Source organism: Streptomyces sp. JNUCC 63, from assembly GCF_054366325.1.
Window position 1 is genome coordinate 57,672 of sequence record NZ_CM135963.1, and the last position, 913,201, is coordinate 970,872.

The window sequence follows — 913,201 nt, forward strand, 5'->3', positions numbered from 1 at the left end:
CCGCGTCCTGCAGGTCGTTGAGGACGTGGACGGTGCCGCCCACGGTCAGCGGCACGTGGGTGGCGGTCACCGACAGGTCGAAGGAGATCGACGAGTGCAGCAGCGCCGTGCCGCGCACCCCGTCGTAGTCGCCTCCGGCGAAGGCGAGGTAGTCGGTGAGCGAGGTGTGCTGGATCACGACGCCCTTGGGCCGCCCGGTCGAGCCGGAGGTGTAGATGACGTAGGCCGGGTTGGCCAGGCGCAGCGGCGCGAGCCGGTCGCGGTCGTCGGGGTCGGTGGCGTCGAAGCGGGCGATGCGCTCCTCGGTGGCGGGGTCGTCCAGCAGGACCCGCTCGAGGTCCTCGCTGCCGTCCGGCAGCCCGGTGGCGGTGGCGGCGTCGGTGAGCAGCAGCGCCGGGTCCGTGTCGGAGAGCATGAACGCGATCCGCTCGGCCGGGTAGGCCGGGTCCACCGGCACGTAGGCGCCGCCGGCCTTGAGGACGGCGAGCAGGGCCACCACGAGCCGTGCCGACCTGGGCAGGGCGACGGCGACGAACCGTTCCGGGCCCACTCCGCGGTCGATGAGGAAGCGGGCGAGCCGGTTGGCGCGGGCGTTGAGCTGCCCGTACGACAGCTCCTCGCCGCCGAAGACCAGGGCGGGCGCGTCGGGGGTGCGGGCCACCTGGGCCTGGAACAGTTCGGGCTGGGTCACCGCGGGGACGTCCGTCGCGGTGTCGTTCCAGGTGTCCAGCATGCGTGCGCGTTCGGCGGGGTCGAGCAGATCGATCCGGCCGATCGGCTGGTCCGGGGCGGCCACGGCCCCCTGGAGCAGTCGCACGAGCCGGGCGACGAGGGCGGCGACGGTGTCCGCGTCGAACAGGTCGGCGCTGTAGACGACATGGCCTTCGATGCCCTGGCAGCCGCCGCCGTCGTCCCGCCGGTCGCTGAGGCTGACCGAGAGGTCGAACTTGGCGCTGCCGTTGCCGAGCGGTTCGCCGGTCACGGTCAGTCCGGTGACCTCCTGGCCGACCACGATGGGGTTCTGGAAGGCCAGGGCGATCTGGAACAGCGGGTGCCGGGACAGGGAGCGGGTGGGGTTGAGGACCTCCACCAGCCGCTCGAAGGGGAGGTCCTGGTGGGCGTAGGCCGCCAGATCCGTGTCCCGGACGCGGTCGAGCAGTTCGCGGAAGGTGGGGTTGCCGGAGGTGTCGGTGCGCAGCACCAGGGTGTTGACGAAGAAGCCGACGAGGTCGTCGAGGGCCTCGTCGCTACGGCCGGCGATCGGGCTGCCCAGCGGGATGTCGGTGCCGGCGCCGAGCCGGGTCAGCAGTGCCGCGAGCCCGGCCTGCACCACCATGAACAGGCTGACCCGGTTGTCCCGGGCGAGTTCGGTCAGGCGCTGGTGCAGCTCTGCATCGATGGTCACGGGGATGGCGCCGCCCGCCCCGGTGGCGACCGCGGGGCGGGGGCGGTCGGTGGGCAGCTCCAACTGGTCGGGCAGTCCGGCCAGACGGTCGCGCCAGAACTCCAACTGCCGGGAGATCGGGCTGTCCGGGTCGCTCTCGTCGCCGAGGACCTGACGCTGCCAGATGCTGTAGTCGGCGTAGTTCACCCGCAGCGAGGTCCACCGCGGCGCCTCGCCGGCCCGCCGGGCCTCGTAGGCACAGGCCAGGTCGCGGGCGAGCGGCGCCGCGGAGGCCCCGTCGCTGACGATGTGGTGCATCACGAGGAGCAGCACATGTTCATCCGGTGCCAGCGCGAACAACCTTGCTCGCAGTGGGAGTTCATGCGTGAGGTCGAATCCGGCGGCGGCCTCCCGCGCCAGTTGCCCGGTCAGCGACGCCTCGTCGGCGTCCGTGACCGCAAGCGCCGGCCCGGCCGTCTCGATGTCCACGATCACCTGGTGGGCGCCGCCGTCCGCGTCGAGGCCGGCGGCCTCGGGGAAGACGGTGCGCAGGCTCTCGTGCCGGGCCACCACGTCGCCGAGGGCCGCGCGCAGTGCCTCGCGGTCGAGATCACCGGTCAGGCGCAGGGCCAGCGGCACGTTGTAGGCACCGCTGTCTCCGTCGAACCGGTTGAGGAACCACAGCCGGCGCTGGGCGTACGACAGCGGGATCCGCCCCGTCCGCTCGGCCGGGACCAGCGGTGCCCGGCCGTCCGTGCCCACGCTGAGCGAGGCGGCCAGCCCGGCCACGGTGGGCGTCTCGAACAGGGACCTGACCTGGAGCTCGGCCCCGAAGACGGACCGGATCCGGTTCACCAGGCGGGTGGCGAGCAGCGAGTGGCCGCCCAGGTCGAAGAAGTCGTCGTCGGGTCCGACCCGGGGCAGGCCGAGGACCTCGGCGAACACCTCGCACAGCAGCTCTTCCTGCGGGGTGCGCGGGGCCCGTCGGGAGCCGCCGGCCAGGGCCCCGAAGTCCGGGGCCGGCAGGGCCTTGCGGTCCACCTTGCCGTTGGGGGTGAGGGGCAGTGCGTCCAGGACCACGAGGGCCGCGGGCACCATCGCCTCCGGCAGCGCCCCGGCGAGTTCGGTGCGTACCCGGCGGGGGTCGACCGTGCCGACGATGTGGCCGACGAGCCGGCTCTGTCCGGCGGGGTCGGTGCCGACGGTGACCACCGCGTCGGTCACGGCCGGGACGGCGCGCAGCGCGGCCTCCACCTCGCCGAGCTCGATGCGCTGTCCGCGGATCTTGACCTGGTGGTCGAGCCGGCCGAGGAACTCCAGCTGTCCGTCGGGCAGTCGGCGCACCCGGTCGCCGGTGCGGTAGAGGCGGCTGCCGGGCTCGTCGGCGAAGGGGTCGGGCACGAAGGTGACCGCGGTGCGCCGCGGGTCGCCGACGTAGCCGTGTCCGACGCCGGTGCCGCCGACGTACAGCTCGCCCGGGACGCCGACCGGGACCGGCTGGAGCCGGTCGTCCAGGACGTACAGGCGGGTGTTGCGGATCGCGGCGCCGATCGGCACGCGCACGTCGCCGAGCGGGGTGGTGGCGTCGATGACGGCGTGGGTGACGTCGTCGGAACACTCGGTCGGACCGTAGGCGTTGACCAGCGGAATGTGCGGGTTGCGGGCGAGCCAGCGGTCGCACAGGTCCGGCGGGAGGGCCTCGCCGGTCACCATCAGCCAGCGCAGCTCGGGCAGTTCGACGGGCTCGGCGCCCGACTCCCAGGCGTCCAGTGCGGTGCGCAGCAGGGAGGGGACGACCTCCAGGACGGTGACGCGCTCGTCGGCGACCCGGGTGAACAGCGCCTGCGGGTCCAGGGCGGTGTCCTCGCCGACCAGGCGTACCCGGCCGCCGGCGACCAGTGCGGCCAGCATCTGCCACACCGAGATGTCGAACGTCAGCGGGGCGTTGGCCACCACGCTGTCGGTGGCCGTCATCCCCAGGTCCTCGATCTTGGCGAGGAGGTGGTTGACCATGCCGCGGTGGTGCACCATCGCGCCCTTGGGGCGGCCGGTGGAGCCGGAGGTGAAGATCACGTAGGCGAGGTGGTCCGGGCCGCCGATGACGGGCAGCAGCTCGTCGCCGTCGTCGGCCTCGCCGTCCAGTGCCAGCACCTCGACGGGGACCGCGGCGGCCGCCGCCAGTTCCCTGGCCGCATCGAGGTGTTCGGGCGCGGCCAGCAGCAGCCTGGCGCCGCCGTCGGCGAGCATCCCTGCGCTGCGCCGGTGCGGGGCACGGGGGTCGAGCGGCACATAGGCGGCGCCGATACCCAGGACGGCGAGGACGGCGACGGGTACCCGGACGGTGCGGTCGGAGAGGATCGCGACGACCGAGCCGGCATCCGCGCCGCTCGCCAGCAGCCTGCGGGAGAGCGCGCTCGCACGGCCGGCCAGGGTGGCGTAGTCGACGCTGCCCTCGTCGTCGGTGAGGGCGGTGGCCCGCGGGGTGCGCGCGGCGATCTCCCGGACCCGCTCCACGACTCCGGGCATGCCCGCATCCCGCTGGGTGCTGTTCCAGTCGAGCAGCAACTGCCACCGCTCCCCCGGGTCGAGGATGTCCAGCTCCGAGAAGGGACGGTCGGGTTCTGCTACGGCGGCCTGGAGGAACTGGACGAAGCAGCCCAGCAGCCGCTCGGCCGTGGCCCGGTCGAACAGATCGGTGCTGTAGTCGAACCGGCCGTCCAAGCCCTGGGGCACGCCGTCCTCGGCGTAGCGCTCGGTCAGGTCGAAGGACAGGTCGAACTGGGCGGCGTGGGCGCCGGCCGTCTCCACGGTGACGTCCAGGCCGGGGAGCCGCAGATCGGCCCGCACGTTGTTCTGGAGCACCAGCATGACCTGGAACAGCGGGTTGCGCGCCATCGAGCGGGTGGGGTTGAGGACCTCCACCAGCCGCTCGAAGGGGAGGTCCTGGTGGGCGTAGGCCGCCAGGTCCGTGTCCCGGACGCGGGCGAGCAGTTCGCGGAAGGTGGGGTTGCCGGAGGTGTCGGCACGCAGCACCAGGGTGTTGACGAAGAAGCCGACCAGTTCGTCGAGGGCCTCGTCGGTGCGGCCGGCAATCGGGCTGCCCAGCGGGATGTCGGTGCCGGCGCCGAGCCGGGTCAGCAGTGCCGCGAGCCCGGCCTGCACCACCATGAACAGGCTGACCTCGTTGTCCCGTACGAGGCCGAGCAGTCCGTCGTGCAGCTCTTCCTCGAGCCGGAACATCAGGGTGCCGCCCTGGTAGGTGGCGACGGCGGGCCGGGACCGGTCGGCCGGCAGCTCCAGTTCGTCGGGGAGCCCGGTGAGGGTGCGGGTCCAGAAGTCCAGCTGCCGGGAGACGGTGCTGTCCGGGTCGCCCTCGCGGCCCATGACCTCGCGCTGCCAGATGCTGTAGTCGGCGTACTGCACGGGCAGCGGATCCTGCTCGGGCGCCTCGCCCTTCAGCCGGGCGGTGTAGGCCAGGCAGAAGTCGCGGGCGAGGGGACTCATCGACCAGCCGTCACCCGCGATGTGGTGCAGGACCAGCAGCAGGACGTGGGTGTCCGGGCCGAGTTCGTACAGGGTGGCCCGCAGCGGCGGGTCGACGGCGAGGTCGAAGCCGGGCGCCACCGCGGCCGGCAGCGCCTCGGGGAGTTCCTCCTCGGTGACGGTCCGCGTGGTCAGGACCGGGGTGGCCGCACCGGCGTCGAGCACCACCTGGTGGGGGATGCCGCCGGTCTCCCGGAAAACGGTGCGCAGTGCCTCGTGCCGCTCCACGACGTCACCCAGCGCGGCCTGGAGGGCGTCGCGGTCGAGGCTTCCGCGCAGCCGCAGGGCGATCGGGATCTTGTACGGGGACGCGGCGCCTTCCAGCCGGTTGAGGAACCACAGCCGCTGCTGGCCATACGACATGGGGATCAGCTCGGGGCGCTCGGCGGGCCGCAGCGCGGTGCGGGCCCGGGAGGCCTGGGCGATGGCCTCCATGAGCCGGGCGGGGGTGGGGCCCTCGAACAGGTTGCGCACCGCCAGCTCCACACCGAACGCCGAGCGGACCCGGCTGACCAGGCGGGTGGCCAGCAGGGAGTGGCCGCCGAGGTCGAAGAAGCTGTCGTCGACGCCGACCTCCTCAAGGCCCAGGACCTCGGCGAAGATCGCGCAGAGCGTGCGCTCCTCGGGGGTGCGCGGTGCCCGGCGGGTGGAGGCGGCCGTGTAGTCCGGTGCGGGCAGGGCGCGGCGGTCGAGCTTGCCGTTGGTGGTGACGGGCAGGGTGTCCAGGGCGACGAAGGCGGCGGGGACCATGTAGGCGGGCAGCGCGGCCGAGGCGTGGTCGCGCAGTGCCGACAGGTCCGGTGCGGCGCTGCCGCCGGCCGGTACGACGTAGGCGACCAGGCGCTTGTCGCCCGGCTGGTCCTCGCGGACCACGACGGCGACCTGTGCCAGACCCGGGAAGCGGGCCAGGACCGCCTCGATCTCGCCGAGTTCTATGCGGAAGCCGCGGACCTTGACCTGTTCGTCGGCGCGGCCCACGAACTCGAGCACTCCCTCGGCCGTCCAGCGCACCAGGTCGCCGCTGCGGTACATCCGCGCCCCGGCGGGCCCGAAGGGGTCGGCGACGAAGCGCTCCGCGGTCAGTCCGGGCCGGCCCAGGTAGCCGCGGGCGAGCCCGGCGCCCGCGATGTACAGCTCACCGGCGACTCCGGGCGGGGTGAGGGCCAGGTTGTCGTCGAGGACGTAGAGCCGCATGTGGTCAAGCGGCCCGCCGATCGGCACGGTGTCGGGGACGGTGTCCTGCGCGCGCATCCGGTGGTACGCGGCGAACGTGGTGGTCTCGGTCGGGCCGTAGCCGTCGCCGACGACCAGTCCGGGGCAGGCGTCCAGCACCCTGCGCACCATGGCCGCGGGGACGACGTCGCCGCCGGACCACACCTCGCGGACGCCGGCGAAGCACTCGGGCCGCTCCTCGGCGAGCAGCCGGAAGAGTCCGGCGGTCAGCCACAGCCCGGTGACCTCGCGCCCCACGATGACCTCGGCGAGGTCACGGACGTCGAGTTCGGCGGGCGGCGCCATCACGATGTGGCCGCCGCGCAGCAGCGGCACCCACAGTTCGTAGGTGGAGGCGTCGAATGCCTGCGGCGAGTGCAGCAGCACCCGGGTGTGGTTGCCGTTGTCCCAGGCGCCGTCGAGGGCGAGGCCGAGCACGTCGTGGTGGGTGACGGCGACGCCCTTGGGGGTGCCGGTCGAGCCCGAGGTGTACATGACGTAGGCGAGCTGTTCGGGGTGTCCGTCGACGCCGGGGTCGGTGTCCGGCTCGCCGTCGAGGGAGGGGTCGTCGTCGACGACCAGCAACCGGGCCTCGTGCGGGAAGGCACGGGCGTCCGCGCTCATGGCCCGGTCGGTGAGCAGCACGGCGGCGGCGGTCTGTTCGACGATCAGCCGCAGCCGGGCCTGCGGGTAACGGGCGTCCAGGGGCACATAGGCGCCGCCGGCCTTCAGCACGGCGAGGATGGAGACCACCAGTTCGACGGAGCGCTTCTGCATCACGGCGACCGGGGTCTCCGGGCGTACCCCGAGGGCGATCAGCCGGTGCGCCAGCCGGTTGGCGCGGGCGTCGAGTTCCCGGTACGTCAGCTCCTGGCCGTCGGCGGTGCTCAACGCGACCGCGTCAGGGGTGCGGGCCGCCTGCTCGGCGAACCGGCGCTGGACGGTTCCGCGGGCGGCGGGCCGGGGCGGCACGTCTCCGCTCCCCTGTGCCAGCAGCCGGGCGCGCTCGTCGGCGCCGAGCACGTCGATCCGTCCGACCGGCCGGTCCGGGTCGGTGGTGATCAGCTCCAGCAGCCGCAGCAGCTGGTCGGCCATGTCCCGCACGGCCCCCGCGTCGAGCAGGTCCGCGCGGTGGTTCAGCCGCAGTTCGAGGCCCTGGCCGGGCCGTCCGGGGAGGGCGACCAGGGTCAGCGGGTAGTGGGTGGCGTCCCGGCCGTCGATCCCGAGGACGCCGAGGCCGGTGCCGGGCAGTTCCAGCGCGGCCGGGTCGAGGGGGTAGTTCTCGAACACGGTGAGCGTGTCGAAGAGTTCGCCGGTGCCGGCAATGCCGTGGATGTCGGTGAGGCCGAGGTACTGGTGGTCGGTCAGCAGCGACTGCTGCTCCTGCACCCGGGCGAGCAGCGCGGACAGCGGCTCGTCGGGCCGCAGCGCGACCCGGACCGGCAGGGTGTTGATGAACAGGCCCACCATCGTCTCGATACCGGCGATCTCGGGCGGGCGGCCGGAGACGGTGGCGCCGAAGACGACGTCCTGGCGTCCGGTGAGCCGGCCGAGCAGCACCGCCCAGGCGCCCTGCACCAGCGTGTTCGTGGTCAGCCCGAGGCTCCGTCCCCGCTCGGTGAGCGCGGCGGTCAGCTCCGCGGACAGCTCGACGGTGACCTTCTCCGGTATCGCGGCCTCACGGCCGGCGTCCACGGGCGCGAGCAGGGTCGGCTCGGCGCCTTCCAGGGCCTGCCTCCACGCCTTCTCGGCGGCACTGCGGTCCTGCTCCGAGAGCCAGGCCAGGTAGTCGCGGTAGGGGGTGACCCGGGGCAGCCCGGTGTCGCTGCCGTCCGACGCGTACAGCGTGAACAGTTCCTGGGCCAGCAGCGGTGTGGACCAGCCGTCCAGCAGGATGTGGTGGTTGGTCAGCACCAGCCGGTGACGGTCGGCGCCGAGCCGGATCACGGTGACGCGCAGCAGCGGCGGCGCGGTCAGGTCGAAGCGGCGGGCCCGGTCCTCGGCGAGCAGCCGTTCCATGTCGGCGTCCTGCCGTCCGGCGGGGACACCGGACAGGTCGTGCTCGTACCAGGGCAGTTCGACCTGGTCCGGCCGGGGCACGAACTGCACCGGGGTGCGCAGTCCTTCGTGCCAGAAACCGGCGCGCAGATTGGCGTGGCGCTCCAGCAGGGCCTGGGCCGCACGCCGCAGCGCCTGCGTGTCCAGCGGCCCCGTCACGTCCAGCAGCAGCTGCACGGTATAGACGTCGCGGGCCTGCGCGTCGTACAGGGCGTGGAAGAGCAGACCCTCCTGCAGGGACGACAGCGGCAGCAGATCGGCGACCCCGGGACGGGCCCGCTCCACCGTGTCGATCTCCTGCTGGCTGAGGGAGACCAGGGGCAGGTCGGACGGGGTGTGCCCGCCGGCCTCCGCGCGCTGGGCGTGGGCCGCGAGGACGTCCAGCGCCCGGCTGAAGGTGTCGGCCAGATCGCGGGCGTCCTCCTCGGTCAGCAGGTCGCCGGGCCAGGACAGGGTCGCGGTCAGCCGCGGTCCGTCGGTGTGGTCCTGGGTGAGCGCGTTGATCTCCAGGGTGTGCGGGACGGGCATGGCGGGGTCGACACCGCCGCCGAGGCCGTCCGCCTCCGGGGCAAGGGACCAGTCGGCGGCCTCGTCCGTGGCGGAGGCGGCGGGGAACCGGCCCAGGTAGTTGAAGCCGATCTGCGGGGTGCGCAGCCGGGCGAGCGCTGGGCCGGTCTGCGGGTTGAGATGGCGCAGCAGCCCGTAGCCCATGCCGTTGTCGGGCAGGGCGCGCAGCTGTTCCTTGACCCGCTTGAGGGCCGCTCCGGCCTGCGGGCCGCCGGCCCACAGCTCGGCCCAGTCCGTCACGCCCGCATCGAGCCGTACCGGATGCAGGTCGGTGAACCAGCCGACGGTGCGGGAGAGGTCGGCGCCGTCGACGACGCCCTCGCGGCCGTGGCCTTCGAGGTCGACCAGGAGCGGGGCCGCCGCGTCCTCGTTCCTGCGCCGGCGCCAGTCCGCGACGGCCAGCGCCAGGCCGGTCAGCAGGACGTCGTTGACTCCGCCGTGGAAGGCGGCGGGCACGCGCGTCAGCAGCGGCTCGGTGCGCTCGGGCGGCAGGGTGAGGCCGACATGGCGGACGGTGGCCACGGTATCCCGTGCGGGGTCCAGGGCTCGGCTGCCCACCAACGGGTCCGGGGCGTCGAGCATGGCGGTCCACAGCGGCAGTTCGTCCAGCCGGGCCGGGTGCTGGGCGAGCGTGGCGAGCTGCTCGGCCCAGCGCCGCAGCGAGGTGCCCACCGGCGCGAGGCGCGGGGTGCCGCCCGCCATGACGGTCTCGCAGGCGGCGGCGAGGTCGGGCAGCAGGATGCGCCAGGAGACACCGTCGACGACCAGATGGTGCAGGACGAGCAGCAGCCTGCCGCTGTCCTTCGGCCCGGCGTCGAACCACACGGCCTGCACCATGGCGCCCTTCTCGGGCGAGAGCCGGGCCTGCGCGATGCCCTGGTGTCCGGCGACCACCGTGCGCAGCGATTCGCCCCCCAGTCCGGCCGCGTCCACGCGGGTCAGGCACTCGGCGACGTCGACCGCCCCCCGCTCGGCCACCTCCAGGCTCCAGACGATGCCGCCGGTCCGGGTCAGCCGCAGCCGTAGGGCGTCGTGGTGGTCGAGCACGGCCTGCAGCGCCGTGGTCAGCCGCGCCTGGTCGAGTCCGGCCGGGGTACGGACCAGCATCGACTGGTGGAAGCTGTCGACGGGCCCGCCGCGCTCCCGCAGCCAGTGCACGATCGGGGTGAGCGGCACCACGCCGATACCGGAATCGTCCGGTTCGGCGGTCGCCGGCGTCTGCTCCTGCGGGGTGGCCATGGCGGCGAGCGCAGCCACGGTCCGCAGCCGGAACACATCGCGCGGGGTGAAGACCAGACCGGCGGCACGGGCACGTCCGACGAGCTGGATGGAGACGATGCTGTCGCCGCCCAGATCGAAGAAGTCGTCGTCGACGCCGACCCGCTCCACCCCCAGCACATCGGCGAACACCGCGCACAGGGCCTCTTCCTGCGGCGTGGCAGGGGCCCGCCCGGTGGCCTCGGAGCCGTACTCCGGGGCGGGCAGCGCCTTGCGGTCCAGCTTGCCGTGGGGGGTCAGCGGCAGCGCGTCAAGGCGGACGAACGCCGACGGGACCATGTGGGCGGGCAGGACACCGGCCAGGTGCCCGCGCAGTTCGGCCGGGTCGGCCTCGCCCACCACATAGGCCACCAGCCGGCGGACGCCGGGGCGCTCCTCGCGGGCGATCACGGCGGCCTGCCGGATGCGCGGATGGCGGGCGAGCGCGGTCTCGATCTCGCCCGGCTCGATGCGGAAGCCCCGGATCTTCACCTGCTGGTCGGCGCGCCCGAGGTAGTCCAGGGTGCCGTCGGCCCGCCAGCGCACGACGTCGCCCGTGCGGTACATACGGGAACCCGGGGCGCCGAAGGGATTGGCGACGAACCGCTCCGCCGTCAGCCCGGAGCGGCGCAGATAGCCGCGGGCCAGTCCGTCGCCCGCGAGATGGAGCTCTCCCGCCGCACCGACGGGGACGGGCCGCAGTCCGGCGTCGAGCACGTACACCTGAGTGTTGACGATGGGGCTGCCGATCGGCGGCGTCTGCTCACCGCTCAGCGGGCCGCTCATGGTCGCGGCGATGGTCGACTCGGTCGGGCCGTAGGCGTTGACCATCCGGCGGCCGGACGACCAGCGTGCCACCAGCTCCGCGGAGCAGGCGTCACCGCCGACGACCAGGGAGCGGAAGTCGGGCAGCGGTGTCTCGGCCGGTACGGAGGCCAGGGCGGCCGGCGGGATGAGAGCGTGGCTGATCCGCTGCCCGGCCAGCACCTCGGCGAGGGCCTCCCCCGCCAGCGGCCCGGACGGCGGCACGACGAGCGCGGCCCCGGAGGTCAGTGCCATGCACAGTTCCAGAACGGCGGCGTCGAAGCTGGGCGAGGCGAACTGCAGGACCCGTGCCCGGGCGTCGACGGCGAAGTTCTCCACGGCCGCGGTGGCGAAGGCGGCCAGACCGGTGTGGGGCACCACGACCCCCTTGGGGGTGCCGGTCGAACCGGAGGTGTAGATCACATACGCCGGGTGGTCCAGCCGCAGCGGGGCCGTACGGTCCGCATCGACCGGGTTGCCGGCCTCGAACGTGCCGAGCAGGGCGGGCAGTTCGGGCGCGTCGAGGTCGATCCGCTCCCCCTCGGACGCGAGGGTGGTGCCGCCCGTGACGACGAGTTCGGGACGGGCGTCCTGAAGCATGAACCGGATGCGTTCGGCCGGGTAGTCGGGGTCGACCGGAAGGTACGCGGCCCCCGCCTTGAGTACCGCGAGCTGTGCCACCACCATGTCCACGGACCGGGGCAGGGCGAGGGCGACGATGCTCTCCGGGCCGACACCCCGCTGGATCAGCAGCCGTGCGAGCCGGTTGGCGCGGGCATTGAGCTCCGCGTAGGTCAGTGCGCCGCCGTCGAAGACCACGGCGTCGTTGGCGGGGGTGGCCTCGGCCTGGGCCTCGAACAGCTCACCGAGCCCGGCCCGGGGAACGTCGCGGGACGTGGCGTTCCACTCGACGAGCAGCCGCGCGCGCTCGGACGGCTCCAGGATGTCGACCGCCGCCACCGGCTGGTCCGGGCCGGCGAGGACCGCCTCCAGCAGCCGCGCCAGGCGGGAGGCCATCCCCTGGGCGGTGTCGTGGTCCACCAGGTCGGGGCGGTGATCCAGCCGCAGGGTGAGCCGGTCGCCCGGGATCACCGCCAGGGTGAGCGGGTAGTGCGTCGCGTCATTGACGTCGACGCCCTCGATGCGCAGCCCGGTGCCGGGCAGGTCCAGGCCGGAGGGGTCCAGGGGGTAGTTCTCGAAGACGGTCAGGGTGTCGAACAGCTCACCGGTGCCGGCCAGCCGCTGCACCTCGTGCAGCCCCAGATGCTGGTGCTCCATCAGCGCCGACTGCTGGTCCTGGACCCGGGCGAGCAGCTGCGCCAGGGTCTCCTGCGGCCGCAGCACGATCCGGACCGGCAGCGTGTTGATGAACAGACCCACCATCGATTCCACACCGGGGATCTCCGGCGGACGGCCGGAGACCGTGCCGCCGAAGACGACGTCGCTCCGGCCGGTGAGCCGGCCGAGCAGCACCGCCCAGGCGCCCTGCACCAGGGTGTTCATGGTCAGCCCGCGGGCGCGTACGAACATCCCCAGCGCGGCGGTCAGTTCGGCGGACAGCTCCAGCATCACTCGCTGCGGCTGCACCGCGTCGCGCTCCTCGCCCGCGTCGGGAGCGATCAGTGTGGGACCGTCCACCCCGTCCAGTGCCCGCTTCCACGCCTCCTCGGCCGCGTCCCGGTTCCGCCCGGCCAGCCAGGCCAGGTAGTCGCGGTAGGGGGTGACGCGCGGCAGCCCGGAGTCGTCGCCACCGCGTGCGTAGAGCGTGAACAGCTCCCGCGCCAGCAGGGGCATCGACCAGCCGTCGAGCAGGATGTGATGGTTGGTCAGGATGAGTCGGTACCGCTCGGGCGCCTGCCGTACCACCACGAAGCGCACCAGCGGCGGCGCCGCGAGGTCGAACCTGCGGGACTTCTCCTCCGCGAGGATCCGGGCGATCTCGGCCGCCTGCGCGTCCTCGTCGAGGTGGCTCACGTCCCGCTCGTCCCAGGGCAGTTCCACCTCACGATGGATGACCTGGACTGCCTCACCGGTCTTGCGTCTGCGGAATCCGGCGCGCAGGTTCGCATGGCGGCGCACCAAGGCGGCGGCGGCGGTCCGCAGCGTGTCCACGTCCACCCGGCCGACGAGGTCGAAGCCGAACTGCATGGTGTACACATCTGGTGCCTCGGCGTCGTACACCGCGTGGAAGAGAAGCCCTTCCTGCAGGGGCGACAGGGGCAGAATGTCTTCGACCCTTGACTGCTGGCTCACTTCGGCATCTCCCACTCGGTTCCAAGTTCAAGCTCGTCTTCGAATGCGTCGATCTCGTCCTGGGTGAGGGAGACCAGGGTGAGATCGGAGGGGGTGTGTCCGCCGGCTCCCGGCCGTTCGGCGTGGGCGGCGAGGGCGTCCAGGGCGCGGAACCAGGTCTCGGCGAGGTCCCGCACGTCGTCCTCGGTGAGCAGCCCGTCCGGCCAGCTCCATACGGCGCCGAGCCGGGCGCCGTCCGGTCCGTCCTCGGTCAGCGCGTTGATCTCGAGCGCGTGCGGAAGCGGCATCGCGTCGTCGGCTCCGCCGCCGAGCCCATCGGCTTCCGGTGCCGCTGCCCAGTCGGTGTCGGTGCCGGAGGTGAGGCGGCCGAGGTAGTTGAACCCGATCTGCGGGGCCGGCAGCGCCGCCAGCCGGGCCGCGGTGTCCGCATTGAGGTGGCGCAGCAGACCGTAGCCGATCCCGCTGTCGGGCAGGGCACGCAACTGCTCCTTGACCCGCTTCAGCGCCCGCCCGGCCTCCGCACCCCCGGCCCAGACATCGCCCCAGTCCACCACACCGGGCTCCAGCCGCACCGGATACAGGCTGGTGAACCAGCCCACCGTGCGCGACAGGTCGGCCCCCCCGACGACATCCTGCCGGCCGTGGCCCTCCAGATCGACCAGCACACCGGCCGCATCCGGATGCCCCTTGCGGCGCCGCCAGTCGGCGACCGCCAGCGCCAGACCGGTCAGCAGGACATCGTTGACACCCCCGTGGAAGACCGCGGGCACCCGCGTCAGCAACGGCTCGGTCCGCTCCGGCGGCAGCGTCAGCCGCAGATGCCGCACCGTGGCCACCGTGTCCCGCACCGGATCCAGAACACGCGCCCCGATCACCGGATCAGGCCCCTCCAACACCTCCGTCCACAACGGAAGCTCCTGAACACGAGCCGGGTCCCGGGCGAGCGCGGTGAGGCGCTCGGCCCAGCCCCGCAGCGACATCCCGACCGGCTCCAGCTCCCGGCCCCCAACCGCCGCGGCCAGATCCGGCAGCAGAATCCGCCACGACACCCCGTCGACCACCAGATGATGCAGCACCAGCAGCAACCGGCCCGGCACGTCCGGCCCGGCATCCAGCCACACCGCCCGGACCATCTCCCCCGCATCCGGCCGCAACGGCCACCCCCGCAGAGGATCACCGGTCAGCTCGTCCGGATCGGTCACCCGCCGGACCACACCCGCCGCGTCCACCGCACCCCGCGGCGCCGCCTCCAACTCCCACGCGCCGTCACCGCGTCGCAGTCTCAACCGCAACGCGTCATGGTGATCCAGCACCGTCTGCAACCCCGCCGTCAGACGCTCCCACGTCAGCCCGGCCGGCGTACGCACCAGCATCGACTGATGGAAACCCTCGACGGGCCCGCCGCGCTCCCGCAACCAGTGCGCGATCGGCGTCAGCGGCACCACACCGACGCCGTCATCCGGGACCGGCGCCGACACCTCGTCCGCATCCGTGGCCACCGCGGCGAGCGCGGCCACCGAACGGTGCTGGAAGACATCACGAGGGGTGAGGACCAGACCGGCGGCACGCGCCCGGCTGACCAACTGGATGGAGACGATGCTGTCCCCGCCCAGGTCGAAGAAACTGTCGTCCACACCGACCCGCTCCACCCCCAGCACATCGGCGAACACCGCACACAGGGCCTCCTCCCGCGCCGTGGCAGGAGCCCGCCCGGTGATCGCCGACCCGAAATCGGGCGCCGGCAGAGCACGCCGGTCCAGCTTGCCGTTCGGCGTCAACGGCAACCGCTCCAGCACCACGAACGCCACCGGCACCATGTACTCCGGCAACTCCGCACCCAGATGCCTCCGCAGCCCTTCGGCATCCGGGACATCCGCCGCACCCCCGGCCACGACATACGCCACCAGCTGCTTCACACCCGCCCGGTCCTCCCGGGCGATCACCGCCGCATGCCGCACCAACGGATGCCGCGCCAGAACCGCCTCGATCTCCCCCAACTCGATCCGGAAACCCCGGACCTTCACCTGCTCATCCGCACGGCCGACATACTCGATCGCCCCGTCCGCACGCCACCGCACCACATCACCCGTGCGATACATCCGACCACCCGCACCACCGAACGGATCCCCCACAAACCGCTCCGCCGTCAAACCCGGACGACGCAAATACCCACGAGCGAGTTGCACACCGGCGAGGTACAGCTCGCCGGCGACTCCGACGGGTACCGGTCGCAGCCGTGAATCCAGCACATACACCTGGGTGTTCCACACGGGAGCGCCGATCGGTACCGGCCCGTCCGGGTCCTGGGCCGAGCACTCCCACGAGGTGACGTCCACGGACGCCTCCGTGGGCCCGTACAGGTTGTGCAGGGGCACGTCCAGCTTCTCGTAGAACCGTGCCCGCACTTCCCCGGGCAGGGCCTCGCCGCTGCAGATGACGCGGCGCAGGCCGGTGCACTGTGCGACGGTGGGCTCGGTGAGGAAGACCTGGAGCATGGAGGGGACGAAGTGCATCGTGGTGACGCCTTCGTCGCGGATCAGCCGGGCGAGATATGCCGGGTCCTTGTGGCCTTCGGGCCGTGCGACCACGAGCCGGGCGCCCACGATGAGCGGCCAGAAGAACTCCCACACGGAGACGTCGAAGCCGGAGGGGGTCTTCTGCAGTACCCGGTCGGAGACGTCCAGCCCGTACCGTGCCTGCATCCACAGCAGCCGGTTGACGATTCCCTGGTGCGGGACCGGCACACCCTTGGGCTTGCCCGTGGAGCCCGAGGTGTAGATGACGTAGGCGGTGTTGAGGACGGTCAGCGGGGCGAGCCGGTCGGCGTCGGTGAGGTCGTGGTCGGCGTGATGCGACAGAGCCGCCCGGGTGTCCGCGGTGTCCAGCAGCAGGCGCGGGGTGGAATCGTCGGCCGGCAGCGCGGGAACGACGTCCGTGGTGGTGAGCAGCATCGCGGGACCGGTGTTGGCCAGGATGTACCGGATGCGCTCGGCGGGGTAGTCGGGGTCGACCGGCACATAGGCCGCACCCGACTTCAGTACGGCCAGCAGGGCGACGATGAGGTCGAGGGACCGTGGGAGGGCGAGGGCGACGAATCCCTCCGGGCCCGTTCCCCGCTCGACCAGCAGCCGCGCCAGGCGGTTTGCGCGGGCATTGAGTTCCGCGTACGTCAGCGTCTCGCCCTCGAAGACCACGGCGGTGGCCTGCGGGGTGCCGGCCGCCTGGGCCTCGAGCAGTTCGGTGAGCGTGGCGGGCGGGACCTCGTGCTCGGTGGCGTTCCAGGTGACCAGGGTCCGCTCGCGCTCCGCGGCGTCCAGGATGTCGACGGCCGCGACCAACTGCTCGGGGTCCGTGGCGATGGCGTCCAGCAGGCGGCCCAGGCGGGCGCCGACGGACTCCACGGTGTCGGCGGTGAACGACTCGGGCCGGTAGCCCAGGCGCAGACTGAGCCGGGGGCCCGGCACCGCGACGAGGGTGAGCGGGTAGTGCGTGGCGTCTTCCGCGTCGGCCTCGGTGACCCGGATCCCGGTTCCCGCGACGTCCAGCAGTGCCGGGTCCAGGGGGTAGTTCTCGAAGACGGTCAGGGTGTCGAACAGCTCCCCGACCCCGGCCAGGCGCTGGGTGTCGTGCAGTCCGACGTACTGGTGCTCCATCAGCGCGGACTGCTGTTCCTGGAGGCGGACCAGCAGCTGCGCCCAGTTCTCCTCCGCGCGCAGCGTCACGCGTACCGGCAGCGTGTTGATGAACAGGCCGACCATCGACTCGACGCCGGCTATCTCGCCCGGCCGCCCGGAGACGGTGGCGCCGAAGACGACGTCCTCGGCTCCGGTGAGCCGGCCGAGCAGCACCGCCCAGGCGCCCTGGACCAGCGTGTTCATGGTCAGTCCGAGCCGACGGGCCCGCTCGGTCAGCGCGGCGGTCAGCTCCGGCGAGAGCTCGAGGGTGACCCGTTCCGGGGGCAGGGTGGCGGCGCCGGTGCTCGTCGGGGCCAGCAGGGTGGGCTCCTCGATGCCCGCGAGCGCCTGCCGCCACGTTTCCTCGGCCGCTTGCCGGTCCTGTGCCGCGAGCCAGGCCAGGTAGTCGCGGTAGGGGGTGGTCTGGAGCAGTCCGGCGTCGTCACCGCCGCGTGCGTAGAGCGTGAACAGCTCCTGGGCGAGCAGGGGCATCGACCAGCCGTCGAGCAGGATGTGGTGGTACGTCAGGACCAGTCGGCTGTGGTCGTCCGCGAGCTGTACGAGGACGAAGCGCAGCAGGGGCGGCGCCGCGAGGTCGAATCCGCGTCCCTGCTCCTCCGCCGCGATCCGGGCGAGCTCCGCGATCTGCTCGTCAGGGTCGAGTCCGCGCAGGTCATGGGTCTCCCAGGGCAGCTCCACCTCGTGGTGGACGACCTGGACGGGGGTACCGACCTGCTCATGCCGGAATCCGGAGCGGAGGTTGGGGTGCCTGCGCAGCAAGGCCTGGGCCGCGGCGCGCAGCGCCCGTACGTCGAGCGCGCCGTCCATGCCGAGGAAGAGCTGCACGGTGTAGACGTCCGCGGCGTCCTGGTCGAACAGGGCGTGGAACAGCAGCCCTTCCTGCATCGGTGAGAGCGGCAGGACGTCGGCGAGCTGAGGGCAGGCCCCCTCCAGGGCGTCGATCTCGTCCTGGGTGAGGGAGACCAGGGTGAGATCGGAGGGGGTGTGTCCGCCGGCTCCCGGCCGTTCGGCGTGGGCGGCGAGGGCGTCCAGGGCGCGGAACCAGGTCTCGGCGAGGTCCCGCACGTCGTCCTCGGTGAGCAGCCCGTCCGGCCAGCTCCAGGTTGCGTGCAGGTGCGCGCCGTCGTGGGAGTCCAGGGTCAGCGCGTCGACGTCGATGGCGTGGACGAGCGGCATGTCCTCGTCCCCGCCGCCGGATGCGCTCTGCGCTGCCCAGTCGGTGTCGGTGCCGGAGGTGAGGCGGCCGAGGTAGTTGAACCCGATCTGCGGGGCCGGCAGCGCCGCCAGCCGGGCCGCGGTGTCCGCATTGAGGTGGCGCAGCAGACCGTAGCCGATCCCGCTGTCGGGCAGGGCACGCAACTGCTCCTTGACCCGCTTCAGCGCCCGCCCGGCCTCCGCACCCCCGGCCCAGACATCGCCCCAGTCCACCACACCGGGCTCCAGCCGCACCGGATACAGGCTGGTGAACCAGCCCACCGTGCGCGACAGGTCGGCCCCCCCGACGACATCCTGCCGGCCGTGGCCCTCCAGATCGACCAGCACACCGGCCGCATCCGGATGCCCCTTGCGGCGCCGCCAGTCGGCGACCGCCAGCGCCAGACCGGTCAGCAGGACATCGTTGACACCCCCGTGGAAGACCGCGGGCACCCGCGTCAGCAACGGCTCGGTCCGCTCCGGCGGCAGCGTCAGCCGCAGATGCCGCACCGTGGCCACCGTGTCCCGCACCGGATCCAGAACACGCGCCCCGATCACCGGATCAGGCCCCTCCAACACCTCCGTCCACAACGGAAGCTCCTGAACACGAGCCGGGTCCCGGGCGAGCGCGGTGAGGCGCTCGGCCCAGCCCCGCAGCGACATCCCGACCGGCTCCAGCTCCCGGCCCCCAACCGCCGCGGCCAGATCCGGCAGCAGAATCCGCCACGACACCCCGTCGACCACCAGATGATGCAGCACCAGCAGCAACCGGCCCGGCACGTCCGGCCCGGCATCCAGCCACACCGCCCGGACCATCTCCCCCGCATCCGGCCGCAACGGCCACCCCCGCAGAGGATCACCGGTCAGCTCGTCCGGATCGGTCACCCGCCGGACCACACCCGCCGCGTCCACCGCACCCCGCGGCGCCGCCTCCAACTCCCACGCGCCGTCACCGCGTCGCAGTCTCAACCGCAACGCGTCATGGTGATCCAGCACCGTCTGCAACCCCGCCGTCAGACGCTCCCACGTCAGCCCGGCCGGCGTACGCACCAGCATCGACTGATGGAAACCCTCGACGGGCCCGCCGCGCTCCCGCAACCAGTGCGCGATCGGCGTCAGCGGCACCACACCGACGCCGTCATCCGGGACCGGCGCCGACACCTCGTCCGCATCCGTGGCCACCGCGGCGAGCGCGGCCACCGAACGGTGCTGGAAGACATCACGAGGGGTGAGGACCAGACCGGCGGCACGCGCCCGGCTGACCAACTGGATGGAGACGATGCTGTCCCCGCCCAGGTCGAAGAAACTGTCGTCCACACCGACCCGCTCCACCCCCAGCACATCGGCGAACACCGCACACAGGGCCTCCTCCCGCGCCGTGGCAGGAGCCCGCCCGGTGATCGCCGACCCGAAATCGGGCGCCGGCAGAGCACGCCGGTCCAGCTTGCCGTTCGGCGTCAACGGCAACCGCTCCAGCACCACGAACGCCACCGGCACCATGTACTCCGGCAACTCCGCACCCAGATGCCTCCGCAGCCCTTCGGCATCCGGGACATCCGCCGCACCCCCGGCCACGACATACGCCACCAGCTGCTTCACACCCGCCCGGTCCTCCCGGGCGATCACCGCCGCATGCCGCACCAACGGATGCCGCGCCAGAACCGCCTCGATCTCCCCCAACTCGATCCGGAAACCCCGGACCTTCACCTGCTCATCCGCACGGCCGACATACTCGATCGCCCCGTCCGCACGCCACCGCACCACATCACCCGTGCGATACATCCGACCACCCGCACCACCGAACGGATCCCCCACAAACCGCTCCGCCGTCAAACCCGGACGACACAAATACCCACGAGCGAGGCCGTCGCCTGCGAGGTACAGCTCTCCTGTGGCGCCCACGGGCACCGGCTGCAGCCCCGAGTCGAGCACATACGCCCGGGTGTTGGAGATGGGGCGGCCGATCGGCGGTGCCTGTGTGCCGGGGTCTGCCTCGCGGTCGCTGTACCAGGCGGTGGCGTAGACGGTGGCCTCGGTCGGGCCGTAGATGTTGGCGATGCGGCAGCCCGGGATGGCGGTGCGGATGGCGCTGACGGCGTGGGCTGAGAGGGCCTCACCGGCCAGTACGACGGTTTCCGCGGAGGCGTTCACCTCGCCGTGCGCGAGTACCTGGGCGATCGCCGACGGCACGGCGCTGACCAGGCTGCCCGACCATCCGTCCGCGGTCCGCTCGGTGAGGGCGAGCAGGTCTCGCACCACCTCGATGCTGCCGCCGCAGCACAGTGGTCCGAACGTCTCGAAGACGGAGACGTCGAAGTTGAGCGAGGTCGACGCGAGGACGCGGCTCAGCTGCCGGGGTCCGAGGTCGGTGGCCGCCCAGGTCACGAGGCCGACGGCGCTGGAGTGGGACACCACGACGCCCTTGGGCCGTCCGGTGGAGCCCGAGGTGTAGATCACGTACGCGGGATGCTGCGGTCGCAGCGGGGCGGTGCGGTCGGCGTCGGTGGGGTTGTGTCCGGGGTGTCCGGCGAGCAGCTCGGCCGTCTCGGGGGTGTCGAGCAGCAGTGTGGCCCGGCCGCTGCCGTCGGCCGCGGTCCGGGTCACGATCGTCCCGGTGACCGTGAGCACGATCGCCGGCCCGGCGTCGTCGAGCATGTAGGCGATCCGCTCGGCCGGGTAACCGGGGTCCACCGGAAGGTAGGCGGCGCCGGCCTTGAGGATGGCGAGCAGCGCCACGATCATCTCGCCGGAGCGGGGTACGGAGAGCGCCACGACGCTTTCGGGACCGGCGCCGTGTGCGATCAGCAGATGGGCGAGCCGGTTGGCACGCGCGTTGACTTCCGCGTACGTCAGCGTCTCGCCCTCGAAGACGACCGCCGGGGCCTGCGGGGCGCGGGCCGCCTGCGTTTCGAACAGCTCGGGCAGGGAGGCGGTCGGCGTCACCTGTGCGGTGGCGTTCCACTCGACGAGGACGCGTTCGCGTTCCTGGACGGTCAGCAGATCGAGTCCGCCGATGGGCTTGTCGAGTCCGTCGGGGGTGAAATGGCCGAGGAGGTCGAGGAAGCGCCGCTGGTGATCGGCGAGTTCGTCGGAGCCGTAGAGCTCCGGATTGCCGTCCAGGTCGATGCGCAGGCCGTCGACCGTACCCCGGCAGTGTTCAGGCTGCCCGTGCTCGGCGGTGCCGGTGCCGCGACCGTCCACGACGAGCGACAGATCGTCGACGGGACCGCCGCCGAGGTTGTGCACCGTGCCGCGGTGGCCGTCGAAGCTCAGGTCGTAGTCGACCATGACGATGTTGATGTGCGGGCCGACGAGGCGGTGTTCGTCCCCGGAGAGTTCGAGATCCCGGCGCAGGTCCTCGACGCGGTAGCGCTGGTGCTTCAGCGCGCGGCGCAGTTCCCCGGATGCCTGGCGGACGGCTTCCGCCACGGTGGTGCCGGGGTGCAGGTCCAGCCGGAACGGCAGGACGCCCGACATCATCCCGGGAATGGTGCGGGCACGCCCGGCTGCTCGGGCCACCACCGGCAGGCCGAGGACCACCTGCCGGTTGCCGGTCATCCGGTGCAGGTAGACGGCGAGTGCCGCGACCAGGACGGCGGGCCAGGCGACCTCCGCCTCGCGTGCGGTGGCGCGCAGTTCGGCCAGCGTCGCCTCGTCGAGGAAGGCGGTTTGGCGCTCCAGCCGTTCGGGGAGGGCCGGCGTACGCTCGGCCAGGCCGGCGGCGTGGGGCCGATCGGCGAAGCGTGACATCCAGTACGCGCGGTCGCGGGCGAACCGGTCGGAGGCCCGGTACGCCGCCTCGTCGTCGAGGAGTTCGGTCAGGGAGCCGAATGGCGGTGCGGGGCAGGGAAGTCCGGCCGCCAGCGCGGTGTAGATCTCGGCGACGCGGCGGCCGACGAGGGACAGGCCGAGGCCGTCCATGACGATGTGGTGGTATCGCTGATACCAGAAATACCGGTCGTCCGCCACCTTGAACAGCGCGAAGGCGAACAGCGGGCCGTTCGTAGGGTCGACCGGCCGGCGCATGTCGGCGCGCATCCAGCTCTCGGCGCAGGCTCGGGGAGAGCCCTCGCGGCTGACGTCGACGAACGACATGCTCCAGTCGGCGCACTCTTCGACGACCTGTGCCGCCCTGCCGTCCTCCTCCACGACCCGGATCCGCAGCGTTTCCGCCTCGGTCACGGTGCGGCGCAGCGAGCTCTCGAAAAGCGCGGGATCGATCTCGCCGTGGATGTCGATGTATTCGGCGATATTGAAGAGCGGATTCGCCGGCCGAAGCCGCTGGGCAAGCCAGATACCGGACTGCGCGGCCGTGAGCGGCAGGCTGGCAATCTGATAACCGGTCATGGTTTATCCGTCCTGGTCGTTCGATTGTGCATCGATGACGAATCGAGCGCGGCTCAAGGAAATCCGGCGCGAGGAAATCGGAGATCGGAGAAGACTAAAATCTGGGCGGGTTAACGGAGCAGGAACCGACTCATGCTCGGAGATGTCGATCCGCAAGCCACTTCCCGGGCAGGAGCACCTGGAATTACCCATGAGTGCACCGGGAACAGTGGTGACGTAATTCCGGCACGGGACATCAGAGGGACGTCGGTCGGCGGGCCCGCGGGAGCCCGGGGCGGCTCAGCGGGCGGCGGCCTTGCGGTAGGCGCCGACGGCTGCGGGGACGACCACTGCGAGCAACAGTCCGATGAGCACGAGGGAGAGCGGGATGGGGTACTGGACGGGGAGCGCGCTCTTGCCGGTGCCGGTCGAGGTGTTGCCGAACAGCTCACGGCAGGCGGCCACCACGGCACTCACGGGGTTCCACTCGCACAGCAAGCGCAGCCAGTCCGGCAGGCCGTTCAGCGGGATGAACGCGTTCGAGAGGAAGGTGAGCGGCATGACCAGCATGAACGCGATGGAGTTGACCGCCTCGGCGCTGCGCGCCAGCAGGCCGATGAGCGCGCCGAGCCAGGACATGGCATAACCGAGCAGCAGCAGGATCCCGAATCCGGCGAGGGCTTTCGGCAGGCCGTTGTGCACCCGCCAGCCGATGAGGTACCCGACGACGGCCATCGCGACGCAGGCGATGACCGCGAGTGTCACATCGGACAGGGTGCGTCCGATCAGTACGGCCGACCGGGACATGGGGAGCGAGCGGAAACGGTCGACCACACCGTTGCCGAGGTCTCCGGCGACACCGAGCGCGGTGTTGCCCACGTTGGTGAGCATCATCTGGGTGAAGATGCCGGCCATCAGATACGAGCGGTAGTCGCTGCCCGGCACGGAGATCGCGCTGCCGAACAGGACGCCGAAGACGGCCACGTACGCGACGGGCATCAGCGTCACGCTGAGGAGCTTCTCCGGGATGCGGGCCAGGTGTTTCATGTGCCGGCCGAACAGTGCGGAGACATCGCTGACAAGTTCCATGGCGCCCTCGTCCTACCCTTCCTTGCTGGTGGTACCGCCGGTGAGGGCGAGGAACACATCGTCGAGCGAGGGCCGCCGTACGGCGAATCCGGCGGGGCGCACCTGGGCGGCGTCCAGGGCGGACGCTGCCTCGGCGACTGTTTTGAGCTGGTCCTGCAGGGCTACGGAGACCACGCGTCCGTTCTGTTCGACGGCCGGCTCAGTGGCGGTGACATCCCGCAGTGCGGTGACGGCGGCAGGAATCGCGGCGTCGTCCTGCACGGTCACTTCGAGTCGTTCGCCACCGACCTTGGCCTTGAGCTCGTCGGAGGTGCCGTCGGCGATCACCCGGCCGCCGTCGATCACGGCGATCCGGTCGGCGAGCTGGTCGGCTTCCTCAAGGTATTGGGTGGTCATCAGGACCGTGACGCCGCCGGCGAGCTGCTCGCGGATCATGTCCCACAGGATGAGCCTGCTGGTCGGGTCGAGGCCGGTGGTGGGCTCGTCGAGGAAGAGGACCTTGGGGTCGGCGATGAGGCTGGCGGCCAGGTCGAGCCGTCTTCGGGTACCGCCGGAGTACGTCTTGACCTGCCGCTCGGCGACATGGCCCAGGTCGAGCCGGTCGATCAGGGCGTCGGCGCGGTCCCTCGCAGTGCGGCGGCCCAGACGGAAGAGCACCCCGATGAGCTGGAGGTTCTCCCTGCCAGTGAGTCTTTCGTCGAGTGCCGCGTACTGGCCGCTGAGGCCGATCCGGCGACGCACCTCGCGCGGCTGGATGCGCACGTCGTATCCGGCGACGCGCGCACGGCCCTCATCAGCTTCCAGAAGCGTGGCCAGCACCCGCACCATGGTCGTCTTGCCCGCTCCGTTGGGACCGAGGATGCCGAGGAGCGTTCCGGTGGGGACAGAAAGATCCACACCGCGCAGCGCCTCGTGATCCCCGTATCTCTTTCGAATCCCTTCGGCCTCTATGCCGATTTCCACGAATTCACACCTCACGTACTTGGCATTGCATTCTGCACCCCATGGGACATGGGCGCGCAAAGATGTAACCAATGGCATGCAACCGCATTAGCAAAGAAGTTCGTAACCCCCCCCCGCCGTCTACCACGAAATGCTGATAAGCATTTTCCTCTCCAGCGGCAGCGTCACTACATCAACAGCCACATGCCCCTGTCAAGCGATCACCCGAACGCCAAAGCAACACCCGTCGGTAACTTAACCGTCGACAGCAGAGGAGGCGAAGGCCGGCCACCAGGACCTCACCCGTTTTCACCCTCTTTCACCGCGCCGCTCCCCAGTCCGGGCGGAAAAACCTGTCCATTAATACGTGGGCGCGACACCTATCGTTCCGACTGCGCATTGATTTTATCCACCAAGGAAACATCAAGTAAATTATCGGAACTCTTGCAGGTACTGCTCCGGCGCCGCGTCACTCCTGACACGTGCTCACATACCTTGGGAGGGTACTTATTTGCGACATGAGGACGGTGAACCGGCAATCCAGTCAAGCGGCTGACGGTGCGTTCGGTTGGGCACGCCCCCGGGGGATGCGGGTGTTGGCAACCGGTTTCACGGCGATCTGCTGGGTCTTCTGATCGAGCGTCATCCGATGGACCAGCAGGTCGGCACGTACCTCCAGCGCAAGTTCGAGGTTCATCCAGGGCGGTTCCGCGGCCGTCGCCGTCGGCGACGCCAGGCCGGCGACGACTGCGACGCCGAGACCGACACGCACAGCAGACGCACTCTGCGCAGCATGCGCAGTCCGGTGGTTCCGAGGGGTCTTGTGCCGAGAGACCTGGGAGGGGGACGACGCCGCCCCGCTGCCCTGGGCCGTGTCTGATCGTTGCTGTTGTGGTGGGCCGAGGTGAGGTGGCGGGTGCGGGGTGGAGTCGATCGCGGGGGCCGCCGGCGCCGCCGTGGTGGGCGACCGCGGTGTCCCGCGGGTCCGTCCCTCCCGACGTGCCCGAAGGCAGGGGGATGTCCGGGGCGCAGAGCATCGCGCTCCACGGACCTGCTGGACGCGAGCGGCCCGTGTCTGCCCTCCGTCAGGGGCGCGGCGTCGGTGGCCGCCGACCGAACGCGGCGGTGTCCAGCAGACGCCGCATGGTCAGCGCGATCGGACGCTCGACGAACCGATGCACGAGGTACGACAGGACGACGAGGCCGCCGGCCGTGATGCCGACCAGGAGCAGCGGGTGGAACCGGTCGCCGTAATGGTGCGCGATCGTCATTCCGATCGTGTCGTGCAGCAGGTAGAGCGGAAAGGTCATCGTGCCCGCGACGGTCAGCCCCCGCCATCGGACCCGACGGGTCCAGCCGAGCGCGATGGTGGCGATCAGCAGGAAGAACCCGGTGGCCACCAGGACCAGCCAGCCGCGCCACGGTGACCAGGTGTCCCAGTTGTTGCGGCCGCCGGTGGGTGCCAGGAGGAAGTGCAGAGCCAGCAGCCAGGACATGGCGACGATGCCCCACAGCAGCGGTGTCGGCCGGTACCGGTACATGAGGTAGAAGGCCATGCCCGCGATGAAGTACGGCGCGGACGTGGGGTTCGTCACGAGGGTGAGCAACGGGATGCGGGCGGCCGGCGCGAGCACCGCGGCGACCGTCCACAACCCGCAGAAGAGCACCACCCGCTGGTAGCTGAGGCCCTTCCACACCACGGCCGCGAACGTGAGGTAGAAGCAGAGCTCCGGCCAGAGCGTCCAGTAGACCGGGTCCAGGTTGACCACACCCAGGGGGGCCTGCAACATGGTCAAATTCGCGAGGAGCACCCGCGGGTGAGGGCGCCCGAACGGACTGTCGACGCAGTAGATGACACACGCCGACACCGCGATCGCGATCCAGTACATCGGGTACAGGCGGGTGACGCGCGAGATGAAGAATTCCCGCGGGGTGCGCCCCCACGCGCTCATGCAGATGACAAAGCCGCTGATCAGGAAGAACAGGTCGACACCGAGCCGTCCGAAGGCGAAGTAGCGGTGCAGGTCCGGGAAGGTGTTCTCGTACGGGCGGCCCCAGACGGCCTCCATCGCCCCCGGGGTCTGGCCGACGAAGTGGAAGAGCACCACCGACAGCGCCGCCAGGAACCGCAGCCCGTCCAATGCCGCGAGCCGCTCCTTCCGGACGCCCGCCCCGGCCACCGTCGTCCGGCCCGTGGGCGCCGCCGGCGGCACCGGCATCACTGCCTGCGCGGCCTCTCTCTCGTTGCGCGGTCTTGTGGCCACGTCGGCCGATACCCCGCGGTCCACCTGGGTCATGCGTCTCCCGTTCCACGATGGTCGTTCGCTGACGGGGCCCGGCCCTGGCACACCGGCCACATGCCCGGCGGCGGATGACACCGTTTCCGAACTCTTGTTCCTTCCGCTTCAGGCGGGTGATGGCACCATCCTGGCCCACAGGCCGCCCGTACCCACTGTCAACCGGGAGACACGGGTTCCACCTGGGTGAGAGCCGGCCCGCGCACCTCCTCCAACCGGGTCGCGCCTCACCTGGACGGGCGCTGGTGGGTGTGCGACTGGGCGGAGGTGTTCAAGCCGAGGCGTACGACGGCTGCCGGGTCGCAGGGAGCCGGTCGGGGTGGAGGCTTTCGAGGACGTCGTCGTGGTTGCCGGCGGCGGCCGTACGGACGTGTCGTCGTGGGGCGGAATCCTCGGTGTCGGCGCCTCGACGCGCGGCGTCCGCGGTGTGATCACGGACGGCGCCTGCCGGGACGTGGCGCAGGCGCGCGAGATCGGCTTTCCGGTGTTCGCCCGCGCCCCGGTGCCGGTGACCGCACGGGGGCGGCTGCGGCAGAAGTCGGCCGGCGAGCCGGTGACCGTGCACAACGTCCGGATCCGCCCAGGCGGCCAGGCAGCGCAACTCGGAAGAGCCGTGATCGTGGTGCCGTAGCCACGACGGTCAGTCCAGGTCGGCCTGCCACAGGTCGGGGCCGAAGACCTCGTACTGGATGTCGTGCGGAGCGACCCCGTGCTCGATCAGCCGGCTTCGTACGGCCTGCATGAAGGGCAGCGGCCCGCACAGGTAGTAGAGGGCGTCGCCGGGGATGTCGACGGCGGTCGGGTCCATCAGTCCCTCGAAGACCCCGTCCACCGGTTCGAGGCTGTGCGCGTCCTTTTCGTACCAGACGTACATCCGCGCGTCCCGCAGCGCCAGCACGTCGTTGACCACTTGCCGCCGCAACGGGAAGGACACCTCGTCGAGGTCGGCGTGGAGCACGGTGATCGACAGCCCGGAGTCGGCCGCGACCAGGTGCGACAGCATGCCCGCCATGGGGGAGATCCCGATGCCCGCGCTGGCGAACACCACCGGCCGTCCCGAGTCGTCGAGCACCACGTCGCCGTACGGCAGCGACAGCGTCAGGACGTCGCCCACCCCGACGGAGTCGTGCAGCAGCACCGACATCTCGCCGTCGGGGTCGCCGCCCTCGCCACGCACCCGCTTCACCGAGAACTGGCGGTGCTCGCCGTCGTCTGCACGGGTCAGGCTGTACTGGCGCGGCTGGAGCTTCCCGTCGGGCATCCGCATCCGGACGGTGACGTACTGGCCCGGCAGTGAGGTCTTCACCAGGCGGTCGTCGTTCCGCTTGACCACGAAGGTGACCACATCGCCGGTTTCCTTGATCTTCCGCTCCACCTGCCAGTCCCGCCAGACCGTCTCCGGCCGGACCCCCCGGGCGCTGTAGAGGCCGCGCTCCTGGTTGATCAGGGCGTTGGCCATCAGCCAGTACACCTCGTCCCAGGCCGCGGCGACCTCCTCGGTGACCTCATCGCCCAGGACGTCTCCGATCGCCCACATCAGGTGGTCGTGGACGACCTGGTACTGGTCCGGGCGGATACCGAGCGAGGCGTGCTTGTGGGCGATCCGGCGCAGCAGTTGCTCCGGCACCCGCTCCGGTGTCTCCACCAGGGTCGTGGCGAAGGCGGCCACCGAGCCGGCCAGGGCCTGCTGCTGATGGCCGTGCGCCTGGTTGCCGCGGTTGAACACGCCGTCGAGGAGTTCGGGATGCGCGGAGAACATGTGCCGGTAGAAACGCTGGGCGATCTCACCGATGCGGTCGGCGACCACGGGGAGCGTGGCGGTGATGACGGGACGGGACTTGTCGGAGAGCACGAGTCTTCCCTCCCGAGGGCCGTGGGGACTCCTGGTCCGCCCCAGGTACCCGTCGCCTCCTGTATGACACGGCCGGCCCGGCGGGCCGCCGAACGCTCCTGCCGTCCCCGTGCACCGGCGGTCCGACCAGGTGATCGTCACAGGTTGCGGATCCGTTCCTGGCCGCGATCGCTGCCCGGACCTGCTGGGCGGGACCGTCGCCCGCGAGGCAGGCCTCTCCCGGTCCTGGCTCTGCGACCAACCGGACCTGAGAGCCCAAAACGCCGGCGCATCCATGAACGCGCTCTCGGCGACCGGGGCAGTGCCGCACACGCGCGCTGATGCGCCCGCCGGGTTCACGAGATGCCGCACCTGTGCGGCGCGGCCATCCTGGTCATCCAGGCCCGGCCCGGCCGTCAGGAGTGTTGGGCGGGAGGGAAAGGTGATGACAATGGAGCTGTTCCCGCCGATCCCGCTCTCCGAGTGGCGCGACACCAAGGAGACACTCCATCGCTTCGCGCAGATCGTCGGGAAGGTCCGTCTCGCCGCCAGCGCCCGGCGCAATCACTGGTGGAACGTCCCGTTCCACCTCACGGGACGCGGCACCACCACTCGCCCGATGGGACAGGTCGACGGCAACCCGATCTTCACGATGGACTTCGACTTCGTCGCACACCGGCTGGTTGTTTCGACCCTGGACGGCCGGGAGATCTCCCTCCCGCTCATCGGCCGGTCCGTGGCGTCCTTCCACGACGCGGTCATGGGCTCGCTGGCCGCGCTGGGCGTCCGGGTGCGGCTCGACGTACCCAGGCCCTTCGACCTGCCCGACTCCGACCGGCCGTTCGCCGAGGACACCGAGCACGCGACCTACGATCCCTCGCAGGCCAACCGCTACTGGCGGGTCCTCAGCCAGGTGGCGTCGGTACTGGAGGAGTTCGCCGCAGGGTATTCGGGGAAGGTGAGCCCGGTGCACCACTTCTGGCACACCTTCGACATCGCCCACACCCGGTTCTCCGAGCGTCACATCGAGCAGCCCGAGCAGATCGACCCGGTCACCCGGGAGGCGTACTCCCGGGAGGTGATCAGCTTCGGCTTCTGGTTCGGGGACGACACCTTCCCCGAACCCGCGTTCTACTCCTACACCGCTCCGGAGCCCGCGCACCTGGCCGAGGAGCCGCTCAGGCCCGCGGCGGCACACTGGGTTGCCCGGGGCAACGGCCACCTGGCCGTACTGCGGTACGACGAGGTCCGCACCGAGGCCGACCCGCGTGCCGCCGTGCTCGCCTTCTACGAAAGCGCCTACCGGGCCGGTGCCCGACGCGCCGGATGGCAGATCGAACCACTGGCATGCCCTGGCGGAGTGACGGACCCGCAACTGCGGTTCCACCGGCCCCGTCCCGCTTCCGGCTGAGGCCAGGCAGCAGCCGCGAACCGCACGTCGGCACGGCCACCCGGCCACTGCCGCCTCCGGCGTCCCCGCCGCGAGGGCCCTCGTCGCGGGCCGGTGGACCACCTCGGCCCGGGGCTCCCCTGCCCGGGTCCGTCGCCCCGGAGTCATCCGGCTCCAGGTGCCCGCGGTGCGCGCCCGGGCTAAGCTCCCCCTATGCCTCGTCCATCTCATCGGGGCGTTTTCCGGCCCGAGCGGGCCCGGGGTCCTTCGTCGGCAGACGGGGATCGCCGCGTGCGGAGTGCGACCACGGCGGCGTACCGGATGCGCGCGCCGACCACACTGGTGACCGCGGCAGCGCTGGCGTTCGCCCTGTGCGGCCGCGGCGGCAACGACGTCACGCCGCGGGCCGGGGCCACGAAGCAGGTGCCGACGGCGAGCGGCGCGGCGGCCGGGTTCGCCCGGAGCCCCAGCAGGTCCGTCGACTGCCGCAAGGAGAAGTGCGTAGCGCTCACCTTCGACGACTCGCCGAGCGTCCGCACCCCGCGGATCCTGGACATCCTGCGCCGGTACCGCGTACACGCCACGTTCTTCACGCTGGGCAAGAACCACGTCGTGAGAGACCCGGGAACGGTCAGGCGGATGGCCGCGGAAGGCCACGAGGTGGAGACCCTCACCTGGTCCCACCGGATCCTCACCGAGATCAGCCCGGCCGACGCGCGCAAGGAGATCACCCAGGGCCGTGATGCGGTGGCAAAGGTCATCGGCCGCCGGCCGGTCCTGCTGCGCCCGCCGCAGGGCCGTACGAGCGCGGCCGTCACCGCGATCTGCCGGCAGCTCGGCATGGCGCAGGTCCTGTGGAGCGCCAGCGCGTTCGACTACCGGACCACCGACCCGGCGCTGATCACCAGCCGGATCCTGGCTCGGACCGGCCCCGGCGGGATCATCCTGCTGCACGACCGGGTGGACCCCACCAACCGCGGTTACAACGGTACGGTCGCCGCGATTCCCGGCATCGTCTCCGCCCTCAAGGCCCGCGGCTACACCTTCGTCACCGTCACCCAGCTCCTCGCCCCGGCCGAGCCCCAGCCAGGTGAGGTGTACGAGTGACCGGTCGCCGCCCCGGCGCGGGTTCGGGCAAGCCCGGTCAAGCTTGCTTGCCGGCTTCCCCCCATGTGGTCGGCAGTCTCTGGGAGTTCGACGACCACTCGAGGCCCGGGCCCTGCCCCGTGCGGGGTAGTGCACCGCCGATTCGGAGCCGGGGCGTCGCGGGATGACCATGTGGGGGGCGCCGGGACGGTCTGACCAGGGTCGATTTGATTTAGGTATGAGGTGATACCTATACTGGCGAGCATGTCCGCAAGCAGCGCGCCCGAACAGCGCATCGACCGCGTGGCCTCCGAGCTCGCGGCATGCCTGCCCGCGCTGCACCGGGCCCTGGAGCGGCGGGTCGCCACGGGTTATCCCCACCCCAAGCCGCCCGAGGGGCAGCTCGCGCTACTGCGGTTCGTCGCACAGCGCGAGGGAGCCACGGTCCGCGAGGCGGCCGAGGCTCTGCTGATGAAGCCCAACAATGTCAGCGCCCTGGTCTCCCAGCTCACGGAGCGGGGAGAACTGGAGCGTCGGCAGGACGGCGCCGACAAGCGGATCGCCCACCTTCACCTCACGGAGTCCTCGCGGCAGCGGATCGCCGAGGTGCGTGCTCTCGAGGAGAGCTACCTCGGCCAGGCGATCCTGTCCCTCACCGACGGAGAGCTGGACGCGCTCGGTTCCGCCGTCGGGGCGCTCAAAGCGCTGACGCGCCACCTCCACACCGCGGCCTGCTGACAGCAGGGTCACGGGCTCGCGCATGTTCCCGCGGTGAGGCGCCCGCCTCCCGCTTTCTCCTTTCCCGCATTCTCCTTTCCTGCCTTCGAGGACAGTCCTTTCGGGGCGGTTCTCGTCGTTCCCGGCCCCAAGTGTCCCGCCATGCCCCTTCGTCGGCCGACGAGGACGACCGGGCCGACTGTGGCAGTGCGGCCACTCTTCGTGTATTTCGTTCGTCCCCTCTGAGAAAGAAACGGCTCTCTCCATGGCGTCCACTTCCGTGGATATCTCCGCCCCGGCCACGGCTGCTTCCGCGCAGCCGAAGCCCGCAGGCCGCCGGGGCAACCCCTGGCTCGCCCTGATCGCAGTGTCGTTCGGCCTGCTCATGGTGCAGCTCGACGGCTCCGTCGTCGCCATCGCCAACCCGGCGATCGGCAAGGACCTCCATGCCAGTACCGCGGAACTGCAGTGGGTCACCAACTCCTACCTGCTCGCGCTCGCCGCCTCGATGATCCTCGGCGGCAAGCTCGGTGACCGGTTCGGCCGGCGTTTCCACTACCTTGTCGGCGTCGGCGGATTCGTCGTCACCTCGGTCGCCATCGGCCTGTCCGGCAGCATCGAGGGCGTCATCGCCTTCCGTGCCCTGCAGGGCCTGTGCGGCGGCATCCTGATGCCCAACACCCTGGGCATCCTGCGCGCTGTCTTCCCCCCGAAGAAGTTCGCGCTCGCGGTGGGCATCTGGGGTATGGTCTCGGCCGTCTCGACCTCGCTGGGCCCGATCGTCGGCGGCCTGCTCGTCGAGCACGTCAACTGGGCGGCGGTCTTCTACCTGAACGCGCCGATCGGCGTCGTCGCGCTGCTGTTCAGCATGGCGGTTCTCGCTGAGTCCAAGAACTCCACCGGCCACCACCGCTTCGACGTCGCCGGTGTCGTCCTGCTCGCCGCGGGTCTGCTCGCGCTCGTCTTCGGCATCGTCAAGGGCGAGACCTGGGGCTGGACCTCCGCCGGAACCCTCGGCTCCATCGCCCTCGGCCTGGCTCTCCTGGCCTTCTTCGGCTGGTACGAGACCCGGCAGGAACACCCGCTGCTGCCGATGCGCCTGTTCCGCAACCGGTCGCTGACCACCGGTGCGGTCATGACCCTGCTGAACTTCTTCGTGATGCTCGGCGGCATCTTCTTCATCATGCTGTACCTGCAGAACGTGCGCGGCTACACGCCGGTCGAGGCCGGTATCAGCACGCTGCCGATGTCGATCGCCTCCCTGTTCGCCTCTCCGATCGGCTCCCAGCTGACCGCTCGCTTCGGCCCGCGCGTCACGATTCCGCTGGGTCTGGTCCTGTCGGCCGCCGCCATGTTCTCCATGCTCACCTGGACCGTCGACTCCTCCTACGCGACCATGTGGCCGCCGTACATCGCGATGGGCCTCGGCGTCGGCATCGTGCTGCCCGCCACCGCCGCCGCGATCATCGGCAACGCGCCGGTCAAGGACGGCGGTGTGGCCTCCGGCCTGCAGTCCACCATGTTGCAGATCGGCGGCGCTCTCGGTACCTCCGTGCTGGTCACCGTGATCGCCGGCAAGGTCGGTTCTTCGCTGTTCGGTGAGCTCACCGGCGCGGGCGTCCCCCCTGCCACGGCCCACGGTCTCGAGAAGGCCGAGGACGCCGTCGCGATGGGCATCGCCCCGGTCTCCTCCGACATGCCGGCGCAGATCAAGGCCGCGGTCGTCGAGGGCAGTGGCCAGGCGTTCGTCAACGGTCTGCACTCCGCCGTCACCGTGACCGGAATCCTGTGCCTGATCGGTGCCGTGGCCGCCGTGATCGGCATCAAGAGCCGTGCCGAGGAGGCGAAGAACGGCGCGGACGACGTGCCGGTCGCCGCCGTGCACTGAGCGACGGCACACACGCGAGGCAGCGGCGCCGCCGGGACCACGTCCGGCCCCGGCGGCGCCGCTTTCACATGTCCGCCCGGGCTCACGCCGCTGTGCTCGGATTCCATATGACTTGACTTTCATTCACACCCCCCACCCGCTCACCAACCAGCACCCCCTGAGCGTCACCGGCAGAGCCTGCTCTCCTTTGTGACAGCGCTCCACAAAGCAGCCGGCGCCATTGAGGCGGATCTTCGCCAGAAACATGAACGGCATGCATAAGACAGCATGTAAAACATTCACTTGTCGAATGTGAGGCTGGCCACTTCACTGATGGCATGACCACTCCACCCACCTCCGACATCGACCTCTTCGCCGACGAGGTAGTGCTCGACCCCTACCCCGTTTACGCCGACCTGCGGGAGCAGGGCTCCGTCGTCCACCTCCGGAAGAACGATGTCTACGCGCTGACGCGGTACGACGCCATCCGTGGCGCACTCGCGGACTGGGAGTCGTTCTCCTCGACCTCGATCGCGTTCAACCCGATGGCCAACGAGGCACTCACCGGCACCTCGCTCGCGTCCGATCCGCCGACGCACACCCAACTGCGCGCCACGCTCACCGAAAATCTCTCGCCGCGTGCGCTGCGTGGTCTGAAGGGCCGGATCGAGGCGAAGGCGGACGCTCTCGTCGCAGAGCTCGTCGAGAGGGGCTCCTTCGAGGCGATCGACGCCCTCGCTCGGGCATTCCCGCTGGAGGTCGTCGCGGACCTGATCGGCTTCACGGGTCACGTGCGCGACAACATGTTGCGCTGGGGCCAGGCCGCCATGCAGGTCCTCGGTCCCATGAACCAGCGCACGGCCGAGAACTTCCCGATCGCCGGCGAACTCTACGGCTGGTGCTCCCAGGTCAGGGCCACCGACCTGGCCGAAGGATCCGTGGGCCGCGGCATCTTCGACGCCGAGGCACGTGGCGCCATCCCGCCGGACACGGCCGGCCACATCATCCACCAGTACCTCGGTGCCGGCGTCGACACCACCATGGCGGCGATCGGCAACATCGTCGCCCTCTTCGGCTCGCACCCCGACCAGCTCGAACTGGTCCGCAACGACCCGTCGCTGGTACCGGCGGCATTCAACGAGGTGCTGCGCTTCTGGGCTCCCGTCCACGCCTGGGGCCGGCGCGCCACCAAGGACGTCGACGTCGACGGGGTCGTCATCCCCGCGGGTGCGCAGATCGCGATCCTGTTCGGCGCCGGCAACCGCGACCCCCGGCACTACGAGAACCCGGACGCCTTCCTCGTCGAGCGCAATCCGATCGACCATCTCTCGTTCGGCTACGGCCCTCACGGCTGCGCGGGCCAAGGACTCGCCCGCCTGGAGGCCCACGCTGTGATCGAAGCGCTTTCCCGGCGTGTCGAGCGTCTCGTCGTCGGACCCGAGGTCCGTGTTCCCGGCAACACCACCCGGAGCATCGAGAAGCTCCCCGTCCTGGAGGTGATTCCCGCTTGACTTCCTCCCCCGCCTAAAGGCGGGGGATTCCAGCGGTCGCCCGCTGGGCTTCCTGCTTCGCCGACGACCGCCCCGTCCGGGAGGACTCCCGTTGAGGTCTTACACCGTCTCCACAGGCGGATGCCGCCAGCCCGGCGGCCAGGATGTTGCGTGCCGCGTTCACGTCGCGGTCGTGCACGGTGCCGCACTCGCACGTCCACTCCCGGACGTTCAGCGGCAGCTTCTCGCGGACCGTGCCGCAGTCCCCGCACAGCTTCGAGCTGGGGAACCAGCGGTCGATCACCACGAGTTCACGCCCGTACCAGGCGCACTTGTACTCCAGCATGATGCGGAGGTCCGTCCAGGCCGCGTCCGAGATGGCGCGCGCGAGCCTGCCGTTCCTCAGCAGGTTGCGGACGGTGAGGTCCTCGATCACGACCGTTTGGTTCTCACGGACGAGACGAGTCGAGAGTTTGTGGAGAAAGTCCCGGCGGCGGTCGGTGATCCGCGCGTGGATACGGGCCACGCGGCGGCGGGCCTTGGCCCGGTTCGCGGAGCCCTTCGCCTTCCGCGACAGTTCCCGTTGCGCCTTCGCCAGGCGGTCACGGTCGCGGCGCTCGTGCCGGGGGTTGACGATCTTCTCCCCGGTCGACAGGGTCACCAGGGACGTGATGCCCGCGTCGATACCGACCGCGTTCGTCGTGGCCGGAGCCGACGCGATGGTGTCCTCACACAGCAGGGACACGAACCAGCGCCCCGCAGCATCGCGGGACACCGTCACCGTCGTGGGCTCTGCGCCCTCGGGCAGCGGACGCGACCAGCGGATGTCCAGCGGCCCGGCCATCTTCGCCAGCGTCAGGTGGCCGTCGCGCCACTTGAAAGCCGAGCGGGTGTACTCCGCCGATGCACGGGACTTCTTCCGGCTCTTGAAACGCGGGTACTTGGCGCGCTTGGCGAAGAAGTTGGCGAACGCCGTCTGCAGATGCCGGAGCGCCTGCTGGAGCGGGACGGAGGACACCTCGGCCAGGAAGGCCAGTTCCTCGGTCTTCTTCCACTGCGTCAGCGCGGCGGAGGACTGCACGTAGGAGATGCGGCGCTGCTCGCCGTACCAGGCGCGGGTGCGCTCCTGAAGCGCCTTGTTGTACACGAGGCGGACGCAGCCGAACGTGCGGGACAGCTCCGCTGCCTGCTCGTCCGTGGGGTAGAAGCGGTACTTGAACGCCCGCTTGACCTGCTGCGCCATTCCTCACATTCTACCAACTCCCGTATGAGTCAAGGGCGTCGACCGATGGCCGACAGACGCCGAATCGCCCCGGCGGCGATTCGGCTTTCCCTGACCTGCTCCGCAGGAGTCCGTTTCTCCCCCGCAAGCGGGAGGTACCCCCACCCCGGCCTGAAGGCCGGGGTATCCACGGAGGAATTCCGATGAAGATCGTTCTTGACCGCTCCCGCTGCGAGGGCCACGGCCTGTGCGAGGAGGCCGCCCCACAGCTCATGCACCTCGACGACGAGGGCGAGCTCGTGCTCGACCGCGAGGAGGTCGACGAAGCCGACGCCGCCCTGGCGAACTCCGCCGTCCGCGTGTGTCCGGTCGCGGCGCTGAGGCTCGTATGAGCGGCGGCACGATCGACCGCGTCGTTGTCGTCGGCAACGGGATCGCCGGGCTCACCGCGGCCGATACGCTCCGTGAGGCCGGCTTCGACGGCGAGCTGACCGTCGTCGGCGACGAACCGCACCCGGCGTACAGCCGACCGGCTCTGTCGAAGGCGCTCCTGCTCGACGGCGGTGACATGTCGTCGCACGAGCTTCCGCCGGCCGGCCACGGGGCGACCGAACTCCTGGGCGTACGTGCGACCGGACTCGATATCGATCGTCGGCTCGTCACTCTCGACGACGGTACGGCTCTGCCGTACGACCGCGTCGTCCTCGCCACCGGCTCCCGGGCGCGACGGTTGTCCGACCTGCCCGAGGAGCTCACCTTGCGGGGACTCGACGACGCGCTGTCCCTGCGAAGCCGGTTGGCGGGCCGGCCGTCGGTCGTCGTGGTCGGCGGGGGCCCGCTCGGGATGGAGATCGCCTCGGGGTGCCTGGCCGCGGGCTGCCGGGTCACCCTCGTCTCCCAGGGGGCACCACTGATCCTCCAGCTCGGTCCGTACCTCGCCGGCGTCTTCGTCAAGGCCGCGCTGGACCTCGGGCTCACCATCGTCGAGACCGGGTCGGCACGGCTCGAACGGGGTGAGGGGGGCGCTCGGGTCGTCCTTGACGAGGGCGCGATTCTCGAGGCGGAGATCCTCATGACCGCCGTCGGCGACGTGCCCAACACGGAGTGGCTCGCGGACACGGGACTTGCGGCGAAGGGCGCCGTCCAGGTCGACTCGCGCGGCCTTGTTCGCCCCGACATCGCGGCCGTCGGTGACCTCGCGGCCTTCCCCACTCCGTACGGCCTGCGCCGCATCCCTCTCTGGAGCAGTGCGATCGAGCAGGCGAAGGTCGCCGCAACGACACTTGTTCGCGGCGACGAAGCGCCGCCGCTCCGGTTCCAGCCGTACTTCTGGACCGAGCAGTTCGGACTGAGCCTCAAGGCGGTGGGCCATCTGCCGCTGGAAGGGGAACCGACGTACGTCGACGGCGGGCCCGGTGGTGGGCCGGCGTTGATGCGCTGGTCGCGAGACGACGGCACCGGTGCGGCCGCGGCGCTCAACTACCGGATCCCGATTCCCCGGCTGCGCCGTATGACCCAGGCAGCCGCATAAGGTTTGCTCCATGGGCGACGGCGGAGAGGGCACCACGGGTTCGGGGTTGGATCGACTGGCATCGGTCAACCTCAACCTGTTGGTGCCCCTCCTCGCGCTCCTCGAGGAACGTTCGGTGACCAGGGCGGCGGAGCGGGTCGGTCTGTCACAGCCGGCGATGAGCCACGCCCTCACGAGAATGCGGCGTCTGCTGGGTGACGACCTCGTCGTCCGACAGGGGACGGGCGTCACGCTGACCCCGCGGGCGCTGGAGCTGATCGCGCCGCTGCGCAGTGCCCTGCAACAGACGGCACACATCGTGAACTTCCCCTGCTTCGACCCCGCCACGGATCGGCGCGTCATCACCATCGCCATGACGAACAGCACGGCGTTCGTCGTCGGCCCTCGACTGACGCGGCTCATTGCCGAGCGTGCTCCTCACGCCACGTTGCGTCTGCGTACGATCACGGTGCCGACCGAGGCCACCTTCACCGACCAGGGCGTCGACGTCGTGCTGCTCTCCGAGGGGCACTTCTCTCCGTACCCGCGCGAGCGGCTGTACGACGACCGCTGTGTGGTGGTGGCCTCACCGGACACGCCACCGGAAGCAAGCGCGCTCGACCTCCTGACCACACAGCCGCACATCGTCGTCGACACCGATCGGCGAGTCTTCCCGTATTCGGTGCTCGAGGAGAAGGGTGTCCCCTACCGCGTCGGCCAGCTGATCTCCGACTTCCTGCTGGTCCCTTACCTGGTCGCACGCGCGGGCGGCGTCGCTCTCCTTCGCTTCCAGGTCGCCGCCGCCATGCGGGCGCTCGCCGACCTGCGGATCGAGGAGTTCCCGTTCCCGATTCCCGGGCTCGGGATCGACATGGTCTGGAACCCCCGACTGGCCGATCAGTACTTCGTCGAATGGCTTCGGGCGCTGCTGTTCGACGTCGCAACGCATCTCTGACACCGGCTGCGCTCACTGCGCCGGGCTGGGCCAGGAACCGGCCCGCGCGGCCGGCCCGGCCGCCGACGAACCACTCGGCATCACCGTCCGCGAGCACGCGACCCGTCCGGGCGTCGTCGTGGTGCTCGACATGGCCGGGTCGCCGAGCGCAGCCGTGCTGATCACGGCGCGGCCTTGCCCTCCGTCTCGTGACCGGTCCCGCGGGCGTGGTCAGGTCAGTAGCCGCACCCAGCCGGCGCCGAGCTCGTCGAGCATCTGGTCGCGTGTGAGCTTCCAGTCGGCACGGTCCCAGTTCTGGGCGACGAAGTCGAGCTGGGCCATCGCGAGGACGCCCCGGAAGCGGCGTTGATGGGGCTCGAGGCGCCCCGCCTTCGCCAGTCCGTCCTCGATGTCGCTGATGGCCTCCTCCATCCATCGCTCGACCAGGTCGGTGAGTTCTGGATCGATCACCGCGGCATCGCGGCCGATGCGGATGATCGGTCGGACGGCCGGCCAGCTGTCGGCGGTTCGCCGCAGCCACACCATGATCGCCTCCGGTGTCCCGTCGGTGACGGCGGCGACGAGATCCTGCGCCGTGGAGCCGCGCTCGGGGGAACGGACGCGCTGCAGCGCCTCGTTGAGCTGCTCGTCGATGAGCGCCTTCATCAGTTCGCTGCGGGAGGAGAAGTACGCGTAGAAGGTCACTCGTGTGGTGCCCGCCGCGGTCGCGATGTCGTCGACCGTGGTGGCGGCGTACCCCTGCGTCTTGAACAGTTCGAGACCTGACTCCAGCAGCAGCCGCCGGGTCATCTGCTTCTGAGCCTCACGCAGGTTCGCCATGGCGGCACCTTACCGCGGACTGCACGCGAAACGGTCAGGCCGACATCTGGAAATACATCATGATTTTTTCCTTGCCTGAGCGTAAAGCACATGACAACAATCACGGGACCTCGCGGTGATGCGGGTCACAACCCCATTCGGTCGCCACGTCACGACTCCGGTAGCCTCGTCTCCTCGCTCGGCGGGTCAGCCGCCGGGGGGTACGGCGGTCCCCCGGTCGGCGTCGTGACGGCCGCGTCAGGAGCCGCTGCGCTGATCTCCTTCGTGGTCGCGCGCAGAGCCCGGCCGTGTCGCGTCGGTCGCCGTGACCGTCGTGAACGGCAGCACGAGCCGGGAGGGGTGCTCGGCATCTCGGTAGATCTTGTGGGTGACGGGGCGGCCCACCGGCAGGTGGAAGGCGTCCGGCGGCAGCAGCGCGTTGTGCTCGTCGGCCAGCGGCTCGGCGTTGGAGAGCTCCACGACCAGCTTGTGGCCCGGCAGGAACGTCGCCGCGAACGGGTAGACCCGCAGCACGTACTCCTCGATCCTCCCCGGTTCGACCGGCACCGCGCGGGTGTGCGGGTGGTGGGGGTCGCCCTCCGTGGTGCGCTCCTCGTCGAGCTCGCGGTGCGAGGCCTTGAGGTAGGCGGTGGTGATGAGCTGGCGCTTGCCGCCCGGGGCCTCGTCCCACATGCGCAGGATGAAATTCGTGTCGGGCTGGTCGATCTCCACGAAGAGGTGCGCCGCGCCCTGGCCGATCATCTCGGTGGGCTCGGTGAACGGAGCGGTGCTCCAGTCGAGGATCTCCACCTTGTCGGTCACCGTCAGCGGCGCCTGGTAGAAGCCGTCGGGGGCGGCGTACTCGGCGCCCATGAGCTCGGGCTCGAAGGACAGCTTGCGGCGCGGGCGCAGGTAGAGCGGCTTGTGCTCCACGTCCTTCGGCGGCCACTGGGCGCCGGTGACGGTCTCACGCGAGCCCTCGACGTGGACGGTGACGGCGGGCTCGTCCATGATCCCGTTGTCGACGCCCTTGAGCCAGTACTCGTACCAGCGGAACATCTTGTCGTGCTCTTCGATGAAGGGGCGCGACTGCATCGGCGGGTAGGGGCCGATGTCGAGCTTCTTGGGGCCCTTCAGCGCCTTGTACACCTCGATGGTGCCGTCCATCGTCCAGCCGCGGCCCTGGTCGATCTGGAGCCAGACCGGGATGTCGATGTTGGGCGCGAGCGTGATCGGGTTGCGCTCCTCGTACCAGTCGCCGTCGACCTCGTTCATCACGATGTCGAACCAGGCCTCGTGGTTCTTCGGGTAGTTGAGCACATGGACCAGGTTGGGCCAGGCGGCCACGTCCGGGTCCCGCAGCCGCGCGGCGACCTTCTCCTTGATCTCCTCGGGGGAGAAGGTCTCGAGCATGCGGGACTTGACGCCGTCGGTGAAGGCCCAGCCGGAGTCACCGCCGCGGCCCTCGCGGGCGGCACGCGGCATGAACCACATGACGCCGCCGTGGTAGGTGGTCTCGTAGAAGTCGTAGTGACCGCCGCTGACGAAGATCGCCTTGAGGCTCGGCGGCCGCTCGGCCGCCGCCAGCACCTGCATCGAGCCGAAGTAGGAGATGCCGATCATGCCGACGTTGCCGTCGCACCACGGCTGCTGCGCGACCCACTCGATGAAGTCGTACGCGTCCTGCCCGAGGGAGACGCCACCGGCGTTGTAGTTGCCGATGTGCTCGCCCTCGGAGGCGCCGGAGCCGCGCAGGTCGCCGATGACGTGGACGTAGTCCTCCTGGACGACACGCGCGATGTCACCCGCCTCGATGCAGCCGTCCCACATCGGGCTGGGGCGCCGCTGCGGCGGCGTGGTGAGCGCGAGGGCCTGCAGCTCCTTGCCGTAGGGGCTGAGCGCCACGAGCGCCGGACGCGGCTTGTCGTCGACGCCGCTGTAGGTGTCGGCCGCCAGCATGACGCCGTCGCGCATCGGCACTCGGAGATCCTTGCGGACGGCGATCTCCTGCCGGCCCGCCCGGATCGTCTGGAAATCGGTCATGAGTGCGAAGCTCCTGTACTACGAGTTCTGGTGGTGCTGCGTGCGGTAGCCGTGCATCGACGTGAAGAACGGCGACGGCTCGAGCGTGGGGTCGCCGGTGTAGCCGAGCTCCTCGGCGGTACGGGCGAACGGGGAGTACGGCGAGTCCGTCTCCTTCAGGCCGTCCTCCAGGCAGCCGCAGGCGGCCGAGGCGACCCGGCCCTCGGCGGCGAGGCTCTGCTCGATGGCCTCCCGGGCCTGGGCGGCGTCGAGCTCGACGCCGTACGGCGTGCCGTCGGCGCGGCGGTACGGGTGCCCGAGGTACAGGTGCCGCGGACGGACCTCGTCGCGCAGGTACTCCAGACTGGCGCGGTAGGCGACCGGGTCGGTGTAGCCGGGGAAGCCGTTGGCGGCCCCGTGGACCTGCACGGAGTCGCCGACGAACACCGAGCGCTGCCCGTCGACGACGTAGGCGACCGAGCCGGGCGTGTGGCCCGGTGTCGAGTGCACCGAGACGGTGACGTCACCGCCGAGGGAGAGGGTCTCGCCGCCCCTGACGAGCAGGGTGGGCTCCATCTCGCCGGAGATGACGGCGTTCGCGGCGGCCGTCACCTTCGCCTCCCCCTCCGGGTCGCCCAGGTACCGGCCCCGTCCCGCGAGGTACTCCTCCACGTGGGCCCGCTGCGAGCGGAGCATCGGCGCGTCGGCCTCGTGGATCACCACCCGGGCCCGCCGGCCGGTGAGCTCCCACAGCGCGTACGCCCCGCCGACGTGGTCGATGTGACCGTGGGTCAGCAGGATCCAGCGCACGTCCTCGATCCGGCGCCCGATCGCCTCGAGCGCGGGAGCCATCCCTTCGGCGGGCGAGGAGGCGATGCCGGTGTCGACGACGGCCGGCTCGGGTGCGTCGATGAAGAAGCTGTAGAGACCGAACCGGCCCCACGGCGAGACCAGGGGATGAACGGGGACTGTGTGCGTCATGGTCCTCTTTCCGAACTCGTACGCGGCCGGCCGGGTCAGCGCCGGCCGAGGAAGTCGCGCGTCTCCTCGAAGACCCTGTGGTACTCCGGGATCCAGGAGAAGTGCTGGACGAATCCGTGGCCCGCGCCCTCGTACCGGCTCACCGTGGCCTCCACGCCGGCCTCCCGCAGTCGCCGGCCGTAGAGCTCGCCCTCGTCGCGCATCGGGTCGTACTCCGCGGTGACGACGAGGGCCGGCGGCAGTCCGGTGAGGTCCGCCCGTTTGATCGGCGAGACGAGCGGGTCCGCGGGATCGGCGCCGCTGTCGATGTAGAAGGCGTTGAAGGGCTTCAGCCCCGCCGTCTCCAGGCCGTAGCCCACGGCGTTCTCACGCAGCGAGGCATAGCGGTCGACGTCGAAGTCCAGGTCGAGCGAGGGGTAGTAGAGGATCTGGTGCGTGATCCGGTCGAAGCCGTCGTCGTGCGCCTTGGCCGCGACCGCGGCGACGAAGTTGCCGCCGGAGCTGTCGCCGGCGATGGCGAGGGTCGTGCCGTTCCAGGCCAGGCTCTCGCCCTCCTGGGCGGCCCACCGCACGACCGCGTAGCAGTCGTCGAGACCGGCGGGGAAGACGGCCTCGGGCGCCAGGCGGTAGCCGACGGAGATGACCTTCAGTCCGGTCTCCCTCGCCAGCGAGCGCGCGACGTGGTCGTGTGTCTCCAGGCTGCCGAGGAAGAACGCGCCGCCGTGGAAGTAGACGAGCACGCCGTAGCTGTCGGCCTCGACCGGCGTGTAGATCCGCACCGGTACCTCGCCCGACGCCGTCCGCGCCGTCACGTCGTCGACCGCGTGGAGCGGCAGGCGCTCCTCGAGGGGAGCGACGTGCGCCTCGTCCGCGGCGCGCATGGAGACCGGGTCGAGCGGGCCCTCGGGCGGGGTCGGCAGGCCGGCGATGAACTTGGCGATCTCAGGATGCAGCGGCATGGTGTGTCACTCCTTCGACGCGGCGGCGGGCTTCTGGCCGGGGAAGACCTCGTTGATCTCGTCCTCGCTCCACCCCTGACGCGAGATGCGCTGCAGCTCGTCGGTCACCGGCTTGCGGGTGGCCCGGTACAGGGCCAGCGCCTCCTTCACGGAGTCCGCCTGCCCCAGGGCGTCGGCGAGCGCGCCGGCGTCCTCGATGGCCGAGTTCGCGCCCTGGCCCTGGTGGTGCAGCATCGAGTGGGCCGCGTCGCCCACGAGAACGACGGAGTCCGAGTGCCACGTGTCGACCGGGTCGATGTCGTAGACCGCGCGAATGTTCACGGTGTCCATGTCGAGGTCGCGCGTGATGCTCACGAGGCGCTCGTCGAAGCCCTCCACCGTCTTCAGCAGGTCGTCCTTCGTGACCTGCGGGTTCCAGGTGCTGTCCGGGCACAGGGCGGTGATGTCGAACGACACCTGGTCGCGGTGGCGCAGCGGCAGCAGGTAGATCTTCGTGCCCCTGCCGATGTACATCCGGAGGTTGTCGTCGACGACCATCCCGTGGGCGTCGTCGACGGAGATGACCGCGCGGTAGGCGTGCTCGCCGGAGAACACCGGGCCCTTGTCGCTGAACATCTGCCGGCGCACCACCGACTTGATGCCGTCGGCGCCGACGACCAGGTCGGCCTCGACGGTCTTGCCGCCCGCGAAGGTGAGGACGGCGCTGTCGCCCTTGTCCTGGACGGTCTCCAGCTTGTGGCCGAGGTGCACCATGCCCTCGGGGAGCACGCCCAGGAGGGCGTCGATGAAGTCACCGCGGTGGATCAGGTGGGTGCGGGTCTGCTCGCCGTCGGCCGGCCACGTCTCTTTCATGATCGGGTCACCGGTGGCCGTGAGGATCTCGAAGTACTCGCTCGGCGAGCTCACCTTCGCGATCGCGTCGAAGATCCCCCACTGGCGGAACCGGTTCATGGTGGCGGGACGCAGGCCGATGCCGGCGCCGACCTCCCGGATCTGGTTCGCCTGCTCGTACACGTTGACGTCGGCGCCGAACAGGCTGAGGGCCTTGGCCGCCGCCGCGCCGCCGTATCCCGCCCCGACGATGGCGATCTTCAGGTTCTTCAGGTCTGAGGACTGCATGAGGGTTCTCTCCTACTTCTGGATGGTGAGGAAGTCGGCCGGGTTGTCGACGAAGATCGTCTTGATCGCGGCCTCGTCGAGACCGGCGGCGCGGAGGTCCGGGATGAGGTCCTCGAAGATGTAGTTGACGGTGTGGCCCTTCACGCCCGGCCAGCCCAGCGGACTGCAGTTGGCGTCGGCGGAGGCGAGGACCTGCTTCAGCCGGCCTTCGCCGATGAACCTCAGGAAGTGGTCCAGCCGCTCCTGGCGGGGGCGGGCCCAGAACGGCGGGTCCGGCAGCTCGGTCTCGTAGCCGAAGGTGTCGAAGCCGATGCGACCGCCCTGCTCCGCGATCCAGGTGTCGCGCGTCTTGTCGGCGTTCACGCCGTCGTCGACGTGCCCGAACAGGACGCGGTCCAGGGGAAGGCCCTCCTCGTTGAAGATCGCGAGCGCGTTCTCGGCGTCGATCGCGAGGTGGGTCAGGATCGGCACGCCCGTGGTGAGCGAGGCGCGGGCGGCGGCGCGGTAGATGCGCTTGTCCAGGTCCGTCATACGGCCGCCGCGGCTCACCCCGACCTTGATGACACCGGCGAGGCTGCCGGTGTTGCCGATGCCGACGGTGATCTCGTGGACGAACTGCCGGGTCAGGTAGTCCACGTCGGCCCGGGCGAAGTGCGGCAGGGCGGTGTCGCCGCCGACGAAGCCGGTGCAGGCGACGATGTGGACGCCGGTCTTCGCGGACAGCGACTTGTAGTAGTCGACGTCACGGCCGTTGCAGATCCCGGTCACGTCGACGAAGGTGCCGCCGCCGTACTCGTGGAACTTGCGCAGCTTCGGGACGGTCTCCTCGTACCGCTGCTCGGGGGTCTTCCACCACTTCGTGTCCAGCTCGGAGCCGGGCATGCCGTAGCCAATGTGCTCGTGGACGGCCACGAGACCCAGCTCCTCGGCCGGGATCGGCCCCAGGACGGTGTTCACTCTCGACACAACACTCACCTTTGAAGAAGAAACTCGACGGTCGTTCGCGCCGGCGCGCTCAGCGCACCGACAGCAGGTCGCGCGGGTTCTCCACGAGAATCCGCTGCGCGTCCTCGTCGCTGAGACCCTGTGCCTTCAGGAGCGGGACGAAGGTGGTCAGGACATAGCTGTACGGCAGGTCGTTGCCGGGGTGGCCCTTCGCGACCCCGGTCGCGCTGCTCGAGAGCAGGATCCGGTTGCCGAAGCCGGCCTGCACGAGGTCGGCGACCAGGGCGGCGCGCTCGGCATCGGTGATGTGGGCCTCGTCCTCCAGGCCGACGTGGTCGAGTGCGACGTAGGCGCCGCGGCGGATGATCTCGAGGGGCGCGCCGGTGGCGACGGCGTCCTTGCGGTCGAGTCCGCCGACGACGACGCGGTCGGCCGGCAGCTTCTCGTCCAGGACGACGTCGAGGTCGTGGACGGCGTCGCTCCCGTAGCGGATGGAGACCGCGACGCCGGTGCCCAGGGCGGTCCGGGCCGCACCGCGGAACAGGCTCTCGTCGGTCGCGGTCATGCCCTCGAGGGTCGCGGTGGTGGCCACCAGGCCGGCGGCGCCGCGTCGCTCCACGCGAGGGATCACCATGCCCTCGATGATCTCCTTGGTGAAGAGGTCGGCGAACTTCTCGGCCGGCCACGGCGTCGGCGGGTTGGTCTGCGGCGTGAGGAAGTAGCCGCCGAGCAGCTCCTCCGGGCCCTGACCCGTCGAGGCGACGATGTGCACGCCGGTCGTGCGCGAGAGGGTCTCGTACAGCCGGACGTCCCGGCCGTGGAACATGCCGGTGCTGTCGACGATCGTGCCGCCGCCGTGGGCGCGGAAGTCCTTCAGCTTCATGGCGAGCGTCTCGAAGATCTCGGCGCGGTCGATGGTGACGTCGAAGGCGTACTCCGCGCCCGGAACCACCGACAGCAGCGCCTCGTGGACCGAGACGACACCCAGCTCCTCGGCCGGCACCGGGCCCAGGACGGTGTTCACGGTGTTGCTCTTGACGCTCATGCCTGCCTCACGTGTCCGGGGTGGGGTGCACAGCACCCTGTGGGTGCAGTCACAGTAGCCATTCGGTTTACAGCCCGTCAATGAAATGAACGCTAAGAAAAATCAATGCGCGGGGGGTGGGCGGACAAACCGGGACCGGCCGCTTGACGGCTGCCGTCGGGCCGGGCGGCCGAGCCTCCGCGCGATGCCCCGGGCCGCCATCCGAAGGGCTGACACCAGGAGGGCGCGCGTGCGGCGCAGGTCCGGCGCGACGAAGCCGACCGAGGCGACGACCTCGTCGTCGACCGTGATGGGCGCGGCCGCTCAGCAGGCGCCCAGGGGCATCTCCTCGGCGGTCGTCGTGGAGCCTTCTGCGCGGCCCCGGGCGGGTCCGCCGTCGCGGAAGCGGCGGGCGTGGTGGGGGCCGGCGCGGCGGGAGCGGCGTGCGCAGCCGTCGCCGCGTACTCCTGTCCCGGATTCGACGAGGTCACCACGCTCTCCGGGGAGACCCGCGACCCCAAGCGGACAACCTTCCGCGCGGTCGTGCTCGCGGGGCTCTCGGCGGCATCCTCTTCTCGGCCGTCGCCCACATCATGCAACTGGTCCGCCCGGGCGGCGCGTTCGACGATCCCGAGATCGTCTCCCGCACCATGCCCATCGGAGCCGGCGGCAAGACCCTCGCCGACCGAACCAGCACCGCCGCCGTCATCGGCGGCTTCGCCTCGGACCTGGCCGTGCAGCTCAGCTCCAACCGGCCGCTGTACATGATGGGCCGCGACGGCATGCCGCCCAAGCGGTTCTTCAAGGCGCTCCGCCCGCGGACCAAGGCGCCCGTCTGCTCCGTCCTCCTGACCGGCGCCGTGGACCTGCCCGGCCTCGGCGTCTGCCTGGCGACCGCCGCGTCGTCCATCGGCTTCGGCGCCTTTCTCGGCTTCACCGTCGCCAACGTGTGCGTCACCGCCCCCTTCGTCCGCCGTCGTGGCGTCGGCGGCGTCGAGGCATCCGACTGCCTGCGGACGGATCGGCGCCTCCGGCACGACCCGCTGGAACAACTCCTCCAACTCGTCCGGCACCAGCCGCTCGACGATCCCCACGTCGGCGGACCGTCGAACCGGCCGAATGTGATGACCCGTCAAGGCGCTGGCAGCGAACCACCCGCCACCGCCTGTCGGCGCGATCAGCGCCGCCCGCACCCGTAAATCCCGCTCGTGGACGCCCTGCCGGTCGGCAGGGCGGCAGGGCGGCAGAGGGTGTGGGTCCAGGTGCGGAGGCGCAGGCCCTTGCACTCGGGGGAGGCCGCCAAGGCGCCAACGGGTAAGCATGAGCCTCGTCGGAACACCACACACCCTGCAGCCGGAAGCCCGAAGGGGCCGCCCTGGTCGCGAACGGGCTCACCCCGACAGCCCTGTGAACACCTTGGCACTGCGGGACTGCCTGCGCCTGCGCAGTGAACTCGGCTTCCCCGGCGAGGACATCCGCGCCACGGACTTCACGGACCCGGTCACGCAGACTGGCGCCCGCCGAACGGCGGCCGGGCGCCGCCAGGCCACCGCCTCACCTGCCCCCGCCGCCCGGCCTGTCCGGCGCCGCCGAGACCCGGACGGCGGCTCCGACGGGGCCGGTTCCTGTGATGCCACCCATAGGAGCCAGATCACGTCCTATCGCAGGCCGTAGAAGCCAGGCCGCCCTGAACAGCACAGAAAAGCCCCATAGCGCCACATTCCGGACATCTCTCCGTAGTCGGATAGTACGTCACACCTTTGCGCACCGCCCCGCCCGCCGCTAACCATGGATGTCGTTGCCCCCCGCCACCGCGACCGACAGCGGCCGGCCCCCGACGACACCCCACCGGAGAGTTCCTTCCGCATGACCGCGACCACCCGCACCAGCCGCTTCGCCCGCCTGCGCACCCTCACCCTGACCGGCATCGCCACCACCGGCGCCGCAGCCGCCGCGCTCACCTTGATGCCCACCCCCGCACAGGCCGCCGAAGCGACCCAGGTGACCACCGCCTCCTCCGCGGTCACGGCCTCCCCCCACGACAGCCGCACCGCCTACCAGGGCAAGACCAGCCACGCCAACAACCTCGACGGCTGGATCAAGCAGTCCCTGAAGGTCATGAAGGCCAAGGGCATCCCCGGCAGCTACGAGGGCCTGCACCGCAACATCATGCGCGAGTCCGGCGGCAACCCCCACGCCCAGAACAACTGGGACGTCAACGCCAAGAAGGGCACCCCCTCCAAGGGCCTCCTCCAGGTCATCGACCCCACCTTCAAGGCCTACCACGTCGCCGGCACCGCCCACAGCGCCACCGACCCGGTGGCCAACATCACCGCAGCGGCCAACTACGCCGCCCACCGCTACGGCTCCATCGACAACGTCAACTCCGCCTACTGACCCGGCACACCCCCCGCACGACAGGGCCGGTGCCGGCAGCAACAACCGCTGCCGACACCGGCCCTCTCCGTCTTCCCACCGGTGCCTGAGGCGGCCGGCGGGCGCCGGCGGCCGCACGCAGCAATGCCAGTGGCTTCCCTCAGGTTCGTCTCATGAGTTCTTCTCCGAGCGTCTACCTGCTCGGCGTGGCCGCTACGCGCTCCTCGGTCGGATCGCGCGATGAGCAGTTGCTCGAGGTGGTCCGCAGCAACTTCGGGGACGATCTGGCCCGCGACGACGGCTATTTCAGCCACGGGATCGAGCAAGGCGCCCCCACGGTATACGAGGCACCGCGCGCGGTCGTCCACGGCGGGCCCTTCAGCGAGAACAAGGACCACGCCTTCCAGTACGGCTACGTCTACGATCGACTGTGCTCGCTCACGGGCTCGTTCCTCCCCGACTCGTGTTTCACACCGCACCGGGGCGACCGGCTGTCGGTGGTCGACCAGGGCCTGAACGCTCTGAGCATCACCGCCGTGGTGGAGGCCGTCATGCAGTGCCTCGACTGGATGCGGCACACGCAGGCCAGGCCCGGCTTCGGCGTTATCGGCTTCCGCTCCTGAAGTCCGGGAAGCGTCACCGGACCGTCGGCCCGTCCTCCTGGTGTCTGCACCGGTGGTTCCATCACGCCGCGCGTGCTCGGCGCCACCGGCCCGCACCCCTCGCGGAATCCACTCAGCGGCACCGCGAGCGTCTGTGTGCGGCGGCCGTCAGGCCGACGCGCGTCTTGTTGTCCAGGCCGACGCAGTCCGGCCTGGCTGCGGCAGAGTTCTGGGCAGAGGCCCTCGGTTGCTGCGGCGTCGCGGTGGCCGTTGTCGCATGGGGCGGCTGCCGGGTCGGACGTGCCTCGTGCCCGTGCGGTCCCGGCAGGTGCGGGTGGCCCGGGGCCGGGTGTCCGGGGCCGGTGGTGCTCATCGGGGCGGTGCCGGGCGGTGGGGCCGCCGCGGGTGGCCGACCGGGGGGCCGCCGGAGGCCTGCCGGTCCGCCTCGGCCGCCGCGGCGGCCCGGCGGTCGGCCCGTTTCTCCGGGACGAGGAGGTCGGCGGGTGTGCAGTCCAGGACCTCGCAGAGGATGTCGAGGTCGTCGAGGCGGACGGTCAGCGGCCGGCGGGACCACAGGTGGGACATCTTGCCCGCGGAGACGGTCAGTCCGGCGTCCGCGAGCATCCGCTGCAGTTCGCCGGCCTTCCAGATGTCGCGCTGGGCGGCGACCATCCGCAGGTTCCACTTCATCGGCGGGCCCTCCCGCATCGGGCCGGGGTCCGCCGGCCGGTGCGGACGCGGGCGGCTTCGGCGGGGGATGCGCCGACGTGCACGTGGATCATGGTTTGTGCTGAGCCCTTCCTGTCCGGGGGGGCTGCCGGGGGCGGGCCGGCGTACAGAACGTCCTGGGGACTGCGCCGTTAGACTCAGTGGCAAGCGGCCGACCGACCTCCCTCGCACAGGAAGAACCAGCGGTGCCCAACACACTGCAGGAAATGATCAAGAACAAGCTGGATCAAAAAGGATGGTCCTACAGCGATGTAGCGCGCCGCGGCGGCATCTCCCGCTCGACCGTCCACCATCTGGCGACGTCGGCGCGGCTGGCGCAGATGCCCCAGCAGACCACGCTGGAAGGGCTGGCCAGGGGCCTGGGGGTGCCGGTGGCGCCCGTGCAGCGGGCCGCGGCCGAGGCCGCGGGTGTCCATGTCTACTTCGAAAACGCGCCCGCGTGTGCCGACCCCGAGGTGGAGATCCTCATCGCCAGCGTGCACAGGCTCAGCCCCACGGACCGCCGGCATGTGGCTGTGCTCGTCGAGTCATTGCTGCGGGCCGGGGAATCCTGAAACAGACGTCGGGCGCGGAGGCGGGTGCGGGTGCGGCACGCCGACGCCGGCCGCGGAGGTGGGATTCAGAAGCTCCCCCTCCCCCGTCCTGCCGTTCTGATCCAGTCGATGAGTGTCCGTACAGTCGCATAGTCGAGTTCTGCCACCCTGGCGATTGCTTGCAGGCCGCCTGAGTCCATGGGCACGCACGCCGCGTCCAGGGCGCAGTACAGCAGCACTTGATGGGCTTGTGCGGCCGAAAGAGGTCTTCCCGCATCCATGGCGGTCCTGAATTCTTCGGCGATGGGCAGGGGCGGTGTGATGTCCATGTCTGTGCCGTTGTTTTTCGGTTCGTTTTCCGTGTTCTTGCTCTACTTTCGGCGGGTCAGGCGCTCGAGGATTTCCAGCAGGCGCTCCTCAGGTCGTTCCGGGTGCTGCCCGTCGTGATGGCCCGTCAGTTCACGGCGCACTGTTTCCCAGAATGCCTCGGCCAGTGCGTGGTCGTACCAGTCACCGATGGTCCCCGAAGCAGACGCGTGCCTGAGGGTGTGCGTGCGCCGGGTGAAGAAGCATCCGGTGAGATGTCCTTCCGTGGCGTCGGGGACCGGGTCCGCGGCAGCCTCCTGGGCCATCGCCGCTGTGAGCGCGCGGTCGACGAGCAGGGCGGTTTTCTCGGGGCCCGTGCTGAAGCCCACCAGGTGATGCGTTGTTGCCTCGAGCACGACGGCGGCGCACCAGGTGCCGTTGGGGGTTGCGCCGGAGGACACGTCGATGACCCATCGGCGGCTGGGAGCGCCGGCGGGTGCGGGCGGTGTGCTCTCGTGCAGTCTTCCGGGTCTGCCGCGGATGCCGGCCCGGTTCATGAGGAGTTCGACCGTTCCGTGGCTGACGGTGATGCCGTAGCGGCGGCCGAGTTCCTGCCTGAGGCGGCGGTATCCGAACGTTGAGCCGGAGGAGCGGTGGATGTCGAGAAGAATCCGGGTGAGCCAGGCGTGCCGCAGCGCGCGGGCCGACGGGGTGCGGTCACGCCAGGCGTAGTAGCCGGACTGCGAGACGCCGAGAAGCTCGATGACTCCTCGCGCCGGAAAGCCCGCTTCGGCCATCGCAAAGATCACTTCGTATCGTCTTTTGGGGGCATCGCTTCCTTCATGAGGTCGATCACTTTCCGGCAGGCGGTGATTTCGTCCTGCAGTTCTTCGATGCGCGCGTGTGCTTGCCTCAGCTGGGACTGCGCGATGCGGTTGCGGTGCCAGCGGTAGACGGTCTGCTCGGGGATCTGGAGATACTGGGCGACGTCCTTGACGGAGCGCCCCTGGGCAATGAGCTGCAGTGCGTGCCGGCGCAGGGCTGGAGGGTGCGGGCTGCTCACCGGGCCTCACTTCCCGGCTGGGCGTCGCCGGCGGTGATGCGCGCAGGGGGTTCTGCCGGATCTGCCGGAATGTTCTGCCGTAGTGCTCAGGGCTGCGGTGGGAGTCCACAGCCCTGAGCGTTTTCGGCCGGGTTCACCGGACATGGCGGTGCAGGGTCACGGTCGGTGCGAAGCCGGCCCCCCGGTCGCTGCCGCCGGCCCGCGGTGCGCGGGCCGCCTCCCGGTCGAGGACGGCCTTCACCTCCCGGGCGAGTTCGTCCGCCTCACGGGTGACCTGCGAGATCGGCAGACGGGAGGATTTCAGAGCGTTGACCTTCCGGCCGATCGAGTCCAGCTCGCTGCGCGCAGCGCGGCTGAGGCTGAACCCGCGGGGCGTGGCGACGACGAACTGATAGGCGGCGGAGACGGTCTGGCATGCGGCGCAGTGTTCGTTGACCGCCCGGCTGAGGTTGGTGGCGTGGATCAGACGGGCGTTGGCGCCGGCTGTGGTGACGATCTGGTAGGACAGGGCGACCGAACGGCAGGGGGCCTCCAGCGAGCAGCCCGCCGATTCCGCGGTGGCCCGGTTGTTCGCCGTCACGGCGACGGACGGACCGTATTCGTGGATGGCGAAGGACGCGTCGGACTGGTTGATGTGGATCCGGTCGGCGCGGCTGTGTGCCAGGTCGACGGCGACGGCGACCCGCTGGGACAGGCGGGAGGCGCCGGCAGCGGCGCCTGCCGAGGCGCTGCCGGCCGTCACGGCCAGTGCGGCCGCGGCGGCGGCACTCAGGCCGGCGGCCGCCCTGGTGACACGGCGGGTACGCGGCTTGCGGTGGTGCATGGTTCTTCTCCTCGGGTCGTCGGGGCGTGCGGGGCCCTCAGGACGGGCTGGGGCTCGGGGGTGTTGTCGCCGGGGGCGAGGGGGTGGCCGTGACGGGCTTGGACGGTGAGGGCGAGGGGGGCGCGGAGGCCGTCCGGCTGGGGGAAGGGCGCGGGGCCGGTGTGGTGGGGGCGGGGTCGGTGGGGGCAGTTGGGGTGGGTCCGGTGCGGGGCGTGGGGGCGGCGCGTCGGCCGGCGGACGGCGCCGGGTCGGCTGCCGGGGTGGCGGGCGCCGTGACGGCTGGGGCGGGCCGGCCGGATGCCGGGGACGGAGTGCGGGGGTGCGTGAATCGTTTCCCCGCCGACGGAGTGCCGGCCGGAGGGCCGGTGTGGAGCGGCTGCAGGGCCAAGTCCGCCGACCTGGCCCCGCAGCGTCTCGCGTGTTACTGCCGGACGCTGATGACCTGAGCGGCCTCGGACTGGGCGACCGCGTACGGCGAGTACTGGTTCAGCGCGGCCGACTCGTTGTGCGCGTCCACGTGCGCGACCTTCTTCGTGATGCTGGTCATCTTGGTGAAGTTGAACGAGAACTTCCCCAGGGCCTCCCGCCCGGGCAGCAGTTCCGCGGTCTCGGCCTCAAGCTGGTCCATGTTCATTGAGGACACCTTTCATCCTTGGTGAAGGGGTGTGAGGCAAAACGAGCACCGGTGCGGCACGGCGGGAAAACGCGCCGTACAGCCGCTGCCCGGCCTCCTTTCGCAGCCCTGCCGGCGTGTGCCGGCCGGCGGACGGTGAATCAGCGGACGTGCCCGCCGACCGCGCCACAAAGGCTTTTCGGACGCCAGGAACCCGCTCCCCGCAGCCGAGTCATGCAAAAACCCGCCTGCGACAGACCGGGTACGGCACAGCCACCGGGAAAACCAGCAGCCACCAGCCGGACCTGCCGTCCAAAGTCTCCGGACGGTTTGTCCGGAGGGCCTGGACGGTAGCCCAAGCGGAACGAGAAACGCAAACCACCCATATGCGACATGCGTTCAAAAGCGCACTGTCGTTCACTTCCGCACTGCCACCGGTGGCCGACCGCACCCGGCTCCCAGCCCCTCGACGTATCCGGCCGCACCACCGGCCACAGCGGCGACCCCACCCCCCTCCATCGCCACGCCGGCCGACCGCACGCCCGATCGCGCGGACCCCCGCCCAGGCCGCGCTGCGCCGACACCCCGGCCCGCAGCACCCGCGCGAACACCTCACTGCGGGCAACCCCCGGCACAGCCTCATGGCCGTCTGGCGGCCGCTGCACGAACGCGGCACCCGGACCCGGCCGCTCACCGGCCTCCACCTCACCGCCGATCCCTACCTCTCTTGATACGCGACCGCCCCCGCCTGCCCGATACCGCAAGAACCCTGCCGCCCAGCCGCGGCCTCCAGCACCCCCACACACAGACGGCCCGGCTTCCTTGCTGCGCAGAAGTTCTCCGTGCAGCACTGCGAGCCGCATCCGGCGGCACGGGCCGACACCGCTCCCGCCCGCCCCATCGGACGGCTCGTCACCGAAAAATCCCGAAGGCCGGGCGCGGCATCGGCCTCTCCCCCGCAGACCCGACGCACCCGACCCCGTGGGAAAAGAGCTCCGTGAAAGCCGGGGCAGATCCATGACGGTTCATCACGTCCCGTCGGCAGCAAAACAGCAGGCGACAGAATAGGTGACCCGTTTTCACAGCTCTTTGAAATACGGGGCGTTTACGGGTCGGTAATTCACTCGGGAGAGCCATTGATTCAGTTCCGTGAACCAGCCGGACGGTCAATCCCGCCACGCCCAGCAATTCGTCTGGACGGGTGTTTCGGACAAGCGGTACACCGCCGCTTCGCACGCGGCCGGCAAGACCGCTGAGCTGCCGTTTCCGAATCCCACCCACCCGCCCTACCTCATGGCCGCACACCGGCTTCCGCGGTGGCTACGGAAATTCGCGGTAGCGTCGGATGCAGCGGCAGGAAACCGATCGAATTCCTGCCGTCCGAAAGGAGAGTACGTGAAGACCATTGCCAGGTCAGTGGCAGTCGCCCTGCTGACCGCCGGAGCCGTCGTGGTGCCTGCCTCAGCACAGGCCATCGCGGCCCCCCTCCACAGGCCGGCCTCCGCGACGTCGGCCGTCCACGCGTCCGACCGAGACCGCCACCACAGCCCCTACGACTACCGTCACGACGGTGACCTGCGACGACACCACTACGACGGCCGTGACTACTGGCGTCATGACAGCCACCGGCACCGGTACTGCGGCCACCACGCCCGGTGGGACCGGGACTGCGACCGGGACCGGCGCCACCACTCGCACCGCTGGGACTGCTACCCCTACGGGCGCCGCTAACCCTCCCCGCTGAATACCGTACCGCCCGCCGTCACATCCTCCGACGGCGGGCGGTACGGTATTCACCGAAGAAAAGCAAGCCGAAAAACCATGGCCTCGGAAATATTCCGCCGCCCCCCGGCCGGCCCTCAGCCAACGGTCACCCTATAGACCGTCACAATGGTTCCTTCCACCGGAACACAAGAATCCACCCGGCCCGTTCCCAGCTCAGAAATGGCCCGACTCACGGCCTGAAGTTCGGCCGCACTGAGAACGGCAGCGGCAGCCTTGAAAAGATCGGCCAACGTTGCCTCGGACACTTCCTGGCGCGCATCACCAGGGAGCAAAATCACCGGCTCACCGGTACTGCCGCGGACGACAGCGGTCATGGACGTTCCCTGCACGACGAGCACCTGCTGCTCCTCTCACCAGCACACCGTTTCCAACCCGCTGATCCAGGCACGGCAGGAGGATATCCCTCGCACTCCCCCACACCCGTGAACGTGCTGATACCACCGGCCCTGTTCGAGAAGATCCCGCCGAGCACAAGTCGGTAGCCGGGCGCACCGGCCTCAACGGACGGCGCCCTGGCTGCGCTCGTCGTCGCCCCCGCCGATCCCGTCCCGGCGGTTCTTCCGTCCGCCCCACCCAACGCGGCGCTCCCTGTCCGGGTGGTCGCCCAGCCGGCGAAGAGACGGGGAAGGACACCACGGCCCGGCGAACTCAGCCCCCACCAGTGCAGGCCGTCCCCGCGCGCCGGTACGCCCTGCCGTCGAACGACGTCACCCCCGGGCCGGGAACCCTCCACACTCCGCATGCCCGGAGAGTGGCGCGCACACATCCACTCCCATCCCAGTTGCATGCGTGCACCTTCGCAGGTCAACGCTCTAGATCAGCGTCCTTGCAGGCCACGCCGCTATTTCCGCTCCTGTGTGCGAATCAAAATACCCTTGCGTCACTCCAGCCTGGCAACTTCCATACCTGCGTGCGTGCGAGTCAGCCGCACCGACGCACGACGCCGAGGGGGTCTTCCGGCCATGCTCCGTCTCCACATGACCACGCTCCTGGCCAAAGCCAGGGAACTCGGTGACCACAGCGTCGCCGACATGGCCCGGCGCACCGGCATCAGCACATCGACCCTGCACCGCCTCGCGGCCGGCACGAAACAGCCCAGCCTGGCCACCCTCTGGACCCTGCACGACGCCTACGGAGTCCGCCTCGACACCCTCGTCCACGACGCCCCACACCCCACAGCACCACACCCCAACCCGCCCCTGGCCACCACCCACCCCAGCCCGGCACCAGCCCGGACCCGGCTGACACCCCCACCCCCGGCCGGCCCACCACCACCGACCCACTCACGACCGGGAGAAAGGCCTTGATCTCAAAGGCTCAGACCGCATCCGGCGGCCCCACCACGAAGGAACCGGCCCTCATCAGCCGCGCCCAGCACGGCGATCGAGAAGCCTTCGGCGAGCTGTACCGGATGCACCACCACACCATCGCCGCATACATCCACCTGCGCATCCCCTCCAACCCCACCCTCGCCGAAGACCTCACCGCCGACGTCTTCGTCAAAGCCTGGGCCAAAATCGGCACCTTCACCTGGACCGGCACCTCGATCCGCGCCTGGCTGTGCACCATCGCCCGCAACACCGTCGCCGACCACTTCAAAATCGCCGCCACCCGACGCCTGACCTACGTCGACCACATCACCCACCTCGGCGACACCTGCACCACCCCCGAAAACCCCGCCGAAGACACCGCCCTGACCACCCTCGCCATCAACGACCTCCACACCGCCCTGTCCACCATCACCCCCCGCCAACAACACGTCATCCGCCTCCGCTTCCTCGACGAGCTGACCATCAGCGAAACCGCCCACACCATGGGCACCACCAACGCCGCCGTCAAAACCCTCCAGTGGCGCGCCCTCGACTCCCTCCGCAAGGCCTACACCAGAACACACACATAGCCATCACCACCCGAGGACCATCGCCACACCCACGCAAGGGTGTGCCAATTCAACTGCTGACCTTGGTTGTTGAGATTCAGTTGTTGGCCGGTGCGAGTCGACCCTCGAAGGCGATCCGGAACGCGTGGGGGACGCCTTCCAGCGCATGGTCCACCGCTTGCGGCCCTTGCCGGTCGGCGCGGGACTCATCAGCGCCAGGTAGGCACACTCGAGGGCGGCGTTGAACGACTCGGCGCAGGCATCGGCGAATCGGCGGAGGGTGCACTGCGCCCCCGCGATCACTGCGGAGGACAGCGCCGGCCAGGCTGCCCCGTGTCCTGGCGGCTGTGACGGTGGCTCGACAGAGGAACTCGCGTCGCCCACCGGCAGGTAGGTGGTGTCACCGACGTACTTCGTGTTCGGCGCGGTGGCGGTGAAGTCGCGGCGCAGCTGACCCGCCACCCGGCCTCGCGCAGCTCGCCAGTGATCCTGGGGCGGCCTCAGGTGCCGTCCCACTCGGGCTCGGGCGGAAGCGGTTCACCAGTTCATCTCGGCGGCGGAAAACTTCGTCGCCCTGCGCAGGATGTCCCGCTCGGTGGCCAGTTTCTGGTTCTCCTTGCGTACGGCCTCCAGCTCCTGCCCCGTGGCCTCGCTCACCGGGACGGGCCCACTCGGCCCGCACCCAGGGGGTATGGACGGCGGCGGCGTCGATGTCGGGGGTTGGCATCCAAGCCGAACCCGCGGCGACTTCTGCCTCGGGAAGGCCGCCGCCTTGGTCCTGCGCTCAAAGCAGCGCCGTACCCGGTCGTCGCGCTCGGCCGGCAGCAGCTCGGTGAGGAAGGCGAGGTAGGGCATCTGCTCGCGGGCGGCCTGCTCGGCCAGGGCCGGGAACTTCGTACGGATGGTGGGCAGCCGGAGCATCCGGCAGGCACCGGCCACGGCGGTTCCGGCCGCCTGCTCACTCATCCGGTGGCGGCTGGTGGCGTTCACGGCCTCCGTTCTCCCATGCCGGCGGCGAGCCGGCCGCGGGTGCGGCGCCAAAGAGCCGGTCGTAGCGGGCCGGTGAGGGCAGCGGCCGGGTGCCCGGCGGCAGATGGGCCGGCGGCCGCGCGGTCAGTGCGCCCACCCGCAGTGTGGCGGCGAGCCCGGCCACCAGGTGCTCGTGCGGGATGCGCCGGCCGAGCAGCAGCACGTCGATCAGGGCCCGGGTGCCGTCCTGGCCGCCGCGCACCCGCGGGCCTCGGCCCACCATGCGTCGTGGACCGGGGTGAACTTCCCCGCGGCCCCGGTCGGCGTGCGGCACAGCCCGCACCCGGCGGCCCATACAGCGGGCCGGCATCGAGTAGCAGTTGGTACGGCGCGGGAGCAGCACCTCGACACGGGTTGCGTCCCGCCTCGTGGTGCAAGCGACCTTGCTCGACGCGTTCCGGTAAGCCGCACGCCGGCCACCCCATGGGACACGGATCCCGCATCGCGCGCGGTTGACCTGCTGTCAGCGCCATGGGCGGCCCCTGAACCGCGTCGATGCGGCGGTGACCTGCGTATTCCGAGTACTTGATCGGCTACGCCACCTGGCGGGACGCGATCTCGACACGGGGCAGCCCCGCACACGAGCACGCCTACGATCAGGCAGGGGCCCTGGGAACGCCCGACAGCAGTTACGCTGCCGGGCACCGCTCCGCGCCTGCTCTGCCGCGCTTCAGCGCTGTTCCTTCCGCCTGCTGCGCACCAGCCAGGTGGCTCCCCCGACGGCCAGAGCAATCGGCCATTCAAGAGCCCCCGCAACAGCGAGCGCTCCCAAGCCCCCGTAGAAGACCAGGTCCCGGGCGGGCAGGTTCTCCACCCGGGCAGGCAGGTTCTCCAGACGGGCGGGGAGCTTCTCCAGACGGGCGGGCAGCTTCTCCAGGCTGAGGTACGGGATCGGAACCGAAGGGTGGAACGTGCGGGTGTGCAGGTGGATACCCCCGCCGTCAGGATGGGCCTCTCCGGCCTTCTCTTGCCGAGCTTGCACACGTTCAGTGTGCGACCGCATGCTCTGAGTCCTGTACTGCCCCTTCTGGGCCCGCACGCGCTCGGCAGGCTCCAGCGTGGTCAGAGCAGCAGGTGACAACTTCTTCTGCGCCCGGACACGCTCGGTGGGCTCAAGCACGGTCTGCGCTGCCGTAGCCATCCCTCTCCTCCTCTCCTTGGAGTCGGTATGGGTGTGCCTCTTCCTCCATCCTCGCGCACCGCCCGCCATACCACGACGCCAGACTCTGCAGACTTCACAGGAGGACGACACAATTTTGCTACAGCGAATGATGCATCCGATGATCGCCGCACCGCATGCGATCAGAGGCTCTGGATGCGCCTGCGGCGCCTCAGGCCGCGGCTGCCATCGGGCGGCCACTGCGGACGTAGGTATTCCAGAGCTGGACGAGCAGACGCATGACGAGCGCCTCGATCACGGCGACTGCCGCTTGGGTCAGGAGCGAGGTCAACAGGTGTGGCATGGGACGCCACCTTTCTTGCACATGCTGGACGTACCTTCCCTTTGTCCGCCGGCGTGGCTTCGCGCGGGCGGAGTGCAGATGACCACGGGCTTAACTTTCGGTGTCATGCCAGGTTCGATGAACGCACACAACGTGGCTTCGACCGGCCCAGGACGCGGGAGGGAAGGCATGGACGAAATCAAGGACCGGCAGACCGCCCATCTGTATGCGGAGAACAGGGGGAAGAAGGGGCGCATCGCATCGATGGTGTCCCAACCCCGCGTGACCACCATGAGTCTTCAGCGGGCCCTCGACGCACACGCATTGAGTTGATGGTCGTCGGCGTTCAGCGTGGGACCAGTGTGTCGCCGGCGTACTGCCGATGTCATCGACGAACTTGTCGCGGATGTGGTCCATCCACCGGGTCCTCGGCCTTGAGGACGAGTCCGGTCAGGCGGCCGCGCTGCAGGGCGACGGCAGATCTTCTTCCAACGGGTATTGCACTCGTGAAGACGAGAACCAAGGTGATGGGTACGGGCGGTCTGCTGTCGCCCGCGCATCAGCAGGCCGAGCTGGACGACCGGGTCGAGCAGGGTGGCCCAGCCCTGGGTGCCGTCGGGGGTGTGCCGGGGAAAGATGCTGCGCACGCCGGCCGAGGCGGGCAGAGCGCGGGGGACGACGGGGCGCGGGTCGATGCCGCGGGCACGGTCGGCCGAGGCCGGGGAGGGCCTCCACCTCGGCGGGGCGAGCCGGTCGATGACCTGCTCCGGGTGGCAGCGAGGACGCTGCCGGGCTCTCCGCCATCCGGGCCACGTCGGCCAACGGTCTGCCGCCTGACCTGGAACGTCTGCGCATTCTTCGGGGCCGACACCGACGTGGTCGGCGTGATCGCTCTCGGCATGATCACCGCACTGGGTGGCGGCGTCATCCGCGATGTCCTCATCGGCTCGCTACCACCTGCCACCTTCCGCGACTGGCGCTACTTCACCCTCGCCGCAGTCGGCGCGCTGATCGCGTTCGCGCTCAGCAAGCGGCTGCATCGGCTGGAGACACCGATCACCGTGCTCGACGCGATCGGGTTGAGCGTGTTCGCGGTCATCGGCGCGGACAAGGCCCTGGCCTTCGGGCTCGGCATCGCGCCCGCGATCTTGCTGGGCGTGGTCCCGGGGGCGGCTGACGGGTCAGGAACAGAAGTCGGCGACGGTGTGGGTGAGGATGTCGGTGAGGCGGTCCAGCGAGGCGAGGTCGACGTACTCGGTCGCCGCGTGTGCGCCTGCGCCGTCGGCGCCGAAGAGCAGGCAGGGGATGCCGGCGCGGTCCAGGAGGGCGCAGTCGGTCCAGAAGGGTTCGGCGCGTACCACGGGCGGGTGGCCGAGGGCCTGCTCGGCGTGGTGGGTGAGGGTGCGGACGATCAGGGCATCGGGGTCGGCTTCGAAGGGGGCGCGGTGCAGGCCGCGGGTCAGCCGGTAGCGGAAGTCGGGGACCGTGTCGGCCAGGTGGCCGAGGACGTCGGCCAGTTCACGCTCGACGGTGTCGGCGCTCTCGCCGGGCACGGTGCGGCGTTCCAGGGTGACGCGGCAGTGCGCCGGGTAGGTGGAGGGTTCCTCACCGCCGTGGATGACGGAGGCGTGCACGGTGCCGGTGCCCAGGAGGGGGTGTGCCGGGCCCTGCGCGAGGCGCTGCCCCAGTTCCTCGAGGGCGACGAGGAAGTGCCCGGCTTTGGCGATGGCGTCGATTCCGAGCTCGGGCCGTGAACCGTGGGCCGCGCGGCCTTCGAGCTCCACCTCGAACCAGACGAAGCCCTTGTGGGCGAGGGTGACTTCGAGGTGGCTCGGCTCGGTGACGATCGCCGCGTCGGCCGTGAAGGACTCCAGCACTTCCTCGGTGCCCGAGCTGCCGTGCTCCTCGTCGGCGACGCAGGCGAGGACGATGTCGCCGCGCAGGGGCCCGTGGACGGTGGCGCGGGCGGCGGCGACCATCATGGCCGCGATGCCGCCTTTCATGTCGAAGGTGCCCCGGCCGTACATCCTGCCGCCGCGGACCCACGGGTCGAGCGGGTCGCCGTCGTGGCCGGCCAGGCCGACCGTGTCGAGGTGGCCGTTGAGCATGAGGGAGCGGCCGCCGCCGGTGCCGCGGGCGATCGCGACGAGCGAGGGCCGGCCGGGGCGCTTTTCCAGGCGGTGCACCTCGAAGCCGCGGGCGGCCAGCCATGAGCCGCAGAAGTCGGCGATGACGGTCTCACCCGCCCCGCCGGGAACGAGGTCCGGGTTGACGGAGTCGATGGAGATCAGCCTGGCCAGCAGGCGGCCGGGGTCCGAATCCGGGGGTTCGGGAGCCGCTGGGGTCGAGGGGGTCTCGGGGAGCATGGGGACCTTCCGAAGTGCTCGGGCGTATCGGTGCGTGCCGGGGCTGTCTCAGTCCTGGTCGGCCAGTCGCAGGAGGGTGGTGGCCAGGACGTCGATGCCGTGGGCGCATGCCTCGGGGGTGGAGTACTCGCGGGGGTTGTGACTGATGCCGTCGTATTCGCCGCGTACGAAGATCATGGCGGTCGGGCAGAGCGCGGCGATCTCCTGGGCGTCGTGTCCGGCTCCGGAGAGCAGGGAGATGTGCTCCAGGCCGTGGTCGTCGGCGGCCTGCGCGATGGTCTTCCGCACGCCCTCGTCGAAGGGGACGTAGGCGGTCCTGGCCATCCGCCGGGTGGTCAGCGACAGGCCCGGCCGGCTGTTCTCCAGGTCCCGCAGGAACGCGGCGAGGGCTTCCTCGGCGCGGGCCATCCGGGCGTCGTCGGGGTTGCGCAGGTCGACGGTCAGTTCGGCGCGGGCCGGGACGATGTTGGTCAGGTCCGGGTGGACGACCAGATGGCCGACGGTGGCCCGCAGGTCCCCGTACCGGCCCGAGTCGACCAGCGCCCGCAGGTGGACGATGATCTGCGCGGCGGCGAGGCCGGCGTCGGCGCGCAGGTGGGTGGGGGTGGTGCCGGCGTGGGCGGCGCGGCCGTGGATGGTGATCTCCTGCCAGGAGATGCCCTGTACGCCGGTGACGACGCCGATCCCGACGTCGTTCTCGGCGAGGACGGGGCCCTGTTCGATGTGGCATTCGACGTAGGCGTGCGGCGGGGCGAGGCGTACGTCGACGGGGCCGTCGAAGCCGGTGCGGGCGAGTTCTCCGCCGAGGGTGAGGCCGTCCCGGTCGGTCAGGGCGTGGGCGTACTCCAGGGACAGGCGGCCGGCGGCGACGGCGCTGCCGAGCATGTCGGTGCCGAAGCGGACGCCTTCCTCCTCGGTGAAGACGCCGACCTCGATCGGGCGGCGGGTGGTGATGCCGCGTTCGTCGAGGGTGCGGACGACTTCGATGCCGCCGAGGACGCCGAGGCAGCCGTCGAAGGCGCCGGCGGTGGCGACGCTGTCGATGTGCGAGCCGGTGAGGACGGGGGCCGCGGCGGGGTCGGTGCCCTCGCGGCGGCCGTAGATGTTGCCCATCCGGTCGACGCGGACGGTCAGGCCGGCCTGTTCCATCCAGGTGATGACCTGGCGGCGTCCGGCCGCGTCGGCGTCGGTGAGGGCGAGACGGTTGACGCCGCGCAGGCCGGTGCGCTCGTCGTCGTACGCGCCGATCTCGGCGAGGTCCATCAGCGACTGCCACAGGCGGTCGCCGTTGACGGTGATCCTGTCGGGGGTGGGGCTGGTCATGACGTGCCTCCCGGCGGTTGTCGGTGACGGTGGGGCGGGATGGGGTGGGTGGCTCGTGGCGTGTGCGGATCAGCCGGCCGCGGTCGCGACCGCGAGACCGCAGCCGGCCGGCGCGGCGCCCGTGGTCCGCCCGAGCGCGCGGCGGGTGGCCACCGCCATGTCCGGGCCGGGCACGACGGTCGGCAGGCCGAGGACGGTGAGCGCGGCTGCGCGGTGGGGCAGCACGCTGCCGGCCTCCTCCTGGTCCCATCGATCCGCTGCGGCGTGATGAAGGTGCGGTGGTGCACGGCGGGGGTCTTCCAGGTGTCGTCGTGTTCAGTGATCGGCGCTGGAGTGCGGGTTGGCAGCCGTGCCCTCGGTGCTCAGCAGCACGACCACCGAGGTCGCGTCGAGCCCCAGTGCCGTACGGCGTTCTTCGGTGCCCGTGCCGGTGAGTACCGCGCGGAGACCGGCGAGCGACGCGGCCCCGCAGGGGCCTGAGGAGACGCCGAGGGCCGCGAGGCGGGTGGCGGCGCGTGCGCTGTCGGTGTCGGAGACGGCGACAGCGGCGTCCAGTCCGCCGTGCAGGCAGGGCCAGGCGATGCTGGAGGGGGTGCCGCAGTTCAGTCCGGCCATGGTGGTGTCGCCGGTGGTGACGCCGACGGGTTCATCGAGGGTGAGGCTTTCGAGGACGCAGGCCGCGGTGTCCGGTTCCACCGACAGCAGCGCCGGAGCGCGTCCGGAGGGGAGGCTGCGGTAGTGGGTGACGACGGCCTGGGCCAGGGATCCCACTCCCACCGGTATGGAGACGAGGTCGGGTCCTTCGGCGGCCCCTTCGGCCGTCAGCTGCTCGTCGATCTCGGCGCAGAGGGTGGAGTAGCCCTCGACGATCCACCCCGGGATCTGTTCATAGCCCGGCCAGGCGGTGTCCTGGACCAGGATCGCGTCCGGCGCGGCCGCCTCCTCGGCCGCCCGGCGCACGGCCTCGTCGTACGAACCCGGGACCTCGGTGACCTTCGCCTGCTCGGCGACGATGGCCGCCACGGCCCGCGGATGCACGCCCTGCGGGACGAAGACGTGGGCGTGCTGCCCGAGCCGGCGTGCCATGCGGGCCACCGCGCGGCCGTGGTTGCCGTCGGTGGCGGTCACCAGGATGACGGGGCCCGGGTCCCTGCCGCTCGCGGCACGCTCGGCAAGGGTGCGGTGGACCGCCCAGGACGCGCCCAGAGCCTTGAAGGCGGGCAGCCCCAGACGGCACGACTCGTCCTTGACGAAAACCCGGCCGAGACCCAACTCTGCTGCCAACGGCGGTAGTTCGGTCAGGGGGGTGGGGGCGTAGCCGGGCAGCGCGGCATGGAAGTCCCGTATCCCGGCGGGCGCGGGGTCACACCGCCAGGTGCGGGCGCCGGGGCGCGCACACCACGGCAGCGTACGGACGGAGGATGCGTTGTCGGACACACGATCAGGGTCCGATGGGCTCCTACGGTCGGTCCAGCGAATGTTTTCGACCCATACTCATCGGAGAAACCGACTGTTGAGCGTCGCTCCGCAACGGTGAGGAGAGCGGGCCGGTGATGTTCGATCTGCACCGACTGCGCCTGCTGCGCGAGCTCAAGCACCGCGGCACGCTGGCGGCCGTCGCCGCCGCCCTGTCCTACGCGCCCTCATCCGTATCCCAGCAGCTCTCGCAGTTGGAGGCGGAGGTCGGCGTCCCGTTGCTGGAGCCGGTGGGGCGGCGGGTGCGGCTGACCGAGCAGGCCGAGATCCTCGTCGCCCACACCGAGGCGGTCCTCGAACGCCTGGAGCGCGCGGAGGCGGAGATCGCCACCTCCCTGACCGACCTGACCGGCACACTGCGCATCGCCTCGTTCCAGACGGCCGCCCTGGCCCTGGTCCCGACCGCGCTCGGCCTGCTGCGCGACCTGCACCCGCACCTGCGCGTCCACGTCACGCACATGGAACCGGAAAAGGCCCTTCCCGCTCTGCACGCCCGCGACTTCGACCTGGTCCTCGCCGAGGAATACCCCGGCAATCCCAACCCGCGGCCGGCCGGACTCGAACAGGAGGACCTGCTCGACGACCCTCTGCGCCTCGCCCTGCCGAAGCCGGTCGGCGGATCGGACACCGAAGGCCCGTTGGCGGCGCTGCGCTCACTGGCGGACCACCCCTGGGTGATGGAACCCGAAGGCACGGCCGCGCGGCACTGGGCCATGACCCTGTGCCGCAGCGCCGGCTTCGAACCCGACGTACGGTTCGAGACCACCGACCTCCTGCTCCACCTCCGCCTCGTCGAGCAGAAACACGCCGCCGCGTTCCTGCCCGACCTCGTCTGGACCGGACAACCTCCGACCGTGCCCCTCCGGCAACTCCCCCGCGGCCGGCGCACACGCCGCATCTTCACCGTCGTACGCCGCAGCCGGCACCCCGCCGTCCTGGCCTGCCGGAACGCCCTTCTGCGCGCGGTCAGTCTGCACTCCGGCCAGGCATAGGGCAGTACCGAGGACTCGGTTTCGAGCAGGTCGGTTCCGTGCCGGGGCCCGTTGGCCAGATGGTCGTGGTGATCTTGCGGCGTGGAGACTTGCACCTGCTCGTAGACGCTCCGACAGGGCTGCCGTTTCCCGGGTGTGGAGCCGCGGGACCTCGAAGCCGTTGAGCGTCCGGCTCAACGTGCCGATGGCTGCCGGCCTCGCGATATGCCGATGTCCGTACGGCGGGACTGCTGTCCGTCTGCCCCTGGTGGCGCCGGACGGCAGAGCCCGGACCCGCCGTTTCCCCACGCCATGGGGAGACTGTCGCCGGAAGGCCGGTGCGGCCAGTGCCGCACGTCATGCCGGCAGTCGGCTCGGCATCCGGTGAAGCCGATGCCGGTGACGTATTCGGACCGGCCCCGGTTGGCCCATGCCTCGACGATGCGGTCCCGGTGAGGGTTCCTCACCCGGTCCCTGCCGCGCTCCCCGACATGGTGCCGGATGTGTCAGGTCGGTGCCGAGACTGCGGGTTGTGCGTGAAAGTTTCGACACCTCAGACGTTCTTTGCCAAAGCGGTGATGCAAATAACCGGTTCGCAAATCAGCACATTCATGGGTCATACCGATCTTCCACCGGGGAATTCTTGCGTCGGCTCCGGCACCGGGGAACAGCCGCTCCACCCCGACGGTTTTATGATCGTTAACGAACTGCTCCCCTCATGCCTGCACCCTGTCGCCAGAGGCTCCCGGCAACCGCGACACAACTGGTTGTCCGGGCCGCATGACAGCGACATGTGTGAAGAAAGGTGAATACCATGGTCCTCGGACTGCTCCGCCGGCGGCGCTCTCACAGCGCCTTCGGTGCCGCGCCGGGCCTTTCGATCCCCCTGCCGCCCGGTGCGGGGGCGTTCGGCTGCGCGGTCGTCGATCCCATGGAGCAGCCCATGGGGGGAGCCGAGGTCACGGTGACCGCCCTGGACAGCCACCGTGTCGCGGCCCGCGGCACCACCGATCCGTACGGCTTCTTCATGGCGACGCTGCCACCGGGCTCCTACAGCGTGATGACCGCGGCCGAGGGCCTGTCACCTGCCCGCCGCACCGTCGACATAGCCCCCGGTGTGGCCCTTCCCCCGGCACGCATCGCGTTGGAGCCCTCGCGTCAGCTGGAACTCCCGCCACCCGGCACCTGGTTGTTCGACCCGCCGCACACCGCGATCCGCTTCATCGCCAAGCACGTGGGCATGGCCCATGTCCACGGCCGTTTCACCCGCTTCGACGGCGGCATCCGCGTCGCGCAGAACATGGCCGATTCCCGGGTCTCGGTGCGCATCGACGCCTCCAGCATCGCCACGGGCAACAAGACCCGTGACAACCACCTGCGTTCCGCCGACTTCCTCGACGTCGAGCGCTACCCGTACATCGACTTCACCAGCACCCGGTTCGTCTACCGCGGCGGCTCCAAGTGGACGCTGCACGGCTCGCTCACCATGCACGGCATCAGCCGCTCCGTCGGCCTCGACACGACGTACCTCGGAACGGTGAACGGCGGTTACGAACAGGAACTGCGCTGCGCGGCCCTCGCGAAGGCGGAACTGCACCGCGAGGACTTCACCCTCAACTGGCGCTCGATGCTGGCCCGCGGCATCGCGGTCGTCGGACCCACCGTCCAACTGGAACTGGACGTACAGGCGATGTACCACACCCCCGAAACGCCCACGCCCCCGGAGTAGGCGAACGGGCCGGACGCCGGTCTTAGTGCTGCGTTCCTCAAGGTGGGCGTATGTTCGGTAGGGGGCGTGGGCAGGAGGGCGCCATGCCGAAGTTCCTGTATGCGCGGCCGCCGGCCGATCCGGTCGAGGAGCGGAAGGTCCGCAAGCTGGCCGGGGCCCGGCATGCGCCGGGCGACTGGATCCTGCGGGCCCGGATGATCGAGGCCAGCTGGCGGGGGCTGCACACCACGGCGATCGCCGCCGAGTTGGGCTGCCACCCGCAGACGGTGCGGGAACGGCTGGCGCGGTTCAACGCCGAGGGCATCGACGGGCTCGGCGACCGGCCGATCAGCGGGCGCCCCCGCCGGCTGACCGAGGCCGAGCGCTCGGCGATCATTGCCCTGGCCCGCAGCGACCCGCCCGGGCGCCCGGCGCCCGGCCCCGACGGCGCCCTTCAGGCCGCCGACGAGACCGGAGCGCCGACCTGGACGCTGGATACGCTCACCGAGACAGCCCGGGCCGACGGTATCGACGTGCACCGCAGCCAGGTGCGCAGGATCCTGCTGGCCGAGCAGGTGCGCTGGCGCCGTACCCACTCCTGGGCGACCAGCAAGGACCCCGACTTCGCCCCAAAAGAACGGCGGTCGTCGGGCTCTACACCGACCCGCCGCCGCGCTCCACGGTGATCTGCGCCGACGAGCTCGGCCCGGTCATCCCGCGCACCTTCGCCCCCGCGCCGGGCTGGTCCGTGGGCGGGCACCGGATCAAGGCGCCGCTGGAGTACGCCCGCGGCCGGGAGAAGACCTGGGTGTACGGGGGCCTGCGCATCCGCGACGGCCAGGAGGTGACCTTCTGCGCGCCGCGGCGCAACACCGCCGGCTGGCTCCACCTGCTGCAGGAGATCGCCCGGGCCAACCCGCGGGGCCAGGTCTACGTCGTCGCCGACAATCTCTCCAGCCACACCAGCGGCCCCATCCGCCGGTGGCTGAGGAAGCATCCGAGGGTCCATCAGGTCTTCATCCCCGTCGGCGCGTGCTGGCTGAACCTGGCCGAGGGGTGGTGGCGGATCTTCCGCAAGACCGCTCTGGCCGGGCAGACCTTCGCCGACCCCGACGAGATCGACCAGGCCACCCGCCTGGCCACCGCCCAGCTCAACGCCCGTGCCAAACCATGGGTTTGGGGACGCTCCCCGCCACCGCACCGCCGACTACGCCGGAAGTTCGTCTACCGGCTTTGAGGAACGCAGCATTAGAGGTTCTAACAAAATGGAACATTTGCGCTAACCTGGAGATTCTGGTGCGGATCCGCTCTGGCCAGGAGGTGCGCGATGTCTCGCCCCAAACCCTGGGAGATCGACGACGCCCTGTGGGCGCTGATCGAGCCGCTGCTGCCGAAGATCGAACGCCGCTCCGATCATCCAGGCCGCAAGCGGCTGGACGACCGCCGTGTGCTGCAGGGCATCCTGTTCGTGCTGCACACCAATATCCAGTGGGAGTGGCTGCCGCAGGAGCTGGGTTTCGGCTCCGGGATGACCTGCTGGCGCCGGCTGCGGGACTGGAACGAGGCCGGTGTCTGGCACCAGTTGCAGGAGGTCCTGCTGGCGAAGCTGCACGGCGCCGACCAGCTGGACTTCTCCCGGGCCGCAATCGACTCCTCCCACGTGCGTGCCCTGCGGGGCGGCCCAAAACGGGCCCGAGTCCGGTCGACCGCGCCCGGCCGGGCTCGAAGCACCACCTGATCTGCGACGGGCGCGGCACCCCCCTGGCGGTGACGCTCACCGGCGGCAACCGCAACGACGTCACCCAGCTGGTCCCGCTGCTGCAGGCGGTCCCCGAGGGGCGGGGGCGCCGCGGGCGGCCCCGGCACCGGCCCCGGCGGCTGTACGCGGACCGCGGCTACGACCACGACCGCTACCGCCGCAAGGTTCGCACCCTGGGCATCACCCCGGTCATCGCCCGCCGCGGACAGCCCCATGGATCCGGACTGGGCATCCACCGCTGGGTAGTTGAACGCGGGTTCGCCTGGCTGCACGGCTTTCGCCACCTCAGGATCCGCTGGGAGCACCGCGACGACATCCACGAGGCCTTCCTGCAGCTCGCTACCTGCCTCATCCTGTACCGGCGCGTACGAGCACTCTGTTAGGACCTCTTACGGCGGATCTCCCCCGGACCGGCCTCCCGTGCGGGCCGCCCGGCTCCAGCAGCGCGTCAACCCGGTCGGCGGACCGCGACCTGAACTGGGACAGCGGCCCGCGCGCCGGGCTCCGTCGGCTGCCGGCAGGACGTCGACTCGCCGCACTGGCCCGGCAGTTCGGTCGCCGCGGTCTGCGCCGAGCTCTGCCGGGTGCTCCCGGAGCCGATGCTCCGCGGGCCGGAGACGCTCACATCGACCGGGGCGAGGCGCACCGTGCCGAACGCGTGGCGCCGTGCGGTACCGGACCGGTGTCTGGCCATGCCTGCGCCGCGCAGCAGAAGCAGAAGCAGAAGCAGTCCGGCGTAACACGGGTCGGCGGCGACGCCGTCGGCGCGGGCGGCGCTGCGGTCCACCCGCAGGATCTGCCGATCCTCGCGGTGACAACCTTCATGTCCGTGCCTGCGAGCGTGCGGCGGGCGAGGCGGGCTCCGCCTCCACGGGCACAACGGCTTCGCCGGTGTACACGAGGAAGGTCAGCGTCTCCTGGAAGTACAGCTGGATGCTGTGCTCGTCGTGCGACAGGTAGCCGATCGACACGTCCTGGCCGAGGCGCAGTTCGAAGTCGCCGCCCCGGGTGGACAGCAGGAAGGCCCCGTCGATCGCGGGTGCCCAGACGATGTCGCCGTCCAGGAGCCGGGCCATGTGCTTGATGACGGGGTATCCGTAGTCGGAGGTCTCGCTGACGGCGGTGTACGCCTGCGCGCTGAGCGCCAGCGTGTACGGCCCGCCGACACCCGCCAGCCGCAGTGCGCTCACGGCCTTGCTGACGAGCGTCGGGTACTCGCGCACCTCGGCCGGGACGGTCAGGGCCCGGTTCGACGAGCTCGCGCGCAGACCTGCGATGCCGACGGCGGCGCAGCCCTCGAACACCGCCCGGTCCTCGGCGAACGCGATCCGCCGCGCCGCGTCCTTCACCGGCTGCCAGTCCGCGTCCTTGGCCCCGCGTTCGACGTCGTCCACCTGCTGCCGGTCCACGGTGAACGGCACCCGCAGCTCCACCAGGGGCTGAAAACCGCGGGTACGGGCCATGACCCCGTCGGCCGGGGCCTCGACGTCGTGAAGATGACCGGTCCCCACGCCGGACAGCTCGGCACCGCCCGGCTCCGGAACGTCGACGACGCGGCGGGCCGCCACATGGCGGGTGAACGTGCGTCGCGCCTCCTGCTCCATGTCGGCCCACGCGGCGGAGGAGATGGGCGCCAGTTCACGGTGCAGATTGTTCATCGGCGGTACCCGCCTTCTGTCGCGTCCGCAGCCCGCCGACGCCCAGAGAGCCGTCCACGGGCGGAAGCCGGTCCGCAGGCGCGGGCTCGGTGTCGGCCGTCTCGCGCGGGCCCGGCGGATCGGGAAGATCGTCCAGGAAGTCGCTGCTGGGCACGTAGAACAGCGAACCGGTGACCGGCGTGGAGAAGTCCAGGATGCGGTCGTGGGACGCCGGTGGAGCGCCCAGGAACATCCGCTCCAGCATCCGCTCCGTCACGGTCGGACTACGGGCGTATCCGATGAAGTACGTGCCGAACTCCCCTTGCCCGACGGTCCCGAAGGGCATGTTGTCACGCAGGATCTCGTGCTTCGTACCGTCCGGATCCTCGATCGTGGTCAGGGCCACGTGCGAGTCGGCCGGTTTGACGGCGTCGTCCAGTTCGACGTCGGACAGCTTCCTGCGCCCGATCACCAGTTCCTGCGCCTCGACCGGAAGCGCGTTCCAGGCCTGCAGATCGTGCAGGTACTTCTGCACGATCACATAGCTGCCCCCGGCGAACTCGGGATCCTCCTCGCCGATCAGCACGGCGGCCCTCGCCGCCGGACCCGTCGGATTCTCCGTGCCGTCGACGAAGCCGAGGAGGTCACGCACGTCCAAATACTTGAATCCATGGACCTCGTCGCGCACGGTTGTGACACCGCGGAGCCGTTCCATGATCTCGGAGGCCAGCGCGAAGCACAGGTCCGTGCGGGCGGCCCGTATGTGGAACAGCAGGTCACCGGGTGTCGACACCGCTCGATGCCGCGTTCCGGCCAGCTCGCGGAAGGGGTGCAGGTCCGCCGGACGCGCCCCGGCGAACAGCCGTTCCCATGCCTCGGAGCCGATGCCGACGACCACGCCCAGCCTCCCGTCCGGCGCGGCATGGAAGCCGACGGCCCGCTGCAGCCCGTTCAGGTCCGACAGCAGCTCCCGTGTGGCCGGTTCACCACCCTCGTCAATGGTCACGACCAGGAAGATCGCCGCAGCCGTCAGCGGGGAGAGCACCGGCTGGGGAACCGGTTCCTGGGAGTGTGCGCCCATGGGCCACACCCTTCCTCGCGGTCGGTCACGGGTGTGCAGTGCCTGCGAAGCGCTTGCCCGTCCACCGTAGAGCGGCCCCCCGGCACCCGCCACCGCACCTCGACGGCACGCGGGTCCGCACAGACCGAGCAGGCCGATACTCCGCCGGTCACCGTGGAGCCCGGTACCGCTGGGCGTCGGCGAAGGGCGGCCGCCCACGTGCTGTGTAAGCCGGACGCCACGATTCCGACACGGAAGGACAACCAGTTCCGAGCGGCTGCTTCCCGGACCCTTCACGGCGGACGGCTCGCGAGCTGTTCCACCGTTCGGAGCACGGCGTCGCCCGCGGAGTTGCGCCGCCGACCGGCTGGGCACAGGCTCGTGGATGTGCCGACGGGCGGGACCGAGGGCCCGCCCGCTGCGGGAAGCGGATGGAGGAATGGTTCATGGCGACGTGCGAAGTCTGCGGCAATGACTATGAGTTGGCCTTCGAAGTGCGAGCCGCCGGAGAGGTGCACGTATTCGACAGCCTGGAGTGCACGGCCCAGCGCCTGGCTCCGATCTGCGACAACTGCAACTGCCGGATCCTGGGCCACGGGCTGCAGGCGGACGGACAGTTCTTCTGCTGCGCCCACTGCGCACGGCAGAAGGGCCACGCCCAACTGGTCGACCACGCCTGACACGACAACAACCGCGGTACTGACAGGCTCCGCGCGGCCCGGCCCCGATCCGCGGCAGCGCTCGGGGACCGCGGTGATCCGCGAGGGGCCGACCAGTACAGGCCGAACCAGCGTTGCGGAGGATGCTGTAATGGAGGAGCACTTCGTCTGGGTGACGACACGTCGTCTTCGGCCGGGCACGTTGGAGGAGTTCGAGAGGGCGTGGCGCCCCGACCCCTACCCGCAGGGCCTGCTCCGCTCCTACGCCTACTGGTCCGACGACGGACAGGAGGTCACCGGGGTGTCGTTCTGGTCCTCCCAGGAAGCATGCGAGGCCTGGCGGGGCTCCGAGCAGGAGGAGCAGCGGCGTGCGGCCATGGCCCCGTACGTCGTCGAGGAGGAAGAGGGCTTCTACCGCGGCCGTGAACTCGCCGTCCCCCAGCGGTAGCGCCCCGGGACAGGACCGGTCAGTCGATCGGGCCGCGGGGGCTGGTGTGGGTCAGGCTCACAAGGTTCAGCAGGGCCCGGCGCAGCGTGTCGTCGTCGACGTCGGCGTTGAGGCCGATGCGTACGCCGAAGGCGGTGTGCCGTCGGCTGGTGGTGTACTCGTCGCCGGGTGAGACCAGGACGCCGGCGTCGCGTGCTGCCGCGGTGAACTGGCCCACGCTCCATGGTTCGGGCAGGGGCAGCCACAGGTGGGGGGCTGCCGGGTCGGCCCGGACGCCGAGGTCGGCGAGGATCTGCGTGGCCATCGCATTGCGGCTCCGCACAGCGGTGCGGCGGGCGGTGACGATCTTTTCGGCGGTGCCGTCGTCCACCCAGCGGGTGAAGACCTCGCCCAGGAGCGGAGCGGTGAGCCAGGTGGTCGCCCGCACGGCGGCCGCCAGAGGGGGACGGGCCCCTTCGGGCGCGGCGACGACACCGACCCGCAGGCCCAGGGCGAGCACCTTCGCGGTGCTGGTCACGTAGCAGGTGCGGTCCGGCAGCAGGGCGGCCACCGGGTCGGGGCGCCGGGCGGCCAGAGGGCCCAGCGGGTCGTCCTCCAGCACCCACACCTTCGCCCGGCCGCACACCTCGGCGAGAGCGGCCCTCCGGGCCGGCGGCATGGTGCGGGCGCCGGGGTTGGCCAGCGTCGGCTGCAGGTGCACGAGCGCGACCCGGCCGGTGGCACAGACGTCGGCCAGCGCGTCCGGGAGCATTCCGTCCTCGTCGCTGTCGACGGCGATGACCGGCAGGGACAGCTGCCGGGCCGCCGCGATGAGGCCCGGATTGGTCAGGGGCGTCGTGGCCACCCCGCCCGGTACGGCGAGGGCCAGCAGCAGGGCGGTGAGGGCGTGCTGGGCGCCCGATGTCAGCAGGATGCGCTCGGGCGGCGGCCGGAAGCCCGCGTGGGCGGCCCAGGTGGCCGCGGCGGCGCGGTGGGCGGGCAGGTCCTTGCTGTGCTCGGTGGCGGTCACCGACCGCAGTGCGCCGGGGTCGGCGGCCAGTGTGCTGAGGGTGGTGCCCAGCATTGCCGCGGGGTCGACGCTGTCGGTGATCGGCGGGTGCAGTGAGGCGAGGTCGATCTCGGTGGACGCCGGGGCGTCGGCCAGCCCGAAGCCGGCGCGTACGAAGGTCCCCCGTCCGACCTCGCCTGTCACCAGGCCGCGGCGCTCCGCCTCCGTATAGGCGCGGGCGACGGTGCCCACCGTCACACCGAGCGTACGAGCCAGGTGCCGGTGGGTGGGCAGACGCTCCCCCGGGCGCAGCCGGCCGCGTGCGATGTCACCGGCCAGCACGTCCGCCAGCCCCACGTACGTGGGACGCCCTTCGGGCAGCGGGCCCGGAACCCACTGGCTGTGCGGCACTGCCATCACCTCACCGGTTCATTCACCGCCGTATTGGATCCGCGTGAAGCGGATTGACACCCTAGCACGTCGACCAGAACACCCCCTTGATCACAGCCAGGGCAACTGGAAAAGGTGCTGGGCAGCCCACAGCCGTCACTTCTTGGAGGCCCACGACCGGACCCCGGATTGACACCATCGACTCGCCGATTGACACCATTCTGCTGCTCCTTCTAGGGTGTCAATCCTTCGACTCTCCGGAAGGACGACAGACCATGCGATGGCACCCGGTGTGGTCCCACCACGGATTCCGCGCCCTGTGGGCGGCGTCCGGGGTCAGCCTGATCGGTACGCAGGTATCCGTGCTCGCACTCCCCCTGACGGCACTCATCGCGTTGCACGCCTCGCCCACCCAGGTAGCCCTGCTCACGGCAGCCGGCACGGCCCCGTTCCTGCTGCTCGGCCTGCCGGCGGGAGCCTGGGTGGACCGCTGGCCGCGGCGGACTTTGATGGTGTTCTGCGATGTGGGCCGCGCCGTACTGCTGGCCACCCTCCCCCTCGCCCAGCTGGCCGGTGTGCTGACCATGGTCCAGCTGTACCTGGTCGCGCTGGGTCTGGGCACCCTCAGCGTGTTCTTCGACATCGCCTCCCTGTCGGTGCTGCCGGCGCTGGTCGGCGCCGATCGGATAGCGCCCGCCAACGCCCGGCTGGAGGTGGTGCGGGCCGCCTCCCAGACGTCGGGTCCGGCCCTCGGCGGCGCTCTCGTCCAAGCGCTCACCGCTCCCCTGGCACTGGCGGTGGACGCGGCGAGCTACGCGGTCTCCGCACTCCTGCTGCGCGGCCTGCCGCCGGTCGCCTCCCCACCGCGCCCCGCCCAGTCCGGCGGCCTGCTGGTGCAGATTCGCGCCGGGCTGCGGTTCTGCCTGACCCACCCCTACATCCGCCCGCTGGCCGTCGGCGCGGCATGGCTGAACTTCTGGACCGAGGGGCTGCTGGCCGTCTTCCTCACCTACGCCGTAAGGGAGTTGCGGCTGTCCGCCGCCACGGTCGGCACCGTCCTCGCGGTGGCGGGAATCGGCTACCTGGCCGGCTCGCTGCTCGCTCCGCGGCTCAACGCCCGGATCGGTGTCGGGCCCGCCATCGTGGTCGGGGCCGCTCTCAACGCCGGCTTCCTGCCGGCCGCCTGGGCACCGCGCACCGGGACCACCGTCTGGCTCCTGCTCGGCTTCACCGTGACCGCCGTCGGCGTCAGCATCTGGAATGTGAACGCCGTCAGCCTGCGCCAGGCCACCACGCCGGACAGCCTCCTGGCGCGCATGAACGCGGCGAACCGCTTCCTGATCTGGGGCACCATGCCGCTCGGTGCCGCCGCCGGCGGCCTCCTGACCAGCTTCTTCGGCCTGCACCCCGCCGTGATCATCTGCGCGCTGGCCGCGCCCGCGTGCGCGCTGCCCGTACTGTTCTCGGCCGTACGGAAAGTGACCGCCATGCCACAGCCGCCCGCACCCGCCCACTCCGCGCCCACGACCGACCGGAGCTGCGACACGCCGGAGCACGCCGCCCAGCACTGACACGCGGGCTGCCCTGTGGGCCGATGCCATGACGTCGGCCCGCCTGCCCCCGGCCGCATGGCCGGCAGTTCTCTACGGGCAGGTCTCCCCGAACTTGACCGCTGTGAGCGTCACTGGCTGTCCCTTCAGTTCGGTGCCCGCGTTCGGGGTCTGGCCGCACACTTGCCAGTTGCTTTCCACCAGCACCCACCGGCCCTGCGACGAGGCGTCCTTGACGGTGAACGAGGTGCTGGAATCGAGGGCGGCGCGAGCGGTCTTCACCGACTTGCCTGTGAAGTCGGGCATCTTCCCTCCGGCCGCCGACGGCTCGGGCCGGTCCTTCGCGGGACAGGACTCCTCGAGTTTCACCGCGCCGAAGTCCAGCTTCGTGTCGGTCGGGACCGTGCGACCGGCAGCCACGTTCTGGCTGCAGACCTTCCAGTTCCGGTCGAAGACCTGCGCCCGGCCGCGCCCCAGGGCGTCGTGCGACGTCAACGCGTAGAAGCCCAGTTCCTGGGCGGCGTCTTGAGCGGACTGCAATCCCATGCCGACGAAGTGGGGAACCTTGGCTCGCTCCGTCACGGTCGGTTTGTCGTCCTGGGTGGGCACGCCGCCGGCCGTGGTCGCGGACCGCACGGGCGTGGGAGTGCTGCTGCTGGGGGAAGGGGCCGGGTCCGTCTGAGCGCAGGCTGCGAGTACGCCGGTGGCGGCGCACGCCAGGACAGCGTTGATGACGCGGGTTCGCATGGATTCCCCCGGGTGGTGCCAGTACAGGAGGAACAGGATAGGTCGCCCATGCAGGACATGTGAACTCAGGTCACCCGGCCGTGACCGAACCGCGGGCCGCCCGCCTCGCCCACCGGCGACGATGGACCGTGCCGGCCTTCATCACGAAGTCGACGTGGCCGATGGCCTCGATGTCGTCGAAGGGGTTGCCGGGCAGTGCGACGAGGTCCGCCGTCGCGCCGGGTTCGATCCTGCCCAGGTCGGGTCGCTTCAGGAGTTCGGCGGCGACGCTGGTCGCGCTGCGCAGGGCTCGTAGGGGTGTGATGCCGGACTCGACCATGGCGGGGAACTCACGCCAGTTGTTCTCGTGGGGGAACATGCCGGCATCGGTGCCGAAGGCGATGCGCACCTCGCTGGTGGCCACGTTCCGGGTGCTCTCGCGCAGTTGGCCGGCGTAGCGGGTGAACTTCTCGCGCTCGGCGGGGTCCTTGCCCTGCCAGTAGGTGTCGTCGTCGAGGTGGTCCAGCGCGTCGACGACCATGAACTGGGTGGGCACGAGGAAGACTCCGCGCTCCTCCATCAGCGACAGGGTGCGGGTGGAGGCGAGGTTGCCGTGTTCGACGGAGCGGACTCCGGCCCGTACGGCGCGGGCCACTCCCTCGTCGCCGTAGGCGTGCGGGGTGCAGGGGATGCCGAGGTCGCCGGCGGCGGCCACCAGCGCGTTCATCTCCTCCTGGGTGAAGGTGACCTGTTCGGGATCGTCGGCGGGGGTGGCGAACCCTCCGGTGGCGCCGAACTTGATCCAGTCGGCGCCCGCGCGGATGTCCTCGCGCACGGCCCGCACGACCGCGGCGGAGCCGTCGGCGAGCGCTCCGATCTCCCGGTCCAGGGAGGAGGCGAGCAGCGTGGAGAAGTCGCCGTGTCCTCCGCGGGAGGAGATCAGGTGCGGGGCGACGATCATGCGAGGGCCGGCGACCAGGCCACGGGCCACGGCGTCGCGGAGGTGGAGGGTGATCGGCTCGCCCGCGAACGTGGCCAGGTCACGCACCGTGGTGAAGCCTCGGTCCAGCAGGGTTCGCAGAACCGGGAGGGTGCGCAGTGCGATGGCGACGGGAGAGTCCGAGACGAAGGCCTGCAGCAGGCGTGCGGGGTCGATGGTGGTGTGCACGTGGCAGTCGATGAGGCCGGGGAGCAGCATACGGTCTCCGAGGTCGATCACCTCCGCGCCGCTGCGGTCGACACTCGGCCCGACCTCAGCGATGCGTCCCCCGCGGACAGCTGCTTCGACACGGCCACCCGGCCGCTCGGCGAGCCCGTCCCACCACTGGGCCGCGACCAGGACCACGTCCGTGTTGGCGCCTTTTCCTGTCATGTTCCCCGACCCTTCGCCTTGCGGTCATCGGACTCCCCCACATAAGGAATATGGGTCCGGCCACCGGGTGGCGCATCCGCATCGAACGCCATGGAGTGATCGCCGTATGAACGCCGTCGCCCTGCGACCGGCCACCCCGGCCGACAGCGCGTTCTGCTTCCACCTGCACAAGGCCGCCCTGGGCGACTATGTCGCGGCGGTCCGGGGTTGGGACGACGAGGACCAACGGGCTTATCACGAGCGCAAGTTCGATCCCGAGCGGTGGCAGATCGTCACCGTCGACGGGGTCGACGCGGGCGTATTGGTCGTCGAGTACCGCGCGACCGAGGTCTACCTGGAGCTGATCGAACTCCATCCCCGCCACCAGGGGCGAGGCATCGGTGCCCGGCTGATCCGGTCCCTGATCGACACCGCGGCCCAGCGGGGCCGGGCTCTCGTTCTTGACGTGCTGGCGGTCAATACCCGTGCCCAGGCCTTCTACCAGCGGCACGGTTTTCGAGAGGTGTATCGGCACGGGGAAGACGGCAGGAAGATCCGCATGCGCTTCAGCCACCGGCAGACCAGCGAGTGACGCGCCGGCTTGGGCCTGCATCCCTCCCGGTGGGCTGATGGCTCGGGCGGCGGTGGCCTCCGTCGGCCTTGCGCCGGTGCTGCTCGTCTGCGGGGCGGCGCACGGGAACGGCCGCCCGAGGAACACGCTCAGCCGGTCCGTGGGCGTCTCACGGCGTGGCGTTCGCCGTGCCCACGTACTCCAGGGCGGCCACGACCAGCGCCCGGACGCCCGTGTCCAGTGCGGACCGGCGAACCGGGGCGAACCGGGGACTGTGGTTGACCGGGACGTCCTGGTCGACCGTGCCGCGTTCCACCGCCGCCCGGTAGGTGTCCGGGTCGATCCCGCCGATCCCCCAGTACGTGAACGGGGTCCCCAGCGCGCGGGGGACGTCGCTGAAGTCCTCACTGGCGGACATCAGGTCGCTCGTGCCGTGGCGATCCCCGAAGTACGAGGAGAAGGCCCCGGCGATGCGCGTGGTGACGCCGTCGTCGTTCACGGTCGGCGGGAACCGGCTGGTCTCCTTGAAGTCCGGCTCGGCGGTGGCGCCGGAGGCCTCGCACTCGGCCCTGACGATCCGCCGGACGGAGTCCAGCACCCGCTTGCGGGTCGCGTCGTCGTACGTGCGCACGTTGAGCTGGATCTCGGCGGTGTCCGGGATGACGTTGCCGGTCGTACCGGAGTTGATGGCGCCCACGGTGACGACGGCCGGTGTGGTGGCGGCCAGTTCGCGGGAGACGATCGTCTGCAGCCGTACGACGGTCATGGCGGCCATGACCACGGGGTCGACGGCGGCCTGCGGCGCGGAGCCGTGGGCGCCGCGGCCGTGCAGGGTGACGGTCAGGCTGTCGGCGGCCGAGAGGAAGGAGCCGGCACGGGTGCCGACGTGTCCGGCAGGGAAGGGCAGGACGTGCTGGGCTAGGGCGACATCCGGTTTCGGGATCAGGTCGGCGAGCCCGTCCTCGACCATGCCGCGCGCGCCGTCGCCCGTCTCCTCCCCCGGCTGGAACAACGCGATCAGCGTGCCGGCCCACGCCCGCTCAGAGGCCGCCATCAGCCGGGCGGCCCCCAGCAGGCAGGTGACGTGCACGTCGTGCCCGCACGCGTGCGCGACCGGCACGGTGGCGCCGGAGGCGTCCTGGGCGGTGACCGTGCTCGCGTACGGCAGCCCTGTGTTCTCCTTGACGGGGAGGGCGTCCATGTCCGCGCGCAGCAGGACGACCGGGCCGTCGCCGTTGGCCAGGACACCGACGACGCCGGTGCCTCCGACGCCCTCGTGGACCTGGTAGCCCCAGGACCGGAGCCGTTCGGCCGCTTTCCCCGCCGTCCGGTGCTCCTGGTGGCTGAGCTCCGGGTGGGCGTGCAGGTCCTCGTAGACGCGCTCCAGGTCGGACCGGATGCCGTCGAGCCCGTCCAGGACCGCGGAGGCCGCGCCGTGGCGGCCGTTCTCCGACATGGTCATGATCGGTTGCCTCGCTCTCTCATGAGCCTTGTCCGTGTCGCCGGATCCGGTCGAGCCCGGACCGCGGCTTCCAGTTGCGGCCGCCGGGCAGGACCCACGACTTGCGCAGGGCGGTGAGCCGAAGGACGGTGCCCACGGCGATGCCGACCACGATGCCGAGAGTGGGGACCTTCAGCTCCGCGCAGATCACGAGAACCGCGCTGACGAGGAGGGCGACGGACGCGTAGAGCTGGTTGCCGCTGAAGATGCCCGGAGTGCCGCCCAGCAGCAGGTCGCGAACCGCTCCCCCGCCCACCGCCGTGATCATGCCGAGCAGCACGGCCGGCAGCCAGCCCAGCCCGGCGTCGAGGGTCTTCTGCGCGCCGGCGACCGCCCAGAAGCTGAGAACGGCGGCGTCGAGCGCGTTGAAGGGGCAGCGGGTGGTCTGCTTGCCCACGTCGAAGAGGAAGGCCAGCAGGGTGCCGGCGAGGGCGGTGGGGATGTAGGCGTAGTCGGTGAGCGCCACGGGGGTGCCGTGCTGCAGCAGGACGTCGCGGATGATGCCGCCGCCCAGCCCGGAGACGACGCCGATGGCGAGGTACCCGAACAGGTCGAAGTCGCGCCCCCGGGCGAGCACGCCGCCGAGCAGGCCGTTGGCGAAGACGCCCGCCAGATCCAGTCCGCGTGTCACCTCCGCCACGCCCCCCGGGGAGAGCCAGTTGGTCATGGCCCCGTCTTCCTTCCTCCGCTCCTCCAAGTGAACTGCACGGGCCGATCGGGCGCCTTCCGGCGGCGGGAGCGCTGATCCGCGCGGAGGAGTACCCAAAGCGGTACGGCGCAAGCGCGCACGTCGGGACTCGGCCACAGGAACGACGCAAGGCCACTACGGTGGGAACATGCCTGGCGGCGTGGTGACGCTGTTCCTGTGCGGCGACGTGATGCTCGGTCGTGGCGTCGACCAGATCCTCGCGTGCCCCGGCGACCCCGCCCTGCGGGAGGGCTGGATCCGCGACGCCCGGGCCTACGTCGAACTGGCGGAGGCGGCGAGCGGGCCGATCCCCGCCCCGGTCCCGCCGGCGTGGCCGTGGGGCGAGGCCCTGCGGGTACTGGAGGCGGCTGCCCCGGACGTACGGATCGTGAATCTGGAGACCTCCGTGACGCTCGGTGACGCGTTCGCTCCGGGCAAGGAGGTCCACTACCGGATGCACCCGGCCAACGTTCCCGCCCTCACGGTGGCCCGGCCCGACGTCTGTGTCCTGGCCAACAACCACACGCTCGACTTCGGCCGTGCGGGGCTTCTGGAGACACTCGACTCGCTCAGCGGTGCGGGACTGCGGGCGGCGGGCGCCGGCCGGGATGCCGGGGCGGCGTACGCCCCGGTGGCGTGCCCGGTCGCGGACGGCGCCCGGGTGCTGGTGTCCGCGCTGGGGATGACGTCCAGCGGCATACCGCCGAGCTGGGCGGCGACGGCGGGGCAGGCCGGTGTCGCGTACGTCCCCGAGCCGACGGCAGCGGCGGCCGCCGAGGTCGTCGAGCGCATACGGCGGGTCAGGCGTCCCGGGGACCTCGTGGTCGTCTCCGTGCACTGGGGGTCCAACTGGGGATATCACGTCCCCCGGGACCAGATCCGCTTCGCCCGCGCGCTGGTCGACGGCGGTGTCCACGTCGTCCACGGGCACTCCTCGCACCACCCCCGCCCCGTCGAGGTGTACCGCGACCGGCTGATCCTTTACGGCTGCGGCGACTTCATCGACGACTACGAGGGCATCTCCGGTTACGAGGAGTACCGCGACGACCTGCGGGTCGCCTACCTCCCCTCGGTCGAGGCGGACACGGGGCGGCTGACGGAGTTGCGCATGGTGACACTGCGCGCCCGGCGGATGCGGCTGGAGCCCGCCGCCGAGGAGGACCGGGCATGGCTGCGGGCGACCCTCGGCCGGATCAGCCCGGGGGTGACCGTCACCGCGGGGCCGGGCGGCGTGCTGAGAGCGGTGGGTGTGTGAGGAGAGGGAGGTGGGTAGCCGCACCGATCGGATGCCTCTCCAAGGAGGAAAAGGATGACGAAGAAGCTGATGCGGCATATCGCGACCACGGGCGTTTCCGCCGTGGTCGTCGGTGGCGCTCTCCTCGCCGGCGGCGGCCCCGCGGCGGCGGCCGGCCCCCAGGCCGCCGGGCACACCAACGCCCGGACACCCGTGGCCGACACCTCTCACCGCGTCTCCGAGGACCGCCCGGGCCACCAGCATGTGGATCCCTGGGTCGCGGACCAGCTGGCCTGGTTCTACCCCTCGGCCGCGAAACGACTGGCCGTCTACGATCCCTGGGTCAAGGACCAGCTGGCGCTGTTCGCGCCCGGGACCGGCACCCGCGCCGGCTGAGGGGGACGGTTGTCCGCCGTTCGGCCCCAAGCGCGCCGCGGCCGCCGTCTTCCGCGGTATGGCTGAGACATGGCCGGTATCGAACTGCGCAGCACGGCATTCAACGATCACGCGCTGATCCCGCGACGTTACGCACGGGACGGCGAGAACGTCTCTCCGCCGCTGTCCTGGTCGGGGGTGCCCGACGACGCCGCGGAGCTTCTCCTGCTCTGCGAGGACCCCGACGCGCCCACCGGCACGTTCGTGCACTGGCTCGTCACGGGCATTTCCCCGGCCGACGCCACCCTCGACGCGGGGCAGTCGCCTCCCGGCGGCCAGGTCCGGGCCAACGGCTGGGGGGACAGGGACTGGGGCGGTCCGCACCCGCCGGCCGGTGACGAGGCCCACCGGTACTTCTTCCGCCTCTACGCCCTGCCGGAGCCGGTGTCCCTTCCCGACGGCGCCACCGCCGACGACGTGCACCGCGCGGTCGACGCGGCGCAGCTGGCCAGCGGCACCGTCGTCGGGATGTATCAGCGCTGACCGGCGCCCACGCATGACTGTGGCCGCGGGCGGTACTCGGCGACCACGGTGTCGTGACCGTTGGGCTGGGAGGGTCGATGGCTGACCCCAGCGCCGTGGGTGAGGCTGTGACACGGGTCGAGGACGGCCCCCTGCTGTCGGGGCGCGGCCGGTTCGTGGCCGATCTGCGCGTGCCCGGGTGCGCGGAGGCCGTCTTCGTGCGCAGCGCGGTGGCGCACGGCCTGGTGCGGACGGTGGACCTGGGCGCGGCGCGGCAGGTCCCCGGTGTGCTGGGCGCGTGGTCGGCGGCCGACCTCGCCGACGTGCCCCGCGTACCGGTGATGATGGACCCGGAGGTGACCCGCGACCGGCCCTGGCCCGCCCTCGCCACGGACCGTGTCCGGTACGCGGGCGAGCCTCTGGCCGTGGTGGTGGCCGGGAACAGGTATCTCGGCGAGGACGGCCGGGACGCCGCCCGCGTGTCGATCGACGCCCTGCCCGCCGTACTCGACCCCGATCGGGCCGCCCTCGACGAGGTTCGCCTGTTTCCGGGCGTGTCGAACGTGGCCATGGAGACCATCGTCGGGGAGCCGGTCGATCCGCGGGTGTGGGACCGGGCGGCGGTCGTCGTCGAGGCGGCCTACCGGCATCCGCTTCTGTGCCACACCTCCCTGGAGGCCCGCGCGATCCTGGTCCGGCCCGACCCCGGTGGTGGCATCACCGTGTGGTGCTCCCACCAGGCACCGCACCGGTTGCGCGACGACCTGGCCGGCGCCCTGGACCTTCCGGGCGGGCGGGTGCGCGTGGTGGTGCCCGATGTCGGCGGGGCGTTCGGCGGCAAGAGCGAGACGTGGCCGGAGTACCTGGTGGTGGCCCTGGCCGCGCTCCGGCTGGGGCGTCCGGTGCGGTGGGTGGAGGACCGTGCGGAGGCGCTGACGGCCGCGCCGCGCGGGCGTGGGCAGAGCCAGTGGGTGCGGCTCGCCGCGGACGCCGACGGCCGCTTCCTGGCACTGGAGATGCGTACCGACGCCGCTGTCGGCGGGTATCCGCACACCGGCTCGTTCCTGCCGGAAGTGACAGCGAGGATGGCCTGCGGCGCCTATGCCGTTCCCCGCGTCGGCGTACGGGCGCGGGCCGTGCTGACCACGACCCCGCCGCTGTGCCCGTACCGTGGTGCGGGCCGGCCGGAGGCCGCCTACGCGGTGGAGTGCACCGTCGACGCGCTGGCACGCCGCCTGGACATGGACCCGGCCGAGGTGCGCCGGCGCAACTTCGTCCCATCGGACGCCTTTCCCTACGACACGCCGACCGGTTTCCGGTACGACAGCGGGAACTACGCGGCGGCCCTGGAGCTGGCGCTGAAGACCGCCGACCACGCGCGGTGGCGCGCGGAACAGGCCCGCCGCCGGGACCGGGGCGGCGCTCCGCTGGGCCTGGGCATCTGCACCTATGTGGAGCGGTCCGGCGTGGGCGGCGAGTTCGGGGCCGTCGAAGCGCACCCGGACGGCTCCATCACCGCGACGTCGGGCTGCTGCTCGACCGGGCAGGGGCATGCGACCAGCTTCGCCCAGGTGGTGGCCGCCGAGCTCGGTGTGGACCGGCACCGGGTGCGTGTGGTGGAGGCGGACACGGCCGTCGTGCCACGGGGCGTGGGGTCCTTCGCCTCCCGCTCCCTGCAGAGCGGCGGCGAGGCACTGCTGCGGGCCGCCCGGGACCTGGTCGCCGAGGCCCGAAGCCGCGCGGCCGCCCTGACCGGCCTGCCCGCCGGCGCGGTCGTCCTCGAGGGCGGGGTACTGCGGGCGGGCGGCCGGACCTTCACGCCGGCGGAGCTCGCCGCGGACCGCCCCCTGCGTACCGAGGTTCAGGTGGAGCCCCCGCAGGCGTTCCCCTTCGGGGCCTACGTGGCCGTGGTCGAGGCGGATCCCGGGCTCGGCACCGTCCGGGTGCTGCGGCTGGTCGCCGTGGACGACTGCGGCACCGTGGTCAATCCGCTGGTGGTGCGCGGGCAGACGTACGGATCGATCGCCCAGGGGCTGGGCCAGGCGCTGTACGAGGCGGCCGTGTACGACGCCGAGGGCGTGCCCCGGGCGGTGTCCCTCCTGGACTACCTGCTGCCCACCGTGTCGGAGATGCCGGAGGTGGTCCTGGAGGAGACCCGCACGCCCAATCCGCACACCCGGCTGGGTGCCAAGGGGGCCGGTGAGGCGGGCTGCATCGGCACTCCGCCCGCCGTCGTCAACGCCGTCGCCGACGCCCTGCGCATCGACCCGTCCGCGCTGGAAATGCCGCTCACCCCCCAGGCCTGCTGGGAGGCGGGCCGGTGAAGCCCGCGCCGTTCGAGTACGCCGCGGTGAGCTCGCGGGAGGAGGCGCTGCGGGAACTGGCCGCCGCCCCGGAGACGACCCGTGTGCTGGCCGGCGGGCAGAGCCTGGTGCTGGAGATGAACCACCGCGCCGTACGTCCCGCCCGGCTGGTCGACATCAACCCGGTGCCCGGCTTCGACCGGCTGAGGATCAGCCGTACGCCGGATACAGGGGCGTGGCTGCGCGTCGGGCCGCTCGTCCGCCACCGTGCCTTCGAGCGTCCGGTGGAGGCGGGGCCGCTGGGGCGGCTCCTGGCCCGTACGGCCCACTTCATCGCCCACCCGCCGATCCGCGCCCGCGGCACCATGCTCGGCAGCCTGGCCTACGCCCACCCGACCGCCGAGTGGCCGACGCTGGCCGTCACCCTGGGCGCGGAAGTGGACCTCGCCCATGTCCACGGCAGCCGCACCCTGCCCGCCGAGGACTTCCTCACCGGGGCCTTCGGCACCGCCCTGGCCCCGGGGGAACTGCTGATGCAGGCGCGCTTCCCGCTCCTGCCCGCGGCGACCGGCGTGGCCTTCGTGGAACACCGGCGCACCGGCGCGAGCTTCGCCCAGCTGTCCGTGGCCGCCGCCCTGCTGGTCGAGGAGGGCGTCGTCGTCGACGTGCGGCTGGGGCTGGCCGGTGTCGCCGCCCGGCCCGTGCGGGCCCGGGACGCCGAGCACGTGCTGGTCGGACGGCCGCCGAACGAGCGGGCGATCACCGCGGCGGCAACGGCGGCCTCGGCGTACGTGGCCGATCCGCCGGCCGATGCCCACGCGGGCGTCGCCTACCGGCGCCATGCGGCGCGGGTCCTGGTCCGGCGGGCACTCGGGCAGGCCCTCGACGACATCAGCGACATCGTGGAGCGGTCATGAGGATTTCCCTGACGGTCAACGGCGAGGAACGGCACCTGGAGGTCGAGCCCCGGCGGACCCTGGCCGACGCGCTGCGGGAGGACTGCGGCCTGACCGGCACCCACCTGGGATGCGAGCAGGGCGTGTGCGGGACGTGCACGGTGCAGGTGGACGGTGCCGCGGTCCGCAGCTGCCTGATGTTCGCCGTCCAGTGCGACGGCCGTGCCGTGCGCACCGTCGAGGGCCTGGCCCCGGCCGACGGAACCCCCCATCCCCTGCAGACGGCCTTCACCGCCGAACACGCCCTGCAGTGCGGCTTCTGCACCCCCGGCTTCCTCATGCTGGCCGCGACCGCCCTGGAGGACGACCCGTCCCTCGCCCACGACCCGGAGCGGCTGCGTGAACTGCTCACCTCCAACCTGTGCCGCTGCACCGGTTACGAGGCGATCCGCCGCGCCGTACGACGCGCGGCGGGCGCGGCCCCCGCCCCCGGCTGAACGCCGGGCTTCTCGCTCACGTGGACGTACGGCACACCTGGCGGGCTCCCGCCGGCCGGGAGCCCGCCGGGGTGCGGCGGTGGAGGACCGTGCGTCCGGAACGGGCCCGGGTGACGAGACCTGCCTGGTGCAGTACGCCCAGGTGGTAGGAGACCGTGGCCGGGCTGAGGTAGTGGCGTTCGGCGAGTTGCGTGGTGGAGGCCGGGCGTGTCAGCGCCGTGAGCAGGCCCGCGCGGGTGGGGCCGAGCAGCCTGGCCGGCTCGGCGGACAGCGGTGCCGGAGCGGTGGCCCGGTCGCGTACGGGGTACGCCACCATGGGCGGCCCGCGTCCGCCGCACACCGGGTCCACGGCGACGGCCGGCCGCGCCGCCACCAGTGACGGCACCACGATCACCAGGGGCACGGCCGGCTCCACGGTGAACCGGCTGTCCACGCGCAGCGTGCCGCCGGACCACGCGATGCCGGGATGCAGCGAGTTGAAGAGGCCGGCCGCGCCGTGCCGGGCCAGCACACCGGCGCAACGGTCGACCTCCGCCTCGAGGGCCGCCTTGGCTATCTCCCAGTGCGGGGCGAAGGCCAGGTCCCGTAGCGCCGCGGTTCCTCCGCGACCTGCCGGGCGACGTACGCGCCGCCACGCGCCATGGCCCGCCGCACCTGCGGGGGCAGTTGGGCCAGGGCTGCTTCCGCCTCGGCCTGCCAGCCGACGAAGTCGAACGGCCGCCATCGGTACAGCTGGGGCGAATGCACGTCTCGGCAGACAAAAGCAACGTGTGTACAACCCCGAACACTCAAGCTGCAGAGAGAAGCCGCAGGCATCCGAGGAGAACCCGTGGATCGGGATGCCGTCCCTGAGTCCCCTGAGCCTGCTCATGGGGAGTTCGGGTCATCCGTGATGGTCGGTCCGTGGTCATGGTGGCTCCGAAGCTGTACCGACCGCACGCGTGTGTCTGCCGCTCCACCTCACCGGGTGGCACCTCCGCGGTTGTGCCGACCATGCCTGCGCGTTGCAAGCACGCGAGAGCCCTCGATCGGAACGTGACGATCACCTCGGAAGCTCTCATTCGGTTGGCCACTCCAGCCTTACTACCGGTCCGTCACGGCAGAAAGCCGTCCGGCGGTGCGGCGGTTCGTCGGACCGCTCGTCACAGGCGTCGGGCACGGCCGACCACGCGATGGCGTTCACGCCTTCATCCTGACGCGGAGTCGTCGGCGCGGTGGCCGCTTCAGCCACCTCCGCAGGATGGCTGAAGCGGCCGTAAGCGAAGCCATCGTCACCGACGGAGACCAAGAGGAACCGCCCGAGCCCCCGTTTCCCGCCGTACCGCCGCCACAGGCCGTCAGCAGTCCAGCCGGCTGCGCCGTGATCGGCTTGGCGGCGCCCCGTCCGGAGGGGAGCACGGTCCCGCCGCTCGCACGGCGCTCTACGTCTCCGTGTGCTTCGCCGGTACGCACCGCCACGCGATCCCCGCGGCGGTCAGGTAGGCGAGGGCGCCGATGGTCATGCTGGTGCGCAGGCCGGTGGTGTGGTCGTTGTTCGTGGCGAGCAGGCTGCCACCGAGTGCCACGCCGGTGGCGCTGCCGATCTGGCGGGTGGTGTTGAACAGGGCGGAGGCGGTCCCCCGGTAGGCCGGGGGCGGAGCGGACATCACGGTGGTGGTCGAGCCGGTGAGGGCGAAGGAGGTGCCGAACCCCGCGGCCATCATCGGAGCCACCAGCAGCGGATAGGGGGCGTCGGCTCCCACCGCGGCCCAGCCCGCCAGGCCCAGGGCGGCCAGGAGCATGCCGGAGACCACCAGCGGACGGTCGCCGGTGCGGCGGGTCAGCCGACCGGACAGGACGGAGGCGAACATGGTCATCGCCACCGCCGGGAACAGCGCCAGCCCGGTCTCGAGGGCGCTGAGGCCGCGCCGGCGCTGGAAATTCAGGCTGGCGGTGAACACCATGCCGTAGAAGCCGAAGTTGAACAGCAGGCCGACGACGGCTCCGCCGCTCATCGTGGGCGCGCGCAGCATGCTCAGGGGAAGGGCGGGAAACCGGGCCAGCCGCTCACGCGCCGCGAACGCCGCGACGGCCGGCGCGGCCAGGACCAGCCCCGCCAGAACGGCGGGGTCGGACCAGCCGCGCCGTCCGGCTTCGTTGAGCGCGGCGGTCAGCAGGGCCACTGCCGCCACGACCGCGCACTGCGCCGGCCAGTCCAGGGCACGGGCGGTCTGCCGGGGTGAGCGGGTCACGTGTCGCAACGTCAGCAGCAGGCACGCCACGCCGACGGGCAGGTTGAGGAGGAAGACCCACCGCCAGCCCACCGTGGAGACCAGCAGCCCGCCCAGCAGCGGCCCCGCGGAAGCTGCGATGCCCGCCATCGAGCCCCACAGTCCGAAGGCCCGCGAGCGCGCGGCCGGCGCCGGGTAGGCCCGCTGGAGCAGGGCCAGGGAGCCGGGCACGATCAGCGCCGCGCCGAGCCCCTCCACCAGCCGGGCCACCACCAGGAAGGGGGCGCTCGGCGCGAACGCGCACGCGGCCGAGGACACGGTGAACACCGCCACGCCCCAGCAGAAGATCCGCCGGTTGCCCAGCCGGTCGCCCAGCGCGCCACCGGTCATCAGGAACCCCGCGAAGACCAGGGTGTAGCCATCCGTGATCCACTGGATGCCGGTGAGCGAGGCCGACAGTTCCCGGCCCACCACCGGCACGGCGACGTTGATGATCGTCACGTCCAGGATCACCATGAAGTACCCGGCGCACACCGCCAGCAGCGGGGCCGTGCGGGCCGTCCCGGGAGCCGCGAACGCCACGTCCCCAACTCCATCCCGTCCACGGAAGCCCTGTGCGAAATGCATGATATGGGACATATGCACCCGTTTTGTGTCATCTGGCTTCCTCGCCCTGCCAGCCGTCGTGGTGCAGGACCTCCTCCAACGGCCGTCGCGGTCCGGGGCGGAAGGCGGTGCGCAGCGGGTACGCGGTCGGCAGGAGCCCGCCCTGGCGGACGGTGGGCGGCAGGCCGAGCAGGTCGGCGGCCTCCTGCTCGCGGTCCAGGTGGACGGCTGTCCAGGCGGTGACCAGGCCGCGGCTGCGGGCGGCCAGCGCATAGCTCCAGGCGGCGGGCAGCAGGGACGCCCACAGGCCGGCCTGGTTGCCCGGCGGCAGCCGGCCGTCGGTCAACCGAAGGCAGGGGATGACCAGGACGGGAACGCGGTGCAACCGCTCGGCCAGCCGCCGGGCGCCGGTGAGCACCGAGCGGGTCGTCCCGGGCAGTTCGTCCAGTCGCCGCAGGGCGGCGGCGTTGCGGTCGTAGAACGCGGCCCGGTACACCTCGGCGAGGTCGGCGCGGAGCTCAGGGTCGGTCAGCAGGAGCCAGCGCCAGTTCTGGCGGTTGTTGCCGTTGGGTGCCTGAAGGGCGATGCGCAGGCAGTCCTTGACGAGTTCCGGGTCCACCTCCCGCTCGAGGTCCAGGCCGTTTCGTACGGTGCGTGTGGTGGTGAGCAACTCCTCGCAGGTCAGCGGTGGTTCGGTGGTCACGGCAGCACCACCGCGCGCACGATCAGGGCGAGGTGGGTACCCACGACGAAGCCCGTCGCGGCCGGCAGCGGCCAGCCGCCGCGGCGTGCCCGCAGGAACCGCCGCAGGCCCCAGGCCGGAAGCACCGCCGTCAGGCAGGGCAGCAGCGCGGCCGGGCCGTTTGGAAGGAACAGGACGACCTCGCAGGCGACCGCCCCCACCGCCAGGGCCGCCGTGACCGTCGCGCTGCGCCGCGGGCCGAGGCCGGCCGAGTACAGGCGCGCACCGGGCGGTGTCTCCCAGGCCGTCTTGCGGGCGAACTCGAAGTGCAGGAACACGCAGGCGCACAGCGCCAGCAGCACCCCTGCGCGCCAGTCGGCCGGGACGGTCCCGGCGGCGGCCAGCGACCCGTACACGTAGATCCCGAGCAGTATCTGCACCGGGTAGGAGACGGCGAGGTCGAGCAGCTGCCGGTCGCGTACCGTCGCCGACAGGCGTTCCAGGGCGGCGAGCAGCAGCGCGTAGCCGAGAGCCGACAGGATCAGCAGGACGGCAGTCGGCGACAGGGCGGCGTTCAGACCCGTCACGACGGCGGTCAGGGCGGCCATGGCGCCGCGCAGCTCGGCGGCGGTGATCGCGCCGGTGACCAGCGGCCGGTCCGGGTGGTGCACGCGGTCGTACTCGAGGTCCTTCTGCTCGTCCAGCATCCGCAGGAACAGCAGGGCCAGTACGACGCTCGGCACCCGCACCCAGGTGGCGCCCGTCGGCCGCCAGGCCGTGCCGGTCAGCGACACCGCGGAGGCCTCCAGGGACAGGACCCACAGCAGTCCGTAGGTGGCGTAGATCCGGGGCCTGAACATGCGGAGTACGAAGCGGGCCAGCCGGGCGGGCACGTGGGACACGAGGACGGTACTCACGTCAGGGCCGTCCTCTTGTCCCGGGTACATGGCCCGATACCGCGCCGGCCAGGTCGGCCGTGTCCCGGTCGGCGAAGCCGATGCGGGCCTCGGCCACCGGGGCGCCGAGCTGGTGCAGGGCGCACTCGACGTCCGCTCCGGGCTGCACCGGGGCGGTGAGGCACAGCACGGGCAGGTCCATCTCGGCGAAGCGGTGGAACCGCGCGGACAGGCCGACCGGCAGCGCCGTGGGCGTACGCAGCGTGCCCGATGCCACGGCGGCGGTCAGGGCCAGTTGCCGGCATGCCTCCAGCTCCAGCATGCCGGGCACGTGGTCGACCCAGTGGTCGTACAGCGTCGGGTGCGTGGTCCGGGCGACCAGGCGGGCCGCGCTCCCGCCGTCGCCCGTGGTGCGCGGCGGGGAGATGACCACGTTGGCGGGGTCTCGGCGGCCCACCAGGGCGGCGTCGGCGCGTGGTCCTCGCAGCGCGACGGGGCGGTCGGACAGGCCGAGTGCGCCGCGCCGCCCGGCCCGCAGACGCGTCCACTTCTGCGGCCGCATCCAGGAGTAGTCGATGCGGGCGGACATCGCCGGGCGCCCGCGGACGGTCACGGTGAAGGCCAGCCGCAGTCCCGTCATCCCGGACCGGCTCCGGAGCCGTTCTTCGATGCGGGCGGCGATGACGGCCTCGGTGGGGGTGTTCCCGGGCACCAGGGCGGTCGGGTCGAGCACGGCCGACTCGACCGCGCGCAGCAGGAACTTGTGGTCCAGCGGTACGCCGAGGCAGCGGTGGGCCACGACGAAGATGGCCTGCCGACACGCCTCCAGCAGCATGAGGGGGTCGTGGTGGGTACGAGGGGCGAGGGTGTCGTCGTGGAAGGCGTGCAGGCGGGGAAGCTGCGCGGCGAGCAGCACCTCGTCCTCGCTCGGGTGCTTCGCGTCGGTCAGGAAGACCTCGGCGATCGCGGCCCGGTGGACCAGTTCCTTCGGGAGGGTCCTGGCGAACTGCATGGGGGGTGTTCCTCCTTCAGAGGGCCGTGGCGCGGAGGGCGGTCAGATGGCGGCGCCACGCTTCGGCGTCGGCTCCGTCCAGCACCGGGGCGCGGCCGGGCTGCCGCATGGGGAGCACCCTGGAGCCGACGATGACGGTGTCCCAGGGGTCCAGGTCTGCTCCCTGGTTCCAGGCCGATTCCAGGAGCCGGCGCGGGTCGGTGGCGGGGTCGGGGCCATGGCGGTGCGACAGTGTCCGGCGCAGCCGTTCGAGAGCGGGTTCGAAGTCGAGTTCGCGGGGCTCGGTGGCGGCGTAGAGCCGGTCGGTCAGCTCCAGGGCGTGCGCGGTGCGGTCCTCGCCCGCGAGGGCGGACTCGAAGAGGCGGTCGCGCTCGGTGTCGTCGAAGTGGACGGCCAGCTCTCGCAGGACGTCGGCGGGTTCGTCGGGGGTGTGCGCCAGGTTGAGCAGGTAGCTGTAGCGGCCGAGGAGGTGGCGGAGCTGGCCGGGAGTCCGTGCGTCCGGGTCGGTGGGGCCCTTGAGCCGGGTGAGCTCCACCGAGGCCGGGACGTCGAGGGCGTGGCCGGGGCGGACGACGAGGACGAGGGCGTCGGCGTTCTGGAGGAAGAGCGCGGCGAGCCGCCTGCGGTAGGGGGTGGCGAGGTTCCACTGGAAGTACCACAGGGCACGGATCATGGTGCGGGTCAGGCGGGTGATCGCCGCGCCGACGATCCGGAAGTCCTGTTCGGTCAGCCACTCGACGGCCGCCTCCAGCCTGCGCGCCACCACGGCGTCCGGCTTCAGCAGCAGCGCGGCGTGGTGCCGGGCGAAGCCGGGGACGTCGTCGGTGAGGGCGGCGAGGTGTTCGTGGGCTTCCTGGTAGTAGGTGTCCGCGCCGTACAGGCGTTGCTTGGCGGGGTGGCAGGTGAGCAGGGGCGAGACGGCGATGCCGTGCTCGGGCCCGGGGTGTTCGGGGTGGTGCGTCACTGGGCGCTCCCGTGGGTTCGGCGGGCGGCCGGCTCCTTGGGCGGGGGCGTGCCGAGGTAGCCGACCCGGAGGCAGTGGTCGAGGAGGCGGCGCAGGTGGGTCCGCCCGCGCGTGGGCGCCCGGCGGCCGTTGAAGGCGGTGGCCCGCGCGTCGTCGAAGTGGACGCGCCGGCGGAAGTAGGTGTCGTAGAGGGCGATGACGCGGTCGTAGTAGGGGCGTTCACGGCCGGGCAGGGCCGATGCGGAGAACGCGGACGGGGGGACGAACCTCGGCACCTCGAAGGACGGGTACTCGGCGAGGACGTCGGAGAAGTCCCGCAGGGTCAGCTCGTGGCCGACGGCGTGCAGGGTACGGCCCTCGGCGTCGGCGAAGCGGAGGGCGGCCTCGGCCACCAGGCCGGCGACGTGATCGACCGGAACCAGGTCGAGTACGGCGTCGTAGTGGCCGGGGGCGCTGCGTACCAGGCCCCTGGTGAAGACCTTGAGCACCGGATAGATGGTCCTGAAGTCACGGACGCGGCCGGTACGGGCGGCGCCGGTGATGATGCTCGGGCGGACCACGGTGACCGGCAGGCCCTCCGCGGCGGCCTCGCGGACCAGGGTCTCCGCGATGAGTTTGCTCCGCTCGTAGCCGTTGCCGGGGTGCCGGTCCACGTCGAGTTCGTCCTCGTACGCGGTGCCGTCGCGTTCTCCGCAGACGTAGGCGGTGCTGACGTGCACGAGCGGGGTGCGGCCGGCGAGGGCGAGGTCGAGGACGTGACGGGTGCCGGAGACGTTGATGCTGTCGTAGCGCTCCTCGGGCAGTCCGAAGTCGGTGACGGCGGCGCAGTGCACGATCCGGTCGGCGGTCCGGGCGAGGCGCCGGTCGTCGTCGGTGAGCCCGAGGCCGGGGCGGGTGATGTCGCCGGTGACCGGGGTGAGGGTGCCGGGCCCGGGGGTGAGTTTTCTGCCGTTGTTGCGTACGAGGTCGGACTTGTTGTGCAGCAGCGCCAGCACGGTGTGGCCCGCGGCGGTGAGCCGGGCGGTCACTTCCGCGCCCACCAAGCCGCTGGCGCCGGTGACCAGCACCGTCATCGCGTCGGCCATCGGTCGGTCCTCCCGGGGGCTGGGTGTCATCCGCTCTGGTGGGGCCGGCTGCCATGGCCGGCGAGCAGGTCGCGGGCCTCCTCGATGGGGAGTTGCGCGTCCAGGTGGGCTCCGATGCGCAGCCAGTCGTAGCCGAGTTCCAAGGTGGCCCGCCAGGCGTCGGCAGAGTCGAAGCAGGAGGGGAAGGCGTCGGCGCCCGCGGCGTTGCGCACCAGCGTGACGAAGGCGCGCAGGTCGGCGAGGGCGGTCTCGCCGCGGCCGGGTGAGTCGATGGTGCGGCGCAGCAGTTCCCCGGCGCGTGTCCGGATCGGCTCGGTGGCCGGCGGCAGCAGGTCCATCCGGTGGACGAGGTCGCAGTCGGCGGGCAGCGGGTTGACGCCGTAGGAGCTGAACAGGCCGCGCAGCGCGGCGTGCACGGCGCGGCGGGCGGTGAGTTCGGCGACCGGCCACTGGCCGCGCTCGAGAGCGCCGGTGAGGTCCTCGACGGCGTTCTCGACGACGACGTTGGACCACACCAGGGCCATGGTGGCGGCGGCGAACCGGTCGGCGGGCAGGGGTACCAGGTCGATGGCGTCGGGGCCGCTGACGGCCGCGCCGGCCACCGACAGCGGCGGCTGTGCGGTGGAGGGCGGTGGCGTGACGGGGCCGGGCGGCGCGGCGAGCGGCAGCGACGCGGCGACGGTGCCGCCGCCCTTCCACGCCAGCCGGATCAGTCCGTAGCGCCAGAACGCGGCCAGCAGCGGGCCGGGGGCGGTGCCGCCGGTGTGCTCGGCGGCGGTGAGCGCCTGGAGCAGCGACCGGCCCGGTACGAGACCGCGCCAGACGGCTCCGGCGCGGTCACCGAGGGCGAACACCTCGCGGCGTCGGCGGACGACGTGGACCCGTTCGCCGGTCTGCCAGGTCGTCACACCGGCGGCGCGTTCGACGGTGAGGCGTTCGGGGGCGGTGGCCACGCCGGTCAGGCCGAGGTCGGTGGCGAAGGCGAGGCAGGCGGAGAGGTGGGCGCGGGCGGCGCCCGGGTCGCCGGGGGCGGGGATCGTGGAGTGCAGCTCCCCGTACCGGTCGCGCACGTCGGGCCGGCCGGCGCGGTCCAGCTGCAGGGACAGCCACTTGGGTTCCAGGTAGGTCTCGCCCTGGCCGGCCGCCCACGCCTTGACGGTCTGGACGAGTGCGGCGCGGTTCCAGTCGACGGCCTCGTCGGTCTCGCCGAGGCAGAGCAGCGCCACCGCGTGCCGCAGGGACTGGCGGGCCCGGTGGGCCCACCAGTCGGCGGCGATGCGGGAGAACCGCTCGCGGGGCATGAGTTCCTTGACCTCGTCGACCAGGGCGTGGCCGCGCAGCGGGTGGCTGTGCAGCAGTCGCTGACAGCGGTCGAGCAGGTCCTCGCAGAGCTTGCCGGGGCGTTTGGCCTGCTCCTCCAAGGTGCGGAAATGGTCGGCGAGTTGACGTACCGAGCGGGTGCGGATCTCCACCCGGCGGCCGCCGACGAAGAGCAGCGACGGCATGGTCGGCAGGTCTTCGTCGCCCCGGCCGATGAGCAGGAAGTCGATGTCGGAGGAGGGGTTGCCGAACCCCTCCGCTATGGAGCCTTCGAGCACCACGGCGAAGTCGGCGGCTCGGGGCGGCAGTTCGGCGAGGGACTTGTCGAGCAGGCCTTGTAGTCGGTCCTCGGTGAGGATCACGGATGTTTCTCCGTCCTTCAGCTGTCCGGGGGCACGGCCGGGCCGTCGGCGGTGCCGTCGGCGGGCGGGTCGGCGAGTACGGTGACCGTCCCGGCGGCGCCGTCCACACGCAGCAGGGTGCCGGTGCGGATCTCGGTGGTGACGTCCTTGACCTGGACCACGGTCGGAATGCCCAGCTCCCGTGCCACGACGGCCACATGGGTCAGGGGGCTGCCGCGTTCGACGAGCACGGCGGCGGCCGAGGCCAGCGCGGGCACCCAGCCGGGGTCGGTGCGGTAGGCGACCAGGATGCCGCCGCCGATCTCGCGCGGGCTGTCGGTGACCACCGCGGGCCCTTCGGCGACACCGGGGCAGCAGGGGGTCCCACGCAGTTCACGGACACCGCTGCGGGCGGTGGGGCCGCCGGTCCAGCCGGCCCGTTCCAGATTGCCCGACCAGTAGGGAGCGCCGCGGGTGGTGAAGCGGGACGGCGCGTGCAGCGCGGCGTCGGCGGCGAGTTGCCCGCGGCGCAGCGCGGCCAGCTCCTTCAGCTCGGCGTGGGCGATCCGGCCCTCGTAGGCACCCCGCACCTCTTCCAACCTTAGCATGAACACATCAACCCAGGAGTCGATGGCCCCGAGGCGGGCCAGGTCTCGGCCCATCGCGCGCAGCATGCGCTTGGCCGCGCCGAAGGCACGGGTGCGGCAGAACCTCAGCCGTTCGCGGTCGGCGAGCGCGACCCGGGCCTTGCGCCGCACCCGCTCGTACACCCAGCGGCGGGGACCGCGCAGACGCCGGTCGAGGTAGGCGTCGGCCTCTTGGCCCCGGCCGCCCGGGCCACCCCCTGTGGTGCCCGGCAGCGCCTCGCGCAGCAGGGTGAACAGCCCGGCCGGGTCCTCCCGCAGGTCGGGCACCTCCAGCTTGAGTTCGTCGGGGCTGCGGTAGCCGTAGGCGGCGACATACGCGTCGACGGCGGCCAGGATGCCGGTGTGGCCGCCCTCGCGCAACGCCCGGTGGGCATCGGCGTCGCCGGTGCGCTCCAGCAGGCGTCGCACCTCGTCGTCGGCCCGCACCCGCGCCGCCAGGTCGGCCAGCGCCCGCGCCGGCTCGGCGGACTCGACAGGGCCGCCGGGTGCGGCCGCGGCCCAGGTGAACCAGTCGGGAGCGTCCGGCAGCCATCTGCGGGTCAGCAGGGCCAGCGCGCCGACGGAGAGCAGGATCGTGGCGTCCAGGACCTGCATCGGGCCCCATTTCTCGATGAGTTCCCTCTGCAGTCTGCGAAAATGCCGGTAGGTCTCATCACCGGGCAGCGCGTCGTAGTCGACATCGTTGAACACCTCATACATCCGGTAGAAATCGCGGTGGAAGGTCTCCACGGATTTCCTGACGGCCAGAAACCTTCCGGCGAAGATCACCGTACGGAAGAAACGGGAGAACCGGCCGCGCGGCCCGGTTCGCGGCGTGAACGGATGAAGGGCTTCGGCACACTCGTCGGAAATGCTCTCCGAGACACCCAGCGATTTCTCCAGCACACGGCGGTTCAGCGGGTACAGCGGGGCCAGGCGCACCATGCGGTACCAGTGGTACAGGTTGTAGTAGACCCGTCCGTGGAAGTAGCCGAGCAGGTGCGGGGTCCACTCCTGGACCTCGCGCAGCTGATCCCCCCTGACCCCCAGCGCGCGGGCGTAGCTCTCGTACACCTTGGCGTAGGTGTCGGCGGCGAAGCTGTAGGTGAGGGGGGAGACGACGCCGCCGAAGCTCTCGATGATGTTGGAGTTGTCCCACAGGCGCACCTGCCCCTCGGGACCCTCGCGTTGCGGTCCGGTGCCGGGCGGGCGGCCGAGGGTGGTGATCGGACGGCTCTGCAGGATCCACAGGGTGCCCTCCACGATCGCCCACTCGATGTCCTGCGGGGTGCCGTAGTGCGCCGTGACACGCACTCCCACCTGGTGCAGCCGGGCCAGGTCCTCGGCGGTCAGGGACAAGGCCCCACGGTCCTCGGGGGCGACCGGCGACACCACGCAGCCGGGGCCGGCGCCGGCGTCGTAGCGCTCCCGCTTCTCGCCGGTCACGGTGCTCAGCGGCTCGCCGGTGGCGGCGTCCATGACCACGGTGTCGGCGTCGACGGCGCCGGAGACCAGCCCCTCCCCCAGCCCGTGGACGGCACTGACCACATGACGGTCGCCGCGGCCGGTCGCCGGGTCGGCCGTGAACAGTACGCCACTGCGCTCGGCGGGCACCATGCGCTGAATGATCACCGCGACGCCGCCGGTGTTCAGCGGCAGCCGGCGCTGCGAGCGGTAGCGCAGGGACCGTTCGGAGAATCCCGAGGCCCAGCAGCGGCGGACATGGGCGGTGACCTGGTCGAGTCCGCGGACGTTGAGGAAGCTGTCGAACTGGCCGGCGAACGAGTGCTCCGTGCCGTCCTCCTGCGCACCGGACGAGCGGACGGCCACCAGGCCGCCGCCGACCTGCGCGTAGGCCAGGGCAACGGCCTCGGCGACGCGCGCGTCGAGGGGCGCCGCCTCGATCAGCGCGGCGATCCCGGCGGCGGTCTCGCGGGCCCCGCGCTCACCGTCGCCGCTCCAGCCGTCGGCCGCCACGGCTGCCAGGTGCTCGTCCAGTCCGCTGCCGCGAGCGAATTCCGCGAAGACGTCCACGCCGATCACCGACCAGCTCGGTACTTGAAAAACGGACGTGGTCAGTGTGTGAAGGTTTCTGCCTTTTCCACCGGCCCGTTCGGCGATTTCGGACGCATCGTCGGCGGCTGTGAGGACGTGAAGGCAGTGGTTACCGGATCCCGCGGTGAGCGACAACTGGATTCCCTCCGGAGGATTCTCTTCGGATCTCACAGAGAGGTATCACGGAACGGCCGACGGAAACCCCCGCATTGGCCGTTCCGGGTCTTTCCTGAATGTTTCCGGCCATGGTTCAGGAACGAACAACCGGCCTCATTACGTGGCGTGTGTACGATCAACGATCGTTGATCGAGCAATGAACGAGGAGTCACGTGAGCGAGACCGAGGTCGTCACCGCACCGCGCCCGCTGCTGCTGGACGACGGCCGGCCCGCCGCCGCGGCCTGGTCACTCGACCCCGGCATGCTGCACCTCAACCACGGCTCCTTCGGTGCCGTCCCGTTGGTCGCACAGCGGCGGCAGGACGAACTGCGGGCCGAGATGGAGCGCGCCCCCGTCGTCTGGTTTCCGCGACTGCCCGCCCGGATCGCCGCCACGCGCGCCGAGATCGCGGACTATCTGCGGGTCGACGCCGAAGACCTGGCACTCGTGCCGAACGCGAGCGCGGGCGCCAGCGCCGTGTACGCCGCCCTGGCCGCACGCCCCGGCGTGGACGTCGTCGTCACCGATCACGGGTACGGCGCCGTCACCATGGGAGCGGAACGACTCGCCCGCCGCTGGGGCGGCCGGGTGCGCACGGCCCGGGTGCCGCTCGCGGCCGACGCGGACGAGGCCTACGGGGCGGTGATGGCCGAGGTGGACGACCGGTGCGCGCTCGTCGTGCTGGACCAGGTCACTTCGGCCACCGCCCGCGGGCTGCCGGTGGAACGGGTCGGAGCCGAGCTGGCACGGCGTGACGTCGCGCTGCTGGTGGACGGCGCGCACGCGCCCGGGCTTCTCCCCGCTCCGTTGGAGGGACTGGTCTGCGACGCCTGGACGGGCAACCTCCACAAATGGGGCTGCGCACCTCGCGGCACGGCGGCTCTGGTGGCCCGCGGCCCGCTCCGCGAACACCTCCATCCGCTGATCGACTCCTGGAGTGCCGCGGAGCCCTTTCCCCACCGCTTCGACCAGCAGGGCACCCTGGACGCCACCGGGTCTCTGGCGGCGCCCGCGGCACTGGACTTCGTCGAACGCACCTGGGGCTGGGAGACGGCCCGTCGCTACATGGACGAACTCGCCGACTACGGCGCCCGTGTGGTCGGCGCCGCGTTCGCCGGCTCGGCGGGAGCGGTGGAGGGCGTCGACGTCGGGATGCCCGTGCCGGGCATGCGCCTGGTCCGCCTCCCCGAAGGACTGGGAGCCACCCGCCTGGCGGCGGACGCACTGCGCGACCGGGCCGGCGCCGAACTGGGGGCGGAGGCGGCCTTCACCAGCTTCGACGGGATCGGCTACCTCCGTCTGTCGGCCCACGTCTACAACACACCCGCCGACTACGACCGCTTCGCCGAATCCTGCGTACCCGTCATACAGGACTGGGCCCGCCGGGCCCGCACACGCCTCTAGTCGACGCTCGCCCGCCACATCAGGGGCTTCGTTCCCTTGCCCTTGCCCTCGAACGAGACCATCGCCGGGCGGTCGCCCCCGGGGAGCAGGTGGACGGTGCAGAGGGTGAGCCGGGAGTCCGGCTGCAGGCGGGTGTTCGGGACGCCGCCCCGGCACTGGTCGATGCCCTTGCCCTCCCCGGTACGGGAGAAGGAGAGGTCGAGCAGCGGGAGAGGCTGCACCTCGCGGCCGCCGGCGCTGCGTACGCCGACGCCCTCGTCCATGACCGGGAGGAGCTTCTCCTTGCCGGCGTTGCGGTACTCGAGCGTCACGTACCACGGCACCATGTTCTTCTGCGTGTCGCCGAGGTCGTAGCCGCTCAGGTCGGCGAGCTTCCCGGCGCGCACGCTCTTCGGCGTGACCCGGAGGGGCACCGCGTCGCCCTCTGTGGTGACGTCCTTCCACGACGAGTCCGCGGTCGTGCCCGCCGGCAGCAGCGTGCCGCTGTTGTCGTCGCCCTTGCCGTCGCCGACCTTCCACAGGAGGGTGTCGCCGGTGTCGTCGGCGTAGGCGACGGTCGCGGGCCGGTGTCCCTCGGGCAGCATCACGAGCCGGCACACGGTGGCCGTGGCACCCGCCGCGACCGAGGCGGGGCCGGCCTTGTCGCAGTTGTCGGGAAGGGCGGAACTCGACTCGGTGGCCAGGGGGTTGGAGTTCCACAGAGAGACCGCCTCGCCGGGCGTGCCGTCCGCGAGGGTGACCGTGAAGTGCGTCTGCGGGTCGGGCCGGCGCAGTGCCGCCGAGCCGGTGTTGGTGTAGCTGACGGTCAAGTAGTACGGGACCATGCCCTTCAGGTCCTCGCCCAGCCGCACGTGTTCGAGATCGGCCGCCGTGCCGCGTGCGAGCCGCTTGGGCGCGATCCGCAGCTGATGCGTCGTGCTCTGCGCGGTCCATGTCGCCTTCCGCACCGTCGATTCGACCGGCAGTGCCTGGGCCGTCGCGGGTTTGCCCGTTCCTCTGCCGCGATCGGCGCCGGACTCGTCGGAGTCCGAGCCGCTCGTCCCGCAGCCCGTCAAGGCCAGAGCAAGCAGTCCCCCTGCTGCGACGCCGGCGATCGTCTTCCGTTTCCGCATGCGCACCCCCATGCTTTTCGCGGTCCTGTCCACAACGGCGATCAGCTTACGTGCCGGGCCACTTGGCCCCTCACCACGGTCGTGCCCACGAGGCCGGGGCTGCCTGCACAGGGCGTGGTGGAGTCCCCGGTGCACGGTGTGACATTTGGCTGGTGCCGCGCGCTTGGTAAGTGCCGCCCGTGACGGGTGGGGTGTTCTGTGAGTCAGGGGTGGGCATTGAGTCGCCGGACGAGGCGTGCGTGCAAAGGGTGGTTGGCCGGCGGAATCGCCGTCGTGCTCGGGACGGGGGCCGTCACGTACGCCACCGCCTCCACGCCGGGCCGGCCGCAGGAGGACGGGCGCAAGCCCGCCGTGCGCACCGTGCGGTTGGTGGATCAGGGGGCGGGACGCAGGAGCCTGCCGCAGCAGGGTACGGAGCGCTTCGGCGCCGCACTGCTGACCTGGGACGACCCGCACGCCGAGCTGAAGGGTACGGCGGAGATCCGTGCCCGTTCGGCACGGACGGGCCAGTGGTCGGACTGGCAGCCGCTGCCGGACAGCCGGTTCGAGGGACGTACGGCCGGGGTGCGGGGTGGCACCGGCTCCGTGTGGACCGGTGATGCAGACGGCGTCGAGGTACGGGTCGTCCGGGGCGACGGCACGGCCGCCCCGGGGCAGCCGGCGGGTTTGAGCGTGACGCTGCTCGACCCCGGTACCGACCGTGGCAGCGGCTTCGCCGCCGCGCGGGGCGCCTCGGCGTATGGCGGCGGTGGCACGCCGGGCCACGGTGGCGCGGTCGAGGCCGCGGTCATCCGCGACACCGGCGCGGCCGGCGACAACGCGCTCTCCTGCGCCGAGTCCCGCGCCCGGATGCGCACCCTCCAGCAGGAGTACCTCGCCCGCGGCGCCTCCGGCCTCGGCCACGGCTTCGTCGTCGACCGGTGCGGCCAGGTCTTCGAGGGCCGCGGCGGCGGCTCGGACAGCGACACGGTCGGCGTCTCCTGGATCGGCGACTACACGACCGCACGGCCCAGCCGCGCCGCGCTCGAGGCGACCGCGCGGATCCTGGCCGGGAAGTCCGGCGGGCACGGCGTCGATCCGGGGTCGATCACACTGCCACGTCATCTCCGCGCCCAACTGCCCCGGATCGCGGCGCTCGTCGAGGCCCCCGGCGTCTCGCACGCCCCGCGAACCTCCGACTACAACGGGGACGGCGTCGCCGACCTGGCCGCCGGCACCCCGAAGGCCAACTCGGTGACGGTGATCCCGGGCGGCCTCGACGGCCCGGTCGCGGCATCGAGGCTGACGATCACCCAGGACAGCCCGGGTGTCCCCGGTTCCACCCGGCGCGGTGACGACTTCGGCGCCGCCACCGCGTGGGGCGACGTCAACGGCGACGGTTACGCCGACCTCGCCATCGGCGCCCCCGGCAAGGACGACACCGACGGCAACGCCGACCGCGGCTCGGTCACCGTTCTGTACGGCCCGACGCTGAACACCGGTTTCTCGTACACCACTTCGGGCGTCGCGGCGGCCGGGGCCAGGCTCGGTTCCGCGGTCGCCGTCGGTGACTTCGACGGCGACGGCACGGCGGACGTGTTCTCGGCCGGCACCGGCGGGGGCGGCACCTGGAACGTCCGGCTGACCGGCGGCGCCACCACCTCCGGCAGGCTCACCACCGCCACGGGTCCGGTCACCGACCTGGACGCCGCGACCGGCGACTTCAACGGGGACGGGTACGCGGACGTCGTCCTCAACTACCGTGACAGCGGCGGCATCGGGCGGGTGGTGCGGTTCACCGGATCGGCGGCCGGCCTCACCCGGGCCGACCCGGAGCCCGTCAAGGGCGGCCGCTCCGTCGCCGCGGGCGACATCAACGGTGACGGCTACGACGACCTCGTCATCGGCCGGCCCCGCCCCTCCGAGTCCGGCGGCACGCCAGGTGGTCACATCACCGTGCTCCTCGGCTCGGCGGAGGGCCTGACCACGACCGGGACGAAGGTCATCCACCAGGACGCCGTCGGCGTGGCCGGCGCCGACCGGTCCGGCGACGCCTTCGGCTTCTCCGTCTCCGTCGGCGACTTCGACGCCGACGGCTACGCGGACGTCCTGGTCGGTGCCCCCGGCGAGGACTTCACCCGCGACGGCGTCGACCGCACCGACGCCGGTCAGGCCACCCTGCTCCGGGGCACGCCCTCGGGCCTGACCGTCACCGGCTCCTTCACTCTCTGCCAGGACACCCCCGGCATCCTGGACGCCACGGAGAAGGGCGACAGATTCGGCTCCTCCGTCTCCCTCACCGACCTGTCCGGCCACGGGCACGCCGGTCTCGTCATCGGGTCGGAAGGCGAGGACGCGGGCGACGGCCTCCTGCTGTACACGCCCGTCCACAGCACCGGCTTCGGCCTCGCCCGGACCGTCGCGCTGCGCGGCACCACCCTGGGCACACCCGCCGGAGCCCACCTCGGACAGGCACTGGCGCCCTGAGTTCTGACGCATCCACGTCACAACAGACCGTCACGATCCCATCACGGGATCAACACAACCCCTGGCCAGAGCAGTCACAGCCCGGATGATGTCGGTTACCATCCGTACCACCGCTCCCCTGGGGTGAACCATGCGTATCCGCGTCACCGCTGCCGCGGCCGCCGTCTCCGGCGTCCTCGCCCTGACCGCCTGCACCAGCAACGCAATAACCGCCGACAACCGCTCCGACGACGACGCCAAGTCCGTCGACACCGCCGAGGGCACCGGCGAGCCGACCGGCTACATCACCGAACGCTCCGTCAAGCCCTGGCCGTTCACCGTCGCTTCCGGCACTCTCGCCTGCAGCGGCCAGGCCGTCACCTTCGCCATCGCCGAAGGGACCTACGGTCTCAACGACGCAGCCCGGCGAAAGCACCCCGCGCCCGACCCGATCTGGGCCGACGACCCCGACAACCCGGGCGCCAGGATCTCCCTCACCGAGGTGATCGACAAGGGCCTGGAACTCTGCAAGTAACCCGGGCGACGAGAGGGTGCTGAGCACAGGAGACCCCTGGCTCAGCGGCGTACCGCCCGTACCCCAGGGCGGTGGCCGCCCCTGCCGGCGCGGCGGCCGAGGCGTTCTCCCCCGCGAGCCCGCGAGCCGGGTCAGGCCGGGCGTTCCCCGTAGACGCGGTGGGGCTCGGCGTCGGCCCACTTGATGTCCAGGCCGAGCCCGGGACGGCCCGTGTCGGGCCGCAGGGCGCCGCCGGCGGGGGACAGCGTGCCGTCGAACACCAGGTGCTCGAACCGGACGTGGTCGTGGAAGTACTCCAGGTGCCGCAGCCGGTGTACGGCGCAGAAGGCGTGGGCCGAGACCGCGGGGGCGCAGTGCGCGGACAGGTCCAGGTGATGGGCCGCCGCGAGGCCCGCGACCTGCAGTACGCCGGTGATGCCGCCGCAGCGGGTGACATCGGCCTGGAGGCAGTCCACCGCGTCCGCGTCCACGAGGTTGACGAAGTCGCGCAGGGTGTAGGCGTACTCCCCCGCCGCGATCTCCAGCCGCGCCGGTCCGTTCCGCCGGAGCAGCCGCAGGCCCTCGATGTCCGCGGAGCTCACCGGCTCCTCGAACCACCGCACGTCCCATTCGTCCATGAACCTGTACGCCCAGTACAGCGCCTCCTTGCGGCCGAGGGCGCCGTTGGCGTCGGTGAGGAGCTCGGGCGCGTAGCCGACCGCCTTGCGGACCGCGGTCAGTCGCTGCGGGTCACGGTCCGGTTCTCTCGACGTCTTCAGCTTGACCCGGGGGATGCCCTGTTCGACCCAGCCGGTGAGCTGGTCGGCGAGACGACCCAGGGGGTAGTTGGTGAAGCCGCCGCTGCCGTAGACCGGGACCCGGTCGTGGTAGGCCGGGAGCGCGTGGATCAGCGGTACGTCCAGCAGCCGGGCCTTGAGGTCCCACAGCGCGATGTCGGCCGCGGAGACCGCCATGGCTCCCACACCGGGCCGGCCGTCGTTGCGGATGCGCCGGCCCATCAGCTCCCACAGGGCCGGCGGCGCGGAGGCGTCACGGCCCGGGAGCAGCGGGGCGAGCTTCGAGGACAGGAAGGCGGCGGCCGACACGTCCCCGTAGGTGTAGCCGATGCCGGTCCGTCCGCCGGCGTGCACCCGGACCAGGACCATGGTGGTGGAGTCCCACTCCAGGGTGCCGTCCTGCTCCTTGCCGTCCGGGCCGTCGGTGGGGAGTTCGAAGGCGTGCACGTCGACGGCGTCGATCCGGAACTCCTTCGGCGCCGGCTCGGCGGCCTTCTCGCCCTGCTCCCTCATGATGTGACGTACTCCCTCGGACGCGCGCCTGTGTCATCACCTGTGGGTGACCCTCCGTGGCCCCTCCCAAACGGTGCGTCGTTCCTCCCCACCCGCACGGCGGGTCGGCGCCGGCGACCGGCGCGGTGCGGCGGCAGTGCTTCGGGTACTCGCCCGTTGCCCGGCCGTCGGCATTGCCGGACGAACCACATCATGACGGACTGCAACACGACGAACCACACCATGAGGAAGGACACCCACCTCATGCGGCACGACGAGATCATCGGGAAAGTGCGGGCGCTCGCTCAGCTGCCGGACCGGGGGTCGGCCGACCGGGCGGCCCGGGCCGTGCTGAGCACACTGGCCGAACGGCTGCCGTCAGGGCTCGCGGAGCATGTGGCCGCCCAGCTTCCGCCGGAACTGGCCGCGCCCATGCGGCAGGCCACGGAGTCCTCCGCCGGCGGGCGCTCGCCCACCTCGGGCGAGCGGTTCGACCTGACCGTGTTCGCCGGACGGATCGCCGGACGTGCGGGTACGGACGAGGACGCGGCCGTACGCGAGGCCGCCGCCGTCATGGAGGTGCTCGACGCCGCGCTCACCCCGGAACTGACCGGGAAGATCGCCGCGGTGCTCCCCGCGGACATCCGTGAACTCCTGCCCGCCGGCCGCGCCGCCGAGGGCCCGGACTGACACGCGGGTCCGGCCGGGTTCCCGCCGGGGGGATGGGTACCCGACCAGAGGTCCGAGACGCCACGGGCCCTGCGGCCCGACAGCCGGAAGGAGCAGGTGATCTCCGTGATCTCTGAGACGGTGTCGGTGCCCGCCGACCGCCTCACGTTGTCAGGTGACTTCGTGGTTCCCGATTCGTCCCGGGCGACCGTGCTGTTCGTGCACGGTGTGCACACGTCCCGCCAGGACCCTGCCGCACGGTCCCTCGCCGCCGAGCTGCACGGGGCCGGATTCGGCACGCTGGCCGTGGACCTGTTCAGTGAGACCGAGGGCCGGCGGGCCGAGGCGATGAGCGAGCAGCGGGTCGACATCGACATGCTGGGCCGCCGTCTGATCGCCGCGGTCGACTGGCTGTCGATACAGCCGGACGCCCGGACACTGCCCGTGATCCTCTTCGCCGCCGGGGCCGAGGCGGCCGCCGCCCTGATCGCGGCGGCGGCAATGCCGGAGGAGGTGCTGACGGTGGTCTCATGGGCCGGGCAGCCCGAGCTGGCGGACGAATTCCTGGAGCGGGTCCGCGTGCCGGTGCTGTTCGTCGAAGGCGGTGAGGACCCCGAGGATCTCCGCTCGAGCGTGCGGGCCGCCGAGCGGATCGCCGGCCCGCACGCGGTGCGCGAGGTCCAGGGCGCCTCCCACCGGCTCCAGGAGCCGGGCGCGCTGAACCGGGCCGCCGCGGTGATCGGGGAATGGTTCACCGAGGTCCACCGGTCGGCATGAGCCCGGCACCCGGAGGATACGTTCCCGCCCCGTACCGGCGCACAGGTCCTGTGCGCCGGTACGGGCGCACCCGCGCACCGGCGGAGGCCGTTCTCCGTCCCACGTCCGAGTGGCGCCCTCTCGCCGAGGGCGCCTGGACCGCCGTACCCCGTGGCGCTCCCGTCGGTGTCAGGCGGGCCTGCTCGAGTCGAAGTGGGCGAAGGCGACCACGTTGGCCTGGTAGTCCTGGCGCTTGCGGTCGTAGGTACCGCCGCAGGTGATCAGGCGCAGCTCGGGGGACGGGGTGTCGGCGTAGACCTGGTCGTCGGGGAAGTCCGCCTTGCTGAAGGCCTCCACGGAGTCGACCTTGAAGCGTACGACGGTGCCGTCGGCACGCGTGATGTCCACGAGGGCTCCGGGCTCGAGCTGATCCAGCCCGGCGAACACCGCGGGGCCGGTCTTGGTGTCGAGGTGGCCCGCGACGATCGCCGGTCCGCGCTCGCCCGGTGACGCTCCGCCCCGGAACCATCCGACCAGGTTGGTGTTGTTCGGCGGTGGTGGGCTGAGGTGTCCGGACGCGTCGAGGGACAACTTGGTGAACGGCGCGTCCACGCCGATGTCCGGGATCGAGATCCGGGTCGGCGCCGATCGGGGCAGCGCCTTGCCGTCGGCGTCGGCTTTCGCGTCGGTGCCGGTGCCGACGGTCGGTGGGGCCGGCGTGGGCCGGTGGGAGGCGACTGCCGCGGGAGGCGGGTACTTCAGGGGCGTCATGGGGTTGTCGACGGACTGGTGGATGAGCACAAGGCCCAGCCCGACCATTGCCATGGGCCACAACAGGCGGAGCCGGCGGCGACGCCTCGTGGACCTGGTCCCGCACTGCAGCGTCGGAGGCGGAAGCTGGGAAGCCATGGACGGTGCCTTTCGATCACGAGGTGGCGCCGATGACGCCCGATGGTTCGAAGACCGCTGTCGCGGTCTGCGCCGTCCTCCGCCGGAGTGGACGCAGACCGCGACAGCAAAGTGACGAGCAGCAGCGGCCCGGTCAGGCCACGGAGGAGTCCGACACCCGGCGGCGCCGCAGCATGTACGCGCCGGCCCCCAGGCCGCCGAGCACCAGCACGGTCCCCAGGCCCAGGGTGTCCGCCGACTGCGCCAGTCCGCCGCCACCGGCGTGGACGCCGCCGTGCGGCCTGCCACCGCGCTCGCCGGACCCCTTGCCCTCACGGCCGTTGTCGTCACGGCCGTTGTCGTCACCGTCGTCGTCGTCACGGCCGTTGTCGTCACGGCTGCCGCCGTCGGTGGTCGTCATGGCCAGGGCACCACCACCGGCGTGGACGCCGCCGTGCGGCCTGCCGCCGCGCTCGCCACGCTCGCCACGGTCGCCGCGGTCGCCGCGGTCGCCACCGTCTTCCTCGCGACCGCCCTCTTCCTTGCCCTGGTCGGAGTCGTCGCCCCGGGAGTCACTGACCTGAGACGCCTTGGCCTGTGAAGACGACAGCGCGGCCACATCCACAGCGCACGCCACAGGTGCGGAGAGCGCTACGGAGGCCGCCACCACTGCGGAGGTGAGCAGAGTACGGGTGATACGCATGGGTGTTCCTTCCGTCGCGACTACGAGAGCCGGCCCATCGCCCACTCAATCGGGAATCGCAGGTGCGACGTGATCACCTTCAGCCGATTTCTGACGGCCCACCACCGGAGCGCCGCATTCGGATGACGATGCTTCACCCCATACGCCCAGGCAGGCGAACAACGGGGGGGCGATCACGGTCGAACAGCGTGGTGATGACGGTCGGACAGAAGCGGAGGGCGCAACGAACGCCCTGTCAGTCGGTCTCCTCGCGCAGCGCCGTGTGGATGTCGCGCAGCGAGTCGGTCAGCCGGGTGTAGTCGTCGCGGGCCACCGGTGCGACGAAGTACCGCTCGACGACCTGCGCGTGCACGGCCGCGGCCCGGACGAACACGGCGCGGCCCTGGTCGGTCGGTTCCACCCGTACGATTCTGCGGTCCTCGGAAGACGGCACGCGCCGGACCAGCCCGGCCTCCTCCATGCGGTCCACCAGGCGGGTGATGCCGCTGCTGGTGAGGGTGAGGTCATCGGCGAGATCACGTTGCGAGACTTCCTCGCCGGGCTGCCGGCAGAGCCGGACGAGGACCTCGAACATCGTGTGACCGATCCCGCAGTCCCGCCGCAGTGCGGTGTCGATTCGCTGCTCCAGGCGGGTGGCGGCCTTGATGAGCAGCCCGAAGTCGCGTACGAGTCGACTGTTGGCGGCGCGGGCGGCCTGGTCGCCCCGCCGGGTCGCGGCATCCACCTGCCTGTGTCCTCTCCCGCTCGCAGAACCCTGCCCGCACCTTGCGCGCACCTGCCTGCCCGGCGAGTTTACTGCCGTCTCATCTACCAACTTCTCAATTACTGAGGAATCAATTGCTGAGTGGTCAACGAAGTCCTATCGTGGGCGCACCCAGCAAGCGAGCCGGAGAGAGGGAGATCAGTGGACCTGCGGCACTGGCTCGGCCGAGCCACCGACGCGATGGAGCAGTGGGCCGACACCTTCGGCCCCTACCAGCCGCACCCCTCGCTCCTGGTCGACGACGACCGCTTCGCCGCCGCCTTCGAGGAGTTCACCGGCCGACTGAAGGACAACTATCCCTTCTTCCACCCGACTTACGTGGGCCAGATGCTCAAGCCCCCGCACCCCGCCGCCGTGGTCGGCTACCTCACCGCCATGCTGATCAATCCCAACAACCATGCCCTGGACGGCGGTCCGGCCACCGCCCGCATGGAACGGGAGGCCGTCGCACAGCTCGCCGCGATGTTCGGCTACGACACCCATCTGGGCCACCTCACCACCAGCGGCACGATCGCCAACCTCGAAGCCCTCTTCGTCGCCCGCGAACTCCACCCCGGCCAGGGCGTCGCCTACAGCCAGGACGCCCACTACACGCACGGCCGCATGTGCCGCGTCCTCGGCATGGAAGGCCATCCGGTTCCCACGGACGAGCGGGGCCGGATGAACCTCGACGCCCTGGAGGACCTCCTGCGAACCGGCCGGGTGGGCACGGTCGTCCTCACCGCGGGCACCACCGGCCTCGGTGCCGTCGACCCCGTCCACCAGGCCCTGGCCCTCAAGGAGCGTTACGGCGTCCGCCTCCACGTCGACGCCGCCTACGGCGGCTTCTTCACCCTGCTCGCGGACGCCGACGGCCCCGAGGGACTGCCGCCCGAGCCGTGGCGGGCGATCGCGCGGTGCGACTCGATCGTCGTCGACCCCCACAAGCACGGACTCCAGCCCTACGGCTGCGGCGCCGTCCTCTTCCGCGACCCCGAGGTGGGCCGCTTCTACCTGCACGACTCGCCCTACACCTACTTCACCTCCACCGAACTGCACCTCGGGGAGATCAGCCTGGAGTGCTCACGCGCCGGCGCCGCGGCCGCCGCGCTGTGGCTCACCTTCCGGCTCGTCCCGCCCACGCCCGCCGGACTCGGCGGCATCCTCGCGGCCGGCCGGCGGGCCGCGCTGCGATGGACGGAACTGATCACCGCGTCCGACGTACTGGAGCTCTACCAGCAACCCGAGTTGGACATCGTCGGCTACTTCCCCACCGTGGAGCCCGCCACGCTGACCGCCGTCGACACCGCGTCCGCGCGCGTCCTCGCGGACGGCATGACCGGCCCCGACCCCGTGTTCCTGAGCACCCTCAGGGCCGATCGCGATGCGTTCGCGGCCCGCCACCCCAGGGTCACCGCCGACACCGACGGCGCCCGTATCCTCCGCAGCGTCCTGATGAAACCGGAGGCCGAGCAGCACGTGGAACGTATCCACACCCGGGTGGAACAGCTCGCCAAGTTCCGCTGATCAACATGAGATCATGCTGCTGACCAGCCCCTGCTTCACAACAGAAGAGGACGCCTGATGTTCGACAAGTTGAAGGACCTCAAGAGCCTCACCCACCTCAAGGACAAGGTGGAGGACATCGCCGAGGCCCACGGCGAGAAGATCTCCGAGGGGCTGGAGAAGGTCGGCGACTTCATCGACGGCAAGACGGGCGGGAAGCACAGCGGCACCATCGACACCGCGGTCGACAAGGCGCAGGACCTGGTCGAGAAGCTGGGCGACAAGAAGGCCTGAGACCCGCGCCGTGTGGCTGGAGCGAACAACCGGCTCGGCTCGTCCGTAGTATCTCTGCGCAAGAGTCTCCGCGCAGGGTCACTGCGCGACCGGTGCTCCCGCCGCGCCGTCATCAGCCAACGAGAAGGGGCCAAGGCCATGTCCGAGAGTACGACGGTCACCGACCTGGCATCGCAGTACGCCGCTCAAGTAGCCGGCGACCTGGAGCAGAACCTGAAGGAGCAAGAACGAATCAGCGCCGAAATCGCCGCGCTGCAGGACCAGTTGGCCACACTGCAACGCGATCACGGCGTGCTGGTGAACATGCGGCAGGCGCTCGGCATGACGACGCCGCCCGTGCAGCCGGAGGCCGGCACGAGCGACGCCGCCGTGCCTGCTCCCCGTAAGAAGGCCACGGCCAAGTCCAATACCGCCGGGCGAAGTTCGGGCAAGGGAGGCAGGAAGTCGGCAGCCGGGAAGCCCTCGGCCAAGGCGTCCGCCGAGAAGACGGATCGGCCCACCCTGGTCGAACTCGTCCGCGGCCACCTCGGCGAGCAGCACGAGCCGCGCTCCGCGGCGGAGGTCGCCACCGCCCTGGGCCAGGCCCATCCCGACCGTCGCGTCAAGGCGACCGTCGTACGGACCACCCTCGAAGGCCTGGTGGCCAAAGGCCAGGCGCAGCGCACCAAGCAGGGCACGTCGGTGTTCTACACGGCCTCCGGCGCCCCGGAGCAGGGACAGGCACAGCCGGAGCCGGCCGACGGCTGAAGCCGCCGTGCCTCACCCCGGCAGCGCGAGTGACCGAGCGGTCGTCGCCCGCGGGGAACGCGCCGGCGCATCCGCCACTCCCCTGCGGTGGCGGATGCGCCGGCGGGCGGCCGTGCGGTGACCGTGCGGGTCAGGCCGCGATCGCCTCCGGGGCCGGGCGGGTGAGGACCAGGGCGATGACGACGACGCTGACGACCGTGAACACCGCGACCAGGACGACGGCCACGGCCGGGACACCGCCGACGAACAGCGCCGGCAGGGCCAAGATCACCGACAGGATCCGGGAGCCCGCCACGATGCGCGAACCCGTCCGGTTGAGCGTGCGCCAGGTGTAGACGACGGCGAGCACGGTGATGACCCCGAGGATGCCGTCGGCGATGAAGATGGCCGTCGGCGGGCCCTGGGTGTCCGAGTCCGGCGCCGGGAGGTCGAAGAAGTTGGTCACGTCGAGCAGGCCCAGGAGGCCGGCGAGGACGAGGCCCACTTTGTTCTTGCGGGTGAGGGCGGGGACGGGTTCCGTCCGGCTGGTCTGGCTCATCTCTGCTCCCCCATCTGGGACTGAAGGCACCTGTGCGGCGGCCCGGTGCAGCGAGCATGCGGCAGCGTCCCTCCCGCGCGCATCGGTGCTTCGTCCCGGGCGGCGGGGAGGTTTTCCCGTACCTCCCGGGAGTCGGCCCTCCCCACCGGGAGCGAGTCTCGGTCATCATCAGGACTTGACTTCCTCCCCCGCCTGAAGGCGGGGGATTCCAGCGGTCGCCCGCTGGGCTTCCTGCTTCGCCGACGACTGCCCCGTCCGGGAGGACTCCCGTTGAGGTCTTACACCGTCTCCACAGGCGGATGCCGCCAGCCCGGCGGCCAGGATGTTGCGTGCCGCGTTCACGTCGCGGTCGTGCACGGTGCCGCACTCGCACGTCCACTCGCGGACGTTCAGCGGCAGTTTCTCGCGGACCGTGCCGCAGGCCCCGCACAGCTTGCTGCTGGGGAACCAGCGGTCGATCACGACGAGTTCGCGCCCGTACCAGGCGCACTTGTACTCCAGCATGATGCGCAGGTCCGTCCAGGCCGCGTCCGAGATGGCGCGCGCGAGCCTGCCGTTCTTCAGCAGGTTGCGGACGGTGAGGTCCTCGATCACGACCGTTTGGTTCTCACGGACGAGCCGAGTGGTGAGCTGGTGGAGGAAGTCCCGGCGGCGGTCGGTGATCCGCGCGTGGATACGGGCCACGCGGCGGCGGGCCTTCTCCCGGTTCGCCGAGCCCTTCGCCTTGCGGGACAGCTCCCGCTGGGCCCTGGCCAGGCGGGCGCGGTCGCGGCGCTCGTGCTTCGGGTTGGCGATCTTCTCCCCGGTGGACAGGGTCACCAGGGAGGTGATCCCGGCGTCCAGGCCGACCGCCCCGTCCGTGGCGGGGGCCGGGGCGATGGTGTCCTCGACGAGCATCGAGACGAACCAGCGCCCCGCGCTGTCGCGGGACACGGTCACCGTCGTGGGCTGCGCACCCTCCGGGAGGGGGCGCGACCAGCGGATGTCCAAGGGCTCGGCCATCTTGGCCAGCGTCAGCTTCCCGTCGCGCCACGTGAAGGCGCTGCGGGTGTACTCGGCCGACGCGCGGGACTTCTTCCGGCTCTTGAACCGCGGGTACTGGGCCCGCTTGGCGAAGAAGTTCGCGAATGCTCCCTGAAGGTGGCGCAGCGCCTGCTGGAGCGGGACGGAGGACACCTCGGCCAGGAAGGCGAGCTCCTCGGTCTTCTTCCACCGCGTCAGCGCGGCAGACGACTGCACGTAGGAGATACGGCGCTGCTCGCCGTACCAGGCCCGCGTGCGCTCCTGAAGCGCCTTGTTGTAGACGAGACGGACGCAGCCGAACGTGCGGGACAGCTCCGCTGCCTGCTCATCCGTGGGGTAGAAGCGGTACTTGAACGCCCGCTTGACCTGCTGCGTCACGCCTCACATTCTATCAGTTCCCTTGTGAGTCAAGGGTGTCGGCCGGTGGCCGGCAGACGCCGGATCGCCCCGGCGGCGATCCGGCTTTCCCTGACCTGCTCCGCAGGAGTCCGTCTCTCCCCCGGCCTGAAGGCCGGGGTATCCACGGAGGAATCCCGATGACCTCTGCGGCCCGTCCCATCCGGGTGCTCATCGCCGACGACCACCCCGTGGTGCGGCGTGGCATGAGCGCGCTGCTGACCTCACTGGACGGCGTGGAGGTGATCGCGGAGGCGGCCACGGGCGAAGAGGCGCTACGCGAGGCGCAGTTGAACCGGCCCGACGTGGTGGTGATGGACATCCGAATGCCGGCGATGGACGGAGTGGAGGCCACCCGGCGGCTGGCCGCGCTGCTGCCCGACGTCGCGGTGCTGGTGGTCACCATGTACGAGGACGACGAGACGGTGCTGTCCGCGCTGCGTGCCGGGGCCCGGGGATATCTCCTCAAGGGGGCCCAGCAGGAGGAGATCCTCACCACCATCCGGTCGGTGGCGACCGGCCAGTTCGTCATCGCACCGGGTGTGGCGGCCCGCCTGCTCGGGCAGGTCGGCCCCCCGCCCCGGCCGGCCGACAGCTTCCCCGGGCTGACCGCCCGGGAGCGCGAGATCCTCGACCGGGTCGCGCGCGGTCACGGCAATGCCCGGGTCGCCGCCGAACTGGAACTGGCCGTCAAGACCGTGGCGAACCATCTGTCCGCCATCTTCGCCAAGTTGGGCGTGAGCGGCCGCACCGAGGCCATCCTGCTCGCCCGTGAGCGGGGACTGGGCTGTGACGTGTCCGGGCCCGGCTCATGAGCGGGCGGTGGCGGACGGGCCTGACGCGGGTGCGCCCGATGTGGCGGGGACTGGCTTGGGCGGGCCTCGCGCTGCTCGTCGGCGCGTCGGTCGCGTCGGTCGCGTCGCTGTGGTTCGCGCCGCCGTCCGTGTCCCAGGAGTGGGTGATCTGGGCCGTGATGGTCGGCGTCTGCCTGACGGCGGCGTCCGCCTTCGCCACCGCGCGGCGCCGGGCCTCGGCCGCCTCCCGGCTTCTCGCGGTGTCCGCGGCGGCGCTGTCGGCCGCACCGCTCGTGGTCGCGGCCGGTGAACCGGACGCCGGCGTCGTCCTGGCCGTGCTGGGCTCGACGGTGGCCGTGCCGCTGGCCGCGCTCCGCGTCGTGGAGGCCCGGCCCGTCTCGCGGATGCTGCGCTGGGCGGAGGTGGCGATCGCCGTCACCGGGGCGGGATGCGCGGCCGCGTCGGTGACCGGCGGCGAGCCGGCGCTGATCGCGGCCGGCGTCGCCTCCGCGACCGCGGTGTGCGCCGGCACCTGGGTGCTCTTCGAGGTCACCTCCGGCGACGACCGGCGTCGCGTGCTGTGGCTGGTGCTCGGCGCCGCCGCGACGACGCTGGGCGGCATGCTGCTGTTCGCGGCCGAGAACTCCCTGCACCTGAGCTCCTCGACGAGCGTCGTGGCGCTCGGCGCGCTGTCGCTGCTGCTGCCGTGCGCGATCACCGTGGCGCTGGTCGCGCCCCGCGCGGTGGACGTCCGGGTGGTGATGCGCGGCGCCGCCGTCCTCATCGTCATGCTCGCGCTGAGCGCGGCGGTGTACGAGGGCATCGCGGCCGTGTGGGAACTGGCGGCGGGCGAGCGGCCGGGCAAGGGCGTACCGCCTCTGCTGGCGGCCGGGATCGCCGCCGGCTACCAGCCGGTCCGGCGTCATGTCGAGGCGGTCATGGACGAGATGCTGTTCGGCCGGTCGGCCGACCCCGTGGAGACGCTGACCCGGCTCGGCACGGACCTGACCGCCGGTGCTCCGCCGCCGCTGTGGCTGCACACCCTGCGCACCACGCTGGGCGTGCCCGGCATCGAGCTGCGCCAGGAGGACACCACCGTCGCCACCGCGGGAGCCGTAGACGCCCACCACGTGCAGGTCACCGCCCTGCGCGCGGGTGGGGAGAAGGTGGGCGATCTGGTGGTCGGCCTGCCGCCGGGACATCTGCGGCTGCCCGGTGCTGCCGCGGCGGTGGTCGACCTGGTGGCGGCCCCGCTCGCGCAGGCTCTGCACGCCGCCCGGCTCAGCGAGCAGTTGCGCGTGTCCAGGGGCCGTACGGTGACCGCGCTGGAGGAGGAGCGGCGCCGTATGCGCCGTGATCTGCACGACGGGCTGGGGCCCACGCTGACCGGTATCGCCTACACGGCGGACGCGGCCGTCAACCTCATCGCCACCGATCCGGAGCACGCCGTCGAGACCCTGCGCGCGCTGCGCGCCGACGTGGGCGACACGATCACCGAGATCCGCCGGCTCGTCTACGGCCTGCGCCCCCGCGCCCTCGACGAGCTCGGCCTGGTCGAGGCCATCCGCCAGCGCACGGCCCCGCTGCGGGCCGCCGACGGCCGCCCCCTCACGGTGACGGTCGACGCCCCGGAGCAGCTGCCGCAGCTACCCGCGGCCGTCGAGGTCGCCGCCTACCGGGTGGCGGTGGAGGCGGTCACCAACATCGCCCGGCACGCCGCCGTCACCACCGCCCGCCTCACCCTGGAGGTGCACGACGCCGGCCACCTGCGGGTCACCGTCGCGGACACCGGCCGCTGCACCGAGCCCTGGACACCCGGCGTGGGCATCGAGTCCATGCACGAGCGCGTCGAACAGATCGGCGGCACCCTCACCGTCCGCACCACCCCGAAGGGCGCCACCATCACCGCGGAGCTGCCGCTGTCCATCCCGGCCTGACGTCTCCGGATCGGCCTGACGTCTCCGGATCGGCGGATGCGCTCTGTGCGCGGCCGGCCGTTCCGGCACGGCTCTGGCCTCGGGGACATACCGAGCGGTATACAAGCTCCGTCGAACGTGCGACGACAGTGATGTCCCGGCACAGGGGGAGGGTCTGACGATGAGTGACAGAGGTGCGGATGGAGCTGCGAGACGACGTCGGTGGCCGGCCGTCATGGGGGCGGTGCTCGGCGGGTGTGCTCTCGTGGCCGGTGCGACGACGCCCGTCGCGGCGCACGACGGGAAGGCCGGCCGGGTCACGCACTATGTGGCCCTCGGGGACTCCTACACCTCGGGCCCCGGCATTCCACGGCAGGTCGACGCCGACTGCGCGCGCTCGGACAGCAATTACCCCTCGATCATGGCGGCGGAGCGGAAGGTCGCGGCGTTCAAGGACGTGAGTTGCGGCGGGGCGACGACCGAGGAGATGTGGAAGCCGCAGGGCACCAACGACGCCCAGCTCGACGCGCTGCGCCGGGACACCGACCTGGTGACGGTCCAGATCGGCGGCAACGACATCGGGTTCGGCTCCATCATCTCCACCTGCGCCGGCCTCGGCGCCCAGCAGCCGACGGGCAACCCCTGTCAGCGCCACTACGCCTCGTCCGGCATCGACCAGTTGACGCTGAACATCGCACGGACGGCCCCGAAGGTCGACCGGGTGCTGCGGGCCGTGCACGCCAGGGCGCCGCACGCCCGGGTGCTGGTCGTCGGCTACCCGGACCTGCTGCCCGACGACGGCAGCGGCTGCTTCCCGTCGGTGCCGTTCGCCTCGAAGGACTTCCCCTATCTGCGGGACACCGAGAAGCGACTGAACCTGATGCTCCGCATGGTGGCCGCCTGGAACCGTGCCGAGTACGTCGACACCTACGGGCCCACGCGCGGCCACGACATGTGCAAGGCCCCGGCGGACCGCTGGATCGAGCCGTTGCAGCCGGCCTCGCCCGCGGCCCCGGCCCACCCCAACGCCAAGGGGGAGGAAGCCATGGCGCGTGCGGTGCTGAAGGTGCTGGGCCAGCAGCACGGACGCGGCTGAGTCCGGCCCGGTGGGCGTGCGGCGAGTACCGGTGGGTGACTCGCCGCACGCCGAAGTCCCCTACGGGTCGGGGAAACCGGATCGCTTTGGACGGCACCGTGTCCGTTCCCGAGGCGGGAGCCCCGTGGACCGGCCGTGCAGTTGCGTTGACTTGCTCCTCGGGCCGGAGCCCGAGGATTCCGGCCGTCCGCTCCGGAGCCTGTGCCGCCACGGGTCTTCTCGGCCTCTGTGACCAGTGTCCGCGACAGCACCGCCGCGGTGGGGAACGCCTCACCCGCCGCCCGGGCCCGCTCCCGCGCGGCCACCGCGTCGTGGTGCACCACCCGCGCGCAGCGTGCGTTCACCGAGTCGGCGACCTTGCAGGCCGCGCGGCCGACGATGCCGTCGTGGGTGATCGCGGGGAGTGCGGGGGCGGGATGCGTGGCGCGGGCCGGTCCGACATCACGCCTTCAGCGATTGGTTCACGTCTTGGTTCAACTGGTGAGTCTCAGTGCCGGGCAGGTCTGTCGGACACGAGAATCCTTCAGGACCGGACAAGGGCGGCGCTCACCGCATGCGGGCCATGAGGAGGGCGACGTCGTCGGGTTCGTCGGGGTGGCGCAACGCGTGCAGGAGGTGGTCGCAGGTCTCCTCCAGGGGGCGCGGGGGGCCGGAGAGGAGCCGTAGGAGAAGGTCGAGCTGCGCGTCCAGAGGATGGCTGCGGGTTTCGACGAGGCCGTCGGTGTAGAGCAGGAGGCCGTCTCCGGGCTCGACCCGCAGCTGGACGGTCTGGGAGTGGACGTGGCCCACGCCCAGGGGCACGCCGGTGGGGACGTCGAGGAACTCCGGGGCGCCGCCGGCGGGGAGCAGTACCGGCGGCAGGTGGCCGGCGGCGGCGATGCGGCAGCAGGCGCGGTGCGGGTCGTACACGGCATAGGTGCAGGTGGCGAACTGCTGCTCCAGGTCGCCGATGATGCGGTCGAGGTGGTGCAGGAGCTCGGCGGGGTCCATGTCGAGCGCGGCCAGGGTGCGGGTCGCCATGCGCAGCTGGCCCATGGTGGTGGCCGCGCCGGTGCCGCTGCCCATGACGTCTCCGATGACCAGGGCCGTCCTGTCGTGGGGCAGGGGTATGACGTCGTACCAGTCGCCGCCGATGCCGGGGATGGACGCGGCGGGCTGGTAGCGACAGGCGGTGTCCACGCCCGGGCGGTACGGGGGCTTCTGGGGCAGGAGGCTGCGCTGGAGGTTCTCGGCGGCCTGGCGCTGGTTCTGGTAGTAGCGGGCATGGTCGATGCTGACGGCCGCGCGGGAGGCGAGTTCGAGGGCCAGCACGGCGTCGTCGTCGGTGAACGGCGCCGGGTTGCGGCCGCGCGCGAGGCCCAGGGCGCCCAGCACGTGGCCGCGCGAGATGAGCGGGACGGCCAGGCAGGAGTGTGTTCCGGCCCGGGCGAGGACGGCGACGGCGTGCGCCGGGGCGACGCGGGCCAGGTCCTCGCCGGTGAGGTGCGGGGCGAGGGCCGGCCGGCCGGTGGTCATGCACTGGGTGACCAGGTGGTCGGGGTCGTATCGGGCGAGGTGCCCGGCGGGGACGGAGAGGGCCGGCACGCCGTGGGCGGCGAGCGCCAGTGTGCGGACGGCGGCCGGACCACTGGGTGCCCAGTTCCGGTCGCTGCCCCGCAGTACGGCGTCCAGCAGGTCGACGACGGCGAGGTCGGCCAGCTCCGGCACGCAGCTCTCGGTCAGTTCGTCGGCGGTGGTCTCCAGGTCGAGGGTGGTGCCGATGCGTGCCGATGCGTCGGCGATCAGGGCCAGGCGTCGCCGTGCCGCGGCGGCCTCCGCGGACGCGCGGTGCTGCTCGGTGACGTCCACGAGTTCGACGGCGGCTCCGAGCACCTGCCCGGCGCTGTCATCGAGCCGGATGTAGGAGACCGACCAGGCGTGGTCGCGACCTCCCGGGTCGGCGGGGGTGGGCGCCACGGCGAACTGGTCCAGCAGCGGCTCGCCGCTGTCCAGGACGAGGCGCAACGCGTCCTCGACCGGAGCGGGATCCATGAAGTCCAGCACCTCGTGGACGGACCGGCCGACATGCCGGTGCGCCGGCCGGCCGTTGATGCGCTCCAGAGCGGGATTGACCACCAGGTACCGCAGGTCGGTGTCCACGATCCCCAGTCCGACCGGGGACTGTGCGAACAGGTGCGAGGTGAGCGCCAGGTCGCGCTCCGCGCGCTTGAGGACGGCGTGGTCGACGGCGATGCCCAGGGCGTAGAAGTCTCCGTCCTCGCCCTCCAGCCGTACGTTGCGGAACTCCACCAGACGGGTGCTGCCGTCCTTGTGCCGGATGGGGAAGGCCCCCGCCCAGCCCGTGCCCTCGGCCATCACCCGGGCGAACAGCTCTGTGACCAGCTCCCGGTGCCGCTCGTCGACCATCAGCCTGGCCGCGTACCGGCCCAGGGCCTCGTGGGCGCTGTAGCCGAAGATCTGCTGCGCCTGCGGGCTCCAGAACACCACGCGCCCGCGCGCGTCCAGGACCACCGCGGAGACGCTGAGCAGGTCCAGCAGGCCGCCCGACGGAGCCGGACCCTCGTACCCGGCGCTCCGCCGGAAGGCTTCGCCAGGCCTCACCGCCGACGCCTCCTCTCGCGTCGCCACCGGTTCCTACCCGCTTCTAACCATGGTCCCTCACGCGGGCAAGGTCGGCAGCATCGCGGACCGGCGGTGCCCGCGGGCGGCCCGCCGCGCCGCCCGGCCGGTGAGGGTGTCGTCACATGCGCGGGACGCCGAACCGGTCCCTCGCGTCCTCCCCCGTGACCGCGGTCGGCATGACGACGCCCGTCGCGGCGCCGGCATGACGCGCAGGCGCGTCATTCCCCCGTTCGGCCCATCCGGCGATCACCGCCTGGGCGGCAGGGTGCCCGGTCCCCAAGTGGCGGTCGACGGCGAAGTGTTACAGGGTGCGGAGAGGTGACCTCGATGTCGCCGTCGGCCGCCGGGCGACTGTGTGGACCACGAGGGAGGCACGGCTTGCCGGCCTCGGCGTACAGGTGCCGATCACGCGCCGCGCACCGCCCGCACCGGATCGGCACCCCGTGATCAAGGAGAAGGACATGCCCATCGACACCGTCGAGCGGTTCCTGGCCGCCCTCGACCCGCACCACCGGGAACACGTCCAGGGGCTGCCGCGCGAGGAGCAGGAAAGGCTCGCCGCGGCCTGGGAGACGGAGCTGCGGCAGGACACCGACCTCGACACACTGAGCGAGCTGTCCCCTGCCGCGGCCGAGAGCGAAGCGGCGGCAAGGGTCGCGAAGAAGCTCCTCGAGAAGTGAGAGGACACTTCATGATCGAGGCCCATTCCCTCACGAAACGCTACGGCGAGCGCATCGCCGTGGAAGATCTCAGCTTCACGGTGCGTCCCGGTACGGTGACCGGGTTCCTCGGACCGAACGGGGCCGGCAAGTCCACCACGATGCGGATGCTCCTCGGGCTGGACGCGCCCACCTCGGGCCGGGCCGTGGTCAACGGCAGGAGCTACGCCGAGCACCGGGCGCCGCTGCACGAGGTGGGGGTGATGCTGGAGGCGCGTGCCGTCCACACCGGGCGCAGCGCGTACCACCACCTGCTGGCGCTCGCCGCGACCCACGGGATCTCCGCGCGCCGGGTGAACGAGGTGATCGATCTCGTGGGCCTGCGCGCGGTGGCGAGGAAGCGGGTCGGCGGCTTCTCGCTGGGCATGGGACAGCGGCTCGGCATCGCCGTCGCGCTGCTGGGCGACCCGGCGACGGTGATCCTCGACGAGCCGGTCAACGGCCTCGACCCCGAGGGCATCCTGTGGATCCGGAACCTGCTCAAGGCACTGGCCGCCGAGGGGCGTACGGTCCTGGTGTCCTCGCATCTGATGTCCGAGATGGCGCTGACCGCCGAGCATCTGATCGTCATCGGGCGCGGCCGGCTGATCGCGGACACATCGGTGGCGGAGTTCACCGCGCGGGCCGCCGGGGATCTGGTACGGGTGCGCACGGACCAGGCGGAGAAGCTGCGCGGTCTGCTGGCCGGCCCGGACGTGACCATCACCGCGCAGGAGGCCGGCGTGCTGCTGGTGACCGGGCTCAGCAGTGAGCGGATCGGGCGGATCGCGGCCGACAACGGCGTGGCACTGGCCGAACTGACGCCGCAGCAGGCGTCGCTGGAGGAGGCGTTCATGGAGCTGACCCGGGACGCCGTGGAGTACCAGGCACCGGCGGCGCAGCTCGTCGGCGCGGGCGGCGAGGGGCGTACGGCATGACAACGGCAACGGTGATTCCCGAGGCGGAGCGGGGCAAGGTCACGCAGCTGCGGGTGATCCGCTCGGAGTGGATCAAGCTGCGGTCGCTCAGGTCGACGCTGTTCACGCTGCTCGCCGCGGTCGCCGCGATGATCGGTCTCGGCTTCCTGTTCAGCTACTTCACCGCGGTCCGCTGGTCGCGACTGCCGCCGCAGGAGCGGCTGGCCTTCGATCCGACGCTGGTGAGCCTGCGCGGCTTCTTCCTGGCGCAGCTGGCCGTCGGGGTGCTGGGGGTGCTGGTGGTCAGCGGCGAGTACGCCACCGGCATGATCCGCGCCACGCTGTCCGCGGTGCCGCGCCGCCTGCCCGTGCTGTGGGCCAAGGCGCTGGTGTACGCCGCCGTGGCGTGGGCTCTGATGACGGTCGCCTCGCTGGTCGCCTTCCTGGTGGGGCAGGCCGCGCTGTCGGGCCACCATCTGCAGACCTCGCTCGGCGCTCCGGGCGTGCCGCGTGCGGTGCTGGGCGCCGGTCTGTACCTGACGGGCGTGGCCCTGATCGGGGTGGCGCTCGGGGCGCTGATCCGCAACACCGCCGGCGGCATCGCCACCCTGTTCGGTGTGCTCCTGGTGCTGCCGGTGCTCGCCCAGGCACTGCCGTCGTCGTGGTTCGAGGCGGTCGACAAGTACCTGCCGAGCACGGCGGGGCAGGGCTTGGTCCACGTCCAGCAGCAGCCGTACACGCTGGCGCCGTGGACCGGGTTCGCGCTGTTCTGCCTGTACGCGCTGCTGGCGCTGGCCGGGGCGGCGACCGCGCTCAGGCGGCGGGACGCCTGACGGCACCCGCCGCCGCGTGGTCAGTGCCGGGCGGCCGCCGTCACCGCCTGGCGTGCCGCCCGCTCCACCAGGGTGACGCCGTCGCTCATCGACGCGCTGCCGTCCGACAGGACGGCGACGAGGTAGTGGTGCCCGTCCACGGTGACCCGTCCGACGCTGTTGACGTCCCAGAGTCCGGACGTGGTGCGCTGCAGCCAGCCGTTCTTCAGCGCCCACTCGGTGTGGGGGGCCGCCGAGATCCCCCACGCCTGGTCCTTCGCGACGCGGCTCATCAACGATGCGATGTAGGAGCGGGACTGGGCGTTCAGCGCCGAGGAGTGGGCCTTCGTCGCCCCGGCCGGGTCGAACACGGCCCGCAGCAGCCGTATCTGGTCGCTCGCCGTCGTCTGTGTCAGCCCCCACTTCCCGCCGGGGCCGCCCTTCGTCGAGGTGAGTCCCAGGCGCTTGTTGGCCGCCTCCAGGCCCGGTGCCTGGCCGATCTTCCGCCACAGCACGTTCGTCGCCGCGTTGTCGCTGTTGCGGATCATCGGTTCGGCGAGCGCGCGTTCCTGGGCGGTGAGCTGCCGGCCGGCGTCCTGCGCCTGCAGCAGCAGCGCCGCGAGGATGTCGACCTTGATGATGCTCGCGGTGTCGTACGGGGCGTCCTGGCCGTACAGCACCGGCTCGCGGCTCGCGCCGTCGAGGCTGAGCACCGCCGCCGTCACCCGTGCCTTGGACTGGGGCTGGACCGCGGCGGTGACCGGGGCCTGCTGCGACGGCGCGGCGACCGCGGGTGCCGCGTGCAGCGCGCCGGCGGAGAACAGGGCCGTCACCGAGGCCAGAAGCACACCGGCGCAGGCACCGGCACGCCGGACACGGCTCTTGGCGGCGGTCTTGGAGGGCGACAGGGAAGGCGAATACGACATGGGCAGGCAGGCCTCGAGAAAAGGTCGACAAAGGGGAACCAAATGGCGAAGATAGACAAAATGCGCGCCCGTTGACGTGGCGGCCGTCACTATGGGCGGCTTTCGACCCGAATTGTGAGAAGAGCCATAGCCCGGACGACCGGCGCGACCGCGGAGCCACGACGGCGTCAGTGGGCGCGAGACGGTGACACGGACGCCGTAGTCCTCGGCGATGATCCTCGGTCAGCACCGTGTGCGGGGTGCCGCAGGCGACCACACATCCCTGGTGCAGGGCGACGATGCCGGTGACGGGAAGGGCGGCGGCCAGGCGCGGCGGTGCGGGGCACGGCCCGGCCGTACGACGTCCGGCACCGTCAACTCGACCTGATTTCCCATGTGTTGCTCGACGGCGGCCACGCGCCGGGCCACCGCCCTGCGGTCCGGCTCCCGCAACGGACGGCCGCCCGGGGTGGCGACTCCGGCGGCCGGGCCAGGACGCCGGCCGACAGCCGCAGCAAGGTGGGTTTTCTCACATACGGCGGCGCGGGCCCCCACTGTCCCCTATCGGCGCCGCCTGGAGGGCCGTTGCCGTCCGCGGGCGGCGCCGGACGCCGGGCGGCCCACAACCGTCGCCGGGACGACAAGTGCCGCCTGTCCGGCCCGCGGTGGCGCTGCCTGGGCGAGGTCGCGTTCGAGTTCGTCCAGGGCGTTGCGGGCCGCCGTGATCCGCTCCAGGAGGCGTTGCCGGTCGTCCGCGGAGGGGGTGGGGGCGGCCCGTTCGGCCGGCTCGTCCCTCTCCATCTCCCGGGCCTCGTCCAGGGAGGTGATGACGACGCCGATGAGGACGTTGACGAGGACGAAGGAGGCCAGCAGGACGTAGGAGGCGTAGTAGAGCAGGCTCCAGCGCGACACCTCCAGGCCGCTGTGCACCGCGTCGCCGATGCCGTCCAGGGTCATCAGCAGGAAGAGGGTCAGGACGGCGCGGCCGATGGAGCCGTAGTGCTCGGGGTCGTGGCGGCCGAAGAAGACCCAGCCGACCATGGCGTACACGTACAGCAGCAGGGCGCCGACCAGGAGGAAACTCAGGGTGCCGGGCAGGCTGCGGACGACGGCGCCCAGCACGATGCGCACCTGCGGCAGGAAGCGTGCGGTGCGCAGCACGCGCGCCAGCCGCAACAGCCGCAGCACCGTGGCGTTCTCGCGTACGACGGGCAGGAAGGCGCTCAGGACCACGATCAGGTCGAACGTGTTCCAGGGGTCCTTGAGGAAGTCGCGGGGGCGGTCGGCGTACGCGGCCATCCGCATCAGGATCTCGACGGTGAACGCGGCCAGGCAGGCCTGTTCGGCCAGCCGTAACCCTTGGCGCCACTGCGCCGCCAGGCCGGAATACGTCTCCAGGCCCAGCAGCGCGGCGTTGAGCAGGATCACGGCGAAGACGGCGAGGGCGAACCAGCGGGCCTCGGTGACGGCCCGGCATCGGCGTGCCAGCTCTCCGCGCAAGGACCGGGACGCGATGTCGGGGGTGTGATCGTGCTGCTCCGGCATCTGCTGCCCTTGCTCCTTCTCATACGGTGGCGGGCCCGGCCAACCGGGCTGGAAGGACGGGCTCGTTGAGGGCTTGTCCCCCACCAGAGATTTCTACAGCACTGTAGATCGCGCCGACCGCCCGGCCTTCTCGATTGGGGCCGAATGGCCGTTTTGCACGCTTTCTTCCGGAGCGGGGTGCTCAGGGCCCGGTGCACAAAGCGTGGAGGTGGCAATGCTGCTGAGTCTGCCGGAACGCGAACGTCTGATGATCTACACGGCGGCCAGACTCGCCCAGGAGCGCCGGGAGCGGGGCTGAAGCTGAACCTGCCGGAGGCCGCGCCGCTGATCGCCGCGGGACGCAGACGCCGCGGTGGGCGCCCGTGGCACCGCCGACGGGCAAAAGAGGATCCGGGGCGGAGCCGGCCGGCGCGCAGACGGCCGTGCGCCGCCGCCCCGACCCACCGACGAGGCACCTGGCGAGCCACCCACCCGCCGGCACAGCGCAGCGCCCCTGTCCCGCACCGCACGCCGACTCCGCGCACGGCATCGGCGAGCGCAGCGTACGGGGGCAGGATGACGCCCCCGGTGGTGGGCCTGTTCAACATCTCGGCGGATCATGCCGGGTGTGACGCCGACAGCGTCACCGGTGCCTTCTCCGACCAGCATGCACAGTTGGCCGACGCAGCGATCCGGCCGCCCCCATACCCCGCCGATGTGGATCAAGTGCGGATTGAGGATTTTCCCACCCGCAGGCCGGGGCGGCGGATGCCGTCGGCTGCGCCTGCGCCTGTCGCGAGGCAGTCCGCGCGGTCCGGTAGCAGGCGCAGCCCGCGGCAGATCCTCCGGGATGCCGGAGTGGGAGACTCGGCGACCGTGACTGCGTCTTCTTCTCTCCGCCCGTATCAGGCCGAGGCCGTCGACGCGGCCGCATCACGCCCGGGAAGGAGCGAAGAGCCGGATTTCCGCGGCGCGCGTGCACGCCACCAGCGACTACGGCATCACCAAGCCGGCTTGCGCTCGGTTACTCCTCGTGCGTCGAGCGGGCACGCCAGAGATCGGCACACCACATCGCCAGCACGAAAGGAAACGTGGCCGGAGTGAGTCCAACCGCTTCGATCCCGGCCTGCAACAGCAGCACGGCGGGAACGGCGAGGACGCATGCTCGCCATCCTCTGCCGGTGCTGAGCATGCCCACCGTGACGAGCACGGCGTTGAAGCCGTAGACACCGGCGGTGATCTCGTTGGGCGGGAACAGCGGAAGTCCCTGCACGATTCCGTACGTCACCAGTGCGGCTGCGAAAGCTCCCACGGCCAGGGTCCACCGTGAAACCGCGAGTCCGGCGAGGATGAACAGGCCCGGCAGCAGACCTGTCACGAGGAAGACCTCGGCCCCGCTGGCGAAAATGCCCAGTCCGAGAAAGCGGTGGGACGGTGGTGCCGAAGGCCAGTGCCTGGACTCATGCAGGTACTCCAGTATCCAGTAGGTGAACACGAAGGGCGCGGTGTAGGCCGGTACGCGCAGAAAGTACTGGGCGACGTGCGTGAGCAGCGTGGCTGTCACCGCGCCCCCGAGAGCGACGAGTGCGGTGAGCCACAGTGGACGGAACGAGCCGGCGGCTCCCAGGGCGACCAGGACGGCATTGAAGCCGTAGAGTCCCTGTCCGATCCGCTCGGCCGGTACCCGCAACAGCACGGCGGTGGCGATCCCCACCGCGCTTCCGAGCAGTGCGCTCATCCCGGCGACCGGGCCGGAGATGAACAGCCCCACCAGAAACAGCACGCCGGTGAGCGTGTTGTTCTGCAGGTAGACCTGCGCGACTCCGCGAGGGAGCCCCCGCAATGCTTCGGGGCCGAGGGCGTTGCGATGTTCCGGTGGGGGTGTCTTCGTGCTCACCAATGCTCCTCCGTGAGCTCCTTCCCGTCCGGGTGCGTCCGAAGGGCTTCGGTCAGCCGGTACTGCGCGGTCACCGCGTCGGGAGCCAGGACGGTGGCCGTCGCCCCGCCGGCGGCCAGCGGAGTCAACGACCACCACTCGCCGCTCGTCGGCGCCACCGGGTCGTTTTTCCAGACCACGGATTCGGTGGCCACGACCCGCGCCCCGGCGAGATAGCCGGCACTGGCCTCCAGGCGGGGGTTTCCGAGTACGAGCGTCTGCCGCACCAGCGGTATTTCCCCGCGCGTGACGTGCGTGCTGGTTCGCAGCGAACCGGGACGCTCATTGCTGCGCCCGAGCACCAGTACCTCGCGGCAGCGCACGAGCGCATCCTCCGCCAGCTCCGCACGGAACTCGGCCTCGTGCTCGGCGCGGGCGGTCACCACGGTGTGTTCCGGCAGGTATTCGAGGGTGCCGCCCTCGGCGACCTCGACGTGCACGGTGCTGCGGCTCCTGCCCCGGCGGTGTCCGGGCAGCACCAGTGTGGCGGCGACACCGCGCAGCAGCAGGCGCGCGCCCGGTCCGACCCGCACCCGCAGGTCCAGCTCGTCTCCGCCGAGTGGGGACGTCGCCGAGTTGACCAGGTGCACCACCGCCCGATCCGTCGGTCCCGCGGCGGGTCGGACGGCCCCGCGCCGGGGCATCAGGGTCAGCGGCGCGGCCGAGGACAGCTCCCGGACGACGCTGCGGCCCCGCGAGTCGAGCTCCACGGTCAGGTGCGCGCGGGCCTTCATCGCGCCAGCTGTTTTCGCACCCAGGCCGTCACCTCGGGCGCTTCGGGGGTGTCGGTCAGCGATTGGGTGATCACTGGAAGCTCGCCGCGCATTCGGTGCGCGTCAGCGGTCATGACCGCCATGTCCGCACCGACCCGCTCAGCCAGGTCGATCTTGTTGATGACCAGCAGGTCGGCCGTGGTCACGCCGGGGCCGCCCTTGCGGGGCACCTTGTCACCTCCGGCGACGTCCACGACGAAGATCTGGACGTCGGCCAGCCCGCGGCTGAACACTGCCGTCAGGTTGTCGCCGCCGCTTTCGATCAGGATCAGTTGCAGACCAGGGTGGCGCTGCTCCAGGCGTTCGACGGCGTCGAGGTTGGCCGTGATGTCGTCGCGGATCGCGGTGTGCGGGCAGGCCCCGGTCTGCACGGCCTCGATCCGGTCCGGGTCAAGGACACCGGCGCGCCGCAGGAAGTCCGCGTCCTCGGTCGTGTAGATGTCGTTGGTCACCACAGCGAGCTCGACATCGGCACCGAGGGAGCGGCACAGGGCGGCGGCCAGTGCGGTTTTCCCGCTTCCGACCGGACCGCCCAGCCCGATGCGAAGCGGGCGTCCTACGGCGGGCGCAGGGCCGAAGGGGTCTGGTTCCGGCGCGGTCGGATCGAAGCTCACCGGGTGCCGGTGGTCGTGGTCGTGCCGGTGGTCGTGCTGGTGGTTGTGGTCAGCTGGCAAAGAGTCGCACCTCGTCTCGATGGTGTCGTTGGTGGGCCTGCGCCAGCAGATCGAGCGCGGGAGCGCCCACCGCGGGGAGAGCGGCCGGGTCGTGTCCGGCCACGGAAGCGGCGTACTCGGTGATGCGTTCGAGATCCGGCCCGAGTGCGGCCACGGCAGCGTTCGCGGCGAAGGGATCGAGCCCCAGCAGCCGCACAGCGGCCGAAGCGGGGCCGCTGATCGACAGGTACGCCGCCACAGCGGCGGCCTCCCGCGATGTGCCCGCATGCGCGCCCCCCAGCAGAGCGCCGATGACAACCGGGTGGTGCGGTCTCGTGGACACCGCCAGCAACGCGTCAAGCGCCGCCGAGGGCCAAGCGACACGGCCGGCGCGCGCGGTCCCGCGCCCCTGCGCTCGAGACGCCTCTCGCTGCGCGGGGGACGGCGTGCGCGCGTCGATCTCGGAGTCCAGCCGTTGCCAATGCCGGCCGTCGACTCCCGCGTCGGCCGCGTGAGCGGCGGCGGCGGCGAACACCGCGGCCAGGCAACCCGCGCTCCGCAGCCGTCCGAACAGGAACTCCCGCAGGTCTCCGGGGCCGGTGACCAGACCTCGGTGGACAGCTTCCTCCACCCCACCCGAGTGCACGTGGCCACCGCCCGGGAAACGAGCGTCGGCAAGGGTCAGCACAGCCAGCGAGTACGACATCGTCAGAACAGGAAGTAGCGTTGCGCCATCGGCAACTCCGAGACCGGATCCGGTTCGACGAGTTCCCCGTCGATGTGCACCGCGAAACTGTCCGGGTCCACCCGGATGTCCGGGGTGGCGTCGTTGAGCGGCAGGTCGGCCTTGGTGGTCGAGCGGGTGTTGGTGACACCGACGACCCTACGGCCCAGACGCAGCCGTTCGGGGAGCTCGGCGTCCAGCGCTGTCGGGGCGACGAAGTGCACGCTGCTCGCCGCGGCCGCCTTCACGTGCGACCCGAACACGGGACGCGAGAACACCGGCTGCGGTGTGGGGATCGAGGCGTTGGCATCGCCCAGCGCGGCCCGCGCGGCGAACCCGCCCTTGAGGACCATGCGGGCCTTGACGCCGAAGAACTTCGGTTCCCACAGCACCAGGTCGGCGATCTTGCCGACTTCGACCGAACCGACCGCGTCCTGGATGCCGTGCGTGATCGCCGGGTTGATCGTGTATTTGGCGACGTACCGGCGGGCGCGCATGTTGTCCGCGCGGTCGTCGCCCGGCAGCGAACCCCGATGCCGTTTCATGACGTGTGCGGTCTGCCAGGTGCGCGTGACGACCTCGCCGATGCGCCCCATGGCCTGCGCGTCGGAACTGACCATGGAGATCGCGCCCATGTCGTGCAGCACGTCCTCGGCGGCGATCGTGGTCGGCCGGATACGGCTTTCGGCGAAGGCCAGGTCTTCGGGAATCGACGGGTGCAGGTGATGGCACACCATGAGCATGTCGAGGTGCTCGTCGATCGTGTTCACGGTGTGCGGGAGGGTCGGGTTCGTCGACGACGGAAGGATGTACGGCTCGGAGGCGACCCGGATGATGTCCGGTGCGTGCCCTCCGCCGGCGCCCTCGGCGTGGTACGCGTTGATCGACCGGCCGTTGATGGCCTCCAGGGTGGACTCGAGGAAGCCGGACTCGTTGAGGGTGTCGGCGTGGAGCGCGATCTGCACACCGGTTTCCTCGGCGATGCGCAAGGCGTTGTCGATCACCGCGGGGGTGCATCCCCAGTCCTCGTGCAGCTTCAGACCCCCGGCACCCCCGCGCAGCTGCTCGGCCAGTGCCTCGCCGCGCATGGTGTTGCCCTTGCCTAGCAGCAGGATGTTCATCGGGACGCCGTCGAGGGCCTGCAGCATACGCCCGAGGTTCCAGTCGCCCGGCGTCACCGTGGTCGCCCTGGACCCCTCTGCCGGCCCGGTACCGCCACCGATCAATGTCGTCGTTCCCGAAGCCAGCGCGACGTTGATCGACTGCGGATCGATGAAGTGAACGTGGCAGTCGATCGCCCCGGCGGTGAGGATCCGACCGTTTCCCCGGATGACCTCCGTCGACGGACCGATCACCAGCGCCGGATCGATACCGTCGGCAGCGTTCGGGTTCCCTGCCTTGCCGATGCCGACGATGCGTCCGTCGCGGATGCCGACGTCGGCCTTGACCACCCCCCAGTGGTCCAGGATCACAGCACCGGTGATGACCACGTCCGGCGTGCCCTCGGCGCGGATCGCCATCGACTGCCCCATCGACTCGCGGACCACCTTGCCGCCGCCGAACACGGACTCGTCGCCGGAACCGTGCGGCCCCAGGCTGCGATCCTCGGTGACCTCGATGAACAGGTCGGTGTCGGCCAGGCGCACTCGGTCACCTGTAGTGGGACCGAACAACTCGATGTAGCGTGCACGGTCAATATGCGGCGTGTTCTCGTCCGAGGTCATCGGTGCCCTTCCCCCTTGCTTCCATAGGCGAATTCGGTCGGTTGGTAATCCCGGCTGTCCAGGTCACCGGCCCATTCCAGGCGCAGCCCCCGGATCCTGCGGAGCCCGGCGATGGGGACCAACGTCACCTCCCGCTCGACGCCGGGCTCGAAGCGCACGGCGGTACCGGCCGGAATGTCCAGTCGACGCCCCCACGCGGCCTGGCGGTCGAACTCCAGCTCAGGATTGGTGGCGGCGAAGTGGTAGTGCGAACCGATCTGCACCGGCCGGTCCGCGTGATTGACCACCCGGATCCGCGTGCGGGCACGTCCGGGGTTCAACGGCACGGCTTCGTCCGCGGGAATGATTTCTCCTGGTAGCACGGGCCCTCCTAGGTGACCGGCGAGTGGACGGTGACCAGCTTGGTGCCATCCGGGAAGGTCACCTCGACCTGTACGTCGTCGATCATCTCCGGGACACCTTCCATGACTTGCTCACGTTCGAGAACGTGGCGGCCACTGGACATCAGCTCGGACACGCTGCGCCCATCACGAGCTCCCTCGACGACGTGGTCGGTGATCAGCGCGATCGCTTCCGGGTAATTCAGCCGCACCCCCCGCTCCAGCCGACTGCGGGCCAGTTGGGCGGCAACGTAAATCAGAAGCTTGTCCTGCTCCTGCGGTGACAGATGCATGCCTTCCTTTCTAGTACCGCGAGAGATAACCGCAACCTGAGCTTGGTTCTGTCGGTGACCTTGGAGTTTCCCGGTGCGGCAGCATGATCAGGAGGCATTCTCGGGGCTGTTTCGAAGGCCGATGCGGTTGTCGAGATGTCCGTTGTCCCTCCGTCCCCGTTCCGGTGAGCAGGTCCCGTCCCTGACCGCGCAGGTCGCGCGGGCGAGCAATCCGGGCGGTACGACGGCGATGTGGGCGCGAGACCGGCTGGACGGGCTGTGGTGCGACGAGGACTTCGCCGACTGGTACCCGGGCGACGGGCGCCCCGGCCTCTCGCCCGCCCAGTTGGCCACCGTCTGTGGGCTGCAGTTCCTGCTCGACCTGTCGGGCCGTCAGGTGGCCGAGGCGGTGCGCTGCCGCACCGATTTCACATACGCCCTGGCCGTGGAGCTGGACGATTCCGGCTTCCATCGCAGCGTGCCGGCCGACTTCCGTGAGCGCCTCACCCAGGGCGATCACGTCGGCCGCCTGCTCGACCTCGCGCCGGCCCGTCTCAAGGGCGCCGGGCTCGTGCGTGAACGCAGCACGCAGCGCACTGTTTCCCCCTCATGTTCTGACCGCGGTGCGCGACCTGACCCGGCTGGAGTTGATCACCGAGGCGGTGCGGGCCGCGCTGGAGGAGCTCGCCGGCACCGCCCCGCACCCGCCGGCCGGCCCGGTGGCCGAGGAGTGGGGACGCCGCTGTGGCCGTCCGGTCCGCCGGGGCGAGACCCCCACCCGGCTCAGGACCAGGACCAACACCGCCGGCAAACTTGATGTTTAACCCAACGCCGGCAAGTCAAGGCCGAGTTGGCGGTGTCAGGACCGGTTATGGGCAGGTGATCGAGATGCTGATTGCGATCTCGTTCATCGGCAGGTCGTTGCGGGATCCGCGGTCGGCGGCGTTCGGGCAGGAGTTCGCGTGGGTGGAGTATCGCAGCCCGGATCCGTGACGCTGCCTGCGCCGGGGGCTTTGGCGGCCGGCGCGGTGGCAGGGCACCAGGGTGGGTGATCACGCTGTGCCGTGCGGCTCGCAGGACGACGGTGAAGGAGATCCGGTCGGGCTCAAGGACCAGGTCCTGGACGGCGTCCTCGCCGCTCCCCCGCCCCTGCCGCCTGACCGCGCACCGCGCGCCGTGTGCGCCGTACGCGGTCGCAGCGCCTGATCAGTCCCGGGGCGACGCCCCGATGATCACCTGCGGGTGCCGCAGGCCGGGCAGAAGGCCGCGCCGTCCGGCAGCTCCTGGTGGCAGGAGGAGCAGCTCACCGTCTGGGCGAGGCGGTGTCCGCAGGCCGGGCAGAAGTTCGCCCCCCGGGTCTCGGCACGGCAGTGCGGACACACCAACTGGCGCGGCGTCGTGGCGTCGTAGTCCCCACCGCGCTGCTGTCCGGCGTCGTAGGCGCGCTGGGCGACCATGTCGTTCAGGCCCCTCTGCTGGGCGGCCTGCGCCTCGGCCGCGGTGTCCGGCGAGCAGGTGAGGCACAGTCCCTGTCCCCCGTTCCAGCAACGGCCGCAGACGTACGCGGTGCAGCGGGGGCAGCGGTTGAAGTGGCCCTGGGCGTTGGCGATGGCGCGGGTGAACGCCGCGTCCCGCTGGGTGCCGTAGTTGGCCCCGGCCAGGCCGTCGGCCGCGTCGGAGACGCCGCGGGCCGCGCCGCCCATGACCGACCAGGCGGCGTTCACGCCACGGGACAGCCAGCCGGCCATCTGCCCCGCCCTGAAGGGTTCGAACGGCGAGCGCCAGGTGTCGGAACAGCGTGAGCAGTAGAACTCGAACTGGAAGCCGGCGCCGGTGCCGTGCTGTTGGCACAGGTCACGGTGGTTGTTGTTGAAGTAGATCTCGGTGCTCACGGTGCGTCCCCCCAGGGCTGACCTCGTGCTGACGTCGCTGTGCCCACGAGACGCCCGTCCTCGTCCGCGGGTTTCCGAATTCTGCCAGTCGCACGGGCGCCCTGGCAGCATGTGGCGCACGACTGAGAATGGAACAAATGGGTACTTGTCTGACGAACATACACAAAGCTCGTCGGGCTCTGGCTGGTTCTGCCGGCCTCAGGTCGAAGGGATTCCGGTCATGACTGACGACATGAGCAACTCCGTCCGCGAGCAGGCCCGTCCGGCCGACCCCCGGGCTGTGGGCCTCGCAGACCCGGCCCCACTGGGGCTGGCGGGATTCGCGATGACCACGGTCATGCTGTCCATTCTCAACGCCGACCTGATCAGGGAACCCGCCGCGATCTTCCCGGTGCTGGGTCTCGCGGCGTTCTACGGCGGACTCGCCCAGTTCGTCGCGGGCCTGTTCGAGTACCGCCGCGGCAACACCTTCGGCGCGACCATGTTCGTCTCCTACGGCGCGTTCTGGTTGACGTACTGGTGGCTCGTGCCGCGGGTGGCCACCCTCGACGCGCACAACGGTCTGGGCCTGTTCCTGCTCCTCTGGGCCATCTTCACCGCCTACATGGCGGTGGCCGCGCTGCGCACCAGTCTCGCCGTCTTCGCGGTGCTCGCGCTGCTGACCATCACGTACGTCCTCCTGGCCGTCGGAGAGTTCCAGGGCGGCCTGGGACCGCACGTCGTCACACGGGTCGGCGGCTGGTTCGGCATCGCGACGGGCCTGGTCGCCTGGTACGCCTCGGCGGCCGCCGTCATCAACGCCTCGCACCGCCGGACCCTGCTGCCCACCTGGCCGCGCTGAGCAGGCGGGGCCGGTCGGCGGGGTCAGCGAGAGAGAAAGTCCAGCAGGTCCTGGTTGAAGCGCTGCTTGTCGCCGTCCACCATCGCGAGGCCGTGGCTGCCGCCCTCGTACACCTTCAGCTCGGCCCCGGAGACGATCCGCGCGGCTTTGCGGCCGGTGGCGTCGATGGGCACGATCCGGTCGTCGTCGCCGTGCACGACCAGGGTGGGAATGCCGAACTTCTTCAGGTCCTCGTGGAAGGGCGTGGTGCCGAAGGCGTCGACGCAGGCGACGGCGCCCTCGATGGTCTGTGCCATGCCCATGTGCCAGAACGCGTCCTTGTTGCCCTGAGTGACCTTGTTTCCCGGGCGGTCGGCGGAGAAGAAGCCCTCGGCGGTGTCCTTCCAGAACTGCGAGCGCTCCTTGAGGATGCCGGCCTTGATGTCGTCGAAGACGGACTGCGGGACGCCCTCGGGATTGTCGGGGCCCTGCAGCATCAGCGGTGTGATGGCGGAGAGCAGGACGGCCGAGCGCACGCGTCCGGTGCCGTGGCGGCCGATGTACCGTGCGAGTTCGCCACCGCCCATGGAGTGCGCCACCAGCGTGACGTCCCGCAGATCGAGGCGGGTCAGCAGGTCGTCGAGGTCGTCGGCGAACGTGTCGAAGTCGTAGCCGTCGTAGACCGGAGTGGAGCGGCCGTGGCCCCGGCGGTCATGGGCGATGCCCCGGTACCCGGCGTCGGCGACCACCTTGAGCTGGTCCTGCCAGGCGTCCCCGTTCAGGGGCCAGCCGTGGATGAAGACCACCGGACGTCCCTGGCCCCAGTCCTTGTAGAAGATCTCGACCCCGTCGCGCGTGGCGCACACAGGCATGCTCGTCACCTTTCGCCCAGCCGAGGAGACGGGCACGCCTTCGGACGATCGTGCCCCTCACCTATGGTCCCTTTCCAGGCCCTGCCCGCAATTCGGAAGGGCCCGTCGGGCACGGGGGCAATGTCGCGCGGTAACGGGGTACACGGTGAGTGAAGCACTACCCGCCACGGGAGGCGGTCATGATCGTCCTCGGCGTCATTCTGCTCGTCGTCGGCTTCGTCACCGGCATTTCGGTCCTGTGGACCATCGGCATCATTCTCGCCGTCATCGGCGCGATCCTCTGGATCCTGGGGGCCATGGGTCACGCGGTGGCCGGCCACCGCCACTACTGGTGAGCGGCCCGCGGTCCGGCCCGCACTCCACCGCTTCTTGTTGACTTCGACCGCACTCCAGCTTCCAGCGTTCCCTGCCGTGGCACGCCACCACCGACCACGACCCCCTGTCGCAAGGAAAGGCTGGGACACATGAAGCAGCGCAGGCTGCGAGACCTCCGCGTGTCGGCCATCGGCCTCGGCTGCATGGGGATGTCCGCCTTCTACGGGACCACCGACGAGGACGAGGGCATCAGGACCATCCGGCGCGCCCTGGAACTGGGCGTCGATTTCCTCGACACCGCCCAGCTCTACGGGCCGCTCACGAACGAGTCACTGGTCGGCCGGGCCGTCGGGGGACATCGCGACGACTACGTGATCGCCACGAAGTTCAACTACCGGATGGACCACGCGGTGCCCGGCGACATGAGCACGATCGGCCCGCAGGACGGCTCGGCCGAGCACGTACGCAGCTCCGTCCACGGCTCGCTCGAGCGGCTGGGGACCGACTACATCGACCTGTACTACCAGCACCGCGTCGACCCCGACGTGCCGATCGAGGAGACCGTCGGCGCCATGGCCGAGCTGGTCGCGGAGGGCAAGGTGCGCCACCTCGGCCTGAGCGAGGCGGCGCCGGAGACCATCCGCCGCGCGCACGCGGTCCACCCGATCACCGCGGTGCAGACCGAGTATTCGCTGTGGACGCGTGACGCGGAGGACGGGGTTCTGCCCGTGTGCCGGGAGCTGGGCATCGGGTTCGTTCCCTACTCGCCGCTGGGCCGCGGATTCCTCGCGGGCCGGTTCTCCTCCCCCGACGAGCTCGACGAAGGGGACTTCCGGCGCAGCGGGCCCCGCTTCACCGGCGACAACCTCGAGGCGAACCTCCGGCTCGCCGCCAAGGTCAAGGAGATCGCCCAGGAGAGGGACGTGGCTCCGGCGCAGCTGGCGATCGCCTGGGTGCTGGCCCAGGGCGACGATCTGGTGCCGATCCCCGGCACCAAGCGCCGCACCTACCTCGAGCAGAACGCCGCAGCCGTCGACGTGGTGCTGACCGAGGACGACCTGGCACGCATCGACGCCGAACTCCCCGAGCCCGCCGGGGAGCGCTACGACGAGGCCGGGATGCGGTCCGTGAACCGCTGACGCGGCGTGCCGGGGGACCGGCGGAGCTGTCCGTGATCCGTGGGCGCTGCGAAGGCGGCGGCCGCGACCCCGGGCGCGCGTTCAGCGCGGGTGGCGGGACCCGGGGCGGAAACCGACCATCCGCCAGATGCGGATCTCGCGCACCAGTCCGGGCATCTCCTTGATCAGCAGGGCGAGTGCCAGCCCGCCCACGACGGCGAGCTCCGCCGCCATCACCTGTTTGCCTGTCATCCCCGTGCCGGTACCTCCCTTCATCCGTTTCACCTGTCTCATCCGCCTCTGCCTCATCTGCTTCATCTGCCTCTGCATCATCTGTCCCTCCTGCCCTGACTTACGTCCTCGTCCCGCCCCGACTCCGGGTCCTTCCCGACTCCGGGTCCGTCCCGACTCCGGTGAGACCGGTCATCCCGGCGAGATGTTCGGCATGATCTTCATGATCGCGTCGTGCTTCTTCCAGTGGATGCCCGTGGACCGCCGGGCGTCGGAGGTGCCGTCCTTGTGGTGGCCCGGCTGCCGCTGGTACGGGCCGAAGTTGCCCTGGTGCAGCCCGGTGACGTGTCCAGGGGTGTCGTGCTTCACATCGGGCCTGCCGACTCTGATCCTGCCCATCGTCTGCTCCTTCCTGTCGTGGCTCAGCCACGGCCGGCTCCGTAGGTGGGTGAGTGGGTGACGGTGAGTGTTTTGCCGTTGCCGGTGTACATGTGGACGCCGCAGGGCAGGCAGGGGTCGAAGCTGCGGACGGTGCGCATGATGTCGACGCCTTTGAAGGTGTCGGGTCCGTTTTCCTCGAAGATGGGCTGGCCCTGGACGGCGTCTTCGTAGGGGCCGGGGGTGCCGTAGGGGTCGCGGGGGCTGGCGTTCCAGGGGGTGGGGGGGTAGGGGTGGTAGTTGGCGATCTTCTTGTCCTTGATGACGAGGTGGTGGGAGAGGACGCCGCGGACGGCTTCGTGGAAGCCGCAGCCGATGGCTTCGTCGGGGACTTGGTAGTTTTGGAAGGTTTTGGTGTCGCCGGCGCGGATGAGCTGTTGGGCGCGTTCGAGGAACTGCAGGGCCATGGCGGCGGCGTAGGCGATGAAGTAGGGGCGGGCGCGGTCGCGTTCGATGGTGTTGGACCATTGGGGGATGGCCCATTCCAGGGTGGTCTCGGGGAGTTTTTCGCTTTTGGGCAGGGTGATGCGGACGCTGTGGCCGGTGGCCTTGACGTAGGGGGTGTCGACCAGGCCGTTCAGGGCGGTGGACCACAGGCGGGCCAGGGGGCCGCCGCCGGTGTCCAGGGCGAGGTGCCGGCCGGTTTCGGGGTGGTACCAGCGGGGGCTCATCACCCAGGAGTAGTTGCCGTCGAAGTGGCGTTTTTGGGGGTGGGGCAGGGTGGTCTGGTTCCAGGGGTGGCGGATGTCGACGGGGTTGCCGAGCGGGTCGTGGGTGACGAAGGGTTCTTCGCCCGTCCAGTCGTCGTAGTAGGAGGAGCCGAGCAGGATCCGCAGGCCGAGGTTGATGTCGATGAGGTTGTTGGTGACCAGTTGGCCGTCGACGATGATGCCGGGGGTGACGAACATGTCCCGGCCCCAGGTGTTCATGGTGGCGTAGCGGTAGTCGCAGGTGTCGGGGTTTTGGAAGGCGCCCCAGCAGGCGAGCAGGACGCGGCGCCGGCCGACCTCCTCGTAGCCGGGCAGGGCGGCGTAGAAGAAGTCGAAGACGTCGTCGTTCATGGCGACGGCCTGTTTGATGAAGTCCAGGATGCGCAGCAGGCGGGAGAGGTAGTCGGTGAACACGGTGGGCTGGGGCATGGTGCCCACCCCGCCGGGATACAGGGTGGAGGGGTGGACGTGGCGGCCCTCCATCAGGCAGAACATCTCGCGGGTGATGCGGGAGACCTTCAGGGCCTGTTTGTACACCTCGCCCTCGAAGGGGTTGAAGGCGCGCATGATGTCGGCGATGGTGCGGTAGCCGTGCAGGTGGCCGCGGGGGGCCTCGGTGCGTTCGGCGCGGGCCAGCACGGTGGGGTTGGTGGCCTTGACCATGGCCTCGCAGAAGTCGACGAAGACGAGGTTGTCCTGGAAGAGGGTGTGGTCGAACATGTATTCGGCGGCTTCGCCGAGGTTGGTGATGTGCTCGGCCAGCGGCGGGGGTTTGACGCCGTAGGCCATCTGCTGGGCGTAGTTGGAGCAGGTGGTGTGGTTGTCGCCGCAGATGCCGCAGATGCGGGAGGTGATGAAGCCGGCGTCGCGGGGGTCCTTGCCCCGCATGAACACCGAGTAGCCGCGGAACAGGGAGGAGGTGGAGTGGCACTCGACGACTTCCTGGTTGGCGAAGTCGATCTTCGTGTAGATGCCCAGGTTGCCGATGATCCTGGTGATCGGATCCCAGGACATGTCCACGATCTGCGCGGGCTTGCGCCCCGCCGCACGAGCCTCGGTGGTCGTCATCTCGGTCTGGTCCTCGTTCCTCTCGTCAGGCGCGCCAGTGCGGGTCGTACCCGCTGGTCAGTTCGTGTCGGTTGTGGCGCCACTTCGGTTCCCTGTTGACGGCCATGCTGGTGATGCCGCGCATACGCCGGATGAAGGCGCCGTAGGGCCTGATCAGGACGGACGACAGGCTGCCGCCGGTGGGCTCGTCCATGAACGGCATGAAGGCGTCGGGGAAGCCGGGCATGGTGCAGCCGATGCAGATGCCGCCCACGTTGGGGCAGCCGCCGATGCCGGCCATCCAGCCCCGCTTGGGTACGTTGCAGTTCACCACGGGGCCCCAACAGCCAACCTTCACCTGGCACTTGGGCGAGTTGTAGTCCTTGGCGAAGTCGGCCTGCTCGTAGTACGCGGCGCGGTCGCAGCCCTCGTGGACCGTCTTGCCGAACAGCCACTGCGGGCGCAGCATGTGGTCCAGCGGCGGGGGCGGCGCGGAGCCCGCGGCGTGGTAGAGCACCCAGGTCAGGGTCTCCATGAAGTTCTCCGGCTGGATGGGGCAGCCGGGGACGTTGACGATGGGCAGGGCGCCCTGCGACTTGAAGTCCCAGCCGAGGTAGTCGGCGAGGCCCATGGAGCCGGTGGGATTGCCGGCCATCGCGTGGATGCCGCCGTACGTGGCGCAGGTTCCGGCCGCGACGACCGCCCACGCCTTGGGGGCGAGCTGGTCGATCCACCAGTTGAGGGTGAGCGGTTCGCCCGTCTGGAGGTCGTTGCCGAAAGAGGTCCAGTAGCCGTCGCCCTCGATGATGTTCTGGTTGGGGATCGAGCCCTCGATGACGAGGATGAACGGGGAGAGTTCTCCGGCGGCCGCGGCCCGGAAGGGGGCGAGGAAGTCCTCACCGCCCAGGCTCGGCGAGAGCACCTTGTTGTAGAGGTGCACCTTCGGCAGCCCGGGGATCAGCCCGAGCACGATGTCCTCGATCGCCGGCTGGCCCGACGCGGTCATCGAGACGGTGTCGCCGTCACAGCTCATGCCCTCGGAGATCCAGAGGATGTGGATCTCGTCGAAGCCCGCCCGCTCGTGGGCGCCCTCGGGCTCCCGGCTGACTTCGGTGGTACCGCTGGCGGTGGTCATGTACTCGGCCTCCCCTGGAGACGGTCGCGGAATCGGTCGTAGGCGGCGGCCACCGGCCCGAGCACGGTGAGCGCGGGAGGCTGGTCGGGGGCGTTCGGGTGGGGCCGGGTGGGGGCGGTCTGCTTGGCCCGTTCGAGGAGCCGGCCGAGTTCGTCCAGCTTCTCCTGGGAGACGCGGGCACGGAGCTCGGGCATCGTCTCGCCCTCCTCCTCGCGGATGTGCTCGTCGATCTCCCGCTTGAGCTGGGCCATGAGGTCGGCCTCGCGCTCGTCTCCGGCGGGCAGCCGGTCGAGGGCGAGCAGCAGCTTCTTGACGGCCATGTGCTCGCTCAGGTGCTCGTCGATCTTCTGCGCGCCGTCGGGAAGCACCTTCTTGGCCAGGGGATAGAGCATCATTTCCTCGAGCGCCGCGTGCTTGGACAGCTCGCGGATCGTCAGCTCGATCACTCCGCGCCGCTGGGTCTGGGAGGCCGCGGCGTGGTAGTCGCGGAACAGTTGCTCCACCATGCGGTGGTCGTGCTTCAACAGCTCGATGGCGTCCATCGCACCTTTCCTCGTCCGGGGCGGTGACCTGCGGCCGCGGCGCTTCGCGGCGGAGGTGGCGGAGCCGGTGCGCCCGCCGGTCCGCCGGTCCGCCGGTCGGCTGCGCGGCCGGCACGGACGACGCCCCGCGCGGGAAGGTCATCCGTCGTGCTCCAGGTTTGCCCCGTCCGCCGGCGAACGCCTCTTATGAGGGGTCAGTGGAGTGAACGGCGAGAGCCGTCCAGGGCGGTGGCCGTCGGTCAGGGGCGGCGGCGCCCCGCGTGCTGGGCGCGGTCGAGGGGGCCGAGCAGGGGGCGGCGCCGCCGCGTCACCTGCTCTCTTGTGAGGAGGCCCGGCATTCCCACCGGGGAGGAATCGCATCCCGCGACAGCGGCGCGGAGCGTCGCCGCACCCGGCCACCCGGGGCGCGGAGCACCCCGACAGCCGGCCGGCGGAGCCGGGCGAACGCGTGTGCCCTCGTTCGCCGGTCGGGGTGATCACGGCGGAAGGGGCGTGCGGATGTGCGGGGACCGTACGTACGGTCAGTTGGCCGGAGTCGGCTGATCGGAACACGGATGGGGGTGGCGGGCGTGACGACGGCAGGGGAGGCCGAGGGGGCCGGGCACGCCCGGTACACCTACCGGCTGCGGGTGTCGGCCACCGCCCGGGCGGGGCTGGAGGCGGAGTGGGCCCGCTGCCGGTGGCTGTGGAACGAGTGCGTGGCCCGGTCGAAGAAGGCCCACACCGAGGGGGAGGCGTGTGGTCCGGCCCGGCTGGACCGGATGCTCACCCGGGCCCGCGCCGTCACGCCGTGGCTGGCCGCGGGCGCCTCGGTGCCGCAGCAGCAGACCGTCCGTGACTTCGCCGCCTCCCGCACGAAAGCACTCAAGGACATCAAGAACCGGCTGCCGCTCAGGCGTCGGGCGGGCATGCCCCGGCACAGGAAGAAGCACGAGGCCGAGCCGACGCTGAACTACACCCGGCGCGGGTTCCGCCTCAGGGACGGGCGGCTGCACCTGGCGGGCGGGACCGTCCTGACCGTGGTCTGGTCCCGTCCCCTCCCGGCCGAACCCTCCTCGGTCCGCGTCTACCGCGACTGCCTCGGCCACTGGTACGCCTCGTTCGTCGTCCCCGCACCACTTCAGCCGCTGCCCGCCACTGGTGCGGTGATCGGTGTCGACTGGGGCGTCAGGGAGACCGCCACCACCACCTCCGACGCCCACGACCTCCCCCACGCCCAGCACGGCAAAAAGGCCCAAGCCAGGTTGACCCGCTACGACCGGATGATGGCCCGCCGCAAGCCGAAGAAGGGGCAGCCCGCCTCGAAGGGCTACCGGGAGGCGAGGAAGTGGCGGGCGAAGACCTACGCCAAGATCGCCCGGCAGCGGCAGGATGCTGCCCGCAAGTGGGCGAAGAAGGTGGTGCGCGAGCACGACGCCATCGCGGTGGAGGATTTCCGCCCCAAGTTCCTCGCCCGGACGTCGATGGCGCGCAAGGCGGCCGACGCCGCGATCGGCGCCACCAAGCGGGCCCTGATCGAGATGGGCCACAAACACGCGCGGGACGTCCGCCTGGTGCACCCCGCGCACACCACCATGGACTGCGGATCGTGCGGAGCGAGAACCAAGCACGCACTGCCGCTGTCGGAACGCACCTACACCTGCACCGCGTGCGGAGCCGTGTCCCCCCGGGACAAGAACTCCGCCCGCGTGATGCTTGTCCGGGCAGGTCTGGACCCGGCTGGTGTCGAGGGCGCAAGACCTCCCGGAGCGCTGCTCCGGGAGGCGGCCTGAGCCAGGAATCCCCTCCTCTTCAGGGAGGGGAGCAGTCAAAGCTCGTTCTCCGGCCAGCCCAGCAGGCGCGCACCGATCGCGGCGGTCTGGAGTGTGTAGCGGTGCACGGGGTCGGCCGGGTCGGCGCCGGTCAGTTTGTGGATGCGCTCCAGGCGGTAGGTGAAGGCGCGCACGCTGAGGTTGAGGCGGCGCGCGGCCTCGGCGGCCGTGCAGCCGGCGTCGAAGTAGGCGGTCAGGGTGTCCAGGAGCGGCTGGGCTCCGCCGCGGGCGGCCCTCAGCGGCCCCAGGGTGTCGCGGACCAGATCGGCCATGGCCTGCCGGTCGCGGGTCAGGACGGGGTACACCAGGAGTTCCGCGGCGCGCAGGACGGGCTCCGGCAGGTCGAGCCGGTCGGCGAGTTCGAGGGCGTTGAGGGCTTCCTCGTAGGAGTGGACCACTCCCCCGGCCCCAGGATGCGGGCGCCCGATGGCGACCCGGCCGCCGTCGGTGGAGGCGTACGCCTGCTTGGCGAAGAACGCCAGGACGTCCTCCTGGTCGCCCGGGGCGACGCACACGAGCCGGCCGTCCTTGGTGGTCAGCAGGATGCGGCGCTCACCGAACCGGGCGACCAGCGCGGTCTCGACGTACCGTGTGGCCGGATGGGTGTCGTCGACGGGCTGTCCGCCCTGGGCGACCGCCACCGCGTGCGCGCGCGAGAACAGCAGCCCGTAGCGCTCCGCGCGTTCGGCCAGCCGTCCCAGGTCGCTGCGGCCGTAGAGCAGGTCGTCGATGAACTCGCGGCGGTCGGCCTCCTCCTGGCGCATGGCGAGCTTCTGGGCCCGCTCGTGGCCCTCGGCGAACGCGTCGACGGCCTGCTCGACGGCGGTGAGGACCAGGTCGATCCCGGCGGCCGTCAGCGCGGGCGCGGCGGCCCTGGTCTCGGCCAGGTGCCGGCGGACGAGTTTCCGCAGGCCGTGGCCGGCCTCCGCGGCCCGTTCCCCGTGGGCGCGCAGCAGATCCAGCTCGTCCCGGGTCAGGCGGCGGCCGGTGGCGCAGACGTCGGCCAGGATCCGGGTGTACCCCGTCAGATACTCGTCGGGTATCTCTGCCCCTGTCACACGCCCTCCCCGGATCCTGACGCGTCCTCGACGATTTCCTGACGCACCGTGGACAAGATTGGCAGACGGTCGCACGCGCCCCGCAGAGGGCATCCGGTGTGACGTAACTCACGGGAAAAATCCTGGCAAGGGGAGCTAATGCGGATGCAAGGGGGAAATCGGCACATAGGACAACAACAGCAAACTCGCAACCTCATGGAGAGGAGACGGCAGCGATGTCGTATCCGCAGCACTCCACCACCGGCACCGGAATGACCTCGCACCCCGAGCTAGCCGAGATGCGAGAGCGCCTGGAGCGGACGGCCTCCAGCGGCCAGGCCATGGCTGTCGAGGGGCTCATCGTTCTGGCCGGTGTCTACGCCGCGATTTCGCCCTGGGTCGTGCACTTCGCGCTGCAGCGCAACATCACGATCAACAACCTGATCATCGGCCTCACCATCGCCCTGATCGGAGCCGGTCTCACCATGGCCCCGGAGCGCACCTACCGCCTCTCGTGGATCCTCGCCCCGCTCGGCCTCTGGCTGCTGATCTCCCCCTGGGTCGTGACCGCGACCCACAGCGCACGCGCCGGCATCATCTGGAACAACTGCTGGGTCGGCGCAATAGTGGCCCTGCTGGGGCTCGCCGCCATGGGGCTGACCGTCGGGGTCGCCCGCCGCGGCCGCACCACCGGCCACCGGTGACATCACCCATCCCGACAGCGGGCCGTACCGCCTCGGCACAGCGGGTGCGGCCCGCTGTCATGATCAATATTTCATAGGGTTAGCATATGAGCGCTTCCTTGCTCGAAAGATAGAGCCGCCTAGCTCGAAAGATAGATCTGTGACTGTCAACGACGACTCGTTCACCAACTGGAAGAACCGCGAGGAGATCGCGGAGTCGATGATCCCGATGATCGGGAAGCTGCACCGGGAGCGGGACGTCACCGTCCTGGTCCACAGCCGTTCCCTGGTGAACAAGTCGGTGGTGAGCATCCTCAAGACCCACCGGTTCGCCCGGCAGATCGCCGGTGAGGAGCTGTCCGTCACCGAGACCCTGCCGTTCCTGCGGGCGCTCACCACGCTGGACCTCGGGCCGTCCCAGATCGACCTCGGCCTGCTCGCCGCGGCGTACCGCGGCGACGACCGCGGCCTGTCGGTGGAGGAGTTCACCGCCGGGGCCGTCGCCGGTGCCACCGGCGCCAACAAGATCGAGTGCCGCGAGGGACGCGACGTCGTCCTCTACGGCTTCGGCCGCATCGGCCGGCTCGTGGCCCGCCTGCTCATCGAGAAGGCCGGCTCCGGCAACGGCCTGCGGCTGCGCGCCATCGTCGTGCGCGGAGGCGGCGGGCGGGCCCCCGAAGACCTCGTCAAGCGTGCCTCGCTGCTGCGCCGCGACTCCATCCACGGTCAGTTCCAGGGCACCATCACCGTCGACGAGGCGAACAGCGCGATCATCGCCAACGGCAACGAGATCAAGGTGATCTACGCCGACGACCCGACGAAGGTGGACTACACGGCGTACGGCATCAAGGACGCCATCCTCATCGACAACACCGGCAAGTGGCGCGACCGCGAGGGCCTGTCCAAGCACCTGCGCCCCGGCATCGACAAGGTCGTCCTGACCGCGCCGGGCAAGGGCGACGTCCCCAACATCGTCCACGGCGTCAACCACGACACCATCAAGCCGGACGAGCGGATCCTGTCCTGCGCCTCCTGCACCACCAACGCGATCGTCCCGCCGCTGAAGGCGATGGACGACGAGTACGGCGTGCTGCGCGGCCACGTGGAGACCGTCCACTCGTTCACCAACGACCAGAACCTGCTGGACAACTACCACAAGGCCGACCGCCGCGGCCGCTCCGCACCGCTCAACATGGTCATCACCGAGACCGGTGCCGCCTCCGCCGTGGCCAAGGCGCTGCCCGACCTCACGGCGAAGATCACCGGCAGCTCGATCCGCGTTCCCGTACCGGACGTCTCGATCGCGATCCTCAACCTGCAGCTGGCGCGCGAGACCGACCGGGAGGAAGTCCTGGACTACCTCCGCAAGGTGTCGCTGACCTCCCCGCTCAAGCGGCAGATCGACTTCACCAGCGCCCCCGACGCGGTCTCCAGCGACTTCATCGGCTCGCGCCACGCCTCCATCGTGGACGCCGGCGCCACCAAGGTCGAGGGCGACAACGCCATCCTCTACCTGTGGTACGACAACGAGTTCGGCTACTCCTGCCAGGTCATCCGCGTCGTGCAGTACGTCTCCGGGGTGGAGTACCCGACCTACCCGGCACCGACGTCCTGACCCCGGCGCACCTCCCGGACCCGGGGGGCGGCGGCGGGTCGTCCCCGGCGACCCGCCGCCGCCCTTCGCCGGTCCCGCCCCCGCGTTCGGGCCCCCGGTCGGCTCCACCCGGAACACGGCATGTGAGACTGCGCGCATGATTCGCCCCGCGACCCTTGCCGATGTCCCTGTCATCCACACCCTGATCCTCGAGCTCGCCGAGTACGAGAAAGCCCTCGACGAGGTCCGGGCGACGCCCGGGCAGCTGGCCGAGGCGCTGTTCGGCGAGCGCCCGGCGGCGTTCGCGCACATGGCCGAGGACGAGGACGGCGAGGTGGTGGGCTTCGCGCTGTGGTTCCTCAACTTCTCCACCTGGCGCGGAGTGCACGGCATCTACCTGGAGGACCTCTACGTCCGCCCGGAGGCCCGCGGCGGCGGACACGGCCGGGCGCTGCTGACGGAGCTGGCCCGCCTGTGCGTCGCCCGCGGCTACGAACGCCTGGAGTGGTCGGTCCTGAACTGGAACGAGCCGGCGATCGGCTTCTACAAGGCCCTGGGCGCCCGCCCGCAGGACGAGTGGACGGTGTACCGGCTCACCGACCAGTCGCTGAAGGCGCTGGCGGCGGAGGCGTAGCCGGTCCCCTTCCCGAGCGGCGCGCGGCCAGTCCTCCCCGAGCGGCGGGAGACCGCCGCCGATGGCAGGATGTGCCCGTGGGGGTCCTGCCCGTGGATGAGGATGAAGGCATGGGCGTCGGCGGCGCGGCGAGCGGTACGCATCCGGGCGATCCGTTCGACATCAAGACCTCGGCGGTGGCGATCATCGACGCCGAGGGGCTGATCGCCTACTGGAGCCGGGGAGCCCAGAACCTGCTCGGATACCCGGCCGGTGACGTCGTACGGCATCCGGCCCGGATGCTGTGGGGCGGCCGGGACCCGACCGCCGTGGTCTCCCGGCTGCGCCGTATCGACCGTGCCGGGGACGCGGTGATCGCCGTCCGCCACCGTGCGGGCCACACCGTCCGGCTCGCCGTCCGTGTGTGCCCGCTGCTCGCCGCGGGCGGCTCCCGCGACTGGCTCGTCCTCGCCTGCGACGTCGCCGACCGGCACCGGCACGAGTGGTACGAGGCGGTCGCGCAGGGCCTGCTCGAACAGTCCCCCATCGGAGTCGCGGTGCTGGACACCCAGCTGCGGTACCGCTGGGTGAACCGCGCCCTGGCCGGCGTGGAGGGGTATCCGGCGGACGCCGCGGGCAGTGACGGCGCGGCCTCCGGCGGCGTGGCGGGAACGTCGCCGGTCGTGACCCGGCACGCCCGGCAGACGCTGGTCTCCGGGCAGTCCCAGGTCACCGTCGAGCACGCGCCGCCCCGGCGCGGCACGCCCGGCCGGCGCGGACCCGCGCGCTCCCGGCTGCGCTCGTTCTTCCCGCTGCGCGACGGCTCGGGCCGGACGCTGGGCATCTGCTACGCCGCCCTGGACGTCACCGCCCAGGATCCGTCGCGCGAGCGGCTGGTGCTGCTGAACGCGGCCAGTGAGCGCATCGGGACCACGCTGGACCTTCACCGGACGGTCCAGGAGCTGGCGGAGATCGTCGTTCCGCGGGTCGCCGACTTCGTCGCCATCGACCTCCTGGACGTCGTGCGGACGGAACAGGGCCCGCCCGCCGCCTCCGCACGCGGTCCGGCCGTGCTGCGGCGCGCGGCCCATCTGTCGATCCAGAAGGACCGACCCCGGGTGATCTCCGAGGTCGGGGAGGCCATCCACTACCCCGGCGGGTCTCCGCAGCAGCTCTGCCTGGCCACCGGAAAGGCCATTCGCCAGGCCGTCGGCCCGTCGACACCCGTGCTCGCCGACGATCCCCTGCGGTGGACGAGGATCAACCGGTTCGGCGTGCACACGCACCTGGTCGTGCCGCTGCGGGCCCGCGGCATCACGATGGGCGTGGTGACCCTGCTGCGCTGGAAGAACCCCGACGCGTTCGCCGAGGACGACCAGTTGCTGGTCGAGGACGTGGTGGCGCGGGCCGCCGTGTGCGTCGACAACGCCCGGCGCTTCGCCCGGGAACATCAGGCGGCGCTCACCCTCCAGACCAGCCTGCTGCCGTCCACCCTGCCCCGGCACAGTGCCGTCGAGGTGGCCTACCGCTATCTGCCGGCCGATGCCGACTCGGGAGTGGGCGGGGACTGGTTCGACGTCATCCCGCTCTCCGGTGCCCGGGTCGCGCTGGTGGTGGGCGACGTGTTCGGCCACGGCCTGCACGCGGCGGCCTCCATGGGGCGGCTGCGGGCCGCCGTACAGACCCTGGCCGACCTGGACCTGCCCCCGGACGAGCTGCTGGCACACGTCGACGACCTGGTCCTGCGCCTGTCGGACGAGGCGGAAGCGGCCGCCCAGGGACCGGCGGCGGTCGGCGCGACCTGCGTGTACGCCGTCTACGACCCCATCGCCGGCACCATGGCAGTGGCCCGGGCCGGGCACCCCAGCCCCGCGATCGGCCATCTGACCGAGCCCGTGGAGTTTCCCGACATCCCCGCCGGCCCGCCCCTCGGGCTCGGCGGGCTGCCGTTCGAGTCGGCCGAGATCCCGGTGGAGGAGGGCAGCGTCATCGCGCTCTACACCGACGGGCTGATCGAGGCCTCGGACCGGGACGTCGACGTCGGCATGGAACGGCTGTGCTTCACCCTGGCCCACCCCGACCGGCCCCTGGAGGAGCTCTGCGACACCATGGTCCGCACCCTGCTGCCGGACCGGCCGCGCGACGACGTCGCCTTCCTCGTCGCCCGGACGCACATCCTCAGCTGCGACCGCGTGGCGTCCTGGGACGTGCCCGTCGACCCGTCGGCCGTACACGTGGTGCGCGACGACGTCAGCCGCCAACTGTCCCTGTGGGGTCTCGAGGAGGTGGCCTTCACCACGGAGCTGATCGTCAGCGAGCTGGTCACCAACGCCATCCGGCACGCCTGCGGCCCGATCGGCCTGCGCCTCATCCACGACCGGGCCCTGATCTGCGAGGTCTCCGACGGCGGCAACACCTCCCCGCACCTCAGGCGCGCGCGCAGCACGGACGAGGGAGGGCGGGGTCTGTTCCTGGTCGCCCAGCTCGCCCAGCGCTGGGGCACCCGGTACACGGCCTCCGGCAAGACGATCTGGACGGAACAGCCCCTGCCCGGCCAGGCCTCACGGCGGCCGCCGCACGCCTCACTGGTCCCATGAGCCACATATTCGACGGAATCCATCGGACATACCGGTCGCCCGGCAGGGAAGCGCGGTGTTAGAACTGAGAGCGTGGTCGGACGTTCCCGCCGGTCCCCGAGGGACGCGGAACCGCCGGTCGATGACCGGCGGCGGGCCGACCCGGCCCGCCGCCGTCCGAAAACCCGAGGGACACGGCGTGCTCCGCGGCGGGGCCTTTCGCCGACCCGGAGGCTGGGCACGGTCGCCGCACAGGTCTTCCTGCTGCAGCTGATCGTCGTCCTGGTGCTCGTCGCGGCGGGGGCCACGGCCGTGGTGCTGCAGCGGCGGTACGACGGCGAGGCCGGCGCCAAGGAGCGGTCACTGGCCGTCGCGGAGACGTTCGCCCAGGCGCCCGGTACGGCGCTCGCCCTGGAGTCGCCCGATCCGGCGGCCCTCCTGCGGATCCCGGCCGAGAAGGCACAGCTGAGCTCCGGCGTCGACTTCATCTCCGTGCTGAACAGTCAAGGGATCCGCGTGACCGACCCGGAGCCGGGGCTGATCGGCACGCCGGCCCAGGAGATCGGCCGGGCGATGGCGGGCAAGACGTTCACCGAGACCTTCCACGGCCGGCCGGCCGACTCCGTGCGTGCGGTGGTGCCCGTCATCGGCGTGAGCCGGCACGTGGTCGGCGCCGTCACCGCGGGCATCGAGGTCCAGAACCTGGGCCGCATGCTGGACCAGCAGGTTCCGATGGTCCTGGAGGCCGCCGTACTGGCCGTGCTGCTGGCGACCGCGGGCACCTTCCTCGTCAGCCGGCGGCTGCGCCGCCAGACCCGCGGCCTGGGTCCGGCCGAGATGACCCGCATGTACGAGCACCACGACGCGGTGCTGCACGCGGTGCGCGAGGGCGTGCTGATCGTCGACGCCGACGGCCGGGTGCTGCTCGCCAACGACGAGGCCCGCCGGCTGCTGGACCTCCCGGAGGACGCCGACCGGCGGCACGTCACGGAGCTGGGGCTGGGACCGGACATGACGCGGCTGCTGAAGTCGGAGGAGGTCGCCTCCGACGCGGTGTTCCCGGCCGGGGACCGGCTGCTGGCGGTCAACACCCGGCGCACCGCGCCGTACGGCAGCGCGCCGGGCCTGGTGGCCAGCTTCCGGGACACCACGGAGCTGCGGGCCCTGTCCGGCCGGGCAGAGGTGGCACGGGGACGGCTGACGCTGCTGTACGAGGCCGGGATGCGGATCGGTACGACGCTCGACGTACGGCGTACCGCCCAGGAGCTCGCCGAGGTGGCGGTCCCGCGGGTGGCGGACGTCGTCACCGTGGAGCTGCTGGAGTCCGTGCTGCACGGCGAGGAACCCACCGGAGCGGTGAACCGGATGCGCCGCACCGCGCTGCGCGGGACCGGGACGCGCACCCCGCTGCAGCCGGTGGGCGACCTGATCCGGTTCGTGGTGGCCGACACACCGATGGTGGCCGCGCTGCGGCGCGGGAAGGCGGTGCGGGTGCCGGACCTGCACACCGCGGAGGACTGGCGGGCCCAGGACCCGGACGGGGCGAGCCGGGTGCTGGACCACGGCATCCACTCGCTGATCACGGTGCCGCTCAGGGCGCGGGGCGTGATCCTCGGCATGGTCAACTTCTGGCGGGGGGCAGACTCGGGGCGGTTCGAGGAGGAGGACGTCGCGGTCGCCGAGGGGCTGGTGGCCCGGGCGGCCGTCGCGATCGACAACGCGCGCCGGTACTCCCGCGAGCACGCGATGGCCGTGACGCTGCAGCGCAGCCTGCTCCCCCGGGACCTGCCGGAGCAGGACGCGCTGGAGCTGGCGTGGCGGTATCTGCCGGCGCAGTCCGGCGTGGGCGGCGACTGGTTCGACGTCATCCCCCTGCCCGGCCTCCGGGTGGCGCTGGTGGTCGGCGACGTGGTGGGGCACGGGCTGCACGCGGCGGTGACGATGGGCCGGCTGCGGACGGCGGTGCTGAACTTCTCGTCCCTGGACCTGCCTCCGGACGAACTGCTCAGCCATCTGGACGAGATGGTGACGCGGCTGGACACGCAGACGGCGAGCGCCGACGGCGAGGTGTCCCCCGTCACCGGGGCCACCTGCCTGTACGCCATCTACGACCCGGTGGGCGGGCACTGCGCCGTCTCCCGCGCGGGACACCTCGTACCGGCCGTGGTGGACCCCGTGGGGCGGGTGACCTTCCCCGATCTGCCCCTGTCGCCGCCGCTGGGGGTGGGCGGGATGCCGTTCGAGGCCGGTGAGCTGACCCTGCCGGAGGGCAGCCGGCTGGTGCTGTTCACCGACGGCCTGGTGGAGAACCGCGAGCGGGACATCGACGAGGGGCTGGCGATGCTCGGCGCGGTCGTCGCGCACACGGACCGGACCCCGGAGGAGACCTGCCGGGACCTGACGGAGGCGATGCTGCCGGAGCATCCGAGCGACGACGTGGCGCTGCTCGTCGCCCGGACGCGGCTGCTCGACCCGTCCCGGGTCGCGCTCTGGGACGTGCCGTTCGACGTGGCGGAGGTCTCCCGGGTACGCACCGAGGTGAGTCGACGGCTGTACGACTGGGGGCTGGAGGAGTCCGCGTTCGCCGTGGAGCTGGTCCTCAGCGAGCTCCTGACCAACGCCATCCGGTACGGCGCTCCGCCCGTCCGGGTGAGGATCCTGCTGGGCCGCTCTCTGATCTGCGAGGTGTCGGACGGCAGCAGCACCTCGCCGCACCTGCGGCGCGCGGCGGCCACCGACGAGGGCGGCCGCGGTCTGTTCCTGGTCTCGCAGTTCGCGGAGCGGTGGGGCACGCGCTATGTGGCGCACGGGAAGGTGATCTGGGCGGAACTGAGCCTGGGCGGCATCCCGGAGCCGAACCCCGAGGCGCTGCTCGACGCCATGACCTGGTGACCGCCCCGACGCGGCAAAACCCCTGGGGGTGCTGGTTCCACAGCCGGCGCACCGGGCCGTCCGAAGCCGTCCGGCCCGGTGCGCCCGACCACCGGCGTCAGCGACAACCTCGTCCTGCGCGCCCGGGCGCGGCAGCTCGCCGCCGGCCGGTGTGCCAAGGGCGTCGACGTCACGGACAAGGGTCTCGCCCTGCCCGACCTCGGAAGTGCTCTGATCAACCACTTCGCCCGCTGTTCGCCGACCAGGGCGCCGCCGTGTCCTGGCTGACCGACCGCCTCGCCGGCAAGCCGGCCACCTCCGACTGCGCGGCGGTGCCGTCCCGGTCCTGACACCCGCACCGCCGCCCGGCCGGGCGGGGCGCTGCCGCTGGTCGTGGGCCGGGTGGCTGCGCTCGCACGCCGTGCCGTCGCGGTGCACTGTGGTAGGCGTGAGTTCCTGGCAGGCACGTTTCGCCGACCGCACGCAGTCGGGGCAGTCGGGCCACATGCTGCTGCTGATCCCGGTCGCGCTCATCGTCGTCATCACCGTGTCCAACATCCTGGCGCCGGCCGACATCCAGCTCGGTCCGCTGCTGGCGATCGCCCCCGCGCTCGCCGCGTGGTTCGCGGGGCCGTGGACGACGGGGGTCATCGGCGCGGCGTCGGTCGCGGCCCAGGCGTTCGCGGGCTGGCGGCTGGACGTGCTGACGTCGCGGAACATGATCGTGCAGATGATCGCCCTCGCACTGCTCTCCTTGCTGGTCGTGGCCCTGTGCGTGGTCCGCGACCACCGTGCGCGCGAGCTGGCGCAGGTACGGTCAGTGGCCGAGGCCGCTCAGCGGGTGCTGCTGTGGCCCCTGCCGAGCCGACTGGGCTCCCTGCAACTCGCCTGCCTGTATCTGGCCGCCGAGGACGAGGCGTCGATCGGCGGCGATCTGTACGCCGCCGCCCGCACCAAAAGCGGGGCCCGGGTGATGATCGGGGACGTGCGCGGCAAGGGCCTGCCGGCCATCGGCGAGGCGGCCCTGCTGCTCGGCGCGTTCCGCGAGGCCGCGTATCACCACGCCGCCCTGCCCTCGCTGGCCGCCTCCCTGGAGCGGAGCATCACCCGCTACCTCGCCGACTTCGAACCGGAGGAGGAGGCGGGGGAACGTTTCGTCACCGCGCTGCTGCTGGAGATACCGGACGACGACCCGGTCATCCGGATGACCAGCTGCGGCCATGTGGCACCGCTGCTGCTCGGCCCGGACAAGGAGGTCACGATGCCGGACCTCACCCCCGCCCCGCCGCTCGGGGTCGGCCTGACCGACCCGGACTGCTCCGCCGTCGACGTGCTGCCCTTCAGCCACGGCGACACCCTGCTCCTCTACACCGACGGCGCCGTCGAGGCCCGCGATCACCACGGCGTCTTCTATCCGCTGATCGAGCGGATCCCCCAGTGGGCAGGGAGCTCTCCGGACGCCCTGCTCCACCATGTCCAGCGCGACCTGCTCACACACACCGGCGGGCGCCTCAACGACGACGTCGCCCTCATCGCGATCCGCCGCGCCCCCACGCCGTCCGGCCACCGCTTCGGCCGCGGCCCCCAGCCCGGTCCTTCCGCCGAGGGCACCGGCCCGTCGCCGCCTTTCTGAACCCCGTGGATCCGGGGAGCGCGATACGGGCGGACCCGGCCGTCCCGCCGGATTCAGAAACAGCGGTGCTGAATCCGATGAGAGACAGCGGTTGGACTTCAGGATCACTCGGGAGCAAGGTGGGGGCGTCCCCCCGGGCCCGGGGGGACGCCCCGCACCGCACCACCCGGAGATCACCCGATGACCTACGTCGCGGATCCTGAGCGTTACGACGGCACCATGCGCTACCGGCGCACCGGCCGCTCAGGGCTCGACCTGCCCGTCCTGTCCCTGGGCTACTGGCACAACTTCGGCGACAACCGGCCGTTCGAGACCCAGCGCGAGATCGCCCTGCGCGCCTTCGACCTCGGCATCACCCACCACGACCTGGCGAACAACTACGGCCCGCCCTACGGCTCCGCGGAGATCAACTTCGGTCGGCTGATGAAGCAGGACCTCGCGCCGTACCGGGACGAGATGGTGATCTCCACCAAGGCGGGCTGGGACATGTGGCCCGGCCCCTACGGCCAGGGCGGCGGCTCCCGCAAGTACCTGCTCGCCTCGCTCGACCAGTCGCTGAAGCGCATGGGCCTGGACTACGTCGACATCTTCTACTCCCACCGGCTGGACGCGAGCACGCCGCTGGAGGAGACGATGGGCGCGCTGGACACCGCCGTCCGCCAGGGCAAGGCCCTGTACGTCGGCATCTCCTCCTACGACGCCGAGCGCACCCGGCAGGCCGCCGCCATCCTGCGCGAGCTGGGCACCCCGCTGCTGATCCACCAGCCGTCGTACAGCATGGTCAACCGCTGGATCGAGACCGAGGGGCTGCTGGAGACCGCCGAGGAGGAGGGCTTCGGCATCATCGGCTTCACCGCCCTGGCCCAGGGGCTGCTGACCAACCGCTACCTGAACGGCGTCCCCGAGGACTCGCGGGCCGCGCAGGGCACCTCGTTCGACACCGCCTGGCTGTCCGACGAGATGCTGCGGCGGCTGCGGGCCCTGAACGACATCGCGGCCCGCCGCGGGCAGACCCTCGCCCAGCTGGCCCTCGCCTGGGCGCTGCGCGACCAGCGCGTCACCTCCCTGGTCATCGGCGCCTCCCGCGTGGAACAGCTGGAACAGAACGTGGCCGCGCTGGAGAACCTCGACTTCAGCGACGAGGAGCTGGCGGAGATCGACAAGTACGCCACCGACGGCAGCGTCGACCTGTGGCGGGCGGCGCGCACCGGAGAACTCGGCTGATCCACGCCCGTCGGTCGTGAACCGGGCATTTCGGGGTACTCGTCGCCGCCTGCCGGGATTCCGCGGCGGGGCAGCCGTCCCGCCGCGGCCGACCAACGAGACAGGAGGCCCAGATGAGCACGGTCAAGGAAACGGTGGAAGTCGACGTCCCCGTCCACGCCGCCTACAACCAGTGGACGCAGTTCGAGGAGTTCCCGAACTTCATGGAGGGGGTCGAGGAGGTCAGGCAGATCGACGACCGCCACAACCACTGGACCACCAAGATCGGCGGCGTCAAGCGGGAGTTCGACACCGAGATCGTCGACCAGCTGCCCGACGAGCGCATCACCTGGCGCAGCACCACCAGCGACACCCGGCAGAAGGGCATGGTCCGCTTCGAGCGCGTGGACGACACGCACACCCGGGTGGAACTCGTCATGGACGTCGAGCCCACCGGAGCCGTGGAGAAGGCCGGCGACATGACCGGTGTGATCGACCGGCGCGTCAAGGGGGACATGAAGCGCTTCAAGCAGTACATCGAGCAGCGCGGCGGCGAGACCGGAGCCTGGCGGGGCCGTATCCGGCCCGAGGACGCCGGCCCCTCGCTCTGAGTCCCGCCGAGCCCGGCCCTCAGCGCGCCCCGGCCGCCCCGACGAACGCTTCGGGGACGCCGGGGCGCGTTCGCGTCCGTTCAGCCTCTCTGGCAGACGGCCCCGTCGAGGGTGAACGACGGGGGTGTGCCGGTGTTTCCGGTGTGGGTGGCCTGGAAGCCGAGGGTGGCGGAGGCTCCGGGGGCCAGGGCGGCGTTGTAGGCGGCGTTGCGGGCGGTGACGGCGCCGCTCGCCGGGGAGAAGGTCGCGTTCCAGCCGGAGGTGATGGTCTGCCCGGCCGGCAGGGTGAAGTTCAGCGCCCATCCGTCGACCTGCGTGGTGCCGGTGCTGGTCAGTGTGATCGACGCGGTGAGTCCGGTGTTCCAGGCGCTGGTCGTGTACGTCACCCGGCAGGCGCCCGCCGGTGTGGTGGGCGGCGGGTCGGTCGGCGGCGGAGTGGTCGTGCCGTCCAGGCCGAAGAAGGCGATGGCACGGGCGGCCATGCCCGCGGTGGGCAGAGTGTGTCCGGTGCCCTGGACGCTGATGGCCTCGACGGGCGCCTGGGTGCCCGTGCCGCCGTAGCGCGTACGGGTCCAGGTGGACTGCGGGTGGTCGGTGAAGGCGGGTGTCTGGCTCACCCCCAGGACGTCGGTCCACTGCTTGATCTCTTCACCGAAGTTCGGGTAGCGCAGGGTGGGGTCCTCGGTGCCGTGCCACACCTGCATGCGCGGCCGGGAGCCGTTGTAGCCGGGGTAGGCGCCGCGGGCCAGGTCGCCCCACTGCTGGGGCGTCCTGGTCACGGTGCCGTTCGCGCAGGCACTGTTCCAGCTCGAACCGTCGGTGGTGGCGAAGCAGCCGAAGGGTACGCCCATGAAGGCGGCGCCGGCCTTGAACACGTCCGGGTAGTCGCCGAGCAGGACGTTGGTCATCATCGCGCCCGAGGAGGCGCCGGTGACGAAGACGCGTGCCGGGTCCGCCCCGTAGTGCTGCTGGGCGTAGGTGACCATGGACACGATGCCGACGGGGTCGCTGCCGCCGCCGCGTCTGAGCGCCTGCGGCGAGGACACGTCGAAGCAGCCGCCCTCGCGTGTGACCGAGGGGTAGACGACGAGGAAGCCGTACCGGTCGGCCAGGGAGGCGAACTCGGTGCCCGAGTGGAAGGCGGGTCCGGAGCCGGTGCAGTAGTGCACGGCCACGAGCACGGCGGGGCGGGCCGGGGCGCTGTCCGGGCGGTACACGTACATGCGCAGGTTGCTGGGGTTCGCGCCGAACCCGGTCACCTCCGTCAGGGAGGCGGCGCGGGCGCTCGGCGCGACCAGCAGCAGGGCCGCGAGGAGGGGCGCCACGCCTGCGAGCAGGGCCGTCAGCAGCGGGCGGAGCCCGGGCCTTCTTCGGATCATGTCACCGCCCTTGGAAGTCCGAAAGTTTCGCTCCCATTTCGGGAAGGTGCCGCGTCACGCTAGAGGTGCGGCACAGTCGCGTCAACAGTCGGGATGACGCTCAACTCCCTGACATGCGACCCGGGGGCGAGCTTCAGCCATCCACCTGGTCGGCGTGCGCCAACCGTTGACCGGCGCCACCTCAGTTCGTAATCTGCGCGTCAAATTCGGTCGAGGAACCGAAACTTTCGTAGAAATGGAGATGGCATGTCCATGCCCTCAATGCAGCGGGCAGCGCAGGCGTTCGCGTCCGCCCTGCTCGCCGCCGCCACGGTCACGGCCCTGGCGCACGACGCCGCGGCCGCCGACACCCTGGGCTCCGCCGCGACCGGAAAGGGCCGCTACTTCGGTACCGCCGTGGCGGCGAACCACCTCGGGGAATCGGCCTACGCCGCCACGCTCGACCGCGAGTTCAGCCAGGTGACGCCGGAAAACGAGATGAAGTGGGACGCCACCGAGGGCACCCGCAACACCTTCACCTTCGGCGCCGCCGACCAGATCGTCAGCCACGCGCAGAGCCAGGGGATGAAGGTCCGCGGACACACGCTGGTGTGGCACTCCCAGCTCCCCTCCTGGGTCTCCGGGCTCTCCGCGACCGACCTGCGGTCGGCGATGAACAACCACATCACCCAGGTCATGCAGCACTACAAGGGCAAGATCCACTCCTGGGACGTGGTCAACGAGGCGTTCCAGGACGGCTCCAGCGGTGCGCGGCGCAGTTCCCCGTTCCAGGACAAGCTCGGCAGCGGCTTCATCGAGGAGGCCTTCCGCACCGCCCGCACGGCCGACCCGAACGCCAAGCTCTGCTACAACGACTACAACACCGACGGCGCCAACGCGAAGAGCAACGCGGTCTACGCCATGGTCAAGGACTTCAAGTCCCGTGGCGTGCCGATCGACTGCGTGGGCTTCCAGTCCCACTTCAACAGCGCCTCCCCCGTCCCTTCCGACTACCAGGCCAACCTGCAGCGCTTCGCCGACCTCGGCGTGGACGTGCAGATCACCGAGCTGGACATCGAGGGCTCCGGCAGCGCCCAGGCCACCAACTACGGCAACGTCGTCAAGGCCTGCCTGGCGGTGAGCCGCTGCACGGGCATCACCGTGTGGGGGATCACCGACAAGTACTCCTGGCGCAGCAGCGGCACTCCGCTGCTGTTCGACTCCAACTACGCCAAGAAGCCGGCGTACGACGCCGTCCTGGCCGCGCTCGGCGGCTCGGGAAGCGGCGGGGGCTCGGACGGTGGCGGTGGCACCGGGGCCACCTGCACGGTCGCCTTCACCAGGACCTCGGACTGGAACGACGGTTACAACGGTGAGGTCACCGTGAAGGCGGGCGCCGCCCCGGTCACCGGCTGGACGGTGACGGTCACCTTCACCCCGCCGCAGAAGGTGTCCGCCCTGTGGAACGGCAGCCCCAGCTGGGACGGCGGCGGCAACGTCATGACCGTGCGCCCCGCCTCCTACAACGGCAGCCTCCCGGCGGGCGCCTCGACCAGTTTCGGCTTCACCGTCATGAAGAACGGCAGCAACGCCACACCGACGGTCGGAACCTGCACGGCGTCCTGAGGAGTCGGGCGGTGGCCGGGTGACCCGGCGCCTCCGGGGAAGGCATGCGGCGACCGCTGACGGCGAGAGGAAGCGCAGGACGACGACCGCGGACACAGCACGTCCCGTTTCTGCCGGGTGGCAGTGATCGCGGGTCCGGGCATCCCGCACCCGTGGGGCACGCACCACCGCCGGACGGTGTGGTCCTCGGCGCGCTGCTGGTGGCCGGCGCCCACCTGTGGCAGCGCGGCGGTCGCCCGTTCGCCCCGGCCGCCACCACTTCCGCCCGGGCCGCCGGGAGCGCTGCCTGATGCGCGAGCACACGGCGACCGGCGGCGCGGTGCCGGACCCGTCGGTGGCCGCGCCCGCCCTCGCGGCGGTCGGCGCCGGTCACCTGCTGCTCGTCCGGCGGGTGCGCCGGCGCAGCCCCGCCCTGCCGGCACTCGCGCCGGTGCTGTCCGCGCCGGTCGCCCTGCTGCTGCGCGTCCCGCCCCGGCCCGGGCCCGTCTGGTCCTCACTGTGGTGCGCAGCCGGTTCACGCGGGTGCCCGCCCACCCGCTCGTCGCCCTGGCGCCGAGCACGGGCAGTCCCGTACCCGCTGTACTTCACGCCGCTGTTCAACGCCTCCGTGGAGCACCCGGCGGGCCACCGACCGCTGCACGCGCACTTCCTCCTCCCCGGCCGCCTGCTCGCGTACGTCATCGCCGGTCCCGCCACGGCTCCGCCCCGGTGCCCTCGCTCCACGCCCGCAGGGCCTGCCGGTCCAGGCAGACGATCCCGCACCGCTCGGCGTACTGAACGGCCGGGGCGGTGAAGCCGCTGGTGGTGACGACGATCGCGACATCGGCCCCGTGCACGGTGTAGCAGGTGCCGCCGAAGTGCTGGAGTTCCTCGGAGCCGACCCGGTTGGTGTCGCCGTAGCGCTTGCACTGGATGACCACGCGCCGCCCGTCCGGGGCCGCGGCCAGGACGTCGGCGCCGAGGTCCCCGGCCCCGCCGACCACTTCGACCTGCGAGCATCCGTCGCGTTCGCACAGCGCGGCCACGGCCCGCTCGAACTCGTCGGGCTCCAGGGCGTCGTAGTCGACGGTGTCCACCGCTCCGGCCGGCGGCTCGGGTTCCGCCACGGTCGTGGGCCGGGCCGGTGGGGCCTCCAGTGCGTCGAGCGCGGTTCTCGTCCCCTCCTCGAGTGCCGCGGCGGCCCGGCGTGCGGCTCTCCTCGCGCGGGGCCTGCGCCGCCGGCGCCGTACCGCGAGGGCGGCGGCCGCCACGGCGGTGAGGCACAGGACGGTCGCCCAGGCCGGGCGCCGCTCGACCGCGGCGGCCGCCGCTCGGACGGTGAGGCCCAGGACGGCCAGGACGAGGGCGGCGAGGGTGAAGAACAGGGCCGTCGCGCGCAGGTCGAAGGGGCGGCGGTCGGTCCGGCGTATGCGGCGGGTGGACACGGTCACGGCGAGTGAGAACCTCTCCTCGGGCGGCGGCGAAGATCACTTCGCCGTCTGCCCTGGATCGTCCGCTTCACCGGCCCCGTCGCCGCTGACATGCCCTTGCCTGGAGCAATGACACGATGGAGGCAGTACGGCCCAGCACGCTGGTGGTCTTGGTCAAGCCCGCCGGGAGTTCCTGTGAACAGGCCGCCTGAGTGTTTCCGCGAGGACCGCCGCCCGGGGCCGGGGCGCACCCCGCCGCGCTCGTCCGGGCCTCCCGCTCCCCTGCCGCCGCCCGGGTGCCGCCGGGACCGGCGATGAGGCGACCCGGCCGCCGTACCGGCGAGGACGCGCGTGCGGCGCGGGAGCCCCGGGCGCAGCCGCAGGTGCCCGCGCCGCCCCTGTGGCTGCGCTGGCTGCCGGCCCTGTACGTCGCGGTGGTCCTCCTCGTGGAACCGATCACCCCTGTGCAGTGGCCCGTGAGCTTCGTGCTCACCGCGCTCCCGGTGGTCGCCGCCTTCGCACACGGTCCGGCCGCCGTCGCCGCCGTCACGGTGTTCGCCGTCGTGTTCGAGGGCGTCCTGGCCGGCACCCCGTGCTGCGCGGGACGTCCGGTGGGCTATCTGTGGGACCGCCACTACGTGGCCAACTACGTGTGCACCTTCGTGGTCGGCATCCTCGGCACGATCCTGGCGGTGCACCGGACGCGCCGGGAGCGCACCCTCGCCACGGTGCGCTCCGTGGCGGAGACCGCGCAGCGGGTTCTGCTGCGGCCGGTGCCCCGCCGCCTCGGTCAGGTCTCCGTGGAGACCCTGTACCTGTCCGCGGCCGCCGAGGCGCGGATCGGGGGCGATCTGTACGAGGCGATGCCGACGGCGCACGGAGTGCGCCTGCTCATCGGCGACGTCCGCGGCAAGGGCCTGGTCGCCGTCGAGACGGCCGCGGCGATGCTCGGCGCCTTCCGTGAAGCCGCGCCCGACGCGCCCGATCTGGCCGGTCTGGCCCGGCGGATGGAGCGGAGCATGAACCGCTATGCCGCGCAGCTCGCCGGCGGTGAGGCGGCGGAGCGCTTCGTGACGGCGTTGTTCGCGGAGATTCCCGACCGGGAACCCGTCGTCCGCATCGTCAACTGCGGTCATCCGCCGCCGCTGCTCATCAGCCGCGGCCGGGTCACCGAGTTGGAGGCGACCGATCCCTCGCCGCCCGTCAACCTCGGCGGGCTGGTCGGCAACGGCTACCACGTGGACGTGGAGCCCTTCCGGCCCGGTGACGAGCTGCTGCTCTACACCGACGGCGTCACCGAGACCCGCGATCCCACGGGCGCCTTCTATCCGCTGGTCGAGCGCGTCCGCCCATGGGCCGGCCTTCCGCCCGGCGAGCTCCTGGAGCGGCTGCACGCCGACCTGCTCGACTACAGCGACGGCCGGCTGGAGGACGACCTCGCCGCGCTCGCCGCGTACCGCCTGCCCGGTGAGCCCCGTCCCTGACGGGGGCGGCGCTACTCGGGCAGGCTGCCGGTCCCGGGCGCGCCGCGAGGTACGTCGGGTCGGGGAGGCAGCGCCAGATGGGCGAGGTCCCCGGGCCGCGGGGTGGTCACCGGCCAGAGCGGGGCGGGGGCTCCGTCGGCGACCGCGGCCGGGGCGTCGGTGAGGTTCATGCGCTCGCGCAGCCGGCCGTAGAAGTCCATCGGGCCCAGCCGGACGGCCCGCAGCCGTTGCCGGGCCGCGTACACGCCGATCCAGTCGCCGGGGTCGAGCACCCCGCGCAGCTGACCGTCGATGCTCACGGCGGCCTGGCCCGAGCGGTCCAGGATGCGCAGGGCGACGGGTTCGTCCGGTGCGGCCACGACCGAGCGGTTGAACACCATGTGCGGGGCGACCGGCGTGAAGACGAGGGCCTCCGCGCGGGGCGAGACGACCGGGCCGCCGGCGGCGAAGCTGTAGGCCGTCGAGCCGGTCGGGGTGGCGACCAGCAGCGCGTCGGCCGAGTAGGACGCCAGGAGCCGGCCCGCGAGGTAGACGCCGACGGAGATCTGCCGGTCCCGTGCCAGCTTCTCCAGTACGACGTCGTTCAGCGCGGTGACGTGCAGCGCGATGCCCCAGTCGCCGCCGGCCTCGCAGTCGGTGCGCACCCGCGGCGGCGGCAGCATCGGGCGGTGGCCGTAGCGCATCAGCTCCTCGATGTCGGCGGGCACCTCCAGGCGGCGCGAGGCGCGCACGGTGAGCATCATCCGGCTCTCCACGGTGAGGCGGTCCTCGACGACGGCGTCCAGCGCGGAGCGCACGACCGTGACCGGCACCTCGGTGAGGAAGCCGACCCGGCCGAGGTCGACGCCCAGGACGAGGGCGTCGTTCACGGCGGCCAGCCGGGCGCCACGCAGGAAGGTCCCGTCCCCGCCCAGGGTGACGACGAGATCGGGATCGCCCGCGGCCTCGACCTCCTCCCAGGCGCTGCGCCGGCCCCCGTCACGCCACACGTCGATGTCCACGCAGCTCACGGCGTGCTCCTCGCACCACTGACGCACCGTCCGCCCGGCGGCCACGGCCTCACCGCGCCCGCCGTGGACGACCAGGCCGATACGACGCACCGTCATCTCTGCCTCCGAGTCGGCTCGCGGACGAACGGATGCCATCCTCACCGGCCGGCGCGCGCCCGCCCTGGACGCCACGCCGCCGGACGGCTCCGCACACACCGGGACTGGGGCGAACAAGGCCGAGTTCCCCTCCTTCAAGCATGGAAACACCGGTACCTCTAGGCGTTTTCCTGAGAAAGGGGGGCAGACGGTGGTTCGGAGGTTGATAACTATGGTCCCCTTGCTGCTCGTTCTTCTGCTCGCCCTGATCCTCTTCGGCGCCGGGTTCGCCCTGAAGGCGCTGTGGTGGATCGCGGTCGTCGTGCTCGTGGTGTGGCTGCTCGGCTTCGTCGTACGGGCCGAGGGCAGCGGCGGCCGGAGGGGCCGCTGGTACCGCTGGTGAGGACCGCCCACGCGGTCCACGGCAGGAGCAGATGTGCGCCCGGCCCTCATGCCGGGCGCACCGCCGTACCCGGGTGCGGGCGTCAGCTCGCCCACGCCAGGAGCCTTTCGCCCGGCTCCTGTTCCCTCAGCCGTGCCAGCGACTCCTTCTCCAGCTGACGGACGCGTTCACGGGTCAGGCCCACGTGCCGTGCGACCTCCTGGAAGGTGCGCTGCCGCCCGTCGTGCAGGCCGTAGCGCAGGCTGAGGATGAGGGCCTCGCGCGCTGGGAGCGTGTCGACGGCCTCCCGCAGCTCCTCCGCGAGCGCCTGGTATTCGGCGACCTCGGGGGCCTGCAGCACCTCGCTGTCGGGGATGAGGTCGCCCACCACCGTCTCGCCGGTGTCGTCCACCGGAGTGTCCAGGCTGATCACCTGCCGGCCGACGCGGCGCAGCCAGATCACCTTGTCCTCGGCGATGCCGCTGTCCCGGGCGACCTCCTCGACGGTCGGCTCCTGCCCGAGGCGGAGCTGCAGCTTGCGTTCGACCTTGGCGAGTTTCTGCAGCTGTTCCACGACGTGCATCGGCAGCCGCACCGCACGCGCGTGCGTGGCGAGGCCGCGCTCGATCGCCTGCCGGATCCACCAGGTGGCGTACGTGGAGAACTTGAACCCCTTGGTGTGGTCGAACTTCTCCACCGCCCGGATGAGTCCCAGGTTGCCCTCCTGGATGACGTCGAGCAGGGGCAGCCCGCGATGGGCATGGCGCTTGGCCATCGACACCACGAGCCGGAGGTTGGCCCGCACCATGTGGTCCTTGGCCTCCTGGCCGTCGCGCACGGCGGCCTCCAGTTCCCGCCGGCGCTCCGGCGCGAGCTCACGGCCGTCCTCATCGGCCTGCCGCAGTTCCTCCACGGCGTGCAGGCCGGCCTCGATGCGCTGGGCCAGCCGCACTTCGCCGCCCGCGTCGAGCAGCGGTGTCGCCGCGATCTGGCGCAGATACTGGCCCAACAGGTCCGGTTCCCCGTCGGGTTCGGGAACCGCGTCGTACCGCTTGGTGTTCCGGGCCGGCAGCCGGCGACCGTCCCGTGCGGGCGCTGCCGTCCTCTGTGTCGTGGGAGCCATGCTTGCGCTCCTCGTCGTCCTCACGTCCGGGCGGCCCGGGTACCCGGGGCGGCCGCGAGTTCACCCCACACCTCGGCGGCCACCGCACTCGGGCGCTCCGCGGGCCGCTGCTCGCGTGACTTTCTCTCCACGGGCCCCGGGTACCCAGTGGTCGGGGTCAGGCGGAGGCGGCCTTCCGCCCGATGCGCACCTGCCACCGCTGGGGCCCGGATTCCAGGTAGTCCCAGGTGAAGGCGCCCGGGTGGGTGGCTTCGAACTCGCGCCGCAGCGGCTTGGGGTCGTGGTTGTTGACGAGGGTGAAGGCCTCGCCGGGCTGGAGGCGGGCGTAGCGGGCGAAGATGCGCGGGTGGCGCCTGCCGTGCGGGATGGTGGTGACGTCGATGACGGCGGGCTGCTCGAGCCGGCCGCCCTCCAGCAGGGTCTCGAAGTCCGCGGCGAGAAGTGGCAGGTCGGCGCCGGGCAGGGCGGCGAGCGCGGGCAGCAGCACGGCCTCTTCGACGGAGAGGTGGACCGTGAGGAGGCCGGCGACGTCCTGGGCGGCGGCCGCCGCGGCGTCCGCGGCGTCGGCCGAGGCGAGCGCGTCGATCCGCGCGCCGACGGCGGACGAGGTGGCCCGCAGGGCCTTGATCAGCAGTCGGGTCTCGGCGGCGCCCGCGGCGGGCGCGTACAGCGCCTGGTCGGTCGCGGCCAGATGGCGGCGCACCTCGCCGGTGCAGTAGTCGGTCACGGCCGTTCGTGCCTGCTCCCGGGCGGCGTGGCCCAGGCGGAGTTCGGTCAGCAGCGCCGTCTTGGGTCGCAGCCCGGCGAGCAGCCGCCGGTGCGCGGCCAGGATCGCGGCCTCGGCCTGGACGGCCGGATCGGTCGCGGTGTTGCGGATGTGGACCTCGAAGGACTGCGCCACGGCTCTCCCCTTCTCATTCATCGCCACGCCCAGCACCCGGCGTTCTGCCCATTATTACATGTGCTATTCGTAGAAATAGCGCAGGAGCCACTCGGCCCCGGTGCCGACCCGCGGGAGGTGGGTGCTCATGACGTATGTGATCGCGCAGCCGTGTGTGGACGTGAAGGACAGGGCCTGCGTCGAGGAGTGCCCGGTGGACTGCATCTACGAGGGGCGCAGGTCCCTCTACATCCACCCGGACGAATGCGTGGACTGCGGTGCGTGCGAGCCGGTCTGCCCGGTGGAGGCCATCTTCTACGAGGAGGACGTGCCGGCCGAGTGGCAGGACTGCACGCGGGCGAACGCGGAGTTCTTCGACGAGCTCGGCTCCCCCGGCGGCGCGGCCGAGCTGGGACTGATCGAGCGCGACCATCCGCTGATAGCCGGCCTGCCGCCGCAGGAGCAGCGGACGTGACCGCCGGGCACGGCGCGACGGCCCGGCCGGACCGCGCACACCCGAGGACGGCGGCGCATCGGCGTACGCTACGGAACTGCCCAGCTCAGCACTCCCGGTGAGGAAGAGTCACAGCGATGCAGAAGATCTCTCTCGACGCCCGTGCGCGCGAGCACCTCGAACGGGCCGCGGAGTCCTCGGCCGGCCGCAGCGCGGAGACCGTCTACGGCGGGCACGAACACGCCCTGCGCCAGACTCTCATCACCCTGCGCGCCGGCACGGCCCTGACCGAGCACGACAACCCCGGCGAGGCGACCGTGCTGGTGCTGCGCGGACGGGTGCGGCTGCGCAGCGGCGACTCCTCCTGGGAGGGCATGGCGGGCGATCTGCTCATCGTGCCCCAGGCCCGGCACAGCCTGGAGGCCGTCGAGGACGCCGCGGCCCTGCTCACGGTCACCAAGAAGCCCTGACACGGGTGCCCGGGCCGGCGGCGCTCCTCCGGCGAGGTCCTGTCGTCGAATTCCCGTCGTCCGCCCGAAGGGCGGGCCGCACGGCGTCATGGGGTCCCCCCTGCTCGAGCGAGGCCGAGAGCTTGAGGGAGGAGCCATGTGGGTGGTGCGGCAACGCCGCTGGGGGTCCCCCTGCTCGAAGAGCTTGGGGGTGGGGGTCCCCCTGCTCGAAGAGCTTGGGGGTGGGGGTCCCCCTGCTCGAAGAGCTTGGGGGTGGGGGTCCCCCCTGCTCGAAGAGCTCGGGGGAGCGTGCCAGACGCCGCGCGGCAGGCGGGAATTCGACGACAGGGTCTGGGGAAAGCCGACGTCTGCCGGTCGGCGTAGGGTGGCCCTGCCGGGGCCCGGGTGGCGGCCGGGCGTCGGCCCTGCCGGGAGGTGCCCCATGTCGGACGATCCGTGGTGGCCGAAGTCGCAGGAGACCGCCGGGCGGGTGGCCGCCGCGCCCGGGGAGAACGGCCGACCGTCGGGCGTTGACGCCTTCGAAGAGCTCAGCGCCCGGGTACGGCAGCTGTCTCTCGAGCGGCGCCGGCTGCGCCGCCTGCTGGAGGCGGTGGTGGCCATCAGCGTCGACATGGACACCCGCGCCGTCCTGCAGCACCTGGTGGAGGTGGGCGCCGACCTCATCGGTGCCCGCTACGGCGCCCTGGGCGTGCTCGGGGAGGGCGGCGAGTTCATCGACCTGATCACCACCGGGGTCGACGCCGAGCGGCTGATGACCGAGTCCGGTCTCCCGCAGAGCCACGGGCTGCTGGGCCACCTGATCATGCGGCGCGAGCCCCTGCGGGTCGACGACATCCGCGCGGACCCCCGCTCGGTCGGCTTCCCGCCCGGCCACCCGGTCATGACCAGCCTGCTGGGAGTCCCCCTGACGGTGCGCGGCGTCGTGTACGGCGACCTCTACCTGGCCGACAAGGAGGACGGAACGCCCTTCACCGACGCCGACGAGGCCCTGCTGACCGCGCTGGCCAGCGCCGCGAGCGTCAGCATCGAGAACGCCCGCCTGTACGGGCAGCTGAAGCGGGCCGCCGAGCAGTTCCAGCGCCGTCTGCTGCCGGTGCTGCCCGACCTGTCGCCCCTGCGGGTGGAGGCCCGCTACGAGCCCGCGTCCGATCTTCCCCGGCTCGGCGGGGACTGGTACGACGCCGTCAGCCTCCCCGACGGAACGGTCCTGGTCGTCGTCGGCGACGTGACCGGCCACGACGTGGAGGCGGCTCCGCAGATGGGGCAGATCCGCAACATGCTGCGGGTCCTGGCCTTCGACCGGTGCGGGCCGCCCAGCCTGATCGTGAACCGGCTCGACCGGGCGCTGACCGCGTTCGGCGACCCGCCGGCGGCCACGCTGCTTCTGGCCCGTATCGAACAGCGGCCGGACGCCGGGCACGCCATGTGCTGGACCAATGCCGGACACCCGCCGCCGCTGCTGGTCGCCGCCGACGGCACCGTCCGCTGCCTGGCTCCCGAGGCGCACGGCATCCCGATCGGTGTCGATCCGGCCCTGCCCCGCCCCGACCACACCCACCCGCTCCCCCCGGGGAGCACCCTGCTGCTGTACACCGACGGTCTGATCGAGCGCCGTCACCAGGACATCGACGTCGGCCTGCGGGACCTGGCCGACCATGCCGCCTCCCTGGCCACCGCCCCCTTGGACCTGCTGTGCGACGCGCTGATCGGCCGCCAGGACGCGTACGACGACGATGTCGCCCTGCTGGCCCTTCGCGTGCCCCGCCCGCCGGCCTGAGGAAGGGACACGCCCGCGGATCCGGACGCTGTCGCCGACGAGCCGCACGGGTCGCGGCCGGAGGACTCCACCGCCGCTCGGGACGCGCGGGCGGCGGCGCCCGGCACGAGGTCGAGAACACCCCGCACGCCGTGCTCGCCGACCCCCGAGCGGCACGGGAGTGGGCAGCCGGGCGGACGGGCAGACGGCCGGGCGGCCGGACCACTGGAGCCGGCCCACGGTTTCCCGGAGACCGCCGAGGGCGCCGTGCCGCACCGGACCCCCGCCCGCCTGCGGAAAAGCCGCCCGTCGTGCGGCGGACGACGCCGAGGAACGAGCCGTCCGGTTGCGGGAACGCGTCGAGGAGTCGACGCGGGAGCCGCGGCACGTCGAGGGCGAGCACCGCGAGGCACGTACCGCCGAGGCCGAGGCCCGGCAGCGTGCGCGCGCCGCCGACCGTGCCCTGCGCGAGGCCGGGCGCCGTGCGGAGACCGCCGCTGCGCGCGTCGGACGTCTGGCGGCCGGGTCGGACGTCTGGCGGCCGGGTCGGACGTCTGGCGGCCGGGTCGGACGTCTGGCGGCCGGGTCGGACGTCTGGCGGCCGGGGGAAGCCGCAGACCGGCCTCGGCCCCTACTGCTCGTGATGTCCGTCCTTGTCGGCGTGCGGGGGCGGGTCGAAGTGCACGGTGATCTTCTCGAAGCCCTTGAAGGACTCCGTGGCCGCGTAGGACCGGTAGGCCCGCTGGTCGCCGGGGCTGAGGTGGACGCGGTCGGTGAACGGGCTCAGCAGGCTGCGCGGCCACAGCCGCATGCACCGCACCGCGCTGATCTCCGCCGTGACGAGGTACACCAGCGCACCGAGGTAGATCCAGGCCAGCAGACCGAGCACGATGCCGAACAGGCCGTACGTCGACGTGGTGCCCCTCAGCACATGGCTGACGTAGTACGAGCCGCCCCACTGCAGCACCTGCCAGGCACAGGCACCGCCGAGCGCCGTGCCGTACAGCAGGCGCAGCGGCAGTCCGCGCCGGGTCAGCAGGCGGTAGCTGACGAGCAGCAGCGCCGCGTTCAGCAGCACCGCCAGGACCACGGCGGCGACACGGACGCCGACGGCCAGCCGGGTGCCGAACACGCTGGCCGCCGACTCCGCGATGGACAGCGCCGTGGTGACGCACAGACCGACCGCGAGCACCAGCAGGAACTTCAGCCCCTTCAGCCGCGAGCGCAGCGGATCGGGGCGGGCGTGCCGCGGCACGGCGAAGATCTTGTTCAGGGCGTGCTGGGCGGCCTGTGCGATGCCCAGTGCTCCGTAGAGGCTGCCGATCACGCCCACCGCGACCGCGACACCGCTGCCGTGGAAGGAGTGGATGTTGTGGCCGAGCTGGTCGCCGATCACCGGGAACTGGCCCAGGGCCGAGTTGAGCACCGCGTGCTGCAGGTGAGGGTCGCCGTGGAGGACGGAGCCGAGGATCGCGACGAGGATGAGCAGCAGCGGGAACAGGGACAGGAAGCCGTAGTACGTCAGCAGCGCGGCCAGGTAGACGGCCTGGTCGTCGAAGAACTTGTACGCCACGGCCAGCGGCAGGCCCGCCCAGCGGTGCCGTCGCTGATAACCGTCCAGCCGGGCCAGCACTCCCATGCGCTCTCCCACACCGTCGGCCGTGGGCCCGTCCGTGCCGGACCACACCCCTTCCCGGTGCCCTGGCCAGGGTGTTTCATGCCGGATGCCCGACTGCGAACGGCTGCGGACGTCCTCGGAAGGGAGGGTTGGCACCGGCGTGCGCGGTTACTCCGCCCCCATGGAAGACAACAGGCCGCTCGCCCTGGTGACCGGGGCCTCGAGCGGAATCGGATACGAACTCGCCAAGCAGTTCGCCGAGCACGGCTACGACCTGCTGATCAACGCCGAGGACGAGCGTCTCGACGAGGCGGCGCGGCACCTGCGGGAGACGGGCGCCGAGGTACGGGCGGTGCGCGCGGATCTCAGGGACCCGGCGGGCGTGGACCACCTGGTCGCCAGCACCACGGGACTCCACGTGGACGTGGCCGCCCTCGACGCCGGCGTGGGCCAGGGCGGCGCCTTCGTCGACACCGACCTGGCCGACGACCTCTCCGTCATCGACCTGAACGTCGCCTCCACGGTCCGGCTCGCCAAACCCCTGCTGCGGGAGATGGTGGAGCGCGACGAGGGGAACCTGGTGTTCACCTCCTCCATCGCCGCGGAGATGCCGGGCCCCTTCCAGTCGGTCTACAACGCCTCCAAGTCCTTCGTGCAGTCCTTCGCCGAGGCCCTGCAGAACGAGGTCAAGGACACCGGCGTGACGGTCACCGCCTTCATGCCCGGACCGACCGACACGGACTTCTTCCGGCGAGCCGACATGGGCGACACCAAGATCGGCAGCGATGAGAAGGACGACCCCGCCCAGGTCGCCGCGCAGGCGTTCGACGCGGTGATGAAGGGCCGCAAGAAGGCGGTCACCGGCTCGCTGAAGACCAAGGCGCAGGGAGTGGCCGACAAGGTGCTGCCCGACAGTGCCAAGGCCGCCGCCCACCGCAGGATGGCGGAGCCCGGCACGGGGGACGACGGCGGACAGCGGTAGACCGCGGGCCCGGCTCCCGCCCGGGCTCCTCTCCGGGCCCGTCCGTCACCCCGCCGGCGGACGGGCCCGGCTCATGCCCCCTCGCGGTCCGACGAGGGCCAGACGTACGGCAGGTCGTCCGGCACCCCGGGGAACAGCGCGGCGTACCGGTCCGGGTCCTTGCGCACCAGTGCCGAGCGGTGGCTGCGGTGCAGGGCCTCGTCGCCGAGCCAGGGCGGCAGCTCGCCGGCGGCCGCCAGCTCGGCCTGGCCGCGTACCGCCGTGCCGGGACGGGCCGCGGCGAGATCGGCGACGAGCGTGGCCGCGCAGCTGTCCTGATGGCCGTGCTCCCGCCAGACCCGGCAGACGTCCAGCCCGTACCGCACCAGCGCCTCCTCGTAGCCGGTCCACATGCGCACGGCCGGATGCCGGCGCCAGGCGTAGCCGGGGACCGTCAGGCCGCGCAGCACCTGCACCGCCTCGACTCGCTGTTTGCCCAGCCGGCGGCGGTCCAGCACGCGCGCGGACTCGGTGAAGTCGGGGTACGGCAGGAACGTCTGCATGCCGCCTCCGTCGTGCGTTCCGTCGTCTTCCGGGTTCCCCTGGACGGCCCAACGGCACTGGGCCGGAGGGGGCCGGGGGCGCGTGAGCGGTGTGTCCGTGGTGGAAGGAATGGCGCACCTGCGAATCGGAGGAGGCGCCGAATGCCGGATGCTGTGATCGAGGGTGCCGTGCGCGGCGGCGCCGCCGTGGACGACGGTGCCGTGCCCGACGGCCCTGGCGGGCCGTCCTTCGAGCAGTTGAGCGCGGTGGCCGACGCCGTCCTCTACGAGGGCTACCTGCTCTACCCGTACCGCCGATCGTCCCCCAAGAACCGGGTCCGGTGGCAGTTCGGCGTGCTGCTGCCGCGGAACTGGGTGGAGCGCGACGGCCCCGTCACGGTCGGTGTCGCCGGCTCCGCCGACTCCTGGTATCAGCAGACCGAGTGCCTGATGCGGGTCCGCGGCACCGACGGCGTCCTGCGGGTGAAGGTGCGCTACCTGCAGATGCAGCACAAACAGGTCGAGGAGGCCGGTCGGGACGGTCGGCACCACGCCGTCGAGGCGCTGCGGACCGGTGACGGCACGACGCATCTGACGTTCGACGAGGCGGTGCCGCGCGAGACCGGCCTCGTCGTTCCGCTCGACGACCTGCTGCGGCGGGAGTGCACCGCCCCGGTGGGGGCGGCGGCCGGCGAGGAGAGCGAGCCGCTGCCCGAGGGCGCCGGGCGGGTCGTACGGCGGCGCGAGGAGATCCGGGCGAGCACCACGCTCACGGCCGAACGTCTCGACGACGACCTGGTCCGGCTCCGCGTGCGCACCGAGAACACGGGGCAGGCCGCGGACCCGTACGCCGCGCGCGACGAGGCCCTGCGCCACGCGCTCATCGCCACTCACACGCTCATCGGCGGCGCGGGCGTGGAGTTCGTCTCGCTGACCGATCCGCCCCTGGACCTGCTGGAGCACGTCCAGGGCTGCCGCAACGCGTTCGTCTTCCCCGTCCTCGGCGGTGAACCGCCCGCCGGGCGGGACGGCGGCACCGCGCCTCTGCTGCTCTCCGCGCCGATCATCCTGCCCGACCACCCCCAGGTCGCGCCCGAGAGTCCCGGGGATCTGCACGACGCCGCGGAGATCGACGAGATCCTGACGCTGCGTACGTTGCTTCTGACCGACGAGGAGAAGCACGAGGCACGCGCCACCGACCCGCGCGCCGCCGAGATCCTGGACCGGGTGGAGAACATGCCCCCGGAGGTCTTCTCCCGGCTGCACGGCGTCATCCGGTCACTGGCTCCCGCCACGCCGGCCGCCCCCTCCCCCGGTTCTGGAGGCCCTGCCCCCGTCGGCGGCCTCGCGGCCGAGCGGCCCGCCTGGTGGCAGGAGGGCGGTGACAACGGCCTCTCCCCCACCACCGACCCGGTGCTCGTGGACGGCGTGCGCGTGCGGGGCGGCAGCCGCGTCCGGCTGCGCCCGAGGGACCGGGGCGCCGACGCCCAGGACATGTTCCTGGCCGGGCGCACCGCGCGGGTCGCCGCGGTCTTCCACGACGTGGACGGCAGCGTACACCTCGCCGTCACCCTCGACGACGACCCCGCGGCCGAACTGCACACCTGGTACGGCCGCTTCCACTACTTCCGGCCCGACGAGCTCGAACCGCTCGGGCCCCCGGTCGCGGCAGATCACCCACAGACCATCGACAGCGAGGGACAGCAACCGAGATGACGACCACCGAGGCTCGTGCGGCGGGGCGCAAGCCCGCGCAGATCGTGGACATGTCCTGGGATCCGATCACCAGGATCATCGGCAACCTGGGCATCTACACGAAGATCGACTTCGCCAACCAGGAAGTCGTCGAGTGCCACTCCACCTCCTCCCTGTTCCGCGGCTACTCGGTGTTCATGCGGGGCAAGGACCCCCGCGACGCCGGCTTCATCACCTCCCGCATCTGCGGCATCTGCGGCGACAACCACACCACCTGCTCCAACTACGCCCAGCAGATGGCCTACGGCGTCAAACCCCCGCCGCTGGCCGAGCACATCACCAACCTCGGCGAAGCCGCCGAATACATGTTCGACCACACCCTCTTCCAGGACAACCTCGTCTTCGTCGACTTCTGCGAGGCCATGGTCAAGGCCACCAACCCCACCGTGCTGGCCCGCGCCGAACGCACCGAGGCCCCCCGCGGCCACCTGCACGGCTACCGCACCATCGCCGACATCATGCGCGCCTTCAACCCCTTCGAGGGCGAGGTGTACAAACAGGCCCTGAAGGTCTCCCGCATCACCCGCGAGATGTTCTGCCTGATGGAGGGCCGCCACGTCCACCCCTCCACCCTGTATCCCGGCGGGGTGGGCACCATGCCCCAGCCCACCGTGTTCACCGACTACCTTTCCCGCCTGCTGCGCATCCTGGACTTCATCAAACAGGCCGTCGCCATGAACGACGACGTCTTCGACTTCTTCTACGCCGCCCTGCCCGGCTACGAGGAGGTCGGCCGGCGCCGCGTCCTGCTCGCCTGCTGGGGCGCCTTCCAAAACCCCGACACCTGCGACTACCGCTACGCCACCATGAACACCTGGGGCCGGGACATGTTCGTCACCCCCGGCATCATCGTCGACGGCCAACTGGTCACCAACAACCTCATCGACATCAACCTCGGCCTGCGGATCCTGCTCGGCTCCTCCTACTACGACGACTGGACAGACGAAGAACCCTTCGTCACCCACGACCCGCTCGGCAACCCCGTCGACATCCGCCACCCCTGGAACCAGACCACCCTGCCCCACCCCCAAAAACGCCACTTCGACGGCAACTACTCCTGGGTGATGAGCCCCCGCTGGTACCACCCCGAAACCGGCCGGCACCTCGCCCTGGACACCGGCGGCGGCCCCCTGGCCCGCCTGTGGTCCACCGCCCTGAGCGGCCTGGTCGACACCCCCTACGTCAAGGCCACCGGCCACAGCGTCCGCATCACCCTGCCCAAAAGCGAGAAACTCCCCGAGACCACCCTGGAATGGGCCATCCCCCAATGGTCCAACACCATCGAACGCGACCGCGCCCGCCCCTACTTCATCGCCTACGCCGCCGCCATGGCCCTGCAGTTCCTCGAACGCGCCCAACAGCTCATCCGCGCCGGCGACACCAAAACCTTCCAAAACTACCAAGTCCCCGACGAGGCCATCGGCTGCGGCTTCCACGAAGCCGTCCGCGGCGTCCTCTCCCACCACCTCGTCATCAAGGACAAGAAGATCGCCAACTACCACCCCTACCCCCCCACCCCCTGGAACGCCAGCCCCCGCGACCCCTACGGCACCCCCGGCCCCTACGAAGACGCCGTCCAGGGCCAGCCCATCTTCGAGGAAAACGGACCCGACACCTTCAAAGGCGTCGACATCATGCGCACCGTCCGCAGCTTCGACCCCTGCCTGCCCTGCGGCGTCCACATGTACACCGGCAACGGCAAAACACTCACCGTCACCCACTCACCCACCTACGGAGCCGGCCGTGGCTGACGCCGGACAGGACGCGCACGCCGGGCGGCTCGCCGACCCGGAGGTCGAGGCGCGGCTCGCCCGGCTGGACGAGCTGCTGGCGGGGCTGGAGACCGCGCCGGGACCGACCGTGCAGTCGGCTCTCGAGGCGGTGCGGCTGCTGACCGAGGTGTACGGCGAGGCGCTGGGCCGTGTGCTGGACCGGGCGGACGACGAGCTGGCCGGGGGTCTGGCCGAGGACGAACTGGTGGGGCATCTGCTGGTGCTGCATCAAATCCATCCCGAGCCGGCCGAGCGCCGGGCCGCCCGGGCGGTCGAACGGCTGCGGCCGGCCGTGCGGGAGCGCGGCGGCGACGTCGAGTGGGTCGGCGTGGAGGAGCGGGTGGCCCGGGTGCGGGTGGCCACGGGCGGCGGATGCGGTTCCGGGTGCGGCGGCGGTACGGCCGACGTCACCGACGCGGTGCGCGCGGCCGTGCTCGCCGCCGCTCCGGAACTGGCGGCGGTGGAGCCGGTGCCGGGCGCGTCCGGGAAGCGGCCGGCCCCCGCGTTCGTACCGCTGGAGACACTGGCGCGGCGAGGCGGGCCACGGGCGCGGGAGGCGCGGTGACGACGGACGGGGCGCTGGCCCGGGTCATCCGCTCCCCGGCCGGCCGGACGGCACCGGGCGAGGTGTGCGAGCTGTGCGCCGCGCCGGTGCCCGAGGAGCACCGTCACCTCTACGACACCGCCGAGGCCGAGGTGCGGTGCGCCTGCGGTCCCTGTTCGGTGCTCTTCACCGACAGCGGGGCGGGCGGCGGGCACTTCCGGCTCGTTCCCCGGCGCCGGGTGCGGCTTCCCCGGGTCGACACGGCGGCGCTGGGTGTGCCGGTCGGCCTGGTCTTCTTCGTACCGCGCGACGACGGCACGGTCACCGCGCAGGGTCCGAGCCCGGCGGGGGCCATGCGGTGGGAGGTGGACGCGGCGGCCTGGCGGCAGCTGGCCGACCGCTTCCCGCAGCTCGCCACGGTGGAGCCGGAGGTGGAGGCGCTGCTGGTCAACACCGTCCAGGAGTTCGACCACCACTGGATCGTGCCCGTCGACGACTGCTTCCGGATGGTCGCGACGATCCGCCGCGAGTGGCGGGGCCTGTCCGGCGGGGGCCGGGTGTGGCCCGCCGTCCAGGAGTTCTTCGCGGAGCTCACCGAACGGAGTTGAGGCGGCCGTGCACGAGTTGTCGATCGCGACCGCGATCGTGGAGCGGGCCGACGAGCTCGCCCGGGCCGAGGGGACGGACAGCGTCTCGGCGGTGACGGTGCGGGTGGGCGAGCTGGCCGGTGTCGTACCCGACGCCCTGGGCTTCGCCTTCGAGATGGCCCGGGAGGGCACCGCGCTGGCCGGGGCCCGGCTCGTGGTCGAGCAGGTGACCGCGCACGCGTACTGCGTGCCGTGCGACCAGGAGTTCCCGGTGGGCATGCCCCCGTTCTTCTGGTGCCCGCACTGCGACCGGCCGTCGCGGGACCTGCGCAGCGGGCGGGAGTTGGAGATCACCGGGATCGAACCGGGGCCGCCGGTTCCGGCCTGAGGGACCGTCCGGACACGTACGGCCCCGCCGGTGCCCGACGCACCGGCGGGGCCTTGTCCAACCCGTCAGCAGATGCGCGGCAGTTGCTCGCCGAGCGGCAGGTCGACGACCCGGGTGCCGCCGAGGCCCGTCGCGACCACGACCATGCCGGGGTGGTCGGCGACGCACTCGCCGATCAGCGTGGCGCCGCCGCCCTGCGGGTGGGCCCGCATCGCCGCCAGGACGGCCTCGGCCTCCGTCGGGGGTACGAAGGCGACGAGCCGGCCCTCGTTGGCGACGTACAGCGGGTCCAGGCCCAGGAACCCGCAGGCGCTCGCGACCGCCTCCGGGACCGGGATGGCCCGCTCCCGCAGCCGCACGCCGGTGCCGGAGGCGCGGGCGATCTCGTTGAGGGACGCGGCGAGCCCGCCCCGGGTGGGGTCGCGCAGCACGTGGATGTCCGGGGTGACGGCCAGCATGGCCGCCACCAGGTCGGCCAGCGGCGCGGTGTCGCTGGCGACCTCGACGCCGAACTCCAGGCCCTCCCGCACGCTCATGATGGCCACGCCGTGCAGGCCGATCGGGCCGCTGACGATGACGGCGTCGCCCGGCCGGGCCCGCTGCGGGCGGATGTCCACGCCTTCGGGGACGAGGCCGACGCCGGCGGTGGTGACGTACACGCCGTCGCCGTGTCCGGTCTCCACCACCTTGGTGTCGCCGGTGGCCACGGTGACGCCCGCGGCCTCGGCCGCCGCGCCCATCGCGCGTGCGACCCGGTCGACCACGGTCAGCTCCACGCCCTCCTCCAGGACGAAGGCCGCGGAGAGGTAGGCGGGCCGGGCGCCGCTCATCGCCAGGTCGTTGACGGTGCCGTTGACCGCCAGGTCGCCGAGGCTGCCACCGGGGAAGAACAGCGGCCTGACGACGTAGGAGTCGGTGGAGAACGCCAGCCGGGCGCCGCCGAGATGAAGGACGGCGGAGTCGCCCATGGCGGCGAGGGTGGGGTTGCCGTAGGCGGGGGCGAAGACGTCCTGGATCAGTTCGGCGGACAGGGCGCCGCCTCCCCCGTGGCCCATCACCACGACGGGCTGGTCGCGCAGGGGGGCGGGGCAGGTCCAGTTCGCGGGGTCGACGGGGGCCTCGGCCGCCGCGGAAGCGAGGTCAGCCAACGGGATTCATCTCCTCCTGCGGGATACGGGAGCCCTGTGGCGCCGGAGCGACCGGTGAGGTCTGTCCGTTCAGCCGGCGGTACAGGTAGTAGGCGGCGCAGGCGCCCTCGTTGGAGACCATGGTGGCGCCGAGCGGGGTGCGCGGGGTGCAGGTGGTGCCGAACGCGGAGCACTCGGTGGGCTTGATCAGCCCCTGCAGGACCTCACCGGCCCGGCACACGGCGGGCTCCTCGGTGCGGATGCCGTCGACGTCGAAGCGGTACTCGGCGTCGAAGGCGCGGAAGGCGTCCGACAGCCGCCAGCCGCTGGCGGGGATGCGTCCGATGCCGCGCCAGGAGCGGTCGGCGACCTCGAAGACCTCCTCCAGCATGCGCAGGGCGGCCGGGTTGCCCGTCTCGCGCACGGCGCGCGGGTAGGCGTTGTCCACCCGGTGCTCGCCGCGCTCCAGCTGGTGGACGGCGCGGCGGATGCCCTCGAGGATGTCCAGCGGTTCGAAGCCGGTGACGACGATGGGGACGCGGTGCCGCTCAGCCAGGTCCGGGTATTCGGCGGTGCCCATGACACTGCACACGTGCCCGGCGGCGAGGAAGCCCTGCACCCGGCAGGTCGGGGCCGTCATGATCGCCTCGATGGCCGGTGGGACCCGGACGTGGGAGACCAGGAGGCTGAAGTTGTCCAGGCCCAGGCGGCGGGCCTGGTGCACGGCCATGGCGTTGGCGGGCGCGGTCGTCTCGAAGCCGATGGCGAAGAACACCACCTGACGGCCGGGGTTCTGCCGGGCCAGTCGGAGGGCGTCGAGCGGCGAGTACACGACGCGTACGTCGCCGCCCTCGCCCTTGACCCGGAACAGGTCCCGGTCGGTGCCCGGCACCCGCAGCATGTCGCCGAACGAACAGAAGATCACCTCGGGCCGGGCGGCGATCTCCAGCGCCTTGTCGATGACCTCGAGCGGCGTCACGCACACCGGACAGCCGGGGCCGTGGATCAACTCCACCTCTTCCGGCAGCAGTTGGTCGATGCCGTGCCGGATGATCGAGTGGGTCTGGCCGCCGCAGACCTCCATCAGCGCCCACGGCCGGGTGACGGTCGCGCGGATCTCGTCGAGCAGCCGCCGGGCCAGCTCGGGGTCGTTGAACTCGTCGATGTACTTCATCGGGCCTCACTTCCGCTCTTCTCGCGTTCCCCGGCCCCGGGGGTGTGCGGGGCCGCGCTGCCGGCCTGCTCGGCGGCCTGTGCCCAGGCGTCGCCGAACTCCTCCTCCAGCAGCCCCAGTTGCTCGAACAGCTCCAGGGACGCCCGGGCCGACTCCTCGTCCAGGCGCTGCAGGGCGAACCCGACGTGGACGATCACGTACTCCCCCACCTTCAGGTCGGGCAGGTATTCGAAACACGCCTGCTTCTGCACTCCGCCGAAGTCGACCAGGCCGGTGAGGGGGTCGGCGCGGTGGTCGATGGCCACGACTTTGCCGGGCACTGCCAAACACATGGGTCACTCCATCTCGTCGCTGTATGGCGGCTTCAGAGCCTGTCGCCAAACTCCCGTCGTCCGCCCGAAGGGCGGGCCCGGCGGCGTCATGGGGGTCCCCCTGCTCGAGCGGAGTCGAGAGCTTGGGGGAGCGTGCGATCGCAAGGCGCCGGAGCGCCCTCGATGGGGGTCCCCCCCTGCTCGAAGAGCTCGGGGAGCGTGCCAGGCGTCGCCGGGCAGACGGGAGTGTGGCGACAGGCTCTCAAGGGCGCCGTCCGTCCTGTCGTTCGTGGGCCGCGACCACGAGCTGTCCGAGGGCCAGTCCGCCGTCGGTCGGCGGGACTTCGCCGTGGCGCAGTACCGTGAAACCGTCACCGGTCAGGAGCGCGGCACACTCCTCCTCCAGCAGGCCGTTGGCGAAGACGCCGCCGCTGAGGACGACGGTGGCCAGGCCGGTGGTCGCGCGGGCGCGCCGGCAGATCTGGGCGACGGCCCGCGCGACGCCCCGGTGGAAGCGCGCGGCGAGGACCGGTGCGGGGGTGCCGCGGCGCTGGTCGGCGAGGAGTTCCCGCAGCATGGGCGCCGGGTCGCAGCCGAGGGGGCCGGGACCGTCGGTGAGCCCGAAGGGGTACGCCGCCCCGTCCGCGTCCCGGGCCCGGGTGGCGGCCGCCTCCAGTTCCAGCGCGGCCTGCGCCTCGTATCCGGCGCGGTGGCAGACGCCCACGAGGGAGGAGACGGCGTCGAAGAGCCGGCCCATGCTGGAGGTGGGCACGCAGGCCAGATCCCGCTCCAACTGCCGCTTCAGGACGGACAGTTCCTCAGGCGCGCAGGCGGCGACGGGGGGCAGGCCGGCGTCCCACGGCAGTCCGGCGGCCCACAGCCGGGCCAGTGCGAGGCGGCACGGGTTGGCCACGCCGGCGTCGCCGCCGGGCAGTGGGGCGGGGGTCAGGTGGGCGAAGCGGCGGTGGCCGGCGTAGTCGGCGAGCAGGATCTCGCCGCCCCAGACGGTGCCGTCGTCGCCGTATCCGGTGCCGTCGAAGGCGACGCCGATCACGGGTGTGGTGCCGTCGAGACCGTGCTCGGCCATGGCGGAGGCGATGTGCGCGTGGTGGTGCTGGACCAGCACCGGGCGCTGCTCCGGGAGCCGGTCCGCCCGTCGGCGGGCCCAGCCGGTCGAGTGGTAGCCGGGGTGGCGGTCGGCGGCCACCAGGGCGGGGGTGACCCCGGTCAGACGCAGCAGGTGTTGTTCGGCCCGCCGGGCGGCCTGAAGGGTGGTCAGGTCGCCCATGTCGCCGATGTGCGGGCCGAACCAGGCGTGGTCGCCGTCGCCGACGCAGGGCACGTTCTTCAGGTCGCCGCCCACCGCGAGCGCGGGGCGCACCGGGACCGGCAGGCGCACCGGGCGGGGCACGTAGCCGCGGGAGCGGCGCAGTACCTGTTCGGTGCCGTCGGGGCGGACCCGCAGCAGGGAGTCGTCGCAGGGCGAGGCGATGGGGCGGTCGTGGGCGAGCCAGGCGTCGGCCAGTGGGGCCAGCCGGGTCAGTGCCTCGTCGTCGTCGGTGACGATGGGCTCGCCGGAGCGGTTGCCGCTGGTCATCACCAGCGCGCGGGGGCCGGGGGGATCACCGGGCAGCCCGAACAGCAGGGTGTGCACGGGGGTGTAGGGCAGCATCACGCCGACGTGGGGGCTGCCCGGGCAGACCTCGTCGCTCAGGCGGAGCCCGTCCGGCCGTGTGCCGCGGCGCAGCAGGACGATGGGGCGCCCCGGGCCGGTGAGCACGGCCCGTTCGCGGTCGGTGGGGTCGGCGATCCGCTCGACGGTGGCGAGGTCGGGGCACATGACCGCGAACGCCTTGCCGCCCCGTTCCTTGCGGGCGCGCAGGGTGGCGACGGCGCGGGCGTCGGTGGCGTCGCAGGCCAGGTGGTAGCCGCCGAGGCCCTTGACGGCGACGATCCGGCCGGCGGCGAGCAGGGCGCGGGCCGCGGCCAGGGCGTCGGCGTCCCGGGCCGGGCGGATGCCGCTGCCGTCGGCGGGGACGAGGCGCAGCCGGGGGCCGCAGTCGGGGCAGGCCACGGGCTGGGCGTGGAAGCGCCGGTCGGCGGGGTCGGCGTACTCCCGGGCGCAGGAGGGGCACATCGGGAAGCCGGCCATGGTCGTGACCGCACGGTCGTACGGCATGGCGGTGGCGATGGTGAAGCGGGGGCCGCAGTGGGTGCAGGTGATGAAGGGGTGCCGGTGGCGGCGGTCGGCGGGGTCGGCCAGCTCGCGCAGACAGTCGGCGCAGGTCGCGGTGTCGGGCGGCAACTGCGTCCGGCCGGGTGCGTGGTCGGTGGGGCGGATGGTGAACGGGTCGGTGGCGCCGGTGGCGGGGAGGTCCTCGAGGCCGATGCCGGTGACGGCGGCGAGCGGGGGCGGCTGCCGGGCCAGCCGGTCGCAGAACCGGTCGACGCCGTCCGGCGGGCCCTCGACCTCGATCAGCACCCCGCTCGCGGTGTTGCTCACGAAGCCGGCCAGCGCCAGGTCGGCGGCCAGGCGGTGCACGTACGGCCGGAAGCCCACGCCCTGCACCGTGCCGCGCACGGTGAGCCGGCGGCGCACCGGGCCGATGACGGGGGCGGTCATGAGGCGGTGGTGGCCGGGTGCGGACGCGCGTGGTGGTCGTGGGCCGCTTCCTCGGCGGCCTCGTGGACGGCGTGGTCGTGGCCGTGGGGGTGCGGGGCGAGGGGAGGGTGGTGGGGCGGGACTCCGTCGCGGGCGTCGAGGACGCGTTCCAGGAGGGTGTCGACGCCGTCGCCGGTGCGGGCGCAGGACCGTACGATCTCCACCCCGGGGTTGACCCGGTGGACGTTCGCCCGGAAGGCGTCCTCGTCGAAGCCGGCCGCCTCGGCCAGGTCCGTCTTGGTGACCACGACCAGGTGGGCGGAGCCGAAGGCGGTGGGGTACTTCAGCGGCTTGTCCTCGCCCTCGGTCACCGCCATCAGCACGATCCGCAGGGTCTCGCCGAGGTCGTAGGAGGCCGGGCAGACGAGGTTGCCGACGTTCTCCACGAACAGCACCGCGGTGTCCGCCGGCAGCCAGCCCTCCAGGCGGGTACGCACCTGGCGGGCCTCCAGGTGACAGAGGCCGTCGGTGAGCACCTGCTGTACCGGCGCGCCCGAGCGGGCCAGCCGGCGGGCGTCGTTCTCGGTGGCCAGGTCCGCGGTCAGCGCGGCCGCCGGGACACCCCGTTCGACGGCACGGGCGAGCACGCGGCCGAGGAGTTCGGTCTTGCCGCTGCCGGGGCTGGACAGCAGGTTCACAAGTGCGATGCTCTGCTGGGCCAGGTCGCCGCGCAGGGTGGCGGCCAGGTCGTCGTTCCTGGCGAGGACGGCCTGCTTGACGTCGACGGACCGGCACATGGCGCTGCTCCTCGAAAGTGGGCTCAGGGGCTGGGGGAGGGACGCGGGTCTCTCACCGATCTTCGGCCGCGCCTGCCGCGAGGCGCGGCAGCGCAGCCGTGGGGGCCGGGGCGTTTTCCTCCGGGCGGACCAACGGCGGGGTGGCGGCGGGGTCGGCGAGCAGTACGGGGACCATCGTGTGCAGGGCCTCGACGGCGTGGGCGACGGCCGCGCGGACCGGGGTGCTGAGCCCGGGGATGATGTCCTCGTCGCCGCGGGGCCGCACCTGGGGTTCGCAGGCGAGTACGAGAACGCGCGGCAGCGGCTCGTCGCCCAGGTGCGCGGCCAGGGCCAGCACCTTGGCCGGGTCCATGCCGTGGGCCTCGGGCGGGGCGGCGGCGCCGGCGGTGGCGTCGGGGAGTTCGGGTTCGATCAGGGACAGGGTGCCGGGCTCGTGGCCGCGCGGCGCCGCGTCGACCAGGACGGCCGTGTCGTATCCGTCGAGGAGTTCGTAGGCGAGGTCCAGGCCGCGGATGCCGAAGTCCCGTACCCGCACTCCGGCCGGCAGCGGGCGGGGGCCGAGGGCCTGGATCACCTCGGGGCCGAAGGCGTCGTCCGCGAGGAAGATGTTGCCCACGCCGGCGACCAGCAGCCGGGTGCGGGGCGGGGACGTCATCGGGTCTCCCCGGTGCGCGGGGCGCCGGCCGGGGCCAGGGGGCGGACGCCGCCGCTGGGGACCTTGCGGACGAAGGCCGAGCGCAGCGCGTGGTAGGGGGCCGCGGGGTCGAAGAAGATGTCGTGCATCCGGGCCAGTTCGGCGCGGCGGTACTCCGCGAGCGGCCGTACCGCCTCGTCGCGCTCGCGTGCCGCCGCCTTGGCCTCGATCCGCCGGCCGAGGCCGGGGGCGGCGGCGAGCTCGGCCGCCATGCGGTCGACCTCGGCGGTGAACTCCCCCGCCGGGACGGGGACCAGGTGGTCCACCAGGCCGAGGCCGTGGGCGGTGGCGGCGCTCACCGGAAGGGCCTCGGTGGTCAGCCGCTCGGCGGTCTCGGCGCCGGTGCGGCGCGGCAGGCTGTAGGTCCAGAACTCGGAGCCGTACAGGCCCATCCTGCGGTAGTGCGGGTTGAGGACGGCGCCGCCGCGGCACCACACCTCGTCGGCGGCGAGGGCGAGCATGACGCCGCCCGCGGCCGCGTTGCCGCCGAGCGCGGCGACGACCAGCCGGTCGGTGGTGTGCAGCACCGCCTCGACCAGGTCGTCGATGGCGCCCAGGTTGGTCCACGACTCGGCGGCGGGGTCGTCGGACGCCTCGATGACGTTCAGGTGGATGCCGTTGGAGAAGAAGTCGCGGGTGCCGCCGAGCACCAGGACCGGGGTGGGGCGGGTGAGCGCGTGGCGGTAGGCGGCGAGCAGCCTGCGGCACTGGTCGGTGCTCATCGCGCCGCCGGGGAAGGAGAAGGTCACGAAGCCGACGTCGCCGCGCTGCCGGTAGCGGATGTCGGTCCAGGTGCGCCGCTCGGGGGGCAGTTCGAACGGGACGGGCACCTCCGGGAGCGCGGTCGGGCCGAGGACGGAGGCGGCCGGGCGTTTGAAGGGCGCGGGATCGCCGGAGTTCTTGCGCGGCCTCAGTTCCGGGATCCACACGGCGCCGTCCCGGGTGGCCCGGCACACGGCTCCCGCCCGGGTGGCGAGCAGTTCGCCGGGGCGGCCGCGCAGTCGGTCCTCGGGGTGGCCGCCGTGCAGGAAGAGCTCACGGCCGAGGAGTTCGTCGAGGACGCCCGGCTGGGAGTCGGCGCCGCGGAGCTTTCGCAGCACGGTGGCTGTGCTGTCGTTCTCCCAGTCGATACGGCGCCGCTCCTGGCGCAGGAAGTCGCGCCTGACGACGCGGGTCGGGGGATCGCTCTGCGGCCGCGGTTTGAAGGAGCCGTCCGCGTAGCGCCGTACGGCCAGCAGTACGGCGGCCACGGCGGCGTCGGAGACCTCGTTGCGGTACAGGTCGCTCTTGCCGACCGGCGCCGTGGGGAACGGCATCGCCGCCCAGACGTCGCCGGCGTCCATCACCGCCTCGGCCTGCAGGACCGTCACGCCCCAGTGCGGCGCCTGGTCGGCGATCGCCCAGTCCAGGGAGGAGGGGCCGCGGTCCCCCGGGGGCCCCGGGTGCACGATGAGGCAGGTGTGCTCCCGCCACACGTCCTCGGGCAGCGCCGTTTTGAGCATCGGCGCGATGACCAGTTCCGGGCTCGTCCCGGCGACCGCGGCACGGATCGCGTCGGGGCCGTGCGAGGCGAGCACGACGTCGACGTGGTGGCCGTGGTCCGACAGTTCGGCGTAGACGCGCTGGGACAGGCTGTTGAACGCGCTGGCGACGAGCAGAATGTCCATGACGCGGCATCGTGCCGGTTCTGAGGGCGCCGGGAAGGGCCTTTGCGGAGTTTTCGTCCGTCCGCCTCAGGCCGCGTCCTCCGTCTGCATCAGGTTTCCTCCTCCATCCGGATCGAATTGCGCAGGTCCTCGAAGGCCCGGCTGCGGTCGTCCTTGTTCATCTCCACCAGCGCCCGGGCGATGGCGTCGAGCTTGCGCTGGATGGCGTGCTCGGCGCGCATCTCGGCGTTCTTCAGCAGGGCGAGCAGCAGCAGCGTCACGGCTGTCATGGACTCGCCCGCCGGCAGCAGCAACTCCACTTGCAGATGGGCCGCGTGGGCGGCGGCGAAGAAGCCGACGAGGACCAGGCAGATCAGGAAGAAGACGGGGGAGCTGGTGAAGTTGGAGGCGTACTCGGCGAACTGCTCGAACCGGCCGCGCCTGGGGCCGCCGCGGTGCACGGGACTCTTGAAAGTCATGAGCGAGCCCTACCCCGCCGACAGCTCTCAAAGAGCTTCACCCCGCCGACGGCTCCCGGCGCGTCACTCCCTTACTTTCTGTTCATACGATGTAACAGTCTGCGCATGATCTGTCTGCAGAACATCGACAGGGCCTCCGGCCGCCATCTACGCCGTCGCGCGCTGCGCGGGGCCCTGCTGGCCGCGGCGACGACCGCGGCGCTGGCCGGCGGACCGGCGGCGACCGCGGTCCCGGCCGCCGCTCTCGCTCCCGACTGGGATGCCATCGCCGCCTGCGAGTCCAGCGGCAACTGGAAGGCGAACACCGGCAACGGGTACTACGGCGGACTGCAGTTCAGCCGGTCCAGCTGGATCGCCGCCGGCGGGCTGAAGTACGCGCCCCGGGCGGACAAGGCCACGCGAAAGCAGCAGATCGCCGTGGCCAGACGGCTGGCCGCCCGGCAGGGCATGTCGGCCTGGGGCTGCGCCTGACCCGCCGGCTGCGCCGAGGGCCGGTCAGCAGAGCACGGCGAGCGCGCCGGGGAGGACCCGGGCGGTGACGGGCAGGACGGCCTCGACCTCGCCGTCGGCGCCGTAGGGCACGGGGCGGTCGGCCTCGATACGGATCTGTCTGCCCCGCAGGATCCGCACCTCGGGGCGGTCGACGTGCGCGCCGGACTTCAGCTCGTTCATCAGGGCGAAGAAGAGCCGGCGCGGCGCGTGACGGATCATCACCACGTCGAGCAGGCCGTCGTCGACACGGGCGCCGGGGGCGATCATGCGTCCGGAGCCGTAGTAGGGCGAGTTGGCGGCCACCACGGTGTAGCCGCGGTGGGTGTGCTCCTCCCCGTCGACGGTGACGCGGTAGCCGGCCGCCCGCCAGGTGGCGACGGCCCGCAGTCCGCCGGCGTAGTAGGAGGCGGCGCCGCGCAGCAGCCTGGAGTGGTTGGCGTGCCGGTTGGCGAGCGCGTCGACGCCCGCGTACACGCTGCCGAGGACGACGGTGCGCGGGCGGGCGGCCGACTCCACCTCGACGGTGTCGACCCGGCGCGGGGCGCCGTGCAGCAGGATCCGGGCCAACTCGTCCGGTTGGGCGGGCAGTTCGAGCGCGCGGGCGAAGTCGTTGCCGCGCCCGGCCGGGACGAGACCGAAGAGGGTGTCGGTGCCGCTGAGGGCCCCGCCGACGCCGCCCGCGATGCCGTCGCCGCCCACGGCGAGGACGACGCGGCCCTGCTGCCCGGCCCGGCGGGCGAGGTCCTGGGCGTGGGCGAGGCTGCGGCTGTACTCGGTCTCCAGTCCGGCGCCGGCCTCCCTCAGCGCCCTGGCCACCCGCAGCAGCGCCGCGGCCCCGGCGGATCCGCCCGCGGTGGGGTTGACGATGGCGGTGAACTGTCGCATCGGTGGGCCTCCGGGGCGGGACGCGGGTCGGTGGTGGGGCAGGTGTCAGTCGAGGGGCAGCAGGACGCCGGGGTTGAGCAGGCCGGCGGGGTCCAGGCGCCGTTTGACGGCCCGCAGGGCCTCGACGCCGAGCGGACCGGCCTCCCGGACGTATCCGTCGCGGTGGTCGGTGCCGACACCGTGATGGTGGCTGATGGTGCCGCCCGACGCGATGATCGCCTCGTTCGCGGCCCGCTTGGCGGGCGCCCAGTGTGCCACCGGGTCCTCGCCCTGGGCGCTGACCACGGTGAAGTACAGCGAGGCGCCGTTCTCGTAGACGTGCGAGATGTGGCACATCACCAGGGGCGGGGTGCCGGCCGCGGTGAGCGTGGTGGTGAGCGCCTCGCGGACGGCGGCGTACAGCCCCGGGACACGGGACCAGAAGGCGGCGGTCTCCAGGGTCTCGGCGAACGCGCCCGCGTCCAGGAGGGAGTCGCGCAGGTAGGGCGCCGAGTAGCGGCCGCGGGCCCAGCGCTCGCCGGGCTCCTCGCCGAGACAGGTGCCGCCGCACTCCCCGAGCACGGCCGCGGCGCGCTGTCTGCGGTGGGCGGTGTCCTCCGCGGTGCCCTCGTAGCCGGCGATCGCCTGGCAGCCGGTGTCCTGCCGGGCGCCCAGGGAGCCGATGGCGTCGGGCTGGGCGAGGCCGATCAGCGTCTCGGTCTCGTCGGACAGGCGCAGGACGGTCGGCCGCGGCCCGTCCTGGGCGAGCCGGCGCAGGGCCGCGGCGCCCGCCTCGAAGGAGGGGAAGCGCCAGCCCTCGTAGAGGCGGGTCTGCGGCAGCGGGCGCAGGCGCACGGTCACCGAGGTGATGACGCCGAAGGCCCCCTCGGAGCCGAGGACGAGCTGGCGCAGGTCCGGGCCGGCCGCCGAGCGCGGAGCGCGGCCGGCCTCGAGGGTGCCCTCGGGAGTGGCGAGGGTGAGGCCGAGCACCGTCTCGTCGAAGCGACCGTAGCCGGCGGAGGCCTGTCCGCTGGAGCGGGCAGCGGCGAATCCGCCGATGGTGGCCCACTCGTAGGACTGGGGGAAGTGGCCTAGCGTGAAGCCGTGTTCGGCCAGCAGCGCCTCGGCCTCGGGGGCGCGCAGTCCGGGTTGCAGGGTGGCGGTGCGGGAGACCGGGTCGAGGGCGAGCAGCCGGTTCATCCGGCGCAGGTCCAGGGCGACGAAGGGGCGCCGCCGCTCAGGGGCGAGGCCGCCGACGACGGAGGTGCCGCCGCCGAACGGGACGGCGGCCAGGTCGTGCGCGGCGCAGGCGCGCAGTACGGCGAGTACGTCGTCGTGGTCCGCGGGGAGGACCACGGCCGCCGGGATGTCGGTGACGTCGCCGCGTCGGATCCGCAGCAGGTCGGGGGTGGACTTGCCGCGGGTGTGGCGGATGCGGGACTCGGCGTCGGTGCGGACGTGCTCGTCGTCGCCGACGGCCTCGCGCAGGGCGCGGCGTGCGCCGTCGGTCAGCGGTGAGGCGGGGACGGGGATGGCGTCCAGGGCGACCGGTCCGGTGGCGCGGGGCCTGACGCCGAGCAGGTCGCGCAGCAGGCCGGTCACCGTGCCGGGCAGCGGTGTGGCCCTGGCCGGGTCGCCCCAGCCGCTCCACAGCATGTCCATGGGGTTGTTCCTCACCGGTCGTGTCGAAGGGTGCCGCGGCGTCGCACCGTGGCGTTACACTGTGACACATGACGCCTATTCGTCACAACGGTTCGGCGGGCTCGGTGCGTACGGCCCGCTCGGACAGCGATCCCGTGCTCGACGCCGTGCGCGACTGCGTCCTGGCGGTCGGGGTCCGCCGTACGACCCTGACCGACGTGGCCCGGCGGGCGGGCGTGTCCCGGATGACGCTGTACCGGCGCTGGCCCGATGTGCGGTCCCTGGTCGGCGACCTGATGACCCGGGAGTGGATCGGCGTGGCCGACCGGGCGATGCCTGAACGGCGGCCCGGGACGGACACCCGGACGCTGCTCGTCGAGGGGCTGGTGGCCGGGGTGAAGGCGTTCCGTGCCCACCCTCTCTTCCGCAAGATCGTCGACGTGGACCCCGAGCTGCTGCTCCCCTACGTGCTGGACCGGCGCGGAGCCAGCCAGGAGGCCCTGCTCGAACTGCTCGCCGGCCTCCTGCGCGAGGGTCACGCCGACGGATCGGTGCGCGCGGGGCACGCCGAACGGCAGGCCCGGTCCCTGCTGCTGGTCGTCCAGTCCTTCGCGCTGTCGCTGCGCACGATGACCGACGAGGAGGACCCCGCCCTGGACAGCGAGGCGCTTCTCGCGGAACTGCGGACCATCCTGGAGAGGACCCTGACACCATGAGCTCCGGCAGCAGCCCCGCCGTTCCCGGCCGTACGGCCCCGGGCACCTCCCTCACCGCCGAGCGCCGTGCGCGCGAACTGGCCCGGACCGTCGGCGGTGAGACCGTGGACGTCCTGGTGGTCGGTCTCGGCGCGACCGGTGCCGGGGCCGCGCTGGACGCCGCGGCGCGGGGACTGAGCGTCGCCGCGATCGACGCCCACGACCTGGCCTTCGGCACCTCCCGGTGGAGCTCCAAACTCGTCCACGGCGGGCTGCGCTACCTCGCCTCCGCGCAGCTCGACGTCGCGCACGAGAGCGCGGTGGAGCGCGGGGTGCTGATGGAACGCACCGCTCCCCACCTGGTCGGCGCGCAGCCGTTCGTCCTGCCCCTCACCCCGCTGGTCTCGCGCGGTCAGGCCGCCCTGGCCCGGGCCGGCTTCCGCGCGGGCGACGGACTGCGGATGGCGGCGCGCACCGCCCGCGCCACACTGCCGGCGCCACGCGGGCTCTCCGCGGTGGAGACCCGCCACCTCGCGCCCGCCCTGCGCGGCGCGGGCCTGCGCGGCGGCCTGCTGTCCTGGGACGGCCGGCTCACCGACGACGCCCGCCTGGTCACCGCGATCGCCCGTACGGCGGCGGGACGCGGCGCGCGGATCCTGACCCGGGTACGAGCACTGCGACTCACCGGCTCCGGTGCCCGGGTGCGGGACGAACTGACCGGTGAGGAGGGAGAGATCAGGGCCCGCGCCGTGATCAACGCCTCCGGAGTGTGGGCGGGCGGCCTGGTGGACGGCATCCGGGTACGGCCCTCGCGCGGCACCCACCTCGTACTGCGCGCCGACCGGCTCGGCCCGCTGCCGGCCGGGCTGCACATCCCGGTGCCCGGGGAGACCAACCGCTTCGTGCTGGTGCTGCCGCAGGGCGACGGCCGGGTCTACGTCGGGCTCACCGACGAACCCGTCGAGGGCGACATCCCGGATGTGCCGGAGGTCCCCGAGTCCGACATCGGCTTCCTGCTCGACGTGCTGGCCTCCGCCCTGGACGTCTCCGTCCACCGCGACGACGTGGCCGGCGCGTTCGCGGGTCTGCGTCCGCTGCTGGACACCACGTCGGCGGCCGGGTCCGGCGCGGCGCCGCGGACCGCGGACATCTCCCGCAGGCACGCGGTGCTGACCTCCGCGGACGGCGTGATCACCGTGGTCGGCGGCAAGCTGACCACCTACCGGCGTATGGCCGAGGACGCGGTCGACACCGCCGTCGCCACGCACCGCCTGACCGCGGGCCCCTCCCCCACGGCCGCCCTGCCCCTGGTGGGCGCCGCCTCGCCACAGCTGCTGGCCACCCTCCAGGCACCGCGCCGTCTGGTCCGCCGCTACGGCGCCGAGGCCCCGGCCGTCCACGCCCTGGGCGCCCGGAATCCACGCCTGCGCGAACCCGTCCTGGACGGCCACCCCGTCACCCACGCCGAACTCGTCTGGGCCCTCCGCCACGAGGGCGCCCTCGACGAGTCCGACCTCCTCGACCGCCGCACCCGCATCGGCCTGATCCCCTCGGACCGCACAGCGGCCCTCTCGACGGCACGAAAGGCGGTGGGCGAGGCGCTGGGATCCCGGTGAACACGCCTTGGCACCACGCTCCCGGTACCTGCCGGACACGGGCCCGGGCCCGCCCGGCGGGCGTGGACCACAAGGGCCGGCCGATCGACCGCCGCGGGCCCGGTGGCACACCACCGCGCGCCGGTCACTGTCGTCGGTGGCGGAACCCGACCGGCGCGCCGCCGGAAGCGGGCCCGCACGCGGGCTCGGGCCGCGGGGACCGGGCTCGGCTCGTACAGGCCGGCCACCCGGGACCGAAGGCCGCCGCCGCGAGCCAGTCGTCCACGGCCGAGAAACGGCCAAACGCCCGGACCCGATCGCCGCACCCGCCCCACGGGCCGGGTGCGGCACAGGTCACCGGGGCCGCCCCGGGACCAGTGGCACAGGAAGTTCGCCGTGGGTACGGGCGGCCGGCCGCCATGTCGGCTCAGGCTGCCAGGGCCGGGCCCGAGGTGAGGCGGCTGAGGAGTTCGGCGTGGTGGAGGGTGGCCACCGGGGACAGGAGGTCGGGGTGGCGGAGGAGTGCCGCCGCGCGGCGGTCGCTGTCGTCGGGGGCGAGCAGGCGGCGGAACTCGATCGGCGCGACCGAGGGGTCGGCGAGCGCGTCCACCGCGCGGTCGGCCAGTTCGGCGTCGGTGAGCAGGCAGGCGGCCCAGCTCGCGACGACCTCGTCGACCCAGGTGCGCCAGGCGTGGACGTCCGGATCGTCGGTCTCGGCGCCGTCCGCGCCGGTGATCCAGTCCAGGCGGGCCGAGCCTCCGGGGCCGGCCATCGTGACCAGAGCGGCGTCCATGGGCGTCGGGTAGCGCAGCCAGGCCGCGACCGTGACCGCCTGGCGCGCCTGCACCTCGCAGAGGGCGGCGGCGAGCGCGCCGCCGGACTCCGGGTAGGCGCTGGTCAGCCAGTGGGTGGTGGCGGCGATGAGCGGGGAGAGATCTTCGTGCACTGCCGGGCCATTCGAGCTGTTCACGGATGAAAAGGACTTGTGAAACGGTAGCTCCCGACCCTCGGGGAAAAATATGACGCAGGCCGCCTTCGGGGCGTGGCTTCTGCCACATTCGCCATGTGCACGGCGCCGAAGGCGGCCTGGTCCGCAAAGTACCGGTGCCGGTCAGGCCCCGGAGGGGAAACGTTCCCAGACGCGGTGGGCGCCCAGGAGCCGGGTGATCTGCTCCAGTGTGGAGGTGCCGCTGTCGCCGAGGATCACGCCGGGCGCGTCGGTGGGCACACCGGCCGCCTCGAGCGCGGCCTCGGCGCCCTTCCAGGCGCCGATCGCCTTGCCGTGCCGGAAGGCCTCCGACAGCAGCAGGCTGACGCGCGGGTCGTGGGTCGCCTGCTGTACGGAGGGCAGGCCGGACTTGGCGTCGCGGGCCCCGTAGGCGTCGGTGCCCACACCCGGCGTACCGGCGATCAGGACGGCGTCGAACTCGACGGACCGCGCGGTGGCGTAGGTGCGCTGGACGGTCAGCGCCCCGTCGCCGTTGCTGAGCTTGCCGCCGGACGGCGCGATGACGAGGGGGACCATGCCCCCGGCGAGCACGGCCTCGCGCACGGCGCGCACGCCGTCCAGGTCGCCGTCCGGCCCGGCGACGATGCCGATGATCCTGCCGTCCGTGGGCCAGGTGTGCCCGACCTGGGACAGCGCCGGGCTGGGCCGCACGTCGGCCAGGGGCACGGTCGGCCGGGGCGCCGGCAGCCCGAGGCCCTTGGCGACCTCCGCGCACAGCTCGGGGTCGATGTTGGCCAGGACCTGCAGGCCCCGTTCCTTGACGGCCTGCTCGTAGCACTTGCCGAGCTCGAAGGTGTAGGCGCCGATGATGTGCTCGCGCTCCACCGGGCTCATGCTGAGCCAGAACCGGCGCGGCTGGCTGAAGTGGTCCGCGAACGTCTCCGGCGCCTCGCGGACCTTCTTCCCCTCCGGGACGCGTACGGGCGTCTCGATGTACGCCCCCGTGTCCGCGCCCGCGGTGAAGGGGCAGCCGCCGTCCAGGGAGTTGGGACGGTAGGGCGCGACGCCCCGGTGCACGGCCGTCTGGTGGAAGCTGTCGCGCAGCATGTCGTTGACCGGCGCGTGCGTGCGGTTGACCGGGATCTGCCCGAAGTTGGGGCCGCCCAGGCGAGTGATCTGGGTGTCCAGGTAGGAGAACAGGCGTCCGGCGAGCAGCGGGTCGTCGGTGATGTCGATGCCGGGCACGAGATGGCCGGGGTGGAAGGCGACCTGCTCGGTCTCCGCGAAGAAGTTCGACGGGTTGCGGTTGAGGACGAGCCGTCCGATGGGCTGCACGGGGGCGAGCTCCTCGGGGACGATGTTCGTCGGGTCCAGCAGGTCGATGCCCTCGAAGGTCTGCTCGGGGGTGTCGGGGAAGGTCTGGATGCCCAGTTCCCACTCGGGGTGGGCGCCCGCCTCGATGGCGTCGGCGAGGTCCCGGCGGTGGAAGTCGGGGTCGACGCCGTTGATGATCTGCGCCTCCTCCCACACCAGCGAGTGCACGCCCAGCTTCGGCTTCCAGTGGAACTTCACCAGTGTCGTCTTCCCCTCGGCGTCGACCAGGCGGAAGGTGTGGATGCCGAAGCCCTCCATCGTCCGGAACGAGCGCGGGATGCCCCGGTCGGACATGTTCCACAGCGTGTGGTGGGTGGCTTCGGTGTGCAGGGTGACGAAGTCCCAGAAGGTGTCGTGGGCGCTCTGCGCCTGGGGGATCTCCCGGTCCGGGTGCGGCTTGCCGGCGTGGATGACGTCGGGGAACTTGATGGCGTCCTGGATGAAGAAGACCGGGATGTTGTTGCCGACCAGGTCGAAGACGCCCTCGCTGGTGTAGAACTTGGTCGCGAATCCGCGGGTGTCCCGTACCGTGTCGGCCGACCCCCGGGAGCCCAGCACGGTGGAGAACCGTACGAAGACCGGGGTTTCGACGTCCTTGGCGAGGAAGGCCGCCTTGGTCACGGAGGCCGCCGTCCCGTAGCCCGTGAAAACACCGTGCGCCGCCGCGCCGCGGGCGTGGACCACGCGCTCGGGGATGCGCTCGTGGTCGAAGTGCATGATCTTCTCGCGCAGGTGGTGGTCCTGCAGCAGGACGGGACCGCGGGGCCCGGCCTTGAGCGAGTGGTCGGTGTCGTAGAGGCGTGCGCCCTGGGCGGTGGTCAGGTAGCTCCCGGCCTGGGCCATCCTGGCCTGGTCCGCACCCGTCGGCTGTCCCGTCGGGGAGTAGGTGTCCGGGCCGGACTGGTCCGGCTTGGGCGGCAGCGGCTCCCTGGGCTCCGTCGGCTCGGCGACGGACGGTGACTCGGGACCGGGCTTGCCGGGGATGCCCTCCTCCGGTCCCGCGCCGTCGCCCCGCAGGGCGTCGGTCACCTTCTGCGCTGCCTTCTTCATGGCCTCACTCATGAGTACCGTTTCCTCTGTTTGTCGGCCGTACCGCGGTACGCCGCGGCCGTGTGCTGTCCGAGATGCCGGTCGTCGCCCGCCGAGCGTGGCCGCCGGGCCCGTGCCGTCCGGGCCGCGGGAAGCGCGCAGGGCATGCGCGGGTCGGCGGGCGTGGGCTCGCACCGGGCGAGCCGAGTGAACAAAATGCCCTAGAAGGGCATCGGTCTGGTCAATCTCTCACGGCGCGGCGATCGGCGCATGGGACGTACAACGGGGGAGTGAACCCGCTGGGTCGTCACCTGTGCGCTCCCCTCGTGGGCCTGCCCTCTTCCGTGCCCGGCCGCCCCGACCGCCCCACCCACGTACCCGGGGCAGGGCGCTCAAGGCATGCGGACCACGCTCGGTTACAGTGACGCGCCGACGAGGACGGGGAGAGACGTGGTGGGAACCGGGGCGGGGACGGCGTGGCGGGGTGCGGCGGCCGTGTTGGTGCTGCTGGGCGGGGCGCTGACGGCCTGTTCGGGGGCGTCGGAATCGGTGGACGGCGCGGCTCCGGCAGCCGTCTCGTCCGCCACGGCGGCGGACGAGACGGCTGCCGCCCGCAGCGGGGGCTCCGTCGGCGCCCGCGGTTCGGCCTGCGAGCTTCCCGTCACCTTCGACATCGCCGCGGACTGGAAGGCCGAGGCCGTGGACCGGACGGCCGGGGACTCCCCCGCCGCCGAGGAGGCCGCCGACGTGCTCCTGCGCCAGGGCCCGGTGACCGCCGTGTGCGAGATCGACGCCAAGCCCGCCGGGAACATCGGCTTCCTGCGCGTGTGGACCGGCGCCCCGGGCGCGGGTGACGCGCGTACGGTGCTGCGGGCCTTCGTGGCCGCCGAGGGCGCCGTGAGCAAGGAGAAGTACCGCCCGTTCGAGGCGGGCGGGCTCGAGGGTGTCGAGGTCGAGTACCTCCGCAGGAGCGAGGTCCTCGACGAGTCGAAGCAGGAACGCGCCCTGGCCGTCAGCACTTCCAAGGGCCCGGTCGTCCTGCACCTGGGCGGCCTGGACACCGGGGAGCACCAGCAGATGCTCCCCGCCTACGAACTCGCCAAGAGGACCCTGCGCACCGCCTGAGCAGCACGCGCCCCGCCGCGGAGGACCGCTCACACCGTGTCGGAGCGGGTGCGCCGGGTACCCGACCGGGGCGCGGAAGGCCGTCCTGCCCGGCCAGGCAGCCGACTGTTCGGTTCGGTGAATGGAGTGGTCATGACTCGGAACGGAGGCGACGCGGCTCCCGCCCGGCGAGCGGGACCCCCCGACCTTCGTCCGGCGGCGGACGGGGGCGGACAGCCGGCACCCCACGGACCGGAGCCGCCGGACCGGCACCTGCCCCGTGACCGCAACCAGGCCATCCTGGAGGCGGCCAAGCAGGTGGGCGCCCTGCTGAAGCGGAAGGGGCACGCCTTCGCGCTGGCCGGAAGCGTGGCCGCCTACGCCCACGGCGGCAGCGAGAACCTGCAGCACGACGCCGACTTCTGCGTACGGCCCGCCGACGCCGAAGGGGTCGCCGACACGCTGCGCGAGGGCGGCCTGACCGTCTACGCCCCGCCCGAGGACTGGCTGATCAAGGCCAAGTGCTTCGACCAGGACGTCGACATCATCTTCGAACTGGCCCACCAGCCCGTCTCCCCGGAGATGCTCACCCGGGCCGAGGAGTTGCCGGTCGACTCGGTGCGCATGCCCGTCCTCTCACCGACCGATCTGCTGTGGAGCCTGATCGGCGCCTTCTCCGAGCACCACTGCGACTTCGGGGCCGTACTGCCGGTCGCCCGTGCGCTGCGGGAGAAGGTCGACTGGGACCGCGTCCGGCGGGAGTGCGGGGACGAGCCCATGCCCGCCGCCTTCTTCTTCCTTCTCGAACGCCTCGACGTCATCGCCCCGCAGAAGGAGCAGCCATGAGCAACCACGGCGCAGAGCGGTCGTCCGGCGCTCCGGGCGCCGGCGACAACCTGGAGTACCGCGTCGCCCGTCTCAAGGAGCGGATCGCCGCCGGCCCCCTGGCCGAACTGGGTGTGCGGCTGGAGGTGCGCGGCGAGACGGTGCTGCTGACCGGCACCGTTCCGACAGCGCAATGCCGGGACGAGATCTGCCGCGTCGTCGACGAGGAGCTGGCCGGCAACCGGGTCCACTGCGACGTCGTCGTCGCCGACGCCTCCTCCCCCGACCGCGCGGAGGACCTCACATGATCCGGATAGCAGCCGTCGGAGACATCCACATGGCACCCGAGAGCCAGGGCACGCTCCGGCCCGCGTTCGACACGCTGCCCGAGTGCGCCGACGTCCTGCTGCTGGCCGGGGACCTCACCCGGCACGGCACGCCGGAGGAGGCCCGGGTGGTGGCACGGGAGATCCGGGACCTGCCGGTGCCGGTCGTGGCCGTCCTCGGCAACCACGACCACCACGACGAACGGCCCGAGGAGGTCACCGCCGTCCTGGAGGACGCCGGCGCCCAGGTCCTGGAGGGACGCGGTGTCGTCGTGCCCTGCGGCGGGGCGCGCGTCGGTGTCGCCGGCACCAAGGGGTTCGGCGGCGGCTTCGTCGGCCGCTGCGCGGGCGAGTTCGGCGAACCGCTGATGAAGGAGTTCGTCCGGTACACCCGCCGCTGCGCGGACGGGCTGCGTACGTCGCTGGAGCAGCTGGGCGAGCAGGGGTGCGACGTACGGATCGCGCTGACCCACTACTCCCCCGTGCCGGAGACGCTCGCCGGTGAGCCGCTGGAGATCTACCCGTTCCTCGGCAGCTATCTGCTGGCCGAGGCGATCGACACGGCCGGCGCCGACCTCGCCGTGCACGGCCACGCGCACGCCGGTACGGAGAACGGCATGACCAGCGGCGGCGTCCGGGTCCGCAATGTCGCCCAGCCGGTCATCGGGCGGGCCTTCCACGTCTACCACGTGCACGCACGGGAACCGGTGGCGGCCGGCGCGCCCGGGGAACGGTCCGGCTGACCGGCCGGCCACGCGCCCACGGCCGTGCGGCGAGGCTGCGGCCTCCTGCCCCTGCCGAGGCAGGGGGCTCGTACCCTGGGGCCGTGCACATCTGTTTCGTCTGCAGCGGGAACATCTGCCGTTCGCCGTCCGCCGCGCTGGTGTTCGCCGAGCGGCTGCGCCGGGAAGGGCTCGAGGACGCGGTGCGGGTCACCAGCGCCGGCATCGGCCCATGGCACGTCGGAGAGGCCATCGACGAGCGGGCCGGTGAGGTGCTCGCCCGGCACGGCTACCCGGTCGAGCACGTCGCCGCGCAGGTCGGGGCCGAGCACCTGGACGCCGATCTGTTCCTGGCCATGGACGGCGGTCACGAGAAGGCGCTACGGCGACTTGTCGACGACCCCTCCCGGGTGCGGCTGCTGCGCTCCTTCGACCCGGACGCGACCGGCGACCTCGACGTGCCCGACCCGTACTACGGCGGCCCGGAGGGGTTCGACGAGGTGCTGGCCATGATCGAGGCCGCGATGCCCGGTCTGCTCGCCTGGGTGCGCGAGCGCCTCGCCGTATGACCGGCCGTCCGACGGCCGGCGCCGACGACGATCCGGGTGCCGCGGCCGCCCGGCTGACCGAGCGGCCGGTGACCGGCCGGCGCCCGCTGTCCGGGGCCCTCACCGAGGTGACACTCGACGGCGGCCGGGTGGTCGTGGTCAAGCGCGGCGACGATCCGGGGGCGGTGCGGGCCGAGGCCGCCGGACTGCGCTGGCTCGCCGAGGCGGGCGCGGTGCGGGTCCCGGCGGTGCACGGCCACGACCGGCGCTGGCTGGTGACCGACCGGGTTCCCCCCGGCCGGCCGAGCCCGCGGGCGGCGGCCCGGTTCGGCCGCGACCTGGCCGCGCTCCATGCCGCCGGGGCGCCCGCGTTCGGGGCCCCGCCGCCCGGCGGACCGCGGGAGGCGTACATCGGGCTCGCGCCGATGCGCAACGTTCCCGGCCCCGACTGGCCGCGCTGGTACGCCGAGTACCGTGTGCTGCCCTATCTGCGCCGCGCGGTCGACGACGGCACCCTGCGCACCGCCGAGGCGGCCGTGATCGAAGGCGCCCTGGAGCGGCTGCCCGAGCTGGCCGGCCCCGCCGAACCGCCCGCTCGGCTCCACGGCGACCTGTGGAACGGCAACGTACTGTGGGGCGCGGACGGCGAGGCCTGGCTGATCGACCCGGCCGCGCACGGCGGGCACCGGGAGACCGACCTGGCGATGCTCCACCTGTTCGGCTGCCCGCATCTGGACCGGGTGCTGGCCGGATACCAGGAAGTCGCGCCTCTCGCCGACGGCTGGGCCGGCCGTATCGGGCTGCACCAGCTCTTCCCGCTGCTGGTGCACACAGTGTTGTTCGGGCGCGGGTACGCCGGACAGGCGGTCGCGGCGGCCCGCGGCGCCGGCCGGTGACCCTACGCGCCGCCCTCCACCAGCCGGGCGAGGTTGTCCAGGGCCGTGCGCGTACCCAGCTCGTTGTCGGCGCGCGGCACCCCCTCGGGAATGCCCTCGTGCACGATCACGACCTCCGTACCGCCGTCCGCCTCGGTGAGCGACGTGGTCATCGTCATCGTGCCGTGCAGGGTGTCGTCGTCGGTCTCGAACTCGAGCACCTCGACCACCAGACGGCCGGGCACGAGCCGGGCGAAGTGGCCCTTGTAGATGTCCGTGCGGACGCCCGACTTGCCCCGGGCGCCCGGCTCGTCGTACGTCAGGGACACCCGGAACGTGCCGCCCTCACGGACGTCGAACGTGTGGACGTGACCGGTCATGCCGGCCGGGACGCGCCACTGCGCCACCGCGTCCGGGTCGACCAGGGCCCGGTAGACGGCGGCGGGAGAGGCCTGCACCCGCCGTGAGACTCGCGTGGCATACATGAAGGCAACGTACCCGGGAGCCACGGGGCCGGTGTGTGGTCGAACGCCTCGATGGCCATCCAACCACCCACCGTCCAAGGTGGGATGACGATGGCCGGGACACCGGGCGCCCGGTGTCGAACCGTAACGCGTGCCGTCGGACCCAGGAGTCCACGGTGTGTCAACTCGGCCATGATTGTCCCTCCTTGAGCGGGGAGAAGCTCTCAGGCCTGCCGGCGGTCCGGGCCGGAGACGGGCAAGTACCCCGTATATGGGGAGGGTTGACCAACCGTGCCCGGTGGGCGGCACCGTCGGCCAGGCAACCCCGGCTGCCGACCCGCGGGTCCTGGAAGCACCCGCACGGCCGGGGCGTCGGCGTACCGGGGGGCCATGATCGGTGCTGCGTGGTACGCGGGCGGGTGCGCGGTAGGCTGCCGGTGTCGGAGGTTGCGGCCGACGTCACCCTTGCACTGGTGCGCGCGGCCGGGAGAAGGGTGGGCGCGGATGGACTGGCGTGAGTTCGCCGAACAGATGGCCCGGCTCGCCCGGCGTCTGCTGGCGCAGGAGTCCACCCAGGAGACGCTCGACGAGGTCGTTCAGGCGGCCGTCGAGCTGATCGAGGGGTGCGAGGCCTCCGGGATCCTGGCCCTGCGCAAGGGGCGTGCCGTGACCCTGGCCGCGAGCGGGGACGTGGTGGTGGAGTCCGACCGGCTGCAGGGAGAACTGGGCGAGGGGCCCTGCTTCGACGCCGCCCGGCGGGTCAACGGGGACCGGATGTTCCGCATCTCGGACCTCACGCAGCCGCAGCCGGACTGGCCGCGGTACGCGCCGGCCGCCCGTGAGCTGGGCATCGGCAGCATGATGGGCTTCCTGCTGTACACCCACGACGACGACCTCGGGGCCCTCAACATCTACTCCAGCCGTCCCGGCGCCTTCACCCCGGACAGCGAGACGGCCGGCTGGCTGCTCGCCTCGCACGCCGCCGTCGCCCTGGCCAGCGCCCGGGCCGTCGACCAGCTCGAACACGCGCTGGAGACCCGGCACGCCATCGGCGAGGCCATGGGCATCCTGCGCGAACGCCACCGCCTGAGCGAGGACGACGCCTTCGCCGTCCTGCGCCGCATCTCCCAGCACCACAACGTCAAACTCCGCGACGTGGCCCAGAACATCCGCTCCGACCCCCGCAAGCAGAGCTGACACACCCGGCCGGCCGCCCATCCGGGCTCCGCACACCGACGGTGTGGTGGCCCCTCGCCTCGGCGGGTACGGCAGTGTAGACATGGCACATGGTCCGACTCCCGGGTCGAACCGGTACCCGGTCGACCCGCCGTTCCGGTGGCCAGCGCCTTCAGCTCGCGCCTGGCCCTGGTCGGCGAGCGCGCGAGCGGGGCGGGCGGCGACCGGGACGGGGTGGGACGGCGCTGGGCGTGCGCAGCGTGGCCGGGCAGGTGTTCGTACTGCAGGTCGTCATCGTGCTGCTGCTGGTCGTGGCCGCGGTGGTGGCGCTGGTACTGCAGGTGCGGTACGACAGCGTCCAGGAGGCCCGCGACCGCTCCCTCGCCGTCGCCGAGACGTTCGCCAACGCGCCGGGCACCCGCGAGGCGCTCACCGCGCCCGACCCGGCGGTGGTCCTGCAGCCGCGGGCCGAGGCCGCCCGCAGGGGGGCGCACGTCGACTTCATCGTCGTGATGAACACCAAGGGGGTCCGCTACACCCACCCCCAGCCGGACCGCATCGGCAAGAACTTCGTCGGCACCCTCCAGCCCGCGCTGGCCGGCGGCACCGTCGTGGAGGAGGTCAACGGCACCATCGGCCGGCTGGTGCAGGCCGTCGTGCCGGTCGAGGCGCCGGACGGCAAGGTGGTGGGCCTGGTGTCGGCCGGCATCACCACCAGGAACGTGGGCGGTCACGCGGACCGGCAGCTGCCGGTCGTCCTGGGCGCCGCGGCCGTGGGGCTCGCCCTCGCCACGGCGGGGACGGCACTGGTCAGCAGGCGGCTGCTGCGCCAGACCCACGGGCTGGGCCCGGGCGAGATGACCCGGATGTACGAACACCACGACGCGGTGCTGCACTCCGTCCGCGAGGGCGTGATCATCGTCGGTGCCGACGGAGAGCTGCTGCTCGCCAACGACGAGGCGCACCGCCTGCTCGACCTGCCCGAGGACGCCGAGCAGCGCCACGTGCTCGACCTCGGGCTCGACCCCGACACCGCCGACCTGCTGGCCTCCGGCCGGATCGCCACCGACGAGGTGCGCCTGGTCGGCGACCGGCTGCTGGCGATCAACCAGCGCCCCACGGACCTGGACGGCGGCCCGCCGGGCAGCGTGGCCACGCTGCGCGACTCCACGGAGCTGCGCGCCCTGTCCGGCCGGGCGGAGGAGGCCCGGGAACACCTCAGTCTGCTCTACGACGCCGGGGTGGGCGTCGGCACGACACTGGACGTGACCCGGACCGCCGAGGAACTCGTCGAGGTGGCCGTTCCGCGGTTCGCGGACTTCGCCACCGTCGACCTGTACGACGCCGTGCTGGCCGGCGAGGACCCGGAGCCGGAGGCCGTGCTGCGGCGCACGGCGTACGGCGGGATCCGCGAGGGCGCCCCGCTGTACCCGGTCGGCGAGCAGATCCGCTTCGTCCTCTCCTCGCCGCAGACGCACAGTCTCCGGACCCGCCGGCCGGTCCTCGAACCCCGCCTGGAAGCGGCTCCGGGCTGGCACGCCCAGGATCCCGAGCGCGCCGGCCGGGTGCTGGAGTACGGCATCCACTCGCTGATCACCGTGCCGGTACAGGCGGGCAGCCTGGTGCTGGGCCTGGTCAGCTTCTGGCGCTCGCGCAAGGAGGAGCCCTTCGACACCGAGGAGCTCGCCCTGGCCGAGGAGCTGGTCGCGCGGGCCGCGGTCTCCATCGACAACGCCCGCCGCTACACCCGCGAGCACGGGCTGGCGGTCACCCTGCAGCGCAGCCTGCTGCCGCGCAGCCTGCCCGAGCAAGGCGCCCTGGACATCGCCTACCGCTATCTGCCCGCGCAGGCGGGCGTGGGCGGGGACTGGTTCGACGTACTGCCGCTGTCCGGGGCGCGGGTCGCGCTCGTCGTCGGCGACGTGGTCGGGCACGGGCTGCACGCCGCGGCCACGATGGGACGGCTGCGGACCGCGGTCAGCAACTTCTCCGCCCTGGACCTGCCGCCCGAGGAGCTGCTCGGACTGCTGGACGAGCTGGTCGTCCGCATCGACCAGGACGAGAGGGCGGACAGCACCGACGCCCCCGTGACCGGCGCGACCTGTCTGTACGCGGTCTACGATCCGGTCTCCCGGCGCTGTGCCGTGGCCCGCGCCGGCCATCCGCCGCCCGCCGTGATCGCGCCGGACGGCGGCGTGGCGTTCCCCGACGTGCCCGCCGGCCCCCCGCTCGGACTGGGCGGGCTGCCGTTCGAGACGGCCGAGCTGGAGCTCGCGGAGGGCAGCCGGCTGGTGCTGTACACCGACGGGCTGGTGGAGAGCCGGGAGCGGGACATCGACACCGGCCTCGAGGAGCTGCGCACCGCGCTGTCCTCGGCCGGCGAGTCGCCCGAGGAGACGTGCCGGGCCGTGCTGGACGCCCGGCGGCCGTTCCGGCCGGGCGACGACATCGCACTGCTCGTCGCCCGCACCCGGGCCCTGGGCCCCGAGCGGTTCGCCGAGTGGAACGTGCCGGACGACCCGGCGGCCGTCGCGGACGTGCGCGCCGCGGTGACCCGGCGGCTGACCCGGTGGGGGCTTCAGGAGCTGACGTTCACCACCGAGCTGATCCTCAGCGAGCTGGTCACCAACGCGATCCGCTACGGCGCCGAGCCCATCCGCGTACGGGTGCTGCGTGACCGCACCCTGATCTGCGAGGTCTTCGACAGCAGCAACACCTCACCGCACCTGCGCTACGCCGCGAGCACGGACGAGGGCGGCCGCGGACTGTTCCTCGTCGCCCAGATGACCGAGCGGTGGGGCACCCGCTACACACCCACCGGCAAGGTCATCTGGGCCGAGCAGCCCCTCCCCCTCCCGACGCCGACCGGCAACCGCGTCGACTGACGCAGAGCGCACCGGCCCGGGACCCCTGCGAGGGGTCCCGGGCCGGTGCGGCGCACGCGTGCCGTCAGCCGCCGCCCAGGCGCGAGCGCAGCAGTCCCTTGCCCATCTCGGCGCCCTTGCGGAACAGCTCCACGACCTCGTTGTCCTTGTCCCGCTCCGCGTCCTGGATGTACTGCTCCAGCCTCAGCGCGTTGTTCAGGCACGCCTCGACGTACCAGATGAGGTTGTAGTCCTTGTCCCGCGTGCCGGTGACGTCACCGGTCTCGGTACCGCTCGTCATGCGGACCTCCTCCGCGGTGGGGTCTTCTTCCTTCGTCGTCGGTGCCCGCCGGGTACCCGCCCGCGCCCCGGCGACACACGGCGTCAGCCCAGGGCACGGTCGAGGTTGTAGGCGGCGCTGATCAGCGACAGGTGGGTGAACGCCTGCGGGAAGTTGCCCTGCTGCTCGCCGGTGGGGCCGATCTCCTCGGCGTACAGGCCGAGATGGTTGGCGTAGGTGAGCATCTTCTCGAAGGCGAGGCGGGCCTCGTCCAGGCGGCCGGCCCGGGTGAGGGCCTCGACGTACCAGAACGAGCAGATGGAGAACGTGCCCTCGTCGCCGCGCAGTCCGTCGGGGCTGGCCTGCGGGTCGTAGCGGTAGACGAGCGAGTCGGAGACCAGGTCCTCGGTCAGCGCGTCCAGGGTGGACAGCCACTTGGGGTCGGTGGGCGCGATGAACTTCGCCAGCGGCATCATCAGTACGGCGGCGTCGAGCACGTCCCCGCCCTCGTACTGCACGAAGGCCTGCCGCGCCTCGGACCAGCCGCGGTCCATGATGCGGCGGTAGATGGCGTCCCGGCTCCGCCGCCAGCTCAGCAGGTCGGCGGGCAGGCCGCGGCGGTTGGCCAGCCGGATGGCGCGTTCGATGGCCACCCAGCACATCAGGCGGGAGTACAGGAAGTTCTTCCGGCCGCCCCGGGTCTCCCAGACGCCCTCGTCGGGCTGGTCCCAGTTCCGGCAGACCCACTCCACCAGAGCGGACACGTCGTCCCACTGGGCGCTGGAGATCGGCTGGGCCCACTTGTCGTAGAGGTAGATGGAGTCGATCAGGGCGCCGTAGATGTCGAGCTGGAGCTGGTCGGCGGCGGCGTTGCCGACCCGTACGGGGGCGGAGCCGAGATGGCCCTCGAGGTGGGCGAGTTCACGCTCGGGCAGGTCGGTGCGGCCGTCGATGCCGTACATGATCTGCAGCGGGCCGGTGCCCTTGCCGTCGCCGGGGCTGATGTGCCGGGTCAGGAACCGCATGAACGCCTCGGCCTCGCCGGCGAAGCCGAGCCGCAGCAGCGCGTAGACGGCGAACGCGGCGTCGCGCACCCAGACATAGCGGTAGTCCCAGTTGCGCTCACCGCCGATCCGCTCGGGCAGGCTCGTGGTGGGCGCGGCGACGATGGCGCCGGTCGGGGCGTAGGTGAGCAGCTTCAGGGTGAGGGCGGAGCGGTGGACCATCTCCCGCCAGCGGCCGCGGTAGCGGGACTGGGCGAGCCAGTGGCGCCAGTAGGCGACCGTGGCGGCGAACTGCTCCTCGGCCTCGGTGTGGGCGCACCGCCGCGGGGCCACGGCGCCGCCGACCTGGTCCAGGGCGAAGACGGCCGACTCGCCCTCGGCGAGCTTGAACTCCGCCCGCAGGTCCGGGCCGTCGGTCTCCAGGGGCACGGTGGCCGTCAGGGAGAGCGAACCGACCGCGGACTCGAACAGGACGGTACGGCCCTCCGTGCGGACCGTGTGCGGGTCGGCGCCGTAGTTGAAGCGGGGCGCCACCCGGGCCCGGAACGGCAGGGTGCCGCGTACGCACAGCACCCGGCGGATGAGCCGGTGCCGCTCGGCCTCGGCGGATTCCCGGCGGTCTCCGGTCACCGGCATGAAGTCCTGCACCTCACCGACGCCGTCCTCGGTGAAGAACCGGGTGATCAGCACGTTGGTGTCGGGGAAGTAGAACTGCTTGGTGCGGGCCGCCTCGGCCACGGCGAGTTCGAAGCAGCCGCCGCGCTCGGCGTCCAGGACGGAGGCGAAGACGCTCGGGGCGTCGAAGGAGGGGCAGCAGTACCAGTCGATCGTGCCGTCGGTGCCGACGAGGGCGACGGTGCGCAGGTCGCCGATCAGGCCGTGGTCGGCGATCGGCACGTAGCGGGGTGTGCCCGGCCCGGGCCGCCGGCTTCGGGTGTCGGCCATCGCGGCTGCCTCCCTTCCAGCTCTTCCAGCTTAGGGCCCTTCTGACGGATCTCCGGGGAAGAAGGAGCGGCGTCCGGTGCGTGCTCCGGGGGTCCCCCCTGCTCGAAGAGCTTGGGGAAGTGCCGGGCGTCGCGACGCCGCGGAGATCCGTCAGAAGGGCCCGGGGGCGGGCGGTGGGGACGGAGGTTTTCCGGCGCGGTGGGCAGGTACCCCTTCTGCGCAGCGGGCCCTTCCGGATGCAGGGTGCGGCTCGGCGGGCAATCGTAGGAGGAGGTCCCGCTTCCCGCAGCACGGGGGCCGCAGTCCGGACCCGAGCAGGGGCCCAGCCGGACCCGAGGAGGACACATGTCGACGTCACAGCCCGATGCATCCCGCTCGTCGGGGGACCGTTGCACCCCCGACCGCGTCCTTCACGCCCGTAACGGCACCGACGTCTCGCCCGAGGACGTGGTGCTGGCCGCGGGCCGCGACATCACCCCGCGCAACCTGGAGTGGGCCAGGCGCAAGCTCGAAACGGAGGGTCCGGCCGCCCTGGACAAGTTGCTGCCCTAGCCGGGGTCCGGTCGTCGCACTCGTGAGCGCGGCGACCGGGCCTTGAGCCGCGAGAGGGCCGGAGCCCCGGGGCTCCGGCCCTCTCGCCCTGGACTGGAGAAGGCCGGGGCTTCGCCGGGCGGGCCGGGGACCGGCTCACCAAGGACCGGGTGCCGCTCGGTCAGGAGGCGCCGTCGTCCGGCAGCGTGTCGTCGTCGACGACGTGCACGGCGGCCTCCTCCGCGCCGGCGGCTCCCGCGTCGACGCCCTTGCCGGCGGCGATCTCCTCCTTGGTGGTGTCGGTGTGGGCGCCCTCGTCCGGGGCGACGAGGCGGCCGGCGCGGTCCGTGCCCGCCTCGGGGTCGATCGGCTCGCCCTCGCCGCCGGGCAGGTCGCCCACGGCGTCCCCCTGCGGCTCGTCCGCGTCGGGCTGTTCCTGGGCCAGCCTCTGGTCGAGGCTCTCACCCTCCTGCTGTTCGGCGGCCGTCGTGCCGTACTTGGTGACGCCCAGCGGCTTCTCCGGCGGGGAGAACCCCTCGTCGAGAGCGTCGTCGTAGGTCCGCTCGCCCACCGCGTTCTGCATGTCCAGCGGCGCGGCGTCCTCCTGTTCCTCGTTGCTGCCGGTGGGCTGATAGGCGTCGTCGGCCATCGGATCGGTGCTCACGGGTTCCTCCTCGCGGCGACTGGGGCGTCAGCGTGTCGTGATCCGCGTTTCCCGCAGGGCCCGGCCCAATCACCTGCCCGGTTCACTCATTGAGGCGATCATGGGAACGTTCCGGGAGACGTCATCGTCTACAGTGCAGTAGACGGTCTACAGAACTGTAGTCATTTGGTCGGCGCCACCGCCGTGCGTGCGCCGACCCGAAGGAGGCGCGCGGATGATCCTCGCCCTGTCGGGCCCGTCGATCGACGGCTCCGTCTACACCGACGTGGTGGGCCTGGCCCACCGCTCCCCCGCCTGGTTCGACGACACGGTGTCGGTGTGGTCGGCGTACGGCCTCGCCGTGTTCGCCGTGCTGATGCTGATGGGCTGGTGGCGGGCGCGCCGGACGGGCGCCGAGGCGGCGGTCACGGCTCTGGCGGTACCGCTCGTCGTGGTCGTCGCCTACGCCGTGAACGCGGTGGTGAAGCTGCTCGTGCGCGAGGTGCGGCCCTGTCGCGCACTGCACGTGGCCACCCTGGAGGCCTGCCCGGCCCGTGCCGACTGGTCCTTCCCCAGCAATCACGCGGCGATCGCCGCCGCGGCCGCGGTGGCGCTGTTCTTCGTCTCCCGCCGCCTGGCCGCGGCCGCGTGCGTGGCCGCGGCGGCGATGGCCCTCTCCCGGGTCTGGGTGGGCGCGCACTATCCGCACGACGTGGCGGCCGGGCTCGTGGTCGGTGCCGTGGTGGCCTTCGCCGTGCTGAAGGTGCTGGTGCGCCGGCCGGGGGGACTCGCCCGGCACCTGACCGCTACACGGCTGCGCCCGGTGCTGGTGTCATGAGTGCCATGAATGTCATGAGGTCCACCGAGCACAGGGACACCGCCGACCTCGCGGGCAGCACCGGGCTCGGCGCGTGGGCGGCGTTCGCCGTGCTCGGCCTGGTCGTCGGCGGCCACGGCGCCCCGCTGTCCGTGGACAGCGCCCTGCTGTCCTGGTCCGTCGGCCACCGCCCGGAGGCGGCGGTGGCGGTGGCCCGCGGGCTGACCGCGACCGGTACGGGCGTCTTCCCGTACGTGCTCGCCGTGCTGGCCGGCCTCGTCGTCGGCCGCACGGCCCGGCAGCGTGCGGTCGCGGCGGCCCTGGGCGTGGCCTGCCTGGCAGCGGGCCAGGCCGTGCGCTACGGCGTGCTCGAGCTGATCGCCCGCCCGCGTCCGCCCCGGCAGGACTGGGTGACCCACGCCTCGAACTGGTCGTTCCCGTCCGGGCACACCACCACCTCCGCGCTCGCCGCCGGGCTGGTGATCGTGGCCATAGCCGTACGCGCCCCGCGCGGCCGTACGGCGATCTGTCTCGTCGTCGGCTGCTGGGGCGCGCTGGTGGGACTGACCCGGGTGTATCTCGGGGTGCACTGGTTCACCGACGTGGTCGGCGGCTGGCTCTTCGCCGGCGGCTGGCTCGGCGTGTGCCTGTGCGCGGCGGTCTGGTGGCTGCCCGCCCGCCTCGTGACCGACCTGACGACGACGGCCGAAGGGCCGGTGCACGAGCGATCACGCCCTGCGTGACGTGGTCGCACCGCCCTCCGGCGGACCAGCGCGCCCAGCCCTTCAGGACGGCGGCCCGGTCCGCACGGCACGGATGTCGGCGGGCGAGGACCCGGCGCGGGCCGGCACCGGGACCACGGCAGTCGGCGCGGGCGAGCGCCCCGGCGGCGGCCTTGGCCGCGAGCACACTCGCCGACCGGCCCGCGGACAGTCCGAACCGCATCATGAACCGGAGGTGGGCCGCGCTCGCCCCGAGGCGGCAGGCAGGACGTGGTTGGCGGCGCCCGCGACGAACTGCGCGGCCGGCAGCCGGGCGCCGGACAGCAGCTCGGCCACCGCGCCTCGCCGGGCGAGCGCCGAGCAGGCCCGGATGGCGAGGGTGACCGTCGCTGCTACCAGCAGCCAGCCCTGGTCGGCGGCGGCGAGCACGGGCCAGTGGCGCTCGGCGAGGTGGGCGGCGCACAGCAGCACCGCGAGCGTGGCCCCGGTGTGCCACCGGGCCCGTCGACGCGCGGCGGTGGCGGCGGTGAGCAGCGGAGCCGTCATGGGCCGGTGCCCTGGTACGCCTGGGGCGCGATGTACAGGCGCAGGTCGCCGGACCGGTGGGAGGGCCAGGTGCGGGCGTAGGCGGGTGGAGTGCCGTCGGCGGTGGTGAGGGCGGCGACCGGCCGGCGCCGGGCGGTCCGTTCGATGACCGCCCGGGTGGTGTTGGCGTTGGGGCCGTCGGTCGCGGCGGAGCCGCAGCCGGTGTAGAAGGCGATCGGGACGGCCTCCTCGCCGGTGAGCAGGCAGGGCGGGCTCACGCCGAGGCGGTGCAGGTCGGCAGCGGTGCCGGACCAGGCCCGGCGGTCGGCGGTGGTGCGCTGGACGGTGTGGGCGAGGACGGCGTACTGCACGGCCAGGTGCCCGGCGAGGCCGAGGGCGACCAGGGACAGGGCCAGGGGCCGCCAGTGGCCGCCGGGTGCCTTGAAGAGGTGGACGAGGGCGTCGGCGACCGGGATCGCGAGCAGGGCGTAGGCGGGCAGCAGGAAGCGGGGAGCCGCGTATCCGATCAGGAACAGATACGGGAAGGCGGCCGTGGCGGCGCAGGCCAGCGCCACCAGGGTGGGCGGGGTCCGCCGGGCGCGCAGGGCCACGGCGAGGCCCAGCAGGGCGAGCAGCGGAAGGACGTACCACCAGGCGGTGATCGCCGGGTTGGGCACCGCGCCGGTGCACGGGCGGCACAGGGTGCGCCCGCCCAGGCTGCGCAGTTGGTCGACCACGGCGAAGTGCCAGCCCAGGCCGCCCTGGATGGCCGAGCCGTCGGACAGCCGCTTCAGCAGGCCGCCATGGCTGACGTACGCCTCGATCACCCACTGGGCGGAGCCGGCCACCAGTCCGGCGAGCAGCGCGGCGAGCGGCGGCCGGCGGCGCCCGAGCACGGCGAGCGCGAGCAGCGGGAGGACGACCCAGACCGCGTCCATGGGGCGCATCAACGCCATGAGGGCGGCGCCACCGGCCAGGCCCCACAGTGCGGCGCGGTCGCGTCGGCCGGGCCGTACGCGCAGGAAACAGCCCGCGCAGGTCAGGGCGCCGATGGCGACCCAGTAGTTGGGCATGGCCTGCGGGCCGTAGAACAGCGTCACCCACAGGGAGGCGAACAGGGCGCCGGCGAGGGCCAGGACGCGGGCGGGGAAGGCGTGCCGCCACACGCGCAGGGCCAGGTACAGGGCGAGGCCGGAGAGCACCGCGAGGTAGACGCGCAGCAGCGCGGTGGACGACGACCAGGAGGCGACCGGTGCGACGAGCAGCGGGACGCCACGGGCGCGCGGGGCGCTGAAGAAGGCGGCCGGTGCGTGCGGGCTGACCTGGCTGACGTAGACGGTCTCGTCCCAGCCGAGACCCATGCCGGGGCGGACCAGGAGGAGTTGGGCGAGGGTGAAGGCGGCGGCCACCGCCGCGACGAGGGCGTCGCCGCGGGCCCGGGAGTCGCGGCGGGAGCCGGGCAGCGATCCGGTCCGCCGTGTCCCGGCGAGTATGGCGTGCGCACTGTCGGCCATCTCCACCCCTCACCCCTGCACGCACCAGGGACATCGAAGAGACTCAAAGATACTTAAAGAGACATCGAGAGAAACACCAGCGAAAAACAGGGACAAACTACCCCGCGGCGGGCCCGCTCGCCGGGCGGGACACCGCCGGACGCCTGATTTCCCTACGCGCTGTAAGGTCGAGGGCATGGCTGGCAGAAGGCCTCACGGCAGGACGGAACGGCGCAGCCCGGGCGAGCTGGAGAGCGAGGTCCTCGCCGCTCTGTGGGCCACGGAGCGACCGCTGACGCCGTCCGAGATCCAGCTGGAGATCGGCGGCGGCCTGGCCTACAACACCGTGCACACCATCCTCAAGCGTCTCTATGACAAGGGCCTGGTGCTGCGCGAGGTGGACGGACGGCGGGGCGCCTACCGGCCCACGAAGAACGCGGCGGAGCTGACCGCGCAGGCGATGCACGACGCCCTGGACCGGGGTCCCGACCCGATCGCCGCCCTGCGGCAGTTCGTGACCGGGCTGAGCCCCGAGCAGGAGCGGGCCCTGCGCGACCTGCTCACCGGTGGCGCCGCCTGACGGCCGCCGTCCGCACCCGGGGGTCAGCGGGCCTTGGGCTTCCGGTGCGGGGGCTGTTCCGGAGCGGGCCGGTGTGCGGGGGCCGGGACCGGACGGACCGCGGGGGCGTCCGGGCGGAGCGTGACCGGGGCACCGTGGTGACGGATCGTCAGGGGCGGCCCGTCCACCAGTGAGTACGTGGCGCTCTGCTGGGTGACCTCCACCCGCAGCCGGCGGCCGCGGAACTGCATTATGAAGGCGAGGCGGCTGAACTTCTCCGGCAGCCGCGGCGAGAACTGCAGCGCCTCGCCGACCCTGCGGGTGCCGCCGAACCCGGCCACCAGCGCCATCCAGGTGCCGGCCAGCGACGCGATGTGCAGCCCGTCGCGGGTGTTGTGCTCCAGGTCCTCCAGGTCCATCAGGGCCGCCTCGGCCGCGTAGTCGTAGGCGAGCCGCAGATGGCCGGCCTGCGCGGCGATGACGGCCTGGACACACGCCGACAGCGAGGAGTCCCGCACGGTCAGCGGCTCGTAGTAGGCGAAGTTGCGGGCGATGTGCTCCTCGTCGAACTCGGCGCCGCAGGTGTACATCGCCAGCACCAGGTCGGCCTGCTTGATCACCTGCTTGCGGTACAGGTCGAAGTAGGGGAAGTGCAGCATCAGCGGGTACTGGTCGGCGCGGATGCCCGCGAAGTCCCAGCGCTGGTAGCGGGTGAAGCCCGCGTGCTGCTCGTGCACGCCCAGCTCGCCGTTGTACGGGATGTTCATCGCCTCGGCGGCGTCCCGCCAGGTGGCGCTCTCCTCGTCGTCGGCGCCGAGGCGCTCCGCCTCCTTCGAGTGGCGTTCGACGATGTCGGCGGCGGCCAGCAGGTTCGCGCGGGCCATCAGGTTGGTGTACGTGTTGTCGTCGGCGAGCGCACTGTACTCGTCGGGGCCGGTGACGCCGTCGATGTGGAAGGTGCCGTGGTGGTCGTGGTGGCCGAGCGAGCGCCACAGGCGGGCGGTCTCCACGAGCAGTTCGAGCCCGGTGTCGCGTTCGAAGTCCTCGTCGCCGGTCGTCGCGACATAGCGCACCACGGCCCGCGCGATGGCGGCGTTCACATGGAAGGCGGCCGTCCCGGCGGGCCAGTACCCCGACCCTTCCTGGCCCTCGATGGTCCGCCAGGGGAACGCGGCGCCGCGCAGGCCCAGTTGGGCCGCGCGCTCCCGGGCGACGGGCAGGGTGTTCTGCCGCCAGCGCAACGCCTCGGCCACGGCGTCCGGCGAGGTGTAGGCCAGCACGGGCAGCACGAACATCTCGGTGTCCCAGAAGGCGTGCCCGTCGTAGCCGGAGCCGGTCAGTCCCTTGGCCGGGATCGCCCGCTCCTCGGCACGGGCGCCGGCCTGCAGTACGTGGAAGAGGCCGAAGCGGACGGCCTGCTGGATCTCCTCGTCGCCGTCCACCTCGACATCCGCGCGCGCCCAGAAGTCGTCGAGGTAGGCACGCTGTTCGTCGAGCAGGCCGGTCCAGCCGTTGTGCGCGGCGGCCGCCAGGGCGGCGTCCACCTGGTCGCTCATCGCCGGCAGGGAGCGGGCGCCGGACCAGCCGTGGGCGACGAGCTTCTCCACCCGCAGCTTCTGCCCCGCCTCCAGGACGGAGGCGACCGTCAGGCGGGCCAGGTCGGGGTGGCTCTCACCGCCGATCGTGGTGTGCTCGGGGCCGGTGACGACGTGGTCGGCGGCCACGGCCACCCTGAGGCCGCTGTGCCGGGTGCGGTGCACCAGGCGCAGCCGGTGGCCGGAGGCGAAGTCCTGCTCCGGTTCCAGCGGGGACTGCAGGGCCAGCGCCGCCCGCGGGTCGCCGTTGGGCGCGGGCAGCTGCTCGTTGGCCACCAGCTCCGACTGGACGACCACACGCGCCCGGCAGTCGACCGGCTCCACCTCGTAGGCCACCGCGGCGATGGAGCGCTGGGTGAGGGAGACCAGCCGGGTGGCGCGCACCCGGATCCGGGTCCCGGCCGGCGAGCACCACTCGCAGGTGCGCTCCATCACCCCGCGGCGCAGGTCGAGGACGCGCTCGTGGGAGATCAGCCGGCCGTAGCGCAGGTCGAACGGCTCGTCGTCCACGAGCAGCCGCAGCACCTTGCCGTTGGTGATGTTGATGATGGTCTGGCCGGACTCGGGGTAGCCGTAGCCGGCCTCCGCGTACGGCAGCGGGTGCACCTCGTGCACGCCGTTGAGGTAGGAGCCGGGCAGGCCGTGCGGTTCGCCCTCGTCGAGGTTGCCTCGCCAGCCGACGTGGCCGTTGGACAGCGCGAAGACGGACTCGCTCTGGGCGAGGACGTCGAGGCTGAGTTCCGTCTCGCGCACGGTCCACGGCTCGACGGCGTACGCACCGTGGGTGATCACGCGGCACCCCCCGCGGTGAGAAGTTCGGCGAGGTCCTTGACGACCACGTCGGCGCCGTGCGCGTAGAGCGCGTCGGTCTGCCCGACGCGGTCGACGCCGACGACGTATCCGAAGTGGCCCGAGCGGCCCGCCTCCATGCCGGCCAGCGCGTCCTCGAAGACGGCGGCCCGCTCGGCGTCGACGCCCAGGTCGTGGGCGGCGGCCAGGAAGGTGTCCGGGTGGGGTTTGCCGGGCAGGCCGCGCTCGCGGGCGACCACTCCGTCGACGCGGACGTCGAAGAGGCGTTCGGCGTCGATGGAGTGCAGTACGTCGCGGGTGTTGGCGCTGGAGGAGACGATCGCGGTCTTCAGGCCCGCGGCCCGGACGGCCTCGATGTAGCGCAGGGTGCCTTCGTACGGTTCCACACCCTCGGTCCGGATCTTCCGCAGAACGAGTTCGTTCTTGCGATTGCCGATCCCGTTGACCGTCCGCTCGTCCGGCGGGTCGTCCGGACTGCCCTCGGGCAGATGGATGCCGCGGGAGGCGAGGAAGGTGCGCACCCCGTCCGCGCGGGGGCGTCCGTCGACGTACTCGTCGTAGTCGGCGACCGGGTCGAACGGCCGGAAGTCCGCGCCGTCCCGTTCGCGCAGGAACGCGTCGAACGTCTCCTTCCAGGCGGCCGCGTGCACCACGGCCGTCCTGGTGACCACCCCGTCCAGGTCGAAGAGGCACACCGTGATGTCTTCGGGCAGACCGAGCTGTGTCATACAGGCACCTTTCCCCGCGTGGCGGCTTCGAGAGGGTGTCGAGTACCACATCTGACACACTTTCCGACAAACGAATGCCCACGGTACGCCGGAACGCGTCACCGCCCGGGTGCCACACTGTGGCGTGTGGAGCTGACCTTCGACGACCTCCTCACCCGTGCCCGGACCCTCACCGGGACCGGCCGCGCGCTCCTCGGCATCGCGGGCAGCCCCGGCTCGGGCAAGTCGACCCTCGCCGGGCATCTGGTACGGGCCCTGAACGGCGACGGCGAGCCGCGGGCGGCGTACGTCCCGATGGACGGCTTCCACCTCGCCGACGCCGAACTCGACCGGCTCGGCCGCCGGGACCGCAAGGGCGCGCCGGACACCTTCGACGCGGCGGGGTACGCGGCCCTGCTGCGCCGGCTGCGCGAGGAGCGGGACGAGACGGTGTACGCGCCCGGCTTCGAGCGGATCCTGGAACAGCCGTTGGCGGGCGCGATCCCGGTGCCGCCGTCGGCCCGGCTGGTCGTGACGGAGGGCAACTACCTGCTGCTGGGCACCGGTCCCTGGGCGCGGGTGCGGCGCGAACTGGACGAGGTGTGGTTCTGCGAGCTGGAGGAGGACGAGCGCGTCCGCCGTCTCGTCGCCCGCCACGAGGAGTTCGGCAAGGCGCACCAGGAGGCGGTGGACTGGGTGCTGGGCACCGACCAGCGCAACGCGGACCTGGTGGCGGCGACCCGGGACCGCGCGGACCTGGTCGTGCCGGCGGCGGCCGTGCCGTCCGGCCGGCGCGCGGCGTGAGCCAACTCGCGCGGGGCAGGCGCGGGTTCGCCCGCCCGGAGGTGAACCGCGACCGGGTGGGGGCCGTACCCGTGGGTACGGCGGAAGGCCTGCCGGTACGACTCGGGAAGCGGTGACGTCCGTGGGGCGGGGGCCGGTGCGACAGCAGGGCCGTGACGCGGCTCAGGATCGTTTCCGGCCCCGCCCCTCCGGTGGCGCCGCGGGGCGGATGATGACGCGCGAACAGCACACGGCTCCTGATCCCGGCGACGGCTCAGCAGAGTCGGTCCCCGGGCCGAGGGCCGGGCGTTCGGTGGTGCGCGGCGGGTACGACCGGCTGCGGCGGCACCGGCGGTGGCTGGTGCCGCTCGTCGCGGCGGTGCTGCTGGCGCAGATGGCGGTCGCGATGGTCACCGCGGCGGCCGAGCAGACGCCCACCATCGACGAGCCCGTGTACGTGGGGACGGCCACCGTCTATCTGCACGAGCACAGCCTGGCGTACAACCCCGAGCACCCGCCGCTGGGCAAGCTGCTGATCGCGGCCGGGGTCGCGGTCGCCGGTCCGCACTTCGACGCGTCGTTCACGGGGAACCAGGGGATGGTCGGGCGGCATCTGCTGTACGAGTCGGGCAACGACCCGTGGCGGCTGATGCTGTGGGCCCGGCTTCCGGTGATCGTGGTGACGCTGCTGTCCGGGCTGGTGGTTTTCGCGTTCGCGCGGGAGCTCACCGGCGCGGTGGGCGGACTCGCCGCCCTGGCCCTGTACGCCTTCTCGCCCGATCTGATCGCGCACGGCTCGCTGGCCACGCTGGACGTGCCGGCGGCCGGCCTCGTCCTGACGTCCGCCTGGCTGCTGTGGCGGGCGCGCGGGCGGCCGCGGCTGTACGTGCCGCTCGCCGGCGCGGCGCTCGGGGCGGCCGTGGCGACCAAGATGAACGCGCTGCCCGCGGTGCCGGCGCTGTTGCTGCTCGCGGTGGTGTCGGTGTGGTCGGGCCGCCGCCCGTCCGGGCGTTCCGCACGGATCAGGGCCCTGGCGGCGGGCGCCGGGTGGGCCGCCGTGGCGGCGGGGGTGGCGGTCGCCGTCGTATGGGCCGCCTACCTGGTGGTGGACCCGCGGCTGCGGTGGGCGCCGCCGCAGCCGGTGCCCGTCGTGCACGGGCTGCGCGGGGTCCTCGTCGGCCTCATGCCGCTGCCCGAGGCGTACCGCGACGGCATGCGCATCCAGTTCGGGCTGGAGAACCGGCCGTGGGAGGGCTACCTGTTCGGGCGCCTCTACACCGGGTCGCGTTGGTACTACCTGCCGGTCGCCCTGCTGGTGAAGACACCGCTGGGCATGTCGGCCCTGTGGGCGGCCGGGGCCGTCGCCCTGGTCGTCGTACGGCGGCTGCGGCGTGCCGCGCCGTATGTGCTGGCGCCTCCGCTGGTGCTGCTGGCGGCGGCGATGCACTCCTCGCGCGACTTCGGAACCCGGTACGCGCTGTTCATGCCGATGTTCCTGGCCGTCGCCGCGGCGGCGGTGCTCGCCGCGCGCCGTATCCGCCGCCTGCTGCCCGCGGGGCTCGCGGTGCTCGCGTTCGTCGCGGTCAGCTCCCTGCGGACGTATCCGTACTACCTGCCGTACTCCAACGAGGCGTTCGGCGGGCCGGCCAGGACCCATCTGCGGCTGCACGACTCCAACGTGGACTGGGGCCAGGACCTGGGCCGGCTCGCCGACCGGCTGCGCACGCGGTACCCGCACGAGCGGGTCTGGCTCGTCTACAAGGGCAGCGGCGTGCCGTCCTTCTACGGCATCCACGCGTCCGACCCGCGCCGTGTGCCCCCGGAGCGGGTACGCGGGCTGCTGGTGGTGTCCGACTCGGCGGCGGCCAAGGCCGAGGGGCGGCTGGCCGAGCTGATCGGCTCCAGCCGGCCGGTCGACGAGGTCGGCCACTCGATCACCCTCTACCGGCGGTGACCGGCCGCATGCGCCGTGTCTACGCCGGGTGGTGGAAACCCTCCGCGCTGACGTGCGGCATGACGCGGCCGGCCACGCGGTAACGGCCGTTGGGCACCTGGCCGGAGCGGGCGATGTGCACGGTCAGCGGGCCCGCCCACTCGTAGCCACGGCGCTCGGCGTGCCGGGCCAGGCTGTCGGTGAGCGCCTGGCCCACGCGGCTGCCGCGCCGGGTCAGTTCGTCGTGCACGGAGTCGGCGAGTTCGACGTCGTAGGCGTTGGGCACCATGACCCGCCGCTCGCTGACCACGACGGCGTTGGCGTCGCACTCGCGGCGCAGCGCGTCGAGGAGCTCGACCGGTTCCTTGCCGACGAGCCGCGCCCACAGCGCCTCCCACCGGTTCTCCAAGGCCTGTTCCAGCGCGCTGAGTGCGCTCATTTCGGTCTTCACCTGCCGAAGGGTCGTCCGGGTCACTTCTCCTCGAAGTCGTCGGGGCGGATCTCGGCCTCCTCCATCGCCTCGCGCATCGTGCGGCCGGTGGCGCCCCGCCCCTTCGGCTTGTCCTCCTGCCGGTTCTCCAGCACCTCGTCGGTGGTGTCGGTCTTGGGCCGGTTCTCCTCGGGGACGGTCATGGCACACCTGCTCCTCGTGTGTCGGTGGGGATCTTCTCCCAGCGGCGGGTTCCCCTGCGGCGGGCGCGTATCCATCCGCCCGCCAAGAATCCGGAAGCCGTCATTCCGGAGTGTCGGGACCGCGGGACCGTACTCGAACGCGTCGGGCGCGGCCGGGTGCGTCCGACGCACCCCGCGCTGCGCGAGAAGCTCCAGTCCGTCGCGCTGCGGGCGCCGGCCGGCGGGCCGGGCACGGCCGAGGAGGACCGGAGCGACGAACTCCAGGCGGCCGTCGACGCGGAGATCGAGAACCGGGAGAACCCGCGCCGGGACTTCGCCCACCCCGACCTCACCCGGCTCCGGCCGGCACGGCGCGCCCGGATCCAGCCGCCACAGCCCCCCGCACACCTCCACGCAGACCCCGGCCCGCGCACCCCCACACAGATCCGGACCGGCAACCCGGTGATCCAACCGCCCGGTATGTGCGATGCTCGTCGCGTGACCAGCGAACCCGCCTTCCCCGGGGAGGCCGGCGCCGTACCCGACATGACGGCGATGGCCAAGGTGGTGGCCAGGCAGCGTGCCGAGCTCGACCGGCTGCAGGACCTGGCGGCGACCTCGGCCGTCCTGGAGCGGGCCAAGGGGGCGCTGATGGCCCTGACCGGCTGCTCCCCGGAGGCCGCGCACGAGGAGCTGGTGCAGCGGTCCAAGGCCGCGAACCGCACGCTCATGGAGGAGTGCTGGATCACGCTCGGCAGCCTGGTGCCCCCGCTGGAGCAGGCCACTGAACCCTCCCCTGCGCCCGCCGGCGCCGCACCGGCCTCCACCGGGACCCCACCCGCCGACGCCGGGGCGGCCACCGCGGCCGACGGCAAGGACTCCGCCGTCCTCGCCGTGCTCGGCCGGGCCCTGGTCCGGGTCGGCACCCCCCAGGACCTCGCCCGGTGCCTGCTGGACCACCTGGCCGCGCCCGTCGGCGCCGACGCGGTGATGATCTACCGGCAACTGCCCGTCGGCGGACTGGAGCTGATCGGCCACGTCGGCATCGACGAGACCCTCGCCGGCCAGTGGCGGCACGTGCCGCCGGCCGGCGGGATCGCCGCGTGGGACGCGCTCAGCAGCCGCGAGGAGCTCTGGCTGGAGGACACCGCGGAGGACAGTAAGCGGTACCTGCTGATCGGAGATCCGAGCGACCGGTGGCCCTCGCGCGCCTGGCTGCCCGTGCTCAGCGGGGACTCGGCGGACGTGGCCATAGGCGTGCTGCGCGACCGCCCCGGCCCGTTCACCCCGCGCACCCGGGAGCTGCTGCGCGGCGTGTCCCGGCTGTGCGCCGGCCGGCTGCGCGCCTTCACCGCCCCTCCGGCGCTCTCCGCGGACGGTGCCGCGGAGGGCGTCCAGGCCCTGTTCGGAGCCCTGCCGGGCATGACGCTGCTGCTCACCCCGGTGCGGTCGCCGTCGGGCGAGGTCGAGGACTACCGCATCGACGCCGCCACCTCGCAGACCGCCGACGTGGTCGGCCGCAGCGGAAGCGAACTGGTCGGCCGGCGGGTCCTCGAATGCTGGCCGGCCATCGCCCAGGAGCCGCTGTGGCAGGGCTGGCTGGACACGCTCACCACCGGGGAGCCCTACGAGGGCGAGCCGTTCGCGCAGCAGGAGCTCGTGGACGGCGGCCGGGAGCTGTCCACGTACTCGGCACGGGCCGCCCGGCTGGGCGGCGCCCTGGTGGTCACCGTGGTGCGGCACGACTCCTCCGACCGGCAGGAACAGCGCCTGGCGGACCTGCAGCGCCTCGGCCGGCTCGGCTGGGCCACCTGGAACCTCGTCACGCGCGAGGCGGCCTGGTCGTCCCAGGTCTACGCGCTGTTCGACCGCGCCCCCGAGTCCGGCCCGGTCCGCCTGCACGAGCTGCCGGACCTCGCCCTGCCCGAGGACGGGCCCGTGCTCGCCCGGGTCGTGCGGGAACTGGTCACCGAGGGCAAGCCGTTCGACACGTCCTTCCGGATCGGTACGGCGGCCGGGGTACGGCATCTGCGGGCCGTCGCCGAGGCCGTTCCGGACGCCGAGGGCAGGCCCGTCCAGGTGCACGGCTTCGTGCAGGACCTCACCGCGCAGCGCAGCGCCGAACTCGCCCTGGTCGAGAGCGAGCGGGCGGTCCTGGCGCAGCGGGGGGTCCTGCAGGCCGAGCGCATGCTGGCGGGCCGGCTGCAGCACGCGCTGCTGCCCCTGCCGCGCCGGCCCGTGCGCCTGGCGGGGCTGCTGGTGGACGTGGCCTATCTGCCCGCCCAGTCCGGGATCAACGTCGGCGGTGACTGGTTCAGCGCCATCGAACTGCCGGGCGGCGACGCGCTGTTCGTGATAGGCGACGTGGCCGGGCACGGCATCGACGCGGTGGCCACCATGGCCCAGCTCCGCTTCACCGCCAAGGGCATGATCTTCACCGGTTCCTCGCTGACGGGCGCGCTGGCCCGGCTGAACACCCTGCTGATCCACTCCCGCGACACCCACGGCACGGCCACCCTCGTGCTGGCCCGCTACAAGCCGGCCGAGCGCCTCCTGATCTGGGCCCAGGCGGGCCACCCGCCACCGCTGCTGCTGCGCCGGGGCGAGCCCCGCTACCTCGAGCGCCCGCGCGGTGTGCTGCTCGGGGCGAGCAGGAACCCGGTGTTCGAGGAGGCGGAGTGCCGACTGGAGCCGGGAGACCGGCTGCTGCTCTACACCGACGGCCTGGTCGAGCGGCCCGGCGAGGGCATCCAGTGGGGCCTGGCGCGGCTCGCCGAGGCCGCCTCGGCCCACCGCACCGACATCCCCGGCTCGCTGGGACCGCTGCTGGCCACGATGCTGGAGGGCGAACGCCGGGACGACGTCTGCGTCCTGGACATCCGGGCGCCCACGCAGCAGGCGTAGGCGCGTCCGGGCGCAGGTCAGTCGACCGGGTGCCCGGGTGAGATGTCGAGCGCGTCCTGAAGCCGCAGCGACGGCCCGCCCGGGCCGTCCGCGCCGCCCGACTCCACGGGGTCGAGCACGAAACCCACGTGATCGCCCGCGTCCAGGCGCAGCACCACCCGGCCGACGAACCACGCAGGCGCGTCCTGGAGTACGACGGCCCCGCCGCGCCGCTCCGTCCAGCGCACGTCCGCGAACTTGTCCACGCCGTCGTCGCCGGTGCGGCCGCCGAACAGGGCGGCCAGCGCGTGCTGCCGCCGGGTGAGCAGGTGCACGGCGAGGTGGTCGGCGTGCTCGGCCACCCGGAAGGTCCGGTTGGCCTTGGACAGCCACACCACGAACCGCGGTGGTTGGATGGAGCACTGCGAGGCGAACCCGACCAGGCAGCCGGCGCGCTCCCCACCCGCCTCGGCCGTCACCACGCACATGTCGGGGTTCAGCCGCTCGATGAACGTGTTCCGGCCCGTCATTCCCGTCCCGCTCCGTCCGCCGCAGCCGCTGGGTGGCACCAGCTCAGCACACCTCGGTGGCGTCTGCCCGTCTCACCCGCCGTCAAGCGTCGTACGGGACTCCAGGGCGCGGCGGGTGTCGTCGCCGTAGACGCCCGTCTCGTCGCCGCTGATGCCGTACCAGAGCTGGAAGCGGGCCACGGCCGCCTTCAGTGTGCTGTCGTAGTGGCCGCTGGTGGAGCCGTCGCGGTAGACGTCCGGGACGCGCAGGAGGCGTTGCTGCAGTTCGGTGACGTCCGGGCCGGTGTCGCCCTCGCGCAGGGTGCCGGGGCCGTCCGGGTCGATCGACACGGTGGCGGTGACCGTCGCGGTGGGGGTCACGGCGGGTGCGGCGGCGGAGGCGCTGTCGGACGGCCGCACGGCCGGTGCGGCGCCGGCCTCGCCCCTGGCCGGCAGCAGCAGGGCGCAGCCGAAGCCGGTCAGGGCGGCCGCGGCGACGGCCACCGCGACGGCGGCCCGGCGCGGTCCGCGGCCCGCCCCGGCGAGGGCCTGGTCCGGTGCCCGCCGCGGCGCGGGACCCGGGGGCGGCACGGGCGGCACGGGCGGCAGTTCCTCGGTCGCGTCCTCCACGGGTCCGGTGGGCGGAGCGGGTGGCGCCGGCGGCGCCGCGCCCTGGTGGTCGCCGGCGTTGCGCTGCGACTCCTGCGCCTCCTTGAACTCCCTGATGAGCTCCGCGAGGGCGTCGGTGCGTCGGGGCCGTACGACCCGGACCGGCTCCAGGGGCGGCCCGCCGTACGGCTCTCCGCGTCCCGGCGGTGTCGACACTTGGCACTCCTTCCGTCCGTGCGCACGGGCCCCGTCCCGAGGAGTGATACGTGCCTGCCGCGCCGCCGGTTCAGGGGGCTCCGGTCCTCACCGGCCGGCGGCTGGGCCGGTGGCGGCGAGAAAGCGGCGCAGGGAGGACTTCAGCGCGGCGACGAAGGCGTCCCTTCGGGTGTCGTCGAGGGCGTCCAGGGACAGGTAGGGGTTGAGGTCCTCCAGCTCGACCAGCAGCAGCTCGCCGCTGGGAGCGCGGCAGGCGTCGACACGCTGGATGCCGTGGCCGAGGCCGTTCCAGTCGATGAAGCGCCGCGCGAACTCCAGGTCCTCGCGGGTGGGTTCGTACGGCCGCAGCTCCCAGCGCCGCCCCGGGTCCGGGGCGTACAGGGCGTACTGGAAGTCGTGGTCGACGAAGTAGAACGAGACCTCGTGGGCGAAGTCGATGTGCGGCTGGACGAGGACGGTGCCGTCGGCGAGGCCGGGCAGCTCGTCGGCGGTGACGGTGCGCAGCCCTATGGAGTCGGCGCCCAGCTTGGGCTTGACCACGTACCGGCCGGCCGCGGGCAGGCGGTCGAGGTCCTCGGGCCGGTCGACGGTGGGGATGACCGGGTGTCCGGCGGCGGTCAGGTCGAGGAGGTACTGCTTGCCGGCCATGTCCGCCCGGCCGGTGAGCGGGTTGTAGACCGGCGTCGCGCGGGCCAGGGCCCGGGCCCTGAAGTCGTCGTAGGCGTCCCGGTACTCCAGGACGGGCCCGCTGTTGCGGACGACGACGGCCTCGAAGGCGTCCATCAGCGCGGCCGCGTCCCTCGGGTGGCACAGGGCCAGGTCGAAGTCCTCGCGCAGACGGGAGGTCAGGCGGATGTCCTCGTCGCAGTAGCGGCGCCCGCGCGCCGGGTACGCCAGGTCGGTGACGTAGAGGAGACGGGGGCGTGCGGAGGGCATGGGGGCTCCTGGGGCGTGGTGACCGGCGGGCAGGGCGGAGGGCGGAGGGGCGGCGAGGGTGCAGAAAGGTTACTGCGGCGGGTGCTCCCTTGCCCCTGCCGCACTTGACGCTCACCATGGACGGCACTGAGTGCCATCCATGCTCATTCCGGACGCCATGCCCCCACCCTCGGCTCTTCCTCCGACACCGACGCAGAGGCCGGTCCCTCCGGAACTGACGGCAATTCAGAACCATCGAGCATCTTTACGAGTGGCACTGAGTGCCATACCCTGAGGCCGTGCACGGTGGTACGGACAACCGCGCACATGCGTGCACGGGTGCGCCGCGCACGCGGGATTTCCGGCCGAGCGCAGGGAGTTGACCAGCGTGTACCACCACTCAGGAGACGCCGTTCGTCCGGCAGCAGGCCTTGCGACCGGCCTTCTCGAGCCCGGGTTCCGCGACACGGAGGCCCTGTACTTCCAGCGCTGCACCTGGTGCGGCACCGCCGTGTACCACCGGCTGCTGTGCCCGGTCTGCCGGGGCAGCGAACTGCGCACCGAGCGCAGCGAGGGCGTCGGCACGGTCCGCCACTCCACGGTGGTGCACCGCAACACCCCTGCCGCACGGAACGTGTCGCTGATCGAGATGGGCGAGGGCTTCGTCGTGCGCGGCCGGGTCATGGGCCCGCCCATCGGCATCCACGGCGGCGACCGGGTCCGGCTGTCCACGGCGAAGGACCCGGTGCGCGGCGAGCCCGTCTTCCAGCTGATCGACGAGCCGTACCGCGCCTGGACCTGACGCGCCGTCAACCGATGCTGACGCCTGAGGGATCCGCCCGTCGGTTCCGCTCCGGTACGGCACCGGAAGCGGTGACCGGTCCCTCGTGCCCCGCGCTTCCCCGCGCGACCGCGACCAGTGTCAGCACCGCGCACACGGCGTAGACGCAACCGGGCCAGGCGAGCGACGCCGGATAGGCACCGGGGTGCGCCGCCTGGTGGTCCTCGGCGCGGATCAGGGACGGCACCACTCGGGTGACCGTCACCAGCGCCCACACGGCGAGCGTGATCCGGCTGAGCAGGCGCTGCCCGAGGGGGCCGTGGGCCAGCCAGATCATGGCGGGCAGGCACCAGATCCAGTGGTGGCTCCAGGAGACGGGGGACACCAGCAGCCCGTACAGCTCCACGGTCACGAGGACGCCGAGCAGGTCGTGCCGTCGTACCGCCGCGCGCACGGCCCAGACCGCCGCCGCCGTCACCAGGGCGAGCGCCACCCAGGAGGCCATGGAGGCGGCGGTGTCCTGGCCGAGCAGTCTGCCGAGCGCCCCGCGCAGGGACTGGTTGCGCACCGACCAGGCCGGGCCGACGCGCCGGGTGTCCGTGACGAGCGCCGACCAGTAGCGTGCCGACTCGCGCGGAGCGACGCACCAGGCCAGGGCCGTCGCGGCGGCGGCGGTCGCGACGGCCCACGCCGCCGCCCGCCACTGCCGGGTCGCCAGCAGGTACAGTCCGCCGACGGCCGGGGTCAGCTTCACCGACGCCGACAGCCCCACGCCCGCTCCCCGGCCCACCGCCGCGCGCGGCACGGCCAGGCCCCACAGGACGACGGCGCCCAGCAGCAGGTTCACCTGGCCCTGGTCGAGGGTGTGCCGCACGGGTTCCAGCCACAGCCCGGCGGCGGCCCAGAGCAGGGCGCGCTCCCGTACCCGGACGACGCCGGGGCGCGGGCCCAGCAGCCGCACCGCGCACACCGCGACGACGAGCAGCGCCGCCACGGAGAGCGTCTGCCAGAGCGCGACCAGCACCGCCCACGGAAGGCGGGACAGCGGCAGGAACAGCAGTGCGGCGAAGGGCGGGTAGGTGAACGGGAGCCGGGGAATGGGCGGAGCGGTCCGCAGCGCGTAGTCGTACAGGCCCCCGGACAGCACGTGCGGTGCGGCCTCGCGGTAGACGCGCAGGTCCAGCGGGTGCGTCGGGTGGGTGACGACGGCGAGGACGTGTACGGCCAGGGAGAGGGCCAGACACCAGCCGGCATGGCCGGTGAGCCACTGCCCGGCCCTCCGGCCCGTGGCCCAGATCTCCTTCACCGCACCAGCTCCGTCGTGTCGGCAGCGCCCGCAGACTAGCCCAGCGGGTACGCCGGCCGGCGGCTGCCACGCGGGGCGCCTGCTGTACGGGCGTTCTTCCTGCCGCCCGGGTCAGAGGGTCATCCGGATCCCGACGGTGCCCTCGACGCCGCGGCGCAGCCGGCTGCCCAGCAGGGTGAGGCGGCCGAGCACGCCGTACTTGCGGGCGATGAGATCGCGGTAGCGGGCGGTGGTGACCGGGTCGCAGATCTCCGCCTTCGCCGCCACCTGTTCGCCGGTGGGGTTGCCGCGCAGGTCGCAGGGGCCGACGAGGACGTCGGCGCGGTTGCGGATCCGCTTGACCTTCCAGGAGCCGGCCGCCGTCCACACGCCGAGCGCGTCACCGTCGCGCACCACCCACACCGGGGTGGCGACCGGCGTGCCGTTCCTGCGGTAACTGGTGACCAGCAGATACTTCCCGGCCCCGAGCCGCTCCACCAGGGTGTCGTCCATGCGCGGCAGTCTAGGCGCGGGCGTCGCCGCTCGCGGTGCCGCGCCGAATGGGGAGGACCGGCACGTGTCTCGTGCGGGATCCTGGTCGTGACCTGGTACGGCGAGGACGGGGCGGAGCGGATGAGGCGGGACGGGGTCCGGGAGGTCGCCTGTGACGAGTCGGGGTCGGACGGCGAGAACCTGACGAACGGGAACACCGATGTCTTCGCGCACGCCAGTGTGGAGCTGCCGATGGAGTGCGCCGCCGGGTGCGTGCGGGAGATACGGAACCGGATCCGCTCGCCCGCGGAGGAGTACAAGGCCACCCATCTGCTGCGGGAGAAGCACCGGGCGGTCCTGGAGTGGGTGCTCTGCCCCGCCGGGCCGCTGTACGGGCACGCCCGGGTGGACCTCACCGAGAAGGCGTTCTTCGTGGTGGACCGGGCCCTGGAACTGCTGCTCGGCGATCCGGCGGAGGCGGCCGTTCTGTTCGGCGCGGGACGGGATGCCTTCGAGGAGGACGGCTGGCGGCGGTTCCTGCACGCGGCCAACCGCCTGCTGCGGGCCCGGAGCGACGGGGAGCCCGAGGATCCGGTGGACGCCTTCTTCGCCGCCGTGGAGGTGCTGCGGCGCGCGGACGCTCCGGCGCCGGCCGCGGCGGTTCTCGGGCGGCTCGCCGACGGCCGCGAGCGCGCCGGCGCCTACCGGGCCCGGGTCGCCGCCGGGCCGGCCCTGATCCCCGTACTCAATCCGCTGCTGCCCGCGATCCTCCGTACGGCCGCGCAGTGGAGCGCGCCGGGGCACGGTGTGCGGCTCGTGCACGACCAGCAGAACATGCTCACTCCCGACCGCGTCGAGTGGATCCTGCGGACGGCCCGGCAGCGCGGCGTCACGCTGGACGGGCTGGTCCTCGTCGACTCGCGGCAGGATCCGCGGGTGCAGCTCGCCGACTTCCTCGCGGGCGTCGCCCGCAAGATCGCCTCCGACGAGCTGAACGGGCACGGCGACCCGGCCCTCACCTCCCTGCTGCGCCCCTACGTCGGTGCGGCCTCCGTCTGGGGCGACGCCCCGAGCTGGGCCCGCCTCGGGCCGTGCGCCTGACGACTGGGCTCCGGGGCGCCGGTCACCCGCTGACCGGGCGCGCGGGAGAAGATCACCCGCGCGCTGAACACGGCCGCGCCGCGCCACGTATGGAGGAAGGGCGCTCGACGACCGGAGTGCCCCGCGGTGTTGAGACGGTGTATCCGGGGTTCGGGAGCCAGGCATGAGGCACGCACGACGACGGGTCGTCCGGCGAGTGACACGGCTGACGGCCGTCGCGGGACTCCTCCTGGGAGGAGCGATGGTCACGCAGGCGGCGATGGCCAGTGAGACTCCCGGTACCCCCGCCGCCGTACGCGGCTCGGCGCAGTCGGCCGCCGCCGGCACGGGCGCCGACCTGGCGGCACGGCTCGGTACCTCCCGTACGGCGGGCAGCTGGATCGGCGCCGACGGGCGGCCGGTCGTCGCCGTGACCGACGAGAGGGCGGCGGCCGAGGTGCGGCGGGCGGGCGCCGAGGCGAAGGTCGTACGGCACAGCATGAACGAGCTGAAGGCGGCCACCGCGACCCTGCGCGCCGCGCCGCGCGTGCCGGGCACGGCCTGGGTGATGGACTACCGCACCAACCGGGTGACCGTCCAGGCCGACAGCACCGTCTCCGCCGCCGACTGGGCCCGGATGACCAAGGTCGCCGACGGCATCGGCGGCTTCGTGCACATGCAGCGCGCCCAGGGCACCTTCACCACCCGCCTCAACGGGGCGCTGCCCATGCTGTCGACCGGCGGGCGCTGTTCGGCCGGCTTCAACGTGACCAAGGGGCAGAGCGACTTCATCCTCACCGCCGGGCACTGCGGGCCCACGGGGTCCATCTGGTTCGCCGACAACCAGGGCACCCAGCAGCTCGGCAGGACCGTCGAGGGGTCCTTCCCGGGCGGCGACTTCTCGCTGATCCAGTACGCCTCCGGCAGCGCCGGCCAGGGCGCCGACATCGTGGCGATCGGCGGCGGCAACGGCGTACGGATCACGGGGGCGGCCGATCCGGCCGTGGGGCAGCGGGTGTTCCGCAGCGGCAGCACGAGCGGGCTGCGCGACGGCGAGGTGACCGGCCTCAACGCGACCGTGAACTACCCCGAGGGCACCGTCACCGGCCTGATCCAGACGACGGTGTGCGCCGAGCCGGGTGACAGCGGCGGCCCGCTGTTCTCCGAGGGCATCGCCCTGGGGGTGACCTCGGGCGGCAGCGGCGACTGCACGACGGGCGGTACGACGTTCTTCCAGCCGGTCACCAAGGCGCTGACCGCGCTCGGTGTGAAGCTGATCGTGGCGCCCCCGCAGGAGGGCGCCGGGACTCCTTCCGACGCCCCCTCCGAGGAGGCCACCCACAGCGCCGTCGCCCCCGGCGCCGTCTCCCCCGGCTCCTCCGCCCCGGTCACCGGCATCACCGATGGCACCACCCTGCTCTCCCGCCTCTCCGACCCCAAGAATGTCGGCCCCGGTCTCCTGATCATCGCCGGCAGCCTGATCGCCCTGGTCGCCACCCGCTACATCCGCGCGGAGCAGGACCGCAAGGCCTACCAGCGGTACTACTCGGCGACCTGGGGCTGACCAGAGCCGACCGCCTGTACGGCGGTCAGCCCAGCGTCAGCAGCACGGTGGCCGCCGCCGCGCCCAGCAGACCGGCCACCTGCCACCGAGTGACCCGTTCGCGCAGCACGGCGAGCCCCAGTGCCACGGGAAGGGCCGGGTACAGCGAGGCGAGGACGACGGCGACCGCGAGCACCTGCAGGCGGGTCGCCAGCAGGTACAGGATCAGGGCGAGAGCGGCGCCCGCGCCGATGAGCAGACCTTGGGCCCCGCGTACCGGGGGTATGCGGAGGCGCCGTACGCCGACGGGCAGCAGGACGGCGACCGCGGCGAGGCGGCCCGCCGCCACGGGCCACAGCCCGCTCGACGGCCCGGCCTGCGCGAGCGCGAGGTACTGCACGGCGACTCCCGCGCTCGCCAGCAGGCCGTCCGCCGTGCCCCGGCCGCGGGTGGCACCCGGACTCCCGCCGGAGACCAGCCAGAGCGCGGGCACCGCGGCGGCGATGCCCGTCCAGGCCAGGGGCGTGGGCCGGTCGCCGAGGACGAGGACCCCGCACAGCACGGACAGGGCGACGGAGGTGACGGCGCTCACAGGCACCACGACACTCATCGCACCGCGGGTCAGCCCGCGGTTGAGCAGAAGCATGGCCGCGCCGCTGCCTACGCCGGACAGGCCGCCCCAGCACAGATCGGCCGACGACAGGGAGTGGGCCGGGACGAGGAGGGCCGCCGCGACGGCGAGCAGCAGCCCGCCGAGCCGGCCGAGGAGGGTGACGGCGGCGAAGTGCGTGCGGCGGGACAGCATGCCGCCCATGGTGGGGGCACCTCCCTGCTCGAGCGAAGCCGAGAGCTTGGGGGACGACGAGGCCGTAGCAGAGGGCGGAGGACAGTGCGAGAAGGGCACCCGTTCGCTCATGGGTGCCCTGGGAGGATGATCCGATGCTGCGACGGTGGCCGTGGAGGAGAAGTGGCTCAGGCGGCCCTGAGCGGGAGGTGGGCGGCTGTGGCCCACTCCAGGACGAGGCGCTGGTATTCCTCGCGCTGCTCGCTGGTCAGTGTCCCGCCCGACCGGAGCCACAGGGCCCGGATCTCCTCGTTGACCTCCGCGGCCGATCGCTCGGAAACGGGCTCAACAGTGGTGGACATGCCGTGAAGCATATGCCGATCGAAGTGAAGGCGCTGTGAATAAGTACGAGCGATACGGGCATATCGGACCGTGTTGCTCATCACGTCAATTCGGCAGGAGCCCGGCGGTAGTTCGCGATTCAATCGCCACCGGGCACCGGCATCCGCTCACGCTCAGGTGCCCGGCTTGCGGCCGTAGACGTACACGTCGTCGCCCTTCTTCAGCAGCGACCAGTACTTCTTGGCGTCCTTCGGCGTCATGTTGACGCAGCCGTGCGAGCCGGGCGGGTTCCACATGCTCAGGCCGACCGAGTGGAAGGCCTGGCCGCCGTCGAAGAACTGGCTGTACGGCATGGGCACGTTGTAGAGGGTCGAGACGTGGTCGATGTGCCGCCAGTAGATCTTCTTCAGGCCGGTGCGGGTCTGGTAGCCCTTGCGTCCGGTGCGCACCGGCACGGGTCCGTAGACCAGCCGGCTGCCGTCCTGGATCCAGCTGAGCTGGAGAGTGAGGTTCACACAGGCTATCCGGCCTTTGTTGACCGGGCACTTGCCGGCCTTGTTGGGCTTGTTGCCCACGGCCTTCTGCTTGTTCATGAGGTCCATCACGCCCCAGGTGACGGGACCCGCGTAGCCGATGTTCGGTGTGATGCCGTGCTTGTTCTGGAAGGCCCGTATCGCCTTGCAGTCCGCGGCCGACTGCCGCCCGTCGACCGGCCGGCCGAGGAACTTCTCCACCTGCTTCTGGTACGGCCCGGCCTGCGTCGTGCAACTCGCCGCCTGCGCCGGCGCGGCACCGAGCGTCAGTGTGAGCGGAACCACCAGTCCGGTGACGCCCAGTGCGACTGCTCCCCGTCTGCCCATGTCCCTCATGACGACTCTCCCCCTTGGTGCGTTCCTGCGCTTTCGGACACCTAGACCCTTGGCGGGGGACACTGGTTGCGAGGCTCCTCACGCCGAGATGAAACGGTGACATCCGACCGGCTCCGGCCCGTGGGTTCAAGTGGTCCGAAGGGCCGCGTGGAAGCCGGCGTTGACCGCGGTGAGGCCGCCGTCGACGGTCAGGGTGGTGCCGGTGATCCAGGCCGCGTCGCGGGAGGCGAGGAAGGCCACGGCGGCGGCGATGTCCTCCGGCTCTCCGACCCGGCCCAGGGGGTACAGAGTCCGGACGCGGTCGAGTTCGGCGTCCCTGCCCTCCCAGGCCGAGGTGCGTACCGTGCCCGGCATGACGAGGTTGACGCGGACACCGCGGGCGGCGGCGTGTCCGGCGAGGGTGCGGGTGAGGGACGCCAGGCCCGCCTTGGCGGCGCTGTAGGCGTGGTTGCCGAAGTCCTGGACGCCGTTGACCGAGCCGATGCCGACGATCGCGCCCCGGCCGCCTGCCGCCAGGTGGGGCAGGGCGGCGCGGCAGCAGCGGTAGGCGCCGGTCAGGGTGACGTCGAGGTCGCGGGCCCACGCCTCGTCCGGGCCGTCCTCGAAGAGCGGGGTGTCGGGTGAGCAGTGGGCCGCGCTGTTGACCAGGACGTCGAGTGAGCCGAAGGCGCGGACGGCGTGGGCCACCGCCGCCTCCACCGACTCGCGGTCCGCGACGTCCACCGCGTGCGCCCGCGCCGTGAGGCCGCGCTCGCGCAGGGCCGCCGCGGTCTCCTCCGCCGCGTCGCCGTCCACGTCGGTGACCAGTACCCCGGCCCCCTCCTCGGCCAGCCTTCGCGCGGTGGCCGCGCCGATGCCCCGCCCCGCTCCGGTGATGAGAACCCCGTGCCCGTCGAACCGCCCGCTGTCCGTCATGCGCCGAACCTACTGCGGCGGACGATCACGCGAACAGACGGCGTGCGCGGTCACCGGTAGCCGGTCGTGTCCGCCGGTCCGCCCCGGTCCTGGACCTCCGTGAGGTAGCGCCAGGCGTCGGGGCGGCTGCCGTCCAGGTCGGTGAAGCCGTAGACCCGGGCGAGGGCGCCGCTGGAGAGGGACCGGCCGTTCCAGCGGGCCACGTCCGGGTCGGCGGCCAGGGCGATGACGGCGCGGCCCACGTAGCGAGGGGTCTCGGAGATGGCGAAGTGGGGGACCTGGTCCAGGGCGTCGCGCCAGTTGTCCTCGGTCACCCCGAAGTGGTCGAGCATCAGCTCCGAGCGCAGCCAGCCGGGGGTCAGCGCGAGGGCGGTGGCGCCGCGCGGGCCGAGTTCGTGGGCGAGGGCGAAGGCCATGCGCAGGACGGACGCCTTGGCTAGGTCGTAGAAGAAGTTGACGCGGTAGGTGTCCCGGTTGTACTCGGCGGTGCCGTCGGTCATCTCCACCACCAGGCCGCCGGGGCGGCGCAGCAGCAGGGGCAGGGCGTGGTGGCTGGTGATCGCGTGTGTCTCCACCGCGAGGCGGAGCAGCCGCAGTCCCTTGTCGAGGTCGTGCTCCCACACCGGGGTGTCCCACTCGAAGAGGTGCTCCGCGCCCCAGATGTCGTTGACGAGGACGTCGAGTCGGTCCTGCTCGCGGGCGATGCGGTCCACGAGGGCGCGCACCTGGTCCGGTTCCAGGTGGTCGGTGGGTACGGCGATGCCGTGGCCGCCGGCCTCGGTCACCAGGTCGGCGGCGTCCTCGATGGTCTCGGGGCGGTCGTACTCCGAGCGGCGGGCGCGGGTGGTGCGTCCGGTGACGTACACGGTGGCACCGGCCGCGCCGAGTTCCACCGCGATTCCCCGTCCCGCTCCCCGCGTCGCTCCCGCGACCAGCGCGACCTTGCCTTGAAGCGGACCCGGCATGTCCGGCCTCCTGTGCGTCTTCCGTCGATGCGATTGCCGTCATCGAGGGTGCCGGGGAAACCGGACATCTCCTGTCGTCTTTTGCGGGCGAATCGTCGGGGATCCGCTGCGGGCGGGCCGCACGAGCGGTTTTCGGGTTCGTGCGGCCCGTGCCCGTCAGTGCCCGCGGGCGATCCACTCCTGAAGGTGCGGGGCCTCGGCGCCGATGGTGGTGGAGTCGCCGTGGCCGGTGAGGACCTTCGTCTCGGGTGGCAGCGTCAGCAGGCGGTCGCGGATCGAGTCGATGATCGTCGGGAAGCTGGAGTACGAGCGCCCGGTGGCGCCCGGCCCGCCCTGGAAGAGGGTGTCGCCGGTGAAGACGGTGGCGAGCCCGGGGTCGTACAGGCAGACCGCGCCCGGGGCGTGGCCCGGGGTGTGCAGGACCGTCAGGTCGGCGCCCGCGGCCTCGATCACCTGGCCGTCGGCCAGATGCTCGTCGGGGTCGCGGTCCGGGTGGGTCTGCTTCCACAGCGGCAGGTCGTCGGGGTGCAGCCAGATCGTCGCGCCGGTGAGGTCGGCGAGGGCGGGGGCCGCGTTGACGTGGTCGTTGTGGGCGTGGGTGCACACGATCGCGGTCAGCCGGCGGTCGCCCACGGCCTCGGCGATGGCCTGAGCGTCATGGGCGGCGTCGATGACGACCACCTCTTGGTCGTCGCCGACGATCCACACGTTGTTGTCGACGTCCCAGGTGCCGCCGTCGAGCGTGAACTGCCCGGAGGTGACGAGGCGTTCGATGCGCGGGGCCATCACAGCACCACCACCGAGCGCAGCACGTCGCCGCGGTGCATCCGCTCGAACGCCTTCTCCACCTCGTCCAGTTGGATGGTCTCGGTGACGAACTTGTCCAGCGGCAGGCGTCCCTGCAGATGCAGGTCGATGAGCATCGGGAAGTCCCGGGAGGGCAGGCAGTCGCCGTACCAGCTCGACTTCAGCGCACCGCCGCGCCCGAAGACGTCCAGCAGCGGCAGCTCCAGCTTCATCTCCGGCGTCGGTACGCCCACCAGGACGACCGTGCCGGCCAGGTCACGGGCGTAGAAGGCCTGCTTGTACGTCTCCGGGCGGCCCACGGCCTCGATGACGACGTCGGCGCCGAAGCCGCCGGTCAGCTCGCGGATCGCCTCGACCGGGTCGGTCTCCTTGGAGTTGACCGTGTGCGTGGCGCCCATGGTGCGGGCGGTCTCCAGCTTGCGGTCGTCGATGTCGACGGCGATGACCTTCGCCGCGCCCGCCAGGTACGCCCCCGCGATCGCCGCGTCGCCGACGCCGCCGCAGCCGATGACGGCGACCGAGTCGCCGCGGCCGACGTTCCCGGTGTTGATCGCCGCGCCGATGCCGGCCATCACGCCGCAGCCCAGCAGGCCGGCCACCGCCGGGGAGACGGACGGGTCGACCTTGGTGCACTGGCCGGCCGCCACCAGGGTCTTCTCGGCGAAGGCGCCGATGCCGAGGGCCGGGGAGAGTTCCGTGCCGTCGGTGAGCGTCATCTTCTGCCGCGCGTTGTGGGTGTCGAAGCAGTACCAGGGCCGCCCGCGCTCACAGGCGCGGCACTTGCCGCACACGGCCCGCCAGTTCAGGATCACGAAGTCGCCGGGCGCGACGTCGGTGACCCCCTCGCCGACCGACTCCACCACGCCCGCGGCCTCGTGACCGAGCAGGAACGGGAACTCGTCGTTGATGCCGCCCTGCTTGTAGTGCAGGTCGGTGTGGCAGACGCCGCAGGCCTGGACCCGTACCACGGCCTCGCCGGGCCCCGGGTCCGGCACGACGATCGTCTCGACCCGCACGGGTTCGTTCTTCCCGGGCGCGATCACGCCGCGCACTTCCTGCGCCATGGTGCTGTTCCCTTCCATCGAGCGGTGTCCGTCCCACCCGACCCTACGCGTGACTGATCAGTAAGGCACCGGGACGGGTCGCTTCTGCCGGTTTCGCGGCGGTCTGCGCCCCGCGACGGCACGCCCCCGGCCTCCGCCGGGCGCGGCGTCCGTGCTGCGTTTGCCCTGCCCGCGGCGGCGGAGGAGCCTCGAAGGGGGGCCCGTCGCGGCCCGCTCCTCCTGAGCCGCGGCCCTCCTAGGAGGTCACCCATGGCTACCAGGTCAAGCCCCGCCTTCGACACCGATACGCTGCGCCGCGGCATCGAAGGAGACACGGCGTCCACGCTGCTGTCGCTGTACGCGGACGACGCGGAGATCCGCATCGTGGACCGCAACACCCAGCCCAGTCACCCCAAGGTCCTGCACGGGCGCGACGAGATCGGCTCGATGCTGAACGACATCTACGGCCGCGACATGACCCACAAGCTGGAGCAGTGCGTCATGCAGGGCGACCACGCCGCCTACATCGAGTCCTGCGAGTACGGAGACGGCGTCCGTGTCCTCGCCGAGTCCATGGTCTCGCTGCGCGACGGCAAGATCGCCGATCAGACCATGATCCAGGCATGGGACGAGTAGGGAGAAAGGCCGCGAGGTTCCAGGTCAGCTCCCGGCTGACCTGGACCTTCTCCGCCCGCGCGGGCCTGGGCGGATCCCACTCGGCCGGGTTCCGGAAGTCACGGGCGGCGTCCCGGCTGGCGTCCGCCGCCCTGCTCCGGTCGGCCCTGCGGGCGGCCCGGCCCCGCCCGCACCGCGCCACGCCGCGTGTACGTCGACCGCGGCGGGCCCGTTCGGCTAGGCTGACGCGGGGCCGTGACTGGCGCTGAGGTGGAGCACCACCGGGGAGCGGTCCACGCAGAGTGTTTGAGCCGCGCGCCTGGGCGATCCGTCGAACGCCCAGGAGTGATCATGTCCCAGGCCCGTCTGATGGACGGCACCGCGCTCGCCCGCCGTGTCGTGGAGGAGACCGCCGAGCAGGCCGCCGCACTGACCGAGCGCACGGGCACGGTGCCCTGCCTCGCGACGGTGCTGGTCGGCGAGGACCCCGCCTCCGTCACCTACGTGCGGATGAAGCAGAACCGCTGCCGCAAGGCCGGTATCGACTCCCGCCATGTGGCGCTGTCTGCCGGAACCACCACCGAGGAGCTGGTCGGCACGCTGCGGTCCCTGTCGGAGGACCCCGCCGTGCACGGCATCCTGCTCCAGCACCCGGTCGGCGACCACATCGACGAGCGGGCCGCGTTCGAGGCGATCGCACCCGAGAAGGACGTCGACGGAGTCACCTTCGCCTCGTTCGCGACGATGAGCTTCGGCCTGCCGGGGTTCGTCTCCTGCACGCCCGGCGGCATCCTGCGGCTGCTCGACGAGTACGGCGTCGAGCTCAGCGGCAGGCGCGCCGTCGTGGTCGGCCGCAGCGCGATCCTCGGCAAGCCGGTGGGCATGCTGCTGCTCGCGCGGGACGCGACGGTGACGTACTGCCACTCGCGCACCGCCGACCTGTCGTCCGCGGTCCGTGAGGCGGACGTCGTCGTCGCCGCCGTGGGCCGGCCGCGACTGATCCGCGGCCAGGACGTCAAGCCGGGCGCCGTCGTGATCGACGCCGGCTACAACCCGGGCAACGTCGGCGACGTCGACTTCGACTCCGCCGTGGAGAGGGCCGCGCTGATCACCCCGGTGCCGGGCGGGGTCGGTCCGATGACGATCGCCACGCTGCTGGAGCAGACGGTGCGGGCCGCCGCCCGGCAGCTCGGGGTGTGATCAGCGAGGCCAGGCGCTGTACCGCGTTACGTCCCCGGCATGGGACATCGGCCGTGACAGGGTGAAGGGGTCCGACACCTCTCGGGTCGTTCACGGGTGGCGGGCGGGGGCGCCGCCATACTGGCCGACGTGCGCGTAGCGATCATGACGGCGGGTTCCCGGGGCGACGTGGCCCCCTTCACCGGACTCGGGCACGGCCTGGCCCTCGCCGGGCACGAGGTCACCCTGGTCACGCACGGGTGCTTCGAGCCGCTGGTCGCGGGCTCGGGCCTGGCTTTCCATCCGCTGCCGGTGGACCCGCGGGCCGAGTTGGAGTCCGCGCGCGGACGCGAACTGCACCGCAGCGCCACCGACGCGGGCAGGATGCTGCGGGCCGTGGGGCTGGTGCGGGCGGCCATCGGCCGTATGACGGACGACCTGATCGCGGCGGCCGAGAAGAGCGACATGCTGCTGCTCGCCGGCTCGCTGGGGCCGGTCGGGCACGTCATCGCCGAGGCGCTGAGGCTGCCGAGCATGGGCGCGCATCTGCAACCCCTCTCCCCCACACGGGAGTTCGCCCCGCCCCTGCTCGGCGGTGGCCACTGGGGAGCGCCCGCGAACCGCCTCGCCGGGCACGGAGTGAACCTGGCCGTGGAGCGGGTCTTCTCGGCGGCCGTCCCCGCAGTACGGGCCCGGCTGGGGCTGCCGCGCGCCCGTGCCGGCACCGGACGGCGCATCCGCCGGGTGCAGCGCCGGCCGGCGTACCACGGCTTCAGCCCGCTGGTCGTGCCCAGGCCGCGCGACTGGCGGCCCGGACTCGAGGTGTGCGGGTACTGGTGGCCGTACGACCGCTACGCCCAGCTCCCCGACGGCGTACGGGATTTTCTGGACGCGGGCCCTCCCCCGGTGTTCGTCGGCCTCGGCAGCGCCACCGTGCCCGACCCCGGCCGGCTCAGTGACACGATCGTGCGCGCGCTGCGCCGGGCCGGACTGCGTGGGGTGATCCAGCGGGGCTGGGCCGGGCTGGCGGCGGCCGGCGAGGACGTGCTGACCATCGGCGAGGTCCCGCACTCCGCGCTGTTCCCGCGGATGGCCGCCGTGGTGCACCACGCCGGGGCGGGCACGACCGCGGCCGGGCTGCGCGCCGGCGTCCCCGCGGTGCCGGTGCCCGTCCAGTTCGACGAGGGCTTCTGGGCCGAGCGCCTCGTCGGCCTCGGCGTGGCACCGTGCGCCGTCCCGCTGCGGGGACTCACCGCGGACGCCCTCGCCGCGGCTCTCGTCCGGGCCACCCGGGACTCCCTCCACCGGGAGCGGGCGCGGGCCCTGGGCGTCCGGATCCGCGAGGAGGACGGGGTCGCACCTGTGCTGAACGCGGTCGACCGGCTCGCCGGTCAGTAGCTGTCCTCCGCCCAACCCGGTGGCCGCAGGATGGCCAGCAGCTGACGGACCAGTTCGTCGACCACCTCGTCCAGGGACGCCTCCACCCAGCCGGCGCTCCAGTCGTGCAGGAGGCCGTTGACGCTGCCGATGAAGGCCGTCGCGGCGATCCGGTAGTCACGGGGCGCCGCCTCGCCGCACTCGGCGGCGGCCCGGGCCTCGGCGCAGATGAGGTCGACCCAGCGGGACCGGCGCTCCAGGCGCTGCTCCTCCAGGCGCGGGCTGACGCCGATGACCTCGACGAAGGTGACGCGGATCCGGCGCGGGTCCGCGGTGACGTTGGCGGCGTAGGCGCGGAAGAGGGCGGTGACGCGTTCGGCGAGCGGCAGTTGCCCGGCCTCGACGAGGGCGTCCCGGACGGCCTGTTCGGCCCAGGCGTTGACCTCGAGGTGAAGGGCGGCCAGGACGTCCTCGAGGGTGCGGAACTCCTCGTAGAACTGACGGGTCGACAGTCCGGCGGCCTCGCTGAGCGCGGCGACGGTCGTCGCGCGGTAGCCGGGGGTGTCGCCGAACAGTCGCAGCGCCGCATCGAGGAACCGGCGGCGCCGCTCGGCCTGTCGCTCGGCGGCGGACTTGCCGCCGTAGCGGCCGGTCGGCGCCCTCAGCCTGCCCACCACGATCCCCTCCCTCGTACGCCCGCTCCAATTTTGTCGTGTACGCGGTCTTGTGGAGTAGGCGATCCCCTCCTTACTTTTCAGTAAGTTGACTGTGAAAGCGCTGGTGTTCAGATTCCCGGCTCCCCATCACAGAGGAGAGAGCAGTCATGCCTGCTGTCAGAACCAGGCACCTTTGCTCCGTGGCCGCCGCCCTCGCCCTGACCCTCACCGCCCCCGCCGCCACCGTGACCGCCGCGCCGCAGGACCCGGCCGGGCTGCGGGAGGTCCTGTTCGTCGGCAACAACTGGGACGGAACCGCCGATGTCATCAAGTCCACCGGCGACTTCACGAGGATCGGCCGTGTGAACGTCGTCCCCGACAAGGCCCGGCGGATCGCGGAGATCAACGCCGACCCGATCAAGTGGATCTACTTCCAGGCGATCCGCAACAGCGTCGGCGAGGGCCACGACCAGTTCGCCGACGACATGTACTCCACCCCGGACGGGAGGTCCGTGGTGGTCTCCCGGCCCAGCTTCGCCGACGTCGTGTCGGTGGACCTGTCCAGCGGGAGCATCAACTGGCGTTTCCCCGTGGCCGGTTACCGCGCCGACCACATGGCCGTCTCCCCCGACGGCACCCGGGTCGCGGTCTCCGCCTCCACCGCGAACACCGTGCACGTCCTGGACATCGGCACCGGAAGGCAGCTCGGCTCGTTCGCCACCGGCGACAAGCCGCACGAGAACATCTTCACCAAGGACGGCAAGTACATCTGGAACATGTCCATCGGGGACGTCAACACCGCGCTGGACGACCCGTTCTGGGACTGGACCAAGGGCGACCGGCACATCACCGTCGCGGACGCGACGACGTACAAACAGGTCCGGACCATCGACATGCGCCCGCGCCTGGACGCGATCGGCCTGAAGAACTTCTCCGACGCGGTACGGCCCGCGGTCTTCTCCCCCGACGAGTCCAAGCTGTACTTCCAGGTGTCGTTCTTCAACGGCTTCCTGGAGTACGACGTCGCCTCCGACACCCTCACCCGGGTCAAGACGCTGCCGAAGAACCCGGCGACCAGCGAGGACCGCACCACCTGGGTCAACGACTCGCGCCACCACGGCCTTTCGATGAACCCCGAGGGCACCAGGCTGTGCGTGGCCAGCACCATGGACGACTACGCGACCGTCGTCGACCGCGCGAGCCTGCGGGAGGGCCCGCTGGTCACCGCCTCCAAGCCCTACTGGGCCACGGTCAGCGGCGACGGCAGGAGCTGCGTCGTCTCCGAGAGCGGCGCCGACCAGGTCACGGCCATCGACTTCGCCACCGGGCGGAAGGTGACGTCGGTCCCGGTCGGCGACCATCCGCAGCGGGTCCGCCTGGGCCATGTGCCGGCCGACTGGACGGGGCCGTCGGCGAGCTGACGGCCCGTCTGTCACCTCACCCGCCCACCCGGCGGGTGAGGTTGAGCAGGTACTCCTTCCGGTCCAGCGGGTTGTGATCGGTGCGCGGGCGCTCGGGGACCGTGCCGCCGGTGACCGGCGCGTAGTGGTCGAAGGCGGTCTCCACCTCGCCCTCGCCGCGGGTCAGTCCCGGCAGCCGCTGCTCCAGCGCGTGCACCCCGGCCGCCGGGACCGTCCCGTCCAGGACGCAGACGGATCCGCGCGTGAGGGTCGTCCGCGGTACGGCCCTCAGCCCGGCCAGCACCGGCAACAGGGCGCCGAGCGTGTCCACGGGCGCCTCGACGCGGAAGCGGTGCATCGGCTCGTGCACCCGGGTGCCCGCGCGGCGCAGCGCCTCGATCAGCACGAGCGGGGTCAGGCCGCGGAAGTCGGCCCCGGTGCTCGACATGCTCTTGTCGAAGCCCTGGTGGGCGTGGCTCTGCCGGGGCGAGTACCCGCAGTGGATCATGGTCACCGTGCAGTCGGTGACCTGCCAGCCGTGCAGGCCCTGCCCCAGCGACTCCCGGACAGTGTCCTCGACTGCCTTGAAGAAGGCGTACGGCATCGAGCCGAGCTCCACCTCCAGCCGGAAGTCCACGCCGGAGCCCGTCGCCGCGGGGTCGACGCGCAGGCCGACCGTGGCGAGGAAGGGGTTGCCGTCCTCCTTGTCGAACTCCACCGCCGTCCCCGTCCCCACCGGCCGTTCGACGCACAGCGGGGTGGTCTCCCGGAAGGTGACGGCCAGCCCGAACTCGTCGGCGAGCGTGGCCTGCACGACCTCCTTCTGCACCTCCCCGTACAGCGACACGGAGATCTCCTGCCGCACCTCGTCGTGGCGCAGCCCGATCAGCGGGTCCTGCTCGGCCAGCCGGGTGAGGGCCAGGTGCAGGGTGCCGCCGCCGGCACCGGGACCGGGCACGACGACGGTCTCCAGCGTCGGCGGCGCGAAGAAGTGCCCGTGGGTCCTGCGAGGCTCCCCCAGCGCGTCGCCGATCCTGATGTCGGCCAGCCCCCACAACCGGGCGATCCGGCCCGCGGGGACGGCGTCGGCACGGGCGTCCGTGCCCTGGTCGAAGACACTGAGCGCGGTGATCCTGCCCTCCGCGCGGGCGTCGCCGTAGGGGACGCGGTCCCGTACCCGGAGCGTGCCGGAGAACACGCGCGCGTACGCCACCTTCTCCCCCGCCCGTCCCCGCTCGACCTTGAACACGGTGGCCGAGACCGGTCCCTCGGGGTCGCCTCCGGCGGCGGGCAGCAGTTCCTTGATGCCGCCGATGAGCGCGTCGACGCCCGCTCCGGTGATCGCGGAGCCGAAGTACACCGGGTGCACGAGGCTCTGCCGGGTCTGGGCGGCGAGGGCCCCGCAGAGCTGGTCGCAGGACAGGGTGTCCTCGACGTACGCGGTCAGCAGGTCGTCGTCGTGGTCGGCGAGGACGTCGGGCGCGGCCGGGCCGAGGCCGGGGACGAAGCGGGCCTCGCGGGTGCCGGGTCCCTCGACGTGCCCCATCGGGACGACGGCCGGGGTGAGCCGCCGCGAGATCGTCCGCAGCAGCGTCTCCCCCTGGGCGCCGCGCCGGTCGATCTTGTTGACGAAGAGCAGGGTCGGGATGCGCAGCCGCTGGAGCGTGCGCATCAGCACGCGGGTCCGCGCCTGGACGCCCTCGACGGCGGAGATCACCAGCACCGCGCCGTCGAGCACGCCGAGCACGCGCTCCACCTCGGCGATGAAGTCGGGGTGGCCGGGGGTGTCGACAAGGTTGACGGTCACGTCGTCGACCGGGAAGGAGACGACGGCGGACTTGATGGTGATGCCGCGCTGCCGCTCCAGCGCGAGGGTGTCGGTACGGGTGCTGCCGGAGTCGACGCTGCCGAGTTCGTCGATCACTCCGACGGAGTGCAGCAGCCGCTCGGTCAGGCTGGTCTTACCTGCGTCGACGTGCGCGAGAATGCCGAGGTTGAGCAAGTGCACCGGGCGTCATGTCCTTGTGAATGGGGCGGGTTGCTTCCTGGGTGGACATGGACGCTGTGCGCATCGGTGCTCCTCGCTCGGTGACGACGTGGTGGCGTGCAGTGCAGCAGAGCCCGGCGCGTGGTGGCAATGGATTAACGGTCAACAAAGCACGTCGCACCACTCGCCGCCTCCGGAGCGTGGTCATAGAGTGACGTACACCACGCTGGTCGCTGATTCCCCTCGCTCACGCCCATACGGTCTCTGGAGGGCACATGACCCACATCTCGGTCACGGTGGACGGCACGGCCTACGAGGACGACGTGGAGCCCCGTCTTCTGCTGGTCCACTACCTGCGCGACCGACTCGGTCTGACCGGTACACCGATCGGCTGTGACACCTCGAACTGCGGGACCTGCACGGTCGAGCTGGACGGCGTGAGCGTCAAGAGCTGCACGGTGCTGGCCGTCCAGGCGGACGGGTGCGAGGTGACCACCGTCCAGGGGCTGGCCCGCGACGGCGAATGGACGCCGCTGCAGCGGGCGTTCCACGAGCGGCACGCGTTGCAGTGCGGCTACTGCACCCCCGGGATGATCATGGCCGCGCGCGATCTGCTGCGCGAGAATCCCCACCCCAGCTCCGACGAGGTGCGCAAGGCGCTCGAGGGCAACCTGTGCCGGTGCACCGGATACCAGAACATCGTCCGCGCGGTGCTCGCCGTCGCCGAGGACACGAGCGCTTCCGAACGGCAGAGCGCGCAGGAGGTGACGGCATGACCGACCAGGCCGTCGAACCCGAGGTCGGCCGCGCCCGGCTCCGCAAGGAGGACGCACGGCTGATCACCGGCCAGACCAACTGGACCGACAACATCAGCGTCACCGGGCTGCTGCACCTGGCCATCCTGCGCAGCCCCATGGCGCACGCCCGCATCGAGCGCGTCGACGTCTCCCCCGCCCTCGAACGCCCCGGCGTCGTCGCCGCGTTCACCGGCCGCGACCTCGCCGAGGGGCTCGGCTCGCTGCCCTGCGGCTGGCCCGTCACCGAGGACATGGTGCTGCCCGACCACCCGCCGCTCGCCCTCGACGAGGTCCGCCACGCCGGCGACCCGGTGGCGGTCGTGGTGGCCCGCGACCGGTACGCCGCCGCCGACGCGCTGGAGGCGATCGAGGTCGACTACGAGCCCCTGCCCCCGGTCCTGGACCTGGAGGAGGCACTCGCCGAGGGCGCCCCGCTGGTCCACGCCGACAAGGGCACCAACCGCGCCTACGTGTGGCCGCTGAGGACCGGCGAGGACTACGAGTCGGTCAAGCAGCGCGCCGATGTCGTGATCAGGCGCCGCTACCGGCAGCAGCGCCTCATCCCCAACGCCATGGAGCCGCGCGCGGTCGCCGTCGCCCCGCTCGCCGCCTCCGGCGAGTACACGATGTACTCGACGACCCAGATCCCGCACATCCTGCGGATCATGCTGTCGGTGGTCACCGGCATCCCCGAGCACAAGCTGCGGGTGATCGCCCCCGACGTGGGCGGCGGCTTCGGCTCCAAGCTCCAGGTGTACGGCGAGGAGGCCGTCGCGCTCGCGATCGCGCGGAAGCTGGGACGGCCGGTGAAGTGGACCGAGTCCCGCTCCGAGGGCTATCTGGCCACCCACCACGGCCGCGGCATGATCCAGGACATCGAGCTCGCCGCCACCCGCGAGGGAAGGCTGCTCGGTCTCAAGGTCGACCTGCTCGCCGACATGGGCGCCTATCTGATGCTGGTCACGCCCGGCATCCCGATCCTGGGCGCGTTCATGTACCCGGCGATCTACAAGATGGACGCCTACGAGTTCAACTGCACCGGCGTGTTCACCACCCGCACCCCGACCGACGCCTACCGCGGCGCCGGGCGCCCGGAGGCGACGTACGCCATCGAGCGGGCCATGGACGAACTGGCAGCCGAGGTGGGCCTGGACCCGGTGGAGGTGCGGCGCCGAAACTGGATCCGGCACGAGGAGTTCCCGTACACCACGATCGCGGGCCTGACCTACGACAGCGGCAACTACGAGGCGGCGACCGAGAAGGCCCTCGCCCTGTTCGGCTACGACGACCTGCGCGCCGAGCAGCGCAAGCGCGACGAGCGCGGGGACGCCGTACGGCTCGGCATCGGCGTGTCGACGTACACGGAGATGTGCGGGCTGGCCCCGAGCCGGGTGCTGCGGGACCTGAGGTACTCGGCCGGCGGCTGGGAGGCGGCGAGCATCCGGATGCTGCCCACCGGCAAGGTCGAGGTGGTCACCGGCACCAGCCCGCACGGGCAGGGGCACGTGACCTCCTGGAGCCAGATCGCCTCCGAGGTGCTCGGCGTGCCGTTCGAGGACATCGAGGTGCTGCACGGCGACACCCAGGCGGCCCCGCAGGGCATGGACACCTACGGCTCGCGCTCGCTGGTCGTGGGCGGGTCGGCCGTGCACCGGGCCGCCGAGAAGGTGGTCGAGAAGGCGCGCAAGGTGGCGGCGCACCTGCTGGAGGCCAGCGAGGACGACCTGGAGTTCAAGGGCGGCGTGTTCTCCGTCAAGGGCTCGCCCGAGGCACGCAAAACCATCCAGGAGGTCGCCTTCGAGACGTTCACCTCGCACGACGTGCCCGAGGGCATGGAGCCCACCCTCAACTCCGAGTACCTGCTGGACCCGGAGAACTTCTCCTACCCGCACGGCACCCACCTGTGCGCGGTCGAGGTCGACACCGAGACCGGGCAGACCCGGATCCGGTCCTACGTCTGCGTGGACGACGTGGGCCGGGTGGTCAACCCGATGATCGTCGAGGGGCAGGTGCACGGCGGCCTCGCCCAGGGCATCGCGCAGGCGCTGTACGAGGAGGCGGTGTACGACGCGGAGGGCAACCTGGTCTCCGGCACGATGGCCGACTACCTGGTGCCGTCGGCCGCGGACCTGCCCGACTTCGTCACCGACCGGACCGAGACGCCCGCCGCCTCCAACCCGCTCGGCGTCAAGGGCGTCGGCGAGGCGGGCACGATCGCCTCGACGCCGGCCGTCGTCAACGCGATCGTGGACGCGCTGCGGCCGCTGGGCGTGCACGACGTGCGGATGCCGTGCACACCGGAGCGGGTCTGGGAGGCCGTCCGGTCGGCGCAGCCGTCCGGCACGTCCGGTGCGTCCGGCACATCGCGGAAGGAGACCTCGGCATGATTCCCCCCGCATTCGACTACGCCCGGCCCACCAGCCTGGACGAGGCCGTGCGCACGCTCGCCGACGCGGGCGAGGAGGCGAAGGTGCTGGCCGGCGGGCAGAGCCTGCTGCCGCTGCTCCGGCTGCGCCTGGCCTTTCCCGAGCTGGTCGTCGACGTCGGACGGATCCCCGGACTGCGCGGGGTCCGCGAGGACGGCGACATGCTCGCCATCGGGGCGCTGACCACGCACCACGACGTGGTCCACGACCCGCTGGTGCGGCGGCACGCGGGCCTTCTCGCCCAGGCCACCGAGACGGTCGCCGATCCGGCCGTACGGCACCGGGGCACCCTCGGCGGCTCGCTCGCGCACGCCGACCCGGCCGGCGACCTGCCCGCGGTGGTGCTGGCGCTGGACGCCGAGCTGGTGGCCGTGGGCCCGGGCGGGCGGCGTACGATCCCGGCGCGCGACTTCTTCACGGACTACCTGCAGACCGCGCTGGCGCCCGACGAGCTCCTGGTGGAGGTGCGGGTGCCGAAGCGGGAGGGCTGGGGCTTCCGCTACGAGAAGTTCCACCGGGTGGCCCAGTCCTGGGCGATGGTCGGCGTGGCCGCGCTGGTGCGGCGCGACGACGGGCACATCGCCGAGACCCGGATCGGGCTGACCAACATGGGCGCCACCCCGCTGCGGGCCTCCGCCTCGGAGGAGGCGCTGGCCGGCGCCGGGAACGCCGAGGCGGTGGCGCGGGCGGCGCAGGAGGCGGCCGAGGGCACGCGGCCGTCGCGGGACGCGTCGGCCTCGCCCGAGTACCGGGCGCACCTGGCGCGGGTGCTCACCAAGCGGGCGGTCCTGGCCGCCGCCGGGATGGGGTGAGCGCCGATCACCCCCATCGACAGCCCCGAGCAGGTGCGGGCCCGCCTGGAGGAGACCGGCTACCTCGTCGACGACGGGCTGGCCATCGCCTGCTTCCTGGCACTCAGGCTGCACCGGCCGGTCTTCTGCGAGGGCGACGCGGGCGTCGGCAAGACGGCGCTCGCCGCCGCCCTCGCCGAGGCTCTCGACGCCCCGCTGATCCGGCTGCAGTGCCATGAGGGCATCGACGCCTCCCAGGCGCTGTACGACTGGGACTTCCCGCGTCAGCTGCTGCATCTGCGGGCCGCCGAGGCGGCCGGGATCAGGGACGCCGACCGGCTGGAGCGCGAGCTGTACGACCGGCGGTTCCTGGTCGCCCGGCCGCTGCTGCGGGCGCTGCAGACGCAGCCGTCGGTGCTGCTGGTGGACGAGATCGACCGCGCCGACGACGAGTTCGAGGCGTTCCTGCTGGAGGTGCTGTCGGAGTTCCAGGTGACGATCCCCGAACTCGGCACGCTGCGGGCCGAGGTGCCGCCGGTGGCCGTCCTGACCTCCAACCGCACGCGTGAGGTGCACGACGCCCTGAAGCGGCGGTGTCTGTACCACTGGTTCGACCACCCCGGCTTCGCCCGCGAACTCGCCATCGTCCGCCGCCGGTTGCCCGAGGTGTCGGCCCGGCTGGCCGAGCAGGTCACCGCACTGGTGCAGGCCCTGCGCGCCGAGGGCCTGCTCAAGCCCCCGGGTGTCGCCGAGACCCTGGACTGGGCCCGCGCCCTGGACGCCCTCGGCGCCACCGAGGTCGACGCGGAACTGGCGGTGGCCACGCTCGGCTCGGTGCTGAAGTACCGCGAGGACACGGACCGCGCCCGCGGCCTGGACTTCACGGCGGTCCTCGCACGGCGGGGGGCGTGATCGGCGTGGCGGAAGCACAGGAAGAACGGCGCAGACGCGCTGAAGCAGGCGGCGACCGTTCCGGAACCTCGGCTCCCGGGCCGGGTGGGCGCGCCGACGCCGTGCTGCTCGGGTTCGCGCGGGCGTTGCGGGCGGCCGGCGTCGCGGTGAGTGCCGAGCGGACGCATGCCTTTCTGCGGGCGGTGGATGTGCTGCGGCCCGGCAGGCGGGCGGATGTGTACTGGGCCGGCCGGCTGACGCTGTGCGGGGACCGGGACGACCTGGAGCGTTACGAGCGGGTGTTCGCCGCCTACTTCGGTGCGGACGTGCCCCCCGCCCGGCCTGCGCGGGCCGCCGCTCCGCCGCCCCGGCTGCGGCTGGTCGTGCGGGACGCGCCCGGCGGGCCGCCCGCCGAGCCGGCCGAGGGGGAGCGGCAGGGTCCGCCCGTCGCCTCGCTCGCCAGTTCCGCGGAGGTCCTGCGCCACCGCGACGTGGCCGGACTCGATCCCGCGGAACGCGCGCAGGTGCGCCGGCTGCTGGCCGCGTTCGCGCTGCGCGGGCAGTCGCGGCGCACCGCGCGGCGACGTCCGGCCCGGCGCGGGGACGTCGATCCGCACCGCACCGTGCGGGAGATGCTGCGGCTCGGCGGCGAGCCGGCGCTGCTGCGGCGGCACGCGCGCGCCGAGCGGCCCCGCCGGGTCGTCCTGCTCGTCGACGTCAGCGGGTCCATGGGGCCGTACGCCGACGCCCTGCTGCGGTTCGCGCACGCCGCCGCCCGGGGGCGGCGCACGGAGGTGTTCACCATCGGCACGCGGCTGACCCGGGTCACCCGGGAGCTGTCGCACCGGGATCCGGACCTGGCCATGGCCGCGGTCGCCGAGGCCGTGCCCGACTGGCGCGGGGGCACCCGGCTGGGCGAGCTGCTGCGGGAGTTCCTCGACCGCTGGGGCCAGCGGGGCATGGCCCGCGGAGCCGTGGTCGTCCTGCTGTCCGACGGCTGGGAGCGGGGCGATCCGCGGCTGCTCGCCGCCCAGATGCGGCGCCTGCACCGGCTCGCGCACCGGGTGATCTGGTCCAACCCCCGCAAGGCGCGCCCCGGCTACGCCCCGCTCGCCGCCGGCATGGCGGCGGCGCTGCCCAGTGTGGACGCGTTCGTGGAGGGCCACAGCCTGGCCGCGCTGGAACGGCTGGCGGCGGTGGTGCGGGGCGCCGACACCCCGGACGCGACGAATGCGCAGGAAAGGAGTTGAGCGTGCGGGACATTCTTCCGGTGCTGGAGCGGTGGTATGCGGCACGGGTGCCGTTCGGGCTCGCCACCGTCGTCACGGTGAGTCGCAGCGCGCCGCGCGAGCCGGGTGCGGCGATGGCGGTGGGGCCGGACGACGAGGTGGTGGGGAGTGTGTCCGGGGGGTGTGTGGAAGGGGCGGTGTTCGACCTGGCGCAGGAGGTCGCGGCGAGCGGCGAGGCCCAGGTGGCGTCCTTCGGCTACAGCGACGAGGACGCGTTCGCGGTCGGCCTCACCTGCGGAGGCGAGATCTCCGTACTGGTCCGGCCGGTGAGCCCCGAGACCGACCCCACCTTCGGCGCGGTCGCCGCCTCCGTCGCCGCCGGTGAGCCGGTGACCACGGCGACCGTGGTCGACGGTCCGGCCCCGCGCGGGGCGACGCTCGCGGTGTGGCCCAAGGCGGTGGCGGGCACGCTGGGCGCGTCCGGCCTGGACGTGGCGGTGACCGCGGACGCCCGCGGCGAACTCGCCCTGGGTGCCACGGGGCTGAGGCACTACGGCGCGCACGGTGAGCGCCGCGAGGACGCCGTCACGGTGTTCCTGCACTCCTTCGCCCCGCCGCCGCGGATGCTGGTGTTCGGCGCGATCGACTACGCCGCCGCGGTGGCCCGTATCGGCGCCTTCCTCGGCTACCGGGTCACGGTGTGCGACGCCCGCCCGGTGTTCGCCACGCCGAAGCGGTTCCCCGCGGCCGTGGAGGTGGTCGTGGACTGGCCGCACCGCTATCTGCACGGCACGGACACCGACGAGCGCACGGTGATCTGCGTCCTCACCCACGATCCGAAGTTCGACGTGCCGCTGCTGGAGGAGGCGCTGCGCAGGCCGGCCGCCTACATCGGGGCGATGGGCAGCCGCCGTACCCACCAGGACCGGATGGAGCGGCTGGTGGAGGCCGGCCTGTCGGAGGCCGAGCTGTCCCGGCTGCGCTCCCCGGTGGGCCTGGACCTGGGCGCCCGTACCCCCGAGGAGGTGGCCGTGTCCGTCGCGGCCGAGATCGTCGCGCTGCGCTGGGGCGGCACCGGCGCCCCCCTGACCGCGACCGCCGGAGCCGTCCACGCGACGGGCTCCGCCTGAAGTCCGAGGAGGAAGTCATGGAACTGCACCACGAGTTCACCGTTCCCGTCCCGGTCGACGACGCCTGGCGGGCGCTCCTCGACATCGAGCGTGTGGCGCCGTGCCTGCCGGGGGCCGCCGTGGAGGACTACGACGGCAAGACCGTGACCGGGTCGGTCAAGGTCAAGCTGGGTCCGATCACGGTGACGTACAGGGGGACGGCGGTCTTCGAGGAGCAGGACGAGTCGGCCCACCGCATGGTGCTCGCCGCGAGCGGCCGGGAGACGCGCGGGCAGGGCACGGCACGGGCCACGGTCACGGGCACGCTTCAGCCGCGCGACGGCGGCACGGCGGTGTCGGTGGACACCGATCTGACGGTGACCGGCCGCCCGGCGCAGTTCGGGCGCGGGGTGCTGGGTGAGGTGGGCGACCGGCTGGTGGGGCAGTTCGCCGAGTGCCTGTCCGAGCGGCTCGCCGAGACCCCGCCGCCCGTGCCTGCCGAGGGTGCCGCGGCGGGCGCCCCGGAGGTTCGCGAGGAGCCCGCGGCGGAACGTGCGGAGCCCGAGCCGCTCGATCTGCTGCGCACCGCCGGCGTGCCGGTGGCCAAGCGTGCCGCCGTGGCGGCGGGCGCGGCCGTCGTCGTCGCGCTGCTGATCGTGGGCGTACGCCGGCTCCGGCGCCCCTGAAGGGGGCGGATCGGCTGTTACTTGCGGTGCACATGAGCCGTCAGTCGGCCGCCGTTTCCGCTGTGACCTGCGGTTTTCATTTTTTCGCGGGAATTTCGGATTCGTTGGTGTGGGCCCGTGGGGGACGGGTACGTGCGCCTTCAACGGATGAGGCATGCATGGCCTCTGCAGCACATGTGCGGCACGTACCCGCTGGAAGGAGGTCCGTGACAGCGCACACTCGCAGCGCCCGGGCCGCTTCCACGCACGAAGCGGCCCGGATCTCCCCGAGAAATCGGAAACGAGAAAGGGAAGAGTGACCCTGGGGCGGCCCCTGAGGGGGCCGCCCTCCTGTGTGTCACCTCGGCAGCCGGTGCAGTTCCACGTCGGTGAGACGGCCGTCGCTGACGCGGGCCGTCATGTAGGTGCAGTGGGGCTGGCGGCGGCGGTCGGTCGGGGAGCCCGGGTTGAGCAGGCGCAGACCGGTGGGCGCGGTGGTGTCCCAGGGGATGTGACTGTGCCCGAAGACCAGCACGTCGAGGTCGGGGAAGCGGGCGGCGCAGCGGGCCTCGCAGTTCTGGGCGGGGCCGGTCTCGTGGACGGCGCCGAAGCGCAGCCCGCCGAGGTCGGCGCGGGCCACCTCGGGCAGGCGGGCGCGCAGTTCGGGGCCGTCGTTGTTGCCGTACACGCCGATCAGGCGGCGGCTGCGGCTATGCAGCAGGTCCAGGGTGGCGGTGTCGACCCAGTCCCCGGCGTGGAAGACGACGTCGGCACGCGGGAGTTCGGCGAGCAGGGGCGCGGGCAGTTGCTTGGCGCGTTTGGGCAGATGGGTGTCGCTCATCAGCAGCAGACGCACACGGTCAGTCCTCGCCGCGCACGATGTTCCACTCGGAGCCCGTGCGGTCCTGGTGCGGGCCGGCGCGGTCCTCGACCGCCGGAAGGCAGGTGCGCACGCTCTTCCGCCGCAGTCGGCGGGCCTCCGCCCAGCCCGTCTCGGGGCGCTGGACAACGGGTTTCTCAGTGGTGTGCGCGGTCACGGCGCCTCATCTTCCTTCTGCGTCCGTATCCTGTGGGGCGGCCCTGGCCGGGTCCCCCGGAAGCGGCCGGGGAAAACCCGCCCGGTACGCCCGCCCCGGGTCACCTGCCGCCGGAGCCTCCACTGCCGAACGAGCCGCTGGAGCCCCCGTCCCAGCGCGGGCGGCTCTGGTCCCCGCTGCGCCTGCTGCCGGAGGAGCCGAGTTCGTGCGGGGTCAGGCGCCGTCCGGTCTCCTCGGCCCGGGGCACCTCGTCCGGCTCGCGCCGCTGATGGGTCTCGTGGACCGGCCCGGACTCGGGCAGCGTCGGGTGTTCGCCGCCCCGGGAGGTCCCCCGCCTCTGCTCGCTGTGCATGACCCTGACTCCGAGCCGGACGGCCCACACCAGGGCGGCGGCGATCACCAGGCCGCCGACGACGACGGCGACGATCCCGAAGGCCGAGATCCCGGCGGCTGCCTCGTACCAGGTGGTGTCCATGGGACGCGGGTACCCTGCCCCGGCCGGCGGACACCCGCCGGGCCGGTCAGGGCGTGGCGCGGTCCCGGCCGCGAAGCAGGGCGGTAGCGTCGCCGCCGATGACGGACATGTCTGAAACATCCGCGCAGAGCGACACCGCCGGGCATCGCTCCTCCCCCACGGTCCCGCTCGGCCGGAAGCTGCTGGAGTGGGCCTCGACGACCGATCACAAGGTGATCGGCAAGCTCTACATGGTCACGGCGTTCTGCTTCTTCCTGCTGGGCGGCCTGCTGGCGATGGGGATGCGCGCCGAGCTCGCGCGCCCGGGTCTGCAGTTCATGAACCAGCAGACCTACAACGAGCTCTTCACGGTCCACGGCACGATCATGATGCTGCTCTTCGCCACGCCCATGTTCTCGGGCTTCACCAACGCGGTGATGCCGCTGCAGATCGGCGCCCCCGACCTGGCCTTCCCCCGGCTGAACGCCCTGTCGTACTGGATGTACCTGTTCGGCGGGCTGATCGTCGTCTCGGGGTTCGTCGTGCCCGGCGGCTCGGCGGCGTTCGGCTGGTTCGCCTACGCGCCGCTGAACAGCGCTTTCTACTCCCCCGGCGCGGGCGGCGACCTGTGGGTGATGGGGCTGGTGGTGACGGGTGTGTCGACGACGCTCAGCGCGGTCAACTTCATCGCCACGATCACGACCCTGCGGGCGCCGGGGATGACGATGTTCCGGATGCCGATCTTCACCTGGAACGTGCTGTTCACCTCGATCCTGGTGCTGCCCGCCTTCCCGGTGCTGACCGCGGCGCTGCTCGCCCTGGAGGCGGACCGGAAGTTCGGGGCGCACATCTACGACTCGGCGAACGGCGGGGCGCTGCTGTGGCAGCACCTGTTCTGGTTCTTCGGCCATCCGGAGGTCTACATCGTCGCGCTGCCGTTCTTCGGGATCGTCAGTGAGATCGTCCCGGTCTTCTCCCGCAAGCCGCAGTTCGGGTACCTGCCGATGATCGGGGCGACCATCGCGATCACCATGCTGTCCGCGGTGGTGTGGGCGCACCACATGTTCGCCACCGGCGCGGTGCTGCTGCCCTTCTTCTCGATCATGTCGTATCTGATCGCGGTGCCCACGGGGATCAAGTTCTTCGCGTGGATCGGGACCACGCGGGGCGGGTCGCTGTCGTTCGAGACGCCGATGCTGTGGGCGTTCGGTTTCCTGGTGACGTTCCTGCTGGGCGGGTTGAGCGGGGTGCTCATCGCCGCGCCGCCGCTGGACTTCCACGTGACCGACTCGTACTTCATCGTGGCGCACCTGCACTACGTGCTGTTCGGCACCGTGGTGTTCGCGATGTTCGCCGGTTTCTACTTCTGGTGGCCCAAGATCACCGGCAGGATGCTGGACGAACGGCTCGGCAAGATCCACTTCTGGCTGCTGTTCCTCGGCTTCCAGCTGACCTTCCTGGTGCAGCACTGGCTCGGCGCGGAGGGGATGCCCCGCCGGTACGCCGACTACCTGCCCACCGACGGCTTCACCCTCCTGAACACGCTGTCCTCGGCGGGGGCGTTCCTGCTCGGCGCGTCCACCCTGCCCTTCCTCTACAACGTCTGGCGCACGGCACGCCACGGAGAGAAGGTCACCGTGAACGACCCCTGGGGATACGGGCGGGCCCTGGAGTGGGCGACCTCCTGCCCGCCACCGCGGCACAACTTCACCGCCCTGCCCCGGATCCGATCGGAGTCCCCGGCGTTCGACCTGCACCATCCGGCGGTCGTGCGGCGGGGGGAACTGGAGGGACGGCGATGAAGATCGAGGCCCTGCTCTTCGGCGGCGTCGCGCTGTTCTTCGGGAGCACCGCGACCCTCTACGGGCTCTGGTCGCGCGAGCCGGCCGGGACGGCGGCGCTGGTCATCGCCGGCGGTATGGCGGCGCTGGTCTCCTTCTTCTGCCTCATCCAGTACCGGCGCAGGGGAGCGCGCCCGCAGGACCGCACCAAGGCGGAGGTGGCCGACGCGGCGGGGCCGCTGGACTTCTTCCCGCCGGAGAGCACCTGGCCGATCATCACCGCGCTGGGCTTCGCCGTCGGCGCGCTGGGCGTGGTCTACGGGCTGTGGCTGTTCCTCATCGGTCTCGGGGTGCTGGCTCGGGGGGTTGGGGGGATGGCGTTCCAGTACGTGCACCGGGGCGAGTGACCTCCGCACGGAGCGGGGCTCCGGGGCGGCGCGGCTCGACGGGGCGGTGACCGCTCTCGTAGCCCCCGGCGACGGTCTGCCGCACCTCGCCGGTCTCCTCGCCCGCGGTCAGGACCTCCTGCTCCTTGCGCAGCAGGGCGTGGCACAGTGCCCGGGTGACCAGGAAGGCGACGACGGGCCCCAGCACGAGCGAGACGCGCAGCACCCAGGTCAGCGCGTTCACCGAGATCTGGAAGACGGTGGCGATGATGTCGTTGCCGCCCGCCAGCATCAGCACGCCGTAGAAGACGATCCCGGCGACGCCGAGGCCGGTGCGCACGGGACGTTCACGCGGCCGGTCGCACAGGTGCTGTTCGTGGCGCCACTCCCCGGTCAGCCACTGCTCGGCGAACGGGTACGCGTACAGCACGGCGAACAGCAGCGCCGGCAGGACGACCGCCGGCAGCAGGACGTTCCACATGAGGGTGTGACCGGCGACGTTCGTCTCCCACGCCGGCATCAGCCGCAGTGAGCCCTCCAGGAAGCCGACGTACCAGTCGGGCTGGGAGCCCGTGGAGATCTGGTGCGGTGTGTAGGGGCCGTACGTCCACACGGGGTTGATCTGGGCGATGCCGGCGAGCAGGACGAGCACGCCGAAGACGGTGAACTGCAGGCCCACGGATGTGGCGGCGAACTCGGGGAGGAGCGGCTTGCCGAGCACGTTGCGGTTGCCGCGACCCGGGCCGCGCCACTGGGTGTGCTTGAGGTAGAAGACCAGGATCAGATGCACGGTGACCAGCGCGATCAGGGCGCCCGGCAGCAGCAGGATGTGCAGGCTGTACAGACGGCTGATGATCTCGTCGCCCGGCCACTGGCCGCCGAAGGCGAAGAAGCTGACGTAGGTGCCGACCACCGGCAGGGACAGCGTGATCGTCTGCGCGATGCGCAGTCCGGTGCCCGAGAGCAGGTCGTCGGGCAGCGAGTAGCCCGCGAAGCCCTCGGCCAGGGCGAGCGCGAACAGCGTCACGCCGATGACCCAGTTGATCTCCCTGGGTCTGCGGAAGGCGCCGGTGAAGAAGATCCGCAGCAGGTGCACGCCGATGGCGCCGACGAAGACCAGCGCCGCCCAGTGGTGGGTCTGCCGCAGCAGCAGCCCGCCGCGCACCTCGAAGCTGATGCGCAGGGTGGAGTCGAACGCCTCCGACATCCGCACTCCGCGCAGCGGCGCGTACGGCCCGGCGTAGACCACCTCCCGCATCCCCGGGTGGAAGAACAGGGTCAGCCACACCCCGGTCAGGACCAGCAGGACCAGGCTGTACAGGGCGATCTCGCCGAGCAGGAACGACCAGTGCTCGGGGAACGCCTTGCGCATCAGCCGCCCGGCGTCCGACAGCGGCAGCCGGGCGTCCAGGAACCCGGCGAACCGCTCACCGGCCGCCGGGCCGCGCTCGTCGCGCGGTCGCCGTGCCGGACTCACGGCTCGCCCGGGCCGCCGTCGCCGCCCTGGCCCGCTTCCCCGCCCGCGTGTGCCGCCCGCTCCACCTCGGCCTCGACCTCGGTGCGCGGCCTGCCCTCGTCGCTCGCGTACTCGCTCAGGGCGGCCTGCAGATCACGGGCCAGGTCGCGCCAGGCACGCCACGCCGTCTCGTACGTCTCGCTCTGCAGTCCGGTCCATCGCTCCTGGGCGGGCGGCCCGTACTTCTGGCGCAGCTGTTCGACCCGGTTGTGCGCCTCATCGGCCGCCCGCTGCTTGGCCACGAGCTCTTCGAAGGTGTGTGACACAGCCCAGGACCCTAAGCACGAGTGGCATGCGCGGCGGCCGCGACCTGCCGTGGCCGGGGCGCGGCGCACCCGTGTGGCGGCCTCCCGCGAGCGGTCTCACCGCCCGAGCATCATCTCGCTCCACACCTGCTTGCCGCCGCTGACCGGCAGGGCGCCCCAGGCCGCCGAGACGGCCTCGACGAGGAGGATGCCGCGGCCGCCGGTGGCCTCCCAGCCGATGCCGGCCGGCTTGACGGGAGTGCGGGGCGAGCCGTCGGCGACGGCGATGCGCAGCCTGCGGTCGACGAGGGTGAGGTCCAGGCGGACCTGGCCCCCGGTGTGCACGAGGGCGTTGGTGACCAGTTCGGAGACGACCAGGAGAGCGGCGTCGGCGTCCTCGGTCACGCCCCAGGAGCGCAGGGTGCGCCGGGTGAAGCGGCGCGCGTGCCGGACCGCCTCGGGCACCCGCCACACCGTCCAGCTCTCCCTGAGCGGGCGTACGGCCATGCCGTCGTAGCGCATGAGGAGCAGGGCGATGTCGTCGTTGCGGCGGGCGTCGCCGAGCAGGGCGTCGGCGACCAGGCCGAGGTGGGCGGGGTCGGCGCCGGCCAGGTCGCGGGCGAGCCGCTCCACGCCCTCGTCGATGTCGGCGTCGGCGGACTCCACCAGGCCGTCGGTGGTCAGGGCGAGCACGGTGCCGGGCTGGAGCCGCAGCGGGGTCATCGGGAAGTCGGCCCGGGTCAGCACGCCGAGCGGGGGACCGCCCTCGGCCTCCGCGATCTCGATACCGCCGTCCGGGTGGCGCAGCACGGGGGGCAGGTGCCCGGCGCGCACGCACCAGGCGGCGCCCTGTTCCATGTCGACGTCGACGTAGACGCAGGTGGCGAACAGGTCGGTCTCCATGTCCAGCAGGAGCCGGTTGGCGTGCGAGACCACCACGTCCGGCGGGTGCCCCTCGGCGGCGTAGGCGCGCAGAGCGGTGCGCATCTGGCCCATCAGGGTGGCGGCGCCCGCGTTGTGACCCTGTACGTCGCCGATGACGAGGGCCACGTGGTTGTCGGGCAGCGGGATCACGTCGTACCAGTCGCCGCCGACCTCCAGGCCCGCTGTCGCGGGCAGGTAGCGGGCGACGGCCTCGGCGCCGGGCAGTTTCGGCAGGCGGCGGGGCAGCAGGGCGCGCTGGAGCATGCCGACGAGCTCGTGCTCGGCGTCGAAGGCGCGGGCGCGCGTCAGGGCCTGCCCGGCCAGGCCGGCCGAGGCGGTGAGCAGGGCGCGCTCGTCGGGGCCGAAGTCGTGCGGGGTGTCCCAGCCGATCAGGCAGGCCCCGGCCATGCGGCCCCCGGCGGGCAGCGGCAGGACCGCGAGGCCGCCGGGGCCGACCTCGGCGAGGGCCGGCTCCAGGGCGGTGTCGGCGGGCCAGACCCGGGCGCGGCCCTCGCGCAGGGCGGCGGCCAGGGTGGGCATGGCCCGCACCGGCGCGTCCGGCCATTCGGTGCGCCACTGAAGGCGCCACAGCTCGGGCCAGGCCTCCGGTTCGGGCGGGTCGAGGACGGTGACGACCAGGCGGTCGTTCTCCAGTTCGGCGAGTGCGATCCGGTCGGCCCGCAGCGGTTTGCGCAGCGCGGCGACCACCGCCTGACTGACGTCGCGGACGGTGCCCGCGGTCGCCAGGGCGGCGGCGAGCCGCTGGACGCGGGCGGCGTCGGTGATGCCGGGGCGCAGGGTGGAGGCGTCGGCGACGGTGCCGGCCAGCCGGGCGGGGCGGCCCTCGCCGCCGGGCAGCAGCCGGCCGCGCAGCCGCAGCCACTTGGGCGGGCCGGCCGGCTGCAGGACGCGGAACTCCAGCTCGCGCTCGCCGATGGACATGTGGTCGGCCTCGACCACGGACATCAGCGACGGCAGGTCCTCCGGCACGGTCAGCGCGAGCAGCGTCTCGACCTTGCCGTCGAAGTCGGACCGGCCCAGGGCGAACAGCTCGAGGATGGCGTCGCCGACCTCCACCCGTCCGCTGTCCATGGCCAGGCTGAACGCGTCCGGCGGCAGCTCCTCGCCGTGCGCGGCCTCCGCTGCGGCGGGGCAGGCGACGGCCTGGGCTATCAGCTCCAGGCACTCGCGGTCCTCGCTGTCGAAGCCGGCCGGGCTCTCGGTGACGGCGAGCAGGGCGCCGCCCTCCGGTCCGCGCAGCGGCAGCGCGGCCAGGAACACGTCCCCGGCGGGCATCCGCCTCGAGTCGGCGCGCCCGGCGAGCTCCTCGGGTCCCAGCCACACGGCCCGCCCGGTGCGGCAGGCGTCGGCGACCGGGGAACGCCCGGCCAGGCGGTAGCTGTCCCTCACCCCGTACAGGGTCCTCGGCACGCCGGCCGACTCCGACAGGCACAGCACATCGCCCGTCGTGCCGCGGACGTACACGCCGGCGAACGCCGCTCCGGTGAAGACCAGGGCCTGTTCCAGGACGCGGCGCGGCCGGTCGGGGGCGGAGGGAGCGGCGGCGAGCGTCCTGAGGGCAAGTTCGGCACGCAGCGTCCTCGTTCTGCGTGCCGTAGCTCCCTCACTGACCACGTTGGCCATTACAGCGCCTATCCTCCGGTTGCGCAGCCCCTGTGACGGTTCCATGGGATTCCGCGGTGGACGGTGCTCGAAACATTTCGAACAAGTCTTGACGTATGCGTTCCGCACAGTGATCTCGTGACAGGCGTGACTGTCGGCGGCCCTCGCCCGGCTGGAAGGCTCGGTGACGACCAGGGAGGGGGACGGACATGGACCAGCGCTACGAGGTGTACGCGCTCGCCGACCGGCACTTCTACGACACGCCGGACCGGCTGTCGGACGGCGGGCGGCCCGCCGCGCCCCTGTACGAGCCGGCCCGGCGCGCGGTGCCCGAGGGGTGGGAGGCCGCCCGGATCGGCGACTGGCTGACGCTGACGCCGCTCGGCCCCGACGGTCGGCCGGCGCCCGGCCCGGCACAGGGCTGGAAGATCCACGCCTCGGCCACCCGGGCGAACGCCGAGCGGATCGCCGCGGTCGTGTGGGACTACTGCGTGCCGCGCCGGATCCCCTTCAAGTTCGTCCCCGGACCGCATCTGCTGCACCTGCGCAACACCAAGTACGCGGCCCGGGACACCAGCGGCAAGTTCGTGACGGTCTACCCGGACGGCGAGGAGCAGCTGCACCGGGTGCTGCGCGAGCTGGGCACGCTCCTGGAGGGCTTCGAGGGGCCGTACATCCTGACGGATCTGCGCTGGGGCGACGGACCGCTGTACGTCCGTTACGGCGCCTTCGCGCGGGTCTTCGTCGTCGACGAGCGCGGCTCACTGGTGCCGGCGGTGCGCGACGGCGAGGGCCGGCTGGTGCCGGACCGGCGGGAGCCGTCCTTCCAGGTCCCGGACTGGGTGACGCTGCCGGCCTTCCTGCGGCCGCACCTGGCGGCGCGCAACACCACGACGGTCGGCGAGCTGCCGTACCGCATCGAGAAGGCGCTGCACTTCTCCAACGGCGGCGGGGTGTACGCGGGCACCGACACCCGCGACGGGCGCCGGGTGGTCCTGAAGGAGGGCCGGCCGCACGCGGGCCTGGCCGCCGACGGGGCGGACGCGATCGCCCGGCTGGAGCGGGAGAAGGCGGCCCTGGAGCGGGTCGCCGGGACCGGGGTCGTACCGGAGGTGCGGGACTGGTTCACCCTCGGCGACCACCACTTCCTGGTGATGGACTTCCTTCCCGGCCGGCCGCTCAACTCCTACTTCGGCGAGCGGCATCCACTGCTCACACCGGACCCGGACCCGGCGGCGGTCGCCGCCTACACGGCGTGGGCGCTGCGCATCCACCGGGCGGTGGAGCGGGCCGTCGAGGCGCTGCACGCGCGCGGGATCGTCTTCAACGACCTGCACGTGTTCAACATCATGGTCGCGCCCGACGAGGAGTCGGTCTTCCTGCTGGACTTCGAGGCCGCAGCGCCGACGGACGAGAACGCCCGGCAGGTGGTCGCGCACCCCGGCTACTTCGCCCCACCGGACCGCCGCGGCGCGGACATCGACCGGTACGCCCTGGCCTGCTTACGGCTCGCCCTGTTCCTGCCGGTCACCACCCTGTTCGTGATCGACCGCGGCAAGGCCGCCCACCTGGCCGACGTGATCGCCGGACAGTTCCCGGACGTGCCCGGGCAGTTCCTGGACGAGGCGGTCGCGGAGATCACCCGGGAGCCGGCCGCGGCGGACGGCGGCAGAGGTGTACCGGCGGCGGGCGCGGGGAGTGCCGGGGCGTTCGTGGAGCCGGCCGACTGGCCCTTCAGCCGGGACTCGATGGTCAAGGCGGTGCTCGCCTCGGCCACACCGGAGCGGGACGACCGGCTGTTCCCGGGTGACATCGCGCAGTTCTCCGACGGCGGCGGGCTGGGCATCGCGCACGGCGCGGCCGGGGTGCTGTACGCGCTGGCCGAGGCGGGCGCCGAACCGTACGAGGAGGGCGAGCGCTGGCTGCTGGCGCGCACCGCTCCACCGCCGGCCGGCACCCCGTTCGGCCTGTACGACGGCCTCGCGGGCGTCGCCCACGTCCTGGACCGGCTCGGGCACCGGCAGCGTGCCCTGGACCTGGTCGAGGGCATCCTCGAGGAGCGCTGGCAGAAGCTCTCCTCCGATCTGCGCGGCGGGCTCGCCGGGCTGGGCCTGGTCCTGGGCGACCTGGCCCGCAGGACGGGCGAGTCCGAGCTGCGGGAGCGGGCCGCCGAGGCCGCGCACCTCCTCGCCGGCCGGCTCGCCGAGCCGCTCCCGGACACCCCGCGGCGACGGGCCGGGCTGCTGCGCGGTGCGGCCGGGCCCGCGCTGTTCCTGCTGCGGCAGTACGAGTGGACCGGCGAGCGGGAGCTGCTGGAGGCGGCCGCGGCCGCGCTGCGCCGGGACCTGGAGTGCTGCGTGAAGCAGAAGAGCGGCGGCGGACTGGAGGTCGACGAGGGCTGGCGCACCCTGCCCTACCTGGGTGACGGCAGCGCGGGCATCGGCATGGTCCTGGACGAGTATCTCGCGCACGCCCCCGACGAGGAGTTCGAGCGGGCCCGAGCCGGCATCCTCACCGCCGCCACCTCCCGTTTCTACGCCCAGCCCGGCCTCTTCCAGGGCCGCGCCGGAATGATCCTGCACCTCAGCCGCACCACCGCGCCGGACGCGAGCGAGCGGCGGCTCGCCGAACAGGTCGCCGCGCTCGGCTGGTACGCGATGACGTACGAGGGCCAACTCGCCTTTCCCGGGCACCAGATGATGCGGCTTTCGATGGACCTCGCCACCGGAACGGCCGGGTGCCTGCTCGCCCTCACGGCGGCGCTCGACGGCGAGGCCGAAGCCGGGCTGCCGTTCCTGCCGCCTCTCGGGCGGTCCTCACAGACGCGGCTCCACGAACGAACGGAGTCGTGACACAACCCCCGTCCCCACGGGGTGGTCCAGGGTTCCGGAAACCCTGGACGGCCGGTAAGTCCACGGAACCGACGAGAGGAAGAACCGATGGCACTGCTCGACCTGCAGACGATGGAGTCCGACGAGCACACCGGCGGCGGCGCCAGCACGCTCAGCCTGCTGTCCTGCGTCAGCGCGGCGAGCATCCTGCTCTGTCTCTGACGCGTAACGCCCGTCCAGGGCCCCGGGCGGCCGCCTCCCTTCGGGGAGGGGCCGCCCGGGGTGGTTCCGTTCCCCCGCGAGGATGCGAGGCCGCAGCCGTATGACGACGACCGCCCGCAGCGGCCCGCCGACCGCACCCGCCGCCGTCCTCCGCTCGGCCGTCCGGCACAGCGGGACGCCCTGTGCGGCCCTGTGCCTGGTGAGCACGGCGGGGACCGCGGCCGGGCTGCTGCTGCCCGCCGTACTGGGCCGCACCCTGGACCTGCTGCTCGCCCACGCCCCGGCCGCCCGCTGGATCGGGTACTCCGCCGGGCTCGTCCTGCTGCTCGTCCTGCTCGACATGGCCGAGACCGTGCTCGACGGCACGACCAACGCCCGGGCCACCGCGTGGCTGCGGCGGCGGCTGGCCGGGCACGTGCTGGCGCTCGGCCCCCGGGCCGCTTCCCGTTTCGGATCCGGTGAACTCGTCGCCCGCCTCGTCGGCAGCGCCACCCAGGCCGGGGCGGCGCCCGCCGTGCTCGCCACGTCGGTGGCGGCACTGGCCGGCCCGGTCGGGGGTGTGGTGGCACTGGGCCTCATCGACCCGTGGCTGGCGGCGGTGTACCTGACCGGGGTGCCGCTGCTCGCCCTGCTGCTGCGGGCCCTCGCCCGGGACTCGTCGGCGTGCGTGGCGCGCTACCAGGAGGTCCAGGGACGGATCGCCTCGGCACTCGCGGAAGCCGTCGGCGGCGCCCGCACGATCCGGGCGGCGGGCACGGCCGACCGGGAGACGGCCCGCATCCTGCGGCCGCTGCCCGAACTGTCCCGGCAGGGGCACCGGATGTGGCGGGCGCAGGGCCGGGCCGCCGCCCAGGCGGTCGCCGTGGCCCCGCTGCTGCACCTGGGCGTCGTCGCGGTGGCGGGGCTGCTGCTCGCCCGGCACCGCCTGTCGGTGGGCGAGGTCCTGGCCGCCTCCCGGTACGCGGTCCTCGCCACCGGCGTCGGCGTGCTGGTCGGACAGCTCGCCGCACTCGTCCGGGCCCGCGCGGCGGCCGGACGGCTCGGCGAGGTCCTGGCCGAGCCGGCACCGGACCACGGCGGCCACGCGTTGCCGCCGGGGCCCGGCCGCCTGGAGTTGCGCGGAGTGACCGCGCGGCGCGGCGGCCGCGCGGTGCTCGACGGCGTCGACCTCATCGTGCCCGGCGGCACCACGCTGGCCGTCGTCGGCCGGTCGGGCTCGGGCAAGTCGCTGCTGGCCGCCCTGGCCGGGCGCCTGGCCGACCCCGACGCCGGACAGGTGCTGCTCGACGGAGTGCCGCTGCCCGAACTGACCCGCGACGACCTGCGGCGCGCGGTCGGCTACGCCTTCGAACGGCCCGTACTGCTCGGCAGGACCGTCGAGGACGCGATCGGCCTCGGCATCGCCGCGCCCACGCCCGACCGGGTCCGCCGGGCGGCCCGCACGGCCAGCGCCGACGCCTTCGTCCGCCGCCTGCCCGACGGCTACGCGACCGCGTTGGCCGACGCGCCCCGCTCCGGCGGCGAGACCCAGCGTCTCGGTCTGGCCCGCGCCTTCGCCCACGGCGGCCGCCTGCTCGTCCTCGACGACGCCCTCTCCAGCCTCGACACGGTCACCGAACACCACATCACCCGGGCCCTGACGGAGGCCGGCACCCACACCACCCGCCTCGTCGTCGCCCACCGCGCCGCGACGGCGGCCCGCGCCGATGCGGTGGCCTGGCTGGACGGGGGACGCATCCGGGCGGTCGGGACGCACGCCGAGCTGTGGCGGCAGGCGGAGTACCGGCGGGTGTTCGGGGACGGTGACGACGACGCCGGCGGCGGGGGCGTCGGGGCCGTGACCGCGCCGGGAGCGCGGCCGTGACGGCCCAGGGCGTGTGGGGGCGCGGGTTCCGCTTTCTGCGGGCGCGGTGGCGCGTTCTCGTACGCCTGGGCGGATGGTCCGTGCTGGAAGTGGGGCAGACCTTTCTGCTCGGTCATGCGCTGGCGCGCGCGCTGGACGCCGGGTTTCTGGCCGGGCGGGTGCCGGTGGGGCTCGGGTGGCTCGGGCTGGCCTCGCTGGGGGTCCTGGCCGGGGCGTACGGGACCGGGCGGGTGTACCGGGCGGTCGCCGCGCTGGTGGAGCCGTTCAGGGACCGGCTGGTGGAGCGTGTGGTGGCGCGCGGGGTGCGGGAGGCGGACGGGCGGTCGTTGTCCGGGCTGACCCAGCAGGTGGAGATCGCGCGGGACACCTTCGCCGGGCTGGTGCTGGTCTCCCGCTCGTTCCTGATCGCCGCCGTCGGCGCGCTCGTCGGCCTGTTCTCCCTGTCGCCGCTGCTCCTGCTGGTCGTCGCGCCGCCGCTGGCCGCCGGGGTCGCCCTGTTCGCGGTGACGCTGCGGCCGCTGGCCCGCCGTCAGGAGGCCTGCCTCGCCGCCGACGAGGCGCTCGCCGAACGGCTGGGCACGGTCTGTCCGGGCCTGCGGGACGTCACGGCCACCGGGGCGGAGGAGCAGGTGGGCGCCGATGTCGCGGAGCGTGTCGACGCCGAGCGGCGGGCTGCGGGCGCGCTGGCCCGGTGGGGCGCCGTACGGGTGGCGTCCCTGGCGGTGGGCGGCCACCTTCCGGTGGTCCTGCTGCTCGCCACCGCGCCCTGGCTGCTGGCGCACCAGGTCACCCCGGGCGCCCTGGTCGGCGCCCTCGCCTACGTCACCCAGTCCCTGCTGCCCGCCCTGCAGAACCTGATCCACGGCCTGGGCGCCGGCGGGGCCCGCCTCACGGTGGTCCTGCGCCGCCTGAGTCCGGCGGACGGCCGGCCGGCGGTGCCCGCCCCGGCCGGGCCGCGGCGGGCACCGCTCCCCGCGCCCCCGGCCGGCCCCTCCCCCGCCCTCGCCCTCTCGTCGGTCACCTTCGCCTACGGCCCCCACAGCGAACCGGTCGTCCGCGGTCTCGATCTCGTCCTCCCGCACGGCGGCCACCTCGCGGTCGTCGGGCCGAGCGGGATCGGGAAGTCGACGCTCACGGCTCTGGTCGCGGGGCTGCTCGTCCCCGCGCACGGGGAGATCCGGGTGTGCGGGCTGCCCGTGCCGGGCGCCGGGGCCGCCGCGCGAAGGGTGCTCATCCCGCAGGAGGCGTACGTCCACACCGGCACCCTCGCCGAGAACCTCACCCAGCTGCGCCCGGACCCGGTGCCGGAGGAGGAGGTGCTGGCCGCCGCCGACGCGGTCGGCCTCACCCCGCTCCTGAACCGGCTGGGCGGGCCCGGCGCCCCCGTCGACCCGGCGGCCCTGTCGGCCGGCGAGCGTCAGCTGATCGCGCTGGCCCGGGCCCACCTGTCCCACGCCCCGCTCGCCCTGCTGGACGAGGCGACCTGTCATCTGGACCCGGACGCCGAGGCCCGCGCGGAGCGCGCCTTCGCCGCCCGGCCGGGCGGGACCCTGGTCGTGGTGGCCCACCGCATCAGCTCGGCCCGCCGCGCGGACCGGGTACTGGTCATGGACGGGCGGAACACCGCGTGCGGAACGCACGAGGAGCTGCTGCGGCGCTCCCCGCTCTACCGCGACCTGGTCGGCGACTGGGCGCCCGCCGGCGTCACAGCCAGCCCTCGCCCCGCGAGATGCGGATCGCGTCGATGCGGTTGCGGGCCCCGGTCTTGCGTGTGATGGCCGCCATGTAGTTGCGCACCGTCCCGTGGGACAGGTGCAGGCTCCCCGCGATCTCCGCGACGGAGGCGCCCTCGGCGGCCAGGGACAGCACGCTCAGCTCCCGCCGGGTCAGCGGCATCTCGGCGGCCTTCAGGAAGCCGAAACCGAGCGAGTCGTCGACGAAACGTTCCCCCGCCGCGACGCGTCTGATGCCGCGCACCAGCCGGTCCGGCGAGCCCTTCTTGTCGACGTAGCCGAGCGCCCCGGCCTCGACGGCGCGTCGCAGCAGCCCGGGCTGGTCCGCCCGGGCCAGCACGAGTAAGCGCGGGGGCGTCGGGCCCGCGCCGCGCGGGTACAGCTCGCCGAGCGACGGACGTCCGCAGAGGTCCGCGCGGTCGAGGTCCACGGCGCACACGTCCGGCCGCACGGAGCGCACGCGGCCCGCCGCGCCGCGCCAGGAGGTGTCGTACACCCCCAGGTCGGGCTCCCCTCGCAGCCATTCCGCCATGACCGATCGCACCAGACACGCGTCGTGCACCAGAAGTACCCGGATCACTGCCGCCCCCTCAGCTCGCCGTCCGTCGGTTCCGCGGTGGTGTTGAACGCGTGCCCCATTGTTGGCCGGAGTGGCAGCCCCCGGGTGCGTAAAACCGGCCAACGGGGTGCGCGGGGGGCGCGCGCACGGCGCCCGCGACCGCCGCGTGCTTCGGCTGGGGGAGCATGGGATGCCGCCGACGGGGTACGAAGCCGCCCTTCACCGTGCCCGTGCCACGCGTGCCGGCGCGGCGCGCATGGTTCGGCGTCGGACGGCCCGGCTCGCCGCGCGCCGGGCCGTCCGGGGGGAGCCTTGGTCCCGGGGACTTCTCGCGCGGCCGGGCGAGCAGGTGGCCGGCGTGTGCGACGGGCACGCCTCCCGCCAGGCACCGGCGTCCGCCGACCGGGCGGTCGACCGCCCGGTGCCGTTTTCGGCGCCGGCCTCCGTGCCGGACGAGGTCCACGCACTCCGGTGCGGTGCATCCGCCTGTGCCTGACCAGCCGGTACCGGAGACGGCGGTGGGGGCGGGCATGTCCGGGGTCTTCGCCGCCCTCTGAAGCGGATCGGGCTGATCGCGTTCCTTCCGGCCGCCCACGCGGTGCGCGACCGGCGTCCGGTCCGGGTCGGCGGGAGGACGAGAGGGCCCGCCGCCATCCGCGGGACGTCGTGGTGCCGCCGTATCGCTGTGCACCGGACGGGCGGGTGCGGGTGCTCGACCTGGCCGGGAGCCCGCTGCCGGGCATCGACGTGACGGCGACGTATCCGACGACGCGGGTCGGGCTCGCCCCGGCTCGGTGCTCGTCCGCTGCACCGACGGGCTGGTGGAGTCGTCGCCCCGGGTGGACATCGAGGACGCCGTCGCGGAGCCGGGGCACCGGCCCGGTGAGGCCGGGGACGCGCCGCTGGGCGAGCCGGCCGCCTGGTGCGGCACAGCGTGGCGGTGCTGCTGCTGGGGGCGCGGGGAGACGGGTGACGGTCCGGCCCTCCAGCTGGAGGGCCGGACCGTCAGCGGCTCAGGGGGAAGCCGCTCGAAGGGTGCCGCTCAGTGGTTCCGGCCGCGCCCGGAGCCCTGTGCCGCACCGGAGTTGTGGCCGCCGGCCTGCTGGTCGCCACCGGCCTGCTGGTCGCCCGCGCCGTTGCCCGCCTGGTCGCCGGGCGTGGCCATGCCCGCGCCGGACTGGTCGCCGCCCGCCTGGCCGCCGGGGGCCGCCGTGCCGGCCTGGTCGCCACCGGCCTGCTGGTCGCCCGCGCCGTTGCCGTTCCCGGCCGCGTCTCCGCCACCGCCACCGCCGTTGCCGGCGCCGAGCGTCGCGCCGGTCGCCTGGAGGGCCGTGGTGACCGGCTGGAAGAAGGTCTCGCCGCCCTGGGTGCAGTCGCCGCTGCCGCCCGAGGTGAGGCCGATCGCGCCGCCGTCCTGGGTGAACAGGGAGCCGCCGCTGTCGCCGGGTTCGGCGCAGACGTTGGTCTGTATGAGGCCGTTGACGGTGTCGACGCCGGCCGGGTTGGTCTCGCTCTGGAAGTTGACGGTGGCGTTGAGGCCGGTCACCTGGCCGTTGCGCAGTCCGGTGGTGCTGCCCATCCGGAAGACGGTCGCACCGACGGTGGCTTCCGCGGCCTGGGTGATCTGGACGGTCTGCCCGTTGCCGACGTTGACGTCGCTCGGCGCCTGGGTGTTCGGGTCGTCGTACTTGACGAGGGCGAAGTCGCTGCCGGGGAAGGTGGCCTGGTCGACCGTGGCGATCGGCTGACCGTTCTGGGAGTCGGACCACTGCTCGGCCGCGACGCCGCAGTGCCCGGCGGTCAGGAAGGCGGGACTGCCGTCGGAGGCCGTGACGTTGAAGCCGAGGGAGCAGCGGACGGTGCCGCCCTGCGCCTGGGAGAAGATGGCGTCGCCGCCGGAGGCGAACGTCTTGAAGGTGCCGGCGGACTTCTTCAGGGTGGCCATGTTCGAGCCGAGGCTCTCGACGGTGGACTGCAGTCTGTCCCACTTGGCGCCGGTGACCGTGCTGTCGGCGGTGACGACGACCTTGTTCGTGCGCGGGTCGACGGCCCAGGACGTGCCGGGGATGGTGGCCCTGGTCCTCAGGGCCTGCTCCGCGGACTTCAGTTCGGCGGTGCTGTTGCCGACCTGGCGGACGGCCGCGCCCGCCTTCTTCGCCTGGACGATCACGTTGTTGTCGCCGCTCACCACGTTGACGACGAGCTGCTGCCTGTCGCCGTCGTAGTACGAGCCGGCGAAGGCGTCGCCGAGCGCCTTGGCGAGCTGCGCGGACAGGTCCGAGGCGTCCTTGGCCTTCAGGGTCCTGGGGGTGGCGTTGTCCGCCGCGCCGTCCTGGGAGGCGTTGGCGTTCGGGAGCAGTATCGCCGCCGCGCCGAGCGCCACCACGCCGCCTGCCGCGATCGCGGCCTTGCGCTTCGGAATTCGCTTGTGACTCAAACTTCTCGACCTCCTGGGGACGGGGTCTGTGCCGCCGTCCGGCGGTGGTTGGGGGGACGCCTGGATGGCTGTTGGTACGCACGGGATGAGCGACGCGTTCAATCCCGTGCGCCAACTCGCCCCGCGCCAGGTCGATTCGGCCAACTCCCGCGACTGCCACGGCCGGCGTGGTCGGTCAAGGAGGGCAGATCGCTGTCGAGGCAGGCGCTGATGGCCACCGATGACGGCGGTGCAGCGGGTCCGCCCTGGTCGGCACGCTCAGCGATCGGACGGCGACCGTCGGTTGCCGATGCGAAGTGGAATCGCGGCTTCAGCGAATCTGCACAGCGAATGCCCAACGAAGTCACCGTGCATGGCGGATCTGCACAACCACGCGCTCCCCGGTGCGCGTTTGGTGACGAGTGCCGGATTCGCCGGCGCGTCGGCAAGAGGGCGGGTGCGCCGATGCGGTGCGGCACGTGAAGAAGTCGCCGCGACGCCGTGCCCGCACCTGCACGGATGACCACCCCACGACAACAAGTGCGCTGGTGAGGGCCTTGGTTGAGTGGAAGCGGCGGGCCGCGCCGTGCTTACATCCATCGCACCGCGGGCCCCGCCGGCGCTTGAGAAACAGGCGTCCGGACACTCGCGGCCGCGGCCGTCCTGTCCCCAGAGGGGGCCGCTCCCCCCTTATGAGATATCCATACGAAGGGAAATTCCATCATGAACTCCACCCCCCAGGTTGAGACCGTCGAGATCTCCGACGCCGAGCTCGACAACGTCTCCGGCGGTCTGTCCGTGAACGCTCTGGGCACCGCCACCGGCCTGGTGGACGGCGTTGCCCCGGTGAGCGGTCTGGTCAACACGGCCGTCGGCACCGCCGAGGGCGTGACCGGCCTGAACACCGCCCCGGTCGCCGGCCTGGTCGCCGGTCTCTGATCGCACCGCGTTGCCGCCGAGTCCCGGAGCCGGATGCCGGTTCCGGGGCTCTCGGTTGCCGTAGGAATCAGTGACGTGCAGTTTCGACAACAGGCCCTCGCCAAGCTCCAGTCGCCGGAAGAACTCGACCTCCCGGTGCGGCTCGCCCGCCCCCAGGGGTGGCTGGTGCTGTCCGTCGCGCTCGTCGCCATGGCGGCCGCCTCCGTGTGGGCCGTGACGGGGTCGGTGGCCTCCACGGTCGGCGCGCCCGCCATCCTCACGCACGCACAGGGCAGTTACCTCCTGCAGAGCCCGGTCTCCGGTCAGGTCACCGCGGTCCTCGCCAAGGAGGGCGAGCGGCTGCCGGCGAACTCGCCCGTGCTGAAGGTCCGTACCGGCCGGGGCGAGGAAGTCGTCCGTACGGTCGCCGCGGGCCGGGTCACCACGCTCGCCGCCACCCTCGGCCAGATCGTCTCCACCGGTGCGAACGTCGCCGCCGTCGAGAAGGTCGCCCGCGCCTCCGACCCGCTGTACGCCACCGTGTACGTGCCCGCCGAGAACGCCGCCGCCATTCCCGCCCACGCCACCGTCGACCTGACCGTCTCCTCGGTGCCGGCCCAGCGGTACGGCGTGCTGCGCGGCCGTGTGAAGTCGGTGGACCGCACGGCCCAGTCGGCCCAGCGGATCGCCGCCTACCTCGGGGACGCACAACTGGGCGAGCAGTTCACGAGGAAGGGCCGGCCCGTCGCCGTACTCGTGAGGCTCGACGCCTCCTCCGCGACGAAGAGCGGCTACCGCTGGTCCTCCGCGGACGGGCCGCCGTACCGGCTCGACTCCATGACCCCGGCCTCGGCCTCGATCCGCCTGGCCGGCCGGCGTCCCGTCGATTGGCTGCTGCCGTGACCACCGTACGCACCCCCACCGTCCTTCAGATGGAGGCCGTGGAGTGCGGCGCCGCCTCGCTCGCCATGGTCCTCGGCCACTACGGCCGCCATGTCCCGCTGGAGGAGCTGCGCATCGCCTGCGGCGTCTCCCGGGACGGCTCACGGGCGAGCAACCTGCTGAAGGCCGCCCGCGGTTACGGCCTGACGGCCAAGGGCATGCAGATGGACACCGCCGCCCTCGCCGAGGTGAAGGCGCCCGCCATCCTCTTCTGGGAGTTCAACCACTACGTCGTCTACGACGGCATGGGCCGCCGTCTCGGCCGGCGCGGGGTGTTCGTCAACGACCCCGGCAAGGGCCGCCGTTTCGTGCCCATGGAGGAGTTCGACACCAGCTACACGGGTGTCGTGCTGGTGATGGAGCCCGGCAAGGGCTTCGCCAAGGGCGGCCGCAGGCCCGGAATCCTCGGCGCCCTGCCGGCCCGGCTGCGCGGCACCGCGGGCACGCTGCCGGCGGCCGTGCTGGCCAGTCTGCTGCTGGTCGCGGTCGGCGCGGCGATGCCCGCGCTCAGCCGCACCTACATCGACACCTACCTGATCGGCGGTCAGACCTCCCTGCTGGGCGTGCTGTTCGCGTCGATGGGCGCCTGCGTGCTGCTCACCGTCGTGCTGACCTGGCTGCAGCAGGCCAACCTGCTGCACGGCCGGATCATCTCCTCCACGCTCGCCAGTGCCCGCTTCCTGCGGCATCTGCTGCGGCTGCCGGTCACCTTCTTCGCCCAGCGCAGCCCGGCCGACCTGGTGCAGCGGCTGCAGTCCAACGACCAGGTCGCCGAGACCCTCGCCCGCGACCTCGCGGCGGCGGGCGTGGACGCGATCGTGGTCGTGCTGTACGCGGTGCTGCTCTACACCTACGACCCGCAGCTGACCTTCGTCGGCATCGGCGTGGCGCTGCTGAACATCGTGGCGATGCGGGTCGTCGTACGGCTGCGCGCCACGCGGACGGCGAAGCTGCGCGCGGACACCGCCCGGCTGACCAACACCGCCTACACCGGGCTGCAGTTGATCGAGACGATGAAGGCGACCGGCGGCGAGGACGGCTACTTCCGCACGTGGGCCGGGCAGCACGCCACCACCCTGGAGGAGCAGCAGCGGCTCGGAGTGCCGAGCGCCTGGCTGGGCGTGGTCGCGCCGACGCTCGCCACCCTCAACAGCGCGCTGATCCTGTGGATCGGCGGAATGCGAGCGGTCGAGGGGCACATCTCGGTCGGTCTGCTGGTCGCGTTCCAGGCGCTGGTGACCCGGTTCACCGCGCCGCTGACCCGCCTCAACGGCGTGGCGGGCCGCATCCAGGACTTCGCGGCGGACGTGGCACGGCTGAAGGACGTGGAGAACTTCCAGGCCGACCCGCTCTACGCCCGCCCCGGCAGCGGCGACACCCGCCGGCTGCACGGCCATGTCGAGCTGGAGAACATCACCTTCGGCTACAGCCCGCTGGACAAGCCGCTGCTGACCGGATTCGACCTGACCGTCGGACCGGGCCGGCAGGTGGCGCTGGTCGGCGGCTCGGGCAGCGGAAAATCGACGGTCTCCCGCCTGATCTCGGGCCTGTACACACCCTGGGAGGGGGTCATCCGCATCGACGGGCAGCGCCTGGAGGACATCCCGCGCGGTGCGCTGGCGGCCTCCGTTTCCTTCGTCGACCAGGACGTGTTCCTCTTCGAGGGCACGGTCCGCGACAACGTGGCCCTGTGGGACCCGTCCATCCCGGACGACGCCGTGGTGGAGGCGCTGCGCGACGCCGCCCTGTACGAGGTCGTGACGCGCCGCCCCGGCGGGATCCACTCCAGGGTCGAGCAGGACGGCCGCAACTTCTCCGGCGGGCAGCGCCAACGCCTGGAGATCGCAAGGGCGTTGGTGCGCCGGCCCAGCATCCTCGTGCTGGACGAGGTGACCAGCGCCCTGGACGCCGAGACCGAGCAGGTGGTGATGGACAACCTGCGGCGGCGCGGCTGCGCCTGCGTGGTGATCGCGCACCGGCTGTCCACCGTGCGCGACAGCGACGAGATCGTCGTACTCCAGCACGGCACGGTCGTCGAACGCGGACGGCACGAGGAGCTGGTGGCGCGCGGCGGGGCGTACGCGGCGCTGGTCAGGGAGCGGTGAGATGACGGTTGTCGGCGAGGGCGACCTCGTACTGGGCGCGCTGGGCTCCCTGGGCACGCCGATCGACTGCGCCGGGTTCAGCCGGCTGGACCTGGAAGGTCCGCAGGTGCTGTGGCTGGTCGCGGCCGGCGCGGTGGACCTGTTCGCGGTGGACGCGGCGCAGCGGGGCCACTGGCACCACCTGGGCCGCCTCGAGACGGGCTCGCTGCTGCTCGGCCCGGTCGCGGGCCCGCAGCACACTCTGGTCGCACGGCCGTTGCGGGACTGCGTGGTGCACCGCATCGGCCTGCGCGAGCTGTACCAGCCGCCGAGCACCCAGACCTGGTCCTACGACGAGTGGGGCAACCCCCAGTACGTGCCGCCGACGACCAGCCCGCTGGAGTACGCCCTCGCACTGGGCGCCGGCCGCAGCCTGTCCGTGCTGTTCCAGGCGCCGATGGCCGAGGAACGGACGGCCGCCCCCACCGACGACGACGTGTTCTGGATGCAGGTGCCGCCGGGCAGCGTGCAGTACGGGGCGCTGTACGGCGCCGAGGCCGCCGCCGACCTGCTGATGGACCCCGCGCTCTGGCAGAGCATGGTCGACCAGCAGTACCGGCTGCTGACCACGCTGGACCGGTGGATCGAGCAGCTGGAGCGCACCCACGAGACCCGGACCGCGGCCGGCATCAAGGCCGGTGAGGCGGTGCGCGCCCAGGCCGACCGGACCCTGCTGGCGTCCATCGGCCGGTCCTCGGCGCAGCGCACCACGGCCGCCGACGCGGATGCCACCTACGCGGCCTGCGAGCTGGTCGCCCGGGCCGCCGGGATCACGCTCGCCGCGCCGCCGCAGGCCGGTACGGAGAGCGACCGCCTCGACCCGGTGGAGCGGGTCGCCCTGGCCTCCCGGGTGCGCACCAGGACCGTACGCCTTCAGGGCCGCTGGTGGCGGGAGAACGTCGGCCCGCTGGTGGGCCACCGGGCGCTGTCGGGCGCGCCGGTCGCGCTGCTGTGGCGGCGCGGCGGCTACGTCGCCGTGCACCCGGCCACCGGGCGGGAGAACCCCGTCGAGAAGGCGAACGCGCGGGACTTCGAGGAGCGCGCGGTGATGTTCTACCGCCCGCTGCCCGACCGCCGCCCCGGCCTGCTCGGGCTGCTCCGCTTCTGTCTGCGCGGCACCGGGGGCGATCTGCTGAACCTGCTGCTCGGCGGGCTGGTGACGGTGGCCGTCGGAGCGCTGGTGCCCATCGCGACCGGCAAGGTGCTCGGACAGTACGTGCCGCAGGCCCGGCAGGGGCTGATCGTGCAGGTGTGTCTGGCCGTGATGGTCAGCAGTGTGGTGGCGGCGGCCTTCATGCTCCTGCAGAACCTGACCATCCTGCGGCTGGAGGGCCGTGTCGAGGCCACGCTCCAGCCGGCCGTGTGGGACCGGCTGCTGCGTCTGCCGACGGGGTTCTTCACCGAGCGCTCCACGGGCGAGCTGGCGAGCGCGGCCATGGGGGTCGGCGCGATCCGCCGGCTGCTGGCCGGGGTCGGTCCGGTGGTCGCCCAGTCGGTGACCGTGGGCGCGATGAACGTGGGGCTGCTGTTCTGGTACAGCGCCCCGATGGCGCTGGCGGCGATCGGCATGCTCGTCGTGATCGCGGCCGTGTTCCTGGGGCTGGGCCTGTGGCAGGTGCGGTGGCAGCGGCAGCTGGTGGTGCTCACCAACAAGCTGAACAACCAGGCCTTCCAGACCCTGCGCGGGCTGCCGAAGCTCAGGGTGGCGGCCGCGGAGAACTACGCGTACGCCGCCTGGGCGTCCCAGTTCGCGCGCAGCCGTGAGCTGCAGCAGAAGGTGGGGCGGATCAAGAACCTCACCACGGTGCTGGGCGCGGTGTACCTGCCGGTGTGCACGCTGCTGATGTTCATGCTGCTGGCCGGCCCCGCGCGCGGCTCGATGTCGGCGGCGGCGTTCCTGACCTTCAGCACCTCGGTGACGATGCTGCTGACCTCGGTCACCCAGCTGACGGGTGCCTTCGTCTCGATGGTGGCCGCGCTGCCGCTGCTGGAGCAGATCAGGCCGGTGCTGGACGCCGCGCCGGAGGTGCGCGCGGCCAGCACCCGGCCGGGGCCGCTGTCCGGGGCGATCGAGGCGCGGCGGCTGTCGTTCCGGTACACCGACGACGGGCCGCTGGTGCTGGACGACGTGTCGTTCCAGGTGCGGCCGGGCGAGTTCGTGGCGATCGTCGGGCCCAGCGGCTGCGGCAAGTCGACGCTGCTGAGGCTGCTGATCGGCTTCGACCGGCCGCTGTCCGGGAGCGTGCTGTACGACGGGCAGGACCTGGCGGCACTCGACCGGTCGGCGGTGCGCCGGCAGTGCGGGGTCGTGCTGCAGCACGCGCAGCCGTTCACCGGCTCGATCCTGGACGTCATCCGCGGCACCGAGCCGTGCACGCCCGAGGAGGCGATGGCGGCGGCCGAACTGGCGGGCCTCGCGGAGGACATCAAGCGGATGCCGATGGGCCTGCACACCCTCGTCTCGGGCAGCGGCGCGGTCTCCGGCGGCCAGCGGCAGCGGCTGATGATCGCCCAGGCCCTCGTACGGCGTCCGCGGATCCTCTTCTTCGACGAGGCGACCAGCGCGCTCGACAACGACACCCAGCGCACGGTGATCGAGAGCACCCGCAAGCTCAACGCCACGCGCGTCGTCATCGCGCACCGGCTCTCGACGGTGCTGGACGCCGACCGGGTCGTGGTGATGGAGGACGGCAGGATCACCCAGCAGGGGCCGCCCGCGGAGCTGCTCGCGGACACGGGCGGGCGGTTGCACGAGCTGGTGCGGCGGCAGTTGGCCTGAGCGCCGGGCGGCCGGTCGGTCCTTCCCCGGATCCTGCCGCGGGGCACATGAAAGCGCCGGACCGGGTACCCACCCGCGCATGCGGATCAGCGACCGCGACGAACAGCCGAGGAGAGGAGACGGCCATGGCCGAGAACCCCGGAAAGCGCGAGAACACCGGCAAGGACGAGCGGCCCCCGAAGACCGCGCTCGGCGAGGTCCTGCACGAGTTCGAGAACGCCGAGACGGACGTCGACGACACCCGCGAGCGCCGCCACCGGGGCGAGGCCGGCGAGGCCATCACCCCGAACACCCGGGCCCAGGAGGAAGAGGAATCGGAGGGCGACTGAACCGGGGCCGGCCTCCGCCCCGGGGCACACGGCCCGCCCGTCGTGCGCCGGCCGCTCCGGCCGCGCCCCCTCGGTCCACGACCGGGCGCGCCCGCGTCACCGCGCACGGACGCGCGGGCGTGGCGCGGCGTCCGCCACGCGGCCGCCGGGGCGGCGGGGCCGCGCGGAAGGCCGGGGTGGTCCGCCGGAGGCCGGGGTACCCGAGCCGCATGCACCACGATCACCGAGGACCCGAATTGCCCCCCGCCCGGGGGCCGGTCTCCGCGTCCGTGACGGCGTATCTGCGGGGCACCGGGCCGCTGCCCCGTGCCGAGGACGTCGGCGGGGCGACGGTGTACGGCGACGATCTCCAGCTCGCCCTGTATCTCTGCTACGAGCTGCACTACCGCGGTTTCGCGGAGGTAGCCGCACAGCGTGAGTGGGACCCGGACCTGCTGCGGGTCCGGTCGGCGCTGGAGCACCGGTTCCTGTCCGCGCTGCGCGCCGACACGCCCGGGCACGACAGCCTCGACGACGCGCTCGCCGCCCTCCTCGTCGAACCGGTCCACGGCACGGGCGTCAGCCACTACCTGCGGGACGAGGGCGAGCTGTGGCAGCTGCGCGAGTACGCGGCCCAGCGCTCCCTGTACCACCTCAAGGAGGCCGACCCGCACGCCTGGGTGCTGCCACGCCTGTGGGGCCGGGCCAAGGCGGCCATGGCGGCGGTGGAGTTCGACGAGTGGGGCGGCGGCCGCGCCGAACGCGTCCACGCCCGGCTGTTCGCCGACCTGATGACCGACCTGGGCCTGGACACGACGTACGGCCGCTATCTGGACGCGGCCTTGGCTGAGGTCCTGGCGACGGTGAACCTGATGTCCCTCTTCGGTCTGCACCGCGCGCTGCGGGGCGCCCTGGTGGGCCACTTCGCCGCGGTCGAGATCACCTCCTCCCCCGGCTCACGGCGGCTGGCCGAGGCGCTGCGCCGTACGGGTGCCGGGCCGGCCGCGCAGTTCTTCTACGACGAGCACGTGGAGGCGGACGCCGTGCACGAGCAGGTCGTACGCCACGACGTGATCGGCGGGCTGCTGGCCGAGGAGCCGCACCTGGCGGCCGACGTGGCCTTCGGCATCGACGCGACCGGGTACCTGGAGGACCGTCTCGGCGCACGGCTGCTCGCCGACTGGCGCGCCGGACGGTCGTCGCTCCGGACTCCCCTTGCGCGGGAGATGACAGGTATTTCCTGAACACCGGGGTACTTGCGGGCTGTGAATGCACTGGTACTTCCGGGCGTCTACGCCCCGCAGGACGACACCGCGCTGCTGGCCGAAGCCCTGGCCGATGAACCGTACGAGCCGGGCACGCGGGTACTCGACGTGGGCACCGGGAGCGGTGCGCTGGCACTGGTGGCCGCCCGGCGGGGCGCCGAGGTGACCGCGGTGGACGTCTCCTGGCGCGCGGTGTGGACCGCCCGGCTCAACGCCCGGCTGAGCCGGCTTCCGGTCCGCATCCACCGGGGAAACCTCTTCGGTCCGGTACGCGGGCGGTCGTTCGACGTCATCCTGGCCAACCCGCCGTACGTACCGGCCCCCGACACCCGGCGCGGACCGCGCGGCAGGCGCCGCGCCTGGGACGCGGGGCGCGACGGGCGGCTGGTCCTGGACCGGATCTGCCGGGGCGCGCCCCCGCTGCTGCGGCCCGGGGGCGTACTGCTGATCGTCCACTCCGTGCTGAGCGACCCCGGCCGCACCCTGGACCGACTGCGCGCGGCCGGCCTCAAGGCCTCGGTGGTGCGCCGCCGCTGGATCGCCTTCGGCCCGGTCCTGCGGTCGAGGCGCGGCTGGCTGCGCGAGCGCGGTCTGCTGTCCGCGGGCGAAGCGGCCGACGAGAAGGAAGAGCTGGTGGTCATCCGTGCCGAACGTCCCCTCTGACGCCCCGCGCCCCGACCCGCCCCGCCGGGTCACGATGCAGCGACGCGGTCCGATTCTCCTCGACGGCCCGGTCGAGGTGGAACTCGAGGACGGCACCACCGTCTCCTCCGACCGCTTCCGCGTCGCCCTGTGCACCTGCCGCCGCAGCCGCCGCTACCCGTGGTGCGACACCAGCCACCGGGAGCGGGTGTAGCGGGGGTCCCGAGAGCGTGGACGGCGAGGTGGCCGACACGGGGGGTCGTGCCGCTGCGGCGGCACGGATGGCCGCGGGCGGGCGGCCCTCGGCGCGCCGGGTGTCCTGCGTGGGGGGCCACGGCCTGTGCCCGGCGGGACGGTCCCCGAGAGCCTGGGCGGCACCGAGGTGGCTGTCGTGGGCAGTCGTGTCTCCCCCGGTGCTGAACGCCGGGGGACCCCGGGGCGGCACGGTGGGCGCGGCGGGCTCCTCTCGGCGAGCAGCGCCCCGCAGGGCCCGCATGTGCCAGGGGCCGCCGGGCGGCCCCACTCCGCCCGGCGGCCCCTGGTGCGAGATCGCCTCAGGTCCCCGCGACAGGGGCTCGCACTCCCCATCCGCGGGACCCTTCAGTTGTGCGCGGGGACCACGCGATCCCGGTCCCTCAGAACGCGAAGACGCTCGTCGCGGAAGCGTTCTTCACGCACTCGTTGGCGAAGGTGCGTTCGTAGGAGACTCGCTTGCCCTGCCAGACGCCCTGGGCCGTGATCACCACGGGGTTGTACTCCCGGGTGCACAGCACGGTGTCGCCCGCCGTGAGCGCGGCGAAGTCACCGCCCGCGGCACGCAGCTCGGCGCACGCGTCGGGCGCGGCCGGGTGGCTGCCGGAGGGTGCCGGGGCGCAGGTCAGGGTCACGGCGCGTTCCGGGGTGGCGGTCGCCACGGCGGCGCCGTGGCCCACGGTGAGCACCAGGGCCGAGGGGGCGTAGAGCGCGGCGGGGGCGGTGGGCGGGGCGGCCAGGGCGGCCCCGGTGAGGGGTCCGCAGACGGCCGTGGCCGTAAGGCCGAGGGTCGCTGCCCAGCGCGCGGTGTTCCGCATCGTGTGCTTCCTTCCGCTGGATGTCGTCGGGTGCCGGCCCCGGCTCGGTCGGTGCCGGACCGGCGTGCGGGAGTCTGCCGAGTCCGCCGCCGAAACTCACATCGGACCCACCGGTTTCAGTAACATTGCGTATTGAATCAGTGGCGCGAAGTCACGGAATTCGAACGTGACAACCCCCGATCCATGGGCCCGCCGATCACCGGATCCGGCCGGATGGCCGGATCACCCACGTTCGTCAATCGTCCTGAAACATTCCACTTCCGCTCTCGGCGCACTTCTCCGTGACCCCTTGTGTTCACGTCCGAGGCGAGTAATCGTCATTACATGATTACGACAGAGCAACAAGAGAAGCTGCGCGGCTGGTTCGCCGGCCGCCTGCCGGACGATCTGTTCGAGGAACTGGTCGAGGTGACCGTCGACCGCGAGGAGATCACCGTCATCGGCCGCATCCCCGCACCCCGGCTGGCCGAGGGCGTCTCGCCCGCGGAGCGGGAGGCGGCCGTGGAGGGCCGGGTGCAGGAGTTCCGGGAGCGCACCCGCCAGGACCGGATGGCGGTGGCGCGCGAGGCCGAGCACCGGTTCCGCCGGAAGGTCTCCTGGGGCGTGGAGTGCGCCGGCGAACGCGCCCTGTTCACGCACGTCGCCGCGCCCGTGATGACCCGGCTGCGCCAGCCCGAGCGGCAGGTCCTCGACACCCTGATCGCGGGCGGTGTCGCCCGCAGCCGCAGCGACGCCCTCGCCTGGTGCGTACGCCTGGTGCAGCGGCACACCGACGACTGGCTCACCGAGCTGCGGGAGTCCCTGGAGCACGTACAGCGGGTCAGGGCCCAGGGTCCCGACGCCCGGCCGGAGGACGCCCACGGAACGGACACCGCAGGTCAGGAGGGGTGACGGAAGGGTGGAGGTTTTGTCCACCGGTGACGGCGAAGATGGACGAACCGTCCTCTGGTGCGGGTCCTGCGCCGCCGATTAGCGTCGGCACACTCCTCGAGGACGGCGTCCGCCTCCCGTCGCGCACCCCTGCGGCAGCGAGCGCCCGTCCACCCGCCGCGCCACCACGCGCTCCACCGCCGACCCTCCGCCGGAGCCCCCTTGTCACCGCAGTCCTCACAGGCCCCGCAGTCCTCGCAGGGCCCGCAGCACGCCCCCTCCTCCACCGCGCCGTCCCTCACCGAGGTCGAGACCCACGGCATCGAGCGCATCCCCGACGCCGACCGCAGCGCACGGCCCCTGGACCTGTTCCGGATCGCCTTCGGCGGTGCGAACACCTTCTCCACCTGCGTCCTCGGCGCCTTCCCGATCCTGTTCGGCCTCTCCTTCTGGCAGGGCCTCGCCGCCACCCTCCTCGGGGTCGTCGCGGGCGCGCTGATCCTGTGCCCGATGGCGGTGTTCGGCCCCGTCAACGGCACCAACAACGCGGTCTCGTCCTCGGCGCACCTCGGTGTGCACGGCCGCGTGGTCGGCTCGTTCCTGTCGCTGCTGACCGCGACCGCGTTCTTCTCCATCTCGGTGTGGAGCTCGGGAGACGCCCTGATCGGCGGCGCGCACCGGCTGTTCGGCCTGCCGCGCAGCACCGTGTCGTACGCCGTCGCCTACGCGATCTTCGCGGCGCTGGTCCTCGTGGTGTGCATCTACGGCTTCCGCTTCATGCTCTTCGTGAACAAGATCGCTGTGACGTCGGCGAGCGTGCTGTTCCTGCTCGGCGCGATCGCCTTCGCCGGCGACTTCGACCCGGGGTACGCCGGTGTGTTCACCGCCTCGGCTGACGCGGCCACGCGGTCGATGTTCTGGCCGTCGTTCATCGGCGCGGCCCTGATCGTGCTGTCCAACCCGGTGTCCTTCGGCGCGTTCCTCGGCGACTGGTCGCGCTACATCCCGGCCGGCACCCCGCGCCGCAGGGTGGTCGGTGCCGCGTTCCTGGCGCAGATCGCCACCCTGCTGCCGTTCGTCTTCGGTCTGGCGACGGCGAGCATCATCGCCACCAAGGCCCCGGCGTACGTCGACCCCGCCGCCCCCGACTTCGTGGGCGGGCTGCTCGCGATCTCGCCGAGCTGGTTCTTCCTGCCGGTGTGTCTGCTCGCGCTGATCGGCGGCATGTCGACGGGCACGACCTCCCTCTACGGCACCGGTCTGGACTTCGCCTCGGTGGTTCCGTGGCTGTCCCGGGTGCGGGCGACGGTGCTGGTCGGCGTGGTGGCCTTCGCGTTCATCTTCATCGGCCGGTTCGCCCTGAACCTGGTGCAGTCGATCTCGACGTTCGCCACGATGATCGTCACCTGCACCACGCCGTGGATGGTCGTGATGATGCTCGGCTTCTACACCCGCCGCGGCTGGTACGACCCGGACGCGCTGCAGGTCTTCAACCGCCGTCAGCGCGGCGGCCGCTACTGGTTCGCACACGGCTGGAACTGGCGCGGCATGACCGCCTGGTGGGTGTCCGCGCTCCTCGGGGTGCTGTTCACCAACATCCCGGGCCAGTTCGTCGGCCCGCTGGGCGACCTGGCAGGCGGTGTCGACATCAGCCTGCCGCTGTCGCTGGCGGTGGCCGCCGTGCTGTACCTCGCGCTGCTGCAGCTGTTCCCCGAGCCCCGGGCGGTCTACGGGCCTGAGGGTCCGCGGCTGGCCCGTGCCGCCGACGTCCCGGTGCCGCCGGTCACCGGACCGGGCGCGCCCGGCGCCGACCCGGTGGCGGTGCCCGCCGCCGAGGCGGGCTGATGTCCCACTGGCTCGACCTGTCGGTGCCCGTGGTCACCGGGATGCCCGTGTATCCCGGTGACCCGGAGGTCACCGTGTCCCCCGCGCTGCGGGTCGCCACCGACGGCGTCAACGTGCTGCGGCTGCACCTGGGCTCGCAGTCCGGCACGCACGTCGACGCGCCGTTCCACGTCGACGACGCCTGGCCCCGCCTGGACGAGCTGCCCCTGGACCGCTTCGCGGGCCGCGCGGTCGTCGCCGACGTACGCGGCCTGCCCGCCCGGGCGCCGATCACGCCGGCCCTGCTGGCGCCCGCGCTGAGCCGGCTGAGGCTGTCGCCGTGCGGCATCCTGCTGCTCGCCACCGGCTGGTCGGCCCACTGGGGCAGCGCGGACTACCTCGCCCACCCGTGGCTCACGCCCGAGGCCGCCGAGTCCCTCGTCGAGGCGGGGGTGCGCACGGTGGCGGTGGACGCGCTGAGCATCGACCCCACGCCCCTGTCCGGCGAGCCCGTCACCGGATTCGGCCTGCCGGCCCACCGGGTGCTGTGCGGCACGGGCGGGGTCGTGGCGGAGAATCTCACGAACCTGGAACGGCTGGTCGGGGCCCGCGAGGTGGAGGTCTTCCTGTTTCCGCTGCGGCTGCCGGGAGCGGACGGGGCGCCGGTGCGGGCGGTGGCCCGCGTCGACTCCCCGTAAGCCATGGGGCCGTTGTCGGACCCACCGGATACGTTGGCGGGCATGACTCACTTCGTACTGCTGGCAGGCGCGTGGCTCGGTGCGTGGGCGTGGGACGAGGTGGTGCCCGGTCTGCGGGAGGCCGGGCACGAGGCCCACGCCGTCACGCTCTCCGGCCTCGCCGAGAAGAGGGACGTACCGGCCGGGCTGCACACCCACGTCCAGGACGTCGTCGAACACGTCGAGCGCCACGATCTGCGGGACGTCGCCCTGGTCGGGCACAGCTACTCGGGCATCCCGGTCGGTCAGGCGGCCGAGCGCATCGGTGACCGGTTGCGGCGCGTGGTGTTCGTCGACTCCGGCGTCCCGGTCGACGGGCAGTCGTTCCTCTCGAGCTTCGACAGCGACCACGTCCGGCAGGCACTCGACGCCAACGACGGACTCTGGCCGCCCCTCCCCCCGTCCGAGTACGCCGGTCAGGAGCTGACCGACGAGCAGATCGACCGCATCGTCACCGAGGGCACACCGCACCCCGGCGCCTCGCTCGCCGAGCCGGCCGTGCTGCGGCGCCCCCTGGGCGAGCTGCCGGCGACCTACGTCAAGTGCCTGCTGGACGGAGCCGAGCCGATGCCTCCCGTGGCCGAACTGCTGAAGAGCGGGCGCTGGGAGCTGGTCGAGATGGCCACCGGCCACTGGCCCATGTTCTCCCGGCCCCGCGAACTGGCCCGCGTGCTGATCGAGTCGGCGGCCGGTGACTGAGGGGCGGCTCGGCGTCAGTATCGTCGGGTGCGGTGCGTGATCGGTGACTTCAGGTGGGAGGGACGGATGGCGAAGCACTGGGCGGACTTCCAGTACGAGATCTATCTCAACGGGACGACGGGCGCGGTGCCCCGGCTGCCCACCGATCTGACCCGCCTGGAGGAGCTGACCGAGCGGCGGCTCGGCCCGGGCCCGGTGGGCTATGTGGCGGGCAGCGCGGGCAACGGCAGTACGGCACGCGCCAACCGGGCGGCCCTCGAGCGCCGCCGGATCGTGCCGCGCATGCTGCGGGACGTGCACGAGCGGGACCTGTCGGTGGAGGTGCTGGGCCGGGCCCTGCCGGCCCCGCTGGCGCTGGCGCCGGTCGGCGTGCTGTCGATCCTGCATCCGGACGCCGAGCCGGCGGCGGCCCGGGCGGCGGCCGCGCAGGGTGTGCCGTTCGTCCTGTCGTCGGCCTCCAGTACGCCCATGGAGCAGGTCGCCGAGGCGATGGGCGACGCCGAGCGCTGGTTCCAGCTGTACTGGGCCAAGGACCGCGAGGTCACCCGGAGCTTCCTGGACCGGGCCAAGGCGTCCGGGTTCGGTGTCCTGGTGGTCACCCTGGACACCCCGCTGCTCGCCTGGCGGCCCCGCGACCTGGACCAGGCGTACCTGCCGTTCCTGCACGGGGTGGGCACCGCCAACTACTTCTCCGACCCGGCCTTCCGGGCGGGCCTGGCCAAGCCCGTGCACGAGGACCCGAACGCGGCGGTGCTGCACTTCGTGGGCATGTTCGCCGACCCCGGCAAGACCTGGCCGGACCTGGCGTTCCTGCGGGAGAACTGGGACGGCCCGATCGTCCTGAAGGGCATCCTGCACCCCGACGACGCCCGCCTGGCCGCCGACGCCGGGATGGACGGTGTGATCGTGTCCAACCACGGCGGCCGCCAGGTGGCCGGCTCCGTCGCCGCCGCCGACGCGCTGCCGCGGGTGGCTCAGGCGGTCGGCGACCGGCTGACGGTGCTGTTCGACAGCGGCGTGCGCACCGGCGACGACGTCTTCAAGGCGCTCGCGCTCGGCGCGCGGGCGGTGCTGGTGGGCCGGCCGTACGCGTACGGGCTCGGGCTGGACGGCCAGGCGGGCGTCGAGCACGTGATCCGCTGTCTGCTCGCGGAGTTCGACCTCACCCTCGCCCTGACGGGCCACGCCGCGCCGGGCACGGTCGGCACGGCCGACCTCGTGGAGGACCCTGCCTGACGCTCACCGCTAGGCGGCCGCTCACGTGGTGCTGCCCGGCAGTTCCACCTGCCGGACGGGCGGTGTGCCCGTCCCGGCGATCGACAGGGAGCCGGGGCTCGCCGACGGGGAGTCGACCGCCCAGCGCTGGGCGGTCGAGCCGTCGCGGACCTTGACGACCACGTCGGCGCCCACCTGCGGCGAGGCGGGGGCGAGGGCGAGTCCTTTCTCCCGGCGAGGCAGCAACTCCCCCTGCGAGCCCGCGTCGTAGCGGACATCGGGGCCGCGCCCGGTGCCGGGCTCCGCGCAGGTGCCGAGGACGACCACGCCCGCGTCGGCGTGCGAGTCCAGGCACAGGCCGGGGTCCGCGACGCTGCGCAGCAGACCGTCGTCCTCCAGGGACCACTGCTGGTTCCAGGCCGAGGAGCACTCGGCGAGTTCGGCGGCCGCCCCGGCCTTCGGCTCGCCCCGGACGGCGAGGCACAGGCCGACCGAGACGTTGCGCAGCCGGGTCTGCCCGGTCGCCGGGGGCAGCCCGGCGGTGCCGGGCGTCGCCGAAGCGGCGGACGGGGTCGGGGAGTCGGTGCCGGGGGCCGTGTCCCCGGCACCGGTCACGCCGGTGGACGCGGCCGGGGCGGTGCCGCCGCCCGACCACAGGCTGATGCCGAGCACGGTGGCGAGCAGTCCGGCGGAGGCCAGCCCGAGGCCGGTGCGCAGTGCCCGGGACGGCCGCGGAACGCCCGGGACACGGCGGCCGGGAGCCGGGATCCGGGACAGCAGCCGGTGCCGGCCGCCATCGGCCGGCCGCCCGCCGCCGTGCCGGCCGGAGCCCCTGGTGCGCGGGGCCTGCTGGGCGCGGTCCGGGCGCGATTCGACGTAGCGGCCGGCGCCCCAGCCGAGCACCGCCTCGGCGAGCAGTTCGGCCAAACTCCTTTCCACCAGGCCGAGTTGTTCGGCCGCGTCCCGGCAGTAGCGGCAGTCGTCCAGATGCTGCCGGACGTCCGGCAGCAGGGCGCCGCCGCGGCGGATCGGGACGTCGAGCAACCGGTTGTAGAAGCGGCAGTCGTCAGTGGGCGCGAGTTCCCGGTGGGCACGCACGCAGCCCTCGCGGAACTTCTCCCGCGCCTGCTCCAGGGTGAGCGCCGCCGTCTCGAGGTCCACGCCCAGCAGTCCGGCCGGGACGCCGAGGGGTTCGGCCTCCACCTCGGTGTGCCACAGCAGGCACCGGGCGGCCGGGAACAGTCCTTCGAAGGACCGCTGGGCGAGCCGGCGGTTCTCCGGGGTCAGGGTCACGGCGTTCCGCATCCCCCGGCCCCCGGCGGGTTTCCGCAACTCCGGGAGAACGCCGGTCACCCGGTCCTCCGCGGCCCACAGCCGGACGGTGTCCCGCACGGTCACCAGCAGCCGAGGGCGCAGCGCCACACCCGGTTCGCCCAGGGTCAGCCGGTCGAAGACCTGGTGGAAGGCGGCCGAGGTGACCATGGCCGCGATCGGTGCCGAGGAGGCGAGGCAGATCACCGCGTACTCGTGGACCGGCTGCCAGTGCCGGGCGGTCAGCAGGGCCACGCAGTGGGCGACTTCGTCGTCCGAGCTGCCGGTGAGCCGTGCGGCGAGGGACTCGTCGGACTCTCCGGGGGCACCGCCGGGCGGCGGCGGGCAGGAAGGACGAGCGGAGCGGGGGGTGGGCACGAAGCGGCTTCCTTTGGTACGTACCTGAGTGGTGCGGGTGCGCGGGTCCGGCCTGCGTCCGATGGCGAATCTCGGCTGGACTTCCCAACTGTCCCTTCGGACCAAGCCCTTGTCCACACACGGGTAGTTCAGTTTTGCACAACTCAATGGCGTCAAACAAGACATACGGACAAGGTCCGCACCGTTGACGGAAAGTCAGAAAACCGGTCATCGCCGGACGCCGCATCCGTCCGCTCTGTGCCGTGCGCCCCGTGTGAAGCACGCGCACACACCGGTGCCGCGCGCACGCTCCCGGCGCGCCCGGCCGGGGAGTGCACTGGTGTCGGCCCCTCGAAGGCCCCGCACAGGACGGCGGCTCTCCTGCGCGTGCCGGGCCGCCGACCCTGTTCCTCCCGCCCACGGTCGGCGGCCCCCAGGGCGCGGTGTGCGCCGAGTGGTGGTCAGATCTCCCAGGAGCGCAGCCGGTCGGCGGCGCCGTAGACGTCGGTCTTGCCGGACATCAGGTCACGGGCGAGGTCGACGAGGGCGCCGTAGGGCGGGTCGATGCCGACCCCGCTGACGAACATGTACGCCACGGCCGTCGAGCAGGCGAAGCGGGCGTTGGCCGACGGCAGGGGCTTGAGCACAGCGAGGGTGTGCAGCAGCGCGGCGGCCCGCCAGGCCGGGTCGGAGTCCACGCCGAGACGCGGCGGGTCGACACGATGGCGTGCGACGGCGGCCACCAGGGCCGAGAAGTCGTCGACCGCGGGCTGGTCCGGCAGGACTTCCTCGTGGCGCTGCAGCAGCCAGGGCACGTCGATATGGATGACTGGGGTCATCGGTCAGGCGGCCCGCCCCTCGCCTTTCGAGGGCGACTCGTCCTCGGGGAAGGCCTCGGCGAACTCGTCGGCGTGCGCGGTGAAGAACCTGCGGAAGGCCTCGGCGCCCTCCTGCAGGGCCCGGTGCCGGGCTATGTCGGCGGCGGCCGCCTCACGCACCAGCGCCTTCATCGACGTACCGCGCTCCTTGGCGATCTGGCGCAGGTCCTCAAGCTCGCGATCACTGAACTCCACATTGAGAGCTGGCATGTCCCACACGGTACCGCGCGGGTACTTACCCGTAAATATCCGCAGGTCACAGCAGCGAGAGTACGGTACCGAGCGGCGCGGCCACACCCGGAACAGGGCCGCCGCCGCGTCACCATCGACGCGGCGGCGGCCCTGTTCCGGGGCAAGGCCCTCTACACGCCGACGGCCGCGGATCTCACGCCCGAGGCGGCCCGGCCGGCCGGCCCTGGTCCGCCACGAAGGAGGCCATCCAGGCCAGCGCCGCGTTCCAGTTGACGGCCGTCTCGTTCGTCGACCAGGACTCGATGTCGTCGATGTAGCAGAACTGGCCCACGCAGCCCTGGAGTCTGCTCTGCGCGTAGGGGTCCTGGATGCTGGAGTTGGCGCCTCCGGCGAGGGTGCCCTTCGGCGGGTTCGGCAGGCTCGGATCGAGTTCGTGGGCGTACCAGCGGCTGTGCTGGTTGTGCGAGCTGACGGTGCCGTAGCCGGTGACGTAGGAGATGTTGAGGGCGTTGCGGCCCAGGACGTAGTCCATGCTCTGCACCGCGCCGTCGCGGTACTTCGCGGCGCCGGTGAGGTCGTGGGCGGTGGCGATGACGCGGGCGTTGTTGAGGATCTGGCTGTTGGAGCCCCAGTCGTACATGTTGTTCGCGGGGGCGTACGGCATGCCGTACGGCTGTGACCTCAGCGTGGCCAGGTACTTGTCCGCGCCCTTGATCACCGACTGGCGCACCTTCTCCCGGCCGGGGAGCCGGCTCGGGACGGTGGCGAGGTCGAGGCGGGCGGGTACCGCGGTACTGGCCCAGTCGAAGCTGACGCTGCCGAAGACGTCGGCCGTGTGCAGGGGGGACTTGAGCACGTGGTCGGCGAACTGCCTCTCCCCGGTGGTGAGGTACAGCTCGGCGGCCGCCCAGTAGAACTCGTCGGTGGCGTTGTCGTCGGCGTAGGCGCCGCCGCCGATGCCGTCGTCCGGGTCCGGGTGGACCTCGGGATGGGCGAGTGCGGCGCTCCAGGCCGTCCGCGCGGCCCGCAGGGCCTTCGCCGCGAAGGCCTTGTCGTAGGGCCCGTAGAGGCGGGCCGCCTGCGCGGCCGTCGCCGCCAGGTTCAGGGTCGCCTGGGTCGTCGGCCGGTGCAGCTCGCGCTTCTGCGGGTCCTGGCCGGGCAGCAGCGGCAGCCCCGTCCACTGCTCGTCGTGGACCTTGCTGTGCGCCATGCCGGCCAGCGGCTTCCCGGCCGGCACCTGCATCTTCAGCAGGAACTCCAGCTCCCAGCGGGCCTCGTCCAGGATGTCGGGCACCTTGTTGCCACTCTCCGGGAGGGCGAGCGTCCTGTCACCGAGGCTCGAGGGCCGACCGGTGCGCGCATGCAGGGAGCGCTCGTAGGTGCTCAGCAGTCCCCAGGTGGAGATGCCGCCGTTGACGACGTATTTGCCGTGGTCGCCGGCGTCGTACCAACCGCCGGTGACGTCCAGCGTGTAGTCGCACAGGCCCGGTTGGCAGGGCACCTTGGCGTCGCCCTGGTTGGGGGCGACGCCAAGGTGGCCGGCGGGACGGGCGTAGCCGGGGCGCAGGTCCTCGCGGATCGCGATCCCGCTGCGCTGTGTGTAGTAGTGCTTGAGGGAGTCCAGGCGGAGCTGTTCGTAGGCCTCGGTGCCGATGTCGAAGGGGCGGCTCGTCCCGCCGTCGACGGTCAGGGTGAAGCCCTTGCCGCGTCCCCGGTGGGCGCCGAAGTCGATCGACTGCACGTTCTGCCCGGAGGAGACGTCCGTGCCGCGCGGCACGGTCCAGCCCTGGGCCACGACGGCCCCCTTGGTGTCGCGCAGCCGCCAGGGCAGCCTGGAGGTGGCGTCGGTGACCAGCGTGGCGTTCTTGGGTCCGTCCGGCAGATAGGCGACCTGGTTGACGCGGACCCGTGGCCCGGTGTCGGGCTCGTACACCTCCGGCTCCACCCCGCCCAGCAGCGACACGTCGTCCACGCAGAAGCGCCAGGGGTCCGCGGCGCCGCCGAGCTGGAAGGCGACCTGGCCCTGGGTGGTGTCGACGGGGGAGGTGAAGGTGTAGGAGTAGGCGTTCCCCGAGACGCTCAGCTGCGGGCTCGCCTCGAACCAGGTGTCGTACGGCGCCACCGACAGCCCCACGAGCGCCCGGACCACGTGCCCGTCGGGCGCGCCGGACCCCGTGAACGACAGCCGGTAGGTCTCGCCCTTCACCAGGGCGATGTCGTTCTGCCCCACGGCGGCGTCCCAGCGGTTGGCGGTGCCCCCGGGCACGTCCGCGCACAGCCGGCCGTCGGACAGGCCCGCGGTGACGTTGCTCGTCGTCCACCACGGTTCGGTGGTGGTGTCGAAGGTGCCGTTCCTGATCTGCTCGGTCTCGTCGGCCCGGGCCTGCGGGGCGGCGGGCAGGGTGGTGAGCGCCGCCGCGAGCAGGGCGACCACGGACAACAGGGTGGTTCTGCGTCGTTTCACGTCTGGGCTCCTCGGGGGAGGTACGGGCGGCGCCCCCGTGGGAGCGCTCCCAGAAGGTGGATCCCGATATGTTTGTCGGAGTCATGACACCCCGTCAAGCTCCGGGCAGGATGTGTTCCGGTCCGGACCTCGATACGGCCCCTTCCCCACCGGACCGCCGCTGCGGCCTCCCGTCCGGAACGCCGGCATGCCCCACGGCCCGCCCGTCGACGCCGCGCTCGGCCGGCCGCGCTTCCCGGCACGCGGGACCGCAAAGGACGCGGTGGTGCGTTTCCGTCCCCGCCGTCGCATCGGCCGGATGTCCCTCTTGACGCGTCCGCCGCGCACCAGGGGGTCGCCATCCGCACCGCGCCGTTACGGATTAGGCTGGAACGCAAGTGACGCACCTGTTCACTGTGAGTGTGCGCGATGGAGTGGCGACGATGAGCCCGGTGTATCCGTTCGACGATGCGGCCACGGCACGGGCCGTCGTCGACGACCACGGCGTCCTCGTCGAGTGGAACGAGGGCGCGCACCGGCTGCTCGGCTGGGCGCCCGGGGAGGTCCTGGGCAAACAGCCGGCGGGCCTGCTGGCCGGCGACCCGCGGCCGAGCCTTCCCGAGGGGCCGCGCTGGGACGGCACGCTCACCCTGCGGCACCGGGACGGGCGCGCCGTGAGCGTCTGGGTGCTGGTCAACCACCGGGGCCCGGAGGACGGCGGCGGCTGGCTCCTGGTCACCCCTCTGGAGGGCGGCGGGCCGGACACCCCGGACGATCCGCTGTCCCGGATCGATCTCATGCAGTCCCCCTGCGCCATGGCCGTCTACGACGAGCGGCTGCGCCTGCACGGGATGAACGCCGCCATGGAGGAGGTGTTCGGCGGGGTCCCGGCCGAGCGGCTGCGGGGTCTGCGCCACTCCGAGATCGGCGGCCACCGGCGGAGCGAGGACTTCGAGCGGCGCATGCACCGGGTCCTGACCACCGGCCGGGAGGACAACGTACAGACGTATGTGCCGATAGGCGTCGACAGCCGGGCGCACGCCTGGCTGGCCCGCGTGTCCCCGGTCACCGACCCGCAGGGACGGGTGCGCGGGGTGTCCGTCGCCGCGCACGACTTCACCGAGCAGTACCGGGCGCGCGAGCGGCTGCAACTGGTGAACGAGGCGAGCGTACGCATCGGCACCACCCTCGACGTCACCCGAACGGCGCAGGAGCTCGCCGACGTCTGCGTCCCGGCCCTCGCCGACTTCGTCAGTGTCGACCTGCTGGACGAGGCCGAGCACGGCGGCAAGCCGCTCACCGGCCCGCCGAGCATGCCGGTCACCCTGCGCCGGGCCGCCCACAGCTCCATCACTCCGGGCGCACCGGAGGCCGTCGCCGTGGCCGGGAAGACCGAGGTCTACCCGGCCACCTCTCCACAGGGCGCCTCCCTGGTGACCGGTCACTCGGTGGTGCTCTCCGAGCAGGCCGGCGACCTGGAGAAGTGGCTGTCCTGGGATCCGGTGCGCAGCATGCGCGTCCGGGAGCTGGGCGTTCACTCCACGATGTCCGTGCCGGTCCAGGCCCGGGGTGTGACCCTCGGAGTCGCCGTCTTCACCCGGTTCGAGCAGCCCGCCCCGTTCATGCCCGACGACGTGCTGCTCGCCGAGGAGGTCACGGCCCGCGCCGCCGTCTGCATCGACAACGCCCAGCGTTACTCGCGCGAACGGGAGACCGCCCTCGCCCTGCAGCGCAGCCTGCTGCCGCACACCCTGCCGCACACCGCCGCGGTGGAGGCGGCCTCCCGCTATCTGCCGGCGGCCCGGGACGGGGTGGGTGGCGACTGGTTCGACGTGATCCCGCTGTCCGGGATGCGGGTCGCCCTGGTCGTCGGGGACGTCCTCGGGCACGGTGTGCAGGCCTCGGCCACCATGGGCAGCCTGCGCACCGCCGTGCGCACCCTCGCCGACATCGACCTCGCCCCGGACGAGCTGCTCACCCACCTCGACGACGTGGTGGCCCGGATGTCCGCCGAGGCCGGCGCCGGGGGCGGCCCCCACGAGGTCGGCGCGAGCTGCCTGTACGCGGTGTACGACCCGGTCTCCCGCCGCTGCACGCTCGCCCGCGCCGGGCACCCGCCACCGGTCCTGGTCCCGCCGGACGGCCCGCCGCGCCGGGTGGAGCTGCCGTGGGGTCCGCCGCTGGGCGTGGGCGGACTGCCGTTCGAGAGCGTCGAACTCGACCTGCGGGAGGGCAGCGTGCTGTCCTTCTTCACCGACGGGCTGATCGAGGGCCGCGAACGGGACACCGACGCCGGCCACCGGCTGCTGTGCGAGGCGCTGGCCGCCCGGACCGGCTCCCTGGAGGAGATCTGCGACCGCGTCCTGCACACCCTGCTTCCGGCGGGCGGCGCCTGCGACGACGCGGCCCTGCTGCTGGCCCGCACCCGGAGCCTGCCTCCCTCCCAGGTGGTCACCTGGGACATCCCGGCCGACCCGTCGCTGGTCGCCCCGGTCCGCAGGCAGGTCGTCGACCAGCTCGACGGCTGGGGGCTCGGTGAGGCGGCGTTCACCACCGAACTGGTGGTCAGCGAGCTGGTCACCAACGCGCTGCGGTACGGCACTCCGCCGATCCGGCTGCGGCTGATCCACAGCGGGGCGCATCTGATCTGCGAGGTGTACGACACCACCCACGCCGCCCCACACCTGCGCCGCGCCAAGACCTGGGACGAGGGCGGCCGCGGTCTGCTGCTGGTCGCCCAGCTCACCCGGCGGTGGGGCAGCAGGCACACCACGGAGGGCAAGACCATCTGGGCGGAGCTGAGCCTGGACGAGGACGAGTGACGCCGACCGGTGAGGGCGACGGGCGAGCGCACCGGCTCGCGGCTCAGGACGCGTCGGTCAGCCACGGCCCGACCCGGCGGCGCGCCTCGTGCAGCCGCGACTTGAACGTGCCCAGCGGAATGCCCGCCCGCTCGGCGGCCTCGGCGTACTCCAGCTGGCAGATGTCCCGGTAGACCAGCGGCGCCACCAGCCGGGGATGCTCCCGCTCCAGCCGGTCCAGCGCCTCCAGCAGGTCGACGCGGGAGCCCGCGATGACACTGGTGGTGCGCGGGTCGACGTACCGCGCGGGCTCGATCACGGCGGGCTGCTCGGCGGCGCGGCGCTTGAGTTCGCGGTACTTCTGCCGGGAGCAGTTGGCGACGACCGTGTGGAGCCAGGTGCTGAAGCGGCTGCGGCCCTCGAACGTGGTGATCTTCCGCGCGATCCGCACCAGCACGTCCTGCGCGGCCTCCTCCGCGTCCTCGCGGCAGGGCAGGAAACGCCCGCAGCGGCGGACCACTTCGGGCCGGATCTGCTGGAGCAGTTCCTCCAGCGCTCCACCGTCACCGGCGGCGGCGCGCCGGGCGAGGTCTTCGGTCAGCGCCGCGTCCCGCACGACAAGGCCCCCTTGGAGTCGATCTCAGGGCAGGCATGATAGAGGCATGCACTCCCTCGAGCGGATCGGCCGTTACCGCCTCGAACGGCGCCTGGGCACGGGCGCCTTCGGCACGGTCTGGCTCGCCCACGACGACGAGCTCGAGGCCCCGGTGGCCGTCAAGGTCCTCGCCGAGAACTGGTCCCACCGCGTGGACGTGCGCGAGCGGTTCCTGTCCGAGGCGCGGCTGCTGCGCAAGGCCGGCTCGCCCAGGGTGGCACAGGTCTACGACATCGGTGAACTGCCCGACGGCAGGCCGTACTTCGTCATGGAGTACGCCGACGCCGGCACCCTCGCCGACCTGCTCGAGGCGGGCCCGCTGCCGGTGCCTCAGGCGCTGCGGCTGACCGCGCAGGCCGCCCGCTCCGCCCATGCCCTGCACGAGGCGGGCATCGTGCACCGGGACATCAAGCCCGGCAACGTGCTGCTGCGCACCGCGCCGGACGGCACCCGCCGGGTGCTGCTCGCCGACCTCGGACTGGCCAAGAGCCTGGCGCAGGCCTCGGGGCTGACCCTGGCCGCGGGTTCGGCCGGGTACCGGCCGCCCGAGCAGGCCGAGCCCGGCGCGGGCATCGACGCCCGGGCCGACGTCTACGCCCTGGGCGCGGTCGGCTACCGGCTCGTCACCGGCACGGTGCCCGCCGAGCCGGGCAGGGTCGTACGGCCCGAGCGGCTGCGGCCTGACCTGGACCCCGCCGTCGCCCGGGCGCTGATGCGGGCCCTGGAGCCGGACCGTGGGCGGCGCCCGCCCACCGCCGAGGCGTTCGCCGACGAGCTGGAGCGGCTGGCCGCGGCGCGGCCGCCCGCCGCCCGGTCCCGCAGATGGGGCAGGACCGCGGTACTGGCGGCCGCCCTCGCCGTCGCCGGGGCGGCCTTCGCCCTGGTGAACCGGCCGTCCTCGGCCACCGGAGTCCGGGTCGAGGACGCCACCGGCCGGATCGCGGTCCAGGTGCCGGACGGCTGGGGCCGCCAACTGCACGACTCCGGCTGGAATCCCACGGCCCTGGGGCTGCCCGCCGGGCACGAGCCGGGCCTCGCCGTCGCCGACGACCTGTCCCGGTGGCAGGACCTCGGGGCGGACGTGCGCGGGGTGTTCGTCGGCCTGAGCGAGCACGGCGACGTCACCGCGCGGGTGAACGCGCTGGGCCACCCGGGCTGCCGCTACGACGGCGGCCGCTCCTACACCGGCGGGCGCTGGCACGGCCGGATCCGGACCTGGAGCGCCTGCCCGGACGGCGGCCGGCTCACGGAGACCGCGCTCGCCCCGGCCGACGGCGGCGGACGGCCCCAGGTGTACGTGCAGATCCGTCAGCACGGCGACGGCGACGCGACCGAACGCGTACTTCGCTCCCTGCGGGTCACCTGACCCCCGTACGGGTGCCCTCCGCGCGGCACGCGGCGGGAAGGAGTTCTGGGAGAAATACGCGGTCGGCCGCGAACTTTTCGCCCGGTTCGCGCATCGGACACCCATGACGGCGCACGAGGCGCCTGGCGCACGCGGCCACCGCGTGCGACGAACCTCCAGGAGTGTGGAACATGACGCACACATCCCCGTCCGCCCACCGGGCGGCCCTGCTGGCGAGCGCGGCCGCCGTGCTGGGCCTGCTGACCGCCTGCGGCAACGGCGGCGGCACGAGCGGCGCTCCGCAGCAGGTGTCGGGAACCGCCGCGCCCGCGACCGGCGGCACCACGGCCGGTACGGCACCCGGCACGAACCCCGCCACGAACAGTGGCGCCGCACCTCCGAGCAGCGCGACCACCGGCACCGCCCACGGCACGGGTGGCACCCGCACCACCGCCACGAGCACCCGCTGCCACACCTCCGAACTGAAGGCGTCGGTGGGCCGCAACGACCCCGGCGCCGGGCAGGAGAACTTCCCGGTCGTCCTGACCAACGCCTCCGGCCGCACCTGCACCGTGCGCGGCTATCCCGGCGCCGCGTTCGTGGACGCCGCGGGCAGGCAGCTGGGCCCGGATCCCAAGCGGTCCCCGGGGACGCCCACCCCGGTGACGCTGAGGCCGGGCCGCAGCGCCTGGGCGGGCCTGACGTTCTCCAATCCCGGGGTGAGCGGGGCGAGGACGGCGACGCCCGCCGCGCTGATCGTCACCCCGCCGGACGAGCGCGACCACCTCACGGTGAAGTGGACGTCCGGCCAGGTCCCCGTGGGCGGCAACGCCTCCTCGGTGTTCCTGACGGTCCTCAGCCCCGGCACGGCTCCCTGAGCGGGCACCTTTGATCGCGTCCGGAAGGACCCCGCCCTGAGCACCCCGCTCGCCGAGAGCCTCTCGGTCGTCCTGCTCGTCGCCGTGCTCGCCTGGGCCGTCATCCGCCCGTTCGGGTGGCCGGAGGCGGTCATGGCCGTGCCCGCCGCCGGTGTCGCCGTCGCGACGGGCGCGATCCCGCTCGACCACGCCCGGGCCGAGGCGGAGCGGCTGGGGCCGGTGGTCGGGTTCCTGGCCGCGGTGCTGGTGCTCGCCCACTTCTGCGACGTCGAGGGGCTGTTCCAGGCGTGCGGGACGTGGATGGCCCGCTGGGCGCGGGGCCGCCCGGTGCGGCTGCTGACGGCGGTGTTCACGCTGGCCTCCGCCATCACCGCGGTGCTCAGCCTGGACGCCACGGTGGTGCTGCTCACGCCGGTGGTGTTCGCCACCGCCGCCCGGACCGGCGTACGGCCCAAACCGCACGTGTACGCGTGCACGCACCTGTCCAACACCGCGTCGCTGCTGCTGCCGGTCTCCAACCTCACCAACCTGCTGGCGTTCGCGGCGAGCGGGCTGAGCTTCACCCGGTTCGCGGCACTGATGGCGCTGCCCTGGCTGGTCGCGATCGGCGCCGAGTACGTGGTGTTCCGCCGCTTCTTCGCCCGCGACCTGGCGGCCGCGGCACCCTCGCCGCGTATCGGGGAGCCGCCCGGGCTGCCGTTGTTCGCGCTGGTCACCGTGGCCTGCACGCTCGTCGGCTTCGTGGTGGCGTCCACGTTCGGCGTCGAACCGGTGTGGGCGGCGCTGGCCGGGGCGCTGGTGCTCGCCGGGCGTGCGCTGGTGCGGCGGACGGCGACCCCGCTGACAGTGGTGCGGGCCGCGGCGCCGGCCTTCCTCGCTTTCGTCCTGGCCCTCGGCATCGTGGTGCGCGCGGTGGTCGACAACGGCCTCGCCGGCGCGCTCGGGCACGTCCTGCCCGGCGGCACGGGGCTGCCGGCGCTGCTCGCCGTCGCCGCGCTGGCCGCCGTACTCGCCAACCTGATCAACAACCTGCCGGCGGTGCTGGTCCTGCTGCCGCTGACCGCGCCGGCCGGGCCGGGGGCGGTCCTCGCGGTGCTGCTCGGGGTGAACATCGGCCCGAACCTCACCTACGCCGGTTCCCTCGCGACCCTGTTGTGGCGGCGGATCGTGCACCAGCACGAACACGGCATGGACCTCAAGGAGTTCACCCGGCTCGGTCTGCTGGCCGTGCCGTCCGCGCTGCTTCCCGCGGTGGTGGCACTGTGGGGAGCGCTCCAGGTCCTTTGAAGACGGAGGAGGCCGACCGGATGCGTGTGATCGCCTGGCTGGTGGAGGGCACCTGGCCCGCCTGCGTGGACGCCGTGCGCACCCATGCGCCCCACGCGTCCGAGGTGGTCCTGCTGCACGTCAGCGGGGAGGACGTGCCCGGCGTGGCGCACGGGGCGTTCGCCGGGCTGCTCGGCCGTGGGCATCCCGAGAGGGATCCGGGAGATCTGCTGGCGGACCTCGGCGGTACGTCGGCGGCCGAACTGCTGGACGCGGCGGCGGCCCGGCTCGGGCGGCCGTGCACGCGGCTGGAGCGCGGCGGGCGGGTGGAGCGGGAGGTGGTGGCCGCCGCGGAGGACGCGGACCTGCTGGTGCTGGCCCGTGACGGCGACCGCGAGCGGCTCGGGCCGCGCAGCCTCGGTCCGGCCGTGCGGTTCGCCGTGGACCACGCGCCCTGCCCGGTGCTGCTGGTGTGGCCTGAGGCGGCGCCGGACCTCACGACGATGCCGCCTCCCCCGCCTCCGCCTCCGCCGCACCACCGCTGACGTGGTTCAGTAGGCTCTCCGGGTGAGCGAACAGGCCGACAAACCCTCCGGGAAACCCTTCCTCTACGTCGTCATCTGCGCCGCCGGCGTCGCCGCGGGCGTCAGCGAGCTGATCACCGCCGCGCAGGAGCGGGGCTGGGAGGTCGGGGTCGTCGCGACGCCGGTCGCCATGAGCGGGTTCTTCGACACCGCGGCGGTCGAGGCGCGGACCGGCCGCCCCCTACGCTCCGCCTGGCGCGCGCCCGGCGACCCGCGGCCGTTCCCGCCGCCGGACGCCGTGGTCGTCGCGCCCGCCACCTTCAACACCGTCAACAAGTGGGCCGCCGGAACCGCCGACACCCTCGCCCTGGCCACCCTGTGCGAGACCTACGGCATGGGCGTCCCGGTCGCCGTCCTGCCGTGCGTCTCCGCCACCCTGGCCGCCCACCCCGCCTACCGGGAGAGCCTCGCGCGCCTGCGCGGCATGGGCGTCCGCTTCGGCGAGCCGTTCTCCGGCGAGCCGCGCGAGGACGGCGGCCGGCCGGGGTTCGGCTGGGAGCGGGCGCTGGACCTGCTGGACAGCTTCTAGAACCGGCCTGCTCCGAAGCGTGCGTGGGCGCCGGCCCGGGCGCGGCCGGCGTCAGCGTGGCGTGGACGGTGCCGGTCAGGTCCACGCCCACGGGCACGGACTGTACGCGCACGGTGGCGGTGATGTCGTACGTACCGGGGCCGGGTGTGCGCCCGAGCCCGGCAGGGTGCCCGAGGCCACCGTCGAGCCGCTCCGGGCGGCGGTCCGGGCGCCCGAGGTGCGGCAGGCGTGGCCGGCCTTCGTCGAGGGGCATCCGCGGTTCGCCGCGGCCGAGACCGCCATGACCGGGGTACCGCCGCTCACGCACAGGCCTACCGAGGCCCACTGGTGGCCGGGCCGCGCAGGACGCCCGCCGGGGCGCACAGCGCCGCCGGCACGTCCGGGGCCGCCGCCCTGGGCGGATCCGGGCGGCCCCGGGCGGACGACACCGGGACGGGCGGCAGCCCGGCCACTCCCACGCCGCGCGGTCACCTGACGGAAGCGGTCACGGACCCGTAATTTCCTTTGACGATTCGTCAATCGAGGCAGTGCCGAGAGCGCCTGGCACAAAACCGTGTGATCCCTTGTTGCTCGCCGCTGACCTGTGCAAAGGTGTGGCCTGTCGGCGAGCAGACCATGGGTCCTCCCTCTGCGCGGTGGACGTTCGAGATGCCGGCGCCCCATTTTTGGTACGGACCAAATCCGCGGTGTGTATGGAGGAATGCAGCCGTGAAAGACCCGGGCATGTCCAATTCCCCCACGTCACGCGGTCCGTTCGGTATCACGGACGAACAGTTGAGCGCCGAACTCAGGAAGTGGGCGGGTGCCACGCCCGCTCCGCAGCCCGTCGGTGAACTGCTGGACCGGCACTGGGAAGCGGCGTTCGCCTACGCACGGCTGTGCACCGACGGTCCGCAGTCCGCGGGCATGCTCACCACCGCGGCCTTCACCCGTCTGTTCGGCCAGTCCCTGCGGCAGTCGGGGCCGACGGCCGCCTGGCGTCCCCAACTGCTCGTCACCGTACGGCGCATCGCGGCCGAGTGGAGCGCGGACCACCGGCAGGAGATGCTGCACCCGGATCTGCGGACGGCGGGCGGCGACGGCGACCGGATCGGCGCGCGCCTGCTGCCGCCGAGCGACCGGCGCCTGCTCTCCCGGGCGTTCCAGCGGCTGTCCCAGGCTGCCCGCGCCCTGTTGTGGCACGCCGAGGTCGAGGCCGAACCGCTCGCGGCCCCGGCCCGGCTGCTCGGCATCGACGAGGAGGACGCGCGCGTCGAGTTGCGGCGGGCCCGCGAACGGCTGCGCGAGGAGTGTCTCCAGGCGCACCGCGAGGTCGCCCCCCAACAGGAGTGCCTGCTCTACCTCCGGCTGCTCGACGTGACGTACCGGCGTGACGGCGTCGACCTCGACCCGGACCTGCGCACGCACCTGGCCGGCTGCACGCACTGTCGGCACACCGCCGACCAACTGGCCCAGTTCAACGCGGACCTGGGCGCCGCGCTCGCCGAGGGCGTCCTCGGCTGGGGCGCCCGCGCCTACCGCGACTCCCGCCTGACGCCTACGGCCCAGGAAGACCCGGCGTCCCCACCATCCGCCGGCGGCGAGCCGTTCGTACCCGTCGGGGGAGAGCCGTTCGATTCCGCCGGCTCGGGTGCGCCGTCCTCCGGCAGAAGGCCGGCGTCGGATGCGTCCGCCGCCGGGCCGTTCGCGGCTGACCGGGCCGGTACGCCCGCCGTCGGCGAGCCGTTCCCGGCCGCTGCCTCCGGCAAAGCGTCGGGAGCCACCGCGGGTTCCCCGGCCGGGACCCGGGACCGCGCCCGGGGCCCGGTCTCCGAGGCGGAGCCGGCCGGCCGCCGGGCGGTGGCCGAGCCGGGCGCGAAGCCGGCTTCGGCGGGCCGTAGGGGCGCCGCGAAGGCCGGCCCGGCGTCGGCCTCGGTGGGCCGGGAAGTGGCGCCGGATTCCGCCACGGAGCCGGCCTCGGCGGGTGCCGGGGTCCGGTCGCGTGCGGGTGGGCGGCGGGTGGCTCAGAAGGCGGCGCGGCGGGCCGCGCGGCAGCGGAATCTCGCCATCGCGGTGGCCATGGTGAGCGGGCTGGTCGTGCTGCCGCTCGTACTGTGGGCGGTTCTCGGTTCCGGGGACGGTACGACCGCCACCGGAGCCGACGGGCGGCCCTCCGGCGCGCCCGGCAGCGGCCCCCCGTCCGCCGGGCCGTCCCGGGTCGGCGCCGCGGGCAAGACCACTCTGCGCGGACGGCTGCACAACGTAGCCTCCGGACTGTGCGTCGGCGTGGTGGGCAAGAAGGCCGTCGAGGGCGCGGAGACCGGGCTGACGAACTGTTCCTCGTCGCACGACCAGCAGTGGGTTTACGAGACCGACGGCCTGCTGCGCAGCGGCGCCGCGCCCGGCCTGTGCCTGGACTCCCGCCCGGGCTACTCGGTACGACTCGCCCCCTGCACGGGCCCCTCCGGGCCGGGCGCGAAGGACATCCGCTACGACTTCACCCTGCAGGGCACCCTCGTGCCGCGCTTCGACCAGGACCTGGCCCTGACACCGGCCGCCACCGACGGCGGGGGCGCCCTCGTGCTCAAGATCCGCGCGAAGAGCGACACCCAGCGCTGGGCGATGGACACCTTCAGGCCCGACCCGCAGATGGAGGTGGTCAACTGGGGATCGGACGGCGGCTCCTCGGACCGGGCGTTGTTGGCCCCGCCCACCCCCGGACCGTCGGTCTCGGCGAAGCAGGCCGCCCCGCCAGCTCCGGCCACCACGGCACCCCGGACGACCCCGCAGCCGACGGTCACCAGTGCCGGCCCGACCCCCACCGACAGCTGTGACGCCTACGATCGCTCCTGCTCACGGGACCACGACAGGCGTCACCGCCACCCAGGTGGCGGATACGGCCGCGGCGGTCACTGAACGGCCCCCGGCCTGCCGGGCTCAGTCGTCCTCCGACACCGTGATGGCGCCCACGGGGCAGGCCCGGGCGGCTTCCCGGACCAGCGGGTCGCCGCTGCCGTCCTCGCGGCCGGGCAGCAGGGTGCTGAAGCCGTCGTCGTCCTGGGTGAACACGCCCGGTGCGGTCAGGGCGCACTGTCCGGCGCCGATGCAGCGGTCCTTGTCGATGTGGATGCGCATGGCGGCAGCCTCTTACCAGGTCACGGGGAGTTCCAGCATCCCCTGGATGGTGTCGCCCGGCTTGAAGGGGATCTCGTCCGACGGGGCGGCGAGCCGGAGCGTGGGCAGCCTCTCGAAGAGGGTGCGCAGGGCGATCTCGAGCTCGGCGCGGGCGAGGTTCTGGCCGAGGCACTGGTGGATGCCGAAGCCGAAGGCGACGTGGTGGCGGGCCGGGCGGTGCCAGTCGAGCGTGTCGGGGGCGGGGTAGACGTCCTCGTCCCGGTTGATGACGGAGGTGGAGAAGACCACGCCCTCCCCGGCCCTGATCGTGGTCCCGGCGATCTCGATGTCCTCGGTGGCCAGGCGCAGCAGTCCGTCCGCGATGGACAGCATCCGCATCAGCTCCTCGACCGCGGCGGGCAGCAGCGAGGGGTCGGCACGCAGTTCGGCCAGCCGGTCGGGGTGCTGCAGGAGCGTGTAGGTGCCGAGGGAGATCATGTTGGCGGTGGTCTCGTGGCCCGCGACCAGGAGGATCATCGCCAGGGCGGTCAGCTCCTCGCGGTCGAGCTCGCCCTCGCGCAGCCGCTGCTGGACCAGTTCGTCCAGCAGGCCCTCACCGGTCTGCTGCTGCTTGCGGTCGATCAGTGCGTCCAGGTACGCCCGGAGCCGGTCCCGGGCGTCCCGTGTGTCCTCGGCCGTCGGTCCGCGCAGCAGCCGCCTCGACTGCGCCTCGAAGAACTCGTGGTCGGCGTAGGGCACGCCGAGCAGCGCGCAGATCACCGTGGACGGCACCGGCAGTGCGAAGGCGCGCACCAGTTCGGCGGGCGGCCCGTGAGCGATCATCTCGTCCAGCAGGTGGTCGACGATCTCCTGGATCCGGGGCCTGAGCTCGGTGGCGCGCTTGAGGGTGAAGCTCGGGATCATCATGCGCCGCTGGGTGCGGTGCCGGGGGTCGTCGACGCCCAGGAGCGCGGGCCTGCGGTCGCGGACCGCGGCGAAGCGGGGCGTGGTGGCCGGGAAGCCCGAGCGGGTGCGGTCCGTGGACAGCCGGGGGTCGACCAGCAGGTCACGGGCGAGGCCGTGGCCGGTCACGAGCCAGGCCGGGCGGCCGTCGTAGAGCCGGATGCGGGCCAGCGGCCGGGCGGCGCGCAGCGTGTCGTAGCCGGTGGGCGGGTGGTAGGGGCAGCTCCGGTCCTGGGGGAAGGCGACCGGTTCGGACAGTTCGGTCAGATCCGTCATGGAAGACCTCGCAGACGAAGGGTGCGCCGAGCCGGTCCTCATTGGATGCCCGAGGCATCCATCGGCGCGACGGGAAGTTCGGCCAGATCGACGATCTGCGGGAACTGGCCGGGAATCACCCATTCCGCATCGTAAATCGATTGCCGCCCACACCGCACGGCGTGCAGGATCCGGCCATGCCCACGACCGACGTGTTCCTGCCGCTGCCGTCCGCCGCCGACCTTCCGGCGCGGTGCCAGCAGCAGCCCGGCCGCCCCTGGAGGCCCGGTCCCGCGCTGCCGTGACCGCGGCGCTCGTCGCCGGGCTGCTCGCGGGCTACGGCATCGCCGTGCCCGTGGGCGCCGTCGGGACCTACCTCGTCACCCTGACCGCCCGCACGTCCCTGCGGACCGGCTCCTGCGCCGCGCTCGGCGTCGCCACCGCCGACGGCCTCTACGCCCTGCTGGCCGCACTCGGCGGCTCGGCCCTGGCGGACTTGCTGCGGCCGGTGCTGGGGCCGCTGCGCTGGGCGTCGGCCCTGGTGCTGGCGGCACTGGCCGTGGGGGGCGCGGTCACCGCCCTGCGGCAGTACCGCGGGCACCGGCTCGCCACCCGCGCCGGCCCGCCCGCGCCGAGCCCGGCACGCGCCTACCTGGCGCTGCTCGGGATCACCCTGCTCAACCCCACCACGCTGATCTACTTCGCGGCGCTGGTGCTCGGCAGCCGCGCCGCGCACGCCGTACCGCCGTTTGAGCAGACGGTGTTCGTCCTCGCGGCCTTCGCCGCGTCGGCGAGCTGGCAGCTGCTGCTCGCCGGCGGCGGCGCGCTGCTCGGCCGGGCCCTGACCGGCCACCGGGGGCGGCTGGTGACGGCGCTCGTGTCCAGCTGTGTGATCACCGTGCTGGCGGTACGGATGCTGGTGTCGCCGGGATGAGCGACTGTCCTCGGGAGGTGGTGCTCAGCGTGCTGGGGAGGAATCGGATCGGTGCGGATGTTGAATGGGCGGTACAGGACCAGTCACAGACGCGACGAGAGGACGGACGACAATGCCTCTTGAGGGCGAGTACGAGCCCAGCCCGACCCAGTGGGTGCGGGAGCAGGTGGAGCTGTACGAGAACTCCGGCGGCACCGAGGGGACCACGCTGCGGGACACCGGGTTGCCCGTCATCGTGCTGACCACCGTGGGCGCACGCAGCGGCAGGATCCGCAAGACGCCGCTGATGCGCGTGGAGCACGACGGGCGCTACGCCGTGGTGGCCTCCCAGGGCGGTGCGCCCAAGCACCCGTTCTGGTACTTCAACCTCAAGGCCGACCCCCGGGTCGAGCTGCAGGACGGCCCGGTCAAGCAGGACATGACGGCCCGTGAGGTCACCGGTGCGGAGAGGGCCGAGTGGTGGGAGCGGGCGGTCGCCGCGTTTCCCCCGTACGCCGAGTACCGGGAGAAGACCTCGCGGGAGATCCCGGTCTTCGTGCTGGAGGCGGCGGGCTGACACGCCGGCCGGAAAAAGAATCCGGGCCGGGAGGCATGAGTCCGTCCCTGCCCGGGCACCCGTGCCTCAGGCCCCGCCGCGTTCCCCCGTCGCGGCGGGGCTCTCCCGTGCCTCCTCCTCGGCCGGATGGTCGGTCACGTCCAGGAAGATCTGGTCCGCTTCGGGGACGGTGCGGGCGATCGAGCGCTTGATGCGCACGGCGACCTCCTCCACCCGCTCGCTGTCCAGTCCGGGGGTCAGGTCGATCCGGGCGGCCACCAGCAGGGAGTCCAGGCCCATCTTCATCGTGAACAGCGCCTCCACGCTGTCGATCTCCGGCTGGGCCTGCAGCAGGCGCCTGATGCGGCCGCTGAGTTCCGGTTCGGCGGCCTCGCCGATCAGCTGGTCGCGGGCCTCGCGGCCGAGCCGGTAGGCGACGTGGACGAGCAGCGCGCCGATGGCGAGCGAGGCGGACGCCTCCCAGACGACCTGCCCGGTGGCCATGTGCAGCGCCATCCCGATCAGGGCGAGGGTGACGCCGAGCACCGCGGTGCCGTCCTCGGCCACGACCGTGCGCAGCGCCGGGTCGCGCAGGCCGCTTCCACCGCCCTGCCGGCGCACCTGGTGCACCGCCCGCAGCAGGGACAGGCCCTCGGCGAGCAGGGCGACGCCGAGCACGACCAGGCCCGCCACATAGCCGCCGAACGACTCCTGAGCGCCGTCGCGCAGTGCCTCGACCCCCTGGAAGAAGGAGAAGCAGCCGCCCATGACGAAGATGCCGACGGCGGCGAGCAGTGACCAGAAGAAGCGCTCCTTGCCGTAGCCGAAGGGGTGCCGCCGGTCGGCGGGGCGGCGGCTGCGGCGCAGCGCGGCCAGCAGGAAGACCTCGTTGAGGCTGTCGGCCACGGAGTGGGCCGCCTCGGACAGCAGCGCGGGCGAGTGCGCGATCAGGCCGCCGACGGCCTTGGCGACCGCGATGACCAGGTTCGCCGCCAGCGCGATGAGCACGGTGACGCGGGTGTCGCGGTCCTTCGTGTGCTTCCTCGCGTGGTCCTGGGTGTGGTTTCGTGTGTGGTTCCGCGTGTCGTCCGTCGGGTGCTCCCCGGATTTCCCGCTCACGTTCGCCGACTGCCCCGGTCGGCGCGGGTCACACAGTACCGACGGCGGATTTCGGGGAACGCGTTCACCAGGGCACCCGCTGAACAGGGAGGACACATGAGCGACGGGGGCGAGGGCAACGCCGCCTACGGCCACAAGGCCTTCAAGCGGTCCAAGAGCCACTTCGCGGACCGGATCACCGCCGACGGGCGGGACGGCTGGCCGGTGGAGGCCGGGCGGTACCGACTGGTGGTCAGCCGTGCCTGCCCGTGGGCGAGCAGGGCGCTGGTGTCGCGGCGGCTGCTGGGGTTGGAGGACGCCCTGTCGCTGGCCGTCGTCGATCCGATCCAGGACGACCGCAGCTGGCGTTTCACGCTCGACGCCGACGGCCGCGACCCCGTGCTCGGGATCCGCTTCCTGGGCGAGGCCTACGACCGGCGGGAGACGGGTTACCCCGGCGGGGTGAGCGTGCCCGCGATCGTCGACGTGCCCAGCGGCAAGCTGGTCACCAACGACTTCCAGCAGATCACGCTCGACCTCGCCACCGAGTGGACGGCCCTGCACCGTCCAGGGGCGCCGGACCTTTATCCGCGGGCGCTGCGCGACGAGATCGACACGGTGATGGCGGAGGTGTACGAGGACGTCAACAACGGGGTGTACCGGTCGGGCTTCGCCACGAACCAGGAGGAGTACGAGGCCGCGTGCGCGGGCGTGTTCCGCCGGCTGGACCTGCTGACGGACCGCCTGGCCGGGCAGCGCTACCTCGTCGGCGACACGATCACCGAGGCGGACATCCGACTGTTCACCACGCTGGTCCGTTTCGACGCCGTCTATCACGGACACTTCAAGTGCAATCGCTGGAAGCTGGCCGAGAATCCCGTGCTGTGGGCGTACACCCGCGATCTGTACCAGACGCCCGGCTTCGGCGACACGGTCGACTTCGACCACATCAAGCGGCACTACTACGAGGTGCACACGGGCATCAACCCCACCGGCATCGTGCCCCTCGGGCCCGACCTGTCCGGCTGGCTGACCCCGCATCACCGGGAGGAGCTCGGCGGACGCCCCTTCGGCGACGGCACGCCGCCGGGTCCCGTACGTCCCGGCGAGGAGATTCCCGCGCAGGGCAGGCCCTGACACCCACGACCCTCCGCACCGGCAAAGGAGACACAGGTGGCCAAGAAGAAGCACAAGCTCCCGCTCGCCTACCAGCCCGTCGGCTTCGTGCTGGGCTGGGCCGGCGGTGCGCTGGCCGGACTGGCCTTCCGCGCGACGTGGAAGGCCATCCGGCACGAGAACGACGCACCCGACCCGCTCGACGCGGACCGCCGCTGGGGGGAGATTCTGCTCGCGGCGGCCGTCCAGGGCGCGATCTTCGCCGTGGTGCGCAGCGCGGTGGATCGCGCGGGGGCGACGGCGATCGAACGTTCGACCGGGGTCTGGCCGGCGAAGTCGCAGGACGGCCGTGCCTGAGACTCCGGCCGCTTGACAGGTGCGGGTGGGAGCGCCGCGGGGGTGGGTGCGCTTGTCCGCGCTTGCGGGGCACCTCCCCCGAGCTCTTCGAGCAGGGGGTGCCCCCAGCGCCCATCCTCCCCCGAGCTCCCGGCTTCGCTCGAGCAGGGGGGACCCCCATCGCCCTGGAGGTCCCCCTCAGGCGTTCAGCACTGGGGAGGCACGGCTGCCCGCAGGCTGAGCGGTCAGCCCTGTTTGGGACCCCTTTGGTGGGCCCGGCGGAGGGTGAAGCTGTGGCCGGCCGGGTCGGAGCAGCTGCGCTCCTCGTACGGGCCGGGACCGTCCTTCGCCTCCAGGGGACGGCCGCCGAGTTCGACGACCCGGCGCTCGGTCGCGTCCAGGTCCTCCACCAGGAAGTCCAGGTGGACCTGGAGGGAGTTCTCGGGGCGCGGCCAGCTCGGCGGGGTCGCGTTCGCGTCGCGCCGGAAGGCCAGCCGCAGTCCGTCGGCGGCCCGTATCTCCACCAGGTTGGCGGTCGCGTCCGTCTCCCGCGCCTGCAGCAACTCCTTGTAGAACACGGCGAGTTTCTCGGGCTCGGCGCAGTCGAGCACGACGACGCCCGCGGTCACCAGTGGCATGTCTCCTCCGAAGGGTCCGGCGGCGGGACGTGGACGCCCACCGCGCTTGTGTCCCTGGTATCCGCGCCCCGCGGTTTCAGTCGGCCACCAGCCACTCCCCGTCACGCATCAACTCCCGTCCGTCCAGCTCGTTCGCCTCGCGCCAGGCCTGCACGCGCTGGGGACGGATCCGGAAGTACAGATAGGGCGTGGCCAGCCGGCGGGGGTCGAAGCCGGTCTTGGCGGCGAACAACTCGGCTTCCTCCTCGGTCAGTTCGGCGGGCGGCACGGTCTCGACGGTGCCCTCCACGATGACCACGTCCCGGGTCGGCCCGATACCGAGGCGGGCCCTGCCGGTCTCGCGCAGGTTCCGGCCGGTGGGGCCGGCCTCGGGAGTGGCCACCAGCAGCATCCCCGCATCCCAGAGGAAGGACAGCGGCACCAGGTACGGCGCCCCGCCCCCGGCGTCGGCCGTCGCCACCCAGGCGTCGACGTCGTTCTCCAGCCGGTGCAGGGTGTCCAGCTTGCGCTGCTTCGCGGGGCGTGCGGCAGGCGGGGTCATCGTCGAACAGCCTCCTGGTCGTCGTCGTACGGACAGACGTAACCCACTCAGTGTGGACCGTCCGGCATCCCGGCGGGCGGAGCCGGGCAGGGTGAGCCACTATGAGCGATGTGAACACCGTGAACACGATGCGTGCCGTCGGCCAGGACGTCCTCGGTGGGCCCGGGGTGCTGAAGGTGATCGAGGTGGAGCGGCCCGCGCCGCGGCCCAACGAGGTGCTGGTGCGGGTGCGGGCCGCCGGGGTGAATCCCACCGACTGGAAGCACCGGGCCACCGGCGGCTTTCTGGGCGAGCCGCCGTTCGTACTGGGCTGGGACGTCTCCGGCGTCGTCGAGGCGACCGGGATCGGCGCGTCACTCTTCCGGCCGGGCGACGAGGTCTTCGGCATGCTGCCCTACCCGTTCGGCCACGGCTCGCACGCCGAGTACGTGACCGCCCCGGCCCGCGCCTTCGCGCTCAAGCCCGCCGGGATCGACCACACCCAGGCGGGCGCGCTGCCCCTGGTGTCGCTGACCGCCTGGCAGGCGCTGGTGGAGCGGGCGGACCTCCGCGCGGGGCAGCGGGTGCTGATCCACGCGGCGGCCGGCGGAGTCGGTCATGTGGCGGTGCAGATCGCCAAGGCGCGCGGCGCGTACGTCATCGGCACCGCGAGCGCGGGCAAGCACGACTTCCTGCGCGGAATCGGCGTGGACGAGCCGGTCGACTACCGCACGACCGACTTCGCCGAGGCCGTGCGGGACGTCGACGTCGTGCTGGACACCATCGGCGGCGACACCTCCCTCCGCTCGCTGCGGGTGCTGCGCCCGGGCGGGCTCGTGGTGTCGATCCTGCCGGTCGGTTCCGACGACTTCTACGAGGAGGCCGACCGGCTCGGTGTGCGGGCGCTGCGGATGCTGGTCGACGCCGACCACCACGGCATGAAGGCGATCGCGGGGCTCGTCGAGGAGGGCCGGCTGCGCGCCGAGATCGCCGGCACCTTCCCACTGGCCGAGGCCGCGAAGGCGCATGAGCTCGGTGACACCGGCCGCACCACGGGCAAGCTGGTCCTGCTGATGGACTGACCGCAACTGGCAGCAACTGACCACAGCTGGACCGCAATTGACGGCAATTCGAAGACATATGTCAACCGAACATGCTGGAATTCCCCCCTACGGGGGTAACTTGCCGTGCAGAGGCCGGCTGGAGGAGAAGTCGTCGTGGCGAACGAACCCGCGCCGCTGACCCGGCACCTGCGCGTCCGCCGGGACCGCGGGCACACCGTGCTGGAGTTCCACGGCGAGATCGACATCGCCGCGGCGGCGCAGATCGCCCCGTATCTGGACCGGGTCACGGCCCGGTCCGGGGCCCGGGTCGTGATCGACCTGAGCGGAGTCGACTTCTTCGACTGCTCCGGGCTGCGGCTGCTGTACCGGGCCCGCGGCCGGGTCCTCGGCCAGGGCGGGGAGCTGCGCCTGGTGTGCACGCACCCGCTGACCCTGCGCATCCTCAGGGTGACCGGTCTGGCCCGGCTGCTGCCCCCGCAGCCGACCCTGGACGCGGCCCTGGAGCGGCCCGAGGCCACGTCCGGCTCGGCGTGATCAGCCAACGGAGCTGTCTGGCACGGGCTTTGGCGGGCATGCGCAGAGGGAGGAAGGAGGACCGTCGCATGACGACTTCCATCGAGCGACCGCCCCGGCGCATACCCGGCTGGGCGAAGGCGGTGGGCGCCCTCGTGGTGGTGCTCGCCGTGCTGTTCGCCGGTATCAGGCTGGCCGTGCTGCCCGGGATCAAGGACCTGTTCGGCACCGAGTCGCACGACCGCTCCGGCCCCGCGCTGCTGAAGTCCATCCAGGATCTCAGCCGTTACGACGCCGCCTCCGGCAACTTCCAGGTCGTGGTGGACCTGGAGAAGGACGCCAAGTACCTGCCCGACGCGATCCGCGGCACCCGCACCCTGTACGTCGGTGCCGGTACCGTGGACGCCTACGTGGACCTCGGCGGGGTCGGCGACAAGGACGTGAGGGTCGACGACGACCGTACGTCGGCCACGTTGCGGCTGCCGCACGCCCGGCTCGGCACACCGGCCCTGGACCCGGACCACTCCTACGCCGTCTCCAAGCAGCGCGGTCTGCTCGACCGCCTCGGCGACCTGTTCTCCGACAACCCCAACAGCGAGCGCGCCGTGCAGCAGCTCGCGGTCAAGCACATCGCCGAGGCGGCCAGGGGCAGCGGGCTGACCGCGCGGGCGGAGGCCAACACCACCGGCATGCTCGAAGGGCTGCTGAAGTCCCTCGGCTTCCAGGAGGTGCACATCACCTACGGGTCCTGATCAGCCGAGGACGCCGGGCAGCGCCAGCGCCCCGAGCAGGGCCGCCCCCACCAGCAGTCAGGCCACGTAGTCGCCGACGTGGCCCGACTGCAGGCGCCGCAGCGGCAGCGCCCACCCGGGGGCGCCCAGCAGCTGCGGCCGGGCGACGGCCACGGCGGCGAGTCCCACCGCCAGCAGGGTGGACAGCAGGTCCAGCAGGACTCCCGTCGCGGTCCACTCCACGGAGGAGAACACGCCCCAGGTCCCGGCCTCGTCGACCGCGTGTCCCACCAGGTCGGCGAAGCCGGGCACCGCGCCGACGGCGAGCGCCGCGAGAAGCAGCACCGCCGGGACCGTACGCATGGTGTGGGGGACCTTGTCCAGCCGCTGCCGGGTCTCGGGCTCCTCGCCGGAACCGGAGGTCTTGTCCTCGTCGCGCTCCCCGCCCCTGCGCTCCTCGGGCGGCGGGCCGAGCCCGAGGAAGACGCGGGCGGCGACCCGCAGCACCGCTGCTCCGGTGAGCGCCGAGACCGCGACGTACAGCACGGTGAGCGGGCCGCCGACGGCCTCCTCGGCGACCGCCTTGCCCAGGCCGGTCCCGAAGGGCGGCAGTCCGGCCAGGGCCAGCCCGCCGACCGCGAACATGGCACCGACCAGTCGCAGTTGCCGGCCCCGGCCGTGCAGAGAGAACTCGTCGACGCTGCCGTAGCGGTCGAGCAGGATCCCGGCGCAGGCGAACAGGGCGGCCTTCACTCCGGCGTGGCCGAGGAGGTACAGCGCGGTCCCGTCGTCGGCCTCCGCCTTCAGTACGCCGATGCCGACCAGGAACAGCCCGGTGTGGCCGATGGTCGAGAAGGCGAGCAGGCGCTTGATGTGCCGCTGGTACCAGCACATGACCGCGCCGACGGCACCGGTCAGCACGCCCAGCGTCACCAGGGCCCGGGTGAAGTCGGCCGCCGGGATGCCGCCCGGCCCGGAGAAGACGGTCCCGTACACCCGCCAGACGCCGTAGACACCGAGTTCCACCATGACGCCGGACAGCAGCATGCACACGGGCGTGGGCGCCACGGCGTGCGCGTCCGGCAGCCAGAACTGGAAGGGCACGGCGGCGGCCTTGACCAGCAGTCCGGTCAGGAACAGCACGAAGCCGGCGAGGGCGAGCGCGTCGGGCCCGTGGTGCCCGGTGGCCTGGTCGAGACCGTGTCCGATCCTCGCCATGGCGAGTTCGCCGGTGCGGGCGTAGAGCAGAGCGATGCCCATGAGCATGAAGTAGGCGCCCAGGGAGTTGACGAGGGCGAAGCTCAGGCCGCCCTGCACGGCCTTGGCCTCGTCGATGCGGTAGCCGGTCAGCGCGTAGGCGGCGACGCCCATCAGCTCGAAGAACACGAACGCGTTGAACAGGTCGCCCGCGATCGCGAAGCCGCACATGCCGCCCTGGAAGAGCAGCATCAGCGCGGGGTAGGAGCCGGCGTGCCCGCGGGGCGGCTCGTCGAAGTAGTACCAGGAGTAGGCCTGCGCGGCCAGCGTGAGCAGCGAGACGAGCGCGGCCATGCCGAGCGAGGCGCCGTCCCCGATCACGACGATGCCGACGCTCCCGCCGTTCCTCGGGAACCAGTCGCCGACCCATTCCACCAGCGGCGGCGAGGAGTTCAGCAGCAGGACGATCGCCAGGGCGGCGGTCGTGGCGGAGACGAGGGAGCCGAAGGCCTCGGCGACCAGGCGGGGCACACGGCGGCCGCCCGTGACGAGCAGGCCGGCACCCAGCAGCGGAACGGCGGGCAGCAGCGGCAGCAGATGGTGCATCAGCCGCGCAGCTCCCTCAGCTCGTCGGGGTCGACCGTGCCGTGCCGCTTGGAGATCTGCACGGTCAGCGCGAGCAGCAGCGCGGTCACCGTCGCGCCGACGACGATGTCGGTGAGGGTGAGCGCCTGCACGACCGGGTCGACCACGGGCCGCGAGCCGGGCCTGATGTCGGAGAAGACGGGCGCGGTGCCGCCGTCGCGGTAGCCGACGGCCAGTAGCAGCACGTACGTCGCGGACTGGCACACCGCCAGGCAGCCCACGGCGTGGATCAGGTTCCGGCTGGTGGCCAGGCCGTAGCAGCCGACCAGGAGCACATAGGTGGCGACCATGTACGGAAGGACGTGCATCACGGCACTCACGGCGCTCTCACTCCCCGCTCTCCTCTGCGATCTCGACGGCCTGGTCCAGGAAGCGGGCGAGCAGCACGACGACCGCGCAGGCGACCTCCATGCCGATGGCCGCGTTCACCAGCGGGACGGTGCCGCCGGAGGACAGCGTGTTGAAGGTGCCGTACGGCAGCAGCGTGTTGGCGAGGAAGGCGGTGCCGGCCAGGACGCCGGCGAGGCCGAGGACGAGGTAGGCGGAGGCGGAGGCGGCGTCGCCCATCTCGTACGCCTCGACCGGGCGGACGCGTTCCAGGGCGGCGTAGTCGGCCCCGAGGTACAGCAGGTGCAGGGCGGTCGCGGCGACCACGCCGCCCTGGAAGCCGCCGCCGGGGCTGAGTTGCCCGTGGGCGATCACGTAGAGGCCGGTGACCAGGGCGACGGGCAGCACGACCAGCGCGTAGCGGCGCACGGGCGCCGCGACCTCGGAGGGTTGCGGCCGGCCGCGGTGTTCGTCGCGGGCCTGGCGCAGCAGGACGACGCAGCCGAGGACGGCCGCGAAGAGGATCGTCATCTCGCCCATCGTGTCGAAGGCGCGCTGGTCGAAGTTGACGGAGGCGACGGTGTTGGCGGTGTGCCGGGACAGGGACGCGCGCACGGCACGGTCGCCGTAGGGGTGGCGGGCGCCGCCGAAGGCCGGAAGGCGCAGGCAGGCGGCGACGAGCAGCGCGGCGAGCCCCGCGCCGCCGAGGGCGACCAGCCACAGCCTCGTGCGTGGGTTCACTTCTCGCCGTCCTTGCCTCCGGCGGAGGGCCGACGGACCTTGCGCACCGAGAGCATGATCAGCAGCGGAGTCAGGACCGAGCCGACGGCGAGCTGCGACAGCCCGACGTCGGGTGCCTGCAGGACGGTGAACAGCACGGCGAGAGCGGTGCCGAGGACGGCCAGGACGAGGGCCTGGCGCGCGGGGTCGCGGTTGGTGACGGCCGCGGTCGCGGCGGCGGCCACGAACAGCAGGGCCACGACGACGACCACGTCAGCCACGGTCCACCCCCGCGAAGCCGTGGTACAGCGCCCGGGAGGCAATGAGGTTCCCGCCGACCAGCAGCGCGCCCACGAACAGGAGTTTCACCAGGGACCGGCCGGGTCCGGTGACCGCGCACAGCACCAGGACGACGACCGCGCCGACGCCGGCCGCCGCCCAGGTCGGCCCCCAGGCCCGCGGCGGGTCGTCGGCGAGTTCGCCGGCGAGCAGCCGGGCGAAGACCAGGGTGCCGACCGGGCCCAGCAGGGCCATGAGCAGGGCGAGATCGACGTAGGCGGTGCGGTCGTAGCCCTGGGAGAGCAGCAGCAGGCCGGGGCAGACCATGGCGGTGGACAGGTTCTGGGCGACGACCCGGCGCTTCAGCGGTCCGGTGGCCACGCCCCACAGGGTGGTGCCGAGGCCCACGGCCAGGACGACCGTCGCCGCGAGGATCCAGCCGTTCACCACCGGACCACCGCCCGCCGTCCGGCGCGCGCGACCAGCGCGCCCACGCCCGCGGCGCAGGCGCCGACCACCCATTCCAGGGTGTAGACGGTGCTGATGAGCATCAGCCACAGCACGACGAGCGCGGCCCACCAGGCCAGGATCTCGCCCGCGGCGAGGAGCGTCGTACGCGCGTTCACACGCCACCTCCGCAGGCTCTGTCCTCCGCTGTGCGAGGGACCTCGGGTACACCGCTTCCCGGCATCCAAGCACCGCCCGGGCCGTGGGGCGGGTGGTGGCGCGCGGGCTGAAGCCCGGATGCCCCGTCGGCAGCAACGGAAACCGGCGGTGGCCGGGGCCGCGGCCGGGGCGGGGCATCGTCGGGTCGTTCGCGGGTATCCGGCGTACCACATAGGGAAGTTGGCGAGTGGAGGACCGTATGGCCCGCGTGGGGCTCCGTCCGCGTACCGTGTTCCGTCAGCGCGAGGCCAAGGCCCGGCGGGGCTTACGTCCCTCCGGGGTCCGCCGGGTGCCGCGCCCGGCCCCCGGCGGACGCCGGCCGCTGCCCTGGCCGCTGCGGCTGCTGGCGATGCTGTGCGCGTTCGTCTTCATGGTGGCGTTCGCGGTCGTGCTGGCGAAGCTGACGCTCGAGCCGTCGCCGGCGTCGGCGTCCATCGCGCACACCAATCTGCGTCCCGGGCGCTCGCTGCGGGCCTATCTGGAGGGCCCCGACCTGCGTGACGCGGTCAGGCAGATCGGCGGGAACCTGTTGCTGGGAGTGCCGTTCGGCGTGCTGGTGCCGGTGGTGGCGCCGGGGGCGCGGGGGGTGCTGCGGGTCGTTCTGCTGACGGCGACGGTGATGCTGCTGGTGGAGTTCGCGCAGGGGGCTCTGATCACGGGGCGGGCCTTCGACATCGACGACGTCATCCTCAACACCTCGGGCGCGCTGGTCGGTTACCTGCTTCTGGGCCGACGGATGGGCCGGGCGGTGCACGCGCGCAAGCCGCGTGATTGACGTGCTCCCTGGCCTAAAGTCCAGGGATTCCGGCCCGGGTCGTCTGACCCTTCCGGGGGCTTCCTGCTTCAACGCGCTGTGCGGGCACGTGTGCCCGTCTTACCGGCACTCCACAGGCGTTTAGCGTCTCCACCCGTCCGGCGGCGACGATTCGGCGTCCTTCGAACAGGACGTTGCGGGCTGCGTTGTGGTCGCGGTCGTGCACGGTGCCACACTCGCCACACGTCCACTCCCTGACGTGCAGAGGCTTGGGACCGTCCCTGAAGCCGCAGGCCGAACAGACCTGAGAGGACGGGAAGGTCCGGCCCACCTTGGCGAAGGTGCGGCCGTGCTTGACCGCCTTGTACTGAAGCATGCCGACGAACGCGGACCATCCCGCGTCGTGCACGGACTTGGCGAGCCGGGTGCGGCCGAGGCCGGACACCGCGAGGTCTTCCACGTACACCGCTTGGTTATCGCGGATGATCTGTGTGGAAGCCTTGTGGTGCCAGTCCCGGCGCCGGTTGGCCACCTTGGCGTGCTGGCGTGCGACCTTGATGCGGGCCCTGGCCCGGTTCTTCGATCCCTTGGTTTTGCGGGACAGGTCCCGCTGGAGGCGCTTGAGTTTCTTCTCGGCCCGGCGCAGGAAGCGGGGGCTGTCGATCTTGTGGCCGTCGGACAGGACGGCGAAGGCGGACAGGCCGAGGTCGATACCGGCTTCCGTCTCCGCCTCGGGGAGGATGTCCGGCTCGGTGTCCACGACGAAGCTGAGGAAGTACCGGCCGGCGCTGTCTTTGGTGACGGTCAGGGACGTGGGCGCGGCCGGCAGCCGGCGGGACCACTTGACCTTGAGGTTGCCGACCTTGGCCACATACACCGTGCCGTCGTCCTGGAGGGAGAAGGCGTTGGTGTTGAGGCGGATCGACTGCCGGGTGTCCTTCTTCGATTTGTAGCGGGGAGGGCCGACCTTGCGGCCCTGTCGCTTGCCCTTGATCGAGTCGAAGAAGTTCTTGTAGGCGGTGTCCAGGTCCCGCAGGGACTGCTGCAGGACGACCGCTGACACATCGGCGAGCCAGGCCCGTTCCTCGGTGCGCCTGGCCTGGGTGATGCGCAGCCGGGACAACTCCGCCGACTTCACGTACGGCAGTCCCGCCGCGTGCGCTTCCTTGCGGTCGCGCAGGCAGTCGTTCCACACCACGCGGGCGCATCCGAACGCCTGGGCCAGCGCACGGCGCTGGGAGGCGTCCGGGTAGGTCCGGTAGTTGTAGCGGAGCTGCACACCCAAGACTTTACTACGATTGGTCTCATGGATGGACAGAACGACTACAGGCGTGGCAGACACGTTGTTTCGGCGATGCATGTGCACTTGGTCTTCGTGACGAAGTACCGGCGCGGGGTGTTCAACGACGAGATGCTGACACGCTGCGAAGAGATCATGCGGAAGGTGTGCGAGGACTTCGAGGCGGAACTGAAGGAGTTCAACGGCGAACGCGATCACGTCCACCTCCTGGTGCACTACCCGCCCAAGGTCGCCGTCTCGAAGCTGGTCAACAGTCTCAAGGGTGTCTCCGCTCGCCGGATACGGCAGGAGTTCACCGGCCAGATCAATCGCGCCATCATGCACGGGCACCTGTGGTCGCCCTCGTATTTCTCCGCATCGTGCGGCGGAGCACCATTGGCGATCGTCCGCCAGTACATCGAGCAGCAAAAACGCCCGCTCCAAGGTGCACGTCAGAGCAGTCTTGAGATGCATTCATCCCCGGCGTGAACGCCGGGGCTTTCTGCAAGAGTCCCGGTAAGCCCACAGGAATGGTCCGTACCAAGATGTTGACGGCCCCTTACCTCACCCCTTGAATCAAGCGCGACACAATCACCCCCCACAACGGTCGGCGTGCCCGCGCACGGGCCGCCGCACGGAAGGGAGAGCCGTGGCCCCTCCACGCCTGCTCCGCGGATGTCTGCTCGCCGCCCTGTCCGCCGTTCTGGCCGGCTCCGCCGCGATCGGCCCCGCACACGCGGACTCCCCCGAGGTCTCCGCCGCCGTCACGTTCTCCGACACCTTCGACGGGCCCGCCGGCGCGGCCGTCGACTCCTCCAAGTGGCAGGCGGAGACCGGCGACAACGTCAACAACCACGAGCGGCAGTACTACACGCCGGGCACCCGCAACGCCGCCCTGGACGGCCAGGGCCACCTGGTCATCACCGCCCGCCGTGAGAACCCGGCCAACTACCAGTGCTGGTACGGCACCTGTCAGTACACCTCGGCCCGGCTGAACACCTCCGGGAAGTTCGCCGCGCAGTACGGGCACGTGGAGGCCCGGATGAAGATCCCGCGCGGGCAGGGCATGTGGCCCGCGTTCTGGATGCTCGGCACCGACATCGGGCAGGTCGGCTGGCCGGACTCCGGCGAGATCGACGTGATGGAGAACGTCGGCCACGAGCCCGCCACGATCCACGGCACCCTCCACGGCCCCGGCTACTCCGGCTCGGGCGGCATCGGCGCGGCGTACTCCCTGCCGGGCGGCCAGGCCTTCGCGGACGCCTTCCACACCTACGCCGTCGACTGGGCGCCCGACTCGATCACCTGGTCGGTGGACGGCACCGTCTACCAGCGCCGCACGCCCGCCGACCTGGGCGGGCGGAACTGGGTGTTCAACAAGCCGTTCTTCCTGATCCTGAACCTGGCCGTGGGCGGCGACTGGCCGGGCGACCCGAACGGCTCCACGCCCTTCCCGGCCCAGCTCGTGGTCGACTCGGTCTCGGTGACCACGGGCGGCACGCCCACCGGCGGCGCGATCCGGGGGCCGGCCGGCAAGTGCGTGGACGTGGCCGGGGCCAACTCCGCCAACGGCACCCCGGTGCAGCTCTACGACTGCAACGGCACCCCGGCCCAGCAGTGGACGCTCGCCCCGGACGGCACCCTGCGCGCGCTCGGCAAGTGCCTGGACGTCACGGACAACGGCACCGCGGACGGCTCCACCGTCCAGCTGTGGGACTGCACCGGCGGCCCGAACCAGAAGTGGGTCGTCTCCTCGGCGCACGACATCGTCAACCCGCAGGCGGACAAGTGCCTGGACGTCACCGGCAACAACCCGGCCAACGGCACCCGGCTGCAGATCTGGACCTGCACGGGCGGCGCCAACCAGAAGTGGACGGTCGGCTGAGCGAGCGGACCCTAGTGGACGGTCCAGGTGAACTTGTCGCCGCCGACCCAGCGGACCACGTCCGGGTCGTCCAGGTCGTGGACGCTGATGCCGAAGGCGGCGGCGGCTTCGAGCACGTCGATGACGGTCTTCGCCTCGCCGACCACCTCACCGTCGATCTCCACGACACGGAAGGGTGGATTGCCCGGCTGCACGCTGAGCACGAAGATGCGCGGCCGGGAGATGTGGAGGCCAACTTCAGTCATACCATCCAGCGTAGAACGCCGACCGCTGCGACGGACCCGGCATCACCGCTGAAGCAGCTCGAGCACCGCGGCCTCCACGGCCCCCTGCGTCGCCGGACGCCCGAAACTCCCGTGCTCGCCCAACCGGGTGAGCACGGGGGCGATCGTCTCGCCCTGCTCGAACAGTTCGAAGACCTTCGGGTCGATGCAGGAGTTGCGGCACACCGCGGGAGTGTTGCCGAGACAGTGGCTGACCTCGCGGACCGTACGGGCGATCTGCCGGCGCCGGGCCGCGGGCGTCCTCCGTGCCTCCCGGGTGGTCACGGCGACCCCCACGGCGGCCAGCACCGTGGCGTGCCAGGTGCGGAAGTCCTTGGCGGATGGGGGTCCCCCTGCTCGAGCGAAGCCGAGAGCTTGGGGGAGTCCGTTCCGGACAGCCGGCGCAGCGCCTCGTTCAGGTCGGCGCCGTGCAGGTCGTGCCAGGCGTTGCCCTCCCAGTACACCAGCAGCCGCTCCCCGCCGCGCCGCCGCAGCAGCAGGGCGCGGACCACGGCGTGCGCCTGCTCGTCCACCAGCGCCCGTACGATCTCGGTGCCGCCCTTGGCGGGACAGCCGAAGGTGATCTCGCCACGGCCACAGGTGACGTGCTCGCGCAGCATCGTCGTCAGGCCGTAGGTCTCGCTCTGCTTGGTGTGCCGGTCGCTGCCGATCCGGAAGAAGCCGAGGTCGAGCAGGCGCACGGCGCAGGCGGTCACCCGGGCTCGGCTCAGGCCCCGCCCGGCGAGGTCGGCCGCGGTCCTGGCGCGCAGCTGCGGCAGGGCCCGGGCCACTTCGCGCACGTGTTCGTGCTTGGCCTGCTCCTGCTGGGCACGGAACTCCTCGTGGTACAGGTACTGGCGGCGTCCGGCGTCGTCGGTGCCGACGGCCTGCAGATGGCCGCCTGGCCAGGGGCAGATCCACACCTCGCGCCAGGCCGGCGGGATGGCCGGGGCGCGGATGCGGGCGAGGTGCCCGGCGTCCCTGAGCGGCTGCCCGTCGGTGTCCTCGTAGCGGAAGCCCCGCCCGCAGCGGATGCGGCCGAAGCCGGGCCGGTCGCAGGAGCTGGTACGCAGTCGCACGGCGGCCCGCTCAGGGACGCCGCCAGTCGTCGCCGCCCAGGTGCGATCCGGCCATCGGGCCCATCCGCAGCATGCCGCCGTCCACACTCCAGGACGCCCCGGTGACGTAGGAGGCGTCGGGGCCCGCGAGGAAGGCGATCACGGCGGCGACCTCGCGGGCGTCGCCGGGCCGGCCGAGCGGCACTCCGGGGCGGTGCTCGGTGTGCACGTCGGTGTCCACCTGGCCGGTCATGGGCGTGGCGATCTCGCCGGGCGCGACCGCGTTGACGGTGATGCCGTACTCGGCGAGTTCCAGGGCCATGACCTGGGTGAGCAGGCCGAGGCCGCCCTTGGCCGCGCAGTACGGTCCGGCTCCGACGCGCGGCTGGTGCTCGTGCACGGAGGTCACGTTGACGATCCGGCCGCCGCCGCCCTGCCGGATCATCCGGCGCGCCGCCTTCTGACCGCACAGGAACGGCCCGACCAGATCCACGTCCAGCACGCGCCGCATGTCGTCCAGGGTGAGGTCCAGGAACGGCGTGGCCGTGCCGGTACCGGCGTTGTTGACCAGTACGTCGAGCCGGCCGAGCTCGTCGCACAGCCGGTCGACCGCTTCCGTGTCGGCGGGCAGCCGGGTGAGGTCCATCCGGGCGACGGCCGCCCGGCGGCCCTTGCCGCGGACCTCCTCGGCGGTCTCCTGCGCGCCCTTCTCGTCGCTGTGCCAGGTGATGCCGATGTCCATCCCCGCCTCGGCCAGACGTACGGCGGTGGCACGGCCGATACCGGAGTCGGCACCGGTGATCACGGCCACCTCGGGGGCGGGTGCGGCGGGGGCGGACATGACGGGCCTCCTGCGGAACGGACGGGTTCGGACGACGCATCGCAGTACCCGGCGGCGAACCGGGCAAACCGGCGGGTGAGCCGGACGGGGTCCGTGATTCCCGCGTGATGCGGTCCCGGTGGCACCGGGGAACCCTGAGGGATGGAGGTGGCGATGGACCCCGTCGAGGCACTGGACCGGATCGCCTTCCTGCTGGAGCGGTCCCAGGCGCCGACCTACCGTGTGCGCGCCTTCCGTACCGCCGCCCGGGTGCTGTCCGGGCTGCCCGCGCAGGAGGTGGCCGAACGCGCCTCGGCCGGGACGCTGGAGTCGCTCGAGGGCGCCGGTCCCAAGACCGCCCAGGTGGTGCGGGAGGCGCCGGCCGGGCAGGTGCCCGGCTATCTGGGGAAGCTGGAGGGCGAGGCCCAGGAGCCGCTCGCCCGGGGCGGGGAGCGGCTGCGTGCGCTGCTGCGCGGGGACTGCCATCTGCACTCCGACTGGTCCGACGGGGGCAGCCCGATCGACGAGATGGGCCGGGCCGCGGCCCGCCTCGGGCACGAGTGGGCGGTGCTCACCGACCACTCGCCGCGGCTGACGGTGGCCCGCGGGCTGTCCGCGGACCGGCTGCGCGAGCAGCTTCGGGTGGTGGCGGAACTGAACGAGACCTGGGCGCCGTTCCGGCTGCTGACCGGCGTCGAGTGCGACATCCTCGACGACGGCTCGCTCGACCAGGAGCCGGAGCTGCTCGAGCGGCTGGACGTCGTGGTGGTGTCGGCGCACTCCAAGCTGCGGATGGACGCCCGCTCGATGACCCGCCGCATGGTGGCCGCCGTACGCGACCCGCACTCCGACGTCCTCGGGCACTGCACCGGCCGGCTGCTGACCGGGCGGGGACGGCCGGAGTCGGAGTTCGACGCGGACGCCGTGTTCGCCGCGTGCGCCGAGACCGGCACCGCCGTGGAGATCAACAGCCGCCCGGAGCGGCTGGACCCGCCGCGCCGGCTGCTGCGCCGGGCCGTCGACGCCGGCGTGCTGTTCTCCGTCGACACCGACGCGCACGCGCCCGGCCAGCTGGACTGGCAGATCCACGGGTGCGCCCGGGCGGAGGAGTGCGGGGTGCCCCGGAGCGCGTGGTGACCGCGTGGACCAGGCAGGAGCTGCTGGCCTGGACCCGTGAGCGCCGGACGCCCTCCGGAGTGGCGGGCGCCTGACGTGGTACCCGTGCGGTTCGCAGGACCGCACGCGGAAGGACTCTGAAAGGACCCCCGGATGGACCGTGCCGCCGTGTTCGACGTCGACGGAACGCTCGTCGACACCAACCACCTCCACGTCACCACCTGGTGGGAGGCCTTCCGGCAGGCGGGCCACCGGGTGCCCATGCACGCCATCCACCGCTCGGTGGGGCTCGGCTCCGCCGATCTGATCGCCCACCTGCTCGGCGAGGAGCGCGACAAGGAGCAGGACGGCCGGCTCAGCGCCGCCCACACCGCGCTGTACGCCCAGTACTTCGACCGGCTGCCGCCCCTCGAGGACGCCGGGCGTCTGCTGCGGCGTCTGCACGAGGACGACTGGACGGTGGTCCTGGCCACCTCGGCGAGCGGCCCGGAACTGAGCGCGCTGCGCCGCGCCATCGACGCGGACGACGCCATCGCCGCCACGGCCAGTTCCGACGACGTGGAGGAGGGCAAGCCCGCGCCCGAACCGGTCGAGCACGCCCTGGAACTGGTCGGAGTGCCCGCCGAGCGGGCGGTGTTCGTGGGCGACACCGTCTGGGACATGCGGGCCGGCAGCAGGGCCGGGGTGCACTGTGTGGCCGTCCTGTGCGGCGGCATCCCGCGCGCCGACCTGGAGCAGGCCGGGGCGAAGGCGGTCTACGACGATCCCGCGCACCTGCTGGCGTCCCTGGCGGACAGCCCGCTGGCCTGAGCACCGGACGGCCCGCCGGCCTGGACGGGGACGGGCGATTCCGGCATGTGCCGCGTGGGGCGGCGTGATCTCTGGATACCCACCCTGCATGGCACATGGGATCCAGGATCAGGGAGAGGACGTACGCACCCTCGCACGCTCGCTCGCCGCCCGGCAGGCCGGGGTGGTGCGCGAGGAGGCACGTTCGGTCGGCCGGGCGGTCCGGGCGGCCTGCCGGGGGCCGGGCCGGGAGCGGGACCTGGTGGTGCAGTCGCTGAAGGCAGCGGCGGCGGCGCTGCTCGCCTGGCTCGTGGCGGGCGAATGGCTGGGCGATCCCATGGCCCTGATGGCGCCGTGGGTGGCGGTGGTCCTGGTGCAGGCGACGGTCTACAGCTCGCTCATGCAGGCGGTGCAGCAGTTCACCGCGATCTGCGCGGGAGCGCTGCTCGCCTCTGCCGCACAGGCGATCACCGACGACATCACGGCGGCGCTCGCGCTGTGCGTACCCGTCCTGATGCTGCTGGCGAACTGGCCCCGTTTCGGCGACCAGGGGGTGTACGGCGCCACCACGGCCCTGTTCACCCTCGCCACGGGCAGCGTCGGCGGCGCCGCGGTCGGCCACCGCCTGGGGCAGGCGGCGCTCGGCGCGGCGATCGGGGTCGCCGTGAACGCGCTGATCCTGCCGCCGGTCCATCTGCGGGACGTACGGGAGAACCTCGCCGCGCTCGCCCGGGAGACGGCGGACGTGCTGCACGAGATCGCCGCCGGCCTGGACCGGGACGACTGGGACCCGGGGGCGGCGGCCGACTGGTCCCGCGGCTCGGACCGGCTGGAGCGGCGCCTGGGAAGCCTGCAGGCGGCCCGGGGCTGGAGCCGGGAGAGCCTGCGCATGCCCAAAGGCGCGCTGCGGACCCTGCGGCGGGTGCCCCCGGGCGTGCCGTCCGAGAACGAGGACGAGCGCTGGAGCCGGATCACCGGTCACATCAGGGCGCTCACCCGGACGCTCGCGGTCGCCACCGACGAGGACCGCATGCCGGGGCCGCCGGACAGCCGGATCCTGCGGACCTACGCCCGGTTGCTGGACCTGATCGCGGACCGGTGCCGGGCGGAGGCCGACCGTCTGCACCACACGGAGGCCGTACAGCCCCCGGACCGCGAAGCAGTGGTCAGGATGGAGGAACTGCACGACCGTATGCAGGAGGCGCTGCGCGAGCAGGCGGGGCGGGAGGCGATCCGGACGACGGTTCTCGGCTCCCTGCTGCTGCAGGCGGAGAACGTGTGGGCGGAGGTCGCGCCCAGCGCCGTACGCCAGTGACGCGGATCACCCCAGAACGGGATCTACGGCGGAACACCGGACGGTGGTTCCCCGTTGAACCAGACGTGGTTGCGGATGGGACAGTGTCCCCGGGCCTCACCTATCGCCCACAGGGACGATCGTTCGGCTGAAGCCCTGTGGAGCCTTTCGCCGAGAGGCGACCGCCATGCGTACCCACACCTGAGCCGCCCCGGCCGCGATTCCCCCGTCGCGGTCGGGGCTTTCCATCTGCCGCCCTGGTCCGCCGCTCGCGTCGGTCGGCCGGGACCGGGTACTCGGTGGCCGCACTGTCAGCCGCCCCCGAGAGGAGCCGAAGGTGAGCAGCGCTTCGGGCAGCAGGGTCGTCGTCACGGGCGCCACCGGCAATGTCGGCACGAGTGTCGTCCGCGTTCTCTCCGAGGACCCGGAGATCGGGTCGGTGCGGGGTCTGGCCCGCCGCATTCCGCAGTGGTCGCCGCCGAAGACCGAGTGGTCGGCGGTCGACGTGTCATCCGAACAGTCCGGTCTGGCCGGGGAGTTCGCGGGCGCCGACGCCGTGATCCATCTGGCCTGGGCTTTCCAGCCGACGCACGATCCGGCGGCCACCTGGCGGACCAACGTGCTCGGCAGCATCCGGGTCTTCGAGGCGGTGTCCGCCGCACGGGTGCCGGTTCTGGTGCACGCCTCCTCGGTCGGCGCGTACTCGCCGGGGCCGAAGGACCGCGCGGTGGACGAGTCGTGGCCGACCCACGGCTGGCCGGACGCCGCGTACTGCCGGGAGAAGGCGTATCTGGAGCGGGCCCTGGACACCTTCGAGCGGGACCACCCCGACGTGCGGGTGGTCCGTATGCGCCCGGCCTTCCTGTTCAAGCGGGAGTCGGCGAGCGAGCAGCGCCGTATCTTCGGCGGGCGGTTCCTGCCGGGTCAGCTGGCCCGGCCCGAGCTGCTGCCGTTCCTGCCGGACGTGCCCGGCCTGCGGGTGCAGGCCCTGCACACCGACGACGCCGCCCGCGCCTACCAACTGGCGCTGCGCCACGAGGTGCGGGGGCCGTTCAACCTCGCTGCCGAGCCGCCGCTGGACGCCCAGGTGCTGGGCGAACTGCTCGGCTCCCGGCCCGTGCGGCTGCCGCGCACCGCCGCGCGCTCGGCGATCGCCGCCGCCTGGGGACTGCATCTGCTCCCCGCGTCCCCGCACCTCTTCGACGCGGTGCTGCGCCTGCCCCTGATGGACTGCACCCGGGCCCACACCGAACTGGGCTGGCGCCCGGAGCGCACGGCGACCGAGGTCCTGCAGGAGTTCCTGCAGGGAGTGCAGAAGGGCGAGGGCGCGGACACCGAGCCGATGCGGGGTCGCAAGGTCGGCTGAGCGGCGCCAGGCCCTCGGCCACCGTCCGGTCAGCCGTAGGGCGGGTCCGCCGATTCCCGCCGGACCCGCGGCGTTTGGCACCGCACCTCGCCGCGTTGTCGGGCACGCCCACGTACATCCGGTACGAGGGTGGTCCTCCGCCTTGCGACGCACGGCTCCCCCGAGCTCTTGACGAGCAGGGGGCGTCCCCGTCGCCGCGGGCTGGTCCGACGCGAATGGTCGGACAGGCCCCGGTCGGCCCGGTGCGCCCGCCGGGCGGCCGTCAGCCGGAGGGTTCGTCCGGCACGGGGTTTTCGGACGGCTCGCGTTCGGACGGCTCGGTGCCCGGGTGCGGGACGCCCTGCCGTCCGGTGCCCGCCTCGTCGGTGTCGGGGACGTCGGTGCCGGCGGCACCCTCGTCCTCGTCGGTCACGCCGGACTCGGCCCGCTCCGGCACCGGGGCGACCTCCCAGGGGTCCTCACCGGTGTGGGCCTGCTGGTCCGGCAGGTCCCGGGGAACGGGCGCGCCGTTCTCACCGGGCGCTTCACCTCGGTGATCGGTCACGGCGTACTCCCTTCTCCCTCGGCATCGTCGGGCGACGCGCGAGTACCTTGCCGGTGACCTGCGAAACCTGACGGTGTACGGCGGGCGCGGGTGGGTCGGCCGTGCGGACGCAGCGCCCGCATCTGCTCCTCCGGCGGGCCGCGGCCGACGTCCTGACGCCGCTCGTCGAGGGTCTGCGGCACCTGCGGGAACAGGCCGGGGTGTCCTTCGAGGACGCTGCGGCGGCCGTCGAGGTCACATCCAGGACCACGAGGAGGCGAAGTCGATCGTCCGCCGCCTCCAGGCGGCCCTGCCCTCCGGCAGCTGCTTCGTGCACTACGACAGCACCGACAGCGACCAGGCGCTCGAGGAGGCCCAGCAGGGCTACGACGACACCGGCGCCATCCCGTACGTGCCGCGCAGCCCGGAGCAGCTCGCCGCCCACCACGAGGGTCTGGAGCTGCTCGAGCCCGGCATCGTCTCCTGCCCGCTGTGGCGTCCGGAGCCCGGCACCACGACCGAGCCCACGGACATCCACGGCGGCGTGGCCCTCAAGCCCTGACGCCCCGCCGCCGGGTCCGGTACGGCCCGCCCGGATCTACGGCGCCGTCCGCAGGAAGTCCGCCAGCCCCTCCAGGAGCCGGTCGACGTCCTCCTCGTCCGTGTAGGGCGCCAGCCCGACGCGCAGCCCGCCGGTGTCGCCGAGACCGAGCCGACGGGAGGCCTCCAGCGCGTAGAACGCGCCGGAGGGCGCCGCGACCGCGCGCTCGGCCAGGTGGCGGTGGGCGTCGACGGTGCTGCGGCCCTCGATGGTCAGCAACAGGGTCGGGGTGCGCTCGGCGGCGCGCGAGTGCACGGTGATCTCCGGGAGGCGGGACAGGCCCTCCTCGATACGGCGGCGCAGGGCGTCCTCGTGGTGCTCGAGCGAGCCGAGGGAGGCGATGAGCCGTTCCCGGCGGGTGCCGTGCGCCCGCGGGTCCATCCCGGCGAGGAAGTCCACGGCGGCCCGGGTGCCGGCCAGCAGCTCGTAGGGCAGGGTGCCGAGTTCGAACCGCTCGGGGACCGTGTCGGGCGAGGGCAGCAGCTTGTCCGGGCGCAGGGTGGCGAGGAGGTCCGGGCGGCTCGCCAGGACGCCGAGGTGGGGGCCGAGGAACTTGTACGGGGAGCAGGTGAAGAAGTCCGCGCCCAGGCCCGCGAGGTCGACCGCGGCGTGGGCGGTGTAGTGCACGCCGTCGACGTACAGCAGGGCGCCGCGCTCGTGGGCCAGGGCGGCGATCGCGGGTACGTCCGGGCGGGTGCCGATCAGGTTGGAGGCGGCGGTGACCGCCACCAGCCGGGTGCGGTCGGACAGCTGGGCCTCGATGTGCTCCGGGGTCAGCTCGCCGGTCGCCGGGTCGAAGTCGGCCCGGCGGACGACCGCTCCCACGGCTTCGGCGGCCTGGACCCAGGGCCGGATGTTGGCGTCGTGGTCGAGCCGGGTCACGACCACCTCGTCGCCCGGCGACCACGCCTTGGCCAGCGCGCGGGAGAAGTCGTACGTCAACTGGGTCGCGCTGCGGCCGAAGACGACCCCGGACGGCTCGGCGCCCAGCAGGTCCGCCATGGCCTCGCGGGCGGCGCCGACGCAGGCCTCGGCGTTGCGCTCGCCCAGTGTGCCGAACCCCCGGTTGGACAGCGGACCGGCCAGCGCATCGGCGACGGCGTCGATGACGGGCTGCGGCGTCTGGCTTCCGCCGGGCCCGTCGAACTGGGCCCAGCCGGACTTCAGCGCGGGAAACTGCGCGCGGACACCGACGATGTCATGAGCCATGGAACACCCCTTGCCTACCCTTCGAACACCGCGGCGGGAGCTGCCGCCCCATGATCCAACGCCCGGCGCTCCCGTGGGTCAATACGCCCGGGGCCCGCGTTCCTCCAGGGCCGCCTGCCAGGCGGGAGGCTCTGTCCGCGGTGCCGGGTCCGCGCGGCGGCCGCCGCGGGTGAAGAAGTCGGCGAGCGGGAGGATCGCGGCGCCGACGGTGACCGCGTCCGGGCCGAGCCGGCCCAGGTCGATGGTCACCTTCTCGGCTGGGTGGCGCAGGGCGTAGGCGGTCGCGTGGCGGCGTACGGCGGGCAGGAAGCGGGAGCCGAGCTGGAGGCCGGCCCAGCCGCCGATGAGGATGCGCTCGGGCTGGAAGAGATTGATCAGGTCGGACAGGCCGGCGCCCAGGTACTCGGCGGTCTCCTCCAGGACGGCGAGCGCGACCGGGTCGGCGTCGGTGCCCTCGGGCGGGTAGGCGGCGGCCAGCATCGCGGTCAGCGCGGTCTCCTCGTCGGTGCCCCGCGGGGGGCGCCCGCCCTCCTCGCGCCAGCGGGCCAGCAGCGACTCCGCGCCGGCGTACGCCTCCAGGCAGCCGAGGGCACCGCAGCGGCAGCGGCGCCCCCGTACCCGTACCGTGAGATGTCCCCACTCGACGGCCCGGCCCCGCTCCACCTCGGGGGTGACCAGGCAGGCGCCGACGCCGGAGCCGAAGAGCACCACGATCGCGTTGCCGGCACCGCGCCCGGCGCCGAACCACATCTCGGCCTGGCCGAGCGTCTTGGCGCCGTTGTCGATGAAGTACGGGACGCTGTCCGGGAGCCGGGAGCCGGCGCGGAGCAGGGACTCCAGGGGCACCGCGTCCCAGCCGATGGTCTGCCCGTGCACCACGGCGCCCTGGTCGGGGGTGTGCTCGACGATGCCGGGCACGCCGATCCCGACGCCGAGCAGCCGCTCCGGGGCCGGGCCGGCCGCGGTCAGCACCTGGGCGATCCCGTCCCGGATGTGCCCGGTGATCACGTCGACGTCGTAGTCCTGTGCCGCCAGCGGGCGCTCGGTGCGGGCGAGTTCGGTGAGGGTGAGGTCGAACAGCTCGACGCGGACCCGGGTCTCGCCGACGTCCACGCCGATCATGTGGCCGCTGCCGGGTGCGACGCGCAGCAGGGTGCGCGGCCGGCCGCCGTCGGAGTCGACGCTGCCGGCCTCCTCGACGAGGCCGTCGGCGATCAGGTCGGCGACGACGTTGCTGACCGAGCCGGAGCTCAGGCCGGTGGCCGGGCCGAGCGCGAAGCGGCTGAGGGGACCGTCGAAGTAGAGCCGTTGCAGCACGGCCGTACGGTTGCCCCGCCTGAGATCGCGTACCGTGCGCCCGTTCCGCCCCGCCATGCGGCTCCCTCCCGAACCCGTGCCCGAGCTGCAACATACCGCCGCGAGCCGCCTGGGCGCGCACTTCTCCGGGCTCTTAGTCCAGACGATAATTTAAGGGGTGATCGCGAGTTCGGCGATCTCGTCCGGGACAGCGGCGGGTTCCGGGCCGACACGCTCGCGCACGCGGCGCTCGTGGCCCTCCCCCGGCGCACCGCCGGAGAGCCGACCGGGAGGGAAGTTCAGAGTGATCCGGAGCTCCGGATCGACCGCCGGGCCCCAGCACCGCGCCGCCACAGGCTCAGCGTCGCTCGCGCCCGCGGCGCACGCACACCCCCGAAATCCATTGGACCCCCCTCGCGGATCCTGCCTACCCTAGCCGGAAAACTAATCCCCTTAGGCAACTTCTCTCGCCGCCCTCAGGAGCTCCCCATGAGAACACTCACCGAGCAGGACATCCGCAACTCCTTCGTCAACTGCTCCAAGGGTGAGGCCAAGCGCCTGTCCGTCCCCCGGGACCTCGACGAACGCCCCTGGGACGACCTGGACTTCCTGGGCTGGCGCGACCCGGGGGCGCCCGACCGCAGCTATCTGGTCACCGAGCGGGAGGGCCGCCTGGTGGGTGTCGCCCTGCGCTTCCCCTCCTCGCAGCGCGGCTTCCTGCACCGCAGCCTGTGCTCGCTGTGCCTGACCACCCACCCCGGCGGCGGAGTCTCGCTGATGACCGCCCGGAAGGCGGGAGCGGCGGGCCGCGAGGGCAACTCGGTCGGCTTGTACATGTGCACGGACCTCGCCTGCTCGCTCTACGTACGCGGCAAGAAGGTCCCCGTGTCCGGGGTCCGCTTCGAGGAGAGCCTCACCCTGGAGGAGCAGATCGCCCGCACCACGGACAATCTGGCGACCTTCCTGGACAAGCTGTACACCTGACCCCGAGCGCATGACCACGCGCGTGACCAGGTTCGACTCGTCGGCGAACGGGGAACAGCGCAAGGAATGCAAGACGTACGTGAGTGGCCGTCGTTCCTCGCGCGGACGGTGAAGCGGCACCGGGACCCCGTGGTCGTCCAGGCGCTGCGGTCGACGGTCGCGGCGACGATCGCCTATGTGATCGCGAAGTGGCTGAGTCCGGAGCCTGTGCCGCTGACCGCTCCCCTGACGGCCCTGCTCGTCGTCCAGGTCACCCTCTTCGCGACGCTGAAGACCAGCATCCGCCGGGTGAACGCCGTGGTCGCCGGCGTGCTCGTCGCCACCACCTTCTCGCTGCTGGTGGGGCTCACCTGGTGGAGCCTGGCCCTGGTGATCCTGGCCGGGCTGGGCGTCGGGCACCTGGTGCGGGTGGACGAGTTCGTGGTGGAAGTGGCGATCAGCGCCATGCTGGTCCTCGGTGTCACCACCGTCGGCAGCACAGCCTGGGCACGGATCGTGGAGACGCTGATCGGCGCGGTGGTCGGTCTGTTCTGCAATCTGCTGCTCGCTCCCCCGGTGTGGACCGAACAGGCGGGCGAGTCGATCGAGGGTCTGGCGCGCCAGGTGCGGCAGTTGATGCTGCGGATGGGCGAGGAGGCGGCCGGCCCCACGCCGGTCGAGCGCGCGACCGCGCGGCTGCACGAGGCGCGCCGCCTGGACCACGACATCACCGCCGTGGACGCGGCCCTCCGGCAGGCCGAGGACAGTCTCAAGCTCAACCCGCGGGTGCGCGAGGGCCTGCTGAACCGGGTGGTGCTGCGCACCGGGCTGGACACGCTGGAGATCTGCACGGTCGTCCTACGGGTGCTCGCGCGCACCTTCACCGATCTGACCAAGCAGCGGGATCCCGAGCCGCTGTTCTCGCCGCAGACGGGCGCCCTGGTGCAGGAGATGCTGTGCCAGATCGCCGATGCGGTGGTCAGCTTCGCGGTGCTGGTCACCACGGACATCAGCGTGAGCGCCGAGTCGGCCGAGTCCCGGCTCGCCACCGAGCTGCGGCAGGCCACGGCCACCCGCGACAAACTGGCGCAACTGCTGCTGGAGGAGGTGCAGCGGGACCCGAGCCAGTGGCAGCTGCGCGGTGCGCTGCTGTCCGAGGTCAACCGCATCCTCGACGAGATGGACACCGAGCACCGCTCACACCGTCTTCTGGAGGAGCTGGACCGGCACACCCGGGAGCAGCGTGAACGCCACTGGCGTCTGGCCCGGCTCGCGGACCGGCTGGGGGTGCCGATGAAGCTGCGGCGCAACCACGAGGACGCGGTGCGCCGTTCTTCGTGAGGGGGCCGTACAGTGCGGGCATGGTCAGTGGGGCGGAAGTGTCGTACGACAGATGGAGCAGGCGCCGGTTCGTGGGGACCGTGACGACAGCCGCCGCGGTGGCGGCGGTCCCGGCGTGCTCACCGGCCCCGTCCGGTCCCCGGTCCGGTTCCGCGCCGGCGGCCGCACCGGCCACCCCGGAGGCCACGGGGAAGCCGTCCGGCCCCCGGCCGCTCTACCTCGGCACCTACACCTCCGCCGAGGGCGGCGGGACCGGCATCGGCCTGGCGGTGTACGACCCGGCGACGGGCGCCGTCACCGGCCGGGGCACCCTCACCGGCGTCGCCGACCCGTCGTACCTCACCGTGCATCCGGACGGCCGCACGCTGTACGCGGTCGACGAGGGCCAGGACGGCGGGGTGACCGCCGTACGGCTCGCCGACCGGAAGGTACTGGGCACGCGGAGCACCGGCGGGGCGGGACCCTGCCACCTCTCCGTGCACCCGACGGGGCGCTGGCTGCTCAGCGCGAACTACGCCTCCGGCAGCGTGGCCGTGCACCCGATCGACGGCTCGGGAGCGCTCGGCGAGCGCACCGGCCTGGTGACGCACTCCGGTCCGCCGCCCGGACCGGGCCAACAGGGACCCCACGCCCACCAGGTCATCACCAGCCCGGACGGCGGCCACGTCCTCGCGGTGGACCTCGGCACCGACACGGTCTACACCTACCGCCTGGACACCCGCACGGGCCGGCTCACCGAGGTGTCCCGGGCGCACACCCGGCCGGGCGCCGGACCGCGCCACCTGACGTTCCACCCGGGCGGCCGGTACGCCTATCTCGCCAACGAGGTCGGCGACACGGTCGCCGTCTGCGCCTACGACCCTCCCACCGGCCGCCTCACCATCGGCGAGCCGCGGTCCACGGGGGCGGGCGAGGGCACCAACTACCCGGCGCAGATCCTGGTCACCGCCGACGGGCGGTTCGCCTACCTCGCCAACCGCGGTCACAACAGCCTCGCGCGCTATGCCGTGGAGGCGGACGGGGCCCGGCTCAGGCTCCTGGGCACGACGCCGGTCGCGGGCGACTTCCCGCGGCAGATCGCCTTCTCGCCGGACGGCGGGCTGCTGTTCGCCGCGAACCAGAAGTCGGGCACGGTCAGCGTCTTCCGCGTCGACCGCGCCAGCGGTGCGCTGCGTCCGACGGGTGAGCCGTACGCCTCACCCGTCGCCGTCTGTGCGCTGCCGCTGTAGGGCGCGCGGGCACAGACGCGGGCACAGGTACGCGTGTCAGCCCCGGGCCGCCCAGTGCGCGGGACGGGAGACCGATCCCGGCAACCGGGTGCCGGCGTTCCCCCGGGCCGCGTCCAGCTGCGGCTGGGTCAGGAAGAACGCACCGGTCAGATCGGCGTCCGTGAGGTCCGCGTCCCGCAGATCGGCACCGATCAGATCCGCCTGGCGCAGATCGGCACCGGTGAGGTCGGCCGCGATCAGACAGGCGCCGCGCAGACTGGCCCCCCGCAGATCGGCTCCCTTCAACCGGGCCCCGACGAGGTCGGCGCCCCGCCGGTCCTTCTTCCTGCCCTTGCCGCCCCGCACCCCGGCCCGTACCAGCTCACTGCTGCGCAGCAGAAGCACATTGACCTCCTGCCGGTGCGCCCCGACATCGAGCGCGGCCAACTCCTCGGGCGCCAGGAGGGTGAGCCGCTCGACCCGCTCCAGCGCCCGGCGCAGCTCACCGTGCACCGGCCGTGCGGCATCCAGCGTCAGCGCCTCGGTCAGGTACCACAGCAACTCATGCAGCTGCCGCACGACCGGAAACACCTCGAACATCCGCCGGGCGTCCTCCCCGGAGCCCGTACGCCAGTCCCACCCGCCAAAGGTGACCTGTGAGACCTTCTGCCCGGCCCCGAAGCAGTCGTAGACCGTGCACCCGGTGAACCCCGTCTCCCTGAGCCGCGCGTGAATCCCGCACCGGTGGTCCCCCCGAAGATTCGGACAGGGCTTCCCGGCGGGCTTGTCGAGCGCGAAGTCGGCGGAGGCGGCGAAGGGCAGCGCGACACAGCACAGCCCGAAACACCGCGCACAGTCACCGCGCAGCTCGGGCCGACTCCGCCGGTCAACAGTCTGGTCTGGCATGGCGTCCACCCTACTGACCCGCGGCGCATGCCCAGGACGGCCGGATCACCGCAAGAACGCGGCGGTGGCCGCCACGAACCGGCCAGGGTCGTCCAGCCAGGGCTGGTGTCCGGCGCCGGGCTGGACGACCAGTTCGGCGTGCGGGAACAGCCCGGCGTACTCGGTCATCGCGGGTGGCGGGGAGTTCAGGTCGACCTCGCCGGCGAGTACGAGCACGGACGAGGTGAACCGGGCGAGCGCCGCCCGGGTGGCATCCGGGTCGAAGGCGCCGTCGCCGGCGTACACGGCCGACGCCTCGCTGTTCCTCTGCCCGGCATCGGCGGCGTCGAAGGCCCGGGCCGTGTCGTCCCAGCGGCCGTGGCGCAGCGGGGCGACGGCCTCCCCGTGGGCGTCCGTGACGCGGCCCGCCGTGATCTCTTCCAAAGCCGCGTACGCCGCCGGGAACCACGGCTCGCCCTTGCGGAGCCGTGCCGTCGCGCGCCGCATCTCCCCGGGCACCTCGATGCCGACGGCCAGCACACTCGGCGTGATCAGCGCGAGCCTGCCGACGCGTTCGGGATGGCGGGCCGTGTACAGCGCCGCCAGATTCGCGCCGGCGCAGTGGGCGAGCAGGTCGACGCGATCCAGGCCCAGATGTTCGCGGAGTGCCTCGACGTCGTCGACGAGCCGGTCGCAGCGGTAGGTGGCGGGGTCCCGCGGAACGGCCGACTGTCCCGTCCCCCGCAGATCCGGGAGCACCAGCCGCCGGTGCGCGGACAGGCCACCGAGGTCACCGAGGTAGGCCGAGGCCCTCATCGGCCCGCCGGGCAGGCAGATCACCGGTGGGCCGTCTCCGCTCACGTGGTACGCGAGGCGGGTTCCGTCGTGGGCGGAGAAGTCGGCCATGCCGCCCACCCTGTCGGCGACGGCCCCGTGGAGCAACTGGTTTTGTCGGTTCGCCGTCGCTCAGGCTCCCGGCGCGAGAAGGTCCAGCCGGGCCAGGCGGGCCGGGTCGGCCAGGATGTACATGTGGGTGATCCGGTCGTCGGTGATGGTGACGCCCATGACCGACAGCGGCCGTCCCTCGGGGGCGTTGGCCACGCCGATCGTGCCGTTGACCAGGACCAGACGGGTGGTCTTGGCGTACTGGGCGAAGGTGAGGGCCCCGGCTGCCACCGTCCTGGCTCCGTGGACCACCTTCGAGGCGGCGGCGCCGCGGACCAGGGCGCCGGAGTCGACGCGGAGCACCACGTCGGGGTGGAGGACGGCGACCAGGGCCTCGAAGTCGCCGGCGCGCGAGGCGGCGAGGAAGGCGTCGAGGACCTGCTTCTGGCGTCCGAGGTCGGCTTCGGAGGGCGGGGTGGCGCCCTGCACCCGGCGGCGGGCGCGGCTGGCGAGCTGCCGGGTCGCCGCGGTGCCGCGCTCCACGATCGGCGCGATGTCGTCGAAGGGCACCGCGAACAGGTCGTGCAGCACGAACGCCAGCCGCTCGTCGGGCTGGAGGGTTTCCAGGACGACGAGCAGCGCGAGCCCGACCGAGTCGGCCTGGAGCGCCTCCTGCTCGGGGTCGGTCCGCGGCAGGGGCCGGATCACCGGGTCGGGGACGAAGGTGTCGTCGGTGCCGTCCATGGGTTCCTCGCGGCGCGCGTTGCGGGCGCGGAGCAGGTCGAGGCAGACCCGACCGATCACGGTGGTGAGCCAGGCACCCAGGTTCTCGATGGCGTCCGCGTCCGTGCGGGTGAGCTTCAGCCAGGTCTCCTGGACGGCGTCCTCGGCCTCGGGCAGCGAGCCGAGCATGCGGTAGGCCACCGCCCGCAGCTGCCCGCGGTGCTCCTCGAAGCGCCGTGCCAGGAGGTCCTCGTCACCCGTGCCGGCCATGTCCGTTCCCGCCCCCGTTCACCGTCCGCCGTCGGTCGCGATCACTCTAGGCGCCCGTGTGCCTCACCGGCCGAACAATTCGAACGCCACCGCCGGTTTTCCGCCGAACCGTTCGCCCGCCGCCATGGCGGTCGAGGTCAGGAAGTCGCGGGCGTACGATTCAGGGTCCTCGTCGGTCAACGCCGCGATGTAGGTGCGGTGTTCCAGGAGCGAGCGCACCGCGCGGTCCAGGCCCGGGCCGGCGTCCACGGCGTGGGTGGGCGTGGCGGAGCCGGCCACGGCGACCCAGCGGACGCCGTTCCAGGGCTCGAGGCCCTGTTCGGCCAGCTCGGGGAAGATCCAGCGGTTGCCGGCGTCCCCCGCCGCGTCCAGGGTGGCGCGGCCGACGGCCACGTGGTCCGGGGTGTTCCAGGCGACGCCGCCCCAGGTGTCGCGGTGGTTGAGGGTGATCACGAGTTCGGGGCGGTGGCGGCGTACCGCGGCGGCGATGTCGCGGCGCAGGGCGGTGCCGTACTCGATCACGCCGTCCCTGTGGTCGAGGAACTCCACCGTCGACACGCCGACGACGGCCGCGCTCGCCCGCTGCTCACGCTCCCGCAGCGGACCGCACTTGTCCGGCTCGAGCGCGTCGATGCCCGCCTCGCCGCGGGTCGCGAGGACGTAGGCGACCTCACGGCCGTCGTCGGTCCAGGCGGCGATCGCCGCCGCGCACCCGTACTCCAGGTCGTCCGGGTGCGCCACCACGGCGAGGGCGCGCCGCCAGTCGTCGGGCATGGGCTGAAAAGGGCTGCTCCTCGGCTGCGTCATGCGCGGCAGACTAGGGCCTGTCCGGCGGATCCTGCCGCAGACGGGGGGTCTGGCACTCCCCCAAGCTCTTCGAGCAGGGGGACCCCCATCGCCCCCGCTCACCCGGGCCGACAGCCGGCCGTCGATTTCCTGCGACTTGATCCGCCGGACAGGCCCTGGCCGGCGCGCGCCGCCGGCGGTCAGGCCTCGTCCCGGACGAGTGCGAGCAGCCGGTCCAGGACGCGGGGGCCTCCGGCCCGTACGCCGTCGTGCTCGAACTCGTCGGTGACCCAGGTGCGCAGGCCGCGGATCGCGCGGGCGGTGTCGAGGGCGTGGTCGGTGTCGACGTACATGTCGTCGTGGTAGACGGTCGCGGCGACCGGGACCTCGTTGGCGGCGAGGCGGGCGGGGTCGTACAGGGGCTTCCAGTCGGTGCGGGAGGCGAGCAGGTCGGCGGTCTCGCGCAGTGGGCGAAGCGCCGGGTCGCAGTCGAACATCCAGGGGTGCACGGACTCGCCGGTGAACAGCACCGGACCGTCGCCCGCGAGCGCCTTGGCCGCGTCGAACTGCGGGAACTCCGCGCGGACCCGCTCGGCCGACCAGGCGGTGGGCCGGGCGTCCTGGCCGTAGATCGCCTCGTGGACGAGGGCGTACAGCGGGTGGCCGGCGTACGACAGCAGGCCCTGGACCTGCTCCTGGAACGCGTCGGACAGCTCCGGCCCCCGCGGGGTGCGCACGAAGGCGTGTTCGAGGAGGTAGTGGAGGCGGTGGCTGCCGTCGCCGCTGCCGAGCATGAGGCCGAGGGACTGGAATGCCTCGACGGTCAGACGGTAGCCGTTCGGAAGGACCACGTCGTGGGTGAGGAGGTGGTCGGCGATACGGCGGGCGCGGTCGACGTCCTGCGGATAACGGGCGTAGTGGGCGGCGACCTTGCGCTCGATGCGCGGGTAGGCGGCCCGGTAGACGTCGTCGGCGTGGGCGTCGAGGGAGGGCAGGCCGCCGGTGATCAGGGCGGCGGCCAGGCCCTCGGGATGCGCGGAGAGGTAGTGCACCGTGCAGAAGCCGCCGAAGCTCTGCCCGAGGACGGTCCAGGGAGCGCCGCCGGTCACCTCGGGGCGGATCGCCTCGCAGTCGCGGACGATCGAGTCGGCGCGGAAGTGGGTGAGGTAGTCGGCCTGCTCGGCCGGGCCGCCGCGCAGCGGGAGGGTCTGGCGGTTGGCCGGCGTGGAATGGCCGGTGCCGCGCTGGTCGAGGAGCAGGACCCGGTGGTCCTGCAGGGCCCGGCCGAGCCAGGCCTGCCTGCCGACGAAACGGTTCGCCCCGAAGCCGGGGCCACCCTGGAGATAGACCAGCCAGGGCAGGTCCTTCTCGGCCTTGTCGCTCGCGACGACCTCACGGGCGTAGAGCTCGATCGTCTCCCCGGCCGGGTCGTCGTGGTCGAGCGGCACGGTGAAGGAGCGGTCGGTGAGGACGACGCCGGGCTGGCGGTAGCTGAGGGTCAACGGTTCTCCCGGGACGGATGGTTTACGGCCGCGTCCCAGTTCAGCATGATCTTGCGAAGAACCCCAGGCGTTCACGCCCGGAAGGAATCGCATCTTTGCGCTTGCGGCGCGAAGCGCCGTGGTGTCCTGGCAAGAATTCGGCCGCGGAGCGGCCTGGTGTCGTTGTCCGGCGGAGCCGGGCGCTGCTCATGCGGGCCGTTTCCATGGCGTGCTGACTCCGCAGCAGTAGAAGAACCCGGCCGTTGGGAGTGGAGTATTCCGTGTTCGAATGCGGAGAGCTGGCAGGGCCGGGTAGCGTCGCGGGTGTGAAGCTGGTGGTGCAGGTGAGGCTGCTGCCGACGTCCGTGCAGGCGGTGGCGCTGGAGGCGACCCTGCGCGCCTGCAACGAGGCGGCGACCTGGGCGAGCGGCATCGCCTTCGAAAAGGATGCGAAGACCAACTTCGCGCTGCGCAAGCACACCTACCGTGAGATCAAGGCCCGCTGGGGGCTGGGCGCGCAGGCCGCCCAGCATGTGATCAAGAAGACCTGCGACGCGTACGCGGTGCTGCGGGCGAATCTGAAGGCCGGGAGGCTGGGCCGGCCGGGCTCGAAGCGTCACCGCAGGGCCGTCGGCAAGCCGATCGCCTTCCGGGCGGAGGGCGCGCAGCCCTACGACGACCGGATGCTGTCCTGGCAGATCCCCGAGCGCCGGATCTCGATCTGGAGGACCGCCGGGCGGGCGAAGGAGGTGGCGTTCACCGCCTCCCCCGAGCAGCTGGCCACCCTGGCCCGGTACCGCAGGGGTGAGTCGGACCTGGTGTGCCGGGACGGCATGTGGTTCCTGAACGCCACCTGCGAGGTCCCCGAGCAGCCGCCGAACACCGACCCGGTGGACTTCCTCGGCGTCGACCTGGGCATCGTCAACATCGCCACCACCTCCGACGGCGAGATCATGGCCGGCCGGGGGCTGAACCGCATCCGGGTCCGGGAGCGCAGGCTGCGCACCAAGCTGCAGCAGAAGGACACCCCGTCCGCCAAACGGCGCCTGAAGAAGCGGCGGCGCAAGGAGGCGCGGCGGGCGAGGGACATCAACCACAAGATCGCGAAACGTGTGGTGGCCGAGGCAGAACGCACCGGTCGCGGGATCGCCCTGGAGGATCTGACGGGCATCCGCGAGCGGGTACGGCTCCGCAAGCCCCAACGGGCCACCCTGCACTCCTGGGCGTTCCACCAGCTCGGGCAGTTCATCGCATACAAGGCCCGCAAGGCGGGGGTGCCGGTGGTGTACGTCGATCCGGCGTACACCTCCCGCACCTGCGCCCAGTGCGGGCACCTCGACAGGGCGAACCGGGTGAGTCAGGCCCGGTTCGCGTGCCGGTCCTGCGGATTCGTTGATCACGCGGACCGGAACGGCTCCCGCAACATCCGCGCCCGCGCGTGGGAGTTGTGGCGACGCGGGGCCGCGTCAACGGCCCCTGCCCCACCACCGGAGCACACGCGCCGGGGCGGGGCTGGACGCAGACGCAGCGCCACACCCAGTGACGCGACGTTGTGCAAGCCCGTCACTTCAGTAACGGGTAGTTGACCACATGTTCGTCCGTCCTCCGAGTCGCGGAATCATGGAGGTCGCCAAACGTTGCCACGCCGCGCCGTGAGCCCGGTGGAATCGCCCGCCTGGCTAGGCTTCACCCGTCCGCTGACCGACCACAAGGAGCCGCGATGCGTGTCGCCCTGTTCCTGACCTGCGTCAACGACACGCTCTATCCGGACACCGGGCGCGCCGTGGTGAAACTGCTGACCAGGCTGGGCGTGGAGGTGGACTTCCCGATGGCCCAGACATGTTGCGGGCAGGCGCACTACAACACCGGGTACCGGCATGAGGCCGAGCCGCTGGCCCGGCGTTTCTCCGATGTCTTCCGGGACTACGAGGCGATCGTGACGCCGTCCGGGTCGTGCGGGGCGATGGTGCGGGAGCTGTATCCACGCATGGGCGCGCGGGCGCGGGCCGAGGGGCGCGGGGACACGCTGGAGCGGGTGCTGGCGCCCGTGGTGCCGAAGACGTACGAGCTGACGGAGTTCCTGGTCGACGTGCTGGGGGTGACGGACGTGGGGGCGTACTACCCGCACCGGGTGACGTACCACCCGACCTGCCACGGGCTGCGCGGCCTCGGTCTCGGGGACCGGCCCCTGCGACTGCTGCGGGCGGTGAAGGGACTGGAGCTGGTCGAGCTGCCCGGCGCCGAGGAGTGCTGCGGGTTCGGCGGCACGTTCGCGGTGAAGAACTCCGATGTCTCGGCGGCGATGGGCGCCGACAAGGTGCGCAACGCCGAGTCGACCGGCGCCCAGGTGCTGTGCGCGGGCGACAACTCGTGTCTGATGCAAATCGGCGGGACCATGGCCCGGCTGGGCACGGACATGCGGCCGGTGCACATCGCGGAGATCCTGGCGAGCACGGAGGAGGAGCCGACGGCATGAGCACGACGTATCTGGGCATGCCTGAGTTTCCCCCGCCCTCCCACCCGGCGTTCCCGTCCTTCCCGGAGGCCGCGCACGAGGCCGTACGGAATCGCACCCTGCGCGGCAACCTGCGCCACGCCACGCACACCATCCGCGCCAAGCGGGCCAGGGCGGTGGCGGAGGTCTCCGACTGGGCGGCGCTGCGTGAGGCGGGCAAGCAGATCAAGGACCACACACTGCGTCATCTCGACCGCTATCTGGAGCAGGTGGAGGAGGCGGTCACGGCGGCCGGCGGCACCGTGCACTGGGCGGTCGACGCGGAGGAGGCCAACCGGATCGTGGCCGGCCTGGTCAAGGCGACCGGGGAGAGCGAGGTCGTCAAGGTCAAGTCGATGGCCACGCAGGAGATCGGGCTCAACGAGGCCCTGGAGGCGGAGGGCATCCGGGCCTACGAGACCGATCTCGCCGAGCTGATCGTGCAGTTGGGCAAGGACCGGCCCTCGCACATCCTCGTCCCCGCGATCCACCGCAACCGCGGCGAGATCCGGGACATCTTCCGCTCCGAGATGAGCCAGTGGGGCCGCCCGGCCCCCGAGGGGCTGACGGACGCGCCCGCCGAACTGGCGGAGGCGGCCCGGCTGCACCTGCGGGAGAAGTTCCTGCGCGCCAGGGTCGGCATCTCCGGCGCCAACTTCGTCGTGGCCGAGACCGGCACCCTGGTGGTCGTGGAGTCCGAGGGCAACGGGCGGATGTGCCTGACCCTGCCCGAGACGCTGATCTCGGTCGTGGGCATCGAGAAGGTCGTGCCGACCTGGCGGGACCTGGAGGTCTTCCTCCAGACGCTCCCCCGCTCCTCCACAGCCGAGCGGATGAACCCGTACACGTCCATGTGGACCGGCACGACCGACGAGGACGGCCCGAGCACCTTCCACCTGGTCCTGCTGGACAACGGCCGCACCGACACGCTCGCCGACGAGGTGGGCCGTCAGGCCCTGCGCTGCATCCGCTGCTCGGCGTGCCTGAACGTCTGCCCGGTCTACGAGCGGGCCGGCGGGCACGCGTACGGCTCGGTCTACCCGGGGCCGATCGGCGCGATCCTCAGTCCCCAACTGCGCGGTACGGCGAGCGAGATCGACGCCTCGCTGCCGTACGCGTCCTCGCTGTGCGGCGCCTGCTACGAGGTCTGCCCGGTCGCCATCGACATCCCCGAGGTGCTGGTGCACCTGCGGGAACGGGTCGTCGAGGGCGGCCCGGTGACGCGGGGCGGCAACAAGGTGGTGCTCAAGCCGGCGAAGGGCCACGCCGCCGAGCGCGCGGCGATGCGGGCGGCCCGCTGGGCGTTCACGCACCCGGGCGCCCTGGGCGGCGGTCAGCGGCTGGCCTCCCGCACCCGCCGCTTCCATCCGCGCTCGCTGCCCGGTCCCGGCCGGGCATGGACCGGCACCCGCGATCTGCCGACGGTGCCCGCGGAGCCCTTCCGCGACTGGTGGCAGCGGACGCACGGCGGCAAGGAGGGCGCCAAGTGAGCAGCAGGGACCGGATCCTGGGCCGGGTGCGGCGCGCGCTGGCGGACGTACCGCAGGACGACGCTCCCTACGCGCAGGCGGTTTGCCGGGACTACCTACGGCAGCACGGCGAGCGGAGTGCCGAGGAGACGGTGGATCTGCTGGCCGGGAACCTGGTGGACTACCGAGCGGTGGTGCACCGCTGCGACGCCGGGGAACTGCCCGGGCTGATCGCCCACCTGCTCGGCGAGCGCGGCTCGAAGTCCGTGCTGGTACCGCCCGGCCTGGACGAGGGCTGGCTGGCGGACACGGACATGAAGCGGGTCGCGGACCTGCCGGACAGCACGCCCCACGAGCTGGACCGCGTCGACAGCGTGGTCACCGGCTGCGCGCTCGCCGTCGCCGAGACCGGCACGATCGTCCTCGACGGCTCCCCCGACCAGGGCCGCCGCCGCATCTCCCTGATCCCCGACCACCACATCTGCGTCGTACGCGTCCCCGAACAGGTCGTCTCCTCCATTCCCCAGGCTCTCGAACGCCTCGCCCCGGGCCGCCCGCTCACCTGGATCTCCGGCCCCTCCGCGACCAGCGACATCGAACTGGACCGGGTGGAGGGGGTGCACGGGCCGCGCACCCTGGAGGTGGTGCTGGTGAGCGGGTGAGGGATCGCCCTCCGTGTGAAATGAGTTGACGTGCCCGGGGCCGTTCCGTTCGATGGCCGCTCATGTGCGCCGACATCCTGCATCCGGGCGAGCCGGAGTCCGATGCCTCAATCGACCCCGCGGGCGGGCCGCCCTCGTACCGCAGTAAGAGCCCCGAACAAAACGGGAGTCCGATCGGCTCGCGGCGTCTGGTGCGTGCGATCGCAAGGCGCCGGAAGGTCCTCGATGGCGGTCCCCCCTGCTCGAAGAGCTCGGGGGAGTGCGTGCCAGGCGTCGCGAGCCGGGCGCCCATTTTGTTCAGGGCTCTAAGCCCCTGGCCGTGCTGGACGCGGACGACGCGGCCCGGGCGCTGTCGGTGGCGCTGCTGGGGCTGTCGTACTACCGCGAGGGCAATCCGCACATGGCCCGCGCCGCCCGGCGCGTCGTCCGGGAAGTCCTGCTCGACCACCGTCTGTGACACCACCCCCGGCCGGGCTACGGCTCTGTCGGCGGGACCGGGTCGAGGGAGGTGTCGGTGATGCCGTGGACGATGCGGGTGGTGTCGTAGGGGTCGACCGCCATTTCGCCGGCCGCCGTGGTCAGGGCGTGCAGGGCGGGTACGAGTGCCGCGCGTTCCTCGGCCGGCAGGCGCTGGACCAGTTTGCGGATCTCCGCGCGGCGGTGCGCGAGCACCCGGGTGACCAGTTCGTGGCCGGCGGGCGTGAGGCTGAGGGCGACCTCGCGCCGGTTGGCGGGGTTGGCCCTGCGGTCGGCCAGGCCGAGCCCTTCGAGCCGGCCCACCATGCGCAGCGCGGTGGACGGGTTGACCCCGAGCGTGGCGGCAAGGACGACCAGCTTGACCGGTCCGCGGGTGTCCAGTACGACCAGGGCCCGCAGCTGGGGCAGGGTGAGCGAGTCGGCGGTGGAGGCGAGCGCGCGGGCGGAGATCGCCACGAACAGCCGGGAGGCCGCCATCACGGCGACGCTCAGTTCCTCGGCCTCGCGGTCGAGTGCCTGGTACGCGGACTCGTACGGAGTCACGGTGTCCCCCTTCCGCCGCTCCGCCCGGCCGGGCGGAGGCGCCCGGATGGTCAGGAGCCGTTCGCCAGGCCGCGCCGCACGACCGCTCCCGCCGCCGCGGCGGCGCCGAGGGCGAGCCCGGAGGCGACGAGCGCGGGATGGCGGGCCAGGGCGGCCTCGAAGGACCGGCTGTGCGCGGAGTCGTCGAAGACGCCGTGGGCGCCGTGGTCGCTGCCCTCCACGCGGTCCACGGGCTCGTAGAGGTTGCTCTGGCCGCTCGGGGGCCACTGGTCGGTCTGCTGGGAGTCGAAGCCGGTGCGGGCCAGGTAGCGGTCGAGCAGGGCCGGGGCCAGGCGGTTGGCCCAGACGGTCGCCAGGGTGGTGGCGCCGATGTAGTACTGCTTGCGGCCGGGGTGGTCGGCGGCGTGCACCACGCCCCGGGCGGCGACCTCCGGCTGGTAGATCGGCGGGACGGGCTGCGGGTGCTTGGGCAGCCGGGACCGTACCCAGGAGAACTGCGGGGTGTTGACGGCCGGCATCTGGGCGACCGTCACCCGGACGTTGCTGCCGCGGTGCAGCAGTTCGGTGCGCAGGGAGGAGGTGAAGCCGTTGATGGCGTGCTTGGCTCCGCAGTACGCCGACTGCAGCGGGATGGCCCGCTCCCCCAGCGCCGAGCCGACCTGGACGATCGTGCCGCGGTCGCGCGGCAGCATCCGCTTCAGCGCGCTGCGGGTGCCGTTGACGAAGCCGAGGTAGGTCACCTTGGTCACCCGCTCGTACTCCTCGGCGGTGATCTCGTCGAAGGGCGCGAAGACGCTGGTGAACGCGCAGTTGATCCATACGTCGATGGGGCCGAAGGTCTGCTCGGCGGCCGTGGCGGCCTCTTCGACCTGCTCGGCGCCGGCGGTGTCGGCGGTCCGCACCAGCGCCTTGCCGCCGAGTTCCTCGACCTCCCTGGCGGCGGCGTCCAGACCGGCCTGCCCTCGGGCGATCAGGACGACGTTGGCGCCACGCTTGCCGTACAGGCGGGCGGTGGCGCGGCCGATGCCGGCGCTGGCTCCGGTGATGACGACGGTCTGGGGCATGGGTCAGCTCCTCCTTGCTCGATGGTGCGCGCCGTGCGGCTCGGGGTCCTCGGCCAGGCGGGCGGCGGTCTCCAGCAGCAGGGCGTGGACGAAGGCCTGCGGGAGGTTGCCGCGCAGCTGGCGCTGGGCGATGTCGAACTCCTCCGCGTACAGTCCCGACGCGCCGCAGGCGCCGCGGTTGCGTTCGAACCAGCGGTGCGCCTCGACCTCGTGGCCCTGCTCGTGCTCGGCCAGGGCCACGAGGAACCCGCACAGCACGAACGCGCCCTCGGCTTCCTCGAGGGGCCGGTCGTCGTGGCGGAAGCGGTAGATGAAGTGGTCCTGGGTCAGTTGCTCGCGGCAGGCGGCGAGGGTGGCGCGGGTACGCGGGTCGTCGGCGGGCAGGGCGCCGCGCAGAGCGGGCAGCAGCAGGGCCGCGTCGACGGCGGGCTCGTCCGGGGTGCGCTGCCAGTACCCGTCGGGGTGCACGCTGGTGGCCGAGACCGCGGCGAGCACGGTGTCGGCGAGGCGCGCGCAGGTGTCGGCGAGCGGCCGGCCGGGTGCGGCGCCGGCCAGGGCGCGCAGTCCGGCGACGCAGCTGAGCCGGCTGTGCGTCCACGGGCGGGGGTCCAGCTCCCAGATGCCGGCGTCGGGTTCCCGCCACCGCTCGCCGATCGCCCCGACCGCGAGCTCGGCGGCCCTCCAGGCGTCGGCGTCCAGCCGGCCTTGGCGTTCGGCGGCGGCGAACAGCAGCAGTGCCTCGCCGAAGCAGTCCAGCTGGAACTGCTTCTCCACGTGGTTGCCGATCCGGCTGGAGCCGCCGGGGTAGCCGGGCAGATCGAGTTCCCGCTGATCGGGGACGGGTTTGCCGTGCACGGTGTAGGCGGGGGCGAGGCGGGTGCCGTCGGCGAGCAGCCGTTCGCCGACGAAACGGACGGCGGCGTCCAGGAGTTCGGGGGCGTTCACGGCGGCCGCGGCCTGCCCGGCGTAGCTCTGGTCGCGGATCCACACGTACCGGTAGTCGTAGTTGCGGCCGGTCTCGGCGCGTTCGGGCAGGCTGGTGGTGGCCGCGGCGACCATGCCGCCGCCGTGGGTGGTCAGCCCGCGCAGGGTGGCGTAGGCGCGCCGGGCGTCGCGCGGGGCGATGGTCTGCTCCAGCGAGGGCACGCTCCGCCGCCAGGCCTGTTCGGTGGCGGCCCAGGCCCGGTCGGCCCGGGGAAGGGTGTGCGGCAGCGGGGAGTCGGAGCACTCCAGGACCAGGTCGTGGCGTTCGCCGGGTCCGAGGACGAGGTCGGCGGTCAGGCCCTCGGCGCGGGCGGCGGCCGATGCGGCGCCCTGCCAGCGCAGGCGGTGGCGGCCGGTGTTCAGGTGCCACACGCCGTCGTCGTCGCGGTGCGGGGAGGTCCGCGGGGCGCGGCCGTAGTCGGCGCACGCGTCCAGGACCACGCGCACGTGGGCGGTGCCGTCGACGGCGGTCAGCCGGCGCAGCAGGACCAGGCGGCCGGCCTCGCCGGGGAAGGCGAGGGTCTCGCGGCACTCGATGACGCCGTCGGTGGTGATCCAGCGGCTGCGCCAGATCAGGGTGCCCTCCTCGTAGTAGCCGCCGGGGACCCAGCGGCCGCGCGGGGTGATCGCGTAGACGCCTCCGCCGCCGATGAGGGAGGCGAAGACGGCGTCGTCGTGCCAGGTGGGGGCGCACAGCCAGTCGACGGCGCCGTCCGGTCCGATCAGCGCGCCGCGCTCCCCGTCGGCCAGCAGCGCGTAGTCGTGCAGTGCGTGCGGCGGGAAGGAAGAGGTGGTGTTCATGCCTGCCGCTCTCCTTCCGTCAGGCCACGCGGTAGGTCTGTGCGCGCTCGGTGCCGAGCAGGCGCACCGGCGGCAGGTCGGGCAGGCGGTCCTCGAGGCCCCACAGGAGGTCCCACAGGGCGATGTCGACGACGCGGGCCGTGGCGGGGGGCGCGTAGGCGTGGCCGAGGGCGGTGACGTCCCCGCAGCGGACGGCGGCCAGGGCCGGCGTGGTGCTGTCCCGGCCGAGGGTGCCGTCCGCTTCGGGAGCGCCGGTGGGAACGGTGGACACGGCGGTGTCCACCCGTTCCACGACCGGGGTGTCGCTCACTTGCCGCCCTCCGTGCCGGACCGGTCCTCGCGGTGCCGGCCACCGGGCAGGAACTCCTGCACCTTGGCCTTGAAGCCCTGGCGGACCATGGCGGCGCGGTCGCTGTCGCCCTTGAGGACGGCGGTCGCGGCGGCCTCGATCTGGTCGAGGCTGGCGTGCGGCGGGATGGGCGGCACGGCCGGGTCGGTGACGAAGTCGAGCACGCAGGGCCTGTCGGAGCCGAGCGCGGCCTCCCAGGCGCCCCGCACGTCGCCCGGCTTCTCGATCCGCATGCCGTTCAGGCCGATCAGGCGGGCGAAGTCGGCGTAGGCGACGTCCGGGATGGACTGGGAGGGCAGGAACTGCGGAGCGCCGGCCATGGCGCGCATCTCCCAGGTGACCTGGTTGAGGTCCTGGTTGTTCAGGACGGCCACGATCAGGCGCGGGTCGCTCCACTCCTGCCAGTACTTGGCGATGGTGATGAGCTCGGCCATGCCGTTCATCTGCATCGCCCCGTCGCCGACCAGGGCGATCGCCGGGCGGTCGCCGTGCGCGAACTTGGCGCCGATGACGTACGGCACTCCGGGGCCCATGGTGGCCAGCGTGCCGGACAGGGAGCCGCGCATGGCGCCGCGCAGCTTCAGGTGGCGGGCGTACCAGTTGGCGGCCGAGCCGGAGTCGGAGGCGAGGATGACGTTGTCGGGAAGCAGGTCGTTCAGGGCGTGCGCGACGTACTCGGGGTTGATCGGGTCGGCGTCGACGGCGGCGCGCCGCTGCATGACCTCCCACCAGCGGGCGGTGTCCTGCTCGACCTTCTTGCGCCAGCTCTTGTCCTTGTCCCCCTTCAGCAGCGGCAGCAGCCGGGTCAGGGTCTCGCGGGCGTCGCCGACGAGGTTCACCTCGAACGGGTAGCGCATACCGACCATGTGCGGGTCGATGTCGATCTGCACGGCCCGCGCCTGCCCGAACTCCGGCAGGAACTGCGTGTACGGGAAGGACGAGCCGATCACGAGCAGGGTGTCGCAGCCCATCATCAGCTCGTACGACGGCCGGGTGCCCAGCAGGCCGATGGAGCCGGTGACGTACGGCAGGTCGTCGTCCAGGGCGTCCTTGCCCAGCAGCGCCTTGGCGACACCGGCGCCGAGCCGGTCGGCGACCGCCATGACCTCCTGCCGGGCCCCGCGGGCGCCCTGCCCGATCAGGACGGCGACCTTCTCCCCCGCGTTGAGCACCTCGGCGGCGCGGGTGAGGTCGTCGTCGGTGGGCACCAGCGCGTAGTGCGACATGCCGAGGCTGGAGGGCACCATCTTGAAGGCGTGCTCGGGCGGCGAGTAGTCGAGTTCCTGCACGTCGGCGGGGATGATGACGGCCGTCACCGAGCGGCGGGCCATGGCGGTGCGCATCGCCCGGTCGATCACGTTGGGCAGCTGTTCGGGGACGGTGACCATCTCGACGAAGTCGGAGGCGACGTCCTTGTAGAGGCTGAGCAGGTCGACTTCCTGCTGGTAGGAGCCGCCCATGGCGCTGCGGTTGGTCTGCCCCACGATCGCGACGACCGGAACGTGGTCGAGTTTGGCGTCGTACAGGCCGTTGAGGAGGTGGATGGCGCCGGGGCCGGAGGTGGCGGCGCAGACGCCGACCCTGCCGGAGAACTTGGCGTAGCCGACGGCCTCGAAGGCGGCCATCTCCTCATGACGGGCCTGGATGAACCGGGGGTTGTCGTCGGCGCGGCCCCAGGCCGCGAGCAGCCCGTTGATGCCGTCGCCGGGGTAGGCGAAGACGTACTCCACCCCCCAGTCGCGCAGGCGCTCGAGGACGTGGTCGGAGACCTTCATCGACATGTTCGAAGACCTTTCCGGGGTGGTTGCTTTCGTCGGGGCGTGGTCACGGACGGCGCAGGTGCCGCAGGGCCTGCCGGACGGCGGCGGCCGCGGCCGCCGCCGTGAGGGCCGCGGCGCCGGCGGTGGTCGCCCACCGGGCCGCGCGGGAGGGCTGGGAGGGCCGCTCTGCCAGGCGTTCGGGCTGCCGGCTGGGCAGGTTCCCCTCGAGACCGAGGGCAAGCGCCTCGGCCAGGTGCAGGGCCCGGCGGCCGGTGTCGCCCTGTTCGATCTGGGTGCGGCAGCTGAAGCCGTCGGCGAGGACCAGGCTGTCGGGGGCGGCCTCGCGGACGGCGGGCAGGACGCCCTGTTCCGCGACGGCCATGGAGACCTCGTGGTGGCCGCGTTCGAAGCCGAAGTTGCCGGCCAGGCCGCAGCAGCCCTCGTCCAGGACGTCGGCGTCCAGGTGGGCGCGGCGCATCAGTTCCCGGTCGGCGTCGAACTTCATGATCGCGTGCTGGTGGCAGTGGGTCTGCACGGTCGCCTGCCGGGTGAGCTTCGGCGGCCCCCAGCCCTCGGGCGCGTGGTGCACGAGCTGTTCGGCGAGGGTGCGGACCTGCCCGGCCAGGCGCTTGACGTCCTGGTCGGCGGGCATCAGCTCGGGCGCGTCGGCCCGGAACACCGCGGTGCAGGAGGGTTCCAGGCCGATGATCGGGGTGCCGGCCTCCAGGTAGGGCCGCAGCACGTCCAGGGTGCGCCGCAGCACCTTCTCGGCGACGCCCAGCTGACCGGTGGAGATCCAGGTCAGGCCGCAGCACACGGGCCGGGTGGGTACGGCCACCCGGAAGCCCGCGTCTTCGAGGACCCGTACGGCCGAGATCGCGACGGACGAGTGGAAGTAGGTGCTGAAGGTGTCGGGCCACAGCACGACGGTCCGCGGGTCGGCCGGGTCGGGTTCCGCCTCGTCCCGCTCCTGCCACCACTGCAGGAAGGACTGCTGGGCGAACACCGGGGCCGGCCGCTCCTCGGCCACCCCGGCCAGCCGCTTGCCGACGCGGCCCAGGCCGGGCGCGCGCAGCAGGGTGTTGACCAGGGACGGGGCGATACGGGAGAGCCGGGCCAGCACCGGGAGCCAGCCCAGGGAGTAGTGGGCCGCCGGGCGCAGCCGCCCCTCGTAGTGGTGGGAGAGGAACTCGGCCTTGTAGGTGGCCATGTCGACGCCGACCGGGCAGTCCGACTTGCAGCCCTTGCAGGCCAGGCACAGGTCGAGCGCGTCACGGACCTCGGTGGAGCGCCAGCCGTCGGTGATCGCGGAGTCCGCGTGCCCGTCGAGCATCTCGAACAGCAGCCGGGCGCGGCCCCGGGTGGAGTGCTCCTCCTCCATGGTGGCCCGGTACGAGGGGCACATCACGCCGCCCTTGTGGGTACGGCAGTTGCCGATGCCGACGCAGCGCATCACCGCGCGGGTGAAGGAGTGCTCGTCCTCCGGGTAGCCGAAGTGCGTCTCGGGGGTGGCCGGCCGCCAGGCGGGGCCGAGGCGGAGCTGTCCGTCGACCGGGTTCGGGTCGACGACCTTGCCCGGGTTCATCCGGTTGTCCGGGTCGAACAGCGCCTTGAGCTCGCCGAAGGCGGTCACCAGGCGTTCTCCGAACATCCGGGTCAGCAGCTCGCCCCGGGACTGGCCGTCGCCGTGCTCGCCGGACAGGGAGCCGCCGTAGGAGACCACGAGGTCGGCGGCCCGCTCGACGAAGCGGCGGAAGTCGGCGACGCCCTCGGCGGTCTTCAGCCCGAACGGGATACGGGTGTGCACGCAGCCCTGCCCGAAGTGCCCGTACAGCGAGGGATGGTCGTAGTCGAACTCCTCGAACAGCTTCTTCAGGTCGCGCAGGTAGTCGCCGAGCCGGTCCGGCGGGACCGCGGAGTCCTCCCAGCCCTCCCAGGTCTCCCGGTCGTCCGGGGGGCGCGCGGTCACACCGAGTCCGGCCTCGCGGGCCTTGAGCATCCTCTGCTCGCGCTCGGGGTTGTCGGAGAAGGCCACATTCGGGTCCTTCCCGCCGCGGCCGACGGCGCGCAGCAGCGCGTGCGCCTGCCCGTCGACGTCCTCCTGGCTGTCGCCGCTGTACTGCACCAGGAGCCAGCTGTCGCCCTCGGGGAGGACGTTGAGGGAGTCCAGGTGGGCGCCCTCCTCGCGCATCAGCTGCGCCATCCGGCCGTCCAGCGCCTCCAGCTGGCTGGGCGAGCAGTGCTCGAGGAGGTGGGAGACGTCGTCGCCGGCCTGGCAGATGTCCTCGTAGCCGAGCACCAGGATGGACTGGTACGCCGGCACGGGCACGAGTTCGAGTTCGGCGCGCAGTACGGTCACCAGGGTGCCCTCGCTGCCGACCAGGGCACGGGCGACGTCGAAGCCGTTCTCCGGCAGCAGGGAGTCGAGGTTGTAGCCGGAGACCCGGCGGGGGATCTTCGGGAAGCCGCGCCGGATGTCGGCCAGGTACTCGGTGGCGATGCGGTCCAGGCCGGCGTAGACCTCCGCCTTCCGGCCGCCCTCCGCGGCGATCCGGGTCCGCTCGGCCTCGGACGTCGGGCCCACCCACATGCGCAGCCCGTCGTAGGTGAGGACTTCCAGCCGGCGTACGTTGTCGACGGTCTTGCCGTACGCCTGCGCGGACGCGCCGCACGAGTTGTTGCCGATCATGCCGCCCAGCGCGCAGTGGCTGTGGGTGGAGGGCTTCGGCCCGAACTGCAGGCCGTGGTCGGACAGCCGCTGGTTGAGTGCGTCGAGGACGATGCCCGGTTCCACCACGCAGGTGCGCGCGTCGGGGTCGACGGATATCAGGGCGTGGCAGTACTTGGTCCAGTCGATCACCACGGCGGTGTTCGTGGACTGGCCCGCCAGGCTGGTGCCGCCGCCGCGGGAGAGCACCGGCGCGCCGAACCGGGCGCACACCCGCACGGCCTCTGCCCCGGCCTCCACGTTCCGCGGGACGACGACGCCGATCGGGACCTGCCGGTAGTTGGAGCCGTCCGTGACGTACGCGCCTCTGCTCCCGGCGTCGAACCGGACCTCGCCGTCCACGGCCTCGCGCAGCACCGCCTCCAGGCCGGCCACGTCCACCGCGGAGGCGTCGAGAGGGGATGTGCGACTCATCAGGGGCAACCGCCTTCCTGAACCGTGCGGGACGTCCTGAGCCTGCGAACGGCGGTCCGGCCGCCGTCGCCCCGCCCTGGGTACCCGCCCTTGCAGTGTGCAAGGGCGGCTTTTCGGGCGCTCGTCGGACGGCGCCGAAGCGGCGGTGCGGCGCGGGCGTCAGGGCGGTCCTGGACAGGCGTCGGCGGCGCCGGACCGCGGGGTCCGGCGCATGGGGCCGGTCGGGTGGCGTGTTCTGCTACCGGGATTCATTCGCAGTGCACCGGCGTTGACGCCGGTGGCGGAGGCGAATCCGGCAGGTGCGGCGCGGAGCGTCGCCGGATCGTTCCGGCGGGGCTGGATCGGGCTGATCCGCCCCGGGCTGTCGGTGACCGGTGCCGGCGTCCGGATCGTGCGGCTTCGGTACGCCTTCCGTCTCGACCCGACGCCGGGGCAGCGCAGTGCGCCGGCCCGGGCGTTCGGGTGCGCGCGGGTGGTGTACGACGACGCGGTCGCGGCGCGGGAGCGGGCCCGGTCGGTCGGGGAGGCGTTCCCGACCGCGGCGGTCTTGTCGCGGACGTTGCTCACCGAGGCGAAGAAGACCCGTGAGCGGCACTGGCTGGGCGAGGTCTCGGCGGTGGTGCTGCAGCAGGCGCTGCGGGACGCCGAGCCCGGTGCCGTCGAGGTCGGCGGCCTTCAGGAACAGTTCGGAACCGAGCCGCGACCAGCGGCGGACTTCGGCGAACGTACGGGCCATCAGCGGGAGTTCCCCTGTGCGGCGGCCTTCTTGACCATCCGGTTCTCCAGGCGTCCGATGCTGTCGATCCCGGCGGCGATCGTCTCGCCGCCGACCAGGAATCGCTGCGGCCCGCGCGCTGGAGACCGACCCGGGGCCTGTCCGACGATTCCCGCCGGGCCCGCGACGCTCCCCGGCCTGGCGGCCGTGAGGTGCCCCGGCCACCGCACCTCGCCGCGTTGCCGGGCACTCCCACGTACATCCAGTACGCGGGCGGCCCTCCGCCTTGCGATGCACGGCTCCCCCACGCTCTTGGCGAGCAGGGGGTACCCCCATCGCCGCCGCGGGCTGATCCGACGCGAATCGTCGGACAGGCACCGGCTGCGGGCCGGCTCAGTCGTCGGTCCCGGCCGGCTCCTTGCTCAGCAGGCCCGTCCAGCTCTCCGCGAGGGTGTCGACCAGCTGCTCGCGCTGGACACCCCAGCGGCCCGGGGCCCAGTTGCGGGCGGCGTAGTCGAGCTGGGCGATGGCCAGCACCCCCCGCATGTGCCGGCTCTCCGGTGCGAAGCGTCCGGCCTGGTCGAGGCCGTCCTCGATGTCGCTGATCGCCTCCTCGAACCAGGTGTCGACCAGCTCGCGCAGCTCCGGATCGACCGCCGCCGCCTCGAAGGCGGCCTGGAGGTAGGGGCGGATGGAGTCCCAGCGGGCCGAAATGGTCATCAGCCACTGGGTGATCGCCTCCCGGCCGCCGTCACGGACGACGGCGACGAGCCCCCGTGCGGTCGAGCCGTGGGTGGGTGAGTCGATGCGCTCCAGCGCCTCGTTCAGCTCGCCGATCAGCGCCCGCATCAGGTCGCTGCGGGACGGGAAGTACGCGTAGAACGTCACCCGCGTGGTGCCCGCCGCGACCGCGATGTCGTCCACGGTCGTGGCCGCGTAGCCCTTGGTGCGGAACAGCTCCAGCGCCGAGTCCAGCAGGAGCTTGCGGGTCATCGCCTTCTGGGCCTCACGCAGACCCGCCATCCCGGCGCTCCCTTCCGCACGAGACGAAAACCGCAGGCCGTGTGGGTGCCGATCGGTAGGTCATGCTCCAGATCCTAGCCCGGGAACCACGTCGGCAGACGCCGAGAAAGTTCCAGATACGCGGCGTACGTTTCCCGGCGTTGCGTAAAGCGAATGCCTCTCTCGCCGTCGTCGCGCACTCCGGATGCGCCCTTCTCCCGTCACTGACCCGCTGCCCCGCCCGGCCCCGCGTCACTTCCCCATCATCCGACCCGCCCCGTCGCCGTCGACAGTCTGCCGCCGTGGCCGCGGCACCGACCGCCGTGGGCATGGTGGGGTACGGGCGCACGGCGCCTTCGCCGAGTCCCTGGCCGAACCACTGATGCGATGACCGCCGGGTGGGATGACAAGCCGGCCCCGGCTCCGATGCGGCAACCGACCACGGGTCTCCGGCGGCGACCACAAGCTGGTGGTCCTGTGCGCGCCGGCTCCGGGCGGCGGGCGGTGACGTGGCCCCGCTGATCCTCCACGCCGGCGGATTTCATAGTCTCACTGCCAAGGACGCCGCGCCCGCCGGCGTGTGACGGCGTCCACGGGCCATCCGCCCACATTCGCAATACCGTCCTCAGAAACGGAGTGACAGCAATGTCCAAGCCCCTCCTGCAGGTGATCATCGGCAGCACCCGTCCGAACCGGGCCGGCGCCCCGGTCGCCGAGTGGTTCGCCGAGCACGCCCGCGCGCACGGAGGGTTCGACGTGGACGTGGTCGACCTCGCGGAGGTCGGCCTTCCCCTGTTCGACGAGCCGAACCACCCGATGACCGGCAACTACGTGCACGAGTACACCAAGGCGTGGAGCGCCCGGGTCGCCAAGGCCCAGGCGTTCGTGCTGGTCACCCCGGAGTACAACCACGGCTATCCGGCGGTGCTGAAGAACGCCCTGGACCACCTGAGCCGCGAGTGGGCGTACAAGGCGGTCGGCTTCGTCTCCTACGGTGGTGTGTCGGCCGGTCTGCGCGCGGTGCAGCAGCTGAAGCAGGTCGTCACCGCGCTGCGCATGACCCCGGTGACCGACGCCGTCTCCATTCCGTTCGTCGCCCAGCGGCGGGACGAGTCGGGGGCCTTCGTCGGTGACGAGGTGACCGACGCGGCGGCGAAGAAGATGCTGGACGAGCTGCTGCTGGTCGGCACGCGGCTGATCCCGCTCCAGTCCCCCGCCCCGGCCGCGACGCGCTGACCCCAGGGGAAAGGCACCGTCCCCATGAGAGTCCACGAGACGCTGCCCTGCCGGACCCTGATCGGCCCCGGAGCCCGCCACCGGATCCCGGAGGAGGCCGAGCGGATCGGCGCCCGGCGCGTGCTGCTGGTCGCCGCCGGGTCCGCCGGGGCCGCGGCCGGCGAACTCGCCGCCGCTCTGGGCACGCGGCTGGCGGCGCGCTTCGACCGTCCGGTCGTGCACACGCCGGTCGCGGTGACGGAGCGGGCCATGGAGACGGTGCGGTCGGTGGACGCCGACGGCGTCGTGGCGATCGGCGGCGGTTCGGCCGTCGGCCTCGCCAAGGCGCTGTCGGCGCGCACCGGCATGCCGCAGATCGCCGTCCCGACCACGTACGCCGGCTCGGAGGTGACCCCGGTCCTGGGGGAGACGGACAACGGCGTGAAGACCACCCGCCGTGAGCCGGCCCTGGTCCCGGGCACGGTGGTGTACGACCCGGAGCTGACCTTCACGATGCCGGCGGGGCTGACGCTGACCAGCGCCCTCAACGCGCTGGCCCACGCGGTCGAGGCGCTGTGGGCGCCGGACGCGACCGCGTTCACCGACGCCCTGGCCACCGAGGCGGTGGACGGTATCCTCACCGCCCTGCCCGAGGTGCTCGACGCCCCGGCCGGACCGCCCGGCCGTGAACGCCTCCAGGAGGCCGCGTGGCTCGCCGGGTTGTGCCTGGCCCGGACCCGGATGGGCCTGCACCACCAGCTGGCCCACGCCCTCGGCGGGACCTACGACCTGCCGCACGCGGAGCTGCACTCCCTGCTGCTCGCCCACGTGCTCGCCTTCAACCTGCCCGCGGCCCCGAAGGCCGCCGCGCGGCTGCGCCGGATCACCGGGGACGACCCGGCCGAGGTGATCGGCCGGCTCGCCCGCGGCTTCGACGGCCCCACCACACTGCGGGAGCTCGGCGTCCCGCGCGACGGTCTGCGCGCGGTCGCCGAGCGCGTCGCCGCCCAGCCCTACGCCAACCCCCGCCCACCGGAGGCCGATGCGGTGACCCGGCTCCTGGAGGGGGCCTGGTAGGGCGGTGGTTCGGCCGGGGGCGGGGGCCGTACGGAAAATTCCGCCTGACGGCAATCCATCCGTAACCGCGAAGGTCCTGACAACTACGCGCGTTGACCCTAGGCTGCGGCCTGCTGTCTGCACTTGTTCCGGTCACGTCAGAGAGGGACCATGTCGCCGATCCGCTCACGCCGCCCGGCTCCACGAAGAGTCGTCACCGCGGCGCTCGCCACCGCCGCCGCGCTGGCCACCGCCGGTGCGCTCGCCGCGGCCGGCCCCGCGCAGGCCCGCCCCGCCGGGCACCAGCCCCACACCACGGACCTCCAGCTTCTCGCCATCAACGACTTCCACGGCAACCTGGAGCCGCCCGCCGGCTCCTCCGGCCGGGTCACCGAGCTGCAGCCCGACGGCACCACCAAGAACGTCGACGCCGGTGGTGTGGAGTACCTGGCGAGCAGCCTGCGTACCGCGCGCAAGGGCCACGACCGCTCGCTGACCGTCGCCGCCGGTGACATCGTCGGCGCCAGCCCGCTGCTGTCCGGCCTGTTCCACGACGAGCCGACCGTCGAGGCCATGAACAAGCTCGGCCTGGACGTCACCGGCGTCGGCAACCACGAGTTCGACGAGGGCAAGGACGAGCTGCTGCGCCTGCAGAACGGCGGCTGCCACCCGGTCGACGGCTGCTACGCCAAGGGCCGCAAGTTCAAGGGCGCCGACTACCCGATCCTGTCGGCCAACGTGCTGAGCGAGAAGACCGGCAAGCCGCTGCTCAAGCCGTACGTCGTCAAGAACGTCAAGGGCGCGAAGGTCGGGTTCATCGGCGTCACCCTCAAGGGCACCCCGAACATCGTCTCGGCCTCGGGCGTCAAGGGACTGAAGTTCCTCGACGAGGCCGAGACGATCAACAAGTACACCAAGGAGCTCCAGCGGCAGGGCGTGCACGCGATCGTGGCGCTCATCCACGAGGGCGGCTACCCGGTCTCCTCTTCGTACAACTACGACTGCGACGCGGGCGGCAGCGGCTCCGGGCTGAGCGGTCCGATCGTGGACATCGCCAAGAAGGTCTCCCCGGAGGTCGACACCCTCGTCACCGGGCACACCCACAACGCGTACGTGTGCACCATCCCGGACCCGGCGGGCCACCCCCGCCTGGTGACCAGCGCCGCCTCCTTCGGCCGGCTCTTCACCGAGCTGGACATGAAGTACGACCTGCGCAGCCACGACATCGTCCGTGCCTCGGTCAAGGGCTCCAACCACGTCGTCGACCGCACCCAGTCCAAGGCGGCCGACATGACGCGGCTGCTCGACTACTGGCAGGCCCTGGCCGCCCCGGTCGCCAACAAGCCCATCGGTTACATCTCCAGGGACATCACGCGGAGCACCGAGGGAACCGTCGAGTCCCCGCTGGGCGACCTGATCGCGGACGCGCAGCTGGCGTACGGCAGGACCCTGGACAGCCGTACCGACCTCGCGCTGATGAACCCGGGCGGCATCCGTACCGACCTGGTCCACTCCGCCTCCGGAAACGAGGGCGACGGCGTGGTGACGTACGGCGAGGGCTTCGCGGTGCAGCCGTTCAGCAACACGGTCAACCTCAAGGACCTGACCGGCGCCCAGCTGATCACCGTGCTCAAGCAGCAGGTCAGCGGCAGCAACGCCGCGGCCCCGAAGATCCTGCAGATCTCCGACGGCCTCACCTACACCCTGGACCTGACCAAGTCGGGCGCGGACCGCGTGGTCACGGACTCCGTCAAGCTGGGCGGCAAGCCGATCGACCCGGCCGCCACCTACCGCGTCGCCATGAACTCCTTCCTGGCCGACGGCGGTGACGGCTTCACCGAGCTGGCCAACGGCACCAACCAGCTCATCGGCGGCGACGACCTGGCCGCCCTGGTCGACTACCTCACGGCGAACTCCTCGGCCTCCGCGCCGTACGCGCCGACGGCGGCCGACCGGATCACCGTCGTCCGGTAGCCACCGGACGGACCGGTCACAGGAGGGCGGGCCCCGCGGGGCCCGCCCTCACCCCTTGGTGGCCGCGGATGCCCGGAGCGCGGGCGCCCGCGCCGTGTCCACAGGATGCTTGATGGGACGGTTCGACGAGCCGGCCCGAGGACGACGACTGCGAGGACGACGGCTCAACGACGACGGCCGGGAGGCGATGGCGGTGATCGCCGTCAATCCGACGGACAGCGCCTCGGTACTGGCTGCCTTCGGTGCGCTGGGCGTCCTGCTGGTGGTCTTCGCGGAGTCGGGGCTGCCGGCCGTCGGCTTCTTCCTCCCCGGCGACACGCTCCTGTTCCCGGCGGGAGTGCTGTGCGCGAGCAGCGGCCGCCGGACCCTCGGATGGAGCTGTGGCAGGTGCCGGCGTGCGCGGCCGTGGGCGCCGTGGCGGGCGCACAGGTGGGGTTCCTGATCGGGCGGCACGGCGGCCGCGCTCTCCTGTCCCGCGCCTCGAACCGGCGCCCGAAGGAGGGGGCGGTACGGGCGAAGAGACTGCCGGCACGCTACGGATACCCGCAAAGCACTCGTGATCGGCCGCTTCATCCCGATGCTGCGGACCGTGCCGCACCCGGCGGCCGGTGGCTCGGTGTGCCCACACGGACCTTCACCGTCTGGCAGGTGGTCAGCGGCCTGCTGTGGTCCCACAGCCTCGTGCCGGCCGGATACACCCTGGGTTCGTCGCTCTCCCACGTCGACGACCACCTGCTGCCCATGGCCGCCGTCATCGTCGTGCTCTCCCTGCTCCCCCTGCCGGCGGAGGCGCGCCGCACGCGACATCGCCCGCCTCGTTGAAGGCGGCGAGGTGCCGCCGGGGGCGCACGCGGCGCTGCGGTGAGCCCTGTACGCGCCTCCGCCTCGGCCGGAAGACTGCGTCGAGCAGTCCGTTGCCCAGGCTTCAGAAAGGCAGGTCGGTCGCCGTGCTGTTGCGTCTGCCCAGGTCCGTGACCGAAGCACAGGAGTGCCTGGCCGAAGGGGCGGTGCCCGTGGGCGGGGCGACCCTCGTGTGGGCCACCTGGCAGCGCGAGGGTTTCCCCGAGCAGGCCATGTCGCTGCGTGACGTGCCCGAGGCGAACGTCCTCGGGCCCGAGTCGCTGGGCGCTGCCGTGGTGCTCAACCGGATCGACGACCGTGTGCCCCGGGTACTGCGCGAAGCCGCGGCCTCGGTGGGGACGGGAGCTGTACGCCGGGCAGCGACCGTCGGCGGCAACCTGGTCGGCAGCACGCTGCGCTGCCTGCTGCCGGCGGCACTCGTACTCGACGCCCGGGCGACCGTGCTGGAGCCGGACGGGGTCCGCGAGACCGACCTCGCCGAGGTCCTGGCCAAGCGCCACCTGCTGCTCAGCCTCCACTGGCGCGAACCGATCACCTGCGCTCACCACAAGCAGCCCGGCGAAGCGGGCGGCCGGCCGCCACTGGTCGTCGCGGCGGCCGTGCACGCGGAGGACGGCGCATCAGGCCGCCTCCGCGTCGCCGTGCGCGACGGCTACGACGTGCTCACCGGCAGCATCCCGTGCGCCGCCGACACCGAACACCTCCTGCGGACCCTGCGCCGCTCGGCCTTCCACACCCTTCCCCCCACGGCCTGGGAGGAGGTACGCCGGCACGTCACCGGCGTCCTGGCCTCGATCGCCCCATGAACTGGAAAGCGCGCCACCCCGGGCCGCCGCATCGCTCACTCACTCACGGCCGCTCGGTACCGCCTGTGCGGCACGGTCGCGGGAGGCTTCGATCTCGACGTACGCCCGCTCCTTGCCCACCCAGCGCGAGCCTTCGACGCTCTTGCCGGGCTCGAGGTCCTTGTAGACCTCGAAGAAGTGGGTGATCTCCAGCTGATCGAAGACAGGGATGTCCTCTATGTCCTGGACGTGGGCGTAGCGCGGGTCGTGGGCGGGCACGCACAGGACCTTCTCGTCCGGGCCGTGCTCGTCCCTCATGCAGAACATGCCGACAGCCCGGCATTCGATCACGCATCCGGGAAACGTCGGATCGCCCACCATGACGAGTGCGTCGAGCGGCTCCCCGTCGCGCCCGAGGGTTCCCTCGATGAAGCCGTAGTCGGCCGGGTACTTGGTCGAGGTGAACAACAGGCGGTCCAGCCGGATGCGGTGCAGCTCGTGGTCCATCTCGTACTTGTTGCGGGACCCCTGGGGGATCTCCACGATCACGTCGAATTCCACTGTCTCCTCCTGGTCACGCCCTGGGACCAGGGACCGTCAGCGGCATGCTGCCACGGTTTGCGGTGAGCCCCATCACCGGCACGCTGGATGCGCATACCAGGCGTACACGTCCATAGTGTCCCACCGATCGGTCGTGTCCCGTTTTCGCGATGAACGCGATGAAGAAGAGGGGTGAGACGGCATGGCAACGCTGGCCATCCACCACCTGCACTGCCAGGTCCTGACCGACCACGGCCCGAGGGAGATCCTTCGCGGTGTCGACCTGACCGTGCGACAGGGCGAGACGCACGCCCTCATGGGGCCCAACGGCTCCGGCAAGACCACCCTCGCCTACGCCCTCGCCGGGCACCCCAAGTACCAGGTCACCTCCGGCACCGCGACCCTGGACGGAGAGGACCTGCTCACCATGAAGGTCGACGAGCGGGCGCGGGCCGGGTTGTTCCTGGCCATGCAGTACCCGGTCGAGGTCCCCGGCGTCTCCATGTCCAACTTCCTGCGGTCGGCCGCCACCGCGGTGCGCGGCGAGGCCCCACGACTGCGCACCTGGCTGAAGGAGGTCAGGGCGGCGATGGAGCGGCTCCAGATCGACCCCTCCTTCGCCGAGCGGAACGTCAACGAGGGCTTCTCCGGAGGCGAGAAGAAGCGCCACGAGATCCTTCAGCTGGAACTCCTGAAGCCGAAGATCGCCATCCTGGACGAGACCGACTCCGGCCTCGACATCGACGCGCTGCGCATCGTCTCCGAGGGCGTCAACCGGGTCCGCGCCACCGGCGAGGTCGCCACCCTGCTGATCACCCACTACACGCGCATTCTGCGCTACGTCCACCCCGATCACGTGCACGTCTTCGCGGAGGGCCGGATCGTCGATTCCGGCGGCCCGGAACTCGCCGAGAGGCTGGAGGAGGAGGGCTACGAGGCGTACGTGAAGAGCGCCGCAGGCGAATGAGCCGACCATGAGGCGGCCCCCCATGCGCAGACTCCCGCTGGCCGGCGTACTCCGCGTCAACCGGCCCTCCGACATCTGGTTCAAGCCCGCGACCAGCGTCGCGGTGGCCGTCACTCTCGTCCTGGTACCGCTGCTGGTCGTCGGCCGGAGCGAGCTGGCGATGTACGCCATGTCCGGCGCCTTCTGCGCGCTGTACGGGCACCAGCTGCCGTACGCCGCCCGCATCCGGGCCGGCGTCTGGGTCGTGATCGGCATGACCGCGGGCGTGGCCGTCGCACTGGTCTGCGCCTCCCTTGTCGACAGCGTCATCGCGCTGATCGCGATCGCCTCGGTGATCGCCGGCATCCAGAAGGCGGTCTGCGACGCCACCCGGATCGGTCCGCCCGGCCACGTGATCCTCGTCTTCGTCGTCTCGGGCACCCTCTTCGTCCCTCAGGAGCTGCACGAGGTTCCCTTCCACACCGCGCTGACCCTCGGCGCCGGCATCGTGGGCGGCCTGGTCGCACTGGCCCCGGTTCTGATCCGGCGCGAGGGCCCCGAGCGCCGCACCACCGCTCGCGCCCTGGAGGCCGCGGCCGGCTACCTCGACTCCACGGACGACGTCCGGCGGCCCCGCGCCCGGCACGCCGCGGCGGCGGCCGTGCTGGGCGCCTGGCAGTCGCTGCTCGCCACCGGAAAGCGCACCAGCGCACGGCGCACCCTGGAGCACTTGGTGCTGCGCGCCGAAGCCGCCCTCGCCGGCACGCCCGGCGCGACCGATGCCGACCAACTGCGCGAGTGGGCCTACCAGGTGCGCGGCCACGGCCCGCTGCCCGAGGTGCGGATGCCGGCGGGCACCGGCGACGAGCTGCTGGGCATCGACGCCGAGCGCGAGGAGCGCCGTAAGCAGGGCCGCAAGCGGCTGGTTCAGCTCCTGCTGCGGCCCGCCTCGCCGCTGCTGCCCGTCGCCGTGCGCTGCGCCGTCGGCTGCGCGGCGGCCGGCTACGTCGGACTGGCGCTCGGCGTCGGCCACCCGTACTGGGCGATCGTCTCGGCCTCCTCGATCTACCAGGCGAACGTCACCCTCACCTGGAACCGGGTGCTGCAGCGCCTGATCGGCAACATCTGCGGGGTCGCGGTCTTCGCCGCGGTCGTCCCGCTGGCCAGGACCAGCGTCGTGACCCTGGCGATCCTCTGCATCTTCTTCAGTTTCTGCAACGAGATGCTGATCAGCCGCAACTACTGGCTCGGCTCCGTGTCGGTCACTCCGATGGCACTGCTGATCACCCTGTTCGCCAACGTCCGGCCTGCCGCGGAGCTCATCACGGACCGCGTTCTGGACACCCTCGCGGGCGTCGTGGTCGGCATGGTCGTCGCCATTCTCATCACCAACTGGCGCACCGGCGGCCGGTTGGAGCAGGCACTCACCGCCGCCGAGCAGGCCACCGACACCGCTGAGCGGGCGCTGGCCGCCTCCGCGAGCCCCACCACCGAACTGGCCACCGCCCGCCACCGGCTCACCGCCCGCCTCGTGGAGCTGCGGAACGCGGCCGACACCGCGGCCGGTGAGTGGTGGCAGCGCGCACTCCCCGAGGAGAGGCTGATGCGGACCGAGCAGCGGGCGCACCGCGCTCTCGCCGCGACGGTACGACGGCAGGGGCTGGCGCAGGACAGGTCCCTCATCGAGGGACAGAGGGCGTGACGGACGACACCGTGCCCGCAGTGGACCCGAGCCGCGCGGTTTTCCCACGGCATGTGATGGGCGTTCACTGCTCGGGGCGGCCCTCGACGAGGCGTCGCAGCGAGGGGAGCAGGGCGTCGATGTCCTGTCCGGTCCTGAACACGGCGATGGTGGTGCCACCGCCGGGCTCCGGCGCGGAACCGGGCGCCGGGAAGAGGGCGAGCACCTCGCGCATCGCCTCGTCCACCTCGGCGACCGGGTCGGAGGACTCGCCCCGCAGCCACCGGCGCAGCACGTGGTTGTGGGCGGCGACCACTGCCGCGGCCATGAGTTCGGCCCGCAGCGACGCCGACTTCGTCGAGTCCCCCATCCAGTCCGCGATGAACTCGCGGAACAGTCGCTGGTAGCGGGCCACACTGGCGATCTCCCGGTCGCGGAGCGCGGCGACCTTGCTGGTCAGGGCATACCGCCGACGCGCGAGGTCGCCCTCGTCCACGTAGTGCAGCAGTACCAGGCGGACCGCGTCCGACACGGCGACCAGGGCGGTGTGGTGGCTGGAGGTCGCCAGCCGGTCCCGGATCAGTTCGAGCAGCCGGTCGTGGTCGGGGAAGATGACCTCTTCCTTGGACCGGTAGTGCCGGAAGAAGGTGGTGCGGCCCACTCCGGCCCGTTCGGCGATGTCGTCGACGGTGGTCTGCTCGTATCCGCGCTCGTCGAAGAGAGCGAAGGCGGCGTCGGCGAGTCGGGTTCGCGCGGATGGCTTGCTCATGAGCGCCCATCCTCTCCCGCCTCGGCCTTCGGGAGCCACTTGCTCACTCGGGTGGCACTGAGTACCGTTCATAAGAGATTGAGTACCAGAGGAGATCGATGTGGGTTCCTTCGCACGCAGCGAGTCCGGCCTGCCGATTCAGCCGCTCTACGACGGCCGGGCACCGGCGGACTTCGACGCGGACGCCAAGCTGGGCGCCCCGGGGAAGTTCCCGTTCACCCGCGGCGTGTATCCGTCGATGTACACCGGCCGGCCGTGGACGATGCGGCAGTACGCCGGATTCGGCACCGCCAAGGAGTCCAACGAGCGCTACCACGAGCTGGTCGGCGCGGGCACCGGCGGCCTGAGTGTGGCCTTCGACCTGCCCACGCAGATGGGCTACGACTCCGACGAGGACATCGCCCGCGGCGAGGTGGGCAAGGTCGGCGTGGCGATCGACTCGATCGAGGACATGCGCACCCTGTTCCAGGGCCTGCCGCTGGACAGGGTGTCGACGTCGATGACGATCAACGCGCCCGCCTCCACGCTGCTCCTGCTGTACCAGCTGGTCGCGGCCGAACAGGGCGTCAGCGGTGACCGGTTGACCGGGACGGTCCAGAACGACGTGCTCAAGGAGTACATCGCCCGCGGCACCTACATCTTCCCGCCGAAGCAGTCCCTGCGGCTGATCAGCGACATCTTCGCCTACTGCCACAAGGAGCTGCCGCGCTGGAACACCATCTCCATCTCCGGCTACCACATGGCCGAGGCCGGGGCCACGCCCGCGCAGGAGATCGCGTTCACCCTGGCCAACGCCAAGGAGTACGTGCGCGCCGCGATCGCCGCCGGCCTGGACGTCGACGACTTCGCACCGCGCCTGTCGTTCTTCTTCGTCGCCCGCACCACGCTGCTGGAGGAGATCGCGAAGTTCCGCGCCGCCCGCCGGATCTGGGCGCGCATCATGCGCGACGAGTTCAATGCGAAGAACCCCAAGTCGCAGATGCTGCGCTTCCACACCCAGACCGCCGGCGTGCAGCTGACCGCCCAGCAGCCGGAGGTCAACCTCGTCCGGGTCGCCCTGCAGGGCCTGGGCGCGGTGCTGGGCGGGACGCAGTCCCTGCACACCAACTCCTACGACGAGGCCATCGCCCTGCCCACCCAGAAGGCCGCCCGCCTGGCCCTGCGCACCCAGCAGGTCATCGCCCACGAGACCGACGTGACCCGGACCGTCGACCCCTTCGCCGGCTCCTACTTCATGGAGGCGATGACCGACGATGTGGAGGCGGCGGCCCTGGAGCTGATCCAGGCCGTGGAGGACCGCGGCGGCGCGGTGGAGGCGATCGAGCAGGGCTTCCAGAAGTCCGAGATCGAACGCTCCGCCTACCGGATCGCGCAGGAGATCGACAACAAGGAACGCACCGTCGTCGGCGTCAACACCTACGTCCTCGACGAGGAGGAACCCTACGAGCCGCTGCGCGTGGACCCGCAGATCGAGCTCGACCAGTGCGAACGCCTCGCCGCCCTGCGCACCGAACGCGACAGCGACGCCGTCGCACGCGCCCTGGACACCCTGCGCACCGCCGCCCGGGGCACCGACAACGTCCTGCCCCCGATGCGCGAGGCCCTGCGGCACCGGGCCACGGTCGGCGAGGTCTCCCACGCGCTGCGCGACGTCTGGGGCGTGCACGTCCCCCACGACACCTTCTGACCGACGAGCCCCGGGGTGGAGCAACCAGTGAACGACATCGACATCCGTACGACCGCGGGCAAGCTCGCGGATCTGCAGCGCCGCATCGAGGAGGCGACGCACGCCGGCTCCGAGCGCGCGGTGGCCAAGCAGCACGCCAAGGGCAAGCTGACGGCCCGGGAGCGGATCGGGCTGCTGCTGGACGAGGGCTCCTTCGTGGAGCTGGACGAGTTCGCCCGGCACCGCTCGACGAACTTCGGGCTGGAGGCCAACCGCCCCTACGGCGACGGCGTGGTCACCGGCTACGGCACCGTGGACGGCCGCCCGGTGGCGGTGTTCTCGCAGGACTTCACCGTCTTCGGCGGCGCGCTGGGCGAGGTGTACGGGCAGAAGATCGTCAAGGTGATGGACTTCGCCCTGAAGACCGGCTGCCCCGTCATCGGCATCAACGACTCCGGCGGCGCCCGCATCCAGGAGGGCGTCGCCTCGCTGGGCGCCTACGGGGAGATCTTCCGCCGCAACACCCACGCCTCCGGCGTGATCCCGCAGATCTCCCTGGTGGTGGGCCCGTGCGCGGGCGGCGCGGTGTACTCCCCGGCGATCACCGACTTCACCGTCATGGTCGACCAGACCAGCCACATGTTCATCACCGGCCCGGACGTGATCAAGACGGTCACCGGCGAGGACGTGGGCTTCGAGGAGCTGGGCGGGGCGCGCACCCACAACACCGCCTCCGGGGTGGCCCACCACATGGCCGCCGACGAGAAGGACGCCATCGAGTACGTCAAGCAGCTGCTGAGCTACCTGCCCTCCAACAACCTCGGCGAGCCGCCCGTCTTCGACGAGGAGGCCGACCTGGCGGTCACCGCCGAGGACCTGGAACTGGACACGCTGGTGCCGGACTCCGCCAACCAGCCCTACGACATGCACACCGTCCTCGAGCACGTGCTGGACGACGGCGAGTTCTTCGAGACCCAGCCGCTGTTCGCGCCGAACATCCTCACCGGCTTCGGCCGGGTGGAGGGCCACCCGGTGGGCGTGGTGGCCAACCAGCCGCTGCAGTTCGCCGGCTGCCTGGACATCGACGCCTCCGAGAAGGCCGCCCGCTTCGTGCGCACCTGCGACGCCTTCAACGTGCCGGTGCTGACCTTCGTGGACGTGCCCGGCTTCCTGCCCGGGGTGGGCCAGGAGCACGACGGCATCATCCGCCGCGGCGCCAAGCTGATCTTCGCCTACGCCGAGGCCACCGTGCCGCTGATCACCGTGATCACCCGCAAGGCGTTCGGCGGCGCCTACGACGTGATGGGCTCCAAGCACCTGGGCGCCGATGTGAACCTGGCCTGGCCCACCGCGCAGATCGCCGTGATGGGCGCCCAGGGCGCGGTCAACATCCTGCACCGCCGCACCCTGGCCGAGGCCGAGGCCGCCGGCGACGCCGAGGCGGTGCGCGCCCGGCTGATCCAGGAGTACGAGGACACCCTGCTCAACCCCTACGTCGCGGCCGAACGCGGCTACGTCGACGCCGTGATCATGCCCTCGGACACCCGCGCCCACCTCGTGCGCGGCCTGCGCCAGCTGCGCACCAAGCGGGAAACCCTGCCACCCAAGAAGCACGGCAACATCCCCCTGTGAAGGAGCCGCTGTGATCAAGGTCGTACGAGGCAACCCCACCCCCGAGGAGCTCGCCGCCGCCCTGGCGGTGATTCAAGCCCGCCGCGCGGCAGCGGCACGCACAGCGACCGGCTCCGCTCCGCGCCGCACCGGTGTCTGGGCCTCTCCTCACCTTCTCCTGCGCACGCCGCACACCTACGGCCCCGCGGGCTGGCTCGCCCCATCCCTCCCCCAGTGAACTTCCGATCGGAGAGACCATGAACGCCCTGCGACAGCGCGCAGACCTCGGCGGCGCGGCGGCGCCGCCCCGACTGCGCGTGGTGATCGCCAAGCCCGGACTCGACGGTCACGACCGCGGCGCCAAGGTGATCGCCCGTGCGCTGCGCGACGCCGGCCATGAAGTGATCTACACCGGCCTGCACCAGACCCCGGAACAGATCGTCGCCACCGTCATCGCCGAGGACGCACCCGTCCTGGGCCTTTCCGTCCTCTCGGGCGCCCACCTCACGATCGTGGAGCGGGTGATCGAGCTGCTGGCGCGGGAGGACGCCGGCGACGTCCGCATCCTGGTCGGCGGCATCATCCCGGACGCCGACGTCCGCGCGCTCAAGGCCATGGGCGTCGATGCGGTGTTCACCCCGGGCACGGACATCCGCCGCATCGTCGAGACCGTCGACGAGCTCGGCGCGACCCTCGACGACACGCTGGAGGCGGCATGCTGACGAAGGTGCTCATCGCCAACCGTGGCGAAATCGCTGTCCGCGTGGCCCGGGCCTGCCGGGACGCCGGGATCGCGAGCGTGGCCGTCTACGCCGACCCGGACCGGGACGCCCTGCACGTCCGCGCCGCGGATGAGGCGTTCGCCCTGGGCGGTGACACCCCGGCCACCAGCTACCTGGACATCGACAAGGTCCTCAAGGCCGCCAAGGAGTCCGGCGCGGACGCCATCCACCCCGGCTACGGCTTCCTCTCGGAGAACGCCGACTTCGCCCAGGCCGTCCTGGACGCCGGCCTGACCTGGATCGGCCCGCCCCCGCACGCCATCCGCGACCTGGGCGACAAGGTCGCCGCCCGGCACATCGCCCAGCGCGCCGGCGCCCCCCTGGTCGCCGGCACCCCCGACCCGGTGAGCGGCGCGGAGGAGGTCGTCGCCTTCGCCAAGGAGCACGGCCTGCCCATCGCCATCAAGGCCGCCTTCGGCGGCGGCGGCCGCGGCCTGAAGGTCGCCCGCACCCTGGAAGAGGTCCCCGAGCTGTACGACTCCGCGGTGCGCGAGGCGGTGGCCGCCTTCGGCCGCGGCGAGTGCTTCGTCGAGCGCTACCTGGACCGCCCCCGGCACGTGGAGACCCAGTGCCTGGCCGATGCCCACGGCAACGTGGTCGTGGTCTCCACCCGGGACTGCTCCCTGCAGCGCCGCCACCAGAAACTGGTCGAGGAGGCCCCCGCCCCCTTCCTGTCCGAGGCGCAGACAGCCGAGCTGTACCGGGCCTCCAAGGCCATCCTGAAGGAGGCCGGCTACGTCGGCGCCGGCACCTGCGAGTTCCTGGTCGGCCAGGACGGCACCATCTCCTTCTTGGAGGTCAACACCCGCCTGCAGGTCGAGCACCCGGTCACCGAGGAGGTCGCCGGCCTGGACCTGGTGCGCGAGATGTTCCGCATCGCCGACGGCGAACCGCTGGGCTACGACGACCCGCCGCTGCGCGGGCACTCCTTCGAGTTCCGCATCAACGGCGAGGACCCCGGCCGGGGCTTCCTGCCCGCCCCCGGCACCGTCACCCGCTTCGACGCGCCCGCCGGCCCGGGCGTGCGCCTGGACGCCGGGGTGGAGGCCGGATCCGTCATCGGCCCCGCCTGGGACTCGCTGCTGGCCAAGCTGATCGTCACCGGCCGCACCCGCGCCGAGGCGCTGCAGCGCGCCGCCCGCGCGCTGGCCGAGTTCACCGTGGAGGGCATGGCCACCGCGATCCCCTTCCACCGCGCGGTGGTCACCGACCCGGCCTTCGCCCCCGAACTGACCGGTTCCACCGAGGCGTTCACGGTCCACACCCGCTGGATCGAGACCGAGTTCGTCAACGACATCGCCCCCTTCACCGCCCCCGCCGACACCGCCGAGGCGGACGAGGAGACGGGCCGCGAGACCGTCGTGGTCGAGGTCGGCGGCAAGCGCCTGGAGGTCTCCCTGCCCTCCTCCCTGGGCATGTCCCTGGCCCGCACCGGCCTGGCGGCCGGCGCCCGGCCCAAGCGCCGCGCCGCGAGGAAGTCCGGCCCCGTCGCCTCCGGCGACACCCTGGCCTCCCCCATGCAGGGCACCATCGTCAAGATCGCCGTCGAGGAGGGCCAGGAGATCAAGGAAGGCGACCTGGTCGTCGTCCTGGAGGCCATGAAGATGGAACAGCCCCTCAACGCCCACAAGTCCGGCACCATCAAGGGCCTCACCGCCGAGGTCGGCGCCTCCCTCACCTCCGGCGCCGCCATCTGCGAGATCAAGGACTGACAGGCGCCGCGCACGAGCGCGAGGAAGTCCGGCGGACCACTGCGAGAGTCCGCCGGGCTTCTCGCGTTCCCGCCCCCTCCCCCGACGGCCCGTGCGGCCCGAGCGGCCAGGTCACCGACCGCCTCCGCGGCCCAGCCCTGGATGAGTCGCACGGCGAGAGAACCGTCCACGTTGCCCTGGAAACTCCCACCGGCGCGCTTGGGAGCCAGGTCGAGGGCTGTCCGTAGCCGGTCTGCCGACAGCCCGACGACGCGGCCGACCGCCACGGAACTCGGCAGCCGCGAACGCGACGTGGACCGGTGAGGAACCGAGTACGGGCGGATGCGCAGCAACTCGTAGGCCTCACGGGGGCGATCACTTCGCCCCCGTGAGGGTTGCGGCCTCCTGCGCGCTACTTCGTGCCGACGGTGCGCAGCACCGCGAGGACGAGGGTGCGGGCCACGGCGACGATCTCGGTGACGGACACCCGCTCTCGGGGGCCGTGTGCCAGCCGGACGTCTCCGGGCCCGAACTGCAGCGTGGGTATGTCCGCCGCTGCGTACAGTCTGAGATCGCTTCCGTACGGCGCGCCGCGCTCAGGGACCCGCGGCCCGCCGACCGCGTCGCTGTGGGCGTCACGGACCAGAGCCGCCAGCGGATGTCCCGCAGGCAGTCGGCCGCTCGCAAACCGGCCACCGGGCCAGGTGACGTACGCAGGGTGGTCGCGCAGCCAGGGATCCTCGGCGCATGCCTCGGCCACACACGTCTCGAAGTCGGCGACCGCCTCGGCCGGGTCCTCGCCGAGCCGAACGCCGAGTCTGCCCTCGGCAACAAGGCTGTCGGGCACGCTGCTCGCCCAGTCACCGGAGCGGAGTGTGCCGACGGACAGCGCGTAAGGGATTTCGTACTCCGCCAGCAGCGGGTCGACCGTCGCGTTGCGCCGGGCCTCCAGGCGGGCCAGCGCCTGATGGAGGGGCATATACGCGTCGATGGCGCTGACTCCCGCATCGCGCGTGCTCGCGTGTGTGGCCAGGCCCCGTACCTCGATACGGAAGGTCAGAGCACCGGCGTTGGCGGTCACGAGCGCGCCGCTGGTCGGCTCGGTGATGATGCACGCATCTCCGGTGTGCCCGCGCTGGAGAGTGGCGAAGGCTCCGAGCCCGCCGTCTTCTTCGCCGACCACGAAGTGGGCGGCCACTCGGCCACGCAGCCTCGCCCCACTTGCCCGAATCGCCGTCAGGGCAGCGAGGTTCGCGACCAGTCCGGCCTTCATGTCACAGGCGCCGCGGCCATGGACGACGTTTCCCCCCACTCTCGGAGTGAAGGGATCGCCGTTCCACTGCCGCAGGTCGCCGGGAGGAACGACGTCCACGTGGCCCTGCAGAATCATGGTCGGTCCGTCACCGCCGCCTGGTGTGGCCGCCACCAAGCCCCATGCCTCGTCACGTGGTGCCTCGGTTCCGGGGAACTCCGGGTGTGTGCGCAGTGCGGGCAGGTCCGCCGGCCACAGGTCGACGTCGAAGCCGAGACGATCCAGTCGTCGCGCCAGATGGTGCTGGATGTCGGACTCGGCGCTGCTCCCGGTCACGCTCGGGATCGCGAGCAACTCCACGAGCGTCCGGGCGATGGCCGTCTCGTCGATCGCCTCCAGAGCGGCGGACTCCTCGGAACTGAGCGCTGCCTTCATATGGGCACTCCTGGTCGTTGCGGCACAACGGGCGAGCCCGGATGCTATGTTCGCGCTCTGCTCGCAATCAATCGCCATACCCTGCCGTTGATTCCCGATTCCTTGCTTACCGGTGGTTCGGGTGGCTTCGACGCTTCCCTGCGCGCTTCTGAGCCGTCCACCTGGTGACCCTGGCCTGCGCGCGGTCGGGCCGCGTACAGCTCGTGCTCGTCGCCCTCGATCGCGTGGAAGAGCTCAACACTCCAGTCGCAGTTCGCTGTTCCTGCCGGTCAGGAGCGAGGTCGTGAGCGTACTGGGTTGATTCTCCGTCAGGTAACGGGAGTTCGTGGCCTCGGGTGCGCGGTATGTACGTCAGCGTGAGACGGTCACCTGCCAGGAGTCGCCGGATCTCCGCCACGGTGAGTGGAACGAGAGTGTCGGAACCGTTGCTGCTGCCCCCCTTCGCACCCCTGCGGCAGCGGCCATGGCGGCGAGGAAAGCGTGGGCGGGCATGGCCAGGGTGATGTGCCGGTACCAGCTCGGTGACGGCAGTGCCGACCGGTGCGGAGGCGGGGTAGTAGGCGGTCTCGTCCGGGCGGGCCGGGCTGCGGCGAGGCCAGGGCCCGCATGATGACGGCCTTCGCGAGGTCGCCCTTGGTGGCGAACGCGCGCTCGTCGGGAACCGGCGAAGACGCCGATCCGGCCGGGGGTACCCCCTGGGGATTCTCCGTGTGGCCCGCCGTGCCGGGGTGCTGCCGTTGCATCCCGGCCGAGACCGTTCCCTTCTTGTCCCTTCTTGATGAACCCTGTGTCGTCGACGATCACACCCCTGCCGGGTCCCCGAGCTTCTCGGCGACGTATGCCTGCAGGTCATCGCGGACCTCGTCGGGATTTCAGCAGGCCCGGCTCAGCAGGTGCCGCGACCTCGCAGGGGTGCGGTGACCGGTGTGCTCGGCCGGCTGCCGGCTGTTCTTCCGGCCCACCGGTCCGAGCAGGCCGTGCACGTAGGCCCGCATCCGCCGTCGCGGATCCACCCGCCCGAAGCGGTGACCGATCCGCACCAGCAGCTCCTCCGGTTCCGCCGACCGGACATCGGGCCGTCCATCGTCCTGCACGGGAAACCCAACGGGCCACCGCACCCGAGTACGCTCACGAACCCGCCCCTGACCAGCAGGAACAGCGAGCTGCGACTGGAGCTGACGCTCACTGGGGCCTCCCCGGACGTGCTGCGCTCAGGCCGCCGGTTGCTGATCTTCGCGAGCGTGGTCACGTCGGCGTTGAACGTGGCGGACCCCCTTGTGGTCGGCAAGTACGGGAAGGCCGCGTTCGACGCAGTCGGACCGCTCCTCCTGATCGGCTGGGCTGAAGTCGGTCCAGGCTTCTTGCAGGCGATCGGTGCCGGCTGTCCACCGACGGCCGCGCATGACGTCGTCGGCATCGAGCAGCCGGTTGTGCAGGCGCCGGAGCAGTCCGAGGCCGGTTGTCCTCGCCGTGATGCCGACGGGGACCAGGACAGGGTCAGCGTGAGGGAAGGAGCTCGGCCGTCCCCCACAAGCCGTTCGCCGGAGGCACTCCTGGATACGGTTCGGCGGGAGGACAAAGCGCATCGCAACCCACCAGAAGCCGACATCGGCAGAGACCTTGCGCGTCCGGCTGGGCGCAGGCGCTGCTCCGGGTACCGGTCCACCGGGTGGACCGACTGCTGCGAGCCGCGCACCCTGCCCGCGGGTGCGCTGCCCGAGACCGGCCGGGAAGCGACATTTCGCACACGCGGCCCGGAGAGGGACGTGCGCAGCCCGACAACCGTACCTAGGGTGGGGAGTGCAGGTCTGTGACACAGCCTGGAACGAGTGACGAAGCAGGAAGACGCGCGACGCAGCGCCCGGTCCGCTGCAGGCCCGGCCGCGACGAGCGGCGACCGGCGCGGACCGCGCGCACGCCGTCGGGCGTCGGGGATGAACCAAGGGCGGTTCTGAACCATGAGGGATGTACATCGGCTTGAGCCCGTCCCGGCGAACCTGGGCAGCGACACCGTGCTCGCGGCGTGGGAACGGTTCGTGCAGGGCGAGGATCGCATCCCGGGTGTCCGGCCCCTGGTGGCGATCTCCTGGCATCGCTGCCGAGAGCAGTACCGGGTCGATCCTCACCTCGCAGAGGCTCCGGTGGCCGTCGCGGAGCCCGACCATACGCCCGAGCACGATGTCGTATTCGCCGAGCTGGGTTTCCGTGCCGCCTCCGTGGCACATGAAGTGGGCAACCTCGGTGGCGTCGTCACCGTCACCGATGCCACTGGCCGGATCCTGGCCGAGTGGGGTGATCAAGCCACGCTCGCCAGGGCCGGCGACTCCAATCTGGCGCCCTGGTTCTGCTGGTCCGAGTGCGCGGTCGGCACGAACGGCATGGGCACGGCGCTCGAGGCGCACGGCCCGGTATCGATCAGTGGCGCGGAGCACTGGTGCCAGGCGTTCCACAACTGGGTCTGCGCGGGCATCGCGGTGCGTGACGTGGTGACCAGGGAACCGATCGCGGTCCTGAGCATCTGCTGCTGGCACAGCCGGCTTCCCGAGTCCGCGGGAAGCTGGCTGGCGAACGCGGCCACCATGACCCAGTGCCTGCTGAAGAGGCGCGCCCGGGACAGCGGTGCCGAGTTGGTCGCGGCCTACACCCAGTCCAGGGCACGCTCCAGTGCGGCGCTCGCCGCGGTGGACACCGCGGGCAAGGTGGTGATCGCCAACGACATGGCAAGCGTGCTTCTGGGCGTCCCGGCATGCACCCCGGCGGTCGACCCCACGCTGCGCTGGAACCCCGGGCTGCCGGAGTTGATCGCAGCCGCCCGGTATGCCACCAGGCATGCGGCTCGCAATCCTGGCTGGGTCGGCTCGACGCAGATCTTCGCCCACCTCGCCGAGGAGCCGACATCGATCAGCATCCGACCCGTCTTCTCGTCCGGACACCTGATCGGGCACCTGGTCTCGTTCGGTGCCGCCGACGGGGCGCAGCTGCCCCAGGCGGAGGGGTCCGCGCACCCTCGGGCGCAGCCTCGCCGACTGGTCGCGATGCGCGACAACCGGATGGTGCTGCTGCGGCTGCCGGAAGTCTCCTTCGCCGAATCGCGGGGAAACGACGTGTGGCTCTCCACCGATCAGGGGCGCTTGCGAGCCGCCTCTCCGAGCCTGGACAAGCTCGACAGTGAGCTGGCGGATGTCGGCTTCCTGCGGGTGCACCGCCGGTATGTGGTCAACCTCAGCCGCGTCCGGGAGGTCGAGCGCGGGCTCAAGGGCGAGCTGTCCCTGGTCATGGATGGCCGGACGAACGAGATGGTGCCGGTTTCCCGGCGCAACGCGCCGGCGGTGCGTCGCACGCTGGACATCTGAGTTCCCCGGTACAGCCTCTGTTCCCGGAAGGAGATTCCCGTGTCCGACAGTCCGGACGCCGTTGCCGGCGAGACGAACGTCGGGAACGCGGGCGGCCTCGGCCTCTCCGTCCCGGCCGGGCACCGCGGTCACCCGGTCGGGGGCGCGAGCAACCACGACTGGTGGCCGAACCGGCTCAACCTGGCGATCCTCCGGAAACACCCCGCCACGGCCGACCCCATGGGCGAGGGCTTCGACTACGCCGCGGAGTTCCGGACGCTCGACCTCGACGCCCTGGCGCGGGACGTCGACGAGGTGCTGACGACGTCGCAGGAGTGGTGGCCGGCCGACTTCGGCCACTACGGGCCGCTCGTGATCCGGATGGTGTGGCACTGCGCCGGGACGTACCGCATCGACGACGGCCGCGGTGGCGCGGGCACCGGCATGCAGCGTTTCGCGCCGCTGAACAGCTGGCCGGACAATCGCAACCTCGACAAGGCGCGCCGGCTGCTCTGGCCGGTGAAGAAGAAGTACGGCCGCAAGATCTCCTGGGCCGACCTGATGGTCTTCGCGGGCAACCGCGCCCTGGAGACGATGGGCTTCACGACCTTCGGCTTCGCCGGCGGCCGGGCGGACGTCTGGGAGCCCGACGATGACATCTACTGGGGTCCCGAGCGTGCCTGGCTCGGCGACGAACGCCACGGCGGCGTCCGGGAGCTGGAGAACCCTCTGGCCGCCGACCAGATGGGCCTCATCTACGTCAACCCGGAGGGACCGAACACCGTCCCGGACCCGCTCACCGCGGCCCGGGACATCCGCGAGACGTTCCGGCGCATGGGGATGAACGACGAGGAGACCGTCGCGCTGATCGCGGGCGGCCACACGTTCGGCAAGACCCACGGCGCGGCCGACCCGGAGGCCCACCTCGGCCCCGAACCCGAGGGCGCCCCCCTCGAGGAGCAGGGCCTGGGCTGGAAGAGCAGCTACGGCACCGGAAAGGGCGCGGACACCATCTCCAGCGGGCTCGAGGGTACGTGGACGCCCACCCCGACGAGATGGGACAACAGCTTCTTCGAGACCCTGTTCGGCTACGAGTGGGACCTGGAGCTGAGCCCCGCCGGTCTGTGGCAGTGGATCCCGAGGGACGGCGGTGGGGCCGGCACCGTGCCGGACGCCCACGACCCGTCGACGACACACGCCCCGACGATTCTGACGACGGACCTCGCGCTGCGGTCGGACCCGGTCTACGAGCCGATCTCGCGGCGCTTCCTGGAGAACCCGGACCAGCTCGCGGACGCGTTCGCCCGGGCCTGGTTCAAGCTGACGCACCTCGACATGGGCCCGATCCGGCGCTACCTCGGACCGCTGGTCCCCCGGGAGACGCTGCGCTGGCAGGACCCGGTCCCCGCCGTGGACCACGAGCTCGTCGGGGCGGCGGACATCGCCGCGCTCAAGAGCCGGATCCTCGCCTCCGGGCTGTCGGTCTCCCAGCTCGTCTCGACGGCGTGGGCGTCGGCCTCGACGTTCCGCGTCAGCGATAAGCGCGGCGGGGCGAACGGCGCGCGCATCCGCCTCGAGCCGCAGCGGGGCTGGGAGGTCAACGACCCCGACACGCTGGCACAGGTGCTGCGCACCCTGGAGGGGATCCAGGAGTCCTTCAACAGCTCCCGGAGCGGGGGCAAGAAGGTCTCGCTGGCCGACCTCGTCGTGCTCGGCGGAGCCGCCGCCGTCGAGCAGGCCGCCAGGACCGCCGGCCACGACGTCCAGGTCCCCTTCGCTCCGGGACGCACGGACGCCACGCAGGAGTGGACCGATGCGGAGTCCTTCGCCCCGCTCGAGCCGACCGCGGACGGGTTCCGCAACTACCGCGGCAAGGGCAACCGGCTGCCGTCGGAGCACCTGCTGGTCGACCGCGCGAACCTGCTGAACCTGAGCGCGCCCGAGATGACCGTCCTCGTGGGTGGCCTGCGGGTGCTGGGCGCCAACTGCCGGCAGTCGCCGCTGGGCGTCTTCACCTCGGCGCCCGGGTCGCTGACCAACGACTTCTTCGTGAATCTGCTCGACACGGGCACGGAATGGAGGCCGACGTCCGCGACCGCGGAAACCTTCGAGGGTCTCGACCGCGCCACCGGCGAGGTCAGGTGGACCGGTAGCCGCGTCGACCTCGTCTTCGGCTCGAACTCCGAGCTGCGTGCCGTCGCGGAGGTCTACGCGAGCGACGACGCACGGGAGAAGTTCGTGCGGGACTTCGTCGCCGCGTGGGACAAGGTCATGAACCTCGATCGGTACGACCTCGCTTGATTCCCCCACTCCTCCCAACGGCGGCACATCAGGTCCGAACGGTAGCTGGTCGCGGACGAACGGCATGAGCCGTCCGGTGTGATCCCTCCGGCGTAGCGTGCTTTGCAATACTAATTTTTTGCTCTTTCCGACGCGATTCCACTTTGCGTGGCGCGCCCCCTGACCGCCGATTACAGCCCGGCATCGGACGACGCAAAAAGGGAAATTTCGAGGTCAATTCGGATTCGGGATGAGGAGAGTGAAGCCCCGATGACGACCGCGCAGGAGCGGTCCGACCTGCTGAACAAGATCGGGTTGGCCGCACAGAACAAAGCAGCGCTGGGTCAAGTGCTGGGAACCGGAAGCATTGCGCAGGCCACCGAGGGACCGGACGGCCGCATGCAGGCCACAATCCGCATCAACCCGGATGAGCTGGCCTGGGATCCCTCCATTCTGGTCATGCCCCATGGAGGCGATATCGAGCTCGAGCTCGTCAATGACGACCTGAACACGCACTGCGCGCTCCTGCCGAGCAATGGCGACCGGAAGTTCATCTGGTTGGTGAACCATTCGCGAGGACGGGCGGCCCTCAACCTCGACGGGCCGGGCTACTACTGGTTCGGCTCGCCCACGGGCAATGACGAGGGTCGGGGACTGACCGGGGCCATCGTCGTCCTGGGGGACGCTCCGCCGGAGGCTCGCCTCGACCGTCCCGAGCAGCCGCGGCCGTAGGAAGAAGGAGGAGGAGCACATGACGACCGTCGACTACGTGGACGCGGGCTGGGCTGTCGACCAGGGAACCCTGAACTACAAGACCCCAGGGGGAGACGTCGCGCCGCCGGTAGTGGCCGACGTCGACTACGAGCGCATACTCAACGCCCGCGAGGAGCCCCAGAACTGGCTCACCTACTACGGCGCCTACAACGGGCAGCGGTACAGCCCGCTGGACCAGATCAACACGGAGAACGTCAAGCGCATCGGCCCCGCATGGGTCTTCCAGGCCGGCACGACCGGTCTGATCGCGGGCGCGTCGACCTACTCGTTCGAGGCCGCCCCGATCGTCGTCGACGGGATCATGTTCCTCTCCGGCTGGGACGGCTGGGTCTGGGCCCTCGACGCGAAGACGGGTGTGGAGATCTGGCGGTACAAGCATGCGGTCCCCTTCGACGTGTCCCTGTGCTGCGGGAACGTGAACCGTGGGGTCGCCGTGGCCCAGGGGAAGGTCTTCTTCGTCGCGGCGAACGCTCGTCTGCTCGCGCTCGACGCCACCAACGGCAAGCGGGTCTGGGACAGGACCTACGGAGACGTCCGGGCCGGGGAGAGCGCCACGCTCGCCCCGCTGGTCGTGAAGAACATGGTCATCGTCGGGAGTTCCGGCGGCGAGTTCGGCGTACGCGGCCACCTCGACGCGTTCGACCTCGGCACCGGCGAGCACCAGTGGCGCTGCTACATGGTGCCGAAGCCCGGGGAGCCCGGCTCGGCGACCTGGCCCGCCGATGGCGAGGCCTGGGCACGGGGTGGGGCGAACCCCTGGATCACCGGCACCTTCGACCCGGAGACGAACCTGCTGTACGTCGGCACCGGCAACCCGGCGCCCGACTTCGACGGAGAGGTGCGCCCGGGCGACAACCTCTTCACCGACAGCATCGTCGCCGTCGACGTGGACAGCGGTCAGATCCGCTGGCACTACCAGTGCACCCCGCACGACGTGTGGGACTACGACAGCATCGGCGAGTGCATCCTGTTCGAGCAGGACGGGCGCAAACTGCTCGGGCACTTCGACAAGAACGGCTACTTCTTCGTCCTTGACCGCACGAACGGTGAGCGGGTCCAGATCACCCCCTTCGTGGACCGCATCACGTGGGGGGCGATCACGAGGGACGGCCAGGTGACGGCCAAGGTGTACCCGGACAAGGAGGGAGTACCGGTCCACTTCTACCCGGGTCCGGCCGGCGCCAAGGAATGGACCCATGCGGCCTACAGCCCGAAGACCGGACTCTTCTACGTCCCGGTCCAGGACACCGGGGCCACGGCCACCCGGCGGCGCCGGGAGTTCAAGGAGAGCATTCCGTACTGGGGCGCGGGCGTTCAGGTGGACATCGAGGACATGGCGGGGTCCATCAGCGCGTTCGACACAGGCGGCGAGGAGAAGTGGCGCCGGCGCAACGAACTCCCGATGTGCGCCTCGGTGCTGGCCACCGGCGGCGACCTGGTGTTCGCCGGTAAACCCTCCGGGGAGTTCGTCGCGCTCGACGCCCGCACCGGGGAGACTCTGTGGCAGTTCCAGTGCGGAAGCGGCCACCACAGCAACCCGACCACCTACACGGTCGACGGCAGGCAGTACATCGCCGTGCCGGTCGGCTGGGGCGGATGGGCCGAGGGGTTCCTCCCCGGCATGCTCGGCGCGGGGCACGGAAGCGCCCTGATCGCCTTCGCCCTCCCGGAATCGTCGTAGCGCGTGACCGGAGCCTGCCCGATTCGGGCGGAGAGGAGGTGAATCCATGGAGTCTCAGCTCGCTGTGTGGGAGACGCCCGAGTTCGAAGAGATCGGAGTCGCCGCCGAGGTGACCATGTACGTCGCTCGGTTGGAGGAGGAGTAGCGGACCAGTGGACGTGGGGCGGCGCCGGACCTGGTCCGGCGCCCTCCGACGGCTCGGGACGGCCACGGACGGCCGGGCCGACGACGGACGGCCGGGCCGGCGACGGACCCGGATCTTCGACGAACGGAGTGCCGGCGTGTTGCTGCGAGTGCTGGGCTCGGCGGCGGGGGGCGGCTCCCCGCAGTGGAACTGCGGCTGCCCGGTGTGCGCCGCGGTCCGCTCCCGGGCCGGCCTCGCGCGCACCCAGTCGTCGGTCGCGGTCAGCGCCGACCGTCGCCGGTGGTTCCTCGTCAACGCCTCGCCCGACGTCCGCGCCCAGATCGAGGCCTTCCCCGGCCTGCACCCGCACGACGACCGGACGACGCCGCTTCAGGCGGTGCTGCTCACCGACGCCGAGCTGGACCACACGCTGGGCCTGCTTCTGTTGCGCGAGGCCCGCGCCCTGCGGCTGTACGCCACGCCGGCGGTGCGCGAGACCCTGTGCGTCGGCTCGGGGATTCTGCGCACGCTCGAGCGCTACTGCCCGGTCGAGTGGCGGGCAGTGACCCCCGGCGTCGGCCTTGCCCTGGCGGACGGGCTGTCCTGCCGGGCGTTCGACGTGCCCACCACCAAGCGCGACCGGTTCGGAGCCGGGGCGGACCACGGCCGCGTCGTGGGCTACCGGCTGACCGACGAGCGCAGCGGGGGGACGCTGGTGTACCTGCCAGGGGTGCAATCGCTGACGCCGGCGCTGCGCGTGGAGATCAAGGGCTGCGCATGCCTGCTGATCGACGGGACCTGCTGGCGCGACGACGAGCTCGTACGGCTCGGCCTGGCCGGCAGGACGTCCCGGGAGATGGGCCACCTGCCCATCGACGGCCCGGAGGGCAGCCTGGCGCAGCTCCCGTCGCTGAGCGTGGGGCGGACGATCTTCGTGCACATGAACAACACCAACCCGATCCTCCTGGAGGACGCGCCCGAGCGGCGTATCTTGGAGGAGAGCGGCATGGAAGTGGCCATGGACGGCCTCGAGGTCCAGGTGTAGTGCCGTGACGACGACAACCACGGGAACCGGCGCCGACGGCTTTGTCGAGACGTTGCGGGCACACTCGCGGCGCTACCACGACCAGCACCCGTTCCACGTCCGGATGAACGCCGGCCGGCTGAGCCGCCGGCAGATCCGGGGCTGGGTGGCCAACCGCTTCTACTACCAGGAGAACATCCCCCGCAAGGACGCCGCGATCCTTTCCAACTGCCCCGACCTCGAGGTCCGCCGCCGCTGGATCCGACGGATCGTCGACCACGACGGCACCACCGCCGGCGAGGGCGGCGTCGAGGCGTGGCTGCGCCTCGGCGAGGCCGCCGGGCTGACCCGCGAGGAGATCCGGGACCACCGGCACCTGGTGCCCGGGGTGCGGTTCGCCGTCGACGCCTACGTGAACTTCGCCCGGACCCGCCCGTGGGTGGAGGCGGTGGCGTCCTCGCTCACCGAGCTGTTCGCGCCCGACCTGATGGCGGCGCGGCTGGCCGCGTTCGAGCGGTGGTACCCGTGGATCGACCCCGAGGGCCTTGCCTACTTCCGCGCCCGCCTGGAGCAGGCCCCCCGCGACTGCGAGCACGCCCTCGAGGTGGTCACCGCGCACTGCCTCTCCGCCGAGTCCCAGGCGCGCGCCGTCGACGCGCTGTCGTTCAAGTGCGACGTCCTGTGGAGCCTGATGGACGCCATCGACCAGGCCTACCCGGAGTGACCATCATGGACCCGACCCATACCGGAACGACCCGGACCGGAACCAGGACCCGGCCCGGCACCGGGGTGTCCGGCTCGGAACGGCCCCGGCTGACGCGCCATGTCCGGCTGACCTTCTGCCCGACCAGGCAGCGTCGGATCCTGCTGCTCCCCGAGACGGTGGTGGTTCTGAACGGCAGCGGCGCGGACATCCTCGAGCTGTGCGACGGGCGGCACACCGTGACCGAGATCGTGGCCGAGCTGGGCGCGCGCTACCAGAGCGTTCCCGACGACGAGGTGCGGCAGTTCCTGACCCGGCTCGTCGCCCGGCGCTGGGTGGAGCTCGACGATGGATAGCCCGTTCGGGTTGCTCGCCGAGCTCACCTACCGCTGCCCGCTGGCCTGCTCGTACTGCTCCAACCCGCTGAACATGGGCGACTACCAGGACGAGCTGACCACCGACGAGTGGCGGCGGGTACTGGTCGAGGCCGGCGACCTGGGGATTCTGCAGTGCCACCTGTCCGGCGGGGAACCGCTGCTGCGGCGCGACCTGGTGGAGATCGTGGCGGACGCCCATGACCTGGGCCTCTACACCAACCTCATCACCAGCGCCCTCGGACTCTCGCGCCCGAGGGCCGAGCAGTTGCGGGCCGCCGGCCTGGACCACGTGCAGATCAGCATCCAGGCCGACGAGCCGACCAGGTCCGACCGGATCGCCGGAACCCCGTCCTTCCAGCGCAAGATCGAGGCGATGGGCGTGGTCAAGGAGCTGGGCTGGCCGCTCACCATGAACGTGGTGCTGCACCGGTACAACATCGACCGCGTCGCCGACGTGCTCGGACTGGCCGAGAAGGTGGGCGCCGACCGGGTGGAGCTGGCCAACACCCAGTACTACGGCTGGGCCTGGCGAAACCGTGACGCGCTGCTGCCGAGCCGGGCCCAGCTCGAGGCGGCCGAGGTCGTCGTGCGGGCCGCCCGCGAGCGGTTGCGGGACCGCATGGACGTCATCTACGTCCTCCCCGACTACTACAGCCGCTACCCGAAGCCCTGCATGGGCGGCTGGGCCTCCCGGCAGCTGACCGTGACGCCGAACGGCGACGTCCTGCCCTGCCCGGCCGCCCAGCCCCTGCCGTTGCCGCGGGCCAGCGTGCGGGAGGACCCTCTGGAGCGGATCTGGGCCGAGTCCCCGGTGATGACCGCGTTCCGGGGGACCGACTGGATGCCGGAGCCCTGCCGGAGCTGCCCCCGGCGGGAGCTGGACTTCGGCGGGTGCCGCTGCCAGGCGTTCCTGCTCACCGGCGACGCCGCCCGCACCGACCCGGTCTGCCACCTGTCGCCCGACCACGACCTGGTCGCCCGGGCGGTCGAGGCCGCCAACGCCGACTCGCGCGCCGACGCTCTTCGGCTGATCCCCCGCGCGCACCGGGTTCGCCGGCCGATCGGCCACCCGGGTGGAGCGGGCCGGTCCGCTCCCGGGGTCGGGTGAGCAAGCTAGCTGCCGAACACCAGCGGCAGCGTCACAGCGGCGATGATCAAGCTGACCCCGCTCAGCAGGTCCGAGCGGATCCGGACGAGGCGCGCCGCGGCCCGCCCGAGCTGGAGCCCGATCAGCGACATCACCGCCGTGATGAGGCCGAAGACGGGGGCCGAGAACCACGGCGAGAGCCCGAGCATCCCCAGGCTCGCCCCGGCGACCAGGTTGTCCAGGCTCAGCGTCAACGGGATGCCGAACAGCGCCCACGGATGGTCCAACTCGTCCGGCTCGGGGTTCCGAAGGGCCGAGATGACGAGGTAGAGACCGTATCCGCCAAGCGCGGCCGCGCCCACCGGATCGGCGACGCCCCCGACGGCCTCCCCGATCCGGCGACCGATCAACAGCCCGGTCAGGGGCATAATCGCGTCCCACAGCCCGAAGGTCAGCGCGACCTGCACCGCGCGCTTCAGACCGAATGGGACGGTGCCGAGCGCGATCGATACCCGGAAATTGTCGAGACTGAGTACAAAACCCAGGGCCAGCATTCCCCAGATCATGGCGACGCCGCTGCCCGATGACGACCGGCGCCGACAGGAACGACTTTGCCTCGGCTAGCATCCGCCATAGTTGGACATGATATCTCAGATGACCCACGGGATAAACCCTGCAAGCGGATTTCCGGCAGATTCTCGACACTACTCGCCCCATGGTGACCCACAGGCTTGCCAGGGTGCCTGACGAGCGCATTCACGGTGGGTCCGTCCGCTGCAGCGCGCGGGGCCCGCCACCTCATGGTGGTCCGCTCCCGGAAACACTCCCGCATCGCCGGAAAACCGCCGGAGCCAGGAGCCGACCCCGGACGAACCGGCGGTCCGGACAACTGATGTGTTTTCCCAGGAGGTGCGTCAGCAATTCCGTGCCCACGCGGAGGGGCCAACGCCACTTGCTCAAGCCAGGGCGATCCTCCAGGCGAGAGTTTGCGAGTAGTCAGCTGAGGCACTGGCACCAAGAAACACCCGTCCGGCATACGAATCAACGGACGGTCGGCAAGCGGGTTGAACCTGTACTGCGACAGAAGGGTCGGCTTCGGGATCACTTCAAGGGCAGCAGCGAAGTTGGGCTGGTCGAGCCAACCAGGACTGCAATATCCACCGTTGGAGTAAGCACCCCCGTGCAATAGTGGCCCTACACCTACGGCGTCGGTGACACTCGCGCCGAGCAGCTGCCGAAACGTCTCCTCGGAGAGGACTCCAATTTCTTTCGACCGCTGTAACCGTTGAAAAACGCGTCAGCCCGCGCCACTTCCTAGGAGTTCGGCCCTTGGTAAGGGAACTGTTCACAGGCAGTGCGGGTCAGGATTGAAAGCGGTGTCGCCGGCCGACTGTCCCTGAACTTTTCTGCTGGCGTGATCTTTCGGAAGAGCAAACAGCACCGTGCCGGGCCGGCTTCACGAGGGAGAATTGAACGATGAGTATTCCCGCACAGAAGGAAAGCGCAGGCAGTCGCAGCCAGAGCCCAAGGTGTAGTGGGCACCTACTCTCGGGTGCCCTTGCCTTCAAGGGCAAGTGATGTGGCGGCCATCGCTTCCAGAAGGGCTCGCTGCTTGAACCTACGCGCCTCATTCTTGAACATCTCGTAGGTGGTGTCATCCGGGTCAGCACTGACGATCACAGGATCATCACGGAGCTTCCGATCGATTTGTGCCGGTGATTTACGATCTGCAACGGAGTTGCCGTCGCTCATCGTGGTCAAGGTAGGGATCGTGCCACGCCCTGCTTACGCGGTCAGCGCGATGACGACTGTCAGGGCGGCGTCGTTCAGCGAGTCTGTCCGGTTTGATCACGTGATGCCGAGGGTGGCCGGGGGTCGGGTGGCGCTGCGCGCGTGGTGACGGAGGCCGGCGGCGATGCTGGTGTACCTGGCGAGGCGGAGGGCTCCGACGGCGAGGTTGCGCAGACCGGCCGTGGCCCGAGGAGCCGCCCCGGTGCGTACGCGGGAGGCGTCCTCGGCCCAGGCGGTGCCGCGCACGTGGTGGGTCTTGTTCCCGATGCCCGGTGCCGGCGCACACGGTGCGCGATCCCGGCGGCGTCTGCCTGCTCGGCGGCCAGGTCGGTGACCGCGTAGACACGCTCGAGGCCGGCCTTGCCGGTGGTGACGATACGGCGGCGCACGATCTGCACGGCCTGCGCGGCGTGCGGGAAGTCCAGTCCGGCCATGGCGGCAGTCCTGACCCTGGGGGTCGGACCCTCCGGGGAGGATCTCGTCGCGGCCGTGGGCGGTGGCGCGGGCCGTGCCCAGCAGCGGCACGTCCCCACCAGGGAGGCTTCTTCAGGCGCTGGTACGGCAGCGGCTGGTCCACCACCTGGACTCTCTGGGCCGGCCCCAGCATCGACCGCCCTGCGTGGACGATCACAGCCTCCTCCTGCACCCCCCCTTCGCTACTGGCCGACCTGGCCGAGAACCCCGCCCACGGCACCGGCACCCGGACGCACGCTCTCCCGTACGTGGAGATCGACCGTGACGTGCTCGCGCGGACCCTGGGCCTGACTCCGGCGGACGTGAGGCTCAGCGTGACCGACGGCCGGGTCGCGCTGGAGGGGGCCGTGCAGGCCAGAAGCCCCATCCCGGTGATCGAGGTGATCGAGCGGCTGTGCGGCGGGGTGGACGGCGTGATGTCCGTCAACAAGGACACCATCCACCGGTCCGACGGCACCCGGGGACACGCCCACCGCGTATGAGCCACCGACCGCACGCGCACCCAGCGCCGGTCCGTCCGGCCAAGGTCACTGACCGGGAGTGTCCCTTCCCCCGTTCACCGGCGCGTGCCACACCAGTCTGGTCCCGCCGCCGTCGGGCGTGGTCCACTCCAGGTCGCCGCCCAGTTTCTGGGCCCGCTCGGCCATGTTGGCCAGACCGCTGCGGCGGCCCCCGGACGGAATGCCCACGCCGTTGTCGGTGACCGTGACGCGTACCGTCCTGCCGTCGGTCTCCAGCACCACCTCCGCGCGGTCGGCGTGCGCGTGCCGGGCGATGTTGGCCAGCGACTCGGACAGGACGGCCACCACGTGGTCGGCGCTCTCCCTGGGCACATGGGTGTCGAGCAGCCCCTCCATCCGCACACTGGGCGCGAAGCCCAGCACCGGCGTGGCCTCCCCGACCACACGCACCGCACGCGCCCGCAGGCCGGGGGCCTCCTCACCACCGCGCATACGCAGACCGAAGATCGTCGACCGGATGATCCTGATGGTCTCGTCCAGGTCGTCCACCGCCCGCAGCACACGCTCCTTGGCCCCGGCATGGTCGATGAACCGGCCGGCGCTCTGCAGCGTCATGCCGGTGGCGAACAGCCGCTGGATCGCCAGGTCGTGCAGGTCCCGGGCGATGCGGTCGCGGTCCTCCAGCAGAGCGATCTGCTCCGCGTCCTGCCGCCGCTCGGCCAGCTCCATGGCCAGGGAGGCCTGCGCGGCAAAACCCCGCAACGGCTCCAGCTCCTTCTGCGAGAAGGCGGTCGCACCGGCCTCCCGGGCCAGCAGAACCACCCCCCGGACATGCCCGTCCGAGGCCCCGACGGGCACGGCCACGGCCGGCCCCAGGCCGGCGAACCGCGGCGGGCCGGCCGAGACCCGCGGATCATGCGCGACGTCCCGACTGCTCACCGGCGCCCCGCCGGCGAACGCCTCCCCGGCCAGGGTGCCCTCGACGGGCAGCACCAGGCCGCGGTGCGCCTCCGCCCGCAGACCGACCGCCAGTTCCACCGTGAGCGTGCCGGTGCCCCTCACCGGCGTCGACATCACCACCAGCGCCGCACCCGTGATCTCACGCGCGCGCTCGGCGATCAGCTTGAGCACCTCCGCCTGGGCGGCACCCGACATCAGACTGTGGGTGATCTCCGCGGTGGCCCGCAGCCAGCGCTCCCGCAGCCGCGACTCCTCGTACAGCCGCGCATTGTCGATCGCCACCCCCGCCGCCACCGCGAGCGTGGCCAGCACCGACTCGTCCTCCTCGTCGAACTCCAGCCCGCCCCGCTTCTCGGTCAGGTACAGATTGCCGAACACCTGCTCCCGCACCCGGATCGGGACACCCAGGAAGGAGTTCATCGGCGGATGGTGCGCCGGGAAGCCGTACGAGGCCGGATGCTCCGACAGCCTCGGCAGCCGCAGCGGCTGCGGACGGCGGATCAGCTCACCCAGGATCCCGTGCCCCTCCGGATACGGGCCGATCCGGGCGATGACCTCCTCGCCGACCCCGACGGTGTGGAACGCCGACAGCCGCCTGCCGTCCGGACCGATCACACCCAGCGCCGCGTACTCCGCGTCCACCAGGGCCGCCGCCGCCTCCACGATGCTGTGCAGCACCTGCTCCAGCTCCAGCTCCCGGCCGACGGAGAGCACCGCCTCCAGCAGACTGTGCACCCGGTCCCGGGTCCCGCGAGCGGCGTCCAGGCGCGCCTGCAACTCCTCCAGCAGCTCGTCCAGCCGCAACTGCGGCAGCCGCACACGGGCCTCCCCGGACTCCTCGGAGCTTCCCACCGCTGACCCTCCAGCCTCTGTGACGTGCCGGAAGCCGTTTCCGCTCCTCAGCCACAGTAGTCGCTGCGGCCCGGGCAGGTCGTCGGGCTTCGCCGCGCAGTCGGTCCCGGGCCCGGGCGGCGATGACGGCTGCCTGGATGCGCCGCTCCAGGCCGATCCTGGCGAGCAGACGGAAGACGTGGTTCTTGACCGTCTTCTCGGCCAGGTGCACCCGCCGGCCGATCCGGCGGCTGGTCAGGCCCTTGCCTTTCCAGGTATCCCGTGGGGGAGCGTCAGGGTGTGGCGGGGTCGGTGGATCCGTGGACGCGTTGGGGCTTCCGGGCGTCCGACAGGGCCGTTCGGCTCTGGCGACGCACCGCGGTTCACGCGCACCGTGAGAAGAAGCGGGAGACCTTCGTACGGAAGTGATCACGATGGAAGCCAAGCGTTGGACCGTGCAGATCTACATCACCGAGGAGGGCGACGAGACCCACGCACGTGCCGTGCTCACCACCCGTGACACATCGGCCGTCACCGGCCGCGGTGTGGCACGGCGCAACCCGATCGACAGGCCGATCCCGGAGATCGGCGACGAACTGGCCGCGAGCCGGGCCCTGGAGGACCTCGCCATCCGGCTGCACGACGTGGCCTCCGACGACATCGTCGAAATGACCGGCCCCGTGCGGGCCTGAGGACGCCACCTCACGGACCGCGCCACCGGCACGAACACCGGTGGCGCGGTCCTGTGTCTCATGACCGGTCCCACGGCCGGAGGCCGGAGATTCGGGACCGGAGATCCAGGGCGAGTGCCCGGCCCGCCCGGAGCCCTGTCACGGGACGTCTCGCAGGACGTCCCGACGGCGCCGGTACTCGTCCTCGTCGCTCTCTCCCCCCGGGCGAAGCGCTCGGCCAGCAGCTGTTCGAACGTGGGACGCCAGGCGTCGCCGCACGCCTGCGGCTGCCCTGCGCCGCGCTTCACGGTGCGCAGGAAGAAGCGGTACCCAGACCCCAGCCGTGCACCAGGCCGCTGGGCCGCGAGGTCACACCCGCTGTGGCACGACGGCCACCGGGCACCGCGCGTGGTGCAGCAACGTGTGGCCCGTCCGGCCCAGCTGGAGGCCGAAGTGCCCTGCCCTGCTCCGCGCCCCGACGATCACGAGATCGGCGGCGGCCGAGCGGTCCACCAGCACCTTGTGCGCCGGCCCCTCGACCGTCGCTCGACGCACCTGGACCGCGGGGTGCTGGTTCGTCGCCTCACGCAGTAGTTCCTCCAGCAGGGTGGCGGCGCGCTCCTCGTGCCCGCAGGCGGGCCGGCCGTCCGGTGCCGTGTCACCGGGCGCCCCGTGCGCGTGCGCGGGGCTGCGCCAGGCCCGTACGACGTCGAGGACACAGCCGCGTGCCCCGGCCTCGCGGAACGCGAATCGCACCGCCTCCTCGCCGGTGCCGGACTCGCCGGCGCCGAGCAGGATCCGCTCGTGCGTGCCGGCCAGGCCCGCCGGGATCGCCGGCGAGCCGGCTCACGACTGAGACGTCCCCGGAGCCCTCTGCCCCGGTCCCTCGGTGTCGCGCCCCGACCGACGCAGGCCTTCTGGCAGGCCGCTCCCCTGTTCGAGGAATCAGGGCCGAACGGCCCTGGTGCCGCAGCGGCCCGCGTGGTGTGCTGTAGGTGACGGGAAGGACCCGAGAAGGACGCGGAGAAGCGGCCGGACGGCCACGCACCGCACAATCAGGATCCGCGAGAAGCGGACCGGTCCTTCCCGTCGAGCCATGTCGTGCCACCGGACGTGTTGTTGTGCTGCGCGCAGGCCGCTTGGACGACGGCTGCCGCCGCGGCGCCCTGACGAACTCACCGACCGGCGGCGGCAAGACGAAGACCCGGGCTGCCCCAGCAAGCACTTTCGCAACGGCCCCTTGACCACGAGCCCCGGCGTCGTCACCAGGACGTGGGCAGGAAGGCCGAAGGAGCGGCACGCACGTGAGTGCGCGGCCGGTGGTCCCCCGGCCGCGCACTCGGGGTACGGATCGACGCCTCCCGCTCTCAGGCGTGCCGTACCGGGATGGCCCTGGTGCCCGCCTTCTTCTCCGGGACCGGGACCGTGATGGTCAGCACTCCGTCCTTGTACTCCGCGGTCGCCTCGTCGCCCTCGGCACCGGCCGGCAGCCGGACGGAACGGGCGAAGGTGCCGTAGCTGAACTCGGTGCGGTGCTTCTGCGTGGACTCCTCACTGCGCTCGGCGCGCAGGGTCAGGACCCCTTCGGTGACGGTGATCTCGACGTCCTTCTCGGGGTCGACACCCGGGAGTTCGGCCCTCAGGACGTACGTCCCGTCGGCCATGTGCTCCTCGATCCGGATGCCGTGCAGACCCGGGGCGTGCCCACCCGGGAATCCGGTCTCGACCCAGCCGAACAGGTCCGGCAGCGTCGGCCAGGCAGGCAGCCGCTCGATCATGCCGCTCATGTCGCCCTCCTCTCCTCTTCCATCATCCCGCCCGCGGACCGGTACGCGCGTGGGCCGGCCGGTCCAGGACGGGGTCCCATCGGCCCTGTCGGTGTCCAGGGCCACCGGACAGGCGGTGGATCCGGGACATGGCCCGCGGCGGCCGACTCCAGGTGTCGGTGCTCCGCCGGCTCGGCCACCTCTGGGACAGGGCCGGTGATTTCACGCGGTGACGCGTCGGCCGGTGACGGCGCGGGCGTCGATGCTCATCCATACGTCGCGCTCGCCGCCCACCCAGGGCGTGCTGTACGCGCGCTGCGTGAGCCGTCGTATCTCGTCGGGGTCCGTCACGGTCCGGGCGTAGCCACGTACCAGCACGCTCCAGCCCTCACCGGAGGCGTCGTCTATACAGTCGACTTCAAAACCCACCTGGCAGCCCGACGCCAGATACGGTGTCGTGCCTGGCGCGGTCCGGAAGACGATCGCGCCGTCCACGACGCTGTAGTTGACGGGCACGACGACCGGGCCCGAGGCAGTGGGCACCGCCAGGCGCCCCACACCATGCGTGGAGAGCAGCGTCCGGCATTCCTCCTGGCTCAGTTCGGTGAAGTGGGGCTTCCAGGACGCCCGGCCGACGCCCGGCGGCAGATCGGCCGCACCGCCGGTGAGTTCGCCGACCGTGGTCTCGAGCGCGGCGGCCAGCTTCGCCAGGGCGGCGGGGCCCGGTGCGGCCAGTGACTGCTCCTCGAGATAGGCGACGTAGCCGGGTGCCAGGCCCGCCCGGTCGGCCGTCTGCTCCAGGGTCAGGCCCAGTTCGGCCCGCCGCTGGACGAGGTGCCGCCCAAGGTAGCCCAGAGGCATGCCCTCCACCGTCTTCGGCACTATCTGTTCGGCCATGGCCCGTTCCTTTCTTGCTTGTCAGCGAACCGTCGGTGGCTTGTGTGCGGGCTGTCAGGTCTTTTCCGTACGGCCCGGTCAGGCCGGGGTCACGGGGACGACCTCGTGCTGCGGCCCGCCGAGGACGACCTTGAGCGCCCCGGTCTCGGCGGCGTGCGCGAAGACGTCGTACGCCTCCTCCATGCGTTCCAGCGGGAAGGTGTGCGTGACCAGCTGGGAGGCGGGCAGCCGGCCGGCGGCCGCCATCTTCAGCAGGACGGGCGTGGAGCAGGTGTCCACCAGGCCCGTGGTGATGGTCACGTTCTTGATCCACAGCTCTTCCAGGTGCAGGGTCGCCGGCTTGCCGTGCACGCCGACGTTGGCGACGTGGCCGCCGGGCCGCACCATGCGCATGCACACCTCGAAGGTCTCCGGCACCCCCACCGCCTCGACCACCACGTCCGCGCCGAGCCCGCCGGTGAGGTCGGCGACCAGCTGCTCGGGGGCCTCGCGGGCGTCGGCCACCGCCTCGGCGCCGAGCTTGCGCGCGGCCTCCAGCCGGGCCGGGGCCATGTCCACGGCGATGACGCGCTCGGGCGCGAACAGCCGGGCGGTGGCGATCGCCGCCAGCCCGACGGGCCCGGCGCCGACCACGGCGACGGTGTCCCCGGGCCCCACCCGCCCGTTGAGCACGCCGACCTCGTAGGCGGTGGGGAAGACGTCGGCCAGCAGCACGGCGTCCTCGCCGGCCACCGCCGCGGGCAGCGGATGCACGGACAGGTCGGCGAAGGGCACGCGGACGAACTCCGCCTGGGTGCCGTCGACGCGGTGGCCGAGGATCCAGCCCCCGCCGCCCAGGCACTGGCCGTACACGGCCTCGCGGCAGTAGCGGCACCGGCCGCAGGCGGTGATGCAGGAGACCAAAACCCGGTCCCCCGGCCGTACCGTGCGCACGTCGGCACCGATCTCGACGACCTCGCCGACGGCCTCGTGCCCCAGCACCGTGCCGGGGCGGACCTCGGGCACGTCGCCCCTGAGGATGTGCAGGTCGGTGCCGCAGATGGTGACGATGTCGACGCGGACGACGGCGTCGGTGGGCTCCATGACGTCCGGATCGGGGACCTCCTCCCAGGCGGACTGCCCGGGACCGTGGAAGACGTAGCCCTTCATACCGACCCTCACCCTCTCGTCATCGGGTCCTGCCGTCGAGTTGCCCCATAAGTCCAGCTTGCCCAGCAGACCGGGGCTGTGCTTGGGCCGGTCGGCCCCATCGGGCGGCCGACCGGAGCATTTGATCCGCGCGGCGCACGGCCGGTGGCAGGCCGTCGTGACGTGCCTGCCCGCCGACCCCCGTGGCGCAGGGCCGACCGGCCCGTTTTCGCCGGCCAGACAGGTCCGTTCGGCCCCTGGACGTTGCCTGGCCAGCCCATGTGGCACCGCGTCCGTCGCCGGCACTGTCGGAGACACGGGGCGACGAGGAGGAGGTGGCGAGCGATGAGCGGCAAGAAAGGCGTGAGGTGTACGCGCGAGCGGCTGTGCATCTCGTCGACCGGGCACCGCTCCGGGACCGCTCGGCCACGCCGAGCGGAGAACTGATGCGCCCGCTCGCCCAGGTCACGACCACCGTCCCCCGGCGAACCGGCCGCCGACCTGGTGGCCCGCCCGGACAGGCGTGGACAGCGCAGAGCCCTGGTCCTGGGCGACGGGCACCTCGCCGGCATCGTCACCCTCACCGACGTGAGCCGCGTCCTGACCCAGCTGACCACGACCACCCGGGTCGACTCCCTCAAGTGCGGGAGCCACCGCGGATCGCGATGGCTCCCGCACGGCCTCGTGCGACCTCATGCCCGTGCGCTCACGCCCCGTTCGGGCACCACGGCGACCGGGCAGGGCGAGTGGTGCAGGACGGTGTGGGCGACCCGGCCGAGCCGGAGCCCGAAGTGCCCCGCGCGACGGCGGGCCCCGACGACCAGCAGATCGGCCTCCCACGCGACGCCCAGAAGCACCCGGCGGGCCGGCCCCTCCATGACGCAGCGCTGTACTTCCACCTCCGGCAGGACATCCCGCAGCGCTGCCTCCAGGGCTTCGGCGGCCCGCTCCTCATACACGTGCTCGGGTTCTCCGGTAATCAGGGGGTGGTCGATCGTCTCGTGCGCGGGGCACCGCCAGGCCCGTACGGCCTCCAGCACGGCCCCGCGCCGCTCGGCCTCCTGGGCGGCGAAGCGCACCGCCGCCGCCGATTCGTCCCCGACGCCGACGACGACACGGCCGTGCATCGCGGGGAGGGCCTGGTTGTCGTTGCGGGCGCGGACCACGATCACGGGGCAGTCGGCATGCCCGGCCACGAGCAGGCTGACCGAACCGAGCAGCAGGTCCACCACGCCGCTGCGGCCACGGCTGCCCACGACCAGGGCCGAGGCGTTCTTGCCCTCCCGCACGAGCACGTACTCGGGGGATTCGGGCAGGGCGGCCATACTGATCTGCAGGCCGGCCCGCCGCCGGCGGGCGCGGTGGGCGGCGGCCCGGACGACGACCTCGGCGAGCTCCCGTGCGAGCCCGGCGCCCTCGATGGGGGTCCCCCCTGCTCGAGCGGAGCCGAGAGCTTGGGGGAGTTCCCGCAGCGAGGCGTACACCACCCGCAGGGGCACGCCGCGCAGAGCGGCCTCGTCGGCCGCCCAGTCCACGGCCCGCAGGCTGGATTCGGAGCCGTCCACACCGACGACCAGCGGAAGGTCCATGGTCCTCACCTTCCCTCACCGGGGATCGGGGTTTCGGTCGTGCGCGACAACCGCGACGGGGACGGCTGCGTGGTGCAGCACGGCGTGGGCGACATGACCGATGTGGGTGCCGAACAGCCTGCGGCGCACGCACCGACCCACGACGACCAGGGAGGCCTTCCGGGAGGCGTCCACCAGGAGCTGGGCGGCACTGCCGAACCGCGCGTCCTCGAGCACCTCGACGTCCGGGTACGTCTGCCGCCACGGGCGCAGTGCCTCGGCCAGTACGGCGGACTCCCTCACCGCCACGGACTCGTACGGCTCGGCGTCTTCGGGCATGGTGTGCCCGGAGGAGGGCTGGGGATACCAGCCGTGCACTACGCGCAGCGACGCGGTCCGGCGCACGGCCGCGTCGAAGGCGAACCGGATCAGGCCCTCGTCCGGGCCGACGCTGTCCAGGCCCAGCACGACGGGCCGGAAAGCGGCCGCGGCGGACGGCACGCCGACGGGGTCCGTCTCGTGCTCGTCCGCGGCTTGCTCCCCGGAGCGGACCAGGACCACGGGCCGTTCGGCGTGCGCCACGACCGAGAGGCCGACGGAACCCAGGACGAAGCCGCCGACACCGCCCAGGGCCCGGGAGCCCAGCACCAGTAGTTCGGCTTCCTTCGCTGCCTGGCAGAGCACTTCGACGGGACGGCCGGGCACGTGCTCGGTGATCACTTCGACACCGGCGTGGCGCAGCCGCAGGCCTTCGGCAACTTCCCCGAACAATTGTTCGGTCCAATCCCGGTCGGTCTCCGCACCGAGGAGCGGTGCCTGCGCCAGAGGCTGCCAGACGTGGATGAGCTTCAACGGCAACCCGTACAGCTTGGCCTCGCGTGCCGCCCATTCGGCGGCGGCCCGGCTCTCGGACGAACCATCGAGACCTACGGTGACGGTGCGCGGCATGGTCTCCACCTCCTGCTGCGGGTGCGGGCAGGCACCGGCCACCCGCGTCTCACCGGCTCTCTCACGGTCCTACGACGGGCTCCGGCCCAGGAGGGGCCGAACGGCCCCAAGGTGGTCCGGGCGTCCTGATCCGCCCGGGCGGAACCCCCTCGTCTCGCGGGTCGCCTCGTTGGTCAGGCACCGCGCACTGGGTACCGATCGGCCCTTCCCTCCCGCGGACGGCCCGACACCCCGTTCAAGAACGTCGTCCGGACTCTGGCCGACCACGATGTGACCGCTGTACCCGTCGTCGACGACCTCGGCCGCCCCGTCGGGGTGGTGTCGCTGCGCACAGTGGCCGGCCGGCCCGACCCGGCCGGGCTGCTCCCCCAGTCCCGCCCGGAGGGCCCGGAGGAAGTACCCGACGGTGCCACGGCCGAGGAGCTCATGACAGCTCCACCGGTGTGTGCCCGCCCGGAGTGGAGCGTTGTCGAAGCCGCGCGCACGATGGACGCCCACGAGGTCGAGCGGCTTCCCGTGGTCGACGAAACGGGCGTCCTGGTGGGGATCGTCAGCCGCGATGACCTCTTGCGGATCTTCCTGCGCCGCGACGAGGCGATCCGCGAGGAAATCACCGGCGAGGTCCTCGTCCGGACTCCGGGTCTCTCCTCGGCCGACCTGACGGTCACCGTGACGGACGGCCGGGTCGCTCTCAGGGGCATCGTGGAGGCCGAGGGCCTCATCCCGGTGATCGAGCGCCTGTGTCACAGAGTCGACGGGGTGGTCTCTGCCACCGCGGACATCACCTACCGCGCCGACGACACGAGCGGTCGCTCCGCTCACCGCTGAAGTCACCCGCCACGCACCGGCCACCCGGAAGGCGGACCGCAATGGGGAACGTGCCGCCGGCCGGCGCGGAGGAGCGCCTGCTCGCCGAGGCGGTCGCGGGCCTGCGCGAGCGGTATCCGGAGGTGCGCGTGGAGCAAAGGGCTGTGAACGGCCCCACCCGTCAGGCACTGATCCAGGCAAGTTACACCGCTCAGCTCACCGTCGTCGGCTCGCGCGGGCGCGGAGGCTTCACCGGACCGATGCTGGGATCGGCAGCCAGGCGCTGCTTCAGCATGCGCACGGGCCCATGGCGGTGGTGCGCGAACGCAACGAAAACGAAGAGGACATGCTCTGATTCGGGAGGCCTTGATGGCTTACACCGATGGCCGAAAGCCGATCGTGGTCGGTGTCGACCCCGATCCGCACAAGCGGATGGCGCTCGCCTGGGCCGCGGACGAGGCGAACCGGCGCCACCTGCCCCTGCTTCTTGTGCACGCACAGGGACTGCCGACCGCCGGGTACCGGCCACGTGGCGGGCTCCCTTCCTGGGAGAAATGGAAGGACGAGTTGCACGCGGCCGGTGATCACACGCTCAAGGAGGCCGTCACCTTCGTCGAGTCCCGGCATCCACGCCTGGAGGCATCCGGGCTGCTGGCCGAGGGATCTCCGGCCTGGGTGCTGCGCGAGCAGGCCCGGCATGCGACAGCCGTGGTGGTGGGGTCCTGGCATCTGAGCACCAGGCAGGAGCTGTTCACCTCCGCGGCGGTCGGTCTGACGCTCGTCGCCCACGCCGCCTGTCCGGTAGTGGTGATACCCGAGCCGGAACACGTCACCCAGCAGCCGCCGTACTTCGTCGTCGGCGTGGACGGCAGCGCGCACTCGGCCGCTGCCGTCGACCTCGCCTTCGAGGAGGCCGCCCTGCGCGGCGCGGTCCTTCGGGCCCTGTACGTCTGGCACCCTCCGGTGCTCGACATCTTCGACGAGCACACGGCCGTTCAGGAGCGCCGTCGTGTCCTGTCGGAGACGGTGGCCGGGCGGACCGCCGCCCATCCGGAAGTCGAGTTGCGCCACGAGGTCGTACGCGGGCATCCGGTGCAGGTCCTCACCGAGGCATCCGCGCACGCTCTCGGCCTGGTCGTGGGCACGCGCGGGCTCGGCGGCTTCAGCGGCATGCTTCTGGGCTCGGTCAGCCAGGGCGTTCTGCACCACGCCCGATGCCCGGTCATCACGGTGCCGTACGAACACCGTGAGTAGTCCTCTCCCGGCCACTTCGATCAGGACGTGAGGTGGTTGTGCACCTCGACCACGTCGTCGATGTCCTCCACCTCCGCCACCAGCCTGGCCGTCGCGGCCGGCGACATCCGGCCGGTCAGCTCCACCACGCCGTCGCGCACCGTCACCTCGGCGGCGTCACGGTCGGCCGGGGAGCAGAAGGCGCGGATCCTCGCCTCGATCTCCTTGCGAATCCCGGCGTCATCCCTGATGAGGGCCTGGAGCAGCGCATCGCGGCGTACGACGCCGACCAGGCGCCCGTCATGGTCGGTGACCGGGAGCCGCTTCAGACGCGACAGCGCCGCGAGCCAGGCGGCCTCGGCGACGGTGGCGCCCGGCAGCACGGTGATCGCGGGGCTGGTCATCAGGTCCGCTGCCGTCTCACCGCGGGCCTTGTCGTGCAGCCGCCGCTCCCTCAGCCTGCCGATGCGTCCGTGCCGGTGACCGGAAGCCTCGAAGGCGACCTTCGCCAGCAGGTCGGACTCGGACACCATGCCGACCACCCGGTCGTCGGCATCGACCACCGGAACCGCTCCGACGTGCTCGCGCGCCAGCAGACGGGCGATGTCGCGGTACGACAGGTCGTCCCGCATGGATGCGGCGGGTATGTCCATCACGTCCCGTACGAGTGGGGGCTCGGCGGGCTGCTGCAACGGCCGCTCCTCGGGGGAGCCGCCGGTCTGCTGTCCCGCCGGGCTCGTGCGTGTGGTCGCGCCACTCCGTGCCTGCGGGCCCTGCCGCTCGGCCCCCGCGTGTTCGGCCGAGACCGTGGCGACAGCGCCCAGATAGCGCAGAAGCAGCTCCTGCCGCTCCTCTTCGCCGGGCCGCGAGTGGCGTGACGGCACGGCACGGCGGGCCTCGGTGTCCGTGGCGTGGTTCTCGTGCTTGTTCACGGCAGCCTCCGGCATCCGTCGGGTCGCCTACGGTCCCAGTCTCGCGCTCCACGTGTCCCGGCCAAGAGCCGAACGGCCCTGGTGGAGCAGCACCACGGTCCCTTCTGGTGCGAACCGGCACGAGAAGTGGTGAGACTGGGGAACGGCAGGTGCGGACCGGCAGGAGGACGCTCGTGATGAACCTGCGGAACTTCCTCGCTCGGTTCCGGCCGACCGGCACACCAGGAGCGGCCGTCGCCGGAGTGCCCGCCGACCGGGCGGCGGAGCGCGCCGCGGAACTGGAGCCCCCTCTGACCCGGCTGACCGAGGTCCAGCAGGAGGCGGCCCGGATCCGGACCGCGGCAAACCGTGAGGCCGAGGCGATACGGCAGAGCGCCGCACGGCAGGCGGCGCAGATCGTGGAGGCGGCGCGGACACGAGCCCCGCAGGTGCGCCGCCAGGCTGCCGCGCCCGTGCTGGGTGTCGCTCGGCGGGATGCGGAGGGTATCCGGGCGGCCGGAGAAGGCGCCGCCTCGCTGGTGCGCGAGCTGGCCCGGGAGCGCATGGGCGCCCTGGTGGAGCGCGCGGTGGCCGACGCTCTGCGGACCACGGACCGTCCGGGGGCAGCACCGTGAGCGCCGGGTGGGTCGCCGGAGTCGTCCGGGCCCGCGCCCTGGTCGGCCGGTGTCCCGGCCCGGCCGGGGCACGCGGAGTGGCGGCGAGCGGCACGCTCGACGACGCGCTGCATCTCCTGGCCCGGACGCCGTACCGCAAGTACGTACGAACCACGGTCTCCCTGCCCGAGGCGCAGCGGGCGGTCAGCGCCACGCTGCTGTGGCATCTGCGGGTGCTGGCGGGCTGGCTGCCCCAGGGCGGCGCCCGCTTGTTCCGCCCGCTCGCCGCGGGTTTCGAGATCTCCAATGTCGCCTCCCGGCTGTCGGCACGGGACGGTCCCGGCACGGACTCCGAGGCCCCGGTGTGGCAGCCGTACCAGCTCGGTGCCCTCGAAACGGCTTGGCGGACCCTGCAGCGTGCGTCGACACCGGCCGCACTGCGTGCCGCGCTGGCGGCCTCGCCGTGGGGCGACCCGGGCGCGGAGACGCCGTGGGCGCTGACCACAGGTATGCGGATGGCGGCTGCCCGGCGGACCGCCCAGGTCGTGCCGTTCGCACGGCGCTGGGCGCAGGGGCGCGCCGCCCTGCTGACCGCGCGCGAACGGTTCCTGCACCAGCGCCGGCTGCCGGGGCCCGTGCAGCGGAACGCCGTGGCGCTGCTGGGGCCCCGGGCCGTCGACGCGCCGTCGTTCCGCGACTTTCGCGACCGACTGCCGTCCGCGGCTCGCTGGGTCCTCAAGGACGTCGGGGAGCCGGGGGAGCTGTGGCGGGCCGAGGCCCACTGGTGGCGTCGGCTCCATCGGGACGGCGCCACGATGCTGCGCGAGGGCGGGTACGGGCCGCAGGCTGTCGTGGGGGCGGTCGCGGTGCTGTCCGTGGACGCCTGGCGGGTGCGGGCGGCCCTGGAGTCGGCCGCCCGGGGCGCGGGTCCGCTGGAGGAGTTCGATGCCCTGGTCTGAGGCGATGACGCCGGTCCGGATGCGGCGCGTGGCGGTGATCGTGCCGTACGCAGCGCTGCGGGAGTCGCTGGTGCGGATCGCCGAGGCGGGCTGTGTGGAGCTGGACCGGGTGGAGGAGGCGGCCCCCGGGCCGGCGGCCCGGAGGCTGCAGCGCCTCCAGAGCCGTCCCGACGGGACCTCACCGCCGGCCGCGGGTGCCGTGCCGTCCGCCGGTCGGGCTCCGGTGCTGGCCGTCTCCACTCCCGACCTGGACGTCCTCGAACAGCGCCGCAGTCTGGGGCTGCTGGCGGGTGAGGCGCAACTGGAGGAGCGGGCCCGGGGCTCGGTTCTGCGCGGTGAGGTGGTCGCGCTCGCGGGCTGGTGCCCGGTGACCGAGGTACCGCAACTTGCCCGGCGGCTGGCCGACGTCGGGGGTGCGCTGATGCCGCTCCGGTCCCCACCCGGCACCGATGCACCGACCCTGCTGCGGTCGGCGCCGTCCGCGTCGTTCACATCGTTGGTGACGACGTACGGCACACCGCCCTACGCGGACGTCGATCCTTCGTGGCCCGCCGGAATCACCTATGTCGTGATGTTCGGGATCATGTTCGGGGACGTGGGGCACGGGGCACTGTTGCTGCTGGGTGCGTTGGCGCTGCGGCTGGGACGGCCCCGCAGGGCGGCACGGCTGGGCCGCTTGTGGCCGTTCCTGGCCGGTGCTGGGCTGGCGGCCATGCTCGCCGGTGCCGCCTACGGTGAGTTCTTCGGGCCGACGGGTGTGCTGCCGGTGCTGTGGCTGAACCCCCTGCACAGCCCTGCGCGTCTGCTGGCCGCCGCGGTCGTCTTCGGGGCGGGACTGCTGGTCCTCGCCCATGTGGCCGGTGCGGTCAACCGCTGGCGCGAGGGCGGCCCGGGCAAGGCGTTGTACGCGGCGTCCGGCGGGGCCGGGCTGCTGTTCTTCCTGGGGGCCGTGGTGTCGGCGGCAGGGGTGGCCCTCCACCAGCCGGCCATGGCCCTTCTCGGAGCGGCGTGCGCGGCGGCCGGTCTGGTGCTGGTGGCGGTGGGCCTGCACGGGGCCACGGCGGGGGGCTTCGCGGGGTTCGCCGAGACCGGGGTGCGGCTGTTCGACGTGGTGGTGCGCGCGGGTACCAACACGCTGTCGTTCGCGCGGCTGGCGGCGTTCGGCCTCACCCATGCGGCGCTCGCGGACCTGGTGTGGCGCGGCACCGCCGGCTTGGCCGGGCGAGGTGCTGCCGGGATCGCCGGGGCGGTGGCGCTGTTCGTCGTCGGCACGGCCGCCTCGTTCGCCCTGGAGGCCCTGGTGGCCGGGGTGCAGGCGCTGCGGCTGGAGTTCTACGAGATCTTCTCTCGGATCTTCGAGGCGGAGGGCCACCCCTTCCGTCCCTGGCACGTCCCGACGGCGGTGCGGGGTGAAACGGAAACGGAGGCGACCGAGTGCTCACCTGGTTGATGGTCCTGCCCGTACTCGCCGTGGCGCTCGGCGCCGTCCGGCTGGTGCGGCGGCATCGGGCGAAACGGGCGTTCCGCTGGCTCCTCGCCACGAATCTCGTCCTGCTGACAGGTGCCTGTGTGCTGCTGGCCACCGCTTTGTCGACGCCCGCGCAGGGCGCGCAGGTCCAGGCCGCCGCGCCGGCTGCCGTCAACGGTTCCGCGCTGATCGGGGCCGCCATCGCGGTGGCCGGCGCGTCGATCGGGGCGGCCATCGCCGTCGCCTACACCGGGGCCGCGGCGCTGGCCGCGCTGAGCGAGCGCCCCGAGATGTTCGGCCGGGCCATGGTCATCGTCGGCCTGGCCGAGGGCATCGCCGTCTACGGACTGGTGGTCGCGATCCTGCTGATCGGGAAGGCGTGACGATGGGCACGGTGGCCGCCATCGGCACCCGGGTCCGGGTGAGCGGGCTGGCCCTGGCCGGTGTGGACGTCCGGGTCGCGGAGGACGCCGAGGCTGTCCGCCGGGCCTGGCGGGCCCTGCCGCCGGGGGTTTCGCTGCTGATCGTCACGGCGGAGGCGGCCGAGGCCCTGAAGGGCGCGACGGGCGGGGCGCGGGAACCGGATCCCTCCCGGCCGCTGACCGTGGTGATGCCGTCATGACCGCGCCGGCCGATCGTCGTGGCACTGCCCGGAGCACCCCGGCCGACGCGCTGGAGCCGGTGCGGGCCGCGCTGCTGCGCGCCGCGCGTGCGGACGCCGACGCTGTTCTGGCCCGGGCGCGGACGGACGCGGACGAGGCGTTGCGGGCGGCGCGCGCGGAGGCGGACGCGTTGCTCGCGCGGGCCCGGGAGGCCGGTGCGGCGGACGGTGCCGCCGCGGCGGCCCGGGAGCGGGTGCGGGCGCGGCAGGACGCCTGGGCGCGGGAGTTGTCCGCACGTGCCGAGGTCTACGCGGACCTGCGCGACAGGGTCCGTGCGGGGGTGCGCACGGTCCTGGCGGACCTTGCGGTCCGGGCTCGGCTGGAGCGGCGGGCCCGGGCGCTGCTCGGAACCGGCGCGGAGGTCACGGCCGCCGCCGGCGGCGGGGTGACGGCGACGGCGCCCGGCCGCCGCGTCGACCTGTCGGCGGACGCCCTGGCGGACCGGGCCCTGGAGCGGCTCGGCGCGCAGGCGGAGTCGCTGTGGGCGTCATGACGCCGGCGTCCGCCGCGGCGGGCCGCGGGTCCGGCGGCGGCGAACCGGCGTACGTCCTGCGGGTGGCGGGGCCCTTGGTCGAGGTCGCCTGCGCCGCCGGTGTCGCCATGCACGACGTGGTCCTGCTGGGCGAGGCCCGGCTGCCGGGCGAGGTGGTGGCGATCGACGGTGATGTGGTCACCGTCCAGGCCTACGAGTACACAGGCGGCCTCGCACCCGGCCGTCCGGCCCGCCCGCAGGGCGGGCCGCTCGCGGTGCAGCTGGGACCGGGGCTGCTCGGCGGCGTCTTCGACGGTCTGCTGCGCCCGCTCGCTCACGCCCGGGACCTGCTCGTGCCGGGTGAGCGGAGTACCGCACCGGACGTTCGCACGTGGCGGTTCACTCCGCGGGTGGCCGAGGGGGCGCGGGTCGCGGCGGGGGACGTCCTGGGCGACCTCGGGGCGGCGGTGCCCCTGCGCGTCCTGGTGCCGCCGGGGTGCTCGGGGGTGGTGACGCGGGTCGCGTCGGCGGGAGACCTCGCCGAGGACTCGGTGGTCGCCGTGGTGGACGGGAGGGAGGTGCGGATGGTCCAGAGCTGGCCGGTGCGCCGTCCCAGGCCGGTGCGGGAGCGGTTGCCGGCCGATCTCCCGCTGCACACCGGTCAGCGGGTCGTCGACCTGCTCTTCCCGGTGGCTCGCGGCAGCACGGTCGCCGTGCCCGGCGGTTTCGGCACCGGCAAGACCATGCTGCTGCAGCAGATCGCCAAGTGGTGCGACGTCGACGTGATCGTGTACGTCGGCTGCGGAGAGCGCGGCAACGAGATGGCCGACGTCATCGAGGAGCTGTCCGCGCTGACCGACCCCCGTACCGGGGGCCGTCTGGCGGAGCGCACGGTCACCGTGGCGAACACCTCGAACATGCCGATGATGGCACGGGAGGCGAGCGTTCACACGGGCGTGACGGTCGCCGAGTACTTCCGTGACATGGGGCTCGACGTGGTCGTGATCGCGGACTCCACGTCCAGGTGGGCGGAGGCGCTGCGCGAGTTCGCCTCACGGATGGGCGAACTGCCCGCCGAGGAGGGCTACCCGGCGGGTCTCGCCTCGGAACTGGCCGCTTTCTACGAGCGGGCCGCCCCGGTGCGTGCCCTCGGCGGCGCCACGGGCTCCGTCACCGTCATCGGTGCCGTGTCCCCGCCGGGCGGTGACCGCACCGAACCGGTCACGGCGCACACCGAACGGTTCGTGCGCTGTTTGTGGAGCCTGGACCGGGACCTCGCCTACGCGCGCCACTATCCGGCGGTCTCCTGGGCGGAGTCGTTCTCGCGGGACGCCGCCGTGTCGGCCGCCGCGCACGCGCGGGCCGGTGACCCGCAGTGGGCCGAGCGGCGCGGGCGGGTGGCCGGGCTGCTCGCCGAGGCGGACCGGCTGGCCGATCTCGTGGAACTGGTGGGCGTCACGGCGCTGCCGCCGCGGGAGCGGGTCAGTGTACTCGCCGGCCGGCTGCTGCGCGAGGGGGTGATCCAGCAGAACGCGCTGTCGCCGTCGGACGCGTACTGCACGCCCAGGAAGACGGCGGCCCTCGTGGAGGCGGCCCTGACGGTCATCGACCGCTGCGGGGAACTGGTCGACTCCGGTGCGCAGGCGGAAGCCGTCGAAGCGGTCGACTACACACCGCTGCTCCGGGCCCGTGAGGAGGCGGGTCCCGGGGAGACCGCTCCTGTGGTGGCGGCCCGGGACACGGTACTGGCACGGCTCGGTGAACTGGCGTGAGCGCGCCCGGTGAGATCGAGTACACGGGGGTGCGGGAACTGCGCGGCCCGCTCGTGGTGGTCGAAGGGGTGAGCGGCGTCGGCTGGGACGAGTTCGCCACGATCGTCCTCGACTCCGGCGAGCGGCGGCACGGCCTGGTACTCGAGGTGGACCGGGACCTGGCGGTCGTGCAGGTCCTCGAGGACACGGCGGGGATGGACCGGGCCGGCACACGCGTCGCGTTCTCCGGCACCCCGCTGCGCATCCCGGTCGGCGTCGGCTGGCTGGGCCGGGCGTGCAACGGACGGGGGGAACCGGCGGACGGCGGCCCCCCGGTGCTGGGTTCCGTGAACGCGGCGGTCGGCGGTGCGCCGATCAACCCGGTGCGCAGGGAGCCGCCCACCGAGCCGGTACTGACCGGTGTGGGCGCCATCGATGTCCTCACCACCCTCGTACGGGGCCAGAAACTGCCGGTGTTCTCGGCCGCCGGCCTGCCCCATCTCGAACTCGCGGTGCAGATCGCCGCCCAGGCGACCAGCGGCGGCGAGGCGTTCGCCGTCGTCTTCGCCGGCATGGGGCTCACGCACGCCGACGCGGCGTTCGTCCGCGACGGACTGGCCGAACGCTCCGCGGCCAGGGAACTGACCCTGCTCCTCAACACCGCGGACGACCCGGTGATCGAGCGGCTGCTGACCCCGCGGCTGGCGCTCACCGTCGCCGAGCACCTCGCCTTCGTGGAGGGCCGCCATGTCCTGGTGGTGATGACCGACATGACGGCCTACTCCGAGGCGCTGCGCGAGGTGTCCGCCGCGCGGGGCGAGATCCCGGCCCGGCGCGCCTACCCCGGATACCTCTACAGCGACCTGGCGTCCCTGTACGAGCGGTGCGGCAGAATCAGGGGCCGCCCGGGATCGGTGACCGTGCTGCCGGTGCTCACGATGCCGGCGGGCGACATCACCCACCCCGTGCCCGACCTCACCGGCTACATCACCGAAGGCCAGATCGTCCTGTCCGCCGAGGTCCACGCCCGCGGCACCTATCCGCCGGTCGACCCGCTCGGCTCGCTGTCGCGTCTGATGCGCAAGGGAGCGGGGGCGGGGCGGACCCGCGAGGATCACCCGCACCTCGCCGCGCAGCTGATCGCCGCACTGGCCCGCGCCCGTCAGGTGCGAGAACTCGCCGACCTGATCGGACGCCCGGCGCTGAGCCCGGCCGACCACCGCTACCTCGACCTGGAGGAGGCGTTCCTGCACCGGTTCCTCGCCCAGGGCACGGACGAGAACCGGTCGCTCGACGACTCCCTGGACCGTGCCTGGGAGGTGGTGCTGACCCTGCCGAGCAGCCAGCTCGGCATGATCCCGACGGCCCTGCTCCAGGCCCGTCGCACCCCTGGCGAAGACCACGCGGACAGGGAGGACACGGACGTGGAAGGCACGCCGTCATGAGTCCCCGCCGACGCCTGGCAGCGCCGGGGCGCGCCGAGCGGCTGCGGCTCCGGCACAGTCTCCACACCGCGCTGCGCGGAGCGGACCTGATGGAACGCAAGCTGCGGCTGTTGCTGGAGCGGGAACGCGCGCTCACACGCCGGGCGGACGAGGCAGGCCGCATCCTGCGGGAAAGGCTCACCGAGGCCGACACCTGGCTCGTGCGCGGGGTGCTGATCGGCGGCGAGCGGGCCCTGACCGAAGCGGCCCCGGCCGACCGGGCCGCTGTCGACGTGGAATGGACCGTCCTGATGGGCGTACGTCACCCGTCCGCCGTGTCCTGGACGCCGCCCGAACGCTCCCTTGGGGAGCGCACGCCGGGCAACACCGCGCTCGCCCACGCGGAGACGGCCTACCGTGCCGCGGTCCGCGCCGCCGCCGAGTACGCCGCCGCTCGCACCGCGGCCGAGCTGATCGCGGTCGAGGCGGAAAGGACCCGGCAACGGGTCCGCGCCCTCCGCCGGCACTGGATTCCCCGGCTGAGGCGCGAACTGGCCGCGGTGGAACTGGCTCTGGAGGAAGCGGAACACGAGGAGGCGGTACGGCGCCACTGGGCCGCCACGTCACACGATCGGCCACGGCGCTGAACCGCGGGAGCCCAGCGCATCCGCCGGGGCACCCAGGGGTGCGGAACCTGAACGCCTTGAACTCACTCGTCGGCATCGGCGCAGGCCGTCCCACAGCACCCGTTCCCGCAGGCGGTGGTCGCTCTCGGTCACGGAGGCGGTGTCGAACCGCATGGTGGTGCGGGGCCGGTGGTGTACGCCGGCCGGCCGGGGATTCTGTGACGGCGAAGGAGCCCCGGGCTCCGTACAGGGCGTCGACCGGCGCCGCGCCTGTCGTTCACCGCCCGCCCATGGCGTGGTGTGGCGCGTCGGATGGGCCCGCGCACGGCCTCGGGCCGCGTCACGACGCTCGCGGGGCCGACAAGCGAACACGCCCCAGCCCTGGCTCAGCGCCTCGTCCACTCGGTCGACCTCGAAGGCGACTTCCGTTCCCACGGCCGCCGCGGGCACGGAATCGGGCGCGGTCCGGAAGACGATCGCGTCATCGATGACCTTGTACGAGGATGCGGCAGGGCGGAGCCCTGACCGGGGGCAGCCGCGGCGGCATACGGGCGCGACGGGCGGTTTCCTCCCGGCTGAGCCTGTGCCTGCGACGTTCGACGGCCACGCGCCGGCCGATGTCGTCGTCACCGCGCCCGTCTCCTCTCGTGCCGGACTCCACGCCTCCGGCCTCCTCCCCACGTCCACATGCGCCGCGGAGGGGATTGCGGTACTCCTCGAATGAGAACGCACCGTGCTCGGCATGTCGACGACGTCCGGACCATCCACACCATCGGACTCGTTCACCGTCATTTCCGGCTCCTCACGAGACAGAGGCCGCAGCCATGGAACCAGTCGTCACCGTGGGCCTCGACGGCTCGCCCGAGAGTCTCGCCGCAGCCCGCTGGGCCGCCGAAGAGGCCGAAAAGCGCAAGCTCACTCTCCGCCTGCTGCACGCGTGGCCGCTGCTGGCGCCGGAACCGACCCGCGTCCCCTCGGAAATCGATCAGAACTACTGGGCGAAACGTCTCGTCCACACCGCGCGGGCGGAGCTCCGAGCACGCCACCCGAGCCTGTCCATCGTCGAAGACCTGGTCGCCGACGACGCCCAGAACGCCCTGCTCCAAGCGGCCTCGGAGGCGGAGTCGGAGATGGTCGTGCTCGGTTCACGGGGTCTGGAGCCCGTCGAGAGCTACTTCCTGGGCGACGTCAGCATGCCCGTCGTGGCACGGGCCGAGCGGCCGGTGGTGCTGGTTCGCGCCGAGAGCCGGGAGGAGGAGCCACCATCCCCGCCACCCCCAGGATCCACGAGCCGCGTGGTCGTGGCCCTGAAACTGCACGGATCCTCCGACGACCTGCTCGACTTCGCCCTCCACACCGCTGCGGCCAGGGGCGTTCCTCTCCTTGCCGTCCACGGCAAAAGCGTGCCGCTCCACGCACGTGTGCCCTGGGGTGTGGACCACGCCGTCGCCGAAGAGATGACGCGGGACGCCCAGAAGCAGCTGGGCACGGCGCTTCGCCCCTGGCGGGAGAAGTACCCGCAGGTGGACGTGGCCGACAGCATCCGTCTCGCAAGCCCCGCCCAGGCCGTCGTACGGGCCGCCGAAGGCGCGCTGCTGCTGGTCGTCGGCCGACGCCGGCACCGTCCGGGCCCGGCTCCCCACCTGGGTCCCGTGGCGCAGGCCGCCATTCATCACGGGCGCTGCCCCGTCGCCGTCGTTCCTCATGACTGAGCCCGGCCTCCACGCGGAATCGGCACGGCCGGTGCCTTGGGCCGACGCGTCCGCGCTCCGGTCCGATGCCCGCCGCGACGGCGGGCCGCTGCCGCGCGCAGAGGTGTGCGAGACCCACACCGCGATCGTGTTCTTCGCCGGCGACCGCGCCTACAAACTGAAGAAGCCGGTGGATCTGGGGTTCCTGGACTACACCACGGTGACGGCCCGCAGGGCCGCGTGCGAACGCGAAATCGCTCTCAACCGCCGCTTCACCCCGGACGTCTATCTGGGCCTGGGTGAGATCCGCAGCCCCGACGCGGAAGAACCCGAGCCGCTCGTGGTGATGCGCCGTATGCCGGCGGAGCGCCGCTTGTCCCGGCTGGTACGAGACGGGGCCGACGTCGACGACGCCCTGCGGGTCATCGCCCGGCACCTTGCCGCGTGGCATGCAAAGGCACCCCGCGGCCGCGACGTGGACGAACAGGGCACGCGGGACGCGTTGTCATCGCGTTGGGAGGCGAGCTTCGCGCAGGTCCACACGCTGGCCGCCGACGGCGTCGTGCCCGACGGGGTGACGGAGGTCGAGCGGCTGGCGCGCCGCTACCTCGCCGGCCGCAAGCCATTGTTCGACTCCCGCATCGAGCAGGGGCGGGTGGTCGACGGCCACGGCGACCTGCTCGCCCAGGACGTCTTCTGCCTCGACGACGGCCCCCGCGTCCTGGACTGCCTGGAATTCGACGACGCCCTCCGCTACGTCGACGGCCTCGACGACGCCGCCTTCCTCGCCATGGACCTGGAACAGCTCGGCGCCCCGGAGGCCGCGGGGTACTTCCTCGCCCAGTACAGCGAGTACTCCGGTGATCCCGCGCCCCCGTCCCTGTGGCACCACTACGTCGCCTACCGCGCGTTCGTTCGCGCCAAGGTCTCCCTGATCCAGGCACGCCAAGGCGCGCCGGGCGCGCAGACGGCGTCACGGCGGCTGATCTCCGCGGCGCTGCGCCACCTGCGTTCCTCCGCCGTCTGCCTCATCCTCGTCGGCGGGCTGCCGGGCAGCGGGAAGTCCACCCTCTCCGGAGCCCTGGCCGACCGGCTGGGGGTCGCACTGCTCAGCAGCGACCGCGTCCGCAAGCAGCTGGCGGGCATCCCCCCGGAGCAGTCCGCGGCGGCCGGCTACGGCGAGGGGCTGTACACGCCCGAGTGGACGGCCAGGACCTACGCCGCCCTGCTCGATCGCGCATCGGCCCTGCTGTCCCGCGGCGAGTCCGTCGTCCTGGACGCCACCTGGTCCGATGCGGGACGGCGTGAAGCGGCGCTGCGCATGGCCGAACGCACCAGCGCCGACCTGGTGGCCCTGCACTGCCACGTGCCCGGCGACGTGTCGGCGGCCCGCCTGCGCACGCGCGTCCCCGGCGCGTCCGACGCCGACCTCGACATCGCCACCGCCATGGCGGCCGGGGAACCGCCCTGGGCCGAGGCCGTCGCAGTGGACACCAGTGGCCCGCTCGAGTCCGCGGTCGCCCGGGCGCTGGCGGCCGTACGCCCGTGGGGCACCGGCCAGGCCCCGGTCTACCGCCGCCCCTACATGGAGCCGGACTGAGGTGCACGATCACGCCGTATCCCGCCGCCCTGCGGCGCGAGCACGCCGCGGTCATCGGGATCGGTAACGCGTTCCGGCGGGACGACGGTGTCGGGCCGGATGTGGACACGCTGTTGAGGAAACGCGCCGTGGCCCGGCCGCTGCCTCCCGGCACGGTGGTCCAGGAGTGCGACGGGGACCCCGGCCGGCTGATCGGGCTGTGGGAGAACGTCTGCCTGGCAGTCGTCGTCGACGCCTGCTTCCCGCCTTCTGCGCACCCTGGACGCGTTCACCGGTGGTGCCCGGCCCCAGGCACTCTGCCGTGCCCGCCGGGCACCCGGCAGCACAGCACGCACGGTCTCGGTCTGGTCGAGACCGTGCGCCTTGCCCACAGCCTCGGTCGCGGTCCCGGTCGTCTCGTCGTGTACGCGGTCGAAGGGGCCGACCGTTGCCTGGGCCCGGGCCTGACGCCGTCGGTGGCCCGGGCGGTACGGCCGCTGGCGGAACGCGTCGAGCACGACATCGTGCGGCACGCCGAAGCCGCGCTGCGCGGCCGGCAGCCCGTCGTGGACGCCGGCGGGACACGCCGCAACGGTGTCGGACCGTGCGGCGCCCGCACCTGACACCCTGTCAGTAGCCGATGGTGACCGGCTGTGGACGACCTGTGCGACTACGCGAGCACCTCCCCGCCCGGGAGGCACGGACCGAGGGGAATGACACATGACCGACCCCGGCGACGCCAAAGCCGCACCCGACGGGCAGACCGAGGCCGTCCTCGGTCGCGACGGTCTCGACGCGCTGGTGCGGATCCTCAAGCGCCACGGTCGTACGGTGATCGGTCCCACGATCCGCGACCGCGCCATCGTCCTCGCCGAACTCGACTCGGCGGACGAGCTGCCCCACGGGTGGGGGGTGGAGCTGGAGGCCGGGCAGTACCGTATCCGCCGCAGAACGGACGGCGCCGTGTTCGCGCACAGCGCGGGGCCGCAGTCCTGGAAGGCGTTCCTGCACCCCGCACGTGTCCGCCAGTGGACCGCCGACCGTGACGGCGCCGGCGAACCGACCGTGCGCGAGGACAAGCCGCGGGACGTGTCGTACGCGTTCCTCGGGGTGCGGGCCTGCGACCTGCACGCCATCCGCATCCTCGACCGTGTGATGATCGGCGGGAAGTACCCCGATCCCGCCTACGGCTCCCGCCGTGGGGGAACCTTCCTCATCGCGGCCGAGTGCACCGAGCCGGGGGCCACCTGCTTCTGCGTCTCCATGGGCACCGGGCCGGCCGTGGACACCGGCTACGACCTCGCCCTCACCGAGGTGATGGACGGCGGCGGCCACCGCTTCCTGTGCCGCAGCGGAAGCGCGGAGGGCGCCGCCGTACTCGCCGAACTCCCGCGGCACGGCGCCGATGACGCCACCCGTGCCGCGGCCGCGGACGCCGTACGACGGGCCGCGGAGAACATGGGCCGGTCCATGCCGCCTGTCGACCTGCACGCCCTGATGCGCGACAACCTGGAGGCCGACCGCTGGGACGACGTCACCGCCCGCTGTCTGAACTGCGGCAACTGCACCATGGTCTGCCCCACCTGCTTCTGCACGACCACCGAGGACGTCAGTGATCCGACCGGCGACCACGCCGAGCGCTGGCGCCGCTGGGACTCCTGCTACGACCTCGACTTCACCCTCCTGCACGGCGGTCCGGTCCGTGCGAGCAAACGCAGCCGCTACCGCCAGTGGCTCACCCACAAGATCGGCACCTGGCACGACCAGTTCGGCAGTACCGGCTGCGTCGGCTGCGGCCGCTGCATCGTCTGGTGCCCCACCGGCATCGACCTCACCGAGGAGGCGCACGCCCTGCACCGGGAGGCCACGGAGAAGAGGCCCTCGCAATGACCTCGGGAACGGATTCCGGCCCGGCGACGGGCCTGCTCGGGGCGCTGCCGGCCGAGCACCGCGAACGGCTCTTGGGCCTCGCACACGAGGTCGAGCACCCCGGTTTCACACGCCTGTTCGAGGAGGGCGGCCAGGCCGACCGCTTCTGGATCATCCGCACCGGAACGGTCGCGCTCGACATCCACATCCCCGGCCGGGGCCCGGCCGTCGTGGAGACGATCGGTCCCGGCGGCCTCGTGGGCTGGTCCTGGTTGTGTCCACCACACCAATGGCATCTCGGGGCCGAGACCCGAAGCCGCGTGGAGGCCTGGGAGTTCGACGCGGCCTCGGTCCGCGACCTGTGCGCCGCCCACCCGGAGTTCGGCCTGGCACTGGTCACCCTTGTCGCCGAGACGATCGGCCGTCGACTGCGTGCGACCCGCACACGCCTCCTGGACCTGTACGGACCGCAGGAGAGGGGACCGAGGCCATGACCCTCGTGCCTCTGCCCCATCGCCTGGTGAGCCGTCGCCGGGAGACTGCCGACACGGTCACGTTCGAGCTGAAGCCGGTCGGCGCCGGCCTCAAGCCCTTCGTCCCGGGTCAGTACGCCATGCTGTACGCGTTCGGGGTCGGGGAGATTCCGGTCTCGGTGTGCCGTATGGCCGAGGGCCGGCGGCTCGCCCACACCGTCCGCGCGGTCGGGGCCGTCTCCCGCGCGCTGTGCGAGCTGCCGGCCGGCGCATCGGTCGGCGTGCGCGGCCCCTTCGGCACCGGATGGAACCCGACGGCCGCCCGGGGGCACGATCTGCTCGTCGTCGCCGGCGGCATCGGCCTCGCGCCGCTGCGCCCCCTGATCGACGCCGTGCTGGCCGAGCCCCGAGCGTACGGGCGGCTGAACGTGCTGGTCGGCGCCCGTACCCCCGACGACCTGCTGTACCGTGCCGAGCTGCCGACCTGGCGGCGGCCGTTCGGCGCCGTCACGGTCGACCGGCCCACCGGCGGCTGGAGCGGCCGGGTCGGGGTCGTCACCACGCTGCTCGACGAAGCGCTGTTCGCCCCGGCGAACACCACCGCGTTCGTCTGCGGCCCTGAGGTCATGATGCGTGCGACCGCCCGCGAGCTGATCCACCGGGGCGTACCCGCACACCGGGTCCGGATCTCCCTGGAGCGCAACATGCGCTGTGCCACCGGCCACTGCGGGCACTGCCAGCTCGGCCCCCTGCTGCTGTGCCGTGACGGCCCCGTCGTCGCCTACGACCGGGCCGAACCGCTGCTCACCGTACGGGAGCTGTGAGATGACCGACCCCGCCCCGCCCCGGCGGCGTTCCCGCCCCCGGATCGGCGTGTTCAAGTTCGCCTCGTGCGACGGCTGCCAGCTCACCCTCCTCGACTGCGAGGACGAACTGCTGGGCATCGCCGACGAAATGGAGATCGCCCACTTCCTGGAGGCATCCAGCGATGTCGCACCAGGACCGTACGACCTGGCGCTCGTCGAGGGGTCGGTCTCCACCCCCGAGCACCTGGAACGCGTCCGGCGCGTGCGCGCCGAGTCCCGTTACCTCGTCACCATCGGTGCCTGTGCCACGGCCGGAGGTGTCCAGGCCCTGCGGAACTACGCCGATGTCACGCAGTACCTGGCGACGGTCTACGCCCGTCCCGACTACATCGAGACCCTCGCCACCTCCACCCCGATCGCCGCCCATGTGCCCGTCGACTTCGAGCTGCGCGGCTGCCCGATCGACCGCGGCCAGCTCCTGGAGGTCATCACCGCCTTCCTGGCCGGCCGCAAGCCCGGCATCCCGAACCACAGCGTGTGCTTCTCCTGCAAGCAGCGCGGCAACGTCTGCGTCCTCGTCGCGCACGGCACGCCCTGCCTCGGCCCCGTCACCCACGCCGGGTGTGGCGCCCTCTGCCCCACCTACGGGCGTGGCTGCTACGGCTGCTTCGGCCCCGCCGGCACCACCAATCTCGGCGCCCTCGTCCCGGTCCTGCACCGTGACGGCATGAGCGACGAGGACATCGGGAGATTCCTGCACACCTTCAACGTCACCGACTTCACCGCGGTGGAGGAGAAAGACCTGCCGTGACCGAATCCGCCGCCGCATCCCGTGTCGTCCGTATCCCGGCGCTCACCCGCGTCGAGGGCGAGGCCGCGCTGCACCTGCGCGTTCACGACGGCACCGTCACCGAGGCCCTGCTGAAGATCTACGAGCCCCCGCGGTTCTTCGAGGCCTTCCTTCGGGGCCGGGCCCACACCGAGCCGGTCGACATCACCTCCCGCGTCTGCGGGATCTGCCCGGTCGCCTACCAGCTGAGCGCCTGCCGCGCCGTCGAGGACGTGTGCGGAGCCGTAGTGGACGGCCAACTGGACGCCTTGCGCCGGCTGCTGTACTGCGGTGAGTGGATCGAGAGCCAGACCCTGCACATCCATCTGCTGCACGCGCCCGACTTCCTCGGCCATGCTGATCTGGTCGCCATGGCGGGCACCTATCGGGAGCACGTCGAGCGTGGGCTGCGGCTGAAACAGACCGGTAACGCCGTCATGGAACTGCTCGGCGGACGCGCGATCCATCCCATCAACGTGCGCCTCGGCGGCTTCCACCGAACCCCCACCCGCGCCGAACTGCGTCCCCTCGCCGAGCGCCTGCGGGTCGCCCTCGACGACGCCTGGGACACCGTGCGCTGGGTCGCCGGCTTCGACTTCCCCGAGGCCGAGTGCGACGCCGACCTGCTCGCCCTCGCCGAGCCCGGCACGTACGCCATCGCATCAGGCGTGCCCACCGTCCTCCCGGCCGACACCACGGTGCCGCCGTACAGCTTCCCGGTACGGGACCTCCCCGACCACGTCACCGAGGAGCAGGTCCCCCACTCCACCGCCCTCCACTCCCGGCTGGACGGCCGGCGGCACCTCACCGGAAGCCTCGCCCGCTACGCCGTCAACGGCCACCTGCTCTCCCCACTGGCCCGTCAGGCCGCGCGGGAGGCCGGACTGAGCGACCCCCCGTCGGCTTCGGGCACGGCGCGGGGCGAGGTCTGCAGGAACCCCTACCGGAGCATCCTCGTCCGGGCCGTGGAGGTCCTGTACGCGGTGGAGGAAGCCCTCCGGATCATCGACGCGTACGAGCCTCCGGCGCGCCCGTACGTGGACGTCCCTGCCCGGGCGGGTGTGGGCCACGGCGCCACCGAGGCGCCGCGCGGACTGCTGTACCACCGCTACACGCTCGACGCCGAGGGCCGGATCACCGACGCCTGCCTCATCCCGCCCACAGCCCAGAACCAAGGAGCGATCGAGGAGGACCTGCGGGTCCTCGTGCAGGGCGCCCTGGCACGGGGGACGACGTCCGAGGCCGAGCTCGCCCACCTGTGCGAACGAGCCATCCGCAACCACGACCCGTGCATCTCGTGCTCGGCCCACTTCCTGGACCTGGACATCCGGCGGGAGCCGGGCCGCGGCTGAAGCACGGCCTGGCCGGTCAGGCCAGGGTCCCGCTGAGGTGATCGACGACCTCGACCACGTCCCCGATCTCCCGGATCGAGGCGAGCAGCTTCGGAGCAAGGGCCACATCCCGCCGTCCTTCAACGGTCGCCACACCGTTGTTCACCCCCACCTGGAAGGCGGACGGGTCGAGTGAGCTTCCCCCCGCTGTGCGGGAGGTGCTGACTAGCTGGTCAGGGTAGGTCTGCGGGGTTTCAGGTTCACCGGTTCGGCTGTTGCCTGGTTGGCGGTCCCAAGGTCTGGGGCCGGCACGGCCGGGCCCTCGGCAGCCGCGTCGAGCACCCGGATCGGGGTGCCTGCTGGTTGAGACTGCTCGCCGCACCGCAGGACAAGGCAGCAGGAAAGATCTGGAAGGGTAACCGCCAAGCCGCCGCGCTGGAGGGCCCGGGCCGGAGTGGCGGTGCTGGTGGCGCCCGGTCCGGTCTCGTCCTGCCTGGACCGCCGGGCTGCCCGGCTCACCACCCGAATGGCCGCCGCGGAGGGCTTCGGTGGCAGCGCCGCGGCAGAGGCCCGGTGGCGGAGGGCCTGTGCCGGGGGCCTTTCGGGTGCCGCTTTACCACGCCCGCGAGGCGTGCCGCGCGCCGAATCCCGGTTACGCTCCGTCAGTCACCCGAAGGGGTTACTCCAAGGGAGCAGCGGAGCACGAGAGCGGGTCGTATGAGGCAGGGGCCGTCACCCGAAAGGCCCTCGAAGGAGGACATCGTGTTCCGCCACTCGACACGTACGCTCGTAGTGGGTCTGTGCGCGCTGGCCGCCGCCGCGCCGGCGGCGCCGGCCCTGGCCGGGGGCGACCCGGCCGGGGCGTCCCCGGCACCGCACACCGCCGCCCAGGCCCTGCGGGCGCAGACGCTCGCCGACCTGACCACCACCATGAAGGGCGAGGCGTACGCCCACGCCGCCTACAGCCTCTTCGCAGCCGAGGCCGACCGCCAGGGCCTCCCGGCCGTCGGCCGGCTCTTCCGCAGCACGGCACAGACCAAGCTGAACGAGTACCTGCGCGAGGCGGCCACCCTGGCCGGCGTGGTCGGCGGCAACGCCGCCAACCTGCGCCAGGCCATCAGCGGCGAGACGTACGAGCACCAGGTCATGTACCGCCGCTTCGCCGACCAGGCCCGCGCGGACGGAGACCTCGAGGCCGCGAAACTCTTCAGCGAGATCGCCGCGGACGAGGGCCGCCACCGCGACGCCTTCCGCACGGCCCTCACGGCCGTGACCACCGGCCGCGGCAGCATCCCGGCGCCGCCGAAGGCCGACGTGGTGTCGGTGCCCGCCGGGCTGCCGAAGGTCAAGGCCGCCCGCACCAAGGCCAACCTCGACACCGCCCTGCACGGCGAGGGCCTCGCCCACGCCAAGTACATGCTCTTCGCCGCCCACGCCAGGCAGACCGGCAACGCCGCGCTGGCCCGCCTGTTCGAGGGCACGGCCAAGGTCGAGCAGCAGGAGCACTTCGCCGGCGAGGCGGTGCTGGCCGGTCTGGTGCGCAGCACCAGGAACAACCTGAGCAAGGCCATCACCGGTGAGCACAACGAGGCGACCACCGTGTACCCGGGGTTCGCCAGGCGGGCCACCGCCGTCGGTGACACCGCCGCCGTCCGCCACTTCCGCGACACCGCCGCGGACGAGGCCAAGCACGCGGCCGCCTTCCAGAAGGCGCTCGACCAGCTGCGCTGACCGCCCCGCACCGAGGGGACCGCGGTAAGACCGGCCGGGCGGACCACGGACCGCCCGGCCGGCGCGGCATCACCCCGCCGTCGGGGTGGAGGGCACGACCCGGGCAGCGTCGCCAGGGGACGAACGTCGCCTACCTGGCCCCCCACAGCGCCCGCCAGCGCGGCCCCTGCCGCCTCGGGCTGCCCGCCGTGGCCGAGGACTTCACCGCCCTGGCCGCCGGGCGGACCGACCCGGCGCTGCTGTCCCGCCTGCGCCACCGCACCGCCCTGCTGCCGGACCGGGGCGCCTGTCGCCACCCAGACGGTGCCGCCCGCCTCGCCGCATCCGCCCTGCACGCCTTCGCCGACGAGTCGACCACCACCTCACCCACGGCCCCTGCCCCGCCGCCCACAAGCCACCCCGCATCTCCGTACCACCCGCACTCCCCCGAAGACATGACGAGACCCGCACCCGAAGCCTGCGCATCGACCGCATCACCTGTACCGGCCAGGGGCTGTGCGCCGAACTCCTCCCCGAACTGATCGACCTCGACGAGTGGGGCTACCCCGTCCTGAAAGACCGGGCCGTGCCCGACCAGCTGCGCACCCACGCCCGCCGAGCCGTTGCCGCCTGCTCCCGCCGGCCCTCCACACCGACCGGGGCCGGCCATGACCAGCACGCGTATGCACCGTCTGTATGGCCCTGAAGCAGGGCCGGACGTCCCCTGTCGCCGACACCGGGTGGCGCGATGTGATGGATGGGGATCGGCCCCATGATCGCCGCACCGGACGGACCGAGGTACGCCATGACCCACCGCACGTTCACAACACGGCTGCGCCGCCTGACCGCGGCGGTCGTGCCGCCACGGCTCGAACCCGTCCTCCTGGCCGTCACCGCGGCGGCCCTGACCGCCGGCGGCATCGCCTGGCTCACGGGTGCCGGCAGTCTGGCCGACCTCCTCTGGGGGCTGGGCACCCTCTCCGCCGTCGTCCCCGCGGCGGCGTGGGTTCTCGCCGCACTGCGTCACGGGCACGCAGGTGTGGACCTCATCGCCGTACTCGCGCTCGGCGGCACCCTGGCCGTCCACGAGTACTTGGCCGGTGCCCTGATCGCGCTGATGCTGGCCTCCGGCCGCACCCTGGAGGCCGCCGCCCAGCGACGGGCCTCCCACGATCTGCGTGCCCTGCTGGAGCACGCGCCGCGTTCTGCACGCCGCCGCACCGACGCCGGAGTGGCCACGGTGCCGCTGGCCGAAGTCGCTGTCGGCGATCTTCTCGTCGTCGGTCCGGGCGAGGTGGTTCCCGTCGACGGCCGTGTGGAGAGCGCCGCTGCCGTTCTCGACGAATCGGTGCTCACCGGTGAGCCCCTCCAGGTCGAGCGGGCCCAGGACGAAATGGTGCGCAGCGGCGTGGTCAACGCCGGAGGCGCGTTCGAGCTGCGTGCCACGGCCACCGAGCGGGACAGTACCTATGCCGGGATCGTGCGGCTGGCGCGGCAGGCCGGCGCCGAGTCCGCGCCGGTCGTGCGGCTGGCGGACCGCTACGCCGCCTGGTTCCTGCCCCTGTCGCTCGTGGTGGCGGGACTGGCCTGGCTGATCAGCGGCTCCGCGGTGCGCGCGGTCGCGGTCCTGGTGGTCGCCACTCCCTGCCCGCTGCTGCTGGCCGCCCCGGTCGCCATCGTCTCCGGCCTCTCCCGCGCCTCCCGCCTCGGCGTCGTCATCCGCGACGGCGGCGCGCTGGAGAACCTCGGCCGGGCCCGCACCCTTTTGCTGGACAAGACCGGCACCCTCACCGGGGGACGCCCCCGCGTCGTCGACGTCACCGCCGCTCCCGACGTCAAACCCACCGAGGTCCTCCGCTTGGCGGCTTCGCTCGACCAGTACTCGCCGCACGTCCTCGCCCGGGCCATCGTCGACGCCGCCCGGGAACGCGGACTGGATCTGTCGGTCCCCTCCGACGTCACCGAGGAACCCGGCCGGGGCGCCACCGGGAATGTGGACGGACACCGGATCTCCATCGGTCGTACGAGCGCCGCGGACGCACGGCCGGCCTGGGCCGGGGCGGTCGACAACCGTGCCCTCCTCGACGGCGCGGCCGTCGCCTGGCTCACCGTCGACGGACACCTGGCCGGCGCCGTCCTGCTGCGCGACCCCATCCGCCACGACGCGCCACGCACCCTGCGCCACCTGCGCACGGCAGGCATCGAACGGCTGCTGATGCTCACCGGCGACCGCGCCGCGCCCGCCCACGAAGTCGCCGCCGTCCTCGGCCTCGACGACGTACGCGCCGAACTCAGCCCCGCCGACAAGGTCGCCGCCGTACGCGCCGAACGCGAGCGCGCCGTCACCGTCATGGTCGGCGACGGAGTCAACGACGCCCCCGCCCTCGCCGCCGCCGACATCGGCGTCGCCCTGGGCGCCCGCGGCTCCACCGCCTCCTCCGAGGCCGCCGACATCGTCCTGACCACCGATCGGGTCGGCCGCCTCGCCGACGCCGTCACCATTGCCCAGCGCGCCCGGCGCATCGCCGTTCAAAGCGCCCTCGGCGGCATGCTGATGTCCCTGGCCGCCATGGCCGCGGCCGCCGCCGGCCTCCTCCCGCCCGCCGCCGGCGCTCTGCTCCAGGAGGGCATCGACGTCGCCGTCATCGTCAACGCCCTGCGCGCCCTGCGTGTGGACCAGGCCGCGCGACCGGCCCTCACCCCCGCCGCCGAAGCCCTCATCCACCGCTTCGCCGCCGAACACGACGACCTCCAGGACGTCCTCGAATCCGTGCGCGACGCCGCCGATCGCCTCTCCGACAGCCCCGGCCCCGATGCCCTGGCGGCCGTCGAGGAGACCCACCGGCTACTGACCGAACGGCTGCTGCCGCACGAGTACGCCGAGGAGCACGAGCTCTACCCCGCCCTCGCGCCGACGCTCGGCGGCCCCGAGGCGACCGCCACCATGAGCCGCGCCCACACCGAGATCGAACGCCTCTCCCGCCGCATCGCCACCCACGTGCAACTGGCTCACGCAGGCGGGGGCCTCTCCCCTGAGCAACTCGACGACCTGCGTTCGTGCCTCTACGGCCTGAACACCATGCTGCGCCTCCACTTCACCCAGGAAGAAGAGAACTACTTCTCCCTCGCCCCGTGAACGACGGCACAAGAAGGACTGTCGCACGCGAGGGCCCCGGCCGCACCACGGACTCATTGACGGCGCTGTTGCACGAGAGGGGCCTGGTGACCGTCGACGGGCTCGCGTCCCGCCGCTCCGTCCTGGCGTTCGCCAACCGGCTGATGCGCATCACGCCGCACCCCCACAGTGGTGCGGACGGGTTGACCTCCATTTACGACACGGGAGTCCACGCCCACCGCGCCGTCTTCGCAGGGCTCGGCCACGGCAAGCTGCAAGCGCACACCGAACGTGCCGGGGTGCCCAACCCGCCGCGTCTGATGCTCCTTGTCTGCCTGCGTCGTCTGCCTGCGTCCCGCTGACGAAGGCGGTGACGTCCTGCTCGCCGATGGGCGCGACGTCCTTGCGAGCCTGTCCGCGGACTGCCGTGAAGCAGCGGTCATGTTCACCCAGCCCAGAACCGCGTACTTCGGTGCCGGCGCGGTGCACGCCTCCCAGGTGTTCACCGTCCGCGCCGACGGCCGTGTGTCCGTCCGCCTGCGGCAGGACGGCTTGGCGCGATGGAACCCGATCGTCCACCCCTGTCTGCCGTCACTGCGGCGGGCGATCACAGGCTGCCAGCGCCGGCTCCGCCTTCAGCCGGGCCAGGGGTATCTCCTGGACAACCACCGTTGGCTGCACGCCCGTACCCAGCTCGCCGGCAAGCGATTGTGCCTCCGTGCCCTCGGTGAGCCACGCACTCCCCTGCGGGAGGGCTTCGCAGCGAACTCGATCGGCGTCAAGTTGCCCAGGACCACCGAGGGCGTCTGACGCTTCCGCGTCAACGCGACGTGCTCGCGGCTGTTCTCGGACGTCGAGGGCGATCGCGTCCGCGGCCCCGTGTGCCTCCTGGCTGCGGTGGACCAGGGGAAGCCCGCGGCAACCGGCCCACCGCCTCTCCTGCTCGAAGAAAACGCACCGAGGAGTCCCATATTCCGCCCGATCGAATCGGCCCTGGCTGTCCTTGCGCTGCCACGAGCGGATCCCGGCACGGCCCAGGCAGCAGATACTCCTGTGCCGGGTCTTCCTGAACGGCTCCTCGCCCTGGCGGCGGAGGACGAGCGCCTCACCTTGGCAGCAGTCGCTCTGCCCGGCGCGACCAACCGGCGCGAGGCAGTGGCCCAGTGCCGTGCCGACCACGGACGGGTGCTGAGCGAAGCCGTGAGGACCACCGGCTGGCCGTCCTGTTCGGCGGTCGGGGAGAACGCCTCCATCGCCGCGCTCCAGATTCTTCTCCACTCCGAAGAAGTGGACCTCCTGCTTTCGTGCCGACCACTCATCGCGGAGGCCGTCGCGCACCGCACTTCCCCGGCCATCCACCTGGCCCACGTCGATGACGCGTGTGCCGTCCTCCAGGGCCGCCGGCAGGTGTACGGCACGCAGATCGATCACCGCGTCCTGCGGCCCTACCCGATCGAGGACCCGGATGACGTCGATGAACGCCGCAGGAAAGTCGGGCTGCCGCCTCTCGCCGAGGTGCTCGACAGGTACCTCGACCTGCTGAAGCAGTCACGGTAGTGCCCGCGTTCCTACTCGCACCGTCCGGCTTCCGGGCGGTCCACGGGGACAGACACGATGAACCACCCCCACCAGATCGAGGACCATGCCCTCATCGGCGACATGCAGAGCACGGACGCACTCGCCCCGATTGGCCGCCTCGACGGAACACAGACGCTGTTCGAGCATCTGCTGGCGCTGCGCAACGACGTCGGGTTGCCCACTGAGTACGAGCCCGTGGCCGGACGCCGGCCCGAAAGCTTTCCCCAGGCTTTCTCCCGCAACGGCCTGATTACGAGCGTTTTGTCGCTAAACCGACTTGTGTCGTCACCGCCTCATGGCTCCAATACTGCGGTAGCACCGCACCACTGCTTCGACGGCTGTGTCGGCATCGGCGCTGCCGGGGCCGCCCCGATTCTCGCGAGGGCCTGATGACTGTGCTGATACTCGCTCTCGCCGTACTGGTTGCCGTCGCCGGTACCGCACTGGCCGCGCGCTTTCACCGCCGGGCGCGTCGGGCGGAGCAGCTGGCCGCCAGAGAGCGCGGGCACGCGGCAGGGGTCGCCCAGCAGATGCGGGTGGCGGAGCAGTTCGTCGGCTGCCTCGCCGCCACGGTGGTCCCCGCCGCTTCTGCCGCGGCGCAGGCCGGGCGGCCGCACCGGGCCGGCCTGGCGGTCCCGTCCCAGCTGGCGGGCATCGCGATGGGCGACGCTGTCGGTGCGCCGACCGACCAGGTCACTGCGGCCATCGTCGCCACCGGGCAGTGGGCCCATGCTGCGGCCGAGGAACGGCTGGCCCAGGCGCGGCGGGAGGCCGAGGGGCGGGTCGCCCAGGTGCGGAAGGAGGCGGTCGGCGTCGCCCGCGCCGCGGTGCGGGCCTTCGCCTCCAGCACGGTGGAGCGGGCCTCGAGGCTCAGCACGAGGATCAGTACCGGTGTGCGTCGGCACGTCTCGGACGAGGCGTACGAGACGCTGGTCGAGATCGACCAACCGAGGAGCGCGCCTCGCGGTTGGCGGGCGGGGGGCCGGCGGTATGACCGGGCCGCGGCGTGCCCCGGACATCGTCAGGCCCTACGTCCGCACGGGCGGGCGGGTCCGCCTTCGCCGGGACGTGCGCCTGGAAAGTGTGGTCATCGCCGCGACCGGCCCGACGAACGAACTGGGGTCCGACGTCCGGCAGGTGATGGGCCTGTTCGCCGCAGGGCGTGGCGGGCTCGCCGTGGCGGACATCGCCGCCGCCCTGCAGATGCCGCCCTCCACCGTGCGGATCCTCGTCTCCGGCCTGGTGGACACCGGTCACCTGGCCGGCCCCGCTCCCGCCGTCTCGGACCGGCCCGACACCGACCTCATGCAAGGGGTTCTCGATGGACTACGCGAACTGGTCCGACCCGCCCGTCACCTTCGTCCCCGCCACGGTGACCGAGTCCGCCAAGATCGTGGTCGCCGGAGGCTTCGGGGTGGGCAGGACGACCCTGATCAGCAGCGTGTCCGAAGTGGCCCCGCTGCGTATGGAAGAACCCCTCACCATCGACAGTGTCGGCGTGGACGACCTGCGCGGGACGCCGGAGAGGAGCACGACCACGGTGGGCATGGACTTCGGCCGCCTCCACCTGGCCGGCGGACGGCTCGTCCTCCACCTCTTCGGGCTGCCGGGACAGCTGCGGTTCCGGCCGCTGTGGGAGGACCTGGCCGAGGGGGCACTGGGCTGCCTGGTCCTGGCCGACACCAGAGACCTGGATGCCTGCCACGGAGCCCTGTACCTGCTGGAGGCCCAGGAGACCCCGTACGCCGTCGCGATCAACACCTTCCCCAACGCCCCGGCCTACGAGGCGAGCGAACTGCGCCAAGCCCTCGCACTCGACGCACAGACTCCGCTGACCGCCTGCGACAACGACCCCGCACTCACCATCGGGCTGCCCACCGGCGCCATCGCCGGCAACCGCGCCCACCTGGCCTGGAGCGCCGACCCCCACACCTGCCCGGCCCGCTCCCACGCCCACCTCATCGCCGAGACCGCCCTCAGCCACCTCACCGACGCGTTCCCGGAGATGGACCTCGCCGTCCCCGCCGACGAGCTGCGCCGGCGCCCCGGCCCCTTCCACCGCGCCCTGGAAGCCCTCCCCGTCCTCGTCCCGACCACCCGCTGAAGGAGCCCTCATGCCCAAGCAGCCGATACTCGTCCTCGACCCCGAGGCTTGCGACCACCACGCCGAGCACCAGGCCCTGCGTGCCCGCGGCCCGGCCACCGAGGTGGACATCCTCGGCGTGACCGCCTGGTCGATCACCGACCCCGCCCTCCTCAGGCAGCTCCTCACCAGCCCGCAGGTCTCCAAGGACGGCCGCGCCCACTGGCCGGCCTTCGCCGACACCGTCCCCACCTGGCCCCTCGCCCTGTGGATCGCGGTGAGCAACATGTTCACCGCCTACGGCGAGGACCACCGCAGGCTGCGCCGGATGGTCGCGCCGGCCTTCGGCGCCCGCCGCATCCAGGCCCTGCGACCGGCCGTGGAAGCGATCATCACCGGCCTCCTCGACGACCTCGCAACCCTGCCCGTCGAAGAGAGCGTCGACCTGCGCGAACAGCTCGCCTACCCGCTGCCGATCGCGGTGATCGGCCGGCTCATGGGCGTCCCCGAGAACCAGCGCCACAGCTTCCGCTCCATGGTCGACGGCGTCTTCGCCACGACCCTCACCGCCGAACAGGCCGCGGCGAACACCGCCACCCTGTACCAGGCCCTCGACCAGCTGATCGCAGCCAAGCGCGCCCGGCCCGGCGACGACATGATCTCCCTGCTCCTCGCGGCCCGCGACGACGAAGGCGACGGCGGCGGCTTCACGGACGAAGAACTGCGCGACACGCTCCTGCTGATGATCAGCGCCGGGTACGAGACCACCGTCAACGTCATCGACCAGGCGATCACCGCCCTGCTGACCGACCCCGAGCAGCTCGGCCACCTCCGCGCCGGCCGCGCCGACTGGGGCGACGTCGTCGAGGAGACCCTGCGCCACGAACCCGCCGTCAAGCACCTGCCCCTGCGCTACGCCCTCACCGACATCCCCCTGCCCGACGGGCGGACCATCGCCGCGGGCGAGGCGATCCTCGCCTCCTACGCCGCCGCCAACCGCCACCCCGACTGGCACGGCGCGTCCGCCGACCGCTTCGACATCACCCGCCCCACCAAGGACCACCTGGCCTTCGGCCACGGCGTGCACTTCTGCCTCGGCGCCCCACTCGCCCGCCTCGAAGTCGCCACCGCCCTGCGCCTGCTCTTCGCACGCTTCCCCGACATCCGCCTCGCCGTCCCCGCCGACGAACTGCGACCGCTCCCCACCCTGATCAGCAACGGACACCTGACCCTGCCCGTACACCTGCGGCCGGACGCCCACTGATCACCACTTCGGCCTGAAAGACCGTCGTGACCACCGCCCCGACCACACCGCTCTGCCGGAACCGGCCCACGGTCTGGGTCCTGACACCTCGTCCAGAGGCTGCTACGTGCTGACGGACGAGCCGGCGAGGAACGGACGTACATCCCGCAGCGGCCACGGCAGCACGCCGGAACGAAAGGAAACCGGTGAGGACCTCCCATGCCATCCTCGTCGCCTCCGCAGTGGGGGTCGCAGGGATCTGGTTCGCCGAACGCCGACACCGACAGCGGCTCACGATGGACGCGGCGGAGATCCACCAGCGCTTGCTCTCCGATATCGCGACGAACCCGGAGGCGACTGGTCGAACAGGCCGAACACGAAAGCGACAGGATCGGCAATCCAAAGGCGTTCGAGTCCCACAGCCGCTGGCTGGTCGGGCCCCGGTTCCGCAACCTCGGCTCCCTGCACGCCGACATCTGGCGTGGATCGGCCGCCGAACTCGCCGACTGAGGCATGCTCGCGGTCTACCCAGCAGGCGGCTGGTGGAAGGCCAACAAGCGCAGCGACCGGGTCGGTCTGCCCGTCAGCCACGCCCTGCTGGTCTCCCTGCGTACCCCCAGAAGTCTCCACCGACCTGTACACCCCCATCGCCACCCAGCTCGGCGTGCCGGTAGAGGTCGCACCAGCCGCCCAGACCAAGATCATCGATGGCATCCGGACCTGACTGGAACAGATGAAGGCCAATTCACCGGCAGTCGACAGGCCGGCTGCCAGACTCTCCGCCCCACTGCGCACGCAGTCACAGCGCGGCCTCTCTGAGTCGCTCAGTCAGTTCGCCCTATCCGCGCCTCGCGTCCTATTACTATGGCAGTTCGCACACAAGGCGATCATGACCGCCGGATAGTCTCGGCCGCCTTGCGCGTGATCATCAATGTGGTCGACCTCCAGCAGCGGATCCCGCTCTTCGTCAGGTAAGGGAGATCCGGCAACAGGCACTCAGGGTTTTCACACCGCCCTCCACTCCGAATGATCACAGCACGACGCGCATTCGGACTTCGGACCCGCCGATCGTTTACGACCTCCCGCCGTTCCTGGTCCTGACCGCACTCCTCCCACACAGCCGCTCGTCTGCACAAGGCCAAGACCGCGCCCCACTTGGTGGCGGTCGTCCTCCGGGGCGGCCGAGATCGCAACCGCATCGTGACGGATCCGACCGTCGACAAGTTCGCCGTGACGGTCGCCCGCCGACGCGACCAAGGGTCGCAACGCCGCCGGGCGGCCGCCGGGTGCTGGTGCGCGGGCCGGGACTGGCGACCGGCGGCGCGGAGGTGCCCGAGCTGGCCGGCCGGTACGGCGCCCCGACCGCCCTGGAGGAGGACGCGCACGTGTCGCGCGTGCTGCGGAAGCTTTCCGTGACCTTCGCGAAGGTAGCCGACTGAAGTCTCTCGCGGCCGGGCGACGCCGCACGAAGCCGGCGCAGAGGAGCTCCGGGGCCGCCTCGCCGACCGGCCGGAACTGCTTGGCAAGCCCGAAACGGCGCTCGCCGCGATGGCTGTGTGTGTGCCCGCGCGCGAGTTGAGCAAGACCGGCCTCGGAGCTCCCAAGCAGCGAGTGGGGCGGTTCACCAGGACGACACCGGTGCCATCCCGGCGGACCACGTCTCACACTTCGTCGGGAACCTGGAAGTACTCCTGATAACGCTTGAACGCGGCGCGTTCTCGGCTCACAAGTTCCTCCGAACCGAACTCGTACCGGTGGGCCGGCCGGTTGGACCGGACGTTCTCGCTGACATGCGTCTGCATCGCCCGCCGACCAGCCGGGGTCAGCTCGATGTCGAACGCACGGTAGATCTGCTCTGCGGTGCCGATCGGGTCCCTGATGAAGTCCTGGTACTGAATGTTGAACAGCCGCGATCGCGGCAGCGATCCGTTCTCCAGCCACTCGATCGGCAGGCCCAGCATCCCCGCCGAGAGCTCCGCATTGGTGAGCTGAGTCAGGGAGTCGGCGGTGAACGGGTGGTCGGTACGCATCCAGTAGAACGTTCCGATCAGGTTCACCACGGAAGCGAGCGACCGGACGGGGTCGCGGTGCGTCCATATGAAGCATGCGTCCGGATAAACGCGCAGAACATCGGGCATCTGCGTGAGGGTGTACGGACTCTTGAGCACCCACTGCCTGCGGGGGTTCTTCCACTGCAGCAGCTTCAGAACCCGCTTCTCGTACTCGTAGGCCAGCGCGGCATCCTGCGTACGCATGTACTGGACGTAGCTCGGGATCTGGCCGAGCAGGGTCAGCCAGCCCGGCGACCGGAACGCGAGGCAGTGCAGGTGGATGTTCTCGGTCGGCAGGGGGCCCGCGAACTCGTGCATCGACTCGATCTCCGGGGCCACCCGGTTCCACTGCGTGATCAGGCGATCGGCCTTCTGGATCCTGGGATCATCCTGGTACGTCGCCTTCTCGGGCGGCGGACAGGGGAACATCACCTCCCAGTTCGTGATCGTGCCGTTGTTCGGATCCGCGGCGAGCATGTTCTGCAGGAAGGTGGTCCCGCTACGCCCCTGCCCGACGATGATCAGAGGCTTCTCGATCTGCTCGTCCTCGATCTCCGGGTGCCGCTTGTACGTCTCCTCGACGTTCAACCGGGCCTCGAGGAACAGCAGTAGGTCCGAACGGGTCATCAACCGACCCATGAGGTTGAGTTGCGCCTCCTCGTTCAGTGCCCGGACCAGGACCTTGAACGGCTCGTACCATGAGTCGTCTCCGAAGTCGTCCAGGCCCGTGTTGGCCTTGGCCGTGTTGATCAGCGAATCCTCATCAAGCGGCACAAGGCCCTTGATGTCCATGAAGGAGCCTTCTTCGTTGATCCGGCGGACCCACTCGGGTCTGGGCGGGGGGTTCCAAGCAGCACGGCGGTCTTGGGATCCGGGGGATGGCACAGTTGAGCCTCCTCGATTACGTATTGCCTCAGAGGGAGGAGCGAAAGACGGTTCCCTCCGTCTGCGTCGCCGACGCATCGCCTGGCAGCTCCGTCAGAAACCAGACACGGAACGCCGCCAACCGAATTCTCGGTCGACGCGCCAGGGCGACGCAGACGAAGCTCGCCACGGGAAGAGTTACGGAAAAACCCGGGGACCGGTCGCCACTCCGGGTTTTCGTCCTGCGAGGTGCCGGCGAACCCGCCTTTCCGCTCCGTCCAACGCCATGATCCACCTATCTCTGTCTCCGATGACGGACTGGCGAACCGATGCCCTGACGGGGGCAAGGTGGGCTTACCTTAGCCATAGACAATATAGAGAGCAATAGCCTTGGCGACGATCTCTCAGGGCGGCGCCGGCCGGGGACTCAGGCAGCACCAGGCTTCCACTCGACCCGACCGCCACCCCCGGTCGGGAGCCGCCCGAGGACACCCCCCTCACAGCTCGATAATTGCAAACATGCAGGTAAACTCGATGATGATCTTCTGGAAGAGGCTCAAGCGGCGCACAGGCGAGGTGCTGCAACACCCGCATCGGCACCCAGCACAGAACACCTCTTGTCCGAGGTCTTGCTCTTACTGCTCTAGCTCTCTACAGTCTACCGCCAGATAAATGATCTCTCGATGACCTGGCGATCCGGGCACCCGCATCGCCGCCGGCCGAGGAGGTTATCCGCATGCTGCGACTCCGGGACTGTCACGACATCGTTCACTCGACACCCACCGGTTCACATCCCCATGAGACACCGCCACCCTCGTGGCATCCCCTCAGGACTTGAGACAAGCACCCCACCTCGAAACCTTGACAAGGGGTTGCCTCGACGGCTCGTGCCACCTACATGACCATGTCCCGCCGAGTGGTGCGAGGGATCAACGAGGAAAGGACCAGGCCGGACACTCGATTCGCCGATCGACGGCCTGAAATAACCGACTGTCAGCTCTGACATGTTGTGGATGGTCGCCGCAACAGCCCTTTCCCCTCTGCCTCGGGCGCAGGAGAGCCCGCGAGTGACCGCGTCGGATCACGATCAACTCTCACTGACACACCATCACTCGATCTCGCACCCCGAAATCCTGATCTCGGCAGTGGCCCGCGGCTTCGATTCTTGATCCCCTGCGCCACTCGACAGGACGCCATCACTTGCATCGTGCACCAGCCGAGCGATCGTCCTCGAGCATGGGCCGGGTTGCCATGTTGCGCCGGGAGCGGTGCAACCAACAGGTGATTTTTCGGTTCGATCCAATCACCAGAAACACGTTTCGACCATTCAGTCACACCCTCGATCTTCTGCGCGATTTTTGCAGGAATTCTCACCCTTTGGGAGCCTTATGAACATCGCATGGAAACTCTGCCTGTTGGCATCAGGAGGCGGGCAATGACATCAACTGGCGCACTCACCGGGATCGGACGCTCCGGCGAAGGGTCTGCCGCTCGCTACGAACTCAGTCACCTACGGGTCCTCGAGGCCGAGGCGATCCACATCATCCGCGAGGTCGCGGCCGAATTCGAACGCCCGGTGCTGCTGTTTTCCGGCGGCAAGGACTCCATCGTCATGCTTCATCTGGCGATCAAGGCGTTCCGGCCCGGCCGGCTGCCCTTCCCCGTGATGCATGTGGATACCGGGCACAACTTCGACGAGGTCATCGAGTTCCGCGACCGCCTGGTTGCCCAGGTCGGGGTCCGTCTGGTGGTCGCCTCGGTACAGGACGACATCGACGCCGGCCGCGTAGTGGAGACCGGGCCCTCGCGCAATCCCCTGCAGACGGTGACCCTGCTGCGCGGCATCCGGGAGAACCGGTTCGACGCGGCCTTCGGCGGCGGACGGCGCGACGAAGAAAAGGCCCGGGCCAAGGAGCGTGTGTTCAGCTTCCGCGACGAGTTCGGCCAGTGGGACCCCAAGAACCAGCGCCCAGAGTTGTGGGCGCTGTACAACGGGCGGCACCGCAAGGGTGAGCACATTCGGGTGTTCCCACTGTCGAACTGGACCGAGCTCGACATCTGGTCCTACATCGCGGATGAGGGAATCGAGCTGCCCTCGCTTTACTACGCGCACACGCGGCCGGTGTTCCGCCGCGACGGGATGTTGCTGGCGGTGCACCAGCATATGCAGCCAACCCCTGATGAGGAGGTCTTCGAGGCTACGGTCCGCTTCCGCACCATCGGTGATGTCACGTGCACCGGGTGTGTGGAGTCCACCGCCGGCTCCGTCGATGAGGTGATCAGGGAGACCGCGGTGACCCGGCTGACTGAACGGGGCGCCACCCGCGCGGACGATCGCATCTCCGAGGCCGGCATGGAAGACCGCAAGCGGGAGGGCTACTTCTGATGGCAACGTTTTTGCGCCTGGCGACCGCCGGCTCAGTGGACGACGGCAAGTCGACCCTGATCGGCCGGCTGCTGTATGACTCCAAGGGCGTGTTGGAAGATCAGTGGGCCTCGGTGGAGCGTACCTCCGCCGAACGCGGTCACGACTACGTCGATCTCGCCCTGCTCACCGACGGGCTGCGCGCCGAGCGAGAACAGGGCATAACAATCGATGTGGCCTACCGCTACTTCGCCACCTCCAAGCGCAAGTTCATCATCGCCGACACCCCGGGACACGCCGAGTACACCCGCAACATGGTGACCGGCGCCTCTACTGCCCACCTGGCCGTCGTGCTGGTCGACGCCCGCAACGGGCTGCTGGAGCAGTCCCGTCGGCACGCCTTCCTGTCGTCACTGCTGGGCATCCGCCACGTCGTGCTCGCCATCAACAAGATGGACCTGATCGGCTGGGATCAGCAGCGATTCGAACAGATCCGCGCCGAGTTCCACGCCTTCGCCACCCGGCTGAACGTTCCCGACGTGGTCACGATCCCGGTCTCGGCGCTGCACGGCGACAACGTCGTCACGCGCTCCGACAATATGCCCTGGTATGGCGGGCCCACGCTGCTGTCGCATCTGGAGGAGGTGTACGTCGACAGCGATCGCAATCTGATCGACGTCCGCTTCCCGGTGCAGTACGTGATCCGGCCGCACACCGCCGAGCACCACGACCATCGCAGTTATGTCGGCAGCGTGGCCAGCGGCATCTTGCGTCCGGGCGATGAGATCGTGGCCCTGCCGTCGGGGAAGCCCACCTGTATCACCGCCATTCATGGCCCCTCGGGGCCGGTGGAGGAGGCCTTTCCCCCGATGTCCGTGTCGATCAGCCTCGCTGACGACATCGACCTGTCCCGCGGCGACATGCTGGCCCGCCCAGGCAACAAGCCGCGCCTCACGCAGGACGTTGAAGCCATGGTCTGCTGGATGGCCGACGCCGCCGCCCTGCGCGAGGGCGAGCAGTACCTGATCAAACACACCACGCGTACCACCCGCGCGCACGTCGGCACGCTGGAGTATCGGCTCGACATCAACACCCTCCACCGCGATCCCGGCGTGACCGCGCTGGAACTCAACGAGATCGGCCGCATCCGGTTGCGCACCCAGGCACCGCTGCTGGTCGACGAATACCACCGCAACCCCACCACCGGCTCGTTCATCCTGATCGACCCGGTCACCAACAACACGGTCGCCGCCGGGATGGTGTTGCCGGAAACACCCGACCACGATCCTGCGGCCAGGACGGCCAGCCGCAACACTGTCCGCCACCCCTCCCTGGTCAGTGCCCGGGACCGCCTCACCCGTGGGGCGACCGTCTGGCTCACCGGCCTGTCCGGCTCGGGCAAGTCCACCGTCTCGGTGCACGCCGAGCGCAAGCTGCTGGCCGGCGGCCGGCCCGCCTACGTACTCGACGGTGACAACCTGCGCCACGGCCTGAACGCCGACCTGGGGTTTGATATGGCCGACCGGATGGAGAACATCCGCCGCCTCGCGCACGTCTCGGCGCTACTGGCGGACGCCGGAATCGTCGTGCTGGTTCCGGCGATCAGCCCGTTGCGGGAGCACCGCGAGCTGGCGCGGCGGGTGCACGCCGAGGCTGGGCTGGAGTTCCACGAGGTCTTCGTCGACACCCCACTGACCACCTGCGAGGAACGCGACCCCAAGGGCCTGTACGCAAGAGCGCGGGCCGGTGAGATCGCCGGCTTCACCGGCGTCGACAGTCCTTACGAGGCGCCACAGGATCCCGAACTGCGCCTGGTGCCCGGCCCCGGGCCCGAAGCCATGGCCGACCAGGTGATCGGACTGGTGAGCCGATGACGAACGATCAGCATCTGGCCGCGGACCTCGCCACCCAGGCCGGGCAACTGCTGCTTGAGATCCGCCGCGAGCTGGCCGAGGCCACGGCGGACGAGCGGCGTGCCGCCGGCGACAAGCGCTCTCATGAGTTCCTCTTGTCGGCTCTGACGACGCATCGGCCTGGCGATGCGGTGCTGTCGGAGGAGGGCGTGGACGATCCGGCGCGGCTGTCGGCCGAGCGGGTGTGGATCATCGATCCGCTCGACGGCACACGGGAGTTCGCCGAGCCCGACCGCACCGACTGGGCGGTGCACGTGGCGCTGTGGCAGGCCGGCGAGCTCGTCGCCGGCGCGGTGGCGCTGCCCGCCCAAGGCCTCACGCCGGCCACCCCGTCGGTGTCCGCGCCGCCCCCCGCACCGCGTGCGCCCAGGGTGGTCGTGTCCCGCACGCGGCCACCCGCGATTGCCGTGAACGTCTGTGACCACCTCGGCGGCACCCTCATGGGGATGGGTTCAGCAGGCGCCAAAGCGATGGCGGTGGTGCAAGGACTTGCGGACGTGTACGTGCACGCGGGCGGACAGTACGAGTGGGATTCCGCCGCCCCTGTAGCGGTGGCGCGCGCCGCCGGCCTGCACACATCACGCATCGACGGTTCACCGCTGAACTACAACCGGCCCGATCCGCTCCTGCCCGACCTGCTCATCTGCCGCCCCGAACACGCCGACGCGGTCCTTGCCCTCACCCGCTGAGACATCGCCCGGCATCTGCGGACAGCAAGCTGTTCGCAGATGCCGCCGTAGCCCACTGTCCATGGCTTCTCCATCATTGCGAACACAGAGCCCGGATAGGCCATGAACAGGTCATACGCAACCGGTTCCAGCACCCACGCATCTGTCATGGCCGCACAAGAACAAACAGACAGATGATCCAAAAATTAATTATCCATACCTGGCCTTTCCGCCGGTACTCCACAAGCACCGTTCAGGTAACACCGAGCAACAGTCCTCATAGGCGGCACATCCACCAAAGAAAGCATAAGCACTATTGACAAATAATATAGGGAAAGAGTAATTTGCCTGTATCTGCAGGGCCGGACCGTCGGCACTTGGGAAGACCCGACCAACAGTTCCCCACCAGCCGCGTAGTGAAGGTCGACGATCCGCGGAGTGCGTCGGGTGATCCGATGCAGCCGGTGCGACGGGGTTTCAGCCTCGCTCGACCGCACTTCGTCGGCGTTCTCAGGAAAGCATCAACGACCTCAAGGCCGACCCGAACATGTGGGTGATCACACCGGAGGAGTGCCTCAGGCGCTGCCGGGACCTGGATCCGGACTACGAGCTGCGGCTCCACCCACTGCTGGGCGGGCTGCCGCCGGAGCTTTCCTGGCAGAGCCTCGAACTCCTCACCGCCCGCGTCCTGCCGCAGTTGGAGGCGGAAAGCCTGCGCAGACGGTTGGCCGTGACCGCGTGAGGTCGGTCGGCAAAACCGCCGCCCCATCGAAGGGATATGTGCAATGTCCGTGAGCGATACGACGATCCCCGGAACCCGGCAAGCGAAGGAATCGCGTGCCACGGCCTGGGGCTTCACGGGACTGCTGGTGCTGCTGACGATCGTCAACTGGGCGGACAAAGCCATCCTCGGCATCGTCGCCCAGCCCTTGTCCGAGGAATTCGGTCTGTCGGCGTCCCAGGTCGGCATGGCCGGCAGCCTGTTCTTCCTGGCCTTCGCCATCGCCAGTTGGTTCTCCGGTTTTCTGAAGAAGTGGCTGTCCCTGAAGTGGGGACTCGGGCTGCTGGCCCTGTGCTGGGCCGTGTCCATGGTGCCCATGCTGGTCGTGCCCGCGTTCGGCGTGCTGCTGGTGAGCCGTGTCCTGCTCGGACTCTCCGAAGGGCCGACGGGTGCGCTGGTCTTCAGCGCCCTCTACTCCTGGCACCCGCCCGAAAAGCGCGGGCTTCCGAGCGCCTCGCTCAACGTCGGCACTACGGTGGCCCAGGTCTCGGTGGCGCCCGTGATGGCGCTCATGGTGGCAGCCTGGGGATGGCGCGCCGCGTTCCTCCTCCTGGCCGTCGTCGGCCTGGCATGGAGCATCCTGTGGCTGCTGGTGTGGCGCGGCGGGCCGTACTACAGGGAGACCCGGCCGGAGGCGGCCTTGGACCAGGCTGCGGACGCCGCCCCCACCGACAAGGCGACCTGGATCAAGATCTTCACCTCACACACGTTCCTGGGCGCCACGGCGGCCGTCATCGCGATGTATGTCCTGCTGTCTGTCATCGTCACCTGGCTGCCGTCGTACTTCGAGGTCGGGCTGGGCTACACGCGTAAGCAGGCCGGCTTGATGATCGGCCTGCCGAGCCTGGCCAGCCTCATCTTCGCGCTCCTTTCGACGTTCGCAGGCGACCGCATGCTCGGTCGCGGCACCTCTTCACGTATGGCCCGTGGCGTGATGCCCGGTGCGGGCCTGCTCGTAGCCGGGCTCGCCTTTGCCGTGCTCCCCTATGCCGGCGCGCCCGCGCTCGCGGTGGCCGTCGTCTCCGTGGGGTACGGCCTGGCATCGATCGTGCTGCCGAACTACCTGGCGGCAATGTCCCAGCTGTGTCCCCCGCAGTACCTGGCGGGTGCCCTGGGGTGCTTCATGGGGGCCATGTACTTGGGCGGCCTCGTCGGGCCGCTCCTGACCGGGGCCATCGTCGACGGATTCGGCGATCCCGCGGCCGGATACGCCTTCGCCTTCCAGATCTTCGGGGTGGTGGCGCTGGTCGCGAGCATCGCCGCGCTGCTCATGGTGAACCCGGAACGGGACGTGGAGCGCGTCACAGGCTGAGAGAGACCCGACAGTCACTTCATCGTTCAACGATTCGAGATCCGAGGAGTCTGAGATGGGCACTGTTTCGCTGGCCGCCGCATGGGGGAAATGGCACGCCACGGCCGAGGAGATGAGAAAGGCGATAGAGGTCACCGAACGTTTCCGGTCTTGCCCCGAGTACCGGCCCGGCGCCTACACGAGCCTGCTCGAGGCCCAGGCGATGGCCTACAACTTCGCGGTCGCGCCGAGGCACCACATCGGGCGCCCGAGGTTCTTCTCTCACACCACGTGGCACGACCACGTCTTCGCCCTGGGCCAGCCGATCCAGGACTTCAAGTACGGCGGCTTCTGCCTGGACGGCCGGCAGACCTACCGTCTGCGGGGCAACGTCGGCCAGACCAAGCTGTTCCTGCTGCAGGTCCACAATCGGCTGCTGGGGACCCCGAACTCGGAGGAAATAGGCAACTACGACTTCCAGCAGCAGTTCGAGCTCGGCGCCGACGGGTCGTTCGAGGTGATGATCAGCGCGCAGGAGCACCCGGGCAACTGGATCAGGCTGGACGGGGATTCGCCGGCCAACTTCCTGCTGGTGCGCCGGATCATGGGCGACTGGAACGACGACCTGGGCGACTTGTCGATCGAGGCGGTGGGCCCGCACATCGAAGACGATGACCCCGAGCAACGGGCCGCCGAGTCCATCGTGGACGCCGCGAGCTATCTGAAATACCTGGTGCAGGTCTTCACCATCGGCCTGTACGACCTCTACATCCAGCGCGCGGACGGCAAGAAGAACGCTGCGGCCTCCATGCCGGGGGCCGACGTGGCCACCTCACTGATCGGCAGCCGCTCGACGACCTATGTGCCCGGGGTCTACGAGATCGCCCCCGATGAGGCGCTGATCGTGGAGTGGGAGGTCCCGGACTCCTCCTACTGGTCGTTCCAGCTGGGCGACGTGTGGTCCCGCCCCCTGGACTACATCAACCGGCAGGTCGACCTCAACATGACCCGGGCGGCTCTCGACTCCGACGGCAAGGTCCGGGCGGTGATCGCGCTGGAGGACCCCGGCCTGGCCAACTGGCTGGACCCTCAGGGCAACACCGAGGGAACCATCGTGACCCGCAACTACCGCAGCAAGCACGCCACCAAGCCGCCGGTGATGAAGCGGGTGAAGGTGGCCGAGCTCATGGACCACCTGCCCAAGGACACCATGGTGGTCACCCCGGAGGATCGCCGCAAGGCGCTGGAGTACCGCCGCGCCGCCACGAACTCGATCATCCTGCGCTGACATGACGGCCGCAGGCCGGCCGCTGAAAGCCTGAACGCCGCCCCAGTTGTGCCTCATTGGGGCGGCGTTCACGTGTTGGACGGATTGTGGAAGGAAAACCGGCCGCGAACCAACGTCATGACCTCAAACAACCGGAAGGCCGCACAACCGGCCCGTCCGCACTTCGGTGAGACCGCGGCCGTCGTGGAGGATCAGCCAGGACGGCACTGAAGTCCCTGGTCGCCGTCCTCATCCTGGTCAATCGCCGCTGCGAGCCCCACGCCGGCCTGCGCGTCACCGACGTCTGTGCTCCGCGCGGGCACATGACCATGACCGCGCGGGGCGCGGCCACGGCGTGCGGCCTCGTTTCCGCAAACGACCCAGGCGACGGGGCCCGCACAGAACCCGGTCCTGCCTGCGCGACTGCCGCCGCTCGACGATCGGTCCGCTCCTCCGTACGTACCGCCTACGCCCGGCCGCCAGGCACTCCCCACCCATGCCTGGGAACTGGGACCAGCCCGCGTCGTGGATGCTCCTGGCCAGCCGGGTGCGCGCCAGGCCTTTGGCCGCCAGGTCCGGGTCTGTACGGTCAACGGTGGATCTTCGAACAGGAAGTGACACCTGATGACAGACATGACTGTGTCGGCTGAGGCCGTGGAGGCCACTGCCTCTGTATCGGTCCTGGGTGGGACATGAAGTCGGTGGGAGATCCGTCGGCGCAGTTCGGGGACCTGACTGATCAGTCCGACCGTGCGGTCGTGGGCACGTCCGCGTGTACGTCGACGGTCGGCGCCGCGTAGCGGTCGGGCTACGTGGCTACCGGTCGAGAAACCGCGCGATCGCGCCCTGTGCTTCGGGCGTGGTGACGGCCGCGGCGATGGTGCGCGCCTCGTCGGCACCCGTCTCCGGCCGGGGGCCGGCCCAGGACTCGCGCAGCAGCCGCCGGGCCTGGCCAAGCGCGTGGGCCGGGCCCGCGGCCAGCCGCTCGGCGAGTGCCAGTGCTTCGGTGCCCACGGCCTCGTCGTCAACCGTTCTCATGACGAGGCCCCATTCGACGGCCTCCGGCGCTGTGAGCGCCCGGCCGGCGAGCAGCATCTCGGCAGCCCGCTGCTGGCCGACCGCCCGGGGCAGCAGCCAGGACAGGCCGGCGTCGGGGGTGAGCCCGATGCCGGCGTAGGCCGTCACAAACTTCGTGGACGACCCAGCTACCACCAGGTCGCCAGAGAGCATCACGGCGAGCCCGGCACCCGCGACGGCTCCCTGCACGCCCACCACGACCGGCTTGGGTATCGCGGTGAGCCGCTGCAGCACCTCGTCGAGGACGCCGGCGAGCTCGAGCAGGTAGGCCGCCTGGTCATCGGCCGCGACGAAGGAGGCCACGTCACCGCCTGCGCAGAACCGCTTACCGGCGCCGGTGAGCAATACCGCGCGCACCGCGTCGTCCGCGGCTGCGGTGTCCACGGCCACCCCGAGGGCGGTCGCGGTGTCGAGGTCGATCGCGTTGGACACCTGCGGCCGGTTGAACACGATCCGTGCCACGCCGTCCACGACGCCGTACTTCACCAGGTCGGACATGTCAGATCCTCCGGAAGAGGGCGGCGAGCGCCTGGCCGCCACCGATGCACATGGTCACGATGCCGAGCTCGAGGTCGCGTCGGGCCATGCCCTTGGCGACGCGCACGGTCGGGATCGCCCCGGGGGCGCCGACCGGGTGGCCGAGGGCGATCGCACCGCCGTAGATGTTTCGCAGGGCATTTACTCGCCCACTATATAATTTACTTCGCTACCATTCTAGGTCCAAACGCGATCGCGCCGCATCCGAGTCGTCTCCATGGCGTCGACGCCCAAGCAGGTCAAGCAGCTCGGCCGGGTAATCATCCGGTTCGCAGGCAACTCGGGTGACGGCATGCGGCTGACGGGTGACCGGTTCACCCGGGGTCCGCGGTCTTCGGTAACGACCTGGTGACCCTGCCGAACTTCCCGGCCGAGATCCGTGCGCCGCAAGGCACGCTGCCGGGTGTGTCGTCGTTCCAAGTGCACTTCGCCGACCACGACATCCTCACCGCGGACGACGCGCCTGACGGTCACCGACCGGCATCTTCCGCCAGGTCGAGTGGCCGACGTACGACGATCACCCGCGAGCAGGTCACCACCGTCCGCAGCGGCGAGACACTCGACCGCGGCACCCAGGCCCAGTGCCTCACCGCCCTCCTCGGCGTCGGCGGCACCTGGACCGTCGCCTGACGAAAGCCTCGCCGGGAGTGACGTGGTGCCGAGGTGATGACGAGGAGCTCGGCCCATGGATCGGCGCACGCCATCAACGGGGCAGCTGAACAGTGCCGCCCGCCAGCTCGACACAAGACGCGTTGATGTAGTCGTTGCGCAGCAACTCCACAGCCAGCGAGGCGAACTCGTCGGGCACTCCCATCCGTTTCGGAAAGATCGCTGAATCAGCGATCCGCTCCCGCAGGTCGTCATCGACGCCGTCCTCCCCGTAGATCGGCGTGTCGATGCCACCGGGAGCGATGGCATTGACCCGGATACCGAAGGTGGCCAGGTCCCGTGCCAACGGCCGCAGCATGCCCAGCTGGCCGGCTTTGGACGCAGCGTACGCGACCTGGCCCGTCTGGCCCACGGTTGCTGCGAGGGAGGAGGCGATGACGACCGCGCCCCGCTGCCCGGATCCGTCGGGTTCCGTCCTGCCCATCGCTGAAGCCGCCAGCCGGACGACGTTGAAGGTCCCGACAAGGTTGGTGTCGACAACGCCGCGGAAATCCTCAAGAGGGTGCGCCGATTCGTAGGAACCGTCACGTCCGGTAGTCCGATCCGCATGACCGACACCGGCACAGTGGACCAGCGCCCTCAGCGGCGCAAGCTCGGCTGCGAAGCCGATCGCAGCCAGCAGGGACTCGGTGTCCAGGACCTCTGCGCGGCAGAAGACGGCGCCGATCTCGCGAGCGGCTCGGCTCCCCTTCTCCCGGTCCCGGCCGGTGACCACGACCTGACAGCCTTGGGACAGCAGCCTGCGCGCCGTGGCCTTTCCGATGCCCGATGTCCCGCCGACAACGAGCGCCGCCTGTTCATGCAGGTCCATCAGTCCACCCCAACCACTACTCGGCCTCGCCGGGCAACGGCGGCCACGTTGCCAGGGCCGGGACTTGGATCGATCTGGCCCAAAGCCCCCGCCGTGGCGACAGACGCGGTGGCCGGGTGGGCTCGCCGCCGGCGCGCATCATCTCCGGGAGGGCGACGCGTCCCAGGGCACCTGCCGCCGAGTGCCACAACCATGGGCACGACCATCGACGCCGTCGAGCTCTGGGACCAGGGCGAGGTTAAGGCCGTCGTCTCCAGCGCGGCCGTCACGGGCCGACCATCTGCGAAACACCACGGCCACAACAGTGATGAGCCCGGCAGTGCGATGCTGATCGGCACTCGCAGTAGCATGAGTCTGCGTGCTCCCTCCGCTCGGGCGTCACGCCCGACGCCCCACTCCGGCCGGTATTTTCCAACCACTCCGCGATGTGGTCGAGACAGGAGTCCCAGACGACCTCGCGAGCGCTCCGGTACACCTCGTTCTCGAGGGTGGTGATGCACGATGGAGATCAGAAGTCCGGCCGCGTCCACCACCGCCGGAAGGGGCGTAGTCCCTCGGCGACGGGTGTCGGAAAGCGTGGTGCCCGCTTCTCGATGAACGCACTGATGCCCTCGATCGCATCTGGACCCGCCCCAAGGCTGCGAACGAGGTCGGACTCGACCCTGTGCGCCTCCATCGGGTGGGACTGGGTGAGCCCGTGCCACATCATCTGGCGCGTGGCCGCGACCGAGACCGGCGCACTGTCCTCGACCAGCGAACGGGCGTGCTCCAGTGCCGTGGATACAACATCGTCCGGGGGCACCACCTCACGGAGCAGGCCGGCCGCCAGTGCTTCCTCGGCCGGCACCAACCGACCACTCATCGTCCACTCGAGCGCCCGGTTGACCCCGACCACACGTGGCAGGAACCAACTCGAGCACGCCTCGGGCACGATGCCGCGGCGGGCGAAGACAAAGCCGAAGCGTGCGGTGTCCGCAGCGATCCGGACATCCATCGGAAGAGTCATGGTCACGCCGAGGCCGACCGCGTCTCCGTTGACGGCAGCGACCAGTGGCAGCGTTGAGGCAAAGAGGCGCAGGGCCAGGATCCCTCCGAAGTCACGGCTGTCCACGGCTTTGGCGCCGGGGGCGGCGTCGCGTCGGTCACGGAAGGTGTCCACTCCCCCCGAGAGGTCGGCCCCGGCGGAGAAGGCCCGGCCGGTCCCGGTGAACACGACAGCCTGTGCCTGGCCACTGGCCTCGATGCTGTCGAGGGCCGCGCAGAGGTCGAGAACCGTCTGCCGGCTGAGACTGTTGAGCTTCTCGGGGCGGTTGAAGGTGATCACGGCGATGCCGGCTTCCAGGGCGAGGCTGAAGCCGTCGTGCTCCCAGGCTGATTCAGCGGGCATGGCGGTCATCCGAGGAGGTGGTCGCGGAGGCGATCGAGCTGGTCGTCGTCGAGCCGGAGGCCGATGCGGAGGTAGGTCTCCACATCTCCGTAGTCGGCCTCGAGTTGTTCGAGGCCGGCCTCGAGGTACTCCACGTCCGCGACCATGGCCGGCAGAAAGAACTCGTCGGGCTTGTCGCCGAAGAACTTTCGAACCACCTCGAGCGTGGGGCCCGTGCGCTGCATCAGCTCGTTGGTGAGCACAAAGTCGGCGACGACTTCGTGCTGCGAGACTCCGGCAAAGGTTTGCAGCAGCATCGCAGCCCACCCGGTGCGGTCCTTGCCTTCCGCGCAGTGGAAGACCTGGGGTCCCTCCACTTCGGCGATTCCGGCGAACAGGGAGGCGAATCCCGCCCGTTTGTCGGCGTTGTTCACGAACCCGCGGTAGTGGTTGATCATCGCCTCCCTGAGATCCGCCGGGGACTCCAGGGATCGCATGGTGTCGCTGCTCAGACCAGGCACCCAGGTGTGTCGCCAGGCCGCGCCCTCGGGCACCGTGTCCGGACGGAGGTCCACCTCACCCTTGCCGCGGAGGTCATGGATGGCCTGGATGCCGAGCGGGGCAATCCGCTCGAGGTCCTCGGGCGTCGCCAGGAAGGCGTTGGCACGAAACAGACGCCCCCTGCGCATGGCCCCCCTGGGAGTGAGGTACCCGGGGCCGGCAATGTCCCGGAAGTTCGGAACGGAGGCGAGCTTCAGCGCCTCACCATCGTGCATGCTCATGCGGGGGTGGTCTCCCTCTTGATCCGGGTGAGTTCGAGACGGCTGATCCGCCATTGGCCGCCCTCGAGGCGGTATTCCTCGTGATAGTGGCCGAAGCCGGTGAGCACCGGGTATTCGCTGCCTGTCGGCGGAGTCGCGGAGGCGAACACCGCTCAGACCGCACCCAAGCTCGCCGAGGACCCTGGGGCAGTGGTTACGGGCGATTGGGCGAGGAGCCTGGCGAGTGACCGCAAGGCCCCAGCGCGACCTCCCCGGCCCATCAACCGTCGAACCCGCCGAGCAGTCCGGCAATCGCCCCTTGCTTCTCCGCACCGAACCCGGTCTCCAGTGGGGTGACGCTCACGAAGCCATCCTCCAGAGCGGTGGAGTCAGCGTTTCGGACAGTCTCAGCGGGGCAGTCGAACTGCACTCGGCAGAAACCCGGCGTCGAGACGTCATACCAACTGGTGTTCCCCTCTTGGCCAGTGAGGGAGAACTTGCCGAGTCCTCCGAGGACGGCATAGTCGCCGACACGGGTCACCCGGGTACCCTTCACCAGGGAAGCGTCGTGTTGGCCGTTCTCGTCCAGCACCACCGGGTAGGCGATGTTGAGGAAGAGCCCCTCCGGAAGTCCTGCGCCCCGACTGCTGCGCGTCTCGATGTGTCGGATCAGGTTGGTCGTGTACGCGGCCGCATCGGGCATCGCCGCATCGGTCTGCTTGAGATTGCCGTTCCGCCGGAAGTCCTCTGCGTCGTTCTCGACGCTGACCGAGATGGTGGGAATTTTCTGCTTGGCTGCGATCATGGCTGCGCCGATGGTTCCAGAGAGCGACATTGCGTCCGCAATGTTCTGGCCGGGGTTGATACCGGTCAACACAAGGTCAGGCTCCGCCTTCAGGACCGTCAGCGCGAAGAGAACGGAGTCGGCCGGTGTGCCATGGACGGCGTAGGTCGCACCGCGCCCGTCGTCACAGGCCGGTCCCTTCGCCACGACCTTGAGCGTGCCGGATCCGGTCACGCTGCCGCCGCCCCCACTCTGGTTGGACGCCGGAGCGGACACCGTCACGTCATGCCCGGCTTCGCACAGCGCCTTCTGCAATTGCGGCAGGCCGCCGCGGCCGACGCCGTCGTCGTTGCTCAGGAGGATGTGCAGTGGTCCCGCGTCAGGCGGTGCCGTACGACTCTGGCTCGTCGGCGTCTTGGGCACCGCGATCGCGGCCGTAGAGACACCGACAGTCAGCAACATTGCTGCAAGACCTGCGACGATCTTCATGACCCACTTCCTCAGGGAGACGAACGGTTTGGAACGGGATATAACGGGATATTCGGACGAAGGAGTTGCAATCAACTGCGCTGGAGGATCACAAGACCGGCGAGGCCTGAGGGCACGGTCCTCGCCCGCAGGCGTCACCCGGCAAGCGGTGCTGCACTGCCGCCCCGCCAGGCAGCGGCTCGAGAGTGAGCGTGCAAGCGCTCGCGCAGCTCGGCGATCTCCTCCAGCGAGACACCCCAGTCCACCAGTGCCTGATGGGTGTCGGCACCTGGGTGGCGTGGACGCGGTCAGATCCGCTGAGCCGGCCCCTCACTGTCCACTGACTGCGGGGCGTAGTCCATGTCGAACGGCTCGCGCACGAGGACGAACTTCAGGGGGAGCGCGAACGTGACGATGCCCAGGGCAGGGGTGGTGGCCTCGCTCCCGGGCAGGGGTCATGCACACCAGGACGACCAGCGCAGCGCCGATCTCGGCGACCTGGCTGCGGCGCCGCAACCCGGCTGGGGCGCCCAGGGCACTGTGCCCGTCGTCCTGAGCCGCAGGCCGGTCACAGTACGGCTCTCGTCGCCAAGGGCTCGGTCGACGGGACCGGATGATGAAGCCGTCCCACATCCGAGGTAGCCACCGCCACAGCGTGGTGGAGCAGGCCGTGCGTGGTATGCGTGTCCGTTCCAGGGGCGGCACGCGCCGGTCGGGGGCGGACAGGACAGTGACGGACTTCTGGACGAGCTCCTGCAAAGTCGCAAACGCTCGTCCGGCCGCGTGCGTGGTGCCGACCGGGGCCGACACATCCCGGACACGACCGTCGAGACGTGAGTTCAGTCGGCAGTCGGGCCCGCCGGCAGCGTCACCACGCTGCATCCTCACTGCCGGTCGACAAGCTGGCTCAGGAGTCGCTCGCGGATGATCTGTTCGGCATCGCTCACGATGGTACCGACCACTTCGCGACAGCTGGCGACCTCGTGGATGAGACCCTGCGTCTGTCCGGCCCACCACATGCCGCCCTCGACATTGCCCTGCACGAGCACCTGCTCGCGGCCGCGAGCTCCGGACGCGAGGTGGGCGATGTCCTCGAACGTAGTGCCTTCACGGGCCGAGATCTCAAGGATCTCCTCCGACACCGAGTTCCGGGCGACGCGGGCAGAGTTCCGGAACTTGCGGAAAACGACGACGGTGTCACGCTCGGTGTTGGCGACGATCTGCTCCTTGACCGCCTGGTGCACCGGCGCCTCTGTCGTGGCCACGAAGCGGGTGCCCATGTTGATCGCGTCGGCGCCCAGCGCCAGTGCCGCGACGAGGCCGGCACCGTTGGCGAGACCACCTGACGCGATGACCGGGATCTCCAGCTCACGGGCCGCGGCCGGGATCAGCACCAGGCCCGGCACATCGTCCTCCCCGGGGTGACCGGCGCACTCGAAGCCGTCGATGCTCACCGCGTCGACTCCCAACGCCTGGGCCTTGAGCGCGTGCCGGACGGCGACGGCCTTGTGGATGACTTTCACCCCCGCCTCCTTGAACGCCGGCAGGTGCTGTGCCGGATTGGCACCCGCGGTCTCCACGACCTTGACGCCGCTGTCGATGATGGCGTCGCGGTACTCGTCGTAGGGCACCGGCTCGATGGTCGGCAGGATGGTGAGGTTGACACCGAACGGCTTGTCAGTCAGGTCCCGGCATCGGGCGATCTCCTTGACCAGCGCCTCGGGCGTCGGCTGGGTGAGGGCGCTGAGGAAGCCGAGCGCACCCGCCTCGGCCACCGCGCCGATCAGCTCCGCCTTACCCACGGCGGTCATTCCGCCGCACACGATCGGGTGCTCGACGCCGAAGGCCTCGGTGAAGCGATTGCTGAACATCAGGTCTCCTCAACTGGTTACGGTCTGGTCGGGTGCTCGCAGCCTCGGGCCCGCCCAGTCGCGTGGATCGTGAGGGCTCAGGTAGCCCTCCTGGTTGACGGTGGCGACCAGATCGCCGGCGCGGGTGAACAAGCGACCCGAGGCCAGGCCGCGGCGCGCGGCTTCCCCGACCACCCGCCTGTCGTAGAGATGCCACTCAGCGATGTCTGGCGTGCGGTGGAACCACATCGCGTGGTCGAGGGAGGCGACCGACCCCGGGCCCAGCGTCGTTGTCCGACGCGCCACCAGCACCGGCTCGAGCAGGATCATGTCACTGGCGTAGGTAAGCAGGCACGTGTGCAGAAGGGCGTCGTCGGGCACAGGTCCGTCGGCACGCAGCCAGAGTCTGCTCACCGGGTCGATGACTGCAGGGTCGTCGAGCTCGTCGAGGGCTGCGCGCGGTGGCGGATCCAGCGGTCGCATGTCGAAGGGACGCTCGCGCACCCACCAGCCGTCGAGCTCCGCAGCGTACGCCGTGAGGCGAGCGGCCACGTCCGGCAGTTCGTCGGGATCATCCACCACAGGCGCTTCCCAGCGCGAAGCGACTGCCTCGCGGGGCTCGGCGAAGGAACACGTGATGTCGCAGATCACCTCGCCATCCTGGATCGCGGAGACGCGGCGTACAGACAGCGAGCCGCCGTCACGAAGCCGGGAGACGTCGTAGACAATCAACGTCCGGCAGTGCCCGGGGCGGATGAAGTAGGCGTGCAGGCTGTGCGGAAGTCTCCCGTCAGGGACGGTACGTCCCGCCGCGCGCAGCCCCTGGGCCAGCACCTGGCCACCGAAGACCCGGGGCGGCCGGGCCTCGGGCTGTGCACCCCGGAAGAGACCGGCGTCGAGCCGCTCGACCTCGAGCAGCTCGACCACCTCCGCCAGGTCGGTCACCGGGCCGTGGGGAGCGTGAACATCAGCGTCATATTAACTAGAGTACTAGATAGTCTAGTGGACGACAATAGTGCAGAGTCTGCGCGACCATGGCCGAGGCGAATCTCGCGCTCTTCGAGTACATCGACGGCTGCCACAACCCCCGCCGCACCCAGAAGCGGCTCGGCCACCTCGAGCCCATCGAGTTCGAGGAGAAGCACCACGCCGACCAGGCAGCGGCCAAACAAGCGAACCTGAAACCACGTCAATCCGTCCTGATCGGCCAGTCAGCCCCTCCCGCACACCAGGGAAACCTCACAGCCGGCCCACCCTCCCCACCCACCGAAGAAGGCGGGCAACGACGAAGATCCGGAGCCGAGGAGACTCACACGCCGACCCCCTTCCCCCAAGAGGCATTAGCTTGATACTAGATTATTTATTGCTCTAGTATTTTTCTACTCCTCCAGGGAGGTCTTCCGTGTCTGACTCTGTGATCGTGGCCGGCCGGCGCACCCCGATCGGGAAGCTGTCCGGCGCCCTGGCCGCGGTTTCGGCCCCCGAACTCGGAGGGGCGGCCATCCAGGCCGCGCTCGAGGATGCGGACATCCCCGGTGCGGACGTCGATGCGGTGATCATGGGTACGGTGGTACAGGCGGGGATGGGCCCGAATCCCGCGAGGCTGGCGGCGGCCCGCGCCGGAATCCCCATGTCGGTCCCGGCAAGCACGGTGAACAAGCTGTGCCTGTCGGGCCTGCATGCCATCGCCCTCGCCGACGCGCTGATCAAAGCCGGCCACCACGAGGTGGTCGTGGCGGGTGGCATGGAATCGATGACCAACGCCCCGCACTTGCTGGAGAGTTCACGCCGCGGCTGGAAGTACGGCAGCGTCAGGGTGTCCGACTCCCTCGAGCGGGACGCGCTCATCTGCGGTTTCGACAATGTGCCGATGGGGGCGGCCACCGAGCGCTACCAGGCGCCCTTCGGCATCACCAGGTCCGAGCAGGACGAGTTCTCCGCGCTGTCGCACCGCCGCGCCGCGACGGCCCGCGCGGCGGGCCTGTTCGCCGAGGAGATCACCGCGGTCAGGATCGGTGGCGCCGAGGTGACCGAGGACGAGGGGATCCGCCCCGACACCATGCCCGAGACCTTGGGGCGTCTGCGTCCAGCCTTCGGCAGCGAAGGCACGATAACGGCCGGCAGTTCGTCCCAGCTCTCGGACGGTGCCGCCGCCGTCGTGGTGGTGTCCCGGGAACGTGCGGAGCGCGAGGGGTGGCCGATTCTCGCAGAGATCGGCGCTTACGGCTCCGTCGCCGGCCCGGATCCGTCGCTGGTCACTCAGCCTGCGCGGGCGATCCGGGATGCCCTGCGCCGCGACGGGCGGACCAAGGTCGGCGACCTGGACCTTCTGGAGATCAATGAGGCGTTCGCCGGAGTCGCACTGTGCTCGATGCGGGAACTGGACGTTCCGGTCGAGCGGGTGAACGTGAACGGCGGTGCGATCGCGCTGGGGCACCCGGTGGGCATGTCGGGGACTCGTGTCGTCCTCACGCTGGCGCGAGAACTACGGCGGCGCGGTGGCGGGACAGGTGCCGCGGCGCTGTGTGGCGGCGGTGGGCAGGGGGACGCCCTGCTGCTCCGCGTGGCCGGGTCCTGACCCTGCCGCAATCCCCGAGAGTCCCACTTTCTCCATTGCCTTGAGGGAGCATCATGTCCACTTCGCCCGTCAGCGTTCCCGCTGTTCATACCCCTTCTGGCCCGGTTCGGTTCGTCACGGCCTCAAGCCTGTTCGACGGGCACGACGCGTCGATCAACATCATGCGACGGATCCTGCAGGCGCAGGGGGCCGAGGTGATCCACCTCGGGCACAACCGCTCGGTGGCCGAGGTGGTGGACGCGGCGCTGGAGGAGGACGTGCAGGGCGTGGCCGTCTCCTCCTACCAGGGCGGGCACATCGAGTACTTCGAGTACCTGGTTCAGCTGCTGCGCGAGCGCGGCGCCGGGCACGTGAAGGTGTTCGGCGGCGGGGGCGGGGTCATCGTTCCCGAGGAGATCGCCCGGTTGGCGCGTGCCGGGGTGCGGATCTTCTCCCCGGAGGACGGCCAGCGGCTCGGCCTCGCCGGAATGATCAACTCCATGGTCGAGGCGTGCGACACCGACCTGTGGAAGCAGGAACCGGCCGAGCTCGCGGGCGTCCTGGCCGGTGAGCGGTCGGCGCTCGCGCGGCTGCTCACCGGTCTGGAGGCACGGGCGGTTCCGGGGGAGGACCTGCGGGCGCTGCGCGGGGCCGCCCTCGCACGCCCGGTGCCGGTGCTGGGGATCACCGGCACCGGCGGGTCGGGCAAGTCCTCGCTGACCGACGAGCTGGTCCGCCGACTGCGCACCGATCAGCAGGACAAGCTGAGGGTGGCGGTCCTGGCCGTGGATCCCACCCGGCGGCGCGGCGGCGGGGCGCTGCTGGGCGACCGGATCCGGATGAACTCCCTGGACGGCGACCGGATCTTCTTCCGTTCGCTGGCCACGCGCGGCAGCCACGAGCTGCCCGAGGGTCTTCCGGATGTGATCGCCGCCTGCAAGGCGGCCGGGTACGACCTGGTGATCGTGGAGACCCCGGGCATCGGGCAGGGGGATGCGGCCATCGTGCCGTACGTCGATGTCTCGCTGTACGTGATGACGCCCGAGTTCGGCGCTGCCTCGCAGCTGGAGAAGATCGACATGCTCGACTTCGCCGACGTGGTGGCGATCAACAAGTTCGAGCGGCGCGGCGCGAAGGACGCGCTTCGCGACGTCGGCCGCCAACTGATACGCAACCGGGAGGCGTTCGGGCAGCGGCCGGAGGACATGCCGGTGTTCGGCACCAGCGCGGCGACCTTCAACGACGACGGCGTCACCGCCCTCTACCAGCATCTGCGCGAGCTGCTCGCCGAGCGCGGTCTGCCGCTGCGGCCCGGCGCCCTGCCCGAGGTGGCGGTGCGGCACTCCAGTGGCGCCGCCCAGATCGTGCCCCCCGCGCGGGTGCGCTACCTGGCCGAGATCACCGAGACCGTGCGCGGCTACCACGCCGAGACCACCACCCAGGCGGAGGCGGCCCGGCGGGTCCAGGCCCTGGCGGCGGTCAGGGAGGAGCTGGCGGCCGCGGAAGCCGACACCGCCGACGTCGACCGTCTCCTGGCCGACGCCCGGGACCGGCTCACGCCCGCCTCCCGCCGGCTGCTCGAAGACTGGCCGGACACCGTGCGGGCCTACTCCGGGGACGAGCTGGTGGTCACCGTCCGGGACCGGGAACTGCGCACCGCGCTGACCCGGGAGTCGCTGTCGGGCAACCGCATCCCCCGGGTCGCCCTGCCCCGCTACGCCGACCACGGCGAGCTGCTGCGCTTCCTGCGGGCCGAGAACCTGCCCGGGTACTTCCCCTTCACCGCCGGGGTGTTCCCGTTCAAGCGGGAGGGCGAGGACCCGGCGCGGATGTTCGCCGGCGAGGGCGACCCGCAGCGCACCAACCGCCGCTTCCACTACCTGTCCAAGGACAGCGAGGCGACCCGGCTGTCCACCGCCTTCGACTCGGTCACCCTCTACGGCCGCGACCCCGACGAGCGGCCCGACATCTACGGCAAGGTCGGCACCTCAGGCGTGTCGGTGGCCACGCTTGAGGACATGAAGGCGCTCTACGCCGGCTTCGACCTCACCTCGCCCACCACCTCGGTCTCCATGACCATCAACGGTCCGGCCCCGACCATCCTGGCCTTCTTCCTCAACACCGCCGTCGACCAGCAGTTGGAGACCTTCCACGCCGAGCACGGCCGCGAGCCCTCCGACGAGGAGGCAGCCGTCATCCGGGCCCGTACCCTGGCCTCGGTGCGAGGTACCGTGCAGGCGGACATCCTCAAGGAGGACCAGGGCCAGAACACCTGCCTGTTCTCCACCGAGTTCTCCCTGCGGATGATGGCCGACATCCAGGAGTGGTTCATCGAGCAGGGCGTGCGGAACTTCTACTCGGTGTCCATCTCCGGCTACCACATCGCCGAGGCCGGCGCGAACCCGATCAGCCAGCTGGCCTTCACCCTGGCCAACGGGTTCACCTACGTCGAGGCCTACCTCGCCCGCGGCATGGACATCGACGACTTCGCGCCCAACCTGTCGTTCTTCTTCTCCAACGGCATGGACCCCGAATACTCCGTCCTGGGCCGGGTCGCCCGCCGCATCTGGGCCGTCGCCATGCGGGACCGCTACGGGGCGAACGAGCGCAGCCAGAAGCTGAAGTACCACGTCCAGACCTCCGGCCGCTCCCTGCACGCGCAGGAGATGGACTTCAACGACATCCGCACCACCCTGCAGGCGCTCATCGCCATCTACGACAACGCCAACTCGCTGCACACCAACGCCTACGACGAGGCGGTCACCACCCCCACCGAGGACTCCGTGCGCCGGGCCCTGGCCATCCAGCTCATCATCAACCGCGAGTGGGGCCTGGCGATGAACGAGAACCCCCTCCAGGGATCGTTCATCATCGACGAACTCACCGACCTGGTGGAAGAAGCGGTCCTGACCGAGTTCGAGCGGATCAGCGAGCGCGGCGGCGTCCTCGGCGCCATGGAGACCGGCTACCAGCGCGGCCGCATCCAGGACGAGTCCATGCTCTACGAGCAGCGCAAGCACGACGGCAGCCTGCCGATCATCGGCGTCAACACCTTCCGCAACCCCCACGTCGAGGACAGCGGCGGCCAACCGGTCGTCGAGCTGGCCCGTGCCACCGCAGAGGAGAAGCAGTCCCAGCTCACCCGAGTCCGCGACTTCCAGGTCCGCCACCGCGACCAGGCCCAGGCCGCTCTCACTGCCCTCAAGGACGGCGCCACCAGCGGCCGCAACGTCTTCGCCGTCCTCATGGAGGCCGCCCGGGTCTGCTCCCTGCAGCAGATCACCGAGGCCTTCTTCGAGGTCGGCGGCCAGTACCGCCGCAACGTGTGATCCCGCTCGGTGCACCGGACATGCTCTTCCCGCCCCCGCGGAGAACGCACCCGGTTCGCCTGAACATCAGCCAGACACCGCACAACCCCAAGGAGTCGGAGTGAACACAGAGAACATCCGCACCGCCATCGTCACGGGCGGAGCACGCGGCATCGGTGCCGCCGTCGCCAAGCGGCTGAGTCATGACGGTTTCGCCGTCGCGGTTCTCGACCTGGACGAAGCCGCCTGCAAGCCGATCGTGCAGGAGATCGAGTCGGCCGGAGGAAAGGCGCTCGCGGTCGGCGTCGACGTGTCCGACGAGCAGGGTGTCCAGACCGCAGTGGCACGCGTGGCCGACGAACTCGGCGCACCGACCGTGCTGGTGAACAATGCCGGCGTCACCCGCGACAACCTGTTGTTCAAGATGACCGCCGACGACTGGGACGCGGTGATGAACGTCCATCTGCGCGGCTCGTTCCTGATGAGCCGCGCCACCCAGAAGTACATGACCGAGGCGAAGTGGGGGCGGATCGTCAACCTCTCCAGCATCTCCGCTCTGGGCAACCGCGGTCAGGCCAACTACAGCGCTGCGAAGGCCGGCCTGCAGGGCTTCACCAAGACGCTCGCGATCGAGCTGGGGAAGTTCGGTGTCACCGTCAATGCGGTCGCGCCGGGCTTCATCGCCACCGAGATGACCGCGGCCACCGCCGAACGGCTCGGTGTGCCCTTCGAGGAGTTCATGGCCGCTGCCGCCGCGCAGTCCGCGGTCGCCAGGGTGGGGCAGCCCCAGGACATCGCAGCCGTCGTCTCCTTCTTCGTCCGCGAGGAGGCTTCCTTCGTCTCCGGCCAGGTCATCTATGCTGCCGGAGGACCCCAAGTGTGACGCGCGGACGCGGACCGGCGTCTTCGTGGCCGGCGCAGGGGGCTGCCGTACGTCGGCCCCGGGAAAACGGCCCCTCTGCGCCACCGGCTGGCATCTGTCCCAGCACATCCGCGGTCCATCGCTGCCCTCCTCGCCCTGCTCGGAAGCGGTCCCCACCAGGCACCGGCGGCCTCATGGGGCATGACGAAGGTCGGAAGCCCTCTTCCCGAAAGCGGTAACCAGCCCGGACCTGGTGCGGTAAGCTGAGTCGGTTACTCCAGCAATCTATAATTGATTCATCCGCTTAATCCAGTCCGAGGAGCCCACGGAAACGGTTCCCCTCACCACGGGGTCCGGACCCGCACCCTCGGCGGACGGGGCGAGAAGGGAGACAGAATGGCTGCCCGCCGCACGGCGTCTCCGACTCCGGACACGATCACCGATCCGGTCGACTGGGCCCAGCACTACTGGCGAGAGCAGAGACTCGACGGAGATGAGCAACATTTCCTCGCCATGTCCTCGCTGCTGCGCTACCAGCGGATCATGGTCGACCTGGTCGAGGGGAAGCTCCGGGAACACGGTCTCAACATGACCGACTACCTCCTCCTGATGACACTTCAACTCAGCGAGGCCGGAACCCGGCTCATCAGCAGCCTGGCCCGCAACCTCATGGTGCACGCCACAACCGCCACCCTGGCCACGGACCGCCTCGAGGCGAAGAAGCTTCTCTACCGCAGTCCGCACCCCACGGACCGCCGCGCAACATGCGTGACGATCACCGATGCCGGACGGACCCTGGTCCACGAGGCCACGGTCGCGCTGGACGCAGTCGAATTCGGGCTGCCGGGGAGCACCCAGGCCGACTTGAAGGCGCTCATGGGCGTGTTGTCCGTCCTTCGCACCGCCGCCGGGGACACGGGCCGGCCACGCTGACCGTCGAATCTCCGGCCGGCACCCTTTGACGATAGTCTAGTAGGCGACTATATTGACACTGTCAAAACGCTGAGCTGTGCAAGCCCGACGAGAAGAAGAACCAAGAGGCCCCGCACAGAAAGCCGCAGCCCGCCGCGGATGTGCGCGCACAGCAGAGCGTGATCTGCGCCCTGGCCGAGGAGCACACTTCCCCGTGCAGCTCAGCATGCCTCTGCAGTATGCTGGTGACCCGCAGACGATCATCGCCGAGGCGGTCGCCCTGGAGAAGGCGGGGCTCGATGCCGTCCAGGTCGCCGAGGCGTACGGTTTCGACTCACCAACCCTCCTGGGCCACCTGGCCGCACGCACCGAGCGCCTGCAGATCGGCGCCGGCATCCTCAACGTGTATTCACGCACACCCGCACTGCTCGCGCAGACCGCCGCGGGTCTGGACGCCGTCTCCGGCGGCCGCGCCCTGCTCGGCCTGGGCACATCCGGCCCGCAGGTGATCGAGGGCTGGCACGGCATGCCGTACGACCGGCCGCTCGCCCGTACCCGTGACGTCGTGGAGATCTGCCGCCGGGCATGGCGGCGCGAGGTCGTCGACCACACCGGGAAGACCGTACGCGTACCGCTGGCGCCGGGCTTGGGCACGAGACTCGGGAAACACTGAAGATACTCACCCGACCGGTACGTGAGTCCGTCCCCGTCTACTTGGCAGCGCTGGGAGAGAAGAACGTCGAACCGGCCGCCGAGTTGGCCGGGGGCTGGCTGCCGCTGTTCTTCCCTCCCGAATGCGCCAAGGAGACCTGGGGCGCGGCGATCGCCGAGGGCAGGAAACGACGCCCGGCCGAACTGGGCGAATTGCAGATCGTGGCCGGTGACACCCTCGCGATCGGTGAGGACCGGGAGGCGCTGCGCGACCTCACTCGTCCCCAACTCGCCCTGTATATGGGCGGGATGGGCAGCAAGGGCAAGAACTTCTACAACGACTTGGTCAGCCGGTGCGGTTTCGGAAAAGAGGCCCGGCTCATCCAGGACCTGTACCTTTCCGGCCGGAAGAAGGAAGCCGAAGCGGCCGTCCCGGACGAGTCGATCGACCTGACCAACCTGGTCGGACCCGAAGGTTTCGTACGCGAACGTGTCGCCGCCTACCGTGAGGCCGGGGTGACGATGCTCAACGTCGCCCCGATCGGGTCCGATCCGGCCGCGCTGATCGAGAAGGTCAGGAGCTGGCTGTAAGCCGTCATACGGCCCGGCCCGTAACTGCTTCGTCGCCCCGATGGGAAACTGAGGCGGTGTTCCGACGGAGGCAGGCGGGACGGGTGTCCAGGCCGGCGCGGTCGGCGGTGTTCCCGCAGGGCACGTCACACAAGGCCGACCAGCCGTGTGTTCGTCCCATCCGCGCCTGACCGTGGCGCCGCCGCTGTGCGTCGCGGATACGAGGCAGAGGAGTGGATGCATGCAGGTGACCGGAATCGCACAGCGAAATGCGTGGCGGGCCCACACAGATCCCCCTGTGGAGCAGGTGCGCCCGGGTCTGTGGTCCGTACCGGTACCGATCCCGGACAACCCGCTGCGCTATACCCTGTGCTACCTGTTCACCGGTGATGCCGGCCTGCTGGTTGTCGACCCGGGCTGGGACACCGATGCCGGATGGGCGGCGCTGGAGCAAGGACTGAAAGCAGCGGGTGCCGCCCCCGGGGATGTCACCGGGATCCTGGCGACGCACGTCCATCCCGACCACCACGGCCTGAGCGCGCGGTTGCGCGAGGCCTCGGGCGCCTGGGTGGCCATGCATCCGGCCGAGCGCGACTCACTTCCCTCGCGGGTGTGGCACGCGGAGGAGGCCGACGGCACTGACCACTCATGGCTCTTGGAGGTGGGCGTACCGGCCGACGCAGTCGCGGAACTGGTCAGAGACGCCGAGGGCATGGTTCCGTTCATGGACATGCCGGAGCCGGACCTGCTGATCGAGGACGGCGACACCGTCCCGCTGCCGGGGCGGCGGCTGACCGCTGTGTGGACGCCCGGGCACACCCCTGGCCACCTGTGCCTGTACGAGCGGGACGAGGACGTCCTGCTCACCGGTGACCACGTGCTGCCCCGCATCAGTCCGAACATCGGCCTGCACCCGTTCAGCCCCGAGCCCCCGCTGGGCATCTACCTGGAGTCGTTGGAGCGAACGGCGGGCTATGGCTCGGCCGAGGCTCTGCCCGCCCACGAGTACCGGTTCCGCGGTCTGGCTTCCCGGGCCGGAGCCCTGCGCTCCCATCATGAGGACCGCTGCACGGAGATCCTCACCGTTGTGGGAGCGCTCGGCACTGCGACCACCTGGCAGGTGGCGGAGCGGCTCACCTGGTCCCGCGGTTGGGAAGCCGTCCACGGCATGATGCGCCGTGCGGCACTGGCCGAGACCCTTGCCCACCTGGCCCTGCTGGTCGAGCGCGGCCGGCTGGCCCGGAAGCACGCCGGGGACGGAACCGGTGTGCTGTACATGGGTGCGTGACCACGCCGAGCACTGCTCTGCGGCCTCCTTGCGCCCGAAAGGGGCCCGATGGCGCCTCGCCCTGCAGCTGACGGCCGGTCAACCGTCGCACGCATGCACCGCGGGGCGCCTCATTCCTTCCGGGCCCTTCCCCGGAGGGACGGGATGGGCCGTCTTCACCAGCGGCCTGGGGCCGAAGGGGGAAGTGCTGCGGCACTGTCCACTCGTGAACCCCGAGCCCTGTCGACTGCCGCCGACCGGGCTCGGGGTCAGTTCCCGATCTCGATCACCATCGTGGGACACACCTCGGGTGCGATGCCGACGCAGTTTGCGGAGCCGCGGCAGCGGTCCGCGTTCACGGTCACGCGCATGTCGGAGCCTTGTCTCCATGGGGCGAGGCGGTGCCCACTGTACGGGCGGCCGCCGGGAGACCGCGCAGATGCGCGGTCTCGTTGACGCTGACGAGCCCGCGCTTGCCCGGGCCTCCCGCGATGACCCGGCTGATCCCGGTGTACTCGGGGGCGTGGAACGAAAGCCGGTCCAGTCCGATGATCGTTCCCAGGAACACGTTGGTGACGCCGCCGTGGGAGACGACCACGACACGCTGACCGCGATGCCGCTCGATAATCCGGTCCATGGCCTCGAGGACCTCGGCGCGAAAGGTGGCCGCGTCAGTGCCCCAAGCGCTCAGGTCACCCCGTAGGAATGCGCGATAACGGGGATCATCGGCTGCCTTGAGGTCCTCGAAGTGCAGATACTCCGGGGCGTGCCGGTCGAACTCCGACAGGCCCTCGTCGACCATCGGTGCGAGTCCCAGTGCCTCGCCGATGTGGTCGGCGGTCTGCCTGGCCCGCACCAGCGGGGAGCAGTACAGCGCCTGGTACGGGGCCTCTTCCCGCAGATGGCGGGCGACCCGGATGGCCTGCTCGTGCCCACGGTCGCTCAACCAGGGGTCCGCCCGGTCGGTACCCTCCAGACCCCGCTGGGGCTCCCCGTGGCGCACGATGGTCAGCTCCATCTCAGGTCCTCCTCACGTGGTCGTCGGTCGTCATGAGGTCAGCAGCACCGCGCCCGGCTGGGCAGCGGCTTCCTCGGCGATCACCTGACGGGCGGCAGCGACGATCTCCGCGGGCGTCCCCTCCGCGTGCGGCGCTCGCGCGCGTGCCCAGCCTGCGACGGTGGCGAGCGCGGGATTGTCCGACTCCGAACACGGTGCGAGTGCCAGGGCGCCCTCGAACACCTCACCCGTGGAACCGTCGACGGTGACCTCACGGCCGACCAGGGCCTTCAGCGTTCCGCTCCCGCAGCCGACGACGCACGGTACGCCGAGCTCCCGGCTCACCACCGCCGCGTGCGAGGTGGAACCGCCGATCTCGGTGAGGATGGCCGAGGAAACGATCATGCCGGAGACGTCGTCGGGGTCGGTCGTGGGCCGGGCCAGGACGACGTCCACACCCGAATCCGCCAGGTCCTCCGCCTCTTCCACGTCGAGCACGACCCGTCCGACACCCACTCCCGGACACGCCGGCTCACCACGCGCCAGGAGGGGTGCGGATGCCTTCGCCTCCGGGGAGACTCGAGGTTTGCCTACCGCGGTCACCTGCTCCGGGGTCACCGTGCACAGCGCCTCGTCGGTGGTCAGCACGCCGTCGGCGTGCAGGGCGACGGCGAGTCGGACGGCTGCGTCGGGCGAACGCTTGGCCGCCCGGCTCTGCAGCAGCCACAAGCGTCCCGACTCGACGGTGAACTCGATGTCCTGTACGTCCTTGCCGGTCGCTTCGAGGCGAGCGGCCGCGTCCAGCAGGGCGCGGTGGACGTCCGGCAGCTGCTCGGCGAGCGCGGCGAGCGGCAGCGGGTCGTACCGGCCCGACACCACGTCCTCGCCCTGGCCGCGGGGCAACCACTCACCGTAGGGAACCGGTTCTCCGGTCAGCGGGTTGCGGCTGAACAGGACCCCGGTACCGGAGGTCTCATCGAGGTTCCCGAACACCATCGCCTGCACGGTCACCGAGGTGCCGCCGTCGTCGGAGATGTCGTGGTGCTTGCGGTAGGTGACCGCTCGCGGTGACATCCAGGACCGGAACACGGCTCCGATCGCAGCGTTGAGCTGCTCCCACGGGTCGGTCGGGGCGCTCGTCCCGACGACGCGTTCGAACTGCTCGCCGAACCGGCGGTGGGTGTCCGCCGCGTAGGCCGCGTCGCCCGTGAGCGCGCACAGCGCCCGCTCCACCTCGGCGTTGATGCCCAGGTTGAGGACCGTGTCCATCATCCCCGGCATGCTCCGCGCGGCACCGGACCGGACCGAGACGAGCAGCGGCCGCTCCGTTCCGCCGAACCGGCGTCCGGTGCGCTCCTCCATGGACCGCACGGCATCGCGGACCATGGCTGTGATCTCCGCGTCCAGCTCGCCACCCGCGGCGTAGAAGCGCCTGCAGACGTCCGTCGTCAGGACGAATGCGGGGGGCACCCGCAGCCCGAGCGCGTGCATCCGGTTCAAACTGTGGGCCTTGCCGCCGACCAGTTCACGGTCGAGGTCGTCGTGCTCGCCCATCCACAACAGACTCATCGTCGACACTCCGTTCTGCGCATCAGACCGCGCGCCCGGCCGCGGCCTCGTCGGCGCGGCTCAGTCCGAGCAACCCGATGAGTTCCTCGTGCAGTTCGAACCACACGGTGTGGTAGCTGTCGGTGATCGGTCGCGCGACAAACGAATGGTCGCCACGCTGCACCTGATCGATGGCATGCCCGAAGCGCCCCTGGTAGGACGCCAGCCGGGGGGCTGCTGCCGCGATGCGTGCGAGCAGCGGCGCGAACCCCTCGTGCAGTGCGACGAGCCGCTTGATGACGCCCTGGTCGTACGCACTGTCGGTGTGGTCGTTCGGCGTCTCGCCGTCCTTCATCTGCCAGGCCGTGATGATCGCCTTCAGCTCACTGTTGAAGTCGTCGAATTCGTGATAGGCCTGCTGCAGGGCGGCCTGGGCGATCGTGCCCCTCTCCTCGGAGAGGAGCTCGGCGAGCCGCTCCCGGCCCTCTGGGGTGATCCGGACCGATGTGCCGGCCTGCTTGACCCGACCGGCGTCCAGCAGGGCGTCGATCCGGGTCTGAGCCTCCGCAACCGGGATGGCTCCGTAAGCGGCCACCGTATCGGCGTTGATCCGCCCCTTGAGCCGCGCCGCCTGAAGCACGAGCAGTTCAGCCATGCGCCTGCCTCCCGCCTTTACTCTAGATCGCAATGTTTGATGGCTAGAGTATTGTCGTTACTGTCGGATGTCCACCACGTAAACAGGGCCTGAGACCTACAGAGTCCGGGCAGGGAACGCCCCACCCTGTGACGGAGGTTCAGGGACGATCCCGCTGAGGCTGTCCGGCCTCATGCGGACACGATCCAGGTGTCGTTGCCCCGCATCAGGGCCGTGATGTCCGCATCGGTGGGGGGTTTGCCGTGCTGTTGCTGCTCGATCTGGTCGCTGAGCTGGCGCTCGTAGGTCGGCCGGGTGACGGAACGGTACACGCCCATGGGCGTGCAGCCGGGCTCGCCGGAGCCGAGCCGGGAGAGCGCGAAGGCGTAGGCGGGGTCGTCGCTGTGGGCGTCGTGGACGACCACTCGCGGGTCGTCGGCGGCGACGCCCGTCTCGACACGCAGGGTTCCGGTGGCGGGGTCGCGGACCACGGCACGCGATCCGTCGTGTCCGAAGCGCAGTGGCTGCCCGTGTTCGAGCATCACCATGGCGTCGCCGCGGGTCTCGCGGTCCTTGAGGGCGTCGAAGGCCCCGTCGTTGAAGATGTTGCAGTTCTGGTAGATCTCCACCAGCGCGGTGCCCGGGTGCGCGGCCGCCGCCCGCAGCACCGACTGCAGGTGCTTCCGGTCGGAGTCGATGGTCCGGGCCACGAAGGACGCCTCGGCGCCGATCGCGATGGAGACGGGGTTGAAGGGGTGGTCCAGCGCTCCCTGTGGGGTCGACTTGGTGATCTTCCCCTGCTCGCTGGTGGGCGAGTACTGGCCCTTGGTCAGCCCGTAGATCTGGTTGTTGAACAGCAGGATCTTCAGGTTCACGTTGCGGCGCAGCGCGTGGATGAGGTGGTTGCCGCCGATGGACAGCGCGTCGCCGTCGCCGGTGACCACCCATACCGACAGGTCGGGGCGGCAGGCGGCCAGGCCGGTCGCGATGGCCGGGGCGCGGCCGTGGATGGAGTGCATCCCGTAGGTGTTCATGTAGTACGGGAACCGGGAGGAGCAGCCGATGCCGGAGACGAAGACGATGTTCTCCCGGGCAACGCCGAGTTCGGGCATGAAGGACTGCACCGCGGCCAGGATGGCGTAGTCCCCGCAGCCGGGGCACCAGCGCACCTCCTGGTCCGTCTTGAAGTCCTTGGGGGTCAGGGTGAGCCGCGTGCGGTTCGCCGGTACGGCGGTGTCAGTCATCGGTGATCACTCCTTGCAGTGCCTCGGCGAGGTCGGCGGCGCGGAACGGCAGGCCCCGCACCTGCGTGATGCTCAGGGCGTCGATCAGATAGCGGGATCGGATCAGGCCGGCCAGCTGGCCGAGGTTCATCTCGGGGACGACGACCCGCCGATAGCGGGCGAGGACTTCACCGAGGTCGGCCGGGAACGGGTTGAGGTGCCGCAGGTGCGCCTGCGCCACGGCGTGGCCGGCGCGGCGCAGGCGGCGCACGGCGGCGCCGATGGGCCCGTAGGTCGACCCCCAGCCCAGGACGAGGAGCGACGCGTCGCCGGTGGGGTCGTCCAGGTCGGTCGGACCGACGGCGACGCCGTCGACCTTGGCCTGCCGGGTGCGGACCATGTGGTCGTGGTTGTCGGGGTCGTAGGAGATCTCACCGGTCCGGTCGGCCTTCTCGATGCCTCCGATGCGGTGCTCCAGGCCCGGGGTTCCCGGCACCGCCCACGGTCGCGCCAGGGTCTCGGGGTCGCGCAGGTAGGGCAGGAACGATCCGTCCGGCCCGTTGGGTGCGGTGGCGAACTCGACGGCCAGGTCGGGCAGTTCCGCCAAGTCGGGGACGCGCCAGGGCTCGGACCCGTTGGCCAGGTAGCCGTCGGACAGCAGGAAAACCGGCGTCCGGTACCGGGTGGCGATCCGAACGGCCTCGATCGCGGCGTCGAAGCAGTCCGCCGGAGAGCGGGGTGCCACGACCGGCACCGGCGCCTCGCCGTTGCGGCCGTGCAGAGCCTGCAGCAGGTCGGACTGCTCGGTCTTGGTCGGCAGCCCTGTCGAAGGGCCGCCGCGCTGCACGTCGACGATCACCAGGGGCAGTTCCAGGGAGACGGCCAGGCCGATGGTCTCGGATTTCAGCGCGATGCCCGGCCCGGAGGAGACCGTCACCCCCAGCGCTCCGCCGAAGGAGGCTCCCAGGGCGGCACCGACGGCTGCGATCTCGTCCTCGGCCTGGAAGGTCTTCACTCCGAGCCGCTGCTGCTTGGACAGCTCGTGCAGCACGTCGGAGGCGGGGGTGATCGGATAGGCCCCGAGGAACAGGGGCAGCCGGGCCCGCCACGCCCCGGCGACCAGTCCGCGGGCGAGGGCGGCGTTGCCGGTGATGTTGCGGTACGTGCCGGGCGGCAGCGCCGCCGGCTTGACCTCGTAGGCGACGCCGAACGCCTCGGTGGTCTCGCCGTAGTTCCAGCCGGCCCTGAAGGCGGCGATGTTCGCCTCGGCGATCTCCGGCTTGCCGGCGAACCGCTTGGCGAGGAAGTCCAGTGTCCCCTGGGTGGGGCGGGAGTACATCCACGACAGAAGGCCGAGCGCGAACATGTTCTTGCTCCGGCTCGCCTCCTTGCGCCCGAGCCGGGAGGACAGCTCGCCGGCCGCGAGGGCGTCGAGGGTCAGCTGGGTGAGGTTCACCGCGTGCACGGTGAAGTGCTCCAGCCGACCGTCGGTCAGGGGGTTGGTCGCCTGACCCACCTTGGCCAGGGCTCGGTCGGTGAACTCGTGGGTGTCGACGATGACCGTACCGCCCGCGGGCAGGTCGGCCAGGTTGGCCATGAGCGCCGCGGGGTTCATCGCCACCAGCACGTCGGGGCGGTCGCCCGGGGTGAGGATGTCGTGGTCGGCGAAGTGCACTTGGAAGGAGGAGACCCCCGCCGCCGTTCCGGCGGGTGCCCGGATCTCGGCCGGGAAGTTCGGCAGCGTCGCCAGGTCGTTGCCGAACGCCGCGCTCTCCTGGGTGAACCGGTCACCGGTCAGCTGCATGCCGTCGCCGGAGTCGCCCGCGATGCGGATGACAACCCGGTCCAGGGCCTTGATCTCGGAATTCATCGCCGTACCACCTGCTCCTTGTCACTTGTCACCTTGGCCAGTGCCAGAGCCTCGCTCCATGAGGCGCCCTCCGGTGGCGCCGACCGGAGGGCAGCAACGGCCTGACGACGCCCCGGCCGATCACGGCCTGCAGCCGCCTGTCGAACTGGTCCGGCCGGACTTGGGGCAGTGCGTCGCAGGCGGTCGGCACACCGGTCAGCGTCCTGGTCACGGCGACGGCCCGGTCGGCCGTGCTGGTCCAGTGCTCGACCCGGATCCGCTCGCCGTAGCGGGGGTTGTGCCACCGGGCGACGTCGCCGATGGCGCACATCTCCTGCGTGCCGACGGCTTTCAACTGCTCGTCCCACACCACGTCGGCGCCCAACCGCAGCTGCACCCCGCGTGCAGCGTGCAGAGGATGCGCACCGGTGGGTGTCCTTCCGTTCATCCGCTCGTCCGATGTGAGGCACCGGCTGCTCGCGCTGCTCAGGAGTGCAGCTCGGCCCGGCCCTCGTCCAGGACGACACGGTGGTCCGCACCGTCCGGGCCGCTCGCCTCGACGCGGAACACCGCCGTCCTCGCGCCCGTGCGCCAGATCCGGGTGTTCAGCCGCTCGCCGGGGAAGACCGGAGAGGTGAACCGGGCCGCGATCACCGAGAGCTTCGCCGTGTCGCCGTCGCACAGGCCCCGCACCAGCGCCCGACCCGCGATGCCGTACGTGCACAGGCCGTGCATGATCGGCTTGGGGAACCCGGCCTTCTCCCGGGCGAACCACGGGTCGCTGTGCAGGGGGTTGCGGTCGCCGGAGAGGCGGTAGATCAGGGGAAGGCGTTCGTCGGTCGTCTCGGCGATCCGGATGTCCGGGTCCCGGTCCGGAATGCCCGGGTGGGCGGCCTTCTCCCCCGGCTGTCCCCCGAAGCCGCCTTGACCGCGCAGCACGAGCGTCGTGACGGTCTCGGCGACCAACTCGCCGGTTTCCGGGTCGCTCCCACGACCCGTCAGGACAACGACGGCGTTCTTTCCCTCGCCCTTGTCCTGCAGGCCGGTGATCTCGGACACCACGGAGAGCGCACCGGAGGGCGGCAGCGGCCGGTGCACCCGGACCTCTTGGGCGCCGTGCAGCAGCTTGCCCCAGTTCACTTGCCCGACCTTGGGCAGCACGTCGAACCCCGCGGCGACGATGACCGCGAAGGTCGGCAGCACCTGCTGCGGCACGCCGTGCGAGTTCTCGGTGGTCAGGGACAGGTCCTCCACTCCAGCGCCCAGGCCGAGGGCGTAGAGCAGGGTGTCACGATCGGTCCACGTGACGTGCTTGGGGCCGGAGGTGGCTCCGAGGCTGTTCGCGTCGATGGTCATCAGGGCTCCTGTTCAGGGGAATGAGTGGGACACCTGGTGTCAGATCTGGGTGGCCGCGCCGGAGGCGAGGAGTTCCTCGACGCCGTCCACGCCCCAGCGGTCGAACACCTCGCGGGTGTGCTGGCCGCGTCGGACCGGCGGGAGCTGAATGGTGGCCGGGGTGCGGTCGAACCTCGGGGCTGGTGCCGGCTGCCGTACCCCTGCCACCTCGACGAAGGTCTGCCGGGCCGCCAGGTGCGGGTGTTCAGTGGCTTCCTTGAGGCTGAGCACGGGTGCGACGCAGGCATCACTGCCGGCGAACACCTCTTCCCACTCCTTGCGTGTGCGGCCGGCGAAGGCGGCCGCGATCGCGGACCGCAGCTGTGGCCATGCCTCCGGCCCGAGGCGGCGAGCCAGGTGCTCCGGCAGGCCCAGCCGGGCGGCGAACTCGGCGTAGAACCTCTTCTCGAGGGGGCCGACGGACATCCAGCCACCGTCCGCGGTCCGGTAGACGTCGTACCAGGGGCGGCCGGTGTCCAGGAGATTGACGCCGCGCTCATCGGTCCACGCACCGACCGCGAGCATGCCGTGCAGCATGGCGGTGAGCGAGGCCGCGCCGTCCACCACCGCGGCGTCGACGACCTGGCCGCGGCCGGAGCGACCCGCTTCCCACAGCGCCGCCAGCACGCCGGAGACCAAGTAGAGGGAGCCTCCCCCGAAGTCACCGAGCAGATTGAGCGGCACTGCGGGAGGCTCTCCCTCCCGGCCGAGCGGGTGGAGGGCACCGGCCAGCGCGATGTAGTTGATGTCATGGCCTGCCATGGAGGCCCAGGGGCCCTCCTGGCCCCAGCCGGTCATCCGCCCGTACACCAGCGCGGGGTTGCGCCGCAGGCACTCCTCGGGCCCCACGCCGAGTCGCTCCATCACCCCCGGGCGGAACCCCTCGATGAGCACGTGCGCCCTGTCCACCAGTTCCAGCAGTGCGGTGACCGCCTCCTCGCGCCTGAGATCCAGGACGACGGAGCGGCGTCCCCGGTGCAGGACGTCGGCCGCTACGGTGCGCTCCTCCGCCACCGGCCCGGGCCGGTCGATTCGCACGACTTCCGCCCCCATGTCAGCGAGCAGCATCGCCGCGAAAGGGCCCGGACCGATTCCGCCCATTTCGATCACCCGCAGGCCGTTCAACGGCCCTGTCGCGGCGCGGTCGCTCCCCGGCCCCTGCTGGTCAGCCATGCGCCATCCACCTTCCGATTCAGTCACCGCCGCCGACTGCACGCAGCACGACCCCAAAATGCTCTACACATAGATTATTTGTCAATCGATTGCTTTGCCCCGTCCCGGCAAGAACCGGGGGCTCCCCGGCCCTCCTGCCGAGGTCCCGGCACTCGGTCGTCCAGGGCTGACCGGATACGCCCTCCGGGCAGACGTCGGTGAGTCTCGGCTTCAGACAGCGGTTCACAGTGGGCCGGCAGATCGCACCGGCCCACTCCTCCTCCCCATCGGCTGTCCTCGCGACCGCCCCGGCCGCTCAGTCCAGCAGCCGGCGGCGCAGTCGTTCCACCTGCTCGTCGGAGAGGCCGAGGCCATGCCGCAGGTAGCCCTCGACATCGCCGTAGTCCGTCTCCATGCGGGCTGTGCCCGCCTCGAGATAGGCCATGTCGGCGATCATTCCGGGAACGAAGAAGTCGTCGGGCCGATCACCGAAGAACTGCCGGGCCATCTCCAGGCTCGCCCTTGAGCCGCGCATCAGATCGTTGGTCAGGAGGAAGTCGGCGGCCACGTCCTCCTCGGCCACCCCGGCGAGCCGCTGCAGCAGCATCGCCACCCAGCCGGTCCGGTCCTTGCCCTCCGAGCAGTGGAAGAGCTGCGGCCCCTCCTGGTCCGCGATCGACGAGAGGACTGCCGCGAAGCCGGCCCGCTTCTTCGGGTCGGTCACGAAGCCCCGGTAGTGGTCGAGCATCGCCTCCCGCAGGTCGGCCGCGGTCCTCAGGGCCCTCATCACCTCCCTCGGCAGACCTGGCACCCATGTGTGGCGCCAGGTTGCCCCGGAAAGCTCGGAGTCGGGGCGTAGTTCCACTTCCTGCGCTGCCCGCAGGTCATAGATGGCCACGATGCCCAGGGGCGCCAGCGTCGCCATCTCCTCCGAGGAGACCTGGAAGGCGTTGGACCGGAACAAGCGGCCACGACGCATCGGACCATACGGGGTCGAGTAGCCCGGCCCCGCGACGTCGCGGAAGTTGGGTACCGACGCCAACGACGGGGCCGCGCCCCCCGTACCGTCCTCCCCGATGCTCAGCACGCCAGCTCCTGGACCTTCTTGACCACGCGGTCGACGGTCGGATGGTTCGTCAGGGCCTTCGAGAAGGGAACCGGCGTGAACTCCGCCCCGACTCGGCCCACGGGGGCCAGCAGCTCGCCCCACAGGTTCTCGTGAATCCGGGCGCTGATCTCCGACCCCGGACCGAGGAACTGGGTGGCCTCGTGGACCACGACGCAACGCCTGGTGCGCTCGACCGACTCAAACACGGTGTCGAAGTCCAGGGGTACGAGACTACGGAGGTCGACCACCTCGGCCTCGATCCCCGAACCGGTGAGCTCCTCAGCCGCCTCCAGCGACAGTCCCACCCCCGTGCCATAGGTCACGATGGTGATGTCCCTCCCGGAGCGCACCGTCGCGGCCTTGCCCAGCGGCGTCGTGTAGTACTCCTCGGGCACGGGCCCCTTCTGGCTGTAGAGCAGGGCCGAGTGCTGGATGTAGAGGCTGGGGTCGGGAGACGTCAGGCAGGTCAGCAGCAGCCCCTTGGCGTCCACCGGGTTCGACGGCATCACGACGTTGATGCCGGGGGTGTGCATGAACCACGCCTCCAGCGACTGCGCGTGCTGGGCACCGAAGTGGCTGGTTCCGATGGTGGTGGTCATCGTGATCGGTGCAGGGGTCGCGCCGCCGCTCATGTACCGGAACTTCGCCGCGTGGTTCAGGACCTGGTCCAGGGTCAGCGTCACGAAGTCGAAGAACATGATCTCCGCGACGGGCCGGTAGCCGCCCAGCGCCAACCCCACCGCGGCGCCGGCGATGGTTCCCTCGGCGATGGGCGTGGACCGTACGCGGTGTTCGCCGAACCTGGTGGAAAGCCCCTTGCTGGTCTTGAACACCCCACCGATCGGCTCCGCCACGTCCTCACCGAGCACGACGATCTTGTCGTCGGCCTCCATCGCGCAATGGAAACCGGAGTTGATGGCGGCCGCCATCGTCATCGTGGTCTCAGGCATCGCTCAGGCTCCTCACGAAGGTGGGGTCGGCGAACACATCGGTGTACAGCTCCTCAGGTGCCGGGAAGGGGCAGCTTTCCGCGTAGCTGAAGGCGTCGTCGACGTACGTCCGGACTTCGGACTCGATCGCCTCGACCTCGGACTCGGAGAAGACCGACTGCTCCAGCAGCCACTTCCGGAAGGTTGGAGCCGGGTCCCGCTCCATGGCCTTGGCCAGTTCCTCCTTGGGCACGTAGCTGTAGTCCGCCGTGCCCGTGTGTCCGGTGAGCCGGTAGTGCACGAACTCCAGGAACGTGGGGCCTTCGTCACGCCTGGCCCGGTCCACCGCCGACTGGAGCGCGGCGAGGCAGGCCAGCGGGTCGAAGCCGTCGACCTTCACGGTGGGCATGTTGTACGACGCCGCTCGTTGGGCCAGCTCCGTCGAGGGTGCGTACTGCGCGATCGGGGTGTGCTCGCCCCATTGGTTGTTCTGGCACACGAACACCACGGGCAACTTCCACAGAGCGGCGAAGTTCATGGACTCGTGGTAGGCGCCGATCGAGGTCGCCCCGTCGCCGAAGGTCACCACGGTGGCCGACCCGCCTCCGTCCAGCTGCGCGGCCATGGCCAGGCCGACGGCGATCGGCATGCCCGAGCCGACGACGCCGGTGGTGGCAGTGAATCCGACGGACTGGTCCTGCAAGTGCATCGGGCCGCCCTTGCCCCGCGAGGTCCCGTCGACGCGGCCGTAGAGCTCCGCCATGATCGACCGTAGCGGCACCCCCTTGGCCAGTGCGTCGCCGAGGTTGCGGTACGTCGAGACCATCCGGTCCTCGCTGCGCAGGACCTCACCGAGGGCTGCGCACACCGCCTCCATCCCACGGACGGGGTAGAAGGCCGCAGCGAGCCGGCCGGCCTTGGCTTCGGCACTGGACTTCTGGTCGGCGACGGCAGTCGTCAGCATCAGGCGGTACATCCGCTGCAGCGCCTCACGCGAAGGCACCGGCGTCTGGGTGCTCATGTCGCTCCCGTTCACTCGTCGAAAGAATCGAAGTCCAGCAGGTAGCTGGGGTCGCTGGTGTCCCTCGCCCCGGGAATGTCGTAGTGCGCGCGACCGCCGTCCACCACCATGGTCGAAGGCCGGCACTGGTTCCATTCCACGGTGATCCTGCGTCGCCAGATCCGCCAGATACCGTCCCGTTTCAGCAACTTGTCGAGGTAGCGGCCGCCCGTGAAGTACTCCTGCTCCTCGTCGATCCGGCCCTGCGCCTCGGCCCGGTCCGCGTAGGCCTCTCCGAAGAACCTCCCGACCGACTCCCGCCCGCCGGGGACTCGGTGGTAGCCGAACAGGCAGGACTCCGCGATCGCCCGGTCGCCGTCGATCTCGACCAGCTCGTTGGTGACATGGTGGATTCCGTAGCTGGTCTGTTCCTTCAGCCGCGGCACCATGAACTCCGCGAACTCGTGGGCGTTGCCGTCGAAGGATCCGTGGGCGTCCGTGGCGTCGTCGTGGTAGACCGATTTGAGAAGCTCGACGTCGCATCGGTCGATCGCCCGGGCATATCGGTGCAGTACCTCGATGATCTGCTGGCGGTCATAGACCAGTTGGAGCATCGCCTCACGGTCCACGGGCTCCGCGCGGGGCGCGAACAGCATGTGGCGTCCTCCTTCGCTCTGCGCGTTCATACCCGGGCCTTGGACACGTACTGAGCGGCCGCTTCGCCCGCCATCCGGCCGACACCGGCCGCATTCGCCAGGGAGCTTCCCGAGCCCGAGTAGGTGGGTCCGACGATGCCCCCCGTGCACTCGCCGGCGGCGTACAAACCCTCGATCAGGTTCCCGTCCACGCCGATGACCTGGCCGAAGTCGTCAACGCGCATGCCGTAACCAGTGTGCGCGATCGCCGTGGGCCGGACCTCGACGGCGTAGAAGGGGGCGGTCGAAATGGGGTTGAGGAACCGTGACGCCTTCTGGAAGTCCGTGTCCTGGCCGGCCTCGACGAGCTGGTTGTACCGGGCGATGGTGCCGCAGAAGTCGGCCGCCGGGATGCCGGCCGACTTCGCCAGCTCCTCGAGCGACTCGGCTTTGTGGACCCGCTCGTGGTGCTCGTACTGCTTCATCACGTCAGCGGTGTAGTGCTTGGGCTTGAATTTGGCGTGGTTGGGCCAGACCTGCTTGTAGGCGTCCGCGTACCGTTCCGCCAGCTCGGCCGGCGGTCGCAGTGCCGCATCGTCGAAGACGACGTATCCGACGTTGTCCCTGGCCTTCAGCAGGCTGTCGAGGATCCCGTACGGCGCCGTCTCGTCGCAGAACCGGCGTCCACGCTTGTCGAGCAGCACGGTCCATCCGGGCAGGAAGGCCTCGTGCATGGTGTCCACGCCTGGGTTGAGCATGCGAAGGCCGCGGTTCTCCCCGGTGACCTGGGCGCCCACCTGGTCGGCGAACCTGAGGTGGTCGCCGCGGGCGCCGTCGGCGCCGATGTAGAAGGTCTCCCCCGGAACCCAGGCGATCGGGTAGTGCTCGGCGAGATGCTCCGGGTTGGCGCCGAATCCCCCGCTTGCCACGATCACCGCGGCAGCGGTGAGATCCTCTCCCCCGGCGCGGACACCGGTGACCCGGCCGTCGGTGTGGATCAGCTCGTCGACCCGGTTGCCGAGCGCGAACTCGACGCCCGCCTTGCGGCACCGCGAGACCAGGGCGTCGATGATCGCCTGCCCCCCGCCCTCGACGCAGTGCCCCCGGGGCCGCCGGTCGTCGCCGCTGAAGATCAGCCGCTCATAGAACGGCACGCCGTGGTCCTGGAGCCAGTCGATGGTCTCACCGCTCCGGGCCGCCCAGCGCTCCACCGGACCGGCGGAGACGTCCCAGACGTTGATCGCCATGTACTCCTTGAACATGTCGTCCTCGGCGTCCTCGATGCCGGCGGCACGCTGCAGCCGGCTCCGGCTGCCCATGACGACACCGCCGCACAGCCGCGTCGAGCCACCGAGCACTCCCTCTGCCTCGACCACGAGCACGTTCGTGCAGCCGTGCTCGACGGCGGTGAGAGCAGACGCGAGACCCGCCAGGCCAGATCCGATGGCAATGACTTCGAAGTCGGGTTTGGGCATGTCAGCTCCTGTCGATCAGCGCCGGCCACGGTAGGCGCGGGTGACTTGAGTCGTTCGGACACGTGGATTCCCGGTCGTCCCGGTGGCTCGCCGTCACCTGGGCAACACCGGTACGGGTCGGGCGGCGGTGAGGCTCGTCCCCTGGCGCGACTGTCCACCTTCAGGACGATCCGGCCGAGCTTGCCTGCCGGGAGCGGACTCCACGACGCTCACCTCCTTGCCTGACGTTGACACGACGAAGAATACTCTATCGCCAGACTATTGTGGAGAAGATTTTCTCAGCGGATGACGTCAACGCCGATCCCAGGCGAGGTCGAGCGCCCCCGGACGACGAAGGGGGCGGTTCACCGACGGCACGCCGATCCGCAGAGCGCGCCGCGCAGAGGTCGCCGACTGCGCCACCACGTCTGCCGACACGCACCCGTTCGGCACCGGGCGCCGGGACAGCTCCGCCCCCCATCGCACCACCGCGGCACGCCGACGCACGGAGCTCGGGCACCCCCTTTCCGGACACCGTGACCACGAGAGACGCCCTGCGGATCAGGCCGAACATCAATACTCCGCCCCTGGACAACTCTCAACAACCCTGAGGCCGACACCACTCAAGACGAGGCGCGAGCCTCGCGCATGGACACCACCCTGCACCTGAGTTACTCTGACGCTTGATGGTCGATAACTAGACTTTCACAGGCGAGGGGTGAGCGGAGATCACGAGCCTGCACGGCAACGGCCGTCAGCCAGAGACACAGTCAGCACAAGACCCGATTGCGACACACATGGCTCCCCTTGTCACCGAGCGCACGCTCCATCCCATGGACGAGACGCTCATGCACCAGATCCCCTGGACCTTCGCGTACGCGGGCACGTCCGATCACCGCTTCTACGACCGGCACTGGCTCGCGTGCGTCGACGCGGAGGGCCGTGGTGCGTTCATCTCCGGCATCGCCTTCTACAAGAACATGGGTGTCGCCGACGGCTACTTCTGCGTCCAGCAGGGCGACCAGCAGCACAACACGCGCTTCTCCCGGCCCCTCAGCGAGGACATGCAGAACCTCCGCATCTCGGACTTCGAGATCCGGATCGCCGAACCCTTCAAACGCCTTGAGATCTCGCTGGCCGGGGACACGACTCCCCTGTCGGCCGAACTGGCCTTCGAGGCGAGCTTCGCCCCCTACTGCGAGTCGCACTACATGGACTCCCGCGGCGGGCGGATCGGGCAGGAAATCACGCGGTACGACCAGAGCGGCCGCTGGTCCGGCTGGATCGACCTCGGATTCGGCCGGCTCGACGTGCAGGACTGGTGGGGGTTCCGTGACCACTCGTGGGGCGTCCGGCCCGGCGTCGGCGGCTTCGACCGCTCGGTGGCCGACCCCAGGACCAAACTGTCGGCCACGCCGGCGACTCCGAGCCTTTCCATGCTGCACGTCGTGATGACCTTCGAACTCGGCGACCGCTTCGTGACCGCCATGTGCCGCGAGGACGCGGCCGGCAACCCGACCTACGTCGACGGTGAGGTCATCACCAGGGACGGCCGTCACACATCAGTGCGGTCCATGGAGTTCGAGGTCGAGTTCCATTCCGGCACCCGCGCTCACCGCAAGGTGTCCGCCCGCATCGTCGCCGATGACGGCTCGGAGTTCGACGTCGAGGCAACGCCGTTCCTGCACCCATGGGCCTACGCGGGCACCGGATACGACGGTGGCTACCGCGACGGCCGCGGGCTCGGTGCGTGGCGCGGCACCGTGGTGGAACACGACGTCTACCAGTTCGTGGCCCCGGACGGCGTCCTGATGGACGGCAGGCCCACGCCGACCGGCCACCGCGAGCAGTTCGCCAAGATGGTGGTCAACGGCGAATCGATCACCGGATACTGCCCCGTCATGACCCGCGGCGCCCTGCCGAAGTACGGACTGACCGAAGAAGGATGACAACCGGGCGACGATGATGACCGAACCGACAGTCCCCCCGAGAGGGAACCGGCCCCTGGTGGCCGCTCAAGTGGTGCGCGTCCTCCGCCATGAGCTCGCACTGCTCGGCGACACGGCACGCGTGGACCAACTGCTGGAGATCGCAGACCAGTTGCTGTCGCGGGCCGCGATCGACGACGAACTCCCCGTCCGCCGCGCCGCCGGCCCGGCAGCCGACCTGACCGCGCTGGTGGCCCAGGAACTGGGAGAGGTGCACACGGACGACTCCGGCCACCCCCAGGAGGATCCCACCACCAGCTTCGAGTCCGCCCAGCCGCCCAGCGTCAGCGAGGCGGACCTCCTGGCGGCCTTCCGCCGGCACGCCCCCCACACACGTCCCCGAGCGGTCCAGAACGTGCGTCGCCTCTCAGGTGGCTTCTCCAAGGAGACGGTGCGCGCCCGCGTGATCGACGAGGAGGGCAACGGAACCGGCGTCGTCATCCGCAAGATCGCGCCGGGCCGCCGTGCGGACGGGCTCCGGCCCGAGTACGACGTCGTGTCGTTCGTGGCGGGCTCCGGTGTGCCCGTCCCACACCCCCTGTGGTTCGACGAACACGGCCTGGGGAGCCCCGCCTTCGCGACGACCGCCCTTCCGGGTCGCACGGTGGGCAACGTCTGGGGGTGGACCCAGTCACCCTCGCTCCGTTTGGTCCGGGACTTGGCTCGGGCGATGGGCACCCTGCACTCACTCGATCCCGGGGGACTTGCCGGCGCTCCGCTTCCGCCCCTGAGCAGCCAGGACGACCATCTCAAGGCCATCGACGAGCGCGAAGAGGTGCTCCGGACCATCTGGCGCACCGACGACGCATACCGTCCGGTCTTCGCGCGCGTCCTGGACTGGCTGCGCAGGAACGCTCCGCAGGACGGCGCGGCCGGAGTCCTGATCCATGGTGACTTCGCCCTGCACAACGCACTGGTGGCCGACGACCGGCTGACCGGGCTGCTGGACTGGGAGCGGTCGCACATCGGCAACCCGTCGGAGGATCTCGCGTATCTCAAGCCGTCGATCGACCAGGCCGGCGCCTGGGGCGTCTTCGTCGAGGAGTACCGCAAGGCCGGAGGCCCGCCGGTCAATACCCGTGACCTGGCGTACTTCACGGTGTGGCAGGACCTGTGGCGGGGCGTCTCCTCCTACCGGATCCGGGCCAAGTTCGTCGCCGAACCCACTCAGCTGTCCGACGCGATCGCCGGCCTCCTGATGAGCCCCCGGTTCCTGGCGCGTGCCGCCCGCGGCCTGTCCCAGGGTGCCCACACCACCGCGGATCGGAGACCTGCCGGATGCTGATCGGACTGGACGAGACCCTCTACCACCAGACCCCGGACCCGTTCGCCGTGGTCGCCACCAGTGACCACCGGTTCTTCGACCGGTACTGGTTCTCCGGACTGTCGCCCGACGGCCGCACGGCCTTCTTCGCCGGCACCGGCCGGTACCCCAACATGGGCACACGCGACGCCTTTCTCAACGTGCTGCGCGACGACCGCCAGCACAACCTGCGCGTCGCCGCCCCGCTGGAGGATCCCGGCTCGGTCGACGCGCAGACTGCGCGCGTCGGTCCCTTCTCGGTCACCGTCGTGGAACCGTTCCGCCGCCTCGTGCTCCGCAACAGCCGAGGGCCGTTGACCGCGGAGCTGGAGTTCACCACCGACGCCACACCCCACCTCGAGGCCAGGCACCGCGAGATGTCGGGCACGCGCGTGATCCAGGAACAGCACCGCTACGACCAGGTAGGGCGCTGGAACGGCTGGCTCGAGGTCGGGCGCGAGCGGATCGACGTGTGCGACTGGTGGGGCGACCGAGACCACTCCTGGGGCACCCGCGTCGATGTCGGCGGCCTGGAGCCCCGCGAACTGTTCCGGCGCACCCCGAGCTTCACCATTTGGTGCAACTTCTCCACCGACGAGGGCTGGGGACTGTTCCAGAGCCGCGCATACGCGGACGGGACGCCCCGGTATCTCGACGGCACGATCCACAGCCGAGCCGGCACGCACGCGCGAGTCGTCGACCTCTCCTATGAGATCGCCTACGTCGAGGGCACCCGGACCTGGTCCCGGGCGGAGTTCGACCTCTCCCTGAGCGACGGCCGGTCCGTGCGGGTCGAGGCGCAACCGCACACCGTGCGCCCGTGGGCGAGCCGCGGCGGCGGCTACAACCGCGGCTTCTCGGACGGCCTGGGCTTCGGAGCCCGACGGGGAGAGGTCACCGAGTACGACGTCTACGAACTGCCGGACGTGAGGCGGGTGTTCCTCGACGACGTCGAGATCGACCCGGGACACCGCGAGCAACTGGCGCGGATCACCGTGGACGGAGCCCCTGGCTGGGCGCACCTGCCGATCATGCCCCGCAGTGGGGACATGACCGCGCAGGGTGCCTGAACCTGAATCACCGCCGCGGGCCCGTGTAGGCGTCCTGTTGCCAGCGCAGCTCGCGGCGCAGCTGGGCGGCGATGTGCTCGCGTCCCGCCACGCGTGCCGGGTGGTCTTCCGGCACGCTCTCGATGACCGCGACCAGCGCACCACGAAGTCGACACGCGTCGTCCCGCAGGTCCACGAGGTCGGGATGTACCGGCACCGGCTCGGCACACACCGCGCTCCGCACCGCCGCCCCGATCTCGCCGGGCAGGGCCGTGGTGTCGATCCCGCGCAGGATGCCACGGAGCTCCGCGTTGCCGGCGGCCAGTGCGGGCATCTCCTCCCGCAAGCGGGCACGGACGTGCCGCAGCATCTGCGCGGCGGTACGGCAGACGCTCACCGCGTACTCCTCGCACCCGGGCGCGATCTCTTCCTCGATCGCTGCGATCACCGAACCGAGGACGGCATCGTGGTCAGGATCGATCATGCGAACCCCTCCTTCATCAGGTCGCCGGCGAAGTGCCGAGCGAGGCGGAGCTCGCTGCGGAAGCCGACCTCGGTAGCGGTCCAGACGAAGCGCAGCGGCGCCCGGTCCGTCCCGCGGACCATGGCGGCGACGTGCTGGGTGTAGGTGAACTGCAGCAGACCGTAGAGCTCGCGGTAGTAGGCGACCCGCTCAGAACTGACCTCGGTGCCGGTGCGTTCGGCGTAGTACGCGAGTGCTTTCGACATGCCCCAGACCTGGCGGCCGTCACGGACGATCTCCGGAATGACCTCCTGGCACTGGGCGAAGTCGTAGGCGGGGTCGCCGAGGATCGCCATCTCCCAGTCGCTCATGGCCACGATACGGCCGTCCCGCCAGACCTCCTCGCCCAGCCCGTTGGTGCCCTTGCACAGCACCACCCGGTCACAGTCCCGCGGCGCGCGGGCACGGAGCGATGCCACGGCCTCGGCAAGTACCGGACTCGGTTCGACTCCGTAGCCGCTGATCTGCTCCACGCACTGGTCGATCAGGCGGAGGGCACAGTCCGCCGGAGAGTCCGGCACCGGCAGCAACTCACCGAAGCCTCGTGCCTCCCAGTCGACGGCGTGGACCAGGGCCAGCTTGTCGAGGTGCTCCTTCGACAGCCGGATCCGCTCGGCGTCGCCGTCGGGCGAGTGGTCGTCGAGCGCCGGCAGCCGCCAGTCACCGTCGACGAGTTCCCGCACGTACGCCGGCCGCCCGTCGGGCATCCACTCCGGGTCGTCCTCGAACCACAGCACCCGGGCGATCGGCACGTCGCTGCCGTCCAGGCGGCGGTACACCTCGTACTCGTCGCGCAGGGAGGACGCGATGATGCTGCCGGCCTCGTGATCACGACGGACGACGAACCGGCGTCTCGACCGGTCGTCGGTCTCCACGTCCGCGGTCCACGTCTGCCGCGAGACTCCCCGCGACATGCGTTCCACGGCGATCGCATGGACTCCGCCCGATCCGCGGCAGGGTCCGGGAAGCAGCTTCTCGATACGGGCGCGGAACCACGACTCGACGAAGCCCGGGTCGGCGAGACTGCCCGGCATCACAGCCCCAGCGGATCGTACGGACCGTCGAGGAACAGTTCGGTGTGACCTGCCCCGACCCACTGCCGGCCGTCCGGGGCGGTGGTGGTGACGCGCGAGAGGTACTCCTTGCCGTGCAACCCGGCTTGGACAACGCCGTCGTACCGCGTGTGGTCGAGCGGCTGGACGCTGAAGTCGAACTGGTCCCACTCCACCGTGATGCCCGGCCCGTGATAGGTGCGCATCGAGCCCCCGTCCTTCCAGCTGCCGCCCTGGTAACCGATGGTGGAGGTCACCCACGGCGGGCCGACCGGCTCGACCTCCTGGGTCCACGTGCCGCCGTCACGGTCGGTCAGGATGATCGTCGCCCCGGCGAGCAGTCGGGTCCCGGGCACCAGGCGCAGCTCGTGCCGGCCTGCGACGAGCGGGTGGACCTCCTTGTCCCAGCCGATGGTGAACCGTCCTTCGAAGGGTGTGCCGAAGGTGTCGTTCATCGGGACCTGCCGTCCCTGCGGGTCCTCGTGGATGGCGTAGAAACCGCCGAGGTCACCTGCCCCGAAGAGGGTCCAGAAGCGGAGCGCGCGGGGAACGCCGCCCGGGTCGCGCGGCGGCAGCCACTTCGGGTCCGCCGCAAGGGGTGGGCGGTCGAAGTAGACACCCCAGGAGTGGTCACGGCTGCCGTACCAGTGCGACGGGTCGACCTCGGTACGCTCGCCGTCGATGTCGATCCAGCCGTCCACCACACCTGGCTGTGAGTAGCGCGACTGGTCGGTCGTCACGCGACCGCGATTGGTGGCGAGGTGGTGTGCCTCGAGAAACGCGGGTGCCAGGCCCCGCCAGTTGAGCTCGCAGGTCATGTTCGAGTCGTTCTCGGCGAGAGTCAGCCGTAGATGCCGGTAGGGCTCGACCACCTCGAATCGGAAGGGCCCGACCGTGGTCTCGCAGAGCTCGCGCCAGGTCCGGCTGAAGCGCACGGTGCGCTGGATCCCGTCCCGCATGACCCCGAGGTAGCCCCCGATCATGTCGGTGTTGGGGTTGATCCTCAGGCCCGAGAAGCAGAAAATCCGGTCCTCGGCGCTGAACGCCCCGAAGAAGTAGCCGTCGTCGAAGCCGTTGTCCGTCGTGGCGACCATGCTCAACGGGTACGGCGTCTGATGCACCGGAAGCTCGTCGTAGGGGCTCAGCACGTTCGCGGCTCCTCTCGTCAGTGGACCAGGACGGTGCCGTGGGCACCGTCGACGGTCAGGATGGTCCCGTCGGTGATCTTCTTCGTGGCGTGCCTGACGCCGAGCACTGCCGGGATCCCGAGTTCGCGGGCGACGATCGCGGCATGGGACAAGGTGGAGCCCACATTGACCACCACGGCACCGGCCGAGCTGAACAACGGCGTCCACCCGGGGTCGGTGAGGGGGGCCACCAGGATCTCACCGGGCTCGAGGTCCGGGGCGTCCTCCGGGTCCTCGATGATGCGGGCCCTGCCGGTGACCACCCCGAAGCAGGCGCCGATTCCCTGGAGAACCTCACCGGACTCGGCGGGCGTCACGCCTGGATCCGTCTTCCGGGGCCAGGTCCGCACATCGGGGATCTCGCCGTCGATGATGAAGGGGGGCTCGAGATCCGAGAGCGCTTCGTACCACTCCCAGCGTTCCTGGATCACCGGACGCATGGCAGCCGGGTCCTCGACGAGGGCGTCGAGCTCGCCCTCTCGCAGCATGGTGATGTCCTCGGGACGGTCGAAGAAGCCACGGCGGGTGTAGCGCATGCCCAGTTCCCACATCGGCAGTCGCGCCTCGTGGAGCACCCGGATGACGTTCGTCTTGCTGAGCTCCCGGGCCGGCATGTAGACCGCGATCGACCGCAGGGTCGAGTCGAACTTCGCCAGGGCCTCGCCGTCTCCGGCCAGCTTGTTCCTCAGCTGCTCCGTGAGCTCTTCGCGCTCCTCCCGAAGCCGAAGCGTTTGCAGCCGGGGCTCGCGCTCCGGTGCTTGCAGCCGCATCCGGTCGATCATCCCGAGCGGCAGGCTCGGGTGGGTCTCCCACGTCTTGGGAGCTGCCTCCCACTCGTTGGCGGAACGGGAACCGTACTCGTAGAGGAACGCGTCGAGCCCCTCGACGAACGTCACCACAGAGGGCTCGTCACTCGACCGCAGACGTTCCTCCAGCCCGTGCAGCCCCTGCTCGAACATCTCGGTCAGCGTGGTGGACGCGACGACCTGACGGCCGAGTTCCCAGGCGGCCTGGCTCGGCGCCGCCGAAGCGACCTCGCCGAATCCCCCCATCAGCCTGACCGCCGTGGTCGCGTCACCGAACGGCGCCAGCACCTCCGCGAGCGCACCGGTGACCAGGGAGGACTCGTACACCATCGTCAGGTGCTTGCGCAGTATCGGCGCGTAGTCCACTGCCATGATCCTGCGCTGGCGGGCGAGGAGATCCGCGTCCGACAACTCGTCGAGGTCCGGGCGCGCGGCCCGGAGCGCCGCCGCCTTCTCGGCGTCCTCCTGGAAGTCGTCGCGGTGCTCATCGGCGAACACTCTGGCCACCGTGGCGAGGATCCGCTCCTGGAACTCCGCCCTGGCGTCGTCCGGATGGGGAACGTAGGCCGGGGCCTCACGCTCGCCGAGATAGGTGCGGTCCATCAGCTCGGCACTGGCACCGGGCATCCGGACGCCGAAGACCCGCAGGTTGGAGAGGTTGAGATAGACGTATCCGTGGATCATCCCCTGGATGTCGATCTCGTCCTCGCGGAACTCCTCGAGATCGAAGGCGCCGAAGTCGGCCAGCGCCCGCTTCCACTGCCGCTCGGTCGGCGGGCCTCCGATCATGCTCCAGAACAACGGTGTGGCGACGTCCGGCGACACCTCACCGACGTTGGCCCGGGTATAGACGGGGAACCGCGTGCTCAGGGGCGAGTCCACGACCCAGGGGCGGGAGATGTCGACCACTGCATTCCCTCCAGGAGGCTCCGACGAATCGCACCTCACTCTACGACTAGACTATTGGATAGTCGAGTGTCATGTTCTTGGATTGGGCAGCGACGATCCACCAACTCTCAGGAGCCGCAGTGGCCATGCTCAACGGTGTCGGAGTCTTCACCAGCGCCCGCAAGATCAAAGGCCGGGCCGAGGAGGTCGGGCGCATCGCCGAGGAACTCGGCTACGACGCCGTCTGGATCGCCGACGTGCGCGGCGACCTCACGATCCTTGGTGAGCTGCTCGCCGCGACGAAGCACATCCGGGCAGGCAGCGCCGTCCTCAGCATGTGGGATCTCGAGCCGTCCGCCGCGGCGGCGGCCTGGGCAGCGGTGGACTCGGCCGGACCCGGACGTGCCTTCGCCGGCATCGGGGTGAGTCATGCGGCGATCGCCGAGCGGTCGAACCACGTCTACGACAAGCCGCTCACACGGTTGCGCGGCTACCTCGACGAGCTCGACGCCATGGATACCGGCATACCGCACGCTCAGCGACTGATCGGCGCCAACGGGCCGAAAATGCTGCAGCTCGCCGGGGAGCGCACCGCCGGGGCGCTGACCTATCTGGTCACCCCCGAGCGCACCGCCGCCCAGCGCAGGGAGCTCGGGCCCGACGGCCTGCTCGCTCCCGAGGTGAAGGTGGCCCTCGCCGCCGACCGCCGGGGTGCGCGAGAGCTGGCGCGCGAGCACCTCGCCGTCTACCTCACCCTGCCCAACTACCTCGGCAATCTCGAGCGCATGGGCTTCACCGCCGAGGACTTCGCCGACGGCGGCAGCGATCGACTCGTCGACACTCTGGTCGTCGGCCCCGACGTCGAGGACGTGGTGCGGCGCATCGCCGAGCATCGCGACGCCGGGGCCGACCACGTCTGCCTGCAAGTCCTCAGCACGGGCGGCACGCTCCCCCTGGACCAGTGGCGCCGCCTCGCACCGGCCGTGTGCGCATCGGGGCCGGAGGCGAAGTGACGGAAGCCCTCACTCTGGACTCCTTCGTCGCGATCGACAATAATCGCGCCACTAATTATTTAGAACACGACTTCATCAGTCCTGATGGACAACCCTCACATCGAAAGAGGTCTGAGGTGCGAGTCACCGTGAACGACGGCTGCCAGGGATGCGGGGTCTGCGAGGCCACAGCGCCCGAGGTGTTCGAGATCCAGGACGACGGATCGGTGAAGGTGTTGGTGCAGGTGGTGCCGCAGGAGCTCGAACAAGCGGTGCGGGACGCGGCACGCGAGTGCCCGACCGAGGCCGTCGAGATCAGTGAGTGAGGACATCCGACGCCTGGTGGTGGTGGGCGCCTCACTCGCGGGACTGCGGGCAGTCGAAGGAGCCCGTCGCGCCGGGTTCACCGGCGAGATCGTACTGGTCGGCGAGGAGAGCCGATTGCCGTACGACCGCCCTCCGCTCTCCAAGGCGGTTCTGGCCGCCGACGGCCCCGCCGAGGTGCCGCCGTTCCGGTCCGCGCCCTCGCTGGCGAGTGAACAGGGTGTCGACCTGCGCCTGGGAGTACGCGCCACCGGACTGGACACCGGCAGCCACACCCTGGCGACCACCGCCGGCGACATCGGGTACGAAGCCCTCGTCATCGCGACCGGCAGCCGGGTACGTCATCTCCCCTGCACCTCGGACGACTCGGTCCTGCACGTCCTGCGCACAGACCGTGACGCGCTCACCCTGCGCAAGGCGCTCGACGGAGCCTCCTCGGTCGCCGTCGTCGGCGCGGGATTCATCGGCTCCGAGGTCGCCTCCGCCGCACGCGCCCGGGGGCTCACGACAACGCTCGTGGAGGCCGCCCCGACGCCACTGCTCCGCTCCGTCGGGGCCGATGTCGCGCCTCTCCTCAGTCACATGCACCGGCTCCACGGCACGGACCTGCGCACCGGCGTGGGGGTGACGCACGTGGCATCCGACGGCGCAGGCGCCGTCCTCACCCTGGACGACGCGAGCACCGTGACGGCCGACGTCGTCGTGGCCGGTATCGGTGTGCACCCGAACGTCGAATGGCTCGCGGGGTCGGGACTCGCCCTGGGAGACGGAATCGTCTGCGAGCCCGACCTGGGAGTCGGGATCGCGGGCGTCGCGGCGGCCGGCGACGTGTGCAGCTGGGTGGATCCCCGCTGGGGACGCCGCTCGCGCCTGGAGCACTGGACGAACGCCTCCGAGCAGGGCGCGCACGCGGCACGCACCGCGCTCGCCCCGGCCGGCTCATCCCCGTACTCCTCGACACCGTATTTCTGGTCGGAGTGGTACGGGACCAAGATCCAGCTGGTGGGCCGCACCGATGGCGACGAAGCCCTCGTCATCGGCACGCCCGAGGAGGGACGGTTCATCGCGCTCTACCGCAACGGCGACGAACTGTGGGGGGCGCTGACCGTGGGCCGCCCCGGCGACACCAACAAGCTGCGGCGCCTGCTCAGCGGACGGGCCTCCTGGCGCGAGGCGGTGGAGTTCGCGCGCAGTCGCCCCTGAGGAGCGGCTGCGCGGGGCGAATGTTCAGGGAGCCCCGGTTTCACCCTCCCTCTCGTACCGCCCTGCCCTCGGGATGCCGACCGGCATTTCCCGGCCCTCGGCACAGCCGCTCCGAGGAGCGCTCCCGCGATCCCTCCGGCCAGGGGCCGGGAACGGGCACGGTCACCCCGGTCCGTTCCCCGAAGAGGGATGAGGAACACCAGTACCAGATAGTCGTGTTTCCAATAACCGGGGTGTTGACAATACTGCCGGATCCCGGTGCAATCGGAGCGTCGTCCTGGCCGAATCCCGTCGGCCGGAACAGGACTCGGAGAACCGGGCGCTGCTCCATCGGGTGCCGACGGACGGCCATCCGCCGCACTTCGATCCGGCGTACACACGGAGGCGAGCACGAACTCGCCACCCCCGCACGGCTTGTGCACGTCCGGCTCCGAGAGCCGGGCTGGGGGCACTGACCCGAGCCGGATCCACTCGATCAGGCTCGCTTCACCGCCCCGTCCCGGTGACGCGCACCACGCCACCCTGCGGGACCTGGACCAGAAGACACTTCACTGCCGCGTGCAGGGGAGCGACAAGGTCGGCCCGTCCGGCGGCACGGCCCCGACGGGGCCGACGGTCTACCAGGAATGGATGTCCCACTCATGCAGCACAAGATGACCGCTCCAGGATGGCAGCCCCTGCTCGACCGGATGGCCTCGGAGACGGACCCCATCCGGCGCCGCAATCTCGACGTGGTCGGCCGGCACGTGGTGGAGGAGGTCGCGGGCAATCTGCCGAAGCTGATGGAGACCCTGGTCGCGGAGCCCGTCTACTCCGTGTGGGGTGCGTCCGACAGCGTGGGCCCCCATGGCCATGACGAGGTGCTCGCCTGGTACCAAGCCCTGGCGGGAAGCGGCCGAAACCGCCTCGACTACGTCCTCCACCGTGTCGTCGTCGACGAGAACACGGTGGTCACCGAGGGGGACTTCCACTACGCCTTCCAGGGCGACGAACTGGAGGTCGGCGGGCACACCGAACAAGGAGAGATGATCACTCCCGACGGACGGTATCTCGTGGTGCACCGAGCCGTCGTCCTCTGGCCCATCAGCGCCGAGGGGCTCATCGAGGGAGAGCACATCTACGCCGGTGAACGGCACCGAGTCGTGCGCGCCCTCCACGCCGGCGAGCGTCCTGAGCTCGGCCGCCGAGGACAGGCACCGGCGTGAGGGGGAGGGTGCCGCGGCGGCTCGGCGGCGACGCTCCGCCGGTCGGCCACCTGCGAGGTGCGGCCTCGTCCTCTCCCGACCGCACCCACCAGGACATCCACGGAAGGATCGCCATGCCGGAGCTCACGCTGGAGCAGCGCATCGCCCGTCTCGAGGCGATCGAGGAGATCAAACAGATCAAGGCACGCTACTGCCGCTACGTGGACACCAAGGACTGGGAGGGGTTCGCCGGCCTCTTCACCGAAGACCTCGTCATCGACTTCGGCGAGTCCACGTCCAACCCGCAGACCCGCGACGAGTTCGTCGCCTCGGCAGCACGGCACTTCGCCAAGAACCTTTCGATCCATCAGGTGCATCTGGGCGAGGTCGAGATCGTGGACGACACCCACGCGCGTGCGATCTGGCCGATGTACGACCTCGTCGAGAAGACCTCCGCAGACAGCGAGTACGTCTCGCACACCGGGTGGGGTCACTACACCGAGGAGTACCGCAAGGAAGGCGGTCACTGGCTGTGCTGCCGCACCAGGCTCACCCGCCTCAAGCGGGTCGTCCTCGACGACTGAGCGACGGCTGGGCCAGGAGCGACTGATCCCGAGTCCGCTGAGGACGATCGGGCATCGACCGGCTCCCGGCCTGCCGGGGGACAGAGCGGGCCTCGGCCGGCGCCCGGGCGAACCCGCGGGCCTTCGCAGGCCATGCCTCGACCCGCGGCCCCTCGCGGGTCAGTGAGACATCGGGCCGCGAACACGTCCGCGCGTTTGCCCGGGACGCGGTCGCATCGACGCTCTCGTGGGCGCCAAGGAACGAGCCACTGACACAGGTCGGCGCCGGCCCGTCGCCTCTGCCGGCTCCGTTCCGTGTCGCGGCTCTCTCACCCTCACTGCACCACCCACTCAAGACCTGGATCTCAAAGCGGTAAACCCGCGATGGTCCATTGCCAAATAATCTGTCAGTCGACTTTAATGCGAGACGTGCGTCACATCCTGAGGAGGAAGCGATGGCAGACATCACGCGTCCATGGATCGTTGACTCGCCGCTGAGCGAGCGATGGCCGGTCTACACGCGGGCGAACGTGGGAGAGGTCTCCCATTCCGCGACCACCCCACTGATGTGGAGCATGATCGGCGGCCCGCCCGCCGAGCGTGAGTGGAAGCAGGCCCTCGTCGAGTTCGGGGCGTTCGACATCGACGAGTTCCGTGAGGACCTCATCGACATCCAGGGGATGATTCACGGCTACATCTATCTGAACCTCTCCAACGCACGGACCTTCGGCGCCAGGATGCCGGGAGCCAGCCCGGAACTGATGGACCGCACCTACCTCGGGGAGATCGAGGCTCCGCCCTACCTCCCCCACCCCGACGACGACAAACCGGAGTACACCGAGCGCATCCTCGCCACCGTGCAGCGTGTGCTGAGCGAGACCTCGCGGCCCGACGTCGAGGAGCACAAGCAAGTCGCCGCCAAGCTGCGGGCCGAGCGTCCCGACCTCAGTGCGTTGACCGACGCCGAACTCGTCGCCCGGCAGCGGCAGATCATGACGGGGCCCTACGCGTCGATGCTCCGGACCCACCTGCGCATGGTCTACGAGGGGTCCGTCGTCACAGGCGCGCTCGACCAGGCCGTGGCCGCGCTCGGCGACCCGAGCCTGGCCATCAAGCTGATGGGCGGTCTCGGCGACATCGCCTCGGCCGCTCCCAACCAGGCCATGTGGAGCCTCGGCCGCCTGGTCAAGGGCGCCCCCGTGCTCACCGCCGAGTTCGACAAGGGCGTCGACGGCCTCGAGGAGCGGCTCCGGGCGAGCACGAGTCCGGTGGCACAGCAGTTCATCGCCGAGTTCGACCAGTTCATCCGGGACTACGGATCGCGGTCGACCGAGGAGTGGTCCGCCGCTCCGAAGACGTGGGAGACCCATCGCCAGATCCCGCTGGGGATGATCGACCGGATGCGCCTGCAGGATGAGAGCAAGTCCCCGTCGGCGCAAGCCGCCCGGCTCCGCAGACAGCGGGAGGAACTGACGGCCCATGTCCGCGAGCAGCTGAAGGACGACGCTGCCGCGCTGGGTCAGCTCGAGGCCGTGCTGCGGTCGGCCGAGCTCTACTCCCGCTCCCGCGAGCAGAGCAAGACGAACACCATCCGTGTCCTCCACGAAGCCCGGCTGCCGATGTGGGAACTCGGCAACCGCTATGTGGCCAAGGGCGTCTTCGGCCGGCCCGAGGACATCACCATGCTGCTGGAGGATGAGCTGGACAAGTTCATCAAGAACCCGCAGTCGTTCGTGCCGGTGATCGCGGAGCGGTGGGAGTGGTACGACTCCCTCTCCGAGCTGGAGCCACCGTTCTTCATCAACGGCGAGATTCCCCCGGTCACCACGTGGCCGAAGAAGAAGGACCCCGACCTCCAGCCCGCCGGCCCCGGAACGGTGCTCCAGGGCCTGGGCGCCTGCGCCGGAACCGCGACCGGTATCGCGCGGATCATCACCGATCCCGAGGACGCTCCCGACCTCGAGCCCGGAGAGATCCTCGTCGCCCCGATGACCGACCCCGGCTGGACACCGATCTTCACCTCCGCCGAAGCCGTCGTCGTCAACGTCGGGTCGCCGATGAGCCACGCCGCGATCGTGAGCCGCGAGCTCGGCATCCCGTGTGTACTCGGGGTTCGCGGCGCCACCAAGAAGATCAAGAACGGCACCATGCTCACTGTCGACGGAGCGGCGGGCACGGTCACCGTTCACTGAGCCGACACGAAGGAGGACCACACCCGTACGGGTGTGGTCCTCCTTCCTTGCGCACGCCACGCGCTCCCGAGCATGACCGGAACCCCTTCGCACGTGGCTGTTTCCGGCCGGGACGATCCGTCACATGCCGTCCGCGAGCATCTCCGGACGCGGCGTCTGCCAGGGCATCAGGGAACGGGACCCCAGCCCACCGTCGACGGGCAGGACCGTGCCCGTGATGTAGGAGGATGCGGGCGCCGCCAGGAACAGCGCGGCGTGGGCGATGTCCTCCGGCTCCCCCTCCTCGGGCGGCACGGCGCGGCGCCAGGCGTCAGGGGCGTCGTCCTCGGTCGCATAGCGGCGCCGGCTGCCGTCGCCATGGTCCACCGCGATGCTCCCGACCCGGATCGCGTTGCAGCGGATGCCCAGGTGCGCGTAGCCGCTCGCGATGGATCGGGTCAGCGCCTCGAGGCCGCCCTTGCCGGCGGAGTACGCGTCGAAACCGGGCATCGCCTGAGCGGCCGCCAGCGACGAGATGTTGATGATCGCGCCGTGCCGCCTGTCCATCATCGCCGGCAGCACGTACCGGGAGGGCAGGAACGCGCTGGTCAACGTCCGTTCCAGCAGCTTGCGCCAGTTCTCCAGCGAGATGTGACCGATCGGCCCGTCGGTGTCGCGGGTGTGCAGGAGATCTGTCGGACCGGCGTTGTTGACCAAAATAGAGGGAGCGCCGAAGCCGTCCACCACGGTGCGCACCAGTGCGCGCACCTCGCTCTCGTCGGTGACATCGGCGCGGACGAACCGCACCGACCCCCCGATCTCCTCCGCGGCCCGGGTGCCGGCCTTCTCGTCGCGCCCGCAGATGACCACGTGGGCACCCCGTGCGGCGTACACCTCCGCGATCGCCCGACCGATTCCGCGAGAGCCGCCGGTCACGACGGCCACCTCGCCGTCGAGGCGGAAGGGGTCCCGGGCACTGCGCTCACTCATTCTCGCTCCCTCTGTCTGATACCCAGTGCAAGGCGTTGGCGAGGAGACGACGGAACGCCGCGTTGCCGAACGCGGCAGCCCCATCACCGAACTGCAGGTACACGATCCGGCTCCGCGGGTGGTTCCGTACCCAGGCCACCACGCCCGATCCGCTGGGGTGTTCCCAGCCGTCGTTGGTGTCGCGTCGCCCGATGACCGCGTTCCAGGTCGACCACAGCGTGCGGTCGGTGAGCTCGGCATCGGTGACCAGCAGCGGCGTGATGTCGGCATGATGGATCTCGGCGAGATAGAGCTCGTCGGTGACCGTGAATCCGTCGTGCAGCCCGTCGAGCACCGGATGCCCGACCGCCTCTGCGACGGGCGTGATCCGCTGCTCCACGTCGTGACGGTAGCCGGAGTCCGGCCGGCGCTCGTCACGGAGGAACCGGAAGCGGCCCCCCATGATCGAGGCGTACTCCTCCCAGGTCGGCCAGGCCGCGAGGGCGTGGTGCACGAACACGAACCCGTGTCCCCGCTCGATCAGGGAGGTGAAATCGTCGCGGTAGGCCTGCGGCGGGTCGAGGAGATCCGGATGCGAGTGGTCGGACTTGAACACGAAGCCGGGCATGTCGTACAGCAAGTAGGCATCCCAACGGTCGGGCTCCTCGCCCGAGAAGTGAAGCTGCGCCGCCGGTTGCTCGACCTGTGTGCAGGCGATGCCGGGAAGCACGTCCAGCAGGTCCGAGAAGGAGTTGCGGTCATAGCCGTGTCCCTTGGTCACGGCCAGGATCTGGCGTGGACTCCTCATCGCCTCCCCTTAATTCTATCTATTGATCAACTATTGTCAGTGCGAGTACAGCGAACCGTCCCCGCGACCGTACGGGTGCGGGAGCTCACGCCGGAAAGCCGCACGACGGGGAAGGCCCGCCGGAGTCAGTGCTGCACGCGGCTGAGCAGACCGCCGTCGACCACAAGGTTGACCCCGGTGATGAACGACGCCCGGGGACTGGCGAGGAACGCCACAGCGTTCGCGATGTCGACGGGCTCGCCGTACCGCCCGAGAGGGAGCTTGGCCTTGACCATGTCGTAGACCTCCGGGCGCCCCTGACGCACCTGGTCCCAGGCTCCGCCCTCGAACTCGATCGGCCCGGGAGAAACCGTGTTGACCCGAACGCCCGCGGACGCATAGGCCCGCGCCAAAGCGGAGGCGTGATGGAGCACGGCCGCTTTGATCGCGCCGAAGGAGGCGGGCCCGGACGGCAGGTCGACATCCAGGGCACTGGTGGAACTGATGGCCACAACGGCCCCCTGGCCCGACGCCACGAGGTGCGGCTTGGCGGCTTCCGCGAGGACGGCGAACGCCTGCAGGTCCCCCCGCGCGCTCTCGACCCAGGAATCGTCTCCCTTCAGGCTGCCGGGCGAGGCGTTCGACACTACGACGTCCAGACCTCCCAGGGCTTTTGCACTTGCGGCGACGAAGCCGCGCAGCGCGTCGGGGTCGGCGACGTCGACGGCGTCGGCGAACACCCGGACACCCCGCCCCTCGAGCTCGTCACGCGCCGCGGACAGGGATCCCTCGTTCCGGGCGCACAACGCCAACGCGCACCCTTCCTCGGCGAGCACGTCGGCGATCACCCGCCCGATTCCCCGGCTGGCACCCGTGATGAGCGCTCGTCGCCCTTTGAGCCCCAGGTCCATGTACCCACCCCTAAAAGTCTTATTCACAATGATTGATTAAGCGACTATGGTGGCAGCGAACCGGACATCAGACAACCCTGGGAGCCGCCATGCCCGCCCTGCTGGTGAAGTCCACCATCGACATCGGCATCGTGACCACGAACCAGAAGGCGATGGTGGACTTCTACGGAAACGTTCTCGGGTTCCCGGCCCTGTCCGACGTCCCGATGGACGGCTTCCTCGTCAAGCGCTTCCAGGTGGGCGACTGCGTGCTCAAGATCGTGGAGTTCGACAAGGAGCCCACCGGCCGCGCCGTAACGGGAGGCCTTGGAGACTCCACCGGGTTGCGCTACTGGACGGTGTCGGTCTCGAACCTGGAGGAGGTTCTCAGCGCGGTCCGAGCCGCCGGCCACAAGGTCGTCGACGGGCCCACCGAGGTCCGGCCCGGCGTGAGCATCGCCTTGGTTGCCGATCCTGACGGCAACCTCCTCGAGTTCGTCAACCGGCCCGCTTCCTGATCGGAACCCCCATGACAGACGTCGGACTCGTCCTCCCCCAGCTCGGCCCGGTCACCGATCGGCACGTGATCAAGGACGTCGCCCAGGCCGCGGAGGACATGGGATTCGCGCACCTGTGGGTGCAGGACCACTTCATGTACGCCCTGGATCAGGAGGGCGAGTACGGCGGCAGCGCCTCGGCACAGCCCGAGGTGTACAAGTCCGTCTATGCCCCGCTCGAGGTCTTGGCGGCGGTCGCCGCCTGGACCGAGAGGATCGGCATCGGCAGCAGCATCCTGGTCGCCGGCAACCACTGGCCGGTGCAGTTCGCCAACGAGTTGGCCACCATCGACCAGCTCAGCGGAGGCCGGCTCACAGCGGTCGGCCTCGGTGTCGGCTGGTCCCACGAGGAGCACCGGGCGGTCGGGGTGGACCCCGGGACGCGGGGCCGCCGGATCGACGAGTTCGTCGAGGTGCTCAAGAAGTGCTGGGCGGAGGATCCGGTCACGCACGAAGGCGAGTTCTTCGACGTTCCGCGAGCGATCATCCGGCCGAAGCCCTGGCAGAAGCCCCGTCCGAGGCTGATGTCGGGCATGTGGTCGGAGAAGGGCCTGCGCCGCACGGCGCTGCACTACGACCTCTGGAACCCGGGCTCGATGCCGATCGCTCAGGCCGCGGAGACGCTGGCCAGGATGAACGACATGCGTCCCGACGGCCTGGATCCGCTGAACGTGATCTACCGCGCGGCCCTGCAGTCCACCGCGGGCAAGGTGCTGACCGTGGAGCAGGTCGCCGAGCGCACAGTGGAGTCGGCCGAGCAGGGCTTCGAGGCGGTCATCGTCGAGACCAACTTCTGCTCCGACATCACCTCCCGGCAGGACTGGCTCGACAAGGTCGCCGGCCTGCAGCCCGTTCTGGACGCCGTCCGCGCATGAGCTCGTGACCGGCCCGGCATTCCGGCCGGGGACGGAACGCCGGGCCGGCGCCGTGGTCATCGGCACCGGGCATCCGGACACCGATGACCTCCGGTACCACGAGGTGGCTGCGGATGCGGCCATGGACCACGCCGATGATGCCGAGGACGTCAGGAGTGGCCTCGGGATCGCCGACTGCTGACTCGGCAGTCGAGCACGACCACGTCGGCGTGATACGGCAAGAAGCGGGACTGCGCCTGACTCCGAGTACACAACCGGTCTAGAGATTGACATTTTGGGACGCGACTTTATTTTGACTGCCATCCCCCGAACGGTGGCAGTCCAGGAGGAACGACTATGACCGAAGCACCCGCTGTTCCCCAAGGGGACGAGATCGCACCCGACTCCCGGTTCGCCCGCCTGCTGTCACTGGACGCGGCCCAGGTCCGCTGTCCCTTCCCCGCCTATGCCGACCTGCGTCAGGGCGAGCCCGTGGTCTGGAGCGAACGCCTCAACGCCTTCGTGGTCAGCCGGTACCCAGACATCCGCGAAGTGCTCAAGGACCCTGTCACCTTCTCGAGCGCCCAGGCCAGTGGCTCCAGTTCCGTCACCGCCCTCGCCCAACACGTGCTCGAGAGCCCGGAGTTCCCCGACGACGTCCGCCGCGTCGCCGAACGCCGCCTGCGGCTCAGCGGGTCGCCGGTGCTGCTCAACGCCGACCCGCCGCTCCACAAGCGCCAGCGCGGCCTGGTGAGCCACGCGTTCACGCCCCGCCGCGTGAACGAGATGGAGCCGCTGTTCCAGCGGATCACGGACGAGCTGATCGACTCCTTCATCGGCAGAGGCGAGGCGGAGTTGATCGCCGACTTCGCTCTGCCCCTGCCGATGACGGTGATCGCGACGATCCTGGGCGTGCCTCCGAGCATGATGCACACCTTCAAGAAGTGGTCCGGCGCGTTCACCCGCGGTGTCGGTGCCATGGACCTGCCCACCGCCGAGGTGGTGGACATCTTCCGCTCCGTCGGCGAGTTCTATGACTACTTCAGCGAGCAGCTCGCAGCCCGGCGAGCCGCTCCGGCCGACGACCTGCTCACCGACCTGCTACAGGCTCGCATTGCCGGGGAGCAGCCGCTGACCGAGGACGAGATTCTGCAGATGCTGGTGCAGTTCCTCATCGGCGGCAACGAGACCACCACGAATCTCATCGGCGGGATCATGTGCCACCTGCTCCGTGGCCCGGAGCTCATGGCCGAGGTCAAGGCGGATCCCGGCCGGATCCCCACCCTCGTCGAGGAGGGCCTGCGTCTCGAGGCCCCCACGCAGGGCATGTTCCGGACCACCACCAAGGACACCGAGATCGCAGGCAGGCCGATTCCCGAGGGCAGCATGGTGTTTCTCATCTACGCGTCGGGAAACCGCGATGCCTGCGAGTTCGCCGATCCCGAGCAGATCAAGCTCCATGAAGCACGAGGCCACCACCTGGCGTTCGGCCGCGGCGAGCACGTGTGCATCGGCGCCAACCTGGCCAGGCGAGAGGCCGCGATCGCGATCAGCACGCTGCTGAACCGCCTGCCCGGCCTTGCCGCGGGGACCGACCTGGAACGACTGGACTACCACCCGACGTTCATCCTGCGCGGCCCCCGGCAACTGCCCATCACCTTCAGGGCGTGAACGGACCTTCCTGTCCGCACGCATGCACCGTCCTGCCCCTGGCAGGCGTCACGGTCCCCCGTGTCGTCCGCGCGAGGTGGTGCTCCGCGGAGCACCACCTCGCGCGGATCGGTGACGTCAGCTCCTCATCGGCCCGGCATGATCCCGGTCTCGAACCATTCCTCGAGCTGTTGGCGCCGGTCGTCGTTCACGTACTCGATGCGGGTGCCACCAAGACCCTTGGCAGCGGCGTAGATGGCGGAGATGCGGCCATCGGCCCTGCGGATGACGGCATCGACCCGCTCAAGGTCTGCGTCCAGCTGTCGCAGCCGCGCGTCAGGGTCGCTCTCCCAGACACCCAGGTGGTGCAGCCCCGACAGCCTGGTGGAGTAGACGCCCTCGCCCTGGCCCTGGATGAGCTCGAGCCGGAAGGGCCCCTCGCGGGAGTAGGCGGCGACCAGCTCGACCGCGCTGGTGGAGCCGGCGACACGATCCTCGACCTCCGGGATCACGATCGTGGTCGGCGCGTTGAACGTGTACCCGAGCCTCTCGGTCAGGTCGTCGATCGCCCGGGTGATGTCCGGGACGACGATCCCGGCGTGATACGGCATCAACAGCATGGGCTGCCTTTCGTCGGTGGTCGAACGGAGTCGGCCGGCCAGTCGGTGACCGGTGTGCTCACGGGCGGCTCAGGAGGAATCGGAGCCTGCGGTGGATGGCGCCCGGATGGTGGCCGGGGTTCCCCCCCGGAATCGGCCGATGTCAGGGCGTCCAGCCGCCGCGGCACCGGCGCCACCGCGCTGACGGCTCGCGCCGGGCGGGATCGGCGCCGGGGCGGACGCGTACCAGGCCCTGCGCGAGGCATCCCGGACCTCGGCGTTCTCCCCTTCCCTCCACGGCCGGGAGCTCCGCGGTCATGCCCGCACCCTCGGAAGCACCTTGTCGGCGAGCAGCTCCAGGCTCTCCCAGGACAGTTCCGGAGGCAGACCGCCGAGCAGCGGATGCAGGCGCAGCTCGTAGTCCTCGGGGAGCGCACGGCACCGCTCAACCGCCTCGTCCGGTGTCAGGATCCACATCGTCGGGTCGGCTTTGATCGACTCAATGCCCTCTTTCTCCTGCCAGTATCCATTCACCGCTTCCTTCGACCGTTCGGTCGCCCACGCGGCGTACATGTTGCTGGCGTGGATCAGGTGCGGGGCGATCTGCTGCAGCGACCGCTCCGGGTCCTCGGTGACGTGCACGAACGCCGGCCCGTGCTCGGGGAACGGCTCCGGCGCAGGCCGTCCCAGCTCGGCGCACTGCCGCTCGTAGTACTCGTAGAGCTCCTTCGACGCGGGCCGGTAGCCGAGGCCCAGGCGCGCGGCACGGCGAGCCGACGGCTTCGCGTTGCCCCCGATGTAGACCGCCGGACCACCCGGCGTGCCCGGGGCTGGGGTCACGCGGACGGTCCTGCCCTCGAACTCGAACTCCGCGCCGGTCCACGCCTTGTGCAGCACCTCGAGATGGTGCTCGTAGACCTTGGCGCGGTTGGGGAAGTCGACCCCGAACATGTCGAACTCCGTCGGGCGGTAGCCCATGCCGGCGGTGACGAGCACCCGCCCGGGCCCGGCGATGAGGTCGAGCACGGCGAGATCCTCGGCGAGCCGGAGCGGCTGGTGCATGGTGATGCACAGCGCGGAGAAGTGGATCTCGATCTGCCGCGTGGTGCCCGCGATGGCGGAGCCGAGAATCATCGGCGCCGGGCAGTAGTTGTCCTCGGCCCCGTGGTGCTCAGCCAGATAGACGGTGTCGAACCCCTGGGCATCGGCCCACGCGCACTGCTCCACGGCCGCCGCGTAGAGCGCTGCCGGAGTCGGGGAGCCGGGCCCCAGGTCCGGTGCCCTCATGTCGTACCGCAGCCCGATCTTCACGCTTCCTCCTCAGTGGTCCGCTGAACGGGGGGCGACAAGTGCCGTGATGCCGTCGCCGCCCCACGACGCAGCCCCGCAGCACGGCGCCGAGCGCGAGTGCCGCGTCCCGGCGACATCGTGCCCGCGCGACCGTCATCACGAAGGAACAGAAACAGTGACCATGGCGGCCGTGACCGGTCCGGCACGGCGGTCGTCACCACGGCTCCATGAACTCCCGCCGGCCGTCGACCTTCGCGCCCTCGATCACGTCGCCGTCGACCGAGCGCCTGAGCCGGGTCAGCCGCAGCCGCGCGATGCGCCATTGCCCGTCAACCTTGCGGTAGTCCTCGGTGTAGTGGCCGAACCCGGTCAGCACCGGGTAGCCACTGCTGGGCGACGGCTCGACGACGTCGAACATCGCCCAGATCCCGTGGGCCGTCTCGGCGTCGACGATCTCGATCTCGGGCATGTGCCCGTGGTGCACGCTCATCGCCTCGCCCAGGTGGCGACCGATGGATGCGACGAACTCGTCCGCAGTCCCCGGCCCTGAGGTCGACTCGCCGATCTCGAAGAGGGCGTCGTCGGTGAACAAGCCACGCAGCTCGGGCCACCAGTGCAGGTCGACGTATCGGAAGTAGCGTGCCTTGAGCTTCTTGATCTCCTCGACGTCCTTCAGCCGCTGCACCTCTCGGCGCAGACCGTCCAGGGCCGCCTCGCCCGCAGCGTCCATGACCTTCGTCCCTTCTCGTGTTGTCAGTCCCGGGACTCGGTGGTGATGCGGTGCTGGTTTCGCGGCGCACTCACCCACCCGCACAGGTGCGGGTCGGCGTCGAACTTGTCGCCCGCCAGCCACCGGCCGTCGGACGAGAAGTGGCCGACGCGGCTGCTGTCCCTGCTGGTGACTTGAACCCGGCCCTGGTCGTCGAGCTCGTAGAGGTCCCTGGTGTAGGGATGCCTGACGCCGTGCATGGTCACTCAGCCTCCACGTAACGACGCAGCAGCTGCTGCATCCACTTGAGGTTGTCCTCCTGGTAGGAGGCGAAGGTCACCGTCTTCTTGGTCGCCGTCTCGAGACCGAACTGCACCTTCTCCATGTTGAAGCAGTCCTGATCGAGAATGTTGCCCACGATGCCGAGCTCGGGGACGCTGCTGAACGGGTCGTCGAAACCGAGCTCGACCTCCTCGGCCGGCGCCGGACGCTCGCCCGTGAACGGAGAGATGTAGAAGACGTCCATGATGCAGGTGCGGTGGTCGTCACCGTTGGGCCGGAAGCGGTAGCAGATCTTGTGCACGCCGCCCCACGGCATGATGTTGGGGAAGACGGTGTAGGTGAAGTTGTCGACGAGCTCGCAGTCCGCCCACTCGTCGATCCTGTCTCCGAGGAAGGCGCGCCACTTCTCACGGGTGTTCCGGACGATGAACGAGCGTGCGGTCTCTCCTGGTTCGAGCTCGACCGGGAGTTGCTCGTCCTCGCGGACGTCCAGGGTCGCCCGCAGCATCTCCTCGGTGCTGGGGTCCCAAGGCATCATCGGGCCCACGACCTCCGACGGGGTGATGAAGCGGGCGAAGTTGTCGTAGCAGTCCACTTGGCACGCGCCGAAGGCGGCGTACGGCACCGTCTGGGGGTGGGTGGCCGCAGCGTGCCAGCACTCCATGAAGGCCTCCTGCGCCACCTTCCAGTTGCAGCGCAGGAGCTTGGAGACGTGGACTTCGAGGTAGCGGTTCTCGAAGTCCCACTTGGCGAAGTGCACCGGCAGGTCACCGAGGAAGGACTCGAGCGGCTCGGCTTCCGGGTCGGGGTTGATGAAGACGAAGCCGGCCCAGGTCCCGACCTTCACCGCGGGAAGCTTGAACTGCTCGGGGTCGACGTGCTCGAACTCCCACGGGGCCGGGATCCGCGTGAGCTCGCCGTTGAGGTTCCAGGTCATGGCGTGGAACGAGCAGCGGATCTCCGAGCAGCGTCCGGCGTAGTCCTTCAGCTGACGGCCCCGGTGCAGGCAGGCGTTGGGGTAGGCGCGGATCTCGTTCGGCGCGCTGCGGACGACGAGGTAGGAAAGGCCGGCGATCCGGTACACGATGTGGTCGCCGACCTCGGGGATCTGCTCTTCCCGGCAAACGAGTTGCCAGACCTTCTTCCAGAGCTTTTCCTTCTCCTGCTCGTGCCACTCCCGCGAGACGTAGATGTCGATCGGAGCCTCGTCGAAGTCGAACCGACCTCGCGACTCCCGACGGATGTGCTCGGGCACCTTCTTGGTGTCCAGGTCGAGCACGTCCTGGTAAGAGATCAGACGATCCCCGACGTCGAGCCTCTCGCCCATACGGTCCTCCACTCCCTGGCTCTGTGCCGGATCCGGCGTAGACGCTCTGAGCCCGGATTACTGCCCTGAGCGCGTTGATCGAAGACTAGACTATTTGTCTCGAGAGCAATAGCCTTGCCGGGTGAGCGACACCTCGACGCAGACGACCGCCCCGGGACACGCCGAGCGCGCGATCCACTTCGCCCAGATCTTCAATGTGCGCGACCTCGGGGGACTGTGTACGTCCGACGGGCGGCGCGTCCGCCCCGGCCGGATGTACCGAACCGACGACCCGCACCTCGCCACCGATGCGGACGCAGCCGCTCTCGGCGCGCTCGGCCTCAGGACCGTCATCGACCTGCGGACCCCGGCGGAGATCGAACAGCGCGGAACGCGGCGCTGGGACGAACTCGGCACGCGGCGGGTGTCGCGACCGCTGTGGGCGGAAGTGCCGTCGCTGGAGCACGCCCACCGCTACCTCGACCCGGTGATGACCGGTGAGCTGTACGGCGAGATGCACGAGGCGAACCTCGCTGCCCATCCGGAGCTGTGGCGCGCCGTCGCAAACGCCAGCGCGCAGTGCACGGCCGTCCACTGTGCCTCGGGCCGGGACCGGACCGGCATCGTGGTGGCCCTGCTGCTGAGCCTCCTCGGGGTACGGCGGGAGGACATCCTCGAGGACTACGCGATGAGCGCCCAGGGCATGCGGCGGATGCTCGACCACCTGGAAGCCACCTACCCCGCCGAGGTCCTGGCGTCCTGGCACTTGGACAAGGAGGCCATGCTGCTCACGCCGCCCGAGGCGATCGGCACCTTCCTCGACCGGGTCCAGCGGCTGCACGGCGGCATCGAGGGCTATGCGGAGCAGATCGGGATCACCGACCTGGTGCCGGTACTGCGGGAGAACCTGCTCGAAGGCTGAGCCCGGCGGACCGCTCCTCCACGACCTCGCTCCGCCGCGCCCTGCCCGCGAGGGCACCGAGCCGAGCGACATCGTTGCCCACGACACCGAGGAGACCGTTGATGGACGAGATCATGAGTGCCCTCCCCGCCGCCGTCAGCGAGTTCCTCGAGGCGGTCAACGCCCGGGACCCGTCCCGCGTGGCCGCTTGCTTCACCGAGGACGCCGCCTACCACTTCCTGGTGCCGCAGCCCCCCGTCACTGGGCGCAGCGCGATCGAGGCGGCGTACACCAAGGTGCTGGGCGAGTGCACGCAGGTGCGATGGGACGTCGTCGCCGGCGCCGCCGCCGGCCACCTGGTCTTCCTCGAGCGCGTTGACCGGTTCTGGTACGACGGCCGTGAGGCCGCCATCGAGTGCTGCGGGGTGTTCGAACTCGGCGGCGGCCTCATTCGTGTCGCGCGCGACTACGCCGACCACCGCACCTGGCGGGAGCGGCGCGCGGCGGCCGGAGGCTGAACGCGGAGCGGCTCCCGGAGAGCGGCTCCTTCTCGATGACGCCCACGGCACCTGTCGTCGCGCGGCGGCGCCGGTCGCGTGGGCTCATGCCGGAGCCGTCACCCCGTCCACTGTGCTTCGCCCTCGGCTCGGGGATGCCCGGGAGCATGCCGAAGACCGTCACGGAGATGGCGGTGGCCCTGACGGGTGCGGTGTCGCATCGACCGGGTGACGCCGGTCAGTTCGGCGTCACCCAATCAATGGCGACACGGTTGCGTACGGGGTGGCCCACACTCCGGCTCGGTACCGGATCGGACCCGGCGGTGGGCGGACGCCTCGGAACGCCACGGCACAGCGGCAGCGCTCGCGAGGCACACCCCCGGACCAGCACCCCGGTGATGGCCGCCGGCAGCGGCACATCAGGGACACCGACCGTTCGGCCGCCCCGCGCCGCGTTCGCTGCTCCGGGAGCAACGGTTTCGTGATCCCCCCGAAGCCGTCCGGCACGATCCCGGCTCCACGACCCCCGCTGCGGCTCCGTCAGCTCCGGCGGGTGAAGGTCACCGGCAGGGCGAGCGGCCCTCGCAGGGCGAAGCTCGGCATGTACGGCGTCGGCCCCAAACCGGCGTGGGCCAGTCCCTCGACACGTCGGAGCAACGTAGTGATCGCGATGGCGGACTCCCGGCGGGCGAGGTTCGAGCCAAGGCAGACGTGCTCCCCCCGCCCGAAGGCGAGGTGGTGGCTCCGGGAACCGTCCAGTTTGATCTCTTCCGGCTCGGGGAAGGCGGCTTCGTCGCGGTTGCCGGAGGAGTACATCAGATACAGCATGTCCCCGTCCCGGATCTGCTGGCCCCCCAGTTCCACGTCGGTCATCGCGAGTCGGAAGAGTCCCTGGGCAGGCGCCTCGAGCCGGAGCGTCTCCTCCACGACGACGGGTACCCGCGACAGGTCGGACCGGACCGAGGCCATCAGGTCCGGGGAGTCGATGAGACGCTTGACCGTGCTCCCGATCAGATTCGTGGTGGTCTCGTTGCCGGCGACGAGGAACTGAACCAGCATCTGCAGGATCTCGTGCTCGCTGAGCGACTCCTCACCACTCATCCGCGCCTGGAGGAGGTCGGTGAGCAGGTCGTCCTGCGGCTCACGGCGGCGCTTGTCGAGCTCGGCAGTGAAGTAGTCGTAGAACTCGTCCACGTCCGCGAAGAGCTCGATCAGCTCCTCCCGAGGAAGATCGAGCGCGCCGACGCCCTTGGTGAAGGCGATCGTCCACTTCTTGAAGGTCGGCATCAGCTCATGCGGGACACCGAGGATGCGGGCGATGACCGTCATCGGCAGCGGCATCGCGAAGTCCCGCACGATGTCGACGGGACCGCCCTCGGGGAAGGCGTCGATCAAGGAGTCGACGATGGCCTGGAACTCCGGTTCCATCTCCTTGACCCGTCGAGGGGTGAAGGCCATGGCGACCAGACCCCGCTGCCTCTTGTGCAGGGGAGGGTCGGCGGTGAGCAGTACGTTCGACTTGCTGAGTTCCACCCGTCGCGCCGCCTGCCGGCGCGTCTCCTCCGGGAAGTCCGGATCGTCGGCGATCCTCTCCGCGAGCCCGGTGACCGAGCTGCGGCCGCTCGCACAGCGGCTCGAGAAGGTGACGGGGTCCTTGAGGACCTGCCGGATGTCGTCGTACCGGCTGACCAGCCAGGCGCCGAGTGCGTCGCTCCACACCACCGGGTGGTCCTGTCGCAGGTGCGCGAACGCGGCGAACGGGCAACGGATCGCCTCGTCGTCACGACGGAGGACGGCGTTGATCGGAAAGTCCGGCATCACGGTGTCACGTGTCGCGGAGTCCATACTCAGTCCCATCTGTTTCGGGCGGGTGCCGGCCCCGCTGGGCCGCCTAGCCCCGCTGGGCCGCCTGGAGGAAGGGGATGGTGGCCTCGGTGAGCCCGCCGTCGACGTAGACCACCTGACCGGTGACGTAGCGTGCGGCGTCACCGATGAGGAACGGCACGACGTCGGCGATGTCCTCGGGTCGCGCGCGGCGGCCGAGCGGGACGAGGTCGTTGAAGCGGGCCTCGCGCCGCGGGTCCGCGCTGACGGACGCCGTGCCCTCCGTCTCCACCCCTCCCGGACCGATCGCGTTGAATCGGACACCACTGGAGGCGAGTTCCACCGCGCACAGCTTGGTGAGCGACAGCAGGGCGGCCTTGGACGGCGAATAAGCTGCCGTACCCGGCACGGGGATCTTCGCGGCCATCGACACGATGTTGACCACCGCTCCCCGTGCCGCGCTGAGCTGGGGCAGGAAAGCCTGGGTCAGCAGGAGGGGTCCGAGCACGTTCACGTCCATGACCCTGCGGAATTCCTCGGGGTCGACCGTGGCTATCGGCGACGGCGGGAAGATGCCGGCGTTGTTCACCAGTACGGCCAGATCGGGAACGGAGTCGGCCAGTTGATTCACAGCCTTGACGTCGGTGACGTCGCACTGGGCAGCGATACCGCCGACCTCTGCGGCCACCTTCTCGGCGGACGCACCGTCCCGGTCGACCACGACCGCGGTGTAGCCCTCGCGAGCGAGCCGCATCGCGATCGCGCGACCGATGCCTCGGCCGGCTCCGGTGATGAGGGCGGTGGGGCGTGAGTCAGACATCCTTGTCCTCCTGCGTCGGGCGCCGACGTGCATGGGCGCGGGATGGTCGTGCGGGATCCGCCGCGTGGCGGTGACGGCTCCGGCCGCCGGGGGCACAGTGTCGGTCTCGGCGTCGTGGGGAACGCATGACTGCTGTTCGGGACATCACGCCTCCTGCCGCGGCGGGGGCCCGCCCGTCCCGGGCCCCGTCACCGGCCCTGTCCTCATCCGTCGCGGAAGCGGGGTGGCCTGCGCTCCCGGAACGCCCGGCCCGCCTCCTTCGCCTCTGCGGTGCCGAACGCGACCGCCTGGTTGAGGGCTTCGGCGTCGACTGCCCGTCGGAACGCGGTCTCGAAGGACGCGTTCAGCGCGGACTTCATCATCGACAGTGCGAGTGTGGGACCGTCCGCGAGCCGCTGCGCCCACTCCGCGACGAAGGCGTCCAACTCGGCGCTGGGCAGCACCCGGTTGACCAGGCCGATCCGCTCGGCCTCGACTGCGGGCACCTGCTCGCCGAAGAACACCAGCTCCTTGGCCTTGGCGATGCCCACGAGCCGGGGCAGCGACCAGGACGCGCCGCCGTCGAGGGCGATGCCGCGCTGGGCGAAGATCTCCCCGAACACGGCGTCCTCCCCCGCCACCACCAGGTCGCAGCAGAACGCGAGGTTGCAGCCGAAGCCCATCGCGGGCCCCGCCACCTTGGCGATGGTCGGCCGCGGGATGTCGTGCAGCAGCGTGCAGAGCTGCCCCACCCGGTTCATGAAGGTCAGGACGTCCGGCGACAGCGGCGCGGACAGGTCCATGCCGGAACAGAAGGAACCGTCCGCACCGGTGAGGACGATCGCCCGGTCGCCGGGCGTGCGGGCGACGTCTTCAAGGGCCCGGATCAGCTCCTCCACCAGCGGACCGGTGATCGCGTTGCGCCGGTGCGGCCGGTTGAGGGTGATCGTGACCACCCCGTCACGGCGGTCCACGAGTACGTCAGTCACAGCGCCCCTTCCCCAGCCCCGCACAGGCGGCGAACCTGTCCCGGTGCTGGTCCGGTGTGCCGAGGAACAGCTCCGAGGCCTTGGCCCGCCGGTAGTACAGGTGGGCGTCGTGCTCCCAGGTGAACCCGATGCCGCCGTAGACGTGCAGGGTCTCCTCCGCCGTGTGCATGAACGCGTCCGCGCACATGGCCTTGGCGAGACTCGCGGCCGTGGCCAGACGGTGGGCCGTTTCCTCGCTCGGGCCGGAAAGGTACTCGTCGGCGGCGGCGACGGCGGCATACGCGGCGGAGCGTGCCATCTCCACCTTCAGCAGCACATCCACCAAGGTGTGCTTGATGGCCTGGAAGCTGCCGATCGGACGGCCGAACTGGACCCGCTGCTTGGCGTACTCGACCGCGTTGTCCAGGCAGTGCTGGGCACTGCCGACCTGCTCGACGGCGAGCAGCACCAGGGCGAGGTCCAGCGCGGTCCGCAGTCCCGCCCCGGCATCCTCGTCGGAGCCGATGAGCCGGGCGGGCGTCGCGTCCAGGGTGACGGTGCCGAGGCGGCGGGTCAGGTCCAGCACCGTCGTCGCGTCCTGCCGAAGCCCGTCGGCGCCACGCTCGACGGCGAACAGGCGCAGACGCCCGTCCGTACGGGCGGACACCAGAAGCACGTCGGCGGTGTCCCCGTCCACGACGAAGGACTTGCGCCCGGACAACCGCCAGCCGTCCCCGGTCCGCTCGGCCGGCATCGCGGCCGCATCGACGTCCCAGGACCCGTCGTCCTCACAGAAGGCGAGGGTGGCGGTCGTCCCTCCCTCGGCGATCCGGGCCAGCAGCTCGCGGGCGAGGCCGTCCTCGGTGTTGACCAGCAGGGCGGTCGTCGCGAGCGCCACCGTGGAGAAGAACGGCACGGGAGCCAGGCTGCGGCCCAACTCCTCGGCCACCACCGCGAGGTCGGCGAAGCGGCCCCCCGCACCGTCGTACTCCTCCGGCACGATCAGGCCGGCCACACCGATCCCGGCGGCGAGCGACCGCCACAGCTCGGTGTCGAAGGGCTGGGTCACGCCCGGCTCGCCGGACAGGTGCGGCCGTGGCCCGGAACCGCGCTCCAGGCAGCGCCGCACCGCCTGGCGCAGGTTCTGCTGGTCCTCGGTGAGCAGGGCGGCCGTCACGACGCACCCCTGGCCCTGCGCGCGGCGGGTGTCGGCCCGTTCTCCCGGCTCGGCAGCGCCACCACGGCGGTGCCCGGCATGACGTCGTCCCCGCGCTGGTTGCGGGCGAAAGTCTGTACCTGCACGACGTGCTCGCCGTCCGCGTCCACCTCCTTGCCGGTCACCACACCGCCGAGCTCGATGACGTCGGAGAGGTAAACGAACCCGCGGTACTGCGAGGCGAGGTGCTTGACCCAGCCCGCGTCGCCGATCCAGTGCGTCATCAGCTGAATCTGCCAGCACTGGCGCTGGAAGCCCACGTCGTACGGGTACGCGACCCCCATCGCGCGAGCGGCGGCCTCGTTGTAGTGCACCGCGTAGATCGGCTCCCGGGCGCCGGTGGCCGGATCACGGAAAGCCCACGCCGGGTGGATCGCGTAGTCGCTGAGGGAGGCGGCGTGCGCCTTCAGCCGCGGGATCGGCGTACCGCCGCCGGCGATGAACGCCACCTCGTCGGTCAGCCCGATCGGGCCCTTGGTCAACGACGCGACGGGGTCACCGACAGCCACGTCCTCCCACCACAGGGGTTCCTCGCCGCGCGGCTTCTCCGCCAGCACCCGCGTCTCGATCTCCGCCACCTCGTCCGGCGTCCACGGATGCGGGATCTCCAGCGGCTTGCGCGAGTTCTTGGCGCTGCGAGCCGTGGCGCGCTCGTAGTTGACGACCTGCCAGCGGATCTCGGCGACCTTCTCGCCGCGCTGGTTGAGGTAGGTGTTGGTGAAGTGGTCGGTGACCATCCGGCCGGCGAACTTCGAGGGCCTGGGGCCGGTGAATCCGTCGTAACGGCAGGTGGCGGTGATCTTGTCGTTCCAGTAGATCGGAGCGAGCAGATCCATGTCGGTGGAGGAGTGGAACGACCCCAGGCCGGGCCAGCCGAACTGGATTCCCGAGAAGCATCCGATCACGAAGGACGGCGGTGCCACCGGGGCTCCGTAGTCCGACCGCGTGCCGCGCTCGGCGTCGGTCCACAGCGGGTTGATGTCGCCGATGCCACCGGCGAACTTGGCGACCGCGATCCGCGTCGCCTCCTCGTTGTTGACCGAGTGGCCGATCCGGAGGTCGACACCGATCTTCGCCCGCATCGACTCCATCATGGCGTCGTCGATGACGGCTTCCGCCATCCGGGCCTCAGCGGCCCGTGCCCTGGTTCCCTCGGCTGCCTCGGTGCTCACTTGCCCTCCTTGTCCGGGTTGGCGGTCCACTTCTCGCCCTGCGGAATCCCCGCCTCGGCCACCGCCTTCTCCAGATCGGCGATGGTCCACCGCCCCTCGGTCTGCAGCTTCCACTCCCGGTCGCGCTCCCAGGGCTTGACCCGCTGCACCCGGCTGCCGCCGACGACGAAGACCTCTCCGGTGATCCCGCACGCCGGCCCCGCCAGGTAGGCGACGAACGGAGAGACGTTCGCCGGGTCCCAGCGGTCGAATCCGCCGTCCTTGGCCGCCAGCGCGTCGCCGAAGGCACTCTCGGTGAGCCGGGTGCGGGCCTGCGGCAGGATGGCGTTGACCCGCACGCCGTAGCGGGCGAGCTCCTTCGACGCGACCTGCGTGAGGGACGCGACGGCGGCCTTGGCGGCGGCGTAGTTGGCCTGTCCCGGGTTGCCGAAGACACCGGACTCGCTGGAAGTGTTGATCACCGAGGCCCGGACCTGCTCACCCGCCTTGCTGCGCGCCCGCCAGTGGTTGCCGGCGGCCCGGGTGACCAGGAATGTACCGCGCAGGTTGACCCGGACGACCAGGTCCCAGTCGTCGTCGGTGAGGTTGACCAGGACCCGGTCCCGCAGGATGCCGGCGTTGTTGACCACGATGTCCAGCCGTCCGAACTCCCGGACCGCCGTGCGGATGATGTTCTCGGCCCCGGAGGCGTCCGCGACGTCGTCGGCGTTCGCCACGGCCTCGCCGCCTGCGGCCTTGATCTCGGCGACCACCTGTTCGGCGAGCGTGTTCTCGGATCCGGTGCCGTCCTGGGCGCCACCCAGATCGTTGACCACGACCTTCGCGCCCTCCGCCGCGAGCAGCAGGGCGTGCTCCCGGCCGATGCCCCGGCCGGCCCCCGTCACAACGGCCACCAGCTGGTCCAGACTCCCCATGCGAACTCCTCGTTGATTCTCACGTCATCGCTCGCGTCCACTGCGTCGGGACGCACCGCCGCGACTGCCCGGCTCTGACACGTTCGACCAGCCGCCATCGGCCTGGGACAACTGTCGGGCCGACTGCACCCGACGGCTCCGACTCTCGACGGGTTCGCCGCGATCTTAGTCGCGCATTAGATAGTTGTCTACTAGAGCTTCTGTCGTGTCACTCAGGACAGGGGTCGGGGGGCCGGAACGCTGCGCAGACACAACCCACAAATCACATAAGGGAGTTACGGCATTCCGCTCCCCCGTGGTCGACCCTGGACAGCGGAACGCCGGTGTACTCTTCGCCTTATGGCAACGGTGAGGCGATGTCTCGTTCTAAACTGTTGATCGAATGACCTAAACCAGGCCGTTCCGATGCTCAAGAAACGACGGGAGCAGAAATGCCAGCGCGTGCCAAGAACACGCCAGCACAGAGTTCAGCCGCCGGGACCGATCCGATCGACTGGGCCCGGCACTTCTGGCGGCGCCACGGCCTCGGTGACGACGAAGACGCGTTCATCGCGATGAGCTCAGTGCTCCGCTTCCACCGCCTGATGGTCGACACCGTCGAGACCGAACTGAAGCGATACGACCTCAACCTCACCGACTACATGCTGCTCATGACCCTCCAGCTCAGCGAGACGGGCACCCGTCTGGTCAGCCAGCTTGCGCGCAGTCTGATGGTGCACCCCACCACCGCCACCCTGGCGACCGACCGTATGGAGACCCGCAAGCTCATCAAGCGCAAGCCTCACCCCACAGACCGCCGCGCCACGCTGGTCCACATCACCGCCAGCGGGCGCACGCTCATCAATGAGGCCACCGAATCCCTGCGTGCCGTCGGCTTCGGGTTCGCCGGCGATGTCCACGACGACCAGCGAGAACTCATCGACGTCCTGACCCGCCTGCGTCTCGCCGCCGGCGACACCGACACTCCCGCTCGGGCGGCACGGACCACATAACGGCGTGCCGCCCGAGTGCGGCGGGTTCCGGTAGGAGCGCGCACCGTACGAGGCCCTCGAACGGTCCGCCCGCGGGCTGGGCATCTCAACACCGGCCTTGACTCAGCATGCGCTTGTAGAGCTTGCCGTTCTCGCCCCGGGGCAGGGTGCGCACGAACTCGATCGACCGCGGGCACCCCGGGCGCGGCAGGCCGGCCCGGGCGAACGCCAGCAGCGCCTCGCCGAGCTCGGGACCCGCCACCGCGCCGGAGGCGGGCACGACGATCGCGTGCACGCGCTGTCCGAGATCGTCGTCGGGTACGCCGATCACTGCGACATCGGCGACGGCGGGATGTCCGGCCAGGAGGTCCTCGGCCTGCTGCGGGTGCACGTTGACCCCGCCGGAGATGATGACGTGGTCGCGCCGTCCTGCGAGGTACAGGAAGCCGTCACCGTCGAGCCGGCCCAAGTCGCCCACAGTGGACCAGCCGCGCTCGTTGCGCACCGCGCGGTTCCTGGCCTCGTCACCGAGATAGCGGAACGACCGGGTTCCCTCGAACCAGACCTGCCCGACGTCGCCGACCGGCAGGTCCGGGCCGTCGCTGTCCTCCGGATCGAGTATGTGGATCCTTCCGACGAGCGCCCGGCCGACCGAACCCGGCCGCTCGAGCGCGTCGGACGGACCGATGTGGCAGTTCCCGTAACTCTCCGACGCCCCGTAGAGCTCGTGCAGCACCGGTCCCCACCACTCCATGATCCGGCGCTTCAGCTCGGCGGGGCACGGCGCGGCCCCGGTGATCGCCACGCGAAGCGACGACAGGTCGGCCGCGGCCCTGATCGGCGCGGGCAGTCGCAGCATCCGGGTCAGCATCGTCGGAACGAACTGGGCATGCGTCACCTCGTACCGTTCGATCGCGGCGAGTGCTCCCTCGGCGTCGAAGGACTCCTGGCACACCACGGTGCCGCCGAGCTGCAGGACGGCGAGCACGAAGCGGAACGGGGCCGTGTGGTAGGTCGGTGCGGGCGACAGGTAGACGGTGTCGGCTGTCAGGTCGAACAGGTCCGTGTAGCCGCCCAGGTGTGGTGGTGCTTCGCCGGGGTGGAGGTCCGGGCGGGGGTGCCGGATGCCCTTGGGCCGGCCGGTGGTGCCGGAGCTGAACATCATTCGGCTGCCCAGCCGCTCGTCGGGCACGGGGGTGTCCGAGCAGCGGTCGAGGGTCGCGGCGTAGTCGTCGAAACCGGGCGCCCCGCCGATGCACAACCGGAGCGGGATCCTCGGCAGCCGGTCGAGGGCGGCACGCACCGTGCCGGCGTGGGCCGAGGTGGTGATCACCGCCCGGACCGCGCTGTCGGTCAGCACGTCGGCCAGCACGTCCGCACCGAGGTGCCGCTGGATCGGAGCGATGCACATTCCCGACCGCTGAGTGGCCCAGATCAGCTCCGCCCATTCGAGACGGTTCTCGGCGACCACGGCCACGGTGTCGTCGACGGCCAGGCCGGCGTCACGCAAAGCGCGGGCCAGCTGGTTCGAGCGCCGGTCGAGCTCGGCGTGGGTGATCATCGCGCCGGATCCGGCCATGATCATGGCCGGGTGGTCCGGTCGCGTCCGGGCGTGCCGGCCGGGGTACACGTCGACAACCTCGCTTCGTTCGTCCTCGCCGTGGCGCGTCGTCCGGGTCAGATCCGCTCGATGACGGTGGCCGTACCCATGCCGCCGCCGGTACACATGGTCACCAGCGCGGTGTTCAGGTCGCGGCGCTCCAGTTCGTCGAGTGCGGTCTGCAGCAGCATCGGTCCGGTGCCGCCGATGGGGTGCCCCAGGGCGATCGCGCCGCCGTTGACGTTGACCTTGTCCTCGTCGATGCCGAGATCGCGGACGACCTTGAGCGGGACCGCGGCGAACGCCTCGTTGATTTCCCACAGGTCGATGTCTGCGACCGCCATGCCGGCCTGCTGCAGGACCGCCCGCGACGCCGGCGTCGGTGCCGTGAGCATGATGACCGGCTCGGCACCGGCGACCGCCGCGGCTCGGATCCGGGCCCGCGGACGCAGGCCGTGCGCTCGCGCGTAGTCCGGAGACGCCAGGATCAGTGCGCCGGCGCCGTCGACCACGCCGGAGGAGTTGCCGGCGTGGTGCACGTGCGAGACCTCTTCGACCTCGGGATGGACCTGGCTGCACATCTGGTCCCAGGAGAGTCCGTCGGGCTCTCGAACCTTCGCGCCGGCCCGGGCGAACGCCGGCTCCAGGGCACCGAGGGTCTCCAGCGTGGTCTGCGGACGGGGGTGCTCGTCGTGATCGAGCAGGACCTTCCCGTCCGGGTCCCGGACCGGGACGACGCTCCGCGCGAAGCGGTCCTCGGCGACGGCCTTGGCCGCCCGCTCCTGGCTGCGCAGCGCGAAGGCGTCGACGTCGGCTCGGGTGAACCCCTCGATCGTGGCGATGAGGTCGGCGGAGATGCCCTGGGGAACGAGGGGGAACCTGGCGCGCAGTGCCTGGTTGCCGCCGTCGAGGACGGGGCCGCCGCTGCGCGGTCGGTAGCGGGACATCGACTCGACTCCGCCGGCCACCACGAGGTGCTGCCATCCGGCCGCGATGCCCGCGGCGCCGAAGGTGACCGCCTGCTGGCCGGAACCGCAGAACCGGTTGAGGCTCACGCCGGGGACGCTGACCGGCCAGCCGGCCGCCAGGACGGCAAGGCGCGCGATGTCGTCGCCGTGGTCGTCGCGCTGGTCGCCGTTGCCGATGACGACGTCGTCGACATCGGCCGGGTCGATGCCGGTGCGCTCGGCGAGCGCACCCAGCACCTGGGCCAGCAGTTCCTGCGGGTGCACCCCGTGCAGAGCACCGGAGGGCTTGCCCTTGCCTCGCGGGGTGCGCACCCCGTCGATGATCCACGCTTCGGACACGACACTCCTCACGCCGTCGTTCGCTTCACGAATAAACTCTAGTCATCTATCATCCATCCGTCGAGTGTTTCGGTCCCGACGTGACCGTGCCTCGCGTCCACCCACCCCTGCAGATCGGACGGGCAAGGATGCCGAATCAGATCCCCGTCGTCGACTACCTCGAACTCGGCGACCGGCCCCACCTGCGGGCCCATGCGTGCACCGCGTGCGAGGCCCTCTACTTCGACCGCCGAAACGCGTGCGCGAAGTGCTTCGGCACCGAGTTCACCACCAAGCCGCTGGCGAACGAGGGCCGTCTGCGCGCCTTCACCTTCGTGCACCGGGTGAAGAAGCCCTACGTCTCGGCGGTCGTCGATCTCGACGGTGGCGGCGTCGTCAAGGCGAACCTGCTGGGTGTCGACGCCCCCGAGAAGATCATTCCCCGGATGCCCGTGGTCCTGGAGACCTTCGTCGCGGGCACCGACGACGACGGCACCGAGGCGATCGCCTTCGGTTACCGACCGCGAGGAGAGAACTGATGAGCAGCGGCGACGTGTGGATCATCGGCGCATCGATGACGCCCTTCGGGCGCTTCGCCGACAAGGACCTCATCGACCTGGCCTCCGACGCCGCGCTCGGCGCACTGGCCGACGCGGGTGCGAGCATGTCCGACATCGGAGTGCTCGCCATGGGCAACGTCTACGAGGCCAACTCGCACAACGGCCAGCGGCTGCAGAAGCAGATCGGGCAGACCGGCATACCGGTCTACAACGTGGTCAACGCCTGCGCCACCGGCGCGACCGCGGTACGCGTCGTGCTCATGTCCATCGCAGCGGGCGAGTGCGACACCGGCCTCGCCGTCGGTGTGGAGAAGATGGGCAAGATGGGCATGATCGGCGGGGCCGCCAAGCCCCGCGAGGAGAAGAAGGTCTACGAGCCCAAGGGCCGTTACGGATCGGTGCTCAAGACCGAGGGCGTGCTGGGCACCGGGCTCATGCCGGGCGTGTTCGCCCAGGCCGGCATGGAGTACGCGCTCGCCCACGGCGTGACCGCCGCCCAGTTCGCCAAGGTCGCGCAGAAGAACCACGCGCACTCGGTGCTCAACCCGCTCGCCCAGTACCGCAAGGAGTTCTCCCTGGAGGAGATCGTCTCCGCCGAGATGATCTCCTACCCGAACACGCTGCCGATGTGCTGCCCGACCGGCGACGGCGGCGCAGCGGTGGTCCTGGTCTCCGACGCCAAGCTGAAGACCCTGGACCCCGACGTGCGCCGACGCGCCGTCAAGATCTCGGCGTCGGTGCTGACCTCGGACCCCTGGACCGAGTCCGACCAGGTGCAGCCCGACGTCAACACGCTGACCCGGCTGGCCGCCGACGCCGCCTACGAGAAGGCGGGCATCGGCCCCGACGACCTCGACCTGGTCGAGCTGCACGACTGCTTCGCAACCGCGGAACTGCTCCACTACGACAACCTGCGGCTGTGCGAGCCCGGTGGCGCGGGCGACTTCATCGATTCCGGAGCCCCCTGGCGCGAGGGCAGAATCCCCGTCAACGTATCCGGCGGACTGCTGTCCAAGGGGCACCCGCTCGGCGCGACCGGAGTCGCCAACCTCTTCGAGGTCGTCACCCATCTGCGCGGCGAGGCCGGCGCCCGGCAGGTCGAGGGCGCCCGCGTGGGGCTCACCCACGTCATCGGGCTGGCCTCGGCGTGCGCGGTGCACGTCCTGGAAGCGGCGGCCCGCTGATGGCCGCCCCTTCCTCGGTGAGCGTGGCGGCGGCGGGCGAGCTCACGGTCCCGGACGTCCGCGAGCGCTTCGGCCGCTGGCTTGCCGAGCACGCCGAAACCCTCGCCCCCTTCACCGAGCTGCCGACCGACGTCGAGGGGGTGTTCGCCACCCTTTCCCGGCTGCAGCGCCTGCTGTACGAGGCCGGGTGGATCCGGCTCGGCTGGCCCGAGGAGCTCGGCGGGCTGGGCGGAGCGGTCGCGCTCCGCGGAGTGGTGAGCGAGGAGCTGGCCGCCGCCGGGTACCCCCCGCCGTTCTCCTTCGGCACGCAGGAGGTGCTCGGCCCGGCCGTCGCCCGTTTCGCGCCGCCGGAACTGAGCAGCCAGGCGCTGCCCCGACTGCTGCGCGGCGAGGAGACCTGGTGCCAGGGCTTCTCGGAGCCGGGCGCGGGCAGCGACCTGGGGTCGCTGCGGATGCGCGCGGTCGACGAGGGCGACCACTGGCGGGTCAACGGCGAGAAGGTGTGGACCAGCTGGGCCCAGTACGCCGACCGGTGCCTGCTGCTCACCCGCACCGGAAGCCCGGAGTCGGCGCACCGCGGCATCACCGCGCTGTTCGTCGACATGGACACCCCGGGCATCACCGTGCGCCCGCTGGTCGCGATGACCGGCGAAGCCGACTTCTGCAGCCTGTTCTTCGATGACGTGATGGTGCCGAAGGACCGGACCGTCGGCGAGGTCGGCGGCGGCTGGGCGGTGGCGATGTTCATCCTCAGCTGCGAGCGCGGGGTCGCCGCCTGGCAGCGGCAGGCCTGGATGCGCTGGCGGCTCGGGACGCTGGTCGCCGACTCGCCCGGGCTGAGCGACGCCCGGGCGGGTGAGGCCTTCGAGCTGGTCCACGCGCTGCGGCTGCTGTCCCGGCGGACCCTGCGGTCCCTGTCGGACGGTGAGCCGCTGGGCGTGCGGCCCTCGTTCGACAAGCTGCTCATGTCCACCGCGGAGAAATACCTGTTCGACGCCGCCCTGGAGGCGATGCCGGGCACGCTGCTGTTCGGCGACGACGGCCCGGCCCGGGACTGGCGCAACGACTACCTGTACTCGCGCGCCTCGTCCATCTACGGCGGCGCCGCGGAGATCCAGCGCAACATCATCGCCGAGCGCGTCCTCGGCCTGCCGAGGGAGTGAGACGTGGACGACGACGACCGACGGCTACTGATCGACAGCCTGTCCCAGGCGGTCACCGCAGCGGGCCCCGGGGGCCTGCGCGACGCCGTGACCGAGTTCGGCTGGCACGAGCTGCTGGCCGAGGAACCCGCGGTGGCGGTCTCCAGCCTCGCCTCTTTGCAGGGCGAGCACCTCACCGACACAACACTGCTCGACGACGTGGTACTGGCCGCGGCCGGAATCGACGGCCCGGCCCGGGTGGTCTACCCCGACCTGCCTCGCAGCGAGCCCAGCGCGCGGGTCGAGGAGACGGCGCTTTCGGTCACCGGGGTCGTGGCATCAGGCGACGGAGACCGGTTCGTCGTCCCGGCACTGCGCGGTGACGAGATCGTGGTCGTCGAGGCGACCGGCGCCATGGACGACCTGAAAGCCGCCGCGACCGGGCTGGACCCCGACTCCGGCTGGCATCGGGTGGAAGCCGAGCTCGACCTCTCCGGGGCCGATGTGGTCGCCGGGGAGGACGCCGCCGCGCGCTGGGAGGCGATGCGTTCGGCAGGCCACCGTGCGCTCGCCCACGAGCTCACCGCGATCGGCGGGCGCATGCTCGTCGCCGCGGTCGACCATGTGAGCACCCGCGAGCAGTTCGGGCACAAGCTGGGCAGTTTCCAGGCCGTCAAACACGCGCTCGCCGACGTGCGGGTGTGGCAGGAGTGCGCCGGTCTGGCCGCCGACGCGGCGTGGGAGGACGGCCTGCCGGAGTCCGCGCAACTGGCCAAGATCCTGGCCGGGCGCTTCGTACGCACCGCAGCCGCCAACTGCCAGCAGGTGCTCGGTGGCATGGGCTTCACCTGGGAGCACGATTTCCACCGCTACCTGCGCCGCGCCCTGGTGCTCGAACCGCTGCTCGGATCCGCGGCACACCTGCGCATCGGCCTCGGCGCCCGGCTGCGCGCCGGTGGCGTGCCACGGCTCGCGCCGCTGTGACGGACGCTTCCCGTGAACGACTGTGCCGGGTCCTTGGACCCGGCACAGTCGTTGTCAGGTCAGGTGCTCGCGCGCGAAACGCCGCATACCCTCAAGGGCGTCGCGAGAGCGCTGCCACGGCGCGACGAGCACCCGGTCGACGCCGCTCGCCCGCCAGCCCTCCACGTCCACCAGTGGTCCGGGCGGAGCGGCGACCGTCGTCGTCAACCGCCGCTCCGTGCCTGCGGCTCCGGTCAACTCCTCCAATCGAGCCAGGACCGGTGCCACCGACTGCGGAGTGTGGTGCATGCCGATCCAGCCTTCCCCGGACCGAACCGCCCGACGCAGCGCCGCGTCGGACTCCCCGCCCACATGCACGGGGAGCCGCTCCTGCACCGGTTTGGGTTCGAAGGCCACCGGAGGGAACGCGAAGAACTCGCCGCGGTGCTCGGTAACGGGCTCCTCCCAGAGCCGGCGGCACACCTCCAGCGCCTCGTCGAGACGGCGTCCCCGCCCACGGAACTCGACCCCTGCCGCAGCCCACTCCTCGGGCATCCAGCCCGCACCGACACCGAGTTCGACGCGGCCACCGGACACCACGTCCAGTGTCGCGACCGCGCGGGCCCCGATGAAGGGATGCCTGAGGCCCAGTTGATAGATGAACGTGCCCAGCCGGAGAGTCGTGGTGCCGGCGGCGATGGCAGCCAAGTACACCATCACGTCGAAGAGTGGAGTGTCCGGCCGGATGGGCAGCTTGCCATCCGGGTAATTCGACGGGGCCATGCCGATGGGCAGCACCAGGTGTTCCGACATCCACACGGACTCAAAACCCAACCGCTCCGCCTCCTGCGCCACCTCGATCCACTGCCGAGGGGCGACGCGGAGCAGGGAGATCCCGAAGGTGGTCACGATGTCGCTCCAGTCGTCGTCGTTGCAACCTCGGGCGGCAGCGGACCGACTTCCGGTCCGCCTGGCCAGGTCGGCGCGTCGAAAGCCGCCGAACGGCGTGGACCCCCACCGGCGGCCGAGCCGCCCACGGCACCAACAGGTTAAAAAAGTCTAACCATAGGCTATCTAGGTAACGACTTGTTAGCTAGGCTCGGGCAGCCACGAGAGCGAGGAGGCCGCCTGTGCGCGTCATCGTCAAAGGCACCTGCGAGGGCTGCGGCCTTTGCGAGGCCAACGTTCCCGAGGTGTTCCGGATCGAGGGCGACGGGACCGTCCTGGTCATGGTCGATACGGTTCCGGAGCGACTTGAGCAGGACGTACGGGATGCCGTTGACGACTGCCCGACCGAGTCGATCGAAGTGGTATTAGCCTCCTCCCTTCACGGAACCGGACAGCAGTGACCGCCTCCCCTCACCTCGCCGCGGTGAGCGTCACCGCCGCTCCTCGTCAACGGGTCAGCGGGCGACGGCCGGTGGAGCACCTCACGGACCCTCCACCAGGCAGCCGGCCGACGGTCTGCTGACCGACCTTCTTGCCGCGCGTCTGGAAGGGGAGCAGCCCCTGACCGAGGCGGCCATCGCAATCAAGGTCCTTCTCGACTGCTTGGACGACATCACTCTGACAGCGGAGGTGGAAACCATGGTCTATCACCCCAGCTTTGTTCTTCGCGGTCCGCGAGCCCTTCCCATGACGTTCCGGCCCGGGGCGGTGCGGGCATGAAGGACACCACCGAGGAACTGGCTCAGCTGGTCCGGCACTTCGACATCTTCAACGGCGCACACTTCCCCAGGATGCGGGAGGTGACGGAGTACGCCCGGGAGAAGTGTCCTGTGGTCCACAGTTCCGCCAACGGGGGCCTGTACCTCGTTACGCGTTACAAAGAGCTCAAAGAGGTGCTCGCGGACCCGTCCACCTTCTCATCGGTCGAGTCCTCCCCGCTCCCCAGCCCGGTTCCCCTGCCGCCACTGGACGTGGACCCTCCGTTGCACGGGGATTTCCGGAAGTTGCTCAACCGCTACTTCACACGCCCGTACCTGCGTAAGCACGAGACGGTGATGCGGGAGATGGCGCGCAACGCGATAGACGCCTTCGTCGACGAGGGCCGATGCGAATTCGTCAGCGAGTTCGCCATTCCGTTCACCTCGGCGACCGCTGCGAAGATCGTGTTCGACGAGGACGACGAGGTGCGCATGGCACGGGCGGTCGCCGCCGTCGAACGCGTGGCCAAGGAGAACAGCCCAGAAGCGTACCAAGCCGTCGCGGCACTCGCCGCCGAGTACATGGCGGAGCGGCAGAACCCGTGCGATGACCGCGATGGCCTGATCGCGGCCATCGCACGGGGTGAGGTGGACGGCCGCCCCCTGACGACCGAGGAACGCATCGGGATAGTCACCGTGCTGTTCATCGGAGGACTGGACACCACCCGCGCCGCGATCGCCAATATCGCAGCGAGCGTGGCAAGGCATCCCGACCTGGAAGCCAGATTGCGGGACCCGAAGTGGGTCCGCAACGACCTGGACGAGTTCCTGCGTTTCGAGTCCCCGGTGCTGGCACTGCGACGCCTGGTCACCAAGGACTGCACCCTCGGAGACACCCCCCTGAAGGCCGGGGACATAGTGATGCTCCTCTTCGCCTCCGCCAACCGGGACAAGAACCAGTTCCAGGATGCCGACCGGCTGAACTTCACCGAGCGCAACGGCGGACACCTGGCGTTCGGCTTCGGCATCCACCGTTGCATCGGGGCCACTTTGGCCCAGCTCCAGATCGAGATCGCCTTCGACGAACTGTTCAAGCGCATCACCAACCTGCGCCTCGAAGACCCCGACTCCGGCCCTCAGTACGAAGCCGGAGCAGTATTCGCCCCGACCAGCCTGACCCTCGCATTCGACCCGGTCGCCGGGTAAGTCCGGCCATTCCCACATCCGGAAGTGGCGCCGCCAGAGCCCGTCGGCGATGGCTGTCACTCACTGTCGCAGTCATGACAGGAGTGAGCTGTTGCCGCCGGGCCTGGAGCCCCGGCCGGCCACTGAACAGCCTCTGGTGGCCCTGGTTCCGACTCGATACCCGCTTCCATCGCATCGACCTAATGGTCGTGGACCAAATAATGTCTGGGCGAGGTCGCGATCACGGTTACCTCTACTCGAAGTCGCAGACGGGCAACGTCTGGACCTGCTTGTCCATGCGTTTCTACGCAGAAGTGCGCACTCGACCGCCCTGACGCGCCCGCTACGCACGGGAGCATCCGATCCGCGCACGGATAAAGCATCTGTCTATTGACAAATAATTTGGCACACAACTAGATTGTGATCCACAACACATCCTGAGGCATCAGGCGCAGCGCCGTGCGGTCATGCGGCGAGCACTGAAGGCCGGTAAGGGGAGGCCGTAGATGGTTGATATCCGCCGTCCATGGGTGGTCGACAACGGACTGAGTGAGCGTTTTCCGGTGTACACCCGCGGGAACGCGGGAGAGGTCGCCGGCATGGTCGCCTCGCCGCTGCAGCAGACGACCATCAGCGGCTGGCTGTCCGAGACCGCGTGGCGCAAGGCGCTGGTGGACTTCGGAGCGTTCGACGAGAGCGAGTTCCGTTCGGACGATCTCGACATCCTGGGTGTCGTGCACGGGTACATCTATATGAATCTGTCGATTCAGCGGGTCTTCGGCGTACGCATGCCGGGCGCCAGCGCGGAATTGATGGACCGGACGTACCTCGGCGACAGCAAGGGCGCCCCGCCGTACGAGCCTCAGCCCGAGGACGGTGCGTCGCAATACACCGAGCGCATCCTGAAATCCATCGAGCGCGTCTTCTCCACGGAATCACGCCCGGACCTGGACGAGGACGCCGAGGCGGCGGCCGAACTCCGGGCACGGCGCCCGGGCTATTCGGCCCTGACCAACAGCGACCTCCTCGCTTACTATGCGAAAGTCTGGGAGGAGCACGTCGCGGGGTTCCTGCACAAGCACTTGCTGATGATCTACGAGTCCTCCGTGGTCACCGGCCTGCTGGAGGAAGCCCTCGCTCCCTTCGAGGACCCCACTCTGGCGGTCCGGTTGATGGGCGGCTGGGGCGGGGTCGCATCTGCCGCACCCTCGACGGGGCTGTGGGAGCTCGGTCGGCTCGTAGCCGCGTCCCCTGAACTGACAGCCGAATTCGACAGCGATCCCAAAGGGGCCTACCAGCGGCTCCGCACCAACGGTGACGCTGTCTCACAACGTTTCGTCAAGGCCTTCGAGGATTTCCTGTTCGAGTTCGGTTCGCGTTCGACGCAGGAGTGGGACGTGTTCCCGCCCACCTGGGAGACCCACCCCGAGATCGCCCTCGGACTCGTCGAACGGATGCGTCTGCTGCCCGAGGACAAGGCTCCGCACCGGACAGCCCCTCGGGTACGCGAGGAGCGGGAGGCGCTCACCGCTCAACTCCGCGCACGCTTGGCGGGCCAGCCGGAGCAGCTGGGCAAGCTCGAGATGGCACTCAAGGCGCTGTCCGTGTGGATGCCCGCGCGTGAGCTGAGCAAGACCAATTTCATTCGCGCCCTGCACGAGGCTCGGCTGCCTCTGCGCGAGATCGGCCGCCGATTCACCGAATCGGGTGTCCTGGAGTCGATCGACGACTTGTCCTTGCTCCGCCTCGACGAAGTCGAAGCAATGCTCGGTGACCCCGACTCCGCGGTCGGGCTCATCACCGAGCGCAAGGCCTGGAAGGAAGAGCTCGAATCCCTTGAACCTCCCTTCGTAGTGGTCAGCGGCGAAGTGCCGCCGGCCACCGAATGGGCGAAGCAGTCGGCTCCTTCGACGCTGCCACCGGTACGGCCGGGCGACATCCTGACCGGCCTGGGAGCGTGCTCCGGCTCGGCGACAGGGATCGCACGCGTGATCAACGACCCTGCGGAGGCAGAGGAACTGGAGCCGGGGGAGATCCTGGTCGCACCTGAGACGGACCCCGGCTGGACACCGCTGTTCACCACCTGCGCCGCTGTCGTCGTCAATGTCGGCTCGCCGCTCAGCCACGCTGCGATCGTCAGCCGTGAGCTGGGCATCCCTTCCGTTCTGGGAGTCGACCAGGCCACCAAGCGGATCAAGACCGGAACGATGATCACCGTGAACGGAACCGCCGGCACGGTGACAGTGCACTGACACCACCAGGCCATCCAGCGATCCGGTCGGATCCGAGAGCCCTTGGGCGAGAACATTCGGGACTGACCGGTGGAGCAAGCACCACGCCGGGTGCTGGAGAGATCCGTGGATCTCCCCAGCACCCGGCGGCCCCTCGGATTGCGCTTCCACGGAGCTGATCAGCAACCGAGAAGTGGCTCGACAGCACACCGGACTACAGATCATTCCGCGACTCGGCCGGATGAAGGGAAACGCTGTGCACACCAATGGGTCGGCACCGAGTGACAACACCTACGATCTCATCTGCGTCGGTTCGGGAGCCGGTGGGCTGACCGGTGCCATCACGGTCGCCGAGCACGGTGGCCGCGCCCTTGTGGTCGAAGCGGACACCCGCCTTGGCGGCGTCACCGCACTGTCGGCGGGCCAGGTCTGGCTTGGCGCCACCCGGGCCGAGCGGGAGCTGGACATCGAGGACAGCGTCACCGACACTCTCGCCTACCTCCAGTTCCTCTCCTCCGGGCTCGCGGACGAGGAACTCCAGCGCTCCTATGTCGAGCGGGGCGACGAGGTCATCGAGTTCCTCCGGGACAAGGCCGGCGTCCGGTTCGAAGTGGTGCGTGACTACCCCGACTACTTCTTCCCCGATGCGCCGGGTTCCAAGGCGGAGGGCCGTTATCTGGAGGTCGCTCCGTTCGAGGCAGCCAGGCTGGGCGAACTGAGGGATCGTTTCGTGGGCCCGTCGCCCTTCGGCAGCGACCTGGTCGGTACACCGGATCTCGTCGCGGCAGGCGGCGACCCCACCGAAATCGCCGCCGCGGTGGAGCGGCACATCTCCCGGGGAGAGCTCTGTGCGGGCGCGGCACTCTCGGCCAGCCTGGTACTGGCGGCGGGCGAGCGCAACGTCGAGATGCGCACCGAGACACGTGCTGTGCGGCTGATCCGTGAGAACGGGCGGATCACAGGTGTGGAAGTCGAGACAGAGGACGGCAGGGAAATCCTCCGTACGCGGGCCGTTCTGCTCGCGACCGGCGGCTACGACTGGAACTCGGAATTTGTGCGCTCGTTCGAGCACCTTCCGCGCCTGGACAGCATGGCGCCCACCACCGTCTCAGGCGATCACATCACGATGGCCACCGAGATCGGGGGCATGGTCGCGTCGGCGCGACCGGAGTGCACTCCACTGAACCTCGGCTTTCACATTCCCGGCCACGAGCGCGACGGACTGCCCTTGTTCCAAGGGCTCGCCGGCGCCAAGCCGGGCGGCATCATCGTCAACTCCGCGGGACAGCGCTTCGCCGACGAGTCGTTCTATCACGACATCAACTCGGCGTTCTCACGGTACGACGGCATCGAGCAGAGGAGGCCGAACCAGCCTGCCTGGTTGGTGTTCGACGCTGCCTGCCTCGCCACCTACGGGCTTCAGACGCTCCCGCCCGGTCAGCCGCTGCCCGAGGGACTCGCCTCGGAGGCCGGCGATCTGCGGTCATTGGCCGGGGCAGCGGGTATCGACGCCGACGGCCTGGTGGCCACGGTCGAGAGGTTCAACGGTTTCTGCGCGGACGGGGTGGACGAGGACTTCGGGCGCGGCAGGCTCCCCTGGAGTCAGCGCTTCGTCGGCGATATGCGCATCAAGCCCAACTCCTGCCTCGGTCCGCTGGCCGAACCGCCCTTCTACGCCATTCCTCTCACGCCGGTCGGCACGTCGCTCGCCACCGCCGGTTTGAAGGTCGACTCCCAGGGGCGGGTGCTCAGCGCGAGGGGCGAGGCGATCGAAGGCCTGTACGCGGCCGGCAACGCGGCAGCCCGGATGGACGTCACCGGCTACCAGAGCGGTATCGGCAACGCCCGCGGACTGCTGCTCGGTTACCTCGCCGCCCTCGACGTGAACGCGGCAAAGGAGCGTCAGGCTGCCGGAACGGCCGCATGATCAACAGCACGACCGGGCGTTGACGTGCCCTGCGGCAGCGGTGGCCGAAGGCGGCATGTGCATCGATGACCGGAGTCCCGGACAGGTACGGCGAAGGAGCAGCGTGTGATCGCGGAAAGCGATGCCGTGCGTCAAGGTGTCATCCAAGCAGGGCTCATCACGGCACCAGGTCGGTTCGAGCTGGTTGAGTTCGAGGTCTCCGAGCCTGGCCCGCGGCAGGTCTGTGTTGACATCAGCTTGTGCGGGCTCTGCGTCGCCGAGGTCAAGGCATACCGCTCCGGCAGCGGACACGGGCCGAGTCTGTGCGGGCACGAGTGGGTGGGCCGGGTCTCCGGGGTGGGGAGCGAAGTCCGTGATGTGACGCCCGGCGAGAGGGTCGTCATCGCTGTGCCCGAACCCTGCGGGGATTGTCCGGCGTGCCGGGGCGGGCGGGCGCAGTTCTGCGGGACGGTCATGGCGGTGGCCAGAGGCCGTGATCGGCATGCGCCGCCGCACGGTGGCTTCGCCCGGTCGATCACCGTCGCGGACTACCGTGTGCTGCCGGTCCCGCCGGGCCTGTCCGATGTGGCAGCGGCCATGGTCGAGCCGTCGGCGATTGCCTTGCACGGTGTCTCACGCAGTGCGATCACCCTTGGCGACACGGTCGTAGTACTCGGCGGCGGCCCGATCGGGCTGTTCGTGCTCCAGTGGGCTCGTGTGGCGGGGGCCGCCAGGGTCCTCGTTGTGGAGCCGTTGGAGGAACGCCGTGCCAAGGCGGAGGAACTGCACGCGGACTTCGTCGCGCCTCCCGATGGTTCCACGCAGAAGCTCCTCGACGACCTCACCGGCGGGGCCGGAGCCGACGTCGTATTCGACTGTGTGGGCGAGGACGGCGCTGTCCAGCAGGCTGTCGACCTCGCACGGCCGGGAGGCGGTGTCGTGATCCTCGGCGATGCGCAGACGGCGACGATCTCCCCCAGGCTCTGGCTCGCCAAGGAAGTCTCCGTCATCGGATCAGCCGGTTATGCGCGCAGCGACCTCGAGCGAGCCATGGAGTTCATGGCGTCGGGTCGGGTGCTCGCGGAGCCCGTGCACACCCGCACGGTCGCGCTCGATCAGGTGGAGGCGACGTTGCGGGAAATGGCTGACGGTACATCACGGGACATCAAGGTGCTGGTCGACCCCCGTCGGCCGCAGCGCTCCTGATCACGGTGCTCACCCAGCGCACGACAAAGTACGGCATTATTCCGAGGAGGTTCGCGGTCATATGAAAATCGGACTGCGTTACGACATGCGCGCCCCCGATCTGGGGCCCTCTTCTGCAGCGCCCGGCGCCCTTTACGCGGCGGCAGTGGAGCAGTGCAGGTGGGCTGACGGCCAGGGTTTCGAGACTGTCTATCTGGCGGAGCACCATGGCGCCGAGGACAACTACTGCCCCTCCCCCCTTGTTCTCGCAGCGGCGATCGCCGGGAGCACCAAAAAGATCGATCTGCATTTCTCGGCTCTCTGCATCACGATGCATCACCCGCTGCGGTTGGCGGAAGACCTGGCGGTGCTGGAGCTGATCGCGGGCTCCGGGCGCATCCTGATCACAGCCGGTATCGGTTACCGACCCCACGAGTTCGAGATGTTCGGGGTGGACTACCCGAAGCGTGCGGCGATATTCGAGAACCACCTGGAAGTACTGCGCCAGGCATGGACGGGCGAGGAGTTCGAGTACGAGGGCAAGACCGTACGGGTAACGCCCAAGCCCGCCACTCCGGGTGGCCCGGTCATCCATATCGGGGGTAATGCCAAGCCTTCGGCACGACGCGCCGCCCGACTCGGCCTGGGATACCGGCCGGCCACCGAAGAGCTCTACCACTATTTCGAGAGTGAATGCGAGCGACTCGGCCGCCCGGCCCCGGAACCGTTTCCCCGGCACGGTCCCGCCTTCGTCCATGTCACGGAAGACCCCGAGCGGGCTTGGTCGCAGTTGGCACCGCACCTCATGCACGCCAGCAACCTCTATGCGCAGTGGGCTCGCGAGCGGGGAAACGTCCAGGTGAACGGTTACTGGAAGACCCTGTCGAACATCGATGACCTCAAGGCCGACCCGGACATGTGGGTGATCACGCCGGAGGAGTGCCTCAAGCGCTGCCGGGATCTGGATCCGGACTACGAGCTCCGCATGCACCCGCTGCTGGGCGGACTGCCACCAGAGCTCTCCTGGCAGAGCCTCGAACTCTTCGCGAGCCGTGTTCTCCCCCAACTGGAAGCAGAGGGCCTGCGCGGCCAGGCGCGAACGGCCTCTCCCGGCTCGGCGGGACAGGCCGCCCGGTAGGTGGACACGAAATCCGGAGACCGCCGGCGATGGGATGGAACGACGAGCCACCCACCGCGGGCTCAGTAACGACGACGAAGGGAAGAATCGCCATGGCCTCAAGGGACGCAATAGTCGTCAAAGGGACTCTGGGCCTGCTGGCCGAGGAGGGCATGAAGGGAGACCTCGCCGACATGGGTCCGGCCGAGCAGGCGGATCCGTTCCAGGAAGACATCGCCGTTCACGAGGCCGAGAGCCTGCCCTACGGCGGTGACTGGAAGGGCCGGGAAGGGCTCCGGAACCTGATGGACACCATTGGGTCGATCACCGAACTGGCCCCGACCGACATCGAGGTGTTCGACGCCGGCGACGGCATTGTCATCACTCGTCAGACGGCCAACTTCACCTCGAAGTCGACCGGTGCCACTCTGAGTGTCCCGATGGTCGAGATCTACACGATGGTGGACGGGAAGATCCAGGACATCGACGTCTACTACAAGGACACCAAGGCGATGGTGGACCTCTTCTCCGCTGCCTCGGACTGAGTCGCGAGGGGCCGGCGGAGCGGGCCCCTGAGGCTGGAGTCCGACTGGGCCGCCGCATTCAAGGGGATTCCCATCCCATGAATGCGGCGGCCCTGGACGTCGTCGTTCCCTGCGACCGACGCCCAGGGGCACTGCATGATCGCGATGTGTCCGGTACATCGGGCTGAGGCATGATGAGGCTTCCCCTTGTGACCGGACACTTGGAGACTGGGCCATGAGATCCCGGAGGAAGTAGCGCCCGGTGGGAAGCAAGTTCAGCAAGCGGTACACGGAGGAGTTCAAGCGCGGCGTCATCGCGCTCGTCGACTCCTCGGGCCGCACGGTCACCGAGGTTGCCCGGGAAACCGGGGTCAGCCCCGAGGCCCTGCGCGGCTGGTACAAGCGGGCCAAGGCCGACCGGGGCGAGGGTGCTACCGGTCACTCCACTCGGTGGCGGTACGGCAGGGCGCCGAGCACTCGGCCGGTGATCTCCTCGACCGGTCCGACGGCCTGGACCGTTCGCAGGAGGCCGGCGTAGTGCTCGAGCAGCGGGGCTGTTTGGGTCCGGTAGACCTGCTGCCGACGCCGGATGACACCCTCGGTGTCATCCGGACGCCCGCGGCCCAACAGCCGCTCCACCACCACGTCCTCGGGGACGGTGAGCTCCACCACGGTGTCGAGTCCGGTTCCCGCTTCGGCCAGCATGCCGGAGAGCTCCTCCGCCTGTTCGACAGTGCGCGGGAAGCCGTCGAGGAGGAAGCCACGCCGCGCGTCCGGCTCGCCGAGCCGCTGGCGGACCATGCCGTTGGTGATGTGGTCGGGTACCAGCTCGCCCCCGTCGAGGTACTGCTTCGCCTCCTGGCCGAGCGGGGTCTGCCTTCCGACGTGCTCCCGGAACAGATCGCCCGTGGAGACGTGGGGGATGTCGAGTTTCCTGCTCAGGACTGCGGCCTGGGTGCCCTTGCCCGCACCGGGAGGGCCGACGAGAACGATTCGCATCAGCGGGGCGTGCCTTTCTGTCGCTGTGGATGGCTGCCGCGCCGGAGGCCGGCGAGAGACCGCGGTCGTTACGAGAGTGCGGCCGGGCGGTTGGATGCACGGCCGCTCTCCGGCGCGGTGAAGAACGGCCGGATCAATGGGAGCCGTCCTTCGCACGGCTGTGGATGTGGCAGAACGGTCCGTCTGGTCGAGTAGGCGCATCGGGCCGCTGGTCCGTGCGGCAGCGCGGGTCCGGCGAGCACCGCACGCAGCCGGTCGACGCCGATCCGCCCGCAGTCCGAGGCGACGTGAGGCACGCGCCGTGCTCGTGACGGTGCTCGGGGGCCGGGCCAGGTCGACGGCTGCCTTCCTCCTGGGCCGGAGCAGGCCTGGAACCCGACGCGGGTAGCGGCGGCCCGCAGGCCCACCATCACGGCCCTGGCCGGTAATTCACGGGTGTTCAGCAACACGCGCGACCCTCCAGAGCTGCTCGGCATCCAGCGGACATCGAAATCCGTGGCCGGTCCGGTGAAGTGGCCGAATGAGGGGCTGAACGACAGGCGCAGTCCCGATCACCGCCACGTGGTCGGCACTCGGCCCTCCTGTCCCTCTCAGCCGTCGCCGTTCGGGGACTGCGCGATCGCCGGCTCCTTCGGCAGCCCGAGCACGCGCTCGGCGATGATGTTGCGCTGGATCTCGTCGGTGCCACCGCCCAACCGGAAGCCGGGGACGCCGAGCACGAACTCCGCCCAGGCGAAGGTGCCCCACTCGCCGGTGTCGGTGAGCAGTTTCGGCCCGAGGGCGACGCTGACGAGGTCCGCGAGAGCGGCCAGGTTCTGCGTCAGTGCGAGCTTCGACAGCGACATCTCCGCTCCCGGGGCCTTACCGGCCTTCGCGGCGGCCTCGGCACGGGCGCGCATCTCCTTGGCCGCGACCACGCCCGCGTGGAGCCGGGCATAGGCCTGCCGCACCTCCGGGTCGTCGGTACGGCCGAGTTGCCGGAGCATCGCGACCAGGCGTTCCATCCGGAACAGTCCGCTGCCGCCGCCGGCTGCGCCGCCGATCGCACCGCGCTCGTGCAGGAGAGTCGCCACCGCGACCTTCCAGCCGCCGTCGATGTCGCCGAGGCGGTAGGCGTCGGGGACGACGACGTCGTTGAGGAAGACCTCGTTGAAGTCGGCGCCGCCGGTCATCTGGCGCAACGGGCGGACCTCGACGCCGGGGGCGTGCATGTCGATCACGAAGGCGGTCAGGTTCCCGTGCCGTGGCGAGGGAGAGGTCCGGGCCAGCAGCAGGCCGACGTCGGAGAAGTGCGCGCCGGAGGTCCAGACCTTCTGCCCGCTGATCACCCAGTCGTCGCCGCGCCGGGTGGCCCGGGTGGAGACGGCGGCGAGGTCGGAGCCCGCGCCGGGTTCGCTGAACAGCTGGCAGCCGACGGAGTCACCACGGTAGATCGCGCACAGCCACCGCTTGACGGCCTCCGGCGAGCCGAACTGCGCCAAGGTGGGGCCGACCATACCCAAGCTGACCCCGAGCGGGGATCGGGACGGGGTCTCGTAGTCGCGTTCCAGCCGCAGGTAGGCCTGCTCATATCGCCGGGGCAGGCCGCGCCCGCCGAGCTCCACCGGCCCGGTGATCCAGCCGAACCCGGCGTCGAAGACCGTCCGCCGCCATTTGCGCGCCTCCTCGGCCTCCTCGACCGTGGCACCGCGGAACAGGCTCACACGGTCGTCACCCTCACCCCATGCCTCCCCGGTCCCGCGGCCTCGACGCGGGCGCGCGGCACGGTCGAGGAAGACCTTCGCCTCCGCGCGGAACTGTTCGAGATCGGGGGTCTGCTGCTGTGGTTTCTCGGGCACGCCCGTCCCCTTCCGAAGCACAGATATACTTGTAAGGTAGATATTTCATAAATAGAACTTATGTGAAAAACAGCGCGTCGATCCGGCCCGCCTTACGCGGAAGGGCGCGCCGTCTGCTGGTCCACCCAGTACGGCCTGCGCAGCGCCCGCTTGTTGATCTTCCCCATGCCGCTGCGACCCAGCGACGGCACGACCTTCGCACCGCGCGGGCACTTGTAGTGCGTGAGCCGCGCCCTGCAGTACTCGATCAACTCGCGCTCCGTCGGCGGGCAGGCCGGGTCGACCGGCACGACGAGCGCCACGAGCCGCTCACCCATCTCCGCGTCCGGCACCCCGATGCACGCGACGTCGGCGACGGCCGGATGCGTGGCGAGCACCTGCTCGGACTCGGCCGGGTAGATGTTGACCCCGCCGGAGACGACCATGTCCGAGAACCGGTCGGTGATGTAGACGTAGCCGTCGTGGTCGATGTAGCCGATCTCGCCCAGGGTGAAGACGCCCGGCTCGGCACCGTCGCCGGACTGCCCGTGCGAGCCGTGGTAGACGATGCCGTGGCCGGTGGTGTCGCGGAAGTACAACGGACCCTCCGTCCCGGCGGGAGCGTGCTCGCCACGGGCGTCGAGCACGAACGCCTCGAACGGCGCGATCGGGCGCCCCACGGACCCGGGGCGCTCCAGCCACTCCTTCGCGCTGATCACGCAGGTGGATCCGACCTCGCTGGCCCCGTAGCTCTCCCAGACCAAGGGGCCCCACCAGTCGATCATGGCTCGCTTGACGTCGGCCGGGCACTTGGCGCCGACCTGGAGCACATAGCGCAGCGACGAGGTGTCGTAGCGCGCCCGCACCTCGTCGGGGAGGGCGAGCAGTCGCCGGAAGTGGGTGGGCACCATGATCGAGGAGCCGATTCCGTCCCGTTCGATCGCCGCGAGGACCGTCTCGGCGTCGAAGCGGCCGAGCACCGTCACCGGCGCCCCGCCGATGAAGAGCCGGGTTCCCGCCAGGGGGCCGCTGTGGTACATGGGGCCGACGATCAGGTGCCGCCCGTGCTTCAGCATCGAGCCGGAGCGCAGCCGTTGCACGTGCTCGGCGACGTCGGCGCCCCCCACGAACGACGTGGGGGGCAGTTCCACTCCCTTGGGACGGCCGGTCGTGCCGGAGGTGTAGACGAGGGTGGGGCGGGGCTGCGCGTCGGTGGGTGGCTCGGCGTCGGACGCGGCTGCCAACCACTCCGCCCAGTCGACGACGCCGGGGGTCCCGTGAGCGCCGTCCCAGCCGATCACGGTGTCGATACCGGCCTCACGTGCGGCCTGCAGGCCGACCTGAGCCGTCCGCCCGTCGACGAACACCGCCCGGGCGCCGGAGTCGGTCAGGATGTAGGCCGCCTCGGCCGCGGTGAGGTGGAAGTTCACCGGCACGGCCGAGGCCCCGGACAGAGTCGCCGCCGCGTAGGCGAGCACAGTCGTTGCGGAGTTCTCGGCGAACACGGCGATGCGCCGGGCCGGGCCGAGTTCCAACCCGAGCAGCGCATTGACCGCCGGCCGGAGCACGTCGTCGACCTGGGCCCAGGTCAGCTCCGTCCTGGCATCCCGTACCGCGATCTCCGTCGGCCGCGAAGCGGCGAACCCGGCTGCGAACGTCAATCCGATCACCTCGTCGTCCCACTACGGACGGCCGCCGAGTGGCGCGGCCAGAAAAAGAACTCTACACATCGACTATCTATGACACAACGTCTATGCTGAGTCCCCGCAGGCATGGTCTGATACGCCAGTCACCTGCCCAAGCCGAAGAGAGAAAGGGCTTGTGCGACGCGATGACGCGCTACGAGTCAGTGGAGTTGATCAGAAGCGGTCCCGTGGGCGAACTCCGGCTCTCCCGCCCGGACCTGCAGAACAGGTTCGACGGGGTCCTGCTCGGCGAGCTCGGCGGGGCGCTTGAGGAGCTGGGCGCCGACACCGAGGTGCGCGCGGTCGTGCTGTCCTCCACCGGGAAGCACTTCTCGGCCGGCGGCGACACCGAGGCGATGCTGAGCGCCAATGCCGACCTGCAGGTCCTGCTGGCCCAGGTGGACGAGGGCCGTCGGCTGTTCCGCACGTTCGCGGATTTCCCGAAGCCGCTCGTCGCCGCCGTGCACGGCCATGTGTTCGGAGTGGCCACCAGCCTGGCCCTGACCGCGGACGCCGTCGTGTCGACCGCCGGAGTGAGGATCTCCGACCCGCATGTGCACCTCGGGCTGGTCGCGGGGGACGGCGGCTGCGTCACCTGGCCGGCGAGCCTCCCGCTCATCCGGGCGAAGCGCCACCTGCTCTGGGGGGAGCCGCTGCTCGCCGAGGACGCCCACCGGCTGGGCATGGTCACCGAGCTCGCGGAGTCCGCCGACGCCGTCCGCCCGCTGGCCCTGGAACTCGCGCAGCGAGTGGCCGCCCTTCCCCCGGTGGCGGTCCAACTCACCAAGCGGGCCCTGAACAAGGTACTGGCGGCCCGCGTCGACGAGGTGTTCGACACCGCGTTCTACCTGGAGGCGATCAGCGCCTCCACCGCCGACCTGCGGGAGGCGGTCACGGCGTTCAAGGAAAAGCGCCCCGGCGTCTGGAGCGGGCGATGAGCGCGCCCCGAGCCGGAACCCGGCTCGCCGACCTGTGGGGCACCGAGGTCGTGGACACCGGCTACGCCGGCCACCCGGGCCTGGTCCTGGAACCGCGACCGACCTCGCCGGCCGCGATGCTCACCGGGGTGGAGCGCTGGGCGGACCGCTGCTTCCTGGTGCAGGGCGAGCGCCGGATCTCCTTCGCGCGGTTCCTCGGCGCCCTGGAGCCCGCGGCCGCCGACCTGGCCGACCGCGGCGTCCGGGCGGGCGACCACGTACTGATCCTGGCCTACAACAGCCCGGACTGGGTCCTGGCCCTGTGGGCCGCCTGGCGGGTCGGCGCGGTGCCGGTGCTGGGCAACCGGTGGTGGAGCGCGGGCGAGATCGACCACGCGCTGGAGCTGACCCGTCCCGCTCTGGTGATCACCGACCTGCCCGACGCCGCGAGCCGCGGCATCACCGACGCGATCGCACCCGCCGATCTGACCCACGCCTTCGACGCCACGCCCGCGGGCGACCTCGACGCGGTCCTGGCCGGCTTCCCGAAGCCCGACGAGGACGCCCCGGCGCTGGTCATCTTCACTTCCGGCAGCTCGGGCGCGCCCAAGGGCGTGGTGCTCTCGCACCGCTCGGTGATCGCGAACCAGCACAACCTGCTGTCGCGCTCCGGCCGCCTGCCCAGGGATCTTGCCGAGGACGCCCCGCAGCCGGTCACCCTGGTGTGCACTCCGCTGTTCCACATCGGCGGGGTCTCGAACCTGATCACCAACCTGATCATCGGCGGGAAGCTGGTGCTCAACGCGGGCAAGTTCGACGCGGGGCAGGTGCTGAAGCTCATCGAGACCGAGCGGGTGCAGAGCTTCGGCGGCGTCCCCACGATGGCCATCCGGGTGCTGGAGCACCCGGACTTCGAGTCCCACGACCTGTCCAGCCTCCGTTCGTGGCCGCTCGGCGGGGCGCCCGTGCCGGCCAGCCTGCTGGATTCGATGCGCCGCAAGCTGCCCCAGCTGGAACGCCGCGGCCTCGGCAACACCTGGGGGATGAGCGAGTCCGGCGGCTTCCTCACCGTTGCCGGCAACCGCGACCTGGCACAGCGCCCGGGCACGGTCGGTCGGCCGTACCCGGTGGTCGAGCTGCGGATCGCCGATCCCGACGAGACCGGAAGCGGGGAGATCCTGGTCCGCAGCCCCACCGTCATGCTCGGCTACCTCGGGCTCGACGACGGAACCGTCGACGCCGAGGGCTGGCTGCACACCGGGGACCTCGGGCACATCGACGGCGACGGGTACCTGTTCCTGGACGGTCGCAGCAAGGACATCGTCATACGCGGCGGCGAGAACATCGCCTGCGCACACGTCGAATTGGCCCTGGCCCAGCACCCGGACCTGACGGAGGTCGCCGTGTTCGGCGTGCCGCACCCCGACCTGGGCGAGGAGCTCGCCGCGGTCGTGGTGCACCGCCCGGGCACCGCACCGACGGAGGAGGAGCTGCGCAAGCACCTCACCGGCACGCTGGCCTACTTCGAGATCCCCACTCGCTGGCGCATCCAAGCCGAGAAGCTGCCGACCCTGGCCGGCGAGAAGACCGACAAGAAGGCGCTCCGCGCGACGTTCGCGGACGCCGAGCACCGAGCAGAGCGAGGATGACGACGATGGTGCGGCTGAGTCCCCCCGACGAATACTTCACCCACCAGGTTGCCTACCCGCACGCCATGGTCGGGTCCAGCGACCCGAGCTGGCGGGAGCGCTACTGGGTCAGCATCCAGGACACCGCCGGCAAGGACACGGTGCTCACACTGGGGCTGGGCCAGTACCCCAACCAGGATGTCCAGGAAGGCTTCGCGGTACTGTCCACGGGCGGCCGCCAGCACAACCTCCGCGTCGCCCGGGCGCTGGCTCCGTACAACGACCGCATGCACGTGGGGCCGTTGCGAGTCGAGGTGGTCAAGCCCTTCGAGGAACTGCGGTTCATCCTGGACGAGAACCCCTCCGGCGTGGCCTTCGACATCACCTGGACCAGCGCCCTGGAGCCGGTCCTGGAGGGGCGGCACTTCGAGGTCAGCCGGACCCGGGTCACCTACGACGCCATCCGCTACGTGCAGCTCGGCCGCGCGGGCGGCACCCTGGTCGCCCCCGGCCGCGAGTACACCCTCGACCCCGAGACCTGGTGGAGCGAGCGCGACCACTCCTGGGGCACCCGCCCGCTGCCCCGCGCGCAGGGCGCACCCCCCGGCGAACGGCCGGAATGGCGCATGCTGATGTTCTGTCCGCTGCAACTACCGGACTTCGGCCTGCACTTCTACCTGAAAGAGGCCGAGCCCGGCCGCCCGCTCCACCTGTCGGCCGCCATCTCCCGGCCACGGGGCACCACGGGCGAGGACGACCTGATCGTCGGCGTCGACCACGACCTGCGCTGGGTCGAAGGCGCCCCGGCCCCCACCCTGGAGGGCGGCCGGATCACCCTGACCCTGGACAGCGGCAAGCAGCTCGACTTCGACCTCACCGCCCAGCCAGGACGGGCCCACCTGCGCGGCGGCGGCTACGAGGGCTGGAACGGCTGGTTCCAGGGCTATTGGAAGGGCGAGGACAGCCTCGAGCACGAGGTCTGGGACCTGACCGACCGGGACCAGTTCTACCGTTACGCCAAGGCGGGCAGCGACCACCTCGTCGAGGTCCGGCACGAAGGCCGGACCGGCTACGGAGTCATGGAGTACATGGTGCTGCCGGGCTACCCGCGCTACCAGGAGGCCATCCCGCCCCGGCCCGCGACACGGGGCGGTGACCGGTGAACGCGCCCGCAACGGAACCGAAGGCCGAGGAGATCGCGGCGGCACTGCAGGACTTCCTGCACCGCCGGCTGCCGGACGGTGCCGCCCCGCAGGTCACCGGGCTACGCCGTTCGGGCACCGGCAGTTCCCGGGAGAACTGGCCGTTCGATGCCGCCTGGACCGTCGACTGCGAACGGCTCACGCACCGGCTGCTCATGCGCCGCGACCCTCCCGCCGCCGTCGTGGACACCGGGCGCGACAGGGAGTTCCGGCTGCTCCAGCGGCTCGCCGACACTTCCGTCCCCGCACCCGAGGTGCACTGGCTCGACGACACCGGCGAGTTCCTGCTGCGCCCCACCATGATCGTCAGTCGGTACGAAGGAGCCGCACACCGCGCGGTGCTGCGCTCCACCGACCCCCTTCACCTCGGCGAGGAAGGGCGCCTCGCGCTGGCAGGACGGATGTGCGAGGTACTGGCCGAACTCCACCGCGTCGACGTCGACACGACCGGCCTGCGTGCCGAGTTCGACGATCCGGGAGCCAACCCCGCCGAGCACGAGCTGACCCGCTGGGAGCGTGAGCTCGACGCCCAGGAGCTCGAACCCCAGCCCGTACTGCGGCTCGCCGCGGCCTGGCTGCACGACAACCTTCCCTCTCCCCCGCGGCACACCGTGCTCGTGCACGGCGACTTCCGCCCCGCGAACGTCCTGGTGCGCGACGGGGTCCTGGACGTGCTGCTGGACTGGGAGCTCGCCCACCTGGGCGACCCGCTCGACGACCTGGGCTGGTACACCGCCCCGCTCTACCGTCGTGAGCACTTCATCAGCGGCCGGTGGGAACCCGCCGACTTCCTGCACCGCTACACCGAGCTGACCGGTACCGAGGTCGATCCGGCCGCGCTGCGGTTCTGGCAGGTCCTGTCCACCTTCCGGCTGGCGGTCATCGCCCTGACCGGCGTACGGAACTTCTGCGAGGGCACCAGCGACCGCCCCGCCGCACCGGCCGACGCGGTGATCCGGCAGGTCCTCACCGCCATACTCGAAGCGGAAGGAACGTGACCATGCGCCCCACTCCAGCCGAGACGATCGCCGGCGTCCGCCGGATCCTGCGCGACGTCGTCGAACCGGAGGTCGGCTCCGAGTACGCCCGCAGCCGACTACGGGAAGTGCGTGCCGTGCTCGCCCAGATCGACTGGGACGACGCGGCCCTGCACCTTCGCCGCCAGAGTGACACCATGCTCGAGTTGCTCGCCGAGACGCGCGCGTGGATCGACGCCGACCCGGCCCGAGCACGCGAGTTCGCCGACGTGGACCTGCAGCCACCCGCCCCGGCCCGCGGGACGGAGTCCTTCGCCGAACTCAACTCCATCCGGGCTCGGTGCGGGGAGCTACTCGCGAACGTCGCCGACCGGCTCGCCGTCTGGACCCGCTCCCACCCCGAGAATCCCGATGGGCGCGAGCTCCTGATGCGCTTGATGCGTCACATGCCCGCTTGACAATCGTCGACTGCAGTTCCCCTCGTAGCGAGGATGACCTGGATCAAGGAGTTCACACGGGCCATTCCTCGACCACGACCGAGTACACCCTCTGGTCCGGTAGCGGCCCGGCTCGCTCGTGCCCCGGATCGGATCACCGACCACCGTCATCGCGGTTCTCCAGCGTTGTTTCGGTCGGTCGTGTCGCTGAGGAGGTCGATCGTTGATGCGTTTGATGTTGCCGGTGTGGGGCCAGATGTAGGCCCTGGCCACGGATCACTCTACGCAAGGGCACCGACGAGCACGGTGAGGAGGTCGGCCACACTCGGCGACCCCGCCTACGACTTTGCCCGGATCCAGGAGATGATCCCGGAGACCCACCGGGACGGGCACCGGATCCGGGCCTGCCCAAGGCGTCGTCAACCTGCAGGCTCCGGCGGTGCCTTGCCGAAAGCTGCCTGATCAAGCTGTGGCGCAGAGATACCGGGGTGTGGTGCCCTCGCTTCCAGGGCCGGCCCAGAAACCCCAATTACATGAGCAGACGACTACTTGGCAGGATCTCCGTATGACTACGTCCGATGCAGTGACAACCGCCCCCAAGCACGACCCCCACGACCTTCCGGATGTCTCCGGCCTGGTCGTCGGAGTCCTCGGAGGCACCGGCCCGCAGGGCAAAGGCCTCGCCTACCGCCTGGCCCGCGCCGGCCAGCAGGTCGTCATCGGCTCCCGTGCCGCGGACCGGGCCGAGGCCGCCGCCGCCGAGTTGGGCCAGGGCATCCGCGGCGCCGACAACGCGGGCGCAGCCCGGCAGAGCGACGTCGTGATCGTCGCCGTGCCCTGGGAGGGTCACGGCGCCACCCTGGAGTCGCTCCGCTCCGAGCTGACCGGCAAGATCGTCGTGGACTGCGTCAACCCACTTGGCTTCGACAAACAGGGCGCCTACGCCCTCAAGCCCGAGGAGGGCAGCGCCGCCCAGCAAGCCGCCGCCCTGCTGCCGGACTCCACGATCACCGCGGCTTTCCACCACCTCTCGGCGGTGCTGCTGCGGAACCCGGAAATCGAGAAGATCGACACCGACGTGATGGTGCTCGGCGACGACCGGACCGCCACCGACATCGTGCAGGCCCTGGCCGACCGTGTCCCCGGCATGCGCGGCGTCTACGCCGGACGGTTGCGCAACGCCCACCAGGTGGAATCCCTGGTCGCCAATCTCATCTCGGTCAACCGCCGCTACAAGGCCCACACCGGCCTGCGCATCACCGACGTCTGAGCCCGCACGGACGTGGCGGCTCCAACAACCACTACCCCACGCTGTGGACCTATGAGGACCTGCCGGGACCCCGCATCGGTGGTGCTGACGGTCGCGACCACCTCGGATGCGCGGCCACCGCCTCGGACTTCAGGTCGGGTACCTTCACCCCCGCCCAGGCTCGGTCTTCCGCTCCGCCGGTCTTACACGCGAGGGCCCGCCCCCTTCACCAGGGACGCTGTTGGCGAACGCGGGTTCTTGCTTCACCCCGCCGGGTGCTATCCGGCGGGGCGAAGTGCTGACAGGTGGCTGGTGCGGGTTGGGCCGGGGGGTGTTCGGTGAGGTGGGCGTCGATGCGGGCGAGGTTGATCACGGCTCAGGGGGGCTGGTGTCGGAGGCTGATCTTGGCCAGGCCCCGGTAGCGGGATCTGCGCAAGCCGTGGGCGAGGACGGCTGAGGTTCTGGGCTTCAGTTCCTCGAGCATGGGCGGAGACGGGGACAATGAGGAATAGAGTCGGCTGGTCCGGGCCCGGCGGGGCATCGCCTGCGGTGGCGAGCACGCAGGAGCCGGCCCAGCATCCGGCGTCTCGGCGCGAGCAGCCGGTGACCAAGATCCGGACCGTTCCCGGGCCAGCCGTCCACTACTTGTCGCGGTCATGACCATTTCCGCTGGTCAACCTACATCCGATCTCTGTGCCACCAGCAGACGAAGAACCTGCTGTTGGCGCTCAGACGCAGTACTGAGACGCAGCACTGCGCTCATCGGGCCAAGAAGATCGGCGCTCACCAGCCGGCAACTACGGCACTCAAAGCTTGTCGACTCTCCACAACAGGACACGGCGAGCGTCACGTTCACGCGCCGGCGGGCGGCGCAACCGTCCGTCAGGTCAGCACTCGTCCGGCCGCTATCGATCCCGCAAAGACCGCCATGTGCTACAGAGCTGCGAGAGCGCCCCAACCGCACCTGACGGAATATCAGCAAAGTCAGCATCAGGTCAGCAAAAGCACTGCCACAGCTGCCCACAGACGGCCACACCATGGAAGCGCCCGCCACCCCCGCTCAGGTCCGCAACCCGCTCAGCCGTCCTCCCGCGAGCGATCGAAAAGTGGGAGGCAGCACCCAACCGCCTCCCGCCCGCCGGCCGCCGACGCTCAGACGTTTCCGCAGGTCAGCGCACCCTTCCCCGGGGTTTCAACGGGACCGGCGGGAGCTCCGGAGCGGGCAGCGGAGCGCCGTTGTACCCCTTCACCTCGCCGAACCGCGACCCTTCCATCCAGTCCCGGCGGGCCTGCACGATCTCCTCCTGAGACCGTCCGATCCAGTTCCAGAACATGGCGGACCCTGCCTGCATCAGTGCAGGTCAGCGGCGTTCCGGAGTGTGCCAGTGACCTTGTGTAAGTCCTTGGTGGTCACTCGGCGTTGAGTCGGTCCTCGACGTACAGACCCGATGTCAAGTGAACCGAGCGTTGCTGATGTCGATGGAGACCATTGTCTGGTCCAGGATCGGGCGGTTGTCCGCATCGCTCCGGTAGGCCCGGCGTTTGGTGGGCAGGCGGATCCCGTCCGCTTCCACCGTGTCGTAGACGTACTGTGCTGCGGCGAACCCGCCTGCGATGTCGACGTGATAGTCATGCCGACGCAGCAGATGGTCGGGGCCGAAGTAGAAGTCCTGTCGAGTGCTGTGGCTGGCGATATCGGGCGGGAAGGTGGCGCGCAATCCGCGCCAGAGTTCGTCTCCCTCCCGCCATGGTTCGATTTCGGTGACGGTGAAGCCGGGCATCGACAGCAGGAAGGGCGTGGTGAGATACGTCCACAGGGCGTATCCGTTGAAGTAGGCGCGGTCCAGCGGGTCCCAGGGGGTGCTGAGGTCGTGGCCCGTGAACGACTTCCGCGGTTCGTTGCGTTCGGCCACGACGCGTCCGTCGAATTTTTCGATGCTGATTCGGTCGGCCGTGAAGTCGGTCTTCTGGTCGGGCGCGCCGAACGGCAGCACGGAGGCGCGCTGCTCGTGCAGCCAGACGGTCATCTCCCGGGGCGTGGGGTCCTGTGGCATGCCCTTGATGACGAACATGTCGCCACCGCTGACGATGGTGGCGCGGACCACGGTGAGTGCATTCCAGCGGTCGAGGCCACCATGGGTGTCGAGGACCTCTGCGAGCAACGTGTTCATGTCGGTCTCCTGCTCGGTCGTGCTGGGCGATGTCCGCGGGCGCATCGATTGGACGGCCCGGCTCGTCGGCGAGCTTCGGTGAACGCCCGCGAGGTTGGCCAAAGCATGCAGGAGAGGCCCCGGTTGATCACTCCGGCACCGGTACCGCGTCTGTACTCGGCTTTACCGACTGAGGGAGCCCGTGAACCGGCTCTGACCTGCGGCGATTCATAGACTACAGGTCCGTGACGGCAGATGAGGCCGTCGCTGTGGCAGCGCTCGATGAGGTTGCGGCGTCGGTAGGCCGTCCGGTCGAGTTGGCACCGGCTTTCACCGCGCTGGATGCAGCCGACTGACTGGTACGTGATCGGCTTGATGGCCTCAGAGTTTTTGTGCCCCGGCGGTACTGAGCCCCGGGCAGTGGGGTGGCTGCCCGGGGCTGGGGAGTACCTGCGTTCACTCGCCCGGGAAACTCGAAAGGAGGGCGCCGACACGGTCCGCCGGGAGGACGCTGCGGGTCAGTGTGGGTGGTCGTGGTCGTCTGGGTGGTCACGGTGGTCGTGGCCTCGGGGGCGCTGTGCCAGAGCTTGGGTGCGTGTGGTGACCTCGTCCGTGGACACGGCAGACAGGCCGGCGAGTACGTCTTCCAGAGCCGCCAGCCAGAGCCGGTAGTAGTTGTAGGGCTCGCCCTGGGCCGCTCCGGCTTCCCAGGCGGCGATCCGGGCGATCAGTGCGGCCTGGAATTGCGGCCAGGTGAACGTGCCTGCCCCGTACAGGCTGACGGCCATGCCGAAGGCGCGGCTCTCCCATGGCTCGGCGAACACCAACTCGCCGTTGGAGCGGGGCGGTGCGGCCGGGCCCTCGATGTCCAGCGGCGCGGTCATGGTGCCACCACCTTGGCCACGCCGACCATCGCGTCCCGGGTCACCAGCGGCACGAGCTCTTCCTCGGTCAGGCGCTCAGTGCCGGCCGGACGCTCGGGCAGCACCAGCCAGCGGACCTCGCTGGTGGAGTCGTGGACGGTGATCTGCACGTCGTCGGCGAGGTCGAGTCCCATTTCGGACAGCACCGTGCGGGGCTCCTTGACTATCCGCGAGCGGTAGGCGGGGTCTTTGTACCAGCTCGGCGGCAGGCCGAGCACCGGCCACGGATAGCAGGAGCACAGCGTGCACACCACCACGTGGTGGGTGGTCGCGGTGTTCTCGACGACCACGATGTGCTCGCCTTGCGCCCCCGAGAAGCCCAACTCCTTGATGGCGGCGGTGCCGTCGCCGAGGAGCCGCTGCCGGTAGCCCGGGTCGGTCCATGCCTTGGCGACGACCTTGGCGCCGTTGAGCGGGCCCACGTTGGTCTCGTAGTCGGTGATGATCCGGTCCATCGCCTTCGGGTCGATCAGGCCCCGCTCGGTGAGCAGTTGCTCGAGCGCCTCGGTGCGCAGGGCCACGGGAAGGGCCTCGTCCGGCCTGCCGGTGGTGGTCACGAGATTGTCTCCAGGTAGCTCTCGTACAGCTCTGCGGTGAGCGCGAAGGGTTCGGCGTCGGCGCCCCACAATTCGCGGGAGTCGAACCGCACCGAGTAGACGTGCTGCGGGTTCTCGCCCTGGAAGTGGGCGTTGGTGTCCGGCAGCACGGCGGCGGGCTGGATGCGCGCGACAACTCCGGTATGTCCGCGCACATAGCCCGGCAGCCGGGTGTGCCCGGGTACCGACATGGCCTTGGCGCGGACATGCTCGCCGACGGTGAAGGCCGGCGCGGTGTCCACGGTGCGCAGCGAGCCCTCGGCAGTCCGTACGTAGTCGGGCCGGGCAGGCTCCGGAATCGGTGGTTCCTCAACGTCTTCGCCACGCAGGTTGCGGGCACGGGCGTCGATCGCGGACGGCGCCAGGATGGAGCTTTCGGTGAGCATCAGCGCCGCGCCGTTGAGCCAGCGACCGAAATAGCCGTCGCCCAGGTAGGCGGCGCGGTCCAGGCGCTCCAGTGCGTGCCGGAAGGCGTCCGGGTTGACGCCGCCGAACGCAACGCGGCTGGAGAGAATTGCCAGCGCGAATGCCCGGCCCTGCCAGGGCTCCTCGAAGACCGGTTCGTCCTTTCTCGGCGGATGCATGGGACCCCAGCCCGGGGCGCCCCCCATATCGGCAATACCGTCCACGACATAAACTCTCATATGAGCGCAATAGTGGTCATACCTACTCGAATTTTAAGCAAGCGGTGTCCCATCAGCATCTGCTGGCTGCCAGTCCGGGGTTCGGCCGGATCCATGACGGCCCAGTCGTAGAAGCGGTGCCCCTTGGCACCGACCCCTGCCGGCAGCTCCGGGCTCACTTCGGCACTGGCGCCGCCAAGGAGTCCGCGCGGGACTTCCCGACGTCGGTGGTGACTTCGTGGGAGCAGGCGATGGCGAGCACGTAGCCGGTACCGCGCTCTTCCAGTGCGGTCCATCGTCGACCACCTTGGGCCACTGCCGGCCCTGCAACAACGCCGGCGGTACCGCAAGGACACGGTGCTCATCGTGGACGGCACGCTGGTACCCACCCGCGACCGGACCGTGGCCGCCTCCAGCAAGAACTACTGCTACAGCACCCATCATCAGGTCGTCATCGTCGCCGACACCCGGCTGGTCGTCGCCATCGGCAAGCCGATGCCCGGCAACCGCAATGACTGCCGGGCCGGGGAGGAGTCCGGTACGAAGACTGCCGTCGGCGCAACCCCCACGGTGATCGCCGACGGTGGCTACCGGGGCACCGGCCTGACCATCCCGCACTACCGCCGACACAAGGACGAGGACCTGCCGGCCTGGAAGGCGGACCACAACGCCTCGCACCGTCGTGTCCGCGCCCGCATCGAGCACACCTTCGCCCGCACGAAGAGCTGGAAGATCCTGCGCGACTGCCGCCTGAGAGCGTGTCTGAGATCTGCCGTATCCCGCTGTACGGGTGACTCGTTGCACACTGTGTGACTGCCGGCAGGGGAGGTTACCCGTCCGATCTGACCGATGAGCAGTGGGCGTTGATCGAGCCGCAGCTACCTCCGCCGAGGACAGGCCGCAAGGGTGGGCGGCGGGAGAAACACCCGCGCCGTCGCGTCGTGGACGCGATCTTGTACCTGGCCCGGACGGGTTGCCAGTGGCGGTACCTGCCCAAGGACTTCCCGCCATGGCCAACGGTGTACTGGTATTTCACCTGGTGGCATGACGACGGCACCGTGGAGAAGGTCCACGACGCACTGAGGGCGAAGGTCCGGCAGGCCGACGGCCGGACCCCGGAACCGACCGCCGCACTGATCGACTCGCGGTCGGTGCGGTCCACCGACACCGTCTCGAAGACCACCAGCGGGTTCGACGCAGGCAAGCAGACCAGGGGCCGCAAGCGCTTCATCGTCACCGACACCCTCGGCCTGCTTCTCGCCGTGCACGTCATGGCGACCTCCGTCCAGGACCGTGACGGCGCGAAGCGTTCCCCGCTGTGGACCCGCCTGGACCACCCCTCGGTGCAGAAGATCTGAGCCGACCAGGGCTTCGCCGGCCGACTGGTCGGCTGGGCCGCGGAGATCCTCCACCGCAACCTCGACATCGTCCGCAAACCCCAAGGCCAGCGCGGCTTCCAGGTGCATCCGAAACGCTGGCGGTGGAACAGACCTTCGCCTGGATCACCACGCGCCGACGCCTCGCCTTGCGACTACGAACGTGACCCGGCCCACGCCGAGACCATGATCCGCTGAGCCATGACCGACCTCATGCTCCGCCGCCTCACCCATGGCAAACCAGCCACCCGCCAAGGCCCACGACCGCTCCGCCGCACTCCCGCACAAGTCCTCAAGCATGCACTGAGCGTCGTCCAACCCGAAGGAGATCGTGCCGTGCCAGCAGACGGAGACTCGCCCCGCGGACGCCGATCCCTCGATACCGACCGGCTGGCGGCATTCAGCGATGGCGTATTCTCCATCTCCGCCACGTTGCTCGTACTGGGTCTCGCGGTTCGTCCCCCAGGTACACCGCTGGAGCAGGTGCTGCACGCCTGGCCCGACTACCTGGCCTATCTCGTCAGCTTCCTGACGGTCGGCAGCGCCTGGCTGGTTCATACCGTAATGACCAGCCGACTTGATCGGTCGGATCTGAATCTTCTGCGCCTCAACCTGCTCATCCTGCTCGTGGTGGCGTTCCTGCCGTTCCCTACCCGGCTCGTCACCGACGCCCTGCACACGGGTAAGGGCGAAGGCGTGGCTGTCACGATCTACGGGCTGGCACTCCTGGCCATCCGCCTCCTGGGAGCCGCTTTGGACGCGTACGCACGGCGTAAGCACCTCTATCCGCCGCAGGCAGAGAGCAGGGAAGCACCGAGCACGCAACGGCGCCTTCTGCCCGTTGTGATCGGGTACGTGGTCGCGATCCTGATCGGGCTTTTCTTGCCAGCAGTAACGGTGGCGATGTATTTCGGTCTCGCGGTGTACCTGATCGTGCCGTTCCGAGGGGTCGCGCACCTGTTGTTCCGACGCTCATAGCCCTCGGTCTCACGCATGGCTCCACGCCCGGCTCTCGCGGCGACTACTGCGGAAACTCGGCGACGTTCGCTGCCGTGTCTCCCGGCAAAAGACCACATTACAGATCTCAAACACTCCCTGAGCCTGGATCCACCGCGTGGTAGTCGGTCTGTGGGCGACGAATGGAGAAGAGGTGCCTGCTGACCTGGGATGATGGGAGTTCCTACGCCCTCATCAGTCCCACGAAGCAAGGCACCTGGCCGGAAAATATCAGCAATAGCAGGCACGCCAAAGTCACCCCCTGCAGATGGTGTCCGTGTGATGGTTCCGGGCTTGGTGCCGAGGTCGGGGTGCGGTTCAGGCGGGTGTGGGCGTCAGGGTGACAGTGTTGCCGAGGCGTTCGAGTTGGCGGACGAGATCGCGGGTGCGGCGGTCGGGGTCGGTGCGGTGCTCGTACCAGTCGGTCCCGAGGTCGACATAGCGGGCATCAGGGTCATTGATGAGTTGCCAGATGATCTCGATGATGTTGCGGGCCAGGGCGACCTGCGCCTTCTTCTTCGGTTTGCGTTTGACCAGGCGCCGGTAGCGGGCTCCGAGGAAGGTGCGACTCTTGCCGGCGGTAACCGCGGCCTGCCCGAGAGCACGTCGCAGCCACGGGTTGCCCTGGCCGGTACCCCCGGCGGTGTTCCTGGCCCCGGACTGAAGGGTGCGCGGGGTCAGCTTGGCCCAGGAGGCCAGATGGCCAGGGGCGGGGAACACACTCATATCGAAGCCGGTCTCGGCGAGAATGTTCTGGGCGCTGACGCGGCCGACGCCGGGGATCTCCATGAGGCGTTCCAGCAACCCCATCCGCGGAGTGCCGCTGGGGCCCGGGCCGGAGCGCGGGGTCGGGTCCAACGCTGCCATAACGGTCTCGATGTGCACGGTCAGGTCGGCGATCTGAGCGGTCAGTCGGTCGATGTCCTCCAGGTACAGGCTGACCAGGTAGCCGTGATGCTCATCGAACCGCCCCCGCAGCGCCTGTTCAAGCTCGTCCTGTTTGGTGGTCATGCGACCACGGGCCAGTTCGGCCAGCACCCGGGGGCTGCGCTCCCCGCCGATCAGCGCCTCAAGCATTGCCCGCCCGGAGACCCCGAAGATGTCGGAGGCCACGGTGGACAACTTGATCTGGGCGTCCTCCAAGACCTTCTCCACACGCTCCTTGAACGCGGTGCGGTCCGCGATGAGCACAGCCCGGGCCCGGGTGAGATCCCGCAGCCGCCGCACCGGCTCGGGCGGCACGAACGAGTGCCGCAGCATGCCGCGTTCGGCGAGCTTGGCCAGCCACACCGCGTCCAGCTTGTCGGTCTTGGGACGCCCAGGGACGTTCTTCACATCACGGGCGTTGACCAGCCAGCACACCAGGCCCCGGTCCTCGAGCAGGTAGTAGAAGGGCCGCCAGTAGTCCGAGGTGGACTCCATGACGACCAGCTCGACGCCCTGACACACCAGGTGGTCAGCCAGCTCCAGGATCGCGGCGGTCGTCGCACCGACCTTGCGGACCTCCTGCCGCTTGCGGACTCCGGTGCCCGGAAGCCGAGTACACAGCATCGCCGAGGCCTTCGCGATGTCCAGTGCGGCGACCCGCGCCACCAGTTCACCACCCGGGTCCAGCTCGGACACCTCGATCTGATCGCCCATCACCTGCCCCCTCCGTGTCCGTCACCCCGTCGGGGTGCTGTCGGCGAGTGCCGCCCGGGGAGTCGTAGGGGGATGCCGAATCTGGCCGGCGTGCTCGAAGCAACATGTCACTGCCCCGCGATACGGCTCCAGCACCAGACTCGTAAACGGGCTCACCAGACCACGGAACCATCGGCGTCCAACGCGAGCGGCACCCAGGCCGATTTTCGCGCCGTCACCACGGCGCGGGCAACGCGTCACCCCAACTCGTAAGTGAAAGTCTCCCACAGACCCGCGGAGCTCTTCGCCGCGTTCGACGACCCGGACCTGATCGCGCATGCCGGGCTGGTCCCGACGATCCGGCTGGCCGAGCGGTGCGGGCTGCCCGCCTTGGTGGCCCAGAAGGTGAGGCTCACCGGTGCGAAGAACGGTGCCGGTACGGCCGCCGGCGCGAAAGCCATGTCGATCGTGGGCGGCATGGTCGCCGGGGCGGACAGCATCGACGACCTGGACGTACTGCGCCACGGCGGGCTGCCGCGCCTGTTCGGCGGGGTGCGGGCGCCGTCCACGCTGGGCAGTTTCCTGCGCGCCTTCACCTGGGGGCATGTGCGTCAACTGGAGTCCGCCGCACGGGCGTTCACCTGCCGCCTGGCCGCGCACACCGGCCTCGTCCCGCAGCGGGACGAGGTGGTGTTCGTGGACATCGACTCCAAGGTCAAGCAGGTCTACGGCCCCAACAAGCAGGGCGCCTCGTTCGGCTACACCAAACAGCGCGGCCTGCACTTCCAGATCGTCACCGTGAAGACCTCCACCTGCGCACCCGTGATCGTGGCCACCAGACTGCGCAAGGGCTCGGCGGGCTCCGGCAAGGGCGCCGCCAGTCTGCTGCGCGAGGCCCTGGCCGCGGTCCGGGCCATGGGCATCACCGCCCAGATCGTCGTCCGCGCGGACTCGGCGTACTTCTCCCACAAGGTCGTTGACGTGTGCCGCAAGGCCGGCCCCGCCTTCTCCCTCGCCGTCGCGGTCAAAAAGACGATCCGCGAGGCCATCGCGGGCATCCCCGAGGACGCCTGGACACCGATCAAGTACGCCAGCGCCGTCTGGGACGCCGAGGAGGAACGCTGGATCTCCGACGCCGAGATCACCGAGATCGAGTTCACCGCGTTCACCAGCAAGAAGAAGGCGTTCCACACCACCGCCCGGCTGATCGTGCGCCGCGTGAAACGGCTGAACCCCAAGAGCGTGCCCGCCGGCCAGGCCGAGCTGTTCGGCGTCTGGCGCCATCACGTGATCTTCACCGACAGCCCCTTCGTTCTGGCTCAGGCCGAGCCGATGCACCGCGAACACGCCATCATCGAGCAGGTCTTCGCCGACCTGGAAGACTCCGCGCTCGGGCACCTGCCCTCAGGGAAGTTCACCGCGAACGCCGCCTGGCTGACCCTGGCCGCCACCGCCTACAACCTCACCCGCGCGAGCGGCCACCTCGCCTCCGCCTTCCACGCCAAGGCGAGGACCGGCACCATCCGCCGCCACCTGATCAACATCCCGGCCCGGATCGCCACCGGAGCCCGCCGCGTCACCCTCCATCTGGCCGAACGCTGGCGCTGGGCCGACGACTTCACCGACCTATGGACGGCCACCGGCCAGCGCATGCTGACCTGAACCACACACTCGACCTGACCGCCCACGACCCGGAAGAACCTCGGAGACCCCGCACCGGACGGCCATCCGGCACACCGCGCTGCCCGCACTCCGAAAGATCACCCCGAACCCACCCGGAGCCGAAGATCAGAATTCACGCGGTGGATCCAGGCTGAGAGGCGACGGCGTCCACCACGCCATGCTCGGCATCGCCCGCCTGCACAACCTCACCCTTGCCGGATGCCGAGCAAACGAGCAGGTCGACCAGCATGCCCCAACACAATTACGGGACACCGTCTAAATTTAGTTCAGGCAACGGGCTTATGAGCTGCGCAGTGAGACGTCGTCACTCGTGACCGCGACTGCGGATTCCGCAGGGAATGCGGGGAGCACAGCGGAGGCCAGGCCCGCGGTGACCATCGCGTTGAAAGTCCGCCTGTCGATGACAACCACCTTCTTTTGACGTGCTCCCTGGCCTAAAGTCCAGGGATTCCGGCCCGGGTCGTCTGACCCTTCCGGGGGCTTCCTGCTTCAACGCGCTGTGCGGGCACGTGTGCCCGTCTTACCGGCACTCCACAGGCGTTTAGCGTCTCCACCCGTCCGGCGGCGACGATTCGGCGTCCTTCGAACAGGACGTTGCGGGCTGCGTTGTGGTCGCGGTCGTGCACGGTGCCACACTCGCCACACGTCCACTCCCTGACGTGCAGAGGCTTGGGACCGTCCCTGAAGCCGCAGGCCGAACAGACCTGAGAGGACGGGAAGGTCCGGCCCACCTTGGCGAAGGTGCGGCCGTGCTTGACCGCCTTGTACTGAAGCATGCCGACGAACGCGGACCATCCCGCGTCGTGCACGGACTTGGCGAGCCGGGTGCGGCCGAGGCCGGACACCGCGAGGTCTTCCACGTACACCGCTTGGTTATCGCGGATGATCTGTGTGGAAGCCTTGTGGTGCCAGTCCCGGCGCCGGTTGGCCACCTTGGCGTGCTGGCGTGCGACCTTGATGCGGGCCCTGGCCCGGTTCTTCGATCCCTTGGTTTTGCGGGACAGGTCCCGCTGGAGGCGCTTGAGTTTCTTCTCGGCCCGGCGCAGGAAGCGGGGGCTGTCGATCTTGTGGCCGTCGGACAGGACGGCGAAGGCGGACAGGCCGAGGTCGATACCGGCTTCCGTCTCCGCCTCGGGGAGGATGTCCGGCTCGGTGTCCACGACGAAGCTGAGGAAGTACCGGCCGGCGCTGTCTTTGGTGACGGTCAGGGACGTGGGCGCGGCCGGCAGCCGGCGGGACCACTTGACCTTGAGGTTGCCGACCTTGGCCACATACACCGTGCCGTCGTCCTGGAGGGAGAAGGCGTTGGTGTTGAGGCGGATCGACTGCCGGGTGTCCTTCTTCGATTTGTAGCGGGGAGGGCCGACCTTGCGGCCCTGTCGCTTGCCCTTGATCGAGTCGAAGAAGTTCTTGTAGGCGGTGTCCAGGTCCCGCAGGGACTGCTGCAGGACGACCGCTGACACATCGGCGAGCCAGGCCCGTTCCTCGGTGCGCCTGGCCTGGGTGATGCGCAGCCGGGACAACTCCGCCGACTTCACGTACGGCAGTCCCGCCGCGTGCGCTTCCTTGCGGTCGCGCAGGCAGTCGTTCCACACCACGCGGGCGCATCCGAACGCCTGGGCCAGCGCACGGCGCTGGGAGGCGTCCGGGTAGGTCCGGTAGTTGTAGCGGAGCTGCACACCCAAGACTTTACTACGATTGGTCTCATGGATGGACAGAACGACTACAGGCGTGGCAGACACGTTGTTTCGGCGATGCATGTGCACTTGGTCTTCGTGACGAAGTACCGGCGCGGGGTGTTCAACGACGAGATGCTGACACGCTGCGAAGAGATCATGCGGAAGGTGTGCGAGGACTTCGAGGCGGAACTGAAGGAGTTCAACGGCGAACGCGATCACGTCCACCTCCTGGTGCACTACCCGCCCAAGGTCGCCGTCTCGAAGCTGGTCAACAGTCTCAAGGGTGTCTCCGCTCGCCGGATACGGCAGGAGTTCACCGGCCAGATCAATCGCGCCATCATGCACGGGCACCTGTGGTCGCCCTCGTATTTCTCCGCATCGTGCGGCGGAGCACCATTGGCGATCGTCCGCCAGTACATCGAGCAGCAAAAACGCCCGCTCCAAGGTGCACGTCAGAGCAGTCTTGAGATGCATTCATCCCCGGCGTGAACGCCGGGGCTTTCTGCAAGAGTCCCGGTAAAAGTGAGCGAGTGCACCGGATCACGGGCAGCACCGGCCATGAAACACCGAACACGGAAATGCGTGCAGCGGGGACCGCTTGAGTTCCTGCGGAGCCGCCGGCCACGGAACGCCCTGCCTGAGAGCCGGGCGCTCGGCTACTCGACCCGAGAATGCGGTGTGGAAGAGGCCCGCACCGCCACGGCCTGCTGTCGGTTCGACCGGTGCCGCAGGCGGCGGCCGAGGACGAGGATTCCCGCACCGGCGATCGTGAGTGCCACGGCCATGCCGGTGAGCCGCATCATGGCGTGCACGTCAACGGCGGGTCCCGAGGCCGCCGGCGGCCGTGGCGGCCTGGAGCACGAGGTCGGTGACCGCGTCGGGATGGGAGATCATGGCCGCGTGGGAGGAGTCGATCTCCACCGTGTGAGAACCGGCGCGCCTTGCCTCGAAGCGTTCCAGGTCCGGGTTGATGCTCTTGTCCTGCTTCGCGACAAGAGCCCAGGACGGAATGGACCGCCAGGCTGCCACCTTGGCCTTCTCGGAGAACGTGGCCGCCCCGGCAGGCCGTTGGGTGGCTGCCATCAGCTTCGTCGTGCTCTGCGGCAGGTCGGCGGCGAAGACCTCGTGGAACTTGTCCGGCCGGATGTACAGGTCTGTTCCGCTGACACCGACGGCCCGGTAGGGGACTGACACGGTGGCGGATGCAGAGGGGAATCGGGCGGCCAGTGCTGCGGCGCTCTCGCCCTTGTCGGGCATCAGGGCCGACACGTACACCAGGGACTTGACCCGTGGATTGCCGGCGGCCGCCGAGCTGATGACGGAGCCGCCGTACGAGTGACCCACCAGCACGATGGGGCCCTTGATGCTGTCCAGCACCGAGGCGATGTAGGTGGAGTCGTTGAACAGACTCCGCAGCGGGTTGGCGGGGGCCACGACCGTGTAGCCGCGGCGTTCGAGTCGCGCGATGACACCGTTCCAACTGGAGGCGTCCGCGAACGCCCCGTGCACCAGGACCACGGTGGGTTTGCCACCGCTCGTGTCGCCGTCGGCAGTGGCCGGGACTGCCGCGGACGCGCACAGAGCCACCGCGCACCCAGCGACCATGAAGGGTGTCCGACTTGTGCGACGTATGAAGCCGAGCACCACAGATGCCGTCATGCTGGCCTTCCCTTCCATGAGACCCCCACGTCCCGAGCATTGCTCCACCCGCGCTGTGAGGCCCGGCGGCAGGGGCCGACAGGGTGAGAAGGGCGGAGCATCCGGGTGGAAGAACGCGCCACAGGTTTCCGGGAAGTCTCCGAGTCGAGATCCTGCTGCACTTCTACGGGCTCGCGTGTCAACGGCAATCTTGTTCTGTCACAGCCCCCGTCAGGGCTCGGCAGCCGAGCGGGACCCGGCGGGCTCGGCATGTCCGTCACGCCTGGAGGCCACGGGGCAGGAGCGTGCTCAGCTCACCACTGCACGACCTGCGGTCGCTCCGACCGTTCCAAGACCGCAGTCGAGCCCACGCCGCTGACCGACGGCTCCCCCGGCAGCCACAGCTTGCGAAGACGCACAGTTACCTCGTGCTCGGCTATCTGAGCGTTGACTTCTCATTCACCGACCGCCCAACGTTGGGTGTCAAACTCGGCGTATTGGTGAAACGCACAGAGGATGGCTGGTACATCAGCCACTACCAGGTCTCCCACCTCGACTGAAAAGAGTGTTCTGTCCCGGCAGGAGTGTTTGGTTCGAGGGTCAGGTGCCGCGCCAGTTCGGAGTGGATTCGCGGGTGAGCCTGCGGCTTATGAGGTCGGTCATCGCGACGTGGGTTATGGCTTCGCAGCGGTGGAGGTGGGTTTCGTAGCCGCGGGCGAGGCGGTGGTGGTGGTGGTGGTGGTGAGCCGTCCGAAAGTCCGCTCGATGTCCCAGAGCCGCGGGATCACTTTGAACCCCTTGACGTCGGGGTCGCGTTGGGCCACTTCGACGTCGATACCGAGGCGGGCGCCGTGGTCGATGACTTTGGTGTGGTAGCCACCGTTGTCGGCCCACGCCTTGGTCACGCGAGGGGGCGGTGGCGACCTGTGAGAGCAGTTGGATGCCGCCGGTGTTGTCGGAGACGCCGGCCGCACTCACTCAGACGGCCGGCAGGAGGCCGAGGGTGTCGACTTCGATGAGCCGGATCTGGTCGCCGATGCAGGGCTGCTGCCGCTGGTCCGTCTCGCCGAGCGTGCCGAACTGGCCGAACTGGCCGACCTGGCCGCCTCGGCCCGGATCGAGGGCGCGGACAACAGCGACGGCGGCCACCCCGGTGGCCAAGGTGATGTCGCTGCTGGGAGCGATATGCGCAGGAGCGGACAGCATCGATGATCCTCCCGGCCAGCGCGTACGCCTGCTCGACCTGCTGATGAACGGGCTTCGATGCACTCCTGGGGAGGGACGACCACGCGTGTGGGCCTGGTAACAGGCACCAGGCTGCCGGCGGTCGGGATTCCGCCCAGCGGGAGGGCGCACCGCGGGTTGAGCGCCTCCTGTCAGCCCTCGAGTGCGGCCCGCACCAGATCGCCGACACCTGTCAGAGGCGTCATCAGCTCCGCCGGGACCTGGTAGCGGCGCCCCAGCTCGGCTGCGTCCTGGTAGGCGACTCGTACCTGGCCGTGGCCGTCGTCCCACACCAGGACCTTGAGTGGGAGCTCGAGTGCCAGGAGCGGTCGTGCCACCATCGCCGGCGTCCCGCCCCGCGGATTGCCGAAGATCAGCACTTGGGTGTCGTTCATCGTCAGCCCGACGCTGTGGGCCCCTTCGCCGTGATCCACCACCGCGAACAAGGTCATCCCGCCGGCCTCGACGACCCGCTTGAGCCGCTCTACGGTCTCAGCCGCCGAGAACGGACTGACAACGCTCAAGATCCCCGGTGCACAGGCTCCGGAGGAGCCCGCTTCATGCTTCGTCACCGCAGTCCTCCTCGCACCCGGCTCTGCCTCCCGGCCTCGCTGCCCGCCCACCCCACCTGTAGCATCCCGGCGTGCCGACAGGACGAGGGGACACGCGCGTCGCTGTGCCGGCCCCGGACATGTTCACCCTCGCCGACGCTCCTCTCCAGCGGCCGTCGGCGGACCGCAGAGCACTTTTGCGGGGCTCCCCGGCGCGGCCGATACCGGCCCAAGGAGCGGCAGCTCCCAGGGCACTTCGCGCCTCGTGCTGCCGGTCGGGGGCACGGGCCGATTTTCTTGTAGCCGGCGGCGGAAGGGGCGGCACCGCGGCCCGGTGACGGTGCGGACCCCGCCGGGGCCGCCGGCCGGGATCTCCACCATCGCGCCGACGACGCCGCCCGGGGGGCGTTCGATGATCTCCTGCAGCACCCAGGCCTGGTCGTGTGGCGGCCGTTGCGGGCAGCCGTCCGCGTGCGCCCGCTCGAATACCGGCATAGGTTGGCGATGGATACAAGTAACTCCCAGTCGCGTCGGGCGGAGATGGAGAGGTGCTCCTCGATGGCGAAGCTGCTGTTCGTGATGACCGGAGCCACGTACTGGACGCTCAAGGACGGCACCCGACATGCGACCGGTTACTGGGCCGAGGAGTTCGCGGCCCCGTACAAGGCGCTCACGGAAGCCGGCCACCAGATCGTGGTGGCCACCCCCAATGGCGTGGTCCCGAACGTGGACATGATGAGCCTGCGCCCCGAGATGGCAGGCAGTGCCGAGACCGCCCTCGACCTCGAGCGCATCATCCGCTCCGCGGAGGAGATGCGGCGGCCGATCCAGCTGTCGGACGCCCGCTTGGAAGATTACGACGCCGTCTACTTCCCCGGCGGCCATGGTCCGATGGAGGACCTGTGCGTCAACGCCGACGCGGGCCGACTGCTGACCGCAGCGCTCGCCTCGGGCAAACCACTCGCCGTCGTGTGCCACGCCCCGGCCGCGATGCTGGCCACCAGGGTGCGCGGTGTCTCGCCCTTCGCCGGCTACCGGGTCACGGCCTTCACCAACGACGAGGAAGAGGCCGTCGGGCTGGCCTCCAGGGCTCGGTGGCTGCTGGAGGACGAACTGAAGGACCTGGGCGTCGACTTCACCCGCGGCGAGATCTGGAAACCGTACACGGTGGTGGACCGCAACCTGTACACGGGACAGAACCCCGCTTCGGCAGGGGTCCTCGCGGAGCGCCTGCTGAAGGAGGCATTGACGTAGGCGGCAGACGCCCGGCGGAGGCCTCAAGGTGTTCGTGTGTCCGCGGAACTGGCGCGGAGCCAAGGTACCTCGAGTAGAAGATCGAAAATCTTCGTCGGTTCGCCGAGCGGGTGCGCGAAAGAGGCCGACCGCCTGCGGGTTGGTAGTTCTCAATGTCGCCGGGAGCACCCGCTCGCGGGGTCACAACTCGGCGAGGCCGAGTTGACGCAGCATGCCGAGTTCGTCGCTGCTTCCCCAGCGCTCGACGAGCTTGCCGTCGCTGTCGAAGCGGCTGATCTGCATGCCTCGGTAGCTCACCTTCTTACCGGTCGCCGGTTGCCCCATCAGTGGTCCCCGATGCGTCCCGGTGATGGTGTAGGCGAAGGCCAACTCGTCGTCGGTAGCCACCAGATGCTCCACCTCGACGTGCAAGTCGGGAAAGGCTGCTCGCAACTCGTCGAACATGGCCTTGTACCCTTCGGGTCCCGGCACCTGTCCTGGGGCGGGGTCATGGTCGATCGAGTCGGGTGCGACGATCTCGTCGAGGGCGTCGAGGTTGCCGGTGACGACGGCCTCTCCGAAAGCAGTCTGTGCGGCGATGTTCGTCTGCTGAGACATGGGCACTCCTCGGGCGCGTGCCGACCACCGGCCTGTCCGTCGGCTGCGAAGTCCACGCACCTACGCCGTATTCGGACCGTACCCCAGCCGTACGCCCCCAGCATGTCTACGCGGCAGGCCTCCAAAGCAGTTGCTCTCCTGCAGAGGCCATGGTCCGCATACATGGGAAAGAAGCGCAGGATCCGCAAGAAGCGCCGGCTCCGGCTGCCTGAGGGCCCTCGCCGGTCACCAGCCCACTCTCCTAAGCCGTTCCGGGATCCGTTCCGAGGGCGTCGCGCAGGAATGCGACGGCTTGGTCGATGGCCGCTCGGGTGGCCTTGGACTGGCTGAGCGAGTTGATCATCATGAAGTCGTGCACCGTGCCGTCGTAGCGCACCGTGGTGACCGGGACGCCGGCGGCGCGGAGCTTGGCGGCGTACGCCTCGCCCTCGTCGCGCAGCACGTCGGCCTCGTCGACGAGCAGCAGGGCAGGGGGCAGGCCGGCGAGCTGCTCGGGGGCGGCCCTGTTCGGGGATGCGGTGATCTCCGCGCGCTGTTTCGGGTCGGTGGTGTAGGCGTCCCAGAACCACTCCATCAACTTGCGGCTGAGGTAGTAGCCGGTGGCGAACCGGTCGTAGGAGTCGGTGTCCATCGCCGCGTCCGTGACCGGGTAGTACATCGACTGGTGGACGAACCTGACGTCACCGCGCTCCTTGGCCATCAGAGCGAGCGCCGCGGTCATGTTCCCGCCGACGGACTCGCCGGCCACCGCCATGCGCTGGGCGTCCAGCCCCTTGGACGCTCCCTCACGCGTGATCCACTGCGCGGTGGCGTAGCCCTGTTCGATGGCCACGGGGTAGTGCGCCTCCGGCGAGGGCGTGTACTCCACGAAGGCCACGGCCGTACGGGCGCCGACCGCCAGCTCCCGCACCAGCCGGTCGTGGGTGCCGGCGTTGCCCAGTACCCAGCCGCCGCCATGCATGTACAGCACGACGGGCAGCGTTCCGGTGACGCCCTGCGGTTTGACGATGCGCACCCGCACGTCGCCCACAGCGGCCGGTACGGTGATCCACTCCTCGTCGACCGGCAGCTTGTCGACCGGCGCGGCTTGAAGGTCGTCGAGGACCTTGCGCGCTTCGGCAGGCCCCATCTCGTACAGGAAGGGATGCTGCGAGGTCGCGTCGGCGAGCTCCTGCGCCGGGCGCTCCAGGACGATTGAGGCGGACTGAGCAGCCATGACCATGCTCCTTGGCGATGCTGAGAAGCGCATGCTGTGACGGCGTAGGGCGCCCGACCGGCAAGCGTCGGCGCCACCGAACGCTCGGGCCCTGGGAGTGAGTCCTTGTTCAAGGTTCAGGGCCCTCATTCACGCCCCATGGGCTGATACGCCCATCGTAATCGCACATTGCGCGCCCATCGACTTCGGAGCGCCCGGCCGACGCCAGAACCTCGGCCTTCGGCCTCGTACCCGACTGCGCGGCGTCAGCGTTGATGCGCAAACCACCGGCCACCCGCTGAGGCGAGCAGACCAGGCCGGCGCAACTGATCGTGGCGATCAAGCCCAGCAGACCGATTGCTCGTAACGGCCAGGGCCCGGACCGAGGGCTGCCCTGGAGACGCGCGGCATCGGCCACGTCCTTGCTGAGTCACGTCGAACGACTGCCCCTTGATGTGCTTACGGCGACGCCGCCGCAGCGACCGGAGGCGAAAGTGGTACAGCGCGTCGCCGCGTATCGCGCTCCCGGACAGCTGCGTGGCGGCTTGCGCCGCGCGGCATGTCGAACTGGCCGGCCCGGTGCCAGCGGACTTCAGTGGTGCTGGGCGTGGATTGGGGAAGGTGGTGTCCTACTCATGTACCAACCGTCGCAGCGGGGCCCGACAAGGTCCGACGGCCAGCCCGCTGTCTCCACGGCGGCGTCGTAGACGGCGTCACCGAACGTGACGATGGCCTGGTGCGGGTCGGCTGTCTCCCTGAGCGCGGCCCACGGCAGCAGAACCAGACCGGCGTCAGGATGCCAGGCCGCGCCGTCGACGCCCCAGGACCGGCCCTCGAGGCCGTCCGGCTGGGGCCAGATGTAGGCGTACATGCCCACATTCGGCGCCTCGGGACTTCCGAAGGCGAATCCCACCGCCACATACTCCTTGATCTGGGCGTTCTGCTGGAACGCCGGACCGTGGGGCGGCGGCGCCGTGGGCTGCGCACGGTGCCGCGTGGCGGAGAGGTCGAAGCCGCCCCACATCACACCGACCCGGGGGCGGTGACCTTGGAAGGGCGCCTGCCACGCCTCGAGCCCGCCGGCGGCGAGGTTCAGCGCGGTCCAGATCAGCCGAGCAGCGCGGTGATCCCAGTGGCGTTCGACGCGATCGTCCCCGAAGGTCGCCGGGGCATCGGGAATCTCGCAGATCAACGAGCTGCCCGGTCTGCGAACGCCGAGTTCGCCCACCACATTGCAGAACGACGCGTAGAACGCGGCCAGTGATGCGTCGGACAACGGCATGGTCCGTGAGCCCGAGTCCGCCTCGATGACCACGTCGCCATCGAGCAGGCGGTAATGCACGGTGAAGGTCACATCCTGCTTCCGGAGCGTCGGCGTCCTGAGCCCACGGGGCGTGACATCGAGGACGATGTTTCCCCAGCCGACTTCGAAAGGCTCGTCGAGCGTGTACTTGCCTGCGACCTGCACCAGCCGGTTCACGTAAGCGACCATGGGAGCCAGGTCCTCGTAGACCAGCACGGGCCACGCGCGGAGAGGCGTGCTCACGATGAACCTCCCAGTTTGTCGATGGAAACTGCGGGTCGCCATGGAAACACCGCGATGCCACCTCGTATTCGATCTCGTACGCCGACCAAGATTTTTCCTGCTCGGTGGTGTCACGCGTACTTCTTCTTGAGCGCCACTTCGAATAGCCGCTGGCGGCTGCGGCACCGAGTCTCACCGACCCGGCAGCTCCCATCAGGCGGTGCCCTTCTATTCCTTGCCGACCATGGCGGCGGGCCTGACGATGTGGTCGAAGTCCTCGGCGCTGATGTAGCCGGAGGCCAGTGCGGCCTCGCGCAGGGTGGTGTCCTCGTCGTTGGCCTTGTGGGCGATCGCGGAGGCCTTGTCGTAGCCGATCACCGGTGAGAGCGCGGTGACCAGCATGAGGGACCGGTCGACGTAGCTGTCGATCTGGTCCCGGTTGAGCTCGATGCCCTCGATGCAGTACTGGCGCGTCTTGGTGCAGGCGTCGGCGAGGATGGTCGCCGCATGCAGGAAGTTGTCGATGATGACCGGGCGCATGGCGTTGAGCTCGAAGTTGCCCTGCGTGCCGGCGAAGGCGATGGCCGCGTCCTCGGACAGCACCTGGATGCAGACCATGACCATCGCCTCGCACTGGGTCGGGTTCACCTTGCCCGGCATGATCGAGGAGCCGGGCTCGTTCGCCGGGAGGACGAGTTCGTCGAGGCCGCAGCGGGGTCCTGAGGCCAGCCAGCGGATGTCGTTGGCGATCTTCATCAACGGCACGGCCAGCGCCCTCAGCCCGGCGGAAGCGCCGACCATGGCGTCCAGGCCGCCCTGGGCGGCGAACTTGTTCTGCGCGGTGGTGAACGGGTAGCCGGTCGTCGTGGCGATCTCGGCTGCGACCTGCTCGCCGAATCCGGGCGGGGCGTTGAGCCCGGTCCCGACCGCGGTGCCGCCCATGGCGAGCTCGTACAGGCCCTCGGCGGACCTGGTGACCCGGTCGATGCCTTGTTGCAGCTGGTGGGCGTAGCCGGACCATTCCTGTCCCACGGTGAGCGGGACGGCGTCCTCCAGGTGGGTGCGGCCGATCTTCACCACGTCGTGCCACTGCCGTGCCTTGGTCTCGATGGCTTGCCGCAGGGCCTGCACGCCGGGGAGCAGGTGCTCGTGGATCTCCTTGACCGCGGCGATGTGCATGGCAGTGGGGAAGGTGTCGTTGGAGGACTGCCCCATGTTGACGTGGTCGTTGGGGTGGATCGGGGACTTGCTGCCCAGTTCGCCGCCGACCATCTGGATGGCACGGTTGCTGATCACCTCGTTGGTGTTCATGTTGGACTGCGTACCGGATCCTGTCTGCCACACGTACAGCGGGAAGTGGTCGTCCAGCCTGCCTGCGATGACCTCGTCGGCCACGCGCTGGATCAGGTCGGCCTTCCAGGCCGGCAGCCGCCCGGCGCGCCCGTTGACGAGGGCGGCGGCCTTCTTGACGTAGCCGTAGGCGTGGTAGACCGCTTTGGGCATCCGGTCGTCCCCGATGGAGAAGTGGATCAGGGACCGTTGTGTCTGGGCGCCCCAGTAGCGGTCCGCGGGTACGTCGATGCCGCCCATGGAGTCGGTCTCGCGCCGGGTGCCGGTCGCATTCAGGCCGATGGGGATGTCGAGGATCTTCGGGGCTTCGTCCTGACCGACCGGCCCGGACCGGTCGGCGGCGGAATGTGGTGGGGTCATGATGTGGCTCCGTCGGTGTAGACCGGCTGCCACATGGCCTCCCGCACTGCCGCTCCTGCGTCGGCCGTCTTGCGGGTGGCCACGCCGTCGTCGAGGGCCGCCTCGACCACCGCGGTCGCGGTGATCGCCGAGGACTCCCGAAGGTTCTTCACGGGCGGCAGCAGGGAGGCCCCCGGCCCCGTCGTGTCGACCTGGTCCGCGACCGCCTTCGCGGCCGCGAGCAGCATGCCCGCGGTCACCTGGGAGGCCCCGGACACGATCGTGCCCAGACCCAGTCCGGGGTAGAGCAGCGCGTTGTTGGCCTGCCCGATCCGGTAGGTCACGCCGCCGTACTCCACGGGCGGGACGGGGATGCCGGTCGCGACGAGCGCCTTTCCCCCGGACCAGGCGATGACGTCGGCGGGCATGGCCTCGATCCGGGAGGTGGGGTTGGAGATCGGGAAGATGATCGGCCGCTCGCTGCCCTCGGACATGGCCTCGACGACCTCGCGCGTGAACGCCCCATGCACGGTGGACGTGCCCAGCAGGATCGTCGGCTCGACCCGGCGAACCGTTTCCCGTAGCGAGATCGCGCCGTCGTCCCTCGCCCAGTCCGCGACCTCGGCCGGAACGCGCGCGTAGGTCTGCTGGAAGTCGCGCAGGTCGGTCATGTCCCGGGTGAGCAGCCCCTGCTTGTCGATGAGCCATACCCGGGCGGTGGCCTGCTCCGGACCCGCGCCGTCGCGGACCATCGCGTCGCGCAGCTGGTCGGCGATGCCCACTCCGGCGGTCCCGGCGCCGAAGACGACCAGCTTCTGGTCCCGCATCCGCACACCGCTGACCTTGACGGCGGACAGGGCGGCGGCCAGCGTGATGGCTCCGGTGCCCTGCATGTCGTCGTTGAAGATCCGATAGCGGCCGCCGTAGTGCTCCAGGATCCGCCGTGCGTTGCTGGGACCGAAGTCCTCGAAGTGCAAGAGCGCGTGGGGGAACGTGGACGATGCCGTCTCCAGGTACTTCTCGATGAACGCGTCGTAGTCGGCGCCGCGGACGCGGGGGTGGCGGTTGCCCAGGTACAGCGGGTCCTCCAGCAGCGACGCGCGGTCCGTGCCCACGTCCAGCGACACGGGAACGACGCGGCGCGGGTCGATGCCGGCGGCCGCGGTGTAGACGGCGAGCTTGCCGACCGAGATCTGGATCCCTCCCACGCCCCAGTCGCCGATGCCCAGGATCTCCTCTGCGTCGGTGCACACGATCAGGTCGACGTCCTCGGGCCCCAGCTGAAGCGTGGCGAAGGCCTTGTCCATGTCCTCGGGCCGGTCGATGGACAGGAAGACGCCGCGCGGGTGCCGGTACTCGTGGGAGTACTTCTCGATGGCCTCGCCCACGGTCGGGTCGTAGACGATCGGCAGCAGTTCTTCGAGGTGCTCGGTGAGGAGCTTGAAGTACAGGGTTTCGTTGCGGTCGTGCAGCTGTTCCAGGTAGACGTTCTTGGCCAGGTCGCTCCCCTGGGCCTGCATCTGCTGGTAGGCGCGCCGAACCTGCTGCTCCAGGGGCAGCACTTCGGAGGGCAGCCGGCCGGTCAGGCCGAGGGCCTCCCGTTCCTCCCGCGTGAAGGCCACACCACGGTTACGCAGCGGATCGACCAGGACGGCGGGGGTGGCCGGGGTCCGCGTGTGGCTCTCGGTCATGAGCTTCTCCTCTGTGCGCATGCCGTCTCATGTCCGACGCGGGGTGACCGTGTGGGCGTGCCCCGTGCCATGCGTGCTCGCACGTTGTTCGGTGGCGGGGACGCATTCCTCCAGGCCCACCAAGTAGATGCGCAGTTTCGAACGTCGCCGGACAGGTCGGCATCGCGCTCGTTGTTGGTTTACTGCCCGGAACCGCTCGTTGGCCAGGCCCATGGCGCAGACTTGACCGGCCGGCACGCGTACATGCGGCCATGGGCTCACGGTCCGGCGGAGTGTGAAGGTTCATGAGGACGGCCGCGTCCCGGCCGGCGAACGCCCGCAGGAACTCGCGCGGCGAGCACGCCGCCGACATCGCTGCAGCGCCTCATCGGCATGACTTCAGGCTAACCACCAGCCGACCGGCCAGCGACTTCAACCAAAGCGGAACCCATGGCTGCGAGCAGGCAGGAAGTGAGGGATTCACCCGGAAGCGGCCCGGGAGTGGCCGCAGCGAGAAGACACAAGCGTGATCGTCTGGCTGCGCCGGAGAGGCAGGCGTGGAGCGGCGCCATCAAGTTGACGTCGGACGCGGCAAGTTGACGTCGGACGCGGCAAGTTGACGTCGGACGCGGCAAGTTGACGTCGGACGCGGCAAGTTGACGTCGGACGCAGCCCGGGGATCGCAGGTTCGGTACCGCGATCAGAATCCATCGACTTCGACGACAGCCTCTGCGAAGGCCTGCGGAGCCTCCTGCGGAACGTTGTGTCCTACCTTGAGGGTCTGGTGCGCGTATTTACCCGCGAACTTCTTGCGATAGGCCGATCCATTTCCCGGGGGTGTGAACGGATCGTGCGCTCCGTCAATGGTAATCGCCGGCACCTTGATAACTGGGGCCGCAGCGAGACGTTTTTCGATGGCCTCGTACTGGGACTCGCCCTTGGCCAAGCCAAGCCGCCAGCGATAATTGTCGATCACGATGCTGACGTAATCGGGGTTGTTGAAAGCCTCTGCCGTGCGGTCGAAGGTCGCCTCATCGAAATTCCATGTCGGAGAGTTGAACTTCCACACCAGCTTGGCCAAATCGCGTCGGTACTCCTTGAGGCCCAGCACACCTCTCTCCGTGGCGAAGTAATACTGGTACCACCATGCCCATTCACTCTTCGGTGGCGTCGGCAGTTTGTTGGCTTCGACATTGACGATCAAATAGCCGGTGACAGAGATCAGTGCCTTGCAGCGCTCCGGCCAAAGAGCCGCTATGATGTCGGCCGTCCGTGCCCCCCAGTCGTAGCCGGCGAGGATGGCCTTATCAATCTTGAGAGCGTCCATCAGGGCGATGACATCGAGAGCGAACACCGATTGTTGGGCGTTCCTGGGTGTTTTGCTTGAAAGGAATCGCGTTGTGCCATGGCCGCGCAGATAAGGGACGACCACCCTGTACCCCTTCGCTGCGAGCAAGGGCGTGACCGCAACATAACTGTGAATGTCGTAGGGCCAACCGTGTAGCAGTATGACCGGCCGCCCATTCGCAGGTCCGGATTCGACGTACCCCACGTCCAGGTCCCCGGCATTGATCTGCTTCACTGGGCCAAAGGATGCGCCAGCCCCAGGATTGGCTCCGGGAGACACCACAGGTTTTCCCATTTCGGACTGCGCTTGTGCTTCACCAGTCATGCCGAGTTGGGCCGCCACAGCAGCCGCGGCAGTGGCGCCAAGGAAGTGGCGACGAGTGTGTGCGATTCCCTCAGGTATTTCCATCGGTGAATCTCCTCGTTTGAGGCGACACTGGCAGGTCGGTGAATGATGTGACGCAGCGAAAGCGTCGGGAATCGCGTTCGCTCGACGTCCGAACTCGGGGACGATGCGTCTCCGCGGACCTCTTCTCCGGCACCTCCTCGTCGTCACCCAACACCTGTCAGAGTGACGGCGCAACAGTGGCGAGCCATACGCTGCTCCGCCAGAGTGATTCAGCGCTCCGATACATTTTCCGCGGGGTGGCCACGCCGATCGACATGACCTGATTGCATTCGGCCGATGCCAGTACTGACCAGCCATCTCGGCCTGCTGGATGACCTCATCGAACACGGCAGCCGCCGCGCTCGGCTCTCGACTTTGCGGCGAATCGCGATCATGAACCGTTATCGACTCATCACGCAGGGTGCAAGTCGGGGTATTCAGGTACAAATCACACCTCGGCGCCAACTCGCCGTGTCGGATCACGCAAGGCGTTGACCTGCATGATCACGATTTGCCGCAAAGTCGAGTGGCATGGGAGGCGGCGGCGGTCCAGGATTGGCGGCAACTGGAGGTCCCCGTCGGCGTCACCGGGGGTCCAGGCTCAGAGCAAGAAGGGGTTGCCGTCACAGTGATCGACACGGACGAGCTGGCCAAGCGGAACGCCGGGTTCGCCGACGGCGGATCATTCGCCAACCTCAGGCTCATGCCCAGTGGCAGTCTGACGGTCATCGGATGCGTCGACCCTCGTGTCGACCCGTCCGACGTGCTCGGGCTCAAGCTCGGCGAGGCAGCGGTGATCCGCAACGTCGGAGGGCGGGTCACGCCCGCGACACTCCGGACGCTGGGGATGCTCTCGAAGGTCGTGCAGGCCCGCACGGGCGGCCCTCGCACGGGCGACAACCACTATGCGGTCCTGCACCACACCGACTGCGGGATCACGGACCTGGCCGCGTTCCCCGAGCTGCTGGCCGATTACTTCGAAGTTCCGGCCGGAGACCTGGACGCCAAGGCGGTCACCGACCCGGTCGCCGCCATCCGCGTCGACGTCGAAATCCTCGAGCAGAAGCTTCCGGCCGGAGTCTTCGTCTCAGGGCTCGTGTACGACGTGGCCACCGGGCTCATCGACGTCGTCGTCCCGCCCGCGCGAGTGGAAGCATGACACCGCGCGGCGCCTGCGGCCGGTCCGGCCGGCGCGACCGCCGTGGGCCTGCGGCTTGTGCCGGGATCTGTTTCTCTGGCCGGTCGTATCGGCGGGGAGGCGCTTTCTAGCATGTGCGACGATCACGGGCACTCGGCGGCCGAGGCGGCGTGGTCAGCGCCTCGCGTCGCGGAGGGACCGGCCGTTGACCCGGTGACGCTGCCCGAGGTCGACGAGGTCAGGGTCACGACGATGGTCGACAACACCTTCGACGCCCTGCTGGCCTCTGCCGAAGGCATCACCCGGGCGTCGATGGGCGCCGGGCGGACCGCCGCGCGGCAGTTCGCCGGCGGCGAGGCCCTCGCGGGGCTGCGTGCCGAGCACGGCTTCTCCGCCCTGGTCACCGTCCAAAGCGGTAACGCGAGCAGCACGCTGCTGTTCGATACCGGCGCGTCGCCGGACGGGCTGGCGGTGAACGCCGAGCGTCTTGGCATCGATGTCGGCGACCTGCAGGGCGTCGTGCTCAGCCACGGACACTTCGACCACGCGGGCGGCTTCGACGGCCTGGCCCGGCTGCGCGGGCGCTCCGGCCTGCCACTGACCGTCCACCCCGCGGTCTGGACCCGCCGCCGCCTGGAACTACCCGCCGGCCAGGGTCTGGAGATGCCCACGCTGTCACGGGGTGCCCTGGAACGCGAAGGGTTCGAGGTAATCGAGCGGCGGCAGCCGTCGCTGCTGGCCGGTGGCATCCTGATCACCGGCGAGGTGGACCGCGTCACCGAGTTCGAGCACGGCATGCCGCCGGCACACCAAGCCTGGGACGGGAGCGGCTGGCGACACGACCCCACCGTCATCGACGACCAGGCACTCGTCATCAACGTGCGCGGCCGGGGACTTGTCATCGTCACCGGGTGCGGCCACGCCGGAGTGGTCAACATCATCCGGCACGCCATGAGGCTGACCGGCGTCAGCAAACTGCTGGCCCTCATCGGCGGCTTCCATCTGATCGGCCCCGCCTTCGAGCCGGTCATCGGCCCGACGGTGGCCGCGCTCACCGAACTCGCACCCGAGCTGATCGTCCCCGGTCACTGCACCGGCTGGCGCGCCCAGCACACCCTCGCCGCAGCCCTCCCGGACGCATGGGTGCAGACCAGCGTCGGAACCACCTACACACTCAGCGCCCCACAGGCGGGTGATGCCTGATCCCGGCTCAGCAGTCCCGGCTCAACCGGTGCAACAGGAAGTGCAGCTTCGGCGGTACGCGAACGGGCTTCCAGGGGTACCTCGGATGGCACCCGGGGCGGTGGAAGCCGGCCGGCTCTCGAGTCTGCGGAGAATCGGGATCGTGAACGAGGTCGGCAGGCTCTCGTCCGGGTGAGTCCGGGCTGACGAGCGAACGGTCGGGCTGGATGTGAAGAACCATCAGCGGTGCTGATCCATGGCCTCGATGTGAGGAACGGCCGCTGATGGTTCCGGGGATGGCGCTACCGGCGTCGTTGCTGCTGGTCCTGCAGGTCACCCGTCCGTGCTTCACCAAGCACTCGTTCGAGACGTTCTGCCACCTGGCGGCCGGGATGGTCGCGCAGACGGGTAGGCGGACGGTCACCGGGATGCTGACCGGGGCGGAGCTGTCACGACTGTGGCCGCACCGCAGGGCGCATGCCTTCTTCTCGCGGGCGTCCTGGTATCCCGACCGGCTCGGCCTGCGGCTGGCCCGCGGGGTCGTCAAGGCTCTGCTGCCGGTGGACGTGCCGGTCCCGGTGGTCATCGACGACACCCTGCTGCACCGGGTCGGGAAGAAGGTCTTCGGGGTGCTGTGGGCTCACGACGGCTCCGGGCGGGGCAAGGACAAGCTCAAGTTCGGCAACACCTGGGTCATCTGCGCGGTCGTGGTCCGCCTGCCGTTCCCGACCAAGCCGATCGCGCTGCCGGTGGCCGCCCGGCTGTGGCGGGGCAAGGGCACCGCCTCCCGCACCGACCTGGCCCTGGAGATGGTCCACGACCTGGCCGCACTCTTCCTCGACCGCCCCTCCACGTCACCGGCGACGCCGCCCACCACTCCGGCAAGGTCGCCGACCTGCCCGGAACCGTCACCTTCACCACCCGGCTGTCACGCAGGCTGTCCTCGCCCCCTTTCGCCGAATTTCGGGTTCGCCAGGCACCAGGACAGCGGCATGCCCTCGGCGGTGGTGACCAGGTAGAGCCGGAAGCCCCAAAAGAAGCGGGAGTGGCTGCGGCAGTGGCCGCATCCGGCGTGCCCGGCCGGCTCGGAGCGTTTGACGGTCCCGCGGGAGGCCGCGCTGGGCAGTGGTGTGGATTCGATCAGCCGCAGGCTGTCGTTCCAGGTCGGCACCTGCCGGGCCGGGGCTTCGATCACGCGGCTGATCAGCGGACCTGCCCTGTTGAGCCGTCGCAGCGCCGACGGCTCGTCGGGCTCCAGTTGCGCCCTGGCGGTGCGCGCCGCAGGCTGCCCCTATGGACCGCACCGCGGCAGCCGGTGTGCTGCCCATTCTGGTGACGGGCGCGGCGGGCAGCGTAGGCGCGGTCGGACGATCCGCAGTCGAAGGCCTTCGGCAACGGGGCCTGCCCGTCCGGGCCATGGTGCGTCGCGATGACGAGCGGGCCCAGGCGCTGCGCGCGACGGGCGCCGAGGTCGTCGTCGGAGACCTGACGCGCGCGGGCAACATCGCCGACGCGCTGGCCGGCTGCGGACGTATGTACTTCGGCATGGGCGTGTCGGCGCAGTATCTGGAGGCTGCCGTGACGGCGGCGGCCGTCGCGCGCGCGTACGGACGCCTGGAAGCGTTCGTGAACATGTCGCAGCTGACGGTCTCCGAGATGGACCTCACCAGCACCTCCGAGTCGGTTCAGCACCGCCAGCAGTGGCTGATCGAGCAGGTCCTCGACTGGTCGGGCCTGCCCGTTGTCCAGATCAGGCCCACCGTGTTCCTGGAGAACCCGCTGCTCCGTGTCGGCTTCTCCTCGATCGCGAGGAACGGAAGCATCAGACTGCCCTTCGGCCGGGCGAAAACCTCCCCTGTGGCGGCCGGCGACGTCGCCGCGGTCGTGGAGGAGATCCTGGCCGACCCGGCCCCGCACATCGGCCGGATCTATGAGCTGACCGGCCCGCGCTCGGAGGACATCGCCGCCATGGCGGCGGAGGTCTCCGCAGCTCTGGGACGACCGGTCGGTTACACCGACGTCCCACTGCAGGAATGGATCGACGACGATCTCAGGCCGCTGGGGCTGCCCGACCACGTCTTCCAGCACACCGCCACCATGGCTCGCCTTCATGCGGAGAATCGCTACGACCGCAAGGCGGAAGGGGTCGAGCAGGTCACCGGGCGGCCTCCATCGGGGGTGGCCGATTACGTCCGGAAGAACCCCAGCCTCTTCACCCCCTGAAGCCGCGTCCTCGGCGTGCGTTGTCCAGCAGATGGCCGACAACGGCACCCGTCCCATTGACGACTCTGCCGCCGGCGCCCTGTCCGTCCATCAAGACGGACACTCCGTGGCCGCTGCCTGTGGCGTCGCCCCGAGGTTCTCGCCCTACTGCGGCACATCGCGGCTCAGGATGGATGGAAGACACTGCTTGGTTGCCGTGCCACCACCTCACCGAGGCGGATTGCGATGATTCAGATGCGTCGGTTCACCGCGTGGTTGCGCCGCCGGGATCCGGGCCTCGCCGCCATGCGGCGGGCGGCCAGGACCGCGGTGGTGATGCCGTCCCTCTTCGCGCTGTGCACCCAGGTCTTCCACGCGCCGGTCACGGGCACCTTCGCCGCGTTCGGCGCGTTCGCGATGCTCTTGCTGGTCGAATACACCGGCCCCGTGGTGCAGCGGCTGCGCGCGCAGGCGGCGCTCGGCGCGGCCTGGCTGGTGCTGGTCTCACTGGGCACCCTCGCGTCGCGGTCGGTCTGGAGCGCGACTGCCGCGACGCTGGTGGTGGGCTTCGTCGTGCTCTTCTCGGGCGTGGTCAGCTCGGTCCTGGCCGGCGCCACGACGTCGCTGCTGTTGGCGTTCATCCTGCCGGTGTCTGCGCCCGCTCCCCCGGCCCAGCTGCCCGACCGGCTGATCGGCGTGGTGCTGGCGGCCGGGACGTCCGTGCTCGCGGTCTGGCTGTTGTGGCCGAGGACGCAGGCTGATCCGCTCAGCGCGCCGGCGGCTCGGGTCTGCCGGGCTGCGGCGGTGCAGTTGCGCACCGATGCGGACTACTTCACGGGCCGTGCCGCCGGCCCCGCCTTCGGGGAGTGCCGTGCCTGCGCCCAGGAGACCAGGTCGAGCACACAGAAGCTGCGGCAGGCGTTCACCGCCACCCCCTACCGGCCCACCAGTCTCTCCACCGGGTCCCGGGCACTGGTCCGCCTGGTCGACGAGCTGACCTGGCTGAGCGCAATCCTCGCGGAGGCCGCCCCCGCCGTCGAGGACGGTTCGACGGGCACCCGGCAGTCCTCAGTGGTGCGCAAGGCCGCTGCCGCCGTACTGGAACTGGCGGCGAAGATGCTCGATGATCCGCGCATCACGCCGGGCCGCCTGCGCGCCGGGGTGGAGGAGCTCCGTCATGCATTGACCGCGCTGGAGGACGGGGCAGTCAACCGGCTGCCGATGCCGGACGGCGGCTCCGGTGGCAGGCGTGGCCTCGACACCTTGGTCGACAGCCTCGACGTCACCTTCCGGGCTCAGGAGGTGGCCTTCGTCGTCCTGCAGATCGCCCGGAACGTCGACATCGCCCGGACCGCCGATCACCGCAGCTGGCCGGACCGCCTGCTCGGCCGCGAGCCCGGATCCCCGACCGGTCGCCTGACCAGCGCCACGGAACGCGCCGCCGCACATGTCGAGCCGCACTCCGTATGGCTGCACAACAGCATCCGCGGCGCCATCGGCCTGGGCATCGGCATCGCGCTGGCCGACGTGACCGGCGTCCAGCACGGCTTCTGGATCACGCTGGGCACCCTGGCGGTGCTGCGTTCCAACGCCCTCAGCACCGGGCAGAACGTCTTCCGCGCCCTCGGCGGCACCCTGGCCGGCTCGATCCTGGGCGCCGGTCTGCTCCAGCTCATCGGACACAACACGACCGTGCTGTGGATCCTGCTGCCCGTCGCAGTGATGGCCGCAGGCGTCGTCCCGGCCGCGATCTCGTTCGCCGCCGGGCAGGCGGCCTTCACGCTCACCCTGGTCGTCCTGTTCGACATCGCCCGGCCGGCGGACCTGTCGGTCATCCTGTTCCGTATCGAGGACATCGCGCTCGGCTGTGCGGTGAGCCTGGTCGTCGGCCTGCTCTTCTGGCCGCGCGGCGCGTCCGCCGCCCTCGCCAGGGCGCTGGCGGAGGCGTATGTCGACAGCGCGCGCTATGTGCTCGGGGCGGTGGGCTATGCGGTGTCCTGCTGTACTTTCAGGCCCGAAACCATCGAGCGCCCGCGGGAGGGCCGCCGGGCGGCGGCCGCGGCGCGCCGACTGGACGACGCCTTCAGGACCTACCTGGCCGAGCGCGGAGCGAAGGACGTCTCGTTGTGCGAGACGACGACTCTGGTCACCGGTGTCGTGGGGCTCCGTCTGGCCGCCGACGCGGTCCTGGAGCTGTGGCGGCGGGCCCCGGTCGGCCGGCCGCTCGAGGACCGCGCCGCCGCGCAGAGGGAGCTGCTGGTCATGGCGGAACGGGTCTTCCGGTGGTACGAGAGTCTGGCCGGGGGGCTGGAGAGCGAAGGGCCGGTGCCGGAGCCGCTGGAGTCCGACCGGGAGCACAACGCCCGGCTGGTCGAGGCGGTCCGCCGGGACCTGCGTGGTGCGGACGGGCGGGCGGCGGGGACCGGCATCCGCATCATCTGGACCGGCGACCATCTGGAAGCAGTGCGGCGGCTCCAGCCGCCCATCGCGGCGGCGGCCGGTCACGCCGACGCGCGCGGTGCCGTGATGGGATCAGTTTGACTCCGCAGGTGCCGACGACCCACCCAGTCGCGCTTGGCCAGGGCCTGACGGGCGGAGTGGCCCTCGGCCCAATCGGCCGGCCTGGCCGAAGATGACGGTCGTGTCTACCAGGACAGCGTCGTGCGCGCCGGAGATGAGCATGCTGTTCATGACGGACCACATCGGCTTGCCCCTGTCCCCCTGCGCAGGCGCTCCGGCGAACGGACGCATGGGAGCCACATGGACGTCGACACTGAGTCCGCTGTCCTTGGTCATTGCAGGGTTCCTTTCGGGAAGCCACGAGGCGCTGTGACTGCATGGTGCGCGCACAGGCTGCGCAAAGCGGCGGCAGGAGCGGGTTCAGATCGTCGCGGTGCACAAATCGGTACCGGACATCACTGTTGATCACTTATTCGGACGCCTCGGTCGATATGGTCGGCGCGGATCAGCTCTATCTCGGCACCAAGGCCACGCTCGGCACAGAAGTCCAGCATCTTTTCCTTCTCCACGTCTGGAGCCAAGGTGGAGGCGAAGAAGGACTCCTGACCAAGCTGATCGGCAACGCCTACGCGGACCTCGCGGCGGCCGTCGGCGTGGCGACACAGCTCTCGGCGGACCGGCCACCCCGCACCCGACTGCTCGCGCTCGCCGCCGCCTGCCGCGACTGGGCGGTCGTCGAACCCTACCGGTATCTGCTGATCGAGGGCACGTCCGTGCCCGGCTACGCCGCCCCCCGCCGACACGGTCGACAGCGCCCGCGCCGTCCCCGGCCCGTTTCTGCCCGTCTTCGCGGGCGCGCGCCCCGCGGCGTCCGTGGCGCCGCTCGTCGAGCAGATGGCGGCGTGGTCGCGGCAGGACGAGGCGGTCGCCGCGCGGATACGCACGCAGGCGCCCGACGTGGCGGAGGACGGGCACGGGGTGGCGCTGGCCGACGCCCTGTGCGCCTGGCCGCAGATGCACGGCGTCACCAGCCTCGAGGTGTCGGGTCAGTTCGCCGGGATGGGCCACGACGGCGCCACCTTTGGTCAGCCACAACGGGCTGCTGCGGACGGAAATCGCCGTGGAGAGACGGCGGGTGGACCTGGGCGGCCACAAGTTCTGAGCTCTCACCTACAACGGCGGCTACATGCCGCCCACGCTGCGGATCCGGCCGGGGACAAGCTGGAGCTGTCGCCACCCGCTGACGTTCTGACGTCGTCCGACATCGGTATCAGCCAGCCGCGGCACGACCTCCGTCATGCCGCCCTTCGTCATCCGGAACAACTTCAGGACGAAGTCCTCCAGGACCGGATCCCATGCAGGTCCCGTACTGACTGCAAGGCATCGTCTGCCGAGTGAGAAACCCGCTGATCACCAAGTAGGCAGGACGCCTGGCCAGCGCTGTCCGGCCTCAGCTTCGGCAAGAGACGAGCCCGCACCATCCCCCGATTACAAGATCCGGGCCAGTCACGGGCCAAGGCACTGCGGACTGCCCCGATCTACCTTCATTTCTGCAAGTCAGCGGGTATCACACTCGTGTACCACCAGCAGACGAAGAACCTGCTGGTGGCGCTCAGACGCAGTACTGAGACGCAGCACTGCGCTCATCGAGCCAAGAAGATCGGCGCTCACCAGCCGGCAACTACGGCACTCAAAGCTTGTTGACTCTCCACAACAGGACACGGCGAGCGCCACGTTCACGCGCCGGCGGGCGGCGCAACCGTCCGCCAGGTCAGCACTCGTCCGGCCGCTATCGATCCCGCAAAGACCGCCATGTGCTACAGAGCTGCGAGAGCGCCCCAACCGCACCTGACGGAATATCAGCAAAGTCAGCATCAGGTCAGCAAAAGCACTGCCACAGCCGCTCACAGACGGCCACACCATGGAATCGCCCGCCACCGCCACTCAGGTCCGCAACCCGCTCAGCCGTCCTCCCGCGAGCGATCAAGAAGTGGGAGGCAGCACCCAACCACCTCCCACCCGCCGGCCGCCGACGCTCAGACGTTTCCGCAGGTCAGCGCACCCTTCCCCGGGGTTTCAACGGGACCGGCGGGAGCTCCGGAGCGGGCAGCGGAGCCCCGTCGTACCCCTTCACCTCCCCGAACCGAGACCCTTCCATCCAGTCCCGGCGGGCCTGCACGATCTCCTCCTGAGACCGTCCGATCCAGTTCCAGAACATAGCGGACCCTGCCTGCATCAGTGCAGGTCAGCGGCGTTCCGGACCGCCGACGGTCAGCAAACCGTCAGCATCGGTCCCGGAGGAGTCAGCAACCGTGAGTGCCGCAGTCCTGGTTCGTGGGATGGGGCCGTTCTTCAAGGACTGTGAGCATCCGCGGTCGCGGTGGTCGAAGTGCCCTCATCCGTACAAGATCTGGTATCGGTCCATGGCCGGGAGGCAGGTGAGGAGTCCGGGTTCGCGACCCAGGACAAGGCCATCGCGCGTTTGACGGAGGTCCACAACACGCAGAAGGCGGCGCCGCGGGGGCAGGCGAAGGCGGAGCGGATCGCCAGGTACGGGGGGCGATGCGGTTCGAGGAGTACGCCGCCCAGGGAAGGCCGGGCAGCGGGACCTGGGGACGGCGTCGGTGGTGCACCTGGAGTCGCTGCCGGCCATCCGCCTGCTGCCGCTGCTGGGCAGCCGGCAGGTGAGTACCTTCGACCACAAGGTCGTCGAAGCCTTCATCCCGGGCATGGAGCGCAACGGCGTGGGCCTGGCCGCGCAGGCGAACGCGTTCGACAAACCGAAGGCGATCCTGCTGGACGCGCACCGGCTGGGGCTGTTCGACGACGATCCCGTCTCCGGTGTGAAGCCGCCGCAGTACGACCGTCTTCGGTTGGCTGACCCGCTACAACACCCGCCGCAGGCACTCCGCCAACGGGCGCCTCAGCCCCGACGATTACGAACACCAGCACCACACGGCCAAGCTCACGCTGGCCGCATGACACACGAACGCGTGTCCACCATCACGGGGGAAGGCCGCCGAACACAGTGACGTCGTCGCGGCAGCCGCACACTCCGCAGAGCAGACCCAACGCGAGGTCACCGCAAAGGCCGCGGTGGCGGCCAGCGGTGCGCGTGCCGGACGGCCTCGGCCCGTCCCGGGCCGGCGCGGTACGGAACCAGGCAGCATCACGCCACCGATGCGGTGGCCGGGCGCTCCCGCGGCCTGGACAGCCGGATCGCGGGGCCAGGGCACGTCTTCCGGGCGGCCCGGTGCGGGGCCGCCCGGGATGTCATACGTCCGTGACGCGGAGCCCGGCGTGTGCCTTGTAGCGGCGGTTGACGGAGATCAGGTTGGCGACCAGCGCCTCCACCTGGTGGGCGCCTCGCAGCCGCCCGGCATAGACGCCCCGCATGCCCGGGATGCGCTCGGCCAGCGCCTGCACCATCTCCACGTCGGCGCGGACCTCGCCGAGCACCATCACGTCGGTGTCGATCCGGTCGATCTCCGGGTCCTGGAGCAGTACCGCGGACAGGTGGTGAAAGGCCGCGGTGACCCGGGAGTCCGGCAGCAGGGCCGCGGCCTGCTCGGCGGCGCTGCCCTCCTCGGGCTTCAGCGCGTAGGCGCCCTGCTTGTCGAAGCCGAGCGGGTTGACGCAGTCCACGACGAGCTTGCCGGCCAGTTCCCCGCGCAGGGACTCCAGGGTCGTGCCGTGGCCCTCCCACGGCACGGCGACGATCACGATGTCGCTGCGGCGGGCGGTCTCGGCGTTGTCGGCGCCCTCGACGCCGTACCCGGTCTCCTCGGCGGCGGCCCGGGCGCGTTCGGCGGCACGCGAGCCGATGATCACTTTCTGGCCGGCCCGGGCGAGCCGGTGGGCGAGGCCCTTGCCCTGCGGTCCGGTGCCGCCGAGCACGCCGACGACGAGCCCGGAGACGTCGGGCAGGTCCCAGGGGTCCTTGGCGGGGGCCTTCGCGGGGGCGGGGGGCGTTGCGTCTGGTGTGCTCACGTTGTGTTCCTCCTTGTGAGGGGCAGGGGCGGACAGCACGGTCGTCCGGGCTGTCCCCGGGAATCCGGGGGAGGGTCGGGCCGGGGCGACGCCTTCCTCGCGTGTGCCTGGATCTCCGGGGGCCAGGCCCTGCCCAGCGACAGGCCGCCGTCGACGACGATTTCCTGTCCGGTGAGGAAACTCGACGCGTCGGAGGCGAGGAAGGCCGCCACGGCGGCCAGGTCCTGCGGCTCGCCGCTGCGGGGGACCGGCTGGAAGTCGCGCAGGCTCTCCCGTACCCGTTCGACGCTGCCGTCCAGGGCCGATCCCGTGAGACCGGCGCCGTGGCCGACGATGCGGGTGGCCACGCCGCCGGGCGTCATCGCGTTCACCCGGATTCCGTGGGGGGCGAGTTCCACCGCGCTGCTGCGGGTCAGCTGGACAACGGCGGCCTTGGCCGCGCCGTAAGGGTGGGGGCCGTAACCAGCCCTCAGGCCGGCGACGCTGCCGGTGTTCACAATGCTGCCGCCGCCGTGGTCGCGCATGACCCGGGACGCGTGCTTGATGCCGAGGAAGGCGCTGCGGCACAGCAGCCGGAAGACTTCGTCCCACTCGTCGGCGGGATGTCCTCGGCGAAGCGCCAGGACCCCACCCGGCCGGCGTTGTTGACCAAGCAGTCCAGGCGTCCCCGAGTGGCCGCCGTGTCCGTCACCGCCGCGGCGATGTCCTCCTCGCGGGTGACGTCGACGCGGCGGAACACCGCCGCGTCACCGAGCTCCTCGGCCAGCTCGCGGCCCCGTTCCTCATCGACATCGGCCACCACCACGAAGGCCCCCGCGTCGACGAAGCGGTGGCAGATGCCCGCCCCGATTCCGCTGGCGCCTCCGGTGACCAGGGCGACCTTTCCCTGCAGTGAGTGCACGATGGGACCTCTCTCCTCGCCTTGCGTGACCTGCCCGGGGTGTCGGGTACCTCCGGGGACGAGGCTCCTGGCGGGCCGTTCCTCCCGGGTGCTCGTCTGCCGTCCCGGCGTCTTCACTCCTGCGCGCTCCGGTGCAGCGCGGCCACCAGGGCGGGCACCTCGGCCAACGCGCGCAGGGCGTCGTTGAGGTGCGTGCACCCGGCGGTGCCGCGCAGCACCCTGGGCACGGTGGTGCGCAGATCCGCCAGGGGTGTCCCGAGCAGACGGTCCAGGTTGAGCACGGCCAGGGGGCACTCGTCGTAGGGCAGGATGCGCGGCTCGGCCCGCAGGGTGAGGAGGGCACCGGTGCGTGCGTGGGCCGTGGCGTGCAGCCGGTATTCGTGCACAGCCCTCCTACCGCCCTCGGGCACCGTCGCGCTGTCCTGGAACATCGCGTCCACGCCGATGACCTCGCCCGGTGTGACGTCGATGCGCCGGGCCCGGCGCATCGACGGTTCGGTGGGTGCGGCCAGTTCGTGCCAGCCCGCCGGGTCGTCGGGGTGCGGCAGCGGTACGACCCGGCGTGTCCGGTCGCCGCCTTTCCGGACGTGGTCGGGGCTCAGGGCGCTGGATCCGGGCATGAATCCCGTGCAGACGCCTTCCTGCGGGCGCGCCGCGACCCGGTGTGTGCCGGGCCCGGCAGACGGCCACCGGGTCTCGGCGAAGTCTGCGATCAGTGATACCGCGGCGAGATCGTCCAGCATGAGGTACAGCGAGGTCCCGGTGTCCCGTTCCCGCGGCAGGGCCTGCGCCAGCCGGGTGCGGAATCCGCCGCCGCAGCGGGCGCCGGTGAGGAGGGCCAGTTCGCTCCTGGCCGGGGTCGACTCGATCTCCTCGATCACCCGGCTCGCCGGTGTGAACCGGACGCGCAGCCGGTCCTCGGCGACGACGAGCGGGGGCCGGCCGTCGGCCGGGGTGTAGAGGTCGCGGGCCCGCCCGTCGATGTGGAGCCCGGTGCCGAATCCTCCGGGCCACCGCGTGTCGAGCGTCGAGGTCCGGCGCACGCTGCCCGGGCGGCGGACCGGTGACGGCCCGAGCGGGCCGGCGGGCTGCGGTGCCGGAGGGTCTTCGATGGTCATGGGTGCCTCTTCGTCGATGAGGGTCTCACGCTCTTCACGCCTGCATCCCCAGGGGAGGCAGGTGTGAGCCGGTGCCGTCCTCCCCGTGGGGCGGCCCGCCGCCCGCGCTCGCCCGGAGCCTCGCCGCCGTACGCGGGGGTGTTCCCGCTCCGTGCCGGCTGCTTTCCCCGACCGGCGGGGAAAGCCGGGGGAGGCGGTCCGGGCCGCGGCCGCCGGTCCGGGTCAGGCGTGGCCGTCCCCCCATTTGCTCTCCGCGATGCCGGTCAGCCGACGGTGGTCGAGCTTTCCGTTGTCCGCGCGTTCCAGCGAGTCGACGTAGGCCATGTGCTTGGGCACCTTGTAGCCCGCCAGGTGCGCGCGGGCGTGGGTGTGGAGTTCCTCCTCCGACGGCGGCCGCTCCCCCGCCCGGAGAAGGGCGACGACCTTCCTGCCGAGGCGTTCGTCGGACACGCCGAGGACCGCGGCGTCCGCGATGCCCGGGTGCTGCTTCAGGACCTCTTCGACCTCTTCGGCGAACACCTTCTCCCCTCCGGTGTTGATGCAGCTGGAGCCACGGCCGAGGAGCTGGATCCGCCCGTCGGCGTCGAGTTGGGCCAGGTCGCCGGGAACGGACCAGCGGCGTCCCGCGGCCTCGACGAAGACCTGGGCGGACTTCTCCGGGTCGTTGAGGTACCCCACCGGGATCCAGCCTGTGACCGCGAGGCGACCGACCTTGCCGTCGCCGGGTTCGGCGAGGGTTCCGTCGTCGAGCAGCACGGCGGCCCGGTCGGAGGGCACGAACGAGCCGGTGTCGGCCACGTCCCCGCGCACGGACACCGTCGAGGCGACGGCGGAGGCCTCGGAGGAGCCGAGTCCGTCCAGCAGGCGCGCCGCCGGCATGTGGTTCAGGAGCCCTTCCTTGACCGGGCGGCTCCACATCACGCCGGAGGAGAACACGGCGCGCAGGCCGTCGAGGCGCCACCGTCCGGGGTTCTCGTCGAGGGCGGCGAGCATCGGCCGGGCGAAGGCGTCGCCGACGATCGCGAGGGACTGGACCCGTTCGCCGTCCATGACGTCGAGGAGCTGTTCGGCGTCGAAGCGCGCCCCCGGGGTCATGACGAGGGTGCCGGCCCCGCTGAGTGCCGAGATGGCGTAGAAGAGTCCGGCGCCGTGCATGAGCGGGCTCGCCACCAGGGAGCGGATCTCCCGGGTGAGTCCGGCCAGGTGCGCCTCGACGGCCTCGCGGTCGCCGTGGTCGGGCAGCGGTCGGGGGTTCTGCGCGTTGAGCAGGGAGAGGATGTCGCCCTGGCGCCACATCACGCCCTTGGGGTGTCCGGTGGTGCCGCCGGTGTAGATGAGGATCAGGGAGTCCTCGCGTCCGCCGCCGTGCGGCCGCGGGGGGTGCGCGTCCAGTTCGCGGGTGTAGGAGGGGGCCCAGTCGGTGCCCTCGCCGACCTCGAGCCAGAGCCGCACGCCGGGCAGGCGGTGGCGCACCCGGTCGACCCGCTCGCGGAACTCGGCGTCGAAGACGACCGCCTTGACGTCGGCGTCGGCCCAGATCTGCACCAGTTCGTCTTCGACGTAGCGGTAGTTGGTGTTCATCGGGGCGAGGCCCGACTTGCCGGCGGCGAAGAAGGTCTCCAGGTACTCGGGACCGTTGCGCATGTACTCGGCCACGACGTCGCCCGCGGTGAGGCCCGCGGATTCCAGCACCGTGGCGAGCCGGGCCGCGCAGTCGTCGAAGTGCGCCCAAGTGCCTCGTCGTCGCCCGTGAACGAACGCCGTGCGCTCGGGGTGCACACGGGCCACGGCCTCGAAGACACTCGCGAAGTCCCAGCCTGCCATGTCAGCCCTTTCGCGTCATGCCGCCGCCCGGAGCGGTGGCCGTCATCCCATCCGAAAATATCCTACAGACGTTAGATAATAACCTCAAGGCTTTAGGTTAAGGAGAAGGTTCTTCACGGTCGGCGAGGCCCGGCGGGGCGGGGGTGACCGACACCGGGACGGCCGTCAGGGTCGGCATGCGGTTGACCGCCTGGGCGCCGTGGTGCAGGGAGGTGAGCCGGTTGACGTTGCTGCCCGTCGTCCGCGGGTCCCCGCCCGTCTCCAGGCCTCCCCAGCCGTGGGTCATCGACAGGACCCCCGGTCGCATGCTCGGGTCCTCGTGCGCCACGGCCTCGAGCGTTCCGTGCGGCGAGCGGATCGTCACCGCGGCGCCGTGCGTGATGCCCAGGTGCGCCATGTCCTGCGGGTGCAGGTGGGCCGGGTTGTACGACTGCGGGGGCAGGCCGACGACCGCCGACCCGAGGGAGTTGACCACTTCCCGCATCCGCCGCACGACCAGCCGCAGCGGGAACTCCTCGGCGTCCTCGCCGCCCGCCGCCCCACCCTCGCCCGCCCCGCCCTCGGCCCCCGCGGACCGGGCCCCCACGGGTACCGTCGCGGCGACGGGCGCCAGCGCGGCGGCGAGTTCCGCGGCCACGTCGGCGGGCAGCAGGGTCAGGCGGTGCCCGGCCCGCTCCTCGCGGGCCGGGCCCACCGTGGTGCCGGGGTGCCCGGCGAGCAGGCCGTGCGGGTGGGTGCGCACCTCGTCCAGCGGGACCCGGCCGCGGGAGGCGACCAGGTCGAGGAGCTCCTCCGAGGAGGGCGGTCGGGAGGTGTCCAGGTCCCGGCCCGCGAACCGCAGGGGCCCTCCCGTCTCGGCCGCGAGCCGGAAGAAGACCCGCCAGTCCTCGACCACGCCCCGGGGCGGGGCGACCACGGCGGGCGTGTACTGGGCGAACGGGCGGGGGAAGAAGGTCTCCATCAGCCCGGTGTGGTCGGCCCGTTCGTACAGCATCGTGGGGGCGATGACGTAGTCGGCGAGGCGCGCGGTCTGCGACATCCGGGTGTCGATCGACACCAGCAGGTCGAGGCTCTCCAGCGCGCGCCGCGCGGTGTCCTGGTCGGGCAGGGCGAGCAGGGGGTTGCCGCCCGAGACCACCAGCGCCCTGATCCGGTCGGGTCCGGGCCGCAGGATCTCGTCGGGCAGCAGGGCCGCCGGCAGTTCGCCGCGCAGCAGGCCGTGTCCGCCCACCCGGCTGCGAAATCCCCGTTCCCACTCACGGTCCGCGGGGACCACCTCCGCGCGGGCCGGCCCCTCGCCCATCAGGACGCCGCGCCCCGGCACGGGTTCGCCCTCGCGCAGATAGCGTCCGCAGACGACGTTGAGGCAGGCGGCCAGGTGTTCGGCGATGTTGGAGTGCGGCCCCATGCAGACGCCGGTCCCGGTGCTCACCATGCCCCGCTCGGCCGCGGCGAACATCCGGGCCGCCCGCATCAGCTCCTCGACCGGCACGTCGCAGACGCGGGCGACCCTGTCGGGGGTGGCCTCGGCGACCGCCGCCCGCAGGTCGTCCAGTCCCTCCACGTGGCGGTCGCAGAAGTCCCGGTCGTGCAGCCCCTCCCCCAGGATCACCTGCAGCAGCCCCGCGAACAGCAGCGCGTCGTGTCCGGGGCGGGGTCGCAGGTGCAGGTCGGCGCGTGCCGCGGTCTCGGTGCGGCGCGGGTCGACGACGATCAGCCGCATCCCGCGGTCCCGGGCGGCCTTGAGGTTGGCCGACGGATTGGTGACCAGCGCGCCGTCCCCGTCGCCCCCGTTGACGGAGACCAGCGGGTTCGTGCCCGCCAGCAGCCACACGTCGGCCTCGTCGAGCGACTGGGGGCCGCCCGCGTACACCCCCATGCGCGACTTCACCAGCCACTTCGCCGACTGGTCGAGGGTCATGGTGGAGAAGAGCTTGCGAGAGCCCAGGCCGCGGAACCAGGCGCGCGCCATGAAGGGGGTGAGGGTGGCGAAGTTGTGCTGGGTGCCGATGAACAGGCCCACCGCATCCGGCCCGTGCTCCTCGACGATCCCGGTGAGCCGGGCGGCCACCTCCGCCATCGCGGTGTCGGCGTCGACCGGTTCGTGCTCGCCCGCGGCCGTCCGCCGCCGGGAGGAGGTCAACCGGTCGGGGCCGTGCAGGAGATCGGCGGCCCTGCGCCCCTTCGGGCAGGTGAAGCCGCGGGAGATCGGGTGCTGCCGGTCGCCCAGCACGCGCAGCACGCGGGTGCCGTCGGTCTCCACCTCGACCCCGCAACTGGCCGGGCACAACCGGCAGTACGACGTCCTCCGGGTCACGGTGTCGCCCTCGGCGGGGCGTGCCCGCCGGGCCGCGTCCGGGGACGGGGGACGCGGGTCGGGGTCGGTCGGGTCGTGCGCGGCCGATTCGTGCGCGGGCCGGGAAGTCGTCATCCGACGGTCCTTTCTGCCGCGGACGTCCGGCGCGGCCGCACCGCGGACCGCGCCGACGTCTCGCGAGGGATCCGAACCGCCCGGCCCACGAGCGGGCAGGGCACCGCCCGGGACGAGGGCCCCGGGCGGAGGTCGACCCCGGGCAGGCACCGGCGGTCCGTCGCGCCGACACCCGCTGCCGGGGCTCACAACTGGACGGGGCCGCCCGCCCACACCCCGATCTCCTCGCCGGAGACGTGCGCGGCACCGTCGCCCGCGAGGAAGGACACCACCGAGGCCACCGCCTCGGCGGGGATCCGCGGCCAGCCGTCCTGGAGGCTCTCCCGCGCCCGGTCGTCGGCGGCGCGCACCATGTCGGTCTCCACGTAACCGGGCACCACGGTGTTCACGGTGATGCCGCGCCGGGCCACCTCCTTGGCGACGACCCCGGCCAGGGCGACCAGCCCCGCCTTGGACGCCGCGTAGGCACCCGTCGTCGGGGTGAGCGCGCGCCCGCCGCTCGGGCTGCCGAAGAACAGGACGCGTCCCCAGCCGGCCGCGTACATGGCGGGCAGCGCGGCGTGCGTGCAGTAGTAGGCGCCGCTGAGGTTGACGCCCAGCACGCGGTCCCACTGTCCGGGCGGCAGGGAGCGCGCCGAGCCGGCCGCGCTGACTCCCGCGTTGTTGACGAGCACGGCGACGGGTCCGAGGAGTTCGGCGGTCCGCGCGACGAGGTCGCCCGCCTGGTCCACGTCGGACACGTCGGCCCGCAGCGCCACCGCCCGGCCGCCCGCGGCCTCGATCTCCTCGACCACGTCCGTCGCCTCGCGGGCGCGGTGGGCGTAGTTGACCGCGACCGCGAAGCCGTCGGCGGCGAGTCTGCGGGACACCGCGGCTCCGATGCCCCGCCCGCCGCCGGTCACCAACGCGACTTTCCTGGCCTTCATCGGCAACGGCCTCCGTGTTCGGGTCAGCGCACCTTGCCGTGCGTGCGGGGCAGGTCGGCGTAGGTGGCCTTGAGGTCGCGCTTGGCGATCTTGCCGCTGGCCATCCGCGGCAGGGCCTCGTCGAGGAGGACGACGTAGCGCGGGACCTTGTAGTCGGCCATGCGCTCGTTGCAGTGGGCCACCACGTCGGCGGGGTCGATCGGACCGTCGGCCTTGATCAGGGCGGCCGGGGTCTCGCCGAACTTGGCGTCCTCGACGGCGATGACGGCGACCTCCTCGATGCCGGGCATCTCCTGGAGGACGTTCTCGATCTCGGTCGGCGAGATGTTCAGCCCGCCCGAGATGATCATATCCTTCATGCGGTCGACGAAGGTCAGGTAGCCGCGCTCGTCGAGGATGCCCATGTCCCCGGTGTGCAGCCAGCCGTCCACGATGGTCGTGCGGGTGGCTTCCTCGTTGCGCCAGTAGCCGGGCATCATCCCCGGTCCGCGCAGGAGGATCTGGCCGGGGGTGCCGGGCGGACAGTCGACGCCCTCCGGGTCGACGACCCTGATCCTGGTGAAGGCGCCGCCCCAGCCGCACTTCTCCGGGTGCTCCATCGCCTCGTCGCGCGGCATCACGGTGGCGGATCCGCCGATCTCGGTCTGGCCGTAGATCTGGCGCAGCGAGACGCCCTTGCGCTGCCAGGAGGCGAGCAGGTCCACCGGCACCCGCGCGCCGCCCACGTGGGCGGTGGTCAGGCTGGTGAGGTCGGCCTCCGCGAAGCCGGGCTGTGCCGCGACCTGCTCGAACAGGATGGGCGGGCCGGTGAACGTGGTGACCTTCTGGTCGGCCAGCACACGCAGGGCCCGGGCCGGGTCGAAGCGGGGCTGCAGCAGCAGCGTGCCGCCGTGCAGGATCGTGCGGAAGAGTCCCCACACGAGGCCGGCCGCGGTGAACAGCGGGAGCACGAGCAGGGGTCTGAAGCCGTTGGGCAGCATCGGCTCCATGAGGGACCACTCGTGCATCTCGCCGGCGATGGTGGCGTGGGTGAAGATGACGCCTTTGGGTTTGCCGGTGGTGCCGCTGGTGTAGACGATCGCGGCCGTCTCGGAGACGTCGGACACCGGCGGCACGACGGGGGCGTGGGTGCCGTCCCGCAGGGACCGGACGTCGCTCTGGAAGGACTTGAGGACGACCCCGGGCTGCTCCCGGCGGGCCTCCTCCAGGCGCTCGCGCAGCGCGTCGTCGCCGTAGACGACGGTCGGCTCGCAGTCCTCCAGGAGCCCGGCGAGCTCGCGGGCCACCATGCGGTGGTTGAAGGGGGCGACGACGGCACCGAGCTTGAGCGCGCCGAGGGTGGCCGCGCACCACTCCAGGGAGTTCTGCCCCACCAGGGCGACCCGGTCTCCTCGGCCCACTCCCGCCGCGACGAGATCGGCGGCGATCCCGTCCGCCCAGCTCTCCAGCTGGCGGTAGGTGACCACGTCGCCGTCGAAATCGATGGCCGGCTGGTCGGGAATGTTCCGAGCCCACCAGGTCAGGGTGCTCACGAGCGTTCCGCTCACGTCTGTTCCTCCTGCGCTCTGTCCACGATCGCTTCCGCCACCTCGGGCCGCTCCACGGGTCGCCCCCTTTGGCGGAGCGGCAGCGGATACACCCGAGCACATGTCGGAAGAATTCTGATGAAGGGAGTCACACGTCGTGTGGTCGGTGGGCCCTTGTCGAGGGGCCTGCTGTCCACCGGCTGCCGACGGACGGTCCGGGCGGGCCGTCGGCCGGTGTCGTGCCCGGCCGGGCCGCCCGGTGCGGCGTGCACCGGTGGTTCGGAGCACGAGCGGACGGGGTCGTCACCGGCTGCTCGGCGTACCGGGCCCGCGATCCCCGAGGTGGCGGGAATCCTTCGTGACCGTGGTCGCTTAATCTAAGGGCTTCAGGTACCGCGGACAAGGCTTTTGCGGGATGTTCTCCCGATCGGACGGAATTACTCCTCCCGTACCGGCCCTTCGACGCCCGCCGGTCCGCGTCGAAGGCGCCCGCCGGGGTCAGTCCCCGGCCTCCGGGGGGAAGTTCTCGAGGGCGGCGGCCTTCCAGGAGCCGTCGCGCGACTCCCACACGGACCGCAGGCCGATCCGACCGTCGGGGGTGTCGTACACCGTCTCCCCCACCCAGGTGGCGCCCTCGCGCCGGATGTCGACGACGCGGAGCGAGTCGACCTTCCCGCGGGGGACGGTCACTCCGCGGAAGACCTGGGGGATGTTCTCCTGCACCATGTCGGCCAAGGACGCCTCGACGTTCCCGTCGAGGACGTACTGGACATGCCGCCGGTAGAGCTCGTGGAACTCCTGGGATTCTTGTGACTCCTGGGACTGTGTGGACATCTGGACGTGCCTCCCCATCGGTGACCGTGAGGGCCGTCGCGCCCCCTGCGGAACCAGAGTCGACGCTCCTGGCGTGAACTCACCCTCAGCCTAAAGTCCTTAGATAACGGGCGGCAAGGGTTCGGGAGGGGAAGCACCCGGGAGAGTGCGCCCACCGACCCCGCCACGCACCTCGGCGGACAGGCGGTACGCAGGGAGTTCGGGGCGACGCGACAGGTGGCGACCGGGCCGGAACGCCGCCGCGCGCCTCTCCCGAACGGAAGGGGGCGCGGCGGTACGGCGGGGATTCACCACCCGGCCGGAGAGCACCGCCCTGCGGGGCCTCGCTCCCCGGCGCGGGGGCTCGGGCCCGGCGAGGGCTCATGCCCGGAGGGGGCTCACTGCCCGGCGGGCGCCTCCGCCCGCGGGGCCGCGTCCAGCTGCATGACGCCGACCAGGAAGCTCCGGATCGTCTGTTCGAAGATCTGCTCGGCGCTCCATTCGTTGGCGGCGAGGGCCGAGGTGAGGGTGGGCTCCTCCTCGGCGTCGACGTGCGGGAAGATCTGCGCCTGACTCTCCGGGGTCTTCATGGCCTCGCTGAGGCTGGCGCCCAGACTCAGCTTCTCCATGCCGTCCAGGATGAGCACGTGCAGGTGTTGCGGTACGCCCGCCTTCTCCAGGAAGCGGGCCACCTTCTCGTACATGGCGATCAGGACGTCGCGCGGCAGGTACTCGAGCAGGATGGGAGCCGCGTTGCGGTGGCGCAGGATCGAGCGCCGGAAGTTCAGGGCGAGGGCGACGAAGAGGTCAGGCCAGTTCTCGTCGGCGGGACGGCGCGGGAAGGGCGTGTCCACCATGATCGCCCGGGCCACCTCGGTCATGAGTTCGGTCTTGTTCTTGAAGTGGTGATACAGCGAGGGCGCTCGGACTCCCATCACCTTCGCCAGTCGAGGCATACTGAACGCCTCGATCCCTTCCACGTCGATGATCTTCAAGGTGGCCGCGACGATCGCTTCGCGGCTGAGCAGAGGTTGGAGTGGTCGGGCCATGGCCGCAGTATCCCGCACCCCGGCGGCGGATGGGACCCGGTGTCGCGGGCGCCCCGCCGGACGCCGCGGCGCGCCCCGACGGATCCGGCACCGCACCCCACTCCCGGGCGACGCACCGAGAGGGCACCGGGCGCGAACCCGGCAGGGCGCCGCACACCGCCCCCCGCACCTCGCAGATCACCGCCCGATCCCCTCGGTGGACACCCTCCCATTAACCGACTCTCCATAGGTTTCAGATCACTCTTCCCCGGGCGTGGGATCACCACACTCGCCTGTCACTGCAAGGGGTTCATCGAGACACTCGGGCTTGTGAGCACCACATCTGGCCTATAGCTTGGAGGTAATGAGCTGCTGAGACCGTCGTCGCCGCGCACCGGCGTGGGAGCGCCCCTTTCGGACCCGCCGCCCGCGCACCGCATCCGCGGCCGCCCGAACTCCGGCACCCGGCACCGTCCACCGCGGGCGGCGCCACGGGGCGACGACCCGACATCCGAGGACGTTCTGTGATCACGTACGAGTGGGGCACCTCCTTCGGCACCGACCCGGAGGTCGTCAGTCTGTTGCGCGACGCGGCGGACTTCGACGCCGAGCAGGGTTTCTCGGCCGTGCAGCCGGTCCCGGCCGCGGGCACGGACGGGGCGCCCCCCGGGCGGGTCACCGAACTCGTCGCCCGGATGAGCGACGAGGTGGGCGCCGTCGGCTCGCCGGACGGGGAGGAGGCGATCGTGGCCTTCCTGCGGATCACCTCGCAGGGCGACGGCACCGCCACCACCGAGTTCGTGGTGGGCCCCGAGTACCGGTCCCTGGGGATCGCGACCCTGCTGTTCGAGGAGCTGGGGCTGGCCCGCGGCGGGGCGGCCCGGTGGGCCGGCGAGGGCGTCCGGTCGCTGCGCGCCTGGGCGCACGGCTCGCACCCCGCGGCGGAGCGGATGGCGCGCCGGTTCGGCGCGGTGCCCGAGGACGCGTCGTGGCGGATCATCCGGCCGATGCACCGGCCGGGCAGCGTGCCGGAGCCGGAACCGCCCGCCGGCGTGGACCTGCGCCCGCTGCACCCGGAGTCGGACACGGCGGTGGTGGCCGCGCTCGCCGACGCCGAGAAGGACGGCCGCGGCGCCGGCCGGGTCGGCCCGGAGGTGCTGGTGGCGGTCGAGGCGTCGGGGGAGGTGCTGGGCTTCGTGGCGTACTCCCCGCACCCCCTGGCCGGAGAGGCGCCGGACGGTCCGGGATCGGTGCACCTGCTGGCGCCGCCGACCCGGGGCGAGGCGCACGCGGTGTCACGGGCGCTGCTCGCGGCGGCGCTGAAGCGGCTGGCCGAGGCGGGCGTGCGGGAGGTGGAGATGTCGGTGGACCCGCTGGACGAGCCGCTGGTGCGGGCCTGCCGCAGCGTCGGCTTCCACCACGACCAGACCGACGTGTGCTTCAGCGTGCCGGTCGACGCACCTGCCGCGGTCGCCTGACGGGCGCACCGGCACCGGCGGACGCGAGGCGGGGCTCCCCGAGGAGGAGGGGGCCCCGCCTCTCGCCTTCCACGGACTCCCGGGCGCGTCCGACAGCCTCCCCCCGACACGGGCAGGCGCAGATCGACCCGCCGCCGGGACCACCCTGCACACCCCTTCGCCCACCGGCCGGGCCGGGCCTCGCGGACCCGTCACCCAGGGCCGGGGGAGGTCGCCGCGACCCGGCCGACGACCGAGAGTCCCCCGCCGTGTGCTTGACCCCAGAAACCTACAGCCATAAGATTAAGTGAGCTTTTTCGCAGACGGGTGCGTCCGGCGGCGAGCATGCGCCACCGGACCGCCCGCGGACCGGAGCCCACCTCGCCCACAAGACGCCCCACGCCCCACTCGTCGCCGTTCCCGTGCCTCCTCGGCGGGGTCGACGAAGAAGGGGAACCGACGTCGCGTGTCTCGCATCCCGCGTCGCGAGACCGCATCCGCCTCTGAGGTCCCGAGCCACCGCAGCGGCGCAAGGAACGCGGACAGTACAGGAGGACGACGTGACGGAATTTGATGCAAAGCGCGAAGAGCGAATTCGTCGCCTGCTCGAGCACCTGCGGAACGACACGACCGACCAGTTCGAGGGAACGGTCTCCTTCAGCCCGACGAAGTTCACCGACGCCGACCTCGCGGCCCGTGAGCGCGAGCTGATCTTCGCGCGGGTCCCGTCGATCGTCGCGCACAGCTCGGAGATCCCCGAGCCAAACGACTTCATCACCCTGCAGCTCCCGCGCAACAACGCCATCGTGGTGCGTCAGCCGGACGGCGGCATCAAGGCCTTCGTCAACCAGTGCCGGCACCGGGGCGCCCTGCTGGAGGAGGCGGCGTCGGGCAAGTGCCGCCTGTTCTCCTGCGGCTACCACCGCTGGTCCTACGACACCGACGGCACCCTGCGCACCATCACCCGCGACAACACCTTCGGCGACCTCGACCGCAGCCAGTTCGGGCTGCTCGAACTGCCCGCCGAGGAGCGACACGGCTTCATCTGGGTGATCGACTCGGTCGGCGCCGAGATCGACGTCGCCGCCTGGCTCGGCCCGGAGATGGACGAGGTCCTGGCCGGGTACAAGCTGGACAACCTGGTCTCCTTCCGCGCCGAGGGCTTCGACGAGCCGTGCAACTGGAAGCTGATGCAGGACGCGTTCCTGGACGGCTACCACATCCAGTACGCGCACCCGAACACCGCGGGCAAGATCGTCCACACCAACGTCTACGCCTTCGAGGACTACGGGCGGCACTGCCGCTGGCTGGCGCCCCGCAAGACGATCGACCGCTGGATCGACGAGGACCCGGGCGACCAGAGCCTCGCCAAGCACGTGACCGAGTCGCACCTGCTGCTACCCAACAGCACCCTGCTGCGCTTGCCCGACAACCACTTCGAGCTGCTGACCTTCCGCCCCGACCCGGTCGACCCGGGGCGCTGCCGGATGGAGATGCGGGTCATCGTGCCGCGTCTGGAGGAGACCTCCTACGACGAGGAGACCTGGAACAAGCGCTGGCAGCGGAACTGGCAGATCCTGCTGGACGTGCTGCACGCGGAGGACTTCCCGCTGCTGCGCGGCTCCCAGCGGGCGCTGGCGAGCCAGGACGCCGGCCCCATGGTGTTCGGTCGCAACGAGGTCGCCAACCAGGTCTTCCACCGGGAGACCCAGCGGCTGCTCGCGGCCGACGACGCGAGCTGACGCCCGCGCCTCCCCCGTGCCGGAGACCTCCCGGCACCCCTTCTCCCCCACCCCCGGCTCACGGGCCGCACCGGCCGGTCGGGGGCGGATGCCGCACACCCGCCGCACCCGCCCCCGACCGTCCCGGACCGGCCCGGACAGACAAGGACGGCACATGGGCAGCACGACGACACAGCGCCCCCTTCCCGAGAACGGCGTGCTGGACCTGTTCCGGCTGGACGGCAGGACCGCGCTGGTCACCGGCGCCAGTTCGGGGCTGGGCGCGGGCTTCGCCCTCGCCCTGGCCGAGGCCGGCGCACAGGTGGTCCTGACGGCCCGCCGCGCGGACCGCCTGCGCGAGACGGCCGAGCGCATCGAGGCGCTCGGCGGCGAGTGCCTGGTCGTCGCCACCGACGTGACCGACCCGGAGCAGTGCGAGGAGGCGGTGGCGGCGGCCGTCGCGCGCTTCGGGAAACTCGACATCCTGATCAACAACGCCGGTGTCTCCTCCGCGGTGCCCGCGCTGCGCGAGCGGCCCGAGGACTTCCGTCAGGTGCTGGACGTCAACCTGATGGGCGCGTACTGGATGGCCCAGTCGTGTGCGCGGGTCATGGGGCCGGGCTCCAGCATCGTGAACGTGGCCAGCGTGCTGGGCCTGATCAAGTCGGTGCTGCCGCAGGCCGCCTACGCCGCGAGCAAGGCCGGCCTCATCGGGCTGACCAGGGACCTGTCCCAGCAGTGGGCCGGGCGCCGCGGCATCCGGGTCAACGCCGTCGCACCCGGGTTCGTGGCCACCGAGATGATCGCCGAGATGCCCTCGGAGACGCTGGACGAGTTCCTGCGCGCGACCAGCCCGCTGGCCCGCACCGGCACCCAGCGGGAGCTCGACGCGGCCGTGGTGTTCCTGGCGGCCCCGGCCTCCAGCTACATCACCGGCACGACCCTCGCCGTGGACGGGGGCATGTCCGGGCACTGAGCGCCCGCGCCCCACCGTCGTCGCCGTACGCCGGCTCGGCCCCGCTCCGGTTCTCGCACCGGAGTCGGCCGGGCCGGCGCTCGTCGTTGCCTTCGAGCGGACGACCACTAACCTTCTTTCCGTAGATTCTCTGCGCTTCCTTACGGGTGTACGTTCGACACCCCGTCCGCGGCGACGCGACCCCGGAGGCGGACCGGCCTGACCGTGGCGACCCGCCAGCCCCCGTCCGCGCACCGCGAGATCCACCGCGCACTCCACAGCGGAACGCCCCGACCTGCACCATCATGCGATTCGGGGCCCCTCCCCCGCTTCCCGCCGCCACCCCGACGAGGCCCCCCGCGGACACCGGGAGCGTGACACGACTGCGGCCGTCGGGAGGGCGCATCGCGCGAGGCGGAAAAATCCCCCCGCCCGACCCTTGACCTTAAACTACGGGCATAAGTTAAATGGCCACGTCTCACCCGAGTATTCCCGGCCGCCGCCTCTCCCGGAGGCACCGTCGGCCTCGTTGAGTTCCGCCACGCTCTCCTCTCCCCCGCCGTTCGGCCCGCAGCCGTCCGGCACCCCCATCCTCCCGGCCGTCCGGCACCCCCATCCTCCCGGCCGTCCGGCACCCCCATCCTCCCGGCCGTCCGGCACCCCCATCCTCCCGGCCGGCCGGCCGCCGTCGATGCCACCCCGAGTGCCGTCGCCGAGGCCCGTCGGCCCGTCCTGACACACCTACGGCCCGCCGCGCTCCGCACGCGGTCCGTCGTGTCCCGGCCGCCGCCCCTTCCTCGGGGCGGCCTCCGAGGGACACCGGGGCACCGGGTCCGCGCCGCCTCCTCCCGTCGGGAGGGTGCCCGCGGAAGGGGAGTTCCACCACCCAGAACCGTCCGCAGACCCCCGGGTCGGCGGACGTCTGCTCCACGACAAGGAGTTTGCCTTGACTCGACCCAGCTCGGCAGTGCGTCCGAGAACCTCGGCGGGTGCCCGGTCGGTGGTCTTCGCCTGTCTGGCGATCACGCTCATCGACGGACTGGACAGCGGCATGTACGGCGCGGTGCTGCCGACGCTGCTCCAGAACAAGCAGTGGGGCATCACCCTCGCCTCGGCCGGTGTCATCGGCAGCCTCTCCCTGATCGGGATGATGGTGGGTGCCCTGCTGTCCGGTTACGTGGCCGACCTCATCGGACGGCGCCCGACCGTGCTCGCCTGCGTGGCGAGCTTCAGCGTGTTCACCCTGCTGTGCGCGGTGGCCCCCAGCGTGGAGGTCTTCGGACTGTTCCGCCTGCTCGCGGGCCTGGGCTTCGGCGGTGCCCTGCCCTCGGTCATCGCCCTGACCATGGAGTACGTGCCGGTGGAGAGGCGGCAGTTCTACAACGGCGTCGTCCAGACCGGCTTCCCCATCGGTGGATGTCTGGTCGCCTTCCTGGCCATCTTCATGCTGCCGAACTTCGGCTGGGTCTCCCTGTTCGTCCTCGGCGGTGCCATCGGACTGGCACTGTTCGCGATCGTCTACCGGCAGATCCCCGAATCACTCTCCTTCCTCAGCAGCCGGGGACGCCACGAGGAGGCGCGCGCCCTCGCCGAGCGCTACGGGGTCGAGCTGCCTCCGGAGCCGGCGGTCGGTACCGTGACGGAGAAGCCGAACTGGTCCTCCTCGCTGAAGCTGATGTTCGCCCCCGGGTTCCGGGTCGCGACACTGCTGTTCCCGGTGATCGGCTTCTGCGGGCTGCTGCTGGCCTACGGCATGAACACCTGGATCCCGCAGCTGCTGCGCGCCTCCGGCTACGACCTGGGCTCCGCGCTGACCTTCCTGGTCGCCTTCTACCTGGGCAGCACCATCGGCATGCTGGTCCTGGCCGGCCTCGCCGACCGCTGGGGCTCGCGTCCGGTGATCGCGGGCGGCTTCCTGTGCGGATCCCTGGCGGTGACCTTCCTGACGATGCATCCCCCGCAGGCCGTCGTCTTCGCCATGGTGCTGGTGGTCGGGTTCTGCGCCTCCTCGCAGGCCGCGGTCGCCGGGTTCGTTGGCGTCTACTACCCGGCCGCGGCGCGCGGCACCGCTCTGGGTGCCTCGCTGGGCCTGGGCCGGCTGGGAGCCGTCTTCGGGCCGATCCTGGTGGGTCTGATCATGGGTTCCTCGCTCGGTACCTCGTGGGTGTTCTACTTCTTCGCCGCGGCGGCGCTGCTGGCCGCGCTGCTGATCGCGCTGGTGCCACGGACCGGCATGCACGACCGCACCGCCCCGTCCACCGAACCGCAGGAGGTCGCCCCCGCCGCCTGACCCGCGCCCCGCGCGCGACCCAGCTCCGCCCTCCCGGCGGTCGGCCACCCGCCGACCGCCGGGAGCGGCCGTCCGCCGCCGAACGATCGGACCGTCATGCCCCCTGCCGCACACACCCCCGACGGGCGGACGCCGCCCGACACCCGCGTCCCCTCCCCCTCGGCACCGGCTCCCGAGGAGAACGCCCCCGACGAGCACACCGCCCAGGGCCTCGCCGCCTCGCTGCTCGGCGGCTGGAACCTGGTCGACCACGCCCGGCTGGTCGACGGACAGGTCGTCGGGCACCCGCTGGGGCCGGGGCCGCTGGGACGGCTGGAGTACCGGCCCGACGGGCGGATGAGCGCGCTGCTGATGCGTCGCGACCGCCCCTGGCCCGACGGCCTCTCCTTCACCCGGGCCACCGACGAGCAGCGGGGCGTGGCCGCCCTGGGCTTCGTCGGCTACGCGGGCCGGTACACGCTCCGCGGCGACCTGGTCCTGCACCACGTGGAGATGTCGCTGTACGTCGAACACGTCGGTGACGTCCTGACCCGGCGGATCTCGTGGGAAGGTCCGCGGCTCGTGCTGCACACCGAACCGCGTCCCACCCGCACGGGCGGCACCACGACGGACCGGCTGGAGTGGTCCCGCGACCCCGTCCGACCGGATCACCCCGCGTGAACGCCACCGGGCGCGCCCGGCCCTGACGGTCGGGCGCGCCCGGTGACCTCCGCCCCCACGAATCAGAGGGTGTCCTCGCCGCCCAGCACCACGGCGCTGACCAGGGGGGCCGCGGGGCCGCCGGTGAGCAGCGAGACGCGGGCCCCGGGGACCTGGTTGGAGGAGGTGCCGCGCAGTTGCCGGACGGCCTCGGCGGCCAGACCGATGCCGTGCACGAACCCGCCCGCGATGTTGCCGCCGGCGGTGTTGACCGGGAGGCGGCCGCCGGGGGCGGTGAGGTTCTCGACGGTGAGCAGCTCCCCGATGCTCTCCCTGGTCACCAGTCCCAGGTCGAGCATGACGGCGACGGCGGGGCCGGTGAAGTTCTCGTAGATCTGGGCGACGTCGACCTGTTCGGGGCGGATGCCCGCGTCCGCCCAGAGCTCGTCGGCCAGCGGGGCGAGGCCGGCCGAGGAGTAGTCACGGTCGTTCTCGTGCAGCTCGCCCCAGTCCTCCCCCGCGCCCTGGGCCCCGGACAGGACGTAGGCGGGGGTCTGCCGCAGGTCCCGGGCGCGTTCGGCGGTGGTGAGCAGCACGGCCCCGGCGCCGTCGTTCTCCCGGGAGGAGTCGAACAGCCGCAGCGGCTCGGAGATCATGCGCGAGGACAGGTAGGTCTCGTCGGTCAGCCGTACGTCCCGTCCGGCGGCCAGCGGGTTGCGCCCGGCGTGGACGTAGCAGGCCTGGGCGAACGCCCGCAGCGCCTCGGCCGGGACGCCGTCGTGCTCGATCATGCGCTGGGTGCGCAGGGCGCAGACCTGGGCGGGCGAGACCAGTCCGTGCGCGCGGTAGTGCTCGTCGAAGAAGTAGCTGGAGACGGCGGCGGACAGTCGTCCGCTCTGCTGCTGGGCCAGGGCGCGGTAGACGATCACGTACCGGGCCTGTCCCATGGCCAGGGCGGTGGCGCCCTGGAGGAGCGCGGCGCCCAGGCCGCCGCCTCCGCCGCCGGCCACCTGGGAGGCCCAGCGCAGGCGGCGGGTGCCGAGTGCGGGGGCGAGCGCGGTGGCGTCGGCGTCGTGGCCGTAGGTGGAGAAGCCGTCGACGTCGGCCGGGTCCACGCCCGCGTCCTCGCAGGCCTCGACGATGGCCTGCAACCGCAGGCCGTCCTCGTCCAGCGGCGCCTTGCCGCGCTTGTGGTACGGGGTCTCCCCGATGCCGACCACGGCCGTCGCGCCGCGCAGTGGGAACGTCATGCCGAGAGCCTCCAGCGCAGGACGGGGGTGTCATGGGTGAGCGGGCCCGCGGGCTGGATCACGCCGTGCAGGGCGGCTCCGATCCGCAGGGTGCTCTCGTCGTCGACGAGCATGCCCAGCAGGCGTACCGAGGGGACCTCGTCGAGTCGGGCCAGGACCACGGTGTAGGGGACGTGGTCGGCGAGTTCGGGCAGGAAGGGGTGCCAGGTGCGGGTCCAGGAGAAGACGGTGGCGGTCGGGGCGACGACCGGCCAGTCGAACGCGGCGCCTCGGCAGCCGGGGCAGATGCGTTGCGGGGCCCAGACGTGGCGGCCGCAGTCCCGGCAGCGGGGGATGCGCAGTTCGCCCCGGCGCAGTCCGTCCCAGTAGGGGCGGTCGGGGCCGTCGGGGTCCGGGGTGATCGGTCCGGCGGTGGGTGCCTCGGAGAGTTTCACGGGTGTCGGCCTTCCTCCGTCGTGCGGTGGGGCGGGTCCTCTATGTCGGGCGGTCGCGCGGGGGCCGTCGGGCCCCCGCGGCCAGGCCGGGCGCGGTGCGGGTCTGAACCGGCGGGCCCGCGCCCACGGGGCGGCGCCGGTCCGGTCCGGGGTGGTCGTCGGCGGGTCCGGGGCCCGGGTGCGTGCGGGGGGTGCGTGCGGCACGGAGTCCGCGCGGGTCCGGCGGGCCCGGTGGTCCTCGGCGGCCCACTCCCCCACACCAACCTAAAGTCTTCTGGTTACCCACGACAAGCGCATGCACTGAACCGCGACATCAGCGCAACCCTTGCCTGTTGAACCTTATGCTATTAGGTTAATTCGACGGCCCTTCCTGCCGCCGTGCCGACGACCGCGGCAGCCTCGGCTGGCCGGGCCGATCTCATCGTGACGGGACAAGGAGCACCGATGACCAGCACAGTGATCGAGACGGAGGAGCCCCGTCCGGGCATCCTGCTCGTGCGGCTGAACCGGCCGGACAAACTCAACGCCATGACCTCCGAGCTCATCCAGGGGTTGCACGAGGTGCTCGACCGTGTCCGGGACGACTCGCGGGTGCGGGCCGTGGTGCTCACCGGGGCGGGCCGGGCATTCTGCGCCGGCTTCGACTTCCGCGGCTACGGCGACGCGCCCGGCGCGGTGCCGGACGAGGGACGCCCGCAGGCCGGTCTGCGGGTGCAGGAGCACATCGTCGACCTGGGCGAGGCCTTCCGCCGGGTGCGCGCGCCGATCATCGCCGCCGTCAACGGGGCCGCGGCCGGAGGCGGCATGGCCCTGTCCCTGTTCTGCGACATCCGGGTGATGGCCTCCTCGGCCGCCTTCCACGCCTCGTTCATCAAGCGCGGCCTGGGCGGCGGCGACATCGGGGTCAGCTGGCTGCTGCCGCGTCTGATCGGCTTCTCGCGCGCCTCCGAACTGCTACTCACCGGCGGCACCCTGGACGCCGCCGAGGCCGAGCGCATCGGCCTGGTGTCGACCGTGGTCCCGGACGAGGAACTGCTGGAGGCGGCGCTGGACCGGGCGTCGGCGATCGCCGAGAACAGCCCGTTCGGGGTGTGGATGACCAAGAGCGTGCTGTGGGCCAACCTGGAGAACTCGAGCTTCCGTTCGGCCGTCCAGCTGGAGAACCGCACCCAGATCCTGAGCACGATGACCGAGGACCACCAGGAGGCGGTCGAGGCGTTCCTGGAGAAGCGCCCGCCCGTCTACCGCAACCGCTGAGGCCCGCGTGGACGCACCCGACACGGAGCACGCCGGCCGCCCCCGGTCGCTCCCGCACACCGCGGAGGCACGCGCATGAAGGTCGGATTCCAGGCCGGCTACTGGGGTTCCGGCCCACCGGCGAAGGTCGAGCAGCGCCTGCACGAGGCCGAGGCGCTGGGCGTGGACAGCTTCTGGACCGCCGAGGCCTACGGCTCCGACGCCTTCACCCCCCTGGCCTGGTGGGGGGCGCGGACCTCGCGGATCCGGCTGGGCACCTCGGTGGCCCAGATCTCGGCCCGCACCCCGACCGCGACGGCGATGGCGGCACTGACCCTGGACCACCTCAGCGGGGGCCGGGTGATGCTCGGCCTGGGCGCCTCCGGACCCCAGGTCGTCGAGGGCTGGTACGGGCAGCCCTACCCGCGGCCGCTGGAGCGCACCCGGGAGTACGTGGAGATCCTGCGCAGCGTCTGGGAGCGCCGTGAGCCCGTGACCTACGAGGGCCGCCACTACCGGCTGCCGCATCCGGGCGGCACCGGGCTGGGCAAGCCGCTGCGGTCCACGGTCCACCCGCTGCGGCCCGACATCCCGGTGCTGCTGGGAGCGGAGGGTCCCAAGAACGTGGCGCTGGCGGCGGAGATCGCCGACGGCTGGATCCCGCTGTGGTTCTCGCCCCGGAGCGACGCGTTCTACCGGGACGCGTTGCACGAGGGGTTCACCCGCCCCGGTGCCCGGCGCGGACCGGAGGACTTCGAGGTCGCCGCGGTCTGCCCGATCGTCGAGCACGACGACGTCGAGGTCGCGGCGAGGAGGATCAAACCGATGATCGCGCTGTACGCGGGCGGGATGGGCGCCAAGGGCGCCAACTTCCACACCGAGGTCTTCGCCCGGATGGGCTGGGGCGAGGTGTGCGCGGAGATTCAGGACCTGTATCTGGCGGGACGCAAGGAGGCAGCGGTGGAGGCCGTACCGACGGCGATGGTGGAGGACGTGGCACTGGTGGGACCGGTCGACAAGATCTGCGAGGAGATCGCCCGCGCGTGGCGTCCCACCTGTGTCACCACAATGATCCTGGCCGGCTGGCCCCGGTCAGAGGCGCGCGGGCGCATCCTGGAGGCGGTGCGCGGATGAACCTCGACCCCCGTACCCCCGTCCTGGTCGGCACCGGGCAGCTCAACCAGCGGGACGACGCCCTCGAACCGGTCGACCTGCTGGCCGCGGCGGCCCGCGAGGCCGAGCGCGACTCGGGCGGCACCTCGCTGCTGAAGTCGCTGGACGCCGTCCGCCTGGTGCGCATGCTGTCCTGGCGCTACCGCGACCCCGGCGCCCTGCTCGCGGAGCGGGTCGGTGCCTCCCCCCGGGACACCGCGTACACCGCCGACGGCGGCAACAACCCGCAGGCGCTGCTGAACGGTGCCGCGTCGGACATCGCCGCCGGACGCGCCGACGTCGTGCTGATCGGCGGGGCGGAGACGTGGCGGACCCGGATGCGGCTGCGGGCCCGGGGCGAGCGCCCCGCCTGGACCGTGCAGGACGAGACGGTGCCGGCCGCACCGCTGCTGGGCGGCTCCGGTCCGCTGCTGGGCCAGGGCGAGAAGCGGATCGGGCTGGAGCCGCCGTCCTGGGTGTACCCGCTGTTCGAGCAGGCGCACCGGATCGACGCGGGCCGCACCGTCGAGGAGCAACTGCGGGTCGGCGCACGGCTGTGGGCGGACTTCAGCCGGGTGGCCGCGGACAACCCGCACGCCTGGATCCGGCGGGCGCACACGGCGGAGGAGATCCTGACGCCCTCGCCGGACAACCGCTGGATCGCCTGGCCCTACCCGAAGCTGATGAACTCCAACAACATGGTGGAGCAGGGGGCGGCGCTGCTGCTGTGCTCCGTGGAGGCCGCCCGCCGTCACGGGGTGCCGTCCGACCGCTGGATCTTCCCGCAGTCCGGCGCGGAGGCGAACGACACCCTCGAACTGGGCGCGCGCGGGGAGCTGCACCGCTCCCCGGCGATCCGGATCTCCGGGCGACGGGCGCTGGAACTGGCGGGCACGGACGCCGGCTCCGTGGATCTGGTCGACGTCTACTCGTGTTTCCCCTCCGCGGTGCAGATCGCGGCCCGGGAACTGGGGCTGGCGCTGGACGACGCCTCCCGTCCGCTGACCGTGACCGGGGGGCTGACCTTCGCGGGCGGCCCCTGGAACAACTACGTCAGCCACTCCATCGCCACCATGGCCGCCCGGCTGCGGGACGCGCCGGGGGCGGTGGGACTGGTGACCGCGAACGGCGGCTACCTGACCAAGCACGCGATGGGCGTGTACGGGACGCGGCCGCCGCAGGCCGGTTTCCGGGCGCAGAACGTGCAGGCGGAGGTGGACCGCGAGCCGCGCACCCGGGCGCTGGTGCAGTGGGAGGGCACCGGTGCGCTGGAGGCGTGGACGGTGCTCCACGACCGGGAGGGCCGCCCCGAGCGGGCGTTCCTGAGCGTGCGCACCCCGCAGGGCGGACGGACCCTGGCGGTGTGCCAGGAGGCGGACGACCTGGCCGAGATGACCGGACGGGAGCTGGCCGGCGTCCCGGTGCGGGTGGCCCTGGACGGCACCGCCCGGCTGGCGGACGCCGAGGACGCAGCCGGCCCCTGAGCCGGTCCGCGTGCAGGACGCCCCGGTCGGTTCCGCACCCCTCCAAGGCAAGAGGAGAGGGCGGAACCGACCGGGGCGTCGTCCGTTCCCGCGGTCGCGCGTGCGCGAGGGCCCGGTCGTACGTGTGCGACGACGTCACGCACCGGTGCGGAACCGACCCCGCACCGGGACGGGACGCGTCGTCGTCGCACGCCGTCGTCACGCACCGGTGCCCGCGCCGCCCGAGGGGCGTGGCGCGGGCACCGAGGGGTTCGGGCGGGTCACTTGCGGCCGATGAGGTCCCGACCGATGATCTGCTTCATGATCTCGTTGGTCCCACCGAAGATCTTCTGGATGCGGGAGTCCTGGAAGGCGCGCGCCACCGGGTACTCCAGCATGTAGCCGTAGCCGCCGTGCAGTTGCAGACAGCGGTCGACGACCCGGTTCTGCACCTCGGTGGCCCACCACTTGGCCTTGGCGGCGTCGACCACGGTGAGGTCGTCCTCGCCGTGGGCCAGGACGGCCCGGTCCACGAAGGCCCGGGTGACGTCGAGTTCGGTGCTCAGCTCGGCCAGTTCGAAGCGGGTGTTCTGGAAGTCCGCGATGGGCTGTCCGAAGGCGACGCGCTGCTGGGTGTATTCGATGGTGTCGGCGAGGACCGCGTCGGCGAGCGCGAGGGCGTGCGCGGCGATCGACAGGCGCTCCAGCGGCAGGTGCGAGACCAGCTGGCCGAAGCCGCCGCCGACGGTGCCCAGCACGTGGGAGTCCGGGACGAACACGTCGTCGAAGAACAGCTCGGCGGTGTCCTGTGCGTGCAGGCCGACCTTGGCGAGCTTGCGGCCGCGGGTGAAGCCGGGCATGTCGCGCTCGACCACCAGCAGGCTGAAGCCCTGCGAGCCGCCCTCCGGGTCGGTGCGCACCACGACGATGACCACGTCGGACTGGATGCCGTTGGTGATGAAGGTCTTGCTGCCGTTGACCAGCCAGCCGCCGTCCACGCGGGTGCCGGAGGTCTTGATGCCGCGCAGGTCGCTGCCGGTGCCCGGCTCGGTCATCGCGATGGCGCCGATGAGCTTGCCGGCGGCCATCCCGGGCAGCCAGCGCTTCTTCTGCTCCTCGGTGCCGAGCGAGGTGAGGTACGGGATGGCGATGTCGTCCTGGAGGGAGAAGCCGGACGCCAGCGAGGAGGCGAAGACCTTGGCCAGTTCCTCCTGGACGACGTTGCGGTAGCGGTAGTCGCTCAGGGCGGCCCCGCCGTGCTCCTCGGGTGCGGCGAGGCCGAGCAGGCCCTGTTCGCCCGCGGCGAGCCAGACGTCCCGGTCGATGAGACGCTGCTCGTCCCAGCGCTCCAGGTTCGGGGCGACCTCCCTTCGGACGAACTCGGCGACGACCTCGCGGAACTCCTCGTGGTCGGCGGTGTACAGACCTCGTCTCATCGTGGCTCCTCGGGGCGTGGTGCGGGTGCGTCCGGCGTCATGGGGTGATGCCCCAGTCGGTGAGTACGGCGTGGGTGTCGGCGCCGGGGGTGGGTGGGGTGGTGGGTGGGGTGGGGGTGGTGCGGGAGAAGCGGGGTGCGGGGGCGGCCTGGGGGATGCCGTCGGGGGTGATGTGGGTGGTGCGGGCGGTGAGGTGGGGGTGGGTGGTGGCTTCGGCGAAGGTCAGCACGGGGGTGACGCAGGCGTCGGTGTCGGCGAAGGCCTCGGCCCACTGGTCGCGAGTGCGGGTGGCGAAGACACGGGTGAACGTCTCGCGCAGTCGGGGCCAGCCCGCCCGGTCCTGGGGATCGGGCAGGTCGGCCGCCTCCAGGCTCAGCCCTTGCAGCAGATGGGCGTAGAACTGGGGTTCCAGGGCGCCGACGGCGACGTGCCGGCCGTCGGCGCAGGCGTAGGTGTCGTAGAAGGGGGCGCCGGAGTCGAGGAGGTTGTGGGCGGGGGTGTCGTCCCACACGCCGGTGCCGCGGAACGCCCAGACCATCTGGGCCAGCGAGGTGGTGCCGTCCACGATCGCGGCGTCCACGACCTGGCCGGTGCCCGAACGGTGCCGCTCGTGCAGGGCCGCCAGGATGCCCATCACCAGGTAGAGGGAACCGCCACCGAAGTCGCCCAACAGGTTGAGGGGGACGGTGGGGCGGGCGCCGGAGGTGCCGATGGCGTGCAGGACACCGGTCACCGACAGGTAGTTGATGTCGTGCCCGGCCCGCTGCGCCCACGGCCCGTCCTGCCCCCACCCGGTCATCCGGGCGTAGATCAGACCGGGATTGCGCTCCACGAACGCCTCCGGCCCGATCCCGAGACGCTCGGCCACCTGCGGACGGAAACACTCCACCAGCACGTCGGCCCGCTCCACCAGCGCCCGCACCACCTCCAGACCCGCCGGGTCCTTCAGGTCGGCCGCCACCGAACGCCTGCCCCGCAGCAGCCAGTCCGCCGCGCCCTCGGGCACCGTGCGCAGACCCCCGCTCGGGCGCTCCACCCGCACCACGTCCGCACCCAGGTCCGCGAGCAGCATCGCCGCGTGCGGACCCGGCCCGATACCCCCCAACTCCACCACCCGCAGGCCGTCCAAAGGTCCGGGCATCATGTCCTCCTCGAGCCCCGCGGCGTGCGGGGCGGGCTTGTCGACGTTACGTGCGGGGGGGCCGGTCAGCCGGCGGCGAGTGCGGCGACCCGCTCGACGAGCGCGATGCGCGCGGCCCGGTCGCCCGCGTCGGGGCCCACCGGCTGCAGGGACAGGGTGGTGACGCCGGCCGCGGCGTAGGCGGCGAGCCGCTCGGCGACCTCGTCCTCCGTGCCCACCAGGCACAGGGCGCGCACCAGTTCCTCGGGCAGCACCGCGGCTGCCTCCTCCTTGCGCCCGGCCAGGTAGAGGTCCTGGGTACGCCCGGCCTCCTCCTCGTAGCCGTAGCGGCAGGCCAGGTCGTTGTAGAAGTTCTTGCCCTTGGCACCCATCCCGCCGATGTAGAGGGCGAGTTGGGCGCGGACCGCGTGCAGCGCCTGTTCGGTGTCGGTGCCGACGGCGGCGGGGACGCCGATGCTGATCCCCAACTCGCCCAGTTCCGGGTCGCGTCGGGCCCGGCCCTCGTCCAGCGCGGGGCCGAAGACCTCGGCCGCCTTGCCGGGGTGGAAGAAGATCGGCTCCCACTCCTCGGCGATCTCGGCGGCCAGCGACACGTTCTTGGGGCCGATGGCGGCGAGCATCACCGGGATGCGGGCGCGCAGCGGGTGGTTGATCAGCTTGAGCGGCTTGCCGAGACCGGTGCCCTGCTCCGCGGGCAGCGGGATGCGGTAGTGCTTGCCCTCGTGGACGACGGCCTCGCGGCGCCAGACCTTGCGGCAGATCTCGACCAGTTCGCGGGTGCGGCCGAGCGGTGCCTGGTAGGGCAGGCCGTGGAAGCCCTCGATGACCTGCGGGCCGGAGGCGCCCAGGCCGAGGGTGAAGCGCCCGCCGGAGACGTAGTCGAGTCCGGCGGCCGTCATGGCCATCAGCGTGGGGGTGCGGGAGTAGATCGGCAGGATGCCGGAGGCGATCCGCAGCCGTTCGGTCTTGGCGGCGATGTAGCCGAGCTGGCTGACGGCGTCGAAGCTGTACGCCTCCGCGACGTAGACGACGTCCAGCCCCACGCGCTCCAGGTCGCGCAGTTCCTCGACGGCCTCGACGAAGCCGCCGCTGTAGTCCAGTTTCATGCCGATGCGCATGACGGGGTTCCCTTCCGTGGGGAGCCGGGTGGGTGCACCGGCGGTGCCGGGCGGGGACGGCGTCCACGGGTCCGCGACGCAGGTGCGGACCCGTGGACGCCAGGGGGACGGGAGGTCAGCGCGGACCCATCCGGATGGCGCCGTCCAGGCGGATGGTCTCGCCGTTGAGCATCGGGTTCTCCACGATGTGCGCGGCCAGCGCCGCGTACTCGACGGGGTTGCCGAGGCGGGCGGGGTGCGGGATCTGCGCGCCGAGCGAGGCCTTGGCGTCGTCGCTCAGTCCGGACAGGATCGGCGTCTCGAACAGGCCGGGAGCGATGGTGACCACGCGGATCTTCAGCGAGGCGAGGTCGCGGGCGACGGGCAGGGTGAGCCCGACGACGCCGCCCTTGGAGGCGGAGTAGGCGGCCTGGCCGATCTGGCCGTCGAAGGCGGCGACGGAGGCGGTGTTGACGATGACGCCGCGCTCGCCGTCGATCTCCTCGGCGCGGCTGATGCGCTCGGCGGCCAGGCGGATCACGTTGAACGTGCCGATCAGGTTGACCTGGAGGACCTTGGTGAAGTCGGCCAGCGGGAAGGCCCCCTGCTTGCCGACGGTCCTGATCGCGTTGCCGATGCCGGCGCAGTTGACGGCCACCCGCAGGGTGCCCAGTTCCTGGGCGACGTCCAGCGCGGCGGTGATGTCCTGCTCGCTGGTGACGTCGGCGGGGGCGAAGGCGACGCCGTCGCCGAGCCTTTCCGCGACTTCCTTGCCGGGCGAGGAGGGCAGGTCGACGATGACGACCTTGGCTCCGGAGGCGACCAGCTTCTCGACGGTGGCCAGGCCCAGGCCCGAGGCTCCGCCGGTGACCAGGGCGACGCTGCCGTTGATGTCCACGGCTGTTCCCTTCTTCTTACGAGGTGGGTGAAAGGGGGAGGGTCAGAGGCGCTCGATGACGGTGGCGTTGGCCATGCCGCCGCCCTCGCACATGGTCTGCAGGCCGTAGCGGCCGCCGGTGGCCTCGAGGTGGTTGAGCAGGGTGGTCAGCAGGCGGGTGCCGGAGCCGCCCAGCGGGTGGCCCAGGGCGATGGCGCCGCCGCGCGGGTTCAGGCGCTCGGGGTCGGCGCCCAGTTCCTGCTGCCAGACCATGGGGACCGGGGCGAACGCCTCGTTGACCTCGTAGGCGTCGATGTCGTCGATGCCGAGGCCGGCGCGGGCCAGGACCTTCTCGGTGGCGGGGATGACGCCGGTGAGCATGAGCAGCGGGTCGGAGCCGGTCACCGAGAAGGAGTGAAAGCGGGCCCGGGGACGCAGCCCCAGCGCCTCGGCCTTGGCCGCGCTCATGATCAGGGCGGCGGAGGCGCCGTCGGTCAGCGGGGAGGAGTTGCCCGGGGTGATGGACCAGTCGATCTCCGGGAAGCGCGCGCCCATGGCCTCGTCGCGGAACGAGGGCTTGAGGCCGCCCAGTCCCTCGACGGTGGTCGTGGCGCGCACGGTCTCGTCGGTGGTCAGGGTGCGCTCGGTGCCGTCGGCGTCGGTGACGGTGATCGGCAGGATCTCGCTGTCGAAGGCGCCGGAGGCGGCAGCGGCGGCGGCCCGGGCGTGCGAGCGGGCGGAGAAGGAGTCCAGGGCGTCGCGGTCCAGCTTCCAGCGGGCGGCGATGAGCTCCGCGGAGATGCCCTGGTTGACCAGGCCCTCGGGGTAGCGGGCGGCGACCGCGGGGCCGGCCGGGTCCTGGCCCTGCGAGCTGCTGAACATCGGCACCCGGCTCATCGACTCCACGCCGCAGGCGATGGCGATGTCGTAGGCGCCCGACATGACGCCCTGCGCGGCGAAGTGCGCGGCCTGCTGGCTGGAGCCGCACTGGCGGTCGATGGTGGTGCCGGGGACGGACTCGGGCAGGCCCGCGCCGAGGATCGCGTTGCGGGCGATGTTCATCGTCTGCTGGCCCGACTGGGAGACGCAGCCGGCGATGACGTCGTCGATCAGTGCGGGGTCGAGGTCGTTGCGCTCCACCAGGGCGCGCAGCACCCGGGAGAGGAGGTCGGCCGGGTGGATGCCCGACAGCTGCCCGCCGGGCTTGCCCTTGCCCGAGGGGGTACGGATCACATCCACGATCACGGCGTCGTTCATGGGACTTCCTTTTCCTGGGAGACGTGCGGACGGGGGTGGGGTGCGGACGCCCGCGGGGTCGCTGTGCGGGCGTCCGGGGTGGCCAAGGGCCGTAGGTCAGCGGCCGGTCCAGCGGGGTGCGCGCTTCTCGGCGAAGGCGCGCGGGCCTTCCTTGGCGTCCTCGCTGGCCATGAGGGCGCCCATCTCCTTGTTGTTGAGCGTCCACAGCTGCGGGTCCAGGTCCGAGCCGTAGGCGTGGCTCTCGCGCAGGAGCCGCTTGGTGCTCTGCACGGACAGGGGCGCGTTGGCGGCGATGGACTCGGCCAGTTCCAGCGCGCTCGCCAGCACGTGCTCGCCGGGCACGACGCGGTTGACCAGTCCCCATTCCAGGGCGGTCTGGGCGGTCATCGGCTCGCCGGTGTAGAGGAGTTCGGCGGCCACCTTGGCGGGGACCTGTCGGGGCATGCGGAACACGCCGCCGGCGGCCGCCATGAGGCCGCGCTTGACCTCCGGCAGGCCCAGGCGGGCCTCCTCAGCGGCGACCACAAGGTCGCAGGCGAGGACGATCTCGGTGCCGCCGCCGAGCGCGAATCCGTTGACGGCGGCGATCAGGGGCTTGTCGATGGGGTGCTGCACCAGTCCGGCGAAGCCCCACTCCTCGTGGCCCTCGGCCGACACCGGCCGTCCGGCGGCGAGTTCCTTCAGGTCGGCGCCCGCGCAGAACGCCCGGCCCGCGCCCGTGATCACGCCGACGCGCAGTTCGGGGTCGGCGGCGATCTCCTCCAGTGCCGCGCCGACGGCGGCGGAGAGGGCGGCGTTCACCGCGTTCATGGCCTGCGGCCGGTTCAGGGTGATGATGCCCACGTGGCCGCGCCGCTCCAGCGTCGCGGCCGCCGCGGCCGTCTCCTTCGAGTTGCTCATGGGTGTCCTGTCTCCTGTGGTGTACGGGTGGGGCCGGTCGGCTGTCGCCGGTGCGGCCCGTGCGCCGGGCTCAGGCGGTCGCGGCCTGCGCGGGTCGGTAGACCGACTTCAGGGAGTGGTAGGCGGCCAGCCCCTCCGGGCCCATCTCGCGTCCCAGACCGCTGGCCTTCACGCCGCCGAAGGGGGCCTGGAGGTCGACGCCGTACTGGTTGACGCCGATGGTGCCGGTGCGGATGCGGGCCGCGAGGTCCATGCCGTGGTCCAGGTCGGCCGTCCAGACCGTGCCGCCGAGTCCGTAGTCGGAGTCGTTGGCGAGGGCGACGGCGTGGTCCTCGTCCTCGTAGCGGATCACGCACAGCACGGGGCCGAAGATCTCCTCGCGCGCCACCCGCCAGTCGTTGTCCACGTCGGCCAGGACGGTGGGCCGTACGAACCAGCCGTCCGTCAGGCCGTCAACGGGTGCCGAGCCGCCGGTGGTGAGTCGGGCGCCCTCGCGCACGCCGAGGTCGACGTAGCCGCGCACGCGGTCCCGCTGGGCGGCGCTGACGAGCGGGCCGACCTCGGTCGCCCTGTCGAGCGGGTCGCCGACGCGCAGGGCGCGGACGGTGTCGGTGACCGCGTCGACGATCTCCTCGTAGCGGGCGGCGGGGGCCAGGATGCGGGTGCTGGCGTGGCAGGTCTGGCCGTTGTTGGTGAGGCTGACGTCCAGCAGTGCGGCGGTGAAGGCGGCCAGGTCGGCGTCCTCGGCGAGGATCGCGGCGGACTTGCCGCCCAGTTCGAGGGTGACCGGGCGCAGCAGTCGTCCGCACTGTTCGCCGATGGCGCGGCCCGCCGCCGTGGAACCGGTGAAGGCGATCTTGTCGACGCCCGGGTGGGAGACGAGCTGTTCCCCGGCCTCGCGGCCGCCCGGCAGCACGTTCAGGACGCCGGGCGGGAGTCCGGCCTCCTGTGCGGCGTCGGCGAAGTAGAAGGCGTCCAGCGCGGTCTCGGGGGCCGGCTTGAGGACCACCGTGCAGCCGGCCGCCAGCGCGGGTCCGATCTTCATGGCGGCCAGTGACTGCGGGTAGTTCCAGGGCGTGATGGCGCCGACGACGCCCACCGGCTCGCGGCGCACGACGGTCTCCCCGATGAGGCTCGGCCGCACGTCCGTCTCGGGCAGTTCGCGCAGCAGTCGCGCGTAGTAGGCGACGGTCATCGAGGCGCTGAACCCGTTGACCGGGATCGAGAGCGACAGGGGCATCCCGTTCTCGCGGCTGACCAGCGGGGCGATCTCGCGTCCGCGGGCCTTCAGCGCGGCGGCGAAGCGGTCCAGCAGGTCCGCCCGCTCCTGGGCGGGCATGCTCCCCCACGGGCCGGCGAGTGCGGTGCGGGCGGCCGCCACGGCGGCGTCCACGTCCGCGGCGGAGGCCATCGCGGTCCGGCCGAGCACCTTGCCGGTGGCGGCCTCGATGACGTCCTGGCCGCTCCCGTCGGCCGGCTCGGTCCACCGTCCGCCGATGAAGAGTTGCCGTCGGTCCAGTTCCATGGAGTTCCCTCGTTTCTTCCGCCTCGTTGGGTGGGCCGTTCCGCCGGGACGTGCCGGCTCCCTGACGGGCAGGGGTGACAGGCTCCAGGGGCGCGCGGCGGCGCGGGTGCGCGGCAGGCTCGCGAGAACGGCGACGGGCGCCGAAGCGCGAGGGCAGCCTGCCTTCATTAAACTAATGACTATAGATAATCATAGGGGCGCGGGGGTTCCGGTGCCAGCCCCTGCGCGGGTCCGTCGCCCGCGAGGCCCGGCCCGGCACCCGCACCCGCTCAGCCGTCGGGGGCCAGGTCACGCACGGCGCGCACGGGGTCCTGCGGGTCCCCCACGAGGTGGATCACGGGCGTGGTGACCCCGTTGTCGACGTACTCACCGATCCGCTCCCGGCAGTGCTCGGCGGGGCCGTGGATCACCAGTTCGTCCACCACCTCGTCGGGCACCGCGCGCAGCGCCGCCCGGCGGTCCCCCTCACCCCAGGCCCGCCACATCGGTCCCAGGACATCATCGCGGCCCAGCCACTCGTGGAAGGCCCGGTAGACCGGGACGTTGAGGTAGGCGGTGATCATCCTTCGGCCCAGGGCGCGGGCCGTCTCGGGGTCCGCGCCGGGCATCACGAAGATCCGCGCGACGATCTCCTTGGCCGGGTCGCGCTCGCGCACGTAAGGCGCGATCGTGCGCACGTCGCGCGCGGAGAGCCAGTTGACGACCGCCCCGTCCCCCTCCCGGCCGGCCAGCCGCAGCATGCCGGGGCGCAGCGCGGCGATCAGCACCGGCGGCGGCTCCTCGGGGACGAGCCGGGCGGTGAAGCCCCGGACCGCGAAGGTCTCGTAGGTCTCGTCCACCCGCTCTCCGCGCAGGGCGGCGCGCAGGAAGCGCACGGTGTCCCGGACCCGCTTGTAGGGCTCCTCGAAGGGGATGTCGTTCCAGTGTTCGACGATGACGTCGGAGGAGGTGCCCACGCCCAGGGCGAACCGTCCCGGCGCGGCCGCGGCCAGGGTCGCGGCGCTCATCGCCAGCGTGGCGGGCCCCCGGGTGAAGACCGGCACGATCGCGGTGCCCAGCCGGAGCCGGGGCGCCCAGGCGGAGGCCAGCGCCAACGGGGTAAAGGCGTCGGTCTCGTCCGCCTCCGCCGACCAGACGTCGGTGTAGCCCAGGTCGGGCAGGGAGGCGACCAACTCCTTCTGGTCCGCGATCGAGAGTCCCGCCACCGGGAGTGTGATGCCCCAACTCTTCGTCATGCCCGCTCCGTCGTGTGTCGTCGCCCCGGCCGTCGGTGCGGGCCTTCGCCCGTCACCGCGCCCGGCCGTCGCCTTGCCGCCGCGTGTCGTCCGTCCGGCGGACGGCGCCCCTTGCGCCGTCCCGCCCGGTCCGGCTCCGGCGGGCACCCGCACGTGCCCGCCGGAGGTTCCTCGACGCCGTACCGCGGGCCCCCGTCCGCACGCGATCGGGTCGATCGCGCGCGGACGGCGAGGGGTTGTGGCCCGCGGTCGCGCCGATGGTCAGGAGTTGCGCACCAGATCGCGGCTGATGATCTCCTTCATGATCTCGTTCGTGCCGCCGTAGATCCGCTGGATGCGGGCGTCCATGAACGCCTGGGCGATCGGGTACTCCTTCATGTAGCCGTAGCCGCCGTGCAGTTGGACACCGGCGTCGATGACCTTCCACTGCATGTCGGTGGCCCACCACTTGGCCTTGGCGGCGTCCACCGCGCTCAGTGTTCCGGCGTTGACGGCCCTGACGCAGCGGTCCAGGTAGGCGCGGCTCACCTCGATGCTGGTGCGCAGCTCGGCCAGGGTGAAGCCGACGCTCTGAAACTCCGCGATCGCCTTGCCGAACGCCTGCCGCTCACGGACGTAGTCGAGGGTCCAGCGGAACGCCGCCTCCGCCGAGCTCTGCGCGGCCACCGCGATGCCCAGGCGCTCGCGGGGCAGGTTCTGCATCAGGGAGGCCAGGCCGCTGCCGACCGGGCCGAGCAGGTTGGCGGCCGGGACGCGGGCGTCCTCGAAGAACAGTTCCGCGGTGTCCTGCGCCTGCAGTCCGACCTTGTCGAGCTTGCGCCCGCGGGTGAAGCCGGGGGTGTCCCGCTCCACCACGAAGAGGCTGTACCCCTTGCTGCCGGCGTCCGGGTCGGTCCGCGCCACGAGCACGATCAGATCCGCCAGGATGCCGTTGGTGATGAAGGTCTTGGAGCCGTTCAGCACCCAGTGGTCGCCGTCCCGGACGGCGGTGGTGGTGATGCCCCGCAGGTCGCTCCCGGCCGCGGGTTCGCTCATCGCGATCGCCCCGACGGTCTCGCCGGTGACGAAGCCGGGCAGCCACCGCTCCTGCTGCTCCTCCGTCGCCAGGTTCAGCAGGTACCCGAGGACGATGTCGTCGTTGGTGCTGAACGAGGACTGCAGCGAGGACGCGCCGACGCGGGCGATCTCCTCGCACAGGACGACGCGGTAGCGGAAGTCCGGCTCGCCCGCGCCCCCGAAGCGCTCCGGCACGGGGAGCCCCACCATGCCGGCGTGACCGGCCTTCTTCCACGTCTCCCGGTCGACGCAGCGCTCCTCGTCCCAGCGCGCCATGTTCGGCACGACCTCCCGCTGGACGAAGGAACGCGCGGTCTCGCGGTAGGCCTCGTGGTCGGGCTCGAAGAGGTCACTGTCCATCAGGTCTCCTTGTTTCAGGGCGGAATTGACGCGCCCGTCGGTCAGCTGCACAGTCGGCCGCCGGGGCGCGAAGGGGGCAGGCCCCGGGGCGCGCCGCCGAGCCGCCCTCGCGGCCGGGCGGCGCGCCCCGGCGCACACGGCCCGCCCCGTCCGGTCCCCCGTTCGATCCTTGCGCCGGGGTGTGCCGGTGGCCCGGTTCGTCACAGATCCAGGACCAGGGTCGGTGACAGGCACCGGGACACGCACGGCATCATCGTCTTGCCCTGCCGGCGCTCTTCCTCGGAGAGCAAGGAGTCCCGGTGATCGGGCCGGCCCTCGAGCACGGTCGTCTCACAGGTGCCGCAGGTGCCCTCTCGGCACGAGGTCGGCAGGTCGATGCCGACGTCGCCTAGCACGTCGACGATGGAGCGGTCGGCGGGCACGGTGGCCACGGTGCCCGTGCGGGCGAGTTTCACGACGAACCCTCCGGGCTCGGGGGCGTCGTGGAGCGTTTTGGGGGAGAACCGCTCGAGGTGCAGACTCCCCGGCGGCCAGGACGCGGTGAGTTTCTCCACCGCTTCCAGCAACGGCTCCGGCCCGCAGCAGTACACTGCGACTCCGTCCCGGGGTTCGCCCAGGACCGACTCCAGGTCCAGCAGCCCGCACTCGTCCTGCGGCTGGATACGGACCCGGTCGGCGCGCTCACCGGCGAGTTCGTCGAGGAACGCCATGGAGGAGCGGGTCCGGCCACCGTAGAGGAGTGTCCATTCCGCCCCCGCCGCCTCCGCCCGGCGGATCATGGGCATGAGCGGCGTGATACCGATACCGCCGGCGATGAACAGGTACTCGGGGCTGTCGACGAGAGCGAAGTTGTTGCGGGGGCCGCGGACCTGGACACGGTCCCCTTCCGCCAACCTGTCGTGCACGTGGGCGGAGCCCCCGCGGCCGGCCTGCTCGCGCAGCACCGCCACCTGCAATCCGGCACGATCTCCGACATCGCCGCACAGCGAGTACTGGCGTACCAGGCCGCCGCCGAGCACCAGGTCGATGTGCGCACCCGGTTCCCAGAAGGGGACTTCGCCGCCGTCGGGGCACACCAGCGTCAGGCGCACCACGTCCTGGGCCATCTGGTCACGCCGTCGGACGACCAGATCATGAACACTCTCGTTCGCCGGCACCGCTCTCACCTCTCAAGCAGTTGCGGATCGACCACTCGCCGCAACCAAATAATCTTATGGCTGTAGATTAACTGCATCTACTGCGTGCCGCCACCCCCGTCTGCGAAGAAGACGGCTTCCCCCGTCCGGGCGTCCCCCGGGGTCGGGACGCACTGGACCGGGGACGGGAAGGTTCACGGAACCATCGCGAGGCGGCGGAGTGCGGGGGTCGGCCCCAAAGGCGGGACCGGCCGGGGAAAAGGCGGCAGAACCTGCCCGACTCCCTGTCACGACGAGGACAGGGCGACCCGGGCACGGCGGCGTCGCAGCCCGGCGCGCGGAGACGCCCTCGACACCCAGGGCAGACGTGGGCCCGACCGCGGTCGGCACGCACACGGCAGCCATTACGGCTCCCAAGTCCCGCACGACGCCGGCGCCGTCGCGTTCCAGCTCCGTCTCCGGGTGTCGCAGGACTCGCCCTGCGCGGCCCAGTGGGGGAACTTGGCGTGACTTCAGCCGGCCATCGGGCCGTGCGCCGCCACCGTCAGCCCGGCCAGGCCCTTGCGCGCCTGCTCGGCACTGGGCAAGCCCGTCAAAGTCGTGACCATGTCAGCCACCTGGCCGCCGCCCGCACCTGCCGGCACCGGGACCGAGGGGGACGGCTTGCCGTCCACTGTCCCCGGCGACGCGGCCTCGGCGGACGATCAGCCTCACTGCGGCCGGGCGCCGTCATCGAGTGACCGTGAGTCAACCGTTCGTCTTCCCCGCCCGGGGCACGGATGGGAGCCGGGGGGGCGCAGGACGGCTCCGCCGTCCCGGCGGACGCGCCCGGCCCGCGCCCGGAAGCCAGCGCGAACAGGTCACCCGGAGCCCACCAGGAGGAGGGCGAAGTCGCCGTACTGGTACACGATCTGGTCCTCCGTCAGCTCTCCGTCCTCGCGGTACCAGACGGCCACGCCCATCCCGAGGTCCAGAATGGCGTACGAGGTCAGGCGGGCCGATGCGACGTGGAAGCGTCCCGCGGCGACCCCGGCCTCGACCAGCTCGCGGAATGCCTTCTCGTACGTGTCGCGCCGGTCCAGGACCGCGGTGCGGTGCGGTTCTTCGAGGCTGCGGATCTCCCGGTTGCCGACGAATGCCTCGAGCCGGTGCCGCGCGTGATAGCGGACGTGGGCCTCGGTGGCGCGCCTGAGCCGCTCGGCGGGGTCCTCGGTCCCGGCGACGGCGGTCCGGTGGGCGGCGAGGAGCGCGTCCATCGTGCCGATCATGATCTGCGCGAGCAGGGCCTGTTTGGAGCTGACGTGCTTGTACAGGCTCGGCCCGCGGACGCCGACTGCCGCACCGATGTCGGCCATGGTGGTGGCCGCGTACCCGCGCTGCGTGAACAACTCCAGGGCGGCGGCCCGGATCGCGTGGGCGCGCGGGGGACCGCCGGCTGCCGGAGTGCTGCCGGGCCGGTTCGCAGCAGTGTCTCGATGCGTGCGGGGCTGCGGCACAGAAGGCTCCTCGGCGTGGGCTGCGGGATTCGGCTAGTACATGTTAGCGGGCCTGGGGGCGGTGCGTGGGGGAGAAGTCCTGCGGGTCTTGACAATCCACGCACCGGACCGTTGTCATGTGGCTAACGACTATTAGCCAAGCTGCGAGGCCGCGCAGTGCACGAGCCTGCCTGGCGTCAGGAGGCACCCTTGCCCGTGAACCTGGACCACAGCCCCGAGGTCGGGGATCTCGCCCGCCGTACGGCGGAGTTCGTCCGCGAGGTGGTGATCCCGGCCGAGGAGGAGTACCGGGGCGTCTCCGCCGCCGGCGGGGAGGCGCTGCGGACGCGCCTGCAGGAGGCCGCCCGCAGTGCGGGGGTCTTCGCCCCGCACGTCTCGCCCGAGTTCGGCGGCCACGGTCTGGACATGCGGGGCCGCGCCCTGGTGTTCGAGGAGGCCGGCTACTCGCTGTTCGGCCCGCTGGCGCTGAACATCGCGGCCCCCGACGAGGGCAACATGCACATGCTGGAGGCGATCGCCACCCCGGAACAGAAGGAGCGCTACCTGCGCCCACTCGCCGAGGGGCGGGTGCGGTCGTGCTTCGCGATGACCGAGCCCGCGCCCGGCGCCGGCTCGGACCCCTCGGCGCTGACGACCCGCGCCGAGAAGGTGCCGGGGGGCTGGCGGATCGACGGCCGCAAGTGGTTCATCACCGGCGCGGACGGCGCGGCGTACGCGATCTGCATGGCCCGCACCTCCGGCGAGCCGGGGACGCGGGGCGGGGCGACGATGTTCCTCGTCGACGCCGGCAACCCCGGCATGAAAATCGTGCGCCACATCGACACCTTGGACGAGGCCTTCTTCGGCGGGCACTGCGAGGTGGTCTTCGACAACTGCGTCGTGCCGGACGAGGCGGTGCTCGGCGAGGTCGACAAGGGGTTCGAGTACGCCCAGGTCCGGCTCGGCCCGGCCCGGATGACCCACTGCATGCGCTGGCTGGGCATCGCCCGCCGCGCCCAGGACATCGCGGTGGCCCGCGCCGCGGACCGGCACCTGTTCGGCTCCCGACTCGCGGAACTCGGCATGATCCAGCAGATGATCGCCGACAACGAGATCGACATCGCCGCCTCCCGCGGGCTCATCCTGCAAGCCTGCCGGGAGCTGGACCAGGGCCGCTCCGGGGCGCAGTCCACCGCGATCGCCAAGACGTTCACCGCCGAGGCGGTGTGGCGGGTCGTCGACCGGTCACTGCAGATCTGCGGCGCACTGGGCGTCTCCGGGGACATCCTGCTCTCCCGCTTCCTGCGCGAGGTGCGCCCGTTCCGCATCTACGACGGCCCCTCCGAGACGCACCGCTGGGCGATCGCCCGCCGGGTCGTCCGGCGCCACCTGGACGGCCGGACCGCGGGAGCCCAGCCGTGACCGCCGAGGCGACGAGCCCCCAGGGCCTGGACCTGGCGGCACTCCAGCGGTACTTCGAGACCCAGGTGCCGGAAACCGCCGGCCCGCTGCGGGCCGAACTGCTGCACGGCGGCCGCTCCAACCTGACCTACCTGGTCACCGACGGCCGCTCCCGTTGGGTCGTGCGCCGCCCGCCGCTCGGGGTCCTGACGCCGTCCGCGCACGACATGGGACGCGAGTACCGGATCGTCGCCGCGCTGCAGGGCACCGGCGTACCGGTCGCCCGGACGGTGGCGCTGTGCGAGGACCCCGACGTGCTCGGCGCGCCGTTCTGCGTCGTCTCCCACGTGGCGGGCACGGTGCTGCGCACCCGCGAGGACCTGCACGCCCTTCCGCAGGCGGACATCGACCGCTGCGCCGGCGCCCTGGTCGGCGTGCTCGCCCGGCTGCACGCCGTGCCGTACGAGGAGGCCGGGCTCACCGGCTTCGGCCGGCCCGAGGGCTACCTGACCCGGCAGGTCCGGCGCTGGCGCGACCAGTGGTCACGCGTCGCCACCCGCGACCTGCCCGACATCGACACCCTCCACCAGCGCCTGGCCGCCGAGGTGCCCGCCGAAAGCGGCGCAGCCATCGTCCACGGCGACTACCGCATCGACAACGCCATCCTGGACCCGGCCGACCCGGGTACGATCCGCGCACTCGTCGACTGGGAGATGGCCACCATCGGCGACCCGCTCGCCGACCTGGGCATGACGCTGGTCTACCGGGACCCGGCGTTCGACCCGGTACTGGGCGGCTCCGCCGCCTCCACCAGCGACCGGCTGCCCTCCCCCCGCGACCTCGCCGAGCACTACGCCCGTGCCTCCGGCCGGGACCTGGGGCGGCTCGCCTTCTACCTCGGCCTCGGCTACTTCAAGATCGCCGTGATCGCCGAAGGCATCCACGCCCGCCACCGGGCCGGAATGACCGTCGGCCACGGATTCGAAACGGTCGGCGACGCCGTGCCCCAGCTCGCGGCAGCCGGGCTGCGCGCACTCGCGGAAGGGAACACCTCGTGAACGCCCGGGCAGTCACAGCGGATTCCCCGGAAGAGGAACGCTTGGCCGCGCTCGTCACCGGATCCTCCCGCGGCATCGTGTAGGGCTCGGAAAGTCATCGCTGCACGTCAGGCCGCGTATCGGTACTCGTTGATGACGCCGCCGAGGACTCGGGTGCGTAGGAGTCTTCGGTCGTCGAGGTCGTGGACGGTGGCGGGCCGGCGGTCGGCGTCGGGTGGGAGCTGTTGGCGTGCCCGGTGCGGCCGATGCCTGTTGTAGTGGTCCTGATAGCCGGTCAGCACCCACCGGGCGTGGGCCTCGCCGGTGATCAGGACGTGGTCGAGGGCCTCGCGCCGGATACTTCCGATCACCCGCTCGCAGTGTGCGTTCATCCGGGGAGCCCGCGGCGCACTCAAGATCACATCCAGGCCCTCGGCCTCGAAGACCGCGTCGAACGCCGCACCGTATGTGTCGTCGCGGTCCCGCGGCAGGAACCGCGACGAGTCCCTGCGCATGCCCAGGTCGGCGGCCAAGTTCCGGGCCTGCCGGCCGCTCGTTCCCGGGTCGGGTGGGCGGTGACGCCGGGGATGTGCAGCCGCCGGGTGCCGTGCTCGAGGAACGCCGGCGCATACAACCGCCCACCGAGCGCGGTGTCCACGTGAAGGAAGTCGACCGCGACGATGCCCTGGGCCTGGGCCGTCAGAAACTCCCGCCAGGTCGGGCCGGAGCGGAGCCGGGTCGAGCCCGGCCGCATGCAGGATCTGCCACACCGTGGAGGCGGCGATCGGGTGCCCGAGCCGGACCGGTTCGCCCTGGACTCTCCTGTGCCCCCACCGTGGATTCTCCCTGGCCAGGCGGAGGGTGAGCTTCTTGAGCGCGGCTTTGACGGGTGGGCGGCCGGTTCGGCCGCGTCGGGCGGTGTAGTCCCACTTCGCCACGATCAGTCGGCGGTGCCAGGGCGGCAGGGTCCCCGCGGCGATCGGGAAGACCGCTCGCCGGCGGCGGCGGGGGATGAGTGCGGACAGCGCCGTGAGCCAGAACCGGCCCGCGGCCTCGTAGCGCACCGGCCCCTTGAGCCGCCGACGCAGCACCGCGTTCTCGTGCCGCAGTACGAGCAGCTCCGCGTCCTTGGCCGTGTCGCGGCGCAGGAGCACCGTCGGGACGGACAGCAGCTTCCGGGTCATCTGGTACGGCAACGGCACGATCACTCATGCATGATCCCAACCGCCCCTGAAGGCGCCCGAGATGCGCCCTCACTTGCAGCGATGAATAAACGAGCCCCACAGGATCGATTCCACTGTGAACGCCGCGGTGTCGTGGTCGCACCCGACGTTGACTCAGCCGGTGTTCGCGGTGATGTCATAGAGCCCGTAGGGGACGGCCTTGCCCGGCCCCTGCCGGTCCAGGAAGTCGTGCGTTTTGCTCCTGGCCGGTTCCTCCTTCGGCATCCGCTCACGGCCGCCGTTCTTGTACTGGCCGACCAGCTCTTTCTTCTTGGTGTCCACGCTGATCACGAGGTCCCTGGCGTCCCGGTGATCGCGGGCTTGTTCGTTGATGCAGCGGAACTGGGCGTCGCGGCCCGGGTGCTGCGTGCCTTCGATCGTCTTGGCGTTGGCCTGCAGGCTGAAGCCCTTCTCGCGCAGCAGGTCGCCCACCGTGTCCGCCGGGACGCGGTGGCCTTGCCGGGTGAGTTCGGCGGCGAGTTTGCGTGTCGACCTCGTCGTCCAGCGCAGCGGCGACATCGGGTCCCCGCGCATGTCCGGCTCGACCAGTGCCAACAGTGCAGGTCGCAGCCCCAAATCCACCGCGGCGGCCCTCTTGCGGCCGCCGTCGGGGCGGCGGACCCGACCCAGCGGCTCCGCACCCGCTTCCAGCTCGTCGACGCCGTTGCGGACGGTGGTCTCGCCGACCTCGGCCGCCCGCGCGGCAGCCCGGATCCCGCCGTGGCCCAGGATCCGGGCCTCGGCCCCCCTCAGCAGACGGCGCTGGCGCTCGCCTGCTCAGGCCGTGGTGGGCAGGTTGGCAGCGCCGGTGGCCTGGTCCCAGATCGCGAAACGGACGGTCATCTCGGCTCGGTGGCCGGAGGCTGTCATCAGGTGGCGGTGGGGGCGGAAGTGCGGTGAGATGCCGCTGAACGCGGACAGGAAGCGCTGGGCTGCGCCGACGGAGCGGAAGCCCTTCATGACGCGTTCGCGCTGCCGGGTGGGCTGGTGGCTGTTCTCCGCCCGGTTGTTGAGGGACTTCGACTGCCGGTGCTCCACCGACGGCATGACCTCACGGTGGGCGGCGCCGTAGGAGCGCAGCTTGTCGGTGACGACCACCCGCGGCACCGCACGCGTCTTCTTCAGCAGGCGGCGGAAGAACCGCCGGACCGCAGCGGTGTCCCGCCGGTCCTGCACGAGGATGTCCAGGACGGTGCCACCGGCGTCGACGGCCCGCCACCGGTACGTCAGCTCCCCGTTGATCTTCACGAGCACCTCGTCCAGGTGCCCTGTATCCCCGGGCCGGGGCCGGCGGCGGCGCAGGCCGTTCGCTTAGGCCTGGCCGAACTTGGCGGACCAGCGGCGGACGGTCTCACAGGAGACGAGGACGCCGCGCTGGAGCATCACTTCCTCGGCCTCGCGGTAGGACAGCGGGAAGCGGAAGTACCGCCACACGCAGTGGGAGATCACCTCGGCCGGGTACCGATGACCCTGGTACGACGGCGGCGCGCTGTCCACGGACGGTCCCCCTCCACCATGACCAACCCGAAGATCATCCCACCCGGTCAGCCAACGTGACAGCACCCCGACCATGCCCGCCGGACCGGTAAGCCTGTGACAGGGACCCGCAGAAGACAAGCGCCTTAAACTTATTGCTGTCGGTTAATACCGGTCAAGACCCCGAACCTCTCCTCGTGAGCACGGGATGGCCGTCGCCAGGCGATTCCCCAGATACTCCACACAGTCGGCCAGCCGACCACAAGGGCCAGGACCGACGGGGCGCGGCAGTGAGGAGCACCCGGGCGCCTGCAAGGCCTTGCCCGACCTGGCGAATGCCATTAGGTTTACGGCGCTGCGGTGGACGCCACATCCCGTGCTTCCGCCCTCTTGAACGCTTTGTCACCCAGCCCCCCGTGACGCACCGGACAGCATGCCGTGGGCGTCCGGCTCTCCCCTGCACACCTCACCAGAAATCAGGGCCGGGCTGTGCGTGGGAAACACAATGACTCGGCTCACGACCTGGAGGTTCCCATGAGTGGCTACTCGTTGTTGGCAGGGGTGCGCATCCTGGAGGTCGCCCACCTGGCGCCCTCGTCTGTCGGTGGCCATCTTGCTGATCTCGGTGCCGAGGTGATCAAGGTCGAAACCGGGCCTGTGGGCGATCCCGTGCGCACCGGTGGCTCCCTGGCGGTGGGCGGACCCGACGGTCCGGCCTTCATGCACCTGCGCTGGAACCGCGGCAAGAAGAGCGTGGCGCTCGATTTGCGGAGCGACGCAGGCAAGGCTGCCTTCCTGGAGCTGGCCAAGGTCAGCGACGCGGTGATCGAGGGAACACGTGCCGGCTATCTCGAATGGCTGGGCCTGGGATACGACGTACTGAAGGAGACCAACCCGGCGCTCGTCTTCTGCACGGTCTCCGGCCTCGGCAGCGACGGGCCCTACCGGCGGCTGGGCAGTGGCGGACCTGTCTTCGACGCCTACGCCGGCCTGCGCGAGGTGGCGACTCCGAGCACGCCCCCGGACAAGGGCATCGCGGGCTCGACCGCACCAGGGATCGCGATGTACGGACTGGGCGCCTACGGAGCGATGGGCATACTCGCGGGGATTCTCCACGCCCGCCGCACCGGGGCAGGGACACGGCTCGAGGTGGCCGGCATCGACGTGGCAGCCAGCTGGATTCCGGACGAGACCGACGCGGCCCTCAACGAGGGCCGGACGACGCAGCGCTCCGCCTGGCTGCCCGACGGGCGGCTGCCCGACTGGCCCCGGTTGGAGGCGTACCGGACACAGGACGGCGGCGCCATGCTGTTCGGCGCCCACGTGGAGAAGTTCTGGCGGAACTTCTGCCATGCCGTCGACCGTCCGGACCTCCTGGAGATCGACCTGACCACCGTCGACGAGGGATCCGCCCGGCGCGCCGAGACGGTCTGGCGCGAACTGCGCGCCATCTTCCTGGAGCGCACGCGCGAGGAGTGGACTGAGCTCTTCCTCACGCACGACATCGCCGGCGGACCGGTGAACAGCGTCCACGAGCTCATCCAGGATCCCCATTTCAAGGCCCGGCGGAACACCTACACGGTCACCTACGACGGCGTGGGCGAGCTGGAGCTGATGGTGAGTCCGGTCCGTGTCGCCGGAGAGGACTTCGCAGCCGATCTCGCCCCGGAACTCGGCGCGCACACGTGGGAGGTGCTGCGGGACGTGGCGGGCTACGACGAAGCGGTCCTGTCCGAGCTGGGCCTCAAGGGAGCACCCTCACAGGCTGCCGGACGCAACGTCGGCGCGTCCTGACAAGCGTCACACAGTCAACAGAGAACACGGCCCGACATCCCGTATCCGTCGGTCACCCGTGCCTCTTCCGAGCAGCTTCTGCTCATCAGGGCGAGTCGCAGGCTCGGCGCGGTCAGCCGGGGGCTGACGGATCAACACCGCGCTCTGCCGTCTTGCGCATGAAAACAGCAACCGAACAAGGGACATGGGAAGCTGGCATGAACATCAATGATCTCGTTCGCTACTGGGGGAAAAATCGTCCCGACCACGCGGCGATCATCTTCGGTGACGACGTACAGAGCTGGGCAGAACTCGACGCGGTCTCCGACGCCCTCGCCCGTGGCCTGGCGGCTCGCGGGGTCCGCAAGGGCGACCGGGTGGGCGTGCTCATGCGCAACCGCCCGGAACTCGCCCATGTCATCCTGGCCACTCTGAAGCTGGGCGCGATCAGCGTTCCGCTCAACTTCCGGCTGCTGGCCTCGGAGCTCGCTCCCCTCCTCCAGGACGCCGACCCGCGCGTCGTGGTGACCGAGGGCGAACTCGCCCACCTGCTGGAGCCAGGGCACAAGGCGCTCGGCTTTGAGATCTTCGCCACCGATTCGTCCGACCTGCCGGGATACAACCTGCTCATGGCGGAGTCCGGGACGGTGCCGATCACCGAGGTCGACGAGAGCGACGGCGCGTTCATCTGCTACACCTCCGGCACCACGGGAGTGCAAAAGGGCGCGCTGCTGACGCACCGCTCCGTACTGGCCCCCGGCCAGGCCCAAGTGCTCACCCACGGAATCTCGTGGCGCGACCGCGTATTGCTGGCCGCGCCTCTGGTCTACACGGGCTCAGTCATCTCGGTCTTCATGCAACTGGTGGTGTACCCAGGCGCGACGATGGTGCTGCCCGGCGACTTCGACGCCGAGCGCTGCCTCGACGCATTGGAGCGGCACCAGGTCACGGCGACGACGACGGTCCCGGTGGTCTGGGAGCGCATGGCGGCGCTGCCCGGCTTCGGACGGCGCAGGCTGGCCGACTTCAAGTTCGCAGGAGCGGGCGGCGCCCCGGTGAATCCGGACCTACTCAAGGTCTACCAGGCACGCGGTATCCCGGTGACGCAGGTCTATGGGCTGACCGAGGCATCGGGACTGGTCTCCACCATGCGGTACGAGGATGCGCTCACGCGTCCCGGTTTCGCCGGGCTGCCGCTCGTGGGCACCGCCATCCGCATCGCCGATTCCGAAGGCAAGACGGTCCCGGCCGGCGAGGTCGGGGAGATTCTGGTCCGCGGCTCGCACACCATGCACGGCTACTGGAACCGTCCCCAGGAGACCGCCGAGACCCTCGTCGACGGATGGCTGCGCACCGGCGACCTGGGCCTGCAGGACGACGGCGGCTTCCTCAAGGTTGTCGACCGGAGGAAGGACGTGGTCATCTCCGGAGGCCTGAACATCTACCCCGCCGAGATCGAGAAGGTTCTCGGCTCCGTGGAGGGGGTGGTGGACCTTGCCGTCATCGGCGTGGCGGACGACAGGTGGGGCGAGGTCCCGATGATCGTCTTCCATACCGACCAGGACCCGTCGGTCGTCGCCAGCCGCCTCGCATCGACCGCACAAGCCTCCCTCGCCCGCTACAAGCAGCCCAAGCACGCGGTCGCCCTGGCGCAACCGCTCCCCCGCACCTTCTCGGGCAAGCTCGCCAAGCCGGTCCTACGGGAGCAGTTCACGCGCACGCCTTCCGACGCGATTGCGCTGTCTCCGTCCAGCTCGTGACAGGCAGGCCGGGCGGCCCCGAAATGCCGGGGCCGCCCGGCCACAAGTCCCTCAGAAGTCCGGCGATTGCTCACTGAGATCGTTTCATCCTGAAGTTGCTGGTCACGGGACTGGTGTGACCGGTAGCGGGAGTTCCCGTACTGGTCGGTGGCGTGATCGGTAGCAGGTGATCATCTGTCACCGGGAGACTTCGGCACGGGTGAGGACGAGCAGGGCCCGCAGCAGTACGGTGGCGTGACGAGCAGCCAGACGGAGCTTGGTGAGGATCCGCCAGTTCTTCAGGTCGGCAAAGCCGTGTTCATTCGCGGCGCGTTCGCGGGCGACGAGCCTGTTCGCCTCTTTCTGCGCGGCGGTCAGGCGCCGGCCGCGAGCGGCGCGGTAGCCGGTGATGATCACCGGGTTGTCCGGGTCGTCGTCCAGGCCGAGGTCGGCGATGGCGCCGAGGCCGGCTTCGCGCAGGCGGGTGGTGAGGTGGTCGTGCCGGGCAGCGGTGACGTCGTGGGTGCGGCCGCGGCGGGCGGCCGAGACCCAGATCAGGTTGCCCTTCTCGTCGGTGAGGGCAAGGACGTGCAGGCCGTGCATCTTGCGTTTGCCGGAGTAGTTGGGGTGGTCGTCGGCGCCGGTGCGGCGCCGGGTGGGTATCAGCGTGCCGTCGATCAGCACGACAGCCCCGCCCCGTTTGACGATCTTCTTCAGTGCGCGGTCCAGCCGTTCGGCGCGGGCGGCCAGCAGGTGGATCACCTCCAGCAGCCAGCGGCGCACGGTCGAGGCGGAGACCTGGTAGGCGCCGGCCATGTCCGCGAGTCGCTGGTCATGACGGAGCACGGCGAGGACGATCAGGGCGATGCGGCCCGGTGGGAGCTTGCGCCACCGCGAACCGATCTTCTTCAGGTGGGTGCGGACCAGGCCCGCGACCATGTCCAGGGTCGCGCTCGACAGCGGCAGGCGACACGGCGTTGATGCCCCTATGGATGTCAAATAGCGGTTGCGGCACGTGCGCGGCTGGCTGCGGGGCTCGGAGTGGCGATGAGCCGGTAGGCCTCCCGTGCGGTGTAGCGCTTGAGGCAGCGGATGACTTCTCGGCGCGTCTTGCCCTCGGCAAGGCGTCACTGCAGGTAGTTCCGGGGGCGGTCGTCCCAGCGCAGGCGGCTGAGGACGATCCGGTAGAGGGCGGCGTTGGCCTGGCGGTCGCCGCCGCGGTTGAGTCTGCGGCGCTGGGTCTTGCCGGAGGACGCTTCGACCGGGCTGGTGCCGCACAAGGCAGCGAAAGACGCCTCGCTGGTGAGGCGTTCAGGGTTGTCACCTGCGGCGATGAGCAGGGCTGCGGCGCTGTCCGGGCCGACGCCGCGTACGTCGAGCAGACCGGGCGAACTCGCCTTGACGGCCTCGGCTATCCGCTGGTTCAGGTCGTCGATCTCTTCGGTCAGGTGCTGGATTCGGCGGGCCAGCAAACGCTGGGTGTGCCGGGCAGCTGTAGCAGGCCCGGTCGTGTCCAGAGCTCCCAGTGCGGCGCACCGCTTGATCAGGTGTGGGTTGGTCAGGCCGGCCAGGGCTTCGCGCAGGGGGGAGTCGGCGCAGACCAGGACGCTCTTGAGCTGGTTGATGGCCTGGGTGCGGGACTTGATCGCGGATCCCTTGGCGAGTTTGACCAGTCGCAGCATCTCCACCGGGCCGTCGCTCGTCTTGGCCGTGGCGGTGGCGCACCCGGACAGCACGGCGCGGGCGGCGGCCTCGGCGTCGACGGCGTCGGTCTTGCCGTGGCGCCGGCGGGCGGCCTTGTCCGGCTGGTTGACCTCCGTGACCTTGATTCCCTCGGCGTGCAGGTGGCGGGCCAAGGCCGCCCCGTAGGAGCCGGTGCACTCGACGCCGGCACGTCGCATCACTCCGAACGAGCGTGCCCAGGCGACGAGTTGACGGTATCCCTGCGCGGTCGCCGGGAAGCTCCGGCCGTCCAGGGCGGCACCGAGCATGGTGATGACAGCCGCGGCGTGAACGTCCTTGTGGGTGTCCACGCCGAGCAGGACCTCCTCAGCGGTGTCGGCCGGGATGTGACACGGGGCAGCGGGCTGCGTGATGCTGGGCAAGGTCGCCTTCTCCTGATCGCCTTGGGTGCTGGTGGCCGTCGCCGGGCCGGGGCGGTCAAGACTGTGACGGTGCCTGTCGCGAAGGCCCCTATCGGGACACGTCCCCTGCCCGGCGGCAGCACGCACCGCACCGAGCAGGTAGCCGACAGATCAATGCCAAGGCACACGGCCAGTCACGTTGCGAGTCAAGCCACCGCCCGGAGCAGCACCCGATCATCCTCACAGTCACGTTGTTGGGTGCGTGACTGTCTGATGGTGCGTCGGGGCGTGGTGAGCCCGCGGCCCGGACCTGTGCTCAGGCCGTGGTGGGCAGGTTGGCAGCGCCGGTGGCCTGGTCCCAGATCGCGAAACGGACGGTCATCTCGGCTCGGTGGCCGGAGGCTGTCATCAGGTGGCGGTGGGGGCGGAAGTGCGGTGAGATGCCGCTGAACGCGGACAGGAAGCGCTGGGCTGCGCCGACGGAGCGGAAGCCCTTCATGACGCGTTCGCGCTGCCGGGTGGGCTGGTGGCTGTTCTCCGCCCGGTTGTTGAGGGACTTCGACTGCCGGTGCTCCACCGACGGCATGACCTCACGGTGGGCGGCGCCGTAGGAGCGCAGCTTGTCGGTGACGACCACCCGCGGCACCGCACGCGTCTTCTTCAGCAGGCGGCGGAAGAACCGCCGGACCGCAGCGGTGTCCCGCCGGTCCTGCACGAGGATGTCCAGGACGGTGCCACCGGCGTCGACGGCCCGCCACCGGTACGTCAGCTCCCCGTTGATCTTCACGAGCACCTCGTCCAGGTGCCCTGTATCCCCGGGCCGGGGCCGGCGGCGGCGCAGGCCGTTCGCTTAGGCCTGGCCGAACTTGGCGGACCAGCGGCGGACGGTCTCACAGGAGACGAGGACGCCGCGCTGGAGCATCACTTCCTCGGCCTCGCGGTAGGACAGCGGGAAGCGGAAGTACCGCCACACGCAGTGGGAGATCACCTCGGCCGGGTACCGATGACCCTGGTACGACGGCGGCGCGCTGTCCACGGACGGTCCCCCTCCACCATGACCAACCCGAAGATCATCCCACCCGGTCAGCCAACGTGACAGCACCTCTGATCCCAATCGTGCAGGGCATACCGTCGATCCGCTCCCGGCGCGGCCGACGACACCGCAGACCGGGCAAGCTCCACGGCGACAAGGGATACGACTACAACCACCTGCGGCGATGGTTGCGCGGCCGCCGCATCACACCCCGGATCGCACGTAAGGGAACCGACTCCAGCCGGCGGCTGGGCCGGCACCGCTGGACCATCGAACGCACCATGGCCTGGCTCGCCGGCTGCCGGCGCCTCCACCTTCGCTACGAACGCAAAGCCACCCACTTCCTGGCCTTCACCAGTATCGCCTGCACCCTCATCTGCTACCGCCGACTCACCAAATGAGATGACTTGTTACCCCGACACGGCAGGGGCGCCCGCCGCCGGGCGGTGGAACCCCGTGGCAGCCGCGGCCCGCTGAGTCCGGACATCACTACTCGGGCTGCAGGATGCCCTCCGCCACTAGGGCCTCGACCTCCTGATCGGCCAGACCGAGCAGCGAGGCCGCGATCTCCCGGGTGTGTTCGCCCCGCACCGGAGCCGGCAGCAGCGGGGCGACTGGGACCGATGTGTACGTCGCGACCTGGAGGTTGGCCCGCAGGGGCATCGGCAGAGCGGGGTGCTCGAGGTCTGCGAAGGCACCGCGGGCGGTGAGCTGGGCATCGTCGAGTTGGTCGGGGCCGCGGGCCATCAGCCCAGCCGGGACGCCGGCCTGCTGCAAAGCGGCGATCGACTCCTCCCGGTCGCGGCGGATCAGCCACTGGGTGAGCACCCCGGCGGCCGCGGCCCGGTTCCTGAGCCGACCGGCCACGTTCCCGAGGAGGGGATGGTCGGCGAGTTCCGGCCGGCCCACGACCCGGCACAGCCGTGCCCAGTCGTCGTCGTCGCGCACCGAGACCACGCACCACTCGTCGTCACCGGCGCACGGGAAGACACCCGACGGCGCCTCGGCCAGCGCGATGTTGCCCTCGGGGCCGACCGAGCCTGGCTGCAGCGACTCGGCGGCTAGGTGGCCACCGAGGTGGGTGAGTGCGACGTCGGACTGGGCGAGCTCGATGAGGCAGCCCCGGCCGGACTCCAACCGGGCGATCAGCCCCGCCAGCACCGAGACCGCAGCGACCTGGGCGGCGACGTGGTCGGGGTAGACGGTCGAGCCGTCGGCCGAGCCGTACTCGACGTCCGGGTAGGCCCAGAGCGCCGAGACACCACACGACGCACGAACCAGCGGGCCGTAGCCGAGACGCTTGCGCCACTCCCCCACGTTGCCGAACGCGCTCGCGTCGCAGATGACGATCCGCGGGTTGATCTCGGCCAGAATCTCGTGGGTGAGGCCGAGGCCGGCCAGTGTGCCGGGCTTGAAGTTGGCGACGACCACGTCCGCGGTGGCTACCAGCGAGCGGAAGATCTCGACGCCCCGGGGGCTACGCAGGTTCAGACCGAGTCCGCGCTTGTTGCGGTTGCCCCAGGCGAACGACGCCGCGAAGGCGCCCTCTCGTCGCGATTGCCGCAGTCCGTCCGGGTAGGCGGCGTTTTCCACCTTGATGACGTCGGCGCCGTTGTCGGCGAACTGGCGACCGAGCTCGGCGCCGAATACGTTGACACCGAGGTCGAGCACCCGCAGACCCGCGAAGGGCCGATCGCCGTCCGCGAGCTCCGGTCCGGCCGGCAGCACGCGCGGGGGCCAGAAGCCGTCGGCACCGAGCACCACGTCGTCGTGCTCACCGAGCTCTGGGGACCGGGACCGGTGCCCGGCGCGGACGCCGTCGACGCGTACCTGGCCGGAGGGGACCCGTGCGGTCACCCCGGGCGCGATCTCGACGTCCGCGAGGACGCCGGAGGTGACGAAGTGCGGCACGGTGAGCACGTCGGCGACATCGAGCACCTCAGCGATCGGGATGCCTCGCTCCGCACCCTCCCCGACGAGCTCGGCGCGGGTGTGCCGGTCGAAGAACTCCTGGATCACGGCATTGAGTCGCTCGGCGGCGTGGAAGCGTGCCGGGATGGCGTCGAACTTCGGGTCGGCGAACTCCTCGGGCGAACCCAACCACTCGAACATCGCCCGCCACTGCCGCCGGGAGAGCAGGCAGGTACGCACGTGTCCGTCGGCGCAGCGGTAGACCGGGTAGTAGTTGCGCGAGTCGGGCCGGCCACGCGGGAAGGTGTCTGGTCGCGCCGCGGCCGCGGATCCCTGGGTCCCGAAGACCGGGTCGAGACCGTGCACCACGGCCTCGTAGGCGGAGACGTCCACGGACTCACCACGGTGCGTTCGACGGGCCTGGTAGTGCGCCAGCAGCGCGGCCCAGGCGACGTGCGCGCCGGTGTGCCCCTCGACCAGACCCACCGGGGGCAGCAGCGGCTCGGCACCCGGGAACCCGGACCGCGACAACACGCCGCCCATCGCGTATAGGACGTGCTCGGTCGCCTGGAGGTCGCGGTAGGGACCGGTCTGTCCAAAGGCGCTCACCTGGACCACGACCAGGCCCGGCACCTCGGCGGTCAGTCGACCGGGCTCTAGACCCGCATCGGCGAGCCGTCCCGGACCCCAGCAGTCGACCAGGATGTCTGCTGCATCGACGAGGTCGCGCAGCTTCGTCATGTCGCAAACGTCCGCGGCGTCCAGCACCACACCCAGCTTGTTCGCGTTGTTCAGGTGCCACGCCCACCGGCTGATGTCACCCATGGGCGTGCGACGTCGCCCGGCCGCCCCCTCGGGCGGCTCGACCTTCACGACCTCGGCGCCCAGGTCGGCGAGAAGCCGGGTGCCGGAGTCCGCGAGCTCGCCTGCGAGCTCCACGACTCGTAGACCGGCGAGCGGGAGCTTGGCGCCTGCGCTCATGCGGGCTGCCCTGCCTCGGACTCGGCGAGCTTCCGCGCGAGCTGGCGGTGCAGGTGCTGCGGCCCGGCCTCGTTGCGGCCGTAGATGTACACGCCGCTGACCGCGAGGGCGTTGGCCTGGATGGTCTCCTCCATCGGCCAGTCCTCCTTGGTGGCGGCCTCCTCGAGGATCTCCCAGCTCTTCGCGATCCGCTCGGCCATCTTCTCGTCGTAGGTGTCGGGGTCGGCGAGGAACCGGATGTGGATCGTGCATTCCGACGGCGAGTGGGCCGATGGCCACGTCGTCCAGAACTCGATGTGGTGCGGGGTGATCGCGGCGTTGACGTTGGGGAAGACGAACATGCTCGACCCGACGTGCTTGTAGAAGCCCTCGACCTGGTCCTCCTCCCCGGCCTCGACCGCCTTCTCCAGGCGCATCCGCGGGGTGAACGACTGCATGTGCAGGCCGCTGGACTCCACCACGCAGGTGTTGGTCGAGATCAGCTTTCCGACGCCGTACGGGTGCAGGAACTTCGGGTGCAGGCTGTCCACGGCGCCGTCGACAACGAGCTTCCAGTTCACCGGGACCGTGAACTGCTTGTCCAGCACCAGCAGCGACTTCTCGTAGTTGAACTCCCGGAAGCGTTCCTCCATGTCCGCGCCCAGGTACTCCGCCACGGTCTGCGGCTTCTCCCCAGGGTCCAGCGTGACCCACACCAGGCCGTGTCGCTCCTCGGTATGCACCTGGGCCAAGCCGTGTTCGAGGCGGTCCAGCGGCTCGAAGAACTGGGCATACGGGATGTGCCGCAGAGAGCCGTCGCGGTCATAGGTCCAGCCGTGGTAGGAGCAGGTGAAGGCCCGCTTCTTTCCCGCCTCGCAAACCTCGACCCGTCCACCGCGGTGCTTGCAGATGTTGATGCTGGCGCCCACGCTGCCATCGCGCTGACGCACGATCAGCAGTGGAGTGCCCAGGACATCCCGGGTGACGAAGCTGCCCGGATCAGGCAGCTCTGAGTGGTGCGCGACGACCACGGGGACGGTCCGCATCAGCGCCAGCTCCCGGGCCGCATGCTCGTCGTCGGTGAAATGGGACGTCGGGACCCGAAGCTCGCTGTCCGCCAGGTGCGTCGTGTTCTCTTTGAAGTACCGGATCAGCGTCCCGAGCACCTGCTGGTGGTTGGACAAAGGTCCTCCTAGGAATGAACTCGCTCGAGAGAAACGGTGACGGCCATGTCGGCCAGACCATCTTAAACCTACGACCAGAAGTTTTACTAGATGGACAGGTGTGCAGTGGACGAGGTCGGAGTCGTTGGTGGCCGCGGCCGCCATCCCCGCCGTGAAGTCGGGGGCGGTCGGCACCTCGGTGACGATGGATGTCAGTCACCCCCCAGGCTCCCTTACGACTTGGTAGGTCACCTGGCGGTTCGACTAGTGAGTGATCAGCAGGTGGCCGGGCGGACGGGCACCAGTTCGGTGCTGGTGCGCCGCAACGGTCAGCAGGAGAGTCGTCCCCTAGGCGACCAAGCTGCCATGGTCAATAATCTACAGCAATAAGTTTTAGGCCGACCGGAGAGAAGCATCGTCGGCACCTCGCGCAGGGCCCTGGCCGCGTCAGTGAGATGCGTGCAGCCGTCCTCGCGGCGCAGGATGCCGGGGCAGTCCGGCGCAGGTTCGCAAAAGGTACGCCCACCCGTCGGTGCAGATTGTCGGCCGCAAGCGGACACTCCGGGATCGGCAGCGCATCCGCCACCGCCGAAATCTGGGTCAGCGTCCCAGTCCGGGCGTCGGCGGCGGCGCTGAGGCGGTACTCGTGGGCCGGGACCCGCCCTCCGCCCGGCTCGGGGGCGGAGTCCTGGAACCACGCGCCCGCAGCGCCTCGCCCTCGCGCCAGGCGTCAATGCGGCGGACGCGGCGGGTGGTCGGCTCGGCGAAGTCGGGGAGCTCGTGCCACGCGTCGGGGTCGGAGGGCGATCCCAGCACCTCGACGGGGTGGGTCCGGTCCCGCGGCTCCCCCGGCCCGTGCGCCATGGCGCCCTCCCGGTAGCCCGTGCAGACGCCAGTCGGTGGGACGCGGTCACCGAACTTCTACTCCCAGGCCGCGGTCGACAGCGACCGAGTGAGCACGAACGGCGCGATGAGGCTGGTCCCCGCGAGGTCGTCGAACATCAGGGAGAGGACCGAGCCGGCCTCGATCTCCTCCGGCACCAGCTCAGCGATCCGCGCCCGCAGGCCACCGTGCAGCCCGACCAGCCCCTGCAGTGCGGGACGATCCAGCTCCGTGGCCACGGCCAGCACCTCGCGGGTGCGGGGCTCGAGGGCAGCCCAGAGCTCGCCGCTGGAGACCTCGCGGGCAGATCCGTCCGCCTGTGTAACGTGATGCGATGAAGGAGCGGGGCCTCCCGCTCCGGCCGGGTGCGAACGATGCTCGGTCCAGGAGAAGTAACGACCGTCCACAGGCAGGAGGCCCTGATGGACCAGATGCAAGCCTACGACGGACCTCAGATCGTGGGCATGGACCTGCACCGCAACCGCTCGGTACTGCTGCGCATGACCCCCCAAGGGGAACGGCTGGAGCGGATTCGCATCGACAACAGCCCGGCCGCCCTCAAGGCCGAGATCGCCAAGGCCGGCCCGCACCCGCAGGTGGTGCTGGAAGCCACCTACGGCTGGTACTGGGCCGCCGACACGCTCCAGGAAGCCGGAGCCGAGGTGCACCTCGCGCATCCGCTGGGCGTGAAGATGTTCGGTTACCGGCGGGTGAAGACCGACGACAAGGACGCCGCCGACCTGGCCGACCTGCTGCGCATGGGACGCCTGCCGCAGGCGTGGATCGCTCCCCGCCGGACCCGCCAGGTGAGGGAGCTGGTGCGCTACCGGCACAAGCTGGTAGGCATGCGCACCTCGGCCAAGGACCAGATCCACGCGGTGCTCGGCAAGGCTGGCCTGCACGTGCCCGTGACCGACGTGTTCGACCGCGGCGGCCGCACCTGGCTGGCCGGGATACCGCTGCACGGCTCCTACCGGGTACGCGCCGACTCCCTGCTCCGGCTGATCGCCTTCCTGGACGGCGAGATCGCAGAGGTGGACAGGCTCATCGCGCAGGCCCTGGCGGGCGATCCCGGCTACCGCGCGGTGCAGACGATCCCCGGCATCGGCCCGGTCTTCGCCGCCGTCATGGTCGCCGAGATCGGCGACGTGGCCCGCTTCGCCGGACCCGGCCAGCTGTGCTCCTGGGCGGGGCTCACCCCGCGGCACCGGGCCTCGGACACCAAGGTCCACCGCGGCAGGATCACCAAGCAGGGCTCGCCACTGCTGCGCTGGGCCTGCGTCGAGGCGGTCCAGCGCAGCGGGGCCGACACCCCGATGCGGCGCCTGAAGGACCGCATCGTCTACCGCCGCGGCACCACGGCCCGCAACGTGGCCAAGACCGCCGCGGCCCGCAAGCTGCTCACCCTGGTCTACTACGCCCTGCGCGACGGCGAGGTCCGCTGCCTGACGAAGCCGGACCCGGCGCGAGCAGGCCGGAACGCGGCCGACGCGTGATCGCGCACTGTCTGGCCCCCGCGCATGCGGCGCGGCCGTTAACGTGATCGATCCCGTCGGCCGTCGCGGAACGCCCCATGCACAAGCTCGTCCGGCCGCGGGGCCGGACGCAGCCGCGAAGGGATGACCGGCAGCCGAGCCTGCCCACCCCACGACCACACCTCTGGGGCGAGACACCACAACTCCATACCCCCGGTCCCCGGCGCCGCCAGTGTGCGCCGATCCGCCGCGGCCTCAAGGCCGTTCGTCCTCGGCTCCGCCTGCGGGCGCTCCGCCTTGACCCCGCGCCTGGGCTCGGCGTTGCCCGAACTCGGCCGGAAACCGGGAAAACAGACAGGGTAACACCCTTGACCGGCCCCGCTCCTTCAGGGATGACAGGGCGGGCTCAAGGGGTCAGCGCATCACCGCTGTTCAGAAGCTCAGCGTAGACCTCTGCCGGGGTGCGGTAACCATGGATCTTGCGCGGACGATGGTTGAGCTCGTGGGCGATGGCGTCGAGGTCGGCCTGGCTGAACGTGCGGAGGTCCGCGCCCTTGGGGAGGTACTGCCGTAGCAGTCGGTTGGTGTCCTCGTTGGTTCCGCGCCGCCCCCGGCTGCGCGGTTTGCAGAGGTAGGTCGGCATGCCGGTCGTGGCGGTGATGGCCTGGTGCTCGGCCATCTCGCGGCCCCGGTCCCAGGTGAGCGTCCGCCGCAGCTGGGGCGGGACAGAGAGGAGCCTTCGGGTGAGGTGCGGGGCAGCCTGCTCGGCCTTGATGCCGTCAGGCAGCGCGACGATGGCGGTGTAGCGGCTGGCGCGCTCGACGAGCGTGGCGACCGCCGAAGGCCGTGCGCCCATCACGAGGTCGCCCTCCCAGTGGCCCGGGACGGTGCGGTCCTCGACCTCCGCGGGGCGGGCACTGATGGACACCATGCCTCGGATGACGCCCCGCCCGGTGGGCTTCCGGGCGACCTTCGGCCGGCCAGGGGAGGGGCCGTCCGCAGCCGCTGGGTGAGGCTGCGGTCGACCGCCTGGCGGCGGCGCAGGTCGTACAACGAAAGGTAGATCGCCTCGTGCGAGACCCGTATGGAGGCCTCGCCGGGGAAGTGGCGTCGCAGCCAGCCCGCGATCTGCTCAGGTGACCAGCACAGGGCCAGCTTGGCCCCCACCAGTGCGCGCAGAGCGGGCCATTGGGCGAGCTTGGCCGGCTTGGGGCGGCGCCCGCGTTCGTAGGCGGCCGCGTCTGCAGACGCGGCCCGGTAGCGGTCCCGGCCGCCGTTGCGGGCAATCTCCCGGGAGACGGTCGACGGCGATCTGCCCAGCCGCCGGGCCATCTGCCGGGCAGACTCGCCAGCAGCGATCCCCCGGGATATCTCCTCGCGCTCGCCGCCGGTCAGATGCCGTCCTGACCGCTGCCGCGGGACCATGCGGAGGCCACCGCTTTGGTGCAGAAATCGGCGGACGTGGTGCATCGGCGCCCCAGCGCCCTCCCCATCAAGCTGAACGACTGCCCTTCACGCCAACGTCTCCAGATTTCATCCTGCTGAGCCGGTGAAAACCCGTAGTCACGCACCTGTGCCTCCACAACCACATGATCATTCGTGGGTGGTGCGTTGATCACTTGAGCCCGCCTTCCTCGGCGCCCGCTACCGGCGCATCGTCAAACGCCCGGACACGCCAAGGCCCTGGTCGCCGTCGCCCGCTCGATACTCGTCATCGCTTGGCACCTGATCAACGACCCCGGCGCCTCATACCAGGAACTCGGCACCGACTGGCACCAGCGTCATCTCAACCCCGCCCGCAGGACCCGCGACCTCGTCCGCCAGCTCCAGGCCCTCGGCCACCAGGTCACCCTCGAACCCGCGACCGCCTGACCAGCCCACCCCGACAACCGGGCCGCAAGCGGCCCGGATGCTGCCGCCTGCCCTCCCGGAGATCGATTTTCCGTTCAGCTTCAGAGTCAAGCTTGTGCCAGGGCGCTTCTACTTCTTCGCGGCCCTGTCGCCGAACAGGCTGCGCAGCATCCATGCCGCGAAGCCGACGCACGCGCCGGCCGCGATCAGGGTCGCGTTGAAGCCGATGGTCGGCATCAGGCCGATCGAAGACGAGTGATCCCCGCGCAGGCAGGGGAGCCGTGAGAGGCCGAACCACCACCGGAGTGTCTCGGCGGGACCTCGTCGTCTCACGAAAGCCTCTATCACGGGGACTTGCAGGAAGGCGGACGGCATCATGCCACGAGAGCCGGAACCTCCCAGGTCACATCGCGTTTCAGGGCAGCCTCCGACGCCGGGCAGGCCGTAGCCCGAATTTCCGATTTCAACTCAAAGACGCGGTGCGGGCTCTCCGACGAAGCGGGCAAGATCCTCTGCGGCACCGCGTGGCAGGCCGGCGACCGCCATCTCCGGCAATGCCGTGATGACGGTCCGCAGCCGCGCGCCGAGCTCCGGCAGTACGGCCCAGGCCTAGGCAGGGGCGTTGACGGCGGCCAGCAGCAGGTCGCCCTCGTAGAAGCAGGCGTCGAGCAGCGGATCCTCGATCAGCAGGCGCACGGCGAGTGGAAGGACGTAGGGCAGTGCCACCTGCTGTGCGATGAGGATGCGCAGATCGGCGGGACGGAGTTCGTCCAAGGGCACACGCCGCAGCTCGTGCACGGTGCGCACCAGAGGGGTCGCGTCAGCGGCAGGAGGCGTCCAGCGGGGTGGGTCCAGGTCGTCGAGCGTGCGGTTGAGGTGCAGCAGATGGCCCATGGGCTTCATTCTCACCAGACCGCTGTGCACTTCCAGGCCGGACCGGGTGGAAGAACTCGCGTGCCACATAGCGTTTGAGGCAGCGGACGGTTTCCCCGTCGCGTCTTGCCGTCCGCCGTGCGCCGTTGAAAGTAGTCCCGGGTGCGGGGGTGGAACCGCAGACGCGCGTACACGATCCGATGAAGCGCCACGTTGGCCTGCCGGTCTCCCCCGCAGTTGAGCCGCCGGCACCGCTCCCGCCCCGAGGAGTGCCTGATCGGGCTGACCCCGCACAGCGCCGCGAACGACGCCTCACTCTGGCAGACGCGCCCACGGCCTTGGGATCGCCTTCACCGACGTGGAGTTCGCCGGCTCTTCTCCCTCGACCGAGCAGGGCGCGAGCACGCCGGCACGGCCCGCCGGGCCGGTCGCGCACGAGAGGTCCCGTTGGCCGCGGCAAGCAACGGAGCGCTGTCAGTGGCGGGTGGCAGCATCGGGCGCATGACGGACACCACGGCATTCGACTGGCGGTCCTTCCTGCTCAGGTGGAGCGGGGAGTGGGCGGATTCCCTGCCGGACGGCGAGACACGGAGCGAGAACGACGAGGCCGCCCGGCAGGCGCGGTGGCTGGGGTTCCCGCCCGCGTCCGAGGAGCGGATCGCCGCCATGGAGGAGCGCCTCGGCCGGCGGTTGCCCCCGTCGTACCGGGAGTTCCTCAAGGTCAGCGACGGGTGGCGGCACGCGGGCGGGTTCGTGTGGCTGCTGGCGGGGACCGGGGACGCGCACTGGCACGACAACGCGTCGGGACTCGCGGACGTGTTCGAGGAGTACCTGGACGAGGACGCCGGGCCCGAGGAGCGGCGGGAGGCGGACATCTGGCGGCGCGGGCTGCAGCTCGACGTGGAGTCCGACATCACCCACGTGATCATGGACCCCGAGGACGTGGACGAGGACGGCGAGTGGGCCGTCTGCACCTGGGCGAGCTGGCGGGCCGCGCCACCCGAGCGGCACGCGAACTTCCTCGAGTTCATGCGGGACATGTACCGGGAGTTCCACCGCCTGCGGGCGCACCGGAGCGACGGGGAGCCGGTGTTCGTCAACGACACGACGCGAGAGCTGGACGCCCAGGTGGAGGAGGCCCGGGCGGAGGCGCTGCGCGGCGGCTGGGAACGGGCCGTAAAGGCGCTGGACGAGGCCAAGGAGTACGGCCGGCCGCGGGCCGCCGGGCTGGGCGACCAGATACGCCGCCTGCTCGGACAGACCTCCACGGTGTACTTCGACAAACTGGTGACGGACCCGCGGTACGCGCCCGAGCTGCTGCCGCCGCTGGTCGCCGAGCACGCGGCGCACTCCTACCGGGACGACTCCACGCTGACGTTCCACCTGCGGGGCGCCGACGACGACCTGGTGGCACTGGCCTACGCGACGCTGGATCAGGTGAGGAACGGCACGTACCGGTACACGGCGGCCGGACCGTTCGGCGAGGCGGCCGAGCGGGCGCGGGAGCTGGCGCGATGGGGAGACACCGACGGGGCCTGGCGGACACTGATGAACGCCGTGCCCCTGTGGGAGCCGCTGGGACCGGACCACCTGACGCCGCTGGGGTGGGTGGCCGACCCGGTGCTCGGGCCGCTGCTGACCCCGGAGCGGGGCCGCGAGCTGCTGGCCACTCCACGGGGCGGGCAGGCGGGTGAGGCACCGAGCCCGACGGCCGGACTCGACCCGGGCAGCCTGGCGTGGCTCGCGGAGCCGGACCCGGGCAACAACCGCACGTCCTACCGGTTCGTCCTGGTGGAGGGGGTGGAGCCGGAGGAGCTGCCCGGACGTCTCGCGGACGGGGACGGCACCGGACTGAACGCACCCATGACCTTCTGGGAGGCGCGCCACAGGTCGCTGCACGACCGGAGGGAGTTCTCGTCCTACGACGACAGGGCTCTCATGGCGGTCGGCCGGGCCGGCGCCGGCTGGAGCTTCGCCTTCGACGGCGACCCCGCCCCGTTCCACCGGCAGCGGTTCGTCTCCCCGGCCGCGGCCGCCAGCACGGGCACTCGCGCGGTGGTGGTGTGGAGCGGCCTGAGGACGTGGCACGGGGAGCCGTTCTTCCACCTTTCGGCGGCGCGCGACGGCGCCGAGCAGTACGCCTTCACGTACGCGGACGGAGAGATCAGGCAAAGCGGGGAGATACCGCGGGCGCTGGACCCGAGCCGGTTCTTCGGCGACCCGGAGGACGGCGCAGAGGCGGAACGGTCGCTGCTGGACGCGGTGGCCGGGGAGTTCGGTGCCCATCTGCCGCGTCACGCCATCGTGAACGGGCGGCTGCACACGTTCACCACTCGCTCCTGGACGCGGCCGCCGAGGGACGGCGAGACGTACGCGGTGATCCGCATGCACTGGGAAGCCGCGCGCCCGGCGGACGGCGAACGGACGGAGGACGAGGGGCCGGGAAGCAGCTAGAGACCGGCTGCCGCGGCCGTCTCCTTACCGAAGGGATTCCGGGGGTTTCGCCCCCGGAATCCCGCTTACGGCTGGAAGTACTCCGACATCAGGCGGCTGACCCATTCCGGCTGCTCGATGTTCACCGGGCGGAACTCCGCCATGGCCGGCTTCAGGTCGATGACCGGGGTGCCCGAGACCGCGTCGAGGCCCACCACCGTCAGCTCGCGGCCGTGCACGGACTCGATGGCGCAGCACGTCGACCCGATGCGGTTCGGCCTGCGGGGGCCGCGGCCGGCGAAGACGCCGACGGGCGGGAGGTCGGAGCGGCCGCGGTAGGGGCGGGGTTCGCGGTAGTCGTCGAGTTCCGGGAACCGGTCGAAGACGAAGAGGACTTCCACGTGGGAGAAGCCCTCCAGACCCTGGAGGCACGCCTCGCCGAAGCGTTCGTCGATGGTGATCGTGCTGCGGACGGCACCCCAGTTGTCCGTGTGCTGGACGTCCGTCCGGTCGTTTCGGACCGTACCTATCGGTGTGATCTCGAAGCTCGGCATGGTCAGAGGCTATCCCCGCCGTGCTCATGCCGGCGTCTCGATGCGGTGAGATTCGAGAGCGCGAAGCCTGGGATGTCGGAGAACGAACTCCCAGGGCTTCGTGGCCCATTGCGCAATGAAGCCCTGCCCACAGCTCGGCGGAGCTTCGTCGTCTCACACACGTCTCACGAACGGTACGGACCCTCCGGGACCGCGCAGTCCTGACCTGCAACTTCGCTCACGTCCTGGACCGGCTGGACGCTCCTGGACGGCCTCTACAACCTGTGCCATGTGGTACCGGCACGCGCCGGAGGCGCATCTCATTGAGCGCCGTCCTTCCTGCCGCACCACAGGGCCCCAAGCACGCGAAGGTGTCTCGCCGCCCCCCATCGGTTGTGGCTGGGCCCGGAGTTCTCGCCCTCACTGGCGGATGAGAGGAGCCAAGATCCGGACCATTGACGGGCCAACGAAGCCGCATCAGGAGTAACTTGCGTCATCGACACAGGTCAGAGACACACAAGCGCCGTACCACCAGCAGACGAAGAACCTCCTGGTGACTCAGACGCAGTACTGAGACGCAGCACTGCGCGCATCGACCCAAGAAGATCGGCGCTCACCAGCCGGCAACTACGGCACTCAAAGCTTGTCGACTCTCCACAACAGGACACGGCGAGCGCCACGTTCACGCGCCGGCGGGCGGCGCAACCGTCCGCCAGGTCAGCACTCGTCCGGCCGCTATCGATCCCGCAAAGACCGCCGCGTGCTACAGAGCTGCGAGAGCGCCCCAACCGCACCTGACGGAATATCAGCAAAGTCAGCATCAGGTCAGCAAAAGCACTGCCACAGCCGCTCACAGACGGCCACACCATGGAAGCGCCCGCCACCGCCACTCAGGTCCGCAACCCGCTCAGCCGTCCTCCCGCGAGCGATCGAAAAGTGGGAGGCAGTACCCAACCACCTCCCGCCCGCCAGTCGCCGACGCTCAGACGTTTCCGCAGGTCAGCGCACCCTTCCCCGGGGTTTCAACGGGACCGGCGGGAGCTCCGGAGCGGGCAGCGGAGCCCCGTCGTACCCCTTCACCTCCCCGAACCGAGACCCTTCCATCCAGTCCCGGCGGGCCTGCACGATCTCCTCCTGAGACCGTCCGATCCAGTTCCAGAACATGATCAGTTCCTCCTCGAACGGCTCGCCGCCCAGGAGCATCAGGCCCGCGTCCGACTCGGCGCGCAAGGGGAGTTCGGTGCGGCCGCAGCCGAGGTAGAGCATCGAGCCGGGGAGGACGGGGACGCCGTCGACGTGGGCCTCGCCGGACATGGAGAGGACGGCGTACTCGAAGTCCGGGTCCAGGGGGAGGCGTACGTCGGCGCCGCGGGTCAGGGCCAGGTCGGCGCCGGTGATCGGGGTGTACGCCGTTCCCGGTGAGGTCGCGCCGTCGAGGTCGCCCAGGATCAGGGTGGCCGTCAGGCCCGGTGCCGTGACGGTGGGCAGTTCGGCGTGGTGTTCGAAGCGCGGGTCGGTGTGGCGGTGGGCGTCCGGGAGGGCGACCCACAGCTGGGCGCCGTGCAGGAAGCGGGCGTGGGACCTGGGGCTCTCCTCGGAGTGGCTGATGGCCCGGCCGGAGGTCATCAGGCCCAGTTCACCGGGGCGGATCAGCTGCAGGCTGCCGGTGGAGTCGCGGTGCAGCACCTCGCCCTCGTGCAGCCAGCTCACCGTCTGCAGGCCCATGTGCGGGTGCGGAGGCACCTGCATGCCGGGCTCGTCGGCGATGTCGTCGGGGCCGTAGTGATCGACGAAGCACCAGGCACCCACCATGCGGCGACCCAGGTTCGGCAGCAGCCGGCGGACTTCGGTGGACTCGCCGAGCTTGACGCGGCGGGGGCTGAGGAGTTCACGCACGGGCTCCGCCGCCACGAAGCCACGACCGCCGCACACCGCGGGAACCGCCTCGCGATCAAGATTGCTCATGACACCCAACCTAGTCCCACTAGTCCCATGGGGGCCGTTCCAGCGGCACCCCGAAAGTAGTGGAATATTAAACTATCGGGTTCCGTTGTCGGGCGGTAAGGAGCGGAAGGAGGCCACGAGTGGACCTGAACAACACGTACTACGACCGCGGGACCCCGGCCGAGCGCTGGGAGCGTGCCCGGATGTTCTTCGACGCCCGGGACTACGCCGGTGCGGCGCGGGTGCTGGTGGGGCTGGTCGAGGAGGTGCCGGAGCAGACCGGGCCCCGGCTGCTGCTGGCGCGCGCCTACTACCACTCGGCCCAACTTCGGCGTGCCGAGGCCGAGTTGCGTGTCATCGTCGAGCGCGACCCGGTGGAGCACTACGCCCGGCTGATGCTGGGCCGGACTCTCGAGCGCCAGGGGCGCCACGCGGAGGCCGAGACGCATCTGCGGATCGCCTCCGCCCTCACCGGCGACTTCCCGAGCGTGTGAGCCACGAGCGTGTGAGCCAAACGCAGGAGCGGAGTGTCAGAGTGGCGTTGCCGCCCGGAGTGTCAGAGTGGCGTTGCCGCCCAAAGGATCAGGAACAGGGTGACCGCCGAGTTCGCCGAGGACATCGCCGAGACCACCGCGCCCGCGGCGGCGCCCCACACCGCGGCGCCGACCGCCGTGAACAGCGGCGGCCAGTGGCGGGCGGCGGGTGCCGGTGCCAGCAGGGCGGCGACCCGGCGCGGCACCGGCCCGGTGGTGGCCAGCGCGGCGAGGGTGGGCGTGGGCGCGGCGGACGACAGCAGGGCCGCCTTGCCGATCGCCCGTGCGACCACGCGCCGGTCGCCGACCGCGCGGGCCGCTTCCTCGTCGGCCCAGCGCTCGGCGGTGTAGACGACGGCGGAACGCAGCGGCCGCAGGAAGGGGTTGGCGCGGGCCGCCAGATGGACGGCGAGCAGGTGGCGGTGGTGGCGGGCCGCCAGGTGGGCGCGTTCGTGCGCGAACAGGGCGCGCCGCTCGGCCGGCGTGAGGCCGTCGAGCAGGGCGGTGGTGACGACGATCCGGCCCGGGGTGCCCGGGAGGGCGTAGGCGTACGGCGTGGCGTCGGGCAGGACGGCGACCGGGGCGCCGCGCAGTCCGGCCAGGGCCCGCCGGGCGCGCCGGGTCACCCGCCGGTGCCGCCACAGGGTGCGCCCGCACGCCACCGCGACCAGTCCGAGAGCGGGGATCGCCGCGCGGCCCGTTGCGCCGTCACGCCCGACGGCGGCCCTGACCTCGGGTTCGGCCCAGCTGTCGGGCAGCGGGTTGCCGGGCAGGTGCGCGCCGCCGACGACCCCGAGCAGAGCGAGGCACAACGTGCTGCATCCGGCCATGACGGCGGCCACCCAGGTCAGCAGCCGGGTGGCGGTACGCGGGTGGAGGTGCAGTTCCGCCAGGCGCGCCACCGGCCAGGCGGACAGCGGCAGCACCAGCGGCAGTAAGACGAAGAGCCCCATGAGGCGTCAGTGTTCCGTACCGCCGTCCCCCGTGGCCCCCGCCGATCCCTCCGTCTCCGCGGTTTCCAGCAGTGCGCGCAGCACCTGCTCGTCATCGGGCGGGAGCGCGGTGACGAAGCTGGTCAGGACCGCCTCGCGGTCGCGCTCGCCGTCCAGCAGCCGGCGCATCCGCAGCGCCGCGAGCCGGGCCACGTCGGCGGTCGGCGTCCACACGAAGGAGCGGCCCCGGCGCTCGCGGGAGACGACGTCCTTGGCGAGCAGCCGGGTCAGGATGGTGACCACGGTGGTGTAGGCGAGGTCGCCGCCGAGCCGCTCCTGCACCCAGGCCGCGGTGACCGGGCCGTCCGCCTCGCGCAGCGCGCCGAGGGCCTGGCCCTCCAGCTCGCCCTGCCCGCGCCGGGCCCGCCGGTGTTGCGCGGTCATGTCCGTACTCCCTCCGGCGTCGGCGTGTCGCACCACGCTACTTCACGCCGGCGGCGCGCCCCCGCGGGTGCTTCGCGCCCCTGCCGGGGCCGGGGCCGTCTCGGCCGGGCGCAGCACCGTGGCCCCGCCTCCCCCGCCGGCGGGTGGTCTCGCCGGGTACGACGTCGACGGCAAGGAGCGCGACGAGCGGGATGCCGGCAGCGGCACGAGTATCCGAGGACGGCGACCGCGTCACGCGGGTCGGGCGCGGGGCCGTGCCGTCCTGGCGGGATGACCTCTCCGCGAGCGGGCCCGGGCTTGCGGCCGGGCCCGCGCCGCGCCGCCGCCTGCCACGAGGAGATCGGTCTGCGGCCCGTCCGTCCGAGCCTGGGGATGCTCCCAACGGTGGGACCGGGCCGGCCGGATCAGGGGCGTTCGGCCGTCAGCCCCGGTACGTCTCCATCAGCCGCAGCCACACCTCGCTGATCGTCGGATACGACGGCACCGCGTGCCACAGCCGCTCGACCGGAACCTGCCCGGCGACGGCGACGGACGCCGAGTGGAGCAGTTCGCCGACGCCGGGGCCGACGAAGGTGACGCCGCGCAGGATCTTCTCGTCGAGGTCGACGACCATGCGGGCGCGACCGCGGTAGCCGTCGCCGTACAGGGACGCGCCGGCGACCGAGGAGAGGTCGACGTCGACGGCGCGGACGCGGTGACCGGCCTGTTCGGCCTCGGCGAGGGAGAGGCCCACGGCGGCGGCCTCCGGGTCGGTGAAGACGACCTGGGGGACGGCGTGGTGGTCGGCGGTGGCGGCGTGGGCGCCCCACGGGTCCGTCTCCAGCAGCGGTACGCCCGCCGCGCGGGCGCCGATGGCGTCGCCCGCGATCCGGGCCTGGTACTTGCCCTGGTGGGTGAGCAGGGCGCGGTGGTTGACGTCGCCGCACGCGTACAGCCAGGTGCTGCCCTCGACCCGCAGGGTGTCGTCGACGGAGAGCCAGGAGCCGGGCTCCAGGCCCACGGTCTCCAGGCCGATGTCGTCGGTGCGCGGAGCGCGCCCGGTGGCGAAGAGGATCTCGTCGGCCTCGAAGCGGTCGCCGTTGCCGGTCACGGCCACCACGGTGCCGTTCTCGCGGGTCACCGACTCCACCGAGGTGCCGGTACGGATGTCGGCGCCCGCGTCGGTGAGCGCCTCGGCGACCAGTTCGCCGGCGAAGGGCTCCATGCGGGACAGCAGCCCCTTGCCGCGGACCAGGACGGTGACCCGGGAGCCGAGGGCCTGGAAGGCGGTGGTCATCTCGGTGGCGACGACACCGCCGCCGACCACGATCAGCCGCCCCGGCACCTGCTCGGCGCTGGTGGCCTCGCGGCTGGTCCACGGCCCGACCTCGTCGAGGCCGGGCAGGCCGGGCAGCTTGGCGCGGGTGCCGGTGCAGACGGCGACGGCGTGCCGCGCGGTCAGCGTCCGCACCTCCCCGTCGGCGCCGGTGACCGTGACCGTGCGCTTGCCCGCCAGCCGGCCCTGTCCGCGGTACAGGTCGGCGCCGATGCCGTCCACCCACCGCACCTGCCCGTCGTCGTGCCAGTGGGAGGTGTACTCGTCCCGGCGGGCGAACACGGCGGCGGCGTCCAGGGGGCCTTGCACCGCCTGGCTCAGGCCCGGCAGGCGGCGGGCGTCGGCGCGGGCGATGACCGGGCGCAGCAGGGCCTTGCTGGGCATGCACGCCCAGTACGAGCACTCGCCGCCGACCAGCTCGCTCTCCACGATCGCGGTGGACAGTCCGGCCGCGCGGGTGCGGTCGGCCACGTTCTCGCCCACGGGTCCGGCACCGAGCACCACGACGTCGTACGCGATGGTTTCCGTTTCCGTCATGGGATCAGTCTGGTGGGTGGTGTGCGCGGTGGCCACACGGGTACGAGCGCGGAATACCCATAAGGGTCGGCCGTGTTGTGCCAGCGGCTTCGCCCCGCACCAGGACCCCCGGAACCCCCACCAGGAAGAGGGAATGCGCCATGAGCAGCACCGTGGAGCTCACCAAGGAGAACTTCGACCGGACGGTCACCGAGAACGAGTTCGTCCTCATCGACTTCTGGGCATCCTGGTGCGGGCCGTGCCGTCAGTTCGCCCCGGTCTACGAGAAGGCGGCCGAGGACAACCCCGACCTGGTGTTCGGCAAGGTGGACACCGAGGCGCAGCCGGAGCTGGCGGCGGCCTTCGGGATCCAGTCCATTCCGACGCTGATGATCGTCCGTGACCAGGTCGCGGTGTTCGCGCAGCCGGGTGCGCTGCCCGAGGCCGCGCTCGCGGACGTGATCGGGCAGGCCCGCAAGCTGGACATGGAGGAGGTCCGCAAGGCGGTCGCCGAGCAGCAGGCGCAGGGAGAACAGAAGGGCTGAGGCCGCTCAGCTGGACTCGCGGTGGACCACCCGCGCGCCCAGCACCGGGTGTCTCTCGGGCGGGGCGCCGGGGTCGCGTACGGCGCGGTCGACCAGTTCGGCGAGGTCGCGGCCCGAGGGCAGGTCGATGTGGACGGTGCTCAGCCGGGGCCGCAGCAGCCGGCCGAGCATGAGGTCGTCGGCACCGATCACGGCCGTCTCCTCGGGGATGCGGACGCCCACGTCCTGCAGGGCGCGCATCAGCAGCATCGCGTACTCGTCGTTGTACGCGAACACCGCGTCCAGGCCGAGGTCGCGCCAGCGTGCGGCGAGGCGGGCCGCGGAGTCCTCGTCGTAGCCGAGGGGCACTTCGGTGACGCTGCCGTCGGTGCCGTCCAGGGCCCGTCGTACGCCCGCCAGGCGCGGCCGGGAGAACACGTCCAGGCCGCTTTCCCGGGGTACGACCACGCCGATGCGCCGGCGGCCGCGGGCGTACAGGTGGGCGCCCGCCCGGTGGCCCACGCTCTCGTGGTCCATGAGCAGGGCATGGGCGCCCTCCACGGCCTCGGGGCCGAGGGTGACCACGGCCCGGGCGCCGGAGCGCTTGAGCACCGCGACGCCCCGGGGGCCGAGCCCCGAACCGGGCACCAGGACGGCGACCGGCCGCAGTTCCGCCCAGGCCCGGGCCGCCTCGTCGCCGTGCGGGCCGGCGGTGCCGTGCTGTACGACGGTGTAGTCGAGGCGGCCGAGCGCCCACTGGAGTTCATTCAGGAACCGGCCGTAGAGCGCGCCGGCCGGGGCGGACGGGGCGGGCATCAGGACCATGCGGCTGTGCCCCGCGCGCAGGCTGCGGGCCGCCGCGTGCGGCACGTACCCGAGCTCCTCGGCGGCCTCGTGGACGCGGCGGCGGGTGGGCTCGCTGATGCGTACGGCCCGGGTGTTGTTCAGGACGTAGGAGACGGTGGCGCGCGAGACGCCGGCCAGTCGGGCCACGTCGGCGCTCGTGGGCACCGAGCGCGGTGCGGGCGACGGGGGCTCGGCGGGCTTCGGTATCTGCACCATGACGTACCGCATCTTGGCAGAAGCCGCGGACGACCTGCCGGGCGGGGCGACTACCGGAAACCAGGCGGAAGTTGAAACCCAAACGGCGTAGGGCGCTACTCCCCCGCGGTACGGGTGACGCGGGCGACCAGGTCGTACCAGCCGGCCTGCAACCGCTCCATCGGCATCCTGCACTGCCGGGTCAGGTGGTGGATGAGGGCGGGGTCGAGGTGTCCCATCAGCGTGTGGGCGAGGAGTTCGCCGTCCGCGTCCGGGACCGCCTGCCGCAGCAGCATGACGAGGTGGGCGTGACGGACCCGGCGGGCCGGAGCGACGTAGCGGCGGTCCGCGCAGGGTTCGGCCGCCAGCTGCAGCTCCAGGTCGTCGGCGGCGCGGCGCAGTGCGGCACAGCCGAACGCCCGCAGCCGCTCCACGGGCGGCGCGCCGGGACCCATCGGGGGCTCGCCGCTGAGGAAGGCCGCCTGGAACTTCTTCTCGGAGTGGTCCAGCAGCGCGTTCAGCAGGCCGGTGCGGTCGCCGAAGCGGCGGAAGACCGTGCCCTTGCCCACCTGGGCGGCCGCGGCCACCGCCTCCATCGTGACGCCGGCCGCGCCGTGCTCCGCCACCAGCCGCGCGGCGGCGTCCAGCAGCCGGGCGCGGTTGCGCGCCGCGTCGGCCCGCAGGCAGGGCTCGCCCTCACCGATGCCGATTTCGAGCAAGACCGGCGTCACCACAGGCTCCTGGGGCTCCTGAGGCTCGGTGAAGGGCGGCAGGACGCGGGACATGAAGACAGCGTAAAGCATGGGGAACAAAACTGGACCGCGGTCCGGTTATTCTGCTACAAAATTTAAGCGGACCTCGGTCCGCTTCGTAACGGCAATATTTCCCCCCATTGGAGCCCCCCAATGTCTGTTCGCATCCTCGCGCTCGTCGGCAGCCTCCGCGCCGGTTCGCACAACCGTCAGCTCGCCGAGGCCGCGGTGAAGCTCGCCCCGGCGGGCGCCGAGGTCGTGCTGTACGAGGGCCTGGCCGACATCCCGTTCTACAACGAGGACGTCGACGTCGAGGGCAGCGTGCCGGCCGCCGCCGCCCAGCTGCGCGAGACCGCCGGGGCCGCCGACGCCTTCCTGCTCTTCTCGCCCGAGTACAACGGCACCATGCCGGCCGTCCTGAAGAACGCCATCGACTGGCTGTCCCGCCCCTACGGCGCCGGCGCCATCTCCGGCAAGCCCGTCGCCGTCATCGGCACCGCCTTCGGCCAGTACGGCGGCGTGTGGGCGCAGGACGAGGCCCGCAAGGCCGTGGGCATCGCCGGCGGCAAGGTGGCCGAGGACATCAAGCTGTCCATCCCCGGCTCCGTGACCCGCTTCGCCGAGACCCACCCGGTCGACGACGCCGAGGTCGCCGCGCAGCTCACCGAGGTCGTCACCCGGCTGCAGGGCCAGGCCGGCGACACTGTGGCCGCCTGAGCCACCCGCGAGGGGCCGGAGCCTGCCCGGGCTCCGGCCCCTGTCGCGTTCGCGCCACCGCTCACTCCAGCTCCGCCAGGCGCCTGACGGCCCGGGAGGCGAAGCGGTCGATCCACCCGGCCGGCTCCCCGACACGCGGGGCGAGGATCACGGTGTCGACGCCGATCCCGGTGTAACCCTCCAGGTCCCGCAGCAGGGCGTCCAGGTCCTCCTCGGCCGCCGCCTCGCCGGTGTACAGGAACGTCTTGCGGATGCCGTCGTAGTCACGCCCCACGCTGTCGCAGTGCCCGCGCAGCACCTCGAACTTGTGCCGCAGTTCCTCCGGTGAGGACGGAACCAGGTTGCAGGCGTCGGCGTACCGGGCGACCAGGCGCAGTGTCTTCTTCTCCCCACCGCCACCGATCATGATCTCCGGGTGCGGAGAGCTCACCGGCGGCGGCACGCACAGGGTCTCGGCCAGCCGGTAGTGCCTGCCCTCGAAGGGGCCGTCGTCGTACGGGTCCCACATCTGCAGACAGATCCGCAGCGTCTCCTCCAGCCGCTCGAAGCGCTCGGCGAGCGGCGGGTACGGCACGCCGAGGCCGTGGTGCTCACGCTCGTACCAGGCCGCCCCGAGGCCGAGCGTGGCCCGGCCGCCGGACAGTGCGTCGAGCGTGGTGGTGATCTTGGCGAGCAGCCCGGGGTGCCGGTACGTCACTCCGGTCACCAGGGCGCCCAGCCGCACCGTGGAGGTCTGCCCGGCCAGGAAGCCCAGGGTGGTGTAGGCCTCCAGCATCGGGTCCTCGGCGCCGCCGTTGAACTCCATCTGGAAGTAGTGGTCCATGACCGAGATCCAGCTCAGCCCGGCCGTCTCGGCCGCCTGACCGGCGGCGGCCAGTTCGGCGCCGAGGGCGGGCGCGCCGCCCGAGTGGTTGAACCGGTTGATGTGCACACCGACCCGCATGCCCGTCTCCGTCCTCGAGGGTTACACCGGGATCGGCGTCGACGAGAGCCGTCACCGACCCTTGTGACGCTAGGGCCTCGAGCGCGCTCGAAGTCAAGGTCCGCCGCCGTGTCCGGGCGTGCCCGGAGCGACCGCCCACCGGTCGGCGGGCAACGTCCACCGGTCGGCGGGCAACGTCCACCGGTCGGCGGGCAACGTCCACCGGTCGGCGGGCAACGTCCACCGGTCGGCGGCGTCCGCGCTCCGGGCGGGTACACGGTGGACGGCCGCACGAGCGGCCGCTTCCCCGCACGAGGAGACGCCCATGACCCAGGCCCCGCCCCCGTTCGACCCCGAGCTCGCCGCCGCGCTGGATGCCGTGGAGGACGTACGGCCGGGTCTGACCCCGCAGGACATCCGGACCGCCCGGCAGGCCCTCGCCCCCGCTGTGGCGGCCGGGCCGGATCCGACCCTGGACGGCGCCTTCGCGGTGGAGGACCGTACGGTGCCGGGGCCCGGGGGCGCGCCCGGCGTCTCCCTGCTGATCTGCCGGCCCACCGCGTCGTCGAACGGCGTGGCGCGGCCCGTCCTGTACTACACGCACGGCGGAGGCCTGGTCGTCGGGAACAACCGGCTCGGCGTGGACACGGCGCTGGCCTGGGCGAAGGAGCTGGACACGCTCGTGGTGTCGGTGGAGTACCGGCTGGCGCCCGAGCATCCGCATCCCGCGCCGATCGAGGACGTGCACACGGGCCTGCTGTGGACGGCGGAACATGCCGAGGAGCTCGGCGGCGACCCGGAGCGCATCGTCGTCGCGGGTGCGAGCGCGGGCGGCGGCCTGACCGCCGCGCTGGCCCTGCTGCTGCGGGACCGCGGCGGCCCGCGGCCGATCGGCCAGATGCTGATGTACCCGATGCTCGACGACCGCAACGACACGCCGTCCGCCCATCAGATGACGGGCGTCGGCCTCTGGGACCGTACGGCGAACGAGACCGCGTGGACGGCGCTGCTGGGCGACCGGCGCGGTGGGCCCGGCGTGTCGCCGTACGCCGCCCCCGCCCGCGCCGCGGACCTCTCCGGCCTGCCCCCGGCCTTCCTCGACGTCGGCTCCGCGGAAACCTTCCGCGACGAGGTCGTCACCTACGCCTCACGCATCTGGCAGGCCGGCGGCATCGCCGAGCTCCACGTCTGGCCCGGCGGCTTCCACGGCTTCGACGCCCTCGCCCCCGGGGCGGCCCTGTCCCGGGCGGCCCACACGGCCCAGCTGGACTGGCTGCGCAGACTGCTGGGGCGGTGAGGACGCGCGCCGGGCGTCCGGGCCCGGCTCGATCGCGCGCCCGAAACGGGGTACCCGGGCCGGACGGAGCAGGCGAGAGGGCGGCCGGCATGAACGACGATCCGCACAGCAACGAGCCGATCACCTTCCCCGACCTGACTGTCTTCAACCCCGCGCCGGTGGCCGTGGCCCTGTGCCGCGGGCCGGAGCAGGTCCTGGTCTACACCAACGACACCTATCGGCGCCTCTTCGGTGCCCGTCAGTACGGTGTCCCGGCCCGGCAGCTGCTCACCGACCTGAAGCAGCAGCAGATCTTTCAGCTCATGGACACCGTCTACGAAACGGGCGAGCCGGTCGTCATCGGCCCGGAGAGCCCGATGACCCTGCGGGACGAGCGGGGAGTGATCCGTGACCGGTGGTTCAACATCAGCCTGTCGCGCTCGGCCCTGCAGACCCCGCCCGGCGAGCCGGCGGGCCCCGGGGACCGCGGGGTGCTGGTGGTGATCGTGGACGTCACCGGTGAGGTGACCGCCAAGGAGGCCGCCCACGAGCAGGCGGAACAGCGGCGGCGCGCCCTGCTCCGCTACCAGAGCCTGGTCGAGGTCGGCGCCCAGATGGTGTGGGTGGCCGACCCCGAGGGGCAGGTGGTCCAGCTCAGCTCCGGATGGCACCGGATCACCGGCATGCCCGAGGACGAGCTGCTCGGATCGGGCTGGCTGGACAGCGCCCACCCCCGGGACCGGGCCGGGCTCGCCGAGGACTGGCACCGGGCGGTGCGCACGGAGCCGGACCTGTTCGAGCACCGCTACCGGATACGGCACCGGGACGGCACCTACCGGCACTGCTCGCTGCGGGTGGTGCCGGTCCGCGAGCACGGCGGCGTCACCGAGTGGGTGGGTGCCTGCGCCGACATCGAGGACCGGTGGCTGCGCGAGCGGCGCGACAACCTGCTCGGCCGGGCGTCGATCGCGGTGTCCGGGCCGGCCCGGCCCGAGGCGGCGCTGGAGGCGCTGGGGCGTGTCGTCGTGCCCGAGCCGGCGGACGCGTGCGGCACCTACCTGCTGCCCGAGGGCGTACGCCCGCGGGCAGCAGGCCCGCTGATGACCGCGCACGTGGCCACGGTGACCGGCCCCCGCCTCCCGTCCTTCCCGTCCGACGGAAGGCTGCGGGGCGCGCCTCCGGACGGCCCGTTCGACCATGCGGTACGGCACGGACGTACCGTCCTCCGTCGCGCCGGCCCCGCCGGCCTCACCGACACCGACGTGCCTCCGGGCGCGGCGGAATGGGCCCGGACCGCCGGGATACGGGAGGTCGCCCTGCTGCCGGTGCCCGTGCTCGGTGAGATCCAGGCGGTCGTCGCCCTGTACGCCGCGGACCGCGAGCCCTTCGGCCCGGAGGAGATCTCCCTGGCCGAGGAGGTCCTCGACCGGACCGCGCCCGCCTTCGGCCGGCTGCTGGAGCTGCGGCGCACCCGGCGTGTCGCCCTCGCCCTGCAGGAGAGCCTGCTGAGCGACCCTCCCGATGTGCCCGGAGTGGAGATCGTGGCCCGCTACGCGCCCAGCGCCGCCGCGAACGAGGTCGGCGGCGACTGGTACGACTCCTTCGTGATGCCCGACGGCGCCACCGCCCTGATCATCGGTGACGTCTCCGGACACGATCTGCAGGCGTCCGTCACCATGAGCAAGATGCGCAACATGCTGCGCGGCATCGCCGTCGACCGGCGGGAGCCCCCGGGGGACGTACTGCGCCGGCTCGACAGGGCCACCCAGCTGCTGGGCCCCGAGGAGGGCCTGGCCACGTGCGTCTACGCCAGGATCGAGGAAGCCGCGGGCAGTGGCCGGCGGCTCTGCTACAGCGTCGCCGGGCACCCGCCGCCGCTGCTGGTCACCGCCGACGGCCGGGCCCGGTTCTTGAAGAGCGCCCAGGACGTCATGCTCGGCGGGCTCAAACCCGACGGCCTTCCGCGCGCCAGTGCTGCCGAGCCCCTGGAGCCCGGCAGCACCGTCCTGCTCTACACCGACGGCCTGGTCGAGCGGCCGGCCGAGCACCTGGACCAGGGGCTCGAACGTCTGTGCCGGCACGCGGCCGAGCTGGCCCGCGCGCCCCTGAGCGCGTTCTGCGACGCACTCCTGCGGGAGGCGTCCACGGTCAGCGGCGACGACATCGCCGTCCTCGCGGCCCGCCTGCCGGCCGCCGCGGGCTGAGCGGGTTCCTGCGGGCGTTGAACGCCGATGACGCGAACTCCCCTTTCCCGCAAGGGTTGTTCCCCTGCCGCCCGCCGGACGTTACTGTTCAGTAGACAACGCGTTCCGGAGGTGTCCCGCATGACGCTCGACCGTGCCGCAGGCCTGGCCGAGACCGCCCGCGCCCTGGCCGCCGGGGAGGTGTCCTCCCGCGCGCTGGTCGAACAGACCCTGGCCCGGATCGAGGCGACGCAGCCCTCCCTGAACGCCTTCCGTATTGTCCGTGCCTCCTGCGCGCTCGCCGAAGCCGACGCCGCGGACCGGGAGTTGGCCGCCGGGGCGCGACTGCCGCTGCTCGGGGTGCCGGTGGCCGTGAAGGACGACATGGACGTGGCGGGCGAGCCGACCGCGTTCGGCTGCCGCGGGGACTTTCCGGTGGTGGCCGAGGACGGCGAGGCGGTACGGCGGCTGCGCGCGGCCGGGGCCGTGGTCGTCGGCAAGACCAACACCTGCGAGCTCGGCCAGTGGCCCTTCACCGAGGGGCCGGCCTTCGGCGCCACCCGCAACCCGTGGGTCACCGACCGCACTCCGGGCGGCTCCTCCGGCGGTTCGGCGGCAGCGGTGGCCGCCGGGCTGGTCCCGGCCGCGCTCGGCTCGGACGGCGCCGGCTCGGTGCGGATTCCGGCCGCCTGGACCCATCTGGTCGGCATCAAACCCCAGCGCGGCCGGGTCTCGACCTGGCCGCGCGGCGAGTCCTTCAACGGCATCACGGTCAACGGCACCCTGGCCCGTACGGTCGGCGACGCCGCCCTGCTGCTGGACGCGGCGAGCGGCAACCACCCGGACGACCCCCACCAGCCGCCCGCCGTGGACGTCGTCGCCGCCCTGGGCCGCGACCCCGGCCGGCTGCGCATCGCGCTCTCGCTCAAGCCGCCGTTCACCGCCCTGCCCGCGCGCCTGGACACCGAGGTGCGCGGCCGGGTCGTAGAACTTGCCCAGAAGCTCGGGGCGCTGGGGCACGAGGTGGAGGAGGCCGACCCGCCGTACGGGCAGATCGGGCTGGCCTTCGTGCCCCGCGCCGCCGCCGGGGTCGCCGAGCACGTCCGCGAGGTCCCGGACCCGGCGCTGCTCGACCCGCGCACCCACGGCTCCGCCCGGCTGGGCCGGCTGCTCGCCGGGGCCCCGCTGCGGGCGGCCCGGCGGGCCGAGGCGGTCCTGCACCGGCGCATCGGCCGCTTCTTCGACTCCTACGACGTGGTCCTCGCGCCCACGACGGCCGCTCCCCCGCCGCGGATCGGCGCGATGCTCGAACTCGGCGGCTGGGCCACCGACCGCGCGATGATCGCCGCCTGCCCCTACGCCTGGCCGTGGAACGTACTGGGCTGGCCGGGAGTGAACGTGCCCGCGGGATTCGCCGCCGGCGGTCTCCCGGTAGGCGCCCAGCTGCTCGGCCCGGCGAACAGCGAGCCGCTGCTGGTCTCGCTGGCCGCGCAGCTGGAGGCCGAACTGCGCTGGCACGAGAAGTGGCCCGAGCAACCGGCGCTCACGGACTCCCCGGTCGCCTGACCGGGAAATCCGCCGTGCGGCCGGCGACGGCGGTCACTGGTCGCGGCTCCCCCGGTCGCGCGGGGGCCACGGGCTTCCCCCTGGTGCCGCCGCGACCTCGCGGCCGGGTGCGGGGCGCCGCCCGGCGGACGCCGGAGTGTCGAACGGCTGCTGAGCCGGTCACCGACCGGGCTTGCCGAGACACGCTCCGGTCTCATCCCCGCCGACGGTGGCCTTCCGGGCAGGGCACCCCGCGGCCGTCCGACGTCACCCGTGCCTTCCGAACCGCCACGGCACGACGCCTGCGGGTACCGCGCCGCCGGTCGGCGCACGCAGCGGATGTGACGGCGCCACCACCGGGGAGTCGGCGGGCCCACGGCCGCGCTCCCTCCTGCCGGCCGGTCACACCGACACGAGGCGGATGCCCAGCGCGATCAGGACGCCGACCTTGGCGAGTTCCAGGGCCACGTACGCCAGGTGGCCGCGGGAGCGGGGGCCCTCCTCGCCGGCCAGGACCCGGTCGGACCTGCGGTTCAGCCGGGGGCGGACGAAGGCCAGCTGGGCGAGGAGCACCGCGGCCGTGGCCGCGGTGAGTCCGATGACCGACGCCGGGGCCGTACCCACGGCGACCGCGACGATCACGACGACGGCCAGCACCGTCTCCACCAGGTTCAGCGCCCGGAAGACCAGCCGGCCGATGCCCAGCCCGATGGGGATGGTCACGCCTGGGGCGCGGAACTTCAGCGGGGCCTCCAGGAAGGAGATGGCCAGCACCATGCCGAGCCAGACGAAGGTGACCGCGCTCGCCACGGTGGCCGACGTGGTGTCCATATCGATGCGTTGCCTTTCGGTCGTGTCAAGCGGGTCGTGTCACGCGGCGGGTGCCTCGGGCGGGCGGGCGGCCAAGTGGGCCAGGCAGGAGTCGGGTTCGGCGAACGGCTCCAGACCGGTCGCGGCCAGCGGGGCGCGCAGTTCGGCCAACGCCCCCTGCATCAGGCCCAGATGGACCGGGCACACCAACTGGCCGTACTCCTCGGCAAGTTCGAGGAAGGGGCAGTGACGCAGCCGGATCCGCTCCGGCGCCTTTCCGGCGCCGCCGCCCTCGGGTTCGGGGGCGAAGCCCAGGTCGTCGAGCAGGGTGAGGAGCCGGGCCGCCGAGCGCTCGGCCGTCGGCTGCCGCGAGGGCGGGAGCGGGTCGACCAGGAAGCCGCCCCACGCGCGGCCCGCCTCCGTCGCGGCCTCCCGTGCCCCGGGCCCCTGGGACGCCAGTTGCCCGAGCAGGATCTGCGCCAGGAGCCGGTAGCTGCGCGTCCCCCTGCGGTCCATGCCGGGGCGGGGGGTGTAGACGGTGCGGGGACGGCCGGGTCCCGAGGGCGCCTCGACCTGCCGGACGACCAGGCCCTCGGCCACCAGGGCGTCCAGGTGGAAGCGGACGGTGTTGGGGTGGACCCCGATCCGCTCGGCCGTCTCCGCGACGCCCAGCGGCCCGGCCGCGGCGCGCAGCACGTCCAGCACCTCGCGGCGGCGAGGGCTCTCCCGTGGGGTGGTCACGTCCACCCACCTCATTTCACCTACGGCGGTCGGTTTTTCACGAATCCTACATGTAATAATCGTAGGCCCGGGACGGGACCCGGACGAAAGAGGGGTGCGCCATGACATCGCCTTCCGCGCGCGGCACCGGGCCGGCCGACGGGACGGAGCCGGAACCGCGGGTCCTGTGCGACGCCCGGGCCCTGGCCGGCGATCCGCCGGTACCGGCCGGTGTGCTGTGGAAGCTGGACGAGCCCGGACGCCAGCTCGACGCGAACGTCGTGCGCCTGGCACCGGGCGGGAGCGTCGCGCCGCACCGCGAACCGGACCTGGACGTCCTGCTGTTCGTCGTCGCGGGCAGCGGCGTACTCGGCGCGGGCACCGGCGACGAGCCGCGGCGGCTGGCCGAGGGCGCGGCGGTCTGGCTGCCGCACGGCTCCACGCGCAGCCTCACCGCCGGCGAGGACGGCCTGGCCTACCTCACCGTCCACCGCCGCCGGCCCGGCATGCAGATCCGCCGCCGCGACGACACCTCCTGACCGGCACGGCGCCCGCTCCACGGCCGTACGCGGGTTGAGCAGCGCACGCCCGAAGTCGGCACGCTCCGGGGAACGTTCTAGGGTTCCCCCGTGACTGCCTTCACCGATGAGAACGTTCCCGGCCGTTACGGCCCCACCGCCACCACCGAGGCCGACCCCCGCCGGGTCGGCCGGGTGCGCACCGAGTACGCGCCCGCGCACGACGGCGACCCCGACCCCGGGGAGATCGTCTGGACCTGGGTGCCCTTCGAGGAGAACGACGGCCGGGGCAAGGACCGCCCGGTCCTGGTGGTGGCCCGGGAGGCCGCCGGCACGCTCCTCGCCGTACAGCTGTCCAGCAGGGCGCACGACGGAGACCGCGAGTGGGTGGCGATCGGGAACGGCCCTTGGGACCGCTCGGGCCGGGACTCCTGGGTGGACGTCGACCGGGTGCTGCGCCTGCACGAGGACGGCATGCGCCGTGAGGCGTGCGCGCTGGACCGCATGCGCTTCAACCTCGTCATACACCGACTGAGGGAGCGCTACGGCTGGACCTGAGAAGGTCCCGGCGGGCCGCCCACCGGGGCCTGACCGCGCGCCCCGGAGTCGCGGACAGGGAGATTCGACGCCAGGATTGTCACGGTCTGTACCCTTGTGCGGATCGGTCGGAGGGTTTTGGCTGGGACGGTGTGGCGCCGGCCCGGCCGACCGACCCGGGCCGGTGGCGTGCTGGAATCTCAGGAGGATCCTGACATGTCCGATTCGGCAAGTGGCTGTACGGGGCCCCGTACAGCCGTCACCGAAGCCGAGGCCGAGGCTCTGGTCAGCGGCATCTGCTTCAAGACCGGACCGCCCCGCTGTCTCGGGGTCGAAGTGGAATGGCTCGTCCATGAGCTGCGCACACCGCGGCTCCCCGTGACACCCGAACGTCTCGAAGCGGCCTACGCCGCACTGCGGACCGTGCCCCTGAGGTCGGCGCTCACCGTCGAACCCGGCGGCCAGCTGGAGCTGAGCTCGCCGCCCGCCGCCTCCCTGATGGAGTGCATCGGCACCGTCTCCGCGGATCTCGACGCCGTCCGCGCCGTACTGGCCAGGGACGGCCTCCGGCTCGTCGGCCTCGGCCACGACCCCTGGCACACCCCCCGCAGGTTCCTGCGCGAGCGGCGCTACGACGCCCTGGAGACCTGCCTGGACCGCGAGGGCCCGGCCGGCCGGCACATGATGTGCGCCTCGGCGTCCGTACAGGTGTGCGTCGACGCCGGGCACGAGGAGCCCGGGCCGCTCGGCCACGGGCGCCGCTGGTGGCTGGCGCACCAGCTGGGCGCGGTGCTGGTGGCCGCGTTCGCCAACTCCCCGCTGCTGGGGCAGAGGCCCACCGGCTGGCTCTCCACCCGGCAGCTGATATGGACGGAGATCGGCCCCGGCCGGGCCGGCGCTCCCCCGCTGAACGGCGATCCGCGCACCGCCTGGGCCCGGCACGTCCTGGACGCGCCGGTGATGTGCGTACGGCGCGACGACGGACCCTGGGAGGTGCCCGAGGGGCTGACCTTCCGGAAGTGGACCCGCGCGCGCCGCCCGAGGCCGCCCACCAGGGAGGATCTCGACTACCACCTCACCACGCTGTTCCCGCCGGTCAGACCGCGGGGCCACCTGGAGCTGCGGATGATCGACGCGCAGCCCGGCGACGACGGATGGATCGTGCCGCTCGCGGTCACTGCGGCGCTGTTCGACGACCCGCAGGCCGCCGAGACCGCCTACCGGGCGGTCAAGCCGCTCGCCGAGCGCTCCGGGCCGCGGCCCGCGCCGCACAACCCCCTGTGGACCGAGGCGGCCCGCACCGGGCTCGCCGACCCCGAGCTGCACGAGGCCGCCGTGGCCTGCTTCACGGCCGCCCTGGAGGCCCTGCCCCGGCTCGGCGCCTCCACCGAGGTCACGGACGCCGTCGCCGCGTTCCAGGACCGCTACGTCCGCAAGGGCCGCTGTCCCGCCGACGACCTGCTCGAACGATCGCGCGGCACGGACGGTCGCGCCCACGGGAAGGGTATAGCGACATGACCGATCCCGCCCTCGACGCCGATGCGCTGCGCGACCGGGTGCTGCGCTCGCTCACCACGGCCCGTGACCGCACCACGCTGCTGACCACCTGCGTGGAGGAGCCCGACCTCACCGCCCAGCACTCGCCGCTGATGTCCCCGCTGGTGTGGGATCTCGCCCACATCGGCAACCAGGAGGAGCTGTGGCTGCTGCGGACGGTCGGCGGCCGGGAGGCCCTGCGGCCCGAGATCGACAGCCTCTACGACGCCTTCGAGCACCCGCGCGCCGAACGCCCCTCACTGCCGCTGCTGGCCCCCGGCGAGGCCCGCGGCTACGCGGCCGAGGTGCGCGGCCGGGTGCTGGACCTGCTGGAGTCGACCGATTTCCACGGTACGCGGCTGACCGAGGCCGGCTTCGCCTTCGGCATGATCGCGCAGCACGAACAGCAGCACGACGAGACCATGCTGATCACCCATCAGCTCCGCAAGGGCCCGCAGGTCCTGACCGCCGACGACCCGCAGCCGGCGCCGCTGTTCACCGGTCCGGCCGAAGTCCTCGTCCCCGGCGGCCCGTTCACCATGGGCACCTCCACCGAGCCGTGGGCGCTGGACAACGAACGGCCCGCGCACGTAAGCGAGGTGGAGCCGTTCTGGATCGACACCACCCCGGTGGCGAACGGCGCGTACCTGGCGTTCATCGAGGACGGCGGTTACACCGACCCCCGCTGGTGGACACCGGACGGCTGGGCCCACATACGGCAGCACGAGATCACCGCGCCGCTGTACTGGCGGCGCGACGGCGGGCAGTGGCTCCGGCGCCGCTTCGGCGTCACCGAGGTGGTACCGCCCGACGAGCCGGTGCTGCACGTGTGCTGGTACGAGGCCGACGCCTACGCCCGCTGGGCCGGGCGCCGGCTGCCCACCGAGGCCGAGTGGGAGAAGGCGGCCCGCCACGACCCGGCCACCGACCGTTCGACGCGTTACCCGTGGGGCGACGCCGACCCCGCACCGGAGCACGCCAACCTCGGCCAGCGACACCTGCGCCCGGCCCCGGCCGGCAGCTATCCGGCAGGTGAGTCGCCCCTGGGCGTACGGCAGTTGATCGGCGACGTGTGGGAGTGGACGGCGAGCGACTTCCTTCCCTACCCGGGCTTCACCGCGTTCCCGTACAAGGAGTACTCGGAAGTGTTCTTCGGGCCGGAGTACAAGGTGCTGCGCGGCGGTTCGTTCGCCGTGGACCCGGTGGCCTGCCGGGGCACGTTCCGCAACTGGGACCACCCGATCCGGCGGCAGATCTTCTCCGGATTCCGCACGGCCCGCTCGGAGGACGTCTGATGTGCCGTCACCTGGCGTACCTGGGGCCCGAGGAGCCGCTCGGCCGGTACCTCGTGGAACCGGCCCACGGCCTGTACCGGCAGGCGTGGGCACCCCGGCACCAGCGGCACGGGACGGTCAACGCCGACGGCTTCGGGGTGGGCTGGTACGCCGAGGGCGACCCGGTGCCGGCCCGCTACCGCCGTGCCGGGCCCATCTGGGCCGACCCGTCCTTCGCCGACCTGGCCCGGGTGGTGCGCACCACGGCACTGCTCGCGGCGGTGCGGAACGCGACCCTTTCGGGCGCGGACGCGGAGGCCGCGGCGGCGCCGTTCGCCGCGGGGCGGTGGCTGTTCAGCCACAACGGCGCCGTCACCGGCTGGCCGGACTCGCTCGCCGCGGTGTCCCGCACTCTGCCGCCGCGGGACCTGCTGGAACTGGAGGCCCGCAACGACTCCGCGCTCGTGTGGGCGCTGGTGCTGGCCCGGCTGCGCGCCGGGGACGGGGCGGGCCAGGCGCTCGCCGACACCGTCCTGGAGGTCGCCGCGCCGGCCCCCGGCTCGCGGCTCAACCTGCTGCTCACCGACGGCGAGACGATCACCGCGACCGCCTGGGGCGACACCCTGTGGTACCTCGCCGGGCCCGGCCGCCGCACGGTGGTGGCCTCCGAACCCTGCGACGACGACCCGCGATGGCTTCAGGCCCCCGACCGCACACTGCTGACGGCCGACCGCACGGACGTCCTGCTCACCCCGCTCAAGGACCTCACCGAGGACCTGGCATCCGCACCATCCGAGGAGCCCCTTACGTGAGTGAGTTCCATGTCACCCGCATCCTGCCCGAGGACGCCATGGCCGCCGCGCTGCGCGCCGACGTCCTGCACGGCCTGACCTGCGACCCCAAGTCGCTGCCGCCGAAGTGGTTCTACGACGCGCACGGCAGCGAGCTGTTCGAGCGGATCACCGAACTGCCCGAGTACTACCCGACGCGCGCCGAACGCGGGATCCTCGCCGGCCGCGCCGCCGAGATCGCCGCGGCGCTGCCCGCCCGCACCCTGATCGAACTGGGCTCCGGCTCCTCGGAGAAGACGCGCTACCTGATCGACGCGCTGACCGGCCTGCGCACGTACGTCCCCGTCGACGTCAGCGACACCGCGCTGGAACAGGCCGGGCGGGCGCTGGCCGCCGAACGGCCGGGACTGCATGTGCACGCGCTGATCGCCGACTTCACCGCCGGCCTGACGCTGCCCGGCACTCCCGGCCCGCGCCTGCTGGCGTTCCTCGGCGGCACGATCGGCAACCTGCTGCCCGCCGAACGCGCCGCGTTCCTGGCCCAGGTGCGCGCCCTGCTCGCCCCCGGCGACGCGCTGCTGCTCGGCACGGACCTGGTCAAGGACGAGGACGTGCTGGTCAGGGCGTACGACGACGCGGCCGGGGTGACGGCCGCGTTCAACAAGAACGTCCTGAACGTGGTCAACCGCGAACTGGGCGCCGACTTCGAGCCGGACGCCTTCGACCACGTGGCGCTCTGGGACTCCGGCAACGAGTGGATCGAGATGCGGCTGCGCTCGCGCACCGCGCAGACCGTGAAGGTGCCCGCGCTCGATCTCGCCGTGGACTTCGCGGCGGGCGAGGAACTGCGCACCGAGGTGTCGGCGAAGTTCCGCAAGGAGGGAGTGAAAGAGGAACTGGCCGCCGCCGGACTGGAGTTGGCGCGGTGGTGGACGGACGGCGAGAAACGCTTCGCGCTGTCGCTGAGCGTGGCGCGGTGAGATCGCCGACCGGGGCCGGCGCTGTTTCCGGGCCGTCACCCCGGCGCCAGTTGCCCGGTGATCCGCTGTGAGGCGCGTCGGGCCGCGGTCGCCGGGTCGGCACCGGAGAGCACCTTCGTCATGTACTCCTTGATGGGGTTGTCGGCCTCGACCGCCGCCCACTGCGCCGTGTTGGGGGTCGCCCGGCCGTGCGCGGCGCCCGCCGCCATGGCCGCGACCCCCTCCTCGCCCGCCACGGCACCGGCGAGCGTCGTCTTGTTGGGGACGTAGTTCATGGTGCGGGCCAGGTCGGTGTTCCACTCGGCGCCGGTCAGGGCGGCGACGACGGCGACGGCGCCGTCCCGGTCGGCGGCGTTCCTGGGCACGACGAGGTCGGAGCCGCCGGTGAAGACGGCGCCCGGCCGGGCGGCGGTCCTGCCGGGAACGGGGAAGAAGCCCAGCTTGCCCTTGAGGGCGGGGCTCTTCTGTACGACGGTCCGGGCGAGACCGGGCACGGCCACGACCTGGGCCACCTTGCCGCCCGCGAACATCCCGGCCTGCGGCGGGTGTTCCTCGTCGGCGTCGACCGGGCCCCGGCCGAGTGCCTGCAACTGCCGGTAGAAGTCCATGCCGTGCAGTGCGACGGGTGTGTCCAGGGTGCCCTTCCATGCGCCGTCACTCTGCTCGGCGAGGTCGCCGCCCTCGTCCCAGATGAAGCCGGAGAGCGTGTACCAGTCCTGTCCGGCCAGGTAAATCCCCTGGTTGCCACCCGAGTTGAGCTTCCCGGTGGCGGCGATCCACTCGGCCCGGGTGCGCGGCGGGGAGGTGATGCCCGCCTCCTTGAACAGGTCCTTGCGGTAGATGACGACCCGGTTGGCCGCGTACCAGGGGATGCCGTACTGCGCGGAGTTGTCCAGCCCGGGTTCGGCCAGGCCGGGCAGCCAGTCGTCCATGCCCCAGTCCCGCATCGACTCCAGGGTCAGGTTGGTCAGCCTGCCGCCCTTGACGTACTGCGCGACCTGCGTGTTGCCGACCTCGATGACGTCGGGGCCACCGCTGCGGGAGTCCGCCCTGAGGGCGGCCTGCACCTTCGGGCCGATGCCGGTCCATTCCTGGATGCGGATGTCGAGGCGCAGGTCGCCGTGGGTGCGTTCGAAGTCCTCGGTGAAGCGGCGCAGGAAGTCGTCCGACGCGCTGCCCTTCATCAGCCACACGGTGACGGTGCGCCGCCCGCCGTCCCGCGACAGCACACCGCAGGCGCTGACCAGGCAGGCGGAGGCACACAGCAGGGCGAGGAGGCGGCGACGTCTCACGAGGGGTCCTGTTCTGTCCGAGGCGACGAAGGCATCCGAGGCACAGGGAAGGGGCCCGACGTGGGGGGAACGAGCAGGGCTCGTACGGGTGGCTGGAATCTTGGTACAGACCAATGCCGGGGTCAAGGGGAGGGGCCACGTGGAGTGCGGCCCACCGGCCGTACACCTCGCGCTCCGCCTCCGCGTACGGCACGGTGGAGTGACGCGTGCCACACGCGCGTGTGCGGTCCGCCACCCGCAGACCGCAGACCGCAGACCGCAGACCGCAGACCGCAGACCGTCGAGAGGAGCATCCGCATGACCGAGCACGTCTACCGGGTCACGGAGATCGTCGGCAGCTCGCACGAGGGCGTCGACCAGGCCATCCACAACGCCGTCGCACGCGCCTCGCAGACCCTGCGCAACCTTGACTGGTTCGAGGTGACCCAGGTCAGGGGCCGGATCGAGAACGGGCAGATCGAGCACTACCAGGTGGGCCTGAAGGTCGGCTTCCGGATCGAGGACACGAGCTGAGGACACGAACCGGCACCGGCGGCCGCTCAGGTCCGCCCCTCGCGCTCCTGCGCGGCCCTCAGCTCGGCCGACGGAGCCGCCCAGCGGGCACGCAGGACGGGGAACCCCGCCCGCTCGGCGTCCTCGCACACCAGCTCGTCGTCGTCCACGAGGACACGGATCTCCCGGTCACGGGCGAGCCGGCGCAGGATCTCCAGCTTGGTGCGGCGGGCCGGCCTGCGGTCGGCGTCGCGCCGCATGTGGACCCGCCCCTCGGGCAGCCCGTGCGCGGCGAGCCAGTCCAGCGTGTCCCGGCGGCACCGCTCGGGCCGCCCGGTGAGATAGACGATCTCGCACTCGGCCTCACTCTCCCGGACCAGCTCGACGCCCTGCTCGATCGGCGGGTCCGCGGGCGCCGCGGCGAAGAAGGCGTCCCAGTCGCGCGGCCGACGCGCGAGGAGCCGCTGCCGGTGCGCGGTGTCGGCGAGGGTGTTGTCCAGGTCGAACACGGCGAGCGGCCGCCTGCTGCTGTCCGTCACGGACCCACCGTAGTGTGGCCCTCCTTCCCGGTTGTGGCCACCGCCCGGATGCGGGCCGGGGGCCCACGACCGATGCTGGTTACATGTCCGGACCACTGCCCGTGATCGTGCACCCGCCCTCCCCGACGGGCGGCCGGCGCGTGCGCGTGAACGGCGAGATACTGGGGCTGGCCTACAGCGTCGCGGACGTCGCCGAGTTCCTGAGCCGCGCCGGTTTCGAGGTCGACCCGATGGAGGTCTCGGTCTCCCCGCTCATCGACTGGCGCGGGGTCGGCCCGGAGTACTGGGGCCCGGAGCCCCGGAACCCGTCCGGCTGACCGCCCCGGAACCCGTCCGGCTGACCGCCGCGGGAATCCTGGGGACGCCCCCGCGTTGAACCGGGTGTGAGCTCCCTGATCGCCTCCACCCGCTTCTCCGTCCTCGACCGCTCCCGCACCCGCGAGGGCCACCCGCCCGCCGAGGCCCTGCGGGACACGGTACGGCTGGCGCGGGAGGTGGAGGCACTGGGCTACCACCGCTTCTGGGTGTCGGAACACCACGGCGTACCGGGCGTCGCCGGCTCCGCACCCACGGTACTGGCCGCCGCGGTCGCCGCGGCCACCCGCACGATCCGGGTCGGCACCGGCGGGGTGATGCTCCCCAACCACCAGCCCCTGGTCGTGGCCGAACAGTTCGGCGTCCTGGAGTCCCTCCACCCCGGCCGCGTCGACATGGGCCTCGGCCGCTCGGTCGGCTTCACCGACGGCGTGCGCAGAGCCCTGGGCCGCGGCAAGCACGCGGCAGCGGACTTCGCGGAGCAACTGGCCGAACTCCTCGGCTGGTTCGAAGGCACGTCGCCGACCGGCGTCCACGCCCGCCCCACCGAGGGCCTGCGGGTCCCGCCCTTCGTCCTGGCCCTGAACGAGGGCGCGGCCATCGCCGCCGAGGCGGGCCTCCCCCTGGTCATCGGCGACCTGCGCAACCGCGAGAAGACGCAACGCGGCATAGACCGTTACCGCGCGGCCTTCCGCCCCTCCCCCTGGGCCCGGGCCCCTTACGTCATCGTCTCCGGCACGATCGCGGTGGCCCCCACCGCCGAGGAGGCCCACCGCCTCCTGATCCCGGAAGCCTGGTCCATGGCCCACGCCCGCACCCACGGCACGTTCCCGCCCCTGCCGCCCGCCGAACGCGTCGGGTCCCTGCCGATGACCGCCAGGGAACGCGGCTTCTACGAGTCGGGGCTGACCGGCCACCTGGCCGGCACGGAGGACCAGGTCGCGGCCGCACTGGAGACGCTCCTCAAGGAGACCGGTGCCCAGGAAGTCCTCGTCACCACGAGCACGTACGACCGTGACGCCCTGCTGGACTCCTACCGGCGGCTGGCACGGATCTTCACGGCATAGGCCGCAGTATCCCGAGCCGTTGCAGCTCGACGACGTGCTCTGCCGCACGCCGGGGGGCGTCACCGCCGTCCACGAGGACTCCCGCCTCGATGTTGCGCCGCGACGCGGACTCGGTGAGATTGGCACTGCCCAGGAAGAGGACGCGACGGTCGGCAACCGCGAGTTTGGCGTGCTGGCGCGAGTGGGCGTGCGCGAAGCCGTCACGCGCCCAGTGCCACAGCCGCAGCCCGGGGACGGACGCGAACGCGTCGGCCGGTTCGGGGCCCGAGAGAAGGCCACGCGCGCCGGCCAGTGTCTCGACCACGATGTGCGTCTCCACGCCCCGGGACGCGGCCTCGGTCAGGGCGCGCGTCAGCGCCGGGTACGGGCGGGCCGCGTAGGTCATGGCCAGCAGTTCGTCGCGGGCCTGGTCGATGACTTCGACCAGCACCTGGGCGGTGGCGCGCACCGGGACGGCCGGCGTCGAGGGCCCGCTCCACACGGTGCGCACCTGGACCAGGTCCCGCGCCCGCAGCGTGGCGGCGACGTAGCCCCGCACGTAGGCGGCCGCCTCGGTCGGCGGGACCGACTCCGCCTCCATGGCGTCGTACAGCCGCGTGATGGCGGCGCCGGCCCCCGGGGTCGTCAACTCGGTCAACGCCCTTTCCCTGGCCCGTTGTTGCGCCAGCAGGCCGACGAGGTCCTTGCTGCGGGAGAGCCCGAGGACCGCCACCACGGCTTCGGCAGCGGTCTCGAACCGGTGTCGGCTCACGGCAGCAGGCCGACCGGTGTCAGTACCGGTTCCTTCTCACCGGACAGCGGGACGAGGAAGCGGCGGTCCAGGAACCGGTTCCCGCGTTCGCAGGTGGTTTCCGACACGAACAGGCAGACGTGGCAGGCGGCTCCGTGAAGGTAGTCCCCGGGGTCGTGCGGCAGGCGTTCGGAGCAGAGCGGGTCGGCCGAACAGTGCCCGGCGTCCGCCAGGGCACGCCGTACGATCCGGTCGAACTCGCGCTCCTCGGCGAGGGAGACCAGGCCGCCGAGTGTTCCCTCGGAGTCCGGAACGGCGGTGTAGATGAGGATGCCGGTTCTCGGGTTCTGGTCGTCTCCCGCGTAGATCCGCTCGGCGAGGGCGGCCGAGTTGTAGCCGCACTCCAGGGCGATGGTGCGGATCAGCAGATGGGAGAGGGTGTGCAGGGCGATGTACCGTGGCCCGGGCCAGCCCTGGTAGGGGTCGAAGTCGCTGGTCATGCGGTCCGACTTGCGGTTGGCGCGGAACCGGCCGTACGCCTCTCGATGCGCCTCCATCTGCGGTGACTTCTCCATGCGGGCCACCCAGTCGGTCATCAGGTCGTCCCGCACCAGTACGAAGACGCCCTCGCCGCACACCTCACTGGCCGGTACCCACCTCTGCCTGCCGCGGGACAGTTCCACGCGGGTGGCGATCTCCGGCGACTCGGGGTCGGGGGCGTCGAGCCGGGTGAACCCGATCAAGGCGCGGGCCTCGCGCAGCCGTTCGACCTGGCGGAGGTCGGAGAAGAAGTCTTCCAGGTGTGCGGGAACCGGGACCTGCCGCAACGCGAAGTCGTCGCTGGGCGTCGGGAGGGGGCCGGAGAGCGCGTCCCATTCGGGGCCGAAGAGGTCGGCCTGGACCTCCGGCGCGGAGGGCGCGGGTCCGTCGGCGCCCTGCTTGCGCGCCGTGACGGCCGCGAAGACCGCATCGGCGTCGAACTCCTTGAGGAACCCGTACGCGGGCAGGCCGGCCATGAAGTCGAGCTGGCTCCGGTCCGTGATGGTCTGCAGTTCGGGCCAGTGGTCGTCGAGGAGCTTGTCGATGTCCCCGCCCTGTCCCTTGGGCAGGGCCAGGGCGCTGAGGGTGAGCGGGAACCACTGGTTGGACGCGCCCGCGACCATGAGGACCGGGTCGCGGTCGCAGCCGTTCGGCTCGTACGTGCCCAGGTGCGGGTGGCGTCCGCGGCACCGGGGCAGTTTGCGGCGGCCCCGTTCGCCCATGGCCTCCCGGATGTTGCGCTTGCCGCCGCAGGCCACGCACTCGATGGTCACGTTGGCGGCCTGGTTGCCTCCGTGGTCCTTCATGCGCAGCTTCGGGCGCGGCATCTTGCCGCACGCCTGTCCGTGGTGGACGTAGGCGGTGTAGGGGAACTCGTCGAGGTGGCCGTTCGTGCAGACCAGGGTGAAGCGGGCGGCCACCGCGAGCGGTTTCCCCCCGCGCTTGCAGTCGTGGACGAACCGTGCCTCGTGCGGTGCGCGCGGATTGGAGTTGACGAAGGCGAACTCGTCGGAGTCGACCGCCGCGAGAACGTTGCAGGCGGTGCAGCGCAGCCACTGGGGAAACGGTGTGACGGGCACCCCGACTCCCTGGGCGGCGAAACCTCTCGGGTCGGTGTCCCCGCCCTCCAGCCAGGGCGCGGCGCGCAACTGGTCGATCTGGCCGCGCCCGTAGCGCTGGAGGGACCGGTTGACGGCGGCACGCAGCCGGGGTTCGTCGATGTCGCAGTCGGTGACGCCTGAATAGCTCCAGAAGTCGAGCCCCTTGACCAGGACGGAGAAGTTCGGCAGGTCGACGAGGGAGCCGATGCCGGCGGTGAACATCAGGTGGCTGGGGCGGACCGCGCCGACCTTGCGGTTGGGGTTGCTGCTCATCGCTGTGCCTTCCTGGCCGGGGCGGCGGTGGTGGGGCCGTATTCGTCGCTGTCCACGGTGGCTGCCGTGTCGTGGTCGGTGTCCGGTCCGGTTTCGGACGCGCCGAAGTTCCAGTCGGGTCCGGCTCCCGAGGGTTCGTCGAGGAAGCCGCCGCCGGGGACCAGGAGGTTGATCTCGTTCTCGGTCTCGCGCATGGACATGCCGACGGTGAGCTCGGTCCACCGGGTGCCGTCGGCCCGCTTCAGCAGTCCGTCCACGGTCGTGGTCTTGTGCTTCTCCTTGCGGTAGCCGAGAGAGGAACTGCTCTCGTCGCGCTTGCGGCGCCATTCGTCCTTGAGCCGGTCCAGCCGTTCGCTCAGGTACTGCCGGGCGCGTTCACGGCCGACGCGTTCGGCCCGTTCCAGGAGCCGCCGTTCGACGTCCTGGGCGAGCGGCCCGTCCAGGTCGACGGTGTGGGCGTCCAGGTTGCGGGAGGTGTCGTACGCGGCCTGCCGCAGCGCGGCGACGTAGGTGGCGGCGACGCCCCGGTCGAGGGCGCGGCGGGTGAACGGGGTGACGGACAGGGCCTCGACCTGGCGGTAGAAGGTGGCGTGGTAGTGCTCGAAGTCCTCGAAGTGGGCGAGATCCCGCGGGCGTGACCAGTTGTAGAGGGTGACGACGAGACCGGGGCGGGCGGCGTCACGGCCCACGCGCGAGGAGGCCTGGATGTACTCGGCGGTGTTCTTGGGCTGGCCGACCACCAGCATCAGACCGAACCGGGAGACGTCGACGCCCACTTGCAGCATGGAGGTGGCGAGAACGACATCGACGGCCTGGCGGGCCATCGGGGTCATCGTGGCGCGGGGCTCGCGCTTCTCCTTCATGGCGACCGCGTACTCGCGGAAGAACGCGCGGCGCCGTACGGAGGTGTCGCGCTCGGGGTCGAACTCGGTCTCCAGGCGTTTGAGCGCGGCGCCGATGTCGGCGGAGGAGATACGTGAGGTCAGTTCCTGGATGCTGAGCATGCCGGTCCTGCTGACGATGCGGTCGGCCAGGGTTTCCTGGCCCTTGCGGCCGCCGTTGGAGCGCACACGGGTGGTGATGTCGTCGTCCATGTACCGGCGCATGCCGGCGAGTTCGCGGGTGGCGTTGAAGTAGCCGACGAGGGTCATGTAAGGGTCGGCCGGCCTGCCGTGGTCGTCGAAGAGCTGTTGTGCCGCGAGCAGGAGGATCTCGGCGACCCGGATCTCCGCGGCCTTCAGGCGCGTACCGTGCGCGCACACGCCCAGGTAGCGGCGGCCGGGGTTCTGGCGGCTCAGCTCCACCTGGCGGGAGAAGAAGGTGTCACCGGCGTCCAGGACCTGCGGCGGGAAGACGGCGACCTTGCGGCCGAAGACGCCCAGCACCTGGTCGGCGGCCCGCTTGGTGGTCGCCGTCGATGCGACGATCTTGGGCCCGACCTCGTGGCGCTCCCCGCGGGCGTCGGTGAAGCTCCAGGTGCACAGCTGGTCGACGGCGGCTTCGAAGAGACCGACGGTGGTGCCGAGCGCGCCGGAGATGAGGTGCAGCTCGTCCTGGATGATCAGGTCCGGCGGACGCAGGCGGGTGACGGGCTGCGCGGTGACTCCGGGAAGGCTGCCCTTGGCGTTGTGGCGGCCGCCGCATCCGGTCTTGGCGTCGAGGTCGTCGTGGCGGTAGCCGTGCCGGGGGCAGAGCTCGGTGACCCTGCCGAACAGCAGTCCGGCGTACCCGTTCCACGGAAGCTGGGCGAACTTGTCCACCGTGGCGATCAGCAGCGACGGGGCGAGGCGGTAGATCTCCTCGTCGACGGTGAGCACGGGGACGCCCTCGCCGGGCGCCTCGCGCCGTGAGAAGGGACAGCGGTCCTCGCCCTCTCCTCGCGGGCAGTACAGCAGGACCCGGCGCCGTCCCTCGTCGTACTCCATGTGCGCGCGGGCGGTCAGTCCGGTCCCGCACCACGGGCAGGTGAGCACCTGCAGCACCCGGGCGTGCTTGTCGCTGGCGCTCTCCCGGGCCTCGGCGATCTGGTCCTTGGCCTCGTCGAACCAGTTGGGCGAGACGGAGGTTCCGACCCACAGTCCGATGCGGAACGGGGTGGCGCCCCAGCGGACGTCCCGCGCGAACTCCTCCCGGCGCAGCACCTCGCAGGCGCTGACCAGGGCCGCGGCGCGCTGAAACTGCTGTGCGGTCAGCAGGCGCAGGGTGTAGCGCATGAGGACGCCCACGCCCGCCTCGCCGCTGCGGGCCTGCGCTCCGGAGCCGACCGTGCCCTGCAGTCGGCGCAGCGCGAAGGTGTAGGCGGCAAGGCCCAGGTACGCCTCGGTCTTGCCACCACCGGTCGGGAAGAACAGCAGGTCGACGAGTGCCTCGCGGCCGGTGCCGCGGTGCGGGTGTCCCGGCCGGCTGAGGGAGTCGAGGTTCAGCAGGACGAAGGCGAGCTGGAACGGGCGCCAGCTGGCCGCCGCCTTGCCCTTGGCATGGATCTCGTCGTACGCCTCCCGGTATGAGGCGGGATCGTCCTCACGGCCGGCCCGGGCGGCGGCTACGGCGGTGTTGCGGCGCTGGAGTGCCATGGCCCGGTTGGCGAACCGGAAGGCCTCCAGGGCGGTGTCGTCGGCCACGAGCCGGTCGATGCCGAGCGTTGTCCGGTCGCAGATGTCCAGCGCCTGGTCGATGGCGGCTTCGGCTGATTCCCGCAGGTCGTCGGGGAGAGTACGGGCCTTGTTCCGCTGCTGTTCGAGCCAGGTGCCGTAGCCGTCGGCCAGCGGGGCGAGGGCGGCGCTGAGTTCGGTCCGGCGGGCGGGCACCGCGAGGGCGGCGAGTTCGTCCATGCCCAGTTCGAGCCCGCGGAGCAGGTCCTGCTCCTCAAGGGTCGGTGCGGTGGTGGCCCGGACGTCGTACTCCGGGAGCCAGGTGGTGGTCAGGCGGTGGGCGTTGCGCTCGCCGTCGCGCACGTGGGCGTGCACGGCCACGTTGCGGCCGCCTGCGTGGCTGAGGCTGTCCCGGTGGAGAAGGCGGAGCCGCCGGTCCTCGGCGTCCTCGGGCGCGTTGCCGCGGTTGGCCGGGTCGAGCGGGTCGTCGACGGGGAGGAAGACGGCTGCCTGGTCGTCGGGAAACGCGGTGACGTCGATCCCGGTCTGGAACAGCCAGTGGGCGTCGCGGGCGTCGCGGCTGTCCTGCTGCCGGTTCACGAGGGCGAGTTCGACCACCCGCAGGTCCTCGGCTCCGGTCCGGCCCGGGTGCTGCCGTACCTGTACGTCCAGGACGAGGCGTCGCCCTCGAGTTCGCGCGTCCGGTTCCCGGTGCCGGTCACGTCGACGTCCACCACGTGCCGGACCGGCTCACGCGACCAGACCCTGCGGGTCGTGCCCCGGTCCGTCGCCTCCTCCGACTGCGTGTAGCGCCCCCAGCGGACCTCGGCGGTGAGCGTGCCGACCGAGGCGGGGACCGTGAAGGACAGTCCCATGGACGATGCCCGGATGTGGCCGGCGGCCTGTGGACTGAGCCGGTCCTGGAGGCCGGTGTCGTCGCCTTCCTGCTCGTCGCCCGAGTCGCCGTCCGCGCTCTGGGCGGCCGCGCGGGCGATCCGGTCCGTGGTGACGGTGTCGGGCCGCGGCCCGAGCATGCCGACGAGATAGCGGTCGCGCGGTCCGGAGGACTCGCTCGGCAGGGTCTCCGTCTCGCCGTCCCAGGGCCCGAGCAGATCGCGGCGGATGTAGGTCACCAGTCCGTCCCGCACCGTGTACGAGTCCCCGGCACGGAACGTCTGGGGGACTTCGTCGAGCGGGTGCGGGACAGCGGCCTGGGCAGGCTGGGCCGGCATGAAGGGTCCTTCCGGACAGGTCCGATGGGCGCGAGCGTGGAGTGCTCCAACAACATGAGCAATATAGTGCGTTGACTCAGTTCACACAATGAGTAGGGGAAGGGCCCATCACTCGAAGCCGGACCGGGTCTCTAGTCTGGTCCCCGACCGCCACCCGTCCGCGACCCGAGGATGCCCATGCCCCGACTCGCCCTCTCCGACGACTTCGTCGCGGATCTCATCTCCCTGCAGAGACCCGTCCAGAAGGAAGTCAGCGACGCGATCCAGATGTTCCGGAGCATGACGGTTCCCCAGCTCCACGCCAGCAAGGGCATGCACCTGGAGAAGCTCGAGCGGGCGCGGGACCCCCGGATCCGCACCATCCGCATCACCAAGTTCTACCGCGGTGTCCTGCTGGCCCCCGACGACGGCAGCGAACTGTTCACCCTGCTCAGGGTCGCTCCGCACGACGAGGCCATCAACTGGGCCTGCAAGCGGGCCTACTCGGTCAACGGTGCCACCCGAGGCGTGGAGGTGCGCAACGTCGAGGCGCTCGAACAGATGGAGACCTATTTCGGGACGAAAGCGGTCGCCACTCCGACGCGTCTGTTCGCGGACCACTCCGACACCGTGCTGCGGGATCTCGGCATCGACGAGCAGGTCCTGCGCCTCGCCCGGGTCTGTGTCACCGCCGAGGACCTGTCGGTCATGGCGCCGCCCATGATGCCCGCCGACCAGTACGAGGTGCTGTGGTTCCTGGCGGACGGCTGGTCGGCCGAAGCGGTCTGGGAGCAACTGATCGCTCCCCGCGGGCAGACGGTCCGTACGGCCGAGGAGCGGCCGGCGGTCACCCTCAGCGAGGCGATCCTCAACACACCCAACCGCATCGTGGAGGTGACGGGCCCCGGCGAGCTGGAGCGCATCCTCACCGAGGACTTCACCCGCTGGCGTATCTTCCTCCATCCCGCCCAGCGCCGCTACGCCTACCACCCCGGCTTCAACGGCCCCGCCCAGGTCACCGGCGGCCCCGGCACCGGCAAGACGGTCGTCGCCCTGCACCGGGTACGGCACCTGCTGCGCACCGGCCGCGAGGGCGAGCGTATTCTGCTCACCACCTTCACCAACGCCATGGCCGCCGCCCTGCGGGACAACCTGGCGCTCCTCCTCGGCGACACCGACGCCCGTCTTCTCGACCGGGTCGACGTCACCACGGTGGACTCCCTGGCGGCCCGGGTGGTCCGGGAGGCACGCGGCACCGCTCCCAAGCCTCTTTCGTCCGCCGCCGAGAAGAGTGCCTGGACCCGGGCCGTCGGACGCGAGGAACTGCCTTGGACGGAGCGCTTCCTGTCGCAGGAGTTCCGCAACGTCGTACTGGCCCAGGGCCTGAGCACGCCCGAGGAGTACCTGCGCTGTGTACGCAGGGGCCGGGGCACCCAGGTCGGGCGGGTGCAACGGGCACGGCTGTGGCGCGTCATGGAACGGTTCACGGCGGACGCCGCCTCGCGCGACTCGGCGACGTACACCCAGCTGTGCGACCAGGCGGCACGGATCCTGGCCGAGAGCGGGCCGCGCTACCGCCACGTCGTCGTGGACGAGGCCCAGGACCTCCATCCGGCACAGTGGCGGGTCCTGCGCGCCTGCGTGGCTCCCCAGCCCGACGACATGTTCATCGTCGGCGACCCGCACCAGCGCATCTACGACTCCCGGGTCTCGCTGCGCTCGCTCGGCATGGACGTCCGCGGACGCACCACCCGCCTCCGCCTGAACTACCGCAGCACGGAGGAGATCCTGCGCTGGTCCGCCTCCCTCCTCGACGGCCGGCCCGTGGGCCGGCTCGGTGAGGACGACGACGATGACGGCGGCCAGGATTCGCTGCGGGGCTACCGCTCCGAGCTGCACGGCCGCGTTCCGGTGGCGCGCGGATACGGCAGTCAGGACGAGGAGCTGCGGGCGTTGACCGAGCAGGTCCGGACCTGGATCGACCAGGACGGGGTCAATCCGTCCGAGGTGGCGGTGTGCGCCCGGTTCAACACACTGGTGGACGCGGTCATCGCCCGCCTGCGCCGGGAGCGCATCCCGGCGGTCGCGGTCAAGGACAATCCGGGTCCCGACGTGTCCGGTGTGCGCGTGGCCACCATGCACGCGATGAAGGGGCTGGAGTTCCGGTGTGTGGCCGTCGTGGGCGTGACGTCGAGCGTGCTGCCGTTCGCTCCGCAGGTGACACCGGTCGAGGTGGATCCCGTGCAGCACCAGTCGGACCTGCTGGCCGAGCACTGTCTGCTGTTCGTGGCGTGCACGCGGGCCCGCGACGCCCTGGCGATCTCATGGAGCGGTGAGCGCAGCCGCATGCTGGATCCGGTGGCCGGCTGAGCGGCGCGCGGCCCCGCCGCCCGTACCCGAGGCGCGGGTCGGGACGGCGGGGCCGTCGGCGGGCGCGGTCCGGTTCCGACCGCGTGCGTTCAGACCCGGATCTCCCGGACGACGACCGTACGCGTGCGCCCCTGCGAGGCGTCGTAGGAGATCTCACGTCCCACCGGCTGCCACCAGTGATCTTGCGCGGGAGTACCGGGCTTCAGCCCGGTGGGGAAGCGCATCCTCGACTCTGCGGTGCGGAGCGCCACGGCATCGCTCCAGAGTGCTCTCCGCTCACAGCGGGCGGTTCTGGTTCTCGGTGTACTGGCGGACGGTCGTCGGCAGCACTCCACCCACCGACCCGGCGAAGTAGGGACCGGACCACAGCTTGTTCGCCCGGTAGTAATGCTGCCGCAGGTCGGGGAACTCCTGGCGCAGACGGCGGGAGCTGACGCCCTTGAGGGAGTTGACCAGCTTCGAGGTCGCGACCTTCGGCGGGAAGTCCACCAGCAGGTGGACGTGGCCGGCCTCGCCGTTGAACTCCGTCAGCTCTGTTTCGAAGTCGGCGCAGACCTCTCGCATGCTCTCTTCCATGCGCCTCGGGTGTGCGTCGACGAACACATTGAGCGGGTATTTCATCACGAAAACCAAATGGGCGTGCAGCAGGAAGACATAGCGACGACCTGCACAGACGTTCGGATGGTCGGTCATGAGCCAAGCGCAATACGATCACGGCATGCAGCTTCGCTACCAGTACCGGGCATATCTGACGCCGGGCCAGCGCAATGCCGCGGTCCGGGTGTTCGGGTGCCGCCGGACGGTCTGGAACGACGCCCTGGCGATCCACGCGCCGCGCAAAGCGTCGAACAAGCTGCTCGGCAACCCCAGCAGCCGCATCGCCGAGGGCCCCTACCAGGCGATCCCGAAGGCCGCGGAGCTGGGCAAGTCGCTGATCACACAGGCGAAGAAGACATCCGAGCGGGCGTTCCTGTCCGACGCGCCGGTCGGTGTCCTCCAGCAGACCCTCAGGGACCTGGACGCCGCCTGGAAGGCGCATGAGGAGTCCAAGACCGGCAAGCGCCCCGGCCCACGTGTCGCCCCGCCCCGATTCAAGTCGAGGAAGGACAACCGGCAGTCCGCACGGTTCACCATCTCGGACCGCTTCAAGCTCATGCCCGGCGGCAGGCTCCGCCTGCCGAAGATCGGCGATGTGCGCGTGAAGTGGACCCGCGACCTGCCCTCGCACCCGACGTCCGTGACCCTGATCAAGGACCGGTCCGACCGGTACTGGGTGTCCTTCGTCGTCGACACCGACCCGGCCGACGACGTGCTCCCGCCCACGGACGGGGATCAGGGCATCGACCTGGGCCTGACCCGGTTCGCGGTCCTCGCCGACGGCTCGCACATCGCCTCACCGAAGTACCTGCGCCGGGCGGAGAAAAAACTTTGCAAGCGGCAGCGGGAACTGTCGCGCAAGCAGAAAGGCTCGAAAAACCGGGACAAGGCCCGTATCAAGGTCGCCCGCGCACACGCCGCCGTCGCCGACGCGCGCCGCAACTTCCACCACCAGTGGTCCCACAAGCTGACGAGCGAGAACCAAGCCGTCTACTGCGAGACCCTGAACGTGCGTGGACTGGCACGCGGACGCCTGGCCAAGAGCGTGCACGACGCAGGCTGGGCACAGTTCCTGGGCATGCTCGAGTACAAGGCGACCCGGCGCGGCCGTACCTTCACCAAGGTCGCCCGGGACTTCGCCAGCTCCCAGATCTGCTCCGTCTGCGGCTTTCGCGACGGACCCAAGCCGCTGCGCATCCGTGAGTGGACCTGCGAAAACTGCCAGACCCGGCACAACCGGGACTGGAACGCGGGCAAGAACGTCCGCTACGAAGGCCGCCGCACCCATGCGGCAACAGCACCACCCACCCCAGGACCTGGGGCCCGCAGCTGGTAACGGCCGCGGTAAACGCCTGCGGAGCGCCGGTAAGACCGGGCGGAGGCCCGGCACAGCGCACAACCCCCACACCGTGGGGAGGAAACAGGAACCCACCCGGAGCGGGTGGTCCTCACCCTACGGGGACCACCCACAGACGGAGAATCCTCGCCCTTCAAGGCGCTGGAGGAGGTCAAATCAGCGCGTGTCCCAGCAATGACAAGGGAGAGACCATGTCCGCCTCGCCATCGGGCAGTTCGGCGACGGTGTACAGGGTGTCGTCGTCAACCAGGACGTACAGCCCGTCGCCGTACTGGTACACGAACCCGACCGGCTGCATCCCGCCACTCAGGCCGCTCTCGCCCTGGCTCACACGCCACCCCACTGCTGCCGAGGGCCACAACGGTGGCCCGCCCTGTGAAATCCCGCCCCGGCCACACGCCCGCTCGAGTGTGAACTAAGCACACGCGTTGAGGGTAGCAGGAACGTCGGCCACTCAAGGCCGACAAGACCTCATCAATGCCGTTCTCGCGCGAGGGAAGCCGGTGAAGCACCAGAGAGCGCCGAAACGGGAACGCATACTGAATCGATTGGAAATTGACAGAGTTCACAGAATTGACGCATCATCATGAGTGTCTCAACTCGCGCTCACACTCAGAAGGGCGACGAATCCATGCGCATGGAAGTGGTCGACGTATCACCGCGGTTGGCGGCCGAGTGGCTCACTCGGAACACCAACAACCGGCCCCTGAGCAAGAGCACGGTCCAGCAGCTCGCGGGGCAGATTCAGCGGGGCGAATGGCAGCTGACGCATCAGGGCATCGCCTTCGACGAGGACCAGGTACTCATCGACGGTCAGCACCGTCTGGCCGCCATCGTCAGGGCCGGGATCACGGTTCCTCTGACAGTCACACACGGCGTGCCCCGCACCGCGTTCACAGTGATGGACACGGGACGCAAGCGCACCGGCCGTGACGCGCTGGCACTGGCCGGTGAGGCCAACGCGACCCACCTGGCCGCGGCGCTGCGCGGACTGCACCTGTACCTGCACGCACCGAACTCCGCGTGGAGCGGCGGATCGTCGGTCACCAGCAACGACCAGCTCCTGGTCATGCTGGACAAGCACCCCGGTATCCGCGATGCCCTCCACCACGGCATCGCGCTCAATCGCGGATGCCGGATCACTGTCACGGCGGCGACGATCGGCTGGTACGTGACGACCGACGCGCGGCCGGACATCGACCAGACCGCCTGGGAGGAGGGAGTCGTCACCGGCGCGCGCCTGGATCCGGGCGACCCCCGTCTGACCCTGCGCAACACCATGCTCAGCCTGGCAGCGGGCCGGACCCACCGTCGCCGGGACGACTCGCGCGAGCACCTGCTCTACTACCTCAAGGCGTGGAACGCCTGGGTGGAGGGCCGCGACATCAAGCTGCTGCGCCGGTCGCCCAACGAGACGATGCCCCGTATCTCCAGCCGCTCGGCATCGGCATCGGCGGACAACGACGCCTGAGAAGACATAGATTCAACGGACTGCTGCCCCTCGGCCCGAAGAGCGCCGGACATGGACCGGCAGGGTCTGTGCACCCGGTGAGGAGGACCGCAAGGAAAGGAGGCGCATGCGCGCCCAGGAGATCACCTTTCTCAAGCTCGTCCAGGGAGACAAACAGTTCCAAGTCCCGCTCTATCAGCGCACGTACAGCTGGGGCAGGGAGCAGCTGAAGCGATTGTGGGAGGACGTCGGCGAACTCGTCGACCAGCATCTGAGCGGTGAGTCGGCGGCGCCGCACTTCCTTGGTTCGGTGGTGCTCGCGCCCGGTCAGATCCAGGCCGGCGGTGTGCAGCGGTGGCTGGTCGTGGACGGTCAGCAGCGGCTGACCACGCTGATGCTGGCGTTCACCGCGCTGCGCGACCACCTCAGGGAGGCGGGTGACGCGCGCGGCGCCGACCGGGTGCACCGGCAGATCCTGGTCAACGAGTTCCACGAGGGCCTGGACCACTACCGGTTGCTGCCGACACAGGCGGACCGGGACGCGTACACGGCGTGCGTCCAGTCCCGGGCCGAGGCGGGCGGGGGCGACAACATCGGCGCGGCCTACCGGTTCTTCCGCGGTGTTCTCGCCGAGGGCCGGGAAGCGGCGGGCGAGGAGCGGTGGATCGGCACCGTCGAGACCGTTCTGAAAGACCTGCTCTCGATCGTCGAAATCACTGCCGAGTCCGGCGACAACGTGTACCGGATCTTCGAATCGATCAACAACACGGGCGTCGGGCTCAGTCAGAGCGACCTGCTGCGCAACTACGTGTTCATGCTCCTGCCCAAGCGCGGTGAACGGGTCTACCAGGAACTGTGGCTGCCCATGCAGCAGAGCCTCGGCCCGAAGAACCTCGAACTGCTGGTCTGGCTGGACCTGGTCGTTCGCGGCCACTACAAGACGAAGCAGAGCGAGATCTACCGCGAGCAGCAGAAGCGGCTTCAGCCACTGGCCGGCGACGAGGACGCGCTGCAGCGCGAGATCGCGCAACTGGCCGAGCGGGGAGGCCGGTTCCTGCGCATCGTCGATCCCGGCCGCGAGCCCACCCCCGCCCTGCGCGCGGTTCTGGAGCGTCTCGCCGACTGGGGCGGCCAGACCCACTACCCGCTCGCACTGCACCTGCTGGATCTGGTCGCCTCCGGCAGCACGACGCCCGAGGACGCGGCCAAGGCCCTGCTCTACGTCGAGTCGTATCTGGTACGCCGTCTGATCTGCCAGACGCCGACCACCGGCCTCAACCGCATCTTCATGGAGGCCCCCAAGGAGCTGGAGAGGGACCGGCCCGCGGCCGAGGCGGTGCGGCGGTTCCTCTCCGGGCGGCGCAGGCGCTGGCCGAGCGACGAGGAGCTGCGGGAGGCGATCCGCAGCAAGCCGTTCTACTGGAGCGGCCGTCCCCCGCAGCGCAGTTACATCCTGCGTCGGCTGGAGGAGAGCCACCGCCCCTCCGAGCCCGTCGACTTCGCCAAGGCATCCCTCAGCGTGGAGCACATTCTCCCGCAGCGTCCGGCCCCGGCGTGGTTCGAACTGCTCGCCGAGGAGACCGACCCGAACCAGACTCCCCAGGAACTCCACGACCTGCTCGTGCACACCCTCGGCAACCTCACCCTGACCGGCGACAACACGAAGCTCTCCAACCATCCCTTCGAACGCAAGCAACAGATCCTCGAGTCCAGTGCCCTGCGCATGAACCTCGAGATCGCCTCCGCGAAGCGCTGGGGCAAGGCGGAGATCCTCGACCGCGCCGACCGGCTGACCGAGCGGGCCGTGGAGCTGTGGCCCGGCCCGATCGGCGGGGTCAAGCCGGCCGGCGAGGAGTGGCCGGGCTGGGCCGAACTGCGCGCGGCCCTCGTGGCGATGCCGAGTGGGACGTGGACGACCTACGGCGACGTCGCCGAGCTGATCGGCAGTCACCCGGTGCCGGTCGGCACGTACCTCGGTTCCAACCCGTCGGTGATCGGTGCCTACCGGGTCCTGACCGCGGACGGCAAGGTATCGCCCGCTTTCCGTTGGGCCGACGGCAGCGACCGTCCCCCGCCGCAGGAACTGCTGGCGAGCGAAGGAGTGAAGTTCGATCCGTCGGGGCGGGCCAATCGCGCGCAGCGCCTGACTGCCGCGGAACTGGCCACGCTCCTCGGCAAGGACGTCACGCAGCCGACCGCCCACGACCCGCTGCCCAACGGAGAGGACGCGGCGGCGGCCGAGCGGTTCCACGCACAGCTCCAGGAGCACTGGCCGGAGGCGTCCGCCGGCGTGCTGGCGGCCCTCGACTTCTGGCGCCACCAGGGCGGCTACGTGAACTACGGCCGACACGAAGAGACGAGCTGCTTCCCTGTGCTGGACGCCGGAACGAGCCGACGGCCCCACCTGCTGTGGCCGGTCGGGATCTACCCGGTCAGCGGAACGGTCGAGGTGGCCTTCCAGTACCTCAAGACCCGCAGCCCCTTCGACGACACCCAGCAGCGCCGGGAACTCCTGGACCGGCTGAACAAGATCGACGGCATCGACCTGCCCGAGGCGAAGCTGGAGCTGCGGCCGTCCTTCCCCGTCCAGGTCTTCGCGGAGCACGGTGACGAGATCTGCGAAGTGTTGGACTGGTTCGTGGACGCAGCGGCCCTCGATCTGGCCCGGCGGCCCTGAACGCACAGCCACCGGTCTGCTCGTCTCGCGTCCGCCTCGAAGGCCGAGGCGGACCGGGGAACCACTGGCCAATGCATTTTGGCGCGAATGTATCGCTTTCTGATGGCTGAATCTCGGGCACTGGAATCATGGCCATGCCATGAGCACCCGTGTTCTTTGTCGGGGCGCAGGCCCACTCCTCGCGGAGGTGATCGCTACTCATGCGACTCTCAGACGATCTCACACTGTCCCGAACCGACGGATCGCCTACGAAGAGGACCGGTACGACGCCTTCAGGCGAGACGTCCGTAACCAGCACCATCGAGTGGGAGCTGTGTCCCGCCGGGCGTCCGTCGCTGAGGGTGCACGACAACCACTGGGCGAACGGTGAACGAAACCTGGTGCTCTACAAGCCCGCCGTCGTGCCCGAGATGCCCGCGGCTCTCTCCAATCTGCACAACCGCCTGCGCTCGACGGTGTCTCGTTCTCCAGGGCGTGCCGAGTTGCGCATGATGGTATTTCCCACGTACGTCGACCCGCAGGGGAGGCCGCGGATCAAGAAGTCCCTCACGACATGGGATCTCGCGAACCAAGTGGGACTGCATCACTTGCGCGAGTTGACGGCACGGGACGGCGTTACGTTGGAGGCCGCGTTCGACCGGCCGCATCTGCCCGTGGTGAACCTGGACGATCCCCAGGACGACAAAGCCCTCCAGCACGCCTTGTTCTTCCCCGCCGAGGACGGCGAGACCCCCGTGATCGCATTCACACGCTTCCGGATCGTGCCCGTCCTGCGCCATATCGGCTGGATCGCGCCCGAGGGCACATGACCCTGGCGGAGCCGGGCGACGAAAGGAGTACCCATGGCGAATCGGCCATGTGACGGAAGCGTGCGCGGGCTCAAAGGACAGACCATCTGCTTCACGGGCCGTGTCCTTGTCGACGGGCACTGGACGGTCAGGAAGCGTTGCGCCGAGAGGGCCGAACAGCGCGGCGCGACGTACAAGGCCGAGTTCTCCAACCTGGTGACCCTCGTGGTGTACGGCGATCTCGCCAGCAAGGTGGTGACCGACGCCCGTCGGGACTACAGCCATACGCTCGTGCAGGCCGAGCATCGGCGTCGCCAGGAACGACATGTCTGCGTGGTGGACGCGGACGGTTTCTCAAAGCTCCTGCGCGGTCATCCCGCACCCTGCCTGGCGTTACGACGAGCCGGCGCAGGAGGCGTTCGCCCGGTGGCGTCTTCCGATGTCGGAGCCGCCATTCTCGGCGGCCTCCTTCGTCCGCAACGCGTTGGCCGGCGCACGAGCGAAGCGCTGGCCGTGGACCTCAGTCTCCTCGACAAGTCCACAGCCGCCCACGAGTTGACGGTGGGGATGCTGATCGCACACCTCGGCGACCAAGGCGTCGAAGTGCGGGCGCATGCACGCAACGCCCCACGTTTTGACGCCGGTTGGTCGCGTGGAACTGACCTGTTCGTGGCCGAGGTCAAGAGTCTGACCGGCGCGAGCGAGGACCAGCAGATCCGTTTGGGCATGGGCCAGGTCCTCGACTACACCCATCAGCTCCGGACCGCGCACCCCAGCCGCCGTATCCACCCGGTCCTCGTCCTGGAGAAGCCTCCCTCCGACGCGCGCTGGACCTCGCTGGCCCGCAGCGTCGGCGTTCGGCTGACCTGGGGACCCGGGTTCGCCGGACTCTGACGCGCCGAACGCACCCGCCAGCAAGCGACCCATGCGCTCAGTTCACAACAATTTCCTATAGGGCCCGCGCCACGGACTGTTCACCGGCCCGCGTGCGGCATAAGCTCGCGGCGGGTAGGCCGACGCCGGGGAGGAGACCACGCATGCGGAAGGGCGCTGTCGAGTATGAGGCTGAGCACCGAGCCGGCACGGCTCGGCCGTCATCTTCCGCCCCACGAGGGCGCGATGCCGCATCTCTTTGAGGACGTATCCGTCCAGGAGAGCCCGGACGGATACCTCTCCCTGCTGTAAAGACCGCCCTGCCGTCCGAAGGCTTCTTCAAACTGGCCCGCCCAGCCCCGTATCAGCGCTGCGGTGACGACGCGGAACTGTGGATCAACGAGCTGAAGGACTTGACGAAGCATTACGCGGACCGTTGGCACTCCCGCTCCGGCACCCCAGGCCGGACCTGCAGCCGTACGGCTTCTCGCCACTGACCGGAGTGATCCTGTCGTACCGGCCACCTGGCCCTGCAGCCGAAGTTTCCGGTCTTCGGTCATGTGACACACCCCCGGCCTGCCCGGGCCACCACCCAGTTCGTGCGAAGGAAAGATCAGTGAGCGAAAACGGCTCCGTCGGAAGAGTCCAGCCGGCTCGTCCCGGCGACCCGTCCCGCATAGGCCCGTACCGGATCATCGGCCGTCTCGGCGCAGGGGGCATGGGCACCGTCCATGCCGGAGTCACCCCCGACGGAACACGCTTGGCAGTGAAGGTGATTCATCCCCAGCAGGCGCAGGAGCCGGAATTCAGGGCGCGTTTCAAGCGTGAGGTGGAGCTGTCCTCCCGCGTCACCGGGCCGCACCTGGTTCCGCTACTCGCCGCCGACACGGAAGCGGAGACCCCGTGGCTGGTCACCGCTTACGTCCCGGGGCCCACCTTGCAGGAGCACGTGCTCGCTCGCGGGCCACTCGCGGGAGGAAGCCTCTACGCTCTCGCAGCCGCCACGGCACAGGCACTCGCCGCCATTCACGCCGCGGGAGTGGTGCACCGCGACGTCAAACCGCAGAACGTCGTCCTGACGCCCGCCGGCCCGCGTGTGCTGGACTTCGGGATCGCCCACGCCGCCGACTGCACCAGCGTCACCCGCACCGGGGTCATGACCGGCACCCCTGGCTGGATCAGCCCCGAGCAGTATCGGACGGGGGCCACCGGGCCCGCAGGCGACATGTTCGCCTGGGGAGCACTCGTGGCCTACGCGGCCACCGGAAGGCTGCCGTTCAGAACCGGCGCGCCCGATGTAGTGGCGTTCCGCGTGATGTCGGAGGCGCCGGATCTCGAAGGCATCCCCGCACCACTGCGCCGGATCGTGGAGAAGGCCCTGGCCAAGGAACCCGGTGACCGCCCGTCAGCCGCCGAAGCCGCACAGGACTGTGCGGAACTGCTGGCCTCTGAAGTCACCCAGGTGGTGGGCGGCGGCACCGTCCCACCGACAGCTGTGGACATGGTCACGGCTGTCTGGGACGTGCCGGCGGGGGACGACCCCGCGTGGCAGCTGCCCCCGGACCGGAGCGGTTCGAAGAAGCGGCTGGCGGGCGCGGTGATCCTCGCGGCAGCCGTCGTCGGCGGCCTGACCGGAGGAGTGGTGGCTCTGATGCCCGGCAACGCCGTGGACGACAAGCAGGCGTCCTCGTCCACCGCCTCGGCGTCCCCGCTCGCCTCGGCCCGATCAGGGCAGGCACCCACAAGCGCGGGGAAGGCGAGCACGGCGGCCGAGCAGCGGACCACGAACGGCGGCTCGGCGAGTGTGGAGAGCTGGAACCAGGCGCGAGCGGCGCAGGGCGCGAGCGAGCACGACGTGGCGCGCGCGATGCTGCACGACGAGGAAGTTCTCGCCCGGGACCTGAGCGGTGGTGTCGACTTCTCTCCGGAAACGGTGCGGTTCCACGAGTCACGCGGGGAGGTCTACCTCTCGTACCAGCTGGCCTCCGACGAGGTGGAGGCGATGTACGCGGAAACGGAGATCGCCAAGTCGATGTGTCTGACGCTGAGGGACGTCGTTCTCCGCCTGCACCCGGATCTCCCGTACCGCACGTACGTCATGGTGAAGGAGGAGAAGGGCACTGCCCCACAGGTGACGTGGCAGGACGACTTCGTCATCAACGCACAATGCCATTCGGCCGCCGAGGACGGCACCGCGGGGGACTCCACCGCCGGGCAGGACTGGGAACCGGACGACGACGGCCTCGGGCAGGCGATGATCCCCAGCACCGACAGCGACGAGATCCGGGTCGCGGACCGCGCCGCCAGGAGGATCATCCAGCGGACCAACGGGATGCGCCGGACGCTCGGCACCGATCAGGTGCTGGGCAACAACGAGATCAAAGTGGGCTTCGACCCCGGGAACTCGGCGATGTATGTCTGGTCGGACTACGTGCAATGGAACCAGGAGCAGGTCGAGACCTGGGCGGTCATGGCCGCGGGTGAGGCTTGCCGCGCCCTGGTGAACCAGGGGCAGAGCGCGGGCGGAGCCTGGCCGTACTTCCGCTACGCCGTGGCGGAGACAGGCGCTTCCGGTTACCTGATGATCCGTTCGGGCACGGCCACCACTCAGGCCGACTGCCCTGCCTGATCGAGACGGACCGGGGTAACGAGGTTGACCCTCGACCTTGTGGAGGGCCCAGAGTTCCAGGCGTGGAGAACGAGATGCGCAGCATTGGGGAGATGGCCCGGGACAGCGGACTGAGCGTGAGCGCGCTCCGGTTCTACGACCGGGCCGGTGTACTGGTCCCCGCCTGGGTGGACCCGGTGAGTGGCTACCGCTGGTACGACCCCGAGCAGTGTGACGAGGCCCGGTTGCTGGCCCGGTTGCGCCGGGCCGGCATGCCGCTGTCGGACATCCGGCTGGTACTGGCCGGCTGGTCCAGCGCGGACACGGACCTGGTGCGGGGGCTCCTGCAGGCGCACCTGCGCCGACTGGAGCTGGGGCTGTCCGATGCCCGCAGTGAGTTCTCCGCGCTCCGAGCAGTACTCGACCACAGGGAGAACCCCATGACTTCACTCCGCACCGCCACCGTCCGGCTGTCCGTCTCCGCCCCGGAGCTGGCCGCCGCGCTGGACGCGGTCCGTTTCGCGGCCAGTACCGACCCGGAGCTGCCGATGCTCGGAGGGGTCCTGTTCGACATCGAGGGCGAAGACCTCCGTGTCGTGGCCACCGACCGGTACCGGATGGCTGTCGCGCAGGCACGCACAACGGGCCATGGCACGGAACGTGTTCAGGTCATCGTCCCCTCTCCGCTCGCCGACGCGATGCGGGCGCTGCTGAGTGGCGCGGAGCCCGTTCAGCTCGCCGTGGACGGTGACCGCGTGACACTGGAGACCGGGGACCGGCAGGCAGCCGGCCGGTGCCTCGACCACGACTTCCCCGACTACCGCCGCCTCGTCAACCTGCCGGCGGGGCGTCGGGCGGTCGTCGACGTGGCGGTTTTCCGGAAGGCGCTGGAGACCGGTCCCATCCGCGTGAGCGAGGTACGCGAGCAGGACGGTGTGTCCTACGACCTCAGCGTGCTCGGCGTGTCGGACGACGGCACGGTGACCCTCTGCAAGGACGGTGACGACGACCCGAACCACATCGCTGTCAACCGCGAGTTCCTGCTGCAGGCGCTCGCCGCCGGAGCCCGGGACGAGCTGATTCTGGAGTTCGGCGCCCCCACGGCGCCCCTCGTGATCCGCCGGCCCGACGACGAGCGCACGTTCTCGCTGCTGATGCCGGTCCGGCTGGAGGACTGAGTCGGTCGATTCGACGGCGGACTTTCCCCGATCAGGTGCGTCTGACGCCGTAACCGCTGAGGGGCCCCACCGGACTTGCGGCGGGGTCCTCACCATTGCTGACCGGCAAAAACGGCCGCAGCCGCTCCCGTTCCGCATTCGTCGGACCACCCCGCCCCATGCTCAGGGCAACGATCCGAACACGCATCAGTCGCATGATCGCTCGGGCAAGTCCTAGCCGGCCCGCACTTCGGTGTTCTGGCATGCGTGCAGCAGCCATCTCCCGTCATCCTGCTTGGTCATGACGTAGAGCGGAGCGCCTTCCGTGTCGCCCCCTGCCGAGTGGTAGACCTGGCGGACCTTGACGGCCGCCACGTCGGGCCGCAGGAACTGCGTGTGCACTGCCTCGTAGGTGACCTCACCGTCCCAGCTCGCGGTGGGCAGCACGGTGCGGGTGAACTCGGCGATCGCGTCGAAGCCGATGAGGACCTTGCCGTGGGCTGTCGTCCAGAGGGCGTCGGGATGGAACAGCGTGAGGAAACTCTCCGCGTCCTTGGCACGCTGGGCCCGCTCGACGGTGGCCACGACCTGTTCGATGGCTTTGATGTCTGCGGTTTCGGTGTTCATGCAGATCACTCTGAGACCTCAAGTGAGCTTGAGGTCAAGGCCCGCAGCCACAAAGATCGCCCGGACAAGTCCTGGCACCGAACGTCCGGAGCTCTTTGCTCCACGGTCTTGAACCCCCACAAGCCGGTCAAGCGACCTCTGACCGTGCCGTGGCGGCGGGGCACCCCGCCGCCACGGCACACGACGCTCCGCCGCCGCGCTCGGTCGGCTAGAACGCGGTGCGGCCGGTGCGAGTGCCACCGCCGCCGGTGGTGACGAAGTAGAACTCGGTGCCGTCCTTGACGTCGCTCGCGATGACCTTGTAAGCACCCTGACCCGACCAGGTCCAGTCCTTCTGGCAGGTGTTGTACTTGGCCCAGCAGACAGCCACCCACTGGCCGCCGCCGGAGTCGATGCGCAGGTTGATGTCAGCGCAGCGGGAACTGGTTGTGAAGTGCTTGCTGTAGCCGTCCGGCGGGAGCGACACGGCCACGGAGCCTCCGTAGCAGCTCGCCGCCGCGTCGACGCTCTGCGGCGTGGCGGACGCAGTGGCCGGCGTGGCCAGCACGGCGGCGAGACCGGCGAGGCCGAGGCTCACCCGGCCGGCCTTTCGTAAAGCGCGATCCTTCATGATGTTTCCCCCTTTGGTGGTCCTGAGAACAAACATTGCCCAGAGTGACACCAGTCGGCATGGCTCCCAAGGAGGGAACCGGCCAGTCCGGGGCGCCTGACTTCCCGGCGCCGGGGCGGCGCGAAGACGGATCCGACGTGGATCACCGGCTCCGCACAGCGGGGGCAGAGCCGCTGCGGCCTGTCCCCGTCGTACGGCTTCTTGTACGAAGCCGACACGGCAGGCAGACGCAGCCCACCGGGACTCCCCTCCCCGGCCGCGAGGAGGTGCTCGGTCGGTCGATCCCGTTCGACCGGGCACGCCGGCTGCCCCTGCTGCCCGATCCCACCTGGTGACCCGCGGAACTCGACAACTGCCCGACGGTGGCCGGCCGGCCCCGAGTGGACAAGGAGCGGAAGCCACCGCGCCGGTCCCCGACCCTGCTCGGCTCAGCTCACTTGGTGAGGGCCTTCTCGATGTCGGCGATGACCCGCTCCATGGCGATCGGGCCGTTGCTGCTGCTCCAGACCTGGCCGTCGACCCCGTGGTCCTGCTTGGCCTTGACGGCCTTCATCCGGGTGAAGGCCTTCTCGGAGCGGGCGGCCTCCAGCGCCTTTGTCCCCTCGGCGTTCAGCGTGGCGATGAAGACGTGGTCGGCGTCGGCCTTGGTGAGGTTCTCCAGGGACAGCGGGTCCGAGTGCGGCTGCTTGCCGAGGTCCTTGGCGAGCGGCATCGGCGACAGGCCGGCCTTCTCCAGCATCGCGGTGGGCATGTTGGCGGCGTTCATCACGATCGGGCCGCCCGGCATCCACCGCATCACGACGCCCGTGCCCTTGGCGCCCTTGCCCGCCTCCCGCGCGCGCGTGAGCAGGGCGTCGATCTTCTTGTCGAGCTCGTCGGCCTTGCCGAGCGCCTCGCCGTAGGTGTCGAGGCCGGAACGCCAGTCGCCGGCGGCCGGGACGATGGTCGGCGCGATGGCGGAGAGCGTGTCGTACTGCGACTTCTCCAGGTTGGCGCCGGTGAGGATGATGTCCGGCTCGGCCTTGAGGATCGCCTCGGTGTTGGGCTCCCTGACCGTGGCGACCAGCGGGATGCCGGCAGCCTGGTCGCCCAGGTAGGCGGGAGCGCCTTCGGCGCCACGGGCCGCACTGATGCCCACCGGGGTGATGCCGAGGGCGAGGGCGGTGTCCAGGGATGCGTCACTGAGGGTGACGACTCTCTTCGGCGTGCCGGGGACCCTCACTTCGCCGAAGGCCGTCCGCACGGCTCGCTCGGTCCCGCCGGCGGCCACCTTCTCCCTGCTGTCACCCGAGGCGTCGGAATCGGATCCTCCGCAGGCGGCGAGGGTCACGACCAGCGGAGCGGCGGCGAGAGCGAGAACGGCGGAGCGCAGCGGGGAGCGGCTTCTGGACATGGGTGTCTCCGGGGGAGGTGGGTGTAAAGCGAAAGCAAAGTTAGGTTAACCTCACCTCAGTTCCACGTGAAAGGAGGGGCGTTTGTGAAGCTGCGTTCACTCATCGTGCGCGGCCTGCTCCCCGGTGTCGGCGTCCTGCTGGCGGCTGTGATCGCGAGTCTGCTCCTGGGAGCGGGCGATGTCGGACCCGGGCGTGCCCTGTCCGCCCTGGCCGGCGGTGCTGACGACGATGCCCGTTTCGCCGTGCTGGAACTGCGGCTGCCCCGCACCCTGGTCGCCGTCGCCGTCGGCGTGGCCCTGGGGGTCGCCGGAGCCCTGCTCCAGGCCGCCGCCCGCAACCCGCTGGCCGAACCGGGCCTGCTCGGGGTGAGCGCGGGAGCATCGTTCGCGGTGGTCGTCGCCCTGGTGCTCGGTGCCTCGGCCGCCACCCTCGGCCCGTACGTGGCGGTCCTCGGAGCGGGCGCCGGGTGCCTGCTGGCGCTGGCCGCCGCCCGCCTGCGCGGGGCGGGCGACGACCCCGTCCGCCTCGTGCTCGCCGGTGCCGCCTTCAGCGGACTGATGGCCGCCGGCTCCTCGGTGATGCTGCTCGTCGACGCCCGCGCCGCCGACGAGATCCGCTTCTGGACCATCGGGTCGGTCGCCGGACGCGGACTGGAGGACCTGTGGGCCATCGCCCCCGTCCTCGGTCTCGGGCTTCTCCTCGCCGTTCTCGTCGCCCCCTCCCTGACCGCGCTGAGCCTCGGCGACGACGTGGCCACCGGCCTGGGCCACAAGCCCGGCCGGGTCCGGGTCCTCGCGGTCACCGCCGTGGCGCTGCTGGTCGGCGGTGCCACCGCACTGGCGGGGCCCGTCGCCTTCGTCGGACTCGTCGTGCCGTTCGCCGCGCGCGCACTGGTCGGCCCGGACCTGCGGCGGCTGCTGGCCGTCTCCGTCCTCATCGGCCCCGCCACCGTGCTCGCCGCCGACGTCGTCTCCCGCCTCGTCGCCCGTCCCTACGAGATGCCCCTCGGCGTCATGACCGCGCTCCTCGGCGCTCCCGTCCTGGTCGCCGTCGTCCGGTCCCACAGGTTGCCCTCGCTGTGAAAACGCTTCCCGCCCTGCCCGGACCGGCGACCGCGGCCACGTCCGCGGCGCCCGCCGGCCAGTTGCCGCTCGCCGTCCCCGGAACCTGGCGCCTGTCCGCCGGCCCCTACGCCGTCCTGGTGCCGCGCAGGCCGCTGCTGGGCACCGCCGCCGCCCTGGCCGTGCTGCTCGTCGCAAGCGCGGTGCACCTCGCCGTCGGCGAGATCTTCGTCCACCCCGTGGACGCGCTGCGCGCCCTGTTCGGCGACGGCGCCCCCCGCGACCTTCTGGTCGTCGAACGCCTGCGGCTGCCGCGCCTGCAAGCGGGCCTGGCCGTCGGCGCCGCCCTCGGCGCGGCCGGCTGCCTGATGCAGACCCTCGCCCAGAACCGTCTGGCCACCCCCGACACCGTCGGCCTCAACGACGGCGCCGCGGCCTTCGCGGTCGCCTCGGTCACCGGGCTCACCACCAGCCTGCTGCCCAGCAGCGCCGCTCTGGTCGGCGCCGCCACCGCCGCCGCCCTCGCCCTCGCCCTCAGCGGCGGAGCCGGACGCGGGGGCTACCGCTTCCTCGTCGTGGGCCTCGGCGTCGGCGCCGTGTTCGGTGCCGTCACCAGCCTCGTCCTCGCCCGCTCGGCCGTCGACGCGGCCAATGCCGCCTACGGCTGGACCGTCGGCACCCTCAACAGCCGCGACCAGGACGCCGTGGCCCTGCTCGCCCTCGCCCTGCTCGTCGTCCTGCCGCTCGCGATGGTCCTCGGCCGCCGACTGCTCCTGCTGCGCCTGTCCGACTCCGTCGCCTTGGGGCTCGGCGTCCGCGTCAGAGCCCTGCGCCTGGTCGTCATCGCCCTCGCCGTCGTCCTCGCCGGCCTCGCCGTCGCCGTCGCCGGGCCGCTCGGCATGATCGCGCTGGCCGCCCCCGAAGCCGCCCGCCGCATCGCCGGGCCCCGCACCGTCCCCGTCCTGCTCTCCGCCCTCGCCGGAGCGGCTTTCACCCTCCTCGCCGACCTGCTGGGCCGCACCGTGCTCGCCCCGCTGGAAGTCCCCGTCGGCCTCGTCACCGCCGTCGTCGGCGGCCCCTACCTGCTCTGGCTGCTGCTCACCACCCCTACCAGGAGGTCCCTGTGAACCCGGCCGACACCGACAGCCGCCTGCGCACACGGGCCCTCCGCCTGGGCCACGGCTCCACCACCGTCGTCGACGGCCTCGACCTCGCCCTGCCCGAACGTCAGGTCACCGTCATCGTGGGCCCCAACGGCTGCGGCAAGTCCACCCTCCTCGGCGGACTGGCCCGCATCCTGCCGGCACGCGGCGGCGCCGTCCTCCTCGACGGCCGCGAGCTCGCCAGGATCCCCACCCGGGAGATCGCCCGCACCATCGGCATGCTCCCGCAGTCCGCGACCGCCCCCGACGGCCTCACCGTCCGCGACCTCGTCCGCTACGGCCGCCAGCCCCACCAGGGCCTGCTGCGCCAGTGGTCCGCCGACGACGCCCGCGCCGTCGAGGAGGCACTCACCGCCGCCGACCTGCACGACCTCGCCGACCGTCCGCTCGAGACCCTCTCCGGCGGCCAGCGCCAGCGCGCCTGGATCGCCATGGCCGTCGCCCAGGAGACCGAGATCCTCCTCCTCGACGAACCCACCTCGGCCCTGGACATGGGCCACGCCCTCGAAGTGCTCGAACTGGTCCGCTCCCTGGCCGCGCGGGGGCGCACCCCCGTCCTCGTCCTCCACGACCTGACCACCGCCTGCCGCTACGCCGACCACATGATCGCCCTCAAGAACGGCGCGATCGTCGCCCAGGGCGCTCCCTCCGCCATCATCTCCCCGGACCTCGTACGCGACCTCTACGGCGTCGAGAGCGCCATCCTCACGGACCCGGTCCACGGCACACCGGTGATCTGCCCCCTGCACGTCGCCACCTCCGGGGCGGGCGCCTGAGCCCGTACCCGATACCTCAACTCCCGCGCAAGGCTGAGCAACCGTCAGGTTTCGTAGGTGAGCCGGTGTCACTCCACCCCGGCTGCGCCCCTGCTCCACCCGGGCTGCGCCCCTGGAGGCGTCTTTGGTTCCGTTGGGCCGCATTCACCGCGTACGCCGCTCAGGACGGGGACTGAGCCGTGGTGCGTCTCCTGGTCGGCCTGCGCGCGAGGCCGGTCACCGGAACTTGGCCTTCACCGCTGCCGACTCCAGCGCTGTCGGCCTCCCCGGCCTGGCGTGCGTCGGCGGCGGGGCCGGTGGCGTCCGGCCCCGCCACCCGCACCACGTCAGCGACTGCCGCGGTAGTAGGTGACGTCCCAGTGCGAGCCCTCACGGGCGTAGATGTTCCCCGACGGCGCCTTGTACTGCTTCGCGCGGTCGCCCTTGCGTTCGCCCACGTAGCGGAACGTGCGGGTGATGTACGAGTTCACGCACGACGCCGGCTTGATGTCGACCTTGTAGCCGTTCCAGTGGCTGTACGCGCCGGAGGCGTGCCCCTTCTCCGTGCCGGCGGTGAGCGTCACGGCACACTTGCTCGCCTTCTTGAAGTCGATCACCCCGTCGACGGTGCTCTTGTTGATCTGCTCGAAGGAGGTGCACCTGCTGTTGTTCCGGTCGCTGCACCCGCCCGACGAGACCCACGTGACACCCGCCCGTTTCAGCTGCTGCTCGGCGGCCGCCTGCGAGTACTTCGCGGGGGCGGCGGTGGCGGCGGGTACGGTCGCCGCCAGCAAGCCACCGGCCAGCAGCGCGGCTGAAGCAGCGAGTGCGGCGGAACGGGCCATACGTCGACTCATGCGCAGTCGATCCTCTCGTGAGGGATTGCGTTACGCCTGAGTCATTGCCCACCGGGCATTTCCGGCATCCCTCCCAGAGGGGGCGCGTAGTGGTACTCCGGCGCACCATGATCCCCATCGCGCGCGGCCCTCGGAGCGAGGGACGGTGCGGTCATGCCGGGTGGTCGTGGGGGTCGGACGCCTCGAGCTCGCGGGCGAGTGTCACCGCGTCGTGTGGTCCGGTGTGCCGGCGGTTGCCGATGAAGAAGGTCGGGACGCCGCGGGCCCCGCTGGCTTCGGCGCTGGCCACGTCGGCCCGGACCCGGGCGGCCGTCTGTTCCCCGTCGAGGTCCTGGAGGAACTTCTCGACGTCGAGTCCGGCCTGGGCGGCATAGCCGACGATGTCGTCGAACTCGAGCTCGTTCTGGTGGGTGAACAGCAGGTCGTGCATCTGCCAGAAGCGTCCCTGCGTGTCTGCGGCGACGGCTGCCCGGGCGGCGAGTTCGGCGTGCTCGTGCACGTCGGGGAGCGGCAGGTGCCGGAAGACGTAGCGGAGCCGATCCCCGAAGCGCTGCCTCAGTTCCTGGGCGACACCGGTGACACGGGCGCAGAAGGGACATTGGTAGTCGCCGTACTCCACCAGGGTCAGGGGTGCGTCCGGAGGGCCGGCGAGGTGGTCCGTGGCCGGGTCGACGGGGCGGTCGAGGGTATGGGGCAGGTCGGCCTCCGTCTCGCCGCCCAGGACCGCGGCCAGGCGGAACGTCAGCCATCCCAGGGCCGTGGCGAGCACGGCCGCCAGCAGGACGCCGACGGTCGCCTGGGCGCGCAGGACCGGGTGGGTGAAGGCGAGTCCGGCGATCAGCAGGGAGACGGTGAAGCCGATCCCGGACAGGACGCCGCCGCCCAGGACCTGGCCCGGGCCGACTCCCTGCGGGAGCTTGCCGAGGCCGAGGCGGGCACCGAGCAGGGCGCCGCCTCCCAGGCCCAGGGATTTGCCGACGACGAGGCCGACAACGACGGCCCAGGTGACCGAGGAGGACAAGGCGTCGGTGAGGACACCGCCGCGCAGGTCGATGCCGGCGTTGGCCAGCGCGAACAATGGGACGACGACGTAACTCGCCCAAGGGTGGAGCACCGTCTGCAGCCGCTCGTTGACGGAGACGGCGCGTTTCAGTCCCCTGCGTGCCGACAGGCCCACGTCCGGGCTGGGGGACTGGCGGAAGGCCCGGAAGAGCCGGGCGGCCCGTTCCACCACCTGGCGTGCGGGGGTGTGGGCGGGGATGAGCAGACCACCGAGCATGCCGGCGATGGAGGCGTGCAGGCCGGCTTCGAGGGCGGCGAGCCACAGCGCGAGAACGACCAGCACATACGGGGACGTATGCCAGAGGCCCAGGCGGGTCAGCCCGGCCAGGACCACGCACAGGGCGATCGTGAGCAGCAGGGACGGCAGGTGGAGCGCCCCCGAGTAGACCAGGCCGATCACGGCGACGGCCACGATGTCGTCGACGACGGTGATGGCCAGCAGGAAGACACGCAGTTGCGTGACGAACCGGGGGCCGACCAGGGTGAGCGCCCCCAGCATGAACGCCGTGTCGGTGCCGATGACCACGCCCCACCCCCTGGCGGCCTCGCCCCCGGGGGCGACCGCCAGGTACAGCAGCGCGGGGACGAGCATGCCGCCGATCCCGGCCAGGGCCGGGATCACGGCACGCCGGCGGTCGGTCAGCACGCCCACGGAGATCTCGTACCGGACCTCCAGGCCGATGACGAAGAAGAACAGGGCCATCAGGCCGTCGCTGACCCAGTGCCCCAGGTCCATCGACAGACTGGCACCGCCGAGCGAGACGGACGCCTCGGTCGCCCACAGTGATGTGTACGCGTCCGACCAGGGCGAGTTCGCCCACACCAGGGCCACCACGACAGCGGCCAGGAGCAGGCCGACGCTGCCTGTCTCGGTCGTCAGGAAGTCGCGCACCCGGTCGGCGAGCTGGGCCACCAGCGTGCGCCTCCCCGCCGGGGTCTGGGGGGCCTGGGCGTTGTTCTTCCGCATCACCGTTGCCACCGTGCCGTCTCGCTGTCCCCGTATGTGCCCCCGCTCCGGTGGTGGGGCGCCGGCCGCCTTCCGGAGCAGGGGTCCCGGGCCGCGGGGGCACCCGGGGGAGAGTGGTTGCTCCGGCGTCGTGTCGTGGTCACGTCGTCTCCGTCCCGGGGAGGCCGAAGTGGTGCCGCTCTTCCTCGGGTACGAGGTCCGCCATACGCCTCGGGGTCCCGGGCGGTGGTCTTGCGGCCGGTGATCCTGTGAGCGGGGAAACCCGCCGGGGCCTGCCCGTCGTGGATCTCGTAACGGCGCTGCTCGGGGTTGTCGCGGACGGTGGTGGTCATGCGGGACCCTCCTGCGGGCTCTCGGGGCGGACCGCAGGCGGTGCGGCGACCGCTCGGCTCGGCACGGGCCGACGGCTGACGGCCGGCACGCGATTGACGGTATGGATGGTGATGACGGCCCAGGCCACGGCCGAGGCCTGCTCGGGTGCCAGGTGCCGGGCGGCTTCGGCGTGATCCTGGTGCTGGCCCTGGTCCTGGACACGGGGTCGGGAGGGCGATGGGAGATGCGGCCAGGACCACAGCAGCGCGTTCGTCCGGGGCGAACAGGCCGGTGTCACGGCAGGCGGGCAGAACGGCGACACACTGAGGGGACTCTCCGCCCTTGACCGCGGCGCGCACGTGAACGTCCGGGCAGGAGGCGCAGCTGTCGATCGGTAACGCGCGGGTGTCGACCGGTTCGGCCAGGGTCCGGTTCGAGCCCGCGTCGCGGGCGGCCCCGCGGACGGCCTTGGCGGCCTCGGTTCGGGCACGGCGGCTCCGGACGGCCGGTCTCGGCCCGGCCGGCACGGGCATCGGCGGTGCTGACCGGTCCGCTCATCTCAGACGGCCTTTCCTTGCGTTTCCGCCGGACATATCAGGATCTGTTCCCGTTCTTTCGGTTCTCTCACCTGTGCCGGGCGTCTCGTCCTTCCCGGACCTCGTTCCGCTGCCCGGCCCTGACAGCGCAGCCGCCGCCCTCGGCGCGGTGACGCCCATCGCCGAACGGGACGGCGGCTTCCCCCTCGTGGACAGCCTTGCGCACGGCGGTCGCCGAGCTCGCGGACGAGGGCTTCGCGCGGCCGTCCGGTTGTACCGGCTGGCTCGTGCGGGACCTGGTATGTCACCTGATCATCGGCGCACAGGATGTCCTGATCACTCTCGCGACGCCCGCCGAGACGGAACCGACCCGCGACGCGGCGGCCTACTGGGACGTCACCGAAACGCCGCCGACCGGCGACGACCCGCTCGACGCACTGATCGTCCGGCTGGCCGCCGCGTACGAGGAGCCGCGACTGCTCAAGTTCCACCTCGACGACGTCGGCTCCGCCGCCGGTCGCGCAGCCGAACTCGCCGACCGCCGCATCGGCTGGGACAGGCTGCCCGTCATCGCGGGCCTGCTGACGCTCCTGGGCCTGCGCGTCAGGCTCCGGCAGAAGAACCTCCACGACACGAACCGCTTGCCCGCGGTCAATCCACCCGACCCCGCGCCCCCTTCCGCGAGCCACAAGGTCAACCGGACCGCCGACGGCAGCCACAACGACCTCGGCGAGCCACGCATGGGCATGGCGGGCACCCGCTTCGGCCGGAACATCCCGCTCGACCGGATCGCCCCGGCCACGCCCGCGGACGTACTGTCCAGGCCCAACCCGCGCGAGGTCAGCCGCGCCGTGCTCACCCGCCGTGAGCTGATCCCCGCCGAATCGGTCAACTCCCTGGTCGCCGCCTGGCTGCAGTTCATGATCCGCGACTGGTTCAGCCACGGCACGAGCCCCACGGACCGCCCCTGGGAAGTCCCCCTCATGGACGACGACCCGTGGCCGGAGAACCCCATGCGGATCATGCGGACACCGGACGACCCGACCCGCGACCCCCAGGCGTCGGCCGGGACGCCCGACACCCGTGTCAACGTCTCCTCCCACTGGTGGGACGCCTCCCAGATCTACGGGTCGAACGAGACGGAACAGCGGCTGATGCGCACCGGCGAGCTGGGCAAACTGCACTTGTGGGACGACGAGCAGTCCCCCATCCCCTCGGACCCCTCCCGAGACCCCTCACGGGTGCCCGGCTTCTGGCTGGGCCTCGCCATGATGCAGGATCTGTTCACCCGCGAGCACAACGCGATCTGCGACCACCTGCACGCCGCATACCCGTCCTGGGGTGACGAGGAGCTGTTCCAGCGCGCCCGGCTGGTCAACGCTGCCCTCCTCGCCAAAATCCACACGGTGGAGTGGACCCCGGCCGTGATCAGCCACCCCACCACCGTCAAGGCGCTGCGCGCCAACTGGTGGGGCATCGCGGGCGAACGCGTCCACAACCTCTTCGGCCGGATCAGCGACAGCGAGGTCATCAACGGAATCCCCGGCGGCGAGACGGACCACTACGGCGTCCCGTACGCGCTCACCGAGGAGTTCGTGGCGGTCTACCGCATGCACCCGCTCATCCGCGACGACTGGCACCTGCGCTCCGCCACCGACGACACGACCCTGCGCCACTGCACCCTCCGCGACATCTCGGGCCCGGGAGCACTGAAGTTCCTGGAGACCACGGGGATGGCCGATCTGCTCTACAGCTTCGGCACACTCCACCCCGGACTGGTCACCCTGCACAACCACCCTCGCTTCCTGCAGGAGTTCGAGCGTCCGGACGGGCGTCTGCAGGACCTCGCCGCCACCGACATCCTGCGCTCGAGGGAACTGGGCGTCCCCCGCTACAACGAGTTCCGGCGGCTGCTGCGGCTGAAGCCCGCGGAGAGCTTCGCGGAGCTGACGGACAATCCCGCGTGGGCCGCGGAGATCGAGCGGCTCTACGACGGCGACATCGAGAAGGTCGACCTGACGGTCGGGCTGTACGCGGAGAAACTGCCGGCCGGATTCGCCTTCAGCGACACGGCGTTCCGCATCTTCATCCTGATGGCCTCACGCCGGCTGAACAGCGACCGCTTCTTCACCGCGTACTACACCCCCGAGGTCTACTCCAGCGCTGGCATGGCCTGGATCGACGACAACAGCATGGTGACCGTGCTGCTGCGCCACCACCCCGAACTGCGCACGGCTCTCACAGGGCTGACGAACGCCTTCGTGCCGTGGCACACCGCCGGGCGGGAGGCGAACTGACATGGCAGCGCGGGACAGGGCGCACGAGGAGCGGCAGCGCCAGGTCGCGGCGGCCACCGGCCGGTACCGCGAGACCAGCGCCGAGCGGCGGGCGGTCGAGCGGCAGCAGGACGCCGGGGTGGACTTCCCGGATTCGCGGGAGGCACTCGCCGCGCGTGCCACTCGCTTGCTCGACCGGCATGCGGTGCCCGCTGCCATGGTGGTGGAAGCCGTCCGCGCGGAACCGCTGGCCGCCACCGACGCGTACGAACGCATCCTCGGGGTTTCCAAGGAACTGCAGGCGTGGAGCTTCCTGCCGCGCGGCGCCCGGGCGGCACGCACCGTCGCCCGGATCTCGGAGCGGGACGGCGGCCGCGAACTGCCGCTGGGCACCGGCTTCCTCGTGTCGCCGAGCCTGTTGATGACCAACCACCATGTGCTCCCCGACACGGCGGCCGCCCGGCAGTGCTTCGCGGAGTTCGACGCCCAGGTGACCGTCGACAACACACCGCAGCCGCCGACGCGGCTGGAACTGGACCCCGACGGTTTCTTCGTCGCGGACCAACGTCTCGACTTCGCCCTGGTGCTGGTCGCCGCCGGTCAGGACCAGCGGCCGCCGGGTGAGACGTTCGGCTGGAACCGGCTCAGCGTCCAGGGGGAAAACTGGTCATCGGCGAGCCGGTCAACGTAATCGGCCATCCCATGGGACGTCTCAAGGAGATCGCCGTCCGCGACAACATGCTTCAGGTGCGCCTCGACGACTTCCTCCACTACAAGACGGACACCGAGCCCGGCAATTCCGGCTCCCCGGTCTTCAATGACCAGTGGGAGGTCGTCGCGCTCCACCACAGCGGTGTGCCACGGACCGACGACCAGGGCCGCGTCCTGCGTGTCGACGGACAGCTCTGGGAGCCCGGTGACGGCGACGACGCCATCGACTGGATATCCAACGAAGGGGTCCGCATCAGCTCCATCCTGAAGCACCTCGCGACGCTGCCGCTCGCCTCCCGGCAGCGGGAGCTGCTGGCCGGGATGGGCCCGGAGTCGGGCCTGCGGCCGACACCGGCTCCCGCCGCTCCCGTGGCGGTCCCCGTCCCCGCCGGACCGCCCCCGGCCGCCGAGCGGGCCGTCGCACCTGCGGGCCTGCCGGCCCGGCCTGGCGCGTTCGGCGGTGGTCGGCATCTGGTCTTCCTGCACGGCCGCTCCCAGGAAGGCAAGGACCCCGGGATGCTGCGCCGTGAATGGGCGGCCGGGCTCAACCAGGGACTCATCCGTGCCGGGCTCGCCCCGATCGATCCGGCCGACGTCTGGTTCCCCTACTACGGCGACAGGCTGGCGCAGGCCCTCGCTGCGCACGAGGCCGTGCCGCGCGTCGTCGAGTCGACGGCCATCGTGGCGGCGGAGGCGGCCGCGCCGATCTCTCCTGAAGCCCGCGCGGTGTACGAGGACATCATCGGCGAGGCCGCCGCCAGGTGGGACATCCCGCAGGAGGGACTGCCGGTCGCCGAACGGATCGGCATTCCGGACGTGGTCGGGACCCTGCAGCGGCAACTGAGCTGGCTGGCCGCCAGGAGCGACCTCGACGCGTGGACCATCAGCCTGGTCTTCCGTGACGTGGCCGCCTACCTCGATGACCGGCGCATCCGGGGCGAGGTCCTGGACTGCGTGCTGGAGACGATGCCGGACGAGGGCGAGGTGGTCCTCGTCAGCCACAGCCTCGGTACGGTCGTCGGTATGGACCTCACCACGCGGCTCTCCCCCGGCGTGACGGCGATGCACCTCACCACGGCGGGCAGTCCGCTGGGCCTGGACAGCGTGTACCGCAGGCTGCTCATCGGCGGTCCGAAGCGTCCCGACAAGGTGGTGGACTGGCTCAACGCCTGGTGCCCGACCGACGCGGTGGCCATCGGCTGTCCTCTGCACGACGACTGGGCGGACGGACTGACCGACATCGCCGTCCTCAACGCCCGCGACCGGGCGCACAGCATCGTGGAGTACCTGTCCCACCCCGAGGTCGCCGCGGGGGTCGGCAGCCACCTGATGAATCGTTCCGGCACGGCCACCACGCAGACCGACTGCTCTGCCTGATCGAGGACGGACTGAGGTTGACGGGGTTGACCCTCGACGTTGTGGAGCCCGGCCCGCCGCAGCAGCTCTTGTGGAAGCGGCCGCACTCGAGCTCGCCGAGGTCTACAACGAGGTGGCCTGGCCCGGGCGGAGTGCCGGATCACGCGGCCTTAGCTTGTCGTTTATGTGACCCAATGCCGGGAAACCAAGCTCGAATTGGTCCGGCTCCAGCGGGATGCCGGACGGTCAATCCGCCGGGCCTCACCCCGCCTCCTGCCGGACGGCGGGTCGCTCCATGGCGTTGTCCAGATGAGTGATGACGGCCGGCACGTCATCACTCTCGGTACTCCGGATCAGCTGCAGGGCCGGGCGGACGAGGCCGCCCGGTCGCGCTATCAACCGTGCGAGCACGGCGGCCCGGATGTCGAGCCGCTGGATGGTGGCCTCGCGCTGCACTTCGTTCTGGCCGGCAAGCAGGACGGCGTTGTACCACGCCTCCTCGCGGGACTGACGAACACTGAAGTCGAGGATCCGCTCGTCGGCGCGGGCTCCGACCCGATCCAGCAGTGACAGGAATGGCGACAGGGCGCCGACCGAGTCCTGCACCGCCAGCACCACCCGCGCAAGGATGTCGTTGATCAGCAGAAAGTCGCGCCGCAACGCGTGGATGGCCTCGCCTGGGCTGGTCCGCGCGGCGGCGATGGCCAGGTCGAGGTTGATGTGCGCGTTCACGCCGAGTATCAGGTGCTGGACGATGATGGCGTCGGCGTCGTCGAGCAGCCCGAACGCCTCGCGCCAACAACGCGGCCCGCTCCGGTCACGACGCCAGGCGTCGTACGCGTCGAAGTAGCGGTTGCCGAAGAGCGTGTCGAAACGGTCCATTCGGGCGCCGTCGTCGAACAGCCCATCGTGAATGGCCGTGCGGACCTCAACGGTCACCTGTCGGTACAGCGCCGCGAAGTACCCGACCCGGTCACCGGCGCGGCCGGTCTCCCGCACGATCCCGGCAAGCCCGTCCACGACATCGTCGATGTTCTCTGCCGCCATGCCCAACTCCCCTCTCGCGGTACCCTCGTTCGGCCCGCACTCCGGCTGCTGTCCGCAGTACCGATTACAGCCCTGTCCTACCACCGCACACCGGGGAGCGTCCCCGCCCTACAGGAAACGGACGGGAGCCCCGACCCTGCACGTCGCCATCCCCGGGGCGGGCGACTGAATCCGCATCCGACATCCCGGTCACCGGTGGTCGGGCACAGCGCCTTCCCGTGGTGCCCGGTGCGGTGTCGCCGGGCACCACGGGAACCGGACTGCTACCAGATCGCCTCGACCCACTCCGGGTGGTCGATGAACGCGGTCAGTCAGCGAGACGTGGGGTGGCTGAGCGGCTTTGGTGAAGTTCACTGCTGATCCTTGGATGCGGGTCCGCTGGCGGGTCAGCGCCTGGTCCACGGCGGTGCCGATGGCTTCGATGCCGGTGTGGGCGCGGTGGGGACAGTCCTCGTACTCGGCCGAACGCCAGACGCGTTCGATGTCGTTGAGCTCAGGGCTGCGGGGCGGCAGGTAGAACAGCTCCACCCCGGTCGGCGGCAAGCCGCTCGGCGCACTGTGCGGCGGTCGGCTACTCGGCCGCCAGGACCTCGGCCAACTGGCCGATACTGAGGCCCCGCTCCTTCGCGAGCTCGGCAAGGTGGTCACGAGTCTCCTGCGGAACGTGGATCGTCGTCCTCACCATGGCGTCACTGCAGGGAGACCTCTGAGTAGCCCAACCGTACGAACGGCTCGATCAACCCGTCCAGGAACGTAAGGCCACCTGACCAGGCCGGATGATTCATCGGCACCTGCGGTGTCCCCGCGGGGGATCGGCCGAACGAACCAACCCAGGGCGTCGGCGAGAACAGCGGGGTGTTGATCGGGTAGTCATAAGTCATGGCCATGGGATATCCGCAAGCTTTGAGTGTGACACCCGGCGCAACCCTGACGCTCCATGTGCAGAGCGATGCGCCGATGTTCCGATTCGATTTCTTCCGGCAGGGCGTTTCGGTCGAGCCGATGGGGAGCTCACCGTTTTTCCCTGGTCCCGCACCTGCGGGGCAACCCGTTTCGGACGTGGACTTCGGCTGGAACGGATTCAACTTCGATGTGCCCGGCACGTGGAAGTCGGGGGTCTATGTTGCCGTGATCGTCGAATGGGACGGCACCGGCCTGCCACCCCCGGTTGTTCAGCCGACCTCGCTCTTCGCCCCTGACGGACAGCTGCTGTTCGTGGTGAAGAGCACCACCCCTGGCCGGAACACGATTCTCTACAAGGTTCCGATCTTCACCTATCACGGATACAACGCAACGGGTGGTGCATCCTTCTACCAGGGCGGGGTGCCGTCGGTGCCACCCGATCCGCCCGGCATCAAGCTGACGCTCATGCGACCCGGCAGCGGCACCGGAGGCGTCCTGCAATTTCCGGAGCCGGACTGCTACGATTCGAGCCTTCACCCGGCGACCTTCGTGTACTGGGACGCGCCGTTCATCGCCTGGCTGGAGGAGCGCTATTCGGTCGACTACTGCACGGACCTCGACATCCACGCCGATGCCGCGCTGCTGGGTAACTACAGGCTGCTCCTGAGCGTCGGGCATGACGAGTACTGGAGCGAGCCACTGCGGTCGCATATCGAGGAATTCATCGCCTCGGGTGGGAACGTGGCGTTCTTCAGTGGGAATGTCTGCTACTGGCGGGTGCATATTGTCGACGGCTATACCTCGATGATCTGCAGTAAATCTCCCCCGACGGATCTGTGGTGGAGCGGCGTTCCGGCTGTCCCGGAGAATTCTGTGACCGGGGTGAGCTGGCGTAATGGCGGTGGATGGTACGTATGCGATCCCCCACGGCCCCAGATCGGATACACCGTTCAGTTCACCGGCCACTGGGTTTTTGAGGGGACCGGACTCTCCGAGGGACAAGTCATCGGGAGCACCGTCGTGCCGCCCGTGATCGGTTACGAGTGCGACGGTGCGCAGTTCCAGTACGACGGCGCGAACCATGCGGTCCCGACCACGAAGGACCAAACGCCCGACAGTTTCATCGTTCTCGGTGTCGGGGTGCTGGGTTCCGGCTGGGCGTTTGACCCGCGCGAGCCGGGAGCCGTGGGTCCGCGTGCGGCAACCATGGGTGTTTACGCGAACAACGGCACCGCCTTCACGGCGGCGACCACCGAGTGGCCCCGTGTTGCCGTCAAAGGCCAGGACGCCGCTGTCACGAAGATCACCGAGAACGTGGTCGACGTCCTGTCCGAGCTCGTCACGGTCGACATCACCGGGATTACGGGCAGAACCGTCCACGGCCCGGTCACCTCCTGGCAGACGCCGGGCGGCTCGTTTGCCGTTGAGTACCTCGGCGGTGTGGATGCCAGTGGCGACGTGGTCGTGTTCTCGTTTTCGCAGCAGGCCGGCTGGCAGGCGGCCGACGTCTCCGTGGTCTCCGGTCGCACTCTCGCGCCGGGGGCGCCGCTCACCTCATGGCAGGTGCCGGACGGTCCCTCTACTGGTGAACATCTTGGCGGCGTCGATGCCGGCGGCAACGTGATCGTGTTCGCCCGGTCGCCGGAAGTCAATTGGCAGGCGGTGAACGTGTCCGCGGTCACCGCTCCCAGCTTCACGGCGGGGGCGCCGCTCACCTCGTTCCAGGTGCCCAACACCTCGGGGGTGCCGGGAGGTCCGTCGGTCACCGAGTTTCTTGGCGGTGTCGATATCGGCGGCCACGTGATCGTGTTCTCCTGGACGCCGGAGGTCGGCTGGCTTGCGGTGGACGTCTCCGTGATCACCGGTCGTACCCTCGCGCCGGGCACGCCGCTCACGTCCTGGCAGGTGCCGGACGGTGTCGCTGTGGTCGCGTATCTTGCCGGCGTCGATCCCAGCGGAAATGTGATCGTGTTCTGGTCGCGGAATGCCGAGGCAGGCTGGCAGGCAGCGGACGTCGCGTTCTCCGGCCGAACGTTCGTGCCAGGTGTACCACTCACCTCCTGGCAGGTACCGGACGGTCGCTCCGCTGTTGGGAGGTTCAGCGCCGTCGATACCGACGGCAACGTGGTTGTCTTCTCCTCCTCGTCGCCCCAGACCGGTTGGCTTGCGGTGGATGCCTCCGCGGCCTCCGGCCAGTCCCTGGTCGGCGGGGTCACGAGTTGGCAGGTGGGTCGCCCGGGGCTTCGCACACCGCTGGTTGTCGAGAAGCTTGCTGGGGTAAGCCCGGGCGGTGACGTACAGGTTCTCGCGCGGTCGCCCGCGCACGACTGGTCATCCTTCAATGTCTCCAGGCATACGGGGACGAGCTTCACCACCGCACCCGCGAGTTGGAAGGTTCCGTACGGGCCGTACGTCATCGAACGCCTTGCGGCTCCGACCCCGAGTGGCAGCTTGGCGCTGATCGCATGGAGAACACCGAACTGAGCTGTCGTGTTCGAGGCGGAAGGGCACTGCCGAGTACGAGCAGGCATTGGACGCCGTGGTCGAGATCCTGCGGGCTCGGGCTCGCCGAGGGGACGAGCCTCTTCAGTACGGCCGGCTGAGCACCGAACTGGTGCGGCTCGGAGATCATGTCCCGCCCCACGAGGGCCCGATGCCGTACCTGCTGGAGGACGCCTCCGTGCAGGAGAGCCCGGACGGGTCGCTCCCTCTCCTGTCGGCCCTCGTGGTACTCAAGGAGACCGGTCGCCCGTCCGGCGGCTTCTTCAAACTGGCCCGCCGAGCCCCCTACCAGCGGTCCGGTGACGACACGGAACTGTGGATCCGTGAGCTTGAGCTTCCCCCGCTGTGCGGGAGGTGCTGATCAGCTGGTCAGGAGGGGTTGGCGGGGTTTCAGGTTCACCGGTTCGGCCGTTGCCTGGTTGGCGTAGTGCTTCTCCTCGAACTCGATGGGGCTGAGGTAGCCGAGTCGTTTCTGGATGCGACGGGGGTTGTAGAACCCGTCGACGTACTCGAAGAGCGCCAGGTTCGCCTCGGCCCGGGTGGCGAACACCCGGCCGCGGATGCACTCGGTCTTGATCAGCATCCACAGGTTCTCCGCCAGGGCATTGTCGAACGAGTCCCCGACCGAGCCCATGGACGCCTGAACTCCTGCCCGTAACAAGCGGGTTGTGAGCTTGATGGACGTGTACTGGCAGCCGTGGTCGGCATGATGAATGAGCGTGCCGGGCTCGACCTTGCGGCTGGCCAGGGCGTACTCCAGCGTGGTGAGGACCAGGTCGGCGTCCGCGCGGGCGGAGGTCTCCCAGGCCACCACCCGGCGGGAGAAGGCGTCCCGGATCGCCGACAGCCACAGCGGGCCCTCACCGGTGGGGATCATCGTGAGGTCGGTGACCCACAGCCGGTCGGGCGCCCGGGCCGTGAAGTCGCGCTGCACCAGGTCCGGGGCGGGCGTGGCCGCGGGGTCCCGGCGGGTGAAGCCCTTGCCCCTGCGGCGCGGGCTGATGCCCGTCAGAGCGGCCTGGCGCATCAGGCGCTCGACCCGCTTGCGGCCCACGTGCACGCCCTCCCGCTTGAGGACGGCATGCACCCGCGGAGAGCCGTAGATCCCGCCGGAGTCGGCGTGGATCTGCTTGATCTGCTCGGTCAGCTCCGCGTCCCGCCGGCGCCGTTCGCACGGCTGCTCGGCCGCACGGCGCCAGCGGTAGTAGGTGGAGGAGGCGATGTGCAGTTCCCGGAGGACGGGCTCGACACCGAGGTCACCGCGTTCGGTCAGGAACGTCAGTACCTGCGCCGGGTCGTGTCGAGTTCCTGGGCGAAAAAAGCCGAGGCGGCCCTGAGGATCTCGTTGGCCCGCTTGAGCTGCGTGTTCTCCCTGCGCAGGGCGGCGAGTTCCTCGCGCTCGGCGGTGGTCAGCCGGTCGTCGCGCTCGCCGGCGTCGGCCTCGGCCTGCCGGATCCAGCCGCGCAGGGCCTCGGGATGCACGCCGAGCTCCTCGGCCATGCGGCGGATCACCGGCTTCGGTTCGGCCGCGCGGTACATCCGCACCGCACGCTCACGCAACTCCAGCGGGTACTTTCTGGGAGCAGCCATGGTCTGGGTTCCTCTCATGAGAACCATCCGACCCTCTGTCACCCTCAGCCGCATCCCGGGGGAACCTCAGCTGAGGAACCTGGCGGAGCACTACGCCGAGCACTCACGTGTCCTGGGCGCACCTGCGCCGGATCTTTTCGCGCTGCTACTTACGATTCCAGCTGCCGACCGCCCCCTACCTGTCCTCTCCCGTCCGCTGGCCGACGGCCTCCGTCGGGGCACGTCCATGGGGATCGGAGGGCGAAGTGGTCAGCGCCGGGAGGGGAACCTCTGCCCAGGTGGTCTTGGTGTACTCGTCGAGGACGGTACATCCCCAGCGGTCCGCGTACGCCTCGACGAGAAGCAGCCCACGGCCCGACGTCGCGTCGGCGTGCGGGGGCGGGGCGGCGGGGTGCGGGGGCAGGCGCTCGGGGCGGGTGTCCGTCACTTCGATCCGCAGGCTCTGCGGCAGGAGGAGCAGCGTCAGCCGGAAGTCGCGGCCAGGGAGGCTGCCGTGACGGATCGCGTTGGAGGCCAGCTCGGCCGTGACGAGGGCGAGGGTTCGTGCGGGTTCGGCATCGTGCGGGAGGCCGGTCCACTCGGTGAGCTGCTGGACGGCGAGGTGCCGGGCCAGTCGGGCGCCGCGTCTGGTGCTGCTGAAGCGCATGGTCAGCCGGTGGGTGGCGGGGGTGTGGGGTGGCGCCGTCTCGTCGGTGAACTGATGTTGTGTCACGGGGTCAGCGTGGGCGGGTGAGTGTGCCGCTGGCCAGGTACGTCGGCCGTACGTCGGGCTTGTCGTACGGAGGGGGCGGTTCGCTGGTGCCCTTGTTGTACGGGGGCTTGTACGGGTGCTGTACGGGCCACACGCCGTGCCCTCGTTCCTGCGGGTCGCGTTGGACATGGCCCCGGTGGCATGCGGGTGACGAGCGTAGCCGTGGGTGGTGGGCGGGGTGGCAACTCAGGGGACGGAAGGGCGTGGGAGCGTGAAGGCGGTACGGGGCACGCGAGCTGTCCTCGCCCCGGATGCCCGACTCGAAACGATCTTCTTCGACGAAGAGGTGATCTTCTTCAGCAAAAAGGACATGTCTCCTGTACAACCCTTCCTCCCCATGCGGTGTCAAACAAGGCACCGGACATAGGAACGGGACCTATCCGGACACCCCCGCGCCCCGAGCCAGCCGGTCGTATCTGAGCCAAGGAGCCGCTCATGCGCAAGCACCGCTCGGCCGCCGTCGCGGCGGCATCGTTTCTCCTCGTGACGGGCGCGGCCATCGCGACCGCTCCGAGCGCCTACGCCGGAACACCCGGCGGAACACACGCCAACGACCGCAACACCGACTTCAACGGCGACGGATACGACGACGTGCTCGTCGGCGCCCCCGGGGCGGCGGTCGGCAAACACAAGGGCGCCGGCATGGTGACCGTGCAGTACGGCGGCCCCAAGGGCATCGGCACGACCAGGGGCAAGGCCTTCAGCCAGAACTCCCCGGGCGTCCCCGGCGCCGCCGAGACCGGTGACAACTTCGGCAAGTCGCTGGCCACCGGCGACCTCGACGGCGACGGCTACGACGACGCGGTCATCGGCATCCCCGGCGAGGACCTCGGCGCCGTCGCCGACGCGGGCGCCGCGGTCGTCCTGTGGGGCACGCCGAAGGGCCTCACCGGATCGGCCAGCACCTGGCTGCAGTCCGACCACCTCACCCGGGGTGGCAGGTTCGGCGCCTCGCTCGCCGCGGCCCGCTTCGACGACACCACTCCGGGCGACTCCCTCGCCGTCATGGACTCGGTCGGGCTGACGATCTACACCTTCGAGCCCGCCCCCCAGCCCACCGCCAAGAACGCGGACGCGCAGGCACGGCGGCCGGTGCGGAAGTCGCGCACCACGCTCACCTCGCCTCCGCGGAAGACCCTCGGCAAGGCCTCCGCCGCCAACGCGCCGGGCATCCGGCCCAAGTCGATGACCACGGGCGACTACGACAACAACGGCTTCGCCGACCTGGTCGTCTCCGGCACCAGCGTGGGCGGCGAGCCGGGCTACGGCTGGTCGTACATCCTGCCCGGCACCGCGTCGAACGAAGAGCCGCTGCCGATCACCGCGGTGCGCGGCGGCCCGGTCGTCGCGTCCGGCGACATCAACCGCGACGGCTACGACGACCTGGTCACCGGCGAGCCGCACAGCCCGGACGACGGCGGCGAGAACATGACCGGCGGCATGGTCGGCGTCTACTACGGCAGTGCGGACGGGCCCGCCGGCCGGGAGGGGCCGGGCACCCCTCCCGTGTGGTGGACCCAGAACTCGGCGGGCGTGCCGGGCACGAACGAGCGGGGCGACGGCTTCGGCACCGACCTCTCCGTCGGCGACAGCAACGGCGACGGATACGCGGACGTGGCGATCGGTGTCGCGGGCGAGGACATCGGCGCCGTCGCCGACGCGGGCGCCGTCACGGTCCTGCGTGGCTCGGCCAAGGGCCTGACGTCCACCGGCGCACTGTCCGTGCACCAGGGCACCAAGAACGTCCCGGGCACCGTCGAGAAGGGCGACAAGTTCGGCGGCCAGGTCTCCTTCACCGACCCGAACGGCGACGGCCGCTTCGGCCTGCTCGTCTCGGCACCCGGCGAGAACACGAACGACGGCTACGTCTGGGTGTTCTCCGCGGGCCGCTCGGGCCTGACCACCTCCGGCTCCTGGAACTACGGCCTGCGCGCGTTCGGCGGCCTGCCGACGGACGCGCTGTACGGGGCGGCGATCGACGACTAGGACGTGTGCCGAGTTCAGATCTTCAGGTGGGCTGGAGGCTGCGGAGCCAGATGACGGCTCCACATCGCGGGCATCTTCCTCCGGCCCGCCCGACAGTCCGAGTGAAACTGCCTGGTCTCGGTCGGTGACCTGTGTGTTGTTCAGTGGCCGATGCTGTCCAGTTCGGCCATGTCCTCGTCGGAAAGGGAGAGCCCGGCGCCTGCGATGTTTTCGCGCAGGTGGGCGGTGGACGACGTACCGGGGATGAGCAGGATGTTCGGCGAGCGTTGCAGCAGCCAGGCCAGCGCGACCGACATCGGCGTCGCCTCCAGCCGGCTCGCGACCTTCGAGAGCGCCTCGGACTGTAGCGGCGTGAAGCCTCCCAGGGGGAAGAACGGCACATAGGCGATGCCGTCGGTGGCGAGGCGGTCCACGAGGTCGTCGTCGTGGCGGTGGGCGAGGTTGTACATGTTCTGCACGCACACGATCGGGGCGATGCCGCGTGCCTCGGCGACCTGCTCCGGGGTGACGTTGCTGACGCCGAGGTGGCGGATCAGGCCCTCTCGCTGGAGGTCGACGAGCGTCTCGAATGCTTCGGTGATCGAGCCGGGCTGGGAGCCCTGAGCGTCGCCCATGCGCATGTTGACCAGGTCGAGAGCCTCGACGCCGAGGGATTCGAGGTTCTCGTGGACCTGCTTGCGCAGGTCTGCGGGGCGCCGGGCCGTGGGCCAGCCGCCCTGTGCGTCGCGGGTCGCGCCCACCTTGGTGGCGATGAACAGCGACTCCGGGTAGGGGTGCAGCGCGTCGCGGATCAGCTCATTCGTGATGCGCGGTCCGTAGGCGTCGCTGGTGTCGATGTGGGTGATCCCGAGGCTGACTGCCTCGCGCAGGACGGCCAGGGCGCCGTCGCGGTCGGCGGGCGGGCCCATGACCCACGGACCGGCGAGCTGCATCGCGCCGTAGCCGAACCGGGTGACGGTCGAGTCACCCAGCGTCCAGGTTCCGCCTGGAAGAGCTGTGGAGGGCGTGTTCATCACAGTGCCTTTCGCTTCTTGCCAGGGGTGGTGTCTCCGGCCCCCTTGGACCAGTGTTGGAGAGATACTTCCTTGCGGGAAGTAGGCACTCTGAAGTGCGTAACCAACCCAGAGGGTGAGAGGCGGGATCAGTGGCGACGACGAAGGCCGACAAGAAGGCACAGGCCAAGGCGGAGTACAACGCGTTCCTGGCGGTGTGCCCCAGCCGTCAGCTTCTCGACCGGATCTCCGACAAGTGGGTCGTCCTGATCCTGTGCGCACTGGGCGGTAGCGCGCCCGTGCGGTCCGGTGCACCGCACGCCCCGAAGGCGATGCGCTACTCCGAGCTCGCCCGGCTACTGGCCGGCGTCAGCCAGAAGATGCTGACCCAGACCCTGCGAGCCCTCGAACGCGACGGCTTGCTCACCCGCACCGTGACGCCCACGGTCCCCGTCACCGTCACCTACGAGCTGACCGACCTCGGCCTCTCGCTCCACCACCTGACACGCGGGCTCCGACAGTGGGCGCAGACCCACATGGACCAAGTCCTCGCCAACCGCGAGAAGCACGACGCACGAGCTTCCCGGCCTTGACGGCGTTCTCCCGTCCCTGCTGCAGGCTGATGCGTACCTGGCCTTGAGTGACGTGCAGTGGGCGCGGATCGAGCCACTCTTTCCGGACCGGACGCCGCGACCGGGCCCGCGGCCGGAAACAACAAGCGGCTGATCCGAACGAAACCGCCCAAGGACACGTCTCGGAACAACACGCCGGCGGGACTGCGGTTCATCGATCCTTGAGGGCCTTGGCGAGGGGCCCCGCGAATCGGGGACGGCGATCGGACAGGACCGCCGTCCCCCCGCTACCACCGATGGTTCAGAGAATCCTGATCCCGGTTAAGTTGACCCCACCCGACTGATTCGGCCAGGTGAAGACGGTCCACTTGTTGATCGGGGTATCGGGCTGCCACCTTCCGTCCCCGTGCCACTGGACCCGGTTGTTGCCGGTCGAAATCTGCGTGATCCACCAACCGCTGCCGAATCCCACGGTTCCGGCGTTGGCGTAACACAGGTGTTGGGTGGACCCATTGGTCGGGTGAATGTAGATCTGCAGGAACTCGTTCGAGCTGCACGATACCTGGTTGATCGCGGACGCCTGCGTCGTGGTGGCGAGGGTGAGTGAGGCCGCCGCCGCGACGGTCGTCAGCGCGGACAGGACCACTCGTTTGACTCTTTGGTTCATGGAACTTCTCCTTTTCGTGTCGTGCTGGAGGGCCGGACGGTGGTGCGGTCTGGCACAGTGCCGTCCGGAGTCGAGGGGTGAGGCTTCGGTTCAGGTCGTGTCAGACGCGGCCAGGAGGTGTGCGGCCCGGTCGACCTGCGCCTGAACCTGTTTCTTGTAGCCGGTCAGGACTTTGGTGTTGGCGGATATGAGCTGCTGCTGGTATCCGGTGAGGACGGCGAAGTAGACGGCGGCCAGATTCGATGACCGCGTGCAGGACTCGTCGGCCGTGGCCGCGGCGATCTCCTTCGCGGTCACCTTCTTGGCGTTCAGGAAGCCGTTGGCCAGCTGCTCGGGATCGTCGGCCGGGTGTCCCGCCGTGCTCATGCAGGCCGACCAGCGTTCACGCGCGGCGCCGACCCGGCTGTCCGCGGCCGCCTGCTGGAACGACTGGCCGAACAGGTCCTGGGTGAGCTTCCAGCCCCGGGTGCCGGCGAGAGACGGCACTTGCTTGTCCGCCTTGTCCCAGCAGGCGTTGTAGTCCTTCAATTCCTGGCCGGTCGGGCCCTGGGTGGCCGGAAGGGGAACTCCGACGTGGAAACCGATGCGCTTGGCGGTCGCACTGCCGATGTAACCCCAGGCGCCGGCCGGGCGGATCGCTTCTTTTTCTTCTTTCGTCTTCGCGGCGGTCCGGGTCTTCTTCCGGCCTGAATAGCTTGTGTATCCCCGGTTTTGCATGCAGCGGGCGACCAGCGCCTCGTTCGTCCGGTACAGCAGGACGTCGTCCTGCTCGGAGGTGCCGTAGGCGGACAGCGGCAGCCGTGTCAGTCCGTCGTATCCGGTGGCGGGCGCTGTAGGTGTGGCCGCGATGGCCGGCGGAGTCGGCGTCACACGCGCCGCGCTGTCGGCGAGGCCCGCGGAGCAGCCGGTGGCCAGCAGACCGGCAGCGATCACCGTGATGGAGGTCATGCTCACGACGGGCCGAACGGCTCGCCGCGCGCCGGGGGCGACTCGGACGGATCTCATGCTGGACTTGCCCTTTCCGGGAGCAGGAGCGCGGTGCCGGTCGCAGGGAGACCAACCGGTTCTCGTCGGATCAGCCGGTTCGCCGGCCCTGAGATCCGCGCCCCGGGGCGCGGCGCCAGGTACGCGGACGGTGAGCATTCGGGTGCTTCATGGACAGATGCAGCCACCACCCGATCGGGGCGGATGTGACAAGTAAACTGCTCGTCACGATCGATGCCCAGGCAGAACAGCAGGCACAAGTAACGCGGGTACAAGATGCCCGCGCGCATACTCGACGGGGAAGCGGACGTTGGACAGCTCGTTAGGGGCGCTCTTACGGCGCCTGCGGCATGCCGCCCATATGACCATTGAGGAGTTGTCGAACGCTTCCGGGGTGAGCGTGCGAGCGATCGGCAACCTGGAGCGCGGTGAGAGCCTCGGGCCGCAGCGCGCCACCGTGATCGCACTCGCGGACGCGCTGCGACTGACCGGCGATTGCCGCGACGAGCTGCTGCGGGCCGCCCGCGCCGGCCAGCGCCGCAGACCGGCACCGGCCCCGGGGCTGATGGCGATGCCGCGCGCGGTGCCCGACTTCACCGGTCGCGGCCAGGAGGCGGGCTGGCTGGCCTCGCTCACGGACGGTTCGCCGGACGAGCCGGCGCCCATCGTCGTGATCTCGGGCCAGCCGGGGGTCGGCAAGACCAGCTTGGCCGTGCACGCCGTCAGTGAGCTGTCGCACCGTTTCCCCGACGGGTACTTCTTCGTCGACCTGCGCGGCCTCGAGGCACGGCCGCTGGACCCCGGCGTCGTTCTGGAACGGCTGATCCGCACCCTGGCGCCGACCCATAATCGGCTGCCGCTCGATTTGGGTGACCGGGCAGCCCTGTACCGGTCCGTGGCAGCCGAGCGCCGGATTGCCGTGGTGTTGGACAACGCGGCGGACGAGGCCCAGGTACGTCCCCTGCTGCCGTCGACCGGCGCGGTCCTGACAGTGATCACCAGTCGTCGGCTGCTCACCGGCTTGGAGGGGGTGGCCCGGCTCCCACTGCCGCCACTGCCTGACGCGGAAGCCCGCGACCTGCTGGAGCATCTGATCACCGGCCCACCCGCTGCCGGCCGTGCCACCGACGCGGTATCGCGACTGGCGCACTCCTGCGGCAACCTCCCGCTGGCCCTGCGGATCGTCGGCAACCGCCTGGCCAGCCGCCCCGACTGGTCACCCGACCGGCTCGCCGCCCGTCTCGAGGACGAGGAACGCCGTCTGGACGCACTGACCGCCGGCGACCTGGAGGTCACCGCGGCTTTCGAGCTGTCCTACACGCAGCTGTCCGGCGCCGCGCAACAACTCTTCCGACGACTGTCCCTGATGCCGGGACCGCACTGTGGCCCCCAACTGGCCTCAGTGCTGGGAGGGCTGCCGGACGCCGACACGGAGGACGCCCTGGACGAGCTGGTCGAGCTCGGTCTGGTCCAGTCAGGTTTCACTGCGCGCTACCGGCTGCACGACCTCATCCGGATCTTCGCCCGGCGGCGACTGGAGCAAGAGGAGCCCGAAGACGAGCGCGCCGCCGTCGAGGCACGAGCGGTGGACTGGCTGCTGGACACGGCGATCGCGGCCGGCCGCTGGTTCGAACCGGACTACTGCGAGGCCCTCCCCGAGCACTGGGACGACCGCGTGCGGCTGGACACCCCTGAGGCCGCACAGCAATGGCTGATGACCGAGGCTGACGGCTGGCTCGCCGCGCTGGAACTGGTCGCCGCCACCGGAAGGTGGCGACGGGTGGTCGACGTGGCCGAAGCCATGCACTGGTTCTCCGACCGCTGGATCCACTGGGGCTACTGGCCCCGGGTGTTCACCCTGTCCAGCAACGCCGCCGCCGAGCTGGCCGACCACACCGCCGCCGCAACACATCTGAACTACCTCTCCTGGGCGCACAACACTTGCCTCGGCGACACCGCGGGAGCGAGCGACTGCGCCCGTCGAGCCCACGCGGAAGCGGTCATGGCCGGGGACCTGCGACAGCAGGCGTGGGCCGACTCGTACCTGGCGGTGGCGCTGTTGAAGGCCGGGGACGCCCACGGCGCGCTGCCGCTGGCCGCCCGGGCGATGCGCGGGTTCCGCACCGTGAACGACCGAGAAGGCATGGTGAGTCACGCGCTGTCCACCCTGGGCAGGGCGCTCGAGCGCACCGGGAAGCCCGACGAGGCGCTGCGGGCCTACAGGCGCAGGCTCACACTGGCGTCCGACCCGGCCACCGCGCCGTCGCCCGTGATCGCGGGAATGACGCGGGTATCGGCGGCACGCGACATCGGCCTGCTGCACATCACGCAGGGAAGGTGGCGGGAAGCGATTGAAACACTCGAGCCGGCCGTCGCCTGGGAACCGGCCTCTAACATTCCCCAATGGCAGGCGCAGATGTACGCCGCGCTCGGCCGGGCACGCCGGGAACTGGGGCAGACCGGAGGCGCGTTGGCCGACGTGGACCGCGCCATCGCGATCTACCAGCAGATCGGTGACGACAACGCCATAGAGGCCATCCAAGCCCTGCGCAACGGTTTGGGCCCGGACCCGAGCACTCGATCGACAACGGAAACGACATCATGAAGTAGTCGACGGACCACCTTCCCTCCGTGCCGGCCTCGCTGGTCAACGCCTGCTCCAAGCCGTCGCCGGACTAATCTCCCACCAACAGACCGCGGTCCTGTCCGACGGCCCACGCACATGAACCCCGACAGCGTGCTCGCGGTCCTCGACGAGCCACCGCCGACCATGCACGAGCTCGTATGGGTTGTCCAACGCCGCTGCGTTAGGGATCTTGAGTCGTTGGCAACCCCTGCCTGAGCAGCAGGAACGGGACCCCTGGTAGATCAGCTTGTGTCGAGCAAGGTGATCATCAAGTCCGGGAGTCCCGTTGCTGGAGAAGTCTGTCATCACGCGCACGATCGAGACGGCCGGGGGTGTGTTCGCGCCGGGGCACCTGGGCGAGTTGACGCAGATCGTGGACTTCGCGCTGGTGGACGCGGTGCTGGCCGAGACCCGCGCGGTGCAGCGGCGCATCCGTCTGCTGCCGGCGAGGGTGGTGGTGTACTTCGTCCTCGCGCTGGCCTTGTTCGAGGACTGCTCGTACCGGGCGGTGTGGGACAAGCTCACCGCTGGTCTGGCCGGGCTGCCGGTAGCGCGACCGCACTCCTCGTCGCTCTCGCGGGCCCGCCGCAGGCTGGGCGCGCGGCCGTTGCGGGTGTTGTTCGAGACGCTGGCCGGGGCCGTGGCCGCGAGAAATACGGCAGGGGCTTGGTGGTGCGGGATGCGCACGGTCGCCTTCGACGGCACCAGCCTGCAGTTACCCGATCGCTCCCCGGTCACTTGCCACTTCCCCAAGCGCAGCGGCCAGGAACGTGAGTTCGGCTATCCACTGCTGCGCCTGGTCACCCTGGTCGAGACAGGCACCCGCGCTGTAATCGCCGCCGCGTTCGGACCCGAGAGCGACGGTGAACTCGCCTACGCGAGGCGACTGCTGGCTCATCTGGAGGCGAAAATGCTGGTCCTGGCGGATGCCGGTTTCGACGCGGTCGCTTTCCTACGTGACATCCATACCACCGGGGCGCAGTTCCTGGTGCGCTCCTCGGCCAGCCGCCGCCCCCTCGTCCAGCGCCGTCTGCCGGACGGCTCCTATCTGACCCGCCTGTCCGGGCCCTATCGGGCCGGACACGGCTACGGCATGCTGACCGTCCGCGTGATCGAGGCGTGGATCACGGTGACGCTGGCGGACGGAACCGTACGCCGTGAGCAATGGCGGCTGGTCACCAGTCTCACCGACCCCGCCCGTCACCCCGCCGAGCGCCTGGTGTCGCTGTATCACGAGAGGTGGCAGGCGGAGACCACGTATGCGAGCTTGAAGGCGACCCTGCTGGACGGCCGCGTCCTGCGCTCCGGGCATCCCGCCGACTTGGATCAGGAAGTCTGGGGCATCCTTACCGTCTACCAGGCCCTGATCCGCACCGCTGTCGACGCCGCGGCCCACCGGCCGGGCCTGGACATGGACCGGCTCAGCTTCACCGTGGCCCTGAACGCCGCCCGCGACCAGATCGTGACCGCCTCCGGCGTTTTTCCCCACGGTCCCGTCCGTCTGGTCGGAGCCATCGGCCGCGCGCTGCTGGACAACCTGCTGCCAGCCCTTCGCCGCCGACGCATGAAAGCCCGCAGCCTCAAGAGCCACAGCAAGTACGCCCCGAACGTCGGCAAGCACCCCGCCACCGCCCAGAACTACACCCTCCACACCGAGATCACGATCATGGAGAAGGGGCTTGCATCCCGCTCACATCGCTAAACGCAGCGGCGTTGATGGGTTGTCCCGCAACTGATCTTGGTATGAAGGTGGTTGGTCAGGACTGGATCCTGGGGACCACTGGGGCGCTCCGCCGCCACGGTCGCGTCGTTCTCGTGGGCTGTCCGGTTTGGTCACTCGGTGTCCAGGGTGACCCAGGGCGCGACGGGTGGCGGGCGGATCCGCCTGGGGAAAAGAGCGGCAGGATCCCCCTGGTACGCGGTACGGTACGCCGATGTCAGCGATCAAGAAGTTCCAAGTCACCTTTGACTGCGCAGAACCTGAGCGCCTCGCTCGTTTCTGGTGCGAGGTGTTGGGGTACGTCATACCGCCTCCACCGGAGGGGTTCACCACCTGGGAGGATTTCAACCGCACCCTGCCTCCTGAGAAGCAGGGTTCATGGTTCGCCTGCAGTGATCCCTCAGGTGTGGGCCCGCGCCTGTACTTCCAGCGTGTCCCCGAAGGCAAGATCGTCAAGAATCGGGTGCACCTCGACGTCCGGGTCGGCACCGGGCTCGTGGGGGACGAGCGCCTCGCTACGCTCGAAGCCGAGTGCGCACGACTGGTTGCGCTCGGTGCGACCCACGTACAAACGCTGTACGCCGATGAGGAAAACGAGTCGTGCATCGTGATGCTGGACATCGAGGGCAACGAATTCTGTATCGACTGAGGTTTTCTCAGTGACGTTTTCTCAGCGGTGATCACTTCCAGATCCCGTTGAGGGCGAGGGCAGCGCGGGCGATGTCGCCGATCCGGCTGGGGCTGAGGGTGACGTGTTGCAAGGTGCGCCGGCGCTGCTTGAGCTCGGCGGCGGCACGTTCGCCGAGTGCTCGGACGCCTCTGATGAGGCTGTTGGTGGTGCGCGTGTCGGCGTCCAAAGCCTGCTCGGACTGGCCTTCCGGGCGGCGGGTTGGGACACGGATGCCGATGCCGGCGCCGATGCAGCCCTTGTCCGCCGGCGTCGGCAGGCCCTGGGCCGGCTCTGTACAGGGCGGGCAGCGCGTGGAGGCGGGCGGCGGTGATGTCGGGCGCGGAGCCGGGCTCGACCTCGGAGACCCACAGCGGCGTACCGTCCGGGGCGGACAGGAACTGCACGTTGCCGCCGAACGCCTTGAGCTTCTGGCTGAACCACAGGTCGTTGCCGTTCTCGCGGACCCCGGTGGCCCGGTCGCACTCGATCAGCGTGCCGTCCGGGATCACGTGCGCCATGCCCTGCGTCTGACAGCCCTTCAGGACCTCGTGCAGGTCGGGGCCTGCTCGGCGAGGACGTCGATGCCTTCGTGCAGGTAGCGGTAGCCGGTGGCCTGGGAGACGCCGGCATCGCGAGCCAGGCAGTGCACGCAGCCACACTCGCGGAACCAGCGCAGCACCAGCACCGCCTGGCGGAACGGGCCCAGCGCCCGCGAGCCACGCGGCGTGCGCAGTTGCCGCCGGTGTGCGGCGAGCAGGCGGGCAGGCGGGCAGGAAACTCAACGATGTGGCCCGGGACGTCGAGCGTGGCAGCGTAGGTGACCAACGCGAAGCCTCTGGTTGTCGCGGACGGTCTTGTGGTGAGAACCGTCCTACCAGGGGCTTCATGTCTGTCCGCCACCGGGCACTGCCCGCCCGATACATCCGGAATCGCCCGGATCACACCGCTTCGCAAAAATTATTTCGCTGAGAAAACCTCACCGGCCTTGGGGCTGGAGCTGTACGTGCTTTTGTACGGGCGCTGTACGGGGCAGCGTCGTGTCCCGGTTCGCACGGATCGCGTTGAACAGGGTCCTGGCGGTGAGGTCGAGCGCCGCTGTGGATGCGGATGGGCGGGGTGTGCGTTCCGGGACGGAAGGGTGTGGGAGCGTGAAGACGGTACGGGGTACGCGGAACAGTCGTGTGGCGAAGACGAAGGGTGAGGGGCCCGACCTGCCGGGTGTGTGGTCGGCGTACGGCGTGCTGCTCCAGTTTCTGCGGAAGCGGTCGGGGCTGAACCAGCAGCAACTCGGGGACGCCATCGGCTACTCGCTGGAGCAGGTCGCCTCCGTGGAGCAGGGGCGGCGGCCGGCGAAGGCTGCGTTCACGGTGGCGGCGGATCGGGTGCTGGAGGCGGGCGGGGTCCTGGAAGCGCTCCAGGACGAGGTGGACCGAGCGAAGTTGCCTCGGTTCTTTCGTAACTTTGCCCTGATCGAGGCGGAGGTGGTGAGCCGCTTCTCGTACGACCCGCTGCTGGTGCCGGGGCTGTTGCAGACGGAGGCATACGCGCGGGCCATCTTCGCTGGGCACTGCCCACCGCTCAGCGAGGAGATCATCGACCAGCGCACGGAGGCGCGGCTGAGTCGGCAGAAGCTGCTCATGCGAGTGCCGCTCGCTGAGTTGTCGTTCATCCTCAGCGAGGAGGCGTTGCGCGATCCGGTGGGTAGCCCAGAGGCGATGCGCGAACAGTGGCAACGGCTGCTGGAGGTGGGCGCGTTGCGCAACGTGGAGATCCAGATCATGCCTGCCGGGCGGGGGTTCCATCCTGGCAAGAACGGTCCGTTCGTGGTGGTGGAGACACACGAGCACAAGCACCTTGGCTACTTCGAATCCCAGGGCGTCGGATGCGCCGTCTCGGAGCCCGCAGAGGTCAGTTCCTTCGCCTTGCGATATGGCAAGCTGCGATCGCAGGCCTTGAACGTCGAGGAGTCTGCGCGACTCATCGAGCGGATGGTTGGAGAGACATGAGCGTGGAGCAGGTGGCCGAGCACGTGGACGGGCTGCGCTGGTTCAAGAGCAGCTACAGCGGATCGGACGGCGGCGACTGCGTGGAGGTGGCCGCCAGCCTGGACGCCGTGTACGTACGGGACTCGAAGGCTGCGAGCGACGGGCCAGTGCTGCGGATCGGCCAAGGCGAGTGGGCGGCATTCGTGGCGCTCGCGGTGGAGTAGAGCCAAGCGACGCTTCCGAGCGGAACAACGGGCTTGCTCGGGTCACTTTGGGTGACGTGAGCGAGCCCGTTGTCATGCCGTCGGCTCAGAAGAGGGCACCGCGACCGAGGCCCGGTAGACCTCGCCCGCGCTGACGCCGTCCGCGTGCAGGCCGGCGGCACCGTTCTCGACGGCGCGGACGTCGGCGCGCCCGATCGCGTCGACGAGGAGTTCCACCGCCTGCCGGACCTGGACGCCCAGCGCCTCGGTGACGTCCTCGCCCGCCGCAAGGCCGGCCTTGAGGAGCCCCACCAGCGTCTCGGGCTCGTCGTACTCGAAGAAGCGGCGGCGCCGCAGCAGCGAGACGAAGGCGCGGACGACGTTGCGCTCCGCCGCCTCGTTCCAGCCGATCGCGTCGAAGACCGCCGTGGTCGTGACGCCGCCCAGCGGGGCCCAGACCAGGCACCACCAGCGGCCGTCCGTCACCAGGCCGAGCGGCACCCCGTGGTGGCGGAGGAGGCGAGCCAGGCGGTCGGCCGGTGCCGCCGTCCAGTCGCCGCCACCGCCCGCCCGCGCGGTGGGCGCAGTGCCCGCCGGGACCGTCATGCCCAGCAGCCGCACCCGCTTGGCGGCGGCCTCGGTGCTGGGTTCGGCCGCCAGGTCGGTGCCCGGGTCGACGAGGGCGAAGTCGGGGCGGACCTCGGCGTTGTGCTCGGGCACGCGCAGCGTGAGGCGGTCGAGGCCGTGGTGCTCGGTCTCGCCCACGCGGAGGGTCAGGGCGTCGTTCCAGCCGAGGAGGCGGGTCAGGACGTACGCCACCCACTCGTCGCGGCCCGCCGTCGTGTCGGTCTGCCAGTCGGCGTGGCGGGCGCGCAGGCGGGCGCGTTCATCCTTTTCGAGGGTGTCGAGCTGGGGCCAGGTCCGCAGCAGGACGGGCATGGTGAGGAAGGGGCCGGAGACCTCGGTGAGGTCCAGCCACTCCTGGTGCTGCCGGCGGCCGTCGGTGGCCTTGGCCTTGGCGGCGGCTATTCCACTGCTCGCGGTGCGGCGGGAGCTCATCGGCGGGCTTCCTTTGCGGGAACGACGAAGACGACGGCGGCGGGGAAGAGGTGCGATCGGGGCTCGCGGTAGCGGGCGGCGATGGCGGCGAGTTCGCGCTCGCGCTCGCCGGGGAGGCCTTCGAGGCGTTCCTGCCAGCGGCGGCGGTCGTCCTCGAACTGGCGGCGCTCGTGGCCGGTCAGCTCGTGGGTGGACAGCAGGGCGAGCTGTTCGCCGTCGCCGTCGCCCTCCTCCTTGAGCTTGGTGCGCAGGGTGGCCTCGAAGCGGTCGAGGGTGGCGGTGATGCGGCGCTCCTCCTCGGCCCTGCGGTCGGCGAGGCGGCTCTCCAGTTGGCGGCCGAGTTCGGTGGCGCGGGCTTCCAGCGACTTGTAGAGGGAGTCGCGGAGCTTCGGCCAGGCCTCGGTGAGTTCCCTGCGCAGGTGCGGGGCGGCCTCGGTGCCGTCGGTGAGGGCCTGGGACAGGACCCGGCCCTGTTCGCCGACCGACTCCCAGCGGTGGAAGCGTCCGGTGTCGCCGAACCAGCCCCCCGCGTACAGGACTTCCTCGTGCAGGCGGGTGCCGTCGGTGCCGACGAGGACGTAGCGCGCGTAGGCGGAGACCAGGGTGGTGGTGACGGCCGGGTCGTCGGAGACGACGGCGGTGACGCGGCTGAGGCCGACCGAGTCGGCGTTCCAGACGGCGGCGGTGAGCAGGCGCGTGGAGAGGGCGACGAGCGGGTGCTTGAGGTGGGCGAGGACGACGTCGTCCCGGGCCTGGGCCGCCACCACCGGGGAGAAGGTGAGCGGGCGCTGCTCGCCCTCGCGCAGCTTGTGGGCGAGGCCGCGGGTGGCGCGCTCCCAGCTTCCGGAGAGCGGCTGTACGTCGAAGAGGTCACCCGGTTCGAAGTGCTCGGCGCGGAAAGCGGACGGCAGCAGAGCGGGCTGGTGGTCGAGGGCGAGGGCGGTGTCGACGACGCGCTTGATGTTGGCCGGGGTCAGGCCGAGGGCGGACACGGTGCCCTCGTACTGGTCGGCGAGCCTCTTGGTCTGGGCGGTGACGTTCTGCTCGGGCGCGACCTCGCCGCCGGTGTGGCGTCCCTTGATCTGCCTGGGCTTGGCGTTCTCGATGTCGACGGGGGCGGTGTCACCCGTCATGCGGCGCTGTACGGCGTCGGCGAGGACGGCGTTGACGGAGCCGAGGTCGTGCTCCATGCGCGCGACCTTCTTGGCGACGCGGGAGAGGAATTCGAGGTCGGCCTCGTAGGAGCCGGCCTGGGCCTGCTGCCAGCCGGAGCCGATGAAGTGGCTGATCTCCGGGTCGTGCTTCTGGCCCCAGCGGTCGACGCGGCCTATTCGCTGCTCGAGCTTGTTGGGGTTGAAGGGTATGTCGTAGTTGACGAGGCGGTGGCAGTGGTTCTGGAGGTCGATGCCCTCGCCGGCGGCGTCGGTGGCCAGGAGGATGCGCACCTTGCCCTCCGGCTGCGAGGGGTCCGCCTGGAAGCCGAGGCGGATGCGCTCGCGCTCCTCGGCGGACAGGCCGCCGTGCAGGCGCTCCACGCGGCCGCCGTCGGTCAGCCCCTCCTGCTGGAGGAGGTCGTGGAGCCACTCCTGGGTGTCGCGGTACTCGGTGAAGACGACGACCCGCTGGTCGGTGCAGCGCTTGCCGTCGGGTGTCCGGCAGACGGCCTTGAGTTCGCTGATGAAGGTCTCGGCCTTGGAGTCGGGGGCTGCCTCGTGGGTGAGGGCCCAGCGCTCCATCTCCTGCAGCAGTGCCAGTTCCCGGCCGTCCTCCGCCGGGGTGAGGGAGGTGGAGCGGGTCAGGGCGTCGTCCTCGGCGTCGACCAGGCCCGTGTCGTCGAGGTCGGCCACCAAGTCGGCGAACTCCTCCAGCCACTCGGGGACTTCGGCGGCCGCCGTACGTCCCCGCGCCGGACCGGTGTCCTCCAGGTGGGAGAGGTAGACCTGGACGGTGTGCAGGAAGGCCGCCGGGGAGGAGAACAGGCGCTTCTTCAGCAGCAGTGTCACCAGGTCGGCGGCGCGGCGGCCTCCCCGGGCCTTCGGCGTCAGCTTCTTGCGGCGCAGCTCGGCGAAGGAGCCGAGGAGTTGGTGGATCTCGCGTTCCTGCGGGGTGTAGTCGACGGGGAGTTCGCGGGTCCTGCGGGTGCGGAAGCGGGGCGTGCCGTCGGCGTTGGTGACCGTCGACTTCAGGCGTCGTACGACGGTGTCCTTGAGGGCTTCCTTGTCGGGGTCGACGCCGCGCGCGAAGCGCTGGTCGTCGATGAGTTCGAGCAGGGCCGTGTACGACTCGGGGTAACCGTTGTGCGGGGTGGCGGAGAGGAAGAGGCGGTGCTCGAAGTGCGGGACGAGGCGCCGGATCAGCTTGGTCTGCTGGGAGTCGACGGCGTACACCTGCTTGGGCGCGGCGGGTGCGACGTGGTGGGCCTCGTCGAGGACGAGCAGGTCGAAGAAGCGCTTGTGCTCGCCGTCGGGGCTCGCCTCGGGGGCGCCGATGACCTCGTCGAGGAGGCGCTGGGCCTTCTGGCCGCGCAGCCAGGGCAGGGAGACGATGGTGAGCGGGTGGACGCGGAAGGGGTTGGCCGCTGTTCCGTGGGTGCGGCGCAGGCGGGCGCAGTGCTCGGAGTCGACGATGGTGAACTCCAGGCCGAACTTCTCGGCCATCTCGTCGCGCCACTTGAGGGTGAGGCCGGCCGGGCAGACCACCATGGTGCGGCGGGCCCGGCCGCGCAGCAGGAGTTCCTGCACGACGAGACCGGCCTCGATGGTCTTGCCGAGGCCGACGTCGTCGGCGAGGAGGAGGTTGACGCGGGGTGCGCCGACCGCCCGCGACACCGGTTCCAGCTGGTACGGCTCCACGGCGACACCGGAACGGAACGGTGCCTGGAGGGTCTTGGCGTCGGCGGAGGCGACGGCGGACCAGCGGACGGCGTCCAGGAACGCGGCGAGGCGGTTCGGGGAGTCGTAGGCGCCGGCGGAGGCGTCGGGCAGGGAACCCGCGGGCAGCACGCGGCGGCCGGGCTCCACCTCCCAGATGACGGAGAGGGTGTCACCGAAGCGGCCGTCGGCCACGGACTGGAGGTGGACCAGGGTCGCGCTCCGGCGGTTGTCCTAGCCGTCGGCGGCCGGGGAGGGTTCGACGCGGGCGACCACCCAGGACTGGCCGCGCACCTCGACCAGATTGCCTTCCTCGGGGAGCGGTTCCGCCCCCGTCCGCTCGGTCGCGCGCTGAACTGCAGGCGTCATGGGCGCTGTTCACCTCGGTGTCTTCCCGCGCCGCCCGTAGACAGTGGCCTGTCTCCCCTCCGGACGTGCGTGCGATCGGAGCGTAACACGATCCATCAAGTGTGAACAGAGATTACAAAGTTGGGATTCGCGTGAAGGCGGCGTCGCCTCAGGTCATGCGCCGCAGTCGGGCCAGCAGGGCTCGGCTGCGTCCACGCCCGGACTCGGCCGGTAGGATCCTGTCCTCCTCCTCGGCCAGCCGACGCAGTAGTTCCGCGGCCGCATGCCGCTCTCCCGTGCGGACCAGGAGTACGGCGATCTCGTAGCGGGTGTCCAGCACGGCCGGGTCACCGGGGCCGAGCAGGCTGCGCTGTTCGGCCAGCACCGACTTCAACTCGTTCAGGGCCTCGCGGGTGTGGCCGAGCGCGCCGGTGCACAGGGCGGCTCCGGCGCGGGCGGCGAGGAGGTCGGCGTGTTCGAGGCCCGGGGTGGCCATGAGGTGCTCGTACTCCTCCAGGGCTCGGGCGGGACGCCCCGAGCGACGCAGGTCGACGATCTCGGCCAGGCGCGGGTGGGCGGGCGGTGCGGGGGCGGCCGGAGGCCGTCGGGGAGTCCAGGCGGCGAGCAGGGCGGCCACCTCGGCGGCCGAGGCGGGCCGGTCCTCGGGCTTCTTCTCCAGGAGCCGGTCCACCAGGGCCCTCAGCCCGTCGGGGACGTCGGAGCGGTGGTCGGTGAGCGGGGGCACGGGTTCGGTGGCGTGCCGGTGGTACAGCACGAAGGGGCTGCCGTCGGTGAAGGGCGGGGCGCCGGTGAGCAGTTCGTACAGGACGCAGCCGAGCGAGTACAGGTCGCTCGCGGGGACCGTCCTGCCGACGGCCTGCTCGGGTGCCATGTAGACGACCGTGCCGGGTGTGGCGTTGGGCGCGGTGAAGCGGGTTTCGCCCGGCTCGGGTTCCAATGCCGCCGCGACGCCGAAGTCCAGGACCTTGATCTCCCCGTCGGGGGTCATCATCAGGTTGGAGGGTTTGAGGTCGCGGTGCACGACGCCCTGGCCGTGGGCGTAGGCGAGGACCTCGGCGGTGCGCCGTGCGATGTCCGCTGCCTGTTCGACGGTCAGCGGGCCGTCGCTCTTGAGGACGGCATCGAGAGCGCGGCCGGGGACGAGGTCCATGACCAGGTACAGCTCGCCGTCGTGGCTGCCGTGGTCGTGGACGGCGGGGATGCCCGGGTGGTTCAGGCGGCTGGTGAGGCGGGTTTCACGGAGGAAGCGGCGCTCCAGGGTGCCGAGTTCGCCGCCCCGGCCACGCGGCGCGAGGACCTTGACCGCCACGTCGCGGCCGAGGGCGGGGTCGTAGGCCGCCCAGACGACGCCCATGCCGCCCCGGCCCAGTTCACGCGTGAGCTCGTACCGTCCCAGGCTTCGCCGCATTGCGCCCGTCTCCAGTCTCGGCGCCCGCGGGCGCCCCTCCCAGCCCTTGGCCGGGAGCTTCGCGGCGCCGCCCGGCCGGCGAGGTCATTGTCTCATCGTTCACGCGGGCCTCGGTCCCTGCGGGAGCACGAAGGGGCGGCGGGGGTCCTCGGGCAGGCCCGGGCGGGCGGCGCGGGCGGGATCCGGGTGCGGCAGGTGGGGGCCCAGGGCCGCGTAGACCTCGGCGGCGGAGGAGGGGCGGTCGTCCGGGCTCTTGGCGAGCAGCGCCGTGATCAGCTCCTGCAGGTCGGGGGGCACCTTGACGCCCGCGTCGGCGACGAGGGGCGGGGGTGCGCTCAGATGGCGGGAGGCGAGGAGGGCCGGCTGGTCGGTGGCGAAGGGGGTTTCGCCGGTGAGCATGTGGTGCAGGAGGCAGCCGACCGCGTAGAGGTCGCTGCGGCCGTCGAGCGGGTCGCGGCCGGACAGCAGCTCGGGCGACGCGCAGGAGATGTTGCCGACGCCCTCGCCGGTCATGGTCAGCCGGGGGTCGGCGTCGGAGAGCAGTTTCACCAGGCCGAAGTCGAGGATCTTCACCACGCCGTCGCGGCGGATCATCACGTTCTGCGGTTTGAGGTCGCGGTGGACGAGCCCGGCGGCGTGGGCCGCGGAGAGTCCGGCGCACAGCTGAGCGGCGACGGCGGCGGCCGAGGCCACGTCGAAGCGTTCGTCCTCCTGCTGGTCGAAGAGGTGGTCCAGCGTCGTGCCGTCGATCAGTTCCATGACCAGCCAGCAGATGTCGTCCGTGATCGACGCGTCGAAGACCGTCGTGACGTTGGAGTGGTCGAGGCGGGCCGCGGCCCGGGCCTCCCGGTGGAAGCCGGGCCATGGCCGCCTCGCGGCTCCACGGTACGGCCAGCAGCTCCGCGGCCACGGTCTTCACCGCCACCGGCCGCTCCAGGCTCAGGTCGCAGCCGCGCCACACATGGCCCATGGCTCCTCGGCCGAGGACGGACGTCAGCTGATAGCGGTCACGGAGCACCGTTCCCGGCGCGGGGCTCTGCATTTCTTCCGTCCTCCACATTTTCCACACAGACATTCGAGGGCTTGTCTTGTGAACAAAGTCAATGAGCGTAGTAGCCTTCCATGCACTACGGCCGCTGGGGCGCCGCCAAGCCCGGCGGCCAGACACCTCGGAGAGCCCCTCGATGAGTACCACCGACGCCGTACCCGTCACCCTGGCCGAAATCGCCCGGATCGCCGGTGTCGGCCGCGCCGCGGTGAGCAACTGGCGACGTCGCCACGACTCGTTTCCCACCCGCATCGGCGGCACCGACGTCAGCCCGCAGTTCTCGCTGGCCGAAGTCGAGCAGTGGCTGCGGGACAACGGCAAGCTCAGGGACGTCGGCGGCCGTGAACTTCTGTGGCCGCGTTTCGAGGCGCTGGGCAGCAGGGACGAGTCGGGGCTGGCCGTGGCCGAGGCGGCCCGCCGGATGCGCTCCTCCCGGGCCCGGGTCGCCCACCCGGAACTATCCGCGCAGGCCCGTGAGTTGGTGGCCGAGGCGGCCAAACTGGGGCGCAAGGAGGGCCCCCGCGAGACGTTCGAGTTCCTGCTGCAGCGGTGGCTGGAGACCCACGTACGGCAGCTCAGCACCACGCCGCCGCAGCTCGCCGCGCTGATGGCGCGGATCGCTCTGGCCGTCCGGCTCGGCGGGGACGCGGACGGGCTGACCGTCCTGGATCCTGCCTGCGGCACCGGGCACCTGCCCGCGGCGGTCGCCCACGAGTACGACGGGTCCGGTCTGACGGTGCTCGCCTGCGAACGGGACCCGGCGCTCGCCGCGTTGGCCTCCGCCCGCCTCGGCTTCATCGCCGACGACCGCGACATCCACGCGGAGGTCGCCACGGCCGACGCGCTGCGCGAGGACTGCTTCGCCGGGACACCGGCCGACATGGCCCTGTGCAACCCGCCGTTCAACGAGCGCGACTGGGGCTACGAGGAACTGGCGACGGACCAGCGCTGGACACACGGGCTGCCACCGCGCACCGAGCCCGAACTGGCCTGGGTGCAGCACCTGCTCTCCCACCTCAGGCCCGGCGGTGCGGCGGTCGTCGTCCTGCCGCCCGCCGTCGCCTCACGCAAGGCGGGCCGCCGTATCCGGGGCTCCCTGCTGCGCACCGGTGTGCTGCGGGCGGTCGTGGCGCTGCCGCCCGGGAGCGCCCAACCGCACAGCGTCTCGCTCCAGTTGTGGGTCCTGCGCGCCACGGCGGACAGCCCGTCGACGGCTCCTCCCGCGCAGGACGCCCTCCTGGTGGACGCCACACGGTTCGCCAGGCCCGGAGCGCGCGAGCCCGGACCCGACTGGGACGCCCTCGGCTCCTTCGTCCGCACAGCCCTGGAAGTCCTCGACCAGCCGGACCGGAACCCACCGGAGGGCGCCGTCCGGGTTCCCCTGCTCGACCTCCTGGACGACGAGGTCGACGTCACCCCGGGCCGCTACGCCGTATCCGGCGGAGAGCCCTCCCGTGCGGAACTCGCGGCGTCTTGGCGAGAGCTGACGACCCACCTGGCCGACCTCACCGGCTGCGCACAGTACTTGGCGGGGCTGGACCTGCAGCCACGGACACCGCAGACCACGGCGACGGTCGGGGACCTCGTCAAGGCGGGCGCCCTCACCCTGCTCGCCGGGCAGCAACCGCCGGACGGCGCCCCCTCGCCCGGTGCGGCCGGACTGCCCCTGCTCACCGTGTCCGACCTGCTCCAGGACGGTGTCCCCAGCGGACGTGTCCCCGAGGGGACGGCCCATGCCGTGGCCGAGGAGGGTGACGTGGTGGTCGCCGGAGTGATCCGGGCCTTCCGGGCCTGGGTGCACCAAGGGCCGCCGACGGCACTGGGCCCGCAGCTCTACGCACTGCGGGTGGACCCGGAGAAACTGGACGCCCACTTCCTGGCCGGCTGCCTGCGCGCCCCCGCCAACGGACGCCAGGCCGGCACCCACGCCTCCAGCTCGTCCCGGGTGGACATCCGGCGCCTGCAGGTACTGCCCCTCCCCCTCGAGGAACAGGCCGCCTACGCCACGGCCTTCCGCCGCCTCACGGACTTCGAGGACCTTCTCGCGCGCGCCGGGGACCTGGGACGCCGGCTGGTGAGCGACGTGAGCGACGGGCTCGCCGCGGGCGGGCTGGGCGACTGACGGGAGTACTCGCGTAGAATGGCGGAGTTTACCCCCTTTGGTAGCAGTCCCGTACGGAGCGTCCCCCATGCACAGCCCCCACGACCCGTACGTCCGAGTCCGTGGTGCTCGTGAGCACAATCTCAAGGGGGTGGACGTCGACATTCCGCGGGATGCGCTGGCCGTGTTCACGGGGGTGTCGGGGTCGGGGAAGTCGTCGCTCGCGTTCGGGACGATCTATGCGGAGGCCCAGCGGCGGTATTTCGAGTCGGTGGCGCCCTATGCGCGGAGGCTGATCCATCAGGTCGGGGCGCCGAAGGTGGGGGAGATCTCCGGGCTGCCGCCGGCCGTGTCGTTGCAGCAGCGGCGGGCGGCGCCCACCTCGCGGTCCTCGGTCGGGACCGTCACCAACCTGTCCAACTCGCTGCGGATGCTGTTCTCCCGGGCCGGGGACTATCCGGCGGGGGCCGAGCGGCTGGACTCGGACGCGTTCTCGCCGAACACGGCGGCGGGGGCCTGCCCGGAGTGTCATGGGCTGGGGCGGGTGCACCGGACGGACGAGGCCTTGCTGGTGCCCGATCCGTCGCTGTCCATCCGTGAGGGCGCGATCGCCGCTTGGCCTGGCGCCTGGCAGGGCAAGAATCTGCGGGACATTCTCGACGCGCTGGGGTACGACGTCGACCGGCCCTGGCGCGAGCTGCCGGCCGAGCAGCGTCAGTGGATCCTGTTCACGGACGAGCAGCCGGTGGTGACCGTGCATCCGGTGCGGGACGCCGACCGGATCCAACGGCCTTACCAGGGCACGTACATGAGCGCCCGGAGGTACGTGATGAAGACGTTCGCCGATTCGAAGAGCGCGGCGCTGCGCGCGAAGGCCGAGCGTTTCCTCGTCTCCGCGCCCTGCCCTGCCTGCGGCGGCAGCCGGCTGCGGCCCGAGGCACTGGCCGTGACCTTCGCGGGGCGCTCCATCGCCGAGCTGGCCGCGCTGCCGCTGACCGAGCTGGCCGGCACTCTCCGGGGCACCTCCGAGGTGGCCCATGTCCTCACCGAGGACCTCAAATCCCGTATCGCACCCGTCGTCGAGCTGGGTCTCGGCTACCTCAGCCTGGACCGGGCCACGCCCACGCTCTCGGCGGGCGAGTTGCAGCGGCTGCGGCTGGCCACCCAGTTGCGTTCGGGGCTGTTCGGGGTGGTGTACGTCCTCGACGAGCCGTCCGCGGGGCTGCACCCGGCGGACACCGAGGCCCTGCTCACGATGCTGCAGCGGCTCAAGGCGGCGGGCAACTCGCTGTTCGTGGTCGAGCACCACCTGGGTGTGGTGCGCGGTGCCGACTGGGTGGTCGATGTGGGTCCGCTGGCCGGGGAGCACGGCGGGCGGGTGCTGCACAGTGGGCCGGTGGCCGAGCTGGCGGGGGTCGGGGAGTCGGCGACGGCCCGGTTCCTGTTCGACCGCTCCCCCGCACCCGAGCGCGAAGTGCGCTGCGGTCGGGGGCAGTTGAAAGTGGGGCCGGTTCACCGGCACAACCTGCGCGGGGTGACGGCCGAGTTCCCGCTCGGTGCCTTCAGCGCGGTCACGGGGGTGTCGGGATCCGGGAAGTCCACGCTCATCGGTGAGATCACGGAGGAGTTGGCGGGGGTCGGGCGGCTGGTCTCCGTGGACCAGAAGCCGATCGGACGCACCCCGCGGTCGAACCTCGCCACGTACACCGGGCTGTTCGATGTCGTACAGAAGGTGTTCGCGGGGACGGACGCCGCCCGAGAACGTGGTTACGGGGTCGGGCGGTTCTCCTTCAACGTGGTCGGCGGGCGGTGCGAGACCTGTCAGGGCGAGGGGTTCGTGAGTGTGGAGCTGCTGTTCCTGCCGAGCACATACGCGCCGTGCCCGGCCTGCGGCGGTGCGCGCTACAACCCCGAGACGCTTGAAGTGACCTACCGCGGGCGGAACATCGCTCAGGTGCTGGACCTCACGGTGGAGAGCGCGGCGGAGTTCTTCGCCGACACTCCCGCCGTGGCCCGCAGCCTCGGCGCCCTCCTCGACGTGGGCCTCGGCTACCTGCGCCTCGGGCAGCCGGCCACCGAACTGTCGGGCGGCGAGGCCCAGCGCATCAAGCTCGCGAGCGAGTTGCAGCGCGGCCGCCGCGGCCACACCCTCTACCTTCTCGACGAGCCGACGACCGGCCTGCACCCGGCTGACGTGGAGGTCCTGATGCGGCAGTCGCACGGCCTCGTCGACGCCGGTCACACCGTGATCGTCGTCGAGCACGACATGTCCGTCGTGGCCGGTGCCGACTGGGTCGTCGACCTCGGGCCGGGCGGCGGCGACGAGGGCGGCCGGATCGTGGCGGCGGGACCGCCGGCGGAGGTGGCCCGTGCGGAGGGCAGTGCTACGGCGCCCTATCTGGCGCGGGAGCTGCGGGGAGGGCGCTGAGGCGTCCGGGCGGACTGCCCGTTTCTCAGTGGGCCCGAGCGTGGCCGCATAGGGGTGGACGACCGGGTCGACGAGGACGGTACGGACCTGGTTCCCCCGCCCGACGCGGCGGGCGAGCCCTGACGTTCGCCCGCTGGTACCCGGACCGGCTCGAGAGCATCGAGAACCCGGGCCCCGTGAGCGGCGCCGGCGACCGAGGCTCGCCGACGTCCGTGCGCCCGGGTCGCTATGCCACCAGTGCCGCGTGCGCCCAGCACGGCTCGTCCGCGTGATCGTGCTGGGCGGCACGGGCCAGGGTGCGGCGGTCCGGGTGGGTGCCCGGTGGGATCACGGGCCGTACCTCGACCTCGGCCGTCAGGCCGCGTGTCGACGCCACCCGCCACAGGGACGCCAGCAGGGAGTCGTCCCCGACGAAGGCCGCGGCGGTGCCGGTCGCTCCCCCCGCGACGTGGTAGCGGATGCGGACCGGCTGGACCGGTACGCCGACGTCCAGGGCGGCCTGGAAGACGGCGCGGCGGAAGCGGCCCTGGGCTCGGCCGCACCAGGTGCTGCCCTCGGGGAAGGCGGCGACCGCGGTGCCCTCGCGCAGTGCCTCGGCGATGCGGGCGACCGTGTCCGGGAGGGCACGCGGGCGGTCCCGTTCGATGAACAGGGTCCCGCCGCGTGCCGCGAGCGCGCCCGCCACCGGCCACCGGCGGATCTCCGTCTTGGCGAGCATCCGGGCCGGGCGCACCGCGGCCAGCAGCGGGATGTCCAGCCAGGAGATGTGGTTGGCGACCAGGAGGAGGCCTCCGGTGGGCGGGGCGGTGCCGGTGATGCGGAGGCGGACCCCCGAGGCCCGTACGATCGCGCGGCACCAGCGCCTGACCCAGTCGGCGGGGATCCTCCCCCGCAAGCGGGGGCACCCCCAGCCGAGCGGTGAGAGTACGACCCCGGTCAGGACCAGTGCCGCGACCAGCGTCAGCCGCAGCACGGCGCGCGGTACGGCCGCCGCCGATCCCGTCGTCTCCACGCACGCCCTCGGGGTGCAGGGCGCGCTGGGCAGCCAGGTGCTCATCAGGCCGGGACGAGGGAGAGGAAGTGCCGCAGATAGCGCGGGCTGACCGAGCGCATCGGCAGCAGGACGTACAGGTCGGCGACCCCGAAGTCCGGGTCGTGGGCGGGCTCGCCGCAGACCCGGGCGCCGAGGCGGAGGTAGCCGCGCAGGAGGGCGGGCAGTTCGGTGCGGGCGGCGGGCGCGGGCGCGGCCTGGGGTATCCACGGCAGCAGCGGGCGTACCCGGTGCTCCTGCGGTGCGAGGTACTTGGCGCGCACCCGGTCCCAGGTGGCGGAGGCGAGCGCGCCGCCGTCGGCCAGCGGGATCGAGCAGCAGCCCGCCAGCCACTCGTGGCCGCGGTCGACCATGTAGCGGGCCAGGCCGGCCCAGATGAGGCCGATCACCGTGCCGTCGCGGTGGTCGGGGTGTACGCAGGAGCGGCCCACCTCGACCAGGCCGGGGCGGATCGCGTTCAGCGGTGTCAGGTCGAACTCGCTCTCCGCGTACAGCCGTCCGGCGATCGCGGCCCGCTCCGGCGGCAGCAGCCGGTATGTGCCGACGACCTGCCCGGTGAGCGTGTCGTGCACGAGGAGGTGGTCGCAGTACGCGTCGAAGGGGTCGACGTCGTAGCCGGGCTGCGGAGTGGACAGCAGGGCGCCCATCTCCCCGGCGAAGACGTCGTACCGCAGCCGCTGCGCGGCCCGCACGTCCGCCTCGTCGCGGGCGAGGGTGACGGTGTAGCGGGCGGGCGCCGCGGGCTGCGGGGGGCTTGCGAGCGTGGTGACGGCGGTCATGGCACTCTCCTGGTCACGGGCCGGGTTCGGCCGGGTGAGGGGCGGCCGGTGGCGTACGGGCCGCTCTCCCTGTTTCTTCCGGGGCCGGCTGACCTTGGCGTGACCTGCGTGGAGAGGCCGGGTGTGAGGTTGTTGAATGCCGGGGGTGCGAAACGGGGCCGGGGATGAGCACCACTCCCGGCCCCGCCCGTCCGCCCCCTGTGGCGAACGTCCTGTGAGCTGCGCGTGGCTGGGCAGCCTTGGTGAAGTCCGGTGCGGTACCGCGCCCCGTGAGGGGCGCGGGGCCGTATTGGTGTGCGGCTCCTCCCCCAAGCTCTTGACGAGCAGGGGGGACCCCCATCGTGGGCGCGGCCGGCCCCCACCGGCCCGCGGGTTCGTCACCGTGCTTCCAGCGGAGCGCTTACCGCTTGGACGCCTTTCGGGTCGCGCGCAGCCACTCCTTGTTCATGCTGGTGATCGACATCAGGGGGATGCCCTTGGGGCAGGCGGTGGCGCACTCGCCGGTCAGGGTGCAGCCGCCGAAGCCCTCCTCGTCCATCTGGGCCACCATGTCCAGGACGCGGGTCTCGCGCTCGGGCGCGCCCTGCGGCAGGACGTTGAGGTGGTTGATCTTGGCGGAGGTGAAGAGCATCGCCGCGCCGTTGGGGCAGGCGGCCACGCAGGCGCCGCAGCCGATGCACTCGGCGTGCTCGAAGGCGAAGTCGGCGTCCGGCTTCGGCACGGGCGTGGCGTGGGCCTCGGGCGCGGAGCCGGTGGGGGCGGTGATGTAGCCGCCGGCCTGGATGATGCGGTCGAAGGCCGAGCGGTCGACCACCAGGTCCTTCACCACCGGGAAGGCCGATGCCCGCCACGGCTCGATGTCGATCGTGTCGCCGTCCTTGAAGGACCGCATGTGCAGCTGGCAGGTGGTGGTGCGCTCGGGGCCGTGCGCGTCGCCGTTGATGACCAGGCTGCACGCGCCGCAGATGCCCTCGCGGCAGTCGTGGTCGAAGGCGACCGGGTCCTCGCCCTTGAGGATGAGCTCCTCGTTGAGGGTGTCGAGCATCTCCAGGAAGGACATGTCGGGCGAGATGCCGTCCACCTCGTAGGTGGACATGGCACCGTCGGCGTCGGCGTTCTTCTGCCGCCAGACGCGCAGGGTGAGCTTCATGCGTAGCTCCGCTGAGTGGGGTGGACGTACTCGAAGACCAGGTCTTCCTTGTGCAGGGTGGGGGCCTCGCCCGTTCCCGTGAACTCCCAGGCCGCCGCGTAGGCGAACTCGTCGTCCCTGCGGGCCGCTTCGCCGTCGGGGGTCTGGGACTCCTCGCGGAAGTGGCCGCCGCAGGACTCGTTGCGGTGCAGGGCGTCGAGGCACATGAGCTCGGCGAGCTCCAGGTAGTCGACGATGCGGTTGGCCTTCTCCAGGGACTGGTTGAGTTCCTCGCCGGTGCCGGGGACCTTGATGCGCCGCCAGAACTCCTCGCGGAGCTCGGGGATGCGCTCCAGGGCCTTGCGCAGGCCTGCGTCGGTGCGGGCCATGCCGCAGAGCTCCCACATCAGCTCGCCGAGTTCACGGTGGAAGGAGTCGGGGGTGCGGTCGCCGTCGATGGAGAGGAGCAGGTTGAGGCGGTCCTCGGTCTCCGCCAGCACCTCCTGGACCACCGGGTGTTCGTCGGTCACCCGGTCCTGGTGCGGGTTGCGGGCCAGGTAGTCGTTGATGGTGGCCGGGAGGACGAAGTAGCCGTCGGCGAGCCCCTGCATCAGCGCGGAGGCGCCGAGGCGGTTGGCGCCGTGGTCGGAGAAGTTGGCCTCGCCGACCGCGAACAGGCCGGGGATCGTGGTCTGCAGGTCGTAGTCGACCCACAGGCCGCCCATCGTGTAGTGCACGGCGGGGTAGATCCGCATCGGCACCTCGTACGGGTTCTCCGCGGTGATCCGCTCGTACATGTCGAAGAGGTTGCCGTACTTCTCCTCGACCTTCTTGCGGCCCATCCGCCGGATCGCGTCGGCGAAGTCCAGGTACACGCCCTGGCCGCCGGGGCCGACACCGCGGCCCTCGTCGCAGACGTTCTTCGCGGCGCGGGAGGCGATGTCACGCGGGACGAGGTTGCCGAAGGACGGGTAGATGCGCTCCAGGTAGTAGTCGCGCTCGTCCTCGGGGATCTCGTTCGGCGGGCGGTTGTCGCCCTTGGCCCTGGGGACCCAGATACGGCCGTCGTTGCGCAGCGACTCGCTCATCAGGGTGAGCTTGGACTGGTGGTCGCCGGTGCGCGGGATGCAGGTGGGGTGGATCTGGGTGAAGCAGGGGTTGGCGAAGTAGGCGCCGCGCCGGTGCGCCCGCCAGATGGCGGTCGCGTTGGAGTTCATGGCGTTGGTCGACAGGTAGAAGACGTTGCCGTAGCCGCCGGAGGCGAGGACGACGGCGTCGGCGAAGTACGTGTCGATCCTGCCGGTGATCAGGTCGCGCGCCACGATGCCGCGGGCCCGGCCGTCCACGACGATCAGGTCCAGCATCTCGGTGCGCGGGTGCATCTCGATGTTGCCGGCGGCGATCTGCCGGGACAGCGCCTGGTAGGCGCCGAGCAGGAGCTGCTGGCCCGTCTGGCCGCGGGCGTAGAAGGTGCGGGAGACCTGGACGCCGCCGAAGGAGCGGGTGTCGAGCAGGCCGCCGTACTCGCGGGCGAACGGGACGCCCTGGGCCACGCACTGGTCGATGATCTCCACCGAGATCTGCGCCAGGCGGTGCACGTTGGACTCGCGGGCGCGGAAGTCGCCGCCCTTGACGGTGTCGTAGAACAGGCGGTGGATGGAGTCGCCGTCGTTGCGGTAGTTCTTCGCCGCGTTGATGCCGCCCTGGGCGGCGATGGAGTGGGCGCGGCGCGGGGAGTCCTGGTAGCAGAACTGGACGACGTGGTAGCCCTGTTCGGCCAGGGTGGCGCCCGCGGAGCCGCCGGCGAGGCCGGTGCCGACCACGATCACCGTGTGCTTGCGCCGGTTGGCCGGGTTGACCAGCTTGGCCTCGAAACGGCGCTTGTCCCAGCGCTCGTTGATCGGGCCGGACGGGGCCTTGGTGTCGACGACCGGCTCACCGGTCGCGTACTCGACGTAGGAGGTCATGTCAGCTCACCACTCCGGTCATGACGCCCACCGGGACGGCGATGAAGCCGGCCGTGAGCAGCAGTGCGAGAACGTTGGCGACGGTCTTCAGGGCGCGGTCGCGGGTGCGGCTGCCGACGCCGAGGGTCTGGGCGGCGCTCCAGAAGCCGTGCCGGATGTGCAGGCCGAGCGCCAGCATGGCGACGATGTAGATCACGTTGCCGTACCAGGTGGAGAAGGTGGCCACGATGTTCTGGTACGGGTGGCCCGGCTGGAAGCCGGAGTGCACGGTGCCGGTGGTCAGGTCGAGGATGTGCCAGACGATGAACAGGCCGAGGATGATCCCGCCCCAGCGCATGGTGCGGGTGGCGTAGCTCGCCCGGGGCTTCGAGTGCACGTACTTGCTGGGCCTCGCCCTGATGTCGCGGCGGCTGAGCTGGTACGCGGAGACGCCGTGGGCGACGACCGCGACCACGAGGACGATCCGGACGAGCCAGAGCGTCCACTCGTAGTGCATGAACGGTTCGCCGAGGGTGCGCAGCCAGTGTGCGTAGTGGTTGAACTCACCGGCCCCGAAGAAGATCTTCAGGTTTCCGATCATGTGGACGACCAGGTACAGCAGCATGATCAGGCCGCTGACCGCCATCACGGTCTTCTTGCCGACGGTCGAGCCCCACACGGTGCGTGCCATGGACGGCCGTCGGTCCGTCCGCGTTGCCAGTGCCATGACTCCGCACGGTAGGGCCTTTGGTCCCCATCGGTCCAAGACATGGAATGGCTCGATTCGATAGGGAACACCTATGAAGGGCTATGCTGGGGGTGTGCAGTTCCAGCAGCTCCAGTACTTCGTGGCGGTCGCCGAGACCCGGCACTTCACCCGGGCCGCCGAGCTGGTCCATGTGGCGCAGCCGTCGCTGTCCCAGCAGATCAAGGCGCTGGAGCGGGAGTTGGGTGCGGATCTGTTCCTGCGGGCGCGGGGCAACATCACACTCACCGACGCGGGTGAGGCGCTGCTGCCGCTGGCGCGGCGGATCCTCGCGGACGCGGACACGGCGCGGCACGAGGTGCAGGAGCTGGTGCAGCTGCGGCGCGGGCGGGTGCGGCTGGGGGCCACCCCCAGTCTGTGCACGGGTCTGCTGCCGGACGTGCTGCGTGCCTTCCACGACCGGTATCCCGGCATCCGGCTGCTGATCGAGGAGGGCGGCTCGCACGATCTGGTGCGGGAGCTGGCGCGCGGCGCCCTCGACCTCGCCCTGGTGGTGTTTCCTCTGCCCACCCCCTCCCCCGCGCTGACCACGGTGGAGTTGCTGCGCGAGGACCTGGTGGTGGTCTCGTCACCGGAGGCGCCCGTGCCCGGCGGCCCGGGGCGGCGGACGGTGCGCATCGCCGACCTGGAGGGCGAGCGCCTGGTGATGTTCCGGCACGGGTACGACCTGCGGGAGCTGACGGTCGCCGCGTGCCGTGCCGAGGGGTTCGAGCCGGACCTCGCGGTCGAGGGCGGTGAGATGGACGCGGTGCTGGGGTTCGTGCGGGCGGGTCTGGGCGTCGCCGTCGTGCCGCGTATGGTGGCGACCCGTTCCGGCCGCGGCCTGCGGGTCACTCCGCTGGCCCGGCCCGGGCTGCACCGTACGATCGCGCTGGCCCACCGCAGCGATGTGGCTCCGCCTCGGGCGGCTCGTGAGCTGCAGCGGATGCTGCTGGAGCGGTGAGGGCTGGTTTTCTCGCCCCCGCCGCCCCTGCCCGTCCCGTCCCTGGGGCTCCGCCCCCAGGCCCCGGGGAGAGCGTGTTCGGCTGCGGGTGCGTCGTGGCCGGCCGCGCCCACGATGGGGATCCCCCCTGCTCGTCAAGAGCTTGGGGGAGGAGCCGCATATCGAAACGGCCCCGCGCCCCTGAGGCCCCTTCGGGGCCCGGGGCGGAGCCCCGCACAGGCACCTCCGCTCAGCCCGTCGCGTCCGCCAGTGCCAGTTCGTGGAGGCGTTCCGGTGGGCCCGGGCGGGCGTAGTACCAGCCCTGGGCCGTGTCGCAGCCGAGTACGCGGAGTTGTTCGGCCTGGGCGCCCGTCTCCACGCCCTCCACCGTCACCGCCAGGTCCAGGCTGTGGGCGAGGGCCACGATGCCCTCGACGATCTTGAGGTCGACGGGGTCGGCCGGGAACCGCTGCATGCTCTGGGTGAAGGAACGGTCCAGCTTGAGGACGCTCACCGGCAGTCGGCGCAGGTTGGCCAGGTTGGAGTAGCCGGTGCCGAAGTCGTCCAGGGCGATGTCGACGCCCATCTCGGCCAGCCGCCGCAGGGGTTTGAGCAGGTCGTCGTCCGCGCCGATCAGCGCCGACTCGGTGACCTCCAGGCAGAGGGCGTCCGGCTGCACGCCCGTGCGCTCCAGGATCTCGACGGTGTCCTGGACGAGACCGGGGTGGTGGAGCTGGCAGGGCGAGAGGTTGACGTTGATGCGCAGGGGGCCCGCGGACTCGGCGTCGTGCAGCTCCCGCCACTCGCGGGCCTGACGTACCGACTGCTCCATGACCCAGCGGCCCAGCGGGACGATCAGCCCGGTGTGCTCGGCGAGCGGGATGAACCGGTCGGGGCCGAGGATGCCGTGCTGCGGATGCAGCCACCGCACCAGCGCCTCGGCACCCCGTACGCTGCCGTCGCCGAGGTGCACCAGCGGCTGGTACTCGATGAAGAACTCGCCCCGGTCCAGGGCCGTCGGCAGCGCCGTGGTCAGCCCGTGCCGGGTGATGGCGCGGGCGTCGGCCTCGGGGTCGGCGAGCTCGAAGCGGTTGCCGCCGGCCGACTTGGCCCGGTACATGGTGATGTCCGCGCTGCGCAGCACCTCCGCCGCGTTGCGCTCCCCCACCGGGCCCTCGACGACGCCGATGCTGCCGCGCACGGTCAGCTCGCGGCCTTCGATACGGATGGGCGCGACGAGCGCGTTCATGATGCGGGCGGCGAGCTCGTCGGCCTCGTGCCGGGTGTCGGTCCCGGTGGTCAGCGCGACGAACTCGTCGCCGCCGAGCCGCGCGACCATCTCGCCGGGCGCTGTCGCGCACGCCTGCAGCCGGTCGGCGACCTCGACGAGCAGCCGGTCGCCGGCCGCGTGCCCGAGGCTGTCGTTGATGGTCTTGAAGCCGTCCAGGTCGAGGTAGCACAGGCCGAACCGCCGGCCCTCGCCCGCGTTCAACGCCTTCTCCAGCCGCTCGAAGAACAGCGTGCGGTTGGGCAGGCCGGTCAGCGCGTCGTGCGTGGCCTCGTAGCGCAGGCGGAGGTTGAGCAGCCGCCGCTCGGTGGTGTCCTCCATCAGGGCGAGCTGGTACTGGGGGTTGCCGTCGGCGTCGCGGAGGAGGGAGACGGTCAGGTTGGTCCACAGGACCGTTCCGTCGGGGCGGTAGAAGGCCTTCTCCACGTGGTAGTGCTCGCGTTCGCCGCGCACCAGCTCCTCGTACAGCCGCCACACCTGCGGCGCGTCGTCGGCGTGCGTCCAGTCGCGTACGTTGCGGCCGCGCATGCTCTGTTCGGAGCCGCCGAACATGCGCAGCAGCGCGCCGTTGACCTGCAGGACGTTGCCCTCGAGGTCGGCGATGCCGATGCCTATCGCCGCGCCCTCGAAGACCGCGCGGAAGCGCGCCTCGCTGGTGTGCAGCGCCTGCGCGACCACGCCCTGGGCGCGCAGCGCGGCCTGCGCGATCGCCTCCTGCTCGGCCAGTGTCCGCTCGCGCAGCGCCCGCGCGAAACCGGCGGCCATCGCGTGCTGCAGCCGGGAGGAGCGCGCCCGCAGGTCCTCCTGGTCGCCGCCCTCCCCGCAGTAGAGCACGAGGTAGGCGTCGAGGCAGTCCAGCGTGCGGCTGAGCGCCTCGGGCGCGGTGCAGTGCGCGTCGACCAGCGCGGCGCCGACCGCCTCGCCCTCCGCGGCGTCGAAGGCCCTGGCCAGCAGCGCCCCGCTCAGGCGGCGAGCGAGCGGCAGGAGTCGTTCCTCGAACTCCGGGCGGGTCAGCGACGTGGAGGTCACCGGGAAGACCGCCCGGCTCCAGATCGCCGTCAGCCGGCGCAGTCTGCCCTCCGGCCCGTCCGGTTCCGCGCTCACGCCGTACGCCCCATGCCGGCGAAACCGGAGAAGGCGTACGGGTCCTCGTCCTCCGGTGCCGTACGAGGCCGCCAGGACGCCATCGGCACCAGCCCGGGTTCCACCATGTCGTACCCCTCGAAGAACCGCGCGATCTCGTCACGCGAGCGCATGATCAGCGGGTTGCGGATGTCCTTGTAGACGTCGACCACGGACTCGCTCCGCTCCTCGGGGAGCGGGATTCCCTCGTGCGAGGCGTGCGTGAGAACGAGCAGGCTGCCGGGCGCGAGCGCGTCGCGCAGCTGGGCCACCACCTTGTAGGGGTCGTCCGCGTCTTCCACGAAGTGCAGTATGGCAACGAGAAGCAGCGCGACTGGCCGATTCGGGTCGATCAGCCGTCGCACCGGGGGGCTTTCGAGGATTTCCCGGGGCTTGCGCAGATCGGCCGCGACCACGTCCGCGTCGTCGTTGCCCTCGAGGACCGCCTGGCTGTGGGCGACGGCCACCGGGTCGTGGTCGACGTACACCACGCGCACGCCGGGACGGGCGGCCTGGGCGACCTCGTGCACGTTGCCGAAGGTGGGGATGCCGGAGCCGATGTCGAGGAACTGCGTGATGCCCTCGTCCAGGGCGAAGTCCACGGCGCGGCGCATGAACGCCCGGTTCGCCTGCATGATCTTGGGCAGGCCCGGCATGGACTCCATGGCCTTGCGGGCCGCTTCCCGGTCCACCTCGAAGTTGTGCGAACCGCCCAGGTAGTAGTCGTAGATACGAGCGACGCTCGGCACCGAGATGTCGATACTCCGTGGGGCCCAGGCGGGGCGCTCCATCTGTCTCTCCAGGGCGTAGGCGATCCGGTGTTCGAGCCGAAGGCTACTGATCGCCCGCCAACAGGGCGAGCGGAAACGGAAATTGACATCCGTTCCCGGTCACCACCTGCGGCTGCGGCCCGCTCTTCGCGCCCGCATCACGGCGGATTGCCACGATGTGCGCACACGGCGGACCGCCCCCTCCGTGCGGCGCGGAGGGGGCGGCCGGTCTGCCCTGACCTGAGAAGGCGATCTACTTCGGCGCGCCGATCGGCTTGCCGTCGGGCGAGACGGCGAACCAGGTGCCGCCGACGCCCTGACCGTTGACGTCCCCGGGCTTCTTGTCCCCGGAGAAGGTGTAGATGGGCCAGCAGCCGATGGACATCTGCTTGACTCCGTCCGGCCGGGTGAAGGGCATCAGGCCCTTCTTCACGATGCCCTTGACGTCGTTCTCGGCGACGGGCGCCACGGCCGGCCACTTCTCCAGGCAGGAACCGGTGCAGGCGGAGACCGACTTCGGCCACGCCTGGTCCTTGGTGAAGCGGTAGACCGTCATGCCGTTCTTGTCGACGATGATGTCGCCCAGCTCGGTCTTCTTCACCGACAGGCCCGGCAGGCTCGCCAACGAGGCCTTCTTGCCGTCGGGCGCCAGGGCGAACCACTTGTCGTTCACGCCCTGGCCCCTGGTCTCACCGGCCTGGGTGTCCTTGGCATAGCGGTACGCGGGCCAGCCGCCGATCGTCAGCTGCTTGGTGCCGTCGGAGCGGGTGACCTCGCCGAGCAGGGCCTTGTCGACGCCGGCGCCGGCGGTGGCGTCGCCGGCGGGAACGGGCGGCCAGGCCGTGGCGCAGTCGCCGTCGCAGTTGGACTTGGGGGGCTCGGCCGTGTCCGCGTCGAAGCGGTACAGGGTCATCCCGGCGCTGTCGGTCACCACCTTGCCCAGTTCCGCGTTGGCGGAGACCGCGAGCTGTCCGGCGGACTTCGACGCGCCCGCGGAGCCCTGCTGGCCGTCGGCGCCGTAGCCGTTGCCGGCACCGGCCCCGGTGCCGGTACCCGTTCCGGAGCTGCCGAAGCCGCCCGCCGCGGCCGTCGCACCCACGTTCTGGCTGCCCGCCGAAGGGGTTTCCTGACCGCATGCCGTCGTCAGCGCCAGCACAGCCGCGGCAGTCGCCACGAGTGAGGCGCTCCGCCAGGAGGTGTTCATCGTCAACTCCCATAATCCCAAGGGTGTCGCAGCGCCCTGCTGCGCCGCCGCACGACACTGGGTACGCATGGGCGTGCCGGTTGTGTTCAACGGCGGCGCGAATTTCTTTACGGAACCTGTGACACGTTCCGGGCGACCCGTACGCGCGTACCCGTCCACGGCGACGCGCCGACCGACCGATCAAACCCTCTGACCTGCAGCTTCCCACCTTCGAGGCAATCCACGGGCACCGCGGCGTGCCCCGGTCCGCCAGAGCTCATGATCTCGCTCGTGCATGGAGTGCATCGACCCGAACCGACCCGATTCGCCCTGACGCTGCGGATGTTGGCGCCGGCAGTCCTGGCCTGGGCGTGCGTGGGCGGGCAGGCCGTCCCGGCCGCTGCCGACGCCTGCGCGTACGTCTCCACGGGCCCGGACGCAGTGGTGGCGGTGTCGGCGGCCGGCGGCGGCCCCTGGCCCCCGCTGCCACCGCCGTGCCCGCAGCCGACGCCGCCTCCCCCGCCCTCCCCGAGTCCCGCGCCGACCCCGACACCGACTCCCACTCCCACTCCCACTCCCACTCCCGAGCCTCCCCCGCCGAAGCCCGCTCCCCGGCCGGCACCACCGAAGCCGAGGCCCACCCCGGCACCCGAGCCTCCACCGCCCCCGCGTCCGGCCCCCGCGGCCCCGCAGCCCCGGCCCACACCCCCGCCGCCCCCGCCTCCGTCGCCTCCGGCCCCGAAACCGGCACCCGAGCCCCGCCCCTCCGTGGCGCCGGTGACCTACCCGCGCCACCACCCCCAGCCGTCCCGGCCGACGCCGCGGCACAGCCCGTCGCCGATCACCTACGTCCTGCTCATCGCGGTGCCCGCACTGGCCGCCGTCGCCGCGCTCCGCCCGCGCTGACCCCTGGAGGAACCCTTTGTCGGAATGGCTTGTTCTCACCCTGGCGATGCTGGCCGCCTGCGTGGTGGTCGTCGTCATCACCCTCGTGCGGCACCGTACGAAGGCCGAGGACGACGATCCCACCGAGACCCCGGACGTCATCGAGTACATGACGATGTGGATCGGCGTGGTGTACGCCATCGTGCTGGGCCTGGCCATCGCCGGTGTCTGGGAGGCGCGCGTCGCCGCCCAGGACCACGTCCAGGCGGAGGCCCAGGCGCTGCACGAGATCTCCGAGCGCGTCCGCGTCTACCCGCCCGACGTCCGCGACCGGATCCGCGGCGACGTCAACGCCTACGTCGGACACGTCGTCACCACCGAGTGGAAGAGCATGGCCGACCACGGCCAGGTCACCGGACGGGGCGACGCGCTGCTCGCCCGCGTCCGCGCCGACGTCACCGACTACCGGCCGAAGTCGGACTTCGAGGCGCAGGCCTACCAGCCGCTGGTGGACCAGGTGGCCGTCGCCGCCCAGGCCCGCACCGCACGCGCCGACTCCACCGGACCGACGATGCCGGGCGTGGTGTGGTTCGGGCTGCTCTCGGGGGCCGTCGTCACCATCGGGATGGTGTTCGCGCTGCAGATCCGGCGCACGCCACGGGAACTGGTCCTCGCGGGGCTTTTCTCCGCGCTGATCGCCTTCCTGCTCTTCCTGATCTGGGACTTCGACGCGCCCTACAGCCGCGGGGTGTCGGCGACGGCCGGTCCCTTCCTGGCCCTGTTCCCGCACCTCACAGGCTGACGGGCTGACAGATCCTCAGTCCCGTCCCCCGCCCGCAGGAACGCCGTCCCCTGTGCAGCCCACAGCGTTGCCCCGTTCGCCCGGGTGCGATCGCGCCGCGGCGCACATCTCCCTAGCGTTTCGATCATCGAGGTGCATTTCCGGCACAGGCGGAAAGGGTCCGCAACTGCTCCTCGGGGACCGGAGGATCCATCATGCGCGTAATACGCGTCGTCTCGGCCGCACTGCTGGGGCTCAGCGCCCTCGCCTTCTCCGCACCGGCCGCCGTCGCCAGCGGCGGTGCCCTCCACTCCTACGGCGGCGGCGACAGCCGCTCCTACGGGGGCGGAGGCGGTGACGAGGACCGCTCCGGCGGAGGCGGCCGCTCCTACGGCGGCGGAGGCGGCTACGGCCGCTCCGACGACGGAGATGACGACGAGGGCCGTTCCGGCGGTCGCGGCGGACACAGGCCGGAGCACCTCCATCATGGCGTCCGAGCGGGCGAGGGCGGGACCATCGCCGGTTTCGACCTCAAGGAGGTCGGAATGGGCACCGCGCTCATCGCCGGCTCGGTCGGCGCGGCGTACTACCTCTCCCGTCGCCGTACCGGCGAGGAAGGGAGCACCGCCTGACGGCGCTCCCTTCCTCGGCACAGGACTTCGCCCCGGACCTCTCCAGGTCCGGGGCGAAGTCCTTGCGACATACGGAGGGATCCGGCCTCCGCGCGGGCGGAGACCGGATCCCGGGGACTGCGGCGGGTGCCGTCAGAGACCCTTGTCGGTGCGCCGGTGGCGCAGCCAGAACACGCCGCCGCCGACGGCGCCCGCGGTCAGCAGCCCGCCGCCGATGGCCATGTCGGCCGGTGCGGCACCGGTGATGGTGCCGCCGCCGACGCCGCCCCGGACCCCGCCGGCGACGGTGAAGGCCCCTGGGCGGATCAGCCTCCGGCCGTCGCACTCGGTCGTGACGTCGTACCTCCCGGGGTGGACGTTCTCGCGGATGATCGCGATGCCCCTCGCTCTCTCGCCGGCGGCGTTGACCGGCCGCAGCGGCGTCCTCGGGAAGGCGTGCGACTCCATGACACCGCCGTTGCGGCAGCCTTCGACCGTGACCGCCAGCTGCCCGCCGCGGGCGATCACGCCGGGGATGGCCACGATGTTGCGGATGCCGCCCGGGCCGCGGCCGAAATCACCGCCAGGACCAAAGTCCGGGCCGAAGCCCGGGCCGAAGCCGCCTCGGCCACCACCGAATTCGCCGAACTCGCCGAACCCGCCACCCGGGCCCCGCCCGTGCTCGTGGAAACGCCGCCCGTGCTCGTTGAACTCGCCGAACCCGCCACCCGGGCCCCGCCCGTGCTCGTGGAAACGCCGCCCGTGCTCGTTGAACTCGCCGAATCCGCCGCCCGGGCCGCGCCCCCGGCCCTCGCCGCCGAACCCGCCCACCCCGCCGAACCCGCCCACCCCGCCGTAGCCGGGACCGACGCCCGGCCCCACTCCGGGCCCGACCCCAGGACCCACTCCGGGCCCGACCCCAGGTCCTACTCCGGGCCCCACCCCGGGACCCACCCCAGGTCCTACTCCGGGCCCCACCCCAGGTCCTACTCCGGGCCCCACCCCCGGACCCACCCCCGGGCCCACTCCAGGCCCCACCCCCGGCCCTACCCCCGGACCCACTCCAGGCCCGCCCCCCTGGCCCGCTCCGGGCCCCACCCCCACCCCGCCGTCCCGGGTGATCCCCGGCAGAACGCCGCCCTTCGCCACGGCCGCCGGGGCGGCGAGCCCGACGGTGGCGACCGCCGCGGCCAGCACCGCCAAGGGCGCCGAGAGGGTACGAGCAGTACGCATGTGATCCTCCCGGAAGGCGCCCCGGGGACCCGTACCCGGACGATCGGCGCGACAGCACCTCCCGGAAAAACCCTCGGATGCCCTGCGCGGATACGCATTTCGGCGCTCGCCCGTCCTGGTGAGCGAACACCGCGAAAAAATCACCCCGTTGAATGTCCCCGCAGGTCACGGTCAGTCAGGAATGACCCGTACGGCGCGGCTCGGATGGCGCACAAGAAAGGAGCGGGACACCCGTTCGTGTCCACCCCGTCGCCGGTCATGCGCTCCGCGCTTAGCGTTCTTGTATGCGCGAATGACACGGCGACGGCCGCGTCGGGAAGGGATGGTGAATGTCTGTGAGCGAGCGGTCCGCCGAGGAGGAGCGGGAGACACGGAAGAAGCGCCCACCATGGGGCGTGATAGCGCTCGTTCTGCTGACCGGACTCGCCCTCATCCGCAACGGTTCGGGGGAGTTCGACGTCGGCCCGCCGCAACCCGCGACGGCGGCCGCGCCCGACGCGAGCCGTACGCCGGGCTCCTTGACCACGGGCCCTGTCCCTCAGGCCCTGTCCCGCTCGGTGCCCGACCGGATCAGGATCCCCGTGATCCAGGTCGACGCGCCCGTGACACCGGTCGGTGTGGACGCGGACGGCTGGGTCGCCGCGCCGCCGCCGGAGAACCCGAATCTGGCCGGCTGGTTCAACGGTGCGGTCACGCCGGGAGAAAAGGGGACCGCCGTCATCGACGGCCATGTAGACAACTCGGCGGGTCCCGCGGTGTTCTACGGACTCGGCGCCGTGAAGAAGGGGAACCACGTCGAAATCCACCGGCAGGACGGAAAAACCGCCGTATTCGAGGTGTACGGCGTCGAGGTGTTCGCGAAGAACGACTTTCCCGGCGACCGCGTGTACGGCTCGAAGGGCACGCCGGAGCTGCGGGTCATCACCTGCGGCGGCGGTTACAACGAGGCGACCGGATATCAGGGAAACGTCGTCGTCTTCGCCCGCCTGGCCGGGGTCGGCTGAGCGGACCCCGGCCGGGCGGGAACCGGTCAGGTGTAGGTCCGGCGCGGCACGGTGAAGTGGTAGCCCTCGTCCAGCAGTTTCGGAAGGTACGTGCGCAGCGCGCGGACGGTCTGGGTGCGCTCGCCCCCGGCGTCGTGGGAGAGCACCACGACCCCGGAGCCCGCTCCGTGCTCGACGCGCTCGACGATGGTGCCGGTGCCCGGGGTGGTCCAGTCGAGGCTGTCGACCGTCCAGGCCAGCGGTTCCATGCCCAGCTCGGCCTCCACCTGGAAGACCGTCCGGTTCCAGGCGCCGTAGGGGGCGCGGAACCACTGGGGCCGCTGCCCGTACGCCTTCTCGATGACGTCGCAGGTGCTCTCCAGCTCCGAGCGGACCTGACGTCGGGTGCGCTCGGTGAGCAGCGGGTGGGTCCAGGTGTGGTTGCCGACGGCGTGGCCCTCGTCGGCCATCCGGGCCAGCAGGTCCCGGTTCCAGTCGGCCATCTCGCCGCACACGAAGAAGGTCGCCCGGACGTCGTACTTCGCGAGGGTGTCCAGGATGTGCGGGGTGTAGTCGGGGTTGGGGCCGTCGTCGAACGTCAGCAGCATGGTGCGGCCGCGGCCGGACATGCGCAGGATCGGCGCGCGCCGTACGGGGATGGTCAGGGGCTCGTGCGACCGGCCGTCACCGGCCATGGGCAGGAGGCGGTAGACGGAGGGGTTGAGGACGCGGCGCGCCTGGGGGCCCGCGGCAGGAGCGGGCCCGGAGGAGCCGGAGAGCAGCAGACCGGCCGTGCCGGCCGCTCCCGCCGCCCCGAGAGCGGCGGCCCCGGCGAGCAACGCCCGGCGCCGCGTGAGCAACTGATCCTTCTGCATGACTCAACAGTGACCGGCCCGCCACTCCTCCACGGGTAGGGCGGCACGAAAGCACCCGCCCGGCCCAGTGCCCCCGGTCGGCGGCGCGGCGGCCTCAGCGGTGGCGCACGAGCGGGAACGGCAGCGTCTCGCGGATGGTCAGGCCGGTGAGGAACATGACCAGCCGGTCGACGCCGAGGCCGAGTCCGCCGGTGGGCGGCATGGCGTATTCGAGGGCGTCGAGGAAGTCCTCGTCCAGCTCCATCGCCTCCGGGTCTCCCCCTGCGGCGAGCAGGGACTGGGCGGTGAGGCGGCGGCGCTGTTCGACGGGGTCGGTGAGCTCGGAGTAGGCGGTGCCGAGTTCGGTGCCGAAGGCGACGAGGTCCCAGCGTTCGGCGAGCCGTGGGTCGGTGCGGTGCTGCCGGGTGAGCGGGGAGACGTCGGTCGGGAAGTCCTTGTAGAAGACGGGCGGTCCGGTCCGCTCCTCCACCAGCCGTTCGTACATCTCCAGGACGATCTCGCCGGGGGTGTCGTCGGCGGTGTACGGCACGCCGGCGCGGTCGCAGTGCCGGCGCAGTGCCGCCGGGTCGGTGCCGGGGCCGATCTCCTCCCCGAGCGCCTCGGAGATCGCGCCGTGCACGGTTTTGACCGGCCAGGGCCCGGAGATGTCGTACTCGGTGCCGTCCTTGTGGGCGATCGGACGGCCGAAGGCGGCGGTGGCGGCGCCCTGGATCAGTTCGCGGGTGAGGTCGAGCATCACGTCGTAGTCGGCGTACGCCTGGTAGGCCTCCAGCATCGTGAACTCGGGGTTGTGCTTGTGGGAGACGCCCTCGTTGCGGAAGGTGCGGCCCATTTCGAAGACCTTCTCCAGGCCGCCCACGCACAGGCGCTTGAGGTAGAGCTCGGGGGCGATGCGCAGGTACAGGTCGAGGTGGTAGGCGTTGATGTGGGTGGTGAAGGGGCGGGCGTTGGCGCCGCCGTGGATCCGCTGCAGCATCGGGGTCTCGACCTCGAGGAAGCCGCGGTCGAGCAGTCCCTGGCGCAGGGCCTGTACGGCGGTGGAGCGGACGCGGACGGTCTCGCGGGCCTCGGGGCTGGTGACCAGGTCGAGGTAGCGCATGCGCACCCTGGCCTCGGGGTCGGTCAGGCCCCGGCGTTTGTCGGGCAGGGGGCGCAGGCACTTGCCGAGCAGTCGCCAGGAGGTGACGAAGACCGTGGGTTCGCCCTTGTCGCTTCTCCCGGCCCGGCCGGTGGCGGTGATGTGGTCGCCGATGTCGGTGTCGGCGGTGAAGCGGTCCAGGGCGGCAGGTCCGGTCCGGTCGCGGGTGAGGGCGAGTTGGTGGTCGCCGGACCAGTCGCGCAGGACGACGAAGACGATGCCGCCGAAGTCGCGGACGAGCAGGATGCGACCGGCGACGGTGACCTGCTCGCCCTCGCGGATCTCGGCGAGGGTGCGGGTGCGGGCCTCGGCGCCCACCGGGTACGGGTCGGTGCCGGCCGCGCGCAGCCTCTCGAGCCTGGCATGCCGGACGCGGACCTGTTCGGGCAGGCCGGCCGGCGGCTCGCCGGGGCCGACGCGTTGCTCCTCGTCGAGGCCGAGCGCCGTCAGCGGGGGCAGGCCCTCGGTGGTGGCCGGCCGCGGTCCGGTCCCGGGGCGGCCCTTGCCCCGGAGCTTGCGCAGCGAGGGCACGGAGACGAAGCCCTCGGCGATGCCGGAGGCCAGGCCGATCCGGGCGAGGGAGGCGGTCTCGCCGTAGCAGAGGAAACGCGGGTACCACTCGGGACGGTACTTGGCGTTGGACCGGTACAGGGCCTCCAGTTGCCACCAGCGGGAGAAGAACAGCAGCAGGCGGCGCCACAGGCGCAGCACCGGTCCGGCCCCGATGCGGGCGCCCTCCTCGAACGCCGAGCGGAACACCGCGAAGTTCAGCGAGATGCGGCGCACGCCGAGTTTCGGGGCGGCCGCGCACAGTTCGGCGACCATGAACTCCATGACGCCGTTGGGTGCGGTGCGGTCGCGGCGCATCAGGTCCAGGGAGACGCCGTCGCGACCCCAGGGGACGAAGGAGAGCAGGGCGAGCAGCCGGCCCTGGGGGTCGAGGGCCTCGGCCAGGAGGCAGTCGCCGTCGGCGGGGTCGCCCAGGCGGTCCAGGGCCATGGAGAAGCCGCGTTCGGTCTCGGTGTCGCGCCAGGCGTCGGCCTTGTCGATCACCCCCTCCATCTCGGCGTCGGTGAGGGCCGCGTGCCGGCGGACGCGGCAGGTGGCGCCGGTGCGGCGGACGCGGTGCACGGCCTGCCGGGTCACGCGCATGTCCCGGCCGTCGAGGTCGAAGTCGGCGATGTGCACGATGGCCTCGTCGCCGAGCTGGAGGGCGCCGAGTCCGGCGCGGGCGTAGGTCGTGGCGCCCTCCTCGGAGGCGCCCATGACGGCGGGTGTCCAGGCGTAGCGGCGGGCCACGTCCAGCCAGGCGGCGATCGCATGCGGCCAGGCCTCGCGGTCGCCGACGGGGTCGCCGCTGGCCAGGCAGACGCCGGCCTCGACGCGGTAGGTGACGGCGGCCTTGCCGCTGGGCGAGAAGACGACGGCCTTGTCGCGGCGGGTGGCGAAGTAGCCGAGGGAGTCGTCCTCGCCGTAGGCCTTGAGCAGGGCGCGGATGCGTGGTTCCTCGTCGCCGTGCAGGGCCGCCTCCAGGCGCTGGGAGCGGAACAGTGTGGCGGCGGCGTTGAGCAGGGCGAGCGCGCCGAACAGGCCGAGCAGGAAGGTGACCGGGCGGGGTGGGCGGCCGTCGAAGTCGCGGGCGGAGACCAGTCCGCCCATGACCCGGTTGGCGGACCACGCCAGGTGCAGGTCGGGCGGCAGCGTGCCGGGGAAGAGCGCGACCAGGCCCCAGCCGACCAGGATCGCCGCCGCGAGCCCGGCGACGAGCACGGCGAGCGCCCGCCACCAGGAGCCGCGGCGGGAGGCGGCGTAGAACTCCCCTCTGGCCGCGATCAGCACGAGCAGCGCGAGGCCGCACAGGACGAGGGAGGGCACCGACTCGGCGTACTCGCCGACCGCCAGGCCGAGGCCGTCGCCGAGGATCACCAGGCCCAGGTAGGCGACGACCAGCCACCAGGCGACTTTCTTGCGGGCGGCGGTCGCGCCGGCCAGCAGGAAGAGGAAGACCGCGTAGGCGAGGTTGACGCTGACCGGGACCAGGAACAGGTCCAGGACGCGGACGACCGGGCGGAGCAGGACGCGCAGCGGGGCGATGAGATCGAGCAGCGCGCACAGCAGGCCCAGGGCGCCGAAGAAGGTGGCGAAGTCTTCCGGCACCTTGCCGAGGAACCGGTTCCGCTTCGGCGGCCGGGCGGGTTCGGCGGCGCCCCTGGGCGGGGCGGCGCCGGCGATGGTGGTCATGGCTCGGACTGGGTGGCGCTCATGGTTCCGACTCTAGGAACCCCGCGCGCGGGGCGCCCGTCGAGAGGGTCCCGTACGGGGGCGGGAAGCGGGGGTTCCGTTAGCCTCGCAGGCGTGACGGAACAGCACGGGCAGCACGAGCGGGACGAGCGGGACGAGCAGCGGGTGCACCGGTTCGAGCGGGGGACGGACGGGCCGAAGGTCATCGTCGTCGGTGTGGACGGCTCCGGCTCCTCGATGCGGGCCGCCGCGTATGCCGCCGGTCTCGCCCGGCGGCAGGGCGCGCTGCTCGCCGTGGTGTACGTGCAGCCGGCACTGACGGCGGGGGCGGCGCTGGGCGCGCCGGTGGTAGGGACGACCCACGAGATCGCCGAGGACCTCGTGCAGCAGATCCGGGAGGCGGCCGAGCGGCTGAAGGGGATATTCGAGGTCCGCTGGGAGTTCCACACGTTCCGCGGCGACCCGTACAACGGCCTGGTGAGGGCCGCCGACGAGCTGAAGGCGGACGCGGTGGTGGTGGGCGCCTCCGAGCAGGCCGGTCACCGGATCATCGGCTCGGTCGCGGTACGCCTGGTCAAGGCGGGACGATGGCCGGTGACGGTGGTGCCGTAGCCCAGTGGGGCGAACCGGCTGCCGCCCCTGCGCGGTCCGGTCGCGTACGAGGCGGTCTTCCGTGCCCGGCGGCGCTGAGCCATCATGATCCGCCGTCAGCCGTTTGCCGTATGCGAGAGGTGAGGCGCATGGCCGGGCTCCGGGCGGGTGAGGGCATTCTCCGCCGTAAACCCATCGAACACATCGAGGAGACGGAAGCAGGCGAGGGGCCGCGGCTGGAGCGGTCGCTGGGGCTGTGGCAGCTGACCGCGATCGGTGTGGGCGGCATCATCGGCGCCGGCATCTTCACCCTCGCCGGTACGGTGGCCAACGGCACGGCGGGTCCGGCGGTGCTGGTGTCCTTCCTCATCGCGGGCGTGGCCAGTGCGGCGGCCGCCCTGTCGTACGCCGAGTTCGCGGGCCTGATCCCGAAGGCGGGCTCGGCCTACACCTACGGCTACGCGGTGCTCGGCGAGTTCGCCGGCTGGTTCATCGGCTGGGACCTGCTGCTCGAGTACACGGCGATCGTGGCGGTGGTCGCGATCGGCATCTCCGGCTACTTCAGCTTCCTCGTCGAGGACATGGGCGCGCATCTGCCGGCCTGGATGCTGGGCGCGCCCGGCACCGGCCCCGGGCACAAGGTGGACCTGTTCGCGGCGATCCTGTGCCTGCTGATCGCCTGGCTGCTGACCCTCGGCATCCGCAGCGCGGCCCGTTTCGAGACCCTCGTGGTGGGGCTGAAGGTGCTGGTCGTACTGGTGGTGATCCTGGTCGGCGTCTTCCACATCAACACCGCCAACTACCACCCGTTCTTCCCCTACGGCGTCGGCGGGGCGTTCACCGGCGCGGCGACGGTGTTCTTCGCGGTCTTCGGCTACGACGCGATGTCGACGGCGGCCGAGGAGTCCAAGGACGCGCGGCGGCACATGCCGAAGGCGATCATCTACTCGCTGGCGATCGCCATGGTGCTGTACGTGGCGGCCTGTCTGGTGCTGACCGGCATGCAGAACTACAAGTACATCAACAAGGAGAGCGGCTTCTCGACCGCGTTCAAGTCGGTGGGGCTGAGCCGGCTGGCGGACCTGATCGCGGTGGGCGCGATCATCGGCATCCTCACCGTGATGTTCACATTCATGCTGGGCGTGACCCGGGTGTGGTTCTCCATGTCCCGGGATGGGCTGCTGCCCAAGTGGTTCGCGAAGACGCACCCCACGCGGCACGTGCCGACGCGCGTGACGTGGATCGTCGGGGTGGCGTCGGCCGCCATCGCCGGCTTCCTGCCGATCGCGGAGGCGGCCGAACTGACCAACATCGGCATCCTGCTGGCGTTCGTGGTGGTGTGCACGGCGGTGATCGTGCTGCGCTACCGGCAGCCGGACCTGCCGCGCGGTTTCCGTACCCCGTGGATGCCGTTCGTGCCGGCGCTGGGTGTGGTCTTCTCGCTCTGGCTGATCACGTTCCTGAAGTGGGAGACCTGGGTGCGGTTCGCCGTGTGGTTCCTGATCGGGTGCGTGATCTACTTCGGGTACTCGTACAAGCGCTCGGAGTTGGCCAGGCGTTAGCGGGGCGGGCGCCAGGCGCCGGCGGGCCGGGAGCGTACGGAGGATGTCCGTGACGATCTCGTTGAGGACCTCCGGTCGCTCCAGGTTCGGGTGGTGCGCGGTGCACTCGATCGTCACGGAGCGGCCGTCGGGGAATGCCCGGGTCGAGGCCGTCGATGCTGCGGTGCCACGCGGACCGGTTCCGGGTACTCGAGCACGGTGTCCATGGCGATGACGCCGCCCGTCGAGACGCCGGCGAGGGCCGAGGTCCGGGCGTCGAGGACACGGGGGCCGACCTGGTGGATCCGCTGTACCGGCGGGTGCAGCGCAAGGTCGAGCAGGGCGAGGCCGTGGAGGGGCTGTCCGTCGGCGTACGGGCCGTCCTCGACCTGCCGCACGAGCACGGGCCGACGACCGTCCCGCAGACGGGCCGCGCGCAGGCGATCAGCCGGCAGTCCGTGCAGCGCATGGTGGACGACGCGGCGGCGCGCGGCCTGGTGGAGAGCGTGCCGAACCCGGCCCGCCGGCGCCCGTCGCTGATCCGGCTCACGGACGCGGGCCGGGCCGCGATCACCGCGGTGCTCACCCATGAGCACCTGCTGCCGCGCCAGGTCGGGGGCGGCCCGACGGAGGCCGGCGCCCGGACGTGCCTGCTCGTGCCCGGCGAGATGCTCGCGCTCTTCGACCACGTGGACGTCGACCGACCGCCGTCACCGCCCCATCATCAGCCCGTCCTTCGCCGCGCCCCGGCTGAACACCACGGTTTGGATCCGGTCCTGTACGCCCTGCAGGTCGGCGCCCCCGGCGATGGCCTCGCCCACGTTCACCACCCGTCCGGCGTCCGCATCGAACACCTCGGGGACGAACTCGGCCCGGGCCACCTCCCAGCGCCCGCCCGGCCGGGCGGGCGGGGCGAAGGTGAAGCGGGCGAGGGTGCTCTGGCGGACGCGCGGATCCCGCAGGCCGCGTTCGTCGGCCGGCTGCCCGGCGACCTGGTCGCCCGCGCCGTAGACCACCCAGGTGCCGTTGACCTTCTCGTACGGCTGCGGAACGTGGGCGTGGGTCCCGAGGATCAGGTCGATGTCGGACCGGCCGCCGGTCTGCGACGCGGTGAGTCGCCGGGCCAGGGCGATCTGCTGTTCGTCGGGCGCCTCCTGCCAGGCCGGGCCCCAGTGCAGGGACACGACCACGACGTCGGCGCCCGCCGCGCGGGCGGCTCTCGCGTCGGCGACGATCCGGTCCCCGTCGATCAGGCGGACGGCCCACGGCTGCCCGGGCGGGAGCGGACTGTTCGAACCGGCGGTGTAGGCCAGGTGGGCGACCGTCGCGCCGCCTGCCCGCAGGAACGTGCCGCGCGCCTCGGTCTCACTGCGTGCCGATCCGGCGTGCCGCATCCCCGCGCGGTCGAGGGCGTCCAGGGTGTGCCGGACGCCGTCGGCGCCGGCGTCCAGGGTGTGTTCGGAGGCGGTCGAACAGCTGTCGTAGCCTGTCGCGGCGAGCGCCTGCGCCAGTTCGGGCGTGGACGTGTAGGGAGGAGCGCCGGCGTAGGGGGCGTTCGCGCCGAACACGGTGTCCAGGTGGCACAGCGCCAGATCGGCCCGGGAGACGACGGATCGCACGCCCTCGAACATCGGCCGGAAGTTGTAGCCCACGCCGCCCCCGTCGAAGCCGGCCCTGTCGACGACCGAAGAGTCCGGCAGGATGCCGCCGGAGGCGACGAGCGTGAACGCGCCGGGCACCGCGGAGCCGGGCTCCGCCGCGCCGGGCGCCGCCGCGGCGCGCGAGGCCGACGGGGCCGGGCGTCCGGGCAGAGCGTCCTGCTGTTCCCTGTGATGGTTCTGGCAGGCGGCGGCCGCGGCGAGGAGGGCCGTCACGGCCAGACCCACCTGCCGTCTGCGTGCGATCATCGGTTCACCCCACAGCGGTCGTATGGACAGACAAATGGGTACGAATCTGACGGCTCCCGCAAACGGGATCGGCGCGTCGTTGGCCCGTCCGGTGGACATCGAGGGGCTGACGACCGTTCGTCGAACCGTTCGTCGACGCGATCGACCGTCCGCCGCACAGCGGTGTGCGCGCCCTGTCCCCGCACGGCCCCCTGCGGTGCCATACGGCCATGACGGCCGGAACCACTCTCCCGCACGCCACGACGACCGCCGAGCACGAGCTCGCCGCCCTGCAGCGCGAGCACGGCCGGCCGCTGTTCGCGCTGCTGCTGCGCCTGTGCGACGGCGACCGCCAGCGCGCCGAGGACCTGCTGCAGGAGACGCTCGTACGGGCCTGGCAGCACCCCGAGGCGCTGCGCGCCGACGCCTTCGACTCCGTACGGCCCTGGCTGCTGACCGTCGCGCGCCGGCTCGCCATCGACGCGCGCCGGGCCCGGCAGGCGCGACCGCCGGAGGTCGGGGACGCCGACCTGGAGAACGCGCGGGTCATCGCCGACCACGCCGAGCGGGCCGCCGCGATGCTCGACGTACGGGAGGCTGTGAAGACACTCACTCCGGAGCACCGTGAAGTCCTGGTGCTGGTGTACTTCCGGGGGGCGAGTGTGGCGGAGGCAGCCGAAACGCTGGGGATTCCGCCCGGTACCGTGAAGTCCCGCGCGTTCTACGCGCTCCGCGCCCTGCGCCGGATGCTCCCGGGATACGCGGCCGACCTGCGGTGAAACCGACCACAGGGTCAAGCCTTTGCAAAGCGCCTTGCTGTGGACCTCCGTTGAGTAATCGGCTGTCCTCATCCGTGTTCCGGACGAGGCCCCAATCCGGGGCCGGGCCAGGAGCAGGCACTGGAGGAAGGCAGGAAGGGATGCAGCACAGAGGGCAAGAGAGCACCGACGGTCACGGCGGCGGTGAACTGGCCGTCCCCATGGCGTGGTTGTACGCCGAGTACATCGCGGACGAACTGCTGCGTACCGGCGACCTGATGCCGCCGACGTCCTTCGAGTTCCGCGCCGGGCGGGACGCGTTGGCGCTCACCGTCTTCCTCTCCGACACCGGCGGCGAGCTCTCCGGCATCCGGGTGGTCTCGCAGCTGGAGACCTGGCTGTCGCTGACCGCGTACGACCAGCCGTGGCAGGACTGGGTGTGCGAGCGGATGGCCGACCTCGCGGCCGACGCGCACGCCCGTGGGGTGCGCTCCCCCGACCTGGCGCTGGCCGAGGCGGCCTGGCGGTGGCTGGAGGAGACCGAGCTGCTCGCACCCGACCTGGACGCGGTGCCGGGCGGCACGGCGGGGACGGTCGGCGAGGACGAGGGACCGAAGGTGTGGACACCCGCCTGGCAGCTCGGACTGCCCCTCGGACATCTCGCCATCCATCTTTTTTAGATTCCGACCAATCCGCGGGCCCGGCCGCTCCGAACCTCTTGATTACGATTCGGTGCGTGTCTTGAGTGATTCGGCTGTCTGCTGCGTACGGGTGGGAGCAAGGAGTAACCCCACCCACACACATAGGCACGAGGATTCGGCATGAGGTCCCTGGAAAGGCATGGCGACGTCGGCGCGTACGCGCTCGGCGTGCTGGACGAGGCGGACGCCTTCCGCTTCGAGGACCACCTCATGGAGTGCCCTCGCTGCGCGGCGCACGTCACCGAGTTCGGACCGACGGCACGGCAGCTGATGCTGTACCGCAGGGCCACGCCGCGCTTCGTGCACCCCATGACCCAGCCCGGCCCCAGGCTGCTGGACCGGCTGGTCGGCGAAGTGGCGCGCAGGCGCCGGGCCGGACGGCGGCGTCTGCTGTACGGCCTGGCCGCCTCGGTGGTGCTCGCCGTGGGCGGTCCGGCGGTGATGGCCGTCGCCGGACACGGCGACGGGCCCGTCCAGGTGACGGCCACCGACGCGAGCACCGGCGTGTGGGCCGAGGTCAAAGCCGCGGACCGGGACTGGGGCAGCGACGTCGAGGTGCGGGTCAAGGACGGCTCCGGTCCCCGCTCCTGCCGGCTGGTCGTGTTCGGCCGGGACGGCTCGGAGCAGACGGTGACCAGCTGGAAGGTGTCGGCGCACGACAGCCGGGCGCACGGGATGGCCGGCGGCACGTCGATGCATCCGGGCGAGATCGACCACTTCGAGGTGCGCACGGCCCAGGGGCAGCACCTGGTGACCCTGAAGGCCCGCTGAGAGCCCCCCTCCTCTTCCGTTTCTCTTCCTGCCTACTTCTTCCCTCTCTTCCCTCTCCTCCCTCTCTTCCCTCTCTTCCTTTTCTCCCCTCTCTTCCCCTCTTCTCGCGCTGCTCGAGCGCCTTCGGCCGTCCGGCCGCGGCCGGACGCGGGCCAGGTGACCGGCCGGCCTCAGCCCCGCTCCTCCGGCACCACGAACTCGCACCACAGGCACTTGCCGCCGCCGCGCGCCTCCACGCCCCACACGTCGGTGAGCCGGTCCACGAGCAGCAGACCGCGCCCCGACACGCCCTGCTCCCCCGGCTCCCGGCGGCGCGGCAGGGTGCTGGCGGAGTCCTCCACCTCGACGCGCAGCCGCCGGTCGGTGCCACTGAGGACCCGCAGGGTCACGACCGCGGCGCCCTCGGTGTGCATCAGGGCGTTGGTGATCAGTTCATCGGCCACGAGTTCGATCTCGTACGAACGCTCCCGGGCGCCCCAGGACCGCACCGCGGTGCGGATCATGTGCCGGGCCCGGGTCAGGGCCTCGGGGTCGCCGGGGGCCACGTGCTGCTGGATCCGGCCGACGGGCTGCCGCTCCGCCAGCGCGCGGCGGCGCAGCACCAGCAGGGCCACGTCGTCGTCGCCGCCGCGCTCCTCGGCCAGGTCGATGAGCCGGTCGGCGAGCTCCCGTACGTCCTCGGGTCCGTCGGCGACGAACTCGGTGAGGGTCCGCATGCCGTCGTCGAGGTCGGCGCCGGGCTGTTCGACCAGGCCGTCGGTGCACAGCACCAGGGACTGCCCGGGGTCGAGCTCCATGGAGCTGACCGGGTACTCCAGACTGCCGAACTCGGCGGACAGGCCGAGCGGCATACCGCCGTCGACGGTGACCCGCCGGCAGCTGCCGGCGCTCAGCCGCACCAGCGGGTCGATGTGCCCGGCGCGGACCAGCTGGACGATGCCGGTGGACAGGTCGGCCTCCGCGTACAGGCAGGTGGCGAAGCGGTCGGTGTCGAGTTCGTGCAGGAAGACGGAGGAGCGGGCCATCACGGTGGCCGGTGCGTGGCCCTCGGCGGCGTAGGCGCGCAGCACGATACGCAGCTGGCCCATGACGGCGGCGGCGTGCGTGTCGTGGCCCTGCACGTCGCCGATGACGGCACCGACCCGGCCGCCGGGCAGCGGGATCAGGTCGTACCAGTCGCCGCCGATGTCCCGGCCGAGGGAGCCGCCCGCGTAGCCGGAGCGGTAGCGGACGGCTACGTCGGCGCCGGGCACGCTGGGAATGGTGCGCGGCAGCATGGCCTGCTGCAGGCCCTGGGCGAGGTCCTTCTCCTGCTCGTAGAGCACGGCCCGCTGCAGGCTCTGCGCGATGCTGCTGCCCAGGGCGACGAGGACGTTGCGCTCTTCCGGCGAGAAGCCGCGCCGATTGCTGTAGAGCAGGCCCATGCCGCCGATCGGACGGGCCTGGGCGATCAGCGGCAGATAGGCGGCGGAGGTGATCCTCAGGTCGGTGATGTGCGGCCACAGGATGGGGTAGCGCTCGGCGAAGTCCTCCGGGGACTCGATGAAGCGGGGGCTGAGGGTGCGTACGGCCTCGCTCATCGGGTAGGGCTCGTCGATCCGGGTGACGCCGGTGCCGGGCACCGAGGTGCCCTCGGGGCCTTCGGCGACGAGCCGGATCCGGCCGGCCTCGACCAGGCCGAGGACCAGGCTCTTGGCACCGAGGAGGGCCAGGCCGTGGGTGTCCTTGACGACGTCGATGACATCCTGGACGGTGCGCGCGTGGGCGAGGGCGGCGGTGGCGGTCTGCACGATGTTGGTCTGCTCGCGGCGGGCGGCGTCCTGGGCGGCCTTCTCGCGGCGGGCGGCGCTCTCGCTGAGCTCCTCGGTGGCGTCCCGGACGATCCCGATGATTCTGCGCGGGCGGCCCGTCTCGTCGCGGCGGATGTAGCCCTGGGTGTGGGTCCAGTGGAGACTCCCGTCGCCGCGGCGCAGGCGGACGTAGGCGCCGTAGTTCTCGCTGCCGTCCTTCATCGCCTGGGCGATCACCGCGTCCAGACGTTCGCTGTCGGACCGCGGCATCCGGTCGACGAGGGTCTCGGGGCGGCCGTCGTACTCCTCGGGAGTGACGTCGAAGATCTGGTGGGCCTGGGCGTCCATGTGGTACAGACCGCTGTCCAGGTCCCAGTCGAAGCTGCCCATGCGGTTGAGCGCCAGGATCGGGTCCGGGTGGGCCGGCCAGTCCTCCGGGAGTGACAGGGCGGGCGCTCCCTGTTCGGCCATGGGGACACCTTGCCAGGGTTTGTCGGATTCTTCGAGCCGGGGGTGGGGTAGCCGGGGGCCGTCACCATTATCTGTCTCACTCGTTTCCCCCTCGCTCGCCGGGAGCACCCGGATGAGCGAGGCGGACACGGACCGTGGCCGTGCTCCGGCGCCACACGTCAAGGAGAGGAGCGCACGGCGTGGGATGGTTCACCGCACCCGACTACTGGCTGAGCCGGCTGGTCTTCCAGCGGGCGCTGGCCGCGGTGTATCTCGTCGCGTTCCTGACGGCGGCCCTGCAGTTCCGGGCGCTGCTCGGCGAACGCGGCATGCTGCCGATCCCCCGTTTCGTCGAGCGGGTGCCGTTCCGGCTGGCGCCGAGCCTGTTCCATCTGCGCTACTCCGACCGGCTCTTCGCGGCGGTCGCGTGGACCGGGTGCGCGGTGTCGGCGGCGCTGGTCGCGGGGCTGGACTCGTGGCTGCCGCTGTGGGGCGGGATGCTGCTGTGGCTGGTGCCCTGGGCGCTGTACCTGTCGATCGTCAACGTCGGGCAGACCTGGTACGGCTTCGGCTGGGAGTCGCTGCTGCTGGAGACCGGGTTCCTGGCGGTCTTCCTCGGCAACGACGAGGTGGCTCCACCCGTCGTGGTGCTGTTCCTGCTGCGCTGGATCCTCTTCCGCGTCGAGTTCGGCGCCGGGCTGATCAAGATGCGCGGCGACACGTGCTGGCGGAAGCTGACGTGTCTGCACTACCACCACGAGACGCAGCCGATGCCGGGCCCGCTGAGCTGGTTCTTCCACCATCTGCCCGGGCCCCTGCACAAGGCCGAGGTGGCCGCCAACCACGTCACGCAACTGGCGGTGCCGTTCCTGCTGTTCACCCCGCAACCGATCGCCACGGCCGGGGCCGCGCTGATGATCGTCACCCAGTTGTGGCTGGTGCTGTCCGGGAACTTCTCCTGGCTGAACTGGATCACGATCGTGCTGGCGCTGTCGGCCGTCCGGTTCCCGGCGAGCCCGCCGTCCGTGCCGGCCGCGCCACTGTGGTACGAGGTCGTGGTGCTCGCCGTCGCCGCGCTGGCGGTGGTCCTCAGCTACCGCCCCGTGATGAACATGATCTCCCGCCGCCAGATCATGAACCGCTCCTTCGACCCGCTGCACCTGGTCAACACCTACGGCGCGTTCGGCAGCATCAGCCGTATCCGCTACGAGGTGGTGGTCGAGGGCACGCTGGCCGACACACCGCGCGAGGACGCCGACTGGCGGGAGTACGAGTTCCGGGGCAAGCCAGGTGACCCCCGGCACTGGCCGCGCCAGTTCGCGCCCTACCATCTGCGCCTGGACTGGATGATGTGGTTCGCGGCGCTGTCCCCCGCGTACGCCGGCGCCTGGTTCGGCGCGATGGTGGAACGGCTCCTGGAGAACGACCGCGACACCCTCAAACTGCTGCGCCGCTCCCCCTTCCCACCCGACGAGCCACCGCGCTACGTCCGCGCCCGCCTGTTCCGCTACCGCTACACCAGTTGGCAGGAACTGCGCGCGACGGGCGCCTGCTGGGACCGCACCTACGTACGGGATTTCCTGCCGCCGACCCGGCTGGCCGAGACCGCGCAGCGGTCGTGAACGGCCCGCTCACGTCACAGGCCGCACCCGCGGGGGCCGTGCCCTCGAGGATCGCCCCTTCGAAGGGAGCGAGGACCGAGGTCAGGTCGCGAGGACCGACGGCTCCGCGGAGATCCTCGCCCACGCCCCGCCTTCCACCGGGAGGTCGCGGCCGCCGCGGGCGACGGGACCATGACCGCGATCCACCGGGCCCTTGCCGCCTGCGCTCCCGGCGCGGCCCGAACGGCCGCGGCGGCACATGTGGGTGAAGTGGAGGAGCGGCCGCGGGCACAGCTGGGCCCGTAGCCCTGCCGGCCGACGCGCGCAGCGGCGTCACGCGCGCCGCAGCCGCAGCGTCATCAGCTCGAACGGCCGCAGCCGCAGGGCGATCCGGTCGCCGTCCCGCTCCGGTGCCTCCGCGTCGGGCAGGGGCCGCTCCAGGAGGTCCGTCACCGTGACGTCCGCGACCTCGAACCCGGCCGTCAGCGTCGCCCGGGTCCGGCCCCCGTGGGCCTCGTGGAGGCGGACCACCACGTCACCGCTGCCGTCGTCGGCCAGCTTCACCGCCGTCACGACCACCGCGTCCTCGTCCACCGTCACCAGCGGGGCCACCTCGCCGGCGCCGGTCAGCCGTCGCTCGGGCAGGTTGATCCGCCAGCCCTCACGGACCGCGTCCCCGATGTCCGCGCCCGGCACCAGGGCGTGCCGGAAGCGGTGGACGCCCTCGTCGGTCTCGGGGTCCGGGAAGCGCGGGGCGCGCAGCAGGGACATCCGGACCGTGGTGGTGGTCCCCCGGTCGCCGCCGGTGCGGACCGTACGGGTCACGTCGTGGCCGTACGTCGAGTCGTTGACGATCGCCACACCCCACCCGGGTTCCTCCAGGTGCACGAAACGATGGTTGCAGGCCTCGAACCTGGCCGCGTCCCATGAGGTGTTGGCGTGGGTGGGCCGGTAGAAGTGCCCGAACTGGGTCTCGGACGCGTACCGTTCGGCGTGCACGTCCAACGGGAAGGCCAGCTTGAGGAACTTCTCCGTCTCGAACCACTCCACCTCCGTGTCCAGCACCAGCCGCCGCTCCCCCGTCGGCAGCGACAGCACCTGGACGGCACGGGACGTCCCGAAGGACCGTACGATCCGCACCGAGGCGCCGTCCTCGCCGGCCGTGACCGACTCGGCGTCGGTGAGGTCGGTGACGGTGTTGCGGTAGAACTCGTCCACGTCCCAGGCGTCCCACATGTTCGGGAGGTCGGAGTGGAGTTGGAGGAGGCCCGCGGCCCGGCCCGGAGCGACGGTCTCGCGGTCGGCGTCGATGTCGTACACCGAGACGACCAGGCCCCGGGCGTCGATCTCGACCCGCAGCAGGCCGTTGTCCAGGACGTGTCCGCCGCCCTCGCGGGCTGTCAGCTCCGTGCGGTCCCCCTGGCCGGCCGGGGTGGCGGCGCCACCCGCCGGGACCCCCGCGCGGGTGTGCGGGGCCGCGTTGAAGAGGAGCGGTGTTCCGCCTTCGCCCGCCAGCGCGCGCTGGGCGGCCTCGATGATCCGGCTGAGCTCCGCGGCGATCCGCTCGTACGTCGCCCGTGCCTCCCGGTGCACCCAGGCGATGGAGGAACCCGGCAGGATGTCGTGGAACTGGTGGAGCAGCACCGTCTTCCAGATCCGGTCCAACTCCTCGTACGGGTAAGGGAGTCCGGTCCGTACGGCCGCCGTGGCCGCCCACAGCTCCGCCTCCCGCAGCAGGTGTTCGCTGCGCCGGTTGCCCTGCTTGGTCCCAGCCTGGCTGGTGAGGGTGGCGCGGTGCAGCTCCAGGTACAACTCGCCGACCCACACGGGCGGTTCGGGGTATTCGGCCTCGGCCTTGTCGAAGAAGGCCCGCGGGGTCTCCCACATCACACGTGCCGAGCCCTCCAGGTCGCGCAGCCGGGCGGCCTTGGCGACCATCTCGCGGGTGGTGCCGCCGCCTCCGTCGCCCCAGCCGGTGGGGGCGAGGGAGTGCCGGGCGACACCCTTGTCCCTGAAGTTGCGGGCCGCGTGGGCGATCTCACTGCCGTGCATGGAGCAGTTGTAGGTGTCGACGGGCGGGAAGTGGGTGAAGATCCGGGTGCCGTCGATGCCCTCCCACAGGAAGGTGTGGTGCGGGAACTTGTTGGTCCGTGACCAGGAGATCTTCTGCGTCAGCAGCCTCCTGGAGCCCGCCGCCCCGATGATCTGCGGGAGTCCGGCGGCGAAGCCGAAGGTGTCGGGCAGCCAGGCCTCGTCGTTCTCGATGCCGAACTCGTCGAGGAAGAACCGCTTGCCGTGCACGAACTGCCGGGCCATCGCCTCCGAGCCGGGCATGTTGGTGTCCGACTCCACCCACATGCCGCCGGCCGGCACGAACCGCCCGTCGGCCACCGCCTTCTTCACCCGGGCCCACACCTCGGGCCGCTGTTCCTTGATCCACGCCCACTGCTGGGCCTGGGACATGGCGAAGACGAACTCCGGCTCGTCCTCGAGGAGGGCGGTCATGTTGGACGCCGTACGGGCCACCTTGCGCACGGTCTCACGCAGCGGCCACAGCCACGCCGAGTCGATGTGCGCGTGCCCGACCGCGCTGATCCGGTGCGCGGAGGCGGCGGCGGGCGCGGCGAGCGCGTCGGTGAGACGCTCGCGGGCGCGCTCGGCCGTGCTGTTCACGTCCTGCGGGTCGACCGCGTCGAGCGCCCGCTCCACCGCGCGCAGGATCTCCCAGCGGCGCTGCGAGTCCACCGGCAGCTCGGCCATCAGCTCGCCCAGCACCTCGAGGTCCATCACCAGCTGCCACACGGTCTCGTCGAACACGGCGAGGTCCATGCGGGCGAGCGTGTACTGCGGCTCACCGCCCGCGGTCTCCTTGTCGCCGAGCAGCGTGCTGCCGAAGATCACCGGGTTGGAGGCCGCCTCGATGTGCAGGCGCACCTCCTCGCCGCCCGCGACGGGGGCGCCGATGCGGACCCACTGGTTGCGCGGGTTCAGGCCCTTCACCGGGGTGCCGTCGGGCCGGTAGACCAGGCCCTCGCACTGGAAACCGGGCATGTTCTCGTCGAAGCCGAGGTCGAGCAGGGCCTCGACGGTTCGCCCCGCCCAGTCCTCGGGCACGGTCCCGGTCACCCGGAACCAGCTGGTGCCCCACGGAGCACCCCACCGGGCGCCCACCTCGATCGGCTCGGGCTCGGCGGCCAGCCCCTCGGCGACCGGGACGGGCTCCCCGGGCGCATGCCACACCGCGACGTCCAGCGGAACGGAGTCGGGATGAACAGCAGGGCGGATGCGCTCGTCGAGCACCCGCCGAAGGCGGGCCTCGACCAGACTGCGGTCCTCATGCATGGGGGTGCTCCTTGAAGCTCTCTCCCGGATGAATCCGGGAGACTCTCCTCCGGATCGCTCCGAGGAGTTCGACAGGTCGTGCCTGTCCAGCAACGACCCTTCCGGCCGCCGGAGCAAGTGCGGGACTCGCTCGGATTGTTGGGGACTTGGCTGTCGCCCCCGACCATGTGCTGAGCGTAGCAAGTGCGCTACGGAGTGATGCGGTGGTGAACCGCACCGTTCGCCCAGCTCACCCGGCGCGGGCGTCAGGCCGCCCGCGAAGAACGCCGTCCCCGCCGGAGCCGCGAGGGCCTCTCGACGCGGGGCGCCCGGGCGGGCAGAGTTCTCTGTGCGTACTCGCCAGTACGCCCCTGCCCGTCCCCTTCCGAGGAGCGCCCGTGACCAGCTGGGTGGGCCGCAGTGCCGCCGAGATCGCCGCCGCCGTACGCGAGAAGCGGGCCACGCCCGGTGAGGTGGTGGCCGAGCACCTCGCCAGGATCGAGCGGCTCGACGGCCATGTCGGTGCCTTCCGTACCGTCCGCGCCGGGGCCGCGCTCGCCGAGGCCGACGAGGTGGCGGCCCGGGGTGACCTGGCCGAGCTGCCGCTCGCGGGCGTGCCGGTGGCCGTGAAGGACAACCTGGCGGTGCGCGGCGAGTCCTGCCGCGTGGGTTCGGCCGCGACCCCGGACACGCCCGCCGGGCAGGACCATGTCACGGTGGCCCGGCTGCGGGCGGCGGGCGCGGTGGTCGTCGGTCTGACGAACGTGCCGGAGCTGTGTGTCTTCGGCACCACGGAGGGCGTGCACGGCACCGCCCGCAACCCGTGGGACACCACCCGGACGGCGGGCGGCTCATCGGGTGGCAGCGCGGCGGCGGTCGCGGCCGGCCTGGTCCCGATCGCCCTGGGCAACGACGGCATGGGCTCGCTGCGCATCCCGGCCGCCAACTGCGGCCTGGTCACCATCAAGCCGGGCCACGGGGTGGTGCCCGCGGGCATCGGCGACGGCGACTGGTTCGGCATGTCCGAGAACGGCCCGCTCGCCACGACCGTCGAGGACGTCCGGCTGATGCTCTCCGTCCTGGCGGGCACCGACGTCGCAGGCGGGCGGGAGACGGCCGCGCGCACGATCGCCGTGTCCGTGCGCAGCCCGCTCGCCGGGGTCGCCGTGAGCAAGCCGTACGCCACCGCCACCAGGGACGCGGCGCGGCTGCTGGCCGGAGCCGGTCACCGGGTCCGCCGCGCGGATCCGCCGTATCCGGTGTCGCTGGGCGTCACGGCCCTGCGGCACTGGTCGGCGGGTACGGCCGTGGACGCGGCGGGGCTGGACCCGCGGCGGCTGGCCCGGCGCACCCGGGTGCACGCCGCCGTCGGGCAGCGGTTCCTGAACGGGGTGCGCACGAGTACGCAGCGGGAGCGGCTGCGCCGACGGCTGGAGCCGTTCTTCGCCGAGTACGACGTGCTGCTCACCCCGGCGCTGGCCCGCCGCTCCCCGCAGGCCGGGCCCTGGCACGAGCGGGGCTGGCTGCGCAATGTGCTGGCCAACACCGGCTACTCGCCGATGACGCCGCCGTGGAACCTGACCGGCTGGCCCGCGATGGCGGTGCCGTTCGGCACGCTGCCCTCCGGCGCCCCCTGCGCCGTACAGCTGGTGGGCCGTCCGGGCTCGGAGTCGGACCTGCTGGACCTGGCGGAGCAGATCGAGGCGCTGCACCCGTGGCGGAGGACGGCCGACCTCACAAGGCAGTACGGCTAGAGCGCCTTGTACATGATGTGCAGCCCGACCAGGCCGTGCCGGGGGTGTTCGTACGCCTCCGGCACCGTGCCGAGGATCCGGAAGCCGAGAGAGGCCCACAGCTCGACGGCCGGGTTGGTCTCCACGACGGCGTTGAAGACCATGCCCCGGTAGCCGGCGGCCTCGGCGGCGGCGAGGATGTACTCGGCGAGGGCGCGGCCGATGCCCTGGCCGGCCCGGTCGGGGTCGACCATGAAGCCCGCGTTGGCGATGCGGGCGGCGGGGCCGCCGTAGTTGGGCGTGACGTAGGCGGAGCCGACGACCGCCCCGGTGTCGTCCTCGGCGACGTACACGCGTTTGGCCGGGTTCATCCACAGAGCCCGGGCGTCCTCCTCGGAGGTGTCCGGGGCCCAGGTGTAGGTCTCGGCGGCGGAGACGATCCGGTGCCAGAACGGCCAGATCCGCGGCCAGTCGTCGGCTGCGGCTTCTCTGATCAGCATGGGCGTGAGTCTCGCACGCCCATGCGGTCGGCGATCGCGACGGTTCCTGCCGGGTCAGTCCACGCTGGGCAGGATGTGCGGCTCGGCAAGGTCGTCCTCGTAGCCCGCCAGGCGGATCGGGGCGGACCGGGCCCACACGTCGAGGCTGCAGAGGTCTCCGGGCCTCCGGCCCGCGCGCTCCGTGCGTTCCTCGGGTCGCTGATCGCGATTCGTCTTCTCCGGTGTCACCGCGCACTCCTTATGTGTCGGTCACCCTCGGGGCGTCCCGGCCGCTTCGCACAGCGGCACCTGACGCCCGTTCGGGTCTGGTCGTAGGCATCTCGGACGCGGTGGCGCCGGCAACTGAGGTCCGGGCAGGCCGTTGTGCACCGGCTCGCCCCGGGACGGACCATGGGTGTGGATGGAGCCCCTTGGTGCTGCCCGTCTACTCCAGATTAACCAAATGAGCGGCCTCCCGCTCGATAGGGCTGCAAAGAGCAGGTAACTATCCAAAGTCGCGCGTGTTGATTCGACCGTTTACAAGCCGGTTTGTCACATCATGGACGCCACGGGATTCATCCCTGCGGACTACGTGGACGCGGCTACGGGACAGTTCGGGCCCCGTCGGCCGAGTTGCGAGCCCGCCATGACCACCGACCCACCACGACGGCCGTCTCGCGGGAGGACCGACGCATGGAGCTGCGCAGCGTCGAGGGGCTGATGGACCTGCTGTACGCCTGCCGGGGCGCTGTCACCGCGCCAGGCGGCTACGGCGGCGGTGTCGACGCGCACGACCACGCGCTGCGCACCGCCGCCCTGCTGCGCCGGCGCCACCCGGCCGACAAGGAGCTCCAGGTGGCGGGCCTGGTCCAGGGCATCGGCCACCTGCTGGGGGCGGGCACCCGGAAGAGCTCGGCCGACCTCGTCGCCGAAGCGGTCCGCGACCTGCTCGGCGAGCGCGTCTCCCGCCTCGTACGAGAGCATACGACGGGCCCCGGCCACCTGCTCGACGAAGACGCCCTGTCCCTGCGCCAAGCGGCCGAGGAGGCCCGCACCAACGCCCTGGGCGCCGGCGTCCTGGAGGACTGGCGCACGGTCCTGGAACTGGTCGCGGCACGCAACTCCCGGCTGGACGAGGTGGGCTGGCGCAACGTCAGGGATGTCTGGTACGAGAGGTGCCGGCTGCGGCCCGACCGGCACGCGCACCCCGCGCAGACCGTGCGCCGGTGACCGTCGCCCCGCGGACCGCGGGGCTGGGCCACGGGGCGGACCGCCGTCGTCGCCGGAGGTCCTCGCTCACCACTTGCCGGGTGCGTAGTCCTTGAGGAAGACGCCGTACAGGTCCTCGCCCGCCTCGCCGCGCACGATCGGGTCGTAGACGCGGGCGGCGCCGTCGACCAGGTCGAGCGGGGCGTGGAAGCCGGCCTCGGCGAGGCGGACCTTGTCGGGGTGCGGGCGCTCGTCGGTGATCCAGCCGGTGTCGACGGCCGTCATCAGGATGCGGTCCTTTTCGAACATCTCCTGGGCGCTGGTGCGCGTGAGCATGTTCAGGGCGGCCTTGGCCATGTTGGTGTGCGGGTGACCGGCGCCCTTGTAGCCGCGGCTGAAGACGCCCTCCATGGCGGAGACGTTCACGATGTAGGTGCGGCGGGCCGCCGAGGCCGCCATCGCCGGGCGCAGGCGGCTGATCAGGATGAAGGGCGCCGTCGAGTTGCACAGCTGGACCTCCAGCAGTTCGACCGGCGTGACCTCCTCCACCGTCTGGATCCAGCTGTTGGTGTCGTGCAGGTCGGGCACCAGGCCGCCCGCGTCGATGGCCGTGCCGGCCGCGATCCGCTCCAGGGACGCCGAGCCGGATACCAGGGCCAGGTCGGTGACGTCCTGGGCGGTGAGCGCGCCGGAGCCCGCCGCCGGCAGCGCGGCGACCGCGCCGGAGCCGAAGGTGCCGATCACCTCGGCCGCGGGCAGCTCACCGGCCGGCAGCGGGGCCGACTCGGCGGCGACCAGCTCGCTGTAGGCCTGCGGGGAGCGCCGTACGGTCTGGGCGGCGTTGTTGATCAGGATGTCCAGCGGGCCCTCGGCCGCGACCGAGTCGGCGAGGGCGACCGCCTGGGCGGGGTCGCGCAGGTCGATGCCGACGATCTTCAGCCGGTGGATCCACTCGTCGCTGTCGGGCTGGGCCTTGAAGCGGCGTATGGCGTCGTTCGGGAAACGGGTCGTGACCGTGGTGTGCGCGCCGTCGCGCAGCAGCCGGAGCGCGATGTACATGCCGATCTTGGCACGGCCGCCGGTGAGCAGGGCGCGCTTGCCCGTCAGGTCGGCGCGGGCGTCCCTGCGGGCGCGGTTCTCGGCGGCGCACGCCGGGCAGAGCTGGTGGTAGAAGTAGTCGACCTCGACGTAGCGGCTCTTGCAGGTGTAGCAGGAGCGCGGGCGCTGGAGTATGCCCGCGATCTGCCCCGCCTCGGTCGTGGACGAGGGCAGGATGCCCTCGGTCTCGTCGTCGATCCGCTGCGCGGAACCGGTGGCCGTGGCCTCGGTGACCGCCCTGTCGTGCGCGGTCTTGGCGGCCCGGCGCTCCTGACGGCGGCGCTGCTTGACCACGCGGTAGATCTGCGAGGTGGCCCGGCGCACCCGGACCGCGTCCGGGTGGTCGACCTCGATCCGGTCGAGCTCCTCCAGCACGCTCAGGCACACGGCGAGGCGCTCGGGGTCGATGCCGGGTCCGTACGCCACCTCGTCCATGGTCATCGAGCCGTCGTCTGTCACCGTCATCGCGCTGCCGTTCCTGATCACCCGTGCGGCGCTCCGACTCGCGCCCGCTTTCGAACGGGGGATTTTACGGCAGCGCCGGGCCGCGAGGCCAAACAGCGGTGCGGAGAGCCTGTCGTCGCACCCCCGTCGTCCGCCCGAAGGGCGGGCCCGGCGGCGTCATGGGGGTCCCCCTGCTCGAGCGAAGCCGAGAGCTTGGGGGAGGAGCCGCGTGGGCGGTTCGGCAACACGGCTGGGGGTCCTCTGCTCGAAGAGCTTGGGGAGTGCGTGCCGGGCGTCGCCGGGCGGACGGGAGTGTGACGACGGGCTCTCAGGGCCCGCAGACCGTGATCAGGGTCTCCACCTCCTCGGTCACGGCGTGGGCGAGCCGGCCGAGGTCCGGGACGGCCTTGGCGTCGGCGACGAACCCGTAGTGGACCTGGCCGCGGTAGGTCGAGATCGCGATCGCCAGGGACTGGCCGCGGGCCAGCGGTGCGAAGGGGTAGACCGCGGTGAGCGGGTGGCCGCCGAGTTTCAGGCCGACGCCGGGCAGCGGCACGCTGGTGACCAGGATGTCGAACCAGAGCCGGGCGGCCTGGCCGACCAGCGGTCCGCCGAGCCGGTGGCCGAGGGCCGGCACATGGTCGGCGAGCAGCGCGACGGCGCCCGCGCCCCGGTTGGGGCCGGCGTCCTTGTTGCGGTCCATGGCGCTGCGGACGGCGTCGAGGCGGCGCAGCGGGTCCGGGACGCCGACGGGGAGTTCCATCAGATAGCCGGAGAGCCGGTTGCCCTGCGGGTGGGCGGTGCGCGGCCGGCGCCTGGAGACCGGGATCAGGGCGCGGGGCGCGACGCCCTTGCTGGAGTCGCCGCGCTCGTCGAGCCAGCGCCGCAGGGCACCGGCGACGACCGCGATCAGTACGTCGTTGACGGTGCCGCCGACGGCCTTGCGCACCAGGTGCACGTCGTCGATGTCGACGACCACACCGGCGGTACGGCGCGTTCCGGTGGGCTCGGCGGTGAGCGCCGGCGTGGGGCGGGTGACGAGGGACGAGCGGGCGACGGAGGCGCCGATGTCCAGGGCCCGGCCCAGGTCGGACAGGGCGCCGCGCAGCGCGCCGGGCAGCCTGCGCACATCGGGCAGCAGTCCTCGCCGGGGCTCGGCCGGGCGGGGCCGCGGGGCGGGCATGTCCATCGGGTCGAGCACGGCCGCGGCGAGGGTCAGGGCGCGCAGCCCGTCGGCGAGGGCGTGGTGGAACTTGAACAGCACGGCGAAGGAGACCCCGTCCTCGCCCGGAATCACGTGCGCCTCCCACGGCGGGCGGTCGCGTTCCAGCGGGCGCTGCATGAGCCGGCCGGCCTCGGCGTGGAAGCTGCGGGCCGGGGCGTGCAGCCGGACGTGGTTGAGCGGGTCGAACCCGGGGTCGGACTCGCGGGCGGCGCCGCCGAAGTTGAACGGCTGGCGCAGGCCGTGGGCGAGCGGCCGGCGCAGGTCGAGCGGCCGCCACACGTCCCGGATGCGCATGCGCAGGCCGGGCACGCCGGCCGCGCGGGCGGCGAGCAGGTCGGCCGCGTGCGCTCCGGCGGTGGGCGAGTGGGCCGAGAAGATTCCGAGCGCGCCGAGGTGCATCGGGTGGTCGGCGGACTCGATGTTCCAGAACGCCAGGTCGAGGGGAGCGAGCAGGTCGGGAGTCAATGGCTTGCCTCGCGTCGACGGTGGGTGAGTCTGCAGTCAACCGCTCTCGGCCGATTACGGTCAAGTACGATCAAGCTACTCACAGTTAACAGCAGATTAAGTCCCACCGCCGGAGAAAGCAGCGGGACACATGGGGCCTTTGGTGCGTGTCGCCGTCACCGCAGCACGGGCAGCGCGGCCTGCGCCGACGTCCCCCACTCCGAGGGACGCGGGCCCACGGTGTAGCGCAGGGTGCCCAGGGACCGCAGCGCGCCGGTGGTCAGATACGTCCGGTCGTGCGTCACCCCGCCGGCAACGACCGTCTGGATGTAGCGGTTCGCCCGCGAGGTGCCCGGCGCCGTGATGGTGAGGCCGCCACGCGGGTGGTGGCGCCGGTCCAGCCGGAGGTCGACGCGTTCGAAGACCGGCGTGGACAGACCCCAGGTGGGATAGCCCGGCTGGACCGGGAACAGGCCGATGGAGGACAGCACGTTCCAGGCGGACATGGTGCCCAGGTCGTCGTTCCCGGTCAGCCCGGCCGGCTCGTCGGTGAACAGGGTCAGCGCGGCGCGCACCACGTCGGCCGTCTTCCACGGCTGCCCCGTCGACAGGTAGGTGTACGGGGCGGCGAGGTCCGGCTCGTTGAGCGGGTTGTACTTGTCGCTGCCGTAGTAGGCGTACGGCCCGTTCACCCACACCTCACGGGCGGTGCGCTCCGGGTCCTTCAGCAGGTCGGGGTGGGCGAAGAACTCGTCCAGCCGCTCGTTGGCGGCCCGTCTGCCGCCGATGAGGCCGACCAGGCCGGGCAGGTCCTGCGGCACCAGCCACTGGTAGTGCCAGGACGTGCCCTCGTGGAAGCCCACGCTCTGCGCCGGACTCCACGGCCCGGTGAAGGCGCCGGAGGCGTCGCGGGCACGGAAGAAGCCGGTCGAGGGATCGAAGAGGTTGCGGTAGCTGCGCGAGCGGGCGGCGTACCGCCCGGCGTCCTCACGGTGGCCGAGCGCACGGGCCATCTGGGCGAGCATCGCGTCCGACAGGGCGTACTCCAGCGTCGCCGAGGCCCCGAAGGCGTAGTCGGAGTGGCCGGACTTCGGCGGCCGGTGCCCCTCGATGTACGGGACGAAGCCGCGGGCCAGGTAGTCCGGACCGGCGTCGCGGCCCACGGCCGGGGAGCCGGCGGGCGGCACCCCGTCGGCGTTCCGTTTCAGGGCGCGGTACGCCCGCTCCTCGTAGCCCTTGAGCAGGCCCTGCTGGAAGGCGTTGGTCAGGTACGGGGTGGCGGGGTCGCCCGTCATGACGTTCGTCTCGACGGTGCCGTAGCCCCACTTGGGCAGCCAGCCGCTCTCCTCCGCGACCCTGATCACGGAGATCGCCATGTCCCGCGACTCGCCCGGCGCCAGCAGGGCGAGGAGCTGGGCCTGGGTGCGGTAGGTGTCCCACAGCGACCAGTTCTGGTAGTAGGTGAAGCCCTCGGCCCGGTGGACGCGCTGGTCCCAGCCGGTGTAGCGGCCGTCGGCGTCACTGCCGACGTCGGGCGCGAGGAAGGAGCGGTACAGCGCCGAGTAGAAGGTGCGGCGCAGGCCGGCGTCCCCGCCGTACGCCCGCACGTCCTCCAGCCGGTCCTCCCAGGTACGCCGGGCGGCATCGCGCACGGCGTCGAAGGAACGGCCGCCCTCGGCGCGCAGGTTGACCGCCGCACCGGCCGCGTCCACGTACGACAGCGCGGTCGTCGCCTCGACGGTGCGGTCGTGGGTGGTGTCGAAGCGGAGGTACGCTCCCCCGCGCCCCGCCCTGGAACCCGCGGTGACGGTGGCGCCGTCCCAGGTGCCGTACGCCGTGAAGGGCCGGTCGAAGCGGGTGGTCGTGTAGACCGTGTACGGCACGGTGTCCTTGCAGAAGCCGCGGCCGGTGATCGCGGTCCGTACCGTGCGGTTGTCCAGGATCTCCACCGTGCTCGACACCGTCCGGTGCAGTGCCTGACCTGCGTTCAGCAGGACGTTGGCCTTGTCGGTGGCCGGGAAGGTGTACCGCTGCACGCCGGTGCGGGCGGTCGCCGTCAGTTCGGCCTGGATGCCGTTCTCGAGGCCGACCTTGTAGTAGCCGGGGCTCGCCTGCTCGTCCTCGTGGCGGAAGGAGGCCGCGTACTTCGCGTAGTCCGTCTGCGTGACGTCACCGGTGGTCGGCAGCGCCGGCAGGTCGCCGCCGATGCGGCAGCCGACGCCGGAGAGATGGACCAGGGAGAAGCCGCGGACGCGGTTCTGGGCGTAGTCGTAGCCGGTGCTGTGACCGGTGTCCGGCGAGAGCTGCACCATGCCGAAGGGCACGGCCGCGCCGGGAAAGGTGTTGCCTTCGTTCGCGGTGCCGATGAACGGGTTCACCAGATCGGTGAGCCGGCCGTCACGTGCTTCGGCGGCCCGTGCGGTGGCGGGAGCGGCGGTCAGCGCGGACGCTGCCGCCGCCCCCGCCACGCACAGGCGCAGGCGCCGGGTCCATCTCATGCAGGAAGACCTCCCAGAAAGACGTCATTGCCTGCATGATCGGGGCTGGGGGTCAGCCGGCCGGGCAACCCGCGGGTGTCGCGCGCGACGCGTCGCGGATCAGCGCCTCCTGAGCGGCCTTCAGACGCGCCGCGTCCGGCTTGAGCGCCTCGCGGTCGTAGGTCACCAGCCCGTTGAGCTCGCCCTCGACGTCGCTGATCTGGGTGTAGACCGCGCCGTTGCTCCCCCGGCAGGCGAGCGCACGCACCTCGTCCAGCTTGGCGAGGTAGTCGTCGGTGTACGTCGCCGGGTCGACGTCGACGTAGCTCTGCTGCACCGACCAGGCGTGCCCCGGCACTGCGAGGCCGAGCCCGCCGTACTCGCCGCTGACCAGGGCCCGTTCGCCGTCCGGGTGGGGCGGCAGCGCGGGGCTCGGATAGCCGTGCTCGTCCATGATGTCGCCGGCGCCGCCGTCGGCTCCCAGGTTGAGCCCCGACATGCCGTTGACCAGCCGGGTCGGATCCCATCCCTTGGCCTGCTCGGCGATGCGGGCCTCGTCGTACTGGCCCCAGCCCTCGTTCAGGGTGACCCACATGACGACCGACGGGCTGCTGAAGTGCTCGTCGATCATCTCCTTCATCTCGCGCTCGTACTCCGCCCGGGCGGCGGCGGACGGATTCACGCCCGCGGTCATGGCCGGCATGTCCTGCCACACCATCAGGCCCAGCCGGTCGGCCCAGTGGAACCAGCGGTCGGGCTCGACCTTGATGTGCTTGCGGACGGCGTTGAAGCCGAGCTGCTTGTGCACCCTCAGGTCGTACGCCAGCGCCGCGTCGGTGGGCGCGGTGTGCAGGCCGTCGGGCCAGAAACCCTGGTCGAGGGTGGCCATCATGAAGACGGGTTCGCCGTTGAGGACCGTACGGGGGACGCCATCGACCTTTTCCACGGCGATCGAGCGCATCCCGAAGTAGCTGCCGACGCGGTCGGCGCCCACGCTCACCTTCAGGCCGTACAGGAACGGGTCGTCGGGCGACCACAGGCGCGGGTTGCGGAGGGTGAGGGTGAGCGGGCCGCCGGTGCGTCCGCTCGCGGTGGCCACCGCGCGCTTGCCGTCGTACGCCGTCGCCGTGATCGGCACGCCGGCGCGGACGCCCCTGGCCTCCACGGTGAGGCGGCCGCGCGCGACGTCCGGGGTGAGCTTGAGGGAGTCGACGTGGTCGCGTGCGACCGGCTCCATCCAGACGGTCTGCCAGATGCCCGAGCTGGGCGTGTACCAGATGCCGCTCGGGTCCAGGCGCTGCTTGCCCAGCGGCGGGTTCTCGCCGACGGCCGCATCGGTCGGGTCGTACACGCCGACGATCAGCTCCTGGGTGCGGCCCGGCTTGAGGGCGTCGGTGATGTCGGCGCTGAACTTGTCGTAGCCGCCCCGGTGTTCGGCGACCTTGGTGCCGTTGACGTGGACGACGGCCTGCCAGTCCACGGCGCCGAAGTTCAGTCGCAGCCGCCGGCCGTGCCCGATGTGCCAGCCGGCCGGGACGGTGAAGGTGCGGCGGTACCACATCCGGTCCTCGTGCCGTTCGAGGCCGGAGAGCTGGGACTCCACGGGGTACGGGACGAGGATCCGCTCGGGCAGGGTCCTGCCCACCGGCGGCTGCTCACCGGCCCGAGCGGGGGCGAACTGCCAACGGCCGTTGAGGTTCTGCCAGTCGGCGCGGGTCAGCTGCGGGCGCGGGTACTCGGGCAGGGCGTTGTCCGGGCCCACCCGGTCGGCCCACGGGGTGCGCAGCTCGTGGGTGGAGCGGTTCGGGCCGCTGCTCCAGAAGGCGCCGACCTCGTGGCCGTCGGCTCGTGCGAGGCCGCCCTCGCCGTCGTAGCGGACGTCGGCGGTGCCGCGGGCGGTGCCGGACTTGTTGCCGACGACCGGCTCCTTCAGGGTCACCAGCAGGGCGCGCGGGTCGGCCGGGTCCTGCCGTGCGGCGCCCAGCGGCCAGGTGGCGCCGCCGATCACGGCCTGGAGGTGGCCGGTGAGACCGGCGGGCGGGGCGGCGAGTTCCTGCGCGAAGTCGAGTTTCAGGGTGCGGCCGTCGCCGAGGACGGTGGCCGCGGTGGCGCCATCGTAGGTGAAGCCCTCGGGCAGGCGGAAGGCGGACTGCGGGACGGGTTCCTTGGTGCCGCCGGGTTCGGTCCAGCGGACATGGAGGTTGGAGCCGCCGTAGTGCTCGAAGTACTCGACCTTGAAGTCGTAGGCCTTGCCGGCGGTCAGCTCCACGGGGGCGGAGGTCTGTTCGCGGTCCCAGTCGTCGACCCAGTGGTCGATGGTGAGCCGTCCGTCGATCCAGAGGCGGAAGCCGTTGTCGCCGATGATGGAGAAGGTGTGGGCGCCGGTCTTCTCCGGGACGATCCGGCCGGTCCAGCGGACGCTGACGTCGTCCGACCGTCCGGTGGCGAACGCCAGGCGGGGTTCGAGGTTGCCGAAGTCCAGGTTCGGGTCGAATCCGGTGGCCTTGAGCTCGTGGAAGTCGAAGGTGCCGGGGGCGGAGTGGGTGTAGTAGTCGCCCTTCAGGCCGTGGATCTCCACCGGGTCCTCGTCGGGGGTGGCAGTCGCGGTGGGGGCCGCGGTGAGCGCGGCGAGGCCGAGCGCCGCGGCGAACAGTAACGCTAATCGGTTTCTGAGGCGGGTGCGCACGATCCTCCTCGTGGGGAAGGAAACTGGCGGCTCTTGTCGGCTGCCCGGGTGCGGGAGTGTTCGGTCCGGTGCGGAACAACGTTGTCAGGACAGCAGTCGGCATGACAGCACGGATTCCACTGTCCGTCCAGGGACATGACAAAAACGGGAGTTCGGCGGGACGGCCCGGACCGAGATCCAAGTGGACCGGAAGGCCGCGTGACGCGCACCATGGGGGCGTCACTTCCGCGTCGTGCGAGAACCGCGGCGACGCCTCCTCCCGCGGAAGGGAAGTGAATCCGATGCCCAAGGTCTCCCGGCACACCGCCACCCAGGGCGGGGACTACGGCCCGGTCGTCGAGCTGTCCGAGGAGCTCGCCCCCTACACCGTGGACTTCCGCAGCTTCCGCGAGGACGTCGACCTCACACCCCTGCTCAAGGATCTTCCGGACGGCCGGTGCCAGTGCCCGCACTGGGGTTACGTCTTCAAGGGCGAACTGCGCCTGCGCTACCCCGACCGCGACGAGGTGTACCAGGCCGGAGAGGCGTTCTACGCCCCGCCCGGGCACGTCCCCGTGCACACCGCGCCGGGCACCGAGTACGTGCAGTTCAGCCCGTCCGACGAGGTGCGCCGCGCCAGCGCGATCACCTTGAACCACTTCCCGCCGCTGTCCGGCTGAGCACCACCGTCGAGGGCGCCCGCCGGGCTACGGCACCCGCTGGCCCTTGCCCAGGGCGATCACCCCGCCCTTGGAGACGGTGTAGAGCTCCGCGTCCCGCTCGGGGTTGACGCCGATCGTCGCCCCGGGCGGCACGTCGACGTTCTTGTCCAGCACCGTCCCGCGCACGATGGCGCCCCGGCCGATGCGCACGTTGTCGTGCAGCACCGAGCCCTGGACCACCGCGCCCGGATCGACCCGGACGCCCGGGGAGAGCACGGAGCGGGTGACCTGCCCGCGGATCAGGCAGCCCGCGCTGATGATCGACTCGCTCGCGATACCGCTCGCGCTGAACCGGGCCGGTGAGAGCTGGCCCGAGTGGGTGTAGATCGGCCAGTCGCGGTTGTAGAGGTTGAAGGCGGGGCGCTCGGCGATCAGGTCCATGTGGGCGTCGTAGTACGCGTCGAGCGTGCCGACGTCCCGCCAGTAGCCCTGGTCGCGGCTGGTCTCGCCGGGCACGTGGTTGGCGCTGAAATCGTACAGCTGCGCCTCGCCGCGGTCGGTGAGCTGGGGCAGGATCGAGCCGCCCATGTCGTGCACCGACCGGGCGTCCTCGGCGTCCCGCTGCAGCGCCTCGATCAGCACCTTGGTGCTGAAGACGTAGTTGCCCATGGAGGCGAACACGCACTCCGGGTCGTCTGGCAGGCCCGGCGGGTTGGCGGGCTTCTCCAGGAAGCGGTCCACGGTCCGCCCGTCCGAGCCCGGGCTGATCACCCCGAACGACGACGACTCCGCGCGCGGCACCCGGATGCCGGCGACCGTCACGCCCGCGCCGCCCTCGATGTGCTGCTGGAGCATCTGCCGCGGGTCCATGCGGTAGACGTGGTCGGCGCCGAAGACCGCGACGTACTCGGGCTGTTCGTCGTGGACGAGGTTCAGCGACTGCAGGATGGCGTCGGCGCTGCCCAGGTACCAGCGGGGGCCGAGCCGCTGCTGTGCGGGGACCGGGGTGACGTAGTTGCCGAGCAGGCTGGACATCCGCCAGGTGGTGGTGATGTGCCGGTCCAGCGAGTGCGACTTGTACTGGGTCAGCACACAGACGCGCAGGATGTCGCCGTTGACCAGGTTGGACAGGACGAAGTCGACGAGCCGGTAGGTGCCGCCGAAGGTGACCGCGGGTTTGGCCCGGTCCGCCGTCAGGGGCATCAGCCGCTTGCCCTCGCCGCCCGCGAGGACGATTCCGAGGACCGAAGGTCCACCACGACGCATCGCCGCTCCCCTCACCCGGTTGACACCACTACTGCCCCTGAGCAGGGGGGCTAAGCCTGTTTGAGAACGTCCTCGTACAGCCGCACCGTGCGCCGGGCGACCGCGTCCCAGCCGAACTCCTCCACCGCGCGCCGCCGTCCGGCCTCGCCCATCCGGCGGGCGGCGTCGGCGTCGGCGAGCACCGCGTCGAGTGCGCGGGCGAGCCCTGTCTCGAAGTCGTCGTCCACGGGCACGAGCACCCCGGTCCGGCCGTCCTCGACCACCTCGGGAATCCCGCCGACCCTGGAGGCCACGACGGGCGTGCCGCACGCCATCGCCTCCAGGTTGACGATGCCCAGCGGCTCGTACACCGAGGGGCAGGCGAACACGGCGGCATGGGTGAGGAGCTGGATCACGTCCGAGCGCGGCAGCATCTGCGGAATCCAGTGCACGCCTCCGCGGCTCCGGCTCAGCTCCTGGTACAGCTCCCGGAACTCCCGGTCGATCTCGGGCGTGTCGGGCGCCCCCGCGCACAGCACGACCTGCGCCGCCGGGTCGATGTCCCGCACCGCGCGCAGCAGATGGGGCACGCCCTTCTGGCGGGTGATGCGGCCGACGAACAGCACGTACGGGCGGTCCGGGTCGAGGCCGATCCGGTCGAGGGCCTCGGTGCCGTGGTCCGGCCGGTAGAGGGTGGTGTCGATGCCGTTGTGGATGACGTGGACCCGGGCCGGGTCCAGCGCCGGGTAGCAGCCGAGGATGTCCTCACGCATCGCGCCGGAGACGGCGACCACCGCGTCGGCGGCCTCGATCGCGGTGCGCTCGGCCCAGCCGGACAGCGCGTAGCCGCCGCCGAGCTGTTCGGCCTTCCAGGGGCGCAGCGGCTCCAGGGAGTGCGCGGTCATCACGTGCGGCACGCCGTGGAGCAGCTTGCCGAGGTGGCCGGCGAGGTTGGCGTACCAGGTGTGGGAGTGGAGCAGCTCGCAGCCCTGAAGGGCGGCGGTCATGGCGAGGTCCACGGAGAAGGTGCGCAGCGCGTCGTTGGCGCCGTCGAGCGCGGACCAGGGCCGGTGGCGTACGACGCCGGCCGCTTTATCCGCCGAGGAGACCTCGCCCCAGCAGTGCACCTCCAGGTCGACCAGCGGTCTCAGCTCCCGCGCGAGGAACTCGACGTGGACGCCCGCACCGCCGTACACGTCCGGCGGGTACTCCCGGGTCAGCAGTCCCACTCGCACCCGCAACCCCCTGGTCTCAGCGGCCGGTCGCCTCCATGGTCACTCGGATGCGGCCCGTGGGGAAGAGCGCGGAGGCCGTGAGAAGCAGCAGTCGCCGCAGACTCCGCCGCCGGGGACCCGGTAGTAGAGGCAGCAGCTGCGCCGCCGGAAGGCGGTTCCGGTGAGGGTGCCGGCGCGGTAGAGGAGCGGGTGCGCGAGGAGGTGCGCGGTCAGCTCGCGGGCCCGGTCGGCGGCCTCGGTACGGCTGTTGTCGCCCGCCCACTGCTCCAGCAGGCGCCCGGCGCTCGCCAGCGCGGAGGCCGCGTTGCCCCGCAGGAGGCCGGGCGCGAGGCGGTGGCGGGCGCGCAGGGCTGCCGCCAGCGGTTCGAGGTGGCCGTGCAGGACGAGGTCCGCGACCGTGTCCGCGTCCCCGGGGCGTGCGCGTACCTCGGTGAGCCAGAGGTCGTCCGGGGCGCCTGCGGCGGGGTCCCAGTGGAGGAGGCGCGGGTCCAGGTCGGGGACCTGACCGTACAGCGCGGCGCAGCCGAGCACGGCCGACCAGAGCCGGGCGGCGAGCGCCTGGTGGGCGATCGAGGCGGCGACTCGGGGTTCGGGGGCGCGGATGCCGTGGGCGACTGTGCGGACCCGTACGTCCAGGGGGTGGGTGTCGTGCGGGTCGGTGGCGGGTTCCGCGTAGGCCTGGGCGAGGGTGGGCAGTCGGCCGTGCGGCGGGGCGCCCGTGCGCAGCGCGAAGAAGCCGCCGAGGGAGCGCAGGGCGGCGAGGTCGGGGGCGAGGTCCACGGGAGCAGTAGTACCAGGGCCCCTAAGGGGTTCCCCCGGCGGGTCTTCGAGGGTCTCCTGGGGGTCTCCGTCCCGTGTCGCCCACCCAGGGGAGGACTGCGGGCGGGGCGTACTCCATCGGCAGTAGGACCCATTGACTGCTCAGGGACGACGACGGGAAACGCCCGGCACGGCAGGGTGTTGGACCATGGAAGTCGACCGTTCGCCACACCGGGTTCACCGCCCCCGCCTCGCGCAGAGGAGCGGCTCATGAGCGCCCTCGCGTTGTCCGTGCTGCTGTCGCTCGTGTCCGCCGTCGCCTACGCCGGCGGCGCGATCGTGCAGGAGCGGGTCGCGGTGTCCTGCCCCGGCGAGCGGTACGCGCCGCTGCGCCGGCCGGCATGGTGGGCGGCGGTGGCGCTGAACGGCCTCGGCGGGCTGCTGCACGTGGTGGCCCTGGCGCACGGCCCGCTCAGTCTGGTCCAGCCGCTGGGCGCCCTGACCATCGTGTTCGCGCTGCCCATGGCCGCGTTGTTCATCGGCCGCCGGGCGGGCTCCATCGCATGGCGGGGCGCGATCATGGCGACGGTGGGGCTGGCCGGCCTGCTGTCCCTGGTGGGCGCGTCCGACGCGCAGTCGCTTAGCGCCGCGCAGCGCGGGGTCCTGGCGGTGGTGACCGGTGGCGTGGTCGTGACGCTGACGGTCGCGGGCCGGGCGGCGCACCGGCATCCGGCGGTGCGCAGCGTGCTGCTCGCCACCGGCTCCGGCGTGGCCTTCGGCATCTCCTCGGTGTTCACCAAGACGGTCGCGGCCGACTGGACGGGCGGCGTCCCGGCGTCGGAGCTGCCGTCCCTGGCCGCGATCGGCGTCCTGGCCACGGCCGGGATGCTGCTGTCGCAGGCGTCGTACCGGGGCGGTGGCCTGGCGGCGCCGCTGGCCACGCTGACGGTGGTGAATCCGGTGGTGGCGGCCGCGGTCGGCCTCACGATGTTCGGTGAGACCTTCCGCTACGGCACCACGGGCACCGTGCTCGCCCTCGGCTGCGGCGTGGTGGCGGCGGGCGGGCTGATCCTGCTGACGACCGAGCGGATCGGGCGTACGGCGCCGGTGATGCTGTCGGGGCCGGCGCCCGCGGAGGAACTGCCGCCGTCCGGGATGGCCGAGACGGTCGGGATGGCCGAGACGGTCGGGATGGCCGAGGTGGCCGGGATGGCCGGGATGGCCGAGGTGGCCGAGCGGTCCGGGGTTGTGCCGGACGAACCGCCGCTCGTCGTCGGCCGGTTCCACGACGGCTTGTACTACGCGAGCCCCTGCGTCCCGGTGCCCGTCCTCGACCGGCACTGCTCCCGCGTCAGATCGTGACCCCGCCGGTCCTGAGATAGGCGACCGGGTCGATGTCCGTACCGAATGCGGGCCCCGTCCGCACCTCGAAGTGCAGATGCGGGCCCGTGACGTTGCCCGTGGCCCCCGAGCGGCCGATGCCGCGCCCGGCGGCGACGGCCTGCCCGGTCCGCACGGAGATCGCCGACAGGTGTCCGTACTGGGAGTAGCGGCCGTCGGCGTGCCGGATCACCACCTGGTAGCCGTAGGCGCCGCCCCAGCCGGCGCTGACGACCCGGCCGGCCGCGACCGCCTTCACGGAGGTGCCGGTGGGAACCTCGAAGTCGACGCCGGTGTGGTAGCCCTTCGACCAGTGGGCGCCGGTCGCGTGGTAGGCCGTGCCGACGGGGCCGCCGACAGGGGCGACGAGGGTGTGCGAGGCGGAGTGGTGCCGGGTGGCCCTCGTACCGGTGGCGGGCTTGGCCTCCTCGGCGGGGCGGGTGGTGGTGGAGGTCTTGTGGTGCGGCTTCTGCTGCGGCTTCTGCTGCGGTGCGGAGGCCGCACGCAGCGAGAGCCGCTGGCCCGGCAGGATCAGGTTCGGGTCGCCGCCGACGGTCGTGCGGTTGGCGGCGTACAACTGCCTCCAACCGCCCGGGACATGACGTTTCTCGGCGATTCCGGAGAGGGTGTCGCCGCGGACCACCGTGTACATCTCGGCGGTGCCGGCCCGCGACTGGGGGGTGGTCTGCGGCCGTACGTCGACGGAGTGGGCCTCGGGGTGAACCTCGGGGGTGCCGCCGCCGCGGGTCAGCCCGGCCCGTACCGAGCACACCGGCCAGGCGCCGGGGCCCTGCCCGGCGAGGACCTTCTCCGCGACGGCGATCTGCTGGTCGCGGGTGGCCAGATCCGCGCGGGGCGCGTACCGCGTCCCGCCGTACTCCTCCCAGGTGGAGCGGGTGAACTGCAGTCCGCCGTAGTAGCCGTTGCCGGTGTTGATGCTCCAGTTGCCGCTGGACTCGCAGGTGGCGACCTTGTTCCAGGTGGAGGCGTCGGCGGCGTGCGCGGCCGATGCGCCGACGAGCGGAATGACCATCCCGGCGCCGCCCGCCGTGACGGTGAGCGAGGCGCGGTTGATCCTGTTCGGCTGATACCGGCGGTGCCGGCCGCGTACGGCCATGTCCGAAGCCCTCTCGCCATGCGTCAGGAGGGGCGAAAGTAACCGCTCCGAACAGGCCATGACAAGACGGCTATCGGCCGCTTCGACACCTCAAGTGGCCGGTAACGGGCCCCGGTTGGCCGGATCGGCGGGACGCGCGCCGAGCCTCCGGTATCTGCCGTGCGGAATGAGCCACAGGGCACCCGCGTGCGTAATGAAGCGTGCCGGGTCCGGATGTGCGGGCGCCGTACCGGCACGTCAGGATGGTCGTGGGGGCACGAGCGGCGATACTGGCGGGCATGGACGGCGACGCGGTCGGCACCGCCGGCGGCGGGACCCCGGCGTTCCACCTGATGATCCACCGGATTTTTGAGGAGCAGGCGGTATGAGCACTACAGCCCAGATCGGCGTCACCGGACTCGCGGTCATGGGCCGCAACCTCGCCCGCAACTTCGCGCGCAACGGCTACACGGTCGCGCTGCACAACCGGACGGCGTCCCGGACGCATGACCTGGTCGAGGAGTTCGGGCACGAGGGCGACTTCATCGCGGCCGAGACCGCCAAGGAGTTCGTGGCGGCGCTGGAGCGTCCGCGCCGCCTGGTCATCATGGTGAAGGCCGGTGAGCCGACCGATGCGGTGATCCAGGAGTTCGCACCGCTGCTGGAGCCCGGTGACATGATCATCGACGGCGGCAACGCGCACTTCGCGGACACCCGGCGCCGGGAGCGGGAGCTGCGCGAGCAGGGCATCCACTTCGTGGGCACGGGCATCTCCGGCGGCGAGGAGGGCGCGCTGCACGGGCCGAGCATCATGCCGGGCGGCTCGAAGGAGTCGTACGACTCCCTCGGCCCGATGCTGGAGAAGATCTCCGCGAAGGCGGCGGACGGCGCGCCGTGCGTCACGCACGTGGGCCCGGACGGCGCGGGTCACTTCGTGAAGATGGTGCACAACGGCATCGAGTACGCCGACATGCAGCTGATCGGCGAGGCGTACCAGCTGCTGCGCGATGTCGCCGGCTACTCCCCCGCGCAGATCGCGGAGATCTTCCGCACCTGGAACAGGGGCCGTCTGGACTCGTACCTGATCGAGATCACGGCGGAGGTCCTGTCCCACGTGGACGCGGCGACCGGCAAGCCGTTCGTGGACGTGGTGGTGGACCAGGCCGAGCAGAAGGGCACGGGCCGCTGGACGGTGCAGATCGCCCTCGACCTGGGCGTGCCGGTGTCGGGCATCGCGGAGGCGGTCTTCGCACGCTCCCTGTCCGGGCACGCGGCCCTGCGGGAGGCCTCGCGCGGCCTTTCGGGCCCGAAGGCGTCGCCGCTGTCGGAGTCCGAGGCGGCGGCCTTCGCGGACCGGGTGGAGCAGGCGCTGTACGCCTCGAAGATCGTGTCGTACACGCAGGGCTTCCACGAGATCGCCGCCGGCAGCGAGGAGTACGGCTGGGGCATCGACCTCGGCGCGGTCTCCGCCATCTGGCGCGGCGGCTGCATCATCCGCGCGGCCTTCCTGGACCGGATCCGCGCCGCGTACGACGCCCGCCCGGACCTGCCGAGCCTGCTGTCCGACGACACCTTCGCCCAGGAGATCGCGGCGGCCCAGGACGACTGGCGCGAGGTCCTGGTCGCCGCGACCCGTCAGGGCGTACCCACCCCCGGCTTCTCGGCGGCCCTCGCCTACTACGACGCCCTGCGCGCCGAACGCCTCCCGGCCGCCCTGACGCAGGGGCAGCGGGACTTCTTCGGGGCGCACACCTACCGGCGGGTGGACCGGGAGGGCTCCTTCCACACGCTGTGGGGCGGGGACCGGTCGGAGGTCACGGCGTAGGGCTGCGGGAGAGGCGGTACGGCGCGTGAGGCGCCGGCTCGCGGGTACGGCGGCGTGGGCCGTCGTACAGCGGTCGGTCGGCTCGCACGATCGGCTCTCTCGAAGAGACGGTGGGCGGCTCGGGGGCCGCCCACCGTCGGCGTTCGCGGGGGCTGGGTGCGTACGCCCTCGCGGGCCGGGCCGTCAGGTGAGGGGCGGGCCCGGCTCGGGGTTCGGAACCGGCTCCGGGCCCGGGGGGATCGGGGACGGGGAGGGCTCCGGGGGCGGAGGACCGGGCGGAGGGCCGGGGATCGGGCCCGGGGGCGGGGGACCCGGAGTCGGGCCCGGCGGGGGTCCCGGCGTCGGAGGGGGCTGCGGGGCCGGGGGTGGCTCCGGTGTGGGGACGGGGCCCGGTTGTGGCTGTGGGCGCTGGGGGTCCGGCCCCGGTGTGGGACCCGGCCCGGGACCCGGCGAGGGCGGGGTGGGGTCGGGGTACGGGTTCGTCATGGCGTCCTCCGGCCAGTCGGTCGACATCGGCTCTGGACTACTCCCCCCGCCTACCCGACCCCCGCGCCGCCAGTCACCCGACGGCGACAGGGCGAGGACCCGGCTGGGCTCACGTCGTCGGCGTCACGGCTCGTATGGCCTGTGCGGCTGCCGCGAGGCCCGGGACAGGGCTGGACAGGACCGGCACCGGGGTCGTGGTGAGGCGGTGGGCCGGGGCCATGGAGGCCTGGGCCAGGACGATCGCGTCGGCGTCCGTGACCCGGTCGGCCGCGGCCGCCACCTCGCGTACGTATCCCTCGGTGTCGCCGGCCTCGAAGCGCGGCCAGGCGGTGTCGACGAGCACGGAGCGGACGGTGACGGAGCGCCGGGCGCGGCGGGCCTCCTCGTCGACGAGCGCGGTGGTCGGCGCGAGGGTGCTCCGCAGCGCCGCGAGGACGACCACCCGCGGTCCGGCGGCGACGGCGGCGGCCGCCATCGGCCGGTCCACCCTCAGTACCGAAACCCCGAGCCCAACCGCCTCTGCCTCCGCCTCCGCGACGCCGCCGATGGTGGAGCAGGTGCACAGGACGGCCCGGGCGCCCTGGGCGACGGCCCCGCGCAGTACCGCCCGCACCCCGTCCGTCACCGCCGCCGGCCCCTCCCGGCGGGCCCGGCGGAGCAGCTCCTCGTCGACGAAGTGCCGTAGCTCCAGGCGGGGATGGGCCTCGTCGCGCAGCGCGTCGAAGACCGGGACGTGCGCCGGAGAGGTATGCAGCAGGGCGAGCACCACGTGCTCAAAACCGTCCGGGGTGCGCGGCGAGCCACTCCCGCGCGGCTCCCAGAAGTTCGGGGTCGGCCGCAGGGGCCTCGTCGCGGTGGCGTTCGGCCCACTTGACGACGTACGGGCACAGCGGGGCCACGGCGACGCCCTCGCGCCGCGCGATGGCGTACAGCTCGCGGGCCAGCGAGCCCGCGATGCCCCGCCCCTCGTGCTCCGGCTCCACGACCGTGTGGACGGGAACCAGCGCGGGCCTGGGCCGGTCGAGGACGAAGTACTCGACGCGGCCCACCACTTCACCGTCGCCGACCGCCTCGAGACGGCCCGCCGTCCGGTCGTCGCGGATCTCGACGTCACTCATCGGTACGCTCCTGGTCGGTCGGGCCGCTCAGGCCGGCACGGCCTGCGGGCTCCGCTCCTGGTCGGACCCCGGCACCGGCGCGGAGGGGTCGGTACCGAGCGCCACGATACGGTTGCCGGCGTCCACGTGCACGACGCGCGGCCGAAGCGCCCGCGCCTCGGCGTCGGTCACCTGGGCGTAGCTGATGATGATCACCAGGTCGCCGGGGTGGACGAGGTGCGCGGCGGCCCCGTTGATACCGATCACCCCGGACCCGCGCTCACCCTCGATGACGTACGTCTCCAGCCGCGCCCCGTTGGCGATGTCGACGATGTGGACGAGCTCACCGGGCAGCAGATCGGCCGCGTCGAGCAGATCCGCGTCGACGGTCACCGATCCCACGTAGTGCAGGTCGGCCTGGGTGACGGTGGCGCGGTGGATCTTGGACTTGATCAAAGTGCGCAGCATAGGAACTCCCTGAATTCGGCTCCCTGCCCGCTTTTCGCAGGTCAAGGGCTGTTCTTCCAGCGTACAGTGGCTCACTGTCGACTGCTGCGGCCGCTCTTTGAGGAACTCTTGCTGACTGCTTGCTGAGTTCGCTGACGCCTGGCAGGCCAGGGTCCGCAGCTCGCTCATAGGGCGATTCCCCTCAACCGCGGCAGACGAGCGGGATCAGCTTATGGACCGGCACCTCTCCTGCGCACCGAGATCCCCATCACGCCCAAGCGAGAGCAAGGCGAACACAGACCGTCCCGCTCGCCGCCTCGGTCGGTCTCTCGTCTGCCGGTCTGTCCGTTCGCCGGTCAGCCGGTCTGCCGGTCCTGTAGGTCGACTGACCTGCAGGTCTTTCCTGGCTGCCTGCCTAGCCGGTCTGCCGACGGCCAAGCCTTGTCGATCTGTCGGCCTGTCGACTTCGCGGTCCGGAGCCGTCAGTGGTCGTCGTGGCGTCCGTGCGAGCCGCCGCCGTGGTGGTCGTCCCGGCCGTCGTGCGAGCTGCGCCCGTGGTGCTGGTCGTCACCGGCGGGATCGTCCGCACCGTGACCCCTCGCACCGCCGCGGTCGTCGCCCACCGGGTCGTCCGCGCCGCGGCCCTTCACACCGCCGCGGTCGTCGCCGGCGTGGTGCCGGGCCTCGGGACTACGGTCGCCGGAGCGGCCGTGATGCGCGGTCGGGTGGTCGTCGGCGTGCGGCCGGTCCTCCACGGCGGTGCCCGGCATGCTCTGGGTCGCCGGTGCGGTGCGGAAGGTGTCTTGGCCGGTGCGGGCACCGTGGTCCGTGCCGGAGTGACGGCCGTGGTCGTCCGCGCTCCGGTCGTCCGAACCGTGCCGGTGGTGGTGCGCCGACGGGGCGGCCGGGCCGGGGGCCTGGTGACCCGGCGGTGAGGTGACGGCCGTGGCGGTGACGGCGCCTCCACCGATCACGGCCGCGGCGACGAGCACGGCTGCGACGGTACGACGGCGGCCGGTGAGCCGGGAGATGCTCATGACGTGTCCCTTCGTTCGCTCCGCGGCCGGTGCGCGGAGTCCGTCCGGCGCGTTCACCGGACGAGAACCACCGTGCGCCACGCATCCTGAAGCCAGGCTGAAGCAACCTGAGCCGGTCTTCAGGAAGGTTCTGACACCCTGTGGGCATGCGCCTGCTGATAGTCGAGGACGAGCGACGCCTCGCCACCGCCCTCGCGCGGGGACTGGCCGCCGAGGGCTTCGCCGTGGACGTGGCCCATGACGGTGTCGGCGGGCTGCACTTGGCCCGTGAGCAGGAGTACGACCTGATCGTCCTCGACATCATGCTCCCCGGCATGAACGGCTACCGGGTCTGCGCCTCGCTCCGGGACGACGGCAACGACACGCCCATCCTGATGCTGACCGCCAAGGACGGCGAATACGACGAGGCGGAGGGCCTGGACACCGGCGCGGACGACTACCTGACGAAACCGTTCTCCTACATCGTCCTCCAGGCCCGCATACGCGCCCTGCTGCGCCGCCGCGCCCGCACCGGCTCCCCGGTCCTGCGCGTCGGCAGCCTGAGCCTCGATCCCGCAGCCCGGCGCGTGACCCGTGACGGGGAGGAAGTCCCCCTGACCACCAAGGAGTTCGCGGTACTGGAGCACCTCGCGCAGCATGCCGGTGAGGTGGTCTCGAAGGCCGACATCCTCGCGCACGTCTGGGACTTCGCCTACGACGGCGACCCGAACATCGTCGAGGTCTACGTGAGCGCGCTCCGCCGCAAGATCGACGCGCCCTTCGGACGCCGCTCCATCAAGACCGTGCGTGGCGCGGGATACCGCCTGGAGGCCGAAGGGGGACGCGATGTCTAGGCCGCTGGCGTCGGTCCGGGCGCGCGCGGCGCTCGCGGCCACCGTGGTGGTCTGTCTCGCGCTGGTCGTGGCGGGCTTCGGCGTGATCGAGGTGCTCCGGAACAACCTCACCGGACGGGCCGGCCTGGAGGCCGAGGTCACCGCCCGTACGGTGGCCGGTTCCCAGGACGCGCTGAACGGCCGGTTCGACCGGCTCGACCTGCCCGAGGACGGACGCGTGGTCCAGGTCGTCGACTCGGCCGGACACGTGCTGGGCGCCGGTGCCGCCCTTGCGGGCCGTGCCCCCGTCGCCGACTACGCCCCGGCCGCGGACAGCTCCGCCGCGCCCGTGTCCACCGCGCCCTCGACCTCCACGGCACCGGCGTCCGCAGCGCCGTCCCCATCGGGGTCGGGAGCGGCATTCGTACAGCCTTCCCCATCGGCGTCCGGGACGGCAGGTGCGACCGGCACGGCCGCGCACGCGAACAGCAGTGCGGGCGTTCCGGGTAGCGTGCTCGCCGCCGTGTACGTCCCCGTCGGCACCGGGATCGTCCGCACCGTGGTCCCCGTGGACGACCACGGGAGCCGGGGCAAGGGCGGTGACGATTCCGGCGGCCGCGGCGGGAGCGACGACGACCCCGCCGCGTCGGACGGGAGGACCAAGGAACCGACCGATGACAACCACGGCGGCAGCGGCGGCAGCGGCGGCAGCGGCGGCAGCGGCGGCAGCGGCGGCAGCGGCGGCGAGGACGACCACTCCGGGCGCGGCGGCAGCAGCGAGGACAGCGGGAAGGGCGGAGCCACCAGCAGCCCCCCGCGCGGCAAGGTCGGCACCGACGTACAGCGGCGCACGATCCGGGCCACCGTGGCCGGCGCGACCCACGACTACAGCTTCGCCGCCGTACAGGGCACCACCTACGACGGCCGCACCTACACCGTCTACGCGGGGATCTCCCTGGAGGAGGAGCAGGCCGCCCTGGACCAGGTCACGAAGTCGCTGCTGACCGGCCTGCCGTTCCTGCTCGCCGTCGTGGCGGCCGTGACCTGGCTGGTCACCCGGCACGCGCTGAGGCCGGTGGAGGGCATCCGCACCGAGATGGCGGAGATCACCGGGAGCGGCCACCTGTCCCGCAGGGTTCCGGAGCCCCGGTCGGGGGACGAGATCGCCCGGCTGGCCCGCACCACCAACCAGACGCTGGCCGCCCTGGAGAGGTCGGTCGAGCGGCAGCACCGCTTCATCGCCGACGCCTCCCATGAACTGCGCAGCCCCATCGCCAACTTGCGCACCCAACTGGAGGTCGCCGACGCACACCCGCATCTGCTGGACACCCACGACCTCGTCCAGGACGTCGTGCGCCTGCAGCACCTGGCCACCGACCTGCTGCTCCTCGCCCGGCTGGACGCCGGGGAAAGTCCGGCCGGCGCGCGCCTCGACCTCGCGGACGTGGTCCGGGAGGAGGTGGCCTCGCGGCCGGCGACGGACCGGTTCGCCCCCGCCGTGACACTGGAGGGCGAGTCGCTCGCGGTGACCGGCAGCAGGACGCAACTTGCCCGGGTCCTCGCCAACCTCCTGGACAATGCCCAACGGCACGCGGCGGGCGCCGTGGAGGTGACCGTGGCCGTCGAGGGCGACGACGTCGTCCTCACCGTCGGCGACGACGGTCCCGGGGTCGCTCCGGAGGACCGGGAGCGGATCTTCGAGCGGTTCGTCCGCCTGGACGAGGCCCGAAGCCGCGATGCAGGCGGTGCCGGTCTCGGACTGGCCATCGCCCGGGACGTGGTGCTGCGGCACGGCGGCTCGCTCACCGTCGGGGGTGACCCCGGCGAGGGAGCGGTCTTCCGTGCCCGGTTTCCGCGTGCGAAGTGACGAGCACGGTTGACGTCCCCGCGGGGTCTTGCGTGCCGTACCGCACGCGCGAGGCAGGCACCACGCTGCGGCGGGCGGCGTCGTGCTCGACGCCCTCGCGCAGCCGGGTCACGGCCACTCTCGCACGCGGGGCCGCCACCGCGCGGGTGCGTGCGCTGCGGCCACGCAGGGGGAACGGCTCAGCGGGACACGGCTTTCCTGCGTCGCGCCCCGGAGCGCAGCGCCGGCAGCGCCGCGGCCGCCAGGAGAACCACCACACCGCAGACGATCGCCGCCGTCCGCGCGAATCCCAGGCTCTCCCCGGCGTGGGGCGCCGACTCCGCATGGGACGCTCCGGTGAGGCTCAACACCGGGGCGGGGTGCTCCGGTTCGGGCTTGCCCTCTTCGGCCGGCTGGTCCCAGGAGACGACCTCGCCGTCGTCGTACTGCTGCTTGGCGACGAAGGTCAGCGCGTCCACGCCGGTGGGGACGCGGTCGATGTGCACGACGAAATCGGCCCCGTCCTCGCCGCTGATCGCGCCGCCGGACCAGCCGACGGTGCCGCTCCCGCCGCCGGGTGCCTGCTGCTGCGCGGTCCACCCCTTCACCTGCTCCGCGCGCATCCCCCGCACGCCCTTCGGTGCCTCGATCCACACGCCGACGGTGCGCGCGTCGTCCTTCTCGTTGGGCACGTGGAACGTCATCCGTACGTCCTTCGCGCCCGGCTTCACCTCGTCCTCGGAGTGCACGTGCACATGCGCCCGGGCGGGGGCCGCCGTCATCATGAGCAGGCCCGCGGTCAGCAGGGCCGCGGCCATCCGGGCCGGTCGCCGGAGAAATGTCATGGGTGATTCCTCTCTCGGCGTCCGTGCACGCTGGTCACGGACGACAGGGGGCGTGGGAGCGGCCGGCCTGAATCCGGCGCGGGATGGTTCTGTACGGCGTCGGCGGCGGACTGTGCCGTGACGCCGGGCGTTCCAGGGCCGTACCCACTGAGTGGGGACGGCCGGTGTGCGGCCCGGTGAAGCGTTGCCTCACGCGGGCGGATTGGTGACGACCATGGCCGCCGTGACGCCCAGGACGATGACCCCGACGAGCAGTTCCGCCACCAGGCCGCGCCGGAGGGTGCGTACGTGCGCCGTGTCCGGCAGCGCGGGAGGCGCCGGCGCGACCAGTGTCGCCGTCGCCCCGGTCCCGCCAACGGGTGCGGTGGCAAAGGGAGTCGGTGCCAGGACCGTCGTGTGCCGGCGCAGCCAGCGCCGGGCGACGCCGCCGAGCGCGACGACCACGGCCACGCCGGCCGTCTTCAGGAGCAGCAGTCGGCCGAACCGGGTGTCGAAGAGGGCGCCGACGGTGCCCACTTCACGCCACACCTGGAAGGTGCCTGTCACGACGAGCACGGTCACACAGGCGAACGCGAGCCGGGAGAACCGGGGCAGCACGGAGGCCAGCGCGGTGACGGCTCCCGGCCTCGCCAGAACCGCCGCGGCCAGCGCGAGTCCGCCCAGCCACACGGTCATCGCGGCGAGATGGGCGAAGTCGGCGGCCAGGGCGAGGAATGTGTACCGCCCGTCGACGGAGTGGCCGGTCACCGGCCACGTGCTCCACAGGACCACGGCCGCCGCGGTCGCCACGAGGGCCGCCGCCCTGGCCCGCCTGCCCGACGTGCCGGCCGCAAGGGTCGCGAGCACGGTCGCGGCGCCCAGGGCGAGAAGGGCGTAGAAGCGCACGGCGTAGGCGTAGTCGGCGAGCGCCGCGTGCTGATGGGCACCGGAGCCGGACCATGCGTCCGACAGCGGCCGGCCGTCGGCCCAGACGGCGTGGACGGCCAGGACCGCGAGGGTGCCGGTGGCCAGCAGGCCGAGCCCGGCCCACACCAGGCCCCGGGCGCCGCGGTCACGCAGCCCGGCGGGCCACAGCCACAGTACGACCAGCAGCACGCCGGGGCCGAGCGCGAGTCCGACGTAACCGGCCGCGCGTGACACGCCGAGGAGGCGGCTCGCCCACGCGCTGCCGGAACCGCCGAGCGGCGGGACGACGCCGACGACCCGGCTGGCCCTGTGGATGGAGAAACGGAAGGTGCCTGCCACGGGATGTCCGTCGGCCGACGTCACCTGCCAGGCCACGGTGTACGTACCCGGGTGCAGGCCGCCGGGCAGGGTGGTCCGAACGACGGGGTCGGGCCGGTCGTCGGCGTGGCCGCCGAGGTCCACTCGGCGCATGTGGTCGTCGAACACGCGCACCGCGTTCTCCCTCGCGGTCACCGGTTGCCGGAACGTCAGCGCCGCCTGGGCGGGCAGGCCGGGCAGCACCTCGCCGGCGGCGGGATCGCTCGACCGTACGCCGGTGTGCGCGGAGGCGGGCCCGGCGGACGCGGCCGCCAGGCAGAGAACAAGGCAGAACATGGTGATGATGCGGCGCATCCGTTTCCCCCCGGGTGCCCTTGAGATGCAACGCGTCCAGGGTGGGTCCTCGCCGCCGCCTGCGGCAGCCTCGCCTTTGGGGGTGCGACCCCCTCAAAACGAGGGGGTCAGGTGCGCAGCGGCAGCACGGTACGGACCTCGGTGCCGCCGTCGGGGCGTTCGGTGACCGTCATCCCGCCGCCCAGTTCGGTGACAGTGTCCCGGATGAGCTGCAGGCCGAGGTGACCGGTCTTGCCGAGTGCGTCTCCCGGTCCCTTCCCGTCGTCCGCCACCCGCATCAGCAGCCGTTCCCCACCGCCGGTGACCTCGATCCAGGCGTGCCGTGCCTCGGCGTGCTTGAGGACGTTCGTGACGCACTCCCGCGTGCAGCGGTAGACGAGAGCGGCGAGGTCGGGTCCGAGCGCGGCCCGGACCTCGACGGTCGTGGTGACGTCGAGGCCCTCCCTGCGCAGTCGTTCGGCGAGCAGTTCGACCGCCTGCGGCAGACCGTCCTCGGTCAGGTCCGGCGGATAGATGTCCACCATCATCGTGCGCAGTGAACCGACGGCGCCGCGCAGGACCTCACCGACCTTGTCGAGCATGCCGTCGGCCGTGGCGCCGGCCCCCGGGGGCAGTGCGCCGCGGACGGCCGACAGGGCGTATCCGGCCCCGGCGAGGTCCTGCACCACTCCGTCGTGCAGGTCGCGGGCGAGCGCGCGCCGCTCCCGTTCGGAGGCGGTCAGGGCCTTGCTGAGCAGTCGGCTGCGTTCCGCGTCCGCCTTGCTGACGCGGCGCAACAGGTGGGCCGAAACCGGAAGTTGAGCCACCAGCAGAAGCAGCAGCGCCACGATGGAGAAGGGCACGAGGGTGTGCATCAGCTCGGTCCGCGCGGCGGCGACGCGGGCGTCGGTGGAGTACACCTCGAGCGCCAGCCGTTCACCGGAGTCCAGGTCGAGCGGGACGTAGACCTCCACGAGGCGGCGGCCGCCGTGGCGTTCGGTGACGTTCTCCTCGTCGGCCAGGTCGGACAGGCTGGCCCAGCTCGCCCGCTCGTCGATGGTCCTGCGTACGTCGTCGTTGAGGAAGGACATCCCGATGGCGCGGTGCTCGTTGGAGTACAGGACGTCGCCCTGTCGGTTCCACACCTTCACCCGGACGACGCCGGCCTCGTGCTGCCGGGCCCTGACGGCCTCGTCCAGCCGCGTCCGCGCGGAGACGTCCCCGCGGAGCAGCGCCGGCATGGCCGGCTTGAAGATCACGTTGCCCATGAGCTGCGCGGAGCGGGCCGCCTCGGCGAGCGCGGTCTTCTCCGCGATCGAGTCGGCGGCCACCACGGCGCCCGCCCCGACGACCGCGAAGGCACCCACTCCGATGAGCACCATCGCGACCAGCGCCCGCCGGACGGTTCTGCCGCCCCCCGTCTCCGCCGTGGAGCCGCCGCCCGTCCGGTCAGCCATCGGCACCCGCCTCGACGAGGCCGAGCCGCTGCGCCTTCACGACGGCCTCCAACTGCGAGCGCACCCCGAGTTTGAGATGGATCGCCTTCACGTAGCCGCGGCAGGTGTTGACGCTGATTCCCAGCAGCCTGGCGATCGCGGCCGGCGCCAGGCCCTTGCCCATCAGGCCGAGCACCTCGGACTCCCGGGCGGTGAGACTGGCCGCGCCGGGCTCGTCGGTGACCTGGGGCCGGCCGGCGTCGCCGAACATCGACGCCGACACCAGCATCGACCCCTGTCGCACCTCCCGCAGAACGGTCAGCATCTCCTCCAGCGATCCGGACTTGGGCACGAACGCGCTCGCGCCCGCCTGGGCGGCCCGCACCACCCAATCCGGGTCGCGGTGCGCCGAGACGATGACGACGATCGCGCTCGGCGCGGCTTCGCGGACCAGCCGGGTGACGTCCAGTCCGCTCTCCCTGCCGAGCGAGATGTCCATCACCACCATGTCCGGGCGTTCCCTCGCGGTCAGTTCGACCGCCGCCGACCCGGTCGCCGCGCATCCCGCGCAGTCGAAGTCCGGCTGTGATCCGAGCGCGAAGGCCAGCAGCTCGGCAAACGTCCGATGGTCGTCGACGATCAGCACGCGCGTCGGCGACGAACCTCTGTGTCCCCCCATGTTCCCCCCACCGGGCGAACCGCCACCGCTGCCGGTCCGCAGGAGACATGGAACCACGGTATGTGAGGAAAGGCCCATTAGTTGTGCAGGAATAGTGCTTTTTCCGGGTGGCCGGCCCCTCTGGTTTGGGGATGGCCGTGGCGCCCGGGACCAGGCACCGTTGAACCATGCCGATTCGCCTGCTCGTCGTGGACGACCACCAGCTCGTGCGGGACACCCTGGCCACCGTCCTGGGCGCAAGCGCACTCGTCGACGTGGTGGGCGTGGCGTGCGACGGGGCGGAGGCCGTCACGGCGGCACTGCGGCTCGCGCCGGACGTGGTGCTCATGGATCTCGCCATGCCGGTGCTGGACGGCGCCGAAGCGACCCGGCGGCTGCTGGTCCTGCGGCCCGGCACCCGAGTCGTGGTGCTGACGTCCGCGGTCGGCGGACGGCTGGAACAGGCGGCCCTCGACGCCGGGGCCTGCACGGTGCTGCACAAGGACGCCGGGATCGACGCGGTGCTCGACGCGATCGTGGCGGTGGCGCCGCGGGCCTGAGCCACCGGGCGGATCGCTCCCGGTGTGCGGCCGGCGGGCGGCATGCGGCCGACGGCGAGGGCGGCGGCCCCGCGTGCCGCCCCCCATGGCGGTTGCGGGTCACGGGTCGTGCCGGCCCCTGACCCGGATCACGCTCACGGCGTCCCCGGACGCGGCCACCAGCGCAGCAGCACCCGTCCCCTCACCTCCCCGACGGGCACCGGGCCGAACTGCCGGGAGTCGACGGAGTGCCGGCGGTTGTCGCCCAGGACGAAGACGGTGCCGTGCGGCACGTGCGCGGGCCCGTAGTACAGGCCGTCGAGGGTCCGCCGGTCGATCGCCGGTTCCGTGACGGGGCGGCCGTCGACCGTGAGGACCCCGTCCTCGATCCCGACGGTGTCACCGGCCACCGCGACGACCCGCTTGACCAGCCGCGAGCCGCCCTGGTCGAACACCACGAGGTCTCCGCGCCGGGGCGTTTGGCGCCAGTAGGCGCGTTCGTCGACGAGCAGGTGGTCCCCGGCACGGAGCGTCGGCTCCATGCTGGTCGACTCCACCCGTACGCGCTCCAGCAGGAGGCTGCCGGCCGCGAAGGCCGCGGCCACCACCACGCACGCGACGGCCCGGCGCACGGCGGCCCGCGGTACGGCGAGGCGCCGTACCGCGGGCCGCCGGGGCGGGCTCACCCGAGCAGGCCGGTCAGTCCGAGTGTCCACAGGACCGTTCCGATGACGAGGAGTCCGTTGACCGCCCGGGACCGGGCGCGGCCGGAGAGGGACCGGACGAGCATCAGCAGTGCGGCGAGCCGCGCGCACAGTCCGGCCGTCAGCAGCGGGTCGGCCTCGACCGGCCGGTTCCGCTGTCCCAGGGTCACGCCGGTACTGGCGGCCACCACGTACGAACCGATCAGCAGACCGAGCACGAGGACCGCGGAGAGCGCCGCGGCCGTGCCCCGCGAGACCCACACCTGCCGCGCCGCGACGAGCTGGACGACGGCGGCCAGCAGGAAGGGCATGGCCCCGGCCAGGCCGTGCGCCACGCGCTGCTGGAAGGCGACCAGGTCCCCGGCCGCCGCGGCCACGCAGAGCAGCGACGCGACGTGCGGGGCGCGAAGGCCGCCCACGAGGCCCTCACGACTCACCGGCACCGCCCCATCGGCCATCGGCGCCTCAGGCGAGGGTGTCATCGTCGCCTCCCATCTCGGGAGCGGGCTCGGCCTTCGCCGGGTCTGCGAAGACCGGGTGGTGCTCGGTGCTGGGCGGTCCCACGCGGAACTGCGCCATCATGTCGTGGTCCTCGTGCACGAGGTTGTGGCAGTGGATCATGTAACGCCCGGTGTGCGGGCCGAACTTGACCGCCACGCGCACCGTCTCGTTCTCACCGACGTACACCGTGTCCTTGCCACCGAGCTCCCAGGGGTCGGGCGCCCTGCCGTTGCGGTCCAGCACCTTGAAGTCGACCAGGTGCACGTGGACCGGGTGAAACCAGCCTCCGGACTTGTTGACGAACTCCCAGACCTCGACGTCCCCGAGTCCCGGGTCGGCCCAGACGTACTCGTAGTCGGAGGCGATGACGTCGGCCCAGGTCTTGCCGTTGATGGTCCAGGTTCCGTTCTTGCGGATGAACTCGAACGTCCGGCTCTTCTTCGCCATCGCCGCGGTGAGGTCCATCGCGGGCGCGTTCGGGTTCAGCAGGTCCGGGATCGCGTTGCCCGACAGGTCGGTGGGGTCGCCGGCGACGTCGAAGGCCATCACGTCGCCGGTGGTGTCGAAGTCCTCGACGTTCGGCACGCTCAGGTTCTTCAGGACCACCCGCTGGCCGATCCTGTACTTGGCGAAGTCGATGATGACCTCGTACCGTTCGGCCATGCCGTGCCGGTAGCTGGTCGCCGAACGGGGCTGCGGCATCAGCCCGGCGTCCGTCCCGATGAAGACGAACGGATCGCCGGTGCTGAGCGCGAACTTGAAGCCCCGCGCGATCGCGCAGTTCAGGATCCGGAAGCGGTACTTGCGCCGCTCGACCTTCATCACGGGCCAGGGCCGGCCGTTGACCAGGATCACATCACCGAAGAGCCCGGAGTGCCCCTCGTCGTCGTACAGCAACTGCCCGTCGCGGTCGAACATGGCGTCGCGGATGAGCAGCGGCACGTCGTACCGGCCCTTCGGGATGGGCAGCGACTGCTCCAGCTCGTCGTGCATCGTGTACATCGCGGCGAGGCCCATGTACGCGTTCTCGGCGGTGTGGTGGGCGCCGTGGTCGTGGTACCAGAGCGTCCGGGCGTCCTGGAAGTTCGGGTAGTGGTAGTCCTTGTACTGGCCGGGCCGTGTGATGTCGCTGGCGTAGCCGTCGTACTCCGGAAGCGATCCCGATCCGTGCAGGTGCACCGAGGTCCACGACTCGTACCCCAATCGGGGATGCACCGAGGGGAGTTCGTTGATCTGCCGTACGACGGCCGGCCGGCCCCGCGTGGCCCGGATCGTCGGGCCGCCGAACGTCCCGTCGTACGACCAGGTCTCGGTCTTCATGCCGGGCAGGATCTCCGTCACCGCGCTGCGCATGCTGACCGTGTAGTAGTCGGTGGTGCTCGACCGCTTGGTCGGAACCGCCTCGGGCGGCACCGCGAACGGCACGGTGAACGGCTTCGGGAACTTGCTGACCGCGATCCGGTCGGAAGCGGTCTTGGCGCGCGCGACGCGTTCGAGTGGCAGCGCCAGGGCCGCCGACGCGAGGACGCCGAACTTCATCGCATCACGTCGGGACAGCGTGTTTTCGTGCATGTGCGTGCTCACCCCCATGGTGGGCCGCCGAAGCGGCGCTCGGGCCCTGCTCTCCCCCTGGAGTCGCGGATGCCCGTGTTCTTTTCTCGGTGCTGATCGGTACTGCTCGGTGCTGGTCCGTACCCGGTGGGCATGTGCGGCGCCGCACGTGCCCACCGGCAGTGCGATGCCCGTGCCGGTGGACGGGCTGTACGCCGGTCGTGCTCCTCGGCCGTGGGAGGCCCGCGGTGTTCCTGAATGCACCGCTGAGGAGAGGCGACCAGGCGGGTGGGCAAGGAGCGGGCAGCCGGTGGAGGGGGGTCCACCGGCTGCCCGGAGGGAACAGGGCGGCCGGTGAACGGGGGGCTCTTACGGCTGCCCTGTCCTGGCCGGCTCCCCGATCGGCGGGTTCGTCGAGGGAACGAACACCGCCTGCCGGGGCACCGGCCGGTCGATCGGCGCTGTTGCGAAAATCCCGTCGTCCGCCCCCAGGCAGGCGGGACCTCCGCGGCAGGCTCTAGCTGTTCGGCACGGTCACCGGTCCCAGGGTTCCGCCCTTGTCGGACGAGATGTAGACGGGGGACGGGTTACTCGTCGCGGCACTGCCGGTCCTCAGGCGCAGGCTCCAGGTGCCGTTGACCGCGCCCGCTGCGGCCGGCTGCACGATCACGCCGGTGGCGAAGACGGGACCGGTCGGCGACCCGGAGCGGAACGTCAGCGACGCACCGGGGATGGACCCGGTTCCGTCGAGCCTGAGGTCGCCGGACTTCCACTTGGCGAGGGTGATCGCGATCTTGTCGACCGCGGGCACCTTCGGGGTGACGTCGGCCGGCGTCGACGCCGCGCCCCGGCCCACCGCGTTCACGGCGACGACCGTCACGGTGTACTTCGTGTCGTTCGTCAGCCCGGTGAGGAGCAGGCTGGACGCGCTGGGCCCGGCCGTGGCCGTGACCGGCGTCCCCGAGGCGGGCGTCGCGGTGATCTCGTAGCCCGTGAGGGGCGACGTGCCCGGGTCCTCGGGCGCCGTCCAGCGGACCGTCGCGCTCGCGTGGGAGCCCTGGACGGTGACCCCCTGCGGGGCGCTCGGCGCCCTGGTCGATCCGAACGTGTACTTCTCCATCCTGGCCTGCGAGGCGTTGCCGGCCGGGTCGAAAGCCACGTACCGCAGGGTCTTCGGCCCGTCGGACGCCTTCAGCTCGATCGGCCCGGTGTACAGCGTGGCCGCAGGCCCGGCGGTGCCCGCCTCCAGCGGGTCGGAGCCGTCGAGCGTGTAGTAGATCTCCGAGCCGGTCTCGTCGGCGCTGAGGGTGACCTGCGTGTCGTCCGTGTAGAAGCCGCCGGCGGGCTTCGCGGTCACGGTCGGCGGCGTGGTGTCGCCCGACGGGGTGTTGCCCTGCAGCGCGGGCGGCCAGGACTCGCCGGTCTCGCTGAACGACCTGACCTCGACGCGCTTGCCCTTGACGGAGCCCGGCAGGGTCGCCGAGGTCGCGTCCGGATTGTTGACGCGGACGCCGACCTCGCTCTGCACACTGTTCCTGCTGAGCTGGTCGACGGCTCGCACGGTGTATCCGAGGACCGGCGCGGCGCCGGGGACGGGCCGCGGCGGGGTCCAGCCCACGGACGTCGAGTCGCCCTGATCGCGCACCTCGACGTTGGTCGGCGAGGCCGGCCCCTGCTGCGACGGGCCGGGCGGGCAGCCGCCCATCCCGGGCCCGCCCACCTCGCCGAACTCCGAGATCGTCACGCCCTGGGTGTTGCCGTCGGAGTCCTGGTCCTGCCAGCTCGTCGCCATGTACAGACCGCCGGCGGCGGTGGAGGCCGTGTCCGCGTCGAGGAACTCGTAGGTCGCGGTGAACTTGCCGTCGGCCGCCTGCAGTCCGGAGGCGTAGCCGCCCTTCGGCGCGTTCGTGAGCGGGCCGGGCGCCGCCCGCACGTCGCGCCGTGCCACCACGGTGTCGCGCAGGGCCGGTTCGACGATCCGCTGTTCCAGGAACGCCGGATCGACCTGGGGCCCGAGCCGCCCCTGGATCACCAGGGTGGTCGGCGTGGTCAGGGTGCCGCCGGTGACACCGAGATCGAGGGTCGTGGCGTCGGCGGCCACGGTGCCGCCGAACTTGACCGACACCACGTCCCCGGCCCGGATGTCCGGGGTCACCTGGGGGCCGCCGCCCGCGCCCCAGCACAGGCCGCCCGGGTGGTTGATCTCGATGGCCGGGTTGCCCGCTGCGATCGAGGCCGCCGCGGCCATCGTGCCGGTGGCCGAGCCGACGACGCCGACGCCGGGGCGCCGCACCTCGACGGTCACCTGCTCTCCCGCGTGCTCGGAGAATCCGTCGACGGAGACGAAGTCCCGGTCCGGGAAGATCGTGATGTTGTCCGGGAAGACCGGAACGGCGGCTTGGGCGGTGACGGGCGCCATCGAGGCGCTGATCACCATGCCGGAGATGACGAGGCCGGCGGCGGCGGTGCGCTTCCTTCTGCCCCCGCCCCGCGCGAACTTGCTCATGACGACATTCCCCCTCTGTGGCGACACACGGACCGACCGGCGCCGGGCGGTCGGCTGCGATGAGCGGGTTCCAAGGTCCCCAATTCCCGTACACCGCGGCAGCCTCGTCTTGGGCACCCCCCTATCCCCAATCTGGAGGGGTCGTCCCTTCCCACGGCGTGCCGCGGGGCGACGCGAGCGGATGGTCTGGGGGAGGCGACTCAGCCACGCCGGTTGAAGGACGGCTGAGGTCTGTTGCGGAAATGGATTTTGGTCGTGGATGATCATGCCCTGTGGGCGTGGTGACCCGACAGATGGCCAGTGGGCCGGCTGGAGCCGTTGCTGCCGCAGGGCATCAAGCCGGGCCGTCCGCCGGTTCGGACGCGACGGCGGCTGACAGACGGCGTTCGGTGGCGGATCCGAACCGATGCTCCCCGACGTGATGTGCCGGAGCGGTTCGGCCGGGGAGGCATCCGAGCCCCCACTGCCACCGTGTGGGCAAAGCTCACCAAGATAGATGTCCGCCCCACGCTGCCGTTCTCCACGATCCACGGCGTGAAAGGGCAGCAATTCCCAGCCATGGCCCTGGTCCTGGGAGCCAGAGCGAACGGCTCAACAGCTCCGGACCCACCGCACTCGACCACTCGGAGGACATTCCGCGACCGCCTGCTGACCCGGTTCACGGCGGGCCTCGGCAACCGACGACGCCGTCCGCTTCTTCTCCGCGTAGAGCTGCGTGAGGCATTCGATCGCGTCGTCCTGTGTGCCGTAGCCGGTCTCCTCACTCCACTTGCCGAGGACCAGGGCCGACCAGCACGCTCCTCCCCCGCACGACCGAGCGCTTTCGTGTCATTTCCCCTCTTCGCCATGCCTAAGGAGCATGACGAAGTCTCGGATGACGACGGTTGCGGGCGCCCGTTCGGCCAGGACTTCCAGTAGATCGGGGCGGATCACGACAGCACAACCGGTCATCCGCGGCCAGGCGAGGTGGTAGGAGCTCCTCTCGTACTCGGTGCGCCAACAGATAAGCCGGAGGGCCAGCCCGCGGTCGTCTTCCAGGGTCAAGGGAGCCCCGGGCCGCAGGTGCAGCGCGGCATGGAGCCACCAGCCCGCTGTCAGCGTGAGGTCGGGCAGCCTCAGACCGGGTTCCGGGTCCCCCATCGTGATCAGCAAAATGACAGCCGTGTCCGGGCCGATGCCCACCACGGTGAGCAGCTGCGGGGCGTGGCCTTCCCCGAGTCGGGCCAGTCGGCCTTCCAAGTCCTGGATCTGCTCGGTGAGCTGCCCGATTGGCCGGGCCAGCAGACACAGGGTGGCGCGGGTGGCCTGCAGCCCCGCCTCTTCATCGTCCTCGTCGTTCTTGCTGTCCTCGGCGAGCCGTGCGCAGGAACGGAAAAGTTCTGCATTGTTCAGCCCGGCCAGTTCTTCCTGCAGGTTCGGGTGGGCACTGACGAGGACAGCCTTGAGCTGGTTGATCGCCTACGTGCGGGCCTTGACTGCCGAGCCCTTGGCGCGTTTGTACATCCGGGCGATCTGCACCGGTCCATCGACTGAGTCGGCCTGGGCACGCGCCCGCCCGCTCAGCACCACCCGGGCCGCGTTCTGGGCGTCGAGCGGGTCCGACTTGCCGCGCCGGCGACGGTCGGTCCGGTACGGACGGTTCACGTCGAACACTTCCGCACCCTGGGCCAGCAGGTAGCGGGACAGGGCCGCCCCGAAGGAGCCGGTCCCCTCCACTCCGGCCCGCCGAACCGTGCCCAACCCCCTGACCCACTCGAGCAATTCGCCGTACCCGGCCGCAGTGGCCGGGAACACCTCGATGCCGATCACTTCCCCCACCAAAGAGGGCACGGCAGCCACATGAGCGTCCCGGTGCATGTCCACTCCAAGGACCACATCCCCGTCGTCCGACGTCGGCGGGTACGCCGGGCAGGGGACGTACCGGTCCTGCTCGTTCACCTTCCGACCCGACGGCTCATCGCGTAGCCGGCACCGGACCGCGCGGACGGTCAGAACCGTGACGACGCCTGGTCGGCAAGCCCCTGTCGAGACACACCCGGCCGGCCCGGTACCAGCAAAGCACCATCCCCGGCCGGCGGTCGACACACCGTGAGCAAGACACCCCGGTCACAGATCTCAAGAGTCAGACCCCGCCGCAGGACAGCACCTGCCGATTTTCCCCAGACTCAGGGCTCCCCGACCCGGGCCCGCAGAACATGCTCAATCCCAGCTCTGGAACACCCTGAAGTCGACTCGGGCCGACCGAAACGGACCGCGAAGGTCGACATCACGTTCGACCTCGATACTTCAGCGGCCGTGAGCGCATGCCCGGGCCGTCGGTTCGCCCTGCTCCTTCTGTGTGGTCGCGGGCGGGGTGCTCACCGCCCGCGCGACCCGCGAAGCCACCCCGGCACCCGCGGCGGTCGCTGTGGCTGCGGATGCCCTCCTGTCCTGGGGCCGGGCAGCGGGCAGATGAGACGCTTGCCGACCTGAGCGCCAGTACGCCTCCGGCGTCGGGTCGTATCGAGCGCTCGTTGGATCACACAGGCGATGGATCACCCTGTCCCGCTCTCCGGGTACCGTCAGGGTATGAGTCATCCGCACCCCGAGCTGAAAGCCGCCCCGCCCCTTCCCGAAGGAGGGCTGCGGGTCATCGCCCTGGGCGGCCTGGGTGAGATCGGCCGCAACATGACCGTCTTCGAGCACGCGGGCAAGCTGCTCATCGTCGACTGCGGCGTGCTCTTCCCCGAGGAGACCCAGCCCGGCGTGGACGTGATCCTGCCGGACTTCACCTCGATCCGGGACCGGCTGGACGACATCGTGGCCGTGGTCCTCACCCACGGCCACGAGGACCACATCGGCGGCGTGCCGTACCTGCTGCGCGAGCGGTCCGACATTCCCGTCGTCGGTTCCAAGCTGACGCTGGCGTTCCTGGAGGCCAAGCTCAAGGAACACGGCATCCGGCCGCGCACGGTGCGGGTGCGGGAGGGCGACCGGCGTGGTTTCGGGCCCTTCGACTGCGAGTTCGTGGCGGTCAACCACTCCATCCCCGACAGCCTCGCGGTCGCGATCCGCACCCGGGCCGGGATGGTGCTGCACACCGGCGACTTCAAGATGGACCAGTTCCCTCTCGACGACCGCATCACCGATCTGCGCGCCTTCGCCCGCCTCGGCGAGGAGGGCGTGGACCTGTTCCTCACCGACTCCACCAACGCCGAAGTACCCGGCTTCACCACCTCCGAGCGAGAGCTGAACCCGGCGATCGAGCAGGTGATGCGCACCGCGCCGCGCCGGGTCATCGTCTCCAGCTTCGCCAGCCACGTGCACCGCATCCAGCAGGTCCTGGACGCCGCCCACCAGCACGGCCGCAAGGCCGCCTTCGTCGGCCGGTCGATGGTCCGCAACATGGGCATCGCCCGTGACCTGGGTTATCTGAAGGTCCCCTCCGGTCTGGTCGTGAGCACGAAGGAGCTGGAGAAGCTCCCGGACCACAAGGTCACTCTGGTGTGCACCGGCTCCCAGGGCGAACCGATGGCCGCGCTGTCACGGATGGCCAACCGCGACCACATGATCCGCATCGGCAAGGGCGACACCGTCCTGCTCGCCAGCTCCCTAATCCCCGGCAACGAGAACGCCATCTACCGGGTGATCAACGGACTCACCCGGTGGGGCGCCCACGTGGTGCACAAGGGCAACGCCAAGGTGCACGTCTCCGGGCATGCCAGCGCCGGCGAACTCGTCTACTGCTACAACATCGTCAAGCCCCGCAACGTCATGCCCGTGCACGGCGAATGGCGCCACCTGCGGGCCAACGGCGACCTCGCCATCCGTACCGGTGTCGACCCCGACCGGGTCGTCATCGCCGAGGACGGCGTCGTCGTCGACCTGGTCGACGGACGCGCATCCATCACCGGCAAGGTCCCCGCCGGCAACGTCTACGTGGACGGCATGGAAGTCGGCGGCGCCACCGAAGCGTCCCTCAAGGACCGCCTCACCCTCGCCGCCGAAGGCGTGGTCACGGTGGTGGCGATCGTCGACGCGGACACCGGCGCCCTCGCCGAGGCCCCCGACTTCCTGGCCCGGGGCTTCGTCCACGACGACGCCACCTTCGAGCCGGTCATCCCCGTCATCGAGAAGACCCTGGCCACCGCAGCCGAGGAAGGCGTCGGGGACTCGCGCCAACTCGAACAACTCCTCGCCCGCGCCGTGGCGAACTGGGCGTTCCGCACCCACCGCCGCAAGCCCCTCATCATCCCCGTCATCATCGACGCCTGAGCCATGGCCCGGCAGCACGGTCCCCGTTGCGGCCGCGGCACCGCCCGCGACGGACTCCCCGGGCGGTGCCGCCTCAGCGGCGGCCAGAAGCTGCCCCAGTTCCAGATCCCCGCCACCCATGGCAACCTCCTGTCGGTTGCCGCTCCTTCTTCCCCGGGTTCGCCCCTCGTCACCCACTACATGCATCACGCCCGCTCGCGGTTCTCTCTTCCGTGGAGTCCGGTTGACGCGTTGAGCCCGCCTGAGCTGCGGAACGGCGGTGCGGTCCCTCAGCGGCCTCGTCCGTCGGCAGTGCATCGGTTGCCTCGGGTTCGGGCGTTCCGATCAGGCTGATGTCTTCGGCTGAGGCTTGCCGCCCTCGGCGCGCAGTTGCTCGTTGATGCGCTGCGCCTCTTCGAGCTGGTCTTCGAGGATGACGATGCGGCAGGCGGCCTCTATGGCGGTGCCCTGGTCGACGAGTTCGCGGGCGCGGGCGGCGATGCGCAGCTGGTACCGGGAGTAGCGGCGATGGCCGCCATCGGAGCGCAGCGGGGTGATCAAGCGGTGTTCACCGAGGGCACGGAGGAAGGCAGGGGTGGTGCCGAGCATCTCGGCGGCCCGGCCCATGGTGTAGGCGGGGTAGTCGTCATCGTCGAGAGGGTCGATGGGACGGGAACCGGCAGGCGGCACAGACCTCTTCTTTCGGGGACGCGTCGGGGGCCCGGGTGCCAGTACGGCACCCGGGCCCCGAGCTTTCAACACCATCTACCGGCGCACTGCGCCGGCCTTCTTTTTCCGCAGGTGCCGCCTGGGAAGGCGGGGTTGCGGGGATCGCGAATGCGTGACCGGGGACCACCTTCCAATCCGGGGCCTTGCGGTACCCGGGCGGACTGCTTCCTCGCCCGGGCGATCCTGATGGCGTTCTGCTCCTTACCTTTCGATTACGCGGATACCGCAGGTGCTGCTCACAGCCCCGCTGGGGCCGTGTCCTTCTGGATCTACCTGCACAGCAGTTCGTGCCTGCTGTGCCCACTTCGACTTCTGGGTACGAAGACAACGCTAACCCTACGACGGCGGAATCTCTACTGCAGCCACGACAGTTTTTCTCCATGGAGTGTGCGTCTGCTTCTACCGCAGGTACACCAGGAAGAGTGCTCACTCGAATGACGGTCCCCGCTTCCCGTACAGCAGTCCTCGGTGAGACCGGCCCGGTGCTCGCCCACGCTGAACGGCGTCCCAAGCCGCGTACGTCCACCGCCACAACCCCGCGCCGAGGCCCAGGTCAGGACCGCTCTCCGACTGGAGATCCTGCAAGACGTGGCCGCGCACGAGCCACGTTCAGAGTGTCCTTCGGCCGGCGCCGGGGACGGGCTCAGACATCCAGGAGGATCCGGGCCGTGATGCGCTTGCCGACCGCTTCCCGATCGACGGTGAGTTCCTGTGCGATGGCCTCACGATCTCCAGACCGTGCCGACCCACCCGTTGCGGGTCTGCTCGCCAGGCTGCCGGCAGCAGGGGATCAGTGTCCCAGACCGTGCCCCTTACCTCCCCGCCGACCAAGCGCAGCTGCACAAGGACGGGGCCGGGCACGTACTTGATTGGTGACCAGCTCGCTCATCACCAGCTGGGTCAGGCCCACGATCCGCTCAGAGACCCCAGCCGGGTGGCCGCGGGTGAGGAAAGCGGCGGCTCGGTGGCGGGCTTCGGCGATGCTGGCTCCGTCATCGGCCAAGGCGATCGTCATCTCCATCGCGGTGCATTACCAGCACCACGCGCAGGCGGCTTTCCGTCCGGAAGCGCGGAGCGCTCATCAAGGCGTTGGATGCCGGGCAGGGACTGATTCTCGGAACTCACCTGAGCGTCGGCAGTCATCGTCCCGAGTGCCGCTCGCGCCCTGCCGCCGGGGTCCACGCTCCTGCTGTACACCGACGGCCTGATCGAGGCTCCGGGCAGCGACCTGGACAGCGGGCTCGGCCGACTGCGCCGCCATGCCCTCGCCCTCGCGCACGAAACGCTTGACACCCTGTGCGACCGACTGTCCGCCCGGATGCCACCCGGCGGCACCGACGACATCGCCCTCCTCGCCCTGCGCCTGCCCGTGCGCTGACCGGGGCGGGCCGTGATCGATGACGGCGCTGCTCACGTCCCCGCAGTCAGCACCAGCACGCGGCATGAGCCGGGCGGTACGGCCGTGAGGGTGCCGTCTGCGGCACTGCGCCACCCCCAGGACCTCAACGTCTCGACGATCCCGTCCTCCCGGGCTTCCACCAACGTGACTCCGAGCGCGGCGCCGTGGTCGGCGAGCAGTCGCCGCTGCAGGCGCCGGGCGAGGTTCCAGGCGCGGTCCTGGTACTCCCGGCGCACGCGGGATGCGACGACGATTCCGGAGACGACGAAGAGCCGCCCAGGGGCGACGCGGCGGAGCAGGCTCTCCCGAACGTGTCCGTCGAAGCCCGCCCACCAGGGACCGGCGCAGCCCACGGGAAAGCCGTAGGCGTATCCGGTCAGGACCGTGGTCTCCGCGATCAGCAACGAGAACCCCGGTCGTCGCGCGTCGGCCGCGAGGTGTCGCAGGAAGGCGGCACGCGCCTCGTTCCACGCCCATGGGCCACCGCCGGAGAACTCCGCGTACAGGTCGCCCAGCTCCTGCAGGCGGTCCTGGACCTGGCCGCGCGTCAGCGGACGGAGACGTTCTCCCTCGCGGGGCGAGGATCCCCACTCCCGCTTCGGCCGGCCCGGCGTGCGCGTGCGCGACCAGCCCGGTGCCGACCGGGGCACGGGGAGGTTCGAGGTCGTCGGGAGGAGCATGTGCGCGCTCATGGGTCGAACCCTGCCCCGGGCGCGGACCAGGGCCGACCCGGCGTCGCCGATCGCCAAGAGCGGCACCGGTGTCGGAGCCGGTGCGCGGCATGCCCTCGGTGTCTCCACCGTACTCCCGGCCGGGCCCGCCACGGTGGCGCGGCGCCGGCCGACAACTGCGGCAGCCCGTTCCGGAAGAGCACCGGTCTTCCGTGAGGGGTCGGTCGTGGCACGCACGCTCCCTTGCCCGGCATACCCTTCAAAACCGGCATACCCTTCAAAAGGGGGTGGCCGTGGTGACGCGCCGCAGCCCGCACCGTCGACGGACGTCGAGCAGCGACCTCAGTCGTGGTTGCACCCTCCTGCCAGGAGGTCCGTATGAAGCACGAGCCCTTTCCCTCCGAAGGCCACGCCGAGGTCCGCATCGTGGCCGCGACGCCAGAGGTCGCCCGGCGCGTCGCCGAAGTGCTCCGGCGCTGCTTCGCCTCGACCGAGCAGCGCAGCTATCCCGCGGGCCGCGCAGGAGGGACCCGGCTCCACATCACCCTCGACACCGCTCAAGCGGCAGAACCCGCACGGTCCTGGCTCACGACCAGCACCTCGACAGAGCAGACACAGACACACGCCGACGAGGTGTGACCCGGATCCGAGCGGCCCGAGGATCCGCCGCCGCCTGCGCCTATCTGACCGACGAGGGCCTGATCAGCGTGGACTGGACATCACACCACACTCCCGCGACCGTCTCGCTGACGCACGAGGGCATCCGTCTGATGGAGGAACTGGAGGAGGAAGAGGAGGCACAGCCGGACGACTGACCCGCCCTCTTCTCCTCGTCAGAGGTAACCTGACCGTACCGAGAGCTTTTCGCGCAGCGCGGTCGGCGGTGCCGTTCCCGGCGAGTGACGAATCGGGCAGTCGCCCGGGCGACTCCCGGAACGGACCGCACAATGGAACCCAGCGGAACGCCGGCCGACAGCGCGTCCTCGGTCGACGCGCACACGTATCGCATGCCCACGCCTCGCTTGGCCCTCACCCCGGACGTCAGCCACGGCCCGTTGGACGGGGCCTGGTGGCCGCGCTGCGATGCGCTGGAGCTCGAACTTCCCTCGCTCGTCGGCTCGTTGGAGCCGGGCCCGGACACGACGGTACGGGTCACCGTGGACTCCGCCGAATGGCCCGACACCCCGCGCACCGTCATGGCGCCCGGCCGGGTGATCGCCGTGGAGCCGGCCGGCCCCGGAGGCGAGACGCACGTCATCTCCCTGGACTGCGGCTCCGTGGGACGCTGGGTGCTCCTGGTCGTCCCGCCGGATGAGCCGGCCGGAACAGCCGCCCGGCTGCTGGCCGCCGCGGCCGACCCCGAGAACCCGCTGACCGCCGCGCGCATGCTGGCCCTCGCCGAGACCGATCGTCTCGGGGGCACGACAGGGGAGGCGGAATGAGGCACGCCGGCCCTGGGGCGCCCATTGCCGGCACTGCCATCCCGCCTTGCCCCCGATCCCTGCGCGAGCCGTTGACCACGCAAGGTGGAGCGCCCGCACTCTTCGAGGAATGCCGCATCGTCCGCGCACACGGCGAACTGGACAGGCAGACCGTGGCGCCCCTGGCCCGCGCCCTGGCCGAAGCCCGCGCGGCCCGGCCCGGACGGCTCCTCCTCATCGTGGACCTGAGCGAGGCAGCCTTCATCGACTGCAGCATCCTGACGCCACTGTGCGATGCCTGGTACGACTGCCGCGCCCGGAGCGGCTGGCTGCGCATCGTCGACGGCAACCACACGACGGACCTGGTCTTCCGCTGCACCGGTCTCCTCGACCGTTTCCCCGCGTACGCCAGCGCGCAGGACGCCTGGGAGGGACGAACGGCCGACCCCGGCGCAGCGGATCCGCCCCGACGACCCGCGTGACCGCACCAGCGAGCCGAGCCGACGCGTTCCCTGCCGCCGAGGAACACCGTCCCGGCAGAGGACGACGTACCGCGCCGAACCACTCGACAGGACGCCTTCATGACGAGCGACCGCCTACGACCTCCACCACCGGCCCCGCCCCTCCTCCGCCTGTACCTGGCGCCCGAGAGCGCCCTGCCGCGCCGTATCGACGGGGCGTGGTGGCCGCGCACCTCCGATCTCCCGGCAGAACTCCCGCAGCTCCTCTCCGGCCTGCCCCGGGGCTGGGGCCGAATCCTCAGTGTCCGGGTGAACGGCACGGTGTGGACCGGAGCACCGGCCCGCCGGCTCATCCGCGACCAGGTCGTCCGGGTGCGCGGGACCACCACGGCGCACGCGTCGAGCACCGTCGTTCTGATGGCACCCGGACACGGGCGCAGGGACCTTCTGGTCGTGCCACCGGAGGCGACCGAGCGGGCCGCCGCATCGCTTGTGTTCGCCGCCGGTCTGACGGTGGAACCGCGCAGCTCCGCGAGCTGAGCGCGGCGCGCGGGCAGAGGGGGAAATCTGTCACGGCGAGCCCACATCTCCGTGCATGCCGGAGTCAGGGTTGTCGCACGACGCGGATGGTGCCGGATCCTTCGGAGACCAGTGCCAGGCACGACCGGGTCCCTCGCCGCGTCCCCGAAACGAAGGTGCTATGCCCGCTGAGAACGCCTCCGTCGCGGGCAACCTCGACGATGACGACTATCCCGCCTACACCATGGGGCGGGCGGCGGACGTTCTCGGCACCACCCCCGCCTTCCTCCGGGCCGTCGGTGAAGTCGGACTGATCGCTCCTCTGCGTTCGGAAGGCGGCCACCGCCGTTATTCCCGCCGTCAGTTGCGCATCGCCGCCCGCGCCCGTGAGCTTGTCGACCAGGGCCCCCATCGAGGCCGCGTGCCGCATCGTCCCCCTTGAGGACCAGCTCGACGACGCCCTGCGTCTGAACCGGGAAATACGCCGGAAGCTGGACGAGTACGGCGCAGATACCTAGTCCCGCCACTACAGAAATACACCCCGACGCGGGAGGATAATTACCGGACGCTCCCGAAAACACATGACCGTCTCCATCCGGCCTGTGTTAACGTGAGAGCAGTTGCAGTTTTGGTTGCCAGAGATTTTTTCTTTGCAGAGCTTTCCGGATCTTTCCGGAGGGGTGATCATCGCGGCGACTCGGCTCCGCAAAGTGCGGAGTCCGGCACTGCCCCCCAAGGGAGATTCAATATGGCATCTGGCACCGTGAAGTGGTTCAACGCGGAAAAGGGCTTCGGCTTCATCGAGCAGGAGGGCGGCGGCGCTGACGTGTTCGCCCACTACTCGAACATCATCAGCAACGGAGGCTTCCGCGAGCTTCAGGAAGGCCAGAAGGTTAGCTTCGACGTCACGCAGGGCCAGAAGGGCCCGCAGGCTGAGAACATCGTTCCCGCCTGACGCAGACGCGAATCGTCGCGAGCCAGTGGTTCGCGCATCATGTGGCTGGGGCCCGTGCTCTTGGGGTATGGGCCCCAGCTCATTGATTTTCCCGTTTTCCGGATTTTCCGGACCGCTGGCCGTCCCCGCTCCAGCGCCACGAGGCCCGGCTCTTTTTTCTTCGGCTCATTCTTGCGAATCCTCGTGCGGTCATCGCCGCTGGACGGAATTCCTCGATACGCCGCATCGAGGAAGGTTCTTCCATGAACCGCACCCCCCGTCACACCGGCACCGCTTCCGGCAGCCGCTTCCGTACGCAGGGGACGGGCCGCCAGGGTCCCCGTCCGGGTACCGGACGAAAGACTGGCCAGGGCGCACGCTCCGCCCCGCGCCGACAGGAGTTCGCCCTGCCGGTCACCCTCACCGAGCCGCTGCCGGCGGTCGAGACGTTCACCGAACTGGACATGCCCGCAAGGCTGTTGGCCACGCTCGGCGCCGAGGGCGTGACCGTGCCCTTCCCGATCCAGGCGGCCACACTGCCGAACGCACTGGCCGGCCGGCACGTCCTGGGCCGAGGTCGGACGGGTTCGGGCAAGACGCTCGCCTTCGGCCTGCCGGCACTGGCCCGTCTGGACGGACAGCGGGCCCAGCCCCGGCAGCCGCTCGCCCTCGTCCTCGTCCCCACCCGGGAACTGGCCCAGCAGGTCGCCGACGCGCTCACCCCCTACGCCCGCGCCCTACGGCTGCGGCTCGCCACCGTGGTGGGCGGCATGTCCATAGGCCGCCAGGCGAGTGCGCTGCGCGACGGTGCCGAGGTCGTCGTGGCGACGCCCGGCCGCCTCAAGGACCTCATAGAGCGGCGGGCCTGCCGGCTGGACCGGGTCGCCGTCACCGTGCTGGACGAGGCCGACCAGATGGCCGACATGGGTTTCATGCCGCAGGTGACCGCGCTGCTCGACCAAGTTCCCGCGAGCGGCCAGCGGTTGCTGTTCTCGGCCACGCTGGACCGCAACATCGACCTCCTGGTACGCCGCTACCTCCACGACCCCGTGGTGCACTCGGTCGACCCGTCCGCGGGAGCCGTCACCACCATGGAGCACCACCTCCTGCACGTGCGCGACGCCGACAAGGACACCGCCGCGACCGAGATCGCCGCCCGCGACGGACGCGTGCTCATGTTCCTGGACACCAAGCACGCGGTGGACCGGCTCACCAAGCACCTGCTGTCCGTCGGGGTACGAGCCTCGGCCCTGCACGGCGGCAAGTCCCAGTCACAGCGCAACCGGACGCTCGCTCAGTTCAAGGACGGCCGCGTCACGGTCCTGGTGGCCACCAACGTCGCCGCCCGCGGAATCCACGTCACGGGCCTCGACCTCGTCGTGAACGTAGACCCTCCCGGCGACCACAAGGACTACCTCCACCGCGGCGGCCGTACCGCACGCGCCGGCGAGTCCGGCACCGTCGTCACCCTCGTGCTGCCGCACCAGCGGCGAGCGGTGGACCGTCTGATGGGTGACGCCGGAATCGCTCCGCGCACCGTACGGGTCCGCCCTGGCGAGGCCGAGCTGCACCGCATCACCGGCGCCCGGACCCCCTCCGGCGTGCCCGTCGTCCTCGCCGCACCGGTCGAAGGACGACCCGAGGGCAAGGGAGCCGTCGGCCGGCATCACAGGAGCCGGGCCGCCGGCCGTGGGAGGAGCGGCCAGGGGGCCGGCCGGGGCGGAAGAGACCGGGCCGCCGCCCGGGGCCGTCGGCCTGCACCGAGGAACAACCCATAGCTCAAGCCCGGGGAAGCGCTCCCTGCGGTCGGGACGAGCCGTCGCCCATCCTGTCCGCCCCAACGAAGAGGAGAAGCCCTTGACGACGTTTCCGCCCCGAACACAGCAGCTCGACAGCGCCGACGGCACCGGTCTGACCGCCCGCGACGCCATGCATGCTCCCGGGCCGCAGGTCGACGACCACATGGCGGTCGACGTGGCCCTGTCCGTCCTCATCGGTGCGCGTGTCCCGCATCTGCTCCTCCGGGACGAGGACGGTCGGTGCGCGGGACTGGTCACACGGGCCCAGCTCGCCGCACACCGCGGCGGCTCGTGGTACAGCGACCGGACGCGGCTGCGGGACATCCCACTCGACCGCGGGCCGTTCACCTCGTCCACATCGATACTCGGTGAGGCGGAGGCCGCCATGCGGATCCGGACGCTGGACGTGTCCCCCGTGATCGACGAACACGGCTACGCCCTGGGCGTGCTCGCTCTCACGCCCTGACCGTCGTACCGACCCCGCCCGACCGCCGTCACCCGGTCACCGTCCCCGGCATTCTCCCCCACTTCGTGGAGGCAGCCATGCGCTGTGTCATCGCCCGGTACCCCTTCGACCTAACCAAGATCGAGGTCGAACAGTCCATGACCGGCGTCCCGCCCGAACCCGTCACCGGCGTGTCTGTCACCATCGACCGCCGCGTCTACCCCGTGATGCAGGTCGGGGAAGTGATCACCAGGCAGAACCGTCGTGACTTCACGGTGGCCGAGATGCGCCGGGCGTTGACCCGACTCGGCTTCACCTGCCACGACGCGCGCCCGGTCGCGCCAAGCTGGGATGCGCGGGCGGACGACGACGCGCTCGGCTGGTGAACGATTCCGAAATCGACGGCAGGTGAATTGTCGTCCGCGGGTTGAAACCCCGAAGGATTGACACCCGGCTGGTGGCGGGCCGGACGCGCGAACCACGTCCCGTAGGGGCCAACGGTTCGGCAATGAGCCGCGAGGCCGCACGAGGCCGGTACGACCCGCCGGCCCGGTTGTCGTCGCGGGGCTGCCCGGCGACAACCGGTGCGGCCGGCCCGAGCCTTTACCCGGCAGTGCTGCACATGTGCGACCGCAACCGCGCATGGACGCACGGCGCCGAACCGCCGACAACTACTCGGCGGGGCCGCGCGCACCCTGCATCACGCCCACTGATGTCGCCGTGCCCTCCGCGTGTTGCGTGCCTGCGCTGCTTCAGTGGTTGACCACAGGACATGACGTCATGTCACAGGCGAACCGGACCAATCGCAATCACGCAAAGACCTCGAGCACGGCGAGCCGGAGCACAGCAAGAACGCGTCGAACACCACGCATCAGGCCCACCCCCGAACCCAGAAACCCCCGCCGGAGCCGACCGACGGGGATTCCTCACCTCTCACCTGCTATCACAAGCGTCTCACCAACAGCGTCGACGTACCTGGACCACAAGGACCTGAGCTGCGGAAACGGGCCCGAGCCAGACCCCTTGAACCGCACAAGACGCTTCTTACAACCTGTGCCAGGTGGGACCGTCACGGCTCAGGGCCGGAGTGCCACCACTCCTCGCGTCACGGCGACCGGAGTGCCGCCCTCCGCCCCGCGTTCGACGTAATTCGTCTCGCCTGGAGGCGCGAAGTACCAGCTGACCTGCTGACTCTCCACTTGCGGCCCGAATCGCCCGTTTCTCTAGGCATAGAGAAACGGGCAGGTCAGCGGCCTGGCCGATCGGGCCAACGGGCCAACAATGAGACGAAGAACGGTGGAGACAAACCCCTCTAAAGCGGGGCAAGTTGGCGACCGCAGGGCGAGGTCCGTGCTCGACGCCCTATCGTCGATCGCGGGACGGCTTGGCGACGGCATTCGGCCAGGTCCTCGGAGACCGCACCGGAGAGCCTCGCCACCTGCGGAAACGCGAGCGCCTAGAGAAACGACCTGGGGCAGCCGAGAAGGTGAAGCCGCAGGCCAGCGGGCATGCCGTTGCTCCAGAGGCTCCGAATTACGTCGAACCCCGGCCAGAGGCCGGCGTCCAGGATGCGCGCCGCCTTCGTGATGCTCCCGGGCGTCAGATGCCGGTAGGTGCGATACGTCTCCTCGATGGACTCGTGGCCCATCCATTCCGCCACGTCGGTGATCGGGATCCCGTTCCCGAGCGCGTTCGAGGCGAAGTAGTGCCGGAAGCTGTACATACCGGCACCGGCCTGCGCAGGGAGGTCCTTGAAGAGCTTCTGCACACGGCGGCGTTCCATCGGCTCGGTGCAGTAGCCGCTCGGACCACGCAGGAGGTATCCGCCCTTCGTGGTGCCGTGCTTCTCCTCGTGGCGCTCCATCGCCTCCCGCACGGAGCGTGGCAGAGGAACCTCCCAAAACTCCCCCGCTTTGCGGTGCTTCAGCTTAGCCGGCTTGTGCGTGTTGGAGTGGATCTGCTCGGGCACCCGGTAGACGTCATCCGCCACGACATTGTTGACGTTCACCGCGCGGGCTTCCCCGTTTCGCGGGCCGCAGCCCACCATCATGACGATCTCAAGCGCGAGATACTCGTCAGCGGCAGTCAGCGCCCTCTTCACGTAGGCCAGGGGCGGGATGACCACCTTCTGGCGGACGTACTCCGGTTCCTGGACCTCCTTCACGGGGTCATCCGCCATGGCACCCTTGCCCTAGGCGTCCCGCAGGACGGCCTTGAGGACGCGGAAGATGTTCACCTGGTTTCCGCGTCCAACCCCGTCGGTCTCCAGCTCGTCCGGGAAACGCTCGACCACGATCGGCGTGACGGAGTTCAGCTTCCGTGATCCGAGACGGGGGACGATGTGCACGTTGATGGAGCTGTCCACGTGCCAGCCCGTGGAGTACTCCGTCATCCGGCGCTGCCGAGGGCGCCACTGCTTCGCGTATTCAGCGACGGTCTGCTGACCGAGTTCCCGGCGGGCCTCGGCAACGGACGGCGCCGTCATCTTCTTCTCCGCGTAGATCTGCGTCAAGCGCTCGATCGCGTCGTCCTGCGTCCCAAAGCCGGCCTCTTCACGCTGCTTGCCGAGAACATCTCTGAACCGAATCGTGTACGGGTACGGGCAACGGGTCGGCCTGGCACAACCGCACTCCTTGAAGAAGGACCCCATCCCACGGGCGAGCTGTCGAGCCACGCATCAAGCCTTCCGAACAGGGCGATGGGCGGCGCAGCAGGTCCCTGCCGCGGGTGCAGGTCAGCAAGCCGGACACCGTCCGACCCGATGCTGACCAATTGCTGACCCGGAGGCGGCGATCAGGGCTCTGACCTGCGGAAACACCCAAACGCTAGATCTTGGACTTGAATACTGTACGAAACACGAAGATGCTCCCGGTTTGTCTGCTCCCTGCCCGCTTTGCAGGTCAAGGGCGGTGCCCGCAGCGCAGGCGTGATGCGTGCTCGGGTCTTGGACAGGGGCTGGGTGAACGGCGAAGGGCGCGACCGTCCATGATCACGTTGATACCACTCAGCATGATCGTGAAGGCCGCGCCCGCATGCCATCCTGCCCGACCCTGCCCGCCTCCCGCCAACTCGCCGAGCAACTCGACCTCATCGGCGAGGAGTTGTGCACGCCGGAACGACTCCCGTCGCTGCTGGAGGCGGTCCGGGCGGTGCCCGACCCACGCACGCCGCACCTGGTCACGCACGCCTGGCCGATGCTGCTCGGCCTTCTCGCCTGCGCCACGCTGTGCGGGGTGCGCTCGGTGCGCGGTGTGATCCGCTGGGCGAATGGCCAGGGCGCCGGCGTCCTGGCCGCGCTCGAGGTCCCCGGCGGCGACCCCGGCCGGCTGCCGGTGGCCACTACCCTCACCCGCACGCTCGCCCGGGTCGACGCCGATGCACTGGATGCGGCTGTCGGCGCCTTCGTGCAGGCCCACGCGGCCGACCCGCTCGCGGGCATCGCCGGCGAGCCGCCCGTGCTGCAGCTGGCCGCCGACGGCAAGACGGTCCGCGGCGCCCGCGACGAGGCGGGCCTGCAGCTGCATCTGCTCGGCGTCTACCAGGTCGATCCCGAGGTGATGCTCGCCCAGCGCGAAATGCGCCACAAGCCGCACGAGACCCTTCACTTCCCTGCCGCCCTGGACCTGATCGCCGACATCACCGGCGCGATCGTCACCGCCGATGCCCTGCACACCGTCGCCGACCACGCCCACTATCTGCACTCCCGCGGCGCCTTCGGGCTCTTCCCGGTCAAGGAGAACCGCTCCACCCTGTTCGCCCAGCTCGACGCGCTCGACTGGGACGAGCGCACCAACCCGCACATCACCGTGGTCCGCACCGAGGAGACCAACAGCGGCCGTCACGAGATCCGCATCGTCCGCGTCCAGCCCCTGGCCCCGGGACAAGTGAACTTCCCCCACGCCACCCGAGCCCTGCTCGTGGAGCGATACACCACAGGCCGCGGCGACGGGAAGATCCACGCGGACGCCGAACTCGGCATCACCACCGCCCCCGCCCAGACCGCCGACGCGGCCACCCTCGCCCGCTGCGTACGCGGCCAATGGGCCATCGAGGCCCAGCACTTCGTACGAGATGTGACCTTCGGCGAGGACGCCTGCCGGGCCCGCACCGGCAACCTGCCCCGCGCGCTGGCGACCTTCCGCAGCCTGGCGATCAGCCTCGCCCACCTCGCCGGATGGACCAACAACGCCGCCGCCCACGACCACTACCGCAACCACCCCGCCGACGCCCTACGCGAACTCGGTCTCACGGGATGAGCACGCATCACGCCTGGCCCGCAGCGTACAACCATTCGCATGCTCGGTCAGCTGTCGCCAGGTGTCTCAGGACTCATCCTGACCCGTTGCTGACTTTCCTGATGAAAGGTCAGGCTGAAATCGGACTGATCCATGCTTCAGGCATCCGCCGCGTCCACTCATGCTCCACGGCGGCACCCTGAGAGACGGATTTCGTGGTGGAGCGCGTCAGTCGTGTGCGACGACGGCGACGGGTGCGGTGGCGTGGTGGAGCACCGCGTGGGTGACGGCACCGATGTGGGCGCCGAAGCGGCTGCGGCGCACGCGCCGGCCGACGACGACGAGGGAGGCGTCGCGGGAGGCGTCGATCAGGAGGTTGGCAGGGCTGCCGAGGCGGGAGGCCTCGACGACCTCGACGTCCGGGTACTTCTGCCGCCAGGGGCGCAGGGTTTCGGCGAGTTCGGCGGCCTGCTGCCGGGCGAGCGCGTCAGTGGTGTCGACGCCGGCGGCCAGGCTGTACGCGTAGTACGCCGGCAGGCCCCAGCCCTGGACCGCGTACAGGGCGCTCTCGCGGCGCTGCGCCTCCTGGAAGGCGAAGGCGGTGACGGTGTCGTCGGTGCTGCCGGTGTCGAGGCCGAGAACGACGGGCCGGAACGCGGTCGCGGCGGACGGGACGCCGGTCGGGTCCATGACGTGTTCATCGGCGGCCTGTTCCCCGGCGCGCACCAGGACCACGGGCACCTCGGTCCGGGCGACCACGGACTGCCCGACGGAACCAACCAGGAAACCGCCCAGCCCGCTCAGTGCGCGGGACCCGAGAACCAGCAGCTCCGCGTCACGAGCCGCTTCCACGAGGACGTCGGAGGGCGTGCCGGTGCGTTGCTCGGCACTCACCTCGACCCCGGGGTGGCGCAGGCGCAGGCCCGCCGCGGTCTCGCGGGGGATCCGCTCGGTCCGGTGCCGGTGCGTCTCCGCACCCGGGAGCGGGGCCTGGGCCATCGGCTCCGGCACCGGCTGCCACACGTGAACCAGCCTGACCGGCAGGTCGCGCAGCTTCGCCTCGCGGGCCGCCCACTCGGCGGCGGCCCGGCTCTCGGCGGAGCCGTCGATCCCTACGGTGATCACGCGGGCCATGGTTCCCTCCTCCTGTATCGGGTGGTCTGGCTTCAGCGTCTCGTCCGGCACGTTCCCGGGGCGGGGGCCGCTGGTCCCGGCGGGGACCGACCAGCCCCGTGGACACCACCGGTGCGGCGGGCCCGCCGCACCGGTGGTGTTCAGCGCAGCCATCCGTTGCCGCGGACGAACGGGAGCCGGGCCCACAGCCGCCCCAGGCCGAGGGTGTCGCCGGCGGAGGTGGCGGCGAGGGCTGTGAGCACCAGGGCATAGACGAGGTGGTAGTCGGCGAACGGGTTCGTCGACATGCTCGGGGAGCCGTCCGACAGGTGCCGGGCCGGCGGCCACTCTGCGATCCACATCAGCGCCATCATCACGGTGCCCGCGACGGCCGCCAGGCGCAGGGCCACCCCGGCGGTCAGCGCGAGGCCGATGCCGAGCAGGCCCAGCATGAACAGCCAGTCCGCCCAGGCGGCGCCGGCCCACGCGTGGAAGGTGGACTCCATCGGTCCGACGGCGACGTGGCCGAGGAAGCCCTCGGTGGGCGAGCCGCCGTCGATCCAGCCCTTGCCGGAGGGGGTGGCGTAGCCGAGGCCGAACGCCTTGTCGAGGAAGGCCCACAGGAAGACGAAGCCCATCAGCAGGCGCGTCGAGGCGAGGACGTAGGCGCGTGCGGTGTGCGTGCCGCTGTCAGCCGACACGGCGGACTCGGGTGCGGAGGCGGTCCGGTTCCTACGGAAGGACGGCAGACGGAAGCCCGCAGCGTGGTGAGAGTGCTCGTGCACGGCCATGACGGTGATCCCTTCGGGGACGGTCCGGGGTGGTTCCTGACACCACTCACTCTGGTGGAGGAACCGGTCCTGGGCCGGGTGCCGATGGGCCGCAGCCCTGGGGCTCAACAGCCCTTCTGGCGCGGGACCTTCGGCCGCGGGTCGCGGCACAGGCCGTCCGGAGCCCGGAGGGGCCGTACGGCCCCTCGCCCGCCCGGTGGCCGGGAGAGGAGGCTGAGGGGGTCATCTACCATCCCCGCCCGCCGCGCGCGTGGGGCGGGAAGGCGGTCCCCATGAGCACCGCGACACTCGATGCTGTGGACCTGGAGCACCTGGTCACCGCGGCCGTGGCTGCTCCGTCCCTGCACAATACCCAGCCATGGCGCTTCCGGCTGGATCCGGAGACCCGCACCGTCCAGATCCTGGCCGCCGTCGACCGGGAGTTGCGTCACACCGACCCGACCGGACGCGCCGTACAGCTGTCCGTGGGCTGCGCGGTCCTCAACCTGCGGATCGCCGCGGCTCACCTCGGATGCGAACCGGTGACACGGCTGCTCCCGCACCCCGCCCGTCCCGATCTCCTCGCCACGGTCCGGCTCGCCGAGGCGACCCGAAGGACCGCAACACCCGATCTGTACGGGCCCTGTGGCGCCGGCGCAGCAGCCGCTTCCCCTTCTCCGACCGGCCACCGCCCGCGCAACTGCTCACCGAACTGGCCGAGGCGGCCCACACCGAAGGGGCTTCTCCGTCCTTTCCCGGATCGCGGCAGACCGACCGGCTGCTGCGCGCGACCCGGGAGGCCGAGGACCGCGACAGGGCGGACGCCGACCGGGCCGCCGAGAGCCGCCGCTGGGCCGGTGCCCCGGCACGCTCGTCGCTGGGGGTGCCCACGGCGGCTGTGGGACCTCAGGACACCCTGGACCGGATCCCCATGAGGGACTTCGGCGTCCACCGGCACCCCGCCGTGCTGCCCGCCCGCGCCTACGAGAGGCACCCGGTGCTCGCGCTGCTTCACACGGCACACGACCGGCGCGCGGACTGGCTGCGCGCCGGCCAGGCACTGGAACGGGTCCTGCTGGTGGCGACCGCACACGGATTGCGGGCGTCCCTGCTCCATCAGGCGCTGGAATGGCCCGACCTGCAAAGGCGCCTGGAAAACTCGGCGGACCACGGATCGTCGGGCCGCGCCCAGATGACGATTCGCCTGGGCCACGGCCCCGAGGGTCCCGCCTCACCGCGTCGCACGGCTCGGGAGGTCATGGCGGAAGACGTTTGATCATCTCGGCGTCGCTCATGACGCGTCCGGAACCTGCTCCACCGGTGCGTGCCACATGATCCGTGCGCCACCGCCTTCCGGACTGCTCAGCTCCATGTCCCCGCCGAGTTTGCGCGCTCGTTCCGCCATGTTGCTCAGCCCGCTGCGGCGACCGCCGGACGGTATGCCGACGCCGTTGTCGGTGACCGACAGCCGCACTTCCCCGCCGTCGGTCTCCAGCACCACGTCGGCGCGGTCCGCACGGGCATGCCGGGCGACGTTGGTCAGGGATTCGGACAGAACCGCCAGGACGTGATCGGCGGTCTCCGCGGGCACGTGCGTGTCGAGCAGGCCCTCCATGCGGACACTGGGGGCGAAGCCCAGCAGCGGAGCGGCCTCGCCGACCGCGCGTACCACGCGGGAGCGCAGGCCGGGAGCCGAGTCGTCGTCGCGGGAGCGCAGGCCGAAGATCGTCGACCTGATGATCTTGATGGTCTCGTCGAGGTCGTTCACGGCCCGCTGGACCCGGTCCGAGGCTCCTTCGTGCTGGATGAACCGGCCGGCGCTCTGCAGCGTCATGCCGGTGGCGAAGAGCCGTTGGATCGCCAGGTCGTGCAGGTCGCGTGCGATCCGGTCGCGGTCCTCCAACAGGGCGATCTGCTCGGCGTCCTCGCGGCGTTCCGCCAGCTCCATGGCGACGGCGGCCTGTGCGGCGAAGACCTGGAGCGGCTCGGTCTCCTTCTGGGAGAACTCTTGGCCACCCGATCGCCGGACCAGCAGAACCACACCGCGGGCGTCGTCGACCGAGCCGATCGGCACGGCGACGGCCGGTCCGAGCCCGTCGAAGCGCGGGAGCCCGGCCGAGATCCGGGAGTCACGTGAGACGTCGGGGCTGCTGACGGGGGCGCGCTGAACGAACGCCTGCCCGAGGAGAGTGCCCTCCACCGGAAGGACGACCCCGCGCCATGCGTCGGCCTCCTGGCCTATCGCGAGTTCCACGGCGAGTGTGTCCGTCCCGCTCACCGGCATGGCCACCACGCTCAGGGCAGAGCTGGTGATCTCCCTGGCCCGTTCGGCGATCAGCGGCAGCACCCCGCCCTGGTCCGCGCCGGACATCAGGGTGTGCGTGATCTCCGCGTTCACCTGGAGCCAGCGTTCCCGCAGACGGGACTCCTCGTACAGGCGGGCGTTGTCGATCGCCACACCGGCCGCAACGGCGAGGGTGGCCAGCACCGACTCGTCGTCCTCGTCGAACTGCTGCCCGCCGCGCTTCTCGGTGAGGTACAGATTGCCGAAGACGTGGTCTCGCACCCTGATGGGAACGCCCAGGAAGGAGTTCATCGGCGGGTGGTGGGGCGGGAAGCCGTACGAGGCGGGGTGCTCGGAGAGCTTCGTCAGCCGCAGTGGCTCGGGGTGGCGGATCAGCTCCCCGAGGATGCCGTGCCCCTCCGGGTAGGGGCCGATGCGGGCGATCTGCTCGTCGCTGACACCCACGGTGTGGAAGGCGGACAGCCGCTTGCCGTCCGGTCCGATCACACCGAGGGCGGCGTACTCCGCGTCGACCAGGGCCGCCGCCGCCTCCACGATGCTGTGCAGCGCCTGCTCCAGGTCCAGCTCACGGCCGACGGACAGCACCGCCTCCAACAGGCTGTGCACCCGATCGCGGGTTCCACGGGCCGCGTCCAGACGGGCCTGCAGCTCCTCCAGCAGTTCGTCCAACCGCAATTGAGGCAGCCGTACGTGGGCCTCCCTAGCCTCCTCGACGCTTCCCACCGCTGATCCTCCACATCCCACCGAACCGTCGGCGAGCTGCCGCTCGCCTGCCACGGTAGCGGCTCGGTCAGACGGACGGTACGGGATCACCGGCAAGAGCCTTGAGAAGATGCTTTTCTGACGAACGATCAGTTCCAGGGCAGCCGGGTCGCGACGTACTCGGTGAGGTCCAGCAGGCGGTTGGTGTACCCCCACTCGTTGTCGTGCCGGCCGAAGATTTTGACCTGGGTGGCAATGACCGCCGCCTGAATACGCCGTTCGACTCCCAGCTCGGCCAGCAGACGGGAAGGGTGGTTCCTCACCGGCTTCTCCGGCGGTGTCGTCCGGCTCACGACCGCGACCGGACGCGGGCTGCGCACGACGCCGTGCGCGGGATCGCGACCGAGCCCTCGCTCCGTCGTCATCGGTCGGTGGAGGTGTGTGAGAACGACTGCTTCAGTGGACCACCAGCCCGCGTTCCCGGAACTGCCCGCGGACCCGGTCCACCAGCGCCGCGTCGGGGACCGGCGTGTTCCGCAGAGGGAAGGGAACGCCCAACGCGTCGTACTTGTGGGCGCCGAGCTTGTGGAACGGCAGGATGTCGATCCGCTCGACACTGCCGAGGCCCGCGAGGAAGGCGGCGAGTCCGTCGATCGACTCCGGGTCGTCGGTCCAGCCGGGCACCAGCACGTACCTGATCCACATGCGCTTGCCCAACCGGTCGAGACGGGTGGCGAAGTCGAGGGTGGGGGCGAGTGCGCCGCCGGTCAGCTTCCGGTACGTCGTGACATCGAAGGACTTGATGTCCAGCAGCACCAGGTCGGTGTCGGCGAGGAGTCCGTCCGTGGCGCGGGCGCCGAGGAAGCCGGAGGTGTCGAGGGCGGTGTGCAGACCGATTTCCTTGCAGCGGCGGAAGACCGCGGCCGTGAACGCCGGCTGCAGGAGGGCCTCGCCGCCGGTGAGGGTCACTCCCCCGCCGGCGGTGGTGATGAAGGCCCGGTACTTCTCGATCTCGGCCATCACCTCGTCGACGGTGGCCGGCTTCCCGTCCCGCATGTGCCAGGTGTCCGGGTTGGCGCAGTACAGGCAGCGCAGCGGGCAGCCGTTGACGAAGAGGACGAACCGGGTCCCGGGACCGTCCACGCCGGTGGACAGGTCCCAGGAGTGGATCCGGCCGGTGACCGCGCCGTCCGCGGTGCCGTTCACAGCGATCCGTGGAAGGTGCGGCTGATCACGTCGAGCTGCTGCTCGCGGGTCAGGCGGACGAAGTTGACGGCGTATCCGGAGACCCGGATCGTCAGCTCCGGGTACTTCTCCGGGTGCTCCATGGCGTCCTCCAGCACGGCACGGTTCAGCACGTTCACGTTCATGTGGAAGCCGCCGGCCGCCATGTAGGCGTCGAGGATGCCGACCAGGTGGCCCGCGCGCTCCTCGGGGAAGTGGCCGAGTCCCTCGGGGGTGATGGTCGTCGTCAGCGAGATGCCGTCCCGCGCCGCCTCGTACGGCAGCTTGGCCACCGACAGCGCGGAGGCGGCCACACCGTGCCGGTCCCGGCCGTTCATGGGGTTGGCGCCGGGGGCGAAGGGCTGTCCGGCGCGGCGGCCGTCGGGGGTGTTGCCGGTGTGCTTGCCGTAGACGACGTTGGAGGTGATGGTCAGCACGGACTGGGTGTGCTCGGCGTCCCGGTAGGTGGGGTGCTCGCGCACCTTCGCCATGAACGACTCCACCAGCTCGACGGCGATGGAGTCGGCCCGGTCGTCGTTGTTGCCGTACGCCGGGAACTCGCCCTCGGTCTTGAAGTCCACGGCCATGCCGGTCGCGTCGCGGAACACCTTGACCCGGGCGTGCTTCACGGCCGACAGGCTGTCCACGGCCACGGAGAGACCGGCGATGCCGCAGGCCATGAAGCGGTGCACGGGGTGGTCGTGCAGGGCCATCTCGATGCGCTCGTAGGCGTACTTGTCGTGCATGTAGTGGATGACGTTGAGCGCGTTGACGTAGGTCTGCGCCAGCCAGTCCAGCACCCGGTCGTAGGCCGCCGACAGCTCGTCGTAGTCGAGGTACTCGCCGGTCAGCGACGGCATCTCGGGGGTGATCTGGTCGCCGGTCATCTCGTCGCGGCCGCCGTTGACGGCGTAGAGCAGGGCCTTGGCGAGGTTGACGCGGGCTCCGAAGAACTGCATCTGCTTGCCGACCGCCATCGCGGAGACGCAGCAGGCGATCGCGGTGTCGTCGCCGGTGCGCGGCCGGATGAGCTCGTCGGACTCGTACTGCACGGCGCTGGTGTCGATGGACACCTGGGCGCAGAACTCCTTGAAGCCGTCCGGGAGCCGGGGCGACCACAGCACGGTCAGGTTGGGCTCGGGGGCCGGGCCGAGGTTGTAGAGGGTCTGCAGGAAGCGGAAGGAGGTGCGGGTGACCAGTGGCCGGCCGTCGACGCCGATGCCGCCGATGGACTCCGTCACCCAGGTCGGATCGCCGGAGAACAGCGCGTCGTACTCGGGGGTGCGCAGGAACCGTACGATCCGCAGCTTGATGACGAAGTCGTCGATCAGCTCCTGGGCGCGGGTCTCGTCGAGGAGCCCTTCGTCCAGGTCGCGCTGGAGGTAGACGTCCAGGAACGTGGAGGTGCGGCCGAGCGACATCGCGGCGCCGTTCTGCTCCTTCACCGCGGCCAGGAAGCCGAGGTAGAGCCACTGGACCGCCTCGTGCGCGGTGGTCGCGGGGCGGGTGACGTCGCAGCCGTAGGCCGCCGCCATGCGGGTCAGCTCGCCCAGCGCCCGGATCTGCTCGGCCAGTTCCTCGCGGTCGCGGATGACGTCCGCGGTGGACGGCCGCGCGTCCAGCAGGGCGCGCTCGGCCCGCTTGGCCGCGATGAGCCGGTCCGTGCCGTAGAGGGCCACGCGCCGGTAGTCGCCGATGATGCGGCCACGGCCGTAGGCGTCCGGCAGGCCGGTGATGATGCCGACCTTGCGGGCGGCCCGCATCGCCGGGGTGTAGGCGTCGAAGACGCCGTCGTTGTGGGTCTTGCGGTAGGTCCCGAAAACCTCTGACACGAAGGGGTCGGCCTCGTAGCCGTACGCCTTCAGACCGTTCTCCACCATGCGCAGACCGCCGTTGGGCATGATCGCCCGCTTCAGCGGGGCGTCGGTCTGCAGGCCGACGATCAGCTCGCGGTCGCGGTCGATGAAGCCGGGGGCGTGCGAGGTGATCGTGGACGGGGTGGCGGTGTCCACGTCGAGGACGCCCTTGCGCCTCTCCTCGGGGAACAGCGCGCTGACCTTCTCCCAGACCGCGCGCGTGCGGTCCGTGGGGCCGGTCAGGAAGGAGGCGTCGCTTTCGTAGGGTGTGTAGTTGGCCTGGATGAAGGCGCGCACGTCGATGCGCTCACGCCATCCGCTTCCGGCGAACTGCCGCCAGGCGTCGGCGGTTTGGGGGCCGGCTGTCACCGTCGCGGTCATCACAGGTCCTCTCGTCGGGCGAACGGTCTTCTCATCGACGATGCTCGTCGTACGGGCCGATGGCGGGCAGTGCCGGACAGGGCACGGTGCGGGTCCTCTCCGGCCCCGGGCCGCCGGGACCTTCGGCCCCTGACCGCGCACCAGGGCGCGAGACTCGGCCAAGGGCGAGGACCGGGGCACGGCGGGTCGGCACTCATCGGCGCCGGGAGCACCCCGCCACTACGGCGATCCGGGCAGACGACCGCCGTCCCGCCGGTCCCCCGCCGTACAAGCGGGGGGAACCGGTGGGACGGCGGTGCCCGGGCCCGGTCCGACCGGTCCCGGGTGGGCAGGTCGCGTGCGGGCGGGCTCAGTCGTGCGGGACCACGGCGACGGGGCAGCCGACGTGGTGCAGGACGGCGTGCGCGACCGGACCGGTGTGGGCACCGAGCCGGCGTCCGTTCGTGCGGCGGCCCACCACGAGGAGTCCGGCGTCCCTCGCCGCGTGCACCAAGGCGACGGTGGCCCGGCCTTCGGCGACCGTCTCGGTCACGGGGACGGTCGGATACTTCTCCCGCCAGGGGCGCAGTACCGCGGTCACCGTGCGCTCCGCGTCGGCCGACGCCTGCCCCGGTGCCTGGGCGTACGGTGCCGGGCTCTCAAAGGCCGCGGACGGTATGGGCACCGACGGTGCGGGGGTGCGCCGGGACGGCGTCCGGAAAGCATGGACCACTCGCAGTCCGGTGCCGCGCAGCCGGGCGACGTCGAAGGCCCATTCGAGCAGCTCGTCGCAGGGGCGGCCGACGTGCAGTCCCAGAACGACCTCGCGGTACGGCGTCTGCGGGATCTCCTCCGGAGCGAGGCCGTCGGCGGCCGGAAGGTGCTCGTCGGCGGCGCTCCGCCCGGCCCGGACCAGCACCACGGGGCGGGTGGACCGGGCTACGACGCGCTGGGACACGGACCCCGTCACGAACCCGCCCACGGGCCCCAGGCCGAGGGATCCGAGGACCAGCATGTCGGCGCCGTCCGCGGCGGCGACCAGTGCGGTGACCGTCGCGTCGCACACGAGGCGCTCGGTGATCCGCAGACCGGGATGGGCCGAGCGCACACTGCGCACGGCCTCCTGGAGTATCTGCTCGGCCCAACCGCGCTCGGTGCTGTCCGTGGGTATGTACGGCGCGGGGCGGGCATGGCGGTACCAGGCGTGCACCACGCTGAGCCCGGTCCCCCGCCGCTGGGCCTCCTGGGCCGCCCAGTGCGCGGCCGCAAGGCTCGCGGGCGATCCGTCGACTCCCACCGCGATGTCGTGCAGCATGACGCGTCCCCTCCCTGATCGATCGTTCCGGATGTCTTGGAGCCTCCTCTCCGCGAAGGCCGGGGCCCAGGGGCCGCACGGCCCCGCCCCGGGTCCTTTCGCCCCTGCGGGGCAGAAGGCGGCACAGGGTCGACCGGCCCCTCGGTCGGGACTGCCGGTACCTCGCGGGGAGGACGTCGGCGTTCGACGCTGGAGGAACCAAGCCCCATAGCCGAGGAGCGCAGCGTCATGGCTCGTTACGTGTACGACTTCACCGAGGGCGGCCGTGACATGGCCGCCCTGCTCGGTGGCAAGGGATCGAACCTGGCCGAGATGACCCGGCTCGGGCTGCCGGTGCCGCCGGGCTTCACCATCACCACCGAGGCGTGCCGGGCGTTCCTGGACACCGGTGGTGAGCCTCAGGGCATGTGGGAGGAGATCTCCGAGCACCTGGCGGCCGTCGAGTCCGCCGCGGGCCGGCTGCTCGGGCAACCGGACGACCCGCTGCTGCTGTCGGTCCGCTCCGGCGCCAGGTTCTCCATGCCCGGCATGATGGAGACGATCCTCGACATCGGGCTCAACGACGAGTCCGTCCTCGGGCTGGCCAAGGTCTCCGGCAGCAAGCGCTTCGCCTGGGACTCCTACCGCCGTCTCGTGCAGATGTTCGGCAACACCGTCATGGGCGTCGACGCATCTCAGTTCGAGCGGGCCATCGCCCTGCTCAAGGACCTGCGAGGAGTCCCGGACGACGTGCACCTGGACGCCGGTGACCTCGCCCGGCTCGTGGAGACGTACAAGAACATCATCCACCTGGAAACCGGCGAGCACTTCCCGCAGTCACCCGCCGAGCAGCTGCGCCGGGCGGTCCTGGCCGTCTTCGAGTCCTGGAACGGCGAACGCGCCCGCCTGTACCGGCGGCGCGAGCACATCGCCGACGACCTCGGCACCGCCGTCAACGTGCAGCGCATGGTGTTCGGCAACCTCGGGCCCGACTCCGGCAGCGGTGTCGCCTTCACCCGCGACCCGGCCACCGGGCGCCCCGGTCTGTACGGCGACTACCTGCCCAACGCCCAGGGCGAGGACGTCGTCGCCGGCATCCGCAACACCGTGCCCCTGACCGAGCTGGAGCGCTCGGACGCCGGGTCCTACAGCCGCCTGCGCGCACACATGGAGACCCTGGAGCGGCACTACCGCGACCTGTGCGACATCGAGTTCACCATCGAGCGCGGCACCCTGTGGATGCTGCAGACCCGCGTCGGCAAGCGCACCGCCGAGGCGGGCTTCGTCCTCGCCGCCGCACTGGCCGACGAAGGGCTCATCACCCCGGACGAGGGCCTCGCCCGGGTCAGCGGCGAGGGCCTCGCCCGGTTGATGTTCCCGCGCTTCGACGCCTCCGCGACCGGTGATCCGCTCGCCCGCGGCCTCCCGGCCTCGCCCGGTGCCGCGGTCGGCGTCGCGGTCTTCGACTCCGCCGAGGCGGTGCGGCGTGCCGCCGCCGGGGAGAAGGTGGTCCTCGTCCGGCAGGAGACCACTCCCGACGACCTGCCCGGCATGATCGCCGCCCAGGCCGTGCTCACCAGTCGCGGTGGCAAGACGAGCCACGCCGCCGTCGTGGCGCGCGGCATGGGCAAGGTCTGCGTCTGCGGTGCCGAGGAACTCTCCGTGGACATCGGGCGGCGGCGCTTCACCACGCCGGACGGCACCGTCGTCGAGGAGGGCACGGTCCTGTCCGTGGACGGCACCGCGGGTGCCGTGTACCCGGGCTCCGTTCCGCTGGTCGACTCGGCCGTCATGCGTTTCCTGGAGGCCGGTGTGGGCGACCACACGACGACCGGTGTGGTCGACGCGGTGGCCCGTGCTCTGACCAGGGCCGACACCGTGCGGCGGCTGGAGGTGCGGGCCAACGCCGACACCCCTGAGGACGCCGCCCGCGCGCGCCGGTTCGGCGCGCAGGGCATCGGGCTGTGCCGCACCGAGCACATGTTCCTCGGCGAGCGCCGCAAGCTGGTCGAGGAGATGGTCCTGGCCGACACGGACGTGCAGCGCGACCGGGCGTTGGCAGCCCTTCTGCCGCTCCAGCGGGAGGACTTCACGGGCATCCTGGAGGCGATGGACGGCCTGCCGGTCACCATCCGTCTGCTGGACCCGCCGCTGCACGAGTTCCTGCCGGACCGCACCGAACTGGCGGTCCGGATCGCCGCTGCCGAGGCCCGCGGCGAGCGGCCGGACGCACACGACGTCGAACTGCTGGCCGCGGTGAACCGCATGCACGAGGAGAACCCGATGCTCGGGCTGCGGGGCGTACGCCTCGGTCTGGTGGTCCCCGGCCTGGTCGCCATGCAGGTCCGGGCGATCGGTGAGGCCGTCGCGCAACGCCTTCTGGCCGGTGGCGCTCCCCGGGCGGAGATCATGGTCCCGCTCGTCGGGGACGTCCGCGAACTGCGGATCGTCCGGGACGAGGTACAGCGAGTACTGGCCGAGGTCTCCGAGACGTCGGGCGTGCCGGTCACGTGCCCCGTCGGCACCATGATCGAGCTGCCCAGGGCGGCGCTGACGGCGGGCCGGATCGCCGAGGAGGCCGAGTTCTTCTCTTTCGGCACCAACGACCTGACCCAGACCACCTGGGGCTTCTCCCGCGACGACGTCGAGGCCGAGTTCTTCTCCGCCTACCTCGACAAAGGCGTCTTCCCCGTCTCCCCGTTCGAGACTCTCGACCGGGACGGCGTGGGCCGGCTGGTCCGGCTGGCCGTCGCGGAAGGCCGCGCCACCCGGCCGGACCTGAAGATCGGCGTCTGCGGTGAGCACGGCGGGGATCCCGACTCGGTGCACTTCTTCCACACCACCGGCCTCGACTACGTCTCCTGCTCCCCCTTCCGGGTCCCAGTGGCACGGCTGGAGGCGGGGCGGGCCGCACTGGAGGGGGCCGATGTGAGCGACAGCAGGTGAGCGGGACCCTCGGCCCCGGCCCCGGGGCCGACCGCCCCTGGGACCGGGACAGGACAGGCGGCAGGCTGGAGACGTGCCGGAACGATCACGAGGAGTGGAGCACATGACTGCCAAGGACATCGGTACCCATGGCCTCGACACCACCGTCCGGGTGCGCGCCGAGGGCGACGTGGACGAGGAGTCCCTCGCCTACGTCCGGGAGAAGGTCGTCGCCGCTCTGGACCGTCCCGGACTGCCGTCCGCCGGCGGCGAAGTGCGCGTCGTCAGAGCTGCGGCCCACCACGTCGAGCTGCCCTGGTCCGCCGTCGCGGAGATCCGGGTGGGGAACCGCCTCGTGGTCGTCCACGCCCGCGAGGCGAGCGCCCGGGAGCTCGCCGGCCGGCTGCAGGACCGGCTGCGCAGCAGCACCGACCGTGTCGCACACCGTCGGGACGCCACCCGCAGGACGGCCACGCCGCCCCCGTGGCGCGGCGGTCCGGAGCGATAGGCGCCCCCGGCGCCCGACCTGGCGGGGAGTCGGGGCCGACCCCCTCCCCGCCGTGCTCGTGAAGGAGGAACCGCCGTGCCCACTCGCACCGTCGGTGAAGTGATGACCAGGAACGTCGTGCAGGCCCACCGGACGACACCGTTCAAGGAAGTCGTCCGGCTGCTCGACCACCACCGGATCAGCGGAGTGCCGGTGCTCGACGACGACGACAAGGTGCTCGGTGTGGTCTCCGGAACCGACCTCGTACGCGCGCAGGCGCACCGGGCCGACCACGATCCGGCTCCCGCCGTCACGGCGGCGGACGTGATGTCGAGTCCCGCGATCACCGTGCACCCGGAGCAGACCGTCCCGGACGCGGCCCGGCTGATGGAACGCCGTGGCATCGAGCGGCTGCCCGTGGTCGACGAGGAGGACCGGCTCATCGGCATCGCCACCCGCCGGGACCTGCTCCGGGTCTTCCTGCGCACGGACGACGACATCCGCCACCAAGTGACCGAGGAGGTTCTCGTCGGTGCCCTGGGACTGCCGGCCGAAGCCGTCCGCGTCTCCGTCCGCGACGGTGTCGTCACCCTCGACGGCCGGGTGGAGCTGTGCAGCCAGGTGCCGGAGGCCGTCCACGCCGCATGGCGGCTGGAGGGCGTCGTCGGCGTGATGAACGCTCTGACGTTCCGCGTCGACGACTGCGCACCACCCGTCACGGCCGGTCGCGCCGAAGTCCGGTGACCCGCGCGGCCGGCGGGCGTGCGGGACTGTCCGGGGCCCGGGCCGACAGGCCCTGCCGGCCCGGGCCCTCAGGGCTCGGAAGGGGACCTTCGGAGCCTGCTGCGGCACCGGATCGCACAGGACAGTGGAGTCGGGGAAGGGCACCGGTCCCCCGCGGTGCCCCTCCCGTCCCGACGCCGCCGCCTGTGCACGGCGGCACCTGACAACGGAGGCAGACCACCATGACCCGACAGGACTCGCGGACCACGGCCGCGATCGGCACCGAGGCCCCGTCCGACACCGCGGTCGCCGTGGACCGTCTGGTCACGGCCGGCCTCAAGGCGCTCGCCGACTACGAGGGACTCACCCAGGAGCAGGTCGACCACATCGTGAAGAAGGCGTCGGTCGCCGCCCTGGACCGGCACACCGCGCTGGCCCGCCTGGCGGTGGAGGAGACCGGACGGGGGGTCTTCGAGGACAAGGCGGCCAAGAACATGTTCGCGTGCGAGCACGTCACGCACAGCATGGGCCACATGAAGACCGTCGGGGTCATCGCCCGCGACGACATCGAGGACATGGTCGAGATCGCCGAACCGGTGGGCGTCGTGTGCGCGATCACGCCCGTCACCAACCCGACCTCCACGACGCTCTTCAAGGCACTGATGGCCCTGAAGACCCGCAACCCGGTCGTGTTCGCCTTCCACCCCTCCGCCCAGCGCTGCAGCGCCGAGGCCGCCCGGATCGTGCGTGACGCGGCCGTCGCCGCGGGAGCGCCCGAGCACTGCGTGCAGTGGATCGAGCAGCCGTCGGTCGAGGCCACCGACACGCTGATGCGGCACCCGGGCGTCTCGCTCATCCTCGCCACCGGCGGCAACGCCATGGTCAAGGCCGCCTACTCGGCCGGCAAGCCCGCTCTCGGGGTGGGCGCCGGCAACGTCCCCGCCTACGTCCACAAGAGCGCGAAGCTGCGCCGGGCCGTCAACGACCTGGTGCTGTCGAAGTCGTTCGACAACGGCATGATCTGCGCCTCCGAACAGGCCGTCATCCTGGACACCGGCATCTACGACGCGGCGCTCGCCGAGTTCCGCACCCTCCACGCCCACCTGGCCACCCCTCAGGAGAAGGCGAAGCTGGAGTCCTTCCTGTTCCCCATCACCGGCGGCTCGGGCGCCGGCTGCGAGCCCAAGGTCAACGCCGCGGCCGTCGGCCGGAGCCCGGTCTGGATCGCCGAGCAGGCCGGGTTCTCCGTACCGGAGGACACCTCGGTCATCCTGGTCGAGACCGGACGCGTCGGCCCGGACGAGCCGCTGACCCGGGAGAAGCTCTGCCCCGTCCTGGCCGTGCTCCGGGCCGAGGACGAGCAGCAGGGCTTCGACCTGGCCGCGGACATGGTCGCCTTCCACGGCCAGGGTCACAGCGCCGTCATCCACACCGAGGACCGCGCCCTGGCGGAGGCGTACGGCACACGCATGAAGACCGTGCGGATCATCGTCAACGCCCCGTCCTCGCAGGGCGCGATCGGCGGCATCTACAACGGCCTGCTGCCGTCACTGACCCTCGGCTGCGGCTCCTGGGGGAGCACATCGGTGTCGAACAACGTCTCCGCCGCCCAGTTGCTCAACGTCAAGCGGGTCGGCACCCGCCGCAACAACCTGCAGTGGTTCAAGGTCCCGCCGAAGGTCTACTTCGAGCCGCAGGCCATCCGTTACCTGACCTCCATGCCGGACGTCCACCGCGTCACGGTCGTCACCGACGCGACCATGACCCGCCTCGGCTTCGTCGACCGGATCACTCGGGTGCTGCAGCGGCGTCGTGAGCCGGTGACCGTACAGATCATCGACAATGTCGAACCCGAGCCCAGCATCGACTCCGTGCAGCGGGGTGCCGGCCTGATGCGGGACTTCCGTCCCGACACGATCATCGCACTGGGTGGCGGCTCGCCCATGGACGCGGCGAAGGTGATGTGGCTGTTGTACGAGCAGCCCGACGTCGACTTCGCCGACATGCGGCAGAAGTTCTCCGACATCCGCAAGCGCGCCTTCCGCTTCCCGGCCCTGGGCAGGCTGGCCCGCCTGGTGTGCGTGCCCACCACCTCCGGAACCGGCGCCGAGGTCACTCCCTTCGCCGTCATCTCCGATCCCGCCACCGGTAAGAAGTACCCACTGGCTGATTACGCGCTCACCCCCAGCGTGGCCATCGTCGACCCCCTCCTCACCACCGCCCTGCCCCCGGCGCTGGCCGCCGACAGCGGCTTCGACGCCCTCACCCACGCCATCGAGGCGTACGTGTCCGTCTACGCCAACGACTTCACCGACGGCCTCGCGCTGCACGCCATCCGCCTGGTCTTCGACCACCTGGAAGCAGCGGTCAACGACCGCGACGGCTCGGCGGAGGCCCGGGAGAGGATGCACAACGCCGGCACCATCGCGGGCATGGCCTTCGGCAACGCCTTCCTCGGCATCGTCCACGCCATGTCCCACACCCTCGGCGCCACCTTCCACATCGCGCACGGCCGCACCAACGCCGTGCTGCTCCCGCACGTCATCCGCTACAACGGCACCGTCCCGACGAAGCTCACCGGCTGGCCCAAGTACGAGAACTACCGCGCTCCCGAACGCTTCCAGGACATCGCCCGCACCCTCGGACTGCCCGCCGCCACCCCGGCCGAGGGCGTGGAGTCCCTGGCCGTGGCCGTCGAGCGCCTGCGCGACACCGTCGGCATCGAGCCGACGTTCAAGGCGCTGGGCGTCGACGAGCGGCCCTTCCTGGACGCCCTGCCGCAGCAGGCCCTCAACGCCTACGAGGACCAGTGCGCACCGGCCAACCCCCGCATGCCGATGCTGGACGACATGCAGGGAATCATGCGCACCGCCTACTACGGCTGAGCACGGCCGGCCAGCGGACCACCGCAGCCGGCCGGGGCCCGCTCGGACGGCTGCGAGGGCGCCCCGGCCGGCGTGGACCGCACGGTGACCCGGTTGATGGAGCACGGCAGCCGGGCACCCGCCCTTCCGGCTCGACCGTCGTGGATCTCGGTGTCCCGGACCGTGTGGGATCGGCCGGTGGTACGCCCCTCCGCTCCGGTAGGCGCTGACCGGTTCGCCTCGGTGTCCACGACCATGCCCACGTCCGCTCGGAGCCGCGCGAAAAGTGCGGTCCCGCACTGTGCGTCGCGTCAGTGTCCCTGGTCGCGCTTTCGGTCGCGGGCCTGGGTGGCGATGACCGCCGCCTGGACACGCCGTTCGACCCCCAGCTTGGCCAGCAGACGGGAAATGTGGTTCTTCACCGTCTTCTCCGCCAGATACAACCGCTGACCGATCTGCCGGTTCGTCAGCCCCTCCCCGATCAAGTCCAGGATCTCCCGCTCCCGTTCGGTCAGACCCGGCAGGACATCGGGCTCCTCGGCCGCCTGCTCGCCACCCCGCAACCGCGCCATCAACCGGGTCGTCGCACTCGCGTCCAGCAGCGACTGGCCACCGGCCACCGTGCGCACCGCCGACACCAGGTCAGAACCCTGAATCTGCTTCAGCACATACCCTGACGCACCCGCCATGATCGAATCCAGCAACGCCTCCTCGTCGTCGAACGACGTCAGCATCAGGCACACCAGTTCCGGCATCCCCGAACGCAACTCACGGCACACGCTCACCCCGTCGCCGTCCGGCAGCCGCACATCCAGAACCGCCACGTCCGGGCGCAGCGCCGGAACCCGCACCAGAGCCTGCTCCGCCGTCGCCGCCTCACCGACCACCGTGATGTCCGCCTCGTCGTCCAACAGGTCGTGCACTCCCCGACGCACCACCTCATGGTCGTCCAGCAGAAACACCCGGATCGGGTCGCCCGCACGACCACCCTGCTCGCCGACCGCCATCGAACACTCCTCATGCTCTCGAACTCCACTGGCCATCCTTCCCCGGCCCGGAAACGAAAGGCCAGGACCGGTCGGTCCCGTGCGTCCGTTCCCGCCTCGGAAGAGACCGGTCGAACCGGTACGGGCAGCCCACCGCTACCCGCCGGTCACACGAGCGACCGCTCCAGACGGTAGCCGGTGACGAGTTCGGGGACGATACGCACCACGTGCACCATCTCGGTGCCGATCCAGGGCACCAGAAGGCGCCGGTACCGGGCCAGTTCCTCTGGAGCTGTCACGCGTGTGGCGACTCCCGTCACCACCACGCTCCAGCCGGTGTGCGTCACCCGGTCGATGTCGTCCGCCTCGTACGCCACCACTTCCGAGTTCAGCGAGTGGCTCAGCAGAGCGGATCCCGGGTGGGTACGCATGATGACAGCCCCCGCGTCCACCAGGTGGTTGACGGGCCGGATGACCGGCAGTGCCTGCTCAGTGAAGCCGACCCTGCCCAAGGACACGCTCGCCAGCAGCTCCAGCGCTTCCTTCCTGCTCACCTCGACCAGGTGCACCACGGCCCGGGTGTCGACGCTCCGGTCGGTGCTCATGGCGCCTCCTCGTGCGGGGCCACGGAACATCCTCCGCGCGACCACGCCTCGTCGGCGGGTCGCACTGCGGGAGCGCTCACGTTCAGCCGTCCTCTCTTGCCCGATGCCTCTGGCCTGCTGCGGCCGACCGTACGGCGGGGTGAGGAGATACAGCCGGACCGCGCACAGTGCCTGAAGCGATCATCTCCTCGTCCTCCGCCGCGCCACAGGGCCGGACGCCCCTGAGTCAGGGCCGTCCGGCCCTTGTGCGAGCACCGGTCCACGGCTTCGAACCGGGTGACCCGAACTAACCTCCCGGGCTGGGGACTTGCCGTTGGCTGAGCACGATTCGCCTGGATCCGGAGGTTCCGCCGTTGCCGGTGGCCGATGCCCGGCGGGCCGTGCTGGCGGGCCATGCTGGAGGGCCGGGTGCGTCGTCGCTCGGCGGCCCGGGCGCGGGCCCGACGGCCGCCGACGATGCCTGGGGTCCCCGAACGCCGCGGCCACGACTGCCTCCAGACGGCACCACCACCTTGTTTGCCGCGCCGGAGGCCGTCACCCGCGAGGTGATCGGCACCCTGGCGGCACCGGGCCGTCGGGCCCGCGAAGTTCCTCGCCGAGCCCGACAAGGAAGTCCCCGCAGGCCTGGACATGCACCTGATCCTGGACGACTACGCCCCTCGCAGGACGCCCGTGAGCAAGAAGTGGTTACTGGCGCACCCGCGCTCCCATCCGCACTTCACGCCGACGAGATCCTCGACAAAGTCGCCGCCCACTGCCGACGAATCTCCGACTCAGGTCACTGGAAAACGCCACCCAGATCTCAGCGGGCCTCCGCAACGGACGGCGCCGTCCGCTTCTTCCCGGCGTGTACTCACGCAAGGCGTTCGATCGCTTCGTCCCGGGTACCGCATCCGGCCTCCTCGCATTGCTTACCGAGCGCGCCCCTGAAACGGCGTGTAGGAGGCGGGCACCGGGTCGGCTTGGCGCAGTCTTTGAGGAAGGGCCCATGCCGCGGGCGAGCTGTCGAGCCGTGTAGCGAACCTTCCAAGCGGGGCCAGGCATCTGTGCCCAAGTCCCCATCGTGGCGGTCACCAGGTCAGCATGCCTGGACACCTCTGCACCCGATGCTGACTGTTTGCTGACCCGAATGACCTCATCACGTCTCTGACTTGCGAAAATACCCAAGTGCTAGATCTTGGACTTGAACAGAGTACGCAGCATTTGGGACTCCCGGAAGACGGCTCCCTGCCTGCTTTGTGCAGGTCAAGGGCGGTCTTCACTGTACATCAGCACACGTCGGACTCGAAGATTGTGAGGAACATCGTTTCACTTTGAGGAGAAGGCCACCTGCCTGCACTTCCACGGGGACCGGACGGTTGTGACGCCGCCCACCAGGCCATGCCGATCGCGAGGGTCGCCGCCACCACGGCGGCGACCCGGGACCATCAGCGATGTCTTCGTGGAGGGACGAGGGAAGCCGCACTGTAGGCCGTCACCGATTCACCCTTTCGTTTGTGGCAGGCCTTGTCAGGCGCGGCTCCAGCGTTGGTTGCTGCCGTTCGAGCAGGAGTAGAGCTGGATCAGGGTGCCGTTGGCGGTGCCGCCTGCGACGGCGTCGAGGCAGAGGCCGGACTGGACGCCGACGATGGATCCGTCGGAGTTGAGGCGCCATTTCTGGTTGTCACCGCCCCAGCAACTGTAGATCTGGACTTTGGCGCCGTTGCCCGTGCCGGCGGCGTCCAGGCACTTGTTGCCGTAGACCCTGAGCTCGCCGGCGTCGGTGTACGTCCACTGCTGGTTGGTGCCGTTGTGGCAGTCCCACAGCTGGACCTGGGTGCCGTCGGTGGTGCTGGTGCCGGGCACGTCCAGGCAGCGGCCCGAACCGACGCCCTTGATCGGTCCGGAATGCGAAGGCGGTGTGGAGGAGCCGCCGTTGAGTGCGTTGAGGACGGCGGTGTACGCAGGCTTCTTGCTGCCGTCGCTGTTGAACAGCAGCGGCGTGTGCTCCGGTCGCCAGGAGTCGCTGTCGCGCACACCCCAGACGGTGATGCCGAGGCAGCGCGGGACGGCCAGGCAGTCGTTGACCACGTTGGCGTAGGTCGTGGCCGGGGCACCCTGGATGTCGAGTTCGGTGATGGCCACGTCGACGCCGAGGGCGGCGAAGTTCTGCAGGGTGGTGCGGAAGTTGCTGTTGTAGGGGCTGCCGCTGTTGAAGTGCGACTGGAAGCCGACGCAGTCGATCGGCACGCCGCGCTGCTTGAAGTCTCGGACCATGGCGTACATGGCCTGGGTTTTGGCCCAGGTCCAGTCCTCGACGTTGTAGTCGTTGTAGCAGAGCTTGGCGGACGGGTCGGCGGCGCGCGCGGTGCGGAAGGCGACCTCGATCCAGTCGTTGCCGGTGCGTTGCAGGTTGGAGTCGCGCCGGGCTCCCGAACTGCCATCGGCGAAGGCCTCGTTCACGACGTCCCACTGTGCGATCTTGCCCTTGTAGTGGCCCATCACGCCGTTGATGTGGTCGATCATCGCCTGGCGCAGTGCGCTGCCGCTGAGGCTCTGCATCCAGCCGGGCTGCTGGGAGTGCCAGGCCAGGGTGTGACCGCGCACCTGCTTGCCGTTCTGCACCGCCCAGTTGTAGACGCGGTCGGCGGCGGTGAAGTTGAACTGGCCCCGCTGCGGTTCGGTGGCGTCGATCTTCATCTCGTTCTCGGCCGTCACCGAGTTGAACTCACGGGCCGCGATCGTCGCGTACGTCGAGTCGCCCAGCCTGCCCGAGGCGATGGCGGTGCCGAAGTAGCGGCCGCTCTGCGCCGCCGCGGCGCCGAGCGTGCTCTCGGCGGCGTGTGCGGTCGGCGGCGAGACCAGTGCGGCGACCACACCGAGGACGCCGGCGACCAGTGCCAACAGCAGAACGCGGATCTTCCGTCGGACAACGGGTCTGGGAAGGGCATAAGAGCCCATGGCTGTGCCTCCAAGGTGGAAATAACGGAATCACCGGACACCGCGGTCATGGGACCCGGGAGGATCTCAACCGGCACGGACGGCACCCGGTCGGCCGCCGAGTGACGTACGCCGGGCGGCAGCGGTCTCTCGACACAGGCACGGGGGTACTCCATCGCGGCTCAGCCGGGGGGCGTCACGCGGCGTCGCATACCTCTCCGACTGCACGAAGCGTCAGGATGCGTCGGTGCGACCCTCACCGGAACGAAGAACGGGGTGGCGCAGGTGTTTTGGTGCGCGGATCTGTCGTGCAGCTGTGCGCGGCTCTGCCGTGCAGCGCAGTCTGACCAGGACAATGTGGTTCGAAATCTCGACCTACGGTCGGTTTACCAGACAGGATGATTGAGGGATTGACGGTGACTCGTCAACCCTTGCGGTGGGAAAAGTTTCTGGACTCCGTACGAAACTTTCGAATCCTCGTCGAGCCAGGCGGATCCCTGGACTGGCGAGCCGTATCGCGAACTTGCGGGGGGTTTCCGGTCGGCGCGACAGCTTGTCAGGCCCGAAAGGGAGGAACTGTTTGTGGACAGATCGACGACAGACCTTGACCAGAGGGCCCCGCCTTCCTAGCTTGTGGCGTCACAGAACCGGGATGACTTCGAAACTTTCGAACCTGTCCCCGCCCCCGGCGCGGCCGCTCCGCGGTCCATCGGCGTCACCTCACCCCGCCCCAAGGAGGCCCTCTGATGCGGTTTCGCCACCCGTCCCCGGTCCGTCCAAGACGCTTACTCGGCGTCCTTGCGCCCTTGCTGCTCGTGGCCACCTTCCTCGGTGCCCAGCCCGCCGAGGCCGCGACCGTAGACCCCAACGCCTCGTATGTGCTGGTCAACCGCAACAGCGGCAAAGCCCTGGATGTCTACAACATGGCGACCAACGACGGCGCCCGCATCACCCAGTGGACCAGGAACAACCAGAACCAGCAGCAGTGGCAGTTCGTCGATTCCGGGGACGGCTACTACCGCATCAAGTCCCGCCACTCGGGCAAGGTGCTGGACGTCTACAACTGGTCCACCGCGAACGGCGGCTCGATCGTCCAGTGGGCCGACCTGAACGGCACCAACCAGCAGTGGCGGCTGGCCGACAGCTCGGACGGCTACGTGAGGCTCATCTCGCGCCACAGCAACAAGGCCCTCGAAGTACAAGGCGCCTCCACCGCCGACAACGCGAACATCGTCCAGTACGACGACTGGGGCGGCACCAACCAGCAGTGGCAGCTCGTCAAGGTCGGCGCCGACACCCCCGGCCCGTGTGATCTTCCGTCGACCTACCGCTGGACATCAACGGGCGCGCTGGCGCAGCCCAAGCAGGGGTGGGTCTCGCTCAAGGACTTCACCGTCGTCCCCTACAACGGCAGACAACTCGTCTATGCGACCACGCACGACACGGGGACGAGGTGGGGTTCGATGAACTTCGGCCTGTTCACCAATTGGTCGGAGATGGCCTCGGCCGGCCAGAACACGATGTCCAATTCCACCGTCGCACCCACGCTCTTCCACTTCGCGCCGAAGAACATCTGGGTGCTCGCCTACCAGTGGGGCGGAACCGCCTTCTCCTACCGGACGTCGAGCGACCCCACCAACCCGAATGGCTGGTCGTCCGAGCAGGTGCTCTTCTCCGGAAGCATCTCCGGCTCCGGAACAGGACCCATCGACCAGACACTCATCGGTGACGGCACGAACATGTACCTGTTCTTCGCCGGCGACAACGGCAAGATCTACCGGGCCAGTATGCCGATCGGGAACTTCCCGGGCAGCTTCGGCTCGGCCTCGACAGTGATCATGAGCGATACGACGAACAACCTGTTCGAAGCCCCGCAGGTCTACAAGCTGCAGGGCCAGAACCGCTACCTCATGATCGTCGAGGCGATCGGCTCGCAGGGCCGGTACTTCCGCTCGTTCACGGCCACCAGTCTGAACGGCTCATGGACACCCCAGGCCGCGACCGAGAGCAATCCCTTCGCCGGCAAGGCCAACAGTGGCGCCACCTGGACCAACGACATCAGCCATGGCGAACTGATCCGCACCAGCCCCGATCAGACCATGACCGTCGATCCCTGCAATCTGCAGTTGCTCTACCAGGGACGCAGCCCCAGCTCCGGCGGCGACTACGGCCTCCTGCCCTACCGTCCGGGTCTGCTGACACTGCAGCGCTGACGGCATGACACGGGTCCGGCTCCGGTAGGGAGCCGGCGTGGCGGGCTCGGCGGAAGGCCGAGCCCGCCACGCCGTGATCTGAAAAGCCCAGGTCACCCGTCGGCACAGTGAAGGACGTTCAGTGACCTTCCTCCGGTGCGTGGACCATGCTGCCGAGCGGAGCAAGGCAGCGGCGCACCAGGACGAGCGTGCGCTCCGTGACCGTATCGAGCGGAGCACCGCCATCGACGGCGGCAAGGGCCGTGTGCAGCATCCCGGCGATCAGATCCGCCGTGAGCGCGGGCTCGGGGACACCGAGCTGTCGGACCGCTGCGCGGAACGGTTCGACTTGTTCCAGATGGAGTTCCATCAGCCGTTCCTGGCAGGCCGGAGAGAGACCGGCGCCCATGAGGGCGGCGGCGGGTCGGTGTGCGCCTTCGGCGCCGAGGCGGAGGCTTTCCCTGAAGAATGCCTCGACGCGTTCCACCGGGCCGTTCGCGGCGGCCATGGCACGGGTGAGTGCCTCGTTGGAGCGCCGGAAGGCTTCCTCCGTGATGGTTGCCAGCAGGGCCGCCGAGGAGTCGAAATACTGGTACACGCTGGAGCGGGCCAGACCCGCGCGGGCGCCGACCGCTGCCGGTGTGACGGCGGCGGCGCCCTCGTTCACCAGGATGTCGATCGCTGCCCCGATCAGCGCCTCGCGCTGCTGAGCACGATGTTCGGCGACGGTGGAGGCGTTGATCTTCGGCATGTGGGACAGACTCCTGGGTGGCGAACGAGGCCGGGAGCGAGGCGCCGGCCTGCTGCCCCGGTCAGGACAGACGGCCGTCGACCATCTCGTACACCCGGTCGGCAGCGTCCATTATCGCCGTGTCGTGGGTGACCATGACCGTTGCTGTGCCGCGCTCATGGGTCTGCTCGGCGATCAGCCGTACCGTCTCTGCCGAACGTACCCGGTCCAGCGCCGAGGTGGGCTCGTCCACCAGCAGGACGGCAGGGGAGGTCATCAGGGCCCGGGCCAGACCTGCACGCTGGCGTTCGCCTCCGGACAACTGGTGCGGGCGGGAACCGCTGCGGTGCGAGAGCCCGACCGCCTCGATGAGTTCGTCGGCCCGGGTCCGGGCCGCGGCATCGAGGTGTCCGTCGATGTGCAGGGGCAGCAAGAGCTGTTCCCGGACGGTCAGGGAGGCCAGCAGGTTCGACTGCTGGAAGACGAAGCCGATATGGCGACGGCGGGCCGCTGTGCGTTCCTTGTCCGACAGGGCGGTCAGCTCGGTGCCGGCGATGTGGACCGTGCCCGAGGTGGGCCGCTGGAGGCCGCCGGCGACGGCGAGGAGGCTGGATTTGCCGGAACCCGACGGGCCGACGACGGCGACGAACTCCCCGGGAGCGACGCTCAGGTCGACGTGGTCGAGGGCGGTGACGGCGGTATCGCCGTCGCCCAGGGTGAGGCTGACGTCGAGCAGGCGCAGTCCACCGGAGCCCGCAGCGTCCGAGGAGGCCTGGTGATCGGGGGAGGTCGTGGTCATCGGGTGGCTCCCAGAGCGGTCAGGGGGTCGACGGCGGTGATGCGGCGGACGGCGACGACGGCGCCCGCGGTTCCGAGGCCGATGAGGAGGCCGGAGGACGTGGCGATGGCCGGGGCGGACAGGGAGAAGGGGGCCTTGCCGGTCATCGCGCTCCCCAGGGCCAGGCCGACAGCGGTACCGACGGCCGTCGCGCCGACGAGCACGGCGACGACCTGGGCGAGCGCGTCGCGCAGGATGTATCCGGTGGGAGCGCCGAGCGCCTTCAGCAGGGCGATCTCGGGCTTGCGCTGCACGGTCCAGACGGTGAAGAAGGCGCCGATGACGAGTGCGGAGATGGCGTACAGGAAGCCCTTGATCAGGGCCATGGTGCTCGACTCGGCCGTGTATCCGGGGGACGCGCCGAAGGTGGTCTCCTTGCTGTCGGCGCGGGTGGCGGTCGCCTTCTCCACGGCGGCGACGTCGGCACCATCCTCCAAGGTCAGGGCGACGGCCGTGGCCTGCCGGCGCGCGGCCTCGGGCAGGTCGCCCGGCAGGCCGTAGTGCAGATGCCGCCACGTGCCGAGGTCGGCGTAGGCGACGCCGATGTGGCCGTAGGAGATGGTCTCGTCGACCAGGCCGACCACCTTCAGCCGCACCTCGCTCTTGTCCGCGGTCAGGACATCCCCGATCTCCACGCCCAGGTCGGCGATCTCCCGGGTGATGACGATGCCCGTACCGCCCTCCTTCAGACCCTCCCCCCTGGTGGGGCTGGGGGCCAGGGGCGAGTCCGGCGCCATGCCGAAGACGGCGAGGTCGACCTGCTCGCCCTTCTTGGCACCCTGGGTCACCTGGGCGTTGGCCAGGGTGTTCCCGAACGGTTCCGCCCGCTTCACACCCGAAGCCCTGGACCATGCCTGCCAGTCCTCCTGCTCCACGGTGGAACGGGAGAACTGCTCGCTGGTCGCCTTCTCGTCGAAGGCCATGTGGGTCACGGGCAGCGCGCGCAGACCGGATATGCCGGCGTCCGCCAGCCCTGAAGCGAGTCCTGAGAGGAGTACGCCGAGGACGGCGATGAGCGCGACCACGGCACCCATCAAGGCAAAGCGGCCGCGGGCGAAGCGCAGATCGCGTAGGGCAAGGAACACGGGATCTCCGAGCGATGAGGGTGATGGGGGCGCGACGCTGGGCACGCACGGCCCTTTACTTGAATTTGACGACGCAAGCGTCGGCATCCTATCGGATGTTACCGACACACCTGTCGGCACATCGGCATGCGCCGCGCACCGGCCGGACGCTCTCGATCGGGCTTTGTCCCCGTGGCATGATTCGGCTGCCACGTCAGGTCATGCCTGTGCCGCGGACCAGTCACGGCGCCCGGCCGGCGAACCGTCATCAATGCACATCAGGCCGACCCGTCGACGAGGCACGCCCTGACCGTCCGAGCCCTTGGGTGATTCGAGCGTTGTCCGGGGCGAGGCCCTCCCGTGTGCCGCCTGCCGGTTGAGGCCGCGAAGACGATCACGAGCAGCACGTCATACGACCGCTGCGGTCAGGGGGCCGGCAGAAGCACGTCGGTGCGGGACTTGGCGGCGTCGTAGCGCGTCGCCACATCCTGCCAGTTGGCGACGGCTCACATGGCGTCGATGAAGTCGGCCTTCTGGTTCCTGCACTGCAGGCAGAAGGCGTGCTCCCAGACGTCGAAGACCAGGATCGAGGTTGGAGCCCCGACCCACGTTGCTTTGGTGGTCGTACACGCAGGCGACGCGTCACGCTCGGTGCGAGGAGGGTGTCGCCCGCGGCCAGGATCTCGTCCTGACCGTCCGCGAACGGGAAGCACTCAGAGCGTCACCACGTCCGGCCGGCCCGGACGGCGCCTCGGCCGGCTCGCCCCGGTAGTCCCGTTTCCCCGGCTGTCGGCGGACACGGCGACCGCCGAGGGCGGGACCGACCCCGTGTCCTCCCGGTGAAGCCCCCCAGCCAGGGCCTGGACGGGCGTCCGCCTCTCGCTCTTCAACCGGGACGGACGCCCAGTGGGACGCCCCGTCACCCGCGCCCGGGAGGAGACGCTCGGCCGGCACTCCGCCGTGTCGGCCACGAAGCGTCAGGCTCTCTCCGTGTGCTCCCGCAGGCGAGCGGAGATCAGGGACTCGAGCGCGTCGGCCGCCAGCTTGGCGTACCGGACGAAGTCGGTGTCGTCGCCGGCGGCCGCGGCCACCCGGAAGCCGTCGGTGAAGGCCCGCCCCATGACCGTCATGTCGTGCGCCAACTCTGCCGCCACTTCGTCCGTCACCCCCTGGTACGAGGCGCGCAGCCGGGACGCGATGAACTCGAACATCTCCTTGCGGATGGCGAGGTACCGCTGCCGGGCGAGGTTGTCCTCCAGCCGCCGCTCGAACGCGAAGACGAGGCCGATGCTCCAGAACGCGGCGGCCGGGTCGGTGAGGTTCCCGGATGCCGCTGCCGAATCGCTGATACTGCGCCGCAGCAGCTCGCGCAGGTCGCCGACGGACGCGTGGGCCTGCCGCCAGACCTCGAAGCAGTAGTCGAGCAACTCGACGAAGAGCTGCTCCTTGTTCTGGAAGTGCCAGTAGACGGATCCGATCGGCAGGCCGGACACGCGGGCGACATCGGCCATGGTCGTCCCCTCGTACCCGGCCTCGACCGCACGCGAGAGCACGGCCTCGAGTATCGCCCGCTTCGACACCTCGGACGCCTGGTGGGTCTTCCGTCTCGTGACCATCGGCCCCCCTCACCGCTCTTCGGACTGCAGTTCTACCAAATCCACGCCGCCTCTTGACACCGACGGCGGGCGCTAGTCATCGTAATGGCGATTCTAGAACGTAACTTCTAGGTTTCGTTGACGGAACGCGACCCGGTGCGCGGTCCACCTCATCCCTGCGGGCCACTGCGATGGCACGGGTCCGCTCTGTCCCGAAACAGGGAGACCTCCATGAGGATCACCGACCACATCCCTCAAGAGAAGATGAGCGGTCTGCAGATCCGCGCCATCGTCATCGCGATCACCTTGGTCGTGCTCGACGGCTACGACGTCTCGCTCACGTCGTTCGCCGCCCCGTACATCGAGAGAGGTTTCGGGGTCTCCAAGGCCGAACTCGGACTCGTGATGTCCGGCGCCCTGATCGGCATGCTCGTGGGTTCGATCATCGTCGCGCCGCTCGCCGACCGCATCGGCAGACGCCAGATGGGTGTCATCTCCACCGTGACGATCGCGGTGGGCATGTTCATCGGCCCGTTCGCGACGCCGGAAACCGGGACCTGGCCCCTCGTCGTGAGCCGCATCGTCACCGGCATCGGGGTCGGCTGCCTGGTGGCCGTGGTCGGCGTCATCCTCGCCGAGTACACGGGCAAGCGCGTGTACGCACTGGTGATGGCCGTCTACGCCGCCGCGATCAACATCGGCGGGCTGCTCGGCTCCATGATCGTGGGCCCGATGCTCGACACCCGCGGCTGGCAGTTCGGCTGGTGGGTCGGGTTCGTCCTGAGCGCGATCGCCGCGGTCGCCACGTACGCCCTCCTCCCCGAATCGCTCGCCTGGCTCTCCGAGGGCCGTCGCACGGACTCCCTGCAGCGGCTCAACGCGCTCCTGGCGAAGATGCGCCGTCCCGCACTCGAAGCGCTCCCCGAGCCCGACTCGACGGGCGTCAAGGCGAAGGGCTCGCTGCGCACCGTGTTCACCGGCCGGACCGGCTTCTACACGCTGCTGATGATCGTCGGGTACGTCGCGTACATGCTCAGTTTCTACTTCATGACGAACTGGGCACCCAGCAGCGTGGCGTCGGCCAATCAGAACCCGGCGCTGGCCCCGCAGCTCGTCACCGCCTTCAGCATCGGCGGCATCCTCGGCAACGTGCTCTTCGGGTTCCTCGGCGGCAGAATCAACATTCGCCTCCTCGCCCCTGTCTTCCTGCTCCTGGCCACCGCAACCCTGTCGCTGTTCGGCATCGCCGGCCCGGGCATGCCGACCGCTTGGTGGACCCTGTTCCTGGCCTCGTTCTTCGTCTGCTCGGGCACCGCCGCCTTCTACGCGATCGTCCCGACGCTGTACCCGACGCTGGCCCGCTCGACCGGTTTCGGTGTCGTCATCGGCGTCGGCCGGTTCGGCGGCATCGTGGCGCCGGTCGTCGGCGGCGCGGCCTTCGACGCGGGCATGGGGATGGCAGCGGCCTTCACCGTCTTCGCGTTGCCCATGCTCGTCGCCGGCCTCTGCATCCTGGCCCTGCACCTGGGCCAGCGCCGCTCCGATGCACCAAGTGCTCAGCCTGCGCTCTCCGGTACGTCCGCATAGCGGCCGCCCACCACTTCCGAGAAAGGAACCACTCCATGCCGCTGGCCGTCGCAGCGCTCTCCCACGCGCCGTCCTTCGGCAACGTCGACCCGGGCGGGGAGACGTTCGCCGAGATCAATGCCGCCATCGACGAGGTCAGGGGGTTCGTCGCCGCGTACGACCCCGACCTGGTCGTGGTGTTCGGACCCGACCACTTCAACGGCCAGCTCTACTCGCTGATCACCCCGTGGGTGATCGGTGCGGTCGCCGAGGGCATCGGTGACTACGGCACCACCGCGGGGCCGCTCCCCGTCGACGGCGACGCCGCCCGGGCCTTCCACGCGGCAGTGCTGGCCGAGGGCATCGACATCGGCCGCAGCGAGCGGATGAAGGTCGACCACGGCGTGGTCCAGCCGCTCGACTTCGTGTTCGGGAAGGGCTTCACGCAGCCGATCGTGCCGGTGTTCGTGAACGCGATCGGCCTGCCGCTCTCCCCCATGCGGCGGGTGCGCCTGATGGGCGAGGCGTTCGGCCGGGCCGCCCGGGCGATGGACAAGAAGGTGCTGTTCCTCGCCTCGGGCGGCATCTCCCACAACCCGCCGATCCCGCGCTGGGACGGTGCCCCCGGCACCGTGCACGAACGCCTGATCGCGTACGCGCCCTCGCCCGAGGAGCGGCAGGAGCGTGAGCAGATGATCGTCAAGGGCATCCAGGCGATAGCCGACGGCAAGGCTCCGAGCGACCCACTGAACGAGGAGTGGGACACGCTCGTACTCGATGTGTTCCGCTCCGGCGACCTCGAACCGGTCGACGGCTGGGAGAACGGCTGGTTCATGGCGGAGGGCGGCTCGGCCGCGCACGAGATGCGCAGCTGGATCGCCGCCTACGCGGCGCTGTCGACCGCCGGCCCCTACCGCTTCGCCGTCGACCGCTACTGGGCGGTCGAGAAGTGGGGCGCCGGCTTCGCCGTCCAGGCGGCGGTGACCGCATGAGCCGGGCGGAGAAGACGCACTTCGCGACCTTGTGGGAAGAGATCGCGGACCTGGAGCACACGCTGCGGTACGTGGACGCGGGCGGCTACCGCACCCGGGTGCTCGACATCGCCGGAGCGGCCCCCGACGCACAAACGGTCGTGCTCGCCAGCGGCACCAGCGGCCACATCGAGGCGTGGACGCAGAACATCCGCGCGTTCGTGGAAGCCGGTTTCCGGGTGGTCGGCTACGACTACCCGGGCCACGGGTACACCTCGCTGTCCGACCATCCGCTGGAGATCCGCGACTACGAGGAGCACCTGCTCGCCCTGCTCGACGCACTGGCGCTGGAGCGCGTGCACCTCGCCGGTGAGTCGCTCGGCGGCTGGCTCGCGCTGAAGTTCGCGCCGAAGCACCCCGACCGCCTGCGCACGGTGATCCTGTCCGCACCGGGCGGGCGGGTGGTCGGGGAGCCGCAGCTGGACAAGACGCAGTCGGTGAGCGCCCAGGCGGTGAGCGAGCCGACCTTCGACAACGTGAAGAAGCGCCTGCAGGTCGTGATCCACGATCCGCAGAACATCACCGACGAGCTCGTACGCGTCCGCCAGGCGATCTATGCCCGCGACGGGTTCAGCATGGCGCACGTGTCCGCCCTGCGGGAGCCGGAGCGGCGCTGGCGCAACCGGGTGACGGACGACGACTTCGCGGCGGTCCCGGTCCCGGCCCTGATGGTGTGGACCGACAACGAGCCGACCGGCGACGAGGCCGAGGGCGAGCGCCTGTGCGGACTGATCCCGGACGGCGAGTACCTGCTGGTCCGCGGTGCCGCGCACTGGCCGCAGTGGGAGGGAGCCGCGGAGTTCAACGCCGCGGCGGTCGCCTTCCTGGAGAAGCATGCCTGACGAAAGGACCGGAGTGAGCGTCACCCGGGAGACCATCACCCAGATCGCGCGCGAGCTGTTCGAAGCGAAGCGCGACGTGTACACCGTGCCGTACGTGAGCCCCCGGCTCCCCGAGCGCGATCTCGACGCGGCCTACGCGATCTCCGCCGAGTTCGCCGCCCTCCGCGAGCGCGAGCTGGGCGTGAAGCGAGTGGGCCGCAAGGTCGGCCTGACCAACCCCCTCGTGCAGCAGCGCGTGGGCATCGACGAGCCCGACTACGGCATCATCCACGACGACATGGTGCACGCCTCGGGAACACACCTTCCGCTGTCCGCGTACAACCGCCTGCTCATCGAGGCCGAGGTCGCGTTCGTGCTGAAGAGCGACATCCTGGAGGCCGCACGCGAAAGCGTCGAGGCCGCGATCGACTACGTGACCCCCGCGTTCGAGGTCGTCGACTTCCGCTACGACGGTTCGGTCGGGCAGATCGTCGACACCATCGCGGACAACGCCGGCTGCAGCGGCGTCGTCCTCGGCGAGGAGCGGCACCCGTACGGCGAGGTCGACCTGACCAAGGTGGAGATGGTCATCACGGGCGGCGACACCGAGATCACCCGAGGCGTCGGCAGCAACGTGCTGGGGGACCCGGTCAACGCGGTGGTCTGGCTGGCCGAGACCGCGATCCGTACGGGCGAGCCGCTGCGCGCCGGCGAGGTGCTGCTGTCCGGGTCCATCGGCTACATCGAGCCGTGGCCCGCCGACGTCGAGTGTGTCGCCACCATCACCGGGCTGGGTCGCGTGGTCGCGACCGCGGATTCGAAAGGCTGAACATGAGTGACTACCGTCCCGTCGACGCGACCACCCGCGTCGAGATCGAGCAGCTCATCGCGGAGATGCTCTACCGCCTCGACCACAACCGGGCGGACAGCACCTGGGAGCTGTACACCGACGACGGCGTCTCGGTCGGCCCGATGGGCGACATGGACCGCGAGGCCATGAAGGCCTGGGGCGCCAGGCGCGCCCTGCAGACAGACGTCGTCGGCCGTCACTTCATCGGCGGGATCCGCCTGGTGTGGGACGGGGAGGAGGTCGAGGGAACGGTGCAGTACCTGACCTTCCGCGACACGAACGAGCCGCAGACACTGCCCGCGTCGGTCGGTGAGTTCCGCGAGCGCTACAGCAGGGTCGACGGCCGGTGGCTGTTCTCCCGCCGGGAGATCGTGCCGGTCTTCGGCGGCCGGGCGGCCGCGGCACACGCCGCGCGCCTGGCCGGGCGAGAGGGGCCGGCACAGTGAAGCAGGCAGCTCTCGGCGACAGGAATCCTGTCCTGTACCACCAGACGGTCCCCTCGTTCTCGATGCCGGAGTGGGCGGCAGCCGCCGGCTACGACGGCGTGATCCTCGACCTCCAGCACGGCGAACTGGGGCTTGAGGCGGCATGCGGGATCCTGCGCTCGATTCCGCGGGAGAACGCGTACGCGTACACGCGTGTGGGCTCGCTGGATCCCGCCCCGATCCTGCGGCTCCTCGACAGCGGGGCCCGCGGCATCGTCGCGCCCACCGTCGAGTCCCGGTCCGAGACCGAGGCTCTGATCGCCGCGACCAAGTACCCGCCGGTCGGGAACCGCAGCCTGGGGCCGTCCAGACCTGCGCTGTACCCAGGTGACTCGTACACCGAGGCAGGCAACCGCGCGGTGTCCGCCATCGCCCAGATCGAAACGAGGGCCGGAGTCGACCGTGCCGAAGAGATCGTCTCGACTCCAGGCCTGGACTCGGTCTACATCGGGCCGGCCGACCTGGCCGTCTCCTACGGCCTGCCCGGACGCGGCGACTGGGAGGACGGCCCCGTGCGCGAGGCGATCGCGTACCTCCGGGAGGTGACGACCGCGCACGGCGTCACCCTCGGCATCTACTCCGGCCGGCCGGAGTACGCGGCCGGCCTGTTCGCCGACGGCCTCGTCGACTACACGGGCCTCGGCATCGATCTCGTCCTGCTGAACCGCGCGTTCGGCGACACCATCGCCGGGCTGCACTCGGCACGATCCGCACGGAGCAACGCATGAACAAGGCCTGCGACGTTCTCGTCGTCGGGGCGGGTCCCGTCGGCCTGACCCTGGCCAACCTGCTCGGGCAGCAGGGCATCGACGTCCTCGTCGTCGAACGGGAGCACGAACTCATCGACTACCCGCGGGCCGTGGGCATCGACGACGAGGCACTTCGCGTGATGCAGACCGCCGGTCTCGTCGACGAGGTGCTCCCCCACACCATCCCCGACCAGAAGATCTACATGGTCAACGGCGACCGGATGATCCTCTCCGAAGTGAACCCGACGACGCGCGAGTTCGGCTGGCCGCGCCGCAACGGCTTCGTGCAGCCGCTGGTCGACCAGGTGCTGCTCGCCGGTCTCGACCGCTTCCCCAACGCCGCCGTACGCTTCGGTGCCGAGGTCGTGGACCTGTCCGAGGACTCCGACGGCGTGGTCGCCACTCTCGCGAACGGCGATACGGTGCGCGCGCTGTACGTCGTCGCCGCCGAGGGCGGGGCCTCACCCACCCGCAAGCGCCTGGGCATCTCGTTCGAGGGCGAGACCCGGCCGACCGACGGCATCGTGATCGACGTCGCCAACGACCCGATCGGTACGCCCCATGCCGTCTTCGGCGGGGATCCGGCCCGCAGCTACGCCTCCATCGCACTGCCCCACGGCATCCGGCGCTGGGAGTTCACGCTCCTCGAGGACGAGACCGAGGCCGACGTCGACGACGACGAGTTCGTCTTCGGCCTGCTGGCACCGCACGTGCCGGACCCGTCCCGGCTGGACATCATCCGCCGCCGCGTCTACCGGCACCACGCCCGTATCGCAGGGCGGTTCCGCCACGGGCGGATCTTCCTCGCCGGCGACGCCGCCCATGTCATGCCCGTCGTCGGCGGCCAGGGCTGGAACTCGGGGATCCGCGACGCCTTCAACCTCGGCTGGAAGCTGGCCGCCGTCGTCAAGGAACTCTCGACCGACGGTCTGCTGGACACGTACGAGACCGAACGGCTGGGCCACGTCACGCAGATGGTGGCCGTCTCCCTCCACATGGCGAAGGAGATGACCGACCACGATCCGCAGAAGGCCGCCGAGCGCGACCGGATCGCCGCCGGCCGCACCCCCGAGGAACGGGAGGCCCAGAAGCGGCAGGCGTTCAAGCCCCAGCCGAAGTTCGACCGGGGCGTGGTGGTGCACACCCCGCTGCCGACGTCCAAGTCGCTGCCCGACCGCGACGTGCCCCGGCTGGCGGGGACGATCTTCCCCCAGCCGACGGCCACCGATGCCGACGGCGTCGAGATGCTGCTCGACGACGCGACCGGTCAGGGCTGGCGGATCCTCACCTGGAACAACGACCCGACGGCGTTCCTGTCGGCCCCGAGGCGCGCCGCGCTGGACCGGTTCGGCGCCCGCCTCGTGCAGGTGGTGCCGAAGGCACAGCTGCCATGGGCGCGCAAGCAGGCCACGGCCGGCGTCACCGTCGTCGGCGACCTCGGCGGCGAGTCGGGCCTGCAGGCCTGGTTCGACGCGCGGCCGGTCGGCGCGGTCGTCGTCCGCCCCGACCATGTGATCGCCGCCGAATGCCTGGCCCAGGAGCTCGACGATGTCGTTGCCCGGGTCCTCGAGGCCGCCTGCGCCGCCTGACGGAGTGCGGAGCTTCGACCCCGGCGGGACGGTGCGCGTCGCGTCCGACACCGAAGTGGTCGCAAGGGTCGCGACCCTCCGGTCCACCTCGCGACGGCTCCCGCGCACCGTCCCGCCACCGTCGACGCGGCCGTGGGCGGGCTCGTGGCGCATGGCTGCCGGAACAACTGCCCTGCTCTCCCGCCTTCATTAGTAGCCGGGTTCTAGAATGGGCGTGTTGGCGACGTGGGGCACGGACGACAGGCGCGGCGACAGGGTGGCGGCATGAAGCAGGGCACACGGCAGGGTGACGGCACGAAGGGCACGCGGCAGGCGCGTTCGGACCGGAGCCGGGAGCAGATCCTGCAGGCGGCGCTGGACCTGGCGGTGGAACACGGCTACCTGGGCACGACCATGGCGGCCGTCAGCACGGAATCCGGCCTGCCCATCGGCTCGGTCTACTGGCACTTCAAGAACAAGGAGCAGCTCTTCGTCGCCCTGCTCGAGCACTGCTACGAGGTGTGGATGGAGATCCACTCCGGCCCCGAGGGGCTGCGCCGCAAACTGTCACGTGGCATCACCGGCCTGTCCGGTGCCGATCCGGAGCACTACACGAAGGAGGAAGCCCTGCTCAAGGCCGCCAATGTCTGGGCGTTGAGCAAGCGGCTCGGCGGTCTGGGTGAGGACAGTGAGGTCCGTGCGGCGTACCTGCGGATGCGGATGGAGATGTTCAAGGTGAACGTCCAGCGGATCACCGAGTCCATCCCCGACGAGGTCACCGAGCGCTTCCCCGACATGCCCACCAAGCTCACGGTGCTGAGCCTGGCGTTCACCGACGGCTTCTACGTCCACGCGAACTCCGAGGTGCACCTGGACCTGGACTTCGGCGAGTACGCCGATCTGGCCGCGCAGGCGCTGGAGGGCCTGGTGGACGACTTCGCCCGCCGGGCGGCGGAGGAGCGGTAGGACTCTCGAACCGCCCGGCGGGGCGGAGAGGTCAGACGCCGCGGGTGAGTCCGCCGTCGACGCGCAGGTTCTGCCCGGTGGTGTACGTGGCGTCGCAGGCCACGAAGGCCACCATCCGGGCGACCTCCTGGTAGGCGGCGGCCCTGCCCAGCGGAATCGCGGAGGTCCATTCGGCCGGAACGGCCTCCGGGTCGGCGACGGTGTACCCCGGAAGCACGTTGTTGATCCGGATGCCGTCCGCGGCGACTTCGTCCGCCCACAGCTTCGACCAGGTCGTCATCGCCGCCCGGGCCACCATCGAGGTGGGGAAGCGGGGCGAGGGCTCGGTGGGGCTGGCCGAGGAGATGTTGACGATGCTGCCTCCGCCCTGTGCGCGCATCGGTGCCAGGGCGGCGCGACAGGCCCGCACCACGTTGTAGAAGTACAGGTCGAATCCGGCGGCCAGATCCTGGTCGGTCAGCTCCTCGAGCTTCCCTTTGGGGCCGTGGCCCGCGCTGTTGATCAGCACGTCCAGCCGGCCCCAGACGGAGACCACCTGCTCGACGGCCACCTCGATGACCCCGACTTCGGTGTAGTCGCCGCGGATGGCGAGGCCGCCGAGCTCCCCGGCCAGCTCGACCGCCCCTTCGCCGCGCGCCAGCACCGCCACCCGGTGGCCGCGCGCCGCCAGTTCGCGTGCCGAGGCGGCGCCGATGCCGCTGCTGCCGGCGATCACGAGGGCGGTGGGGGGTGCTTCGGTCATGCTGCACTACTCCTGGTTACGGGGTCGGATCCGGTCATACTGCCGGTGCGGCCCGCCTCTGTGCGGCTGCGATAACCGCCGGCGTCCTGCTCGGGCGCGATCTCGGCGGTCGCAGGGGGCTGTCCTCAATGGAGTAGCCCCTCTAGAATTATTATTCTAGTCGAACGTAACCGGCCTCACGTCGGACGTCAACGGCCGGGGGCTGACCGGCTGAGCGGGGTCCGAGCCGCTGGATCCAGCGCCAACAGCCCGAGGCTGGTGCTCGTCGGGGTCCGCGCCTTTCCCCGCCCAGCCCACTCCTCTTCCGATGTGTGCACGGGTGCGGACCGGGTCGGCCTGGCACAGCCGCAGCCCGTGCAGAACGACCCCATACCGCGGGCGAGCCGACGAGCCACGTAGCGCCCCTTGCGAACGGGAGCCACTCTGGGATTCGGTCTGGCTCTACGTCGCGGTGCACCTCCGCTGAGCCCGACAGCCGTCGGTCACGGTTATGCCCCGCTCGCGCACGTCAGGGACGAGGCCAAGTCCCGTCAGCGGGGTAAGCGCCACGCACAGCCGAGCGTTCTGCGGACCGCGCGGTTCTGGGTTCTCGTCGTCTCCTGCACAGTGGCTCTGGGCGGGGCGAACGGATTCCTCTCCAACGTCCGGCCCATTCTTCTGGACGGAGGACTCACCCCTGTAGTGGCGACCTCGATCACCACCCTCTTCACCGTGGGCGTCATCGTCGGTCGCCTCGGCGCCGGAGCGTTGCTCGACCTGACCAACAAGTACGCGGTGGCCGTCAGCGTGCTCACGATCTCCGGCCTCGGCGCCCTGGCCCTGACCCAGGTGCCCGCGCTCCCGCTGATCGTCGTGGGCGCAGCCGCCCTCATGGTCGCGTTCAGTCAAGGAGCGGAAGGCGACATCGCGGCCTACTTCATTCTGGACGAGTACGGAAAGAAGGACTTCGCGAGCCTGTTCGCCCTGGCCATGGCAGCCACGGCGGTGGGTGGCATCGGCGTTCCCTTCGCCTTCGCCTGGATCATCGATTCCACGGGGTCCTACCTGGGTGCCTGCATCCTCGGCATCGCCTGCTACCTCGCCTCCGCGGCACTGCTCCTGGTGTTCCGCGCCATGGGCCGGAAGAACCGGCGTCACGACAGCGGGGCCGAAAATGACGCCGCCAGCGCGCTCGTCACGCCTGCGCCGACAATGCCTACTGAGAACAAGTAACTGCTCCGGGAAAACACCAAGAGGCACCGCGGGTGCCGACAAATCATCCGGCCTGCTCACACGGCATGTTGGTATTCGTGCAGGGTTCCTCCGAGTCGGTCTCGTCGGCGGACTCCAAGGCGCCTGATATGGGCTGGCACGTCGATCGGTTCGAGTACGCGGACACGGAGCGGCGCAGCTTGCTTCAGTTGGGCCCTTCCCACAGGCGAGACCGCCGGCTACGCCTCACCCGCAACGCGCACACGAGCATGCGCGCGTTGCGGGCCACTGCACGGGGCGCGCGAGTGGATAGCGCGCAGAGTACCGGTAAAGCGGGCCCGATCGCGGGACTGATCGACTCAGCCGCCGCTCTTGCGCCTGAACGACCGCTGGCTCGCAGCCGGGCCGTGCGCCGCACGCACCTTCGACGCATCCGAGTTGGCGGCAACATCGGCGGCGTCCGCCTGCGCAGCGCGCTTGCGCGCCAGGGCTTCGCGGAACTTGCGCTTGAGGTCGTAGTTGCCGTCGCTGTCCGGCGCCAGAGGGGACGTCTCGGGGGCAGCCGGCTCCGAACCTTCCGTAGGTATGGGCTCTGCGGTCATGGTGACCTCCTGGGTTCGGGGGTGGGCAAGCACAGCTTGTCATGCCGGGCGCAGTGCGAGGCGCCGGCAACATCATCCTGCTCCGTTTCGGCGGGTATCCCTCTCGCGGCCGAGGGCGTTCGCTTCGTAGGTGGGGGGCGCAGGACGGGCTTCGGGCCGGGCCGAGGGTTGTCGATCCCGCGGCCGGGAGATTCGCTGCCAGGGCAACGGCTCTCAGCCGTTGCGACGCACGAGGGCGGCCTTGCGGGCCTCGGCGAGCTTGCGGGCCTCGCCGGCCTTTCGGGACTTGCCGCCGGCGCCGCGGGAGGTGTCCTTGCTGGTGCCGAGGCCGCGGAAGGGAGCGTTGGTGTTCTTGGGCCGGGGAACGGTGGGCCCGCCGTCGAGCGGGGTGCCGGAGGGAGCCTTGGCGCCGGTGATCCGGCTCAGCTCCGCCTCGCCCGAGCGCACCTTGGTGACGGTCGGCTCGATGCCGGCCCCGGCCATCATTCGGCTCGTCTCGCGGCGCTGGCCCGCCAGCACGAGCGTGACCACGCTGCCGGACTCACCGGCGCGGGCGGTGCGGCCCGCCCGGTGCACATAGTCCTTGGGGTCGGTGGGCGGGTCGACGTTGACCACGAGATCGAGGTCGTCGACGTGCAGGCCACGGGCCGCGACATTGGTCGCCACCAGAACGGTGATCTGGCCGTTCTTGAACTGCGCCAGGGTCCGTGTGCGCTGTGGTTGGGACTTGCCGCTGTGCAGGGCCCCGGCGTGCACCCCGCTGGCCCGCAGATGCCGGGTGAGCTGGTCGACGGCGTGCTTGGTGTCGAGGAACAGCAGTACGCGGCCGTCGCGGGCGGCGATCTCCGTGGTGACGGCGTAACGGTCAGGGCCGTGGACGACCAGAACGTGGTGCTCCATCGTCGTGACCGTGCCCGCGGACGGGTCGACCGAGTGGACGACGGGGTCGTGGAGGTAGCGGCGGACCAGCTGATCGACGTCGCGATCGAGAGTGGCCGAGAAGAGCATCCGCTGACCGTCGGGGTGCACCTGGTCGAGCACGTCGGCAACCTGCGGCAGGAATCCCAAGTCGCACATCTGGTCGGCCTCGTCCAGCACGGTGATCCTCACCCGTCCCAGGCGGCAGGCACTGCGCTCGATCAGGTCGTGCAGGCGGCCGGGGGTGGCGACGACCACCTCGGCTCCCTGGCGCAGCGCGGCGACCTGCCGGCCGACCGACATGCCGCCGACGACCGTGGCCATCCGCAGCCGCAGTGCCTCGGCGTACGGCGCCAGCGCCTGGGTGACCTGTTGGGCCAGCTCCCGGGTGGGCACAAGGATCAGAGCGAGGGGCTGCTTCGGTTCGGCGCGCCGCCCGGCCGTACGGGTCAGCAGCGGCAGGCCGAAGGCGAGCGTCTTGCCCGATCCGGTGCGCCCACGCCCCAGGACATCGCGCCCCTCCAGGGCATCGGGCAGTGTGGCGGCCTGGATCGGAAAGGGCTCGCGCACCCCCAGTCCGCTCAGTGTCCGCAGCACCTCCACCGGCAGTTCCAGACCGGCGAAGGAGACGGCCGGGGGCAGCGCCGCGGTCGTGGCCCCGGGCTGGGCGGGACCGCCGTGAGCGATGCCGGAGTCATCGGGATGCTTCATGAACAGCCTTCCGCAGAGGAACATACCGAGGAAGGCCCGGCAGGATTGAACAGCCCACGCACAAGCGGAACCGAACAGGCAGAATCGCCCACCGCGACGACCACGCAAACGCATGACACTAACACAAGGCATAACATCGTGCCTTGATACCGATCGCCCCTCGCGCGTCGATCACCCGACGCAGCCCGACAGCCCTTCCGGCACACCTGGTCCGGGCCCCCAACTCACCGAGATCCGCCGACGCATCACCGGGGTGACCGCCCCACACACCTGCCTGCACAAGGGGCTCACGCACGGCGAGATCGTGACCGCCTGAGGCGGCATCGCGAACGGCCGGACCAGTGGCCGCATCATGAGTGGTCCACGACCACGACCTGCCCGTACGTCGAAAAGCACCGCCGAGACGATCCAATGGATCAACGTGAGACGTGAACGGCCGGCGTTCTCGGCCGTCAGCGTTTCATGCCGCCGCATGGCATCGGACGAAGCTGTTGACGCACAGCTTCCGCACCCGTCTCAGGCCGGGATCCACCTGTTGGTGGCCAGGCTGGGCCTTGAGGAAGCCGATGAGGTTGTCGACCGCGAACCATCCTTTGCCCGCCGCGGTGGTCCAGTTGCCGACCGATTCGACTATGGGCGGGAGTGGAAGCAGCGGCTACGAGCCTCTTGCAGGGTGCCGTCCATGTCCTCGTCCATTCCGAGCCGTCCACCTGGTGACCCTGGCACTGCGCGCGGTCGGGCCGCGTACAGCTCGTGCTCGTCGCCCTCGGTGGTCTCCGATCAGCCGGACCAAGGGACTTGTGGTGGCGTAGGCGGCCGGGATGTCGGTGGTGCAGATAGTGAAGTGGCCCAGGCGGGCGGGTCGGCGCCGCGCTGGATGAGGCGCTCGGCGCCGTCGATCTCGTGGAAGAACTCCACCGGGAACCCGAGCGGGGCGAACAGGCACAGCCTCGCCGGAGCCGAGGCTGCCCTCGTCCTTCTTCAGCCGCCTGACAGGGCGGCTGCCCTGCCGGCGTCGGCGTGTGGGCTCATCAGATCCGCGACCAGTCCGGTGACGTCGTCGAGTTCCTCCAGGGCCTTCAAGGACTCCATGAGCTTCTCGGTCCGGCTGTCCGGGAGCGGGTATGCCGTGGCCGCCAGGCAGTCTCGCACCCTGCGGTCGTGATCCTCCTGAGAGAGCGCGTTCCCCGGGAAGCCCGGCGCGATGTCGAGCCCGAAATACTGCTCGGAATCCTGGCTGACGACAATGAGGTCAGCCGCGCTGTGGCCACGGGTGTCGAGCGCGGGGTCCGCGGTGACGTGCACCCGAGCGGCCAGGTCACCGACCGCCTTCCCGGTCACGGCCGCCGGAGTGAAGTGCTCCAACCTGGAGGAGCCGTGGAGGAACGCGTTGGCGACGCAGAACCGAGCGCTGAACTGGCCGTCGACCCTCGGGTTGGCGCCGGGTGCGAACGGATGCCCCACCAGCCGGTAGGCGTACGGCGGGAGCACCACTTCGACCCGGTCGATTCGCTCGGCGCGGATTCCCGACCGACGAGCCCGCAAGGCCAGCTCGGTCACCCCTTGTGTGAGGCCGCAACTGGGGTACTTCTTGAACATCGTCCCGGTCAGTGCGTAGTGGTCGCCCAGCCCCTTGACGAAGGTGGTTGCGTCGACCTGGCCCCGGCCGTACAGGTGGGTGTACCCGTAGACGCCGTCCAGGAAGTTGTGGGGGCCGGTCAGCCCTCGCAGAGCCCAGAGCGCGCAGGTCACGCCTGCCTCCGCGGCCCAGCCCTGGATGAGTCGCACGGCGAGAGAACCGTCCACGTTGCCCTGGAAGCTCCCGCCGGCGCGATTGAAGGCCAGGCCGAGGGCTGCCCGTAGCCGGCCTGTCGACAGACCGAGGATGCGGCCGACCGTCGCGGTGGCGGCGAGTGGCGCGACGACACCGGTCGGGTCGAGACCGTCGTACAGGGCCTCGGTCAGGTTGAGCCGCGATCCCAGCTCGGCGCCGACCGCGATGGCCGTGACGAACTCCTCGCCGCTGACCCCGCCGCGGTACTCGGCGGCCGCAAACGCGGCGGGGACCAGCGAGGAGCCGAGGTGGAGGCCGGGTGCCATGGCATCGCAGTAGTCGAGTGCGCGAGCCATGACACCGTTGAGCAGCGCCGCCGAGGCGGCCGGCAGGCGGTCTCCGTGTACGAGTGAGGTGGCCTGTGGGGCGCCACCCTGGTCGAGCAGCAGCCGTCTCAGCTCTCGGCAACCGTCCTCGCCGGCTCCGGCCACCGTGGTACCGAGCACAGTGGTGATCATGTTGCGGACGACGTGCCGGGCTTCGGGGTCGATCTCGTCGAGCCGGGTCGACCGCACGAAGTCGATCAGCTGTTCCGTGGGAGACACCAAGGCTCCTCGCTGGTGAGGGTTTTGTCGGGCGGTCAGGCCACCGTCGCGGCGGACGGCGAGTTCGGCCTGTGTTCCTCGGTGATCTCCTCCAGGGTCTTGCCGGTGGTCCTGGGGCCGAAGATCCAGACCAGGGCGGCCGTGATGACGAAGAGGGTGACCGAGAGCAGGACGACGGCTGTGCCTCCGAAGGCGTCCAGGATCGCGATGCCGAGGTAGGGGATCGCGACGGCGCAGAGGCGTCCGGTGCCGTAGCAGAGCCCGATCGCGGTGGTGCGCAATCTGGTGGGGAAGACCTCCGAGCCGTACATGTTGATGGAGCTGGTCTGCACGTTGGAGAGGAACCCGATTGCGAAGCCCGCGGCCATGATCATCGGGCTGCCGACCCCGAAGCCGAAGAAGAGGCCGGCTGCGGCAGTGCCCAGGCCGGTGGCGATGCAGACGGTCCGCCTTTCGTATCGCTCGGCGATGAGTGCGGCGGTGAGCGCTCCGAGCGGATAGCCGATCGCCATGACGGCGGTGTAGAGCAGGGAGCTCTTCAGGTCGTAGCCCTTGTCGGCCAGCAGGAGCGGGGTGAGCGAGCTGAAGCCGTAGTAGGCGAGGACGTTGAGGGTCCACAGCGCGCCGGCGGCGATCATGGCTCTGCGAGCACCGCGTTTGAAGAGGTCGGAGATCCGTGCTCTGTCCTCGTCCTGGTGCGCGGGTGCCTGAGACACGGTGACCGGCACGGGCGGGAGCGGCTTTCCGGTGCTGTCGGCGATCTCGTTCTCGATCTTGGTGATCAAGGTGTCGGCCTCGTCGAGGCGACCGACCGAGGCGAGCCAGCGAGGCGACTCGGGCAGACCGCGGCGGAACCAGAGCAGGGCGAGGATGCCGCTGGAGCCGATCACCAACAGCCAGCGCCACCCGTCGATGAGGAAGTGACTTCCCGCAAGGGGCGCTCCGATGAGGGTGATCACCGGGTAGGCGAGGAAGGCCATGGTGAACGCGTAGCCGATGTGGCGGCCTCGGCGCTGTGGCGGGATGAACTCCGCGAGGTACGCCGGGATGAGGGCGGCCTCCGCGCCGGCGCCGATGCCGGCGACGAAGCGACAGGCGACCAGCACCCAGACGTTGGGGGCGAAAGCGGCGGCCAGGCTGAAGAGCAGGTAGACGGCCAGGTTGATGAGGAACAGGCGCCGCCGGCCGATTCGGTCGGCAAGGCGCCCCAGGGTCAGGGCGCCGAAGAACATGCCCAGGAACACCGAAGCGATCAGGCTGGCGGTTTCGAAGCTGTTGAGCTTCCACAGCGGGCCGAGGACCGCGGCGAGCACCCCGCCGAGGAAGACCTCGTAGTACTCGTAGAAGGCGCCGATTCCGACCAGTGCCGTGAGTTTCCAGTGCCATCGGCCGACCGGCAGCCGGTCGAGCCGCGCGGCCGGCGACGGTGCGTCGGGAACGCCCGTGGCATGTGTGGTAGCAGTCACTGTGCTGCCTTTCGGGGAAGAGACGGACGTCGGCCTGCTCGACCGAGGGGTGACGGGTGATGCGGTGTCCCACCACCCCTCGGCGTGACCGCCGTCACCAGGTGGCCATCACTGTGACCCGGAATACATGTCAGTGACATTTCGAGTCCGGGTGACGTTCGACGGCTCGGTGTCAGACCCGGGAGGAGACCGGCCGGGGTGGCTGCGGAAGCGCGGTGACAGCGGATCCGAGGCCCCGGGTGATGGCGGCGTTCACCTCGACCGCGGTGGGACCGGTGAGTGTGGCGGCCAGATGGGCGTCGGGGCGGATCACCCACACCTCATCGGGCTTGATTCCGAGCATCTCGGCGGCGCCCTCGGCCAGGTCCGCGCTCCGGTGCACGGGCACGGCACGGCCCAGGTCGAGCAGCTCCCGGTGCAGCGCGGCGGCGTCCACCTCGTCGCCGGTGACCACGGTGAAGCGCCTTCGCGCCAGCAGCCGCAGACGTGTCGCCTTGGCCGTGCCGGGGTCGGTGACCGGGACGTCGGGCACCAGCACGCCGGGGCCGGGGGCCGGCACGGACCCCTTCGGCGGTCGGCCGGCGAAGGGGCGCGCCGGGTCGGTCGTGGTCAGTGGCGAGTCGACGTACCAGAACGGCTCCGCCAGCCGCCCCGAGTCCACCTCCGCGCGAGCGGCCGGATCGGCCACGGCACGCTCCAGAACGTCCAGCCGCCGAGCCTGTTCGGCGAGGGTCTGGGGAACCAGGAACTCCATCGTGGCCCCGGTGACCGCGAGGTTCTCCAGGGCCGCGGCGTACCGCTCGTGGTGATAGCTGTCCAGCAGCGCCTCCCCGGCCATGCCGTGCAGGACCGCGGCGACCTTCCACGCGGCGTTCTCGGCGTCCTGCACCCCCGAGTTCAGGCCCCGACCGCCGAACGGGGAGACCAGATGTGCGGCGTCGCCCACCAGGAGTACCCGGCCCACCCGGAACCGGTCGGCGACCCGGGAGTGGAACCGGTAGACCGACTTCCACACGATCCGGTACGGGCGGTCGCCAATCACGGCCCGGATCCGGCGGTCGAGTCGGCCGTCGCTCTCCTCGGCCGCCATGTCGAAGTCTTCGGACACCTGCCAGTCGATCCGGTACGTCGAGTCCGGGCAGGGGTGGATCAGCACCTGGCGCCCGGGGTTCCACTCGGGGTCGAAGTAGAAGCGCCGCTCTCGTTCCCAGCCGGGCAGATCGGCCTGGATGTCGCAGATGAGGAACTGGTCGCCGAACGTACGACCGCCGAACTCCACTCCGAGGCGCTCGCGCAGGCCATGCCCGCGGGCGCCCACGCAGGCCAGCACGTAGGCGGCACGGACAGTCACGTTGCCGCCGGGGGTCTCACAGACGAGTTCGACGTGGTCCTGATGCTGGATCAGGTCGGTGACCCGGTGCCCCCAGCGCGCCTCGACGAGCGGCTGGTCGGCGATCCGCTCGTCGAGCACTTGCTCGGTGCGGGTCTGGGAGATGTTGACGAACGGCGGAAAGACACAGCCGTCGTCGGTGTACTCGGTGCAGAAGAGTTCGTGCTCGCGGTAGAACGTGCGAGAACGGCTCCAGGTCAGGCCCTCCTCCGTGATCTGCCGGCCGGCGCCGTCGAGGGTGTCCCAGATGTCGAGGATGTTGCGCTGCTGGGCGATCGCCTTGGAGCCGACCGGGTCGCGTTCGGGACGCTGGTCCAACACGATGGTGGACAGACCCCAGTGGGCCAGGAGCAGGGCGGCGGTCTGGCCGACCGGACCGTTGCCGATGACGACGACGGGGGCGTCGATCCGGTTTCTTTCGGTGGTGGTCATGGCTTTGTCACGTCCTCAGTGCTGCAGCTGAGCCCAGACCTCACGGTCGCGCTCCGCGGTCCAGATGGTCGGGTGCTCGCCGCCTGAGAGCTCCTCCCAGAGCCGGGCGACGTCGAAGGGCAGGCAGTGCTCGAAGATCGGCCAACCGCCGTACTGCGGCTCGAGTGCGCCGTGGGCGGCTTCGAAGGCCTCCTTGAGGTCGCCTCCCCTGGCCTGGACGCCCTGGACGGTGTCGATCAACGTGGTGAGGAAACCTCGTGTCTGGGCGATCGCCGCGGAGACCTCGTCCCGGCCCCGGGCGATGACGCCCCGGCCGCCCACCAGCACCTCGGCGCCCAGGGCCGCGACCCGGTCGAGGGTCTCGGTGGCCCATTCCCGGTGGTAGGCGTCACCGGTGTAGAGCGCGGCCTGGGTCTCGACCAGGTCACCCGCGAACAGCACCCCGTGGCGCGGGAGCCAGGCGACGACGTCACCGGACGTGTGCCCCCGGCCGAGGAAGAGGAGCCGCAGCTCGCCCCGGTCGCCGCCGAGGTCGATGGACAGCTCGTCGGTGAAGGTGACATCCGGCCAAGTGAGTCCGGGGATGGAGTCGGGGTCCTCGAAGAGCACCGGGAAGCGTCCCTGCTCGGAGTCCCAGTCCTGCTTGCCGCGTTCCTCGATCAACGCCTTGGTCCGGGCGTGGGCGATGATCACGTCGGGCTCGAACGCGCTCGCTCCGAGGACGCGGGCCGCGTGGTAGTGCGACAGGACCAGGTGGCGCACCGGCTTGTCGGTGTGCTCGCGCACCTTCGCCAGCGCCCTGCGGGCGACGGTCGGCGTGGCGAGGGCCTCGAAGCAGACGAGGAAGTCCTCTCCCTCGATCGCGCCGAAGTTGGGGTCGCCCTCGGCGGTGACGGCGTAGACGCCGTCGGCGAGTACCTCCAGGGTCTGCTGCTTGATCCGGGTATCACCGGTGGAAGCGAACGGCTTGGGCATGGTGGCTCCATCGCGTAGAGGTCATAAAACCTTTGATGACCGTAGGTGGAAGGGATCACATCCGGCAAGGGGATCCGGCGAGCCTTCGCCGGCACCACACCGCCGGGGCGTGTCCGGGCAGGGGAAGGTCAGTCGGCGCGGCGGCGCACTTCGAGGTCGTCGGCGGCTGCGAGCAGCTTGCTGAGAGCACTCACGACCGCGGCACGCTCATCGGACGTCAGCACCTGCGACCACAGCCGTTCCCGGTCGTTGTGGGCGCGGTAGACCTCCCGGACCCGCTGTTCCCCCTCGGGGGTGAGCGCATAGGTGATCAACCGGCCGTCGTCGGGCGAGTGGGAGCGGGTGAGCAGTCCGTGGCGTTCGAGGGTCTGGGACAGCGTAGAGGTGCTCTGCCGGCTCATGCCGGAGAGACGGGCCGCGTGCCGGGCCTCGAGCGGACCCGAGACCCAGAGCACGTAGAGCAGGCGGAAGCCCGACCAGCTCCACCCGGCCGGCCGGTGGACGGTCGACTCCAGGTCGTAGACGACCGTGCTGGCCGCGCGGTGGAGGGTGAGCACCAGCCTTGCCGCCTCGAGGTCGAGGTTCTCGACGAGCTCGCTGGTGCGCCCGTGGGCGTATTCGGCGAAGGAGGGGAAGTCGAGGTCGGTGACGTCGGGTTCCGGCTGCCGGTGCATCATCCACCCAGCATGGCAGAGCGGGTTTCCCGCGCTCAGGTTGCCTCGAGGATGCTGACGTAGTTGGCTACCGCGAGCCCGCCCATGTTGTGCACGGCGGCGCGACGGGCCCCTGGCAGCTGCATCTCACCGGCGGTGCCGGACAGTTGCATCGCGGCCAGCACATGCTGGGAGACCCCGGTGGCACCGACCGGGTGGCCCTTGCTCTTCAGCCCGCCGGAGAGGTTCACCGGCAGTCCGCCGTCCCGGAACACGGTTCCCTCCTCGAGAGCGGCGCGGCCCTTTCCGCGTGGTGCGATCCCGAGCGCCTCGTACATCACCAGTTCGGCGATCGTGAAGCAGTCGTGCAGCTCGATCAGGTCGAGGTCGTCGAGACCGACGCCGGCCATGGCTCTGGCGCGGTTCCACGCGGCGACGCTGCCGGCGAACTCGACCGGGTCGCGTTTGCCCGCGGGCAGGAAGTCGTTCGCCTGGCCGAAGCCGGTCAGCCGGACCGGGCTCTGTGCCGCGTTCGAGCTCGGGACGGTCGTGAGGACGAGGGCGGCCGCGCCGTCGGAGATCGGCGAGCAGTCGGTGCGCCGCAGCGGGCCCGCGACGACGGGGTTCTTCGCGGACGTCGTACTGCAGAACTCAGGGGTGAACTCCCTGCGGAAGTGCGCCCAAGGGTTGGCCAGACCGTTGCGGTGGTTCTTCGCGGCGATCTGCCCCAGTACGTCGCCCAGGTCGCCGTACCGCTGCTGATAGGCCTCGGCGACCCTGGCGAACAGCCCCGCGAAGCCGGTGCCGGACTCCTGGCCGGCGAGCTCGTAGTCGGCCCCGAGCAACGCGGCTCCGACCTGCTCCGCCGGTGCGTGGGACATCTTCTCGGCGCCTATCACCAGGACCGTACGCGCCGTACCGGCGAGGAGGGACCTGATACCGCCGTGGACGGCCGCCGAGCCGGAGGCGCAGGCGTTCTCGACGCGGGTGGCGGGCACGCCGAAGAGGTCGTCGGACAGCTGGAGGGCCAGGGAGGAGGCGAAACCGAGGGGCCACAGGCCGGAGTTGAACTGGCCGAACCAGATCTCGTCGACGTCCCGGGCGTCGATCCCCGCCGAGACGATCGCCCCGCGGGCGGCGGTGAGCACGAGGTCTTCGAGGGACTGGTCGCGAAGGGAGCCGAAGGGCGTGTGCCCCCACCCGGAGACGAGGACGTCGGTTCCGAAGGTCTTGGCGAGGGTCATGCCGCCACCTCGCACTCGAGGCCGACGGCGAACTCGGCCCCGGTGACCGACCGGAGCTTGTCGATCGTCACTCCGGGCGCGGTCCGGACGAGAACCAGTTCGCCCTCGACGACGTCGAAGACCGCGAGGTCGGTGATGACACGGTCGATGACACCGACGCCGGTCAGAGGGAGGGTGCACTCGCGGACGATCTTGCGGGATCCGTCCTTGGCGACGTGGGTCGTCAGGGCGACGACGCGGCGTGCCCCTGCGACCAGGTCCATGGCTCCGCCCATGCCCTTGACCATGGCTCCCGGGATGCTCCAGTTGGCGAGGTCTCCGCGGCCGGAGACCTGCATGGCCCCCAGGATCGTGAGGTCGACGTGGCCGCCGCGGATCATCGCGAAGGAGGCGGCCGAGTCGAAGACACTGCCGCCGGGCAGGACGGTGACGGTCTGCTTGCCCGCGTTGATCAGGTCGGCGTCCTCCTCGCCCTCGTAGGGGAACGGTCCCATGCCGAGGAGCCCGTTCTCGCTCTGGAGGGTCACCTTCACCCCCTCGGGGAGATGGTTGGCGACCAGGGTGGGTATGCCGATGCCGAGGTTGACGTAGGCACCGTCCTTCAGTTCGGAGGCGGCGATGGCCGCCATCTCGTCACGGGTCCAGCTCATGACAGCTCCTCTTCTTCGTGCTCGGTACGTGCTCAGGCGGGCGCCGCGGTCCGCGGCCGCGTGGTGCGCTGCTCGATGTGCTTGACCTGGCTGGAGGTCCGTACGACGCGCTGCACATAGATGCTCGGCGTGATCACGTGGTCGGGATGGATCCCGCCCTCACCGACGACCTCGTCGACCTCCGCCACGGTGACCCGGCCGGCGGTCGCGACGACCGGGTTGAAGTTGCGCGCGGTGTAGCGGTAGACGAGGTTGCCGGCGGGATCCGCGCGATGGGCGCGCACCAGCGCCACATCGGCGACCAGCCCACGCTCGAGCACGTACTCGACTCCGTCGAAGACCTCGGTCTTCTTGCCCTCCGCGACCTCGGTGCCGACGCCGGTGCGGGTGTAGAAGGCGGGGATACCGGCGCCGCCCGCGCGGAGTCGTTCGGCCAGGGTGCCCTGGGGGTTGAACTCCACCTCGAGCGCCCCGTCGAGGTACTGCTGCGCGAAGAGCCTGTTCTCACCGACGTACGACGCGACGACCTTGCGGACCTGGCCGCCCTCGATGAGGACACCGAGACCGACCCCGTCCACACCCATGTTGTTGGAGATGACGGTGAGGTCGCGGACGCCCGAGGCGCGGACCGCGTCGATCAGGTCACCGGGGATGCCGCTCAGGCCGAACCCGCCCACCGCCAGTGTCATCCCGTCGGACAGCAGATCGTGCAGCGCCTCGGTGGCGGAGGAAGAGAGGACAGCCATGGCGGTTCCTTTCACGGCCGGCTTGCCGGCGGAAGCGGATCGGGAAGGGTGATCGGACATCAGGTGGACGAGGTGCGCCGACGAGCGCTCAGGCAGACACCGCAGAGAGCCGCGACCGCCTTGAGGTAGGTGATGCTCAACGGACCGAAGGGCTCGGAGGAGTGACGGTGGAGGCCCATCGTCCCGACCACCGACGAACCGCTGCGCAGCGGGACGAAGAGGTAGGTGCCGGGCAGCTCCACGCGAGCCAGCGCTGCCGTGCGAGGGTATCCCGCCTTGGCCGAGAAGCGGCGCAGCTGCACCGGTTCCTCCGCGGAGAGTGTTCGTACGGCCGCGAAGCCGGAGTCGGCCAGACGCAGTTCCTGGGCAGCCTCCTGCCAGGCGGCGCTGAAACCGTGGTGGGCGACCAACTGCAGTCGATCGCCGTCCAGCAGGTGCAGGCCGACCGCGTCGACCGTCCCTTCCTGGACGAGGGAACGGGTGACCAGGCTCGCCGCGGACCTGGCGTCGGGCGCGCTGGCGAGCTCCTCGCAGCGCCGGGCCAGCCGCTCGGCCAGGAGCAGGTCGCTGCCCGTCTCGGACGCGTGCCGCTCCTCCTCCCTGGCTCCCACCTCGGTGACCTGACCGCCGAACCGATAGCCGGAGCCGCGCACCGAGAGCACGAAGCGCGGCTCCTGGACGGTGTCGCCCAGCTTGCGCCGCAGGCGCCCGACTCCGATGCGCAGGGTGTTGAGTCCGTCGTCACCACCGGCCCACCCCCACACGCGGGAGACCAGCCGGCTGGCCGGCACCACCTGTCCTCCGGCCTCCATCAGACAGACGAGCAGCTTGAACTCCGTGCCGGTCAGCCTCACCGGCTCGGTGTCGAGGGTGGCCTCTCGCTGCCACAGGTCGACGCGCAGCGGCCCGGACGCAAGGTAGCGGGCGCCCGCGTCGGAGCCTTCGGCCGCCCGGCGCACCAACGCCAGCAGGCGAGCGCCCAACTCCTCTTCGCGGGTGCTCGTGGACACGACGGTGTCCGCTCCGGCGGAGATGAGCGCGACGCTCTGGGGGCCGCTGACGTCGGCGAGCACGGCGATGGGCGCGCGCGTGGCCCGGCGTATCCGCTCGATGATCATGGGGTTGGGCGGCAGGTCCGCGGCGAGGACGACGAGCACGGCAGCCGGGCGGTTGACCGTGAGCGCCCATCCGAGCTCCTCGGCGCCGTTCAGGTGCAGCACACTCCAGTTCAGCCGCTCGGCCATCGCCCCGACATGGGGTCGGGTGTGCAGCTCACACCCCAGGTCGACCACCGCCAGGCGCTGGGTCGGCACCGGGAAGACCGAGGCGGCGCCCGTCCGCGGACGGCGAGCACGGGGGTCGTCGCCGACGTCGCGTGTCATCACGGCATCGACCTCCTCTCCTGACGTTGCCGGCACGACGTTGCTGTGGCCCTGGGTCACCGAGGACCCGGTTCCGACTCTGACACGCCGAACATTTCATTTCCATGTCAACGTGAACGGTCTCACCGGGCCGGATCAGCAGCCCCGCCGGCGTGACGAGCCCCGCCTCGCGCACGTGATGAGCGGGAAATCGGCCGGGATGAGGCGCCGCGACGAGGCGTCCGGGCGTTCGCGGGTGGCTTTGCGTGTTCCTCAGGCGCGCTCCCATGCTCGGAGGACATCGCTGCTGAACGATCACCAAGGAGCACCCGATGGCGTACTACCGTTCGCTCGGTGAGGTGCCTCCGGTCCGGCACACCGTGTTTCGGTCGGACACCGGGGACCTGTACTACGAGGAACTGATGGGTGAGGAGGGGTTCTCCTCCGACTCCTCCCTTCTGTACCACCGCCACATCCCGTCAGCGGTCGTGGGAGCACGACGCTGGGAGCTTCCCGACCAGACGCTCACCCCCAACGACCCGTTGCTGCCCCGGCATCTGAAGCTGCACGACCTCGTGGACGCCTCGACCATCGCCAGGACCGACGCCGTCACGGGTCGTCGTCTCGTGCTCGGCAACGAGGACGTCCGCGTCTCCTACGTCGTCGCCGGCGACACCTCGCCGCTCTACCGCAACGCGCTCGGCGACGAGTGCGTCTACGTCGAGGCCGGTGAGGCCGTCGTCGAGACCGTCTTCGGTGCGTTGCCGGCCCGGCAGGGCGACTACGTCATGATCCCGCGCGCCACCACGCACCGATGGGTCGTGGAGGAGGGCCGGGAGGTCCGGCTCTACGCCATCGAGGCGAACAGCCACATCGCGCCGCCCAAGCGATACCTGTCGAAGTACGGGCAGCTGCTCGAGCACGCCCCGTACTGCGAACGCGACCTGCGGGGACCGTCCGAGCCGCTCCTTGTCGACGAGACGGACGTCGATGTCTACATCAAGCATCGGAGCCCGGCGGGAATCACCGGCAGCGTCCACACCCTGCCCCACCATCCGTTCGACGTGGTGGGCTGGGACGGCTGCCTGTACCCGTACACGTTCAACATCGCCGACTTCATGCCGATCACCGGCAAGGTGCACCAGCCGCCGCCGGTCCACCAGGTCTTCGAGGGCGACAACTTCGTGATCTGCAACTTCGTGCCGCGCAAGGTGGACTACCACGAGAAGGCGGTGCCGGTGCCCTACTACCACTCCAACGTCGACTCCGACGAGGTCATGTTCTACGTCGGAGGCGACTACGAGGCCCGCAAGGGCTCCGGCATCGGTCTCGGCTCGATCTCCTTCCACCCGGGCGGCCATCCCCACGGGCCGCAGCCCGGCGCGATCGAGGCCAGCCTCGGCAAGGACTACTTCGACGAAACCGGCGTCATGGTCGACACCTTCCGGCCGCTGCAGCTGGGTGAGGCCGGTCTGGAGGCCGAGGACAAGGCCTACGCGTCGTCCTGGAGCGGCGGGCGGTGGCTCGCGTGACGACGACCGACCCGGCATTCGCCGGCTTCTTCGACGACGCCGCGGTCTTCCCGCCGGGCTCCGCCACCCTGCCGGACGCCGTACGAGCGCACCTGGCCCGGCGATCCACGCCCCTGGCGGCACTGGTCGGACCGCTCCTGCTGACGGTCGACCGGGTTCCCGTCGCCGCACGGCTCGCCCGGACCACGAGCACCGAGCTCGGCCGCGACCTCGCGAGCGAACCGCTTCGTGCGGGACTCGTCGTGGCCCCCGGTGCGCTCGACGAGGCGCGCCATCTCGCCGACAACCCCCCGGAAGGACTCGTGGTCTCCGGTCTGGAGGTGAAGACCGACGAGCGATGGCGCGACCAGTCGCGTGCGGCGGTGGACCTCGCCGCGACGTCCTCCTGCACCGTCCACGTCGAGCTGCCCGGCACCGCTGTGCGAGAAGGAGGAGTCGCGCTCCTCGCCGGGACGCCGGCACGTCTGAAGTTCCGGACAGGCGGCCTCGACGCCGCGCTGTTCCCCACCGCCGAGCAGCTCGCCACGGTCATCACCGCGGCAGCCGCCGCCCAAGTGCCGTACAAGCTGACAGCCGGACTCCACCAGGCCATCCGGCACGTGGGACCCGAAACCGGGTTCCCGCACCACGGCTTCCTCAACATCGCCCTCGCCACCGCCACGGCGCAGCGGGGCGCGCCCCTGGCAGAGGTCGTACGGATGCTGTCGCTGGAGGATCGTGACGAGGTCCGCCGCGCCTACCTGGAGGCCGACGCGGGATGGCGTACGACGTTCGAGTCCTTCGGCACCTGCAGCATCCTCGAGCCGGTCGAGTCCCTCGTCGAACTCGGCCTCCTGGACCCAGCCCTTCTTCCCACCCCCCACGGAGGTCACGCATGAGCACCCCGCACCCCGACAGCGCCGCGGCAGCCCTGGGCACCGTCGGCAACGGTGTCGAACACCTTCCCTACGGATCGTTCACGGCCCGGGGCGCGGCGCCCCGGCTCGGCGTACGGCTCGGAGACAGCGTCCTCGACGTGGCGGCCGTGCTGGCCCTCGCCGGCGGAGAGATCAGCACCACCGCGCGGGAAGCCGTCGACTCGCCTTCCCTGGATGGGCTGCTGGCCTGCTCCAAGGCGGTGTGGGACGAAGTGCGTGCCGCTCTGCAGGCGGTGCTGCGGAACCCTGAGCACACCGACGCGGTCGTCGCGCCGGCCGTGCCTGTGACGGAAGCGACGCTCGGCCTGCCGTTCACCGTCGCCGACTACGTGGACTTCTACGGCAACGAGTTCCACGCCCGCAACGTCGGCAAGATCTTCCGTCCGCACATGGAGCCGCTGACCGCGAACTGGAAGCACCTCCCGATCGGCTACCACGGCCGGGCCGGCACCATCGCCCCCAGCGGATCGGACTTCCCACGCCCGCAGGGAGTGCGGCCCGAGCCCGAGGGGGCGCCCAGCTTCGGCCCCAGTCGGCGCCTCGACATCGAGGCCGAGGTCGGCTTCGTGCTCGGCTCCCCGGTGTCCGGGGGACGTGTGCCGCTCGCCGAGGCCGAGCAGCACATCTTCGGTCTCACCCTCACCAACGACTGGTCGGCGCGCGACATCCAGAGCTTCGAGTACGTCCCCCTCGGCCCCAACCTCGGCAAGTCCTTCCGCACCACCATCTCGCCCTGGGTCACTCCGCTCGCCGCCCTGGCAGGGGCCCGCGTCACGCCGCCGCCCCGGGACACCCCGCTCTCGGCGTACCTCGACGACAGCGACGCCGACCCGTGGTGCTTCGACCTGCAGATCGAGATCTCCCTCAACGGCGAGGTGGTCTCGGTGGCCCCCTTCGCCGAGACCTACTGGACCGCTGCCCAGATGCTGGCCCACATGACGGTCAACGGGGCCGGCCTGCGCGCGGGTGACTTCTTCGCCGGCGGCACCGTCTCCGGGCCGGAGCGCAACCAGCGCGGATCGTTCCTCGAGATCTGCTGGGGAGGCTCGGAGCCGCTCATCCTCAAGGACGGCAGCGAGTTCACCTTCCTCCGAGACGGCGACGAGGTCAGCATGCGGGCCACCGCTCCCGGCCCCAACGGCAGCGTCATCGCACTCGGGGAGTGCACGGGCCGGGTTCTGCCTCCCGTGCACGACTGACGACACCCATCGAGCGTCGAGAAGTCGAGAAAGAGCCAGGTGTTGTCGGACCAGGGCACCACTGACGCAGCGCGCTCACCAGGGTGTCCCGCTGTCCTCACTGCTGGAGGCCGCGTGCCTCGACTTCCGCGTGGTGTGGGCGGCGCTGGTGCGCAAGGCGGGTGAGGAGTACGTCACCGGCGACATGACCGTCTGTCAACTGGACCGGCGTACGGCCGCGGAGAAGGTCCTGGCCCACCTTCACGACAGCCCTGCGGGGTCGCCCCGCCAGGGTTGGGCTCGCGTCCGTGTCCCGGGCAGTAGCGCCGGCGGCTGCCACGGCACGGGGGTTGCCGCCGGAGGCGACCCGGCCCCGCCGGTTGAAGAATCTCAGCGAACGCACCAATATTCATGATCACGGAATCGCGGCGGCACCGGCACAAGAACTATCAGTCGGGTCGCCCGGGGGAATCTCACCCCCGGGCGACCCGACTACTCTGCCGTGGTGCCGCCGAAGGTCCGCAGGGGGACGACGCCGTCGGTGCGCGGGGAAGTCGCCGGCCGCTCTTCCGGGCCGCCGCCGATGTCGGTGAAGGCCAGCAGACCGTTGACGGCGTCGAGACCGCCGGCGTGCAGAGCCTGGCGCTGCAGGTCCGCACCCGTGCCTTCCCGCAGCAGGCGGTGCACGACAGCGGCCACCTCCCGCAGATCGCCGGCTGCTTCCAGCGCGGAGCCCACGTGTTCCAGCAGCCGCCCCACTACGTCACCGGCGCGGCGACGGCACCCCTGAGCATCGATCAGGTCGCCACCGAGCCCGTGCCGGGCGGCCTGCCACATCGCTGCCTTCATCAGCTCCGGAGCGCACCGCGGTACGCGGATGCCGGCGGCCGCCTCGCGCATCGCGGTCTCCACCAGGGCACGGACCAGGCCGGCCAGCATGACGGCGTCGCCGGCGCGCAGCTGCACGTCCATGCAGCGGATCTCCACCGTGGGATAGCGCTCCGACAGCCGTGCCTGCCAGTACAGCTGGCCGGTGTCGGTGATCACGCGGGTGGACAGCAGCCGCCGGACCCGCAGGTCGTAGTCCTCCTCGTCGGCGAAGTGCGGCGGTACGCCACTGACCGGCCACCGGTCGAAGATCACGGTGCGCCAGCTGGCGAATCCGGTGTCGTGCCCTTTCCAGAGCGGCGAGTTCGCCGACATCGCCGTGAGCGTCGGCAGCCACACGCGGATTCGATTCATCACCTCCACGCCCACGTGCCGGCCGGGCACGGCCACATGCACGTGCATGCCGCAGACCACCTGCTCGGCCACCAGCTGTGGAGCCTGCCGCTGCATCGCCCGGTAGCGGGCGTGGTCGGTGACCGGCACAGGCTGCTCCTGATGGGAGGGCGGCGTCCCGCTCGCCACGAGCCGGCAGCCGTGGGCCTCCGCCGCACCCGCCACAGCGTGCCTCAGACGCAGCAGGTGCCCGCCGACCTCGCCCAGCTCGGCACACACCGGAGTGGCCACCTCGACCTGCGCCTGCAGCAGCTCCGACTGCACCTCCCCGGCAGCGACGAAGGGCTGCAGGCAGGCCGTGGCGCGTGCCTTGTCCGCCCGCGCGGCCGGCAAGCCCGTAGCCGCATCGACCAGCAGGTATTCCTCTTCGACACCGACGGTCGTCGCCATCTGGGCTCTTCCCTTCACCGCTCGGTCCCGGAGCGGAGCCGGGCGGAAACCGGTCACCGGGTACAGCACCGCCCCGGCTGATGACGGTGAGGCGCACGTGCCGAACAGCGGCCGGTCGAAACCTCTCATCGGGCACTGGCGGTCACCTCAAGTATGGGCGCCGGGCGGGAGGCCACGCACCGCACGGGGAAAGCACCGCGCCACCGCTATCGGCCCGGTCGCGCCGTGTCGTCGCGCACCGGGCCGAGCCGTTCCCCGCCAGGGTCGTCGGCACCCGCCGACGCCGCCGGTGCTGTTCGGCCCGCGGGTCCGACGGCCGGGCCGGCGCTCTGCCTCGCCTGTACGTCACGCCGCGGTCGCCTTTCGCGTCACGGCCGTGCTCGAGGGATTCGTCCAGTTCACGCAGCCGGATGCCGCACCTGGCGGCGGCCTGACGCGGACACCTGGCACCCGGCGGCCCCGTGACGCGGTGGCGACGGGAGGTTCTGAGGCACCCTCCCGGGCAGTTCCGGACCGGAGGCATCCCCACCGGCCACCACTGCGTTCCGGCCGCCTCCGTTTGAAGGCGGACCGACACGGAAACTCCGGCCCTGGCAACCGTCGCCGGTGCCGCGAGGGAGCGGTTGACGCCTGACACGGTCGCGGTGACCGTGAGGACGGGGGGCGATCGCCACGAGCACGGCCCGCTCGAGCGGGGTCGGCGCCGGCCGACCGGCCAGGACACCTGGTCGCACTGCTCGTCGGACAGGAGCGGGCAGGAAGCATTCCTGGACGGCCACGTCCACGCGTTCCGCACCCTGGTCGGTGTCCCGGCCGGTCGGATCCGCCATGACCATCTCTCGCCCGCGGTCTCCCGGGTGACCCACAAGAGTCACTCGTGTGACGAGCACCCGCGCTGGACCGATTTCCGGCGGCACTTTTCGATCACTCCCTTCCACTGCGAGCCGGGCCTTCGCGGCGCCCATGAGAAGGGAGGTGGAGGGCCAGGTCGGTCACTGGCGCCGCGACTACCTGACCCCGGTTCCGCGGGTCGACTCCCTCGAGGAGCTCAACGAGGCATTCGCCGGTTCGAGCAGACCGAGGAAGACCGCCGGATCGGAACGCGCATCCATACCATCGGTCAGGGCTTCGCCCGCGCGGCCCCGCTCCGGCCGCCCCTGCCCGAGGCGCCGTTCGGGACCGGGCCGGCGTTCACCCCTCGCGTCGACCACTACGGCATGGTCGCGGTCCGTGCCTGCCGCCACTCCGTCCCGGTGCGGTTCATCGGCCTCACCGTCCACGTGCTCCTGCGCTCCAGCGAGGTAGTCGTCTTCCGCGGCCGGACCGGGATCACCCGGCACCCCAGGTTCACCACCAAAGGAGCCGAACGGCTGGTGCCGGACCACTTCCTGGAGGTCCTGCCGGCCAAGCCCGGCGCTCCGCCGGCCCCGAAGCGTTCGACCAGGCCCGCCGCGAAGGCACCTTCACCGCTGCTCACGAAGCGTTCCGGTCCGCGGCCGAGCACGCCCTCTGTGACCACCACACCGATGGTGTCCGTCAAAGCGGAGCAAGCTCATGGGATGCGCTGCGCGGGGCGGGTGGCGATATGGAGTACGTGCTCCAGGGGGCCGCGCCGGAAGCGGCGGGTCCATGTGGTCGCGAGGAGCGTGGCGGCCGCGATGAAGGCGAGGAGTACCGGGAGCGCGGCCATGGTGTCGGCCTCGATCGCGGCCACGTGCAGTACGTCGGTGAAGAACCACAGGGCGACGATGTGCAGGACGTAGGCGGTCAGCGCTGTCATCCCGACCTGCGAGACCGGCCTGGCCAGGCGTGTGAGGCGGGGCATCGTGTCGGCGACGGTCAGGCAGACGGCCAGCAGGACGAGGGCGAAGCCCGTGTTGCCGAGGATGGAGAAGGTGGTCTGGCTGTGGGGTGCGGCCACCAGCAACCAGGCTACCGGGGTGCCGTCCTCGGGTTTGCCGACGGTGTCGGACCACCACGCGGACGACGCCGACCCGCTGCCCGTGGCGTTCGCGATGATGGAAAGAGCGTGGGGAACCAGGCGTAGTGCCAGCCAGGAGCCGCCGTAGCCGAGCAGGGCGAGGGCGCCGCCTGCGAGGGCCAGCCGGGAGCGGACGCCGGACCCGGTGAGGTCGAGTCTGGCCACTGCCATGCCCGCGAGCAGGAACGGCATCCAGGTGAGGACCGGATACGAGCCGGTGATCAGGAGTTCCACCATCCCGTCGGTACCGGTGATCCGGGCCAGGGGGTCCCCGGCGATGACGGCGTCCGCCCAGTTCCCCTCCTTCACCGACTGCCGCAGCACGTAGAGGACCTGGGGAAGGACGAGTGCCTCCGCGGCGGCGATGAGCGCCAGCGTCCTGGCCCGCAGCCGGTGCAGGGGAAGGGCCATGAGGAAGATCAGTCCGTAGAAGCTCAGGATGATGTTGACCACGGTGTCCAGAGCGGTCAGAGCGTAACCGAGCGCCATGAGGACGACGGCGCGGATCACGATCCTCGCCACGGCCTGACGGCCGGCGCGCCCCGTCCTTGGACGCGGACGGCCGGTGATGATGACCAGCGAAAAGCCGGCGAGCAGCGCGAAGAGGGCGGAGCAGCGGCCCCGCGCCATCTCCATCAGGAATCCCACCGGCCCGCCGACCGTCACGTCGGGGCCGATGTGGGACGAGTACATGCCGAAGACGGCAAGCCCACGGGCCAGGTCGATACCGATCAGCCGCCCCGCCGACGGCGTGCCGGCGGAGGGGGAGGAATGACGAGCCTGAGGCTCGGCCCGGGTCTCGGATGACATCTCGGTCGGCACAGCCGGCAATGCGTTCTGCGTCATACTCTCAGCCTTTGCCACACACCCGGCGCCGTCACCCCGGTGTCTTGCCGAATGCACCCCGCCGACCGGCCGAAGCAACCCGGCCGACTGGCCAGGGGTGTGAAGCGTACGGCCGATCGGTGGGCAAACGCCTCCGACCCGTTCGGGGACGGCCCCGACGTGGGTACAGATCGCACGCGGGCATGCGACGAGCGGAGCGCTGGTTGATCCGGGTACTGGTGGTCGACGACGAGGCCCTGATCCGCGGGGGTTTCACGCACATCCTCAACAGGGCGGACGACATCGAGGTCGTGGCGGCGGTTCCCGGCGGCCAGGCCGTCCGGACGGTGCGTGAGTCGCACCCCGACGTCGTCCTGCTGGACATCCGGATGCCGGACGTGGACGGGCTCACCGTCCTGGCCGACCTCCGCCGCATGCCGGAGCCGCCGGTCGTGGCCATGCTCACCACGTTCGACGCCGACGAGTACGTGGCGACCGCGCTGCGCTCGGGCGCCGCCGGATTCCTGCTCAAGGACACCGACCCGGAGCAGCTTCCGCATCTCGTCAGGGCCCTGGCCGAGGGCGGGACGGTGCTGTCGTCGAAGGTCACTCGCACGGTGGTGGACGGCTTTCTCGGCACGGGTGCGCGCGAGCCCGCCGCCCGCCTCACCGCCCGGCTGACCCAGCGCGAGCGAGCGGTCCTCGTCCTCATGGCCGAAGGACTCGGCAACACGGACATCGGCAAGCGGATGCACCTGAGCACCGGCACCGTCAAGGGCCACGTCAGCGCCGTGCTCGGCAAACTGGAGGTCAGCAGCCGTGTGCAGGCCGTCCTGATCGCCGAGCGCGCGGGGCTGCTCGGGCCACCGCGGGACGGGGACGGTCGATGAACAACCGACGACCGCCCGCTCCGCTGCTGGACGCCGCCCTCGTCGGGGCCTCGTTGACGGATGCCTGGGTGAACGTCGACCTCACGGAGCAGCCGGCCATGGCCTGCGCGCTGCTCGGCGCGTGCGCCCTCGCCCTGCGACGTCGTCTGCCGCTGACGACCTTCGTGCTCACGGTCCCCACCGCCCTGATCACCGACGCGGTGTTCGCCACGACGGCAGCGCTGTACACGCTGTCCTCGCTCAGCCGCCACCGCGTCCTGCTGGCCGGCTGTGCCCTGGTCTACGGGATCACCGACTTCCTGCCCTGGCCGTGGTGGACCCTGAAGACGAACCAACTCGCCGGCACCCACAACCTCGTCCACCTCAGCTACACCCTGGCCACCGCCGCCGCTCCCGTCTTCCTCGGCCAACTCGTCCAGGCCCGGCGCGAACTGTCGCTGCGGCTCACCGAGATCACCGAGGCCCGCGAGCACGAACGGCTGCTCGCCTCCCAGAGCGTCCTGGCACAAGAACGCGCACAGCTCGCCCGCGAGATGCACGACGTGGTCTCCCACCAGGTCAGCCTCATCGCCGTACAGGCAGGGGCCCTCCAGGTCGGCAGCCGGGACGCCGAGACCAGACAGGCCGCGGCCACGATCCGGCGGCTCAGCGTGCAGACCCTGGACGAGCTGCGGCACATGGTCAGCGTGCTGCGCGCCTCCGGCATCCGCCCCACCGAGCTCACTCCCCAGCCGTCCCTCGCCGACCTGCGGCGACTGGTCGACGGCAGCGGCATCGAGGCCAAACTGGAGACGGACCTGCCCGAAGACCTTCCGCCCACGGTCCAGCGCGCCGTCTACCGCACCGTCCAGGAAGCCCTGACCAACGTCCGCAAGCACGCCTCCGGCGCGACGGCGACCGTTCGCGTCCGCTGTGCGGACGGTACGGTCCACGTCACCGTCACCAACACCGCTCCCACCCGTCCCTCACTCCCCCTGCCCAGCGCCCACCACGGCCTCGCGGGCCTGGGCCAGCGCGCCGAACTCCTCGGCGGCACCGTCACCGCCGGCCCCACGGCCGACGGCGGCTACGAACTCCGCCTGGAAGTGCCCGTGGTGCAGAACCGGTGACCGCGCCTGCCGGCGGGGAGCGGCGACCGGCTTTCGGTCGGGTGCCGACCAACGGCGGACCGTACGAAGAGTGCCGACGCGCCGCCGCCGAGCCCGAAGGCCCGCAACCGCGAACTGCTCGCCGCGGTGGGCCGGTTGCCGGAGTGCGGGTGATCCCGCTCAGGAGCGCATCCCGAACAGGAAGCGGGTTGTTCGTGTACGGCGGATCAGCAGTTCGTACAGGGCGAGGGTGAGGACGAGGGAGATCGCCACGAGGACGGCGTACTTGACCGGGATCGGCGCCGACCAGCCGACCACGAAGTAGGCGACGGCGACCACGACCGGCTGGTGCAGGACGTACAGCGGCAGCACGGCGGCGGCGAGATGGCGCCAAAGGCGCCGACGCGTTCTCGGAGCCGGGTCCGAGGCCGCCGACGGGTGCCGGAGCCGTCGGCGGTCGAGGAGGCCGGGGATGGCGAGTACCAGGCACCATCCGGCCGCACCGAACAGTGCCCGTGAGGCGGTGGCCAGGACGGTCGCTTCCGTCATGGGCTCGTCGGCCAGGACGAATCCGGGACCGGACGCCGCGAACAACACGACGCCGAGCCAGGCGGCAGGCCAGGCTTCGCGCCGCATCACGACGCGGAAGCGGTCGTCTGCGGCGAGTGTGAAACCGGCGATGAAGAACAGCAGGTACGACCAGCGGTGCCAGCCCGCGTAGTCCTGCTCCATCCCGGCGAAGGCACAGACCGCGGCGAAGACGAGGGCCGGCAGAAGCACGGCGCCGCGCCGGTGCAGCACCGCGTGCGCCGCCCGGTCGCCGATGCGGCGCACATGCTCGCGCGGCAGCCATCGCACGAACGGCGCCAGCATGAGCGAGAACGCCAACAGGAGTACGACGAACCAGAGATGGCCGGTCTCGAAGTGCTCGCCCTGGAGGAGGAAGGGGAACTCCGCGGGTACCAGGTGCACGTCGTAGAAACGGGGCAGGAAGCCGAGGTACGACTCGTGGTGGCCGGCGTCGGCCGAGCGCAGCCGCAGCCATTGCGGCAGCGGGTTCAATGCGAGGGTCGCGAAGACCAGCGGCACCCCCAGCCGCAGCAGCCGCTCCTTGGCGAAGCCGTCCGGGCCGCGGCGACGCAGCGAGTGCCAGGCGCCCAGGCCGGAGATGAGGAAGAGCAGCGGCATGGCCCATACGACCGCGAACCCGGCGGTGATCAGGACGACTTCGGTGGTCTCGGCGTTCTTGACGTAGAAGTCGTCGCCGTCGGCGAACACGAGCGCCGAATGGAAGAAGACCAGCCCGATCACGACCAGCGTCCGGATCGCATCCAGCTCCGGCCGCCGCTCCGGTACCACTGACCGCGCCGGTTCCGTGGGCGTCGCCATGCCCGTGCCCCCTCCACCGCCTGTGTGCGCACCAGTGTTGAGGGACCGACAGCAGGGCGCCATCCCCCGCAACGGATGCCGGGCCGTCGACTTTCGATCCGACAGGAATGGTGCGCGGGCTGGGGCAGAGAGCCGCCGCACCGGTAACACGCCACACTCACGGCACCGTTGACGCGTTTCAACGGTGATCATAGGCTCCCTCGCCGTCGGCTCCGGCGCGTTCGGCGGGTCAGGAGCCGCTGCTCGGCCGTACCACCTGCACCGCCCCGTCCCCACCATTCCGGGAGGAGCATGTGAAAAGACGTCGCACGGCCGCCTGGGCCGCCTCAGCGGTCGTCACCACCCTCGCGTTGACCGGTGCGCTCGCCGGCCCCGCCACCGCGGCGCCCGGCGTGGCGTCCGGGCCCGCCGCCACGGCACAGGCCCGGACGGGGTCGGTCGCCACCGCGACCGACCCCGTCACGCACGAGGAGAACGACCGCGTCCCCAAGGGCTCGGTCTGGACGCAGCACTACTTCCCGTCCTCGGACGGCTCCGGCACGGAGCTGCACGCCGACGTCCTGCTGCCCGAGGGACTGACCCAGGGTCAGAAGGTACCCGTCATCCTGTCGATCGGCCCGTACTTCGGGCACTCCGGGCAGACCGGCCCCGAGGGCTGGACGCACACCGGCCCCTCGTCCCGTTTCCAGGACTTCATCGAGGGCACCGACCTGTTCGCCCGCGGCTACGCCTTCGTCATGGTGGACCTGCGCGGTTTCGGCGGCTCCACCGGCTGCCTCGACTGGGCCGGCCCCGGCGAGCAGGCCGACGTCAAGGCCGCGGTCGACTGGACCGCGAAACAGCCGTGGAGCACCGGCGCGGTCGGCATGTACGGCAAGTCCTACGACGCCGTCACGGGCCTGATCGGCAACAACCTGGGCCAGAAGGCGCTCAAGGCCGTCGTCGCCCAGGAGCCCGTGTGGGACATGTACCAGTACATCTACTCCAACGGCGTGCCCCGCCCGAACGTCACCGGTACCGCCAACGCCTACAACTCCATCGCCACGATGGCCCCGATGGCGGACGACGACGCGCGCTACCAGGCCAATGCCCGGTGGGAGCAGACCCACCCGGAGTGCCTGACGCGGAATGCGGCCGGGTACAGGATCGCCGACCAGTGGGACAAGCACTGGACCGACCGTGACCTGGCGAAGATGGCCGAGGGAAGCCGCACTCCGCTGTTCGTCACCCAGGGCTTCATCGAGAACAACACCAAGCCCGAGGAGATGCAGGAGTACCTCGACAACCACGCGGGCCCCGAGCGCGGATGGCTCGGCCAGTGGGAGCACGTACGCGGCGGCGACCGCACCGGCGACGGGCGCCTGTCCATGGGCCGCGAGGGCTGGTACGACGAGACCCTCTCCTTCTACGACCAGTACCTCAAGGGCACCAGGCCGACGGTCCGCTACCCGGCCTACGCCGTGGAGGACTCCACCGGTGCCTGGCGCGCCCAGAACACGTGGCCGGTCGTGAAGCGGTCCGTCACCCTCCCGCTCGGCGGCGGCTCGTACGTGGACGACGGCGGCGCCTCCGGCCGCGCGGCCCTGGCCGCGTCCGGCGAGCCGACACCGCCGGCAACCGCACAGCCGTCCGGAAAGTGGGACATGGAGCACGCGCCCGCGATCGACCCGGCCGCCCCGAAGGGCCTGGCCAAGGGGCTGGCGAAGCTCCAGAAGGCCGGCAAGGTCACGTCGAGCTTCTTCGTGTGGTCCAAGCCGGTCGAGCAGGCCGTGCGCGTCACCGGCACCCCGCGGGTCTCCCTGACCGCCGAGGGAGAGGGCAACGTCATGCTCAAGCTGTACGACGTCGCTCCGGACGGTACCGCCGTCATGTTCGACGAGCAGGTCTCCCTGCTGCGCTCGGGCCGGATGACCGTGGACCTCAAGGCGACCGACTGGACCCTGGCAGCCGGGCACGTCCTGGCCGTGGAGATCGGCTCCATCCAGACCGGCTCGTGGCGTGCCACACCCTCCGGCGAGACGATCGCGGTCAAGGGCGCGCAGATCAGGCTGGCCCTGGACGATCCGGCCCGTGACAGCGCCACCGCCGGCGCCCGCTCACCGTTCCTGGACACCTACCTGCGCCAGTACACGGTGAACCTGCCGGCCGGTCCCGCGACGTTCACGGTGATCCCCGGCGGCCGCCTCTGACCCCCGGGCCGGCGTCGGCCGCCAAGGCTTCCGGGCAGAGCCCGGAGCACGGCCGACGCCGGCCCACACCCACGTTTCCCGATCGCCGGATACTCAACGGCACCAGCGGGTACTCGTCGGTTATGCCCAAGCAATTTCAGATCGAGCCCATGGGTGATCACGACTACCTGGTACGTGCCCGGTACAGCGGTGGTGTGATCGAGTCGCGGTTCCAGGCGAGCCCGGCCGTCGTCGTCCTGCTCGACGCGGCAGAGGCCGACGAACAGCGGGTGATCGAGGAGACCGCCCTCTACCTCACCGAGCGGCAGCCGGTCATGGACCTTCCTCCACTGATCGACCTCGACGACGTCGTGGCCGCCTACGGCGACCAGTACCTCGACGAACTGAGCCGGCGCCTGAAGCACGCATGAGGGAGGCCGCCCGGCACCCCGTCTCGTGGCGTCCGCAACCGTGCCCGGCGCTGTTGCGGATCCCACCGGCGGAGAGACGTTGAAAAAGGGCGCTTGACGCGTCCTCGCGGGGGTCACACAGGAGGCTTCATGTACAGCAAAGCCACGGTCGCCGGTCACCCCCTCCACCCCATGCTGATCGGCTTCCCGGTCGCCTTCTACGCGGGAACCCTCGCGGGCTTCGCCGTGTACGCGGCCACCGGACACCAGTTCTGGCTCAACCTGGCGATCGCGCTGAACGTCGTGGGCGTCGGCAGTGCGCTGCTCGCCGCACTCCCGGGACTCGTCGACTGGGCCTTCGGCATCCCGCGCGGCTCGGCCGCCAAAACCGTCGGCCTGGCCCACGCCGGCCTCAACGTCACCGCGCTCGTGCTGTTCGCCGTCAGCCTGGGGACGCACGTCACCCACTGGAACGGCCCTGCCACCGGGGCCACCCTCGGCCTGGCGCTCACCTCGGCCGGCGTCGCCTGCACCGCCGCCGCCGGTTTCCTCGGCTGGATGCTGGTTCAGGACTACCACATCGGCATCCGTCTCACCCCGGCACAGGAACGTGACGAACTCACGGTGCAGAACGTGCACCGGCTCAGCGCCCACCAGCGTCGTGTGGCCTGACCTGCGGGGGTGCCGTCATGGTGGAACAGATCACCTGCCGCCGCGTCTACGAGGAGACCTCGCCGCAGGACGGCAAGCGGGTTCTCGTCGACCGGGTCTGGCCCCGGGGCATGCGCAAGGAGGACGCGCACCTGGACGAGTGGCTGCGCGATGTCGCCCCGTCCAGCGAACTGCGCCGCTGGTACGGCCACGATCCGGCTCGTTTCGCCGAGTTCCGCCGCCGCTACCGTGACGAGCTGCGCGATGCGGAGCACCGCGAGGCGGCCGGGCACCTGCGGGACCTTGCCGCCCATGACCGGCTCACGCTGCTGACCGCCACCAAGGACGTGGACCACAGCCAGGCAGCCGTGCTGGCCGAGTGGCTGACCGGAACCGAGCGCGCCGGCACCTGAACCCGGGACCGTCAGTGGTGCGGATGCGGCGATGTCTCGTCCATCGCGTACAGGGCCAGGGTGGAGTGGGCGTAGGCGCCGCCGGCACGCATCTCGGCGGCGACCCAGATGGCCTCCATGATCTCTTCGGGTCCGGCTCCTTTGCTCCGCGCGAGACGGGTGTGCCCCTGGATGCAGTACGGGCACTGCGTGACATGCGCGACGGCCACGGCGATCAGCTGCTTGGTCTTCTCCGGCAGGGCTCCTTCGGCGAACACGGCACGGTTGAAGTTCTCGAACGCCTCGTTGACGGCCGGAGCGAGCTGCGCCCGGCGGGCGGCGATCTCGGGGGTGGCCGGGTGATAGACGGACTCGGTCATCTGCTCGTCTCCTGGTTCTCGTCCACGTCGTGCAGGATCCGTCGTATCAGCACGGGAGTGTCCCGGCAGGCGGGCCTGCGCCATCCGGGTGCGAGGTACTCGGGCAGCCGAACGCCGCGAGGAGGAGGCCGATCATGCGTGCTGACTACCGGAAGCTGTTCCCGAGCGGGGTCGGGGCGATGCTGAGGCTGGAACAGGCCGTGGCCGGCAGCGGGCTGGAGCCGGAGCTGCTGGAACTGGTCCGCATCCGGGCCTCCCAGATCAACGGCTGCGCCTACTGCCTGGCCATGCACCACCGCGACGCCCGGGGCCGTGGCGAGCACCAGACACGGCTGGACGTGGTGGCGGCCTGGCGCGAGGCGGAAGAGCTGTTCACCACGCGGGAGCGTGCGGCGCTGATCTGGTGCGAAGCACTGACCGAACTGCCCCGCACCGATGCTCCGGACGAGGACTACGCCGTCGTCGAGTCCGCCTTCACCCCGGAGGAGACCGCGGCGCTCACCTTCGCCATCGTGGCGATCAACGGCTGGAACCGGCTCGCCGTGGGCCTGCGCACCCCGGTCACCGGCCTGGAGGGTCTCGACCTGCCCACGCCGCCGCCCGGCCCCACCGAACCTTCGTGACGTCCGGCTGCGCGTCCTGCCGCCGCCGGCGCGAGCCGGCACCGGATCCGTACCCGCCGGCCGGACGGCGGGTGTCGCGCGGAAGCGCCGTCACCGGCCGGCTCACGGTGGCGTGACTCGAATGGCCCGGCGGGTCTGCGTCGCCGTGACCGTCCGCGGCCGCATCGTCTGCCGGAGGGCACGGATGACGGCCGCGGCGTACGGCAGGAGGCGAAGGGCGTGAGCACCGACCGAGTGGGTAGGGCTGCCGAGCGGCTGATGCGGTCGGCGCAGTTCTTCTTCCCCGGGGAGCAGTCCCCGGACCGCAGGGCGCTGTACCGGGAGGGAGGCCGCGGCGCGGAGGAGTTCTACCGGGAGCGGTGGCGGCACGACCGGGAGGTGCGCTCCACGCACGGGGTGAACTGCACCGGATCGTGCTCGTGGAAGGTGTACGTCAAGGACGGTCTGATCACCTGGGAGACCCAGGCCACCGACTATCCCTCGGTCGGCCCGGACTCGCCGGAGTACGAGCCGCGCGGCTGCCCGCGCGGGGCGTCGTTCTCCTGGTACACCTACTCCCCCACCCGGGTCCGCTACCCGTACGTGCGCGGCCCGCTGCTGGATCTGTGGCGCGAGGCGAGGGCACGGACGGCGGATCCGGTGGAGGCGTGGGCGTGGCTGACCGGGGATCCGGAGCGCTCGGCGGTGTACAAGCGGGCGCGGGGCAAGGGCGGGTTCGTGCGCTGCACCTGGCAGGAGGTCACCGAGCTGGTCGCGGCGGCGTACGTGCACACGGTGAAGCGCTACGGCCCGGACCGTATCGTCGGCTTCTCGCCGATCCCGGCGATGTCGATGACCTCGTACGCGGCCGGGACGCGGTTCCTGTCGATGATCGGCGGGACGATCTCCTCGTTCTACGACTGGTACGCCGACCTGCCGATGGCCTCTCCGCAGGTGTTCGGCGACCAGACGGACGTGCCGGAGTCCGGCGACTGGTGGAACGCCGGCTATCTGATCGTGTGGGGCACCAACCTGCCGATCACCCGCACGCCGGACGCGCACTTCATGACCGAGGCCCGCTACCGGGGGCAGAAGGTCGTGGTGGTCTCGCCGGACTACGGGGACCACACCAAGTTCGCCGACGACTGGCTCGCGGCGGCGCCCGGAACCGACGGCGCGCTGGCGATGGCCATGGGGCACGTGATCCTCACGGAGTTCTACCGCGACCGGCAGGTGCCCTGCTTCACCGAGTACGCCAAGAGCTACACCGACCTGCCGTTCCTGGTGCGGCTCAGGAAGCGTGAGAGCGGCGGGTACGTACCGGAGAAGTTCCTCACCGCCGCCGACCTGCCCGGATGGTCCGGGGAGGCGGGCGAGTTCAAGACGGTGCTGCTGAACGCCCTGACCGGCGATCCGGTGGTCCCGGACGGGTCGCTGGGCTTTCGGTGGACGCCGTCCGGGACCGGCCGGTGGAACCTGGAGCTGGACGGCATCGATCCACTGCTGTCCCTGGACGGGCGGGTGGGCCGCCGGCCGGTGGCGGTGGACCTGCCGAGGTTCGACACCGGGCCCGGCGAGTCCGGCTCGGTGGTGCGGCGCGGAGTGCCCGCGCTGCGGATCGGCGGGCACCTGGTGACCACGGTGTTCGATCTGGTGCTGGCCCAGTACGGGGTGGCCCGCGAGGGGCTGCCCGGCGCGTGGCCGTCGGGGTACGACGACGCGGACAGCCCGTACACGCCGGCCTGGCAGGAGGCGATCACCTCGGTGCCGGCGCGGGCCGCCGCCCGGGTGGCCCGGGAGTTCGCCCGGAACGCGGAGCGGACCCGGGGCCGTTCGATGATCGCGATGGGGGCGGGGACGAACCACTGGTTCCACTCCGACCAGATCTACCGCGCGTTCCTGTCGCTGCTGATGCTCACCGGCAGCCAGGGCGTGAACGGCGGAGGCTGGGCGCACTACGTCGGCCAGGAGAAGGTGCGGCCGCTGACCGGCTGGTTCCATCTCGCGTTCGGCCTGGACTGGCAGCGCCCGACCCGGCACATGGTGGGCACGCCGCTGTTCTGGCTGGCCACGGACCAGTGGCGCTACGAGGCGTTCGCGGCGGACGCCCTGGCGAGCCCGCTCGGCGCGGGCCGGCTGGCCGGGCGGACCCTGCCGGACTGCAACGCGCTGGCCGCCCGGCTGGGCTGGATGCCCTCGCACCCCGCGTTCGACCGCAACCCGCTGGACCTGTGCGACGAGGCCGAGCGGGCCGGCAAACAGGTGCCGGAGCACATCGTCGACGAACTCGGGGCGGGGCGGCTGCGGTTCGCCGCCGAGGACCCGGACGACCCGGCGAACTTCCCCCGGGTGCTGACCATCTGGCGTGCCAACCTGTTCGCGTCCTCCATGAAGGGCCACGAGTACATGCTGCGGCACCTGCTCGGGACGGACGACGCGGTCACCGCCACCGAGACCCCGCCGGGCCTGCGTCCCCGGGAGGTGGTGTGGCGCGAGCGGGCGCCGGTCGGCAAGCTCGATCTGTCGGTGGCCGTGGACTTCCGGATGACCAGTACCTGCCTGTTCTCCGACGTGGTGCTGCCCGCCGCCACCTGGTACGAGAAGTACGACCTGTCGTCCACCGACATGCACCCGTTCGTGCACGCCTTCAGCCCGGCGATCGCACCGCCCTGGCAGACCCGTACCGACTTCGACGTCTTCCACACCGTCGCCGCCGAGTTCTCGAGGCTGGCGGCCGTCCATCTGGGGGTGCGCCGCGACGTGATCGCGGCGCCGCTGACCCACGACACGCCGGACGAGCTGGCCCAGCCGCACGGCCGGGTGCGGGACTGGAAGGCCGGTGAGTGCGAGCCGGTGCCGGGAAAGACCATGCCCAGACTGATCGTGGTGGAGCGCGACTACGCGGCGGTGGCCGAGAAGATGGCCGCGATCGGGCCCCTGCTGGACACGCTCGGCACCTCCACCAAGGGCGTCACGTGGAAGCCGGACCGGGAGATCGACCTGCTGCGGCACGCCAACGGCACGGTACGCGGCGGGGCCGGCGACGGGCGGCCCTCCATCGCCCGCGACGACCTGTTCTGCGAGGCGATCCTGGCGCTGTCCGGCACCACCAACGGCCGCCTGGCGGTGGAGTCCTTGCGGGCGCTGGAGGAGAGGACCGGGGTGGTCCTCGCCGACCTGGCCGAGGAGCGTTCCGGCGACCGGATCACCTTCGCCGACACCCGGATCCAGCCCCGCTCGGTGATCACCTCGGCGGAGTGGTCCGGCACCGAGTCCGGCGGACGGCGCTACTCGCCATTCACCGTCAACGTCGAGCGCCGCAAACCCTGGCACACCCTCACCGGGCGGCAGCACTTCTTCCTCGACCACGACTGGATGGCCGAGTTCGGCGAACAGCTGCCCGTCTACCGGCCGCCGCTGAACACGGTCGCGCACTTCGGCGACCCGACCCGCGCCGCCGACGGCACCCCGCAGCTGGTGGTGCGCTACCTGACGCCGCACTCGAAGTGGTCCATCCACTCCGAGTACCAGGAGAACCTGCACATGCTCACGCTGTTCCGCGGCGGCCCGGTGATCTGGATGAGCCCGCTGGACGCGGAGCGGATCGGCGTGGCGGACAACGACTGGATCGAGGCGTACAACCGCAACGGTGTGGTGGCCTGCCGGGCGGTGGTCACCCACCGGATGCCCGAGGGCACCGTGTTCATGTACCACACCATGGACCGGCACCTGAACGTGCCGAGGACGGAGACCTCCGGCCTGCACGGCGGCGGCGACAACTCCCTCACCAGGCTGCTGATCAAACCGACCCACCTGATCGGCGGTTACGCCCAGTTCTCCTACGGGTTCAACTACATCGGTCCCACCGGCAACCAGCGCGACGAGATCACCGTCATCCGGCGGCGCAGCCAGGAGGTGCGGTTCTGATGACCCGTGACGGAGCCACCGCAAAACCCCGGGGCAAAGCCACTGTCGGACGCTGCATGGCCCAGGTGGCGATGGTGATGAACCTCGACAAGTGCATCGGCTGCCACACCTGCTCGGTCACCTGCAAACAGACCTGGACCAACCGGCCGGGGGCCGAGTACATGTGGTTCAACAACGTCGAGACCAAGCCCGGCGTGGGCTACCCGCGCCGCTACGAGGACCAGAAGCAGTGGAAGGGCGGCTGGGAGCTGAACCGCCGCGGCAGGCTGCGGCTGAAGGCCGGCGGCCGGCTGCGCAAGCTGGCGACCATCTTCTACAACCCCGAACTGCCCCCGCTCGACGACTTCTACGAGCCGTGGACCTACGACTACGAGAGGCTCACCACGGCTCCGCTGTCCGACTCCTTCCCCAGCGCGCGCCCCAAGTCGCAGCTCACCGGCCGTGACATGCGCCCGGTGCACGGCCCGAACTGGGACGACGACCTGGCCGGAGCGGCCGCGTACGCCGCCGCCGACCCGAACCTGGAGGGCCTGTCCGAGCAGGTGCGGATGGAGTTCGAGCGGGTGTTCATGTTCTACCTGCCGCGGATCTGCGAGCACTGCCTGAACCCGTCGTGCGTGGCCTCCTGCCCGTCCGGGGCGATGTACAAGCGGGAGGAGGACGGGATCGTCCTGGTCGACCAGGACCGCTGCCGCGGCTGGCGGTTCTGCGTCTCGGGCTGCCCCTACAAGAAGGTCTACTTCAACCACCGCACCGGCAAGGCCGAGAAGTGCACCTTCTGCTACCCGCGGATCGAGGCCGGCCAGCCCACCATCTGCTCGGAGACCTGCGTGGGCCGGCTGCGCCACCTCGGCGTGATGCTGTACGACGCCGACGCCGTCCTGAAGGCCGCCTCGGTCAAGGACGACAAGGAGCTGTACGAGGCGCAGCTGTCGGTCTTCCTCGATCCGCACGACCCCGACGTCCTGGCCGCGGCCGAACGCGACGGCATCACGCACGACTGGATCCAGGCCGCCCGGCGCTCCCCGGTCCACGCGCTGATCAAGCGGTACCGGGTGGCGCTGCCGCTGCATCCGGAGTACCGGACGATGCCGATGGTCTGGTACGTCCCGCCGCTGTCGCCCGTGACGGACATCGTGCACGCCACCGGCTACGACGAGGCCGATCCCGACCGGGTGTTCGCCGCCATCGAGTCGCTGCGCATCCCGATGGCGTACCTGGCGAACCTGCTCGCCGCGGGCGACACCGCGGTCGTCGAGGGCGTGCTGCGCAAGCTGACCGCGATGCGTGCGCACATGCGCGGGGTGCAGCTGGGCGACCCGGTCGACGAGCGGTTGCTGGACTCTGTCGGTATGAGCGCGCGGGACCTCGAGGACCTCTACCGGCTGCTGGCCATCGCCAAGTACGACGACCGCTACGTCATCCCGAAGGTGCACGCCGAGGGGTCCGGCGCGCTGATGGCCCAGCACTGCTCCCTGGACTACCCGGGCGGCACCGCGGACAGCGGAGCGCACACCCAGGACACACTGTCCGGCGTGCCCTCGCTTCCGGGGCTGTCGGCGCCGGACGGCGGCAGTCGGTTCCGCGACAGCGACGGCCGGGTCCGCTTCAACCTCCTCGGCTGGAACGGCACCGCTCCGGCCCCCGGCCTGTTCGGCGAGTCCGGTCAGGGAGGGGACCGGTGAGGAACCTCCGCCGCACCCACCACCGCGCCGACACACCGCTGCTGCACCGGATCACCTCGGTCCTGCTGCGCTACCCCGACCCGCGGACACTGTCCCTGCTCGACGACGTCACGGCCGCGATTCCCGCGATCGGCAACCCGGCCGACCGGCTCCGCCTGACCGCGTTCACCGACCGGCTGCGGACCCTCACCCCCACCGAGGCCGCGCAGGCCCACGTCGCGACCTTCGACCACACCCGCCGCCGCTGCCTGTACCTGACCTACTACCGCCACGGCGACACCCGCGCCCGCGGCATGGCCCTGCTCGCCCTCAAGCACACCTACCGCCAGGCCGGTCACGAACCTCCCGAGAGCGAACTGCCCGACCACCTGCCGCTGATCCTGGAGTTCGCCGCCCTCGCCCCCGAACCCGGCCACCGGATCCTCCTGCGGTGCCGGGCCGGACTGGAGATGCTCCGGCAGGCCCTGCACGAGCACACCGACCCCCACGCGCCCCTCCTGGACGTCCTCTGCGACCGCCTGCCGAGCCCCGACCGACAACAACGCGAGACGCTGCGCCGCCTGACCGCCGAGGGACCACCCGAGGAACACGTCGGCCTCGAGCCCATCGGCCTCGAGCCCTTCGCCCCGCCCGAGTTCCTGACCGGAACCGGAACCGCAGCCACGATCGGAGACGGCCGATGAGCTCCTGGGACCTGTGGTGGTGGGTCATCCTGCCCTACCTCGCCCTCGTCACCTTCGTCGTCGGCCACATCTGGCGCTGGCGCTACGACCAGTTCGGCTGGACCAGCCGCTCCACCCAGCTCCAGGAGCGCAGACTCCTGAAGTGGGGCGGACCGCTGTTCCACTACGGCACCTTCGCCGCCATCGCCGGACACGTCCTGGGCATCCTCGTCCCCGCATCGTTCACCCGGTGGCTCGGCATCCCGGAAGACGCCTACCGCTGGTTCTCCTCCATCGGCGGCACCGTCGCCGCACTGGCCGTCATCGCCGGTGTGACGGTGCTCTCCTTCCGCCGCACCGTGGTGCCCCGGGTCCGCGCCACCACCAGCGCCGTCGACTGGCTCGCCCTGATCCTGCTCGCCGTCGTGATCGTGCTGGGCATCATCCCGACCATGGGGATCAACCTGTTCGGCAGCGGATACGACTACCGCCGGAGCGTGGCACTGTGGTTCCGCGGCCTGTTCGCCGGCAGTCCCGACGTCCAGGCCATCTCCCACGCACCGCTGATCTACCGGATCCACGCCACCGCCGCCTGGGCCATCCTCGCCGTCTGGCCCTTCACCCGGCTGGTGCACGCCTGGAGCTACCCCCTGTGGTACCTGTGGCGGCCCTACGTCCTCTACCGCGGCCGCGTCCCCGCCCACCCCACCGAGCCGGGCACCAGCGGCCGCCGCTGGCGCCGCATCGGCGCGGGCTACTGACGCCCCGGCGCGGTACCGACCGACCTCGCCACCCGTACCGATCCCCGCACGGAGCCCGACCTGCCTACCCGGTCCTCGGGCGGCACACCGCCGCAGCTCTGCGCCCAAGCCCCGCCACCTGGCCGACCCTCCTTATCACCGCAGGCAAGGAATGGCGCCACTTCTGAGCCGTCGAGGCCTCCCGCGGAGCTCGATGGGCGCCCTTGGACTGCCCACCACCTTCTCCGACGGCAGGACGACGCCGACCACACGGCGTGAAAGCCGTGCCCAGCACCGCACTGGAGTCCCGCCTCCTGCGCCTGGGCGACACAAGGCGCCAGGTGCTCCGCGCCGAACCGCACACCGAGTCCTTCGCCGCCCTCGCCGCGACACGCACGACGCTCACCTTCCACTCCCCACCTACTTCCAACGCAGCAACGAACCCGACCTCACCCCCGCCCCCTCCAGATCGAGGACACCGCCTGACAGGGCCTCCAACACGCCCCGCGCATGACCTCTTCAACCGCTGGCCTCCGCCGTTCACGACCTTCACCATCGAGGAATCCGTGGTGCGTCGTCCGCTCGGCGGGTGGGACCTTCATCGGGAACAACTTGAAGCGCTGCTCAGGTTCGGCAGGCTACGCAGTGGGGAGTTTCAGGTACTGCCGATGGAACGCAAGGAGCACCCCAGCCTGGGCGGGCCGTTCATCCTGCTCGCCCCGAAGGGAAAGCCCCAGGTGGTGTACCTGGAAGTGCAGCACATCAGCCGCCTGATCACGGATCAGGACGAGGTACGTGTCCTTGCCGTGGCTACGGCAGCATCAGGGCGCAGGCACTCACGCCAGAGGAGTCACCGACCCTGATCGAGAGGATGCTGGAGGACCGATGAACGTCGAACAGCCCGCACGGCTGGACTGGTTCAAGAGCAGCTGCAGCAGCGGCGAAGGAGGTGCGTGCGTCGAGGTAGCCGCCGACGCGACCGCCATGCACGTACGGGACTCCAAGGAACGCGGCGGCCCCCACCTCGCGTTCACGCGCAGCACATGGGCCGGGTTCGTCGTGGATCTCGGGCGGGACCGGAGCTGACCGATCCGCCCGAGGCCACAGTGCTCAGGACCCGTGGCACGGCCCCTCCCTTGGCGGCGTGGTGCCGGCCGCCTCACCGAAGGCCCGGGTTCGGGTGTGCGGGGTCAGCAGGCGTTGCAGGCGGCCCCGGAAACAGTGGAGCCCGGGCGCTGTTCGGGCGTCCGGGCTCCGTGGTCAGGGGTGTCGGTGTGTCACCCCGTTCCAGGTTCTACTCGGTGGTGTCGACCTTGATGTGGGACGGTTCGGCCGAGGCCGGAACCGAGGACTCGGCCTGCTCCGGGAGCTTGGTCGTGCCGCGTCCGGTGATGTTCTGGAGGAGCTGGGCGAGGTCGACGCCGGTGGTGGAACTGAGGAGTTCCATGCCCTGGGCGACGTTGTCGGCGACCGTGCGCGGGAGTTGGCCCGCGCCGTCCGTGGAGATGACGGTCAGCTTGTCCACGGCGGACAGCGGCTCGGCCGCCTTGCCGACGACCTGCGGCAGCACCTCGACCAGCATCTGGAGCACCGCCGCGTCGCCGTACCGCTCGAAGGCGTCGGCCTTCTTGTGCATGGCGTCGGCCTCCGCCGCGCCCTTGGCGGCGATCGCGGCCGCTTCGGATTCGCCCTCGATGCGAACGGCCTCGGCGAGCGCCGCACGGTGGGCCTTCTCGCCCTCACCGGTGAGCCGTGCCCGCTCGGCGGCCGCTTCGGCCTCCTTGACCAGGGCGATGCGGTGGGCCTCCGCCTCCTGCTCGGCCCGGTAACGGGCGGCGTCGGCGGGCTTGCGGACCTGGGTGTCCAGTTCGCGGTCGGTCAGGGCGGCCTGCCGGGCGGCGACCTTCTCCTGCTCCTGCAGCACCTCCTGCTGCCGGGCGGCCTCGGCGAGCGGGCCGGCGGCGTTGGCGCGGGCGGCGGCCTCGTCCGTCTCGGCCTTGATCTCGGCCTGCTTCAGGGCGTAGGTGCGCTGGGCGATCGCGATCTCTTCCTCCGCCTTGAGGCGGGCCTGCTCGGAAGCGCGTCGGGCGACGGCCTCGGCGATGTCGGCCTCCTGCTTGGCGCGGGCCGCCTCGGGCCGGCCGAGGTCCTCCAGGTAGGAGCCCTCGGTGGTGATGTCCTGGATCTGGAAGGCGTCCAGCACCAGCCCCTGCCCGGACAGGCTGGCCTCGGCCTCCTCCGCGACCTGTCCGGCGAAGGCGGCCCGGTCCCGGATGATGTCCTCGACGGACATCCGCCCGACGATGGAGCGCAGCGCGCCGGACAGCACCTCCTGAGTGAACCCGACGATGCCGTCCTGCTGTTGGAGGAAGCGCTGGGCCGCGGCGCGGATCGAGTCCTCGGTGCCGCCGACCTTGACGATGGCGACGCCTTCCAGGTTGGCCTTCACCCCGCGCAGCGTGACCGCGCCCCGGACGGCTATCGGAATGTGCCGGCTGGACAGGTCGAGGGTGAACTTCTGCTGGACGAAGGGCACGACGAAGACACCGCCGCCGACCACGACCTTCTGGCCGCTGTTGTCGGTGGAGACGCGGCCGGTCTCGGGGTCGGTGGACTTCTTGCCGCGCCGTCCGGTGACGATGAACGCCTCGCTGGGACCCGCGACCTTGTAGCGGGTGACGACCACGAGGGCCAGCAGGACCAGGAGTACGACGACTCCGATCACGGCGATCAGTACAGGACTCATATGTGTGAAATCCCCTCAGCCCTCCCCGGGGGACGGCGAATTGGAACGGATCGGAAACGGACGCGGAAGGAAGATGAAGCAGCGGGCGTGTGGACGTCGTGGTGTGGCGCGCCACACCGGCCGGTCAGTGCTCGACCGGCCGGACCGCGACCGAGGTCGCGGACAGCGCCGACTCCACCCAGACCTCGGCACCCCGCGCCACGGGCACCGAACACTTCGCGGCCAGCTTCAGCGGCTGTCCGGCGAGATGCACCAGCACCTCGCCGTACCCCTCGGCCGGAATGGCGGTCACCACGGAACCGGAGCTGCCGACGAGATCGCCGCCCCGTGGAGCGGCAGCGCCCTGATCCCGCATCAGGGCGCTGCTGAGTTTCCACGTCAACCAGCCCGCGGCGACGCCCGCCGCCACGCCGATCGCCGTTGCCCCCGTGACCCCCAGCCCCGTGGTGCCGAGTGCGATCGCCCCGCCGAAGCCGAGCATGGACACGAATCCGGCGATGACCGGCAGCGACAGCAGCCCGTCGAACAGCCCGTCCAGCACCCCGCCGAAGAGGCCTTCCAGGATCCCGTCGAAGATCAGCGAGAGCACCAGCAGGACCAGCCCCGCGATACCGAGACCCACAAACCAGCTCATTCGGGCCCCGCTTTCGCTCGACGACCCCCCTCGCGTGCATATTGCCATGCGATCGGGTGACAATACATTGCCCGCTCCCGGCAATCCTTGCACGTTCTTGATGCCGCCTTGACACCGCCTTCGCCCGGACGTCGACGTTCCGCTGCGGCTCGGACACGGTGCACGGACGCGGGAAGTTCGACGGCGATACGGGCCGCCGCCCTGGAGGCCGGCCCGTGCTCTGCCGGAAACCGTGCTGCCCCGGGTCGGGGGCGGCTCGCACCATGGGCAGCGCTTCCGCTGCCGGGGACTGGAAGCGGCGGCGGACGAGCGGTGGTCGGTGCCGCGCCCACGACGCCCTGCGCGCCGAGTGCCTGCCGGCCGCATTGCCCCAGGGACGGCGCGACTTCTCCGGTGGTGTGGCCGGGGATCCCCGGCCACAATGGTCGTCAGGGCCGGCCCGTAAGGGGTCTCCTCGCCATGAGCCGGACGGCCGTCGAACGCAGAAGCAGGAACGGGGCTCCTTCGGCTGCCGCACACACGAGGTGGTGCCGGGAAGGGGTGCGGAATGACCCGCTCTGTCGTGGTCGGGATCGACGGGTCCCGGGAGAGTCTCGCCGCGGGCGAGTGGGCCGCCGAGGAGGCGGGCCTCCGAGGACTTCCGTTGCGTCTCGTGCACGCCGCCGCGGCCCCTGTCCCTGAATCCGACTCTGCCGAACTGCCGGTTGTCCTCTCCTGGCGGCAGCGGGGCGAGGACGCGCTCCGGCGCGCTGAAGCCGATCTTGCCGCGCGGCATCCCCAGGTGACGACGAGCGACGTGCAGGTCGCCGACTCCGCCGCGGCCGCCTTGCTCTCCGCCTCCCCGACGGCCGGGCTCCTTGTCGTCGGAGCGCGAGGAGAAGGCGGGTTCGACGGCCTTGCGGTGGGCTCGACGGCGCTGGCGGTGGCGAGTGCCGCCCCCTGCCCCGTCGTGGTCGTGCCCGGGAGCCCGTCCGCCGTACACCATGAGGCGGAGGTGGCCGTGGGCGTCGATGCCGGGCGCGTGGAGGAGTCGCTTCTGGACTTCGCGTTCAGCTCCGCCCGGCTCCGTGGCGCCCGGCTGCGTGTGGTGCACGCGTGGACTCTTCCGGGTGTTCCGCTGTCGGCTGCGCCGGCGGTGCCCGAAGAGGACCGGGCGGCGTGGGAGGACGAGGAAGTCCAACGGCTGTCCGATGTGCTCCGTGGCTTCGAGGACAGGTATCCGGGGGTCTCCGTGTTGCCCGACGTGGTGCTCCTGCACCCGGCCCATGCGCTGGCGCAGGCCTCTCAGCGAGCCGGCCTGCTCGTCCTGGGGCGGCTTTCGGGCCCGCGGGCGGCCGAGCGCCGGCTGGGACCGGTGGCCCACGCCGTCCTGCACCACGCCCGCTGCCCGGTGGCCGTGGTACCCCACCTGTGACCTGGCGTCAGGTCCCGAAGAACACGTCGAACTCCGCGTACAGGTCCGGCGGGACCCGCTTCACGCGCCTGGCCGCGTCCGTGAGCGGGACTCGTACGATGTCCGTGCCGCGCAGGGCCACCATCGTGCCGAAGTCGCCGTCCCGGACCGTGTCCACCGCGTGCAGGCCGAAGCGCGTGGCGAGCCAGCGGTCGTACGCGGACGGTGTGCCACCACGCTGGACATGTCCCAGAACCGTCGTGCGCGACTCCTTCTCGGTGCGTTTCTCGATCTCCCGGGCCAGCCAGTCGCCGATCCCGGACAGGCGCACGTGTCCGAACTCGTCGCGCGACTCGTCCCTGACCACCATCTGTCCGGCCTTGGGAACCGCTCCCTCCGCCACGACGACGATCGGCGCGTAGTTGATCTCGAAACGCTTCTCCACCCAGGCACACACCTGGTCGAGGTCGAACGGGATTTCCGGGATGAGGATGGCGTTCGCGCCTCCCGCGACGCCCGCGTGCAGAGCGATCCATCCCGAGTGGCGTCCCATCACCTCGACGACGAGCGTGCGCTTGTGCGACTCCGCGGTGGTGTGCAGACGGTCGATGGCCTCGGTGGCGATGCCGACAGCGGTGTTGAAGCCGAAGGTGTAGTCCGTGCCGCCCACGTCGTTGTCGATCGTTTTGGGCACGCCGACCAGATGCACCCCGGCCTCGGACAGCGCGGTCGCGACACCGAGCGTGTCTTCGCCACCGATGACCACGAGGGCCTCGACCCCGTGCGCGCGGAGAGTGTTCTTGATTCGGTCGGCGCCCTCTTCGAGCCGGAGGGGGTTGGTGCGGGAGGAACCGAGGATCGTGCCGCCGAGCGGCAGGATGCCGCGGACGGCCGGAACGTCCAGCGGCACGGTCATGTCCTTGACCGCACCGGCCCACCCGTCCACGATGCCGACGAACTCCCAGGCGTACTCCTGCACCCCTTTGCGTACGACACCGCGGATCACCGCGTTGAGACCGGGACAGTCGCCGCCACCGGTCAGCACTCCAACCCGCATCGCTTCTCTCCCTCGCCCCGCACGGACCGTGATGACGCACGTGGATCCATTCCCAGCTTGAACCCATACGGGGCGCGGCGCACGGCGTCGCCTCTCGTGCCGTCAGCCTGCCGGTCGTGCCGCCGTCCAAGCCACCGTCTCCCCGGCCACGGCGATCCTTCGCACCCCGTCGGGCCGCTGTGCGAACTGCGTGCGGTACAGCTCCGCGTACCGGCCGTCCGCCGCGAGGAGTTCCTCGTGGGTGCCCCGTTCGGCGATCCGGCCCTGCTCGACGACCAGGATGAGGTCCGCGGCGCGGACCGTGGACAGCCGGTGGGCGATCACGACCGCGGTCCGGCCCTCCAGGGCCTCGGTCAACGCCTCCTGGACGGCCGCCTCGGAGGTGTTGTCGAGGTGGGCGGTCGCCTCGTCGAGGATGACGACCCGCTGTCGGGCCAGCAGCAGCCGGGCGATGGTCATGCGCTGGCGTTCGCCGCCGGAGAGACGGTAGCCGCGCTCGCCGACGACCGTGTCGAGGCCGTCGGGCAGGGAGTGGACGAGGTCGTCGAGGCGGGCGCGGCGCAGGGCGTCCCACAGTTCCCCGTCGGTCGCCGAGGGGCGGGCCAGGAGGAGGTTGGCGCGGACCGAGTCGTGGAAGAGGTGGCCGTCCTGGGTGACCATGCCGAGGGTTTCCCGCAGGGAGGCGAAGGTCAGGTCGCGTACGTCGACGCCGCCGACGCGCACGGCGCCCTCGTCGACGTCGTACAGGCGGGGCAGCAGCCCGGCGATCGTCGACTTGCCGGCGCCGGAGGAGCCGACGAGGGCGACGGTCCGGCCGGGCTCGGCGCGGAAGGAGACGCCGTGCAGGACCTCGTCGCCGCCGCGGGTGTCCAGGCTCGCGACCTCCTCCAGGGAGGCGAGGGAGACCTTGTCGGCGGACGGGTAGCCGAAGCGGACGCCGTCGAACTCCACCGCGACCGGGCCGTCCGGCACCTCGCGGGCGTCCGGCTTCTCCTTGATCAGTGGTTCGAGGTCCAGCACCTCGAAGACGCGCTCGAAGCTGACCAGGGCGCTCATCACCTCCACGCGCGCCCCGGCGAGCGCCGTGAGCGGCGCGTACAGCCGGGTCAGGAGCAGGGCCAGCGAGACGATCGCGCCCGGCTCCAGGGTGCCGCGCAGGGCGAAGAAGCCGCCGAGGCCGTAGACCAGGGCCAGGGCCAGGGACGACACCAGGGTGAGCGCGGTGATGAACGCGGACTGCGCCGTCGCCGTACGGATGCCGATGTCCCGCACCCGGCGGGCCCGCGCCGCGAACTCCTCCGACTCCTGCTCGGGGCGGCCGAAGAGCTTGACCAGGGTGGCGCCGGGGGCGGAGAAGCGTTCCGTCATCCGGGTGCCCATCGCCGCGTTCAGCGTGGCCGCCTCCCGCTGCATGCGGGCCATCCGGCTGCCCATCCGGCGGGCCGGCACCACGAACACCGGCAGCAGCACCAGCGCGAGCAGCGTGATCTGCCAGGAGAGAGTGAGCATGACGGCGAGGGTGAGCAGGAGTGTGACCACGTTGCTCACCACGCCGGACAGGGTGTTGCTGAAGGCCCGCTGGGCGCCGATGACGTCGTTGTTGAGGCGGGAGACGAGCGCTCCGGTACGCGTGCGCGTGAAGAACGCGACCGGCATCCGCTGCACATGGTCGAACACGGCCGTGCGCAGGTCGAGGATCAGTCCCTCGCCGAGCGTGGCCGACAGGCGTCTGCCGAGGATGCCGAGCGCCGCCTCGGCCACCGCGATCAGCGCGATGAGCAGGGCCAGTCGTACGACCGTGCCCCGGTCGCCCCGTGACACGATCACGTCGACGACACGGCCGGCGAGCACCGGGGTCGCCACGGCGAGCAGTGCGGTCACCACCCCCAGGGCGACGAACAGCGCGATACGGCGGCGGTGGGGGCGGGCGAACGCGCCGATGCGGCGCAGCGTGGCGCGGGCGAGCGGACGGCGCTCCTGCTGGGCGGTCATGACGCTGTGCAGTTGCGTCCAGGCGGTGGTCTCCATGCTCATGGAACAAAACCTAGGACCTCGAGCGACCTTGAGGTCAAGGCTTCGCCTCCGCGGTCGCCTCCCCGCCCGGGACAGGCCCCTGTCGAGTCGCGGGCGCTCACGGGATATCTTGATGTCGAGTAATGTTGCAGACGTGGAGCGGAGCACCCGGTGACTGACTCGACCATCATCTACACCCACACTGACGAGGCCCCGGCCCTGGCTACGTATTCCTTCCTGCCGGTGGTCAAGGCCTACGCCGCTCAGGCGGGTGTCGCTGTGGAGACCCGCGACATCTCGCTGGCCGGGCGCATCATCGCCGTGTTCCCGGAGTACCTCACCGAGGACCAGCGGATTCCCGACGCGCTGTCCGAGCTGGGCGAGCTCGCCAAGACGCCCGAGGCCAACATCGTCAAGCTGCCGAACATCTCGGCGTCGATCCCGCAGCTGAAGGCCGCGATCGCCGAGCTGCAGGGCCAGGGCTACGCGCTGCCGGACTACCCGGACGACCCCAAGACCGACGAGGAGCGGGAGATCCGTGCCCGCTACGACAAGGTCAAGGGCTCCGCGGTGAACCCGGTGCTGCGTGAGGGCAACTCCGACCGCCGCGCCCCCGCCTCGGTCAAGAACTACGCCAAGACCCACCCGCACCGCATGGGCGCCTGGACCTCCGAGTCCAGGACGAACGTGGCGACCATGGGCGTCGACGACTTCCGCTCCACCGAGAAGTCCGTGGTGATCGCCGAGGACGGCGCTCTGCGCATCGAGCTGAAGGGCGACGACGGCTCCACCACCGTGCTGCGCGAGTCCGTACCCGTCCTCGAGGGCGAGGTCGTGGACGCCTCCGTGATGCGCGTCGCCGCGCTGCGCGAGTTCCTGACCGTGCAGGTCGCCCGCGCCAAGCAGGAGGGCGTGCTGTTCTCCGTGCACCTGAAGGCCACGATGATGAAGGTCTCCGACCCGATCATCTTCGGTCACGTGGTGCGCGCCTTCTTCCCGAAGACGTTCGCGAAGTACGGCGAGGCGCTCGCCGCGGCCGGCCTGACCCCGAACGACGGTCTGGGCGGCATCTTCAAGGGCCTGGAGTCCCTGCCGGAGGGCGCCGAGATCAAGGCCTCCTTCGACGCCGAGCTCGCCGAGGGCCCGGAGCTGGCGATGGTGGACTCCGACAAGGGCATCACCAACCTGCACGTGCCCTCCGACGTGATCGTCGACGCCTCCATGCCGGCCATGATCCGCACCTCCGGCCACATGTGGGGCCCGGACGGCCAGGAGCACGACACCCTCGCGGTCCTGCCGGACTCCTCCTACGCGGGCGTCTACCAGGCCGTCATCGAGGACTGCCGGGCCAACGGCGCCTACGACCCCTCCACCATGGGCTCGGTCCCGAACGTCGGCCTGATGGCGCAGAAGGCCGAGGAGTACGGCAGCCACGACAAGACCTTCGAGATCCCGGTCACCGGCACGGTCCGCCTCGTCGACCGGGCCGGCAACGCCGTGCTCGAGCAGACGGTCTCCGCCGGCGACATCTTCCGCGCCTGCCAGACCAAGGACGCCCCGATCAAGGACTGGGTGAAGCTGGCCGTCACCCGCGCCCGCGCCACCGGCGACCCGGCCGTCTTCTGGCTGGACGAGGGCCGCGCCCACGACGCCAACCTGATCGCCAAGGTCGAGCAGTACCTGCCGGAGCACGACACCGAGGGCCTGGACATCAGGATCCTGTCCCCCGTCGAGGCGACCAAGCTGTCGGTGGAGCGCATCCGCCGCGGTGAGGACACCATCTCCGTCACCGGCAACGTGCTGCGCGACTACCTCACCGACCTGTTCCCGATCCTGGAGCTGGGCACCAGCGCCAAGATGCTCTCCGTGGTCCCGCTGATGGCGGGCGGCGGCCTGTTCGAGACGGGCGCCGGCGGCTCCGCGCCCAAGCACGTGCAGCAGCTGGTCAAGGAGAACTACCTGCGCTGGGACTCCCTGGGCGAGTTCTTCGCCCTGGTGCCGTCCCTGGAGCAGTACGCCAAGACCACCGGCAACGCGCGCGCCCAGGTCCTCGCCGACACCCTCGACCGGGCCACGGCGACCTTCCTGAACGAGAACAAGTCCCCGACCCGTCGCGTCGGCGGCATCGACAACCGCGGCAGCCACTTCTACCTGTCCCTGTACTGGGCGCAGGAGCTGGCCCGGCAGACCGACGACGCGGACCTGGCCAAGGCCTTCGCCCCGCTCGCCGAGACGCTCGCCGCGGGCGAGCAGACGATCGTCGACGAGCTGATCGCCGTCCAGGGCAAGCCGGCCGACATCGGCGGCTACTACCAGCCCGACCCGGCCAAGGCCGCCGAGGTCATGCGCCCGTCGGCCACCTGGAACGAGGCCCTGGCCTCCCTGAGCTGACCCGGGTGACCGCCCGGGCCTGACGCCCGGGAGTTCGACGGCCCTCCGCCCCGACCGGCACCCCGCCGGCCGGGGCGGACCCGTCTGTGACGGTTGTGTGGCGTTCCCCACCCGGCTCTGGCACTTCGCGGCGCATATGCTTACCCTGAATCGCATGATCATGCTTGTGAGCCGCCGCCACGTCGACTACGTACGTGTCACCGGCATGGGTTGTCGCCTCGCCGACTGACGTCCCGCTGGCCGACGTCCTGCGAACCGGCGTTCCGCCCCAGCGTGTCGGTTCCTCTTCCCCATCCTCCCGCAGATCACGCACGCGCTCACGCATGCCCCGGGAACGCCCCGCGGCACACAGCGCTCGGCACCTGGCATACAGCAGCCGGTATCACCGCACTTCATACGAGGAGCACCATGAGCGACCCCACCCAGCCCGTCGACGCCGTCACCGCCGGCCACACGCCCGACGAAGCGCCCGCCGGGCCCGACACCTCCGCCTGGTCGTTCGAGACCAGGCAGGTGCACGCCGGGGCCGCGCCCGACCCGGTGACCGGCGCGCGGGCGACGCCGATCTACCAGACCACGTCGTTCGCCTTCCGGGACACGCAGCACGCCGCCGACCTGTTCTCGCTCGCCGAGCCCGGCAACATCTACACCCGCATCCACAACCCCACCCAGGACGTCTTCGAGCAGCGGATCGCGGCGCTCGAGGGCGGAGTCGCCGCGGTGGCGCTGGCCTCCGGGCAGGCCGCGGAGACGCTCGCGCTGCTGACCGTCGCGCACGCCGGCGACCACGTCGTGTCCAGTGCGTCGCTGTACGGCGGCACGTACAACCTGTTCCGGCACACCCTGCCGAAGTTCGGCATCGAGGTGTCGTTCGTGGAGGACCCGGACGACCTGGACGCCTGGCGGGCGGCGGTCCGGCCGAACACCAAGGCGCTGTTCGCGGAGACGCTGGGCAACCCGCGCGGCAACGTGCTGGACGTGCGGGCGGTCGCCGACGTGGCGCACGCGGCGGGCGTGCCGCTGATCGTGGACAACACGGTGGCGACGCCCTACCTGCTGCGCCCCCTCGAGCACGGCGCGGACGTCGTGGTGCACTCGGCGACCAAGTTCCTCGGCGGGCACGGCACCACGCTCGCGGGCGTCGTGGTGGACGGCGGCACCTTCGACTTCGGCGCGCACGCCGACCGCTTCCCGGACTTCACCGAGCCCGACCCCAGCTACCACGGCCTGCGCTACTGGCCGGCGCTCGGGCCGGGCGCGTTCGCCGCCAAGCTGCGCGTGCAGCTGCTGCGCGACCTGGGGCCGGCGCTGTCCCCGCACTCGGCGTTCCTGCTGCTGCAGGGCGTGGAGACGCTGAGCCTGCGCATGGAGCGGCACTCCGCCAACGCGCAGGCCCTCGCGGAGTGGCTGGAGCAGCGCGACGAGGTCTCGGTGGTCCACTACGCGGGGCTTCCCTCCAGCCCCTGGTACGAGGCGGCGCGCACCTACCTGCCGCACGGTGCGGGGGCGGTGGTCTCCTTCGAGCTGCGCGACGGGGTCGAAGCGGGCAAGCGGTTCGTGGACGGGGTGGAGCTGTTCAGCCACCTCGCCAACATCGGCGACGTACGGAGCCTGATCATCCACCCGGCGTCCACCACGCACAGCCAGCTGGACGAGGAGCAGCTGGCGGCCACCGGGACCGCGCCGGGCCTGGTGCGGCTGTCGGTCGGCATCGAGAGCCTCGCCGACCTCAAGGCCGATCTGGAGGCCGGCTTCCGCGCGTCCAAGGCGGCGTCCTGAACACCGTGATCACCCACGCGGACCCGCTCCCCCTCCCGCCGGCCTCCGGGGCCTGGCGGGAGGGGGACCCGCCGGGGCGCCGCCGGTGGCACGGCCTGCACCGGCCGCTGCCGCTGGAAGCGGGGGGTGAACTGCCGGGCGTACGGCTGGCGTTCGAGACGTGGGGCCGCCTGGCCCCGGACGCCTCCAACGCGGTGCTGGTGCTGCACGCGCTCACCGGTGACAGCCATGTCACCGGGCCGGCCGGGCCCGGTCATCCCACGCCGGGCTGGTGGGAGGAGCTGGTCGGGCCGGGCCGGGCGCTGGACACCGACCGGTGGTTCGTCGTCGCGCCGAACGTGCTGGGCGGCTGCCAGGGCAGTACGGGACCGGCCTCGCCGCGGCCCGACGGGACGCGGTGCTGGGGCGGGGCGTTCCCGTTCGTGACCCAGCGGGACCAGGTGGCGGCCGAGCGGGACCTGGCGGACGCGCTGGGCATCGACAGGTGGGCCCTGGTGGTCGGCGGCTCGATGGGCGGGATGCGGGCTCTGGAATGGGCGGTGTCGTACCCGGAGCGCACCGGTGCCCTGCTGCTGCTCGCCACGACGGCGGCGGCGAGCGCGGAGCAGATCGCCTGGGCGAGCGTCCAGCTGCACGCCATCCGCAGCGATCCGCACTGGCGCGGCGGCGACTACCACGACACCGGTCCCGGACCGCACGCCGGCCTGGGTCTGGCCCGCCGTCTCGCCCATGTCACCTACCGCAGCGAGGCCGAGCTCCAGCTCCGTTTCGGCCGTGCCCCGCAGGACGCGGAGCACCCGTGGCACGGGGGCCGCTACCAGGTGGAGTCCTACCTCGACCACCACGCGGGCAAGCTGGTACGGCGGTTCGACGCGGGCAGCTACGTCGTCCTGGTCGAGGCGATGAACGCCCACGACGCCGGCCGTGCCCGCGGCGGTGTGCGCGCCGCCCTGCGCCGGGTGACCGCTCCCACGCTGGTGGCCGGGGTCGACTCCGACCGTCTCTACCCGCTCGCCCAGCAGGAGGAACTGGCCGCCGGCATCCCGGGCGCCGACCATCTCCGGGTGATCGAGTCGTCGTGCGGCCACGACGGCTTCCTCGTCGAGACGGAGCAGGTGGGGCGGTTGGTCCGGGAGCTGCTGGGGGCAGGCTGAGTCGCGTTGTCAGTGGGGTGCGGCATGATCGGGGCGCCGTGTTCCCCGAGACCTCAGGAGCCCTCCCGTGCCCGACACCGCACCGTCCTTCGCACTCCTCCCCGGCGCCGACGACTCCCCCGTGATCCTGCACGTGCCGCACTCGGCGCGGGAGATACCGGCCGGTGTGCGGGCCGGGATCGTGCTGGACGACGGGGCGCTGGAGCGGGAGCTGGACCACATCACCGACTCGCACACCGCGCGGATCGCCGAGGTGGCGGCCGGGCTGGCCGACGTGACGCCGTGGCGGTTCGTCAACCGGCTGTCGCGGCTGGTGGTGGATCCGGAGCGGTTCCCGGACGAGCGGGAGGAGATGCTCGCCGTCGGGATGGGCGCGGTGTACACGCGGACCACGCACCGGGACCTGCTGCGGGCGGCGGACACCGACCCCGAGCTGCTGATCGAGCGTTACTTCCGGCCGTACGCCGAGGCCATGACCAAGGCCGTCGCGGACCGGCTGGCCGCGACCGGACGGGCCGTGGTCATCGACGTGCACTCCTACCCGAGCGCCGCGCTGCCCTATGAGCTGCACGGCGAGGGCCCCCGGCCGCCCGTGTGCCTGGGTACCGACGCCTTCCACACGCCGCCCGAGCTGACGGAGCTCGCCCGCAAGGCGTTCGAGCCGTGCGGGGAGACGGGGCTGGACAGCCCGTTCAAGGGCACCTACGTCCCGCTGGAGTTCTACGGCAGCGACGCGCGCGTCGGCGCTCTGATGGTGGAGATACGCCGGGACACGTACATGACCGAGCCGGGCGGGCCCGCGGGCCCCGGGCTGAACCGGCTCGCCGAGGCGCTGGCCGCCCTCGTCGACGCCGTCCCGGTCGGCCGGTGAGGTGCGCCGGCCCGGTCACGCCCGCAGCCACTGAGTGACCACGACCTCCCCGCCCGCGCGCAGCCGTAGCGCGAACGGGCCGGAGGGCGGTGCGTCGCCTGCGAAGCGGCCCAGGTCGTCGGTGGTGAGCGCGACGCCCGCCTGCGGGCCGCCCAGCACCTCGATGCGGGCCGGCTGCGGCGGCAGCAGCTGTCCCATCAGCCCGTCCCCGGTGACCTCGACGTCCACGGTCAGGTCACCGGCCTGGAAGGTCAGCATCCGCGGCGTGTCCGTCGCCCCCCTGACCGGGATGGCGTCGACGAGCGAGTCGAAGGTCAGCTCGGCGATGCGGGCGTCCAGGTCGTGCAACGCGTAGGCGTCGACGGCCAGTTGGAGCAGATGGTCCGGGACGGGGTCGAGGATGGCCGCGGCCTGCCGCAGCTCCTGCTCCAGCAGGCCCTCGTCCGGCTCGTCGTCGTACGAGCTGTCCTGGCGGTCCTTGTGCTCGCTCACGCTGTCCCCCGTGCGTCGAGTCGTGCGCGCAGGCGCCGCAGACAGCGCTGGCGCAGAGGTCCGATGCTGCCCACGGCGACCCCCAGCGCGGCGGACACCTCCTGGTAGCTGGGCGGCGGCGAGGCGATCAGCACGCGCAGCAACTGGCGGCAGCGGTCGCCGAGTTTCTCGAACTCCTGCCACAGCCGGCGGATCCGCTCGCTCTGCGCGGCGGCCTCCTCGGAGTCGAGCAGCGACTGCTCCGGCGTGCTCTCCTCGCTCACCCGGTCCAGCAGCTGCGGATCGTTCGTCACCGTCAGCCGGCTCAGGCTCCGCAGCGTCTTCAGGCACTCGTTGCGCGCGGTGCTCGCCAGCCACGAGCCCGCCTTGCCGGGTTCCCGGATCCGCCCGAGGTGCTGGGCGAAGCGGAACCAGACGGTCTGGTACACCTCGTGCCCGTCGGCGTCGGAGAGCCGATGTGCGCGCACGACGGACCACACCAGCGGGCTGAGCCCCTCCACCAGTGCCTTCCAGGCCGCCGCGTCGCCGTCGACGGCGGATTGGACGAGCACGCCGACATCTGCACGGTCCACGATCCCACCCCTCGAATACGGCATGTCATGGTACGCCGTGGAGGGGACGGCTCCGGCCCTCATGCCGACGGAGCCAGCCGGACGACGGGGACGGGACGCCAGGTGGGCGGGCGCAGCGCCGGCACGTGCGCCCCGCGCACTTCGGCGTACTCGGTATTGGTCTCGAGCAGTTGACGCCGGGCCGCGCGCGGGTCGCGCTCCTTGTGCGCCGTCATGTACGCGGCGACCATGCCGGCGGCGACGGGGGTGGCGAAGGAGGTCCCGCTCCAGTGCGCGTACCCCTCGAACATCACCTGGTCCGGCTTGGCGGAGGCGGGCTCCTGTCCTCCGCTGAGCACACCGGTGTGGCGCGGGGACTGGCAGGTGCAGGCGTAGCCGAAGCCGTACCGGCAGGCGTCGTAGGTGGAGTGCTGGTAGACGTACGGCACGGGCGCCTCGAAGCCGGTGAGCACGCTGGTCAGCCGCTCGCCGGGGGCGTAGGCCTTCACCCAGGCACCGTGGTTGCTGAAGCAGGCGCCGTGTTCGCCGTCGCCGCGCAGGGCGCCGACGGACAGGACGGAGCCGGCGTATTCGGGCAGGTCGGCGTAGGCGGCGGGCCAGAACGGGGTGGCGCTGCCGTTGTTGCCGGCGGCCGCCACGAGGAGGGTGCCCCGGGCGCGCAGCTCCCGCATGAAGGCGTCGACGCCGAGCAGTCCGTCGGTGCGGCCGTTGGAGGTGCCGGCGGACAGGCTGATGATGTCGGGCCAGCCGTCGGCGTCGACGGCCTCGAAGAGCTTGTGCCCGAAGTCGGACTCCAGGACGGCCCCGGCGTCGTCGAGGGTGCCGCGCACGGTGATGTCGGTGTTGGGTGCGACGGCCGCGACCAGCCCCGCGATGAACGTGCCGTGACCGACGTACTGCCGCAGGACTCCGGTGTCGTCGGTCTCCTTCACCTGGGCGTCGCCCTGGACGTGGGCCAGCAGCGGGACCGAGCGGTAGTCGTGCATGAGACCGGTGTCGACGACGAGGACGCCGACGGCGGTGTCCGCGTCGTAGGCGGTCTCGGCGGGTGCCGGGTTGGCGCCCTGGGTGAGCGGGGCGGGCACGGGCTCGTCGCCGGGGCAGGCGTTGACCGCGATGGACACCACGTGGTTGCGGCTGACCAGCCGCCGTCCGGCCCGGCCCTCGTGCTCGCGCAGGGCGCGCAGCGCGTGCGCCACGGCGCGGTCGCCGCTGCGGTCGCCGTGGCCCGGGTCGCCGACCTGGATGCGGGTGATGCCGGTGCGGTTGGTCTCGGGGCCCGCCCGGCGCACGCGGTCGGCGGTCAGACCGGTCGCCCCGGTGAAGTGCGCGCGGACGGTGTCCTCGACGAGACGGGCCTCCTCGCCGTCGCGGGCGAGGACGACGCCCTTCTCGTAGAAGAACTCGGCCGAGTCGTCCGGGCCCATCGCCAGCGGCACGTCCGGCATCGAGCGCTGGATCTGGTCGAACTGCTCGCGGAATCGCTGAGGTGCCATGGCGTGTCCTCCCGTTGGTGCGGTGGTTCGTCAGTCAGAGCCGTGCGGGACCCGTTTGATACAGCGTCAGACCCACCCGACGCGGTTACAGGGCCACCACCAGGCCACTACCATCCGACGCGTGACAGCCGGAAGCGCCTCGGTCCTCGAACTGCTGCCCATGGTGTTCGCCGCCCCCGGCGAGGCCCTGGCGCGGGCCCGGGGGCTGCTCGACGCCGGTCCGCCGCCGCTGCACGGCTCCGTCGCCCACCAGGTGATCGGCATCTGGCAGCGGGACTTCGGCGACCTGCGCCTGGCCCTGCGGCATCTGCGGCGTGCCCGGGACCTGGCGGCGCGGGCGGACTCGGCCGAGCGGGAGGCCGACGTACTGGCCACGCTCGGGGTTGCGTTGGTGCACGCGGGGCGCACGCGGCAGGGGCTGGCGGCGTTCGAGCGCGGGGTCGCGCGCGGGACGGGACACACCCGGGCGCGGGTGCTGTACCGGCGGGCGTACGTGTGGTGGGTGCTGGGCCGGCATCGCGAGGCGCTGGAGGACGTACGGCGGGCGATTCCCGTACTGCGGCAGGCCGACGACGTGATCTGGACGGCGCGGGCGCTGACGCTGCGGGCCACCGTGCACCTGGCGCTGGGCGCGGTGGAGCGGGCGGACGCCGACTTCACCGCGGCCCAGGCGCTGTGGGACACCACCGGCCAGGAGCACGACAAGGCCGACGCGGTGGAGAGCCGGGGCCTGGCGGCGTTCCGGCAGGGCGACATCCCGGCGGCGCTGCGGCTGCTGGACGAGGCCGAGAAGCGGTACGCCGAGCTCGGCACGCCCACCTTCATGCTCGACATCCGGCGCTGCGAGGTCCTGATGGCGGCCGGGCTCGCCCCCGAGGCACTGGCCGGGGCGGACGCGGCGATCGCCGAACTGGACGGCATCGGCGGCCAGTCGACCCGCAAGGCGGAGCTGCTGCTGGCCGCGGCGCGGGCCGCGCGGCCGGCGGACGACCCGCACACCGCGATCGCGCGCGCCGCGGCGGCCGTACGGCTGTTCGCCGGGCAGCAGCGCGCCTGGTGGGAGACGCACGCCCGGCTGGTGCTGATCGAGGCGCGGGTCGCCACCGGGCGCCGCTCGGGACGGCTGGTCGCGGAGGCGGCCGCGCTGGCCGAGCGGCTGGCCTCCTTCGGCTCGCCGGCCGCGCCGGAGGCCTCGCTGCTGGCGGGACGGATCGCGCTCGCCCTGGGCCGGCCGGCGGACGCCGAGACGCATCTGGCGGTCGCCGCGCGCAGCCGGCACGTCGGGCCGCCGCTCGCCCGGATGACGGGGTGGGCCGCGCAGGCGCTGCGGGCCCGGGCGGCCGGCTCGGGGCGGGGTGTGCTGGAGGCGTGCCGGCGCGGGCTGGACGTGCTGGACGACCACCGGATGACGCTGGGCGCCTCGGAGCTGCGCGCCCGGGCCACCGCGCAGGGCGCCGAGCTGGCCGCGCTCGCCCAGGAGGCGGCGCTCGCCTCCGGTGAGCCGCGGCGGCTGCTGGTGTGGAGCGAGCGCTGGCGGGCCACCGTGCTGTCCGCTCCGCCCACCCGGCCGCCCGCCGACCACGCCCTGCTCAGCGGCCTGACCGCGTTCCGGGAGATCGCCGCCCGCGCGGAGGCCGCCCGCCAGGACGGGCACCCCGTCCCCGCCCTGGAGCGGGAGCAGCGGCGCCTGGAGCGGGAGATCCGCTCCCGCACCCTGCATCTGCGCGGCGAGGCGCCCGGCGGCGGTGACCGTTTCGACCCGGCCCGGCTGCTGGCGCGGCTCGGGGACGCGCGGCTGGTCGAACTGGCCGTGCTGGACGGGCGGGTGCACGTACTGCTGTGCGGCGAGGGGCGGGTACGGCGCTTCGAGGCCGGCCGGCTCGCCGACGCGGTGACCGAGGCCGAGCACGTACAGGCGGGGCTGCGGCGGCTGGCCCATCCGGGCGCGGCGGCCCGGCTGCCGCTGGTGGAGGCGGCGGGCCGCCGCCTGGAGGAGCTGCTGCTGGGACCCGCCGCCCGGCACCTGGGCTCCGGGCCGGTCGTGGTGGTGCCGCCGGGCTCCCTGCACCGGGTGCCGTGGGCGCTGCTGCCGTCGCTGCGGGAGCGGGTGCTGAGCGTGTCGCCGTCGGCGAGCAGCTGGCTGCGCGCCCGCGAGACCGAGCCGCCGCCGGGCGGCCGCCAGGTGCTGGTGCGCGGGCCGGGACTGGCGACCGGCGGCGCGGAGGTGCCCGAGCTGGCCGGCCGGTACGGCACGCCGACCGTCCTGGAGGAGGAGGACGCGCACGTGTCGCGCGTACTGCGGGAGCTGGACGGAGCCGCGCTCGCACACATCGCCGCGCACGGCGCCTTCCGCGCGGACAGCCCGCTGTTCTCGTCGCTGACGATGGCCGACGGACCGCTCATCGTGCACGACTTCGAACGCCTGCGCCGCAGCCCGTACCGGATCATCCTGTCCTGCTGCGACACCGCCCGGTTCGCCTCGGTCGGCGCCGACGAACTCCTCGGCCTGGTCACGGCGCTGCTGCCGCTCGGCACCGCCGGTGTGGTGGCCTGCAGCGCGCCCGTCAACGACGAGGCGGTGGTCCCGCTGATGCTCGCCCTGCACAAGGGCCTGGACGCGGGTCTCTGCCTGGCCGAGGCGCTGCGCGACGCGCGGGCCGCGGTGGCGGGCGACGCGACGCACCAGGCGACGGGGTGGGCGTTCTCGGCGTTCGGAGCGGCATGAGCGCGGCGGAAATGATCAAGAGGCCGCACCAGATTGCTCTGATACGACCTCTGACCTGCGCTTCCGCAAGTCGGGACGACAGGATTTGAACCTGCGACCCCTTGACCCCCAGTCAAGTGCGCTACCAAGCTGCGCCACGTCCCGGTGCGTTCGTGCGGTGGTCCGCGTGAACGCGCAGATCAACCCTACCGTACGGGAGCGGGTGGACCGACTGCACTCCCTGGGGGCTGGTCCTGCGCGCCCTCGCCGGACTCCCCTGCCCCCGGTCCCGGTGCAGGCCGCCGTCGTCCTGTCGGCGGCCTCGCGCGCGGGCCGGATCCTCGCCGCTCGCGACGTTCGCCCCGTACAGGTCTCGCCGCCGGCGGTGACGAAGCGGCGGCCCTCGTCGGAGCCCAGTCAGGCCATGGCCCCGGCCGGGTCGACCGCGGCGCCGCTCGGCAGATGACCGGCCAGGCCCATGAGCATCGTGTCCCAGCCGGCACCGGCCGCACCGGGGCCGAACTCGCCCCCCTTGAAGGCACGCCGACCGACCTGGCGGCGTACGGCGCCGATCCGACGAGCCGCGTCGATCATGGGGTGCTTCTCGGGAGTTCGGTGTTCTGCTCGCTGTCGACGTCCTTGGCGTACGCGAAGAAGTCGTCGACCATGCGGTGGAACAGCGTCGCGAGCCGGCGCAGTTCCTCGGGGGACCAGCCGGCGAGGGCCAGCTGCATGCTGCGGGCGCCGGCCTCGCGTATGCGGGTGATGGCGTCCCGGCCGGTCTCGGTGAGCTGGATGCGCTGGGCCCGGCGGTCGTCCGGGTCGGGGACGCGGGTGACGTGGCCGGACTTCTGCAGCTGCTGCACCGTGCGCGTCACGTGGGAGGGCTCCACGCCGAGGCGGTGGGCCAGCTCGCCCGGCCGCTGCGGCTCGCAGTCGGCGATCTGGCGCAGCAGGGCGACCGCCGCTCGGTCCAGCGGCACACCCGCCAGGCCCATCAGCTTCTCGTGCTGCCGGGCCCGTGTGCTCAGATAGGTGATGCGCATCAGGGCGCGCTCGATCTCGGCCACTTCTGGCGAGACCGGTCCGGTGGGCGACGATGAGGTGGGCATAACCCGGAGTTTACCACATAATTGCCTTACTCAAGTAAAATCCGGCCTCGCCACGCGGCGGTGGGCATGCCGGTGACCGTACGGGCGCGGCGCGCGACGTGGGACGGCCGGCGGATGCGCGCCGCCGGCCGTCCCCCTCCAACAGCCGGCGGCGTGCGACGGTGTGTCAGACGGGGGGCGTCGGTTCGAGCGGGACGACTCCCAACCCGGCCGCGCTCTCCGTCAGTTCGCGCCACACCTTCGATGCCACGGGTACCCCGTTCGCCGCGCGTTCCACCGCCGGCGCGGCGCCGCGCTCGCCGGGACGGGACACGCCGTCCGCGTCGTCCGCCGCCGGCAGGCCCTCGAGCGTGCCGAGTGCGGTGTCCACGGCGGCGGTGAAGGCCGCCGGGTCGCCGAAGGCCGCCGGGCTCAGGGCGACGAGGAGGGCGTTCCGGCGGTTCTTGCGCCCCTGGGGGTCGTCCGAGTGGAACGCGGCGAGGACCGGCGCGCCGACCGGCACGCTCGACTCGGCCCTGACCTCGGGGCCCCCGTGGACCACGCCCTCGGCCGACAGCTCCAGCGGCAGCGGAGCGAAGCGCTCCTCGCCGGTCGCGACCCCGACGGGGTGGTCACCGCCGTCCCGCCGGGCGTCGTTCCGGGTGCGTCACGCGGACGTTCACCGAGACCGGCAGGACGGTGCAGCACTCGTCGGCCGAGGAACAGACGGGCCGAAGGCCCCTGGGGTCCCGTCCCCGGGGACGTTCCCGCCGTCCCAGGGACGTGGGGACGGCATCGCGGGTCCGCGGCGCGGAAACGCTGGGCGACATGTGATCACGGCGCGTGGTCACAGGAACGACAGCCCGGAGGTTTCCATGGTCCGACGGACCTTCACCAGCGCTCTGCTGGCCACGGCCGCGGCGCTCGCGCTGGTGCCGACGGCGGCCGGCGCGGCCCCGGCCGCCCCGCTCCCGCGCCCCGCCGTGACGGCGGCCGCCCCGCACGCGCTCCCCTCGCTGCTGCCCACGCCCGCCCGGCAGGTGCGACCTGGGCATCACGTCAATCGGCAGGTGACGCACAACCGTTCGACCCACCCCCTCGGGCGTGTGACCACGCACCGCTTGGCGCTGAACGTCCGCTCCGGCCCCGGCACCCGTTACCGGGTGGTCGGCGTCCGGCACGCACACCGTCTGGTGGCGCTCAAGTGCCGGACGTACGGGTCCTGGGTGCGCGGCACGCGGCAGTGGTACCGGCTCGCGCACGTGCGGGGTTACGTCTCGGCGCACTACGTACGGGTCCGGCACACGGTGCCGTGGTGCTGACGCGCCGTCACGTGCGGAGGCGCTGACAGAAGGGCCCGTCCGGGAGCCACACGCTTCCTGACGGGCCGTCGGCATGATGTGTGACGGTGCCCCCGACCCGGGAAACCATCCCGACAACCGGGGCGAAACGCCCAAAGCGGGATGGATTCGGGAGCGGCAACATGCGGCAGCCCCAAGAAGCGGCACCGTCACCCGGGCAGTTGGCGGCGATCCTGCGCGAGTTGCGGGACCGTACGGGTCTGAGCCTGGCGGCCCTGGCCACACGCACTCCTTACAGCAAGTCCGCCTGGCACCGTTATCTGACCGGGGCCAAGCACCCTCCGCGTTCGGCCGTGGAGGCCCTCGCCCGGCTCGCGGGCGCCGATCCCGCTCCGGCGCTGGCCCTGTGGGACGCCGCGGGCGAGTCCGGGGCCGCGCCCGCCGAGCCCGAACCTCCCGATCCGCCCGGGGCACGGCCGGGACACCTGCCGCGGCTGACGGCGCTCGCCCTGCTGACCGCGGCCGGCGCGGTGGCCGCGGCGGCGCTCCTCATGCCCTCCCCCGGCACCGCACCGGGCGCGCGGGTGGTGATGGCGTCGCCACGGTGCCACGGCACGTCCTGCCGGGGCATGCTGCCCGACGCCTCGGCCTGCGCCGGGGACGCGCAGACCAAGAGCACGGTGACCGGCGCGGCGTACACCGTCCGTCTGCGCTACTCGCCCTCCTGCGGCACCGCCTGGTCCCAGGTGCGTGTACAGGGACCAATCGCCCGGGAGATCTCCGTACGCGTCGGCGCCAGCGTCCTCTCGGCCACCTACTCCGCCGACGACACTCACAGCGACACGAGCCCCATGCTCACCGTGACCTCCCCGCGCGGCGTCGAGGCCTGCGCCGAGGTCGCCGGAAAACTGGCCTGCACAGGCCTGGATCCCGACGCCCCCGACCAGCCGTGAATTCGGGGCGCGCCCTGTACGTCCCCGACGTACAGGGCGCGCCCCATGACGGCCGCCCGCGCGTTGCGGTGTGTCAGCTCGCGGTGGGGAGCGGTTCCTGCTCGGTGGTGGGGCGGGTGCGGTGCTTCTGGGTGCGCAGGGCCGCGATGCCGATGAAGATCATGGAGGAGACGCCGGCCAGGGCCAAGGCGGTGAAACCCCAGTCACCGTGGTCGGCGGCGAGGAGCCGGCCGCCGAGCCAGGGGCCGAAGACGGCGCCGGAGCGGCTCATGCCGGAGGTCCAGCCGACGGCGGTGGCGCGGTTGCCGGGGGTGGAGCGGATGGAGACCGTGGCGTAGATCATGACCTGGGCGCTGTTGAGGAACACGCCGGTGAGGAAGACCACCGTGAAGGTCAGCGCCGGCGGCATGTGGACGCTGAGCAGGAAGACACCGGCGGCGGTCAGCGCGAACCAGACCGCGGAGATGCGCGGGGCGCCGGTGGGGATCCCCCATTACCGCGAGCGGAGCCGAGCGTGGGGGAGGTCGGCGGCGCGGCCGGCGATGTAAACCCCGCCGAGCGGCATCAGGGACGGGGTGTCCTGTGCGGACCGCGGGGGGACGGCCGCCGCACTGTCGGCCATGAGCCGCTCCCTTCGCGGACGTGCGTCGGACGGTCCCCTCGACGATCACCCGGGCCACCCGCCGCCGCCACTTCGCCACGGGCCGCGACGAAGTGTCCGTACGCCGGCGCCGATCCCCCACACTCTGTCGGCGTTCCCGCACCCTCGGCCCCGGCTAGGGTCGCCGTATGACGCACAGTTTCGCTCTGCACGTACCCGACGCCGACCTCATACCCGAGCCGCTCGACCCGGAGCAGATCGTCTCCGGGACGCCGGAGGTGACCGGGAAGGTGGTCTGGGAGTCGGCGGACGGCCGGCAGGTCCGCGGAATCTGGCAGATCACCCCCGGAGTCGTCACCGACACCGAGGCGGACGAGCTGTTCGTGGTGCTCAGCGGCTCGGCGACCATCGAGGTCGAGGGCGGCCCGACCCTGAAGGTCGGCCCCGGCGACATGGCGGTGCTGCGCGAGGGCGACCGTACGACGTGGACGGTGCACGAGACGCTGCGCAAGGTGTACGCGATCAATCTCTGAGCCCGCCTCCGCAGGTCAACCGGCCGCCCCGGCGGGCATGTTGTACGGGGTCACCACCTGGATCGCCGACGGCAGCGTCGGGCCGGCCGGCGGCAGGGCGCCGTGGGCGCGCATCACCAGGTGGCACGCCTCCCGCATGTCCTGGCGCAGGTCGTGGTGGAGCACGGCGGACAGGCGCCTCTCGCGCAGCAGGCGGGTGTTGTCCTGGTCGAGGTCGTGCGCGATGAACACCGCGCACTCGCGGCCCAGGTCCTCGAACGCCCGCAGGGTGGCGATGTTGCCGCCGCCGATCGAGTAGACCGCGCGGATCTCCGGGTCGCGCTCGAGGGCGGCCCGGACCAGGTCGTACTGCGTGGCGTCCAGGCCCTGTCCCCCGGCGATCTCCACCAGTGTCCGGCGCGGACGGCCGGCCCGCATGGCGCTGCGGAAGCCCATCTCGCGCTCCTCCTCGTTGCGGAAGAAGCCGCTGCTGAGGCTGGTGAGCACATTGCCGGGCCGGTCGCCCAGCCACTGGCCCATCAGGTACGCGGCCGTGGCGCCCGCCGCCCGGTTGTCGCTGCCGACGTAGGCGAGGCGGGCGCCGGCGGGCAGGTCGGTGACCAGGGTGACGACCGGGATGCCGGCCGCCACCAGCCGGCCGGCGGCCGCGGTGACCTCGGGGACGTCCGGGGCCTTGAGGATCACGCCCTGCGAGCCGCGCCGCGCGATCCGGTCGAGGACGGCGACCTGTTCACGCACCGGGCCGGTCTCGCGGAAGTGGAAGCGGGAACGCACCACGGCCGGGTGCAGGGACGGCAGTTCGGCCTCCAGGGCGGCCCGTACGGCGCTGCTGAACCGCTCGGGCGCCTGCATCACGATGTCGACCATGAACGTGCGGCCCACCAGCCGGACCTGGGTGCGCTGCCGGTCGAGGTCGGCGATGGCCCGGTGCACCTCCTGCGCGGTGTTCTCCCGCACCCCGCCCCGGCCGTTGAGCACCCGGTCGACGGTGGCCTCGCTCAGCCCGGCCTGACGTGCGATCTCGCGGATCGGGAAGGGGTGGCCCACGCGCGCTCCTTGAGGGGTTTTTGATGGCTCGCTGCCGGTTGAGTGATGGCTTTGTACTGACAACAATGACAGGACCGACCAGGGCCGTACAGCCTTGTGACCTCGTGGCGGAGTCCGCCGACGACCGTCCCGTGGCCCAGCCGCCCGACGACCGAAAGGACGACGATGTCCTCCGCCTCCGCACACCGCCGTTCCTGGCTGTCCGAGCAGGACTGCGACCTCGACTCCTTCCGCGCGCTCGTCGAGCGCGACACCGATCTCGCCGACTATCCGCACGCCTCCTCGGTGGAGCGGAACGTCCTCCTCTACGACGCCGAACGGCTGCGCGAGGCCGGCGACCGCCGTGCCGTGCAGGCCGAGCTGGCCCGCGCTCTGGAGGACGGCCCCGGCATCGTGGCGTTCCGGGGCGCCTTCCCCGACACCTCGGTGGTCGACCGGGCCACGGCCGTCTTCCACGCCCTGATCGCCCGGCAGCACGCCTCGGGCGCCACCGCCGGGGACCACTTCGCCAAGCCGGGCGCCAACGACCGGGTGTGGAACGCCCTGGAGAAGGCGGCCCTGCACGATCCGGAGGCGTTCGCCGACTACTACGCCAACGACGTCCTGGCGCTGGTCGGCGAGGCCTGGCTCGGCCCCGGCTACCAGGTCACCTCGCAGATCAACGTGGTCAACCCGGGCGGCGCGGCCCAGACCGTGCACCGTGACTACCACCTCGGCTTCCTGACCAACGAGGTCGCCGCCGCCTACCCGGCACACGTCCACCGCCTCTCCCCCGCGCTGACCCTCCAGGGCGCGGTCGCCCACTGCGACATGCCGGTGGAGTCCGGGCCGACGATGTACCTGCCGCACTCGCAGCGCTACGAGCCGGGCTACCTGGCCTGGCGGCTGCCCGCGTTCCAGGAGTACTTCGAGGCCCACCACGTGCAGCTGCCGCTGGCCAAGGGCGACGCCGTCTTCTTCAACCCGGCGCTCTTCCACGCCGCCGGGACGAACCGGTCGGCGGACATCCGGCGCATGGCCAACCTGCTCCAGGTCTCCTCCGCCTTCGGACGCGCGATGGAGACCGTGGACCGCGAGGCCGTGGCGAACGCGGTCTTCCCGGTGCTGCTCAAGCGCAAGGCCGAGGGCGTGGACGACGCGTGGCTGGAGCGGGTCGTCGCCGCGAGCGCCGAGGGCTACCCCTTCCCCACCAACCTCGACAACGACCCGCCGGTCGACGGTCTGGCCCCGCCCTCCCAGGCGGACGTCGTACGGCGGGCGGTGCGTGAGGAGTGGACACCGGACGCCCTCCGCGACGAGCTGCGGGCCGGCGCCGAGCGACGCGAGAGCTGAGGCCGGGGATTCTCATGGGACTTCTCAAGGGACAGCCCGGCGGGCTGCTCGAGGGCAAGGTCGTCCTGGTCAACGGCGGCAGCCAGGGCGTGGGGGCCGCGATCGCGCGGGCCGCCGTCCGGGAGGGCGCCGTGGTGGCCGTGACGGGCCGGCGGCCGGAGCCAGGCGAGGCGCTGGTGGCGGAGCTGACGGCCGCCGGGGGCGAGGCGCTGGTGGCGGAGCTGACGGCCGCCGGGGGCGAGGCGGTGTTCGTACGGGCCGACCTCGCCGACGCCGAGCAGGCCAAGGGCTCGGTGGCCCAGGTGGTCGCGGCGTACGGCCGTATCGACTGCCTGGTGAACTCGGCGGGACTGACCTCGCGCGGGACGCTGCCTGACACCACGCCCGAGCTGTTCGACGCGCACGTCGCGATCAACCTCAAGGGGCCGTTCTTCGCGATGCGGGCGGCGGTGGCGGACATGGTGGCCCGCAAGGCGCCCGGCACGATCGTCAACATCATCACGTCCTCGGCGCACGGCGGTCAGCCCTTCCTCGCGCCCTGCGTCGCCGCCAAGGCCGGACTGATCGGGCCGCCCCTCCCCCACGCTCGCCTTCGCTCCCGCGGGGGCACCCCCATCGCCGCGCACGCCCACCGCTTCGACCGGGTCCGGATCAACGGCCTGAACATCGGCTGGACCGCGACCGAGGGCGAGGACGCCACCCAGCGCGCCTTCCACGGCGCCGGCGACGACTGGCGGGAGCAGGCCGCGGCACGGCTGCCGATGGGCAGGCTCGGCCGGCCGGACGAGATCGCCGACTTCGTCGTCCTCCTGCTGCCGGAGCGGTCGGGGGTGGTCACCGGTTCGGTGATCGACTGGGACCAGAACGTCCTCGGCGCGCTCGACTGAGCGCACCGGAGTCGGCCCTTCCGGGGCCCCGCGGCAACGGAACAGCAATCACACACAAGGAGCAGCGGAGCACATGCGCATCGGAATCCTCGGCCTCGGCCGTATCGGCGCCTTCCACGCCGAGACCCTGTCCGGACTCGACGCGGTCACCTCGCTCGTCGTCGCCGACCCGTTCGTGGACGCCGCCAAGGCCGCCGCCGAGCGGTTCGGGGCTCAGGTGGCCGACTCGCCCGAGGCGGTCCTGGCCGCCGGGGTGGACGGCATCGTCGTGGCCGCCGCGACCGACGCCCACCCGGCGTTGATCCTCGCCGCCGTCGAGGCGGGCGTGCCCGTCTTCTGCGAGAAGCCCGTGGCCCGCACCATGGCGGAGGGCGTCGAGGTGCTCAAGGCGGTCCAGGGCGGCGACGTACCCGTGCAGATCGGCTACAACCGCCGCTTCGACGCCGGTTTCGTCGCCGCCCGCGCCGCCGTGCGCGCCGGTGAGCTGGGCAAGCTGCACACCGTGCGGTCGACCACCCTCGACCCGGCGCCGCCGCCGGCCGCGTACGTCGCCGCCTCCGGGGGCATCTTCCGGGACTGCTCGGTGCACGACTTCGACATCATCCGCTGGGTGACCGGGCGGGAGGTGACCGAGGTCTACGCCGTCGGCGGCAACCGGGGCGCCGACTACATCAAGGAGGCCGGCGACGCCGACACCACCGGCGCGGTCCTCACCCTGGACGACGGCACGATCGCGGTGGTGTCCAACAGCCGCCACAACGCCCGCGGCTACGACGTCCGCATGGAGCTGCACGGCTTCGAGGACTCCCTCGCGGTCGGCCTGGACGACAAGCTGCCGCTGCGTTCCGTCGAGCCGGGCGTGACCTTCCCGGCCGGCACCCCGCACGACTTCTTCATGGACCGCTTCACCGACGCCTACCGCGCCGAACTCACCGCCTTCACCGAGGTCGTGGCCGGGCGGCTGCCCTCGCCGTGCACGGTGGCGGACGCGCTGGAGGCCGGGTGGATCGCGGAGGCGTGCACGCTGTCGCTGCGGGAGCACCGGCCGGTGCGTATCGAGGAGGTCCGGATCGGCTGACCCCGCCGGGGCGGGCCCGCACGGTCAGCCGTGCGGGCCCGCGTCGCGGGATCAGCCCCAGTCGCCGCCGAAGTCGCCCCCGCCGTCCGACCCGAAGTCACCGAAGCCGCCCGCGAAGTCGGAGGCACTGAAGTCCGCCCCGGAGAACTCGCCGCCCTCCGGCAGATCCGGAGCGGAGGGGAAGGGCTCGCCGGAGGAGGCGAACGCGGAGGGTGCGCTGAGCATGCTGCCCAGCAGTGTGCCGGCGAGCAGGCCGCCGACCATCGCGCCCGCGCCGCCGAAGTAGCCGCCCGCCCACGGCGCGTACGCCGGACCGGCGTTCCAGTACGGCTGGGCGCCCTGGCCGGTGCCGACCATCCGCGTCATCGGCTCCTCGCCCTGGCCGACCCGTACGGCGTCCTCCGCGCAGGCGGGCACCATGCGCGGCGCGCCGCCCGGCGGGCACCAGTTCACATCGCTGGTCGAGGGGCCGTGGCGAGGGTCGAAGAAGCAGGGCACACGGCGCTCGGGCAGCGGGGCTCCACTGCGGCGGGCGGCCAGCGTGGCCAGGGCGAAGCGGCCGTCGGCGAGTGTGACGGTCACCGGCTGCACGTCCTGCGGCTCGGCGGCGGCGGCCATCTGCTGTTTGGCCCGCTCGTAGGCGTCCAGGGCGTAGGCGTAGTCGCCCCGCATCTCGTCGGTGGCGCCCGGCTCGGACGGGGAGAAATCCAGCCGGTCCAGTTCCTCGCCGAAGGCGGTGATGTCCTCGTCCACCACCACCCGCAACGCCTCCAGCTCCGCGCGCTCGGCCTCCCGCCGCTTCTTCGCCCGCCGGTGCAGCGCGTATCCGCCCCCGACCGCCGTGGCCGCGAGCAGGCCGCCGACCATCAGCCCGCCATTGCCGGAGCCGCCCTCACCGCTGTCCTGCCAGGACGCCGGGGCATGCCCCTCGGCCTGCTTGACGGCCTGGTCGACGAACGCGTTCAGCTGCGCCTCCGCGTCCGAGGCGTAGGAGCGCTGCACCGCTCCCCGCAGGTTGTCGACGGCACTCACCGACATCACCTGACGGTCCGCCTTGGCGTTGAACAGCTCTCCCAGGCGCACGGCGTACACCCCGCTGATGCCGGTGAGCGACCGCACATCCCGCATCAGGGACGCCTGCGGGTAATCGGAGGACCGGGGCAGCACCGCCACGAAGACCGGCTTGTCGGCGGCCTCGATCCTCGAAGCGAGCTTGTCCGCCGCGGACTTCGGCAACTGGTCCGCCGCACGCGGGTCGACGTACACCGGTCCCTTCCTGAACGCTTCCGCCACGGCCCCGGTACCGGTGCCCGTGGCCGCGGACGCGCCGGAAGCCGGCAGGGCCATTCCCACCAACACGGTCACGCCGAGCGCGGCGAAGACCCGTGTGAAGCGAGCCCATGGAGAAGCAGGCATGAAAGAGACCTCCCTGTGAGGGATCGACCGCGTCCGCCGTTCCGGTACGGCATCCTCGCACGGAGGGAACGAACAGCCACCCCAGCACTTTTACAATTGCGCAACAAAGCAAGTATGCCAGACGGTTCATCACCCGTGGGCGAGGCGAAGGCCGGCGGTCAGGGGTCGGTGACGCGTACCGGGGCAGTCCCTCCTCACGGAGTCGGCCGATGCTGCCGACCCCGAGCAACTGCACGGCGCGGCGCACTTCCTCGCCCAGCAGACGGATCGCCTCCGCCACCCCGTGCTCATCCCCGGCACCGAGACCGTACAGGTACGGCCGGCCCACCAGGACGCTGTCCGCGCCGAGGGCCGGAGCGGTGACGACGTCCGTGCCCCGCCGGGTCCCGGGATCTTCGGGGCCCCTCACCGGACCGCGATCCCCGAAGCCAAGGACATGATGGAATACCGCAGGACCTGAACCTCGATCCACCGTGTGATCACCGGTCGGCGTGAGGGCCGGGAACGAAGAGGTGCCTTGTGACCTGCGATGATGAGAGTTCTCTACGCTCACATCAGGCACGATCAGCAAGGCACCTCTCGAGTGAAATTGTTCCACAGCCCGGCGCGGGTGTTCGCCGCGTTCGACGAGCCGAATCTCATCGCGCATGCCGGACTGGTCCCGGTGATCCGGCTGGCCGAGCGGTGCGGCCTGCCGGCCCTGGTCGCCGAGAAGGTCAAGCTGACCGGCGCGAAGAACGGCGCCGGGACGGCCGCCGACGCGAAGGCGATGAGCGTCGTGGGAGGCATGGTGGCCGGCGCGGACTCCATCGACGACCTGGATGTGCTGCGGCACGGCGGGCTGCCGAAACTCTTCGCAGGGGTGCGGGCACCGTCCACGCTCGGCACGTTCCTGCGTGCCTTCACCTGGGGACACGTGCGTCAACTGGAGGCGGCGGTACGCGCGTTCACCTGCAATCTGGCCGCCCACACGGGCTTCGTCCCGAAGGGGGACGAGGTGGTGTTCGTCGACATCGACTCCAAGGTCAAGCAGGTCTACGGCCCGGCCAAGCAGGGCGCCTCCTTCGGCTACACCAAGGTCCGCGGCCTCCACTTCCAGATCGTCACCGTCAAGACCGCCACCTGCGCGCCGGTCATCGTCGCAACAAGGCTGCGCAAGGGCTCGGCGGGCTCCGGCAAGGGCGCCGCCTCGCTGCTGCGCGAGGCCCTCGCGGCGGTGCGGTCCATGGGCATCACCGCACAGATCATCGTCCGCGCGGACTCCGCCTACTTCTCCCACAAGGTCGTGGACGCCTGCCGCAAGGCCGGCGCCCGCTTCTCCCTGGCCGTCGCGGTCACCAAGACGATCCGCGTAGCCATCGAGACGATCGATCCCGACGCCTGGAGATCGATCAAGTACACCGACGCGATCTGGGACGACGAGGAGGAACGCTGGATCTCCGACGCAGAGATCGCCGAGATCGGCTTCACCGCGTTCACCAGCAAGAAGAAGGCCTTCCGCGCCACCGCCCGGCTCATCGTGCGCCGCGTGAAACGGCTGAACCCCAAGACGGTCCCCGACGGGCAGAGCGAACTGTTCGCCGTCTGGCGCCACCACGCGATCTTCACCGACAGCGTCTTCGTCCTCACCGACGCCGAGCCCATGCACCGCGCTCACGCCGCGGTGGAACAGGTCTTCGCCGACCTGGAGGACTCCGCCCTGGCCCACCTGCCCTCGGGGAAGTTCACCGCGAACGCGGCCTGGCTCACCCTGGCGGCAGCCGCCTACAACCTCACCCGCGCCGCCGGCCACCTCACCTCCACCTTCCACGCACGGGCCCGGACCGGCACCATCCGCCGCCACCTGATCACCGTCCCGGCCCGCATCGCCCGCCCAGGACGACGCCTCGTGCTGCACCTGCCCCAACACTGGCGCTGGGCCGACGACTTCATCGGCCTGTGGACCGCCACCGGCCAGCGCATGCAGACCTGAGCAGCCAGACCCCGCCGTCCACCCACGACCTGGAAGACCTCGGAGAACCCGCCACCGGAACGGCCATCCGGAACCCCGCCCTGCCCCAAACCGAAAACCCACCCCGAAAAGCAATCACACTGCGCGATCAAAAATCACGCGGTGGATCGAGGCTGAATACCGGCTCTCCGCCGGTCCTCGTCGGCTTCGAACTCCCCAAGGGCCACTACCCCAACCGGCGTGCGGCGGGGCTGCCGGACTACGCCCCCCGCCAGATGTTGGCGTACGCCGCCTCCTCGATGGCGCGGCGTTGGCGTACCGCCTCCAGTTCCATGACCGCGTCGTGGACGGCGGCGAGCACGGTGAGGACCGCGTCGTCCGTGACGCCGGGTTCCTCGCCGGCCGGATCGGCGCGGATGCCGACGGCCGCCGCCAGGGTGAGGAGCACCGGTTCGTCGGCCGCCCAGCGGTAGGTCGCGCGGCGTCGGGCCTCGGTGTCGGTGAGGACCGGGCGGCCGCCGCGGAGGGGCAGCCATCGGCGGCGTTCCCAGGTGATCTGGCCCTCGTGCTCCAGGGCGGTCAGGTACGCGGAGGTCAGGCCGCGGCCGCGGCGCCAGAGCCAGTCCTGAAGGGTTTCGTACGGCACCTGCCGCGCCAGCGAGGAGGCGGCCTCGTCCAGCAGGCGGTCGCCGAGTTCCGGTTGCAGCCGTGGGACGATGCGGTCGCCGTCCAGGGTCAGGACCTCGGCCCGCAGCAGGTCGTACGCCTCGGCGCCGGCCAGGGCCAGCGACAGGTCCCCGCGCTCCAGCGGGCGGCTCGGTTTCCTGTCCAGGGCGATGATCATCAGGTCACGCGCTGTGCTCATGATGCGGCTCCTCGTCGAGGACGCGCCCGCCTGCCGACGCTCGTGCTTGCCGTACGGCCCCGACTCTAGCGCGGCCACGGGCGTGTCACCCGTACAGCGCCGGGCGTTCCACCAGGTCCACCTCCACCCGGCCGCCCTCCGTCAGGGACCGTACGCCCGCTTCGCAGACGGCGGCTGCCGCGTAGCCGTCCCAGGCGGTGGGGCCGGTGACCTCGCCGCGGCGGGTGGCGTCGACCCAGGTCTGGACTTCGCGGTCGTAGGCGGCGGCGAAGCGTTCGAGGTAGTCCTGGGCGATGGTGCCGCCCCAGCGGCCGGCCATGTGGGTGATCATGGCGTGGCCGTCGCCGACGCGGGCCGTGCCGCGTTCGCAGACGACCTCGGCCCGGACCTGGTAGCCGAAGCCGCAGTTGACGAAGATCTCCACGTCGGCGATCGCCCCGCCGGCTGTTTCGAAGACGATGAACTGCGGGTCCTGGATGCCACCCGGGGCGTTTCCGGACGGGGTGGGGCGCAGGACCGTCACCGCCGTGATCTCCTGGCCGAGCAGCCAGCGGGTGACGTCCATCTCGTGCACGACCGAGTCCCTGATCAGCATGTCGCCGGTCCAGCCGGGCGGGCTCGCCACGTTGCGGTGGCGGTGGTGCAGCAGCAGGGGTCGGCCCAGCTGGCCTGTTCGCAGCAGCTGTTCGAGCTTGAGGTACTCGGTGTCGTAGCGCCGCATGAAGCCGACCTGGACGCGCCGCCGGCCCAGCCTCTGCTCGGCTTCGAGCACGCGCAGGGCGGAGGCGGCGTCCGGGGTGAGCGGCTTCTCGCACAGGACGGGCAGGTCGCGGGCGAGGGCCGCGAGCAGTGCCGCCTCGTGGGCCGCGCCCGGCGAGGCGATGAGCACCGCGTCGACGTCGGCCGCCGCCATCGCCGCGGCCGGGTCGGTGTGGGCGGTGCAGCCCTCGACGCGGGCCGCGACGGCCTTGGCGCGTTCCGCGTCGACGTCGACGACGGCGCTCACCCGGGCCCCGCTGATGACCTCGTGGATGCGCCGCACATGGTCGGCGCCCATCCGGCCGGCGCCGATGACGGCGACGTTCAGAGTCGATGACGTCGACGATGTCGATGACCGGGCCATGGTGGTCCCCCCTCGGGATGTCAGGCGCCGCAGGACCTCAGGAACTTGCGGGTGCGCACCGCGATGGGCAGTGGCTTGTCCGGCTCGCACGGGTACATGTCCTGCTCGACGATCGCGAACAGGTCCACGCCGAGCTTCTGCGCGGCCACGAGGACGGGCTCCAGCTCCGGTACGCCGCCGGGCGGCTCGCACATCACGCCGCGCTGGACCGCCGGCCCGAAGGGCACCTCGCCTGCCACCACGTCGGCGAGGATGTCCGGGTCGACCTGCTTGAGGTGCAGGTAGCCGATGCGCTCGCCGTAGGTCTCGATCAGCTTGACGCTGTCGCCGCCGCAGTAGGCGTAATGCCCGGTGTCCAGGCACAGGTTGACCAGGTCGGAGTCGGTGGAGTCCAGGAAGCGTTCGACGTGGGGCTCGGTGTCGATGTGGGTGTCGGCGTGCGGGTGCACGACGATGTCGAGGCCGTACGTCTCCCTGACCTCGCGCCCGAGCCGTTCCATGCCCCGGGTCAGGTGCCCCCACTGCTCGGAGGTCAGCTCGGGCGCCTCCAGGATCTCGGCGGTCTTGTCGTCCCGCCAGAAGGAGGGGATGACGACCAGGTGCCCCGCGCCCATCGCCCGGGTGAGGGCGGCGACCTGGCTCACGTGTTCCCAGGTGGACTCCCACACCGACGGGCCGCGGTGCAGGCCGGTGAAGACCGTGCCCGCCGAGACCTTCAGGTTCCGCTTGTTCACCTCGTCGGTGAGCCGGGCCGGGTCGGTCGGCAGGTAGCCGTAGGGGCCGAGCTCGATCCAGGAGTAGCCGGCCTCGGCGACCTCGTCGAGGAAGCGCTGCCAGGGCACCTGCTGGGGGTCGTCGGGGAACCAGACGCCCCAGGAGTCGGGGGCGGAGCCGACCCGGATGCGGTCCAGCACGGGGGCCATGTCAGGACTTCCCTTCCGAAGATGCCGGTGCGGGCGCGGGCGCGGGTGCGGGCGCGGTCGGCGCGGCGAGGTCCTCCGCCTCGGGGAGCTCCTCGACGTCGACGCCGCTGACCTGCGACAACTCGTGCTTGAGAGCGGCGAGTTCGGCGCCGCCGGCCATGTGGTTGGTCAGCTCCTCGAGGGTGACCTCGCTGCGCGCGGCGGAGAGTTCCAGGGTGCCCAGGCGCAGCACGCTGAAGTGGTCGCCGACCATGTAGGCGTGGTGGGGGTTGTGGGTGATGAAGATGACGCCGAGGCCGCGGTCGCGGGCGGCGGCGATGTACTTGAGGACGACTCCGGACTGCTTGACGCCGAGGGCGGCGGTGGGCTCGTCCAGGATGAGGACGCGGGCGCCGAAGTGGACGGCGCGGGCGATGGCCACGCACTGGCGCTGGCCGCCGGAGAGGGTGCCGATGGGCTGTTCCAGGTCGTCCAGGACGATGCCCATGTTGCGCAGTTCCTCGTCCGCGGTCTTCTTCATGCGGGCGATGTCGAGGCGGCGTACGGGCCAGGGACCCTTGGTCAGCTCGGAGCCGAGGAAGAAGTTCCGCCACACCGGCATGAGGGGAACGGTGGCGAGGTCCTGGTAGACGGTGGCGATGCCCTTGCCGAGGGCTTCGCGCGGGGTGGAGAAGCGGACCGGTTCGCCGTCGACGAGGAACTCGCCCTCGGTGTGCTGGTGCAGCCCGGAGATGATCTTGATGAGGGTGGACTTGCCGGCGCCGTTGTCGCCGAGTACGCAGGTGACCTTGCCGGGGTGGACGGCGAGGTCGACGCCGTGCAGGGCGCGGATGTTGCCGTAGGACTTGCCGGTGCCGCGGAGTTCGACGACGGGCCGGTCCTCCTCGGGCGGGGTGTCCTTGAGGACGGCGCCGTGGGCCGCGGTGTTGTCGGTGGTCATGTCGGTCACCTCCGGGTCGCCGTGCGCTGGACCCACAGATTGATGAGGACGGCGCCGAGCAGCATCACGCCGAGGAAGGCCTTGAACCAGTCGGGGTTCCAGCCGGCGTAGACGATGCCCTGCTGCACCATGCCGAACATGAAGGCGCCGAAGACGGGGCCGATCGCGGAGCCGTAGCCGCCGGTGAGCAGGCAGCCGCCGATGACGGCCGCGGCGATGTAGATGAGCTCCTGGCCGACGCCCTCGCCGGACTGCACGGTGTTGAAGGAGAACAGCTGGTGCATGCCGACGAACCAGGCGCCGAAGCCGACCAGCATGAACAGGCTGATCTTGGTGAAGGTGACGGGGACGCCGACCGCGCGGGCGGACTCCTTGTTGCCGCCGACCGCGAAGATCCAGTTGCCGTACTTGGTGCGCAGCAGCACCCAGGTGGCGAGGGCCGCGAAGACCAGCCACCACACGACGGTGATCTTCACCGTCACGCCGCCGATCTCGAAGGACGACGCGAAGATCGCCTTGGCCTGGTCGAAGCCGTCCATGTTGCTGACGTCGTCGGTGGCGACGTTGCCGGTGACCAGCTTGGTCACGGCGAGGTTCACGCCCTGGAGGATCAGGAAGGTGCCCAGGGTGACGAGGAAGCTCGGCAGTCCGGTCCTGACCAGCATCCAGCCGTTGAACAGGCCGACCGCGAGCGACACGATCAGGGCGACGACCACCCCGACCCAGATGTTCATCGTCAGCTGGTAGCTGAGCATGCTGGCGGTGAGCGCCGAGGTGATCACGGCGACGCCGGCCGACAGGTCGAACTCGCCGCCGATCATCAGCAGGGCCACCGGGAGTGCCATGATCCCGATGGTCGAGGACTGGTACAGGATGTTCGCCATCGAGCCGCCGTCGCGCACCGGCGGCGCCATGACGAGGAAGAAGACGAACACGGCGACGGCGCCGAGGAAGACGCCCACCTCCGGGCGGGCGAGCAGTCGCAGCGCCAGCGGACGCCGCACGGTGCGGCCGTCGGTCTGCCGGGAGCCGGGAGCCGGCGGTGTGGCCACCGCCGGCGCGGCCTGCTGGGTCATGTCACTCACCGAGTGCCCTTCGCGGCGAACGCGGCGACCTTGTCGACGTTGGACTTGTCGACGAAGGCGGGACCGGTCAGCACCGGCTGCTCGCCGCCGCCGCTGTAGTTGCCGTTGTTCTTGAACAGCCACAGGGAGTCGACCGCGAGGTAGCCCTGCAGGTAGGGCTGCTGGTCGACGGCGAACTCGATGGTGCCCTTCTGGATGGCGCCGGTGAGGTCCTTGTTGAGGTCGAAGGTGGCGATCTTCGCCTTGCTGCCGGCGTCGCCCACCGACTGCACCGCGGTCATGGCGATGGGGGCGCCCAGGGTGGCCACGTAGTCGATGCCGCTGTCCTGCTTGAGCTTGGCGGTGATGGTCGACTTCACCGACGGCATGTCGGTGCCGTTGACGTACAGGATCTGGGTGGAGCCCTTGAACGTCTTCTTCAGGCCGTCGCAGCGCTGGGTCAGGCCGACGTTGCCCTGCTCGTGGATCACACAGACGGTCTTCTTGGCACCGACCTCGTTGAGCTTCTTGCCGAACGCCTCGCCCGACACGGACTCGTCCTGGCCGAAGAACGACATCAGACCGAGCTGCTGCCAGTCGCCCATGCCGGAGTTGAGGCCCACCACGGGTATGCCGCTGCTCTCGGCCTTGGCCAGGACGCTCTTCATCGCGTCCGGCTTGGCGAGGGTGACGGCGATGCCGTCGACCTTCTGGTCGATCGCGTTCTGCACCAGGCTGGCCTGGTTGCCGGCGTTGGGGTCGGCGGAGTAGACGAGCTTGATGTTGTCCTTGGCGGCGGCGGCCTCGGCGCCCTTGCGGACGATGTCCCAGAAGGTGTCGCCGGGGCCCTGGTGCGTGATCAGCGCGACCGTCATCCGGGGCGTGGTGGCCTTGCCCGCCGAGGCGGCGCTCCCGCCCTCCTCGGACTTCTTTCCGCCCGAGCCGCTGGAGCAGCCGGCGAGGGTCAGGGCCGCTGCCGCGGCCACGGCCACGGCGGGGGCGAGCCTGCGGGAGCGAGAAGAGCGGCGGTCCATCTGTCCTGCACCTCATTGCGTTACGGGAAAGGAAGGAATCGGGACGTTCCGGTGGCCCGGAGCCGGTAAGGACGGATCCGGGCCGTGTGCCGCTTGCGCGGCTGTTGCGTTGGGACCGGATCCAATCCGCTGGCGCGTCCGCTGTCAATACTTTGTTAAGACATCAGTTCAGGAGCTAGTCCGAATGTAAGTACAAACTATTGACAGTGTGGCCCTCGGAGTCCTACATCTGGGAGACGACAGGCCCCGGGATCCGCGTCCGCACCGTCGCAAGGCCCCCTGGGAACCGCACCCAGCCCAGCTCAAGGAGCTTCGCACATGGCCGAGTCGGCTCAGCCTTTCGATTTGATCACGATGGGACGCATCGGCGTCGACCTCTATCCCCTGCAGTCCGGCGTACCCCTGGCGCAGGTGGAGACCTTCGGCAAGTTCCTGGGCGGTTCGGCCGCCAACGTGGCCGTCGCCGCGGCCCGGCTCGGCCGCTCCTCCGCGGTCATCACCCGCACCGGCGACGACCCCTTCGGCACCTATCTGCACGAGGCTCTGAAGGGCTTCGGCGTCGACGACCGCTGGGTCACGCCGGTCGCGCAGTACCCGACCCCGGTGACCTTCTGCGAGATCTTCCCGCCGGACGACTTCCCCCTGTACTTCTACCGCCGGCCCAAGGCCCCGGACCTGGAGATCCACACCGACGAGCTGGACTTCTCCGCCATCCGGGCGGCCCGGATCTTCTGGATCACCGGCACCGGTCTGAGCGAGGAGCCCAGCCGCTCCGCCACGCTGGCCGCCCTCGAGGCGCGTGACAAGGCGGGCATCACGGTGTTCGACCTCGACTGGCGGCCGATGTTCTGGCGGGACCCCGACCAGGCCCGCCCGCACTACGCCGAGGCGCTGCGGCACGCCACCGTGGCCGTCGGCAACGTCGACGAGTGCGAGATCGCCACCGGCGTGCGCGAACCCGAGGCCTGCGCCGAGGCGCTGCTGGCGGCCGGGGTGGAGCTGGCCGTCGTCAAGCAGGGCCCCAGGGGTGTCCTCGCGGTGCACCGGGACGGCACCCGCGCCGAGGTCCCGCCGGTGCCCGTCGAGGTCGTCAACGGCCTCGGCGCCGGGGACGCCTTCGGCGGCTCCCTCTGCCACGGACTGCTGTCCGGCTGGGACCTGACGAGAACCATGCGGTACGCCAACGCCGCCGGCGCCCTCGTCGCCTCCCGTCTCGCCTGCTCCTCCGCGATGCCCACCGAGGCGGAGGTCGACGACCTCCTCGCGCGAGCAACTCCCTGAACGGAGCTTCCTCTTGACCCTCAGCATCCCCGACCTGACCGCGGTCCGGGCCCGGCATCCCGAGGCCGTCGCCGAGGCGGCCGCGCGCCGGGTGCGCCGCCCGCTGATCGGCGACAGCGGCAGGCTGATGATCGTGGCCGCCGACCACCCCGCGCGCGGGGCGCTCGGCGTCGGCGACCGCAGACTCGCCATGGCCAACCGCGCCGACCTGCTCGAGCGCCTGTGCGTCGCGCTGTCGCGGCCCGGCGTCGACGGGGTGCTCGCCACCGCCGACATCCTGGAGGACCTGCTGCTCCTCGGGGTGCTCGACGGCAAGGTCGTCATGGGCTCGATGAACCGCGGCGGCCTCGCGGGCGCGTCCTTCGAGATGGACGACCGCTTCACCGGCCACCGGGCCCGCGACATCGCCCGGCTCCGCTTCGACGCGGGCAAGCTGCTGCTGCGTATCGACTACGACGACCCGGGGTCGCTGACCACCATGGAGTCCACCGCGCGGGCCGTCGACGAGATGGCGGAGCTGCGGCTGCCGGTGTTCGTCGAGCCGTTCATCTCGCGCCGGGTCGACGGCAAGGTCTCCAACGACCTGTCCGCCGAGGCGGTCACCCGCTCCATCGCCATCGCCTCCGGTCTGGGCGGCACCTCCGCCTACACCTGGCTGAAACTGCCCGTCACCGAGAACCCGGACGACATGGCCGAGGTGCTGCAGACCTCCACGCTGCCGGTCGTGCTGCTCGGCGGCGAGGTCGGCCGCGACCAGGAGGGCGCCTACGAGCGCTGGCGCAGGGCCCTCAGGCTCCCCACCGTCCAGGGCATGGTCGTCGGCCGGTCGCTGCTGTACCCCGCCGAGGGCAGTGTGGAGACCGCGGTCGACACCGCCGTGGGCCTGCTGTGACCGGGCCCGCCGTACCCGAACGCGCCGTACCCGAACGCGCCGTACCCGAACGCGCCGTACCCGAACGCGCCGTACCCGAACGCGCCGTACCCGAACGCGCCGTTCCCGAACGCGCCGTGTCAGAACGCGCCGTGTCAGAACGCGCCGTGACCGCCGTGACAAGGAGGCATCCCGTGACCAGCCCCTACCACCTCCCCGCCGGCAAGGCGCTCGGCGGCCCCTACGTCGTGGACGTCGGCCCCGAGTCCGCCGGCTGGGGCCACTCCAGCCTGCGGATCCTGGAGCTGCCGCCGGGCGGGTCGCACACCTTCGACACCGGCGACAGCGAGTGGATCGTGCTGCCGCTCAGCGGGGGCTGCACGGTCGACGCCACCGACGACTTCGGTGCGGAGACCTTCCGACTGACCGGCCGCGACAGCGTGTTCAGCGGCGTGAGCGACTTCGCGTACGTGCCGCGCGACGCCCGTACGACCGTCTCCTCCACCGGAGGCGGACGCTTCGCGCTCACCGGTGCCCGCTGCACCCGGCGGCTGCCCGCCCGCTACGGTCCGGCCGCCGGCGTACCGGTGGAGCTGCGCGGCACCGGGAACTGCTCCCGCCAGGTCAACAACTTCGGCGCCGCCGGCGTCTTCGAGGCCGACAAGCTGATCGCCGTGGAGGTCCTCACCCCGGGCGGCAACTGGTCCTCCTTCCCGCCGCACAAGCACGACGAGCACCGGCCGGGCGAGGAGTCGGTCCTGGAGGAGATCTACTACTTCGAGTTCGCCTCCCACGACGGCACCCCCGGCCTCGGCTACCAGCGGGTCTCCCCGTCCGGGCCGGGCCGGGAGACGGACGTGCTGGCCGAGGTGCGCGACGGCGACGTGGTCCTGATCCCGGACGGCTGGCACGGGCCGTCGATGGCCGTGCCCGGCCACCACATGTACTACCTCAACGTCATGGCCGGCCCGGACGCCGAGCGCGCCTGGCTGATCTGCGACCACCCCGACCACGCCTGGGTCCGCGACACCTGGCCCGAGCAGCCCGTCGACCCCCGGCTTCCCCTGTACACCGCCCCTTCCGCTCCGTCGTCCCCTTCCGCTCCGTCGTCCCAGTGAGGTCCACGATGAGTCACTCCACGACCCGTCTCACCGTCGCCCAGGCGCTGGTGCGGTTCCTCGCCGCCCAGTACGCCGAGCGGGACGGCGTACGGCACCGGCTGATCGCCGGCACCTGGGGCATCTTCGGCCACGGCAACGTGGCCGGCGTCGGACAGGCGCTGGTGGAGGCGGGCGAGGACGTCATGCCGTTCCACCAGGGCCGCAACGAGCAGGCGATGGTGCACGCGGCGGTCGGCTACGCCCGTCAGCGCGACCGCCTGTCCACACAGGCGGTGACGACGTCCATCGGCCCGGGCGCCACCAACCTCGTCACCGGCGCCGCCCTGGCCACCATCAACCGCCTGCCGGTGCTGCTGCTGCCCGGCGACTACTTCGCCACGCACACCGCCGACCCGCTGCTGCAGCAGCTGGAGCACCCGGGGGAGGCGGACGTGTCGGTCAACGACACCCTGCGCCCGGTCTCCCGCTACTTCGACCGGATCACCCGTCCCGAGGCCCTGATCCCCTCCGCGCTGAACGCGGTGCGGGTCCTGACCGACCCGGCCGAGACGGGCGCGGTCACCCTCGCCCTGCCGCAGGACGTGCAGACGGAGGCGTACGACTGGCCCGAGGAGTTCTTCGCCGAACGGGTGTGGCGGGTACGGCGCCCCGCTCCCGACCCGGCCGAACTCGCCGAGGCGGTACGGGCCGTACGGGCCGCCGAGCGCCCGTTGATCGTCGCGGGCGGCGGCGTGCACCACAGCGGGGCCGAGGACGCGCTGAAGGCCTTCGCCGGTGCCACCGGCATCCCGGTCGCCTCCACCCAGGCCGGCAAGGGCTCGCTGCGCCACGACCACCCGGCCGACCTCGGCGGCATCGGGCACACCGGCACGGCCGTCAGTGACGACCTCGCGCGCACCGCGGACCTGGTCATCGGGGTCGGCACCCGCTACACCGACTTCACCACGGCCTCCGGCACCCTCTTCCAGAACCCGGACGTCCGCTTCCTCAACCTCAACATCACCGCGTTCGACGCCCACAAGCTGGCGGCGACGACGCTCGTCTGCGACGCGCGGGCGGGGCTCACGGCGCTCACCGAGGCGCTGGCCGGGCACCGTGTGGACGGCGGGTACGAGGCCGAGTACCGGGCCGGCAAGGAGCGCTGGGAGCGGGTGGTCGAGGCGGCGTACCGCGCGGACGACGACAGCGCCGTACCGACGCAGACGCAGGTGCTGGGCGCGCTGGACGCGGTCGTGGGCGACGACGACGTGGTGATCAACGCGGCCGGTTCGCTCCCCGGCGACCTGCACAAGCTGTGGCGGGCCCGCTCGCCGCGCCAGTACCACCTGGAGTACGGCTACTCCTGCATGGGCTACGAGATCCCGGCCGCGATCGGCGTGCAGCAGGCCACGCCGGGCACGCCGGTGTGGGCACTGGTCGGCGACGGCACCTATCTGATGATGCCGACGGAGATCGTCACGGCCGTCCAGGAGGGCCTGCCGGTCAACGTGGTCCTGATCCAGAACCACGGGTACGCCTCCATCGGCGGCCTGTCGGAGTCGGTGGGCGCCGAGCGGTTCGGCACCGCCTACCGCTACCGCGCCGCCGACGGCACCTTCACCGGCGCCCCGCTGCCCGTCGACCTCGCCGCCAACGCCGGCAGCCTCGGCATGGAGGTGCTGCGCGCCAAGACGGTGGGCGAGCTGCGCCAGGCGCTGCGCGCGGCCCGCGCCTCCGACCGCCCGACCTGCGTGTACGTCGAGACGGACGCGAACAGTGCGGCCCCGGCCGCTCCCCCGGCCGAGGCCTGGTGGGACGTGCCGGTGGCCGAGGTGGCCTCCCGGGAGGCCGCCGTGACCGCCCGCGAGCGCTACGACCGCGAGGTGGCCGCCCGCCGCCGCCACCTGTGAACTGCCCCCGCCGACAGGCTGCCTGACGCCGCGCAACGCCTCACCCGACCCGAAAGGGGGTGCCCCCGTGGCGACGACCGGTGACCGCTCCCGTGCCGTGACCGCCTCCGCGCTCGATTCCCTGGACTTCGCCCTGGACCGGAGCAGTCCGGTGCCGCTGTACCACCAGTTCGCCCAGCAGCTGGAAGCGGCGATCGAGCGCGGGCTCCTCGCCCCGGGGAACCTCCTGGGGAACGAGATCGACCTGTCCGTACGCCTGGGCCTGTCCCGCCCCACGGTCCGCCAGGCCATCCAGTCCCTGGTCGACAAGGGGCTGCTGGTCCGGCGGCGCGGGGTGGGCACGCAGGTGGTGCACAGCCAGGTCAAGCGCCCCCTGGAGCTCAGCAGCCTCTACGACGACCTGGAGACGGCCGGGCAGGGCCCCACCACGCGCGTGCTGCGCAACGAGCGCGTGCCCGCGACCGCCGACGTGGCCTCCGCGCTCGGCCTCACCGAGGGCGGCGAGGTGACGGCGCTGGAGCGGCTGCGGTTCACGCACGGCCGGCCGGTGGCGTTCATGTGCAACTACCTGCCGGCCACGCTGCTCGAGCCGGACACCGCCCGGCTGGAGTCGACGGGTCTGTACCGGATGATGCGCTCGGCGGGCATCACCCTGCACAGCGCCCGCCAGACCATCGGCGCCCGCGCGGCCGGCGCCGAGGAGGCCGCCCGGCTCGACGAGAAGGAGGGCGCCGCCCTGCTCACCATGCAGCGCACGGCGTACGACGACACGGGACGGGCGGTGGAGTACGCGCGGCACGTGTACCGCGCGTCCCGGTACGCATTCGACTTCCAGCTGCTGGTGCGGCCGTGAACGCCTGCCTGAGCAAGGCCGATCATGCCTCCGCCATCCCCGTGGATTCGGCTCGGACGGCGGCCGGCTCGGTGACGCTCCTCGTGGACGACCAGGCCCTGGTCCGCGGCGGCTTCCGCTCCATTCTGGGCGGTCAGGAGGACATCGAGGTCGTCGGCGAGGCGGCCGACGGCGCGGAGGCGGTCGACAGTGCGCTGACCCTGCTGCCCGACGTCGTCCTCATGGACATCCGGATGCCGCGCATGGACGGGATCGAGGCGACCCGCCGCCTGCTGCGGGGCGGGCGCTGCCCGGCGCGGGTACTCATCCTCACGACCTTCGACGAGGACGAGTACGTCTGCCAGGCGCTGCGCGCCGGGGCGAGCGGCTTCCTGCTCAAGAGCGCACCGCCGCGCGAACTCGCCGGAGCCGTCCGCACGGTCGCCGCGGGCGAGGCGCTCCTGGCGCCGGAGATCACCCGGCGGATGATCGAGGAGTACGTACGCCGTCCGCGACCCGGCTCGGGTCGGCCCGCCGGGCTGGAGACGCTGACCCCGCGCGAGTTCGAGGTGCTGGGCCTCATCGCCCGCGGCCGCTCCAACGCGGAGATCGGCGCGGAACTCTTCCTGAGCGAGCCGACGGTCAAGACCCACGTGACCCGCATCCTCGCCAAGCTCGGCCTGCGCGACCGGGTCCAGGCCGTCGTCTTCGCCTACGAGTGCGGTCTCGTCCAGCCCGGCCACCGACCTCATGGGTGACCTCGTGTGCCGAGGCGTTGTCCAGCACCACCGTGCACGGCTTCGACCGTCGCCGGACGGGCGGGGCGCCGATGCCGTCCGCGGCCAGGGACAAGGCGAACGAATATCCCGGCACGTCCGTCGACCGACAAAGCGACTGGAGGCTGGAGGACAAACCGAGAAGCGGACCCGACCGGCTCCGGCGAACCCCTCCGCATCAGACACGGCCGAGATCGATCGGTGTCACCGGCGCACCGCGCTTCCGCACGTCGGCAAGGAGTTCGGGCAACTGCGGCGGCCACAGCGGCTCGGTGTCACCGGACAGATCCTCCGGTGACCACCATCGCCACCGGAGGATCTTGTCCGCGGCATATGAGGCGGCGAGATCACCAACTGGGTCCCGGTGGGGGCCATGCGCGAGGAAGACATGCTCGTGCCGGCGAACAGGAACACCGGCCCTGGTGAGGTCGTGCTCCCAAAGGCACAGCAGGGTGCCGTCCAGCTGGATGTCGATCCACCCGGTCTTCTCGCGCAACTCGCGCTCGGCGGCCTGCAGCGGGGTCTCACCCGGATCCGTCCCGCCGCCGGGCATCGCCCAGTGGACACCGACTTCCTCGTTGTCATACCGGAACGGGAAGAGCGACCCGGCCGGGTTCAGGACCGCGACTCCGGCTGCTTGTCCGGGTACCCGCATCGGGCCGGCCTGCCAGTGTCCCGCGCTCGCCGTCGAGCCCGACCGTGGCCGCCCGCCGACGCGGTCGAGGGCGCTGGTTCGCAGCCGGTGCCCGGCCATGACCAAGGGGATGTTTCGGATTCCTCCGAAACATCCCCTGATCTGTGACTCTTCCGAGTCGGGACGACAGGATTTGAACCTGCGACCCCTTGACCCCCAGTCAAGTGCGCTACCAAGCTGCGCCACGTCCCGGCGCGCTCACGTGCG

At 71.4% G+C, this 913,201-nt stretch carries 788 protein-coding genes, 2 tRNA genes, 48 pseudogenes and 1 riboswitch (1 of these 839 running past the window's edge); of the genes and pseudogenes, 419 read left to right on the plus strand and 419 right to left on the minus strand.

Annotation, left to right across the window (positions count from 1 at the left end; all coding sequences use genetic code 11):
• The 6 genes from ACX25U_RS00275 to ACX25U_RS00300 all read right to left on the minus strand — a co-directional run.
• A protein-coding gene (locus ACX25U_RS00275; protein WP_454387897.1) for an amino acid adenylation domain-containing protein crosses the window boundary here: on the minus strand, positions 1 to 13,078 show its 5' portion. Its footprint begins 1,913 nt before the window's first position; the window shows 13,078 of its 14,991 coding nt (coding positions 1-13,078); its start codon is at positions 13,076 to 13,078; the stop codon falls past the left edge of the window.
• Entirely contained in the window at positions 13,075 to 22,314 is a 9,240-nt protein-coding gene (locus ACX25U_RS00280) for an amino acid adenylation domain-containing protein (RefSeq protein WP_454387899.1), read from the minus strand. The genes ACX25U_RS00275 and ACX25U_RS00280 overlap by 4 nt, the downstream gene beginning before the upstream one ends.
• 279 nt (positions 22,315 to 22,593) lie before the next feature.
• Positions 22,594 to 23,382, minus strand: coding sequence for an ABC transporter permease (locus ACX25U_RS00285; protein ID WP_454387901.1), 789 nt, complete (start codon positions 23,380 to 23,382; stop codon positions 22,594 to 22,596).
• Positions 23,383 to 23,394: 12 nt separating this feature from the next.
• Positions 23,395 to 24,345: an ATP-binding cassette domain-containing protein gene (locus ACX25U_RS00290; RefSeq protein WP_454387903.1), complete on the minus strand. Its 951-nt coding sequence runs from the start codon at positions 24,343 to 24,345 to the stop codon at positions 23,395 to 23,397.
• Positions 24,346 to 24,868: 523 nt separating this feature from the next.
• The gene (locus ACX25U_RS00295) at positions 24,869 to 25,021 is read right to left on the minus strand and encodes a hypothetical protein (RefSeq protein ID WP_454387905.1); all 153 of its coding nucleotides are present in this window, start codon (positions 25,019 to 25,021) and stop codon (positions 24,869 to 24,871) included.
• A gap of 388 nt (positions 25,022 to 25,409) precedes the next feature.
• Positions 25,410 to 26,621, minus strand: coding sequence for an acyltransferase family protein (locus ACX25U_RS00300; protein WP_454387907.1), 1,212 nt, complete (start codon positions 26,619 to 26,621; stop codon positions 25,410 to 25,412).
• A 319-nt stretch (positions 26,622 to 26,940) separates the two neighbouring features.
• Between ACX25U_RS00300 and ACX25U_RS00305 the strand changes: the two genes are divergently transcribed.
• On the plus strand, positions 26,941 to 27,252 hold the full coding sequence (locus ACX25U_RS00305) for an RraA family protein (RefSeq protein WP_454387909.1): 312 nt from the start codon (positions 26,941 to 26,943) through the stop codon (positions 27,250 to 27,252).
• A gap of 9 nt (positions 27,253 to 27,261) precedes the next feature.
• Here ACX25U_RS00305 and ACX25U_RS00310 read toward each other — a convergent pair whose 3' ends face one another.
• Positions 27,262 to 28,473, minus strand: a complete 1,212-nt coding sequence (locus ACX25U_RS00310; protein WP_454387911.1) for a globin domain-containing protein — start codon at positions 28,471 to 28,473, stop codon at positions 27,262 to 27,264.
• Between the two features lie 430 nt (positions 28,474 to 28,903).
• On the opposite strand from ACX25U_RS00310, the gene ACX25U_RS00315 reads away from it, so the two are divergent.
• The 5 genes from ACX25U_RS00315 (at position 28,904) to ACX25U_RS00335 (ending at position 35,023) form a co-directional block, all read left to right on the plus strand.
• The gene (locus ACX25U_RS00315; RefSeq protein ID WP_454394742.1) at positions 28,904 to 29,863 is read left to right on the plus strand and encodes a DUF5996 family protein; all 960 of its coding nucleotides are present in this window, start codon (positions 28,904 to 28,906) and stop codon (positions 29,861 to 29,863) included.
• A 270-nt stretch (positions 29,864 to 30,133) separates the two neighbouring features.
• Entirely contained in the window at positions 30,134 to 30,949 is an 816-nt protein-coding gene (locus ACX25U_RS00320) for a polysaccharide deacetylase family protein (protein WP_454387913.1), read from the plus strand.
• A 243-nt stretch (positions 30,950 to 31,192) separates the two neighbouring features.
• The gene (locus ACX25U_RS00325; RefSeq protein WP_454387915.1) at positions 31,193 to 31,666 is read left to right on the plus strand and encodes a MarR family winged helix-turn-helix transcriptional regulator; all 474 of its coding nucleotides are present in this window, start codon (positions 31,193 to 31,195) and stop codon (positions 31,664 to 31,666) included.
• 244 nt (positions 31,667 to 31,910) lie between these two features.
• Positions 31,911 to 33,533 carry an MFS transporter gene (locus tag ACX25U_RS00330; RefSeq protein ID WP_454387917.1) on the plus strand — a complete coding sequence of 541 codons (1,623 nt, stop codon included), beginning with the start codon at positions 31,911 to 31,913 and terminating at the stop codon, positions 33,531 to 33,533.
• A 317-nt stretch (positions 33,534 to 33,850) separates the two neighbouring features.
• Positions 33,851 to 35,023, plus strand: coding sequence for a cytochrome P450 (locus ACX25U_RS00335; RefSeq protein ID WP_454387919.1), 1,173 nt, complete (start codon positions 33,851 to 33,853; stop codon positions 35,021 to 35,023).
• A 13-nt stretch (positions 35,024 to 35,036) separates the two neighbouring features.
• Here ACX25U_RS00335 and ACX25U_RS00340 read toward each other — a convergent pair whose 3' ends face one another.
• Positions 35,037 to 36,245, minus strand: a complete 1,209-nt coding sequence (locus tag ACX25U_RS00340; RefSeq protein WP_454387920.1) for an RNA-guided endonuclease InsQ/TnpB family protein — start codon at positions 36,243 to 36,245, stop codon at positions 35,037 to 35,039.
• A 182-nt stretch (positions 36,246 to 36,427) separates the two neighbouring features.
• Between ACX25U_RS00340 and ACX25U_RS00345 the strand changes: the two genes are divergently transcribed.
• Genes ACX25U_RS00345 through ACX25U_RS00355 form a run of 3 tightly spaced genes read left to right on the plus strand, consistent with a single transcriptional unit; the run spans position 36,428 to position 38,689 of the window.
• A complete protein-coding gene (locus ACX25U_RS00345) occupies positions 36,428 to 36,616 on the plus strand; it encodes a ferredoxin (protein WP_454387922.1) in 189 nt (62 codons plus the stop codon).
• Entirely contained in the window at positions 36,613 to 37,755 is a 1,143-nt protein-coding gene (locus ACX25U_RS00350) for an NAD(P)/FAD-dependent oxidoreductase (protein WP_454387923.1), read from the plus strand. The genes ACX25U_RS00345 and ACX25U_RS00350 overlap by 4 nt, the downstream gene beginning before the upstream one ends.
• 10 nt (positions 37,756 to 37,765) lie before the next feature.
• Complete coding sequence (locus tag ACX25U_RS00355; protein ID WP_454387925.1) at positions 37,766 to 38,689, plus strand: LysR family transcriptional regulator; 924 nt, start codon at positions 37,766 to 37,768, stop codon at positions 38,687 to 38,689.
• A 210-nt stretch (positions 38,690 to 38,899) separates the two neighbouring features.
• Here ACX25U_RS00355 and ACX25U_RS00360 read toward each other — a convergent pair whose 3' ends face one another.
• The 7 genes from ACX25U_RS00360 to ACX25U_RS00390 all read right to left on the minus strand — a co-directional run bounded on the left by ACX25U_RS00360 (position 38,900) and on the right by ACX25U_RS00390 (position 46,558).
• Positions 38,900 to 39,508 (minus strand): TetR/AcrR family transcriptional regulator, encoded by a 609-nt coding sequence (locus tag ACX25U_RS00360; RefSeq protein WP_454387927.1) that lies wholly within the window; start codon positions 39,506 to 39,508, stop codon positions 38,900 to 38,902.
• Positions 39,509 to 39,745: 237 nt separating this feature from the next.
• A complete protein-coding gene (locus ACX25U_RS00365; protein ID WP_454387929.1) occupies positions 39,746 to 41,530 on the minus strand; it encodes a CocE/NonD family hydrolase in 1,785 nt (594 codons plus the stop codon).
• Between the two features lie 18 nt (positions 41,531 to 41,548).
• Positions 41,549 to 42,490, minus strand: coding sequence for an MBL fold metallo-hydrolase (locus ACX25U_RS00370; RefSeq protein ID WP_454387930.1), 942 nt, complete (start codon positions 42,488 to 42,490; stop codon positions 41,549 to 41,551).
• A 35-nt stretch (positions 42,491 to 42,525) separates the two neighbouring features.
• Positions 42,526 to 43,449, minus strand: a complete 924-nt coding sequence (locus tag ACX25U_RS00375) for an alpha/beta hydrolase (protein WP_454387932.1) — start codon at positions 43,447 to 43,449, stop codon at positions 42,526 to 42,528.
• Between the two features lie 6 nt (positions 43,450 to 43,455).
• Complete coding sequence (locus ACX25U_RS00380) at positions 43,456 to 44,568, minus strand: FAD-dependent oxidoreductase (RefSeq protein ID WP_454387934.1); 1,113 nt, start codon at positions 44,566 to 44,568, stop codon at positions 43,456 to 43,458.
• 12 nt (positions 44,569 to 44,580) lie between these two features.
• Entirely contained in the window at positions 44,581 to 45,534 is a 954-nt protein-coding gene (locus ACX25U_RS00385; RefSeq protein WP_454387936.1) for a phosphotriesterase family protein, read from the minus strand.
• Between the two features lie 49 nt (positions 45,535 to 45,583).
• Positions 45,584 to 46,558 carry a phosphotriesterase family protein gene (locus ACX25U_RS00390; RefSeq protein WP_454387938.1) on the minus strand — a complete coding sequence of 325 codons (975 nt, stop codon included), beginning with the start codon at positions 46,556 to 46,558 and terminating at the stop codon, positions 45,584 to 45,586.
• 572 nt (positions 46,559 to 47,130) lie between these two features.
• On the opposite strand from ACX25U_RS00390, the gene ACX25U_RS00395 reads away from it, so the two are divergent.
• The 4 genes from ACX25U_RS00395 (at position 47,131) to ACX25U_RS00410 (ending at position 49,536) form a co-directional block, all read left to right on the plus strand.
• Complete coding sequence (locus ACX25U_RS00395) at positions 47,131 to 47,736, plus strand: hypothetical protein (protein WP_454387940.1); 606 nt, start codon at positions 47,131 to 47,133, stop codon at positions 47,734 to 47,736.
• Between the two features lie 208 nt (positions 47,737 to 47,944).
• Positions 47,945 to 48,211, plus strand: coding sequence for a hypothetical protein (locus ACX25U_RS00400; protein ID WP_454387942.1), 267 nt, complete (start codon positions 47,945 to 47,947; stop codon positions 48,209 to 48,211).
• Between the two features lie 192 nt (positions 48,212 to 48,403).
• Complete coding sequence (locus ACX25U_RS00405) at positions 48,404 to 48,934, plus strand: transglycosylase SLT domain-containing protein (protein ID WP_454387944.1); 531 nt, start codon at positions 48,404 to 48,406, stop codon at positions 48,932 to 48,934.
• A gap of 152 nt (positions 48,935 to 49,086) precedes the next feature.
• Positions 49,087 to 49,536, plus strand: coding sequence for a DUF7691 family protein (locus ACX25U_RS00410; RefSeq protein WP_454387946.1), 450 nt, complete (start codon positions 49,087 to 49,089; stop codon positions 49,534 to 49,536).
• 348 nt (positions 49,537 to 49,884) lie between these two features.
• Here the strand turns inward: ACX25U_RS00410 and ACX25U_RS00415 are convergent, their stop codons facing one another.
• Positions 49,885 to 50,205: a helix-turn-helix domain-containing protein gene (locus ACX25U_RS00415; RefSeq protein ID WP_454386351.1), complete on the minus strand. Its 321-nt coding sequence runs from the start codon at positions 50,203 to 50,205 to the stop codon at positions 49,885 to 49,887.
• Between the two features lie 245 nt (positions 50,206 to 50,450).
• Between ACX25U_RS00415 and ACX25U_RS00420 the strand changes: the two genes are divergently transcribed.
• The gene (locus ACX25U_RS00420) at positions 50,451 to 50,798 is read left to right on the plus strand and encodes a helix-turn-helix domain-containing protein (protein ID WP_454387948.1); all 348 of its coding nucleotides are present in this window, start codon (positions 50,451 to 50,453) and stop codon (positions 50,796 to 50,798) included.
• A gap of 350 nt (positions 50,799 to 51,148) precedes the next feature.
• On the opposite strand, the gene ACX25U_RS00425 is transcribed toward ACX25U_RS00420, so the two are convergent.
• The 4 genes from ACX25U_RS00425 to ACX25U_RS00440 all read right to left on the minus strand — a co-directional run bounded on the left by ACX25U_RS00425 (position 51,149) and on the right by ACX25U_RS00440 (position 53,603).
• Positions 51,149 to 51,880 (minus strand): IS3 family transposase, encoded by a 732-nt coding sequence (locus tag ACX25U_RS00425; RefSeq protein ID WP_454387950.1) that lies wholly within the window; start codon positions 51,878 to 51,880, stop codon positions 51,149 to 51,151.
• 8 nt (positions 51,881 to 51,888) lie between these two features.
• Complete coding sequence (locus ACX25U_RS00430; protein ID WP_454387952.1) at positions 51,889 to 52,146, minus strand: helix-turn-helix domain-containing protein; 258 nt, start codon at positions 52,144 to 52,146, stop codon at positions 51,889 to 51,891.
• A 133-nt stretch (positions 52,147 to 52,279) separates the two neighbouring features.
• Positions 52,280 to 52,969, minus strand: coding sequence for a hypothetical protein (locus ACX25U_RS00435; protein ID WP_454387954.1), 690 nt, complete (start codon positions 52,967 to 52,969; stop codon positions 52,280 to 52,282).
• Between the two features lie 421 nt (positions 52,970 to 53,390).
• On the minus strand, positions 53,391 to 53,603 hold the full coding sequence (locus ACX25U_RS00440) for a hypothetical protein (RefSeq protein ID WP_454387956.1): 213 nt from the start codon (positions 53,601 to 53,603) through the stop codon (positions 53,391 to 53,393).
• A 1,374-nt stretch (positions 53,604 to 54,977) separates the two neighbouring features.
• On the opposite strand from ACX25U_RS00440, the gene ACX25U_RS00445 reads away from it, so the two are divergent.
• The gene (locus tag ACX25U_RS00445; RefSeq protein ID WP_454387958.1) at positions 54,978 to 55,313 is read left to right on the plus strand and encodes a hypothetical protein; all 336 of its coding nucleotides are present in this window, start codon (positions 54,978 to 54,980) and stop codon (positions 55,311 to 55,313) included.
• Between the two features lie 128 nt (positions 55,314 to 55,441).
• Here ACX25U_RS00445 and ACX25U_RS00450 read toward each other — a convergent pair whose 3' ends face one another.
• A complete protein-coding gene (locus ACX25U_RS00450) occupies positions 55,442 to 55,705 on the minus strand; it encodes a hypothetical protein (protein WP_454387960.1) in 264 nt (87 codons plus the stop codon).
• A 639-nt stretch (positions 55,706 to 56,344) separates the two neighbouring features.
• Here ACX25U_RS00450 and ACX25U_RS00455 point away from each other — a divergent pair.
• Together ACX25U_RS00455 and ACX25U_RS00460 are read left to right on the plus strand one after the other, a co-directional pair.
• On the plus strand, positions 56,345 to 56,674 hold the full coding sequence (locus tag ACX25U_RS00455; protein WP_454387962.1) for a helix-turn-helix domain-containing protein: 330 nt from the start codon (positions 56,345 to 56,347) through the stop codon (positions 56,672 to 56,674).
• The gene (locus tag ACX25U_RS00460) at positions 56,671 to 57,267 is read left to right on the plus strand and encodes an RNA polymerase sigma factor (protein ID WP_454387964.1); all 597 of its coding nucleotides are present in this window, start codon (positions 56,671 to 56,673) and stop codon (positions 57,265 to 57,267) included. The genes ACX25U_RS00455 and ACX25U_RS00460 overlap by 4 nt, the downstream gene beginning before the upstream one ends.
• A 76-nt stretch (positions 57,268 to 57,343) precedes the next feature.
• Here the strand turns inward: ACX25U_RS00460 and ACX25U_RS00465 are convergent.
• The 5 genes and pseudogenes from ACX25U_RS00465 to ACX25U_RS00485 form a co-directional block, all read right to left on the minus strand.
• Positions 57,344 to 57,486, minus strand: a pseudogene (locus ACX25U_RS00465) (IS256 family transposase); the annotation flags it as partial.
• Between the two features lie 415 nt (positions 57,487 to 57,901).
• Positions 57,902 to 58,212 (minus strand): annotated as a pseudogene (locus ACX25U_RS00470) (ATP-binding protein); the annotation flags it as partial.
• Positions 58,205 to 58,498 carry a hypothetical protein gene (locus tag ACX25U_RS00475; RefSeq protein ID WP_454387966.1) on the minus strand — a complete coding sequence of 98 codons (294 nt, stop codon included), beginning with the start codon at positions 58,496 to 58,498 and terminating at the stop codon, positions 58,205 to 58,207. The gene ACX25U_RS00475 and the pseudogene ACX25U_RS00470, both read right to left, overlap by 8 nt.
• A gap of 447 nt (positions 58,499 to 58,945) precedes the next feature.
• Positions 58,946 to 59,257 carry a hypothetical protein gene (locus tag ACX25U_RS00480; protein ID WP_454387968.1) on the minus strand — a complete coding sequence of 104 codons (312 nt, stop codon included), beginning with the start codon at positions 59,255 to 59,257 and terminating at the stop codon, positions 58,946 to 58,948.
• Positions 59,258 to 59,606: 349 nt separating this feature from the next.
• Complete coding sequence (locus tag ACX25U_RS00485; RefSeq protein ID WP_454387970.1) at positions 59,607 to 59,738, minus strand: hypothetical protein; 132 nt, start codon at positions 59,736 to 59,738, stop codon at positions 59,607 to 59,609.
• A gap of 168 nt (positions 59,739 to 59,906) precedes the next feature.
• Here ACX25U_RS00485 and ACX25U_RS00490 point away from each other — a divergent pair, with 168 nt between their 5' ends.
• Positions 59,907 to 60,050 carry a hypothetical protein gene (locus ACX25U_RS00490; RefSeq protein WP_454387972.1) on the plus strand — a complete coding sequence of 48 codons (144 nt, stop codon included), beginning with the start codon at positions 59,907 to 59,909 and terminating at the stop codon, positions 60,048 to 60,050.
• A 194-nt stretch (positions 60,051 to 60,244) separates the two neighbouring features.
• Positions 60,245 to 60,877, plus strand: a pseudogene (locus ACX25U_RS00495) (trimeric intracellular cation channel family protein); the annotation flags it as partial.
• A gap of 21 nt (positions 60,878 to 60,898) precedes the next feature.
• On the opposite strand, the gene ACX25U_RS00500 reads toward ACX25U_RS00495, so the two are convergent.
• The 4 genes from ACX25U_RS00500 to ACX25U_RS00515 form a co-directional block, all read right to left on the minus strand.
• Positions 60,899 to 62,083 (minus strand): ArgE/DapE family deacylase, encoded by a 1,185-nt coding sequence (locus tag ACX25U_RS00500; RefSeq protein WP_454387974.1) that lies wholly within the window; start codon positions 62,081 to 62,083, stop codon positions 60,899 to 60,901.
• Between the two features lie 48 nt (positions 62,084 to 62,131).
• Positions 62,132 to 63,406: a M20 family metallo-hydrolase gene (locus ACX25U_RS00505; RefSeq protein WP_454387976.1), complete on the minus strand. Its 1,275-nt coding sequence runs from the start codon at positions 63,404 to 63,406 to the stop codon at positions 62,132 to 62,134.
• A 69-nt stretch (positions 63,407 to 63,475) separates the two neighbouring features.
• Positions 63,476 to 63,631 (minus strand): hypothetical protein, encoded by a 156-nt coding sequence (locus ACX25U_RS00510; RefSeq protein ID WP_454387978.1) that lies wholly within the window; start codon positions 63,629 to 63,631, stop codon positions 63,476 to 63,478.
• 90 nt (positions 63,632 to 63,721) lie between these two features.
• Complete coding sequence (locus ACX25U_RS00515) at positions 63,722 to 64,843, minus strand: diaminopropionate ammonia-lyase (protein ID WP_454387980.1); 1,122 nt, start codon at positions 64,841 to 64,843, stop codon at positions 63,722 to 63,724.
• Between the two features lie 116 nt (positions 64,844 to 64,959).
• Here ACX25U_RS00515 and ACX25U_RS00520 point away from each other — a divergent pair, with 116 nt between their 5' ends.
• From ACX25U_RS00520 to ACX25U_RS00540, 5 genes are all read left to right on the plus strand, one after another.
• A complete protein-coding gene (locus tag ACX25U_RS00520) occupies positions 64,960 to 65,874 on the plus strand; it encodes a LysR substrate-binding domain-containing protein (protein WP_454387982.1) in 915 nt (304 codons plus the stop codon).
• A 793-nt stretch (positions 65,875 to 66,667) separates the two neighbouring features.
• Entirely contained in the window at positions 66,668 to 67,582 is a 915-nt protein-coding gene (locus ACX25U_RS00525; RefSeq protein WP_454387984.1) for a YceI family protein, read from the plus strand.
• Positions 67,583 to 67,665: 83 nt separating this feature from the next.
• Positions 67,666 to 68,247, plus strand: coding sequence for a helix-turn-helix domain-containing protein (locus tag ACX25U_RS00530; protein WP_454387986.1), 582 nt, complete (start codon positions 67,666 to 67,668; stop codon positions 68,245 to 68,247).
• Positions 68,160 to 68,798 (plus strand): IS630 family transposase, encoded by a 639-nt coding sequence (locus tag ACX25U_RS00535; RefSeq protein WP_454394744.1) that lies wholly within the window; start codon positions 68,160 to 68,162, stop codon positions 68,796 to 68,798. Before ACX25U_RS00530 ends, ACX25U_RS00535 begins: the two co-directional genes overlap by 88 nt.
• Before the next feature lie 90 nt (positions 68,799 to 68,888).
• Positions 68,889 to 69,703, plus strand: a protein-coding gene (locus tag ACX25U_RS00540; RefSeq protein WP_454387988.1) for an IS5 family transposase whose coding sequence is annotated in 2 segments (ribosomal slippage) — positions 68,889 to 69,246 and positions 69,246 to 69,703 — 816 coding nt in all. Because the reading frame shifts where the segments join, the coding sequence is not laid out codon by codon here.
• A 65-nt stretch (positions 69,704 to 69,768) separates the two neighbouring features.
• Here the strand turns inward: ACX25U_RS00540 and ACX25U_RS00545 are convergent.
• From ACX25U_RS00545 to ACX25U_RS00555, 3 genes are read right to left on the minus strand one after another with little or no spacing between them, the layout of a single operon-like run.
• The gene (locus ACX25U_RS00545) at positions 69,769 to 70,107 is read right to left on the minus strand and encodes a hypothetical protein (RefSeq protein ID WP_454387990.1); all 339 of its coding nucleotides are present in this window, start codon (positions 70,105 to 70,107) and stop codon (positions 69,769 to 69,771) included.
• 34 nt (positions 70,108 to 70,141) lie between these two features.
• Positions 70,142 to 70,978, minus strand: coding sequence for a family 1 encapsulin nanocompartment shell protein (locus ACX25U_RS00550; protein ID WP_454387992.1), 837 nt, complete (start codon positions 70,976 to 70,978; stop codon positions 70,142 to 70,144).
• Entirely contained in the window at positions 70,959 to 72,038 is a 1,080-nt protein-coding gene (locus tag ACX25U_RS00555) for a Dyp-type peroxidase (protein WP_454387994.1), read from the minus strand. The genes ACX25U_RS00550 and ACX25U_RS00555 overlap by 20 nt, the downstream gene beginning before the upstream one ends.
• A gap of 425 nt (positions 72,039 to 72,463) precedes the next feature.
• Between ACX25U_RS00555 and ACX25U_RS00560 the strand changes: the two genes are divergently transcribed.
• A complete protein-coding gene (locus tag ACX25U_RS00560) occupies positions 72,464 to 72,697 on the plus strand; it encodes a hypothetical protein (RefSeq protein WP_454387996.1) in 234 nt (77 codons plus the stop codon).
• A gap of 130 nt (positions 72,698 to 72,827) precedes the next feature.
• Positions 72,828 to 73,124: a hypothetical protein gene (locus ACX25U_RS00565; RefSeq protein ID WP_454387998.1), complete on the plus strand. Its 297-nt coding sequence runs from the start codon at positions 72,828 to 72,830 to the stop codon at positions 73,122 to 73,124.
• Between the two features lie 19 nt (positions 73,125 to 73,143).
• Here the strand turns inward: ACX25U_RS00565 and ACX25U_RS00570 are convergent, their stop codons facing one another.
• The gene (locus tag ACX25U_RS00570; protein WP_454388000.1) at positions 73,144 to 74,529 is read right to left on the minus strand and encodes an aminotransferase-like domain-containing protein; all 1,386 of its coding nucleotides are present in this window, start codon (positions 74,527 to 74,529) and stop codon (positions 73,144 to 73,146) included.
• A gap of 248 nt (positions 74,530 to 74,777) precedes the next feature.
• Here ACX25U_RS00570 and ACX25U_RS00575 point away from each other — a divergent pair, with 248 nt between their 5' ends.
• On the plus strand, positions 74,778 to 76,073 hold the full coding sequence (locus ACX25U_RS00575; RefSeq protein ID WP_454388002.1) for an MFS transporter: 1,296 nt from the start codon (positions 74,778 to 74,780) through the stop codon (positions 76,071 to 76,073).
• 72 nt (positions 76,074 to 76,145) lie between these two features.
• Here the strand turns inward: ACX25U_RS00575 and ACX25U_RS00580 are convergent, their stop codons facing one another.
• Both ACX25U_RS00580 and ACX25U_RS00585 read right to left on the minus strand, forming a co-directional pair.
• Entirely contained in the window at positions 76,146 to 76,799 is a 654-nt protein-coding gene (locus ACX25U_RS00580; RefSeq protein WP_454388004.1) for a PASTA domain-containing protein, read from the minus strand.
• A gap of 70 nt (positions 76,800 to 76,869) precedes the next feature.
• The gene (locus ACX25U_RS00585; protein ID WP_454388006.1) at positions 76,870 to 78,150 is read right to left on the minus strand and encodes an amidohydrolase family protein; all 1,281 of its coding nucleotides are present in this window, start codon (positions 78,148 to 78,150) and stop codon (positions 76,870 to 76,872) included.
• A 106-nt stretch (positions 78,151 to 78,256) separates the two neighbouring features.
• On the opposite strand from ACX25U_RS00585, the gene ACX25U_RS00590 reads away from it, so the two are divergent.
• Positions 78,257 to 78,721 (plus strand): N-acetyltransferase family protein, encoded by a 465-nt coding sequence (locus ACX25U_RS00590; protein ID WP_454388008.1) that lies wholly within the window; start codon positions 78,257 to 78,259, stop codon positions 78,719 to 78,721.
• A gap of 148 nt (positions 78,722 to 78,869) precedes the next feature.
• On the opposite strand, the gene ACX25U_RS00595 is transcribed toward ACX25U_RS00590, so the two are convergent.
• Together ACX25U_RS00595 and ACX25U_RS00600 are read right to left on the minus strand one after the other, a co-directional pair.
• On the minus strand, positions 78,870 to 80,162 hold the full coding sequence (locus ACX25U_RS00595; protein WP_454388010.1) for an amidohydrolase: 1,293 nt from the start codon (positions 80,160 to 80,162) through the stop codon (positions 78,870 to 78,872).
• Between the two features lie 19 nt (positions 80,163 to 80,181).
• Positions 80,182 to 80,868 (minus strand): trimeric intracellular cation channel family protein, encoded by a 687-nt coding sequence (locus tag ACX25U_RS00600; RefSeq protein ID WP_454388012.1) that lies wholly within the window; start codon positions 80,866 to 80,868, stop codon positions 80,182 to 80,184.
• 169 nt (positions 80,869 to 81,037) lie between these two features.
• On the opposite strand from ACX25U_RS00600, the gene ACX25U_RS00605 reads away from it, so the two are divergent.
• The 6 genes from ACX25U_RS00605 to ACX25U_RS00630 all read left to right on the plus strand — a co-directional run bounded on the left by ACX25U_RS00605 (position 81,038) and on the right by ACX25U_RS00630 (position 86,716).
• Positions 81,038 to 82,144, plus strand: a complete 1,107-nt coding sequence (locus tag ACX25U_RS00605) for a CapA family protein (protein WP_454388014.1) — start codon at positions 81,038 to 81,040, stop codon at positions 82,142 to 82,144.
• A 54-nt stretch (positions 82,145 to 82,198) separates the two neighbouring features.
• The gene (locus ACX25U_RS00610; RefSeq protein WP_454388016.1) at positions 82,199 to 82,519 is read left to right on the plus strand and encodes a hypothetical protein; all 321 of its coding nucleotides are present in this window, start codon (positions 82,199 to 82,201) and stop codon (positions 82,517 to 82,519) included.
• A 69-nt stretch (positions 82,520 to 82,588) separates the two neighbouring features.
• Positions 82,589 to 83,041, plus strand: coding sequence for a YbhB/YbcL family Raf kinase inhibitor-like protein (locus ACX25U_RS00615; RefSeq protein WP_454388018.1), 453 nt, complete (start codon positions 82,589 to 82,591; stop codon positions 83,039 to 83,041).
• Between the two features lie 77 nt (positions 83,042 to 83,118).
• Positions 83,119 to 85,344 (plus strand): xanthine dehydrogenase family protein molybdopterin-binding subunit, encoded by a 2,226-nt coding sequence (locus tag ACX25U_RS00620; RefSeq protein WP_454388020.1) that lies wholly within the window; start codon positions 83,119 to 83,121, stop codon positions 85,342 to 85,344.
• Entirely contained in the window at positions 85,341 to 86,240 is a 900-nt protein-coding gene (locus ACX25U_RS00625) for an FAD binding domain-containing protein (RefSeq protein ID WP_454388022.1), read from the plus strand. Before ACX25U_RS00620 ends, ACX25U_RS00625 begins: the two co-directional genes overlap by 4 nt.
• The gene (locus ACX25U_RS00630; protein WP_454388024.1) at positions 86,237 to 86,716 is read left to right on the plus strand and encodes a (2Fe-2S)-binding protein; all 480 of its coding nucleotides are present in this window, start codon (positions 86,237 to 86,239) and stop codon (positions 86,714 to 86,716) included. The genes ACX25U_RS00625 and ACX25U_RS00630 overlap by 4 nt, the downstream gene beginning before the upstream one ends.
• Before the next feature lie 16 nt (positions 86,717 to 86,732).
• Here the strand turns inward: ACX25U_RS00630 and ACX25U_RS00635 are convergent, their stop codons facing one another.
• The 10 genes from ACX25U_RS00635 to ACX25U_RS00680 all read right to left on the minus strand — a co-directional run bounded on the left by ACX25U_RS00635 (position 86,733) and on the right by ACX25U_RS00680 (position 98,684).
• Positions 86,733 to 87,227 carry an ArsR/SmtB family transcription factor gene (locus tag ACX25U_RS00635; RefSeq protein ID WP_454388026.1) on the minus strand — a complete coding sequence of 165 codons (495 nt, stop codon included), beginning with the start codon at positions 87,225 to 87,227 and terminating at the stop codon, positions 86,733 to 86,735.
• A 41-nt stretch (positions 87,228 to 87,268) separates the two neighbouring features.
• Positions 87,269 to 87,463, minus strand: a complete 195-nt coding sequence (locus ACX25U_RS00640) for a hypothetical protein (protein ID WP_454388028.1) — start codon at positions 87,461 to 87,463, stop codon at positions 87,269 to 87,271.
• Positions 87,464 to 88,137: 674 nt separating this feature from the next.
• Positions 88,138 to 89,508, minus strand: a complete 1,371-nt coding sequence (locus ACX25U_RS00645) for an MFS transporter (RefSeq protein WP_454388030.1) — start codon at positions 89,506 to 89,508, stop codon at positions 88,138 to 88,140.
• Between the two features lie 73 nt (positions 89,509 to 89,581).
• Positions 89,582 to 90,235 carry a nitroreductase family protein gene (locus ACX25U_RS00650; RefSeq protein ID WP_454388032.1) on the minus strand — a complete coding sequence of 218 codons (654 nt, stop codon included), beginning with the start codon at positions 90,233 to 90,235 and terminating at the stop codon, positions 89,582 to 89,584.
• A complete protein-coding gene (locus ACX25U_RS00655) occupies positions 90,232 to 91,131 on the minus strand; it encodes a hypothetical protein (RefSeq protein WP_454388034.1) in 900 nt (299 codons plus the stop codon). Before ACX25U_RS00655 ends, ACX25U_RS00650 begins: the two co-directional genes overlap by 4 nt.
• 1 nt (position 91,132) lies before the next feature.
• Positions 91,133 to 92,122, minus strand: coding sequence for a ScbA/BarX family gamma-butyrolactone biosynthesis protein (locus ACX25U_RS00660; RefSeq protein WP_454388036.1), 990 nt, complete (start codon positions 92,120 to 92,122; stop codon positions 91,133 to 91,135).
• A gap of 16 nt (positions 92,123 to 92,138) precedes the next feature.
• Positions 92,139 to 93,086 (minus strand): nucleoside-diphosphate kinase, encoded by a 948-nt coding sequence (locus ACX25U_RS00665; RefSeq protein ID WP_454388038.1) that lies wholly within the window; start codon positions 93,084 to 93,086, stop codon positions 92,139 to 92,141.
• The gene (locus tag ACX25U_RS00670; protein ID WP_454388040.1) at positions 93,083 to 94,171 is read right to left on the minus strand and encodes an SDR family oxidoreductase; all 1,089 of its coding nucleotides are present in this window, start codon (positions 94,169 to 94,171) and stop codon (positions 93,083 to 93,085) included. Before ACX25U_RS00670 ends, ACX25U_RS00665 begins: the two co-directional genes overlap by 4 nt.
• Positions 94,172 to 94,197: 26 nt before the next feature.
• A complete protein-coding gene (locus ACX25U_RS00675) occupies positions 94,198 to 95,853 on the minus strand; it encodes a nucleotidyltransferase domain-containing protein (protein ID WP_454388042.1) in 1,656 nt (551 codons plus the stop codon).
• Positions 95,854 to 95,870: 17 nt separating this feature from the next.
• Complete coding sequence (locus ACX25U_RS00680) at positions 95,871 to 98,684, minus strand: phosphoenolpyruvate synthase (RefSeq protein ID WP_454388044.1); 2,814 nt, start codon at positions 98,682 to 98,684, stop codon at positions 95,871 to 95,873.
• A gap of 158 nt (positions 98,685 to 98,842) precedes the next feature.
• On the opposite strand from ACX25U_RS00680, the gene ACX25U_RS00685 reads away from it, so the two are divergent.
• Entirely contained in the window at positions 98,843 to 100,075 is a 1,233-nt protein-coding gene (locus ACX25U_RS00685; RefSeq protein WP_454388046.1) for an aminotransferase class V-fold PLP-dependent enzyme, read from the plus strand.
• On the opposite strand, the gene ACX25U_RS00690 is transcribed toward ACX25U_RS00685, so the two are convergent.
• Entirely contained in the window at positions 100,072 to 101,187 is a 1,116-nt protein-coding gene (locus ACX25U_RS00690; RefSeq protein ID WP_454388048.1) for a hypothetical protein, read from the minus strand. The genes ACX25U_RS00685 and ACX25U_RS00690 overlap by 4 nt on opposite strands.
• Before the next feature lie 252 nt (positions 101,188 to 101,439).
• Here ACX25U_RS00690 and ACX25U_RS00695 point away from each other — a divergent pair, with 252 nt between their 5' ends.
• Together ACX25U_RS00695 and ACX25U_RS00700 are read left to right on the plus strand one after the other, a co-directional pair.
• Positions 101,440 to 103,653, plus strand: coding sequence for an FG-GAP-like repeat-containing protein (locus ACX25U_RS00695; RefSeq protein ID WP_454388050.1), 2,214 nt, complete (start codon positions 101,440 to 101,442; stop codon positions 103,651 to 103,653).
• Between the two features lie 130 nt (positions 103,654 to 103,783).
• Entirely contained in the window at positions 103,784 to 104,167 is a 384-nt protein-coding gene (locus ACX25U_RS00700) for a DUF2511 domain-containing protein (protein WP_454388052.1), read from the plus strand.
• Positions 104,168 to 104,298: 131 nt separating this feature from the next.
• Here ACX25U_RS00700 and ACX25U_RS00705 read toward each other — a convergent pair whose 3' ends face one another.
• A complete protein-coding gene (locus ACX25U_RS00705) occupies positions 104,299 to 105,456 on the minus strand; it encodes an enolase C-terminal domain-like protein (protein ID WP_454388054.1) in 1,158 nt (385 codons plus the stop codon).
• Between the two features lie 192 nt (positions 105,457 to 105,648).
• Here ACX25U_RS00705 and ACX25U_RS00710 point away from each other — a divergent pair, with 192 nt between their 5' ends.
• Together ACX25U_RS00710 and ACX25U_RS00715 are read left to right on the plus strand one after the other, a co-directional pair.
• Positions 105,649 to 106,125 (plus strand): DUF2267 domain-containing protein, encoded by a 477-nt coding sequence (locus tag ACX25U_RS00710; RefSeq protein WP_454388056.1) that lies wholly within the window; start codon positions 105,649 to 105,651, stop codon positions 106,123 to 106,125.
• Positions 106,126 to 106,230: 105 nt separating this feature from the next.
• Entirely contained in the window at positions 106,231 to 106,881 is a 651-nt protein-coding gene (locus ACX25U_RS00715; RefSeq protein ID WP_454388058.1) for a dienelactone hydrolase family protein, read from the plus strand.
• Positions 106,882 to 107,049: 168 nt separating this feature from the next.
• Here ACX25U_RS00715 and ACX25U_RS00720 read toward each other — a convergent pair whose 3' ends face one another.
• The 3 genes from ACX25U_RS00720 to ACX25U_RS00730 all read right to left on the minus strand — a co-directional run bounded on the left by ACX25U_RS00720 (position 107,050) and on the right by ACX25U_RS00730 (position 109,175).
• Positions 107,050 to 107,685 carry a class F sortase gene (locus tag ACX25U_RS00720; RefSeq protein ID WP_454388060.1) on the minus strand — a complete coding sequence of 212 codons (636 nt, stop codon included), beginning with the start codon at positions 107,683 to 107,685 and terminating at the stop codon, positions 107,050 to 107,052.
• A gap of 217 nt (positions 107,686 to 107,902) precedes the next feature.
• Positions 107,903 to 108,451, minus strand: coding sequence for a hypothetical protein (locus tag ACX25U_RS00725; RefSeq protein WP_454388062.1), 549 nt, complete (start codon positions 108,449 to 108,451; stop codon positions 107,903 to 107,905).
• Between the two features lie 235 nt (positions 108,452 to 108,686).
• Positions 108,687 to 109,175 carry a MarR family winged helix-turn-helix transcriptional regulator gene (locus ACX25U_RS00730; protein ID WP_454388064.1) on the minus strand — a complete coding sequence of 163 codons (489 nt, stop codon included), beginning with the start codon at positions 109,173 to 109,175 and terminating at the stop codon, positions 108,687 to 108,689.
• Between the two features lie 180 nt (positions 109,176 to 109,355).
• Here ACX25U_RS00730 and ACX25U_RS00735 point away from each other — a divergent pair, with 180 nt between their 5' ends.
• From ACX25U_RS00735 to ACX25U_RS00745, 3 genes are all read left to right on the plus strand, one after another.
• A complete protein-coding gene (locus ACX25U_RS00735; RefSeq protein WP_454388066.1) occupies positions 109,356 to 110,720 on the plus strand; it encodes a pyridoxal phosphate-dependent decarboxylase family protein in 1,365 nt (454 codons plus the stop codon).
• Positions 110,721 to 110,777: 57 nt separating this feature from the next.
• Positions 110,778 to 110,993: an antitoxin gene (locus ACX25U_RS00740; RefSeq protein WP_454388068.1), complete on the plus strand. Its 216-nt coding sequence runs from the start codon at positions 110,778 to 110,780 to the stop codon at positions 110,991 to 110,993.
• 138 nt (positions 110,994 to 111,131) lie between these two features.
• A complete protein-coding gene (locus ACX25U_RS00745) occupies positions 111,132 to 111,740 on the plus strand; it encodes a hypothetical protein (protein ID WP_454388070.1) in 609 nt (202 codons plus the stop codon).
• A 130-nt stretch (positions 111,741 to 111,870) separates the two neighbouring features.
• Here the strand turns inward: ACX25U_RS00745 and ACX25U_RS00750 are convergent, their stop codons facing one another.
• Positions 111,871 to 112,278, minus strand: coding sequence for a hypothetical protein (locus ACX25U_RS00750; RefSeq protein WP_454388072.1), 408 nt, complete (start codon positions 112,276 to 112,278; stop codon positions 111,871 to 111,873).
• Between the two features lie 168 nt (positions 112,279 to 112,446).
• Positions 112,447 to 113,679, minus strand: a complete 1,233-nt coding sequence (locus tag ACX25U_RS00755; RefSeq protein ID WP_454388074.1) for an RNA-guided endonuclease InsQ/TnpB family protein — start codon at positions 113,677 to 113,679, stop codon at positions 112,447 to 112,449.
• A 158-nt stretch (positions 113,680 to 113,837) separates the two neighbouring features.
• Here ACX25U_RS00755 and ACX25U_RS00760 point away from each other — a divergent pair, with 158 nt between their 5' ends.
• The 3 genes from ACX25U_RS00760 (at position 113,838) to ACX25U_RS00770 (ending at position 117,503) form a co-directional block, all read left to right on the plus strand.
• Positions 113,838 to 114,512 carry a response regulator gene (locus tag ACX25U_RS00760; RefSeq protein WP_454388076.1) on the plus strand — a complete coding sequence of 225 codons (675 nt, stop codon included), beginning with the start codon at positions 113,838 to 113,840 and terminating at the stop codon, positions 114,510 to 114,512.
• Between the two features lie 38 nt (positions 114,513 to 114,550).
• A complete protein-coding gene (locus ACX25U_RS00765) occupies positions 114,551 to 116,428 on the plus strand; it encodes a sensor histidine kinase (protein ID WP_454388078.1) in 1,878 nt (625 codons plus the stop codon).
• A gap of 160 nt (positions 116,429 to 116,588) precedes the next feature.
• Positions 116,589 to 117,503, plus strand: a complete 915-nt coding sequence (locus ACX25U_RS00770) for an SGNH/GDSL hydrolase family protein (protein WP_454388080.1) — start codon at positions 116,589 to 116,591, stop codon at positions 117,501 to 117,503.
• Between the two features lie 546 nt (positions 117,504 to 118,049).
• Here ACX25U_RS00770 and ACX25U_RS00775 read toward each other — a convergent pair.
• Complete coding sequence (locus ACX25U_RS00775; RefSeq protein ID WP_454388082.1) at positions 118,050 to 120,104, minus strand: SpoIIE family protein phosphatase; 2,055 nt, start codon at positions 120,102 to 120,104, stop codon at positions 118,050 to 118,052.
• A gap of 482 nt (positions 120,105 to 120,586) precedes the next feature.
• Between ACX25U_RS00775 and ACX25U_RS00780 the strand changes: the two genes are divergently transcribed.
• From ACX25U_RS00780 to ACX25U_RS00790, 3 genes are read left to right on the plus strand one after another with little or no spacing between them, the layout of a single operon-like run.
• Positions 120,587 to 120,805, plus strand: a complete 219-nt coding sequence (locus ACX25U_RS00780; protein ID WP_454388084.1) for a hypothetical protein — start codon at positions 120,587 to 120,589, stop codon at positions 120,803 to 120,805.
• An 11-nt stretch (positions 120,806 to 120,816) separates the two neighbouring features.
• Positions 120,817 to 121,761 carry an ABC transporter ATP-binding protein gene (locus tag ACX25U_RS00785; protein ID WP_454388086.1) on the plus strand — a complete coding sequence of 315 codons (945 nt, stop codon included), beginning with the start codon at positions 120,817 to 120,819 and terminating at the stop codon, positions 121,759 to 121,761.
• Complete coding sequence (locus ACX25U_RS00790) at positions 121,758 to 122,573, plus strand: ABC transporter permease (protein WP_454388088.1); 816 nt, start codon at positions 121,758 to 121,760, stop codon at positions 122,571 to 122,573. Before ACX25U_RS00785 ends, ACX25U_RS00790 begins: the two co-directional genes overlap by 4 nt.
• Positions 122,574 to 122,593: 20 nt before the next feature.
• Here the strand turns inward: ACX25U_RS00790 and ACX25U_RS00795 are convergent, their stop codons facing one another.
• Both ACX25U_RS00795 and ACX25U_RS00800 read right to left on the minus strand, forming a co-directional pair.
• Complete coding sequence (locus tag ACX25U_RS00795) at positions 122,594 to 123,478, minus strand: serine hydrolase (protein WP_454388090.1); 885 nt, start codon at positions 123,476 to 123,478, stop codon at positions 122,594 to 122,596.
• A gap of 540 nt (positions 123,479 to 124,018) precedes the next feature.
• Entirely contained in the window at positions 124,019 to 125,002 is a 984-nt protein-coding gene (locus ACX25U_RS00800) for an ion transporter (RefSeq protein ID WP_454388092.1), read from the minus strand.
• Positions 125,003 to 125,210: 208 nt separating this feature from the next.
• Here ACX25U_RS00800 and ACX25U_RS00805 point away from each other — a divergent pair, with 208 nt between their 5' ends.
• On the plus strand, positions 125,211 to 125,300 hold the full coding sequence (locus ACX25U_RS00805) for an urease subunit gamma (RefSeq protein WP_454388094.1): 90 nt from the start codon (positions 125,211 to 125,213) through the stop codon (positions 125,298 to 125,300).
• Between the two features lie 705 nt (positions 125,301 to 126,005).
• On the opposite strand, the gene ACX25U_RS00810 is transcribed toward ACX25U_RS00805, so the two are convergent.
• Genes ACX25U_RS00810 through ACX25U_RS00840 form a run of 7 tightly spaced genes read right to left on the minus strand, consistent with a single transcriptional unit; the run spans position 126,006 to position 131,464 of the window.
• Entirely contained in the window at positions 126,006 to 126,878 is an 873-nt protein-coding gene (locus ACX25U_RS00810; protein ID WP_454388096.1) for an urea transporter, read from the minus strand.
• Positions 126,875 to 127,651 carry an urease accessory protein UreD gene (locus tag ACX25U_RS00815; protein ID WP_454388098.1) on the minus strand — a complete coding sequence of 259 codons (777 nt, stop codon included), beginning with the start codon at positions 127,649 to 127,651 and terminating at the stop codon, positions 126,875 to 126,877. The genes ACX25U_RS00810 and ACX25U_RS00815 overlap by 4 nt, the downstream gene beginning before the upstream one ends.
• Positions 127,648 to 128,364: an urease accessory protein UreG gene (gene ureG / locus ACX25U_RS00820; RefSeq protein WP_454388100.1), complete on the minus strand. Its 717-nt coding sequence runs from the start codon at positions 128,362 to 128,364 to the stop codon at positions 127,648 to 127,650. The genes ACX25U_RS00815 and ureG overlap by 4 nt, the downstream gene beginning before the upstream one ends.
• Complete coding sequence (locus ACX25U_RS00825; protein ID WP_454388101.1) at positions 128,354 to 129,049, minus strand: urease accessory protein UreF; 696 nt, start codon at positions 129,047 to 129,049, stop codon at positions 128,354 to 128,356. The genes ureG and ACX25U_RS00825 overlap by 11 nt, the downstream gene beginning before the upstream one ends.
• 2 nt (positions 129,050 to 129,051) lie before the next feature.
• Positions 129,052 to 130,791 carry an urease subunit alpha gene (locus ACX25U_RS00830; protein ID WP_454388103.1) on the minus strand — a complete coding sequence of 580 codons (1,740 nt, stop codon included), beginning with the start codon at positions 130,789 to 130,791 and terminating at the stop codon, positions 129,052 to 129,054.
• Positions 130,788 to 131,153: an urease subunit beta gene (locus ACX25U_RS00835; protein ID WP_454388105.1), complete on the minus strand. Its 366-nt coding sequence runs from the start codon at positions 131,151 to 131,153 to the stop codon at positions 130,788 to 130,790. The genes ACX25U_RS00830 and ACX25U_RS00835 overlap by 4 nt, the downstream gene beginning before the upstream one ends.
• An 8-nt stretch (positions 131,154 to 131,161) precedes the next feature.
• Positions 131,162 to 131,464 (minus strand): urease subunit gamma, encoded by a 303-nt coding sequence (locus ACX25U_RS00840; protein ID WP_454388107.1) that lies wholly within the window; start codon positions 131,462 to 131,464, stop codon positions 131,162 to 131,164.
• A gap of 229 nt (positions 131,465 to 131,693) precedes the next feature.
• Here ACX25U_RS00840 and ACX25U_RS00845 point away from each other — a divergent pair.
• Together ACX25U_RS00845 and ACX25U_RS00850 are read left to right on the plus strand one after the other, a co-directional pair.
• Positions 131,694 to 131,906, plus strand: a pseudogene (locus ACX25U_RS00845) (transposase); the annotation flags it as partial.
• Between the two features lie 160 nt (positions 131,907 to 132,066).
• Complete coding sequence (locus ACX25U_RS00850) at positions 132,067 to 132,267, plus strand: hypothetical protein (protein WP_454394869.1); 201 nt, start codon at positions 132,067 to 132,069, stop codon at positions 132,265 to 132,267.
• A 408-nt stretch (positions 132,268 to 132,675) separates the two neighbouring features.
• Here ACX25U_RS00850 and ACX25U_RS00855 read toward each other — a convergent pair whose 3' ends face one another.
• Positions 132,676 to 133,335, minus strand: coding sequence for a zinc ribbon domain-containing protein (locus ACX25U_RS00855; RefSeq protein ID WP_454388111.1), 660 nt, complete (start codon positions 133,333 to 133,335; stop codon positions 132,676 to 132,678).
• A 220-nt stretch (positions 133,336 to 133,555) separates the two neighbouring features.
• On the opposite strand from ACX25U_RS00855, the gene ACX25U_RS00860 reads away from it, so the two are divergent.
• Positions 133,556 to 134,176, plus strand: a complete 621-nt coding sequence (locus ACX25U_RS00860) for an acetate uptake transporter (RefSeq protein WP_454388113.1) — start codon at positions 133,556 to 133,558, stop codon at positions 134,174 to 134,176.
• A gap of 23 nt (positions 134,177 to 134,199) precedes the next feature.
• On the opposite strand, the gene ACX25U_RS00865 is transcribed toward ACX25U_RS00860, so the two are convergent.
• On the minus strand, positions 134,200 to 135,027 hold the full coding sequence (locus ACX25U_RS00865; RefSeq protein ID WP_454388115.1) for an alpha/beta fold hydrolase: 828 nt from the start codon (positions 135,025 to 135,027) through the stop codon (positions 134,200 to 134,202).
• A gap of 179 nt (positions 135,028 to 135,206) precedes the next feature.
• Here ACX25U_RS00865 and ACX25U_RS00870 point away from each other — a divergent pair, with 179 nt between their 5' ends.
• Both ACX25U_RS00870 and ACX25U_RS00875 read left to right on the plus strand, forming a co-directional pair.
• Positions 135,207 to 135,362 (plus strand): DUF6131 family protein, encoded by a 156-nt coding sequence (locus ACX25U_RS00870; protein WP_454388117.1) that lies wholly within the window; start codon positions 135,207 to 135,209, stop codon positions 135,360 to 135,362.
• A 129-nt stretch (positions 135,363 to 135,491) separates the two neighbouring features.
• Complete coding sequence (locus tag ACX25U_RS00875; protein WP_454388119.1) at positions 135,492 to 136,481, plus strand: aldo/keto reductase; 990 nt, start codon at positions 135,492 to 135,494, stop codon at positions 136,479 to 136,481.
• Between the two features lie 81 nt (positions 136,482 to 136,562).
• On the opposite strand, the gene ACX25U_RS00880 is transcribed toward ACX25U_RS00875, so the two are convergent.
• The 5 genes from ACX25U_RS00880 to ACX25U_RS00900 form a co-directional block, all read right to left on the minus strand.
• Positions 136,563 to 136,712, minus strand: coding sequence for a hypothetical protein (locus tag ACX25U_RS00880; RefSeq protein ID WP_454388121.1), 150 nt, complete (start codon positions 136,710 to 136,712; stop codon positions 136,563 to 136,565).
• Positions 136,713 to 136,883: 171 nt separating this feature from the next.
• Positions 136,884 to 137,090, minus strand: a complete 207-nt coding sequence (locus ACX25U_RS00885; protein ID WP_454388123.1) for a hypothetical protein — start codon at positions 137,088 to 137,090, stop codon at positions 136,884 to 136,886.
• Between the two features lie 23 nt (positions 137,091 to 137,113).
• Entirely contained in the window at positions 137,114 to 138,907 is a 1,794-nt protein-coding gene (locus ACX25U_RS00890) for a nickel-dependent hydrogenase large subunit (protein WP_454388125.1), read from the minus strand.
• 25 nt (positions 138,908 to 138,932) lie between these two features.
• Positions 138,933 to 140,021 (minus strand): NADH-quinone oxidoreductase subunit B family protein, encoded by a 1,089-nt coding sequence (locus ACX25U_RS00895; protein ID WP_454388127.1) that lies wholly within the window; start codon positions 140,019 to 140,021, stop codon positions 138,933 to 138,935.
• Complete coding sequence (locus tag ACX25U_RS00900) at positions 140,018 to 140,563, minus strand: hemerythrin domain-containing protein (RefSeq protein ID WP_454388129.1); 546 nt, start codon at positions 140,561 to 140,563, stop codon at positions 140,018 to 140,020. Before ACX25U_RS00900 ends, ACX25U_RS00895 begins: the two co-directional genes overlap by 4 nt.
• A gap of 569 nt (positions 140,564 to 141,132) precedes the next feature.
• On the opposite strand from ACX25U_RS00900, the gene ACX25U_RS00905 reads away from it, so the two are divergent.
• Entirely contained in the window at positions 141,133 to 142,335 is a 1,203-nt protein-coding gene (locus ACX25U_RS00905; RefSeq protein ID WP_454388131.1) for an RNA-guided endonuclease InsQ/TnpB family protein, read from the plus strand.
• A gap of 35 nt (positions 142,336 to 142,370) precedes the next feature.
• Here ACX25U_RS00905 and ACX25U_RS00910 read toward each other — a convergent pair whose 3' ends face one another.
• Positions 142,371 to 143,432, minus strand: coding sequence for a PucR family transcriptional regulator (locus tag ACX25U_RS00910; RefSeq protein ID WP_454388133.1), 1,062 nt, complete (start codon positions 143,430 to 143,432; stop codon positions 142,371 to 142,373).
• Between the two features lie 215 nt (positions 143,433 to 143,647).
• Between ACX25U_RS00910 and ACX25U_RS00915 the strand changes: the two genes are divergently transcribed.
• The 9 genes and pseudogenes from ACX25U_RS00915 (at position 143,648) to ACX25U_RS00955 (ending at position 155,195) form a co-directional block, all read left to right on the plus strand.
• Positions 143,648 to 144,115 carry an SPW repeat protein gene (locus ACX25U_RS00915; RefSeq protein WP_454388134.1) on the plus strand — a complete coding sequence of 156 codons (468 nt, stop codon included), beginning with the start codon at positions 143,648 to 143,650 and terminating at the stop codon, positions 144,113 to 144,115.
• Between the two features lie 139 nt (positions 144,116 to 144,254).
• On the plus strand, positions 144,255 to 145,709 hold the full coding sequence (locus ACX25U_RS00920) for a glyceraldehyde-3-phosphate dehydrogenase (protein WP_454388136.1): 1,455 nt from the start codon (positions 144,255 to 144,257) through the stop codon (positions 145,707 to 145,709).
• Positions 145,710 to 145,845: 136 nt separating this feature from the next.
• Entirely contained in the window at positions 145,846 to 146,322 is a 477-nt protein-coding gene (locus tag ACX25U_RS00925) for an N-acetyltransferase family protein (RefSeq protein WP_454388138.1), read from the plus strand.
• A gap of 92 nt (positions 146,323 to 146,414) precedes the next feature.
• Positions 146,415 to 148,898 carry a SpoIIE family protein phosphatase gene (locus ACX25U_RS00930; protein WP_454388140.1) on the plus strand — a complete coding sequence of 828 codons (2,484 nt, stop codon included), beginning with the start codon at positions 146,415 to 146,417 and terminating at the stop codon, positions 148,896 to 148,898.
• Positions 148,899 to 148,970: 72 nt separating this feature from the next.
• Entirely contained in the window at positions 148,971 to 151,769 is a 2,799-nt protein-coding gene (locus tag ACX25U_RS00935) for a SpoIIE family protein phosphatase (protein ID WP_454388142.1), read from the plus strand.
• Between the two features lie 54 nt (positions 151,770 to 151,823).
• Positions 151,824 to 152,098: pseudogene (locus ACX25U_RS00940) on the plus strand (lipase family protein); the annotation flags it as partial.
• Positions 152,099 to 152,253: 155 nt separating this feature from the next.
• Positions 152,254 to 153,381: a PP2C family protein-serine/threonine phosphatase gene (locus tag ACX25U_RS00945; RefSeq protein ID WP_454394746.1), complete on the plus strand. Its 1,128-nt coding sequence runs from the start codon at positions 152,254 to 152,256 to the stop codon at positions 153,379 to 153,381.
• A 180-nt stretch (positions 153,382 to 153,561) separates the two neighbouring features.
• On the plus strand, positions 153,562 to 154,605 hold the full coding sequence (mgrA, locus tag ACX25U_RS00950) for an L-glyceraldehyde 3-phosphate reductase (RefSeq protein WP_454388144.1): 1,044 nt from the start codon (positions 153,562 to 153,564) through the stop codon (positions 154,603 to 154,605).
• Positions 154,606 to 154,718: 113 nt separating this feature from the next.
• Positions 154,719 to 155,195: an SRPBCC family protein gene (locus ACX25U_RS00955; RefSeq protein ID WP_454388146.1), complete on the plus strand. Its 477-nt coding sequence runs from the start codon at positions 154,719 to 154,721 to the stop codon at positions 155,193 to 155,195.
• Positions 155,196 to 155,275: 80 nt separating this feature from the next.
• On the opposite strand, the gene ACX25U_RS00960 is transcribed toward ACX25U_RS00955, so the two are convergent.
• Complete coding sequence (locus ACX25U_RS00960) at positions 155,276 to 156,574, minus strand: extracellular catalytic domain type 1 short-chain-length polyhydroxyalkanoate depolymerase (protein ID WP_454388148.1); 1,299 nt, start codon at positions 156,572 to 156,574, stop codon at positions 155,276 to 155,278.
• 246 nt (positions 156,575 to 156,820) lie between these two features.
• Between ACX25U_RS00960 and ACX25U_RS00965 the strand changes: the two genes are divergently transcribed.
• The 3 genes from ACX25U_RS00965 to ACX25U_RS00975 all read left to right on the plus strand — a co-directional run bounded on the left by ACX25U_RS00965 (position 156,821) and on the right by ACX25U_RS00975 (position 158,972).
• Positions 156,821 to 158,179 carry an endo-1,4-beta-xylanase gene (locus ACX25U_RS00965; protein ID WP_454388149.1) on the plus strand — a complete coding sequence of 453 codons (1,359 nt, stop codon included), beginning with the start codon at positions 156,821 to 156,823 and terminating at the stop codon, positions 158,177 to 158,179.
• A gap of 152 nt (positions 158,180 to 158,331) precedes the next feature.
• Positions 158,332 to 158,469: a hypothetical protein gene (locus ACX25U_RS00970; RefSeq protein ID WP_454388151.1), complete on the plus strand. Its 138-nt coding sequence runs from the start codon at positions 158,332 to 158,334 to the stop codon at positions 158,467 to 158,469.
• Complete coding sequence (locus ACX25U_RS00975) at positions 158,469 to 158,972, plus strand: cytochrome c oxidase assembly protein (protein ID WP_454388153.1); 504 nt, start codon at positions 158,469 to 158,471, stop codon at positions 158,970 to 158,972. Before ACX25U_RS00970 ends, ACX25U_RS00975 begins: the two co-directional genes overlap by 1 nt.
• Here ACX25U_RS00975 and ACX25U_RS00980 read toward each other — a convergent pair.
• Positions 158,857 to 159,609: a restriction endonuclease gene (locus ACX25U_RS00980; protein ID WP_454388155.1), complete on the minus strand. Its 753-nt coding sequence runs from the start codon at positions 159,607 to 159,609 to the stop codon at positions 158,857 to 158,859. The two genes, ACX25U_RS00975 and ACX25U_RS00980, sit on opposite strands and share 116 nt — an antisense overlap.
• 293 nt (positions 159,610 to 159,902) lie before the next feature.
• Here ACX25U_RS00980 and ACX25U_RS00985 point away from each other — a divergent pair, with 293 nt between their 5' ends.
• Positions 159,903 to 161,072: a PP2C family protein-serine/threonine phosphatase gene (locus tag ACX25U_RS00985; protein WP_454388157.1), complete on the plus strand. Its 1,170-nt coding sequence runs from the start codon at positions 159,903 to 159,905 to the stop codon at positions 161,070 to 161,072.
• An 11-nt stretch (positions 161,073 to 161,083) separates the two neighbouring features.
• Here ACX25U_RS00985 and ACX25U_RS00990 read toward each other — a convergent pair whose 3' ends face one another.
• Positions 161,084 to 162,178: an NAD(+)/NADH kinase gene (locus ACX25U_RS00990; protein ID WP_454388159.1), complete on the minus strand. Its 1,095-nt coding sequence runs from the start codon at positions 162,176 to 162,178 to the stop codon at positions 161,084 to 161,086.
• Between the two features lie 211 nt (positions 162,179 to 162,389).
• Between ACX25U_RS00990 and ACX25U_RS00995 the strand changes: the two genes are divergently transcribed.
• The gene (locus ACX25U_RS00995) at positions 162,390 to 162,560 is read left to right on the plus strand and encodes a hydrophobic protein (protein ID WP_454388161.1); all 171 of its coding nucleotides are present in this window, start codon (positions 162,390 to 162,392) and stop codon (positions 162,558 to 162,560) included.
• An 82-nt stretch (positions 162,561 to 162,642) separates the two neighbouring features.
• On the opposite strand, the gene ACX25U_RS01000 is transcribed toward ACX25U_RS00995, so the two are convergent.
• Together ACX25U_RS01000 and ACX25U_RS01005 are read right to left on the minus strand one after the other, a co-directional pair.
• Complete coding sequence (locus tag ACX25U_RS01000) at positions 162,643 to 163,662, minus strand: sigma-70 family RNA polymerase sigma factor (RefSeq protein ID WP_454388163.1); 1,020 nt, start codon at positions 163,660 to 163,662, stop codon at positions 162,643 to 162,645.
• A gap of 157 nt (positions 163,663 to 163,819) precedes the next feature.
• Positions 163,820 to 164,563 (minus strand): DUF2249 domain-containing protein, encoded by a 744-nt coding sequence (locus ACX25U_RS01005; protein WP_454388165.1) that lies wholly within the window; start codon positions 164,561 to 164,563, stop codon positions 163,820 to 163,822.
• Between the two features lie 127 nt (positions 164,564 to 164,690).
• Between ACX25U_RS01005 and fdxA the strand changes: the two genes are divergently transcribed.
• From fdxA to ACX25U_RS01020, 3 genes are all read left to right on the plus strand, one after another.
• Positions 164,691 to 165,017: a ferredoxin gene (gene fdxA / locus ACX25U_RS01010; RefSeq protein WP_454388166.1), complete on the plus strand. Its 327-nt coding sequence runs from the start codon at positions 164,691 to 164,693 to the stop codon at positions 165,015 to 165,017.
• Positions 165,018 to 165,133: 116 nt separating this feature from the next.
• Complete coding sequence (locus tag ACX25U_RS01015; protein WP_454388168.1) at positions 165,134 to 165,466, plus strand: cupin domain-containing protein; 333 nt, start codon at positions 165,134 to 165,136, stop codon at positions 165,464 to 165,466.
• 421 nt (positions 165,467 to 165,887) lie between these two features.
• Positions 165,888 to 167,243 (plus strand): PP2C family protein-serine/threonine phosphatase, encoded by a 1,356-nt coding sequence (locus ACX25U_RS01020; protein WP_454388170.1) that lies wholly within the window; start codon positions 165,888 to 165,890, stop codon positions 167,241 to 167,243.
• Between the two features lie 610 nt (positions 167,244 to 167,853).
• On the opposite strand, the gene ACX25U_RS01025 is transcribed toward ACX25U_RS01020, so the two are convergent.
• Complete coding sequence (locus ACX25U_RS01025) at positions 167,854 to 168,861, minus strand: YihY/virulence factor BrkB family protein (RefSeq protein ID WP_454388172.1); 1,008 nt, start codon at positions 168,859 to 168,861, stop codon at positions 167,854 to 167,856.
• 160 nt (positions 168,862 to 169,021) lie between these two features.
• On the opposite strand from ACX25U_RS01025, the gene ACX25U_RS01030 reads away from it, so the two are divergent.
• Positions 169,022 to 169,822: an SDR family NAD(P)-dependent oxidoreductase gene (locus tag ACX25U_RS01030; protein WP_454388174.1), complete on the plus strand. Its 801-nt coding sequence runs from the start codon at positions 169,022 to 169,024 to the stop codon at positions 169,820 to 169,822.
• Positions 169,823 to 169,893: 71 nt separating this feature from the next.
• Here ACX25U_RS01030 and ACX25U_RS01035 read toward each other — a convergent pair whose 3' ends face one another.
• Entirely contained in the window at positions 169,894 to 170,364 is a 471-nt protein-coding gene (locus ACX25U_RS01035) for an MSMEG_6728 family protein (protein WP_454388175.1), read from the minus strand.
• 141 nt (positions 170,365 to 170,505) lie between these two features.
• Here ACX25U_RS01035 and ACX25U_RS01040 point away from each other — a divergent pair, with 141 nt between their 5' ends.
• Genes ACX25U_RS01040 through hypA form a run of 5 tightly spaced genes read left to right on the plus strand, consistent with a single transcriptional unit; the run spans position 170,506 to position 175,389 of the window.
• The gene (locus ACX25U_RS01040; protein ID WP_454388177.1) at positions 170,506 to 172,059 is read left to right on the plus strand and encodes a hypothetical protein; all 1,554 of its coding nucleotides are present in this window, start codon (positions 170,506 to 170,508) and stop codon (positions 172,057 to 172,059) included.
• Positions 172,056 to 173,849: a nickel-dependent hydrogenase large subunit gene (locus tag ACX25U_RS01045; RefSeq protein WP_454388178.1), complete on the plus strand. Its 1,794-nt coding sequence runs from the start codon at positions 172,056 to 172,058 to the stop codon at positions 173,847 to 173,849. The genes ACX25U_RS01040 and ACX25U_RS01045 overlap by 4 nt, the downstream gene beginning before the upstream one ends.
• Positions 173,842 to 174,435 (plus strand): NifU family protein, encoded by a 594-nt coding sequence (locus tag ACX25U_RS01050; RefSeq protein WP_454388180.1) that lies wholly within the window; start codon positions 173,842 to 173,844, stop codon positions 174,433 to 174,435. The genes ACX25U_RS01045 and ACX25U_RS01050 overlap by 8 nt, the downstream gene beginning before the upstream one ends.
• Entirely contained in the window at positions 174,432 to 175,022 is a 591-nt protein-coding gene (locus ACX25U_RS01055; RefSeq protein ID WP_454388181.1) for a DUF5947 family protein, read from the plus strand. Before ACX25U_RS01050 ends, ACX25U_RS01055 begins: the two co-directional genes overlap by 4 nt.
• Positions 175,023 to 175,029: 7 nt before the next feature.
• Positions 175,030 to 175,389, plus strand: a complete 360-nt coding sequence (gene hypA / locus ACX25U_RS01060) for a hydrogenase maturation nickel metallochaperone HypA (protein ID WP_454388182.1) — start codon at positions 175,030 to 175,032, stop codon at positions 175,387 to 175,389.
• A 65-nt stretch (positions 175,390 to 175,454) separates the two neighbouring features.
• Here the strand turns inward: hypA and hypE are convergent, their stop codons facing one another.
• From hypE to ACX25U_RS01100, 8 genes are all read right to left on the minus strand, one after another.
• Positions 175,455 to 176,537, minus strand: coding sequence for a hydrogenase expression/formation protein HypE (gene hypE / locus ACX25U_RS01065; protein ID WP_454388184.1), 1,083 nt, complete (start codon positions 176,535 to 176,537; stop codon positions 175,455 to 175,457).
• On the minus strand, positions 176,530 to 177,690 hold the full coding sequence (hypD, locus tag ACX25U_RS01070; protein WP_454388186.1) for a hydrogenase formation protein HypD: 1,161 nt from the start codon (positions 177,688 to 177,690) through the stop codon (positions 176,530 to 176,532). The genes hypE and hypD overlap by 8 nt, the downstream gene beginning before the upstream one ends.
• Entirely contained in the window at positions 177,687 to 178,022 is a 336-nt protein-coding gene (locus ACX25U_RS01075; RefSeq protein WP_454388188.1) for a HypC/HybG/HupF family hydrogenase formation chaperone, read from the minus strand. The genes hypD and ACX25U_RS01075 overlap by 4 nt, the downstream gene beginning before the upstream one ends.
• Positions 178,023 to 178,263: 241 nt before the next feature.
• Entirely contained in the window at positions 178,264 to 180,624 is a 2,361-nt protein-coding gene (gene hypF, locus ACX25U_RS01080) for a carbamoyltransferase HypF (protein WP_454388190.1), read from the minus strand.
• Positions 180,621 to 181,400 (minus strand): hydrogenase nickel incorporation protein HypB, encoded by a 780-nt coding sequence (gene hypB / locus ACX25U_RS01085; RefSeq protein WP_454388192.1) that lies wholly within the window; start codon positions 181,398 to 181,400, stop codon positions 180,621 to 180,623. Before hypB ends, hypF begins: the two co-directional genes overlap by 4 nt.
• 52 nt (positions 181,401 to 181,452) lie before the next feature.
• Positions 181,453 to 182,055: a hydrogenase maturation protease gene (locus ACX25U_RS01090; protein WP_454388194.1), complete on the minus strand. Its 603-nt coding sequence runs from the start codon at positions 182,053 to 182,055 to the stop codon at positions 181,453 to 181,455.
• On the minus strand, positions 182,052 to 183,761 hold the full coding sequence (locus ACX25U_RS01095) for an enoyl-CoA hydratase-related protein (protein WP_454388195.1): 1,710 nt from the start codon (positions 183,759 to 183,761) through the stop codon (positions 182,052 to 182,054). The genes ACX25U_RS01090 and ACX25U_RS01095 overlap by 4 nt, the downstream gene beginning before the upstream one ends.
• 89 nt (positions 183,762 to 183,850) lie before the next feature.
• Positions 183,851 to 184,219, minus strand: a complete 369-nt coding sequence (locus ACX25U_RS01100) for a hypothetical protein (RefSeq protein ID WP_454388197.1) — start codon at positions 184,217 to 184,219, stop codon at positions 183,851 to 183,853.
• Positions 184,220 to 184,324: 105 nt separating this feature from the next.
• Here ACX25U_RS01100 and ACX25U_RS01105 point away from each other — a divergent pair, with 105 nt between their 5' ends.
• Entirely contained in the window at positions 184,325 to 184,690 is a 366-nt protein-coding gene (locus tag ACX25U_RS01105; protein WP_454388199.1) for a transglycosylase family protein, read from the plus strand.
• A gap of 24 nt (positions 184,691 to 184,714) precedes the next feature.
• Here ACX25U_RS01105 and ACX25U_RS01110 read toward each other — a convergent pair whose 3' ends face one another.
• Together ACX25U_RS01110 and ACX25U_RS01115 are read right to left on the minus strand one after the other, a co-directional pair.
• Complete coding sequence (locus ACX25U_RS01110) at positions 184,715 to 185,596, minus strand: YegS/Rv2252/BmrU family lipid kinase (protein ID WP_454388201.1); 882 nt, start codon at positions 185,594 to 185,596, stop codon at positions 184,715 to 184,717.
• Positions 185,597 to 185,641: 45 nt separating this feature from the next.
• Positions 185,642 to 187,237 carry an FAD-binding oxidoreductase gene (locus ACX25U_RS01115; RefSeq protein WP_454388202.1) on the minus strand — a complete coding sequence of 532 codons (1,596 nt, stop codon included), beginning with the start codon at positions 187,235 to 187,237 and terminating at the stop codon, positions 185,642 to 185,644.
• 68 nt (positions 187,238 to 187,305) lie between these two features.
• Here ACX25U_RS01115 and ACX25U_RS01120 point away from each other — a divergent pair, with 68 nt between their 5' ends.
• Both ACX25U_RS01120 and ACX25U_RS01125 read left to right on the plus strand, forming a co-directional pair.
• Positions 187,306 to 187,932, plus strand: a complete 627-nt coding sequence (locus tag ACX25U_RS01120; RefSeq protein WP_454388203.1) for a TetR/AcrR family transcriptional regulator — start codon at positions 187,306 to 187,308, stop codon at positions 187,930 to 187,932.
• A complete protein-coding gene (locus ACX25U_RS01125; RefSeq protein WP_454388205.1) occupies positions 187,929 to 189,527 on the plus strand; it encodes a glycerol-3-phosphate dehydrogenase/oxidase in 1,599 nt (532 codons plus the stop codon). The genes ACX25U_RS01120 and ACX25U_RS01125 overlap by 4 nt, the downstream gene beginning before the upstream one ends.
• A gap of 406 nt (positions 189,528 to 189,933) precedes the next feature.
• Here ACX25U_RS01125 and ACX25U_RS01130 read toward each other — a convergent pair whose 3' ends face one another.
• Together ACX25U_RS01130 and ACX25U_RS01135 are read right to left on the minus strand one after the other, a co-directional pair.
• Entirely contained in the window at positions 189,934 to 190,452 is a 519-nt protein-coding gene (locus ACX25U_RS01130) for a hypothetical protein (protein WP_454388207.1), read from the minus strand.
• A gap of 165 nt (positions 190,453 to 190,617) precedes the next feature.
• The gene (locus tag ACX25U_RS01135; protein WP_454388209.1) at positions 190,618 to 192,891 is read right to left on the minus strand and encodes a catalase; all 2,274 of its coding nucleotides are present in this window, start codon (positions 192,889 to 192,891) and stop codon (positions 190,618 to 190,620) included.
• Positions 192,892 to 193,311: 420 nt separating this feature from the next.
• On the opposite strand from ACX25U_RS01135, the gene ACX25U_RS01140 reads away from it, so the two are divergent.
• The 6 genes from ACX25U_RS01140 (at position 193,312) to ACX25U_RS01165 (ending at position 197,279) form a co-directional block, all read left to right on the plus strand.
• Complete coding sequence (locus ACX25U_RS01140; RefSeq protein ID WP_454394748.1) at positions 193,312 to 193,983, plus strand: lipoprotein; 672 nt, start codon at positions 193,312 to 193,314, stop codon at positions 193,981 to 193,983.
• Between the two features lie 132 nt (positions 193,984 to 194,115).
• Positions 194,116 to 194,808 carry a hypothetical protein gene (locus ACX25U_RS01145; protein ID WP_454388211.1) on the plus strand — a complete coding sequence of 231 codons (693 nt, stop codon included), beginning with the start codon at positions 194,116 to 194,118 and terminating at the stop codon, positions 194,806 to 194,808.
• A complete protein-coding gene (locus ACX25U_RS01150; RefSeq protein WP_454388213.1) occupies positions 194,805 to 195,095 on the plus strand; it encodes a BON domain-containing protein in 291 nt (96 codons plus the stop codon). Before ACX25U_RS01145 ends, ACX25U_RS01150 begins: the two co-directional genes overlap by 4 nt.
• Positions 195,092 to 195,856: a metallophosphoesterase family protein gene (locus ACX25U_RS01155; RefSeq protein ID WP_454388215.1), complete on the plus strand. Its 765-nt coding sequence runs from the start codon at positions 195,092 to 195,094 to the stop codon at positions 195,854 to 195,856. The genes ACX25U_RS01150 and ACX25U_RS01155 overlap by 4 nt, the downstream gene beginning before the upstream one ends.
• An 83-nt stretch (positions 195,857 to 195,939) precedes the next feature.
• Entirely contained in the window at positions 195,940 to 196,404 is a 465-nt protein-coding gene (locus ACX25U_RS01160; protein ID WP_454388217.1) for a low molecular weight protein-tyrosine-phosphatase, read from the plus strand.
• A complete protein-coding gene (locus tag ACX25U_RS01165) occupies positions 196,401 to 197,279 on the plus strand; it encodes a fructosamine kinase family protein (RefSeq protein ID WP_454388219.1) in 879 nt (292 codons plus the stop codon). The genes ACX25U_RS01160 and ACX25U_RS01165 overlap by 4 nt, the downstream gene beginning before the upstream one ends.
• A gap of 2 nt (positions 197,280 to 197,281) precedes the next feature.
• Here the strand turns inward: ACX25U_RS01165 and ACX25U_RS01170 are convergent, their stop codons facing one another.
• A complete protein-coding gene (locus tag ACX25U_RS01170; RefSeq protein WP_454388220.1) occupies positions 197,282 to 197,743 on the minus strand; it encodes an SRPBCC family protein in 462 nt (153 codons plus the stop codon).
• Positions 197,744 to 198,226: 483 nt separating this feature from the next.
• Here ACX25U_RS01170 and ACX25U_RS01175 point away from each other — a divergent pair, with 483 nt between their 5' ends.
• Both ACX25U_RS01175 and ACX25U_RS01180 read left to right on the plus strand, forming a co-directional pair.
• Positions 198,227 to 198,919 carry a GAF and ANTAR domain-containing protein gene (locus ACX25U_RS01175; protein WP_454388221.1) on the plus strand — a complete coding sequence of 231 codons (693 nt, stop codon included), beginning with the start codon at positions 198,227 to 198,229 and terminating at the stop codon, positions 198,917 to 198,919.
• 89 nt (positions 198,920 to 199,008) lie between these two features.
• A complete protein-coding gene (locus tag ACX25U_RS01180) occupies positions 199,009 to 201,783 on the plus strand; it encodes a SpoIIE family protein phosphatase (RefSeq protein WP_454388222.1) in 2,775 nt (924 codons plus the stop codon).
• Between the two features lie 64 nt (positions 201,784 to 201,847).
• Here the strand turns inward: ACX25U_RS01180 and ACX25U_RS01185 are convergent, their stop codons facing one another.
• Together ACX25U_RS01185 and ACX25U_RS01190 are read right to left on the minus strand one after the other, a co-directional pair.
• Positions 201,848 to 202,063 (minus strand): hypothetical protein, encoded by a 216-nt coding sequence (locus tag ACX25U_RS01185; RefSeq protein ID WP_454388224.1) that lies wholly within the window; start codon positions 202,061 to 202,063, stop codon positions 201,848 to 201,850.
• An 83-nt stretch (positions 202,064 to 202,146) separates the two neighbouring features.
• Entirely contained in the window at positions 202,147 to 203,991 is a 1,845-nt protein-coding gene (locus tag ACX25U_RS01190; RefSeq protein ID WP_454388226.1) for a glycoside hydrolase family 15 protein, read from the minus strand.
• Positions 203,992 to 204,336: 345 nt separating this feature from the next.
• Here ACX25U_RS01190 and ACX25U_RS01195 point away from each other — a divergent pair, with 345 nt between their 5' ends.
• Positions 204,337 to 204,543 carry a hypothetical protein gene (locus ACX25U_RS01195; RefSeq protein ID WP_454388228.1) on the plus strand — a complete coding sequence of 69 codons (207 nt, stop codon included), beginning with the start codon at positions 204,337 to 204,339 and terminating at the stop codon, positions 204,541 to 204,543.
• A gap of 160 nt (positions 204,544 to 204,703) precedes the next feature.
• Here the strand turns inward: ACX25U_RS01195 and ACX25U_RS01200 are convergent, their stop codons facing one another.
• Positions 204,704 to 205,186, minus strand: coding sequence for a DUF5709 domain-containing protein (locus ACX25U_RS01200; protein WP_454388230.1), 483 nt, complete (start codon positions 205,184 to 205,186; stop codon positions 204,704 to 204,706).
• 214 nt (positions 205,187 to 205,400) lie between these two features.
• Between ACX25U_RS01200 and ACX25U_RS01205 the strand changes: the two genes are divergently transcribed.
• Together ACX25U_RS01205 and ACX25U_RS01210 are read left to right on the plus strand one after the other, a co-directional pair.
• Positions 205,401 to 206,003 carry a phosphatase PAP2 family protein gene (locus tag ACX25U_RS01205; protein WP_454388231.1) on the plus strand — a complete coding sequence of 201 codons (603 nt, stop codon included), beginning with the start codon at positions 205,401 to 205,403 and terminating at the stop codon, positions 206,001 to 206,003.
• Between the two features lie 14 nt (positions 206,004 to 206,017).
• Entirely contained in the window at positions 206,018 to 206,725 is a 708-nt protein-coding gene (locus tag ACX25U_RS01210) for a phosphatase PAP2 family protein (RefSeq protein ID WP_454388232.1), read from the plus strand.
• Between the two features lie 201 nt (positions 206,726 to 206,926).
• Here the strand turns inward: ACX25U_RS01210 and ACX25U_RS01215 are convergent, their stop codons facing one another.
• Positions 206,927 to 207,250 (minus strand): hypothetical protein, encoded by a 324-nt coding sequence (locus ACX25U_RS01215; RefSeq protein WP_454388234.1) that lies wholly within the window; start codon positions 207,248 to 207,250, stop codon positions 206,927 to 206,929.
• A complete protein-coding gene (locus ACX25U_RS01220; protein ID WP_454388236.1) occupies positions 207,247 to 208,743 on the minus strand; it encodes a hypothetical protein in 1,497 nt (498 codons plus the stop codon). The genes ACX25U_RS01215 and ACX25U_RS01220 overlap by 4 nt, the downstream gene beginning before the upstream one ends.
• 175 nt (positions 208,744 to 208,918) lie before the next feature.
• Here ACX25U_RS01220 and ACX25U_RS01225 point away from each other — a divergent pair, with 175 nt between their 5' ends.
• The gene (locus ACX25U_RS01225) at positions 208,919 to 209,302 is read left to right on the plus strand and encodes a BlaI/MecI/CopY family transcriptional regulator (RefSeq protein WP_454388238.1); all 384 of its coding nucleotides are present in this window, start codon (positions 208,919 to 208,921) and stop codon (positions 209,300 to 209,302) included.
• A gap of 23 nt (positions 209,303 to 209,325) precedes the next feature.
• On the opposite strand, the gene ACX25U_RS01230 is transcribed toward ACX25U_RS01225, so the two are convergent.
• Positions 209,326 to 211,668, minus strand: a complete 2,343-nt coding sequence (locus tag ACX25U_RS01230; protein ID WP_454388240.1) for a glycoside hydrolase family 65 protein — start codon at positions 211,666 to 211,668, stop codon at positions 209,326 to 209,328.
• Positions 211,665 to 212,414, minus strand: a complete 750-nt coding sequence (locus tag ACX25U_RS01235; protein ID WP_454388242.1) for a beta-phosphoglucomutase family hydrolase — start codon at positions 212,412 to 212,414, stop codon at positions 211,665 to 211,667. The genes ACX25U_RS01230 and ACX25U_RS01235 overlap by 4 nt, the downstream gene beginning before the upstream one ends.
• A 126-nt stretch (positions 212,415 to 212,540) precedes the next feature.
• On the opposite strand from ACX25U_RS01235, the gene ACX25U_RS01240 reads away from it, so the two are divergent.
• Positions 212,541 to 213,197, plus strand: a complete 657-nt coding sequence (locus ACX25U_RS01240) for a nucleoside/nucleotide kinase family protein (protein WP_454388244.1) — start codon at positions 212,541 to 212,543, stop codon at positions 213,195 to 213,197.
• Positions 213,198 to 213,405: 208 nt separating this feature from the next.
• A complete protein-coding gene (locus ACX25U_RS01245; RefSeq protein WP_454388246.1) occupies positions 213,406 to 215,130 on the plus strand; it encodes an ArnT family glycosyltransferase in 1,725 nt (574 codons plus the stop codon).
• A 19-nt stretch (positions 215,131 to 215,149) separates the two neighbouring features.
• Here ACX25U_RS01245 and ACX25U_RS01250 read toward each other — a convergent pair whose 3' ends face one another.
• Positions 215,150 to 215,548: a DUF3662 domain-containing protein gene (locus tag ACX25U_RS01250; protein WP_454388248.1), complete on the minus strand. Its 399-nt coding sequence runs from the start codon at positions 215,546 to 215,548 to the stop codon at positions 215,150 to 215,152.
• Positions 215,549 to 215,580: 32 nt separating this feature from the next.
• Positions 215,581 to 215,742, minus strand: a complete 162-nt coding sequence (locus ACX25U_RS01255) for a hypothetical protein (protein ID WP_454388250.1) — start codon at positions 215,740 to 215,742, stop codon at positions 215,581 to 215,583.
• A gap of 525 nt (positions 215,743 to 216,267) precedes the next feature.
• Here ACX25U_RS01255 and ACX25U_RS01260 point away from each other — a divergent pair.
• The gene (locus tag ACX25U_RS01260; RefSeq protein WP_454394750.1) at positions 216,268 to 218,625 is read left to right on the plus strand and encodes a SpoIIE family protein phosphatase; all 2,358 of its coding nucleotides are present in this window, start codon (positions 216,268 to 216,270) and stop codon (positions 218,623 to 218,625) included.
• A 17-nt stretch (positions 218,626 to 218,642) separates the two neighbouring features.
• On the opposite strand, the gene ACX25U_RS01265 is transcribed toward ACX25U_RS01260, so the two are convergent.
• The 3 genes from ACX25U_RS01265 to ACX25U_RS01275 all read right to left on the minus strand — a co-directional run bounded on the left by ACX25U_RS01265 (position 218,643) and on the right by ACX25U_RS01275 (position 220,874).
• Positions 218,643 to 219,134 (minus strand): flavin reductase family protein, encoded by a 492-nt coding sequence (locus tag ACX25U_RS01265; protein ID WP_454388252.1) that lies wholly within the window; start codon positions 219,132 to 219,134, stop codon positions 218,643 to 218,645.
• 72 nt (positions 219,135 to 219,206) lie between these two features.
• Entirely contained in the window at positions 219,207 to 219,938 is a 732-nt protein-coding gene (locus ACX25U_RS01270) for a peptidoglycan-binding protein (RefSeq protein WP_454388254.1), read from the minus strand.
• An 87-nt stretch (positions 219,939 to 220,025) separates the two neighbouring features.
• Complete coding sequence (locus ACX25U_RS01275) at positions 220,026 to 220,874, minus strand: hypothetical protein (protein WP_454388255.1); 849 nt, start codon at positions 220,872 to 220,874, stop codon at positions 220,026 to 220,028.
• A gap of 367 nt (positions 220,875 to 221,241) precedes the next feature.
• On the opposite strand from ACX25U_RS01275, the gene ACX25U_RS01280 reads away from it, so the two are divergent.
• Entirely contained in the window at positions 221,242 to 221,655 is a 414-nt protein-coding gene (locus ACX25U_RS01280) for a Zn-ribbon domain-containing OB-fold protein (protein ID WP_454388256.1), read from the plus strand.
• Positions 221,656 to 221,662: 7 nt separating this feature from the next.
• On the opposite strand, the gene ACX25U_RS01285 is transcribed toward ACX25U_RS01280, so the two are convergent.
• Together ACX25U_RS01285 and ACX25U_RS01290 are read right to left on the minus strand one after the other, a co-directional pair.
• The gene (locus ACX25U_RS01285; protein ID WP_454388257.1) at positions 221,663 to 222,940 is read right to left on the minus strand and encodes a glycosyltransferase 87 family protein; all 1,278 of its coding nucleotides are present in this window, start codon (positions 222,938 to 222,940) and stop codon (positions 221,663 to 221,665) included.
• A 111-nt stretch (positions 222,941 to 223,051) separates the two neighbouring features.
• The gene (locus ACX25U_RS01290; protein WP_454388259.1) at positions 223,052 to 223,432 is read right to left on the minus strand and encodes a PPOX class F420-dependent oxidoreductase; all 381 of its coding nucleotides are present in this window, start codon (positions 223,430 to 223,432) and stop codon (positions 223,052 to 223,054) included.
• Positions 223,433 to 223,552: 120 nt separating this feature from the next.
• On the opposite strand from ACX25U_RS01290, the gene ACX25U_RS01295 reads away from it, so the two are divergent.
• Both ACX25U_RS01295 and ACX25U_RS01300 read left to right on the plus strand, forming a co-directional pair.
• Positions 223,553 to 224,512 carry a DUF3800 domain-containing protein gene (locus tag ACX25U_RS01295; RefSeq protein WP_454394752.1) on the plus strand — a complete coding sequence of 320 codons (960 nt, stop codon included), beginning with the start codon at positions 223,553 to 223,555 and terminating at the stop codon, positions 224,510 to 224,512.
• 163 nt (positions 224,513 to 224,675) lie between these two features.
• Positions 224,676 to 226,055, plus strand: a complete 1,380-nt coding sequence (locus ACX25U_RS01300; RefSeq protein ID WP_454388261.1) for a S1 family peptidase — start codon at positions 224,676 to 224,678, stop codon at positions 226,053 to 226,055.
• Between the two features lie 25 nt (positions 226,056 to 226,080).
• On the opposite strand, the gene ACX25U_RS01305 is transcribed toward ACX25U_RS01300, so the two are convergent.
• The 7 genes from ACX25U_RS01305 to ACX25U_RS01335 form a co-directional block, all read right to left on the minus strand.
• On the minus strand, positions 226,081 to 226,848 hold the full coding sequence (locus ACX25U_RS01305) for an EamA family transporter (RefSeq protein WP_454388263.1): 768 nt from the start codon (positions 226,846 to 226,848) through the stop codon (positions 226,081 to 226,083).
• A 158-nt stretch (positions 226,849 to 227,006) separates the two neighbouring features.
• Positions 227,007 to 227,192, minus strand: a complete 186-nt coding sequence (locus ACX25U_RS01310; RefSeq protein WP_454388265.1) for a hypothetical protein — start codon at positions 227,190 to 227,192, stop codon at positions 227,007 to 227,009.
• Positions 227,193 to 227,333: 141 nt separating this feature from the next.
• A complete protein-coding gene (locus ACX25U_RS01315; protein WP_454388267.1) occupies positions 227,334 to 228,029 on the minus strand; it encodes a L,D-transpeptidase family protein in 696 nt (231 codons plus the stop codon).
• 126 nt (positions 228,030 to 228,155) lie between these two features.
• A complete protein-coding gene (locus tag ACX25U_RS01320) occupies positions 228,156 to 228,944 on the minus strand; it encodes an SDR family NAD(P)-dependent oxidoreductase (protein ID WP_454388269.1) in 789 nt (262 codons plus the stop codon).
• A 50-nt stretch (positions 228,945 to 228,994) separates the two neighbouring features.
• The gene (locus ACX25U_RS01325) at positions 228,995 to 229,909 is read right to left on the minus strand and encodes an SDR family oxidoreductase (protein ID WP_454388271.1); all 915 of its coding nucleotides are present in this window, start codon (positions 229,907 to 229,909) and stop codon (positions 228,995 to 228,997) included.
• A 156-nt stretch (positions 229,910 to 230,065) separates the two neighbouring features.
• Positions 230,066 to 230,695 carry an MBL fold metallo-hydrolase gene (locus ACX25U_RS01330; RefSeq protein ID WP_454388273.1) on the minus strand — a complete coding sequence of 210 codons (630 nt, stop codon included), beginning with the start codon at positions 230,693 to 230,695 and terminating at the stop codon, positions 230,066 to 230,068.
• Entirely contained in the window at positions 230,695 to 231,780 is a 1,086-nt protein-coding gene (locus ACX25U_RS01335; protein WP_454388275.1) for an S-(hydroxymethyl)mycothiol dehydrogenase, read from the minus strand. Before ACX25U_RS01335 ends, ACX25U_RS01330 begins: the two co-directional genes overlap by 1 nt.
• Positions 231,781 to 232,029: 249 nt before the next feature.
• Here ACX25U_RS01335 and ACX25U_RS01340 point away from each other — a divergent pair, with 249 nt between their 5' ends.
• The 3 genes from ACX25U_RS01340 (at position 232,030) to ACX25U_RS01350 (ending at position 234,951) form a co-directional block, all read left to right on the plus strand.
• Positions 232,030 to 232,395, plus strand: coding sequence for a nuclear transport factor 2 family protein (locus ACX25U_RS01340; protein ID WP_454388276.1), 366 nt, complete (start codon positions 232,030 to 232,032; stop codon positions 232,393 to 232,395).
• Positions 232,396 to 232,619: 224 nt separating this feature from the next.
• Positions 232,620 to 232,706, plus strand: a riboswitch (ZMP/ZTP riboswitch).
• A 19-nt stretch (positions 232,707 to 232,725) separates the two neighbouring features.
• The gene (locus ACX25U_RS01345) at positions 232,726 to 233,574 is read left to right on the plus strand and encodes a bifunctional 5,10-methylenetetrahydrofolate dehydrogenase/5,10-methenyltetrahydrofolate cyclohydrolase (protein WP_454388278.1); all 849 of its coding nucleotides are present in this window, start codon (positions 232,726 to 232,728) and stop codon (positions 233,572 to 233,574) included.
• A gap of 144 nt (positions 233,575 to 233,718) precedes the next feature.
• On the plus strand, positions 233,719 to 234,951 hold the full coding sequence (locus ACX25U_RS01350) for a glycosyltransferase (RefSeq protein WP_454394754.1): 1,233 nt from the start codon (positions 233,719 to 233,721) through the stop codon (positions 234,949 to 234,951).
• On the opposite strand, the gene ACX25U_RS01355 is transcribed toward ACX25U_RS01350, so the two are convergent.
• On the minus strand, positions 234,945 to 235,607 hold the full coding sequence (locus tag ACX25U_RS01355) for a TetR/AcrR family transcriptional regulator (RefSeq protein WP_454388279.1): 663 nt from the start codon (positions 235,605 to 235,607) through the stop codon (positions 234,945 to 234,947). The genes ACX25U_RS01350 and ACX25U_RS01355 overlap by 7 nt on opposite strands.
• 146 nt (positions 235,608 to 235,753) lie before the next feature.
• Here ACX25U_RS01355 and ACX25U_RS01360 point away from each other — a divergent pair, with 146 nt between their 5' ends.
• Positions 235,754 to 237,007, plus strand: a complete 1,254-nt coding sequence (locus ACX25U_RS01360) for a YncE family protein (RefSeq protein ID WP_454388281.1) — start codon at positions 235,754 to 235,756, stop codon at positions 237,005 to 237,007.
• 16 nt (positions 237,008 to 237,023) lie between these two features.
• Here the strand turns inward: ACX25U_RS01360 and ACX25U_RS01365 are convergent, their stop codons facing one another.
• Complete coding sequence (locus ACX25U_RS01365; protein WP_454388282.1) at positions 237,024 to 238,994, minus strand: GTP-binding protein; 1,971 nt, start codon at positions 238,992 to 238,994, stop codon at positions 237,024 to 237,026.
• Between the two features lie 254 nt (positions 238,995 to 239,248).
• Here ACX25U_RS01365 and ACX25U_RS01370 point away from each other — a divergent pair, with 254 nt between their 5' ends.
• The 7 genes from ACX25U_RS01370 to ACX25U_RS01400 are packed head-to-tail and all read left to right on the plus strand — an operon-like array spanning position 239,249 to position 246,902.
• Positions 239,249 to 239,749, plus strand: a complete 501-nt coding sequence (locus ACX25U_RS01370) for a (2Fe-2S)-binding protein (RefSeq protein WP_454388284.1) — start codon at positions 239,249 to 239,251, stop codon at positions 239,747 to 239,749.
• On the plus strand, positions 239,746 to 242,157 hold the full coding sequence (locus tag ACX25U_RS01375; RefSeq protein WP_454388286.1) for a xanthine dehydrogenase family protein molybdopterin-binding subunit: 2,412 nt from the start codon (positions 239,746 to 239,748) through the stop codon (positions 242,155 to 242,157). Before ACX25U_RS01370 ends, ACX25U_RS01375 begins: the two co-directional genes overlap by 4 nt.
• The gene (locus ACX25U_RS01380) at positions 242,154 to 243,008 is read left to right on the plus strand and encodes an FAD binding domain-containing protein (protein ID WP_454388288.1); all 855 of its coding nucleotides are present in this window, start codon (positions 242,154 to 242,156) and stop codon (positions 243,006 to 243,008) included. Before ACX25U_RS01375 ends, ACX25U_RS01380 begins: the two co-directional genes overlap by 4 nt.
• A 6-nt stretch (positions 243,009 to 243,014) precedes the next feature.
• A complete protein-coding gene (locus tag ACX25U_RS01385; RefSeq protein ID WP_454394756.1) occupies positions 243,015 to 243,899 on the plus strand; it encodes an AAA family ATPase in 885 nt (294 codons plus the stop codon).
• 5 nt (positions 243,900 to 243,904) lie between these two features.
• On the plus strand, positions 243,905 to 245,128 hold the full coding sequence (locus ACX25U_RS01390) for a vWA domain-containing protein (protein ID WP_454388290.1): 1,224 nt from the start codon (positions 243,905 to 243,907) through the stop codon (positions 245,126 to 245,128).
• 2 nt (positions 245,129 to 245,130) lie between these two features.
• Positions 245,131 to 246,237 carry an XdhC family protein gene (locus tag ACX25U_RS01395; RefSeq protein WP_454388292.1) on the plus strand — a complete coding sequence of 369 codons (1,107 nt, stop codon included), beginning with the start codon at positions 245,131 to 245,133 and terminating at the stop codon, positions 246,235 to 246,237.
• Between the two features lie 17 nt (positions 246,238 to 246,254).
• On the plus strand, positions 246,255 to 246,902 hold the full coding sequence (locus ACX25U_RS01400; protein WP_454388294.1) for an SRPBCC family protein: 648 nt from the start codon (positions 246,255 to 246,257) through the stop codon (positions 246,900 to 246,902).
• Between the two features lie 337 nt (positions 246,903 to 247,239).
• On the opposite strand, the gene ACX25U_RS01405 is transcribed toward ACX25U_RS01400, so the two are convergent.
• From ACX25U_RS01405 to ACX25U_RS01415, 3 genes are all read right to left on the minus strand, one after another.
• The gene (locus ACX25U_RS01405; protein ID WP_454388296.1) at positions 247,240 to 247,737 is read right to left on the minus strand and encodes a metallophosphoesterase family protein; all 498 of its coding nucleotides are present in this window, start codon (positions 247,735 to 247,737) and stop codon (positions 247,240 to 247,242) included.
• A gap of 4 nt (positions 247,738 to 247,741) precedes the next feature.
• Positions 247,742 to 247,918 carry a hypothetical protein gene (locus tag ACX25U_RS01410; protein WP_454388297.1) on the minus strand — a complete coding sequence of 59 codons (177 nt, stop codon included), beginning with the start codon at positions 247,916 to 247,918 and terminating at the stop codon, positions 247,742 to 247,744.
• Between the two features lie 100 nt (positions 247,919 to 248,018).
• On the minus strand, positions 248,019 to 248,393 hold the full coding sequence (locus ACX25U_RS01415; RefSeq protein ID WP_454388299.1) for a DUF6479 family protein: 375 nt from the start codon (positions 248,391 to 248,393) through the stop codon (positions 248,019 to 248,021).
• 107 nt (positions 248,394 to 248,500) lie between these two features.
• Here ACX25U_RS01415 and ctaD point away from each other — a divergent pair, with 107 nt between their 5' ends.
• Together ctaD and ACX25U_RS01425 are read left to right on the plus strand one after the other, a co-directional pair.
• The gene (gene ctaD / locus ACX25U_RS01420; protein ID WP_454388301.1) at positions 248,501 to 250,174 is read left to right on the plus strand and encodes an aa3-type cytochrome oxidase subunit I; all 1,674 of its coding nucleotides are present in this window, start codon (positions 248,501 to 248,503) and stop codon (positions 250,172 to 250,174) included.
• Positions 250,171 to 250,560 carry a cytochrome c oxidase subunit 4 gene (locus ACX25U_RS01425; RefSeq protein ID WP_454388303.1) on the plus strand — a complete coding sequence of 130 codons (390 nt, stop codon included), beginning with the start codon at positions 250,171 to 250,173 and terminating at the stop codon, positions 250,558 to 250,560. Before ctaD ends, ACX25U_RS01425 begins: the two co-directional genes overlap by 4 nt.
• Here ACX25U_RS01425 and qcrB read toward each other — a convergent pair.
• The 3 genes from qcrB to ACX25U_RS01440 all read right to left on the minus strand — a co-directional run bounded on the left by qcrB (position 250,490) and on the right by ACX25U_RS01440 (position 254,868).
• Positions 250,490 to 252,016, minus strand: a complete 1,527-nt coding sequence (qcrB, locus tag ACX25U_RS01430; RefSeq protein ID WP_454388305.1) for a cytochrome bc1 complex cytochrome b subunit — start codon at positions 252,014 to 252,016, stop codon at positions 250,490 to 250,492. The two genes, ACX25U_RS01425 and qcrB, sit on opposite strands and share 71 nt — an antisense overlap.
• Positions 252,013 to 252,321 (minus strand): hypothetical protein, encoded by a 309-nt coding sequence (locus tag ACX25U_RS01435; protein ID WP_454388306.1) that lies wholly within the window; start codon positions 252,319 to 252,321, stop codon positions 252,013 to 252,015. Before ACX25U_RS01435 ends, qcrB begins: the two co-directional genes overlap by 4 nt.
• A gap of 96 nt (positions 252,322 to 252,417) precedes the next feature.
• Positions 252,418 to 254,868 carry a SpoIIE family protein phosphatase gene (locus tag ACX25U_RS01440; protein ID WP_454388307.1) on the minus strand — a complete coding sequence of 817 codons (2,451 nt, stop codon included), beginning with the start codon at positions 254,866 to 254,868 and terminating at the stop codon, positions 252,418 to 252,420.
• 188 nt (positions 254,869 to 255,056) lie between these two features.
• On the opposite strand from ACX25U_RS01440, the gene lanKC reads away from it, so the two are divergent.
• The 4 genes from lanKC to ACX25U_RS01460 all read left to right on the plus strand — a co-directional run bounded on the left by lanKC (position 255,057) and on the right by ACX25U_RS01460 (position 261,539).
• Entirely contained in the window at positions 255,057 to 257,699 is a 2,643-nt protein-coding gene (gene lanKC, locus ACX25U_RS01445; protein ID WP_454388309.1) for a class III lanthionine synthetase LanKC, read from the plus strand.
• Positions 257,700 to 257,786: 87 nt separating this feature from the next.
• Positions 257,787 to 257,900: a SapB/AmfS family lanthipeptide gene (locus tag ACX25U_RS01450; RefSeq protein WP_454388311.1), complete on the plus strand. Its 114-nt coding sequence runs from the start codon at positions 257,787 to 257,789 to the stop codon at positions 257,898 to 257,900.
• Between the two features lie 100 nt (positions 257,901 to 258,000).
• Positions 258,001 to 259,764, plus strand: a complete 1,764-nt coding sequence (locus tag ACX25U_RS01455; protein WP_454388313.1) for an ABC transporter transmembrane domain-containing protein — start codon at positions 258,001 to 258,003, stop codon at positions 259,762 to 259,764.
• Positions 259,761 to 261,539, plus strand: a complete 1,779-nt coding sequence (locus tag ACX25U_RS01460; protein ID WP_454388315.1) for an ATP-binding cassette domain-containing protein — start codon at positions 259,761 to 259,763, stop codon at positions 261,537 to 261,539. Before ACX25U_RS01455 ends, ACX25U_RS01460 begins: the two co-directional genes overlap by 4 nt.
• On the opposite strand, the gene ACX25U_RS01465 is transcribed toward ACX25U_RS01460, so the two are convergent.
• Positions 261,469 to 262,077 (minus strand): LuxR C-terminal-related transcriptional regulator, encoded by a 609-nt coding sequence (locus ACX25U_RS01465; RefSeq protein WP_454388317.1) that lies wholly within the window; start codon positions 262,075 to 262,077, stop codon positions 261,469 to 261,471. The two genes, ACX25U_RS01460 and ACX25U_RS01465, sit on opposite strands and share 71 nt — an antisense overlap.
• A 1,021-nt stretch (positions 262,078 to 263,098) precedes the next feature.
• Positions 263,099 to 264,493 (minus strand): S1 family peptidase, encoded by a 1,395-nt coding sequence (locus ACX25U_RS01470; protein ID WP_454388319.1) that lies wholly within the window; start codon positions 264,491 to 264,493, stop codon positions 263,099 to 263,101.
• Positions 264,494 to 265,195: 702 nt separating this feature from the next.
• Between ACX25U_RS01470 and ACX25U_RS01475 the strand changes: the two genes are divergently transcribed.
• The 8 genes from ACX25U_RS01475 (at position 265,196) to ACX25U_RS01510 (ending at position 273,684) form a co-directional block, all read left to right on the plus strand.
• Entirely contained in the window at positions 265,196 to 265,411 is a 216-nt protein-coding gene (locus tag ACX25U_RS01475) for a type A2 lantipeptide (RefSeq protein ID WP_454388321.1), read from the plus strand.
• A 75-nt stretch (positions 265,412 to 265,486) separates the two neighbouring features.
• Positions 265,487 to 266,293: an HlyD family efflux transporter periplasmic adaptor subunit gene (locus tag ACX25U_RS01480; protein ID WP_454388323.1), complete on the plus strand. Its 807-nt coding sequence runs from the start codon at positions 265,487 to 265,489 to the stop codon at positions 266,291 to 266,293.
• On the plus strand, positions 266,290 to 268,437 hold the full coding sequence (locus tag ACX25U_RS01485) for an NHLP family bacteriocin export ABC transporter peptidase/permease/ATPase subunit (RefSeq protein WP_454388324.1): 2,148 nt from the start codon (positions 266,290 to 266,292) through the stop codon (positions 268,435 to 268,437). Before ACX25U_RS01480 ends, ACX25U_RS01485 begins: the two co-directional genes overlap by 4 nt.
• 1 nt (position 268,438) lies before the next feature.
• The gene (locus ACX25U_RS01490) at positions 268,439 to 271,255 is read left to right on the plus strand and encodes an NHLP bacteriocin export ABC transporter permease/ATPase subunit (RefSeq protein ID WP_454388326.1); all 2,817 of its coding nucleotides are present in this window, start codon (positions 268,439 to 268,441) and stop codon (positions 271,253 to 271,255) included.
• 125 nt (positions 271,256 to 271,380) lie between these two features.
• Positions 271,381 to 271,584, plus strand: a complete 204-nt coding sequence (locus tag ACX25U_RS01495) for a hypothetical protein (protein WP_454388328.1) — start codon at positions 271,381 to 271,383, stop codon at positions 271,582 to 271,584.
• Between the two features lie 209 nt (positions 271,585 to 271,793).
• Complete coding sequence (locus tag ACX25U_RS01500; RefSeq protein ID WP_454388330.1) at positions 271,794 to 272,807, plus strand: iron-containing redox enzyme family protein; 1,014 nt, start codon at positions 271,794 to 271,796, stop codon at positions 272,805 to 272,807.
• Positions 272,808 to 272,828: 21 nt separating this feature from the next.
• Positions 272,829 to 273,491, plus strand: coding sequence for a HemK2/MTQ2 family protein methyltransferase (locus tag ACX25U_RS01505; protein WP_454388332.1), 663 nt, complete (start codon positions 272,829 to 272,831; stop codon positions 273,489 to 273,491).
• On the plus strand, positions 273,472 to 273,684 hold the full coding sequence (locus tag ACX25U_RS01510) for a CDGSH iron-sulfur domain-containing protein (protein ID WP_454388334.1): 213 nt from the start codon (positions 273,472 to 273,474) through the stop codon (positions 273,682 to 273,684). The genes ACX25U_RS01505 and ACX25U_RS01510 overlap by 20 nt, the downstream gene beginning before the upstream one ends.
• A 421-nt stretch (positions 273,685 to 274,105) precedes the next feature.
• Here the strand turns inward: ACX25U_RS01510 and ACX25U_RS01515 are convergent, their stop codons facing one another.
• Positions 274,106 to 274,540 carry a protease inhibitor gene (locus ACX25U_RS01515; RefSeq protein ID WP_454388336.1) on the minus strand — a complete coding sequence of 145 codons (435 nt, stop codon included), beginning with the start codon at positions 274,538 to 274,540 and terminating at the stop codon, positions 274,106 to 274,108.
• A gap of 324 nt (positions 274,541 to 274,864) precedes the next feature.
• Between ACX25U_RS01515 and ACX25U_RS01520 the strand changes: the two genes are divergently transcribed.
• From ACX25U_RS01520 to ACX25U_RS01540, 5 genes are all read left to right on the plus strand, one after another.
• The gene (locus ACX25U_RS01520) at positions 274,865 to 275,431 is read left to right on the plus strand and encodes a hypothetical protein (RefSeq protein ID WP_454388338.1); all 567 of its coding nucleotides are present in this window, start codon (positions 274,865 to 274,867) and stop codon (positions 275,429 to 275,431) included.
• Between the two features lie 201 nt (positions 275,432 to 275,632).
• A complete protein-coding gene (locus tag ACX25U_RS01525; RefSeq protein WP_454388340.1) occupies positions 275,633 to 277,255 on the plus strand; it encodes a purine-cytosine permease family protein in 1,623 nt (540 codons plus the stop codon).
• On the plus strand, positions 277,255 to 277,932 hold the full coding sequence (locus ACX25U_RS01530; protein WP_454388342.1) for a cyclase family protein: 678 nt from the start codon (positions 277,255 to 277,257) through the stop codon (positions 277,930 to 277,932). Before ACX25U_RS01525 ends, ACX25U_RS01530 begins: the two co-directional genes overlap by 1 nt.
• Positions 277,933 to 277,974: 42 nt before the next feature.
• Positions 277,975 to 278,670, plus strand: coding sequence for an alpha/beta fold hydrolase (locus tag ACX25U_RS01535; RefSeq protein ID WP_454388344.1), 696 nt, complete (start codon positions 277,975 to 277,977; stop codon positions 278,668 to 278,670).
• A gap of 66 nt (positions 278,671 to 278,736) precedes the next feature.
• Positions 278,737 to 279,906 (plus strand): lactate 2-monooxygenase, encoded by a 1,170-nt coding sequence (locus ACX25U_RS01540; protein ID WP_454388346.1) that lies wholly within the window; start codon positions 278,737 to 278,739, stop codon positions 279,904 to 279,906.
• 21 nt (positions 279,907 to 279,927) lie between these two features.
• Here ACX25U_RS01540 and ACX25U_RS01545 read toward each other — a convergent pair whose 3' ends face one another.
• The 4 genes from ACX25U_RS01545 to ACX25U_RS01560 form a co-directional block, all read right to left on the minus strand.
• Positions 279,928 to 281,574 carry an RICIN domain-containing protein gene (locus ACX25U_RS01545; RefSeq protein WP_454388348.1) on the minus strand — a complete coding sequence of 549 codons (1,647 nt, stop codon included), beginning with the start codon at positions 281,572 to 281,574 and terminating at the stop codon, positions 279,928 to 279,930.
• Between the two features lie 440 nt (positions 281,575 to 282,014).
• Positions 282,015 to 282,392, minus strand: a complete 378-nt coding sequence (locus ACX25U_RS01550) for a toxin Doc (RefSeq protein ID WP_454388350.1) — start codon at positions 282,390 to 282,392, stop codon at positions 282,015 to 282,017.
• 3 nt (positions 282,393 to 282,395) lie between these two features.
• Positions 282,396 to 282,641 (minus strand): hypothetical protein, encoded by a 246-nt coding sequence (locus ACX25U_RS01555; RefSeq protein WP_111004023.1) that lies wholly within the window; start codon positions 282,639 to 282,641, stop codon positions 282,396 to 282,398.
• 175 nt (positions 282,642 to 282,816) lie between these two features.
• Positions 282,817 to 285,087 carry a glycoside hydrolase family 9 protein gene (locus tag ACX25U_RS01560; protein ID WP_454388352.1) on the minus strand — a complete coding sequence of 757 codons (2,271 nt, stop codon included), beginning with the start codon at positions 285,085 to 285,087 and terminating at the stop codon, positions 282,817 to 282,819.
• 422 nt (positions 285,088 to 285,509) lie between these two features.
• Here ACX25U_RS01560 and ACX25U_RS01565 point away from each other — a divergent pair, with 422 nt between their 5' ends.
• The gene (locus ACX25U_RS01565; RefSeq protein WP_454388353.1) at positions 285,510 to 287,888 is read left to right on the plus strand and encodes a SpoIIE family protein phosphatase; all 2,379 of its coding nucleotides are present in this window, start codon (positions 285,510 to 285,512) and stop codon (positions 287,886 to 287,888) included.
• Positions 287,889 to 287,931: 43 nt separating this feature from the next.
• On the opposite strand, the gene ACX25U_RS01570 is transcribed toward ACX25U_RS01565, so the two are convergent.
• Positions 287,932 to 288,483, minus strand: a complete 552-nt coding sequence (locus ACX25U_RS01570; RefSeq protein WP_454388355.1) for an RNA polymerase sigma factor — start codon at positions 288,481 to 288,483, stop codon at positions 287,932 to 287,934.
• Positions 288,484 to 288,529: 46 nt separating this feature from the next.
• Here ACX25U_RS01570 and ACX25U_RS01575 point away from each other — a divergent pair, with 46 nt between their 5' ends.
• The 6 genes from ACX25U_RS01575 (at position 288,530) to ACX25U_RS01600 (ending at position 296,019) form a co-directional block, all read left to right on the plus strand.
• On the plus strand, positions 288,530 to 289,888 hold the full coding sequence (locus tag ACX25U_RS01575; RefSeq protein WP_454388357.1) for a serine/threonine-protein kinase: 1,359 nt from the start codon (positions 288,530 to 288,532) through the stop codon (positions 289,886 to 289,888).
• A gap of 170 nt (positions 289,889 to 290,058) precedes the next feature.
• Positions 290,059 to 290,745, plus strand: a complete 687-nt coding sequence (locus tag ACX25U_RS01580; protein ID WP_454388358.1) for a DUF4232 domain-containing protein — start codon at positions 290,059 to 290,061, stop codon at positions 290,743 to 290,745.
• A 36-nt stretch (positions 290,746 to 290,781) separates the two neighbouring features.
• Complete coding sequence (locus ACX25U_RS01585) at positions 290,782 to 292,032, plus strand: SLC13 family permease (protein WP_454394758.1); 1,251 nt, start codon at positions 290,782 to 290,784, stop codon at positions 292,030 to 292,032.
• Positions 292,033 to 292,052: 20 nt separating this feature from the next.
• On the plus strand, positions 292,053 to 292,556 hold the full coding sequence (locus ACX25U_RS01590) for a universal stress protein (RefSeq protein WP_454388359.1): 504 nt from the start codon (positions 292,053 to 292,055) through the stop codon (positions 292,554 to 292,556).
• Between the two features lie 22 nt (positions 292,557 to 292,578).
• The gene (locus tag ACX25U_RS01595) at positions 292,579 to 293,124 is read left to right on the plus strand and encodes a flavoprotein (protein ID WP_454388361.1); all 546 of its coding nucleotides are present in this window, start codon (positions 292,579 to 292,581) and stop codon (positions 293,122 to 293,124) included.
• A 723-nt stretch (positions 293,125 to 293,847) separates the two neighbouring features.
• Positions 293,848 to 296,019: a ricin-type beta-trefoil lectin domain protein gene (locus ACX25U_RS01600; RefSeq protein ID WP_454388363.1), complete on the plus strand. Its 2,172-nt coding sequence runs from the start codon at positions 293,848 to 293,850 to the stop codon at positions 296,017 to 296,019.
• Between the two features lie 21 nt (positions 296,020 to 296,040).
• Here the strand turns inward: ACX25U_RS01600 and ACX25U_RS01605 are convergent, their stop codons facing one another.
• Positions 296,041 to 296,238 (minus strand): ferredoxin, encoded by a 198-nt coding sequence (locus ACX25U_RS01605; RefSeq protein ID WP_454388365.1) that lies wholly within the window; start codon positions 296,236 to 296,238, stop codon positions 296,041 to 296,043.
• Between the two features lie 12 nt (positions 296,239 to 296,250).
• Positions 296,251 to 297,456, minus strand: a complete 1,206-nt coding sequence (locus tag ACX25U_RS01610; protein ID WP_454388367.1) for a cytochrome P450 — start codon at positions 297,454 to 297,456, stop codon at positions 296,251 to 296,253.
• Between the two features lie 280 nt (positions 297,457 to 297,736).
• On the opposite strand from ACX25U_RS01610, the gene ACX25U_RS01615 reads away from it, so the two are divergent.
• Positions 297,737 to 298,369, plus strand: coding sequence for a LysE family transporter (locus ACX25U_RS01615; RefSeq protein WP_454388369.1), 633 nt, complete (start codon positions 297,737 to 297,739; stop codon positions 298,367 to 298,369).
• 112 nt (positions 298,370 to 298,481) lie between these two features.
• Positions 298,482 to 298,925, plus strand: coding sequence for a nitroreductase family deazaflavin-dependent oxidoreductase (locus ACX25U_RS01620; RefSeq protein WP_454388371.1), 444 nt, complete (start codon positions 298,482 to 298,484; stop codon positions 298,923 to 298,925).
• Positions 298,926 to 298,991: 66 nt separating this feature from the next.
• Here ACX25U_RS01620 and ACX25U_RS01625 read toward each other — a convergent pair whose 3' ends face one another.
• Positions 298,992 to 299,912, minus strand: a complete 921-nt coding sequence (locus ACX25U_RS01625) for a cation diffusion facilitator family transporter (RefSeq protein ID WP_454394760.1) — start codon at positions 299,910 to 299,912, stop codon at positions 298,992 to 298,994.
• A 207-nt stretch (positions 299,913 to 300,119) separates the two neighbouring features.
• Between ACX25U_RS01625 and ACX25U_RS01630 the strand changes: the two genes are divergently transcribed.
• Positions 300,120 to 301,139, plus strand: coding sequence for a glutathione S-transferase family protein (locus ACX25U_RS01630; RefSeq protein ID WP_454388373.1), 1,020 nt, complete (start codon positions 300,120 to 300,122; stop codon positions 301,137 to 301,139).
• 36 nt (positions 301,140 to 301,175) lie between these two features.
• Entirely contained in the window at positions 301,176 to 301,475 is a 300-nt protein-coding gene (locus ACX25U_RS01635; RefSeq protein ID WP_454388375.1) for a DUF4235 domain-containing protein, read from the plus strand.
• A gap of 224 nt (positions 301,476 to 301,699) precedes the next feature.
• Here the strand turns inward: ACX25U_RS01635 and ACX25U_RS01640 are convergent, their stop codons facing one another.
• Complete coding sequence (locus tag ACX25U_RS01640) at positions 301,700 to 302,092, minus strand: VOC family protein (RefSeq protein ID WP_454388377.1); 393 nt, start codon at positions 302,090 to 302,092, stop codon at positions 301,700 to 301,702.
• Positions 302,093 to 302,168: 76 nt separating this feature from the next.
• Positions 302,169 to 302,633: a pyridoxamine 5'-phosphate oxidase family protein gene (locus ACX25U_RS01645; RefSeq protein ID WP_454388379.1), complete on the minus strand. Its 465-nt coding sequence runs from the start codon at positions 302,631 to 302,633 to the stop codon at positions 302,169 to 302,171.
• A 101-nt stretch (positions 302,634 to 302,734) separates the two neighbouring features.
• Between ACX25U_RS01645 and ACX25U_RS01650 the strand changes: the two genes are divergently transcribed.
• The 3 genes from ACX25U_RS01650 to ACX25U_RS01660 all read left to right on the plus strand — a co-directional run bounded on the left by ACX25U_RS01650 (position 302,735) and on the right by ACX25U_RS01660 (position 304,941).
• Positions 302,735 to 303,694, plus strand: a complete 960-nt coding sequence (locus ACX25U_RS01650; RefSeq protein ID WP_454388381.1) for an NADP-dependent oxidoreductase — start codon at positions 302,735 to 302,737, stop codon at positions 303,692 to 303,694.
• Between the two features lie 135 nt (positions 303,695 to 303,829).
• Positions 303,830 to 304,210 carry an anti-sigma factor antagonist gene (locus tag ACX25U_RS01655; RefSeq protein ID WP_454388383.1) on the plus strand — a complete coding sequence of 127 codons (381 nt, stop codon included), beginning with the start codon at positions 303,830 to 303,832 and terminating at the stop codon, positions 304,208 to 304,210.
• Positions 304,211 to 304,278: 68 nt separating this feature from the next.
• Positions 304,279 to 304,941, plus strand: coding sequence for a DUF4230 domain-containing protein (locus ACX25U_RS01660; RefSeq protein ID WP_454388385.1), 663 nt, complete (start codon positions 304,279 to 304,281; stop codon positions 304,939 to 304,941).
• Between the two features lie 57 nt (positions 304,942 to 304,998).
• Here the strand turns inward: ACX25U_RS01660 and ACX25U_RS01665 are convergent, their stop codons facing one another.
• From ACX25U_RS01665 to ACX25U_RS01690, 6 genes are read right to left on the minus strand one after another with little or no spacing between them, the layout of a single operon-like run.
• Positions 304,999 to 306,723, minus strand: coding sequence for a complex I subunit 5 family protein (locus tag ACX25U_RS01665; RefSeq protein WP_454388387.1), 1,725 nt, complete (start codon positions 306,721 to 306,723; stop codon positions 304,999 to 305,001).
• Positions 306,723 to 307,070, minus strand: a complete 348-nt coding sequence (locus ACX25U_RS01670; RefSeq protein ID WP_454394762.1) for a sodium:proton antiporter — start codon at positions 307,068 to 307,070, stop codon at positions 306,723 to 306,725. The genes ACX25U_RS01665 and ACX25U_RS01670 overlap by 1 nt, the downstream gene beginning before the upstream one ends.
• Positions 307,071 to 307,089: 19 nt before the next feature.
• Positions 307,090 to 307,830, minus strand: coding sequence for an MnhB domain-containing protein (locus tag ACX25U_RS01675; protein WP_454388389.1), 741 nt, complete (start codon positions 307,828 to 307,830; stop codon positions 307,090 to 307,092).
• A complete protein-coding gene (locus ACX25U_RS01680) occupies positions 307,827 to 308,090 on the minus strand; it encodes a Na(+)/H(+) antiporter subunit B (RefSeq protein WP_454388390.1) in 264 nt (87 codons plus the stop codon). Before ACX25U_RS01680 ends, ACX25U_RS01675 begins: the two co-directional genes overlap by 4 nt.
• A complete protein-coding gene (locus ACX25U_RS01685; RefSeq protein WP_454388392.1) occupies positions 308,083 to 308,535 on the minus strand; it encodes a monovalent cation/H+ antiporter complex subunit F in 453 nt (150 codons plus the stop codon). Before ACX25U_RS01685 ends, ACX25U_RS01680 begins: the two co-directional genes overlap by 8 nt.
• The gene (locus ACX25U_RS01690) at positions 308,532 to 308,714 is read right to left on the minus strand and encodes a hypothetical protein (protein ID WP_454388393.1); all 183 of its coding nucleotides are present in this window, start codon (positions 308,712 to 308,714) and stop codon (positions 308,532 to 308,534) included. Before ACX25U_RS01690 ends, ACX25U_RS01685 begins: the two co-directional genes overlap by 4 nt.
• A gap of 239 nt (positions 308,715 to 308,953) precedes the next feature.
• On the opposite strand from ACX25U_RS01690, the gene ACX25U_RS01695 reads away from it, so the two are divergent.
• Positions 308,954 to 309,529 (plus strand): VanZ family protein, encoded by a 576-nt coding sequence (locus tag ACX25U_RS01695; RefSeq protein ID WP_454394764.1) that lies wholly within the window; start codon positions 308,954 to 308,956, stop codon positions 309,527 to 309,529.
• A gap of 13 nt (positions 309,530 to 309,542) precedes the next feature.
• Here the strand turns inward: ACX25U_RS01695 and ACX25U_RS01700 are convergent, their stop codons facing one another.
• Entirely contained in the window at positions 309,543 to 310,787 is a 1,245-nt protein-coding gene (locus ACX25U_RS01700; RefSeq protein ID WP_454388395.1) for an RNA-guided endonuclease InsQ/TnpB family protein, read from the minus strand.
• 27 nt (positions 310,788 to 310,814) lie between these two features.
• Between ACX25U_RS01700 and tnpA (ACX25U_RS01705) the strand changes: the two genes are divergently transcribed.
• Together tnpA (ACX25U_RS01705) and ACX25U_RS01710 are read left to right on the plus strand one after the other, a co-directional pair.
• Positions 310,815 to 311,276 carry an IS200/IS605 family transposase gene (gene tnpA / locus ACX25U_RS01705; protein WP_454386451.1) on the plus strand — a complete coding sequence of 154 codons (462 nt, stop codon included), beginning with the start codon at positions 310,815 to 310,817 and terminating at the stop codon, positions 311,274 to 311,276.
• Positions 311,277 to 311,436: 160 nt separating this feature from the next.
• Entirely contained in the window at positions 311,437 to 312,672 is a 1,236-nt protein-coding gene (locus tag ACX25U_RS01710; protein WP_454388396.1) for a lectin, read from the plus strand.
• 11 nt (positions 312,673 to 312,683) lie between these two features.
• On the opposite strand, the gene ACX25U_RS01715 is transcribed toward ACX25U_RS01710, so the two are convergent.
• The 3 genes and pseudogenes from ACX25U_RS01715 to ACX25U_RS01725 form a co-directional block, all read right to left on the minus strand.
• Entirely contained in the window at positions 312,684 to 312,917 is a 234-nt protein-coding gene (locus tag ACX25U_RS01715) for a hypothetical protein (protein ID WP_454388398.1), read from the minus strand.
• 42 nt (positions 312,918 to 312,959) lie between these two features.
• Positions 312,960 to 314,014 (minus strand): annotated as a pseudogene (locus ACX25U_RS01720) (DNA topoisomerase IB).
• 10 nt (positions 314,015 to 314,024) lie between these two features.
• On the minus strand, positions 314,025 to 314,834 hold the full coding sequence (locus ACX25U_RS01725; RefSeq protein WP_454388400.1) for an SDR family oxidoreductase: 810 nt from the start codon (positions 314,832 to 314,834) through the stop codon (positions 314,025 to 314,027).
• A 153-nt stretch (positions 314,835 to 314,987) separates the two neighbouring features.
• Between ACX25U_RS01725 and ACX25U_RS01730 the strand changes: the two are divergent.
• The 4 genes and pseudogenes from ACX25U_RS01730 to ACX25U_RS01745 all read left to right on the plus strand — a co-directional run bounded on the left by ACX25U_RS01730 (position 314,988) and on the right by ACX25U_RS01745 (position 319,378).
• Positions 314,988 to 316,024 (plus strand): annotated as a pseudogene (locus ACX25U_RS01730) (PHP domain-containing protein).
• A gap of 58 nt (positions 316,025 to 316,082) precedes the next feature.
• Positions 316,083 to 316,739 (plus strand): HAD family hydrolase, encoded by a 657-nt coding sequence (locus tag ACX25U_RS01735; protein WP_454388401.1) that lies wholly within the window; start codon positions 316,083 to 316,085, stop codon positions 316,737 to 316,739.
• Between the two features lie 88 nt (positions 316,740 to 316,827).
• Complete coding sequence (locus tag ACX25U_RS01740) at positions 316,828 to 318,033, plus strand: FUSC family protein (protein ID WP_454388403.1); 1,206 nt, start codon at positions 316,828 to 316,830, stop codon at positions 318,031 to 318,033.
• 316 nt (positions 318,034 to 318,349) lie between these two features.
• A complete protein-coding gene (locus ACX25U_RS01745; protein ID WP_454388405.1) occupies positions 318,350 to 319,378 on the plus strand; it encodes an SDR family oxidoreductase in 1,029 nt (342 codons plus the stop codon).
• Positions 319,379 to 319,640: 262 nt separating this feature from the next.
• On the opposite strand, the gene ACX25U_RS01750 is transcribed toward ACX25U_RS01745, so the two are convergent.
• A complete protein-coding gene (locus tag ACX25U_RS01750; RefSeq protein ID WP_454388407.1) occupies positions 319,641 to 319,922 on the minus strand; it encodes a hypothetical protein in 282 nt (93 codons plus the stop codon).
• Positions 319,923 to 320,145: 223 nt separating this feature from the next.
• On the opposite strand from ACX25U_RS01750, the pseudogene ACX25U_RS01755 reads away from it, so the two are divergent.
• A pseudogene (locus ACX25U_RS01755) lies at positions 320,146 to 320,463 on the plus strand (SAM-dependent methyltransferase); the annotation flags it as partial.
• A gap of 36 nt (positions 320,464 to 320,499) precedes the next feature.
• Here the strand turns inward: ACX25U_RS01755 and ACX25U_RS01760 are convergent.
• The gene (locus ACX25U_RS01760) at positions 320,500 to 321,711 is read right to left on the minus strand and encodes a cysteine desulfurase-like protein (protein ID WP_454388409.1); all 1,212 of its coding nucleotides are present in this window, start codon (positions 321,709 to 321,711) and stop codon (positions 320,500 to 320,502) included.
• Between the two features lie 78 nt (positions 321,712 to 321,789).
• Positions 321,790 to 323,085 (minus strand): ROK family protein, encoded by a 1,296-nt coding sequence (locus ACX25U_RS01765; RefSeq protein WP_454388411.1) that lies wholly within the window; start codon positions 323,083 to 323,085, stop codon positions 321,790 to 321,792.
• Between the two features lie 411 nt (positions 323,086 to 323,496).
• Here ACX25U_RS01765 and ACX25U_RS01770 point away from each other — a divergent pair, with 411 nt between their 5' ends.
• From ACX25U_RS01770 to ACX25U_RS01780, 3 genes are all read left to right on the plus strand, one after another.
• The gene (locus tag ACX25U_RS01770) at positions 323,497 to 323,991 is read left to right on the plus strand and encodes an FBP domain-containing protein (protein WP_454388412.1); all 495 of its coding nucleotides are present in this window, start codon (positions 323,497 to 323,499) and stop codon (positions 323,989 to 323,991) included.
• 66 nt (positions 323,992 to 324,057) lie between these two features.
• Positions 324,058 to 325,311: an FUSC family protein gene (locus ACX25U_RS01775; RefSeq protein WP_454388414.1), complete on the plus strand. Its 1,254-nt coding sequence runs from the start codon at positions 324,058 to 324,060 to the stop codon at positions 325,309 to 325,311.
• Positions 325,312 to 325,331: 20 nt separating this feature from the next.
• Entirely contained in the window at positions 325,332 to 326,540 is a 1,209-nt protein-coding gene (locus ACX25U_RS01780) for a lactonase family protein (RefSeq protein WP_454388416.1), read from the plus strand.
• A 36-nt stretch (positions 326,541 to 326,576) separates the two neighbouring features.
• On the opposite strand, the gene ACX25U_RS01785 is transcribed toward ACX25U_RS01780, so the two are convergent.
• From ACX25U_RS01785 to ACX25U_RS01805, 5 genes are all read right to left on the minus strand, one after another.
• Positions 326,577 to 327,425: a pentapeptide repeat-containing protein gene (locus tag ACX25U_RS01785; protein ID WP_454388418.1), complete on the minus strand. Its 849-nt coding sequence runs from the start codon at positions 327,423 to 327,425 to the stop codon at positions 326,577 to 326,579.
• A gap of 45 nt (positions 327,426 to 327,470) precedes the next feature.
• Positions 327,471 to 328,310 (minus strand): alpha/beta fold hydrolase, encoded by an 840-nt coding sequence (locus tag ACX25U_RS01790; RefSeq protein ID WP_454388420.1) that lies wholly within the window; start codon positions 328,308 to 328,310, stop codon positions 327,471 to 327,473.
• A 60-nt stretch (positions 328,311 to 328,370) separates the two neighbouring features.
• Positions 328,371 to 329,282, minus strand: coding sequence for a sigma-70 family RNA polymerase sigma factor (locus tag ACX25U_RS01795; protein ID WP_454388421.1), 912 nt, complete (start codon positions 329,280 to 329,282; stop codon positions 328,371 to 328,373).
• A 63-nt stretch (positions 329,283 to 329,345) separates the two neighbouring features.
• Positions 329,346 to 330,089: a PIG-L deacetylase family protein gene (locus ACX25U_RS01800; RefSeq protein WP_454388423.1), complete on the minus strand. Its 744-nt coding sequence runs from the start codon at positions 330,087 to 330,089 to the stop codon at positions 329,346 to 329,348.
• 179 nt (positions 330,090 to 330,268) lie between these two features.
• Entirely contained in the window at positions 330,269 to 331,570 is a 1,302-nt protein-coding gene (locus ACX25U_RS01805; protein WP_454388425.1) for an alpha/beta fold hydrolase, read from the minus strand.
• 305 nt (positions 331,571 to 331,875) lie between these two features.
• On the opposite strand from ACX25U_RS01805, the gene ACX25U_RS01810 reads away from it, so the two are divergent.
• The 5 genes from ACX25U_RS01810 to ACX25U_RS01830 all read left to right on the plus strand — a co-directional run bounded on the left by ACX25U_RS01810 (position 331,876) and on the right by ACX25U_RS01830 (position 336,631).
• Positions 331,876 to 333,135, plus strand: coding sequence for an RNA-guided endonuclease InsQ/TnpB family protein (locus ACX25U_RS01810; protein WP_454388426.1), 1,260 nt, complete (start codon positions 331,876 to 331,878; stop codon positions 333,133 to 333,135).
• Positions 333,136 to 333,269: 134 nt separating this feature from the next.
• Entirely contained in the window at positions 333,270 to 334,025 is a 756-nt protein-coding gene (locus ACX25U_RS01815) for a (Fe-S)-binding protein (protein ID WP_454388428.1), read from the plus strand.
• Complete coding sequence (locus ACX25U_RS01820) at positions 334,022 to 335,533, plus strand: LutB/LldF family L-lactate oxidation iron-sulfur protein (RefSeq protein WP_454388430.1); 1,512 nt, start codon at positions 334,022 to 334,024, stop codon at positions 335,531 to 335,533. Before ACX25U_RS01815 ends, ACX25U_RS01820 begins: the two co-directional genes overlap by 4 nt.
• On the plus strand, positions 335,530 to 336,174 hold the full coding sequence (locus ACX25U_RS01825) for a LutC/YkgG family protein (RefSeq protein WP_454388432.1): 645 nt from the start codon (positions 335,530 to 335,532) through the stop codon (positions 336,172 to 336,174). The genes ACX25U_RS01820 and ACX25U_RS01825 overlap by 4 nt, the downstream gene beginning before the upstream one ends.
• Positions 336,175 to 336,493: 319 nt before the next feature.
• Positions 336,494 to 336,631 (plus strand): hypothetical protein, encoded by a 138-nt coding sequence (locus ACX25U_RS01830; protein ID WP_454388434.1) that lies wholly within the window; start codon positions 336,494 to 336,496, stop codon positions 336,629 to 336,631.
• Between the two features lie 17 nt (positions 336,632 to 336,648).
• On the opposite strand, the gene ACX25U_RS01835 is transcribed toward ACX25U_RS01830, so the two are convergent.
• The 6 genes from ACX25U_RS01835 to ACX25U_RS01860 all read right to left on the minus strand — a co-directional run bounded on the left by ACX25U_RS01835 (position 336,649) and on the right by ACX25U_RS01860 (position 345,294).
• The gene (locus tag ACX25U_RS01835; RefSeq protein WP_454394766.1) at positions 336,649 to 337,128 is read right to left on the minus strand and encodes a MarR family winged helix-turn-helix transcriptional regulator; all 480 of its coding nucleotides are present in this window, start codon (positions 337,126 to 337,128) and stop codon (positions 336,649 to 336,651) included.
• 116 nt (positions 337,129 to 337,244) lie between these two features.
• Positions 337,245 to 338,258 carry an SDR family oxidoreductase gene (locus ACX25U_RS01840; RefSeq protein WP_454388435.1) on the minus strand — a complete coding sequence of 338 codons (1,014 nt, stop codon included), beginning with the start codon at positions 338,256 to 338,258 and terminating at the stop codon, positions 337,245 to 337,247.
• 3 nt (positions 338,259 to 338,261) lie between these two features.
• Positions 338,262 to 340,043, minus strand: coding sequence for a glycoside hydrolase family 15 protein (locus ACX25U_RS01845; protein WP_454388437.1), 1,782 nt, complete (start codon positions 340,041 to 340,043; stop codon positions 338,262 to 338,264).
• 19 nt (positions 340,044 to 340,062) lie between these two features.
• A complete protein-coding gene (locus ACX25U_RS01850) occupies positions 340,063 to 340,353 on the minus strand; it encodes a hypothetical protein (protein WP_454388439.1) in 291 nt (96 codons plus the stop codon).
• Positions 340,350 to 342,173, minus strand: a complete 1,824-nt coding sequence (locus tag ACX25U_RS01855; protein ID WP_454388441.1) for a thiamine pyrophosphate-requiring protein — start codon at positions 342,171 to 342,173, stop codon at positions 340,350 to 340,352. Before ACX25U_RS01855 ends, ACX25U_RS01850 begins: the two co-directional genes overlap by 4 nt.
• A gap of 43 nt (positions 342,174 to 342,216) precedes the next feature.
• Positions 342,217 to 345,294: an FAD-binding and (Fe-S)-binding domain-containing protein gene (locus tag ACX25U_RS01860; protein ID WP_454388443.1), complete on the minus strand. Its 3,078-nt coding sequence runs from the start codon at positions 345,292 to 345,294 to the stop codon at positions 342,217 to 342,219.
• A 211-nt stretch (positions 345,295 to 345,505) separates the two neighbouring features.
• Here ACX25U_RS01860 and ACX25U_RS01865 point away from each other — a divergent pair.
• Positions 345,506 to 345,796, plus strand: a pseudogene (locus tag ACX25U_RS01865) (helix-turn-helix domain-containing protein); the annotation flags it as partial.
• Positions 345,797 to 346,402: 606 nt separating this feature from the next.
• Here the strand turns inward: ACX25U_RS01865 and ACX25U_RS01870 are convergent.
• Positions 346,403 to 347,032 (minus strand): TetR/AcrR family transcriptional regulator, encoded by a 630-nt coding sequence (locus ACX25U_RS01870; RefSeq protein ID WP_454388445.1) that lies wholly within the window; start codon positions 347,030 to 347,032, stop codon positions 346,403 to 346,405.
• 624 nt (positions 347,033 to 347,656) lie between these two features.
• Between ACX25U_RS01870 and ACX25U_RS01875 the strand changes: the two genes are divergently transcribed.
• The 5 genes and pseudogenes from ACX25U_RS01875 to ACX25U_RS01895 all read left to right on the plus strand — a co-directional run bounded on the left by ACX25U_RS01875 (position 347,657) and on the right by ACX25U_RS01895 (position 352,923).
• Positions 347,657 to 348,247, plus strand: a complete 591-nt coding sequence (locus tag ACX25U_RS01875) for an NADPH-dependent FMN reductase (RefSeq protein WP_454388447.1) — start codon at positions 347,657 to 347,659, stop codon at positions 348,245 to 348,247.
• 24 nt (positions 348,248 to 348,271) lie between these two features.
• Positions 348,272 to 349,303 carry a maleylacetate reductase gene (locus ACX25U_RS01880; protein ID WP_454388448.1) on the plus strand — a complete coding sequence of 344 codons (1,032 nt, stop codon included), beginning with the start codon at positions 348,272 to 348,274 and terminating at the stop codon, positions 349,301 to 349,303.
• Positions 349,304 to 349,453: 150 nt separating this feature from the next.
• On the plus strand, positions 349,454 to 351,256 hold the full coding sequence (locus ACX25U_RS01885; RefSeq protein ID WP_454388450.1) for a bifunctional metallophosphatase/5'-nucleotidase: 1,803 nt from the start codon (positions 349,454 to 349,456) through the stop codon (positions 351,254 to 351,256).
• Positions 351,257 to 351,449: 193 nt separating this feature from the next.
• A pseudogene (locus ACX25U_RS01890) lies at positions 351,450 to 352,078 on the plus strand (DedA family protein).
• Positions 352,079 to 352,203: 125 nt separating this feature from the next.
• Positions 352,204 to 352,923: an FAD binding domain-containing protein gene (locus ACX25U_RS01895; protein WP_454388452.1), complete on the plus strand. Its 720-nt coding sequence runs from the start codon at positions 352,204 to 352,206 to the stop codon at positions 352,921 to 352,923.
• 39 nt (positions 352,924 to 352,962) lie between these two features.
• Here ACX25U_RS01895 and ACX25U_RS01900 read toward each other — a convergent pair whose 3' ends face one another.
• The gene (locus ACX25U_RS01900) at positions 352,963 to 353,463 is read right to left on the minus strand and encodes an inorganic diphosphatase (RefSeq protein WP_454388454.1); all 501 of its coding nucleotides are present in this window, start codon (positions 353,461 to 353,463) and stop codon (positions 352,963 to 352,965) included.
• Between the two features lie 181 nt (positions 353,464 to 353,644).
• Here ACX25U_RS01900 and sufC point away from each other — a divergent pair, with 181 nt between their 5' ends.
• Entirely contained in the window at positions 353,645 to 354,409 is a 765-nt protein-coding gene (sufC, locus tag ACX25U_RS01905) for a Fe-S cluster assembly ATPase SufC (protein WP_454388456.1), read from the plus strand.
• 7 nt (positions 354,410 to 354,416) lie between these two features.
• Complete coding sequence (locus ACX25U_RS01910; RefSeq protein ID WP_454388458.1) at positions 354,417 to 356,090, plus strand: FUSC family protein; 1,674 nt, start codon at positions 354,417 to 354,419, stop codon at positions 356,088 to 356,090.
• A 64-nt stretch (positions 356,091 to 356,154) separates the two neighbouring features.
• Here the strand turns inward: ACX25U_RS01910 and ACX25U_RS01915 are convergent, their stop codons facing one another.
• Positions 356,155 to 356,838, minus strand: a complete 684-nt coding sequence (locus ACX25U_RS01915) for a TetR/AcrR family transcriptional regulator (protein WP_454388460.1) — start codon at positions 356,836 to 356,838, stop codon at positions 356,155 to 356,157.
• 100 nt (positions 356,839 to 356,938) lie between these two features.
• Here ACX25U_RS01915 and ACX25U_RS01920 point away from each other — a divergent pair, with 100 nt between their 5' ends.
• The 5 genes from ACX25U_RS01920 to ACX25U_RS01940 are packed head-to-tail and all read left to right on the plus strand — an operon-like array spanning position 356,939 to position 362,609.
• Positions 356,939 to 358,525 carry an acyl-CoA mutase large subunit family protein gene (locus ACX25U_RS01920; RefSeq protein WP_454386433.1) on the plus strand — a complete coding sequence of 529 codons (1,587 nt, stop codon included), beginning with the start codon at positions 356,939 to 356,941 and terminating at the stop codon, positions 358,523 to 358,525.
• Between the two features lie 27 nt (positions 358,526 to 358,552).
• A complete protein-coding gene (locus ACX25U_RS01925) occupies positions 358,553 to 360,136 on the plus strand; it encodes an acyl-CoA carboxylase subunit beta (protein ID WP_454388462.1) in 1,584 nt (527 codons plus the stop codon).
• A 10-nt stretch (positions 360,137 to 360,146) separates the two neighbouring features.
• Positions 360,147 to 360,353 carry an acyl-CoA carboxylase subunit epsilon gene (locus tag ACX25U_RS01930; protein WP_454388464.1) on the plus strand — a complete coding sequence of 69 codons (207 nt, stop codon included), beginning with the start codon at positions 360,147 to 360,149 and terminating at the stop codon, positions 360,351 to 360,353.
• 19 nt (positions 360,354 to 360,372) lie between these two features.
• On the plus strand, positions 360,373 to 360,837 hold the full coding sequence (locus ACX25U_RS01935) for a cobalamin B12-binding domain-containing protein (RefSeq protein ID WP_454388466.1): 465 nt from the start codon (positions 360,373 to 360,375) through the stop codon (positions 360,835 to 360,837).
• The gene (locus ACX25U_RS01940) at positions 360,834 to 362,609 is read left to right on the plus strand and encodes an acetyl/propionyl/methylcrotonyl-CoA carboxylase subunit alpha (protein WP_454394768.1); all 1,776 of its coding nucleotides are present in this window, start codon (positions 360,834 to 360,836) and stop codon (positions 362,607 to 362,609) included. The genes ACX25U_RS01935 and ACX25U_RS01940 overlap by 4 nt, the downstream gene beginning before the upstream one ends.
• A gap of 391 nt (positions 362,610 to 363,000) precedes the next feature.
• Here ACX25U_RS01940 and ACX25U_RS01945 read toward each other — a convergent pair whose 3' ends face one another.
• Together ACX25U_RS01945 and ACX25U_RS01950 are read right to left on the minus strand one after the other, a co-directional pair.
• The gene (locus ACX25U_RS01945) at positions 363,001 to 364,275 is read right to left on the minus strand and encodes an ArgE/DapE family deacylase (protein WP_454388468.1); all 1,275 of its coding nucleotides are present in this window, start codon (positions 364,273 to 364,275) and stop codon (positions 363,001 to 363,003) included.
• Positions 364,276 to 364,856: 581 nt separating this feature from the next.
• Positions 364,857 to 365,321, minus strand: a pseudogene (locus tag ACX25U_RS01950) (transposase); the annotation flags it as partial.
• A 990-nt stretch (positions 365,322 to 366,311) separates the two neighbouring features.
• Between ACX25U_RS01950 and ACX25U_RS01955 the strand changes: the two are divergent.
• The 9 genes from ACX25U_RS01955 to pqqE all read left to right on the plus strand — a co-directional run bounded on the left by ACX25U_RS01955 (position 366,312) and on the right by pqqE (position 375,678).
• Positions 366,312 to 367,628: a LytTR family transcriptional regulator DNA-binding domain-containing protein gene (locus ACX25U_RS01955; protein ID WP_458633799.1), complete on the plus strand. Its 1,317-nt coding sequence runs from the start codon at positions 366,312 to 366,314 to the stop codon at positions 367,626 to 367,628.
• 39 nt (positions 367,629 to 367,667) lie between these two features.
• Positions 367,668 to 369,908 (plus strand): catalase/peroxidase HPI, encoded by a 2,241-nt coding sequence (katG, locus tag ACX25U_RS01960; protein WP_454388472.1) that lies wholly within the window; start codon positions 367,668 to 367,670, stop codon positions 369,906 to 369,908.
• A 249-nt stretch (positions 369,909 to 370,157) separates the two neighbouring features.
• Entirely contained in the window at positions 370,158 to 370,619 is a 462-nt protein-coding gene (locus tag ACX25U_RS01965) for an MSMEG_3727 family PQQ-associated protein (protein WP_454388474.1), read from the plus strand.
• Between the two features lie 19 nt (positions 370,620 to 370,638).
• A complete protein-coding gene (locus ACX25U_RS01970) occupies positions 370,639 to 372,342 on the plus strand; it encodes a PQQ-dependent dehydrogenase, methanol/ethanol family (protein ID WP_454388476.1) in 1,704 nt (567 codons plus the stop codon).
• Positions 372,343 to 372,388: 46 nt separating this feature from the next.
• Positions 372,389 to 372,487 (plus strand): pyrroloquinoline quinone precursor peptide PqqA, encoded by a 99-nt coding sequence (gene pqqA, locus ACX25U_RS01975; protein ID WP_454388477.1) that lies wholly within the window; start codon positions 372,389 to 372,391, stop codon positions 372,485 to 372,487.
• A 136-nt stretch (positions 372,488 to 372,623) separates the two neighbouring features.
• Positions 372,624 to 373,511, plus strand: coding sequence for a pyrroloquinoline quinone biosynthesis protein PqqB (gene pqqB, locus ACX25U_RS01980; protein ID WP_454388478.1), 888 nt, complete (start codon positions 372,624 to 372,626; stop codon positions 373,509 to 373,511).
• A 4-nt stretch (positions 373,512 to 373,515) separates the two neighbouring features.
• Positions 373,516 to 374,214 carry a pyrroloquinoline-quinone synthase PqqC gene (gene pqqC, locus ACX25U_RS01985; protein ID WP_454388480.1) on the plus strand — a complete coding sequence of 233 codons (699 nt, stop codon included), beginning with the start codon at positions 373,516 to 373,518 and terminating at the stop codon, positions 374,212 to 374,214.
• 5 nt (positions 374,215 to 374,219) lie between these two features.
• Positions 374,220 to 374,549 carry a pyrroloquinoline quinone biosynthesis peptide chaperone PqqD gene (pqqD, locus tag ACX25U_RS01990; protein ID WP_454388482.1) on the plus strand — a complete coding sequence of 110 codons (330 nt, stop codon included), beginning with the start codon at positions 374,220 to 374,222 and terminating at the stop codon, positions 374,547 to 374,549.
• Complete coding sequence (pqqE, locus tag ACX25U_RS01995) at positions 374,542 to 375,678, plus strand: pyrroloquinoline quinone biosynthesis protein PqqE (RefSeq protein WP_454388484.1); 1,137 nt, start codon at positions 374,542 to 374,544, stop codon at positions 375,676 to 375,678. Before pqqD ends, pqqE begins: the two co-directional genes overlap by 8 nt.
• A 5-nt stretch (positions 375,679 to 375,683) precedes the next feature.
• On the opposite strand, the gene ACX25U_RS02000 is transcribed toward pqqE, so the two are convergent.
• From ACX25U_RS02000 to ACX25U_RS02010, 3 genes are all read right to left on the minus strand, one after another.
• Positions 375,684 to 376,211: a manganese efflux pump MntP gene (locus tag ACX25U_RS02000; RefSeq protein WP_454388485.1), complete on the minus strand. Its 528-nt coding sequence runs from the start codon at positions 376,209 to 376,211 to the stop codon at positions 375,684 to 375,686.
• Between the two features lie 988 nt (positions 376,212 to 377,199).
• Positions 377,200 to 377,409 carry a hypothetical protein gene (locus tag ACX25U_RS02005; RefSeq protein WP_454388486.1) on the minus strand — a complete coding sequence of 70 codons (210 nt, stop codon included), beginning with the start codon at positions 377,407 to 377,409 and terminating at the stop codon, positions 377,200 to 377,202.
• A 96-nt stretch (positions 377,410 to 377,505) separates the two neighbouring features.
• Positions 377,506 to 377,694 (minus strand): hypothetical protein, encoded by a 189-nt coding sequence (locus ACX25U_RS02010; protein ID WP_454388488.1) that lies wholly within the window; start codon positions 377,692 to 377,694, stop codon positions 377,506 to 377,508.
• A 164-nt stretch (positions 377,695 to 377,858) separates the two neighbouring features.
• Here ACX25U_RS02010 and ACX25U_RS02015 point away from each other — a divergent pair.
• Positions 377,859 to 378,083, plus strand: a pseudogene (locus ACX25U_RS02015) (hypothetical protein); the annotation flags it as partial.
• Positions 378,084 to 378,170: 87 nt separating this feature from the next.
• Positions 378,171 to 378,404, plus strand: coding sequence for a BON domain-containing protein (locus tag ACX25U_RS02020; RefSeq protein WP_454394870.1), 234 nt, complete (start codon positions 378,171 to 378,173; stop codon positions 378,402 to 378,404).
• Between the two features lie 45 nt (positions 378,405 to 378,449).
• On the opposite strand, the gene ACX25U_RS02025 is transcribed toward ACX25U_RS02020, so the two are convergent.
• The gene (locus ACX25U_RS02025) at positions 378,450 to 380,195 is read right to left on the minus strand and encodes a sensor histidine kinase (RefSeq protein ID WP_454388490.1); all 1,746 of its coding nucleotides are present in this window, start codon (positions 380,193 to 380,195) and stop codon (positions 378,450 to 378,452) included.
• A gap of 82 nt (positions 380,196 to 380,277) precedes the next feature.
• Positions 380,278 to 380,442 (minus strand): annotated as a pseudogene (locus ACX25U_RS02030) (LuxR C-terminal-related transcriptional regulator); the annotation flags it as partial.
• Positions 380,443 to 380,608: 166 nt separating this feature from the next.
• Between ACX25U_RS02030 and ACX25U_RS02035 the strand changes: the two are divergent.
• Positions 380,609 to 380,866 (plus strand): DUF1876 domain-containing protein, encoded by a 258-nt coding sequence (locus ACX25U_RS02035; protein WP_454388492.1) that lies wholly within the window; start codon positions 380,609 to 380,611, stop codon positions 380,864 to 380,866.
• Between the two features lie 348 nt (positions 380,867 to 381,214).
• Here ACX25U_RS02035 and ACX25U_RS02040 read toward each other — a convergent pair.
• The 6 genes and pseudogenes from ACX25U_RS02040 to ACX25U_RS02065 form a co-directional block, all read right to left on the minus strand.
• Positions 381,215 to 381,670: pseudogene (locus ACX25U_RS02040) on the minus strand (universal stress protein); the annotation flags it as partial.
• A gap of 542 nt (positions 381,671 to 382,212) precedes the next feature.
• The gene (locus tag ACX25U_RS02045) at positions 382,213 to 382,632 is read right to left on the minus strand and encodes an Hsp20/alpha crystallin family protein (RefSeq protein WP_454388494.1); all 420 of its coding nucleotides are present in this window, start codon (positions 382,630 to 382,632) and stop codon (positions 382,213 to 382,215) included.
• A 201-nt stretch (positions 382,633 to 382,833) separates the two neighbouring features.
• Positions 382,834 to 383,508, minus strand: a complete 675-nt coding sequence (locus ACX25U_RS02050) for a helix-turn-helix domain-containing protein (RefSeq protein ID WP_454388496.1) — start codon at positions 383,506 to 383,508, stop codon at positions 382,834 to 382,836.
• 78 nt (positions 383,509 to 383,586) lie between these two features.
• On the minus strand, positions 383,587 to 384,657 hold the full coding sequence (locus ACX25U_RS02055) for a zinc-dependent alcohol dehydrogenase family protein (RefSeq protein ID WP_454388498.1): 1,071 nt from the start codon (positions 384,655 to 384,657) through the stop codon (positions 383,587 to 383,589).
• Positions 384,658 to 385,328: 671 nt separating this feature from the next.
• A complete protein-coding gene (locus ACX25U_RS02060; protein ID WP_454388499.1) occupies positions 385,329 to 386,225 on the minus strand; it encodes a universal stress protein in 897 nt (298 codons plus the stop codon).
• A 15-nt stretch (positions 386,226 to 386,240) separates the two neighbouring features.
• On the minus strand, positions 386,241 to 387,152 hold the full coding sequence (locus ACX25U_RS02065; protein WP_454388500.1) for a universal stress protein: 912 nt from the start codon (positions 387,150 to 387,152) through the stop codon (positions 386,241 to 386,243).
• A 213-nt stretch (positions 387,153 to 387,365) separates the two neighbouring features.
• Between ACX25U_RS02065 and ACX25U_RS02070 the strand changes: the two are divergent.
• The 3 genes and pseudogenes from ACX25U_RS02070 to ACX25U_RS02080 form a co-directional block, all read left to right on the plus strand.
• Positions 387,366 to 387,980: pseudogene (locus ACX25U_RS02070) on the plus strand (CBS domain-containing protein); the annotation flags it as partial.
• A 41-nt stretch (positions 387,981 to 388,021) separates the two neighbouring features.
• Positions 388,022 to 388,186: pseudogene (locus ACX25U_RS02075) on the plus strand (hypothetical protein); the annotation flags it as partial.
• A 142-nt stretch (positions 388,187 to 388,328) separates the two neighbouring features.
• Positions 388,329 to 389,213: a universal stress protein gene (locus ACX25U_RS02080; protein WP_454388502.1), complete on the plus strand. Its 885-nt coding sequence runs from the start codon at positions 388,329 to 388,331 to the stop codon at positions 389,211 to 389,213.
• A gap of 20 nt (positions 389,214 to 389,233) precedes the next feature.
• Here the strand turns inward: ACX25U_RS02080 and ACX25U_RS02085 are convergent, their stop codons facing one another.
• Positions 389,234 to 390,124: a CBS domain-containing protein gene (locus ACX25U_RS02085; RefSeq protein ID WP_454388504.1), complete on the minus strand. Its 891-nt coding sequence runs from the start codon at positions 390,122 to 390,124 to the stop codon at positions 389,234 to 389,236.
• A 176-nt stretch (positions 390,125 to 390,300) separates the two neighbouring features.
• Here ACX25U_RS02085 and ACX25U_RS02090 point away from each other — a divergent pair, with 176 nt between their 5' ends.
• From ACX25U_RS02090 to ACX25U_RS02210, 25 genes are all read left to right on the plus strand, one after another.
• A complete protein-coding gene (locus ACX25U_RS02090; RefSeq protein ID WP_454388506.1) occupies positions 390,301 to 390,738 on the plus strand; it encodes a hypothetical protein in 438 nt (145 codons plus the stop codon).
• Complete coding sequence (locus ACX25U_RS02095; protein WP_454388508.1) at positions 390,735 to 391,676, plus strand: hypothetical protein; 942 nt, start codon at positions 390,735 to 390,737, stop codon at positions 391,674 to 391,676. Before ACX25U_RS02090 ends, ACX25U_RS02095 begins: the two co-directional genes overlap by 4 nt.
• Entirely contained in the window at positions 391,663 to 393,126 is a 1,464-nt protein-coding gene (locus tag ACX25U_RS02100) for a V-type ATPase 116kDa subunit family protein (protein ID WP_454388510.1), read from the plus strand. Before ACX25U_RS02095 ends, ACX25U_RS02100 begins: the two co-directional genes overlap by 14 nt.
• Positions 393,111 to 393,527 (plus strand): ATP synthase subunit C, encoded by a 417-nt coding sequence (locus tag ACX25U_RS02105; protein WP_454388511.1) that lies wholly within the window; start codon positions 393,111 to 393,113, stop codon positions 393,525 to 393,527. Before ACX25U_RS02100 ends, ACX25U_RS02105 begins: the two co-directional genes overlap by 16 nt.
• Before the next feature lie 2 nt (positions 393,528 to 393,529).
• Entirely contained in the window at positions 393,530 to 393,766 is a 237-nt protein-coding gene (locus tag ACX25U_RS02110; protein WP_454388513.1) for a V-type ATP synthase subunit F, read from the plus strand.
• On the plus strand, positions 393,763 to 394,299 hold the full coding sequence (locus ACX25U_RS02115; RefSeq protein ID WP_454388515.1) for a hypothetical protein: 537 nt from the start codon (positions 393,763 to 393,765) through the stop codon (positions 394,297 to 394,299). The genes ACX25U_RS02110 and ACX25U_RS02115 overlap by 4 nt, the downstream gene beginning before the upstream one ends.
• Positions 394,296 to 396,050: a V-type ATP synthase subunit A gene (locus ACX25U_RS02120; protein ID WP_454388517.1), complete on the plus strand. Its 1,755-nt coding sequence runs from the start codon at positions 394,296 to 394,298 to the stop codon at positions 396,048 to 396,050. Before ACX25U_RS02115 ends, ACX25U_RS02120 begins: the two co-directional genes overlap by 4 nt.
• A complete protein-coding gene (locus ACX25U_RS02125) occupies positions 396,047 to 397,474 on the plus strand; it encodes a V-type ATP synthase subunit B (protein WP_454388519.1) in 1,428 nt (475 codons plus the stop codon). The genes ACX25U_RS02120 and ACX25U_RS02125 overlap by 4 nt, the downstream gene beginning before the upstream one ends.
• Entirely contained in the window at positions 397,471 to 398,100 is a 630-nt protein-coding gene (locus tag ACX25U_RS02130) for a V-type ATP synthase subunit D (protein WP_454388521.1), read from the plus strand. Before ACX25U_RS02125 ends, ACX25U_RS02130 begins: the two co-directional genes overlap by 4 nt.
• 803 nt (positions 398,101 to 398,903) lie before the next feature.
• Positions 398,904 to 399,791, plus strand: coding sequence for a universal stress protein (locus ACX25U_RS02135; RefSeq protein ID WP_454388522.1), 888 nt, complete (start codon positions 398,904 to 398,906; stop codon positions 399,789 to 399,791).
• Between the two features lie 103 nt (positions 399,792 to 399,894).
• Positions 399,895 to 401,370, plus strand: a complete 1,476-nt coding sequence (locus ACX25U_RS02140) for a bifunctional aminoglycoside phosphotransferase/ATP-binding protein (RefSeq protein WP_454394770.1) — start codon at positions 399,895 to 399,897, stop codon at positions 401,368 to 401,370.
• A 101-nt stretch (positions 401,371 to 401,471) separates the two neighbouring features.
• Complete coding sequence (locus ACX25U_RS02145) at positions 401,472 to 401,972, plus strand: hydrogenase maturation protease (RefSeq protein WP_454388524.1); 501 nt, start codon at positions 401,472 to 401,474, stop codon at positions 401,970 to 401,972.
• Positions 401,973 to 402,069: 97 nt separating this feature from the next.
• A complete protein-coding gene (locus tag ACX25U_RS02150; RefSeq protein ID WP_454388525.1) occupies positions 402,070 to 403,239 on the plus strand; it encodes a 4Fe-4S dicluster domain-containing protein in 1,170 nt (389 codons plus the stop codon).
• On the plus strand, positions 403,236 to 403,712 hold the full coding sequence (locus ACX25U_RS02155) for a cyclic nucleotide-binding domain-containing protein (RefSeq protein WP_454388527.1): 477 nt from the start codon (positions 403,236 to 403,238) through the stop codon (positions 403,710 to 403,712). Before ACX25U_RS02150 ends, ACX25U_RS02155 begins: the two co-directional genes overlap by 4 nt.
• Positions 403,709 to 404,515 (plus strand): FAD/NAD(P)-binding protein, encoded by an 807-nt coding sequence (locus ACX25U_RS02160; protein ID WP_454388528.1) that lies wholly within the window; start codon positions 403,709 to 403,711, stop codon positions 404,513 to 404,515. The genes ACX25U_RS02155 and ACX25U_RS02160 overlap by 4 nt, the downstream gene beginning before the upstream one ends.
• A 1-nt stretch (position 404,516) precedes the next feature.
• Positions 404,517 to 405,308, plus strand: a complete 792-nt coding sequence (locus ACX25U_RS02165; RefSeq protein WP_454388530.1) for an NADH-quinone oxidoreductase subunit B family protein — start codon at positions 404,517 to 404,519, stop codon at positions 405,306 to 405,308.
• Positions 405,305 to 406,678, plus strand: a complete 1,374-nt coding sequence (locus ACX25U_RS02170) for a Ni/Fe hydrogenase subunit alpha (protein ID WP_454388532.1) — start codon at positions 405,305 to 405,307, stop codon at positions 406,676 to 406,678. Before ACX25U_RS02165 ends, ACX25U_RS02170 begins: the two co-directional genes overlap by 4 nt.
• 741 nt (positions 406,679 to 407,419) lie before the next feature.
• Positions 407,420 to 408,388, plus strand: coding sequence for a ferritin family protein (locus tag ACX25U_RS02175; RefSeq protein ID WP_454388534.1), 969 nt, complete (start codon positions 407,420 to 407,422; stop codon positions 408,386 to 408,388).
• A gap of 188 nt (positions 408,389 to 408,576) precedes the next feature.
• Positions 408,577 to 408,909: a hypothetical protein gene (locus tag ACX25U_RS02180; protein WP_454388535.1), complete on the plus strand. Its 333-nt coding sequence runs from the start codon at positions 408,577 to 408,579 to the stop codon at positions 408,907 to 408,909.
• Positions 408,909 to 409,073: a hypothetical protein gene (locus tag ACX25U_RS02185; protein WP_454394772.1), complete on the plus strand. Its 165-nt coding sequence runs from the start codon at positions 408,909 to 408,911 to the stop codon at positions 409,071 to 409,073. Before ACX25U_RS02180 ends, ACX25U_RS02185 begins: the two co-directional genes overlap by 1 nt.
• Before the next feature lie 99 nt (positions 409,074 to 409,172).
• Positions 409,173 to 411,503, plus strand: coding sequence for a heavy metal translocating P-type ATPase (locus ACX25U_RS02190; protein ID WP_454394774.1), 2,331 nt, complete (start codon positions 409,173 to 409,175; stop codon positions 411,501 to 411,503).
• 56 nt (positions 411,504 to 411,559) lie between these two features.
• Positions 411,560 to 411,844, plus strand: coding sequence for a hypothetical protein (locus ACX25U_RS02195; protein ID WP_454388537.1), 285 nt, complete (start codon positions 411,560 to 411,562; stop codon positions 411,842 to 411,844).
• The gene (locus ACX25U_RS02200) at positions 411,810 to 412,292 is read left to right on the plus strand and encodes a TauD/TfdA family dioxygenase (protein WP_454388538.1); all 483 of its coding nucleotides are present in this window, start codon (positions 411,810 to 411,812) and stop codon (positions 412,290 to 412,292) included. Before ACX25U_RS02195 ends, ACX25U_RS02200 begins: the two co-directional genes overlap by 35 nt.
• Before the next feature lie 300 nt (positions 412,293 to 412,592).
• Entirely contained in the window at positions 412,593 to 413,039 is a 447-nt protein-coding gene (locus ACX25U_RS02205; protein WP_454388540.1) for a DUF6624 domain-containing protein, read from the plus strand.
• Between the two features lie 57 nt (positions 413,040 to 413,096).
• Positions 413,097 to 413,450, plus strand: a complete 354-nt coding sequence (locus tag ACX25U_RS02210; protein WP_454388542.1) for a hypothetical protein — start codon at positions 413,097 to 413,099, stop codon at positions 413,448 to 413,450.
• Between the two features lie 67 nt (positions 413,451 to 413,517).
• Here the strand turns inward: ACX25U_RS02210 and ACX25U_RS02215 are convergent, their stop codons facing one another.
• Positions 413,518 to 413,937 carry a hypothetical protein gene (locus ACX25U_RS02215; RefSeq protein ID WP_454388544.1) on the minus strand — a complete coding sequence of 140 codons (420 nt, stop codon included), beginning with the start codon at positions 413,935 to 413,937 and terminating at the stop codon, positions 413,518 to 413,520.
• Between the two features lie 113 nt (positions 413,938 to 414,050).
• On the opposite strand from ACX25U_RS02215, the pseudogene ACX25U_RS02220 reads away from it, so the two are divergent.
• From ACX25U_RS02220 to ACX25U_RS02230, 3 genes and pseudogenes are all read left to right on the plus strand, one after another.
• Positions 414,051 to 414,338 (plus strand): annotated as a pseudogene (locus ACX25U_RS02220) (DUF742 domain-containing protein); the annotation flags it as partial.
• A 43-nt stretch (positions 414,339 to 414,381) separates the two neighbouring features.
• A pseudogene (locus tag ACX25U_RS02225) lies at positions 414,382 to 414,906 on the plus strand (GTP-binding protein); the annotation flags it as partial.
• 268 nt (positions 414,907 to 415,174) lie between these two features.
• Positions 415,175 to 416,407: a cytochrome P450 family protein gene (locus ACX25U_RS02230; RefSeq protein ID WP_454388546.1), complete on the plus strand. Its 1,233-nt coding sequence runs from the start codon at positions 415,175 to 415,177 to the stop codon at positions 416,405 to 416,407.
• 807 nt (positions 416,408 to 417,214) lie between these two features.
• Here the strand turns inward: ACX25U_RS02230 and ACX25U_RS02235 are convergent.
• Complete coding sequence (locus ACX25U_RS02235) at positions 417,215 to 417,382, minus strand: HNH endonuclease signature motif containing protein (protein ID WP_454388547.1); 168 nt, start codon at positions 417,380 to 417,382, stop codon at positions 417,215 to 417,217.
• A gap of 266 nt (positions 417,383 to 417,648) precedes the next feature.
• Between ACX25U_RS02235 and ACX25U_RS02240 the strand changes: the two are divergent.
• Positions 417,649 to 417,795: pseudogene (locus ACX25U_RS02240) on the plus strand (CHAT domain-containing protein); the annotation flags it as partial.
• Positions 417,796 to 418,047: 252 nt separating this feature from the next.
• On the opposite strand, the gene ACX25U_RS02245 reads toward ACX25U_RS02240, so the two are convergent.
• Positions 418,048 to 419,229 (minus strand): sulfotransferase family protein, encoded by a 1,182-nt coding sequence (locus ACX25U_RS02245; RefSeq protein WP_454388549.1) that lies wholly within the window; start codon positions 419,227 to 419,229, stop codon positions 418,048 to 418,050.
• A gap of 1,507 nt (positions 419,230 to 420,736) precedes the next feature.
• Between ACX25U_RS02245 and cysD the strand changes: the two genes are divergently transcribed.
• The 6 genes from cysD to ACX25U_RS02275 all read left to right on the plus strand — a co-directional run bounded on the left by cysD (position 420,737) and on the right by ACX25U_RS02275 (position 427,607).
• Positions 420,737 to 421,687, plus strand: coding sequence for a sulfate adenylyltransferase subunit CysD (gene cysD, locus ACX25U_RS02250; protein ID WP_454394776.1), 951 nt, complete (start codon positions 420,737 to 420,739; stop codon positions 421,685 to 421,687).
• Positions 421,687 to 423,540, plus strand: a complete 1,854-nt coding sequence (cysC, locus tag ACX25U_RS02255) for an adenylyl-sulfate kinase (RefSeq protein ID WP_454388551.1) — start codon at positions 421,687 to 421,689, stop codon at positions 423,538 to 423,540. The genes cysD and cysC overlap by 1 nt, the downstream gene beginning before the upstream one ends.
• Positions 423,537 to 424,268, plus strand: coding sequence for a 3'(2'),5'-bisphosphate nucleotidase CysQ (locus ACX25U_RS02260; protein ID WP_454388553.1), 732 nt, complete (start codon positions 423,537 to 423,539; stop codon positions 424,266 to 424,268). The genes cysC and ACX25U_RS02260 overlap by 4 nt, the downstream gene beginning before the upstream one ends.
• 526 nt (positions 424,269 to 424,794) lie before the next feature.
• Positions 424,795 to 424,989, plus strand: a complete 195-nt coding sequence (locus tag ACX25U_RS02265) for a hypothetical protein (protein ID WP_458633800.1) — start codon at positions 424,795 to 424,797, stop codon at positions 424,987 to 424,989.
• A 43-nt stretch (positions 424,990 to 425,032) separates the two neighbouring features.
• Entirely contained in the window at positions 425,033 to 426,340 is a 1,308-nt protein-coding gene (locus tag ACX25U_RS02270; protein WP_454388557.1) for an MFS transporter, read from the plus strand.
• Between the two features lie 55 nt (positions 426,341 to 426,395).
• Positions 426,396 to 427,607, plus strand: coding sequence for a DUF1214 domain-containing protein (locus ACX25U_RS02275; RefSeq protein ID WP_454388559.1), 1,212 nt, complete (start codon positions 426,396 to 426,398; stop codon positions 427,605 to 427,607).
• 795 nt (positions 427,608 to 428,402) lie between these two features.
• Here the strand turns inward: ACX25U_RS02275 and ACX25U_RS02280 are convergent.
• Together ACX25U_RS02280 and ACX25U_RS02285 are read right to left on the minus strand one after the other, a co-directional pair.
• Positions 428,403 to 429,161 carry an enoyl-CoA hydratase/isomerase family protein gene (locus tag ACX25U_RS02280; RefSeq protein ID WP_454388560.1) on the minus strand — a complete coding sequence of 253 codons (759 nt, stop codon included), beginning with the start codon at positions 429,159 to 429,161 and terminating at the stop codon, positions 428,403 to 428,405.
• A 1-nt stretch (position 429,162) separates the two neighbouring features.
• Positions 429,163 to 429,336, minus strand: coding sequence for a hypothetical protein (locus ACX25U_RS02285; RefSeq protein WP_454394778.1), 174 nt, complete (start codon positions 429,334 to 429,336; stop codon positions 429,163 to 429,165).
• An 81-nt stretch (positions 429,337 to 429,417) separates the two neighbouring features.
• Between ACX25U_RS02285 and ACX25U_RS02290 the strand changes: the two are divergent.
• Positions 429,418 to 429,668, plus strand: a pseudogene (locus ACX25U_RS02290) (2-oxoacid:acceptor oxidoreductase subunit alpha); the annotation flags it as partial.
• A 235-nt stretch (positions 429,669 to 429,903) separates the two neighbouring features.
• Here ACX25U_RS02290 and ACX25U_RS02295 read toward each other — a convergent pair.
• The 7 genes from ACX25U_RS02295 to ACX25U_RS02325 all read right to left on the minus strand — a co-directional run bounded on the left by ACX25U_RS02295 (position 429,904) and on the right by ACX25U_RS02325 (position 436,854).
• Positions 429,904 to 430,680, minus strand: coding sequence for an SDR family NAD(P)-dependent oxidoreductase (locus tag ACX25U_RS02295; protein ID WP_454388562.1), 777 nt, complete (start codon positions 430,678 to 430,680; stop codon positions 429,904 to 429,906).
• A gap of 508 nt (positions 430,681 to 431,188) precedes the next feature.
• On the minus strand, positions 431,189 to 432,076 hold the full coding sequence (locus ACX25U_RS02300) for an enoyl-CoA hydratase-related protein (protein ID WP_458633801.1): 888 nt from the start codon (positions 432,074 to 432,076) through the stop codon (positions 431,189 to 431,191).
• Positions 432,073 to 432,828 carry a tyrosine-protein phosphatase gene (locus ACX25U_RS02305; protein ID WP_454388566.1) on the minus strand — a complete coding sequence of 252 codons (756 nt, stop codon included), beginning with the start codon at positions 432,826 to 432,828 and terminating at the stop codon, positions 432,073 to 432,075. The genes ACX25U_RS02300 and ACX25U_RS02305 overlap by 4 nt, the downstream gene beginning before the upstream one ends.
• The gene (locus tag ACX25U_RS02310) at positions 432,825 to 432,977 is read right to left on the minus strand and encodes a hypothetical protein (protein WP_454388568.1); all 153 of its coding nucleotides are present in this window, start codon (positions 432,975 to 432,977) and stop codon (positions 432,825 to 432,827) included. Before ACX25U_RS02310 ends, ACX25U_RS02305 begins: the two co-directional genes overlap by 4 nt.
• Positions 432,978 to 433,087: 110 nt before the next feature.
• Positions 433,088 to 434,080: a 5'/3'-nucleotidase SurE gene (gene surE, locus ACX25U_RS02315; RefSeq protein WP_454388570.1), complete on the minus strand. Its 993-nt coding sequence runs from the start codon at positions 434,078 to 434,080 to the stop codon at positions 433,088 to 433,090.
• Positions 434,081 to 434,943: 863 nt separating this feature from the next.
• A complete protein-coding gene (locus tag ACX25U_RS02320; RefSeq protein WP_454388572.1) occupies positions 434,944 to 435,930 on the minus strand; it encodes an NAD(P)H-dependent flavin oxidoreductase in 987 nt (328 codons plus the stop codon).
• A 9-nt stretch (positions 435,931 to 435,939) separates the two neighbouring features.
• A complete protein-coding gene (locus ACX25U_RS02325) occupies positions 435,940 to 436,854 on the minus strand; it encodes an acyl-CoA thioesterase (protein WP_454388574.1) in 915 nt (304 codons plus the stop codon).
• Between the two features lie 89 nt (positions 436,855 to 436,943).
• Between ACX25U_RS02325 and ACX25U_RS02330 the strand changes: the two genes are divergently transcribed.
• The 7 genes and pseudogenes from ACX25U_RS02330 to ACX25U_RS02360 all read left to right on the plus strand — a co-directional run bounded on the left by ACX25U_RS02330 (position 436,944) and on the right by ACX25U_RS02360 (position 446,057).
• A complete protein-coding gene (locus ACX25U_RS02330) occupies positions 436,944 to 437,258 on the plus strand; it encodes a hypothetical protein (protein WP_454388576.1) in 315 nt (104 codons plus the stop codon).
• Positions 437,259 to 437,311: 53 nt separating this feature from the next.
• Positions 437,312 to 438,487 (plus strand): acetyl-CoA C-acyltransferase, encoded by a 1,176-nt coding sequence (locus ACX25U_RS02335; RefSeq protein WP_454388578.1) that lies wholly within the window; start codon positions 437,312 to 437,314, stop codon positions 438,485 to 438,487.
• A gap of 53 nt (positions 438,488 to 438,540) precedes the next feature.
• Positions 438,541 to 441,795 carry a fused isobutyryl-CoA mutase/GTPase IcmF gene (gene icmF, locus ACX25U_RS02340; protein WP_454388580.1) on the plus strand — a complete coding sequence of 1,085 codons (3,255 nt, stop codon included), beginning with the start codon at positions 438,541 to 438,543 and terminating at the stop codon, positions 441,793 to 441,795.
• 100 nt (positions 441,796 to 441,895) lie between these two features.
• A complete protein-coding gene (gene fabG, locus ACX25U_RS02345) occupies positions 441,896 to 442,657 on the plus strand; it encodes a 3-oxoacyl-ACP reductase FabG (RefSeq protein ID WP_454388582.1) in 762 nt (253 codons plus the stop codon).
• Between the two features lie 375 nt (positions 442,658 to 443,032).
• Positions 443,033 to 443,569, plus strand: coding sequence for a MarR family winged helix-turn-helix transcriptional regulator (locus tag ACX25U_RS02350; RefSeq protein ID WP_454388584.1), 537 nt, complete (start codon positions 443,033 to 443,035; stop codon positions 443,567 to 443,569).
• Between the two features lie 193 nt (positions 443,570 to 443,762).
• Positions 443,763 to 444,790: pseudogene (locus tag ACX25U_RS02355) on the plus strand (LLM class F420-dependent oxidoreductase).
• 277 nt (positions 444,791 to 445,067) lie between these two features.
• Positions 445,068 to 446,057 carry an MBL fold metallo-hydrolase gene (locus ACX25U_RS02360; RefSeq protein ID WP_454388586.1) on the plus strand — a complete coding sequence of 330 codons (990 nt, stop codon included), beginning with the start codon at positions 445,068 to 445,070 and terminating at the stop codon, positions 446,055 to 446,057.
• Positions 446,058 to 446,397: 340 nt separating this feature from the next.
• On the opposite strand, the gene ACX25U_RS02365 is transcribed toward ACX25U_RS02360, so the two are convergent.
• From ACX25U_RS02365 to ACX25U_RS02425, 13 genes are all read right to left on the minus strand, one after another.
• Positions 446,398 to 447,054 (minus strand): histidine phosphatase family protein, encoded by a 657-nt coding sequence (locus ACX25U_RS02365; RefSeq protein ID WP_454388588.1) that lies wholly within the window; start codon positions 447,052 to 447,054, stop codon positions 446,398 to 446,400.
• Between the two features lie 30 nt (positions 447,055 to 447,084).
• Positions 447,085 to 448,602 (minus strand): pyruvate, phosphate dikinase, encoded by a 1,518-nt coding sequence (locus tag ACX25U_RS02370; RefSeq protein WP_454388590.1) that lies wholly within the window; start codon positions 448,600 to 448,602, stop codon positions 447,085 to 447,087.
• 22 nt (positions 448,603 to 448,624) lie between these two features.
• Positions 448,625 to 449,236, minus strand: a complete 612-nt coding sequence (locus tag ACX25U_RS02375; RefSeq protein WP_454388592.1) for a hypothetical protein — start codon at positions 449,234 to 449,236, stop codon at positions 448,625 to 448,627.
• A gap of 170 nt (positions 449,237 to 449,406) precedes the next feature.
• Positions 449,407 to 450,459 carry a 2-oxoacid:ferredoxin oxidoreductase subunit beta gene (locus ACX25U_RS02380; RefSeq protein ID WP_454388594.1) on the minus strand — a complete coding sequence of 351 codons (1,053 nt, stop codon included), beginning with the start codon at positions 450,457 to 450,459 and terminating at the stop codon, positions 449,407 to 449,409.
• The gene (locus ACX25U_RS02385) at positions 450,452 to 452,308 is read right to left on the minus strand and encodes a 2-oxoacid:acceptor oxidoreductase subunit alpha (RefSeq protein WP_454388596.1); all 1,857 of its coding nucleotides are present in this window, start codon (positions 452,306 to 452,308) and stop codon (positions 450,452 to 450,454) included. Before ACX25U_RS02385 ends, ACX25U_RS02380 begins: the two co-directional genes overlap by 8 nt.
• Positions 452,309 to 452,336: 28 nt before the next feature.
• Positions 452,337 to 452,684: a hypothetical protein gene (locus ACX25U_RS02390; protein ID WP_454388598.1), complete on the minus strand. Its 348-nt coding sequence runs from the start codon at positions 452,682 to 452,684 to the stop codon at positions 452,337 to 452,339.
• 89 nt (positions 452,685 to 452,773) lie between these two features.
• A complete protein-coding gene (locus ACX25U_RS02395) occupies positions 452,774 to 453,643 on the minus strand; it encodes a MaoC/PaaZ C-terminal domain-containing protein (RefSeq protein ID WP_454388600.1) in 870 nt (289 codons plus the stop codon).
• 39 nt (positions 453,644 to 453,682) lie between these two features.
• Positions 453,683 to 454,855 carry a CaiB/BaiF CoA transferase family protein gene (locus ACX25U_RS02400; protein WP_454388602.1) on the minus strand — a complete coding sequence of 391 codons (1,173 nt, stop codon included), beginning with the start codon at positions 454,853 to 454,855 and terminating at the stop codon, positions 453,683 to 453,685.
• 295 nt (positions 454,856 to 455,150) lie between these two features.
• Positions 455,151 to 455,921 (minus strand): tyrosine-protein phosphatase, encoded by a 771-nt coding sequence (locus ACX25U_RS02405; RefSeq protein WP_454388604.1) that lies wholly within the window; start codon positions 455,919 to 455,921, stop codon positions 455,151 to 455,153.
• Positions 455,915 to 456,892: an alpha-ketoacid dehydrogenase subunit beta gene (locus ACX25U_RS02410; RefSeq protein ID WP_454388606.1), complete on the minus strand. Its 978-nt coding sequence runs from the start codon at positions 456,890 to 456,892 to the stop codon at positions 455,915 to 455,917. Before ACX25U_RS02410 ends, ACX25U_RS02405 begins: the two co-directional genes overlap by 7 nt.
• Positions 456,885 to 457,892 (minus strand): thiamine pyrophosphate-dependent dehydrogenase E1 component subunit alpha, encoded by a 1,008-nt coding sequence (locus ACX25U_RS02415; protein WP_454388608.1) that lies wholly within the window; start codon positions 457,890 to 457,892, stop codon positions 456,885 to 456,887. Before ACX25U_RS02415 ends, ACX25U_RS02410 begins: the two co-directional genes overlap by 8 nt.
• A gap of 11 nt (positions 457,893 to 457,903) precedes the next feature.
• The gene (locus ACX25U_RS02420; RefSeq protein WP_454388610.1) at positions 457,904 to 458,527 is read right to left on the minus strand and encodes a nuclear transport factor 2 family protein; all 624 of its coding nucleotides are present in this window, start codon (positions 458,525 to 458,527) and stop codon (positions 457,904 to 457,906) included.
• A 26-nt stretch (positions 458,528 to 458,553) separates the two neighbouring features.
• Entirely contained in the window at positions 458,554 to 459,981 is a 1,428-nt protein-coding gene (locus ACX25U_RS02425; RefSeq protein ID WP_454388612.1) for an FAD-dependent oxidoreductase, read from the minus strand.
• An 812-nt stretch (positions 459,982 to 460,793) separates the two neighbouring features.
• Here ACX25U_RS02425 and ACX25U_RS02430 point away from each other — a divergent pair.
• Genes ACX25U_RS02430 through ACX25U_RS02440 form a run of 3 tightly spaced genes read left to right on the plus strand, consistent with a single transcriptional unit; the run spans position 460,794 to position 464,321 of the window.
• Positions 460,794 to 461,909 carry a hypothetical protein gene (locus tag ACX25U_RS02430; protein WP_454388614.1) on the plus strand — a complete coding sequence of 372 codons (1,116 nt, stop codon included), beginning with the start codon at positions 460,794 to 460,796 and terminating at the stop codon, positions 461,907 to 461,909.
• A gap of 58 nt (positions 461,910 to 461,967) precedes the next feature.
• A complete protein-coding gene (locus ACX25U_RS02435) occupies positions 461,968 to 463,233 on the plus strand; it encodes a phosphotransferase family protein (RefSeq protein ID WP_454388616.1) in 1,266 nt (421 codons plus the stop codon).
• Positions 463,227 to 464,321, plus strand: a complete 1,095-nt coding sequence (locus ACX25U_RS02440; RefSeq protein WP_454388618.1) for a hypothetical protein — start codon at positions 463,227 to 463,229, stop codon at positions 464,319 to 464,321. Before ACX25U_RS02435 ends, ACX25U_RS02440 begins: the two co-directional genes overlap by 7 nt.
• Positions 464,322 to 464,328: 7 nt before the next feature.
• Here ACX25U_RS02440 and ACX25U_RS02445 read toward each other — a convergent pair whose 3' ends face one another.
• The 4 genes from ACX25U_RS02445 to ACX25U_RS02460 are packed head-to-tail and all read right to left on the minus strand — an operon-like array spanning position 464,329 to position 468,777.
• On the minus strand, positions 464,329 to 464,784 hold the full coding sequence (locus ACX25U_RS02445) for a hypothetical protein (RefSeq protein ID WP_454388619.1): 456 nt from the start codon (positions 464,782 to 464,784) through the stop codon (positions 464,329 to 464,331).
• Entirely contained in the window at positions 464,781 to 465,857 is a 1,077-nt protein-coding gene (locus ACX25U_RS02450; protein WP_454388621.1) for a phosphotransferase family protein, read from the minus strand. Before ACX25U_RS02450 ends, ACX25U_RS02445 begins: the two co-directional genes overlap by 4 nt.
• Positions 465,857 to 467,023 (minus strand): hypothetical protein, encoded by a 1,167-nt coding sequence (locus ACX25U_RS02455; RefSeq protein ID WP_454388623.1) that lies wholly within the window; start codon positions 467,021 to 467,023, stop codon positions 465,857 to 465,859. The genes ACX25U_RS02450 and ACX25U_RS02455 overlap by 1 nt, the downstream gene beginning before the upstream one ends.
• Before the next feature lie 17 nt (positions 467,024 to 467,040).
• On the minus strand, positions 467,041 to 468,777 hold the full coding sequence (locus tag ACX25U_RS02460; RefSeq protein ID WP_454388625.1) for a PEP-utilizing enzyme: 1,737 nt from the start codon (positions 468,775 to 468,777) through the stop codon (positions 467,041 to 467,043).
• A gap of 125 nt (positions 468,778 to 468,902) precedes the next feature.
• Here ACX25U_RS02460 and ACX25U_RS02465 point away from each other — a divergent pair, with 125 nt between their 5' ends.
• The 6 genes from ACX25U_RS02465 to ACX25U_RS02490 all read left to right on the plus strand — a co-directional run bounded on the left by ACX25U_RS02465 (position 468,903) and on the right by ACX25U_RS02490 (position 475,214).
• Positions 468,903 to 469,769, plus strand: a complete 867-nt coding sequence (locus tag ACX25U_RS02465; RefSeq protein ID WP_454388626.1) for a TIGR03620 family F420-dependent LLM class oxidoreductase — start codon at positions 468,903 to 468,905, stop codon at positions 469,767 to 469,769.
• Positions 469,770 to 469,885: 116 nt separating this feature from the next.
• Positions 469,886 to 470,074 carry a ferredoxin gene (locus ACX25U_RS02470; RefSeq protein ID WP_454388627.1) on the plus strand — a complete coding sequence of 63 codons (189 nt, stop codon included), beginning with the start codon at positions 469,886 to 469,888 and terminating at the stop codon, positions 470,072 to 470,074.
• Complete coding sequence (locus tag ACX25U_RS02475) at positions 470,067 to 471,275, plus strand: NAD(P)/FAD-dependent oxidoreductase (protein ID WP_454388629.1); 1,209 nt, start codon at positions 470,067 to 470,069, stop codon at positions 471,273 to 471,275. The genes ACX25U_RS02470 and ACX25U_RS02475 overlap by 8 nt, the downstream gene beginning before the upstream one ends.
• A gap of 641 nt (positions 471,276 to 471,916) precedes the next feature.
• Positions 471,917 to 472,480: a nuclear transport factor 2 family protein gene (locus ACX25U_RS02480; RefSeq protein WP_454388631.1), complete on the plus strand. Its 564-nt coding sequence runs from the start codon at positions 471,917 to 471,919 to the stop codon at positions 472,478 to 472,480.
• Positions 472,477 to 473,043 (plus strand): nuclear transport factor 2 family protein, encoded by a 567-nt coding sequence (locus tag ACX25U_RS02485; protein WP_454388632.1) that lies wholly within the window; start codon positions 472,477 to 472,479, stop codon positions 473,041 to 473,043. The genes ACX25U_RS02480 and ACX25U_RS02485 overlap by 4 nt, the downstream gene beginning before the upstream one ends.
• Positions 473,044 to 473,477: 434 nt before the next feature.
• The gene (locus tag ACX25U_RS02490) at positions 473,478 to 475,214 is read left to right on the plus strand and encodes a PEP-utilizing enzyme (protein ID WP_454388634.1); all 1,737 of its coding nucleotides are present in this window, start codon (positions 473,478 to 473,480) and stop codon (positions 475,212 to 475,214) included.
• 120 nt (positions 475,215 to 475,334) lie between these two features.
• Here the strand turns inward: ACX25U_RS02490 and ACX25U_RS02495 are convergent, their stop codons facing one another.
• The 3 genes from ACX25U_RS02495 to ACX25U_RS02505 form a co-directional block, all read right to left on the minus strand.
• On the minus strand, positions 475,335 to 476,183 hold the full coding sequence (locus ACX25U_RS02495) for an SDR family NAD(P)-dependent oxidoreductase (RefSeq protein WP_454388636.1): 849 nt from the start codon (positions 476,181 to 476,183) through the stop codon (positions 475,335 to 475,337).
• Positions 476,176 to 476,970: a ThuA domain-containing protein gene (locus ACX25U_RS02500; protein ID WP_454388638.1), complete on the minus strand. Its 795-nt coding sequence runs from the start codon at positions 476,968 to 476,970 to the stop codon at positions 476,176 to 476,178. The genes ACX25U_RS02495 and ACX25U_RS02500 overlap by 8 nt, the downstream gene beginning before the upstream one ends.
• A gap of 125 nt (positions 476,971 to 477,095) precedes the next feature.
• Positions 477,096 to 477,860 (minus strand): SDR family NAD(P)-dependent oxidoreductase, encoded by a 765-nt coding sequence (locus ACX25U_RS02505; protein WP_454388640.1) that lies wholly within the window; start codon positions 477,858 to 477,860, stop codon positions 477,096 to 477,098.
• Between the two features lie 89 nt (positions 477,861 to 477,949).
• Between ACX25U_RS02505 and ACX25U_RS02510 the strand changes: the two genes are divergently transcribed.
• The 4 genes from ACX25U_RS02510 to ACX25U_RS02525 all read left to right on the plus strand — a co-directional run bounded on the left by ACX25U_RS02510 (position 477,950) and on the right by ACX25U_RS02525 (position 480,921).
• Positions 477,950 to 478,357, plus strand: coding sequence for a VOC family protein (locus tag ACX25U_RS02510; RefSeq protein ID WP_454388642.1), 408 nt, complete (start codon positions 477,950 to 477,952; stop codon positions 478,355 to 478,357).
• A gap of 11 nt (positions 478,358 to 478,368) precedes the next feature.
• Positions 478,369 to 479,271 (plus strand): TIGR03619 family F420-dependent LLM class oxidoreductase, encoded by a 903-nt coding sequence (locus ACX25U_RS02515; protein WP_454388644.1) that lies wholly within the window; start codon positions 478,369 to 478,371, stop codon positions 479,269 to 479,271.
• 4 nt (positions 479,272 to 479,275) lie between these two features.
• The gene (locus ACX25U_RS02520; RefSeq protein ID WP_454388646.1) at positions 479,276 to 479,452 is read left to right on the plus strand and encodes a hypothetical protein; all 177 of its coding nucleotides are present in this window, start codon (positions 479,276 to 479,278) and stop codon (positions 479,450 to 479,452) included.
• 155 nt (positions 479,453 to 479,607) lie between these two features.
• Entirely contained in the window at positions 479,608 to 480,921 is a 1,314-nt protein-coding gene (locus tag ACX25U_RS02525) for a cytochrome P450 (RefSeq protein WP_454388648.1), read from the plus strand.
• A 125-nt stretch (positions 480,922 to 481,046) separates the two neighbouring features.
• On the opposite strand, the gene ACX25U_RS02530 is transcribed toward ACX25U_RS02525, so the two are convergent.
• The 5 genes from ACX25U_RS02530 to ACX25U_RS02550 form a co-directional block, all read right to left on the minus strand.
• The gene (locus ACX25U_RS02530; RefSeq protein WP_454388650.1) at positions 481,047 to 481,511 is read right to left on the minus strand and encodes a VOC family protein; all 465 of its coding nucleotides are present in this window, start codon (positions 481,509 to 481,511) and stop codon (positions 481,047 to 481,049) included.
• A gap of 303 nt (positions 481,512 to 481,814) precedes the next feature.
• A complete protein-coding gene (locus tag ACX25U_RS02535; RefSeq protein WP_454388651.1) occupies positions 481,815 to 482,810 on the minus strand; it encodes an LLM class flavin-dependent oxidoreductase in 996 nt (331 codons plus the stop codon).
• Between the two features lie 193 nt (positions 482,811 to 483,003).
• Positions 483,004 to 483,519, minus strand: a complete 516-nt coding sequence (locus ACX25U_RS02540) for a nuclear transport factor 2 family protein (protein ID WP_454388653.1) — start codon at positions 483,517 to 483,519, stop codon at positions 483,004 to 483,006.
• Positions 483,520 to 483,542: 23 nt separating this feature from the next.
• Positions 483,543 to 483,758: a hypothetical protein gene (locus ACX25U_RS02545; RefSeq protein WP_454388655.1), complete on the minus strand. Its 216-nt coding sequence runs from the start codon at positions 483,756 to 483,758 to the stop codon at positions 483,543 to 483,545.
• 2 nt (positions 483,759 to 483,760) lie between these two features.
• Complete coding sequence (locus ACX25U_RS02550; protein ID WP_454388657.1) at positions 483,761 to 485,107, minus strand: aromatic ring-hydroxylating oxygenase subunit alpha; 1,347 nt, start codon at positions 485,105 to 485,107, stop codon at positions 483,761 to 483,763.
• A gap of 121 nt (positions 485,108 to 485,228) precedes the next feature.
• Here ACX25U_RS02550 and ACX25U_RS02555 point away from each other — a divergent pair, with 121 nt between their 5' ends.
• Positions 485,229 to 486,008, plus strand: coding sequence for a tyrosine-protein phosphatase (locus tag ACX25U_RS02555; RefSeq protein ID WP_454388659.1), 780 nt, complete (start codon positions 485,229 to 485,231; stop codon positions 486,006 to 486,008).
• A 101-nt stretch (positions 486,009 to 486,109) separates the two neighbouring features.
• On the plus strand, positions 486,110 to 486,505 hold the full coding sequence (locus tag ACX25U_RS02560; protein ID WP_454388661.1) for a nuclear transport factor 2 family protein: 396 nt from the start codon (positions 486,110 to 486,112) through the stop codon (positions 486,503 to 486,505).
• Positions 486,506 to 487,024: 519 nt separating this feature from the next.
• Here the strand turns inward: ACX25U_RS02560 and ACX25U_RS02565 are convergent.
• From ACX25U_RS02565 to ACX25U_RS02590, 6 genes are all read right to left on the minus strand, one after another.
• Entirely contained in the window at positions 487,025 to 488,329 is a 1,305-nt protein-coding gene (locus ACX25U_RS02565) for a cytochrome P450 (RefSeq protein WP_454388663.1), read from the minus strand.
• Between the two features lie 46 nt (positions 488,330 to 488,375).
• Positions 488,376 to 489,128 carry an SDR family NAD(P)-dependent oxidoreductase gene (locus tag ACX25U_RS02570; protein ID WP_454388664.1) on the minus strand — a complete coding sequence of 251 codons (753 nt, stop codon included), beginning with the start codon at positions 489,126 to 489,128 and terminating at the stop codon, positions 488,376 to 488,378.
• Positions 489,129 to 489,331: 203 nt separating this feature from the next.
• Complete coding sequence (locus ACX25U_RS02575) at positions 489,332 to 490,096, minus strand: enoyl-CoA hydratase/isomerase family protein (protein ID WP_454388666.1); 765 nt, start codon at positions 490,094 to 490,096, stop codon at positions 489,332 to 489,334.
• On the minus strand, positions 490,089 to 491,252 hold the full coding sequence (locus tag ACX25U_RS02580) for an acyl-CoA dehydrogenase family protein (protein ID WP_454388668.1): 1,164 nt from the start codon (positions 491,250 to 491,252) through the stop codon (positions 490,089 to 490,091). The genes ACX25U_RS02575 and ACX25U_RS02580 overlap by 8 nt, the downstream gene beginning before the upstream one ends.
• The gene (locus ACX25U_RS02585) at positions 491,249 to 492,463 is read right to left on the minus strand and encodes an FAS1-like dehydratase domain-containing protein (protein WP_454388670.1); all 1,215 of its coding nucleotides are present in this window, start codon (positions 492,461 to 492,463) and stop codon (positions 491,249 to 491,251) included. The genes ACX25U_RS02580 and ACX25U_RS02585 overlap by 4 nt, the downstream gene beginning before the upstream one ends.
• Positions 492,460 to 493,377 (minus strand): SDR family oxidoreductase, encoded by a 918-nt coding sequence (locus tag ACX25U_RS02590; protein WP_454388672.1) that lies wholly within the window; start codon positions 493,375 to 493,377, stop codon positions 492,460 to 492,462. Before ACX25U_RS02590 ends, ACX25U_RS02585 begins: the two co-directional genes overlap by 4 nt.
• Positions 493,378 to 493,808: 431 nt before the next feature.
• Here ACX25U_RS02590 and ACX25U_RS02595 point away from each other — a divergent pair, with 431 nt between their 5' ends.
• Positions 493,809 to 494,369, plus strand: coding sequence for a MarR family winged helix-turn-helix transcriptional regulator (locus tag ACX25U_RS02595; protein WP_454388674.1), 561 nt, complete (start codon positions 493,809 to 493,811; stop codon positions 494,367 to 494,369).
• 85 nt (positions 494,370 to 494,454) lie between these two features.
• Here ACX25U_RS02595 and ACX25U_RS02600 read toward each other — a convergent pair whose 3' ends face one another.
• Positions 494,455 to 496,074 (minus strand): AMP-binding protein, encoded by a 1,620-nt coding sequence (locus ACX25U_RS02600; protein ID WP_454388675.1) that lies wholly within the window; start codon positions 496,072 to 496,074, stop codon positions 494,455 to 494,457.
• Positions 496,026 to 497,255, minus strand: coding sequence for an acetyl-CoA C-acetyltransferase (locus tag ACX25U_RS02605; RefSeq protein WP_454388677.1), 1,230 nt, complete (start codon positions 497,253 to 497,255; stop codon positions 496,026 to 496,028). The genes ACX25U_RS02600 and ACX25U_RS02605 overlap by 49 nt, the downstream gene beginning before the upstream one ends.
• Positions 497,256 to 497,383: 128 nt before the next feature.
• Here ACX25U_RS02605 and ACX25U_RS02610 point away from each other — a divergent pair, with 128 nt between their 5' ends.
• From ACX25U_RS02610 to ACX25U_RS02625, 4 genes are read left to right on the plus strand one after another with little or no spacing between them, the layout of a single operon-like run.
• Positions 497,384 to 497,773, plus strand: coding sequence for a Zn-ribbon domain-containing OB-fold protein (locus ACX25U_RS02610; protein ID WP_454388679.1), 390 nt, complete (start codon positions 497,384 to 497,386; stop codon positions 497,771 to 497,773).
• Positions 497,773 to 498,978 carry a thiolase family protein gene (locus ACX25U_RS02615; protein WP_454388681.1) on the plus strand — a complete coding sequence of 402 codons (1,206 nt, stop codon included), beginning with the start codon at positions 497,773 to 497,775 and terminating at the stop codon, positions 498,976 to 498,978. The genes ACX25U_RS02610 and ACX25U_RS02615 overlap by 1 nt, the downstream gene beginning before the upstream one ends.
• On the plus strand, positions 498,978 to 500,141 hold the full coding sequence (locus tag ACX25U_RS02620) for an acyl-CoA dehydrogenase family protein (RefSeq protein WP_454388683.1): 1,164 nt from the start codon (positions 498,978 to 498,980) through the stop codon (positions 500,139 to 500,141). The genes ACX25U_RS02615 and ACX25U_RS02620 overlap by 1 nt, the downstream gene beginning before the upstream one ends.
• Before the next feature lie 3 nt (positions 500,142 to 500,144).
• Positions 500,145 to 501,104, plus strand: a complete 960-nt coding sequence (locus tag ACX25U_RS02625) for an acyl-CoA dehydrogenase family protein (RefSeq protein WP_454388685.1) — start codon at positions 500,145 to 500,147, stop codon at positions 501,102 to 501,104.
• 54 nt (positions 501,105 to 501,158) lie between these two features.
• Here the strand turns inward: ACX25U_RS02625 and ACX25U_RS02630 are convergent, their stop codons facing one another.
• Positions 501,159 to 501,992: a TIGR03619 family F420-dependent LLM class oxidoreductase gene (locus ACX25U_RS02630; RefSeq protein WP_454388687.1), complete on the minus strand. Its 834-nt coding sequence runs from the start codon at positions 501,990 to 501,992 to the stop codon at positions 501,159 to 501,161.
• 221 nt (positions 501,993 to 502,213) lie between these two features.
• Between ACX25U_RS02630 and ACX25U_RS02635 the strand changes: the two genes are divergently transcribed.
• The 8 genes from ACX25U_RS02635 (at position 502,214) to ACX25U_RS02670 (ending at position 511,415) form a co-directional block, all read left to right on the plus strand.
• Entirely contained in the window at positions 502,214 to 502,432 is a 219-nt protein-coding gene (locus tag ACX25U_RS02635) for a ferredoxin (protein ID WP_454388688.1), read from the plus strand.
• 315 nt (positions 502,433 to 502,747) lie between these two features.
• Positions 502,748 to 503,935 carry a cytochrome P450 gene (locus ACX25U_RS02640; RefSeq protein ID WP_454388690.1) on the plus strand — a complete coding sequence of 396 codons (1,188 nt, stop codon included), beginning with the start codon at positions 502,748 to 502,750 and terminating at the stop codon, positions 503,933 to 503,935.
• 485 nt (positions 503,936 to 504,420) lie between these two features.
• Positions 504,421 to 506,166 carry a PEP-utilizing enzyme gene (locus ACX25U_RS02645; RefSeq protein ID WP_454388692.1) on the plus strand — a complete coding sequence of 582 codons (1,746 nt, stop codon included), beginning with the start codon at positions 504,421 to 504,423 and terminating at the stop codon, positions 506,164 to 506,166.
• A 235-nt stretch (positions 506,167 to 506,401) separates the two neighbouring features.
• Positions 506,402 to 508,072: an FAD-dependent oxidoreductase gene (locus ACX25U_RS02650; protein WP_454388694.1), complete on the plus strand. Its 1,671-nt coding sequence runs from the start codon at positions 506,402 to 506,404 to the stop codon at positions 508,070 to 508,072.
• A 105-nt stretch (positions 508,073 to 508,177) separates the two neighbouring features.
• The gene (locus tag ACX25U_RS02655; RefSeq protein ID WP_454388696.1) at positions 508,178 to 509,257 is read left to right on the plus strand and encodes a zinc-dependent alcohol dehydrogenase; all 1,080 of its coding nucleotides are present in this window, start codon (positions 508,178 to 508,180) and stop codon (positions 509,255 to 509,257) included.
• Positions 509,258 to 509,318: 61 nt separating this feature from the next.
• A complete protein-coding gene (locus ACX25U_RS02660; RefSeq protein ID WP_454388698.1) occupies positions 509,319 to 510,374 on the plus strand; it encodes an LLM class flavin-dependent oxidoreductase in 1,056 nt (351 codons plus the stop codon).
• 92 nt (positions 510,375 to 510,466) lie between these two features.
• Positions 510,467 to 510,898 carry a nuclear transport factor 2 family protein gene (locus ACX25U_RS02665; protein ID WP_454388700.1) on the plus strand — a complete coding sequence of 144 codons (432 nt, stop codon included), beginning with the start codon at positions 510,467 to 510,469 and terminating at the stop codon, positions 510,896 to 510,898.
• 241 nt (positions 510,899 to 511,139) lie between these two features.
• Positions 511,140 to 511,415: a transposase gene (locus tag ACX25U_RS02670; RefSeq protein WP_454388702.1), complete on the plus strand. Its 276-nt coding sequence runs from the start codon at positions 511,140 to 511,142 to the stop codon at positions 511,413 to 511,415.
• On the opposite strand, the gene ACX25U_RS02675 is transcribed toward ACX25U_RS02670, so the two are convergent.
• From ACX25U_RS02675 to ACX25U_RS02685, 3 genes are all read right to left on the minus strand, one after another.
• Positions 511,316 to 511,876: an adenylate kinase gene (locus tag ACX25U_RS02675; RefSeq protein WP_454388704.1), complete on the minus strand. Its 561-nt coding sequence runs from the start codon at positions 511,874 to 511,876 to the stop codon at positions 511,316 to 511,318. The genes ACX25U_RS02670 and ACX25U_RS02675 overlap by 100 nt on opposite strands.
• A gap of 590 nt (positions 511,877 to 512,466) precedes the next feature.
• On the minus strand, positions 512,467 to 513,714 hold the full coding sequence (locus ACX25U_RS02680) for an acyl-CoA dehydrogenase family protein (protein ID WP_454388706.1): 1,248 nt from the start codon (positions 513,712 to 513,714) through the stop codon (positions 512,467 to 512,469).
• Between the two features lie 92 nt (positions 513,715 to 513,806).
• Positions 513,807 to 515,354: an AMP-binding protein gene (locus ACX25U_RS02685; RefSeq protein ID WP_454388708.1), complete on the minus strand. Its 1,548-nt coding sequence runs from the start codon at positions 515,352 to 515,354 to the stop codon at positions 513,807 to 513,809.
• A 170-nt stretch (positions 515,355 to 515,524) separates the two neighbouring features.
• On the opposite strand from ACX25U_RS02685, the gene ACX25U_RS02690 reads away from it, so the two are divergent.
• From ACX25U_RS02690 to npdG (ACX25U_RS02715), 6 genes are all read left to right on the plus strand, one after another.
• Positions 515,525 to 516,316, plus strand: a complete 792-nt coding sequence (locus tag ACX25U_RS02690; RefSeq protein WP_454388710.1) for an enoyl-CoA hydratase/isomerase family protein — start codon at positions 515,525 to 515,527, stop codon at positions 516,314 to 516,316.
• The gene (locus ACX25U_RS02695; protein WP_454388712.1) at positions 516,313 to 517,944 is read left to right on the plus strand and encodes a class I adenylate-forming enzyme family protein; all 1,632 of its coding nucleotides are present in this window, start codon (positions 516,313 to 516,315) and stop codon (positions 517,942 to 517,944) included. Before ACX25U_RS02690 ends, ACX25U_RS02695 begins: the two co-directional genes overlap by 4 nt.
• Positions 517,941 to 519,086: a hypothetical protein gene (locus ACX25U_RS02700; RefSeq protein ID WP_454388714.1), complete on the plus strand. Its 1,146-nt coding sequence runs from the start codon at positions 517,941 to 517,943 to the stop codon at positions 519,084 to 519,086. Before ACX25U_RS02695 ends, ACX25U_RS02700 begins: the two co-directional genes overlap by 4 nt.
• Complete coding sequence (locus ACX25U_RS02705; RefSeq protein ID WP_454388716.1) at positions 519,083 to 520,123, plus strand: phosphotransferase family protein; 1,041 nt, start codon at positions 519,083 to 519,085, stop codon at positions 520,121 to 520,123. The genes ACX25U_RS02700 and ACX25U_RS02705 overlap by 4 nt, the downstream gene beginning before the upstream one ends.
• Positions 520,124 to 520,125: 2 nt before the next feature.
• On the plus strand, positions 520,126 to 520,560 hold the full coding sequence (locus tag ACX25U_RS02710; protein ID WP_454388718.1) for a hypothetical protein: 435 nt from the start codon (positions 520,126 to 520,128) through the stop codon (positions 520,558 to 520,560).
• Positions 520,561 to 521,104: 544 nt separating this feature from the next.
• Positions 521,105 to 521,809: an NADPH-dependent F420 reductase gene (gene npdG / locus ACX25U_RS02715; protein ID WP_454388720.1), complete on the plus strand. Its 705-nt coding sequence runs from the start codon at positions 521,105 to 521,107 to the stop codon at positions 521,807 to 521,809.
• Positions 521,810 to 522,957: 1,148 nt separating this feature from the next.
• On the opposite strand, the pseudogene ACX25U_RS02720 reads toward npdG (ACX25U_RS02715), so the two are convergent.
• The 6 genes and pseudogenes from ACX25U_RS02720 to ACX25U_RS02745 all read right to left on the minus strand — a co-directional run.
• Positions 522,958 to 523,122: pseudogene (locus ACX25U_RS02720) on the minus strand (pirin family protein); the annotation flags it as partial.
• A gap of 117 nt (positions 523,123 to 523,239) precedes the next feature.
• Positions 523,240 to 524,061, minus strand: coding sequence for a hypothetical protein (locus tag ACX25U_RS02725; RefSeq protein WP_454388722.1), 822 nt, complete (start codon positions 524,059 to 524,061; stop codon positions 523,240 to 523,242).
• A gap of 395 nt (positions 524,062 to 524,456) precedes the next feature.
• Positions 524,457 to 524,822, minus strand: coding sequence for a nitrile hydratase accessory protein (locus tag ACX25U_RS02730; RefSeq protein ID WP_454388723.1), 366 nt, complete (start codon positions 524,820 to 524,822; stop codon positions 524,457 to 524,459).
• Positions 524,819 to 525,418, minus strand: coding sequence for a nitrile hydratase subunit alpha (gene nthA, locus ACX25U_RS02735; protein WP_454388725.1), 600 nt, complete (start codon positions 525,416 to 525,418; stop codon positions 524,819 to 524,821). Before nthA ends, ACX25U_RS02730 begins: the two co-directional genes overlap by 4 nt.
• On the minus strand, positions 525,415 to 526,086 hold the full coding sequence (gene nthB, locus ACX25U_RS02740) for a nitrile hydratase subunit beta (RefSeq protein ID WP_454388727.1): 672 nt from the start codon (positions 526,084 to 526,086) through the stop codon (positions 525,415 to 525,417). Before nthB ends, nthA begins: the two co-directional genes overlap by 4 nt.
• A gap of 65 nt (positions 526,087 to 526,151) precedes the next feature.
• Positions 526,152 to 526,420 (minus strand): annotated as a pseudogene (locus ACX25U_RS02745) (IS701 family transposase); the annotation flags it as partial.
• Between ACX25U_RS02745 and ACX25U_RS02750 the strand changes: the two are divergent.
• The 3 genes and pseudogenes from ACX25U_RS02750 to ACX25U_RS02760 all read left to right on the plus strand — a co-directional run.
• Positions 526,375 to 526,836, plus strand: a pseudogene (locus ACX25U_RS02750) (transposase); the annotation flags it as partial. The pseudogenes ACX25U_RS02745 and ACX25U_RS02750 overlap by 46 nt on opposite strands.
• A gap of 53 nt (positions 526,837 to 526,889) precedes the next feature.
• Complete coding sequence (locus ACX25U_RS02755; protein WP_454388729.1) at positions 526,890 to 527,438, plus strand: IS5 family transposase; 549 nt, start codon at positions 526,890 to 526,892, stop codon at positions 527,436 to 527,438.
• Positions 527,439 to 527,792: 354 nt separating this feature from the next.
• Entirely contained in the window at positions 527,793 to 528,434 is a 642-nt protein-coding gene (locus ACX25U_RS02760; RefSeq protein ID WP_454388731.1) for a TMEM175 family protein, read from the plus strand.
• Between the two features lie 336 nt (positions 528,435 to 528,770).
• On the opposite strand, the gene ACX25U_RS02765 is transcribed toward ACX25U_RS02760, so the two are convergent.
• Positions 528,771 to 530,093, minus strand: coding sequence for an IS110 family RNA-guided transposase (locus ACX25U_RS02765; protein ID WP_454388733.1), 1,323 nt, complete (start codon positions 530,091 to 530,093; stop codon positions 528,771 to 528,773).
• Between the two features lie 252 nt (positions 530,094 to 530,345).
• Here ACX25U_RS02765 and ACX25U_RS02770 point away from each other — a divergent pair, with 252 nt between their 5' ends.
• Both ACX25U_RS02770 and ACX25U_RS02775 read left to right on the plus strand, forming a co-directional pair.
• Complete coding sequence (locus tag ACX25U_RS02770) at positions 530,346 to 531,734, plus strand: IS1380 family transposase (RefSeq protein ID WP_454388735.1); 1,389 nt, start codon at positions 530,346 to 530,348, stop codon at positions 531,732 to 531,734.
• A gap of 148 nt (positions 531,735 to 531,882) precedes the next feature.
• A pseudogene (locus ACX25U_RS02775) lies at positions 531,883 to 532,014 on the plus strand (IS5/IS1182 family transposase); the annotation flags it as partial.
• A gap of 175 nt (positions 532,015 to 532,189) precedes the next feature.
• Here ACX25U_RS02775 and ACX25U_RS02780 read toward each other — a convergent pair.
• Positions 532,190 to 533,434, minus strand: a complete 1,245-nt coding sequence (locus ACX25U_RS02780) for an RNA-guided endonuclease InsQ/TnpB family protein (protein ID WP_454388395.1) — start codon at positions 533,432 to 533,434, stop codon at positions 532,190 to 532,192.
• Between the two features lie 27 nt (positions 533,435 to 533,461).
• On the opposite strand from ACX25U_RS02780, the gene tnpA (ACX25U_RS02785) reads away from it, so the two are divergent.
• On the plus strand, positions 533,462 to 533,923 hold the full coding sequence (tnpA, locus tag ACX25U_RS02785; protein WP_454386451.1) for an IS200/IS605 family transposase: 462 nt from the start codon (positions 533,462 to 533,464) through the stop codon (positions 533,921 to 533,923).
• Positions 533,924 to 534,247: 324 nt separating this feature from the next.
• Here tnpA (ACX25U_RS02785) and ACX25U_RS02790 read toward each other — a convergent pair whose 3' ends face one another.
• Positions 534,248 to 535,093, minus strand: a complete 846-nt coding sequence (locus tag ACX25U_RS02790) for an alpha/beta fold hydrolase (protein ID WP_454388737.1) — start codon at positions 535,091 to 535,093, stop codon at positions 534,248 to 534,250.
• 407 nt (positions 535,094 to 535,500) lie between these two features.
• Between ACX25U_RS02790 and ACX25U_RS02795 the strand changes: the two genes are divergently transcribed.
• Positions 535,501 to 535,632, plus strand: coding sequence for a hypothetical protein (locus ACX25U_RS02795; RefSeq protein WP_454388738.1), 132 nt, complete (start codon positions 535,501 to 535,503; stop codon positions 535,630 to 535,632).
• A 40-nt stretch (positions 535,633 to 535,672) separates the two neighbouring features.
• On the opposite strand, the pseudogene ACX25U_RS02800 reads toward ACX25U_RS02795, so the two are convergent.
• Together ACX25U_RS02800 and ACX25U_RS02805 are read right to left on the minus strand one after the other, a co-directional pair.
• Positions 535,673 to 536,095 (minus strand): annotated as a pseudogene (locus ACX25U_RS02800) (transposase family protein); the annotation flags it as partial.
• A gap of 353 nt (positions 536,096 to 536,448) precedes the next feature.
• A complete protein-coding gene (locus tag ACX25U_RS02805; RefSeq protein ID WP_454388739.1) occupies positions 536,449 to 536,820 on the minus strand; it encodes a DUF302 domain-containing protein in 372 nt (123 codons plus the stop codon).
• A gap of 585 nt (positions 536,821 to 537,405) precedes the next feature.
• Here ACX25U_RS02805 and ACX25U_RS02810 point away from each other — a divergent pair.
• Positions 537,406 to 538,101, plus strand: coding sequence for a type 1 glutamine amidotransferase domain-containing protein (locus ACX25U_RS02810; protein ID WP_454388741.1), 696 nt, complete (start codon positions 537,406 to 537,408; stop codon positions 538,099 to 538,101).
• 180 nt (positions 538,102 to 538,281) lie between these two features.
• Here the strand turns inward: ACX25U_RS02810 and ACX25U_RS02815 are convergent, their stop codons facing one another.
• From ACX25U_RS02815 to ACX25U_RS02840, 6 genes are all read right to left on the minus strand, one after another.
• Entirely contained in the window at positions 538,282 to 538,698 is a 417-nt protein-coding gene (locus tag ACX25U_RS02815) for an ester cyclase (RefSeq protein ID WP_454388742.1), read from the minus strand.
• Positions 538,699 to 538,939: 241 nt separating this feature from the next.
• Positions 538,940 to 539,914, minus strand: coding sequence for an alpha/beta hydrolase (locus ACX25U_RS02820; RefSeq protein WP_454388744.1), 975 nt, complete (start codon positions 539,912 to 539,914; stop codon positions 538,940 to 538,942).
• 571 nt (positions 539,915 to 540,485) lie between these two features.
• Entirely contained in the window at positions 540,486 to 541,412 is a 927-nt protein-coding gene (locus ACX25U_RS02825; protein WP_454388746.1) for a DUF5996 family protein, read from the minus strand.
• Positions 541,413 to 541,646: 234 nt separating this feature from the next.
• Positions 541,647 to 543,128, minus strand: coding sequence for a class II fumarate hydratase (fumC, locus tag ACX25U_RS02830; RefSeq protein WP_454388748.1), 1,482 nt, complete (start codon positions 543,126 to 543,128; stop codon positions 541,647 to 541,649).
• Positions 543,125 to 544,798, minus strand: coding sequence for an NAD-dependent malic enzyme (locus ACX25U_RS02835; protein ID WP_454388750.1), 1,674 nt, complete (start codon positions 544,796 to 544,798; stop codon positions 543,125 to 543,127). The genes fumC and ACX25U_RS02835 overlap by 4 nt, the downstream gene beginning before the upstream one ends.
• Before the next feature lie 679 nt (positions 544,799 to 545,477).
• The gene (locus ACX25U_RS02840; protein ID WP_454388752.1) at positions 545,478 to 546,533 is read right to left on the minus strand and encodes an alpha/beta fold hydrolase; all 1,056 of its coding nucleotides are present in this window, start codon (positions 546,531 to 546,533) and stop codon (positions 545,478 to 545,480) included.
• A 607-nt stretch (positions 546,534 to 547,140) separates the two neighbouring features.
• Here ACX25U_RS02840 and ACX25U_RS02845 point away from each other — a divergent pair.
• From ACX25U_RS02845 to ACX25U_RS02855, 3 genes are all read left to right on the plus strand, one after another.
• Positions 547,141 to 547,671, plus strand: a complete 531-nt coding sequence (locus ACX25U_RS02845; RefSeq protein WP_454388754.1) for a carbonic anhydrase — start codon at positions 547,141 to 547,143, stop codon at positions 547,669 to 547,671.
• Positions 547,672 to 547,863: 192 nt separating this feature from the next.
• Entirely contained in the window at positions 547,864 to 548,853 is a 990-nt protein-coding gene (locus ACX25U_RS02850) for an MBL fold metallo-hydrolase (RefSeq protein ID WP_454388755.1), read from the plus strand.
• 275 nt (positions 548,854 to 549,128) lie between these two features.
• A complete protein-coding gene (locus tag ACX25U_RS02855) occupies positions 549,129 to 549,851 on the plus strand; it encodes a transposase (RefSeq protein ID WP_454388756.1) in 723 nt (240 codons plus the stop codon).
• On the opposite strand, the pseudogene ACX25U_RS02860 reads toward ACX25U_RS02855, so the two are convergent.
• Positions 549,782 to 550,063 (minus strand): annotated as a pseudogene (locus ACX25U_RS02860) (transposase family protein); the annotation flags it as partial. The gene ACX25U_RS02855 and the pseudogene ACX25U_RS02860 sit on opposite strands and share 70 nt — an antisense overlap.
• 62 nt (positions 550,064 to 550,125) lie before the next feature.
• Between ACX25U_RS02860 and ACX25U_RS02865 the strand changes: the two are divergent.
• Both ACX25U_RS02865 and ACX25U_RS02870 read left to right on the plus strand, forming a co-directional pair.
• Entirely contained in the window at positions 550,126 to 551,055 is a 930-nt protein-coding gene (locus ACX25U_RS02865; RefSeq protein ID WP_454388758.1) for an NmrA family NAD(P)-binding protein, read from the plus strand.
• A gap of 225 nt (positions 551,056 to 551,280) precedes the next feature.
• Entirely contained in the window at positions 551,281 to 553,575 is a 2,295-nt protein-coding gene (locus tag ACX25U_RS02870; protein WP_454388760.1) for an FUSC family protein, read from the plus strand.
• A 355-nt stretch (positions 553,576 to 553,930) separates the two neighbouring features.
• On the opposite strand, the pseudogene ACX25U_RS02875 reads toward ACX25U_RS02870, so the two are convergent.
• Positions 553,931 to 554,054: pseudogene (locus tag ACX25U_RS02875) on the minus strand (alcohol dehydrogenase); the annotation flags it as partial.
• Between the two features lie 1,493 nt (positions 554,055 to 555,547).
• Positions 555,548 to 555,712, minus strand: a pseudogene (locus ACX25U_RS02880) (pirin family protein); the annotation flags it as partial.
• Between the two features lie 406 nt (positions 555,713 to 556,118).
• On the opposite strand from ACX25U_RS02880, the gene ACX25U_RS02885 reads away from it, so the two are divergent.
• On the plus strand, positions 556,119 to 556,526 hold the full coding sequence (locus ACX25U_RS02885) for a hypothetical protein (protein WP_454388762.1): 408 nt from the start codon (positions 556,119 to 556,121) through the stop codon (positions 556,524 to 556,526).
• A 241-nt stretch (positions 556,527 to 556,767) separates the two neighbouring features.
• Here ACX25U_RS02885 and npdG (ACX25U_RS02890) read toward each other — a convergent pair whose 3' ends face one another.
• From npdG (ACX25U_RS02890) to ACX25U_RS02935, 10 genes are all read right to left on the minus strand, one after another.
• Positions 556,768 to 557,484 (minus strand): NADPH-dependent F420 reductase, encoded by a 717-nt coding sequence (gene npdG, locus ACX25U_RS02890; protein WP_454388764.1) that lies wholly within the window; start codon positions 557,482 to 557,484, stop codon positions 556,768 to 556,770.
• Positions 557,481 to 558,056 carry an SDR family oxidoreductase gene (locus tag ACX25U_RS02895; protein ID WP_454394780.1) on the minus strand — a complete coding sequence of 192 codons (576 nt, stop codon included), beginning with the start codon at positions 558,054 to 558,056 and terminating at the stop codon, positions 557,481 to 557,483. The genes npdG (ACX25U_RS02890) and ACX25U_RS02895 overlap by 4 nt, the downstream gene beginning before the upstream one ends.
• Complete coding sequence (locus ACX25U_RS02900) at positions 557,978 to 558,385, minus strand: SDR family NAD(P)-dependent oxidoreductase (protein ID WP_454388766.1); 408 nt, start codon at positions 558,383 to 558,385, stop codon at positions 557,978 to 557,980. Before ACX25U_RS02900 ends, ACX25U_RS02895 begins: the two co-directional genes overlap by 79 nt.
• 113 nt (positions 558,386 to 558,498) lie before the next feature.
• Positions 558,499 to 559,503 carry a DUF2889 domain-containing protein gene (locus ACX25U_RS02905; protein WP_454388768.1) on the minus strand — a complete coding sequence of 335 codons (1,005 nt, stop codon included), beginning with the start codon at positions 559,501 to 559,503 and terminating at the stop codon, positions 558,499 to 558,501.
• Positions 559,504 to 559,725: 222 nt separating this feature from the next.
• The gene (locus tag ACX25U_RS02910; RefSeq protein ID WP_454388769.1) at positions 559,726 to 561,327 is read right to left on the minus strand and encodes an AMP-binding protein; all 1,602 of its coding nucleotides are present in this window, start codon (positions 561,325 to 561,327) and stop codon (positions 559,726 to 559,728) included.
• Between the two features lie 97 nt (positions 561,328 to 561,424).
• Positions 561,425 to 563,758: a molybdopterin-containing oxidoreductase family protein gene (locus ACX25U_RS02915; protein ID WP_454388771.1), complete on the minus strand. Its 2,334-nt coding sequence runs from the start codon at positions 563,756 to 563,758 to the stop codon at positions 561,425 to 561,427.
• A gap of 185 nt (positions 563,759 to 563,943) precedes the next feature.
• Entirely contained in the window at positions 563,944 to 564,684 is a 741-nt protein-coding gene (locus ACX25U_RS02920) for an SDR family NAD(P)-dependent oxidoreductase (RefSeq protein ID WP_454388773.1), read from the minus strand.
• Positions 564,685 to 564,707: 23 nt separating this feature from the next.
• Complete coding sequence (locus ACX25U_RS02925) at positions 564,708 to 566,231, minus strand: class I adenylate-forming enzyme family protein (RefSeq protein WP_454388775.1); 1,524 nt, start codon at positions 566,229 to 566,231, stop codon at positions 564,708 to 564,710.
• A gap of 477 nt (positions 566,232 to 566,708) precedes the next feature.
• On the minus strand, positions 566,709 to 567,044 hold the full coding sequence (locus ACX25U_RS02930; RefSeq protein ID WP_454388777.1) for a hypothetical protein: 336 nt from the start codon (positions 567,042 to 567,044) through the stop codon (positions 566,709 to 566,711).
• A gap of 377 nt (positions 567,045 to 567,421) precedes the next feature.
• On the minus strand, positions 567,422 to 568,072 hold the full coding sequence (locus ACX25U_RS02935; protein ID WP_202282309.1) for a TetR family transcriptional regulator: 651 nt from the start codon (positions 568,070 to 568,072) through the stop codon (positions 567,422 to 567,424).
• 503 nt (positions 568,073 to 568,575) lie between these two features.
• Between ACX25U_RS02935 and ACX25U_RS02940 the strand changes: the two genes are divergently transcribed.
• The 5 genes from ACX25U_RS02940 to ACX25U_RS02960 all read left to right on the plus strand — a co-directional run bounded on the left by ACX25U_RS02940 (position 568,576) and on the right by ACX25U_RS02960 (position 575,134).
• Entirely contained in the window at positions 568,576 to 569,529 is a 954-nt protein-coding gene (locus ACX25U_RS02940) for a GNAT family N-acetyltransferase (protein ID WP_454388779.1), read from the plus strand.
• 539 nt (positions 569,530 to 570,068) lie between these two features.
• Entirely contained in the window at positions 570,069 to 571,250 is a 1,182-nt protein-coding gene (locus tag ACX25U_RS02945) for an aromatic ring-hydroxylating oxygenase subunit alpha (protein WP_454388781.1), read from the plus strand.
• 154 nt (positions 571,251 to 571,404) lie between these two features.
• On the plus strand, positions 571,405 to 572,205 hold the full coding sequence (locus tag ACX25U_RS02950) for an SDR family NAD(P)-dependent oxidoreductase (RefSeq protein ID WP_016828300.1): 801 nt from the start codon (positions 571,405 to 571,407) through the stop codon (positions 572,203 to 572,205).
• Between the two features lie 925 nt (positions 572,206 to 573,130).
• Positions 573,131 to 574,474: an MFS transporter gene (locus ACX25U_RS02955; RefSeq protein ID WP_454388783.1), complete on the plus strand. Its 1,344-nt coding sequence runs from the start codon at positions 573,131 to 573,133 to the stop codon at positions 574,472 to 574,474.
• 96 nt (positions 574,475 to 574,570) lie between these two features.
• Positions 574,571 to 575,134: a lipocalin-like domain-containing protein gene (locus ACX25U_RS02960; RefSeq protein WP_454388785.1), complete on the plus strand. Its 564-nt coding sequence runs from the start codon at positions 574,571 to 574,573 to the stop codon at positions 575,132 to 575,134.
• Positions 575,135 to 575,196: 62 nt separating this feature from the next.
• Here ACX25U_RS02960 and ACX25U_RS02965 read toward each other — a convergent pair whose 3' ends face one another.
• Positions 575,197 to 576,363 (minus strand): thiolase C-terminal domain-containing protein, encoded by a 1,167-nt coding sequence (locus ACX25U_RS02965; RefSeq protein ID WP_454388787.1) that lies wholly within the window; start codon positions 576,361 to 576,363, stop codon positions 575,197 to 575,199.
• A complete protein-coding gene (locus ACX25U_RS02970) occupies positions 576,360 to 576,797 on the minus strand; it encodes a Zn-ribbon domain-containing OB-fold protein (protein ID WP_016828296.1) in 438 nt (145 codons plus the stop codon). Before ACX25U_RS02970 ends, ACX25U_RS02965 begins: the two co-directional genes overlap by 4 nt.
• A gap of 444 nt (positions 576,798 to 577,241) precedes the next feature.
• Here ACX25U_RS02970 and ACX25U_RS02975 point away from each other — a divergent pair, with 444 nt between their 5' ends.
• The 3 genes from ACX25U_RS02975 (at position 577,242) to ACX25U_RS02985 (ending at position 580,669) form a co-directional block, all read left to right on the plus strand.
• Entirely contained in the window at positions 577,242 to 578,054 is an 813-nt protein-coding gene (locus tag ACX25U_RS02975) for an enoyl-CoA hydratase/isomerase family protein (protein ID WP_454388790.1), read from the plus strand.
• A gap of 75 nt (positions 578,055 to 578,129) precedes the next feature.
• Positions 578,130 to 579,167 carry an LLM class F420-dependent oxidoreductase gene (locus ACX25U_RS02980; protein WP_454388792.1) on the plus strand — a complete coding sequence of 346 codons (1,038 nt, stop codon included), beginning with the start codon at positions 578,130 to 578,132 and terminating at the stop codon, positions 579,165 to 579,167.
• Positions 579,164 to 580,669, plus strand: coding sequence for an acetyl-CoA acetyltransferase (locus ACX25U_RS02985; RefSeq protein ID WP_454388794.1), 1,506 nt, complete (start codon positions 579,164 to 579,166; stop codon positions 580,667 to 580,669). The genes ACX25U_RS02980 and ACX25U_RS02985 overlap by 4 nt, the downstream gene beginning before the upstream one ends.
• A gap of 260 nt (positions 580,670 to 580,929) precedes the next feature.
• Here the strand turns inward: ACX25U_RS02985 and ACX25U_RS02990 are convergent, their stop codons facing one another.
• The 11 genes from ACX25U_RS02990 to ACX25U_RS03040 all read right to left on the minus strand — a co-directional run bounded on the left by ACX25U_RS02990 (position 580,930) and on the right by ACX25U_RS03040 (position 594,164).
• Positions 580,930 to 582,084 carry an acyl-CoA dehydrogenase family protein gene (locus ACX25U_RS02990; protein WP_202279027.1) on the minus strand — a complete coding sequence of 385 codons (1,155 nt, stop codon included), beginning with the start codon at positions 582,082 to 582,084 and terminating at the stop codon, positions 580,930 to 580,932.
• Between the two features lie 37 nt (positions 582,085 to 582,121).
• On the minus strand, positions 582,122 to 583,225 hold the full coding sequence (locus tag ACX25U_RS02995; RefSeq protein ID WP_454388796.1) for a CaiB/BaiF CoA transferase family protein: 1,104 nt from the start codon (positions 583,223 to 583,225) through the stop codon (positions 582,122 to 582,124).
• Positions 583,226 to 583,290: 65 nt separating this feature from the next.
• A complete protein-coding gene (locus ACX25U_RS03000) occupies positions 583,291 to 584,343 on the minus strand; it encodes an LLM class F420-dependent oxidoreductase (protein ID WP_016828290.1) in 1,053 nt (350 codons plus the stop codon).
• Positions 584,344 to 584,458: 115 nt separating this feature from the next.
• Entirely contained in the window at positions 584,459 to 585,220 is a 762-nt protein-coding gene (locus ACX25U_RS03005) for a 3-hydroxyacyl-CoA dehydrogenase (RefSeq protein ID WP_016828289.1), read from the minus strand.
• Positions 585,221 to 585,262: 42 nt separating this feature from the next.
• Positions 585,263 to 586,456 (minus strand): thiolase family protein, encoded by a 1,194-nt coding sequence (locus tag ACX25U_RS03010; protein ID WP_016828288.1) that lies wholly within the window; start codon positions 586,454 to 586,456, stop codon positions 585,263 to 585,265.
• 96 nt (positions 586,457 to 586,552) lie between these two features.
• Positions 586,553 to 587,356, minus strand: a complete 804-nt coding sequence (locus tag ACX25U_RS03015; protein ID WP_454388799.1) for a crotonase/enoyl-CoA hydratase family protein — start codon at positions 587,354 to 587,356, stop codon at positions 586,553 to 586,555.
• 70 nt (positions 587,357 to 587,426) lie between these two features.
• A complete protein-coding gene (locus ACX25U_RS03020) occupies positions 587,427 to 588,881 on the minus strand; it encodes an aldehyde dehydrogenase (RefSeq protein ID WP_454388801.1) in 1,455 nt (484 codons plus the stop codon).
• A 269-nt stretch (positions 588,882 to 589,150) separates the two neighbouring features.
• A complete protein-coding gene (locus tag ACX25U_RS03025; RefSeq protein WP_454388803.1) occupies positions 589,151 to 590,116 on the minus strand; it encodes an LLM class F420-dependent oxidoreductase in 966 nt (321 codons plus the stop codon).
• Positions 590,117 to 590,377: 261 nt separating this feature from the next.
• A complete protein-coding gene (locus ACX25U_RS03030; RefSeq protein ID WP_454388805.1) occupies positions 590,378 to 591,532 on the minus strand; it encodes an acyl-CoA dehydrogenase family protein in 1,155 nt (384 codons plus the stop codon).
• Between the two features lie 200 nt (positions 591,533 to 591,732).
• Positions 591,733 to 592,638: a PDR/VanB family oxidoreductase gene (locus tag ACX25U_RS03035; RefSeq protein ID WP_454394782.1), complete on the minus strand. Its 906-nt coding sequence runs from the start codon at positions 592,636 to 592,638 to the stop codon at positions 591,733 to 591,735.
• An 890-nt stretch (positions 592,639 to 593,528) separates the two neighbouring features.
• Positions 593,529 to 594,164 carry a TetR/AcrR family transcriptional regulator gene (locus ACX25U_RS03040; RefSeq protein WP_454388807.1) on the minus strand — a complete coding sequence of 212 codons (636 nt, stop codon included), beginning with the start codon at positions 594,162 to 594,164 and terminating at the stop codon, positions 593,529 to 593,531.
• A gap of 189 nt (positions 594,165 to 594,353) precedes the next feature.
• Here ACX25U_RS03040 and ACX25U_RS03045 point away from each other — a divergent pair, with 189 nt between their 5' ends.
• Entirely contained in the window at positions 594,354 to 595,565 is a 1,212-nt protein-coding gene (locus ACX25U_RS03045) for an acyl-CoA dehydrogenase family protein (protein ID WP_454388809.1), read from the plus strand.
• Positions 595,562 to 596,602: a phosphotransferase family protein gene (locus ACX25U_RS03050; protein WP_454388811.1), complete on the plus strand. Its 1,041-nt coding sequence runs from the start codon at positions 595,562 to 595,564 to the stop codon at positions 596,600 to 596,602. The genes ACX25U_RS03045 and ACX25U_RS03050 overlap by 4 nt, the downstream gene beginning before the upstream one ends.
• A gap of 107 nt (positions 596,603 to 596,709) precedes the next feature.
• Here ACX25U_RS03050 and ACX25U_RS03055 read toward each other — a convergent pair.
• The 3 pseudogenes from ACX25U_RS03055 to ACX25U_RS03065 all read right to left on the minus strand — a co-directional run bounded on the left by ACX25U_RS03055 (position 596,710) and on the right by ACX25U_RS03065 (position 599,301).
• Positions 596,710 to 597,789: pseudogene (locus ACX25U_RS03055) on the minus strand (integrase core domain-containing protein).
• A 132-nt stretch (positions 597,790 to 597,921) separates the two neighbouring features.
• Positions 597,922 to 598,575, minus strand: a pseudogene (locus ACX25U_RS03060) (ISAzo13 family transposase); the annotation flags it as partial.
• A gap of 6 nt (positions 598,576 to 598,581) precedes the next feature.
• Positions 598,582 to 599,301, minus strand: a pseudogene (locus ACX25U_RS03065) (IS6 family transposase).
• Between the two features lie 513 nt (positions 599,302 to 599,814).
• On the opposite strand from ACX25U_RS03065, the gene ACX25U_RS03070 reads away from it, so the two are divergent.
• The gene (locus ACX25U_RS03070; RefSeq protein WP_454388813.1) at positions 599,815 to 601,074 is read left to right on the plus strand and encodes a CaiB/BaiF CoA transferase family protein; all 1,260 of its coding nucleotides are present in this window, start codon (positions 599,815 to 599,817) and stop codon (positions 601,072 to 601,074) included.
• A gap of 197 nt (positions 601,075 to 601,271) precedes the next feature.
• On the plus strand, positions 601,272 to 602,813 hold the full coding sequence (locus ACX25U_RS03075; RefSeq protein WP_454388814.1) for a class I adenylate-forming enzyme family protein: 1,542 nt from the start codon (positions 601,272 to 601,274) through the stop codon (positions 602,811 to 602,813).
• A gap of 177 nt (positions 602,814 to 602,990) precedes the next feature.
• Here the strand turns inward: ACX25U_RS03075 and ACX25U_RS03080 are convergent, their stop codons facing one another.
• The 3 genes and pseudogenes from ACX25U_RS03080 to ACX25U_RS03090 form a co-directional block, all read right to left on the minus strand.
• Positions 602,991 to 603,731 carry a transposase family protein gene (locus ACX25U_RS03080; protein ID WP_454388816.1) on the minus strand — a complete coding sequence of 247 codons (741 nt, stop codon included), beginning with the start codon at positions 603,729 to 603,731 and terminating at the stop codon, positions 602,991 to 602,993.
• A 56-nt stretch (positions 603,732 to 603,787) separates the two neighbouring features.
• Positions 603,788 to 604,897, minus strand: a pseudogene (locus tag ACX25U_RS03085) (IS110 family RNA-guided transposase).
• A gap of 295 nt (positions 604,898 to 605,192) precedes the next feature.
• Positions 605,193 to 605,912 (minus strand): annotated as a pseudogene (locus ACX25U_RS03090) (IS6 family transposase).
• An 89-nt stretch (positions 605,913 to 606,001) separates the two neighbouring features.
• Between ACX25U_RS03090 and ACX25U_RS03095 the strand changes: the two are divergent.
• Positions 606,002 to 606,310: pseudogene (locus tag ACX25U_RS03095) on the plus strand (transposase); the annotation flags it as partial.
• 88 nt (positions 606,311 to 606,398) lie between these two features.
• Here the strand turns inward: ACX25U_RS03095 and ACX25U_RS03100 are convergent.
• The 4 genes from ACX25U_RS03100 to ACX25U_RS03115 form a co-directional block, all read right to left on the minus strand.
• Entirely contained in the window at positions 606,399 to 608,801 is a 2,403-nt protein-coding gene (locus ACX25U_RS03100) for a CaiB/BaiF CoA transferase family protein (protein ID WP_454388818.1), read from the minus strand.
• A complete protein-coding gene (locus tag ACX25U_RS03105) occupies positions 608,798 to 609,964 on the minus strand; it encodes an aromatic ring-hydroxylating oxygenase subunit alpha (protein ID WP_454388820.1) in 1,167 nt (388 codons plus the stop codon). Before ACX25U_RS03105 ends, ACX25U_RS03100 begins: the two co-directional genes overlap by 4 nt.
• Before the next feature lie 349 nt (positions 609,965 to 610,313).
• A complete protein-coding gene (locus tag ACX25U_RS03110; RefSeq protein ID WP_454394784.1) occupies positions 610,314 to 610,670 on the minus strand; it encodes a DUF2889 domain-containing protein in 357 nt (118 codons plus the stop codon).
• Between the two features lie 194 nt (positions 610,671 to 610,864).
• The gene (locus tag ACX25U_RS03115) at positions 610,865 to 611,065 is read right to left on the minus strand and encodes a hypothetical protein (RefSeq protein ID WP_454388822.1); all 201 of its coding nucleotides are present in this window, start codon (positions 611,063 to 611,065) and stop codon (positions 610,865 to 610,867) included.
• Positions 611,066 to 611,248: 183 nt separating this feature from the next.
• Between ACX25U_RS03115 and ACX25U_RS03120 the strand changes: the two genes are divergently transcribed.
• Positions 611,249 to 612,322 carry an IS110 family RNA-guided transposase gene (locus ACX25U_RS03120; RefSeq protein WP_454386631.1) on the plus strand — a complete coding sequence of 358 codons (1,074 nt, stop codon included), beginning with the start codon at positions 611,249 to 611,251 and terminating at the stop codon, positions 612,320 to 612,322.
• A gap of 385 nt (positions 612,323 to 612,707) precedes the next feature.
• Here the strand turns inward: ACX25U_RS03120 and ACX25U_RS03125 are convergent, their stop codons facing one another.
• The 5 genes and pseudogenes from ACX25U_RS03125 to ACX25U_RS03145 all read right to left on the minus strand — a co-directional run.
• Positions 612,708 to 613,232: an IS30 family transposase gene (locus ACX25U_RS03125; RefSeq protein WP_454388823.1), complete on the minus strand. Its 525-nt coding sequence runs from the start codon at positions 613,230 to 613,232 to the stop codon at positions 612,708 to 612,710.
• Complete coding sequence (locus ACX25U_RS03130) at positions 613,157 to 613,771, minus strand: transposase (protein WP_454388825.1); 615 nt, start codon at positions 613,769 to 613,771, stop codon at positions 613,157 to 613,159. Before ACX25U_RS03130 ends, ACX25U_RS03125 begins: the two co-directional genes overlap by 76 nt.
• Positions 613,693 to 613,920: a hypothetical protein gene (locus tag ACX25U_RS03135; RefSeq protein ID WP_454394872.1), complete on the minus strand. Its 228-nt coding sequence runs from the start codon at positions 613,918 to 613,920 to the stop codon at positions 613,693 to 613,695. The genes ACX25U_RS03130 and ACX25U_RS03135 overlap by 79 nt, the downstream gene beginning before the upstream one ends.
• Positions 613,921 to 614,761: 841 nt before the next feature.
• A complete protein-coding gene (locus tag ACX25U_RS03140; RefSeq protein ID WP_458633816.1) occupies positions 614,762 to 615,055 on the minus strand; it encodes a contact-dependent growth inhibition system immunity protein in 294 nt (97 codons plus the stop codon).
• Positions 614,973 to 615,342: pseudogene (locus ACX25U_RS03145) on the minus strand (transposase); the annotation flags it as partial. The pseudogene ACX25U_RS03145 and the gene ACX25U_RS03140, both read right to left, overlap by 83 nt.
• A 184-nt stretch (positions 615,343 to 615,526) precedes the next feature.
• Here ACX25U_RS03145 and ACX25U_RS03150 point away from each other — a divergent pair.
• Positions 615,527 to 617,479: an SMI1/KNR4 family protein gene (locus ACX25U_RS03150; RefSeq protein WP_454388830.1), complete on the plus strand. Its 1,953-nt coding sequence runs from the start codon at positions 615,527 to 615,529 to the stop codon at positions 617,477 to 617,479.
• A gap of 65 nt (positions 617,480 to 617,544) precedes the next feature.
• On the opposite strand, the gene ACX25U_RS03155 is transcribed toward ACX25U_RS03150, so the two are convergent.
• Positions 617,545 to 618,012, minus strand: coding sequence for an SAM-dependent methyltransferase (locus ACX25U_RS03155; protein WP_454388832.1), 468 nt, complete (start codon positions 618,010 to 618,012; stop codon positions 617,545 to 617,547).
• Between the two features lie 978 nt (positions 618,013 to 618,990).
• Positions 618,991 to 619,956 carry a pirin family protein gene (locus tag ACX25U_RS03160; RefSeq protein ID WP_454388834.1) on the minus strand — a complete coding sequence of 322 codons (966 nt, stop codon included), beginning with the start codon at positions 619,954 to 619,956 and terminating at the stop codon, positions 618,991 to 618,993.
• 125 nt (positions 619,957 to 620,081) lie between these two features.
• Here ACX25U_RS03160 and ACX25U_RS03165 point away from each other — a divergent pair, with 125 nt between their 5' ends.
• On the plus strand, positions 620,082 to 620,429 hold the full coding sequence (locus ACX25U_RS03165; RefSeq protein WP_454394786.1) for a tetratricopeptide repeat protein: 348 nt from the start codon (positions 620,082 to 620,084) through the stop codon (positions 620,427 to 620,429).
• Positions 620,430 to 620,491: 62 nt separating this feature from the next.
• Here ACX25U_RS03165 and ACX25U_RS03170 read toward each other — a convergent pair whose 3' ends face one another.
• The 3 genes from ACX25U_RS03170 to ACX25U_RS03180 form a co-directional block, all read right to left on the minus strand.
• Positions 620,492 to 621,421 (minus strand): M56 family metallopeptidase, encoded by a 930-nt coding sequence (locus ACX25U_RS03170; RefSeq protein WP_454388836.1) that lies wholly within the window; start codon positions 621,419 to 621,421, stop codon positions 620,492 to 620,494.
• A 6-nt stretch (positions 621,422 to 621,427) separates the two neighbouring features.
• Positions 621,428 to 621,844, minus strand: a complete 417-nt coding sequence (locus ACX25U_RS03175) for a BlaI/MecI/CopY family transcriptional regulator (RefSeq protein WP_454388838.1) — start codon at positions 621,842 to 621,844, stop codon at positions 621,428 to 621,430.
• Between the two features lie 421 nt (positions 621,845 to 622,265).
• The gene (locus ACX25U_RS03180) at positions 622,266 to 623,696 is read right to left on the minus strand and encodes a dihydrolipoyl dehydrogenase family protein (RefSeq protein ID WP_454388839.1); all 1,431 of its coding nucleotides are present in this window, start codon (positions 623,694 to 623,696) and stop codon (positions 622,266 to 622,268) included.
• Between the two features lie 140 nt (positions 623,697 to 623,836).
• Between ACX25U_RS03180 and trxA the strand changes: the two genes are divergently transcribed.
• Positions 623,837 to 624,220, plus strand: coding sequence for a thioredoxin (gene trxA, locus ACX25U_RS03185; RefSeq protein ID WP_454388841.1), 384 nt, complete (start codon positions 623,837 to 623,839; stop codon positions 624,218 to 624,220).
• A 6-nt stretch (positions 624,221 to 624,226) separates the two neighbouring features.
• Here trxA and ACX25U_RS03190 read toward each other — a convergent pair whose 3' ends face one another.
• Together ACX25U_RS03190 and ACX25U_RS03195 are read right to left on the minus strand one after the other, a co-directional pair.
• Positions 624,227 to 625,261 carry a LacI family DNA-binding transcriptional regulator gene (locus tag ACX25U_RS03190; protein WP_454388843.1) on the minus strand — a complete coding sequence of 345 codons (1,035 nt, stop codon included), beginning with the start codon at positions 625,259 to 625,261 and terminating at the stop codon, positions 624,227 to 624,229.
• Between the two features lie 95 nt (positions 625,262 to 625,356).
• Entirely contained in the window at positions 625,357 to 626,025 is a 669-nt protein-coding gene (locus tag ACX25U_RS03195; protein WP_454388845.1) for a TetR/AcrR family transcriptional regulator, read from the minus strand.
• Between the two features lie 120 nt (positions 626,026 to 626,145).
• Between ACX25U_RS03195 and ACX25U_RS03200 the strand changes: the two genes are divergently transcribed.
• The gene (locus ACX25U_RS03200; RefSeq protein WP_454388847.1) at positions 626,146 to 626,709 is read left to right on the plus strand and encodes an NADPH-dependent FMN reductase; all 564 of its coding nucleotides are present in this window, start codon (positions 626,146 to 626,148) and stop codon (positions 626,707 to 626,709) included.
• A 61-nt stretch (positions 626,710 to 626,770) separates the two neighbouring features.
• On the opposite strand, the gene ACX25U_RS03205 is transcribed toward ACX25U_RS03200, so the two are convergent.
• Positions 626,771 to 627,652 carry an LLM class F420-dependent oxidoreductase gene (locus ACX25U_RS03205; protein ID WP_454388849.1) on the minus strand — a complete coding sequence of 294 codons (882 nt, stop codon included), beginning with the start codon at positions 627,650 to 627,652 and terminating at the stop codon, positions 626,771 to 626,773.
• 304 nt (positions 627,653 to 627,956) lie between these two features.
• Here ACX25U_RS03205 and ACX25U_RS03210 point away from each other — a divergent pair, with 304 nt between their 5' ends.
• From ACX25U_RS03210 to ACX25U_RS03220, 3 genes are all read left to right on the plus strand, one after another.
• The gene (locus ACX25U_RS03210; RefSeq protein ID WP_454388851.1) at positions 627,957 to 628,928 is read left to right on the plus strand and encodes an alpha/beta hydrolase; all 972 of its coding nucleotides are present in this window, start codon (positions 627,957 to 627,959) and stop codon (positions 628,926 to 628,928) included.
• An 89-nt stretch (positions 628,929 to 629,017) separates the two neighbouring features.
• The gene (locus tag ACX25U_RS03215; protein ID WP_454388853.1) at positions 629,018 to 631,111 is read left to right on the plus strand and encodes a SpoIIE family protein phosphatase; all 2,094 of its coding nucleotides are present in this window, start codon (positions 629,018 to 629,020) and stop codon (positions 631,109 to 631,111) included.
• Positions 631,112 to 631,231: 120 nt separating this feature from the next.
• Complete coding sequence (locus ACX25U_RS03220) at positions 631,232 to 632,656, plus strand: amidase (RefSeq protein ID WP_454388855.1); 1,425 nt, start codon at positions 631,232 to 631,234, stop codon at positions 632,654 to 632,656.
• A 381-nt stretch (positions 632,657 to 633,037) separates the two neighbouring features.
• On the opposite strand, the gene ACX25U_RS03225 is transcribed toward ACX25U_RS03220, so the two are convergent.
• Complete coding sequence (locus tag ACX25U_RS03225) at positions 633,038 to 633,466, minus strand: hypothetical protein (RefSeq protein ID WP_454388857.1); 429 nt, start codon at positions 633,464 to 633,466, stop codon at positions 633,038 to 633,040.
• A gap of 39 nt (positions 633,467 to 633,505) precedes the next feature.
• Positions 633,506 to 634,186, minus strand: a complete 681-nt coding sequence (locus ACX25U_RS03230) for a helix-turn-helix transcriptional regulator (protein ID WP_454388859.1) — start codon at positions 634,184 to 634,186, stop codon at positions 633,506 to 633,508.
• Positions 634,187 to 634,287: 101 nt separating this feature from the next.
• Here ACX25U_RS03230 and ACX25U_RS03235 point away from each other — a divergent pair, with 101 nt between their 5' ends.
• The 6 genes from ACX25U_RS03235 to egtD all read left to right on the plus strand — a co-directional run bounded on the left by ACX25U_RS03235 (position 634,288) and on the right by egtD (position 639,801).
• Positions 634,288 to 634,704 carry a hypothetical protein gene (locus ACX25U_RS03235; RefSeq protein WP_454388861.1) on the plus strand — a complete coding sequence of 139 codons (417 nt, stop codon included), beginning with the start codon at positions 634,288 to 634,290 and terminating at the stop codon, positions 634,702 to 634,704.
• Positions 634,705 to 634,794: 90 nt separating this feature from the next.
• On the plus strand, positions 634,795 to 635,241 hold the full coding sequence (locus ACX25U_RS03240) for a type II toxin-antitoxin system PemK/MazF family toxin (RefSeq protein WP_454388863.1): 447 nt from the start codon (positions 634,795 to 634,797) through the stop codon (positions 635,239 to 635,241).
• A 195-nt stretch (positions 635,242 to 635,436) separates the two neighbouring features.
• Positions 635,437 to 636,738 carry an ergothioneine biosynthesis glutamate--cysteine ligase EgtA gene (egtA, locus tag ACX25U_RS03245; protein ID WP_454388865.1) on the plus strand — a complete coding sequence of 434 codons (1,302 nt, stop codon included), beginning with the start codon at positions 635,437 to 635,439 and terminating at the stop codon, positions 636,736 to 636,738.
• Positions 636,735 to 638,051: an ergothioneine biosynthesis protein EgtB gene (gene egtB, locus ACX25U_RS03250; protein WP_454388867.1), complete on the plus strand. Its 1,317-nt coding sequence runs from the start codon at positions 636,735 to 636,737 to the stop codon at positions 638,049 to 638,051. The genes egtA and egtB overlap by 4 nt, the downstream gene beginning before the upstream one ends.
• A complete protein-coding gene (gene egtC, locus ACX25U_RS03255; RefSeq protein ID WP_454388869.1) occupies positions 638,051 to 638,842 on the plus strand; it encodes an ergothioneine biosynthesis protein EgtC in 792 nt (263 codons plus the stop codon). Before egtB ends, egtC begins: the two co-directional genes overlap by 1 nt.
• A complete protein-coding gene (gene egtD, locus ACX25U_RS03260) occupies positions 638,839 to 639,801 on the plus strand; it encodes an L-histidine N(alpha)-methyltransferase (protein WP_454388871.1) in 963 nt (320 codons plus the stop codon). Before egtC ends, egtD begins: the two co-directional genes overlap by 4 nt.
• 35 nt (positions 639,802 to 639,836) lie before the next feature.
• Here egtD and ACX25U_RS03265 read toward each other — a convergent pair whose 3' ends face one another.
• Positions 639,837 to 641,093, minus strand: a complete 1,257-nt coding sequence (locus tag ACX25U_RS03265) for an extracellular solute-binding protein (protein WP_454388872.1) — start codon at positions 641,091 to 641,093, stop codon at positions 639,837 to 639,839.
• Positions 641,094 to 641,390: 297 nt separating this feature from the next.
• Between ACX25U_RS03265 and ACX25U_RS03270 the strand changes: the two genes are divergently transcribed.
• Positions 641,391 to 641,606, plus strand: coding sequence for a dodecin (locus tag ACX25U_RS03270; RefSeq protein WP_454388874.1), 216 nt, complete (start codon positions 641,391 to 641,393; stop codon positions 641,604 to 641,606).
• 26 nt (positions 641,607 to 641,632) lie between these two features.
• On the opposite strand, the gene ACX25U_RS03275 is transcribed toward ACX25U_RS03270, so the two are convergent.
• Positions 641,633 to 642,124, minus strand: coding sequence for a phosphatase domain-containing protein (locus ACX25U_RS03275; protein WP_454388876.1), 492 nt, complete (start codon positions 642,122 to 642,124; stop codon positions 641,633 to 641,635).
• Positions 642,125 to 642,207: 83 nt separating this feature from the next.
• Between ACX25U_RS03275 and ACX25U_RS03280 the strand changes: the two genes are divergently transcribed.
• Positions 642,208 to 642,441 (plus strand): hypothetical protein, encoded by a 234-nt coding sequence (locus ACX25U_RS03280; RefSeq protein WP_454388877.1) that lies wholly within the window; start codon positions 642,208 to 642,210, stop codon positions 642,439 to 642,441.
• 66 nt (positions 642,442 to 642,507) lie between these two features.
• A complete protein-coding gene (locus ACX25U_RS03285; RefSeq protein WP_454388879.1) occupies positions 642,508 to 643,506 on the plus strand; it encodes an LLM class flavin-dependent oxidoreductase in 999 nt (332 codons plus the stop codon).
• On the opposite strand, the gene drmC is transcribed toward ACX25U_RS03285, so the two are convergent.
• From drmC to ACX25U_RS03305, 4 genes are read right to left on the minus strand one after another with little or no spacing between them, the layout of a single operon-like run.
• Positions 643,496 to 644,257 (minus strand): DISARM system phospholipase D-like protein DrmC, encoded by a 762-nt coding sequence (gene drmC / locus ACX25U_RS03290; protein WP_454388881.1) that lies wholly within the window; start codon positions 644,255 to 644,257, stop codon positions 643,496 to 643,498. The two genes, ACX25U_RS03285 and drmC, sit on opposite strands and share 11 nt — an antisense overlap.
• Positions 644,254 to 646,149, minus strand: a complete 1,896-nt coding sequence (gene drmB / locus ACX25U_RS03295; RefSeq protein ID WP_454388883.1) for a DrmB family protein — start codon at positions 646,147 to 646,149, stop codon at positions 644,254 to 644,256. Before drmB ends, drmC begins: the two co-directional genes overlap by 4 nt.
• Positions 646,146 to 649,412 (minus strand): DISARM system helicase DrmA, encoded by a 3,267-nt coding sequence (gene drmA, locus ACX25U_RS03300; RefSeq protein WP_454394788.1) that lies wholly within the window; start codon positions 649,410 to 649,412, stop codon positions 646,146 to 646,148. Before drmA ends, drmB begins: the two co-directional genes overlap by 4 nt.
• Positions 649,337 to 649,972 carry a hypothetical protein gene (locus ACX25U_RS03305; protein WP_454388884.1) on the minus strand — a complete coding sequence of 212 codons (636 nt, stop codon included), beginning with the start codon at positions 649,970 to 649,972 and terminating at the stop codon, positions 649,337 to 649,339. The genes drmA and ACX25U_RS03305 overlap by 76 nt, the downstream gene beginning before the upstream one ends.
• Positions 649,973 to 650,149: 177 nt before the next feature.
• On the opposite strand from ACX25U_RS03305, the gene ACX25U_RS03310 reads away from it, so the two are divergent.
• A complete protein-coding gene (locus ACX25U_RS03310) occupies positions 650,150 to 652,321 on the plus strand; it encodes a UvrD-helicase domain-containing protein (protein ID WP_454388886.1) in 2,172 nt (723 codons plus the stop codon).
• Between the two features lie 89 nt (positions 652,322 to 652,410).
• Here ACX25U_RS03310 and ACX25U_RS03315 read toward each other — a convergent pair whose 3' ends face one another.
• Positions 652,411 to 652,572: a hypothetical protein gene (locus ACX25U_RS03315; RefSeq protein ID WP_454388888.1), complete on the minus strand. Its 162-nt coding sequence runs from the start codon at positions 652,570 to 652,572 to the stop codon at positions 652,411 to 652,413.
• A 25-nt stretch (positions 652,573 to 652,597) separates the two neighbouring features.
• The gene (gene tnpA / locus ACX25U_RS03320) at positions 652,598 to 653,014 is read right to left on the minus strand and encodes an IS200/IS605 family transposase (RefSeq protein ID WP_454388890.1); all 417 of its coding nucleotides are present in this window, start codon (positions 653,012 to 653,014) and stop codon (positions 652,598 to 652,600) included.
• A 25-nt stretch (positions 653,015 to 653,039) separates the two neighbouring features.
• Between tnpA (ACX25U_RS03320) and ACX25U_RS03325 the strand changes: the two genes are divergently transcribed.
• Entirely contained in the window at positions 653,040 to 654,254 is a 1,215-nt protein-coding gene (locus tag ACX25U_RS03325) for an RNA-guided endonuclease InsQ/TnpB family protein (protein WP_454388892.1), read from the plus strand.
• Positions 654,255 to 654,426: 172 nt separating this feature from the next.
• On the opposite strand, the gene ACX25U_RS03330 is transcribed toward ACX25U_RS03325, so the two are convergent.
• On the minus strand, positions 654,427 to 654,606 hold the full coding sequence (locus tag ACX25U_RS03330; protein WP_454388894.1) for a hypothetical protein: 180 nt from the start codon (positions 654,604 to 654,606) through the stop codon (positions 654,427 to 654,429).
• A gap of 300 nt (positions 654,607 to 654,906) precedes the next feature.
• Here ACX25U_RS03330 and ACX25U_RS03335 point away from each other — a divergent pair, with 300 nt between their 5' ends.
• From ACX25U_RS03335 to ACX25U_RS03365, 7 genes are all read left to right on the plus strand, one after another.
• Positions 654,907 to 655,746 carry a hypothetical protein gene (locus ACX25U_RS03335; protein WP_454388896.1) on the plus strand — a complete coding sequence of 280 codons (840 nt, stop codon included), beginning with the start codon at positions 654,907 to 654,909 and terminating at the stop codon, positions 655,744 to 655,746.
• Positions 655,747 to 655,852: 106 nt separating this feature from the next.
• Positions 655,853 to 658,402 carry a GmrSD restriction endonuclease domain-containing protein gene (locus tag ACX25U_RS03340; RefSeq protein ID WP_454388898.1) on the plus strand — a complete coding sequence of 850 codons (2,550 nt, stop codon included), beginning with the start codon at positions 655,853 to 655,855 and terminating at the stop codon, positions 658,400 to 658,402.
• Positions 658,403 to 658,743: 341 nt separating this feature from the next.
• Entirely contained in the window at positions 658,744 to 659,211 is a 468-nt protein-coding gene (locus tag ACX25U_RS03345; protein WP_454388900.1) for a hypothetical protein, read from the plus strand.
• A gap of 33 nt (positions 659,212 to 659,244) precedes the next feature.
• Positions 659,245 to 660,084 carry a hypothetical protein gene (locus ACX25U_RS03350; RefSeq protein ID WP_454388902.1) on the plus strand — a complete coding sequence of 280 codons (840 nt, stop codon included), beginning with the start codon at positions 659,245 to 659,247 and terminating at the stop codon, positions 660,082 to 660,084.
• A 165-nt stretch (positions 660,085 to 660,249) separates the two neighbouring features.
• Positions 660,250 to 660,375, plus strand: a complete 126-nt coding sequence (locus ACX25U_RS03355; RefSeq protein WP_454388904.1) for a hypothetical protein — start codon at positions 660,250 to 660,252, stop codon at positions 660,373 to 660,375.
• A gap of 304 nt (positions 660,376 to 660,679) precedes the next feature.
• Positions 660,680 to 662,692, plus strand: coding sequence for a serine/threonine protein kinase (locus ACX25U_RS03360; protein ID WP_454388906.1), 2,013 nt, complete (start codon positions 660,680 to 660,682; stop codon positions 662,690 to 662,692).
• A 74-nt stretch (positions 662,693 to 662,766) separates the two neighbouring features.
• Positions 662,767 to 663,849, plus strand: coding sequence for a DNA polymerase III subunit beta family protein (locus ACX25U_RS03365; protein ID WP_454388908.1), 1,083 nt, complete (start codon positions 662,767 to 662,769; stop codon positions 663,847 to 663,849).
• 213 nt (positions 663,850 to 664,062) lie between these two features.
• On the opposite strand, the gene ACX25U_RS03370 is transcribed toward ACX25U_RS03365, so the two are convergent.
• From ACX25U_RS03370 to ACX25U_RS03380, 3 genes are all read right to left on the minus strand, one after another.
• A complete protein-coding gene (locus ACX25U_RS03370) occupies positions 664,063 to 664,455 on the minus strand; it encodes an SgcJ/EcaC family oxidoreductase (protein WP_454388910.1) in 393 nt (130 codons plus the stop codon).
• Between the two features lie 208 nt (positions 664,456 to 664,663).
• Entirely contained in the window at positions 664,664 to 665,065 is a 402-nt protein-coding gene (locus ACX25U_RS03375; RefSeq protein WP_454388912.1) for a hypothetical protein, read from the minus strand.
• 433 nt (positions 665,066 to 665,498) lie between these two features.
• The gene (locus ACX25U_RS03380) at positions 665,499 to 666,458 is read right to left on the minus strand and encodes an ABC transporter substrate-binding protein (protein WP_454388914.1); all 960 of its coding nucleotides are present in this window, start codon (positions 666,456 to 666,458) and stop codon (positions 665,499 to 665,501) included.
• Positions 666,459 to 666,542: 84 nt separating this feature from the next.
• Here ACX25U_RS03380 and ACX25U_RS03385 point away from each other — a divergent pair, with 84 nt between their 5' ends.
• The 3 genes from ACX25U_RS03385 to ACX25U_RS03395 are packed head-to-tail and all read left to right on the plus strand — an operon-like array spanning position 666,543 to position 669,459.
• Entirely contained in the window at positions 666,543 to 667,541 is a 999-nt protein-coding gene (locus tag ACX25U_RS03385; RefSeq protein ID WP_454388916.1) for a FecCD family ABC transporter permease, read from the plus strand.
• Positions 667,538 to 668,647: a FecCD family ABC transporter permease gene (locus tag ACX25U_RS03390; protein ID WP_454388918.1), complete on the plus strand. Its 1,110-nt coding sequence runs from the start codon at positions 667,538 to 667,540 to the stop codon at positions 668,645 to 668,647. The genes ACX25U_RS03385 and ACX25U_RS03390 overlap by 4 nt, the downstream gene beginning before the upstream one ends.
• A complete protein-coding gene (locus ACX25U_RS03395; RefSeq protein ID WP_454388920.1) occupies positions 668,644 to 669,459 on the plus strand; it encodes an ABC transporter ATP-binding protein in 816 nt (271 codons plus the stop codon). The genes ACX25U_RS03390 and ACX25U_RS03395 overlap by 4 nt, the downstream gene beginning before the upstream one ends.
• Before the next feature lie 326 nt (positions 669,460 to 669,785).
• Here ACX25U_RS03395 and ACX25U_RS03400 read toward each other — a convergent pair whose 3' ends face one another.
• On the minus strand, positions 669,786 to 670,295 hold the full coding sequence (locus ACX25U_RS03400) for a hypothetical protein (RefSeq protein WP_454388922.1): 510 nt from the start codon (positions 670,293 to 670,295) through the stop codon (positions 669,786 to 669,788).
• 151 nt (positions 670,296 to 670,446) lie between these two features.
• Positions 670,447 to 672,324, minus strand: coding sequence for a Na+/H+ antiporter NhaA (gene nhaA / locus ACX25U_RS03405; protein WP_454388924.1), 1,878 nt, complete (start codon positions 672,322 to 672,324; stop codon positions 670,447 to 670,449).
• Positions 672,325 to 673,390: 1,066 nt separating this feature from the next.
• Between nhaA and ACX25U_RS03410 the strand changes: the two genes are divergently transcribed.
• The 3 genes from ACX25U_RS03410 to ACX25U_RS03420 are packed head-to-tail and all read left to right on the plus strand — an operon-like array spanning position 673,391 to position 677,536.
• Entirely contained in the window at positions 673,391 to 675,469 is a 2,079-nt protein-coding gene (locus tag ACX25U_RS03410; protein ID WP_454388926.1) for a peroxidase family protein, read from the plus strand.
• 1 nt (position 675,470) lies between these two features.
• A complete protein-coding gene (locus ACX25U_RS03415) occupies positions 675,471 to 676,139 on the plus strand; it encodes a trypsin-like serine peptidase (RefSeq protein ID WP_454388928.1) in 669 nt (222 codons plus the stop codon).
• 11 nt (positions 676,140 to 676,150) lie between these two features.
• Complete coding sequence (locus tag ACX25U_RS03420; RefSeq protein ID WP_454388930.1) at positions 676,151 to 677,536, plus strand: trypsin-like serine peptidase; 1,386 nt, start codon at positions 676,151 to 676,153, stop codon at positions 677,534 to 677,536.
• A gap of 240 nt (positions 677,537 to 677,776) precedes the next feature.
• On the opposite strand, the gene ACX25U_RS03425 is transcribed toward ACX25U_RS03420, so the two are convergent.
• The 4 genes from ACX25U_RS03425 to ACX25U_RS03440 form a co-directional block, all read right to left on the minus strand.
• Positions 677,777 to 678,562, minus strand: a complete 786-nt coding sequence (locus tag ACX25U_RS03425; RefSeq protein ID WP_454388932.1) for a DUF5995 family protein — start codon at positions 678,560 to 678,562, stop codon at positions 677,777 to 677,779.
• Between the two features lie 189 nt (positions 678,563 to 678,751).
• Positions 678,752 to 679,090, minus strand: a complete 339-nt coding sequence (locus ACX25U_RS03430; RefSeq protein WP_454394790.1) for a transposase — start codon at positions 679,088 to 679,090, stop codon at positions 678,752 to 678,754.
• Between the two features lie 43 nt (positions 679,091 to 679,133).
• Positions 679,134 to 679,247, minus strand: a complete 114-nt coding sequence (locus ACX25U_RS03435) for a ribbon-helix-helix protein, CopG family (protein WP_454388934.1) — start codon at positions 679,245 to 679,247, stop codon at positions 679,134 to 679,136.
• 4 nt (positions 679,248 to 679,251) lie between these two features.
• Positions 679,252 to 679,443, minus strand: coding sequence for a hypothetical protein (locus ACX25U_RS03440; protein ID WP_454388936.1), 192 nt, complete (start codon positions 679,441 to 679,443; stop codon positions 679,252 to 679,254).
• On the opposite strand from ACX25U_RS03440, the gene ACX25U_RS03445 reads away from it, so the two are divergent.
• Positions 679,442 to 681,949, plus strand: coding sequence for a N,N-dimethylformamidase beta subunit family domain-containing protein (locus tag ACX25U_RS03445; RefSeq protein ID WP_454388938.1), 2,508 nt, complete (start codon positions 679,442 to 679,444; stop codon positions 681,947 to 681,949). The two genes, ACX25U_RS03440 and ACX25U_RS03445, sit on opposite strands and share 2 nt — an antisense overlap.
• A 55-nt stretch (positions 681,950 to 682,004) precedes the next feature.
• Entirely contained in the window at positions 682,005 to 682,328 is a 324-nt protein-coding gene (locus tag ACX25U_RS03450; RefSeq protein WP_454394792.1) for a hypothetical protein, read from the plus strand.
• Here ACX25U_RS03450 and ACX25U_RS03455 read toward each other — a convergent pair whose 3' ends face one another.
• The 4 genes from ACX25U_RS03455 to ACX25U_RS03470 form a co-directional block, all read right to left on the minus strand.
• Entirely contained in the window at positions 682,329 to 683,249 is a 921-nt protein-coding gene (locus ACX25U_RS03455) for an IS3 family transposase (protein ID WP_454394794.1), read from the minus strand. It abuts the gene before it with no gap.
• Positions 683,246 to 683,557, minus strand: a complete 312-nt coding sequence (locus ACX25U_RS03460; protein WP_454388940.1) for a transposase — start codon at positions 683,555 to 683,557, stop codon at positions 683,246 to 683,248. Before ACX25U_RS03460 ends, ACX25U_RS03455 begins: the two co-directional genes overlap by 4 nt.
• A 175-nt stretch (positions 683,558 to 683,732) precedes the next feature.
• On the minus strand, positions 683,733 to 684,269 hold the full coding sequence (locus ACX25U_RS03465) for an ATP-binding protein (RefSeq protein WP_454388942.1): 537 nt from the start codon (positions 684,267 to 684,269) through the stop codon (positions 683,733 to 683,735).
• A gap of 4 nt (positions 684,270 to 684,273) precedes the next feature.
• Complete coding sequence (locus tag ACX25U_RS03470) at positions 684,274 to 684,402, minus strand: hypothetical protein (RefSeq protein ID WP_454388944.1); 129 nt, start codon at positions 684,400 to 684,402, stop codon at positions 684,274 to 684,276.
• Between the two features lie 341 nt (positions 684,403 to 684,743).
• On the opposite strand from ACX25U_RS03470, the gene ACX25U_RS03475 reads away from it, so the two are divergent.
• Positions 684,744 to 686,294, plus strand: a complete 1,551-nt coding sequence (locus tag ACX25U_RS03475) for an esterase (RefSeq protein ID WP_454388946.1) — start codon at positions 684,744 to 684,746, stop codon at positions 686,292 to 686,294.
• A gap of 140 nt (positions 686,295 to 686,434) precedes the next feature.
• On the opposite strand, the gene ACX25U_RS03480 is transcribed toward ACX25U_RS03475, so the two are convergent.
• Positions 686,435 to 687,307 (minus strand): aldo/keto reductase family oxidoreductase, encoded by an 873-nt coding sequence (locus ACX25U_RS03480; protein WP_454388947.1) that lies wholly within the window; start codon positions 687,305 to 687,307, stop codon positions 686,435 to 686,437.
• A gap of 131 nt (positions 687,308 to 687,438) precedes the next feature.
• Here ACX25U_RS03480 and ACX25U_RS03485 point away from each other — a divergent pair, with 131 nt between their 5' ends.
• Positions 687,439 to 687,879 carry a winged helix-turn-helix transcriptional regulator gene (locus ACX25U_RS03485; RefSeq protein WP_454388949.1) on the plus strand — a complete coding sequence of 147 codons (441 nt, stop codon included), beginning with the start codon at positions 687,439 to 687,441 and terminating at the stop codon, positions 687,877 to 687,879.
• Positions 687,880 to 688,159: 280 nt separating this feature from the next.
• On the opposite strand, the gene ACX25U_RS03490 is transcribed toward ACX25U_RS03485, so the two are convergent.
• Complete coding sequence (locus tag ACX25U_RS03490) at positions 688,160 to 688,525, minus strand: beta/gamma crystallin domain-containing protein (RefSeq protein ID WP_454388951.1); 366 nt, start codon at positions 688,523 to 688,525, stop codon at positions 688,160 to 688,162.
• 90 nt (positions 688,526 to 688,615) lie between these two features.
• Positions 688,616 to 689,473, minus strand: a complete 858-nt coding sequence (locus ACX25U_RS03495) for a hypothetical protein (protein WP_454388953.1) — start codon at positions 689,471 to 689,473, stop codon at positions 688,616 to 688,618.
• Positions 689,474 to 689,819: 346 nt separating this feature from the next.
• On the opposite strand from ACX25U_RS03495, the gene ACX25U_RS03500 reads away from it, so the two are divergent.
• The 3 genes from ACX25U_RS03500 (at position 689,820) to ACX25U_RS03510 (ending at position 694,504) form a co-directional block, all read left to right on the plus strand.
• Complete coding sequence (locus ACX25U_RS03500; RefSeq protein ID WP_454388955.1) at positions 689,820 to 692,114, plus strand: ATP-binding protein; 2,295 nt, start codon at positions 689,820 to 689,822, stop codon at positions 692,112 to 692,114.
• A 307-nt stretch (positions 692,115 to 692,421) separates the two neighbouring features.
• Complete coding sequence (locus ACX25U_RS03505) at positions 692,422 to 693,837, plus strand: IS4 family transposase (RefSeq protein WP_454383449.1); 1,416 nt, start codon at positions 692,422 to 692,424, stop codon at positions 693,835 to 693,837.
• 232 nt (positions 693,838 to 694,069) lie between these two features.
• Positions 694,070 to 694,504 (plus strand): VOC family protein, encoded by a 435-nt coding sequence (locus ACX25U_RS03510; protein ID WP_454388957.1) that lies wholly within the window; start codon positions 694,070 to 694,072, stop codon positions 694,502 to 694,504.
• Positions 694,505 to 694,535: 31 nt separating this feature from the next.
• Here ACX25U_RS03510 and ACX25U_RS03515 read toward each other — a convergent pair.
• Positions 694,536 to 695,350: pseudogene (locus ACX25U_RS03515) on the minus strand (transposase family protein).
• A gap of 356 nt (positions 695,351 to 695,706) precedes the next feature.
• Between ACX25U_RS03515 and ACX25U_RS03520 the strand changes: the two are divergent.
• Positions 695,707 to 696,531 carry a helix-turn-helix domain-containing protein gene (locus ACX25U_RS03520; protein WP_454388959.1) on the plus strand — a complete coding sequence of 275 codons (825 nt, stop codon included), beginning with the start codon at positions 695,707 to 695,709 and terminating at the stop codon, positions 696,529 to 696,531.
• Positions 696,528 to 696,734 (plus strand): DUF397 domain-containing protein, encoded by a 207-nt coding sequence (locus ACX25U_RS03525; RefSeq protein ID WP_454388960.1) that lies wholly within the window; start codon positions 696,528 to 696,530, stop codon positions 696,732 to 696,734. The genes ACX25U_RS03520 and ACX25U_RS03525 overlap by 4 nt, the downstream gene beginning before the upstream one ends.
• Positions 696,735 to 696,806: 72 nt before the next feature.
• Here ACX25U_RS03525 and ACX25U_RS03530 read toward each other — a convergent pair whose 3' ends face one another.
• The 5 genes and pseudogenes from ACX25U_RS03530 to ACX25U_RS03550 all read right to left on the minus strand — a co-directional run.
• A complete protein-coding gene (locus tag ACX25U_RS03530) occupies positions 696,807 to 697,772 on the minus strand; it encodes a hypothetical protein (RefSeq protein ID WP_454388961.1) in 966 nt (321 codons plus the stop codon).
• Entirely contained in the window at positions 697,769 to 700,855 is a 3,087-nt protein-coding gene (drmD, locus tag ACX25U_RS03535; protein WP_454394796.1) for a DISARM system SNF2-like helicase DrmD, read from the minus strand. The genes ACX25U_RS03530 and drmD overlap by 4 nt, the downstream gene beginning before the upstream one ends.
• Positions 700,856 to 700,876: 21 nt before the next feature.
• Positions 700,877 to 701,011, minus strand: a complete 135-nt coding sequence (locus tag ACX25U_RS03540; RefSeq protein WP_454388963.1) for a hypothetical protein — start codon at positions 701,009 to 701,011, stop codon at positions 700,877 to 700,879.
• 148 nt (positions 701,012 to 701,159) lie between these two features.
• Positions 701,160 to 702,419 carry a protein kinase domain-containing protein gene (locus ACX25U_RS03545; RefSeq protein WP_454388964.1) on the minus strand — a complete coding sequence of 420 codons (1,260 nt, stop codon included), beginning with the start codon at positions 702,417 to 702,419 and terminating at the stop codon, positions 701,160 to 701,162.
• Between the two features lie 99 nt (positions 702,420 to 702,518).
• Positions 702,519 to 703,217 (minus strand): annotated as a pseudogene (locus tag ACX25U_RS03550) (serine/threonine-protein kinase); the annotation flags it as partial.
• 386 nt (positions 703,218 to 703,603) lie between these two features.
• On the opposite strand from ACX25U_RS03550, the gene ACX25U_RS03555 reads away from it, so the two are divergent.
• A complete protein-coding gene (locus ACX25U_RS03555) occupies positions 703,604 to 705,589 on the plus strand; it encodes an N-6 DNA methylase (protein WP_454388966.1) in 1,986 nt (661 codons plus the stop codon).
• Between the two features lie 67 nt (positions 705,590 to 705,656).
• The gene (locus tag ACX25U_RS03560; RefSeq protein WP_454388968.1) at positions 705,657 to 707,996 is read left to right on the plus strand and encodes an ATP-binding cassette domain-containing protein; all 2,340 of its coding nucleotides are present in this window, start codon (positions 705,657 to 705,659) and stop codon (positions 707,994 to 707,996) included.
• 226 nt (positions 707,997 to 708,222) lie between these two features.
• Here the strand turns inward: ACX25U_RS03560 and ACX25U_RS03565 are convergent, their stop codons facing one another.
• From ACX25U_RS03565 to ACX25U_RS03585, 5 genes are all read right to left on the minus strand, one after another.
• Positions 708,223 to 709,053: a lysophospholipid acyltransferase family protein gene (locus ACX25U_RS03565; RefSeq protein ID WP_454388970.1), complete on the minus strand. Its 831-nt coding sequence runs from the start codon at positions 709,051 to 709,053 to the stop codon at positions 708,223 to 708,225.
• A complete protein-coding gene (locus tag ACX25U_RS03570; RefSeq protein ID WP_454388972.1) occupies positions 709,053 to 709,826 on the minus strand; it encodes a GNAT family N-acetyltransferase in 774 nt (257 codons plus the stop codon). Before ACX25U_RS03570 ends, ACX25U_RS03565 begins: the two co-directional genes overlap by 1 nt.
• Before the next feature lie 400 nt (positions 709,827 to 710,226).
• Positions 710,227 to 710,976, minus strand: coding sequence for a succinate dehydrogenase/fumarate reductase iron-sulfur subunit (locus tag ACX25U_RS03575; RefSeq protein WP_454388974.1), 750 nt, complete (start codon positions 710,974 to 710,976; stop codon positions 710,227 to 710,229).
• Positions 710,973 to 712,922: a fumarate reductase/succinate dehydrogenase flavoprotein subunit gene (locus tag ACX25U_RS03580; RefSeq protein WP_454388976.1), complete on the minus strand. Its 1,950-nt coding sequence runs from the start codon at positions 712,920 to 712,922 to the stop codon at positions 710,973 to 710,975. The genes ACX25U_RS03575 and ACX25U_RS03580 overlap by 4 nt, the downstream gene beginning before the upstream one ends.
• Before the next feature lies 1 nt (position 712,923).
• Positions 712,924 to 713,592, minus strand: a complete 669-nt coding sequence (locus ACX25U_RS03585) for a succinate dehydrogenase (RefSeq protein WP_454394798.1) — start codon at positions 713,590 to 713,592, stop codon at positions 712,924 to 712,926.
• A gap of 130 nt (positions 713,593 to 713,722) precedes the next feature.
• Between ACX25U_RS03585 and ACX25U_RS03590 the strand changes: the two genes are divergently transcribed.
• On the plus strand, positions 713,723 to 714,610 hold the full coding sequence (locus ACX25U_RS03590) for a LysR family transcriptional regulator (RefSeq protein ID WP_454394800.1): 888 nt from the start codon (positions 713,723 to 713,725) through the stop codon (positions 714,608 to 714,610).
• 229 nt (positions 714,611 to 714,839) lie between these two features.
• Here the strand turns inward: ACX25U_RS03590 and ACX25U_RS03595 are convergent, their stop codons facing one another.
• From ACX25U_RS03595 to ACX25U_RS03605, 3 genes are all read right to left on the minus strand, one after another.
• Positions 714,840 to 716,981: a putative bifunctional diguanylate cyclase/phosphodiesterase gene (locus ACX25U_RS03595; RefSeq protein WP_454388978.1), complete on the minus strand. Its 2,142-nt coding sequence runs from the start codon at positions 716,979 to 716,981 to the stop codon at positions 714,840 to 714,842.
• A complete protein-coding gene (locus tag ACX25U_RS03600) occupies positions 716,978 to 717,790 on the minus strand; it encodes an SAM-dependent methyltransferase (RefSeq protein ID WP_454388980.1) in 813 nt (270 codons plus the stop codon). The genes ACX25U_RS03595 and ACX25U_RS03600 overlap by 4 nt, the downstream gene beginning before the upstream one ends.
• Positions 717,791 to 718,022: 232 nt before the next feature.
• On the minus strand, positions 718,023 to 718,973 hold the full coding sequence (locus ACX25U_RS03605) for an SCO0930 family lipoprotein (protein ID WP_454388982.1): 951 nt from the start codon (positions 718,971 to 718,973) through the stop codon (positions 718,023 to 718,025).
• Between the two features lie 756 nt (positions 718,974 to 719,729).
• On the opposite strand from ACX25U_RS03605, the gene ACX25U_RS03610 reads away from it, so the two are divergent.
• The 3 genes from ACX25U_RS03610 (at position 719,730) to ACX25U_RS03620 (ending at position 721,250) form a co-directional block, all read left to right on the plus strand.
• Positions 719,730 to 719,858 carry a hypothetical protein gene (locus tag ACX25U_RS03610; protein ID WP_454388983.1) on the plus strand — a complete coding sequence of 43 codons (129 nt, stop codon included), beginning with the start codon at positions 719,730 to 719,732 and terminating at the stop codon, positions 719,856 to 719,858.
• Positions 719,859 to 719,874: 16 nt separating this feature from the next.
• The gene (locus ACX25U_RS03615; RefSeq protein ID WP_454388985.1) at positions 719,875 to 720,639 is read left to right on the plus strand and encodes a bestrophin-like domain; all 765 of its coding nucleotides are present in this window, start codon (positions 719,875 to 719,877) and stop codon (positions 720,637 to 720,639) included.
• Between the two features lie 194 nt (positions 720,640 to 720,833).
• Entirely contained in the window at positions 720,834 to 721,250 is a 417-nt protein-coding gene (locus ACX25U_RS03620; protein ID WP_454388987.1) for a hypothetical protein, read from the plus strand.
• A gap of 132 nt (positions 721,251 to 721,382) precedes the next feature.
• Here ACX25U_RS03620 and ACX25U_RS03625 read toward each other — a convergent pair whose 3' ends face one another.
• Positions 721,383 to 722,111 carry a hypothetical protein gene (locus tag ACX25U_RS03625; RefSeq protein ID WP_454388989.1) on the minus strand — a complete coding sequence of 243 codons (729 nt, stop codon included), beginning with the start codon at positions 722,109 to 722,111 and terminating at the stop codon, positions 721,383 to 721,385.
• 680 nt (positions 722,112 to 722,791) lie between these two features.
• On the opposite strand from ACX25U_RS03625, the gene ACX25U_RS03630 reads away from it, so the two are divergent.
• Complete coding sequence (locus tag ACX25U_RS03630; RefSeq protein WP_454388990.1) at positions 722,792 to 723,466, plus strand: class F sortase; 675 nt, start codon at positions 722,792 to 722,794, stop codon at positions 723,464 to 723,466.
• A 26-nt stretch (positions 723,467 to 723,492) separates the two neighbouring features.
• Here ACX25U_RS03630 and ACX25U_RS03635 read toward each other — a convergent pair whose 3' ends face one another.
• Both ACX25U_RS03635 and lysX read right to left on the minus strand, forming a co-directional pair.
• The gene (locus ACX25U_RS03635; RefSeq protein ID WP_454388992.1) at positions 723,493 to 724,320 is read right to left on the minus strand and encodes a polysaccharide deacetylase family protein; all 828 of its coding nucleotides are present in this window, start codon (positions 724,318 to 724,320) and stop codon (positions 723,493 to 723,495) included.
• 94 nt (positions 724,321 to 724,414) lie between these two features.
• Positions 724,415 to 727,699, minus strand: a complete 3,285-nt coding sequence (lysX, locus tag ACX25U_RS03640) for a bifunctional lysylphosphatidylglycerol synthetase/lysine--tRNA ligase LysX (protein WP_454388993.1) — start codon at positions 727,697 to 727,699, stop codon at positions 724,415 to 724,417.
• Between the two features lie 114 nt (positions 727,700 to 727,813).
• Here lysX and ACX25U_RS03645 point away from each other — a divergent pair, with 114 nt between their 5' ends.
• The 3 genes and pseudogenes from ACX25U_RS03645 to ACX25U_RS03655 all read left to right on the plus strand — a co-directional run.
• Positions 727,814 to 728,311 (plus strand): universal stress protein, encoded by a 498-nt coding sequence (locus ACX25U_RS03645; protein WP_454388995.1) that lies wholly within the window; start codon positions 727,814 to 727,816, stop codon positions 728,309 to 728,311.
• Between the two features lie 128 nt (positions 728,312 to 728,439).
• A complete protein-coding gene (locus ACX25U_RS03650; RefSeq protein ID WP_454388997.1) occupies positions 728,440 to 729,852 on the plus strand; it encodes an amino acid permease in 1,413 nt (470 codons plus the stop codon).
• A gap of 155 nt (positions 729,853 to 730,007) precedes the next feature.
• Positions 730,008 to 730,532 (plus strand): annotated as a pseudogene (locus tag ACX25U_RS03655) (MarR family winged helix-turn-helix transcriptional regulator); the annotation flags it as partial.
• A 9-nt stretch (positions 730,533 to 730,541) separates the two neighbouring features.
• Here ACX25U_RS03655 and ACX25U_RS03660 read toward each other — a convergent pair.
• On the minus strand, positions 730,542 to 731,738 hold the full coding sequence (locus ACX25U_RS03660; RefSeq protein ID WP_454388999.1) for a CapA family protein: 1,197 nt from the start codon (positions 731,736 to 731,738) through the stop codon (positions 730,542 to 730,544).
• 209 nt (positions 731,739 to 731,947) lie between these two features.
• Here ACX25U_RS03660 and ACX25U_RS03665 point away from each other — a divergent pair, with 209 nt between their 5' ends.
• The 3 genes from ACX25U_RS03665 to ACX25U_RS03675 all read left to right on the plus strand — a co-directional run bounded on the left by ACX25U_RS03665 (position 731,948) and on the right by ACX25U_RS03675 (position 733,947).
• Positions 731,948 to 732,496, plus strand: a complete 549-nt coding sequence (locus tag ACX25U_RS03665) for a sigma-70 family RNA polymerase sigma factor (RefSeq protein WP_454389001.1) — start codon at positions 731,948 to 731,950, stop codon at positions 732,494 to 732,496.
• Between the two features lie 140 nt (positions 732,497 to 732,636).
• Positions 732,637 to 733,155, plus strand: a complete 519-nt coding sequence (locus tag ACX25U_RS03670) for a hypothetical protein (protein ID WP_454389003.1) — start codon at positions 732,637 to 732,639, stop codon at positions 733,153 to 733,155.
• Positions 733,156 to 733,296: 141 nt separating this feature from the next.
• Positions 733,297 to 733,947, plus strand: coding sequence for a zf-HC2 domain-containing protein (locus ACX25U_RS03675; RefSeq protein WP_454389005.1), 651 nt, complete (start codon positions 733,297 to 733,299; stop codon positions 733,945 to 733,947).
• A gap of 170 nt (positions 733,948 to 734,117) precedes the next feature.
• Here the strand turns inward: ACX25U_RS03675 and ACX25U_RS03680 are convergent, their stop codons facing one another.
• Positions 734,118 to 736,208, minus strand: a complete 2,091-nt coding sequence (locus ACX25U_RS03680; RefSeq protein ID WP_454389007.1) for a SpoIIE family protein phosphatase — start codon at positions 736,206 to 736,208, stop codon at positions 734,118 to 734,120.
• A gap of 179 nt (positions 736,209 to 736,387) precedes the next feature.
• Here ACX25U_RS03680 and ACX25U_RS03685 point away from each other — a divergent pair, with 179 nt between their 5' ends.
• Together ACX25U_RS03685 and ACX25U_RS03690 are read left to right on the plus strand one after the other, a co-directional pair.
• The gene (locus tag ACX25U_RS03685) at positions 736,388 to 737,809 is read left to right on the plus strand and encodes a lipase maturation factor family protein (protein ID WP_454389009.1); all 1,422 of its coding nucleotides are present in this window, start codon (positions 736,388 to 736,390) and stop codon (positions 737,807 to 737,809) included.
• A 94-nt stretch (positions 737,810 to 737,903) separates the two neighbouring features.
• A pseudogene (locus ACX25U_RS03690) lies at positions 737,904 to 738,094 on the plus strand (GntR family transcriptional regulator); the annotation flags it as partial.
• 27 nt (positions 738,095 to 738,121) lie between these two features.
• On the opposite strand, the gene ACX25U_RS03695 reads toward ACX25U_RS03690, so the two are convergent.
• Positions 738,122 to 741,130, minus strand: coding sequence for an alpha-mannosidase (locus tag ACX25U_RS03695; RefSeq protein WP_454389011.1), 3,009 nt, complete (start codon positions 741,128 to 741,130; stop codon positions 738,122 to 738,124).
• 377 nt (positions 741,131 to 741,507) lie between these two features.
• Between ACX25U_RS03695 and ACX25U_RS03700 the strand changes: the two genes are divergently transcribed.
• Positions 741,508 to 742,863 carry an amidase gene (locus tag ACX25U_RS03700; RefSeq protein WP_454389013.1) on the plus strand — a complete coding sequence of 452 codons (1,356 nt, stop codon included), beginning with the start codon at positions 741,508 to 741,510 and terminating at the stop codon, positions 742,861 to 742,863.
• Here the strand turns inward: ACX25U_RS03700 and ACX25U_RS03705 are convergent.
• Both ACX25U_RS03705 and ACX25U_RS03710 read right to left on the minus strand, forming a co-directional pair.
• Positions 742,860 to 743,342 (minus strand): N-acetyltransferase family protein, encoded by a 483-nt coding sequence (locus ACX25U_RS03705; RefSeq protein WP_454389015.1) that lies wholly within the window; start codon positions 743,340 to 743,342, stop codon positions 742,860 to 742,862. The genes ACX25U_RS03700 and ACX25U_RS03705 overlap by 4 nt on opposite strands.
• 54 nt (positions 743,343 to 743,396) lie before the next feature.
• Complete coding sequence (locus ACX25U_RS03710; protein WP_454389017.1) at positions 743,397 to 743,570, minus strand: hypothetical protein; 174 nt, start codon at positions 743,568 to 743,570, stop codon at positions 743,397 to 743,399.
• Between the two features lie 444 nt (positions 743,571 to 744,014).
• Between ACX25U_RS03710 and ACX25U_RS03715 the strand changes: the two genes are divergently transcribed.
• A complete protein-coding gene (locus ACX25U_RS03715) occupies positions 744,015 to 744,551 on the plus strand; it encodes a hypothetical protein (protein ID WP_454389019.1) in 537 nt (178 codons plus the stop codon).
• 66 nt (positions 744,552 to 744,617) lie between these two features.
• Here ACX25U_RS03715 and ACX25U_RS03720 read toward each other — a convergent pair whose 3' ends face one another.
• From ACX25U_RS03720 to ACX25U_RS03735, 4 genes are all read right to left on the minus strand, one after another.
• On the minus strand, positions 744,618 to 746,093 hold the full coding sequence (locus tag ACX25U_RS03720) for an SDR family NAD(P)-dependent oxidoreductase (RefSeq protein ID WP_454389021.1): 1,476 nt from the start codon (positions 746,091 to 746,093) through the stop codon (positions 744,618 to 744,620).
• A gap of 307 nt (positions 746,094 to 746,400) precedes the next feature.
• Positions 746,401 to 747,762, minus strand: coding sequence for a wax ester/triacylglycerol synthase family O-acyltransferase (locus ACX25U_RS03725; RefSeq protein WP_454389023.1), 1,362 nt, complete (start codon positions 747,760 to 747,762; stop codon positions 746,401 to 746,403).
• A 155-nt stretch (positions 747,763 to 747,917) separates the two neighbouring features.
• On the minus strand, positions 747,918 to 750,239 hold the full coding sequence (locus ACX25U_RS03730) for a GH92 family glycosyl hydrolase (protein WP_454389025.1): 2,322 nt from the start codon (positions 750,237 to 750,239) through the stop codon (positions 747,918 to 747,920).
• 52 nt (positions 750,240 to 750,291) lie between these two features.
• Entirely contained in the window at positions 750,292 to 752,904 is a 2,613-nt protein-coding gene (locus tag ACX25U_RS03735; RefSeq protein ID WP_454389027.1) for a PA14 domain-containing protein, read from the minus strand.
• Positions 752,905 to 753,185: 281 nt separating this feature from the next.
• On the opposite strand from ACX25U_RS03735, the gene ACX25U_RS03740 reads away from it, so the two are divergent.
• Positions 753,186 to 753,563: a hypothetical protein gene (locus ACX25U_RS03740; protein ID WP_454389029.1), complete on the plus strand. Its 378-nt coding sequence runs from the start codon at positions 753,186 to 753,188 to the stop codon at positions 753,561 to 753,563.
• 27 nt (positions 753,564 to 753,590) lie between these two features.
• Here ACX25U_RS03740 and glgC read toward each other — a convergent pair whose 3' ends face one another.
• The 3 genes from glgC to ACX25U_RS03755 are packed head-to-tail and all read right to left on the minus strand — an operon-like array spanning position 753,591 to position 756,805.
• Positions 753,591 to 754,811 carry a glucose-1-phosphate adenylyltransferase gene (gene glgC, locus ACX25U_RS03745; RefSeq protein WP_454389031.1) on the minus strand — a complete coding sequence of 407 codons (1,221 nt, stop codon included), beginning with the start codon at positions 754,809 to 754,811 and terminating at the stop codon, positions 753,591 to 753,593.
• Positions 754,812 to 754,861: 50 nt separating this feature from the next.
• Positions 754,862 to 756,025 (minus strand): glycogen synthase, encoded by a 1,164-nt coding sequence (gene glgA / locus ACX25U_RS03750; RefSeq protein ID WP_454389033.1) that lies wholly within the window; start codon positions 756,023 to 756,025, stop codon positions 754,862 to 754,864.
• A gap of 39 nt (positions 756,026 to 756,064) precedes the next feature.
• Positions 756,065 to 756,805, minus strand: coding sequence for a (2Fe-2S)-binding protein (locus tag ACX25U_RS03755; protein ID WP_454389034.1), 741 nt, complete (start codon positions 756,803 to 756,805; stop codon positions 756,065 to 756,067).
• A gap of 249 nt (positions 756,806 to 757,054) precedes the next feature.
• On the opposite strand from ACX25U_RS03755, the gene ACX25U_RS03760 reads away from it, so the two are divergent.
• Complete coding sequence (locus ACX25U_RS03760) at positions 757,055 to 758,146, plus strand: DMT family transporter (protein WP_454389036.1); 1,092 nt, start codon at positions 757,055 to 757,057, stop codon at positions 758,144 to 758,146.
• On the opposite strand, the gene ACX25U_RS03765 is transcribed toward ACX25U_RS03760, so the two are convergent.
• A complete protein-coding gene (locus tag ACX25U_RS03765; protein ID WP_454389037.1) occupies positions 758,136 to 759,281 on the minus strand; it encodes a transglycosylase family protein in 1,146 nt (381 codons plus the stop codon). The genes ACX25U_RS03760 and ACX25U_RS03765 overlap by 11 nt on opposite strands.
• A 364-nt stretch (positions 759,282 to 759,645) precedes the next feature.
• Here ACX25U_RS03765 and gndA point away from each other — a divergent pair, with 364 nt between their 5' ends.
• Complete coding sequence (gndA, locus tag ACX25U_RS03770) at positions 759,646 to 761,085, plus strand: NADP-dependent phosphogluconate dehydrogenase (RefSeq protein ID WP_454389039.1); 1,440 nt, start codon at positions 759,646 to 759,648, stop codon at positions 761,083 to 761,085.
• 595 nt (positions 761,086 to 761,680) lie between these two features.
• Here the strand turns inward: gndA and ACX25U_RS03775 are convergent.
• The 4 genes from ACX25U_RS03775 to ACX25U_RS03790 all read right to left on the minus strand — a co-directional run bounded on the left by ACX25U_RS03775 (position 761,681) and on the right by ACX25U_RS03790 (position 764,152).
• Complete coding sequence (locus ACX25U_RS03775) at positions 761,681 to 762,337, minus strand: aspartate/glutamate racemase family protein (protein WP_454394802.1); 657 nt, start codon at positions 762,335 to 762,337, stop codon at positions 761,681 to 761,683.
• 7 nt (positions 762,338 to 762,344) lie between these two features.
• Positions 762,345 to 762,689, minus strand: a complete 345-nt coding sequence (locus ACX25U_RS03780; protein ID WP_454389041.1) for a GNAT family N-acetyltransferase — start codon at positions 762,687 to 762,689, stop codon at positions 762,345 to 762,347.
• 27 nt (positions 762,690 to 762,716) lie between these two features.
• On the minus strand, positions 762,717 to 763,136 hold the full coding sequence (gene panD, locus ACX25U_RS03785; RefSeq protein ID WP_454389043.1) for an aspartate 1-decarboxylase: 420 nt from the start codon (positions 763,134 to 763,136) through the stop codon (positions 762,717 to 762,719).
• A gap of 461 nt (positions 763,137 to 763,597) precedes the next feature.
• Positions 763,598 to 764,152, minus strand: a complete 555-nt coding sequence (locus tag ACX25U_RS03790; protein WP_454389045.1) for a hypothetical protein — start codon at positions 764,150 to 764,152, stop codon at positions 763,598 to 763,600.
• Positions 764,153 to 764,298: 146 nt separating this feature from the next.
• Between ACX25U_RS03790 and ACX25U_RS03795 the strand changes: the two genes are divergently transcribed.
• Together ACX25U_RS03795 and ACX25U_RS03800 are read left to right on the plus strand one after the other, a co-directional pair.
• Positions 764,299 to 764,985 carry a response regulator transcription factor gene (locus ACX25U_RS03795; RefSeq protein WP_454389047.1) on the plus strand — a complete coding sequence of 229 codons (687 nt, stop codon included), beginning with the start codon at positions 764,299 to 764,301 and terminating at the stop codon, positions 764,983 to 764,985.
• Between the two features lie 694 nt (positions 764,986 to 765,679).
• Positions 765,680 to 766,831: pseudogene (locus tag ACX25U_RS03800) on the plus strand (sensor histidine kinase); the annotation flags it as partial.
• Between the two features lie 179 nt (positions 766,832 to 767,010).
• Here the strand turns inward: ACX25U_RS03800 and ACX25U_RS03805 are convergent.
• The 4 genes from ACX25U_RS03805 to ACX25U_RS03820 all read right to left on the minus strand — a co-directional run bounded on the left by ACX25U_RS03805 (position 767,011) and on the right by ACX25U_RS03820 (position 771,327).
• On the minus strand, positions 767,011 to 767,655 hold the full coding sequence (locus ACX25U_RS03805; protein ID WP_454389049.1) for a DUF1775 domain-containing protein: 645 nt from the start codon (positions 767,653 to 767,655) through the stop codon (positions 767,011 to 767,013).
• A gap of 189 nt (positions 767,656 to 767,844) precedes the next feature.
• Positions 767,845 to 769,233: a copper resistance CopC/CopD family protein gene (locus ACX25U_RS03810; RefSeq protein WP_454389051.1), complete on the minus strand. Its 1,389-nt coding sequence runs from the start codon at positions 769,231 to 769,233 to the stop codon at positions 767,845 to 767,847.
• 107 nt (positions 769,234 to 769,340) lie between these two features.
• The gene (locus ACX25U_RS03815; RefSeq protein ID WP_454389053.1) at positions 769,341 to 770,669 is read right to left on the minus strand and encodes a sensor histidine kinase; all 1,329 of its coding nucleotides are present in this window, start codon (positions 770,667 to 770,669) and stop codon (positions 769,341 to 769,343) included.
• Positions 770,662 to 771,327, minus strand: coding sequence for a response regulator (locus ACX25U_RS03820; protein ID WP_454389055.1), 666 nt, complete (start codon positions 771,325 to 771,327; stop codon positions 770,662 to 770,664). Before ACX25U_RS03820 ends, ACX25U_RS03815 begins: the two co-directional genes overlap by 8 nt.
• A 167-nt stretch (positions 771,328 to 771,494) precedes the next feature.
• Here ACX25U_RS03820 and ACX25U_RS03825 point away from each other — a divergent pair, with 167 nt between their 5' ends.
• Positions 771,495 to 771,866 carry a response regulator gene (locus ACX25U_RS03825; protein WP_454389057.1) on the plus strand — a complete coding sequence of 124 codons (372 nt, stop codon included), beginning with the start codon at positions 771,495 to 771,497 and terminating at the stop codon, positions 771,864 to 771,866.
• 134 nt (positions 771,867 to 772,000) lie between these two features.
• On the opposite strand, the gene lepB is transcribed toward ACX25U_RS03825, so the two are convergent.
• The 6 genes from lepB to ACX25U_RS03855 form a co-directional block, all read right to left on the minus strand.
• A complete protein-coding gene (lepB, locus tag ACX25U_RS03830) occupies positions 772,001 to 772,531 on the minus strand; it encodes a signal peptidase I (RefSeq protein WP_454389059.1) in 531 nt (176 codons plus the stop codon).
• A complete protein-coding gene (locus ACX25U_RS03835; RefSeq protein WP_454389061.1) occupies positions 772,528 to 773,031 on the minus strand; it encodes a hypothetical protein in 504 nt (167 codons plus the stop codon). Before ACX25U_RS03835 ends, lepB begins: the two co-directional genes overlap by 4 nt.
• Positions 773,015 to 774,622, minus strand: a complete 1,608-nt coding sequence (locus ACX25U_RS03840) for a multicopper oxidase family protein (RefSeq protein WP_454389063.1) — start codon at positions 774,620 to 774,622, stop codon at positions 773,015 to 773,017. Before ACX25U_RS03840 ends, ACX25U_RS03835 begins: the two co-directional genes overlap by 17 nt.
• A gap of 496 nt (positions 774,623 to 775,118) precedes the next feature.
• A complete protein-coding gene (locus ACX25U_RS03845) occupies positions 775,119 to 777,107 on the minus strand; it encodes a fibronectin type III domain-containing protein (protein WP_454389065.1) in 1,989 nt (662 codons plus the stop codon).
• An 828-nt stretch (positions 777,108 to 777,935) separates the two neighbouring features.
• The gene (locus tag ACX25U_RS03850; RefSeq protein ID WP_454389066.1) at positions 777,936 to 778,346 is read right to left on the minus strand and encodes a hypothetical protein; all 411 of its coding nucleotides are present in this window, start codon (positions 778,344 to 778,346) and stop codon (positions 777,936 to 777,938) included.
• A gap of 219 nt (positions 778,347 to 778,565) precedes the next feature.
• Positions 778,566 to 779,045: an IS110 family transposase gene (locus tag ACX25U_RS03855; RefSeq protein ID WP_454389068.1), complete on the minus strand. Its 480-nt coding sequence runs from the start codon at positions 779,043 to 779,045 to the stop codon at positions 778,566 to 778,568.
• 630 nt (positions 779,046 to 779,675) lie between these two features.
• Between ACX25U_RS03855 and ACX25U_RS03860 the strand changes: the two genes are divergently transcribed.
• The gene (locus tag ACX25U_RS03860) at positions 779,676 to 781,361 is read left to right on the plus strand and encodes a ribonuclease J (protein WP_454389070.1); all 1,686 of its coding nucleotides are present in this window, start codon (positions 779,676 to 779,678) and stop codon (positions 781,359 to 781,361) included.
• Between the two features lie 324 nt (positions 781,362 to 781,685).
• On the opposite strand, the gene ACX25U_RS03865 is transcribed toward ACX25U_RS03860, so the two are convergent.
• The gene (locus ACX25U_RS03865; RefSeq protein WP_454389072.1) at positions 781,686 to 782,030 is read right to left on the minus strand and encodes a MerR family transcriptional regulator; all 345 of its coding nucleotides are present in this window, start codon (positions 782,028 to 782,030) and stop codon (positions 781,686 to 781,688) included.
• A 1,246-nt stretch (positions 782,031 to 783,276) separates the two neighbouring features.
• Here ACX25U_RS03865 and ACX25U_RS03870 point away from each other — a divergent pair.
• Entirely contained in the window at positions 783,277 to 783,447 is a 171-nt protein-coding gene (locus ACX25U_RS03870) for a hypothetical protein (protein ID WP_454394804.1), read from the plus strand.
• 32 nt (positions 783,448 to 783,479) lie between these two features.
• Here ACX25U_RS03870 and ACX25U_RS03875 read toward each other — a convergent pair whose 3' ends face one another.
• On the minus strand, positions 783,480 to 784,160 hold the full coding sequence (locus ACX25U_RS03875) for a hypothetical protein (RefSeq protein ID WP_454389074.1): 681 nt from the start codon (positions 784,158 to 784,160) through the stop codon (positions 783,480 to 783,482).
• A 357-nt stretch (positions 784,161 to 784,517) separates the two neighbouring features.
• Between ACX25U_RS03875 and ACX25U_RS03880 the strand changes: the two genes are divergently transcribed.
• From ACX25U_RS03880 to ACX25U_RS03925, 10 genes and pseudogenes are all read left to right on the plus strand, one after another.
• Complete coding sequence (locus tag ACX25U_RS03880; RefSeq protein ID WP_384426555.1) at positions 784,518 to 784,778, plus strand: hypothetical protein; 261 nt, start codon at positions 784,518 to 784,520, stop codon at positions 784,776 to 784,778.
• On the plus strand, positions 784,721 to 784,954 hold the full coding sequence (locus ACX25U_RS03885) for a hypothetical protein (protein ID WP_454394806.1): 234 nt from the start codon (positions 784,721 to 784,723) through the stop codon (positions 784,952 to 784,954). Before ACX25U_RS03880 ends, ACX25U_RS03885 begins: the two co-directional genes overlap by 58 nt.
• A gap of 192 nt (positions 784,955 to 785,146) precedes the next feature.
• The gene (locus ACX25U_RS03890; RefSeq protein WP_454389076.1) at positions 785,147 to 785,581 is read left to right on the plus strand and encodes a DUF5994 family protein; all 435 of its coding nucleotides are present in this window, start codon (positions 785,147 to 785,149) and stop codon (positions 785,579 to 785,581) included.
• A gap of 71 nt (positions 785,582 to 785,652) precedes the next feature.
• Positions 785,653 to 786,042: an STAS domain-containing protein gene (locus tag ACX25U_RS03895; RefSeq protein ID WP_454389078.1), complete on the plus strand. Its 390-nt coding sequence runs from the start codon at positions 785,653 to 785,655 to the stop codon at positions 786,040 to 786,042.
• A gap of 99 nt (positions 786,043 to 786,141) precedes the next feature.
• A complete protein-coding gene (locus ACX25U_RS03900; RefSeq protein ID WP_454389080.1) occupies positions 786,142 to 786,561 on the plus strand; it encodes a DUF5994 family protein in 420 nt (139 codons plus the stop codon).
• Between the two features lie 160 nt (positions 786,562 to 786,721).
• Positions 786,722 to 787,058 (plus strand): annotated as a pseudogene (locus ACX25U_RS03905) (helix-turn-helix domain-containing protein).
• A gap of 230 nt (positions 787,059 to 787,288) precedes the next feature.
• Entirely contained in the window at positions 787,289 to 787,495 is a 207-nt protein-coding gene (locus tag ACX25U_RS03910; protein ID WP_020943091.1) for a cold-shock protein, read from the plus strand.
• Positions 787,496 to 787,737: 242 nt separating this feature from the next.
• Positions 787,738 to 789,252, plus strand: a complete 1,515-nt coding sequence (locus ACX25U_RS03915) for a DEAD/DEAH box helicase (RefSeq protein ID WP_454389083.1) — start codon at positions 787,738 to 787,740, stop codon at positions 789,250 to 789,252.
• 151 nt (positions 789,253 to 789,403) lie between these two features.
• Positions 789,404 to 789,739 (plus strand): CBS domain-containing protein, encoded by a 336-nt coding sequence (locus ACX25U_RS03920; protein WP_452981180.1) that lies wholly within the window; start codon positions 789,404 to 789,406, stop codon positions 789,737 to 789,739.
• Positions 789,740 to 789,816: 77 nt separating this feature from the next.
• On the plus strand, positions 789,817 to 790,104 hold the full coding sequence (locus ACX25U_RS03925) for an SCO5918 family protein (protein WP_376408505.1): 288 nt from the start codon (positions 789,817 to 789,819) through the stop codon (positions 790,102 to 790,104).
• Between the two features lie 1,163 nt (positions 790,105 to 791,267).
• Here ACX25U_RS03925 and ACX25U_RS03930 read toward each other — a convergent pair.
• Positions 791,268 to 792,368, minus strand: a pseudogene (locus tag ACX25U_RS03930) (tyrosine-type recombinase/integrase); the annotation flags it as partial.
• Between the two features lie 382 nt (positions 792,369 to 792,750).
• On the opposite strand from ACX25U_RS03930, the gene ACX25U_RS03935 reads away from it, so the two are divergent.
• Complete coding sequence (locus ACX25U_RS03935) at positions 792,751 to 793,974, plus strand: ISAs1 family transposase (protein ID WP_454389085.1); 1,224 nt, start codon at positions 792,751 to 792,753, stop codon at positions 793,972 to 793,974.
• A 207-nt stretch (positions 793,975 to 794,181) separates the two neighbouring features.
• On the opposite strand, the gene ACX25U_RS03940 is transcribed toward ACX25U_RS03935, so the two are convergent.
• Together ACX25U_RS03940 and ACX25U_RS03945 are read right to left on the minus strand one after the other, a co-directional pair.
• A complete protein-coding gene (locus ACX25U_RS03940; RefSeq protein ID WP_454389087.1) occupies positions 794,182 to 795,087 on the minus strand; it encodes a universal stress protein in 906 nt (301 codons plus the stop codon).
• Positions 795,088 to 795,227: 140 nt separating this feature from the next.
• Positions 795,228 to 795,857 (minus strand): hypothetical protein, encoded by a 630-nt coding sequence (locus tag ACX25U_RS03945; RefSeq protein ID WP_454389089.1) that lies wholly within the window; start codon positions 795,855 to 795,857, stop codon positions 795,228 to 795,230.
• 272 nt (positions 795,858 to 796,129) lie between these two features.
• On the opposite strand from ACX25U_RS03945, the pseudogene ACX25U_RS03950 reads away from it, so the two are divergent.
• A pseudogene (locus ACX25U_RS03950) lies at positions 796,130 to 797,112 on the plus strand (Acg family FMN-binding oxidoreductase).
• A 15-nt stretch (positions 797,113 to 797,127) separates the two neighbouring features.
• Here ACX25U_RS03950 and ACX25U_RS03955 read toward each other — a convergent pair.
• From ACX25U_RS03955 to ACX25U_RS03975, 5 genes and pseudogenes are all read right to left on the minus strand, one after another.
• Positions 797,128 to 798,864: a GAF domain-containing sensor histidine kinase gene (locus ACX25U_RS03955; RefSeq protein ID WP_454389091.1), complete on the minus strand. Its 1,737-nt coding sequence runs from the start codon at positions 798,862 to 798,864 to the stop codon at positions 797,128 to 797,130.
• Between the two features lie 128 nt (positions 798,865 to 798,992).
• Positions 798,993 to 799,088, minus strand: a pseudogene (locus tag ACX25U_RS03960) (aldehyde dehydrogenase); the annotation flags it as partial.
• Positions 799,089 to 799,299: 211 nt separating this feature from the next.
• Entirely contained in the window at positions 799,300 to 800,049 is a 750-nt protein-coding gene (pflA, locus tag ACX25U_RS03965) for a pyruvate formate-lyase-activating protein (protein WP_454389093.1), read from the minus strand.
• Entirely contained in the window at positions 800,046 to 802,304 is a 2,259-nt protein-coding gene (pflB, locus tag ACX25U_RS03970; protein WP_454389095.1) for a formate C-acetyltransferase, read from the minus strand. Before pflB ends, pflA begins: the two co-directional genes overlap by 4 nt.
• 349 nt (positions 802,305 to 802,653) lie before the next feature.
• Positions 802,654 to 803,598: a universal stress protein gene (locus ACX25U_RS03975; protein ID WP_454389097.1), complete on the minus strand. Its 945-nt coding sequence runs from the start codon at positions 803,596 to 803,598 to the stop codon at positions 802,654 to 802,656.
• A gap of 228 nt (positions 803,599 to 803,826) precedes the next feature.
• On the opposite strand from ACX25U_RS03975, the gene ppdK reads away from it, so the two are divergent.
• The 4 genes from ppdK to adhE all read left to right on the plus strand — a co-directional run bounded on the left by ppdK (position 803,827) and on the right by adhE (position 810,597).
• Complete coding sequence (ppdK, locus tag ACX25U_RS03980) at positions 803,827 to 806,523, plus strand: pyruvate, phosphate dikinase (RefSeq protein WP_454389098.1); 2,697 nt, start codon at positions 803,827 to 803,829, stop codon at positions 806,521 to 806,523.
• 103 nt (positions 806,524 to 806,626) lie between these two features.
• The gene (locus tag ACX25U_RS03985; RefSeq protein ID WP_454389100.1) at positions 806,627 to 807,010 is read left to right on the plus strand and encodes a hypothetical protein; all 384 of its coding nucleotides are present in this window, start codon (positions 806,627 to 806,629) and stop codon (positions 807,008 to 807,010) included.
• Positions 807,011 to 807,112: 102 nt separating this feature from the next.
• The gene (locus ACX25U_RS03990; protein WP_454394808.1) at positions 807,113 to 807,733 is read left to right on the plus strand and encodes a CBS domain-containing protein; all 621 of its coding nucleotides are present in this window, start codon (positions 807,113 to 807,115) and stop codon (positions 807,731 to 807,733) included.
• A gap of 221 nt (positions 807,734 to 807,954) precedes the next feature.
• The gene (gene adhE, locus ACX25U_RS03995) at positions 807,955 to 810,597 is read left to right on the plus strand and encodes a bifunctional acetaldehyde-CoA/alcohol dehydrogenase (protein WP_454389102.1); all 2,643 of its coding nucleotides are present in this window, start codon (positions 807,955 to 807,957) and stop codon (positions 810,595 to 810,597) included.
• Positions 810,598 to 810,887: 290 nt separating this feature from the next.
• Here adhE and ACX25U_RS04000 read toward each other — a convergent pair whose 3' ends face one another.
• The 3 genes from ACX25U_RS04000 to ACX25U_RS04010 form a co-directional block, all read right to left on the minus strand.
• The gene (locus ACX25U_RS04000) at positions 810,888 to 811,583 is read right to left on the minus strand and encodes a response regulator (RefSeq protein ID WP_454389104.1); all 696 of its coding nucleotides are present in this window, start codon (positions 811,581 to 811,583) and stop codon (positions 810,888 to 810,890) included.
• Positions 811,584 to 811,729: 146 nt separating this feature from the next.
• Positions 811,730 to 812,167: a pyridoxamine 5'-phosphate oxidase family protein gene (locus ACX25U_RS04005; RefSeq protein WP_454389106.1), complete on the minus strand. Its 438-nt coding sequence runs from the start codon at positions 812,165 to 812,167 to the stop codon at positions 811,730 to 811,732.
• 1,509 nt (positions 812,168 to 813,676) lie between these two features.
• A complete protein-coding gene (locus ACX25U_RS04010; protein WP_454389108.1) occupies positions 813,677 to 815,107 on the minus strand; it encodes an endo-1,4-beta-xylanase in 1,431 nt (476 codons plus the stop codon).
• A gap of 725 nt (positions 815,108 to 815,832) precedes the next feature.
• On the opposite strand from ACX25U_RS04010, the gene ACX25U_RS04015 reads away from it, so the two are divergent.
• The gene (locus ACX25U_RS04015; RefSeq protein WP_454389110.1) at positions 815,833 to 817,299 is read left to right on the plus strand and encodes a non-reducing end alpha-L-arabinofuranosidase family hydrolase; all 1,467 of its coding nucleotides are present in this window, start codon (positions 815,833 to 815,835) and stop codon (positions 817,297 to 817,299) included.
• Positions 817,300 to 817,417: 118 nt separating this feature from the next.
• On the opposite strand, the gene ACX25U_RS04020 is transcribed toward ACX25U_RS04015, so the two are convergent.
• The 5 genes and pseudogenes from ACX25U_RS04020 to ACX25U_RS04040 form a co-directional block, all read right to left on the minus strand.
• Positions 817,418 to 818,029, minus strand: coding sequence for a TetR/AcrR family transcriptional regulator (locus ACX25U_RS04020; RefSeq protein WP_454389112.1), 612 nt, complete (start codon positions 818,027 to 818,029; stop codon positions 817,418 to 817,420).
• Positions 818,030 to 818,090: 61 nt separating this feature from the next.
• Complete coding sequence (locus ACX25U_RS04025) at positions 818,091 to 818,807, minus strand: ABC transporter ATP-binding protein (protein ID WP_454389114.1); 717 nt, start codon at positions 818,805 to 818,807, stop codon at positions 818,091 to 818,093.
• Positions 818,804 to 819,931 carry an ABC transporter permease gene (locus ACX25U_RS04030; protein WP_454389116.1) on the minus strand — a complete coding sequence of 376 codons (1,128 nt, stop codon included), beginning with the start codon at positions 819,929 to 819,931 and terminating at the stop codon, positions 818,804 to 818,806. Before ACX25U_RS04030 ends, ACX25U_RS04025 begins: the two co-directional genes overlap by 4 nt.
• Positions 819,932 to 820,335: 404 nt before the next feature.
• Positions 820,336 to 820,540: pseudogene (locus tag ACX25U_RS04035) on the minus strand (Fe-Mn family superoxide dismutase); the annotation flags it as partial.
• 347 nt (positions 820,541 to 820,887) lie between these two features.
• A complete protein-coding gene (locus tag ACX25U_RS04040; protein WP_454389118.1) occupies positions 820,888 to 821,526 on the minus strand; it encodes a TetR family transcriptional regulator in 639 nt (212 codons plus the stop codon).
• A 210-nt stretch (positions 821,527 to 821,736) separates the two neighbouring features.
• Here ACX25U_RS04040 and ACX25U_RS04045 point away from each other — a divergent pair, with 210 nt between their 5' ends.
• From ACX25U_RS04045 to ACX25U_RS04080, 8 genes are all read left to right on the plus strand, one after another.
• A complete protein-coding gene (locus tag ACX25U_RS04045) occupies positions 821,737 to 823,092 on the plus strand; it encodes an MFS transporter (protein WP_454389120.1) in 1,356 nt (451 codons plus the stop codon).
• Positions 823,093 to 823,127: 35 nt separating this feature from the next.
• A complete protein-coding gene (locus ACX25U_RS04050) occupies positions 823,128 to 824,063 on the plus strand; it encodes a 3-carboxyethylcatechol 2,3-dioxygenase (protein WP_454389121.1) in 936 nt (311 codons plus the stop codon).
• Positions 824,060 to 824,944 (plus strand): alpha/beta fold hydrolase, encoded by an 885-nt coding sequence (locus tag ACX25U_RS04055; protein ID WP_454389122.1) that lies wholly within the window; start codon positions 824,060 to 824,062, stop codon positions 824,942 to 824,944. The genes ACX25U_RS04050 and ACX25U_RS04055 overlap by 4 nt, the downstream gene beginning before the upstream one ends.
• Positions 824,937 to 825,752, plus strand: a complete 816-nt coding sequence (locus tag ACX25U_RS04060; protein ID WP_454389124.1) for a 2-keto-4-pentenoate hydratase — start codon at positions 824,937 to 824,939, stop codon at positions 825,750 to 825,752. The genes ACX25U_RS04055 and ACX25U_RS04060 overlap by 8 nt, the downstream gene beginning before the upstream one ends.
• A gap of 2 nt (positions 825,753 to 825,754) precedes the next feature.
• Complete coding sequence (locus ACX25U_RS04065) at positions 825,755 to 826,219, plus strand: nuclear transport factor 2 family protein (protein WP_454389126.1); 465 nt, start codon at positions 825,755 to 825,757, stop codon at positions 826,217 to 826,219.
• Positions 826,216 to 826,986: an HpcH/HpaI aldolase family protein gene (locus ACX25U_RS04070; protein ID WP_454389128.1), complete on the plus strand. Its 771-nt coding sequence runs from the start codon at positions 826,216 to 826,218 to the stop codon at positions 826,984 to 826,986. The genes ACX25U_RS04065 and ACX25U_RS04070 overlap by 4 nt, the downstream gene beginning before the upstream one ends.
• Complete coding sequence (gene mhpA, locus ACX25U_RS04075; RefSeq protein ID WP_454389130.1) at positions 826,983 to 828,596, plus strand: bifunctional 3-(3-hydroxy-phenyl)propionate/3-hydroxycinnamic acid hydroxylase MhpA; 1,614 nt, start codon at positions 826,983 to 826,985, stop codon at positions 828,594 to 828,596. Before ACX25U_RS04070 ends, mhpA begins: the two co-directional genes overlap by 4 nt.
• A 264-nt stretch (positions 828,597 to 828,860) precedes the next feature.
• The gene (locus ACX25U_RS04080; RefSeq protein WP_454389132.1) at positions 828,861 to 829,541 is read left to right on the plus strand and encodes a TetR/AcrR family transcriptional regulator; all 681 of its coding nucleotides are present in this window, start codon (positions 828,861 to 828,863) and stop codon (positions 829,539 to 829,541) included.
• 31 nt (positions 829,542 to 829,572) lie between these two features.
• Here the strand turns inward: ACX25U_RS04080 and ACX25U_RS04085 are convergent, their stop codons facing one another.
• Positions 829,573 to 830,283 (minus strand): SDR family oxidoreductase, encoded by a 711-nt coding sequence (locus ACX25U_RS04085; RefSeq protein ID WP_454389134.1) that lies wholly within the window; start codon positions 830,281 to 830,283, stop codon positions 829,573 to 829,575.
• Between the two features lie 711 nt (positions 830,284 to 830,994).
• Between ACX25U_RS04085 and ACX25U_RS04090 the strand changes: the two genes are divergently transcribed.
• Positions 830,995 to 831,495, plus strand: coding sequence for a hypothetical protein (locus ACX25U_RS04090; protein WP_454389136.1), 501 nt, complete (start codon positions 830,995 to 830,997; stop codon positions 831,493 to 831,495).
• 338 nt (positions 831,496 to 831,833) lie between these two features.
• Here ACX25U_RS04090 and ACX25U_RS04095 read toward each other — a convergent pair whose 3' ends face one another.
• From ACX25U_RS04095 to ACX25U_RS04145, 11 genes are all read right to left on the minus strand, one after another.
• A complete protein-coding gene (locus ACX25U_RS04095) occupies positions 831,834 to 832,076 on the minus strand; it encodes a DUF5302 domain-containing protein (protein ID WP_454389138.1) in 243 nt (80 codons plus the stop codon).
• A gap of 213 nt (positions 832,077 to 832,289) precedes the next feature.
• On the minus strand, positions 832,290 to 833,705 hold the full coding sequence (locus tag ACX25U_RS04100; RefSeq protein ID WP_454389140.1) for a DEAD/DEAH box helicase: 1,416 nt from the start codon (positions 833,703 to 833,705) through the stop codon (positions 832,290 to 832,292).
• A gap of 981 nt (positions 833,706 to 834,686) precedes the next feature.
• Entirely contained in the window at positions 834,687 to 836,084 is a 1,398-nt protein-coding gene (locus tag ACX25U_RS04105) for an MmgE/PrpD family protein (protein WP_454389142.1), read from the minus strand.
• 35 nt (positions 836,085 to 836,119) lie between these two features.
• On the minus strand, positions 836,120 to 837,550 hold the full coding sequence (locus tag ACX25U_RS04110) for an MFS transporter (protein WP_454389144.1): 1,431 nt from the start codon (positions 837,548 to 837,550) through the stop codon (positions 836,120 to 836,122).
• A 172-nt stretch (positions 837,551 to 837,722) separates the two neighbouring features.
• Complete coding sequence (locus ACX25U_RS04115) at positions 837,723 to 839,372, minus strand: FAD-dependent monooxygenase (RefSeq protein ID WP_454389146.1); 1,650 nt, start codon at positions 839,370 to 839,372, stop codon at positions 837,723 to 837,725.
• A gap of 15 nt (positions 839,373 to 839,387) precedes the next feature.
• A complete protein-coding gene (locus ACX25U_RS04120; RefSeq protein WP_454389148.1) occupies positions 839,388 to 840,347 on the minus strand; it encodes an MBL fold metallo-hydrolase in 960 nt (319 codons plus the stop codon).
• Between the two features lie 128 nt (positions 840,348 to 840,475).
• Positions 840,476 to 841,024 (minus strand): MarR family winged helix-turn-helix transcriptional regulator, encoded by a 549-nt coding sequence (locus tag ACX25U_RS04125; RefSeq protein ID WP_454389150.1) that lies wholly within the window; start codon positions 841,022 to 841,024, stop codon positions 840,476 to 840,478.
• Positions 841,025 to 841,056: 32 nt separating this feature from the next.
• Positions 841,057 to 842,244, minus strand: a complete 1,188-nt coding sequence (locus ACX25U_RS04130; protein ID WP_454389152.1) for an acetyl-CoA acetyltransferase — start codon at positions 842,242 to 842,244, stop codon at positions 841,057 to 841,059.
• The gene (locus ACX25U_RS04135) at positions 842,241 to 842,894 is read right to left on the minus strand and encodes a CoA transferase subunit B (RefSeq protein ID WP_454389154.1); all 654 of its coding nucleotides are present in this window, start codon (positions 842,892 to 842,894) and stop codon (positions 842,241 to 842,243) included. Before ACX25U_RS04135 ends, ACX25U_RS04130 begins: the two co-directional genes overlap by 4 nt.
• 32 nt (positions 842,895 to 842,926) lie before the next feature.
• Positions 842,927 to 843,640, minus strand: a complete 714-nt coding sequence (locus tag ACX25U_RS04140) for a CoA transferase subunit A (RefSeq protein ID WP_454389156.1) — start codon at positions 843,638 to 843,640, stop codon at positions 842,927 to 842,929.
• Positions 843,641 to 843,699: 59 nt separating this feature from the next.
• Complete coding sequence (locus ACX25U_RS04145; RefSeq protein ID WP_454389158.1) at positions 843,700 to 845,022, minus strand: winged helix-turn-helix domain-containing protein; 1,323 nt, start codon at positions 845,020 to 845,022, stop codon at positions 843,700 to 843,702.
• 311 nt (positions 845,023 to 845,333) lie between these two features.
• Between ACX25U_RS04145 and ACX25U_RS04150 the strand changes: the two genes are divergently transcribed.
• The 3 genes from ACX25U_RS04150 to ACX25U_RS04160 are packed head-to-tail and all read left to right on the plus strand — an operon-like array spanning position 845,334 to position 848,649.
• The gene (locus ACX25U_RS04150) at positions 845,334 to 846,533 is read left to right on the plus strand and encodes a homogentisate 1,2-dioxygenase domain-containing protein (RefSeq protein WP_454389160.1); all 1,200 of its coding nucleotides are present in this window, start codon (positions 845,334 to 845,336) and stop codon (positions 846,531 to 846,533) included.
• Positions 846,530 to 847,411, plus strand: coding sequence for a hypothetical protein (locus ACX25U_RS04155; RefSeq protein ID WP_454389162.1), 882 nt, complete (start codon positions 846,530 to 846,532; stop codon positions 847,409 to 847,411). Before ACX25U_RS04150 ends, ACX25U_RS04155 begins: the two co-directional genes overlap by 4 nt.
• Positions 847,408 to 848,649, plus strand: a complete 1,242-nt coding sequence (locus ACX25U_RS04160) for a fumarylacetoacetate hydrolase family protein (protein ID WP_454389164.1) — start codon at positions 847,408 to 847,410, stop codon at positions 848,647 to 848,649. Before ACX25U_RS04155 ends, ACX25U_RS04160 begins: the two co-directional genes overlap by 4 nt.
• 471 nt (positions 848,650 to 849,120) lie before the next feature.
• Here the strand turns inward: ACX25U_RS04160 and ACX25U_RS04165 are convergent, their stop codons facing one another.
• A complete protein-coding gene (locus tag ACX25U_RS04165; RefSeq protein WP_454389165.1) occupies positions 849,121 to 850,299 on the minus strand; it encodes a carboxylate-amine ligase in 1,179 nt (392 codons plus the stop codon).
• Positions 850,300 to 851,516: 1,217 nt separating this feature from the next.
• On the opposite strand from ACX25U_RS04165, the pseudogene ACX25U_RS04170 reads away from it, so the two are divergent.
• Positions 851,517 to 851,603 (plus strand): annotated as a pseudogene (locus ACX25U_RS04170) (hypothetical protein); the annotation flags it as partial.
• Between the two features lie 248 nt (positions 851,604 to 851,851).
• On the opposite strand, the gene ACX25U_RS04175 reads toward ACX25U_RS04170, so the two are convergent.
• Positions 851,852 to 853,090, minus strand: a complete 1,239-nt coding sequence (locus tag ACX25U_RS04175) for a DUF418 domain-containing protein (protein ID WP_454394810.1) — start codon at positions 853,088 to 853,090, stop codon at positions 851,852 to 851,854.
• Between the two features lie 239 nt (positions 853,091 to 853,329).
• Between ACX25U_RS04175 and ACX25U_RS04180 the strand changes: the two genes are divergently transcribed.
• Together ACX25U_RS04180 and ACX25U_RS04185 are read left to right on the plus strand one after the other, a co-directional pair.
• Positions 853,330 to 853,995 carry a response regulator gene (locus ACX25U_RS04180; protein WP_454394812.1) on the plus strand — a complete coding sequence of 222 codons (666 nt, stop codon included), beginning with the start codon at positions 853,330 to 853,332 and terminating at the stop codon, positions 853,993 to 853,995.
• The gene (locus tag ACX25U_RS04185) at positions 853,992 to 855,104 is read left to right on the plus strand and encodes a sensor histidine kinase (protein WP_454389167.1); all 1,113 of its coding nucleotides are present in this window, start codon (positions 853,992 to 853,994) and stop codon (positions 855,102 to 855,104) included. The genes ACX25U_RS04180 and ACX25U_RS04185 overlap by 4 nt, the downstream gene beginning before the upstream one ends.
• Positions 855,105 to 855,263: 159 nt before the next feature.
• Here the strand turns inward: ACX25U_RS04185 and ACX25U_RS04190 are convergent, their stop codons facing one another.
• Positions 855,264 to 856,472, minus strand: a complete 1,209-nt coding sequence (locus ACX25U_RS04190; protein ID WP_454389169.1) for an acyltransferase family protein — start codon at positions 856,470 to 856,472, stop codon at positions 855,264 to 855,266.
• A gap of 293 nt (positions 856,473 to 856,765) precedes the next feature.
• Here ACX25U_RS04190 and ACX25U_RS04195 point away from each other — a divergent pair, with 293 nt between their 5' ends.
• The 4 genes from ACX25U_RS04195 to ACX25U_RS04210 all read left to right on the plus strand — a co-directional run bounded on the left by ACX25U_RS04195 (position 856,766) and on the right by ACX25U_RS04210 (position 860,114).
• Positions 856,766 to 858,661, plus strand: a complete 1,896-nt coding sequence (locus tag ACX25U_RS04195) for a CocE/NonD family hydrolase (protein ID WP_454389171.1) — start codon at positions 856,766 to 856,768, stop codon at positions 858,659 to 858,661.
• A gap of 122 nt (positions 858,662 to 858,783) precedes the next feature.
• Complete coding sequence (locus ACX25U_RS04200; protein WP_454389173.1) at positions 858,784 to 859,071, plus strand: hypothetical protein; 288 nt, start codon at positions 858,784 to 858,786, stop codon at positions 859,069 to 859,071.
• Between the two features lie 129 nt (positions 859,072 to 859,200).
• Positions 859,201 to 859,722: a DUF2231 domain-containing protein gene (locus ACX25U_RS04205; protein WP_454389175.1), complete on the plus strand. Its 522-nt coding sequence runs from the start codon at positions 859,201 to 859,203 to the stop codon at positions 859,720 to 859,722.
• Between the two features lie 17 nt (positions 859,723 to 859,739).
• A complete protein-coding gene (locus ACX25U_RS04210) occupies positions 859,740 to 860,114 on the plus strand; it encodes a DUF488 domain-containing protein (protein WP_454389177.1) in 375 nt (124 codons plus the stop codon).
• An 11-nt stretch (positions 860,115 to 860,125) separates the two neighbouring features.
• On the opposite strand, the gene ACX25U_RS04215 is transcribed toward ACX25U_RS04210, so the two are convergent.
• Positions 860,126 to 860,473, minus strand: coding sequence for a carboxymuconolactone decarboxylase family protein (locus tag ACX25U_RS04215; RefSeq protein WP_454389178.1), 348 nt, complete (start codon positions 860,471 to 860,473; stop codon positions 860,126 to 860,128).
• 134 nt (positions 860,474 to 860,607) lie between these two features.
• Between ACX25U_RS04215 and ACX25U_RS04220 the strand changes: the two genes are divergently transcribed.
• The 7 genes from ACX25U_RS04220 (at position 860,608) to ACX25U_RS04250 (ending at position 869,175) form a co-directional block, all read left to right on the plus strand.
• Positions 860,608 to 861,096: a carboxymuconolactone decarboxylase family protein gene (locus ACX25U_RS04220; RefSeq protein ID WP_454389180.1), complete on the plus strand. Its 489-nt coding sequence runs from the start codon at positions 860,608 to 860,610 to the stop codon at positions 861,094 to 861,096.
• A 258-nt stretch (positions 861,097 to 861,354) separates the two neighbouring features.
• A complete protein-coding gene (locus ACX25U_RS04225; RefSeq protein ID WP_454394814.1) occupies positions 861,355 to 865,002 on the plus strand; it encodes a nitrate reductase subunit alpha in 3,648 nt (1,215 codons plus the stop codon).
• 56 nt (positions 865,003 to 865,058) lie between these two features.
• The gene (gene narH / locus ACX25U_RS04230) at positions 865,059 to 866,687 is read left to right on the plus strand and encodes a nitrate reductase subunit beta (RefSeq protein ID WP_458633802.1); all 1,629 of its coding nucleotides are present in this window, start codon (positions 865,059 to 865,061) and stop codon (positions 866,685 to 866,687) included.
• Entirely contained in the window at positions 866,684 to 867,370 is a 687-nt protein-coding gene (narJ, locus tag ACX25U_RS04235) for a nitrate reductase molybdenum cofactor assembly chaperone (protein ID WP_454389184.1), read from the plus strand. Before narH ends, narJ begins: the two co-directional genes overlap by 4 nt.
• Positions 867,367 to 868,110, plus strand: coding sequence for a respiratory nitrate reductase subunit gamma (gene narI, locus ACX25U_RS04240; protein WP_454389186.1), 744 nt, complete (start codon positions 867,367 to 867,369; stop codon positions 868,108 to 868,110). Before narJ ends, narI begins: the two co-directional genes overlap by 4 nt.
• 548 nt (positions 868,111 to 868,658) lie before the next feature.
• On the plus strand, positions 868,659 to 868,952 hold the full coding sequence (locus ACX25U_RS04245; RefSeq protein ID WP_454389188.1) for a Scr1 family TA system antitoxin-like transcriptional regulator: 294 nt from the start codon (positions 868,659 to 868,661) through the stop codon (positions 868,950 to 868,952).
• A 22-nt stretch (positions 868,953 to 868,974) separates the two neighbouring features.
• Entirely contained in the window at positions 868,975 to 869,175 is a 201-nt protein-coding gene (locus ACX25U_RS04250) for a DUF397 domain-containing protein (protein ID WP_454389190.1), read from the plus strand.
• A gap of 208 nt (positions 869,176 to 869,383) precedes the next feature.
• On the opposite strand, the gene ACX25U_RS04255 is transcribed toward ACX25U_RS04250, so the two are convergent.
• Together ACX25U_RS04255 and ACX25U_RS04260 are read right to left on the minus strand one after the other, a co-directional pair.
• On the minus strand, positions 869,384 to 870,835 hold the full coding sequence (locus ACX25U_RS04255) for a flotillin family protein (RefSeq protein ID WP_454389192.1): 1,452 nt from the start codon (positions 870,833 to 870,835) through the stop codon (positions 869,384 to 869,386).
• Positions 870,836 to 870,959: 124 nt separating this feature from the next.
• Positions 870,960 to 871,469, minus strand: a complete 510-nt coding sequence (locus tag ACX25U_RS04260; protein WP_454389193.1) for a hypothetical protein — start codon at positions 871,467 to 871,469, stop codon at positions 870,960 to 870,962.
• 547 nt (positions 871,470 to 872,016) lie between these two features.
• Here ACX25U_RS04260 and ACX25U_RS04265 point away from each other — a divergent pair.
• Positions 872,017 to 872,883: a universal stress protein gene (locus ACX25U_RS04265; RefSeq protein ID WP_454389195.1), complete on the plus strand. Its 867-nt coding sequence runs from the start codon at positions 872,017 to 872,019 to the stop codon at positions 872,881 to 872,883.
• 7 nt (positions 872,884 to 872,890) lie between these two features.
• Here ACX25U_RS04265 and ACX25U_RS04270 read toward each other — a convergent pair whose 3' ends face one another.
• Together ACX25U_RS04270 and ACX25U_RS04275 are read right to left on the minus strand one after the other, a co-directional pair.
• Positions 872,891 to 873,919: a 6-phosphofructokinase gene (locus ACX25U_RS04270; RefSeq protein WP_454389197.1), complete on the minus strand. Its 1,029-nt coding sequence runs from the start codon at positions 873,917 to 873,919 to the stop codon at positions 872,891 to 872,893.
• Positions 873,920 to 874,021: 102 nt separating this feature from the next.
• The gene (locus tag ACX25U_RS04275) at positions 874,022 to 875,947 is read right to left on the minus strand and encodes an ABC transporter ATP-binding protein (RefSeq protein WP_454394816.1); all 1,926 of its coding nucleotides are present in this window, start codon (positions 875,945 to 875,947) and stop codon (positions 874,022 to 874,024) included.
• A gap of 156 nt (positions 875,948 to 876,103) precedes the next feature.
• Here ACX25U_RS04275 and ACX25U_RS04280 point away from each other — a divergent pair, with 156 nt between their 5' ends.
• The 4 genes from ACX25U_RS04280 to ACX25U_RS04295 all read left to right on the plus strand — a co-directional run bounded on the left by ACX25U_RS04280 (position 876,104) and on the right by ACX25U_RS04295 (position 882,127).
• Positions 876,104 to 878,323, plus strand: a complete 2,220-nt coding sequence (locus ACX25U_RS04280; RefSeq protein ID WP_454389198.1) for an NADP-dependent isocitrate dehydrogenase — start codon at positions 876,104 to 876,106, stop codon at positions 878,321 to 878,323.
• 408 nt (positions 878,324 to 878,731) lie between these two features.
• Positions 878,732 to 880,102 carry a bifunctional o-acetylhomoserine/o-acetylserine sulfhydrylase gene (locus tag ACX25U_RS04285; protein ID WP_454389199.1) on the plus strand — a complete coding sequence of 457 codons (1,371 nt, stop codon included), beginning with the start codon at positions 878,732 to 878,734 and terminating at the stop codon, positions 880,100 to 880,102.
• Complete coding sequence (gene metX / locus ACX25U_RS04290) at positions 880,099 to 881,256, plus strand: homoserine O-acetyltransferase MetX (RefSeq protein ID WP_454394818.1); 1,158 nt, start codon at positions 880,099 to 880,101, stop codon at positions 881,254 to 881,256. Before ACX25U_RS04285 ends, metX begins: the two co-directional genes overlap by 4 nt.
• A gap of 67 nt (positions 881,257 to 881,323) precedes the next feature.
• Positions 881,324 to 882,127 (plus strand): N-formylglutamate amidohydrolase, encoded by an 804-nt coding sequence (locus ACX25U_RS04295; protein ID WP_454389200.1) that lies wholly within the window; start codon positions 881,324 to 881,326, stop codon positions 882,125 to 882,127.
• A 15-nt stretch (positions 882,128 to 882,142) separates the two neighbouring features.
• Here the strand turns inward: ACX25U_RS04295 and ACX25U_RS04300 are convergent, their stop codons facing one another.
• The 3 genes from ACX25U_RS04300 to ACX25U_RS04310 are packed head-to-tail and all read right to left on the minus strand — an operon-like array spanning position 882,143 to position 884,687.
• On the minus strand, positions 882,143 to 882,619 hold the full coding sequence (locus ACX25U_RS04300) for a hypothetical protein (RefSeq protein ID WP_454389201.1): 477 nt from the start codon (positions 882,617 to 882,619) through the stop codon (positions 882,143 to 882,145).
• The gene (locus ACX25U_RS04305; protein ID WP_454389202.1) at positions 882,616 to 883,215 is read right to left on the minus strand and encodes an RNA polymerase sigma factor; all 600 of its coding nucleotides are present in this window, start codon (positions 883,213 to 883,215) and stop codon (positions 882,616 to 882,618) included. Before ACX25U_RS04305 ends, ACX25U_RS04300 begins: the two co-directional genes overlap by 4 nt.
• 35 nt (positions 883,216 to 883,250) lie before the next feature.
• Complete coding sequence (locus ACX25U_RS04310) at positions 883,251 to 884,687, minus strand: S8/S53 family peptidase (protein ID WP_454389203.1); 1,437 nt, start codon at positions 884,685 to 884,687, stop codon at positions 883,251 to 883,253.
• 160 nt (positions 884,688 to 884,847) lie between these two features.
• On the opposite strand from ACX25U_RS04310, the gene ACX25U_RS04315 reads away from it, so the two are divergent.
• The gene (locus ACX25U_RS04315) at positions 884,848 to 887,412 is read left to right on the plus strand and encodes a CHAT domain-containing protein (protein ID WP_454394820.1); all 2,565 of its coding nucleotides are present in this window, start codon (positions 884,848 to 884,850) and stop codon (positions 887,410 to 887,412) included.
• Between the two features lie 70 nt (positions 887,413 to 887,482).
• On the opposite strand, the gene ACX25U_RS04320 is transcribed toward ACX25U_RS04315, so the two are convergent.
• The 4 genes from ACX25U_RS04320 to ACX25U_RS04335 all read right to left on the minus strand — a co-directional run bounded on the left by ACX25U_RS04320 (position 887,483) and on the right by ACX25U_RS04335 (position 889,044).
• A tRNA-Pro gene (locus ACX25U_RS04320) sits at positions 887,483 to 887,556 on the minus strand.
• A gap of 252 nt (positions 887,557 to 887,808) precedes the next feature.
• The gene (locus tag ACX25U_RS04325) at positions 887,809 to 887,985 is read right to left on the minus strand and encodes a hypothetical protein (RefSeq protein WP_454389204.1); all 177 of its coding nucleotides are present in this window, start codon (positions 887,983 to 887,985) and stop codon (positions 887,809 to 887,811) included.
• Complete coding sequence (locus tag ACX25U_RS04330) at positions 887,982 to 888,503, minus strand: MarR family winged helix-turn-helix transcriptional regulator (RefSeq protein ID WP_454389205.1); 522 nt, start codon at positions 888,501 to 888,503, stop codon at positions 887,982 to 887,984. The genes ACX25U_RS04325 and ACX25U_RS04330 overlap by 4 nt, the downstream gene beginning before the upstream one ends.
• Positions 888,504 to 888,669: 166 nt before the next feature.
• A complete protein-coding gene (locus ACX25U_RS04335) occupies positions 888,670 to 889,044 on the minus strand; it encodes an Ldh family oxidoreductase (RefSeq protein ID WP_454389206.1) in 375 nt (124 codons plus the stop codon).
• Positions 889,045 to 889,357: 313 nt separating this feature from the next.
• Here ACX25U_RS04335 and ACX25U_RS04340 point away from each other — a divergent pair, with 313 nt between their 5' ends.
• Complete coding sequence (locus ACX25U_RS04340; RefSeq protein ID WP_454389207.1) at positions 889,358 to 889,804, plus strand: SH3 domain-containing protein; 447 nt, start codon at positions 889,358 to 889,360, stop codon at positions 889,802 to 889,804.
• Positions 889,805 to 889,965: 161 nt separating this feature from the next.
• Entirely contained in the window at positions 889,966 to 890,736 is a 771-nt protein-coding gene (locus ACX25U_RS04345) for a DUF2690 domain-containing protein (protein ID WP_454389208.1), read from the plus strand.
• 73 nt (positions 890,737 to 890,809) lie between these two features.
• Here ACX25U_RS04345 and ACX25U_RS04350 read toward each other — a convergent pair whose 3' ends face one another.
• Complete coding sequence (locus tag ACX25U_RS04350; RefSeq protein WP_454394822.1) at positions 890,810 to 891,223, minus strand: MFS transporter; 414 nt, start codon at positions 891,221 to 891,223, stop codon at positions 890,810 to 890,812.
• A 302-nt stretch (positions 891,224 to 891,525) separates the two neighbouring features.
• Here ACX25U_RS04350 and ACX25U_RS04355 point away from each other — a divergent pair, with 302 nt between their 5' ends.
• Complete coding sequence (locus tag ACX25U_RS04355; protein ID WP_454389209.1) at positions 891,526 to 891,870, plus strand: cupin domain-containing protein; 345 nt, start codon at positions 891,526 to 891,528, stop codon at positions 891,868 to 891,870.
• Positions 891,871 to 891,885: 15 nt separating this feature from the next.
• Here the strand turns inward: ACX25U_RS04355 and ACX25U_RS04360 are convergent, their stop codons facing one another.
• Positions 891,886 to 892,917 (minus strand): LacI family DNA-binding transcriptional regulator, encoded by a 1,032-nt coding sequence (locus tag ACX25U_RS04360; protein WP_454389210.1) that lies wholly within the window; start codon positions 892,915 to 892,917, stop codon positions 891,886 to 891,888.
• 165 nt (positions 892,918 to 893,082) lie between these two features.
• Here ACX25U_RS04360 and ACX25U_RS04365 point away from each other — a divergent pair, with 165 nt between their 5' ends.
• From ACX25U_RS04365 to ACX25U_RS04375, 3 genes are all read left to right on the plus strand, one after another.
• A complete protein-coding gene (locus ACX25U_RS04365; protein ID WP_454389211.1) occupies positions 893,083 to 894,249 on the plus strand; it encodes a phytanoyl-CoA dioxygenase family protein in 1,167 nt (388 codons plus the stop codon).
• Between the two features lie 14 nt (positions 894,250 to 894,263).
• Positions 894,264 to 895,136 carry an SDR family oxidoreductase gene (locus ACX25U_RS04370; RefSeq protein ID WP_454389212.1) on the plus strand — a complete coding sequence of 291 codons (873 nt, stop codon included), beginning with the start codon at positions 894,264 to 894,266 and terminating at the stop codon, positions 895,134 to 895,136.
• 73 nt (positions 895,137 to 895,209) lie between these two features.
• Positions 895,210 to 896,214 (plus strand): Gfo/Idh/MocA family protein, encoded by a 1,005-nt coding sequence (locus tag ACX25U_RS04375; protein WP_454389213.1) that lies wholly within the window; start codon positions 895,210 to 895,212, stop codon positions 896,212 to 896,214.
• 51 nt (positions 896,215 to 896,265) lie between these two features.
• Here ACX25U_RS04375 and ACX25U_RS04380 read toward each other — a convergent pair whose 3' ends face one another.
• Positions 896,266 to 897,630 (minus strand): hypothetical protein, encoded by a 1,365-nt coding sequence (locus ACX25U_RS04380; protein ID WP_454389214.1) that lies wholly within the window; start codon positions 897,628 to 897,630, stop codon positions 896,266 to 896,268.
• Positions 897,631 to 897,832: 202 nt separating this feature from the next.
• Positions 897,833 to 898,279 (minus strand): annotated as a pseudogene (locus ACX25U_RS04385) (alpha-hydroxy-acid oxidizing protein); the annotation flags it as partial.
• Here ACX25U_RS04385 and ACX25U_RS04390 point away from each other — a divergent pair.
• Positions 898,214 to 899,602, plus strand: a complete 1,389-nt coding sequence (locus ACX25U_RS04390) for an IS1380 family transposase (protein WP_454385070.1) — start codon at positions 898,214 to 898,216, stop codon at positions 899,600 to 899,602. The pseudogene ACX25U_RS04385 and the gene ACX25U_RS04390 overlap by 66 nt on opposite strands.
• A 238-nt stretch (positions 899,603 to 899,840) precedes the next feature.
• On the opposite strand, the gene ACX25U_RS04395 is transcribed toward ACX25U_RS04390, so the two are convergent.
• The 6 genes from ACX25U_RS04395 to ACX25U_RS04420 all read right to left on the minus strand — a co-directional run bounded on the left by ACX25U_RS04395 (position 899,841) and on the right by ACX25U_RS04420 (position 905,530).
• On the minus strand, positions 899,841 to 900,446 hold the full coding sequence (locus tag ACX25U_RS04395) for a GOLPH3/VPS74 family protein (protein WP_454389215.1): 606 nt from the start codon (positions 900,444 to 900,446) through the stop codon (positions 899,841 to 899,843).
• A gap of 85 nt (positions 900,447 to 900,531) precedes the next feature.
• The gene (locus tag ACX25U_RS04400) at positions 900,532 to 901,569 is read right to left on the minus strand and encodes a Gfo/Idh/MocA family protein (protein WP_454389216.1); all 1,038 of its coding nucleotides are present in this window, start codon (positions 901,567 to 901,569) and stop codon (positions 900,532 to 900,534) included.
• Positions 901,570 to 901,589: 20 nt separating this feature from the next.
• Positions 901,590 to 902,492, minus strand: a complete 903-nt coding sequence (locus tag ACX25U_RS04405; protein ID WP_454389217.1) for a sugar phosphate isomerase/epimerase family protein — start codon at positions 902,490 to 902,492, stop codon at positions 901,590 to 901,592.
• A gap of 1 nt (position 902,493) precedes the next feature.
• A complete protein-coding gene (locus tag ACX25U_RS04410) occupies positions 902,494 to 903,432 on the minus strand; it encodes an ATP-binding cassette domain-containing protein (RefSeq protein ID WP_454389218.1) in 939 nt (312 codons plus the stop codon).
• A gap of 5 nt (positions 903,433 to 903,437) precedes the next feature.
• Entirely contained in the window at positions 903,438 to 904,508 is a 1,071-nt protein-coding gene (locus ACX25U_RS04415) for an ABC transporter permease (protein ID WP_454394824.1), read from the minus strand.
• Positions 904,509 to 904,513: 5 nt separating this feature from the next.
• On the minus strand, positions 904,514 to 905,530 hold the full coding sequence (locus ACX25U_RS04420; protein WP_454389219.1) for a sugar ABC transporter substrate-binding protein: 1,017 nt from the start codon (positions 905,528 to 905,530) through the stop codon (positions 904,514 to 904,516).
• Positions 905,531 to 905,848: 318 nt separating this feature from the next.
• Between ACX25U_RS04420 and iolC the strand changes: the two genes are divergently transcribed.
• The 6 genes from iolC to ACX25U_RS04450 all read left to right on the plus strand — a co-directional run bounded on the left by iolC (position 905,849) and on the right by ACX25U_RS04450 (position 912,282).
• A complete protein-coding gene (gene iolC / locus ACX25U_RS04425) occupies positions 905,849 to 906,811 on the plus strand; it encodes a 5-dehydro-2-deoxygluconokinase (protein ID WP_454389220.1) in 963 nt (320 codons plus the stop codon).
• A 13-nt stretch (positions 906,812 to 906,824) separates the two neighbouring features.
• The gene (locus ACX25U_RS04430; protein WP_454389221.1) at positions 906,825 to 907,703 is read left to right on the plus strand and encodes a Cgl0159 family (beta/alpha)8-fold protein; all 879 of its coding nucleotides are present in this window, start codon (positions 906,825 to 906,827) and stop codon (positions 907,701 to 907,703) included.
• A gap of 173 nt (positions 907,704 to 907,876) precedes the next feature.
• A complete protein-coding gene (gene iolB / locus ACX25U_RS04435; RefSeq protein ID WP_454389222.1) occupies positions 907,877 to 908,800 on the plus strand; it encodes a 5-deoxy-glucuronate isomerase in 924 nt (307 codons plus the stop codon).
• Between the two features lie 8 nt (positions 908,801 to 908,808).
• On the plus strand, positions 908,809 to 910,692 hold the full coding sequence (gene iolD / locus ACX25U_RS04440; RefSeq protein WP_454389223.1) for a 3D-(3,5/4)-trihydroxycyclohexane-1,2-dione acylhydrolase (decyclizing): 1,884 nt from the start codon (positions 908,809 to 908,811) through the stop codon (positions 910,690 to 910,692).
• Between the two features lie 67 nt (positions 910,693 to 910,759).
• Complete coding sequence (locus tag ACX25U_RS04445; protein ID WP_454389224.1) at positions 910,760 to 911,545, plus strand: GntR family transcriptional regulator; 786 nt, start codon at positions 910,760 to 910,762, stop codon at positions 911,543 to 911,545.
• Positions 911,546 to 911,616: 71 nt separating this feature from the next.
• Positions 911,617 to 912,282: a response regulator gene (locus ACX25U_RS04450; protein WP_454394826.1), complete on the plus strand. Its 666-nt coding sequence runs from the start codon at positions 911,617 to 911,619 to the stop codon at positions 912,280 to 912,282.
• Positions 912,283 to 912,478: 196 nt separating this feature from the next.
• On the opposite strand, the gene ACX25U_RS04455 is transcribed toward ACX25U_RS04450, so the two are convergent.
• Positions 912,479 to 913,054 (minus strand): NUDIX hydrolase, encoded by a 576-nt coding sequence (locus ACX25U_RS04455; protein ID WP_454389225.1) that lies wholly within the window; start codon positions 913,052 to 913,054, stop codon positions 912,479 to 912,481.
• Between the two features lie 58 nt (positions 913,055 to 913,112).
• A tRNA-Pro gene (locus tag ACX25U_RS04460) sits at positions 913,113 to 913,186 on the minus strand.
• Positions 913,187 to 913,201 lie beyond the last annotated feature (15 nt).

Coding starts and splice junctions, on each gene's coding strand:
- ACX25U_RS00280 (WP_454387899.1), bottom strand. CDS start 22,314: ATGACCGGTTATCAGATTGCCAGCCTGCCGCTCACGGCCGCGCAGTCC.
- ACX25U_RS00285 (WP_454387901.1), bottom strand. CDS start 23,382: ATGGAACTTGTCAGCGATGTCTCCGCACTGTTCGGCCGGCACATGAAA.
- ACX25U_RS00295 (WP_454387905.1), bottom strand. CDS start 25,021: ATGAACCTCGAACTTGCGCTGGAGGTACGTGCCGACCTGCTGGTCCAT.
- ACX25U_RS00300 (WP_454387907.1), bottom strand. CDS start 26,621: ATGACCCAGGTGGACCGCGGGGTATCGGCCGACGTGGCCACAAGACCG.
- ACX25U_RS00315 (WP_454394742.1), top strand. CDS start 28,904: ATGGAGCTGTTCCCGCCGATCCCGCTCTCCGAGTGGCGCGACACCAAG.
- ACX25U_RS00325 (WP_454387915.1), top strand. CDS start 31,193: ATGTCCGCAAGCAGCGCGCCCGAACAGCGCATCGACCGCGTGGCCTCC.
- ACX25U_RS00330 (WP_454387917.1), top strand. CDS start 31,911: ATGGCGTCCACTTCCGTGGATATCTCCGCCCCGGCCACGGCTGCTTCC.
- ACX25U_RS00335 (WP_454387919.1), top strand. CDS start 33,851: ATGACCACTCCACCCACCTCCGACATCGACCTCTTCGCCGACGAGGTA.
- ACX25U_RS00340 (WP_454387920.1), bottom strand. CDS start 36,245: ATGGCGCAGCAGGTCAAGCGGGCGTTCAAGTACCGCTTCTACCCCACG.
- ACX25U_RS00345 (WP_454387922.1), top strand. CDS start 36,428: ATGAAGATCGTTCTTGACCGCTCCCGCTGCGAGGGCCACGGCCTGTGC.
- ACX25U_RS00350 (WP_454387923.1), top strand. CDS start 36,613: ATGAGCGGCGGCACGATCGACCGCGTCGTTGTCGTCGGCAACGGGATC.
- ACX25U_RS00355 (WP_454387925.1), top strand. CDS start 37,766: ATGGGCGACGGCGGAGAGGGCACCACGGGTTCGGGGTTGGATCGACTG.
- ACX25U_RS00360 (WP_454387927.1), bottom strand. CDS start 39,508: ATGGCGAACCTGCGTGAGGCTCAGAAGCAGATGACCCGGCGGCTGCTG.
- ACX25U_RS00365 (WP_454387929.1), bottom strand. CDS start 41,530: ATGACCGATTTCCAGACGATCCGGGCGGGCCGGCAGGAGATCGCCGTC.
- ACX25U_RS00370 (WP_454387930.1), bottom strand. CDS start 42,490: ATGACGCACACAGTCCCCGTTCATCCCCTGGTCTCGCCGTGGGGCCGG.
- ACX25U_RS00375 (WP_454387932.1), bottom strand. CDS start 43,449: ATGCCGCTGCATCCTGAGATCGCCAAGTTCATCGCCGGCCTGCCGACC.
- ACX25U_RS00380 (WP_454387934.1), bottom strand. CDS start 44,568: ATGCAGTCCTCAGACCTGAAGAACCTGAAGATCGCCATCGTCGGGGCG.
- ACX25U_RS00390 (WP_454387938.1), bottom strand. CDS start 46,558: ATGAGCGTCAAGAGCAACACCGTGAACACCGTCCTGGGCCCGGTGCCG.
- ACX25U_RS00395 (WP_454387940.1), top strand. CDS start 47,131: ATGCAACTGGTCCGCCCGGGCGGCGCGTTCGACGATCCCGAGATCGTC.
- ACX25U_RS00405 (WP_454387944.1), top strand. CDS start 48,404: ATGACCGCGACCACCCGCACCAGCCGCTTCGCCCGCCTGCGCACCCTC.
- ACX25U_RS00410 (WP_454387946.1), top strand. CDS start 49,087: ATGAGTTCTTCTCCGAGCGTCTACCTGCTCGGCGTGGCCGCTACGCGC.
- ACX25U_RS00415 (WP_454386351.1), bottom strand. CDS start 50,205: ATGAAGTGGAACCTGCGGATGGTCGCCGCCCAGCGCGACATCTGGAAG.
- ACX25U_RS00420 (WP_454387948.1), top strand. CDS start 50,451: ATGATCAAGAACAAGCTGGATCAAAAAGGATGGTCCTACAGCGATGTA.
- ACX25U_RS00425 (WP_454387950.1), bottom strand. CDS start 51,880: ATGGCCGAAGCGGGCTTTCCGGCGCGAGGAGTCATCGAGCTTCTCGGC.
- ACX25U_RS00435 (WP_454387954.1), bottom strand. CDS start 52,969: ATGCACCACCGCAAGCCGCGTACCCGCCGTGTCACCAGGGCGGCCGCC.
- ACX25U_RS00440 (WP_454387956.1), bottom strand. CDS start 53,603: ATGAACATGGACCAGCTTGAGGCCGAGACCGCGGAACTGCTGCCCGGG.
- ACX25U_RS00455 (WP_454387962.1), top strand. CDS start 56,345: ATGACCACGCTCCTGGCCAAAGCCAGGGAACTCGGTGACCACAGCGTC.
- ACX25U_RS00475 (WP_454387966.1), bottom strand. CDS start 58,498: ATGGTGGGCCGAGGCCCGCGGGTGCGCGGCGGCCAGGACGGCACCCGG.
- ACX25U_RS00485 (WP_454387970.1), bottom strand. CDS start 59,738: ATGCCACACCTGTTGACCTCGCTCCTGACCCAAGCGGCAGTCGCCGTG.
- ACX25U_RS00490 (WP_454387972.1), top strand. CDS start 59,907: ATGGACGAAATCAAGGACCGGCAGACCGCCCATCTGTATGCGGAGAAC.
- ACX25U_RS00500 (WP_454387974.1), bottom strand. CDS start 62,083: ATGCTCCCCGAGACCCCCTCGACCCCAGCGGCTCCCGAACCCCCGGAT.
- ACX25U_RS00505 (WP_454387976.1), bottom strand. CDS start 63,406: ATGACCAGCCCCACCCCCGACAGGATCACCGTCAACGGCGACCGCCTG.
- ACX25U_RS00520 (WP_454387982.1), top strand. CDS start 64,960: ATGTTCGATCTGCACCGACTGCGCCTGCTGCGCGAGCTCAAGCACCGC.
- ACX25U_RS00525 (WP_454387984.1), top strand. CDS start 66,668: ATGGTCCTCGGACTGCTCCGCCGGCGGCGCTCTCACAGCGCCTTCGGT.
- ACX25U_RS00530 (WP_454387986.1), top strand. CDS start 67,666: ATGCCGAAGTTCCTGTATGCGCGGCCGCCGGCCGATCCGGTCGAGGAG.
- ACX25U_RS00550 (WP_454387992.1), bottom strand. CDS start 70,978: ATGAACAATCTGCACCGTGAACTGGCGCCCATCTCCTCCGCCGCGTGG.
- ACX25U_RS00555 (WP_454387994.1), bottom strand. CDS start 72,038: ATGGGCGCACACTCCCAGGAACCGGTTCCCCAGCCGGTGCTCTCCCCG.
- ACX25U_RS00560 (WP_454387996.1), top strand. CDS start 72,464: ATGGCGACGTGCGAAGTCTGCGGCAATGACTATGAGTTGGCCTTCGAA.
- ACX25U_RS00565 (WP_454387998.1), top strand. CDS start 72,828: ATGGAGGAGCACTTCGTCTGGGTGACGACACGTCGTCTTCGGCCGGGC.
- ACX25U_RS00570 (WP_454388000.1), bottom strand. CDS start 74,529: ATGGCAGTGCCGCACAGCCAGTGGGTTCCGGGCCCGCTGCCCGAAGGG.
- ACX25U_RS00575 (WP_454388002.1), top strand. CDS start 74,778: ATGCGATGGCACCCGGTGTGGTCCCACCACGGATTCCGCGCCCTGTGG.
- ACX25U_RS00580 (WP_454388004.1), bottom strand. CDS start 76,799: ATGCGAACCCGCGTCATCAACGCTGTCCTGGCGTGCGCCGCCACCGGC.
- ACX25U_RS00585 (WP_454388006.1), bottom strand. CDS start 78,150: ATGACAGGAAAAGGCGCCAACACGGACGTGGTCCTGGTCGCGGCCCAG.
- ACX25U_RS00590 (WP_454388008.1), top strand. CDS start 78,257: ATGAACGCCGTCGCCCTGCGACCGGCCACCCCGGCCGACAGCGCGTTC.
- ACX25U_RS00595 (WP_454388010.1), bottom strand. CDS start 80,162: ATGACCATGTCGGAGAACGGCCGCCACGGCGCGGCCTCCGCGGTCCTG.
- ACX25U_RS00600 (WP_454388012.1), bottom strand. CDS start 80,868: ATGACCAACTGGCTCTCCCCGGGGGGCGTGGCGGAGGTGACACGCGGA.
- ACX25U_RS00605 (WP_454388014.1), top strand. CDS start 81,038: ATGCCTGGCGGCGTGGTGACGCTGTTCCTGTGCGGCGACGTGATGCTC.
- ACX25U_RS00610 (WP_454388016.1), top strand. CDS start 82,199: ATGACGAAGAAGCTGATGCGGCATATCGCGACCACGGGCGTTTCCGCC.
- ACX25U_RS00615 (WP_454388018.1), top strand. CDS start 82,589: ATGGCCGGTATCGAACTGCGCAGCACGGCATTCAACGATCACGCGCTG.
- ACX25U_RS00620 (WP_454388020.1), top strand. CDS start 83,119: ATGGCTGACCCCAGCGCCGTGGGTGAGGCTGTGACACGGGTCGAGGAC.
- ACX25U_RS00630 (WP_454388024.1), top strand. CDS start 86,237: ATGAGGATTTCCCTGACGGTCAACGGCGAGGAACGGCACCTGGAGGTC.
- ACX25U_RS00660 (WP_454388036.1), bottom strand. CDS start 92,122: ATGCAGTTCGCCAGGACCCTCCCGAAGGAACTGGTCCACCGGGCCGCG.
- ACX25U_RS00670 (WP_454388040.1), bottom strand. CDS start 94,171: ATGGCCGACGCGATGACGGTGCTGGTCACCGGCGCCAGCGGCTTGGTG.
- ACX25U_RS00690 (WP_454388048.1), bottom strand. CDS start 101,187: ATGCGGAAACGGAAGACGATCGCCGGCGTCGCAGCAGGGGGACTGCTT.
- ACX25U_RS00700 (WP_454388052.1), top strand. CDS start 103,784: ATGCGTATCCGCGTCACCGCTGCCGCGGCCGCCGTCTCCGGCGTCCTC.
- ACX25U_RS00705 (WP_454388054.1), bottom strand. CDS start 105,456: ATGAGGGAGCAGGGCGAGAAGGCCGCCGAGCCGGCGCCGAAGGAGTTC.
- ACX25U_RS00710 (WP_454388056.1), top strand. CDS start 105,649: ATGACGGACTGCAACACGACGAACCACACCATGAGGAAGGACACCCAC.
- ACX25U_RS00720 (WP_454388060.1), bottom strand. CDS start 107,685: ATGGCAATGGTCGGGCTGGGCCTTGTGCTCATCCACCAGTCCGTCGAC.
- ACX25U_RS00725 (WP_454388062.1), bottom strand. CDS start 108,451: ATGCGTATCACCCGTACTCTGCTCACCTCCGCAGTGGTGGCGGCCTCC.
- ACX25U_RS00740 (WP_454388068.1), top strand. CDS start 110,778: ATGTTCGACAAGTTGAAGGACCTCAAGAGCCTCACCCACCTCAAGGAC.
- ACX25U_RS00745 (WP_454388070.1), top strand. CDS start 111,132: ATGTCCGAGAGTACGACGGTCACCGACCTGGCATCGCAGTACGCCGCT.
- ACX25U_RS00750 (WP_454388072.1), bottom strand. CDS start 112,278: ATGAGCCAGACCAGCCGGACGGAACCCGTCCCCGCCCTCACCCGCAAG.
- ACX25U_RS00760 (WP_454388076.1), top strand. CDS start 113,838: ATGACCTCTGCGGCCCGTCCCATCCGGGTGCTCATCGCCGACGACCAC.
- ACX25U_RS00765 (WP_454388078.1), top strand. CDS start 114,551: ATGTGGCGGGGACTGGCTTGGGCGGGCCTCGCGCTGCTCGTCGGCGCG.
- ACX25U_RS00770 (WP_454388080.1), top strand. CDS start 116,589: ATGAGTGACAGAGGTGCGGATGGAGCTGCGAGACGACGTCGGTGGCCG.
- ACX25U_RS00780 (WP_454388084.1), top strand. CDS start 120,587: ATGCCCATCGACACCGTCGAGCGGTTCCTGGCCGCCCTCGACCCGCAC.
- ACX25U_RS00785 (WP_454388086.1), top strand. CDS start 120,817: ATGATCGAGGCCCATTCCCTCACGAAACGCTACGGCGAGCGCATCGCC.
- ACX25U_RS00790 (WP_454388088.1), top strand. CDS start 121,758: ATGACAACGGCAACGGTGATTCCCGAGGCGGAGCGGGGCAAGGTCACG.
- ACX25U_RS00795 (WP_454388090.1), bottom strand. CDS start 123,478: ATGTCGTATTCGCCTTCCCTGTCGCCCTCCAAGACCGCCGCCAAGAGC.
- ACX25U_RS00800 (WP_454388092.1), bottom strand. CDS start 125,002: ATGCCGGAGCAGCACGATCACACCCCCGACATCGCGTCCCGGTCCTTG.
- ACX25U_RS00815 (WP_454388098.1), bottom strand. CDS start 127,651: ATGAAGGCCCGCGCGCACCTGACCGTGGAGCTCGACTCGCGGGGCCGC.
- ACX25U_RS00825 (WP_454388101.1), bottom strand. CDS start 129,049: ATGTCGTACTCGCTGGCTGTGCTGACCCTTGCCGACGCTCGTTTCCCG.
- ACX25U_RS00830 (WP_454388103.1), bottom strand. CDS start 130,791: ATGACCTCGGACGAGAACACGCCGCATATTGACCGTGCACGCTACATC.
- ACX25U_RS00840 (WP_454388107.1), bottom strand. CDS start 131,464: ATGCATCTGTCACCGCAGGAGCAGGACAAGCTTCTGATTTACGTTGCC.
- ACX25U_RS00860 (WP_454388113.1), top strand. CDS start 133,556: ATGACTGACGACATGAGCAACTCCGTCCGCGAGCAGGCCCGTCCGGCC.
- ACX25U_RS00865 (WP_454388115.1), bottom strand. CDS start 135,027: ATGCCTGTGTGCGCCACGCGCGACGGGGTCGAGATCTTCTACAAGGAC.
- ACX25U_RS00870 (WP_454388117.1), top strand. CDS start 135,207: ATGATCGTCCTCGGCGTCATTCTGCTCGTCGTCGGCTTCGTCACCGGC.
- ACX25U_RS00875 (WP_454388119.1), top strand. CDS start 135,492: ATGAAGCAGCGCAGGCTGCGAGACCTCCGCGTGTCGGCCATCGGCCTC.
- ACX25U_RS00880 (WP_454388121.1), bottom strand. CDS start 136,712: ATGACAGGCAAACAGGTGATGGCGGCGGAGCTCGCCGTCGTGGGCGGG.
- ACX25U_RS00885 (WP_454388123.1), bottom strand. CDS start 137,090: ATGGGCAGGATCAGAGTCGGCAGGCCCGATGTGAAGCACGACACCCCT.
- ACX25U_RS00890 (WP_454388125.1), bottom strand. CDS start 138,907: ATGACGACCACCGAGGCTCGTGCGGCGGGGCGCAAGCCCGCGCAGATC.
- ACX25U_RS00895 (WP_454388127.1), bottom strand. CDS start 140,021: ATGACCACCGCCAGCGGTACCACCGAAGTCAGCCGGGAGCCCGAGGGC.
- ACX25U_RS00900 (WP_454388129.1), bottom strand. CDS start 140,563: ATGGACGCCATCGAGCTGTTGAAGCACGACCACCGCATGGTGGAGCAA.
- ACX25U_RS00915 (WP_454388134.1), top strand. CDS start 143,648: ATGTCGTATCCGCAGCACTCCACCACCGGCACCGGAATGACCTCGCAC.
- ACX25U_RS00925 (WP_454388138.1), top strand. CDS start 145,846: ATGATTCGCCCCGCGACCCTTGCCGATGTCCCTGTCATCCACACCCTG.
- ACX25U_RS00945 (WP_454394746.1), top strand. CDS start 152,254: ATGCTGCTGCTGATCCCGGTCGCGCTCATCGTCGTCATCACCGTGTCC.
- mgrA (WP_454388144.1), top strand. CDS start 153,562: ATGACCTACGTCGCGGATCCTGAGCGTTACGACGGCACCATGCGCTAC.
- ACX25U_RS00955 (WP_454388146.1), top strand. CDS start 154,719: ATGAGCACGGTCAAGGAAACGGTGGAAGTCGACGTCCCCGTCCACGCC.
- ACX25U_RS00960 (WP_454388148.1), bottom strand. CDS start 156,574: ATGATCCGAAGAAGGCCCGGGCTCCGCCCGCTGCTGACGGCCCTGCTC.
- ACX25U_RS00965 (WP_454388149.1), top strand. CDS start 156,821: ATGTCCATGCCCTCAATGCAGCGGGCAGCGCAGGCGTTCGCGTCCGCC.
- ACX25U_RS00975 (WP_454388153.1), top strand. CDS start 158,469: ATGCGCGAGCACACGGCGACCGGCGGCGCGGTGCCGGACCCGTCGGTG.
- ACX25U_RS00985 (WP_454388157.1), top strand. CDS start 159,903: ATGAGGCGACCCGGCCGCCGTACCGGCGAGGACGCGCGTGCGGCGCGG.
- ACX25U_RS00990 (WP_454388159.1), bottom strand. CDS start 162,178: ATGACGGTGCGTCGTATCGGCCTGGTCGTCCACGGCGGGCGCGGTGAG.
- ACX25U_RS00995 (WP_454388161.1), top strand. CDS start 162,390: ATGGTCCCCTTGCTGCTCGTTCTTCTGCTCGCCCTGATCCTCTTCGGC.
- ACX25U_RS01000 (WP_454388163.1), bottom strand. CDS start 163,662: ATGGCTCCCACGACACAGAGGACGGCAGCGCCCGCACGGGACGGTCGC.
- fdxA (WP_454388166.1), top strand. CDS start 164,691: ATGACGTATGTGATCGCGCAGCCGTGTGTGGACGTGAAGGACAGGGCC.
- ACX25U_RS01015 (WP_454388168.1), top strand. CDS start 165,134: ATGCAGAAGATCTCTCTCGACGCCCGTGCGCGCGAGCACCTCGAACGG.
- ACX25U_RS01020 (WP_454388170.1), top strand. CDS start 165,888: ATGTCGGACGATCCGTGGTGGCCGAAGTCGCAGGAGACCGCCGGGCGG.
- ACX25U_RS01025 (WP_454388172.1), bottom strand. CDS start 168,861: ATGGGAGTGCTGGCCCGGCTGGACGGTTATCAGCGACGGCACCGCTGG.
- ACX25U_RS01030 (WP_454388174.1), top strand. CDS start 169,022: ATGGAAGACAACAGGCCGCTCGCCCTGGTGACCGGGGCCTCGAGCGGA.
- ACX25U_RS01035 (WP_454388175.1), bottom strand. CDS start 170,364: ATGCAGACGTTCCTGCCGTACCCCGACTTCACCGAGTCCGCGCGCGTG.
- ACX25U_RS01040 (WP_454388177.1), top strand. CDS start 170,506: ATGCCGGATGCTGTGATCGAGGGTGCCGTGCGCGGCGGCGCCGCCGTG.
- ACX25U_RS01045 (WP_454388178.1), top strand. CDS start 172,056: ATGACGACCACCGAGGCTCGTGCGGCGGGGCGCAAGCCCGCGCAGATC.
- hypD (WP_454388186.1), bottom strand. CDS start 177,690: ATGAAGTACATCGACGAGTTCAACGACCCCGAGCTGGCCCGGCGGCTG.
- ACX25U_RS01075 (WP_454388188.1), bottom strand. CDS start 178,022: ATGTGTTTGGCAGTGCCCGGCAAAGTCGTGGCCATCGACCACCGCGCC.
- hypF (WP_454388190.1), bottom strand. CDS start 180,624: ATGACCGCCCCCGTCATCGGCCCGGTGCGCCGCCGGCTCACCGTGCGC.
- hypB (WP_454388192.1), bottom strand. CDS start 181,400: ATGTGCCGGTCCGTCGACGTCAAGCAGGCCGTCCTCGCCAGGAACGAC.
- ACX25U_RS01090 (WP_454388194.1), bottom strand. CDS start 182,055: ATGACGTCCCCGCCCCGCACCCGGCTGCTGGTCGCCGGCGTGGGCAAC.
- ACX25U_RS01095 (WP_454388195.1), bottom strand. CDS start 183,761: ATGGACATTCTGCTCGTCGCCAGCGCGTTCAACAGCCTGTCCCAGCGC.
- ACX25U_RS01100 (WP_454388197.1), bottom strand. CDS start 184,219: ATGACTTTCAAGAGTCCCGTGCACCGCGGCGGCCCCAGGCGCGGCCGG.
- ACX25U_RS01105 (WP_454388199.1), top strand. CDS start 184,325: ATGATCTGTCTGCAGAACATCGACAGGGCCTCCGGCCGCCATCTACGC.
- ACX25U_RS01110 (WP_454388201.1), bottom strand. CDS start 185,596: ATGCGACAGTTCACCGCCATCGTCAACCCCACCGCGGGCGGATCCGCC.
- ACX25U_RS01115 (WP_454388202.1), bottom strand. CDS start 187,237: ATGGACATGCTGTGGAGCGGCTGGGGCGACCCGGCCAGGGCCACACCG.
- ACX25U_RS01120 (WP_454388203.1), top strand. CDS start 187,306: ATGACGCCTATTCGTCACAACGGTTCGGCGGGCTCGGTGCGTACGGCC.
- ACX25U_RS01125 (WP_454388205.1), top strand. CDS start 187,929: ATGAGCTCCGGCAGCAGCCCCGCCGTTCCCGGCCGTACGGCCCCGGGC.
- ACX25U_RS01135 (WP_454388209.1), bottom strand. CDS start 192,891: ATGAGTGAGGCCATGAAGAAGGCAGCGCAGAAGGTGACCGACGCCCTG.
- ACX25U_RS01145 (WP_454388211.1), top strand. CDS start 194,116: ATGACTCGGAACGGAGGCGACGCGGCTCCCGCCCGGCGAGCGGGACCC.
- ACX25U_RS01150 (WP_454388213.1), top strand. CDS start 194,805: ATGAGCAACCACGGCGCAGAGCGGTCGTCCGGCGCTCCGGGCGCCGGC.
- ACX25U_RS01155 (WP_454388215.1), top strand. CDS start 195,092: ATGATCCGGATAGCAGCCGTCGGAGACATCCACATGGCACCCGAGAGC.
- ACX25U_RS01165 (WP_454388219.1), top strand. CDS start 196,401: ATGACCGGCCGTCCGACGGCCGGCGCCGACGACGATCCGGGTGCCGCG.
- ACX25U_RS01170 (WP_454388220.1), bottom strand. CDS start 197,743: ATGTATGCCACGCGAGTCTCACGGCGGGTGCAGGCCTCTCCCGCCGCC.
- ACX25U_RS01175 (WP_454388221.1), top strand. CDS start 198,227: ATGGACTGGCGTGAGTTCGCCGAACAGATGGCCCGGCTCGCCCGGCGT.
- ACX25U_RS01180 (WP_454388222.1), top strand. CDS start 199,009: ATGGTCCGACTCCCGGGTCGAACCGGTACCCGGTCGACCCGCCGTTCC.
- ACX25U_RS01185 (WP_454388224.1), bottom strand. CDS start 202,063: ATGACGAGCGGTACCGAGACCGGTGACGTCACCGGCACGCGGGACAAG.
- ACX25U_RS01190 (WP_454388226.1), bottom strand. CDS start 203,991: ATGGCCGACACCCGAAGCCGGCGGCCCGGGCCGGGCACACCCCGCTAC.
- ACX25U_RS01195 (WP_454388228.1), top strand. CDS start 204,337: ATGTCGACGTCACAGCCCGATGCATCCCGCTCGTCGGGGGACCGTTGC.
- ACX25U_RS01205 (WP_454388231.1), top strand. CDS start 205,401: ATGATCCTCGCCCTGTCGGGCCCGTCGATCGACGGCTCCGTCTACACC.
- ACX25U_RS01210 (WP_454388232.1), top strand. CDS start 206,018: ATGAGGTCCACCGAGCACAGGGACACCGCCGACCTCGCGGGCAGCACC.
- ACX25U_RS01215 (WP_454388234.1), bottom strand. CDS start 207,250: ATGACGGCTCCGCTGCTCACCGCCGCCACCGCCGCGCGTCGACGGGCC.
- ACX25U_RS01220 (WP_454388236.1), bottom strand. CDS start 208,743: ATGGCCGACAGTGCGCACGCCATACTCGCCGGGACACGGCGGACCGGA.
- ACX25U_RS01225 (WP_454388238.1), top strand. CDS start 208,919: ATGGCTGGCAGAAGGCCTCACGGCAGGACGGAACGGCGCAGCCCGGGC.
- ACX25U_RS01235 (WP_454388242.1), bottom strand. CDS start 212,414: ATGACACAGCTCGGTCTGCCCGAAGACATCACGGTGTGCCTCTTCGAC.
- ACX25U_RS01245 (WP_454388246.1), top strand. CDS start 213,406: ATGATGACGCGCGAACAGCACACGGCTCCTGATCCCGGCGACGGCTCA.
- ACX25U_RS01250 (WP_454388248.1), bottom strand. CDS start 215,548: ATGAGCGCACTCAGCGCGCTGGAACAGGCCTTGGAGAACCGGTGGGAG.
- ACX25U_RS01255 (WP_454388250.1), bottom strand. CDS start 215,742: ATGACCGTCCCCGAGGAGAACCGGCCCAAGACCGACACCACCGACGAG.
- ACX25U_RS01260 (WP_454394750.1), top strand. CDS start 216,268: ATGACGGCGATGGCCAAGGTGGTGGCCAGGCAGCGTGCCGAGCTCGAC.
- ACX25U_RS01265 (WP_454388252.1), bottom strand. CDS start 219,134: ATGACGGGCCGGAACACGTTCATCGAGCGGCTGAACCCCGACATGTGC.
- ACX25U_RS01275 (WP_454388255.1), bottom strand. CDS start 220,874: ATGCCCTCCGCACGCCCCCGTCTCCTCTACGTCACCGACCTGGCGTAC.
- ACX25U_RS01290 (WP_454388259.1), bottom strand. CDS start 223,432: ATGGACGACACCCTGGTGGAGCGGCTCGGGGCCGGGAAGTATCTGCTG.
- ACX25U_RS01295 (WP_454394752.1), top strand. CDS start 223,553: ATGAGGCGGGACGGGGTCCGGGAGGTCGCCTGTGACGAGTCGGGGTCG.
- ACX25U_RS01300 (WP_454388261.1), top strand. CDS start 224,676: ATGAGGCACGCACGACGACGGGTCGTCCGGCGAGTGACACGGCTGACG.
- ACX25U_RS01305 (WP_454388263.1), bottom strand. CDS start 226,848: ATGGGCGGCATGCTGTCCCGCCGCACGCACTTCGCCGCCGTCACCCTC.
- ACX25U_RS01310 (WP_454388265.1), bottom strand. CDS start 227,192: ATGCTTCACGGCATGTCCACCACTGTTGAGCCCGTTTCCGAGCGATCG.
- ACX25U_RS01315 (WP_454388267.1), bottom strand. CDS start 228,029: ATGAGGGACATGGGCAGACGGGGAGCAGTCGCACTGGGCGTCACCGGA.
- ACX25U_RS01320 (WP_454388269.1), bottom strand. CDS start 228,944: ATGACGGACAGCGGGCGGTTCGACGGGCACGGGGTTCTCATCACCGGA.
- ACX25U_RS01325 (WP_454388271.1), bottom strand. CDS start 229,909: ATGCCGGGTCCGCTTCAAGGCAAGGTCGCGCTGGTCGCGGGAGCGACG.
- ACX25U_RS01330 (WP_454388273.1), bottom strand. CDS start 230,695: ATGGCCCCGCGCATCGAACGCCTCGTCACCTCCGGGCAGTTCACGCTC.
- ACX25U_RS01335 (WP_454388275.1), bottom strand. CDS start 231,780: ATGGCGCAGGAAGTGCGCGGCGTGATCGCGCCCGGGAAGAACGAACCC.
- ACX25U_RS01340 (WP_454388276.1), top strand. CDS start 232,030: ATGGCTACCAGGTCAAGCCCCGCCTTCGACACCGATACGCTGCGCCGC.
- ACX25U_RS01345 (WP_454388278.1), top strand. CDS start 232,726: ATGTCCCAGGCCCGTCTGATGGACGGCACCGCGCTCGCCCGCCGTGTC.
- ACX25U_RS01350 (WP_454394754.1), top strand. CDS start 233,719: ATGACGGCGGGTTCCCGGGGCGACGTGGCCCCCTTCACCGGACTCGGG.
- ACX25U_RS01360 (WP_454388281.1), top strand. CDS start 235,754: ATGCCTGCTGTCAGAACCAGGCACCTTTGCTCCGTGGCCGCCGCCCTC.
- ACX25U_RS01370 (WP_454388284.1), top strand. CDS start 239,249: ATGACCCACATCTCGGTCACGGTGGACGGCACGGCCTACGAGGACGAC.
- ACX25U_RS01375 (WP_454388286.1), top strand. CDS start 239,746: ATGACCGACCAGGCCGTCGAACCCGAGGTCGGCCGCGCCCGGCTCCGC.
- ACX25U_RS01380 (WP_454388288.1), top strand. CDS start 242,154: ATGATTCCCCCCGCATTCGACTACGCCCGGCCCACCAGCCTGGACGAG.
- ACX25U_RS01400 (WP_454388294.1), top strand. CDS start 246,255: ATGGAACTGCACCACGAGTTCACCGTTCCCGTCCCGGTCGACGACGCC.
- ACX25U_RS01415 (WP_454388299.1), bottom strand. CDS start 248,393: ATGGACACCACCTGGTACGAGGCAGCCGCCGGGATCTCGGCCTTCGGG.
- ctaD (WP_454388301.1), top strand. CDS start 248,501: ATGTCTGAAACATCCGCGCAGAGCGACACCGCCGGGCATCGCTCCTCC.
- ACX25U_RS01425 (WP_454388303.1), top strand. CDS start 250,171: ATGAAGATCGAGGCCCTGCTCTTCGGCGGCGTCGCGCTGTTCTTCGGG.
- ACX25U_RS01440 (WP_454388307.1), bottom strand. CDS start 254,868: ATGGCCAACGTGGTCAGTGAGGGAGCTACGGCACGCAGAACGAGGACG.
- lanKC (WP_454388309.1), top strand. CDS start 255,057: ATGGACCAGCGCTACGAGGTGTACGCGCTCGCCGACCGGCACTTCTAC.
- ACX25U_RS01450 (WP_454388311.1), top strand. CDS start 257,787: ATGGCACTGCTCGACCTGCAGACGATGGAGTCCGACGAGCACACCGGC.
- ACX25U_RS01455 (WP_454388313.1), top strand. CDS start 258,001: ATGACGACGACCGCCCGCAGCGGCCCGCCGACCGCACCCGCCGCCGTC.
- ACX25U_RS01475 (WP_454388321.1), top strand. CDS start 265,196: ATGAACTCCACCCCCCAGGTTGAGACCGTCGAGATCTCCGACGCCGAG.
- ACX25U_RS01490 (WP_454388326.1), top strand. CDS start 268,439: ATGACGGTTGTCGGCGAGGGCGACCTCGTACTGGGCGCGCTGGGCTCC.
- ACX25U_RS01495 (WP_454388328.1), top strand. CDS start 271,381: ATGGCCGAGAACCCCGGAAAGCGCGAGAACACCGGCAAGGACGAGCGG.
- ACX25U_RS01500 (WP_454388330.1), top strand. CDS start 271,794: ATGCACCACGATCACCGAGGACCCGAATTGCCCCCCGCCCGGGGGCCG.
- ACX25U_RS01515 (WP_454388336.1), bottom strand. CDS start 274,540: ATGCGGAACACCGCGCGCTGGGCAGCGACCCTCGGCCTTACGGCCACG.
- ACX25U_RS01520 (WP_454388338.1), top strand. CDS start 274,865: ATGATTACGACAGAGCAACAAGAGAAGCTGCGCGGCTGGTTCGCCGGC.
- ACX25U_RS01530 (WP_454388342.1), top strand. CDS start 277,255: ATGTCCCACTGGCTCGACCTGTCGGTGCCCGTGGTCACCGGGATGCCC.
- ACX25U_RS01535 (WP_454388344.1), top strand. CDS start 277,975: ATGACTCACTTCGTACTGCTGGCAGGCGCGTGGCTCGGTGCGTGGGCG.
- ACX25U_RS01540 (WP_454388346.1), top strand. CDS start 278,737: ATGGCGAAGCACTGGGCGGACTTCCAGTACGAGATCTATCTCAACGGG.
- ACX25U_RS01550 (WP_454388350.1), bottom strand. CDS start 282,392: ATGACCCCAGTCATCCATATCGACGTGCCCTGGCTGCTGCAGCGCCAC.
- ACX25U_RS01555 (WP_111004023.1), bottom strand. CDS start 282,641: ATGCCAGCTCTCAATGTGGAGTTCAGTGATCGCGAGCTTGAGGACCTG.
- ACX25U_RS01565 (WP_454388353.1), top strand. CDS start 285,510: ATGAGCCCGGTGTATCCGTTCGACGATGCGGCCACGGCACGGGCCGTC.
- ACX25U_RS01575 (WP_454388357.1), top strand. CDS start 288,530: ATGCACTCCCTCGAGCGGATCGGCCGTTACCGCCTCGAACGGCGCCTG.
- ACX25U_RS01580 (WP_454388358.1), top strand. CDS start 290,059: ATGACGCACACATCCCCGTCCGCCCACCGGGCGGCCCTGCTGGCGAGC.
- ACX25U_RS01590 (WP_454388359.1), top strand. CDS start 292,053: ATGCGTGTGATCGCCTGGCTGGTGGAGGGCACCTGGCCCGCCTGCGTG.
- ACX25U_RS01600 (WP_454388363.1), top strand. CDS start 293,848: ATGTCCAATTCCCCCACGTCACGCGGTCCGTTCGGTATCACGGACGAA.
- ACX25U_RS01605 (WP_454388365.1), bottom strand. CDS start 296,238: ATGCGCATCCACATCGACAAGGACCGCTGCATCGGCGCCGGACAGTGC.
- ACX25U_RS01610 (WP_454388367.1), bottom strand. CDS start 297,456: ATGACGGATCTGACCGAACTGTCCGAACCGGTCGCCTTCCCCCAGGAC.
- ACX25U_RS01620 (WP_454388371.1), top strand. CDS start 298,482: ATGCCTCTTGAGGGCGAGTACGAGCCCAGCCCGACCCAGTGGGTGCGG.
- ACX25U_RS01630 (WP_454388373.1), top strand. CDS start 300,120: ATGAGCGACGGGGGCGAGGGCAACGCCGCCTACGGCCACAAGGCCTTC.
- ACX25U_RS01640 (WP_454388377.1), bottom strand. CDS start 302,092: ATGCCACTGGTGACCGCGGGCGTCGTCGTGCTCGACTGCGCCGAGCCC.
- ACX25U_RS01645 (WP_454388379.1), bottom strand. CDS start 302,633: ATGACCCCGCCTGCCGCACGCCCCGCGAAGCAGCGCAAGCTGGACACC.
- ACX25U_RS01650 (WP_454388381.1), top strand. CDS start 302,735: ATGAGCGATGTGAACACCGTGAACACGATGCGTGCCGTCGGCCAGGAC.
- ACX25U_RS01660 (WP_454388385.1), top strand. CDS start 304,279: ATGACGACTTCCATCGAGCGACCGCCCCGGCGCATACCCGGCTGGGCG.
- ACX25U_RS01665 (WP_454388387.1), bottom strand. CDS start 306,723: ATGCACCATCTGCTGCCGCTGCTGCCCGCCGTTCCGCTGCTGGGTGCC.
- ACX25U_RS01670 (WP_454394762.1), bottom strand. CDS start 307,070: ATGCACGTCCTTCCGTACATGGTCGCCACCTATGTGCTCCTGGTCGGC.
- ACX25U_RS01695 (WP_454394764.1), top strand. CDS start 308,954: ATGGCCCGCGTGGGGCTCCGTCCGCGTACCGTGTTCCGTCAGCGCGAG.
- tnpA (WP_454386451.1), top strand. CDS start 310,815: ATGGATGGACAGAACGACTACAGGCGTGGCAGACACGTTGTTTCGGCG.
- ACX25U_RS01715 (WP_454388398.1), bottom strand. CDS start 312,917: ATGACTGAAGTTGGCCTCCACATCTCCCGGCCGCGCATCTTCGTGCTC.
- ACX25U_RS01725 (WP_454388400.1), bottom strand. CDS start 314,834: ATGTCCGCCCCCGCCGCACCCGCCCCCGAGGTGGCCGTGATCACCGGT.
- ACX25U_RS01735 (WP_454388401.1), top strand. CDS start 316,083: ATGGACCGTGCCGCCGTGTTCGACGTCGACGGAACGCTCGTCGACACC.
- ACX25U_RS01740 (WP_454388403.1), top strand. CDS start 316,828: ATGGCACATGGGATCCAGGATCAGGGAGAGGACGTACGCACCCTCGCA.
- ACX25U_RS01760 (WP_454388409.1), bottom strand. CDS start 321,711: ATGGCTCATGACATCGTCGGTGTCCGCGCGCAGTTTCCCGCGCTGAAG.
- ACX25U_RS01765 (WP_454388411.1), bottom strand. CDS start 323,085: ATGGCGGGGCGGAACGGGCGCACGGTACGCGATCTCAGGCGGGGCAAC.
- ACX25U_RS01770 (WP_454388412.1), top strand. CDS start 323,497: ATGAGAACACTCACCGAGCAGGACATCCGCAACTCCTTCGTCAACTGC.
- ACX25U_RS01775 (WP_454388414.1), top strand. CDS start 324,058: ATGCAAGACGTACGTGAGTGGCCGTCGTTCCTCGCGCGGACGGTGAAG.
- ACX25U_RS01780 (WP_454388416.1), top strand. CDS start 325,332: ATGGTCAGTGGGGCGGAAGTGTCGTACGACAGATGGAGCAGGCGCCGG.
- ACX25U_RS01785 (WP_454388418.1), bottom strand. CDS start 327,425: ATGCCAGACCAGACTGTTGACCGGCGGAGTCGGCCCGAGCTGCGCGGT.
- ACX25U_RS01790 (WP_454388420.1), bottom strand. CDS start 328,310: ATGGCCGACTTCTCCGCCCACGACGGAACCCGCCTCGCGTACCACGTG.
- ACX25U_RS01795 (WP_454388421.1), bottom strand. CDS start 329,282: ATGGCCGGCACGGGTGACGAGGACCTCCTGGCACGGCGCTTCGAGGAG.
- ACX25U_RS01800 (WP_454388423.1), bottom strand. CDS start 330,089: ATGACGCAGCCGAGGAGCAGCCCTTTTCAGCCCATGCCCGACGACTGG.
- ACX25U_RS01815 (WP_454388428.1), top strand. CDS start 333,270: ATGCGTGTCGCCCTGTTCCTGACCTGCGTCAACGACACGCTCTATCCG.
- ACX25U_RS01820 (WP_454388430.1), top strand. CDS start 334,022: ATGAGCACGACGTATCTGGGCATGCCTGAGTTTCCCCCGCCCTCCCAC.
- ACX25U_RS01835 (WP_454394766.1), bottom strand. CDS start 337,128: ATGGCGGCCTCCCGGCTGTTCGTGGCGATCTCCGCCCGCGCGCTCGCC.
- ACX25U_RS01840 (WP_454388435.1), bottom strand. CDS start 338,258: ATGCCCCAGACCGTCGTCATCACCGGAGCCAGCGCCGGCATCGGCCGC.
- ACX25U_RS01845 (WP_454388437.1), bottom strand. CDS start 340,043: ATGAACACCACCTCTTCCTTCCCGCCGCACGCACTGCACGACTACGCG.
- ACX25U_RS01855 (WP_454388441.1), bottom strand. CDS start 342,173: ATGTCGATGAAGGTCTCCGACCACGTCCTCGAGCGCCTGCGCGACTGG.
- ACX25U_RS01860 (WP_454388443.1), bottom strand. CDS start 345,294: ATGAGTCGCACATCCCCTCTCGACGCCTCCGCGGTGGACGTGGCCGGC.
- ACX25U_RS01870 (WP_454388445.1), bottom strand. CDS start 347,032: ATGGCGGGTCTGCGTGAGGCCCAGAAGGCGATGACCCGCAAGCTCCTG.
- ACX25U_RS01875 (WP_454388447.1), top strand. CDS start 347,657: ATGTCCAAGCCCCTCCTGCAGGTGATCATCGGCAGCACCCGTCCGAAC.
- ACX25U_RS01880 (WP_454388448.1), top strand. CDS start 348,272: ATGAGAGTCCACGAGACGCTGCCCTGCCGGACCCTGATCGGCCCCGGA.
- ACX25U_RS01885 (WP_454388450.1), top strand. CDS start 349,454: ATGTCGCCGATCCGCTCACGCCGCCCGGCTCCACGAAGAGTCGTCACC.
- sufC (WP_454388456.1), top strand. CDS start 353,645: ATGGCAACGCTGGCCATCCACCACCTGCACTGCCAGGTCCTGACCGAC.
- ACX25U_RS01910 (WP_454388458.1), top strand. CDS start 354,417: ATGAGGCGGCCCCCCATGCGCAGACTCCCGCTGGCCGGCGTACTCCGC.
- ACX25U_RS01915 (WP_454388460.1), bottom strand. CDS start 356,838: ATGAGCAAGCCATCCGCGCGAACCCGACTCGCCGACGCCGCCTTCGCT.
- ACX25U_RS01935 (WP_454388466.1), top strand. CDS start 360,373: ATGAACGCCCTGCGACAGCGCGCAGACCTCGGCGGCGCGGCGGCGCCG.
- ACX25U_RS01945 (WP_454388468.1), bottom strand. CDS start 364,275: ATGAAGGCAGCGCTCAGTTCCGAGGAGTCCGCCGCTCTGGAGGCGATC.
- ACX25U_RS01965 (WP_454388474.1), top strand. CDS start 370,158: ATGACGACCGCGCAGGAGCGGTCCGACCTGCTGAACAAGATCGGGTTG.
- ACX25U_RS01970 (WP_454388476.1), top strand. CDS start 370,639: ATGACGACCGTCGACTACGTGGACGCGGGCTGGGCTGTCGACCAGGGA.
- pqqA (WP_454388477.1), top strand. CDS start 372,389: ATGGAGTCTCAGCTCGCTGTGTGGGAGACGCCCGAGTTCGAAGAGATC.
- pqqD (WP_454388482.1), top strand. CDS start 374,220: ATGGACCCGACCCATACCGGAACGACCCGGACCGGAACCAGGACCCGG.
- pqqE (WP_454388484.1), top strand. CDS start 374,542: ATGGATAGCCCGTTCGGGTTGCTCGCCGAGCTCACCTACCGCTGCCCG.
- ACX25U_RS02000 (WP_454388485.1), bottom strand. CDS start 376,211: ATGCTGGCCCTGGGTTTTGTACTCAGTCTCGACAATTTCCGGGTATCG.
- ACX25U_RS02005 (WP_454388486.1), bottom strand. CDS start 377,409: ATGAGCGACGGCAACTCCGTTGCAGATCGTAAATCACCGGCACAAATC.
- ACX25U_RS02035 (WP_454388492.1), top strand. CDS start 380,609: ATGGAAGCCAAGCGTTGGACCGTGCAGATCTACATCACCGAGGAGGGC.
- ACX25U_RS02045 (WP_454388494.1), bottom strand. CDS start 382,632: ATGAGCGGCATGATCGAGCGGCTGCCTGCCTGGCCGACGCTGCCGGAC.
- ACX25U_RS02050 (WP_454388496.1), bottom strand. CDS start 383,508: ATGGCCGAACAGATAGTGCCGAAGACGGTGGAGGGCATGCCTCTGGGC.
- ACX25U_RS02055 (WP_454388498.1), bottom strand. CDS start 384,657: ATGAAGGGCTACGTCTTCCACGGTCCCGGGCAGTCCGCCTGGGAGGAG.
- ACX25U_RS02060 (WP_454388499.1), bottom strand. CDS start 386,225: ATGGACCTTCCGCTGGTCGTCGGTGTGGACGGCTCCGAATCCAGCCTG.
- ACX25U_RS02065 (WP_454388500.1), bottom strand. CDS start 387,152: ATGCCGCGCACCGTCACCGTAGGTCTCGATGGTTCGTCCGAGAGCCGG.
- ACX25U_RS02080 (WP_454388502.1), top strand. CDS start 388,329: ATGGCTTACACCGATGGCCGAAAGCCGATCGTGGTCGGTGTCGACCCC.
- ACX25U_RS02090 (WP_454388506.1), top strand. CDS start 390,301: ATGAACCTGCGGAACTTCCTCGCTCGGTTCCGGCCGACCGGCACACCA.
- ACX25U_RS02100 (WP_454388510.1), top strand. CDS start 391,663: ATGCCCTGGTCTGAGGCGATGACGCCGGTCCGGATGCGGCGCGTGGCG.
- ACX25U_RS02110 (WP_454388513.1), top strand. CDS start 393,530: ATGGGCACGGTGGCCGCCATCGGCACCCGGGTCCGGGTGAGCGGGCTG.
- ACX25U_RS02115 (WP_454388515.1), top strand. CDS start 393,763: ATGACCGCGCCGGCCGATCGTCGTGGCACTGCCCGGAGCACCCCGGCC.
- ACX25U_RS02120 (WP_454388517.1), top strand. CDS start 394,296: ATGACGCCGGCGTCCGCCGCGGCGGGCCGCGGGTCCGGCGGCGGCGAA.
- ACX25U_RS02130 (WP_454388521.1), top strand. CDS start 397,471: ATGAGTCCCCGCCGACGCCTGGCAGCGCCGGGGCGCGCCGAGCGGCTG.
- ACX25U_RS02135 (WP_454388522.1), top strand. CDS start 398,904: ATGGAACCAGTCGTCACCGTGGGCCTCGACGGCTCGCCCGAGAGTCTC.
- ACX25U_RS02150 (WP_454388525.1), top strand. CDS start 402,070: ATGACCGACCCCGGCGACGCCAAAGCCGCACCCGACGGGCAGACCGAG.
- ACX25U_RS02155 (WP_454388527.1), top strand. CDS start 403,236: ATGACCTCGGGAACGGATTCCGGCCCGGCGACGGGCCTGCTCGGGGCG.
- ACX25U_RS02160 (WP_454388528.1), top strand. CDS start 403,709: ATGACCCTCGTGCCTCTGCCCCATCGCCTGGTGAGCCGTCGCCGGGAG.
- ACX25U_RS02165 (WP_454388530.1), top strand. CDS start 404,517: ATGACCGACCCCGCCCCGCCCCGGCGGCGTTCCCGCCCCCGGATCGGC.
- ACX25U_RS02190 (WP_454394774.1), top strand. CDS start 409,173: ATGACCCACCGCACGTTCACAACACGGCTGCGCCGCCTGACCGCGGCG.
- ACX25U_RS02210 (WP_454388542.1), top strand. CDS start 413,097: ATGAACCACCCCCACCAGATCGAGGACCATGCCCTCATCGGCGACATG.
- ACX25U_RS02230 (WP_454388546.1), top strand. CDS start 415,175: ATGCCCAAGCAGCCGATACTCGTCCTCGACCCCGAGGCTTGCGACCAC.
- ACX25U_RS02245 (WP_454388549.1), bottom strand. CDS start 419,229: ATGGACATCAAGGGCCTTGTGCCGCTTGATGAGGATTCGCTGATCAAC.
- cysD (WP_454394776.1), top strand. CDS start 420,737: ATGACATCAACTGGCGCACTCACCGGGATCGGACGCTCCGGCGAAGGG.
- cysC (WP_454388551.1), top strand. CDS start 421,687: ATGGCAACGTTTTTGCGCCTGGCGACCGCCGGCTCAGTGGACGACGGC.
- ACX25U_RS02260 (WP_454388553.1), top strand. CDS start 423,537: ATGACGAACGATCAGCATCTGGCCGCGGACCTCGCCACCCAGGCCGGG.
- ACX25U_RS02265 (WP_458633800.1), top strand. CDS start 424,795: ATGTGGGTGATCACACCGGAGGAGTGCCTCAGGCGCTGCCGGGACCTG.
- ACX25U_RS02270 (WP_454388557.1), top strand. CDS start 425,033: ATGTCCGTGAGCGATACGACGATCCCCGGAACCCGGCAAGCGAAGGAA.
- ACX25U_RS02275 (WP_454388559.1), top strand. CDS start 426,396: ATGGGCACTGTTTCGCTGGCCGCCGCATGGGGGAAATGGCACGCCACG.
- ACX25U_RS02280 (WP_454388560.1), bottom strand. CDS start 429,161: ATGTCCGACCTGGTGAAGTACGGCGTCGTGGACGGCGTGGCACGGATC.
- ACX25U_RS02295 (WP_454388562.1), bottom strand. CDS start 430,680: ATGGACCTGCATGAACAGGCGGCGCTCGTTGTCGGCGGGACATCGGGC.
- ACX25U_RS02300 (WP_458633801.1), bottom strand. CDS start 432,076: ATGACCGCCATGCCCGCTGAATCAGCCTGGGAGCACGACGGCTTCAGC.
- ACX25U_RS02305 (WP_454388566.1), bottom strand. CDS start 432,828: ATGAGCATGCACGATGGTGAGGCGCTGAAGCTCGCCTCCGTTCCGAAC.
- surE (WP_454388570.1), bottom strand. CDS start 434,080: ATGAAGATCGTCGCAGGTCTTGCAGCAATGTTGCTGACTGTCGGTGTC.
- ACX25U_RS02320 (WP_454388572.1), bottom strand. CDS start 435,930: ATGTTCAGCAATCGCTTCACCGAGGCCTTCGGCGTCGAGCACCCGATC.
- ACX25U_RS02330 (WP_454388576.1), top strand. CDS start 436,944: ATGGCCGAGGCGAATCTCGCGCTCTTCGAGTACATCGACGGCTGCCAC.
- icmF (WP_454388580.1), top strand. CDS start 438,541: ATGTCCACTTCGCCCGTCAGCGTTCCCGCTGTTCATACCCCTTCTGGC.
- ACX25U_RS02350 (WP_454388584.1), top strand. CDS start 443,033: ATGGCTGCCCGCCGCACGGCGTCTCCGACTCCGGACACGATCACCGAT.
- ACX25U_RS02365 (WP_454388588.1), bottom strand. CDS start 447,054: ATGGAGCTGACCATCGTGCGCCACGGGGAGCCCCAGCGGGGTCTGGAG.
- ACX25U_RS02370 (WP_454388590.1), bottom strand. CDS start 448,602: ATGAGTCTGTTGTGGATGGGCGAGCACGACGACCTCGACCGTGAACTG.
- ACX25U_RS02375 (WP_454388592.1), bottom strand. CDS start 449,236: ATGGCTGAACTGCTCGTGCTTCAGGCGGCGCGGCTCAAGGGGCGGATC.
- ACX25U_RS02380 (WP_454388594.1), bottom strand. CDS start 450,459: ATGACTGACACCGCCGTACCGGCGAACCGCACGCGGCTCACCCTGACC.
- ACX25U_RS02385 (WP_454388596.1), bottom strand. CDS start 452,308: ATGAATTCCGAGATCAAGGCCCTGGACCGGGTTGTCATCCGCATCGCG.
- ACX25U_RS02395 (WP_454388600.1), bottom strand. CDS start 453,643: ATGACCATCGACGCGAACAGCCTCGGAGCCACCTCCGGCCCCAAGCAC.
- ACX25U_RS02400 (WP_454388602.1), bottom strand. CDS start 454,855: ATGGCTGACCAGCAGGGGCCGGGGAGCGACCGCGCCGCGACAGGGCCG.
- ACX25U_RS02410 (WP_454388606.1), bottom strand. CDS start 456,892: ATGCCTGAGACCACGATGACGATGGCGGCCGCCATCAACTCCGGTTTC.
- ACX25U_RS02415 (WP_454388608.1), bottom strand. CDS start 457,892: ATGAGCACCCAGACGCCGGTGCCTTCGCGTGAGGCGCTGCAGCGGATG.
- ACX25U_RS02420 (WP_454388610.1), bottom strand. CDS start 458,527: ATGCTGTTCGCGCCCCGCGCGGAGCCCGTGGACCGTGAGGCGATGCTC.
- ACX25U_RS02425 (WP_454388612.1), bottom strand. CDS start 459,981: ATGCCCAAACCCGACTTCGAAGTCATTGCCATCGGATCTGGCCTGGCG.
- ACX25U_RS02430 (WP_454388614.1), top strand. CDS start 460,794: ATGGACGAGACGCTCATGCACCAGATCCCCTGGACCTTCGCGTACGCG.
- ACX25U_RS02440 (WP_454388618.1), top strand. CDS start 463,227: ATGCTGATCGGACTGGACGAGACCCTCTACCACCAGACCCCGGACCCG.
- ACX25U_RS02445 (WP_454388619.1), bottom strand. CDS start 464,784: ATGATCGATCCTGACCACGATGCCGTCCTCGGTTCGGTGATCGCAGCG.
- ACX25U_RS02450 (WP_454388621.1), bottom strand. CDS start 465,857: ATGCCGGGCAGTCTCGCCGACCCGGGCTTCGTCGAGTCGTGGTTCCGC.
- ACX25U_RS02465 (WP_454388626.1), top strand. CDS start 468,903: ATGCTCAACGGTGTCGGAGTCTTCACCAGCGCCCGCAAGATCAAAGGC.
- ACX25U_RS02480 (WP_454388631.1), top strand. CDS start 471,917: ATGCAGCACAAGATGACCGCTCCAGGATGGCAGCCCCTGCTCGACCGG.
- ACX25U_RS02490 (WP_454388634.1), top strand. CDS start 473,478: ATGGCAGACATCACGCGTCCATGGATCGTTGACTCGCCGCTGAGCGAG.
- ACX25U_RS02495 (WP_454388636.1), bottom strand. CDS start 476,183: ATGAGTGAGCGCAGTGCCCGGGACCCCTTCCGCCTCGACGGCGAGGTG.
- ACX25U_RS02500 (WP_454388638.1), bottom strand. CDS start 476,970: ATGAGGAGTCCACGCCAGATCCTGGCCGTGACCAAGGGACACGGCTAT.
- ACX25U_RS02505 (WP_454388640.1), bottom strand. CDS start 477,860: ATGGACCTGGGGCTCAAAGGGCGACGAGCGCTCATCACGGGTGCCAGC.
- ACX25U_RS02510 (WP_454388642.1), top strand. CDS start 477,950: ATGCCCGCCCTGCTGGTGAAGTCCACCATCGACATCGGCATCGTGACC.
- ACX25U_RS02515 (WP_454388644.1), top strand. CDS start 478,369: ATGACAGACGTCGGACTCGTCCTCCCCCAGCTCGGCCCGGTCACCGAT.
- ACX25U_RS02525 (WP_454388648.1), top strand. CDS start 479,608: ATGACCGAAGCACCCGCTGTTCCCCAAGGGGACGAGATCGCACCCGAC.
- ACX25U_RS02530 (WP_454388650.1), bottom strand. CDS start 481,511: ATGCCGTATCACGCCGGGATCGTCGTCCCGGACATCACCCGGGCGATC.
- ACX25U_RS02540 (WP_454388653.1), bottom strand. CDS start 483,519: ATGGACGCTGCGGGCGAGGCGGCCCTGGACGGTCTGCGCCGAGAGGTG.
- ACX25U_RS02545 (WP_454388655.1), bottom strand. CDS start 483,758: ATGCACGGCGTCAGGCATCCCTACACCAGGGACCTCTACGAGCTCGAC.
- ACX25U_RS02550 (WP_454388657.1), bottom strand. CDS start 485,107: ATGGGCGAGAGGCTCGACGTCGGGGATCGTCTGATCTCTTACCAGGAC.
- ACX25U_RS02560 (WP_454388661.1), top strand. CDS start 486,110: ATGGACGAGATCATGAGTGCCCTCCCCGCCGCCGTCAGCGAGTTCCTC.
- ACX25U_RS02565 (WP_454388663.1), bottom strand. CDS start 488,329: ATGGACTCCGCGACACGTGACACCGTGATGCCGGACTTTCCGATCAAC.
- ACX25U_RS02570 (WP_454388664.1), bottom strand. CDS start 489,128: ATGTCTGACTCACGCCCCACCGCCCTCATCACCGGAGCCGGCCGAGGC.
- ACX25U_RS02590 (WP_454388672.1), bottom strand. CDS start 493,377: ATGGGGAGTCTGGACCAGCTGGTGGCCGTTGTGACGGGGGCCGGCCGG.
- ACX25U_RS02595 (WP_454388674.1), top strand. CDS start 493,809: ATGCCAGCGCGTGCCAAGAACACGCCAGCACAGAGTTCAGCCGCCGGG.
- ACX25U_RS02610 (WP_454388679.1), top strand. CDS start 497,384: ATGCCGAATCAGATCCCCGTCGTCGACTACCTCGAACTCGGCGACCGG.
- ACX25U_RS02615 (WP_454388681.1), top strand. CDS start 497,773: ATGAGCAGCGGCGACGTGTGGATCATCGGCGCATCGATGACGCCCTTC.
- ACX25U_RS02620 (WP_454388683.1), top strand. CDS start 498,978: ATGGCCGCCCCTTCCTCGGTGAGCGTGGCGGCGGCGGGCGAGCTCACG.
- ACX25U_RS02640 (WP_454388690.1), top strand. CDS start 502,748: ATGAAGGACACCACCGAGGAACTGGCTCAGCTGGTCCGGCACTTCGAC.
- ACX25U_RS02645 (WP_454388692.1), top strand. CDS start 504,421: ATGGTTGATATCCGCCGTCCATGGGTGGTCGACAACGGACTGAGTGAG.
- ACX25U_RS02660 (WP_454388698.1), top strand. CDS start 509,319: ATGAAAATCGGACTGCGTTACGACATGCGCGCCCCCGATCTGGGGCCC.
- ACX25U_RS02665 (WP_454388700.1), top strand. CDS start 510,467: ATGGCCTCAAGGGACGCAATAGTCGTCAAAGGGACTCTGGGCCTGCTG.
- ACX25U_RS02675 (WP_454388704.1), bottom strand. CDS start 511,876: ATGCGAATCGTTCTCGTCGGCCCTCCCGGTGCGGGCAAGGGCACCCAG.
- ACX25U_RS02690 (WP_454388710.1), top strand. CDS start 515,525: ATGACGCGCTACGAGTCAGTGGAGTTGATCAGAAGCGGTCCCGTGGGC.
- ACX25U_RS02695 (WP_454388712.1), top strand. CDS start 516,313: ATGAGCGCGCCCCGAGCCGGAACCCGGCTCGCCGACCTGTGGGGCACC.
- ACX25U_RS02700 (WP_454388714.1), top strand. CDS start 517,941: ATGACGACGATGGTGCGGCTGAGTCCCCCCGACGAATACTTCACCCAC.
- ACX25U_RS02710 (WP_454388718.1), top strand. CDS start 520,126: ATGCGCCCCACTCCAGCCGAGACGATCGCCGGCGTCCGCCGGATCCTG.
- npdG (WP_454388720.1), top strand. CDS start 521,105: ATGACTACGTCCGATGCAGTGACAACCGCCCCCAAGCACGACCCCCAC.
- ACX25U_RS02730 (WP_454388723.1), bottom strand. CDS start 524,822: ATGACCGCGCCGCTGGACATCGAGGGCCCGGCCGCACCGCCCCGCTCC.
- ACX25U_RS02765 (WP_454388733.1), bottom strand. CDS start 530,093: ATGGGCGATCAGATCGAGGTGTCCGAGCTGGACCCGGGTGGTGAACTG.
- tnpA (WP_454386451.1), top strand. CDS start 533,462: ATGGATGGACAGAACGACTACAGGCGTGGCAGACACGTTGTTTCGGCG.
- ACX25U_RS02790 (WP_454388737.1), bottom strand. CDS start 535,093: ATGACGGCATCTGTGGTGCTCGGCTTCATACGTCGCACAAGTCGGACA.
- ACX25U_RS02810 (WP_454388741.1), top strand. CDS start 537,406: ATGGCGAAGCTGCTGTTCGTGATGACCGGAGCCACGTACTGGACGCTC.
- ACX25U_RS02815 (WP_454388742.1), bottom strand. CDS start 538,698: ATGTCTCAGCAGACGAACATCGCCGCACAGACTGCTTTCGGAGAGGCC.
- ACX25U_RS02820 (WP_454388744.1), bottom strand. CDS start 539,914: ATGGCTGCTCAGTCCGCCTCAATCGTCCTGGAGCGCCCGGCGCAGGAG.
- fumC (WP_454388748.1), bottom strand. CDS start 543,128: ATGACCCCACCACATTCCGCCGCCGACCGGTCCGGGCCGGTCGGTCAG.
- ACX25U_RS02835 (WP_454388750.1), bottom strand. CDS start 544,798: ATGACCGAGAGCCACACGCGGACCCCGGCCACCCCCGCCGTCCTGGTC.
- ACX25U_RS02840 (WP_454388752.1), bottom strand. CDS start 546,533: ATGGAAATACCTGAGGGAATCGCACACACTCGTCGCCACTTCCTTGGC.
- ACX25U_RS02855 (WP_454388756.1), top strand. CDS start 549,129: ATGGCGCTACCGGCGTCGTTGCTGCTGGTCCTGCAGGTCACCCGTCCG.
- ACX25U_RS02865 (WP_454388758.1), top strand. CDS start 550,126: ATGGACCGCACCGCGGCAGCCGGTGTGCTGCCCATTCTGGTGACGGGC.
- ACX25U_RS02870 (WP_454388760.1), top strand. CDS start 551,281: ATGATTCAGATGCGTCGGTTCACCGCGTGGTTGCGCCGCCGGGATCCG.
- ACX25U_RS02905 (WP_454388768.1), bottom strand. CDS start 559,503: ATGACCATCGAAGACCCTCCGGCACCGCAGCCCGCCGGCCCGCTCGGG.
- ACX25U_RS02910 (WP_454388769.1), bottom strand. CDS start 561,327: ATGGCAGGCTGGGACTTCGCGAGTGTCTTCGAGGCCGTGGCCCGTGTG.
- ACX25U_RS02915 (WP_454388771.1), bottom strand. CDS start 563,758: ATGACGACTTCCCGGCCCGCGCACGAATCGGCCGCGCACGACCCGACC.
- ACX25U_RS02920 (WP_454388773.1), bottom strand. CDS start 564,684: ATGAAGGCCAGGAAAGTCGCGTTGGTGACCGGCGGCGGGCGGGGCATC.
- ACX25U_RS02930 (WP_454388777.1), bottom strand. CDS start 567,044: ATGTCCACACAGTCCCAGGAGTCACAAGAATCCCAGGAGTTCCACGAG.
- ACX25U_RS02935 (WP_202282309.1), bottom strand. CDS start 568,072: ATGGCCCGACCACTCCAACCTCTGCTCAGCCGCGAAGCGATCGTCGCG.
- ACX25U_RS02950 (WP_016828300.1), top strand. CDS start 571,405: ATGGGCAGCACGACGACACAGCGCCCCCTTCCCGAGAACGGCGTGCTG.
- ACX25U_RS02960 (WP_454388785.1), top strand. CDS start 574,571: ATGCCCCCTGCCGCACACACCCCCGACGGGCGGACGCCGCCCGACACC.
- ACX25U_RS02965 (WP_454388787.1), bottom strand. CDS start 576,363: ATGACGTTCCCACTGCGCGGCGCGACGGCCGTGGTCGGCATCGGGGAG.
- ACX25U_RS02975 (WP_454388790.1), top strand. CDS start 577,242: ATGACCAGCACAGTGATCGAGACGGAGGAGCCCCGTCCGGGCATCCTG.
- ACX25U_RS02980 (WP_454388792.1), top strand. CDS start 578,130: ATGAAGGTCGGATTCCAGGCCGGCTACTGGGGTTCCGGCCCACCGGCG.
- ACX25U_RS02985 (WP_454388794.1), top strand. CDS start 579,164: ATGAACCTCGACCCCCGTACCCCCGTCCTGGTCGGCACCGGGCAGCTC.
- ACX25U_RS02990 (WP_202279027.1), bottom strand. CDS start 582,084: ATGAGACGAGGTCTGTACACCGCCGACCACGAGGAGTTCCGCGAGGTC.
- ACX25U_RS02995 (WP_454388796.1), bottom strand. CDS start 583,225: ATGCCCGGACCTTTGGACGGCCTGCGGGTGGTGGAGTTGGGGGGTATC.
- ACX25U_RS03000 (WP_016828290.1), bottom strand. CDS start 584,343: ATGCGCATCGGCATGAAACTGGACTACAGCGGCGGCTTCGTCGAGGCC.
- ACX25U_RS03010 (WP_016828288.1), bottom strand. CDS start 586,456: ATGAACGACGCCGTGATCGTGGATGTGATCCGTACCCCCTCGGGCAAG.
- ACX25U_RS03015 (WP_454388799.1), bottom strand. CDS start 587,356: ATGAGCAACTCGAAGGAGACGGCCGCGGCGGCCGCGACGCTGGAGCGG.
- ACX25U_RS03020 (WP_454388801.1), bottom strand. CDS start 588,881: ATGGAACTGGACCGACGGCAACTCTTCATCGGCGGACGGTGGACCGAG.
- ACX25U_RS03025 (WP_454388803.1), bottom strand. CDS start 590,116: ATGACGAAGAGTTGGGGCATCACACTCCCGGTGGCGGGACTCTCGATC.
- ACX25U_RS03030 (WP_454388805.1), bottom strand. CDS start 591,532: ATGGACAGTGACCTCTTCGAGCCCGACCACGAGGCCTACCGCGAGACC.
- ACX25U_RS03035 (WP_454394782.1), bottom strand. CDS start 592,638: ATGGCCCAGGACGTGGTGCGCCTGACGCTGGTGTGCCCCGACGGCGGC.
- ACX25U_RS03070 (WP_454388813.1), top strand. CDS start 599,815: ATGAGTGGCTACTCGTTGTTGGCAGGGGTGCGCATCCTGGAGGTCGCC.
- ACX25U_RS03075 (WP_454388814.1), top strand. CDS start 601,272: ATGAACATCAATGATCTCGTTCGCTACTGGGGGAAAAATCGTCCCGAC.
- ACX25U_RS03080 (WP_454388816.1), bottom strand. CDS start 603,731: ATGGTCGCGGGCCTGGTCCGCACCCACCTGAAGAAGATCGGTTCGCGG.
- ACX25U_RS03100 (WP_454388818.1), bottom strand. CDS start 608,801: ATGAGCGCAGGCGCCAAGCTCCCGCTCGCCGGTCTACGAGTCGTGGAG.
- ACX25U_RS03120 (WP_454386631.1), top strand. CDS start 611,249: ATGGACCAGATGCAAGCCTACGACGGACCTCAGATCGTGGGCATGGAC.
- ACX25U_RS03125 (WP_454388823.1), bottom strand. CDS start 613,232: ATGGTGTCCATCAGTGCCCGCCCCGCGGAGGTCGAGGACCGCACCGTC.
- ACX25U_RS03130 (WP_454388825.1), bottom strand. CDS start 613,771: ATGCACCACGTCCGCCGATTTCTGCACCAAAGCGGTGGCCTCCGCATG.
- ACX25U_RS03140 (WP_458633816.1), bottom strand. CDS start 615,055: ATGAAGCCCATGGGCCATCTGCTGCACCTCAACCGCACGCTCGACGAC.
- ACX25U_RS03150 (WP_454388830.1), top strand. CDS start 615,527: ATGACGGACACCACGGCATTCGACTGGCGGTCCTTCCTGCTCAGGTGG.
- ACX25U_RS03155 (WP_454388832.1), bottom strand. CDS start 618,012: ATGCCGAGCTTCGAGATCACACCGATAGGTACGGTCCGAAACGACCGG.
- ACX25U_RS03160 (WP_454388834.1), bottom strand. CDS start 619,956: ATGAGCAATCTTGATCGCGAGGCGGTTCCCGCGGTGTGCGGCGGTCGT.
- ACX25U_RS03170 (WP_454388836.1), bottom strand. CDS start 621,421: ATGGGGCTCTTCGTCTTACTGCCGCTGGTGCTGCCGCTGTCCGCCTGG.
- ACX25U_RS03175 (WP_454388838.1), bottom strand. CDS start 621,844: ATGACCGCGCAACACCGGCGGGCCCGGCGCGGGCAGGGCGAGCTGGAG.
- ACX25U_RS03180 (WP_454388839.1), bottom strand. CDS start 623,696: ATGACGGAAACGGAAACCATCGCGTACGACGTCGTGGTGCTCGGTGCC.
- trxA (WP_454388841.1), top strand. CDS start 623,837: ATGAGCAGCACCGTGGAGCTCACCAAGGAGAACTTCGACCGGACGGTC.
- ACX25U_RS03190 (WP_454388843.1), bottom strand. CDS start 625,261: ATGGTGCAGATACCGAAGCCCGCCGAGCCCCCGTCGCCCGCACCGCGC.
- ACX25U_RS03195 (WP_454388845.1), bottom strand. CDS start 626,025: ATGTCCCGCGTCCTGCCGCCCTTCACCGAGCCTCAGGAGCCCCAGGAG.
- ACX25U_RS03200 (WP_454388847.1), top strand. CDS start 626,146: ATGTCTGTTCGCATCCTCGCGCTCGTCGGCAGCCTCCGCGCCGGTTCG.
- ACX25U_RS03205 (WP_454388849.1), bottom strand. CDS start 627,652: ATGCGGGTCGGTGTGCACATCAACCGGTTCAACCACTCGGGCGGCGCG.
- ACX25U_RS03210 (WP_454388851.1), top strand. CDS start 627,957: ATGACCCAGGCCCCGCCCCCGTTCGACCCCGAGCTCGCCGCCGCGCTG.
- ACX25U_RS03215 (WP_454388853.1), top strand. CDS start 629,018: ATGAACGACGATCCGCACAGCAACGAGCCGATCACCTTCCCCGACCTG.
- ACX25U_RS03220 (WP_454388855.1), top strand. CDS start 631,232: ATGACGCTCGACCGTGCCGCAGGCCTGGCCGAGACCGCCCGCGCCCTG.
- ACX25U_RS03225 (WP_454388857.1), bottom strand. CDS start 633,466: ATGGACACCACGTCGGCCACCGTGGCGAGCGCGGTCACCTTCGTCTGG.
- ACX25U_RS03235 (WP_454388861.1), top strand. CDS start 634,288: ATGACATCGCCTTCCGCGCGCGGCACCGGGCCGGCCGACGGGACGGAG.
- egtA (WP_454388865.1), top strand. CDS start 635,437: ATGTCCGATTCGGCAAGTGGCTGTACGGGGCCCCGTACAGCCGTCACC.
- egtB (WP_454388867.1), top strand. CDS start 636,735: ATGACCGATCCCGCCCTCGACGCCGATGCGCTGCGCGACCGGGTGCTG.
- egtC (WP_454388869.1), top strand. CDS start 638,051: ATGTGCCGTCACCTGGCGTACCTGGGGCCCGAGGAGCCGCTCGGCCGG.
- ACX25U_RS03270 (WP_454388874.1), top strand. CDS start 641,391: ATGACCGAGCACGTCTACCGGGTCACGGAGATCGTCGGCAGCTCGCAC.
- ACX25U_RS03280 (WP_454388877.1), top strand. CDS start 642,208: ATGTCCGGACCACTGCCCGTGATCGTGCACCCGCCCTCCCCGACGGGC.
- drmB (WP_454388883.1), bottom strand. CDS start 646,149: ATGAGCAGCAACCCCAACCGCAAGGTCGGCGCGGTCCGCCCCAGCCAC.
- ACX25U_RS03305 (WP_454388884.1), bottom strand. CDS start 649,972: ATGCCGGCCCAGCCTGCCCAGGCCGCTGTCCCGCACCCGCTCGACGAA.
- ACX25U_RS03310 (WP_454388886.1), top strand. CDS start 650,150: ATGCCCCGACTCGCCCTCTCCGACGACTTCGTCGCGGATCTCATCTCC.
- tnpA (WP_454388890.1), bottom strand. CDS start 653,014: ATGACCGACCATCCGAACGTCTGTGCAGGTCGTCGCTATGTCTTCCTG.
- ACX25U_RS03325 (WP_454388892.1), top strand. CDS start 653,040: ATGCAGCTTCGCTACCAGTACCGGGCATATCTGACGCCGGGCCAGCGC.
- ACX25U_RS03335 (WP_454388896.1), top strand. CDS start 654,907: ATGCGCATGGAAGTGGTCGACGTATCACCGCGGTTGGCGGCCGAGTGG.
- ACX25U_RS03340 (WP_454388898.1), top strand. CDS start 655,853: ATGCGCGCCCAGGAGATCACCTTTCTCAAGCTCGTCCAGGGAGACAAA.
- ACX25U_RS03350 (WP_454388902.1), top strand. CDS start 659,245: ATGGCGAATCGGCCATGTGACGGAAGCGTGCGCGGGCTCAAAGGACAG.
- ACX25U_RS03355 (WP_454388904.1), top strand. CDS start 660,250: ATGAGGCTGAGCACCGAGCCGGCACGGCTCGGCCGTCATCTTCCGCCC.
- ACX25U_RS03365 (WP_454388908.1), top strand. CDS start 662,767: ATGCGCAGCATTGGGGAGATGGCCCGGGACAGCGGACTGAGCGTGAGC.
- ACX25U_RS03370 (WP_454388910.1), bottom strand. CDS start 664,455: ATGAACACCGAAACCGCAGACATCAAAGCCATCGAACAGGTCGTGGCC.
- ACX25U_RS03375 (WP_454388912.1), bottom strand. CDS start 665,065: ATGAAGGATCGCGCTTTACGAAAGGCCGGCCGGGTGAGCCTCGGCCTC.
- ACX25U_RS03380 (WP_454388914.1), bottom strand. CDS start 666,458: ATGTCCAGAAGCCGCTCCCCGCTGCGCTCCGCCGTTCTCGCTCTCGCC.
- ACX25U_RS03400 (WP_454388922.1), bottom strand. CDS start 670,295: ATGAGTCGACGTATGGCCCGTTCCGCCGCACTCGCTGCTTCAGCCGCG.
- nhaA (WP_454388924.1), bottom strand. CDS start 672,324: ATGCGGAAGAACAACGCCCAGGCCCCCCAGACCCCGGCGGGGAGGCGC.
- ACX25U_RS03415 (WP_454388928.1), top strand. CDS start 675,471: ATGGCAGCGCGGGACAGGGCGCACGAGGAGCGGCAGCGCCAGGTCGCG.
- ACX25U_RS03420 (WP_454388930.1), top strand. CDS start 676,151: ATGGGACGTCTCAAGGAGATCGCCGTCCGCGACAACATGCTTCAGGTG.
- ACX25U_RS03425 (WP_454388932.1), bottom strand. CDS start 678,562: ATGGCGGCAGAGAACATCGACGATGTCGTGGACGGGCTTGCCGGGATC.
- ACX25U_RS03435 (WP_454388934.1), bottom strand. CDS start 679,247: ATGGTGAGGACGACGATCCACGTTCCGCAGGAGACTCGTGACCACCTT.
- ACX25U_RS03445 (WP_454388938.1), top strand. CDS start 679,442: ATGGCCATGGGATATCCGCAAGCTTTGAGTGTGACACCCGGCGCAACC.
- ACX25U_RS03440 (WP_454388936.1), bottom strand. CDS start 679,443: ATGACTTATGACTACCCGATCAACACCCCGCTGTTCTCGCCGACGCCC.
- ACX25U_RS03460 (WP_454388940.1), bottom strand. CDS start 683,557: ATGGCTGCTCCCAGAAAGTACCCGCTGGAGTTGCGTGAGCGTGCGGTG.
- ACX25U_RS03475 (WP_454388946.1), top strand. CDS start 684,744: ATGCGCAAGCACCGCTCGGCCGCCGTCGCGGCGGCATCGTTTCTCCTC.
- ACX25U_RS03480 (WP_454388947.1), bottom strand. CDS start 687,307: ATGAACACGCCCTCCACAGCTCTTCCAGGCGGAACCTGGACGCTGGGT.
- ACX25U_RS03490 (WP_454388951.1), bottom strand. CDS start 688,525: ATGAACCAAAGAGTCAAACGAGTGGTCCTGTCCGCGCTGACGACCGTC.
- ACX25U_RS03495 (WP_454388953.1), bottom strand. CDS start 689,473: ATGACCTCCATCACGGTGATCGCTGCCGGTCTGCTGGCCACCGGCTGC.
- ACX25U_RS03510 (WP_454388957.1), top strand. CDS start 694,070: ATGTCAGCGATCAAGAAGTTCCAAGTCACCTTTGACTGCGCAGAACCT.
- ACX25U_RS03525 (WP_454388960.1), top strand. CDS start 696,528: ATGAGCGTGGAGCAGGTGGCCGAGCACGTGGACGGGCTGCGCTGGTTC.
- ACX25U_RS03530 (WP_454388961.1), bottom strand. CDS start 697,772: ATGAGCTCCCGCCGCACCGCGAGCAGTGGAATAGCCGCCGCCAAGGCC.
- ACX25U_RS03540 (WP_454388963.1), bottom strand. CDS start 701,011: ATGACGCCTGCAGTTCAGCGCGCGACCGAGCGGACGGGGGCGGAACCG.
- ACX25U_RS03545 (WP_454388964.1), bottom strand. CDS start 702,419: ATGCGGCGAAGCCTGGGACGGTACGAGCTCACGCGTGAACTGGGCCGG.
- ACX25U_RS03555 (WP_454388966.1), top strand. CDS start 703,604: ATGAGTACCACCGACGCCGTACCCGTCACCCTGGCCGAAATCGCCCGG.
- ACX25U_RS03560 (WP_454388968.1), top strand. CDS start 705,657: ATGCACAGCCCCCACGACCCGTACGTCCGAGTCCGTGGTGCTCGTGAG.
- ACX25U_RS03565 (WP_454388970.1), bottom strand. CDS start 709,053: ATGAGCACCTGGCTGCCCAGCGCGCCCTGCACCCCGAGGGCGTGCGTG.
- ACX25U_RS03570 (WP_454388972.1), bottom strand. CDS start 709,826: ATGACCGCCGTCACCACGCTCGCAAGCCCCCCGCAGCCCGCGGCGCCC.
- ACX25U_RS03575 (WP_454388974.1), bottom strand. CDS start 710,976: ATGAAGCTCACCCTGCGCGTCTGGCGGCAGAAGAACGCCGACGCCGAC.
- ACX25U_RS03580 (WP_454388976.1), bottom strand. CDS start 712,922: ATGACCTCCTACGTCGAGTACGCGACCGGTGAGCCGGTCGTCGACACC.
- ACX25U_RS03585 (WP_454394798.1), bottom strand. CDS start 713,592: ATGGCACGCACCGTGTGGGGCTCGACCGTCGGCAAGAAGACCGTGATG.
- ACX25U_RS03600 (WP_454388980.1), bottom strand. CDS start 717,790: ATGGAGCGCCCCGCCTGGGCCCCACGGAGTATCGACATCTCGGTGCCG.
- ACX25U_RS03605 (WP_454388982.1), bottom strand. CDS start 718,973: ATGAACACCTCCTGGCGGAGCGCCTCACTCGTGGCGACTGCCGCGGCT.
- ACX25U_RS03620 (WP_454388987.1), top strand. CDS start 720,834: ATGCGCGTAATACGCGTCGTCTCGGCCGCACTGCTGGGGCTCAGCGCC.
- ACX25U_RS03630 (WP_454388990.1), top strand. CDS start 722,792: ATGTCTGTGAGCGAGCGGTCCGCCGAGGAGGAGCGGGAGACACGGAAG.
- ACX25U_RS03635 (WP_454388992.1), bottom strand. CDS start 724,320: ATGCAGAAGGATCAGTTGCTCACGCGGCGCCGGGCGTTGCTCGCCGGG.
- lysX (WP_454388993.1), bottom strand. CDS start 727,699: ATGACCACCATCGCCGGCGCCGCCCCGCCCAGGGGCGCCGCCGAACCC.
- ACX25U_RS03650 (WP_454388997.1), top strand. CDS start 728,440: ATGGCCGGGCTCCGGGCGGGTGAGGGCATTCTCCGCCGTAAACCCATC.
- ACX25U_RS03660 (WP_454388999.1), bottom strand. CDS start 731,738: ATGATCGCACGCAGACGGCAGGTGGGTCTGGCCGTGACGGCCCTCCTC.
- ACX25U_RS03665 (WP_454389001.1), top strand. CDS start 731,948: ATGACGGCCGGAACCACTCTCCCGCACGCCACGACGACCGCCGAGCAC.
- ACX25U_RS03670 (WP_454389003.1), top strand. CDS start 732,637: ATGCAGCACAGAGGGCAAGAGAGCACCGACGGTCACGGCGGCGGTGAA.
- ACX25U_RS03675 (WP_454389005.1), top strand. CDS start 733,297: ATGAGGTCCCTGGAAAGGCATGGCGACGTCGGCGCGTACGCGCTCGGC.
- ACX25U_RS03680 (WP_454389007.1), bottom strand. CDS start 736,208: ATGGCCGAACAGGGAGCGCCCGCCCTGTCACTCCCGGAGGACTGGCCG.
- ACX25U_RS03695 (WP_454389011.1), bottom strand. CDS start 741,130: ATGCATGAGGACCGCAGTCTGGTCGAGGCCCGCCTTCGGCGGGTGCTC.
- ACX25U_RS03705 (WP_454389015.1), bottom strand. CDS start 743,342: ATGCTGATCAGAGAAGCCGCAGCCGACGACTGGCCGCGGATCTGGCCG.
- ACX25U_RS03715 (WP_454389019.1), top strand. CDS start 744,015: ATGGAGCTGCGCAGCGTCGAGGGGCTGATGGACCTGCTGTACGCCTGC.
- ACX25U_RS03720 (WP_454389021.1), bottom strand. CDS start 746,093: ATGACGGTGACAGACGACGGCTCGATGACCATGGACGAGGTGGCGTAC.
- ACX25U_RS03730 (WP_454389025.1), bottom strand. CDS start 750,239: ATGAGATGGACCCGGCGCCTGCGCCTGTGCGTGGCGGGGGCGGCGGCA.
- ACX25U_RS03740 (WP_454389029.1), top strand. CDS start 753,186: ATGCCCAAGGTCTCCCGGCACACCGCCACCCAGGGCGGGGACTACGGC.
- glgC (WP_454389031.1), bottom strand. CDS start 754,811: ATGCGTCGTGGTGGACCTTCGGTCCTCGGAATCGTCCTCGCGGGCGGC.
- ACX25U_RS03760 (WP_454389036.1), top strand. CDS start 757,055: ATGAGCGCCCTCGCGTTGTCCGTGCTGCTGTCGCTCGTGTCCGCCGTC.
- ACX25U_RS03765 (WP_454389037.1), bottom strand. CDS start 759,281: ATGGCCGTACGCGGCCGGCACCGCCGGTATCAGCCGAACAGGATCAAC.
- gndA (WP_454389039.1), top strand. CDS start 759,646: ATGAGCACTACAGCCCAGATCGGCGTCACCGGACTCGCGGTCATGGGC.
- ACX25U_RS03780 (WP_454389041.1), bottom strand. CDS start 762,689: ATGAGTGACGTCGAGATCCGCGACGACCGGACGGCGGGCCGTCTCGAG.
- panD (WP_454389043.1), bottom strand. CDS start 763,136: ATGCTGCGCACTTTGATCAAGTCCAAGATCCACCGCGCCACCGTCACC.
- ACX25U_RS03790 (WP_454389045.1), bottom strand. CDS start 764,152: ATGAGCATCTCCCGGCTCACCGGCCGCCGTCGTACCGTCGCAGCCGTG.
- ACX25U_RS03795 (WP_454389047.1), top strand. CDS start 764,299: ATGCGCCTGCTGATAGTCGAGGACGAGCGACGCCTCGCCACCGCCCTC.
- ACX25U_RS03805 (WP_454389049.1), bottom strand. CDS start 767,655: ATGACATTTCTCCGGCGACCGGCCCGGATGGCCGCGGCCCTGCTGACC.
- ACX25U_RS03810 (WP_454389051.1), bottom strand. CDS start 769,233: ATGCGCCGCATCATCACCATGTTCTGCCTTGTTCTCTGCCTGGCGGCC.
- ACX25U_RS03815 (WP_454389053.1), bottom strand. CDS start 770,669: ATGGCTGACCGGACGGGCGGCGGCTCCACGGCGGAGACGGGGGGCGGC.
- ACX25U_RS03820 (WP_454389055.1), bottom strand. CDS start 771,327: ATGGGGGGACACAGAGGTTCGTCGCCGACGCGCGTGCTGATCGTCGAC.
- ACX25U_RS03825 (WP_454389057.1), top strand. CDS start 771,495: ATGCCGATTCGCCTGCTCGTCGTGGACGACCACCAGCTCGTGCGGGAC.
- ACX25U_RS03835 (WP_454389061.1), bottom strand. CDS start 773,031: ATGACACCCTCGCCTGAGGCGCCGATGGCCGATGGGGCGGTGCCGGTG.
- ACX25U_RS03840 (WP_454389063.1), bottom strand. CDS start 774,622: ATGCACGAAAACACGCTGTCCCGACGTGATGCGATGAAGTTCGGCGTC.
- ACX25U_RS03845 (WP_454389065.1), bottom strand. CDS start 777,107: ATGAGCAAGTTCGCGCGGGGCGGGGGCAGAAGGAAGCGCACCGCCGCC.
- ACX25U_RS03860 (WP_454389070.1), top strand. CDS start 779,676: ATGAGTCATCCGCACCCCGAGCTGAAAGCCGCCCCGCCCCTTCCCGAA.
- ACX25U_RS03875 (WP_454389074.1), bottom strand. CDS start 784,160: ATGAGCGCGCACATGCTCCTCCCGACGACCTCGAACCTCCCCGTGCCC.
- ACX25U_RS03880 (WP_384426555.1), top strand. CDS start 784,518: ATGAAGCACGAGCCCTTTCCCTCCGAAGGCCACGCCGAGGTCCGCATC.
- ACX25U_RS03890 (WP_454389076.1), top strand. CDS start 785,147: ATGCCCACGCCTCGCTTGGCCCTCACCCCGGACGTCAGCCACGGCCCG.
- ACX25U_RS03900 (WP_454389080.1), top strand. CDS start 786,142: ATGACGAGCGACCGCCTACGACCTCCACCACCGGCCCCGCCCCTCCTC.
- ACX25U_RS03910 (WP_020943091.1), top strand. CDS start 787,289: ATGGCATCTGGCACCGTGAAGTGGTTCAACGCGGAAAAGGGCTTCGGC.
- ACX25U_RS03915 (WP_454389083.1), top strand. CDS start 787,738: ATGAACCGCACCCCCCGTCACACCGGCACCGCTTCCGGCAGCCGCTTC.
- ACX25U_RS03920 (WP_452981180.1), top strand. CDS start 789,404: ATGCATGCTCCCGGGCCGCAGGTCGACGACCACATGGCGGTCGACGTG.
- ACX25U_RS03925 (WP_376408505.1), top strand. CDS start 789,817: ATGCGCTGTGTCATCGCCCGGTACCCCTTCGACCTAACCAAGATCGAG.
- ACX25U_RS03935 (WP_454389085.1), top strand. CDS start 792,751: ATGCCATCCTGCCCGACCCTGCCCGCCTCCCGCCAACTCGCCGAGCAA.
- ACX25U_RS03940 (WP_454389087.1), bottom strand. CDS start 795,087: ATGGCCCGCGTGATCACCGTAGGGATCGACGGCTCCGCCGAGAGCCGG.
- ACX25U_RS03945 (WP_454389089.1), bottom strand. CDS start 795,857: ATGGCCGTGCACGAGCACTCTCACCACGCTGCGGGCTTCCGTCTGCCG.
- pflB (WP_454389095.1), bottom strand. CDS start 802,304: ATGACCGCGACGGTGACAGCCGGCCCCCAAACCGCCGACGCCTGGCGG.
- ACX25U_RS03975 (WP_454389097.1), bottom strand. CDS start 803,598: ATGCTGCACGACATCGCGGTGGGAGTCGACGGATCGCCCGCGAGCCTT.
- ppdK (WP_454389098.1), top strand. CDS start 803,827: ATGGCTCGTTACGTGTACGACTTCACCGAGGGCGGCCGTGACATGGCC.
- ACX25U_RS03985 (WP_454389100.1), top strand. CDS start 806,627: ATGACTGCCAAGGACATCGGTACCCATGGCCTCGACACCACCGTCCGG.
- ACX25U_RS03990 (WP_454394808.1), top strand. CDS start 807,113: ATGACCAGGAACGTCGTGCAGGCCCACCGGACGACACCGTTCAAGGAA.
- adhE (WP_454389102.1), top strand. CDS start 807,955: ATGACCCGACAGGACTCGCGGACCACGGCCGCGATCGGCACCGAGGCC.
- ACX25U_RS04000 (WP_454389104.1), bottom strand. CDS start 811,583: ATGGCGGTCGGCGAGCAGGGTGGTCGTGCGGGCGACCCGATCCGGGTG.
- ACX25U_RS04005 (WP_454389106.1), bottom strand. CDS start 812,167: ATGAGCACCGACCGGAGCGTCGACACCCGGGCCGTGGTGCACCTGGTC.
- ACX25U_RS04010 (WP_454389108.1), bottom strand. CDS start 815,107: ATGGGCTCTTATGCCCTTCCCAGACCCGTTGTCCGACGGAAGATCCGC.
- ACX25U_RS04015 (WP_454389110.1), top strand. CDS start 815,833: ATGCGGTTTCGCCACCCGTCCCCGGTCCGTCCAAGACGCTTACTCGGC.
- ACX25U_RS04020 (WP_454389112.1), bottom strand. CDS start 818,029: ATGCCGAAGATCAACGCCTCCACCGTCGCCGAACATCGTGCTCAGCAG.
- ACX25U_RS04025 (WP_454389114.1), bottom strand. CDS start 818,807: ATGACCACGACCTCCCCCGATCACCAGGCCTCCTCGGACGCTGCGGGC.
- ACX25U_RS04040 (WP_454389118.1), bottom strand. CDS start 821,526: ATGGTCACGAGACGGAAGACCCACCAGGCGTCCGAGGTGTCGAAGCGG.
- ACX25U_RS04045 (WP_454389120.1), top strand. CDS start 821,737: ATGAGGATCACCGACCACATCCCTCAAGAGAAGATGAGCGGTCTGCAG.
- ACX25U_RS04050 (WP_454389121.1), top strand. CDS start 823,128: ATGCCGCTGGCCGTCGCAGCGCTCTCCCACGCGCCGTCCTTCGGCAAC.
- ACX25U_RS04055 (WP_454389122.1), top strand. CDS start 824,060: ATGAGCCGGGCGGAGAAGACGCACTTCGCGACCTTGTGGGAAGAGATC.
- ACX25U_RS04060 (WP_454389124.1), top strand. CDS start 824,937: ATGCCTGACGAAAGGACCGGAGTGAGCGTCACCCGGGAGACCATCACC.
- ACX25U_RS04065 (WP_454389126.1), top strand. CDS start 825,755: ATGAGTGACTACCGTCCCGTCGACGCGACCACCCGCGTCGAGATCGAG.
- mhpA (WP_454389130.1), top strand. CDS start 826,983: ATGAACAAGGCCTGCGACGTTCTCGTCGTCGGGGCGGGTCCCGTCGGC.
- ACX25U_RS04080 (WP_454389132.1), top strand. CDS start 828,861: ATGAAGCAGGGCACACGGCAGGGTGACGGCACGAAGGGCACGCGGCAG.
- ACX25U_RS04085 (WP_454389134.1), bottom strand. CDS start 830,283: ATGACCGAAGCACCCCCCACCGCCCTCGTGATCGCCGGCAGCAGCGGC.
- ACX25U_RS04095 (WP_454389138.1), bottom strand. CDS start 832,076: ATGACCGCAGAGCCCATACCTACGGAAGGTTCGGAGCCGGCTGCCCCC.
- ACX25U_RS04100 (WP_454389140.1), bottom strand. CDS start 833,705: ATGAAGCATCCCGATGACTCCGGCATCGCTCACGGCGGTCCCGCCCAG.
- ACX25U_RS04115 (WP_454389146.1), bottom strand. CDS start 839,372: ATGACCACCACCGAAAGAAACCGGATCGACGCCCCCGTCGTCGTCATC.
- ACX25U_RS04120 (WP_454389148.1), bottom strand. CDS start 840,347: ATGCCCAAGCCGTTCGCTTCCACCGGTGATACCCGGATCAAGCAGCAG.
- ACX25U_RS04125 (WP_454389150.1), bottom strand. CDS start 841,024: ATGATGCACCGGCAGCCGGAACCCGACGTCACCGACCTCGACTTCCCC.
- ACX25U_RS04130 (WP_454389152.1), bottom strand. CDS start 842,244: ATGACCCTCGCCAAGACCTTCGGAACCGACGTCCTCGTCTCCGGGTGG.
- ACX25U_RS04135 (WP_454389154.1), bottom strand. CDS start 842,894: ATGAGCTGGACCCGTGACGAGATGGCGGCCATCGCCGCCTCCGAACTG.
- ACX25U_RS04140 (WP_454389156.1), bottom strand. CDS start 843,640: ATGGCTGTCCTCTCTTCCTCCGCCACCGAGGCGCTGCACGATCTGCTG.
- ACX25U_RS04145 (WP_454389158.1), bottom strand. CDS start 845,022: ATGACACGCGACGTCGGCGACGACCCCCGTGCTCGCCGTCCGCGGACG.
- ACX25U_RS04150 (WP_454389160.1), top strand. CDS start 845,334: ATGGCGTACTACCGTTCGCTCGGTGAGGTGCCTCCGGTCCGGCACACC.
- ACX25U_RS04160 (WP_454389164.1), top strand. CDS start 847,408: ATGAGCACCCCGCACCCCGACAGCGCCGCGGCAGCCCTGGGCACCGTC.
- ACX25U_RS04165 (WP_454389165.1), bottom strand. CDS start 850,299: ATGGCGACGACCGTCGGTGTCGAAGAGGAATACCTGCTGGTCGATGCG.
- ACX25U_RS04175 (WP_454394810.1), bottom strand. CDS start 853,090: ATGTCATCCGAGACCCGGGCCGAGCCTCAGGCTCGTCATTCCTCCCCC.
- ACX25U_RS04185 (WP_454389167.1), top strand. CDS start 853,992: ATGAACAACCGACGACCGCCCGCTCCGCTGCTGGACGCCGCCCTCGTC.
- ACX25U_RS04190 (WP_454389169.1), bottom strand. CDS start 856,472: ATGGCGACGCCCACGGAACCGGCGCGGTCAGTGGTACCGGAGCGGCGG.
- ACX25U_RS04200 (WP_454389173.1), top strand. CDS start 858,784: ATGCCCAAGCAATTTCAGATCGAGCCCATGGGTGATCACGACTACCTG.
- ACX25U_RS04205 (WP_454389175.1), top strand. CDS start 859,201: ATGTACAGCAAAGCCACGGTCGCCGGTCACCCCCTCCACCCCATGCTG.
- ACX25U_RS04210 (WP_454389177.1), top strand. CDS start 859,740: ATGGTGGAACAGATCACCTGCCGCCGCGTCTACGAGGAGACCTCGCCG.
- ACX25U_RS04215 (WP_454389178.1), bottom strand. CDS start 860,473: ATGACCGAGTCCGTCTATCACCCGGCCACCCCCGAGATCGCCGCCCGC.
- ACX25U_RS04220 (WP_454389180.1), top strand. CDS start 860,608: ATGCGTGCTGACTACCGGAAGCTGTTCCCGAGCGGGGTCGGGGCGATG.
- ACX25U_RS04225 (WP_454394814.1), top strand. CDS start 861,355: ATGCGGTCGGCGCAGTTCTTCTTCCCCGGGGAGCAGTCCCCGGACCGC.
- narH (WP_458633802.1), top strand. CDS start 865,059: ATGGCCCAGGTGGCGATGGTGATGAACCTCGACAAGTGCATCGGCTGC.
- narI (WP_454389186.1), top strand. CDS start 867,367: ATGAGCTCCTGGGACCTGTGGTGGTGGGTCATCCTGCCCTACCTCGCC.
- ACX25U_RS04250 (WP_454389190.1), top strand. CDS start 868,975: ATGAACGTCGAACAGCCCGCACGGCTGGACTGGTTCAAGAGCAGCTGC.
- ACX25U_RS04255 (WP_454389192.1), bottom strand. CDS start 870,835: ATGAGTCCTGTACTGATCGCCGTGATCGGAGTCGTCGTACTCCTGGTC.
- ACX25U_RS04260 (WP_454389193.1), bottom strand. CDS start 871,469: ATGAGCTGGTTTGTGGGTCTCGGTATCGCGGGGCTGGTCCTGCTGGTG.
- ACX25U_RS04265 (WP_454389195.1), top strand. CDS start 872,017: ATGACCCGCTCTGTCGTGGTCGGGATCGACGGGTCCCGGGAGAGTCTC.
- ACX25U_RS04270 (WP_454389197.1), bottom strand. CDS start 873,919: ATGCGGGTTGGAGTGCTGACCGGTGGCGGCGACTGTCCCGGTCTCAAC.
- ACX25U_RS04275 (WP_454394816.1), bottom strand. CDS start 875,947: ATGGAGACCACCGCCTGGACGCAACTGCACAGCGTCATGACCGCCCAG.
- ACX25U_RS04285 (WP_454389199.1), top strand. CDS start 878,732: ATGAGCGACCCCACCCAGCCCGTCGACGCCGTCACCGCCGGCCACACG.
- ACX25U_RS04305 (WP_454389202.1), bottom strand. CDS start 883,215: ATGCCGTATTCGAGGGGTGGGATCGTGGACCGTGCAGATGTCGGCGTG.
- ACX25U_RS04310 (WP_454389203.1), bottom strand. CDS start 884,687: ATGGCACCTCAGCGATTCCGCGAGCAGTTCGACCAGATCCAGCGCTCG.
- ACX25U_RS04315 (WP_454394820.1), top strand. CDS start 884,848: ATGGTGTTCGCCGCCCCCGGCGAGGCCCTGGCGCGGGCCCGGGGGCTG.
- ACX25U_RS04325 (WP_454389204.1), bottom strand. CDS start 887,985: ATGATCGACGCGGCTCGTCGGATCGGCGCCGTACGCCGCCAGGTCGGT.
- ACX25U_RS04330 (WP_454389205.1), bottom strand. CDS start 888,503: ATGCCCACCTCATCGTCGCCCACCGGACCGGTCTCGCCAGAAGTGGCC.
- ACX25U_RS04340 (WP_454389207.1), top strand. CDS start 889,358: ATGGTCCGACGGACCTTCACCAGCGCTCTGCTGGCCACGGCCGCGGCG.
- ACX25U_RS04345 (WP_454389208.1), top strand. CDS start 889,966: ATGCGGCAGCCCCAAGAAGCGGCACCGTCACCCGGGCAGTTGGCGGCG.
- ACX25U_RS04355 (WP_454389209.1), top strand. CDS start 891,526: ATGACGCACAGTTTCGCTCTGCACGTACCCGACGCCGACCTCATACCC.
- ACX25U_RS04365 (WP_454389211.1), top strand. CDS start 893,083: ATGTCCTCCGCCTCCGCACACCGCCGTTCCTGGCTGTCCGAGCAGGAC.
- ACX25U_RS04370 (WP_454389212.1), top strand. CDS start 894,264: ATGGGACTTCTCAAGGGACAGCCCGGCGGGCTGCTCGAGGGCAAGGTC.
- ACX25U_RS04375 (WP_454389213.1), top strand. CDS start 895,210: ATGCGCATCGGAATCCTCGGCCTCGGCCGTATCGGCGCCTTCCACGCC.
- ACX25U_RS04380 (WP_454389214.1), bottom strand. CDS start 897,630: ATGCCTGCTTCTCCATGGGCTCGCTTCACACGGGTCTTCGCCGCGCTC.
- ACX25U_RS04395 (WP_454389215.1), bottom strand. CDS start 900,446: ATGAGCACAGCGCGTGACCTGATGATCATCGCCCTGGACAGGAAACCG.
- ACX25U_RS04400 (WP_454389216.1), bottom strand. CDS start 901,569: ATGGCCCGGTCATCGACATCGTCGACGTCATCGACTCTGAACGTCGCC.
- ACX25U_RS04405 (WP_454389217.1), bottom strand. CDS start 902,492: ATGGCCCCCGTGCTGGACCGCATCCGGGTCGGCTCCGCCCCCGACTCC.
- ACX25U_RS04410 (WP_454389218.1), bottom strand. CDS start 903,432: ATGACCACCGACAACACCGCGGCCCACGGCGCCGTCCTCAAGGACACC.
- ACX25U_RS04415 (WP_454394824.1), bottom strand. CDS start 904,508: ATGACCCAGCAGGCCGCGCCGGCGGTGGCCACACCGCCGGCTCCCGGC.
- ACX25U_RS04420 (WP_454389219.1), bottom strand. CDS start 905,530: ATGGACCGCCGCTCTTCTCGCTCCCGCAGGCTCGCCCCCGCCGTGGCC.
- iolC (WP_454389220.1), top strand. CDS start 905,849: ATGGCCGAGTCGGCTCAGCCTTTCGATTTGATCACGATGGGACGCATC.
- iolD (WP_454389223.1), top strand. CDS start 908,809: ATGAGTCACTCCACGACCCGTCTCACCGTCGCCCAGGCGCTGGTGCGG.
- ACX25U_RS04455 (WP_454389225.1), bottom strand. CDS start 913,054: ATGGCCGGGCACCGGCTGCGAACCAGCGCCCTCGACCGCGTCGGCGGG.